The sequence below is a fragment of the Mycobacterium pseudokansasii genome, assembly GCF_900566075.1.
Taxonomy (GTDB): domain Bacteria; phylum Actinomycetota; class Actinomycetes; order Mycobacteriales; family Mycobacteriaceae; genus Mycobacterium; species Mycobacterium pseudokansasii.
This window is the reverse complement of sequence record NZ_UPHU01000001.1, coordinates 1440874-2363619: the sequence shown is the minus strand read 5'-3', so window position 1 is coordinate 2363619 and position 922746 is coordinate 1440874. Positions and strand designations below refer to the sequence as shown.

Annotated in this window: 789 protein-coding genes, 8 tRNA genes, 1 other RNA gene, 53 pseudogenes and 1 other annotated feature (2 of these 852 cut by a window edge); of the genes and pseudogenes, 370 read left to right on the top strand and 481 right to left on the bottom strand. The window is 66.2% G+C overall.

What is annotated here, in order from left to right; translation table 11 throughout:
• Positions 1–522, bottom strand: partial view of a protocatechuate 3,4-dioxygenase subunit alpha gene (gene pcaG, locus EET10_RS10825; RefSeq protein WP_051490542.1) — the 5' portion only. 54 nt of this gene lie to the left of the window's left edge; the window shows 522 of its 576 coding nt (coding positions 1–522); it begins with the start codon at positions 520–522; its stop codon lies off the left edge, out of view.
• Between the two features lie 2 nt (positions 523–524).
• The gene (gene pcaH, locus EET10_RS10820) at positions 525–1289 is read right to left on the bottom strand and encodes a protocatechuate 3,4-dioxygenase subunit beta (RefSeq protein WP_063468673.1); all 765 of its coding nucleotides are present in this window, start codon (positions 1287–1289) and stop codon (positions 525–527) included.
• 54 nt (positions 1290–1343) lie between these two features.
• Between pcaH and EET10_RS10815 the strand changes: the two genes are divergently transcribed.
• Positions 1344–2105, top strand: coding sequence for a class I SAM-dependent methyltransferase (locus EET10_RS10815; protein WP_063468672.1), 762 nt, complete (start codon positions 1344–1346; stop codon positions 2103–2105).
• Between the two features lie 14 nt (positions 2106–2119).
• Here the strand turns inward: EET10_RS10815 and EET10_RS10810 are convergent, their stop codons facing one another.
• Positions 2120–2605: a hemerythrin domain-containing protein gene (locus tag EET10_RS10810; protein WP_036403616.1), complete on the bottom strand. Its 486-nt coding sequence runs from the start codon at positions 2603–2605 to the stop codon at positions 2120–2122.
• Positions 2602–3561 carry a Rieske (2Fe-2S) protein gene (locus tag EET10_RS10805; protein ID WP_063468671.1) on the bottom strand — a complete coding sequence of 320 codons (960 nt, stop codon included), beginning with the start codon at positions 3559–3561 and terminating at the stop codon, positions 2602–2604. The genes EET10_RS10810 and EET10_RS10805 overlap by 4 nt, the downstream gene beginning before the upstream one ends.
• Before the next feature lie 262 nt (positions 3562–3823).
• On the opposite strand from EET10_RS10805, the gene EET10_RS10800 reads away from it, so the two are divergent.
• The 5 genes from EET10_RS10800 to phtC are packed head-to-tail and all read left to right on the top strand — an operon-like array spanning position 3824 to position 7462.
• The gene (locus EET10_RS10800) at positions 3824–5179 is read left to right on the top strand and encodes an aromatic ring-hydroxylating oxygenase subunit alpha (RefSeq protein ID WP_063468670.1); all 1356 of its coding nucleotides are present in this window, start codon (positions 3824–3826) and stop codon (positions 5177–5179) included.
• Complete coding sequence (locus EET10_RS10795; RefSeq protein WP_122502140.1) at positions 5176–5715, top strand: 3-phenylpropionate/cinnamic acid dioxygenase subunit beta; 540 nt, start codon at positions 5176–5178, stop codon at positions 5713–5715. Before EET10_RS10800 ends, EET10_RS10795 begins: the two co-directional genes overlap by 4 nt.
• Positions 5712–5963, top strand: coding sequence for a hypothetical protein (locus tag EET10_RS10790; RefSeq protein ID WP_036403626.1), 252 nt, complete (start codon positions 5712–5714; stop codon positions 5961–5963). Before EET10_RS10795 ends, EET10_RS10790 begins: the two co-directional genes overlap by 4 nt.
• Positions 5947–6747, top strand: a complete 801-nt coding sequence (hcaB, locus tag EET10_RS10785; protein WP_036403628.1) for a 3-(cis-5,6-dihydroxycyclohexa-1,3-dien-1-yl)propanoate dehydrogenase — start codon at positions 5947–5949, stop codon at positions 6745–6747. The genes EET10_RS10790 and hcaB overlap by 17 nt, the downstream gene beginning before the upstream one ends.
• On the top strand, positions 6737–7462 hold the full coding sequence (gene phtC / locus EET10_RS10780; RefSeq protein WP_122502139.1) for a 3,4-dihydroxyphthalate decarboxylase: 726 nt from the start codon (positions 6737–6739) through the stop codon (positions 7460–7462). The genes hcaB and phtC overlap by 11 nt, the downstream gene beginning before the upstream one ends.
• Here the strand turns inward: phtC and EET10_RS10775 are convergent.
• Both EET10_RS10775 and EET10_RS10770 read right to left on the bottom strand, forming a co-directional pair.
• Positions 7450–8253, bottom strand: coding sequence for an IclR family transcriptional regulator (locus tag EET10_RS10775; protein ID WP_036403629.1), 804 nt, complete (start codon positions 8251–8253; stop codon positions 7450–7452). The two genes, phtC and EET10_RS10775, sit on opposite strands and share 13 nt — an antisense overlap.
• Before the next feature lie 31 nt (positions 8254–8284).
• Positions 8285–10708, bottom strand: a complete 2424-nt coding sequence (locus EET10_RS10770) for a PE family protein (protein ID WP_122502138.1) — start codon at positions 10706–10708, stop codon at positions 8285–8287.
• A gap of 464 nt (positions 10709–11172) precedes the next feature.
• On the opposite strand from EET10_RS10770, the gene EET10_RS32235 reads away from it, so the two are divergent.
• From EET10_RS32235 to EET10_RS10715, 11 genes are all read left to right on the top strand, one after another.
• On the top strand, positions 11173–13842 hold the full coding sequence (locus EET10_RS32235) for a DUF222 domain-containing protein (protein ID WP_425461687.1): 2670 nt from the start codon (positions 11173–11175) through the stop codon (positions 13840–13842).
• A gap of 224 nt (positions 13843–14066) precedes the next feature.
• The gene (locus tag EET10_RS10755; protein ID WP_063468384.1) at positions 14067–14279 is read left to right on the top strand and encodes a helix-turn-helix domain-containing protein; all 213 of its coding nucleotides are present in this window, start codon (positions 14067–14069) and stop codon (positions 14277–14279) included.
• The gene (locus tag EET10_RS29570; protein WP_167480158.1) at positions 14276–14428 is read left to right on the top strand and encodes a hypothetical protein; all 153 of its coding nucleotides are present in this window, start codon (positions 14276–14278) and stop codon (positions 14426–14428) included. Before EET10_RS10755 ends, EET10_RS29570 begins: the two co-directional genes overlap by 4 nt.
• Positions 14429–14537: 109 nt before the next feature.
• The gene (locus EET10_RS10750) at positions 14538–15050 is read left to right on the top strand and encodes a hypothetical protein (protein WP_167480157.1); all 513 of its coding nucleotides are present in this window, start codon (positions 14538–14540) and stop codon (positions 15048–15050) included.
• A gap of 477 nt (positions 15051–15527) precedes the next feature.
• Positions 15528–15950 carry a hypothetical protein gene (locus EET10_RS30175; protein WP_063468382.1) on the top strand — a complete coding sequence of 141 codons (423 nt, stop codon included), beginning with the start codon at positions 15528–15530 and terminating at the stop codon, positions 15948–15950.
• Positions 15943–16329 carry a hypothetical protein gene (locus EET10_RS10740; RefSeq protein ID WP_136622879.1) on the top strand — a complete coding sequence of 129 codons (387 nt, stop codon included), beginning with the start codon at positions 15943–15945 and terminating at the stop codon, positions 16327–16329. Before EET10_RS30175 ends, EET10_RS10740 begins: the two co-directional genes overlap by 8 nt.
• Positions 16322–16645, top strand: coding sequence for a hypothetical protein (locus tag EET10_RS10735; protein ID WP_063468380.1), 324 nt, complete (start codon positions 16322–16324; stop codon positions 16643–16645). The genes EET10_RS10740 and EET10_RS10735 overlap by 8 nt, the downstream gene beginning before the upstream one ends.
• Before the next feature lie 307 nt (positions 16646–16952).
• Positions 16953–18161, top strand: coding sequence for a phage major capsid protein (locus EET10_RS10730; protein WP_063468379.1), 1209 nt, complete (start codon positions 16953–16955; stop codon positions 18159–18161).
• Positions 18162–18163: 2 nt separating this feature from the next.
• Positions 18164–18469, top strand: a complete 306-nt coding sequence (locus EET10_RS10725; protein ID WP_063468378.1) for a hypothetical protein — start codon at positions 18164–18166, stop codon at positions 18467–18469.
• Between the two features lie 358 nt (positions 18470–18827).
• Positions 18828–19265, top strand: coding sequence for a hypothetical protein (locus EET10_RS10720; RefSeq protein WP_063468377.1), 438 nt, complete (start codon positions 18828–18830; stop codon positions 19263–19265).
• An 82-nt stretch (positions 19266–19347) separates the two neighbouring features.
• Entirely contained in the window at positions 19348–19551 is a 204-nt protein-coding gene (locus tag EET10_RS10715; RefSeq protein ID WP_136622880.1) for a hypothetical protein, read from the top strand.
• Positions 19552–19659: 108 nt separating this feature from the next.
• On the opposite strand, the gene EET10_RS10710 is transcribed toward EET10_RS10715, so the two are convergent.
• Positions 19660–20694, bottom strand: a complete 1035-nt coding sequence (locus tag EET10_RS10710) for a ParA family protein (protein WP_099187977.1) — start codon at positions 20692–20694, stop codon at positions 19660–19662.
• A 225-nt stretch (positions 20695–20919) separates the two neighbouring features.
• Between EET10_RS10710 and EET10_RS10705 the strand changes: the two genes are divergently transcribed.
• From EET10_RS10705 to EET10_RS10695, 3 genes and pseudogenes are all read left to right on the top strand, one after another.
• The gene (locus EET10_RS10705; protein WP_081260808.1) at positions 20920–21540 is read left to right on the top strand and encodes a DUF4352 domain-containing protein; all 621 of its coding nucleotides are present in this window, start codon (positions 20920–20922) and stop codon (positions 21538–21540) included.
• Between the two features lie 71 nt (positions 21541–21611).
• Positions 21612–22001: pseudogene (locus tag EET10_RS10700) on the top strand (HNH endonuclease signature motif containing protein); the annotation flags it as partial.
• Between the two features lie 39 nt (positions 22002–22040).
• The gene (locus EET10_RS10695) at positions 22041–22679 is read left to right on the top strand and encodes a phosphotransferase-like protein (RefSeq protein ID WP_082273265.1); all 639 of its coding nucleotides are present in this window, start codon (positions 22041–22043) and stop codon (positions 22677–22679) included.
• Between the two features lie 10 nt (positions 22680–22689).
• Here the strand turns inward: EET10_RS10695 and EET10_RS10690 are convergent, their stop codons facing one another.
• A complete protein-coding gene (locus tag EET10_RS10690; RefSeq protein WP_122502134.1) occupies positions 22690–24327 on the bottom strand; it encodes an acyl-CoA synthetase in 1638 nt (545 codons plus the stop codon).
• Between the two features lie 311 nt (positions 24328–24638).
• Between EET10_RS10690 and EET10_RS10685 the strand changes: the two genes are divergently transcribed.
• Complete coding sequence (locus tag EET10_RS10685; protein ID WP_036403634.1) at positions 24639–25292, top strand: DedA family protein; 654 nt, start codon at positions 24639–24641, stop codon at positions 25290–25292.
• Here the strand turns inward: EET10_RS10685 and EET10_RS10680 are convergent.
• Together EET10_RS10680 and EET10_RS10675 are read right to left on the bottom strand one after the other, a co-directional pair.
• Positions 25265–25522, bottom strand: a complete 258-nt coding sequence (locus EET10_RS10680; RefSeq protein ID WP_082273266.1) for a glycosyltransferase family 2 protein — start codon at positions 25520–25522, stop codon at positions 25265–25267. The two genes, EET10_RS10685 and EET10_RS10680, sit on opposite strands and share 28 nt — an antisense overlap.
• Before the next feature lie 222 nt (positions 25523–25744).
• Positions 25745–26350 carry a TetR/AcrR family transcriptional regulator gene (locus tag EET10_RS10675; protein WP_036403636.1) on the bottom strand — a complete coding sequence of 202 codons (606 nt, stop codon included), beginning with the start codon at positions 26348–26350 and terminating at the stop codon, positions 25745–25747.
• A 150-nt stretch (positions 26351–26500) separates the two neighbouring features.
• Here EET10_RS10675 and EET10_RS10670 point away from each other — a divergent pair, with 150 nt between their 5' ends.
• On the top strand, positions 26501–26929 hold the full coding sequence (locus EET10_RS10670; protein WP_036403638.1) for an anti-sigma factor antagonist: 429 nt from the start codon (positions 26501–26503) through the stop codon (positions 26927–26929).
• Between the two features lie 67 nt (positions 26930–26996).
• Here EET10_RS10670 and EET10_RS10665 read toward each other — a convergent pair.
• Positions 26997–29909: pseudogene (locus EET10_RS10665) on the bottom strand (sulfatase-like hydrolase/transferase).
• Between the two features lie 230 nt (positions 29910–30139).
• Here EET10_RS10665 and EET10_RS10660 point away from each other — a divergent pair.
• Entirely contained in the window at positions 30140–31858 is a 1719-nt protein-coding gene (locus tag EET10_RS10660; protein ID WP_036403640.1) for a thiamine pyrophosphate-binding protein, read from the top strand.
• Positions 31859–32613: 755 nt separating this feature from the next.
• Here EET10_RS10660 and EET10_RS10650 read toward each other — a convergent pair.
• From EET10_RS10650 to EET10_RS10635, 4 genes are all read right to left on the bottom strand, one after another.
• Entirely contained in the window at positions 32614–34056 is a 1443-nt protein-coding gene (locus EET10_RS10650) for a serine/threonine-protein kinase (protein WP_051490545.1), read from the bottom strand.
• Entirely contained in the window at positions 34053–34328 is a 276-nt protein-coding gene (locus EET10_RS10645) for a hypothetical protein (RefSeq protein WP_129111899.1), read from the bottom strand. Before EET10_RS10645 ends, EET10_RS10650 begins: the two co-directional genes overlap by 4 nt.
• 206 nt (positions 34329–34534) lie before the next feature.
• Positions 34535–37465, bottom strand: a complete 2931-nt coding sequence (locus EET10_RS10640; RefSeq protein WP_122502133.1) for an ATP-binding protein — start codon at positions 37463–37465, stop codon at positions 34535–34537.
• Positions 37466–37652: 187 nt separating this feature from the next.
• Positions 37653–37724, bottom strand: a tRNA-Val gene (locus EET10_RS10635).
• Positions 37725–37894: 170 nt separating this feature from the next.
• Between EET10_RS10635 and EET10_RS10630 the strand changes: the two genes are divergently transcribed.
• From EET10_RS10630 to EET10_RS31605, 4 genes are all read left to right on the top strand, one after another.
• A tRNA-Gly gene (locus EET10_RS10630) sits at positions 37895–37967 on the top strand.
• Positions 37968–37996: 29 nt separating this feature from the next.
• Positions 37997–38070, top strand: a tRNA-Cys gene (locus EET10_RS10625).
• 14 nt (positions 38071–38084) lie between these two features.
• Positions 38085–38159 (top strand) — tRNA-Val (locus EET10_RS10620).
• A 188-nt stretch (positions 38160–38347) separates the two neighbouring features.
• On the top strand, positions 38348–38692 hold the full coding sequence (locus EET10_RS31605; protein ID WP_081260799.1) for an AAA family ATPase: 345 nt from the start codon (positions 38348–38350) through the stop codon (positions 38690–38692).
• On the opposite strand, the gene EET10_RS10610 is transcribed toward EET10_RS31605, so the two are convergent.
• The 5 genes from EET10_RS10610 to EET10_RS10590 all read right to left on the bottom strand — a co-directional run bounded on the left by EET10_RS10610 (position 38595) and on the right by EET10_RS10590 (position 42575).
• On the bottom strand, positions 38595–39551 hold the full coding sequence (locus EET10_RS10610) for a WXG100-like domain-containing protein (protein WP_136622917.1): 957 nt from the start codon (positions 39549–39551) through the stop codon (positions 38595–38597). The two genes, EET10_RS31605 and EET10_RS10610, sit on opposite strands and share 98 nt — an antisense overlap.
• Entirely contained in the window at positions 39548–39820 is a 273-nt protein-coding gene (locus tag EET10_RS10605; protein ID WP_036403669.1) for a WXG100 family type VII secretion target, read from the bottom strand. The genes EET10_RS10610 and EET10_RS10605 overlap by 4 nt, the downstream gene beginning before the upstream one ends.
• Before the next feature lie 14 nt (positions 39821–39834).
• Complete coding sequence (locus tag EET10_RS10600) at positions 39835–40152, bottom strand: WXG100 family type VII secretion target (protein ID WP_036403671.1); 318 nt, start codon at positions 40150–40152, stop codon at positions 39835–39837.
• A gap of 329 nt (positions 40153–40481) precedes the next feature.
• Positions 40482–42131 carry a tetratricopeptide repeat protein gene (locus EET10_RS10595; RefSeq protein ID WP_122502132.1) on the bottom strand — a complete coding sequence of 550 codons (1650 nt, stop codon included), beginning with the start codon at positions 42129–42131 and terminating at the stop codon, positions 40482–40484.
• A 117-nt stretch (positions 42132–42248) separates the two neighbouring features.
• Positions 42249–42575 (bottom strand): DUF732 domain-containing protein, encoded by a 327-nt coding sequence (locus EET10_RS10590; RefSeq protein WP_063468679.1) that lies wholly within the window; start codon positions 42573–42575, stop codon positions 42249–42251.
• Between the two features lie 199 nt (positions 42576–42774).
• On the opposite strand from EET10_RS10590, the gene EET10_RS10585 reads away from it, so the two are divergent.
• Together EET10_RS10585 and EET10_RS30745 are read left to right on the top strand one after the other, a co-directional pair.
• Positions 42775–43293 carry a hypothetical protein gene (locus tag EET10_RS10585; protein ID WP_063468715.1) on the top strand — a complete coding sequence of 173 codons (519 nt, stop codon included), beginning with the start codon at positions 42775–42777 and terminating at the stop codon, positions 43291–43293.
• A gap of 76 nt (positions 43294–43369) precedes the next feature.
• Positions 43370–43786: pseudogene (locus tag EET10_RS30745) on the top strand (GNAT family N-acetyltransferase); the annotation flags it as partial.
• 4 nt (positions 43787–43790) lie between these two features.
• Here EET10_RS30745 and zapE read toward each other — a convergent pair.
• Complete coding sequence (gene zapE / locus EET10_RS10575; RefSeq protein WP_122502772.1) at positions 43791–44864, bottom strand: cell division protein ZapE; 1074 nt, start codon at positions 44862–44864, stop codon at positions 43791–43793.
• On the opposite strand from zapE, the gene EET10_RS10570 reads away from it, so the two are divergent.
• The 4 genes from EET10_RS10570 to msrB all read left to right on the top strand — a co-directional run bounded on the left by EET10_RS10570 (position 44863) and on the right by msrB (position 49057).
• Positions 44863–45657: a pyrimidine reductase family protein gene (locus tag EET10_RS10570; RefSeq protein ID WP_036403679.1), complete on the top strand. Its 795-nt coding sequence runs from the start codon at positions 44863–44865 to the stop codon at positions 45655–45657. The genes zapE and EET10_RS10570 overlap by 2 nt on opposite strands.
• Complete coding sequence (locus EET10_RS10565; RefSeq protein ID WP_244601906.1) at positions 45617–47242, top strand: alpha/beta hydrolase; 1626 nt, start codon at positions 45617–45619, stop codon at positions 47240–47242. The genes EET10_RS10570 and EET10_RS10565 overlap by 41 nt, the downstream gene beginning before the upstream one ends.
• Before the next feature lie 22 nt (positions 47243–47264).
• The gene (gene aftC, locus EET10_RS10560) at positions 47265–48566 is read left to right on the top strand and encodes an arabinofuranan 3-O-arabinosyltransferase (RefSeq protein ID WP_036403683.1); all 1302 of its coding nucleotides are present in this window, start codon (positions 47265–47267) and stop codon (positions 48564–48566) included.
• 83 nt (positions 48567–48649) lie between these two features.
• Entirely contained in the window at positions 48650–49057 is a 408-nt protein-coding gene (gene msrB, locus EET10_RS10555; RefSeq protein WP_036403685.1) for a peptide-methionine (R)-S-oxide reductase MsrB, read from the top strand.
• Positions 49058–49145: 88 nt separating this feature from the next.
• On the opposite strand, the gene EET10_RS10550 is transcribed toward msrB, so the two are convergent.
• The 4 genes from EET10_RS10550 to hemE are packed head-to-tail and all read right to left on the bottom strand — an operon-like array spanning position 49146 to position 53130.
• On the bottom strand, positions 49146–49895 hold the full coding sequence (locus EET10_RS10550) for a class I SAM-dependent methyltransferase (RefSeq protein ID WP_122502131.1): 750 nt from the start codon (positions 49893–49895) through the stop codon (positions 49146–49148).
• A gap of 49 nt (positions 49896–49944) precedes the next feature.
• On the bottom strand, positions 49945–50652 hold the full coding sequence (gene hemQ / locus EET10_RS10545) for a hydrogen peroxide-dependent heme synthase (protein ID WP_036403928.1): 708 nt from the start codon (positions 50650–50652) through the stop codon (positions 49945–49947).
• A gap of 43 nt (positions 50653–50695) precedes the next feature.
• Positions 50696–52042, bottom strand: a complete 1347-nt coding sequence (locus EET10_RS10540; protein WP_036403689.1) for a protoporphyrinogen oxidase — start codon at positions 52040–52042, stop codon at positions 50696–50698.
• Positions 52039–53130, bottom strand: a complete 1092-nt coding sequence (hemE, locus tag EET10_RS10535) for a uroporphyrinogen decarboxylase (RefSeq protein ID WP_051490549.1) — start codon at positions 53128–53130, stop codon at positions 52039–52041. Before hemE ends, EET10_RS10540 begins: the two co-directional genes overlap by 4 nt.
• Before the next feature lie 123 nt (positions 53131–53253).
• Between hemE and EET10_RS10530 the strand changes: the two genes are divergently transcribed.
• The 6 genes and pseudogenes from EET10_RS10530 (at position 53254) to EET10_RS10505 (ending at position 58988) form a co-directional block, all read left to right on the top strand.
• On the top strand, positions 53254–53733 hold the full coding sequence (locus EET10_RS10530) for a hypothetical protein (protein ID WP_099188736.1): 480 nt from the start codon (positions 53254–53256) through the stop codon (positions 53731–53733).
• Positions 53734–53737: 4 nt separating this feature from the next.
• A complete protein-coding gene (locus EET10_RS10525) occupies positions 53738–54475 on the top strand; it encodes a gluconate 2-dehydrogenase subunit 3 family protein (RefSeq protein ID WP_063468680.1) in 738 nt (245 codons plus the stop codon).
• Positions 54468–56162 (top strand): GMC family oxidoreductase, encoded by a 1695-nt coding sequence (locus EET10_RS10520; protein ID WP_122502130.1) that lies wholly within the window; start codon positions 54468–54470, stop codon positions 56160–56162. Before EET10_RS10525 ends, EET10_RS10520 begins: the two co-directional genes overlap by 8 nt.
• A gap of 9 nt (positions 56163–56171) precedes the next feature.
• Positions 56172–56993, top strand: a complete 822-nt coding sequence (locus EET10_RS10515; protein ID WP_036403693.1) for an enoyl-CoA hydratase/isomerase family protein — start codon at positions 56172–56174, stop codon at positions 56991–56993.
• A 57-nt stretch (positions 56994–57050) separates the two neighbouring features.
• Positions 57051–57685 (top strand): annotated as a pseudogene (locus tag EET10_RS10510) (DUF3000 domain-containing protein).
• A 1-nt stretch (position 57686) separates the two neighbouring features.
• Positions 57687–58988: an HRDC domain-containing protein gene (locus tag EET10_RS10505; RefSeq protein ID WP_099188239.1), complete on the top strand. Its 1302-nt coding sequence runs from the start codon at positions 57687–57689 to the stop codon at positions 58986–58988.
• Here the strand turns inward: EET10_RS10505 and dxs are convergent.
• The gene (dxs, locus tag EET10_RS10500; protein ID WP_051490551.1) at positions 58985–60925 is read right to left on the bottom strand and encodes a 1-deoxy-D-xylulose-5-phosphate synthase; all 1941 of its coding nucleotides are present in this window, start codon (positions 60923–60925) and stop codon (positions 58985–58987) included. The two genes, EET10_RS10505 and dxs, sit on opposite strands and share 4 nt — an antisense overlap.
• 182 nt (positions 60926–61107) lie before the next feature.
• Between dxs and EET10_RS10495 the strand changes: the two genes are divergently transcribed.
• From EET10_RS10495 to EET10_RS10485, 3 genes are read left to right on the top strand one after another with little or no spacing between them, the layout of a single operon-like run.
• Positions 61108–61551, top strand: coding sequence for a CBS domain-containing protein (locus EET10_RS10495; RefSeq protein ID WP_036403695.1), 444 nt, complete (start codon positions 61108–61110; stop codon positions 61549–61551).
• A gap of 37 nt (positions 61552–61588) precedes the next feature.
• Positions 61589–62878, top strand: coding sequence for an ArsB/NhaD family transporter (locus tag EET10_RS10490; RefSeq protein WP_036403697.1), 1290 nt, complete (start codon positions 61589–61591; stop codon positions 62876–62878).
• 33 nt (positions 62879–62911) lie between these two features.
• The gene (locus EET10_RS10485) at positions 62912–64198 is read left to right on the top strand and encodes an ArsB/NhaD family transporter (RefSeq protein ID WP_036403699.1); all 1287 of its coding nucleotides are present in this window, start codon (positions 62912–62914) and stop codon (positions 64196–64198) included.
• 131 nt (positions 64199–64329) lie between these two features.
• On the opposite strand, the gene EET10_RS10480 is transcribed toward EET10_RS10485, so the two are convergent.
• Together EET10_RS10480 and EET10_RS10475 are read right to left on the bottom strand one after the other, a co-directional pair.
• Entirely contained in the window at positions 64330–65517 is a 1188-nt protein-coding gene (locus EET10_RS10480) for a class I SAM-dependent RNA methyltransferase (protein ID WP_423793592.1), read from the bottom strand.
• The gene (locus tag EET10_RS10475; RefSeq protein ID WP_063468685.1) at positions 65514–67511 is read right to left on the bottom strand and encodes an APC family permease; all 1998 of its coding nucleotides are present in this window, start codon (positions 67509–67511) and stop codon (positions 65514–65516) included. Before EET10_RS10475 ends, EET10_RS10480 begins: the two co-directional genes overlap by 4 nt.
• Before the next feature lie 93 nt (positions 67512–67604).
• Between EET10_RS10475 and EET10_RS10470 the strand changes: the two genes are divergently transcribed.
• The gene (locus EET10_RS10470; RefSeq protein ID WP_063468686.1) at positions 67605–68288 is read left to right on the top strand and encodes a potassium channel family protein; all 684 of its coding nucleotides are present in this window, start codon (positions 67605–67607) and stop codon (positions 68286–68288) included.
• A 132-nt stretch (positions 68289–68420) separates the two neighbouring features.
• On the top strand, positions 68421–69116 hold the full coding sequence (locus EET10_RS10465; protein ID WP_036403935.1) for a potassium channel family protein: 696 nt from the start codon (positions 68421–68423) through the stop codon (positions 69114–69116).
• 115 nt (positions 69117–69231) lie between these two features.
• Here EET10_RS10465 and EET10_RS10460 read toward each other — a convergent pair whose 3' ends face one another.
• Both EET10_RS10460 and EET10_RS10455 read right to left on the bottom strand, forming a co-directional pair.
• Complete coding sequence (locus EET10_RS10460; RefSeq protein ID WP_063468687.1) at positions 69232–69903, bottom strand: DUF3159 domain-containing protein; 672 nt, start codon at positions 69901–69903, stop codon at positions 69232–69234.
• A gap of 24 nt (positions 69904–69927) precedes the next feature.
• Positions 69928–70296 (bottom strand): OB-fold nucleic acid binding domain-containing protein, encoded by a 369-nt coding sequence (locus tag EET10_RS10455; protein WP_036403703.1) that lies wholly within the window; start codon positions 70294–70296, stop codon positions 69928–69930.
• A gap of 158 nt (positions 70297–70454) precedes the next feature.
• Between EET10_RS10455 and EET10_RS10450 the strand changes: the two genes are divergently transcribed.
• Positions 70455–71153 (top strand): hypothetical protein, encoded by a 699-nt coding sequence (locus EET10_RS10450; protein WP_036403937.1) that lies wholly within the window; start codon positions 70455–70457, stop codon positions 71151–71153.
• A gap of 15 nt (positions 71154–71168) precedes the next feature.
• Here EET10_RS10450 and EET10_RS10445 read toward each other — a convergent pair whose 3' ends face one another.
• Complete coding sequence (locus EET10_RS10445; RefSeq protein ID WP_036403705.1) at positions 71169–71933, bottom strand: DUF3710 domain-containing protein; 765 nt, start codon at positions 71931–71933, stop codon at positions 71169–71171.
• Positions 71930–72394 (bottom strand): dUTP diphosphatase, encoded by a 465-nt coding sequence (dut, locus tag EET10_RS10440; protein WP_036403707.1) that lies wholly within the window; start codon positions 72392–72394, stop codon positions 71930–71932. Before dut ends, EET10_RS10445 begins: the two co-directional genes overlap by 4 nt.
• A gap of 25 nt (positions 72395–72419) precedes the next feature.
• Here dut and EET10_RS10435 point away from each other — a divergent pair, with 25 nt between their 5' ends.
• Positions 72420–72896 carry a DUF3093 domain-containing protein gene (locus EET10_RS10435; protein ID WP_036403709.1) on the top strand — a complete coding sequence of 159 codons (477 nt, stop codon included), beginning with the start codon at positions 72420–72422 and terminating at the stop codon, positions 72894–72896.
• 9 nt (positions 72897–72905) lie between these two features.
• On the opposite strand, the gene EET10_RS10430 is transcribed toward EET10_RS10435, so the two are convergent.
• Complete coding sequence (locus tag EET10_RS10430; protein ID WP_023372621.1) at positions 72906–73208, bottom strand: DUF4193 domain-containing protein; 303 nt, start codon at positions 73206–73208, stop codon at positions 72906–72908.
• Positions 73209–73393: 185 nt separating this feature from the next.
• On the opposite strand from EET10_RS10430, the gene cei reads away from it, so the two are divergent.
• Positions 73394–74047 (top strand): envelope integrity protein Cei, encoded by a 654-nt coding sequence (gene cei, locus EET10_RS10425; protein ID WP_063468689.1) that lies wholly within the window; start codon positions 73394–73396, stop codon positions 74045–74047.
• Positions 74048–74052: 5 nt separating this feature from the next.
• Here cei and EET10_RS10420 read toward each other — a convergent pair whose 3' ends face one another.
• Positions 74053–74922, bottom strand: coding sequence for an inositol monophosphatase family protein (locus EET10_RS10420; RefSeq protein WP_036403711.1), 870 nt, complete (start codon positions 74920–74922; stop codon positions 74053–74055).
• Between the two features lie 187 nt (positions 74923–75109).
• On the opposite strand from EET10_RS10420, the gene ppgK reads away from it, so the two are divergent.
• The 3 genes from ppgK to EET10_RS10405 all read left to right on the top strand — a co-directional run bounded on the left by ppgK (position 75110) and on the right by EET10_RS10405 (position 78294).
• On the top strand, positions 75110–75904 hold the full coding sequence (gene ppgK, locus EET10_RS10415) for a polyphosphate--glucose phosphotransferase (protein WP_122502129.1): 795 nt from the start codon (positions 75110–75112) through the stop codon (positions 75902–75904).
• Between the two features lie 178 nt (positions 75905–76082).
• Positions 76083–77645, top strand: coding sequence for an RNA polymerase sigma factor (locus EET10_RS10410; protein WP_036403939.1), 1563 nt, complete (start codon positions 76083–76085; stop codon positions 77643–77645).
• Between the two features lie 277 nt (positions 77646–77922).
• Positions 77923–78294: a RidA family protein gene (locus tag EET10_RS10405; protein ID WP_036403942.1), complete on the top strand. Its 372-nt coding sequence runs from the start codon at positions 77923–77925 to the stop codon at positions 78292–78294.
• Here EET10_RS10405 and EET10_RS10400 read toward each other — a convergent pair.
• Complete coding sequence (locus EET10_RS10400) at positions 78279–78647, bottom strand: DUF952 domain-containing protein (RefSeq protein ID WP_036403715.1); 369 nt, start codon at positions 78645–78647, stop codon at positions 78279–78281. The genes EET10_RS10405 and EET10_RS10400 overlap by 16 nt on opposite strands.
• A gap of 125 nt (positions 78648–78772) precedes the next feature.
• Here EET10_RS10400 and EET10_RS10395 point away from each other — a divergent pair, with 125 nt between their 5' ends.
• Positions 78773–78958: a DUF7455 domain-containing protein gene (locus tag EET10_RS10395; protein WP_023372607.1), complete on the top strand. Its 186-nt coding sequence runs from the start codon at positions 78773–78775 to the stop codon at positions 78956–78958.
• A gap of 75 nt (positions 78959–79033) precedes the next feature.
• Entirely contained in the window at positions 79034–79966 is a 933-nt protein-coding gene (locus tag EET10_RS10390; RefSeq protein WP_051490563.1) for a YihY/virulence factor BrkB family protein, read from the top strand.
• A 49-nt stretch (positions 79967–80015) separates the two neighbouring features.
• Here EET10_RS10390 and EET10_RS10385 read toward each other — a convergent pair whose 3' ends face one another.
• Positions 80016–80255 carry a DUF3039 domain-containing protein gene (locus EET10_RS10385; protein ID WP_036403946.1) on the bottom strand — a complete coding sequence of 80 codons (240 nt, stop codon included), beginning with the start codon at positions 80253–80255 and terminating at the stop codon, positions 80016–80018.
• 45 nt (positions 80256–80300) lie between these two features.
• Here EET10_RS10385 and EET10_RS10380 point away from each other — a divergent pair, with 45 nt between their 5' ends.
• The 3 genes from EET10_RS10380 (at position 80301) to ideR (ending at position 82706) form a co-directional block, all read left to right on the top strand.
• Complete coding sequence (locus tag EET10_RS10380; protein ID WP_081260862.1) at positions 80301–80735, top strand: DUF3099 domain-containing protein; 435 nt, start codon at positions 80301–80303, stop codon at positions 80733–80735.
• A gap of 150 nt (positions 80736–80885) precedes the next feature.
• Complete coding sequence (gene sigB / locus EET10_RS10375) at positions 80886–81845, top strand: sigma-70 family RNA polymerase sigma factor SigB (protein WP_036403720.1); 960 nt, start codon at positions 80886–80888, stop codon at positions 81843–81845.
• 168 nt (positions 81846–82013) lie between these two features.
• Complete coding sequence (gene ideR, locus EET10_RS10370; RefSeq protein WP_023372597.1) at positions 82014–82706, top strand: iron-dependent transcriptional regulator IdeR; 693 nt, start codon at positions 82014–82016, stop codon at positions 82704–82706.
• Here ideR and EET10_RS10365 read toward each other — a convergent pair whose 3' ends face one another.
• Entirely contained in the window at positions 82707–83783 is a 1077-nt protein-coding gene (locus tag EET10_RS10365; RefSeq protein ID WP_122502128.1) for a DUF4192 domain-containing protein, read from the bottom strand.
• Between the two features lie 114 nt (positions 83784–83897).
• On the opposite strand from EET10_RS10365, the gene sthA reads away from it, so the two are divergent.
• The 4 genes from sthA to EET10_RS10345 all read left to right on the top strand — a co-directional run bounded on the left by sthA (position 83898) and on the right by EET10_RS10345 (position 88379).
• Positions 83898–85304 (top strand): Si-specific NAD(P)(+) transhydrogenase, encoded by a 1407-nt coding sequence (sthA, locus tag EET10_RS10360; protein WP_089024986.1) that lies wholly within the window; start codon positions 83898–83900, stop codon positions 85302–85304.
• 286 nt (positions 85305–85590) lie between these two features.
• Positions 85591–86565: a proteasome assembly chaperone family protein gene (locus EET10_RS10355; protein ID WP_036403721.1), complete on the top strand. Its 975-nt coding sequence runs from the start codon at positions 85591–85593 to the stop codon at positions 86563–86565.
• Between the two features lie 56 nt (positions 86566–86621).
• Positions 86622–87647, top strand: coding sequence for an alpha/beta fold hydrolase (locus EET10_RS10350; RefSeq protein WP_036403723.1), 1026 nt, complete (start codon positions 86622–86624; stop codon positions 87645–87647).
• Between the two features lie 45 nt (positions 87648–87692).
• The gene (locus EET10_RS10345) at positions 87693–88379 is read left to right on the top strand and encodes a PhzF family phenazine biosynthesis protein (protein WP_036403725.1); all 687 of its coding nucleotides are present in this window, start codon (positions 87693–87695) and stop codon (positions 88377–88379) included.
• A gap of 2 nt (positions 88380–88381) precedes the next feature.
• Here the strand turns inward: EET10_RS10345 and EET10_RS10340 are convergent, their stop codons facing one another.
• The 3 genes from EET10_RS10340 to EET10_RS10330 form a co-directional block, all read right to left on the bottom strand.
• Positions 88382–88867 (bottom strand): peroxynitrite isomerase, encoded by a 486-nt coding sequence (locus EET10_RS10340; RefSeq protein WP_036403727.1) that lies wholly within the window; start codon positions 88865–88867, stop codon positions 88382–88384.
• A 30-nt stretch (positions 88868–88897) separates the two neighbouring features.
• Positions 88898–89362, bottom strand: a complete 465-nt coding sequence (gene nrdR / locus EET10_RS10335; protein ID WP_036403729.1) for a transcriptional regulator NrdR — start codon at positions 89360–89362, stop codon at positions 88898–88900.
• A gap of 166 nt (positions 89363–89528) precedes the next feature.
• Positions 89529–90035, bottom strand: a complete 507-nt coding sequence (locus EET10_RS10330; protein ID WP_036403950.1) for a LysM peptidoglycan-binding domain-containing protein — start codon at positions 90033–90035, stop codon at positions 89529–89531.
• Between the two features lie 357 nt (positions 90036–90392).
• Between EET10_RS10330 and lexA the strand changes: the two genes are divergently transcribed.
• Positions 90393–91073: a transcriptional repressor LexA gene (gene lexA / locus EET10_RS10325; protein ID WP_036403731.1), complete on the top strand. Its 681-nt coding sequence runs from the start codon at positions 90393–90395 to the stop codon at positions 91071–91073.
• A gap of 41 nt (positions 91074–91114) precedes the next feature.
• Here lexA and EET10_RS10320 read toward each other — a convergent pair whose 3' ends face one another.
• Positions 91115–93370, bottom strand: a complete 2256-nt coding sequence (locus tag EET10_RS10320) for a sunset domain-containing protein (protein ID WP_174719684.1) — start codon at positions 93368–93370, stop codon at positions 91115–91117.
• Between the two features lie 291 nt (positions 93371–93661).
• Between EET10_RS10320 and EET10_RS10310 the strand changes: the two genes are divergently transcribed.
• Positions 93662–94840 carry a TerC/Alx family metal homeostasis membrane protein gene (locus EET10_RS10310; RefSeq protein WP_063468692.1) on the top strand — a complete coding sequence of 393 codons (1179 nt, stop codon included), beginning with the start codon at positions 93662–93664 and terminating at the stop codon, positions 94838–94840.
• Positions 94841–94853: 13 nt separating this feature from the next.
• Here EET10_RS10310 and EET10_RS10305 read toward each other — a convergent pair whose 3' ends face one another.
• The 7 genes from EET10_RS10305 to EET10_RS10275 form a co-directional block, all read right to left on the bottom strand.
• Positions 94854–96014: an acyl-CoA dehydrogenase family protein gene (locus tag EET10_RS10305; protein WP_036403954.1), complete on the bottom strand. Its 1161-nt coding sequence runs from the start codon at positions 96012–96014 to the stop codon at positions 94854–94856.
• 165 nt (positions 96015–96179) lie between these two features.
• Entirely contained in the window at positions 96180–97622 is a 1443-nt protein-coding gene (gene hflX / locus EET10_RS10300; protein ID WP_036403733.1) for a GTPase HflX, read from the bottom strand.
• Positions 97623–97668: 46 nt separating this feature from the next.
• The gene (gene dapF, locus EET10_RS10295) at positions 97669–98541 is read right to left on the bottom strand and encodes a diaminopimelate epimerase (protein WP_063468694.1); all 873 of its coding nucleotides are present in this window, start codon (positions 98539–98541) and stop codon (positions 97669–97671) included.
• Between the two features lie 4 nt (positions 98542–98545).
• The gene (gene miaA / locus EET10_RS10290) at positions 98546–99475 is read right to left on the bottom strand and encodes a tRNA (adenosine(37)-N6)-dimethylallyltransferase MiaA (protein WP_036403735.1); all 930 of its coding nucleotides are present in this window, start codon (positions 99473–99475) and stop codon (positions 98546–98548) included.
• Positions 99472–100167, bottom strand: a complete 696-nt coding sequence (locus tag EET10_RS10285; RefSeq protein ID WP_036403736.1) for a class III extradiol ring-cleavage dioxygenase family protein — start codon at positions 100165–100167, stop codon at positions 99472–99474. The genes miaA and EET10_RS10285 overlap by 4 nt, the downstream gene beginning before the upstream one ends.
• Before the next feature lie 69 nt (positions 100168–100236).
• Positions 100237–101226, bottom strand: coding sequence for a DMT family transporter (locus tag EET10_RS10280; RefSeq protein WP_036403738.1), 990 nt, complete (start codon positions 101224–101226; stop codon positions 100237–100239).
• A 436-nt stretch (positions 101227–101662) separates the two neighbouring features.
• On the bottom strand, positions 101663–102565 hold the full coding sequence (locus EET10_RS10275; RefSeq protein WP_063468695.1) for a DMT family transporter: 903 nt from the start codon (positions 102563–102565) through the stop codon (positions 101663–101665).
• A 586-nt stretch (positions 102566–103151) separates the two neighbouring features.
• On the opposite strand from EET10_RS10275, the gene EET10_RS10270 reads away from it, so the two are divergent.
• Both EET10_RS10270 and EET10_RS10265 read left to right on the top strand, forming a co-directional pair.
• A complete protein-coding gene (locus EET10_RS10270) occupies positions 103152–104957 on the top strand; it encodes a serine/threonine-protein kinase (protein ID WP_036403740.1) in 1806 nt (601 codons plus the stop codon).
• Between the two features lie 198 nt (positions 104958–105155).
• A complete protein-coding gene (locus EET10_RS10265) occupies positions 105156–106514 on the top strand; it encodes a DUF349 domain-containing protein (RefSeq protein ID WP_063468696.1) in 1359 nt (452 codons plus the stop codon).
• Here the strand turns inward: EET10_RS10265 and EET10_RS10260 are convergent.
• The 4 genes from EET10_RS10260 to recA form a co-directional block, all read right to left on the bottom strand.
• Positions 106511–107125: an Rv2732c family membrane protein gene (locus EET10_RS10260; protein WP_036403742.1), complete on the bottom strand. Its 615-nt coding sequence runs from the start codon at positions 107123–107125 to the stop codon at positions 106511–106513. The genes EET10_RS10265 and EET10_RS10260 overlap by 4 nt on opposite strands.
• A complete protein-coding gene (gene miaB / locus EET10_RS10255; protein WP_281280106.1) occupies positions 107109–108689 on the bottom strand; it encodes a tRNA (N6-isopentenyl adenosine(37)-C2)-methylthiotransferase MiaB in 1581 nt (526 codons plus the stop codon). The genes EET10_RS10260 and miaB overlap by 17 nt, the downstream gene beginning before the upstream one ends.
• A 102-nt stretch (positions 108690–108791) precedes the next feature.
• Positions 108792–109313: a recombination regulator RecX gene (gene recX, locus EET10_RS10250; RefSeq protein WP_036403745.1), complete on the bottom strand. Its 522-nt coding sequence runs from the start codon at positions 109311–109313 to the stop codon at positions 108792–108794.
• Positions 109279–111423: an intein-containing recombinase RecA gene (gene recA / locus EET10_RS10245; protein WP_036403747.1), complete on the bottom strand. Its 2145-nt coding sequence runs from the start codon at positions 111421–111423 to the stop codon at positions 109279–109281. Before recA ends, recX begins: the two co-directional genes overlap by 35 nt.
• Positions 111424–111595: 172 nt before the next feature.
• On the opposite strand from recA, the gene EET10_RS10240 reads away from it, so the two are divergent.
• A complete protein-coding gene (locus tag EET10_RS10240) occupies positions 111596–112285 on the top strand; it encodes a (2Fe-2S)-binding protein (RefSeq protein WP_051490564.1) in 690 nt (229 codons plus the stop codon).
• 55 nt (positions 112286–112340) lie between these two features.
• On the opposite strand, the gene EET10_RS10235 is transcribed toward EET10_RS10240, so the two are convergent.
• Both EET10_RS10235 and EET10_RS10230 read right to left on the bottom strand, forming a co-directional pair.
• Positions 112341–112535 (bottom strand): DUF3046 domain-containing protein, encoded by a 195-nt coding sequence (locus EET10_RS10235; RefSeq protein ID WP_023372544.1) that lies wholly within the window; start codon positions 112533–112535, stop codon positions 112341–112343.
• Positions 112536–112565: 30 nt separating this feature from the next.
• On the bottom strand, positions 112566–113720 hold the full coding sequence (locus EET10_RS10230) for a glycosyltransferase (protein WP_036403749.1): 1155 nt from the start codon (positions 113718–113720) through the stop codon (positions 112566–112568).
• A gap of 72 nt (positions 113721–113792) precedes the next feature.
• On the opposite strand from EET10_RS10230, the gene EET10_RS10225 reads away from it, so the two are divergent.
• The gene (locus tag EET10_RS10225) at positions 113793–114233 is read left to right on the top strand and encodes a limonene-1,2-epoxide hydrolase family protein (protein WP_036403751.1); all 441 of its coding nucleotides are present in this window, start codon (positions 113793–113795) and stop codon (positions 114231–114233) included.
• A 13-nt stretch (positions 114234–114246) separates the two neighbouring features.
• Here the strand turns inward: EET10_RS10225 and pspM are convergent, their stop codons facing one another.
• From pspM to pgsA, 4 genes are all read right to left on the bottom strand, one after another.
• Positions 114247–115062: a phage shock envelope stress response protein PspM gene (gene pspM, locus EET10_RS10220; RefSeq protein ID WP_036403753.1), complete on the bottom strand. Its 816-nt coding sequence runs from the start codon at positions 115060–115062 to the stop codon at positions 114247–114249.
• A 9-nt stretch (positions 115063–115071) separates the two neighbouring features.
• On the bottom strand, positions 115072–115893 hold the full coding sequence (gene pspA, locus EET10_RS10215; RefSeq protein WP_036403755.1) for a phage shock protein PspA: 822 nt from the start codon (positions 115891–115893) through the stop codon (positions 115072–115074).
• 148 nt (positions 115894–116041) lie between these two features.
• Positions 116042–116371, bottom strand: coding sequence for a transcriptional regulator ClgR (gene clgR, locus EET10_RS10210; protein ID WP_036403958.1), 330 nt, complete (start codon positions 116369–116371; stop codon positions 116042–116044).
• Between the two features lie 163 nt (positions 116372–116534).
• On the bottom strand, positions 116535–117107 hold the full coding sequence (gene pgsA / locus EET10_RS10205) for a CDP-diacylglycerol--glycerol-3-phosphate 3-phosphatidyltransferase (RefSeq protein ID WP_036403757.1): 573 nt from the start codon (positions 117105–117107) through the stop codon (positions 116535–116537).
• An 84-nt stretch (positions 117108–117191) separates the two neighbouring features.
• On the opposite strand from pgsA, the gene EET10_RS10200 reads away from it, so the two are divergent.
• Positions 117192–117716 carry an amino-acid N-acetyltransferase gene (locus EET10_RS10200; protein ID WP_122502126.1) on the top strand — a complete coding sequence of 175 codons (525 nt, stop codon included), beginning with the start codon at positions 117192–117194 and terminating at the stop codon, positions 117714–117716.
• Between the two features lie 66 nt (positions 117717–117782).
• Here EET10_RS10200 and EET10_RS10195 read toward each other — a convergent pair whose 3' ends face one another.
• Complete coding sequence (locus tag EET10_RS10195) at positions 117783–120302, bottom strand: FtsK/SpoIIIE family DNA translocase (protein ID WP_167480156.1); 2520 nt, start codon at positions 120300–120302, stop codon at positions 117783–117785.
• A 187-nt stretch (positions 120303–120489) separates the two neighbouring features.
• Between EET10_RS10195 and EET10_RS10190 the strand changes: the two genes are divergently transcribed.
• From EET10_RS10190 to EET10_RS10180, 3 genes are read left to right on the top strand one after another with little or no spacing between them, the layout of a single operon-like run.
• Positions 120490–120804: a putative quinol monooxygenase gene (locus EET10_RS10190; protein ID WP_063468701.1), complete on the top strand. Its 315-nt coding sequence runs from the start codon at positions 120490–120492 to the stop codon at positions 120802–120804.
• Positions 120804–121637 (top strand): mycofactocin-coupled SDR family oxidoreductase, encoded by an 834-nt coding sequence (locus EET10_RS10185; protein WP_099188232.1) that lies wholly within the window; start codon positions 120804–120806, stop codon positions 121635–121637. The genes EET10_RS10190 and EET10_RS10185 overlap by 1 nt, the downstream gene beginning before the upstream one ends.
• Positions 121638–121640: 3 nt before the next feature.
• Entirely contained in the window at positions 121641–122513 is an 873-nt protein-coding gene (locus EET10_RS10180) for an SAM-dependent methyltransferase (protein ID WP_036403763.1), read from the top strand.
• Positions 122514–122543: 30 nt separating this feature from the next.
• Here the strand turns inward: EET10_RS10180 and EET10_RS10175 are convergent, their stop codons facing one another.
• The 10 genes from EET10_RS10175 to EET10_RS10125 form a co-directional block, all read right to left on the bottom strand.
• Positions 122544–123905 carry a WS/DGAT/MGAT family O-acyltransferase gene (locus tag EET10_RS10175; protein WP_321191508.1) on the bottom strand — a complete coding sequence of 454 codons (1362 nt, stop codon included), beginning with the start codon at positions 123903–123905 and terminating at the stop codon, positions 122544–122546.
• Positions 123906–124441: 536 nt separating this feature from the next.
• Positions 124442–126118: a ribonuclease J gene (locus EET10_RS10170; RefSeq protein WP_036403767.1), complete on the bottom strand. Its 1677-nt coding sequence runs from the start codon at positions 126116–126118 to the stop codon at positions 124442–124444.
• A 19-nt stretch (positions 126119–126137) separates the two neighbouring features.
• Positions 126138–127040 (bottom strand): 4-hydroxy-tetrahydrodipicolinate synthase, encoded by a 903-nt coding sequence (gene dapA, locus EET10_RS10165; RefSeq protein WP_036403962.1) that lies wholly within the window; start codon positions 127038–127040, stop codon positions 126138–126140.
• A gap of 69 nt (positions 127041–127109) precedes the next feature.
• A complete protein-coding gene (gene thyX, locus EET10_RS10160; RefSeq protein ID WP_099188230.1) occupies positions 127110–127862 on the bottom strand; it encodes an FAD-dependent thymidylate synthase in 753 nt (250 codons plus the stop codon).
• Positions 127863–128534: 672 nt separating this feature from the next.
• The gene (locus tag EET10_RS10150; protein ID WP_122502125.1) at positions 128535–129857 is read right to left on the bottom strand and encodes an MFS transporter; all 1323 of its coding nucleotides are present in this window, start codon (positions 129855–129857) and stop codon (positions 128535–128537) included.
• Between the two features lie 250 nt (positions 129858–130107).
• The gene (locus EET10_RS10145; RefSeq protein ID WP_036403771.1) at positions 130108–131676 is read right to left on the bottom strand and encodes a class I SAM-dependent DNA methyltransferase; all 1569 of its coding nucleotides are present in this window, start codon (positions 131674–131676) and stop codon (positions 130108–130110) included.
• A 63-nt stretch (positions 131677–131739) separates the two neighbouring features.
• Positions 131740–132831 (bottom strand): restriction endonuclease subunit S, encoded by a 1092-nt coding sequence (locus EET10_RS10140; protein WP_036403773.1) that lies wholly within the window; start codon positions 132829–132831, stop codon positions 131740–131742.
• Complete coding sequence (locus EET10_RS10135; RefSeq protein ID WP_036403775.1) at positions 132828–134045, bottom strand: winged helix-turn-helix domain-containing protein; 1218 nt, start codon at positions 134043–134045, stop codon at positions 132828–132830. Before EET10_RS10135 ends, EET10_RS10140 begins: the two co-directional genes overlap by 4 nt.
• Positions 134045–134530 carry a dihydrofolate reductase gene (locus EET10_RS10130; RefSeq protein WP_036403777.1) on the bottom strand — a complete coding sequence of 162 codons (486 nt, stop codon included), beginning with the start codon at positions 134528–134530 and terminating at the stop codon, positions 134045–134047. The genes EET10_RS10135 and EET10_RS10130 overlap by 1 nt, the downstream gene beginning before the upstream one ends.
• Complete coding sequence (locus EET10_RS10125) at positions 134527–135327, bottom strand: thymidylate synthase (protein ID WP_036403964.1); 801 nt, start codon at positions 135325–135327, stop codon at positions 134527–134529. Before EET10_RS10125 ends, EET10_RS10130 begins: the two co-directional genes overlap by 4 nt.
• Before the next feature lie 101 nt (positions 135328–135428).
• On the opposite strand from EET10_RS10125, the gene EET10_RS10120 reads away from it, so the two are divergent.
• Positions 135429–136172: a dienelactone hydrolase family protein gene (locus tag EET10_RS10120; protein ID WP_036403779.1), complete on the top strand. Its 744-nt coding sequence runs from the start codon at positions 135429–135431 to the stop codon at positions 136170–136172.
• Positions 136173–136310: 138 nt separating this feature from the next.
• Here the strand turns inward: EET10_RS10120 and EET10_RS10115 are convergent, their stop codons facing one another.
• The 13 genes and pseudogenes from EET10_RS10115 to EET10_RS10055 all read right to left on the bottom strand — a co-directional run.
• Positions 136311–137414: an acyl-CoA dehydrogenase family protein gene (locus EET10_RS10115; protein WP_063468710.1), complete on the bottom strand. Its 1104-nt coding sequence runs from the start codon at positions 137412–137414 to the stop codon at positions 136311–136313.
• A complete protein-coding gene (locus EET10_RS10110; RefSeq protein ID WP_036403781.1) occupies positions 137411–138595 on the bottom strand; it encodes an acyl-CoA dehydrogenase family protein in 1185 nt (394 codons plus the stop codon). Before EET10_RS10110 ends, EET10_RS10115 begins: the two co-directional genes overlap by 4 nt.
• Entirely contained in the window at positions 138592–139383 is a 792-nt protein-coding gene (locus EET10_RS10105) for an SDR family oxidoreductase (RefSeq protein ID WP_036403783.1), read from the bottom strand. Before EET10_RS10105 ends, EET10_RS10110 begins: the two co-directional genes overlap by 4 nt.
• An 85-nt stretch (positions 139384–139468) precedes the next feature.
• Positions 139469–142678: an acetyl-CoA carboxylase family protein gene (locus EET10_RS10100; RefSeq protein WP_063468720.1), complete on the bottom strand. Its 3210-nt coding sequence runs from the start codon at positions 142676–142678 to the stop codon at positions 139469–139471.
• A gap of 65 nt (positions 142679–142743) precedes the next feature.
• Positions 142744–143913 carry a PPE family protein gene (locus tag EET10_RS10095; protein ID WP_036403785.1) on the bottom strand — a complete coding sequence of 390 codons (1170 nt, stop codon included), beginning with the start codon at positions 143911–143913 and terminating at the stop codon, positions 142744–142746.
• 50 nt (positions 143914–143963) lie between these two features.
• A complete protein-coding gene (locus tag EET10_RS10090) occupies positions 143964–144773 on the bottom strand; it encodes a PPE family protein, SVP subgroup (RefSeq protein WP_036403787.1) in 810 nt (269 codons plus the stop codon).
• A 307-nt stretch (positions 144774–145080) separates the two neighbouring features.
• Entirely contained in the window at positions 145081–146628 is a 1548-nt protein-coding gene (locus EET10_RS10085) for a class I adenylate-forming enzyme family protein (RefSeq protein WP_122502124.1), read from the bottom strand.
• 29 nt (positions 146629–146657) lie between these two features.
• Positions 146658–146744, bottom strand: a pseudogene (locus EET10_RS10080) (flavodoxin); the annotation flags it as partial.
• A gap of 80 nt (positions 146745–146824) precedes the next feature.
• Entirely contained in the window at positions 146825–147976 is a 1152-nt protein-coding gene (locus tag EET10_RS10075) for a PPE family protein (RefSeq protein WP_063468713.1), read from the bottom strand.
• A gap of 62 nt (positions 147977–148038) precedes the next feature.
• The gene (locus tag EET10_RS10070) at positions 148039–148494 is read right to left on the bottom strand and encodes a flavodoxin family protein (RefSeq protein WP_036403793.1); all 456 of its coding nucleotides are present in this window, start codon (positions 148492–148494) and stop codon (positions 148039–148041) included.
• 1 nt (position 148495) lies between these two features.
• Positions 148496–148966 (bottom strand): annotated as a pseudogene (locus EET10_RS10065) (hypothetical protein); the annotation flags it as partial.
• 18 nt (positions 148967–148984) lie between these two features.
• On the bottom strand, positions 148985–149722 hold the full coding sequence (gene dapB / locus EET10_RS10060) for a 4-hydroxy-tetrahydrodipicolinate reductase (RefSeq protein WP_036403795.1): 738 nt from the start codon (positions 149720–149722) through the stop codon (positions 148985–148987).
• A 135-nt stretch (positions 149723–149857) separates the two neighbouring features.
• A pseudogene (locus EET10_RS10055) lies at positions 149858–150316 on the bottom strand (zinc-binding dehydrogenase); the annotation flags it as partial.
• A gap of 10 nt (positions 150317–150326) precedes the next feature.
• On the opposite strand from EET10_RS10055, the pseudogene EET10_RS10050 reads away from it, so the two are divergent.
• A pseudogene (locus EET10_RS10050) lies at positions 150327–150658 on the top strand (helix-turn-helix domain-containing protein); the annotation flags it as partial.
• Between the two features lie 289 nt (positions 150659–150947).
• Here the strand turns inward: EET10_RS10050 and pdxH are convergent.
• Positions 150948–151622 carry a pyridoxamine 5'-phosphate oxidase gene (pdxH, locus tag EET10_RS10045; RefSeq protein WP_036403797.1) on the bottom strand — a complete coding sequence of 225 codons (675 nt, stop codon included), beginning with the start codon at positions 151620–151622 and terminating at the stop codon, positions 150948–150950.
• A gap of 288 nt (positions 151623–151910) precedes the next feature.
• Here pdxH and pdxS point away from each other — a divergent pair, with 288 nt between their 5' ends.
• Entirely contained in the window at positions 151911–152810 is a 900-nt protein-coding gene (gene pdxS, locus EET10_RS10040) for a pyridoxal 5'-phosphate synthase lyase subunit PdxS (protein WP_036403968.1), read from the top strand.
• A gap of 28 nt (positions 152811–152838) precedes the next feature.
• Here the strand turns inward: pdxS and EET10_RS10035 are convergent, their stop codons facing one another.
• From EET10_RS10035 to EET10_RS09985, 11 genes are all read right to left on the bottom strand, one after another.
• On the bottom strand, positions 152839–153927 hold the full coding sequence (locus tag EET10_RS10035) for an NAD(P)H-dependent amine dehydrogenase family protein (RefSeq protein WP_122502123.1): 1089 nt from the start codon (positions 153925–153927) through the stop codon (positions 152839–152841).
• Entirely contained in the window at positions 153924–154955 is a 1032-nt protein-coding gene (locus EET10_RS10030; protein WP_122502122.1) for an aromatic ring-hydroxylating dioxygenase subunit alpha, read from the bottom strand. Before EET10_RS10030 ends, EET10_RS10035 begins: the two co-directional genes overlap by 4 nt.
• Before the next feature lie 97 nt (positions 154956–155052).
• Positions 155053–156153 (bottom strand): PDR/VanB family oxidoreductase, encoded by a 1101-nt coding sequence (locus EET10_RS10025; protein WP_063466383.1) that lies wholly within the window; start codon positions 156151–156153, stop codon positions 155053–155055.
• Positions 156154–156181: 28 nt separating this feature from the next.
• Entirely contained in the window at positions 156182–157093 is a 912-nt protein-coding gene (locus EET10_RS10020) for a metal-dependent hydrolase (RefSeq protein ID WP_063466381.1), read from the bottom strand.
• Between the two features lie 86 nt (positions 157094–157179).
• Positions 157180–157641, bottom strand: coding sequence for an SRPBCC family protein (locus tag EET10_RS10015; RefSeq protein WP_036403803.1), 462 nt, complete (start codon positions 157639–157641; stop codon positions 157180–157182).
• A gap of 174 nt (positions 157642–157815) precedes the next feature.
• A complete protein-coding gene (locus tag EET10_RS10010; RefSeq protein ID WP_036403805.1) occupies positions 157816–158850 on the bottom strand; it encodes a nitronate monooxygenase in 1035 nt (344 codons plus the stop codon).
• Positions 158851–158854: 4 nt separating this feature from the next.
• Positions 158855–160171, bottom strand: a complete 1317-nt coding sequence (locus EET10_RS10005) for a M16 family metallopeptidase (RefSeq protein WP_036403807.1) — start codon at positions 160169–160171, stop codon at positions 158855–158857.
• The gene (locus EET10_RS10000; protein WP_122502121.1) at positions 160149–162443 is read right to left on the bottom strand and encodes a polyribonucleotide nucleotidyltransferase; all 2295 of its coding nucleotides are present in this window, start codon (positions 162441–162443) and stop codon (positions 160149–160151) included. The genes EET10_RS10005 and EET10_RS10000 overlap by 23 nt, the downstream gene beginning before the upstream one ends.
• 386 nt (positions 162444–162829) lie before the next feature.
• A complete protein-coding gene (lppU, locus tag EET10_RS09995; protein WP_036403811.1) occupies positions 162830–163363 on the bottom strand; it encodes an LppU family putative lipoprotein in 534 nt (177 codons plus the stop codon).
• 11 nt (positions 163364–163374) lie between these two features.
• Positions 163375–163644, bottom strand: coding sequence for a 30S ribosomal protein S15 (gene rpsO, locus EET10_RS09990; protein ID WP_023372450.1), 270 nt, complete (start codon positions 163642–163644; stop codon positions 163375–163377).
• A gap of 120 nt (positions 163645–163764) precedes the next feature.
• Positions 163765–164739: a bifunctional riboflavin kinase/FAD synthetase gene (locus EET10_RS09985; RefSeq protein ID WP_063466380.1), complete on the bottom strand. Its 975-nt coding sequence runs from the start codon at positions 164737–164739 to the stop codon at positions 163765–163767.
• Positions 164740–164958: 219 nt separating this feature from the next.
• On the opposite strand from EET10_RS09985, the gene mntR reads away from it, so the two are divergent.
• On the top strand, positions 164959–165651 hold the full coding sequence (gene mntR, locus EET10_RS09980) for a manganese-binding transcriptional regulator MntR (protein ID WP_036403813.1): 693 nt from the start codon (positions 164959–164961) through the stop codon (positions 165649–165651).
• A 35-nt stretch (positions 165652–165686) separates the two neighbouring features.
• Here mntR and EET10_RS09975 read toward each other — a convergent pair whose 3' ends face one another.
• The 10 genes from EET10_RS09975 to EET10_RS09930 form a co-directional block, all read right to left on the bottom strand.
• Positions 165687–166931 carry an acyl-CoA dehydrogenase family protein gene (locus EET10_RS09975; protein WP_122502120.1) on the bottom strand — a complete coding sequence of 415 codons (1245 nt, stop codon included), beginning with the start codon at positions 166929–166931 and terminating at the stop codon, positions 165687–165689.
• Positions 166932–166945: 14 nt separating this feature from the next.
• A complete protein-coding gene (locus tag EET10_RS09970) occupies positions 166946–168136 on the bottom strand; it encodes a lipid-transfer protein (RefSeq protein WP_036403817.1) in 1191 nt (396 codons plus the stop codon).
• Between the two features lie 110 nt (positions 168137–168246).
• On the bottom strand, positions 168247–169143 hold the full coding sequence (gene truB, locus EET10_RS09965) for a tRNA pseudouridine(55) synthase TruB (protein ID WP_122502119.1): 897 nt from the start codon (positions 169141–169143) through the stop codon (positions 168247–168249).
• Complete coding sequence (gene pptT, locus EET10_RS09960; RefSeq protein ID WP_099188226.1) at positions 169140–169823, bottom strand: 4'-phosphopantetheinyl transferase PptT; 684 nt, start codon at positions 169821–169823, stop codon at positions 169140–169142. The genes truB and pptT overlap by 4 nt, the downstream gene beginning before the upstream one ends.
• Positions 169820–170785, bottom strand: a complete 966-nt coding sequence (locus EET10_RS09955) for a metallophosphoesterase family protein (protein WP_122502118.1) — start codon at positions 170783–170785, stop codon at positions 169820–169822. The genes pptT and EET10_RS09955 overlap by 4 nt, the downstream gene beginning before the upstream one ends.
• Positions 170786–170855: 70 nt before the next feature.
• Positions 170856–171416: an LppA family lipoprotein gene (locus EET10_RS09950; RefSeq protein WP_103802703.1), complete on the bottom strand. Its 561-nt coding sequence runs from the start codon at positions 171414–171416 to the stop codon at positions 170856–170858.
• Positions 171417–171434: 18 nt separating this feature from the next.
• Positions 171435–171995, bottom strand: a complete 561-nt coding sequence (locus tag EET10_RS09945; protein ID WP_036392045.1) for an LppA family lipoprotein — start codon at positions 171993–171995, stop codon at positions 171435–171437.
• A gap of 43 nt (positions 171996–172038) precedes the next feature.
• Positions 172039–172602, bottom strand: a complete 564-nt coding sequence (locus tag EET10_RS09940) for an LppA family lipoprotein (RefSeq protein WP_023372438.1) — start codon at positions 172600–172602, stop codon at positions 172039–172041.
• A complete protein-coding gene (locus tag EET10_RS09935) occupies positions 172602–174290 on the bottom strand; it encodes an alpha/beta hydrolase family protein (RefSeq protein WP_122502117.1) in 1689 nt (562 codons plus the stop codon). The genes EET10_RS09940 and EET10_RS09935 overlap by 1 nt, the downstream gene beginning before the upstream one ends.
• Positions 174291–174293: 3 nt before the next feature.
• Positions 174294–174614 (bottom strand): hypothetical protein, encoded by a 321-nt coding sequence (locus EET10_RS09930; protein ID WP_075548969.1) that lies wholly within the window; start codon positions 174612–174614, stop codon positions 174294–174296.
• A gap of 136 nt (positions 174615–174750) precedes the next feature.
• Here EET10_RS09930 and EET10_RS09925 point away from each other — a divergent pair, with 136 nt between their 5' ends.
• The gene (locus EET10_RS09925) at positions 174751–175332 is read left to right on the top strand and encodes a DUF3558 domain-containing protein (RefSeq protein WP_023372435.1); all 582 of its coding nucleotides are present in this window, start codon (positions 174751–174753) and stop codon (positions 175330–175332) included.
• Positions 175333–175342: 10 nt separating this feature from the next.
• Positions 175343–177034 (top strand): CocE/NonD family hydrolase, encoded by a 1692-nt coding sequence (locus EET10_RS09920; protein ID WP_423793630.1) that lies wholly within the window; start codon positions 175343–175345, stop codon positions 177032–177034.
• Here the strand turns inward: EET10_RS09920 and EET10_RS09915 are convergent.
• From EET10_RS09915 to EET10_RS09900, 4 genes are all read right to left on the bottom strand, one after another.
• Complete coding sequence (locus EET10_RS09915; protein WP_036403831.1) at positions 176993–177538, bottom strand: DUF1802 family protein; 546 nt, start codon at positions 177536–177538, stop codon at positions 176993–176995. The two genes, EET10_RS09920 and EET10_RS09915, sit on opposite strands and share 42 nt — an antisense overlap.
• Positions 177535–177804: a DUF2277 family protein gene (locus EET10_RS09910; protein ID WP_036403833.1), complete on the bottom strand. Its 270-nt coding sequence runs from the start codon at positions 177802–177804 to the stop codon at positions 177535–177537. Before EET10_RS09910 ends, EET10_RS09915 begins: the two co-directional genes overlap by 4 nt.
• Before the next feature lie 28 nt (positions 177805–177832).
• Positions 177833–179071: a PPE family protein gene (locus tag EET10_RS09905; protein WP_063466272.1), complete on the bottom strand. Its 1239-nt coding sequence runs from the start codon at positions 179069–179071 to the stop codon at positions 177833–177835.
• A 128-nt stretch (positions 179072–179199) separates the two neighbouring features.
• Positions 179200–180408 carry a PPE family protein gene (locus EET10_RS09900; RefSeq protein WP_036403837.1) on the bottom strand — a complete coding sequence of 403 codons (1209 nt, stop codon included), beginning with the start codon at positions 180406–180408 and terminating at the stop codon, positions 179200–179202.
• A 275-nt stretch (positions 180409–180683) separates the two neighbouring features.
• Here EET10_RS09900 and EET10_RS09895 point away from each other — a divergent pair, with 275 nt between their 5' ends.
• The gene (locus tag EET10_RS09895; RefSeq protein WP_036403840.1) at positions 180684–181433 is read left to right on the top strand and encodes an enoyl-CoA hydratase; all 750 of its coding nucleotides are present in this window, start codon (positions 180684–180686) and stop codon (positions 181431–181433) included.
• A 51-nt stretch (positions 181434–181484) separates the two neighbouring features.
• Here EET10_RS09895 and EET10_RS09890 read toward each other — a convergent pair whose 3' ends face one another.
• The 11 genes from EET10_RS09890 to rimP form a co-directional block, all read right to left on the bottom strand.
• The gene (locus EET10_RS09890) at positions 181485–182567 is read right to left on the bottom strand and encodes an ABC transporter ATP-binding protein (RefSeq protein WP_122502116.1); all 1083 of its coding nucleotides are present in this window, start codon (positions 182565–182567) and stop codon (positions 181485–181487) included.
• Entirely contained in the window at positions 182560–183873 is a 1314-nt protein-coding gene (locus EET10_RS09885; RefSeq protein WP_036403842.1) for an ABC transporter substrate-binding protein, read from the bottom strand. The genes EET10_RS09890 and EET10_RS09885 overlap by 8 nt, the downstream gene beginning before the upstream one ends.
• Before the next feature lie 6 nt (positions 183874–183879).
• Positions 183880–184665, bottom strand: coding sequence for a carbohydrate ABC transporter permease (locus EET10_RS09880; protein WP_051490565.1), 786 nt, complete (start codon positions 184663–184665; stop codon positions 183880–183882).
• 47 nt (positions 184666–184712) lie between these two features.
• Entirely contained in the window at positions 184713–185624 is a 912-nt protein-coding gene (locus tag EET10_RS09875; protein WP_063466275.1) for a carbohydrate ABC transporter permease, read from the bottom strand.
• Positions 185625–185704: 80 nt separating this feature from the next.
• Positions 185705–187027 carry an MATE family efflux transporter gene (locus EET10_RS09870; RefSeq protein ID WP_099188220.1) on the bottom strand — a complete coding sequence of 441 codons (1323 nt, stop codon included), beginning with the start codon at positions 187025–187027 and terminating at the stop codon, positions 185705–185707.
• Between the two features lie 6 nt (positions 187028–187033).
• Positions 187034–188047 (bottom strand): DHH family phosphoesterase, encoded by a 1014-nt coding sequence (locus EET10_RS09865; RefSeq protein WP_246013628.1) that lies wholly within the window; start codon positions 188045–188047, stop codon positions 187034–187036.
• Complete coding sequence (gene rbfA / locus EET10_RS09860; RefSeq protein ID WP_063466268.1) at positions 188022–188519, bottom strand: 30S ribosome-binding factor RbfA; 498 nt, start codon at positions 188517–188519, stop codon at positions 188022–188024. Before rbfA ends, EET10_RS09865 begins: the two co-directional genes overlap by 26 nt.
• Before the next feature lie 74 nt (positions 188520–188593).
• Positions 188594–191434 carry a translation initiation factor IF-2 gene (gene infB, locus EET10_RS09855; RefSeq protein ID WP_063466267.1) on the bottom strand — a complete coding sequence of 947 codons (2841 nt, stop codon included), beginning with the start codon at positions 191432–191434 and terminating at the stop codon, positions 188594–188596.
• A gap of 88 nt (positions 191435–191522) precedes the next feature.
• A complete protein-coding gene (locus EET10_RS32230) occupies positions 191523–191753 on the bottom strand; it encodes a YlxR family protein (RefSeq protein ID WP_423793629.1) in 231 nt (76 codons plus the stop codon).
• A 189-nt stretch (positions 191754–191942) separates the two neighbouring features.
• Positions 191943–192986, bottom strand: a complete 1044-nt coding sequence (gene nusA, locus EET10_RS09845; RefSeq protein WP_036403848.1) for a transcription termination factor NusA — start codon at positions 192984–192986, stop codon at positions 191943–191945.
• Complete coding sequence (gene rimP / locus EET10_RS09840; RefSeq protein ID WP_036403850.1) at positions 192983–193516, bottom strand: ribosome maturation factor RimP; 534 nt, start codon at positions 193514–193516, stop codon at positions 192983–192985. The genes nusA and rimP overlap by 4 nt, the downstream gene beginning before the upstream one ends.
• A 229-nt stretch (positions 193517–193745) precedes the next feature.
• Here rimP and EET10_RS09835 point away from each other — a divergent pair, with 229 nt between their 5' ends.
• Both EET10_RS09835 and EET10_RS09830 read left to right on the top strand, forming a co-directional pair.
• Complete coding sequence (locus EET10_RS09835) at positions 193746–194282, top strand: hypothetical protein (protein ID WP_063466677.1); 537 nt, start codon at positions 193746–193748, stop codon at positions 194280–194282.
• Positions 194279–194767, top strand: coding sequence for a ferritin-like domain-containing protein (locus tag EET10_RS09830; protein ID WP_036403852.1), 489 nt, complete (start codon positions 194279–194281; stop codon positions 194765–194767). The genes EET10_RS09835 and EET10_RS09830 overlap by 4 nt, the downstream gene beginning before the upstream one ends.
• On the opposite strand, the gene EET10_RS09825 is transcribed toward EET10_RS09830, so the two are convergent.
• Positions 194768–196516, bottom strand: coding sequence for a proline--tRNA ligase (locus tag EET10_RS09825; RefSeq protein ID WP_036403854.1), 1749 nt, complete (start codon positions 196514–196516; stop codon positions 194768–194770). It lies immediately after the preceding gene.
• Between the two features lie 304 nt (positions 196517–196820).
• Positions 196821–198782, bottom strand: a complete 1962-nt coding sequence (locus EET10_RS09820) for a PE family protein (RefSeq protein WP_122502114.1) — start codon at positions 198780–198782, stop codon at positions 196821–196823.
• Between the two features lie 233 nt (positions 198783–199015).
• Between EET10_RS09820 and EET10_RS09815 the strand changes: the two genes are divergently transcribed.
• Positions 199016–200302, top strand: a complete 1287-nt coding sequence (locus tag EET10_RS09815; RefSeq protein ID WP_081260301.1) for a sterol desaturase family protein — start codon at positions 199016–199018, stop codon at positions 200300–200302.
• Positions 200303–200314: 12 nt separating this feature from the next.
• Here EET10_RS09815 and EET10_RS09810 read toward each other — a convergent pair whose 3' ends face one another.
• The 8 genes and pseudogenes from EET10_RS09810 to EET10_RS09765 all read right to left on the bottom strand — a co-directional run bounded on the left by EET10_RS09810 (position 200315) and on the right by EET10_RS09765 (position 211184).
• Positions 200315–201907 (bottom strand): MFS transporter, encoded by a 1593-nt coding sequence (locus EET10_RS09810; protein WP_036403856.1) that lies wholly within the window; start codon positions 201905–201907, stop codon positions 200315–200317.
• 22 nt (positions 201908–201929) lie between these two features.
• Positions 201930–203165: a uroporphyrinogen-III C-methyltransferase gene (gene cobA, locus EET10_RS09805; RefSeq protein ID WP_122502113.1), complete on the bottom strand. Its 1236-nt coding sequence runs from the start codon at positions 203163–203165 to the stop codon at positions 201930–201932.
• Between the two features lie 358 nt (positions 203166–203523).
• Positions 203524–204897, bottom strand: coding sequence for a cobyrinic acid a,c-diamide synthase CobB (locus EET10_RS09790; protein ID WP_244601902.1), 1374 nt, complete (start codon positions 204895–204897; stop codon positions 203524–203526).
• A gap of 4 nt (positions 204898–204901) precedes the next feature.
• Positions 204902–205525, bottom strand: coding sequence for a cob(I)yrinic acid a,c-diamide adenosyltransferase (gene cobO / locus EET10_RS09785; protein WP_036403861.1), 624 nt, complete (start codon positions 205523–205525; stop codon positions 204902–204904).
• A 33-nt stretch (positions 205526–205558) separates the two neighbouring features.
• The gene (locus tag EET10_RS09780) at positions 205559–207409 is read right to left on the bottom strand and encodes a magnesium chelatase subunit D family protein (protein ID WP_063466399.1); all 1851 of its coding nucleotides are present in this window, start codon (positions 207407–207409) and stop codon (positions 205559–205561) included.
• Positions 207406–207876 carry a GNAT family N-acetyltransferase gene (locus tag EET10_RS09775; protein WP_036403863.1) on the bottom strand — a complete coding sequence of 157 codons (471 nt, stop codon included), beginning with the start codon at positions 207874–207876 and terminating at the stop codon, positions 207406–207408. Before EET10_RS09775 ends, EET10_RS09780 begins: the two co-directional genes overlap by 4 nt.
• Positions 207877–207904: 28 nt before the next feature.
• On the bottom strand, positions 207905–209389 hold the full coding sequence (gene mqo, locus EET10_RS09770) for a malate dehydrogenase (quinone) (protein ID WP_063466398.1): 1485 nt from the start codon (positions 209387–209389) through the stop codon (positions 207905–207907).
• A gap of 365 nt (positions 209390–209754) precedes the next feature.
• Positions 209755–211184, bottom strand: a pseudogene (locus EET10_RS09765) (IS1182 family transposase).
• 283 nt (positions 211185–211467) lie between these two features.
• Here EET10_RS09765 and EET10_RS09760 point away from each other — a divergent pair.
• Positions 211468–213087, top strand: coding sequence for a hypothetical protein (locus EET10_RS09760; RefSeq protein ID WP_122502111.1), 1620 nt, complete (start codon positions 211468–211470; stop codon positions 213085–213087).
• A gap of 54 nt (positions 213088–213141) precedes the next feature.
• On the opposite strand, the gene EET10_RS09755 is transcribed toward EET10_RS09760, so the two are convergent.
• Both EET10_RS09755 and EET10_RS09750 read right to left on the bottom strand, forming a co-directional pair.
• Entirely contained in the window at positions 213142–213543 is a 402-nt protein-coding gene (locus EET10_RS09755) for a PPOX class F420-dependent oxidoreductase (protein ID WP_211187919.1), read from the bottom strand.
• Between the two features lie 101 nt (positions 213544–213644).
• The gene (locus tag EET10_RS09750; RefSeq protein ID WP_246013627.1) at positions 213645–214103 is read right to left on the bottom strand and encodes a (R)-mandelonitrile lyase; all 459 of its coding nucleotides are present in this window, start codon (positions 214101–214103) and stop codon (positions 213645–213647) included.
• A 456-nt stretch (positions 214104–214559) separates the two neighbouring features.
• Here EET10_RS09750 and EET10_RS09745 point away from each other — a divergent pair, with 456 nt between their 5' ends.
• The 3 genes from EET10_RS09745 to mtr all read left to right on the top strand — a co-directional run bounded on the left by EET10_RS09745 (position 214560) and on the right by mtr (position 218550).
• Entirely contained in the window at positions 214560–216038 is a 1479-nt protein-coding gene (locus tag EET10_RS09745; RefSeq protein WP_122502110.1) for a PE family protein, read from the top strand.
• Positions 216039–216145: 107 nt separating this feature from the next.
• Positions 216146–217162 (top strand): alpha/beta hydrolase, encoded by a 1017-nt coding sequence (locus EET10_RS09740; protein ID WP_099188215.1) that lies wholly within the window; start codon positions 216146–216148, stop codon positions 217160–217162.
• Positions 217163–217170: 8 nt separating this feature from the next.
• A complete protein-coding gene (gene mtr, locus EET10_RS09735) occupies positions 217171–218550 on the top strand; it encodes a mycothione reductase (protein WP_063468503.1) in 1380 nt (459 codons plus the stop codon).
• Positions 218551–218579: 29 nt separating this feature from the next.
• Here the strand turns inward: mtr and EET10_RS09730 are convergent, their stop codons facing one another.
• Together EET10_RS09730 and EET10_RS09725 are read right to left on the bottom strand one after the other, a co-directional pair.
• Complete coding sequence (locus EET10_RS09730) at positions 218580–219086, bottom strand: Fur family transcriptional regulator (protein WP_051490567.1); 507 nt, start codon at positions 219084–219086, stop codon at positions 218580–218582.
• 381 nt (positions 219087–219467) lie between these two features.
• Positions 219468–221153 (bottom strand): IS1634 family transposase, encoded by a 1686-nt coding sequence (locus EET10_RS09725; protein ID WP_122501864.1) that lies wholly within the window; start codon positions 221151–221153, stop codon positions 219468–219470.
• A 295-nt stretch (positions 221154–221448) separates the two neighbouring features.
• Between EET10_RS09725 and EET10_RS09720 the strand changes: the two genes are divergently transcribed.
• From EET10_RS09720 to EET10_RS09610, 24 genes are all read left to right on the top strand, one after another.
• Positions 221449–221820, top strand: coding sequence for a WhiB family transcriptional regulator (locus tag EET10_RS09720; protein WP_051490568.1), 372 nt, complete (start codon positions 221449–221451; stop codon positions 221818–221820).
• A gap of 120 nt (positions 221821–221940) precedes the next feature.
• Positions 221941–223074 (top strand): Nickel transporter NicT, encoded by a 1134-nt coding sequence (gene nicT / locus EET10_RS09715; protein WP_063468505.1) that lies wholly within the window; start codon positions 221941–221943, stop codon positions 223072–223074.
• Positions 223075–223193: 119 nt separating this feature from the next.
• Positions 223194–223529 carry a hydrogenase maturation nickel metallochaperone HypA gene (locus EET10_RS09710; protein ID WP_063468506.1) on the top strand — a complete coding sequence of 112 codons (336 nt, stop codon included), beginning with the start codon at positions 223194–223196 and terminating at the stop codon, positions 223527–223529.
• A 12-nt stretch (positions 223530–223541) separates the two neighbouring features.
• Positions 223542–224324 (top strand): hydrogenase nickel incorporation protein HypB, encoded by a 783-nt coding sequence (hypB, locus tag EET10_RS09705; protein ID WP_036403868.1) that lies wholly within the window; start codon positions 223542–223544, stop codon positions 224322–224324.
• Positions 224325–224595: 271 nt separating this feature from the next.
• Positions 224596–225651 (top strand): NADH-quinone oxidoreductase subunit B family protein, encoded by a 1056-nt coding sequence (locus tag EET10_RS09700; protein ID WP_036403871.1) that lies wholly within the window; start codon positions 224596–224598, stop codon positions 225649–225651.
• Between the two features lie 70 nt (positions 225652–225721).
• Positions 225722–227521 (top strand): nickel-dependent hydrogenase large subunit, encoded by a 1800-nt coding sequence (locus EET10_RS09695; protein ID WP_122502109.1) that lies wholly within the window; start codon positions 225722–225724, stop codon positions 227519–227521.
• A 3-nt stretch (positions 227522–227524) separates the two neighbouring features.
• A complete protein-coding gene (locus EET10_RS09690) occupies positions 227525–228418 on the top strand; it encodes a NifU family protein (RefSeq protein WP_036403875.1) in 894 nt (297 codons plus the stop codon).
• Entirely contained in the window at positions 228415–229041 is a 627-nt protein-coding gene (locus EET10_RS09685) for a DUF5947 family protein (RefSeq protein ID WP_036403877.1), read from the top strand. The genes EET10_RS09690 and EET10_RS09685 overlap by 4 nt, the downstream gene beginning before the upstream one ends.
• An 8-nt stretch (positions 229042–229049) precedes the next feature.
• Entirely contained in the window at positions 229050–229694 is a 645-nt protein-coding gene (locus EET10_RS09680; RefSeq protein WP_036403988.1) for a DUF6084 family protein, read from the top strand.
• Positions 229691–231004 carry a hypothetical protein gene (locus tag EET10_RS09675; protein WP_036403879.1) on the top strand — a complete coding sequence of 438 codons (1314 nt, stop codon included), beginning with the start codon at positions 229691–229693 and terminating at the stop codon, positions 231002–231004. Before EET10_RS09680 ends, EET10_RS09675 begins: the two co-directional genes overlap by 4 nt.
• A 12-nt stretch (positions 231005–231016) precedes the next feature.
• Positions 231017–231136 (top strand): DUF6893 family small protein, encoded by a 120-nt coding sequence (locus tag EET10_RS32225; protein WP_023372388.1) that lies wholly within the window; start codon positions 231017–231019, stop codon positions 231134–231136.
• 18 nt (positions 231137–231154) lie between these two features.
• Positions 231155–231655, top strand: coding sequence for a hydrogenase maturation protease (locus tag EET10_RS09670; RefSeq protein ID WP_122502108.1), 501 nt, complete (start codon positions 231155–231157; stop codon positions 231653–231655).
• Between the two features lie 2 nt (positions 231656–231657).
• Positions 231658–231915 (top strand): HypC/HybG/HupF family hydrogenase formation chaperone, encoded by a 258-nt coding sequence (locus tag EET10_RS09665; RefSeq protein ID WP_036403990.1) that lies wholly within the window; start codon positions 231658–231660, stop codon positions 231913–231915.
• Positions 231912–234260 (top strand): carbamoyltransferase HypF, encoded by a 2349-nt coding sequence (gene hypF / locus EET10_RS09660; protein WP_122502107.1) that lies wholly within the window; start codon positions 231912–231914, stop codon positions 234258–234260. The genes EET10_RS09665 and hypF overlap by 4 nt, the downstream gene beginning before the upstream one ends.
• On the top strand, positions 234257–234973 hold the full coding sequence (locus tag EET10_RS09655) for a HypC/HybG/HupF family hydrogenase formation chaperone (RefSeq protein WP_244601901.1): 717 nt from the start codon (positions 234257–234259) through the stop codon (positions 234971–234973). The genes hypF and EET10_RS09655 overlap by 4 nt, the downstream gene beginning before the upstream one ends.
• The gene (locus tag EET10_RS09650) at positions 234973–235635 is read left to right on the top strand and encodes a D-sedoheptulose-7-phosphate isomerase (RefSeq protein ID WP_167480154.1); all 663 of its coding nucleotides are present in this window, start codon (positions 234973–234975) and stop codon (positions 235633–235635) included. The genes EET10_RS09655 and EET10_RS09650 overlap by 1 nt, the downstream gene beginning before the upstream one ends.
• Positions 235632–236744, top strand: coding sequence for a hydrogenase expression/formation protein HypE (gene hypE / locus EET10_RS09645; protein WP_081260837.1), 1113 nt, complete (start codon positions 235632–235634; stop codon positions 236742–236744). The genes EET10_RS09650 and hypE overlap by 4 nt, the downstream gene beginning before the upstream one ends.
• 15 nt (positions 236745–236759) lie before the next feature.
• Positions 236760–237032, top strand: a complete 273-nt coding sequence (locus EET10_RS09640; protein WP_036403885.1) for a HypC/HybG/HupF family hydrogenase formation chaperone — start codon at positions 236760–236762, stop codon at positions 237030–237032.
• 16 nt (positions 237033–237048) lie between these two features.
• Positions 237049–238188, top strand: coding sequence for a hydrogenase formation protein HypD (gene hypD, locus EET10_RS09635; protein ID WP_036403887.1), 1140 nt, complete (start codon positions 237049–237051; stop codon positions 238186–238188).
• A gap of 2 nt (positions 238189–238190) precedes the next feature.
• Positions 238191–238934, top strand: a complete 744-nt coding sequence (locus EET10_RS09630) for a DUF6390 family protein (RefSeq protein WP_276862912.1) — start codon at positions 238191–238193, stop codon at positions 238932–238934.
• A 1-nt stretch (position 238935) separates the two neighbouring features.
• Positions 238936–240057, top strand: coding sequence for an alkaline phosphatase family protein (locus EET10_RS09625; protein ID WP_122502105.1), 1122 nt, complete (start codon positions 238936–238938; stop codon positions 240055–240057).
• A 533-nt stretch (positions 240058–240590) separates the two neighbouring features.
• A complete protein-coding gene (locus EET10_RS29150; RefSeq protein ID WP_063468512.1) occupies positions 240591–240782 on the top strand; it encodes a hypothetical protein in 192 nt (63 codons plus the stop codon).
• A gap of 14 nt (positions 240783–240796) precedes the next feature.
• Positions 240797–242029, top strand: a complete 1233-nt coding sequence (locus tag EET10_RS09620) for a PPE family protein (protein WP_122502104.1) — start codon at positions 240797–240799, stop codon at positions 242027–242029.
• A gap of 797 nt (positions 242030–242826) precedes the next feature.
• Positions 242827–243996, top strand: coding sequence for a PPE family protein (locus EET10_RS09610; protein WP_122502102.1), 1170 nt, complete (start codon positions 242827–242829; stop codon positions 243994–243996).
• A gap of 62 nt (positions 243997–244058) precedes the next feature.
• Here the strand turns inward: EET10_RS09610 and EET10_RS09605 are convergent, their stop codons facing one another.
• From EET10_RS09605 to EET10_RS09575, 8 genes are all read right to left on the bottom strand, one after another.
• Positions 244059–244799 carry a gamma-glutamyl-gamma-aminobutyrate hydrolase family protein gene (locus EET10_RS09605; protein WP_036403895.1) on the bottom strand — a complete coding sequence of 247 codons (741 nt, stop codon included), beginning with the start codon at positions 244797–244799 and terminating at the stop codon, positions 244059–244061.
• Positions 244800–245040: 241 nt separating this feature from the next.
• Complete coding sequence (locus tag EET10_RS09600; protein WP_036403998.1) at positions 245041–245595, bottom strand: alpha/beta hydrolase; 555 nt, start codon at positions 245593–245595, stop codon at positions 245041–245043.
• A 72-nt stretch (positions 245596–245667) separates the two neighbouring features.
• A complete protein-coding gene (locus EET10_RS09595) occupies positions 245668–252246 on the bottom strand; it encodes a PPE family protein (protein ID WP_122502101.1) in 6579 nt (2192 codons plus the stop codon).
• A gap of 236 nt (positions 252247–252482) precedes the next feature.
• Positions 252483–253985 (bottom strand): cobyric acid synthase, encoded by a 1503-nt coding sequence (locus EET10_RS09590; RefSeq protein WP_036407183.1) that lies wholly within the window; start codon positions 253983–253985, stop codon positions 252483–252485.
• A gap of 79 nt (positions 253986–254064) precedes the next feature.
• A complete protein-coding gene (map, locus tag EET10_RS09585; RefSeq protein ID WP_122502100.1) occupies positions 254065–254922 on the bottom strand; it encodes a type I methionyl aminopeptidase in 858 nt (285 codons plus the stop codon).
• A gap of 54 nt (positions 254923–254976) precedes the next feature.
• Positions 254977–255849, bottom strand: a complete 873-nt coding sequence (locus EET10_RS09580; RefSeq protein WP_246013626.1) for an IS630 family transposase — start codon at positions 255847–255849, stop codon at positions 254977–254979.
• Between the two features lie 4 nt (positions 255850–255853).
• Positions 255854–256129: a helix-turn-helix domain-containing protein gene (locus EET10_RS30740; protein WP_244602008.1), complete on the bottom strand. Its 276-nt coding sequence runs from the start codon at positions 256127–256129 to the stop codon at positions 255854–255856.
• Positions 256130–256392: 263 nt separating this feature from the next.
• Positions 256393–256977 (bottom strand): DUF1707 SHOCT-like domain-containing protein, encoded by a 585-nt coding sequence (locus EET10_RS09575; RefSeq protein WP_122502099.1) that lies wholly within the window; start codon positions 256975–256977, stop codon positions 256393–256395.
• Positions 256978–257203: 226 nt separating this feature from the next.
• Between EET10_RS09575 and EET10_RS09570 the strand changes: the two genes are divergently transcribed.
• Positions 257204–258598 (top strand): PE family protein, encoded by a 1395-nt coding sequence (locus tag EET10_RS09570; RefSeq protein WP_122502769.1) that lies wholly within the window; start codon positions 257204–257206, stop codon positions 258596–258598.
• A gap of 36 nt (positions 258599–258634) precedes the next feature.
• Here the strand turns inward: EET10_RS09570 and EET10_RS09565 are convergent, their stop codons facing one another.
• The 5 genes from EET10_RS09565 to dxr form a co-directional block, all read right to left on the bottom strand.
• Entirely contained in the window at positions 258635–260446 is a 1812-nt protein-coding gene (locus tag EET10_RS09565; protein WP_122502098.1) for a penicillin-binding transpeptidase domain-containing protein, read from the bottom strand.
• Positions 260447–260588: 142 nt separating this feature from the next.
• Entirely contained in the window at positions 260589–261446 is an 858-nt protein-coding gene (locus tag EET10_RS09560) for a GNAT family N-acetyltransferase (RefSeq protein ID WP_036407150.1), read from the bottom strand.
• 52 nt (positions 261447–261498) lie between these two features.
• Entirely contained in the window at positions 261499–262665 is a 1167-nt protein-coding gene (ispG, locus tag EET10_RS09555; RefSeq protein ID WP_036407148.1) for a flavodoxin-dependent (E)-4-hydroxy-3-methylbut-2-enyl-diphosphate synthase, read from the bottom strand.
• A gap of 36 nt (positions 262666–262701) precedes the next feature.
• A complete protein-coding gene (locus EET10_RS09550) occupies positions 262702–263916 on the bottom strand; it encodes a M50 family metallopeptidase (RefSeq protein ID WP_063468044.1) in 1215 nt (404 codons plus the stop codon).
• Between the two features lie 19 nt (positions 263917–263935).
• Positions 263936–265144 (bottom strand): 1-deoxy-D-xylulose-5-phosphate reductoisomerase, encoded by a 1209-nt coding sequence (dxr, locus tag EET10_RS09545; RefSeq protein ID WP_036407145.1) that lies wholly within the window; start codon positions 265142–265144, stop codon positions 263936–263938.
• A gap of 139 nt (positions 265145–265283) precedes the next feature.
• On the opposite strand from dxr, the gene EET10_RS09540 reads away from it, so the two are divergent.
• The 3 genes from EET10_RS09540 to EET10_RS09530 all read left to right on the top strand — a co-directional run bounded on the left by EET10_RS09540 (position 265284) and on the right by EET10_RS09530 (position 266353).
• Positions 265284–265541: a ribbon-helix-helix domain-containing protein gene (locus EET10_RS09540; RefSeq protein ID WP_036407142.1), complete on the top strand. Its 258-nt coding sequence runs from the start codon at positions 265284–265286 to the stop codon at positions 265539–265541.
• Complete coding sequence (locus EET10_RS09535; protein ID WP_036407141.1) at positions 265528–265959, top strand: type II toxin-antitoxin system VapC family toxin; 432 nt, start codon at positions 265528–265530, stop codon at positions 265957–265959. Before EET10_RS09540 ends, EET10_RS09535 begins: the two co-directional genes overlap by 14 nt.
• Before the next feature lie 139 nt (positions 265960–266098).
• The gene (locus EET10_RS09530) at positions 266099–266353 is read left to right on the top strand and encodes a DUF2631 domain-containing protein (RefSeq protein ID WP_063468046.1); all 255 of its coding nucleotides are present in this window, start codon (positions 266099–266101) and stop codon (positions 266351–266353) included.
• On the opposite strand, the gene EET10_RS09525 is transcribed toward EET10_RS09530, so the two are convergent.
• From EET10_RS09525 to EET10_RS09495, 7 genes are all read right to left on the bottom strand, one after another.
• Complete coding sequence (locus tag EET10_RS09525; RefSeq protein WP_423793621.1) at positions 266248–267225, bottom strand: cytochrome c biogenesis CcdA family protein; 978 nt, start codon at positions 267223–267225, stop codon at positions 266248–266250. The two genes, EET10_RS09530 and EET10_RS09525, sit on opposite strands and share 106 nt — an antisense overlap.
• Positions 267226–267229: 4 nt before the next feature.
• Entirely contained in the window at positions 267230–267751 is a 522-nt protein-coding gene (dsbE, locus tag EET10_RS09520; RefSeq protein ID WP_036407177.1) for a disulfide bond-forming protein DsbE, read from the bottom strand.
• Positions 267752–267821: 70 nt separating this feature from the next.
• Positions 267822–268916: a dual-specificity RNA methyltransferase RlmN gene (rlmN, locus tag EET10_RS09515; RefSeq protein ID WP_063468047.1), complete on the bottom strand. Its 1095-nt coding sequence runs from the start codon at positions 268914–268916 to the stop codon at positions 267822–267824.
• Positions 268917–268956: 40 nt separating this feature from the next.
• Entirely contained in the window at positions 268957–269859 is a 903-nt protein-coding gene (locus tag EET10_RS09510) for a phosphatidate cytidylyltransferase (protein WP_036407138.1), read from the bottom strand.
• A gap of 31 nt (positions 269860–269890) precedes the next feature.
• Positions 269891–270448 carry a ribosome recycling factor gene (gene frr / locus EET10_RS09505; RefSeq protein ID WP_023372356.1) on the bottom strand — a complete coding sequence of 186 codons (558 nt, stop codon included), beginning with the start codon at positions 270446–270448 and terminating at the stop codon, positions 269891–269893.
• A gap of 30 nt (positions 270449–270478) precedes the next feature.
• A complete protein-coding gene (pyrH, locus tag EET10_RS09500; RefSeq protein ID WP_036407136.1) occupies positions 270479–271285 on the bottom strand; it encodes a UMP kinase in 807 nt (268 codons plus the stop codon).
• A 199-nt stretch (positions 271286–271484) separates the two neighbouring features.
• Positions 271485–272996, bottom strand: coding sequence for an FAD-dependent oxidoreductase (locus tag EET10_RS09495; protein WP_122502097.1), 1512 nt, complete (start codon positions 272994–272996; stop codon positions 271485–271487).
• Positions 272997–273386: 390 nt separating this feature from the next.
• Here EET10_RS09495 and EET10_RS09490 point away from each other — a divergent pair, with 390 nt between their 5' ends.
• Positions 273387–274115, top strand: coding sequence for a winged helix-turn-helix domain-containing protein (locus tag EET10_RS09490; protein WP_036407131.1), 729 nt, complete (start codon positions 273387–273389; stop codon positions 274113–274115).
• A 1-nt stretch (position 274116) separates the two neighbouring features.
• On the opposite strand, the gene EET10_RS09485 is transcribed toward EET10_RS09490, so the two are convergent.
• Together EET10_RS09485 and EET10_RS09480 are read right to left on the bottom strand one after the other, a co-directional pair.
• The gene (locus EET10_RS09485; protein WP_081260737.1) at positions 274117–275052 is read right to left on the bottom strand and encodes a lysophospholipid acyltransferase family protein; all 936 of its coding nucleotides are present in this window, start codon (positions 275050–275052) and stop codon (positions 274117–274119) included.
• 94 nt (positions 275053–275146) lie between these two features.
• Positions 275147–275608: an MPT63 family protein gene (locus tag EET10_RS09480; RefSeq protein WP_174719732.1), complete on the bottom strand. Its 462-nt coding sequence runs from the start codon at positions 275606–275608 to the stop codon at positions 275147–275149.
• 352 nt (positions 275609–275960) lie between these two features.
• On the opposite strand from EET10_RS09480, the gene EET10_RS29555 reads away from it, so the two are divergent.
• The 4 genes from EET10_RS29555 (at position 275961) to EET10_RS09465 (ending at position 278615) form a co-directional block, all read left to right on the top strand.
• A complete protein-coding gene (locus EET10_RS29555) occupies positions 275961–276137 on the top strand; it encodes a hypothetical protein (RefSeq protein WP_167480153.1) in 177 nt (58 codons plus the stop codon).
• An 83-nt stretch (positions 276138–276220) separates the two neighbouring features.
• The gene (locus tag EET10_RS09475) at positions 276221–277060 is read left to right on the top strand and encodes an SDR family oxidoreductase (RefSeq protein WP_036407127.1); all 840 of its coding nucleotides are present in this window, start codon (positions 276221–276223) and stop codon (positions 277058–277060) included.
• Between the two features lie 219 nt (positions 277061–277279).
• Positions 277280–278269: a hypothetical protein gene (locus EET10_RS09470; protein ID WP_174719682.1), complete on the top strand. Its 990-nt coding sequence runs from the start codon at positions 277280–277282 to the stop codon at positions 278267–278269.
• A 13-nt stretch (positions 278270–278282) separates the two neighbouring features.
• The gene (locus tag EET10_RS09465) at positions 278283–278615 is read left to right on the top strand and encodes a hypothetical protein (RefSeq protein ID WP_122502096.1); all 333 of its coding nucleotides are present in this window, start codon (positions 278283–278285) and stop codon (positions 278613–278615) included.
• Here EET10_RS09465 and EET10_RS09460 read toward each other — a convergent pair.
• From EET10_RS09460 to EET10_RS30730, 6 genes are all read right to left on the bottom strand, one after another.
• The gene (locus EET10_RS09460; RefSeq protein WP_036407120.1) at positions 278581–278934 is read right to left on the bottom strand and encodes a hypothetical protein; all 354 of its coding nucleotides are present in this window, start codon (positions 278932–278934) and stop codon (positions 278581–278583) included. The genes EET10_RS09465 and EET10_RS09460 overlap by 35 nt on opposite strands.
• Before the next feature lies 1 nt (position 278935).
• Positions 278936–280426: a molybdopterin-dependent oxidoreductase gene (locus tag EET10_RS09455; RefSeq protein ID WP_036407117.1), complete on the bottom strand. Its 1491-nt coding sequence runs from the start codon at positions 280424–280426 to the stop codon at positions 278936–278938.
• A gap of 23 nt (positions 280427–280449) precedes the next feature.
• The gene (locus tag EET10_RS09450) at positions 280450–280950 is read right to left on the bottom strand and encodes an oxidoreductase (RefSeq protein ID WP_122502095.1); all 501 of its coding nucleotides are present in this window, start codon (positions 280948–280950) and stop codon (positions 280450–280452) included.
• Positions 280951–281187: 237 nt separating this feature from the next.
• Positions 281188–283020 carry an Hsp70 family protein gene (locus EET10_RS09445; protein ID WP_122502094.1) on the bottom strand — a complete coding sequence of 611 codons (1833 nt, stop codon included), beginning with the start codon at positions 283018–283020 and terminating at the stop codon, positions 281188–281190.
• An 835-nt stretch (positions 283021–283855) separates the two neighbouring features.
• Complete coding sequence (locus EET10_RS30735; RefSeq protein WP_246013625.1) at positions 283856–284545, bottom strand: phosphatidylserine decarboxylase; 690 nt, start codon at positions 284543–284545, stop codon at positions 283856–283858.
• Entirely contained in the window at positions 284478–285035 is a 558-nt protein-coding gene (locus EET10_RS30730) for a hypothetical protein (RefSeq protein WP_246013624.1), read from the bottom strand. The genes EET10_RS30735 and EET10_RS30730 overlap by 68 nt, the downstream gene beginning before the upstream one ends.
• A gap of 341 nt (positions 285036–285376) precedes the next feature.
• Here EET10_RS30730 and EET10_RS09435 point away from each other — a divergent pair, with 341 nt between their 5' ends.
• Positions 285377–286936 (top strand): aminotransferase class I/II-fold pyridoxal phosphate-dependent enzyme, encoded by a 1560-nt coding sequence (locus EET10_RS09435; RefSeq protein WP_136624725.1) that lies wholly within the window; start codon positions 285377–285379, stop codon positions 286934–286936.
• Positions 286937–287064: 128 nt separating this feature from the next.
• The gene (locus EET10_RS09430) at positions 287065–288435 is read left to right on the top strand and encodes an HNH endonuclease signature motif containing protein (protein ID WP_036407108.1); all 1371 of its coding nucleotides are present in this window, start codon (positions 287065–287067) and stop codon (positions 288433–288435) included.
• Positions 288436–288507: 72 nt separating this feature from the next.
• On the opposite strand, the gene EET10_RS09425 is transcribed toward EET10_RS09430, so the two are convergent.
• Entirely contained in the window at positions 288508–289392 is an 885-nt protein-coding gene (locus EET10_RS09425; protein ID WP_036407107.1) for a cyclopropane mycolic acid synthase family methyltransferase, read from the bottom strand.
• A 298-nt stretch (positions 289393–289690) separates the two neighbouring features.
• Here EET10_RS09425 and EET10_RS09420 point away from each other — a divergent pair, with 298 nt between their 5' ends.
• Entirely contained in the window at positions 289691–289942 is a 252-nt protein-coding gene (locus EET10_RS09420; protein ID WP_036407105.1) for a hypothetical protein, read from the top strand.
• Positions 289939–291729: an N-acetylglutaminylglutamine synthetase gene (ngg, locus tag EET10_RS09415; RefSeq protein ID WP_122502092.1), complete on the top strand. Its 1791-nt coding sequence runs from the start codon at positions 289939–289941 to the stop codon at positions 291727–291729. Before EET10_RS09420 ends, ngg begins: the two co-directional genes overlap by 4 nt.
• A gap of 16 nt (positions 291730–291745) precedes the next feature.
• On the opposite strand, the gene pdxR is transcribed toward ngg, so the two are convergent.
• Positions 291746–293116 carry a MocR-like pyridoxine biosynthesis transcription factor PdxR gene (gene pdxR / locus EET10_RS09410; protein WP_063468057.1) on the bottom strand — a complete coding sequence of 457 codons (1371 nt, stop codon included), beginning with the start codon at positions 293114–293116 and terminating at the stop codon, positions 291746–291748.
• Between the two features lie 124 nt (positions 293117–293240).
• On the opposite strand from pdxR, the gene EET10_RS09405 reads away from it, so the two are divergent.
• Together EET10_RS09405 and EET10_RS09400 are read left to right on the top strand one after the other, a co-directional pair.
• Entirely contained in the window at positions 293241–294215 is a 975-nt protein-coding gene (locus EET10_RS09405) for a class I SAM-dependent methyltransferase (RefSeq protein WP_051490782.1), read from the top strand.
• A gap of 458 nt (positions 294216–294673) precedes the next feature.
• Entirely contained in the window at positions 294674–295804 is a 1131-nt protein-coding gene (locus EET10_RS09400; protein WP_063468096.1) for a glycoside hydrolase 5 family protein, read from the top strand.
• A gap of 4 nt (positions 295805–295808) precedes the next feature.
• Here EET10_RS09400 and EET10_RS09395 read toward each other — a convergent pair whose 3' ends face one another.
• The 13 genes from EET10_RS09395 to rpsB form a co-directional block, all read right to left on the bottom strand.
• Positions 295809–296945: a proton-conducting transporter transmembrane domain-containing protein gene (locus EET10_RS09395; RefSeq protein WP_218028450.1), complete on the bottom strand. Its 1137-nt coding sequence runs from the start codon at positions 296943–296945 to the stop codon at positions 295809–295811.
• Positions 296939–297172, bottom strand: coding sequence for a hypothetical protein (locus tag EET10_RS29550; protein WP_063468059.1), 234 nt, complete (start codon positions 297170–297172; stop codon positions 296939–296941). The genes EET10_RS09395 and EET10_RS29550 overlap by 7 nt, the downstream gene beginning before the upstream one ends.
• Before the next feature lie 7 nt (positions 297173–297179).
• A complete protein-coding gene (locus EET10_RS30725) occupies positions 297180–297407 on the bottom strand; it encodes a sodium:proton antiporter (RefSeq protein ID WP_244601896.1) in 228 nt (75 codons plus the stop codon).
• A gap of 121 nt (positions 297408–297528) precedes the next feature.
• Positions 297529–298146, bottom strand: coding sequence for an MnhB domain-containing protein (locus tag EET10_RS09385; protein ID WP_244601895.1), 618 nt, complete (start codon positions 298144–298146; stop codon positions 297529–297531).
• 123 nt (positions 298147–298269) lie between these two features.
• Positions 298270–298545 (bottom strand): Na(+)/H(+) antiporter subunit B, encoded by a 276-nt coding sequence (locus EET10_RS09380; RefSeq protein ID WP_122502090.1) that lies wholly within the window; start codon positions 298543–298545, stop codon positions 298270–298272.
• Complete coding sequence (locus EET10_RS09375; protein ID WP_036407098.1) at positions 298542–298847, bottom strand: monovalent cation/H(+) antiporter subunit G; 306 nt, start codon at positions 298845–298847, stop codon at positions 298542–298544. Before EET10_RS09375 ends, EET10_RS09380 begins: the two co-directional genes overlap by 4 nt.
• Entirely contained in the window at positions 298844–299098 is a 255-nt protein-coding gene (locus EET10_RS09370; RefSeq protein ID WP_036407096.1) for a monovalent cation/H+ antiporter complex subunit F, read from the bottom strand. Before EET10_RS09370 ends, EET10_RS09375 begins: the two co-directional genes overlap by 4 nt.
• Entirely contained in the window at positions 299095–299553 is a 459-nt protein-coding gene (locus tag EET10_RS09365) for a hypothetical protein (protein ID WP_036407094.1), read from the bottom strand. Before EET10_RS09365 ends, EET10_RS09370 begins: the two co-directional genes overlap by 4 nt.
• Before the next feature lie 4 nt (positions 299554–299557).
• Positions 299558–299971, bottom strand: coding sequence for a ChaB family protein (locus EET10_RS09360; RefSeq protein ID WP_036407092.1), 414 nt, complete (start codon positions 299969–299971; stop codon positions 299558–299560).
• A 17-nt stretch (positions 299972–299988) separates the two neighbouring features.
• Positions 299989–300525, bottom strand: coding sequence for a DUF1360 domain-containing protein (locus EET10_RS09355; RefSeq protein WP_036407090.1), 537 nt, complete (start codon positions 300523–300525; stop codon positions 299989–299991).
• 206 nt (positions 300526–300731) lie between these two features.
• On the bottom strand, positions 300732–302141 hold the full coding sequence (locus tag EET10_RS09350; RefSeq protein ID WP_122502089.1) for an amidase: 1410 nt from the start codon (positions 302139–302141) through the stop codon (positions 300732–300734).
• Positions 302142–302150: 9 nt separating this feature from the next.
• Positions 302151–302966 carry a translation elongation factor Ts gene (tsf, locus tag EET10_RS09345; RefSeq protein WP_036407085.1) on the bottom strand — a complete coding sequence of 272 codons (816 nt, stop codon included), beginning with the start codon at positions 302964–302966 and terminating at the stop codon, positions 302151–302153.
• Between the two features lie 12 nt (positions 302967–302978).
• Positions 302979–303833, bottom strand: coding sequence for a 30S ribosomal protein S2 (rpsB, locus tag EET10_RS09340; RefSeq protein WP_036407082.1), 855 nt, complete (start codon positions 303831–303833; stop codon positions 302979–302981).
• 246 nt (positions 303834–304079) lie between these two features.
• On the opposite strand from rpsB, the pseudogene EET10_RS09335 reads away from it, so the two are divergent.
• Positions 304080–304601, top strand: a pseudogene (locus EET10_RS09335) (M23 family metallopeptidase); the annotation flags it as partial.
• Positions 304602–304705: 104 nt separating this feature from the next.
• Positions 304706–305246, top strand: a pseudogene (locus tag EET10_RS30720) (IS110 family transposase); the annotation flags it as partial.
• Positions 305247–305261: 15 nt separating this feature from the next.
• On the opposite strand, the gene EET10_RS09320 reads toward EET10_RS30720, so the two are convergent.
• The 8 genes from EET10_RS09320 to EET10_RS09285 form a co-directional block, all read right to left on the bottom strand.
• Positions 305262–306170, bottom strand: a complete 909-nt coding sequence (locus EET10_RS09320) for a tyrosine recombinase XerC (RefSeq protein ID WP_122502086.1) — start codon at positions 306168–306170, stop codon at positions 305262–305264.
• Between the two features lie 31 nt (positions 306171–306201).
• The gene (locus EET10_RS09315; RefSeq protein WP_036407073.1) at positions 306202–307374 is read right to left on the bottom strand and encodes an alpha-hydroxy-acid oxidizing protein; all 1173 of its coding nucleotides are present in this window, start codon (positions 307372–307374) and stop codon (positions 306202–306204) included.
• A 23-nt stretch (positions 307375–307397) separates the two neighbouring features.
• Entirely contained in the window at positions 307398–308246 is an 849-nt protein-coding gene (locus EET10_RS09310; protein WP_036407070.1) for a siderophore-interacting protein, read from the bottom strand.
• 33 nt (positions 308247–308279) lie between these two features.
• Complete coding sequence (gene dprA / locus EET10_RS09305) at positions 308280–309446, bottom strand: DNA-processing protein DprA (protein ID WP_063468067.1); 1167 nt, start codon at positions 309444–309446, stop codon at positions 308280–308282.
• A complete protein-coding gene (locus tag EET10_RS09300; protein ID WP_063468068.1) occupies positions 309443–310954 on the bottom strand; it encodes a YifB family Mg chelatase-like AAA ATPase in 1512 nt (503 codons plus the stop codon). The genes dprA and EET10_RS09300 overlap by 4 nt, the downstream gene beginning before the upstream one ends.
• The gene (locus tag EET10_RS09295) at positions 310954–311331 is read right to left on the bottom strand and encodes a YraN family protein (protein WP_036407067.1); all 378 of its coding nucleotides are present in this window, start codon (positions 311329–311331) and stop codon (positions 310954–310956) included. Before EET10_RS09295 ends, EET10_RS09300 begins: the two co-directional genes overlap by 1 nt.
• A gap of 119 nt (positions 311332–311450) precedes the next feature.
• Complete coding sequence (fdhD, locus tag EET10_RS09290; RefSeq protein ID WP_063468069.1) at positions 311451–312272, bottom strand: formate dehydrogenase accessory sulfurtransferase FdhD; 822 nt, start codon at positions 312270–312272, stop codon at positions 311451–311453.
• Between the two features lie 97 nt (positions 312273–312369).
• Complete coding sequence (locus tag EET10_RS09285; RefSeq protein ID WP_036407062.1) at positions 312370–313359, bottom strand: NAD-dependent epimerase/dehydratase family protein; 990 nt, start codon at positions 313357–313359, stop codon at positions 312370–312372.
• 128 nt (positions 313360–313487) lie between these two features.
• Between EET10_RS09285 and EET10_RS09280 the strand changes: the two genes are divergently transcribed.
• Both EET10_RS09280 and EET10_RS09275 read left to right on the top strand, forming a co-directional pair.
• Positions 313488–314846, top strand: a complete 1359-nt coding sequence (locus EET10_RS09280; RefSeq protein ID WP_122502085.1) for a WS/DGAT/MGAT family O-acyltransferase — start codon at positions 313488–313490, stop codon at positions 314844–314846.
• 126 nt (positions 314847–314972) lie between these two features.
• Positions 314973–315671, top strand: a complete 699-nt coding sequence (locus tag EET10_RS09275; protein WP_036407056.1) for a GAF and ANTAR domain-containing protein — start codon at positions 314973–314975, stop codon at positions 315669–315671.
• An 84-nt stretch (positions 315672–315755) separates the two neighbouring features.
• Here EET10_RS09275 and EET10_RS09270 read toward each other — a convergent pair whose 3' ends face one another.
• The 4 genes and pseudogenes from EET10_RS09270 to rplS all read right to left on the bottom strand — a co-directional run bounded on the left by EET10_RS09270 (position 315756) and on the right by rplS (position 318218).
• Positions 315756–316061 carry a DUF2469 domain-containing protein gene (locus EET10_RS09270; RefSeq protein ID WP_012393608.1) on the bottom strand — a complete coding sequence of 102 codons (306 nt, stop codon included), beginning with the start codon at positions 316059–316061 and terminating at the stop codon, positions 315756–315758.
• 81 nt (positions 316062–316142) lie between these two features.
• A pseudogene (locus EET10_RS09265) lies at positions 316143–316920 on the bottom strand (ribonuclease HII).
• A 13-nt stretch (positions 316921–316933) separates the two neighbouring features.
• A pseudogene (gene lepB, locus EET10_RS09260) lies at positions 316934–317647 on the bottom strand (signal peptidase I); the annotation flags it as partial.
• Between the two features lie 229 nt (positions 317648–317876).
• Positions 317877–318218 carry a 50S ribosomal protein L19 gene (rplS, locus tag EET10_RS09255; RefSeq protein WP_023372313.1) on the bottom strand — a complete coding sequence of 114 codons (342 nt, stop codon included), beginning with the start codon at positions 318216–318218 and terminating at the stop codon, positions 317877–317879.
• A 344-nt stretch (positions 318219–318562) separates the two neighbouring features.
• Between rplS and EET10_RS09250 the strand changes: the two genes are divergently transcribed.
• Positions 318563–319510: a serine hydrolase gene (locus EET10_RS09250; RefSeq protein WP_122502084.1), complete on the top strand. Its 948-nt coding sequence runs from the start codon at positions 318563–318565 to the stop codon at positions 319508–319510.
• A gap of 346 nt (positions 319511–319856) precedes the next feature.
• Here the strand turns inward: EET10_RS09250 and EET10_RS09245 are convergent.
• From EET10_RS09245 to EET10_RS09220, 6 genes and pseudogenes are all read right to left on the bottom strand, one after another.
• Positions 319857–321132: pseudogene (locus EET10_RS09245) on the bottom strand (IS3 family transposase).
• Positions 320731–320860 (bottom strand) — a sequence feature (AL1L pseudoknot). (Overlaps the previous pseudogene by 130 nt.)
• A gap of 144 nt (positions 321133–321276) precedes the next feature.
• On the bottom strand, positions 321277–321969 hold the full coding sequence (gene trmD, locus EET10_RS09240; RefSeq protein WP_036407046.1) for a tRNA (guanosine(37)-N1)-methyltransferase TrmD: 693 nt from the start codon (positions 321967–321969) through the stop codon (positions 321277–321279).
• 15 nt (positions 321970–321984) lie between these two features.
• Positions 321985–322518 carry a ribosome maturation factor RimM gene (rimM, locus tag EET10_RS09235; protein ID WP_036407043.1) on the bottom strand — a complete coding sequence of 178 codons (534 nt, stop codon included), beginning with the start codon at positions 322516–322518 and terminating at the stop codon, positions 321985–321987.
• A gap of 25 nt (positions 322519–322543) precedes the next feature.
• On the bottom strand, positions 322544–322786 hold the full coding sequence (locus EET10_RS09230) for an RNA-binding protein (protein ID WP_003878715.1): 243 nt from the start codon (positions 322784–322786) through the stop codon (positions 322544–322546).
• Between the two features lie 8 nt (positions 322787–322794).
• Positions 322795–323301 (bottom strand): 30S ribosomal protein S16, encoded by a 507-nt coding sequence (gene rpsP / locus EET10_RS09225; protein ID WP_036407042.1) that lies wholly within the window; start codon positions 323299–323301, stop codon positions 322795–322797.
• Positions 323302–323530: 229 nt separating this feature from the next.
• Entirely contained in the window at positions 323531–323950 is a 420-nt protein-coding gene (locus tag EET10_RS09220; RefSeq protein ID WP_036407158.1) for a nuclear transport factor 2 family protein, read from the bottom strand.
• A gap of 549 nt (positions 323951–324499) precedes the next feature.
• Between EET10_RS09220 and EET10_RS09215 the strand changes: the two genes are divergently transcribed.
• Positions 324500–325384 carry a D-alanyl-D-alanine carboxypeptidase family protein gene (locus EET10_RS09215; protein WP_036407040.1) on the top strand — a complete coding sequence of 295 codons (885 nt, stop codon included), beginning with the start codon at positions 324500–324502 and terminating at the stop codon, positions 325382–325384.
• Between the two features lie 75 nt (positions 325385–325459).
• Here EET10_RS09215 and EET10_RS09210 read toward each other — a convergent pair whose 3' ends face one another.
• The 5 genes and pseudogenes from EET10_RS09210 to ffh form a co-directional block, all read right to left on the bottom strand.
• Complete coding sequence (locus tag EET10_RS09210; RefSeq protein WP_122502083.1) at positions 325460–326047, bottom strand: TetR/AcrR family transcriptional regulator; 588 nt, start codon at positions 326045–326047, stop codon at positions 325460–325462.
• A 1-nt stretch (position 326048) separates the two neighbouring features.
• Positions 326049–327868: pseudogene (locus EET10_RS09205) on the bottom strand (N-acyl-D-amino-acid deacylase family protein).
• A gap of 65 nt (positions 327869–327933) precedes the next feature.
• Positions 327934–329631 (bottom strand): serine/threonine-protein kinase, encoded by a 1698-nt coding sequence (locus tag EET10_RS09200; protein ID WP_063468072.1) that lies wholly within the window; start codon positions 329629–329631, stop codon positions 327934–327936.
• A 59-nt stretch (positions 329632–329690) separates the two neighbouring features.
• A complete protein-coding gene (locus tag EET10_RS09195) occupies positions 329691–330779 on the bottom strand; it encodes a metal-dependent hydrolase family protein (RefSeq protein WP_036407036.1) in 1089 nt (362 codons plus the stop codon).
• A 7-nt stretch (positions 330780–330786) separates the two neighbouring features.
• Complete coding sequence (gene ffh / locus EET10_RS09190) at positions 330787–332373, bottom strand: signal recognition particle protein (RefSeq protein ID WP_122502082.1); 1587 nt, start codon at positions 332371–332373, stop codon at positions 330787–330789.
• A gap of 219 nt (positions 332374–332592) precedes the next feature.
• Here ffh and EET10_RS09185 point away from each other — a divergent pair, with 219 nt between their 5' ends.
• From EET10_RS09185 to EET10_RS09150, 7 genes and pseudogenes are all read left to right on the top strand, one after another.
• Complete coding sequence (locus tag EET10_RS09185; RefSeq protein ID WP_036407030.1) at positions 332593–332808, top strand: hypothetical protein; 216 nt, start codon at positions 332593–332595, stop codon at positions 332806–332808.
• Between the two features lie 270 nt (positions 332809–333078).
• Positions 333079–334674, top strand: a pseudogene (lanM, locus tag EET10_RS31960) (type 2 lanthipeptide synthetase LanM).
• 27 nt (positions 334675–334701) lie between these two features.
• The gene (locus tag EET10_RS30715; protein WP_244601894.1) at positions 334702–336318 is read left to right on the top strand and encodes an ABC transporter transmembrane domain-containing protein; all 1617 of its coding nucleotides are present in this window, start codon (positions 334702–334704) and stop codon (positions 336316–336318) included.
• 22 nt (positions 336319–336340) lie between these two features.
• Positions 336341–336955 (top strand): annotated as a pseudogene (locus EET10_RS30710) (ATP-binding cassette domain-containing protein).
• The gene (locus EET10_RS32220; RefSeq protein WP_036407021.1) at positions 336952–337707 is read left to right on the top strand and encodes a 6TM ABC transporter family protein; all 756 of its coding nucleotides are present in this window, start codon (positions 336952–336954) and stop codon (positions 337705–337707) included. Before EET10_RS30710 ends, EET10_RS32220 begins: the two are co-directional and overlap by 4 nt.
• Before the next feature lie 727 nt (positions 337708–338434).
• Positions 338435–340156 (top strand): DEAD/DEAH box helicase, encoded by a 1722-nt coding sequence (locus EET10_RS09155; RefSeq protein ID WP_122502081.1) that lies wholly within the window; start codon positions 338435–338437, stop codon positions 340154–340156.
• 338 nt (positions 340157–340494) lie between these two features.
• Positions 340495–341229 carry a hypothetical protein gene (locus EET10_RS09150; RefSeq protein ID WP_122502080.1) on the top strand — a complete coding sequence of 245 codons (735 nt, stop codon included), beginning with the start codon at positions 340495–340497 and terminating at the stop codon, positions 341227–341229.
• Between the two features lie 182 nt (positions 341230–341411).
• Here EET10_RS09150 and EET10_RS09145 read toward each other — a convergent pair whose 3' ends face one another.
• The 11 genes from EET10_RS09145 to sepIVA form a co-directional block, all read right to left on the bottom strand.
• Entirely contained in the window at positions 341412–343859 is a 2448-nt protein-coding gene (locus EET10_RS09145; RefSeq protein WP_063468080.1) for a [protein-PII] uridylyltransferase, read from the bottom strand.
• A gap of 57 nt (positions 343860–343916) precedes the next feature.
• Complete coding sequence (gene glnB, locus EET10_RS09140) at positions 343917–344255, bottom strand: nitrogen regulatory protein P-II (protein ID WP_023372285.1); 339 nt, start codon at positions 344253–344255, stop codon at positions 343917–343919.
• A complete protein-coding gene (locus EET10_RS09135) occupies positions 344252–345685 on the bottom strand; it encodes an ammonium transporter (RefSeq protein ID WP_099188199.1) in 1434 nt (477 codons plus the stop codon). The genes glnB and EET10_RS09135 overlap by 4 nt, the downstream gene beginning before the upstream one ends.
• 142 nt (positions 345686–345827) lie before the next feature.
• Positions 345828–347117 (bottom strand): signal recognition particle-docking protein FtsY, encoded by a 1290-nt coding sequence (ftsY, locus tag EET10_RS09130; protein WP_122502079.1) that lies wholly within the window; start codon positions 347115–347117, stop codon positions 345828–345830.
• 57 nt (positions 347118–347174) lie between these two features.
• Positions 347175–350789 (bottom strand): chromosome segregation protein SMC, encoded by a 3615-nt coding sequence (gene smc / locus EET10_RS09125; protein WP_122502078.1) that lies wholly within the window; start codon positions 350787–350789, stop codon positions 347175–347177.
• 11 nt (positions 350790–350800) lie between these two features.
• Positions 350801–351082 (bottom strand): acylphosphatase, encoded by a 282-nt coding sequence (locus EET10_RS09120; RefSeq protein ID WP_036405954.1) that lies wholly within the window; start codon positions 351080–351082, stop codon positions 350801–350803.
• Positions 351069–351482 carry an OsmC family protein gene (locus EET10_RS09115; RefSeq protein WP_036406061.1) on the bottom strand — a complete coding sequence of 138 codons (414 nt, stop codon included), beginning with the start codon at positions 351480–351482 and terminating at the stop codon, positions 351069–351071. Before EET10_RS09115 ends, EET10_RS09120 begins: the two co-directional genes overlap by 14 nt.
• Before the next feature lie 89 nt (positions 351483–351571).
• Positions 351572–352423: a DNA-formamidopyrimidine glycosylase gene (gene mutM / locus EET10_RS09110; RefSeq protein ID WP_036405957.1), complete on the bottom strand. Its 852-nt coding sequence runs from the start codon at positions 352421–352423 to the stop codon at positions 351572–351574.
• Positions 352424–353149 carry a ribonuclease III gene (rnc, locus tag EET10_RS09105; protein WP_036405960.1) on the bottom strand — a complete coding sequence of 242 codons (726 nt, stop codon included), beginning with the start codon at positions 353147–353149 and terminating at the stop codon, positions 352424–352426.
• Positions 353146–353739: a YceD family protein gene (locus tag EET10_RS09100; RefSeq protein WP_081260742.1), complete on the bottom strand. Its 594-nt coding sequence runs from the start codon at positions 353737–353739 to the stop codon at positions 353146–353148. The genes rnc and EET10_RS09100 overlap by 4 nt, the downstream gene beginning before the upstream one ends.
• Before the next feature lie 97 nt (positions 353740–353836).
• Entirely contained in the window at positions 353837–354574 is a 738-nt protein-coding gene (sepIVA, locus tag EET10_RS09095; RefSeq protein ID WP_036406063.1) for a cell division protein SepIVA, read from the bottom strand.
• 294 nt (positions 354575–354868) lie between these two features.
• On the opposite strand from sepIVA, the gene EET10_RS09090 reads away from it, so the two are divergent.
• The 13 genes from EET10_RS09090 (at position 354869) to mtf2 (ending at position 391734) form a co-directional block, all read left to right on the top strand.
• Positions 354869–355600 carry a thioesterase II family protein gene (locus EET10_RS09090; RefSeq protein WP_081260743.1) on the top strand — a complete coding sequence of 244 codons (732 nt, stop codon included), beginning with the start codon at positions 354869–354871 and terminating at the stop codon, positions 355598–355600.
• 678 nt (positions 355601–356278) lie between these two features.
• Positions 356279–358030, top strand: a complete 1752-nt coding sequence (gene fadD26, locus EET10_RS09085) for a long-chain-fatty-acid--AMP ligase FAAL26/FadD26 (RefSeq protein WP_036405967.1) — start codon at positions 356279–356281, stop codon at positions 358028–358030.
• Entirely contained in the window at positions 358027–363591 is a 5565-nt protein-coding gene (locus EET10_RS09080) for a type I polyketide synthase (protein WP_122502077.1), read from the top strand. Before fadD26 ends, EET10_RS09080 begins: the two co-directional genes overlap by 4 nt.
• Positions 363588–368207 (top strand): type I polyketide synthase, encoded by a 4620-nt coding sequence (locus EET10_RS09075; RefSeq protein WP_122502076.1) that lies wholly within the window; start codon positions 363588–363590, stop codon positions 368205–368207. The genes EET10_RS09080 and EET10_RS09075 overlap by 4 nt, the downstream gene beginning before the upstream one ends.
• Positions 368204–374773, top strand: a complete 6570-nt coding sequence (locus tag EET10_RS09070; RefSeq protein ID WP_122502075.1) for a type I polyketide synthase — start codon at positions 368204–368206, stop codon at positions 374771–374773. The genes EET10_RS09075 and EET10_RS09070 overlap by 4 nt, the downstream gene beginning before the upstream one ends.
• The gene (locus EET10_RS09065; RefSeq protein ID WP_099188193.1) at positions 374770–380253 is read left to right on the top strand and encodes a type I polyketide synthase; all 5484 of its coding nucleotides are present in this window, start codon (positions 374770–374772) and stop codon (positions 380251–380253) included. Before EET10_RS09070 ends, EET10_RS09065 begins: the two co-directional genes overlap by 4 nt.
• The gene (locus tag EET10_RS09060) at positions 380250–384683 is read left to right on the top strand and encodes a type I polyketide synthase (protein WP_122502074.1); all 4434 of its coding nucleotides are present in this window, start codon (positions 380250–380252) and stop codon (positions 384681–384683) included. The genes EET10_RS09065 and EET10_RS09060 overlap by 4 nt, the downstream gene beginning before the upstream one ends.
• Before the next feature lie 11 nt (positions 384684–384694).
• Positions 384695–385684 carry an ATP-binding cassette domain-containing protein gene (locus EET10_RS09055; RefSeq protein WP_036405969.1) on the top strand — a complete coding sequence of 330 codons (990 nt, stop codon included), beginning with the start codon at positions 384695–384697 and terminating at the stop codon, positions 385682–385684.
• Complete coding sequence (locus EET10_RS09050) at positions 385681–386547, top strand: ABC-2 transporter permease (protein ID WP_063468088.1); 867 nt, start codon at positions 385681–385683, stop codon at positions 386545–386547. Before EET10_RS09055 ends, EET10_RS09050 begins: the two co-directional genes overlap by 4 nt.
• Positions 386544–387374, top strand: a complete 831-nt coding sequence (locus tag EET10_RS09045; protein WP_063468089.1) for an ABC transporter permease — start codon at positions 386544–386546, stop codon at positions 387372–387374. Before EET10_RS09050 ends, EET10_RS09045 begins: the two co-directional genes overlap by 4 nt.
• A 47-nt stretch (positions 387375–387421) precedes the next feature.
• Positions 387422–388681, top strand: coding sequence for a phthiocerol/phthiodiolone dimycocerosyl transferase (locus EET10_RS09040; RefSeq protein ID WP_099188191.1), 1260 nt, complete (start codon positions 387422–387424; stop codon positions 388679–388681).
• A gap of 880 nt (positions 388682–389561) precedes the next feature.
• Positions 389562–390284, top strand: a complete 723-nt coding sequence (locus tag EET10_RS09030; protein ID WP_423793620.1) for a rhamnosyl O-methyltransferase — start codon at positions 389562–389564, stop codon at positions 390282–390284.
• A 640-nt stretch (positions 390285–390924) separates the two neighbouring features.
• Positions 390925–391734: a fatty-acid O-methyltransferase Mtf2 gene (gene mtf2, locus EET10_RS09025; protein ID WP_051490712.1), complete on the top strand. Its 810-nt coding sequence runs from the start codon at positions 390925–390927 to the stop codon at positions 391732–391734.
• Between the two features lie 261 nt (positions 391735–391995).
• On the opposite strand, the gene pks2 is transcribed toward mtf2, so the two are convergent.
• Positions 391996–398331 carry a sulfolipid-1 biosynthesis phthioceranic/hydroxyphthioceranic acid synthase gene (gene pks2 / locus EET10_RS09020; protein WP_122502073.1) on the bottom strand — a complete coding sequence of 2112 codons (6336 nt, stop codon included), beginning with the start codon at positions 398329–398331 and terminating at the stop codon, positions 391996–391998.
• Positions 398332–398863: 532 nt separating this feature from the next.
• On the opposite strand from pks2, the gene fadD28 reads away from it, so the two are divergent.
• Together fadD28 and EET10_RS09010 are read left to right on the top strand one after the other, a co-directional pair.
• Positions 398864–400606, top strand: a complete 1743-nt coding sequence (fadD28, locus tag EET10_RS09015; RefSeq protein WP_036405977.1) for a fatty-acid--AMP ligase FAAL28/FadD28 — start codon at positions 398864–398866, stop codon at positions 400604–400606.
• Between the two features lie 181 nt (positions 400607–400787).
• Positions 400788–403406, top strand: a complete 2619-nt coding sequence (locus EET10_RS09010) for an MMPL family transporter (RefSeq protein ID WP_280177810.1) — start codon at positions 400788–400790, stop codon at positions 403404–403406.
• Between the two features lie 262 nt (positions 403407–403668).
• Here the strand turns inward: EET10_RS09010 and EET10_RS09005 are convergent, their stop codons facing one another.
• The 8 genes from EET10_RS09005 to EET10_RS08970 form a co-directional block, all read right to left on the bottom strand.
• Positions 403669–405114, bottom strand: a complete 1446-nt coding sequence (locus EET10_RS09005) for a phosphoinositide-specific phospholipase C-related protein (RefSeq protein ID WP_036406079.1) — start codon at positions 405112–405114, stop codon at positions 403669–403671.
• A 309-nt stretch (positions 405115–405423) separates the two neighbouring features.
• Positions 405424–407922 (bottom strand): PE family protein, encoded by a 2499-nt coding sequence (locus EET10_RS09000; RefSeq protein ID WP_122502072.1) that lies wholly within the window; start codon positions 407920–407922, stop codon positions 405424–405426.
• A 388-nt stretch (positions 407923–408310) separates the two neighbouring features.
• The gene (locus tag EET10_RS08995) at positions 408311–409006 is read right to left on the bottom strand and encodes an LppX_LprAFG lipoprotein (protein WP_036405979.1); all 696 of its coding nucleotides are present in this window, start codon (positions 409004–409006) and stop codon (positions 408311–408313) included.
• Between the two features lie 343 nt (positions 409007–409349).
• Positions 409350–415694 (bottom strand): type I polyketide synthase, encoded by a 6345-nt coding sequence (locus tag EET10_RS08990; RefSeq protein ID WP_099188716.1) that lies wholly within the window; start codon positions 415692–415694, stop codon positions 409350–409352.
• A 16-nt stretch (positions 415695–415710) separates the two neighbouring features.
• Positions 415711–417831, bottom strand: a complete 2121-nt coding sequence (locus tag EET10_RS08985) for a p-hydroxybenzoic acid--AMP ligase FadD22 (protein ID WP_063467821.1) — start codon at positions 417829–417831, stop codon at positions 415711–415713.
• Between the two features lie 15 nt (positions 417832–417846).
• Positions 417847–418437 carry a chorismate--pyruvate lyase family protein gene (locus EET10_RS08980; RefSeq protein WP_036405981.1) on the bottom strand — a complete coding sequence of 197 codons (591 nt, stop codon included), beginning with the start codon at positions 418435–418437 and terminating at the stop codon, positions 417847–417849.
• A gap of 43 nt (positions 418438–418480) precedes the next feature.
• Entirely contained in the window at positions 418481–420229 is a 1749-nt protein-coding gene (locus tag EET10_RS08975; RefSeq protein WP_099188714.1) for an AMP-binding protein, read from the bottom strand.
• A 290-nt stretch (positions 420230–420519) separates the two neighbouring features.
• Positions 420520–421695, bottom strand: coding sequence for an LLM class flavin-dependent oxidoreductase (locus EET10_RS08970; RefSeq protein WP_246013623.1), 1176 nt, complete (start codon positions 421693–421695; stop codon positions 420520–420522).
• Positions 421696–421907: 212 nt separating this feature from the next.
• On the opposite strand from EET10_RS08970, the gene EET10_RS08965 reads away from it, so the two are divergent.
• Positions 421908–422744 (top strand): phthiotriol/phenolphthiotriol dimycocerosates methyltransferase, encoded by an 837-nt coding sequence (locus EET10_RS08965; RefSeq protein WP_036405982.1) that lies wholly within the window; start codon positions 421908–421910, stop codon positions 422742–422744.
• A gap of 52 nt (positions 422745–422796) precedes the next feature.
• Complete coding sequence (locus EET10_RS08960) at positions 422797–424053, top strand: saccharopine dehydrogenase family protein (RefSeq protein ID WP_036405984.1); 1257 nt, start codon at positions 422797–422799, stop codon at positions 424051–424053.
• 13 nt (positions 424054–424066) lie between these two features.
• Here EET10_RS08960 and EET10_RS08955 read toward each other — a convergent pair whose 3' ends face one another.
• Positions 424067–425419: a condensation domain-containing protein gene (locus EET10_RS08955; protein WP_036406082.1), complete on the bottom strand. Its 1353-nt coding sequence runs from the start codon at positions 425417–425419 to the stop codon at positions 424067–424069.
• Positions 425420–425783: 364 nt separating this feature from the next.
• Here EET10_RS08955 and EET10_RS08950 point away from each other — a divergent pair, with 364 nt between their 5' ends.
• Together EET10_RS08950 and EET10_RS08945 are read left to right on the top strand one after the other, a co-directional pair.
• A complete protein-coding gene (locus EET10_RS08950; protein ID WP_051490714.1) occupies positions 425784–426515 on the top strand; it encodes an FkbM family methyltransferase in 732 nt (243 codons plus the stop codon).
• 54 nt (positions 426516–426569) lie between these two features.
• Positions 426570–427304, top strand: coding sequence for a glycosyltransferase family 2 protein (locus EET10_RS08945; protein ID WP_036405986.1), 735 nt, complete (start codon positions 426570–426572; stop codon positions 427302–427304).
• 99 nt (positions 427305–427403) lie between these two features.
• Here the strand turns inward: EET10_RS08945 and EET10_RS08940 are convergent, their stop codons facing one another.
• Positions 427404–428495 (bottom strand): glycosyltransferase family 4 protein, encoded by a 1092-nt coding sequence (locus EET10_RS08940; RefSeq protein WP_063467824.1) that lies wholly within the window; start codon positions 428493–428495, stop codon positions 427404–427406.
• A gap of 468 nt (positions 428496–428963) precedes the next feature.
• Here EET10_RS08940 and EET10_RS08935 point away from each other — a divergent pair, with 468 nt between their 5' ends.
• Together EET10_RS08935 and EET10_RS08930 are read left to right on the top strand one after the other, a co-directional pair.
• Positions 428964–429857 carry an FkbM family methyltransferase gene (locus EET10_RS08935; RefSeq protein WP_036405988.1) on the top strand — a complete coding sequence of 298 codons (894 nt, stop codon included), beginning with the start codon at positions 428964–428966 and terminating at the stop codon, positions 429855–429857.
• A 134-nt stretch (positions 429858–429991) separates the two neighbouring features.
• On the top strand, positions 429992–430981 hold the full coding sequence (locus EET10_RS08930) for a Gfo/Idh/MocA family protein (protein ID WP_036405990.1): 990 nt from the start codon (positions 429992–429994) through the stop codon (positions 430979–430981).
• 49 nt (positions 430982–431030) lie between these two features.
• On the opposite strand, the gene EET10_RS08925 is transcribed toward EET10_RS08930, so the two are convergent.
• Complete coding sequence (locus tag EET10_RS08925; protein ID WP_051490715.1) at positions 431031–431675, bottom strand: class I SAM-dependent methyltransferase; 645 nt, start codon at positions 431673–431675, stop codon at positions 431031–431033.
• Between the two features lie 485 nt (positions 431676–432160).
• On the opposite strand from EET10_RS08925, the gene EET10_RS08920 reads away from it, so the two are divergent.
• Positions 432161–433150 (top strand): Gfo/Idh/MocA family protein, encoded by a 990-nt coding sequence (locus tag EET10_RS08920; protein WP_036405993.1) that lies wholly within the window; start codon positions 432161–432163, stop codon positions 433148–433150.
• Between the two features lie 106 nt (positions 433151–433256).
• Positions 433257–434081, top strand: coding sequence for a class I SAM-dependent methyltransferase (locus tag EET10_RS08915; protein ID WP_051490716.1), 825 nt, complete (start codon positions 433257–433259; stop codon positions 434079–434081).
• A gap of 10 nt (positions 434082–434091) precedes the next feature.
• On the opposite strand, the gene EET10_RS08910 is transcribed toward EET10_RS08915, so the two are convergent.
• The 5 genes and pseudogenes from EET10_RS08910 to EET10_RS08890 all read right to left on the bottom strand — a co-directional run bounded on the left by EET10_RS08910 (position 434092) and on the right by EET10_RS08890 (position 440417).
• The gene (locus EET10_RS08910) at positions 434092–434979 is read right to left on the bottom strand and encodes an FkbM family methyltransferase (protein WP_036405995.1); all 888 of its coding nucleotides are present in this window, start codon (positions 434977–434979) and stop codon (positions 434092–434094) included.
• Positions 434980–435152: 173 nt separating this feature from the next.
• Positions 435153–436115 (bottom strand): GDP-L-fucose synthase family protein, encoded by a 963-nt coding sequence (locus EET10_RS08905; protein WP_036405997.1) that lies wholly within the window; start codon positions 436113–436115, stop codon positions 435153–435155.
• The gene (gene gmd / locus EET10_RS08900) at positions 436112–437146 is read right to left on the bottom strand and encodes a GDP-mannose 4,6-dehydratase (RefSeq protein ID WP_036405999.1); all 1035 of its coding nucleotides are present in this window, start codon (positions 437144–437146) and stop codon (positions 436112–436114) included. Before gmd ends, EET10_RS08905 begins: the two co-directional genes overlap by 4 nt.
• A gap of 483 nt (positions 437147–437629) precedes the next feature.
• Positions 437630–438892 (bottom strand): annotated as a pseudogene (locus EET10_RS08895) (glycosyltransferase); the annotation flags it as partial.
• Positions 438893–439051: 159 nt separating this feature from the next.
• A pseudogene (locus EET10_RS08890) lies at positions 439052–440417 on the bottom strand (glycosyltransferase).
• 376 nt (positions 440418–440793) lie between these two features.
• Between EET10_RS08890 and EET10_RS08885 the strand changes: the two are divergent.
• The 3 genes from EET10_RS08885 to EET10_RS08875 all read left to right on the top strand — a co-directional run bounded on the left by EET10_RS08885 (position 440794) and on the right by EET10_RS08875 (position 443303).
• Complete coding sequence (locus EET10_RS08885; RefSeq protein ID WP_425461706.1) at positions 440794–441999, top strand: permease; 1206 nt, start codon at positions 440794–440796, stop codon at positions 441997–441999.
• A gap of 31 nt (positions 442000–442030) precedes the next feature.
• Positions 442031–442927, top strand: a complete 897-nt coding sequence (gene purU, locus EET10_RS08880; protein WP_036406002.1) for a formyltetrahydrofolate deformylase — start codon at positions 442031–442033, stop codon at positions 442925–442927.
• A 193-nt stretch (positions 442928–443120) separates the two neighbouring features.
• Entirely contained in the window at positions 443121–443303 is a 183-nt protein-coding gene (locus EET10_RS08875; RefSeq protein ID WP_036406004.1) for a hypothetical protein, read from the top strand.
• Between the two features lie 61 nt (positions 443304–443364).
• Here the strand turns inward: EET10_RS08875 and coaD are convergent, their stop codons facing one another.
• The 6 genes from coaD to EET10_RS08845 form a co-directional block, all read right to left on the bottom strand.
• The gene (gene coaD / locus EET10_RS08870) at positions 443365–443841 is read right to left on the bottom strand and encodes a pantetheine-phosphate adenylyltransferase (RefSeq protein WP_036406006.1); all 477 of its coding nucleotides are present in this window, start codon (positions 443839–443841) and stop codon (positions 443365–443367) included.
• 130 nt (positions 443842–443971) lie between these two features.
• On the bottom strand, positions 443972–444526 hold the full coding sequence (gene rsmD, locus EET10_RS08865) for a 16S rRNA (guanine(966)-N(2))-methyltransferase RsmD (RefSeq protein ID WP_036406093.1): 555 nt from the start codon (positions 444524–444526) through the stop codon (positions 443972–443974).
• On the bottom strand, positions 444523–447906 hold the full coding sequence (locus EET10_RS08860; protein ID WP_122502068.1) for a pyruvate carboxylase: 3384 nt from the start codon (positions 447904–447906) through the stop codon (positions 444523–444525). Before EET10_RS08860 ends, rsmD begins: the two co-directional genes overlap by 4 nt.
• A 12-nt stretch (positions 447907–447918) precedes the next feature.
• Entirely contained in the window at positions 447919–448557 is a 639-nt protein-coding gene (locus EET10_RS08855) for a vitamin K epoxide reductase family protein (RefSeq protein WP_036406009.1), read from the bottom strand.
• Between the two features lie 5 nt (positions 448558–448562).
• Positions 448563–449324: a DsbA family protein gene (locus EET10_RS08850; protein ID WP_036406011.1), complete on the bottom strand. Its 762-nt coding sequence runs from the start codon at positions 449322–449324 to the stop codon at positions 448563–448565.
• A gap of 76 nt (positions 449325–449400) precedes the next feature.
• A complete protein-coding gene (locus EET10_RS08845; protein ID WP_063467829.1) occupies positions 449401–450531 on the bottom strand; it encodes an alpha/beta hydrolase in 1131 nt (376 codons plus the stop codon).
• 90 nt (positions 450532–450621) lie between these two features.
• Between EET10_RS08845 and EET10_RS30170 the strand changes: the two are divergent.
• A pseudogene (locus EET10_RS30170) lies at positions 450622–451182 on the top strand (aldo/keto reductase).
• 6 nt (positions 451183–451188) lie between these two features.
• Positions 451189–452034 (top strand): aldo/keto reductase, encoded by an 846-nt coding sequence (locus tag EET10_RS08835; protein ID WP_122502067.1) that lies wholly within the window; start codon positions 451189–451191, stop codon positions 452032–452034.
• A gap of 76 nt (positions 452035–452110) precedes the next feature.
• Here the strand turns inward: EET10_RS08835 and EET10_RS08830 are convergent, their stop codons facing one another.
• From EET10_RS08830 to EET10_RS08820, 3 genes are read right to left on the bottom strand one after another with little or no spacing between them, the layout of a single operon-like run.
• Positions 452111–452824, bottom strand: coding sequence for an HNH endonuclease family protein (locus EET10_RS08830; protein WP_036406014.1), 714 nt, complete (start codon positions 452822–452824; stop codon positions 452111–452113).
• The gene (recG, locus tag EET10_RS08825) at positions 452821–455040 is read right to left on the bottom strand and encodes an ATP-dependent DNA helicase RecG (RefSeq protein ID WP_122502066.1); all 2220 of its coding nucleotides are present in this window, start codon (positions 455038–455040) and stop codon (positions 452821–452823) included. Before recG ends, EET10_RS08830 begins: the two co-directional genes overlap by 4 nt.
• A gap of 2 nt (positions 455041–455042) precedes the next feature.
• Positions 455043–456719 (bottom strand): DAK2 domain-containing protein, encoded by a 1677-nt coding sequence (locus EET10_RS08820; RefSeq protein WP_122502767.1) that lies wholly within the window; start codon positions 456717–456719, stop codon positions 455043–455045.
• Between the two features lie 293 nt (positions 456720–457012).
• Here EET10_RS08820 and rpmB point away from each other — a divergent pair, with 293 nt between their 5' ends.
• Both rpmB and EET10_RS08810 read left to right on the top strand, forming a co-directional pair.
• Positions 457013–457207, top strand: coding sequence for a 50S ribosomal protein L28 (gene rpmB, locus EET10_RS08815; protein WP_023372203.1), 195 nt, complete (start codon positions 457013–457015; stop codon positions 457205–457207).
• Positions 457208–457889: 682 nt separating this feature from the next.
• Complete coding sequence (locus EET10_RS08810; protein ID WP_063468299.1) at positions 457890–459185, top strand: PPE family protein; 1296 nt, start codon at positions 457890–457892, stop codon at positions 459183–459185.
• An 89-nt stretch (positions 459186–459274) separates the two neighbouring features.
• Here the strand turns inward: EET10_RS08810 and EET10_RS08805 are convergent, their stop codons facing one another.
• The 3 genes from EET10_RS08805 to EET10_RS08795 are packed head-to-tail and all read right to left on the bottom strand — an operon-like array spanning position 459275 to position 461248.
• Positions 459275–459958 (bottom strand): uracil-DNA glycosylase, encoded by a 684-nt coding sequence (locus EET10_RS08805; protein WP_036406021.1) that lies wholly within the window; start codon positions 459956–459958, stop codon positions 459275–459277.
• Complete coding sequence (locus tag EET10_RS08800) at positions 459955–460245, bottom strand: DUF1330 domain-containing protein (RefSeq protein ID WP_036406022.1); 291 nt, start codon at positions 460243–460245, stop codon at positions 459955–459957. Before EET10_RS08800 ends, EET10_RS08805 begins: the two co-directional genes overlap by 4 nt.
• A gap of 25 nt (positions 460246–460270) precedes the next feature.
• A complete protein-coding gene (locus EET10_RS08795) occupies positions 460271–461248 on the bottom strand; it encodes a thiamine-phosphate kinase (RefSeq protein WP_063468298.1) in 978 nt (325 codons plus the stop codon).
• Between the two features lie 150 nt (positions 461249–461398).
• Here EET10_RS08795 and EET10_RS08790 point away from each other — a divergent pair, with 150 nt between their 5' ends.
• Entirely contained in the window at positions 461399–461965 is a 567-nt protein-coding gene (locus EET10_RS08790; RefSeq protein WP_244601892.1) for a DUF3515 domain-containing protein, read from the top strand.
• On the opposite strand, the gene EET10_RS08785 is transcribed toward EET10_RS08790, so the two are convergent.
• Entirely contained in the window at positions 461962–463074 is a 1113-nt protein-coding gene (locus EET10_RS08785; RefSeq protein WP_063468297.1) for a D-alanine--D-alanine ligase family protein, read from the bottom strand. The two genes, EET10_RS08790 and EET10_RS08785, sit on opposite strands and share 4 nt — an antisense overlap.
• A 173-nt stretch (positions 463075–463247) precedes the next feature.
• Positions 463248–464255, bottom strand: coding sequence for an NAD(P)H-dependent glycerol-3-phosphate dehydrogenase (locus EET10_RS08780; RefSeq protein WP_122502065.1), 1008 nt, complete (start codon positions 464253–464255; stop codon positions 463248–463250).
• Between the two features lie 129 nt (positions 464256–464384).
• Between EET10_RS08780 and cofC the strand changes: the two genes are divergently transcribed.
• The 3 genes from cofC to mutT1 all read left to right on the top strand — a co-directional run bounded on the left by cofC (position 464385) and on the right by mutT1 (position 468340).
• Positions 464385–465035 carry a 2-phospho-L-lactate guanylyltransferase gene (cofC, locus tag EET10_RS08775; RefSeq protein ID WP_036406102.1) on the top strand — a complete coding sequence of 217 codons (651 nt, stop codon included), beginning with the start codon at positions 464385–464387 and terminating at the stop codon, positions 465033–465035.
• Between the two features lie 80 nt (positions 465036–465115).
• Positions 465116–467323 carry an RNA degradosome polyphosphate kinase gene (locus tag EET10_RS08770; RefSeq protein ID WP_099188176.1) on the top strand — a complete coding sequence of 736 codons (2208 nt, stop codon included), beginning with the start codon at positions 465116–465118 and terminating at the stop codon, positions 467321–467323.
• Positions 467324–467401: 78 nt separating this feature from the next.
• On the top strand, positions 467402–468340 hold the full coding sequence (mutT1, locus tag EET10_RS08765; RefSeq protein WP_036406028.1) for an 8-oxo-(d)GTP phosphatase MutT1: 939 nt from the start codon (positions 467402–467404) through the stop codon (positions 468338–468340).
• 60 nt (positions 468341–468400) lie between these two features.
• Here the strand turns inward: mutT1 and EET10_RS08760 are convergent, their stop codons facing one another.
• From EET10_RS08760 to leuC, 3 genes are all read right to left on the bottom strand, one after another.
• Positions 468401–469048 (bottom strand): HU family DNA-binding protein, encoded by a 648-nt coding sequence (locus EET10_RS08760; protein ID WP_036406029.1) that lies wholly within the window; start codon positions 469046–469048, stop codon positions 468401–468403.
• Positions 469049–469272: 224 nt separating this feature from the next.
• On the bottom strand, positions 469273–469869 hold the full coding sequence (leuD, locus tag EET10_RS08755) for a 3-isopropylmalate dehydratase small subunit (RefSeq protein ID WP_036406031.1): 597 nt from the start codon (positions 469867–469869) through the stop codon (positions 469273–469275).
• A gap of 23 nt (positions 469870–469892) precedes the next feature.
• Positions 469893–471326 (bottom strand): 3-isopropylmalate dehydratase large subunit, encoded by a 1434-nt coding sequence (leuC, locus tag EET10_RS08750; RefSeq protein WP_122502064.1) that lies wholly within the window; start codon positions 471324–471326, stop codon positions 469893–469895.
• 83 nt (positions 471327–471409) lie between these two features.
• Here leuC and EET10_RS08745 point away from each other — a divergent pair, with 83 nt between their 5' ends.
• The gene (locus tag EET10_RS08745) at positions 471410–472111 is read left to right on the top strand and encodes an IclR family transcriptional regulator (RefSeq protein WP_122502063.1); all 702 of its coding nucleotides are present in this window, start codon (positions 471410–471412) and stop codon (positions 472109–472111) included.
• A 77-nt stretch (positions 472112–472188) separates the two neighbouring features.
• Positions 472189–472710 carry a PPOX class F420-dependent oxidoreductase gene (locus tag EET10_RS08740; protein ID WP_036406037.1) on the top strand — a complete coding sequence of 174 codons (522 nt, stop codon included), beginning with the start codon at positions 472189–472191 and terminating at the stop codon, positions 472708–472710.
• Between the two features lie 6 nt (positions 472711–472716).
• On the opposite strand, the gene EET10_RS08735 is transcribed toward EET10_RS08740, so the two are convergent.
• The 5 genes from EET10_RS08735 to EET10_RS31955 all read right to left on the bottom strand — a co-directional run bounded on the left by EET10_RS08735 (position 472717) and on the right by EET10_RS31955 (position 475860).
• Positions 472717–472789, bottom strand: a tRNA-Glu gene (locus EET10_RS08735).
• A gap of 84 nt (positions 472790–472873) precedes the next feature.
• Positions 472874–472945 (bottom strand) — tRNA-Gln (locus EET10_RS08730).
• Between the two features lie 152 nt (positions 472946–473097).
• The gene (gene gltX / locus EET10_RS08725) at positions 473098–474585 is read right to left on the bottom strand and encodes a glutamate--tRNA ligase (RefSeq protein ID WP_082273317.1); all 1488 of its coding nucleotides are present in this window, start codon (positions 474583–474585) and stop codon (positions 473098–473100) included.
• Positions 474582–475400 (bottom strand): fumarylacetoacetate hydrolase family protein, encoded by an 819-nt coding sequence (locus tag EET10_RS08720; RefSeq protein ID WP_122502062.1) that lies wholly within the window; start codon positions 475398–475400, stop codon positions 474582–474584. The genes gltX and EET10_RS08720 overlap by 4 nt, the downstream gene beginning before the upstream one ends.
• A gap of 10 nt (positions 475401–475410) precedes the next feature.
• A complete protein-coding gene (locus tag EET10_RS31955; protein WP_136624723.1) occupies positions 475411–475860 on the bottom strand; it encodes a hypothetical protein in 450 nt (149 codons plus the stop codon).
• Between the two features lie 120 nt (positions 475861–475980).
• Here EET10_RS31955 and EET10_RS08710 point away from each other — a divergent pair, with 120 nt between their 5' ends.
• Together EET10_RS08710 and EET10_RS30695 are read left to right on the top strand one after the other, a co-directional pair.
• Positions 475981–476820: an MFS transporter gene (locus EET10_RS08710; protein WP_246013622.1), complete on the top strand. Its 840-nt coding sequence runs from the start codon at positions 475981–475983 to the stop codon at positions 476818–476820.
• On the top strand, positions 476802–477125 hold the full coding sequence (locus EET10_RS30695; protein ID WP_246013621.1) for an MFS transporter: 324 nt from the start codon (positions 476802–476804) through the stop codon (positions 477123–477125). Before EET10_RS08710 ends, EET10_RS30695 begins: the two co-directional genes overlap by 19 nt.
• On the opposite strand, the gene EET10_RS32215 is transcribed toward EET10_RS30695, so the two are convergent.
• Complete coding sequence (locus tag EET10_RS32215) at positions 477122–477355, bottom strand: Rv2993c-like domain-containing protein (protein ID WP_081260783.1); 234 nt, start codon at positions 477353–477355, stop codon at positions 477122–477124. The two genes, EET10_RS30695 and EET10_RS32215, sit on opposite strands and share 4 nt — an antisense overlap.
• A 112-nt stretch (positions 477356–477467) precedes the next feature.
• On the opposite strand from EET10_RS32215, the gene EET10_RS08695 reads away from it, so the two are divergent.
• The 3 genes from EET10_RS08695 (at position 477468) to EET10_RS08685 (ending at position 480819) form a co-directional block, all read left to right on the top strand.
• Entirely contained in the window at positions 477468–478172 is a 705-nt protein-coding gene (locus EET10_RS08695) for a class I SAM-dependent methyltransferase (protein ID WP_244601890.1), read from the top strand.
• Between the two features lie 54 nt (positions 478173–478226).
• The gene (locus EET10_RS08690) at positions 478227–479567 is read left to right on the top strand and encodes an MFS transporter (RefSeq protein ID WP_036406047.1); all 1341 of its coding nucleotides are present in this window, start codon (positions 478227–478229) and stop codon (positions 479565–479567) included.
• Between the two features lie 61 nt (positions 479568–479628).
• A complete protein-coding gene (locus EET10_RS08685; protein WP_063468292.1) occupies positions 479629–480819 on the top strand; it encodes an MFS transporter in 1191 nt (396 codons plus the stop codon).
• On the opposite strand, the gene EET10_RS08680 is transcribed toward EET10_RS08685, so the two are convergent.
• From EET10_RS08680 to serA, 3 genes and pseudogenes are all read right to left on the bottom strand, one after another.
• Positions 480816–481826: a 3-isopropylmalate dehydrogenase gene (locus EET10_RS08680; protein ID WP_036406049.1), complete on the bottom strand. Its 1011-nt coding sequence runs from the start codon at positions 481824–481826 to the stop codon at positions 480816–480818. The genes EET10_RS08685 and EET10_RS08680 overlap by 4 nt on opposite strands.
• A pseudogene (locus EET10_RS32210) lies at positions 481801–481896 on the bottom strand (hypothetical protein); the annotation flags it as partial. The pseudogene EET10_RS32210 and the gene EET10_RS08680, both read right to left, overlap by 26 nt.
• A gap of 2 nt (positions 481897–481898) precedes the next feature.
• Positions 481899–483485 carry a phosphoglycerate dehydrogenase gene (gene serA / locus EET10_RS08675; RefSeq protein WP_122502058.1) on the bottom strand — a complete coding sequence of 529 codons (1587 nt, stop codon included), beginning with the start codon at positions 483483–483485 and terminating at the stop codon, positions 481899–481901.
• Positions 483486–483680: 195 nt separating this feature from the next.
• On the opposite strand from serA, the gene EET10_RS08670 reads away from it, so the two are divergent.
• The 3 genes from EET10_RS08670 to EET10_RS08655 all read left to right on the top strand — a co-directional run bounded on the left by EET10_RS08670 (position 483681) and on the right by EET10_RS08655 (position 488204).
• Positions 483681–485111 carry a phytoene desaturase family protein gene (locus EET10_RS08670; RefSeq protein WP_063466807.1) on the top strand — a complete coding sequence of 477 codons (1431 nt, stop codon included), beginning with the start codon at positions 483681–483683 and terminating at the stop codon, positions 485109–485111.
• 187 nt (positions 485112–485298) lie between these two features.
• Positions 485299–486423: an NERD domain-containing protein gene (locus tag EET10_RS08665; protein WP_246013620.1), complete on the top strand. Its 1125-nt coding sequence runs from the start codon at positions 485299–485301 to the stop codon at positions 486421–486423.
• 257 nt (positions 486424–486680) lie between these two features.
• Positions 486681–488204 carry a hypothetical protein gene (locus EET10_RS08655; protein ID WP_246013619.1) on the top strand — a complete coding sequence of 508 codons (1524 nt, stop codon included), beginning with the start codon at positions 486681–486683 and terminating at the stop codon, positions 488202–488204.
• On the opposite strand, the pseudogene EET10_RS08650 reads toward EET10_RS08655, so the two are convergent.
• Positions 488142–489069 (bottom strand): annotated as a pseudogene (locus tag EET10_RS08650) (IS5 family transposase). The gene EET10_RS08655 and the pseudogene EET10_RS08650 sit on opposite strands and share 63 nt — an antisense overlap.
• A gap of 171 nt (positions 489070–489240) precedes the next feature.
• On the opposite strand from EET10_RS08650, the gene EET10_RS08645 reads away from it, so the two are divergent.
• The 8 genes and pseudogenes from EET10_RS08645 to wrbA all read left to right on the top strand — a co-directional run bounded on the left by EET10_RS08645 (position 489241) and on the right by wrbA (position 495320).
• Positions 489241–490623, top strand: a complete 1383-nt coding sequence (locus EET10_RS08645) for an IS1380 family transposase (protein WP_036400547.1) — start codon at positions 489241–489243, stop codon at positions 490621–490623.
• 583 nt (positions 490624–491206) lie between these two features.
• Entirely contained in the window at positions 491207–491464 is a 258-nt protein-coding gene (locus EET10_RS08635) for a hypothetical protein (protein ID WP_099188461.1), read from the top strand.
• 104 nt (positions 491465–491568) lie between these two features.
• A complete protein-coding gene (locus tag EET10_RS08630) occupies positions 491569–491880 on the top strand; it encodes a hypothetical protein (protein ID WP_036406814.1) in 312 nt (103 codons plus the stop codon).
• 47 nt (positions 491881–491927) lie between these two features.
• Positions 491928–492136 (top strand): annotated as a pseudogene (locus EET10_RS32205) (hypothetical protein); the annotation flags it as partial.
• 112 nt (positions 492137–492248) lie between these two features.
• A complete protein-coding gene (locus EET10_RS08620) occupies positions 492249–493769 on the top strand; it encodes an IS1634 family transposase (RefSeq protein WP_425461686.1) in 1521 nt (506 codons plus the stop codon).
• Positions 493766–493993, top strand: coding sequence for a hypothetical protein (locus EET10_RS08615; RefSeq protein ID WP_122447194.1), 228 nt, complete (start codon positions 493766–493768; stop codon positions 493991–493993). Before EET10_RS08620 ends, EET10_RS08615 begins: the two co-directional genes overlap by 4 nt.
• Positions 493994–494041: 48 nt before the next feature.
• Positions 494042–494283, top strand: a pseudogene (locus EET10_RS30690) (hypothetical protein); the annotation flags it as partial.
• A gap of 437 nt (positions 494284–494720) precedes the next feature.
• Positions 494721–495320 carry an NAD(P)H:quinone oxidoreductase gene (wrbA, locus tag EET10_RS08605; RefSeq protein ID WP_036406812.1) on the top strand — a complete coding sequence of 200 codons (600 nt, stop codon included), beginning with the start codon at positions 494721–494723 and terminating at the stop codon, positions 495318–495320.
• Positions 495321–495378: 58 nt separating this feature from the next.
• Here wrbA and ilvC read toward each other — a convergent pair whose 3' ends face one another.
• Genes ilvC through EET10_RS08590 form a run of 3 tightly spaced genes read right to left on the bottom strand, consistent with a single transcriptional unit; the run spans position 495379 to position 498773 of the window.
• On the bottom strand, positions 495379–496380 hold the full coding sequence (gene ilvC, locus EET10_RS08600) for a ketol-acid reductoisomerase (protein ID WP_099188708.1): 1002 nt from the start codon (positions 496378–496380) through the stop codon (positions 495379–495381).
• Positions 496381–496413: 33 nt separating this feature from the next.
• A complete protein-coding gene (ilvN, locus tag EET10_RS08595) occupies positions 496414–496929 on the bottom strand; it encodes an acetolactate synthase small subunit (RefSeq protein ID WP_036406804.1) in 516 nt (171 codons plus the stop codon).
• Positions 496929–498773, bottom strand: coding sequence for an acetolactate synthase large subunit (locus EET10_RS08590; protein ID WP_036406801.1), 1845 nt, complete (start codon positions 498771–498773; stop codon positions 496929–496931). Before EET10_RS08590 ends, ilvN begins: the two co-directional genes overlap by 1 nt.
• A 296-nt stretch (positions 498774–499069) precedes the next feature.
• Here EET10_RS08590 and EET10_RS08585 point away from each other — a divergent pair, with 296 nt between their 5' ends.
• Entirely contained in the window at positions 499070–499453 is a 384-nt protein-coding gene (locus EET10_RS08585; protein ID WP_036406859.1) for a PH domain-containing protein, read from the top strand.
• A 6-nt stretch (positions 499454–499459) separates the two neighbouring features.
• On the opposite strand, the gene EET10_RS08580 is transcribed toward EET10_RS08585, so the two are convergent.
• Complete coding sequence (locus tag EET10_RS08580; RefSeq protein ID WP_122502055.1) at positions 499460–500305, bottom strand: DoxX family protein; 846 nt, start codon at positions 500303–500305, stop codon at positions 499460–499462.
• A gap of 211 nt (positions 500306–500516) precedes the next feature.
• Between EET10_RS08580 and EET10_RS08575 the strand changes: the two genes are divergently transcribed.
• Positions 500517–501638 carry a PQQ-dependent sugar dehydrogenase gene (locus EET10_RS08575; protein WP_051490760.1) on the top strand — a complete coding sequence of 374 codons (1122 nt, stop codon included), beginning with the start codon at positions 500517–500519 and terminating at the stop codon, positions 501636–501638.
• Positions 501639–501853: 215 nt separating this feature from the next.
• Here the strand turns inward: EET10_RS08575 and EET10_RS08570 are convergent, their stop codons facing one another.
• From EET10_RS08570 to gatC, 6 genes are all read right to left on the bottom strand, one after another.
• Positions 501854–502450 carry a flavin reductase family protein gene (locus EET10_RS08570; protein WP_218028447.1) on the bottom strand — a complete coding sequence of 199 codons (597 nt, stop codon included), beginning with the start codon at positions 502448–502450 and terminating at the stop codon, positions 501854–501856.
• Positions 502451–502497: 47 nt separating this feature from the next.
• A complete protein-coding gene (gene gatB, locus EET10_RS08565; RefSeq protein ID WP_036406795.1) occupies positions 502498–504018 on the bottom strand; it encodes an Asp-tRNA(Asn)/Glu-tRNA(Gln) amidotransferase subunit GatB in 1521 nt (506 codons plus the stop codon).
• A 61-nt stretch (positions 504019–504079) separates the two neighbouring features.
• Positions 504080–504976 carry a MinD/ParA family ATP-binding protein gene (locus EET10_RS08560; protein ID WP_036406793.1) on the bottom strand — a complete coding sequence of 299 codons (897 nt, stop codon included), beginning with the start codon at positions 504974–504976 and terminating at the stop codon, positions 504080–504082.
• A 411-nt stretch (positions 504977–505387) separates the two neighbouring features.
• The gene (locus tag EET10_RS08555) at positions 505388–506419 is read right to left on the bottom strand and encodes an ATP-dependent 6-phosphofructokinase (protein ID WP_036391910.1); all 1032 of its coding nucleotides are present in this window, start codon (positions 506417–506419) and stop codon (positions 505388–505390) included.
• A 120-nt stretch (positions 506420–506539) separates the two neighbouring features.
• Positions 506540–508021: an Asp-tRNA(Asn)/Glu-tRNA(Gln) amidotransferase subunit GatA gene (gene gatA, locus EET10_RS08550; protein ID WP_063466927.1), complete on the bottom strand. Its 1482-nt coding sequence runs from the start codon at positions 508019–508021 to the stop codon at positions 506540–506542.
• Positions 508018–508317, bottom strand: coding sequence for an Asp-tRNA(Asn)/Glu-tRNA(Gln) amidotransferase subunit GatC (gatC, locus tag EET10_RS08545; RefSeq protein WP_036406791.1), 300 nt, complete (start codon positions 508315–508317; stop codon positions 508018–508020). The genes gatA and gatC overlap by 4 nt, the downstream gene beginning before the upstream one ends.
• A 179-nt stretch (positions 508318–508496) precedes the next feature.
• On the opposite strand from gatC, the gene EET10_RS08540 reads away from it, so the two are divergent.
• Both EET10_RS08540 and EET10_RS08535 read left to right on the top strand, forming a co-directional pair.
• On the top strand, positions 508497–510311 hold the full coding sequence (locus EET10_RS08540; RefSeq protein WP_051490759.1) for a protein kinase domain-containing protein: 1815 nt from the start codon (positions 508497–508499) through the stop codon (positions 510309–510311).
• Positions 510312–510371: 60 nt separating this feature from the next.
• Positions 510372–511028: an ACT domain-containing protein gene (locus EET10_RS08535; RefSeq protein ID WP_122447195.1), complete on the top strand. Its 657-nt coding sequence runs from the start codon at positions 510372–510374 to the stop codon at positions 511026–511028.
• Positions 511029–511092: 64 nt separating this feature from the next.
• On the opposite strand, the gene EET10_RS08530 is transcribed toward EET10_RS08535, so the two are convergent.
• The 3 genes from EET10_RS08530 to EET10_RS08520 form a co-directional block, all read right to left on the bottom strand.
• Complete coding sequence (locus EET10_RS08530) at positions 511093–512247, bottom strand: LLM class flavin-dependent oxidoreductase (RefSeq protein WP_036406788.1); 1155 nt, start codon at positions 512245–512247, stop codon at positions 511093–511095.
• 33 nt (positions 512248–512280) lie between these two features.
• Complete coding sequence (gene ligA, locus EET10_RS08525) at positions 512281–514356, bottom strand: NAD-dependent DNA ligase LigA (RefSeq protein ID WP_122502053.1); 2076 nt, start codon at positions 514354–514356, stop codon at positions 512281–512283.
• Between the two features lie 105 nt (positions 514357–514461).
• A complete protein-coding gene (locus EET10_RS08520; RefSeq protein ID WP_063466923.1) occupies positions 514462–515487 on the bottom strand; it encodes a uroporphyrinogen decarboxylase/cobalamine-independent methonine synthase family protein in 1026 nt (341 codons plus the stop codon).
• A 71-nt stretch (positions 515488–515558) separates the two neighbouring features.
• Between EET10_RS08520 and EET10_RS08515 the strand changes: the two genes are divergently transcribed.
• Positions 515559–516188, top strand: a complete 630-nt coding sequence (locus EET10_RS08515) for a sensor domain-containing protein (protein ID WP_036406783.1) — start codon at positions 515559–515561, stop codon at positions 516186–516188.
• Here EET10_RS08515 and mnmA read toward each other — a convergent pair.
• The 5 genes and pseudogenes from mnmA to EET10_RS08490 form a co-directional block, all read right to left on the bottom strand.
• Positions 516185–517279 carry a tRNA 2-thiouridine(34) synthase MnmA gene (gene mnmA, locus EET10_RS08510; RefSeq protein ID WP_036406781.1) on the bottom strand — a complete coding sequence of 365 codons (1095 nt, stop codon included), beginning with the start codon at positions 517277–517279 and terminating at the stop codon, positions 516185–516187. The genes EET10_RS08515 and mnmA overlap by 4 nt on opposite strands.
• On the bottom strand, positions 517276–518457 hold the full coding sequence (locus EET10_RS08505; protein ID WP_036406778.1) for a cysteine desulfurase family protein: 1182 nt from the start codon (positions 518455–518457) through the stop codon (positions 517276–517278). The genes mnmA and EET10_RS08505 overlap by 4 nt, the downstream gene beginning before the upstream one ends.
• 109 nt (positions 518458–518566) lie before the next feature.
• Positions 518567–519371: pseudogene (locus tag EET10_RS08500) on the bottom strand (amidohydrolase family protein); the annotation flags it as partial.
• Between the two features lie 90 nt (positions 519372–519461).
• Positions 519462–520283: a lysophospholipid acyltransferase family protein gene (locus EET10_RS08495; RefSeq protein ID WP_036406849.1), complete on the bottom strand. Its 822-nt coding sequence runs from the start codon at positions 520281–520283 to the stop codon at positions 519462–519464.
• Complete coding sequence (locus tag EET10_RS08490; protein WP_122502052.1) at positions 520280–521179, bottom strand: GNAT family N-acetyltransferase; 900 nt, start codon at positions 521177–521179, stop codon at positions 520280–520282. The genes EET10_RS08495 and EET10_RS08490 overlap by 4 nt, the downstream gene beginning before the upstream one ends.
• A gap of 130 nt (positions 521180–521309) precedes the next feature.
• Here EET10_RS08490 and EET10_RS08485 point away from each other — a divergent pair, with 130 nt between their 5' ends.
• Genes EET10_RS08485 through EET10_RS08470 form a run of 4 tightly spaced genes read left to right on the top strand, consistent with a single transcriptional unit; the run spans position 521310 to position 525181 of the window.
• A complete protein-coding gene (locus EET10_RS08485) occupies positions 521310–521939 on the top strand; it encodes a TetR/AcrR family transcriptional regulator (protein WP_036406773.1) in 630 nt (209 codons plus the stop codon).
• Positions 521932–523737, top strand: coding sequence for a flavin-containing monooxygenase (locus EET10_RS08480; RefSeq protein WP_036406770.1), 1806 nt, complete (start codon positions 521932–521934; stop codon positions 523735–523737). The genes EET10_RS08485 and EET10_RS08480 overlap by 8 nt, the downstream gene beginning before the upstream one ends.
• The gene (locus EET10_RS08475; RefSeq protein ID WP_051490758.1) at positions 523734–524213 is read left to right on the top strand and encodes a hypothetical protein; all 480 of its coding nucleotides are present in this window, start codon (positions 523734–523736) and stop codon (positions 524211–524213) included. Before EET10_RS08480 ends, EET10_RS08475 begins: the two co-directional genes overlap by 4 nt.
• A gap of 5 nt (positions 524214–524218) precedes the next feature.
• The gene (locus EET10_RS08470; protein ID WP_036406767.1) at positions 524219–525181 is read left to right on the top strand and encodes an alpha/beta hydrolase; all 963 of its coding nucleotides are present in this window, start codon (positions 524219–524221) and stop codon (positions 525179–525181) included.
• A 61-nt stretch (positions 525182–525242) separates the two neighbouring features.
• Here EET10_RS08470 and EET10_RS08465 read toward each other — a convergent pair.
• The 3 genes and pseudogenes from EET10_RS08465 to EET10_RS08455 form a co-directional block, all read right to left on the bottom strand.
• Positions 525243–525840, bottom strand: a pseudogene (locus EET10_RS08465) (cytochrome P450 family protein); the annotation flags it as partial.
• Positions 525841–526059: 219 nt separating this feature from the next.
• Entirely contained in the window at positions 526060–527016 is a 957-nt protein-coding gene (locus EET10_RS08460; protein WP_063466919.1) for an electron transfer flavoprotein subunit alpha/FixB family protein, read from the bottom strand.
• A gap of 35 nt (positions 527017–527051) precedes the next feature.
• Positions 527052–527843, bottom strand: coding sequence for an electron transfer flavoprotein subunit beta/FixA family protein (locus EET10_RS08455; RefSeq protein ID WP_036406764.1), 792 nt, complete (start codon positions 527841–527843; stop codon positions 527052–527054).
• 271 nt (positions 527844–528114) lie between these two features.
• Here EET10_RS08455 and EET10_RS08450 point away from each other — a divergent pair, with 271 nt between their 5' ends.
• The 3 genes from EET10_RS08450 (at position 528115) to EET10_RS08440 (ending at position 531897) form a co-directional block, all read left to right on the top strand.
• Positions 528115–528948 (top strand): class I SAM-dependent methyltransferase, encoded by an 834-nt coding sequence (locus EET10_RS08450; RefSeq protein WP_122502051.1) that lies wholly within the window; start codon positions 528115–528117, stop codon positions 528946–528948.
• Positions 528949–528974: 26 nt separating this feature from the next.
• The gene (locus EET10_RS08445) at positions 528975–530525 is read left to right on the top strand and encodes a 1,4-alpha-glucan branching protein domain-containing protein (RefSeq protein WP_425293768.1); all 1551 of its coding nucleotides are present in this window, start codon (positions 528975–528977) and stop codon (positions 530523–530525) included.
• A gap of 127 nt (positions 530526–530652) precedes the next feature.
• Positions 530653–531897, top strand: a complete 1245-nt coding sequence (locus EET10_RS08440) for a glycosyltransferase family 4 protein (protein WP_036406760.1) — start codon at positions 530653–530655, stop codon at positions 531895–531897.
• Here the strand turns inward: EET10_RS08440 and EET10_RS08435 are convergent.
• From EET10_RS08435 to EET10_RS08425, 3 genes are all read right to left on the bottom strand, one after another.
• On the bottom strand, positions 531894–532865 hold the full coding sequence (locus tag EET10_RS08435; protein ID WP_036406757.1) for an SDR family NAD(P)-dependent oxidoreductase: 972 nt from the start codon (positions 532863–532865) through the stop codon (positions 531894–531896). The genes EET10_RS08440 and EET10_RS08435 overlap by 4 nt on opposite strands.
• A gap of 51 nt (positions 532866–532916) precedes the next feature.
• Positions 532917–533597: a catalase family protein gene (locus EET10_RS08430; protein WP_036406843.1), complete on the bottom strand. Its 681-nt coding sequence runs from the start codon at positions 533595–533597 to the stop codon at positions 532917–532919.
• A gap of 106 nt (positions 533598–533703) precedes the next feature.
• Positions 533704–534408 (bottom strand): Rv1815 family serine proteinase, encoded by a 705-nt coding sequence (locus tag EET10_RS08425; protein WP_036406754.1) that lies wholly within the window; start codon positions 534406–534408, stop codon positions 533704–533706.
• Between the two features lie 475 nt (positions 534409–534883).
• Here EET10_RS08425 and EET10_RS08420 point away from each other — a divergent pair, with 475 nt between their 5' ends.
• Positions 534884–535378 (top strand): STAS domain-containing protein, encoded by a 495-nt coding sequence (locus EET10_RS08420; protein ID WP_081260470.1) that lies wholly within the window; start codon positions 534884–534886, stop codon positions 535376–535378.
• A gap of 16 nt (positions 535379–535394) precedes the next feature.
• Here EET10_RS08420 and EET10_RS08415 read toward each other — a convergent pair whose 3' ends face one another.
• Positions 535395–536045 (bottom strand): SOUL family heme-binding protein, encoded by a 651-nt coding sequence (locus EET10_RS08415; protein WP_063466917.1) that lies wholly within the window; start codon positions 536043–536045, stop codon positions 535395–535397.
• A gap of 227 nt (positions 536046–536272) precedes the next feature.
• Here EET10_RS08415 and EET10_RS08410 point away from each other — a divergent pair, with 227 nt between their 5' ends.
• From EET10_RS08410 to EET10_RS08380, 7 genes are all read left to right on the top strand, one after another.
• Positions 536273–536668: a hypothetical protein gene (locus EET10_RS08410; RefSeq protein ID WP_122502050.1), complete on the top strand. Its 396-nt coding sequence runs from the start codon at positions 536273–536275 to the stop codon at positions 536666–536668.
• 488 nt (positions 536669–537156) lie between these two features.
• Complete coding sequence (gene mbp1 / locus EET10_RS08405) at positions 537157–537390, top strand: microaggregate-binding protein 1 (RefSeq protein ID WP_036406744.1); 234 nt, start codon at positions 537157–537159, stop codon at positions 537388–537390.
• 200 nt (positions 537391–537590) lie between these two features.
• On the top strand, positions 537591–539687 hold the full coding sequence (locus tag EET10_RS08400; protein ID WP_246013618.1) for an MMPL family transporter: 2097 nt from the start codon (positions 537591–537593) through the stop codon (positions 539685–539687).
• Positions 539684–540163 (top strand): TspO/MBR family protein, encoded by a 480-nt coding sequence (locus EET10_RS08395; protein WP_036406742.1) that lies wholly within the window; start codon positions 539684–539686, stop codon positions 540161–540163. Before EET10_RS08400 ends, EET10_RS08395 begins: the two co-directional genes overlap by 4 nt.
• Positions 540164–540169: 6 nt before the next feature.
• Positions 540170–541504 carry a cryptochrome/photolyase family protein gene (locus tag EET10_RS08390; RefSeq protein ID WP_063466915.1) on the top strand — a complete coding sequence of 445 codons (1335 nt, stop codon included), beginning with the start codon at positions 540170–540172 and terminating at the stop codon, positions 541502–541504.
• 104 nt (positions 541505–541608) lie between these two features.
• The gene (locus EET10_RS08385) at positions 541609–542154 is read left to right on the top strand and encodes an anti-apoptotic protein (protein ID WP_036406739.1); all 546 of its coding nucleotides are present in this window, start codon (positions 541609–541611) and stop codon (positions 542152–542154) included.
• Between the two features lie 43 nt (positions 542155–542197).
• On the top strand, positions 542198–542995 hold the full coding sequence (locus tag EET10_RS08380) for an alpha/beta fold hydrolase (RefSeq protein ID WP_099188170.1): 798 nt from the start codon (positions 542198–542200) through the stop codon (positions 542993–542995).
• Between the two features lie 401 nt (positions 542996–543396).
• Here the strand turns inward: EET10_RS08380 and EET10_RS08375 are convergent, their stop codons facing one another.
• On the bottom strand, positions 543397–544167 hold the full coding sequence (locus EET10_RS08375; protein WP_051490755.1) for an MBL fold metallo-hydrolase: 771 nt from the start codon (positions 544165–544167) through the stop codon (positions 543397–543399).
• 79 nt (positions 544168–544246) lie between these two features.
• Here EET10_RS08375 and EET10_RS08370 point away from each other — a divergent pair, with 79 nt between their 5' ends.
• A complete protein-coding gene (locus EET10_RS08370) occupies positions 544247–544957 on the top strand; it encodes a TetR/AcrR family transcriptional regulator (protein WP_122502049.1) in 711 nt (236 codons plus the stop codon).
• A 227-nt stretch (positions 544958–545184) separates the two neighbouring features.
• Here EET10_RS08370 and EET10_RS08365 read toward each other — a convergent pair whose 3' ends face one another.
• Together EET10_RS08365 and EET10_RS08360 are read right to left on the bottom strand one after the other, a co-directional pair.
• Positions 545185–546483 (bottom strand): IS256 family transposase, encoded by a 1299-nt coding sequence (locus tag EET10_RS08365; protein WP_080692200.1) that lies wholly within the window; start codon positions 546481–546483, stop codon positions 545185–545187.
• 245 nt (positions 546484–546728) lie between these two features.
• On the bottom strand, positions 546729–547466 hold the full coding sequence (locus EET10_RS08360) for an acyltransferase (RefSeq protein WP_036406736.1): 738 nt from the start codon (positions 547464–547466) through the stop codon (positions 546729–546731).
• Positions 547467–547723: 257 nt separating this feature from the next.
• On the opposite strand from EET10_RS08360, the gene EET10_RS08355 reads away from it, so the two are divergent.
• Both EET10_RS08355 and EET10_RS08350 read left to right on the top strand, forming a co-directional pair.
• Positions 547724–549016 carry an outer membrane protein assembly factor BamB family protein gene (locus tag EET10_RS08355; RefSeq protein WP_036406831.1) on the top strand — a complete coding sequence of 431 codons (1293 nt, stop codon included), beginning with the start codon at positions 547724–547726 and terminating at the stop codon, positions 549014–549016.
• Positions 549017–549032: 16 nt separating this feature from the next.
• A complete protein-coding gene (locus tag EET10_RS08350) occupies positions 549033–549419 on the top strand; it encodes a hypothetical protein (RefSeq protein WP_122502048.1) in 387 nt (128 codons plus the stop codon).
• Between the two features lie 13 nt (positions 549420–549432).
• Here EET10_RS08350 and EET10_RS08345 read toward each other — a convergent pair whose 3' ends face one another.
• The 15 genes and pseudogenes from EET10_RS08345 to ctaD all read right to left on the bottom strand — a co-directional run bounded on the left by EET10_RS08345 (position 549433) and on the right by ctaD (position 565475).
• The gene (locus tag EET10_RS08345; protein ID WP_036406732.1) at positions 549433–550113 is read right to left on the bottom strand and encodes an esterase; all 681 of its coding nucleotides are present in this window, start codon (positions 550111–550113) and stop codon (positions 549433–549435) included.
• 71 nt (positions 550114–550184) lie between these two features.
• Positions 550185–551435, bottom strand: a complete 1251-nt coding sequence (locus EET10_RS08340; protein ID WP_211187913.1) for a THUMP-like domain-containing protein — start codon at positions 551433–551435, stop codon at positions 550185–550187.
• Positions 551369–552343 (bottom strand): class I SAM-dependent methyltransferase, encoded by a 975-nt coding sequence (locus EET10_RS08335; protein ID WP_036406731.1) that lies wholly within the window; start codon positions 552341–552343, stop codon positions 551369–551371. The genes EET10_RS08340 and EET10_RS08335 overlap by 67 nt, the downstream gene beginning before the upstream one ends.
• Positions 552344–552352: 9 nt before the next feature.
• Positions 552353–553103 (bottom strand): annotated as a pseudogene (locus EET10_RS08330) (enoyl-CoA hydratase).
• Positions 553100–553948: an NUDIX hydrolase gene (locus EET10_RS08325; protein WP_036406729.1), complete on the bottom strand. Its 849-nt coding sequence runs from the start codon at positions 553946–553948 to the stop codon at positions 553100–553102. Before EET10_RS08325 ends, EET10_RS08330 begins: the two are co-directional and overlap by 4 nt.
• A complete protein-coding gene (locus EET10_RS08320) occupies positions 553945–554817 on the bottom strand; it encodes an ABC transporter ATP-binding protein (protein ID WP_099188168.1) in 873 nt (290 codons plus the stop codon). Before EET10_RS08320 ends, EET10_RS08325 begins: the two co-directional genes overlap by 4 nt.
• Before the next feature lie 99 nt (positions 554818–554916).
• Entirely contained in the window at positions 554917–556407 is a 1491-nt protein-coding gene (locus tag EET10_RS08315) for a hydrogenase large subunit (protein WP_244601886.1), read from the bottom strand.
• Positions 556404–557870, bottom strand: a complete 1467-nt coding sequence (locus EET10_RS08310; protein ID WP_036406723.1) for a proton-conducting transporter transmembrane domain-containing protein — start codon at positions 557868–557870, stop codon at positions 556404–556406. Before EET10_RS08310 ends, EET10_RS08315 begins: the two co-directional genes overlap by 4 nt.
• Positions 557870–558529, bottom strand: coding sequence for a hypothetical protein (locus tag EET10_RS08305; RefSeq protein WP_036406722.1), 660 nt, complete (start codon positions 558527–558529; stop codon positions 557870–557872). Before EET10_RS08305 ends, EET10_RS08310 begins: the two co-directional genes overlap by 1 nt.
• 4 nt (positions 558530–558533) lie before the next feature.
• The gene (locus EET10_RS08300) at positions 558534–559493 is read right to left on the bottom strand and encodes a respiratory chain complex I subunit 1 family protein (protein WP_036406719.1); all 960 of its coding nucleotides are present in this window, start codon (positions 559491–559493) and stop codon (positions 558534–558536) included.
• Positions 559490–561409 carry a proton-conducting transporter transmembrane domain-containing protein gene (locus EET10_RS08295; RefSeq protein ID WP_244601888.1) on the bottom strand — a complete coding sequence of 640 codons (1920 nt, stop codon included), beginning with the start codon at positions 561407–561409 and terminating at the stop codon, positions 559490–559492. The genes EET10_RS08300 and EET10_RS08295 overlap by 4 nt, the downstream gene beginning before the upstream one ends.
• A 53-nt stretch (positions 561410–561462) precedes the next feature.
• Positions 561463–561942 (bottom strand): NADH-quinone oxidoreductase subunit B family protein, encoded by a 480-nt coding sequence (locus EET10_RS08290; RefSeq protein WP_036406713.1) that lies wholly within the window; start codon positions 561940–561942, stop codon positions 561463–561465.
• Between the two features lie 8 nt (positions 561943–561950).
• Positions 561951–562298 (bottom strand): ArsR/SmtB family transcription factor, encoded by a 348-nt coding sequence (locus EET10_RS08285; protein WP_036406710.1) that lies wholly within the window; start codon positions 562296–562298, stop codon positions 561951–561953.
• Positions 562299–562468: 170 nt separating this feature from the next.
• A complete protein-coding gene (gene serB / locus EET10_RS08280; protein ID WP_036406707.1) occupies positions 562469–563704 on the bottom strand; it encodes a phosphoserine phosphatase SerB in 1236 nt (411 codons plus the stop codon).
• A gap of 25 nt (positions 563705–563729) precedes the next feature.
• Entirely contained in the window at positions 563730–565475 is a 1746-nt protein-coding gene (ctaD, locus tag EET10_RS08275) for an aa3-type cytochrome oxidase subunit I (RefSeq protein WP_036406826.1), read from the bottom strand.
• A gap of 179 nt (positions 565476–565654) precedes the next feature.
• On the opposite strand from ctaD, the gene EET10_RS08270 reads away from it, so the two are divergent.
• Together EET10_RS08270 and EET10_RS08265 are read left to right on the top strand one after the other, a co-directional pair.
• Positions 565655–566749 (top strand): iron-siderophore ABC transporter substrate-binding protein, encoded by a 1095-nt coding sequence (locus EET10_RS08270; RefSeq protein WP_063466908.1) that lies wholly within the window; start codon positions 565655–565657, stop codon positions 566747–566749.
• A gap of 100 nt (positions 566750–566849) precedes the next feature.
• The gene (locus tag EET10_RS08265) at positions 566850–567890 is read left to right on the top strand and encodes an NAD(P)-dependent alcohol dehydrogenase (protein WP_036406704.1); all 1041 of its coding nucleotides are present in this window, start codon (positions 566850–566852) and stop codon (positions 567888–567890) included.
• On the opposite strand, the gene EET10_RS08260 is transcribed toward EET10_RS08265, so the two are convergent.
• Together EET10_RS08260 and EET10_RS32200 are read right to left on the bottom strand one after the other, a co-directional pair.
• Positions 567879–568262 carry a DUF3349 domain-containing protein gene (locus EET10_RS08260; RefSeq protein ID WP_036406701.1) on the bottom strand — a complete coding sequence of 128 codons (384 nt, stop codon included), beginning with the start codon at positions 568260–568262 and terminating at the stop codon, positions 567879–567881. The two genes, EET10_RS08265 and EET10_RS08260, sit on opposite strands and share 12 nt — an antisense overlap.
• A gap of 78 nt (positions 568263–568340) precedes the next feature.
• Positions 568341–568439, bottom strand: a pseudogene (locus EET10_RS32200) (hypothetical protein); the annotation flags it as partial.
• A 778-nt stretch (positions 568440–569217) separates the two neighbouring features.
• Between EET10_RS32200 and EET10_RS08250 the strand changes: the two are divergent.
• A complete protein-coding gene (locus EET10_RS08250) occupies positions 569218–569577 on the top strand; it encodes a hypothetical protein (RefSeq protein WP_036406696.1) in 360 nt (119 codons plus the stop codon).
• 235 nt (positions 569578–569812) lie between these two features.
• Here the strand turns inward: EET10_RS08250 and EET10_RS08245 are convergent.
• From EET10_RS08245 to EET10_RS08210, 8 genes and pseudogenes are all read right to left on the bottom strand, one after another.
• Positions 569813–570085: pseudogene (locus tag EET10_RS08245) on the bottom strand (transposase); the annotation flags it as partial.
• A gap of 93 nt (positions 570086–570178) precedes the next feature.
• The gene (nrdF, locus tag EET10_RS08240) at positions 570179–571141 is read right to left on the bottom strand and encodes a class 1b ribonucleoside-diphosphate reductase subunit beta (RefSeq protein ID WP_122502047.1); all 963 of its coding nucleotides are present in this window, start codon (positions 571139–571141) and stop codon (positions 570179–570181) included.
• Between the two features lie 143 nt (positions 571142–571284).
• Positions 571285–572850: a flavin-containing monooxygenase gene (locus tag EET10_RS08235; protein WP_122502046.1), complete on the bottom strand. Its 1566-nt coding sequence runs from the start codon at positions 572848–572850 to the stop codon at positions 571285–571287.
• A gap of 121 nt (positions 572851–572971) precedes the next feature.
• Positions 572972–573712, bottom strand: a complete 741-nt coding sequence (locus tag EET10_RS08230; RefSeq protein WP_036406823.1) for a TetR/AcrR family transcriptional regulator — start codon at positions 573710–573712, stop codon at positions 572972–572974.
• Between the two features lie 115 nt (positions 573713–573827).
• Positions 573828–576005 (bottom strand): class 1b ribonucleoside-diphosphate reductase subunit alpha, encoded by a 2178-nt coding sequence (gene nrdE / locus EET10_RS08225; protein ID WP_082273331.1) that lies wholly within the window; start codon positions 576003–576005, stop codon positions 573828–573830.
• The gene (gene nrdI, locus EET10_RS08220) at positions 575975–576427 is read right to left on the bottom strand and encodes a class Ib ribonucleoside-diphosphate reductase assembly flavoprotein NrdI (protein WP_036406678.1); all 453 of its coding nucleotides are present in this window, start codon (positions 576425–576427) and stop codon (positions 575975–575977) included. The genes nrdE and nrdI overlap by 31 nt, the downstream gene beginning before the upstream one ends.
• A gap of 35 nt (positions 576428–576462) precedes the next feature.
• Positions 576463–576702, bottom strand: coding sequence for a redoxin NrdH (locus tag EET10_RS08215; protein WP_036391258.1), 240 nt, complete (start codon positions 576700–576702; stop codon positions 576463–576465).
• A 488-nt stretch (positions 576703–577190) separates the two neighbouring features.
• Positions 577191–577754 (bottom strand): NAD(P)H-dependent oxidoreductase, encoded by a 564-nt coding sequence (locus EET10_RS08210; RefSeq protein ID WP_036406676.1) that lies wholly within the window; start codon positions 577752–577754, stop codon positions 577191–577193.
• 85 nt (positions 577755–577839) lie between these two features.
• Between EET10_RS08210 and EET10_RS08205 the strand changes: the two genes are divergently transcribed.
• From EET10_RS08205 to EET10_RS31600, 3 genes are all read left to right on the top strand, one after another.
• Entirely contained in the window at positions 577840–578427 is a 588-nt protein-coding gene (locus tag EET10_RS08205) for a TetR/AcrR family transcriptional regulator (protein ID WP_063466904.1), read from the top strand.
• Positions 578428–578436: 9 nt separating this feature from the next.
• Entirely contained in the window at positions 578437–579462 is a 1026-nt protein-coding gene (locus EET10_RS08200; RefSeq protein WP_063466903.1) for a DNA polymerase IV, read from the top strand.
• A 293-nt stretch (positions 579463–579755) separates the two neighbouring features.
• On the top strand, positions 579756–583160 hold the full coding sequence (locus EET10_RS31600; protein ID WP_167480150.1) for a PPE family protein: 3405 nt from the start codon (positions 579756–579758) through the stop codon (positions 583158–583160).
• Positions 583161–583174: 14 nt separating this feature from the next.
• Here EET10_RS31600 and EET10_RS08190 read toward each other — a convergent pair whose 3' ends face one another.
• Entirely contained in the window at positions 583175–584026 is an 852-nt protein-coding gene (locus EET10_RS08190; RefSeq protein ID WP_036406672.1) for an SDR family oxidoreductase, read from the bottom strand.
• A 21-nt stretch (positions 584027–584047) separates the two neighbouring features.
• Positions 584048–584695 carry a TetR/AcrR family transcriptional regulator gene (locus EET10_RS08185; RefSeq protein WP_036406669.1) on the bottom strand — a complete coding sequence of 216 codons (648 nt, stop codon included), beginning with the start codon at positions 584693–584695 and terminating at the stop codon, positions 584048–584050.
• Between the two features lie 108 nt (positions 584696–584803).
• On the opposite strand from EET10_RS08185, the gene EET10_RS08180 reads away from it, so the two are divergent.
• Positions 584804–586294, top strand: coding sequence for a cytochrome P450 (locus EET10_RS08180; RefSeq protein ID WP_122502045.1), 1491 nt, complete (start codon positions 584804–584806; stop codon positions 586292–586294).
• Between the two features lie 124 nt (positions 586295–586418).
• Here EET10_RS08180 and EET10_RS30670 read toward each other — a convergent pair.
• From EET10_RS30670 to EET10_RS08145, 9 genes and pseudogenes are all read right to left on the bottom strand, one after another.
• Positions 586419–587350: pseudogene (locus EET10_RS30670) on the bottom strand (transposase); the annotation flags it as partial.
• The gene (locus EET10_RS30665) at positions 587310–587564 is read right to left on the bottom strand and encodes a hypothetical protein (protein WP_246013617.1); all 255 of its coding nucleotides are present in this window, start codon (positions 587562–587564) and stop codon (positions 587310–587312) included. The pseudogene EET10_RS30670 and the gene EET10_RS30665, both read right to left, overlap by 41 nt.
• 71 nt (positions 587565–587635) lie before the next feature.
• Positions 587636–587980 (bottom strand): group II intron maturase-specific domain-containing protein, encoded by a 345-nt coding sequence (locus EET10_RS31950; RefSeq protein WP_246013723.1) that lies wholly within the window; start codon positions 587978–587980, stop codon positions 587636–587638.
• Positions 587981–588118: 138 nt separating this feature from the next.
• Positions 588119–589068 (bottom strand): annotated as a pseudogene (locus tag EET10_RS30655) (reverse transcriptase N-terminal domain-containing protein); the annotation flags it as partial.
• Positions 589069–589765: 697 nt separating this feature from the next.
• Positions 589766–589993, bottom strand: coding sequence for a hypothetical protein (locus tag EET10_RS29140; protein WP_136623061.1), 228 nt, complete (start codon positions 589991–589993; stop codon positions 589766–589768).
• Between the two features lie 195 nt (positions 589994–590188).
• Positions 590189–590704 carry a 2-isopropylmalate synthase gene (locus EET10_RS08160; protein WP_036407571.1) on the bottom strand — a complete coding sequence of 172 codons (516 nt, stop codon included), beginning with the start codon at positions 590702–590704 and terminating at the stop codon, positions 590189–590191.
• 1321 nt (positions 590705–592025) lie between these two features.
• Positions 592026–592994 carry an anti-sigma factor RsbA family regulatory protein gene (locus EET10_RS08155; protein ID WP_122502043.1) on the bottom strand — a complete coding sequence of 323 codons (969 nt, stop codon included), beginning with the start codon at positions 592992–592994 and terminating at the stop codon, positions 592026–592028.
• Positions 592995–593104: 110 nt separating this feature from the next.
• On the bottom strand, positions 593105–594574 hold the full coding sequence (locus tag EET10_RS08150) for a FadR/GntR family transcriptional regulator (protein WP_036407566.1): 1470 nt from the start codon (positions 594572–594574) through the stop codon (positions 593105–593107).
• A gap of 22 nt (positions 594575–594596) precedes the next feature.
• On the bottom strand, positions 594597–595790 hold the full coding sequence (locus EET10_RS08145) for a thiolase family protein (RefSeq protein ID WP_036407598.1): 1194 nt from the start codon (positions 595788–595790) through the stop codon (positions 594597–594599).
• Positions 595791–595846: 56 nt separating this feature from the next.
• On the opposite strand from EET10_RS08145, the gene EET10_RS08140 reads away from it, so the two are divergent.
• Positions 595847–596185, top strand: coding sequence for a Zn-ribbon domain-containing OB-fold protein (locus EET10_RS08140; protein ID WP_036407563.1), 339 nt, complete (start codon positions 595847–595849; stop codon positions 596183–596185).
• Positions 596186–596239: 54 nt separating this feature from the next.
• Here EET10_RS08140 and EET10_RS08135 read toward each other — a convergent pair whose 3' ends face one another.
• On the bottom strand, positions 596240–598405 hold the full coding sequence (locus EET10_RS08135; RefSeq protein WP_036407560.1) for an acyl-CoA dehydrogenase family protein: 2166 nt from the start codon (positions 598403–598405) through the stop codon (positions 596240–596242).
• A gap of 101 nt (positions 598406–598506) precedes the next feature.
• A complete protein-coding gene (locus EET10_RS08130) occupies positions 598507–599277 on the bottom strand; it encodes an SDR family NAD(P)-dependent oxidoreductase (RefSeq protein ID WP_036407557.1) in 771 nt (256 codons plus the stop codon).
• Between the two features lie 110 nt (positions 599278–599387).
• On the opposite strand from EET10_RS08130, the gene EET10_RS08125 reads away from it, so the two are divergent.
• Positions 599388–600917 (top strand): ATP-dependent DNA ligase, encoded by a 1530-nt coding sequence (locus tag EET10_RS08125; protein ID WP_122502042.1) that lies wholly within the window; start codon positions 599388–599390, stop codon positions 600915–600917.
• A 66-nt stretch (positions 600918–600983) separates the two neighbouring features.
• Here the strand turns inward: EET10_RS08125 and EET10_RS08120 are convergent, their stop codons facing one another.
• A complete protein-coding gene (locus EET10_RS08120; RefSeq protein WP_036407554.1) occupies positions 600984–602261 on the bottom strand; it encodes an ATP-binding protein in 1278 nt (425 codons plus the stop codon).
• Between the two features lie 81 nt (positions 602262–602342).
• Between EET10_RS08120 and EET10_RS08115 the strand changes: the two genes are divergently transcribed.
• Positions 602343–604610 (top strand): carbon starvation CstA family protein, encoded by a 2268-nt coding sequence (locus EET10_RS08115; RefSeq protein ID WP_122502763.1) that lies wholly within the window; start codon positions 602343–602345, stop codon positions 604608–604610.
• A gap of 2 nt (positions 604611–604612) precedes the next feature.
• On the opposite strand, the gene EET10_RS08110 is transcribed toward EET10_RS08115, so the two are convergent.
• The 13 genes from EET10_RS08110 to EET10_RS08050 all read right to left on the bottom strand — a co-directional run bounded on the left by EET10_RS08110 (position 604613) and on the right by EET10_RS08050 (position 616499).
• Positions 604613–605170: a cupredoxin domain-containing protein gene (locus EET10_RS08110; RefSeq protein WP_122502041.1), complete on the bottom strand. Its 558-nt coding sequence runs from the start codon at positions 605168–605170 to the stop codon at positions 604613–604615.
• Positions 605167–605709, bottom strand: coding sequence for a mammalian cell entry protein (locus EET10_RS08105; RefSeq protein WP_122502040.1), 543 nt, complete (start codon positions 605707–605709; stop codon positions 605167–605169). Before EET10_RS08105 ends, EET10_RS08110 begins: the two co-directional genes overlap by 4 nt.
• On the bottom strand, positions 605679–607178 hold the full coding sequence (locus EET10_RS08100; protein WP_122502039.1) for an MCE family protein: 1500 nt from the start codon (positions 607176–607178) through the stop codon (positions 605679–605681). The genes EET10_RS08105 and EET10_RS08100 overlap by 31 nt, the downstream gene beginning before the upstream one ends.
• Position 607179: 1 nt before the next feature.
• Positions 607180–608283 carry an MCE family protein gene (locus EET10_RS08095; protein ID WP_244601884.1) on the bottom strand — a complete coding sequence of 368 codons (1104 nt, stop codon included), beginning with the start codon at positions 608281–608283 and terminating at the stop codon, positions 607180–607182.
• Positions 608284–608315: 32 nt separating this feature from the next.
• Complete coding sequence (locus EET10_RS08090) at positions 608316–609617, bottom strand: MCE family protein (protein ID WP_099188155.1); 1302 nt, start codon at positions 609615–609617, stop codon at positions 608316–608318.
• Positions 609617–610939 carry an MCE family protein gene (locus EET10_RS08085; RefSeq protein WP_063466369.1) on the bottom strand — a complete coding sequence of 441 codons (1323 nt, stop codon included), beginning with the start codon at positions 610937–610939 and terminating at the stop codon, positions 609617–609619. The genes EET10_RS08090 and EET10_RS08085 overlap by 1 nt, the downstream gene beginning before the upstream one ends.
• Entirely contained in the window at positions 610936–611961 is a 1026-nt protein-coding gene (locus EET10_RS08080; protein ID WP_122502038.1) for an MCE family protein, read from the bottom strand. Before EET10_RS08080 ends, EET10_RS08085 begins: the two co-directional genes overlap by 4 nt.
• Positions 611962–611983: 22 nt before the next feature.
• A complete protein-coding gene (locus tag EET10_RS08075) occupies positions 611984–613435 on the bottom strand; it encodes an MCE family protein (RefSeq protein ID WP_036407539.1) in 1452 nt (483 codons plus the stop codon).
• Between the two features lie 25 nt (positions 613436–613460).
• Positions 613461–614315 (bottom strand): ABC transporter permease, encoded by an 855-nt coding sequence (locus EET10_RS08070; protein ID WP_036407537.1) that lies wholly within the window; start codon positions 614313–614315, stop codon positions 613461–613463.
• Complete coding sequence (locus EET10_RS08065) at positions 614312–615079, bottom strand: MlaE family ABC transporter permease (RefSeq protein ID WP_036407534.1); 768 nt, start codon at positions 615077–615079, stop codon at positions 614312–614314. The genes EET10_RS08070 and EET10_RS08065 overlap by 4 nt, the downstream gene beginning before the upstream one ends.
• Positions 615080–615233: 154 nt before the next feature.
• On the bottom strand, positions 615234–615575 hold the full coding sequence (locus tag EET10_RS08060) for a DUF732 domain-containing protein (protein ID WP_036407595.1): 342 nt from the start codon (positions 615573–615575) through the stop codon (positions 615234–615236).
• Positions 615572–616087, bottom strand: a complete 516-nt coding sequence (locus EET10_RS08055; RefSeq protein ID WP_051490813.1) for a CAP domain-containing protein — start codon at positions 616085–616087, stop codon at positions 615572–615574. Before EET10_RS08055 ends, EET10_RS08060 begins: the two co-directional genes overlap by 4 nt.
• A gap of 28 nt (positions 616088–616115) precedes the next feature.
• Entirely contained in the window at positions 616116–616499 is a 384-nt protein-coding gene (locus EET10_RS08050; protein ID WP_246013616.1) for a SpoIIAA family protein, read from the bottom strand.
• Positions 616500–616664: 165 nt separating this feature from the next.
• Here EET10_RS08050 and EET10_RS08045 point away from each other — a divergent pair, with 165 nt between their 5' ends.
• Positions 616665–618191 (top strand): Hsp70 family protein, encoded by a 1527-nt coding sequence (locus EET10_RS08045; protein ID WP_063466342.1) that lies wholly within the window; start codon positions 616665–616667, stop codon positions 618189–618191.
• 2 nt (positions 618192–618193) lie between these two features.
• A complete protein-coding gene (locus tag EET10_RS08040; RefSeq protein ID WP_036407531.1) occupies positions 618194–618859 on the top strand; it encodes a nitroreductase family protein in 666 nt (221 codons plus the stop codon).
• Positions 618860–619040: 181 nt separating this feature from the next.
• On the opposite strand, the gene EET10_RS08035 is transcribed toward EET10_RS08040, so the two are convergent.
• From EET10_RS08035 to EET10_RS32195, 4 genes and pseudogenes are all read right to left on the bottom strand, one after another.
• The gene (locus EET10_RS08035; protein ID WP_036407528.1) at positions 619041–619505 is read right to left on the bottom strand and encodes a cyclic nucleotide-binding domain-containing protein; all 465 of its coding nucleotides are present in this window, start codon (positions 619503–619505) and stop codon (positions 619041–619043) included.
• 35 nt (positions 619506–619540) lie between these two features.
• Entirely contained in the window at positions 619541–620923 is a 1383-nt protein-coding gene (locus EET10_RS08030) for a WS/DGAT/MGAT family O-acyltransferase (RefSeq protein ID WP_036407525.1), read from the bottom strand.
• Between the two features lie 45 nt (positions 620924–620968).
• A complete protein-coding gene (locus tag EET10_RS08025) occupies positions 620969–621391 on the bottom strand; it encodes an AMP-binding enzyme (protein ID WP_063466345.1) in 423 nt (140 codons plus the stop codon).
• 136 nt (positions 621392–621527) lie between these two features.
• Positions 621528–622298, bottom strand: a pseudogene (locus EET10_RS32195) (AMP-binding protein); the annotation flags it as partial.
• Positions 622299–622357: 59 nt separating this feature from the next.
• On the opposite strand from EET10_RS32195, the gene EET10_RS08015 reads away from it, so the two are divergent.
• From EET10_RS08015 to EET10_RS08005, 3 genes are all read left to right on the top strand, one after another.
• Positions 622358–622735, top strand: coding sequence for an FAD-dependent oxidoreductase (locus tag EET10_RS08015; protein WP_036407522.1), 378 nt, complete (start codon positions 622358–622360; stop codon positions 622733–622735).
• Positions 622732–623025, top strand: a complete 294-nt coding sequence (locus EET10_RS08010) for an FAD-dependent oxidoreductase (protein ID WP_122502037.1) — start codon at positions 622732–622734, stop codon at positions 623023–623025. The genes EET10_RS08015 and EET10_RS08010 overlap by 4 nt, the downstream gene beginning before the upstream one ends.
• A gap of 101 nt (positions 623026–623126) precedes the next feature.
• Positions 623127–623957 carry an oxidoreductase gene (locus tag EET10_RS08005; RefSeq protein WP_099188153.1) on the top strand — a complete coding sequence of 277 codons (831 nt, stop codon included), beginning with the start codon at positions 623127–623129 and terminating at the stop codon, positions 623955–623957.
• A 19-nt stretch (positions 623958–623976) separates the two neighbouring features.
• On the opposite strand, the gene EET10_RS08000 is transcribed toward EET10_RS08005, so the two are convergent.
• On the bottom strand, positions 623977–625101 hold the full coding sequence (locus tag EET10_RS08000) for an adenylate/guanylate cyclase domain-containing protein (protein WP_246013615.1): 1125 nt from the start codon (positions 625099–625101) through the stop codon (positions 623977–623979).
• 117 nt (positions 625102–625218) lie between these two features.
• Here EET10_RS08000 and adhE point away from each other — a divergent pair, with 117 nt between their 5' ends.
• Together adhE and EET10_RS07990 are read left to right on the top strand one after the other, a co-directional pair.
• Entirely contained in the window at positions 625219–627852 is a 2634-nt protein-coding gene (gene adhE, locus EET10_RS07995; RefSeq protein ID WP_122502036.1) for a bifunctional acetaldehyde-CoA/alcohol dehydrogenase, read from the top strand.
• 85 nt (positions 627853–627937) lie between these two features.
• A complete protein-coding gene (locus EET10_RS07990; RefSeq protein WP_099188151.1) occupies positions 627938–628672 on the top strand; it encodes an LppU/SCO3897 family protein in 735 nt (244 codons plus the stop codon).
• Between the two features lie 10 nt (positions 628673–628682).
• Here EET10_RS07990 and EET10_RS07985 read toward each other — a convergent pair whose 3' ends face one another.
• Positions 628683–629948 (bottom strand): MFS transporter, encoded by a 1266-nt coding sequence (locus EET10_RS07985; protein ID WP_036407514.1) that lies wholly within the window; start codon positions 629946–629948, stop codon positions 628683–628685.
• Positions 629949–630037: 89 nt separating this feature from the next.
• Between EET10_RS07985 and EET10_RS07980 the strand changes: the two genes are divergently transcribed.
• The gene (locus EET10_RS07980; RefSeq protein WP_036407512.1) at positions 630038–630361 is read left to right on the top strand and encodes a DMT family transporter; all 324 of its coding nucleotides are present in this window, start codon (positions 630038–630040) and stop codon (positions 630359–630361) included.
• Positions 630358–630915, top strand: a complete 558-nt coding sequence (locus tag EET10_RS07975) for a TetR/AcrR family transcriptional regulator (protein WP_036407510.1) — start codon at positions 630358–630360, stop codon at positions 630913–630915. The genes EET10_RS07980 and EET10_RS07975 overlap by 4 nt, the downstream gene beginning before the upstream one ends.
• Before the next feature lie 61 nt (positions 630916–630976).
• Here the strand turns inward: EET10_RS07975 and EET10_RS07970 are convergent, their stop codons facing one another.
• The gene (locus tag EET10_RS07970; RefSeq protein WP_063466351.1) at positions 630977–631408 is read right to left on the bottom strand and encodes a DoxX family protein; all 432 of its coding nucleotides are present in this window, start codon (positions 631406–631408) and stop codon (positions 630977–630979) included.
• Between the two features lie 102 nt (positions 631409–631510).
• Between EET10_RS07970 and EET10_RS07965 the strand changes: the two genes are divergently transcribed.
• The 5 genes and pseudogenes from EET10_RS07965 (at position 631511) to EET10_RS30640 (ending at position 635717) form a co-directional block, all read left to right on the top strand.
• Positions 631511–631759, top strand: coding sequence for a hypothetical protein (locus tag EET10_RS07965; protein WP_036407509.1), 249 nt, complete (start codon positions 631511–631513; stop codon positions 631757–631759).
• 218 nt (positions 631760–631977) lie between these two features.
• On the top strand, positions 631978–632910 hold the full coding sequence (locus EET10_RS07960) for a 3-hydroxyacyl-CoA dehydrogenase family protein (RefSeq protein ID WP_051490807.1): 933 nt from the start codon (positions 631978–631980) through the stop codon (positions 632908–632910).
• 349 nt (positions 632911–633259) lie between these two features.
• Positions 633260–634504, top strand: a complete 1245-nt coding sequence (locus tag EET10_RS07955; RefSeq protein WP_036407507.1) for a phytanoyl-CoA dioxygenase family protein — start codon at positions 633260–633262, stop codon at positions 634502–634504.
• A 1-nt stretch (position 634505) separates the two neighbouring features.
• Positions 634506–635309, top strand: a pseudogene (locus EET10_RS30645) (enoyl-CoA hydratase/isomerase family protein); the annotation flags it as partial.
• An 18-nt stretch (positions 635310–635327) separates the two neighbouring features.
• Positions 635328–635717 carry a PaaI family thioesterase gene (locus EET10_RS30640; RefSeq protein WP_244601883.1) on the top strand — a complete coding sequence of 130 codons (390 nt, stop codon included), beginning with the start codon at positions 635328–635330 and terminating at the stop codon, positions 635715–635717.
• On the opposite strand, the gene EET10_RS07945 is transcribed toward EET10_RS30640, so the two are convergent.
• Positions 635686–637035, bottom strand: coding sequence for a WS/DGAT/MGAT family O-acyltransferase (locus EET10_RS07945; RefSeq protein ID WP_063466353.1), 1350 nt, complete (start codon positions 637033–637035; stop codon positions 635686–635688). The genes EET10_RS30640 and EET10_RS07945 overlap by 32 nt on opposite strands.
• Before the next feature lie 584 nt (positions 637036–637619).
• Between EET10_RS07945 and EET10_RS07940 the strand changes: the two genes are divergently transcribed.
• The 6 genes from EET10_RS07940 (at position 637620) to EET10_RS07915 (ending at position 641689) form a co-directional block, all read left to right on the top strand.
• Positions 637620–638924, top strand: a complete 1305-nt coding sequence (locus tag EET10_RS07940; RefSeq protein WP_036407504.1) for a PucR family transcriptional regulator — start codon at positions 637620–637622, stop codon at positions 638922–638924.
• A gap of 299 nt (positions 638925–639223) precedes the next feature.
• A complete protein-coding gene (locus EET10_RS07935; protein ID WP_036407502.1) occupies positions 639224–639691 on the top strand; it encodes a 2,4'-dihydroxyacetophenone dioxygenase family protein in 468 nt (155 codons plus the stop codon).
• Between the two features lie 420 nt (positions 639692–640111).
• The gene (locus tag EET10_RS07930; RefSeq protein ID WP_036407499.1) at positions 640112–640330 is read left to right on the top strand and encodes an antitoxin MazE family protein; all 219 of its coding nucleotides are present in this window, start codon (positions 640112–640114) and stop codon (positions 640328–640330) included.
• On the top strand, positions 640327–640653 hold the full coding sequence (locus tag EET10_RS07925; RefSeq protein WP_036407495.1) for a type II toxin-antitoxin system PemK/MazF family toxin: 327 nt from the start codon (positions 640327–640329) through the stop codon (positions 640651–640653). The genes EET10_RS07930 and EET10_RS07925 overlap by 4 nt, the downstream gene beginning before the upstream one ends.
• Before the next feature lie 333 nt (positions 640654–640986).
• Positions 640987–641142 carry a hypothetical protein gene (locus EET10_RS29525; protein ID WP_167480148.1) on the top strand — a complete coding sequence of 52 codons (156 nt, stop codon included), beginning with the start codon at positions 640987–640989 and terminating at the stop codon, positions 641140–641142.
• A gap of 328 nt (positions 641143–641470) precedes the next feature.
• The gene (locus EET10_RS07915) at positions 641471–641689 is read left to right on the top strand and encodes a hypothetical protein (RefSeq protein WP_136622907.1); all 219 of its coding nucleotides are present in this window, start codon (positions 641471–641473) and stop codon (positions 641687–641689) included.
• A 238-nt stretch (positions 641690–641927) separates the two neighbouring features.
• Here EET10_RS07915 and EET10_RS07910 read toward each other — a convergent pair whose 3' ends face one another.
• From EET10_RS07910 to EET10_RS29135, 3 genes are all read right to left on the bottom strand, one after another.
• Entirely contained in the window at positions 641928–643916 is a 1989-nt protein-coding gene (locus EET10_RS07910; RefSeq protein ID WP_218028445.1) for a recombinase family protein, read from the bottom strand.
• A gap of 222 nt (positions 643917–644138) precedes the next feature.
• Positions 644139–644309 carry a hypothetical protein gene (locus tag EET10_RS29520; RefSeq protein WP_167480138.1) on the bottom strand — a complete coding sequence of 57 codons (171 nt, stop codon included), beginning with the start codon at positions 644307–644309 and terminating at the stop codon, positions 644139–644141.
• A 78-nt stretch (positions 644310–644387) separates the two neighbouring features.
• A complete protein-coding gene (locus EET10_RS29135) occupies positions 644388–644588 on the bottom strand; it encodes a hypothetical protein (protein ID WP_136623063.1) in 201 nt (66 codons plus the stop codon).
• A gap of 297 nt (positions 644589–644885) precedes the next feature.
• Here EET10_RS29135 and EET10_RS07900 point away from each other — a divergent pair, with 297 nt between their 5' ends.
• Positions 644886–645539 carry a type IV toxin-antitoxin system AbiEi family antitoxin domain-containing protein gene (locus tag EET10_RS07900; RefSeq protein WP_063466355.1) on the top strand — a complete coding sequence of 218 codons (654 nt, stop codon included), beginning with the start codon at positions 644886–644888 and terminating at the stop codon, positions 645537–645539.
• Entirely contained in the window at positions 645529–645801 is a 273-nt protein-coding gene (locus EET10_RS07895; RefSeq protein WP_036404022.1) for a nucleotidyl transferase AbiEii/AbiGii toxin family protein, read from the top strand. The genes EET10_RS07900 and EET10_RS07895 overlap by 11 nt, the downstream gene beginning before the upstream one ends.
• A 267-nt stretch (positions 645802–646068) precedes the next feature.
• On the opposite strand, the gene EET10_RS07890 is transcribed toward EET10_RS07895, so the two are convergent.
• A tRNA-Ala gene (locus EET10_RS07890) sits at positions 646069–646141 on the bottom strand.
• 65 nt (positions 646142–646206) lie between these two features.
• A complete protein-coding gene (gene pgm / locus EET10_RS07885) occupies positions 646207–647853 on the bottom strand; it encodes a phosphoglucomutase (alpha-D-glucose-1,6-bisphosphate-dependent) (protein ID WP_036404024.1) in 1647 nt (548 codons plus the stop codon).
• A 91-nt stretch (positions 647854–647944) separates the two neighbouring features.
• On the opposite strand from pgm, the gene crcB (EET10_RS07880) reads away from it, so the two are divergent.
• The 3 genes from crcB (EET10_RS07880) to EET10_RS07870 are packed head-to-tail and all read left to right on the top strand — an operon-like array spanning position 647945 to position 649799.
• Positions 647945–648343 (top strand): fluoride efflux transporter CrcB, encoded by a 399-nt coding sequence (crcB, locus tag EET10_RS07880; protein WP_036404026.1) that lies wholly within the window; start codon positions 647945–647947, stop codon positions 648341–648343.
• Complete coding sequence (gene crcB, locus EET10_RS07875; RefSeq protein WP_036404029.1) at positions 648340–648708, top strand: fluoride efflux transporter CrcB; 369 nt, start codon at positions 648340–648342, stop codon at positions 648706–648708. The genes crcB (EET10_RS07880) and crcB (EET10_RS07875) overlap by 4 nt, the downstream gene beginning before the upstream one ends.
• Entirely contained in the window at positions 648705–649799 is a 1095-nt protein-coding gene (locus EET10_RS07870; RefSeq protein WP_036404031.1) for a DUF190 domain-containing protein, read from the top strand. The genes crcB (EET10_RS07875) and EET10_RS07870 overlap by 4 nt, the downstream gene beginning before the upstream one ends.
• 5 nt (positions 649800–649804) lie before the next feature.
• On the opposite strand, the gene EET10_RS07865 is transcribed toward EET10_RS07870, so the two are convergent.
• From EET10_RS07865 to EET10_RS07850, 4 genes are read right to left on the bottom strand one after another with little or no spacing between them, the layout of a single operon-like run.
• The gene (locus EET10_RS07865; RefSeq protein WP_036404032.1) at positions 649805–650428 is read right to left on the bottom strand and encodes a GNAT family N-acetyltransferase; all 624 of its coding nucleotides are present in this window, start codon (positions 650426–650428) and stop codon (positions 649805–649807) included.
• A gap of 1 nt (position 650429) precedes the next feature.
• Positions 650430–651323, bottom strand: coding sequence for an LLM class F420-dependent oxidoreductase (locus EET10_RS07860; RefSeq protein WP_036404034.1), 894 nt, complete (start codon positions 651321–651323; stop codon positions 650430–650432).
• Between the two features lie 21 nt (positions 651324–651344).
• The gene (locus EET10_RS07855) at positions 651345–651701 is read right to left on the bottom strand and encodes a DUF488 domain-containing protein (RefSeq protein ID WP_036404036.1); all 357 of its coding nucleotides are present in this window, start codon (positions 651699–651701) and stop codon (positions 651345–651347) included.
• 4 nt (positions 651702–651705) lie between these two features.
• A complete protein-coding gene (locus tag EET10_RS07850; RefSeq protein ID WP_218028443.1) occupies positions 651706–652074 on the bottom strand; it encodes a DUF732 domain-containing protein in 369 nt (122 codons plus the stop codon).
• A 152-nt stretch (positions 652075–652226) separates the two neighbouring features.
• Between EET10_RS07850 and EET10_RS07845 the strand changes: the two genes are divergently transcribed.
• Entirely contained in the window at positions 652227–653498 is a 1272-nt protein-coding gene (locus EET10_RS07845) for an HNH endonuclease (protein ID WP_122502035.1), read from the top strand.
• A gap of 7 nt (positions 653499–653505) precedes the next feature.
• On the opposite strand, the gene EET10_RS07840 is transcribed toward EET10_RS07845, so the two are convergent.
• Together EET10_RS07840 and EET10_RS07835 are read right to left on the bottom strand one after the other, a co-directional pair.
• The gene (locus EET10_RS07840; protein WP_036404040.1) at positions 653506–654423 is read right to left on the bottom strand and encodes an HpcH/HpaI aldolase/citrate lyase family protein; all 918 of its coding nucleotides are present in this window, start codon (positions 654421–654423) and stop codon (positions 653506–653508) included.
• A 105-nt stretch (positions 654424–654528) separates the two neighbouring features.
• A complete protein-coding gene (locus tag EET10_RS07835; RefSeq protein ID WP_167480147.1) occupies positions 654529–655122 on the bottom strand; it encodes a TetR/AcrR family transcriptional regulator in 594 nt (197 codons plus the stop codon).
• 76 nt (positions 655123–655198) lie between these two features.
• On the opposite strand from EET10_RS07835, the pseudogene EET10_RS07830 reads away from it, so the two are divergent.
• From EET10_RS07830 to EET10_RS07815, 4 genes and pseudogenes are all read left to right on the top strand, one after another.
• Positions 655199–656025 (top strand): annotated as a pseudogene (locus EET10_RS07830) (mycofactocin-coupled SDR family oxidoreductase).
• Positions 656026–656035: 10 nt separating this feature from the next.
• Positions 656036–657226 carry a cytochrome P450 gene (locus EET10_RS07825; protein ID WP_036404042.1) on the top strand — a complete coding sequence of 397 codons (1191 nt, stop codon included), beginning with the start codon at positions 656036–656038 and terminating at the stop codon, positions 657224–657226.
• A 50-nt stretch (positions 657227–657276) separates the two neighbouring features.
• Complete coding sequence (locus EET10_RS07820) at positions 657277–657753, top strand: SRPBCC family protein (RefSeq protein ID WP_051490571.1); 477 nt, start codon at positions 657277–657279, stop codon at positions 657751–657753.
• Positions 657746–659554 carry a sulfatase-like hydrolase/transferase gene (locus EET10_RS07815; RefSeq protein WP_099188147.1) on the top strand — a complete coding sequence of 603 codons (1809 nt, stop codon included), beginning with the start codon at positions 657746–657748 and terminating at the stop codon, positions 659552–659554. Before EET10_RS07820 ends, EET10_RS07815 begins: the two co-directional genes overlap by 8 nt.
• Before the next feature lie 22 nt (positions 659555–659576).
• Here the strand turns inward: EET10_RS07815 and EET10_RS07810 are convergent, their stop codons facing one another.
• Positions 659577–659957 (bottom strand): DUF2750 domain-containing protein, encoded by a 381-nt coding sequence (locus EET10_RS07810; protein ID WP_036404352.1) that lies wholly within the window; start codon positions 659955–659957, stop codon positions 659577–659579.
• Between the two features lie 82 nt (positions 659958–660039).
• On the opposite strand from EET10_RS07810, the pseudogene EET10_RS30635 reads away from it, so the two are divergent.
• Positions 660040–660438 (top strand): annotated as a pseudogene (locus EET10_RS30635) (styrene oxide isomerase); the annotation flags it as partial.
• 24 nt (positions 660439–660462) lie between these two features.
• On the opposite strand, the gene EET10_RS07800 reads toward EET10_RS30635, so the two are convergent.
• Both EET10_RS07800 and EET10_RS07795 read right to left on the bottom strand, forming a co-directional pair.
• Complete coding sequence (locus EET10_RS07800; RefSeq protein WP_036404046.1) at positions 660463–661293, bottom strand: LLM class F420-dependent oxidoreductase; 831 nt, start codon at positions 661291–661293, stop codon at positions 660463–660465.
• Positions 661294–661541: 248 nt separating this feature from the next.
• Positions 661542–662399: an oxidoreductase gene (locus EET10_RS07795; RefSeq protein ID WP_122502034.1), complete on the bottom strand. Its 858-nt coding sequence runs from the start codon at positions 662397–662399 to the stop codon at positions 661542–661544.
• Between the two features lie 92 nt (positions 662400–662491).
• Between EET10_RS07795 and EET10_RS07790 the strand changes: the two genes are divergently transcribed.
• From EET10_RS07790 to EET10_RS07760, 7 genes are all read left to right on the top strand, one after another.
• Entirely contained in the window at positions 662492–663079 is a 588-nt protein-coding gene (locus tag EET10_RS07790; protein WP_036404049.1) for a TetR/AcrR family transcriptional regulator, read from the top strand.
• A 57-nt stretch (positions 663080–663136) separates the two neighbouring features.
• Complete coding sequence (locus EET10_RS07785; RefSeq protein ID WP_425293766.1) at positions 663137–664564, top strand: protein adenylyltransferase SelO; 1428 nt, start codon at positions 663137–663139, stop codon at positions 664562–664564.
• 54 nt (positions 664565–664618) lie between these two features.
• On the top strand, positions 664619–665506 hold the full coding sequence (locus EET10_RS07780; protein WP_036404053.1) for an Rv3090 family protease: 888 nt from the start codon (positions 664619–664621) through the stop codon (positions 665504–665506).
• 18 nt (positions 665507–665524) lie between these two features.
• Positions 665525–667225, top strand: coding sequence for a patatin-like phospholipase family protein (locus EET10_RS07775; protein WP_099188145.1), 1701 nt, complete (start codon positions 665525–665527; stop codon positions 667223–667225).
• Positions 667226–667273: 48 nt separating this feature from the next.
• Positions 667274–667891 carry a DUF732 domain-containing protein gene (locus EET10_RS07770; protein WP_063466364.1) on the top strand — a complete coding sequence of 206 codons (618 nt, stop codon included), beginning with the start codon at positions 667274–667276 and terminating at the stop codon, positions 667889–667891.
• 62 nt (positions 667892–667953) lie between these two features.
• Positions 667954–668649, top strand: a complete 696-nt coding sequence (locus EET10_RS07765) for a TetR/AcrR family transcriptional regulator (RefSeq protein WP_081260287.1) — start codon at positions 667954–667956, stop codon at positions 668647–668649.
• A 33-nt stretch (positions 668650–668682) separates the two neighbouring features.
• Positions 668683–669486, top strand: a complete 804-nt coding sequence (locus tag EET10_RS07760; protein ID WP_036404055.1) for an SDR family NAD(P)-dependent oxidoreductase — start codon at positions 668683–668685, stop codon at positions 669484–669486.
• On the opposite strand, the gene EET10_RS07755 is transcribed toward EET10_RS07760, so the two are convergent.
• Positions 669483–670409 carry a DUF808 domain-containing protein gene (locus EET10_RS07755; protein WP_122502033.1) on the bottom strand — a complete coding sequence of 309 codons (927 nt, stop codon included), beginning with the start codon at positions 670407–670409 and terminating at the stop codon, positions 669483–669485. The two genes, EET10_RS07760 and EET10_RS07755, sit on opposite strands and share 4 nt — an antisense overlap.
• A gap of 264 nt (positions 670410–670673) precedes the next feature.
• Here EET10_RS07755 and EET10_RS07750 point away from each other — a divergent pair, with 264 nt between their 5' ends.
• On the top strand, positions 670674–671378 hold the full coding sequence (locus tag EET10_RS07750; RefSeq protein ID WP_051490573.1) for a lycopene cyclase domain-containing protein: 705 nt from the start codon (positions 670674–670676) through the stop codon (positions 671376–671378).
• 15 nt (positions 671379–671393) lie between these two features.
• On the opposite strand, the gene EET10_RS07745 is transcribed toward EET10_RS07750, so the two are convergent.
• From EET10_RS07745 to EET10_RS07735, 3 genes are all read right to left on the bottom strand, one after another.
• On the bottom strand, positions 671394–672182 hold the full coding sequence (locus EET10_RS07745; protein WP_036404059.1) for a DUF5995 family protein: 789 nt from the start codon (positions 672180–672182) through the stop codon (positions 671394–671396).
• Between the two features lie 95 nt (positions 672183–672277).
• Positions 672278–673276, bottom strand: coding sequence for an LLM class F420-dependent oxidoreductase (locus tag EET10_RS07740; protein WP_122502760.1), 999 nt, complete (start codon positions 673274–673276; stop codon positions 672278–672280).
• A 5-nt stretch (positions 673277–673281) separates the two neighbouring features.
• Positions 673282–674421 carry an acyl-CoA dehydrogenase family protein gene (locus EET10_RS07735; RefSeq protein ID WP_036404062.1) on the bottom strand — a complete coding sequence of 380 codons (1140 nt, stop codon included), beginning with the start codon at positions 674419–674421 and terminating at the stop codon, positions 673282–673284.
• Between the two features lie 79 nt (positions 674422–674500).
• On the opposite strand from EET10_RS07735, the gene EET10_RS07730 reads away from it, so the two are divergent.
• The 3 genes from EET10_RS07730 to EET10_RS07720 all read left to right on the top strand — a co-directional run bounded on the left by EET10_RS07730 (position 674501) and on the right by EET10_RS07720 (position 676748).
• Entirely contained in the window at positions 674501–674986 is a 486-nt protein-coding gene (locus tag EET10_RS07730) for a winged helix-turn-helix transcriptional regulator (RefSeq protein ID WP_036404063.1), read from the top strand.
• 119 nt (positions 674987–675105) lie between these two features.
• Positions 675106–676239 (top strand): glycoside hydrolase 5 family protein, encoded by a 1134-nt coding sequence (locus tag EET10_RS07725; protein ID WP_063466375.1) that lies wholly within the window; start codon positions 675106–675108, stop codon positions 676237–676239.
• A 104-nt stretch (positions 676240–676343) separates the two neighbouring features.
• Entirely contained in the window at positions 676344–676748 is a 405-nt protein-coding gene (locus tag EET10_RS07720) for a hypothetical protein (protein ID WP_136624720.1), read from the top strand.
• Between the two features lie 15 nt (positions 676749–676763).
• Here EET10_RS07720 and EET10_RS07715 read toward each other — a convergent pair whose 3' ends face one another.
• From EET10_RS07715 to EET10_RS31590, 3 genes are read right to left on the bottom strand one after another with little or no spacing between them, the layout of a single operon-like run.
• Positions 676764–677972: a cytochrome P450 gene (locus EET10_RS07715; protein ID WP_036404067.1), complete on the bottom strand. Its 1209-nt coding sequence runs from the start codon at positions 677970–677972 to the stop codon at positions 676764–676766.
• Positions 677973–678767, bottom strand: a complete 795-nt coding sequence (locus EET10_RS07710) for a spirocyclase AveC family protein (RefSeq protein ID WP_036404069.1) — start codon at positions 678765–678767, stop codon at positions 677973–677975. It lies immediately after the preceding gene.
• Complete coding sequence (locus tag EET10_RS31590; RefSeq protein WP_276860625.1) at positions 678764–678892, bottom strand: hypothetical protein; 129 nt, start codon at positions 678890–678892, stop codon at positions 678764–678766. The genes EET10_RS07710 and EET10_RS31590 overlap by 4 nt, the downstream gene beginning before the upstream one ends.
• Positions 678893–679024: 132 nt before the next feature.
• Here EET10_RS31590 and EET10_RS07705 point away from each other — a divergent pair, with 132 nt between their 5' ends.
• Positions 679025–679690 carry a TetR/AcrR family transcriptional regulator gene (locus tag EET10_RS07705; RefSeq protein ID WP_122502031.1) on the top strand — a complete coding sequence of 222 codons (666 nt, stop codon included), beginning with the start codon at positions 679025–679027 and terminating at the stop codon, positions 679688–679690.
• Positions 679691–679900: 210 nt separating this feature from the next.
• On the opposite strand, the pseudogene EET10_RS07700 reads toward EET10_RS07705, so the two are convergent.
• From EET10_RS07700 to EET10_RS07685, 4 genes and pseudogenes are all read right to left on the bottom strand, one after another.
• Positions 679901–680295: pseudogene (locus tag EET10_RS07700) on the bottom strand (universal stress protein).
• On the bottom strand, positions 680292–680564 hold the full coding sequence (locus EET10_RS07695; protein WP_136624719.1) for a hypothetical protein: 273 nt from the start codon (positions 680562–680564) through the stop codon (positions 680292–680294). Before EET10_RS07695 ends, EET10_RS07700 begins: the two are co-directional and overlap by 4 nt.
• 120 nt (positions 680565–680684) lie before the next feature.
• Positions 680685–682331, bottom strand: coding sequence for a triacylglycerol lipase LipY (gene lipY, locus EET10_RS07690; RefSeq protein WP_167480146.1), 1647 nt, complete (start codon positions 682329–682331; stop codon positions 680685–680687).
• Between the two features lie 221 nt (positions 682332–682552).
• Positions 682553–683251, bottom strand: coding sequence for an MspA family porin (locus EET10_RS07685; RefSeq protein ID WP_051490574.1), 699 nt, complete (start codon positions 683249–683251; stop codon positions 682553–682555).
• A gap of 271 nt (positions 683252–683522) precedes the next feature.
• On the opposite strand from EET10_RS07685, the gene EET10_RS07680 reads away from it, so the two are divergent.
• The 5 genes from EET10_RS07680 to EET10_RS07665 all read left to right on the top strand — a co-directional run bounded on the left by EET10_RS07680 (position 683523) and on the right by EET10_RS07665 (position 687318).
• Positions 683523–683771, top strand: coding sequence for a hypothetical protein (locus EET10_RS07680; RefSeq protein ID WP_244601881.1), 249 nt, complete (start codon positions 683523–683525; stop codon positions 683769–683771).
• Positions 683772–683789: 18 nt separating this feature from the next.
• A complete protein-coding gene (locus EET10_RS30165; RefSeq protein ID WP_218028442.1) occupies positions 683790–683939 on the top strand; it encodes a hypothetical protein in 150 nt (49 codons plus the stop codon).
• Positions 683936–684697: an alpha/beta fold hydrolase gene (locus tag EET10_RS07675; RefSeq protein ID WP_036404078.1), complete on the top strand. Its 762-nt coding sequence runs from the start codon at positions 683936–683938 to the stop codon at positions 684695–684697. Before EET10_RS30165 ends, EET10_RS07675 begins: the two co-directional genes overlap by 4 nt.
• Positions 684698–684799: 102 nt before the next feature.
• Positions 684800–686593, top strand: a complete 1794-nt coding sequence (locus EET10_RS07670; protein ID WP_036404080.1) for a serine/threonine-protein kinase — start codon at positions 684800–684802, stop codon at positions 686591–686593.
• A 65-nt stretch (positions 686594–686658) separates the two neighbouring features.
• Positions 686659–687318 (top strand): hypothetical protein, encoded by a 660-nt coding sequence (locus EET10_RS07665; RefSeq protein ID WP_122502029.1) that lies wholly within the window; start codon positions 686659–686661, stop codon positions 687316–687318.
• Between the two features lie 160 nt (positions 687319–687478).
• Here EET10_RS07665 and lipY (EET10_RS07660) read toward each other — a convergent pair whose 3' ends face one another.
• Entirely contained in the window at positions 687479–688687 is a 1209-nt protein-coding gene (lipY, locus tag EET10_RS07660) for a triacylglycerol lipase LipY (RefSeq protein ID WP_423793570.1), read from the bottom strand.
• A gap of 178 nt (positions 688688–688865) precedes the next feature.
• Positions 688866–689188 (bottom strand): annotated as a pseudogene (locus EET10_RS07655) (hypothetical protein); the annotation flags it as partial.
• Here EET10_RS07655 and EET10_RS07650 point away from each other — a divergent pair.
• Positions 689147–689491, top strand: a pseudogene (locus tag EET10_RS07650) (type II toxin-antitoxin system PemK/MazF family toxin). The pseudogenes EET10_RS07655 and EET10_RS07650 overlap by 42 nt on opposite strands.
• Before the next feature lie 396 nt (positions 689492–689887).
• Here EET10_RS07650 and EET10_RS07645 read toward each other — a convergent pair.
• A complete protein-coding gene (locus tag EET10_RS07645) occupies positions 689888–691135 on the bottom strand; it encodes an AlbA family DNA-binding domain-containing protein (protein ID WP_122502028.1) in 1248 nt (415 codons plus the stop codon).
• A 228-nt stretch (positions 691136–691363) separates the two neighbouring features.
• Between EET10_RS07645 and EET10_RS07640 the strand changes: the two genes are divergently transcribed.
• Both EET10_RS07640 and tcmP read left to right on the top strand, forming a co-directional pair.
• Positions 691364–694972 (top strand): DEAD/DEAH box helicase, encoded by a 3609-nt coding sequence (locus EET10_RS07640; RefSeq protein ID WP_246013614.1) that lies wholly within the window; start codon positions 691364–691366, stop codon positions 694970–694972.
• Positions 694973–695178: 206 nt separating this feature from the next.
• Positions 695179–696192 (top strand): three-Cys-motif partner protein TcmP, encoded by a 1014-nt coding sequence (gene tcmP / locus EET10_RS07635; protein WP_342774141.1) that lies wholly within the window; start codon positions 695179–695181, stop codon positions 696190–696192.
• On the opposite strand, the gene EET10_RS07630 is transcribed toward tcmP, so the two are convergent.
• From EET10_RS07630 to prfB, 15 genes are all read right to left on the bottom strand, one after another.
• Positions 696189–696935, bottom strand: coding sequence for a DUF5131 family protein (locus tag EET10_RS07630; RefSeq protein WP_036404088.1), 747 nt, complete (start codon positions 696933–696935; stop codon positions 696189–696191). The genes tcmP and EET10_RS07630 overlap by 4 nt on opposite strands.
• Positions 696936–697176: 241 nt before the next feature.
• The gene (locus tag EET10_RS07625) at positions 697177–697563 is read right to left on the bottom strand and encodes a hypothetical protein (RefSeq protein ID WP_246013613.1); all 387 of its coding nucleotides are present in this window, start codon (positions 697561–697563) and stop codon (positions 697177–697179) included.
• A 31-nt stretch (positions 697564–697594) separates the two neighbouring features.
• Positions 697595–699466: a hypothetical protein gene (locus tag EET10_RS07620; protein ID WP_246013612.1), complete on the bottom strand. Its 1872-nt coding sequence runs from the start codon at positions 699464–699466 to the stop codon at positions 697595–697597.
• 212 nt (positions 699467–699678) lie between these two features.
• Positions 699679–701331 carry a hypothetical protein gene (locus EET10_RS30630; RefSeq protein ID WP_246013611.1) on the bottom strand — a complete coding sequence of 551 codons (1653 nt, stop codon included), beginning with the start codon at positions 701329–701331 and terminating at the stop codon, positions 699679–699681.
• A 38-nt stretch (positions 701332–701369) separates the two neighbouring features.
• Positions 701370–702848 (bottom strand): tyrosine-type recombinase/integrase, encoded by a 1479-nt coding sequence (locus EET10_RS07605; RefSeq protein WP_036404094.1) that lies wholly within the window; start codon positions 702846–702848, stop codon positions 701370–701372.
• Between the two features lie 103 nt (positions 702849–702951).
• Positions 702952–703319: a transfer-messenger RNA gene (gene ssrA / locus EET10_RS07600) on the bottom strand.
• Positions 703320–703405: 86 nt separating this feature from the next.
• Entirely contained in the window at positions 703406–704251 is an 846-nt protein-coding gene (locus EET10_RS07595) for a maleylpyruvate isomerase family mycothiol-dependent enzyme (RefSeq protein ID WP_063466366.1), read from the bottom strand.
• 18 nt (positions 704252–704269) lie between these two features.
• Positions 704270–705304 (bottom strand): tetratricopeptide repeat protein, encoded by a 1035-nt coding sequence (locus EET10_RS07590; protein ID WP_122502024.1) that lies wholly within the window; start codon positions 705302–705304, stop codon positions 704270–704272.
• Positions 705304–706533, bottom strand: a complete 1230-nt coding sequence (locus EET10_RS07585) for an ATP-binding protein (protein ID WP_167480145.1) — start codon at positions 706531–706533, stop codon at positions 705304–705306. Before EET10_RS07585 ends, EET10_RS07590 begins: the two co-directional genes overlap by 1 nt.
• Before the next feature lie 43 nt (positions 706534–706576).
• A complete protein-coding gene (gene smpB, locus EET10_RS07580; protein ID WP_036404100.1) occupies positions 706577–707083 on the bottom strand; it encodes an SsrA-binding protein SmpB in 507 nt (168 codons plus the stop codon).
• A 2-nt stretch (positions 707084–707085) separates the two neighbouring features.
• Positions 707086–707979 (bottom strand): permease-like cell division protein FtsX, encoded by an 894-nt coding sequence (gene ftsX, locus EET10_RS07575; RefSeq protein ID WP_036404102.1) that lies wholly within the window; start codon positions 707977–707979, stop codon positions 707086–707088.
• Positions 707980–708669 carry a cell division ATP-binding protein FtsE gene (gene ftsE, locus EET10_RS07570; RefSeq protein WP_036404372.1) on the bottom strand — a complete coding sequence of 230 codons (690 nt, stop codon included), beginning with the start codon at positions 708667–708669 and terminating at the stop codon, positions 707980–707982.
• A gap of 44 nt (positions 708670–708713) precedes the next feature.
• The gene (locus EET10_RS29515; protein ID WP_081260279.1) at positions 708714–709169 is read right to left on the bottom strand and encodes an Rv3103c family proline-rich protein; all 456 of its coding nucleotides are present in this window, start codon (positions 709167–709169) and stop codon (positions 708714–708716) included.
• 2 nt (positions 709170–709171) lie between these two features.
• Positions 709172–710158 (bottom strand): mechanosensitive ion channel family protein, encoded by a 987-nt coding sequence (locus EET10_RS07565; RefSeq protein ID WP_051490576.1) that lies wholly within the window; start codon positions 710156–710158, stop codon positions 709172–709174.
• Positions 710145–711275 carry a peptide chain release factor 2 gene (gene prfB / locus EET10_RS07560; protein WP_036404106.1) on the bottom strand — a complete coding sequence of 377 codons (1131 nt, stop codon included), beginning with the start codon at positions 711273–711275 and terminating at the stop codon, positions 710145–710147. The genes EET10_RS07565 and prfB overlap by 14 nt, the downstream gene beginning before the upstream one ends.
• A 119-nt stretch (positions 711276–711394) precedes the next feature.
• On the opposite strand from prfB, the gene EET10_RS07555 reads away from it, so the two are divergent.
• The gene (locus EET10_RS07555) at positions 711395–712768 is read left to right on the top strand and encodes an FAD-dependent oxidoreductase (RefSeq protein ID WP_036404107.1); all 1374 of its coding nucleotides are present in this window, start codon (positions 711395–711397) and stop codon (positions 712766–712768) included.
• Here the strand turns inward: EET10_RS07555 and EET10_RS07550 are convergent, their stop codons facing one another.
• From EET10_RS07550 to EET10_RS07530, 5 genes and pseudogenes are all read right to left on the bottom strand, one after another.
• Positions 712769–714352, bottom strand: a complete 1584-nt coding sequence (locus tag EET10_RS07550; protein ID WP_036404109.1) for an FAD-binding oxidoreductase — start codon at positions 714350–714352, stop codon at positions 712769–712771.
• A 9-nt stretch (positions 714353–714361) separates the two neighbouring features.
• Positions 714362–714565, bottom strand: coding sequence for a hypothetical protein (locus tag EET10_RS29970; RefSeq protein ID WP_036404111.1), 204 nt, complete (start codon positions 714563–714565; stop codon positions 714362–714364).
• A gap of 35 nt (positions 714566–714600) precedes the next feature.
• Positions 714601–715959 carry an HNH endonuclease signature motif containing protein gene (locus tag EET10_RS07540; protein ID WP_036404113.1) on the bottom strand — a complete coding sequence of 453 codons (1359 nt, stop codon included), beginning with the start codon at positions 715957–715959 and terminating at the stop codon, positions 714601–714603.
• Between the two features lie 171 nt (positions 715960–716130).
• A pseudogene (locus EET10_RS07535) lies at positions 716131–717157 on the bottom strand (zinc-binding dehydrogenase).
• On the bottom strand, positions 717145–717483 hold the full coding sequence (locus tag EET10_RS07530) for an aminotransferase class I/II-fold pyridoxal phosphate-dependent enzyme (RefSeq protein ID WP_167480144.1): 339 nt from the start codon (positions 717481–717483) through the stop codon (positions 717145–717147). Before EET10_RS07530 ends, EET10_RS07535 begins: the two are co-directional and overlap by 13 nt.
• 179 nt (positions 717484–717662) lie before the next feature.
• On the opposite strand from EET10_RS07530, the pseudogene EET10_RS07525 reads away from it, so the two are divergent.
• The 3 genes and pseudogenes from EET10_RS07525 to EET10_RS07515 form a co-directional block, all read left to right on the top strand.
• Positions 717663–718569: pseudogene (locus tag EET10_RS07525) on the top strand (MMPL family transporter); the annotation flags it as partial.
• A 176-nt stretch (positions 718570–718745) separates the two neighbouring features.
• Positions 718746–719765 carry an Acg family FMN-binding oxidoreductase gene (locus EET10_RS07520; protein WP_122502021.1) on the top strand — a complete coding sequence of 340 codons (1020 nt, stop codon included), beginning with the start codon at positions 718746–718748 and terminating at the stop codon, positions 719763–719765.
• A gap of 4 nt (positions 719766–719769) precedes the next feature.
• On the top strand, positions 719770–720198 hold the full coding sequence (locus EET10_RS07515) for a pyridoxamine 5'-phosphate oxidase family protein (protein ID WP_122502020.1): 429 nt from the start codon (positions 719770–719772) through the stop codon (positions 720196–720198).
• A gap of 40 nt (positions 720199–720238) precedes the next feature.
• On the opposite strand, the gene EET10_RS07510 is transcribed toward EET10_RS07515, so the two are convergent.
• Complete coding sequence (locus EET10_RS07510) at positions 720239–721630, bottom strand: WS/DGAT/MGAT family O-acyltransferase (RefSeq protein WP_036404121.1); 1392 nt, start codon at positions 721628–721630, stop codon at positions 720239–720241.
• A gap of 185 nt (positions 721631–721815) precedes the next feature.
• Between EET10_RS07510 and EET10_RS07505 the strand changes: the two genes are divergently transcribed.
• Positions 721816–722814, top strand: coding sequence for an Acg family FMN-binding oxidoreductase (locus tag EET10_RS07505; protein WP_122502019.1), 999 nt, complete (start codon positions 721816–721818; stop codon positions 722812–722814).
• On the opposite strand, the gene EET10_RS07500 is transcribed toward EET10_RS07505, so the two are convergent.
• The 3 genes from EET10_RS07500 to EET10_RS07490 are packed head-to-tail and all read right to left on the bottom strand — an operon-like array spanning position 722794 to position 726022.
• Positions 722794–724527, bottom strand: coding sequence for a sensor histidine kinase (locus EET10_RS07500; RefSeq protein ID WP_051490579.1), 1734 nt, complete (start codon positions 724525–724527; stop codon positions 722794–722796). The two genes, EET10_RS07505 and EET10_RS07500, sit on opposite strands and share 21 nt — an antisense overlap.
• Before the next feature lie 9 nt (positions 724528–724536).
• Positions 724537–725184, bottom strand: coding sequence for a hypoxia response regulator transcription factor DosR/DevR (gene dosR / locus EET10_RS07495; RefSeq protein ID WP_036404123.1), 648 nt, complete (start codon positions 725182–725184; stop codon positions 724537–724539).
• 37 nt (positions 725185–725221) lie between these two features.
• Positions 725222–726022: a universal stress protein gene (locus tag EET10_RS07490; RefSeq protein ID WP_036404125.1), complete on the bottom strand. Its 801-nt coding sequence runs from the start codon at positions 726020–726022 to the stop codon at positions 725222–725224.
• 236 nt (positions 726023–726258) lie between these two features.
• On the opposite strand from EET10_RS07490, the gene EET10_RS07485 reads away from it, so the two are divergent.
• The 5 genes from EET10_RS07485 to EET10_RS07465 all read left to right on the top strand — a co-directional run bounded on the left by EET10_RS07485 (position 726259) and on the right by EET10_RS07465 (position 733162).
• Positions 726259–728598 carry a nitric-oxide reductase large subunit gene (locus EET10_RS07485; RefSeq protein ID WP_063467753.1) on the top strand — a complete coding sequence of 780 codons (2340 nt, stop codon included), beginning with the start codon at positions 726259–726261 and terminating at the stop codon, positions 728596–728598.
• A gap of 3 nt (positions 728599–728601) precedes the next feature.
• Complete coding sequence (locus EET10_RS07480) at positions 728602–729228, top strand: hypothetical protein (protein ID WP_036404131.1); 627 nt, start codon at positions 728602–728604, stop codon at positions 729226–729228.
• Positions 729225–730022, top strand: coding sequence for a slipin family protein (locus tag EET10_RS07475; RefSeq protein WP_036404133.1), 798 nt, complete (start codon positions 729225–729227; stop codon positions 730020–730022). The genes EET10_RS07480 and EET10_RS07475 overlap by 4 nt, the downstream gene beginning before the upstream one ends.
• Before the next feature lie 380 nt (positions 730023–730402).
• Positions 730403–731539: a PPE family protein gene (locus tag EET10_RS07470; protein ID WP_036404135.1), complete on the top strand. Its 1137-nt coding sequence runs from the start codon at positions 730403–730405 to the stop codon at positions 731537–731539.
• Positions 731540–732028: 489 nt separating this feature from the next.
• Positions 732029–733162: a PPE family protein gene (locus tag EET10_RS07465; protein WP_036404137.1), complete on the top strand. Its 1134-nt coding sequence runs from the start codon at positions 732029–732031 to the stop codon at positions 733160–733162.
• Between the two features lie 5 nt (positions 733163–733167).
• Here EET10_RS07465 and EET10_RS07460 read toward each other — a convergent pair whose 3' ends face one another.
• A complete protein-coding gene (locus tag EET10_RS07460) occupies positions 733168–733506 on the bottom strand; it encodes a hypothetical protein (protein ID WP_036404139.1) in 339 nt (112 codons plus the stop codon).
• 23 nt (positions 733507–733529) lie between these two features.
• Here EET10_RS07460 and hisN point away from each other — a divergent pair, with 23 nt between their 5' ends.
• From hisN to EET10_RS07440, 4 genes are all read left to right on the top strand, one after another.
• Positions 733530–734312, top strand: a complete 783-nt coding sequence (hisN, locus tag EET10_RS07455; protein ID WP_063467751.1) for a histidinol-phosphatase — start codon at positions 733530–733532, stop codon at positions 734310–734312.
• Between the two features lie 14 nt (positions 734313–734326).
• Positions 734327–735427, top strand: a complete 1101-nt coding sequence (gene amrS, locus EET10_RS07450) for an AmmeMemoRadiSam system radical SAM enzyme (RefSeq protein WP_122502018.1) — start codon at positions 734327–734329, stop codon at positions 735425–735427.
• Between the two features lie 79 nt (positions 735428–735506).
• Entirely contained in the window at positions 735507–736922 is a 1416-nt protein-coding gene (locus EET10_RS07445; protein WP_122502017.1) for an acyl-CoA dehydrogenase family protein, read from the top strand.
• A 32-nt stretch (positions 736923–736954) separates the two neighbouring features.
• The gene (locus tag EET10_RS07440) at positions 736955–738163 is read left to right on the top strand and encodes an acyl-CoA dehydrogenase family protein (RefSeq protein WP_036404143.1); all 1209 of its coding nucleotides are present in this window, start codon (positions 736955–736957) and stop codon (positions 738161–738163) included.
• Between the two features lie 251 nt (positions 738164–738414).
• On the opposite strand, the gene dmpG is transcribed toward EET10_RS07440, so the two are convergent.
• From dmpG to EET10_RS07420, 4 genes are read right to left on the bottom strand one after another with little or no spacing between them, the layout of a single operon-like run.
• A complete protein-coding gene (gene dmpG / locus EET10_RS07435; RefSeq protein WP_122502016.1) occupies positions 738415–739434 on the bottom strand; it encodes a 4-hydroxy-2-oxovalerate aldolase in 1020 nt (339 codons plus the stop codon).
• Complete coding sequence (locus tag EET10_RS07430; RefSeq protein WP_167480143.1) at positions 739431–740387, bottom strand: acetaldehyde dehydrogenase (acetylating); 957 nt, start codon at positions 740385–740387, stop codon at positions 739431–739433. The genes dmpG and EET10_RS07430 overlap by 4 nt, the downstream gene beginning before the upstream one ends.
• 8 nt (positions 740388–740395) lie before the next feature.
• Positions 740396–741175, bottom strand: a complete 780-nt coding sequence (locus EET10_RS07425; protein ID WP_423793584.1) for a 2-keto-4-pentenoate hydratase — start codon at positions 741173–741175, stop codon at positions 740396–740398.
• A gap of 5 nt (positions 741176–741180) precedes the next feature.
• The gene (locus EET10_RS07420; protein WP_036404149.1) at positions 741181–741822 is read right to left on the bottom strand and encodes a TetR/AcrR family transcriptional regulator; all 642 of its coding nucleotides are present in this window, start codon (positions 741820–741822) and stop codon (positions 741181–741183) included.
• 104 nt (positions 741823–741926) lie between these two features.
• Here EET10_RS07420 and EET10_RS07415 point away from each other — a divergent pair, with 104 nt between their 5' ends.
• The 5 genes and pseudogenes from EET10_RS07415 to EET10_RS07395 all read left to right on the top strand — a co-directional run bounded on the left by EET10_RS07415 (position 741927) and on the right by EET10_RS07395 (position 747478).
• Positions 741927–743525, top strand: coding sequence for a bifunctional 3-(3-hydroxy-phenyl)propionate/3-hydroxycinnamic acid hydroxylase (locus EET10_RS07415; protein WP_122502015.1), 1599 nt, complete (start codon positions 741927–741929; stop codon positions 743523–743525).
• Positions 743522–744397, top strand: a complete 876-nt coding sequence (locus EET10_RS07410; protein WP_036404153.1) for an alpha/beta fold hydrolase — start codon at positions 743522–743524, stop codon at positions 744395–744397. The genes EET10_RS07415 and EET10_RS07410 overlap by 4 nt, the downstream gene beginning before the upstream one ends.
• A pseudogene (locus EET10_RS07405) lies at positions 744394–745401 on the top strand (VOC family protein); the annotation flags it as partial. The gene EET10_RS07410 and the pseudogene EET10_RS07405, both read left to right, overlap by 4 nt.
• A 76-nt stretch (positions 745402–745477) precedes the next feature.
• Complete coding sequence (locus EET10_RS07400) at positions 745478–746476, top strand: acrylyl-CoA reductase family protein (protein WP_122502013.1); 999 nt, start codon at positions 745478–745480, stop codon at positions 746474–746476.
• A 30-nt stretch (positions 746477–746506) separates the two neighbouring features.
• Positions 746507–747478: an NADPH:quinone oxidoreductase family protein gene (locus tag EET10_RS07395; protein WP_036404157.1), complete on the top strand. Its 972-nt coding sequence runs from the start codon at positions 746507–746509 to the stop codon at positions 747476–747478.
• A gap of 21 nt (positions 747479–747499) precedes the next feature.
• Here EET10_RS07395 and EET10_RS07390 read toward each other — a convergent pair whose 3' ends face one another.
• Positions 747500–747718: a hypothetical protein gene (locus tag EET10_RS07390; protein ID WP_036404159.1), complete on the bottom strand. Its 219-nt coding sequence runs from the start codon at positions 747716–747718 to the stop codon at positions 747500–747502.
• 291 nt (positions 747719–748009) lie between these two features.
• Between EET10_RS07390 and cmtR the strand changes: the two genes are divergently transcribed.
• From cmtR to EET10_RS07335, 11 genes are all read left to right on the top strand, one after another.
• On the top strand, positions 748010–748369 hold the full coding sequence (cmtR, locus tag EET10_RS07385; protein WP_036404161.1) for a Cd(II)/Pb(II)-sensing metalloregulatory transcriptional regulator CmtR: 360 nt from the start codon (positions 748010–748012) through the stop codon (positions 748367–748369).
• 50 nt (positions 748370–748419) lie between these two features.
• Positions 748420–748704, top strand: a complete 285-nt coding sequence (locus tag EET10_RS07380; protein WP_036404163.1) for a DUF1490 family protein — start codon at positions 748420–748422, stop codon at positions 748702–748704.
• Between the two features lie 92 nt (positions 748705–748796).
• A complete protein-coding gene (locus EET10_RS07375; protein WP_036404165.1) occupies positions 748797–751100 on the top strand; it encodes a heavy metal translocating P-type ATPase in 2304 nt (767 codons plus the stop codon).
• Positions 751101–751493: 393 nt separating this feature from the next.
• Positions 751494–752588, top strand: a complete 1095-nt coding sequence (locus EET10_RS07370) for a homogentisate 1,2-dioxygenase (protein WP_122502012.1) — start codon at positions 751494–751496, stop codon at positions 752586–752588.
• A 2-nt stretch (positions 752589–752590) separates the two neighbouring features.
• On the top strand, positions 752591–753772 hold the full coding sequence (locus EET10_RS07365; RefSeq protein ID WP_036404169.1) for an alpha/beta hydrolase: 1182 nt from the start codon (positions 752591–752593) through the stop codon (positions 753770–753772).
• Positions 753769–755010: a CaiB/BaiF CoA transferase family protein gene (locus EET10_RS07360; RefSeq protein ID WP_063467746.1), complete on the top strand. Its 1242-nt coding sequence runs from the start codon at positions 753769–753771 to the stop codon at positions 755008–755010. The genes EET10_RS07365 and EET10_RS07360 overlap by 4 nt, the downstream gene beginning before the upstream one ends.
• Positions 755007–755903 carry a hydroxymethylglutaryl-CoA lyase gene (locus tag EET10_RS07355; RefSeq protein WP_122502011.1) on the top strand — a complete coding sequence of 299 codons (897 nt, stop codon included), beginning with the start codon at positions 755007–755009 and terminating at the stop codon, positions 755901–755903. Before EET10_RS07360 ends, EET10_RS07355 begins: the two co-directional genes overlap by 4 nt.
• Complete coding sequence (locus tag EET10_RS07350; RefSeq protein ID WP_036404171.1) at positions 755903–756523, top strand: TetR/AcrR family transcriptional regulator; 621 nt, start codon at positions 755903–755905, stop codon at positions 756521–756523. The genes EET10_RS07355 and EET10_RS07350 overlap by 1 nt, the downstream gene beginning before the upstream one ends.
• Before the next feature lie 11 nt (positions 756524–756534).
• A complete protein-coding gene (locus EET10_RS07345; RefSeq protein ID WP_063467744.1) occupies positions 756535–757773 on the top strand; it encodes an acyl-CoA dehydrogenase family protein in 1239 nt (412 codons plus the stop codon).
• 2 nt (positions 757774–757775) lie between these two features.
• Positions 757776–758735 carry a phosphotransferase family protein gene (locus EET10_RS07340; protein WP_099188693.1) on the top strand — a complete coding sequence of 320 codons (960 nt, stop codon included), beginning with the start codon at positions 757776–757778 and terminating at the stop codon, positions 758733–758735.
• On the top strand, positions 758732–759070 hold the full coding sequence (locus EET10_RS07335; RefSeq protein WP_036404173.1) for a DUF6285 domain-containing protein: 339 nt from the start codon (positions 758732–758734) through the stop codon (positions 759068–759070). Before EET10_RS07340 ends, EET10_RS07335 begins: the two co-directional genes overlap by 4 nt.
• A gap of 519 nt (positions 759071–759589) precedes the next feature.
• On the opposite strand, the gene EET10_RS07325 is transcribed toward EET10_RS07335, so the two are convergent.
• The 4 genes from EET10_RS07325 to EET10_RS07310 all read right to left on the bottom strand — a co-directional run bounded on the left by EET10_RS07325 (position 759590) and on the right by EET10_RS07310 (position 773729).
• Positions 759590–761374, bottom strand: a complete 1785-nt coding sequence (locus tag EET10_RS07325) for an IS1634 family transposase (RefSeq protein ID WP_425461685.1) — start codon at positions 761372–761374, stop codon at positions 759590–759592.
• A gap of 205 nt (positions 761375–761579) precedes the next feature.
• A complete protein-coding gene (locus EET10_RS07320) occupies positions 761580–763313 on the bottom strand; it encodes an IS1634 family transposase (RefSeq protein WP_036398586.1) in 1734 nt (577 codons plus the stop codon).
• 178 nt (positions 763314–763491) lie between these two features.
• Positions 763492–771714 carry a PPE domain-containing protein gene (locus EET10_RS30625; protein ID WP_122502008.1) on the bottom strand — a complete coding sequence of 2741 codons (8223 nt, stop codon included), beginning with the start codon at positions 771712–771714 and terminating at the stop codon, positions 763492–763494.
• 35 nt (positions 771715–771749) lie between these two features.
• Positions 771750–773729: a PPE family protein gene (locus EET10_RS07310; RefSeq protein ID WP_099188137.1), complete on the bottom strand. Its 1980-nt coding sequence runs from the start codon at positions 773727–773729 to the stop codon at positions 771750–771752.
• Between the two features lie 543 nt (positions 773730–774272).
• Here EET10_RS07310 and EET10_RS07305 point away from each other — a divergent pair.
• The gene (locus tag EET10_RS07305; RefSeq protein WP_063467535.1) at positions 774273–774674 is read left to right on the top strand and encodes a nuclear transport factor 2 family protein; all 402 of its coding nucleotides are present in this window, start codon (positions 774273–774275) and stop codon (positions 774672–774674) included.
• Positions 774675–774797: 123 nt separating this feature from the next.
• Complete coding sequence (locus tag EET10_RS07300) at positions 774798–775331, top strand: YceI family protein (RefSeq protein ID WP_036404180.1); 534 nt, start codon at positions 774798–774800, stop codon at positions 775329–775331.
• A gap of 15 nt (positions 775332–775346) precedes the next feature.
• Here the strand turns inward: EET10_RS07300 and EET10_RS07295 are convergent, their stop codons facing one another.
• Positions 775347–776603, bottom strand: a complete 1257-nt coding sequence (locus EET10_RS07295; RefSeq protein ID WP_122502007.1) for a PPE family protein — start codon at positions 776601–776603, stop codon at positions 775347–775349.
• Positions 776604–777189: 586 nt separating this feature from the next.
• Between EET10_RS07295 and EET10_RS07290 the strand changes: the two genes are divergently transcribed.
• From EET10_RS07290 to EET10_RS07205, 18 genes are all read left to right on the top strand, one after another.
• On the top strand, positions 777190–777813 hold the full coding sequence (locus EET10_RS07290) for a DedA family protein (RefSeq protein WP_063467528.1): 624 nt from the start codon (positions 777190–777192) through the stop codon (positions 777811–777813).
• Complete coding sequence (locus EET10_RS07285) at positions 777810–778505, top strand: class I SAM-dependent methyltransferase (RefSeq protein ID WP_246013721.1); 696 nt, start codon at positions 777810–777812, stop codon at positions 778503–778505. The genes EET10_RS07290 and EET10_RS07285 overlap by 4 nt, the downstream gene beginning before the upstream one ends.
• Positions 778506–778634: 129 nt before the next feature.
• Positions 778635–779036, top strand: coding sequence for an Rv3143 family two-component system response regulator (locus EET10_RS07280; RefSeq protein WP_036404184.1), 402 nt, complete (start codon positions 778635–778637; stop codon positions 779034–779036).
• A gap of 253 nt (positions 779037–779289) precedes the next feature.
• Entirely contained in the window at positions 779290–779667 is a 378-nt protein-coding gene (locus tag EET10_RS07275) for an NADH-quinone oxidoreductase subunit A (RefSeq protein WP_036404186.1), read from the top strand.
• 49 nt (positions 779668–779716) lie between these two features.
• Entirely contained in the window at positions 779717–780271 is a 555-nt protein-coding gene (locus EET10_RS07270) for a NuoB/complex I 20 kDa subunit family protein (protein WP_023371908.1), read from the top strand.
• Positions 780268–780987 carry an NADH-quinone oxidoreductase subunit C gene (locus EET10_RS07265; protein WP_036404189.1) on the top strand — a complete coding sequence of 240 codons (720 nt, stop codon included), beginning with the start codon at positions 780268–780270 and terminating at the stop codon, positions 780985–780987. The genes EET10_RS07270 and EET10_RS07265 overlap by 4 nt, the downstream gene beginning before the upstream one ends.
• Positions 780987–782285 carry an NADH dehydrogenase (quinone) subunit D gene (nuoD, locus tag EET10_RS07260; RefSeq protein ID WP_122502005.1) on the top strand — a complete coding sequence of 433 codons (1299 nt, stop codon included), beginning with the start codon at positions 780987–780989 and terminating at the stop codon, positions 782283–782285. Before EET10_RS07265 ends, nuoD begins: the two co-directional genes overlap by 1 nt.
• A gap of 146 nt (positions 782286–782431) precedes the next feature.
• On the top strand, positions 782432–783130 hold the full coding sequence (nuoE, locus tag EET10_RS07255; RefSeq protein ID WP_082273280.1) for an NADH-quinone oxidoreductase subunit NuoE: 699 nt from the start codon (positions 782432–782434) through the stop codon (positions 783128–783130).
• Positions 783130–784458, top strand: coding sequence for an NADH-quinone oxidoreductase subunit NuoF (nuoF, locus tag EET10_RS07250; RefSeq protein ID WP_036404194.1), 1329 nt, complete (start codon positions 783130–783132; stop codon positions 784456–784458). Before nuoE ends, nuoF begins: the two co-directional genes overlap by 1 nt.
• Entirely contained in the window at positions 784455–786866 is a 2412-nt protein-coding gene (locus tag EET10_RS07245) for an NADH-quinone oxidoreductase subunit G (RefSeq protein WP_063467525.1), read from the top strand. The genes nuoF and EET10_RS07245 overlap by 4 nt, the downstream gene beginning before the upstream one ends.
• 49 nt (positions 786867–786915) lie before the next feature.
• Entirely contained in the window at positions 786916–788169 is a 1254-nt protein-coding gene (gene nuoH, locus EET10_RS07240; protein ID WP_036404398.1) for an NADH-quinone oxidoreductase subunit NuoH, read from the top strand.
• The gene (gene nuoI, locus EET10_RS07235; protein WP_423793624.1) at positions 788138–788707 is read left to right on the top strand and encodes an NADH-quinone oxidoreductase subunit NuoI; all 570 of its coding nucleotides are present in this window, start codon (positions 788138–788140) and stop codon (positions 788705–788707) included. The genes nuoH and nuoI overlap by 32 nt, the downstream gene beginning before the upstream one ends.
• Positions 788708–788739: 32 nt before the next feature.
• On the top strand, positions 788740–789516 hold the full coding sequence (locus tag EET10_RS07230) for an NADH-quinone oxidoreductase subunit J (RefSeq protein ID WP_051490590.1): 777 nt from the start codon (positions 788740–788742) through the stop codon (positions 789514–789516).
• Positions 789513–789812: an NADH-quinone oxidoreductase subunit NuoK gene (gene nuoK / locus EET10_RS07225; protein WP_007168303.1), complete on the top strand. Its 300-nt coding sequence runs from the start codon at positions 789513–789515 to the stop codon at positions 789810–789812. Before EET10_RS07230 ends, nuoK begins: the two co-directional genes overlap by 4 nt.
• Before the next feature lie 10 nt (positions 789813–789822).
• Positions 789823–791709, top strand: a complete 1887-nt coding sequence (gene nuoL / locus EET10_RS07220; protein ID WP_099188131.1) for an NADH-quinone oxidoreductase subunit L — start codon at positions 789823–789825, stop codon at positions 791707–791709.
• Positions 791706–793346 (top strand): NADH-quinone oxidoreductase subunit M, encoded by a 1641-nt coding sequence (locus EET10_RS07215; RefSeq protein WP_099188129.1) that lies wholly within the window; start codon positions 791706–791708, stop codon positions 793344–793346. The genes nuoL and EET10_RS07215 overlap by 4 nt, the downstream gene beginning before the upstream one ends.
• Entirely contained in the window at positions 793343–794929 is a 1587-nt protein-coding gene (gene nuoN / locus EET10_RS07210) for an NADH-quinone oxidoreductase subunit NuoN (RefSeq protein ID WP_122502003.1), read from the top strand. Before EET10_RS07215 ends, nuoN begins: the two co-directional genes overlap by 4 nt.
• 285 nt (positions 794930–795214) lie before the next feature.
• On the top strand, positions 795215–796744 hold the full coding sequence (locus EET10_RS07205; RefSeq protein WP_122502758.1) for an MFS transporter: 1530 nt from the start codon (positions 795215–795217) through the stop codon (positions 796742–796744).
• Between the two features lie 289 nt (positions 796745–797033).
• Here EET10_RS07205 and EET10_RS07195 read toward each other — a convergent pair whose 3' ends face one another.
• From EET10_RS07195 to EET10_RS07145, 11 genes are all read right to left on the bottom strand, one after another.
• Entirely contained in the window at positions 797034–797423 is a 390-nt protein-coding gene (locus tag EET10_RS07195) for a type II toxin-antitoxin system VapC family toxin (RefSeq protein WP_036404200.1), read from the bottom strand.
• Positions 797420–797656 (bottom strand): type II toxin-antitoxin system Phd/YefM family antitoxin, encoded by a 237-nt coding sequence (locus tag EET10_RS07190; protein ID WP_036404201.1) that lies wholly within the window; start codon positions 797654–797656, stop codon positions 797420–797422. The genes EET10_RS07195 and EET10_RS07190 overlap by 4 nt, the downstream gene beginning before the upstream one ends.
• A gap of 187 nt (positions 797657–797843) precedes the next feature.
• On the bottom strand, positions 797844–799565 hold the full coding sequence (locus EET10_RS07185) for a PPE family protein (protein ID WP_122502002.1): 1722 nt from the start codon (positions 799563–799565) through the stop codon (positions 797844–797846).
• Between the two features lie 365 nt (positions 799566–799930).
• The gene (locus tag EET10_RS07180; RefSeq protein ID WP_036404203.1) at positions 799931–801838 is read right to left on the bottom strand and encodes a PPE family protein; all 1908 of its coding nucleotides are present in this window, start codon (positions 801836–801838) and stop codon (positions 799931–799933) included.
• Between the two features lie 192 nt (positions 801839–802030).
• Positions 802031–802489: a hypothetical protein gene (locus EET10_RS07175; protein WP_036404205.1), complete on the bottom strand. Its 459-nt coding sequence runs from the start codon at positions 802487–802489 to the stop codon at positions 802031–802033.
• Between the two features lies 1 nt (position 802490).
• A complete protein-coding gene (locus EET10_RS07170; RefSeq protein WP_036404207.1) occupies positions 802491–803768 on the bottom strand; it encodes a DUF58 domain-containing protein in 1278 nt (425 codons plus the stop codon).
• Entirely contained in the window at positions 803752–804729 is a 978-nt protein-coding gene (locus EET10_RS07165; RefSeq protein ID WP_036404209.1) for an AAA family ATPase, read from the bottom strand. Before EET10_RS07165 ends, EET10_RS07170 begins: the two co-directional genes overlap by 17 nt.
• A 38-nt stretch (positions 804730–804767) precedes the next feature.
• Complete coding sequence (locus EET10_RS07160; RefSeq protein ID WP_036404211.1) at positions 804768–805250, bottom strand: hypothetical protein; 483 nt, start codon at positions 805248–805250, stop codon at positions 804768–804770.
• Complete coding sequence (locus tag EET10_RS07155) at positions 805247–806206, bottom strand: DUF4129 domain-containing protein (protein ID WP_036404214.1); 960 nt, start codon at positions 806204–806206, stop codon at positions 805247–805249. The genes EET10_RS07160 and EET10_RS07155 overlap by 4 nt, the downstream gene beginning before the upstream one ends.
• An 87-nt stretch (positions 806207–806293) precedes the next feature.
• Positions 806294–807160 (bottom strand): SDR family NAD(P)-dependent oxidoreductase, encoded by an 867-nt coding sequence (locus tag EET10_RS07150; protein ID WP_036404216.1) that lies wholly within the window; start codon positions 807158–807160, stop codon positions 806294–806296.
• A complete protein-coding gene (locus tag EET10_RS07145) occupies positions 807157–807759 on the bottom strand; it encodes a TetR/AcrR family transcriptional regulator (protein ID WP_063467516.1) in 603 nt (200 codons plus the stop codon). Before EET10_RS07145 ends, EET10_RS07150 begins: the two co-directional genes overlap by 4 nt.
• Positions 807760–807802: 43 nt before the next feature.
• Between EET10_RS07145 and EET10_RS07140 the strand changes: the two genes are divergently transcribed.
• The 3 genes from EET10_RS07140 (at position 807803) to EET10_RS07130 (ending at position 811588) form a co-directional block, all read left to right on the top strand.
• On the top strand, positions 807803–808939 hold the full coding sequence (locus EET10_RS07140) for a phosphotransferase family protein (RefSeq protein ID WP_036404220.1): 1137 nt from the start codon (positions 807803–807805) through the stop codon (positions 808937–808939).
• A complete protein-coding gene (locus tag EET10_RS07135; protein ID WP_036404222.1) occupies positions 808939–810054 on the top strand; it encodes an Rv3169 family protein in 1116 nt (371 codons plus the stop codon). Before EET10_RS07140 ends, EET10_RS07135 begins: the two co-directional genes overlap by 1 nt.
• A 187-nt stretch (positions 810055–810241) precedes the next feature.
• The gene (locus EET10_RS07130) at positions 810242–811588 is read left to right on the top strand and encodes a flavin monoamine oxidase family protein (RefSeq protein ID WP_036404224.1); all 1347 of its coding nucleotides are present in this window, start codon (positions 810242–810244) and stop codon (positions 811586–811588) included.
• Here the strand turns inward: EET10_RS07130 and EET10_RS07125 are convergent.
• Positions 811583–812545 (bottom strand): alpha/beta fold hydrolase, encoded by a 963-nt coding sequence (locus EET10_RS07125; RefSeq protein WP_036404226.1) that lies wholly within the window; start codon positions 812543–812545, stop codon positions 811583–811585. The genes EET10_RS07130 and EET10_RS07125 overlap by 6 nt on opposite strands.
• A 169-nt stretch (positions 812546–812714) precedes the next feature.
• On the opposite strand from EET10_RS07125, the gene EET10_RS07120 reads away from it, so the two are divergent.
• A complete protein-coding gene (locus EET10_RS07120) occupies positions 812715–814061 on the top strand; it encodes a flavin monoamine oxidase family protein (protein ID WP_081260636.1) in 1347 nt (448 codons plus the stop codon).
• 28 nt (positions 814062–814089) lie between these two features.
• Here EET10_RS07120 and EET10_RS07115 read toward each other — a convergent pair whose 3' ends face one another.
• The 9 genes and pseudogenes from EET10_RS07115 to EET10_RS07075 all read right to left on the bottom strand — a co-directional run bounded on the left by EET10_RS07115 (position 814090) and on the right by EET10_RS07075 (position 820139).
• Positions 814090–814467, bottom strand: a complete 378-nt coding sequence (locus EET10_RS07115) for a nuclear transport factor 2 family protein (protein WP_036404230.1) — start codon at positions 814465–814467, stop codon at positions 814090–814092.
• A gap of 50 nt (positions 814468–814517) precedes the next feature.
• Positions 814518–815246, bottom strand: coding sequence for a DUF2652 domain-containing protein (locus tag EET10_RS07110; RefSeq protein WP_036404232.1), 729 nt, complete (start codon positions 815244–815246; stop codon positions 814518–814520).
• A 113-nt stretch (positions 815247–815359) separates the two neighbouring features.
• Positions 815360–815593, bottom strand: coding sequence for a hypothetical protein (locus EET10_RS07105; RefSeq protein WP_036404402.1), 234 nt, complete (start codon positions 815591–815593; stop codon positions 815360–815362).
• A gap of 199 nt (positions 815594–815792) precedes the next feature.
• Positions 815793–816323 carry a DUF5994 family protein gene (locus EET10_RS07100; protein WP_063467515.1) on the bottom strand — a complete coding sequence of 177 codons (531 nt, stop codon included), beginning with the start codon at positions 816321–816323 and terminating at the stop codon, positions 815793–815795.
• A 333-nt stretch (positions 816324–816656) separates the two neighbouring features.
• Positions 816657–817271 (bottom strand): annotated as a pseudogene (locus tag EET10_RS07095) (citrate/2-methylcitrate synthase); the annotation flags it as partial.
• A gap of 59 nt (positions 817272–817330) precedes the next feature.
• Positions 817331–817609 (bottom strand): annotated as a pseudogene (locus tag EET10_RS32190) (condensation domain-containing protein); the annotation flags it as partial.
• 141 nt (positions 817610–817750) lie between these two features.
• Entirely contained in the window at positions 817751–817981 is a 231-nt protein-coding gene (locus EET10_RS07085) for an MbtH family protein (RefSeq protein WP_036404234.1), read from the bottom strand.
• Positions 817982–818182: 201 nt separating this feature from the next.
• A complete protein-coding gene (locus EET10_RS07080; RefSeq protein ID WP_122502001.1) occupies positions 818183–819109 on the bottom strand; it encodes a DMT family transporter in 927 nt (308 codons plus the stop codon).
• Between the two features lie 148 nt (positions 819110–819257).
• Complete coding sequence (locus tag EET10_RS07075; protein WP_122502000.1) at positions 819258–820139, bottom strand: oxidoreductase; 882 nt, start codon at positions 820137–820139, stop codon at positions 819258–819260.
• 462 nt (positions 820140–820601) lie between these two features.
• Between EET10_RS07075 and EET10_RS07070 the strand changes: the two genes are divergently transcribed.
• Positions 820602–821618, top strand: coding sequence for a diacylglycerol kinase family protein (locus EET10_RS07070; RefSeq protein ID WP_036404240.1), 1017 nt, complete (start codon positions 820602–820604; stop codon positions 821616–821618).
• 2 nt (positions 821619–821620) lie between these two features.
• Here EET10_RS07070 and EET10_RS07065 read toward each other — a convergent pair whose 3' ends face one another.
• On the bottom strand, positions 821621–821941 hold the full coding sequence (locus tag EET10_RS07065) for a hypothetical protein (protein ID WP_023371837.1): 321 nt from the start codon (positions 821939–821941) through the stop codon (positions 821621–821623).
• 945 nt (positions 821942–822886) lie between these two features.
• Here EET10_RS07065 and EET10_RS07060 point away from each other — a divergent pair.
• From EET10_RS07060 to EET10_RS07045, 4 genes are all read left to right on the top strand, one after another.
• Positions 822887–826126: a fatty acyl-AMP ligase gene (locus tag EET10_RS07060; protein WP_036404407.1), complete on the top strand. Its 3240-nt coding sequence runs from the start codon at positions 822887–822889 to the stop codon at positions 826124–826126.
• A gap of 81 nt (positions 826127–826207) precedes the next feature.
• On the top strand, positions 826208–827116 hold the full coding sequence (locus tag EET10_RS07055; protein WP_063467513.1) for a metal-dependent hydrolase: 909 nt from the start codon (positions 826208–826210) through the stop codon (positions 827114–827116).
• Between the two features lie 13 nt (positions 827117–827129).
• A complete protein-coding gene (locus EET10_RS07050; RefSeq protein WP_122501999.1) occupies positions 827130–828884 on the top strand; it encodes an SDR family oxidoreductase in 1755 nt (584 codons plus the stop codon).
• Positions 828885–828894: 10 nt separating this feature from the next.
• The gene (locus tag EET10_RS07045) at positions 828895–829971 is read left to right on the top strand and encodes a PDR/VanB family oxidoreductase (protein ID WP_246013610.1); all 1077 of its coding nucleotides are present in this window, start codon (positions 828895–828897) and stop codon (positions 829969–829971) included.
• Between the two features lie 162 nt (positions 829972–830133).
• On the opposite strand, the gene EET10_RS07040 is transcribed toward EET10_RS07045, so the two are convergent.
• The 9 genes and pseudogenes from EET10_RS07040 to EET10_RS07000 all read right to left on the bottom strand — a co-directional run bounded on the left by EET10_RS07040 (position 830134) and on the right by EET10_RS07000 (position 840945).
• Complete coding sequence (locus EET10_RS07040) at positions 830134–830493, bottom strand: hypothetical protein (RefSeq protein ID WP_136624718.1); 360 nt, start codon at positions 830491–830493, stop codon at positions 830134–830136.
• A gap of 256 nt (positions 830494–830749) precedes the next feature.
• On the bottom strand, positions 830750–831313 hold the full coding sequence (locus tag EET10_RS07035) for a hypothetical protein (protein ID WP_136624717.1): 564 nt from the start codon (positions 831311–831313) through the stop codon (positions 830750–830752).
• A 303-nt stretch (positions 831314–831616) separates the two neighbouring features.
• Complete coding sequence (locus EET10_RS07030) at positions 831617–832105, bottom strand: hypothetical protein (protein WP_225722797.1); 489 nt, start codon at positions 832103–832105, stop codon at positions 831617–831619.
• A 143-nt stretch (positions 832106–832248) separates the two neighbouring features.
• Positions 832249–834015, bottom strand: a complete 1767-nt coding sequence (locus EET10_RS07025; protein ID WP_425461684.1) for a putative alpha/beta hydrolase — start codon at positions 834013–834015, stop codon at positions 832249–832251.
• Between the two features lie 364 nt (positions 834016–834379).
• The gene (locus EET10_RS31945; RefSeq protein WP_342774140.1) at positions 834380–834925 is read right to left on the bottom strand and encodes a DUF2220 domain-containing protein; all 546 of its coding nucleotides are present in this window, start codon (positions 834923–834925) and stop codon (positions 834380–834382) included.
• Positions 834926–835032: 107 nt separating this feature from the next.
• A pseudogene (locus EET10_RS31940) lies at positions 835033–835539 on the bottom strand (DUF3322 domain-containing protein); the annotation flags it as partial.
• Positions 835536–838935 (bottom strand): annotated as a pseudogene (locus tag EET10_RS07010) (ATP-binding protein). The pseudogenes EET10_RS31940 and EET10_RS07010, both read right to left, overlap by 4 nt.
• A complete protein-coding gene (locus EET10_RS07005; RefSeq protein WP_122501995.1) occupies positions 838928–839506 on the bottom strand; it encodes a DUF4194 domain-containing protein in 579 nt (192 codons plus the stop codon). Before EET10_RS07005 ends, EET10_RS07010 begins: the two are co-directional and overlap by 8 nt.
• The gene (locus tag EET10_RS07000) at positions 839503–840945 is read right to left on the bottom strand and encodes a DUF3375 domain-containing protein (protein WP_036404248.1); all 1443 of its coding nucleotides are present in this window, start codon (positions 840943–840945) and stop codon (positions 839503–839505) included. The genes EET10_RS07005 and EET10_RS07000 overlap by 4 nt, the downstream gene beginning before the upstream one ends.
• 182 nt (positions 840946–841127) lie before the next feature.
• Here EET10_RS07000 and EET10_RS06995 point away from each other — a divergent pair, with 182 nt between their 5' ends.
• The 5 genes from EET10_RS06995 (at position 841128) to EET10_RS06975 (ending at position 844947) form a co-directional block, all read left to right on the top strand.
• Positions 841128–842489: a Mu transposase domain-containing protein gene (locus EET10_RS06995; protein WP_036398549.1), complete on the top strand. Its 1362-nt coding sequence runs from the start codon at positions 841128–841130 to the stop codon at positions 842487–842489.
• Positions 842486–843343: an IS21-like element helper ATPase IstB gene (gene istB, locus EET10_RS06990; protein WP_036406693.1), complete on the top strand. Its 858-nt coding sequence runs from the start codon at positions 842486–842488 to the stop codon at positions 843341–843343. The genes EET10_RS06995 and istB overlap by 4 nt, the downstream gene beginning before the upstream one ends.
• 93 nt (positions 843344–843436) lie before the next feature.
• A complete protein-coding gene (locus EET10_RS31585; protein ID WP_082273281.1) occupies positions 843437–843781 on the top strand; it encodes an AbrB/MazE/SpoVT family DNA-binding domain-containing protein in 345 nt (114 codons plus the stop codon).
• 7 nt (positions 843782–843788) lie between these two features.
• Positions 843789–844190: a type II toxin-antitoxin system VapC family toxin gene (locus tag EET10_RS06980; protein WP_122501994.1), complete on the top strand. Its 402-nt coding sequence runs from the start codon at positions 843789–843791 to the stop codon at positions 844188–844190.
• Positions 844191–844617: 427 nt separating this feature from the next.
• Positions 844618–844947 (top strand): helix-turn-helix domain-containing protein, encoded by a 330-nt coding sequence (locus EET10_RS06975; RefSeq protein ID WP_036404255.1) that lies wholly within the window; start codon positions 844618–844620, stop codon positions 844945–844947.
• A gap of 36 nt (positions 844948–844983) precedes the next feature.
• On the opposite strand, the gene EET10_RS06970 is transcribed toward EET10_RS06975, so the two are convergent.
• Both EET10_RS06970 and EET10_RS06965 read right to left on the bottom strand, forming a co-directional pair.
• On the bottom strand, positions 844984–845610 hold the full coding sequence (locus EET10_RS06970) for a Fic family protein (protein ID WP_099188121.1): 627 nt from the start codon (positions 845608–845610) through the stop codon (positions 844984–844986).
• Positions 845611–845930: 320 nt separating this feature from the next.
• Positions 845931–846004, bottom strand: a tRNA-Met gene (locus EET10_RS06965).
• 581 nt (positions 846005–846585) lie between these two features.
• On the opposite strand from EET10_RS06965, the pseudogene EET10_RS06960 reads away from it, so the two are divergent.
• A pseudogene (locus EET10_RS06960) lies at positions 846586–847790 on the top strand (RtcB family protein).
• Between the two features lie 47 nt (positions 847791–847837).
• On the opposite strand, the gene EET10_RS06955 reads toward EET10_RS06960, so the two are convergent.
• The gene (locus EET10_RS06955) at positions 847838–850822 is read right to left on the bottom strand and encodes a UPF0182 family protein (protein WP_099188117.1); all 2985 of its coding nucleotides are present in this window, start codon (positions 850820–850822) and stop codon (positions 847838–847840) included.
• Positions 850823–850899: 77 nt separating this feature from the next.
• The gene (locus tag EET10_RS06950; protein ID WP_036404257.1) at positions 850900–851922 is read right to left on the bottom strand and encodes a YlbL family protein; all 1023 of its coding nucleotides are present in this window, start codon (positions 851920–851922) and stop codon (positions 850900–850902) included.
• A 78-nt stretch (positions 851923–852000) separates the two neighbouring features.
• Here EET10_RS06950 and EET10_RS06945 point away from each other — a divergent pair, with 78 nt between their 5' ends.
• The gene (locus tag EET10_RS06945) at positions 852001–853392 is read left to right on the top strand and encodes a zinc-dependent metalloprotease (protein WP_099188115.1); all 1392 of its coding nucleotides are present in this window, start codon (positions 852001–852003) and stop codon (positions 853390–853392) included.
• Positions 853393–853429: 37 nt separating this feature from the next.
• The gene (locus EET10_RS06940) at positions 853430–854284 is read left to right on the top strand and encodes a cyclodehydratase (RefSeq protein WP_122502757.1); all 855 of its coding nucleotides are present in this window, start codon (positions 853430–853432) and stop codon (positions 854282–854284) included.
• An 18-nt stretch (positions 854285–854302) separates the two neighbouring features.
• Here the strand turns inward: EET10_RS06940 and EET10_RS06935 are convergent, their stop codons facing one another.
• The gene (locus EET10_RS06935) at positions 854303–854476 is read right to left on the bottom strand and encodes a hypothetical protein (RefSeq protein WP_023371764.1); all 174 of its coding nucleotides are present in this window, start codon (positions 854474–854476) and stop codon (positions 854303–854305) included.
• Between the two features lie 221 nt (positions 854477–854697).
• Between EET10_RS06935 and EET10_RS06930 the strand changes: the two genes are divergently transcribed.
• Positions 854698–856041, top strand: coding sequence for a macrolide-binding ATPase MABP-1 (locus EET10_RS06930; protein ID WP_036404425.1), 1344 nt, complete (start codon positions 854698–854700; stop codon positions 856039–856041).
• A gap of 121 nt (positions 856042–856162) precedes the next feature.
• Here EET10_RS06930 and EET10_RS06925 read toward each other — a convergent pair whose 3' ends face one another.
• The 3 genes and pseudogenes from EET10_RS06925 to EET10_RS06920 all read right to left on the bottom strand — a co-directional run bounded on the left by EET10_RS06925 (position 856163) and on the right by EET10_RS06920 (position 858952).
• Positions 856163–856426 (bottom strand): WhiB family transcriptional regulator, encoded by a 264-nt coding sequence (locus EET10_RS06925; protein WP_036404428.1) that lies wholly within the window; start codon positions 856424–856426, stop codon positions 856163–856165.
• 3 nt (positions 856427–856429) lie between these two features.
• A pseudogene (locus EET10_RS31935) lies at positions 856430–856724 on the bottom strand (hypothetical protein); the annotation flags it as partial.
• A 128-nt stretch (positions 856725–856852) separates the two neighbouring features.
• Positions 856853–858952 carry an ATP-dependent DNA helicase UvrD2 gene (locus EET10_RS06920; RefSeq protein WP_174719677.1) on the bottom strand — a complete coding sequence of 700 codons (2100 nt, stop codon included), beginning with the start codon at positions 858950–858952 and terminating at the stop codon, positions 856853–856855.
• A 170-nt stretch (positions 858953–859122) separates the two neighbouring features.
• On the opposite strand from EET10_RS06920, the gene mrx1 reads away from it, so the two are divergent.
• Together mrx1 and EET10_RS06910 are read left to right on the top strand one after the other, a co-directional pair.
• Complete coding sequence (gene mrx1 / locus EET10_RS06915) at positions 859123–859377, top strand: mycoredoxin Mrx1 (protein ID WP_036404262.1); 255 nt, start codon at positions 859123–859125, stop codon at positions 859375–859377.
• A gap of 271 nt (positions 859378–859648) precedes the next feature.
• Positions 859649–860290, top strand: a complete 642-nt coding sequence (locus EET10_RS06910) for a sensor domain-containing protein (RefSeq protein WP_425461705.1) — start codon at positions 859649–859651, stop codon at positions 860288–860290.
• A 14-nt stretch (positions 860291–860304) separates the two neighbouring features.
• Here EET10_RS06910 and nudC read toward each other — a convergent pair whose 3' ends face one another.
• The 6 genes from nudC to EET10_RS06880 all read right to left on the bottom strand — a co-directional run bounded on the left by nudC (position 860305) and on the right by EET10_RS06880 (position 869985).
• Entirely contained in the window at positions 860305–861234 is a 930-nt protein-coding gene (gene nudC, locus EET10_RS06905; RefSeq protein WP_122501992.1) for an NAD(+) diphosphatase, read from the bottom strand.
• Between the two features lie 42 nt (positions 861235–861276).
• Positions 861277–862347: a potassium channel family protein gene (locus EET10_RS06900; protein ID WP_036404266.1), complete on the bottom strand. Its 1071-nt coding sequence runs from the start codon at positions 862345–862347 to the stop codon at positions 861277–861279.
• A 61-nt stretch (positions 862348–862408) separates the two neighbouring features.
• Positions 862409–865696 carry an ATP-dependent helicase gene (locus EET10_RS06895; RefSeq protein ID WP_167480252.1) on the bottom strand — a complete coding sequence of 1096 codons (3288 nt, stop codon included), beginning with the start codon at positions 865694–865696 and terminating at the stop codon, positions 862409–862411.
• The gene (locus tag EET10_RS06890; protein WP_122501990.1) at positions 865684–868839 is read right to left on the bottom strand and encodes an ATP-dependent DNA helicase; all 3156 of its coding nucleotides are present in this window, start codon (positions 868837–868839) and stop codon (positions 865684–865686) included. Before EET10_RS06890 ends, EET10_RS06895 begins: the two co-directional genes overlap by 13 nt.
• Positions 868840–868968: 129 nt before the next feature.
• A complete protein-coding gene (locus EET10_RS06885; protein WP_081260716.1) occupies positions 868969–869286 on the bottom strand; it encodes a J domain-containing protein in 318 nt (105 codons plus the stop codon).
• A 276-nt stretch (positions 869287–869562) separates the two neighbouring features.
• Entirely contained in the window at positions 869563–869985 is a 423-nt protein-coding gene (locus tag EET10_RS06880; RefSeq protein WP_036404270.1) for an Hsp20/alpha crystallin family protein, read from the bottom strand.
• 421 nt (positions 869986–870406) lie between these two features.
• On the opposite strand from EET10_RS06880, the gene EET10_RS06875 reads away from it, so the two are divergent.
• The 3 genes from EET10_RS06875 to EET10_RS06865 all read left to right on the top strand — a co-directional run bounded on the left by EET10_RS06875 (position 870407) and on the right by EET10_RS06865 (position 871783).
• Positions 870407–870616 carry a hypothetical protein gene (locus EET10_RS06875; protein WP_036404272.1) on the top strand — a complete coding sequence of 70 codons (210 nt, stop codon included), beginning with the start codon at positions 870407–870409 and terminating at the stop codon, positions 870614–870616.
• Positions 870617–870677: 61 nt separating this feature from the next.
• A complete protein-coding gene (locus EET10_RS06870; protein ID WP_122501989.1) occupies positions 870678–871478 on the top strand; it encodes an alpha/beta fold hydrolase in 801 nt (266 codons plus the stop codon).
• Positions 871466–871783, top strand: coding sequence for an MGMT family protein (locus tag EET10_RS06865; protein ID WP_036404276.1), 318 nt, complete (start codon positions 871466–871468; stop codon positions 871781–871783). The genes EET10_RS06870 and EET10_RS06865 overlap by 13 nt, the downstream gene beginning before the upstream one ends.
• Here EET10_RS06865 and EET10_RS06860 read toward each other — a convergent pair.
• The 3 genes from EET10_RS06860 to EET10_RS06850 form a co-directional block, all read right to left on the bottom strand.
• The gene (locus EET10_RS06860; protein ID WP_036404278.1) at positions 871772–872626 is read right to left on the bottom strand and encodes a TIGR02569 family protein; all 855 of its coding nucleotides are present in this window, start codon (positions 872624–872626) and stop codon (positions 871772–871774) included. The genes EET10_RS06865 and EET10_RS06860 overlap by 12 nt on opposite strands.
• 102 nt (positions 872627–872728) lie before the next feature.
• Positions 872729–873907, bottom strand: coding sequence for an adenylyltransferase/sulfurtransferase MoeZ (gene moeZ, locus EET10_RS06855; protein ID WP_036404280.1), 1179 nt, complete (start codon positions 873905–873907; stop codon positions 872729–872731).
• A gap of 170 nt (positions 873908–874077) precedes the next feature.
• A complete protein-coding gene (locus tag EET10_RS06850) occupies positions 874078–875112 on the bottom strand; it encodes a DUF3152 domain-containing protein (RefSeq protein WP_063467943.1) in 1035 nt (344 codons plus the stop codon).
• Between the two features lie 194 nt (positions 875113–875306).
• On the opposite strand from EET10_RS06850, the gene fasR reads away from it, so the two are divergent.
• The gene (gene fasR, locus EET10_RS06845) at positions 875307–875990 is read left to right on the top strand and encodes an HTH-type transcriptional activator FasR (RefSeq protein ID WP_036404283.1); all 684 of its coding nucleotides are present in this window, start codon (positions 875307–875309) and stop codon (positions 875988–875990) included.
• Here fasR and EET10_RS06840 read toward each other — a convergent pair.
• Positions 875987–876232, bottom strand: coding sequence for a DUF3107 domain-containing protein (locus EET10_RS06840; protein WP_036404285.1), 246 nt, complete (start codon positions 876230–876232; stop codon positions 875987–875989). The genes fasR and EET10_RS06840 overlap by 4 nt on opposite strands.
• 415 nt (positions 876233–876647) lie before the next feature.
• Between EET10_RS06840 and EET10_RS06835 the strand changes: the two genes are divergently transcribed.
• Positions 876648–877226, top strand: a complete 579-nt coding sequence (locus EET10_RS06835) for a hypothetical protein (protein ID WP_036404439.1) — start codon at positions 876648–876650, stop codon at positions 877224–877226.
• A gap of 6 nt (positions 877227–877232) precedes the next feature.
• Here EET10_RS06835 and EET10_RS06830 read toward each other — a convergent pair whose 3' ends face one another.
• Entirely contained in the window at positions 877233–877928 is a 696-nt protein-coding gene (locus EET10_RS06830) for a ferritin-like fold-containing protein (RefSeq protein WP_036404287.1), read from the bottom strand.
• 258 nt (positions 877929–878186) lie between these two features.
• Between EET10_RS06830 and EET10_RS06825 the strand changes: the two genes are divergently transcribed.
• The gene (locus tag EET10_RS06825; RefSeq protein ID WP_122501988.1) at positions 878187–879701 is read left to right on the top strand and encodes a DEAD/DEAH box helicase; all 1515 of its coding nucleotides are present in this window, start codon (positions 878187–878189) and stop codon (positions 879699–879701) included.
• A 15-nt stretch (positions 879702–879716) separates the two neighbouring features.
• Complete coding sequence (locus EET10_RS06820; protein WP_063467940.1) at positions 879717–880940, top strand: Rv3212 family protein; 1224 nt, start codon at positions 879717–879719, stop codon at positions 880938–880940.
• Between the two features lie 91 nt (positions 880941–881031).
• Here EET10_RS06820 and EET10_RS06815 read toward each other — a convergent pair whose 3' ends face one another.
• Positions 881032–881832 (bottom strand): ParA family protein, encoded by an 801-nt coding sequence (locus EET10_RS06815; RefSeq protein ID WP_023371712.1) that lies wholly within the window; start codon positions 881830–881832, stop codon positions 881032–881034.
• 76 nt (positions 881833–881908) lie between these two features.
• Between EET10_RS06815 and EET10_RS06810 the strand changes: the two genes are divergently transcribed.
• The 3 genes from EET10_RS06810 to EET10_RS06800 are packed head-to-tail and all read left to right on the top strand — an operon-like array spanning position 881909 to position 884084.
• On the top strand, positions 881909–882508 hold the full coding sequence (locus EET10_RS06810) for an acid phosphatase (RefSeq protein WP_036404291.1): 600 nt from the start codon (positions 881909–881911) through the stop codon (positions 882506–882508).
• Positions 882505–883605 (top strand): isochorismate synthase, encoded by a 1101-nt coding sequence (locus EET10_RS06805; protein ID WP_036404293.1) that lies wholly within the window; start codon positions 882505–882507, stop codon positions 883603–883605. Before EET10_RS06810 ends, EET10_RS06805 begins: the two co-directional genes overlap by 4 nt.
• Positions 883602–884084: a GNAT family N-acetyltransferase gene (locus EET10_RS06800; RefSeq protein WP_036404295.1), complete on the top strand. Its 483-nt coding sequence runs from the start codon at positions 883602–883604 to the stop codon at positions 884082–884084. Before EET10_RS06805 ends, EET10_RS06800 begins: the two co-directional genes overlap by 4 nt.
• Here EET10_RS06800 and EET10_RS06795 read toward each other — a convergent pair.
• Both EET10_RS06795 and EET10_RS06790 read right to left on the bottom strand, forming a co-directional pair.
• A complete protein-coding gene (locus EET10_RS06795; protein ID WP_036404441.1) occupies positions 884036–884467 on the bottom strand; it encodes a hypothetical protein in 432 nt (143 codons plus the stop codon). The two genes, EET10_RS06800 and EET10_RS06795, sit on opposite strands and share 49 nt — an antisense overlap.
• A 344-nt stretch (positions 884468–884811) precedes the next feature.
• Positions 884812–886031: pseudogene (locus EET10_RS06790) on the bottom strand (IS110 family RNA-guided transposase).
• Positions 886032–886303: 272 nt separating this feature from the next.
• Here EET10_RS06790 and EET10_RS06785 point away from each other — a divergent pair.
• Both EET10_RS06785 and whiB1 read left to right on the top strand, forming a co-directional pair.
• Positions 886304–887269, top strand: coding sequence for a diacylglycerol/lipid kinase family protein (locus EET10_RS06785; protein ID WP_036404297.1), 966 nt, complete (start codon positions 886304–886306; stop codon positions 887267–887269).
• A gap of 277 nt (positions 887270–887546) precedes the next feature.
• Entirely contained in the window at positions 887547–887801 is a 255-nt protein-coding gene (gene whiB1, locus EET10_RS06780; protein WP_023371700.1) for a transcriptional regulator WhiB1, read from the top strand.
• 58 nt (positions 887802–887859) lie between these two features.
• On the opposite strand, the gene EET10_RS06775 is transcribed toward whiB1, so the two are convergent.
• Both EET10_RS06775 and EET10_RS06770 read right to left on the bottom strand, forming a co-directional pair.
• On the bottom strand, positions 887860–889362 hold the full coding sequence (locus EET10_RS06775; RefSeq protein WP_036404299.1) for a sensor histidine kinase: 1503 nt from the start codon (positions 889360–889362) through the stop codon (positions 887860–887862).
• Positions 889363–889408: 46 nt separating this feature from the next.
• On the bottom strand, positions 889409–889624 hold the full coding sequence (locus tag EET10_RS06770) for a biotin/lipoyl-binding carrier protein (RefSeq protein WP_036391739.1): 216 nt from the start codon (positions 889622–889624) through the stop codon (positions 889409–889411).
• 201 nt (positions 889625–889825) lie between these two features.
• On the opposite strand from EET10_RS06770, the gene EET10_RS32185 reads away from it, so the two are divergent.
• Positions 889826–889900 (top strand): 50S ribosomal protein bL37, encoded by a 75-nt coding sequence (locus tag EET10_RS32185; RefSeq protein ID WP_003416889.1) that lies wholly within the window; start codon positions 889826–889828, stop codon positions 889898–889900.
• A gap of 150 nt (positions 889901–890050) precedes the next feature.
• On the opposite strand, the gene rsrA is transcribed toward EET10_RS32185, so the two are convergent.
• Complete coding sequence (gene rsrA, locus EET10_RS06760) at positions 890051–890356, bottom strand: mycothiol system anti-sigma-R factor (RefSeq protein ID WP_036404301.1); 306 nt, start codon at positions 890354–890356, stop codon at positions 890051–890053.
• Positions 890353–891003: a sigma-70 family RNA polymerase sigma factor gene (locus tag EET10_RS06755; RefSeq protein ID WP_162877407.1), complete on the bottom strand. Its 651-nt coding sequence runs from the start codon at positions 891001–891003 to the stop codon at positions 890353–890355. Before EET10_RS06755 ends, rsrA begins: the two co-directional genes overlap by 4 nt.
• 390 nt (positions 891004–891393) lie before the next feature.
• Here EET10_RS06755 and EET10_RS06750 point away from each other — a divergent pair, with 390 nt between their 5' ends.
• The gene (locus EET10_RS06750) at positions 891394–892242 is read left to right on the top strand and encodes an SDR family oxidoreductase (RefSeq protein WP_036404305.1); all 849 of its coding nucleotides are present in this window, start codon (positions 891394–891396) and stop codon (positions 892240–892242) included.
• A gap of 107 nt (positions 892243–892349) precedes the next feature.
• On the opposite strand, the gene EET10_RS06745 is transcribed toward EET10_RS06750, so the two are convergent.
• The 3 genes from EET10_RS06745 to EET10_RS06735 are packed head-to-tail and all read right to left on the bottom strand — an operon-like array spanning position 892350 to position 896380.
• Positions 892350–893162 carry an alpha/beta fold hydrolase gene (locus EET10_RS06745; RefSeq protein WP_036404307.1) on the bottom strand — a complete coding sequence of 271 codons (813 nt, stop codon included), beginning with the start codon at positions 893160–893162 and terminating at the stop codon, positions 892350–892352.
• A gap of 3 nt (positions 893163–893165) precedes the next feature.
• Positions 893166–894866 carry a PHA/PHB synthase family protein gene (locus tag EET10_RS06740; protein ID WP_036404309.1) on the bottom strand — a complete coding sequence of 567 codons (1701 nt, stop codon included), beginning with the start codon at positions 894864–894866 and terminating at the stop codon, positions 893166–893168.
• A 2-nt stretch (positions 894867–894868) separates the two neighbouring features.
• Positions 894869–896380: a long-chain-fatty-acid--CoA ligase gene (locus tag EET10_RS06735; RefSeq protein ID WP_063468210.1), complete on the bottom strand. Its 1512-nt coding sequence runs from the start codon at positions 896378–896380 to the stop codon at positions 894869–894871.
• Positions 896381–896529: 149 nt separating this feature from the next.
• Between EET10_RS06735 and EET10_RS06730 the strand changes: the two genes are divergently transcribed.
• Positions 896530–897753 carry a PucR family transcriptional regulator gene (locus EET10_RS06730; RefSeq protein WP_081260770.1) on the top strand — a complete coding sequence of 408 codons (1224 nt, stop codon included), beginning with the start codon at positions 896530–896532 and terminating at the stop codon, positions 897751–897753.
• Positions 897754–898113: 360 nt separating this feature from the next.
• On the opposite strand, the gene EET10_RS06725 is transcribed toward EET10_RS06730, so the two are convergent.
• Positions 898114–899394: a PucR family transcriptional regulator gene (locus EET10_RS06725; protein WP_036404315.1), complete on the bottom strand. Its 1281-nt coding sequence runs from the start codon at positions 899392–899394 to the stop codon at positions 898114–898116.
• A gap of 135 nt (positions 899395–899529) precedes the next feature.
• Between EET10_RS06725 and EET10_RS06720 the strand changes: the two genes are divergently transcribed.
• Together EET10_RS06720 and EET10_RS06715 are read left to right on the top strand one after the other, a co-directional pair.
• Positions 899530–901308: a DUF3556 domain-containing protein gene (locus EET10_RS06720; protein WP_036404317.1), complete on the top strand. Its 1779-nt coding sequence runs from the start codon at positions 899530–899532 to the stop codon at positions 901306–901308.
• Positions 901305–902726 carry a phytoene desaturase family protein gene (locus tag EET10_RS06715; RefSeq protein ID WP_122501987.1) on the top strand — a complete coding sequence of 474 codons (1422 nt, stop codon included), beginning with the start codon at positions 901305–901307 and terminating at the stop codon, positions 902724–902726. Before EET10_RS06720 ends, EET10_RS06715 begins: the two co-directional genes overlap by 4 nt.
• Positions 902727–902833: 107 nt before the next feature.
• On the opposite strand, the pseudogene EET10_RS06710 reads toward EET10_RS06715, so the two are convergent.
• Positions 902834–903447 (bottom strand): annotated as a pseudogene (locus tag EET10_RS06710) (3-hydroxyacyl-CoA dehydrogenase family protein); the annotation flags it as partial.
• 63 nt (positions 903448–903510) lie between these two features.
• Positions 903511–904275, bottom strand: a complete 765-nt coding sequence (locus EET10_RS06705; RefSeq protein ID WP_036404443.1) for an SOS response-associated peptidase — start codon at positions 904273–904275, stop codon at positions 903511–903513.
• Positions 904276–904347: 72 nt separating this feature from the next.
• Here EET10_RS06705 and aroA point away from each other — a divergent pair, with 72 nt between their 5' ends.
• Positions 904348–905634: a 3-phosphoshikimate 1-carboxyvinyltransferase gene (aroA, locus tag EET10_RS06700; RefSeq protein ID WP_099188690.1), complete on the top strand. Its 1287-nt coding sequence runs from the start codon at positions 904348–904350 to the stop codon at positions 905632–905634.
• A complete protein-coding gene (rsgA, locus tag EET10_RS06695) occupies positions 905631–906623 on the top strand; it encodes a ribosome small subunit-dependent GTPase A (RefSeq protein WP_063468213.1) in 993 nt (330 codons plus the stop codon). Before aroA ends, rsgA begins: the two co-directional genes overlap by 4 nt.
• Here the strand turns inward: rsgA and EET10_RS06690 are convergent.
• Positions 906610–906855, bottom strand: a pseudogene (locus EET10_RS06690) (winged helix-turn-helix transcriptional regulator); the annotation flags it as partial. The gene rsgA and the pseudogene EET10_RS06690 overlap by 14 nt on opposite strands.
• Between EET10_RS06690 and EET10_RS06685 the strand changes: the two are divergent.
• Positions 906831–907873: pseudogene (locus EET10_RS06685) on the top strand (thiolase family protein); the annotation flags it as partial. The pseudogenes EET10_RS06690 and EET10_RS06685 sit on opposite strands and share 25 nt — an antisense overlap.
• A gap of 97 nt (positions 907874–907970) precedes the next feature.
• Here EET10_RS06685 and EET10_RS06680 read toward each other — a convergent pair.
• The 8 genes from EET10_RS06680 to EET10_RS30135 all read right to left on the bottom strand — a co-directional run bounded on the left by EET10_RS06680 (position 907971) and on the right by EET10_RS30135 (position 915626).
• Positions 907971–909257 (bottom strand): fatty acid desaturase family protein, encoded by a 1287-nt coding sequence (locus EET10_RS06680; RefSeq protein ID WP_063468207.1) that lies wholly within the window; start codon positions 909255–909257, stop codon positions 907971–907973.
• Between the two features lie 89 nt (positions 909258–909346).
• On the bottom strand, positions 909347–910492 hold the full coding sequence (locus tag EET10_RS06675; RefSeq protein ID WP_063468206.1) for a ferredoxin reductase: 1146 nt from the start codon (positions 910490–910492) through the stop codon (positions 909347–909349).
• 203 nt (positions 910493–910695) lie between these two features.
• The gene (locus EET10_RS06670) at positions 910696–911058 is read right to left on the bottom strand and encodes a hypothetical protein (protein WP_036404325.1); all 363 of its coding nucleotides are present in this window, start codon (positions 911056–911058) and stop codon (positions 910696–910698) included.
• A 10-nt stretch (positions 911059–911068) separates the two neighbouring features.
• The gene (scnC, locus tag EET10_RS06665; protein WP_036404328.1) at positions 911069–911785 is read right to left on the bottom strand and encodes a thiocyanate hydrolase subunit gamma; all 717 of its coding nucleotides are present in this window, start codon (positions 911783–911785) and stop codon (positions 911069–911071) included.
• A gap of 10 nt (positions 911786–911795) precedes the next feature.
• A complete protein-coding gene (locus tag EET10_RS06660) occupies positions 911796–912638 on the bottom strand; it encodes an SH3-like domain-containing protein (protein WP_036404330.1) in 843 nt (280 codons plus the stop codon).
• A gap of 106 nt (positions 912639–912744) precedes the next feature.
• A complete protein-coding gene (locus EET10_RS06655) occupies positions 912745–913245 on the bottom strand; it encodes a DUF6912 family protein (RefSeq protein WP_122501986.1) in 501 nt (166 codons plus the stop codon).
• 33 nt (positions 913246–913278) lie between these two features.
• On the bottom strand, positions 913279–914151 hold the full coding sequence (gene ppk2, locus EET10_RS06650) for a polyphosphate kinase 2 (protein WP_036404332.1): 873 nt from the start codon (positions 914149–914151) through the stop codon (positions 913279–913281).
• A 65-nt stretch (positions 914152–914216) separates the two neighbouring features.
• Positions 914217–915626: a WS/DGAT/MGAT family O-acyltransferase gene (locus EET10_RS30135; RefSeq protein WP_036404334.1), complete on the bottom strand. Its 1410-nt coding sequence runs from the start codon at positions 915624–915626 to the stop codon at positions 914217–914219.
• 218 nt (positions 915627–915844) lie between these two features.
• Here EET10_RS30135 and EET10_RS06640 point away from each other — a divergent pair, with 218 nt between their 5' ends.
• The gene (locus tag EET10_RS06640; RefSeq protein ID WP_122501984.1) at positions 915845–916369 is read left to right on the top strand and encodes an Rv3235 family protein; all 525 of its coding nucleotides are present in this window, start codon (positions 915845–915847) and stop codon (positions 916367–916369) included.
• A gap of 11 nt (positions 916370–916380) precedes the next feature.
• Here the strand turns inward: EET10_RS06640 and EET10_RS06635 are convergent, their stop codons facing one another.
• Both EET10_RS06635 and EET10_RS06630 read right to left on the bottom strand, forming a co-directional pair.
• Positions 916381–917526: a cation:proton antiporter gene (locus EET10_RS06635; protein WP_036404339.1), complete on the bottom strand. Its 1146-nt coding sequence runs from the start codon at positions 917524–917526 to the stop codon at positions 916381–916383.
• A 4-nt stretch (positions 917527–917530) separates the two neighbouring features.
• Positions 917531–918013 (bottom strand): cation:proton antiporter regulatory subunit, encoded by a 483-nt coding sequence (locus tag EET10_RS06630; protein ID WP_036404450.1) that lies wholly within the window; start codon positions 918011–918013, stop codon positions 917531–917533.
• Positions 918014–918320: 307 nt separating this feature from the next.
• Between EET10_RS06630 and EET10_RS29125 the strand changes: the two genes are divergently transcribed.
• Together EET10_RS29125 and EET10_RS32180 are read left to right on the top strand one after the other, a co-directional pair.
• Complete coding sequence (locus tag EET10_RS29125) at positions 918321–918638, top strand: PE family protein (protein WP_136624715.1); 318 nt, start codon at positions 918321–918323, stop codon at positions 918636–918638.
• Between the two features lie 13 nt (positions 918639–918651).
• Positions 918652–919035, top strand: a pseudogene (locus tag EET10_RS32180) (PPE domain-containing protein); the annotation flags it as partial.
• Positions 919036–919126: 91 nt separating this feature from the next.
• Here the strand turns inward: EET10_RS32180 and EET10_RS30615 are convergent.
• Complete coding sequence (locus EET10_RS30615) at positions 919127–919495, bottom strand: hypothetical protein (protein WP_246013757.1); 369 nt, start codon at positions 919493–919495, stop codon at positions 919127–919129.
• Between the two features lie 79 nt (positions 919496–919574).
• Between EET10_RS30615 and EET10_RS29120 the strand changes: the two genes are divergently transcribed.
• The 3 genes from EET10_RS29120 (at position 919575) to EET10_RS06610 (ending at position 921320) form a co-directional block, all read left to right on the top strand.
• On the top strand, positions 919575–919943 hold the full coding sequence (locus EET10_RS29120) for a hypothetical protein (RefSeq protein WP_136624714.1): 369 nt from the start codon (positions 919575–919577) through the stop codon (positions 919941–919943).
• A 229-nt stretch (positions 919944–920172) separates the two neighbouring features.
• Positions 920173–920742 (top strand): hypothetical protein, encoded by a 570-nt coding sequence (locus EET10_RS06615; RefSeq protein ID WP_082273130.1) that lies wholly within the window; start codon positions 920173–920175, stop codon positions 920740–920742.
• An 11-nt stretch (positions 920743–920753) separates the two neighbouring features.
• Positions 920754–921320, top strand: a complete 567-nt coding sequence (locus EET10_RS06610; protein WP_036398038.1) for a hypothetical protein — start codon at positions 920754–920756, stop codon at positions 921318–921320.
• 401 nt (positions 921321–921721) lie between these two features.
• Here the strand turns inward: EET10_RS06610 and EET10_RS06605 are convergent.
• A pseudogene (locus EET10_RS06605) lies at positions 921722–922150 on the bottom strand (ATP-binding protein); the annotation flags it as partial.
• Here EET10_RS06605 and EET10_RS29500 point away from each other — a divergent pair.
• From EET10_RS29500 to EET10_RS06600, 3 genes are all read left to right on the top strand, one after another.
• Positions 922034–922450: a hypothetical protein gene (locus tag EET10_RS29500; protein ID WP_218028521.1), complete on the top strand. Its 417-nt coding sequence runs from the start codon at positions 922034–922036 to the stop codon at positions 922448–922450. The pseudogene EET10_RS06605 and the gene EET10_RS29500 overlap by 117 nt on opposite strands.
• Before the next feature lie 78 nt (positions 922451–922528).
• Positions 922529–922699 (top strand): hypothetical protein, encoded by a 171-nt coding sequence (locus tag EET10_RS29495; RefSeq protein ID WP_167480138.1) that lies wholly within the window; start codon positions 922529–922531, stop codon positions 922697–922699.
• Positions 922692–922746: the 5' portion of a recombinase family protein gene (locus tag EET10_RS06600; RefSeq protein WP_036407760.1), read on the top strand. Its footprint extends 2165 nt past the window's final position; the window shows 55 of its 2220 coding nt (coding positions 1–55); it begins with the start codon at positions 922692–922694; the stop codon falls past the right edge of the window. The genes EET10_RS29495 and EET10_RS06600 overlap by 8 nt, the downstream gene beginning before the upstream one ends.

The following is a 922746-nucleotide window of genomic DNA, read 5'->3' as shown; positions in this document are numbered from 1 at the left end:
ATGGATGTCGAACCGGTATCCGACACGGCCCGAATCATTCTCGTCGACGCACAGCAGTGTGGCGCGCCGCAGTAGGTCGACTCGGGCCAACAGCTGATCGTCGTCCAGATCAGGAGACGGCAGGTAGGCGCGGGTGAACAGCCGGTGCAACAAGCCCCGGGCGAAGACGGCGATCACGAAAAACGGCGCCCGGCCGTCGACCGAGCCGGGTGCCACGGTGGTGAACCGGTAATGTCCGTCCGCGTCGGTCGCGGCCCGGCCGAATCCGGTGAACTCTGCCAACCCGGCACCCGCGCGCCGTAACGAGCCTGCCTGTCGTGAAATGCGACCGTCGCCGTCGGCCTGCCAGAGTTCGAGCAGGGCGTCGGGAACACCGGCGCCGGCGCCGTCGTAGACCGTGCCGTATAACCTGACAGCGTCGGGATGCCCATCGGCGACCAGCTGGCTGTCGCCGGGATACGACAACGCGATGCCGAAGAACGGCCCGACGGTTTGCCCTGGGGTGCAGGCCAATTCAGCCATCGCTAGCGGTCCTCGGTGCAGGTCCGGCAGCTGCCCGACACCACGATGTCCCACCGGTAGCCGGTCGCGTACTCGGGCTCGGTGAGGCCATGGTCGTAGGTAGCGAGCAACCGTTGGCGCGCAACGGGTTCCAATATCGACTGGAAGATCGGATCCAATCCCAGGAACGGATCGCCCGGGAAGTACATCTGGGTGACCAGGCGTTGGGTGAACGCCGTCCCGAAGACCGAGAAGTGAATGTGCGCGGGTCGCCAGGCGTTGTGATGGTTGCGCCACGGATAGGGGCCGGGCTTGATGGTGACAAAGCGGTATGAGCCGTCGGGACCGGTGAGGCAGCGGCCTACGCCGGCAAAATTGGGGTCCAGCGGGGCGGGATGTTGGTCGCCCTGGTGGCGATAGCGGCCGCCGGCATTGGCTTGCCAGATCTCCACCAGCTGGCCCGCCACCGGTCTGCCGGCCCCGTCGAGGACCCGGCCGGCCACGATGCAGCGCTCCCCGATCGGTTCGCCGGGATGACCTGCCGTCAGATCGGCATCGAGGGGCCCGACATCCCGCTCGCCGAAGCATGGGGCCCGGCGCTCGACCTCCTCGGGGTCGACGGACAGCAGGGCGCGTTCGGGATGGCGCAACACACTGCCGCGATACGGCGGATAGTCGAGGCGGGGCTGGGTCTCTGCCCCGCCGGCGCGCTGGTATTCGGCCGCGATGGCATTGATTTCCGAGGTGATGTCGGCTTGGGACGCGATGCGCTGCGGTGCGGCATTCACGAAGCGTGAGGCTACTCTGGCGCCGCCACCATACGTGCGCTTAGCGTTGACGCCATGCCGGGTGACTACGTCTACGACCAGGGCTTCGCACAGGAACGGACCCGGTTGGCCGGCATCGAAAGCCTGTGGGACCCCGGGACGCATGCCTTGTTGGACGACCTCGGTATCGGCCCTGGCTGGAGGTGTCTGGAAGTCGGCGCCGGCGGCGGCTCGCTGCTGCAGTGGATGAGCGGCCGCGGCGCCACGGTGGTAGCCGTCGACATCGATACCCGCTTCATCGAATCACTGGCCAGTGACACGATCGACGTCCGCCGCCTCGACATCAGGAGCGACGAGCTTCCCCGGGGTGAGTTCGACTTGGTGCATTCCCGGCTGGTCCTCGAACACCTGCCCGACCGCCGGCAGATCATCGGCCGCCTGGCGGCGACGCTACGCCCCGGCGGGTGGATGGTCATCGAGGACTACGACTGGACCGCCTTCGGCTTAGAGGGAGCTGGCGCAGAACTCGACCGGGCAACCGAGGCGATCCTGTCCTTCATGCAGCGCTCCGGCTTCGAACCGCATTACGGCCGCCAGGTCGTCGCCGACCTGGCCGCCGCCGGGCTCACCGAGGTCCGCGGTCAGGGCCGTGCTCGGCTAATCGATTCCGCTACACCGGGTTTCGACTTCTTTAGGTTGTCCTTCGAGAGCCTGCGCGACGCCGTCGTCGATGCGGGGCTCATTTCCCCCGAGGATGCCGACGCGGCCGCGGCACGCTTCGGCGAGGACGTCCGCGTCTTCACCCCGATCATGATGGCCGGAATCGGCCGCCGGTAATCGGCTGGGTGCGGCTACAGGCTTCGGACCAGCGCGGCCCTGCCCTTGGTACGAAGCTTGTACAGGGCAGATCCGCGGTATTGCTCCATGCGTGCGGCCATCTTGTCGCCCAGTTCCTCGAGTTCGGCATCGGTGATCTTCACCTCGGGAGGAGCGGGGATCATGTCGCGTTCCTCCTCGTCGGCGTGTGCTTCGAGGACGGTCTTGAAGGAGTTCCATTCGTCTTCGTACCCGGGTGCGCTCTGGGGCGTGCGCAACAGTACCGCCAGCTGATCGATCACCTGGCGATGCTCGGCGTGCGCCACCGCGATCAGCTTGGTGGCCGCTGACAGCGCCGGGTAATAGAGGTCGTCCTCGATGCGGAAGTGGATGTCCAGCTCGATCAGCAAGTCGTCGAACAGGCTATAGCGCTCTTCGCTGTTCACCGGCGCCTCGCTGATCTTGCGGCCGAGCCCCTTGATTACCACGTGGTGTTCTTTGAGCACTTCGTAAGCGTTCATTTCGCAATCCCTTCCGACGCGGGGAGACCTTCATGGCCGTCGCCACGCACTTCCACCATTCCGTCGACCAGGCGGGCCTCATAACACGGCAGCGGAGCCGCCGACGGTCCGCGCAACACCTCACCTGACTCCAGCGCGAACCGGGAGCCGTGCCACGGGCACACCAGCCGGCCGCGATCGATCCAGCCGTCGGCCATCGGTGCGGCCAGGTGCGGGCAGAACTCACCGAACGCCGACACCTCGCCCGGCTTGGTTTGGCACACCACCAGCCCCACTCCGTCGACCTCGACGCGAACCGGCTTGCCGTTCAACGAGCTCGCGGGCAATACCGGTGTCCACTCTGTGGTGCGCAGCCGCCCGCCCGACTGGTCGATCCCGATGCCGGACTCGAACACCAGCGCCCCGCCGAGATAGGCGCCGCCGACGGTGATGGCGTAGCCCAGCGCGCTGGCTGCGATCCCGCGAAGGTGGTGGCCGCGGCGGCGGTCCACCCACGACATCACGTACAGGGCGGTCGCAACCGTGTTCACCAAACCGTGCACCAGCCCGACCCGGCGGTCCTCTTCGTGGGTGTGCTGCCAGTCGGCAATCCCGGTGACAGCCGAGCCGACGCTTGCCGCAATACCCAACCCCAGTGCGCGGCTAGCAAACCGTGATGCGTCCAGCACCTCCGAGGCAGGCCGGCCGGGCAGCACGCTGAGGGCGTCCAGGGCCACCGTGGTGCCGAGCGCTCCACTGGCAAACGAGGTCAGCGGCGGATGCACCGGATGCCCCAGCCATACGCCGTTCAAGGCGTTGGTGACGCGGTCACGTGCCCCGCCAAGCGCGTTGAAACCGAAGCTGATCAGGTGCTCCAGCCGGTAGCTGGGCCGATCCAGCCACTCTTGGCGCCCAATTGCAGCCAGCACCCGCGATCCGAATTTATGCGGCTGCCGATCTCGAGGCCGCTCCACCATGACACCAGTCCTTCCCCATTGAGAGACTCAGACAGATTCAGCCAGGCGGTGACGCGCATCAAGCGAACCCGCCCCCGCACACACCAGCTACCAACGTATCCACGCGGCAGATCTCCACAACGCTTTGACAAATGTGAAGTGGCTGTGAATCAGCCTCGGGATACCTGTGCGGTCGCTGACGCCGCTAGAGCCGATAGACGGTCGCGGTGTTCTAGGTGATTCTGTTATACAGAATACATTTCTGTAAAACAGAGCAAGCGAGATGGGGCTGGGATTGGCCGATCACGGTGCTGCCCTCGACGGTGTTACCGGCGCTGTGCGCCGGGGGATGATTCCCGCCCACATCTACAACGACAAAGAGCTGTTCGACTTGGAAAAGGAGCGGCTGTTCGGCCGCGGGTGGATGTTCATGGCCCATGAATCGGAGATCCCGCAGGAGGGCGACTACGTCGTACGCCGGGTGCTCGACGATTCGTTCATCATCGCCCGCGACTCCGATGGCGCGGTGCGCGCGATGTTCAATATGTGTCTGCACCGCGGCATGCAGCTGTGCCGCGCGGAGATGGGCAATGCCTCCAATTTCCGCTGCCCCTACCACGGCTGGACATACCGCAACGATGGCCGGCTTACCGGGCTGCCGTTCCATCGGGAGGCGTACGGTGGCGACGCGGGGTTCCCGAAGGGCCAAACCCTCTTGCCCGCACCGAATTTGACCAGCTACAACGGTTTGATCTTCATCAGCTTGGACGCGCGCGCCGAACCGCTCGAGGACTACCTCGGCGACTTCCGGTTCTACCTGGACTACTACACCAAACAGAGCACCGGTGGGTTGGAGGTGCGCGGACCGCAGCGCTGGCGGATCAAGGCCAACTGGAAGATCGGCGCCGAGAATTTCGCCGGCGACATGTACCACACCCCACACACCCATGCCTCGATCGTCGAGATCGGATTGTTCCGCGAGCCCAAGGCGCACAAGCGCAAGGATGGCGCCACCTACTGGGCACATCGCGGGGGCGGAACCACCTACAAACTCCCGCCCGGCAGCTTCGAAGAACGCATGCGCTATGTCGGCTACCCCGACGACATGATCGACCGGATGAAGGGCGTCTGGACCAACCGGCAACAGCGGGTCATCGGTGACGACGGCTTCATGTTCTCGGCCGCCACCTGCTTTCCCAACCTGAGTTTCGTACACAACTGGCCCAAGCTGCCCGGCAGCGATCCCGAAAATGAAGAGGTGCTGCCCTTCATCTCGATCCGCCAGTGGCAGCCGATCAGCGAGAACGAAACCGAGGTGTGCTCATGGTTCGCGGTGGACGCCGCCGCACCCGCGGACTTCAAGAAGCGGTCCTACCGGGGCTATTTGATGTGCTTCGGGTCGACCGGCATGTTCGAACAAGACGACGTGGAGAACTGGGTCTCGCTGACCACCACGGCCGGCGGGACGATGGCACGGCGGCTGCTGCTGAACAGCCGGATGGGCCTGCTGTCCGACGACCGGCCCGTCGCCGAAGCGCTACCGGCCGAGGCCTTTCACGGGCCCGGACGCGCTCAGGTCGGCTACAACGAGTACAACCAGCGCGAGCTGCTCAAGCTCTGGGCCGCGTACCTGTCATGAGAAACTCCCTGCCGTTCAACGATATTCGTCATCTCCACGCACACCGGTTCCTGGTGGACGAGGCCTACCTGCTCGACGCCCAGCAGTATGAGGAATGGCTGGACACCATGACCGACGACATTCGCTACGTCATGCCGGTGCGTGTCACGACCGCCCGCGGCGCCGGGTTCGACACGTCACCGGGAATGGGGCCCGGGATGGCTCATTTCGACGAGGACAAGTACTCGCTCACCCAACGGGTGGCGCGTTTTGCCACCGAGCACGCCTGGACCGAGGATCCCCCGTCTCGGCTGCGGCATTTCATCACCAACGTGCGCACCTTCGCCGGCGCAGACCCCGAGCATGTGATCGTCGAATCGGCCGAACTGCTGTTCCGCAGTCGCGGCGACGTCAACGAAAGCGCGTTGTTGTCCTGCGGCCGCGAGGATCTACTGCGCTGGTATGGGGATCCGGAAAACACCTGGAAGTTGGCTCTTCGCACCATTATTGCCGACGAGTCGGTGTTACGGATGCAGAACCTGGCGGTATTCCTGTGAAGCCCGTCGGTGAGCCCATCACTGTGGCAAACGAATTCACCGAGGTAGTGGTCCAGCGGGTCGACACCCGCAACGGCTCCCGACTGCTGATCACCGCACCCAGAACCGGGCAGTCGATCAGTCTGGACGCCCTCGAAGTGGAGGCGCTCACCTGGCAGAACCCCCGTACGCTGGCGGCCATGGTCGGCAATTCCCGCGCTCCGTTACTGCCCGACGAACCGGAGGGACGCGATGACGGGCTGGCTTGACGGCAGGCGCGCGCTCGTGGTGGGCGCCGGCTCGGGAATCGGCCGCGCCGTCGTCGCCGCGTTTCGCACCGAGGGCGCGAAAGTCGCTGTGCTGGAAATCGATACCGACAAGTGCGCGAGGTTGCGTCAGGAACTGCCGGACATGCCGGTGATCGAGGGTGACGCCACCACCCGGGCGGCAACTGACCGCGCGGTCACGACGGCCGTCGATGCGTTCGGCGGTCTCGACACTCTGGTCAACTGCGTCGGCGTCTTCGACTTCTATCAGGGTGTGGGCGATATCGACGCCGACGTCCTTGCAGCGGCCTTCGACGAGATGTTTCGCATCAATGTGCTGAGCCAGCTGCAGTCGGTGAAGGCCGCGATGCCCGCACTGCAGGCCCAAACCGGGTCTTCGATTGTGCTGACCGAGTCGACATCGTCGTTCTACCCCGGGCGCGGAGGGGTGCTCTACGTGTCGTCGAAGTTCGCCGTGCGCGGGCTGGTTGCCTCGCTGGCACACGAATTGGCCCCGGGTATTCGGGTCAACGGGGTGGCACCGGGCGGCACGCTGGACACCGACCTGCGCGGTCTTGCCAGCCTGGGCCTGGATGCCGTGCGCCTCAACGACTCCCCCAACAGGGCAAGCGATTTGGCCGCACGGGTGCCGCTCAACGTCGCACTCACCCCCCACGACCATGCGTGGAGTTTCGTGTTCCTGGCCTCCGACCGCTCCCGCGGCATCACCGGTGAAACCATCCACCCCGACGGCGGATTCGGCTTGCGGGACCGCCATGAGGCTTGACCCGCAGCGCACTCTGCTGGCCCTGGGCTGCCGCGTGGCCGCGGCGCGCGGCCTGGCTGATGGCATCCTCGGCCATCTGAGCCTGCGCGTCGGCGAGGACCAGCTACTCATCCGTTGTCGCAGCGACACCGACACGGGTTTGGCATTCACCCGGCCCAGTGATATCCGGTTGATCGGGCTTGACGGAACCGCGAGCGCCGCGGGGGAACTCGACGGATACCGCGTCCCCAACGAACTGCCCATCCACGTCGAGACCATGCTGGCCGATCCTCGGCGCCGGGCGGTCGCGCACCTGCATCCACCGGCCGTCGTCGCCGCGGATCTGGCCGGAATCGAATTCCGGCCGATCTATGGGGCGTACGACATTCCCGGCGCTGTGCTCGCCCGCGGCGGCGTGCCAGTCTTTGAACGCGCGGTCCTGATTCGAAGTTCACAGTTGGGCAGGGATATGGTGGCGGCCATGGGCAGCGCGCCCGTGGTGATCTGTCGCGGCCATGGAATCACCAGCGCGGCCGGCAGCGTCCAGCAGGCCGTGTTGCACGCGATCAGCCTCGACTCGCTGGCACGAATGTCGTTGCAGGTCATGGCTGCCGGGGGCGCGTTGCGCGAAATCGCCGAAACCGATTGGAATGAATTGCCGGACTTGGGATCTGACTTCAACATCGAAGCGGCCTGGCGGCACGAAGTGGCGCGATTGGGCACTCAGCTAAGCTGATCGCCAATCTCCTTGGCTGCCTTGGTAAGTACCGCGGCGAACGAGGAGTACTTGGACCTTTCCAGCCGGTGGTACGGAGCCGCGGCGTTGAGTGCAAGCCGCAAACCCGGTGCCCCGGCCGGAATCGGTACCGCAACCGATGCCACGCCCTCCTCGCTCTCTTCCCGGTTGACGGCATACCCCCGTTCGCGGATACGGGAAAGCTCGGCCTCCAACTCCGTGCGGCTGCCAATCGAATGGGCGGTGACGCGATCCAGCTCCTCATTCGGAAGTAGTTGCCGCAGTTCAGATTCGGACAGCTGAGCCAGCAGCGTCTTGCCCGTCGAGGTGCAATGCGCTGGCAGGCTGCGGCCCAGCCGGGAAGCCACCCGGACGGCGGCCGGGCCCTCGACCGCCGCGACAAATCGGACATCAGCGCCGTCCAGCATGCCGACGTGGATTGTTTCCCGCAGGCGTTCGCTGAGACCGCGCATGATCGGCATGGCCGCTCCCTGGATGTCGATGCGGCTAAATATCGAGAACGCCACACTGGTCAACGCCGGACCAGGCAGGTACGCCTTCGACACCGGGTCTTGGCGCACAAAGCCCCGATAAATCAGCATCGCCAGCAGCCGGTGCGCGGTGGACGACGCCACACCCAGATATCGAGTCGCTTCACTCAACCGGATCTCGGGGCGTTCACCGAGCAGCAACAGCAGCTTCAGCGCATTGTCGACCGATTCGATCGGGTATTGCGGCACAAGCGAATCGGCGGCCGGCATGCCCGTCGCGCGCTGCCTTTTCGTCGGCATGACAGTGACGGTACCGCCGATGCATGCCTGATCACACTATGATGCCCGGCAAACCGTTGCTTCCAGGCACACCCAAATTGCCGGTGAACCCGGAGTTGCCGCCCGGACCACCGGCAGCGCCACCGGTACCGCCTTGTCCGCCCAGCGCCAGATTGCCGCCCTGGCCGACGGTGCCGCCCGTCGAAGCATTTCCGCCGTTGCCGCCATTGCCGCCGGCGCCGCCCTGACCGCCATTGCCGCCGGTGCCGCCGGTACCCGTACCGCCGTTGGCGCCGGCCCAACCGATCACGCCACCGGCTCCCCCACTGCCGCCGCTCGTTCCGCCGGCTCCTCCCGCGCCGCCGGTGCCGCCGTTGCCGCCGAGGGCACCGTTGTTGCCGGTTCCCCCAAACGTGGCCGCGGTGCTGGTGGTGGTGCCTGCCCCGCCGAAACCACCATCGCCGCCGGCACCGCCGATGCCGCCGATCCCGCCGACACCACCCATGCCGCCGCCGCCGCCGGCGCCGCCGATGCCGATGAACCCGGCGCCGCCGCCGTTGCCGCCGACGCCTCCGCTGCCACCCGTGCCCCCGGTGCCACCGATCCCGCCGACGCTCCCGAGACCGCCGTTGCCCCCAGTCGCCGTGCCCGTGCCGTTGTTGAGGCCCTGGCCACCAGCGCCGCCGTCACCGCCGGCAAAGCCGGCGGCGCCGATACCGCCGGTGCCACCGGTCCCTCCTACGCCTCCGGCACCGCCGTTGCCGATGAACATCCCGCCATGTCCGCCGTTGCCGCCCACGCCGCCGGCACCGCCGTTGCCGCCGGTTGCGCCCAGGGCCACGCTCGCCGCACCGCCTTGACCGCCGGCGCCGCCTGTTGCAGCACCGTTGCCCGCGGTTTGACCCTGGCCGCCCATCCCGCCGGCGCCACCGTCACCGCCGCTGGCACTACCGGTGTTGCCGTTACCTCCGGCCCCGCCGGTGGCATTGACGGCGCCAGTGATCGAGCCGTTGTTCGTGACCGTGGCGGCCCCGCCGGTCCCGCCCGCGCCGCCATTGCCGCCGGCGCCGGCCACGCCGCCCGTGCCGCCGCCGCCGGCGGTCATCTCAATGACGCCCGTGATCGAGCCGGTATTGGTGTTCGTCACCGATGTGGCGCCGCCGGTGCCGCCGGTGCCGCCGGTCTGGCCGGCGCCGCCGGGGTCACCGGGACCGCCGTTCATGCCGTTGAAAATGATGTGAGCGCCAAGGGTGCCGGAATTCGTGATCGAGACGGGAGCGGGACTAGAGCCAGGACCGGCCGTGCCGCTCGGCGGCGGGTTGACCCCGTTCACTCCGGTCAGACCGGTACCGCCCTGCCCGCCGCTGCCGCCGGAACCGAACCAGTTGGCGTTGCCCCCGTTACCGCCCTGTCCGGGCAGGCCGCCCAGGATGCCCGCGACGGCGGCGCCGCCTTGCCCGCCCGCGCCACCGTCGCCCAGCAACGTGCCGCCTGCACCACCGTTACCGCCGGCCGCCCCGGCTCCACCGAGACCGCCGATGCCTCCGTTACCGATCAGGACTGGGCCGGCACCCCCATTACCGCCGGGCGCACCCTCCCCGCCGGCACCGCCAACCCCGCCGCTGCCGAACCAGCTCGCCGCCCCGCCGGCCCCGCCGGCCCCACCGCCGCCGGTGAGGTCACCGGCACCACCGTGTCCGCCGAAACCGCCGTTGCCGAACACGCCGCCGACCCCGCCGTCACCACCGACCCCGGCGGTGGTGCCCGCCGCTCGCGCTCCGCCGATACCGCCGGTTCCCCCGTTGCCGATGAGCCCGGTAGCCCCGCCGACACCGCCGGCCCCGCCGAGGGCAGTAGCGCCCGCCGCTCCCCCGGCCCCACCGGTCCCGCCGTTACCCAACAACCATCCGCCCCGACCACCTTGGCCACCGGCTGCACCAGAGCCGGTTACCCCGACCCCACCCGCCCCGCCGATCCCGCCGTTACCGAACAACCCCGCGTCTCCGCCAGCACCACCGGGCTGACCCGCCGCCCCGGAACCGCCGTTACCGCCGTTGCCGAGCAAGAGCCCGCCAGGCCCACCGGCAGCCCCGGTGCCGTCGGCGCCGTTGGTGCCATTGCCGATCAGCGGGCGCCCGAGCAGCGCCTGGGTGGGCGCATTGATCAATCCCAGCAACTGTCCCAAGGGTGACGTGCTGGCCGCCTCGGTGGCCGCATACGCGCCGGCACCCGCCGTCAACGCCGCCACGAATTGCTCATGGAACACCGACATCTGGGCGCTGAGGGCCTGATAGCCCTGCGCGTGCGATCCGAACACGGCCGCTATCGCTGCCGACACCTCATCCTCTGCCGCCGCGACTATCGCCGTCGTCGGTAGCGCTGCAGCCGCATTGGCGGCCGTGAGCGCAGAGCCGACCCCCGCCACGTCCGACGCCGTTGTCGCTATCCATTCCGGCGCCGCCACAACAAATGACATGTGCAACCTCCCGACAAGACAACGCAACGGTTGCCAGGGACCATCGAGGGACCATCGAGCGACCATTGAGCACTCTGCAGCAACAGATCCTATCCCCGCAGCGAACATCTCGAGGGCTTTTGACGCAAGGCGAGTCGCCGTTGGCAGTGCCGCCAGATGCTGTGGTCAACGTCCATCGACGGCTGGCACGACCGGTTCCGGCGGGCGCACCGGTGCTGCCGACACCAGCAAACATGCTGAGCGACGACGGATGCGGTACGAAGTCGCCGGGCCGGAGCGTGGCCCAACGCTCAGCTTCGCCAAGCGATCGACGACGGCCGGCTGCTGGCTGCGAGAACCTCGCAGGCAAGCGCTACCGGCAGCGTTGCTATTCGGCGCGAAGGAGTTATCCACAGTCGCAAGCTCATCCACAAGCGATGCCGCGGACCCAATTCACCGTCGCGCCCAGCGATACAATCGAAAGCATGTTCGAGCACGGCGCCCTCGGTTCTGCGGATCTGGACCAGCTCACGCCGGAGCAATTGGTCACGGCCATCGAGGGCACCTACCGGCAGGAGTCGGCGCTCACCGCGCGACGCCTCGCCTGCGTGGCGGCGCTGCTACGCCATCGGAGCGCTGCCGAACGCCGCGACCCCGATTTGGCCTACGCGACCATCGACGGGGCTGAGCGGACCTGCGCCGAGGTAGCGGCGGCGTTGAATGTTTCTTCGGCGGCTGCCGCATATCAGGTGCACTGCGCGGAGATGCTCGATACCCGACTGCGTCGGATCGGAGCGCTGTTGGCCGAGGGCAGAATCGATTGGCGCACAGCTCAATTGACCATCAGCCGTACCGATCTGGTCAATGACGACAAGCTGATCGCCAGGCTCGACGAGTCACTTGCTGCACGCATGAGCAGGTGGCAAGGCTGGTCGCGCCAGCGCGTCATCAACGCCATCGATCGGCAGGTGCTGGCGATCGACCCCGACGCCGCCCGGGAGCGCCGGCGTCGCGCCGACGACGAACGCGAGATCGGCATCACGCCTCATCCTGACGGCATGGCCGAGCTGTGGGGCATCGTGACCGGCGCAGACGCCACCGCCTTCGACCGCAAACTGTCGCACTTGGCAACGGCGGTGTGCCGCGACGACCCCCGTACCCTGGCCCAGCGTCGCGCCGACGCGCTCGGAGCGCTGACCGCGGGTGGGCCCCTGGCCTGCCGCTGCGGATCGAGCGACTGCCCGGCCCGGCGCGGTGGCGCACAAGCGCCAACCGGCGCGCAGGTGCTCCTCAACGTCGTCGCCACTGCCGACACGCTTTCGGGCAAGAGCCAACAACCCGGCTACGTCGAGGGCTACGGCGTCATCGACGCCGACCTGGTCCGCGAACTGGCGACCTCGGCGACCCGTCGCCTCATCGCGGACCTACCCTCCGACGCCGACGCTTTGACGTATCACCCATCGACCGCCCTTGACCGCGCGGTCCGCTGCCGGGATCTAACCTGCCGATTTCCCGGATGTAGCCGACCGGCGCGGATCTGCGATATCGATCACACCATCCCGTTCAACCACACCGACCCGGGCGCCGGTGGCCTGACGGTGCTCGCCAATCTCAAGTGTCTGTGCCGAAAACACCACCGGCTGAAGACATTTCACGGCGGCGTCACCGGGATGGCGCGACAAACAACTGCCCGACGGCACGGGAATTGGTCTAAGATATCCCTCATGCACACCCCGCAAACCGCCATCTACCTGCGTCAATCGCTTGACCGCGACCAGAATCAGCTGGCCATCGACCGCCAACGCGACGACCTGCTCAAGCTCTGCAAGCGGCTCGGATGGGCCAACCCCGTCCAGTACGCAGACAACAACGTCAGCGCCACCAAGGGCCGCCGACAGCGCTACGAGGAGCTGTGCCGAGACATCGCCGACGGCGTCATCGGCCGGGTCGCTGTCTGGGACATGGACCGCCTGCACCGGCAGCCCCGCGAGCTTGAGGGCTTCATCGACTTGGTCGAGCGCCACCACGTCGAGCTGGCCAACGTCGGCGGCTCGGTGGACCTGTCGACGCCCGCGGGCCGCTACTTCGCCCGCACGAGGGGCGCAGCTGCGCGGTTCGAGGTCGAGCACAAGGCGGAGCGGCAAAAGTCCGCCAACCGGCAGCGCGCGAAGGCCGGAAAAGCATGGAACGTAAGGTCGTTCGGCTGGAAGGGCGACAAGCTCGTCGCGCGGGAGGCCAACGCGATCCGCAAGGCATCCCGCGATCTGCTCAACGGAGCGTCGCTGTGGTCTATTGCGGCGCAATGGAATTCGCAAGGGTTGAAGACGGTCAAGGGCTGCGGCTGGACGGGCGGGACGGTGCGCCAGGTGCTCACGCGGGCCAGCAACGCGGGCCTGGTGACCTACGACGTACGTGCAGCGCAGGCTGAGGCCCGCATCAAGGGCAAGCCTGTCCACCTGGCCGGAATCGTCGAGGGCGCTGAGCCGAGCCGACCCGCGATCGTGGACCGCGACGTCTGGGAGGGTGTGTGCACGCTGCTGGCCGACCCGAAGCGGCACACCGGCAAGTCGCCGGGCCGCAAGCACCTGCTGTCGGGGATCGCGATCTGCGACGCCTGTCGCAAGCCGATCGGTACCGGGGTGCGGGGCACCAAAACCGGTGGCAAACGGGCCGTGTACTCCTGCAAGCGGATCGGCTGCATGAAGATCGTGCGCGGTGTCGAACTGACCGACAAGCGGGTCGTCGACGCGATCACTAAGCGGTTGGCCGAACCCGACGCCGCGGTCACGTTGGCTCGGCCGACGGTCGACGCCAAGGCGCTGCGTGATCAGATCGAGTTGCTGCGCGGGCAGATCCGGGAGGCCGAGGCGGATTACGACGACGGGCAGATCACCGCGGCCCGGATGAACGCCCGAATCGAGCGGGTGGAGGCGAAGCTGAAGCCGCTACAGGACACGCTGCTGGGCTCGCACATGTCGGCCGACGTCAAAGCGTTGGCTGGGAGGCCGGACGCGGCGAAGCGGTTCGCGGCGCTGCCGCTGGACCGCCAACGCGGAGTGATCGACACTCTGGCGACGGTAACGATCCACGCGCTGAATCGGCCTGGTGGGCGGTTCGATCCGAAGGCGATCACCGTCGATTTCGAACGAAAGTAGCGCACTACGTTGGGAATTGGCGCAGACAGGGACGCGCCGGTGAAGACAGCGCTGCCGCGCTGCGTCGCTGCTATCTGCTAACTTCGTCTGCATACAACTGAATTCCACCGTCACGCATTAAGGGGCTAGCCCGCGAGGGGCCGTCAGACGGGTGACCGCACACCGAACCTAAGGGGGGTGTGCCAAACCTGACGACGACCCACGAAAGGCAAGGCCCCTTAACCATGTCCAACGAGGACATCAAGCAGCGCAACGCTGCCGTGATGCTGGACGCGGTGCTGACCCGCAAGGAAGCCGCCGCGGCACTACGGATCTCGACCTTCACCCTTGATAGGCGCATCAAGGACAAGACGATCCGCGCGGTCAAAATTGGCAATGCGGTGCGCGTGCCGGTGGAGTCAATCGCAAAGCTCCTAGCTGGCGACGGTGAGGCATGACCCGCCAATTCACGGCCAGTGAGCAGGCCGAATGGGACGCGGTGATCGCCGCCGAGGTCGCTGCGGCGCCACCCCTACGCCCCGACCAGCTCACGCGCTTAGCAGCGCTATTCGACTGCGAGCCACCGGCAGGTCGTGGTGCCCGGTGACCGACCCCAGAGACGCGGCGACCGCAGCTGGTTGCCCAACTGCGGTCGGCGTTGCGATGCCCGGTAATTGCACGCGGACAACACGATACCCGCAGGGGGTGACGCGCTGATGACTGACGCGCATCTACCCGATCGGTGGCTGTCCGATCGACGATTCCGACGACCACGTTTGTCCGACAGCGCATATCGCTCCTACATGCAGGCGCTGATGTTCGCGGTCGGTAACCGCACCGAAGGCATCATCGAGCCGAGCGACCTGCCCTTCATCCCCGACTTTGATCCGGCGGACATTCCCGAGCTGATAGGCGGCGACCTCTGGGAGCCGCACGGTCGTGCTGGCGAGAGGTGGTTGATTGTCGAGTTCGCGCAAACACAAACGGGGCGCGACCTGTTGGAGATGTACGAGAAGCGCAAGGCATGGGATCGCAGCCGAAAGGCGAAGCAACGCAAATACAAACTCGCAGCTCAGCTGGCTGATGATGACGAGTCCGGCGGAAGTTCCACCGGAACTGTTCCGGTGGATTGCGCTAGGCCAGGACAGGACAGGCCAGGCCAGGCACCCAAGGCGAGCGCCAGCAAAGCCGAACCGACCGCGCGGAACTCGCATGTGCCCGACTTCTAGAGAAGCGCTCCCGCGAAAACGCCGCGCTACGCGCTGCGTTTCCTTGGGCCGTAAAGCAACTGTCGTCACTTCGCGCAGCCATTGGTGTCAGCAGTTGCGCTGGCCGGGTACGTCACCACCAGGGACGTGGCGATGACCTTCGAACCGCCCCGCGGCCCTGGCCGCTGCCGAACTTGCGGGCACCATGTGCCGACCCAGTCGCATCGCGACGGCTGCCCAGCTGGCCGGTGCCGCCGCTGCGACAACACCCCCTACCTGACCACCCGGCTCTGCGAGCGCTGTCTGCGGGCCGATGGCGAACGCGACAGGACGAAGCGATGACCGCGCCCGCATGCTTGTGTCGTCGGGGCCGTCTCTGCGATGCCGCCCTGGCCGAACGTCAGCGCATCATCGCCGAGCGCCTTGCGCTCTTGGGCGGCCGACGTCGCACAGTGCCGGATTCGAGCCCTGCGCCGCGGACAGACACAAACGGGGCCGATGGCGCGTAACCGGAGCGGCGAGCCGCTGAACGGGAAACAGCGACGCAACAGGCGCGCGCGGCAGCCGCCGTGTGCCGAATGCGGACGCCCCATCGACCCGCCGTCGTCGGGCTACGCGTTCGTCTCGACCACAGCGGCACGGTTTCGGCAACAGAGGTACCGGGAGTGGGTCGCCCACCGACTACGGTTCGGATCGGTCACGAACCCGCCGCCGCCCCGTGTGCCGTGGTACATCGTCCACCGCGACTGCCACGCCGATCCCGACTACAGCCGACTGCATGTGCTGCCGCTCTCGCGGGTTTCCACTCACCGCAAGCTGGTAGAAGCGGTGCTCAAACTGAGCTATGAGCACTGGCTCGCCGACACCGACTGGCAGCCGACGATTCGAGCGATCCTCGATGCGAGGCGCGGCCATGGCTGACGACCACGGCTTCGCAGACGACTTCGCCAGCCTCGACGACCTCGACAACGACAGCAGCAACGAGGTTGGCCACGCTGCGCTGATGTGCCGAGCTGAGACGCTCGGCGTGCGTTTCGCGTTCTTCCCGTCGGCCGACGACGCCTTGGCCGCAGCGCGCGCGTGCCCCCGAACAGATTGTGCAGGAGACCATCTCGTCGGCTACCGGGACGAGCGCGGCGCACTTCGGACCATTGCCGCCCCCGGCCGCGGCCCAGCCGAACTCCACGACCTCCTGGCGCAGCTAAGCGCCGCCCGTCTTGAACGCCAGCGGGAACGGTGGCGCCAGAACAAAGCCAAGGCACGAACCAACCCCACCTCAGAAGGAGATCGCGATGACTGAGCACCACGACGACCAACCGACGCCCGAACGGCGTGCGCAGCTCGGCCGTGACGTCAACCGCGACCTCGCGACCGCTCGCCGCTTCATCGCGACGATGTATGCACGCGACCACGAAGGCATCGCCGCGATTACCCGCGAAATTGTCACATCAGGCCGCGGGACCAACGTGCTCAACGCGATGGCGGTGCAGGCGATCGAATTCGCGGCCCAGCTGGTGCCCAATGAGGACCAGCTGCAGCAGGAGTTGGATCGGATCGCCATGGAGCAGCTTGACGCCGCCGATGCCGTCGATCGGTTCGGCTGCGACGACGAGTAACGTGGCTTGCACTGCGGCGTGCCGCATTGCGTAGTGCCGCAACCAAATTGAAATGGCATGGTTGGCCCCCACTTGACGGATGTCGCGCGTAAGCTGCCCACAAGCGTCTTGTCGCCGACGGGTGTCAAGGCGTCATGGGAAGCCAGGGGCAGCGTGCCGAGACCCGGCACGGGTGAAGCGGCACGCAGCCTTGGCAACCGTCGGCTCGCAGGGTCCTCCGGCACGGTTGTACGCGGCCAGAACCTCTCACGCGTTGCGGCGCAAGCGGTTCTGCTGCGCTCGCACGCCGACGCCCTAGGAGGCATCCATGTCCGGCCTTGAACAAACCCTTGCCCGTCTGCAACGCCTACGCGATGACACCGACGCCCAACGGAGGGCGATCGTGAGCCTCGCGGAATCCGAACAGCGCGAACGTTTGTCCGAGCAGGAGACCGCCGAGTTCAGGTCGTTGTCCGACATCGTGGCGGACCTCTCCGAAAGGTGCCAGCACATCCGCGGCGAAATCCAGCGATCGGGACGGCTTGACCCCGAGGCGCTGATCGTGCGCACGGCGACGGCCACGGTGGGCGGCAGTGCCGCTACGACGGAAGCGTGGGCGCGGACCGCTGCACGCGAGCTGCGGGAGGCCCTTGGCGGCAGCGAGTCCCGCGCCGTGGTGAGCGGCAGCGTCGACGTGCCCGCGTTAATCCCGGCTTCGGTCGCCGCGATCCCGCACCCGACACGGCTGATCGATTTGCTGGTCAACCGCACCCCGGTCGACGGTATGGCGTATGAGACCTATGTCCAGACCGCGAGAACGAACAACGCGGCGCCGACCGCGGACTTGGCGACCAAGCCGACGTCAGCCCTGACCGTCAAGGCGGTGCAGGATCGGTGCAGGGTATTTGCCCACCTCAGCGAACCTGTGCCGTATCGCATTTGGGCGTCCAACGAGGCCATCACCAGCTGGCTTGTGGATGAAATGGCCGCAGGCGTCTGGGACTCGATCGAACACGCCGCCATCAACGGCAACGGCTCGGGCGAGATGCCCATGGGTGTTCTCGGGCTGGAAGGTTTCACGACCCCATCGGACCGCACTCATGTCCCGTGGACCACGGACTTGCCGACCACGCTGCGTTCCGCGGTGACGGCGTTGCAGAACCTCGGCGAGCAGCCGACGGGCTGGGCGCTGAGCCCCGCCGACGCACAGGCAGTGGACCTGCTTCGCTGGTCGACGGATGGCGGCTTCCTCTCGCGCGGTTACGACAGCAGCCCGGATGCGCAGGCGTCGCTCGCGGACAACATTTTTGGGCCGACCCGGCCGAGGGTCGTCTCGCCGAGCATTCCGCAGGGAATGGCCGTCCTGGCGGACTGGCGGCAGTTGAAATTGTTCCTCAACGGCACGATGCAGTTGCTCGTTAATGCCTTCGGGGACAGTCTGTTTCAGGCAAATGCCGTGCAGGTCCGCGGGGAGCTGCACGCGGGCATCAATGTGCTGAGGCCGAAGGCGTTCGCCATCGTCGACCTCACCGCGTGACGATGGCCGCCCACCCGAGCATCAGCGCGTTCAAGGACGGGAGGGCGTGGCGCTGGCGGTGGACTGCTCCGTGGGCGAGCCGCCACGAAAGCACCAGCGCCTACAAGACGAAAGCAGCGGCGGTCGCCGCTGGCAACCAGTGGCTGGCCAACCGTCAGGGCAGCTGCGGGCCGCCGCGGGCCGAGCGCAGCACTCCGGCGCCGCACCAGATCATCGACACCTGCTCGACCGATATCCCCTTGGTCGAGCCCGATATCCCGTTGGTCGAGCCGGTCCAGGCACCGAAGCGGCAGCGCGCCAGGCGCTGAGAAAGTGGGGCGGTGGCCGTCGGCTCCTCCGATTTGGTCGGCGGCCACCGTCTTCGTAAGCGCGAACGGCGGACCATCATCCATCCCCGCGGATGGTCATCAGTCCAAGCAATCCCCGCCCGCGGGGCTGTCCCGGCGGTGGGGGCTGTCCCCGTCCTGGGGCTGTCCCCCAAGGGGTACGGGGCGACGAAGTTGAGGTCGCCCACAGCCACCCCTTCGAACCGGAATGGGTTGCCCCCTCTTCAAGTAAACGATTTTTGCGCGTGTTGATCGGTATCGGGCCTGGTTGCCGGGATTTCGCTTGTATACGGTCTACTTTTGGGGCTGAGCGGATTTGCGGTGGGCGAAGGGGTTTGGAATGCCGCGGTTGGGTGCCAAGGAGAGCGAAGCGCGGGACGCGTTGGTCTTCAGCTTGTATCTCGCGGGCATGGGCTATCGGCAAATCGCAGCGCGCCCCGAGGTTCGGTTGTCGTTGCGGGGTGTGCAGCTGGCAATCGATCGTGCACGGGCCAGGCGCGAGGATCAGCGCAGCGACATCGGCGAGGTGACGTCGCTGCTGATCGAGCGGTACGAACAGCTTTTCCAAGTGGCGTACCGCAAGGCGATGCAGGGCGAGCTACGCGCCAATGACCAATGCCGAAAGCTGCTGGTCGAGTTGGGGCGGCTGCACGGCTTAGAGGGTGTGCGCAGCGCAACGCCGCCGCCGGGTGAGGCCGACGTCGACGCTGACGACGGACTGGTGCCGGCGGTTGCGTTCGACCCTGATGATGAGCTGGCTGCCTTCCGGTTGCCGTAGAGGGGGGATTCGGTTGGGTAAGCGAACGACGGGTAGGCGCGGGCAGTCGCTGCGCAAGCAGCCCGATACGCCGAAGGTGAACGTGGACCGGCTGGCGCTGTGGCGGGCGCAGCGTGCGGGCAACCCTGCCGCAGTTCGCGCGTGGGCGCGGTTAAAGGCCCGCGCCGAGGAATTGAAGTCGCAATGGGCGCTCGAACGGTACGGAATCCCGCTCGATCAGTGTGATTTCGGGCAGCTTGAGCGCCTGCACGCCGAGGCGCTGGACGTGGCGATCGCCGAGCTGTGATCTAGGGAGCCTGATGGCGGCGAAGACGACCGAGGACACGGAACCTGTTGACCTTCTTCGTGTATCGGCACGATGCACCCGCCCACCGAAAGCATCTTGGTTTTCGCCTTAGAGCTTGGCCACCAGGTCGTTCATGTGCTCGACACAGTTCTGTTGGTACGGGGCGTTCACGACGACCCGTTGGCCCATCACTTCCCTCTTTCCCGGTTTCAGCCCGTAGAGAGGCGTGCCCTTCGCGAAGGCCACGACCCCGGTGGTCTGGAAATCGCGGACATCCACAAGTCCGTCGTCGAGCTGCACGAAGCTGAAAATATCGGCGTTGCTCTCGATGAGTTTTTCGACGTCGTTGTCGATCGAGTTCAGCACAGCTGCATACGCCGACGCCGGTCCCATGTACTGGGTCAACCGATTCTTGACGATGAGATGCACCTTGGGCAGCGTTCGCCCCGCATTGCGCAGGCGGGTGGCGAACGCGTACGTCGCGTAAATGTCGGATGGGAGCTTCAGCCCGTACACCAACGAAAAGGCGTTCTGAATCGCACGGCGAGACGAATCATCAGCCATCACCGGCAACACCATCCGGTCCACGGCCGACAAGGCGATCTGCGTGTAGATCGAGAAGCTCGGGTTGCAGTCAACAAACGCAACGTCATACTTTCCGGCTAACGGGCTCAACAGATCCTTGATCCAGTCCAGGACGGCAATCCATGTGTCGGTACCCGGAATCGAGTTGTTGGCCAGCGTGGAGATGGCGTTCGCCTGCAGTTCGAGTAGTGGATCTCCGCAGATCAGATCAACGTTGTTCGGTATCTCCGGGTTGAACTCACTCGGTGTTGTGATGTAGTCCTGCGGATCGATAACAGGAGGTTGGTACGGAGCCGGAAGTCGATGCTGGAAATACCCGCCAATAGTGGCGCGGGGCACCGCGCCCTGCCGCGCCAGCAGTCGATTACTACCACCGTTGGCAAGGCCACCGAGAAGCAGCTCGGAGAGGTTCGCTTGTGGGCAGACGTCGAGCACCAATACCCGCTCTTCAGGGTGTTGGTCGGCATAGAAACAGACCGATTGAAAGCAGAGCGACGTCTTGCCGGTGCCGCCCTTGTTGTTCCAGTAGCCGTACGTGAGCATGAGATCAATCTCCATTCGGTAGTTACAGATGCCTCTGCGTCCTTTTCGGACACTATCACGTCCAATTTGGACGCACGGCGGGCCGAGATCGCCGCGTGTTGCTCGGCGGCCTGGTCGTCGGCCTCGTCGGCGGTTGAGCCCCCGCAAGCTGCCCACGGCAGCGCTGCTCCTCTGTCCTGGGAGCCTCAGGGAAAGTAACCTAGGCACGGATTTGCCCAGCGGGGCCGAGGAGGACTGAGGATGCCGGAAGACCAGCCACCGCCGTTGCCGCCAACGCCGCCCCCGCCGCCTGGCGGCTACTATGGCCCGCCGCCCGGCTACTACCAACCACCGCCAAAGAAGCGCAAGGTGTGGCCGTGGGTCCTGCTCGGCGTCGTTGTGCTGTTCTTTGGTGGTTGCTTCGCAGTCGTCGGGGTTATCGGCTCGGCCGTGCATTCGAGTAGTGAGCGTCGATCAAGCGAACGGGCTGCGGCGTCCGCGCCGTCTTCGACAATGCCCGGTATCGGTCAAGAAGTCCGTGATGGCAAGTTCGCATTCACCGTCACCGGCGTGACGAGGGCACCCTCTGTGGGCACGACGCAAGCGCGAGGCGAGTTCGTGATTGTCACGATGACTGTGAAGAACACGGGTGCCCAACCGCAAGACTTCTTCTCGTCAAACCAAAAGCTATACGACACCGCCGGGCGACAGTTCGCGGCTGACTCGATGGCTATTTCAACGGACTCCATGGTCATCAACCTGAATCCCGGGTTCGACCTCAACGTGAAGGTTCCGTTCGACGTCCCTACAGGGACGACGATCGCCACGATTGAATTGCACGATTCCGCATTTTCGGACGGCGCAAAGGTCAGGCTGAGTTAGCATCCCAATCCTGTTCACTAATGCCACTCCGACTCCGACGTTCAGACCCTCGCAGGCGGTATCTCAGATGAATGCCCGACGGCATCGTGATCTGGACATCGCCGACCGGCAAGACATATCGAACGGTACCCGCGGGCGCCGAGTTGATCTCCAACCCGGCGCCACGGCGATCCCGGACGCGGGCCGACGAACGCGCCGCGCGGATCGCGCGAGCCCGCAACCGCAACCACGTTCAGCGCCGCGCCAACGCCGCCGAACAAGAGATGCGCCGGGCGCGGAAAGCAGAGATCGAAGCCCGCAAATTTCGAAACCACATGCGCGACATGCTGTTTCTCTTCAAGGGTGAACCGAGCACCAGCCCGTTTTGCACCTGGGTGAATGATCCCCGCGAATCCGAGGAACTCCCACCGGACTGGCGGCCACCGCCGGTACCCCCATTGCCCGACGATCCACCATTTTGACGGGCAATAACCCGAACCTGGCGGTACCCTCAATCGGCTATGGCTGCTTTGACTGAAACGGCACAGGGCAAGCTCATCATCCTCAACGGCGGATCCAGCGCGGGAAAGACGTCACTCGCTATGGCGTTCCAAGACTTGGCCGCCGAATGCTGGATGCACCTGGGGATCGACCTGTTCTGGTTTGCACTGCCTCCCGCCCAACTGGACCTCGATCGAGTGCGGCCCGAGTACTACACCTGGGACAGCGTGGTCGAAGACGACGGCCTCGACTGGTTCACCGTGCATCCTGGTCCCCTGTTGGATCAGGCCATGCATGCCCGCTACCACGCCATCCGGGCCTACCTGGACAACGGCATGAACGTGATCGCCGACGAGGTGATCTGGAAGCGGGAGTGGCTGGTGGACGCCCTCCGGATTTTCGAGGGCTACACGGTCTGGATGGTGGGAGTCCATGTCTCCGACGAAGAGGGCGCTCGCCGGGAGCAAGAACGCGGCAACCGCTACCCCGGCTGGAACCGTGGCAGCGCCCGCGCCGCACATGCCGATGCCGAGTACGACTTCGAACTGGACACCACGGCCACCGCGGTCCAGGTGCTGGCCCGGGATCTGCACGAGCGCTACCGGGCCTGCCGCGAGCCCACCGCCTTCAACCTGTTACATAAACGCTTTCTGTCTTGAGCCCGGCTAATCAAAGCTTTTGTTTAACTTGATCTTTCGCCCAGCGATAATCGGCCTTACCCGACGGTGAACGTTGCACCCGGCTGCGGAAGACAATTTCCTTCGGAAGTTTGTAGCGCGCAATGTGGCGCGCGGCCTCGGCGATGATGCCGTCCGGGCCGGCATGCCGGCCCTGTGCCAATTGGACGATCGCGACGACTTCGCTTCCCCACCGGACACTGGGACGACCCGTCACCACGACGTCGTACACGGCCGGGTGCTGGGCGATCGCGGCCTCGACTTCCTCGGCAAAGATTTTCTCCCCGCCGGAGTTGATGGTGACCGAATCGCGGCCGAGCAGCTCGATTCCGCCATCGGCGGCCCAGCGGGCCCGGTCACCGGGAACCGAATGGCGAATCCCTTCGATGACGGGAAACGTTCGCGCGGTCTTCTCCGGGTCGCCGAGGTACCCGAGCGGAATCAGACCCTGCTGAGCCAACCAGCCGATTTCCTCGTCCCCGGGTGACAGGATCCGGGTCATGTCTTCGCTGACCACCACCGCGCCTGGGTTCGGAGCGAACCGGCCAGAACCACCCTGCAGGCGAGTGGACACCTGGCCCATCTGAGACCCCGACTCCGAGGACCCGCCTGCGTCCAGGATCGCCAGTTGCGGCAGCAATTCCACGAAGCGCTGCTTGATCGGTGCGCTGAGGGCCGCACCGCCGGTGACCAGAATCAGTAGCCCGGACAGGTCGTAATCGCCAGACTCGAGTTCGTCGACCAACGGCCGGCCGAAGGCGTCGCCGACAATTGACAGCGATACCACCTGTTCCCGGCTGGCCAGCGCCCACAACTCGGCAGGGTCGAAGTGGCTAGTCGTCGGCGCCATGACAAACGTCCGTCCGCCGCACAAGTTGATGAATGCCGCCCACTGCGCCGCGCCGTGCATGAGCGGCGCCGCGGTCATCGAACCCGGTCCGTCCGGACGTGACCGCTCGACGATCTCCTCCAGACTGGTGGCCATCTCGCCGGTGCCGAAAGCGCGACCGCCCATGGCGTTCATGTAGATATCGTGCTGACGCCACAGCACCGCCTTGGGCATTCCGGTGGTGCCACCGGTGTAGAGCACATAAAGGTCGTCGGGCGATGGGGTCACGTCGAGTGGCTCGTCGGACATCGACGCCAGCAGTTCCTCGTAGCGCACCGCCCCCGGCAACGGATCGTTTCCCGAATGGTCGTCGACATGGATCAGGCGCGGGCGGCTGTCGTATCTCTCCAAGGCCTCAGCCAGCGTCGGGCCGAATCGTGCGTGGTACATGACGGCGTCGGCCGTGGCATTGCCGAGCAGATACACCAGTTCGTCGGCAACATAGCGGTAGTTGACGTTGAACGGGGCGACCCGGGCTTTGTAAGCCCCGATCATCGCCTCGAGGGACTCGTTACAGTTCGCCATGTACAAACCGAGGTGGCTTTGTCCCGATTCGTAGGGTGCCAATTCGGAGCGTTCCCGACGAACGCCAAGCCCCCACCGGTGTAAGGCGCGGGCGAAACGCCGGGCGCGTTCGTCAGTCTGCGCGAAGGTGAATCGCCGGTCCCCAAACACGATGCAGTCGCGATCCGGATTGGCCGCCGCCACCGCCGAGAACACCTGAGCGATATTGAATTCCACTAACGGCCTCCTGGCGATGTGACGGCCGAATATACGCCATCGGGGTGACAGTCCGACGTCCTCCCCACGGCGGCCGCCAGGGGATTTCCAACCTGGTTGCGGGTTGCAGCAGAAATTCCTCTCAGCCTTTGCCGGGTTCTGCTTCGGAGGATCGTAACCCGCGAGCTAACCGATGCGCTCCGATGGCATCCCCGACGAGGGGCGTCGACGGCGCCCGCGCAGTCCTGGCAGATGTGACGGCAAATACCGTGCCGCCCGGTCACAAGCCTCGTTACGCGGCGCGGTGAGCATGCGTCAGGCATCCTTTAGCAATGGATGTGGAAGCGCTGCTGCACTCGATCCCGCCGCTTGCCGTCTACCTGGTAGTCGGCGGCGTGGTCGGAGTCGAGAGTCTAGGTATTCCCCTTCCCGGGGAGATCGTGTTGGTCAGCGCGGCGCTGATGTCGTCACATCACGATCTGGCCGTCAACCCCGTCGGTGTTGGCGTTGCCGCCGTAATCGGCGCGGTAGTTGGTGATTCGATCGGTTACTCGATCGGCCGCCGATTCGGCATGCCGCTGTTCGACCGGCTTGGCCGGCGATTTCCGAGACACTTCGGCCCTGGACATGTCGCGCTCGCCGAGCGGCTGTTCAACCGCTGGGGAGTTCGCGCGGTGTTCTTCGGTCGCTTTATCGCGCTGCTGCGGATCTTGGCCGGGCCGCTCGCCGGCGCCTTGAAAATGCACTACCCACGATTTCTGGCCGCCAATGTGTCGGGTGCCATCTGTTGGGCGGGTGGCACCACCGCGCTGGTCTACTACGCCGGGATGGCGGCGGAACGCTGGATGCAGCGCTTCTCCTGGGTTGCGCTGGTCGTCGCCATCGTGGTCGGGATCATCGCGGCAATCCTGCTGCGCGAGCGCACGTCGCGGGCGATCGCCGAACTCGAGCAGGAGCACTATCGCAAGGCGGACACGGCGGCCTGATCAACATCCCGCCCAACGGGCGGGCCGGCGCTAGGCGACGAGCCGTTGCCGTCGGTCGATCTATTGTCGACCACAATGATCTCATCTGGCGGGCGATGTTTGACGAATGGATGCGCCAGGCACTTGGCAATAAAGCGTTCTTCGTTGTAGGCGGGAATAACGATTGTCACCGTATGAGACGACGATCCCGCTCCTGACCGAGATTCCCGGCCGACACCCACACTAGCCATGTGGTTTCCTCATTCTTCGCTTATTGGGCGCCGGCGCATCGTTCGCCAGGGCGGGGTCTTCGCGCGTGAGATAGCACCCGCATGCCCGTCGCCCGCATGCCCGTCGCTGTCGTGTCCGGTGCACAACTCAGTCGCTTCGCACTTACTAGAAGTAAGTAAAACTATTTGTTAATGCAATGATTGCGTTAGACAATTGTTTGCCAGGCCGACAGCCGGCTAACGCTAACCGGCCGCTTCGGATTGGCGACGATGCTGTTCGATGAGAACGCGCGCCATCTGTTGCGCACGGTGAGCCGCCTCGGCGTCTCCGATGGCCGCCATGATGATGGCGCCCTTCATGAGGATGTGCCACGACCAGGCGAAATCCTCCACGTCGAGGAGGCCGGCTACCACCGCGCGTTGCCGCACGATGTCACGCACATGGTCGATATGGGCGAGGCAAGCCTGCCCGACGGGATGATCACGCCCCAACTCGAGCAGCACATTGATAAACGAGCAGCCTTCATACCCGTCGCGACTTTGGAACCAATCGTGAAGGACGTCGAAGATCGCCAGCAATTGATCCTCGGGGGTACTGCCCAGCTCGCGCGAGCGGGCCTCGATCAGACCGTGCGTCCAGAGTTCCTCGCGCCGCTGCAGCACCGCCAGCACCAAGTCGTTCTTGGTCGCGAAATGCCGGTAGAGCGTGGCCCGGGCCACACCCGCCCGCTCGATCACCTCGTCGGTGCCTACTGCCCGGATACCGCGCCGGCTGAACAATTCGTAGGCGGCCCCCAGTATGCGCTCACGAGCCGGTGCAGCCGGCGTGGCGAACTCCGGTACGGCCATAGCAAACCCTAACCATACTCTCAGACCCCAGATGTAGACAGACCGACCTGTCTCGTTATACAAATGAGACCTAACGACGAAGTCTGTCTTCAGACACGCAGGACGGGCATCCATCGCGGCGCTGCGGCGCCAGTCGATTAGGAGTGCGCCATGAGCGTGGTTACAGCAGAACCGATCACCCCACACCTGATGCTCAGCACGCGGCTTGTCAGCGAGTTGGGCGACCCGCGGAGCACCTTGCGGGCGACCACCGACCGCAACGGAGCGGCGGTGTTGATACACGCGGGCGGCGAGGTCGATGCCTGCAACGAGCACACCTGGCGCCAGCTGATCACTGAGACGGCCACCAGCGTCCCCAGGTCGGGGTTGTTCGTCGTCGACGTCACCGGCCTGGATTTCATGGGCTGTTGCGCCTACGCCGTGTTGGCCGACGAGGCCGATCGGTGTCGTCGCCGCGGCGCCGAGCTACGCCTGGTGACTCCGCAATCGACCGTCGCCCGAATCGTGGCGGCCTGCGGGTTCAACGACTTATTGCCTGTGTACCCGACCGTGGACGCTGCTCTGCGGCCGAGCTGGTAGTCCAATCTAGCTCTGGACGTCGCACGCGTCGTGGGATTATCGACCTGCGTGACCGGTGTTCCTGCCTTCACCCCGCGGCGCCCTGGCCGACGGCTTGGACCGCCGCGTGCTCGTGCAGCGCTATCTCGGCTTCCTCGTGCGCGGGCTGCAGGTCGAACACCACCTCGCGGATGGTGCCGGTGAACGGGTACGGCGCCTTGTCCTCGTAGGCGCGGTCCACCACCAGGCCGTTGTCGCAGCCGATGTCCATCCCGGCGTAGGAGGAGAACGCCAACGGCACGGTTTGCGGCATGTCGCCTTCGCCGATCAACTCGTCGTCGGCCCACAGCGTGACGCGACCGCCGGATCCGGGGACGGGCTGGGTGGACTCGAAGAGCACCTTGACCGTCACGTCGCCGGTGGGGATCGGCTTGGTGGAGACCTGCCGGTAGGTATCGACGCCGAGCATGGAGTAGGTATGGTGCAGCAGCCGCTGCTCGTCGACCCAGAGACCGAACCCGCCGATGAAGCCGGCGTTGGCCACGACGACGCCCTCGGCACCGCTGTCGGGCACGTGTAGGCGGGCTTCGATGGCGTAGGACCGGCCGTAGATGCGCGGAATCATGCCGCGCTGAATGTTGTGCACGTCGCCCTTGTACGAGAACCGCGTGACGGTGGGCATCGGCGGCAGCTGGCCGAAGACCACCGCCAAGCCGCCCAGCAGCGGCAGCACCCGGTTGCGTTCGGCTTCCCGCCACCACAGCCGGGTGAGTTCGGCGACCTTGTCGGGATGCTGCGCGGCGAGGTTGTGGGCCTGCGAGAAGTCGTCGGGCAGATAGTACAGCTCCCAGACGTCGTTGTCGGGGTCGTAGCTTCCGGGCGCGAAGCGTTGCAGGGTTTGCGGGGAGAAGTCCCACGGCGCCTTGTCCAGGCGGGTGCACGCCCACCAGCCGTCCTGGTATATCGCCCGGCTGCCGAACATTTCGAAGTACTGCATGCTGTGGCGCTCGTCGGCGGCGGCGTCGTCGAAGGTGTGCAGGAAGCTGGTGCCGTCCATCGGTTCCTGGTCGATGCCGTCGACGCTGGTCGGCTCGGGCAGGCCGACCGCCTCCAGCACCGTCGGTGTGATGTCGATGCAGTGGGTGAACTGGTCGCGAATTCGCTTGTCCGGCTTGATCCGTCCGGGCCAGGCCACCACCATCGGATCCCGCGCTCCGCCGAGATGGCGGGCCATCTGCTTGCCCCATTGGAACGGTGTGTTGTTGGCGTGCGCCCAGGCCGAGGCGAAGTGCGGGGCGGTGTGCTCGTCACCGAGCGCTTCGAGTCCGCCGTACTGTTCGATCAGCCGCAGCTGGTGGTCGGCGTCGAGGACGAGGCCGTTCAGAAACGTCATCTCGTTGAACGACCCGGTGATGGTGCCCTCCATGCTGGCGCCGTTGTCGCCCCAGATGTAGAAGACCAGCGTGTTGTCCAACTCGCCCAGGTCTTCGACGGCATCGAGCAGCCGTCCCACGTTCCAGTCGGCATTCTCGGAGAAGCCGGCGAACACCTCCATCTGGCGGGCGTAGAGCTTTTTCTGGCTGTCCGACAAGCTGTCCCAGGCAGGGAAAAGGCTTGGCCGCTGGGTCAATTCGGTGTCCGGCGGCACGATGCCGAGCTCTATCTACCGCTCCAGGGTCTGCTGCCGGTAGGCGTCCCAGCCGTCGTCGAACGCACCCTGGTATGTGTCGGCCCATGCCTTGGCGACGTGATGAGGGGCATGGGTGGCCCCGGTGGAGCAATACATCATCCAGGGTTTGTCGGTGTCTTGTGCCCGCACTGCGTGCAGCCACTCGACGGCCTTGTCGGTGAGGTCGTCGTGGAAGTAATACGGCTTGCCGTCCCCGCATGCCGATCCCTGCGGTACTCCGAGCACCGTGTTGTCCTGGGTGATGATCGGGTCGTACTGGCCGGCGGCCCCGGACAGAAAGCCTCAGTAGTGGTCGAATCCCCAACCCAGCGGCCAATTGTCGAACGGGCCCGCGGCGCCCTGGACGCTGTCCGGGGTCAGATGCCACTTGCCGAAACCGCCGGTGGCATAGCCGTTGTCACGCAGTATCCGCGGCAACGCGGCACAGCTGCGCGGCTTGACCGACGAGTAGCCCGGGAACGGACCCGGATACTCCGCGATCGACCCGAAGCCGACGCGGTGGTGGTTGCGTCCGGTCAACAGCGCCGCCCGGGTTGGCGAGCACACGGCTGTGACATGGAAGCTGTTGTAGGTCAAGCTATTCTGCGCAACGCGGGTCAACGTCGGGGTGCGGATCGCGCCGCCGAAGGTGTCCGGGCCGCCGAATCCCGCGTCGTCGATCAGCACGATCAGAACGTTGGGCGCGCCCTCCGGCGCCTTGGGTCCCGTAACGATCGTCCAGTCGCCCAACGACTCTCCCATCGTGCGGCCCATCACGCCACCGAATTTGCGGTCCGGCAGCGGCAGCCGGGTGCGGTCCGGGTTGAACTTGCCCATCGCCTCGGCCAACGCCGACTTCAGCCCGCGAAGCGTCGACTTATCGAGTTCCGCAACCGATTTCATCGGCGACGAATCCAGCGCCTGCTCGACGGCGAGCCGGCTGCCTGCAGGCACCACGGCGATCACGACTGCCGTGCCGGCCGACAATGCCCGGCCGATCTTGTCGCCGAGACCGGTCTTGAGGCGGTAGTCGGCGAACGTGCCCGCCAAGGCACCGGCTGCGGCACCGACCGCTGCCGACGCCAGCAATGCCGGCGCGAACAACCCGACCGCCAGACCCACTCCCACACCCCAGGCCGCCCCCCGGCGGCCCAGGCGGTTACCGGTGTCGATCAGCACAGGTTTACCGTCGGTGTCCTTGCCGACCAGCACGGCGCCGGTCAACTCCAGCGTCCCGTTCTTCACCATCTCGGTCAGGGTGTCGAAATCGCCGCGCGCGGCGGCGAGGTCGGGGTAGCCGGCCACCAGCACCAGCGCATGATCGTCGGTCATGGAATTCCCTTTCTGCAGGTGTTGAGCTTCTGCTGGCCGCACGCCGTAGCGGCAATCGTGGTGACCGGTTGAACCGATCGGTAGGAACCAACGTCCCGAATCGCCGCGCGGGCGCCAACGGCCGACCGTGGATTCGGCGCAACTCCAGGTAGGGGACTTCAGCCTCTTCTGCTATCGGGTGCACCGGTGATGCGATCCATGGGTAGGCGACTCACGCTTGGGAGGTTGAGATGACCGAGATGACCGGTGGCGAGCTCTTCGCCCGTTCGCTTCAGGCTGAGGGGATCGAGTTCCTCTTCGGGCTGCCGTCCCCCGAGATCGATCCGCTGTTCGCGCAATTGAAGGCGTACGGTATCCGGCTGGTGCCGGTGCGCCACGAAGCGGCCGGCGTGCACATGGCCGAGGGCCTGTACAAGACGACGGGCAAGGTTGCGGCTGTGCTGGGCAATCCCGGCCCCGGCTCGGCGAACCTGCTGCCGGGGGTGGTCACCGCACTGCACGAAGGTGTTCCGGTGCTGGCCATCACCTCCCAGCACCGGCTCGGGATCGTCTATCCCTCACCGCCGTCGACCTTCCAGGGCCAAGACCAACTCGACCTTTTCCGGCCCGCCGTCAAATGGGGCGGCCCGATCTTCGAATGGGCACGCATACCCGAGGTACTTCGGCTGGCGTTCCGCGAGATGCACAACGGACGGCCGGGTCCGGTCCACGTCGAGCTGCCGGCACCGATTCTGTATGAGACCGGCGATCCGCAGACGGCGCCGGTGTGGCCGCCCGCCAGCTACCGCGTCGGGCCGCCGCAGCCGTCGGACCGTCAGCTCGACGAAGCCGCGACACTGCTGGCGGCCGCCCAACGCCCAGTGGTGATTGCGGGCCAAGGCGTCGATCGCGCCGACGCACGCGGTGGTCTGCTGGATATCGCCGAGCTGCTCGGCTGCCCCGCCATCGGCTCGATGGCCGGGCGCGCGTGCGTCCCGGCCGATCATCCCAACTACGTGTTCGGGTTCGGCCCGGCCGGCGACCTCGCGCGCAGCGAGGCCGATGTGTTGCTGGTGGCCGGCTCCCGGATGGGAAACCTCGACGTCCCCTACGACAGCTACTGGGGCGACCCGGCGGGCAAGCGGCTGATCCAGATCGACATCGACCCAAGGCATTTCGGCGTCACCCGGCCGCTGCACCTGGGCATTCTGGGCGACGCGCGAGTCGCGCTCGACGGCATTGCCGCGCGGCTGCGTGCGACGGATCTCGGCCACCGCGACGGCGCCGACCTGGCCCGCTACCGCCGGCTCGACGAGCAGGTCAGGATGCAACTCGCTGCCCCGATACTTGAATGGCAGGGCCCAGGCATCCATCCCGCGCACGCGGCCGGGGTGATCGGCGCCGCGTTCGGTCCGGATGCGGTGTACACCGTCGACGGCGGCAACACGTCGCTGTGGGCCTACAACGTACTGCCCCCGACACGGCCGCGGTCCTATCACTCGATCCTCGAGCTCGGGATGCTCGGCACCGGGATCCCGTCGGCGATCGGCGCCAAACTGGGCGCGCCCGAACGCGAGGTCGTATGCGTCACCGGCGACGGGGCAGCCGGATTCAACATCATGGAGTTGCAGACCGCCGCCCGTGAGGGCATCGACGTCACCGTGGTGGTGTTCGCCGAGGGCTCATGGACGATGGAGGAGCTGAACGAACTGCAGTTGTACGGCACGACATTCGGCACCGCGCAGGGCGAGATCCGGTGGGACATCGTCGCGCAGGGACTCGGCTGCCACGGCGAATACGTGGATCGGATCGAGGACCTCGACGGCGCCCTGCGGCGTTCTCGCGAGCACGGTGGCCCGAGTCTGGTGTGTGTGCGGACCGATCACGCCGCCAACCTCGCCATCCCGGCCGAGATGACGGCCCGGTTCTTCGAGGTCTACTCCGGCCCCGCCAAACCCGCCGTTGTCTAGGGAGCGGCTACGGTAGTGCGTTCGTCCCACGCACGCTCGCACAGGGCCGCCGACCGATGGGGGTCAACACCACCTCCGAGGCGGCATTGACCCCGATCGACCGATGGCACCGCGCCGCGCTTCGAAGTTCGGCGTCGTTGGCCTGAACTCCGCTATCCAGGATGGGAGTGCACGTGCCGGATGCCGATCCTCAGCGAGTGATGCGGAACTATCCGGATCCTCCGTCGTCGGATTAGTTGGCAATGCAGGCCCGGTAGGCCTCCCAGCACATCGCGGCAGCGTCAGGCGGCACATACCTCTCTCCGTAGATGCCTATTTGCACGTTGGCCGACATGCAGGCCTGCTTTTCGCTGTTACAGCTCGTTGTGGGCGCGTCCTGTCGCTGCAGGGGCAGGGTGCCCAGATCTCCGGTTGTCAGCTCGGCGGTCTCCCCGCTTACGCAGGGTGTTGTCGGCGACTCGGCCGCCGCTGGCGTGGCTAAGACGCCGGCGATCGGGCAGAGCAGAACTGTTGCCAACGCTAGCCGGGCAACGGGTTTGAAAGACGTCAGCGACTCCTCACGAGAGAAACGTCAGGGGTTTCAGAATTGCGCCCGTCGTCTTGTTGGGTTAGGGCATTACGGCCCACAAGGCGGGGGAAGAAGTCCCTAGGGCGAGAAGCCTTCACGGATCGAACGTGAGCTCCATGCCTGGCGCATAGTGCATAGTGCGTCGTTGCGGGCACCTTCGTGGCCGCGATCTTGGCAGCTTCGCCGGTTACCGCGGATCCGCCGGGCAACCTGATGGGCATGCTGCCCACGGACAAGGAGCAGCACCAGCGTGTGCGTGATGGCCCCGCGCATCGAGCATCGCGGCCGGCGCCTGTGCAGGATATGACGTGCGCTGAGCGGTGGCGTGATGACGATTAGCCATCACGAATCCGAGAGAACACAGCAACACAGCGATCACCGCTATCAGCACCGCCGCCTTGCCAGCCCGTGCCCTTATGGCGAATCTGCCGGGACGGCTAGCCCGTGGGACACGCGCGAGCAACCCCGGCCCGGCGGCCTGCGTCGCCTCGGATTGGCGTGGTGCGGCTGAATCGACGTGGAGGGAAGGGGGATTCGCAAACCGCAGACGCGGGGCGCAGCCGATCGACAGAGTAGCGCGTACCGCGCGGGCGAATTCGCCCGCAGTGTGGTAGCGGTCACCGGGGTCCTTGGCCATTGCGGTGGCGACGACGCCGTCGAGTGCGGCCGGCAGCCCGGCCACGTAGTCGCTGAGCCGGGGCGCGGGGTGCTGGATGTGAGCCATCATCACCGCGGCCAATCCGGGTCGGTCGCTGAATGGGGCATGACCGGTGAGCAGGTGGAACAGTGTGCATCCCAGGGAGTAGATGTCGGTGCGCGCGTCGAGAGGCCAGCCCTGCAGAAGTTCCGGCGAGGCATAGGCCACCGTCGTGATCACGTCGCCGGTGCGGGTCAGCCCATAGTGGTCATCGCAGCTGCGGGCGATGCCGAAGTCGGCCAGCACCACCCGCTCGGGCTCCCCCGGCAGGCCAGGAGATAGCAGGATGTTCGCCGGCTTGACATCGCGATGGAGCAGGTTGCGGCGATGCAGGTGATCGAGGGCCATGGCCACCTCGCCGACGATGCGCTCGGCCCGCGCCGGCGGCATCCGCCCAGCACCGGTTTCGACATCGGCGTCCGTGCCGCGCACATACTCCATCGCCATCCACAACGCACCGTCCGGCGTGTCCCCGCGATCGTAAACCGCGACGATATTGGGGTGATGCAGCCCGGCCGCCAGGTCGGCCTCCCGCATGAACCGAACACGAAACCGGGGATCCCGCGCGAGGGGACCATCGAGAATTTTCAGCGCGTCGCGCCGAGGCAAGCTCGGATGACGGGCCAGATACACCGTGCCCATGCCTCCCGACGAGACCACGGCTTCAACCCGATAGTTCGCGATCATCGTGCCCACCCGCCGTGCCGGGTCTCCGCTTCCGCACGTCGTGCCACGCGTGCTGGGTGCGTACACGGTTGCCGATGCCGACGCCCGTTGCACGGGCAAACCGGCGACAGCGCGCCGCGTCACGCGATCACCGCCGCCCCCATAACCGAGTACTGCGACCATCGGGAACCGGAACTGCGTGCGGCCATCGCGGGCCGAGGGCACGATCGGGGGTTTGCGGAACGGTTCGACGCGACGAGTCTTCATCGGTGAGATCTTCCGGACACGGCCCCCAACAAGCGGTCGGACCACCCGGACAACCAGATCCTCAACAGCTGGACACTGGCCGCGGAAAATTGCTCCAGCCAGACCGCCGGGCCGGTCTGCACCACGACGAACCGGGCCAGCAGCACCAGCATCCACACCGCGCCCGTCGCCGTCCCCAACACGATCACCTCCCAAGGCGGTGCCTGGGACACCGGAATGATCGCCTCAGCCACCCCACTGACCATGTCGAGGTACAACCGTGGACTGGACACAGCCGCATCACCTCCAACGTGATGTGCATCCAAGCAAGCACATACTTCGCGTGCGTTGCTCCGCGTAGGCCCGGTCTTCGCTGAGCGGCTGACGGCTGCCGAGACGAATTCCTTGCCCGCTGCCCACAATGCGGGTGAGGCGTTCGGAAACCGTTTGCAAACTATGAAATGCCCAGCTAAACGACCTTTTCCGGCACCCGACAGGTTCAGGGGGCGGGCACTGCCGCGGGTCCGCAACAACGCTGCAGGCTGGAGCGGGCCCGCGTCACCGCATCGGCAATGCCGGCAGGTGCGTTGAGCGCGTCAAGGCGAGCAGAGCCCAGCGAATCAACGAGCACCGCCATCTGGGGTGCGGACAGCGGCATGGGCTTGCCGGCATTGACGAAGGCCCAATACAGGACGGCGGCGTCCTCGCGGCAGCCGAGCCGGAGCAACAGCCGCGTGATGTAGCGCAGCGTAAGCCACTGCTGGGTCAGGTCGGCGAAGCGTTCCCAGTGCTCGAGCACGCCGATGAACATCTGCGCAGCCACCCGTGGATCGCCGTAGACGGCACGGATAGCGGCGGCCTCCATCAAGGCGCTGCCGTATACCCAGAAATTCTGCACGTCGGCGGCCAGCCGCGCTGAGTCGTCGAACAGAGCCAAGGCACGCTCCGGTTCGGACCTTCTCAGCAGGTAACCGAGCGCGAAGTAGGCCATCGACTGTGCAGTCGGGTTGCCGGTGTCGTCGGCCGCCCCGACAGCTTCCTGCGCCGCAGGTATCGCAGCCTCGTCATTGCCGAGTACGCCCTGGCAGATCGTCAACGTGAACAGCGTCCACCCCAGGCGGATGGGATCCGCGTCGCGGCGGGCACGCTCCGCCTCAGCGGTCCAGTAGGCGAGCGCAGCTTCCGGATGCCCTTCGAAGAGGGCGACATCGGTAAGCACATCGACCGGGTTGACGACGCGGGCGCTGCTCCTCGCCGGAGTCCGTCCGTGCGCCAAGGATGCCAATGACTTGGCCCGCGGGAAATCAGCCCGGGCCCACGCAACGCGAGCTGCCGTCCCGACGACCGCCGGGAACAACGGATGGTCAGGATCGGCAACGGCGATGACGCGCTCGGCCCACTCGGCTACCTCGTAGCCCACCCGCCAACCGATCAACTCCGGTACCGCAGCCACGATCCGCATCGCAAGACCGATGTCCTGCTCGTCCATCGCATGCCCGAACGCTGCGCGCAGGTTGTCGTAGTCGGGCAGCGCCCGCTCCACCCATTTCCGCTCCTCGGCGGTGAGCATGCCAGCTCCGGCCCGCTCGGCCAGCCTGGTGTAGTAGGTCGCATGCCGTTTCGAGCACTGGCGGTCAATGCCGTTTTCCCGCAACCGATCTCGGCCATATGCCCGCATCGTTTCCAAGACTGCGTAGCGGGCTCGTTCCTCGACACTGAGCACCACCACCATGGACTTGTCCACCAACCCGGTCAGCAACTCCAGCGTGTCGGCCTCACCGGCACCATCGAGCCCGCAGATTCCGTGGACGGCGTCCATGTCGAAACTGCCGGCGAACACCGAAAGACTGGCAAACAACGACTGCTCGGATTCGGTGAGTAACCGATATGACCACGCGATCGTCTCGGACAGACTCTGCTGCCGAGGCAATGCACCCCGGATCCCGCCGCGCAGCAGGCGCAAGAAATCCGGGCGCCGAGCGACGTCCACACTGCTCATCACCCGCATCCGCGCCGCTGCCAGCTCCACCCCCAGCGGCAGGCAATCGACCCGTCGACAGATTTCGACGACGGCGCCCATCGGCTCGTCTTCGAGCGTGAAGTCCGAACGGCTTGCCAGGGCTCGGTCGACGAACAACTCGGTCGCGTCCGCTTCCTCCAGCGGCGGCACGCCGATAATTCGCTCGCCTTCCAGGCCGAGAGGTTGCCTGCTGGTGGCCAGCACCGATACTCGCGGGCAATGCTGCAAGATCTGGCCGATGAATTTGCCGGCGGCTTCCAGCACGTGCTCGCAGTTGTCGAATACCAGTAAGACTTCACGTGACCTGAGGTACTCGATCACCGATTCCTCGATGTCCATGCCTTGCTGCTGCCGCAACCAGACACTCGCCGCAACGGCGTGCCCGACTGCGTCACCGTGCTCCAGCGGACCCAGTTCGCAGATCCATATGCCGTCGCCGAAACGCTCTTGCACACTTCGTGCGGCCTCTAGACCCAGCCGGGTCTTGCCTACACCACCGACGCCGACCAAGGTGACCAGCGGGCCGTCGCTCAGGGCGTCAATCGTTTGCACCAATTCGCGCTGCCGACCAACGAAACTCGTCACCCGCCGCGACAGCCCCGACCGTGGCCGCTGCATCCCCAGCCGGTGCGCCGGCGCGCCGACCGAGAGGGAAACCGTTGGCGCGACCGGGATGGCGGCCTCGCCGGTGAGTAGCTGCTGATGCACCTCGCGTAGGGCGGGACCCGGGTCGATTCCGAGTTCGTCGACGAGTTGCGCGCGAACCCGACGATAGGTTTCGAACGCGTCGGCCTGGCGTCCGCACCGGTACTGGGCCAGCATCAACTGGCCGGCCAACCGCTCGTCCAACGGATGCGCAGCCTGGGCAGCCGAAATCTCAACCAGCAGATCTGCGTGTTTACCGATTCGCAGGGCGGCGTCGTTGCGGTCCAGCTCCACGGAAAGCTTTTCGGTCTGCAAGGCACTGCGGACGTCGTTCACCCACGGCGTGTCCAGGGTCGCGAACGGCTCACCAGACCAGATCGCCAGCGCCTTATCGAACAGGAGCGCGGCCTGCAGGGGGTCATCGATCGCTCGGGCCTGTGCGGCCACGCGGCGGAAGCGGTGCAAGTCCACTGACAGCGGATCGGCGGCAAGGACATATCCACCCGGCTCGCGCGAAATGGAAGCGCCTTCGGATTCGGCGAGCAGATTCCGCAGCCGCGACACATAGCCGGCCAGCGAATTCCGGGCACGGTATGGTGGGCGGTCCGACCACACCCGATCGACCAGTTGACCGACCGGGATGGGCCGATTCACGTCGATCAACAACGCGACCAGGACACAGCGTTGACGGGCATGACCGATTCCTAGCCGTCGCCCGTCAACTCGGGCTTCGACGTCGCCGAGCAGTGTGAACTCGACCGTCATCCAGCAAACCCCATCTGCCTAAGCGCAGCGAATGTTCGCGTCCGTTCGGTGGGTAGCATACGACGGTCGGGTAGGTGTCCTTTGATTCGACGGACGGAGTGCGTCATGGCCACCGAGCCGATCCAGGGTCTCGGGGCGGCCCTGGCGCGCGGGAACGCATGAAAGCGGTGAGCCGGGCAAATACGTGTGGTCCCGGCTGGGATCGAACCAGCGACCTTCCGCGTGTGAAGCGGACGCTCTTCCACTGAGCCACGGGACCGGCGCCGAGCGGCAACGAGGTCGAAGACTAGCACGATCCGTGCCTGTACCGAACGTGCTACCTCGGCCGGTGATAGCCAAAGCGCCCCAAAGAACCTGGAGATTTGTGTGCGCCGGGTCACGTGGACTATCGTCGTGCTTCGCACCGGGCGACGATCTCGTCCGTTGCGCGCGGATGTAGCGCAGTTGGTAGCGCATCACCTTGCCAAGGTGAGGGTCGCGGGTTCGAATCCCGTCATCCGCTCGAAGGTGCAAGTGGCATCAATCCCCCGCGGTGGAGTGGCCGAGTGGTGAGGCAACGGCCTGCAAAGCCGTGCACACGGGTTCGATTCCCGTCTCCACCTCCAGAATGCAATCCCCGGCGCGATTAGCTCAGCGGGAGAGCGCTTCCCTGACACGGAAGAGGTCACTGGTTCAATCCCAGTATCGCGCACCAGAGTTTTCGCAGCTAGTAACCTGTAGATAGTCCACCTTACTAGGTGTTGCACCACATATGCACCACATCCGACGGGATGGGAAGCGCTGGGCTTTCGAGCGACACCCAGTTTTATCTGCACAAGCCTGACCCGACCCGCAAGTAACGTTGTCTGCTCATGGCAGAGTCGGTCGAAGCCGGGGTGTCTTGTGGCTGAGTACAGAAGCGAGATCCGTGACAGCACAATTGCTGCGCTTGAGGAAAAGGTCGCCAAGGGCAACTACAGGAAGTACTTGAGCCGCGTCGTACTCAAACGCGTTAGGGGCTTCACCGACCGTGAGGTCACCTTCGATTTCCCGGTCACGGCACTAGTCGGTCCAAATGGTGGTGGAAAAACCACAGTTCTGGACGCCGCGGGGCTGATATACCGGACGGTCCCTCCTAGACGATTCTTCGCTAAGAGTGGGAAGTACGACAGCAGCGGACCGCGTTGCCCAGGGCACTCACCGTCGGCAAGCTTGAGGCTTCGGCTGCCACCCGGAACTCTCGGATGATGGTCGCGATGCGGGCGCCGGTAGCCGTCAAACGCGCCACATCGACGACCTTCGAGACGCCCTCGCTGAAAGCCGCAGTAAACGGAATCAGGACCGCGGCAACGACTTCGGTGACCGCCACGGTCGCCCCAAGCTCGGCCATCTCATGCAAGATCTTCGAATGCGCATCATCGATCGCGTGGGCATAGTCCGAGCACGCGCTACCAGCTGCGTCGAAGCCGTCGGCGACCGATTTCAGCGAATCGCGCACCATGGTGCAGTTGGTGGCCACGACAGGAAACTCCGGCGACTTTTGCACGCGGATCGATTCGATCACACCGTCATTGGCGATATCGGCCGCCGAGCGCAGCTCGCGCGCCGCCGCATGCCAGGCGTCAGCAGCCGCGCGCAACTTGTCCTGATGACCATTGGGCCACAGCTCGCCCTGCACGTAGGCCTGGATGGTGTGCCACCAACCCGGCACGTCACCATGCCCGCCCTCCGCGGACGGAATGGCCGGCACCAAGAACATCGGCTTGGCAGTGGGCGGAAACGCCGGCGCCCCAGCGTTATTCATCGCCGAATGTTGATCAGCGTTTTGGTGGTTGACCGCCGTGGTGGCCAGCAGATCTGAGCACTGCGCCGCACCCATGATCGTCGCGGTCGCCGCCTCCATCAGCCCGGCCCCGCCAGCATGTCCACCCACTAGCGCGTCGTATTTCAGGCTCCAAGAATGGGCGCCGGTGTCGGTGCCACCCATGCCCGCCGAACCCTTGAGTACCCCCGCCAGGTGCTGCACCGCAGCAGCGGCGGCGTCATAGACCTTGCCGTAGACCCGACCAACCTCGGCTACAACTGCAGGATCGACGTCTTGCGTCACGGCCACATCGTGGCGTTAAGCTGCGCCACCCCGGTGTAGTTGCGGTGCGCCAGTTCAGCATTTTTCCGCAGCTCGTCAAGGCCTTCGCGCATCTGCTTGTCCGCTACCGCCCACTTCTGGTGGTATTCGCGTTCAGCGTCGGCGCCCTGGCCAAGCCAACTGCCGTGTAGCTCGGCCACGCAGTCATCCACCGCGGTAGCGATCTGTTCAGCACGCGCAGTGAACGTGGCCAGCCGATCGACAAAAGCCATCAAGACATCCAAATCCACTGTTTAGCGCCGACTCACACCACAGGCTCTTTCTGATACAGCGCTGCGAAAGCTTTCGCTGCGGTGTTCTTATGATCGAGCATCATCTCCACCGAGTCCATCAGCAACTGGGAATGTTCCAACAAGATCTGCGCCACCACAGCGGCCCCCGAATGCCACTCCTCCCACGGCGGCGTGAACGCCGATGCAGCAACACCGGTCCAGGTGGACGACAACTCACGCCACTGGCGGGTAATGCTGTCCAACTCGTCCTGCAGCTCATCAGCCTGGATCGTCAGAACATGCGCGGCCGACGCCATCGCCTCCAACTTCATCGTCAGCTCGTAAGCCACTCCTGCCCCCTTTCCCAACCTCTCGACTGGTCGCCTTAGACCGCCAGCTGAGCGGAACCTGGAATGTCACAATGCCAGACGTGGTTTGGGGTATGAACGTGTGCCACCACTACCACCGTGGAACCCTGGGCAGGCCCGGGAGCCACAGCGGGATCCACGTCGGTACACACACCATCGCGGGAGACCCGTCACCGGCGAATACGTGTGCTGGATCCCCGATCCGGCCTGTAACCGGCGTCCACAGCCTGCCCAAACACGTCTCGGAATCTAGCCGAAGCCGTTGCCGCACAGCCCTTCCGGGCAACCTTGCGGTCAACGGCGTCGTCCCGTCAGCCGTCGCAGCACGACGACACGTCCAGTCGGCACGCACATGACGCACGAATCGGCACGTCGGCACGCGCAACGGCCAGCCGCAGCTGCTGACCGATGACCCTGGCCTCGGCGGTACGGCCGAGCCGCTGCAGGCATTCGTGATACCCGTGCAGGCTCCACACGTTCCCGGGGTGCTGGCAGGGCCTGGCCAGCGTGGGGTCCAGACCGAGGTCGGCGGCATACACGGCCGCCGCCTCTTCGACGTGTCCCTGTTCGAGCAGCAATGCTCCGTAGGCATGCCGAGTAGGTTGCATCCAGCCCCACGGCTCGTCGTAGGGCAGCGTGTCGTCGAGTTCGACCGCGCGTCTTAGCTGAGTGAACGCCTCGTCGAAACGCGCTTCGCGGTAGGCGATTTCACCGTCCAGCATGGCTGCGGCCACGGCCAGGATGTCTCGACTGGTGTTGTTGAAAAGGCAGCGGGAGACCGGTATCCGGTTGTACGCCTTCGTGAACGCGGCGCGCTCGGCATGTGCCCGCGCCAGTCGACCCGTGGCCGCCAGCGCGACACCGCGCCCGTAGTGAATCGTGGCCGCGGTGGTGCAGTACAGCTCGAGGTCGTCCGGCAGTGGCTGCGCGATCAGCTCGTTCCACCGGCCGAACCGCACCAGCACGTGCGTCCGCAGCGGCACGAACGCCTCGAGCCAGTCGGCCATCGGCGGGGATTCGATCGACAGCAGCTCGGCCGTCAGTTGACCGGCGAGCTCGTCGGCAGCCTGCAACGCGATCTGCAGCCGTCCTTCCAGCATCGCCGAATAGACGATGAAGTGCAGATCATGCGCACGGTAAAGGGAGTAGAAGTTCAACGGGCCCTCACGACTCACAAAGCGCCGGTCCGCTTGTACCGCAGCAAGATTGGCCAGCACCGAGCTGCGATAGTCGCCGCACAGCACGTCGATGTGGCTGGGCATGTGCTGCAGATGCCCGGCATCCGGCACCAGGTCGCGCAAGAGGTCCGCGGCGGGTAAGGCCTGCTCCGGAGTCGCCGACATCTCCATGGTGTGCAGATACAGGTGCAGGATTCCCGGATGTTCCCGACCGGCCGGCGTAGCCAACGCCTTATCGAGAATCCGCTTGGCCTCCAGCACCCGTGAACCCGGTGCCGGCTCGCCGGTTGCGGTGTCCCACAGGGCCCACGCGGTGACGTTGACCAGTGCATCGGCGGCCAGCGCTTGCACGTCGAGGTCGTCCGGATAGGCCGCGGCCAGCGCAGCCATCGCGTCGGCGTAGGCGGTGACGCCGGCATGCGGGTATTCGGTGGGAAAACGGGCCTGCAGGGCTGCGATCAGGCCTTGCTCCACCGGATTGGCCCGGCCGCGCTCGGCCAGCTGGAGTTCCGTACGCGCGCGGGCCAGCGACACACTCAGCTCGACCGGGTCGAACGCCTCCCACGCCTTGTTGTAGTTGGGTCCGACCGCATAGGCGATCCCCCACCGCGCGATGGCCAGCTCCGGGTCGAGTGCCAGTGCCCGCTCGAAGCACCGGATCGCCTCTTCGTGGTTGAACGCATACGCCCACACCAGCCCGCGATCGAACCAGAGCTGCGCCTCCGCGGAAGGGGTCTCGATTGGCCGGTGATAGGAGCCGAGGTCGAAATACTCGGCACTCATGTCCGAACCCTAGCGCGCCTGGAGAACGCGCACCGAAAGTGAATCCGGCGACACCCAAGCGGCGTGTCGCGTCGTGCGGTTCACAGTCGGCGTCCGGGCGGGGTGACTTGCGGCCGTTCAGCCGCTAGCGGGTTTGCTGCTACCGGGCAGTTGCTCGGGACAATAAACCCCGGCCGCGATCGCGGTGAACCTGGCCGCGTTGGGCTGCGTCAGCTGCGGGCTGAGGCCTTGCAGGTATGCGACGACCTCGATCGCCGACTTACCCTCCTTGGCCATATCGCACACCTTCTTGCCGGTGGCGATCGTGGCGTCGGCGTTCTGGTAGGTGATGCCGGCGGCTCCCAGCGCGACCAGGAAGGCTTGATCTTGTTTGTCGTCGGCGCGCGCCGGCGCCGCCACGCTGACGACGGCGGCAACGCCAGCCAGCAGCAGTAGGAGTCTCATGACCCCTGGATTGTCCCAAAGCCCCCCAATGGACGCACCTCGCGCGGCGAACGGCAGGTGAATTTTGAAATGATTTTGGGCGCCACGACGTCGCATCCGCGCCATGTTGCGACGGCTCGTCCCGGCCGACCCCTCCCCTTCCCGTTACGGCGTGTGTCATCATGCGAAGGTCCCCGAACCGGGAGCCGAGGAGGCACCGATGCAGCGCTTGCTGATCATCATTTCCACCTTCCTCGTCGCCGCAGCGGGTGTCCCGGCGCTAGACGCTCCCCGCGCGTGGGCCGGCGACGCACCGATCGGCCACATCGGTGACACGCTACGGGTGGATACCGGCACCTACGTCGCCGACGTGACCGTCAGCAGCGTGGAACCCGTCGACCCGCCGCCCGGGTTCGGCTACACGCGCAGCGGTGTCCCGGTGAAAAGCTTCCCCGGCAGCTCGGTCAACCGCGCCGACGTGACCGTCCGCGCGGTCCGGGTGCCCAATTCCTACATCATGGCGACCAACTTCAGCTTCGACGGAGTCACGCCGTTCGCCGACGCGTACAAGCCGCGGCCCTGCGACGCCCCCGATTGGCTGGACGCCGCGCTGGGCAACGCCCCGCAGGGCGCGATCGTCCGCGGCGGAGTGTACTGGGATGCCTACCGCGACCCGGTCTCCGTCGTCGTCCTGCTGGACCGGAAGACCGGCCAGCACCTCGCCCAGTGGAACCTCTGAGCTGACCGTTCAGATCACCCCGACGGATTCCGCCGACGCGTCCGAGTTGGCCGCCGTCGCCGCGCGGACCTTTCCGCTGGCCTGTCCGCCGTCGGTGGCCCCCGAGCACATCGCGTCGTTCATCGACGCCAACCTGTCGGCGACCCGGTTCGCCGAGTATCTGGCCGATCCACGGCGCGCCATTCTGGCCGCCCGGGACCAGGGCCGAATTGTCGGTTACGCCATGCTCGTTCGCGGTATCGACGGTGATGACTCAGCCGAGCTGTCAAAGCTCTACGTAATACCCGACTTTCATGGCACGGGTGTGTCCTCGGCGTTGATGAATGCCGCGCTGTCCACGGCTGCCGCGTGGGGCGTTCACAGCCTGTGGCTAGGGGTGAACCGGAAAAATGTTCGCGCCCAACGCTTTTACCTCAAGAGCGGCTTCACTGTCAGCGGAGCCAGGACGTTTCCGCTGGGAAATCACCAGGAGCACGACTACGTCATGACCCGGGCCGTCACTGGGCGGTCAGCGCCACCAGGCGCGACGTGGCCCTCAGGTACTTCTTTCGATAGCCACCAGCCAGCATCTCCTCGCTGAAGATGGTGTCCAGCTTCGCCCCGGAGGCCACCACCGGTATTCCGGCGTCGTAGAGGCGATCGGTGAGCGCAACCAGTCGCAGTGCAACGTTCTGGTCGTCGATGCCGTGCACGCCGGTCAAAAACACCGCCGTCACCCCCTCGATCAACGTCAGATAGCGCGACGGGTGCATGGTGGCCAGGTGCGCACACAGGGCGTCGAAGTCGTCGAGGGTCGCCCCGTCGACGCAAGCGGCCCGCGCGGCGACGTCCTCGTCCGACAACGGCGGCGGCGCCGGCGGCAGATCGCGGTGCCGGTAGTCGGGCCCCTCGATCCGTACGGTGGTGAAAATGCTTGCCAGCGTGTGGATTTCACGCAGGAAATCCTGAGCCGCGAAGCGTCCCTCACCCAGTTGCTCGGGCAGCGTGTTGGAGGTGGCGGCCACCGACACCCCGCGCTCGACCAGCGCGGACAGCATCCGCGAGATCAGTGTGGTGTTACCCGGATCGTCAAGCTCGAACTCGTCGATGCACACCGCGGTGTAGTGCGCCAGCATGTCGATGCATTCGGCGAAGCCGAAAACACCGGCCAATTGGGTCAGTTCGCCAAAGGTGGCGAACGCCTTGGGCCACTCGCCCGGCAGCACATAGTAGGACGACGCCAGCAGGTGGGTCTTGCCCACGCCGAACCCGCCGTCAAGGTACAGGCCTACCCCGGGCAGCACCCCTCGCTTGCCGAACAGCTTCTTGCGGCCCGCCCGCCGCTCGACGGCATGCCGGCAGAATTCCTGACAGGCCAGCACGGCGGCAGCCTGAGTCGGCTCTGCCGGGTCGGGGCGATACGTCGCAAAGCTCACCTCGGCGAAGGTGGGAGGCGGCCGCAGCTGGGCGATCAGCCGTTCCGGCGACACCGAAGGACGCCGATCCACCAGGCGGCCCGGCCGGCCGGAAGCTCCCGCAGCGGTGGACCCGTGCATGCTGGCACTGTAGCGGCGTGCTGCAATCACTCTCATGCCCGACTTCGGGGACGGCCCGGCCGCCAGCCGATCCGCCGGCATCCGCCTGACGCTGCTCGGATCCGACCGCGCGCTCAACGAAGCCGACCTACCCGAGCTCTATGGCTACCCCGCGGACGCCGGCCGCACCTGGGTGCGGGCCAACTTCATCAGCAGCGTCGACGGCGGCGCCACCGTCGCCGGCACCAGCGGCGGGCTCGGCGGGCCGGGCGACCGGGTGGTGTTCCGCCTGCTGCGTGAACTGGCGGACGTGATCGTGGTGGGCGCGGGCACGGTGCGCGTGGAGGGCTACTCCGGCGCTCAGCTCGGCGTCGCCGCACGCCGCCGGCGACAGCTGCGCGGCCAAAGCGAGGTTCCCCAACTGGCGATCGTCACCAAGTCCGGACACCTGGCCCGGGATCTCGGCGTGTTCACCCGCACCGAGGTGCCACCTCTGGTGCTCACCACCACCGCGGCGGCCGACGAGACGCGACGGCGCCTGACCGGCCTCGCCGAGGTGGTCGACTGCTCGGACACCGATCCCGCCAAGGTCGACGAAGCAGTGCTGCTGGCCCGGCTCGCCGAGCGGGGTCTGCGCCGCATCCTCACCGAGGGGGGGCCGATACTGCTCGGATCGTTCATCGAACGCGGCTTGCTCGACGAACTGTGTCTGACGATCGCGCCGTTTGTGGTGGGCGGTCTGGCCCGGCGCATTGTCACCGGACCGGGCCAGCTGAAGACCCCGATGCGCTACGCCCACCTGCTCACTGATGACGCCGGTTATCTGTACACCCGCTACGTCAAAGCCTGACGTTACTGTGGTCGGCATGAGTCGGCGCATCACGTCCGCAACAGTCCTGGTCTCGATGGCCTGCTCGGTGACCACGGTGCTGACCGGCTGCGTTCCGGTCCTCGGCGCCAACCCGCGCTTTGCCACCTATAGCGGTGCCAAACCGCAGGGCGTCGCCACCACCACACCGCCCCCCAGCGGCCCGCCACCGATCGCCGCTCCCAAAAACGATCTGTCCTGGCGCGACTGCACGTCTCAGGTCTACGGGAACGCGGCAATCCCCACCGCGCCGGGTATCAAGCTGGAATGCGCCACCTTCGACTCCGACCTCGACCCGGTCAACGGTGGGTCCGGGGCGGTCACCATCGGCGTGGTCCGCGCCCGTTCGGGCCAAACCCCGCGCGAGGCGGGACCCCTGGTTTTCACCACCGGTTCGGATCTGCCGTCGTCGACGCAATTGCCGGTCTGGTTGTCACATGCGGGCGCCGACATCCTGCGCAGTCACCCGATTGTCGCCGTCGACCGCCGCGGCATGGGCATGTCGAGTCCGATCGATTGCCGCGACCACTTCCAGCGCGACGAGATGCGCGATCAATCGCAGTTCCAGACCGGCGATGATCCGGTGGCCAACCTCTCGGCAATCTCGAACGAGGCCACCACGAGCTGCACCGACGTCATCGCACCTGCTGATTCGGCCTACGACAACGGGCACGCCGCCTCCGACCTCGAGCGACTGCGCAATCTGTGGGATGTGCCGGCACTGGCGCTGGTCGGCATCGGCAACGGTGCCCAGGTGGCGCTGACCTATGCCGGCTCGCGCCCGGACAAGGTGGCCAGGTTGATCCTCGACTCCCCGGTCGCTTTGGGTGTCAGCGCCGAGGCGAAGGCCGAGCAACAGGTCAAAGGCCAGCAGGCGGCGCTGGACGCGTTCGCGGCACAGTGTGTTGCGATCAGCTGCGCGCTGGGTCCGGATCCGAAAGGTGCCGTCACCGCGGTGCTGAACACGGCTCGCTCGCTGCGGGGGTCCGGAACCTCGGTCGCGTCGATCGCCAACGCGATCACCACCACGCTGGGCTTTCCGACCGGCGACCGCATCAGCACCACCACCACGCTGGCCAACGCACTGGCGGCCGCCCGCGCCGGTGACATGAACCAGCTGTCCAACCTGATCAATCGTGCCGACGGCCTTCAGGACACCGACGGCCAATTCGTCAATTCGTGCAGCGACGCGGTCAACCGCCCGACCCCGGACCGGGTACGCGAACTGGTGGTTGCCTGGGCCAAGCTCTATCCCCAATTCGGCACCGTCGCCGCGCTCAATCTGGTCAAGTGTGTGCACTGGCCCACTGGTTCACCGCCGCAATTGCCGAAGGAGCTCAAGGTCGACGTCTTGTTGATGGGTGTGCAAGACGACCCGATCGTGGGCGTCGACGGGGTTGCGCAGACGGCGGCCACGGTCATCAATGCCAATGCCGCGAGCAAGCGGGTGATGTGGCAGGGCATCGGCCACGGTGCCAGCATCTATTCCTCCTGTGCGGTGCCGCCGCTGGTCGGTTACCTCAACGACGGCAAACTCCCCGGCACCGACACCTACTGTCCCGCCTGACACCTGCCGGCCCGCAGCCCCGGTGTACGGTGCGCTGGTGACGGCAGCTGACTCACCTGGAACCCGCCTACGCGAATCGATGCTGGCCGCATTCCGTCCCCGCACCGGCGCACCGAGCACGGCGTCGATCGTGCGGGCGGCGCTCTGGCCGGCGGCCATCATGTCGATACTGCACCGCAGCATCGTGCTGACCACCAACGGCAACATCACCGACGACTTCAAGCCGGTCTACCGCGCGGTGCTGAACTTCCGGCATGGCTGGGACATCTACAACGAGCACTTCGACTACGTCGACCCGCACTACCTCTATCCGCCGGGCGGCACGCTGCTGATGGCACCGTTCGGTTATCTGCCCTTCGCGCCGTCGCGCTACTTGTTCATTTCCATCAACACCGTGGCCATCCTCGTCGCGGCGTACCTGTTGCTGCGGATGTTCAATTTCACGCTGGCCTCGGTGGCCGCGCCCGCCTTGTTATTAGCAATGTTCGCCACCGAGACGGTGACCAACACCCTGGTGTTCACCAACATCAACGGCTGCATCCTGCTGCTCGAGGTGCTGTTCCTGCGGTGGCTGCTCGACGGGCGGACGAGCCGTCAGTGGATGGCCGGGCTGGCCATCGGATTGACCTTGGTCCTCAAACCCCTGCTGGGCCCGTTGCTGCTGCTGCCGCTGCTGAACCGCCAGTGGCGGGCGGTGGTGGCGGCGATCGTGGTGCCCGTCGTCGTCAACCTGGCCGCCCTGCCACTGGTGAGCCACCCGATGGACTTCTTCACCCGGACCCTGCCCTACATCCTGGGCACCCGCGACTACTTCAACAGCTCCATCCAGGGCAACGGCGTGTACTTCGGCCTGCCGACGTGGTTGATCGTGTTCCTGCGGCTGTTGTTTACCGCCCTCGCCGTCGGCGCGCTGTGGCTGTTGTACCGCTACTACCGCACCCGCGACCCGCTGTTCTGGTTCACCACGTCGTCGGGCGTGCTGCTGCTGTGGTCGTGGCTGGTGATGTCGCTGGCCCAGGGCTACTACTCGATGATGCTGTTCCCGTTCCTGATGACGGTGGTGCTGCCCAACTCGGTGATCCGCAACTGGCCGGCGTGGCTGGGCATCTACGGGTTCATGACGTTGGACCGCTGGCTGCTGTTCAACTGGATGCGGTGGGGCCGCGCCCTGGAATACCTGAAGATCACCTACGGCTGGGCGCTGCTGTTGATCGTGGCGTTCACCGTGCTCTACTTCCGCTACCTGGATGCCAAGGCCGAAGACCGGCTGGACAGTGGTATCGATCCGATCTGGCTGACGTCCGAGCGGCAGCGCGCGCGGTGATCGCAAGCGCGGCGCAGCCGGGCGCTGGGGGCACCTCCCGCTTGCGGGGGACGGATCACCGCCCTTGGCGCTAGCGTGAAGGCATGATGCGTCCCAAGGTGGAACTGACCGACGACCAGTGGCGCCAAAGGCTCACCCAGCAGGAATTCGACGTCCTGCGCCGGGCCGGCACCGAGCGACCCTTCACCGGCGAGTACACCGACACCAAAACCGAGGGCGTCTACCAGTGCCGGGCATGCGGTGCCGAATTATTCCGCAGCACAGAGAAGTTCGAGTCGCATTGCGGCTGGCCCTCGTTCTTCGACCCGGCGAGCTCCGAAGCGGTCATCCTGCGTCCCGACCACTCGCTGGGCATGACGCGCACCGAGGTGCTCTGCGCGAACTGCCACAGCCACCTCGGTCACGTGTTCGCCGGCGAGGGTTATCCGACGCCAACCGATCAGCGTTATTGCATCAACTCGATCTCGCTGCGCCTGGTCCCGACGGGCTAGCCACGCCGAGCCGGTAATTTCACCGACCCTTACTCGCACTTTGGCAGCAGAAATTCAGTTTCGGCGGATCTGCCCTCAGCGGCATCCGTCAGTCCAGCCGAGTGGCGTGCACTTCCCAGAACGGAGCGTGTACCCGGCCGCCGACCAGCCATGGTTCCATCGCCCGGAACCGTTCCAGCATGGGCCGCACCTCATCGGCCAGGTCGGGATTTCGCGCCGCCATCATCTCGATCGATTCGACGCTGAGATTGATCTGATAGGTCGTCGGCCCCAGGTAGGTGATCTCCCAGCCACCGACCGGCAGCACGTCACGAAAGTCGCTCTCCGACAACGACCGCTCCATGGTGAAGCCGTTGACGTCGTGCTCGCCGAACTCGAACATGTACAGGCGCGCGCCCGGTTTGGTCGCCCGGTGCAGCGCCTGCACGTAGGACTGCCGTAGCTCCGGGGCCGTGCTGAACGTGTGATAGAAGGCGCAGTCGACGACGGTGTCGAACCGGCCGTCCAACCCTTCCAACTTGGTGGCGTCGGCCACCCGCAAGTCCACCGATACGCCGGCCTTGCGCGCGTTGTCCCGGGCACGCTCGATGGCGGCCACCGACCCGTCGATTCCGGTGGCCGAGAGGCCCTTGGCGGCGTAGTAGATGGCATGGTGGCCCGGCCCGGTGCCCGGGTCGAGCACCTCCCCCTTGATCGCGCCCAGGGCGACGAGCTGCCGGACCACCGGCTGCGGGCCGCCGATGTCCCACGGCGTGGCCGCCGGAAGGCCGTGTGCGACGCGGTCGTCGCAATACATCTCCTCGAAGCGGGTGGGGTCGGCAGGGTCAGGCTCAGTCATGACCGCCGCCCCCTCCTCATCGCTTCGCTCTGGATCGTCGCCGGCGCGGTCATGGCAGCGATCCCACCAGCTGCTCCACCGGCACCCGCGGCCCGCTGAAAAACGGTGTCTCGGCACGGGTGTGCCGCCGGGCGTCGGTGGCCCGCAGCTCCCGCATCAGGTCGACGATGCGGTGCAATTCGGGCGCCTCGAACGCCAGGATCCATTCGTAGTCGCCCAGCGCGAACGCCGGCACCGTGTTGGCCCGGACGTCCTTGTATTCGCGGGCGGCCATGCCATGCTCGGCGAGCATGCGGCGACGCTCCTCGTCGGGCAGCAGATACCACTCATAAGACCGCACAAAGGGATACACACAGATGTAGGAACCCGGCTCCTCGCCGGCCAGAAACGCCGGAATGTGACTCTTGTTGAACTCCGCCGGCCGGTGCAGCGCCACACTGCTCCACACCGGAGTACAGACCCGCCCCAGGACGGTGGTGCGCCGGAAGTCGGCATAGGTGGCCTGCAGTGCTTCCACCCGCTCGGCATGGGTCCAGATCATGAAATCGGCGTCGGCGCGCAGACCGGCGACGTCGTAGAGGCCGCGCACCACCACACCGCGTTCCTCCTGCTGCTTGAAGAACATTGCAGCGTCCTCCACCACGCCGTCGCGTTGCTCACCGAGTTCGCCGGGACGCACCGCGAAGACCGAGAACATCAGGTAGCGGATTGTCGCGTTCAAGGCGGCATAGTCCAGTTTCGCGTCGGGGCGGGCCATGGCACCCATCGTGCCACTTGTGCGGCTGGACCTTCTCAGGGCCTCACAGGGCCTCGACGATTCCGGTGACCGCCAGGCCCGCGGCCGCCACACAGGCTGGCACCCCGATCCCGTCGAGGTAGCTGCCCGCCACAGCCAATCCCGAAGGCAGGCCCGCACGCACCTCGGCGACCAGATCCGCGTGACCCGGGCCGTACTGCGGCATCGCCTCGATCCAGCGCTGCACGCGATATTCGATCGGGTCCACGGTCACGCCGAACACCGTGGCCAGGTCGTCGAGCGCCCAAGCCAGTAGCTCCTCGTCGGACGCGCGCTCGACCAGGTCGTCGCCGAAGCGGCCGAACGACAGCCGCAGTAGTTGGCTGTCCCCGCGCGGGCCCCACTTGCGGGACGACAACGTGATCGCCTTGGCCCGCAACTGCTCGCCGCTGGCCACCAGCACACCGGAACACTGCGGAAACGGGGTGTCAAGCGGCACCGCCAGCGCCACCACCGCCGACGAGGCACTTGTTATCCGGCCCGCCGCAGCCACGCTGCGCGGGGCCAGGCCGGCCGAGCCGGCTAGCAGCCGCACCAGGCGCGGGGCCGGGATGGCCAGGATCACCGCGTCGGCATGCCACCGAGCACCGGTTTCGTCATTCAACTCCCAGCCTGGCTCGAGCTGCGTCACGGCGGCGCGCACCCAGTTCAGGCGGCTACGGGCAACCAAGTCGTCGACCAGTACCTGGTAGCCGCCGTCGAGCGCACCGAACACCGGTCCATCGACGGCAGGCGGCAACGCCTGCCGAACCGCGTCGGTCAAGCTGGCGGCGCCGTGATCGAGCGCGGCCGCCACGCCGGGAGCCGCGGCGCGCAACCCGATCGTCGCCGCCGAGCCCGCATACACCCCGCACAACAGCGGGTCCACCGACCGGGCCACCGTCTGCTCGCCGAACCGGTCAGCCACCAACTCGGCCACCGCAGGATCACTGCCCTGGCGCCAGCTGAACCGACGACCGGGCTCGCCCTCGATGCGCGCCACCGTGGCGTCGTCGACGAGACCGGCCAGCGACGCCGCCGACGACGGGATTCCCATCACCGTGCCGGTGGGCAGCGCGTGCAGCTGCTGGCTGTAGATCAGCGGGCGGGCGCCGGTGGTGGCGCGTTGATGCTCGGCCAGGCCCAACTCGGCCAGCAGCGCCGGCATCTCGGGCCGGCGCAGCACGAACGCTTCGGCGCCCACATCCATCGGTTGTCCGCCGACCAGCTCGGTGCGCAAGATCCCGCCGAGCCGGTCAGCGGGATCGAACACCGTGATGGTCGCGTCGGCACCGGCGGCGGCCCGCAGCCGGTACGCCGCCGTCAAGCCCGAGATCCCGCCGCCCACAACGCAATACGAGCGCCGGCTCATAGCGAATGGACCAGCGAAACCAGTTCGGTCAGCACCCCGGGATCGGTCTGCGGCAACACCCCGTGGCCGAGGTTGAAGACGTGCCCGGCCGCGCCCGCGTCGACCGCACGGCGTCCGTCGTCGACGACGGCGCGGGCGGCGCGTTCCACCACCGGCCAGCCCGCCAGCAGCACCACCGGATCGAGGTTGCCCTGCAGCGCCGTGCCCGGTTGCACCCTGGCGGCCGCATCGGCCAGCGCGGTCCGCCAGTCGACGCCGACGACGGTCGCCGGTGCGGGTTTGAGCGCCTCCGACATGGCGCCCAGCAACTCGGCGGTGCCGACCCCGAAATGCGTCATCGGCACGCCCTGTTCGGCCAGCGTGTCGAACACCCGTGCGCTGTGCGGCAACACATATTGGCGGTAGTCGGCCAGCGACAACATTCCCGCCCAGGAGTCGAAAACCTGAATGGCATCCACGCCGGAGTCGATCTGTCCGCGCAGAAACTCGATGGTGAGGTCGGTCAGCTTGCTCATCAGCGCATGCCAGCTCGCCGGCTCGGCCAGCATCATCGCCTTGGTGCGGACGTAGTGGCGGCTGGGTCCGCCCTCGATCAAGTAGGACGCCAGCGTGAACGGCGCACCGGCGAAACCGATCAGCGGGACATCGCCCAGCGCCGCGACCAACAGCTGAACGGTGTCCAGCACCGGCTGAATGGCTTGTGGGTCAAGGGGTTTGATGTGTTCGATATCGGTGGCGGTGCGTACCGGGTGGGCGATCACCGGGCCCACGTCGGCCACGATGTCCAGCTCTACGCCCGCAGCCCGCAGTGGCACCACGATGTCGGAGAACAGGATCGCCGCGTCCACACCGTAGCGCCGTACCGGCTGCAGGGTGATCTCGCAGGCCACGTCCGGCACGAGACAGGCGTCCAGCATGCTGTGCCGTTGGCGCAGCGCCCGGTACTCGGGCAGCGACCGGCCGGCCTGCCGCATGAACCACACCGGCACCCGGCTGGGTTTGCGGCCGCCCACCGCGGCCAGATAGGGCGAGTGCGGAAGCTCGCGTCGGGTACGCGCAGGAGTATTCACTGGCCCCAATGCTGCCATGACGCGCACACCGGCACGTGTGCCCCAGGGGTTGTTGGGGTACTGCCCAATACAGCGGTCGCCGCAGTGCGCGGAAGTTCGCCCCTCGAAGACTCATAGATGGCAGGCAAGGAGACGGGTTCAATGTTGCTGACTCGAGATTCGGCACCTAGCGGGCATTTGGCCGAGGAGGCGGAGTATTTCGTCGACCGGGTGTTGCACAACGTCGCCCACGGTCGCTTCGAGCGGTCGTTGTCGGGGCTGACGGCGTTTGCGGCGCTGGTGACCACCGCGGAGATCTACTTCGAGCACTATCGCGCCAGCTTCGGCAACAAATGGATGTGGAGCCCGATCGTGGTCACCCCGCCGGTGGTGGTTGCCGGGGTGGGCGGGGTGTTCTCCAAGCGCTGGGCCAAGCGGTGGTTGCCGGTCACGGCCGCGGTGTACGCGGCGAACGGGTTGATGGGCCAGTATTTCCACGCGCGCGGCGTCGCGCGCCGGCCCGGCGGGTGGCGGCTGTACTACTACAACGTGCCGATGGGTCCGCCCATCGCCGCGCCCGGCCTGATGAGCATCGTCGGGGCGATGGGTCTGCTGGCCGCGGTCTTGCGACGGGAGAAGTAGCGCCGTGCCTGACATCGCGAACGGGCAGCACCTGCCGAAGCTGCGACCGGACGGCAAGCCGCTGCATCCGTCGTGGCTGCCGCGCCAGCGCCGCGGCGTAACCCCGCAAATGATCGGCCGCTATCCCGACTATGACGTGCTGTCGACTGTCGACAGCTGGGACGCGGCCACCCGGCGGGTGGTGTTGGCCCGGCTGGACAAGCCGGGGCCACTGCGGTTCTTCGAAGCGCCGCAGGAGCCGGCGCTGCGCGCCTTTTGTGACACCGTCCTGGCCCAGGACGCCGAGCCGCGGATACCGGTGGCCGAGTTCGTCGACGCCAAGCTCGCCGATGGCCGGCTGGACGGCTATCAATACGACGACATGCCCGACGACCGCGACACCTGGCGGCTGGTGCTGTCCGGCCTCGATGAGTCCGCCCGCGCCGCCGGCGCGGAGTCGTTCGCGGCGGCCGACCTGGCGACCCGCGAATCGGTGGTGCAGCAGTTCGCCGACGGCGAGCTGTCCGGCGGCATGTGGGAGAAAGTGAATGTCTCCCGGGCCTGGTCGGTGGTGATGCGCATGACCCTGAGCGGCTTCTACAGCCACCCGTGGGCATGGAACGAGATCGGCTTCGGCGGGCCGGCCTATCCCCGGGGCTTCATGCGGCTGGGCGGCGTGGGAAGCCGGGAGCCGTTCGAAGCCCCGGGCGCCACCTCCGAAGACCCCGTCGCCACTGTCGAACAGGAACACATCGATGGGTGATTTCTGGCGCGGGCTGCTCAAGGGCTCGCTCGGGCCGCGCGACAACGATTCGCGGTTCCTGCTCGACGTGCACTCCCGTGACCTGCCCGGCGAGTCCACCATGCGCCGTTACTCCGACAACGAGGAGGTCGACCTGGTGGTCGTCGGCGCCGGCGCCGGTGGTTCGGTGCTGGCCCAGCGGCTGGCCCGGGCCGGCTGGCGCATCGTGATCCTGGAGGCCGGCCCGTTCTGGCACCCCGACGAGGACTGGGTGTCCGACGAGGCGGGGTCGCACGAGTTGTACTGGACGCAGAAGCGGATCATCGGCGGATCGGATCCGGTCGAGCTGGGCAAGAACAACTCCGGTCGCGGCGTGGGCGGGTCGATGGTGCACTACGCCGGCTACACGCCGCGCTTTCATCCCAGCGACTTCGAGACCTTCACCCGCGACCGGGTCGGCGCCGACTGGCCGATCAGCTACGCCGACCTGCGGCCACACTACGAGCGCCTCGAGCTCGAGCTGCCGGTGGCCGGTCAGGACTGGCCGTGGGGATATCCGCACCGCTATCCGCATGCGCCGCATCCGGTTTCGGGCGCTGCGATGAAGCTGTGGGAAGGCGCGATGAATCTCGGCATCGAGATGCGGGTCGGCCCGGTCGGCATCGTCAACGGCACCTTCGGTAACCGGCCGCACTGCATCTACCGGGGCTATTGCCTGCAGGGTTGCAAGGTCAACGCCAAGGCCAGCCCGTACGTCACTCACCTGCCCGACGCGCTGACCCACGGCGTCGAGATCCGAGGCAATTGCATGGCCAGCCGAGTCGAGCTCGACGAAAACGGAAATGCAAGCGGGGTAACGTATTTCGACGGAGGTAGGGGCCGTGAGCGGTTTCAGCGCGCTAAAGTGGTTGCAGTGGCTGGATATTCGATCGAAACACCACGGTTGCTGCTCAACTCCGCCAGTCCACGTTTCCCGAAGGGATTGTGCAACAACCACGACCAGGTGGGCCGCTACGTCATGGTGCAGGGAGCATCGCAGACCGCGGGCCGCTGGCCCGAGGAATTGCGCATGTACAAGGCGCCGCCGCCGGAGGTGTCCTCGGAGCAGTTCTACGAAACCGATCCCGATCGCGGCTTCGCCCGCGGATTCTCCATCCAAACCGTGTCCCCGCTGCCGATCGGCTGGGCCGAGCATGTGCTGGCCGACGGGCACTGGGGCGCGGCGCTACGCGAATACATGCGCGACTACAACCACTGGTCCACCATCGGCGTGCTCAACGAGCTGCTCCCGCACGCCGACAACCGCGTCACCCTGGCCGAGGAGACCGATCACTACGGGCTGCCCATCGCCCGTTTCGACTACCACCTGTCGGACAACGACAAGGCCAACATGGAGTACTCCACTCAGGTGATCACCAACATCCTGCACGCCGCCGGCGCGCAGGATGTGCTGACCATCCAGCGCTTCGCCCACCTCATCGGCGGCGCCCGGATGGGCAGCGACCCCGAGAGCAGCGTCGTCAACTCCGACCAGCGAAGCTGGGCGGTGCCCAACCTGTTCATCGCCGACGGTTCGGTGTGCCCCACCCAGGGCAGCGCCAACCCGGCGCTGACCATCATGGCGCTGGCCTCGCGGCTGGCCGAGCGGATCGTGCGCGGTGACGTCAAGGCAGACGCCCTGGTCGGCAGCCGATCAGCCCGTGCGTAACATCCTGGTATGCCAGTGCGCCACCCGCCCGTCGACTACGACGAGTTCCCAAGTCTGCGAATAGAACCCACCGATAACGGCGTGCTGAACCTGGTTCTGGACTCCCCCGGCCTGAATTCGGTCGGGCCGCAGATGCATCGCGACCTGGCCGACATCTGGCCGGTGATCGACCGCGACCCGGCCGTGCGGGTGGTGCTGGTGCGTGGTGAGGGCACAGCGTTTTCCTCCGGCGGCAGCTTCGACCTGATCGACCAGACCATGGGTGACTACCACGACCGGGTCCGCATCATGCGCGAGGCCCGCGATCTGGTGCTCAACCTGATCAACCTCGACAAACCGGTGGTCTCGGCGATCCGCGGACCGGCCGTCGGCGCCGGCCTGGTGGTGGCCCTGCTGGCCGACATCTCGGTGGCGGGGCGGACCGCGAAGATCATCGACGGACACACCAAGCTCGGGGTGGCCGCCGGGGACCACGCCGCCATCTGCTGGCCGCTGCTGGTGGGCATGGCCAAAGCCAAGTACTACCTGCTGACCTGTGAGCCGCTGTCCGGTGCGGAAGCCGAGCGCATCGGCCTGGTCTCGACGTGCGTCGACGACGACGACGTGCTTGCCACCGCGACGAGCCTTGCCGAGAATCTGGCGCAGGGCGCCCAACACGCGATCCGCTGGACCAAGCACAGTCTCAATCACTGGTACCGCATGTTCGGGCCCGCCTTCGAAACGTCGCTGGGCCTGGAATTCCTCAGCTTCAGCGGCCCTGACGTGCGGGAAGGATTGGCCGCGCACCGCGAGAAGCGCCCGGCGCGATTTGGCGCCGGTTCCGGGGGCTGAGCATGATTCGGCGCGCCTGTCTGCGCGTGTCGGACGTTAGGTCTACCGTCGGATTTTGTGACCCGCGCCGACGACCATGCGGAGCGCAGCGACGAGCAGGAGCGGAGCTCGTGACCGCACCCGAACCGGCCCCCTTCCGCGAGGCGGTCGCGGCCATGAACGCTGTCACCGTGCGCCCGGAGATCGAACTCGGCCCCATCCGTCCGCCGCAGCGGCTGGCGCCCTACAGCTACGCGCTGGGAGCCGAGGTCAAACATCCCGATCTCGACATCGTCCCCGAGCGGTCCGAAGGTGACGCGTTCGGCCGGCTCATCCTGCTCTACGACCCGGAGGGCTCCGACGCCTGGGACGGCACCATTCGCCTGGTCGCCTACATCCAGGCCGACCTCGACTCACAGGAAGCCATCGATCCGTTGCTGCCCGAGGTGGCGTGGAGCTGGCTGGTGGAGGCCCTCGAGTCGCGCACCGAGCACATGACCGCGCTGGGCGGCACCGTCACCGCCACCACCTCGGTGCGCTACGGCGATATCTCCGGACCGCCGCGCGCCCACCAGCTCGAGCTGCGGGCGTCGTGGACGGCCACCACACCCGAGGTGGGCAGCCACGTCGAGGCGTTCTGCGATGTTCTCGAACATGCCGCGGGCCTACCCCCGACCGGGGTCATCGACCTGAGCTCGCGGTCACGCGCCTGACATGTGCCCCGATCCGTCTCCGGCGGAGACCGAACCGTCGGGCAGCACGGCACCCGGGCCGACGCCACTACTGCGTCCGGCGCAGGGGATACCGGAGCTGTCGGTGACCGTCGGCCAGATCGAAGCCGCGGCGGAGCTCTTGGACCGCGGCTACGGGCCCTTTGCAGTGGACGCCGAGCGGGCGTCGGGTTTTCGCTACTCCAACCGGGCCTATCTGATCCAGATCCGGCGGGCCGGCGCCGGCACCGTACTGATCGACCCGGTCAGCCACGGCGGCGAGCCGGCGACCGTGCTGCAGCCGGTCGCCGAGGTGCTCGGGGAAGACGAGTGGATCCTGCACTCCGCCGATCAGGACCTGCCGTGTCTGGCCGAGGTCGGCATGCGGCCGTCGGCGCTCTACGACACCGAACTGGCGGGACGCCTGGCCGGGTTCGATCGGGTGAACTTGGCGACCATGGTCGAGCGGCTGCTGGGGATGGGGCTGGCCAAGGGCCACGGTGCCGCCGACTGGTCCAAGCGTCCGCTGCCACCGGCCTGGCTGAACTATGCCGCCCTCGACGTCGAGCTGCTGATCGAGCTGCGCGCAGCGATCTCGCAGGTGCTGACCGAACAAGGAAAAACCGGTTGGGCCGCAGAGGAATTCGAGCATCTTCGGAAATACGAATCGAGGTCGTCCGCGGTTTCGGCGCGGCCGGACCGCTGGCGGCGAACCTCCGGCATCCACAAGGTGCGTGACCGCCGGGGATTGGCCGCGGTTCGCGAGCTGTGGCTGGCCCGGGACCGGATTGCCCAGCTGCGCGACATCGCGCCGCGCCGGATCCTGCCGGACTCGGCCATCGTCGACGCGGCCATCGCAGACCCGAGATCGGTCGAGGACCTCGTCGCGTTGCCGGTGTTCGGCGGGCGCAACCAGCGTCGTAATGCCGCGACGTGGCTGGCGGCGCTGGAAGCGGCCCGGGAAAACCAAAATCCACCCGAGGTAACCGAGTCGGCCAACGGGCCCCCGCTGCCGGCGAGGTGGAGCAGGCGGAAACCCGAGGCGGCCGCCCGGTTGGAGGCGGTCCGCGCGGCGCTGTCGGAACTGTCGCAGCGGGTGGGGGTGCCGACGGAAAACCTGGTTTCGCCCGAGTTGGTGCGACGGCTGTGCTGGGAGTGGGCGGATTCGCTCGAGGGCGCCGCCAACGCGATCGACGAGTTCCTGCGGGCCGGCCATGCGCGGGCGTGGCAGCGCCGACTGGTGGTGCCGGTGCTGGCTGCCGCGGTGGCCCGGGCCAATGCCCAACCCGAGAGCGACAATCCCTAGTCGAGACGCTCGCTGATCTCCGACGCCGTCCCCAGAGACCGGCCGTACCCGCCCGCTTCTGACATCCCCAGCGCGGCAACCCAACCGGTGATGCGGCGGGCCACATCCTGGTCGGTCAGCCCCAGATCGGCCAACACCTCACCTCGTGACGCGTGATCGAAGAACTCCTGCGGCAGCCCGACGTCGCGGCACGGCACGTCGATCTCCGCATGCCGCAATGCGGCCGACACCGCTGAGCCCACGCCGCCGTTGACCCCGTTGTCCTCCAGCGTGACCAGCAGCTTGTGCCGCACCGCCAGCTCGCGAACACCGTCGGGCACCGGCAGCACCCATCTCGGATCGATCACCGTCACCCCGATGCCCTGGTTGTGCAGCCGCTTGGCCACCGCCAGCGCCATCACGGCCAGCGGGCCCACCGCCACCAGCAGCACATCGTGGTTCAGGCCCTCGGCCGGCAGCGCGAGCACGTCCACTCCGGCCCGCCGCTCCAGCGTCGGAATATCTTCCCCGACATCACCTTTCGGAAACCGCAAGGCCGTCGGGCCGTCGGTGACGTCGAGCGCCTCACCGAGTTCCTCGCGCAGCCGAGTGGCGTCTCGGGGTGCGGCCACCCGGATGCCGGGCACGATGTTCAGCATCGACAAGTCCCACATGCCGTTGTGGCTGGGGCCATCCGCGCCGGTGATGCCGGCGCGGTCCAGCACCATGGTGACCGGCAGCTTGTGCAGCGCCACGTCCATCATGATCTGGTCGAAAGCGCGGTTCAGGAACGTCGAATAGATCGCGACCACGGGGTGCATACCGCCCATCGCCAGTCCGGCGGCCGAGGTGATCGCGTGCTGCTCGGCGATACCGACGTCGAACAACCGGTCCGGGAAGCGCTGCCCGAATGCCGTCAGCCCGGTGGGTCCGGGCATGGCCGCGGTGATGGCGACGATGTCGCGCCGCTTTGTGCCGTAACCGATCAGCGCGTCGGAGAACGTTGCCGTCCAGCCCGGGCCGGCCGTCTTGGTGGCCTGCCCGGTCACCGGGTCGATGGGGACGGTGGAGTGCATCTGCTCGGCCTCGTCGGCTTCGGCCGGGGCATAGCCCATTCCTTTGCGGGTGACGACATGCACGATCACCGGGCGGCCGAATCCACGGGCCTTGCGCAGCGCCACCTCCACCGCCCGTTCGTCGTGCCCGTCGACAGGTCCGAGGTACTTCAGCCCGAGGTCGGTGAACATCAGCTGCGGTGACAGAGAGTCCTTGATGCCGGCTTTGACGCTGTGCAGGAAGTGGTAGCACACCTCACCGACCAGCGGCACCGCACGCACCACATCGCGGCCCTTCTCCAGCATCTGCTCGTAGGCCGGCTGCAGCCGCAGCGTGGCCAAATGATCGGCGACACCGCCGATGGTCGGGGCGTAGCTGCGGCCGTTGTCGTTGACCACGATGATCACCGGCCGGTGCGACCCGGCGATATTGTTCAGCGCCTCCCAGCACATGCCGCCGGTGAGCGCGCCGTCGCCCACCACCGCCACCACGTGCCGATTGCGGTGCCCGGTCAACTCGAACGCCTTGGCCAGGCCGTCGGCATACGACAGCGCCGCACTGGCATGACTGGACTCCACCCAGTCGTGTTCGCTTTCGGCGCGGCACGGATAACCCGACAGCCCACCTTTTTTGCGCAGGCTTTCGAAATCCTGGGCGCGTCCGGTCAGCATCTTGTGGACGTAGGCCTGATGACCCGTGTCGAAGATGATCGGGTCGTGCGGTGAATCGAACACCCGATGCAGCGCCAGCGTCAGTTCCACGACCCCCAGGTTCGGCCCGAGGTGTCCCCCGGTCGCGGCAACCTTGTGGATCAGAAACTCACGGATTTCCTGGGCCAGCTCCCGTAGCTGTTCCTGGGAAAGGTGCTGCAGATCGGCGGGCCCACGGATCTGTTGCAGCATCCCGCCAGTGTACGCAGCAAGGGCCGATTTAGCCCTCGTGAGCGACCTTGATAACGTCAGTGGCCGGTGAGCCGGGAAGCCTGGTCGGCGTCGAGTGATACCAGCAATGCCCGACGACGCGAAAGAACATTATGGGCCCAACAGAGCTGACCGCGACCGGAAAAGCGACGTATCGTCGCCCTATGCGGGCCGAGGATATCGCCGAAGATTTTCCGGTTATCGACATCAATTCGAACGCGCTGGACGCGGCTCGCCTGCTGGCCGAGCACGGCCTGCCCGGGCTGCTGGTCACCAAACCGTCGGGAACGCCGTACGCGGTATTGCCGGCCTCTCAGGTTGTGCGATTCCTGGTGCCCCGCTATGTCCAGGACGACCCTTCGCTGGCCGGCGTGCTCAACGAATCAATGGCCGACCGCTGCGCCGAAAAGTTGAGCGGCAAGACGGTTCGCGACGTGTTGCCCGACCACCTGGCCGAAGTTCCGCCGGTCAACGCCGACGACACCATCATCGAGGTGGCCGCGATCATGGCCCGGCTGCGCAGCCCGTTGCTCGCGGTGGTCAAGAACGGCAAGTTGCACGGGGTGATCACCGCATCGCGCCTCCTAGCAGCGGCGCTGCAGCGTTGATCGCACGGGATTCAGCGGCAGCACAGGCAACTATCCGATGAGCGTGTTCGCGCTCGCGGTCTTTGTGGTTGCCTACGCACTGATCGCCAGCGAACGCGTCAACAAGACGCTGGTGGCGCTGACGGGCGCAGCGATCGTGGTCGCGCTGCCGGTCATCAACTCCGAGGACGTCTTCTATTCCCACGAGACCGGAATCGATTGGGACGTCATCTTTTTGCTGTTGGGCATGATGATCATCGTCGGTGTGCTGCGCCAGACCGGGGTGTTCGAATACGTGTCGATCTGGGCGGCCAAGCGAGCCCGCGGGTCGCCACTGCGGATCATGATCCTGCTGGTACTGGTCACCGCGATCGCTTCGGCCCTGCTGGACAACGTCACCACGGTGTTGCTGATCGCCCCCGTCACGCTGCTGGTGTGCGACCGGCTGGCGATCAACGCCGCCCCGTATTTGATCGCCGAAGCGCTCGCCTCCAACCTCGGCGGCACGGCCACCTTGGTCGGCGATCCACCCAACATCGTGATCGCCAGCCGGGGAGGCCTGAGCTTCAACGACTTCCTGATCCACCTGGCCCCGATCGTCGTGATCGTGGTCGCGGTCTTCACCTTGATGCTGCCGCGGCTGTTTCCCGGCGCCTTCGCCGCCGACCCGGATCGGGTTGCCGATGTGATGCAGCTCGAAGAAAAAGAGGCCATCCGCGATCACGGGCTACTGATCAAGTGTGGTGTCGTCCTCGCCGCGGTGTTCGCGGCGTTCATCGCCAATGAGCCACTGCATCTGAAGCCGTCCATGGTGGCCCTCGTCGGCGCCGGGATCCTGGTCGTCGTCTCCCGGCTGGAGCAGTCCGATTACCTGTCCAGCGTCGAATGGGACACGCTGTTGTTCTTCGCCGGCCTGTTCATCATGGTCGGCGCCCTGGTGAAGACGGGTGTCGTCAAGCAGATGGCGGAGTTGGCCGTCACCGCGACCGGCGGCAACACCTTGTTGGCGACGATGGTGATCCTGGCCGCATCGCTGGTGATCAGCGGCGTCGTCAACAACGTTCCCTATGCCGCGACCATGACGCCGATCGTCGCCGAGCTGACACCGGTGCTCATCGACCGGGGAAACCCGGACGTGCTGTGGTGGGCCTTGGCGCTGGGCACCGACTTCGGCGGCAACCTCACCGCCATCGGCGCCAGCGCCAACGTCGTCATCCTGGGCATCGCCAAAAGGGCGGACAATCCCATCTCGTTTTGGGAGTTCACCCGCAAGGGCATTGTGGTGACGATCATGTCGCTGGCGCTGGCAGCGCTATACCTCTGGGTGCGCTACTTCGCGTTGGGATGACCGAATCGCAGCGAAAACGATGGAGGACAGCCGATGAGCGTCATCGCCATCACGATATTCGTGGTCGCCTACGCACTGATCGCCAGCGACCGGGTCAGCAAGACCCTGGTGGCGCTGGCGGGAGCGGGGATCATGCTCGCGGTTCGGGTCGTCGGCTCCCACGACGCGTTCTATTCGTCGCAGACCGGGATCGATTGGGACGTCATCTTTTTGCTGCTGGGCATGATGATCATCGTCGGCGTGCTGCGCCAGACCGGCGTCTTCGAATACGTGGCCATCTGGGCGGTCAAACGCGCGAAGGGCTCTCCGCGCCGGATCATGATCCTGCTGGTGCTGGTCATGGCGTTCGGTTCGGCCATGCTGGACAACGTCACCACGGTGCTGTTGATCGCGCCGGTCACGCTGCTGGTATGCGACCGGCTGGCGATCAACGCGTCGCCATTCCTGATGGCCGAGGTCTTCGCATCCAACATTGGCGGCGCGGCGACGCTGGTCGGCGATCCGCCCAACATCATCATCGCCAGCCGAGCGGGGTTGACGTTCAACGACTTCCTGATCCACATGGCGCCGATCGTGCTGATCGTGCTCGTCGTCTTCGTCGCCCTGCTGCCCGTCCTGTTCGGCTCCATCGCGGTCGAGGCCGACCGGGTGGCCGACGTCATGTCGCTCGACGAACGGGAAGCCATCCGCGATACCGGGCTGCTGATCAAGTGCGGCGTGGTGCTGCTGCTGGTGTTCGCCGCGTTCGTCGCCCATCCGGTGCTGCACATCCAGCCGTCCGTGGTGGCGTTGCTGGGCGCCGGCGTCCTCGTCGTGATCTCGGGACTGGAGCGCTCGGATTACCTGTCCAGCGTCGAATGGGACACCCTGCTGTTCTTCGCGGGATTGTTCGTCATGGTCGGCGCTCTGGTGAAGACGGGCGTCGTCGACAAGCTGGCACGGGCCGCGACCGAGTTGACCGGCGGCAACGAAACACTCACGGTATTCCTGATCCTCGGCGCCTCAGCACCGATATCGGGCATCATCGACAACATTCCTTATGTGGCCACGATGACACCGATCGTCACCGAACTGGTCGCAGCCATGCCGGGTCACATCCACCCCAACACGCTGTGGTGGGCGCTGGCGCTGGGCGCCGACCTCGGGGGCAACCTGACCGCGGTGGGAGCCAGCGCCAACGTCGTCATGCTCGGAATCGCCAGGCGCGCAGGCACTCCCATCTCGTTCTGGGAATTCACCCGCAAAGGCTTTGTGGTCACCGCGGTCTCAATCGCGTTGTCGGCGATCTACTTGTGGCTGCGCTACTTCGTATTGGGATAGCCGCGGGCCGGTGAGCACAGCGATGCAGGCAGGACCCCGTCGAGACTGCACTGATGGCGTCGAGCCTGCGCCCACTGCGCGCCAAGTGCCTTGGTGCGCACGCTCATCGCAGTCTCGGCGCGGGATCGCGCCTAGCAGGTCAACAGCGCAATGCACTCCACGTGATGAGTCAGCGGGAACGCGTCGAACACCTTGATCTTCTCCACCACATAGTCATGACTGCGGTAGAGGCCGATATCGCGCGCGAAAGATGCTGCTTCACAACCGATATGTACGATACGCGGCACCCGCGCGGCGGCCAGCAGGTTGATCACGTCGCGCCCGGCGCCGGTGCGCGACGGGTCCAGCACCGCGACGTCGGCACGAGATTGACCCGACAAAGCCCGCCGCACCGAATCGTTGACGACGGCTACCTGCGGCAGATCGGCCAGCGCAGCATGGGCGGTCCTCGACGCTGCACGCGCGCTATCGACGGTCAATACTTGCCCCGACTCTCCGACCGCCTCACCCAGCACCGCGGCAAAAACGCCGGCGCCGCCGTAGAGATCCCACGCGGTCATGCCGACACCCGCCTCAGCCCAGTCCGCGACCAGGCGGCTGTACACGCCCGCCGCATCCCGGTGCGGCTGCCAGAAAGCCGTCACCGGCACCCGCCAACTGCGCCTGCCGACCCGCTGTACCGCGTGATAGCTACCCTCGACGACTCTGGTGGTGACCCTTCGGCCGTGACGGACCGTAAGCACCACGTGACGCTGGCCGTCGTCGTCGAGGACCACATTCAGCTGGCCGCCGGGCGGCCAGGAACGACCAGGGTTCAGGTCGTCGAGCATCCCGGCGGGCACCTGCCCGCAATGCAAATCGGTCACCAACGCGCTGCTGTGGTAGCGGTGAAAGCCGACGCGACAGGAGGGTCCCACCTCGAGTCGCACCCGGGTGCGCCAACCGGTAGGACCAGCATCCGAAAGCGGTTCGACCGCGCCGAACCAGTTGTATCCGCCGAGCCGTTTCAGTTGATCGGCTACCACATGCGCCTTGAGCGCCCGCGCCGCTTCCGGGGCGGCAAAAGCCAGATCGCAACAGCCGGCGCCATTCGCCCCGGCAATCGGGCACAACGACTCGATCCGGTCCGGAGACGGATCGAGCACCTCGATAACCTCTGCGTGCCAATAGGATTGACGCTCGGAGATGACCCGCACCCGCACCCGCTCCCCGGGCAAGGCATTGCGGACGAAGACCACCCGGCCTTCGTGGCGCGCCACACAGCTACCGCCATTCGCGGGCGCGCCGGTGACCAGCGTCAGTTCGGGTGCCAGGGTCAATCGAAAATGCCTCGCCGCGCATCGCCGGGAGCCACATGAGGCTGTAGCGTCTTCACCCGCTCCGACGAAGTCAGTTGCCAAGGAACCGATGTCACCATCACCCCCGGCATGAACAGCAACCTGCCCTTGAGCCGCAGCGCGCTCTGGTTGTGTAACAGCTGCTCCCACCACCTGCCCACCACATACTCCGGAATGAACACCGTCACCACGGTCCGCGGGGATTCCTTGCTGACCCGTTTGACGTAATCCAGAACCGGACGGGTCACCTCACGGTAGGGCGAAGCGATGACCTTCAGCGGCACGCTGATATCGCTTTCCTCCCACTTGTGAACCAAGTCACGGGTCTCGGCATCGTCAACGCTGACCGTGACGGCCTCGAGCACATCGGGACGAGTGGCCCGCGCGTAGGCCAGCGCACGCAGTGTCGGCAGATGCAACTTCGACACCAGAACCACGGCGTGATTGCGGCTGGGCAATACGATTTCGTTGTCCTGCGCTGCGGCCTGTTCCGCCAGCTCCCGGTTGACCGCGTCATAGTGGCGGCGGATCAGCTTCATGAGCATGAACAGGGCGCCCATGGCGACGATCGCAATCCAGGCGCCCACAAGGAATTTCGTGACCAGGACGATCAGCAGGACGGTGCCGGTGGACACCAGTCCGACCGAGTTGACCACCCGCGAGCGGATCATCTTGCGCCGGCCCGCGGGATCGGTCTCGGTGCGAAGTAACCGAGTCCAATGCCGGACCATCCCGATCTGGCTCAGCGTGAACGAAATGAACACACCGACGATGTACAGCTGGATCAGAGCGGTGAGTTCGGCGCGGAAGGCCATCACCGCGGCGATGGCGGCCGCGGCGAGGAACAAGATCCCGTTGGAGAACGCCAGCCGGTCACCGCGGGTGTGCAGCTGGCGTGGCAGGTAGCTGTGCTGCGCCAGCACCGAGCCGAGCACCGGGAAGCCGTTGAACGCGGTGTTGGCCGCCAACACCAAGATCAGCGCGGTGACCGCGGCGATCAACAAGAACCCGACGTGGAAGCCACCGAATACGGTCTGCGCCAATTGAGCGACCAATGTTTTTTGTTGATAGCCGGGCGGGGCGCCGGTCAGCTGTGTTTCCGGATCGTCGACGACCTGGACCCCGGTTTCAACGGCGAGCAGAACCATGGCCATCAGCAAGGTCACCGCGATGGTGCCCAGCATGAGCAGTGTCGTGGCGGCGTTGCGGGACTTGGGCTTCTGAAAGGCCGGGACCCCGTTGCTGATCGCCTCCACACCCGTCAGTGCCGCGCAGCCCGAGGAGAACGAGCGGGCTACCAGGAATGCCAGTGCGGCACCGACGACCTTGCCGTGTTCGGCGTGCATCACGAATCCGGCGGACTCGGCGCGCAGCGGGTTGCCTAACACGTAGATCCGGAACAGCCCCCAACAGAGCATCGCGCCGACTCCGATGATGAACGCATAGGTCGGAACGGCGAATGCCAGCCCGGATTCGCGGACCCCCCGCAGGTTCATCGCCGTCACCAGCACGATGGCGCTCACTGCGAAGAACACCTTGTGCTCATACACGAAGGGGATCGCCGAACCGATATTCGACATCGCCGATGCGATCGAAACCGCAACTGTGAGAACATAATCGACCATCAGGGCGCTGGCGACCACGAGACCGGCGGTCGGGCCCAGATTGGTGCTGACGACTTCGTAGTCGCCGCCCCCCGACGGATAGGCGTGCACGTTCTGCCGGTAGCTCGATACCACCACGAGTAGCACCGCGGCCACCGCCAGTGCGATCCACGGCGCCATGGAGTACGCGGCGAGACCGGCCACCGACAGCATCAGAAAGATCTCTTCGGGTGCGTAGGCCACCGACGACATCGCATCCGAGGCGAATACCGGCAACGCGATCCGCTTCGGCAGTAGCGTGTGGCTCAGCCGGTCGCTGCGAAACGGCCTGCCGATCAGCAGCCGGCGCGCGGCGGTGGAAAGTTTGGACACGAGAGCCAAGGGTAAGCCCCGACGGCTTTGACGGTAGCGTTCCCTGGGCGAGAATTTTGCGCACCGAAGCAGCTACGGCCGAGAGGACGTCACGTGCGAGTGGTAGTGATGGGGTGCGGCCGGGTCGGCTCGTCGGTGGCCGACGCGCTGTCCCGCATCGGCCACGACGTCGCGGTCATCGACCGTGACAGCACCGCTTTCAACAGGCTCAGCCCCGAGTTTGCCGGTGAGCGGGTGCTTGGCCAGGGATTCGACCGAGATGTGCTGCTGCGGGCAGGCATCGAAGGTGCCGACGCATTCGCTGCGGTGTCCTCTGGAGACAACTCCAACATCATCTCGGCACGGTTGGCCCGGGAAACCTTCGGTGTGCCGCGAGTGGTCGCCCGCATCTATGACGCCAAGCGCGCCGAGGTCTACGAACGCCTGGGTATCCCCACGATCGCCACGGTGCCCTGGACCACCGACCGGCTGCTCAACGCGTTGCTCCGCGAAACTGAGACCGCCAAGTGGCGCGATCCCACCGGTACCGTCGCCGTCGCCGAGGTCATCTTGCACGAGGACTGGATCGGGCACCGGGTCACAGACTTGGAGCAGGCCACCGGCGCTCGGGCGGCGTTCCTGATCCGATTCGGAACCGGGGTGCTGCCCGAGCCGAAGACGATCCTGCAGGCCGGCGATCAGGTCTACGTTGCCGCCATCTCCGGCCGGGCGGCCGAGGCGGTGGCCATTGCGGCCCTGCCGCCCAGTGAGGACTTCGAGTCAGGGCCGCGCAAATGAAGCGCGCCGACGACGAAGACGCCGGCTCGGCCCGGCTTCGAGCCGGGGTTAAGGAGTGGCGCAGATGAAGCGCGCCCACGACGAAGACGCCGGCTCGGCCCGGCTTCGAGCCGGGGTTAAGGAGTGGCGCAGATGAAGGTAGTCGTCGCCGGGGCCGGCGCCGTCGGCCGCTCAGTGACCCGCGAACTCATTGGAAATGGGCACGATGTGACCCTGATCGAGCGCAATCGCGACCACCTTGACCCCGATGCCATCCCGACCGCGCATTGGCAATTGGGGGATGCCTGCGAGCTGAGCCTCCTGGAGTCGGTGCACCTCGAGGATTTCGATGTCGTGGTTGCCGCTACCGGCGACGACAAGGTCAACGTGGTACTCAGCCTGCTGGCCAAGACCGAATTCGCGGTGCCGCGGGTGGTGGCCCGAGTCAACGATCCCCGCAACGAGTGGTTGTTCACCGACGCCTGGGGCGTTGACGTGGCGGTTTCCACTCCGCGCATGCTGGCCTCGCTGATCGAGGAGGCCGTCGCCGTCGGCGACCTGGTACGGCTGATGGAATTCCGCAAGGGCCAGGCAAACCTGGTGGAGATCACACTGCCCGACGACACACCCTGGGGCGGCAAGCCCGTACGCAAGTTGCAATTACCGCGGGATGCGGTACTGGTCACGATCCTGCGCGGACCGCGAGTCATCGTGCCGCAAGCCGATGAGCCGCTGGAAGGGGGCGACGAATTGCTGTTCGTCGCGGTCACCGAGGCAGAGGAGGAGCTGAGCCGGCTGTTGCTGCCGCCAACCTCACCGGCGGCCGGTGAGCCCGGTCCTCGAGTGTGAGTTACCGCTGTTCCCGGTGCGACCAGGGCCGGCCCAGTCGGCAGCAATCCCGCCGCGCCCGCGTATTGAGAGCCGTCACACACGGTCAACGCCGCGAGCGCACACCCGCAAGCCGCTAGAGCTCGCGACCGGTGTCGGTATCGATTTCTACCACCCCTGCCACCGCAGGGCCTTCGAGGACCGGCATCGCCCGCTGAGCGGCCTTTATCGCGGCGTATGTCGCCAGCGCCGCCATCGCGGTGAGCGGCCAGCCCATCCCGATGCGCGCGACACCCAGCCAGCCGGTCTTGTCGGCATCGTAGAGAAGCCGCTGGACGATGAACCGGGCGGCGAACACCAGCGTCCAACCCAGCGTGGCGATGTCAAACGCGTAGCGGGCCCGGGCTATGTCGCGCCAGCTGCGGTCCCGTCCGGCGGCCCAACTCCACAGGACGCCGACGGCGGGCCGGCGAATCACCACCGACAGGGCGAAAATCACCGCCCACAGCAGCGACATCCAAATGCCCAACAAGAAATAGCCCTTGGACTGACCCACCAGGTAGGCGATCAGCGCACACACGGCGACCCCGAAGAACCCGGAAACGGCGGGCTGGGTGGATTCCCGCCGAATCAGCCGCAATAGCAACACCAACGCGGCCATGCCCACGGCAGACCCGATTGCGGGCAACAGTCCGGCCACACTGGACACCGCGACAAAGACGACCACCGGCAGCGACGAATAGATCAGACCGCTCACGCCACCTGCTTGGGCCAGCAGGCGCTCGGCGCTGAGGCGGTTAGCACTCACGACGGACCCAGATGATGCAGATGGTCACCGCTGAATTTCGTAGTGCGGGTTGTAGATGGCCTTGCTCCCGTTTTCCAGCTTGCCCAGCCGGCCGCGCACCCGCAGCGTACGGCCCGAGTCGATGCCGGGGATCCGGCGCTGGCCCAACCACACCAACGTCACCGTGTCGCTACCGTCGAACAACTCGGCACGTACACCACCTGCGCAACCTTTGCCGTTTGTTTCCACGCTGCGCAGCGTGCCCACCATCGTGACCTCCTGACCACGCTGGCAATCGATGACGCGCTGCGCGCCGGTAGTCAGCACTTCGTCCGACAACTCTTCGACGTCGCGCTGCTCGGGGTCTTCCGTCAACCGACGGGTCAGCCGGCGCAGATAACCTTGGGCCCTCATGGCCTCTCCTGACACTCCAACGTCGCTACGGAAGCTCTTCTCTTGCGATCAGCATTCCATCTATGCCAACGGTCACCGTAGACCTGTTGGTTCCCCTCCGCCACACGTATCGATGCACCGGGGTCGGAGTACCCGCCATGGCAGAGCACTATCAAGGAATGCCAGTCGATTTTCGCGGAGTCACGGCCGTGGTATTGCCCGGAACCGGTTCCGACGAAGACTACGTCTACCGGGCGTTTTCCGGTCCCGTGCACGATGCCGGCGGGGTGCTGGTGGCACCTGCGCCCCAACCGGAGCACTTGATAACCGGGTACCTGGCCGCCCTGGATGACGCCCCGCGCAGCGGTCGCGTGGTGGTCGGCGGCGTCTCGATCGGAGCCGCCGTCGCCGTCGCGTGGGCGCTGGCCCATCCCGACCGGACCGTGGCCGTCCTGGCGGCGCTACCTGCGTGGACCGGGCCGCCCGAGTCGGCCCCGGCCGCGCATGCGGCTCGCTACACGGCATCGCAGTTGCGCCGTGACGGTCTGGCGACGACGACGACGCAGATGCGGGCATCCAGTCCCGCCTGGTTGGCCGACGAGCTGGCCCGATCCTGGCGGGTTCAATGGCCGCAATTACCCGACGCCATGGAGGAAGCCGCAGCCTATATCGCGCCTGGCCGCAGCGACCTGGAGCGGCTGGCCGCGCCGTTGGGGGTCGCTGCCGCCGTCGATGATCCGATTCACCCGCTGCAGGTCGGTGTTGACTGGGTGACCGCGGCGCCGCATGCAGCACTACGGACGGTGACGCTGGAGGAGATCGGCGCGGATCCCGCCGCACTGGGAGCCGCCTGCCTGGCAGCGCTGGCCGAGACCTAGAACGCTCGCCGAGCCCTAGCCGCCGGTGCTGCTGCGCAACTGCTGCATCGCCGACCCGCCCGCACCGCGTCGGGCCGCCGGTGGGTTGGATTGCTCTTGCTCCTGCTCCTGCGCCTGTGCCTGGGCGGCTGCAGCCTCACGCAGCTGCTCCACCATCGGCTCGGGCAACTGCACCGGCAACGGGGTACGTACCGGCAGGGGTGTGTCTCCGCGGCGCACAACGGTGTCCGCCAATGCCTCGCGAGCCTCCTCGGTCAACGCATCGATCGTCTCGTGCGGGCCGTTGACAACACATCGGATCATCCAGCGGTAGCCGTCGACACCGATGAAACGCACCACGCCGGAGGCCGTACCGGTCACTTCCCGGCCCCAGGGGCCGTCTTTGATGGAAACCTGAGCCGAGTCCTTACGCAGCGAGTCTGCCAGCTCGCCGGCCACCTCACGCCACAGGCCGGCGGACTTGGGCGCCGCATAGGCCGCGATGGTGAAGCGGCCGTTGGGCGTGACGATCCACACCGCGCTGGGGACCCCGTTCTCGGTCAGTTCGACCTGCACCTGGCCTGCCGTGGGCATCGGGATCAACACCGAACCCAGGTCGAGTCTGGCCAACTCCGCGACCGAAGGGTCGTCGAAGTCTTCGATGTCGAACGGGCCCACCAACTCGTCGCCGTCTTCGTCGGCCAGTTCTGATGCTTTCGGCGCAGCGGCGGCCGGTGCTTCCGGCTCGGCCGAACTCGATCCGCTGTCCCTGTTGCGTGTGCGTCTACCGAATGCCATCACAAACTCGCATGTCCGCCGGAGGAACCGTGGCCACCATCGCCACGGGATGTCTCGGCCAGCCCGGCCTCGTCGAATGACACGACCTCGACCAGCTCGACCAACTCGACCCGCTGCACCAGCAGCTGGGCAATACGGTCACCTCGATGCACCACGATCGAAGTGGCGGGGTCGAGGTTGATCAGCGCGACCTTGATCTCGCCACGGTAACCCGCGTCGATGGTGCCGGGGCTGTTGACGATCGAAAGCCCCACCCGGGAGGCCAAGCCCGAGCGCGGATGGACGAGACCCACCATCCCGAACGGGATGGCGACCGCGACGCCCGTCGGCACCAGTGCACGCTGCCCGGGGGCTAGCTCCACGTCTTGCGCACTGTAGAGATCTACCCCCGCGTCGCCGTGATGCGCGCGGCTGGGCAGCGGGAGTCCTGGGTCTAGACGGACAACGGCCACACTGGTCGACACGGGGCCACAGACTACTCTTGACCGAATGTCGGGTACGCGCGTCGCGCCGCACAGTGTGCGATACCGCGAGCGACTATGGGTGCCGTGGTGGTGGTGGCCGCTGGGGTTTGCGGCGGCGGCGCTCATCGCTTTCGAAGTCAACATGGGTATCGCCGCTCTGCCCGACTGGCTGCCGTTCGCGACGTTGTTCGCCGTCGCGGCCGGCACGCTGCTGTGGCTGGGTCGGGTGGAGATCCGAGTCACAGCCGACCAGACGGGCGTCGAGCTGTGGGCCGGTGCGGCGCACCTGCCGGTCGCGGTGGTCTCCCGATCGGCCGAAGTGGCGCGCACCGCGAAGTCAGCGGCACTGGGCCGACAGCTCGACCCGGCAGCATTCGTACTGCATCGCGCATGGGTCGGCCCCATGGTTTTGCTGGTGCTCGACGATCCCGAGGACCCCACCCCGTACTGGCTGGTGAGCTGCCGTCACCCCGAGCGGGTGTTGTCGGCCCTGACAAGCTGAGTGCAGCGATCACGCCGCGCAGTCGGTACAGATCATCACGCCGTTCTTCTCGCTGGCCAGTCGACTGCGGTGTTGCACCAGGAAGCAGCTCGAGCAGGTGAACTCGTCTGCTTGCTTCGGGATAACACGCACCGACAGCTCTTCACCGGACAAGTCGGCGCCAGGCAGCTCGAATGACTCGGCGGACTCGGACTCATCCACGTCGACCACGGCCGAGGCCGCCTCGTTCCGTCGAGCTTTCAGCTCTTCCAGCGAATCCTCCGACACATCGTCGGCCTCGGTGCGCCGTGGAGCGTCATAGTCGGTAGGCATTATTCCGTCCCCTCGCATGCCCTTTCATAAGTTCAAGCATCGCTTTGTACCAGCGTCGAACGCATCCACCAAACGATTCGTGCCCAGAACTCGGCTCAATCGACTGTGATTTACGTCACACCCGCCTCGTCGACCTCGCGATCGGCCCTCAACGCGGCAATCCAGGCGCGGACTACAGTGCACGTGTGGTCGCACAAATCACCGAGGGCACCGCCTTTGACAAGCACGGTCGGCCATTTCGGCGGCGCAATCCCCGCCCCGCGATTGTCGTCGTGATCCTGCTGGCGATCGCGACGGCGGTGGCGTGGACGGTGGCCCTGACCCGCCCGACGGACGTCCGCGAGGCCGCGACGTGCAACCCCCCGCCACAGCCGGCCGGGTCGACGGCACCGCCCAGGCTCGGTGAGCCGGTGTCGCGAACCGAAATGACCGACGTCGCCCCGGCCAAACTCAGCGAGACCAAAGTGCGCGTCCTCAACGCCAGCGGACGGGGCGGTCAAGCCGGCGACATCGCCGGGGCCATGCAGGATCTCGGTTTCGCCCAGCCGACGGCCGCCAACGACCCGGTGTATGCCGGTACCCGGCTGAGCTGCCAGGGCCAGATCCGGTTCGGCACCGCAGGTCAAGCCGCGGCCGCCGCGGTATGGCTGGTGGCGCCGTGTACCGAGCTATTCCACGACGGCCGTGCCGACGACTCGGTCGACCTCGTCCTCGGCACGGACTTCACCACATTGGCCCACAACGACGACATCGACGCCGTGCTCGCGAGCCTGCGGCCCGGCGCCACCGAGCCGACCGATCCCACGCTCGTGGCCAAGATCCACGCAAGCAGTTGCTGAGCAGCTCAGTCCGGGATCGGCTCCAGAGCATCGAATCGCGTCAGCACCGCCAACAGCTCGTCGGCAATGCCGGGCGCGGCGGCGAGCACCAAGCCCCCTTGCGGGGCATTCGCGGCGGGCAATAGCACCCGGGCTCCCGCCTCGGCTGCTATCAGGGCGCCCGCCGCGCGGTCCCACACCTGCAGCCCGTGCTCGTAGTAGGCATCCAGTTGGCCGGCGGCGACCATGCACAAGTCCAAGGCCGCAGAACCGATCCGGCGCACATCTCGGACCACCGGCAGCATCCGGGCCAGCAGCGCCGCCTGGGTAGCGCGGCGCCGCGTCGAGTACGCGAAGCCGGTGCCCAACAGGGCCATCGACAAATTATCGACATCGGTGCAGCGCAACCGGCGAGTCCCGTGCTGGTCGGTGACATGCGCCCCTAGCCCCGCCGCAGCCGAATACACCCTGCCGCCGACGACATCAGCGACCGCGCCGGCCACCGACACGCCGCCGATTTGGGCTCCGACCGACACCGCGTAGGCCGGAATGCTGTAGACGAAGTTCACGGTGCCGTCAATGGGGTCAAGCACCCAAGTCACGGCGTCGGCCGCCGCGGCCGCCGAGTCTGCTGGGCCCCCGCCCTCCTCCCCCAAAATCGGGTCACCGGGCCGAAGCTGAACCAGCCGTTCACGCAACAGTCGCTCGGTATCGGTATCGACGACGGTCACCGGGTCGGTCGGGGTGGTCTTGGTCCGCACCGCGTCGCCGCTGTCAGTGGCCGGATGCAGACCGAATATCTCGGCGCGCCGACCACGCACGAACTCGGCCGCATCCGCGGCGAGAGTCTCGGCCACCGAACGCAGCCGCGCGGGCTCGTTATCGGATCGTGTCACCGCTCTATCGCATCACAGTCGCCCGGACCAGCGCGCATCGTCGCCGGGCCGAGCCACATCCGCCCAGCTCCTCGACAGGCCTAAACAGGCAAAACCTGCATCCTTGCCGGGCCGAGCCGGAATGCCCGGGCTTGACAAGCAGGCGGGCTAAGGTAGTCGGACACTTATGTCTCGCCGAGGAGAACCGATGACCAGCGCCGACCCCCTGTCCCCCACCGCCGCTGCCACACAACAGCGTCGCGGGTTCGGCATCGATGTCGGTGGCAGCGGCATCAAGGGCGGAATCGTCGACCTGGACACCGGTCAGCTGATCGGGGACCGGATCAAGCTGCTGACTCCCCAACCGGCCACGCCGTCAGCGGTCGCCAAGACCATCGCCGAGGTGGTTCACGGCTTCGGCTGGACCGGCCCACTCGGAGTGACCTATCCCGGCGTGGTCACGCATGGCGTCGCCCAGACCGCGGCCAATGTGGACAAGTCATGGATCGGGACCAACGCCAGCGAAATCATCGGCGCCGAGTTGGGCGGTCAACAGGTGACAGTTCTCAACGACGCCGATGCGGCCGGGCTTGCGGAAGAACGCTATGGAGCCGGCAAGGGCAACTCCGGGCTGGTCATCCTGCTCACTTTCGGAACCGGTATCGGGTCTGCGGTCATCCACAACGGCAAGCTGATACCCAACACGGAGTTCGGGCATCTCGAGGTCGGGGGTAAGGAGGCCGAGCAGCGGGCCGCGTCATCAGTCAAGGAAAGGAAAGGCTGGAGCTACGAAAAGTGGGCCAAGCAGGTGACGCGGGTTCTGGTCGCTATTGAGAACGCGATGTGGCCCGACCTGTTCATCGCCGGCGGCGGCATCAGCCGCAAAGCCGACAAATGGGTGCATCTGCTGGGAAATCGCACCCCTGTGGTGCCGGCAACCCTGCAGAACGCCGCCGGGATAGTTGGTGCAGCAATGGCGTCCACCACGGACGTGACCCACTGAATTTTCCCGCTCGGGCAGTACGGGCGCGCAGTGAAGTTACAATGGTCGTCGGCGACCGCCTGACCGATAAAGCGCGAGTTTTCACGCCGACATCAACGCCGACATTCGACATAGCAGACACTTTCGGTTCAGCACGCCCAGACTCATACCGGAAGCGAGTACCACCGAAGGGGTGTATGTGGCAGCGACCAGGGCCAGCCAGGCGACCGGTGAGCCGGTGAAGCGCACCGCCACCAAGTCCCCGGCCAAAGCCGGCGCCAAGCGACCGGCGGCAAAGACAGCCAATGGCGCTGCCCCCGCGAAGCGGGCGACCAAGGCGGCGGGCCGGTCCACAAAAGCCGCCGATGCCACCAACGACGCCGAGGCCACCGAGCCGACTGGCCCGAAGAGAAGCCGTACCGCGGCCAAAGCCGCAAAGGCGCCGGCCCGCGACGCCGACACGTTCGGCGACGAACTTGAAGGCGCGGCCACAGACCCGGCGGTTCCGCTTGATGCCGCCGAAGACCTCGACGATGAGCCAGACCTTGACGTCGACCCCGTCGAGGACCTTGACCTCGAGGCCGGTCTCGGCCTAGACGACCTTGAAGACGACGTGGAGGACGACGTTGTCGCCGCCGTCGTCGACGCCGACCTCGATCCAACCGACGTCGGGGACACCGACGAGGTTGAATCTCCGGCTGTTGCAGCGCCCGGCAGCGCCGTCGATGACGAGGAGGAGATCGCCGAGCCCACCGAGAAGGACAAGGCCTCAGGCGATTTCGTGTGGGACGAGGACGAGTCGGAAGCGTTGCGCCAAGCGCGCAAAGACGCCGAACTCACCGCGTCCGCGGACTCGGTTCGCGCCTACCTCAAGCAAATCGGCAAGGTGGCGCTGCTCAACGCCGAGGAAGAGGTCGAGCTGGCCAAACGGATCGAGGCCGGCCTCTACGCCACGCAGTTGATGGCGGAGATGGCAGAGCGCGGCGAGAAGCTACCCGCCGCGCAACGTCGCGACATGATGTGGATTTGCCGCGACGGCGATCGCGCGAAGAACCATCTGCTGGAGGCCAACCTGCGGCTGGTGGTTTCCCTGGCCAAGCGCTACACCGGGCGCGGGATGGCGTTCCTGGACTTGATCCAGGAGGGCAACCTGGGCTTGATCCGGGCGGTCGAGAAGTTCGACTACACCAAGGGTTACAAGTTCTCCACCTACGCGACCTGGTGGATCCGCCAAGCCATCACCCGCGCCATGGCCGACCAGGCCCGCACCATACGCATCCCGGTACACATGGTCGAGGTGATCAACAAGCTCGGCCGAATCCAGCGTGAGCTCCTCCAGGACCTGGGCCGCGAGCCCACTCCCGAGGAACTCGCCAAAGAGATGGACATCACCCCGGAGAAGGTGCTCGAGATCCAGCAGTACGCCCGGGAGCCGATCTCGCTGGACCAGACCATCGGCGACGAGGGCGACAGCCAGCTGGGCGATTTCATCGAGGACAGCGAAGCGGTGGTAGCCGTGGACGCGGTGTCGTTCACGCTGCTGCAAGACCAGCTGCAGTCGGTCCTGGACACGCTGTCCGAGCGCGAGGCCGGCGTGGTACGGCTGCGCTTCGGCCTCACCGATGGCCAGCCGCGCACCCTCGACGAGATCGGGCAGGTATACGGCGTGACGCGGGAGCGCATCCGGCAGATCGAGTCCAAGACCATGTCGAAATTGCGCCACCCCAGTCGGTCGCAAGTCCTGCGCGACTACCTGGACTGAGCGAGCCCGCCGGCGCAGCGGGACACTTTGGCTTTCGCTGATGTCTCGTCTGCAAGTTGATCCCGAGTCTGGTGCATGTCGGGCGCGGCCCCACATTTCATGCGACGAAACCGGTCGGGTCCGTGACACAGTCGCGAAAAGTCGCGACGACCGGGGTTGCCTTCGGGGTTGCCTTACAGACACATGCCTCGACACGACATGGTTCCCGACGGCCGGAACAGCAGATACCCGCACCCAACGGCTGCGCATCGGCCGCCGCCGTCGTACTGTCACGCTCATGTCAGCAACCCGCAGGTGTATCTCCTCCGGATCCGACTACGAATCGGCCGTTGGCTATTCGCGCGCGGTGCGCGTTGGCCCGCATGTGGCAGTGGCCGGCACCACCGGCAGCGGCAGCGATATCGTCGCGCAGACCAGAGACGCCCTGCGCCGCATCGAGGCCGCACTCGGACAGGCTGGCGCGGGGCTCGCCGACGTGGTCCGCACCCGCATATACGTGACCGATATTTCACGCTGGCGGGAGGTGGGCGATGTCCACGCCCAGGTTTTCGGCGGAATCCGACCCGCGGCGACCATGGTCGAGGTTTCGGCACTGATCGCACCCGGGCTGCTGGTTGAGATCGAAGCCGACGCCTATGTGGATGCGTGAGGTCCCGAAATCGGCGAGAAGGTGCCGTCGACCGCCGGGGGGTAGGCCACGACGCTCATCACCGCCCGTGCCGGAAGCTCGCCGTACAGGTGCGGGAACAGCATCCAGTCCGGATCCGCTACCGTTCCCGGCTCCCAACGCACGGGCGAATCGAGCGCTGCCGGGTCGATATACAGCAGGACCATGTCACGACGGCCGTGGAAGAGCCGATTGGCCGGCAGATGTATCTGCTCAGGCGTCGACAGATGGATGAACCCGGTAGCCGATCCGGGACGGAAGCCGCCGCGGCGGCGGGCGGACGACCATTCGGCGGCCGCACACATGTGCACCAACACCGCAGGAGTGGACGGCATACTAGCAAGTCTGCCCGACTCATCGTCCGAAGTCCGTGAGAAAGGACACACCTGATACCACCCGGGGAACAAGGCGAAAGCGGGGAACGTCTGAGACAGTGAACTTACCTAGATATGGAGAAGTCATGAACGCAACGTTGACCAGTCCCGAGCTGACTAGAGCCGACCGCTGCGACCGCTGTGGCGCAGCAGCGCGGGTGCGCGCCAAGCTGCCTTCCGGTGCCGAACTTCTCTTCTGCCAGCACCACGCCAACGAGCACGAAGCGAAACTGATCGAGCTGTCGGCCGTGCTGGAGGTCAGTGGAAACTAGGTTCGCCGAAACTCGCTCGCCTAAAGTCGGGTCCAATGTGCCACGTGTGACCGATCTTCGGTAATGCTGGACCGGATGAGCGACCAAACGCCAAAGCCGTCCCGCCACCACATCTGGCGAATCAGCCTTCGGACGCTCTCCAAGAGTTGGGACGACTCGATCTTCTCCGAGTCAGCGCAAGCAGGTTTCTGGTCGGCACTGTCCCTTCCGCCCTTGCTTTTGGGGATGCTGGGCAGCCTGGCCTACGTGGCTCCGCTATTCGGCGAGGACACCTTGCCCGCGATCGAAAAAACCATCATTTCGACCGCCCACAGCTTCTTCTCACCCAGTGTGGTCAACGAGATCATCGAGCCGACCATCCGCGACATCACCGCCAACGCTCGCGGCGAGGTGGTGTCGCTGGGCTTCTTGATCTCATTGTGGGCAGGATCGTCGGCAATCTCTTCCTACGTCGATGCCGTGGTGGAGGCTCATGACCAGACTCCGTTACGCCATCCGGTGCGGCAACGGTTCTTCGCGCTGTTCCTGTACGTGGTGATGCTGGTGTTCCTGGTGGCCGCGGCGCCGGTGGCGGTGGTGGGCCCGCGGAAGGTGAGCGACCACATTCCGGCCAACTTGGCCAATGTCCTGCATTACGGCTACTACCCGGCACTGATCGCGGGCCTGACGGTGGGGGTGATCATCCTCTACCGCGTCGCTCTGCCGGTACCGCTGCCGACACACCGACTGGTCATCGGCGCAGTGCTGGCCACCGCGGTGTTCCTGATCGCGACACTGGGTCTACGGTTCTATCTCAGGTGGATCACCAGTACGGGCTATACCTACGGCGCGCTGTCCACGCCCATCGCGTTCCTGTTGTTCGCGTTCTTCGGTGGTTTTGCGGTCATGATCGGAGCCGAACTCAACGCCGCGATCCAAGAGGAATGGCCGGCGCCGGCCACACACGCACATCGGCTGCGCAACTGGCTCAGGACCCGCACCGCCACCATCACGGGAACGGCCGACTAGGCGTCGGACTGGGCGTCACAGACCACGACGGCGCAGCTGCCGCGCCAATTCAGTCTTTCTTGAGCTTCTCGTAGATCTGCTTGCAGTCCGGGCACACCGGCGAACCCGGCTTGGGTGCCCGGGTCACGGGAAACACCTCGCCGCATAACGCCACCACATGGCTTCCCAGCACCGCGCTCTCGGCGATCTTGTCCTTCTTGACATAGTGGAAGTACTTCGGGATATCGCTGCCGGTCCCGTCGTCGACGCGTTCCTCCGTGTCGGTGCGTTCGATCGTCTGCGTCTGCATACCAGACATTGTGCCCCCTGACTCGCCCCTGCCGGAATCGACTGGATGTGGGAGAGTAGAGAAATGAAGCGCGGCTTCGAGCTGAGTTTCGACGACTTCGACGAGCGGGGCCGCCCGGTACTGATCACCGCTGCCGCACCGTCCTACGAGGAGCAGCACCGAGCGCGGGTACGCAAGTATCTGACCTTGATGGCGTTCCGGGTTCCGGCGCTCATCCTTGCCGCCGTCGCATACGGGGCCTGGCACAACGGTCTTGTCTCACTACTGATCGTGGCTGTCTCGATTCCATTGCCATGGATGGCCGTGCTCATCGCCAACGACAGACCGCCCCGCAGCGCCGACGAGCCCCGACGATTCGACGACGCCCGACGACGCACTCCCCTGTTTCCGACGGCCACGCGTCCGGCGCTGGAGCCTCGACGAGACCCTGTGCCCCAATCGGACTCCCCGGACTTCGACGGCTGGTCCAATCCCGGTTAAACCGGCTGCCGCGGCCCACTTCTCAGGACATTCTCAGGTCGCTGGCACATTTCTGCACGTCACGGTGTGTGAGATGACAACGCGGCGGGAACTCTGTGGTCGAGCCTGTCGTTAAACCCCGTGACAGGACAAGCCGATCGGGAGGGCGCTATGGCACATGCCACCACAAGCCGGGCTGACAGCGATCTGGACGCTCAAAGCCCCGCGGCGGATTTGGTGCGCGTATATCTGAACGGCATCGGTAAGACGGCATTGCTCAACGCCGCCGATGAAGTTGAGCTGGCCAAGCGCATCGAAGCCGGGCTGTATGCCGAGTATCTGCTCGAAACCCGAAAGCGGTTGGGCGAGAACCGGAAACGCGAATTGACCGCCGTGGTACGCGACGGCCAGGCAGCGCGCCGACACCTCCTCGAAGCCAACCTTCGGCTGGTGGTGTCACTGGCCAAGCGCTACACGGGCCGCGGAATGCCGCTGCTCGACCTCATCCAGGAGGGCAACCTGGGCCTGATCCGCGCGATGGAGAAGTTCGACTACACAAAGGGATTCAAGTTCTCGACGTATGCCACTTGGTGGATCCGCCAAGCCATCACCCGTGGCATGGCCGACCAGAGCCGTACCATTCGGCTGCCCGTTCACCTGGTCGAGCAGGTCAACAAGCTGGCGCGAATCAAGCGGGAGATGCACCAGAACCTGGGCCGGGAAGCCACCGACGAGGAACTCGCCGAGGAGTCCGGAATTCCGGTTGACAAGATCAACGACCTGCTCGAACACAGCCGGGACCCGGTGAGCCTGGACATGCCGGTCGGCGCTGAGGAAGAGGCGCCGCTCGGTGACTTCATCGAGGACGCGGAAGCCATGTCCGCGGAGAACGCCGTCATCGCCGAACTGCTGCACACCGATATCCGCAGTGTGCTTGCCACTCTCGACGAGCGTGAACATCAGGTGATCCGGCTGCGCTTCGGCCTGGACGACGGTCAGCCGCGCACGCTGGATCAAATCGGCAAGCTGTTTGGTCTGTCCCGCGAGCGGGTGCGCCAGATCGAGCGGGATGTGATGTGCAAGTTGCGCCATGGCGAACGTGCCGATCGGCTGCGGTCATACGCAAGTTGAGACACCGGCCGGAAGCCTGTCGAAAAGCGCCGAGAAAAGCGCCGAAAATCTAGGTACAAGACAGTGTGCCCGCCGCGATGAGCGGCGGGCATACTGCTGTCGGGGGCGTTTTGGGCCAACCACATGCGCAGCTGGCCAAGTAGACTCGGCGGCAACGGAGGATGCTGAATGAACGACTTGGTTGATACCACCGAGATGTACTTGCGGACGATCTACGACCTCGAGGAAGAGGGCGTTACGCCGCTGCGCGCCCGGATAGCCGAGCGCTTGGAGCAGAGCGGGCCTACTGTCAGCCAAACCGTTTCCCGGATGGAGCGGGACGGATTGCTTCGGGTGGCTGGGGATCGCCACCTCGAACTCACCGACAAGGGCCGGGCGCTGGCGATCGCGGTGATGCGCAAGCACCGCCTCGCCGAACGACTGCTCGTCGACGTGATCGGGTTGCCGTGGGAAGAGGTACACGCCGAGGCATGCCGGTGGGAGCACGTGATGAGTGAGGATGTCGAGCGTCGTCTGGTCAAGGTGCTGAACAACCCGACAACGTCTCCGTTCGGCAATCCGATTCCGGGCTTGTTGGACCTGGGCGTGGGGCCGGAATTCGGCGCCGAAGACGCCAACTTGGTGCGGTTGACCGAGCTGCCGGCCGGTCCGCCGGTGGCAGTAGTGGTTCGCCAGCTCACCGAGCATGTTCAGGGCGACATCGACTTGATCACGCGGCTCAAAGACGCCGGCGTCGTGCCGAACGCCCGCGTGACGGTCGAAACCAGTCCCGGAGGCGGCGTGACCATCGTCATCCCGGGGCATGAGAACGTCACCCTGCCCCATGCGATGGCGCACGCCGTGAAGGTCGAGAAGGTCTGACTACCCCGCACATCGGCCGGATTGGCCGGATGAGCCGAACGCCCGGCGCGGCGGTAGCCGCACGCCCAGTTGCCGAGCCAACCGATAGCCGGTGGTCGCCAGTTCCCGGATGTGCTCCGGCCGAAGCCCGGACTGTAGCGCCGTGTCCAGCATGCCGGCCATCCGATGACTCGGCGTGCAGCGTAGCGCGGTCTCCAGAGACACCCCGGCCAGCGGACCGTCGCCGCGGGCGTAGGCACTGAACGCCAGCAATACCAGCGCCTCCACCCGCCACGGCTCGGGTAGCGCGCGGGCCAGTACTGCCCACAACGACTCGGCCGGGCCGGAGTTCTCACCGACCGCCAGGGCATAGAGCGTGTCGCGCACCCGCACGTCGGTGAGCGCACAGCCCAACTGGGCCAGTTCCCCGTCTGATAGCGGTTGCCCGTCGGCCACCCGCGCGGCAGCGGCCATCGCCTTCTCCACATCGCGACGGCTACAGTCCAACGGGTCGGCACGCTGAGCGATCTCACGCTCGGCCGCCGCTCGCTTCATGGTGACGGCCAGTGCGTCGGTGCGCGCCCGGTCGTCCACCGCGACGACGGCCTCGAGATCGGCACGCCGCGGGTACAGCCGCCGACCGTCGAGCACCGCGGCCACCGCCAGCGGCGACGCCGCCGGGTCGTCGATGACGCCACCCGAACCGCAGCCGTCGACACAATGCCAGCGTCCGCCGACCGCGATGCGGTCGACCACGTGGGCCGCCCAGAGCACGATGTCACGCTGCGCCAATGCCCCGGTCAGCGCATCGCACACCCGCCGGTACTCGTCGCTGCATCCCGGACACTGCGCTCCGTCCGCATCGACGATCACCGCGATCGCGGCCTCGGGGTCAGCCGCGGCGGCAACCTCCGCGAGCTGCTCGACCCGGTGGCCAAGGTCCTCCGACAGGTCAACGCGCATCACCGATCCCAGTGCACCCTCGGCCACCGAGACCAGGACCAGCGATTTTTCCGGCACGAAGCCGAGGATGGCCGGCAGCGCGGCGATCAGGGCCCCGGGGCGATTCAGTTCAAAGTCAGGTCGATGCTTCGTCATAGGCGTCAACGCTGGCGACCGGCACCGTCAATCGGTGCGCACATCCGGCACCTGGGCCGCCATCCTGTGGACGAAGTCGCCACTGTGCGTTCTACTGTCTATCTCATGGGGTCGATGCGCGAGTACGACATGGTGGTTCTCGGCTCTGGGCCTGGTGGACAGAAGGCGGCCATTGCCTCGGCTAAGTTGGGCAAATCCGTCGCGATCGTCGAACGTGGCCGAATGCTGGGCGGCGTGTGCGTCAACACCGGCACCATCCCATCGAAGACGTTGCGAGAGGCGGTGCTCTACCTCACCGGCATGAATCAGCGCGAACTTTACGGGGCGAGCTACCGCGTCAAGGACCGGATCACCCCGGCCGATTTGCTGGCCCGGACCCAGCATGTGATCGGCAAGGAAGTCGACGTGGTACGCAATCAGTTGATGCGCAACCGGGTCGACCTGCTGGTGGGGCACGGCCGGTTCATCGATCCGCACACCATCATGGTCGAAGACCAGACGCGCCGCGAAAAGACCACTGTCACAGGCGATTACATCGTGATCGCCACCGGCACCAGGCCGGCCCGGCCGTCCGGCGTCGAATTCGACGAAGAAAGGGTCCTCGACTCCGACGGAATCTTGGACCTCAAGTCGCTCCCGGCCTCGATGGTCGTGGTCGGTGCCGGCGTGATCGGTATCGAGTATGCCTCGATGTTCGCCGCGCTGGGCACCAAGGTGACCGTCGTCGAGAAGCGGGAAGACATGTTGGACTTCTGCGACCCCGAGGTCGTCGAGGCGCTGAAATTCCATCTGCGCGACCTGGCGGTGACATTCCGGTTCGGTGAAGAGGTCACCGCGGTCGACGTCGGCTCGGCGGGCACCGTCACGACCCTGGCCAGCGGCAAACAGATTCCCGCCGAGACGGTGATGTACTCCGCCGGACGCCAGGGCCAGACCGACCACCTCGACCTGTCCAATGCCGGCCTGGAGGTCGAACGCCGCGGGCGAATATGGGTGGACGAACAGTTCAAGACCAAGGTGGACCATATCTACGCCGTCGGCGACGTCATCGGCTTTCCGGCCTTGGCCGCGACCTCGATGGAGCAGGGCCGGCTGGCTGCCTACCACGCGTTCGGGGAACCGACCGACGGGATCACCGACCTGCAGCCGATCGGCATCTATTCGATCCCCGAGATCTCCTACGTCGGCTCCACCGAGGTGGAACTGACCAAGGAATCCATTCCCTACGAGGTGGGCGTGGCGCGCTACCGTGAACTGGCCCGCGGCCAGATCGCCGGCGACTCCTACGGCATGCTCAAACTGCTGGTGTCCACCGACGATCTCAAGCTACTCGGAGTACACATCTTCGGCACCAGTGCCACCGAGATGGTGCACATCGGACAGGCCGTCATGGGGTGCGGAGGCACCGTCGAGTACCTGGTCGACGCGGTTTTCAACTACCCGACATTCTCCGAGGCCTACAAGGTGGCAGCGCTCGACGTGATGAACAAGGTGCGGGCGCTAAATCAGTTCCGCCGGTAATGCATCGCGAGGCCGTATCCTCGGAATCGGTCGCCCAAGCATCGCCCGGGCGCCGACTCGGTCTGGGCCGGTAGCGCGGGACGGTGTTTGTCGAACGACGGGCGGCGGTTTGGTTGTCGACTTGGGCGTCCACGGTCGCCGGTCGCGGTTCGCCGCGAATACGGCGTGGAGCTTTTCGCGTTATGAAGATGTGCGCATAAGTGAGATGTTCGTTCATCGGGGCCTGTTGATTTGAGAGACACTGATCAGGGCGCCCCGGTTAGACCCCCGAGAGGAGGCAACACCCATGACGCACGATCAAGACCGGGATGAGGCGCAGGACTACCAGCCCGGCCAACCAGGCATGTACGACCTCGAGTTGCCGGCGCCGCAATTGTCGACGTCGGATGGCCGTGGTCCGGTGTTGGTGCACGCTTTGGAGGGCTTTTCCGACGCGGGCCACGCAATTCGGTTGGCCGCTGCCCACCTGAAGGGGTCATTGGACACCGAGCTGGTCGCGTCATTTGCGATCGACGAATTACTGGACTACCGCTCCCGACGGCCGCTGATGACCTTCAAGACTGACCACTTCACCAGCTACGACGACCCCGAGCTCAGCCTGTACGCACTGCGCGACAGCGTAGGCACCCCGTTTCTGCTGCTGGCCGGTTTGGAGCCCGACCTGAAATGGGAGCGATTCATCACCGCCGTGCGACTGCTGGCCGAACGCCTGGGAGTCCGCCAGACCATCGGCCTGGGCACCGTTCCCATGGCCGTACCGCATACCCGCCCGATCACGATGACCGCCCACTCCAACAATCCGGAACTGATCGCCGACTTCCAGCCGTGGATCTCCGAAATCCAGGTTCCGGCAAGCGCGTCGAACCTGTTGGAATACCGGATGGCGCAGCATGGTCATGAGGTCGTCGGATTCACCGTGCACGTCCCGCACTACCTGACGCAGACCGACTACCCGGCGGCCGCGCAGTCCCTGCTCGAGCAAGTCGCCAAGACGGGATCGTTGGAACTGCCATTGGCGACGTTGGCAGAAGCCGCGGCGGAGATCCGGGCCAAGATCGACGAACAAGTCCAGGCAAGCGCAGAAGTCGCCCAAGTGGTGGCCGCCCTCGAGCGCCAGTACGATGCCTTCATCGACGCTCAGGAAAACAGATCGTTACTCACGCGTGACGAGGATCTGCCTAGCGGCGACGAGTTGGGTGCGGAGTTCGAGCGGTTTCTGGCCCAGCAGGCAGAGAAGAAGCGCGACGACGACCAGGCTTGATGCCTCCAACACCGCCCCCGAGAAAGCCGTAGGCGGCCCGACAACGAGGTTGGCGAATGACCGAGCGGAAGCGCAATCTTCGCCCAGTGCGCGAAATAACGGCACCTTCGCTGCAGTTCCGCACTATTCACGGTTACAAGCGCGCGTTCCGGATCGCCGGATCCGGGCCGGCGATCCTGCTGGTCCACGGCATCGGGGACAATTCGACGACCTGGACCGGCATCCACGCCAAACTTGCGCAGCGGTTCACCGTGATTGCTCCCGACCTGTTGGGTCATGGAAAGTCCGATAAGCCGCGCGCCGACTACTCGGTGGCCGCCTACGCCAATGGCATGCGCGACCTGCTCAGCGTGCTCGACATCGAGCGGGTGACGGTCATCGGTCATTCGCTCGGGGGCGGCGTGGCGATGCAATTCGCCTACCAGTTTCCCCAGCTGGTCGACCGCCTGATCCTGGTCGGCGCCGGTGGCGTCACCAAGGACGTCAACGTCGTGTTCCGGTTGGCCTCGCTGCCAATGGGTGCCGAGGCGCTGGCATTGCTGCGGTTGCCGATGGTTCGGCCGACGGTTCAGGTGGTCGGGCGGGCGCTGGGGCTGGCAATCGGCTCAACCGCCCTGGGCCGCGACCTGCCCAACGTGCTGCGGATCCTGGACGACCTGCCCGAGCCGACGGCCTCGTCTGCGTTCACGCGCACACTGCGCGCCGTGGTGGACTGGCGCGGGCAGATCGTCACCATGCTGGACCGATGCTATTTGACCCAGGCCATCCCGGTGCAGATCATCTGGGGCAGCCGCGACGTCGTGGTCCCCGTCCGCCACGCCCGGCTGGCACACGCCGCGATGCCCGGCTCGCACCTGGAAATCTTCGAGGGCTCCGGGCATTTCCCGTTCCATGACGATCCCGCCCGCTTCATCGACACCGTGCAACGCTTCATCGACAGCACCGAACCGGCCGAATACGATCAGGCCGCGCTTCGGGCATTGCTTCGTACCGGCGGTGGCGAAGGAGCCGTTTCCGGCCCGGCCGATACCCGCATCGCCGTGCTCAGTGCGATGGGTTCCGATGAACGCAGCGCCACCTGATCAACCCGGCCGTCATCGATTCGTGCGGCGTCGTACAGTCGGGCCATGGGCATCGAGGTAACGGTGTTGCGGGTGTTCACCGACTCCGAGGGCAACTTCGGCAACCCGCTCGGCATAGTCGATGCGAGCCGGGTCCAACCCCGCGACCGACAGCACCTGGCAAACCAATTGGGCTACAGCGAGACCATTTTCGTCGACCTCCCGACCGCCGGCTCGCACACCGCCCACGCCACCATCCACACTCCCCGTACCAGCCTTCCGTTCGCCGGACATCCGATCGTAGGTGTGTCGTGGTGGCTGCGTGAGCGGGGAATGCCGATCAAGACACTGCACGTGCCGGCGGGTCTCGTGCAGGTCAGCTATGCCAACGACGTGACCGCCATCAGCGCACGGGCCGAATGGGCACCCGAATTGGCCATCCATCATCTCGACTCACTCGATGCCCTGGCGGCCGCGGACCCCGACGACTTCTCCGACGACACCTCGCATTACCTGTGGACCTGGACCGACGAGCCTGCCGGCGCCCTGCGGGCCCGGATGTTCGCCTCCAATCTGGGGGTCGAGGAAGACGAAGCAACCGGTTCGGCGGCCATGCGGATCACCGACTACCTAAGCCGCGACCTGACCATCACGCAGGGCAAGGGATCGGTGCTCAAGACGACATGGAGCGCCGAGGGCTGGGTCACGGTTGCCGGATTGGTCGCCGATGACGGTGTGATGCAACTGGTTTGACGTCAACGCTGACGGTGCAACATGGCGGCGACGTGATGCTGTAAGGGTTGCCCGACAGCGGCCATCCGCAACGAGTGCGAGAGCTCGTCGCCGGCGACCCTGAAGGACCGGGTGATCGCCGTAACCTCTTTTGCGGTGGGAGTCAATCCGATGGTTGTGGTGGCCAACTCGAGGTGCACGGCGTCGTCGCCCGCCGAATACGTGCCTAGCTCGATTTCGGCGATGCCGCTGGGGTGCGCCAAGACCAACTCTGCGTGCCCCGGCTGGGGAACACGCAGGTAACCCGCCTCGGCATGCAAAGGCCTGCCGTCGTCCGCCGCGCGGGTCTTGTGCCCGTACACGAGAAACGGCTTGCCGACATGTGAGAACACGACCTCTTCGAAATACTCGAACGGCTCGATCGTGGGATATTCACCGGCACCCCGGCCCACCCATGTGCCCAGCAATGGCTCCAAGGGTCCAAGGTCGGGATGCAGCTCCGGAGGCATGACAGGGATCCTAACGGCGTCGCACCCGAATCAGCGTGAAGTCGATACGTTGCGGTGGGCACGCAGTGCCTCGATCTCCCGCTCGAAATCCTCGGCCGACGAAAAAGACCGGTACACCGATGCGAAACGCAGATAGGCAACCTCGTCGAGTTCGCGAAGCGGCCCCAGGATGGCCAGACCGACGTCGTGACTGGGCACCTCGGGCGACCCCGCGGCCCGCACTGTGTCTTCCACCTGCTGGGCAAGCAGGTTCAGCGCGTCATCGTCGACGTGGCGACCCTGACACGCCCGCCGCACCCCGCTGATGACCTTTTCCCGGCTGAACGGTTCGGAGACCCCGCTGCGCTTGACCACAGCCAGGACCGCCGTCTCCACGGTGGTGAAACGTCGCCCGCATTCCGGGCACGACCGGCGCCGCCGGATCGCCTGGCCCTCATCGGTTTCCCGTGAGTCGATCACCCGCGAGTCGGGATGCCGGCAGAACGGACAGTGCATGGCCGCTCCTTCGCCGTCATGGCATCCCGGTGTTTCAGACCTCTCCGAGACTACCTGCGCGCTCCCGCACACTGCCAACGCCGTCGCCATCCACGCGTGTTCGATTCCACGGCATCTCGGAAACGTTGGCGCGCTGCGGTTTTCGCCGCCATCTTGCATGGTGTCGTCAGCCGACCGGCGCGATCAACGTCTGCCCGGCGACAGGCATCGACGAATCCAGGTCGTTGAGTTCTCGGATCCGTTCGACAACCCGACGCACCGGCGTATCGGGCGCAACCCGGGCCGCCACGTCCTGCAACGACTCGCCGGCCGCCACTCGTACCACGGCAAGCCGGTCGGGCACGCGAGCCGACGAGTCCGCGGAAGTGCCGTTGACCAGCTCTCCGAAATGCGCCATCAGGCCCAGCCATAGCGTGATCATCCCGGCAAGCACCGCCAGACCCACCGTGGTCGCCACCGAGACGGGACGCCTGCAATGCGGAGCCGTCGATATCGCCAGGCCAGTACCCTGGTAGCGCAGCGACGCGCCGCCCGGCCGGCACGGCCCCGGCCGCCGTGGCGGTGCCGTCCCGCCCCGGGCCCCAAGAGGCTCACGAACGGGCCTGCTAGCCGGCCTGCTGGCCGGCAGGGGCACGCCACGGGTACGCGCCGGGAATGCCTGCGTGAGTGTCATGTTCGTTCCTCCGCCCGAGAATTCGTCGCTCATGCGTTCGACACCCTAGTCGATTACGTGTTCGATTGCCGAACATCTGATCGAAGCGTGTCGCGCGAACAAAACGCTAAACCGTGCCACCGACAAGGCCGGTCGGTCGCCATCGCTGCCATGAGGCACGGATACCCGATCGCGTGAATAGTTACGCATTTGTAATTCAGCACCTCAGTGGGTCAGCCGCGGCAGGACCGGACCAGGAGCGGGTCAGCCGCGGCAGGACCGGGCTAGGACCGGGCTAGGACGGACGTCAAGCCCGTTCCGACACACCGGTCGAACACATGTTTGATTCTCGGGCGCCGTCGGGTTACATTCAGTGCCATGAGCGACAGCAACGCCCCCTCAGTCGGTTCCGTGGACCCCGCACTCACCGAGCGGCAGCGCACCATCTTGAACGTCATCCGCACCTCGGTCACCAACCGCGGATATCCCCCCAGCATCCGCGAAATCGGCGATGCCGTCGGTCTCACGTCGACTTCGTCAGTAGCCCACCAACTGCGAGTTCTGGAGCGTAAGGGCTATCTGCGACGTGACCCGAACCGCCCGCGTGCGGTGGACGTCCGCGGTGCCGAAGACGTCATGACACCGGCGGCGGTCACCGACGTCGCCGGCTCCGACGCCCTGCCCGAGCCCACCTTTGTCCCGGTGCTCGGGCGCATCGCGGCCGGCGGCCCGATACTTGCCGAGGAAGCGGTCGAAGACGTGTTCCCGCTGCCGCGCGAGCTGGTCGGCGAGGGGACGCTCTTCCTGCTCAAGGTCGTCGGCGACTCGATGGTCGAAGCCGCGATCTGCGACGGCGACTGGGTGGTCGTGCGACAGCAGAACGTTGCCGACAACGGCGACATCGTCGCGGCCATGATCGACGGCGATGCCACCGTCAAGACCTTCAAGCGCGCAGGCGGTCAGGTGTGGCTGATGCCCCACAATCCGGCCTTCGACCCGATACCCGGCAACGACGCAACGGTACTGGGCAAGGTCGTCACGGTGATCCGCAAGATATAGGGCCCAGCGCCACCGGGCAGACATCGCCGGGAGCCGGATTCCTAGTCCGCTTTGATGAAACCGTTGGCTTGGGCGGCGTCCTCGCTGGCAAACCAGATCTCGGCGAGCGTGTCGTAATAGAGCGCGCTGCTGGGCGTGTAATACAAGCCGAACCGGGCACTGGCTTTGATCGGATATCCCTCTGGTGCCTGGTATGGGTCGTGGTCCAGCGGCATGTGGATGGTCGGCCGCGCAGCCGGGCTCGGCCCGGAAGCAACCGTGGCCGTGAGAGCTGATTCCGGCGCTTGCGGCTCATCCTCAGGCTCTGCGGCAGCGTGGCGCCCCGCCCTCCCCTGAGGAGCTGAAACCTCCGGGAAGGCTTCCGGGAACGCCTCCGCGTAGCCGGGCTCGCCGTAGCCGGGCTCGGCATCGGCGGAGGCAGCGCGCGGGGCGAAAGCATCCGGGAAGGCGGCATCCGCAACCGCGGTCTCCGGCACGGCTACTTCGGGAGCCGCTGCCTCCGGAACCGCCGCTTCCGGCGCATATCTTTCCGGTACCACGGGCTCCCCGGTCACGGTTTCTGGAACGTCGGGCTCGGGAACCGCCGCCTCCGCGAGGTCGGCGCGGGTCACGATGGGCGTCGGCGTGGTATCCACCGCGTCGGGATTTTCTTCGTCAAACTCGAAGCCCATATCCGACGCGCGTAGTGCGTCGCCGCCGTATTCACCACCGCTAGAGGCGTATTCGTCGACACCAGCACTGGTCGCGGCGCCCCGTGGCCAGCTGACCCGCGACGCCGCCCCGGCATCCGGACCGCGATGTTCCTGCAGCTGCTGGTCGTCAACCGGGAAGTCTTCGGAGCCGAAATCGATGTCGTCGTGCGGCCAGCGCCCACCGGCGGCGTCATAGCCGGCCTCCACATCGCGATCCTGCTCGTGCTCGTATGCCTCGTAGGCGGCGGGCTGGCCGGTGCGCCGCCGGCGCACACCCAACACGACCAACACGAACATCACGATCAGCAGCACGACCGGGACCACGGCCACCAGCCACCACCAGTGCCAGGTGAACTTCTTGCCGTGCGATGGAGCCGCCGACGTGCTGGGCTGATTCTGCCCGGACACCTGCAGCCCGGATAACAGCGGCGCCAGGTTCGCCGGGTCGGTGGTGAATGTGTTGCTCGTGCGGTTCCACGACACCTTGCCGCCGGTGAACTTCTGCGACACCACATCGCCGTCCACGGTCTGGTCGGCAACCGGCGCACCGAGTTTTCCGGTGGCACCTTTGAGCTTGTCCCAGGCGGCCTTCATCGCTCCCCGCACCACAAAGGCGCCGTGATCCGGGGTCCAGAAAATCACCGGCTTGTCCGCGGCAGAGAACGCCGCGATCCTGCTGGCCGGCGTGATGCCGCCGTCGGACTCGTTGGCGACGGGGAAACCAAGGTCGCTGCTGACCGGCCCGCCCAGCGACTCGTACTTGGCCAGGATCGCGCCCTCCACGGCGTTCGCACCGGTGGCCGGACTGAAGAAGATCTTGCCGCCGACAAAGTCCTGGGCAATACCGTCACCGCCGATCGGGTACGGCGCGCCCTTCTTGGCACCCAACGGGCCGGCGGCGCCACCGGCGGCGCGCCAGGCCATGTTGATGGCGGCGGCGGGGTCGAGCGCCACCTGCAAGCCCTTCAGCTGATCCGCCAATACCGCCGGGTTGGTGGTGAAATCTTTGGTCTTCTTGTTCCAGGAGACTTCGCCGCCGGTGAACTTCTGGGATACGACGTCGCCGTCGTAGGTTTCATCGGCGACCGGGGCACCCAGCACGCCCCCAGAGCTGCCGAGTTTGTCCCACGCAGCGTTCATCGCGCCGCGCACCACGAACGCGCCGTGGTCGGGCGTCCAGAAAATCACCGGATTGTCGCTGACAGAAAAGGTGCTGACCCGACTGTCGGGGCCGGCGAGGCCAGGAACCTCGTTGATGGTGGGAAATCCCAAATCGCTGTCGGCCGGCCCGCCCAGCGCCTCGTATTTTGCCAGGACCGGGCCGTACAGATATTTGGCGCCCGTATCCGTGGTGTAAAACATCTTGCCGCCGTCGAAGTCCAGGCCGAACCCATCCCCGACGGGATAGACGTCACCTTTCCGGGCGCCGAGCGTCGATGTCTCGCCCCCTGCCTTCTCCCACGCGGCCATCATGGCGGCTTCCGCATCACCTATCGGAGACGCTGCGGCAGTAGGCGCCAGCAGCCCGACAGCCAGCACCGTAGCCGCCAAGCTGAGCAACGCACACCCGACCAGCCTGCTCAATTGACCTCTCTGCCCGTTCACCAAGCCTCCCAGCCGATGCCCTGCCCGCGCCGCGAGCTGGCGGATTTCTCACCTGTGGGCCGTCCCCCAGCTACGTTCCGCATCGTCGCCGGGCCCGCATAACTTTGCTCTAGCGAACGACAAATGCGAAGTCAAATCGTAAATATTCCGAAAACGGATACCCAGCTGATTCCGAAATGATGCCGGATCGCGTGCGTGTCGCGAGGAACCGCAACTCGGTCCGCACCGGTTGTACGCTACCGTGCCCGAGAGCCCAGCCCGACTGACCCAACGAGAGGATACCCAGCTGACATGGGTGTTTCCGTAGTTGTCTGGGTCCTCACGATCGTCATGATCACGGCCCTCATGCTGGTGGATTACGTCTTCCACGTACGACATACGCATGGCCCGACGCTACGGGAGTCCGCGCTGTGGTCGGCGATGTTCATCGGCATCGCCGTGCTGTTCGGTGTCGCGGTGGCCGTCTTCGGCAGCGCTGCCATGGGAATCGAGTACTTCGCGAGCTACTTGAGCAACGAGGCACTGTCCGTCGACAACCTGTTCGTATTTCTGGTGATCATCAGCAGCTTCGGGGTTCCGCGGGTCGCTCAGCAGAAGGTGCTGTTGTTCGGTATTGCGTTCGCGCTCGTCGCGCGCACCGGGTTCATCCTGCTGGGGGCCGCGCTCATCGACAACTTCAACTGGGCGTTCTACGCGTTCGGCTTGGGTCTGCTGGTCATGGCGGGCAACCTCGCCAAACCGGAACAGCCCGAAACCCGCAATGACAACCTGATCCTGCGGCTTGCCAACCGATTCTTGCGGACATCCCCGGACTACAACGGCGACCGATTGTTCGTCGTCGAAAACGGCAAGCGGGTGATGACGCCGCTGCTGCTCGTCATGATCGCCATCGGCGGCAGTGACGTGCTGTTCGCGTTCGATTCCGTGCCGGCGCTGTTCGGACTGACCCAGAATGTCTACCTGGTGTTCGCCGCAACCGCTTTCTCGCTGTTGGGGCTGCGCCAGTTGTATTTCCTGATCGACAATCTGCTGGACCGGCTGATCTACCTGTCCTACGGGCTGGCCGCGATCCTGGGCTTCATCGGCGTGAAGCTGATGCTGGAAGCGTTGCACGACAACAACATTCCCTTCATCAACGACGGTCGACCGGTGCCGATCGTAGAGATCACGACGGCGACGTCGTTGACGGTGATCGTCGCCGTCCTGTTCATCACCACCCTGGCGTCGTTGTTCTCGGCCCGCGGGCGCAGGCAAAACGCCGTCGCCCGGGCACGCCGGCATGCCCTGGAATATCTCGACCTGCATTACGAGGCGGATCCGGCCGAACGCGAGAAGATCTTCGTGGCACTGCTGGCCGCCGAACACGAGATCGACTCACTCTCAACAAGGTATCGCGCACCGACCAAGCAGGAGCAAGAGTTGACGGCGCTGCTACAACGGGCGCACGAGGCGCACAAAGCCCACGGGTGAGCCGCCCGGGCGGCTAGACACCCAGACCGCGGCCGATGATCTCCTTCATGATTTCGGTGGTGCCGCCGTAAATGGTCTGCACCCGCGCATCGAGATAGGCGCGGGCGACCGGGTATTCGCGCATGTAGCCGTAACCGCCGTGCAGCTGCAGACAACGGTCGTTCAAGTACACCTGCTTCTCGGTGGAATACCACTTGGCCATGGCGGCCTGCTCGACCGTCAGCTTGCCTTCGAGGTGCAGGGCGATGAACTCGTCGACCATGATCCGCACCACGGTGGCCTCGGTGGCCAGCTCGGCCAGCACGAACCGGTTGTTCTGGAAGCTGCCGATCGGTTTGCCGAAAGCCTTGCGTTCCCTGACGTATTGGAGTGTCTGCTCCAGCACGGCCTCCATTCCGGCGGCCGCCATGATCGCGATCGAGATGCGTTCCTGCGGCAGGTTCTGCATCAGATAGATGAATCCCATGCCTTCTTCGCCGAGAAGATTCTCGGCCGGAACTTTCACATCGGTGAACGACAGTTCGGCGGTGTCTTGCGCGTCCAACCCGATCTTGTCCAGATGGCGGCCGCGTTCGAACCCCGGCATCCCGCGCTCGACCACGAGCAGCGAAAACCCCTGCGCGCCTTTCTCGGGGTCGGTCTGGGCGACCACGATCACCAGGTCGGAGTTGATCCCGTTGGTGATGAATGTCTTCGAGCCGTTCAGCACGTAGTGATCGCCGTGCTTGACCGCGCGAGTCTTGATGCCCTGCAGGTCACTACCGGTTCCCGGCTCGGTCATCGCGATCGCCGTGATCAACTCGCCGCTGCAGAATTTCGGCAACCAGCGCTGCTTCTGCTCTTCGGTCGTCAGCGCCAGCAGATAGGGGGCCACGACGTCGTTGTGCAGCCCGAAGCCGATGCCGCTGTAGCGTCCGGCGCTGGTCTCCTCGGTGATGATCGTGTTGTACCGGAAGTCCGGGTTACCGCCGCCGCCGTACTCCTCGGGCACCGCCATGCCGAGGAAACCCTGTTTGCCGGCCTCCTGCCACACCCCACGATCGACGATCTTGGCCTTTTCCCATTCATCGTGGTAAGGCGCCACGTGGCGATCCAGAAAGGCCCGGTAGGACTCGCGAAACAAGTCGTGCTCGGGTTCGAAAAGCGTGCGCTGGTATTTGATGGCACTGCCCATGAATAACCTCCGGCGAAGCGAACTCTGCTGCCCAACATATACCAACCAGCCGGTTGGTCGGCAGCCGCCGACGGTCTGGTGCCGCAGTCGGCGCGGCAGGTCAGTGGTCCGGTTGCGCGACTTGGCCACCGCGAATGCGACACACCGTGGCAGTCTCGGCGCAACTCAGCGGAAGGCGAACTCCTGCAGGCGCCCGGCCAACGTCACCGGAACCCGCGCCTTGATCCGGGTGCCGTGGGCGCCGTGCTCCTCGTACTGCACGCGCCCGTCGGAGTGCAGGCGGGCCACCAGATCGCCACGGTCGTAGGGGATCACGACGTCCACGGCGGCATCGGCGGGAACGGCCAGCTCGGCCATCCGCCGTCGAAGCGCATCGATGCCATCTCCCGTGCGGGCCGAGACGAATACCGCGCCGGGCAGCGCGTGACGCAGTTTGGCCAACGCCAGGTCGCTGGCGGCGTCGACCTTGTTGACCACCAGCAGTTCCTGCGGCGGGTCCTTGCCGTCAGCCCCGTGGTCGGCGATCACGTCGGAGATCACCTGACGCACCGCGTTGATCTGGGCCAGCGGGTTCACGTCAGCGCCATCGACGACATGCACCAGCAGATCCGCGTCGACGACCTCTTCCAAGGTGGAGCGGAACGCTTCCACCAGCTGGGTGGGCAGATGCCGGACGAACCCGACGGTGTCGGTGAGCACGAAACGGTCCGGCCGGCCCGAACCGCCCGAGAACTCCGCGCGCCGGCTGGTGGGTTCCAGCGTCGCGAACAGCGCGTCCTGCACCAGCACCCCGGCTCCGGTCAGCGCGTTGAGCAGGCTGGACTTGCCGGCATTGGTGTAGCCCACGATGGCGATCGACGGCAGGTCGCTGCGGACCCGACGGCTGCGCCGAGTGTCGCGGGCCTGCTTCATGTCCTTGATGTCGCGTCGCAGCTTGGCCATCCGCTCGCGGATGCGGCGACGATCGGTCTCGATCTTGGTTTCACCGGGACCACGCAGACCCACTCCGCCGCCGCTGCCGCCGGCGCGGCCACCGGCCTGCCGCGACATCGACTCGCCCCAGCCCCGAAGCCGCGGCAGCATGTACTCCATCTGGGCCAACGACACCTGGGCCTTGCCCTCCCGGCTGGTGGCGTGCTGGGCGAAGATGTCGAGGATCAGCGCGGTGCGGTCGATCACCTTGACCTTGACCGCCTTCTCCAGCGCGGTCAGCTGGGCAGGAGAAAGCTCTCCGTCGCAGATAACGGTATCGGCTCCGGTCGCCACGACGATCTCGCGGAGTTCGGCCGCCTTGCCGGAGCCGATATAGGTCGACGGGTCCGGGCGGTCCCGGCGCTGGATGATCCCTTCCAGTACCTGGGAGCCGGCGGTTTCCGCAAGCGCGGCCAACTCAGCCATGCTGGCCTCGGCGTCGGCGGCGCTACCCGCGGTCCAGACGCCCACCAACACCACGCGCTCCAGGCGCAGCTGGCGGTACTCGACCTCGGAGATGTCGGCCAACTCGGTCGACAACCCTGCGACCCGGCGCAGCGCCGACCTGTCCTCGAGGGCAAGTTCGCCGGTGCTGGGCTCCAACGGATCTTGATGGGGAAATTTGGGATATGTCATAGGCAATTAGCAATAGTGCACGCTGAATCGGTCTCGCGCACCTCGATTAACGCTGTTGGGCGCGCCACCATTCCCCGCTGACCTCACCCTTGGCCACCAGCACCGACGGCCCACGCAGGAAGCTGGTGGCATCGGTGACGGTCACCGTGACAACTCCGCCGGGCACCCGCACGGTGAGCGTGCCGGTCTCGTCCCCGGCGCCGGCCAGCGCGGCGACGGCGGCTGCGACCGTCCCGGTGCCGCACGAACGGGTCTCACCCACCCCTCGCTCATGGACCCGCATGCTGAGCACGCCGCCGACCGGAGCCGTCAACACCTCGACGTTGACCCCGTCGGGGAACTGCTCCGGGTCGAAACTCACCGGCGCCGCAACGTCCAAAGCCGCGAGTTCCGCACCGGTCAACCGGGGGTCGAGGCACGCCAGGTGGGGATTGCCCACGTCGACGGCCAGGCCGCGAAACCGGCGACCCCCGACGACGGCGGTCCCCGTGCCGATCCGGTTGGCCTTGCCCATATCGACGGTGACGTCGGCGTTGGTCGCATCGACGCTGTGTACGGTGACCGGCCGCGGGCCGGCCAATGATCCGACGACGAACTCGTCCCGGCGCTCCAGACCACTGGCACGCAGGTAGTGGGCGAACACCCGCACGCCGTTGCCGCACATCTGCGCTACCGACCCGTCCGCATTGCGGTAGTCCATGTACCAGTCGGCCGCACCGACGCCGTCAGGTAGCCGGTCGAGCACACCGGCCACCACCGCGGCGTCGGCGGTAGTGACCCGCAGCACCCCGTCGGCGCCCAGTCCCCGGCGGCGGTCACACAAGGCGGCAATCTGGCCGGCGCCGAGCGACAGCTGCGCCTTGATGTCGGGCAACAGTACGAAGTCGTTCTCGGTGCCGTGGCCCTTGGCGAACATCACCAGATCAGGGTACGTCCCGCCAGGCGCGGATCGCGTGGTCGACCAGGCTGTCAGCCGAGTTGACATCCAGCCAGCGCACCCGGTGGTCGCGGCGGAACCAGGACCGCTGCCGTCGCACGTAGCGACGGGTGCCCACGTAGGTCTGCTCGCGCGCGTCACGCAGCTGGGCAGCGGTCCCGCCGGCGTCCAGCGCCGCGATCACCTGGGCATAACCCAGCGCCCGTGCTGCCGTGACGCCGTCCCGCAGGCCCTCACCGAGCAGCGCGCGAACTTCGGCAACCAGGCCCTGTTCGAACATCGCGTCGGTTCGGTGCTGTAATCTCTCATCGAGAATCGTTGTGGCACAGTCTAATCCGACTATAACGGCGCCCCACCGGGGCTCCCGGATGCGCGGCGCGGACGCGGCGAACGGCTGCCCGGTGAGTTCCATCACCTCGAGCGCCCGCACGGTTCGGCGCGCATCGGTCGGCAGGATCACCGCGGCCGCGGCCGGGTCGCGGCGAGCCAACTCGGCGTGCAGCACGCCCACCCCGACTTCGGCAAGGCGCTGTTCCCATCGCGCTCGCACCGAGGGGTCGGTGGCCGGAAACGTCCAGTCGTCGAGCAGCGACTGGACATAGAGCATCGAGCCGCCCACCACGATCGGCAGCGCACCCCTGCCCAGGATGTCCGCGATGTCGGCTGCGGCGGCCTGTTGGTAGCGCGCGACGGTCGCCGTTTGGGTGACGTCGAGGACGTCGAGTTGATGATGCGGGATGCCGCGGCGGTCTTCGAGGGATAGCTTCGCGGTCCCGATGTCCATGCCGCGGTAGAGCTGCATAGCGTCGGCGTTGACGATTTCCGCGCCCACCTCGCCGGTGAGCCGGTCGGCGAGATCGAGCGCCAGCTGCGATTTGCCGGTCCCCGTCGGCCCGATGATCGCCAGCGGCCTCATGGCAGCCAAACGCCGACGAAGTACCCCACCCCGTAGGGCGCCCCGCGGTACAGCTCCTTGGCCGATTGCGGCCCGGATCCGGTCAGGCCCGCCAATACCTGAAACGCCGCCCGCCCGAGGACCCGCGGTGGCAACGTCCGCAGCGCCGCCACGTCACCGGCTGCCAGCGCGTCATCGAGGGCCAGCTGGACGACGGCGCCGCCGGGATCGTAACCGCCCGGGGCCTGGGGCGTCAGGGTGTTGACGCCGTCGGCCACGACCAGTACTCCGATCAGATCGGGCACTCGGTCGATCTCGGCCCGCAGGTCTCTGCCGCGCGCCAGCGCCGCGTCGACATCGTGGTCGCCGGCATAGACGCGGACCTGGGCGGTCGCCTCCGGCCGTGCCCGGCCCCGCACCCAGGCCGTCATCAGCGCGCACAGCGGCAGGTCGGCCGGCGGTCCCGGCTCGTCGTCACGCAGCGGCGAGAGCCGGACGCGGAAGTCGGTGCCGAAACCCGCGAACGAACCGACGGCGTCGCGGTCCACAACCCCGTCGGCGGCGCCTACCCCAACGGCAACCCACCGCGGCGGCAACATGGCCGCCGCCGCGGTCACCGCCGCACGGATGTCGGCCACCTCGTCAGCCGCCGTGTCGGCGAGTTCGGCAACGAGCACCGGTGCGGACGGAACGATCGCGATGGCGCCCAGCACGCCACCAAACTAACTTGTCCAGCGGATGTCCAGGCGGGCACGCGGGCCCCTGGCAACCCATCGCGCGAATTACACGGAGGAGGATCCCCAGACCGGACCGTCGACGACCACGACGGGATCGGCTATCTGACCAAGGCTTGCATCGCGCTTGGCCGACGACGTCGGCGGCGTTGCCAGTATCCTGTCGCGCCCGGTCTGAGCAACCATGGTCGCGGCCTCGCCACGGGCCAGCGCCACGGTCGCCGCGATCACCGCCACCACCGCGAGCACCAGCACAATCGCCTCCGGGCCGCCGGCTTCCAAGGTTTCACCGAGCACGGTAACGCCCAGAACCGCCGCCACCACGGGCTTGGCGACGGTGATCGTGGGTAGCGAGGCGGTCAGCGCACCAGCGCGAAAAGCGGACTGCTGGAAAATCATGCCGGCCAATGCCGCCAAGAGCCAGGGATAGAACTCCGGTGCGCGCAGCACCGCGCCCAGGCCGTCTTCGGCAACCTCGACCACTCCCTTGGTCAGTACGGCGAACAATGCCAGCGATGCACCCGACACCACCGCAAGCAACACCGCCGCTTGGGGGCGACCGACGCACAACCGGGCCGCGAGAACGCACGACACCAAAATCGGGCCCAGGACCACGCCGACGATGACCCAGGTGTGCAGCGGGGCGCGCTGGTGGCCGGCCGCCGGGTCCCCGACGATGATGACCACCGCCAACGCCGCCGCCAAGGCCACCGCCCACATCCACTCCCAGCGGGTGATCCGGTGATGCGCGAACCGCGCATAGATAGGCAGGGCGAACAGCAGCGCGGTCACCTGCAACGCGGTCACCAGCATCACCGACGCCCACGCCAGTGCCAAAGCCTGCAGGCTGTAATTGAGAACCGCGGCCGCGCCGCCCAGCCACCACCGGCGGTCGCGGAGCGACAGGCCGAACAGCCTGAGGTGACCTACCTGCTTGTCGGTGATCTCCTGGGCGGATCGTTGGCGAATTACGTCGCCCACCGCCGATGCCAGCGCCGCGCACAATGCGATCAGCGCGGCAACCTCAACCTTGGACATGGCCGACCCTCCACCTCTTCGCTCGGCTACCAGCGTTCCCCCGGTCAGCTGCACGTACACCCGTTGTTCGCTAGCAGTTCACTGAAAATCCTATGGCGCCGCTCACATTTCCTGGTGCTGGTTGCTTGTTGTTCGCCTCCGCATACTTGCGCAACGACCTATGCGCAACCTGTCATCAGCTATGCGGCAGCTGTGAAACCCCCATGATCGAACGCACCCGATATTTCGGCCCCGGGCGTTAGCGTTGGACGAGGCGCCCATACCCCACCGCTGACACCTGCTGGTTCGGCCCAGGCGGCCCCCATGCCGCCGATTCGCCGATGTTCTGCGCCAGGTTACCGCCCATGGGAAGTTCGTCACGCGTACCCGCCCAAGGGCAACCGAACTGTTACCGGACTCCTGGCCGATGACGTGAAAATCGGGGTGGCAAAAGCCTTTACGGGACCGCAAGCTGGCCTGGCACCTTCAGATCACCGACCGGTGCAGCCATCATGGCCGCCTCGTCGCGGGCCAGCGCCACCGTCGCGACAACCACCACCGCCACCGCAACGGCCAGCGTGAGCAGCTGCCCCTCACCCGAGTGGACCACCTCGTCGAGCACGGTGATTCCCAGCACTGACGCGATCACCGGTCTGGCCACCGTGATCGTCGGCAGTGATGCCGTCAGCGAACCCGCCCTCAGCGACGATTGCTGCAGCATCAGCCCGATCGGCAGGACCAACATCCAGCCATAGAACTCGGGAGTCCGAAACATCGCCTCGAACCCGTGCGCAAGTGCGGCGACAACTCCCTTGGTCAGCACGGTGAACACCGCCAAAGCCGCCGACGACGCAAGCGCCAGCAACACCGCCGCCGCCGGACCCGGCCACATACGCGCGCCGACCACACACAGCAGCACCACCGGAACGATCACGATCGCGACCACTGCCCAGTCCGACAGCGGAGCACGGGCGTGGCCCGCCGTCGGATCGCCCGCCAGAACAATGACGGCCACCGCGCCGGCCAGCAACACCGCCCACATCCACTCCCTGGCGGTGCACCGGTGGTGGGCCATCCGAGCGTCGATCGGCAAGGCGAACAGCAACGCCGTAGCCTGCAGGGACTGCACCAACACCACCGACCCCATGGTCAGTGCCACCGCCTGCAGACCGAAACTGCCCAAGGCGGCCAGGCTACCCAGCCACCACAGGGTGTGGCGCAGCGAGAGATGGAACAGCGTGAAGTGGCCGACTTCCTCGTCGGTGACCTGCTGAGCGGACCGCTGAAGGGTCACATATCCGACGCCGGCCAGCAAGGCAGCGCCCAGCGCGAGCAACGTCGCGAACTCGACGTTGGCCAAGGTGACCTCCCTGCGAACGGCCGGAAGCGCTCAGACGAACGTCTGCCACACAGTTGTTCAATAATGACTCTTGTGCGCCGGTTAAGCATCACATCGGGACTTTCTGTTCGAAATAGATCATTTGCCGCCGGCGTCGCACTTTGCGGACGACAAGGCACCGATGTTCGCGATGCGAATCACGGTGCGGTCATTTCCCGCCTCGCTCCGCGGCCGAAGATCCGCGTGAAGCAGCAAAGCGACCTGCGGTCAGCACCGACGGTGAGCAACGGCGCTGACAGCAGTGATCGGGGTCCCGCAGCGATCTCCGTCGAACACCACAAATCGGGAGTCAATCGTGCTGCGCGCAGAGACCGCACGGTCGGGTTGCGGCACCGGCGGGCCCGATCACCCTTGTCGATCCGCTACCGCAGCTGGACCACCCCAGCTAACGGAACGATTGCAGCTGTGGGACGGATGCTTCATTTTTGGTGCGCCCGCTATAGCAAGCAATTACCGTCATGATTGCTAGGCCGGGGTGTGCGGTCAGCAGGTCGGCCGGTGAGTGTGGCTTGCTGGTGCGATTACCCGTTGGTTTGAGGAGTCGGCGATGAGTGCCTCCACGCGAGGTTCGCGAGTGGGTACCCGGTTCGGGCCCTACTACCTCAAGCGGCTGCTGGGTACCGGTGGGATGGGCGAGGTTTACGAGGCCGTCGACACCGTCAGGCAGCGGGTGGTGGCGCTGAAGCTGATGTCGGAGTCGCTGAGCCACGATCCGGTGTTCCGCATGCGGATGCAGCGCGAAGCCCGCAACGCCGGCAGGCTGCAGGAACCGCACGTGGTGCCCATCCACGATTACGGGGAAATCGACGGGCAACTGTACTTGGACATGCGCTTGATCGAGGGCACCCACCTGGCGCTGCTGCTGGAACGGTTCGGCCCGGTCACACCGCCGTGGGCGGTGGCCCTGGTGCATCAGGTGGCTTCGGCGTTGGACGCCGCCCATGCGGCCGGGGTGATGCACCGCGATGTCAAGCCGGAAAACATCCTGGTCACCCGCGACGACTTCGTGTACCTGGTGGACTTCGGGATCGCCAGCGCGGCAACCGACGAGAAGCTGACCCAACTCGGCAGCGCGGTAGGAACCTGGCGGTATATGGCCCCGGAACGATTTTCCGATGCCGAGGTGACGCACCGCGCCGACATCTATTCCTTGACCTGCGTGCTGCACGAGTGCTTGACCGGCACGCCGCCGTATCGGGCCGACAGCGCCGGCATGCTGATCACCGCCCACCTGATGGCCCCCATTCCGCGCCCCAGCCAGTTGCGCCCCGGGATCCCCGCCGCTTTCGACGCGGTGATCGCACGAGGGATGGCCAAACGGCCGGAGGACCGTTACGCAAGCGCGGGCGACTTGGCGCTGGCGGCTCATCAAGCGCTCAGTGGGCCACACCAAGCCCAGGAGTTTCGCATCCTCAAGCGCAGTGAGGAGGCCGGCGGCCTGTACGGCGACGTCCTGGCTGAAGGCATCACCGGCGTCACCTACGGGAGTCTTTCGACCTCCACCCCATCGGCGCCCACCCCGGTAGCGGCGACGCCGCAGCCGGACCTCGATGTGTCCGCGCCGCTGCCACTTCCGTCACTTCCGACGTCGGAGGTGAACGTTTCGTCGTCCAACCCGGAGGCCAGCTCCTGGCCCGGCGTGGCCAGCACCCCACCACCGCAACCACCACCACCGCCGTCGCCACCACCGCAGCCGTCGCCGTCGCCACCACCGCAAAAAACGGATGCCACAGCACCTTCCGGCCGGCACGAGCCGTCGCTTTCCGGGCGGCTGCGCAATCCGTGGATACTGCTGGCGACCGCCGCTCTGGCGGTACTGCTGGTGTTCGCGGCGCAGGGGATCTGGCTTACCGTTCGGCCGAACACGGCGTCGGGTCCGCGGACGGTCACTGCCTCACCGTCACCGACATCTCCCGCCTCGACGGCATCCGCAGACGCGTTGGCCCGGCTGCTCAGCCTGCTGCCGTTGGGGTACGCACCAGGCACCTGCAGGCCTTTTCTGCCGCCCAAAGACGCACTGGCCAGGGTCATCTGCGACAAGAACGTCGACGCCGGCGGACCATCCCGGGCGATTTACACATTGTTCGGGGAAACCGCCACCTTGCGCCAATTCTTCGACGGACTGCTGCGAACCGACATCATGGTCAACTGTCCCGGGGAATCCAAGTCGCCGACGGGTTGGCATCGCCCCGAGAGCCCACAAGTCGGCGGCATGGTCTTCTGCGCGGTCCAGGAAAGCAGTCCGACCGTGGTATGGACCAACGAGGCCCAACTGATGATCTTCCTCGCCCAGGGGGATCCCGAGGGACCCAACCTCGACCAGCTCTACGCCTGGTGGAAAAAGCACTGGTGACCGGACGGCCCGTACCGCGACACCGAGTGAGGTGGCGGCGCACGGCCCGGCAAGCTGCTTCAATACTGTTGGAGCCGGTCGGAAACCCTGGTGACGCATAAGGGCCCATCAGACCTGCCGGCTGTAAGGTGCCGCTTCGCGCGGCCGATGCGCGGGTATCCAACGCGCGAAAGGGTGCAAAGGGTAGGTGACGAGCACATGACGGCAGACGAGCCTCGCAGCAGCGATCCGCACCCGCCGGTGCCGGGGCCGGTTTCGAGGCCGGTTCCAGGTCCCGCACCACGTCCGGGACCGCGCCCGGGTCCGCTGTCGCGGCCCGTCCGGCACCCGGTGGCAGCAGCCCCGCACAGCGATCCGCACCGCTTCGGGCGTGTCGACGACGACGGCACGGTGTGGCTGATCACCGCCGCCGGCGAGCGCGTCGTCGGCACCTGGCAGGCGGGCGATCCGGAAGCTGCATTTGCGCATTTCGGCAGGCGGTTCGACGACCTGAGCACCGAGGTCACGCTGATGGAAGAGCGGCTGGCCTCGGGCACCGGGGACGCCCGCAAAATCCGGGCCAACGCCGTGGCAGTGGCCGAGACCTTGCCCACGGCAAGCGTTTTGGGCGATGTCGAGGCCCTTGCGGAAAGGCTGAACTCCCTTCGCGAGCGGGCCGAGGCCGTCGTCGCAGCGGACCGCTCCAGACGCGATGAGCACCGTGCCACACAGACCGCGCGCAAGGAGGCACTGGCCGCCGAAGCCGAGGAGTTGGCGACTAACTCCACCCAGTGGAAGGCCGCCGGTGATCGGATGCGGGCGATCCTCGACGAGTGGAAGACGATCACCGGTCTGGATCGCAAAGTCGACGACGCACTGTGGAAGCGGTATTCGGCGGCCCGCGAGACGTTCAACCGCCGGCGCGGATCCCACTTCGCCGAACTCGACCGGGAGCGTTCCGGTGTCCGTCAGGCCAAGGAACGGCTCTGCGAGCGCGCCGAGGAGTTGTCCGGCTCGACGGACTGGACCGCCACCAGCGCGGAATTCCGCAAGCTGCTCACCGAATGGAAAGCCGCCGGACGGGCCAGCAAGGAGGTCGACGACGCGTTGTGGCGGCGTTTCAAGGCCGCCCAGGATGCGTTCTTCACCGCCCGCAACGCCGCGACCGCGGAAAAAGATGCCGAGCTGCACGTTAACGCTAAGGCCAAAGAAGCACTGCTGGCCCAAGCCGAAAAGCTCGACACCAGCAACCTCGACGCGGCCCGGGCGGCGCTGCGGACCATTACCGACAAGTGGGACGCAATCGGCCGAGTGCCGCGTGAGCGATCAGCCGAGCTAGAGCGCCGCTTGCGCGCGGTGGAGAAAAAGGTGCGCGACGCCGGCGAATCGGATTGGGCGGACCCGCAGGCCCAGGCACGCGCCGAGCAATTCCGCGCCCGCGCCGAGCAGTTCGAACGGCAGGCCGCCAAAGCTGCCGCCGCTGGCAGGACTAAGGAAGCTGAAGAGGCCAAGGCGAACGCCGAACAGTGGCGGCAGTGGGCCGAAGCTGCCGCCGACGCACTGAGCCGCAGGTCCTAGCGGTCCCTGCCGTTGGCGGCGGTTCCGTCACCGGGATAGTCGGGCTCGTCCAGGCTGTCCAACAGCGTTTTGGATTGTTGCTCTGCCGCCAAGCGGCGACGCTGTTCTTCGGCGGCGAGTTGCACGATGGTTCGCTGCCATACCACCCGCGCCCAGTGAAACGTCAGAAGCATCACGGTGATCCACGACACGATCAGCCCGATACCCGGTCCGGGGTGACCCGCGGCGACAGTTTGGCGCGACCACACCGCCAACAGGCCGGTGGCACTGGCCAGTGCCGACCCCACGAGCGCGATCCAGGCCAGCGCCCAGCGCCTCGTCATCAAGGCGAGCATCGAGAAACCCACCCCGAAAATTAGCGCCAACCAGGCAAAGACCCGTGACGGTAACGCCACCGCAGCGGCGGCGGCACCGTGGCTGCTGAACAGCACGTCCCATCCCCGCACGCTGCCGGTGTGCGGCAAGATGAACGATCCCACCAACACGAACACCAGGATCGCTACCACGAAACCCCTTGCGCCAGGCTCGATCTCACCTGCTACCCGGCGCTCTGCCGCCTCGATTTCGGACCGGTAGGCATCGAAGTCGGCCACGTCAACTGCTCCGTTCATCGCAAGACCCGTTACCCGGATCGTCGGTCGGGCCGCACCCGGCCCCGCAACCCACAGCGGCCACGGGCCCTCCGACACCGGGCATGCCGAGCCCGACGCCGGGTGATCGCTGTCCGGAGGCGTAGGCGTCGCCGGCGCGGGTGCGGCGGTGATTAATGATGCCCGCATCGGCGATGAGATGGTGCGGCGCGGCGCCGGTGATCTGTGTGGTGATGATGTCGCCGGGACGCACATGCTGATCGCCCGCTCGGAAATGGACCAGTCGTCCGTCGCGTGCCCGGCCGCTCATGCGGGAGGTGCGGCTGTCCTTGCGTCCTTCACCGGTGGCCACCAACACCTCGACGCTCTGCCCGACGACATCTCTGTTGCCCTCGAGCGAGATCTGCTCCTGCAACTCGATGAGCCGCTCATAGCGTTGCTGCACGACGTCTTTCGGTAGTTGTTCGTCGAAGTCGGCGGCCGGAGTGCCGGGGCGCCTGGAGTACTGGAAGGTGAACGCCGCCGCGAATCGGGCCTGGCGCACCACATCGAGGGTGGCCGCGAAGTCCTCCTCCGTCTCTCCGGGAAAGCCCACGATCAGGTCGGTGGTGATGGCGGCGTGCGGCATCGCGGCACGAACCCGTTCAACGATGCCGAGATAGCGTTCGGCCCGGTAGGACCGCCGCATGGCCCGCAACACCCGGTCCGACCCGGATTGCAGCGGCATGTGCAGCGCGGGGCAGACATTGGGTGTCTGCGCCATCGCCTCGATCACGTCGTCGGTGAACTCGGCGGGATGCGGGGAGGTGAAGCGGACGCGCTCCAAGCCCGGTATACGGCCGCAAGCGCGCAGCAATTCGGCGAACGCGCCCCGGTTGCGCGGCAATGCGGGGTCGGCGAACGAGACGCCGTAGGCGTTGACATTTTGTCCAAGAAGAGTGATTTCGAGCACACCCGTGTCCACCAGCGACTGCGCCTCGGCCAGGATGTCGGCGGGGCTGCGGTCGATTTCCTTGCCCCGCAGCGACGGCACGATGCAAAACGTGCAGCTGTTGTTGCATCCTACGGAGATGGAAACCCAAGCGGCATAAGCGGATTCGCGAGCACTCGGTAGCGATGACGGGAACTGCTGCAGCGCCTCGGCAATTTCGACTTGGGCGACCTTGTTGTGCCGGGCCCGGTCGAGCAATGTCGGCAGCGATCCGATGTTGTGGGTACCGAAGACGACGTCGACCCACGGCGCCCTGCGCAGCACCACGTCGCGATCTTTCTGGGCCAGGCAACCGCCGACCGCGATCTGCATGTCTGGATTGGTGCGCTTGCGCGGGGCCAGATGGCTGAGGTTGCCGTACAGCTTGTTGTCGGCGTTCTCGCGAACGGCGCAGGTGTTGAACACCACGACGTCGGCGTCTCCAAAATCTGAGCCGTCGGCTGCACGCTGGTAGCCGGCAGCTTCGAGGAGACCCGCCAAACGCTCGGAGTCGTGGACGTTCATCTGACAGCCGTAGGTGCGGACCTGGTAGGTGCGTGCGGCAGGGGGCGCAGCGTTGCCCGCCACATTCGCAGCATCGGCCCGCTGCGCCACCGTCGAAGTCACGGGGTCATGGTACGGCGACCGGCCGGTTCTCGCCGGGCCGGATGCGCGGCCCCACGCCTAGGAGGGCGCATCGGGACTCGGCGGCGGCCCCTAGACGCGCCGGCGCTCTCGTTCGGCGGCCAGCTCGGTGGCCACCACCTCGCACGCCACCGTCTGGCTGTAGCCGCGGCGGGCCAGCATAGCCACCAGCCGGCGGCTGACCCGCGTTTCATCGTCGCCCAGCGTCTCCCGCCGCAGCCGGGCCCGTACCAGGTGCTCGGCCCGTTCGCGTTCGGCGGCTGAATCGATCCCGGCCAGCACCGTGGTGATCACGTCGCTGTCGACGCCCTTGGTGTGCAGCTCAGCTGCCAACGCGCGCTTGCTTTTTCCCGCGTTGGCTCGCCGGGACTGCACCCATTGTTCGGCGAAGTCGATATCATCCACCAGACCAACAGCGGCCAGCCGATCCAAGACCCGGTTGCTGATGTCGTCGGGGTATCCGCGCTTGGCCAGCTGGCCGGATAACTCGGCGCGAGTTCTCGATCGCGCGGTGAGCAGGCGCAGGCACAACGCCCGCGCCTGCTCTTCGCGGGATGGCTCAGAAGTCGACGGGGGCGGGCAAGACGTCGTCATTTGAGAGGTCATCGGTCACCACTGCGCCAATGCCAAGCTTTTCCTTGATCTTCTTCTCGATCTCGTTGGCCACGTCGGCGTTCTCCATCAGGAAGTTGCGGGCATTCTCCTTACCCTGGCCGAGCTGCTCGCCCTCGTAGGTGAACCAAGCCCCGGACTTGCGGATAAAGCCCTGGTCCACGCCCATATCAATCAGCGAGCCCTCTCTGCTGATGCCCTTGCCGTAGAGGATGTCGAACTCGGCCTGCTTGAACGGCGGCGACACCTTGTTCTTGACGATCTTGACCCGGGTGCGGTTGCCGACCGCGTTGGTGCCGTCCTTGAGCGTCTCGATTCGTCGCACGTCCATGCGCACCGACGCGTAGAACTTCAGCGCCTTTCCGCCGGTTGTCGTCTCGGGTGAATTGTGCACCATCACTCCGTCGACGAAGTAATTGTGGTTGCCTTCTACCTCAATATCGAACCGATTCATCGAGCGAATGTGCGGTTTAACGTACACATCGAGAACCCGGGCCGGCACCAGCCGTTGAGTCGGCTCAACGAATTGCGGTGTCACCTGACTCCGACCGCGGAATCGAGGCAGTAGCTTGTACTCCATGGACGGCGCCATGTAGGGGGCCACCAACTCTTGGAACTTCGTTGTCGCCTCGGTGGAGAACACCAGCGCCGCCTTATCGGCGGAGCCAGCTTGCCGCAAGCGCACATCCAATCCATGGGTATCGCACAAGTAGTCACGCAATCGCAGGCGTGTGCCCTCTGTCATTGCCTCGACACATATCTCAATACGCCCACTCCCACCGGTGGTACGTTCCTGCAACCCCTTGGAGCGCAAGGTGAATGATCCGTCATCCATGTACCAAATGGCCAGGGCAAGCGGCGTCAGCGCCTTCAGATACTCCTCAGCGAAGAACTTCTTGCCATCTCCGAGGTATACGGCGCGCTGCAGTTCGGCTAGCTCGACCAGGGGAGAGAAATCGATGAACTGTGCGCCTTTGGCGTTTTCCCTCAGCGAGTGCTTAATATTGCCCAACATCGCCGCCTTCCACCGGAGGTAGTCGACCTGCTTAGCGCCATGCCCGAGCCTGAATCGGACGCCATTGCGGTCTCGCCGGCTAGCAGACAAGTTTCCGTCACCCATCAGCGAACCCAACACCACCTGAAACTGCTGGTCGCTGAGCAGATGCGGTTCCGCAGCCAGCACCCGGTCCCCGGCAATGAGATCACCGGCTTCCGTCCAGCCTCCCGGTGTACGGATGAGGTGATTAGGCGTCGCCGCGAACTGCGACTTGCCGTTGCCGCCGGACTTCTCGACGGTGAACTGGAGGAATTGATCGGCCGGGCCGTTATTGAACCAGTTCACGACTTTGCGAGGCACAATCCGATCTGTCTCCGAGTCATAGGACAGCACCTCTACATCCATCTTGCCGTTGACGATCTTGCCGATCTTTTCGGTGGTGCCGTCGGCAAGCATCACTCGAGTCGAATAGTTCATACATCCGAACATGACTCCGATCTTGTCGCGGAGCTGGTTGATGAAGATCGCCGTGGTTCCCGAATTGTTCAGTGCGCCAGTCATTTTCCGCAACGCCTGGCTCATCAGCCGGGCCTGCAGTCCGACATGGCTATCCCCCATCTCACCTTCGAGTTCCGCGCGCGGCACCAGCGCCGCCACCGAGTCGATGACCACGATGTCGAGCGCGCCCGAGCGGATCAGCATGTCGGCGATCTCGAGTGCCTGTTCACCGGTGTCCGGCTGGCTGACCAGCAAGGAATCGGTGTCGACACCGAGTTTCTTGGCGTACTCGGGATCCAGCGCGTGCTCGGCGTCGATGAACGCCGCGACGCCGCCGGCGGCCTGCGCATTGGCCACCGCGTGCAATGCGACGGTGGTCTTGCCCGAGGACTCCGGGCCGTATATCTCCACCACCCGGCCACGCGGCAGGCCGCCGATGCCCAGGGCGACGTCCAGGGCGATGGATCCGGTCGGAATGACCGAAATTGGCTGACGCACCTCGTCACCGAGGCGCATCACCGAGCCTTTGCCATAACTCTTCTCGATCTGGGCCATCGCCAGTTCGAGAGCTTTCTCACGGTCGGGGGCTTGCGCCATGGTGCCTCTCCTATAGTCGGTGTTCGGTTGACCGGTATCGGTCGGTTGGCCGTGACACTAGAGAAGGCCACCGACAAGTCGACATCTTCGCCAATGCCCACCACAGTAGCCGAACATCTGTTCGACTCAAGTTGACACGCCGAACATGGCGATATCAGCCGTTGAAAACGACATGAACATCTCCGCGGAGCTCGCCGAAATCGCTACGTATGGCGGCTTTTTCGCATTGGGCGCGGGCGGGGACGCTACCGGATGGCATCCCGTCGTCCAGTCTTACTCCGACGGGTTCGCCGACTTGGTCGAGGCAACCGCCCGGCGCTACCACACCACGGAGTTGCGGATCGGCGCCTCGCTGGTTCACCTCGGTCACGCCGCCCGGCTGTGGTCACCCGTTCTCGCCTGCGCGTTGGCCCACGGCGTGCTGCCGGACCTGAGCAATCTGCAACGCGCCAACGACGGAGCGCACCTCAGACTCCCCGAGCCCGTGGGAGCGCCTGTTCCGGCTCACCGGGAGCTACCGGAGACGTTGTACCGCGTTGTCGTGCGCGACCACATGGAACCGTCAGCGGCCGGCCTGCGGGTCAAGGTTGCACCCGCCCTGCTGTCCGGCAATATCGCATCAGCCCTCGTCGGAGCCTCGCGGGCGTTGCTCTCGGCACGGCCCGACTTGCGTCAGACGATCGTCGAGACCACCAGCCGCCTACTGGACACCGGCGTTCTGGCCGGAACCGGCGTGCTCACCGGGCTCGACTTCAGGCGGCGCAGCTGCTGCCTCTTCTACCGCGTGCCGGGTGGGGGCACATGCGGCGATTGCCCGCTTCAGCGTGGCGAGTCCGCGTCCAGCGCATCGAACCTGCGGTGAGCGCGCGCTGTTCGGGCCCTCGGACGCGCGGAACGCAGACTCGAAACCCAGAAGCTCACCACTGGTCGCGGGGAACGTCGAAGTCGGCGCACAGCGCCCGCCACACGTCGCGGGGCTCGACACCGTCCTCGATCGCCTGAGCAGCGGTACGACCCCCGAAGCCGGTCAGCACATGGTCCACCAACACGGATGCCCCATAGGCGGCACCGAATCGCAGGGTGACCCGCTCGTGGAACTCCGTCAACCGCACGCCAGTCAAGATACCCAGCGGATCACCGCGCTAAAGCGCCTCATGGCACACCTGGACCGGATCGGCGACCTCGGCGATGCCGCCGGCAGCCTGCTGCGCGGCTTGCCGGTACCCGGGCGAGGACAGCACCTCATTCACCGCGGCCACCAGCGCCTCGGCGGTTAACGGCCGGACCAACCGGCCGCTGCCCTGACGCACCACCCGGTTAGCGATCTCCCACTGGTCCCCGCCGCCGGGTACCACCACCAGGGGAACCCCGGCCAGCAGCGTCTTGGCCACCATCCCATGACCGCCGCCGCAGATTACCAGGTCGGCATGCGTCAACAGCTCGGCCTGGTTTCCCAGTCCGACCACCGCCCAGGCCGGCACCGGCAGATCCTCGCCACCCAGCCGGGAGACCACCACCCTCGAACCCTCCGGCAGCGTGTCATCCGGCGTCAGGCATCCCAGCGCGACCTCGACCAGTCCGGCGGTTCCGGTCACCGCGGTGGACGGTGCGATGACGACCACCGGCCCCGACCCCGGAGGAACCGATAGCACCCGATCGGTCGGCTCGAAATGCAAGGGGCCCACCACGACGGCCTCGGCCGGCCAGTCCGGCCGCGGCACCTCCAGCGCAGGAAGCGTGGCGATCAGCCGCCGCAGCGGCCCGGGATCGGGTGCCGGCAACCCGATCTCGACCCGGACGGCGGCGCGCTGTCGCAGACCCGCACGCCAGGACCGTCCCGTCAGGGCCCGCATCGCGGCATCGCGCAGCCGGCCACGGATTCCCGTGCCCGGTGCCAGCCCGCTGCCGATCGGCGGCAGACCTTTCGAGGGCAGGTACAGCGGATGCGGGTTGAGTTCGATCCAGGGAATGCCCACCAGCTCGGCGGCCAGGCCCCCGCAGGCGGTGATCACATCAGAGACCACCAGATCGGGCGCCAGCTCGCGCAACGCCGGCGCATTGAGCACCGCCATCTCTGCGGCTCTTCGATGGATCCTCGCCCCGGCGTCCAGGTCCTCGTCGGTGGCCGTCAATCCGTCCAATTCGACGGCGTCGATCCCGACTGCGTGTGCGGCGTCCAGCCATTCCACGCCGGTGAACAGCGTGGGTGTGTCCCCGGCAGCCTGAAAGCGTTGGCACAGCGCAATCGCGGGAAATGAGTGCCCGGGATCCGGCCCGGCGACCACGGCGACGTGCATCGGCCCTACCCTGCCATAGCGGCCGGCCACCACGCTCGCCCACGCTCGTCCGCCTCGCCTAGGCTGGCAACCATGACCGAGCCGACCCAGACCACCCCCGAAACTGTAGACAACATCCGAACGGTCGAGGGTTTCCTGAGCGCCCTGCAGAACGAGGATTTCGACGCAGTAGCGGCGGCATTCGACGACAACCTCGTCTACGAGAACGTCGGATTCTCAAGGATCCGCGGCGGCCGCCGGACGGTGAAGCTGCTCCGCAAGATGGAAGGGCGCCTCGGGTTCGAAGTCAAGATCCACCGCATTGCCGCCGACGGCGCAGCGGTACTCACCGAACGGACCGATGCGCTGATCCTCGGGCCGCTGCGGCTGCAATTCTGGGTCTGCGGCGTGTTCGAAGTGCACGACGGGAAGATCACGCTCTGGCGCGACTACGTAGACGTATTCGACATGACGAAGGCGCTGCTACGCGGTCTGGCCGCACTAGTGATCCCCCGGCTCAGGACGACGTTGTAGGCAGCGGCAAGCGCTACCGGCGGGGCAGCCCGCCGAGTTCGTCGAACGCCTGCGCCCAACCGACCAGACGATCGGTGGCACCGGCCAGTTCCTCGCGGTAGCGCTGTTGCGATCCCGGCTCACCCACCGCGCCGCCATTGGCCGACGAGACCAATTGCGCTGCGGCGGTGACCATTTCGTTGTATTGACGGACGCCGGCGCTGAGCTGCGCGGTGAACGCGTTGATGGTCGGCACCAGATGCGACCGCGACGATTGCGAATACTGCGCCGCCCGCTCCATCGACACCACTTCGGCCGCTGTCGCCGCCATCGCCGCCGACGTCTGGTTGGCAGCGGCCGTCAAGTCAGCGATCTCGTCGGCCGGCAACATCGCGCCCCGCTCGATTACACCCAACAACGAGAAGAACCCGCGTTCGGAGGCACCCAACGCCGACATCGCGGGCCGGGCCGCCGAACCGGGCGGGGGTAACCGGCGGGTGGTAGCCGGCCGCGGCGTCGGCAGCGGCTCCGCCCGCAACCAGCGGTAGCGGAAGAACAGCAGCGTCGCGGGGATGACCTGAACCACCGCGATCGCTCCGGTGATCTGCAGCAGCAGCGCGAACCAGCCCCACGCCGCCAGCACCGCCGTCACCGCAGCCCAGAACACGCATCCGGCGCTGAATATCAACGCCCAGCGCAGCGCACGGCGACGGCGGCGAAGCAATCGGGCCCGCGGGTCGGTGGCGGCGCTGATCTTCCGCGCGGCGAAGTCGAAGATCTCGGCGATCATGTCGAGCCAGCGCTGCAGCGACGCACGCCGCCGCCCACGCTGAGCCGACTTGACCGCCATCTGATGCCCTTACTGGCCGAACGGTTTCTCGGCGATCTGCCCGCCGCCCTCGGCGGCAGGCGTGGCCGGGGTGGCGCCCGGTCCGGCGGCACCCCCGGCCGGCAATGCTTCTCCGCGCATCGACGCCCGGATCTGCTCCAGCCGGGAATGACCGGCCATCTGGATGCCGGCCTGCTGGACCTCGAGCATGCGGCCCTGCACCGACGATTGCGCAAGCTCGGCCTGACCAAGCGCGGTGGCGTAGCGGCGTTCGATCTTGTCGCGTACCTCGTCGAGGCTGGGCACATTGCCCGGGGCCGCGAGCTCGCTCATCGACCGCAGCGATGCGCTGACCTGCTCCTGCATCTTCGCCTGCTCGAGCTGGCTGAGCAGCTTGGTGCGTTCGGCGATCTTCTGCTGCAGCACCATGGAATTCTGCTCGACGGCCTTCTTGGCCTGAGCGGCCGCGTTGAGCGCCTGGTCATGCAGGGTCTTGAGGTCTTCGACGCTCTGCTCGGCGGTCACCAGCTGCGCGGCGAAGGCCTCGGCGGCGTTGTTGTACTCAGCTGCTTTGGCAGCGTCACCGGCCGCGGTGGCCTGGTCGGCCAGCGTCAGCGCCTGACGGACGTTGACCTGAAGCTTTTCGATGTCGGCCAGCTGCCGATTGAGCCGCATCTCCAGCTGCCGCTGGTTGCCAATCACCTGCGCCGCCTGCTGAGTCAGCGCTTGATGAGTGCGCTGCGCTTCCTCGATGGCCTGCTGGATCTGCACCTTGGGGTCGGCGTACTCGTCAATCTTGGAGCTGAACAGCGCCATCAGGTACTTCCACGCCTTGACGAACGGATTGGCCATCGGTTAGCTCCGCCTTCGCTTTCTTGTGTGCCGGATGGGCCCTGCATCGCCCACCGCTTACCCTGCCGCTCAATTTATCCGGTCGGGCTCGATCTCCCCACCCGTGGTTGCATAACTGGCCGACACCAGACTTCCGCCCAGGTGATGCTCAGGCCACCGCCAGTGACGCGACCGCAGGGATGACCACCTTGGTGCTGACGTCGATGCTGGCACCAGCCACCGATGGGGCACGTGTCGCACGATCCTCGACGGCCAACCGCTCGCCGGCGACGATGAGGACCTCCGACAGCGGGACCTCCAACGCCTCGCAAATCGCGTTGAGCAGCTCACTGGAAGGCTCCTTGCGGCCGCGTTCCACTTCAGAGAGGTATCCGAGGCTCACCCGCGCCGAATCGGACACCTCGCGCAGCGTCCGGCCCTGCGAAGTCCGAGCCCCGCGCAACACGTCGCCAATGACCTCGCGCACCAATGACGCCATCGTGCTCTCCTTCATCCGGGTCACGCACCGATATCTCAACCACATCCGATCGCAACCCGATCGCAATGGTCCTTTCGTCAACGCCGAGCAGGCTGATGCGGTTCCCGGGGCGCCGCAGGAACACGGACGCTCGGAAGGATCCCGAAGTACCCGATAACCCCGATTACTTGGCCCCGGGGCTCCCCGCGCGAATCTCCCGGACTGTGGATGCCACGTAATCGACACCGGTCACCACGGTCAGCACGATGGCAGCGGCCATTACCACCACCGCCGCCGTGTGCAACGCGCCCGAAAGCGGCAACACGAACAGGCCGATCGCCACCGCCTGGACCACGGTCTTGAGTTTGCCGCCCCAACTGGCGGGAATGACACCGCGGCGAATCACAGCCAGCCGCAACACAGTAACCCCGATCTCGCGGGCCAGGATCAACACCGTGACCCACCAGGGCAAGTCGCCCAACATCGACAGGCCGATCAGCGCAGCCCCGATCAGGGTCTTGTCGGCGATGGGATCGACGAATGCGCCGAATTCGGTCGCCATGCCGTAGTTGCGGGCAAGCAAGCCATCGAACCGATCGGTAATGCTGGCGACGGCAAATATCGCCCATGCTGCGACTCGGGCGGGCGTTTGGTGGCCGCCGTCATAGAACAGTGCGTACAAGAAAATCGGCACCAACACCAGCCGCAGGCCGGTCAGAATATTGGCGAGGTTGGCAATACGGGCGGTTCCTGGCATCTGACCTGTTTGCGGCTGCCCGGGCACGGCAACAGAATAACGGTTGACCAGCTCACCCGTCTTCGATGTCGATACTGTTCTCCCGTGACCGAAAATCGACGGGATTTCCGACCGGTAGTCCGGCGCGCCCGCACGTCGGACGTCCCTTCGATCAAGAAACTCGTCGACACCTATGCGGGAAAGATCCTGCTGGAAAAGAACCTGGTAACGCTCTACGAAGCGATTCAAGAATTCTGGGTGGCCGAACACCCCGGCATCCAGGGCAAAGTCGTCGGTTGCGGGGCGCTGCACGTGTTGTGGGCCGATCTCGGTGAAATCCGTACTGTCGCGGTCGACCCCGCCATGACGGGGCGCGGCATCGGCCACGCGATCGTCGACCGGTTGCTCGAGGTTGCCCGCGAACTTCGGCTGGAGCGGCTGTTCGTGTTGACTTTCGAGACCGAATTCTTTGCCCGGCACGGATTTACCGAGATCGAGGGCACGCCGGTCACCGCCGAGGTGTTCGAGGAGATGTGCCGGTCCTATGACATCGGGGTCGCCGAATTCCTGGATTTGAGCTACGTCAAGCCCAACATCCTGGGCAATTCCCGGATGCTGCTGGTCCTGTGACCGGGCGAGCAGACACAGAATCGCACGCGCGGTACCCGCGAAGTGCGATTCTGTGTCTGCTCGGCGTTACGCGGGCTCGCCGTCGGCGTCGCTCCCGCCCCGGATCAATGCCAGCGTTCCCGCCAGCTCGTCGGGTTTGATCAGCACCTCGCGGGCCTTGGAGCCTTCGCTGGGTCCGACGATGCCGCGAGTCTCCATCAGGTCCATCAACCGGCCGGCCTTGGCAAAACCCACCCGTAGTTTGCGCTGCAACATCGAGGTGGAGCCGAACTGACTGGACACCACCAGCTCCACGGCCTGCAGGAAGACATCCATGTCGTCGCCGATGTCGGGGTCGACATCGGTGCGCTCGCCGGTGGGCTTCGCGGTCGTGACGCCCTCGGTGTATTCGGGTTCGGCCTGGTCCTTGCAGGCGGTGACGACGGCGTGGATCTCCTCGTCGGTGATGTAGGCGCCCTGCAGCCGGATCGGCTTGCTGGCGCCCATCGGCAGGAATAGGCCATCGCCCATGCCGATCAGCTTTTCCGCGCCCGCCTGATCCAGGATCACCCGGCTGTCGGTGAGCGACGACGTCGCAAATGCCAGCCGCGACGGCACATTGGTCTTGATGAGCCCGGTGACCACGTCGACCGACGGGCGCTGGGTGGCCAAAACCAAATGGATTCCGGCGGCGCGGGCCTTCTGGGTGATCCGCACAATGGCGTCCTCGACGTCCCGCGGGGCGGTCATCATCAGGTCGGCCAGCTCGTCGACGATCGCCACGACGTAGGGGTAGGGCCGGTACACCCGCTGGCTGCCCAGCGGCGCGCTGATCGCGCCGGACCGAACCTTGTCGTTGAAGTCGTCGATGTGGCGCACCCGGGAGGCCTGCATGTCCTGGTAGCGCTGCTCCATCTCCTCGACCAGCCACGCCAGCGCGGCCGCCGCCTTCTTCGGCTGGGTGATGATCGGCGTGATCAGGTGCGGGATGCCTTCATAGGGCGTCAGTTCCACCATCTTCGGGTCGATCAGGATCATCCTGACCTCTTCCGGAGTGGCCCGGGTCAACAGCGATATCAGCATCGAGTTGACGAAGCTGGACTTGCCGGAGCCGGTCGAGCCGGCGACCAGCAGATGCGGCATCTTGGCCAGGTTGGCCGAGATGAAGTCGCCTTCGATGTCCTTGCCCAGCCCGATCACCAGCGGATGGTGGTCGCGACGGGTCGGCGGCGCCGTCAGCACGTCGGCCAGCCGCACCATTTCCCGGTCGGTGTTGGGCACCTCGATGCCGACAGCGGACTTGCCGGGGATCGGGGCCAGCATCCGCACGCTCTCGGTGGCCACCGCATACGCGATGTTCTTCTGCAGCGCGGTGATCTTCTCCACCTTGACGCCGGGCCCCAGTTCGACCTCGTATCGGGTGACGGTCGGCCCGCGGGTGCAGCCGGTGACGGCCGCGTCGACCTTGAACTGGATGAGCACCTCACCGATGGCGGCGGCCATGTGGTTGTTGGCCGCGCTTCGCTTCTTGGGCGGATCGCCGGCCACCAGCAGGTCCACCGAGGGCAGCGTGTAGGGACCTTCGACGACGCGATCCAGTGCTTGGGTGTCCTGCTTCTTGGAGCTGCGCTTCCGGCCGCGCCCGACCGCCGGTTCGGGAACAGTCGGTACGTCGTCAGCCGGTGGGCAGCTCTCAGGCCTCAGCGGGACTTCGTCGTAGTAGCCGTCGGAGAAATCCTCACGCGCGACCTCGACGGTGTCCGCGTCGTCACCCGCGAAATCGTCACAGCCCTGGTCGTATTCGTGGTCGTATTCGTGGTCCTCGAAGTAGTCACGCTGGAATAGCCGCGTGCCGAAGATGCGGCGCAGGGCGTCGGGCACCTCGCGGACCGTGGTTCCGGTGAGCAGTAGCAGCCCGAACAGCGCGCCGATGAACAACAGTGGCGCGGCGATCCACGCCGTCAGCCCATCCGACAACGGCCCGCCGATCGCAAAACCGATGAACCCGGCCGCGTGCCCGCGCAACGCCGGAGTTCCGGGCGAACCGGCCCACAAGTGCCGTAATCCCAGGAAAGACGATGCGATCAGGCTGGATCCCAGAATCAGCCGCGGGCGGGTGTCGGGATTGGGCTGGGTCCGCATCAGCACTATCGCCGTGGCGACGAGGACGATGGGCAGCAACACGACGGCCGAGCCGATGAGTATCCGCAGCACCGTGTCGACCCACGCCCCGACGGGCCGGGCGGCGTGGAACCACGAACCGGCGGCGACGACCACGGCAAGGCCCAGCAAGACCAGCGCCACACCGTCGCGGCGATGTCCGGGTTCGATGTCGCGCGCGCGCCCGATCGACCGCGCCGCTCCCCCGGTGCCCCTGGCCGCCATCAGCCAGGTCGCGCGCAGGGCCCGGCCGCAGGCCAGCCCGGTCGATGCCAGCAGGGATTGGTTGCGCCGCCGGGCGGGCCGGCTCACCCGCTTGACCGACCTGGTCGGGCTCTTCCTGCCCGCCCTGGGCGCAGCCGACCGTGCGCTGCGCGTCGCCCCCCGCGAAGTGGCTTTTGACCTGCTCGTTCTGCTTCCGGAGCGGGCAACGGTCCGATTCGCCATGCCGGCAAGCCTAGTCGCAAATACATCTTCTGCACCACATGCCACACTGGTAACGCATGCTTCTCCCACCCGTGCTCACCTCGTGACCGGCGGGCGTGAGTAGGGTGTCCAGAGGTGACAATGGTCATCCGCGGTCATGCCGCGTCACGCCGCCGATAATCCGCCACAGTTCCCAGGAGGCCCCAGCATGCCCGTCGTCGTCGTCGCCACGCTGACCGTCAAGCCCGAGTCGGTGGACACCGTCCGCGACATCTTGACCACCGCGGTCGAAGAGGTGCACGGCGAACCCGGCTGCGAGCTGTACTCCCTGCACCAAACGGGTGAGACGTTCGTCTTCGTCGAGCAATGGGCCGACGCCGACGCACTCACAGTCCACAGCACCGCTCCCGCGGTCGCCAAGATGTTCAAGGCGGCCGGTGACCACTTGGTCGGCGCCCCCGACATCAAGATGTTGCAGCCCATCCCTGCGGGCGATCCGGGCAAAGGGCAGATTCGGCCCTGATGGCACGGTCGTCGCAAGGGCCGCTGAGCGGCCGGGTCGCCTTCGTCACCGGAGCCGCGCGCGGTCAGGGTCGCGCCCATGCGGTTCGGCTGGCGGCCGACGGCGCGAACGTGATCGCGATCGACTTGTGCGGGCAGATCGCCAGCGTGCCCTACCCGCTGGGCACCGCCGACGACCTGGCACACACCGTCAAGCTCGTCGAGGAGACCGGCGCACGCATCGTGGCACACCAAGCCGATGTCCGCGATCGCGCGTCGCTGGCCGCTGCGCTGCGGGCGGGTCTCGACGAGTTCGGCCGGCTCGATATCGTCGTCGCCAATGCCGGGATCGCGCCGATGCAGTCCGGCGCCGACGGCTGGCGCGACGTCATCGACGTCAACCTCACCGGCGTCTATCACACCGTGGATGTCGCGATACCCGCCATGATCTCTCAAGGGGCCGGGGGCTCGATCGTGCTGATCAGTTCGGCGGCGGGGCTGGCCGGCTTCGGCAGCGCCGATGCCGGCTCCATCGGCTATACCGCGGCCAAACACGGACTGGTGGGGTTGATGCGGCTATACGCCAATTTGCTTGCGCCCCATAATATTAGAGTCAACTCCGTGCATCCGTCCGCGGTCGGCACACCGATGATCGACAACGAGTTCACCGCGCAGTGGCTTGCCGACCTGGCTGCTCAGTCCGCTTCGGCGTCGGGCGCGGGCAACGCGTTGCCGGTCAAGATTCTGCAAGCAGAGGACGTCGCCAATGCCGTGGCGTGGCTGGTGTCCGACGAAGCCCGATACATTACCGGCGTGGCGTTGCCAGTCGACGCGGGTTGTGTGAACAAGAGGTAGCTGATGGCCCGAAATCCCGCTGCGCAAACTGCATTCGGCCCGATGGTCCTATCGGCCGTCGAACAAAACGAGCCACCCGAGCACCGGCTGGTGGACGACGACCTCGCGGACCTGTTCTTACCCAGGCCGCTGCGCTGGCTCGTCAGCGCCACCCGGCCGACGACGCTCCGGCGCCTGTTCATCGCGGGGTCGGAGTGGTCGGGCCGCGGGCTGTGGGCCAACCTGGTGTGCCGCAAACGATTCATCGGTGACAAGCTTGCCGCCGCAATCGACGACGTCGACGCGGTCGTGATTCTCGGCGCCGGATTGGACACCCGCGCTTATCGGTTGACCCGACAGGTACGCATCCCGGTCTTCGAAGTGGACCTCCCGGTCAACATCGCGCGAAAGGCCAAGACGGTACGGCGGGTGCTGGGCGAGTTGCCGCTGTCCGTTCGGTTGGTAGCCTTGGATTTCGAGCACGACGATCTGCTCACTGCACTGGCCGAGCACGGCTACCGCACCGATTACCGGGTCTTCTTCATCTGCGAAGGCGTGACCCAATACCTGAGCGAACGCGCCGTCCGGCGGATGTTGGACGGACTGCGCGCCACCGCACCGGGTAGCCGCTTGGTGTTCACCTACGTGCGCCGCGACTTCATCGACGGGACTAACCGCTACGGCACCCGGACGCTGTACCGCGCCGTCCGGCAGCGACGTCAGCTGTGGCATTTCGGCCTGCTGCCCGAGCAGGTGGCCGATTTTCTCGCCGAGTACGGATGGCGGCTGGTGGAACAGGCCGGTCCTGATGAACTCGTCCAGCGCTATGTCGCGCCCACCGGCCGCAAACTCAAGGCCTCGCAGATCGAGTGGTCGGCCTATGCGGAGAAGATCTAGATTCTGCCTTGTCAGCAGTGGAGCCGGCCGCTAGACGATCGCGCCGCTCAGGCCGAACTCCGTCAGTGCTTCTGCGGCCAGCTCACGCAGGTCAGACTTGGAATTTAGGTCGTAGACGATGACGGCAATAGAAACCTTGTCGCCGATGCGCCCGCCCGATACGGCGGTCATGCCACGCACCTGCTCGACGATCTGTCGCGTTACGTGCTGCGTGACCCCTCGCACGAAGAATGAATCCGCATCGCTGCCGTCGGGCCGGCCAATCATCGGGTCGACGTCGCCAAGGTAGGAGCAGCCCACCGCTGGGGTCGCCAACAATGCGCCGGTCATTCGTCTCGCCAGCCACTCGGGCGTCATCGGGATCAACGGTTGGAGCTGCGCCGACTCGGCAACTGCCCCAGGCACAGCAGCGAGAGCGTGTTTGATGCTGGTCCGCAAACCGGACAAATCCGTTGTGAGGCCGGTCGGGTCGACATCGACGGTCGCGAGCGAGAATGCGTTCGCACGCATATCGCCCTCGAAGCGGTCGTTGACGGTGATGCCCACCTGGATCCGGCCGTCGTCGGCACGTGGACATCCCACTCGCTCGGCAAGTTTCGCGGCAAACGCTGTGAACAGCGAATTACTCGTGCCGCCAAGAGCTTTCGCGCGGGAATCCCAATCGTCAAGATCAACAAAGACGACGATAGCCGGCATCGCAACGGCGTCACCCTTGCCCGCATCGATGACGAGCGGCCGCGATGACCCGGACGGCGCCTTGTGTCGCGTGCGACGCCGGGCAAGCTTGGTCGCCGCCACCAGTGCGCGGGCACTCTCGGGTAAGCCCTGCAAGGTTTGGCGGGCATCGGACAGCGCTGCGGCCAGTCGAGTACCTGAACGCGGTGGCGGATAGCCGAGATCGCCCACACCGCCCTTGATCGCATCGGCAATCGCGAGTCCGCCACCGACCCCGTCTACCAGGCAGTGCGAAGCCACCAAGCTGACGCCCGTCGAGCCGTCGGAAAACGATTGCACGCCGAGATGCCAGCCAGGGCCCCATTCCGGATCGACAGGCAGTTGCGCCCGTCCGTCGGCCCAGTCGACTAACTCCGCACGCGGACGGGAGTGCCGGGCGACATCACTGTCCGACGAGCCCCCTGGTGAGATCCACCGATGCCGGGCGAATGGCAGCGGAGAACGCTCGATCCGCCGTCCCAACAGCCCACGACCAAGATTGCGCTGAAAACGCCTCAGACCATCCAGGTCGACCGGGCGCTGGTAAACCCACACCCACTGAGCCACCGGTGCCAGACCGGTCGCGCGCAGTGCCAGAAACCTCGCTTGATCATCGAACGCGAGTCGATTGTCTAGCGGCATACGGAATTCATCTGATGTCACGCGTCGCCGGCGCAACGCCGGCAGATCGAGGCCCCTTGCCGGCTCTGGAATCAGACACCGGACGTAGCGAGTGCATGCATCCCGCTACGCCATGCAATGAAGGCGCCATAGCTGCCCCCCGCTAACCGGCGGCGTTCTTGCTAACCGATGGCGTCAGCCACGAAGACCGGGCTCGAGTACGCGGTTTCCACTTGCTGGAAGAGGGACTCCTGACAGCAGACCGTGTTGCGGAACATATCTCTCCTCGGCGTGGAACTACGGCATGAAAATAGGACGTGAAACTGCAAAGTCTTCCGGCACAATGTCATCAGTCCGGGGATCCAAACTGTAATTGCTGGCAACAGTAGTCATTGTAGCTTTTCCTGCGGCTGCACGCTAAGCGGGTGGGAAACGCCAATCGATGTCGGGCGTTGAGCAGCCCGTCGTCACATCATCGTGCGGGCATCGCCGAGGCGGCGGGTGCGTTCGCCTGCTCCTCGATCGACTGTGCGCGGGCAAGCCCGGGGCAGTTGGGCGCTCGAACGGCCACCTCGTACGGCGCGGTTCGAGTGTCAGACCTCGATCACCGTGGGCACGATCATCGGCTGGCGGCGGTAGGTTTCGCCCACCCACTTGCCGACCGTGCGACGCACGCCCTGCGCGATCCGGGTGGGATCGGTGACGCTGGCGGCGACCAGCGATTCCAGCTCCGCTTCGACCTTGCGCACGGCGGGTTCCAGCGCCTTGGGATCTTCGGAAAAGCCGCGCGAATACAGATGCGGCGCCGCCACCGGGCGCCCGGTGCCACGCTTGACCACCACGGTCACCGCGACAAAACCCGACGACAGGATCAGCCGTTCACCCAGGGTGATTTCGCCGACGTCGCCGGTGATCAGCCCGTCGACGAACATCTTTCCGACCGGCACGGCACCGGCGACCGATGCTCTGCCGCCAACCAGATCGACGCTGACCCCGTTCTCGGCCAACAGTATCGATTCTTCCGGAACTCCGGTGCCGGCCGCGAGCTTGGCGTTGGCGCGCAGCATTCGCCAGGTCCCGTGTACCGGCATCACATGGCGCGGCCGTACCCCGTTGTACAGAAACAGCAGTTCGCCACTGTATGCGTGTCCGGAAACATGCACCCGCGCTTGGGCATTGGTGACAACGCGAGCTCCGATCTTGGAGAGCTCGTCGATGACGCCGTAGACCGCCTCCTCGTTTCCGGGGATCAGCGACGACGACAACACGATGAGATCACCCGAAGTCAAAGTGATACTGCGATGTTCGCCGCGCGACATTCGAGACAGCGCCGACATCGGTTCGCCCTGCGTGCCGGTGGTGATCAGCACCACCTGTTCGGCCGGCATCATCTCCGCGGCAGCGATGTCGATGAGGTCCGAATCGGCCACCCGCAGGAAACCCAATTCCCTTGCGATACCCATGTTGCGCACCATCGACCGGCCCACGAATGACACCCGCCGGCCCAAAGCCACTGCGGCGTCGATGATTTGCTGCACCCGGTCCACATTGGAGGCAAAGCATGCCACGATGACCCGGCCCTCGGCACCCCGGATCAACCGGTGCAGCGTTGGGCCCACCTCGCTTTCCGATGGTCCGACGCCTGGGATCTCGGCGTTTGTCGAGTCGCACAAGAACAGGTCCACGCCGGCGTCGCCGAGCCGGGACATGCCGGGCAGGTCGGTGGGACGTCCGTCGAGCGGTAGTTGATCGAGCTTGATGTCGCCGGTGTGCAGGACGGTGCCCGCACCTGTGTAGACCGCGATGGCCAGTGCGTCGGGGATAGAGTGGTTGACCGCGAAGTATTCGCATTCGAAGACTCCGTGCCTGCTGCTCTGGCCCTCTTTGACTTCGATGAACACCGGTTTGATGCGGTGTTCACGGCATTTGGCGGCGACCAGCGCCAGGGTGAACCTGGAGCCCACGACGGGAATGTCGGGACGCAGCTTGAGCAGGAAGGGAATGGCCCCGATGTGGTCCTCGTGCGCGTGCGTCAACACCAGCGCCTCGATGTCGTCGAGGCGGTCTTCGATATGACGCAGATCGGGCAGGATCAAATCGACGCCCGGCTCGTCGTGGGTGGGGAACAGCACCCCGCAATCGATGATCAGCAGCCGCCCCAGATGCTCGAAAACCGTCATGTTGCGGCCGATTTCGCCGACGCCGCCCAGCGCAGTGACCCGTAATCCGCCCGCGGCCAACGGAGCTGGTGGCGGGAGGTCTTCGTTCACGGGTGGCTCGCCCTACGACTCACCGAAGCACCGAAACTGCACGCATGTCGGCGGCCAATGCGTCGATCTGCTCCGGTGTTGCGGGCATCTGCGGCAGCCGAGGATCGCCGGCTTCGAAGCCCTGCAGCCGCAGGCCCGCTTTGGCCATCGTCACGCCGCCCAGACGGCTCATCGCCTTGCACAACGGACTAACCGCGACGTTGATCTTGCGAGCGGTGGCGATGTCGCCCGACTGGAACGCCGACAGCAACTCGCGAAGCTGACCTGCCGCCAGATGACCGATCACGCTGATGAACCCGATGGCGCCCATTGCCAGCCACGGCAGGTTGAGCGCGTCGTCGCCGGAGTAATAGGCCAGTCCTGTGTCGGCGATGATCTGGGCCCCGCTGGGCAGGTCGGCTTTGGCGTCTTTAACCCCGACGATGTTGGGGTGCGACGCCAGCGCGCGGATGGTCTCGGACTCGATCGGCACGCCGGACCTGCCCGGGATGTCGTAGAGCAGCACCGGCAAATCGGTCGCGTCGGCAACGGCGGTGAAATGTGCCCGCAGCCCACTCTGCGGCGGCTTCGAGTAGTACGGGGTGACCACCAGCAGCCCGTGCGCACCTTCGGCAGCGCATGACTTGGCCAGCCGGATGCTGTGCGCGGTGTCGTAGCTGCCGGCGCCGGCGACCACCCGCGCCCGGTCACCCACCGCCTCCAAGACCACACGCAGCAACTCGAGCTTCTCGTCGTCGGTGGTCGTCGGCGACTCACCGGTGGTACCCGAAACCACCAGGCCATCGCATCCCTGGTCCACCAGACGATTCGCCAGACGCGCCGCGGCGGCGGTGTCCAGGTAGCCATCGGCGCCAAATGGTGTCACCATCGCGGTCAGCAGTGTCCCCAAGCGCGCTGGGACGTCGAATCCGACGGTGCTCACGTTGTCCAAGGTTACCTGGCGCCGCCAAGCTTTTTGGCAGCAGCGCCACCGCGTGTGCCGGGCCGAAGCTCAGGCTTCGGTCGCCAACGGACTCGTCGCAACCTCGCTGCCGTCGGCCAGGGTCGTGACCTCGAAGTCGGCGAACGCCGCGGGTGCGACGTCGGCGAGCTGACGCAGGCACTCGATGGCCAGCCGCCGGATCTCCATGTCAGCGTGCTCGCTGGCCCGCATGGCGATGAAGTGCCGCCACGCCCGGTAGTTGCCGGTGACGACGATGCGGGTCTCGGTGGCGTTGGGCAGCACGGCACGGGCGGCCTGGCGTGCCTGTTTGCGTCGTAGCACAGCGTTGGGCTGGTCGGCGAACTTGGCCTCCAGCTTGGTCAGCAACTCGGTGTAGGTGGCGCGGCTGGCGTCGGCGGCGGCGGTCAGGATCTGCTGCAATTCGGGGTCGTCCTCCATTCCCGGGGGCACGACGACCTGCGAGTCGCCTTCCGGCACGTAGCGTTGCGACAGCTGCGAATAAGAGAAGTGGCGGTGCCGGATCAACTCATGGGTGCACGACCGCGAGATCCCGGTGATGTAGAAGGACACGCTCGCGTGCTCGAGCACCGAGAAATGGCCGACGTCGATGATGTGCTTGAGGTAGCCGGCATTGGTCGCGGTCCTGGGGTTGGGCTTGGACCAGCTCTGGTAGCACGCCCGGCCGGCAAACTCCACCAACGCCGAGCCGCCGTCGGCGTCGGTGGTCCACGGCACGTCGGACGGCGCCCAGAACTCGGTCTTGGCGATCAGGTGCACGCGTAGCGGGGCGGTGTGGGCCACGGCGCTCACCCTAGCGGGGCGACCCGGGACATCCCAGCAGGCCGCGTGACCATTAAGGGTCGTTACCTCCTAGTACCAGCCAGGTGGCAATCCGCCCGGAAAACATTCACCGCCGGTGCCGCATGGTGGCCACGCCGGCGGTGCGGGAGGCGGCGATGGGTACGGTTGGCCCGGGGGCGGAGGCGGGGGCGCCGGGCATGGCGAAAACTTTGTACCACCCAAGCCGAAGGGTGGCCACGGTTCCGGGAATGTGGGAGTCGGTTCACCCGGTGCCGGTGGCGGTTCCCATGGCGGCCAACACCGCGGCGAACACTGACCGCCCAATCCGCATGGTGGCCACGATTGCGGTGGCGGCGGGTCTGATGGCGGGGGTGAATCTGGCGGCGACGGTGTTGGCGTTGCCGATTCCGATGGCGTTGCCGGTTCCGTTGGCGGCGGATCGGCGTGTGCCACCACGACGCCAATGCCGAGCGCAGCGACGCCGAGCGCGCCCGCGACGCAGAATTTGGCCAATTTCTGCTTCAACTTCAATGCGAAATTCCTTTCACGTCATCCACAACCTCATCGATCGGTCGTGACAATTGTGCGAGATTGACCAGCCCAGTCGCTTCTTCGCGAGGCTTCCGATCCGCCTCCCTCCCCACTTGCGGCAATCAATAAATCACGCTGCCGCTAACGCAACAACTTCTGCCGCAACGGGACGGATGGCGAAATCGATTCACGGGCGCGGCTGTCTAGCCGGCGCAGCCCATAAGCGGCCACCATCCCGACGAGAACCATTACGATCCAAGGAAGTTCGTGGGCATTCCAGCGACGTGCGGAGCTCATCAGTGATCCGATACCGAGATTGCCGACGAGGACTCCAAACCCGATTATGGTGCTGTAGAACCCGTAGTGAGTCGCCACCAGCCGTTCACCGGATAATTGGACGACGGCGCGCATCTCGAACGGAAACATCACCGTCGAAGCGATGGACAGCAGCAGCGTCGACATCAACAATGCCGCTACGGCGGCCGCGGTACCTAGCTCGTGGGCGGTGGGAACGAGCGCAAGCGGTACGAACGATGCAGCCATCACCACCGCCCCGACCAATAGGCTGCGCCCCGGCTCCCATCGGGACGCCAGCCAGCGGGTGATGTGTTGTTGGCCGACGATCGAGAGCAGACCCGATACCGCGAACATGGCTGCGACCAACAGTGATTGCTGATGCGGAGCCAAGGCCGAGGCCTGAATCGGAAGTGCAAGGTATATCTGGAAAGTCAGCAGATAGCGGCCGGTCATACAGGCGGCAAACCACAGGAACGACCGGTTGCTCACGATCATGCGCCAGTCCTGCAGGATGGAAGGCTTCACATTTCCCGACTGGGGGCCCGACCGGGGGCTCGACTGGGGGCCCAACTCGGGGGCCAACTGGGGTGGATCGGCCCGGTGGTGGGGCAGTGCCAGCAGCTGCGCGACAGTAAGCGCGGCGAAGACACCGGCGGCGCCGAGAACGACGATCCTGAAATTCATCGTCAGCAGCGCCAATCCCACCAACGGACCCAACAAGACTCCCGCCTGGTAGAAGACGCTGTACAGCGCGAACGCCTCAACCCCGCGGTCACCGGAGTCAACGGCAAGATAGGCGCGCACCGCGGGGGTGAACAGCGCCCCGGCAATCCCCGTTCCGGCGGCCGCGATCACCAACATCGGCAGCGAATGCGCGACGGCCAGCATGGTGTAGGCGACGGTCTGCAGCAGGCAACCGGCCGCGATCGGCGGCTTGTAGCCAAGTCGGTCCGCCCACGTGCCACCCACCAAAAACATGCCCTGGTTGGACAAGGTGCGGACGCCCATCAACAAACCCACGGCCCACGTAGGCAACCCGAGTGGCCCGGTCAAATACCCCGCCAAGTACGGCATCAGCATGAAGGAGCCGATGTTGATGCCGAAATGGTTGATCATCAGCACACGACTGGGGTAATTGAAACTGCGAAACTGAGTGAGGAGCCCCATCAGCGCGCAATTCCTGTCGGCTCAACACCGTGATCGCCGATGTAAACGAGAACCAACAGCGACCTCTTATCCCTGCGCCCGGAGTGATTCATGGCAACTGATAACTCTTCGCGCCGCGGAGCTCGCTGTCCAAGACCTGTTGCCGCTTGATAGATAAACGCCGATTATCACGGCCGGCGTTATGGAGCCCGGATGCCGCGGCGGCGTTTCACCTTTCTTCACAAACCGCTGATCACGGCGCCGAGCTCACTCACGCATCGAGCCGCTTCAACTGCTTGCGCAACACCGCCTCCAGACGCGCCGACTCGTCCAGCGCCGTCAACAGCTCCTCCGTCAACCGTGTGATTTCGCCACCGATCGACTCACGCCCGCACTCGGTTTCGGGTGCGTCCACGTACCGGCCCGGGGTGAGTGCATAGTTGGCCGCTCTTATCTCCGCCAACGTCACAGATTTGCAGAATCCGGAAATATCTTGGTAAGCAATTCTTTTCGAGTCAGCCGAACGCGTTCCGCGCCACGCGTGGTAGGTATCGCCGATAAGCGTGATTTCTTCGGCGGCCAATGCCCGCTCGGTTCGGTCGACCAGATGGCCGAATTCGCGCGCGTCAATGAACAGCACCTGGCCGGAGCGGTCGATCGTGCCTTGACGACCCGCTTTCTTATCCATGGCGAAGAACCATAGACATACCGGAATCCCGGTGCTGCGGAACAGCTGAACCGGCAGTGCGACCATGCAGGCAACCAGATCTGCCTCGACGATATGGCCGCGAATTATGCCTTCGCCGCCAGAGTTCGACGACATCGAGCCGTTCGCCATCACCACCCCGGCCCTGCCACCCGGTGCAAGCTTGAACAAGATGTGTTGAATCCAAGCGTAGTTCGCGTTGTTGGCGGGCGGAACGCCGAAACGCCACCGTGGATCTTTCTCGTCACGCGCCCAGTCTTTGATGTTGAAGGGCGGATTGGCCATCACGCAGTCCATCAGGACGCCCGCATGCTGGTCGCAGACGAACGTGTCACCCCACCGGGTACCGAGCCCGTTGTTGTCGATACCGTGGACGGCGAGGTTCATCTTGGCCATTCGCCAGGTCTCCTCAACGCTCTCCTGGCCGTAGATACAAATATCATTCACGTCGCCGCTGTGCTCGTAAGCGAACTTCTCCGTCTGCACAAACATGCCGCCGGAGCCGCAGCACGGGTCATAGACCCGACCGCGTGACGGCTCCAGCACCTCCACGATCACCTTGACCACGCTCGCGGGAGTGAAGAACTCCCCTCCCCGCTTTCCCTCCGCGCGAGCGAAGTTGCCGATGAAGTACTCGTACACCTCCCCCATCAGGTCCCGCGCGCGATGCTCACCCTGGCGGCTGAAACGTGCCGTGCTGAACAGTCCGAGCAGCTCACCGAGCCGGCGCTGGTCGATGTTGTCCCGGTTGTACATCCGAGGCAGGCTCACGGCAAGCGCCGGATTAGCTTGCATCACTGCGTCCATCGCCTCGTCGATCAGCGCACCGATGCTCTTCTCTGGTTCACCGGCGATCACCGACTTGCCTTCGGCATGTGCGGCCAGGAACTCCCATCGGGCGTTCGGCGGCACCGTGAACGCACCGCCGTCCGTGCCGCCCGCCGACAACGTCGCCCCGATTGCGGTGCGCTGCTCGGTATCAGCGTCCGACAAGTACTTGAGGAACAGCAGGCCAAGGATCACGTCTTTGTATTGGCTCGCCCCTATAGACCCCCGCAGCTTGTTGGCGGACTTCCAGAGCGTGTCCTTGAGCTCCTTGAGCGTCGACGGTTCGTGCTTCTTCCCGGGAGGCATCCCTGGGTTCCTCCATCTCGACGTTTCGCCGCAGTGCGCGGCCACCGCCGGCCGATCAGTACCTTAATTCCGTCGTGTGCGCATCGGCGCGGCATCTGTGACATCGAGGTCGCCGCACACCAAGAGCGGAAGCAGCGCGTCGCGGCCCGCCGCCAACTGCGCCGATTCGACGCGTCGGCCATGGCACAGAGCACCCAGGCCGGATATCGCTGTTGCCTGTCCGGTGGTCAATCGCCGCACATCGCGCACCAGTGCGTGCAGAAGTTCAACCGGTTGGATTCGTTGACGGCTTCCCGTCACCCCCGCCACCCAACGCCGGAGCCTGGCCCCGACATCGGGTTGTCGCAAAGCTGACCACAACGCCGACGTATCGACGCCAACAGGATGCAGCACGACGAATTCCGTACTCGTCAGCGCCAGTTCCGCCGGGAAGCTGATGACATTCCAGATTCGCGGAATCCTCGGATTCAGCTTCGAAAACAATACGCACGGCTGCGTCAAAACGAACTTGACGCTCTTGATCGTTCGGCTGTCGACGACGGCGGGCTGGGCGCCGTCGTCGAATGCGGGAAGGCTGTAATAAGCGACGGCGCCGTCGAATTCCTGGGGATTGCGACTCGCGGTTGACCTTATCGCCAGGGTCGAAAGCGGCACCCGATCAGAAACATTGTCGACGATCGCCAGCATCAACGCCTCGGCGGCTTCGATAACTCGCTTGTTGGCTGCGATCTTGTCGTCCAATGCTGCGAGCACTTCCCCAATTCGGGAACGGTCAGGCGCGGCGGCAGCACGCGTCGAAACGTCGCGCAGGATGGTCTGACTGAGCAACGGCTGGCCCGATCCGGCGCGATACCGATTGAGGCCGCAGCCCTGCAGTGCGTAATACCAGTAGCGCGTTTCCTCGGGGCGCTTGGCGCGACAGGCGAGTGCGTTGTCGGTGACCCACACGTCGCAATCGTGGTAATGCACGCTGCCGCAATACGAACCGACCCGGCCGATGACGATCAGCGGCCCCCGGGCATTGGGTTGGTCCGCATAACCGATGATCCCGTTGGCGCCACAGACCGGAAAGCCGGCGTCTGACAGCCGCGTCGGCAAAGCACGTCCGTGGGCGAAATCGAGATGATCGCCCAGTCTCACCTGTCCGGCGCTCATCCGCCGGCCTGCTTGGCCGCAGTGCGAAGCTGCCCGGCCAGGTCCCCGCGCCCGGACACGCCGACACCGGCCAACCCCAGCCAGGACGCCATCGCCTGCAGCTCGCCGGCCAGTGCCGCGGCGACCCGCGGCCGCGGTGCGTCGGGCTCACCGAACGCCCCCACCACGCGCAACGCATCGGCGGCGCGGTCGGCTTTGAGGTCCACCCGCGCGACCAGCCGTCCGTCCAGCAGCAGCGGCCACACGTAGTAGCCGTACTGGCGTTGGGGCGCCGGGGTGTAGATCTCGATGCGGTAGTGAAAATCGAACAGCCGCTTGACCCGTGGCCGGAAGAAGATCAATGGGTCGAAGGGACACACCAGCGCGGTGCCGCGGTCGCGGCGTGGCACGGTCTGGCCGGACCGCAGGTAGGCCGGCGCCGGCCAGCCCTCAACATTCACCCGCTCGATTTCACCCGCGGCTACCAGCTCTGCGATCGCCGGCTTGACCTGTCGGGTGGTCAGCCGGAAATAGTCGCGAAGGTCGGCCTCGGTGCCGACGCCCAGCGCGGTGGTGGCTCGCAGCGTCAGTTGGCGCACGGCTTCGTCGTCGTCGACCTCTCGCGCCAGCACCTCTGCCGGCAGTACTCGCTCCACCAGGTCGTAGTGGCGGGCAAAGCCGACGCGAGTAGCGGTCGTGAGCACCCCGGAGGCGAACAGCGCCTCGGCGACCCACTTGGCGTCGCTGCGATTCCACCACGTTCCTTTTCGCATGCGCGGCTCCGCGGCCAGGTGCGCTTCGATCTGACCGGCAGTGCTGGGTCCGAGTTCGGCGACCGCGGCAACGATGTCGTCGGCCAACTGCGGGTTGGCCTTGACAATCTGAGTTCCCCAACGTCCATGCCGGTAATGACGCATCCTCCAGCGCAGCAGCGGCCAGTCGTCGACGGCCATCAGTGCGGCTTCGTGCGCCCAATATTCGACCAGCAAACGCGACGAGCGCGGGCCCCATGCGACGCGGTCCAGCACGTCGCGGTCGTAGGGTCCCAGGCGGCTGAATACCGGCGCGTAATGTGCCCGCACCGCTACCGACACCGAGTCCAGCTGCAGCACATGGATCCGCAAGATCAGCCGCTTGAGGTGTGCCCGAGTGATCGGGCCGGCGGGTTTCGGCTCGGCGAAGCCTTGTGCCGCAACCGCCACCCGGCGGGCCTGCGCAGCAGTCATGGTGCTCATCACCGGTAGTAGCTGTGAAACCGGTAGCGCAATCCCGACCGGCTCACCAGCCACTCCCCCATGTCGCCATGCCACGTCTCGTCGAGCAGCGGAGCCAGGGCGTCGTCGTCGTCGCGGGGTAGGTCGACGTCGACCTCGGTGACCTCACATCTGATGGCCACCGGCATGGCAAGGGTGTAGATCTGCTCCCCGCCGATCACCCAGGTGTCCCCCGGGCCGGTGAGGGCGTCCTCGAGTGAACCGACCACCTCGGCTCCCTCCGCCAGGAAGCCAGGCTGGCGGCTCAGTACCACGTTTCGCCGGCCGGGCAGAGGCCGGGCAGCGGCTGGCAACGAGTCCCAGGTCCGCCGGCCCATCACCACCGTGTGGCCCAGGGTGACTCCTTTGAAGTGGCCGAGGTCTTCGGGTACCCGCCAGGGAATGTCACCGCCGCGGCCGATGACACCCGACGTTGACTGAGCCCAGATCAGGCCCACCGTCGTCATACGGCTACTGGGGCTTTGATCGCCGGGTGCGGATGGTAGTCCTCGACGAGGATGTCCTCGTAGGTATAGTCGAAGATCGAATCCCTCTGCGCCAGAACCAGTTTCGGGTACGGTCGGGGTTCACGGCGCAATTGCTCGCGGACCTGTTCGAGGTGGTTGTCATAAATGTGGCAATCACCGCCGGTCCAGACGAATTCGCCGACGTCAAGGTCGGACTGCGCGGCCATCATGTGGGTGAGCAGCGCGTAACTGGCGATGTTGAACGGCACGCCGAGAAACAGATCGGCGCTGCGCTGATAGAGCTGGCAGCTCAGCCGCCCGTCGGCGACGTAGAACTGGAAGAACGCATGACACGGCGGCAGCGCCATCTGGGGGATATCGCCGACATTCCAGGCCGAGACGATGATCCGCCGCGAATCGGGATCGGTGCGCAGCAAATTCAGAGCGGCGCTGATCTGGTCGATGTGCCCACCCGACGGGGTCGGCCAGGACCGCCATTGCACCCCGTAGATAGGACCGAGATCACCTGTGCTGCTTGCCCATTCGTCCCAGATGGTGACTCCGTGCTGGTGCAGCCAGCCGATGTTCGAGTCCCCGCGCAAGAACCACAGCAACTCGTAGGCGACCGACTTGAAATGGACTTTCTTGGTAGTGAGCAGCGGGAAGCCGGCGGCCAGGTCGTACCTGATCTGTTGGCCGAACAGGCTGCGGGTGCCGGTGCCGGTACGGTCGGATTTGGCCGAACCCGTTTCGAGCACCAGGCGCAGCAGGTCCTCATAAGGAGTCGCAATCGGCACCACGCGGCCAGCTTAGCGGCGATCGCAAGCCCGGCGAAGCAGGGCGCGGCGGGTCGACGCCAATCAATGCGCGTCGAAGGCCCAGGAGTACAACGGAGGCCATGCCGAAACTCACCGATACCGTCGCCACGCCCGACGGCAGTTGCCCCGTCCACCTGTTCACTCCCGACGGCACCGGAGGCCCCTGGCCCGGTGTCGTCATGTATCCCGACGCCGGCGGTGTGCGGGACACCTTCTACCAGATGGCTGCCAAACTGGCGGGCAACGGCTACGCGGTGCTGCTGCCCGACGTGTACTACCGCGAGGGCGCTTGGGCCGCATTCGATATGGCGACCGCGTTCGGCGACGCGAAGGAGCGGGCGCGGATCATGTTCATGATCGGCACCTTGACCCCGGACCGCGTCACCCGCGACGCCGGCGCGTTGTTCGACTACCTATCCGGACGCGCGGAGGTGAGGGGCCAGCGATTCGGTGTGTGCGGTTACTGCATGGGTGGACGGATCTCGCTGGTGGTCGCCGGGCGCCTTGGGGACCGGGTCGCCGCTGCGGCGTCGTTTCACGGCGGCGGCTTGGTCACCGACAGCGCAGACAGCCCGCATCTGCTGGCCGAGCGGATGCGGGCCACGGTCTACGTGGGCGGCGCGAAGAACGACCCGTCGTTCAACGCTGACCACGCCGAACAGCTCGACAAAGCTCTGACCGCGGCCGGCGTCGAGCACACCATCGAGTGGTATCCGGCCGCACACGGGTTTGCCGTCCCGGACAACCCGCCCTACGACGAGGCGTGCGCGCAGCGGCACTGGGCGGCGATGACGGACGTCTTCGCTTCGGCACTACCGCGCTGATCCGCCGAGCAGACGTAGAGTCATCCAAATCCTTGGCGTGTCAGGCGATTCTATGTCTGCTCGCCCGACCCCTCGCCTGCTCGCCCGACCCCCGCCTGCTCGCCCGACCCTCGCCTGCTCGCCCGACCCTCGCCGAAGTCAGGTGACCGGCAGGTCGACCAAGGTGGCCAGTCGAGCGCGGTGCCGGTAGGCGGTGCCCAGGGCCAGCTGGTCGCTCTTGGCCCGCTTCAGGTACAGGTGCGCGGGATACTCCCAGGTCATGCCGATTCCGCCGTGCAGCTGCACGCATTCCTCGGCGGCGTGCACCGCAACGCCGCTGCAGTGGGCCTGCGCCAGCGCCGCCGCAATCGCGGCGTCTGCATCGCCCCGGGCACACGTGTCGGCGGCATAGCGGGCGGCCGCCGTTGCCGAACCGACCTCGAACCACAAATCCGCGAGGCGGTGTTTGACCGCCTGATAGGACCCGATGGCCCGGCCGAACTGCTTACGCTGCTTGACGTAGGCCAGTGTGGTGTCAAGGCACCACCGTGCAATCCCCAGCTGCTCGGAGGCCAGCAGCGCCGCTGCGGTCTGCAGCGCGTCGGCCAGCGCGGCTTCGGCCGGCCCGGTGCCGATGCGCGCCGAGGCAGCACCCGAAAACTGCACGTCTGCGAGGGATCTGGTCATGTCGAACGTCAGTAGCGGCGAGACCACGACTCCGGCCGCGTCGCGAGCGACGGTATGCAACTCCACACCGTCCGGCCCGGCCACCGGCACCACCAGCACGTCGGCTTCCCGGGCGCCTGCAACGCTGCTGACCCGTCCGGTCAGTCCGTCGGCGCCATTGCTCACCCCGGTGACCGGATCACCCGGAGCGGTGGACAGCGGCACCACCAGCGCCGCGGTGACCGCACCACCGGCCAGGCCTGAAAGGGTTTCGGTCTCGCCGGATCGCGACAGTGCGACGGCAGCAAGCACCGCGCTGGACAGGAACGGGACCGGCGCGACGGCGCGGCCGATCTCCTCCATGACCACCGCCGCTTCACGGGCACTCGCGCCTGCTCCGCCCAGCGACTCGGGCACCAACAGCCCGGCCACCCCCAGATCGGCGGCCAGTGTCCGCCATATCTCCGAAAAGTCTTGCGGTGGAGCGTCATAGGCCCGCATCACCAGTTCCGGCGGACACCGATCAGCGAACAGTTGCCGAACGCTGTCCCGCAGCGCCTCCTCGGTGTCGGAGTACAGCAGGTCCGCGGCGATCATCGAGGCAAGTCCTTCCACGCGACGGTCTTGTCGACCCGATGTTCACCGGGCAGGCCCAACACCCGCTCGGAGATGGTGTTGCGCAAGATCTCCGAGGTGCCGCCTTCGATCGAGTTGCCGCGAGCCCGCAGGTAGCGATATCCCGGGCCGCGACCGATCAGATCGACGGTCTCCGGCCGGCGCATTGTCCAGTCGTCGTATCCCAGGCCGGATTCGGGGTGCAACTCCAGTTCGAAACCCGAGACCTGTTGCGCCAGAAGGGCAAACGCCACTTTCATACCGGCGCCCTCCGGCCCTGGCTGACCGCTCGCGGCCTGCTGGCGCAATCGCTCGCCGGTGAGTCGCAGCACTTCGGCTTCCACCCACAGCCGCATCATCTCGTCGTGCATCGCGGGATTGCGCAGCGCCGGCTGGTCACGCCAGGCCTCGGTGACCCTGCCGATATGGCCGCCCTCGCGCGGGATTCCGGTCCGGGCGCCGATCGCGACACGTTCGTTGTTGAGGGTGGTGGTCGCGACCCGCCAGCCGCCGCCTTCCGGGCCGAGCCGGTTGGCGTCGGGCACCCGGACGTCGGTGAGAAACACCTCGTTGAACTCCGCCTCGCCGGTGATCTGACGCAGCGGCCGGATGTCGATTCCCGGCTGCGTCATGTCACACAGGAAGTACGTCAGCCCAGCATGTTTGGGCACGTTGGGGTCGGTACGCGCCACCAGGATGGCCAGCTGTGCGTGCTGGGCCATCGACGTCCATACCTTCTGCCCGTTGACAATCCAGTCGTCACCATCGCGTACGGCACGGGTTGCGACCCCGGCCAGATCCGATCCGGCTCCCGGTTCGCTGAACAGCTGGCAGTAGAGGTGTTCGCCGGTGAACAACGGGCGCAAGAACTTACGCTTCTGGTCTTCGGTTCCGAACGCGGCGATCGTCGGAGCCGCCATGCCGATCCCGATGATGTTTCGCCCGCCGCCGGCCGGCGGCGCTCCGGCTGCGGCCAATTGCGCGTCGATCTGCGCCTGATACGTGTGTGGCAGGTCGAGCCCGCCGAATCCCACCGGAAAGTGCACCCAGGCCAGCCCCGCGTCGAACCGCGCGCCGAGGAATTCCCGCGGGTCGGTGGTGGCCGGGTCGTGCTGGTCGAGCAGCGCCCGCACCCGGGTTTGCAGGTCGTCCTGAATGCTCATTGCGCGCCTCCGGGGTTCGCCTGAAAACCCCTGAATCCTTGGGCGTTGCCCAGCAGCAGGCCGCCGTCGATCACCAGGGTCTCGCCGGTGATCCAGCTCGCGGCATCGGAGACCAAAAATCCGACGGCTTCGGCCACGTCGACCGGTTCGCCGATGCGCCCGAGCGCAATGGTGGCCGCCAGCGGATCCTCGTGGTCCTTCCACAGCGCCTCCGCCAGCCGGGTGCGCACCACCCCGGGGCAGATTGCGTTGACCCGCACCCGCGGCGAAAGTTCCAGCGCCAGTTGCTTGGTCACATGAATCAGGGCGGCCTTGGTGGCGTTGTACATGCCCATGGCCGGGGATTGGTGCATGCCGCCGATCGAGGCGGTGTTGATGACGACGCCGCCGTGCTCCCCCATCCATGCCTTGACGACGAGCGAGGTCCACAGTATCGGGGCCCACAGGTTGACGTCGAAGATCTTGGTGAATCGAGCATGGTCCTGCTCGATCAGCGGGCCGAACGCCGGGTTGGTCCCCGCGTTGTTGACCAGGATGTCCACGCTGCCGAAGCGCTCGAGGGTAAGGTCCACGCAGCGTCGTGCGGCCTCCTCGTCGACCGCGTGCGCGCCCACGCCGACCGCGCGCTCGCCGACCTGGGCGGCGGCCGCGTCGGCGGCCTCCTGCTTGCGGGCGGTGAGCACCACGTTGGCGCCGGCGGTGGCCAGGCGCTGCGCTGTCGCCAGCCCGATTCCCCTGGAGGCGCCGGTGACTAGGGCGGTACGGCCGGTTAGATCCAGTGAGGTCATCGTGGTATGCCTTCTGTGTCGTCGACGTTAGCCAATCTAACCCTGCGGAGACCGCTGGGCGGGGCCGGGGCAGCGCAGCATACCGTCAGCGTCTCGGCAGTATGCTGATCCAGGCTCGCGAGTCCGCCGGATCGATCACGTCGTCCAGTTCGAACGTGGTGGCCGAGCGCAGTGCCTTGCCGTGCTGGTAGGCCGCCGCCACCAGCCGGTCGAAAAGCGCTTGGCGCTCAACCTCATTCGCGGCTGCGGCCAACTCCTTGCGGAACCCGAGGCGCACCGCCCCTTCCAGCCCCATGCCACCGATCTCCCCGGTGGGCCAGGCGACCGTGAACTCGGGCGCATGGAAGGAGCCACCGGCCATGGCCATCGCGCCCAACCCATAACCCTTGCGCAGGATGATCATTCCGAGCGGCACCGTCAGCCGCGCGCCGGCGATGAACATCCGGCCGAAGCGCCGGACCGTGGCTTCTTTCTCCGCGTCCGGACCGACCATGAATCCCGGGGTATCGCACAGCGAGATCACCGGCAGCCGGGACGACTCACACAGCGCGAGGAAGTCGGCAGCCTTGTCCGACGCCTCGGCGTCGATGGCGCCGCCCAGATGATGGCTGCTGTTGGCGATCAGCCCGTAAGCCACCCCCTCGACGCGGACCAGCGCGGTCAGGATGCCGACCCCGTAGTCGCGACGCAACTCCAGCACCGAGTCGACGTCGACGACGGACTCGATCGCCCGGCGTACGTCGTAGGCGCGTAACCGGTTCTCCGGCACCACATGCCGGGATAGTCGCGGGTCGGATGCCGCCCAACTGTCGATGCTGCCCTGGAAATACGACAGGTACCGCTTGGCCAGCGACACCGCGTGCGCCTCGTCGTGGGCGACCAGGCTCACCACGCCGTTGCGCCGCTGCACATCGATCGGTCCGATCGCCTCCGGTGGGTAGACGCCGAGCCCGCCGCCTTCGATCATCGCCGGCCCGCCCATGCCGATATTGGCGTCCGGGGTCGCGATGATCACGTCGCACACCCCGGCAAGGGCGGCGTTGCCGGCGAAGCACCGGCCGGAGACGATGGCCACCAACGGCACCCGCCCGGACAGGCCGGCCAGCACCCGGAACGTCGGCACGTCCAGCCCGGCCCGGCCGCCGACGTCGGTGTCGCCGGGCCGGCCCCCACCGCCCTCGGCGAACAGCACCACCGGCAGGCGGTTTCGGACGGCCAGATCGAAGACGCGGTCGGTCTTGGCATGGTTGCGCATGCCCTGGGTCCCGGCGAGCACGGTGTAGTCGTACGACACGACGACCGCTTGTGCGGCGGCCGGGCCGAACCGATTTGCGCCGATAGTGGCCACGCCGGCGACCAGGCCATCGGCCGGGGTGTTGGCGATCAGGTCCTCCTCGGAGCGTCGGCTGCGCTGCGCGGCGATCGCCAGGGCACCGTATTCGACGAAGCTACCGGGATCGACCAGATCGGCGATGTTCTCTCGTGCGGTGCGCCGACCTTGCTTGTGCCGTTTGGCCACCGCGGCTTCCCGGCCCTCGTCCAGGGTGCGCCGATGACGCTGCCGGACCTCGTCGAGGTCGGCTCGGGGTCGATCCAGATCGACGCTGGCAGTTGATGATTCACCACCGACAACGCTGGTGCGGATGAACACCAGCAGCGGGTCGCCGGTGGCGACCACCTGACCGGGCGACACCAGATTGCGGACCGTCCGCAGCGCGTCCGGAGCCGCCTGGACGTGCTGCATCTTCATCGCCTCGAGCACCACCAGCTGCATGCCGACGCCCACCTCGGTACCTTCGGGCGCGACGTCCACCACCGTGCCGGCCAGTTGAGCACGCAGCGCTTCCTCACCCGGGTAGAGCTCCACCGGGACAACCCGATGGTCGTACCGGTGAGACAGCACGGCCGACGCCAGGCCGGGTAGCTTTTCGTCGACGAAACTCGTCGTGACGATGCCTGATTGAACCTTGTCGTCCGACAAGAGTTCTTGCAGCAACGCCAGGTTGGTGGCGACGCCCTCGATGCTGAACTCCGACAGCGCAATACGTGCCTTGCGTACGGCAGCGGAAAACGACGACCCGTGGACGTGAACGACGACCTTGGCCAGCAGCGATTCATAGCGTGGACTCACCGACAGCCCCGCCCGGCCGTGGGTGTCGACCCGCACTCCTGGGCCGCTCGGAGACGAAAACACCGTCAGGACACCGGCCGTGGATAGGACGGACCCGTCCGCCGCCATGGTTTCAGCGTTGACCCTGGTCTGGATCGCGATGCCTCGTGCCGTCGCGGGATCACCGGCGACTGTGGTTGCCTCGCAGGAAATCCCGGCCGGCAACACCAGCTCGTCGTAGGCCGCACCGCCAGCGATGGCCAGCTGCAGCGCCACCAGGTCCAGCCCGGTCACCGCCTCGGTGACGGTGTGCTCGACCTGGATTCGTGGATTGACCTCCAAGAAGACGAATCCCTCTCCGCAGACCAGGAATTCGACGGTGGCCAGCCCGCGCAATCCCACGCCGGCGCAGAGCAAGGTTGCGGCCTGATGTAAGCCACGGCGCAGGTTATCCGGAAGGCCTTGGGCAGGCGCGATTTCGATCAGCTTCTGGTAACGCCGCTGGATGCTGCAGTCGCGATCGCCCAGCGCCAGCGCATGCGGTGGCTGGCCGACGACCTGCACCTCCAGATGCCGTGCCGCACCCAGATATGCCTCGGCGAATACCGCCGGGTTGCCGAAGGCCAGCTGCGCTTCCGCGGCGCACTGACGGTAGGAATCATCGATCTGGCCGACGCTCGTCACCTTGCGCATGCCCCGGCCCCCACCGCCGGCAAGCGCCTTGATCATGATCGCGCCGCCGCCCTGAGCGGCGAAGAATTCCTGGATGTCTTCGACGGTGCTCGGCCCTTGGGTGGCCGCCAGCACCGGCACCCCGGCGGCGACGGCGGCCGCGCGGGCCGCAGACTTGTTGCCGACCAGCTCCAGCACCTCGGCGTCGGGTCCCACGAACGTGTAGCCGCCGGACTCGCAGGCCCGCGCGAATTGGGGGTTCTCGCTGAGGAACCCATAGCCGGGGTGGATCAGCCCGGCGCCGGACGTCGCGGCCGCGGCCAGGATGGCCGCACCGTCCAGGTAGGCGGCTATGCCGTTGCCGGGCAAGGCGATTGCTTGATCGGCCGCGTGCACGTGTGGGCTGTCGGCGTCGTCTGCGGCGTAGACAGCCACCGTGCGGATGTCCAATTCGGTTGCCGTGCGGATGATTCGAAGCGCTATCTCGCCCCGGTTCGCGATCAGCAGCCTCATTCGGACACCCCGGTCATCGTGACGCGCGACCACATACGGGACTCATTACGGCCCGGCCGCCCGGATCAGACGACGACCTGCTTGGGCATCACGGTCGGCCGGAATCCGTAGCGGGGTGCAGCGTACGCACCGCCCTTGGACGCGACGGCCATCCCTGGCGCGCCGGGCATCGCCGTGACCGGCCCCGCTTCCTCGGGTACCGCCCAGCCGCTGCCCTCCAGCGCCGTGGTCCCCGAAGGCACCGCCGGCGCGGCACTGGACCAGCTCGCCGGCACCGCCAACTTGCCGACCGCGGACGCCTGGCCCATGCCGGCCAGGACCGAGCCCGCGCCCGCCGGTGCCACCGCGTGCGTCGTGGCCGCGGGTCCCGCAATGGCCGGCGCCAGCTCGGCGGCAGCAGCAGCCCCGCCCGTGGCGTTCACGGCATCCAGGGCATGTCCCAGGAAGACCGCGTTGGGAATGGCGGCCATGACGAACCAGGCCGCGGTGTTGACCGCACCGTTGATGGCGTTCTGCACGAACGTATTGCCGAGCAGGTCATCGATGATTCCGCCCAGGGCCGTCGCGTCGAAAACCGACGCGGCCGGCGACGCGAGGCCCATGACCGTGTTGGGCACGTTGCTGATCAGGTTCGCCAGCCCCACCTGCTGTGCGGTGCCGGCCGCGGCGGCCTGGCCCACCGCGGCCGCTTGCGCGGCCAGCCCCGCCGGGTTGGCGATCCGCGACGGTGTGGTCAACGGGTTCAGCGTGCCGGCGGCCGCCGACGACGCCGCATAGCCGTACATCGCCAACGCGTCCTGCGCCCACATTTCGCCGTAGTGCGCCTCGGTGACCGCGATGGCGGGTGTGTTCTGGCCCAGGATGTTCGTCGCCACCAGCGCCGCCAGCAGCGCCCTATTGGCCGCAACCTCAGCCGGCGGCACGGTCGCGGCGAAGGCCGCCTCGAAGGCGGCCGCGGACGCGGTGGCCTGCGAGCCCGCATGGGCGGCGGATTCGGCGGTGTAGATCAGCCAGGCCAGGTAGGGCTGAGCCGCGGCTGCCATCGACATCGACGCCGGACCCAACCACTGCTCGGTGGTCAGCTGGGTGATCACCGATTCGACCGAGGCGGCCGTGGTGCTCAACTCGACGGCCAGTCTGTTCCATGCCGCGGCGGCAGCCATCATGGGTGCCGCCCCCGCACCGGCGTACATGCGTGCGGAGTTGATCTCCGGGGGTAAAGCTCCGAAATCCATTGTTATCCCACTCCTTTGATTTATTCCGGTTCGTATCGGATGCGGGTGCTCTAGACGGCGTCCGGCTTCGGCATGACGATGGGCTTCACGCCGTAACGCGGGGCACCGAAGCCGGCGCTGCTTCGCGTCGCCGACGCCAATCCCGGCATGCCGGGAATGACGGCGCCCGGCGCCGCCTGCGGTGCGGCGGCGGTCCAGCCGGCACCGTGCAGCGTGCCGACTTGCGTGCTGGACACCAACGTGGCCGTTCCCGCCCAGGTCGGCGGTGCGGCCGCGCCGATCGAGGACACCTCGCCCAGGCCGGCGGCGATCGGCGCCCCGCCGATCGCGGCCTCGGCCACGGCCGCCGGTGCCAGGCCGGCGGCGCCGCCCACGGCTTCGGCCGCGTCGGCTTCGGCGGCCTCCGCGGCAGCCGGCAGAAGCGCACCGCTGCCCAACGCCAGCAAGTCCGACGCGGCCGACGCCCAGTTGCCGGTGCCGATGTTGAAGATATTGGCGAGATCCGTGATCCATCCGGGAGTCTGAGTGGGCAGCAGCGCGCCAAGGATGTCCGACAAGGGCGAGGCCGCCGCAGAAGAATTGGCCGCCTCGGCGGCCGCATACGTCCCGGCGCTGACGCCAAGGGTATTCACCAACATGTCGTACATGGCCGCGGCTTCGGCGCTGATCTGCTGGTACAAACTCCCGTAGGCGGTGAACATCGACGCCTGCAGCATCGACACTTCGTCGGCTGCCGCCGGGATCACGCCCGTGGTGGGGACTGCCGCGGCGACGTTCTCCGCGTCCATCGCCGCGCCGATGGTCTGCAGCTTGCCCGCCGCAGCGGCCAGTTCGTCTGGCTGTGTCGTCAGGAATGACATCTGTGCTCCTTGTGTTTCGAAACATGCCGACCGGTTACGGCGGCCACTTCCTGTGAATTTGCTGGACAGCTTATGGTTATTTGCTGAACAGTGTCTGTGCGTTGAGGATAAGGCTAGTGATCCACACTCCCGCCGTCGCAATCCAAAGGCGTCAACGATGAGTCCCGTTACGGTTTCTTAACGCGAACGCCGGCAGTGCTAACACTGTCCCGTTCGAGCGTGACACCTTCCGGTGACCAGCGGCATCGAAATGAGAGGCGTGGCGCACATTTCTATGCTGGGCGGCGGCGACGGCGCCAACCGCCGGTCAATGCACCGGCGAACCCCACCGGACCTGTTCGCGGAGCTTGCCCTTGAGCAGTTTGCCGCCGGCGTTGCGCGGCAGCGCTTCGGTCACCACCGTGACGTACTGCGGAACCTTGAAGTCGGCCAGTTGCCGGCGGCAGTGTTCGAGCACCGCCGTCACGTCGATCCGTTCCGCGGCGCCGTACAGCACCGCGCCGACCTTCTCCCCCATGACGTCGTCAGGCACGGCCAGCACGCAGGCGTCGGCGACGCCGGGGGCCGACAGCAGCGCGGATTCGACCTCAACGCTGGAGACATTCTCGCCGCCCCGGTTGATGATGTCCTTGAGCCGATCGACGATGTGCACCCGGCCCGCGCCATCGACACGTACCACGTCGCCGGTATGCAACCAGCCGTCGACGATCGTGGCCGCGGTGGCTTCCGGCCGGTTCCAGTAGCCCGCGGTCACATTCGCCCCCCGGACCACCAACTCGCCCATCATCTCGCCCGGATCGGGGTCGTCGCCCCGGAACGGAACCACCCCGAGATCCACCGAGGGAACCGCATAACCGACCGAGTCGGCGTGTTCGGCCGCATCCCAATCAGGCAGCACCGTCATCAGCGAGGCCGACTCGGTCATGCCGTATCCGTTGAACACCGCTGCGTGCGGAAACGCGTCCTTGACCGACCGCACCAACGACGGGGCGACCGGCGCACCTCCGTAAACGACCCAACGCACCGAGGAGACGTCGGTGCCGGGAAAACCCTTGTGCCGCAGCACTAACGAGTACACAGCCGGAACCGTCACCATGAGTGAGATGCGCTCGGCGGGAAGTGTCGCGAGCAACTGGTCGAGGTTGAGCGCGGGCATGATCACCGATGCGCCGCCGACCCGGGCGGCCGCCAGCAGCTGCGAGTTGCAACCGGTCGCGTGGAACAGCGGCACCGAAATCAGGGTGCGCAGCTCGTCACCGAGATCTGGTGACAGCCCAAGACATCTGGCCCCGTTCTCGGTGTTGGTCACGAATGCCTCGTGGGTGGTCGGCACACCTTTGGGATGGCCGGTGGTTCCCGAGGTGTAGAAGAGCGCCGCCACATCGGATGGGCCGAGTTGTTCGGTCACGAATGGGTCGCCGTCGGGCAATGCCGTGTCCGCGCTCAGGTCGATCCGGGCCCCGGCATCGGACAACACGAAGTCGACCTCCGGCTGGGTGGAGCGGGTGTTCACCGGCACCACAACACCACCGGCCATCACGGTGCCCCAGAACGCCAGCACCCAATCGACTCCCGCGGGATACCGCACGCCCACCCGCTCTCCGGTGCTCAGTCCACCCGCCCGGAGGCCGCCGGCGACTCGCGAAGCACGATCCCACAACTGCCGGTAGGTCAGCCGCGCTGCGTCGAGCTCGACCACGGCTTCATTGTCGGGGCGGCGGTCGACCTGCTCGGCAAGCATGTCCAGCAGGGTGGGGGGGATCTCGTCGTAGTGCGGGACGCCGGCGCGATCGAGGCGGATCCCCGTCCGCGGGAACGGGTTGTGGTTCCTGGGAATCTCGATTACGTCAGACACCTGGTCACTCCACGTCTCTCCAGTTCGACGACGGCGACCGCGGCGCCGACGGTGTCGTTGTTGCCTTGTCCCCACGCACCGTAGGCACGGCTGACGACGTGGTCCAGGCCCGGGTAATCGTCAACCGTTTCGCGGTCGCCCGGGCCACCAATCCTGTACACCCGGTGACGCGTCCGGATGTTTCCGTGGGCCCGGATCATCCGAACACATGCCTGGGCATAACGGTCGGCTTGACCCCGTACCGCGGGCCCGCGCCGGCGCCTGCGCCGTTGTCGGCTACGACCATTCCAGGCGCAGGCGGCACCACCGCGATCGCTGCGTCCTCCTCCGGAACCGCCCACCCGGCGCCGGCCGAGGCGATGTCGGCGGTCACCGCCGGTGCGGCGGTAGACCAGCTCGCCGGCACCGACAGTCGACCGACCGAGGACGCAGTGCCCAAACCGGCCACGATCGGTGTTGCGCCGACGCCCGCAGAGGTAACCGGGCGCGCGGCTGTCGCGGCGGCAGCCGAACCCGCCCCGCCGGCGGTGACCCCGATAGCGGCGTCGGCCCTGTCATTGCTGGTGGTCAAGGCCATATCAAAGTCCGCAATGACGCCCGAGACACCGTGCCACGCGTGATCGACGAACAACGGATTGGGGTTGGTGAGGAATGACAAGACCGCATTCAGTCCCGACGCCTGGCCCTCCGACGGTGCCGATGAGGCGAGGCTCATGACGGCATTGGGCAGGTTGCTGATCAGGTTGTCAAGCCCGGCCCGCTGCGCGGAACCGGAGGCGGCGGCCTGACCAACGGCGGCGGCTTGGCCGGCGATTCCGGCTGGATTGGTGACGGCCGACGGCCCGATCAGCGGGTTCAACCTGCCGGCTGCCGCGGAGGCGGCCGCATAGCCGTACATGGCCGCAGCGTCTTGGGCCCACAGTTCGCCGTAGCGTGCCTCGACGGCCGCGATGGCCGGCATATTGTGCCCGAGGATGTTTGTCGCTACCAGTTGGGCCAACTGGGCTCTGTTGGCCGCAACCTCGGCCGGGGCCACCGTCATCGCACGTCCCGCCTCAAAGGCGGCCGCAGACGCCATGGCTTGTGCCGCCGCGAGCGCCGAGGATTCGGCCGTCCCGGTCAACCAGGCCACCAGGGGCTGCGCGGCGGCGGCCATCGACAGCGAGGCGGGACCCAACCACGGCTCGGTACCCAGCCGGGTGACGATTGACTCGAAACACGAGGCAGCAGTGCTCAGCTCAACTGCTATGCCGTTCCACGCGGCCGCAGCCGCCACCAGCCCAGCCGCGCCCGCACCGGCGTACATGCGCGCGGAATTGACCTCCGGAGGCAGTGCTCCAAAATCCACTGAGGCATTCCGTTTCTAGTCGGTTTCCAGGCAAGCGTGTGGTGCTTCAGTTGGCGCAGCCCTTATTCCATCATGTTCGCCGCCAGCGTGCCCCCCAGTTCGTAGGCGCGCTCGCGCGCTGTGGCGTCGACGGCGCCGACGACCTCGAGAACGCCGGCAGCTTGGCTGAGCCCCAACCCCGTCGCCAGCTTGACGACGGCCGCTGCGGCACCGACGGTGTCGTTATTGCCGTGTACCCACAGACCGTAAGGCCGGCCGGCGACGTGATCCAGGCTCGGGTAGTAGATGGTGTCGAAGAAGTGCTTGAGCGCCCCGGACATGTAACCGAAGTTGGCCGTGGTGCCGAACAGGTAGCCGTCGGCATCGAGCATGTCAGGAAGCGTTGCGGCCAGGGCCGGCCTCGCGATCACGTCGACCCCCTCAATCTCGGGGTCGTTGGCCCCGGCCAGCACCGCCTCCAGCAGCTCGCGGGTGGTCGGCGACGGGGTGTGGTGCACGATGAGCAGGGTCTTGGTCATTGCCGTGCCTGCGGCTCCTTTCCAGGCTCAGGGCCGTTTTCATGGCTTCACGGGCCCGGCGGCGATCCCCCGCGTAGTCGTAGCCCCTGGCCAGCCGGTACCAGTGACGCCAGTCCTCGGGGTCGTCTTGCAGTTCGGCGCGCACGATGTCGAACAGCGCGTCGGCCGCAGCCCGTTCGATGCGGCCCGACGGCCGCCGCGGCAGCGCGCTGACGTCAAGTTCCATTCCGTCGTCGGCGATCAGCCTGGCCAGCCGCTGGTGCGCGAATCCGGCCCTCAGGGTGGCGATCATCGCCCATAGTCCGATGACGGGCATGAGCAGCAGGGCCAGGCCCAGGCCCGCGGCGGCAGCACGGCCCGAGCCGATCAAGGTGAACCCGATGCGGCCGAGCAGGGCCAGGTACGCAAGCAGCGCCATGCACATCAATGCGATCAGCAGCTGGATGCGCATGGTGCGCGCCATGCCCGTCATTGCCTCGTCACTGCCGTGTCATTGCAGGTCCAGCAACGGCTCGATGCCTACAGTGAGGCCGGGATGCTCTCGGATACGGCGTACCGCCAGCAGCACCCCGGGCACAAACGAGGTGCGGTCCAGGCTGTCGTGCCGGATAGTCAGTGTCTCTCCTTGGGTACCGAACAGCACCTCTTGGTGAGCGACCAGCCCGGCCAGCCGCACCGCGTGCACCGGGATGCCGTCGACGTTGGCGCCACGGGCTCCAGGCAGGCTGCTGCTGGTGGCATCGGGATTGGGGGGCAAGCCTTTTCGAGCCTCGGCAATCAGCTCGGCAGTACGCGTCGCCGTGCCCGACGGGGCATCGGCCTTGTTCGGGTGGTGCAACTCGATCACCTCGGCCGAGTCGAAGAACCGGGCCGCCTGTTTGGCGAAATGCATGCACAGCACCGCCCCGATCGCAAAGTTCGGCGCGATCAGCACCGACGTCTCGGGCTTGTCGGCCAGCCACGACTTCACCTGCTGCAGCCGCTCCGCGGTGAAGCCGGTGGTCCCGACCACGGCATGAATCCCGCTGGCAATCAAGAACTCCAGATTGTCCATCACGACGTCGGGGTGGGTGAAGTCGATGACCGCCTCGGTGTTGCCGTCGGTCAGCAGACTCAGCGGATCACCGGCGTCCACCTCGGCCGACAGGGTCAGATCTTCGGCGGCCCGGACCGCCGCCACCATCGCCGCTCCGACTTTGCCTTTGGCTCCCAGCACACCTACCCGCATTTGGTGAAGCCTACTGGGGCCGGTATTTCCGCGAACGTGCTGTTCGTCAACCAATGCTCTGCGGTTCCGGAATGGGCCTCTCCGGCCGGCCGAAAGGCTAAGTCGGCAAGCCAGGCCCGGTATTTCGTACGGCGGCTAGTTGGCGTCGGCGATTGCGACGACGGTCTTGCCCCGGGTGCGACGCCCGGGGCCGAATGCCGACGGAGCTTCCGCCAGTGAACACACCGCTCCAACGATCGGGCGCAAGCGCCCGTCGCGTAGTCGGTGTTCGAGGGCAACCAGACCTGCCCGGTCAGGTTCGACAACGAAAAAGATGGCCCGTCCGTGCTCCGGTTGAACCTGCGGTGGTTCGGCGATAGTGATCAGTGCACCGCCGGGACGCATTAATCGCGCTGAGCGCCTGAGGACTTCACCGCCGATTACGTCGAACACCACGTCGACCTCGCCGACCTCCTCCAGCCGATCCTGCTGCAGATCCAGGAACGTACTGGCACCGAGATCGAGTACGGTGTCCTTGTGATCGGTACGGCCGCTACCGATTACGCGAGCTCCCGCCTCGTGAGCAAGCTGCACCACTAGGCGACCAACCGCGCCGCGGCGCCATGAACCCCCGCCACAGTCTCCGCTGAGCAAGGTCACCGTGGCAGTTTCGGCTGACCCGGCGGCATCACAGCGTGAAACCCTTGCGGCACAGGCCTCCTTGAGCACCCGGCAGCTGACCCGGCTATGTCAGTCCGAACTCGGTACCACACCGGCCCGCTACGCAGAAATGGTGCGCATCGACGCCGCCCGTGCCGCACTCGACGCCGGCCGCACCGTCGCTGACACTGCGCGGATGGCGGGGTTCGGTAGCACGGAAACCCTCCGGCGCGTATTCGTCGACCACCTCGGCGTCTCACCGAAGGCCTATCCGAGAGATTCCGCACGGCATCGCGCGGCTGGACCCGACAGGCCAAGCCAGCTGTAGTGACCAACACATGCGGTGACGGCATGGCATGGTGACATAACGAAGACCTCGAAGTGAAGTCCGCATGGCGGACCATGAAGACCTCCGGTGAGTATTGCGTTGCGTGGTCGTCAAGTTGCCTATTGCGGGATACCGATCAAACGAGCGGGCCTGCAACGGCCGACTACTCCCCATCCTCAGCCTTGGCGGTCGGGTCGCGACTGCTTTAGTGCGGCAATAATGTTCGAATAGGTGCGCCCACCGTCGGCTGACATCGAGTCAGGGCTGCAGCCTGTCGAGCCGGCCGTTGGTGATGCGGATCCGGTTGTGCAGCCGGTTCTCGCGGCCCTGCCAGAATTCGACGACGTCGGGGGCGATACGGTAGCCACCCCACTGCGGCGGCACCGGAATCTGGTCCTGGTCGGCGAAGCGACACGTCACCTCCGCGAGCTGCTCGTCGAGCTCGGCGCGGGAACCGACGGGCCGCGACTGCTGCGATGCCCACGCACCCAGCTGAGCACCGCGGGGGCGCTTGGACCAATACTCGAAAGTCTCCTCGGCGCTTACCTGGGTGACCGCACCGCGCACGTGGGCCTGGCGGCCCAACTCGTACCAGGGGAAGGTTGCCGACGCATATGGCGTCGCAGCGAGCTGCTGGCCCTTCGCCGAGGCGTAACTCGTAAAGAAAACCACACCCGACTCATCCAATAATTTGCAGAGCACCGAACGGCTCACCGGCTTTCCGTCGGCAACAGTGGCCACCACCATCGCATTGGGCTCGATGACGCCGGCACGTTGCGCATCGCTCATCCACCGGCGGAGCAACACGTGCCAGCCGACGTCGAGCCAGTGGAAGTCCAAATCGTCGCAACCGTCCTTTTCCGAACCGTATTCGCCACGCATCCGTGCCAACTCGTCGTCGTTAAGTTCGACGACCTGGGAGTTGTCGTCCATCCCGACCTCCAGTGCTCCGCGAGCTTATCGCGCAAATGGTCACATAAGATTCGTTGCTACCGACCGTGCTGCCGGTAAACCGAACGGCGCTCATTGGATCGCATAATCGATAACTCGGAATTCCTATCATATTAGGATTTGATGCAGTCGCCGAAGGCACCGGATTTGTGTTACTGCTGCACAGTATTGTGGGTTGTTCGGTAACGGTTTCGCCGCCGTTTGCACTGGCCGCTTGCCGGTAGCGACGCGAGCCGCGCGATGGCATTCGTTGTGGAGATTGGAGACACCATGGATGGTGCAGGTAGCCCGGCGACCGGTACGGCGCGGGTCAAGCGTGGTATGGCCGAGATGCTCAAGGGCGGCGTGATTATGGACGTCGTCACCGCGGAGCAGGCCCGCATCGCCGAGGGTGCCGGCGCGGTCGCGGTGATGGCGCTGGAACGGGTGCCCGCCGACATCCGCGCCCACGGCGGGGTGTCGCGGATGAGCGACCCCGAAATGATCGAGGGCATCATCTCCGCGGTCACCATCCCGGTGATGGCCAAGGTGCGCATCGGTCATTTCGTGGAGGCGCAGATCCTGCAGAGCCTGGGCGTGGACTACATCGACGAGTCCGAGGTGCTGACTCCGGCCGACTACACCCATCACATCGACAAGTGGAAGTTCACCGTGCCGTTCGTGTGCGGGGCGACCAACCTCGGTGAAGCGCTGCGCCGGATCAGTGAGGGCGCGGCCATGATCCGCTCCAAAGGCGAGGCCGGCACCGGCGATGTCTCCAATGCCACCACCCACATGCGGGCCATCAGCGGCGAGATCCGCCGGCTGACGTCGCTGTCGGAGGATGAATTGTATGTGGCGGCAAAGGAGTTGCAGGCGCCCTACGACCTTGTCGCCGAGGTGGCCCGCTCCGGCAAGCTGCCGGTGACGCTGTTCACCGCCGGCGGGATCGCCACCCCGGCCGATGCGGCGATGATGATGCAGCTCGGCGCCGAAGGCGTCTTCGTCGGCTCGGGCATCTTCAAGTCCGGCGCCCCCGAACACCGGGCCGCCGCGATCGTCAAAGCCACCACCTTCTACGACGACCCCGACATGCTGGCCAAGGTGTCGCGGGGGCTGGGCGAGCCGATGGTCGGCATCAACGTCGAACAGATCGCCCAGCCGCACCGGCTCGCCGAGCGCGGCTGGTAAGAACCTTCCACGCCGCCCCTTTGCCGGTCTACTTTGTGAATCGGCCGGCAAACCCGCGTAGTGGAATGTCGGCGCCGGTGATCAGGCCGGGCCGCGCCGCGACCACCGACCTGAGCGAGTTGAGCGCCGGCATTCCGGTGACCGTCATGCCGATGGAGGCGAAGTTGTCCGGGTTGGACAAATCGACGCCGGGCCTGGGGAAGATCATGTGTTTGTTATAGACACACGGATCACCCTGGATCCGAGTGATGTAGCAGCCCTTGATCCTCCAGCTCGGGTCGGTGTGCGGAGTCATCTGCCACTCCAGGTGTGTCTCGACCCGCGCCACTCCGTCGACCATCCCCCGGTATGTGATGTAACTGCCGCCCACCGAGCCTTTCGGCAGCGTGTACCAGCCCAGGTCGACGTCTTTGGTGCAGGCTCCCAGTTCGTAGCTGAACGTCACCTCGTCAAGCGGCAGGTCGAAGCAGTCGGCCATCATCAGCACGCTGTCGGCGAAGACACTGGTGTACTTTTCCAGCTTCGCCGGGATTTCCGGGTCGTGGACCGGTTGGCCATAGCCGACTTCGATCCAGGTCTCCTTGGAGTGATGGCAGGACACGTCGACGGACTCGATGGTGGTGATGTTCTCGATCTCGGCGACGTCGGCCGAACACACCACGCCGAGGATTTGGTTCAGGCCGGGGTTCATGCCGGTGCCGTAGAACGTCGCACCGCCCTTCTCGCAGGCCTCTGCCAACAGCTGGGTCATCGGCTTGCCGGACGGGTGCGGATGGTTATGGTCGCGGTGCCACCCGGTGATCCAGTCGGCGGTGGTGACGACGTTGATCCCGGCCGCAAGCACTTTCACGTACAGGTCCTCGTCGGGAAACACCCCGTGGAAGGTCAGCACGTCCGGCCTGGCCGCGATGATGTCCTCGACGCTGCCGGTTGCCGTGACGCCGATGGGCCCGATACCGGCGAGTTCTCCGGCGTCGGCGCCGACCTTGCCGGGCGAATAGCAATGCACTCCGACCAGTTCCAGGTCCGGCCGCCTCTGCAGTCGCCTGATCATCTCGCGACCGACATTGCCGGTGGCGACCTGAAAGACGCGGATCGGGCGAACCGGGGCATTCATCGGCGTCCCCCTGTCCACACGGCTGCGTGCCCGTCGGCAATGCTGCCACCGCGACCGTCCGGATAGAACTGCTTGGCCCAGCGGCGAATTGCGGTGAAACCCTGGAGCTCGTCGGGGGTCAGTGCCGGTCGCTCGGAGTAGCGCTGGTGAGCCCAGATGTCGATGTCCTGCTCGAACTGCCGGATCACTTCCTGCCCGAACTCGCGCGCCTTGCGCTCGGCGCGGGCCGGATCCTTGGCCGGCGTCCTGCCGATGTAGACCATGAACCGGACATCGGAGGTGGATTCGTCCACCGGCGTGATCGCGGAGATGGTGCGGTTGTCGACCATGCCCCAGCTCTTGGTTACCGCAACTCCCAAGCCGCCGTTGACGGCCCGCACGCCGCTGTTGACGTCCTCGATCTGCTGACCGTCGTCACCCTCGAAGGTGATGGTGAAGTCGACGAAGGACACCGGGGCGGCGAAGTCGTGCCGGGTGAAGACCGGCACGATCGGGGTGTTGTGCACGTATTTGAAATGCGCGAAGTCCACCCCGTTTTCGAGCACGTACTGCGGATGGAGCTCCAGTCCCGGCCGGTACAACCGCTGCTGCGGGTAGTAGTCGGCGGCAACACCGTCGTCGAAGCTGGCGAACACATCCGGTGCGTCGAAGAACGGTTCGCGGCCCTCGACGTCGTGCCAGATGTACACCGACTCGTTGCGCTCAACCACCGGATAGGTGGTAATGCGCCGTCCCCGGTTGGGCCGGTCCTGATACGGGATGCACACGTTGCGGCCCTGCTGATTCCACTGCCAGCCGTGGAAGGGGCACTGCAGCACCTCGCCGACGACTTTGCCGCCGTAACCCAGATGGGCGCCGAGGTGTTCGCAGTAGGCGTTCATCACGGTCAGGCGGCCGGACCCGGCGCGCCAGGCGACCATCTCCTGGTCGAAGTACTTGATCCGGAGGACGTCACCGACAGCGATTTCGTCGCACCAGGCGACCTGGAACCATCCGGTCGGCTTCATCGACAGCGGCGGCTTGACCATCTCAGCGGTCCTCCTTGGTACGAATGATAGGCGGCCACCGCAGGAAAAGCACAGTCCCCTCTACGAAAACTTGGCGCGCCGCATGACGGGAGCCCCCTCAGACGTCGATGACCACCCGGCGGCTCTTCGCCCGGGACACGCACACCAGCATCTCGTCGTCGGCTTCACCAGCGCGGCCGCGGTGATCCACCTGTCCGGCAAGGACTTTGACCTTGCACGTGCCGCAGAAACCCTGCTGGCAGGAGTATGCGGTGGTCGGGTCGCTGTCGCGCATCACGTCCAGCGCCGTCCGGTTCGCCGGAACGCTCAGCACTCTTCCCGACCGTCCGAGCTCCAGCTCGAAGGGAATTCCGTCGACAACCGGCGGCGGACTGAACCGCTCATAGTGCAGCGGTGCGTGGGCATGCCGGGCACGGGCCGCGCGCACCGCCTCCAGCACGGGGATCGGCCCACACACGTAGACGGCGGTCGTCGGACCGGCGCCGTCCAGGAGGTCATCGACGGAGGGAAAGCGGCCGCGCTCGTCGTCGGCCCACACCGTCACCCGCTCCGGTGCCACCGACACGACCTCGCCGAGCAGCGGCATGTGGTCTCGGCTTCGGCCGGCATAGACGGCCCGCCAATGGGTTCCGCGCTGCTGAGCCACCTGGATCATCGGCAGGATCGGTGTCACTCCGATGCCGCCGATAACGAAAAGCAGGTCGGGCTCGGCCGTTCCGAGATAGAACGCGTTGTGAGGCCCCTCGAAAACAAGCGGGTCACCGACGTCGTAGGCCTCGTGCATCTCGACCGAACCACCGCCACCGTCGGCGATGCGCCGGATTGCGATGCGGTAGTCCGTGCGGCGCCCGGGCCGCCCGCACAGCGAGTACTGCCGGCGCCGGCCCGAGGGCAGATGCACGTCGATGTGACCGCCGGGTGTCCAGGACGGCAGCAAGCCGCCGTCCGGGTCGGCCAGGGTCAGCGCCACCACGTCGGGTGACACGAGTTCGCGTCCGACGACCGACGCCAGATGTGTCCGTCGCACCCGGCTCACCCGCGACGGGTCCCATCGCGAGGCCGACGCGAACCCGCCGAATAGCGTGCGGACACTCCACAACGCAGTGGCAAAGCGGTCCCGCCGGCTACGGTCGTACAAATCGGCGGGCCTACTCGACCAAATACTTTCCGGCACAACCCGATTCAACTCTGCGCGCATCCGAATCACCGCCAGATCCACCATCCGGTCAGTGCGACGCCCGCGCAGCGGGTGAGACGGCCAGGTAATCGACCGCCCTCTCCAGTCCGCCCAGCTGCGACGGGTGAAAACCCGGCCGATAATAGTGTCCGACCACCCGCAGCAATCGCCACGGGCCCGGCAGCAAACCCCGGCGCGCCGCATCGACGTAATCGCGCCAACGCGGCTTGGCCCCCGCTGGCAGGTAGGGATCCACCGAGTACATGAACCGCACTCCGCGAATCCACAACAGCAACAGCACCGGGGTGACGGCCAGCTGGGCGCGCACCTGCCGCCAATATCCGGCGCGTAAGTGCTTCATGGTGTCGAAGGCCACCGCTTTGTGCTCGACCTCCTCTGCGCCATGCCAGCGGAGCATGTCCATCATCACCGGATCGGCGCCGACCGCGTCGAGCTGCGGGGAGTCCAAAATCCATTCGCCCAAGACAGCGGTGTAGTGCTCGATCGCAGAGATGAACGACACCTGCTCCAGCAACCAGTTGTGCTGTCTGCGTATGCTTTTGCTGGGCTTGTCGGCCAACAGCTTGTCGAACAGCCAGCCGATCTGGTCGGTGAACGGCGTCACGTCCACGCCCCGGGCATCGAAGTGGGCAAGTACGCCGGAATGTGCTTGCGAATGCATCGCCTCTTGCCCGATGAATCCCTGTACGTCCCGTCGCAGTTGATCGTCTTTGATCAACGGCAGCGTCTTCTTGAACACCTTGACGAAGAACTCCTCGCCGGCCGGAAGCAGCAGGTGCAGGACGTTCATGAAGTGCGTGGCCAACGGCTCGTTCGGCACATAGTGGAAGGGTAAACGCGCCCAGTCGAACTCGACGTCGCGTGCCTCCAGGACGAGATGCTCATGGTCGGCATGACCCGGCTTACCGGCGTGCGGCCCCGCTGCATCGACGGTGAACATTAGGCCCCCTTGCCAAGACGTTTACATCAGCGCGTCAATGTCATCCCCGTGGACACCACGTGCCGGTCACTATAGTGCCGCGTCCGCTATTCGGCCTCAGCGCGTTGCTTCAGGCGCCGCAGGGTGAGCTGGATGTGCTCGGCGTTTGCCGCCGCCCGGTCGCCAACCCCGGTTGCCATGCCGGCGATCTTGCGGAACCAGCGCGGCCGCCGGTCCCAGGTGCTCTCGGTGACCCGGCAACCGCCGCCGGACGCGACGATGTCGTATTGCCATCGCGCCACCGGAATGACAGCACTGCGCACGTCGAATGCGAAGGTGCGGCCCGGCTCAGCATCGGTGACGGTGCACGTCGTGTTCCACCGACGGCTGCCATTTTCGTTGTGGCCGACGAATACGGCCCCTTTGCGGACTCCGTCGCCCTTGCGTAATTCCATCGACACCGCCTCCTCGGCCAGCGAGGCCAGTGTCGGCAGATCGGTGATCAGCCCATACACCCGCTGCGGACTGGCATTGATCTGGACGGTGGCCGACACCGAAGGCTCAGTCATTGGCTGATCATAGCCAGCCCGAGGCACCGGCAGCAGTGCCCGCTGCTCGTCGGGTCCGTAGCCGCTGCCGACGTCGTCGGTGCCGCAGGAGCGGCGCCACGGCGTAGGCCGTGCAGGTCGAGCACCTCGAGAACGCGTCGAATACCAACGCGCACAACCCGTTACGTGGTAGCGCTACAGCATTCGCAAGTCGGGGGCCAACGACGCGACGATGTCGGCCGCCGGGCCCGGGCGGGCCTGCCGGTAGGCCGTTCCCGCCCAGAGGTTGGTTCCATGCGGGTCATCCGCCGCGACCGCTGCCGCGCGAATCGGCTTGGTCATCTGGTTGACCTCGGGATAGCCCAGCGGCGCGACGTGATCGAGCAGTCGGGTGAAGTTGTTCGCCAGCCCGCGGGCATATCGGCCGGAGAATGCCCGCGTGACCAGGGTGGAGTCGAACTCCGGGTTCTTGAGCGCAACCCGGTGCGCCGGGTTGGTCCCCGCTTCGTCGGCGAGCATCAGCGCGGTGCCGATCTGGGCGGCGACCGCTCCCCTGCGCAGGACGGCCGCGACGTCCTCGGCGGTGCCCAGACCGCCCGCGGCGATCAGCGGCACCTCGTGTGCGCTGCCGATCCGGTCGAGCAGCTGGTGCAACGACTCCTCCCCCGGTTCCATGTCCGGTGCGAACGTGCCGCGATGCCCGCCGGCGCCCGGGCCCTGCACCACCAGGCTGTCGGCACCGGCCGCAATGGCCACCCCGGCTTCGTAGGACGACGTCACGGTGACCGACACCAGCAATCCCAGCGCGCTCAGCCGGCGAATGACATCCGGCGGCGGCGCGCCGAACGTGAACGACACCACCTCGGGGCGGACGTCGGCCACCACCTCGAGTTTGCGATGCCACTCGTCGTCGTCGCCGTGGATCGGCTGGCCGACTTCACAGCGGTAGTACTCGGCGACCTCTTCGAGCTCTTCTGCGTAATACTCCAGCTGCAACCAGTCGGCGACGCTGGGCTGGGGCACAAACAGGTTCGCCCCGATCGGGCCGGTGGTGGCGGCGCGCGCGGCGGCGATGTCGTCGGCAAACTTGTCCGCACTGATATAGCCGCCGGCGACGAAGCCCAGCCCGCCCGCATTCGACACCGCCGCGGCCAGGGCCGGTGTGCCCGGCCCGCCGGCCATCGGCGCACCAACGATGGGTACCGCGATGTCCCAGAAGCCCAGCACCATCGGGTTAATTTACCATCGCTCGAAGTTGTTGCGGCAGCTGTCGTTTCGAGCCGTAGGGACCCAGAACGGCAGCGCCGTAGGGTTTGCCCAGCAGCCGCCGGGCCACCATGTTGACCTCCTCGACGGTGACCCGCTCGATTTGCTGCAGGGTGTGCTCGATGCTGCGGTGTTTGCCGTAGTTCAATTCGCTGCGACCGATGCGGCTCATCCGTGAGCTGGAATCCTCCAGGCCCAGCACCAGGCCGCCGCGCAACGAGCCCTTGGCGATCCGGCATTCCGCCTCGGTGATGCCGTCGCGTGCCACCGATTCCAGCACGTCGGCGGTCACTCGCATCACCTCAGCAAAACGTTCGGGCAGGCAGGCCGCATACACCGACAGGGCGCCGCTGTCGGCGAAAATGTCCAGCGCCGAATACACCGAGTAGGCCAGCCCGCGGGCCTCGCGGATCTCCTGGAACAGCCGCGAGCTCAGGCCGCCGCCCAACGCGGTGTGCAGCACCGACAGCGCCCAGCGGTGCTGCCAGCCTCGTCCGGGAGTGCGGATGCCCAGTGAGACGTGCGTCTGCTCGGCGTCGCGCTCGGCCAGCGTCAACCCGGGCATGCCGTTCACCCGGCCGGCACCCTTGCGTGGTGCGACGGGCCGGCGCCCGCGGACCAACCGCGGCCCGAAGTGCTCCCGCACCAGGGTGACCACCTGGTCGTGATCGACGTTGCCGGCCACCGCCACGACCATTCGCTCCGGTGTGTAGCGCCGCACGTGAAACGACTGCAGCTGGGCTCGCGTCATCGCCGATACGGATCGCACGGTGCCGATCACCGGCCGACCCACCGGATGATCGCCGAACAACGCCGCCAGGAACAGGTCGGCCAGCGCGTCCTCGGGATCGTCGTCGCGCATCGCGATCTCCTCGAGGACGACGTCGCGCTCCAGCTCGACATCCTCGGCGGCGCAGCGCCCGTTGAGCACCACATCGGAGACCAGATCCATGGCCAGCGCCAGGTCAGCGTCGAGCACATGGGCGTAGTAGCAGGTGTGCTCCTTGGCGGTGAACGCGTTCAGCTCGCCGCCGACGGCGTCCATTGCCTGCGCGATGTCGACGGCGGTGCGGGTGGGCGTGGACTTGAACAGCAGGTGTTCGAGGAAGTGCGCGGCGCCGGCCACCGTGGCGCCCTCGTCGCGCGATCCCACGCCGATCCAGAGCCCGACCGAGGCCGAACGCACCGACGGCAAGTATTCGGTAACGACGCGCAGCCCGCCCGGCAGTGTCGTGCGGCGCACCGCCTGGGCCGCCGCTGGCTCAGCTGCTGGCCGTCGCGGCATCGGCTGGCGCTGCGGTGCCAGAAGGCGCGTTGGCGGAGTTTTCCTCCTCGGCCACCAAGACGAGCGAGATCTTGCCGCGTTTGTCGATATCGGCGATCTCCACCCGCAGCTTGTCGCCGACGTTGACCACGTCCTCGACCTTCGCGATCCGCTTGCCCTTGCCGAGCTTGGAAATGTGCACCAGACCATCGCGCCCGGGCAGCAGTGAGACGAAGGCACCGAAATCGGTTGTCTTGACCACTGTTCCGAGGAACCGCTCCCCTACCGTCGGCAACTGGGGATTGGCGATGGCGTTGATCCGGTCGATGGCAGCCTGCGCCGAGGGGCCGTCGGTGGCGCCGACGAACACGGTTCCGTCGTCCTCGATGGAGATCTGTGCACCGGTTTCTTCGGTGATGGCGTTGATGACCTTGCCTTTAGGCCCGATGACCTCGCCGATCTTGTCCACCGGAACCTTGATGGTGGTGACGCGCGGCGCATACGGGCTCATCTCGTCGGGCCGGTCGATGGCCTCGGCCATGACCTCCAAGATGGTCAGCCGTGCGTCGCGGGCCTGCTCCAGCGCGCCGGCGAGCACCTGAGAGGGAATGCCGTCGAGCTTGGTGTCCAGCTGCAAAGCGGTGACGAAGTCCTTGGTTCCGGCGACCTTGAAGTCCATGTCGCCGAAGGCGTCCTCGGCTCCGAGGATGTCGGTCAGGGTGACGAACCGGCGCTCGGTTTCACCACCCTCTACCTCTATGTCGTCGGAGACCAGGCCCATCGCGATGCCGGCCACCGGCGCCTTCAGCGGCACACCGGCGTTGAGCAGCGCCAGCGTGGACGCGCACACCGACCCCATCGACGTCGAGCCGTTGGAGCCCAGCGCCTCGGACACCTGGCGGATGGCGTAGGGGAACTCCTCGACGCTGGGCAGCACCGGCACCAGCGCTCGCTCGGCCAGCGCGCCGTGGCCGATCTCGCGGCGCTTGGGCGAGCCGACTCGGCCGGTCTCGCCGGTGGAGAACGGCGGGAAGTTGTAGTGATGCATGTAGCGCTTGGTCGTCTCCGGTCCCAGCGAGTCGATCTGCTGGGCCATCTTGACCATGTCGAGCGTGGTCACACCGAGGATCTGGGTCTCACCGCGTTCGAACAGCGCGCTGCCGTGTGCCCGCGGAACCACGGCGACCTCGGCCGACAACGCGCGGATGTCGGTGATGCCGCGGCCGTCGATGCGGAAGTGGTCGGTGACGATGCGCTGCCGGACCAGCTTCTTGGTCAGCGCGCGGAACGCGGCGCCGATCTCTTTCTCCCGGCCCGGATAGGTTTCGACGAGCCGCTCGAGCACCTGGGTCTTGATTTCGTCGGTGCGCTGGTTGCGCTCGGCCTTGCCGGCGATGGTCAGTGCGGCGGACAACTCGTCGGTGGCCACCGAGGCCACCGCGTAGTAGACGTCGTCGCCGTACTCGGGGAACACGGGGTAGTCAGCGGCCGGTTTCGATGACATCCCAGTCGCCTCGGCGAGCTCCTGCTGCGCGGTGCAGAGTGCGGCAATAAACGGTTTGGCCGCCTCTAAGCCTTGTGCGACAACGCTTTCCGTAGGTTCCTGGGCACCGCCTTCGACGAGTTCGATGACGTTTTCGGTGGCCTCGGCTTCGACCATCATGATGGCGACGTCATTTTTTTCGGAGCTGCCGCCCCCGTCACCGACGATCCGGCCGGCGACCACCATGTCGAATACCGCCCGCCCGATCTGTTCGACGGTCGGAAACGCAATCCAGGTGCCGTCGATCAGCGCCACCCGCACCGCGCCGATAGGTCCGGAGAAGGGCAGCCCACCCAGCTGGGTGGACGCCGACGCGGCGTTGATAGCCAGCACGTCGTACAGGTCGTTGGGGTCCAGGCTCAGGATGGTCACCACGATCTGGATCTCGTTGCGCAGACCGTCGACGAACGACGGGCGCAGCGGCCGGTCGATGAGTCGGCAGGTCAGGACGGCGTCGGTGGAGGGTCGTCCCTCACGACGGAAGAACGAACCGGGGATGCGGCCGGCCGCATACATCCGCTCCTCGACATCGACGGTCAGCGGGAAGAAGTCGAAATGCTCTTTGGGGTTCTTGCTGGCGGTGGTCGCCGACAGGAGCATGTTCTCCTCGTCGAGATAGGCGACCACCGCGCCGGCCGCCTGCAAGGCCAGCCGGCCGGTCTCGAACCGGATGGTGCGGGTGCCGAAGCTCCCGTTGTCGATGGTGGCGGTCGCTTCGAACACGCCTTCTTCAATTTCAGCTACAGACATGACGTCCGCGCGCCCTCTCTGGATTGTTCAACTGTTTCGCGTTGTCACGTACAACCCCGAGGAATCGCAGAGCCAACTCGCGGGCCCGGATGGACCTGCGAGCCGCCCTGGGAGCGTCCCTTATGAAAGAGAGCCTGAATGCGGCTACGGCCATCGATCGAAGCGGCCGACCTCCCCAGATCCGGGGAGCCCGGCAGCCACTACCGAAGACCGCCCGATACAGGCCGGGCTGCTCCCTCGGACATACATAGTGACTCGCTGGAGCGGTACACGCGGATCTACGTGGACCGCACCATGTGCTCGGGCCGAATGGCCCAGAACGTCATTACTGTACACCGGCTAACTCCGGGCACCGGGAACACCCGGATGCCCGATATGTCCGACCACTATGTCCGCGGTCCGTTGGTGATGTCCTCGACGCACACGGCGAACCGCCGCTGGGTGTAGGTGTAGCCCACGCCGCTGGCACATTGGTCGGCGGTGACGGGTGGGTCCAAGTTTTCCAGGATCTGCGTGGCCCGCTGCCGATGCGGCGCCGACGCGTCGTTGCAGTCCACCCGGAACGGGTCGGTTTTGTGCGCCGGGTCGACGCTCATGCAGCCACCGACCACCCAATCGACGTCCAGGCATAAGGTGCTGTTCTCGCCGCTTAGCGAGTTGTGCATGGAATACGAGGAGTCGACGTCGGCCGGGCATTGCGCGCGCCCGTCCCCGGGCTTCACCACCGCGACGACCTTGAAATTGGAGTCCGGGCTGCCGCACGCCGCCTTGGTTGCCTGCGGTCGGTCCGGTGTGCCACCAAGCTTGAGACAATCCCCCACCGTGAGGTCGGCGAGGTTGGTCGCTGAGGAACACCCCATCAGTACTGCGCACGCCGTCATTACGACGGCCGTGAAAACGGCCAGGATGAGGGCGCGCATCGCCCGAGAGGTCAGCGACGCAGACCCAGCCGCTCGATCAGCGAGCGGTAACGCTCGACATCGATCTGGGAGATGTACTTGATCAGCCGTCGGCGGCGCCCCACCAGCAGCAGCAGTCCGCGACGCGAGTGGTGGTCATGCTTGTGCACCTTCAGGTGCTCGGTCAGGTCGGCGATCCGCTTGGTCAGCAGCGCGATCTGCGCTTCGGGGGATCCGGTGTCGGTCTCGTGCAGACCGTAGGTCTTGAGAATTTCCTTTTTCTGCTCGGCAGTCAGCGCCACGAAACATCTCCATCAATTGGTCCGCGATCAAGGAATTTTCCGGCACGGCCGCCGCGAACCGCAGCACGCGCCGATTGACGACGGGCAGTCTAGCAGCGGTTCAGCCCAGCGGCATAACCGTCAGCCCGCAGCCAGCAGCGTGCGGGTGCGCTCGGTGTCGGCGGCAATCTCGGCGACGAGATCACGCACCGATTCGAACTTCTTCTGGCCACGGATGCGAGCGACGAAGTCCAGGGCCACGTGTTGGCCGTACAGATCTGCGGTGGTGTCGAGCACGAAGGCCTCGACGGTGCGGGTACGCCCGGAGAATGTCGGATTGGTCCCGATGGACACCGCAGCCTGGTAGCGCTCACCTGGAATCACCGCCCCGGTCGCCGGACCATGGCCCAAAACGGTGAACCACGCGGCGTACACACCGTCGGCCGGTATGGCCGAATACATCGGCGGTGCGATGTTAGCGGTGGGAAAACCGAGTTCCGCCCCCCGCCCGTAACCGCGGACCACGACGCCTTCGACGCGGTGGGGGCGGCCCAGCGCTTCGGTGGCCGCCATCACGTCACCCGCGTCCACGCAGGAGCGGATGTAGGTGGACGAGAACGTCACGGTCTCGTGGCTGTGGTGCTCGGACACCAGCGACATCGCCTCCACCGCGAACCCGAACCGCTCGCCGGCCCGTCGCAGGGTGTGCACATTGCCGGCCGCCTTCTTGCCGAAGGTGAAGTTCTCACCCACGACGACCTCAACCACGTGCAGATGCTCGACCAGCAACTCGTGGATGTAGCGGTCCGGGGTGAGCTTCATGAAGTCCGTGGTGAACGGCATCACCAGGAATACGTCGACGCCCAGCTCTTCGACCAGCTCAGCGCGGCGAGTCAGCGTTGTCAGCTGCGCCGGATGACTGCCGGGGTAGACCACTTCCATGGGATGTGGATCGAATGTCATCAGCACGGTCGGCACGCCGCGGGTACGGCCGGCTTTCACCGCGTGCGCGATCAACTCCGCGTGCCCGCGATGCACGCCGTCGAACACCCCGACCGTCAGTACGCATCTACCCCAGTCCGTGGGGATCTCGTCTTGGCCGCGCCACCGCTGCACAAAGGCAAGCCTACGGTGCCGGTTGAGCTGTGGCGGGCAAGTTTGCGGGGTTGCGGCGGCTCATTTGCGGTTCGAGACTGCGCTGACCGCGCTGAGACTGTGTCCACAGCGTCGATCGCGGTTGGCTAGGCGCGCTCACCGCAGACTCGATGGCGATACCGGCGATCCGAGGTGATCGCAGCCCCGGTTTCAAGTCAGATCCGCCTAAACTTTCAGGTTGTGAGGTCTGACGAAGAGCCTGGCGGCCTTACCACGGTTGCCCAGGACTACCTGAAGGTGATTTGGAAGGCCCAGGAGTGGTCGTTGCAAAAGGTCAGTACCAAGATGCTGGCCGAGAAGATCGGGGTCTCGGCCAGCACGGCCTCGGAGTCGATCCGCAGACTCGCCGAGCAGGGTCTGGTCGACCACGAAAAATACGGCGCGGTGACGTTGACCGAAGCCGGCCGCCGCGCGGCGCTGGCGATGGTGCGCCGACACCGGCTTCTGGAAACTTTCCTGGTCAATGAACTCGGCTACGGCTGGGACGAAGTGCACGACGAGGCCGAGGTGCTCGAACACGCCGTATCGGATCGGCTGGTGGCCCGGATCGACGCCAAGCTGGGCTTTCCGCAGCGCGATCCGCACGGCGATCCGATTCCGGCCTCCGACGGGCAAGTGCCCACGCCGCCGGCCCGGCAATTGTGGGAGTGTCGCGACGGCGACACCGGCACGGTGGCCCGCATTTCCGATGCCGACCCGGAAATGCTGCGGTACTTCGACAGTGTCGGAATCAGCCTGGACTCACGGCTGCGGGTTGTCACGCGGCGCGAATTCGCCGGCATGATCTCGGTGGCGATCGAGTCGGGCGATGGCGCACCGACGCCTGTCGAGTTGGGCAGCCCGGCGGCACGAGCGATCTGGGTAGTGGCCTAACGCGATCGCGGGTGCGGCGCGAAAGGCCCTGCGGCTCAGGCCAGCAGTCCCTTGGCGATATGAGTCACCTGAACCTCGTTGCTGCCGGCATAGATCATCAGCGATTTTGCGTCGCGGGCAAGCTGTTCCACCCGATACTCGGCCATATAGCCGTTGCCGCCGAACAACTGCACGGCTTCCATCGCGACGTCGGTGGCGGCCTCCGACGAATAAAGCTTGATCGCCGATGCTTCTGCCAGCGACGGCAGCTTGCCGGCCTTGAGCCGTTCCAAAATTTGAAACACCATGTTCTGCACGTTGATTCGAGCAATTTCCATCTTGGCAAGCTTGAGCTGGATCAGCTGGAACTGTCCGATGTTCTTGCCCCAGAGGGTGCGGGTCTTCGCATACGCCACACACAGCCGGTGACATTCGTTGATGATGCCCAGCGCCATCAACGCAACCCCGAGGCGTTCGGCGGCGAAATTGGCCCGGGCGCTGTCGCGCCCGTCGCCGTCGGCGTGTAGTTCCTTTTCGCCCAGCAAGCGGTCCGGAGTCAGACGCACGTTGTCGAAGAAAAGCTCGCCGGTCGGCGAGGACATCATGCCCATCTTCTTGAACGGCTTGCCCTGCGTCAGACCCGGCATTCCCGCATCCAAAACGAAGGTGAGCACCGGCCGGTTGCGCCGGTCCGAATCGGCATCGCCAGCGGAGCCGTCGTCGAGTTTCGCGTAGACCACCAGCACGTCCGCGTCTGGACCGTTGGTGATGAAGGTCTTCTGCCCGTTGAGAACGTAGTCCGCGCCGTCGCGTTTAACATGAGTTTTCATGCCGCCGAACGCATCTGAGCCCGAGTCCGGCTCGGTGATTGCCCACGCCGCGATCTTTTCCAGCGTCATCAGCTCGGGCAGCCAGCGCTCCTTCTGGGCCAGCGTGCCGCGGCTCATGATGGTCGCCGCGCCCAACCCGATGCTGACCGCGACCGTGCTGATCAATCCGATGCTCACCCCGGCGAGTTCGGACACCATGACCGCGGCCATCGATGCCTGAGCGCCGAAACCTCCTGAACCGCTTGAGCTTTCACCATTCCCATGCTGCTCAGCCCGCTCCCGGTCCAGCATCGACTTGACCGATTCGGCGGCCAGCACGTCGAGGCCGAACTGGCTGAACAGCTTGCGCACGATCGGATATGGCGACAGCACACCGGTTTCCAGCTCATCCAATTTTGGCCGGATCTCTTTGTCGATGAATTGGCGAACCGCGTCGCGCATCATCAGATCGGTCTCGGACCACTCGATCACGGCGCACCCCGACTTCAGCGCTCGGCGCGCTGGTAGGCGGTGACGACGGCGGCGCCGCCCAGCCCGATGTTGTGTTGCAAAGCGGCGGAGACGTTGTCGACCTGCCGCTTGTCTGCGGTGCCGCGAAGCTGCCAGGTCAGTTCGGAGCACTGCGCCAATCCGGTCGCGCCCAGCGGATGGCCCTTGGAGATGAGCCCTCCGGACGGGTTGACCACCCAGCGTCCGCCATAGGTGGTGTCGCCGTTGTCGATCAGCTTGGGGGCCTCACCCGGGCCGCACAAGCCCAGCGCCTCGTACAACAAGAGCTCGTTGGCCGAGAAGCAGTCGTGTAGCTCGATGACCTGGAAGTCCTCGGGACCGAGCCCCGATTGCTGGTAAACGCGTTGTGCCGCTTGAACGTTCATGTCGTAGCCGATGAGGTTCTTGGCGCTGCCGTCGAAGGTCGAGGCGAAGTCGGTCGTCATGGCCTGGCCGACGACCTCCACGGCCTGGCCGGCCAGCCCGTGCCTGTCGACGAACGACTCCGATGCCAGGATTGCCGCAGCCGAACCGTCGGAGGTCGGCGAACATTGCAGCTTGGTCAGCGGGTCGGAGATCATCCGCGACGCCAGGATGTCGTCGAGGGTGTAGGACTCCTGGAACTGCGCGTACGGGTTGTTGACCGAATGCTTGTGATTCTTGTAGCCGATCTTGGCGAAATGCTCTGCGGTGGTGCCGTACTGCTTCATGTGCTCCCGGCCGGCAGCGCCGAACATCCACGGGGCCACCGGCATGGCGAACTCGTCGATCTGGGCCAGCGCTTTGACGTGTCTGGCCATCGGCGATTCGCGGTCTTGCGCGCCACCGCTCAACGAACCGGGTTGCATCTTCTCGAAGCCGAGCGCGATCGTGCAGTCGGCGATTCCGCCCCGGATGGCCTGGGCCGCCAAGAACAGCGCCGTCGAGCCGGTCGAGCAGTTGTTGTTGACGTTGACGATCGGGATCCCGGTCATGCCGAGCTCGTAGAGCGCCCGCTGCCCGGAGGTCGAATCGCCGGCGACATAGCCGACGTAGCCTTGCTCGACGTCGTTGTAGTCGATGCCGGCATCGCGCAGCGCATTGGTTCCCGATTCCCGCGCCATGTCGGGATAGTCCCAGCCTTCGCGGCGGCCCGGCTTCTCGAACTTGGTCATGCCGACGCCGACGACAAAAACCTTGTTAGGCATCTTGGGAGACATGCACGCCCCTTCCATCCGAGCAGCGGCCGCTCGGCGAGCGCCGTTGGCCTGCCTCCCAGTGTGCAACCTGGCTACCGACGGACAACAGCCCGGGTGCCCTACAACGTTGCCGGACGAATTACGACCAGGGATGTGGTCCGTGGCCCCTCGTCGCGCAGCACGGCAATCACCCGCCCGTCGGCGTCGGCGGCTGCGTATATGCCGTCGATACCGGCCGGTGCGAGGGGCCGGCCGTTGGCGGCGGCCTCGGCCTCCTCGGCGGTGAGGTCGCGGCGGGCAAACATCAGCAGACACGCGTCGTCCAGGCTCAGGCTGAGTTGCGGATGCTGCGCCAGCTCGTCGAGCGAGCACGCCTGGTCCAGGGCGAAGCGGCCCACCCGGGTCCGCCGCAACAATGTCAGGTGGCCCCCCACTCCAAGGGCATCACCGAGATCACGGGCCAACGCGCGGATGTAGGTTCCCGACGAGCAGTCGACTTCCACGTCGAGGTCGACGACGCCGTCACCGCCGCGTCGCGCGGCCAGTACGTCGAACCGGTCGACGCGTACCGGCCGAGCCTCGAGTTCTACTGGTTGTCCCTGGCGCGCGAGCTCATAGGCGCGACGGCCGCCGACCTTGATTGCGCTGACCGCCGAGGGCACCTGCCTGATGTCGCCACACAGCCCGGCGATTGCGCTGGCGATCTGCTCGTCCGTGATATGTGCGGCGGAAACGGTTTGCAGCACTTCACCTTCGGCGTCGTCGGTGGACGTCGATACCCCCAGGCGGATGGTGGCGGTATACGACTTCGACGTCGCGATCAGCAGGCCGAGGATCTTGGTGGCGCGATCGATTCCGATGACCAGCACGCCGGTGGCCATCGGGTCCAGCGTCCCTGCGTGGCCTACCTTGCGGGTGGCGAAGATGCGGCGGCACCGCCCCACCACGTCGTGACTGGTCATTCCGGCCGGCTTGTCGACCACCACAAGACCTGGGCCAGTGGGGCTTTGGCTCATAGCACGATAGCGGTCAGCACCAGGCCACGTTCTACCGACCATCGGCCGCTCAGCGTCGTCAGCGGCGGACCCGACAGGGCCGACGGGTCGATCAGGATGCGCGACCTGAAGCGGCCCGTCACACCGGAGGCGTCGGCGTCGAACGTAATGTGGGCGTCTTCGAAACCCAGCCATCTCTCGGTCAGCGGAAACCACGCCTTGTACGTCGCCTCCTTGGCGCAGAACAAGATTCGGTCCCAGTGCAGGCCGGCCGGCATGCTGCGGGGTAGCTCCGCGCGTTCGGCAGGCAGGCTGATCGCGTCGAGCACGCCGTTGGGCAGCACGTCGTGCGGTTCGGCGTCGATGCCCACCGAACGCACGGCGCCGCTGCGCCCGACCACCGCGCCTCGATAGCCGGTGCAGTGGGTCAGACTGCCGACGACGCCGTCGGGCCAGCAGGGTTGTCCCTTGTCGCCCTTGAGAATCGGCACCGGCGGCACGCCGAGCTCACGCAGCGCGACGCGGGCGCAATGGCGGGCGGTGATGAATTCGTTGCGGCGCTTGTCCACCGACTTGGCAATCAACGGTTCCTCGTCCGGCAAGGGCGCCAGACCGGGCGGGTCGGAGTACATCTCGGCGTACGCCAGATCCTCGACCACCGCGCCGGGCAACACCGACGACACCAGCATGCTCGTCGTCACCGCCGTAATTGCCGCTGCCGCAATCTTTCCCGGAATTGGGCGGCTTGGGCACGCATCTCGGGAGTGATGACGAAGTGACCGCCGAAGTCGTTGAGATAACCCGGCGCGTACTGCGGATCGGGCAGGACTTGGCGCAGCCAGCTGTAGGGCTTGCGACGGCGCCATTCCCGCGGGTAGCCCACCGACACCTCTTCGAAGCGCACCTCGTCATGCCAGGTGGTGCGGGGAATGTGGAGATGGCCGTATACCGAGCACACGGAGTTGTAGCGGGTGTGCCAGTCGGCGGTCTTGGTGGTTCCGCACCACAGCGAGAATTCCGGGTAGAACAGCGCTTCGCAGGGCTCGCGCACCAGGGGAAAGTGGTTGACGAGCACGGTCGGTTGCATCCAATCGAGCTGTTCGAGACGCGCGCGCGTGCTGGCCACCCGTTCGTGGCACCAGGCGGTTCGGGTGGAGTACGGCTCGGGTGAGAGCAGGAATTCGTCGGTGGCCACCACGTTGCGTTGCTTGGCGATCGCCATGCCCTCGGCTTTGCTGGTCGCGCCGTGCGGCAGAAAGGAGTAGTCGTAGAGCAGGAACATCGGAACGATGGTGGCCGGGCCGCCGCGTTCGGTCCACACCGGAAACGGGTGCTCGGGGGTCACGACGCCCAGTTCGTCGCACATATTGACCAGATAGTCGTAACGCGCTTTGCCGAAGATCTGCATGGGGTCGCGGTTGGTGGTCCACAACTCGTGATTGCCGGGCACCCAGATGACTTTGGCGAACCGCCGCCGCAGCAAGTCCAGTGTCCAGCGGATCTCGTCGGTGCGTTCGGCGACATCGCCGGCGACGATCAGCCAGTCGTCCGGCGACGAGGGGTGCAGCGACTCGGCGACGGGCTTGTTGCCCAGGTGACCGGTGTGCAGGTCGGAGACAGCCCACAGCGTCGGCTGTCCGCCGGTCGACTCGTGCCCTGTCACGATTAACCACCCTAATGAACTGGCGAGGTGCAGACGAATCGTTCCTTGTCACACGCTTTGCTGCGGCGCGCTACGGGGTGGGCGTGGGTTTGGGCGTGTCGGTCTGGCTGATGCGGCAGTCCGATTGCGCGGTGAGCGATGACGCAACCTGGGTGCCGAGCTTGAATATGCCGCCAGCTCCGGAAATGTATATGTCGTGGTCACCCGGCTTGTCTTTCATGACACCAAAGTTGGTCACGCCGAATTGTTTTGCCCCGTCCTTAACGATCTGAACGGCCTGCGGCCAGTTGTCGTCGGGGATTGGTCCACTAAACCCGACCATGAAATAGGCCGCTTTGGCCCTGGTCCACTCGTAGTCACCGCCGCAGCCAGTCCAGGTATCCATGTCCATCGACCAAGTCAACCCAGGCACCAGGGCCGTTATCGCGTTGGCCATCTGAGTCACCGCGGCCCGGTACTGATCCTTGGCGGCCTCTAGCGGCGGCTTAGCCCGCAGCGGGTTCTCCAATTCGGCCACCTTTTCGGGGCTCAACGGGCCTTCCTCTCCACGACCGGTTCCATGACCGATGCGACCGCAGCCTAGGCCCATCACAAGAATTAGGACCATCAGCCACGCCATGGGCAATCGCATCAATGTCCTCTCCGGCGGCTAGGAGGTTGGCGGTGGTTTCGGGGTGTCGGTTTCGCTGATCCGGCAATCTGACTGTGCCGTGAGGACCGCCGCTTTCTGAGTGGATAGCTTGAACTCGACTCCGCCATGGCCCGCGATGTAGACATCGTGATCGCCAGGCTTGTTTTTCATCACCCCGAAGTTGGTGGCGCCGAATTGTTTACCACGGTCTTTGACGATCTGCACGGCCTGCGGCCACTTGTCGTCCGGGATTGGTCCACTGAAGACCACCATGAGGTAAGCCATCTTGGCGTCGGTCCATACATATTCGCCTTCACAGTGGTTCCAGCTGTCCATATCGGTTCGCCAAGTCAACCCCGGCACCAAGCCTGTGATCGAATTGGCCATCTGCGTCACCGCGGCGCGATACTCCTCCCTGGCGGCCTCCAATGAAGGCTTGGCCCGCAGCGGGTTCTCCAATTCGGCCACCTTTTCGGGGCTCAACGGCCCCTCCTCACCACGACCGGTTCCATGACCGATGCGACCACAGCCCAGCACCATCACACAAACCACGGCCAGCCAGGCCACAAGCCATCGCATGTCGGGAACCTGCGTCACTAGTCTTTTGCCACGGTCCGAACCGCTACGCGCTGGGCGAGGGTTTCGGCGTATCGGTTTGGCTGATGCGGCAGTCCGATTGCGCGGTGAGCACCGCCGCCTTCTGAGTGGATAGCTTGAACTCGACTCCGCCATGGCCCGCGATGTAGACATCGTGATCGCCAGGCTTGTTTTTCATCACCCCGAAGTTGGTGGCGCCGAATTGTTTACCACGGTCTTTTACGATCTGCACGGCCTGCGGCCACTTGTCGTCCGGGATTGGTCCACTGAAGACCACCATGAAATACGCGGCTTTTGCCCTGGTCCATTCATAATCGCCACCGCAGCCCGTCCAGGTATCCATGTCGGTCCTCCATGTCAACCCGGGCACCAATGCTGTGATTGCATTTGCCATTTCGGCCGCCACAGCCCGGTACTCGTCCTTCGCTGCTTCCAGCGCCGGCTTGGCGCGCAATGCGTTCTCAAGTTCGGCGACCTTCTCCGGGCTCAACGGCCCCTCCTCTCCACTACCGGTCCCATGACCGCTGCGACCGCAGCCCAGCACCATCACACAGACCACGGTCAGCAGCCACGCCATCGGCCACCGCATCAGTGCCCCCCTTCCGGTACCGGGCCCGGCGCGCCGGGCATGCCACCGCCCAGAACCGGCGGAAGCAACGGCGCCTCCACCTTGTTGCCGGGCAGCCCGGCGGCGATCGCCGCGAAGTTGTAGCCGGACATCCGCAGCTGCGGCTGGCCAGCGGCGTCTTGGAAGACGCGAGGATAGTCGCCATGGGCATACACCCCGTCACGCCAAATGCCGCCAGGATCGAAACCTGCCTGCGACGAAAGTTCCGTCAGGCCGGGGGTCAGGTAGGGGTCTGGACCCCAGCCGTGCAATGGTGCCACCGGGGCCACCAGATCTGTGATGAGGTCGTGCGGCGCCTGCATGACGTAGGCCTGCCCGTGGTCGAGCCCGAGCTGCGCCGGGCTGTACAGTTCCAGGCCGGGCGAGCCGTAGAACACCACATCGTTAACCGGGTGGGAACCGTGGGCGTTGAGGTCCTGCAAGGCCAGCGACGCGGTTAGCGACCCGTAGGAGTGTCCCAACACCGTCAGGTGGCCATTGGGGTTGTTTGCTCGGACCTGCTGCAGATACCTTGATAAGTCCGCAGCGCCGGCTCGTGCCTGCTCGTCGGTCATGGTCTGCCACAAATCGCCCGCGCTCCCGGTGTCGAGCGGGTTGGGCGGCGGCGTGTAGCCCATCCAAGCGATCGTGGCAACTGACGCGGGCTTGCCGGCGGCATTGAGTTGCCGAATTTCTTCTCTCTGCAAGTTGCGGGCCTCGGTCACCATCCCGGGCAAAGTACCTCGAGTTGTGGAACCCACCCCAGGCACGGTCACCGACACGTTGGCCGCGGTATCCGGATTGCCGACGGCCACGGCCGCCAGCACCTGCTGGTGCGGGTCGTCGGGAATCCGGAGTTGGGCGAGGTAAGTCTCCGGGGCATTGCGCAGCGCCTGATCGACGGCGTCAAGGTCGGCCAGCCGACCCTTGGCGGCATTCAGCTGACCATCAAGGGCGGCAAGCTGGCCTAACACATCGCTGTTCAGGATGCCGTTGTTGTAATCTCTGGCAGCCTGTGCCGCAAGGTCGTCGTATCGTCCCTGCAACTGTCCGATACGGGCTTGCAGCTTGGCGCGCTCCTCGCGCAGCCGCTCCTCGTTGGCGTCGCTGGCAAGCTGTGTCGGTGTCAGGCCTTCGGGACCGACCGGCGGACCGGACTCCGCCGGGACGGGCGCATCTCCGTCAGCCATGTTGACCGCTGAGGCCAATTGCTCGTCGACGGCGTTGGCCTCGGCAACGATCACATCGAGCTCGGCCTGCAGCTCCGCTTGCTTGGCCAGCATCCGCGCCCACTCGGCCTCGGTATACCGCAGTCCGGGGACCGGCACCACCTTGTTGCTGAGCGCGTCGACCGTCAGCTCGGCGGCCGCGGCGGCTTTGCGTAGTGCGGCCAGGTCCGATTGAACCTTCACAATGCCGTCCGCGGCCCTGTCAGCCGCGCGGGCAACGGCCAACGCCTCGTAACCGTGGGCGTCGAGATCGCGGCGAAGCCCCTCGTTTTGGTGTGCCGCCGCCTCAGCGGTCTTGCCGCCGGAGCTCGCAAATATCGACAACGTCGCCAACTGACGGGACACCTCCAACGTCACCTCGGCTCGGGACTTGGCGGCGTGAAACACCTCCCGGACCGCTTGCGCGTTCCACCGATCGATATCGGCCACCGTCAAGGACACCGATCACACCTGACGCGTCGTACCGACGGCAGAAGCGCCGACCCGCGCTAACGCATGTGCCCTTTCCTCCTCCGCCGCCGCGTGCCGGACAGCGGCCTCGTGCAGGCCGCGTGCGTGGTCACCGACCCGGGTCAGCAGCGCCCTGGACACCTCTAACCAGTCGCCCAGTTTGGCATCGAGCGCCGTCGCCGAGGCGCCTTGCCAGCCCACCTGCGCCGACTGAAGCCGATAGTCGGACGTCAAATGCGCTGTCGCCAACCCCTCACCCTGACCGGTCACGTGCACCGCCGAGGACATCCACTCCTCCGGGCTGAGCTGAAACATCCCAACCTCCTGATGCCATGTGGAGACCCCAGCATGCCAAGCGCCTCATGGGTGCACAACTCAGCGAACCTCGGTGACGGCCGCGGCGAGGACTTGTACACTCCCGGCAAAGGGACCGCCAAAGGCAGGGGGTGTGGTGTTCGCCAAGGTGCGTCTGGCCGGAGCGCTCGGTGCGCTGGTCACAGCTGCCGTAGCGGGGACCGTGGGCTGGCATGGCGCCTCGGCGTCGCCGGCCGACGGCAGTGTCGAGTTGCGGTCAACCGCAGAACCGATGTCGACCACCATGAAGAGCCCCATCGTGGCGACCACCGATCCGAGCCCGTTCGACCCGTGCAACGACATTCCCTTCGACGCAGTCCAGCGCCTCGGCCTCGCCTACACACCGCCGGAAGCCGAGGAGGGGTTGCGGTGCCACTACGACGCGGGCAACTATCAGCTGGCCGTCGAGCCCATCACCTGGCGCAGCTACGCCCAGACTCTGCCGGCGGACGCCATCGAGACCACCATCGCCGGCCACCGCGCCGCGCAGTATTGGGTGCTCAAGCCGACCTACCACAACAGCTTCTGGTACTCCTCGTGCATGGTGACGTTCAAAACGAGCTATGGGGTGATCCAGCAGTCGCTGTTCTACTCCACGGTCTACTCCGAGCCCGACGTCGACTGCCCCTCCACCAACCTGCAACGGGCCAACGATCTGGCCCCGTATTACAAGTTCTAGGCCGCGCACAGTGAGCGCCACCTCGCCACGGTCCGAGCAGCGCGGCCCGAGCAGGCGAGCCGGCCGCGCCGTCCCGGGAGCGGTTGGCGCGCTGCTGCGTCTGCCCCGCGCGACCACGCGCTACACCGTGAGCCGGGTGCACGTCCCCATGCGCGACGGGATTCACCTGGTAGCCGACCACTACGCACCCACCACGTCCGAACCCGTCGGCACGCTGCTGGTCCGCGGCCCCTACGGGCGGGGCTTCCCGTTTTCTTTGGTGTTCGCCGGGCTGTATGCCGCGCGCGGCTATCACGTGGTGTTGCAAAGCGTGCGCGGAACTTTCGGGTCGGCCGGCGAATTCGAACCGATGGCCAACGAAGCGGCCGACGGTGCCGACACCGTCGAGTGGTTGCGGCGCCAACCGTGGTTTACCGGCCGGTTCGGAACCGTCGGCCTCTCGTACTTGGGTTTCACTCAGTGGGCGCTGCTGCACGATCCGCCGCCGGAGCTGGCCGCGGCCGTCATCACCGTGGGGCCACACGATTTCCGGGCCTCGGTGTGGAGCACCGGATCGTTCGCCGTCAACGACTTCTTGGGCTGGAGTTACCTGGTTTCCCGTCAAGAAGAATCGGGGCCGCTGCGAGGCGCGATCCGCCAGCTACGGGCGCCGCGCAAGGTGAAACGTGCCATCTCCGGGTCGCCGATGAACTCGGCGGCCCGGACACTGCTCGGCGAGGGCGCCCCCTGGTTCGAATCCTGGGTGGAAAACGCCGACCACGATCACCCCTTCTGGGAATCTCGGCGTTACCCCGCCGCATTGGACCGCGTCGAGGTTCCGGTCCTGCTGCTGACCGGGTGGCAGGACATCTTCCTGGACCAGACGCTGCACCAGTATCGGCAGCTGCGCGACCGCGGGGTCGACGTGGCGCTGACAGTCGGTCCGTGGACCCACACCCAGACGATGAGCAAAGGGCTGGCCACCTGCGCTCGGGAGTCGTTGGACTGGCTGGACGCCCACGTGGGCAACTCGCCCGCCCCGCGCCGCCCGGCTGCCGTCCGGGTCTTCGTGAACCGCCACGGCTGGCGCTCCCTGCCCCAGTGGCCGCCGGCCACTACCGAACGGGTGCTGTACTTGCAGCCGAATGGCCGCCTTGACGAGAAGGCGCCGCCGGCCGGCGCGCCACCGGCGACTTTCCGCTTCGATCCGACCGATCCGACACCCATCACGGGTGGTCCGCTGCTGTCGAAGGGCGGCTACCGCAACGACAGCCGGCTCGCGCGGCGCGACGACGTGCTGTGCTTTACCGGGAACCCTCTTGCCCGCGATCTGTACGTCTACGGCAACCCCGTCGTCGAGTTGACGCACTCCTCGGACAACCCCAACGTCGACGTGTTCGTCCGGGTCAGCGAGGTCGACGCCAAGGGCCGATCACGCAATGTCAGCGACGGCTACCGCCGGCTCGGGGACGCGCCGGAGACGGTCGGCATCGAACTCGACGCCGTCGCCCACCGGTTCAAAGCCGGCTCCCGTATCCGCGTCCTGATCGCCGGCAGTTGGTTTCCGCGCTACGCGGCCAACCTGGGTACCGGAGAACCGGCACTCACCGGCCGGCAGACCAAGCCGGCCACCCATTCGGTGCATTTCGGCAAGTCCCGGCTGCTGCTTCCCGCCGGCCCGTCAGCCGACCGCGTCACGAACCCGGGCGGCGACCTCGGCTAGCACCGCATCGTCATGCACCGGTGCCGCCAGACTCGGCGCAACCGGCAGCTGAACCCAGCTGGTGCAACCGGCGTACTCGGGGATGCGGGTGACCTGCACGGGCTCGGTGAGCGGCATCGCGGACACCACCAGGACGGCCAGCTTGTGCTTGGGCCGGAAGTCGAGCCGGTCCGCCCGGATCGACGCGGTGGTCCAGATATGCAGATCCTGAATGTCGTCCAGCCCCTCTGGCCGGTTAACCTGCAGTGCTGCAACGACTTTCGCCGCAGCCCGCACCACCAGTCGCTCGTCGGTGCTGTCGGCGGCCGCGCGGGCTAACAAGTCGCGGTGCTCGGGTCGGACCCGCGGCGCGTGGCTGTGCGCGACCGTCGGGAACAACAAGAACTCTCCGGCCGCCACCTCGAACCGCTTCTCCCCGATGCCGCCCTTGCGCAACAGCACGGTTTGGCGGCCATCGAGCAGCGCGTGCACGGCCGCACTCCATTCCTTCAGCGCAGGCGTCACTGGGATCTCGCCACCCGGGCCAGCACCTCGGGCCGGCGCAGCGGCGGCACAGACTTGGGTGGCTGACGCCGCGCCGGTAGCGCGGCCAGCAACCGCGTCGTCGTCGCCGTCACTTCCGCAACCGCGGCTTCGAACGCTTCGGCATTGGCCGCTGACGGGCGGGCGATACCGCTGACCTTGCGCACATACTGGCGGGCGGCGGCCGCGATCTCGACAGCCGTGGCCGGGGGTTCCAGGCCACGCAGTTCGGTGATGTTCCGGCACATGTCTCCACGATAGGTGCGGCGTACCCGGCTACCCGGCAGACGGTGAGCGCTGCATCACTCGATACCGGAATCCGTATCGCTGGTCAGCCGCGGCGTGCTTGCCGGCCGCTGTCATCGGCATGCCCTGCAGGTAGGCGTTCGCCTTGGCGTTCGCCAGCGAGCCGATGATGTCGAATTGCTGATCCAAGGGGGCGGCGTGCAGCGCCCGAACGCCGGCGTCCCAACTGCTCGGCGTCGACAACGACCCGATCGAGCCGGCCTTGCCCATCACCGCCGACACCGGCCTGGCCAGACGCTCGAGGCGTTCCCAATACTGCTCGGGCACCGCTGCTGCCCCACCCGCGCCGGCACCCGGCGGCGCCCCGAAGCGAAGTTTCGGACCCCAGCTGTCAAGAACCGAAGACCCTGAGTCGCCGGCGCCGCCCGGGCTCCCCGGTATCGTTTGTTGTGCGATCGAGGCAATGAACTGTGCCATCCCCATCCCGAAATAGCTCAAACCGGCCAACCGGACCAGCGCGGTCCGCTCCGCGGGGGTGATATTGGGCAGCAGCGCCTCGAGCCATTGTGCGAATGCCGCGTATCCCGGGAACCACGTGTTCGATGACAACCGTGCCAGCGCGTCCGATATCGCCGGAGTGGAGGCCAGCCCCCAAATCTTTGCCGATATTGCCGTACCTGCAGATGTCGCAGCGACTTCGGCCACCGCGGTTGTTTGCCGAAGTGGTCCGCTCAGACCGGTTGTCGTCGGCGGAGGGTTAAACGGATTCAGCACGGTGGCGGTTGCCGACGAGTCGGCGTAGCCGTACATCGCGGCGGCGTCTTGGGCCCACATCTCGGCGTATTCAGCCTCGGTGGCAGCGATCGCGGGGGTGTTCTGCCCGAAGAAGTTCGTGGCGACGAGCGTCATCAGCAAGACGCGGTTGGCGGTAACCGCCGGCGGGGGCACCGTCATGGCGAAGGCTGTCTCGTAGGCGGCGGCGGCCGCCCGGGCCTGGCAGGCAGTGTGTTCGGCCTGGATTGCGGTGGCGCTGAGCCATGTCACATACGGGGCGGCAGCGGCCATCATCGAAGCCGCCGCCGGACCGATCCATGCCGCGCCGGTCAGCTCGGAGATCACCGACGAGTAGCCCGACGCCATCGCGCCCAACTCACCTGCCAGCGCATCCCAAGCCGCGGCGCCGGCCAGCATGGATCCCGACCCTGGACCGGCATACATGCGCGCGGAATTGATCTCCGGGGGCAGCGCCCCGTAATCGCCGCACATCATCGGCGTCTCCGTGACTGCGGATCGTCACCCGCGGACAACACCCGCAGCCGCAGAATCGCCACGGCGCAGGCGTTGACCCGCGGGCCAGGTTTTCGGCCGCTCGGTGCCGTATCGGTAGCCATCAGTAGTTATCCGGCGAACGGCGGACGCGCCATCACGGTGGGGCGGACACCGTATCGCGGACCGGAACCAGTCGCGCCGTGCCCCACCGGCCCGCCAAGCGGCATGCCGCCCAACAGGTTTCCGGCACCCCCGGTGTCGGGCGCGAATTTGAACGTCTCGACCGGCATGCGCGCCGGGATGGACTCGACGTCCGGCAGGGCCTGTGCCCACGAGGGTGGAACCGACAGCCGGCCGATCGACCCGGCATGGCCCAAACCGGTCGATATCTGCCCGCCGCCGCCCACCAGGCTGCCCAAACCTGCTAAGCCGCCCTGCGCGGCGCCGCCGGCGGCGGCCGCGGCCTGGGTGGCGCCGCCGAGCAATCCCAAAGTCTTGCTCGACTGAACAAAGTTGTTCGCCATGCCGATGCTGAAATAGGGCAGGCCCTCGGTGTTGTAGAAGAAGCTGGCGTATGGCTGCAAGTCGGTCAGCAACGCCGCAATCGACGTGGGAAATGTGGAGGTTCCGAACAGGATCTGCCACAGCCACGCCAGTGGTGAACTCGACACCGCGGAAGCAACGGGCGTAGCGAGCCCTTGCAACATCGTGGGAATCCCCGAAATGAGACGGGCAAGGGCTGACTGGCTGGCGCCGGCCGAGGTGGCAGCGGCGTGCGTGACCGCAGCAGTTTGGCCGGATGCGCCGGCGGGGTTGACGATGTGCGGCGGCTGCTTGAACGGGGTCAGGGTCGTGGCGGACCCGGTAGCGGCAGCGTACTCGTACATGGCGGTGGCGTCCTGGGCCCACATCTGGCCGTACTGGGCTTCTAAATCCGCTATCGCCGAGGTGTTCTGACCGTAGACGTTCGACTGCATCAGCTCGGCCAACTGCAGACGGTTGGCCAGGATCGCCGGCGGTGGCACCATCGCAGCAAAGGCGTTCTCGTAGGCGGCCGCCGAGGCTCTTGCCTGCATGGCCGTCTGCTCGGCTTGAGCGGCGGTGGCCCGCATCCAGACAACATAGGGAGCGACGGCGGCGGCCATCGCCGTCGATGCCGGGCCCAACCACCCTTCTCCGGCCAGCTGGTTGACCAGCGTTTCATAGCCGGCTGCCGCGGAATCCAATTCGGCTGCCAGCGCACTCCAGGCCGATGCCGCAGCCGTCATCGACATCGACCCCGGGCCGGTATACATCCGGGCAGAGTTGACTTCCGGTGGTAAGCCGCCATAATCCATTCGCGTCGTCTCCTTAGTGAGGACGTGGCGGCATTGGTGTTGGTGCTTGGTCCACCGCCCATCCCACACAGTGAGCAAAGTCACACTGTTGCGTACACAACAGTTGTTACTTGCACTTGTTAATCAGCTGAAGCGAAGCGTAGCTTTATTCGGGCCGAACGTCCAAGCCGGTTGACAATTGTTCATCGGACGTACATGGCCCAGCCATTCCCAGCCATTCACGGGTGCAGCGGTACGGTCCGTCGGCGCCTTCCGCAACTGGCTACGGTTGCCCTATGGCCGACGACATCCTGCTGATCCACACCGACGAGCGGATCCGCACCTTGACCCTTAACCGCCCCCAGTCCCGCAATGCGCTGTCGGCGGCGCTGCGGGATCGCTTCTTCGGGGCTCTGTCCGAAGCCGACGCCGACGACGACGTAGACGTCATCGTCCTTACGGGTGCCGATCCGGTGTTCTGCGCAGGACTGGACCTCAAAGAGCTGGGCGACCAATCGGCATTGCCGGACATCTCACCGCGCTGGCCGGCCATGACCAAGCCGGTGATCGGCGCCATCAACGGGGCGGCGGTGACCGGCGGGCTCGAGCTGGCGCTGTACTGCGACATCCTGATCGCCTCAGAGCACGCCCGCTTCGCCGACACCCATGCCCGGGTGGGTCTCCTGCCGACATGGGGGCTCAGCGTGCGGTTGCCGCAGAAGGTTGGTGTGGGTATGGCCCGCCGGATGAGCCTTACCGGCGACTACCTCGCCGCCGCCGACGCGCTGCGGGCCGGCCTGGTTACCGAGGTGGTGCCGCACGACGAACTGCTGCCCACCGCCCGCCGCGTCGCAGCGTCCATCGTCGGCAACAACCAGAACGCGGTGCGCGCACTGCTGGCGTCCTACCACCGCATCGACGACTCCCACACCAGTGCCGGGCTGTGGTTGGAAGCGATGGCCGCCAGGCAATTTCGCACCAGCGGCGACGACGTCGCCGCAAACCGGGAGGCCGTGCTGCAACGCGGACGCTCCCAGTTGCGCTAGTTGGAAACGGGCCCACTGCGGACCACCCGCCGTCGGTATGGCAGTCGATCCTCAGCGGATGCGAGTCCCGGTCCGGCCGTCGAAGAAGCACACCTCTTGCGGGTGCGGCAGGATCCCCATCGTGTCGTCTACCCCGACCGCGGTGTGGCGGTCGGTGCGGACCACGATCCGCGGCGCCCGTAACGCCCAGCCCTCCTGCCCGAGAGGGCTTGCATACACAAAGGATTCGAACCCCAACTCCTCCACCAACTCGGCCCGGACACTCAACGATCCCGCAGTCCCGGCCGGCACTACATCCCAGGCCTCTGGCCGGAAGCCGACCAGCACCTGCCCGGCCGCCCCGCGTGGAACCGGAATCGCCAGCCCGGGCGACGTCAGCGCACCATTGCTCACGGTGGCCTCGACGAGGTTCATTGCCGGGGCCCCGATGAACGTTGCCACGAACGTATTGACCGGGTCGTCATACAGCGCGCGAGGGCCGTCGACCTGTTGCAGCACACCGTCTTTGAGCACGGCAACCCGATCACCCATGGTCATCGCCTCCACCTGGTCGTGGGTGACGTAGACGGTGGTGGTGCCCAGCTGACGCTGCAGCCCGGAGATCTGCGACCTGGTACTCACCCGCAACTTGGCATCCAGATTCGACAGCGGTTCATCCATGCAGAACACCTGCGGTCGGCGCACGATCGCACGCCCCATCGCCACCCGTTGACGCTGTCCGCCGGAAAGCTTTGACGGCTTACGATCAAGCAGTTCAGTCAATTCCAGCATGTTGGCAACCTCGAGTACTCGCTGGCGGGTGTCCGCGCGCGACATCCCGCCGTTTCGCAGGGCAAACCCCATGTTGGCAGCCACGGTCATGTTCGGGTACAGCGCATAGTTCTGGAAAACCATCGCGACGTCGCGTTCCCGCGGCGGCAGATGCGTCACGTCCACACCGCCGATAGTGATCTGGCCGCTTTCGACCGATTCCAGCCCGGCCAGTAGCCGAAGGACCGTGGACTTGCCGCAACCGGAGGGGCCGACGAGGACCAGAAATTCGCCGTCGGCAATATCGAGGTCCAGGTTGACGACGGCTGGCACGTCGGCGCCGGAATAGCGATGGGTCACTGCGGAATACCGGACGTCAGCCACGACCGGGCAGCTTTCGCTTGATCTGGCGGTCGAGGATGACCGTCAGTTGTTGGTTGATTTTGGCGAAGGTTGACGCGACGTCGGCTCCTTTCAGCCCAATGGATTCCAGGTGGGCGGAGATGATGCGGTTACCGCCGGGCAGGAAAACGCGTGCGTAATCCTGCGGGCGGGTGTGTACAAGCTGATCCAGTGCCACTCGCGCGCGGGGATTGGCCGCCAGGTATTGCTGCTCGCTCGGGTCGTCGACGGCGGACTTTCGCACCGGCAAGTAGCCGGTCCGCTGGCTGAAATACGCGGTGTTGCGCGGGTTGGTGATGAATTCGATGAACTTGAGCGCGTTAACTTTTCGTTCGTGGGATAGCTTGGTGGGAATCGCCAGCCCCGCCCCGCCGGTAGGGCAGCCGGGCGCGCCACCCGGACCGGTGGGCAGTGGCGACACTCCGAAATTGAAGCGAGCCGCCGCGGTGATACCGACTAAGGCGCCGGTCGATGCCAGGGCCGAGGCCACGATGCCGGTGGCGAACTCATTGTTGATATCGTTGGCGATCGCCGCATACCCCTTGCGATGGATGGAATCCCGGTAAAAGTTGCCGGCCGCGATAGTGGCCGGGTCGGTGAACCGCAACGTCCACTCGTCAGAGTAGGCACCGCCGAATGTCCAGTTCGGCCCCTGGAACGTCCAGGAGATCAGCGTGTCGTTGGCCCAGCCGTGTGCCCAGTTGCCGGCGGTGACGGCACGCTGCAGGTGGGGGCCCCACTCGTCGAATTCTTGCCAGGTTCGCGGCCCGCGGTCCGGCAGGCCGACGCGGTCCCATACCGCCTTGTTGTAGTAGAACAGCGGTGTCGAGCGGGCATACGGCAAGGCGTAATGCCGGCCGTTGAACTCGTAGTCGGCCAGCAGTGAGTCGACGTAATCGCTTGTGTCCACCCCGACCTCGTCGAACAGGTCTTCCAGCGGGGTGATGACACCGCTGAGGGCGAAATGGAACCACCAGATGTCGTCCAACAACACGACATCGGGCACATCGGTTCCGATCAGCGCCGCGTTGAACTTCTGCACGACTTCCTCGTAGTCCTTGCCGGCGTCGATCAGCTTGACCGGCAAGTCCGGAAAGCGGCGCTGAAATCGATTGATCAACTCCTTCTCCACCGCGGTGGATGTGCCGGGATGACAGGACCAGAAGGTGATTGGACCGGAGCCCGACTTCACCCCCCCGTTGCCAACCATCCCCGCACACCCGGCCGTCGCTCCCGCGGCAGCGGCACTTGCCAGCGCGAGGAACCGTCGGCGGCTTACCGGATCCATGGCCCGTTACCCCTTGACCGCACCTGACGTCAGACCCTTGATCATTTGGCGTTGCAGGACAATGAAAATCAGCAGGATCGGCAACATCGCCAGCAGCGTCACCGCCATCACCGGACCCCATTTGGTGATGCCCTCGGCCTGTTGGAGGAAGGTCAGCCCCACCGGTAGGGGCGCCACCGATTCGTCGTCAGACATCAGGAACGGCCACAGGTACTCATTCCACTCATTGACCACAGTAATGATGCCGAAGGCCACCATGGTGGGCCCCGACATCGGCAACACCACCCGCACGAGAAGTTGCCACCAGCGGGCCCCATCCATTCTGGCCGCTTCGATGATCTCGGGAGGCAGCGACAGAAAGTGGTTGCGCATCAGGAATGTTCCGAAAGCGACACCGGCCAGCGGCAAGATGATGCCGGGAAAAGTGTTGCGCAGACCCAGTTGTGAGATCAGCGCATAATTGGAAATCACGGTGATCTGGTTGGGCACCATCAGCGCGGCGATGATCACCAGGAACACCACATTCTTGCCCGGAAACCGCACGAACACCAAGCCGAACGCGCTGAGCACGCCGAGCATGAACTTCACCAAAGCCAGCGCCGACGTGATGACGACCGAGTTGCGCAGGAAGGTCCAGAACGGAATCTGCTCGGTCGCCGTTCGGTAATTCTGCGGATGCCAGCGCGGCGGCCACCAGTTCGTGGGCTGCGAATAGATGTCGGGCTGGTCCTTGAATGACGTGAAGAACACGAACACCAGCGGCCCGGCGATCACTACGACGACCACCGACATCGCGGCATAACCGAGCAAGCGGGCGGTCGCGCGACGGCCTGGTGACGTCACTGCCGCTGCCCCCGATCCATGACTCGCACCTGGTAATAGGTGATGGCCAGCAGCACCAGGAACATGATGGTGGCCACGGTGGCGCCGTAACCGGCCCGAAAGTTGCGGAACGTCTCCAGATATACCTGGTAGACCATGGTGGTGGTACCGGTGCCCTGCGGGCCGCCACGGGTCATGACGTTGATCACGTCGAACACCTGCAACGAGTTGATCAGCACGGTGATCGACAAGAAGAAGGTGGTGGGACGCAGCTGGGGCAACAGCACCCGGCGAAACGTGGTCCACCGGCTGGCGCCATCGATTTCGGCCGCCTCCAACAAGTCTCGGCGTACCCCTTGCAACGCCGCAAGATAGATGACGAAGGTGTACCCGAGGTTCTTCCAGACATAGGTGACGGTCACCATGAACATCGCCCAGCGTGCATCCTGGTAAAAGTTGGGCACGTCGACGCCGATGCGCGCCAACAGGTCCTGCACCAGACCGAAGTGCGGATCGAAGACGAACTGGGCCGCCAGGCCGACGGCCGCGCCCGAGATCACGAAGGGCGCGAATACCATCGAGCGGACCAGATTTCGGCCACGCAACGGTTGATCGAGCAGCATGGCCAGCACCAGCCCCAGCACCATCGAGCCCACCACCGCGGCGGTGGTGAACACTGCCGTGTTGAGCACGATCTGGCGGGTGTCGTCGCGGGCGAACCACTCGGCGTAGTTGGAGAACCCGACATAGTCAGCTTTGGGGTCAGAGACGTTCCAGTCGAAGAACGACAACCTGATGTTGTCGGCCAACGGGCGGTAGATGAAGAGCAGCAGCAGCCCCACGTTCGGGCCCACCAGGACGACGAACAGCGCGTAGCCCCGCCGCGGCCGGTGCCGTGCTCGGCGCGCGTCCGGGAGGCGGGGGGTCACCGGCGCAGTGTATCGGCCGGTTGACGTCGAGAGTGCCGCCGAGGTCGGCTCGCCATCCGGACCAGCACCACGCCGGCGCGTCAGGCCGTCCCCGTCAGCGCCCACCGGCCGCTGATCGTCCGGCATCCGACGAAGAGCAGCCGCAGCGCGACGAACGTGGCCAGGCCCGACCAGATGCCCGCCAGCCCCCAGCCGCACACCAACGACAACCAGGTCAGCGGCAGAAAGCCGATCAGTGCGCTGACGACGGTGGCGGTGCGCATGAAGGCCGCGTCACCGGCCCCCAGCAACACCCCGTCGAGCGCGAAAACAATTCCGGCGAAGGGTAATTGGGCCACAAGGAACCACCACGGCACCGCAATCGCGGCAAGCACCGATCGGTCGTGGGTGAACAGCGAGGGCAGCAGCGGGGCCCCTACCCCTAATGCGGCCGCGAGCACGCCCGCCGCCAGCAGCGAAAAGACCGTCACCCGCCAGGCCACGGACTTCGCATGCGCCACGTCATCGGCACCCAGGGCAGCGCCGACCAGAGCCTGCGCCGCGATGGCCAGCGAATCGAGTACCAAGGCAAGGAGACCCCACATTTGCAGTACCACCTGATGTGCCGCCAGCGCGGCGGCGCCGAACCTCGCAGCCACCGCCGCAGCCGAGACGAAACACGCCTGGAAAGCCAGACCCCGCACGATCAGGTCACGCGCCATGACCCGTTGTGCGCGCAGCACCGGCCAATCGACCCGCAGCGGCACCCGCTCGGCCAGCAACGCACCCCCGAACAGCAGCGCCGCCAGCCACTGACCAACCAGATTGGCCACCGCGGAACCGGACAACCCAAGCCGGGGCATGCCCAGCCAGCCGTAGACCAGCAGCGGGCAGAGCACTGCCGAGAGCCCAAAACCCGCGAACACATAGCGCAGCGGCCGCATGGTGTCCTGCACCCCACGCATCCAGCCGTTTCCGGCGAGCGAAACCAGAATCGCCGGTACCCCCACGATCGCGATCCGCAGCCACGGCAGCGCCGCCCCCGAGATCGCGCTGCTGCCCGCGATCGCCGACACCAGCGGCACTGCCGCGGCTTCCACCACCACGATGGTCGCCACGCCCAAACCCATCGCCAACCAGGTCGCCTGCACACCCTCGGTGACAGCCGCCGCCCGATCGGCGGCCCCGAAATGGCGCGCCGAGCGAGCGGTCGTGCCGTAGGACAGAAACGTCGCCTGCGAACCGACCGTGCCGAGCACGAGGCTGCCGATCGCCAGACCCGCGAGCGACAACGCCCCGAGCCGCCCCACCACCGCGGTATCGAAGAGCAGGTACAACGGCTCGGCGGCCAGCACACCCAGTGCGGGTAGGGCCAGCGCCGCGATTCGCCGGCCGAGAACGCGTGACCGCCCGGCGGAACTCAACGACGCTTAGCCCAGAGCCGCGAGCAGTGACGCCACAACATCGTCGATCGAGCCGCTGGTCGAATAGCCGGCTGCCAGCTGGTGGCCACCGCCTCCGAACCGCGCGGCGACGGACGTCAAGTCAATGTCCTTCTTGGCCCGCATCGACACCGACCACTGTCGTGGTTCGACCTCCTTCAACACCGCCGCCACTTCGGCCTGCTGGGTGGTGCGCACGATGTCGACAATGCTCTCCACTTCTTCCTGACGCGCCCGGAGGAATTCCCGGTTGTCGACGACCACGTAGACCAGCCCCCGGCCATCGACCGCACCGGGCACCAGTTGCGCCGAGCCCAACACCCGCGACAGCATCGGTAACCACTCGAACGGGTGGGCGTCCATCAAAGTCCGGCTCACGGCCGCATTGTCGACGCCAATCTCGACCAGGCGCGCCGCCAGTCGATAGCCGCGCGCACTGGCCCACCGAAACGACCCGGTGTCCGTGGTCAATCCGGCGTAAATGCAATGAGCGACGTCCACGTCGATCGGCTTGCCCCAGGCGTCGAGAAGGTCGGCGATCATCATCGTGGTGGAGTCTGCCGACAGATCGATGAAGTTCGCGGTGCCGAACGAATCATTGGAAGCGTGGTGGTCGATCACCAGCACATCCCGGCCGGGACCGGCCAGGTCACTCAGCCCGCCGAGCCGCCGGACACTCGGTACGTCCACGGTCACGGCCAAATCGACATCGCGACGCATCGCATCCGGGTTCACGAGCAAGTTGCACCCGGGCAACGACGCCAGCGACTCCGGCAGTGTCGCCGGCGCCCCGAAACTCACCTCGACCTGCTTCCCGCACTTGTCCAACACCAACGCCAGCGCCAATCCGGCGCCGATGGCGTCCGCGTCGGGATGAACGTGGGCAATCACCGCGACGCTGGCAGCGGCCGACAACAACTCGACGGCACCGAGGGCATCGACACTCGCCCCGGGGCAGCTCGGCACCTCGGCCAGCTCAGTCTCTCGATCGGTCGTGGTCACCGGTGTCCCCAGCCTCGATCCGATCGCTAAGTCCCCCGGAAGCCCCTCCATCACGGTACGGGTCGGCATCGCCGGCTGGCTTGGCGCCCTGCCGAACCCGCGCCAAGTCGGCGTCGGCGGCACGCGCGCGCGCCAACAACTCCTCCATACGATGCACGGTGTCGGAGGTGGTGTCCCGAGTGAACGTCAAGGTGGGCGTGAAACGCACCCCGGTACCGGCTCCGACCTTGGTGCGCAGCACACCCTTAGCCCGGTCCAGCGCGGCGGCCGCGGCGGCGTAGTCCGGCTCGTCGTCCAGCGTGCGGCCCATCACCGTGTAGTACACCGTCGCGTCGTGCAGGTCGGCGGTCACCTTGGCGTCGGTGATGGTCACCCCGGCAAGTCCCGGATCCTTGATCTCGTACTCGATCGCCGACGCGACGATGGTGGTGATCCGTTTGGCCAGTCGGCGTGCCCGTGCCGGGTCAGCCATCCGCGCGGCCCATCACGATTGCACCGCCTCGCCCCCGCACGCGGGTGGTACTCCCACTGCATCGTCTGCGCCGGTCACGAGCGTTCCTTTTGAACCAGCTCGTAGGACTCGATGACGTCGCCCTCCTTGATGTCGGAGTAGCCCAGCGTCAAACCGCACTCGAAGCCCTCGCGGACCTCCGTCACGTCGTCCTTCTCCCGGCGCAGCGACTGGATCGAGAGGTTCTCGGTGACCACGATGTTGTCTCGCAGCAGCCGGGCCTTGGCGTTACGGCGCACCACACCCGAGGTGATCATGCAGCCTGCGATGAGGCCGACCTTCGAGGACCGGAACAATGCCCGGATCTCGGCACGACCCAGCTCGACCTCTTCGTAGATCGGCTTGAGCATGCCGCGCAGCGCCGCCTCGATCTCATCGATCGCCTGGTAGATGACCGAGTAGTAGCGGATCTCGACGCCCTCGCGGTTGGCCAGCTCGGTGGCCTTGCCCTCGGCGCGCACGTTGAACCCGATGATGATCGCATCGGAGGCCGACGCCAGGTTGACGTTGGTCTCGGTGATGCCGCCGACGCCGCGGTCGATGACCCGCAGCGCCACCTCGTCGTCGACCTGGATACCCATCAGGGCCTCTTCCAGCGCCTCGACGGTACCGGCATTGTCGCCCTTGAGGATCAGGTTGAGCTGGCTGGTTTCCTTCAGCGCCGAGTCCAGGTCCTCCAGGCTGATCCGCTTACGGCTGCGCGCCGCCATGGCGTTGCGCTTGCGGGCGCTGCGCCGGTCGGCGATCTGGCGCGCGATCCGGTCCTCGTCGACGACCAGGAAGTTGTCGCCGGCCCCGGGCACCGAGGTGAAGCCGATGACCTGCACCGGACGCGACGGCAATGCCGCTTCGATGTCGTCGCCGTGTTCGTCGACCATCCGGCGGACCCGGCCGTAGGCGTCGCCGGCGACCACCGAGTCGCCGACCCGCAGCGTGCCGCGTTGCACCAACACCGTGGCGACCGGCCCGCGGCCGCGGTCCAGGTGCGCCTCGATGGCCACGCCCTGAGCCTCCATGTCGGGGTTGGCGCGCAGGTCCAGTGCGGCGTCGGCGGTCAGCAGCACCGCTTCCAACAGCTGTTCGATGTTGGTGCCGTTCTTGGCCGAGATGTCGACGAACATGGTGTCGCCGCCGAAGTCTTCGGCAACCAGGCCGTACTCGGTGAGCTGGGCCCGGATCTTGGCCGGGTCGGCGCCCTCCTTGTCGATCTTGTTGACCGCGACCACGATCGGCACGTCGGCGGCCTGCGCGTGGTTGATGGCCTCGACCGTCTGCGGCATCACGCCGTCGTCGGCCGCGACCACCAGAATGGCGATGTCGGTGGCTTTGGCACCACGGGCACGCATGGCGGTGAACGCCTCGTGACCCGGGGTGTCGATGAAGGTGATCAGCCGCTCGCTGCCGTCGAGGTCGACACCCACCTGGTAGGCGCCGATGTGCTGGGTGATGCCGCCGGCCTCGCCCTCACGGACGTTGGCCTTACGAATGGTGTCCAGCAGCCGAGTCTTACCGTGGTCGACGTGGCCCATCACGGTCACGACCGGCGGACGGGTCTGCAGATCGGCCTCGTCTCCGGTGTCCTCACCGTAGGACAGGTCGAAGGATTCCAGCAGTTCGCGGTCCTCGTCCTCGGGGCTGACGACCTGGACGTTGTAGTTCATCTCGCTGCCCAGCAGCTCGAGCGTTTCGTCGCCGACCGACTGGGTGGCGGTCACCATCTCGCCGAGGTTGAACAGCGCCTGGACCAGTGCGGCCGGGTTGGCGTCGATCTTTTCGGCGAAGTCGGACAGCGACGCGCCGCGGGCCAGCCGGATGGTTTCGCCGTTGCCGTGCGGCAACCGAACGCCGCCGACGACCGGGGCCTGCATCGAGTCGTATTCCTGGCGCTTCTGCCGCTTGGACTTACGGCCACGCCGGGGTGCGCCGCCCGGACGGCCGAACGCGCCGGCCGCGCCGCCGCGCTGGCCGGGGCGGCCACCGCCGCCGGGGCCGCCGCCGCCACCGCCGGGACGGCCGCGGAATCCGGTCCCGGGCGCGGCACCTACGCCACCGCCGCCGCCGCGGTAGTTACCCCCGCCGCCGTCCGAACGGCCACCAGGGCCGCCGGGCCGGCCGCCGCCGGGTCGTGGCGCGCCGGTGCGCGGCGGGCGCGGCCCACCGGCCGCACCGCCGGGACGTGGCGGCATGCTGCCGGGCGAGGCGCCCGGACGCGGTGCCCCAGGACGCGACGCTCCGGGGCGCGGAGCCTGCGGACGCGGAATGGGCCGTTCGGCCGGCTGCGCCGAGGAGAACGGGTTGTTGCCGACGCGCGGGGTCCGGACGCCGGGCTTGGGCGCCGGTCCGGGACGCGCGCCGGCAGCCATGCCGGGGTGGGGTGCCGGGGAGCTGGGCGGCTGGCCCGGTGGCGGCGTCGCCGGTTGTCCGGGTTGTGGCGCCTTCGGAGGCGCGGGAGTCGCGGTGGCAGCCGACGGGCGGGGTGTGGCTCGGGTGGGTGAAGTTGCCGTCTGGCCCGAGTCGGCGGCCCTATCTGGTGCGACGGCCGTCGGTGCGCCGTTACCGGCCGCCTTGGCAATCGCCTTGTCGAGGGCTTGGTCAAGGGACTGGTCTGCGGCTTTGCCACCATCCGCGCCTGGCACGGCCACCGGGGCCTTGGCGGCAGCTCGATCGGGGCCCTTCTCCGGGCCCTTGGCGGGCGCCTTGTCGGGGGCCGGTTTGGCGCCACCGAACGATTCGCGCAGCCGACGGGCGACGGGCGCCTCTACTGTCGACGATGCGGACTTGACGAATTCGCCCTGTTCACTCAGTCGGGCGAGCACTTCCTTGCTGGTAACACCGAGTTCCTTGGCCAACTCGTGTACGCGGGCCTTACCTGCCACTACATCTCCTGTCTATGAGGCGACGACAGTTGTAGGCCGCGCCTCGGGTTTAGCTATGACACATTGTCATCGGGACTTCACGGTGTGCTCATGTTCGTTGCTGCCTGTTCTGTTGCTCAGCGGGAAACCCGCTGATGTGTTCGACCACCGCTGACATATCCGGTGAACCGGTGATGCGCAGCGCTCTGGTGAAAGCCCGCCGCCGAATTGCTTGCTGTAGGCACCGAGGTTCGGGATGCAGCCATGCACCCCGCCCCGGCAGCCTTCTGCTTGGGTCAACGATCACGACGTAGCTGCCGTTCCCGGTCGACTCAGCCACCACTCGAAGCAGTTCGACGGCCAACTCTCGCTTCCGGCACCCGACGCACGTCCGCACCGGTCCGCAGGGACTGTCGGAGCATCTGTGCGCCGCCACCGAAGGCTCGCGCTGGATCACGGCTAAGTCTAGCGTCACCGAACCGGCCGCCAGAACCACCCGGGGATGGCGTTATGGTTCCGACGCCGACCGCTAGCGGTCGTGTGCCATTCCGCGGCTGGCACCTTGCTCAGGCTGACCCGCCGGGTGCGCCGGTGAATCGCCGCGGATGTCGATCCGCCATCCGGTAAGCCGAGCGGCCAGCCGCGCGTTCTGCCCCTCCTTACCGATGGCCAGCGACAACTGGAAGTCGGGCACCACCACGCGGGCGGCCCGGGCATTCTGGTCGATCACCGACACCGAGACCACCTTCGCGGGCGACAACGCGTTGGCCACGAAGCGCGCGGGATCCTCGTCGTAGTCGATGATGTCGATCTTCTCGCCGGACAATTCGCTCATCACGTTGCGCACCCGCTGGCCCATCGGCCCGATGCAGGCACCCTTGGCATTGAGACCCGGGACGTTCGACCGCACCGCGATCTTGGACCGATGGCCGGCCTCGCGGGCCACCGCAACGATCTCCACTGACCCATCGGCAATCTCGGGAACCTCCAGCGAGAACAGCTTGCGCACCAGGTTGGGATGGGTGCGCGACAATGTGATCAGCGGCTCGCGGGCACCACGGCTCACGCCAACCACGTAACAACGCAGCCGGTTGCCGTGTTCGTAACTCTCGCCGGGGACCTGTTCGGCGGCGGGGATCACACCCTCGGAGGCCTTGGTCTCGCTTCCCATCCGGACGACCACCAGACCGCGGGCGTTGGCCCTGCTGTCGCGCTGGATCACGCCCGCGACAATCTCACCCTCCCGGGTCGAGAACTCGCCGTATGTGCGCTCGTTCTCGGCGTCGCGGAATCGCTGCAACATCACCTGACGAGCTGTCGTCGCGGCGATGCGGCCGAAACCCTCCGGGGTGTCATCCCATTCGCTGATGAGGTGTCCCTCGTCGTCCAGCTCGCGGGCGATCACTCGGACGACGCCGCTCTTACGGTCGATCTCGATGCGAGCGTCGGTCTGGTGACCCTGGGTGTGCCGGTAGGCGCTGAGCAGCGCGGACTTGATGGTTTCGAGCAATTCGTTGACCGAGATACCCCGGTCGACCTCAATCGCATGCAGCGCGGCCATGTCGATGTTCATGATTCGGCCTCCGTACCAGCGGCGCCACCCGCCGTCGCCAATTCGATCTCGGCTCGGGCTGGCAGTGAAAACTCCACTTGGACAACAGCTTTCAGGACCTGCGCGAGCGGAATCTGGCGCACCGCCCAGTCCCGACCCTGCCAGACCACCAGCGCCACGGTGTCGCCGGTCAGCTCTCCGACCCGGCCGGTCAGCCGGGATCCGTCGGACAATGTGAGTTCGACCTTGCGACCGCGGGCACGGCGGAAGTGCTTTTCGCTGGTCAGCGGGCGTTCGACGCCGGGCGAGCTGACTTCGAGGATGTACCTGTCGCGGATGGTGTCCAAGCCGTCCAGCAAAGCCGAAGCGGAGCGCGACAGGGCGGCGACGGTGTCCAGGTCGAGCGCGGTGTCGCCGTCGGCGACCACCGTGATCCGCGGTGGGTGGGCGCGGGTGTCGATGACCACGTCTTCGATCTCGTAGCCGGCGCACGCAAATACCCCACCGAGTAGCTCGATCACCTGCGTCTGCGAAGGTAGCCCGGTGGTCACGGCGAGCTCCTCATCTTGAGTTGTCCGGTCATCTGGCGGATTTCGCTGCCAGAGCGGTTTCGCCCCGGCCCGCCGGCGCCCAATCGTCGGCGATCCACAAGGGAACCAGCTACCAACGATACGCCAGGAATCGCCAATACCGCCGTGATCAGGTCGTCGAGGTTTCACCTCCCCGGATCGTGATCGTCCCTTGTCGTGCCCAGCTCGTGGGTGATGGCAGGATGTTGCTGTGCCCAGAGCAGTGCCCGTCGTCAACAGGCGGGGTGTGCTCGCCGGCGGTGCCGCTCTCGCTGCACTCGCAGTGGCCGTGTCCGCCTGCGGCGAGTCCACCCCCACACCGCCCGCGGTCGATGAGCTCCTGGTGCCCTTGGAGCAGGCCCGCCGCGACAGCGCGCTGGCGTCGGCCGCCGCGGCGGCAATCGGCAATCCGCCGCAGATCGCTGCCGCGCTGACGGTGGTGGCCAGCCAACGCGGCGCGCATGCCCGCGCCCTCGCCACCGAGATTGCTCGCGCCGCGGGCAAGCTGGTATCCGCGACCAGCGAAACGAGTAGCTCGAGCGCCAGCCCCAGCCCGACTGGCACGGAACCACCGCCACCGCCACCGCCGGTGTCCGACGTGGTGGATTCGCTGCGCAAATCGGCCGAGGATGCCAGTCGCCTGGTGGCCAGGGTATCGGGCTACCGCGCTGGTCTGCTCGCCTCCATCGCCGCTTCCTGCACGGCGTCCTACACGGTTGCGCTGATGCCCGGGGGCCCCTCCATATGACCTCGTCCGAGCCCAGCTTCGGGGCCAGCCCCAAGCGGTCGCCCGCCGGCAAAGATGCCGACACCGCGGCGCTGAGCGACGCCCTGGCCGTCGAACACGCAACCATCTACGGGTATGGCATTGTGTCGGCGCTGTCGCCGCCCAGCGTCAACGACTTGGTGGTGGAGGCGCTGAACCAACATCGCCAACGTCGTGACGACGTCATAGCGATGCTGGCCGCGCGTAAGGTCACCGCCCCGGTAGCTGCCGGGGGCTACCAGTTGCCCAGTGACGTGGGCAGCGCAGCCGATGCGGCTCGGCTGGCCGCGCGGATGGAGAACGACGGCGCGACGGCGTGGCGTGCCGTCGTCGAGCATGCCGAAACGGCCGATGACCGGGCGTTCGCGTCGACGGCTTTGACCCAGAGCGCGGTGATGGCCGCCCGGTGGAACAAGGTGCTGGGAGCCTGGCCGATCACCGCTTCGTTCCCGGGCGGCAACGAATAGCTAACCGCTGACGGCGGCCGCGATATCGGTAGCCAGCGAGGCGCCGGCGGCTAGCTCGCGGGTCTGACCGGTGAACCGGTCCCGCAGCTCGACCACGCCGTCCGCCCAGCCGCGCCCCACCACGACGATCCAGGGCATTCCCAGCAGTTCGGCGTCCTTGAACTTGACGCCGGGCGAGGCTTGACGGTCGTCGAGCAGCACCCCGATCCCCAGTTGATCCAGTTCGGCGGCCAGCGCGACGGCGCCGGTGCGCGCCTCCGCGTCCTTGTTGGCGATCACCAGGTGAACATCGAACGGCGCGATCGCGGGTGGCCAGCGCAAGCCCAGCTCGTCGTGATGTTGTTCGGCGACGACGGCGACCAGCCGCGACACCCCGATGCCATAGGAACCCATGGTCAGCCGTATCGGCTTGCCGTCCTCACCGAGCACGTCGGCGCTGAAGGCATCGGTGTACTTACGGCCGAGCTGGAAGATGTGGCCGATCTCGATGCCACGCGCCATGACCAAGGAGCCGGCACCGTCCGGAGAGGGATCACCTTCCCGCACCTCGGCGGCCTCGATGGTGCCGTCGGCGGTGAAATCACGACCCGCAACCAGGCCGACGACATGCCGGCCTGGTTCGTCCGCTCCGGTGATCCAACTGCTGCCGTCGACTACACGCGGGTCAACCAGGTAGCGAACATTGTTGGCGCGCAAGGCTTTTGGTCCGATGTAACCCTTGGCTAGGAACGGGTATCTGGCGAACTCGTCGTCGTCGAGCAAGACGTATTCGGCTGGTTCCAGGGCCGCGCTCAACCTCTTGTCGTCGACGTCGCGGTCGCCGGGCACTCCGATGGCCAGCAACTCCCAGTCCTTGCCGGGTTGGCGGACTTTGACCAGGACGTTCTTCAGGGTGTCCGCGGCGGTCACCGTGCGGCCCAGGTCGGCCTGGTTGGCCCAGGCGACCAGCGTGGCGATGGTCGGGGTGTCGCCGGTGTCGTGGACCACCGCTTCGGGCAGCCCGTCGATCGGTCGGTTCTCCGGGCGCGCGGTGATGACGGCTTCGACGTTGGCGGCATAACCCGACTCCGGGCACCGTACGAACGTGTCCTCCCCGACCGGGCTTTCGGCCAGGAACTCTTCGGAGGCGCTGCCGCCCATGGCGCCGGAGACCGCCGAGACGATGACGTAGCGCACCCTTAAACGTTCGAAGATGCGCTGATAGGCCTCCCGGTGTGCGTGGTAGGCGGCCTTGAGGCCGGCGCTGTCGATGTCGAAGGAGTAGGAGTCTTTCATCACAAACTCCCGGACCCGCAGGATGCCGGCGCGCGGGCGGGCTTCGTCGCGGTATTTGTTCTGGATTTGATACAGGACCAGCGGAAAGTCTTTGTAAGAGTTGTATTCGCCCTTCACGGTCAGGGTGAACAGCTCCTCGTGTGTCGGCCCGAGCAGGTAGTCATTGCCGCGGCGGTCCTGCAGGCGGAAAACACTGTCGCCGTATTCGGTCCACCGGTTCGTGGTCTCGTAGGGCGCTCGTGGCAGCAGCGCGGGAAACAAGATCTCTTGCCCCCCGATGGCGTTCATCTCTTCGCGGACCACCCGCTCGATGTTGCGCAGGACTTTTAGGCCCAGCGGTAACCAGCTGTAGAGTCCCGGCGCGACGGGCCGGACGTATCCGGCCCTGATCAGCAGTTTGTGGCTGGGCACTTCGGCGTCGGCAGGGTCGTCACGCAGGGTGCGCAGGAACAGCTGGGACATCCGGGTAATCACAGGCGGCAAGCCTAGCCGGGCGACGATTCGGGCCGGCGCGGCCCGGTGAGGAGCCCGGCAATCAAACCTAGTGACTGCCATGGCGGCCAGACCCGCGCGGTTGCCGTACACAAGTGTTGTTTGCCTCGCCGCGCATACCGCGCGGTGACTGCCAGACGGCTCATCGGATGCCACGGGCCGGGATGCGTACACCGACGGTGCATCCGCGTTGTGCCACGGCTCGCCAGTGCGTCGGGATTACCGTGTGCCACAGCTCGTTTCGTCTGCAGGTAACAGCCACACCGACGGCGCTGGACGTGGCCGGTTAGCCGTTCGGGCCGGCTTGTCCGTCGGTGCCCGCGATCCCGTCCGAGCCGACACCACCGTTTAAGCCACCACCCAGCCCTTGGCCACCCTGGCCCCCGGTGCCGGCGGCGCCACCCGCCCCGCCTGTCCCGCCCGGACCGCCGACACCAGCAGAGCCGTCGGCACCGGGTAGACCCAGCACGAACCCGGCGCGGCCGCCCACGCCACCAAGGGGTCCACCGGCTCCACCCGCTCCGCCGTCACCGCCACCGCCGCCATCGCCACCGGCACCGCCGCCACCGCCGCTGCCGAAACCACCGGGGAAGCTGCTGACGGCTCGTGTGCCGCCGCCGACCCCGCCGTCGCCGCCGGCCCCGCCGGCACCACCCGCACCCCCGGCGCCGCCAACACCGGCGTTCCCGCCGGCACCTCCGTTGCCGAATAGCGGCGAGGCGGCGCCGCCATTACCGCCCATACCCCCGGTGCCACCGAGACCGCCGACACCAAGCGCACTGGCGCCATCACCACCGTCGCCGCCTACTCCGCCTGTGAGGGAGAACAGATCACTGCGGAACTGAGCCAACGCGGTGGCCGAGTCACCGCCGGAGCCGCCGGCCCCGCCCGGAGCGCCCGCGCCGCCGATGCCACCCACGCCGCCGGCGCCACCGGCACCGCCATTGCCGTACAGCAGGCCGCCGGCGCCGCCAGCGCCGCCGGTCCCCCCAGAGGCGCCGGCACCGCCGGACAACGCGCTGCTGGCCCCGTCGCCGCCGTTACCGCCGGCGCCGCTGCCGGCAAAACCGGTCGGGATTTTGCCGCCAAACAGGGTGGCCGATCCGCCGTTGCCGCCGCTGCCGCCGGCGCTGCCGGGCGCCACGCCGTTGCTGCCGGCACCACCCTGGCCGCCCGTGGCGGAGACGTTGCCGTCGCCACCTTGGATTGTGGCGTTGCCGCCGTTGCCGCCGCTGCCGCCAGCCCCGCCGGCAGCCGCGATACCCGCGTCTCCGCCGGCGCCGCCGAAGGCCTTCCCGGTCAAGTCAGAGTTGCTGGTGGCGCTGGCGCCGTTGCCGCCGGAACCGCCGGTCGGCGTTGCTGCCGTGCCGGGGAAGCCGGTGCCACCGGCCTGGCCGGTTTGGATATCAGGTCCGAATACATCGGCTGGCGTCAGCCCTGCTTTGGCCGCGGGTCCGGGCGTGGGGTTGACCGCGTTGAGCCCGGCCGCACCGACGCCACCCTGGCCGCCCGCCCCACCATCGCCGATCAGACCGGCGTTGCCACCGATACCGCCGGCACCCCCGATGCCGCCGTTAACGCCCGCCACACCAACCCCACCCTGCCCACCGACACCGCCATTGCCCACGAACAACGCCCGCCCACCGTCGCCTCCGACAGCGCCAGACCCACCGATGCCGCCGGCCCCGCCGTTGCCGTACAACCATCCGCCAGCCCCGCCCGCCCCACCGGCCGCGCTGCTACCGCCGGCGCCCCCAACGCCACCGCTGCCCCATAACCCCGCGTCCCCACCCCGGCCGCCGGCCTGGCCCGACACACCCGCACCACCGGCACCGCCACTGCCCCACAACAAACCGCCAGCTCCACCCGGCTGCCCCGGCGCCCCGGCGGTGCCGTCACCAATCAACGGCCGCCCCAACAAAGTCTGGGTGGGCGCATTGACCACAGTGAGTAAAGCTTGCTGAGCATTGGCGGCCTCGGCGGCGACATATGAGAGCCCACCAGCGCTCAAGGCCTGCAGAAATTGGTCATGAAAATTTGTCGCCTGGGCGCTCAGCGCCTGATATTGCTGGGCATACGCGCCGAACAGGGCCGCAACAGCCGCCGACACCTCGTCGGCGCCGGCCGCCAGAATTCCCAGCGTCTGGCCAGCCGCCGCCGCGTTGGCCGCATTGATCGCCCCACCAATACCCGACAGGTCCGAAGCCGCCGCCGCCAGCGCCTCTGGAGCCGCAATCACAAACGACATCACAGGCCACCTCTGCATCCTGGTCATCAGGCGCACAGACCCGTCGTCACGCGCACGCTAAGACAGCAATTGTATGGTGATCTAGGTCATATCAGAATGCGTTGCTGACAACCGATCACAATCCAGCGATCCTGCTTCCCCAACTTTGCTCGCGGCAACCTCGGCACGGTGGCGGCATCGTTGCAATGACGAAATTCAGGTGTTCCTTAACTGGATGAACTACCTTGTCGCGCATGAATACGGCGCTGACCAAGGCTGAATCCGAGTATCGGGACGGGCCGGTGGTGACGGCACTGGGGATTTTGTACTCGGCCGAACTGATCGGGCTCGCTGGCGGCGCAGCGTTCGTCGGCACACGCGGGCAGGAGCGGCTTGACCGCGGCACTACGGTGCTCGCGGTTGTGCTCCTCGCCGCGGCGGCCATGGCCGGCTGGCACGCGATCCGGCTGCTGCAGGGCGCGCGAGTGCTGAAGGTGACCGGCATGGCCCTTCAGTCGGCGATCCTGATCACCGCGATAGCGGTCGCCACCGTCCGACCCATCATCGGAGTTCCCGCGGTCATCGTGTCGGCCGGCGTCCTGGCTGGGTGGGGCAGGCTGGCCAGACTCGGGCCGCCGTTAGCCGTCGCCGACCGCCCGGCCCCCGTCGTGGGCACAACCACTCCCCCGTCGGCCGGAGCCACTGCGGCCGGTGCGTCACGCGGGGTCAGTCCCGGCGGCATTGCCTTGATGCTGGTCACCTCGACGCTGGTGCTGGTCGCATTGAGCGTGCGCGGTGACATGGCGGTCAAGCTGGCGATCCTGGCGATTATCTTCATCCCGCTCGAGCGGCTGTTCGCACTTCGCCCGCTCCACGTGGTGCGCCAAGGATGGCGCACCGATGTGGTGCACTATCTGGTCAATGGGGCCGCGCGCAAGGTCGGTCTCGTCGGCGCAGTGGCGGTGGTCGGCACCGTCCTACAGGCCCTGGTACCGGCCGCCTTTCGCAGCGCGGTCGTCGCGACTCCGGGTTGGGTGCAGATCGTTGCGGCCCTGGGGATTACCGCGGTGGGTGGCTACGCGGGGCATCGCGCCATGCACGAGGTTCCGGTGCTGTGGCGATTCCACCGCGTGCACCACAGTGTCCGTGAGATGGACTGGCTTGCCGCCGGTCACATGCATCCCCTCGACCAGATAGCCATCCGCTCGGCCGCGGTGGTGCCGCTGTACGCGCTGGGCTTCGGTCGGGTCAGCCTCGGCGCGATCGTCATCCTGCTGACGTTTCAGGACATCTTCATCCATGCCAACTTAAGGCTGACCTGCGGGCCGCTGCGCTGGCTGATTGCCACTCCGCAGTTCCACCACTGGCACCACGCACGCCAGCCCCAGGCGTACAACTCCAACTACGCCGCGGAATTCCCTCTCGTTGATGCGCTGTTCGGCACGCTGTACCTACCCGCCGACCGCTGGCCCGCCGAGTACGGCATCGACGATGACCAACCCGACGGCTATGTTCGCCAACTTGTGTGGCCGCTGCGCTGACACCCGGAAGAGTTACAGCTCTCCGGCGTCCATGGCTTCCTTGACCTCCTGCGCGTGGGCGACCTGCGCCGGGGTGTAGCCGATCAACACCGCAGCCCCGCCGACGATGACGGCCGCTCCGGCGATCCACAACAGGCCATAGGTATAGCCATGGTCGAGCGCGGCCAGTTGGCCGTCGTTCATGAACTTCACCGGACCGGTGGTACCACCGAGGTACAGCGTGCGCGAGGTGATCACGGCCTGAACCACGGCCAACACCAGCGGCCCGCCCAGGCTCTGCAGCATCAGCGTCATCGCCGACACCGGGCCGATCTGGTCGAAACCCACGCCGGCGATCGCCGACAGGGTCAGCGGCACAACCGCCATCCCGATGCCGACCCCACCCACGACGATGGGCACTACCAGGTTCGGGAAGTAGGCCACGCCGCGGTGCATGAACAACCAGCCGTACAGCATGGCCAGAACCAGCAGGTATCCCCCGGCGATCGTCAGCACCCGGGGCGAAAACCGCGACACCAATTGCGAGGAAATGCCCAGGCCGATACCCATCGCGATGACGAACGGGATGAAGCCGACACCGGCGCGCAGCGCGCTGTAACCCAAGATGTCCTGCACGTACAGGCCGATGCACACCGTCAGCGTGAACATGACACCGCCGGCCAGGAAGATCGCAATAAAGGTGACCAGCCGGTTGCGGTCGCGGAACAGGTGGAACGGCACGACCGGGTTTTCGGCGGTGCGCTCCACCACGATGAACGCGAGTGCGGCAGCCAGAGCGACCGCGCCCGAACCGATGGTGGTCACCGAGATCCAGCCCTTTTCCGGCCCCATCGAGAAGGCGAAGACGGCAGCGGTGCAGGCCAGCGTGGCCAGCATGGCGCCGGCCGCGTCGAGCTTCATCCGCTCACGATTGGTTTCCCGCAGCGCGGTGCGGGCCAGGTAGATCATCACCAGTCCGATCGGCACGTTCACCAGGAACGCCAGCCGCCACGAGACCTCGGTCAGCGCTCCGCCGACCACCAGGCCCATCACCGAACCGATCGCCGTCATCGCAGCGAACACCGCCGTGGCGGCGTTACGGGCCGGCCCCTTCGGGAACGTGGTAGCCACCAGCGCCAGACCGGTCGGCGAGGCGATGGCAGACCCGACGCCCTGGGACAGTCGCGCGATGACCATCGTGGCCTCGTCCCAGGCGACCGCGCACAGCACCGAGGAGATGGTGAACAGCGCGACGCCGACGATGAAGGTCCGTTTGCGCCCGATGGTGTCGCCGAGACGCCCACCGAGCAGCATCAGCCCGCCGAAGGTCAGCACGTAGGCGGTGATCACCCAGCTGCGACCGGCGTCGGACAGGCTGAGTTCGTTCTGGATCTTAGGAAGCGCGACGATGGCGACGGTGCTGTCCATGGTCGCCAAGAGCTGCATTCCACCGATCGCGATGACTGCGGCGATGAAGCGACGGGAGGGCAGCCAGGTCGGGTAATACCTGGTGATGCGCTGCGAGGCGGTCTCCGCCGAGCGCGCCGGGCGAGCCGACGCCGGACGCTCCTGCCGTCCGGACGTCCAATTGTGGGCAGCCCGCTCTGTGTCGTTGAGAGCCGTCATAACGGGTTACCTTACAGTAATCTTAAGAATTGTTTAAACCCCGAACGCCGCCGAGGCCTGCAACAGCCCCGATGACGACGATCGCGGGAGGTCGGATCCCCTCTGCGCGGACCTTTTCCGGCGTGTCGGCGAGGGTAGCCCGCAACGTGTGCTGAGCCGGCGTCGTTCCGTGCTGAACCACCAGCACCGGCGTTTCCGCAGGTCGGCCGCCTTTTAGCAGTGCTTCGACGAAAAGTTCGATGCGTTCCACCGCCATCAGCAAAACAATGGTGCCGGACAGTGCTGCCAAAGCATCCCAATTCACTAACGATTCGGGATGACCGGGCGGAAGATGGCCGCTGACCACGACAAACTCGTGATTTGTGGCCCGATGCGTGACCGGAACGCCCGCGGAAGCAGGAACTGCTATGGCACTCGTCACACCGGGCACCACGGTCACCGGAATGCCTGCCTCGGCGCATGCCAGTACTTCCTCATAGCCGCGGGCGAACACGAAGGGGTCGCCGCCCTTGAGACGTACGACAAAACTCCCGGACTTGGCCCGTTCGATCATGGCGGCGTGGATTGCGTCCTGGGCCATGGCCCGGCCATACGGGATCTTGGCGGCGTCGATGACTTCCACATGCGGGGGAAGCTCGGCGAGCAACTCCGGTGGCGCCAGGCGGTCGGCGATCACGACATCGGCCTGGGCAAGCAGCCGACGGCCGCGGACGGTGATCAATTCGGGGTCCCCGGGTCCGCCACCGACCAGCGCTACCCCACCGCGGACAACGTCGGAGCCGACGGGGCTTTCGGGGCCTTCGGGGGTGATCAGCCCCGTCTGCAACGCCTCGCGGATCGCAGACCGGATGGCAGCCGAACGGCGGTGCTCGCCGCCGGCCAGCACGCCCACCGACAGCCCTGCATAGCTGAATGTCGCCGGGGTGACTGCACTTCCTTCGACGGCGATGTCGGCGCGGACGCAGAAGATCTGCCGGCGATCGGCCTCGGCGACGACGCTCGCATTCACCTCCGCGTCGTCGGTGGCCGCGATCGCGTACCAGGCCTCTTCGAGGTCCCCGTCGCGGTATTCGCGCAGCGACAACGTGATGCCTTCCATCGCCTCGACGGCGCGGGTGGCGCTACGGGAGATCACGTGCACGTCTGCGCCGCTTGAGATGAGAAGGGGTAGCCGGCGTTGGGCGACACTGCCCCCGCCGACCACGACCACCTTCTTGCCGGCCAGTCGCAATCCGACGAGGTAAGGGCTCTCGGTCACCCGCCAAGCTTAGTGGTGATCGCCAGCCCGGCGGAGCCGGGCGCAGCGGATCACCACCGTCGAACACCGTGGTGATCGCCAGCCCGGCGGAGCCGGGCGCAGCGGATCACCACCGTCGAACACCGTGGTGATCGCCAGCCCGGCGGAGCCGGGCGCAGCGGATCACCACCGTCGAACACCGTGGTGATCGCCAGCGCGGCGGAGCGCGACGCGGCGGATCACCACCGTCGAACACCGTGGTGATCGCCAGCCCGGCGGAGCCGGGCGCAGCGGATCACCACCGTCGAACACCGTGGTGATCGCCAGCGCGGCGGAGCGCGACGCGGCGGAGCCGGGCGCAGCGGGTGTCGCCGAGCCGCTACGACCGGGCGGCGGCATGTGCGACGAAGCGCGACACCGCTTCCGGCGTCGCGGCCGGATGTGTATGCAGGTAGGACGCATGCACACCGCCATGCACGACGCCGTCTCGCACAGGGTGGTCATCATGCCCGGCACCCCGATACACCCACGCCGGCTGGTAGCTGTCGGTGAACGCGACGGTGGTGCGGTGGAATTCGTGCCCGGCTACCCGACGGCCGACCGAATACAGCGGCGAGTCGGCGACCGCGACGGCGTCGCGGTATCCCAGTGTGAGGCGCTGGGTAAAGCGTGCAGAGCCGGCCAGCACGCCGCACATCGGGTATCCATCCAGTTCGGATACCAGATAAATCAGTCCGGCGCATTCGGCGTGTATCGGGGCGCCCGCGGCCGCCAAGTGTCGGAGCTGGCGGCGGACCAGCTCATTGGCGGAGAGCTCCGCGGCGAATTGCTCCGGGAATCCACCCGGCAGCAGCACGGCGTTCGTCCCTTCCGGCAGTGCCTGATTGAGCGGGTCGAAGTCGACGACATCGGCCCCGACGGCCCGCAACAGCTCGGCATGTTCGGCGTAGGCGAAGCTGAAGGCCTTGCCCGCCGCCATCGCAACGGCCGGGCGCCCGCTCATTGGCCCGCCGGCGGCCGTCACCGGGTCCCACGGCGGTGCGCCGACGCGGCTTGCGGCGGCCGCGACCATTGCGCTCAGATCGGTGTGCCGAGCGACCAATGCCGTCATCGCCTCGACTGCCAGCCGGGCCCGGCGACCATACTCGACCGCGGTGACGAGACCCAGATACCTTGTAGGAAGCTCCAATTCAGCGGCTCGGGGGATGGCGCCCAGCACTGGGACACCGGCCTGCTCGCACGCCTGTCGCAGCACATGCTCATGCCTGGCCGTCCCGACCCGGTTGAGAATGACGCCGGCAATCCGGGTTGTTAAGTCGAAGGTGGTGAAGCCGTGCAACAGCGCCGCAATGCTGTGGCTCTGGCCCCGCGCGTCGACCACCAGGACCACCGGCGCCCCCAGCAAGCCTGCGACGTGTGCGGTGGACCCCGCTGCAGGGCCGCTCATCGCTTCACCGATACGCCCGTCGAATAGGCCCATCACACCTTCGACCACCGCGATGTCGGTGCCGACGGTGCCGTGCGCGTAGAGCGGGCCGATGAGCCGCTCCCCCACCAATACCGGGTCCAGGTTGCGGCCGACCCGCCCTGAGGCGAGGGTGTGGTAACCGGGATCGATGAAGTCGGGACCGACTTTGAAGGGCGCGACCCGGTGACCGGCTCGGCATAGCGCCCCCATCAAACCCGTTGCGATGGTGGTCTTTCCGCTGCCCGAGGCGGGTGCGGCAATCACCAGGGCCGGTGTCGAGGTCACGGTTTCACCACTCGATGCCCTGCTGACCCTTACGGCCCACATCCATCGGGTGTTTGACCTTGGTCATCTCGGTCACCAAATCGGCTGCCTCGATCAATCGAGGTGGTGCGTCGCGTCCGGTGATCACGACATGTTGGTGGCCGGGCCGTGCCAGCAACACCTCCACCACGTCGTCGACGTCAAGCCAACCCCATTTCAAGGGGTAGGTGAATTCGTCCAGCACGTAAAACTGGTGGTGTTGCGCCGCCAGCCGGCGCGCGATCTCGGCCCAACCGTCCGCCGCCGCGACGGCGTGATCAAGATCGCTGCCGGCCTTGCGCGATTGACGCGTCCACGACCAGCCCGCGCCCATCTTGTGCCATTCGACGGCTCCGCCGATCCCTTGTTCGTCGTGCAGCCGACCGAGCTGATGGAACGCCGCTTCTTCGCCCACCTTCCATTTGGCACTTTTGACGAACTGGAATACCGCGACGTCGAGCCCGACATTCCACGCGCGCAGCGCCATTCCGAAGGCTGCCGTTGATTTTCCCTTGCCGTCACCGGTATGCACCGCCAGCACCGGCTGATTGCGCCGGGCCCTGGTTGTCAGACCGTCATCGGGGATGTAAGTCGGATTTCCCTGCGGCATAAGCGGTTACCTTTCCGGCTTCAAGTCCCGGCTTCAGGCCACGTCACGGACGGCCCGGGTCAAGTGGTCGGCGTGCAGCTGCTCGAGGCGCACGGCCGGCGCACCCAGCTGACGGGCCAGCTGCACGGCCAATCCGAGCCGAACGTAGGAAGTCTCACAGTCTACGACCACGGCGGCCACGCCCTCAGCGGCCAGTCGTGATGCGGCAATTCGACTGCGGCCCAATGGGTCTGGCCCGGATGTGGCCCGTCCGTCGGTAAGCAACACCACCAGGGCGCGGCGAGCGAGGTCACGCGCCTTTTCCCGGACGACCAGCTGGCGCGCTGCCAACAGACCTTCCGCGAGCGGGGTTTTGCCGCCGGTGTCGAACCGCGCCAGCCGCCGGCCGGCGATGTGCGCCGACGACGTGGGCGGCAGCAACAACCCGGCCTCGCGCTGTCGGAAGGTGATCACCGCGACCTTGTCACGCCGCTGATAAGCGTCGCGCAGCAGCGACATGGTCGCGCCGCTGACCGCCGCCATGCGATCGCGGGCGGCCATCGATCCCGATGCGTCGACAACGAAGATCACCAGGTTGCCCTCGCGTCCCTCGCGGACCGCGCGGCGCACGTCGTCCGCCTCCGGCCGCAGCGGCCCGGCTCCAGCCGCATGCCCGGCGGCAGCCAACAGAGTGGCGAACAGATGCAGCCCATGACCGTCCGGGTCGCCGGTTTCAACGGCGGCCACCACACTGCCAGATGCGTTGCGGGCCCGCGACCGTCGTCCGGGGGCGCCCTCGCCGACACCCGGAACAGTCAGCGCGCGGGTACGAAAGGTTTTCGACGGCGGCGCGCTGGGTTTCGGTGATGATCGCGAGCCCGGCGAAGCCGGGCGCGGCGGGTCTTCAGTTGAGTGCGGGTTGGGTTGGGGCTCAGGGTCTTCGGCTGCCCGACCGCCGCCGGGTGGGTCAGGCTCGGGATCCTGGTCGGAGTCCGCCCGCCGCAGCGCCTCGTTGAGCTGGTCGCGGTCGAGACCGTGATCGTCGAAAGGGTCTCGCCGGCGGCGATGCGGCAGTGCCAGTTCGGCGGCTACCCGGATGTCGTGTTCTTCGACAGTGCCTGCACCGCGCCAGGCCGCGTGCGCGACTGCCGTTCGGGCCACCACCAGATCGGCTCGCATGCCGTCGACGTCGAAGGCCGCACATATCGCGGCGATGCGCCGTAATTCCTTGTCCGGCAACACCACGTCGTCGACGAGGGCACGCGCCGCAGCGATCTGGCGAGCCAGTTCCGCGTCGGCCTGGGCATAGCGTTCGGCGAACGCTTCGGGATCGGCTTCGTATGCCATCCGCTGCCGGATCACCTCCACGCGCACGTCGACGTCTCGCGATGCCTGCACGTCGACGGTGAGACCGAATCGGTCCAGCAGCTGCGGACGAAGTTCGCCCTCTTCGGGATTCATGGTGCCGATCAGGACGAAGCGGGACTCATGCGAATGGGATATGCCGTCGCGTTCGACATGTACCCGTCCCATCGCGGCGGCGTCGAGCAATATGTCGACCAGATGGTCATGCAGCAGGTTGACTTCATCGACGTAGAGCACTCCGCCGTGAGCACGCGCCAGCAGGCCCGGTGAAAACGCGTGCTCACCGTCACGCAGGACCCGCTGCAAATCCAGTGAACCCACCACCCGGTCCTCGGTGGCCCCCAATGGCATCTCGACCAGCCCGGCGCCGCCGGTCGCCGCCGACAGTAGCGCCGCAAGCCCGCGCACAGCCGTCGATTTCGCGGTGCCTTTCTCGCCGCGGACCAGTACCCCGCCGATCTCCGGGCGAACGGCGCACAACAGCAACGCAAGCCGCATGTGGTCGTGTCCGACGATCGCACTGAACGGATAGGGCTTCACGAGTGGGCCGCCGGACCGGACGCCGGCCGAAGCATCGGCACATGCGGAATACCGTCGTCGATGAAATCGTCACCGTCACGGACAAATCCGTGCTGGGCGTACATGTCGGCCAGATAGACCTGGGCGTCGATCCGGCACGGGTAGTCACCCACTTCAGCCAGCGCGGCACGCAGCAGCCGGGTGGTATGTCCCTGACCGCGGGCATCCCGCCGGGTGCACAGCCGGCCGATGCGGAATGTCTTCTCCCCTCCGGCGTGCTCCTCCATCAGACGCAGGGTGCAGATCACCTCGCCGTCAGGTGTTTCCAGCCAGAAATGCCGGGTCTCGGAGAGCAGGTCGCGGCCGTCCAGTTCGGGATATGGGCAGGCCTGTTCGACCACGAAGACTTCCACCCGCAGCTTGAGCAGTTCGTAAAGGGTTGCGGCGTCAAGGTCTTTGGCCCAGGCTCGGCGGAGCGCCTCGCTCATAAGCGTTGCCCTTCCCCGCCGGCGTGGGTCATGCGGCGTCCAGCTGCAGCGCCTTGGTGGTCCAGGACCACACTTCGTCATACAGCGCGGGCTCTTGGGAGAGCTTGGCTCCCAGTGAAGGCACCATCTCTTTGAGGGCGGGCAACCACGACTGATACCGGTGGCCAAAGCAGCGCTGCAGAACCTCGAACATCATGGGCACTGCCGTCGAGGCGCCCGGCGAACCTCCCAGCAGCCCGGCGATGCTCCCATCGGCGGCGCCGACCAGTGTGGTGTTGAAATCGACCACCCCACCCTTGCGCTTGTCAGGCCGGATCACCTGCACCCGCTGACCGGCCACGGTCAGCTTCCAGTCGGAATCCACTGCGCTGGGGGCGAATTCACGAAGCACATCGATGCGATCCGATGCCGAGAGCAGCAGCTGACCAAGCAGATAGTTCAGCAAGCTCAGTTGGGTCACGCCAACGCCGAGCAGCGACAGTAGATTGTCGCGCCGGATCGACCGGGGCAAATCGCTGAAGTGGCCGTGTTTCAAGAACTTTGGCGACCAGCCTGGGTACGGCCCGAAAACCAGCCAGGGAGTACCGTTGACGAACCTCAGGTCGAGGTGCAGCGCTCCCAGAGGCGGTGCGCCCGGCGACGGAAACCCATAGACCTTGGCCCGGTGGGCGGCGGTGAGCGCCGGGTTGTCGCTGCGCAGGAAGCGGCCTCCGATGGGAAAACCGGCAAAGCCCTTGATCTCCTTGATGCCGGACCTCTGTAACAACGGCAGCGCGTCCCCGCCGGCCCCGACGAAGACGAATCTGGCTTTCAGCATGTGCTTTTGGCCGCTGCGGCGGTTGTTGACGGTCAATGTCCAACTGCCGTCGTGCTGGCGGTGAAGGTCACGGACCTCGTGGCCGAACAGCGCGGTGGTGCCGTTGCGTACGCAATAGGCGATGAGCTGGCGAGACAGCGCACCGAAGTCGACATCGGTGCCGTCGGAGGCCCAGTTGAGCGCGACCGGCTCGGAGAAGTCACGTTTGGCGGCCATGAACGGCAACCGGCGACCGAACTCGTCCGGGTCGTCGATCAGTTCGGTGCCGGAGAACAATGGGTTGCCGGCAAGCGCATCGCGGCGGCGCCGCAAGTAATCCACGTGGTCGGCGCCATGCACGAAACTCACGTGCGGGACGGGATTGAGAAAGCCGCGTACGTCGGTCAAGACGCCGTTATCCGCGGCGTAGGCCCAGAACTGTCGGGTGACCTGGAATTGCTCGTTGATCAGGACGGCTTTGGTTACGTCGATCGCGCCGCCGGGACCGGCCGGGGTGTAGTTCATTTCGCACAGTCCCGCATGACCGGTGCCGGCATTGTTCCAGGGACTGCTGCTCTCGGCGCCGACGGCATCGAGCCGTTCGATCACGGTGATCGACCAATCGGGCTCCAGTCGTTTGAGCAACGCTCCCAGCGTCGCGCTCATGATGCCCGCGCCCACCAGCACGACATCAGCAGCCCTGGCCAGCTTTGCCACCGGATTCTTGGTCCTTCCCTCGGGTGTGCTGTCCCAAGGTTATCCCGACGGCCGGGCTCGCCAACGTCCCCTCCATGCGGCGACGGGAGCCGACTGGAGTCATGGCCGGAACACCGCGTCGACCGCCGCGGCTCGCGAGGCCAAAGCGATTGGCACGCACTGATCGCGGCGCACAACGTTTCGCCGGAATACCGAGCGCCGGTCCGGCTAGGGACCCTGGGTCAGTAACGCCTTTGGCGGGTCTGCCTTGTTCGCGGGGGCGTGATTGTTTTCGGCGTGGGTGGCCTTGCCGGGGTTCAGTGTTTGGCGATCGGGAAGGCGTCGTGGTCGGGGGGTCCGCGTGTGGCCGAGGATTGGCCCGGTGGTCAGCTGATGGCCAGGCCGGCCAGGCCGTGGATTCCGATGTGGCCGTGGAGTTTGCGCAGATTGTGGCAGGCGGCTAACAGCAGCCATTCGCCACGGGCCTGCTCGAGCCCGCGCAGCAGTAGGTGTTTGGCGTCCTGCAAGGTGCTCATCTGCCCGAAGACAGGTTCGACGATGGCCTTACGACGGGCGTAGATGGCCTGGCCGGTTTTGGTGGTGAGCTTGCGGGCCATGCGCTGCTTTCTGGTGGCCGAGTCCGGGATCCGACCACGGGCGGCGACCGGGGGTGGATCACCGCGACGAGGTCGGCCGGTGGCGACGAAGAACTCGGTGCCCCACGCGGCGGTGTAGTCGCCGGCGCGATCGAGGTTGTCCGCTGAGCAGTACCCGGCATCGGCAAGGACCGCAGCGGGCACCTGCCCGGTGTTGGTGGCGGCCTGCTCGGTCAACGGCATCAAGTTACCCACATCGGCGGCGTTGGTGTTCATCTCGGTGGCAACGATCACCTGGTGATCGGCATCAACGACGGCCTGGGCGCTGTAGCACTGGTGAAACGCCCCGTCGCCGGTGAGCATGATCTTGGAATCAGGGTCAGTGAAGTTGCGCTGCGCCTTCGGTTTCGGGGCGACCTGCTCGGCGGCCGCCGCCCCTTGAGCCGCAGTCGTGTCGTCGTCATCGCCGCGCGATCGCGGGCTTTGGCCTCTGCCTGCGCACGGGCCCGCGCACGGGCTTCTTCTTCCAGGGCGGCCTTGGCTTGGCGGATCTTTTCCAGCCTGGTTTCACGGCGAGCCAATTCTGCGGGCAGTTCATCGCCGCGCCGACTCTTGCCGAACTTCTTGTCCTCGTCTTTGTCGATGCGCTCAGCCTCCAACAACAGTGCCGAGACCTCGCTGGCGAGAACCTTTTCCTTGTCGGTCATCCGGGCGTAGCTCATCGCCTTGCGTTTGGAGGCGTTGGCCCGGACCTTGGTGCCATCGAGGGCGACCTGGCCCAGGCTGACCATGCCCGCAGCCTGGCATAACGCCAGTGCCTGCACAAACAGGTGCCCCAGTGCGGAGAGGTGCCGTTTGCGGAACCGAGCGATCGCACGGTAGTCCGGGGCGCTACCGGCGGCCAGCCACCGAAACGCAACCACATCAACGCATGCCGATTCCAGCTTCCGCGACGAACGAACTCCGGTGGTGTAGCCATACAGCAGAATCCGCACCATCAGGCGCGGATCGTAAGGCGGTCCGCCACGAACCTCGGTATAGGCCGCGGTGATGCGTGAGAGGTCCAGGTGCTCATCGACCAGATCAGCAATGAACCGCACCAAATGATCCGCCGCTAGCCAGTCATCCAGTGATGGCGGCAACAACAACCCCTGCTCAGGGTCGAACGCCCGAAAGGTCTTATCTACCGACCGCTTCGGCGCTAAAAAAACCGGATCCACCCGTTGCCCAGGATCAACCTCGAACAACCCATCAGCACCGAAATCATCACGCACACCCCATCATCGCCTGCACCCGACAAATCAGATGCCCACCCCCACCGGCGTGTTACTGACCCGCGCTCCCAGCGAGGCCAGCCTCGGACCGCCGAGGTGGGCGGTTAGGTGGGGTGGGTTCGTTGCCGGTTAGCTGCCGGTTGAGAAGCGGTCCGAGCCTGCCCTCACGTGCGCCGCCGCCGGGATTGGTCGCTGGTCAGGACCGGTTTGACCGAGCAGGCTAAGGGTCATGGCTGCGGCAGTGACGGTCAACGATGTGCTTGATGGGCATGTGGTTCTGGATTTGGACTGCATGGATCGGATCTGTCTCAATGGCTATGTGCCCAATCTGCAGGTGGGCGGGCAGGTGGTGTCGTTTATGACCGCGCACCTGGGTTATCCGATCCCGTCGCCGGCGATCATCGAGAAGATGGGCACCACGTTTCGCCGGGCGGTCGAGGGCTTCGCTGCCGACAACACCATCCCGGTGGTCAGGTTCGGCAAGGACGACCGCAAGATTGAGGTGATGCGCCCATATTTGGTTGGGCAGGCGGGTACAGGCCGCTCCGGGGTGGTCGCGGTCGGGATCGGCCAGGAGTTCCAGAATGTGTTCGCCTCGGCAAAACACATCGGCAACAACGGTGTGCCGTGGTTTTCGTTCTACAAGGCAGACCGGCGGGTCACGTGTTTTTATTTTTATGTCTGGGACATCGATTTCGGGCCGGCGTTCATCAAGATTTGCACATCCTTCCCGTACCCGATCAAGGTGTGGCTCAACGGCCATGAGTACGCCAAACGGCAGGCCGCCAACGCCGGCATCGGGTTTGACGAGCTGTCCAACGGGTTTGCCGCCTGTGCGGATCCCGCCGCGCTGCAAGCCATCTGCGACCGGCTGGGCCCAGGCGCCATCGAGGTATTTTTCGAGCGTTGGATGAGCCAGCTGCCGCTGCCGCTGACTGACGCCGACCGGGCGGCGGGCTACTGGTGGGAACTGTCGATGCGCCAGGTCGAGGTGTCACGGACCCTGGTTTTCAACGCCCCACGCCACGCCCGCTCATTCTTTGAAGCCCTGGTCGCCGATAACCTCGACATCGGACGTCCCGACACCGTGGAACTGATCTTTTACGGGCCCCGCCGAGGCGGTCGGCCCCCGAAACTCGACTGTGTCCCCAAGACGAAAGTCGTCACTCGCGGTACCGAGGTCACCGTCAACGCGTTCTACAAGAGCTCACGCATCAAGCAGTATTTGAAAGGCGGGCGGGCGCTGCGGATCGAGACCGTGATCAACTCACCCGATGACCTACGCTGCCAGCGGCGCCTGGTCCATCTCGATGAGTTGCAGGCCCGCGCGCGTGCAATCAATCGGCGCCTGCTCGATACTGAGCGTGTCGGCCAGGGCTGCGTCCTTGCGAGTCCAGCCTTTGAGCGGATCGCGCGGCCCACCCTCACCGAGGATGGCGCGAAGACCCCGGCCTTACGGTTCGGCGATCTTCGGGTCCAAGCCCTGGCCGGCGCCCTGTGCACGACGATGCTCGCTGTCACCGGCATCACCAACAAGAGCCTGCGTGCCTTGATGACCGGACTGCTCGACGGCACCGCCTACACCACCAACCAGGCCAGCTACGACCTCACCCGGTTACGCGTCAACGGCCTGATCACCCGAATCCCGGGCCGCAACCTCTACCGCCTCACCGGCGACGGGCTGCGGTTTGCGATCTTCTACACCAAACTGCACAACCGTCTACTGGCGCCCCTCATGGCCGCCGACCAGCCACCCGCACCACCGCCATTACGAAACGCATTGCGCACCATCGATACTCACATCACACAACGCACCGACGCCGCCAGACTGCTACCCAAAGCAGCCTGAAACTCAAGACAATCCTCAAGGTCCTAGCGACCAAGGGTCCCTAGCCGGCGTCGGTCAGTCTTTCGTCACGTTGCGTGCGTGCAGAGCCGGGGATTCGCTATCCAGTCCCCACACCAGGATCCGCCTTGGATGAATGCGGATCATTGCACCGCCGGACCCCTGTTGTGCGCCGTCGACCGACAGCGCCTCGGCCCGCCCGCGAATCTCGATCCCTCGAGGGCGCCACGGATCGATGGAGGCGAGGTCATCGATGACGAAGGACACCCGGGGATCGTTCTCGACGTTGCGAAGCTTGCGGCTGCCGGCCATCGCGCGGCCGCCGATGTCAATGGTGTCCAGCTCCGCGTTGTACTGGAAGCGGACCGGCCGCACCTGGGGTGATCCCTTGGGGGCGAGCGTCGCAAGCCTGCCGAGCCGCTGGCTGGCCAGATATTCGATCTCGACGTCGGTGAACACTGTCACAAGCGGTGATCCTCACCTCGCGCGGTTGGACGGTTATCCCAAGACATGCGGACCGGACGTCAGTGTAGAACAGCCAGCGGCGATCAACCCGCAAATCAAGCTAAATATTGTTCGTCGCTTACCTTCTCGAGCCAATCGACGAAGCGCCCATCGACTTCCTCTTGAATAGCGATGTGGGTCATCTCGCCGCTTGGGGTGGCCCCATGCCAGTGTTTGACTCCCGGTGGCGTCCAGATCACATCCCCGGGATTGATTTGTTGCCTCATGCCACCCCATTGCTGCACCCAGCCGGTGCCGGAGGTGACGATCAGCGTCTGCCCGGCCGGATGAGTGTGCCATACGCTGCGGGCACCCGCGGCGAATGTGAGCTGCCCGCCAAAGCTATTCGCGGAACCCACCGGCCCGAACAATGGCTTGAGTACCACATCGCCGGTGAAGAACTGTTGCGGCCCGGGGCCGCCCGGACGATCACCTTCGCGGGAGATCCGCATGTCCGTCTTGCCGCCGCCGGGGCTGGCCTTGAAAACGCCAAGCCGACCATACGCGGCGACCAACGCCGCAAGTGTTAAGACGCCGCGCATGTCACGCCTTTCACCGGATGGGTAAACGGATCCTAGCCAAGCTCAGCGCACTGATCAATGCCATCAAAGTGCTTCGACCTCAACCATGATGAGCAACCGCGTAAGCCTGCGAGCGGTCCGACAATGGCGCCGTCGGTGTTGCCGACGAGTGTGTTGGTGACGCCACGCTAAGCATCCCGCATGCATTGCGCTGTTCGCGGCGGAACGCCGGCACCTGCTGACCAGCCGCGGCAATCAAATCAGAATAGATTGCACCGGAAGGAAATTCGAGGGGCGGCGTCGACGAGGCGATATAAAAAAGCCGCAGTTGGCCCATTCGAGAAGTAACCCGCGCTCGAGCGAATTCTTACACCACTACCGTGGTATTGGCCTCCTCGCCGCCATAGCATTTACACCATCTGCCGAGCCGGCGTTCCGAGGAGATAACCGATGTCCTTCGTGGTTACCATGCCCGATATCTTGTCCTCGGCGACCGTGGATCTGGAAAGGATCGGGGAAACGCTCAGAGCTGCCAACACAACAGCGGCGGCTCCGACGACCATACTGCTCTCCGCCGCCCAGGACGAAGTGTCGACTGCCCTCGCGGCGCTTTTCGGCGCGTACTCCCAGAGTTATCAGGCCGTCAGCGCGCGCGCTGCTGCGTTTCACGATCAGTTCGTTGGTGCGCTGACCGCGAGCGCATGGTCCTACACCAGCGCCGAAGCCACCAACGCCGCTCAATACTGGCTCGATGCGATCAATGCGCCCACGCAGGCGTTGCTGGGCCGCCCGCTGATCGGCAACGGCGCCAACGGAGCCCCGGGGACGGGACAAGGTGGCGGCGACGGCGGGATCTTGATCGGCAATGGTGGCGCCGGCGGGTCCGGTGCCCCAGGCCAAAGCGGCGGCGCGGGGGGCAACGCGGGGCTGTTCGGAGTGGGCGGGGCCGGAGGAGCTGGTGGCGTCGGTGGGGGCGGGGTCGGCGGGATCGGCGGGAAAGGCGGTACCGGTGGGCTGTTTGGTGCTGGTGGAGCCGGCGGCACCGGCGGTTTCGCCACCTTTGGCGGTACTGGCGGTGCCGGTGGGACTGGCGGGGCTGGCGGGTTGTTCGGCTACGGTGGCGGTGGCGGCGCCGGCGGCGAAGGGGGTACCGGCGCAGCTGGCGGCGTCGGCGGGACTGGTGGCGACGCCGGCATGTTCGGCGGCTCCGCCGGAGCCGGTGGAGCCGGCGGTCGCGGCGGCACCACCGGCGGGGGCGGCGGGGCCGGCGGTGTCGGTGGGCTGTTCGGCTCCGGGGGTGCCGGTGGCGCCGGCGGGTTCGCCGTCACGGGTAGTGCTGGTGCCGGTGGGGCCGGTGGGGCCGGCGGGCTGCTGTTCGGGCCCGGCGGGGTCGGCGGGGCCGGTGGGATCAACGGTAACGGCGTAGCCAACGGCGGGGCGGGCGGACCCGGTGGTGTGGGCGGGCTGTTCGGCCCCGGTGGAACCGGTGGTGCCGGCGGATTCGGGTATGTCGGCGGAGACGGCGGGGCGGGCGGGGCCGGCGGCCTGTTCAGCTCCGGCGGCACCGGCGGCGCGGGCGCTACCGGTGGGTTCGGCGGGGACGGCGGTGCGGGCGGCAGCGCCGGGATGTTTTTCGGCAACGGTGGTGCCGGCGGGTCCGGGGGAACCGGTTTCGACAGCGCCACCGGGACGGGGGGCGTGGGCGGCGCCGGCGGCACGGCCGGGCTCATCGGCAACGGCGGTGACGGCGGCATCGGCGGCGACGGGCGGGGATCGGCGATCGGCGGTGGCGGTGGCGCCGGCGGCAATGCCAGGCTGATCGGCAACGGCGGCAACGGCGGTAATGCGGGCACTGGTGGCCACCGTGGCGGTGCCGCCGGCGCGGGCGGACAGTTGTTCGGCCAGAATGGCATCCAAGGACTGCCCTAGCCGGGTGCTTACCACCAGATAGCGATTGAGTGGCGAGCAGCAACACGTTCGCGAACCACATCGGGCGTCGCGCCGCAAGAACCGCGGCCACGCCATAAGCTGGCCCCGTGACTGGCTGGATGCCCGATGTCCTGCCCGGCTATTGGCAGTATCCGATTCCGCTGGGACCGGACCCCGACGGTGAAGGCGACGTCGTCGCAACCCTGATCCGTCGCGGAGAACCCGTCCGGACCGATCACGCGGTCCTGGCCGTGCACGGCTACACCGACTACTTCTTCCACACCGAACTGGCCGATCACTTCGCGCACCGCGGGTTCGCCTTCTATGCGCTGGACCTCCGCAAGTGCGGCCGCTCCCGCCAGGATGGCCAGACCCCGCACTTCACCACCGACCTGGCTCACTATGACGCCGAACTCGAACACGCCCTGCGGGTCATCGGCGAGCAAACGCAGACCGCGAGGGTTCTGGTGTATGCCCATTCCGCCGGCGGGCTGATCGTCTCGCTCTGGCTGGACCGGTTGCGCCGGCGCAGCATGCCAGCACCCGCCGCCGTCGGCGGCCTGGTGCTCAACAGCCCTTTCCTGGACCTGCACGGGCCGGCGATCCTGCGTTCCGGCCTCACCGCGGCTGCGGTCGCCGCGATCTCGCGGATGCGGCCCAAGAGGGTGGTCCGGCTACCGCGTGAGAGCGGGTACGGCACCACCCTGCACCGCGACCATGACGGGGAGTTCGACTACAACCTGCAGTGGAAACCCGTGGGCGGCTTCCCGATCACCTTCGGCTGGGTGCATGCCACCCGTCGCGGCCAGGCCCGGCTACATCGCGGGCTCGACGTCGGCGTGCCCAACCTGATCCTTCGTTCCGATCACACCGTGCGCGAAAACGCCGGCCCGGCGGCCCTGCAACGCGGCGACGCGGTGCTCGATGTCACCCATATCGCCCGCTGGGCCGGTTGTATCGGCAACCGCAGCACCATCATTCCGGTTCCCGACGCCAAACACGACGTGTTCTTGTCGCTGCCGGAGCCGCGCCGGATCGCCTATCGCCACCTGGACAACTGGTTGGACCACTACCTCGGCACACTGGACGACACCGGCGCCTCGGCATCGTCGGGGAAAGGGTGAGCACCTCAATGGAAACCTACGACCTGGCGATCATCGGAACCGGTTCGGGCAACAGCATTCTCGACGACCGCTATGCGCACAAACGGGTGGCGATCTGCGAGCAGGGCACCTTCGGCGGCACCTGCCTCAACGTCGGGTGCCTGCCGACCAAGATGTTCGTCTACGCCGCGGATGTGGCCAAAACGATCCGCGGTGCCGGCCGGTACGGCGTCGACGCGCACATCGACGGGGTGCGCTGGGACGATATCGTCTCCCGGGTCTTCGGGCGGATCGATCCGATCGCGATGGGCGGCGAGCAGTATCGGCGGTCGGCCCGCAACATCGACGTGTACCCCGCCCATACCCGGTTCGGGGGTGTACAGGCCGACGGGCGCTATCTGTTGCGCACCGACGGTGGTGACGAGTTCACCGCCGATCAGGTGGTGATCGCGGCCGGCTCGCGGCCGGTGATTCCGCCGGCGATCCTGGCCTGCGGCGTCAAGTACCACACCAGCGACACAGTCATGCGGATCGCCGAGTTGCCGAAGCATCTGGTGATCGTCGGAAGTGGTTTCGTAGCAGCAGAATTCGCGCACGTCTTCTCAGCGTTCGGGGTTCGTGTCACGTTGGTTATCCGGGGCGGCTGTATGCTGCGGCATTGCGACGACACGCTGTGCGAACGGTTTACCCGCATCGCATCGACGAAATGGGAACTGCGCACCCATCGCAATGTCGTGGCCGGGGAAAACGGCGCAACCGGTCTGTCGCTCACACTCGACGACGGGTCCACCATCGACGCGGATCTGCTGCTGGTGGCGACCGGCCGCAGGTCCAACTCCGACCTGTTGGACGCCGACCGGGCCGGCGTCGACGTGGACGACGACCGGGTGGTGGTCGACGAATACCAAAGGACTTCCGCACGTAATGTTTTCGCCCTCGGTGACGTCTCGTCGCCGTATCAGCTCAAGCACGTCGCCAACCACGAAGCCCGTGTCGTGCAACATAATCTGTTGTGCGACTGGGACGATACCGCATCGATGGCCGTTACCGACCATCGCTACGTACCGGCGGCGGTGTTCACCGATCCGCAGCTGGCCGCTGTGGGATTAACCGAAAACGAAGCCGTGGCAAGAGGTTTCGACATTTGCATCGCAATACAGGACTACGGCGACGTCGGTTATGGCTGGGCGATGGAAGACACCACCGGGTTCCTCAAGCTGATCGCCGAACGCGGTAGCGGGCGCCTGCTCGGCGCGCACATCATGGGCCACCAGGCGTCGTCGATCATCCAGCCGCTGATCCAGGCGATGAGCTTCGGACTCACCGCAGCCGAGATGGCCCGCGGCCAGTACTGGATTCACCCGGCACTGCCCGAGGTCGTCGAAAACGCACTGCTGAACCTGCGCTGACGTCAGCGCCGGCGCTGCGCCGGATCGCGTCACCGTGGCGGGCGCGGATCGGTGGCGTCGCCGAGATCCTGCACGCTGTCCTGACACGCCGGGCACAAACCGCGCAGCGTCAGACCGGCCCGCTCCGACAGCGCGAACGAACTGCCCGCCATCGCGTGCTCCAGCGCCGAGCTCAGCTGCCGCGCGGGCACCTCGATGATCGCCCCGCACTGGGTGCACACCGCATGGTGGTGCGGCGCGGTGGCCAGCCCGTAAGTGGTTACCCCGCCATCGAGGGTCAACGCATGCAACACTCCCTGGTCGACCAGGATGGTCACGGTGCGGTAGACGGTGGCCAGGTCGGGCGGCTGGGTCCCGGCGGACAGGCACGCGGTCAACCGCTGATGAATCTCGGCCACCGACAGATGGCCGTTGACCGGTTCGAGGACCGCCAGCACCTGAATCCGCGAGGGCATTCGCCGCAGGCCGTGGGCACGCAGGAGCCGACCGATCCGTTCAGTGACGGCCGGGTCCAGGCCCGACGGCTTTGACGTCACCTGTTCAGTGTCGCGCCGCAAGGCCGGGTTCGCCAGTATCCCCTCCGGCTCGGGGTGGCGAGGAATCAGCTGATTGCGACGCGGCCCGTGCGCCGGGCGGACCCGCCGCCACGGCCCCGGCTTGGCTCCGATGCCGACGCCGACTGCCGGCCGGCGGCACTCGGCGGGCCGCGCACCCGGCCCGCGGGACAGATCCGGCGCCGTGACCGGCAAGGACGATGGTCACAGCCACAAGGGATTTGAAGCCTCTGCGGTGGTGACAATAGGCCCTAGCGGGAGTTTCCGGCCTTTCTTGATTGTGGGTCTGGTTTCGCCTGGTGGGATGGCTTTTTCGGGCAGCGCTGGTGTATTACCCAACTCGCTGTGAGGGGCCCGGCGGGGTCAGCGGGTGGGTGCGTATTGGTGGATGTCGAACAGGTCGGCCAGTTTCTGTTGGGTGGGGGTGGTGTCGGTGAGCATGCGTTGCACGCGGGGGCGTCCCTTGCCGCCGTCGTGGTAGAGCAGCACGGTTTCTTCGATGCCGGCGAGCTGGTCGAGTAACTCGCGCACGGACAGGTGCAGCCCAGCCTGGTCGGCGTGGCGGCGCATCAGGTGGGCGACGGCCAAGGCGAGCACGCAGTAGGACACGTGTACGCGGATCTTGGAGTCGGTCCAGTGGTGCATTGGGCTGAACGAGACCACGTGCGGGTCCTTGAGCTGGCGGAAGCCGAATTCGGCGTCGGATTGGGAGCGGTAGGCGGCCACGATGTCGGGCACCGGCCAGTCGCGGTTGGTGAACAGGATCCGTTTGCCGAAGATTCGTTGTTCCAAGCGTTTTCGGGCTTTGCTGTCGGTGTGCCAGGCCAGCCGCAACTCGGCGGGCTGCTCGCCGGTGAGGGTGACGGTGATGATATCGGCCACCCAGCGGGGTTTGCAGATCGCAGCGATCTGGGCCTGCACCTTGTCGCGGTCGCGGCGGGTGTGGCCGCGGGCCAGGCGGGCGGCCAGCTCGGCCAGCCGACGCCGCGCCTTGGCCAGGGTCTGGTCCAGGCCGCGGGCCTGCTTGGCCGCCAGGTTCGCCGAGTGGGTCAGCACCGCGCGGCGGGTCACCCCGAGCGCGGTGACGGTGGTGTCGACGAAAGTCAGCCCGGGATAGCGGTCTTCGTCGACGACACGGTAGTCGCGCGCCGGGATGCCCAGCAGGTCGGGGTGATCGCTGGGCGGCAGCGACCCGACGAACCCGATCCCGTGCTCTTCGACGACCGTGTGGTTGTCGCCGCTGTTTTGCCCGGCGTCATAGACCACGGTCAGCGACTCGACCGAGGACACCAGGTCGCGGTAGCGGGCCACCAGCTCGTCGATGACCGTGGGGAACTGGGTGACATCAGGCCGATCACCGGGATAGGCGTGGCTGATCACCGGCACCCCGCCGTCGCGGGTGATGACCAGCGCCAACCCGACCAGCCGCAGATCGGTGCGTTTCTGTTTGGCCTTGCCGCGCTGCGCGATCGACGCCTTCGCGTTGCCGGTGTCGATGAAGGTGGCGAAGTTGGTCATGTCCAGCGCCAGCCCGGTCAAATCCAGCCCGAACTCGCCGACCATCGCCCGCCCGAGCCGGGTCTCGATCTCGCGCAGCTCGCTCTCGCCGAGGCGGTCCATCGCGTCCCAGAACCGGCGGTGATCCAGCGCGGCGCGGCCCAGCTTCACCCATCGCGGCCCGGCCGTGCTGGCCCACCAGTCGGCGAATTCGCGTTTGGAGCACGGGTCGACGATTCGGTTCGCGCATGCCAGCGCGATGTAGGTGCCCACCGACGCGGCCGCGTCCGCGCGACGCGGCGCCACCTCGTCGACGATCCCGGCCACGTCCAGCCGCCTCAGCGTCGACCACACCGCCGCCAGATCCCCGAACTGCTTGTGCTGGCTGCGGATCGGCTGCCCGCTCGGCGTCGCCGACAGCTTGGCCAGCACCTCATCGGCGCTGCCCAGATACTGCTGGGACACGATGCGCGGCTTGCCGCCCACCCGCGCCGATTCCACCAGGTAGTAGTAGGTCTGCTTGCCGCGGCGCTTCCCCACGATCGACGCCATATATGGGTAATACTCTCTCGTCACACAAACCTCAAGCACCACAACGAAAGACACGCCGATCAACTAAAAAGGCCGGAAACTCCCGCTAGGCGCTACCTGACGCCTTTTCGTACTGTCGCGGCAGACGCCTGTTCGACACCGCGCGATCCCTGCATCAGCGGGGATGAGTATGACAGCAGGTCGAGCCGCCGGCGAATCTGGCGCGGGCACGCACTTGCCTCGCGGGCAAAACAGGCCGTTCGACAAGTTCATCTGTTGACGCCGGCCGCAGCCTTGGGGGAATCTCGTGCCAAAAATCCGGAACTACGCCGCACAAACCGGCGCCGTTACTGCAGTTCATCGCCTTCCCTACGGCTCGGACGCCGAAGCCCGCTCCGCGTGGGTGTCCAAAGCCCGGTGCCGCAACATCGACCCAGAGGAATTGTTCGTGCGCGGAGCCGCCCAGCGGGAAGCGGCGACGATCTGCCGGAGCTGCCCGGTGATTCTCGAGTGCGCCGCCGATGCTCTCGACAACCGCGTCGAGTACGGGATCTGGGGCGGGCTGACGGAGCGCCAGCGTCGCGCCCTGCTCAAGCAGCACCCCGAAGTGAAGTCCTGGGCGGCCTACATCGCCGCCCGGCGCAACCATGGCACCGCGGCAGCTCCGACCGGCGCCGCCAGCGCGTAGCACGCAACGCGGTGTTCACCGGCGACAAACCCCCGGCGCTTCTGCAAGTGACTTGCAATAACTTGTGACGCAACCTACAGTCTTGGCTGTTGTGTTCCGCCCGCCGCTGCAAGGACCAACATGGCCCGTAGAGAACTCGACCGGCGCCCGTCACATCCCTCACAGTCGACAGGTTTCTCCCGGGTGCTCGGCGTATTGGCACCAGCGGAGTGGTGGCGCCTGGGATCGATGTTGGCCGTCATCGTCGCGCTGCACCTGGTTGGCTGGATCACCCTGATCGCTTTGGTGGAGCCCGCGCAACTAGCCGTGGGCGGCAAGGCATTTGGCATCGGCATCGGCTTGACCGCATACACGCTCGGCATGCGGCACGCCTTCGATGCCGACCACATCGCCGCCATCGACAACACCACCCGCAAGCTGATGAACGACGGGCAGCGGCCGCTGGCCGCCGGGTTCTTCTTCTCGCTGGGCCACTCCACCGTCGTCTTTGCTCTGGCGGTATTACTGGCGACCGGAGTCAAAGCCATCGTCGGACCGGTTCAACAAGACTCCTCCTCGTTGCACCATTACACCGGCCTGATCGGCACCGGGGTCTCCGGAGTGTTCCTGTATCTGATCGCCGTGCTCAACGTCATCGTCCTGGCCGGCATCCTGCGCGTGTTCGCCCGGTTGCGTCGTGGCGAGTTCAACGAAGCCGAGCTGGAGCGACAGCTGGACAACCGAGGGCTGATCAACCGATTCCTCGGGCGGTTCACCAAGGCGATCACCAAGTCGTGGCATATGTATCCGGTGGGGTTGCTGTTCGGGCTGGGCTTCGACACCGCCACCGAGATCGCGCTGCTGATCCTGGCGAGCACCAGCGCGGCAGCCGGGTTACCCTGGTACGCCATCCTGTGCCTGCCGGTGTTGTTCACCGCGGGCATGTGCCTGCTGGACACCATCGACGGTTCGTTCATGAACTTCGCCTACGGCTGGGCATTCTCCAATCCGGTGCGCAAGATCTACTACAACATCACCATCACCGCCCTGTCGGTAGCGGTCGCGTTGCTGATCGGCAGCGCCGAACTGCTCGGCCTCTTCGCCGACGAATTCGGCTGGCGGGGCCCGTTCTGGAAGTGGATCGCCGGATTGGACCTGAACGTGGTCGGCTTCGCGGTCGCCGCCATGTTCGTGGTCACCTGGGCCGTCGCCCTGCTGGTATGGCGCCTCGGTCGCATCGAAGAAAAGTGGGTGCCGACGGTCGAGCGCGCCTGACGGTCCGGGTGCGTGCCCACGAGCGCCCCGGGCCGGTCGCGGCGAGATGGCCCGTTGGTCGTCGACGGTGTAGAACAGGCTCATGGGCTCGCCCGCCCGCAGGCACGCGGGGCACGGTCATGCATGAGCTCGCCCTGTGCGAGGCGATCGCCGGCGTGGTCAAGACGCATGCCGACGGACGCCACGTCGACGTCGTCCGCGTGCGGGTGGGCGCGCTTCGCCAGGTGGTCCCGGAGTCGCTGTCGTTTTGCTGGACGCTGATCCGCGACTCGGCGGACATGCCGGACGCCGAGCTGGAACTGGAATGCGTCACCGCCGAGGTCCGCTGCCGTGCCTGCGGCCGTCAGTCGGAAATCACCTCGCCCTGGTCGATCTGGTGCCCGCAATGCGACAGTCCCGACATCGAGGTGCTACGCGGCAACGAATTCCTGGTGACGTCGCTCGATGTCTCGTGAAAGGTGTTGATAATGGGTAGGTTTCACCGCCACGACGACGGGACCGTGCACATCCACGAGCACGAACACGTACGGGAGCACCAGCACGAGCACGGCGATCACACCGGTTACCAGACCGGCACTGCGCGCATCGATGTGCTCGAAGACATCTTCGCCGAGAACGACGCGCGCGCCACGATCAACCGGGCGGCATTCGACGGCAACGGCATCCGCGCGCTCAACCTGATGAGCTCACCCGGGTCGGGAAAGACCACCGTGCTGCAAGCCACGCTCGACGAGCTCGCCGGAGAGTTCGCGATCGGGATAATCGAGGGCGACATCGCCACCGACCTGGATGCCGCCAAACTCAGCGGTCGCGGTGCCCAGGTGTCACTGCTCAACACCAGCAACGGTTTTGGCGGCGAATGCCATCTGGACGCTCCCATGGTCAACCGCGCCCTGCCGGGTCTGGACCTGCCCGGCCTGGACCTGGTGATCATTGAAAACGTCGGCAACCTGGTCTGCCCGGCCGAATTCGACGTCGGCGAGCACGCTAAGGCCATGGTCTATTCCGTCACCGAAGGCGAGGACAAACCGCTCAAATATCCGGTGATGTTTCGCTCAGTGGACGTGGTGCTGCTCAACAAGATTGACCTGGTGCCCTACCTGGACGCCGATGTGGAGGCCTACATCGCCCATGTCCGCCAAGTGAATGCGGCCGCGGCGATCCTGCCGGTCAGTGCGCGCACGGGTGCGGGCATGGCCGCCTGGTTCGATTGGCTGCGTCGGTTCACCCGCGGCGTGCCCACCGGCTAGGGTGGCATCGGGTGTTGGCGCAACGTCAATTGCAAACGGTTCGCAATGATCATGCGCATGGCCGGATTGCGAATTCTGTTCTGGCACTGCTGCTGAAGAACAAAGACAGGCTAGCCAACAGGCCGCCATCGAATGCCGAATCGGCTGCCACCTGCGAACCATTGACAAGGCACAACGACACGGAGTAGACCCAGAAATAGCGCTGCGCAAGTGGGCCGACGGTCGACTCCGGCAGCGTCAGGGGTTTCAGCTCGCCCCGGAAAGCTGCAATATGCCAACAGAAGCAGCAGTCAAAGCAGAAGAAGCGTTGATTCACGTTCTGTGGATCAACGCAGGTCTCAGCTGTGACGGCGATTCGGTGGCGTTGACTGCCGCCACCCAGCCCAGCGTCGAGGAGATCGCTCTCGGAGCGCTTCCTGGCCTCCCCAAAGTCGCCGTCCACTGGCCGTTGATCGATTTCGAATGCGGACCCACCGGCGGGGCCGACGACTTCCTCGCCTGGTTCTTCAAAGCCGATCGCGGCGAATTGGAGCCCTTCGTGCTGGTCGTCGAAGGGTCGATACCCAACGAAAAGATCAAGGACGAGGGCTATTGGTGCGGGTTCGGCAACGACCCGGCCACCGGCCAGCCGATCACCACCAGCGAGTGGCTCGACCGGCTGGCACCCAAGGCCACCGCGGTCGTCGCCGTCGGGACCTGCGCCACCTATGGCGGCATCCACGCCATGGCCGGCAATCCCACCGGCGCGATGGGTGTTCCCGACTATCTCGGCTGGGATTGGAAGAGCAAGGCCGGCATCCCGATCGTCTGCGTGCCCGGCTGCCCGATCCATCCCGACAACCTCGCCGAGACGCTGACCTACCTGCTCTACATGGCGACCGGCCAGGCGCCCATGATTCCGCTCGACGACGCGCTGCGGCCCAAGTGGTTGTTCGGCCAGACCGTGCACGAGGGCTGCGACCGAGCCGGCTACTACGAGCAGGGCGACTTCGCCACCGAATACGGCTCGCCGAAATGCATTGTGAAACTTGGCTGTTGGGGTCCCGTTGTGAAATGCAACGTGCCCAAGCGCGGCTGGATCAACGGTGTCGGCGGGTGCCCGAACGTCGGCGGCATCTGCATCGGCTGCACCATGCCGGGCTTCCCCGACAAGTTCATGCCCTTCATGGACGAGCCACCGGGCGGCAAGGTGTCCACCACCGCGTCGGGTCTGTACGGAACCGTGATTCGCAACCTGCGGGGTATCACGGCGCGCACCGTCGACAAGGAACCACGCTGGCGCCACAAGGGCACCCAACTCACCACCGGAGCCCAGAGAACCTGGTGAGTACCTGGCAGCTGGACTGCCAGGTCAAGCGCGCCATTCCCAACTCAGCATCTCGGACGGAGAGATTTCGATGACCACTATCGTCCCCGAGCCGACCACCGCCAAGCGCGAACCCGGCCAGCTCGTCGAAATGTCCTGGGATCCGATCACCCGGATCGTGGGTAGCCTCGGCATTTACACCAAGATCGACTTCGAGAACAAAGAGGTCGTCGAGTGTCACAGCACCTCGTCGATCTTCCGCGGCTACTCGATCTTCATGAAGGGCAAGGACCCTCGCGACGCCCACTTCATCACCAGCCGCATCTGCGGCATCTGCGGCGACAACCACGCGACGTGTTCCTGCTACACCCAGAACATGGCCTACGGGGTCAAGCCGCCGCACCTCGGCGAATGGCTGATCAACCTCGGCGAGGCCGCGGAATACATGTTCGACCACAACATCTTCCAGGAGAACCTGGTCGGCGTGGACTTCTGCGAGAAGATGGTCGCCGAGACCAATCCGGGGGTGCTGGCCGAGGCGGAGAAAACCGCGGCTCCGCACGCCGACGCGCACGGCTACAAGACCATCGCCGAGATCATGCGCTCGCTCAACCCGTTCAGCGGCGAGTTCTACCGGGAGGCCCTGCAGGTCAGCCGCTGGACCCGAGAAATGTTCTGCCTCATGGAGGGTCGCCACGTACACCCGTCCACGCTGTACCCGGGTGGCATCGGGACCACCGCCACCGTCCAGTTGATGACCGACTACATGACCCGGCTGATGCGCTACGTCGAGTTCATGAAGAAGGTCGTGCCGATGCACGACGACCTGTTCGACTTCTTCTACGACGCCCTGCCCGGCTACGAGAAGGTCGGCCTGCGCCGCACGCTGCTGGGCTGTTGGGGCTCGTTCCAGGATCCCGAGGTGTGCAACTTCGCTTACAAGGACATGGAGCGTTGGGGTAACGCCATGTTCGTTACCCCGGGTGTGGTGGTCGACGGAAAACTGGTCACCCACTCGCTGGTGGACATCAACCTGGGCATCCGAATCCTGTTGGGCAGTTCGTATTACGACGACTGGACCGACCAGGAGATGTTCGTCAAGACCGATCCGCTGGGCAATACGGTGGACCGGCGCCACCCGTGGAACCAGCACACCAACCCGCATCCGCAGAAGCGGGATCTGGACGGCGGCAAATACAGCTGGGTGATGTCGCCGCGCTGGTTCGACGGCAAGGACCATCTGGCGCTGGACACCGGCGGCGGCCCGCTGGCGCGGCTGTGGGCGACGGCGCTGGCCGGCCTGGTCGACATCGGCTACGTCAAGGCGACCGGCAACAGCGTCAAGATCAACCTGCCCAAGACCGCGCTGAAGGGGCCGGTCGAATTCGAGTGGAGGGTGCCCAGGCACGGCAGCAACACCATCGAACGTGATCGGGCCCGCACCTACTTCCAGGCCTACGCGGCCGCGTGCGCGCTGCATTTCGCCGAGAAGGCGTTGGCGGAGATCCGCGCCGGACGAACCAAGACCTGGGAGCGCTTCGAGGTGCCCGACGAGGCCATCGGCTGTGGCTTCACCGAGGCGGTCCGCGGCGTGCTCAGCCACCACATGGTGATCCGCGACGGCAAGATCGCCAACTATCACCCGTATCCGCCCACCCCCTGGAACGCCAACCCGCGCGACAGCTACGGCACGCCGGGCCCCTACGAGGATGCGGTGCAGGGTCAGCCGATCTTCGAGGAGAACAGCCGGGAGAACTTCAAGGGCATCGACGTGATGCGCACCGTGCGCAGTTTCGATCCGTGCCTGCCCTGCGGCGTACATATGTACCTGGGCAAGGGCAAGACACTCGAGAGACTGCACACGCCGACGCAGTCACCATCGACGGAGTGACGCATGGCCGATCGCCCGGATACCCCCGAGAACGACACACAATGGCGCACCGCGGGCGATCGAATCCAGACCTTGCTGGATTCCTGCGCGGCGGCCGGGACGGCCGCGCACGAACGCGCCCAACAGCTGGTCCGCGAGGTGGTCGGGCTCTACGGAGCCGGGCTGGAGCGGATCATGCGATCGCTGGACGACCCCGGTTTGGCCGAGCGGCTGGCCACCGACGACCTGGTGGCCAGCCTGCTCCTGGTACACGGCCTGCACCCCCACGATGCGCACCGGCGGGTGTCGGACGCGCTGGAACGGGTGCGCCCCTACCTGGGTTCGCACGGCGGCGACGTCGATCTGCTCGAGGTCACCGACACCGTCGTCCGGTTGGCGTTCACCGGGAGCTGCAAGAGTTGCCCGTCGTCGGCGGTGACGCTCGAGCTGGCGGTGCAGGACGCCATCCGGGCGGCCGCCCCGGAGATCTGCTCGATCGAGCTGGTCACGGACACCAAGCCGGGCACCCTCATTCCGGCCGAAACCCTCTTGGCGCGAGTGCATTCCGACAGCCATGACGCCACCTCCTGGCACCCGGTGCCGGAGCTGGACGACCTGGCACCCGGCGAGGTCGGAGGTTTCCTGGTCGAGGGAACAGCGTGGCTGGCGTGCCGGGTCGGCGACCACACGTTCGCCTACCGCGACCACTGTCCGATGTGTGACGACACGCTGGCCGGCGCGGAACTGTGTGACGCGCTGCTGCGCTGCCCGCGCTGCGACACCGGATTCGACGTGGTGCACGCGGGTGCCGGTGCGAACGGGGCGCATCTCGAGCCGTTGCCGCTGCTGCCCCGCGACGGCGTGCTCTCGGTGGCACTACCCTCCGCGCTGGCCGAAGCCATGGGAGCTTCGGCATGACGAGTCCTTATGACGTCCTGGCCCGGATCAGGACCAACCAGCGGGCCCCAGAACCGGCCGACGAACGATGTGAGATGTGTTCGGAGCCGATACCCGACGAGCATCAGCATGTGGTGAATGTGGCCGGGCGGCAACTGATGTGCGTCTGCCGCGCCTGCTATCTGCTGTTCACCGACTCCGAAGCCGAGCTGCGCTACCGCGCCGTACCCGACCGGTATCTTGGGTTCCCCGATTTCGCGCTGGACCGGCCCACCTGGGAGGCCCTGCAGATTCCGGTCGGCGTCGCCTTCTTCTTCACCAACTCAGCCATTGGCCGCACCGTCGCCTTCTACCCGGGTCCAGCCGGCGCCACCGAATCGGAACTGGATCTCGACGCCTGGAACGCCCTCGGCGGGGCCGACCCGCGGCTTGGCCTAGTGGCCGACGACGTCGAGGCGCTGCTGGTCCGGGTCCCCGAATCTGGGCCTCCGCAAAGCTATCTGGTGCCGATCGACTCCTGCTACGAGTTCGTGGGCCGGTTGCGGTTGCTGTGGCGCGGCTTCGACGGCGGCCAGGACGCACGGGAGTTCATCGACGGCTTCTTCGAGCGGGTCGCCGCCCAGGCACGGGAGATGCCGCGGTGACCCAGCCGATGGACCTGACCTTCGCCGTGCTCGACGTGGCACCGGAACCGTACACCGTCAGCCCGGTGCTCACCGCCCGTATCGGCGTCGGCGCCAGCAGTGACGACCCGGTCCACGCCATCGCGCTGCGCTGCCAGGTCCGCATCGAGCCGCTACGCCGGCGATACTCCGACGACGAAGCCGCCGGACTGCTCGACTTGTTCGGACCCCGGGAACGCTGGGCACGCACCCAACGCACCTTCCTGTGGCAGCATTGCACCGCCATGGTGGCGGGTTTCACCGGCCACACCACCGCGGCGCTGCCCTTGGACTGCAGCTACGACTTCGAGGTGGCCGCGGCCAAGTACCTGCACGCGCTGCGCGACGGCGCGATCCCCCTTCAATTCCTTTTCAGTGGAACAGTTTTCGTCAAATCCGAGCGCGGCTTCTCGGTGCAGCATGTGTCCTGGGACTGCGAGGACCGCTATGACATGCCGGTCGCGGTCTGGCGACAGCTGATGGCCCAGCACTACCCGAACACCGGGTGGCTGCGGCTCAGTCATGACACCATCAGCGCGCTGGCCCACTACAAGTCGGCGCGCGGCCTGCTCGACCTCGACCACGCTCTCACCGCGCTGTTGGCCGACGCATCGCAACGGGAGGCAAGCCCGTGACCTCCAGCTGGGACCACGCCCGCGCCGTCGCCGACGCGGTGCTCTACGAAGGCTACCTGCTCTACCCGTACCGCGGGTCGTCCAGCAAGAACCAATCCCGTTGGCAATTCGGCGTTCTGGGACCACCGGGCGCGGCCGCCGCCGGGCTGGGCGAACAGGACACGATGGCCACGCAGTTCCTGGTCGACGGCGCGCAGGCGATCACCCTGGTGATCCGGTTCCTGCAGTTACAGCACCGCCGCGCCGAGCGGGAAGGTGCCGGCGGCGGTTTCGAGCCCGTGGCCGAACTGACCACGCCGTCGGGATCGTGGCTGTCCTGGGACGAAGCCGTCGAATGTGAAAGGTCCTTCGGCCCGTTGGCATTCGAGGACCAGCCGTGGACGCTGCCGGTGCTGGCGCAGGAGGCGACCGACGTCGAATCCGTCGACGGTGGCCGGCTGGTTCGCCACCGCCGACAGGTGCGTGGCGAGCTCACCGTCTGCAGCGAACCCGACGGTGAGCTGCGCCGGGTCACGGTAAATATCGCCAACGTCGGTCCCAGCCCTTGTGACAAGGACGACGCGATTGCGCGGTCGCTGATCGGCACCCATATCATCTCCGAAGTCGTTGGCGGCCAGTTTGTTTCGTTACTGGAGCCGCCGCCGTCCGCCGCCGCTGCGGTGTCGCGGTGCACCCAGCACCGATGCTTTCCCGTGCTGGCCGGGCCGCCGGGCAGCCACGACCTGTTGCTGATTTCGCCGATCATCCTCTACGACCACCCGGAAGTGGCCGAACAGAGCAGCACCGCGCTCTATGACTGCACCGAGATCGACGAGATCCTGACGCTGCGCGTGATGACGATGACCGACGAAGAAAAAGCTCAGGCGCGGGCCACCGATCCTCGGGCCGCACGGATCATCGACCGGTGTGATGCCATGTCGCCGCAGGACATGGCCCGGTTGCACGGGGTGCTGCGCGATCCGCACGGGGTTGCCGGGTTGGTCCCGGAGGTGCCCGAGGGGCTCGACTGGTGGGATCCGCTGGCCGACGACGCGGTTCGTCCCGAGATCGACGCGGTGCTGGTGAACGGAGTCCGGATCGACCGGGGTAGCCGGGTCCGGTTACGGCCGCGGCGCAACGCCGACGCGCAGGATATTTTCGTCGCCGGCAAGAGCGCCCGCGTCGCGTCGGTGCATCAGGACGTCGACGGCAACACGCACGTCGCGGTGGTCGTCGACGACGATCCGGCGGCCGAACTGCACGAGTGGTACGGCCGCTACCTGTACTTCTCCCCTGACGAGGTGGAACCGCTACAAACTCACAACACGTGAAAGGAGTTCGCCATGGACGTCTTAGGTTGGGTGTTCATTGCCCTCATCGCTCTGGTGGTGGCCGTCGCGGTGGCCTTGGGTGTGGCATCACTACCGGATGCCCGCCGCTACCTGAAGCTGCGGCGGATGTAGCCGGGCCCAGGCCAAACCATGACAGCGCGCATCCTGGTCGCCGGAATCGGCAACATCTTCCTGGGGGACGACGGTTTCGGCTCCGAGGTGCTGCGCCACGCCGAGATTCCGCAGGACGGTTCGCAGGTGCGCATCATCGACTACGGCATCCGCGGCATGCATCTGGCCTACGACCTGCTCGAGGGCTGGGACACCCTGGTGCTGGTCGACGCGGTGCCCAGCCGCGGCAATCCGGGCGCATTGCACGTCTTCCAGGCCGATCATGACTGGTGGTCCGACCCGACGACCCTGGATGCGCACAACATGGATCCGGCCAGCGTGTTCGCCAACCTGCGGGCGCTGGGGGGCACGCCGCCCTACACCGTCGTCGTCGGGTGCGAGGCGGGTAGCGTCGAAGAAGGCATGGGGCTCAGCGAACCCGTCGCCAAGGCCGTCCCCCGCGCCGCCCGCGCGGTCGAGGATATCGTCGCGGCGTTGCGAACAACCTCGGCCCCGGAAGCGATCCGAGAGGAGTGCTGATCATGTGTCTGGGCATACCCGGTCAGGTGATCAGGATGCTCGACGGCTACGAGGGGCAGCTGGCACTGGTCGACGTCACCGGCGAGCAGCGCAAAGTCAACGTGGGCATGCTTCCGGAGGAGACGTTCGCACCCGGTGATTGGGTGATCATTCACATGGGCTTCGTGGTCGAGAAAACCGACCGGGCCGGAGCCGAGCAGGCGATGGCCGGCCTGGAGCTGATGGGGCGGGGCCGCAATCCCGATGGCGATTTGACATGACCGACACGCCCTTGTTGCTGCGCTCCGACCACCTTCGGCGGCGCATCATCGTGACCGGTGTCGTCCAAGGGGTTGGTTTTCGTCCGTTCGTCCACGTGCTGGCCACCGAGCTGGGTCTGGCCGGGTTCGTGGGCAACAATTCCGGCGCGGTCTTCGTGGAGGTGCAGGGTGGGCGCGCCCAGCTCGACGAGTTCGCCCGCCGGTTGCGTGCCGAGGCGCCGCCGCTGGCTCGGATCAGCTCGGTCTCGACGAACGAGATCGCAACCGAGACAAGCACATCCGGATTCCGGATCGTGGCCAGCCAGACGGTCGGGGGGGCCACCACACCGATTCCGCCCGATGTCGCGGTGTGCGACCACTGCATCGCCGAATTGTTCGATCCCCGGGACCGGCGCTACCGGCACCCGTTCATCACCTGCACCAACTGCGGGCCACGGTTCACCGTCATCCGCACGCTGCCCTATGACCGCCCGGGTACCACCATGGCAGGATTTGCCATGTGCGAACGCTGCGCCGCCGAATACCACGACCCTGCCGACCGCCGGTTCCATGCGCAGCCGATCGCCTGCCCGGACTGCGGGCCGTCGCTGTGGTTTCGGTCAGCAGCCGGGCGGATTCGCGGCTCCGACGCCGCGCTGGCGGCCACCCAACAGGCGCTGGCAGCCGGTGCGGTGGTCGCCATCAAGGGGATCGGCGGTTACCACCTGGCCTGCGGGGTCGACGACGACGCGGTGGTGCGCTCGCTGCGGTCCCGAAAGGCGCGGGGCGCCAAGCCGTTCGCCATGCTGGTGCGCGATCTGGACGTCGCCCGCCGCTACGCCTACGTCGACGACGACGAGGCGGCGGTGTTGTCTGGTCCGGCCCGACCCATCGTGTTGCTGCGCCGACATGACACCGCCGCGGTAGCCGACTCCGTTGCGCCCGGTAGTCCGCTGCTCGGACTGATGCTGCCGTACTCCCCCGTCCATCACCTGCTGCTGGCCCCGGTGCCCGGCGACGGCGGACCGGTTCCCGACGCGCTGGTGCTGACCAGCGCCAACCGTTCCGACGAGCCCATCTGCTTCACCGATATCGATGCGGCAGAGCGTCTTTCGCCACTGTGCGATGCGGTGCTCGACCACGACCGGCCCATCCATGTGCCCTGTGACGACTCGGTGGTGCGGGTGGTCAGCGAGGGCGGGTCCGGCCGTGAGCTGCCGATCCGCCGGTCCCGCGGCTATGCCCCGCTGCCGGTCGACCTCGGGCGTGACGGCCCGGCCGTACTGGCGGTGGGCGGGGAACTGAAGAACACCTTCTGCCTCACCGATGGCGGTCGCGCGTACCTGTCCGCACATATCGGCGACATGGGAACCTGGGAGACGCTGCGCGCGTTCGAGGACGCGGTGCGCCAGCTCAGCGAAATACGCGGTACGCCAAAGCGATTGGCAGCTGATCTGCATCCTGGGTATCACACCCGGGGTTGGGCGGAGCGCCACGCGGGCGATCGGCCGCTGGATCTGGTGCAGCACCACCATGCGCACGTGGTATCGCTGCTGGCCGAACACGGGCGCCTCGGCGAATCCGTCGTCGGAGTCTCCTTCGACGGCACCGGTTACGGCTGCGATGCCACCATCTGGGGCGGGGAGATTCTCGTCCTCGGCCGCGACAGCCATTGCTTCGTCCGGGCCGGGCACCTGTTGCCGGTACCGCTGCCCGGGGGCGATACCGCGGTGCGCAACCCCTGGCGGATGGCGCTGTCGCAGCTGTGGCTCGCCGACCTCGACTGGACCCCGGATCTGGCGCCGATCACCGCCGCGACACCCGACGAATTGCGGCTCATCCGTTCGCAATTGGAGAGCGGCACCGGCTGTGTGCCGTGTTCGAGCATGGGCCGGTTGTTCGACGCGGTCGCCTCGATACTCGGGGTGCGCCACCGGATCGACTACGAAGGCCAGGCCGCCATCGAACTCGAAGCGCTGGCCGAGACGGCGGGTGACCGGGCCGGGCCGTCGCTGCCCCTGATGGTGGGGACCGACGGGGTCATCGATCCGGTCACCATGGTGCAAACCCTGGTGTCGGCGCTGCGCGCCGGCACCCCGCCGGCGCTACTGGCGGCGTGTTTCCACCGGTCGGTCGCCGACGCCGTCGTCCGGGTGGTTACTCAAGTGGCCGGCAGCGTGCGGCTGGTCGGCCTGACCGGTGGCGTGTTCCAGAACGTGCTGCTGCTGCGCGCGTGCCGGGAACGGTTGCAGCGCCTCGGTTTCGAGGTGTTGACCCATCACACGGTACCGCCCAACGACGGTGGGCTGGCTCTCGGTCAGGCCGTGATTTCGATGCTCACCGGCGTGGAGGAGGCTGAGCAGTGACCATCCCCACCGCCATCGACCGCGGACTTGGTGCCGAGCTGGCCGCTGACCTGGCAGCAGCTGCTTTCACGCTGGCCAAGCGGTTCGCGGCGGGCGCCACCATGTGGTCGATCGCGCCGTCGTGGGAGCCGCATGCCCTGCACATCGCGGTCGAATTCGTCCACCCGGTGATCATGGGCAAACGCGCCCTGCCCGCGGTGGCCCTGACCGGTCCCGACCTGGTGGATCTGGTGCGGGTATCGGTGCGCCCGGGCGACATCGTCGTCGCGGTCGCCGGCGCCGACCAGCCCGACGTACGCTCGATCATGCGACGCAGTCCGGCCTGGGGTGCCACCACGCTGTGGATCGGTAGCGGTGAGCGCCCGAAAGCCGGTGCCGCCGACCATGTGTTGTGGCTGGATGATCCCGACCCGCGGGCGCCCGCAACCGGCGGCTTCGTGCTCTTCTATCACGTGTTGTGGGAGCTGACCCATGTGTGTTTCGAGCATCCAGGGTTGCTCAAACCTGAATGCGCAGATGAGGTTTGCGTCACCTGTAGCGACGAGGGGCGCTTGGGCGAAGTGGTGGCCGGTTCGGCTGACGGGCTGGCCGCCGTGCGCACCGCGCGCGGTGTCGAGGATGTGGTGACCGGCCTGGTCGGCCCGGTCGCGGCCGGCGATCTGGTGCTGGTGCACGCGGGCACGGCGATCAGCCGGCTCGAGGAGGACGCCTGATGAGCGACGAGCCGACCAACTTCCTGTATCCGTTCATCGACGCGCAGGAGCAGAACCCCGAATCGCTGCTGGCCGACCTGGCCGCCTCGGCCCAGGCGAAAGCGGCCGAAAGCCTGGCCCTGCGCCGCGCCACCCTGGAAGCCAACGCCGACCTGGTGGCGGCTGCCGCCACCGAGATGGCGCGCCGGTTCGCGGCGGGCGGGCGGCTGTTCACCTTCGGAAACGGCGGCAGCTGCACCGATTCCACCACCGTGGCGCGGCTGTTCGCCCGGCCGCCGATCGGTACGCCGCTACCGGCCTGGTCGTTGACCGCCGACCAGGCGATACTCACCGCCCTGGGCAACGACGTGGGATTCGAGTTGGTGTTCGCCCGCCAGCTGATCGCCCGCGCGAAGGCCGGTGACATCGCGATCGCCATGTCGACCAGCGGCAGTTCGCCCAACCTGCTGGCCGCGCTCGCCGAGGCGCGCCAGCGGGGTTTGTACACCATCGGCTTCGCCGGATATGACGGCGGCGCCTTCGCCGCCAACCCGAATGTGGATGCCTGCTTCATTGTTCGGTCACAAAGCGTGCACCGGATCCAGGAATCCCAAGCGCTGCTGGGCTATCAGCTGTGGTTGACCGTGCATCAACGGGGCGAACGGGATCTGGGGGCCGCATGAGCAAATCAGCAAGCGAATACCTCTCGTCGGGGCCACGCTTTGCCGAGGGTGAGGTCATCGAGCGTATCGAATCGTTCCGCCGGCGACGGCCCCGGCTGCTCGATGACCACGTCACCCTGGCCCACGGAGCCGGGGGCAAAGCCTCGGCGGCGCTGGTCGATGCGGTGTTCGTGGAGGCATTCCGCAACCCGATGCTGGAGTCGCTGGGCGACGCCGCGGTGCTCCCGTTACCCAGCGGTGAGCGGGTCGCCATGTCCACCGATTCATTCGTGGTGGCGCCCAGGCGTTTTCCCGGTGGCTCGGTCGGCGCGCTGGCCGTGCACGGAACCTGCAACGACCTGGCGATGGCCGGCGCCGTGCCGTCCTGGATCTCGGCTGCCTTCGTGCTGGAAGAGGGCTTCCCGATCGCCGAATTGAAGGAACTCGTCGCCGACATGGCGGCCGCCGCCGCGCAGGCCGGGGTGCAGATCGTCACCGGCGACACCAAGGTGGTGCCCAAAGGTGCTGCCGACGGCCTGTTCGTCACCACCACCGGAACCGGGATCATTCCCGCCGGGCGGCGGCTGTCCGCCGACGCGGTGCGCGCCGGCGACAAGGTGTTGCTGTCGGGGTCGATGGGCGATCACGGCATGGCGGTCATGCTGGCCCGCGGCGATCTGGCCATCGAGGCCGACATCCGTTCCGACACCGCCTCTCTCAGCCCGTTGGTGGAACTGCTGATGGCGGCCGCGCCGTCGACCCGCTGGCTGCGCGATGCCACCCGCGGCGGGGTGGGCACCGTCTGTAACGAACTGGCCCAGGCCTGCGGGCTCGGGGTGCTGCTGGAAGAACAACGGCTTCCGGTGGCCCCGATGGTCAACGGCGCGTGTGAGCTGCTGGGCATCGACCCGCTCTATGTGGCCAACGAAGGAAAGTTCGTCGCCGTCGTCGCACCCGAGGAAGCCGAAGCCGGGCTGGCCGCGGTGCGCTCGCATCCGCTCGGCGCGGACGCGGCCGAAGTGGGCGAAATCGTCGCCGAACCGGCCGAAACCGTAGTACTACGTACCGGATTCGGCGGTACCCGGATCGTCGACATGCTGGTCGGCGATCCGTTGCCGCGAATCTGCTGACCTAAAGGAGCCGATATGTGCCTGGGCATTCCGGGACGGATCGTCGAGATCATCGACCCGGCAAACTATCTGGCAAAAGTCGACGTCAGCGGAGTGCAGCGGACGATCAGCGTGCGGCTACTCGACGAGGACATGCCGCAGCCGGACGACTGGGTGCTCATCCATGTCGGTTTCGCGATGGCGAAGATCGACGAGACCGAGGCGCTGCTCACCCTGGACGCGATCCAGAAGCTGGGCGACGCCTACGCCACCGAAATGCAAGCCTTCGATTCGTCGGCGATCATCTGAACAGGGGTGCCACACCATGAAATTCGTCGATGAATTCCGCGATCCGGCCGCGGCGCGCAAACTGCTGACGGTGATCGAGCATCTGGCCGGCTCCGGGCCCGAACACTTCAAGTTCATGGAGGTCTGTGGCGGGCACACCCACACCATCTATCGGCACGGGATCGAACATCTGCTCCCCGACAACGTCGAACTGGTGCACGGCCCCGGTTGCCCGGTGTGCGTGATCCCGATGGGTCGCATCGACGACGCGATGTGGCTGGCCGGCCAGCCCGACGTCGTCTTCACCTGCTTCGGCGACATGATGCGAGTGCCCGGCTCGGCCGGCAGCCTGCTGGATGCCAAGGCTCGCGGCGCCGATGTGCGCTTCGTCTATTCGCCGCTGGACGCGCTCAAGATCGCGGTCGACACCCCGGACAGACAGGTGGTGTTCTTCGCGATCGGCTTCGAGACCACCGCGCCGTCGACGGCGGTCACGCTGGTGCGCGCCCGCGACCTGGCGTTGCGAAACTTCAGTGTGTTCTGCAACCACGTCACGATCGTGCCGCCGATCAAGGCCATCTTGGAATCACCGGACCTGCGGCTGTCGGGTTTCATTGGCCCCGGCCATGTTTCGACTGTGGTGGGCAACCGGCCGTACCGGTTCGTGCCGCAGGTCTACGGTAAGCCGTTGGTGGTCTCCGGGTTTGAGCCACTGGACATCTTGGCGTCGGTGGCGATGCTGCTGCGCCAGATCCGCGAGGGCCGCTGCGAGGTGGAAAACCAGTACAAGCGGGTGGTGCCCGAGCAGGGCAACCCGGCCGCGCTGGCGCTGATGGGCAAGGTGTTCGCGTTGCGCCCGCACTTCGAATGGCGCGGCCTGGGTTTCATCTCCCAAAGCGCGCTGCGGCTGCACGACGATTTCGCCGACTTCGACGCCGAACTGCGGTTCGCGATGCCCGGCGTGCGGGTGGCCGACCCGAAAGCGTGCCAATGCGGCGAGGTGCTCAAAGGTGTGCTCAAGCCCTGGGAATGCAAGGTTTTCGGCACCGCGTGCACCCCGGAGACACCCATCGGAACCTGCATGGTGTCGCCGGAGGGCGCGTGTGCCGCCTACTACAACTTCGGTCGCATGCACCGTGACGCCGTCAAACTGGTGGGGTCTTCGGGGCGGGGGTAACAGTGGCCGGACGCGGCGTGGAGCCGGGCGCCGAGATGTTCGCCCGGTATGCCTATGCCCCCAACGCGCTGGGCTATTGCGGTCCCCCGCTGGGAGCCACCCTGCGCGACGGCTCGGCCGACGACGTGCGGGTGGCGGCGGCGAAGTTCTCCGGGGCCTGGCCGTACCTGCGGGTGCTGTCACGCCTGACCGGCATCTCCGACCCGCTGGACTACCGGCTGGTCGAATCGTATTGGCATGGCGGTGGTATCGGCGCCGACCTCGATCCCGGCCGGTTCTTCGACGAACTGCTGGCCATCATCGGGCCGCAGGCGGGACGCTACTGGTCGCACCTCACACCGCAGCTGGCCGACGAGGCCGCCGCCAACCACTGCTTTCATGTCCTCGGCGTCTATCCGTGGACCCGGTTCCTGGGCCGGGGCATGGACGAGCACCCGTTGAGTGTCTTGGACAACTGCCGGATCACCTGGGGCACAGTCCTTTCCCGCACCGGCGATGTCGTCGAAATCCGTTGCCGAAGGCTGGTTTGGGACGGCGCGACGCTGGGTTTGTCCGAGCCCGCGGCGCGGGTGCTCGACATCTGGGCCGACGGGTACAGCGCGGTGCCCGACGTTGCCGCCGGCGACGACGTCGCCGTGCACTGGAGCCGGCTGTGCGGGCGGCTGCGGCCGCACCAGGTGCGCGCGCTGGCCGACAGCACCGATCGACAACTGCGGGTGACCAGCCGGCGCCTGGCGCGTGTGTAGTGTGACGACCGGTTCGATCTGCGACGTGCTGCCCGCCGCGGCCGCCTTGCTCGGGGTCTCCGGAGCGGTCGACAAGCTGGGGTTGGTGGAACCGGTCGGCCGCGTCGGTCGCGTCCTGGTGATCCTCGTCGACGGGTTGGGCTGGCACCTGCTGCCCGAATTGGCCTGCGACGCACCGCTTCTCGCCACCATCCTGGCCGGCGCCACCGGGCGGCTCAGCCACCTCGTCTGCGCGTTCCCGTCAACCACACCCACCAACCTGGTCTCCTTGACCACCGGAGCCCAGCCCGGCGAGCATGGCATTTTAGGCTTCACGCTCAACGTTCCCGGCACCGACACGGTGCTCAACCACATCCGGTGGCGCGACGATCCGCCGCACACCCAATGGCAACCGCTGCCCACCTGGTTCGAGCGGCTCACCCGGGCCGGCGTCGAGGCGCGCGCCGTGTTGCCGGAGTGGTTTCTAGGTAGCGGTCTGACCGCCGCCGCATACCGTGGCGCGCAGCTTCGCCCGACGCGGCACGGCCAGGACTACGCCAGCCAGATAGCGGTCGAATTGGCCGCGGCCCCCGGGCTGGTCTACGGCTACACCGCCGAACTCGACACCGCGGCACACCTGTTCGGCATCGGTTCGGAGCAATGGCACGCCGCGGCGAGCAACATCGACAACCTGCTGACCCGCCTGGTCGAGGCGCTGCCCACGGATGCGGCGCTGCTGGTGACCGCCGACCACGGCGGCCTTAACGTGCCCGCGGATGCGCGGCTCGACCTCGATGCCGACCCGCGGCTGAGGGCGGGAATCCGCGTGGTAGCCGGCGAACCGCGGGTGCGCTACCTGCACACCCAACCCGGCGCTACCGGCGATGTGCTGGCCAGCTGGAGAGAAGTGCTGGCCGGCCGGGCGGATGTGCACAGCCGCCAGGAGGCGGTGGCGACGGGACTGTTCGGCCCGGTGACTCCACGGCACCTGCCGCGGATCGGCGACGTCGTCGTCATCAGCCGCGGCGAAACGGCCGTGCTGGCAACGGGCCACGAACCTCCGGAAACGGCTCGGCTCATCGGATTTCACGGTGCGGCCACAGACGCCGAGATGGCGATCCCGTTGATCGCCTTCGCGGGCTGACATCAGCTTCCGCACTTTGTTCGCAATTTTGTCCTGCGAACCGATTGCATCTGGACGGCGAGTGTAGTTATGTGAATTCTACGAACGCTTCGGAAACTTGAGGTGAAGCCATGGCCGGTGCTTCAATTCGCCGGCTCCCGCCGCGCCCGTGCCCGGCTGTGGCCGCGAGTAAGCCGCCGCGCCGCATCGCTACCTGTGGTCAGGTCGAGGAGAAATGGACGGCTGCGGCCGGATGCCGCGACTGACCGGTGTCGGACAATCGGCTTGGGTATATCTCAAGCCGCGGTCGCCACCGTGCTGCCGCCGATGTGACATTAGGTTGGCCTGGCAACCGTTGCACACCAGGATCTTTCAAGCGGGAGCCCGCTGAACGGGGCTTTGCCCTGCCGTGGGATGAATCACCGCTCACCTGCTTGCTGAACTGAAACATGGTTCAGCAAGCCATCGTTCATGCACGGCGGCGTGTCGTTGTCGTGCACTCCGGCCGTGCGCACCGACGCCGGCTCCGGAACCACATCCGAAGGAAGCAACCCATGCCATTCGTTCATATCCTACCGGAAACACCGTCCGCAGCCGCCCATAACCGGCAATCGTTTGGAGCGGTCGCAGTGGTGGCCGACGCCGTCGTCGCCTATGCATCGGCTTTAACCACAATGCAATTCGTCGTGCCGGGCCAGATGACCCGTGCGGTCTGCGCGGTGGCCAACGCAGCCGTCACTGCCTGAGGAGGTGTAGAGCAATGGATTACGCAACGCTGCCGCCGGAAGTCAACTCCGCACGCATGTACACCGGCCCGGGCTGCGGCCCGATGCTGGCCGCCGCGCTGGCCTGGGACGGCCTGGCCAGCGAATTGAGCTTGACTGCAAGGGAATATGGGACAGTGATCGCAGGCATGACGAGCGGGCCGTGGCGGGGGCCGGCATCGGCAGCCATGGCCGCAGCCGGCGGCCCCTACGTCGCGTGGCTGGCGAGCACCGCGTCGGCGGCACTACGGGCGTCGGGCCAAGCCAAAGCCGCTGCCGCGGCATACGAGGCTGCGTTCGCCATGACGGTGCCCCCGGCGGTGATCGCGGCCAACCGTGCCCTGTTGGCCTCGCTGGCCGCAACCAACCTGCTCGGCCAAAACACCCCCGCTATCGCGGCTACCGAGGCGCTCTACGGCGAGATGTGGGCTCAAGACGCCGCGGCGATGTACGGCTACGCCGGCTCCTCGGCTGCGGCATCACAATTGACCCCGTTCGCCGATGCACCCGTGACCACCAATGGCGACGGTGGCGCCCTTATCCAGGCCGCATCGGGGACCAGCGCGGCCAGTCAGGCCGCGTTGTCGCAAGTCATGCAGACCGTGCCCGGCGCACTGCAGGGCCTGGCCGCACCCGCCGGAGCGAGCACGACCGGCACCGATCTGCTCGGATTGCTCGGACTGGACGGGTCCGGCATGCAGAATTGGATCGGCCTCACGGGAGCCGACTTATCCAGCCCGGCAGGCATTCTCAATTTCCTGTCCGGAGCCGATGGATCGCCGCTTGGCGTGGCACTGAGCAGCGTCTACTTCAGCGCCCTCTCGTCCGGCTTCTACACGCCGGGTAGTTTTTTGGGCACGCTGGCCGATGCTGTCGGCCTGCAAGGCGCCAGCGCGGCCGCCGAGGCGGTCGAGGAGGCCGCCGTGTCCGCCGCAAGCGAGCTCGGCGCCGCGAGCGGACTCGGTAGCGCGGTGTCGGCGGGAGTGGGCAATGCCGCGACGATCGGACCGTTGTCGGTGCCGCCTACCTGGACGGCGACATCGTCGTTCGGTGCCGCCGCGTCGGCGTTGCCGTCACAAGTCACCGGCGCCGCGCCGGCGTTGCCGGGAGCAACGCCCAGCATGCTCGGCGGAATGCCGCTGAGCAGCCTGGGCGGTCGCGGTTTCGCCGAAGCCCCCCGCTACGGGTTCCGACCAACCGTGATGATGCATCCCCCGGCCGCGGGGTAGCAGCGCGGCCGGCAGCCGAAAACCGGTACAAACATTCGCATGTCGGACGGTGCCGCCGCTGGTAGAGTGGGTGCGCTGTGAGTTTGCGGGGCGGGGTGAACCAACGCGATGGCAGCGGGCCATCGCCGTTGTCGCCGCTCTGAGTTTGCTATCTGCCCTTGCCGGATGCTGGGCATTGCGGGTCGAGCGTGCCACGTGGTTGGCGGATCCGGTCGTGGCGTCACACGATGCTGTGGGTATCGGTCCGGCGCGCAAGCGCAACGAGATTGGCACCCGCGCCACCGGCAATTCCGACCACGGCTCCTCCTCGACGGGTCATAAGCCGTTCAAAAGCCCTGGCCTGAAACGTGATCGCCCACCGACATGGTCGCGTTCGGCGCCATCGCAGTGGTCGTTGCCGACGCCGGCCTCACTGACCGCGGCCGGGCAAGCCGCGGGCGTGCCGGGCGCCCCGGCGCCGGCGGTCGCCGTATCCAGCCAGGACATTGTGAACCTACTCTGCGTCGCACGCTGCTGACGCGCCGCCTCCCGGCGCCTCGCGACCCCTCGTCACGACCGCGTCAGCGCCGCTGAGAGTTCAACCGCGGCAGCGGTATCGCCGCAATGGGCGTACGCAATCCCATCGCGCTCATCGCGCTGCCTGAAATCGACTGACACGAGCGAATCAAGCCGGCGCCGCGGTTGGCGCGCCCCGGCGCAGCTCACCCATGCCTCAAGGAGATCCTCATGTTCTATTGCAGCACAACGCAATCCATCATCGACACAGTCGGCCGTCCGCTGGCCCGGGAGAATTAATAATGGATTTCGGTAGTTTGCCGCCGGAAATCAACTCCGGCCGCAGGTATTCCGGTCCGGGTTCGGCGTCCATCTTGACCGCCGCGGCGGCCTGGGACGCGCTGTCGGCCGAGCTGTACGCGGCGGCCAGCGGTATCGGTTCAGCGACCTGCGGTCTGGCCGCCGACTGGCTCGGTCCGGCGGCGACGGCGATGACCCAAGCCGTAACACCCTTTACCGCGTGGCTCGCCGCCACGGCGGGCCAGGCCGAACGGGCGGCGGTCCAGGCACAGGCGGCCGCCGCCGCTCACGCGGCGGCGTTCGCGGCAACCGTTCCGCCGCCGGTGATCGCCGCCAATCGGGCAGTGCTGACGGCTCTGATCGCGACCAACATCCTGGGTCAAAACAGCCCGGCGATCGCCGCCACCGAGGCCCAATACGAGTACATGTGGGCTCAAAACGCTGTCGCGATGTATGCCTATGCCGGCGCTTCCGCGAGCGCCGCCAGGCTGACCCCGTTCACCGCGCCCCCGTCCGTCGTCGACCCGGCCGGGCCGGCCAGACAACGCGCCGGCCTCGCCCGGGCAAGCGGTGCCGCAACGGCCACCCAGGTGCAGGAGACCCTTCTGGCGGGGTCTGAGCTGCTCTCGACGCTGCCGCACGCGCTTCAAGGGCTGTCCGCGTCGGCGACGGTTACCTCGTTGGATACCGCCCTTACGTCGGTGTCGACGTCGCTGTCGAAACTGAGCTCGCTCACCGTACCGTTGAATTTCGCGATGTATCCGCTGAATTTCCTCGACAAGGGCATGGGGTTCGCCAAGGCGGCCACGGCGCCGGTCACCGCGGCCGCCGCGGGTGCGATGAAGGCCGTCGATTACGGGACGCGCTTGTTGGGGTCGCTGTCGCCCGGCGCGGGCGGCGGCGCCGGGCTGGCTGCGTCCATGGGCCGCAGCATGTCGTTAGTTGCGCTGTCGGTGCCGCATGCCTGGACCGCTGTGTCGGCAAGCGCCCCCTCGGTGGGGTCGTCAGGTGCCGGCTGGAGCGCTGCGTTGTCCGGACCGGCGGAAGTCGGGCCATCGGGCGTGCCGTTCGTGCCGCTGACGAGCATGGGCGGGCGAGATAGCGGCGGCCCTTCGGCTTCGCGGTTCGAGCTGCGTTCCACCGTCGTTCCCCGGTCGCCGGCGGGTGGATGACCGCGTCCGCGCTCGTGCGGTTGGTGATCTCGGCTGCGGTGTCGGCCCCAGGGGGCAGGCATTCAGCGGTCCGCGTACCCGCGGGCCGCCTCCACCAGCCCGGCGAACAACCGCAAGTCGTCCAGGGCCTTCTCCGGATGCCATTGCACTGCAAGCACAAATCGGCTTCCGGGCAATTCCAGCGCTTCCACCACGCCGTCGGCGTCGGTCGCGCTGACCACCAGACCTGCCGCGACGTCGCCGACCGCCTGATGGTGATAGCAGGGTACGTCGGCGGCCTCCCCGATCAGCCCGGCCAACCGGGTGCCCGGCACCGTGCTGACCGGCAAGGTGGTGAACACCGCATTGCCCGCGCAATGCCCGCCGTGGCCGATGACCTCGGGGAGGTGCTGATGCAGCGTGCCGCCGAGCGCGACGTTGAGCAACTGCACGCCGCGGCAGATCCCGAGCACCGGCAATCCCCGGTCCAGCGCGCCCTTCAGCAACGCGAATTCCCAGGAGTCGCGGCCGGTTCGCGGTCGGTCGGTGGCCGGATGCGGTTGTTGACCGTACGCCGCGGGATCGAGGTCATATCCCCCGGTGATCACCAACGCATGCAAGCCGTCCAGCACCCGGTCGGCGATCTCGGGATCCACCTGCTGCGGCGGCAGCAACACCGCGATACCGCCCGCCATGATGACGGCATCGGAGTAGTCGGCGGGCAGGTAGCTCGCGGCGACGTTCCAGATGCCGGCCTGCACCTGCTCCCGATAGGTCGTCAGACCGACTACCGGCCCCCGGCCCGTAAAAGCGTTCGAAACCACGTTGGCTCCTCAATAGATCACCGCCGCATTCAACCCGGCGAGCTTCACCTGAGCATTGTGGTGCGCGACGGACCCTCGCCGCCCCGGCACCGGCCGCGACGCCCGCGCACCGCTGCCGCTAGCGAGCAACCAGCGGAAAGCATTGTGGGACATGATAAATGAGGCGAAACCGAGCCGCAGCACCGGGCACGGCGATATCGCTCGCCGAACTCGACGTCACGACATGCCGCTCGACGACCCATTACCAGCCGCTGGTACGCAGGACGATCTCGGTGGCCAACTGCGCGGTCGAGTCGTTTGCATTGCGTCTCGCCGGAAGGTCCACGACGCGGTAATCGGCGTAGGCCAGTCGCTGACTGTCCTGGGCGACTTTCCGCGCGGCCGGAGAACTCACCAGCACGGTGGTACTGATCTCCACCGGCGGGCAGTGAGCGTCGCGGACCACGCCGTTGACATCGGCCACGCGCGGATGCCCGCGATCGATGACCACCAGGCCGGCGAACCGACCCAGCCGGGTCGCCGCCAGTTCCCACGCGAGCTCGCCGCCGGCACGGTCACCGACCACCACCGCCCAACCGATCGCCAGGACGTCAAGGATGCCTATCACGGACTTGGGGGTCAGCCGCGTGTCAGCGCCGATAACGACGGTCCGAAGCGATGCCGTATGCAGGCGTTCACAAATCGCACCGTAGGCCGCGACGGCACGCTGTTCGGCGCCCAGGATGGTGACGACGACCCCCGTTGCCGGACCCGCTACCGCTACCGGAACCGGAAATCCGTCGAGCGTGGTCATCATCACGGACACTTACGCCAAAGTACAGGGAATTGGGCTGAGTGGGCACCGGTTGCAGACGCTCGTGCAGCCTGTTCACAGACTCGTCAGCGCTCCGAAAATGAGGTTGGCGACGTAGAGCGCGCGCGGCACATAACCGATGTCCTCCGTTCCGGAGGTGTAGATCCCGAGGTTCTTGACGCCGGACAACAGGGTGCCGAAGTTGAGCAGGCCGGAGTTGGTGGCACCGAAGTCCAGTAGTCCCGAAACCCCGGCGCCCAGGTTCAGCGCCCCGGAGTTCCCGAAACCGGCCAGCAGGCCACCCGAGTTTCCCGCACCCGGTGTCAGCAGGCCCGAGTTCCCCGCGCCCGGCGTCAGCAAGCCCGAATTGCCCAAGCCGAAAGCCAGATAGCCCGAGTCCCCGGCGTAGATGTTGAGCAGGCCCGAGCTGCCCGCGCCCGGGTTGAGCGTCCCGGAATTTCCCGCGCCGGGGTTGTAGCTTCCGGAACTCCCGAAGCCCAGGTTCTGGTTGCCCGAGCTGCCCGCGCCCGGGTTGTTAGTGCCCGAGCTGCCGGCGCCGATGTTGCCGGTGCCCGCATTGCCGGCGCCGGGGTTGTTGGTGCCCGAACTGCCGGCCCCGATGTTGGTCGTGCCGGAGCTGCCGAAGCCGATGTTGCCGGTACCGGCATTGCCGCCGCCGATGTTGCTGCGGCCGGAGCTGCCGGCCGACCCGTTGTTGTTGAAGCCCGAACTTCCCGCGCTTCCGGCGTTGTCTTTACCCGAGTCTCCCCCGGTGCCCGAGTTGCCCGAACCCGAGCTGCCCTGCGCCGCGATGTTGCCGGTCCCCGAGCTGCCAAACGTCACCGCGTTGTTGTCGCTGCCCGAGTTGCCCGCGCTGCCGTTGTTGCCGGTGCCCGAGTTGCCGCCGCTGCCGTTGTTGTCCCGGCCCGAATTGCCGGCGGTTCCGTTGTTGCCCGAGCCGGAGCTGCCTCCCGAGGCGTTGTTATTGGAGCCCGAAGTCCCTGCGCCACCGTTGTTTCCGGTGCCGGACTGCCCGCCGCTGCCGTTGTTGTTGAAGCCCGAGTTGCCGCCGCTGGCGTTATTACCGGTGCCGGAACTTCCCCCGGCCGCGGCGTTACTGCTGCCCGAGCTTCCGAAGGTGGCCCCGGTGTTGTTGGCACCCGAGTTGCCGCCGCTGCCGCTGTTGCTCTGGCCGGAGTTGCCCGCGCTGCCGGCGTTGCCGCTGCCTGAGTTGCCCCCGCTGCCCGAATTGCCGGTGCCCGAATTGCCGCCGGCCGCGAAATTGCCGGAGCCGGAGCTTCCGAAGGTGACTCCGGTGTTGTTGCTGCCCGAGTTGCCCGCGCTGCCGCTGTTGTTCTGGCCGGAGTTGCCGGCACTTCCGGAGTTGCCGCTGCCCGAGTTCCCCGCGCTGCCGGAGTTGCCGTTACCGGAGTTACCTCCGGCCCCACCGTTGTTGTACCCCGAACTTCCGGAGGACCCGTTGTTGCTGGTGCCCGAGTTTCCGGCGCCGCCGCTGTTGCCGGTGCCGGATTGACCGGCGCTGCCGCTGTTGCCGAAGCCGGAGTTCCCGCCGGCCGCCGAGTTCCCTACGCCGGAGCTTCCATTGCTGCCGGAGTTGTTACTACCGGCGTTGCCGCCGCCGACACCGCTGTTGTTGGAACCCGAGTTGCCTCCGCCCGCGCCGCTGTTGTTGGAGCCCGAATTCCCACCGCCGGCAACGTTATTGCCGGAACCGGAGTTTCCGCCGCCGGGGCTGTTGTTGTGGTCGCCAGAGTTTCCGCCGTTGGCGAAGCCGCCGTTGTTATTGCCGGAATTGCCCGAACTGCCGGCACCACCGTTGTCGGACCCCGAGTTTCCGCCGCCCACACCACCGTTGTCGGACCCCGAGTTCCCGCCGCCCGCGCCACCGTTGTTCGAGCCGGACCACCCCCCGCCCAGGCCATTGTTGTCCTGACCCGATGAACCGAACGATAGGTTGTTCAAGCCGGACGAACCCGCGAGGTTGCCCGTACCCGAAGCCAGCACCAGGGGGCCGTCGCCGCTGTTGCCGTCGCCGATGTTGTAGTTGCCCGAATTGTTGTTACCGGTGTTGAGATTCCCGGAATTATTGTTGCCGGTGTTGGTGTCGCCGGTGTTTCCGTCGCCCGTGTTGGTGCTGCCCGAGTTGTTGTTTCCGGTGTTGGTGCTACCGCTGTTTCCGTCGCCGGTGTTGGTGAACCCGGAATTGTAGCTGCCGGTATTGGTGTTGCCCCGGTTTCCGTTGCCGGTATTGGTGGCCCCCGAGTTGTTGCTGCCGCTGTTGGTGTTCCCACTGTTGCCGTTGCCGGTGTTGGTGTTGCCGGCGTTGGTGTTGCCGGTGTTGGTGCGGCCCGAGTTCCCGTCGCCGGTGTTGGTGAATCCGGAGTTGTTGTTGCCGGTGTTGGTGTTACCGGAGTTGAAGTCGAATCGGTTGGTGTTGCCGGAGTTCGCATTACCGGTGTTGGTGAAGCCCGAATTCCTGTCGCCGGTGTTGGTGTTGCCGGAATTGCGGTTGCCGGTGTTGGTGTTGCCCGAGTTGCGGTCGCCGGTGTCGGTGAAGCCCGAGTTGTAGTTGCCGGTGTTGGTGTTGCCCGAGTTGTAACTGCCGGTATTGGTGTTGCCCGAGTTGTACCCGTCCGGCCTGCTGAGATCACCATAGGTGTTGGTGTTGCCTGAATTGAAGTTGCCCGTGTTGGTCCTACCCGAGTTGTGGTTGCCGGTGTTGGTGTTGCCCGAGTTGTAGCTGCCGGTGTTGGTGTTGCCCGAGTTGTAGTTGCCGGTGTTGGTGTTGCCCGAGTTGTACCCGTCCGGCCTGCTGGCATCGCCGTAGGTGTTGGTATTCCCGGAGTTCAGGTTGCCGGTGTTGGTGTTACCCGAGTTCAGGTTGCCGGTGTTGGTGTTACCCGAGTTCAGGTTGCCAGTGTTGGTATTGCCGGAGTTGTAGCTGCCGGTGTTGGTGTTGCCCGAGTTGTATCCGTCGGGGCGACTTGCGTCCCCGTAGGTATTGGTATTCCCGGAGTTCAGGTTGCCGGTGTTGGTATTGCCGGAGTTGAGGTTACCGGTATTGGTATTGCCGGAGTTGAGGTTACCGGTATTGGTGTTGCCGGAGTTTTGATTGCCGGTGTTGGTATTGCCGGAGTTCTGGTTGCCGGTGTTGGTATTGCCCGAGTTGAGGTCGCCGGTGTTGGTATTGCCCGAGTTGTAGTTCCCAGTGTTGGTGCCACCCGAGTTGTAGTTGCCGGTGTTGGTGCCACCCGAGTTGTAGTTGCCGGTATTGGTACCACCGGAGTTATACAGACCCGTGTTGGTGCCACCGGAGTTGTAGCTGCCGGTGTTGGTGCCACCCGAGTTGTAGTCACCGTAGTTGGTGCCACCCGAGTTGTAATTGCCGCTATTGGTGCTACCGGCGTTGTAATTGCCCGTGTTCGTCCCACCGGCGTTGTAATTGCCGTAGTTGGTGCCCCCGGCGTTGTGGTGGCCGGTGTTGGTGCCACCGGCGTTGTAGTCACCGGTGTTTGTCCCGCCGGCGTTGTAGTCACCGGTGTTGGTGCCGCCGGCGTTGTAGCTGCCGGTGTTGGTGCCACCCGAGTTGTAGCTGCCGGTGTTCGTGCCACCCGAGTTGAAGTTGCCGGTGTTCGTGCTGCCGGAGTTGTACAGGCCGGTGTTGGTGCTACCCGAGTTGAACAGCCCGGTGTTGGTGCTGCCCGAGTTGAACAGCCCGGTGTTCGTGTGGCCCGAGTTGTACAGACCGGTGTTGCTGTTACCCGAATTCCATAATCCGGTGTTGAAGTTGCCGGAGTTCCAGAAACCGGTGCTGTAGTTGCCGGAGTTCGACGCCAGCGTGTTCCCGGTGCCGGAGTTCCACCAGCCGGTGTTACCGTCGCCCGCGTTGCCGAAACCGATGTTGTAGTTGCCCGAATTCCCGAAGCCGATGTTTCCGCTGCCCGAGTTGCCGAACCCGATGTTGAAGTTTCCGGAGTTGCCGAGACCGAGGTTGAACCAGCCCGAGTTCAGACCGCCGATACCCACCTGGTTGTCGCCGGTGAGCCCCAGCCCGAAGTTGTTGTTACCGCTGTTGCCGAACCCGACGTTGTTGTTTCCGGTGTTGCCCCAGCCGATGTTGTTGACGCCATTGTTTCCGCCGCCCTGATTGGCGTTTCCGATGTTACCCATGCCGGGATTGTTGTTGCCGAGGTTGCCGCTGCCGCTATTTCCGTCACCCCGGTTTCCCTGCCCGGAATTTCCGGTGCCGTAGTTACCGGCGCCCTGGTTGGTGCTGCCGAAGTTACCGCTGCCGGAGTTGCCGGTCCCGGTGTTGCCGCTGCCCGAATTGTTGTTGCCGATATTGCCGTGGCCGACGTTGCCGCTGCCCTGGTTACCGCTGCCCTGGTTGTTGTCGCCGGTTCCCAAGAGTCCGCTACCGCGGTTGCCGCTGCCAGAATTGTTGTTGCCGATATTGCCGTTGCCCGTGTTGCCGCTGCCCTGGTTCCCGCTGCCCTGATTGTTGTCGCCGGTCCCTAATCCGATACCGCGGTTGCCGCTACCCGAGTTGCCGCTGCCGATGTTGCCGTTACCGGTGTTCGTGTTACCGATATTGCCGCTGCCGATGTTGCCGTTGCCCAGATTTCCCGAACCCTGGTTGCTGTCGCCCTTGTTGCCGTAGCCCGAATTGCCGCTGCCGAAGTTGCCGTCGCCGGTGTTGTTGTTGCCGCGGTTGCCCAGGCCGGAATTGGTGTCGCCGAAGTTTCCGTTGCCGGTGTTGTTGTTGCCGGTATTTCCGTTGCCTTGGTTGTTATCGCCCTTGTTGCCGAAGCCGGAGTTGCCGCTGCCGAGGTTGCCGTCGCCGGTGTTGTTGTTGCCTGCATTGCCGAAGCCGGAGTTGGTGTCACCTTTGTTGCCGTCACCGGTATTTCCGCTGCCTACGTTGCCGGTGCCGCGGTTGTTGTTGCCCTTGTTGCCGTCGCCGACGTTGGTGTTGCCCAGGTTGCCGTCGCCGGTGTTCGTGTCGCCCTTGTTGCCGTCACCGACGTTGGTGCTGCCCAGGTTGCCATTGCCGGAATTGGTGTCGCCGTTGTTGGCGTTGCCGGTGTTGCCGGTGCCGAGATTGCCGTCACCGGAGTTGCTGTTGCCCTTGTTGCCGTCTCCGCTGTTGCCCAGCCCCAGGTTTCCGTCGCCGGAGTTGCTGTTGCCCTTGTTGCCGTGGCCGATATTTGCGTTGCCCAGGTTTCCGTTGCCGGAGTTGTTGTCGCCCTTGTTCCCGTCGCCGGAGTTGCCACTGCCGATGTTGCCGTCGCCCGGGTTGCCGACGGCCGGGTTGGCGCTGTTGTTGTTGCCGTCGCCGGTGTTGTTGCTGCCGACGTTGCCGTCACCGTCGTTGTTGTTGCCCGTATTGCCACTGCCCACGTTGTTGTCGCCGCGGTTGCCGTCGCCGGCGTTACCGGTGCCCTGATTACCGTTGCCGCCGTTACCGTCACCGGTGTTGCCGCTACCGACGTTGTTGGCGCCGACGTTGCCGTCGCCCTGGTTCCCGTTGCCGCGGTTGCCGTCACCGGAGTTGAAGTTGCCGGTGTTGCCGCTGCCCGGATTGTTGCTGCCGCGGTTGCCGTCGCCGGTGTTGCCGCTGCCCTGGTTACCGCTGCCCTGGTTGCCGCTGCCGGTGTTACCGCTACCGACGTTGTTGGCGCCGATGTTGCCGTCGCCCCGGTTGCCGTTGCCCTGGTTGCCGCTTCCCGGGTTGTTGTCGCCGATATTTCCGCTGCCCTCGTTACCGCTGCCCTGGTTGCCGCTGCCGATGTTGCCGCTGCCCTGGTTACCGCTGCCCTGGTTACCGCTGCCCTGGTTGCCGCTGCCAGAGTTGTTGTTGCCGATGTTGCCGTTGCCGGTGTTTCCGCTGCCCTGGTTGCCGATTCCTGAAAGTGCCAGCGGCGCAGCAGCATTCACGCCGACCGCGCGTGCTGAGGCCGCATCGCCGGCCGGGCTGACGGCCTGGGCGGAATTGCCGGTCATCACGGTAGCGCCGGAAGAGGCGGCCTTCGTGGTGACGGCGGCAGCGTCAGCACTGGTCGCCGGGGCGCGTCCGGGGCCGCCGAGAAGGCCGCGTAGCGGGCCGGCCAGGTTGTGCAGCGAACGTTGCCACGGCGTCAGTCGGCCGACGGCGGCCGAGACCCCGGAATAGTAGTCCGACATGGCCGCCGCATCCTGGGCCCACATCCGCTCGTAGTCGGCCTCGGCGGCCGCGATCGCCGGGGCGTTCTGCCCGAACAGATTTGAGAACACCAGCGACAGCAGTCGACCCCGGTTGGCCACCAACGCAGCCGGATGTACCGTCGCGGCCTTGGCCGCCTCGAACGCACCGGCTGCGACGCGGGCCTGGCCCGCGGCCTCCTCGGCCTGCGACGCCGCCGCATTGAGCCAACCCAGATAGGGGGCGGCCGCGCCGGCCATCGCCGCCGCCGCGGCGCCCTGCCACGATTTGTTCGCCAGTCCCGACGTCACCGAACCGAAAGCCGCTGCCGCCGCGGCCAATTCGAACGCCAACCCGTCCCAGGCCACCGCTGCAGCCAGCATCGGACCGGCTCCGGCACCAGAAAACATTCGTGCCGAGTTGACTTCCGGCGGTAACACCGAGAAATTCATCAGGGGCCTTCTTTCAGCCGGGCCGCCTCACCCGCGCGGCCACACGTGGCAAACCCCCAACACGGTGCTGGCAATCAAGACTCGCACCGCCACGAACATGCGCGCCTCCAAGCACCAAGCACCGGCAATCGCCGTGATCACCGAAAGCTACAGCAAACGGGAGAACGATATCTGCGTTTCGGGAAATGGCGCACCAAGCGTGCCGACCGACCCGGCTTGCTGACCACTTCGCCTGCCTAACCGCGCAGCTCGCTGACCAGATACGGCCGCTGCGGCGGCGGCCCAGCAAGCAGGCCGAGCACCGACTCGACGTCCATATGCGACGCCAACAGATCGGCCATCAGATCCAGCTGAGCGTCGCGTTGCGCCGCCACGTTGACGCCGTCGGCGATGACGAACCCGCTCCGGCCGGCGGCCGCGGCCACCTGGGTGAGCCAGGCGCGACGGAAGTCGTCGTTGTCGAGCAGGCCGTGCCAGTGGGTGCCGAAAACCGCGCCGCATCGCACGCCCTGTGCCTCGGAGTCGATTTCGAACCAACCCGTCTCGGCGCAGCGGGCCAGCCGCCCGTGATGGATCTCATAACCGGTCAACGGCGACTGCCAGCGCCGCAGCCTCTTGTCCGCGGCGAACACGATGTCGGCGTCCAACAAGCCCAGCCCGGCCACCTCCCCGGCCCCGGACTCAACGGTGTCTTCGATTCTGCGGCACAGCATTTGGAAGCCACCGCAGATCCCCAGCACCGGCCTGCCCGCCCGCGCGTGATCGACGATGACGCCGGCCAGGCCACGGTCGCGCAGCCACGACAGGTCGGCGATGGTGGCCTTGCTGCCGGGCAGCACGATCAGGTCGGCGTCGGCCAGGTCCGCGGGGTCGGTGATCCAACGCACCAGCACGCCGGGCTCACACGCCAGCGCCTCGACATCGGTGGAGTTGGAGATCCGCGGCACTCGCACCGCCGCCACCCGCAGCCACTGGTCGCCGCGGGGCGGCCCGGGCGTGCCGACGACGCGGTGCGCCACCACCGACAGCGAGTCCTCGGCGTCGAGCCACAGCTCGTCGGTGTAGGGCAACACCCCATAGGTGGGGCGGCCCGTCGACTCCAGCAGCTGCCGCAACCCCGGCTCCAGCAGCGCAGGATCACCGCGAAACTTGTTGACAATGAAGCCCGCAATGTGTGCCTGGTCGTCGGGGTCGAGCACCGCGACCGTCCCGAACAGATGGGCCAGCAAGCCTCCACGGTCGATGTCGCCGACTACGACCACTGGCAGGTTGGCCGCGCGCGCCAGCCCCAAATTTGCCAAATCCGTTGCCCGCAAGTTCGTTTCGGCTGCAGATCCGGCTCCCTCGCAGATCACTGCATCGAACTCGGCCCGCAGACTTGCTAATTCGTCGAGCACGACACCAGCTAGCCGATCGCGATGCTGCAGATAGCCGGCCGCCGTGACGCTATCGGCGACTCTGCCCCGGATGACGAGTTGCGATGTCCGGTCACTGCCCGGCTTGAGCAGGATGGGGTTGAACCGCACGCTGGGCTCCAAACCCGCGGCGCGAGCCTGGATGGCCTGGGCGCGGCCGATCTCGCCGCCTTCGACGGCGACGGCGGAATTGTTGGACATGTTCTGCGCCTTGAATGGCGCCACCCGCACGCCGCCGCGGGCCAGCAACCGGCACAGGCCCGCCACCACCACCGACTTGCCGGCATCGGAACTGGTTCCGGCAACCAGCAGTGCCCCGCTCACGTAGTTGTAGCGAGCAGTCGCAAAAGCCCCCATTTTCGCGCTGAAAAGGGGGCTTTTGCGACTGCTCGCGGTGAGACAGTCACGACAACGTGAGGATTTCGACGCCGGTGTCGGTGACCAGCAGCGTGTGCTCGAACTGCGCGGTCCACTTGCGGTCCTTGGTGACCACCGTCCAGCCGTCGTCCCAAATCTCGTATTCCAAAGTGCCCAGGTTGATCATCGGCTCGATGGTGAAGGTCATGCCCGGCTGCATGATCGTTTCCACCGCGGGCTGGTCGTAATGCAGCACGACCAACCCGTTGTGGAACGTGGTCCCGATGCCGTGACCGGTGAAGTCACGAACCACGTTGTAGCCGAACCGATTTGCGTAGGATTCGATGACCCGTCCGATGACCGACAGCGCGCGCCCGGGTTTGACGGCGTTGATCGCACGCATCGTCGCCTCGCGAGTCCGCTCCACCAGCAGGCGGTGTTCTTCGGCAACGTCGCCGGCCAGGAAGGTCGCATTCGTGTCGCCGTGCACACCATCGAAGTAAGCGGTGACATCGATGTTGACGATGTCACCGTCGGCGATCACCGTCGAGTCGGGGATTCCGTGACAAATGACCTCGTTGAGCGACGTGCAGCACGACTTCGGGAATCCCTTGTAGCCCAGCGTCGAGGGATATGCGCCATTGTCGAGCATGTACTCGTGGGCGATCCGGTCCAGTTCGTCGGTGGATACCTCCGGGGCAACGGCCTTACCGGCCTCGGCGAGGGCGCCGGCCGCGATCCGGCCGGCGACGCGCATCTTCTCGATTACCTCAGGTGTTTGCACCCACGGTTCGGTCCCCTCCTTGGCGGTCGGCTTGCCGACGTATTCGGGGCGCGCGATCCACTTGGGCACCGGCCGCATCGGGGACAAGACGCCGGGAGAAAGCGCGGTGCGAGCAGGCATCCCGCTAGCTTAGTGGTCTGGCGCGAAATTTCGGTGACGTATTCGTTGGGTCCGTTATGCGGCGGGTGTGAGGGCGGCGCCTTTGTGGGCGGCGATGCGCTCGGCTAGGGCGTTCAGATCGTCTTTGGTGAACTTCCATTCGAACGGTGTGGCGATCTGTTCGTAGTACTGCTGGAAGTCGAGCAGTCGGGCCTGGACCTCATCGAGTGTGTGGAAGTCGTTGGGTGAGAGGACTTTACGTTGTACGACGGAGAAGTAGATCTCCACTTGATTGAGCCAGGACGCGTGCACGGGCAGGTGGATCAGGTGCAGTTTCGGCCAGCGATGCTGGAGCCGCTCGATGCTGGCCTGTCCGCGGTGAGAGGAGCCGTTGTCGACGACCCAGAACACTCGACGCGCGGTGGCATAGGGCTCAGTGGTCATGACCTGGTCGACCAGCCGGTCGAAGGGGTCGATGCCGGTGGTGGCTTCGCAGCGGCCGAATACTCTGGCGCGGTGCACGTCCCAGGCTGCCAGGTAGGCCAGGGAGCCGCCGCGGAAGTACTCCGCCTCGACACGCGCCGGCTGGCTGGGTGCCGGGGGTGTGGTGGGGTGCTTGCGAATGCGGGCCTGGATGGAGGTCTTCTCGTCGGCGGAGATGACGTACTCATCGGGGCGCAGCGGCGTGTCATCGAAGCGGTGGGCGTAGAGGTCGAGCACCCGGCCCGCCTTGGGTCCGAAGTCGGGGTCGCGGGGAAAGATCCAGGAGCGGTGCTGCCAGGGTTTGATCGCATCGGCGCTGAGCCAGCGCCAGATCGTGGTGCCCGAGATCGAGGCGGCGATACCTTGCTCGACGGCCGCGCGGGCCAGGTCGGGGCAATGCCAGCGGGCCAGTGGCGTGCCGGTGTTGGCCGGCAGTTCGCAGGCCAGCGCCTTGATCGCGACCACCACGTCAGGGGGAAAAATTCGGGGGTCGTCCTCCCCGGGGCAAATCGGTCAGCCCGGCGAGGCGTTCGTCAAAGAATCGTTTACGCCACTTCGACACCACCTGCCGGGGCGTGTCCAGGCGTGCGGCGATCTCGTCGTTGCCCATCCCCTGGGCGGCGTAGAGCACGATCCTGGCCCGCACGACATCCGAATACGGTGACGTATATCTTCGTGCCCGCGCCTTCAGCTCGGTGCGCTCGGCATCGGTGAGAGTCAGGCGATACGGACTGGTTCGTGGCATGTTGGTCCCTTCGTCGAGAGAACCATGCCACGTAACCGTACGGAAGTGTGGGACCTGAATTACGTCACTGTAATTATGTCAGCGACCACTTAGTCGTGCCGGCGCGACGAGCCATCAAATGCCGTCCACCGCTGCGATGTCCAGTTGCGCCGTATTGGCCGCCGCCCAGGCAGACACCTCGATGTGCCGGCACCGGCTCGGGGACCCCGGTGGGCCGCACCGAACAGGACGGCTGCTGTGACGCGGCCCCGGCGCGGCGCGAGTCAAGCCCGATGTCGGCGCAACAACGCCCGGCGTGGGCCCCGAATCACCACCGAACCGCAGACCATCCGGCCGGTCAGCACCACATGCGGCGTTCCCTCCGCCGACGCGTCTTTGCGGCGGTCGCTGGCGCTGCCCACATAAACCTCGACGTCGTCGATCGAAGCGCTGGCGCTGTCGGGCAGCCGCAGGTCCAGTGAACCGAACTTCATGTCGAGCTCGATGACCACCACCGGCCCGGCGAAACGGGCCTTGGTGAGATCGAGATCGATCGAACCCAGGCGGCGCACCAGCGCCAGCCGGGTGGGCACCATCCATTCGCCATGGCGCTTCAACGACCCGGCCCAGCCACGCAGTTCCACCCGGTCGGCTGCGGACGTGACGATCGCGCCGGGCCCGGGCAGGTCGCAGACCAGCCCCTCCAGTTCGCTGTGGGTGCGCGCGAAGGACACGCGAGACGAGCGTTGCTCGAATTCGTCGATATCGATCAGCCCGAGCGCGACGGCGTTGTGCAACCGCCGCATGGTGCCGTTCCGGTCGGCGTCCGACACCCGCAGCGTCACCATGTCCCCACCGCTGTCCGTCATGACCTTTCCTGATCGTCCTGTTCGTCCTGATCGTTGCTCACCCTCGCAACTTACCTCCGTTACCGGGCCGGTGCGGCCCGGCGAACCGGCTGCATCGTCGGCAAACACCCGGTCCCGCCAACGCGATCGCGATACGATCCACCGGTCGCGGCTTCGGCTTACCGGTGAGGGCCAGGAGAAGCTTGGGTGCGGCGAATCTGTGGATCGCCACGAACGCGAGGTGCACATGTCCTACCTGATCGTCGCTCCGGAGTCGATCTTTGCGACAGCCTCGAGCGTGTCCGGCATCGGGTCGACGATCACGTCTGCCAACGCGGCGGCCGCGCCCGCGACCCTCGAGGTGTTGGCTGCGGGCGCCGACGAGGTGTCGGCCGGCATTGCGGCCCTGTTTTCCGCGCACGCCCGCGCCTATCAGACGCTCAGCGCCCACGCGGCGATGTTTCACGACCAATTCGTCCGCGCCTTGACGACGGGTGGCGCAGCGTACGCCGGTGCTGAGGCCGCCACCGTCCAACAGAATCTGCTCGACGTCATCAATGCGCCCACGCTGACCCTGTTGGGCCGCCCGCTGATCGGTAACGGGACCGCCGGTGCCCCGGGCACCGGGGCGAACGGACAAGACGGCGGAATATTGGTCGGCAACGGGGGCGCCGGCGGCTCCGGGGCCGTCGGCCAGCGGGGCGGTAACGGCGGGGCCGCCGGGCTGTTGTTCGGCAACGGCGGCAACGGCGGCAACGGTGGCGGCTCGGCAGCCGTCATCGCCGGTGACGGCGGAACCGGCGGAGCCGGCGGGCTGTTCGGGACCGGCGGGACCGGCGGCACCGGTGGGTTCGGTCTCAACGGAGGTGCCGGCGGCGCCGGCGGAGCGGCCGGCCTCTTCGGCACCGCCGGGTCCGGCGGTGCCGGTGGGCTCGGAGTGGTCGGCTCCCCGGCCAACAGCGGCGCCGGCGGCGCCGGCGGCGCCGGCGGATTGTTCGGTCCCGGTGGTGCCGGCGGCACCGGCGGAGCGTCGCTGGCCCAGACGGGCGGGACCGGAGGCGCCGGCGGTGCCGGCGGGATGTTCGGCTCCGGTGGCACTGGCGGTGCCGGCGGTGCCGGCCACAACGCCGGCGGGGTCGGGGGCGCCGGCGGTACCGGTGGGGTGATCTTCGGATCCGGGGGAGCCGGGGGCGACGGAGGTCCGGCGGGCATAGGCGCCGCCCTGGGCGGAAACGGCGGGGCGGGCGGCAATGCTATCGGCCTGTTCGGCAACGGGGGTGCCGGCGGCGCCGGGGGCGCCGGCGACTTCACCGGAGGCGTGGGCGGGGCCGGCGGGAACGCCGCGATCATGTTCGGGTCCGGCGGGATGGGCGGAAGCGGCGGCTTCGCGCACGCCGCCGGCGGAAGCGCCGGCCCCGGCGGCCCCGGCGGCAAGGCCGGGCTGATCGGCGACGGCGGCGCCGGCGGCGCCGGCGGCGAGTCGGTCGACGGGCTCAGTCCCGGCGGTGACGGCGCCAACGGCGGCGACGCCTGGCTGCTGGGCAGCGGCGGCAACGGCGGCAACGGCGGCGGTGGCGTACCTGCGGGTAAGTCGGGCGAGGGCGGCGCCGGCGGGCTGATTTTCGGCCAGAACGGCTTATAGCCGCTGAGCCGGCAAACAGGACCGGCTAGGCCGCGGTTAGGCCAGGTAACCGGGCGGCAGGATGTCGAACATCATTTTGGTCATCCGCACCGCGTACTCCGAACTGCCGCCGCCGACAATCAGCGACGCAAACGCCAGATCCCCGCGATACCCCGCGAACCAGGAATGCGAACCGCCCGGGAATTCGGCTTCACCGGTCTTTCCGAAAATCTCACCGCAGCCGGCGATCTCCTTGGCGGTGCCATTGGTCACCACCAGCCGCATCATCGGGCGCAGCGCGTCGATCATCTTCGGGCTGATCGGCGTGCCGTCCCCCTCGACCGCCGTCGGCCGGCCGACGATCAGCTGCGGCACCGGCGTCCTGCCCGCCGCCACCGTGGCCGCCACCAATGCCATGCCAAAGGGGCTGGCCAGGACCCGGCCCTGACCGAACCCGTCCTCGGTGCGCTCGGCCAGGTCGACCGTCGGCGGCACCGAACCGGTCACCGTGGTGATGCCTTCCACCCGATAGTCCAGGCCGATCCCGTAGCGACTGGCCGCCTGGGTCAGGCCGCGCGGCGGCAATTTACTGCTCAGTTCGGCGAATGTGGTGTTGCACGAACTGGCAAACGCCCGCGACAACGGCACCACACCCAGATCGAAGCCACCGTAGTTGGGAATGGTGCGGTGTCCGATATCGAGGTGGCCCGGGCAGCCCAACATGGTGTTGGGGGTGGCCATATCACGCTCGACGGCCGCGCCGGCGGTGATCATCTTGAACGTCGACCCCGGCGGGTACAGGCCGGTGGTGGCGATCGGGCCGTCGGCGTCGGCGCCCGGATTCTGTGCGATGGCCAGAATCTCGCCGGTCGACGGCTTGATCACCACGATCATCGCCTTGCCGCCGCGGGCGTCCACCGCGCGCTGGGCGGCGTTCTGCACGGTCCGGTCCAAGGTGATCGTGATCGACGGCGCCGGCGACGGCTCGACTTCCTGCAGCACCGCGACGTCGACGCCGTTCTGGTTGACGCTGACCACCCGCCAGCCCGCTTGCCCGTCGAGCTGGTCGATCACGGCCTTTTTCACCTCGGTCATGACGACCGGTGCGAAATGGTCGTCCGTGGGCAGGAGGTCGGCCTGCGGTGTCACCACGACGCCGGGCAGCTGGCCGATCGCGCCGAAGACCCGGTTGCTGTCGTCGGCGCGCAGCGTGACCCCGAGGTCCAGCGGCTGGGTCGACGAGCTGGCCTGCTCGGCGAGCAGCTGCGGGTCGTTGAGCGTGTCATTGAACGGGTGCAGCGCGTCCACGACCGCGTGTGCGGTGCCGATGAGGTCGGCACCGGCCGCAGTCGCGTCCAGCGAGTAGTGGTACAGGTAGCCCGGCGCCAGCACATCGGTACCGCCGAGTTCGTTCACCGAGGCCCGTCTGGGTGGATCGGACCGTAGCGAAAAGGTCTGGTGCTCACCGAGTTTCGGATGCAGCCCGGTAGTCACCCAGCGGACCTCCCACTGCCCCTCGTCGCGGGCCATCTTCAGCTGGCCGTCGTAACTCCAGGTCCGGTTCTTGGGCAAATGCCAGGTGAAGCGATACGCGACGGTGCCCATATCCTCGGCGTATTTCGAGCTGAGGAGCTGCGCATCCAGGTGGGTGGCTTGCAGTCCGGCCCAGGCGGCGTTGAGCGCTTCGCGGGCTTCGTTGGGATTGTCGGTGAGTTGGGCCGCGGTAGCGGTGTCGCCGATGGCCAACGCGGCGAAGAACTTCTCGGCGGCCGGTCCAGGGCCTTCGGGCCGAGGAGTACACCCCGGCAGTACAGCGACCGCGACCAGAACACTTGCGAAAACTGAGGCTAACGTTATGCGAGTTACCATCGAGACTGATGTTAAGAAGGCTGACCGCAGCGGCCGCGCAGACACACCGAGACCCCACCGTTATTGAGCCAGGCCGCGTATGTGACGCCAAGGCGCGAGTCGGGCCAGGTTTTCGTCGCCGCGTTACACCCGCAGCATCGGCTCAGTCGAGCAGCACCGTGGCGAAGGTGCCCACTTCCCGGAACCCGACTCGCGTGTAGGCGGCGCGGGCGACCGTGTTGAAGCTGTTCACGTACAGGCTCGCGATGCGTCCGCTGCCGACGATCACCGCGGCCACCGTCGCGGTGCCCGCAGTGCCCAGACCCAGGCCGCGCCGTTCCGGGTGAACCCACACCCCCTGGATCTGCCCGACGGATGGCGACTGCGATCCCACCTCGGCTTTGAAAACCACCTCGCCATGCTCGAAACGGGCCCAGGCCCGCCCGGCCGCGATGAGGCTGGCCACCCGGCGACGGTAGCCGCGGCCGCCGTCGCCCATGCGCGGGTCGATGCCGACTTCACCGATGAACATGTCCACGGCCGCCACCAGGTAGGCATCCAGTTCCTCCGGCCGTACCTGCCGCACCTCGGGATCGATCGCACAACTGGGGTGGGTGTTGATCGCCATCAGCGGTTGATGGTCGCGCACGTCACGCGCGGGACCCCAGGTTGACTCGAGCCGCTGCCACATCGGCAACACGAGGTCGGCCCGGCCGACCAGCGACGAACAGCGCCGCGCTGTGCTCTTGGCCTCGTCAGCGAACGCGTTCAGATCGATCAGCCCGCCGCGCAGCGGAATGAGGTTGGCCCCGGCGAAGCACAACGACTCCGCCACGCCACCGCGTCGCGTCCACAATTCGCCGCCAATCGAATTCGGCTCGATGCCATAGTCCGCGACCCGCGCGGCGACCATGCACGATTCGACCGGGTTTTCGTCGAGCACCCGCCACACCGCGGCCGCATCACGCACCACAGCCACCCGTCGCTCGCCGACCAGGCGCATGATGGGCGGAGCCGACATCTGAAGAACTCTCTGTGGTGCCAACCGAAGCCAGAACGGGGTCTGGCGTCTATCAGCTTACGGTCACAATTGGCGAACCGCTCGATGTCGTGCCCGGATCGGTGTCAGGTTCCATTTCGGCGGCGAGCCGCATCGCCTCGTCGATCAAGGTCTCGACGATCTGTGATTCGGGCACGGTCTTGATCACTTCTCCCCGAACGAAGATCTGTCCCTTGCCGTTTCCGGAAGCAACGCCCAAGTCGGCCTCGCGCGCTTCCCCGGGACCATTGACGACACAGCCCATCACGGCCACCCGCAGTGGCACGTCCAGCCCTTCGAGACCCGCGGTCACCTCGTTGGCCAAGGTGTAGACGTCGACCTGGGCGCGACCGCACGACGGGCAGGACACGATCTCCAGCGTCCGTGGTCGTAGGTTCAGCGATTCGAGGATCTGATTGCCGACCTTGACTTCCTCGACCGGCGGGGCCGACAACGACACCCGGATGGTGTCGCCGATGCCCTTGGACAACAGCGCCCCGAAGGCGACCGCGGATTTGATGGTGCCCTGGAAGGCGGGACCGGCTTCGGTGACGCCGAGGTGCAGCGGGTAGTCGCACTGCGCGGCCAGCAACTCGTAGGCGCGGACCATCACCACCGGATCGTTGTGCTTGACGCTGATCTTGATGTCGCCGAAGCCGTGCTCCTCGAACAGCGAGGCCTCCCACAGCGCCGACTCGACCAGCGCCTCCGGCGTGGCCTTGCCGTACTTCTGCAGGAACCGCTTGTCCAGCGAGCCGGCGTTGACGCCGATCCGGATCGGAATGCCCGCGTCACCGGCGGCCTTGGCGACCTCGCCGACCCGGCCGTCGAATTCCTTGATGTTCCCCGGGTTAACTCGAACAGCCGCGCACCCCGCGTCGATGGCGGCGAAGATGTATTTCGGCTGGAAGTGGATGTCGGCGATCACCGGGATCTGGCTGTGCCGGGCGATCTCGGCCAGTGCGTCGGCGTCCTCCTGACGCGGGCAGGCCACCCGGACGATGTCGCAGCCGGCCGCAGTCAATTCCGCGATCTGCTGCAAGGTCGAGTTGACGTCGTGGGTTTTGGTGGTGCACATCGACTGCACCGAAATCGGATGGTCGCTGCCGACGCCGACATCACCGACCATCAGCTGACGGGTGATGCGCCGAGGGGAAAGCGTGGGCGCCGGAGGGTGCGGCAGGCCCAGGCCAACGGTCACTGTCGGTCCTTCTCTCTAGGTTGGTTACTAGGTTGGTTACTGGAAAAGCCGGATCGGGTTGACCAAATCAGCGGTGACGGTCAACAGCATGTATCCGACAACGAAGAACAGGACCACGTAGGTGGCCGGCATGAGTTTGAGATAGTTCACCGGCGCCGCGGCCACCTTGCCGCGAGCGGCCCGAATCGTATTGCGGATCTTCTCGAATACCGCGACGGCGATATGACCACCGTCGAACGGCAGTAACGGCAGCAGGTTGATAGCGCCCAGGATGAGGTTCAACTGCGCCAGGAAGAACCAGAACGCCACCCACAGCCCGTGGTCGACGGTGTCGCCGCCGATGATGCTGGCGCCTACCACGCTCATCGGAGTCTCGGGGTCACGCTGCCCGCCACCGATGGCATGGACCAGCGCGCCGACCTTGGTCGGGATGGCAGCCAGTGCCTTGCCCACCTCGATGGTCAGGTCGCCGGCGAACGCGAAAGTAGCCGGAATCGCGGACAACACGCCGTAATGGGTGGGACCGGGACGCAGGGCTCCGACCCCGATGGCGCCGACGGTGGCGGGCTGGACTTGACCACTCTGCCCGGTGGGCAACCAGCGACGGGTGGATTCGATGGTGACGTTGGCGGTGATGGTGGCGCCGTTGCGCTCGACGACGACCGGAACGGTGCCGTGCATCGCGCGTACCGCAGCGGCCATCTCGTCGAACGTGGACACCGGGGTGTCACCGACCTTGACGACGACGTCGCCGGCGCGCAGCCCCGCCAGGGCCGCGGGGCCGGGCCCGACGCACTGCTCGAGCTTGCCCTGACTGGTTTCGGCTGCGACGCAGCCGGTTTCGCCGATCACGGCCCGCGTTGGCGGATGCAGGTTGGGCAGGCCCCAGATCACCGCAATCGCATAGATCAGCATCAGGCAGATGACGAAGTTCATCCCCGGGCCGGCGAACAGCACCGCGACCCGCTTCCAGGTCGCCTGCCGGTACATCGCACGGTCACGTTCGTCGGGAGCGAGTTCCTCGACCGGGGTCATGCCGGCGATGTCGCAGAAACCGCCCGCCGGAATCGCCTTGATGCCGTATTCGGTTTCACCGCGGCGCGTCGACCACAGGGTGGGTCCGAAGCCGACGAAATAGCGACGCACCTTCATCCCGGTGGCGCGCGCTGCCCACATGTGGCCGCATTCATGCAACGCCACCGAGATCAGGATGGCGAGCGCGAACAGCACAATGCCGATAACGAACATCATCAGGCTGTATGGACCTTTCTCACGCCTTTCCGGAGACCTTTTCGCAGGCACCGGCCGACCTTGCTCTGGCAACCGCGCGCCGCGCCCGTTCCCGCGCCCAGCGCTGCGCGTCGAGTACGTCATCCACGGTAGCGGGTGGAAGCGCCCATTGGTCGGCATCGTGGAGCACGTCGGCGATGGTCCCGACGATGGCCGGGAAGCCGATGCGGCCGGAAAGGAACGCTTCGGCCGCTTCTTCGTTGGCAGCGTTGTAGACGGCGGTCATGCAGCCGCCGGTTTGGCCGGCGTGCCGGGCCAGTTCTACCGCGGGGAAAACGTCGCTGTCCAGCGGTTCGAACTCCCAGGTCTGCGGGTGACCGAAGTCGCAGCAGGTGGCCGCGCCGGGTACCCGGCGCGGCCAGCCCAGCGCCAACGAAATGGGCAGTTTCATATCCGGCGGGCTGGCCTGGGCAATCGTCGAGCCGTCGATGAAGGTGACCATGGAATGAATGATCGACTGCGGGTGCACCACCACGTCGATGCGGTCATAAGGAATGCCGAACAACAGGTGCGTTTCGATCAGCTCCAGGCCCTTGTTGACCAGCGAGGCCGAATTGAGCGTGTTCATCGGGCCCATGGACCAGGTGGGATGTGCGCCGGCCTGCTTCGGGGTGACGCTCTCAAGGTCGGCCGCAGCCCAGCCCCGGAACGGCCCGCCGGAGGCGGTGAGCACCAGTTTGGCCACTTCGTCCGGGGTGCCGCCGCGCAGGCATTGGGCCAGCGCGGAATGCTCGGAGTCCACCGGCACGATCTGGCCGGGCCGCGCGGCGCGCAGCACCAGGGGGCCACCGGCCACCAGCGATTCCTTGTTGGCCAGGGCCAGCCGGGCACCGGATTCCAGTGCCGCCAGCGTCGGCCGCAGGCCCAACGCACCGACCAACGCGTTGAGCACGACGTCGGCTTCGGTTTCCTCGATCAGCCTGGTGACGGCATCGGGTCCGTGGAAAGGAACGTCACCAACAGCCTGCGCCGCTTCATCGTCGGCGATGGCGATATTGGTCACCCCGGTCTCGGCGCGTTGGCGCAGCAGCGTGTCGAGATTCTTGCCGCCGGCGGCCAACCCCACCACCTCGAAGCGGTTCGGGTGAGCGGCGATGACCTCCAGCGCCTGCGTGCCGATCGAACCGGTGCTGCCCAGCACCAGGACACGCAAGCGGCTGCCGTCGTGCCCGTCGGTCGGGTTTGTCACCTCATCCTCGGGTTTGTCACCTCATCATTGTGCCGCCAAACTCTCCCGTCGTCGCCACACCCATGGTGATCGTCGAGTCGGGGCCACTAGCATCAGCGGATAACATCTTGATGTCATAGCCTGATGCTAAGATGACATCATGCGCACCACGATCCGGATCGACGACGAGCTCTACCGCGAGGTCAAGGCAAGGGCCGCTCGCTCCGGGCGCACTGTCGCCGCAGTTCTCGAGGACGCGGTGCGGCGTGGTCTCAATCCGCCTGAGCAGCCGGCGACCGCCCGCTATCGGGTCCAGCCGACCGGCAGCGGCGGGCTTCGGCCCGGTGTGGATCTGTCGTCCAGCGCCGCGGTCGCGGAGGCGATGGACGAGGGCGTGTCGGTCGATGCTTTGCGTTGACGTCAACGTTCTCGTCTATGCCCATCGAGCCGACCTGCGTGAACACCCGAACTACCGGGATGTGCTCGAGCGGCTGGCCAACGACGACGAGCCGCTCGGTCTGCCGGACAGCGTGCTCGCCGGCTTCGTCCGGGTGGTGACCAACCGCCGCATCTTCGTCGAACCGATCAGGCGGCCCGACGCATGGCAGGCGGTCGATGCCCTGCTCGCGGCACCCGCCGCGGTGCGGCTTGGCCCCGGCGAGCGGCACTGGATGCTATTCCGGCAGCTCGCCGCCGATATCGATGCGAGTGGCAACGACATCGCCGACGCGTATCTGGCCGCCTACGCCCTGGAGAACAACGCGACCTGGGTGAGCGCCGACCGCGGCTTCGCCCGCTTTCGCCGGCTGCGGTGGCGTCATCCGCTGGATATGTGAGCGACATCTGTGAGCGACGACGTGCACGTGGCCGCGGTTGGTCACTCGGCAGGTGACTCCTGGCTGATCCGGCGTGTGTCAAAATGTCGGAAACCGCCGATCCGATGCCAGAAGCCAAACCCGAACCGGAGGAGTCGCCGTGGTAAGTACCGAGGTGGAGCAGTACACCGGCGTTGACCCGGCCGAGGTGCCGTCCGCGAAGTGGGGCTGGAGCAGGATCAACCACCGCACCTGGCATATCGTCGGGCTGGGCATATTCGTATTCCTGCTGGCGATGCTGCGCGGCAATCACGTCGGCCATGTCGAGGACTGGTTCCTGATCGGGTTTGCCGCACTGGTGCTCGTGGTGATGGTGCGCGACCTGTGGGGCCGCCGGCGCGGCTGGCTCAGGTAGAACGCCCGCGCCCGGCGATACCAGGCCCCGGCAAGCCCGCCGAGCGTCAACATGGCCAACGCCGCAACCCACGGCCAGGCGCCATGTTCGTGCACCCAGCCGGCGAGGACCCCTTGGAGCCGGCCGGCGGCGGCAATCACCCTGTCCCGGGGGTTCACCCCGGCGCCCGCGAACAGGCGCAGCTCATAGAGACCGTAGTAACCCACGTACAGTCCGGTCAGTACCAACAGCGCGCCGCTGATCCGGTTGACCAACGGCAGGACCCGCCGGATGCGGTCGGCCAGCGCCGAACTCGCGGCCGCTACACCCACCGCAAGCACGCCGACGACCAGGGTGAGACCGGCAATGTAAGCCAGGTAGATTGCGATGCTGCCCGCGATCGAACCACCCCGAAACCCAGCCCCGGTGACCGCCAGGAACGGGCCGATGGTGCACGACAGCGAGGCCGTCGCATAGCTGACGCCGTAGCCGTATGTGGATCCCAGCCGGGCCGTCGGTGCCCATCGCGAGCCGAACCGCCGGGGCGTCAACGCCGTCAACTCGCGACCCGCCAGCAGCCAAACCCCCAGGGCGACAAGGACAATCCCGATCAGAACCGTCGCATAGGGCAGGTAGCGCTGCACCGTCGTGGCCGCCGAGATGGTCAGGGCACCGAACAACCCGAACACCGTTGTGAAGCCGAGCGCCATTCCCACGGTGGCCGCCAGCGCTCGTAGCAGCGCCGGCAATCCCCCACGTTCTGCGGGATGCAGCCCGCGCACCACCAAGAGCAGGTAGGCGGGCAACATGGCAAACCCACACGGGTTCAGCGCGGCCACCAGCCCAGCGGCGAAGGCCAGACCGACGAAACCCTGGTCCACAAGGTCGTCCATGAGGTCAGGAAGCCAGCGCGGCCACCCGTCCGGCGAGGTCTTGCTCGGACATAGCCGACGTCGGGTTGTTGACAAAGGTCGACGAGCCATCCGCGCGGTAGAACACCCACGCCGGCTGCCAGGGAACGTTGTAGCGAGCCCAGATCGAACCGTCGGCGTCATTGAGGTTGGTGAAGTTCAGGCCGTACTTGGCGACGAAGCCCTGCATCGCGCCGACGTCGGAGTGCGCTGCAATGCCGACGAACGTGACGTTTGGATTGGTGGCCGCTACGTGACTGACACTGGGCGCCTCGGCGTTGCAGAACGGGCACCAGGGCGTCCAGAACCACAACACGGCCGGCTTGCCCTGCAGGCCGGCCCCGTTGAACGGAGCGCCGTTGAGAGTGGTTGCGGTGAAATTCAGGCGATCATCGGCAGCCATCGCCCGCGGCGCACCGGCGACGCCGAACAACAGGACAACCGCACTTGTCACGGCGGCAACGCCCGCGACGAAAGCTTTGGCCGGGGACGGTAGGCGAACAATCATGGCAAACCCCTCCTGCAGACTTTTTGCCCTGATCACGTAATACCCCGTGCCGCGGTTCATCCCGCTCCAGCTACCCGCCTCCGGCGGCCAGCTGTCCGCAGGCGGCGCTGATCTCCCGGCCGCGAGTGTCGCGGACAGTACACGAAACCCCTTGCGCACGAACATGCTTGACGAAATCACGCTCCACCGGCTTGGGGCTGGCATCCCAGTCACTACCCGGTGTCGGGTTCAGCGGGATGAGGTTGACATGGACCAGCGGCCCCAGCGCGCGATGCAGCCGCCGGCCCAGCAGGTCGGCCCGCCACCGTTGGTCGTTGACGTCACGAATCAATGCGTATTCCACGGACACCCGACGGCCGGTGACCTCGGCGTAGTAGCGGGCGGCACCAAGGGCCTCGTCGACTTTCCAGCGGTTGTTCACCGGGACCAGCGTGTCCCGCAGCTCGTCATCGGGCGCATGCAACGACAGCGCCAGCGTCACGCCGAGCCGTTCGTCGGCGAGCTTGCGGATCGCCGGGGCCAGACCCACCGTCGACACCGTCACCGAGCGGGCCGAGATGCCGAAACCGCGCGGCGGCGGCTCGGTGATGCGCCGCACGGCGGCCAGCACCCGCGAATAGTTGGCCAGCGGCTCTCCCATGCCCATGAAGACCACGTTGGACAGCCGATCACCGAAGTCGTCCCGCATGGCCGCGGCGGCGGCCCGCACCTGTTCGACGATCTCTGCCGTCGACAGATTGCGGGTCAGACCGCCCTGGCCGGTGGCACAGAACGGACAGGCCATGCCGCAACCGGCCTGCGACGAGATGCACACGGTATTGCGTTGCGGATAACGCATCAGCACCGACTCGACGGTGGCCCCGTCGACGGCCCGCCACAACGTCTTTCGAGTCTGGCCGGCGTCGCAGGCGACGTCGCGCACCGCCGTCAGCAGAGTCGGGAACATCGCCGCGGCGATCACGTCGCGAACGGCCGCAGGCAGGTCGGTCATCTGGCGCGGGTCGGCGATCAGGCGGCCGAAGTAATGGTGCGCGAGCTGCTTGGCCCGAAACGCCGGCAGGCCCAGTTCGGCGACAGCGGACTCGCGGCCGGCCGCGTCGAGATCGGCGAGGTGCCGCGGTGGCATGCCGCGGCGCGGCGCCTCGAACATCAGCTCACCGACCATGATGTGTCCAGTATTGACCTGCCGGGCAGGCTAGGGCAGGTTAGGGCAGCAGCGTCAGCACTATCCAAGCCGCCACCGCGGACGGCAGGACACCGTCGAGCCGGTCCATCAGACCGCCATGGCCGGGCAGCAGCCGCCCCATGTCCTTGATCCCGAGGTCGCGCTTCACCTGCGACTCGACCAGGTCGCCCAGGGTAGTGGTGAGCACGAAAAGTACGCCCAGCAGCGCCCCCACCCACGGTGTCTTGCCGGCCAGATAGGTCGCGGTGATGGTTGTCGCGGTGATACCGCAGACCATCGAACCGGCGAATCCCTCCCAGGACTTCTTCGGGCTGATCGCCGGAACCATCGGATGCTTGCCGAACAGCACCCCGACCGCATAACCACCGACGTCGGACGCGATGACCGCGATCATCATGCAGAACACCCACCCGGCGCCGTGGTAGACCAGCAGCGCGGCAAAGGAACCGAACAGCACGACCCAAGCGGCCAGGAAAACGGTGGCCGAGGTGTCGCGCAAGTAATTCCCCGACTCGGCCCGGTCGGCGCCGGCCTCGCCGTACGACCGCTTGTCCTGCATGAACAGCCGCCAAATCATGCAGACCACAACCGTGGCGCCGAAGCCCGCCAGCACGCCTCGAGCGCCGTAGGGCCAGCTCAGCCAGACTGTCACCTGCCCGCCGAGCAGCAACGGGATCACCGGGATCAGATACCCGGCTCCACGTAGTCGCCGCACCACCTCATGGCTGGCGACGGCCATGGCCAGCGCGCAGATTGCGACCCAGCCACGCGGAGCGAGCAGCAGCGTCGCCACGAGGACCGCGCCGATACCCGAGCCCACCGCGATGGCCGCGGGCAGGTCGCGTCCGGCCCGGGAGGTCTTCTTCGGCCCGTGCGGCGGATCGTCGGCCGGGGTGCCGGTGCTGGCATCGGTGGTTGCCACGGATCTGTACGAAATTGGCTGCTGAGCGGTCCTAGACCTCCAGCAGCTCGCCTTCTTTGTGTTTCACCAGTTCATCGATCTGGGCGACGTAGTGGTGGGTGGTCTTGTCGAGGTCCTTTTCCGCGCGGCCGACCTCGTCCTCGCCGGCCTCGCCGTCCTTGCGGATGCGGTGCAGTTCTTCCATCGCCTTGCGACGAATGTTGCGTACCGAGACCCGGGCTTCCTCGCCTTTGTGCTTGGCCTGCTTGACCAGCTCCCGCCGGCGCTCCTCGGTGAGCTGCGGGATCGCCACGCGGATCAGGGTGCCGTCGTTGGTGGGGTTGACTCCGAGGTCGGAGTTGCGAATCGCGGTCTCGATGGCGTGCAGCTGGTTGGCTTCATACGGCTTGATGACGACCAGCCGTGCCTCGGGAACGTTGATACTGGCCAGCTGGGTGATCGGGGTGTTGGTGCCGTAATAGTCGATGACGATCCGGGAGAACATACCCGGGTTGGCGCGCCCGGTCCGAATGGTTGACAGGTCGTCACGGGCCACCGATACGGCCTTCTCCATTTTCTCTTCGGCATCGAAGAGAGCATCATCGATCATCGCGTCTTCCCCTTAGGTGGTGACCAGCGTTTAGGTGGTGACCAGCGTTCCGATCTTCTCACCAGCGACCGCACGGGCAATATTCCCATCGACCAGCAAGTTGAACACCAGAATCGGCATGCCATTGTCCATACACAAGCTGAATGCGGTGGTATCGGCAACTCGCAACCCCCGGTCGATCACCTCCCGGTGACTGATCACGGTCAGTAGTTCGGCCGCGGGATTCTCGCGTGGATCCTCGGCGAAAACACCGTCGACCGCCTTAGCCATCAAGACCACGTCCGCGCCGATCTCCAGCGCCCGCTGCGCTGCCGTGGTGTCGGTGGAGAAGTAGGGCAGCCCCATGCCGGCGCCGAAGATCACCACCCGCCCCTTCTCCAAGTGACGCACCGCCCGCAACGGCAGATAGGGCTCGGCCACCTGGCCCATTGTGATCGCCGTCTGGACTCGGGTGACAATGCCTTCCTTCTCCAGAAAGTCTTGCAGCGCAAGGCTGTTCATGACGGTACCGAGCATGCCCATGTAGTCCGAACGGGTGCGTTCCATACCGCGCTGTTGCAACTGCGCGCCACGGAAGAAGTTGCCGCCACCGATCACGACGGCGACTTGCACCCCACCGCGCACCACCTCGGCGATCTGCCGGGCGACTTGCGCCACCACGTCGGGATCGAGTCCCACTTGGCCGCCGCCGAACATTTCGCCGCCGAGCTTGAGCAACACCCGCTTATACCTCGACGGTGGGTGCGGAACTGCCGAAGCCGGTATGCCGTTGGTGGTTGTCGCCTCCGGCCGGGGAGCCGTCGAGCCGGCGACGTCAGTTTCCGGGGACTCCGCCATAAGACTCCTCGCATGACAGTGCCATCCCGGCGACCACGCGGGACGGCATCTGACATCCTGCCTCATCGCGGTGCCGTGGGATAGCCGGGGTGGTTCACCTCGCCGGTGGACGACCGCCGACGAAGGAACTCGAACCACGGTGGCCGGCGCGCGTCCCAGAATCGGCCTAAGACCCGCCGGAGACCGGCCTAAGACGAGGCTAAGACGAGGCGTTCAGGTCCCGGGTGGCGGGTCCTTCCAGCAGCGCGCCGTCCGGCGCAAACCGCGACCCGTGCAACGGGCATTCCCAGGCTTGAGTGGCCTCGTTCCAGTTCACGATCCCGCCGAGGTGTGGGCAGACCGGCGAAACCTGATGCTCGACGCCGTCCACCGAACACCTCGCCTGCAGGTGCCACGGTGGCCCGGTGACCACACCACCGTTGCCGTCACCATTGCCGTCGATGCCATCGGATCGCCGGAGGGCCGGCGCCAGCCAGCCTTTGGCCAGGTGATAGGCGACCTCGAGGTTGGCGGTGAGAGCCGTGGTGACCCCGCTCAATTCATGCGGACTCCACGCCGCGAACGCACGCGCCCAGTCCATCCGTTCGCCGAGAATGCGCGCGCTGAGTAGCAACGCCGCGGCCACTCCGTTGGTCAGTCCCCACTTGTTGAAGCCGGAGGCGACGAGCACCTTTTCATCACCGGGCAGGATGGGGCCGACATAGAGAAGTTGGTCGACGGGCGTGTAGTCCTGAGCCGACCAGCGATGAGTCGCCACCGCGCCCGGGTAGTGGCGTCGTGCCCATGACGTCAGCTCGTCGAGTTCGGCTGTCGGACTCTTCCGCCCTACGACATGGCTGGCTCCGGCCACGATGAGCCGCTCACCCTCGCCGAACGGCGCATAGCGCACGGACCTGGTCGGCGAGCCCGCAGAGATGAACATCGACCGGGTGATGGGGCCCGGGACGTCGAAAGCCGTGCAATAGGACCTGTTGGGTTTGAGCCGGGCGAAGAATCCGCCGCGGTCGAAGACGGGCATGCCGGTGGCCAGGATGCAGTGTCCCGCAACGACATCGCCGTCGCCGTCAGCGGTACGCACCGCCATCCGGACACGGCCCCGATGATGCGACAACTTCCGCACCCGGGCGCCTTCCACAAGAAGACCGCCACGGTCGGTCAGCTCCCGGATGAAGCTGTCCAGCAACGGCATAGGGTCGATCTGGGCTTGATCGGCCAGCCGCACTCCACCGTGGTACGGAAACGGCGCATCGGCCTCATCGGCCCACTGCGCGTCGACTCCTGCCCGGTGACAGGCGGCCAGCACGGCGCGCGCCGACGTAACTTCACCGGGGTTTTGGGCGTAGGTGTAGTCGTCTTCGCGCTGTAGCGGCAGCTGGTTGACGGCACAGTGCCTCAACAGCCACTCCTGACCCTCCCGATTGCCCCGCACGTAGTCGGCGGCGAGCCCGTCGCCGTGGCGAGCGACGATCTTCGACAGCGTAGTTCCCTGCAGCAGGCTGAGCTTTCCGGTGGTGTTGCCGGTGGTCACCGCGCCCGCGGTGCGGGCTTCCAGCACCAGCACCTCCTTGCCGGCCCGGGCCAACAGCACCGCGCTGACCAGTCCGGTGATACCGGCGCCGACGACCACCACGTCGGCCGACGTCAACTGGCCGTTCAGCCGATCGGATTGCTCCCGCAGCCGATTGTGGCCGGCCAGCCATAGCGATGTCATTGGTGCCTAATTGCCCGCTGCGAGCAAACCCAAACGGTGTCGGTGCTAACAGCGCTGCAGCCGGCCATGATTCGGCCCGCCGGCGCGGGCACCTCGATGCCGATGTTTGAGCGGTCGGTGCTGCGGGGAATTCGGCGCCCAGCTGAAAGCTGCTCGGCACGAGTCGGCTAACGCGGCCGGGCAGCGCCGCCAGCCGGGCGGCACAGCTCGAGGGAAGCGTGAGGGAAGGGTGGACCCGGCCCGGGACACGGGCCGGGTTCATCGACTGCGCCGCAAGCCGAGCCGGTGGCCCGCTCACACCTGGGAATAATTCTCCTGCGAGCGGGTACTCAGGGCTTCGCTGTGAGCCAGCAAGTGCTGGGACCCTCGCGGGAGGTTGGGAGACGTCTGTTGGAAGTCCTGCTGATCAGCAACGACGCCGACTTCCCATCGGCATTGCCGAGATTGGAATCGTTCGCGCGCTCGATGCGGCGTGCCCCGCTGGACGACTACCACGCATGGCAGCTCGACGGCGCTGACGTCGCGATGATCGATGCGCGCACCGACCTGGCTGCGGCTCGCCGGGCATGCCGGCGGCTGACGGCCGGCGCACCCGTACTTGCGGTGGTCGCCGTTGTCGCGCTGGCCGATTTCATCGAGGTTGACGTCGACTGGCATTTCGACGATGTGCTGCTGGAGGCGGCCGACGCGGCCGAGCTGCGGGCACGGTTGCGGCTGGCGATCACCCGCCGGCGCAACGCGCTGCAGGGCACCCTCGAATTCGGAGACCTTCTGCTGCACCCCGACAGCTATACGGCGTCTCTGGGCGGCAAAGACCTGGGCCTGACCGCCACCGAATTCAAATTGCTTGCGTTTCTTGTGCAGCACGCCGGGCGGGCGTTCACCCGGACCCGGCTGATGCATGAAGTGTGGGGATACGACTGCACCGGGCAGGTCCGTACCGTTGACGTTCACGTGCGACGACTGCGCGCCAAGCTCGGAGCCGAGTACGCCGCGCTGGTGGAAACCGTCCGCAGCGTGGGCTACCGGGCGGCGACGCCACCACAGCCCCGGTGGATTGTCCGCGAGCCGGAGGTAAGTCCCGCGTCGACCGCGGCCCGGGACTCCGTCGCGCAGTAGTTCAGCCGAACAGCGGCAGGGCGCGCTTGCGTGTCAGGGCGTCCATGCCGTGCTGAATGGTGTCCTCGACTTCGCGGTACTTGCTGTCGACATAGGCGTCATCGCCGGCGCGGGCAGGGTCGTGGTCCAGGTCGACCGCGGGCATGAACCGGGTACGGATCTTGGCGGGCAATGGCAGCTGCGGAAGCGCTGCCGGCGCAATACCCCACGGCAGTGAGATCGCCAGCGGAAACACCTTCAGCCGCAACAGGCGATCGAGCTGTAAGGCCCGGGATAGGCGGTCGCCGCGAATCAGCACCGGCATGGCGTCGGCGCCGCCGACCGTCGCGATCGGCACGATCGGCACCCCGGCACGAATCGCCATCTTCACGAAGCCTTTCCGCCCGGCGAGGTTGGCCCGGTCACGCTCGGTCCAGGGGCGCAGCGAATCCACCTCACCGCCGGGCCACAAAGCCACGTCACGCCCCTCGGCCAATGCCGTCGCGATGGCGTCCGGGGCCGCGGGAAGGACCCCCATCGACCGGAAGTATCGCCCGATTCCCGGAATCGCCATCAGTGCGTCGTGAGCGGTGCCATGCAACGGGCGCTCCGGTCCGAACCTTCGCCACCATTGCAGACCCACAGTCCACGCGTCCCAGACGAACGGAGCCCCCGAGTGAATGCCGACCAGCAGCACCGGCGGCTCGGGAATGTTCCCCCAACCGTCTATCTCCATCCGGAACCAGTAGTCGACAAGCAGGTTCCACACAAACTTGTGGCGGTGCAGAGTCGTTTCGTCCTGGCCGTCGAGATCCCATTCCCCGGCCCGTCTGGCTACCCAGCCGCTGAGACCACCGTCCTGCTTGTCCCGCTTGTCCCCCATCATCGCCCGCGCCTGATCGGCATGGCGCCGTGCCTGTTGGCGGACTTCTTCAGGCCTGAGATCGCTAGCACTCATGCCGTCGGGGTACCCGATTGATCCGGTGCCAATGCGGGCAAACGAGACCTCCCCGCGTCGACGTTGACGCGGGGAGGTCGATGACAAGCAGCGGTTAGACGTTGCTGGTCCAGATGAGGACGTCTTGAACTCCGTCGTTGTAGACCACGCCATTGGGCGGCTGGCCGGTCACGTCGAAGTAAATCAATCCGCTACGTTGGTCACCCTGATTGATCGGCGCCGGATTCAGCCCGTTGGGAACCGGCACCGTGTCGATCACCCGGTAGGTCTGACCGCTGGCGGAGCGGGCGTTGAAGTCAGAGACCACCGGGGTCACGACTCCGCTGATGGATTTGGCGGTGACCTCGGCCTGGTAGAGCTTTCCGTGCGGGGTGTAACCCGGAATGGTCACGTTGCTCGGCTGCAGATTGGCCACCGTATAGGAGGTGACCATCGGCCCGTCCACCAGCTGTTCGGCCGTACCGAAGCCCTCGATGGTCGGAGGCGCCGCGGTCGCCGTTGCCGCGCCGAAGACACCCGCCGCCGCTATCGCCGCGGCACCGATGCCGGTCTTCATCGCCGTCGTTGTGAACTTCACGCTTATCCCCTCTCTTTCGTGTCGTTCAAAGCAGTTGTTCCCTTATTCGGGGCCCTAACCACTCCCAACGAATAACCCTGCTGACGGGGGCCCAAACCCGGCCACCTCACACGTTGCCCAGATCGGCAGATCTACCTGTACGGACCCGTCGCCCTTCCGTTTGCCCGACAACATCATTGGCAACTCTCATTAACATCTATTAACAGCGGTATCAGGTGCCACGGCGCCGAGCACATTCCGCCGGAAGACGAATTGGTTGATTAGCCCGTGGTGGCCACGGGTAGCCCGTCTGCAGCCGGGACCAAGCCGCTCACAAAGGGGGGAGCCTGCTATGGAACGTGGGAACGCCAAGCACAGCGCGCGCAACGACGATGAGCTCAAGCATGAATTGAGCGGCACCCTGCAGGGAAACCGATCCAGCAGGAGCGAAGAATGGCGCGATCCGGAGCCAACGGCCGACGGCAATCCTGACGTGTCCACGGCCGGCCCGGCAAGCCGGAAATCCTGAACTGATGCCACTGCGCAGATGTTTGTTGAACATTTGCGGCGCTTGACAATTGGTCAGCATGAATTACCGGAAAGGAAGTTGCCATGAGCTTTGCGGCACAGCAACAACGCGTGCCCGGGGTGCAGGCCCGGATGAATCCTGTTCCTGATTGCGGCGAGGCCAGCTATCGCGGTTCGGGAAAACTCACCGGTAAGCGCGCGGTCATTACCGGCGGGGACAGCGGCATCGGCCGGGCGGTGGCGATCGCGTATGCGCGAGAAGGCGCCGATGTGCTCATCTCATACCTCAACGAGCACGACGACGCGCGCGACGTCGCACGCTATGTCGAAGAAGCCGGCCGACGCTGCGTCCTGGTACCGGGGGACCTCGCCGATCCGGCGCACTGCCGCGCGGTGATCGACCGCGCCGTCCGGGAATTCGGCGGGCTCGACATCCTGGTCAACAATGCCGCGTATCAGATGATGCACGAAAGCCTGGACGAGATCAGCGACGAGGAATGGGACTACACCTTTCGGCTCAATGTCGGCGCATACTTTCATCTCGCCAAGGCCGCGTTGCCCTACCTGGGCCCCGGGTCCTCGATCATCGGCAGTTCCTCGGTCAACTCCGATACGCCCAACCCCACACTGGCGCCCTACGCCGCAACCAAGGCGGCCATCGCCAATTTCTCGGCAAGTCTGGCTCAACTGCTCGGCGACAAGGGGATTCGCGTCAACAGCGTGGCGCCCGGTCCCATATGGACACCGCTGATCCCGGCCACAATGACCGCCGACAGCGTGCAGTCCTTCGGGGACAACGTGCCGTTGGGACGGGCCGGCCAACCCGCCGAACTGGCGCCGATCTACGTCCTGCTGGCATCCGATGGCGCGAGTTACATGTCCGGCGCCCGGGTAGCCGTCACCGGAGGACGGCCGATTCTCTAAGGCGCGCTGTTGGTTTGGTGAGCGACCGCCCCTGTCATCGGAGCCGGGCCGGGCGGGGTCGCCCGGCGATCCCCGTAACCACACGTGTAACCGGGCGGTTGCGGGGGTACTGACCCTTAGGGCGATGGTGAAAGGACGATCGTGGCCATCGATAGTTGTCACCGGCGCTGTCTGCGGTGGCGCTGGTCTGGCGCATCTGGCGCATTAGCCGCCGGACTCATGGCAGCGGCCGGGTGTTCCGCTCCCGGGGCCACGCTGGAAAGCGCGCCGGCGGTGGAGCTGACCGCGATCGGCGCCTCGGTGCGTGACCCCGTCTGGTCGTATCGCGACCGGTCGCTGCTGGGGTTCACCGATGATCACCGGCTCGCCAAGATCACGGTCACCGGTTCCCCGACCGCCGATACGCGCCTCTCGGAACCGATGGACGTCGGGCGCAACTTGCAGATCAGCCAGAAGGACGATCGGCACGTCTTCGTGCCGCAACCGCAGCGTGACCGGGTGACGGTCGTCGACATCGAGAGCCTGCAACGCGTCGACGAGTTCGACGCCGGGCCGGCCCCGGCTTATCTGACCGAAGACGCCGGGATGCGGGTGTTGCTGGCGCTGTCGGCGGACGGGTCTTCGGTGACGCCGGTGGATCAGTACGGCTTTCGGAAATTGCCGCCCGCCGACATCTCCGCAGAGCCCGCAGACACCATCGACGGCGCCAACCGCGGACGCCAGATCGAGTACCACCTCTACGGACCGTCCGGAATCCGCTACTACAAAGGGCCGTCGTCGCCTCCGGAAGAACGCGGCTCGTTGCAGATGGATGTGGCCGTGTCGGCGGGGGACGGAACGGCCGTGACGCGCAGCTACGTCGCCGGACGCAACGACAGCGTGCTGTACGCGGTCGATTCGCGGCGAGGCGGGCACGGCATGGAAGTGCTTGGCTGCGCGCAACTCTCGGCGCCGATTCGCTACCTGGGCACCGACGAAACCCGCATCTACGCGGCCACCGACCGCGACGTGGTGGTGCTGGAAACGGAGAGCTTCACCGGCTACTCGGACGGGATCATCCCGGTGCTGCGCACGATCGACTATCGGACAGGCCTCGGCGGTCCGGCCGCCATGGCGCCGCTATCCGGGATGGCGGTCGGGCCGAAGCGGGTGTATCTGACCCTGCGCGGTCAGCCGTATCTGGTCAGCGTGGCCAAACCGCGCCCCTAGGACAGCCATACCAATGAGTACAGCAGCAAACACACCCCAACCGCTCGGTGTCGACGATGACCTCGAACTGCTCACCGAGCAGATCGAGGCGCTCAAAGAGCTCGGCCGCTGCGCCGAGGTCGACGACGGCCAGACCTACGACTTCAGCATCCGGTGGGGGGCGGCGCTGGCCGGACGACTGCGCCGGCTGGTGCATTACAGCTGCCTGGGGATACTGGGCGAGGCTGACGAACGCCGGTTCCAATCGGTGTGTGACGAACTGCGCTCGGTGTCGGATCTGATCGAGAGGTTCGATCTGGCCCGGCCCCGGTTCACCGACACCCCGAGCCACCCCAGGTGGCGCTAGCCTGTGCCGCCCTGGCGTGGCCGGCGATCGCGCCGATGTCCGAAACTCCTTGGTAGTCGGTCAGGAATTCCCTGGCCGCCAATACAATTCCGGTCCGCGGCGTGGGGCAGTCAGGGTCGCGACAGGTCAACGCCACCATGAAGGCGTCGTCGTCTTCATTGAGGAACAGGAAACCCAGATACAGCGCATGCCCGACCTCGAAATCCTTGCCGCCGCACGCCGCACAGTGCCCGCCTTTGACCGCCACCAGCTCTGACACTTGCTGTCGCTCGGCACTTTTCAGGTTGATCAGCTCCGGCCGTACCGCCATGTCGGCCATGTCAGATCTCCACATCCTTGTCGTAATGGACGTTGTCCTCGCGCCAGCCGCCCAGGCCGTGACCGATGCCGGAGTAGTCGTCGATGAACTCGATCTGGTTGATCCACTTCGCCATTTTGAAGCCCACCTGCGTCTCCACCCGCAGCCGCAACGGCGCTCCGTGCTTGATGGGCAGCGGCTTCCCGTTCATCTCGTAGGCCAGCAGCGTCTGCGGCTTGTACGCCAGCTCGAGGTCCATCACCTCGTAGAACTGTCCTACCCCCTCTGCACTGGGCTCGTCGCGGCCGTTGTCCTGCATGGTCAGAAAGCAGATGTATTTCGCCTGCGGCAGCGGCCGCACATGGTCGGCGAGCGAAGCCAGCGGCAGCCCGCTCCACTCGCCGATGCTCGTCCAGCCCTGGACACAGTTGTGCATGACCCGCTGCGACTGCCGGTCGGCCAGCGCCCGCAGCCCGTCCAGATCCAGGGTGACCGGGTGCTCCACCAAGCCGCCGATCCGCAATCGCCAGTCGACGAAGTTGTGCACCGCCATCACCTTGTATTCGGTGCTCGCCGGCGGTTTGCCGTTGACCCGGTGTTCCATGGAGATCATTCGCTGCGGGTAGTTCTGCCGCGAATTCAATGGCCGCAGCAAGGCTTTGCGGACTGCGGTGACGACGGCGCCAAGGACGCGGCGGACCTGAACGGGCCGGCGCAGACTCCATACCGTCGCCGCGACGTGGACCGCGACGATGGCAGCAATGATGACCAACGACCACGTGGTGGCCCAGTTGGTGTTACGAATGGAACCGAAGATCATCAGCGCGGTCAACTCGCCCCAGCCCCAGAAGAACACCATCGACAGGTGGATGACGATGAAGACCAGGAACGCCACCAGCCCCAGGAAGTGCAGGCTGCGCGCCCATTGCCGGCCTCCCCACATCCGCACGTACCACGGAAATGCCGCCTCGACGGCCGGCGACTGCGCGGCACCCGTCAGGATCTGAAACGGCGCCAGGAAGAAGATGACGGCGGCATAGGTCAGCTTCTGGATGGCATCGTCGGGTCCGCCGGGTAACAGCGGCGGCAGGTTGAAGCTCAGGTAGGTGACGATGTCGTTGTACGCCTCGTGGAAGATCGACCACGAATACGGCCAGTACCGGTGCCACTGGCCGGTGGTGAACAGCAGGATGTAGTACGACAGTCCGACGAGGATCCACCCGATGACCGAGAAGAAGTGCCAGTGACGGCCCATGCCCAGCTTCTTGTGGCCGGGCAACGCGAAAAGTGAGCTGTAGTCCTCCTCTTCGTCGAGGGTGTCGTACAGCTTGTTGATCGGCATCTCCTTGGTGGTGAAGCGCGCCCACTCGGTACCCGGTGTGCTGTCGTCGTGCCAGTACAACTTGGGGTGAGTGGACAGGATCTCGATGCCGCTGCGAATCACCAAGGTCAGGAACAACACGTTGAGCCAATGGTCGATCCGCAGCCACGCCGGGAAGTCGAGGACGGTCATAGTCTGCGTCATTCCTGCCCGATTCAGTCGTGCCAGTTCTGCCGCTGCGGATAAGCCACGTTGATGCCCGACAGGACCGTCGCATGGACGGCGACGAAGCCCGCGGCGAACGCTGCCGCAAGCGTTCCGGGCGCCAGGTCCCAGCGGCCGGTCAGCGACACCAGCCCGGGCAGACCGGCGAACCGGCTACCCAGATAGATAAGTAGGAAGAGCCCGCAGATGAAGCTGCCGAAATACCAACCGACTTGCGGCACAATCGGTTCCAGTGCCAACGCCATGGCAGCGGCCGCGATCAGACAGCCGGCGATCAGCACCGCGGCGTAGATCACGAAGTACAGCGGCAAGCCCGGCTGGGTGGCCAACAGGTAGACGTGCACTCCTAGCAGGCCGATCAGCAGCGATCCGGCTAACCCGGTCACCGTTCGCGGCAGATCGAATGCGACGTAGCCGTTCAGTGTCAGCACCGGCGAAGACCACAGTCGCTGCCACGCCTTGAGCAACAGTCGCCCGAGCAGACCAGCCACCGCTGCTAAGTACCCCGCCGAATCGGGCCGCAAACCGGTGGTTCTCCGGCATGGCAGCAGACCGGGCGCGAGCCCGGCCGATCCGCGCCCGGTCGTTCTCTGAAGACGAAGGCTTCGGCAACTGCGCCGTCGTCCAGCAAATACCCAGGGAGCAGGCGGGGATCGAATTCCATTGGTGGGCAAATCGGTTCACCGATCTCGAGCCGCACCACCGAGCGACTCATCCGGCGCACCGGGTCAGGGATTCAATGGCGGTCTGACGGGCACCAGTGTCGTCGTCGTCGGCGGTGGGGCCGGTGCCAGGCTCTTGTTCGCGGGCGGGTATGGGGTCGTCGAATATGGGTTGGCCGGATTGGTGGTCGTCGGGTAGGCCGGGGTGGTGGGATATGTGGTCGCCGGATGGGTCGCTGTCACCGGCGGCTGTGTCGTCGCCACGGTGGTTGCCGGCGGCGTCGTCACCGATTCGGTCGATTCGATAGTCGACGACGCAGTGACAGTGGGCGTGTTCGAGACCGTGATCGAGGCGGTGTTCGAGGCCGGTGGAGGTACCGGCACCAGCTGGGAGGACTCGACGGGCGGCGTGATGACCCGGGTGTTATTGACGGGTTTGCTTTTCGCGGCACCGAACTTCACGGCCAGCACAGCGGCTATCACCAGTGCGACGGCCGCCGCACCGGTCACGCTGATGAGCACCGACGAACGCCCGTACCAGTGCGTGCGTTGGGACGCATCGTCGGAATGGGCATCGGGCTGTTCGGTGTCGGCGATCACGCCGGCGCCCGCATCGCCATAGTCGACGCCGGGTATCGCGGGGTCGCCCGCTGCGGCCTCCTGCGACCAGGCCAGCGCACGGTAGGTCGCCGATTGGTCCCCGTCCACCGCCGCTTCGCCCGCCGCAGCATGGCTTGCCCCGACTGCCCACGCCGACGGAACCACTTCAGTAGGCGCGAGCGCCGCGGCTTCGCCTTCCGTTGCGGCGGCGGCCGTCCCGACCGCCGCGTTGCCAACCGCGCCCTGAGGGGGCGGCCCAACGGCTGAAGACCTCATCTGGGCCAGGACGGCGGCGCCGATGGCCGCGTTCAACCTGGGTTGCGCCGTGGTGACAATCGGCACCTGCAGCCGCTCCGAGAGCCGACTGGTGATCAACGGGATGCTGGCGCCCCCTCCGACTGTCGCGATGGCGGCCAGTCTGCCTTGTGGAATCTGGTTGCGTTGCAACACTTCCTCGACGCTGGCGATGAATCGTTGCAGCGGATGGCAGATAAGGTCTTCGAACTCGGCGCGGGTCAGGCGGACATCCTCGCCGATACCGGGAAGCTCAGCCGGGATGACCGCGACCGTCGCGGCCGACAGTTGTTCCTTGGCACTGCGGCACTGGGCCAGCCGTCGGCTCAGCGGCGCCAGCGGCGCGGTGCCGTCGGCATCGGCGGCGGCGTCGGCATCGCGAGCCTGCACCGCCAGATGCCGCAAGATCATCTGGTCAAGCTGGTTTCCCGAGAAGTCGGTGTACCGCTGGGTCGCGGCGATTTGGCGGAAGTTCGACGCCGCATCGGTCAAGGTGACGCTGCTGCCGCTGGCGCCGAAGTCACATAGCACCACGATGCCGTCGGTGGGAAAGCCCGGTTTGGCGTACAGCGCCGCCAGCGCGGCGGTGGCGTCGCCGATGAAGGCCGGTTGTACCGCGCCTGGCGCCAAGTCAGGATGGCCCCGCAGCGCCTCCCGCAGCGCGCCGACCTGACGCGTGCCCCAATGCGCGGGAACCGCGACGGCAACGGGCGCCCCGTAACCGACAGTGCCTGCCATCGCATCGAGCGCTCCGGCAGTAATGGCCGCGCCGGAGTGGGCAGATCCGTCGGCCGCGGTCAACGGCTCCGGGTCTGCGACCCGTTCAACGAATCCGCTCAGCGCAAGTCCGGGCCCGGCCACATTGGGGTTTTCCTCGGGCGTGCCCACCTGGGGCGCGCGCTGGTTGAACAGTGTCAGCACCGAGCTGCGGGTCACCGGGGCGCTGCCGGTTCGCGCGGCGACGAGGTTTGCCACCCCGAACGACAAGCCGAGCGGGTCGGTCATCTCCCCCTACATCCTTTCTGTTGGGATCCTTTCTGTTGGGACCACCGGCCAACCCTTCCCCACCGCTGCCACCTGCACCACGAGCGCCCGTCGCCGTAATCTGCGTGACCGCGTCGTCGATGGACACCATGGCCGGGCAGCCGAATGGTTTCGCGAGCCAACGGAGGAAGGGACGCGCTAATCAACGCCAACCGGTGTTTGGTTCACCGCGTAGGGGGTACCGCACCGACGACCGAATGAAACGGATTTTGGTCATTTGATTGGAGAGTGCCGGCGGTGGTGAGTGGCAAGGCTGGGCGGACTGGTGCTATCAAGAGGTTTGCGACCGATCTGCCGGAAGCTGCCGATGCGTGCGCTATTTCGCGTTCGGCGGCGATTTGTCCCTGCGATCCATGGTCGCTTCAGTAGGCTCGCGTGGGCGGCGACTTCGAGCCGGTCGACGCGCTGACTCTAACCGGCCGCCGGCTCATTTCGCCGATGTTGCGGTACCGCGTGAACGGCGTAGCGCGCCTGCCGTCGTCGCGGTCCAGACCCCTGCCGGGGAGGATGTCGAGCTCCTCCCCGGTGGGCCCTAGTTTGTCCGATGTGGGCCGGGGCCGGGTTGCCTGGCCTTTGTCGCGTGGCGCGACGTATATGTCGCGCAAGCCGCGACGAGCGAAACGGGGCAAGAGCTTTGTCGCGCATGGGCGGGCAGAACAAACATGCCAACATATCCACAGCGTCGAAGGATCCTAAGCTAAGGCCTGGGTGTTACCGGCCGCCATGTCCGGCTATCTGCGCGATCCACAGGGCGGCAACAGTTTTCGGCATGACCTAGGCGGTCTCCGGCCCGTGGTTAGGCAGAGCGCAGCCGGCAGCGCGCCACGGGTGTCCCGACGAGCCGGAACTCCTGACTCGTATCGATCTCGCGACTCACACCTTCTTGAAACAAGATGATGATGCCGGAGCCGCCGAACTGGAAGTAGCCGAATTCTTCGCCCTTGGACATGTGCTTGCCCGCCACCGAGGTGAGCACCACAGACGAGACGTGCGCCATTCCCACCGGGATCACCGCGACGACGCCGATATTGCCGCAGTCGGATTCGGCGGCGTCGACGGTGACCACGCCCCGCGTCTGGGAGAACTCGTATCCACTGCTGGCGCTTTCACTGGCCTGCAACTCGTGATTCTCGATGCCGACCTGCATGAATACTTTGCCGTTGATCCGGAACGATTCCTTGATCACCCCCGCCACCGGCAGGTGGTACCGATGGTAGGCGTGCACCGGCAGCATGCAATGGACGAAGGTGCCGCGGGCAAAGCTTTCGCTGTAGGCGCTGCCTTCCAAGAGCTGCTTGATGGTGCCATACTTGCGGTTCTTCACCTTTGTGGCCGGGATGTTGGATTCGGCGTCGATGTCGTAGGCGTGCTGACAACGGCAATCGGCGGGCGACGTGGCCACCAGATTGCTGGCCGGCTCAGCGATCGGCCGTAGCCCGCCGTTGATTTCGCGCACGATGAACTGGTTGGCAGTCAGCCAGCCCACTGGGGGCGTCCGGTACACCGTCGACCAGAGATTCTTCGATGCGGTACTCCGGGGCATGGTCGATGAACGACTGCAATGTCTGCGGACTGAACGACTCCGGCGTATCGAGAAAATCGCCCCACCGCCGAGCGAACTCGGTCATCCACTCCCGCAACGCGTCGGAGTCCTGTGGCGCCTCACCGTCGACCTTCTGGTTGACCAGAAAGTAGAAATGCCCCATCCGATCGCTGACCTCGTGGGCCTGCCGCTGCTCGTTTTTCCAGGCATCGCGATTCGACTCGTGCGGAACCCATCTGAGGTAGCGCTTGAGGTAGTCCTCGTATTGACCGATATCGGTGGGCCATTCCAATGCTGCGAGCAGCTCCGGGTTCAGTTCTTCCTCAGCCCACTTGCGCGCCTTCAGCAAAGACGGCTCGAGCAGACTTTCCAGACCCTGCTCCTTGTCGAGGATGTCTCGCAGGTGCTGGATGATGGCGTCCGGTTCGCTCATATGCCCGTCCTCAAGGTTGCCGGCACCGCCGACGCGACAACAAGCAGGTGGTAACGGCTTGAGAGATGACGTCGTTGGCCCGCCGGCGACGGTCGTTCCGGGGTAGTTACCTCATAGAGGTACCCGCGGGGCGGTGGGCTAACCCCTGCCGCAACCGCGCATACCAGCAGCAAACAGCGGGTACTCATGGCCACGAAACGAAGTGGAGATGGCGATGAGGGACTCCGAGCGGGCGGCATGAATAGACCACCATTCGAGCCGTTCACCGGCGGTCGACTCCGCGACAAAGAGTTGGCCACCGGCGTCGGGGAGCGCGCCACACCATCAGGGAGGCCACGAAATTGACAACCGCAAAGTCGTTCTCCGCACGCGTCGATCATCAGCGCCGCAAGAACATGACGAAAGCGCAAGCGGAGGCCGAGGCGGGGCCGGCCCGCGCCGAGCCCGACGCCACCCCGATCGGCGACGCGATCCAGGCGTTCCATCAGCGCGGCGACATCGCTTTCGGCATCCCGGCCCACCGATCGGGTACCGGCCGGATGCCACCGCTCGCGGCCCGCTGGATGGGGTCCGAGGCGTTTCGCGCCGACGTCACGATGAACAAGGGCGTCGACAACCGGCACCAGTCCTGGCAGGTGGAGCCGACCGCCATGCAACTGTTCGCCGCGGCCGTGGGCGCCGACGAGACCTTGTTTTCCGCCAACGGCAGCACGGAGAACGTCCACGTCGCGATGATGGCGGCGGTGCGCCCCGGCGAGACGCTGGTGATGGCCCGCAACGGGCACAAGTCGGCGTTTTCGGCCCTGGTGCTGTCCGGCGCCATGCCGGTCTATGTGGAACCCGATTACGACGAGTGTTGCCAACTCGCCCATGGGGTCGACCCCGCCCGGCTGGAGTGGGTCTTGCGGGACCATCCCGAGGCGGTCGCCACCCTGGTGTTCACCCCGACCTACTACGGGGTCAGCGCCGATGTCCGCCGGCTCGCCGAGGTGGCGCATGCCCACGACATCCCGCTGATCACCGACGACGCCTGGGGACTGGACTACAGCTTCTGCAGCCGCCTACCACCCTCGGCCCTGGCGTCTGGCGCCGACTTGTGCATCGGCAGCGTCCACAAGACGCTCAACGGGTTGCTGCAGACCTCGGTGCTCAGCAGGCAGGGCGACCGGATCGACTCGACACGGCTGTCGTTGGTCTTCGAGCTCGAGCAATCGACCAGCGCGTCGACGCTGCTGTTGTCCTCCATCGACGCGGCCCGGCGCGAGTTTCAAGAACATGGCGAGCGGCTGCTGGGCGACGCGATCGACTTGGCGCTGCGTGTCAGATCCGAACTCGAGCGGATGCCGGGGCTCAGCCTCATGGGTGACGAAATCCTCGAAAGTCCAGGGGCTTTCGCGTTCGATCCGACCCATGTCACCGTCGACGTCGCGGCGCTGGGCCTGACCGGTTTCCAGGCCGCTGACTGGTTGCGCGAACGCTGCGGCATCCACATGGAACTGTCCGACCACCGGCGGGTGATGGCGTTGATCAGCTACGCCGACACCGCCGCCACCGCGCAACGGCTGGTCGACGCCATGGCGGCGTTGGCCGAGGAACACACCGGCGCCACGCCGCGCACCGTCGACGATGTACCGGCGTGGTCAGAACTACGCACCGAGACCGTCATGCTGCCGCGCGACGCCGTCCTGGGCGCCACCGAGATGGTGCCGTGGCAGAGGGCCGCCGGTCGCGTTTCGGCGGAGATGATCTGCCCTTATCCGCCGGGCATTGCGGTGGTCGCCCCGGGTGAGCTACTCACCGATGCGATAGTCGACTATCTGCAGTGCCAAGCCGCTCAGGGAGTGATGGTCGAAGGCGCCGCCGACGAGTCGCTGGCCGAATTCCGCGTGGTGGCAGGCTGATAACGGTTCGCTGTGCCCCGGCGACGGAAACGACGTCGATGTTCGCTGAGAGAAAAACATCGAATCGCTTTGCTCGGCGGTCCTTGTCTGCGCCTTGAATGTCGGAGGGTCGGCGTAGTGTTTCGAACATGAGTTCGAGTAGCCGTGAGGAGGTTGTCTCGGCCTTCGACGCGCTGCAAGCGACCCTGTCGCGGCTGCAGGAGCTGTCCTTCGACGCGTTGACCACCCCCGAACGGCTGGCGCTGCTCGAGCGGTGCGAAACGGCTCGGCGCCAGCTGCCCAGCATCGAACACGCACTGATCAATCAACTCGCCGAGCAGGCCAGCGAGGAGGAGTTGGGCGGGCGACTGCCCGCGGCGATGGCCAACCGGCTGCGCATCACCCGCGGCGAGGCCGGCCGGCGAGTGGGTGAGGCGGCAGACCTGGGGCCGCGTCGGGCATTGACCGGTGAGCCGCTGCCCCCACAGTTGACCGCTACCTCGGCGGCCCAGCGGGATGGCCGGATCGGGGAGGCCCATGTGCGGGTGATCCGCGATTTCTTTCGCCGACTGCCGGCATGTGTTGATATCGAGACCCAAGTGAAAGCCGAAGCGCACCTGGCCCTACTGGCCACCCGGTACCGGTCCGACCAATTGGCCAAACTGGCGGAGCGGCTGATGGATTGCCTGCACCCCGATGGCGACTACACCGATGAGCACCGCGCCCGGCGGCGCGGTATCACGCTGGGCAACCAGGACGTCGACGGCATGTCGCGTATCAGCGGCTATCTGACACCCGAGGCGCGGGCGACCGTCGAGGCAATGTGGGCAAAACTGGCCGCCCCGGGCATGTGCAGCCCGGCCGAAGAGAGCCCGTGCGTGGACGGTACGCCGTCGAAGGAAGCCACCCGGCGTGATACCCGCTCGGAAAGTCAGCGCAACCATGACGGACTGCTGGCCGGCCTGCGTGGGCTGCTGGCCAGCGGAGACCTGGGACAGCACAACGGATTACCGGCATCGATCATTGTGACCACCACGCTCGAAGACCTCGAAGCCGCGGCCGGCAAGGCACTCAGCGGCGGCGGCACCTTGTTGCCGATGAGCGATGTCATCCGCCTCGCCCGCCATGCCCACCACTACCTGGCGGTTTTCGACAAAGGCAAGGCGTTGGCGCTGTATCACAGCAAGCGCCTGGCCGCACCGGGGCAACGAATTGTGTTGTACGCCAAGGATCGTGGGTGCAGCGCGCCGGGATGCGACGTGCCGGGTTATCGCTGCGAGGTCCATCATGTCCGGGAGTGGGCGACCACCCGCCGCACCGGTATCGACCAACTCACCCTGGCCTGTGGACCCCACCACAAACTCCTCGACGGTGGCTGGAGCACCCGGAAAAACGCCCACGGCGACACCGAATGGATCCCGCCGGCCCACCTCGAGCACCGGCAGCCCAGAACCAACACCTTCCATCACCCGGAGAAACTCCTGCGCGACGGAGACGACGATGACGAGGATGCGGCGTAACCAGGGCAGTGCGTAGGCATGCGATGACCCGGGCAGCGCTTCACCCGAGGCAGCCGGGTGACAAGGGTGTGCTCAGCCCTTGGCCAGAGTGAACTGCGCAACGTCGGTGTAGCCCTCGCGAAACAGCTCGGCGCAACCGGTCAAGTACTTCATGTAGCGGTCGTAGACCTCTTGGGACTGAATCGCGATGGCCTCGTCCCGGTGCTCCTGCAGCGCGGCGGCCCAGGTGTCGAGGGTGCGGGCGTAGTGCAGTCGCAACGGCTGGACCAGTTTGACCGCAAAGCCGGCTTGCTGCGCGTGCTCCTCGACGACCTTGGCACTGGGCAGGTCGCCACCCGGAAAGATCTCGTCCATGATGAACTTCATGAACCGCAGCTTGGTCATGGTGATCGGCAGTCCGCGTGCGGCGAACTCCTCATCGCTGGGCTTGATGATGGTGTGCAGCAACATCATCCCGTCGGCAGGGAGCACCCGGTAGGCCATCGAAAAGAAGTCGGTGTAGCGGTTCCGGCCGAAGTGCTCGAAGGCGCCGATCGAGACGATGCGGTCCACCTTTTCGTCGAACTGCTCCCAGCCCTGCAGCAGCACGCGCTTGCTTCGGGCGCTGGGATGCTCGTCGAGCAGTCGCTGTACGTGGGCGTGCTGGTTGCGGCTCAGCGTCAGGCCTACGACGTTGACGTCGTGGCGCTCGAGTGCGCGGACAATGGTGGCGCCCCAGCCGCATCCGATGTCGAGTAGCGTCATGCCCGGTTGCAGCCCCAGCTTGCCCAGCGCGAGATCGATCTTGGCCAGCTGCGCCTGCTCGAGGGTCATGTCCTCGCGTTCGAAGTAGGCGCAACTGTAAGTCTGCGTCGGGTCCAGGAACAGCCGGAAGAAGTCGTCGGACAGGTCGTAGTGGGCCTGCACATCGTCGAAATGCGGCTCCAGGCTTTCGTTTTCACCACTATTGTTGGGCAAAGCTCACCTCTGACGTTGATCCGTGTCGAGCTTGGCTACGGCCACCGGGCCACCGGGGGCGAATCGGCCTTAGCCGACACGCCGCCCGACCGTAACGGGTGGCTCGACGGCCTGAATCCAAGTACTCGACGGCCTGAATCCAAGTAGTCGTCTCGTGAGTAAACCACACGATCTCTACTGGTCTAAGCCTTAATCCGTGGATGGGCCGGCGTCTTCGCGCGCGTCCACACCCATCTCAGAGCCGTCGGTTCGGGTGAATGTTGGTACTCGCCCCCAAAGATGGGTAAACAACACGACGATGGCATATCCACAGGAGAATCCGGACGTATTCCGTGATCACGGGCCGGATGAGTCGGCGGCAGTGCGTTCGCCGGAACTGAAGGGTGAGCATGGCTCGACACTGGCGGTCGCACGTGCCATCCAGCCACAGACCATCGTCGATCCCCCGGTGGTCGACTCGAACGGCAAACTGGTCCTGGGTGGCGACAGCGGAATCCGCTATACCGCTTTGTCGGAGTCCCGGTTGCCGTGTCACGGCGGGGCGGCATGACCGCGGTCGATCCCTCGCAGGACCATCCGGAGCCCATCACGTTGAGCCTGCACGACACCTCGCCGCCAGACCTGATGGAATCGATGGTCAACGACGTAGAGCTCGATTTGGGTTGGGGTCGGCTGATATTCGGCCAAACCTTTGCCGATTCCGCGGCACTGGCCGAGGTGCTGCGCCAGGAGGCCCCCGGACGGCGCGACATCTGCATCTACGCACGAGAGCCGCACGTCATCGTCGCCGGAGCGCCGAATGAGTTGTTCATCGACCCCAGCCACACCTATCGGCTGCGTTTCGCCGACGATTCGGGGCACGGGGATCCGACGTCATCTCCGGTGGGTGTGACGGTGCGGACGCTGCACGTCCCCGCCGATGCCGATGCCATGAATCGCGTATTCGTCCGGTGCGCAATGGTTCCCGCCCCGGTCGAAACCATCTGGCACAACCATCTGCATGCCGATGCGGTGACCTACCTGATCGCCGTGCGTGACGACGACGGTGCGGTGGTCGGTACCGTGACCGGTGTCGACCACCAGGTGCTGTTCACAGACCCGGAGCGAGGATCGAGCATGTGGACTCTGGCGGTCGACCCGGCCGCCGGGCTGCCCGGAATCGGGGAGGCTCTGAGCCGGGCCATGGTGGACCGCTTTCGCGACACGGGGCGCGCCTACCTGGACCTGTCGGTGGCACACGACAACGGCGCCGCGATCGCCCTGTATGAGAAGCTCGGTTTTCGCCGCGTCCCGGTGATGGCGATCAAGCGCCGCAACGCCATCAACGAGCCGCTGTTCACGACACCGCCGGAGACGGTCGACGACCTCAATCCCTACGCGCGGGTCATCGCCGATGAGGCGCTGCGGCGCGGAATCCTCGTCGAGGTACTGGATGCCGAGACCGGCGAGATGCGGCTGTCCCACGGCGGCCGCAGCGTGATCACCCGCGAGTCGCTATCCGAATACACCTCGGCGATTGCCATGTGCCGCTGCGACGACAAGCGTTTGACGCGACGCGTGGTCAAGGAGGCAGGCCTCAACGTTCCTCGGGTGCGCCTGGCCACCTTCGACGACGACGACTACGCGTTTGTGACCGAGGTCGGCGAGGTCGTCGTCAAACCGACCCGCGGCGAGCAAGGCAAAGGCATCACCGTGGGCGTGACCGCCGACGACGGTCCCGACGAGCTGACCGCGGCGTCGGCGCGCGCTCGTGAGGAATACCCCGAGGTGATGATCGAGCAACGAGCACCGGGCGACGACCTACGCTTAGTGGTCATCGACGGCCGGGTGGTGGCCGCCGCGCTGCGGATGCCTGCGGAGGTGATCGGCACGGGCACCCACACCGTCGGTGACCTGATCGAGGCCGAGAGCCGCCGACGCTCCGCTGCCACCGGCGGCGAATCGCACATTCCTGTCGACGACATCACCCAAGCCACCGTCGCCAAGGCCGGCTGGCTGCTCGATGATGTTCTGCCCGAAGGCATTCGGCTGCAGGTGCGGTCCACCGCCAACCTGCATCAAGGCGGCACGATCCGCGACGTCACCGACAAGGTGAACCCCGAGCTTTGCCGAGTCGCGGTCGAGGCCGCCGAGGCGATCGGCATCCCGGTGACCGGAATCGACCTACTGGTGCCCGAGGTCACCGGCACCGACTACACCTTCATCGAAGCCAACGAGCGCCCCGGATTGGCCAACCACGAACCGCAACCCACCGTTGCGGCTTTCGTCGACTTCCTGTTCCCGGGCCAGCCCGGGCAACGGCCGGCGTGGACTCCGGAAGAGTCGCGGCCACGTTGATTCGCCGACCCGGTGCTCATGCCGTTGCGCGCAGCAATTTCGCGAGGCGACGCAGTGCGGCGGGGTACTCGCGTTCGGACGGCGCCCCGTAGCCCACGACGATCCCCGAGATGGAGCCCGGTTCGCGGTGCCAGAACGGCGCCAAGCCCGTGAGGGCGATCTGGCGTTCGTGGGCGCCGGCCACGACGTCGGCCTCCGCGCTTGCCTCGGGCAGTGATACGACGGCGTGAAGACCAGCCGCGGTGCCATGCACCGACATCGCCGGCGCACACCGGCCCAGCACGTCGACGAGCGCATCGCGGCGGTGCCGGTAGCGGCGGCGCATCCGCCGGATGTGGCGGTCCAGGGCTCCCGAGGCGATCAGCTCCGCGAACGCCAGTTGGACGAGAATGTCTGTGCCGCGGTCGGTTCGGCGCTTGGCCTCGACCACGGCGTCGAGCAGGCTGGCGGGCAGCACCAGCCAGCCGAGGCGCAGCCCCGGAGCCAGGCTCTTGCTGGCACTGCCCGCGTAGATGACCTGCTCGGGGGCCAAACCCTGCAGTGCCCCCACGGGATGGCGGTCATAGCGGAATTCGCCGTCGTAGTCGTCTTCGATCACGTAGCTGTCGTGTTGGGCCGCGATCGTGGCGAACTGCGCGCGTCGGTCCGCCGACAGCGTCGTCCCCAACGGCGCTTGATGGGCCGGAGTCAGCACCGCCGCGGCAACCCCGGACGCGTCGAACCCGTCGGGGCGGGCGCCGTCGCGGTCGACAGGCAACGCCATGACGTCGAGCCCGCTGGCCTGTGCTGTCAAGCGGTGGTCGGGAAGGCAGGGATTTTCCAGCGCGATCGATCCCGCTCCCTGCGCGCCCAGCGCGTCACACACCAGCCGCAACCCCTGGGTGAAGCCGCTGCAGATGACGATCCGCTCGGCGGTGGTGGACACACCGCGTACCCGGCCCAGGTAACTGGCCAGGATGGTACGCAACTGCGTTGATCCGCGCGGGTTCAGCGGGCCGAGCTCGGAATGCGGAGTTATCTGGAGGGCGCGGCGCAATGCGCGTAACCAATCCGCGCGCGGAAACATCGTCAGGTCGGGCCGGCCCAGGCGGAAATCGGCGACGATGCGGGGCGCAACCGGTTCGGCGCCGGGTCGAGGTCGGACACCGGGCCCATGAGCCACCTCGGTGACCGCGCCGGGCCGGGTACGCAGATAGCCCTCGGCCGCCAGTTGCGCATAGCTTTCGACGACCGTCCCGCGGGCGACGCCGAGTTGCCCGGCCAACGCCCGCGACGACGGCAACCGCTCGCCGGAAGCCAGCCGCCCGTCCCGGATGGCTTGTCGCAGCGCATCTTCGAGCGCCGCGCGGCGGCCGCGGTTGGGCGGCAGCTCGAGATGTAGATCCACTTCCGCTCCGCTACTGGTCCACGAAACAGGTATTGAATTGGACCTTACTGACATACCGGTCAACGGCCTAACGTGAAGGTCCGTCATCGCTACTACACCGATGGGACAACCCATGTCGCAAGCAATGTCGCAAGCCTGCGCGTATCCCGACCTTCGGCGACAACCCGGCACCGGGGCGACCGGCCGGCGACTTGACCGCAAGGCGAGCCTGACCGCTCAGGTCAACGCCGCCCAACGCGCAGCGGAAACATTGCAGCCGCCTGCTCGTCGCCTGCTCGACGATCCGTATTCCCGGCACTTTGTCCGCCACCCCGTGTTGCGGGCCATGTTGGCTCGCCGATGGCTTGCCGGTGTTGCTCTTGGCGTGTTCGACCGCCGGTGGGGCGGGCTCCACGCCCATATCGTGCTGAGAGTCCGTTACGCCGACGACCTGTGCATGGCCGCGATTGCCGAGGGCATCGATCAGCTGGTGTTGCTGGGCGCCGGCTTCGATACGACGAGCCTGCGCTTGGCCGGGCAGCCGGTGACGATCTTCGAGGTGGACGCGCCGACGACCCAGGCTGCCAAACGCTCGACAACCGAACGGCTGCTGGCACGGCAGGCCAACAGCCGGACCGTGTGGGTGCCGGTCGATTTCGAGCACGGGGAGCTGCGTGAACGACTGCTCGCCAGCGGGTTCGACCCCGAACGACGCAGCGTGGTCGTCTGGGTGGGGGTCAGCATGTACCTCACCGCCCGCGCTCTCGACGCCACACTTGCCGATCTCGCCACGGTGTGCGCACCGGGCAGCCGCCTGCTCGTCGACTACATCGATGCGGGCGTGGCCTCCGCGACCACCCGGTGGGCAAGTGCCCGACGGGTGACCCGAGTGGTCGCGCGCCGCGGGGAACCGTACCGAAGCGGCTTCACCGCAACCGAAATACACCATGTGCTGGCGGCTCACGGATTCGAAAGCCAGGACCACGCGACGGTTCCCACGCTGCTGCAACGTTACGACCCGAGGGGCGCCCGCGGGTTGGCCGACGACGATTGGCTGGCCGTGGTGTCCGCCCTGCGGACAGGCGTGCGTGCCGTCGCGCAGCCGCCATCTCGGCACTGACCCGAGGCCGCGCGACTGCTGGTTGCCGCGGTAGCCCGGCAACCCGGTATTCGACGCGTGTCGACTCCCGCACATCCAATCACGTTTGGCAGCACAGGGATTCGGGAACGCTGCACCCGGTGGCGGGAACCAGTCAGCTAGCACGTCAGTCCATCAGAAGAACACCGTCCACGACCGCCACCGACGTCAACTGCTTGGAGGCTGCCAACCCGTTGCATTTGGCACCGCGCGCGGCGCCAAACCGATAACCTGGAAATGCTAACGGCGCCAACGCAACGGCTGATGAACTGACATCGACCGACGGGCCGACTGCCCTACGGTCGGTGGGCGGCTGGGTGTGCCGGGGTGAACGCCCGATGCATCCAGATCTGTGACAGGGCTGTTCGACACGGCACTCTCCACCGTCATCCGATGAAGGGCCCGATAGTGTGAATTCTGCAAGAAGTCGAGGTGACGTCATCCCGCGCCGAACCGTGCTCAAACTGCCGCTGGTGTCGCTGGCGGGTCTGGCCCTTGCTCATGTGCCCCGGGCATCCGCGGCTGGAGCAGGGCAGTGGTCGCCCGACCGCGCCAACACCTGGTACCAGGCGCAAGAGCGGCTCATCGGCGCGAATTACATCACCTCGAACGCAGTCAATCAGCTCGAGATGTTCCAGGCCGAGACTTTTGCCCCCCAACTAATCGATACCGAGCTGCGCTGGGCGCGGTTGTGTGGGCTCAACAGCGTGCGCGTGTTTCTCCACGATCAGCTTTGGGCCCAAGACAATCGGGGCTTTCAGCGCCGTCTCGCACAGTTCGTCGCCATCGCCGCCCGCCATCACATCAAGCCGCTTTTCGTCTTCTTCGACTCGTGCTGGGATCCGCTCCCGCATCCGGGTCCGCAACCCGAGCCCCGGCCCGGGGTGCACAACTCGGGTTGGGTGCAAAGCCCGGGCGCCGAGCACCTCGACGACAGCCGTTACCGCCCTGTCCTGCACGACTACGTCACCGGTGTGCTGAGCCAATTCCGCAGCGATGACCGCGTATTGGGTTGGGACCTGTGGAATGAGCCCGACAATCCGGCCCGCCCATATCGTTCCGTAGAACGGGCGGACAAACAGGAACGAGTGGCAGAACTGCTCCCGGAGGTGTTCCAGTGGGCACGCTCAGTGGACCCGAGTCAACCGCTGACGAGCGGCGTGTGGCACGGCCAGTGGGCGAATCCGCGGCGTCGCAGCACGATCTGCGCCATTCAATTGGACAACGCCGACGTGGTCACCTTCCATTGCTATGGAAACCCGGCTGTCTTCGAATCCCGCATCGCTGAGCTTTTGCCGCTGCGCCGGCCCATCCTGTGCACCGAATATCTGGCCCGTCCGCTGGGCAGCACCATCGCCGGAATCCTGCCAATTGCCAAGCGCTACAACGTCGCAGCATTCAATTGGGGGTTGGTTGCCGGCAAGACCCAGACCTACCTGCCCTGGGACTCCTGGGACCACCCCTATCCGACCGTCCCCAAACTGTGGTTCCACGACTTGCTGTATCCCGACGGACGGCCATATCAGGACGGTGAAATTCGGATCATGTCAGCAATCGATCGGATGAACTGACGCGTCACAGCACCTGAAGGCCCAAGACGGCGCCGAGCAGGGTCACGGCGGCGAACATCCAGGCAACGTAGTCGCCGACATGGCCGGAGTGAGCCGCTTGCAGCGCCGCGACAGCCGGTCGGACCACTGTCGACACCGGTCGTCGCAACGGCGCGCTGTCGTCGGTTCGCCGCGATGCCAGGATCGTCAGGCAACCGGCGGCCAGCACACCGATGACGGCCAGGCTCACCCCACTCGCCGACCAGCTGTGCGCCGCGCCGGGTACCGTCCCTCCCACAACAGCGGCGACATACCCGGCGGTGTCGACGAATCGCCGTCCGGCGCCGTCGGCGGCCTGGACGAGGCCGGGCACCACCCCGGCCGCCAGGCAGCCCAGCAGCAGGACGGCGACCGGGAAGTACATACTCGGCGGCGTCCGGCGCAGGACCGTGTCCGGCTCCTCCTCGCCTTTGCTGGCCCGCGACGTGTCGGCGGATGGCTCCGCGTCGCTCCCCCATCGGGTGAAGCACCGCACCCCGGCGCGCAGCACGGCACCGCCGGTCGCCGCCGAGGTCACAAGGAACAACGTCGATGCCCATCCGGAGCCGATCGCTTCCTCGCACAACGACTTTCCCAGCGCGGTGCCGAACGGCGGCAACCCGGCCAGCGCCAGCGCGGCAACCAGATACAGCCCGGCCAGCGGCCACTGGCCACGACCACGTCCGGACAACTCCAATTCGTCCACCGTCCGGTGACGGTCCAGCAGGATGCCCACGATCAAGAACAACGCCGACTTGGCTCCGGCATGACCCAACACGTAGAGAGCCGTACCGGTGACCGCCTCCGGCCGCAACGTCGCCGTGGCCACCAGGAACAGTCCCAGGTGCCCGATGGTCGAGTCGGCCAGCAACCGCTTGAGGTGGCGGTGCAGCAGACACATCACCGCGCCCACAACTGCGGTCAGCACGCCAGCCACCAGGAATGTCCGGGATATCGCCGGGTGCGGCAACGCGTCGGCGAACATCACCCAGTAGACCCGCCACATGCCGTAGAGACCCAGTTCGACCATGACGCCGGAAAACAGCATGCACACTCCCGCCGGCGCGACGGCGTGCGCGTCGGCCAGCCAGAAATGCAGCGGCACGATCGCGGCCTTCACCACCAGGGCCGCCCCTGCATGGACCAGCCGCCGATCCAGGTGAGCACCGCGTGTTCCCGCGCGACCACCGCCACATACCCGGCGGCAGCTGTCGCGGCAACCGACACCGCCACCGTCAGCCAGCCGGCTGCCGCCCCAGACAGCCGGTGGCTCAACGCAAGTAGCAGGCAGGCGGCCAGGATCGGCGCCGCGATCAGCAGCGGCAGCAGCTGGGCCGCGATCGCCTGCACTGGTTGCTCAGCCCCTCAGCGCGGACAGCTCGTCGGGGTCCAGGGTGCCGTGGCGTTTGTGGATCTGGATGGCCAGCGCCAACAGCAACGCGGTCACCGTGGCCTGGATGACGATGTCGGTCAACGTCATCGCCTGGACCACCGGGTCGACCACCTGTGCCGGCGGCGGCATGCCGGAGCCGGTGAGGATCGGTGGGGCCGCGCCGCGCTGGAATCCGACCGCCAAGAGCAGCACGTAGGTGTGCCTGACTGGGCCACCGATAGGCACACCACCGCGTGAATCAGGTTGCGACTGCGGACAATACCGAACGCGCCGATCAATACGAGCCAACCGGCCACGCAATACGGATAGACGCTCACCGCGGCGCGCCCTTTGTGACGATGGTGATTTCCTGGGCCAGGAATTGCGCCAGCAGCACCGTCATTCCGCAGGCCACCTCGACACCGACCGCGACGTTGAGCAGCGCCACCGAACCCCCCGAAAACAGGTTGCCCAGCGTGCCGATCGGCAACAGGTTGCGCAGAAACACAGCGCCTACCAGCAAGCCGACCAGCCCGATCACCACAAATCCGGCCGCCCCCAACGCTTCCCCGATGTCGAAGACGTTGACCGGCCGCATCCGATCCAGCGCCCGGAAACTTCCGGTGACATAGAGCAGGTGCAAACCGGCGGCCAACACCACACCGCCCTGGAACCCGCCGCCCGGGGTGAGGTGGCCATGCACAATCGGGTCGAGGCCGAGCGCCATGGTCACCGGCAGCATCAGGTAGCCGACCAGCCGCGTCGCGTCCAACACGGTGTCGTGTTGCGGCGGCCGGTATTCGCGTTCTTCGACGGCGGGGCGCAGCTGGGTCATCACGCCGGTCACCGACGCCAGCAGGATGGTTTCCTCCACCAGGGTGTCCAGTGCCCGTTGATCGAAGTTGACCGATGCGACCGCGTTGCCGGTGGCACGCGAAAGCGCTTCTGCCACAGCCAAATCCCGATAGGGGTGCTGGTCGTGTCCGAAACCCGGCACCTCGGTTCAACCCGGCCCACAGCAACGCCGCCAGCCCCGCCGCGCCGACCAGGAACACTGCTGTCCGAATCCCCCGGGTCACTGCCCGGCCTCCTCGGTCGCGCGGCCCCGGTGCTCGTCGGTTTGCCGACGCACCGCCCTGATGGTGAGCATCACCATCAGCGGCACCACAACTCCGCCAATTGCCAACTGCGACAACGCGACATCGGGGGCCTGCAGCATCACGAACAACACCGCGAGAGCCAGGCCGAACACCGACAATCCGATGGCCTGGCGGTCGGGTGCCCCGGTCAGCACAACGACGGTTCCGGCGACGCCGACCAGCGTAACGGCCAAAACGACAAGCGCGGTCATCGCGGTGACGTCTCGTCGATCAGGCCGTCATGCTCGGCCACCAGTCGTCCCGTCGCCGCCGAGACCACCGGCGCGGTCACCAGGACCACCACGCTGATTGCGACGAGCATCGCCGAGGCCTGAGTCCAGCCTCGCACAATGACCAGTCCGACGCCGATGAGCGGCACGCCCACCGACGTCGCGGCGGCCAGCAGGTGCAGACGCTCGAACACCTGAGCCCGCACCGTTGCGGCAACTGCGCTGAGCGACATCGCCGCGACGCCGACGAACACCACGGCCCAACCGATCGACTGCGCGTTCATCTCTTGCGGGCAAGAAGCCGGGTATAGACCAGCGTGCTCGGCAGCGATACCAGTGCCAACACCAGCGGGACTATCAGACTCGAATCCCGTTGCCAGGCAGCGCAATATATTGTCAGCGCCATCACCACGGCCACTGTGGCGAACTCGAGGCCCACCAGCCTGTGGTGCGGAAGGCCTCGAGAGGACATCACCACACCCGGCACGAAAGCCCCGACCAGTAGCAGCAGCACCGCCAGGTCTCCCGCGTTCACCGTTGCACCGCCATCTCCAGCCGGCTCGGGCGCGCCCGTGTGCAGTGCGCCAGCACCGAGCGTTTGTCCGGAGCACAATGCAGGACAACGGTTTCCGGTGTGGTTGCGAGGGCCAGAACCGCAGTCGCTCGCCGTGCCGCGGCTACCGGCCGGGTCTCGTCGGGCAAGTGCAAGGCCCTGATGGTCGCGGAGCGCGTGGTGGACCGATGTGCCCACACGCCAACGGCTTGTGGCACTATGTCGCGCGCCGCCGTCGCCAACCAACCCAGCCAGCCGATCCGGAACTGCCAGCGGCCGGCGTTGGCGCGCCGCGCCGACCGCGCCACCACCGCGACGGGCAGCGTGCACCCCGCCATCACCGCCAATTCCGCCGTCGTGCGCGCGCTCAGCGTGGCCAGCCAAACACCGGCGGTCAACACCCACCAGAGGCCGGTTTCACCGAGAAACTGGGGCAACCGCCTACTTGCCCCGGACACGGCGATTGTGCTTCTTGATCGCGTCGACCAGCTCAGACTTGGTCATCGTCGACCTGCCGTGCACATCGAGCCGCCGCGCGACGTCGAGCAGGTGTTTCTTGCTGGCGTTGGCGTCGACGCCCTCCGCCGAGCGGCCGGTGTTGCGCGGACCACCGCCTTTGGCGAGTTCGTCCGACGGGCCCTTCTTCTTCTTGGGCTCCCAATGGTCGCCGACTTTTTCGAAGCTGTGCTTGAGGGCGGCGTAGGCCACCCGGTGGGCGCGCTGCTCGCTGCCGTACTCCTCGGCGGCGGCATCATGGGCTTTGGCGAACGTGCGTTGCGCCTTGGCGTTGGAGCGCTGCAGCGTGCTGGGCAGCTCACTCTTCTTCGGCTTGCCGCCCTTGGTCGTCTTCGGCATTGGATCTCCTCCTTTTCTCAGCCCTCGGCTGCCTGCTGGGCCGTCGCGTAGGCCAGCTGCAGGAAGTCGGCGCCGGCAAGCGCGGTGAAAGTGCCCGCGACCAAACGGGTGAACCTCGGCGCGAAGATCAGCCCGATCACCAGGGCGGTGGCCACCCACATGTCCAGACAGAAGGGGCAGGTCAGGAGCTCACCGAGGCTGTGCCGCAACGCGCTGTCTTCCCGGACTTCCTCGTGCACCTCGGCGGGACCACCGGTGCCGGCGTAGCGGGCAAAGGGCGCCCGCAACGGACTGGTGACCGCATCCTTGGTCAGCGAGCGGGATAACTTGTGGGTACCGACGGTGACCGTGAGAAGGTCTTGTGCGCGCCAGCGCTCCGGCAACCTTGTGCCGGTGGCCGCGGCGACAACGGCGGTAAGCGCGACCACCACTCCGTAGCTGGCGAGGACCATCACGTAACCGCCAAGTGGACGCGGACTATCGCCGCGATAAGTGTCGGCTTCCCGCCGTGCCCGCTCGGCCACGCCGCTGGTGACTTCGGTCGCATCGCCCACAATCGCTCCTCAACGGTTGGGATCTGGACGTCGATTACCCCGAGTCGGGGCCTGGCAATCCCACCAACGGGGTGCGCAACCGCGGGCGCGCGCTTTGGGCCGCACTGATCATCGGCAGGCCGGCCCGCTGAGGCGGCACGGGCCGGGTAATACACATACTCGCCGGACTGACGTGGGCTCGGGCCACGCGGCGGCCCTGGTTCCCGCTATGTGGAGGCGTGGATCCGCGCCCAGGGGCGAGCCCCTTCGAGTTCATAGGCCAGCTCCAGCAGCCGGTCTTCCCGACCCAGGTCGGCTGCCAGCATCATGCCCACCGGCAGCCCGTTGACGGACTGGGCCATCGGCAGCGAAATCGCCGGCTCCCCGGTGACGTTTTGCAGTGGCGTATATGCCACCCAGTTGGCCATCCGGTCCATGACCTGCTGGTAGTCGGTGGGAGCGAGATAGCCGATGCGCGGCGGCGCATCGGCGAGGGTGGGCGTGAGCACAGCGTCGTAGGTACCGAAGAATTGCGCGGTGTGCCGCCGGACTCCGCGCAACCGGACGACCGCGGCGGGGAGCAGATGAAAATTGCGGAGGGCATTACGGGCCAGACCCAACGTCAAGCTGTCCAGCCGGGTCCGGTCGAACGTCTTGCCGAACGTAAGCCGACCGGTGCGCACCTGCGCCAGCGCCATCAGTCCCCAATACAGCACAAAGTCCTCGGTGAAACTGGACGGGACCGGCGGCCGGTCGACCTCTTCGACATGGTGGCCGAGCTCTTCGAGCAAAGCGGCCGACTTCAGCGTGAGTTCACGCACGTCGGGACTCGCCTCCACGTGAACCGAGCGCGTGATCACTGCGATCTTCAGTCGTCGCTTACCCGGGCTGGTCACATCGCCCACCGGAGGCAGTTTGGGCGGGCGCCACAGGCGCTCGGCCTCGCGATAGAAAGCGGCGGTATCGCGCACCGAGCGGGTCAGCACCCCGTTTGCGACGATGCGTATCGGCAGCCGCCGCAACTGGGGGTCCAGCGGCAGCCGGCCGCGCGACGGCTTGAGCCCCACCAGGCCGTTGCAGGAGGCTGGAATGCGGATGGAGCCGCCGCCGTCGTTGGCGTGCGCGATGGGTACCACCCCGGCGGCGACCAACGCTCCTGACCCCGATGACGAGGCGCCCGCCGTGTAGTCGGTATGCCAGGGGTTACGGACGGGTCCCAGCCGCGGGTGTTCGGCGGCAGCGCTGAACCCGAACTCCGACATCTGCGTCTTGCCCAGCGCGATGAGGCCGGTGGACAGCAGCACTCGGGTGATCTCGCTGTCGCTGCCCGCCCGGTGTGGCGTCCAGGCATCGGTGCCCCGCATCGTCGGCAGCCCGCTGACGTCGACGTTGTCCTTGATATAGCTGGGCACGCCGCCGAAAAACCCGTCGGCCGTCGCGCGCTGGGCCGTATCGCGCGCTATGTCAAAGGCCTCATACGCCACCGCGTTGAGCTTGGGGTTGACGGCCTGGCTTCGCGCGATCGCAGCCTCGGCCAGCTCGGCCTGGCCCACCCGACCGCATCGGATGGCCTCGGCGAGGGCGACGGCGTCGAGATCGCCCAGCGCGTCGTCACCGAAAGCGTGTATGCGGGTCATGGGCTGCCGCTAGGCCTGACCCACCTCGAACCGGACGAATCGGGTCACCGTGACCCCGGCTTCCTCCAGCAGGGCCTTGACCGACTTCTTGTTGTCGGACACCGATGGCTGCTCAAGCAGAACGGCGTCCTTGAAGAAACCGGTCAGCCGGCCTTCGACAATCTTGGGCAACGCTTGCTCCGGCTTGCCCTCGGCCTTCGCGGTCTCCTCGGCGATGCGGCGTTCGGTGGCCACAACGTCCTCGGGCACGTCCTCGCGCGACAAGTAGCGCGCCTTGAGCGCGGCAATCTGCAGCGCGACGGCATGGGCGGCATCCTTGTCCCCACCCTGGTACTCGACCAGCACACCCACCGCCGGCGGCAGATCGGCCGATCGCCGGTGCAGGTAGGTCTCGACGGTGCCGTCGAAGTTCGCCACGCGGCGCAATTCGAGCTTCTCCCCGATCTTGGCCGACAGCTCGCCGATGGCTTGCTCGACGTTCTTGTCACCCGCTTGGGCCGCCTTGAGCGCGTCGACGTCGGCGGCTTTCGACGACACCGCCGCCGCCACGATCTGCTCGGCCAGCGCCTGGAACTCCGCATTCTTGGCGACGAAGTCGGTCTCGCAATTCAGCTCGATGAGCACGCCCTCCTTGGCCGCGACCAGGCCTTCGGCGGTGGCCCGCTCGGCGCGCTTGCCGACATCCTTGGCACCTTTGATCCGGAGCGCCTCGACGGCCTTGTCGAAGTCGCCGTCGGCTTCGGCCAGCGCGTTCTTGCAGTCGAGCATGCCGGAACCGGTGAGCTCGCGAAGCCGCTTGACATCGGCAGCGGTGAAGTTCGCCAATGATCAGCCTTCCTATGAGGGGTCAGTGGTTGATTCGGTGGCGGTTTCGGCCGTCGGGTCGCCAGCCCCGGCCGTCACCGGAGCTGTTGCCGAGGCCAGCAGCTCCTGCTCCCATTCGGCGAGCGGCTCGGCGGCCAGCGAATCCGAAGCCTCGGGCTTGCCGTCGCCACGGCCCAGCCCGGCACGCGCTTGTAGGCCCTCGGCAACCGCGGAAGCGATCACCTTGGTCAGCAGCGCGGCCGAACGGATCGCGTCGTCGTTGCCCGGGATCGGGTAGTCGACCTCGTCGGGGTCGCAGTTGGTGTCCAGGATCGCGATCACCGGAATTCCGAGTTTGCGGGCCTCGCCGACGGCGATGTGCTCCTTGTTGGTGTCGACGACCCAGATCGCCGAGGGCACCTTGGCCATGTCCCTGATCCCACCCAGGGACCGCTCCAGCTTGTTCTTCTCCCGAGTCAGGCCCAGGATCTCCTTTTTGGTGCGGCCCTCGAAGCCACCGGTCTGTTCCATCGCCTCGAGCTCTTTGAGGCGCTGCAGCCGCTTGTGCACGGTGGAGAAGTTGGTGAGCATGCCGCCCAGCCAGCGCTGGTTGACGTACGGCATGCCGACGCGGGTGGCTTCGGCGGCGACGGACTCCTGCGCCTGCTTCTTGGTGCCGACGAACAGCACCGTGCCGCCGTGCGCGACGGTCTCTTTGACGAACTCGTACGCCTTGTCGATGAACGTCAGGGTCTGCTGCAGGTCGATGATGTAGATGCCGTTGCGGTCGGTGAAGATGAACCGCTTCATCTTGGGGTTCCAGCGACGGGTCTGGTGCCCGAAGTGGGTGCCGCTGTCAAGCAGCTGCTTCATGGTGACTACGGCCATTGCCGGTATTCCTTTGTTGTCGGTTGTTCGCCCGGCATCGGGTGAAGCCGGGCCCTGGCGGCTGCTGCGATGCCGGACCCTGTTACGGGACCGCCCGGCATGCGGTGCGAATTCCTGAACAACGGGAGTCGCGGTGCAGACGCGCGAAGTCAGCCCGCGAAAGACGAGCTGCGACGAGCAGTTTACACCCCGTGGGCTCATGGCTTTTTCCAGCCGGGAAGTACTCCCCAGAACCGTCAGCCGTGACTGGTACCGCGGTTGGCGTGGCGCTTCACTGAGCCGGTGCGACGGTTGGCGCTGATCCTGTGCTGGACGCTGGCCGGTGCTTCGCCGGCGGTTGCAGACGATTTTCGGCTGGAGTGGCCGCTGCGGCCGCCTCCCGCCGTGGTACGCGGCTATGACGCGCCCGCGCCGAACTGGCATCCCGGACACCGCGGTGTGGACCTGGCCGCTGCTCCGGGTCAGCCCGTGTACGCGCCCGGCAGCGCGACGGTTGTCTTCGCCGGGTTGCTGGCGGGGCGGCCGGTCGTTTCACTGGCTCATCCGGGCGGCTTGCATACCAGCTACGAACCGGTGCGCGCGACGGTCCGGGCCGGTCAGCTGGTGACGGCGCAGACGGTGCTGGGGACCGTGCTGGCCGGCCATCCCGGGTGCGCTGCGCAGGCATGCCTGCATTGGGGTGCAATGTGGGGCCCGGCTTCGCATGCCGACTACGTCAACCCGCTGGGTTTAGTGAAATCAACACCGATAAGGCTCAAGCCGCTGACAGGCTGAGTTCTTGGTGCTCGCCGCCAGCAGTCGACAGACGCCACACCGGTAGCAGTAGCCACAGGAGTCTCCGACTCCGGCGGCACTCTTTTGGCCCCACCTGCGTGGTGATCGAGTCGACCGTGGCGTACTGGAAGCCGTTCTACTTTCTGCTCGACGACGCACTGAAGGTGATGCTGGTCAACGCCCGCCATACCCGCAACGTGCCCGGACGCAAGACGTCTCGGATCCGGCCTGGCTGGCTGATCTGGGTGCTCATGGCCTGGTGCGTGCCTCGTTCGTGCCCCCCGAACCCTTTCGGGTGTTGCGGGATCTGACCCGGGCCCGCACCACCATCGCCCAGGCCCGCACCAAAGAGATTGGGCGGCTCGAGACACTGATGGAAGATACCGGGATCAAACGGTCGTCGGTGGCGTGTGAGATCACTGGGGTGTCGGGGCGGGCGATGCGCGAAGCGCTCATCGCAGGCCAACACGACCCGGTCGTGTTGGCGATCTGGCTAAACGGCAGCTGCGCAAGAAGATTCCCGCACTGACCGAAGCGCTGCGGGGACGGTTCAACGATCACCACGCGTTCCTGGTGCGGCTATGTCTGGATCGGATTGATGCCCACGAAGCCGACATCGCCCGTCTCGATGCCCGCATGTCTCGAGTCGCCGGGCTAGGCCCGGGGGTGGGCCTGATCGTGCACCGCCCGCAGCCGGTTTACCGCGACATGGGTATAGAGCTGCGTGGTGGCCAGACTGGAATGGCCTAGCAACTCCTGGACAACCCGCAGGTCGGCACCACCTTCGAGGAGATGTGTGGCTGCACTGTGCCGCAGCCCGTGCGGCCCGATATCAGGCGCGCCGTTCACCGCGGCGACGGTTTGGTGCACCACGGTGCGCGCCTGCCGCACGTCGAGCCGCCGTCCCCGGGCGCCCAGCAGTAGGGCCGGCCCAGACTCGGCCGTGACGAGCGCGGGACGGCCGTCGGCCAGCCATGCCTGCAACGCCTCAGCAACGGGCCGTCCGTAAGGCACGGTGCGCTGCTTGTTGCCCTTACCGAGCACCCGCACCACCCGATGCCCGGTGTCGACGTCGTCGATGTCCAGGCCGCACAGTTCGCTCACCCGAATTCCGGTGGCATAGAGCAACTCGACGATCAACCTGTCCCGCAAGGCCAGCGGATCACCCTGCTCGGCACCGGACTTCGCGGCCGTCATCGCCGCCAACGCCTGATCCTGCCGCAGCACGGCGGGCAACGTACGGTGCGCCTTCGGAACCTGCAACCGGGCGGCCGGGTCGCCGGTCAGCAATCCACGTCGGATCGCCCATGCCGTGAATGCCTTGACCGCCGACGTGCGCCGGGCCAGCGTGGTGCGTGCGGCTCCCGCGCCGGCTGCAGTGGCCAACCATGCCCGCAGCAGCGGCAGGCTCAGCGTTTCCAGGGCGGACCCGCGATCGGCCAGAAAGGCGAACAGCGACCGCAGGTCGCCCAGATATGCCCGGCGGGTGTGCGCCGACCGTCCGCATTGCAGCGCCAGGTAGTCGTCGAACTCTTCGAGGATTGCGTCGTCCTTATCCGGCACGCCCTCACCGTCGCAGACGCGGTGCCGCGATTCAGTCGACGCGCCGCAGTGTTTCCGGGGTGAGATCTTTGCGCGTCGGGTAACCGTCGACGGCCATGATCAGGTCGGCTTCGGCAAGCATCATGCGCAATACGTGCACGATGCCGTCGACTCCGCCCAGCGCCAGACCGTAAGCGTAGGGACGGCCGACGCCGACGGCGGTCGCGCCCATCGCGAGCGCCTTGGTGACGTCGGCGCCGCTGCGAATCCCCGAGTCGAACAGCACCGGCAGCCCGTCGGCGGCCTCGACAACGGCCGGTAAACAGTCCAGCGCGGGCAGGCCGCCGTTGGCTTGCCGGCCGCCGTGGTTGGAGCAGTAGATGCCGTCGACGCCGCCGTCCTTGGCGCGCCGGGCGTCATCGGGGTGGCAGATGCCCTTGACGATCAGGGGAAGTTCGGTCAGCGAACGCAGCCAGCTGAGGTCGTCCCAGGAAAGCGGCTGTCCGAAGACCTGCGCCCAGCGCAGCACCGCGCCCTGCCGGTCCTCTTCCGGCGGGCGCGGCAGGCTGGCGCGGAAAACCGGGTCGCTGGTGTAGTTGGCCAGGCAGTGGCCACGCAGCTGCGGGAAGTTCGCCGTGCCGAGGTCGCGCGGCCGCCAGCCGGTGACCCAGGTGTCGAGCGTGACGACGATGCCTTTGAAACCGGCCGTTTCGGCGCGGCGTACCAGGCTGGCGGCCAATTCGCGGTCGGCCGGGGTGTACAGCTGAAAGAACCCGGGCGTATCACCGAACACGGCGGCGACGTCTTCCATGGGGTCGACGGTGAGAGTCGAGGCGACCATCGGGACGCCGGTGCGGGCCGCCGCGCGTGCGGTGGCCAGGTCGCCGTGGCCGTCCTGGGCGCACAACCCGATGACCCCGATCGGTGCCATGAACAGCGGCGACGGCAAGGTCAGGCCGAACAGCTCGACGGACAGGTCGCGCTTGGCGGCGCCGACGAACATGCGCGGCACCAAACCCCAGCGATCGAAGGCCTCCCGGTTAGCCCGCTGGGTGCGCTCGTCGCCCGCTCCCCCGGCGACGTAGGACCACACCGACGGCGGCAGGGCTACCCCGGCCTTTGCCTCCAGCTCCGCGAACACCATCGGCAGCGACGGCACCACCCCGGCCAGGCCCTGGAAATAGATCTCGTTCTGGTAGTCACCGAAGTGGGGCCGGTATGCCATGGGATGAGAATGCCAGCCGGCGTTCAGCTGCCGGCTTCGGCCTCAGCCAGTTCCTTCTTCCATTGCCGGAAGGTCTCTTCAGTGCGTCCCCGCCGCCAGTAACCGGAGATCGATGACGCCCATGTGGCTTCCACGCCGCGCTCTTTGCGGATGTAGGGCCGCAAGTTGTGCATGACGGCTTGCGCCTCACCATGGATGAACACCTGCACCTGACCTGGCAGCCACTGAGCGGTGGTAACCGCCTCGATCAGTGGTGCGTGATCGCCCGCGCGGTCCTCGGGAACCAGATCCGCGCGACCGCCGCGGTAGACCCAGTGCACGTCCACCGACTGCGGTGAAATCAATTCGATCTCGTCGTCGGGGCCGGCCACTTCGATGAATGCCTGGCCAACCGCTTTGGCGGGCAACGCTTCCAGCGCGGCGGCAATGGCTGGGAGCGCGGATTCGTCGCCGGCCAGCAGATGCCAGTCGGCGGCCGGATCGGGTGCGTAAGCGCCGCCCGGCCCCATCAGGTACATCTGCTGACCGGGTGCCACCGCAGCCGCCCATGGACCGGCCACCCCGTGTTCGCCGTGCACCACGATGTCGATCGCGATTTCGCGCGCCGCGGTGTCTACTCGGCGGACGGTCATGGTCCGTACCGACGGCTGCTTGGCGGGCGGCAGGCCGGCAAAGCTGTCCATGGTCAGCGGCCGGGGCAGTCCTGCCACATCGACATCGTCGGCGACGAAGACCAGCTTGACGTAGGAGTCGGTGAAATCGTTGGGAACGAACGTGTCGAAGCCGCTGCCGCCGAGCCGCACCCGGACCAGATGCGGCGCGAGTTGCCGGGTGCCAACGACGTCGAAGGTGTGCAGTGGTCGACCTGCCACGTATCCTCCTGTCCGAACCCGACCCTTTGTCGACTATACGAGCCGGCCTGAGGAACCCGCCCGGGCCCGATCGGCACGGACGACGCGCCAACGGCCATCGTCGCGCCGAGCCAGCCCGGTCACCTCGAGGATTGCCAGCTGTCCCAGCACCTGCTCTGGCAGCAGCCCCGAAGCGGCGGCGATCTCGTCGACAGTTGCGGCGCCGCGGCCGGGCAACGCTTCATACACCCGACGTTCGGGTTCACTCAGGCCGTCGAAGAGCGTGCCGGGCCGCGGCAATTCGGCGGCCAGCTCACCGATGTGACCGACGAGCTCGACAATGTCGTCGACTCGGGTGATCAATTCCGCGCCATCACGCAGCAGCACATGGCAGCCGGCCGAAGCCGAAGACGTCACCGGCCCCGGGACCGCACCCACCGCACGGCCCAACGCCCGGGCCCAGGCCGCGGTATTGGCCGCACCGCTGCGCAGGCCCGCTTCCACCACCACCGCCGCACCCGCGACAGCGGCCACCAGCCGGTTGCGGGTCAGGAACCGGTAGCGGGCCGGACGCACACCAGGCGGGTATTCGGTGATCAGCAGCCCGTGCTCGCCGATGCGGTGCAACAGCGACGAATGCCCAGCCGGATAAGCCACGTCGATCCCACCGGCCAGCACGGCCACGGTGATGCCATCGCAATCGAGTGCTGCGCGGTGGGCTGCGCCATCGATGCCGTACGCGCCGCCGGAGATGACGGCAACGTCACGCTCGGCCAAGCCAGCGGACAAATCTGTCGCGATGTGCTCGCCGTAGGCAGTCGCGGCCCGGGTGCCGACGACGGCGGCGGCACGCGGCACCACCTCGTCAAGGCGCGCGGGGCCCCGTGCCCACAAGACCATCGGCGAACCGCTGTACGGCTTGGCGCGCGCTGCAGAGCCACCGAACGCTGCAAAGGCGAGCACCGGCCATTCGTCGTCGTCGGGCGTGATCAGTCGTCCGCCGCGGCGCATGAGCAGTTCAATGTCTGCTGCCGCCCGGTCGATGCCGCGCCTGGCCTGGGTGTGGCGCGCCAAGTCGCCGTCGACCAGCCCGCGCCGCACCCGATCTGCCGCCTCCAGCGGGCCGACACAGCGCACCAAGGCGGCGAGTTCCGCACAGGGCGGCTCTGCAACCCGTGACAGGTAGGCCCAGGCCCGCAACACGTCGGCCGCTGCGGTCATCGCGAGGCTCCCGGCTGCCGAAAGCTCAGCGCGGTGGCGACATCCTCGAGGCTCGGCGAGCCCCGGCCGGCCAAGTCCGCCAAACTCCACGCGACCCGCAACGTGCGATCTACGCCGCGAATGCTCAGCAGTCCACGATCCAGGGCCCTGCGCAGTGGCGCGATCGCTGCATTGCCGGGCCGGAACTTGCGCCGCAGCAACGGCCCGCTGACCTCGGCGTTGGTGGCGAAACCGTGCGGTTGCCATCGCTGCGCGGCGGCGTCTCGAGCTGACGCCACGCGATGGCGAACCTGCGAGGTCGGCTCCCCTTCGGCGGCCGACATCGCCCCCGCCCGCACCGGATGCATCTGCACCCTCAGGTCCACCCGGTCCAGCAGTGGTCCCGACAGCTTCCCCAGGTAACGCCTCTTGACGGCGGCGGCGCAGATGCAGTCCGCTGGATCCGCCGGCGCACACGGGCACGGGTTGGCAGCCAGCACGAGCTGGAACCGGGCCGGGTAGCACGCCACGCCGTCGCGCCGAGCAAGTCGAATCTCGCCGTCCTCCAAGGGAGTTCGCAGCGCCTCCAGTGCGCTGACGCTGATCTCGGCGCACTCGTCCAAGAACAACACGCCGCGATGGGCCCGGCTCACCGCTCCCGGACGGGCCATCCCCGAACCCCCGCCGACAAGGGCTGCCACGGTCGAACTGTGGTGCGGCGCCACGAACGGCGGCCGGGTGATCAGCGGCGTGTTCTCCGACAGCAGGCCGGCCACCGAGTGGATCGCGGTGACCTCCAGCGACTCGCTGTCCGACAACGGCGGCAGCAGTCCCGGAAGACGTTGCGCCAGCATGGTTTTGCCCACTCCGGGCGGGCCGGTCAACATGAGGTGGTGGCCGCCGGCCGCGGCCACCTCGACCGCGAACCGCGCTTGCGATTGGCCCACGACATCGGCCAGATCAGCCGATCGCTCCTCGACGGTGACCGCCGGCACGATCCTGTCACCCAAACCGGCTGCACCGTTCAGCCAGCTCCGCAGTTGACCCAGGGAACGGACACCCCAGACGTCGATACCGTCTACCAGGCTGGCCTCAGCCAGATTGTCCGCCGGAACGACGACGCCCGGCCAGCCGTCGCGTTTGGCCGCCAGCACGGCGGGGAGCACGCCGCGGACCGCCCGGACCCGTCCGTCCAACGACAACTCCCCCAGCAGCACGGTCTTCTCCAGGCGGTGCCACGGATTCTTTCGCTGCGCCGACAGCACCGCCGCCGCCAGGGCCAGGTCGTAGACCGATCCCATCTTCGGCAGCGTCGCCGGCGACAGGGCAAGCGTCAGCCGCGCCTGGGGCCAGCTGTTGCTGCAATTGGTGACGGCGGCACGGACCCGGTTGCGTGACTCCTGCAAGGCCGCGTCGGGCAGACCGACCAGATGAACACCGGGCAGCCCCGAGGTGATGTCGGCTTCAATCTCCACGATTTGGCCGTCCAGCGCGCACACCGCCACCGAAAACGCCCGTCCCAGCGCCATCAGCCGATCCCCTTCAGGTGGGTGAGCTCCGGTGCCCGCCGCCGGCCGATCCGCACGCCGATCACATCGATGCGGACCGCCGCCCAGCGTCGGTCCTGCCCGGCCAGCCACAGCCCGGCCAGCCGACGCAGTCGGCGAACCTTCGGCTCGGTCACCGCGTGCGCCAACCCGCCATAGCCGTCGCCGGTGCGGGTCTTGACCTCAACAAACACCACCGATCGGGCGCCTGGATCGCAGGCGATCACATCGAGTTCGCCGTACCGGCAGCGCCAGTTGCGGTTCAAGATCCGCAACCCCAGACCGGTCAGATGGTCCACGGCCAGTTGCTCGCCCAGCGCCCCAATCTGGGCCCGCGTCAAAGTCCTCTGCGTCGTCATGCCGGTCAATCTGCATGCCCGTCCCGACAGCCAAGTCAGCACCGGACCCCTCGGCACCCAGGAACGGCGCAGTTATCCACAGCCGCGCGCTCATCCCCAAGAACGCCGATCACATCCCGCTAAGTGATGCGGTCGGGCCGGGTATAGACATTCATCGAGTCCTCCCGCAGGAATGCCACCAGCGTGATCCCGGACTCCTCGGCCAGCGAGACCGCCAGCGACGACGGCGCGGAAACCGCGGCCAACACCGGAATCCCGGCCATCAGCGCCTTCTGGGTCAGCTCGAACGACGCGCGGCCGCTGACCAGCAGTGCCGAGGCCGACAGCGGCACCCGGCCCTGTTGCAGAGCCCAACCGATGACCTTGTCGACCGCGTTGTGCCGGCCGATGTCCTCGCGCACGGCAAACATGGTGCCGTCCACGCCGAATAACGCCGCGGCGTGCAGCCCGCCGGTGCTGGCGAACACTTTCTGGGCAGCGCGAAGTCGGCCGGGCATCGCCTTCAGGGTCGCGACCGTGACGGTGGCGGGGTCGTGACCCGGTGAGAACTGGGTGATCAGCCGGACCGCTTCCAGAGACGCCTTGCCGCACACCCCGCACGACGAGGTGGTGTAGAAGTTGCGGGTGACGTCCAGATCGGGCTGACCTACCCCGGGCGCCAGCGTCACGTCAACAACGTTGTAGGTGTTGACCCGATCCGCACCGCGGCCATCGCAGTAACGAACCGTCAGCACGTCGGCGCGACCGGCGATCACCCCTTCTGTAAGCAAAAACCCTTGCGCCAGTTCGAAATCCGAGCCGGGCGTGCGCATGGTCACGGTGACCGGCACACCGTTGACGCGGATCTCCAGCGGCTCCTCGACCACCAGGGTTTCCGGTCGGGTGCTCACTTGATCGGCGGCGAAGCGTTTAACCCGCCGGCGTGCCGTTACACGCCTCACCGGGCCATTTCAGGTTCCGCTGACACCGCGGCCGAGCGCCTAAACACGGCCTCAACGTACCCGACCAAGGGACGGCCGTCGTCCCGGCCAACCGGTGTCAGATGGACGAAGCCAGCGCCGCCAAGGTCTCCGCCGAGGAGTGCGTCGGGCGCCAACCGAGGTCGCGTTTGGCCTTGGTGGTGTCCATCACCACCGAGGTCCGTGCGACATGCAGCCACTCGAGCATGGACGGAACCATCGGCAATCGCGAAATTGCCGCCGTTGCCGCCGAGGCCGCCGACGCCGCGGCGGCGGGCACCCTTACCGGGCGGCCGCCCAGCGCCTTGGCCACATCCGTCACCGTCACCGTGCCGTCGGCAGCGATGTTGTATGCCCCCGGCGGTACCGGAGCGGTGGCGGCCAGCGCGATCGCGGCCGCGACGTCGTCGTGGTGCACCAGCTGCAACGGAAAACCGGGATCGGGCACGATCGGCTTCAACATCGGCAGCGCCTTGCTCAAGGCCCGCACCGGGGCCGGCAGCTGGTTGCACGGTATCGCCTCGGCCAACGCGTGGGCGTGGGGTCCGGCGACAATGCATGGCCGCAGGACGAACACTTGCAGCGACGAACCTTTGGTGATTTCGGCCAGTTCGGCCTCGCAGGACGCCTTCTGCTCGGAGTAGTAGTGCTCGGGCGATCCGCGCGCGGGCGTGTCCTCGGTCAGTGGTACCGGGTTGTCGGAGTGGTAGCCGTAGGCGGCGACCGAGGACGTGTAGACCAGTCGCCGTGGCCGCCGCGCGGCAACCGTGGCCTCGAACACGTTTCGGGTGCCTTCCAGGTTGACCCGTGCACTCTCCGCGCGTGAGCCCATGATGATGAACGCCAAGTGGACTACCACGTCGGCCTGGGCGACCAACGCGTCTGCCATGTCGCGATCGAGGATGTCGCCCTGCTGATAAACGGTTTTCGTCCACCCGTGCACCGTCGGGTCGAACGGCCGGCGCGCCATCCCGACAATCTTCTCCACCGCCGGTTCGCGCTCGAGCGCCGTCACCGCCGAGATGCCGATCTCTCCGGTCGGCCCGGTAACGGCGACGGTAACTCCCATTGACGTTGGATTCCCCCGCGACACCGGCGTCCAAACGCTTCGATCGGGTCCGACTGATGTCGGACTAATGTGTGCCACACGCTGCGGGTGGCTATCCCGCTTGTACAGGCCAACCGCGGGAGACGGACATGAAGCTGATAACGCCGACCGATTCGATGTTTCTGCTCGGCGAATCGCGCGAGCATCCGATGCACGTCGGCGCCCTGCAACTCTTCCAGCCGCCGGAGCATGCTGACGAAAACTTCGTGACCGAAGCCTATGAGGCCATGCTCCATTGCACCGGAATCCAGCCGATGTTCTGCAAGCATCCGGCGTTCTTCAGCGCTGTCACCAACCTGGCGTGGACTTTCGACAAGAACGTCGAACTCGACTACCACTTCCGCCGGTCCGCGCTGCCTCGGCCGGGCCGGGTACGCGAGCTGCTGGAGCTGGCGTCACGGCTGCACGGCAGCCTGCTCGACCGACACCGGCCACTATGGGAAGCACACCTGGTGGAAGGCCTCAACGACGGCCGCTACGCCGTCTACGTCAAGTTCCACCATTCGCTGCAGGACGGTGTGTCGGCGCAGAAGTTGATGCAGCGGGCATTGACCACAAACCCCGACGACGACGAAATCCGGGTGCCGTGGACGCTGAAGCCGCGAGAACGCACCAATACCGGCCGGAAATCTTCGCCGCTTCAGCTGCTCACCCAGACGGTCGGGTCGGCGGCGGCCCTGGCGCCGTCGACGCTGTCCCTGGCACGAGCCGGCTTGCTGGAGCAGCAACTCACGCTACCGTTCCGGGCTCCCAAGACCATGTTCAACGTCCGGATCGGCGGAGCGCGGCGGGTTGCCGCACAGTCATGGTCGCTGGATCGAATCAAGGCGGTGAAGAACGCCGCCAACGTGACCGTCAACGACGTCGTGCTGGCCATGTCGGCCGGCGCCCTGCGCGCCTACCTGATTGACCAGCACGCACTACCCGACACGCCGCTGATCGCCATGGTCCCGGTGAGCCTGCGAAAGGAAGGCGACGCCGAGCGCGGCGGAAACATGGTGGGCACGGTCTTGTGCAACCTCAGCACCCATATCGAGGACCCGGCGGTCCGTCTATACGCCATCAACCAGTCGATGCGCGACAACAAGGAAGTGTTCAGCCAGCTGCCCCGCGTCCAGCAGCTGGCGCTGTCGGTTTTTCTCACCGGCGGTCTGGTCTTAGGGCTGATTCCCGGCTTCGTTGCTACCGCTCCGCCGCCGTTCAACATCGTCGTTTCGAATGTGCCCGGCGCCGCCGACCCACTGTACTGGCGGGGCGCCCAGCTGGTCGGGAATTATCCGTTGTCCATCGCGCTCGACGGTCAGGCCATGAACATCACGGTCACCAACAACGCCGCTAATCTGGACTTCGGGCTCGTCGGCTGCAGACGCAGCGTGCCACATCTGCAGCGCATGCTGGGCCACCTCGAGACATCGCTGAAAGAGTTGGAACGTGCTGTCGGAGCTTGAGCACATAACCGTGGCCGGTAATCTACGGCCAGCACGTCGGGGCGCCGGTCCCGGCAGCTGAAGTGAGGGAGGGACGTGGCGGGCACACCGAAGCGCAGCTCCCAGGGCTCGACACCGGGCGGGACGATGGCCGATCCGGCCACCGTCTTTTCCGCCCTGGCCGAGATCATCTATCAAGGGGCGAATCCGTCCGAGATCTACGCCGCCATCTGCGTCGCGGCGACGTTGATCGTTCCCGGCTGCGACCACGCCAGCATGCTGGTGAAGACCAACGACCGCTACGTCACCGTCGGCGCCAGCGACCGGCTGGCACAGCGCATCGACGAAATCGAACGGCGCGCCGGCGACGGCCCGTGCATCGACGCGATCGAGGAAGAAACCCCGCAGATCGAAACAGACCTGACCACGCCCAGCCAGTGGCCCAAGTTCGCGGCCGCGCTGGTCGCCGATACGCCGGTGCGCGGCGCCATGGGCTTCCGGCTGCAAATCGACAAACGCAAAGCCGCCGCGCTCAACCTGTTCGCCGATGCCCCCAATCGCTTCGACACCGAATCCGCCGGGCGGGCGGCGGTACTTGCCTCGTTCGCCAGTGTGGCCGTCAACGCCGTCGCCCACGGGGAAGACGCCGCCAGCCTGCGCCGAGGGCTGCTCAGCAACCGCGAGATCGGCAAGGCGGTTGGCATGTTGATGTTGCTGCACGACATGACCGAGGACCACGCGTTCGACGTGCTGCGGCGCCATTCCCAGAGCCTGAATATCAAATTGGCGGACGTGGCGCGCAAGGTCATCGAGAACCGGGGCCAGCTGCCGCCCCAGGATCAGTAGCCAGCGGTCTTCTGCCGAGCAGCCGCAAAAGCCCGCGACACGCCGGGCCGGCAGGAGCATATGCGACTGCTCGCCACACGGGGGTTATTCGGGCAGCCGCAGCTCGGGCTTCTCCACTTCCTCGATGTTGACGTCCTTGAAGGTGACCACCCGAACCTGCTTGACGAACCGAGCGGGCCGGTACATATCCCATACCCACGCGTCGGCCAGTCGCAGCTCGAAATACACCTCGCCGTCGGCGTTACGCGGCACCATCTCCACGCTGTTCGCCAGGTAGAAGCGTCGCTCCGTTTCCACGACATAGCTGAACTGGCCGACGATGTCCTTGTATTCGCGGTACAGCGAGAGCTCCATCTCGGTTTCGTACTTTTCGAGATCCTCTGCACTCATCTGCCACTCATCTGCTCAGACGTCCTTCTCCCAGCCAATATGCCTGACTCCCCGGCCCAGGGTCCCGCCGAGCCCTGAGTGCTACACGGCGCGAAACGTCGCCGGGCGGGAACTCGCGCACCATCTTTCCTCACCGGACTTCGCCGCGCTCTTCCGGAGGGTCCGGATCGCACTCGGTCAGCACCCGGACGTCCGATCCGTCCGCAACCCGGCGGACGTTGATAAAGGAGTAACGATGCTCGGGGCAAGGACCCAGCCGGGCCAGCGCGAGGGTGTGTGCGGGCGTGCTATAGCCCTTATGCTCGGCGAAACCGTATCCCGGGTAGTGCGCATCCATCGTGACCATCAATCGGTCTCTGCTGACCTTCGCCAGCACGCTGGCCGCGGCAATACACGCGGCCGCCGCGTCGCCCCCGACCACCGGCAGCGACGGCACGGCCAACCCGGGCACTCGGAAGCCGTCGCTCAGCACGTAGCCGGGTCGTACCGCCAGCCCGGCCACCGCGCGCCGCATTCCTTCGATGTTGGCCACGTGCACGCCGCGCCGGTCGACCTCTACCGACGGGATGAACACCACGTGGTAGGCCAGGGCATAACGGCAGATCAACGGAAACAGCTTCTCCCGCGCCTTCTCGGTAAGCTTCTTCGAATCATCCAGAGCGGCAAGGCTTTCCAAGCGATTCGGGCCCAGCACGCACGCCGCCACCACCAGCGGGCCGGCGCAGGCGCCGCGCCCCACCTCGTCCACCCCCGCGACCGGGCCCAGCCCGCTGCGGTACAGCGCAGACTCCAAGGTTCGCATCCCCCGCAAACCCCCGGCTTTGCGGATCACCGTCCGTGGTGGCCAGGTCTTATTCATACTCCAGCCACGGCTACTGTCCTTGTTGCGGGTTCACCGACCGCACCACACCCCATCGCGACGGCGGCCAAACGATGAAGCGGGCCTTACCGATCACGTTGGATATCGGCACGGTGCCCGCCATGGGATCCCCGGTGCACATCATCGGACAGTGAGCGCGTGAATCCGCCGAGTGGGTCCGGTTGTCGCCCATGACCCACAGTCGCCCGAGGGGAACGGTCACCGGTCCGAACTCGCTGCCCAGGCACGGGTAGACCGACGGGTCGGCCATCATGGTGGTCGGATCGAGGTATGGCTCCCTGAGGGGTTTGCCGTTGACCGTCAAGCCGGTGTCCGAGCGGCACTGGACCGTTTGCCCACCGACCGCGATGACGCGCTTCACCAGGTCGTTTTCGTCGGGAGGCACGAAGCCGATGAACGACAGCGCGTTCTGCACCCAGCGGACCAGGGTGTTGCTCGAGCGAATCGACTTGTAACCCACGTTCCACGAGGGCGGTCCCCTGAAGACGATGACATCGCCGGGTTTGGGCGAGCTGAAGCGGTAGGTGAGCTTGTCCACCAGAATGCGGTCACCGACGCAGGTCGAACACCCGTGCAGGGTGGGCTCCATCGATTCCGAAGGAATCAGGTAAGGACGCGCCACGAACGTCAACATCACGTAATAGAGCACCACCGCGATCACCGTCAGGGTGGCAAGTTCCCGCAGCGTCGACTTCTTGGCCGGCTTGGATGCGCCGTTGTCGGCTTCTGTGGACTCACCCGTGCCTGCTGGCCGGGTTGTCTCGCCGGTGATGTCAGATTCGGGGCCAGACGGCTTCGATGCCGCCTGATCAGCGCCGGGCTCGCGCTCAGACGGAGAGTCCGTGGTTTCGGTCACGGGATCAGCGTAGCCAGCACGCGCCGTGTCCTTCGCGACTGGCGCGTCAGGGCCGCCCCGGTTACCACGGCAGTGCCGGTCAGCGCTTTTCCTTGATCTTGGCCTTCTTGCCGCGAAGCTCGCGCAGGTAGTACAGCTTGGCGCGGCGGACGTCGCCGCGGGTCACCACCTCGATGTGGTCAATGTTCGGGGAATGCACGGGGAAAGTCCGTTCGACGCCGACGCCGTAGCTTTCCTTACGTACGGTGAACGTCTCGCGGATACCCCCGCCCTGCCGACGGATCACCACGCCCTTGAACACCTGGATACGTTCCTTGGCGCCCTCGATGACCTTGACGTGCACGTTGATGGTGTCGCCCGGGCTGAAGGCCGGGATGTCGTCGCGCAGCGACGCCTTGTCGACGAAGTCCAGCCTGTTCATGGGAAAGACACTTCCTCCGGTTCGCGGCCTGGTGAACCGCCGACACGCGGGCGTGAGGCGCTTATCAAGCCGATGGGTACGGGCTTATGGCTGTATGCCGCAGCAGGCGAGAACACCCTGCCTGCGCGGACAACTGGTCAATTGTGCCAGACGCTGTGCGTGCCATGAAAATCACAGGAAATCCGGGTGGTTCACGCCCGCCCGCAAGCACCGGCGAATGGTACATATGAACGGGGTCAAACCGCATGAGTCAGACCCGCACTTTTGCGTGATGCCCGGGCACATGGCAATGCGGCCGCCCACCTGCACGTCTTCGCGATACCGGAAGATGCAAGAGGAGAAGGATGCGAGCACGGCCGCTGACGATGCTCACCGCCGCGGCGGCGGTGGCATTGGTCGTGGTTGCAGCTTGTGAGGCGAAGGTGCAGGCGAAGGCATACAGCACGCCTGATCACAGCGCGTCCCATTACCCTGCCCAGCCGCAACAGCAGCTCGTCGAGCTGTTGTTGCGGGCGATCGCCCCGCCCGGCGCACCGGATGCGCTGCTGCCCGGCGCCGGGTTGAGCGGAGTGCAGGAACGCATCCAGCAGGCGACCGACCAGGCCGCCGCCGAGGGCGCTACCTTGTCGGTCGCCGTTCTCGATCGCGCGACTCGGCAACTGGTCTCCAACGGCAACACCTCGATCATCGCGACCGCCTCGGTCTCCAAACTGTTCATCGCCGACCAGTTGCTCCTGCAGGAATCACAGGGCAAACTCGCCCTCACCGCGGACGATCACCAGGCTCTGGACCTCATGCTGCGGTCATCCGACGATGGCGCCGCCGAGAGGTTCTGGAATCAGCTCGGCGGCGACGCCACCATCACCCAAGTCGCCGCCCGGTATGGACTGACGTCGACCATGCCGCCCAGCGACGGGCGCTGGTGGAACACGATCAGTACCTCACCTGATCTGATCCGCTACTACGAAATGCTGCTCGACGGCACGGGTGGACTGCCGCTCGACCGCGCCGGGTTCATCGTGAACGACCTGGCCCGTTCCACCCCGACAGGCGTCGACGGCTATCCCCAGCGGTTCGGCATTCCCGATGGGTTGTACGCGGAGCCGGTCGCGGTCAAACAAGGGTGGATGTGCTGTATCGGGGCGAACTGGATGCACCTGTCGACCGGTGTCGTGGGCTCCGACCGTCGTTACATCATGGTGATCGAGTCGCTGCAAGCTGCCGACGAGGCCACCGCACGCGAAACCATCACCCAAGCCGTCAGGACGATCTTCCCGAACGGGCGTATCTAATCCGCTGCGACAGCGCGTGACATGGCGCGAGTAGCTGTCCGGGGGGCGTCGCCCCGCGGTGGAGGATGAGAATTAGTGCCGACCGTTCGGCTGGGTAAGTGGTTGTTTGGCGGGCCGGCGGGGTCGACGCTTGAGGGGTGTTTCGGTGGACCCCGTTGCGTCTGTGGTGCCGGTGAGCACGGCGAGCAGCTTGGGAGCCGAGAGTACCCCGGTGGTTGTGCGGGGGCGGTGGATTGTTGCCTGTGAGCACGTGAGTGAGACTCCTGTTTGTTTGACTCTCCCCGAAACACGCTCCACGACAACAACTCTGGGTGAAGGAATCATCCCGGGTTTCGTGAACACCTGGTTACGTGTGACCGGTGTGCTCTCCGATCGGTTGTTGAGCGTAGTACTGGGCCTCTGCTTCGGCCGGTGGGCGTCGGCCCAGACGGTGCATCAGCCTGCTGGTGTTGTACCAGTGGACCCAGGCGGAGGTGATGTTCTCCAGGTCGGCCAGGGTGCGGATCGGGCCGGTGCGAAATGGTGAGCCGTGGCGGACGCACTCCGTTTTGTACAGGCCGATCGTCGTTTCGGCCAGCGCGTTGTCCAGAGCGTCCCCGACGGTGCCGATCGACGGAATCAGCCCGGACAATATCAGCGATTCGGTGAAATGTGTTGCCCTATACTGACTCCCGGCGTCCGCATGGTGAATGGTCTGCCCGGTCAGTGGATGGCCTTGGCGGGCTCGGTGGGCGGCGGCAGAGCGTAGGGCACGTTCGACGAATGCGGTGTTCTTCGTCAACGAGCATTCCCAGCCGGGGATCAAGCCGGCGTAGGCGTCGATGACGAACGCGGTATAGCCGAACCCGCCACCGTCAAGGGGGACGTCGGCATTTGAAGTCAGCCACGTGCAGGGCGTCGGGCCGCGATACCCGGAAGCGACGACCCACCAGGTCCGGTGCCCGCTCGGCGGCCGGATCGCGCTCGGTGGTGCGCACCCGGCGGGTTCGGGTCACGCCGCGCCAGCTGTTGGTGCGCATCAGCGGTTCTACCGTGCAGCGGGCCACCGGTATGCCCTGGCGGCGCAGATGCGTCCACATCTTCACACTGCCGTACAGGCATTCTGGCGGTCGTTTACCGTCGGCGTCGGGTTCGTAGATGCCGGCCAGGATCTCGGTGATCGTGGTGTCCCACAGTGCCCGTTTCGACGGTGCTGCTGCCCGGTGTGCCCAGTAGGTGCGCGGGGCGATCTGCCGCGCCCTGGGTATCCAGGGCGCGGCAGATCGGTACGACCCCGAACCGGTCCTTGTGGTCGTCGATGAACTCGCAGATCAGCGGTGTAGCGGGTCGCACTCCCGCGCGAAGAAAGTCGTTGCGGCCTTGAGTATTTCGATTGTGGTTTCGAGCTCGCGGTTCTTCCTGCGCAGCTCACGCAGCTCTTGTTTTTCTTCGCTGGACACCCCGGCCGTCTCGCCTGCGTCGACCTCGGCCTGGCGCACCCACTTGCGCAGCGTCTCCGCGCTCATCCCCAGTCGGCCAGAGATCTCCCGCATCGCCGCCCACTCCGTGGCGTAGTCATCGCGGTGTTCGCGAACCAACCGAACCGCCTTAGCCTTGGTGTTCTCGTCGTACTTGCTCGGCATCGTGCCCATCCTTCCCTCAGAAGAAGGTGTGCAAGAAACCCGGTACGGTTCACACCGCATTTTCGAGTGAGACACACAATCGCACAGATCCGGCTCCCCGTGTGCGAGTCTGCGGCTGCTCGGCGGCCTCAGCTCGGTGGGGTCTCAGTCTGGTGGTGCCAATTCCGGTCGCCGCTCGCGAGTGCGCTGTAGCGCGACCTGACGACGCCAGGCGGCAATGCGGGCGTGGTCACCGGAGAGCAGGACCTCAGGCACGTCCAGACCACGCCAACTCGGTGGCCTGGTGTAGCTGGGGCCCTCCAGCAGCCCGTCCAGACCTGGCGAGTGCGAATCAAGCTGGACGGAATCGGGATTGCCCAGGACCCCGGCCAGCAGCCGCAGCACGGCCTCGATCATGACCACGGCCGCCGACTCGCCCCCGGGCAGTACGTAGTCACCGATCGAGACCTCCGCCACACGCATCCGCCGGGCGGCGTCCTCGACGACTCGCTGGTCGATGCCCTCGTAACGGCCGCAGGCGAACACCAGGTGCTGCTCAGTGCTCCAACGTTGCGCGGTAGCCTGGTCGAACAGCACACCAGCGGGCGTGGGAACTACTAAAAGCGTTTCCGCAGAACATATTTCGTCGATCGCCGCACCCCATACCGGTGCCTTCATCACCATTCCCGGGCCACCGCCGTACGGCGTATCATCCACCGAGCGGTGTACGTCGTGGGTCCACCGCCGTAGGTCGTGCACCTGCAAATCGACCAACCCTGACGCAATTGCCTTGCCCGGCAACGACTGCCGCAGCGGGTCCAGGTAGCCGGGAAAAATCGTGACTATGTCGATTTTCATGTCGATACGCCTCTGCTAGCTCAGATCCAACAAACCGTCGGGCGGATCGATCTGCAGAACGCCGTCCTCCAGTGACACGGAAGTGACGATGGCGCGAACGAACGGCACCAACACCTCGCCCTTTTGGCTGCCAGCCGCACGCCGCACCGCCAACAACTCGCCGGCAGCGGTGTGCAGCACCTCGGCGACGACGCCGACGTCCTGGCCCGCCGCCGTGCGGACTCGCAGACCCTCCAGCTGGTGGTCGTAGTAGGTGTCGGCCTCCTCGATCGGCGGCAGGTCGTCGGAGTCGATGACGAACACACTGCCGCGCAGCGCGTCGGCCGCATCACGGTCGGTGACGCCGGCCAATCGCACCAGCAGCCGCGCGCCATGGTCGCGCACGCTGTCGATCACATAGCCGCGCACCTGGCCGGGGTCGCGGGAACTCTTGGCGCGCAACTGCGTTCCGGGGGCGAACCGGGTGTCCGGATCGTCGGTGCGGATTTCGACGACGAGTTCGCCGCTGATGCCGTGCGCCTTCACCACACGCCCGACTACCAGCTCCATGGGTGCTCCATGAGCGTGGGCTCAGCTACTGGTCGGTGTCCACCACGTCGACGCGGATGCCCCGGCCGCCGATACCGGCAACCAGCGTGCGTAGCGCGGTCGCGGTACGTCCTCCGCGGCCGATCACCTTGCCCAGGTCGTCGGGGTGCACGTGAACCTCCACCGTTCGTCCACGACGGCTGGTCACCATATCCACCCGCACATCGTCGGGGTTGTCCACGATCCCGCGGACCAGGTGCTCGACAGCGTCGACTACCACCGTGCTCATGGCGCCGGTCAACTTTCGGTCGGCTCGGACTGCTCGGCACCCTCGGCGGGCGCTTCTGTCTTCTCGGCCGCGGAGCCGGCTTCAGGGGTGGCGCCGGCTTCTGGGGCACCCTTGGCGGCCTTCTTGGCCGGCGACTTCTTCTTCGGTTTGGCGGCCTCGGTGGTGGGAGCGCCCTCTGCGGCGGCCAGCGCGGCGTTGAACAATTCGAGCTTGCTGGGCTTGGGCGGGGCAACCTTCAACCGGCCCTCCGCACCCGGAAGTCCCTTGAACTTCTGCCAGTCGCCGGTGATCTTGAGCAGCTTGAGGACGGGTTCGGTGGGCTGAGCACCCACCGACAGCCAGTACTGGGCGCGCTCGGAATTGATCTCGATCAGGCTCGGCTCTTCCTTGGGGTGGTACCGGCCGATGACCTCGATCGAGCGGCCGTCGCGGCGGGTGCGAGCATCGGCGACGGCGATGCGGTACTGCGGATTGCGGATCTTGCCAAGCCGGGTGAGCTTGATCTTCACAGCCATGATTAAGCGACTTCTCCTGTGTGTCACGCTGCAATTCAGCGACCAGGGCGGGATGCCGGGGTCCGGTTTTGCCTCGCGTGTCTGACCGCCGTGCGAGCACTTCCACAGAGGTGGGTCGCGCGCCGGACAGCCGCCTATTGTGCCAGAAGGCGCTGACCCCGGGGAAATCCATGGCGATCGCAAGCGCGGCTCGGTTGGATCCGGGCCGGGCGCAGCGCGGTCGCCACGGTCACAGCACCTTTTGGAACACCTTCGATTCGACGCGGCGCGTCATCCGCCAGCCCTCGGGGGTGCGCACGAACTCGTCGTCGTACCACAGCCCGCAGAACAGCACCTGCTGCTGGTCGCCCGGCAACACCATCGGGTTGAAGCAGATCACCCGCGACGACGCGGTATCGCCGTGGATGCGCACCGAAAAGTTGCCGAGCATGTGCGCGTACACGGGAAAGTTCGGCAGCACCTCAGCCAGCCACTGCTTCACTTCGGGATAGCGGCCGTCGATACCGCCCAGCGCGCGGTAGTCGATGTACGCGTCTGGAGTGAACACCGTGTCGAGATCGTCGAATCGGCGCAAGTCGATCGCGGTGGAGTAGTCCACCAACAGTTGCTGGATCTCCAACCGGTCAGAAATTTCGGCCAGGCTCAACACAGTTTGATTCAACACCGTCGGCCTGACGGAGTTTCCAGTCGGTAGCGATCCCACCGCGCCATGGAGTCCCGGAAGTCGAGATCGGTATTGCTGCGGCCGATGTCCACTTGCGAATGAACCTCCCGCTGCAACGGAGGAGTCAGGATGAACCGCACACCGCGGATTCCGCCTTTCCCGGGACACGCCGTAGCGCCGAGCAGAATGATCCAGCCATTCTGAAATCAGCGATCGCGGGACTGGCAACGACCCTGGTGCTGCAGAGCGGTGTGGCGCTGGCAGCACCTTCAGCGCAGGCCGCTCCCGCGGGCTGCCCGAGCGGCAAGTCATGCCAGCAATGGTGCCGGGTGACCCCAATCCGGCGGGCAGACCCGTGCCCTGGGACGGGAATGTCTGCCACAACTACTACTGGGTCTCCTACGGTTTCCATGACATTGGCACCGGAGCCTTTACTCATGGCGTGACATGCCGTGGCCGTAGACGTCCCCGCTGACGCGCCGGGCGCCCGCCGCATTGGGCGCCGCGCAACACTGGACGATAAACTTTGCGCCCATGCGGAAGCTCATGGCTGCGGCCGCAGCGTTGCTCGCGGTCGCCAGCGTCAACGCAGCCGCCACCTCCCCGGTCTCGAGGGCAGACGCCGACGTCCAGCCCGTCGGCTCGGTACCGATCCCTGACGGTCCGGCCCAGACCTGGATCGTGGCCGATCTCGACGGTGGCCAGGTATTGGCCGAACGCGACCAGAATGTCGCCCATCCACCCGCGAGCACGATCAAGGTGCTGCTGGCATTGGTTGTGCTGGACGAACTCGACCTGAATTCGACCGTCGTCGCCGACGTCGCCGACACCCAGGTCGAATGCAATTGTGTCGGCATCAAGCCGGGCCGCACCTATACCGCGCGGGAGTTGCTCGACGCGCTGCTGCTGGTTTCTGGTAATGACGCCGCCGACACGCTTGCGCACATGCTGGGCGGCCAGGACGTCGCCGTGGCCAAGATGAACGCCAAAGCCGTTGCCCTGGGTGCGGGGAGCACCCATGCGGCTACCCCGTCCGGCTTGGACGGACCCGGCGGTTCCGGCGCCTCGACGGCGCACGACCTCGCCGTCATCTTCAGGGCCGCGATGGCCAACCCGGTGTTTGCTCATATCACTGCCGAACCCTCGGCGATGTTCCCCGGCGACAACGGTGACCAACCGATCGTCAACCAGGATGAGCTGCTACAGCGCTATCCGGGCGCGATCGGCGGCAAGACCGGGTTCACCAACGCCGCGCGCAAGACATTCGTCGGCGCCGCTGCCCGAAACGGTCGCCGGCTGGTGATCGCCATGATGTACGGGACGGTCAAAGAGGGCGGCCCCACCTATTGGGATCAGGCCGCCAGCCTGTTCGACTGGGGATTTGCCCTCAGCCCGCAAGCCAGCATCGGCTCCCTCTAGTGCCGCCGGCACCGCGAGAAGACGCAATATCGCCCCTTTTCGCTGAAATAGGGGCGATTTTGCGTCTTCTCGCGGTCACATGCCGCCGGTCAGCAGGGCGGTGAGCACCGAGATCCGCCGCTCCTCGATCTCCGGCTGTGGCAGTATCCCCTGCACCACGGCAGCTCCGTCGAACACATTCGTCAGCAGTGCCACGATGACGGGAAACGTCTCCTCCGGGACGCTCTCGGCGCCCGGCAGCGCCCGGGCCGCATCGTAGATCTTCGCTGAATACTGGCCCAGTTCCTGCTGCAATGTGTCTCTGAGCTTGTCGTCGGTGCGTGCGGCGATCAGCAGTTCGTACAGCACCGCGTTGGTCGGACCGCTGGTGATGTCCCGCAGGATTGCCAGCGCCGATTCCAGCGCCGGCCGGTCGGCAGGTATCTCGGCAACTCGCTTGGTGAATGTCTCGAGCTGACGGCGCAACACCTCCGACGCCGTGGCCGCCATGAAGTCGCCCATCGTGTCGAAGTGGCGAAACAGTGCGCCTACCGACACCCCGGCGCGCTTGGTGATCATGGCCGCGGATGCCCGGGCATAGCCTACTTCGATGATGGTGGCGATACAGGCGTCGAGAAGCCGTCCGACGGTTTCTTCGCGGCGTTGCTGCTGGGTGCGAGCCATCTCAGGCGCCGGCCTTCATGGCTTGGCGCTCACCCGCTCGCAAGTATCGTCCCGACTGCACGGTCTGGCCGTAACCGTCCCGGAACTGACCCCCGCGGAACACGACGGCGCCGTTGACCCCGGTTGCGACGACGGTCGAGTCGTTGCGATTGACCATTCGCCGCAAGCCGCCGTAGAAGCAGGCCTCCGCCTCGTGATAACCGTCCACCGATTCGTCGAGGTGGGCCGGGTCGATCACCACGAAGTCAGCGCGGTCGCCTTGGCGCAGCGTGCCGGCGTTGATGCCGAACCACTCGGCCACTTCACCGGTCAGGCGATGCACCGCACGCTGGATGGACAGGAATGGCTTGCCGGCCCGCTCGGCATCCCAAACACGCTTGAGCAACCGTAGTCCGAAGTTGTAGAAGGCCATGTTGCGCAGGTGCGCGCCCGCATCGGAGAAGCCCATGTGTACACTCGGTTCGGCGGCGAGCTTGTTGAGCTCCTTGGGCCGGTGGTTGGCGACGATGGTCGTCCAGCGCACGTTGCGTTCACCGTTTTCGACGAGCACGTCGAGGAAGGCGTCGAGCGGGTGCAACCCACGTTCGTCGGCGATTTGCCCAAAGCTCTTGCCGATCACCGACTTATCGGGGCATTCGACGATCACCGCGTCGTGGAAGTCGCGGTGCCACAACGTGGGTCCGAGCTTGATTCGGTCGAATTCGCGCCGGAACCGCCGGCGGTAGGACTCGTCGGCCAGCAATTCGTTGCGTTCCAATTGCTCACGCAGATGCAGCGCCGCCGTGCCGGCACCGAATTCTTCGAAGACCGGCAGATCGATTCCGTCGGAATACAGCTCGAACGGGACCGGCAGATGCTGGAAGCGCACGCTGGCGCCCAGCAGCTTGTTGAGGATGCGGGTGCCGAGCCCGAAGGTGTGCACGGCCAGCGGCATCGACTTGGCATCGGCCGATACCAGCATGCTCATCCGAACTCGCTTGCGGTGATTGAGGATTCGGCTGCTGGCCAAGAAGAACAGCAGTCCGGTCGCCGGCCTGTCGAGGTCGGGCGCGCTCTGTAGGATCCGGCCGCGCTTGCGCAACACCGAGATGAGCTTGCGCCGCTCACGCCAGGTCGCGAAGGTGGACGGCAGCGCGCGGGACCGGAAACGGTCGCCGTCGAGCTTGTCGATCGCCGCGTCCATCCCGGACATGCCGAGCATTCCGGCGTCGAGCGCCTCGTCGAGCAATGTCGCCATCGTCTCCAGTTCGGCATCGGTGGGCCGGACGGTGGCATCGGTGGCGCGGTCAAGCCCGAGCACCGCCGCCCGTAAATCCGAATGGCCAAGCAGCGAGCCCACATTCGGGCCCAGCGGCAGGCTGTCGATGGCCTTGATGTATTCGGCTGCCGTGGACCACGTTCGGTTGGTGTCCAGGGCACGGTAGACGAACTCACGCGGCACGGCTTCGACGCGGCTGAAAAGGTCGGCGGCGTCCTCGGAGTTGGCGTACACCGTCGACAGCGAACAGTTGCCCAGCAGCACCGTGGTGACGCCGTGGCGCACCGATTCGCGCAGTCCGGGGTCTAGCAGCACCTCGGCGTCGTAGTGGGTGTGCACGTCGATGAATCCGGGCACCACCCACTTCCCCGCCGCATCGATCACCTCCGGGCAGCCGGTTTCGTCCAGCGGCTTGTGGGACACCGTGGCCACTACTCCGTCGCGGATGCCAAGGCTGCGGGTCTGCGGCGCGGCGCCGGTGCCGTCGAACCACAGTCCGTTGCGAATGATTACGTCGTAGCTCACAGTTCCTCCGGGTCGTCGAGTTGCCACCAACCTAACATAGATAGTGATCGCTCGCAATCTTTTGAGCGCGCGCGATTCTCCCGCCGAATCGGCGGCCGTAGTCTCAGCGGCCCGGGCCGGACGGCGGTGTGGTTGGAGTGGTGGTTGCCGGTGGGTTCTCGGGAATGGTCACGGGATCCGGCACGTTGACTGCGGGCGGCAGATCACCACTGCGACTGGCCACCGCCGGGATGCGGATGACCGCTCCCTGTTGACCGCATTCGTTGCTGTGCACGGTGACTACCATCTCGCCCACAAGGTCCCCGACCGGTTGGGGCCGCAACGACAGCACCTGGGTGGTGGCCTGGGTGCTGGCCGCGCCGTTGGGCCCGATGCACGCGAACTGCACCGCCTCCGACCGGGACTTCCACTGGCCCTGGCCGAACTCCAAGACCAGCGGGCGAACGCCCGATTTTGCCTGCGTGTGGTCGTTGTCGTCGAGCATGGTGGCCGCGGCCAGACATCCCGTCGGTGTGCACGAAGAGCGGATTGCCCACCAGGTGTTGACGTCCGGAGGCTGTGGGCTCGGGGTGTAGTCGTAAGTTTGCTTCGAGCGTTGGACCTCGATTTGGTAGGTGCCGTCGAGGGGGGCCGGCGGGCCGGCCGGGTCGCTGGTCGCCGGCATGCCGGATGCACTGGATGAACTGGTCTGCGGCCCGGCCGCCTGAGGATGGTCGCCGGTCGTCTTGCGGCCGATCGCGATGCCGACGGCGAGCAGGCCAACGAGCAGGACTACGACGCCCGAGCCGAGCAGGATCCGGCGCCGTCCGCGCTTGCCCGGTTCGCGCGTTGATTGGGAGAACGCGTCGAGGCGCCGAGCCAGCGCCGCGGCCGCCGACTGCAATGGGGTGCCGCGCCGTTGCCGTGTCACCGACGCGGGGGCCGGTGGTGGGGTCGGTGGTGCAGCTGGGCTCTGCGGCCAGTCGTAGACCGGGTAGTCGACGACATAGGCGGGTTCGGCCACGGTGGCGACCGGCCAGGCCGTCGCTGCATCCAAAACCTCGGGACGCTGGTCGACCGGCATGACCCCGGCCTGTTCGTTGAGCGCATCGGCGAACTCCCGGCAGCTCACGAAACGACCGGCGGGATCGGCGCTGAACGCCCTGGACAAGGCCGCGTCAAGCCGTGCCAAGTCCGGGCGCAGGTCGCTGAGCTTGCCCGGCACGTCGACCGGCGACGTGCCGGTGAACAGCTGAAAAGCGGTAGCCGCCAAGGCGTATTGGTCGGCGCGCCCGTCGGCCTCGCTCCGCACCGTCTGTTCCGGCGCGTGCTGCGCTATCCCGAAGTCGCTCAACAGAATCCGCGGCTCACCCGGCCCCGGGTTGGTCACCAGGATGTTGGCGGGCTTGACGTCACCGTGCAACAGTCCACGCTGATGGGCGTAGTCGAGAGCGGCGGCCGTGGCGCTGACTATGGCGAGCACCTCGGCGACCGGTAAGACCGCCGGAAACCGCTCGCGCATCAGCTGCTCGGCGCTGATGCCCTCGATGTAGTCCATCGCGATCCACAGCCGGCCTTCGAACTCGCCGCGGTCATGAACCTCGACGATGTTCGGGTGATAGAGGTTCGCGGCGACGGCGGTCTCCCGGTGGAATCGCCGGCGGAACTCGGAGTCCGACGACAGGTCCGGTGAGAGAACTTTCAGCGCCGCCCACTGCGCCGATCGCGGGTCCTCGACGAGATAGACCTCGCCCGTCGGGCCCGACCCCAGAAGTCGCACGATTGTGTAGGCGGCAAAGGTCGCGCCGCCGGCCAACGCCATTCCGCGATGGTAACCGCCGCCGCGACGGCGCGCCCGGCAAGTGTTCGGCTAACAGCCGGTTAACACTTGGCCCGAAACGTCTTGCCGCGCAGGATTATCACATCGGGCCGGTTCAGCACACCCGGGCCCTGCCGCGGGTCCTCGACGTAGCACAACAAATCCGCTGATGCGCCGTGGTCCAGGCCGGGCCGGCCCAACCAGCGCCGGGCGTCCCAGCACGCCGCGCCCAGTGCTTCGGTCGGATTCATCCCGATGTTCTTGAGGGCCTCGACCTCGTCGGCAATACGTCCATGTCGGACCGTGCTGCCGGCATCGCTACCGGCATACACCGCAACTCCGGCCTCCCGCGCCGCGGCCACCCGTGGATAAGTGCGGGCATACAGGTCGCGCATGTGGGCGGCGTAGGTCGGATAGCGAGTTGCCGAATCCGCGATCCCCGGGAAGTTTTCGACGTTGATCAGCGTGGGCACCAATGCGGTGTGGTGTTCGAGCATCAACGCGATGGTGTGGTCAGTCAACCCCGTGCCATGCTCGATACAGTCGATTCCGGCGTTGATCAGACCTGGCAGCGCATCCTCACCGAAGACGTGGGCGGTGACCCGGGCCCCGTGCGTGTGCGCGGCATCGATGGCGGCCTCGAGGACGTCGTCGGACCACAGGGGGGCGAGATCGCCGACTTGGCGGTCGATCCAGTCGCCGACCAGCTTGACCCAACCGTCGCCGCGGCGGGCCTGCTCGGCCACCGCGGCCGGCAGCTGCCATTCGTCCTCGAGTTCGACAGCGAAACCGGGGATGTAGCGCTTGGGCCTGGCCAAATGCCTGCCGGCGCGGATGATGCGAGGCAAGTCGTGGCGGTCGTCGAGACTACGGGTATCGGTCGGTGAGCCGCAATCACGCAGCAGCAGTGCGCCCACGTCACGTTCGGTCTCGGCCTGGGTTGCCGCCTCGTCGAGGGCGATGGCACCGTGTTGCCCGAGCCCGACGTGGCAGTGCGCGTCCACCAGGCCCGGCAGGATCCAGCCGGCCCCAGAAGCACCGAAGACGGTGTCGGCGCCGGCAACGGGCTCGGTGCTGATGCGACCGTCGACGATCCACAGGTCAATCGGGTTCTCGTCGGGCAGCGCCAAGCCTCGCACGTGCAGGGGCACGGCGTGGCTACTTCTTGCCGGGGTTGCCCGGGAACTTGAGCTTGGAAAGGTCGAAGTCGGCCAGTCCGGGCGGCAGCTCGTCGAGGCCTTCAGGCATGTGCGATAGGTCCGGAAATCCTGCCGGCATACCCGGCATACCCGGCATACCCGGCATACCGAAGGGGCTTTTGACCTTCGGCGGTGTCGGACCGCGGGCACCCTTCTTGCCCTTCTTGCCGGCTTTTCCTCGGGCGGCCTTGGATTTGCGTGTCGCGGATTTGCGGCCCAGACCTGGGATACCCATGCCGCCGAGCATCGAGGACATCATCTTGCGGGCTTCGAAGAAGCGGTCGACGAGCTGGTTGACCTCGGAGACCGTCACGCCCGAGCCGTTGGCGATGCGCAGCCGCCGCGACGCGTTGATGATCTTGGGGTCGGCCCGCTCTTCGGGGGTCATCCCGCGAATGATGGCCTGGACCCGGTCGAGTTGTTTGTCGTCGATCTCGGCCAGCGCTTCCTTCATCTGACCCGCGCCGGGCAGCATGCCCAGCAGGTTGCCGATGGGGCCCATCTTGCGGACGGCGAGCATCTGTTCGAGGAAGTCTTCCAGGGTCAGCTCGCCGGCGCCGATCTTGGCCGCGGCTTCCTCGGCTTGCTGGGCGTCGAAGACCTGCTCGGCCTGTTCGATCAGGCTCAGCACATCGCCCATTCCCAGGATGCGGCTGGCCATCCGGTCCGGGTGGAAGACGTCGAAATCCTCCAGCTTCTCCCCGGTGGAGGCGAAAAGGATTGGCACACCGGTCACTTCGCGGACCGACAGCGCCGCGCCGCCGCGGGCGTCGCCGTCCAGCTTGGTCAACACCACACCGCTGAAGCCGACGCCCTCGCCGAACGCCTGAGCGGTGGCTACCGCATCTTGACCGATCATCGCGTCGAGGACGAACAGCACCTCATCGGGGTCGATGGCATCCCGGATGGCGGCGGCCTGGGCCATCAGCTCCTCGTCGATGCCCAGCCGTCCGGCGGTGTCCACGATGACGACGTCAAAGTGCTTGGCCCGGGCTTCGGCCAGCCCCGCCGCGGCGACGGCGACCGGGTCGCCGGGTCCGGACTCAGGTGATGCGCCGGGATGCGGAGCGAACACCGTCACACCGGCGCGTTGGCCGACGACCTGCAGCTGATTGACTGCGGCCGGGCGCTGCAGGTCGCAGGCCACGAGCAGCGGTGTGTGCCCTTGGCTCTTGAGGCGCACGGCGAGCTTGCCGGCCAGCGTCGTCTTTCCGGAGCCCTGCAGGCCGGCGAGCATGATGACGGTCGGCGGCGTCTTGGCGAATACCAGTTCGCGAGTCTGGCCACCGAGGATGCCGATGAGTTCGTCGTTGACGATCTTGACGACCTGTTGGGCCGGATTGAGTGCCCCGGACACTTCGGCGCCGCGGGCGCGTTCTTTGATCCGGTGGACGAACGCCCTGACCACGGGCAGTGAAACGTCGGCTTCCAGCAGCGCCAACCGGATTTCACGCGTCGTGGCATCGATATCGGCGTCGGTCAGGCGCCCCTTGCCGCGTAGCCCCTGCAGGGCACTGGTCAACCGGTCGGACAGCGATTCAAACACGCCCGCCAGCCTAGCCGGGCGACGATACGGGCCGGTACGGCCCGTTGCGCAGCGGGCACACCGGCCCCGCCAGTGACAACGGGGCCCGCCTTATGGCCGTTATGGCCCCAGCAGTCACCGGTGGGTTTTCGCGCCGAATATGAGCTGCGCGACCTGAACGACTTGGCAGCTGCCCATTACCCACGATTGAAGCCGGGGCGAAAAGGTTAATCGGGTCACATGGTTGAGTTTCGGGTAATCGACCCACACGGCGCGATTGTCGCAACGAAAAATCTTGCCAGTGCCGAAGCCGCGCACGCCTGGTTTGTCGACTCCGTCACGGACAAGTCCGAGCTGGGATGGCGTATGGAGGTCAACGACTCCGGGACGTGGGCGTTCTTCGACGACACCGGAGGTTTTACCGCGCTGGCGAGTCGCCATCCCGCACGACACTGAATCGCCGTCTGCGGACGCCAAGCGGGAAAGAGAAGCGGACCGGGAAAGAGAAATGGAAGAGATCCGGGTTTAGAGAAACTTCGTTGCCCGGGCGACGCCGTCGAGGCAGCGGGTTGTTGAAGCGGGTTAGCCCCGAAGGCTCGGGACTGCGGCCGTCGGGGGGATCAACACGTGCAAGTGAAAGGGCCGGCGACGCGGCCCGCGGTGGAATTGAGCCATGCGGAGTTGCTCGAGTTGGTGTCCCGAGCGAGTGCGCTGCGCTAGCGCATCATGGACCCAGGTGCCTTCGACTCGGCGGCGGCCGGGGTTTCGCGTAAGGCAGCGGCACGGCTACAGAGGTGGTGCGAGATCGTCGCAGACGGCGACGCGGGCCAGTTTCGCCGCCGGTTGTCGCTCGACTCGCTCGATCAGGAAAGCGTACGGGCATTGCTCGGAGACGTGGCGAGGCCGGAAGTCTTCGCCGTGCCGACGTGGACTGAGGTATTGGACGAGGTGTTACGGGCGGGCGCTGCCGGTGGGATCGGTAGCGGACCCGAGCGCGAATTGCCTTTTCTGCAAGGGGATACGCCGGTGCCGTTCGAGGAACTGCTGCTGCCGTTCCTCGCCGTTGCCGAGAACCGGCTGGAAGAAGCCGCCAGCGACTACCTCGCCCTGCCGGTCCAGGTTCGCGGCAGCATGGAACATTCTCTGCTGCAAGCCCTCTCGCGAATTTCCTCGCGGGTGCTGGAGTTGGAGTTCCGCACCTTTCTGGCGTGCCGTCAACTCGACGGGCTGCCCTGTCCCGACCCCGCACGAGCACATGAGTCACGGACGGCGTATCTGGAGTTTGTCGCGGACAGCCGGAGAACCGGCTGGCGGCCCTTGTTCGCAGAGTATTGCGTGATGGCAAGGCTGATGGCGGTCGCCGTGCTGCAGTGGGTGGCCAACAGCGCCGAATTCCTCGCCCGGCTGCGAGCCGACCGCGCAGACATCGGCCGGATCTTCGGTGTCTCTAACCCCGGTGATCTCGCGGCCATCAAGATGGATTTGCCAGATCCCCACTTCGGCGGCAAGTCGGTGGTCGCCATTGAGTTCGCCACCGGGGAAATGCTGATCTATTAGCCGAAGGATCTGGCGCTGGAAGCGGCGTATTTCCGCTTCACCACGTGGCTGAACGCGCTCGGTGCGGATCCCGCGTTTCCGGTGCTGAAGATCCTCGAGCGCGACGGGTACGGCTGGGTGGAATTCGTCGACAACCGGGCTTGCGATTGCGACGAGCAGGTCGGGCGCTTCTACCGCAGGTCAGGCACGCTCCTGTGCTTGCTCTATGTCTTCAACGGCACCGATTTTCACTTCGAGAACCTGATCGCCTGCGGGGAATATCCGGTGCCGGTGGACCTCGAGACCATCTACGGCCATCCGATGGCCACCGACGATTCTGAACTCACCGATGAAGTCGCCCGGCGGCTGGGGCGATCCGTCTTGGCCACCCACTTCCTCCCGAATCCGGTGAAGGGCCAACACCGCCACTATGACATTTCGGCGATCGCGCGATCTGCGGATGAAAAAGGCGAATATGAAGTCTTGACCTGGCAACACATCAACACCGACGGACTGGGATATCGCTACGGAAAGGTCAAACCCAAGCAGGGCGAGAATCTGCCGCGTTTCGAAGGGCAATACCTTTCTCCGGACAGCAATGTCGAGGATATTGTCGACGGCTTCCAGTCGGTCTACAAGCTGTTGGCAAACCATCGGCAACAGCTAGTGGCACCGGACAGCCCGTTCCGCGAGATGTTCACTTACCCGGCACGTTTCATCCTTCGCAGCACCATGCATTACGTGTCCGTCCTCAACAGCGCCTGCCGCCCCGACTGCTTGCGGTAGGGCATCGACTTCGACATACAGTTGGAGGTGCTGTCGCGGCCGTTCCTGCATGACATACGGCGGCTAGAGCTGTGGCCGCTGGTCCGCGAGGAGGTAGCGGCATTCTGGCGAACCGATGTACCCAAATTCACCGCGCGGGGGGACAGCGATTCGCTCGTACTGCCGTCCGGCGAAACGGCCAGGGCCTGCTTCACCGACTCCGCAGTCAACCAGTCGCAGCAGAATCTCTTACACCTCGGCGAGGACGACCTCTGCTGGCAGGTCAAGCTGATCAGGGGCTCGATGGATGCCCGCGATGCCAAGAGTTTCACCTGGTATGCCCCGCCCGCGGAGTACGACGACGAGCAGATGGAGCCGTTGGATCGGGCGCAATTGGTGGACCAGGCGGTCGCGCTGGGGCGCGGTCTTGAACGCGCGGCAATTCGCCAAGCCAATGGCGAGCCGGGGTGGCTGGTTCTCAAGAGCCTACCTCAGGGTGACGAATTCGCCTTGCGGGCAATGGAATTGGATCTTTACAACGGCCGCTCCGGGGTAGCGCTGTTCTTTGCCGCGCTCCAAAAGGTGGCCCCGGGTCTCGGATTCGGCGAGTCGGCGCGGGGCGCCTTGGCGATCGTGCGCCGCTGGCTGGTCAAGGCCGACGACCGCGGCATCGCCTCGCTCGGGGGCGGCGGGCTGCTGGGATTTCCCTCGGTGGCATACGCGCTGGCGCGCGTCGGCGTCCTGCTGGACGACGCCGGGCTGATCGAAGAAGCGGTCGGCGCGGCCCGCCGGATCGGCCCGGATCTGGTGAACGGGGACAAGGCATTCGACGTCCTCGGGGGCGGGGCCGGAGCGATCCTGTGTCTCACTCGAAAATGCGGTGACCCGAAGCGGGTGAGTGGCGGGCCCCCGGTGTTAGGCGGCGTGGGCGAGGTGGTGGTGCAGATGACGAGCACCGTGCTGATCACCGCTCCGATCATGTGTGTCGGTGGCGTGGTCATGTCGATCCACCAGGATGTCGGCTTGTCGTGGCTACTGGTTGTCAGTGTTCTGGTGCTGACAGTGGCGAGCTACCTGATGATCTCCCGAATGCTGCCGCTGTTCCACCGCCTGCAGAGCCTGATCGACAACATCAATCGCGTCATGCGAGAACAGCTTTCGGGTATCAAGGTGATCCGGGCCTTCGCCCGGGAGCGTTTCGAGCAACGGCGGTTCACCAAAGCCAACCGCGACGTGTTCGTGACCGCGCTGGCGGTCGGTCGATGGCAGGTACTGATGGCGCCGGTGACGATGCTGATGATCAACCTGTCCAGCGTGGCGCTGACGTGGTTCGGCGGCCTGCGCATCGAAGCCGGGCAGATGCAAGTCGGCTCGCTGATCGCATTCTTGTCGTACTTTCTGTTGATCCTCATGTCCGTGCTGATATTGATGGAATTTCTCGAGCTGTTGCCTCGCGCGTCGGTCTGTGCCGGGCGCCTGGGCGAACTGCTGTCGACGGCTCCGGCTATCACCAGCCCGCTGGACCTGAAGCGGCCGGCATACGGCATCGAAGGGGTGGTGCGGCTCGATCGGGTGACGTTTCGCTATCCGGGCGCTGATCGCGCGGCGCTGCGGAATGTTTCTTTGACCGCGTCGCCGGGGACCGTGACGGCGATCATCGGGTAAGAGTGGTTCGGGCAAGTCGACGCTGGTATCGCTGATCTGCCGGTTCTACGACGTCGCCGACGGCGCGGTGCTGGTGGACGGAATCGACGTTCGCGACTACGGCACCGAAGAGCTTTGGTCGGCGATCGGGCTGGTGCCCCAGCGCGGTTATCTGTTCTCCGGCACCGTGGCCGACAACCTGCGCTTCGGCAGGCCGGGTGCCAAGTGAAGCCGAGATGTGGGAGGCGTTGCGGGTGGCCGCCGCCGACGATTTCGTCGGCGAGCATGCCGATGGCCTGCACATGCAGCTGGCTCAGGGCGGGTCAATCTGTCCGGCGGGCAGCGGCAGATGCTGGCGATCGCACGCGCGGTGATCAACCGGCCCGCCGTCTATCTGTTCGACGACACATTCTCCGCGCTTGACGTGCAGACCGACGCCCAGGTGCGCACCGCCTTGCGCGAGGTGGCCCCGGACTCGACGGTGATCATTGTGGCACAGCGTATTTCGACGGTGGCCGCGGTTGACCAGATCGTGGTGCTCGACGCCGGCGAGGTGATCGGCACCGGCACACATGATCGGCTTCTGGCGACCTGCCCGGCCTATGCCGAACTCTCCGAACTGCAGTCGCTGCGCGCCGATATGGTCGGCTGGCAATGACGTCGACGTCGGCTCCCATCCAAGGGCAGCTCGAGGATTCCCGCGAGAAGCCGCAAAGCTTCACCGGGTCGGCGATACGGCTCGCGCAGCGCCTCACGCCGCACGCCGGATTGATCGCAGCGGTGCTCGCCGCCGCTCTCGCCGGGATCGCGTTGGCGGTGGCCGGTCCCCGTGTTCTCGGTCACGCCACCGACCTGTTGTTCAACGGTGTGATCGGCAAGCGGCTGCCGCCCGGCCTTACCAAGGAGCAGGCGATCGCAGCCCTGCGGGCGCGTGGTGACAACGGTTTCGCCGACCTGGTATCGGGGATGAATGTCGTCCCGGGCCAGGGCATCGACTTCGGCGCGGTGGCACGGACGCTGATGGTCGCGTCCGGCATTCTGGCGTCGGCGCTGCTGCTGTGGGCCAAGGGCCGCCTGCTCAACGTCATCGTGCAGCGCACGATCCTGGTGCTGCGCGCCGACGTCGAGGACACGCTGTACCTGCGCACCCGCGGGTCGGGCTACATCATGCGGAGGAGCCATCGATGTTCGGCGATTCACGCCAGGCCGCCCACCGCAGCGCAGGCCGAGATCATCGGTTGGCTTTCCACCAGTTGTACAGGCCGACGAGGTCGGGTCCGCTGGCCAGAGCCAAGAGCAGGCCGCGGTCTTTCGTCCACTCGACCGCGACATCGTCGCCGGCTGCACAGGATTGAACCGGCCGTCGTGTTCGGCGGGCTGTCGTCGACCCAGGGCCCGGGCGAGGGTTGACCTTCCGGGCATGGCACGGGGTGTGGATGCCTGGCACTGACGTCTCTGAGGAATTGAGCGGCCAGCATCGTGGGGTCTGCGAACACCTTGTAATACGCATATTCCGGACCGCCGGGCAGGGCGTTGTCCCGACACGTCAAGGCGACCAGTGCGCCCGGCGGCACATGATCGCGCTCCGGTGTGCAGGACTCAAAACCCTACCCCGCCGGCAGCAGACCCCTCAGCTGGACAGCGGAAGCCGCGGTGGCCGTCGGTGCCACGCCGACGGCAACGGCCGCGACGACCGCCACGACGGACAGTGCGCGCATCACGGAAGCCGACTTTCACCGGTTATCGGTCTTCGCACCAGGGTCTTCGGACCCGGGCCTGAGTGGGCTGTAGAGACCGGCAACCGGACACCCGCCAACCTGCACACCGATACAGGCTTCAACGGCATGGACCCGAAAGCTCTCTCCGGCGCAGCGGTGGGTCCGAAGAACGCGACGGGCTGATCCGGAAGTGACTCATGTCGCGACTGCACCGAAAAGCGTTGCCATGCTAGATTTCACACTCGCCGCCCAGCCGCACTGATCCGACCCGGAACACTTTCGTCGCGCCCGCCGGTGTGCCAACGGCTCCCCGCGTGTCGTGCCGCGACGTGCCAGCACGTCGGGTCGGCGTGCGGAGCCATGTGACGGCGTGAACGTGAACCGCCACGCGCGAGTGAGCATCTGGGGGGCAGTGTTCGATGCAGCAGGTCAGTCACGCCGACGCCGAAGGCAGTCGGCCATTGCGGGGCTGGCAGCGCCGGGCAATCGTCAAGTACCTGGCCGCCGAGCCGCGGGATTTTCTGGCCGTGGCCACCCCCGGATCGGGCAAGACGACGTTCGCCCTGCGGATCACGGCCGAATTGCTGAGCCATCGCGCGGTCGAGCAGGTCACCGTCGTCGTGCCTACCGAGCACCTGAAAACCCAGTGGGCGCAGTCCGCCGCACGGCACGGGCTGGCCCTGGACCCCAGGTTCACCAACTCCAACCCCCAGACCTCACCGGAGTACCACGGCGTCGTCGTCACCTACGCCCAGGTCGCTGCGCATCCGGCGCTGCACCGGGTGCGCACCGAACAACGCAAGACGCTGGTCGTCTTCGACGAGATCCACCACGGCGGCGACGCCAAGACCTGGGGCGACGCCATCCGGGAGGCCTTCGGCGACGCCACGCGCCGTCTCGGCCTGACGGGCACGCCGTTTCGCAGTGACGACAGCCCGATCCCGTTCGTCAGCTACGCGCCCGGCGGGGACGGGGTGCTGCGTTCCCAAGCCGACCACACCTACGGCTATGCCGAAGCCCTTGCTGACGGCGTGGTCCGGCCGGTGGTGTTCCTCGCCTACTCCGGGCAGGCGCGCTGGCGCGACAGCGCCGGGGAAGAGCATGAGGCCCGCCTGGGCGAGCCGTTGTCGGCCGAGCAGACCGCACGGGCCTGGCGCACGGCGCTGGACCCTGCCGGCGAGTGGATGCCGGCGGTCATCACCGCCGCCGACCAGCGGTTGCGTCAGCTGCGCGCCCAGGTGCCCGACGCCGGCGGCATGATCATCGCCTCGGACCGGACGGCGGCCCGAGCCTATGCCGGGTTGCTGACCAAGCTGACTTCCGAAGCGCCCACCGTCGTCTTGTCCGACGATCCCGGATCCTCGTCCCGCATCGCGGAATTCGCTTCCAGCACCAGCCGGTGGCTGGTCGCCGTGCGGATGGTTTCCGAAGGTGTCGACGTGCCTCGCCTGTCGGTGGGGATCTATGCCACCAGTGCGTCGACGCCGTTGTTCTTCGCGCAAGCGGTTGGCCGGTTCGTGCGGTCACGTCGACCCGGTGAAACCGCAAGCATCTTCTTGCCGTCGGTGCCCAGCCTGTTGCAGCTCGCCAGCGAGCTGGAGGCCCAGCGCAACCACGTGCTGGGCCAGCCGCACCGCGAATCGGGCGACGATCCGCTCACCGGCGATCCCGCCACCAGGACACAAACCGAACCAGGTGAAACCGGCTTCACCGCACTGGGAGCCGACGCCGAATTGGATCAGGTCATCTTCGACGGATCGTCGTTCGGCACAGCCACTCCGGCGGGAAGCGACGAGGAGGCCGACTACCTCGGCATCCCGGGGCTGCTCGACCCCGAGCAGATGCGCGCCCTGCTGCACCGCCGCCAAGACGAGCAGCTGCAAAGGAGGGCCCGGCTTCAGCAAGGGACCGCGCAAGCAGGACCCGCCCAGCCGGCTACCACCCACGGCCAGCTGCGCGAGCTGCGCCGCGAGCTCAACAGCCTGGTGGCGATCGCTCATCACCGCACCGGCAGGCCACACGGCTGGATCCATAACGAACTGCGCCGCCGCTGCGGCGGCCCGCCGATTGCCGCGGCCACCCGCGAGCAGCTCAAAGCGCGCATCGAGGCCTTGCGCCAGCTCACCTCCGAGCAATCGTGAAGACCATGCGAATCAATTATTGTAATCCGGCCCCGAAATCACTCCTGCCCGCAACCGGCCGCTCCGGTCGTAACCGTTCATGGCGGGCAAAGGAGGGCACGTTACGGTCGATCACCGCGGCGCAGATCAGGGTCTCCGCTACGCGAAGCAACCGCCTCCAGCAGTGCAGGTACGCGATAGTGGACCACCCTCAACTATGGCTGCGGTACCTGGTCTACGATATGCAAGCCAGTTTGAGCTGGGCATCCGCCTTGCGATGTCGATGTTTCTGCTGTTGACATCCTGTTGGGCCGCGTATCCGACTGAATTTTCGTCTGAGAAAAGAAAGGGCTTGCGCCATGCCTCCATTGTCCCAAGGTCCCCTGCCAACAAATGAAGTCAGCGTTGCCGAAGCCGACTTGGCGCACCCCCCGGCGCGAGTCGCCAAGGCGCCACGCGGAAAGCACGGCGCTGCGATTGCGCTGGGGGCGTTGGCATTGGCGAGTGGCGTCACAGCCGGCATCGACGCCGCCGGTAGCCCCACCGACATCAACGTCGGCAGGCTCGTCATCACCTTGACTGCTCATGGCGGATTCAAATTGGACACCTGCACGAACAATAACTCCGACTACACCGGAGGTGGCGGCTCGGGCTTCGATAACAGCGATAATGGGTTCGGTACCGGTAACTATCAGACCAGTTCGATTACCGAATCAACGTTCAATGACAACCCGCTGTCCGAAATGGTTGGCGTGGACACCGTTCCTATTCTCGGATTCAACGCGGATTATCTCAATAGCTTCTTCAGCGGCACGGACACGCCTACAAATACCAATCAAGAATACTACTTGAATAATGACGGGTTAGCTCAAGTTGAGATGAATGGTGAAATATTCAATGTGAAAGTAGAGTCGAATGGCGCGGTAACTCTGATAGACGGGGAAAATGTCAACAATACGGACACCCCGCCACAGAGTAATCAAGAATACACCATTAAGAATGATGGGTTGGCCCAGGTTGAAATGAATGGAGAAATATTCAACGTAAAGGTAGCGCCGAATGGTGAGGTAACTCTAATAGACGAGGACAACTGAAGTTAGATTCTTTCGGTAAGACGCTAGGCTTCCCGGTGCTGAGTCGGGTGATCTGCGTTCGCCGGTGGTGGCGAAACAGTAGCGGGAAGCCTTCTCAGTGCGGGCCGTGGTGTCGGCGATCGTCCTGCCGGGCCGCATTGGCGGCTAACTCCAACCGCCGGTCGTGGATGGCCTGGTGGACGCTAGTCGCCGACGGGCTCGTCGACCAGGACGTCCGCGGGAGCACCCAGCACCGCCGACAGCTGCTGCTCGACCGCGGCGGGTATGTCGGACTCCCCGGGAACCCGCACGCAGAAAACGTCGGCCGCGGTCGACCCGAACGTGTTGACCTTGGCCCACACGATATCTGCACCCGCGCGTTCCAGGGCGTGCGCGAGCAGCGCAAGCAGTCCCGGTCTATCCATGGCACGAACCTCAAGGAGTAGCTGGCCGGGGGTCGCGGATTGGAGCCACAGGATGCGCGGTGGGGCGGCCGAACGCGTGACCGGCACTCCGGCCACCACCTCACCGGCCCGCTCGGATGCGAAACTGCTGGCCTCGCTGTCGCGCTTCTCCACCATCGCCAGCACGTCGACATCGCCGCCGAGGGCACCGACGAACTGCTGGCGCAGCAGTTCGGCCGCCGGCGGCGAACCGAAGAGCGGAGACACCACGAATTCTGTGATCGCAACACCGTCGTGACTGTTCACCGCCGCGGAGTGGACGCCCAGCGAATTCAGCGCCAGCACGGCAGCGGCTTTGGGGACCAACCCCGGCTGGTCCGGGGCGACCATCACCACCTGGTACATCCGCGCGCTGTCGCCGGGGCCGATCTCCACATGCACGCCGTGATCGGCGGCCAGCGAAAGATATTGCGAGGCAAGGGGTTTCGCCTGAGGCAGCGCCTCGCCGGCCATCACCATCCGGCAACGTGACACCAGTTTGTCGACCAGCGACGCCTTCCACTCGCTCCACACGCCCGGACCGGTGGCCTTCGAGTCGGCTTCCGTCAGCGCGTGCAGCACCTCGAGCAATTGCGGGTCCCCGCCCAGGGCCTCGGACACGCCCTCGATGGTCTTCGGATCGTTCAAATCGCTGCGGGTGGCGACGACGGGTAGCAGCAGGTGATGACGGACCAGCTTCGAGAGCACATCGATATCCGCCGGCGGTAGACCCAGTCGCTCGCCGATCTGCATGACCATTTCGGAGCCGAGGACACTGTGGTCGGCGCCTCTGCCCTTCCCGATGTCGTGCAGCAACGCACCAAGCGCCAGCAAATCGGGTCGAGCCACCCGGGTGGACAGCGGCGCGGCATGGATCGCGGTCTCGATCACATGCCGGTCCACGGTCCATTTGTGGGCGACATCGCGGGGCGGGAGGTCGCGGATGCTGCCCCATTCCGGTAACAATCGGCCCCACAACCCGGTGCGGTCGAGCGCTTCGATCGTCCCCACCGCGGTGGGGCCGGCCAGCAGTACCACCAGCAGGTCGTCCAATACCTCACGCGGCCAGGGCGTCGGCAGCTCCGGAGTGCAGGTGGCCAGTCGGCTCAAGGTAGCAGCGCCGATGGGCAGTCCGGTGTCGGCCGCGGCGGCGGCCACGCGCAACATCAGTCCGGGATCACGTTCGGGGTGGGCGTCCCGGGCGAGCACAATTTCGCTGGCATACTCTACGACGCCCTCGTCCAGCGGTCGCCGCTTCGGCCGGTGCCGTAAGGCCGAGATACCCCGGCGCGGCAACGCGTTGGCGGCGGTGCGCAGCCCGGTTTCGGAGTGGTAGGCGATGGTGCGGCCGGCGCCGGACAGCATCCGCGCCAGGTCGAATCGGTCGCCGAAACGCAGGGCTGCGCCGATGTCGTCGGCGTGCTGGGCCAGCAGCAGATCGTGTCCGCGGCCCGATACCCGGTGCAGTTCGGTGCGCACGTTGAGCAGCGTGAGGTAGGCGTAGTCCAGCGAACCCACCGGCAGGCCCGGGGCGGCCATGCCGTGACGGTCGATGAGCTGCGCGATCGCCAGCGCGTTGAGCAACTGCACGTCGCGAAGGCCACCACGACCCGACTTGAGGTCGGGTTCGGCGCGGTGGGCGATGCGGCCGTAACGCAACCAACGGTCATGCGTTATTTCGACGAGTTCGTCCATGCGCGAACGTATTCCGCTGCGCCATTGCCGCCGCACGCCTTCGATCAACCCGTCCGAAAGTCGCTTGTCGCCGGCGATGTGACGGGCTTCCAGCATGCCCAGGGCCGCCACCAGGTCGGAATTTGCCACGCCCAGCGCGTCTGGAACGGTTCGCACGCTGTGGTCGAGCCGAATGTTGGCGTCCCACAACGGGTACCACAGCTTGTCGGCGACCTCCCCCAGCATCTCGGCAGGCTTGGCGTCGTGCACCAGCAACAAGTCCAGGTCGGAATGCGGCAGCAGCTCGCGTCGGCCGAGCCCGCCGACCCCGACGATCGCGAAGCCGCTGTCGCCGGTGATGCCGATTTCTGCGGCCTTGGCGGTCAGCCAGGACTCGTGCAGGTCCAGCCAGGCCTGTCGCAGCTCCGCAGGATGCGGTGCCCGCTGGTCGTCGGACAGCAATTGGCGCCGTGCGGCAACCAAATCGCTTGCCGGGCAGGCGGTTCCGCACTGACCTGGCTGGTCGGGGGTCATCCCGGGCCGGGCCGGCGCCGGCCCATCCCAGATCGGTTCAGCAATGCGCGGCGACTCTCACAGCGCGTCCGGTCCGCGTTCACCGGTGCGTACCCGCACGATGGTGTCCACGGGGCTGACCCACACTTTGCCGTCGCCGATCTTGCCGGTGCGCGCCGCCCGCACGATGCTGTCGACGACCTTGTCGACAATGGAATCGTCGACGACCACTTCGACCCGGACCTTGGGTACGAAATCGACCGAGTATTCGGCGCCCCGGTAGACCTCGGTGTGGCCCTTCTGCCGTCCGTAGCCCTGGATTTCGCTGACGGTCATCCCCAGGACACCGGCGTCCTCGAGGCTGGCCTTGACGTCGTCGAGGGTGAACGGCTTGACGATCGCGGTGATCAGCTTCATTTCGGCTCCGCCTCCACTTTCTCGCTCACTCGCTCTTCCAGGCCGTTACGCGAACCCAGCGCCGGGCCGGGACGGGGAAGAACCGAACCGCTGGTGACCGCGAAATCATAGCCGCTCTCGGCGTGCTCAGCCTCGTCGATGCCCGCGTATTCTTCCTCCGCACCCAGCCGCAGCCCGATGGTGTACTTCAGGATAAGAGCCAAAATGAGCGTGACGACGCCAGAGTAGACCAGAACGCTGAACGCGCCGACTGCCTGCCGCTCCAACTGCGCGAACCCGCCGCCGTAGAACAACCCCTTCGACACCCCGGCCACGCCGTTGATGGCCACGCTCTCGGGTGCGGCCAGCAAACCGATCAGCAACGTGCCCACCAGACCGCCGACCAGGTGTACCCCGACCACGTCCAGCGAGTCGTCGAAGCCCAGCTTGAATTTCAGCCCGACAGCCAGCGCGCACAGCACACCGGCCACCACGCCGACCACCAGCGCGCCGAGAACGTTGACCGACGAGCAGGACGGGGTGATGGCGACCAGCCCTGCGACGATGCCCGAGGCCGCGCCCAGCGTCGTGGCCTTACCGTCACGCATGCGTTCGGTCAGCAGCCAGCCCAGCATGGCCGCGGCAGTGGCGACGGTGGTGGTGATGAACGTCGACCCGGCGGCGCCGTTGGAGCTGGTGGCCGACCCGGCGTTGAACCCGTACCAGCCGAACCACAGCAACCCGGCCCCGAGCATCACGAACGGTAGGTTGTGCGGCCGGAACAGCGTCGTAGGCCAGCCCTTGCGCTTGCCCAGCACGATCGCCAGCATCAGGCCGGCCACACCGGCGTTGATATGGACCGCGGTGCCCCCGGCGAAGTCGATGGCGTGCAGCTTGTTGGCGATCCAGCCGCCGTGCGCGGAGGCGAACTTGTCGAATGCGAAGACCCAGTGCGCCACCGGGAAGTAGACGAACGTCGCCCAGAGCCCGGCGAATGCCAGCCAGGCACCGAACTTGAGGCGGTCGGCGACCGCACCCGAGATCAAGGCAACCGTGATGATCGCGAACATCAGTTGGAATGCCACGAACACGGTGGCCGGCAGGGTGCCGGCCAGCGGAATGTTCACCGCCGCGGTTTGGGTGGCGGGATCGGCGGCCACCGCGTTGCCACCGATCAGGCCCTTCAGGCCCCAGTATTCGCTCGGGTTACCGGCAATATTGCCGACGTCGTCGCCGAAGGCCATCGAGTAGCCGTACAGCACCCACAGCACGGTCACCACGCCCATGGCGCTGACGCTCATCATGATCATGTTCAGCACGCTCTTGGCGCGCACCATACCGCCGTAAAAGAAAGCCAGGCCCGGCGTCATCAACAGCACGAGCGCGGAACTCGCCAGCATCCAGGCCGTATCGCCGGTGTTGGGCACGCCCATGATCGGGAACTGGTCCACTCGCTATCACCTCCAGTCAGCGTTGGGAGGGCCCCAGGACTATGACTGGCGACCTGATCCAGAACCATGCGCAGTAGTTGTTGCGGCGATGGTGCGGTGATGTTTCGTGAAAATTAACGCAAAACTTGCTGTGCGCCAGCTGCTAGCCGAGCAGGGCGTCAACGAAGGCGGCCGGTTCGAACGGCGCCAGGTCATCGGGGCCTTCGCCGAGCCCGACCAGCTTGACCGGCACGCCAAGCTCCTGTTGGACGCGGAAAACGATGCCGCCCTTGGCCGTTCCGTCGAGCTTGGTCAGCACCACGCCGGTGATGTCGACGACCTCGGCGAAAACCCTGGCCTGCGCCAGCCCGTTCTGCCCGATCGTGGCGTCGAGCACCAGCAGCACCTCATCAACAGCAGCACGGCGAGTCACCACGCGCTTGACCTTGCCCAGTTCGTCCATCAAGCCGACCTTGGTGTGCAGCCGGCCGGCGGTGTCGATGAGCACGACGTCGGCGCCGTGGGCGATGCCCTTGTCGACGGCATCGAAGGCCACCGACGCCGGGTCGGCGCCTTCGGCCCCGCGCACCACCTCCGCACCCACCCGGGCCGCCCAGGTCTGCAGTTGATCGGCGGCCGCGGCCCGGAAGGTGTCGGCCGCGCCGAGCACGACGCGCCGCCCGTCGGCCACCAGCACCCGCGCCAACTTACCGACGGTGGTGGTCTTGCCGGTGCCGTTGACCCCCACGACCAGCAACACCGCGGGATGGCCGGCGTGCGGCAGCGCCCGGATCGAGCGGTCCATGACCGGCTGCAGTTCTTTGACAAGGACGTCTCGTAGCACGGCCCGGGCATCCGCCTCGGAACGCACATTGGCGCTGGCCAGCCGGCTGCGCAGCTGCGACACCACCGATTGGGTGACCACCGGGCCCAGGTCTGCGACCAGCAAGGTGTCCTCGACATCCTGCCAGGAGTCCTCGTCCAGGTCGCCGCCCCCGAGCAAACCCAGCATGCTCCGGCCGAAGGCGTTCTGCGACTTGGCGAGCCGCCCGCGCAGGCGCTCCAACCGCCCTTCCGGCGGCTCGATCGCCTCGACTTCCGGCGCTACCGGTGGCGCGATGGTCTCGGGTTCGGGCTCGATTTCGGGCAGCTGAACATCGGAGATGGTGCGTTTGACCGCGTCGCGCGGGACGGTCGCATCGTCGCCGACGGCGGGCAGTCCGCTGGTGTCGATCCGATCGGCCGGTTCGACCGTCTCGACAGCCGAGGGCGTCTGGCTGAAGGTGATGTCGGACGACGCGGTGTAGCCGCCCGAACGGTCGATTACGCCCGGTTTCGGCTGGGTCGACAGGCGGATCCGGCGACGGCGGTAGCGCACCAGGCCGATGACCAGCGCGGCGATGACGACCGCGACGGCGACGACCGCAATGGCGACCCATAGACCTTCCGACACACTGACATCCTTCCAGGGGCTTACCGGGGCGCCCGCGCCCCGCGCTACGGGTCACCGTCACGAAGAATTGGCGACCAGCTCATCCAGCTGCTGACCCCGCATTCGCTGCGAGATCACGGCGGTGATGCCATCACCTTGCATGGTCACGCCGTAGAGGGCATCCGCGACTTCCATCGTCGGCTTCTGGTGCGTGATGATGATGAGCTGCGACCGGTCGCGCAGCTGTTCGAACAGGCCGAGCAGCCGGCGCAGGTTGGTGTCGTCCAGGGCGGCCTCCACCTCGTCCATGATGTAGAACGGCGACGGTCGGGCCCGAAAGATCGCCACCAGCATCGCGACCGCGGTCAGCGCCTTCTCCCCACCCGACAGCAACGACAGCCGGGTGACCTTCTTACCCGGCGGACGGGCTTCCACCTCGATGCCGGTGGTCAGCATGTCGTCGGGCGCAGTCAGGCGCAGCCGGCCTTCGCCGCCGGGGAACAGCGAGCCGAACACGGCCCGGAATTCGCGTTCTACGTCGACGAACGCGTCGCTGAAAACCTGCAGGATGCGGGCGTCGACGTCGGCGACGACGTCAAGCAGGTCCTTGCGGGCGGCCTTGACGTCCTCGAGTTGGGTGGACAGGAAGTTGTAGCGCTCCTCCAGCGCCGCGAACTCCTCGAGGGCCAGCGGATTGACCCTGCCGAGTTCGGCCAGGTCACGCTCGGCGCGCTTGGCCCGGCGCTCCTGGGTAGCGCGGTCGAACGGCATCGGGGCGGGCGCGACCACCTGCTCCCCGCGTTCCCGGGCCTGCTCGAACTCGGCCATCTCCAGCTCGGTGGGCGGCAGCGGCACCTCGGGACCGTACTCGGCGATCAAATCGGCTGGCGCCATCCCGAACTGCTCCAGCACCATGTGTTCGAGCTGCTCGATTCGCATTGCCGCCTGGGCATCTGCCACCTCGTCACGGTGCAGCGAATCGGTCAGCTTGGCCACGCGCGCGCTCAACGTGTTCGTCTCTTCGCGAACCGCCGCAACGGCGGCCAACCGCTGCCGGCGTTCGGCGGCGAGCTCGTCACGCAGTTGCGACGCCGCTCCGACCACCCGGCTCAGCCGCAACGCCAACAACCGTCCGGACTCGGCGACGGCCGCGGCAACCGCGGCCGAGCGCAGTCGCGCTTCCAGCGCCTGCTGGGCCCGCAGCCGCGCCTCCCGTTGGGCCGCGGCCGCGCGGCGCAGCGAATCTGCCCTTCCCCGAACGGCATTGGCGCGCTCCTCGGCGGTCCGCACCGCCAATCGCGCCTCGACTTCAACGGCCCGCGCGCTTTCGGTCGCAGCCGCGATCGCCTGCCTGGCTGCTGCCGTGCTGGGCTCGGCAGCCTGCACGTGTTGGGTCTGTTGGGCGTTGCGCAGCCTGGTCTCGAGTTCGACGACCTCCTCGAGCGTCTGCGCCCGCCCGGCTTCCAGGTCCTCGCGCTGCCGCAGCAGCCTGGTCCACTCTTCCTCGGCCGCACGCGCGTCCTGACCGAGCCGGCCCAGCTGCTCATATGTCGCCGAAATGGTGGCGTCGGATTCGTTGAGCGCGGCCAGCGCCTGGTCGGCCGAGTCCTGGCGAGCCGCTTGCTCGGTCAGTGCCCCGGACAGCGCCGCGCTCAGGTGAGCCACCTGCGCCTCGGCCGCGGCCAGTTCGCCGCCTGCCTTGTCGATCTCGGAGGTGATCTCCAGCGTGCTGGGCTTGCGGTCGGAACCGCCGCTCACCCAGCCGGCTCCGACCAGATCGCCGTCCAGGGTGACGGCGCGCAGCTGGGGCCGAATCGCCACCAGATCCAGCGCCTCGGCCAGGTCGTTGACCACCGCGACGCCCGAAAGCATCGCGGTGATCGCCCCCAGCAATCGCGGCGGCGCCTCGATCAGATCCAGCGCCCACCGCGCGCCGCCGGCTATCTCGGGGGCCGGGTTGTCCGGGGCCGGCCAGTCACTCAACACCAGCGCCGCCCGGCCGCCGTCAGCCTCCTTGAGCGCGCTGACCGCGGCGCGAGCCGCGCCGAGGCCGTCGACGGCCAGCGCATCTGCCGCTGCTCCCAGCACCGCTGCCAGTGCGGCCTCATAGCCCGGGCGGACCTTGACGAGCTGGGCGATCGGCCCGAGAACTCCCGCGCCGCCGTGGTTGCGGGCAAGCCACGCCGCGCCGTCCTTGCGGTCCAGACCCACCGAGAGGGCGTCGATGCGGGCCCGCAGCGACGCCACCCGGCGTTCGGCGTCGCGTTCGGCCACCTGGAGTTCCGCCACGCGCTGGTCGGCCAGCCGCAACGCGGCCACCGTCCGCTCGTGCTGCTCGTCCAGGCCGACCTCGCCCTGGTCCAATTCGCCGACGCGGCCCTGCACAGCTTCGAATTCCGCGCGAGCCTGCTGAGCACGCGCGGCGGCCTCTTCGATCCGTTCGGACAGCCGCGCGACGCTGTCGTCGATCGACTCCACCCGTGCCCGCATGGTTTCCACCTGCCCGGCAAGCCGCGCCAGGCCCTCGCGCCGGTCGGCCTCCGCCCGCACCGCCGCCAGATGGGCGCGGTCGGCCTCGGCCGCTTGACGCTCCCGTCCGGCCAGCTCGGTGCGGGCGGCATCCAGGCGGGTGCGCGCCCCGGCCAGCTCCGCCAGCAGCTGCTGTTCGGCGGCGGCCACCTGCTCGGCCTCGGCTTCCAGCTCCTCGGGTTTGCTGGGGTCGGTGTCGTTTCTGGTCAGCGGCTCGACGTCGAGATGCTGAGCGCGCTCACTGGCGATGCGTACCGTCGCGCCCACCCGTTCGGCCAGGGCGGAAAGGCCGAACCAGGTGTGCTGTACCGCCTCGGCCCGTTGGGAAAGCTCGGTCAGTGCGGCCTCGTGTGCGGCCAGCTCCTCGGCGGCCACCGACAGCCGCGCGGCGGCCACGTCGTGTTCGCGGCGCATCGCGTTCTCGGCATCCAAGATCGCCGCGCGCTCGGCGCGCCGGCCGACCAGATCGTCGGCGGCCAGCCGCAGCCGGGCGTCGCGCAGGTCAGCCTGGATGGTTGCCGCACGCCGGGCGACTTCGGCTTGACGGCCCAGCGGCTTGAGCTGGCGCCGCAGCTCGGTGGTCAAGTCGGTGAGCCGCGCCAGGTTCGCCGCCATCGCATCCAGTTTGCGCAGCGCCTTCTCTTTACGCTTGCGATGTTTGAGCACGCCCGCGGCTTCTTCGATGAAGGCCCGGCGCTCCTCGGGCCGCGACTGCAGAATCTCGTCGAGCTTGCCCTGCCCTACGATCACATGCATCTCGCGGCCGATGCCGGAGTCGCTCAACAGCTCCTGCACGTCCATCAAACGGCAACTGCTGCCGTTGATTTCGTATTCACTGGCGCCGTCACGGAACATCCGCCGGGTGATCGACACCTCGGTGTACTCGATCGGCAGCGCGTTGTCGGAGTTGTCAATGGTGACGGTGACTTCGGCCCGGCCCAGCGGGGCACGCGACGAGGTGCCGGCGAAGATGACGTCTTCCATCTTGCCGCCGCGCAGGGTCTTGGCCCCCTGCTCCCCCATCACCCACGCCAGCGCGTCGACCACATTGGACTTGCCGGATCCGTTGGGACCGACGACGGCGGTGATACCCGGCTCGAACCGCAGAGTCGTTGCCGCGGCGAAGGATTTGAAGCCCTTCAGCGTCAGACTCTTGAGGTACACGAGCAGCCAGATTACCGCTCGCTGAACCCGGCGATCCGCTGCGAGGCCTCCGACCAGTCGGCAACCACCTTGTCGACCCGACCAGGGGTGGCGCCACCCTGCAGCAGCCGCAGCAACTGCTCTCCCGACTCACGCGATCCCTGGGCGACCACCAGCACGCGGCCGTCGGCCTGGTTGGCCGCGTAGCCGGTCAGGCCCAGCTCCAGCGCCCGGCAGCGGGTCCACCAGCGGAAACCGACGCCCTGGACCCGGCCGTGCACCCAGGCGGTCAGCCGCACCTCAGCTGCCGACATCGGTGACCTCGACGTTGACGGTGGTGCCCGACTTCAAGGTGCGCCCCACGGTGCACACCAGGTCGATGGCCCGGTCGACGACCAACAGCAGGCGCTCCTTCTCCTCGGCGGCCAGACCCGACAGGTCGAGCTCCAGGATTTCCTCGAGCAGCGGATAGCGCTCCTGGTCGCGGTCGGCCGCACCCGATACCTTGATCACCGCCCGGTAGTCGTCGCCGAGGCGACGGGCCAGCGGCTGATCACTGGACATGCCGCTGCACGCGGCGAGCGCGATCTTCATCAGCTCACCGGGGGTGAACACCCCGTCGACGTCTTCGGAGCCAACGAGCACCTGCGCTCCGCGCGAGCTGTATCCCGTGTAGCGGCGAGTGCCGGTGCGTTCGACCCACAGTTGCGTCATAGCTTCTTTTCTATCGTGCCGAGATTTTGGGCAGCGCGGAAAAGTTCGCGCGAGCACCACGCTGACGTCGATCTCGATGATCTCGACACTCAACGTCGCGGCCGCGGCTGGCATCGCGGACAGTAGAACGACGAGCGATTCATGAACTTCTCCCGGCGAATCACCGCGCCGCAGCGCCGGCAGTTCTGGCCGTCGCGGCCGTAGGCGTCCAGCGATCGGTCGAAATAGCCCGACTCGCCGTTGACATTGACGTACAGCGAATCGAACGACGTCCCACCCTGGGCCAGCGCGTCACGCATCACCTCGGCCGCGGCATCAAGCACCGCGCCCAGTTGCCGGCGGGTCAGGGTGGCGGCCGGGCGGGCGCCGTTCAGCTTGGCCCGCCACAGCGCTTCGTCGGCGTAGATGTTGCCGATTCCGGAGACCACCTGTTGGTTCAGGAGCTGGCGCTTGAGTTCAGAATGTTTGCGCCGCAAGACCTCAACGACGGCGTGGGCGTCGAACCGTGGGTCGAGCGGATCCCTTGCCAGGTGCGCGATCGGTGCCGGCACCACGGTGCCGTCCACGGTCACCAGGTCGGCAAGCAACCACCCGCCGAAGGTGCGCTGGTCGGCAAAGCTCAGCACGGTCCCGTCGTCGAGCAGGGCAGAGATCCGGACGTGGTCGGAGCGCGGCACTGCCCCCAGCAACATCTGCCCGCTCATGCCCAGGTGCACCACAAGTGCGCTACCCGGGCTATCCAGCGTCAACCACAAGTACTTGCCGCGCCGGTCGGTTCCGGTAATTCGCGCGCCCAGCAGCCGCGCCGTCAGGTCGGCGGGTCCGGCCTCGTGGCGCCGTACCGCCCGGGGGTGATGGACCCGAACCGCGGTCATCGCCTTGCCCACCACATGGGCCGCTAAGCCACGCCGCACCACCTCGACCTCAGGTAGTTCGGGCATCTAGGGCGAAGGTTTCCCAGCCGTGTCCAGCACATCCAATGCCTCGAGCGCCTTATAGGCGGCTGACGCGGCCTTCTGCTCGGCTTCTTTTTTGGATCGACCCATACCCGATCCGTACTCGGCGTCCATCACGACGACCACAGCGGTGAACTCCTTGTCATGGTCCGGACCGGTGGAGGTGACCAGGTAGGACGGGGTGCCCAGCCCGCGCGCCGCGGTCAGCTCCTGCAAGCTGGTCTTCCAGTCCAGCCCGGCACCCAGCGTCGCCGCCGCGTCCAGCAATGGTCCGAACAACTTCAGGATCACCTTGCGCGACACCTCGATACCGTGCTGCAGGTAGATCGCGCCCAGCAGCGATTCCATACCGTCAGCCAGGATGCTGGACTTGTCGGCTCCACCGGTGTTGGCCTCGCCGCGGCCCAGCAGCATGTGCACACCAAGGCCGTTATCCGACAGGTTGCGCGCGACGTCAGCCAGCGCTTGGGTATTGACCACGCTGGCACGCAGTTTGGCCAGGTCGCCCTCGGAACGGTCGGGGTGACGGTGGTAGAGCTCGTCGGTGATGGTCAGCCCCAGGACCGCGTCGCCGAGAAACTCCAGCCGCTCGTTGGTCGGTAGTCCGCCGTTCTCGTAGGCATAGCTGCGGTGCGTCAACGCCAGCGACAGAAGTTCATCGGAGAGGTCGACACCGAGCGCGTCGAGCAGACTCTGCCGTGACGCCGTCACCGCTCATCCCGATCCGCGGTGTCGGGGCTCTGTGCCGTGACGATCTCGGCCAGCTTGGCCCACCTGGGGTCGATCTGGTCATGGTGATGGTCGGGGTCGGTGTCCAGCACGACACCGCACTGCGGGCACAGCCCGGGGCAGTCGGGGCGGCACACCGGGGAAAACGGCAGTTCCAGGCCGACCGCGTCGATGATCGACTGCTCGAGATCGATCTTCTCGTCGACGACGTGCCCGACCTCGTCCTCCTCGGTAGTGGCCGCGGTGGTGCTGTTGGGATAGGCGAATAGTTCGGTCAGGGCAACCCGGACCCGGCCCTGAATCGCGGTCAGGCAGCGGGAGCACTCCCCGGTCGTGGGGGCGGTAACCGTCCCGGTGACCAACACTCCCTCAGAAACCGACTCCAGGCGCAGGTCCAGGGTCAGCGGGTCACCCCGCCGGATGGCAATCAGCTCCACGCCGATGCGAGTGGGGCTGTCCACGGTGTCCTGCACGGTGAACATGGCCCCGGGGCGACGCCCCAGCCGGGCGATGTCAATCGCCATCGGCGCGGTCAGACGTCCGTGGGCTGTCCGGCTGTGCTGCCTCGCCATAGCAGAGATCCTACGGCGCGCGCCGGGTCTGGCGGGAATCCCCGCCTGCCGCGTCGAACTCGCTGCCGTGGCGGACCCTCCTGCGGCGGGAAATCGACTAGCGCGTTGCGTAGTCGTGCGTACCGGCAGCGGTGCGAAGCTGATGGCGTCCTCGTCCGACGGACCGGAGTGTGCCGTTGAGCATTTCTTCGAACTCGGCAAGCTTGGTGTCCACATAGACATCGCATTCGCCGCGCAGCCGGTCAGACTCGGCGTGCGCCGTGTCGATCAGGCGGGTGGCCTCCGCATTGGCCGCCTGCACGACTTCGTTCTGCGACACCAGGCGCTGCTGTTCCTTGATGCCTTCTTGCACCGCCTTCTCGTAGGAGATGTTGCCGCTTTCAATCAGTCGATCGCATTCGGACTTGGCCCGGCTGATGCTGGCTTCGTACTCCCGCTTGGCTGAGGCGGCAATGCGCATCGCCTCCTCCCGGGCGTCGGTGACCATGCGCTCACTGTGCTGGCGCGCTTCACCCACCATCCGATCGGCCTGGGATTTCGCGTCGGACAGAATCCGGTCCGCCTCGGCGCGGGCATGGTTCACCATCGAGTCCGCCTCGGTGGTCGCCGCGGAAACCATGGAGTCGGCATGCGCTTTTGCGTCGTGCAGCATCGAATCGCGGGCGTCGAGTACGTCCTGCGCGTCATCGAGTTCACCGGGGATCGCGTCCTTGATGTCGTCGATCAGCTCGAGCACGTCGCCGCGTGGCACCACGCAGCCCGCCGTCATCGGCACGCCACGGGCTTCTTCGACAATTGCGCTCAATTCGTCGAGCGCTTCAAAGACTCGGTACACGGCCATATCCTCCCGGCATCCCTGGCATGGTTTGTTGTTACCAGTGTGCCTGCTGTTATCCCTGTGACGTCGGTGGCGACGTCGGTGTGTCGGGCTGTTTCCCTGCTTCAGCCGGCACCGCGGGCCGCACCCGCTCCCCCGGCGCCGCCCGGGCCGGCAAGGTATCCGCGCGCGATGTCCGCGATGCCTGCCCTCGGTCGACGGGTACCCGGGCACCGACGTGGGGTGACGCTAACTAACCGACAACGGGCGACGTCGATGTGCGCGTTTGGTCGGCCACGGTAGGGTGGCGCCGTGCACGCCCGCTCGAACGACGGCAAAAGCCCTACGCTGTACATCTTCCCGCACGCCGGGGGAACCGCAAAAGACTATGTCGCATTCTCTCGCGAATTTTCCGGTGACCTGAAGCGAATAGCTGTCCAGTACCCGGGACAGAACGACCGGTCCGGCCTGCCGCCGCTGGAAAGCATTCCGGGCCTCGCTGACGAAGTGTTCGCCATGATGAAGCCGACCGCCCCGATCGGCGATCCGGTCATCTTCTTCGGTCACAGCATGGGTGGAATGCTGGCCTTCGAAGTCGCATTGCGGTTTCAATCAGCCGGTTACCGCGTCCTCGCACTGTTTGTGTCGGCCACCTCGGCACCCGGGCATATCAGGTACAAACAACTCGAGGGTTTCTCGGATAACGAGATGCTCGATTTGGTGGCCCGGGCGACCGGCACTAATCCGGATTTCTTTGCCGACGAAGAATTTCGGGTGGGTGTGCTACCCACATTGCGAGCCGTCCGCGCCATTGCGGGCTATACCTGCCCGCCGGAGACAAAACTATCGTGCCCAATTTATGCATACATCGGGGATAAGGATTGGATTACCACCCGAGAAGACATGGAGCCGTGGCGTGACCGAACGACCGGCGAATTCGCGATCCGCGTCTTCCCAGGAGATCATTTCTATCTCAACAACAATTTGCCAGAGCTCGTAGGCGACATCGAGGACCGGGCGCTCCAACAGCTCCACAGAGCTTAGCTGCGACAAACCCGCGACAACCTGGCCACCACCTCACACGCCGGCGGCGCCATTCCTGGCGGCTTACGGCCGAAGTTCGCCACAGCTCGGCGCCACGCGTCGGCCGGATGCCGCATCGGCAGGCGTATGCCGGGCCCGCGGCCGGGTTGGCCGACCGGCCCCCGCACGCCCGCCGGCGCAGCACCCCGGGCAAGCCTGTGAACTTTGTCACAACGAGACGGCGGTCCCAAAGTGCTGGCACCAGCGTGCCAGAATCGAGATACCAACTCTCACTGTACTAGTCATCTGTCACTGATGTATCAAAGGTCACATCTACCACCCCGCCTCACAGCGGACTGCCTGGTACAAAGGCTTAATGCAGGTCGGAACCGTGGGATAGCAGGCGGTAGCATTGGCGGACGCTGTGGGGAAAGTGTGGATTTTCCAAATACTGCCCGCGCCCGTCCTGAGAGGTGGTTACCTTACGTAGACCGACTAGTCGTATGGGGAACGGGGTCATTCCGGGGGCGGTCAGCATAGGCACATCGGTGTGCTTCAAGAGCAAAAGCTGCCTCCTCGTCATAGCGGACTAGTCAGCTCAGACCCGCGGGTTCGACGATGCTGGTCAGTCGCACTGCGCCAGTGATTCGCAGGTGCAACACACAATCAAAACCGACAAGCCGATGGGAGTTAAGTGCGATGCCGGTGATCGACTCTTCCGTCCCTGCTTTGCTGAAGCAGCGGGCGGATCAGCACGCTGACACCACCGCGTATACATTCATCGACTACGGATTGGACCCGAAGGGGTTCGCTGAGAGTTTGACATGGTCACAGGTGTACGGCCGTGCCTGTACCATCGCTGAAGAGCTCAGATTGTACGGGTCACCCGGCGATCGCGTGGCTATTCTGGCACCGCAGGGTTTGGAATATGTGATTGCATTTCTCGGCGCCCTGCAGGCCGGATTTATCGCAGTTCCGCTCTCCACGCCGCAGTATGGTATTCACGACGATCGCGTCTCCGCGGTATTGCGCGATGCCAACCCGGTCGCCATTCTTACGACGTCGTCGGTGGTCGCCGACGTCACAAAATACGCAAACGCACAAGACGGGCGCCCCGCGCCGTTCGTCATCGAAGTCGATCTGCTTGATCTGGACTCGCAGCGTCAGCTTCCGGGTCCGCCGCGGCTATCGACCGGAGCGGCTTATCTGCAGTACACCTCGGGTTCCACCCGGACGCCGGCCGGCGTCATCGTGTCGCACAAGAACGTCATCGCCAATGTGACACAGAGTTTGTACGGCTACTTCGGTGGTCCCGAAATGCCGATCGGCACCGTGCTGCTGTCGTGGCTGCCCTTGTTTCATGACATGGGCTTGATTCTTGGAATCTTCGCGCCGCTGGTCGCGGGCCGAAGCGCAGTCTTATTCAGCCCGATGTCGTTCTTGCGGCGGCCGGCCTGCTGGATGCAATTGCTTGCCACCTCCGGGACATGCTTCACCGCGGCACCGAATTTCGCCTTTGAATTGGCCGTGCGACGGACGTCCGACGAGGACATGGCGGGGCTTGACCTCGGCGGCGTGGTCGGAATCGTCAGCGGTAGCGAGCGCATCCATGTGGCGACCGTGAAGCGTTTCACCGAGCGTTTCGCTCGGTACAACCTGAGCCCGACGGCCGTACGACCCTCCTACGGGCTCGCCGAAGCGACCCTCTACGTGGCAGCTCCCGAGCCGGGCAGTGCGCCCACCACCGTCCGTTTCGACTACGAACAGTTGACTGCCGGACAGGCCAGGCGCATCGGAACCGACGGGCCGGTGGGCACCGAACTCATCAGTTACGGTTCGCCGGATCCGTCGGCAGTGCGCATCGTCGACCCCGAGACCATGGTCGAGAATCCGGCGGGGACGGTCGGTGAGATCTGGGTGCACGGCGACCATGTGGCGATGGGCTATTGGCGCAAGCCGGAGCAGACCACGCGCACGTTCAACGCCAAGCTGGTCAATCCCTCCCCGGGAGTCCCCAAGGGACCGTGGCTGCGAACCGGAGACCTGGGCGTCATATCCGACGGCGAACTGTTCATCATGGGCCGCATCAAAGACCTCCTCATCGTCGATGGCCGCAACCACTACCCCGACGACATCGAGGCGACGATCCAGGAGATCACCGGTGGCCGCGTCGCGGCGATAGCCGTCCCCGACGACATCACCGAGCAGCTGGTCGCGATCATCGAGCTGAAGAGACGCGGGGCGTCGGCAGAAGATGCCATGCGAAAGCTTCGTTCGGTCAAGCGGGAAGTAACGTCCGCGATCTCGAGGTCGCACAGCTTGCGCGTGGCCGACCTGGTTCTGGTCTCCCCCGGGTCGATTCCGATCACCACCAGCGGCAAGATCCGCCGTTCGGCCTGCGTCGAACGGTATCGCCGCGACGGATTCAAACGCCTGGACGTGAGCGCATGACGGCGAGCATCGATGGCGAAGCCGACCTACGCCACTGGCTTGTCGACTACTTGGTGACGAATATCGGGTGCACACCCGACGAGGTCGACCCCAATCTGTCCCTGGCCGATCTCGGGGTGAGTTCGCGTGACGCGGTGGTACTGTCCGGCGAGTTGACCGAGTTGCTGGGCAAGACCGTATCCCCCATCGACTTCTGGGAACACCCGACGATCAACTCCCTCGCCGCATATCTCACCGCGCCCGAGCCCGATTCCGAGTCGGACACGGCGCTCAACCGCCCCGGTCGAAGCTCGCTGGAAGAGCCGATCGCCGTAATCGGCATGGGGTGTCGGTTCCCCGGCGGCATCACCGGCCCAGATGCGTTGTGGCAGTTTCTTTGTGACCGCCGTTCGGCAATCGGGAAGGTTCCCGACGAACGGTGGGAGCAGTTCGACGACGGCTCGCCGGAAGTACGGGCTCTGCTGGACCGCACCACGCGGTGGGGCTCATTTTTGCCCGACATCGACGCCTTCGACGCGGAGTTCTTCGAGATCTCCCCCAGCGAAGCCGACAAGATGGACCCCCAGCAGCGCCTGCTGCTGGAAGTGGCCTGGGAAGCGTTGGAACACGCCGGAATTGCGCCCAGCGCGCTGCGACGCTCACAGACGGGAGTATTCGCCGGGTCGTGCTTGAGCGAATACGGCGCTATCGCCTCCACCGATCTGTCACAGGTCGACGGGTGGAGCAATACCGGTGGCGCGATGAGCATCATCGCCAACCGCCTCTCGTATTTCCTCGACCTGCGCGGCCCGTCCGTGGCGGTGGATACCGCATGCTCGTCGTCACTGGTGGCGATCCACCTGGCCTGCCAGGGCCTTCGGACGCAGGACTGCAACCTGGCCATCGCCGCCGGAGTGAATTTGTTGTTATCCCCGGCCGTATTCCGCGGCTTCGACCAAGTCGGTGCGTTGTCGCCTACCGGTCATTGCCGCGCCTTCGATGCCGCCGCCGACGGATTCGTGCGCGGCGAAGGCGCCGGGGTGGTGGTGCTCAAGCGGTTGACCGACGCGCAACGCGACAGCGATCGCGTGCTCGCGGTGATCTGCGGTTCGGCCGTCAACCAGGACGGCCGATCCAATGGGCTGATGGCCCCCAACCCAGCGGCCCAGATGGCCGTGCTGCGCGCCGCCTACACCAACGCGGGAATGCAGCCCAACGAAGTCGACTTCGTCGAAGCCCACGGGACCGGAACGCTGCTGGGTGATCCGATCGAAGCCCGGGCCCTGGGCACCGTGCTGGGCCGCGGACGTCCCGAGGACGCTCCGCTGCTCATCGGCGCCGTCAAGACCAATCTCGGCCACACCGAGGCGGCGGCCGGCATCGCCGGCTTCATCAAAACGGTGCTGGCAGTACAGCATGGGCGGATTCCGCCGAACCAGCGCTTCGAAAGCCCCAACCCGCACATCCCGTTTGCCGACCTGCGGATGAAAGTCGTTGACACGCTGACGGAATGGCCGGAGACCGGCCATCCGCGGCGCGCCGGTGTGTCGTCCTTCGGATTCGGCGGCACCAACGCGCACGTGGTGATCGAACAGGGCCAGGAACTGTCACCGCCATCTGAGCGCGACCCGGATCCGGCCGTATCGACACTGGTGGTGGCGGGTAAGACGGCGCAGCGGGTGGCCGCGACGGCAGGGGTGCTGGCCGACTGGATGGAGGGCCCCGGCGCCGAGGTGCCGTTGGCCGATGTCGCCCACACCGTCAATCATCACCGGTCCCGGCAGGCCAAGTTCGGCACCGTGGTCGCGCGTGACCGTGCGCAAGCGGTAGCCGGATTGCGTGCGTTGGCCGCCGGTCAGCACGCCGTTGGTGTGGTCGGCCCCCAGGAGGGTTCGCCGGGGCCGGGCACCGTGTTCGTCTACTCCGGTCGCGGCTGGCAATGGCCCGGCATGGGCCGCCGACTACTGGTTGACGAGCCCGCCTTCGCTGAGGCCATCGCCGACTTGGAGCCGGTGTTCGTCGAACAGGCCGGCTTCTCGCTGCACGACGTGCTCGCCAATGGCACGGAACTGGTCGGCATCGAAGCGATTCAGCTGGGCCTGATCGGCACGCAGCTGGCGCTGACCGCGCTGTGGCGCTCCTACGGAGTGCAACCCGACGCGGTGATCGGCCACTCGATGGGCGAGGTGGCCGCCGCCGTGGTCGCCGGAGCGCTGACACCTGCCGAGGGCTTGCGGGTGACCGCGACGAGGTCTCGCCTGATGGCGCCGTTGTCCGGGCAGGGCGGCATGGCCCTGCTCGAACTCGACGCCACCGAGACGAAGGCACTCATCGCCGACTACCCGCACGTGACACTGGGCATTTACAACTCCTCGCGCCAGACGGTGATCGCCGGTCCCACCGGGCAGATCGACGAATTGATCACCCGGGTGCGGGCCCGGGATCGGTTCGCCAGCCGGGTCAATATCGAAGTGGCCCCGCACAATCCGGCCATGGATGCGCTGCAGCCCCAGATGCGTTCGGAGCTGGCAGATTTGAGCCCGCGGACCCCGACGATTCCGGTCATCTCTACCACCTACGAAGACGTCGACACCTGCGCGGTGTTCGATGCCGGGCACTGGGCCACCAACATGCGCAACCCGGTGCATTTCCAGCAGGCCATCGCACGGGCCGGCGGCAACCACCACACCTTCATCGAGATCAGCGCACACCCGCTGCTGACTCAGGCCATCATGGACACACTGCGCAGCGCCCAGCACGGAACCCGATACACCAGCATCGGCACCCTGCAACGTGACAGCGACGACACCATCACCTTCCGCACCAACCTCAACACCGTCCACACCGACCACCCGCCGCACACGCCACACCCGCCCGAGCCGCACCCACCCATCCCGACCACTCCCTGGCAGCACCACCGCCACTGGATCACCACCAAACGCTCGGCCCACCTGGCCGCTGCGGCTCCCGCGGCGGGCACCCTGCTCGGCCAACACCTTTCGGTCTTGTCGAGTCCGCCGTCTCACCTCTGGCAAGCCAGGTTGGCACCGGATGCCAAGCCGTACCAGGGTCGGTATCGATTCCACGGCGTCGACCTCGTCCCAGCCTCCGTTGTGCTGCACACAATGGTCTCCGCCGCCACGGAATTGGGCTACCGCACGCTGACCGACATCCGATTCGAGCAACCGGTTTTCGCCGACCAGCCGCGACTGATCCAGGTGGTCGCCGACAACCTGTCGATCAGCCTGGCCTCGATTCCGGCTGCCGAAGCGTCGTCGAACCGGTGGACACGGCATGCGACAGCGCGGCTTTCGTCGTCACCGGCAGGTTCGGCCCTTCCCGGCGACGGATACCACCGCCAGAATGTTCACGGCGACGAGATTCCCGATGTTGCAGCGTTGTTCGCCGTCCATGGCGTCGACGGCCTGCCCTTCGCCTGGTCCGTGGATTCATGGACACCGGAAGCCACCGGCCTCACGGTCGGGATCGAACTTCCCGAGGCACTGCCCGAGGGCTCGACCGCACCCCTACTGGACGCCGCAGTGCACGTCGGGGCGCTGGCCGACGATACCGACCCGCGGCTCTACGTGCCGGCCGGCATCGAACAGATGTGGTTCGGCGACCCTGTCGGGGCACCGCGCGCTGCGGTGAGGCTCACCCGCACCGCCCGCGACGGCGACGGCGACGGCGACGGGATCACCGTCGATGTCGACATCACCGCCCCCGGAGGCGCACCCAGCGTGTCGATGCGCTCGCTGCGGTACCGGGCGCTGGACTTCGGCGACGGGCAACCGGCCGCCGAGAGCACCGACGCCAGGAACTTCGTGCACACGATCGACTGGCAGCCACGCGCCGATGTCGTTGACACGCAAGTCCACCCGGCACCCGGTCGGGTCACCGGGCCGCAGCCCGTCGCGGTGATCGGTGATGACGGCGCCCCGCTCAGGACACACCTCGAGAACGGTGGATACCCGCCCGCAGCGGTGCCCGATGCCCATTATCTGCTTTACGTCGCGGATTCCCGCCCGGCAACCGCCGACGAGACCGACGTCGACTTCTCCGTGCGCGTCACCGCCGAAATCGGCGCTCTGGTAAAGACTTTGGCGGCACGCGACGCCGGTGAACCGGCCGCGCTGTGGATCGTCACCCGCGGAGTCCACGAATCGGTGACCCCGTCGGCGCTGCGCCAGAGCTTCCTGTGGGGCCTTGCGGGCGTCATCGCCGCCGAACATCCCGAGCTGTGGGGTGGGCTGGTCGACCTCGCGTCAGACGCCGACCTGGACGAATCCGCGCCGATACTCGTCGATTTGCTTGCGGCACCGAGCAAGTCGATCCTGGTATCACGAGACGGCGTAGTACTGGCCCCCGCCCTGGCGCCGGTGCGCGGCACGCCGGTGCGCCCGTCTTTGCAGTGCCGGCCCGATACGGCCTACCTCATCACCGGTGGGATGGGAGCGCTGGGTCTGCTAATGGCCGATTGGCTCGCCGATCGTGGCGCCCGTCGCCTGGTGCTGACCGGTCGTACCCCGTTGCCGCCACGGCGGGACTGGGAACTCGACACCCTCGACGCCGGACTGCGAACGAAGATCGACGCCATCCGTGCGCTGGAAATGCGGGGCGTGACGGTGGAAGCCGTCGCCGTCGACGTCGGATGCCGCGAAGACGTACAGGCCCTGCTGGCCAGGCGCGACCGGGACGGGGCCGCGCCGGTCCGCGGGATCATCCACGCCGCGGGCGTCACCAACGATCAACTGGTGACGCAGCTGACCGACGATGCGGTGCGACAGGTCATGTGGCCCAAGGTCGCCGGCAGTCAGGTGTTGCACCAGGCGTTCCCCCCCGGCAGCGTGGACTTCTTCTTCCTGACGGCTTCGGCGGCGGGGATATTCGGCATCCCGGGACAGGGTTCGTACGCGGCTGCCAACTCCTATCTGGACGCGTTGGCACGGGCCCGCCGCCAACAGGGCTGCCACACAATAAGTCTCGACTGGGTTGCTTGGCGGGGGCTTGGTTTCGCCGCCGACGCCCAGATCGTCAGCGACGAGCTGCAGCGCATGGGCTCGCGCGACATCACGCCGTCGGAAGCTTTCACCGCGTGGGAATACGTCGACGGCTACGACGTCGCGCAAGCCGTCGTGGTGCCGGTGCCCTCGCCGGCCGCCGCGCCCGGGTCGATCGGTGCAGCCGTGCACCTGAAGCCGGCGCAGGACTGGTCGCAGATGGCGGCCGCCGAGGTGCGCACCGAGCTCGAGAAAGGACTGCGCGGCATCATCGCCGCCGAGCTGCGGTTGCGGGAAACAGAATTGGACACCGACCGACCGTTCGCCGAACTGGGGCTCAACTCGTTGATGGCGATGGCGATTCGGCGCGAAGCCGAGCAATTCGTCGGGATAGAACTGTCGGCGACCATGCTGTTCAATCACCCGACGGTGGCACTGCTGGCCCAGTACCTAACCAAACGCGTTGCGCCACAGCATGATTCGGCCGCCGATGAGATAGCGGCGTTGTCCGCCTCGGCGGGAAGCGTCTTGGACAGCCTGTTCGACCGGATCGAATCGACCTCGACCGAGGGCGACAGGTGATACGTACCGCCTTCAGCCGGATCTCTGGTATGAGCGCACAGCAACGCGCCACCTTGGCCGAGGAGTTCACCAAGATCTCCCGGATCGCGGTGGCCGAGCCCGTCGCGGTGGTGGGGATCGGGTGCCGGTTCCCCGGCGATGCCACCGATCCGGACAGCTTCTGGGACTTGCTTGTTGACGCGCGCAACGCGATTTCGCGGGTACCGGCCGATCGGTGGGACGCCGACGCGTTCTACGACCCCGACCCGTTGACGCCGGGCCGGATGACCACCAAGTGGGGCGGATTCGTGCCCGACGTCGCCGGCTTCGACGCCGAGTTTTTCGGCATCACCCCTCGCGAAGCCGCCGCGATGGACCCGCAGCAGCGGATGCTGCTCGAGGTGGCCTGGGAGGCCCTCGAACATGCCGGTATTCCGCCGGATTCGCTGGCCGGCAGCCGGACCGGCGTCATGATGGGCGTGTATTTCAACGAATACCAGTCCATGCTGGCCTCCAGCCCGGAAAATGTGGACGCCTACAGCGGCACCGGAAACGCGCACAGCATCACGGTGGGCCGGATCTCGTACCTGTTGGGGCTGCGCGGTCCCGCGGTGGCGGTGGACACCGCGTGTTCGTCGTCGTTGGTGGCGGTACACCTGGCCTGTCAAAGCCTGCGGCTGCGTGAAACGGACTTGGCGCTGGCCGGCGGCGTCAGCATCACCCTTCGCCCGGAGACGCAAATCGCGATATCGGCCTGGGGACTGCTGTCCCCGCAGGGCCGGTGCGCCACCTTCGACGCGGCGGCCGACGGATTCGTGCGCGGCGAGGGCGCCGGCGTGGTGGTGCTCAAGCGGTTGACCGACGCGGTGCGCGACGGCGACCGGGTGCTGGCGGTGGTGCGCGGCTCGGCGGTCAACCAGGACGGCCGCTCCAACGGGGTGACTGCGCCGAATACAGCGGCCCAGTGCGACGTGATCGCCGATGCGTTGCGATCCGGTGACGTCGCACCCGAAAGCGTGAACTATGTCGAGGCCCATGGAACCGGCACGGTGCTGGGCGATCCGATCGAGTTCGAGGCGCTGGCGTCGACGTATGGCCGGGGCGAGGGTTCGTGCGCGCTCGGGGCGGTGAAGACCAATATCGGGCATTTGGAGGCAGCGGCCGGGATCGCGGGATTCATCAAGGCCGCGCTGGCGGTGCAGCACGCCACGATCCCGCCGAATCTGCATTTCTCGCAATGGAATCCAGCCATCGATGTCGCGCCGACGAGGTTTTTCGTTCCCACCGAGAACACCGCGTGGCCGGCCACAGCGGGTCAAGCCGGGCCGCGCCGCGCCGCGGTGTCGTCGTTCGGATTGGGTGGGACGAACGCGCACGTCATCATCGAGCAGGGTCCCGAACTGACACCGGCAAGCGGGACCGACACCTGCCCGGACACCGAAGTCTCGACGCTGCTGGTGACCGGCAAGACGCCGCAGCGGGTGGCCGCCACGGCGGCCGTGCTGGCCGACTGGATGGACGGCCCGGGCGCCGAGGTGGCGCTGACCGACGTGGCCCATACGCTGAATCACCACCGCGCCCGGCACGCCAAGTACGGCATCGTGGTCGCCCGCCAACGCGCCCAGGCGGTGGCCGGGTTGCGCGCTCTGGCGGCGGGGCAGCACGCCACCGGCGTGGTCGGCCCCCGGGACGGCTCGCCCGGGCCGGGCACGGTGTTCGTCTACTCCGGACGCGGATCGCAATGGGCCGGGATGGGTCGCCGATTGCTCGCCGAGGAGCCCGCTTTCGCCGCCGCGGTTGCCGAATTGGAGCCGGTTTTCGTCGAGCAGGCCGGCTTCTCGCTGCACGAGGTCATCTCCAGGGGAAGAGAACTGGTCGGCATCGAGCAGATCCAGCTGGGCCTCATCGCCATGCAACTGACGTTGACCCAGCTGTGGCGCTCCTACGGGGTGCAACCCGACCTGGTGATCGGCCACTCCATGGGCGAGGTGGCCGCTGCCGTGGTCGCCGGAGCCCTTACCCCCGCCGAGGGATTGCGGGTCACCGCCACCCGTTCGCGGCTGATGGCTCCGCTGTCCGGGCAGGGCGGCATGGCCATGCTCGGCCTCGACGCCGCGCAGACCGAAGCGCTCATCGCCGACTACCCGCAGGTGACGCTGGGCATCTACAACTCCCCGCGCCAGACCGTGATCGCCGGGCCCACCGCGCAGATCGACGAGCTGATCACCCGGGTGCGGGCACAGAACCGCTTCGCTGGCCGGGTGAATATCGAAGTGGCCCCGCACAATCCGGCCATGGATGCGCTGCAGCCCCTGATGCGTTCGGAACTGGCCGATCTCAACCCGCGGACACCAACCATTCCGATCATCTCCACCACTTACGAATCCCTTTCTACCCGAACGGTTTTCGACGCAGAGCACTGGGCCACCAACATGCGCAACCCGGTGCGCTTCCAGCAAGCCATCACTGAGGCCGGCGCCCAACACCACACCTTCATCGAGATCAGCGCACACCCGTTGTTGACCCAGGCCATCACCGACACGCTGGAAGCCGCACACCCGGAAGGCAGCGCGGGCACCTGCGCGACTATCGGGACGCTGCAACGCGATACCGATGACACCGTCACGTTCCGCAGCAACCTCTACACCGCCCTGGACCACCCGCCGCAGACTCCGCACCCGCCGGAGCCGCACCCCCCCATCCCCACCACCCCGTGGCAACACACCCGCCACTGGATCACCGCCGCGGCGGGTGCCGAACGTCCGACTCCCAACAAAGTCGCGGTGCCCGGACAAGTGCATTCCGAAAACCGCACGCTCGATGATTGGTGCTACGAACTGGCCTGGCCGGCCTGCCCGGCGCTGGAGGCCGACCCCCCGGGCACCGCACGCTGGCTGGTGGCAGCCGATGACGAATTGTGCACCGAGCTGCGCCGTGTCGCGGGTGCGGATTCCCGGGTCGAAGTCCTGCCGTTGACCGCGCTCGCCGACGACGGTGACCAGAGCGCGCTGCTGGAAGCCCTGCCCGCGCCGGACCATGTGCTCTATGCACCGCCGGTCTCCGCCGACCCACTCGACGTGGGACAGGCCTACCGGGCATTCCACGCAACCCGGCGGCTCGCCGCCGCGATGAGGGCAAGCAACTCGCCGGCGAAGTTGTTCGTCATGACCCGCAATGCCCAGCCCGTCGCGGAGGGTGACCGGGCCAACCCCGCCCACGCGGCGCTGTGGGGCCTGGGTCGCTCGCTGGCCCTGGAGCATCCCGAAATCTGGGGCGGGCTTATCGATCTCGACTACTCGACACCGGCAGCGCTGGCAGTGCGGCAGGTGCTGGCCGCAGTCCGGGGTGCCGACGAGGAAGATCAGGTCGTGTACCGGCTGGGCGCTCGCCACGTGCCCCGGCTGCAGTGGCGGCCGGTGCCCACCGACGCGGTCACGCTCAGTTCTGACACCAGCCAACTGGTGATCGGGGCTACCGGCAACATCGGGCCGCACCTGATCCGCCAACTGGCCCAGACGGGCGCCACGACCATCGTCGCGGTATCACGCAACCCCGGCGACCGGCTGCACGCGCTGGCTGAAAGCCTTGCCGCAGCAGGCAAGAACCTCGTCGCGGTTGCCGCGGATGTGACCGACGAAGGCGCCATGACGGCGCTGTTCGACCGGTTCGGCGCCGATTTGCCGCCGCTGGAGGGCATCTACCTGGCTGCCTTCGCCGGCCGGCCGGTGTTGCTGAGCGAGATGACCGACGACGACGTCGAGGCCATGTTCGCGCCTAAGCTCGACGCCGCAGCCCTGTTGCACCGGCTGTCGGTAACGACGCCGGTGCGCTATTTCGTCCTGTTCTCCTCCATCTCAGGCCTAACCGGTTCGCGGTGGTTGGCGCACTACACGGCGACCAGCGGCTACTTGGACGCCCTGGCGTATGCGCGCCGCGTTATGGGCTTGCCGGCCACCGTTGTCGACTGGGGGTTGTGGAAATCCCTTGCCGATGCCCAACATCAGGCCAATCAGGTCAGTACGGGATCGGGGCTGCTGCCCATGGAGGACGAGGTCGCCATCGGGGCGCTGCCGCTGGTGATGAACCCGGCGGCCGGGGTGCGCACTGCCGTGGTGGCCGCGGATTGGCCGCTGCTGGCCGCCGCATACCGCACCAGGGGATCACTGCGTATCGTCGACGACCTGCTGCCGGCTCCGGAAGATGTCACGTTGCCGGAAAGCGAATTCCGTCAAGCCTTGCGGAAATGTCACCCGGAACACCGACAGGACATGCTGTTCGACCACGTCGGCGCATTGGCCGCCGCGGTGATGGGAATGCCCGCCGCCCAGACGCTGGACCCGTCGGCGGGGTTCTTCCAGCTCGGCATGGATTCGCTGATGAGCGTCACGCTGCAACGGTCGCTGTCGGAAAGCCTCGGCGAGTTCCTGCCCGCATCGGTGGTTTTCGACTACCCGACGGTTTACAGCCTTACCGACTATCTGGCCACCATCCTGCCCGAGCTCATCGAAGCAACAGAGGCGACTAGAGCGGCAACGGCAGCGGTCACACCCGACCAGCCGGACCCCGACACCTACGACGAACTCACCGAAGACGAGCTCCTGGAACAGCTTTCCGAACGACTAAGGGGAACGCGATGACCGCCGCGACACCGGATCGCCGAGCGATCATTACCGAGGCGCTGCACAAAATCGACGACCTCACGGCGCGCCTGGAACGTGCCGAAAAGTCCAGCACCGAGCCAATCGCTGTGGTGGGCATGGGATGCCGGTTCCCGGGCGGGGTGAATAATCCCGAACAGTTCTGGGAGTTGTTGTGCGACGGCCGAAGCGGCATCGTCCGGGTTCCCGCCGAGCGGTGGGATGCCGACGCCTTCTACACCGACGACCACACCGTGCCGGGGACCATTTGCACCCGTGACGGCGGATTCCTCACCGACTGGCAACCCGACGAATTCGACGCGGAATTCTTCTCGATCTCGCCCCGTGAAGCCGCGGCCATGGACCCCCAGCAGCGGTTGTTGATCGAAGTCGCCTGGGAAGCGTTGGAGAACGCCGGCCTGCCACCGCATTTGATCCGCGGCACCCAAACCTCGGTATTCGTCGGCGTCACCGCCTACGACTACATGCTGACCTTGGCCGGCCAGCTGCGCCCCGAAGAGCTCGACGCCTACATCCCGACCGGGAACTCCGCGAACTTCGCCGCCGGACGGCTGGCCTATATCCTGGGTGCTCGCGGCCCCGCGGTGGTCATCGACACGGCCTGCTCGTCGTCGTTGGTGGCGGTGCACCTGGCCTGTCAGAGTCTGCGTTCGCGGGAAAGCGACATGGCGCTGGTCGGTGGGACCAACCTGTTGCTCAGCCCCGGACCGAGCATCGCGTGCTCGCGCTGGGGAATGCTGTCGCCGGAAGGCCAGTGCAAGACCTTCGATGTGTCCGCGGACGGATACGTCCGCGGCGAGGGCGCCGCGGTGGTGGTGCTCAAGCGGTTGGACGACGCGGTGCGCGACGGCGACCGCATCCTTGCGGTGGTGCGCGGTTCGGCCGTCAACCAGGACGGCGCCAGCAGCGGGGTGACGGTCCCCAACGGGCCCGCCCAACAAGCGCTGCTGCGCAGCGCGTTGACGTCGTCCAGATTAGAGGCTGCCGACATCGACTACGTCGAAGCCCACGGGACGGGTACTCCCTTGGGCGACCCGATCGAACTCGACTCGCTGAGCAAGGTTTTCAGCGAGCGGGAGAGCTCACCTCCGTTGGTGATCGGCTCGGTGAAGACCAACCTGGGTCACCTGGAAGCCGCGGCGGGTGTCGCCGGATTCATGAAAGCCGTACTCGCCGTGGGCAACGGCTACATTCCGCGCCACCTCAACTTCCGGCAGTTGACACCGCATGCCAGCGAGGCCGCGGCCCGGCTGACCATCGCGGCCGACGGCATGGCATGGCCGCAAACGGGCCGGCCGCGGCGGGCGGGCATCTCTTCGTTCGGCGTCAGCGGGACGAACGCGCATGTGGTGATCGAGCAGGCACCCGCACCGGCGGCCGTGGCGCCGCGCGGCCCGGCTCCGGCGGTGTCGACCCTGGTGGTGTCGGGCAAGACGACGCAGCGGGTGGCCGCGACGGCATCGGTGCTGGCGGATTGGCTGGAAGGCCCCGGCGCCGGGGTGTCGCTGGCCGATGCCGCGCACACCCTTAACCATCATCGGCCCCGGCACGCCAAGTTCGCCACGGTGGCCGCCATGGATCCGGGCCAGGCGGTGGCCGGGTTGCGGGCGCTGGCCGCGGGTCAATCCGCCCCGGGCGTGGTGGCTCCCCGGGAGGGCTCGGTCGGGCCGGGCACGGTGTTCGTCTACTCCGGACGTGGGTCCCAGTGGGCCGGAATGGGCCGCCAGCTGCTGGCCGACGAACCGGCGTTCGCTGCCGCCGTCGCCGAACTGGAGCCGGATTTCGTTGCGCAGGGCGGGTTTTCGCTTCAGGAGGTAATCGCCGGCGGCAAGGAGCTGGTCGGCATCGAGCAGATCCAGCTCGGGGTGATCGGCATGCAGCTGGCGCTCACCGAGCTATGGCGCTCCTACGGGGTGCAACCCGACCTGGTGATCGGCCACTCCATGGGCGAAGTGGCCGCCGCGGTGGTCGCCGGCGCGCTCACGCCGGCGCAGGGCCTGCAGGTCACCGCCACGCGGTCGCGGCTGATGGCGCCGCTGTCCGGGCAGGGCACGATGGCGCTGCTGGAACTCGACGCCGCCGAAACCGAAGCCCTCATCGCCGACTACCCGCAGGTGAGCCTCGGGATCTACGCGTCACCACGCCAAACGGTGATTGCCGGACCGCCGCAACAGATCGACGCTCTCATCGAGACGGTGCGCCAACGGGGCGGCTTCGCCACCCGGGTCAACATCGAGGTGGCCCCGCACAACCCGGCCATGGATGCGCTGCAACCCCAAATGCGTTCGGAACTGGCCGATCTCACCCCGCGGACACCGACCATTCCGATCATCTCCACCACCTACGCCGACCTCGACAACCAACCGGTCTTCGACGCCGAGCACTGGGCCACCAACATGCGCAACCCGGTGCGCTTCCACCAGGCCATCACACATGCCTTCGACGGCCCGGGCGGCCCCCACCACACCTTCATCGAGATCAGCGCACACCCGCTGCTGACCCACTCGATCAGCGACACCCTCGCGAGCACGCATCGCAACGCCGAGTATCTGAGCATCGGCACGCTGCAACGCGACACCCACGACACCCTGACGTTCCACACCAACCTCAACACGACGCACACCGCGCGCCCGCCGCAAACCCCGCACCCGCCCGAACCGCACCCCGTGCTGCCCACCACCCCGTGGCAACACACCCACCACTGGATCAGCGCCACTTCGCGCTCTGGGTCCGCCTTACACCGGGCAGGCATCCACCCGCTGCTCGGCGTCGGTGTCACCGACCCCACCAACGGCATCCGGATTTGGGAAAGCGAGCTCGCCCCGGATCTGTTGTGGCTCGGCGATCACGTCATCGACGACCTCTGCGTGCTGCCGGGGGCGGCGTACGCCGAGGTCGCGCTGGCCGCCGCGACAGAGGCCTTCCCGGTCGAGCAGGACGGGCCCGAGCAGCCCTGGATGATCTGCGAGCTCGACCTCCACCAGATGCTGCACGTGACCGACGGCACCGTACTGGTCACCACGCTCACTGGCGACGAACAACGATGCCGGATCGAAATACGCTCTCGCAGTGGGTCTTCGGAATGGCCCACCCATGCCACCGCCACCGTTGCCCGCGCCCAGTCAGCGGCGCCGTCGGATCGCGAGGCCCCGTGTGCGGCGAACGGCGACACGGCGGACGAACTCGACCCCGACGAGCTGTACCAGCGGCTGCGCGGCGCCGGCCAACAACACGGACCGGCGTTTCAAGGCATCGTCGGACTCGCCGTCGAGCAATCCGGCGCCGCCCGCGCCGACGTGCGGTTACCCTCGTCGGCCAGACCGGGTTCCCGCGACTTCTTGCTGCATCCGGTCATGATGGATATCGCGTTGCAGACGCTGGGCGCCACCCGGATGGCCACCGACCTAGCCGGCGGGCAGACCGCCCGGAAATCCCTGGTGGTGCCGGTACGTTACGCGGGCGTGCACGTATACGGCGACGTCACCCGCGGCGTGCGCGCCGTCGGCGCCCTCGCCGCACGGGAGGGTTCGGACCGACTGGTCGGCGAGGTCGTCCTGACCGATCCGGATGGCCTGCCGCTGCTGGTCATCGACGAGGTCGAAATGGCCGTGCTTGGATCCGGGAGCGGCGCAACCGAACTCACCCAACGCCTGTTCACGTTGGAGTGGGAGCCAGCGCCGCTGACCAAGGCGGACCCGACGTCCCCGGGCCCGGACCGGCTGTTGTTGATCGGTGACCCTGCCGCGGGTGACCCGCTGCTGCCCGCGTTGCGGTCCTCGCTGTCCGACCGTACCGAGGTGGAACTGGTCTCGCCGCACGACGAAGCGGCGCTGCACGCGGCGATCACCCGATCCGGCTCCGGGTGGGATGGCATCGTCATGATCTGTCCTGCCCGCAGCGTCGACGAATCGTTGCCCGAAGACGCTCAGCTGGAGCTGGCGCAGACGCGCACCCTGCTGATCGCCCGTGTGGTGGAGACCGTGACGCGGATGGGCACCCGTAAGAGTCCGCGGCTGTGGATCGTCACCCGCGGCGCCCAACAGTTCGATCCCACCGACTCGGTCACGTTGGCGCAGAGCGAGTTACGTGGAATCGCGCGGGTGTTGACGTTCGAGCATTCCGAACTCAAGACCACGCTCGTCGACATCGAACCCGAAGGCACCGACTCACTGGTCGGCCTGACCGCGGAGCTGCTTGCCGGGCCGGACACCGACGAGGTCGCCTACCGTGACGGACAACGCTACGTCAACCGGCTGGTGCCCGCGCCCACCACGACGAACGGCGTTCTCGCCGCCGAATCCCGCCGCACCGTCGTGAACCTCGACGGCACAGGGCCCGTGGGCGGAGCTGTCCGGCTGCAGATCGACCAGCCCGGCCGGCTGGACGCGCTCACAGTCCACGAGGTGAAACGGGCCAGGCCGCAGGGCGATCAGGTCGAGGTCCGGGTGGTCGCCGCGGGACTCAACTTCAGCGACGTGCTCAAGGCAATGGGCGTGTATCCGGGGCTCGACGGCGCCGCGCCGGTGATCGGTGGCGAATGCGTCGGCTACGTTACCGCCGTCGGCGACGACGTCGACTCGGTTGAGATCGGGCAGCGCGTCATCGCCTTCGGTCCCGGCACATTCGGCACCCACGTGGGCACGCTTGCCGATCTCGTCGTCCCCATCCCCGACACGCTGCCCGACAACGAGGCGGCCACGTTCGGCGTCGCATATCTGACCGCCTGGCATTCACTGTGCGAGGTCGGGCGACTGGCCCCGGGCGAACGTGTGCTCATCCACTCCGCCACCGGCGGTGTCGGCATGGCGGCGGTCTCGATTGCGACGATGATCGGCGCCCGCATCTACACCACAGCGGGCTCGGACGCCAAACGCGACATGCTGTCCAAGCTCGGCGTCGAGTACGTCGGCGACTCGCGCAGTGCGGACTTCGCCGACGAGATTCTCGAGCGCACCAACGGCTACGGCGTCGATGTTGTTCTCAATTCGCTTGCAGGAGAAGCAATTCAGCGTGGTGTGCAGATCCTGGCGCCCGGTGGACGGTTCATCGAGCTGGGCAAGAAGGACGTCTACGCCGACGCCAACCTGGGGCTGGCGGCGCTGGCCAAAAGCGCGTCCTTCTCCGTGGTAGACCTGGACCTCAATCTCAAGCTGCAGCCGGCGAAGTACCGCCAACTCCTGCAACACATCCTGCAGCACGTGGCGGACGGACGCCTGCCGGTGCTGCCCGTCACCGAATTCAGCCTGCGCGACGCCGCCGACGCATTCCGGCTGATGGCCTCCGGCAAGCACACCGGCAAGATCGTCATCTCGATACCGGATAGCGGCAGCATCGAAGCGGTCGCGTCGCCGCCGCCAGTTCCGCTGGTCAGCCCCGACGGCGGCTACCTGATCGTCGGCGGCATGGGCGGTCTCGGCTTCGTCGTCGCCCGCTGGCTGGCCGAGCAGGGCGCGGGATTGGTTGTGCTGAACGGACGTTCGGCTCCCGGCCTCGACTTGTCCACCGACGTCGGGGCGGCCATCGCGGAGCTGCGCGCCGCGGGTCACCGGATCGAGGTGGTAACCGGTGACATCGCCGACCCCGGCACCGCCGACCGGCTGGTGCAAGCGGTCGAAGCGGCCGGTTTCCGGCTGGCCGGTGTCTTGCACAGCGCGATGGTGCTGGCCGACGAAATCGTGTTGAACATGACCGATTCGGCCGCCGCGCGGGTTTTCGCTCCGAAGGTCGCCGGCAGCTGGCGGCTGCATCAGGCCACGGCGTCGCGGGATGTGGACTGGTGGCTCACCTTCTCCTCGGCTGCCGCGCTGCTCGGCACACCTGGGCAAGGTGCTTACGCCGCCGCGAACTCCTGGGTCGACGGCCTGGTCGCGTATCGGCGCTCCCGCGGACTGCCCGCGGTCGGAATCAACTGGGGCCCATGGGCCGAGGTCGGTCGCGCGCAGTTCTTCGCCGATCTGGGCGTGTCGATGATCACCGCCGAGCAGGGACTGTCCGCGATGCAGGCGGTGCTCGGCGCCGATCGGGCGCGCACCGGTGTGTTCAGCCTGGACGCCCGGCAGTGGTTCCAATCCTTCCCCGCGGTGGCCGGGTCTTCGTTGTTCGCGAAGTTGCAGGAGTCGACGGCGCCCGAGCGAAGCGGCGGCGGCAAGGTTCGGGCGCAGCTGGACGCTCTGGACGCCGCCGAACGCCCGGGGTACCTGGCGTCGGCGATCGCCGGCGAGATCCGTGGGGTGCTGCGTTCGAGCGATCCCATCGACCACGACCGGCCGTTGGAGACTCTGGGGCTCGATTCGCTGATGGCCCTGGAATTGCGAAACCGGCTGGAAGCAAGTCTGGGCATCACCTTGCCGGTCGCCCTGGTATGGGCCTACCCGACGATCACCGACCTGGCGGCCGCCTTGTGCGAACGCATGGACTATGCGCCGCCGGCCGCTGCGCAGCAGACCGCTGACGCGGAACCCGAACTGTCTGACGAGGAGATGGACTTGCTCGCCGATCTGGTCGAAGCCAGCGAGCTGGAAGCCGCCGCACGAGGTGAGTCATGACGAGCCTGGCAGAGCGCGCGGCGCAACTGTCGCCCAACGCCCGGGCCGCCTTGGCACGCGAGCTCGTGCGCGCCGGGACGGCCTTCCCCACCGACGTCGCCGAGCCGATCGCGGTGGTGGGCGTCGGTTGCCGTTTCCCCGGGAATGTGACTGGACCGGAAAGCTTTTGGCAACTGCTTCTCGACGGTGTGGACACCATCGGCGAGGTGCCGCCGGATCGCTGGGATGCGGACGCGTTCTACGACCCCGACCCGTCGGCGCCCGGGCGAATGACGACGAAATGGGGCGGTTTCGTTTCCGACGTCGACGCTTTCGACGCCGACTTTTTCGGCATCACGCCCCGCGAAGCCGTGGCGATGGACCCGCAGCATCGGATGCTGCTCGAGGTTGCCTGGGAAGCGCTCGAGCAGGCCGGTATCCAGCCGGATTCGCTGAGCGGCAGCCGAACCGGCGTGATGATGGGGCTGTCGTCGTGGGACTACACGATCGTCAACATCGAACGCAGAGCCGACATCGACGCCTACCTGAGTACCGGAACCCCGCATTGCGCGGCGGTTGGCCGGATCTCCTATCTGCTGGGATTGCGCGGTCCGGCCGTCGCCGTGGACACCGCGTGCTCGTCGTCTTTGGTGGCGATTCACCTGGCCTGTCAAAGCCTGCGGCTGCGCGAAACCGACGTCGCACTGGCCGGCGGGGTGCAGCTCACGTTGTCGCCGTTCACCGCGATCGCGCTGTCCAAGTGGTCGGCACTGTCGCCGACTGGTCGCTGCAACAGCTTCGACGCCAACGCCGACGGATTCGTGCGCGGCGAGGGCTGCGGTGTGGTGGTGCTCAAACGGTTGGCCGACGCGCTGCGCGACCGGGACCGGGTACTGGCGGTGGTCCGAGGTTCGGCAACCAACCAGGACGGCCGCTCCAACGGCATGACCGCACCCAACGCGCTGGCCCAGCGCGACGTGATCGCCTCGGCGCTGCGGCTCGCCGACGTCACCGCCGACAGCGTGCAGTATGTCGAAACACACGGCACCGGAACAATATTGGGCGATCCCATCGAGTTCGAGTCGCTGGCGACCACGTATGGCCTGGGTAAGGGCCAGAGCGTGAGCGCGTGCGCGTTGGGCTCGGTCAAGACCAACATCGGCCACCTGGAGGCCGCCGCCGGGGTGGCCGGATTCATCAAGGCGGTGCTGGCGGTCGAGCGCGGACAGATTCCGCGCAATCTGCACTTCACCCGGTGGAACCCCGCCATCGACGCGTCGGCAACCCGGCTGTTCGTGCCGACCGAGACAGCGGCGTGGCCCGCGGCAGCCGGACCGCGCCGAGCAGCGGTGTCGTCGTTCGGGCTCAGCGGGACCAACGCGCACGTGGTGCTCGAACAAGGCCCGGACCAGGCGCCACCGCCGGCCGTCGAAGCACCCCCCGTCACGACCGTGACGGTGTCGGGCAAAACGGCGCAACGCGTGGCCGCCATGGCCGCGGCGCTGGCCGACTGGATGTCCGGGCCGGGCGCGGCGGCATCGCTTGCCGATGTGGCGCACACCATGAACCATCACCGGGCCCGGCACGCCAAGGTCGCCACCGTGATCGCGCGTGACCGCGCGGAGGCGGTAGCAGGCTTGCGGGCGCTGGCGACCGGACAGCCGCGGGTGGGTGTGGTGGGCTGTGATCAGCGTGCTGGTGGGCCGGGCCGGGTATTCGTGTATTCGGGTCAGGGCTCGCAGTGGGCCGGGATGGGCCGGCAGTTGCTGGCCGACGAACCGGCGTTCGCTAAGGCGGTAGCCGAGCTTGAGCCGGTATTCGTTGCCCAGGTTGGCTTTTCGTTACAGCAGACACTTTCCGCGGGCGACGAGGTAGTGGGCATCGACCGCATCCAACCGGTGCTGGTCGGGATGCAGCTAGCCCTGACCGAGTTGTGGCGGTCCTACGGCGTGACACCTGATGCGGTGATCGGGCATTCGATGGGTGAGGTGGCCGCGGCGGTCGTGGCCGGCGCGTTGACAGCCGAGCAGGGCTTGAAGGTGATCGCCACCCGGTCGCGGTTGATGGCCCGGCTGTCGGGTCAGGGCGCGATGGCGCTGCTCGAACTCGATGCCGATGCCACCGACTCGCTGATCGCCGACTATCCGCAGGTGACGCTGGCAGTGTATGCATCGCCGCGGCAGTCGGTGATCGCCGGGCCGCCCGAGGCGGTGGACGCGATAATCGCTGCGGTTGCCGCAAAGAATCGGCTGGCCCGACGCGTCGAGGTCGACGTGGCCTCCCATCACCCGATCATCGACCCGATCCTGCCCGAATTGCGAACCGCGCTCGCGGATTTGACCCCGCAGCCACCGCGCATCCCGATTATCACGACCACTCACCCCTGTGAAGCGCATTCGCGCCCGGTGATGGATGCCGACTATTGGTCGGCCAACCTGCGCAACCCGGTGCGATTCCGCCAGGCCATTAGAGCCGCAGCTGCCGCCGAGCACCATGGCTGCCGTGCCTTCATCGAGATGAGCCCGCACCCGGTGCTCACCCACGCCATCACCGAAACCCTGGAGGGCGCCGGTGACCAGATCGTCACGGGGACAATGAACCGCGACCAAGACCAAACCCTGTTCTTCCACACCCAACTCGCCACAGTCGGGGCAACCACCCCGGACGACACCAACGGGCGCCTCGTGGACGTGCCGCCCACACCGTGGCAGCACAGCAGATTCTGGGTCACGGATCGATCCGCGATGTCGGAACTGGCCGCCACCCATCCACTACTCGGCGCCCACATCGAGATGCCCAGCGGCGGAAACCACGTGTGGCGGGCCGATGTCGGAACCGACGTATCCCCCTGGTTGGCCGATCACAAGGTTTTCGGCCAACCGATCATGCCGGCCGCGGCGTTCGCCGAGATCGCGTTGGCTGCGGGTGCCGATGCGCTGGGCGTATCCGCCGACTCGATCGGCATCAACCAGTTCGAGGTCGAGCAGATGCTGCCCCTCGACAACCACACCCAGCTGACCACCCAGTTGATTCGCAACGGAGACAGCGGGATTCGGGTCGAAATCTATTCCCGCTCGCCCAACGGCGACTTCCGCCGGCACGCCACTGCCAGGGTCGAACAGGTGCCGCGAGACACCGCGCGCACCCGCCCGGAGGCGCATCGTTCTTCCACCACGGCAACCGTGTCGCCCGCCGATTTCTATGCCCTGCTTCGCCAGACCGGTCAACACCACGGTCCCGCCTTCGCGGCGCTGAGCCGAATATCGCGTATGTCCGACGGTTCCGCCGAAACCGAGATCGCCCTTCCCGACGAGGCTCCACGGCACCCCGGATACCGGCTTCATCCGGCCATGCTGGATGCGGCCCTGCAAAGCCTGGGTGCCGCAATACCCGACGGCGAGGTCGCGGGGTCAGCCGAAGCCAGCTATCTGCCGGTGTCCTTCGACAAGGTTCGGGTCTACCGCGACATCGGCCGCCACGTCACATGTCGCGCCCAGCTGACCAACCTCGACGGCGGCGCCGGCAAGCTGGGCAACGTCGTCTTGATCGACGACGCCGGGCAGGTAGCGGCCGAAATCGGCGGCATCTACCTGCGCCGGGTCGAGCGCAGGGCGGTGCCGCTGCCGTTGGCGCAGAAGATCTTCGATGCCGAGTGGGTCGAAAGCCCGATCACGGTCGAGACCGGCCCACAGGCGGGATGCGAGACCGCACCCGGCAGTTGGCTGGTGCTCACCGACGCGACCGCGGACGGCCGAACCCGGCTCATGGCCGACCAGTTCATCGAGCGGTGGCGTTCGCCGGTGCGGCGGGTGCTCACCGCCGATCTCGGCGACGAACCGGCGGTGCTGGCCGCATTTGCGGAAACGGCGGGCGATCCGGACCACCCGCCCGTCGGCCTGGTCGTCTTCGTCGGCGGCGTCTCGACCGGATTGGACGACGGACTGGTCGCGGCGCGAGACCGGGTGTGGTCGATCACGACCGTGGTTCGCGCGGTCGTGGGCACCTGGCACGGCCGCTCGCCGCGGCTGTGGTTGGTCACCGGCGGCGGGCTGGCCGTTCACGACGACGACCCGGGAGCCCCCGCAACGGCATCCTTGAAGGGTTTGGTGCGGGCACTGGCCTTCGAGCATCCCGATATGCGCGCCACCCTGGTCGACCTGGACGGCATGCCAGACCCGCTCGCCGCGCTGACCGCGGAACTGGGGGACTCGGGCAATGACGACGTGATCGCGTGGCGGGGTGACCGCAGGTTCGTCGAACGCCTGTCGCGCGCCACTTTCGATGCACAAGCGGGTCATCCGGTGGTCCGCCCCGGAGCCTCCTACGTCGTCACCGGTGGTCTCGGCGGACTTGGGTTGGTCGTCGCGAAATGGCTGGTGGACCGCGGCGCCGGCCGGGTGGTGCTCAATGGCCGCAGCGAACCCACCGATGACCAGCGCAAGGCCTTGGCCGCGTTGGAAGCCCGCGCCGACATCGTGGTCGTCCGCGGCGACGTCGCGGCGCCGGGCGTGGCCGAAAGCCTCATCGAGGCAGCGGGACAAGCGGGTGCTGAATTACGCGGTGTCGTGCATGCCGCCGCGGTCATCGAAGACAGCCTGGTGTTCTCCATGAGCAGGGACACCCTGGAACGGGTATGGGCACCCAAAGCGGCCGGAGCGCTGCGGATGCACCACGCCGCCGAGGGCTGCCAGCTCGACTGGTGGCTCGGATTCTCCTCCGTTGCTTCACTATTGGGTTCTCCCGGCCAGGCTGCCTACGCCTGCGCCAGTGCCTGGCTCGACGCGCTGGTCACCTGGCGCCGGGCGTCCGGCCTGCCGGCGGCGGTGATCAACTGGGGGCCGTGGTCGGAGGTGGGCGTCGCGCAAGCCCTGGTCGGCAGCGTCCTCGACACCATCACCCCGGCGGAGGGCATCGAGGCTCTGGACTCGCTGCTGGCCGCCGGCCGGGCCCGCACCGGCGTCGCAAGGCTGCGTGCCGACCGGGCTCTGATCGCGTTCCCGGAGATCCGCGGCATCAGCTACTTCACCCGGGTGGTCGAGGAGTTGGACTCGGCGGGCGATCTCGGCGACTGGCCCGGCCCCGACGCGCTTGCCGACCTCGACGCGGGCGAGGCTCAGCGGGTGGTGACCGAGCGGATGCGCGCGCGGATCGCGGCGGTAATGGGCTACGCTGACCGGTCAGCTGTCGATCCCGCCGTACCGCTGACGGAGCTGGGCCTGGACTCCTTGATGGCGGTGCGGATCCGCAACGGCGCGCGGGCCGACTTCGGCGTGGAACCGCCGGTGGCTCTGATCTTGCAGGGGGCGTCCCTGCACGACCTGACCGTCGACCTGATGCGTCAACTCGGGCTCTCGGGCCCCGACCAGACGCTGGAAAACCAAAAAAGCATGGCCACCGTCCGCGACCGGGCGCAGCAGCGCGCGGCAGCACGACATGGAGCCGCGATACGGCGGCGACCTACACCCCCTAAACCTCAAATACAGGGAGGACAAGACCTGTGAGCACACCCGACAACGCCATCGCGGTAGTCGGCATGGCCGGCAGATTCCCGGGCGCGAACGATCTGTCGACCTTTTGGAGCAATCTTCGGCGCGGCAAGGAGTCGATCGTCACGCTGTCGGAACAGGAACTGCGCAACGCGGGGGTCAGCGACAAGACGCTGGCCGACCCGGCATACGTGCGCCGCGCACCGCTACTGGACGGGATAGACGAATTCGACGCGGACTTCTTCGGATTCCCCCCACTGGCCGCGCAGGTGCTCGACCCGCAGCACCGGCTGTTCCTGCAATGCGCGTGGCATGCGCTCGAGGACGCCGGCTGTGACCCCGCCCAGTTCGACGGCTCGATCGGCGTGTACGGAACCAGCTCTCCCAGCGGCTATCTGCTACACAACCTGCTGTCGCATCGAGACCCGAACGCCGTGCTGGCCGAGGGACTCAACTTCGACCAGTTCAGCCTGTTCCTGCAGAACGACAAGGATTTCCTGGCGACGCGGATATCCCATGCGTTCAACTTGCGTGGCCCGAGCATCGCGGTCCAAACCGCATGCTCGTCCTCGCTGGTCGCCGTGCACCTGGCCTGCCTGAGCCTGCTGTCCGGCGAGTGCGACATGGCCCTGGCCGGCGGGTCGTCGTTGTGCATCCCGCACCGTGTCGGTTACTGGAACTCGCCGGGATCGATGGTGTCGGCGGTCGGCCATTGCCGGCCCTTCGACGTGCGCGCCGACGGCACCGTCTTCGGCAGCGGTGTGGCGATGGTGGCGCTCAAGCCGTTGCAGGCGGCCATCGACGCCGGCGACCGCATTCACGCCGTCATCCGCGGATCGGCGATCAACAACGACGGATCGGCGAAAATGGGCTACGCGGCCCCCAACCCGGCCGCCCAGGCCGACGTCATCGCCGAAGCCCACGCGGTGGCCGGCATCGATTCCTCGACCGTCAGCTATGTCGAGTGCCACGGCACCGGCACCCCGCTGGGTGACCCCATCGAAATCCAAGGGCTGCGAACGGCATTCGAGTTCTCCGAAACGCCCCGCCCGGGCCCGTGCGTGCTCGGCTCGGTCAAGTCCAACATCGGCCACCTGGAAGTCGCCGCCGGAATCGCGGGTCTGATCAAGACGATCCTGTGCCTGAAGCACCAGGCGATCCCCGCGACACTGCACTACACCAGCCCGAACCCCGAGCTGCGGCTCGACCAGAGTCCATTCGTCGTGCAAAGCAAGTACGGCCCGTGGGAGTGGGACGGCGTGCTTCGGGCCGGGGTGAGCTCGTTCGGGGTCGGCGGTACCAACGCACACGTCGTTCTGGAACAAGCCCCGCCGGCTCCTGCCCACACCGCGACCACCGGACCTCAGGTGCTGCTGCTGTCCGCGAAAACGACTGCCGCGCTGCGGGAGTCGCGGGATGCCTTGGCCAGCGCGCTGGAACGGCCGGACTGCGCGGACGTGTCCGACGTGGCCTACACCCTCACCCGGCGCCGCAAGCACAACATCGCGATGGCCGCCGTCGTCCACGACCGCGAACACGCCGTCAAGGTCTTGCGGGCGGCCGAGCACGACAACGTCTTCGTCGGCGAGTCCGGCACCGACGGTGCCTCCGAAGCAACCACGACGACCACAAGGGCGACACCAACGCCGGACCGCGTCGTGTTCCTGTTTCCCGGGCAGGGCGCGCAGCACATCGGCATGGCGAAGGGGCTCTACGACACCGAGCCCGTTTTCGCCGAACACTTCGACACCTGCGCCGCCGGATTCCGCGACGAGATGGGCATTGATCTACCCGCCGAGGTGTTCAGCGGGACCGCAACGGATCTGGAGCGCATCGACCGATCGCAACCGGCGCTGTTCACCGTGGAGTACGCGCTCGCCAAGCTGATCGACAGCTACGGCGTGCGTGCCGGCGCCTACATCGGCTACAGCACCGGCGAATACATCGCGGCCACCCTGGCCGGGGTATTCGACCTCGAGACCGCGATCAAGACCGTCGCGCTGCGGGCCCGCCTGATGCATGAATCGCCGCCCGGCGCCATGGTCGCGGTGGCGGTGGGCCCCGACGAGGTCGCACAGTACCTCTTACCGGGGGCGGAGCTCTCGGCAGTCAACGATCCCGGCAACTGCGTGGTCGCCGGCCCCAAGGACGCGATTCGCCAGTTCACCCAACGTCTCAACGAGGCCGGGATACCCGTTCGCCGGGTCCGCGCCACCCACGCGTTTCACACCAGCGCGATGGATCCGATGTTGGATGAATTCCAGGCATTCTTGTCCCGGCAGCAACTGCGCGCTCCGCGCATGCCGTTGCTGAGCAATCTCACCGGAACCTGGTTGACCGAGCAACAGGTCACCGATCCGGCCACCTGGACACGTCAGATCAGCTCCCCGATCAGGTTCGCCGACGAACTCGACGTGGTGCTGGCAGATCCGGATCGAGTCCTCGTCGAGGTCGGTCCCGGCGGCAGCCTCACCGGTTCGGCGATACGGCACCCGAAGTGGTCGGCAGGGCACCGCGCCGTCCGGCTCATGCGGCACCCGATTCAGAACGCCGATGACCGCGACACCTTCCTGCGCGCGCTGGGTGAGCTCTGGTCCGCCGGAATCTCGGTCGACTGGACGCCGCGGCGTGCGGCCCGGCCGCAGCTGGTTTCCCTGCCCGGTTATCCGTTTGCCCGCCAACGGCATTGGGTGGAACCCAAGCACATGGTCTGGTCGCAGGTTCCCGCTGGGAGCAACGGCTCACCGATGGGCGCGGGGACTGGTGCCGGCACCGTCGAGGTGGCACAGAACGGAGAGTCGCAGACCGAGACCACGTTGCGGCGAATCTGGGAGCAGTGCATGGGTGTCAGTTCCATCGATCGAAACGCCAATTTCTTTGGCATGGGCGGCGATTCCCTGATGGCCATCAGCATCGCGATGTCCGCCGCCAACGAGGGCCTGACCATTACCCCGCAGGACCTGTACGAATACCCGACCTTGGCCGCGCTGACGGCTGCCGTCGATGCCTCGTTCGCGGCGAGTGGTTTGGCCAAAGCCCCGGTAGCAGATGCACATCCGGCGGTTCCGCCGAATATCGCGTACTTCCTCGACCGGGGACTGCGCGACACCGGTCGCTGGCGCGTCCCGTTGATCCTGCGCCTCGACCCCAAGATCGGCTCGGAGGACGTCCGGGCAGTGCTGACCGCGGTGGCCAACCACCACGACGCATTGCGGCTGCAGCTCGTCGACAATGCCGGAATGTGGGAGCAACACATCGCACCATCCGGGGAATTCACTCGGCTTTCGACGGTGTCACTTCCTGATGACGTGTCCGCCGGCAGCCCGGAGGAACGGGCTGCGGTGTCGAAGATTCTGGCCGAATTGCTCTCAGATCAAGGTGATTCGGATGCGCCGCTGGCAGCAGTGCATATCACCGGTGGGCACGGCGGTCCGCACCACCTGGGGCTGGCCGTGCACGAGATGGTCAGCGACGACGCGTCGCGTCAAATCCTGGGAAGCGACATCGTCACCGCGTTCGGGCACCGGCTGGCGGGCGAGGAGATCACGCTGGAGCCGGTCACCACCGGGTGGCGGGATTGGTCGGTTCGCTGCGCGGCCCTCGCGACGCATCCCGCAGCCCTCGACACTCGCTCCTACTGGATCGAGAATTCGACGAAGGCGACCTTGTGGCTGGCTGACCAAGACATCACGCAACCGCCCAGCACCGAGGATCTGACCAAGTTCTCAACGACGCTGAGCGTCGAGCAGACATTCGAACTCGACGATGCTCGGCGCAGGTTCCGGCGGTCGATCCAGGAGATCGTGCTGGCCGCGCTCGGCCGAACCATAGGCAAGGCGGTCGGTGGCGGTGTGGTCGCCGTCGAACTCGAGGGCGAGGGGCGCTCGGTGCTACGGCCGGACGTCGACCTGCGTAGAACCGTCGGCTGGTTTACGACGTACTACCCGGTTGCGCTGGCATGCGGGAACGGATCTGCGATTCAACAGTTGGACGCCGTTCACGACACCGTTAAATCCGTTCCGCACTATGGGATTGGCTACGGGCTGCTGCGGTATCTGTATGCGCCGACCGGACGCATGCTCGGTGCGCAGCGCACCCCCGACCTCCACTTCCGGTATGCGGGCGTCATTCCCGAGCTGCCGAGCACCGATGCACCGGTACAGTTCGACTCCGACATAACGATGCCCGTGCGCGAGACAATCCCTGGGTTGGGCCACGCGATCGAGCTCCGGGCGTATCGCTCTGGTGGCTCATTGCATCTCGATTGGTGGTATGACACCCGCCGCATCCCCGCAGCAACGGTGGAAACGCTGGCGCGGATCTTCCCGGCCACACTAAGCGAGCTGATCCAGGAGGCCATCGCGGCCGAGCATGACGAGAGCGAAACGATTGAGGCACCCGAGGCGGGCGCCCTGGTGGACTTGTCCAGCCTGGATGCGGGCTGAGGAGGATCGGAATGCGCAACAACGACATGGCAGTAGTGGTCCGCGGGATTCACAAGGCGTTCGGCACGGTAGTGGCCCTCGATGACGTCAGTTTCGAAGTGGGCCGCGGCGAAGTGATCGGGCTGCTCGGTCCCAACGGAGCCGGCAAGACCACCATGGTGGACATCTTGTCGACGCTGACCCGGCCGGATGGCGGCTCGGCGACCGTCGCCGGCCACGACGTCGTTTCCGATCCGGCCGGCGTGCGCCGCTCGATCATGGTCACCGGACAGCAGGTGGCCGTCGACGACGCGCTGACCGGTGAGCAGAACCTGGTGTTGTTCGGTCGCCTATACGGGCTGAGCAAGTCCGCGGCACGTCGCAGGTCGCAGGAACTGCTCGAGCAATTTGGGCTCATGCACGCCGCGAAGCGGCGGGTGAGCACCTATTCGGGCGGGATGCGTCGGCGCATAGACATCGCGTGCGGATTGGTGGTTCAGCCGCAAGTGGCTTTCCTCGACGAGCCCACCACAGGGCTGGACCCCAGAAGCCGGCAAGCTATTTGGGACCTGGTGGCCAGCTTCAAGAAGCTCGGTGTCGCCACCTTGTTGACGACGCAGTATCTCGAGGAGGCCGACGCGCTCAGCGACCGGATCATTTTGATCGACCACGGCACGATCATCGCGGAGGGCACCGCGAATGAGCTCAAGCACCGTGCCGGCGACATATTCTGCGAAATCGTGCCGCGAGACCTCAAGGACCTGAACGCTATCGTCGCTGCGCTCGGTTCACTGTTGCCCGAGCAGAGCAGGGCCATTCTGACACCCGAGTCGGACCGGATCACCATGCCGGCACCAGGCGGCACCCACACCTTGATCGAGGCCGCGCGCCGGATCGACGAGGCGAACATCGAGCTGGCCGACATCGCGCTACGCCGGCCGTCGCTCGATGACGTATTCCTTTCCATGACAACCGATCCCAGCGAGTCGCTGAGTCATCTGGCTTCGGCGGGCATGCGATGAGCGCCGCGGCCACAGTTCCAACCCCAGCGCCGACCGTCTTGGGGTTCAGCCCGACCGTGGAGAAGCTAAACCAGTCGACGCTTAGGCAATGGCGGGTGCTGATCAGCCGCTTGTTCTTGCGCACGAGCATCGGCGAGCTATTCACCACCGCCGGCGCGCCGGTGGTTTTCATGGTGGGCTTCTATATACCCTTCGCCATACCGTGGAACCACTTCGTCGGGGGTGCAAGCTCCGGCGTCGCCAGTAACCTAGGGCAATACATCACGCCATTGGTCACACTGCAGGCCATCTCGTTCGCCGCCATCGGGTCGGGCTTCCGGGCGGCAACCGACTCGCTGCTGGGTGTCAATAGACGGTTTAGCTCGATGCCGATCGCCCCGGTGACGCCGGTGCTTGCCCGCGCGACGGTCTCGGTGTACCGGTGCTCGATCGGTTTGGCGGTATCGCTGGTGTGCGGCTACGTGATCGGATTCCGGTTCCACCGCGGGGCCCTCTATATCGTCGGCTTTTGCGTATTGGTGCTGGCGATCGGGGCCGTGCTGTCGTTCGGCGCTGACCTGCTTGGCACCGTTACCAAGAACCCCGACGCCATGCTGCCCCTGCTGACCTTGCCCATTTTGATCTTCGGATTATTGTCGGTCGGCCTCATGCCGTTGCGGCTGTTTCCCCGGTGGATCCACCCGTTTGTCCGCAACCAACCGATCTCCCAATTCGTTGAGGCGATGCGGGCGCTGGCCGGTGATACCACCAAGAGAGTCTTACCGGTGACATGGCCTGTCATGGCGCCGACGTTGGCGTGGATCGTCGGTTTCACGCTGTTCTTGGTGCCCATGTCCGTCGTCGTTTTGTCCAGGCGGCGATGATGCCCATAACAACTCAGGACGTCGGGCTCGCGCCGGCGCGCTCGCAGGACCCGGAGAACTCTGTTCGCCTGCTCATTGGGCAAACTCTGTTGCAGACCAAACGGTTACTCATTCGGTGGGCCCGTGACTATGTCACCGTCGTCGGAGCGATCGTGTTGCCGATTCTGTTCATGGTGGTGTTGAACATCGTGCTCGGTAACCTGGCTTACGCGGTGACCCACGACAGCGGGCTCTACAGCATTGTTCCGCTCATTGCGATCGGTGCCGCGATCACCGGCTCAACATTCGTCGCGATAGACCTGATGCGCGAGCGCTCCATGGGCTTGCTTTCCCGATTGTGGGTGCTGCCGGTGCACCGGGCATCGGGCCTGATCGCTCGAATTCTGGCAAACGCGATCCGGACTCTGTTCACCACACTCGTGATGCTGGGCACGGGCGTTGTCTTGGGTTTCCGGTTTCGGCAGGGCGTGATCCCAAGCCTCATGTGGGTGAGTGTCCCGGTGATACTTGGCATCGCAATCGCCGCCATCGTCACCACTGTCGCGCTCTACACCGCGCAGACAGTAGTGGTTGAAGGCGTCGAGCTGGTCCAAGCAATCGCCATTTTCTTCTCCACCGGTCTGGTACCGCTCAATTCATATCCAAGCTGGATTCAGCCGGTCGTCGCCCATCAGCCAGTGAGCTTTGCCATCGCGGCGATGCGCGGATATGCGATGGGCGGTCCGGTCCTATCTCCAATGATCGGGATGCTGTTGTGGACCATAGGCATTTGCGTCGCATGCGCGGTACCCATGGCCATCGGCTATCGACGGGCCAGCACGCACTGACCGAGCATGCGCTGGCCGGCATGCAATGACCAGTAGGGGGTCTCGAGGTGTTTTCCGGATCCGTGATTCGAAAGCTGTCACACAGTGAGGAAATCTTCGCGCAATACGAAGTTTTCACTTCGATGACAATCCAGCTGCGCGGCGCTGTCGATGTCGACGCGCTGTCGGATGCTTTCGATGCCCTCCTCGAGGCCCACCCGGTCTTGGCGGGCCACCTCGAGCCAAGTCCCGATGGCGGTTGGAATCTGGTTGCCGACGACATGCTGCACTCCGGGATCTGTGTAGTCGACGGCACCAACGGGGCGTCTTCGAGAGACTCGCAAGTCCGGCTCGACCAGAGCGTGTCCTTGATGGATTCGCGGCTGACGCTCAACGAGGGCGGGGCCGAGCTGACGCTATATGTCCATCACAGCATGGCCGACGGTCACCACGGGGCCGCTCTCGTCGACGAGCTGTTCTCCCGGTACACCGACGCGGTAACGACTGGTGATCCGGGTCCGATAATCCCGCAGTCCGCGCCGCTGCCCATGGAGATCCTGCTCGAACAGCGGGGCGTCAAGAAGCAGGGGCTATCGGGAGCCGAGCGTTTCATGCCGGTGATGTTCGCCTATGAGCTCCCTGACACCACCAAGGCGGCTGTCGTCGCCGATCCTGGATCGCCCCAAGCTGTTCCAGTCACCAGGCTGCTGCTCTCCAAGCTCGAGACGTCGGACCTGGTGGCGTTCGGCCGTGAGCATCGACTCAGTATCAACGCCGTGGTCGCGGCGGCGATCCTGCTGACCGAGTGGCAACTCCGCAATACGCCGCACGTACCGATTCCCTACGTCTACCCCGTCGACTTACGGTATCTTCTTGCGCCGCCGGTGGCTCCGACCGAAAGCACCAACCTGCTCGGGGCGGCCTCCTACCTTGCAGAGATCAGGCCGGATACCGACATCGTAGATCTCGCAAGCGATATCGTTGCCACCCTGCGCGCTGATTTGGCCAATGGTGTGATCCAGCAGTCGGGGCTCCACTTCGGCACAGCATTCGAAGGGACTCCGGCCGGGCTGCCGCCACTTGTCTTCTGCACTGACGCCACCGCGTTCCCAACCATGCGCACACCGCCGGGTCTTGAGCTGAAAGACATTCGGGGCCAGTTCTATTGCTCCATTAGCGTGCCTCTCGATCTGTATTCCTGTGGCGTCTACGATGGGCAACTGATCATCGAGCATCATGGGCACCTAGCGGAACCGGAAAAGTCCCTCGAGATGATACGTTCCATGCTGTGCACTGTTCCCTCCGAGTATGGCTGGGTCATGGAATAACCGGATGTCAACCGCTGCAGAGCAATTCGCCAACCAGGCTGGGGGCTGGCATCGCGTGGGTGATGCGGGTAGCGCCGGCGTTGCCGGATAACCGGTTTGCCGACCACGTCGGTTCAGCGCTTGATCTGCTTCATTGGGCCAGTCCGAGGATTTGTCGACCAACTCTTTGCCAGTCGGACACAGGAGATCGGCGGACGCGGTGATGCTGCCGGCGGCGATGGTGTCGAGCTGAGTGAGGAGGAGACGGTCGTCGCGAAGATCATTGCGGCCCACTTTCTGTCAACGGCGGCCGGCAAACACCCGATGGACGGACCGATCGAGTCGATCCGCCCCGGCGTACCTCGTCGGGCTGGAGGAGGTGTTCTCCGACCACCACGGCTCCACCGGCGAATGGATGCCCTGCATCGCAACATCCTTGGAACCTTGTCTGGTGTGCCAAAAAGTCGGGCGCGCCATAACGGCGTTCAGCGCGCGACATCACACCGACGCTTTCCGCGGATTCTCCACCGGGACGATGATCAGAAGAAAGCTCAGTTTCATTTACAGGACGGGCGTGTTCGCCAACTTGGAAAAGGGCCAACGCCAATCGCATTAGCCCGAATTTACCGCCAATCGTCGTACCAACGAATGCGGGCATCTGCTACGATCCTGCGGTGCAGTGGCCGCCTCACAACATGTTGAGCCGGTGGGCCGGGTCACGCTGACCTGGTACTGAGCCGGAGAGAGGCAACCCACGGAGCCAACTAGGTTGACAACATGCGGGACTGAGGATCGCCACGGCCATACTCGAGTCCGCGCTGACACCATCGGTTCCGTTCAGCGACTGGCCAAATGGCCAATACTTCAATAACTACGGACTGGCTAGTGAGGAGATGACAGGATGGACGTGGCGGACGCATTCATGCGACTGATGGACGTTTTGCGGAAGCTCACGAGCGCTGTGGCCCAACTGATTTACCGACCGACCGGCTCGGCGGCGGAAGAATACCATAAGTGGTACTACAGCAACTTGGTGTGGAATCAGACTACGTGGTTGGGCGTCCAATGCTGGAAGTCCGTGAGCGATATGTGGAATTACCAGGAGATCCTGTTCGACTTGAAGCCCTCGCTGGTCATCGAGTTCGGCAGCCGCTACGGCGGTTCGGCACTGTTCTTCGCGAACGTCATGAGACACACCGGCCAACCGTTCAAGGTGGTTTCCGTGGACATCTCACACAAGGCCCTCGATCCAATGGCCCTGCAGGATCCTGACATTCTGTTCATTGAGTCCTCATCCACTGTCCCAGCCGTCGCCGAGCACATCGAACGACTCAAAGGCGATTACCGCGGCAGTATCTTCGCCATCCTGGACAGCGACCACTCCATGGATCACGTACTGGCCGAGATGAAACTGCTGCGGCCCCTACTCTCCTCCGGCGACTACCTGGTAGTCGAAGACTCCGACATCAACGGGCATCCCGTCCTCCCGGGATTCGGACCCGGCCCATATGAGGCCATCGAGGCTTACGAGCGTGAATTCCCAAACGATTACAAGCATGACGTGGCGCGGGAGAACAAGTTCGGCTGGACATCTGCTCCTAACGGGTTCTTGATCCGCAACTGAGCCGTCAGCCAACCAGAATTGGATAACCGGGCCGGATGCGCGGCAGGAGTCGGGCAAGCGAGCGACCCGCGCGGCGGCTGATCGGTTCGGCCGCGGATGCCAATTGCACTGTTGCCGAATATTTTTGCGGGTTCATCGTACGGTCGACAATGACGCTGTGGTCATTCTCGACGACTCTGGGCGCGCCAGCCGGATGCCCCCGACATGGTCGGTCAGCGGCTGACCGACCGACCGGCCGACCGCCCCGGCATCGTCCGGCCGACGAGCCGTGGCTTGGCGGTGCGGTCAGATCGGTGCGCGGCCAGGCAGGTTGATCGCATGCATCAACCTGCCGTCGCGTAGCTTGACAAGCGCTGTATAGAGCCGGTAAGCACTCCGCCCGTCTCACAGTGACACCCTCACGGGCGCAACGAGTTTGTCGCCCACAACGCGCGGCGCAGACAGCCCGGAGCCCCGCTGACGCGTGCGGCTGACGTAATCAGCCGCCGTTGCGCCAACCGTTCAAGGGCGGCGGTATCAGCAGTATCAGCGGTATCGGTGGTATCAGTATCGGACACAGCGGCGGCGGCGTGGCAGACCGCTCTGGCGGTCATCGAGCTGACCATTTGGACCTTGACCTGCAGCCTGTCATACTCCGCATATGGCACTCAAAGACCGCGTGTACGACGTGGTTCTTCCGGTCGGCTGGAAGCTGAATCAGAAGGCCCAGAAGTATATTTACCCCTCCTTCACCAAGCGCGTCGCCACCGATGAGCTGGTGTTCCTCAACATGGGCTATGAAGAGGATCCACCGATGGCGATACCGCTGGAGCCCTCTGACGAGCCCGACCGGTACTCCATCCAGCTTTACCACCGTGTTGCGACCCAGGTGGATCTCACCGGCAAACGGGTGCTGGAGGTGGGTGCCGGTCACGGCGGCGGAGCCTCATACCTCACGCGTACCCTGCACCCGGCGTCCTACACCGGATTGGACCTGAACCCGGCCGGCATTGCGTTTTGCCAGAAGAAACACCATGTTCGCGGCCTCGATTTCGTGCAGGGCGATGCCCAGAACCTGCCATTCGCCGACGAATCGTTCGACGCCGTGATCAACATCGAATCCTCGCTCTACTACCCGGATTTCGCCCGTTTCCTCGGCGAAGTGGCGCGGGTCCTGCGTCCGGGAGGCCATTTCCTGTACACCGATTTCCGGCTCCCGTTTGGCATCGCCGCCTGGGAGACGGCGCTGGCCAACGCGCCGATGCGAATCGTTGCGCAGACCGAGGTCAATGATGAGATCCTGCGCGGATACGAGAAACTGTCGCCGTCACTGAAGGAGCTTTACGATCGCAATACGCCGCGGCTGCTACGGGGCCTATACGCAAAGCTTTTCGCAGTGGATGGCAAGACCACACATCCCCTGAAAAGCTGGGGATTCTCTTATCGCGTCTACTGCCTAGCCAAAGCCTGAGGCGGCGTCAGAGACATTGACCGACCGCAGGCGTCCTGCGGGATACCGTTGAACCAGAGGCTGATCCAGGCCTCATCATCGAAACCGCTGATGCTGCGTCGCGGTGACAGCGCCGCCTCTCGGCGGTGACGTCGCGCGCGCCCGCGATCAGCGCCATGGAGCGTCCTCCGACAATGTTGTCCGCCAACAATTTTGACGGACCGATGGCAGGCGCCGGGGACGACTACCGAGTCGCCCCCCGGGCCAACCAAGCTCCGGCCGTTATGCCGCCGGCGTCGCCGCTTCTTCCTGGGCCAGCGTGTCCGCCAGGTGCTGGGCCAACGCGCGCGCGGTGTTGTGCGTCGCGATGACCTTGGGAGACAGGCGGATCCCGGCCTCGGCTTCAATGTGAGTACGCATTTCGAGCATGCCCAATGAGTCCAGGCCGTACTCGAGGAATGGGCGGTCGGCGTCGACTGTGCGACGCAGGATCACGCTAGCCTGCTCGACTATCAGACGCCGCAGTCGGGCGGGCCATTCATCTTGCGGCACCGACATCAGCTCGGTGCGGAATTTGCTTGGACCCCTTGAACCTTGACCAGCGGATTGGAACATTTCACCCCACGGGCTGCGCCGGACGAGGTCGGGTAGCCAGGGCGCCCCGATGATCGGGATGTACCCGGTGTATGCGCGGTCATAGCGCAGCAATGTTTCGAAGGCGTACGCACCTTCGTCCGGGGTGATCATGACTTCGCCGCCCTCGGCCAGGAAGGTGGCGCGACCTACCTCTGCCCATGCACCCCACGCGATCGCGCAGACAGGCAGTCCTTGAGCACGGCGCCAGTGAGCGAAGGCGTCGACCCAACTGTTGGCCGCGGCGTAGGCGCCCTGACCGGGCGACCCCAATAGGGCCGCGCCCGAGGAGAACAAGCAGAACCAGTCCAGCGGCTGTCCGCTCATGGCGCGGTGCAGGTTCCAAGATCCGAAAACCTTGGGGGACCAGTCGCGGTCGATCAGCTCATCGGTGATGTTGGTCAGCGTGGCGTCCTCGACCACCGCCGCCGAATGCAGCACGCCGCGTACCGGAAGCCCGGTGGCGGTTGCCACGCTCACCAGGCGGTCACCGGTCTCAGGTTCGGCGATATTGCCGCACTCCACCACGATGTCGGCACCGGCCGCGCGAAGACTCTCGATGGCCTGCCGCGCCTTGGGGTTTGGCTGGGAGCGAGCGGTCAGCACGATCCGGCCGCAGCCCGCCGCAGCCAGTTTCGAGGCGAAGAAGAGGCCGAGGCCCCCTAAGCCACCGGTGATGATGTAGGCGCCGTCGCGGCGGAACACCGGCACCTGCTCCGGAGACACCACGGCACTGCTGCGCCCGCTGCGCGGCATGTCGAGCAGCAGCTTGCCGGTGTGCTCGGCATTGCTCATTGCCCGGATGGCGTTGGCCGCGTCGGCCAACGGGTAGTGCGTGCACTCTGGCGCGGTCAGCACACCGTCCGCGGTCAGTTTGAACACCGTGGTGAGCAACTCGCGGACCCGGTCGGGCTGCAGCACGGACATCAGCGCCAGGTCCAGGTAGTAGAACGTCAAGCCGCGACGGAACGGGTACAGCCCCAGCCGGGTGTTGCCGTACACGTCGGCTTTGCCGATTTCCACGAATCGCCCACCGAAAGCCAGCAGCTCCAGCCCCGCACGCTGGGCCGCGCCGGTCAGCGAGTTCAGCACGATATCCACCCCGTACCCGTCGGTGTCACGCCGGATTTGATCGGCGAACTCGACGCTGCGGGAGTCGTAGACGTGCTCGATACCCATGTCGTGCAGCATGGCACGCTTGCGCGGATTGCCGGCGGTCGCGAAGATCTCCGCTCCGGCAGCACGCGCAATGGAAATGGCCGCCTGTCCCACACCACCAGTTGCGGAGTGGATCAGCACCTTGTCACCGGCCTTGATCCCGGCCAGGTCGTGCAGCCCGTACCAAGCGGTGGCGTTTGCGGTGGCAGCCGCGATCGCCTGCTCATCGGCCAGCCCGGGCGGCAGCGTGACTGCGAGGTTGGCGTTGCAGGTGAGGAAGTTGCGCCAGCAGCCGCCTTCGGAAAAGCCGCCGACACGGTCACCGACCTGGTGGCCGGCCACCCCTTCCCCGACTGCCGTCACCACACCGACGAAATCCATGCCCAACTGCGGCTCGCGGTCGTCGATGATGGGGAACTTTCCGAACGCGATAAGAACGTCGGCGAAGTTGATGCTGGAGTGGGTGACGGCCACCTCGATCTGCCCGGGCCCGGGCGGAACGCGATCACAGGCGGCGAGTTCCAGTGTTTGCAGGTCGCCGGGCGTGCGGACTTGCAGCCGCACACTGTCGCGTTCGTGGTCGACGATGGTGGTTTGCCGCTCGTCATGGCTCAGCGGGCTGGGGCACAGGCGCGCCACATACCACTCACCATCGCGCCAGGCGGTCTCGTCCTCATCGGAGCCTCCCAGCAGTTGCTGGGCCACCTTTTCGACTTCGGTGTGCTCGTCCACATCGATGTGGGTGGTGCGCAACAGCGGCTGTTCGCTGCCGATCACCCGCAGCAAGCCACGCAGCCCGGCCTGCTCCAGGTTCGCCTGGTCATCCGACCGAACTAACTGGGCTTGCCTGGTCACGACGAACAAGCGAGGAAGCTCACCCTCCAATTCCGCCAGCTCCCGGATGATCCGAACCAGATGACGCACCTGCTCTCGGCCCTCCAGCAGGCTTTCCTCGCCCGGCTCGCCGCCACGTGGCCCACAGAGGATCACTACACCGTCGTTCGCGCGAGCACGCAGCTGACTGCCAAGCTTTTCGAGCGTGGTTGCCGCCTCGGCCTCCCTCGGCAAGTGCAGGGTGGTGCATTCGGTGCCCTGAGGGCCGTGGGTTTTCAGTGCGTCCGTCAACGTGGAAGTCAACATGTCGGCGCCGTCGGAGGTGTCGATCAGCAGCCATGATCCCGCCTCGGCTTCGGCGGCCTCGGGCAGGTTTCGCTGCTGCCACGCCAGGGTCAGCAGCCGCTCGCTGAGCACGCGGTTGCGCTCGGCGCTTTCGGACGTGCCGGTTCCCATGTGCAGGCCGCGCACGGCCAGCAGCACGGTCCCGTGCTCGTCCAACACGTCGAGGTCAGCCTCGCCCCCAGTGACCCCGGCCCTGGTCAGCCGTGTGTAGCAATACCGGGCATTGCGAGTTGGTCCATAGATACGCAGGCTGCGCACACCCAACGGCAACAGCAGACCACCGCTGCCAGCGGCATCGACGCCAGCACCGACCGACTGGAAACAGGCATCCAGCAGCGCGGGATGGACGCGGTAGGCGCCCTGCTGGAAGCGGATCGAAGCGGGCAACCCGACCTCCGCCAACACGGTGCCGGCTCCGGCCTCCGCAGCGTGCGCGGTGGCCAGACCGCTGAACGCGGAACCCAACTGAACGCCACGCTTGGCGAACGATTCCCGCATCTCGGCGCCGTTCACACTGGACGGGTGCGCCGCCAACAGCGCGGTGATGTCGTATGCCGGCGGCAGCGAATCGTCCTCGGCGGCATGCAGCGTCGCGGTGGCGTGCCGCGTACTCTCGCCGTCCTGATTGGACGCGACTGCGAAGTTGACGACACCTGGCGCATCCACCGACGCGATTGCGTCGATCGGGGTCTGCTCGTCGAGCAAAAGCATTTGCTCAAAGGCGATGTCGCGGACCTCCGACGCCTCGCCGAAAACCTCCCCCGCCGCGGCCACCGCCATCTCACAGTAGGCGGCGCCGGGCAGCGCGGCGACGTTATGCACCTGGTGGTCACTGAGCCAGGACAACGTCGCGGTACCGATGTCAGCCTGCCAGACGTGGCGCTCCGGCTGCTCGGTCAGCCGCACATGCGAGCCCAGCAGCGGATGCACGGTAATGGTGCAGGCGCCTTGTGCCCGCTGTTCCTGCCCTTCGCCTTCGATGAACAAGTGCGGGTGGGTCCACGCCGGCAACGGCGTATCGACCAGCTGGCCGGTGGGATACAACACCGAAAAGTCCACGGCTGCACCCGCACTGTGCAGATCAGTCAGCAATCCGCACAGCCCGAGGGGCAGCGGCTGCTCGCGCCGCATGCCCGCCAGAGCCGCCGCCGACATGTCGAGACTCCGGGCGGTCTGGTCGACGGCACGGGTCAGCAACGGGTGAGGTGACAGCTCGGCGAAAACCCGGTAGCCGTCCTCCAGCGCAGCCTGCACCGCCGCGGCGAATTGGACCGTGTTCCGCAGATTGTCCACCCAGTACCGGCCATCGCACACTGGCCGCTCGCGCGGGTCGAACAACGTCGCCGAATAGTACGGAACCTTCGGCGTCATTGGTTTGAGATCGGCCAATGCCGCGGCCAAGTCGTCGAGGATCGGGTCGACTTGCGGCGAATGCGACGCGACGTCGACGGCCACCTCCCGCGCCATCACGTCACGCTGCTCCCACCGTGCGACCAGATCGCGCACCGTTTCGGTGGCGCCGCCGATCACCGTCGACTGCGGCGAGGCCACCACCGAAACCGCGACATCGTCGATTCCGCGTGCCATCAGCTCCGAATTCACTTGTTTGGCAGGCAGTTCCACCGACGCCATCGCGCCGGCCCCGGAAATGCGGCACATCAACTTCGAGCGGCGGCAGATGACGCGCGCCCCATCTTCCAGCGACAGCGCTCCAGCGGCCACGGCCGCGGCCGCTTCGCCCAGCGAGTGTCCGACCACCGCGCCCGGGCGGACCCCGTAGGACTGCTCCATCGTGGCGGCCAACGCGGTCTGCATCGCAAAGATGGTCGGCTGCACCTTATCGATGCCGGTCACCGTCTCCGGCGCCGTCATGGCCTCGGTGACCGAAAAGCCCGATTCTTCGGCAATAACCGGCTCGAGCGCGGCGATGGTGGCGGCGAAAACCGGCTCGCTGGCCAGCAGGTCAACGCCCATCGCCGCCCACTGCGAACCCTGACCGGAAAATACCCACACCGGTCCGCGGTCGCCCTGCCCCACCGCGGCCTCATACGGGATCTCGCCATCGGCCACTTCCCGCAAACCCTGGACCAGCTCGGGCAGACCGCTGGCCACCACCGCGGTGCGCACCGGCCGGTGCGCGCGCCGCCGCGCCAGCGTGTAAGCCACATCCGACGGCGCCACACAGTCCTGGTGGTCTTCCACCCATTCGGCAAGCCGGCGTGCAGTCTGTCGCAGCCCTTCGGTGGAGCTTGATGAGATGGGGAACAGCAGCGGCTCCCCCGCCTCGAGCGCCGGCGCGGAAACTGCTGCGAAAGCATCCGCCGGTGCTTGTGCTGGTTCCTGTTCCGGTGCTTGCGCTGGCGCCTGCTCCAGGATGGCGTGCACGTTCGTTCCCGACATCCCGAACGAGGACACCGCGACCCGCTTCGGCGCGTGGTCGTCGCCATTGGGCCACGACGTAGCCGTCTGCGGCACAAAGAGTCCCGTCTCGATCCCGGCAAGTTCGTCGGGAAGGCGGTTGAAGTGCAGCAGCGGCGGCACCACCCCGTGCTGCATGGACAGAATGGCCTTGATCAGCCCGACCGCCCCGGCCGCGGCAGTGCTGTGGCCCATGTTGCTCTTGGCCGATCCGAGCGCACAACGGGTGCCGGTGCCGTACACCCGCGCCAGGCCCCGGTATTCGATCGGGTCACCGATCGGTGTGCCGGTCCCGTGCGCCTCCACCGCGCCGACCGTTTCGGCCTCCACGCCCGCCGCCGCCAACGCCGCGCGGTACACGGCCACCTGGGCGTCCTCCGACGGCATCGTGAGCGTCTCCGTGCGACCGTCCTGATTGGTGGCGGTGCCGCGCACCACGGCGAGAATCCGGTTGCCGTCGCGCAGCGCATCCGGCAGTCGTTTGAGCAACACCACCGCGCACCCCTCGGAGCGCACAAACCCGTCCGCATCGGCGTCGAAGGAGTGGCAGCGGCCGGTCGGCGAGAGCATGCCCTGACCGGATGCCGCCACGCTTGCATGCGGCTCCAGAAGCACCGCGCAGCCACCCGCCAACGCGAGGTCGCTTTCACCGTCGTGCAGGCTGCGACAGGCCAGGTGCACCGCCATCAGACCCGACGAGCACGCGGTGTCAAAAGTCAGCGCCGGACCATGCAGACCCAATGCGTAGGCGATCCGCCCGGATGCCACGCTGTTGTTCAGTCCGGTAACCACGTAGGGGCTCGCCAAGCCGCTGGCTCCATGGGTGACTACCAGATAGTCCTCGTGGGTCAGCCCCGTGAACACCGCAGTCGATGACCCGGCCAACGACGCCGGGTCCAAGCCGGCATGCTCGATCGCCTCCCACGAGGTTTCCAGCAATAACCGGTGCTGCGGATCGATCGAGATCGCCTCCCGCTCGCTGATCCCGAAGAATTCGGCATCGAACCCGGCGACGTCGTCGAGGAACGCACCCCACCGCGACACCGTCCGACCAGGCACTCCGGGCTCAGGGTCGTAATAGTCGTCGGCCTCCCAGCGGTCTGGTGGAATCTCGGTGACCAAGTCGTCGCCGCGCAGCAACGACTCCCACAGTTTCTCGGGCGAGTCGATTCCCCCCGGAAGCCGACATCCCATGCCGATGACCGCAATGGGAGTGACACGTGTTTCCATTCGCTCTCTAACCTCGTCTCAGCTCAGCTCAACGGGAGTTACCCGACGACATCCCCGAATTTTTCAAACAGGCGCCGAGTTGGCCCCAGCGCCGCTCCGCCAGTCCCTAGCCCGGATCTCGACACCAAGGCAGGTCTCGGAGAGACAAGCTTAGACGGCTGTAGAGGATCCCGAGTACCAATGACTCGAATTCTCTGCGTTTCGGCCGCGGTTTGGCGGCTGAACAGCGCAAACGGAATCGCTGACCGCCGACCAACGGTTGCGCGGAGGGTGGTCACGGTCCAGCCTGGTTTCGTCTGGGCAGCAACCTGGCGTCCAAAACATCGAGTCGAGATGATGCAATGCGTGCCAAACGCTGCGATGCGGTTCCCCGGCGGCCACTGTACAGAGACCGGCAGGTCCGCAGGCTGAACCTGCCTCACCGGCGCCGTGCCGCTGAATTGGCCGCCGTGACCCTGCGGCCCGCCGGGTCACACCCTGCCGGCTGCCGTCCCACAGCCGTCATGACGGCCGGACGGTAACGTGATGGCTCATGAGTGTGCGTTCCCTGCCCGCCGCGCTCCGCGCGTGCGCCCGGCTCCAGCCCAATGACCCAGCGTTTACCTACATCGATTACGAAAAGGACTGGGCCGGTGTCCCGGAAAGCCTGACGTGGTCACAGTTGTACCGGCGAACGTTGAACGTTGCACGAGAGCTGAGTCATTGCGTCCCGGCCGGTGAACGCGCGATGATATTGGCCCCCCAGGGGCTCGATTACATCGCCGCTTTTCTCGGCGCGTTACAGGCCGGAGTTATCGCGATTCCGCTCGCGGTTCCACAGGGCGGCGCCACCAACGAACGTGTTGATGCGGTACTACAGGACGCGTCGCCGGGTGCCATTCTCACGACATCTTCTGTTATCGACGATGTCACCCAGCACGTTACGGCGCAGCCTGGTAGGTCCGCGCCCTCAATCATCGAAGTTGATTTACTGGACCTGGATTCTGCGAGTGGATCCAGTGCCGGCGACGATAACCACCCATCGATTGCGTATCTGCAATATACCTCCGGGTCCACCCGTACCCCGGCGGGCGTCGTGATGACACATCAGAACCTTCGGACCAATTTCGAACAGCTGATGGCCGGCTATTTTGCCGACACCGACGGGATCCCCCCGCCAGGTTCGACCCTTGTTTCGTGGCTGCCGTTTTATCACGACATGGGTTTGGTGCTAGGAGTTTGTGCACCTATTTTGGGGGGGTATCCATCACTGTTGACCAGCCCAGTCGCGTTCCTGGCACGTCCGGCGCGGTGGTTGCACATGCTGGCCAGCACTCCCCACACATTCTCGGCAGCGCCGAATTTCGCCTTCGAACTGGCGACAAAGAGGGTATCTGACGACGAAATGGCCGGGCATGACCTCGGCGAAGTACTCACCATCCTCAGTGGCAGCGAGCGGGTGCACCCGGCGTCGATCAAGCGCTTCGCCGACCGATTTGCACGCTTCAATCTGCATGAAAAGGTTATCCGCCCCTCGTACGGCCTGGCAGAAGCAACTGTCTTCGTGGCCACCAGCAGGCCTAACCATCCGCCAAAATTTGTCGATTTCGAAACTGAAAAATTGACCGACGGCGAAGCAAAGCCCTGCAACAACGGAGACGGCACAGCGCTAGTCAGCTATGTTTTGCCGCAATCACCTATTGTGCGAATCGTCGATCCGGAAACCCGAACCGAATGCCCCGAAGGAACAGTCGGTGAGATTTGGGTGCATGGCGACAACGTGGCTAACGGCTATTGGCAAAAACCTGAAGAGAATGCACGCACTTTCGGTGCAAAGATTGTGAACCCCCTGCCGGGTACACCCCAAAGTCCTTGGCTGAGAACCGGAGACTCGGGTTTTGTCAGGGACGGCGAATTGTTCATCATCGGCCGGATCAAAGACCTGCTGATCGTTTACGGGCGCAACCACTCTCCCGACGACATCGAGGCGACGATCCAAGAGATCACTCGAGGTCGCTGCGCGGCAATATCGGTTCCCAGTGATCGCAGCACCGAAAAGCTGGTCGCCATCATCGAACTCAAGAAGCGCGGCGACTCGGATCCGGACGCGATGGAGCGGCTGGGCGCCATTAAGCGTGAAGTCACCTCGGCTTTGTCGGCTTCGCACGGCCTTAGCGTCGCGGACCTGGTGTTGGTTGCGCCGGGCTCGATCCCGATTACCACCAGCGGCAAGGTCAGACGAGCAGCATGCGTCGAGCAATACCGCCACGATCAGTTCGCTCGCTTAGACGTTTAACAAGGCCGGCCGTCATCCCCAGAATTGGTACATCCGTGTGAAAACGTCGTGCCCGGACACCGACGTCAGTACGATCGCGAGCGTGCCAGGCGACGAGAGCCATAGGCGATCTCGGCTCGCCCCCCTCCTTGTGGTCGCCGCCTGGATTGCGACAGCGGTGATCGCGAATGTAGTTCTTGCGTTGACACACGCGAAACCCGGCGATACCGCCTCAGCGCTGCTGCCCGCGGACGCCAGGACGGCGGCAGCCACCAGCCGGATCGCGCAGTGGTTCCCGGGCAGCGGCACCAACGCCATCGCCTACCTGGTGGTGGACGGCCGCGACCAGCTCGGGCCGGCCGACCAGCATTACTATGACGCCGCGGTGAGCGCACTGCGCGCCGACACCGCCCACGTCGGATCGGTCCTCGACTGGTGGTCGGACCCCCTTACCGCGCCGCTGGGAACCAGCCCCGACGGCCGGTCCGGGGTCGCGATGGTGTGGCTGGTGGGCCAGACCGGTAGCGACAAAGCGCGGGACTCGCTCGACGCGGCCCGATCGCTGGTGCGCACACTACCGCCGAGTCCGGGGCTTCGCGCACGCATTGTGGGCTCGGAGACCATCACCGACATCCCGCTGCGCATGCAGGTGTGGCAGGGTGCGGTGATCGCGGCCGCCGCGGCGCTCATCGCCGTGCTGCTCCTGCTGCGCTCGCGACAGTCCCCCCGTTCGGTGGCGATGGTGTTGCTGGCCACCGGGGTCTCGATGGCGGTGGCGTGGCCGCTCGCCGCGATGGTGCCGCGAAGCAGCACGGCCTTATCGGTGTTTTCGGGGACCCTGGCCTTCGTCTTGACGATCGCCATCATTACCGCGGCCACCCTGCTGGCTGCCCGGCTCGGGCCCGACGGAAACGTTTCGGTGACCGACCGCCGCGCCTACCGCGACCTGTTGCCCGGGTTAGCCCTACCCGGAGCATGCGTCGCAGTGTTCACCGGCCCGCTGCTGCTGGCCCAAACGCCGGCGCTGCACAGCGTCGGCACCGCTGCACCGGATGTCGTGGTGGCACTTGCGATTTCGCTGACACTGCTGCCTGCCTTGCTCGGGTTTGCCGGGCCTCGGACGCTGTCATTGCCGCGTGCCGCCGGCGCCGGCTGGGCATGCAGGTTGCCGAAACCCCAGTTCGGCAATCCCATTGCCGTCGCCGCCGTGGTGCTGGCGCTCTGCGCCCTACCTGTTGCCGGAATGCGGTGCGGTGTCGGTGCGGGCCGGGCGAACCCGGCCGGGACCAGCACCGCGGGGCTGTTGCCCGGTAATCCCCTGCCCGACGTCGTGGTGGTCAACTCCGCCGCGGACCTTCGCCAGCCGGCAGGGCTCATCGCCATCGATCAGCTCAGCCACCGTTTGATGGAGATTCCCGGGGTGCGCAAGGTGGAGTCGGCGGCATGGCCGGCCGGTGTCCCATGGGCCGACGCCTCGCTCACCTCCGCGGCGGGAAAGCTTTCCGATCAGCTGAATCGGGGGGCCGGTTCGTTCATGCCGCAGCTGAACGCCATCAAGTCCCTGGGAGCCACGATCGACCAGGTCAGCGCCGCAGTCGACGAGCTGGACAACAGCGTCAGAATCGGTCTCGCCGGAGCGAATCAGATACAGCAGAACATCAACCGCGTCCTCGCTGTCACGCAGACGCTGCGGGGCAAAGCTACGGAGGTTTCGCAATACCTGAACCCGTTGCGGGAGATGATCACCGGCGCAACGTATTGTCCCGACGAGCAGCTGTGCTCGGCAGCGCGCCAGGTCGTAGGACCCCTCGACCTGGTGGTCGCAAACGTGGCCGCACTGACCAACGGCGCCGACCGCATTGCCGCGGTATCGAGCCAAACGATGGGTGCTTTCGCCTCGACACCGCACGTGGTGTCGGAAATGCGGTCTACGCTGGGCCAGCTGCGCTCCTTCGTGCCCAAGCTCGAATCGAGCATCCAAGAAATTCTGCCGCAACTCGTGCAGGTGTCAGCGTTCCTGAAAAACATCTCCGTCGATTTCGCCGATACCGGCGAGGGTGGCTTCCACCTCACCCGCAAGGACCTGGCGGATCCGTCGTATCAGCACGTACAGCAATCGATGTTCTCGCCGGACGGCACGGCGACCCGGCTGTTGGTCTATTCCGACGGGACCGGTCTCGACTTTGGCGCGGCGGCCCGCGTGCAGTCGCTCCAACTAGCCGCGGGCGCGGCGATGAAGTACGGAAGCCTTGTCGGCAGCCAGATTACGGTCGCCGGGGCCGCGCAAGTAGCCGCAGCCGTCCGCGGTGCCCTCACCCACGATGCCGTCCTGCTGGCCCTGACGATGCTCGTGGCGGCGGTGCTGATCGGCCGGTGGCGCGGTGCGGTCAGCGGTCTCGTGGTCGGTGTGGGGGTGGCGGCGTCCTACCTTGCGGCGCTCGGGATTTCGGTGGTGCTGTGGCAACAGCTGCTGGATCGCGAGCTGCAGGCCGCGGTTCCGCTGGTGTCGTTCGCCATCCTCGCCGCGGTCGGCGTCCCGCGTCTCGTCGTCACTCTTCTCGCCACCGAACCTGCGGGGACCGTGGCGCTCCCGAGCGCCGTCGCCCCGCTCACCGGCCTTGGTGCCGTTTTCGCCGGCGGCCTGCTGTTGGTGTCGGCCGCCTCCCCCGGCGCTCTCACCCAGCTCGGTACCGTTGTGCTGATCGGGCTGGGTGTGCTGACCGTGGGGGTACGCGTGTTCATCCCGGCCGTGATCCGCAGGGACCGCACGCAGCAACCGGCCGAGCAGCCGCCGGTCGTCGAGCCCGCAATGGACAGCTGAAACGCGTAGGCCACCAGCCCGACATCGGACACTTGGCCTAGTACCGGGGCTTGAGGCCGAGGTGGTGGAGGGTTTCGCGCTGCGCTGGGGATAGCGGGTATGTTTTGTCGCTTACCACGGTCTGGCAGGGCATCGCGCCGTCCCCTGAACGCAGACCCGCCGACACGGGTGCTCAACACACCAGTTCACGAAAAGAACACCCACACAAGCCAATCCGAGCCACCGCAGGCAACATCGAGGCTAGCCGCCCTGATCGCCCGCGCTAAATCGGGTGCTTGATCCAGGCGCCTCCGCCGGCAGTGGCCACCGCATTCAGTTGCGCGTTCTGGTACCCGGACAGGGGCAGGTCAAATGTCGAGCCGGCGGCGGTGCAGGCAGCCGGAGCCGCTGCGTACGTTACCGGCGCCGTCACCGACCACGTGCTTCCGTTGAGGCAGGCCGCGGGGTGTACGTCGGTACACGGCGCGGCTACCCAGTGACCGTCCGCTCGCTGCAGGGTGCAGCTTCCGGCATTGGCACGCGGTTCGTCGGGTGCCCAGCTCCAGAGCGATGCCTGGATGCGCCCATCCTCGGGCAGTATCTGGTCGAAGCCGAACATTTGGACGCCGCAGTTGGTCATCGACTGCACCTTCGACGGTGTGAGCGCATTGGGATTGACCGGTGGCATGGTGGGATCGGCCAGGCTCGACAGAAAGGTCGTGTCCTCGTAGTAACGGACGATCTTCGTGTCGTAGACCGTGCGGCTGAAATTGGGATCGCACGCCGGGTACGGCTGGTAACCGGAACTCTTGTTGCTCTCTACCTCCACGGGGTTCCAATTGAAGACATCGGCCGACCAGTCGGGTGCACATTTGCTGACAATGATGACCTGTGCGCCGAGGAGGCGGACCTGGTCACGTGACACGTTGAGCGGGAGAGTGACACAGCCGTCGGGGCCCGTATCGGCAGGGTTGGGGTGGTAGATGAGACTGGTGTGATTCGGACGCTGCAGGACGCTGTCCATGGTCGCCACCGCCGAGGCGTACCCCGCCGCGTCCTGCAACGCGTCTTCGAGATAGAGCATTATGACCTGGTCGGGATGGGCGTTGAGCCAGGTCGCGATCTCAGGCAACACGTGAGCGAAGGTCGGCTCGTTGGTGCAGCCCAAGTTCCCTTGGGCCGGTGAGAGCCCGTGACACACGACCACGGCGCGCGCCCCCAGCTGGCTCAGGCGTGGAACATAATGCAGGTCCAACTCGATGGAGCGCATGTCGATGTTCAGCTGTTGAGTCAACGACAGCTGTTGGTTTGAGTCCGCGTGCGAGAGGGTGAACCCTTCGGTGAGGCTGTTGTACGAGTTGTGGGTGCCCAGCCACTGGGCGTTGTGTAGCGACGACGAATCTTGCAGCGCGTACTGGAATTGGGCCGTGCGATGCACCCAGGACTGCAGGTAGGCATCGGTGGCAGATTGGGTTACCCGGTGGGCGAGCGGAAGCAGGCACCACCGATCGGACACCGGGAGGCGGCGACATTCCCAAGCGACGGCGTCGGCGAACTTGCCGGTGCCGACGCAGGGAAAGGCAACCGGACTGTAGGCATCGCAAGGTGCCGTGGGTGCGGGCGGAATAGGTTGGTTATCGGTGTCGGCGGCCGCTGGTGCGGACATCGCCAGCGTCAACACGACCGCGCTGGCTAAGGCCGCGCGCTGAAGCCGTCGTGTGTAGGGCACGCGCGCCACCTTGGCACGCCGACACGCGCCGAACCTAGCGATGTTCTCAAAGCGTTGCCATCGAGTAACACCACCGACGCCGTCCTCCCCTACAGCAGCCCGACGGTCCCGCGCATCCGCATGCCAACAACGGCCGCAGCGACCAACGGCGGCTCAGCCTCAACCGCTCCCACCCGCGCCTCCCTACGTCCCGTTGGGCTACCGACACCCAATGCGGCCGATTTGAAGGTCGGGTCGATCTCGGAGTCGGCGGGGTTGCGGGTGGATCTTTAGGCAGGCGCCGGCGGCAAGGGTCCGGCGGTGTGCTGGCTAGTTGCCGCTGAGGCCGCCGGCGCCGATGAGCAGCCCGCCGGCGCCGCCCTGACCAGCCGTGCCAAATATCACACCAGCGCCGGCGTTGCCGCCGTTGCCGCCGTTGCTGATGATTCCGGCGTCGGCGCCAGTCCCGCCGCTACCGCCGGTGTTTGCCAGGCCTTCTCCGCCCGCGCCGCCGGCGCCACCGTTGCCCAAGAGCTGACCGGTGTAGCCACCGGCACCGCCGAACCCGCCGAAGGCGGCACCGAGTGCACCGGCGCCGCCATCGCCGCCGTCACCCCAGACCAGGCCGGCAGCGCCACCGTCGCCGCCGCCACCTCCGGTATTGCCATGGCCCCCAAACCCGCCGGTACCGCCGTCACCGACCAGCCAGCCGGCATTTCCGCCGGCTCCGCCTTGCCCGCCATACCCGCCGCCTGGGCTGATCCCGCCGGTGCCGCCGGTACCGCCGGTACCGAATAGCACGCCGGCAGTGCCACCGGTCCCGCCGGCGCCCCCTACCGAACTCCCGGCGCCGCCGGTGCCGCCGAGACCACCGGGTCCGAGGAGCAAACCGCCGGTGCCGCCGGAACCGCCGGCTCCGCCGACAGCGCCACCGGAGCCCCCGACGCCTCCGGGACCGCCACCAGCACCAGCCAAACCGGCGAGCAGCCCGCTATTGCCACCGGCCCCTCCCGTGCCGTCAACACCCCCGCCCGAGCCGCCTGCACCACCGGCGCCGCCGCCGCCTAGCAGTCCGCCGGACCCGCCGGCTCCGCCGTCGCCGCCGGCGATGTTTGAGTATCCGCCGGTTCCGCCTGGAGCCCCGGCACCAAGCAACAGGCCACCGCTACCTCCCGGTCCTCCGGCTCCGCCGTGTCCGGTCGGGAAGCCTCCGCCTGCGCCACCCGAACCACCGGCGCCGATCAGTCCAGCCGCTCCGCCAGCACCGCCGTTGACACCATCCTTGCCGGCCCCTCCAGCACCACCGTCACCGATCAAGAACCCGCCCGGACTGCCCGCCAACCCGCTTCCCGCGGGCGCGTTGGCGCCGTTGCCGATCAGCGGGCGCCCAAACAGCCACTCGGTGGGCGCGTTGATCACGTTGAGCACCGTCTGGTTGAACAGGTACCCGTTGGAACCGGCAGCACCGCTGTTGCCGTCCGTCGTACCCCCCAGGCCGCCGTTGCCGCCGTTGCCGCCGTCGCCGAGCAGCAGGGCATTGCCGCCGTTGCCCCCGCTTCCGCCGTTCACTGCGCCCTGCCCGCCGGAACCGCCGGCCCCGCCACCACCAAACAACAGGCCGCCTTGGCCGCCGAAACCGCCGTTGCCGCCATTGCCGAGGATGCCCACGCCTCCGGCCCCGCCGATACCGCCGTTGCCGAACAAACCGCTGATGCCGCCGGGCCCACCGGCCCCACCAGCGCCCAGCGCACTGTTGTTGAGGCCACCGGCGCCGCCGGGCCCGCCATCGCCGAACAGCAGGGCCGCATGACCGCCCGCCCCGCCGGCCCCGCCCGGGCCACCGTCTCCGCCGGTGCCTCCAGCGCCGCCAGCGCCGAAGATCAGACCACCGTTGCCACCGGTCCCGCCCATCCCCGCGGCCGCGCCACTGAACCCGATCCCGCCGGTTCCACCGGTACCACCGTTACCGCCGATCAGACCGGCATTGCCGCCGGCACCACCGGCTCCGGCAGTCCCACTTGACGAGGCGCCGCCGCTGCCGCCGGCGCCGCCGCCGGCTCCAACAAGTCCGGCAAGTGCTCCTGCGGCTCCACCGCTGCCACCAGCCCCGCCGTTCCCATTGGGCGCGGAACCGCCGGAACCACCGGCTCCGCCGGCGCTGAACAGTCCACCCTCGCCTCCCGCACCGCCCTGGCCACCCACTCCCGTCGCGCCGGCATTCCCACCCGAGCCGCCGGCGCCGCCGGGTCCGGACCAGAGCCCGCCTCGCCCACCGACCCCGCCGGCCCCGCCGGCCCCGGTGGTTGAGGACCCACCGGCCCCACCCGCTCCGCCGGTTCCGATCAATCCAGCGGCGCCACCGGACCCGCCTGCCATACCGGCCTTACCTGACCCTCCCGCCCCACCATTGCCAATTAACAGCCCCCCAGCCCCGCCGGCGTCTCCGGTGCCCGGTGTACCCGGGGCGCCATTGCCAATCAACGGCCGCCCCAACAACGCCTCCGTGGGCGCATTGACCAACGCCAATAACCCCGCCAACGGCGATGCACTAGCCGCCTCGGCTGCGGAATAGGAACGCCCAGCCGCGCCCAACGCCGACACAAAGTCCTGGTGAAACACTCCCGCCGCGGCATTCAACCGCTGAAAATCCTGACCGTGAGCACCCAACAACGCGGCCAACGCCACTGAAATCTCATCCCCACCGGCAGCCGCCACCGCTGTCGTCGGCCCGGCCGCGGCCGCGCACGCCGAGCGCAGACACTGGCCGATATCGTCCAGCTGCGCTACCGCAACCATGATTTCGGCAGGAACAGCCCACAACAACACCATCGACGCCAGCCTCCCTGCCAGACATCCCGACGGGCCTCCGTCAGCACCGGCTCACAGCAACAGCCAGCCGCGGCTCAGCCTACCCTCGATTTCTCATGGAACGCCGGTTGTGGCGGGGGTGTTGATAGGCGAAAGTGCCTGTCCCGCAGCGCAGGATCGACGTATCTGAGGTCCGATCGGCGCAACTGGAAAGGCACTCTGAGGTCAAGGGGTATCGCGGCGGCGTTGCGACACGGGCACTCGAACCCGCCAGTTCACGAAAAGAACACCCACACAAGCCAATCCGAGCCACAGCCGCAGCCCACACCCACCCGCAAGCAACTCGACGCTGCGGCTACGGCGATAAAGTCGGGCCCCCAGCGAAGTTTGGTCGTGGCTCGTCGACTCACTAGTCGACGTTAAGCGGTTCGTTCCATTTCGACAAGGTGAGCTCGACCGCCCCGGACCCGATGTCGATGTTTGCCCGCACGAGGCGGTGCGACCCGTCCGAGGCGATCCACACGGTCGCCGGCCTCGGCTGCCTGGCTGCAGGATCCAACATCTTGACGGTGTCCGTCGGGACGGTTCCGCTGATCTTGGTGGTGGGAATTCCGTCGATCACCTCCGAGCCTTGCGACTGCAGATTGGTGATGCCTGAGAGCACCTTCGCCACCCCGTTGCTGGGGTCAACCACCCGCGAGGCCGCCAACTCGGAGACGGAGCCCAGGTTGGTCCAGTCATCGAACAGCTTCACCGAGATGTTGTCGTCCTTAGTGCGGAACGGCACGTCCGGCTGGCCCTGATAGGTGCACACGCCTTTCGCGGCGAGCGGATTGGACCGGACATCGACGTCGGCGCTGGTGATACCGAGCAAGCTGTCGACTTTCCCGGACGTTCGAATCGCCAGGTGCACGCTCGTCAAGGCCTTTGTCGCCTCGAGCGACTGCTTGACCTCGGCCACCAGTGCGGGGTCGCTCGTCGTGCTGACCGAACTGTGCGCCTCGGATTCGGGTTTGTCAGCGGCGCAGCCGGGTAGCCACAGCACCAGCCCGGCGGCCACCGCCAGCACAAGGGCGAAAGTCACCGGCGGTTTCCGATCGTTCATTGCTCATCCTCTCGATGATGTTTCGCCCGAACCGCTCGCGACGCGTGCGGCACCGACCCAACACACAGACCAGCCAAGCCACCACAGCGCGGCATGATAGCGACGACGTTCACCGATCCGGCGCCCTGTCCCGGTCCTTCCCCGGCCCTCTCCGGCCCGCGCGATCCGTCGTGCGTCGGCTGATCAACCCAGCCGACGACAGGTTCGGTGCGTCCACAGTAGCCCGGCGGGGTACCGCCCGGGCGGCCGTCGCCAACCCGGCATCCGAACGGCACGACGGGCCATCGGCACCCGGGTGCCGACAGGTCGATGCCGCGGCCCTGCCGGTGCTGGCCGGACCGTGCTACGCATGGACCGACACCTTCTCTTCGTCCTCTTCGTCGCGTTCGGCATGCGGTGACTGCTCACCATTGGACTCAGGACGGATTTGCTGGGCGATGTAGTCGGCGACAGCGGTCGGGGTGGGGTGGTCCAAGATCACGGTGGGCGGCAAGGTCAGCCCGGTGGCGTTCTTGAGACGGTTGCGTAGCTCGACAGCGGTCAGCGAGTCGAAGCCCAGGTCCTGGAACCCGGCATCGGGATCGATGTCCTCGGGAGCGGGACGACCCAGCACCGCCGCGGCCTGCGCCCGCACTATCCCTACCAGCAGGCCGTGTTGCTCGTCGGGGGCCAGCCCCTGGAGGCGTTGGGCGAGCGCCGACTTCGATTGGGTGGCATCTGCGGTGTCGTCGATTTGGCGTCGCCGGGGGCGGCGGGCGAGCCCGCTGAACAATGCCGGCAATCCACCGGCTTGGGCCCGGGCGTTGAGTGCGGCCCGGTCCAGGCGGGTCGCGACCATGACGGGGTGATCGATCGTCAGCGCGGCGTCAAACAACTCCAGCGCCTGCTCCGGGCTCATGGCGACCAGCCCGCTACGGCTCATCCGGGCCAGATCACGCTCACTCAAATGAGCGGTGATGGCGCTGGTTTGCTCCCACAACCCCCACGCCAGCGATGTTCCCGCCAGGCCCACGGCCTGCCGGTGAGCGGCCAATCCGTCCAGGAACGCGTTCGCCGCCGAGTAGTTGCCCTGCCCCGGAGAGCCCACTGTTGCCGCGATCGAGGAGCACAGCACAAACATCGACAAATCCAGACCCCGGGTGGCCTCGTGCAGGTTCCAGGCCGCGTCCACCTTGGCCCGCAACACCGTGTCGATCCGGTCCGGCGTCAGCGAGCTGATCACCGCGTCGTCGACCACCCCTGCGGCGTGAATCACCCCGCGCACCGGCGGCCAGTCCGCCGCAAGCTGCGTGAACAACCCTGCGACCGCGTCCCGATCGGCCACGTCGCAGGCCACCACCTGCACCCGGGCACCCGCGTCCGCCAACTCGGCGGCCAGCTCGGCAGCCCCCGCGGCGCGATCGCCCCGCCGACTGGCCAGCACCACATGACGCACCCCGTAGGCGCTGACCAGGTGGCGGGCCAGTACCGCACCGACCATCCCGGTGGCACCGGTGATCAGCACGGTGCCGTCGGCGAGCCCGTCGGCCAACGCCGAGGGCATGGTCAACACCACTTTGCCGATATGGCGGGCCTGGCTCATGAACCGGAACGCCGCCGGCGCGCAGCGCACATCCCAGGTGGTCACCGGAAGCCGATGCAACACCTGGGTGTCGAACAGCTCCTTCACCTCGCGAAGCATCGCCTGCATGCGCACCGGACCGGCCTCCGACAGGTCAAACGCCCGATACCGCACGCCCGGATAGTTGGCGGCGATCTTCTGCGGATCGCGGATATCGGTCTTGCCCATCTCGAGGAACCGCCCGCCGCGGACCAGCAAACGCAGCGAAGCGTCCACGAACTCGCCGGCCAGCGAGTCGAGCACCACGTCGACCCCGCGGCCTTCGGTGACCGCCAAGAACTTTTCCTCGAACTCACAGGTGCGGGAATCGCCGATATGGTCGTCGTCGAATCCCATGGCGCGCAACGTGTCCCACTTGCCGCGGCTGGCGGTGACGAAGACTTCCACTCCCCAGTGGCGAGCGAGCTGCACGGCCGCCATGCCCACGCCGCCGGTGCCGGCGTGGATGAGCACCGATTCGCCTCCCTTGACCTCGGCCAGGTCCGACAACCCGAACAAGGCCGTCAAGAACACCACCGGCACGGCCGCGGCCTCCGCGAGCGACCAGTCCCGAGGCGCCTGGGTAATCAGTTGCTGATCGACCACCGCCAGCGGGCCGGCTCCACCCAGGAAGCCCATCACCGCGTCGCCGACGGCCACCCCGGTCACGTCGGGGCCGGTCTCGATGACCACTCCGGCGCCTTCGGCGCCCAGCGGTGGCGCCTGGCCCGGATACATCCCCAATGCGGCCACCACGTCGCGGAAATTGACCCCGACGGCCGCTACGGCCACCCGCACCTGCCCCGCCTGTAGCGGTGCCCGGGCCTCCGGGCAGGGCTGGATCACCAAATCCTCCAGCGTCCCGCCGCCACCGGCGGCCAACCGCCACGACTCTTCGGCGGGCAGTGCCAGCAGCGGCGGCGCCGGGGCCAGCCGGGCGTTGTGCACCACGCCGCCGCGCACCACCAGTTGGGGTTCGCCGACGGCGGCCAGCGCCACAGCATCCACCGGTGCGTCGGTGTCGACCAACACGATCCGGCCGGGTTGTTCGGCCTGTGCCGAGCGAACCAGACCCCATATCGCTGCGGCAGCCAGATCGCTGACATCCTCACCGGGCAATCCCACCGCACCGCGGGTCAGCACCACCAAGGTGCCGGCCCGGTCGGTACCCAGCCAGGACTGCAACACCTGCAAGGCGGCGTGGGTGGCCGCGTATGTCGAGCCCACCGCATCCGCGCCGGCAGAACCGCACTCCCACACCACCACGGCGGCATCGCCGGCCCCGGCGCCATTGCCGTTGGCGCTCGCCGGCATACCCGCTTCAGCGGCACAATAGTCCTCCCAAGACAGTACCGACAGCACCGCGGGTTGGTCAGAGTCTTCAATACTGTTGCGGTTCAATGGCATTGGTGACCAGACCACTTCCAGCGGTCCCTGGTCGGGCCCGCGGCCGGCCGCGTTCACCGCGGCCCGTAACTGCTCGGCCGTCGTCGCCCGGGTCACCAGGGCGCCGACAGTCAGCACCGGTAGCCCCTCGGCATCGGCGATCTCGACCGAGATCGCATCGGCTCCTGCCGAGGCGAGACGGGCCCGTACCCGCCCGGCGCCGCCCGCGTGCAGCGACACACCGCGCCAGCAGAACGGCAGCATCGTCTCGGTGGTCTCGATAGCCAGTCCCAGGGCATGCAGCACCGCGTCCAGCACGGCCGGGTGCATCCCCATCCCGTCGACCGCCACCCCGTGCTGCGCGGGCGCAACCACCTCGGCGAACAGCTCCGACTCGCGCCGCCAGACCGCCACCAGCCCCTGGAATGCCTTGCCGTAGGCATAACCGCGGGCGGCCAACCGTTCGTAGCCATCGGAAATATCGACAATCTCGGCACCCTCCGGCGGCCACACCGACAAGTCCGCCGAGGCCTGCGCGGGGCTCTCCCCGAGCGTGCCCATGGCATGCAGCAGCCACTCGCCGTCGCAGTGATCACCACGGGAATACACGGACACGGAACGGGTTCCCGCCTCATCGGCGGCCCCGACCACCACCTGTACCTTCACCCCGACTCCCGGGTGCAGCACCAGCGGCGCGGCCAGGATCAGCTCGTCGATGACCGCGCAGCCGGCCTCGTCCGCGGCGCGAATGACCAACTCCACGAAGCCCGCTCCGGGGAAGAGCACCACCCCGCCGACAACGTGGTCGGCCAGCCAGGGTTGGTCGGCCAGCGACAACCGGCCCGTCAAAACCACTCCGTCGGCGTCGGGCCGCTCGACCACCGCACCCAGCAACGCATGCTCGGTCGGACCCAGACCCAAACCAACCGCGTCGGCGGGCCCGTCGGCGCCCGGCGTCTCCCAAAAACGGCGCCGCTGAAAGGCATACGTGGGCAACTCGACTCGGCGCCCACCCGAGCCGGCGAACACCGCCGGCCAATCGACCGACACACCGGTGGTGAACAACTGGCCGGCCGCACCCAGGGCAGCGGCCAATTCGGGCCGGTCTTTGCCGAGTACCGACACCACGACCGCCTCAGCCGGGGACACTGACTGCTCGATCGCGCTCGTCAACCCGCTGCCGGGACCGACCTCGATGAAGTGCGTCGCGCCGAGCTGCTGGGCATGGCGGGCGCTGTCGGCAAAACGCACCGGCCGCCGGACATGGTCGACCCAATACGGAGCTGATCCGAAATCACCTGCGGCACTGGCCAATTCGCCCGTAACGTTGGACACCAGGCCGATTTGCGGCGTCCGCGGCTCGAACCGGGCCGCAATCCGCGCGAACTCGTCGAGCATCGGCTCCATCAGCGGCGAATGAAAAGCATGCGACACCGCCAACCGGTGCACCCGCCGACCCTGCTCGGCAAAGCGATCCGCAATCGCGCTCACGGCAGCCTCGGCACCGGAGATGGTCACCGATCCGGGCGCATTGATCGCGGCGATGCCCACCCCCTCGCCCAGCAACGGCATCACCTCGTCTTCGGAAGCGGCCACCGCCACCATCGCCCCGCCCGCCGGCAGCGCCTGCATCAACCGCCCCCGCGCCACAACCAACATTGCCGCGTCCGCCAGCGTCAACACCCCGGCCACGTGCGCCGCCGACAGCTCCCCCACCGAGTGGCCCATCACGAAATCGGGCTGCACACCCCAGCGCCGCAACACCGCGAACAACGCCACCTCGACCGCGAACAGCGCCGGCTGAGCAAACTCGGTGGTGTCCAGCAACGCCGCATCGCCACCCCAAACAACTTCGCGCAGCGGCAATCTCAGATGCTGATCCAACTCATCGGCCACTTCGTCGAATGCTTCGGCGAATACCGGCAGCCGCTCGTACAACTCGCGGCCCATCCCGAGGCGCTGGGAGCCCTGCCCGGGAAACACCACTACCGTCTTCCCCACCGGACCCGCTTGACCCACCGCGACGCCGGCGCCCGGGTCACCGTCGGCCACGCTGGTCAACCCCGCGATCAACGCCTGCCGGTCGGCGCCGACCACCACGGCTCGATGCTCGAACACCGACCTTCCGGCAAGCGTGCATCCCACGTCGAGCGGATCCAATCCCGGGTCGGCCTGCACATGGGCCGCCAACCGGCTCGCCTGCGCCGTCAACGCCTCAGCCGATCTCGCCGACACCACCCACGGCACCACCGACAACCGCTGTCCGCCCCCGGTGGTTTGGTCCGCCGCTACCGGGGCCGGCGCGGGAGCCTGCTCCAGGATTACGTGGGCATTGGTGCCGCTGATTCCGAACGACGACACTCCGGCCCGGCGCGGACGCCCATCAGCCGGCCACTCCCGGGCCTCCGTCAACACCGACACCGCGCCGCTTTCCCAATCCACCCGCGGCGAAGGCGCGTCCACGTGCAGCGTCGCCGGCATCAGGCCGTGCCGCATCGCCTGCACCATCTTGATGACCCCGGCCACCCCCGCCGCGGCCTGGGTATGACCCATGTTCGACTTGATCGAACCCACCCACAACGGCCGCTCCGCAGGACGGCCCTGCCCGTACGTGGCCAACAACGCATGCGCTTCGATGGGGTCGCCCAACGTGGTGGCCGTTCCGTGCGCCTCCACCACGTCCACGTCTGCCGCGGTCAACCCGGCGCTGCCCAACGCCGCTCGAATGACCCGCTGCTGGGCCAGCCCGTTGGGCGCGGTCAAGCCATTGGACGCGCCGTCCTGATTGATGGCGCTACCGCGCACCACCGCCAGCACCGAGTGCCCCAACCGCAGCGCATCCGAGAGCCGCTCGAGGACCACCACGCCGGCGCCCTCACCCCAGCCCGTCCCGTCGGCCGCCGCAGCGAACGCCTTGCAGCGACCGTCGGCCGCCAGCCCCCGCTGCCGACTGAACCCGACGAAGATCGACGGCAACCCCATCACCGTCACCCCGCCGGCCAATGCCAGGTCGCACTCCCCCGAGCGCAACGACGCCATCGCCCAGTGGATGGCCACCAACGACGAGGAGCATGCGGTGTCCACCGACACCGCCGGGCCTTCCAGCCCCAACACATAGGAAACCCGACCCGAGGCCACGCTGACCGCCGTGCCGGTCAACCCGTACCCTTGCAGCCCCCCGGTTTCCTTGCTGCCGTAACTCGGCGCGAAGATTCCGGTGAACACCCCGGTCGCCGACCCCCGCAACGACAGCGGGTCAATTCCCGCGTGTTCCAACGCCTCCCACGAAACCTCCAGCATCAATCGCTGCTGGGGATCCATCGCCAACACCTCGCCGGGGGCGATCCCGAAAAACCCGGCGTCAAAACCCGCGGCATCGTCTAAGAACGCGCCCCAGCGCGTATAGGTCTTGCCCTCGGCATCGGGATCGGGATCGAACAACCCCTCCACATCCCAGCCCCGATCCGTCGGAAACTCCGACACCAGATCCCGACCCTCGGCGACCACCTCCCACAACTTCTCCGCAGAATCGACCCCGCCCGGAAAGCGACACCCGATCCCCACCACCGCTACGGGTTCGGTGGCCCGCTGTTCGTAATCCCGCAGCCGTGCGCGTGCCTCATCGAGCTCGACAGCAACCTTTTTCAGATAGCGGAAGAGCTTTTCGCTCTGCTGGTCGGCGCCTTCCATGCTCGTCGTCATCGCCACTTGCTCCTCTTCATGATTCGCCCAACTCCGAATCGATCAGCTGGAAAATTTCGTCGGGAGTCGAGGCGTCCTGGATCCGTTTGCCCAAGCGATCCCCGGCGTCGGTGATGGTGCCGAGGATGGCACGCAAACGGTCGGCCACGCGCTGCTTTTCGCCGTCCCCGATCGTCAGCACCAGCTCATCGATTCTTTTCAATTCCTCGTCGACTCGCCCCTTCGCGTCGATATTCGCCGGCAGGGTCATGGCCACCCGGCCTGCCTGCCGGTCCCCGCCGGACAGTTCAGCCTCCAGGTATTGGGCCAGTCCCGATATCGAGCCGTAGTCCCACCCGACCGTTTCCGGCAGCCGCAGGCCGGTAGCCGCGGCCAGCCGATGACAAAGTACGACCGTCATCTGGGAGTCAAAACCCAGCTCGCAGAACGCAAGATCCCGATTGAGCGACTGCGGATCCGACTCACCCAGCATCTTGGCGGCCTCGGCGGACACCGCCTCCACCACCAACCGGTGACGCTCCTGCTGCAACGCGGCCAGGCGTTCCTTCAGTGTCACTTCGCCGGCATGCCCGGCGACGGTCCGCCCGGCAGCCAACCGGCTGTCGAGCCGCGGATCCGCGTCAGGCCCGGGCTGGACCGACGAGAGTTCCCAGATCGGTTTCGCCGGGCTCTCGGCACGAAGCGCACTCCGCAACAACTTTCCGTTGGCGGTCCGGGGAAGCCGCTCCACGACGGCGAGTCTGTGCGGCACCTTGAATGCGGACAGTCTGGTCAGCAACCCCCGGTGGATGTCTCGCATCACCGATTCATCGATGACCGCGTGGCCTGCCGGCACCAGGAATGCCTGCAGCGCCGACGCGCCGGTGGACTCCTTTACTCCCACAACCGCGACCTCAGCCACCGCGTCGTGCTCGACCACGAGTCGTTCGACTTCCCGCGGATTGACGTTGACGGCTCCGACGATTTCCGTGTCGTCCGCGCGGCAACGGTACGAAACCCAACCCTCGGCGTCGACGCGGACTGTGTCGCGGGTGTCGAGCCACCCGTCATCCTGCAGGATCGGATCGGGACAATTCCAGTAGTCGGTCGCGATCGATGGTCCGCGGACCCATAGATTTCCGTCCGCCCCGGGTTCTGCGGGTCCGCCATCCGGTCCCAGAACACGAATCTCGTAGGGCGGCAGAACCTTTCCCAGAGTTCCCGGACGCCATTCGTCGACGGTATTCGAGACAAAGGTCTGCCCCACCTCCGTCGATCCAATTCCGTCAAGAATGGGGATACCGCCGAAGAATTCGATGAGCCGCTCGGCCAGCCCCATGTCGAGGGCCTCGCCCGCTGACACGATGCACCGGAGCGTCCGAAAAGACTCGGAAGAACAGGTGTCAACGACTCTGGCAAAGAAATTCGGCACGCCGTACAGCACGGACGGCTCGAATCTCTCGCACAGCGTGGCTGCCATTTCCGCACCCACCGGCAATGGATTGATGACCGCGGAACCGCCGGTCGCAAGGGGGAACCAGACCGAATTACCCAGGCCATAGGCGAAATACATGCGTGCGGTACTCAGCCCCGTGTCGTGGGCCGTGAGCCGCAGCGCCTGGTGACACATGGCGTCAACAAATGTCAACGGGTCGGCGTGCCGATGGATGGCCGCTTTCGGCGGCCCGGTGGTACCCGACGTGTAGGTCGCGTATGCGTCAGCATCGCCTCCGAGCTGCTCGTATTCAGCGGGCTCGGCCCGCGCCGCCGCCGACAACAGCTCGGCGGCATCGACCACGCCCGGCGGGCGAAACCGGCCGCACAGCGGCCCGGAGGTGACGACGAGTGCCGGCTCGGTGTCGCGCTCCAGAAACGCGTGGTCGTCGCGATGCAATTCCGGATTCGCCAGGAACGCCATGACGCCACGAGCCAGGCACGCCAGCAATAACTGCACCAGCTCCGGTGAATCCGGAAGGCACAACAGGACGCGATCCCCGGTGCTGAGGCCGCGGTGTCGCAGCACTTGCGCAAGCCGCGCGGCGCCGTCATGGATTTGGCCATGTGTGACGATCTCCGGCGCATAGTAGGCGGGCCGGTCGTACCATCCCGCTTCCGATGCCCGCTCAGCCAGAAACCCTGCCAGGTTGCCATTCCGCATTAGTAGGTGACCGCCCTAGCGCGCCGCAGTGATGACATTCGAAAACTGGCGGCAATCGGCTTCTTCATGCGGGACATCGTGAAATACGGTGCGGAGGAAATACTCGGTGATGAGAATGATCGGCTGCCCGCCGGACAAAATGCGGTAGCGGCGCGCGACGGTTCTCCGGCGCGAATGCTGGTATCCGTCGAGAGCGAGCCAGCGGGGCGACGCTCCGACCCAGACTTTGGCCGCCTCCTTGAATGTCTCGATGTAACTGGCTGCCATAACCTCGCCAATCGGATGATCCGTCCTGGTCAATCGCGCCACGATTTCGGCGGGCAGCAGATCAATGGCGACCAACGACTCCGCGGCCACGAACACGTTCCCCGTATTCCGGCCCTTGAGCAGGATATTACGTTGCAGAACCCGGCTCTCCGCCGATTGGCCGAACTCGACCATTTTGGGTGCGGGCCGCCGAATATGTTGATTGACAATCTGCACGACAATCTCTTCGTTGGCCACCACGTTGAGAATCCGGGTCAGGGTGCCATTGGTTGCGATGAGTATCCGAAGATCGCGATCGAGGTGTCGGATCTCTTCATCAGATAGCGTGCAGTCGGTCATATTCCGTGTCTCGGGTAACGCGCAAACCCCCCTACGTGTGCCGTCATGCGGCACCGTCCACGCGGGTGAATTCCTGGTTCAGGTAACGCTCGACGCAGGTTGAACGTCGGACCTTACCGCTGGTGGTGACGGGAATCGAGCCCGGAGCCACCATAACGACATCCGCGACACGTACCCGGTGTAACCGCGATATCGCGGACGTGACGTCGCGTTTGACCGTGCGCAGCCTATCCGATGCCGCGTCGTCGGGGTGACCCCACGTCGTGACCTCGATGATGGTGACCAGCTGCTCGGTACGGTCGTCGGGTACCGCTATCGCCACCACCCGGCCGCCGGTGATCTCCTGGATCGTCGCCTCGATGTCGTCGGGATAGTGGTTGGACCCATCCACCACCAACAGGTCCTTGATACGGCCGGTGATGAACAGGTCGCCCTCGAACATGACGCCGAGGTCTCCGGTCCGCAGCCACGGACCGACCGGCGTGCCGGCCGAGGGATCGACGAGCTGTGCCCCGAAGGTCCGCTCGGTGAGTTCGGGGTTTCGCCAATAGCCCATGGCGACGTTGTCGCCCTGCACCCAAATCTCACCGACGGTTCCCTCGCGAGTCTCCGTCCTGGTGTCGGGATCGACGATCCGCACGGTAGACGCCCGCGGCGCACCGTAACTGACCAGCTTGGCGCCCTCATCGCCGTCGCTGTCGCAGCGCTTCGCCCGGCCGGCCGCCAAGTGCTGATAGTCGAAACAGACAGTCTTGGGCGGGCGTCCCGGTCCGGCGGTCGCCACGTACACCGTCGCCTCGGCGAGCCCGTACGAGGGTCGGATCGCGGTGTGGCTGAGGTTGAACTTGGCGAACCGGTCGATGAAACGCCGGACTGTGGCGGGGTTCACGCGTTCGGCGCCGGTGGCGATCGCCCGCACGTGCCCGAGATCGAGACCGGCCATGTCGTCATCGGACGTTCGCCGCACGGCCAAGTCGAAACCGAAATTCGGTGCGCTGGAAATCTGTCCACGATGTCTGCCCAGCAATTGCATCCAGCGGGCCGGCCGCTGCAGAAATGCCATTGGGCTCAGCAACACTGCGGTGTCCTGGTTGATCATCGGGAGAATGACGCCCAGCATCAAGCCCATGTCGTGATAGAACGGCAGCCACGACACCGCAGTTGACGGAACCTTTTCCGTGTCCCCGAGGTAATCGGACATCAGCTGTACGCAATTGCTGATGACGTTCTTGTGCGACAGGACAACGCCGGCCGGCGAGCGGGTCGACCCCGACGTGTACTGGATGTAGGCCGTGCCCGGACGCGCGGGCGCGGCGGGGGTCAGTTCCCGCGGCGAGTCCAGGTCCAGCGAGTCGATCGCGACGACGACCGGTTGGCGGCCCTGCGGGGCGCGCGCATGCGGCACATACTTGGCGACCTCGTCGACGGCCGACGACGTCGTCAGAATGACCGTCGGCAGGGAATCCCGCAGGGCCGCGGAAATTCGTTCGTCGTGGATGCCGAATTGCGGTACCGGCAGCGGAACGGCGATCAGACCGGCCTGCAGCGCGCCCAGGAAGGCAACGATGTATTCGAGGCCCTGCGGGGCCAAAATCGCAACCCGATCACCGCTCGAACCGAAGATCCTCAGCTCGTCCGCCACGATCGTCGCGCGCCGATTGACCTGCCACCAGGTGAGGGTTTCGGTAAAACCCTTCGGATCTACCTCATAGTCGATGAACTTGTACGCGGCACGGTTGGGGTAGTGGCTGGCAGCCTTCTGCAGCAGATCGGTAAGCGACGATTCGCTCATCGCGAATCGCGTTGCGGTCCCGTTCGGCGGTTGCACCGCTTGCGGATCCGCGATCCGTTCGGTTTGCGTTGCCACCTCGCCCCCAGCCTGAAATGACAAGTTCGTCTGCATGATCATCCTTCGGCTCTTGACGGAAGAGAGTACGGACGTTTTGCTGCCGTGTCCTTCGAATCGGAATCGGCGCATGTACGGCTCGTAGATTGCCCGGAAGCGCAATGCCACGTCGATGAGGCCCCACGACAATAACAGGTCTTGGCCACTGTGCCCGCGGCGCAGAATTAACCCGGTCGTCAGCCGCCCTTCGGCAAGCTGCCGCCCAGCTTCCTGAGTCCGCGCAGCACCTTGGCGTGCGGCAGGCTCGCCGCGACCGCCTTGCGCAGGCTGGGATTGACCAAACTGCCGTTGATCACCAGCAGGTACTCGAGGCCGTGATCGCGCCATTCCGCTACTTGCTCGACGACTTCCTCGGGGGTGCCGCTGAAGACAACCTCTTTCATGAGCGCCGGCGGGACTTTCGCCGTGTACGACAAGACCGTCTGCTCGTCCATGGTTTGGGGAATCACATCCTGGACCCCGGCGAAGTCGGCTCCCATCGGATGCTCGACACCGTGGCGGGCCCAGGCTGTACCGGGTACCCCCAGCGCGGTCATCTTCACGATGACAGAGTGCAGCGCCTCCTCGACGTCGTCGCGATCTCGGCCGGTGATCACACCGCGCACCGCCGAGGGGATGATCGACATCGGGTCACGACCGGCGTCGGACGCCGCGGTGCGCACGGCTTCGAGCGCCCTGCTGTAGTCGCCGGGACGCACCAGCACAATCGGAACCCAGGCATCGGCGTAGCGTCCGGTTGCCCGCAGCATCCGCGGACCGTGCGCGGCGACCCAGATTTCCGGCCATTTACCCCGGTATGGCGGCAGCTCGAACGCGGCGTTGTGCAGCGGAAAGTACGCCGATTCGCGCGAGACGAGCTTCCCGTTCGAATTCCACAACGCGCGTATTGTGGCCAGCGCTTCCTCAAAGCGCGCCACCGGTCTGGTCCACTCCACGCCGTAGGGCTCGTTGCCTTCACGTTCGCCGACACCGATGCCAAGGATGGCGTTGCCCCGGGTAAGCAGTTGCAGGGTCGCGGCGGCCTGGGCCGTGACCGCCGGGTTACGGCGACCGGCGTCGGTCACGCATATGCCGAGCCGCAACCGCTTGGGCCTCCCGTAGGCGAGGTTTCCCAGCATCGTCCACGGTTCGTAGTTCGCGTCGACGCTGGGCACCAGTTTCGCCGCGATTCCCAGATACTCGGGCGTCGCGATCGAGCGCGGCACCAGCCCGTTCAGATGGTCGCCCACCCAATAGGAATCGGCGCCGGTCAGCGTGGCCGCCACCATACTGGACCGTGCCAGCCAGCCGGGCCGAAACCGCGAGTGCACCAGCGAATCGACAAAGCCGAAACGAAATCCGCCCCTGCTCACTGCCCGCATTCCGCCTTGTTGATCACTGACATGCCGGGGACGCTACCTCAGCAGGCCGCTGCCGGCGGACCCGCCGGCGGACCCGCCGGCGACGTCGGACCGGCAGCGCCGGGCCAGGCAGCGGGTCGCGGCAGCGGCTCAGGGCTTAACGCGGTCGCCGCTTATCCCGCAGCGGGCTCGCTCATCTTCGGCGTCTGCCATACTGCTTGCCCATGCCCTTCAGTCCCACCCACAGCCTGCTTGCCCGCGTCGGGAGCACCCCGATCTACAAGCGAGTTTGGCGGTTCTGGTATCCGCTGATGACGCGCGGGCTCGGTGCCGACGAAATCGTGTTCATCAACTGGGCCTATGAGGAAGATCCGCCGATGGCCCTGCCCCTGGACGAATCCGACGAGCCCAACCGAGCCCACATCAATCTGTACCACCGCACCGCGACCCAGGCGGACCTGAAAGGCAAACGGGTGCTGGAGGTCAGTTGCGGCCACGGCGGCGGAGCCTCCTACCTGACACGCACCTTGCAGCCGGCCTCTTACACGGCGCTCGACTTGAACCCGGCCGGTATCAGACTGTGCCAGAAGCGACACCACCTGCCTGGTCTTGATTTCGTGCGAGGTGACGCCGAAAACCTGCCCTTCGACGACGAATCCTTCGACGTGGTTCTCAACGTCGAAGCCTCGCACTGCTATCCGCACTTCCGGCGTTTCCTCGCCGAGGTGGTGCGGGTGCTGCGGCCGGGAGGGTACTTCGCCTACGCCGACCTTCGCCCCAGCAACGAGATCCCCGACTGGGAGGCCGACCTGGCCGCCGCCGCGCTGCGGCAACTGTCACAGCGGGAGATCAACGCCGAGGTCCTGCGGGGCATCGAAAAGAATTCGCAGAAGTCACGGGAGCTGGTCGAACGCCATCTCCCGGCCTTCCTTCGTTTCGCGGGCCGGGAATACATCGGCGTGCAAGGCACCCAGCTGTCCCGCTACCTGGAAAGCGGCGACATTTCCTACCGGATGTACTGCTTCGTCAAGGACTCCGCCAAGGATTCCGCTAACGCCTGAGCGGCCAACCGCCCGGCTCGGGGCGCAGCACTGCTCGGGTAGTGTCACCCGGATGAGTCCGGCCGAACGCGAGTTCGACATCGTCGTGTATGGCGCCACCGGCTTCTCGGGCACCTTGACCGCCGAGCACCTCGCGCGCGCCGGGTCGAGCGCACGGATTGCGCTGGCCGGCCGCTCCCGCGAACGGCTGCGGGCCGTGCGGGAAAGGTTGGCCCCGACCGCCCGGGACTGGCCGTTGATCGTTGCCGACGCGTCACAACCGGCGACGCTCGAGGCAATGGCCACCCGGACCCGGGTGGTGCTGACCACCGTAGGCCCCTACACCCGCTACGGCCTACCAGTGGTGGCGGCCTGCGCCAAGGCCGGCACCGACTATGCCGACCTGACCGGCGAATTGATGTTCTGCCGCAACAGCATCGACTTGTACCACAAGCAAGCCGCCGACACCGGCGCCCGGATAGTGCTCGCCTGCGGATTCGATTCGGTGCCTTCGGATTTGAGCGTCTATCTACTGTACCGCCGGGCGATCGAAGACGACGCGGGTGAACTCTGCGACACCCACCTGGTGCTCCGCTCGTTCGCTCAACGCTGGGTCTCCGGCGGCTCGGTTGCAACGTATTCCGAGGCGATGCGCACCGCATCCAGTGACCCGGACGCACACCGGCTGGTCAACGACCCGTACACGCTGACCACCGATCGCGGCGCCGAACCCGAACTGGGTCCGCAGCCGGATTTTCCCCGCCGCCGCGGACGCGACCTGGCGCCCGAACTTGCCGGGTTCTGGACCGGCGGGTTCGTGCAGGGCCCATTCAACACCCGGATTGTCCGTCGTAGCAACGCATTACAGGACTGGGCATATGGCCGGCGGTTCCGCTACTCAGAGACTATGAGTCTGGGACGGTCGTTCGCAGCGCCAGTCGCATCCGCCGTCGTCACCGGCGCTGTCGCCGGCGCTATCGGTTTGGGCAACAGGTACTTCAGTCGACTGCCCCGCCGGTTGGTGGAGCGCATCACGCCGAAACCGGGCACCGGTCCAAGCCGCAAATCCCGGGAGCGCGGCCACTATCGATTCGAGACGTACACCACCACCACGACCGGTGCGCGCTACCTGGCGACTTTTGCGCACGATGTCGACGCCTACGAGTCGACCGCGGTGCTGCTCGGGCAGTGTGGGCTGGCGCTGGCGCTCGATCGCGACCGGCTTTCCGAACTGCTGGGTGTCCTAACCCCGGCGGCGGCAATGGGCGATGCACTGCTGGCACGCCTGCCGGGGGCCGGGATTTCGATGGGGACGACCCGGCTGAACTGACGCCGACCCGGGCCTACCGCGCCCCGCCGACCGGCTCGGGGCATCCCCAGCCCATCGTGCCGACGAGCGAGAACTCCGACAGTGTGCTCGAAAGGTCTTGGCGCAATTCGTCATTCGAGTTGGACCGACCCGGCTGATAGGCGAGGACCGACACGAAGACCTCGGCAGACGTTCGTCCCGACAGCAATCCCAGATATCCGCCGCTGCGGTCCATGACCGACGTGCTCACCCCCCAGAAACCCGTTACGGCGAAGTGGTCGGCGTCGGTTCCGTCCGGCCGGCAGGCGGCCGGATTGACCACCCCGATGTTGGATGAGACATTGCCGGCCGCCGCGCCGACCGTTCGCCGGACCAGCCACCGCGGCAACAGCGGCACCAGGGGCAGCAGCACCGACTGCTCGCTGGGGAGCTGCTGACGCCGGATCAGCGCTTTCTTTGTGGCGGCGCGGATCTGACGCAAGTCGGTCGCCGCGGAGGCGGGGTCGACGGTGATGTCGACCTTGGTGACCGCGTTGGCGCGAGTGTCACCGGCGGTGCGTTCGCTGACGGGTATGCCCACGGTGACCGACCCGTCTGCGGCGACCCGTCCCAATCGCTGGGCGAGGCGGACCGCCAAACCGGCGAGCAGGGTGTTGCTGGTCCCGCCCAGCGATTGCGCGCGGGCGTCCCATTCTTCGGCATCGACCAGGATCGTCGCTGCCGGAAACTTGACGGTCCGGTCCGCTGCGGCGAGCTGCGCGACAGATCTGGTACGTCGCGGCGCCGCCGCCTCCGGATGGCTGCGGCGATGCCGGGCCAACCGTGCCGCATCGGCCACGGTGCGGGCGATGCTGGGGATGTCTCGCACGGCTTGGCCAGCGTCTTCGCGCACGGCTTCCCACGGCCGGCGTGACCCGGCTGCCGGCCAGCTGATCTGCTCGTCGCGGCCGCAGGCCGCGTCCGCCACCGCCTCACACAGCCCGACGGCGTCGGTGAGGCAATGGGAGATGGCCAAGCTGACGCCCGCCCCGCCGCCGACGAACGGGTGCACCGCAAGTCGCCATTCGGGTCCCCGTTCGGCGTCCAGGGGCGCGCTGGCCTGCTCGTGGACCCAGGTGTCGAATTCTTCACGAGGCCGCGGCGCCGCGACGATCTCGAGGTCGGTCGGGCCGTTGGACGAAACCCAGCGATGGCGGCCGAACGGCAGGGGTGAGCATTCGATTCGGCGGGCCAACCGTCCCCGCTGCAGATGGTGATGAAACTGCCGCAGCCGCTCGATGTCGACCTCGCGGTTGTACACCCAGACACACTGCAGCACGTTGAAGGTTCCGGTCGCTCGCTCGGCGGCAAAGAACGTCTGGTCGAGTAGATCGACCACGTTGCTCATGGCGACAAGTCCCTTCGCTTCAGCCGCACTCGGTGCGAGCCGGTCCTTACCGCCCCGAACCCCCGGCACCCAACTGCATCCCCCCAATCGGGCGACGGCTGCCGCGCGGAAGCCCAAGAACCACACCATGATCAAGCGATGTGCGGGCGGCTCGGCGCCGCGTGATGCGGTATCGCCAACTCGAGGGCAAGTTCGCAACCACCTCGCGTTGCCGCGGTGTAGTCTAGCGCGCCTCACCGCTCGAGCTGCTCGACATCAACGGGGTCACCGCCTTCGCCGTTGTCGACAACAAGCCCGATCACCGGCCGCGCAGCCCTGGCGCCGGCCAAGCGAGTCAGGCCGACGGGCATGTTAGTGTCACACGGTGCATTTGTCGGACCTTGCTCGATTCATCGTGCGCAGCGCCGCCTTCGAAGTGCCGCGCCGTTTTTCCGAGCGGGACCTGAGGCACCAGTTTGTGAAACAACTCGAATTGCGTCGGGTCGATGTCGTTTTTGATGTCGGAGCCAACACGGGGCAATACGCCAAAGGCCTCCGCCGAGCGGGATACAAAGGCCGCATCGTCTCGTTCGAACCGCTATCCCGGCCGTTTACCGCTTTGGAAAGAAAAGCGGCAACCGATCCGCTTTGGCATTGCCGGCAGTGTGCGCTTGGCGATGCCGACGGGACGGTCTCGGTCAATGTCGCCGGAAACGCCGGTCAAAGCAGTTCGGTGTTGCCCATGCTGACGCGGCACCAGGAGGCCTTTCCCCCGGCCAACTATGTCGGCACCGAGGAGGCGCCGATTCACCGATTGGATTCCGTGGCGCCGGAATTTCTACGGCCGAACGGTGCGGCTTTTCTCAAGGTCGACGTGCAGGGATTTGAAAAGCAGGTGCTCGACGGTGGCAAGTCGACCGTCAATGACCAATGTGTCGGGATGCAACTCGAACTCTCCTTCGCACCGTTGTATGAAGGCGGCATGCTCATTCCGGAAGCACTCGATCTCGTGTATTCATTGGGCTTCACATTGACCGGGTTGCTGCCCTGTTTCATCGACGCGCGTAATGGTCGAATGTTGCAGGCCGACGGTATCTTCTTCCGTGATGCCAATTGACTGGAACCGCTGCGCGAGGCCGGCTTGACAGCTGCTGAAACAACGAAAGCCGCCATGGCCGCACCAATGTTTTCCATCATCGTCCCCACCCTGAACGTGGCCTCGGCGCTAGGGGTTTGCCTCGAGAGCATCGCCTACCAGACCTTCCGGGACTTCGAGCTGATACTGGTCGACGGCGGCTCGACGGATGCAACCCTCGATATCGCGAACAGCTTTGCCCCCAACTTCGGCGCGCGCCTGGTCGTCCGTTCCGGCACCGACCGCGGGGTCTACGACGCGATGAACCGCGGCGTGAGCCTGGCTACCGGGACGTGGTTGCTCTTTCTTGGCGCCGACGACGCGCTGTACGAGGCGGACACCCTGGCACGGGTGGCCGCCTTCATCGGCGAACATGAGCACAGCGATCTGGTGTACGGCGACGTGATTATGCGCTCAACCAAATTCCGCTACGGTGGCGCCTTCGACCTCGATCGCCTGCTGTTCAAGCGCAACATCTGTCATCAGTCGATCTTTTACCGCCGTGAGCTCTTCAGCGGCATCGGCCCCTACAACCTGCGCTACCGGTCGCTGGCGGACTGGGACTTCAATATCCGCTGCTTCTCCAACCCCGCACTCGTCACCCGGCACATGGACGTCGTCGTCGCCCGCTTCAACGAGTTGGGCGGACTCAGTAATACCTTCGTAGACAAGGCTTTTCTCAAGCGGCTGCCGATCACCACCAGATTCGGCATCAGGCTGGTCATCATTGCGGCGCGCTGGTGGATGAAGTGGCGCGCTCGCGGTGACTGAGTCCGGCCAAAACCAAGCAAAAGCCATGCCCTGTAGCCCCAAGGTGATTCGACCAGACATCGCCGCGACCGGCATCACAACGTCGGATAGGGCAGCGGCTCAGAGTATTTCGCGATAGATCCGGGCCGTCTCCGCTGCGTTCTTGTCCCAGGAGAACATCGGGAGCCGTGCATAGCCACGCTCGCGCAGATCGGCGCGCAGGCTCTCCGTCGTCACCACGCGTTCCAGAACCGTACGCAGCTCCTCGGGGTTATCCGGATCGAAGAAGACGCCGGCATCCCCGACCACCTCTGGAATTCCGCCCGCATTGCTGCACACGACCGGGCAGCCCTGGCTCATCGCTTCGAGCGGGGGGATCCCGAAACCCTCGTACTGCGAGGGATAGACGAATGCGGCGGCTGTCCGGTAGCGCGCCGCCAGCTCCTCGTCAGACCCGGATTCGAAGCGCACCCGGTCGGTGACTCCCAACCGGCTGATCTCTTTCTGCTCGTCACGCAGGAAGGGGGGGCCGCCGAAGGCGATCAACTCGAAATCCCGCAATACCGGCGAACTGCTGTAGGCGCGCAGCAACGTGGCGAAGTTCTTGTATCCCCCACGACGCCCGACGTAAAGCAGCGAGGGCCTGCGCCCGCCGCTGTCGACAGTCGTGGTGTTCGCCTGCAAGGGCAGCGAACAGGCAAGGTGCACAACGCTGGTGCGGGCCGGGTCGATGCCGTAGAGACGCACCAGGTCGTCGCGTGCGCTTTCGGAGACGCAGATCACATGGTCGGCGCGGTTGACAGACGCGCGTTTGGCGGCGATCGCGAGTTTAGCCATGGGCGGCTTGAACAGCTCGTGGATCATGTCGAAGATGGTCACAACCCGGCGACGCGCCTTACCGACGGGCTTGAAGGGGTGCCAGGTCTCGTGCAGGATGTCCGCGTCCGACTTCGACCACGCGAATGGTGCCGCTAACTGGTTCGCGAGTTCGACAAGGACCGGTGCGCCTTTGAAGGTGAACGGCACATACTTGCCATGAGTGAAGCCGCGGGCGGACTCAGCCGCTAGATAGGCGTTCATATAGAAAGGTGCGACGACGGACACCTCCGACACCGTGTCGGCAGGTAGGCGGCTCGCCAGCTCGAAAAAATACCGCGACACACCGCCGTACCGCTGGATGGCGAAGATTTGGTGATCGAATGCGACTTTCATAAGCGCTCGGCGCCCACCATTGCCTTGACGACAGCGCTCATCCGGCACAGCACAAGCATCAAACCTCCTGGATATCTCCCGCGGCATCGTCAAGCCCGGAAGAAGGACAATCAGAAGGTACGCCACGGTCGCCGCGATGAACGAGCCAACCCACCCGGCCGCGGCGCCCCCCGGCTTCACGATGCCGGCCGCGTCGTCGAGGTGCGGCCTATCGATCACGAAAAATCTTCTGCCCTAAGGCATATCGTTATCGCACCGGCTCCCGATGCGAGCCGCCGACACCCTCGAACCGGGCCGACATCGGTGCGGAAGGTGACCACCGGGTGCCGTCGCCGGTTTGTCTGTCGCAGCTACCGCCTGCACGTGACTGCGCTGCGTCAAGGCTGCGCGACCCGGGGCTCTCTGCGGCAAAGGCAGACGCACCCCAAAGGTCGGTTACCATCTGCGGGTGGATCTGGACGCAAAACAATGAGCTATCGCCAGTTGTTCAGGCAACTCGCACTGGAACTCTCCTACCGTACGGTTCGTCACTGGTTCGGCACGCGCACCGTCATCCGCGACGTGCAAGGCGTTTCACTGGCGATGCCGTGGTATCACCGGCTTCCGGACTACGCCCGCCTGTTCCCCACCTACGGTCAGAATCTGATCGACCTGGCCGTCGGCCTCGCCGCGACCGACAAGCCGTTGGGCGTCATCGACGTCGGAGCCAATATCGGTGACTCCGCCAGGCAACTCCTCGCCAAAGTCGACGCCCGCATCCTCTGCATCGAGGGGGACCCCGAGTACCTGCCGTACCTGGAGCGCAACGTCGGGTCGGACGACCGCTGCGTGATCGAGTTCGGCCTGCTGCTCACCGACGCTGCCAAAGCCTCCGGTCTCGGCGCGGTCCGAAAGGGCGGCGACACCCGCTTCGCCCAGGGCGGCAGCGGCGGGGCGGCCGCCGCGCTGACCGTGGCCGAGCTGCCGAACCGTCACCCCGAACTGCCGCCGATCAGGCTGGTCAAATCGGACACGGAAGGCTACGACACGATTCTGGTCCCGGCGCTCGCGCGAGCCTACGCGGATACCCGGCCGGTGCTGTTCTTCGAGTATTACCCGGAACTGATCCGGATGGCCGGGGCGCCGGACCCGACCGTGGTGTGGGGGCAGCTGCAGACCGCCGGGTACTCGTGTGTGGGCATCTGGGACAACTTCGGCAGGCCGGTACAGGCTCTGTCGATCGATGAGGTGCCGGCCATGGCCGCGGTGCTGGACAGGCGGTACGCCGAACGCGGATATCACTACTGGGACGTCGCGGTCGTGCACGACGACGACCGCGCGGGCCGGGCCGTGCTGGACCGGCTCTTCGCCTCCCACCGGTGAGGAATAGCCACAGTCACCGCCGTTGCCGGCAGGCACCGTCCTCACCGGCAGGGTTCTCATCGGCGACTGCCGTACCAAGCCCTTTCCGCGTCCTTCCCGCGTCCTGGGCCCGCGTCAGGTGCTAGCGTCGGTCCGTGTCTCGACAGGTCCGGATCGGCATCCTGGGCGCCGCCCGTATCGCCCCCTTGGCGCTCGTCAAACCCGCCAAGGGAAATACCGAGGTGGTGGTGGCCGCGGTGGCCGCACGCGATGCATCGCGTGCTCAGGCCTTCGCCGCCAAGCACGACATTGCCCGGGTACATGACAGTTACGACGCGCTGATCAGCGACCCGGACCTCGACGCCGTCTACAACCCCTTGCCGAACAGCCTGCATGGTCGGTGGACCCGGGCGGCCTTGGCCGCCGGCAAGCACGTGCTGTGCGAGAAGCCCTTCACCGCCAACGCCGCCGAAGCGCGCGAAATCGCCGAATTGGCCGCGAATTCCGGTCGCGTGGTGATGGAGGCATTCCACTATCGCTATCACCCGCTGACGCTGCGCGTTGAGGAGATCATCGCCTCGGGCGAACTGGGCAAGCTCACCCGGGTGGAGGGCAACCTGTGCTTCCCGCTGCCCAAGTTCTCCGACATCCGCTATAACTACTCGCTGGCCGGCGGCGCGACGATGGACGCCGGGTGCTATGCGGTCCACATGGTCCGCACCTTCGGCGGTTCGACACCGGAAGTGGTCTCCGCGCAGGCGAAACTGCGCGATTCGCAGATCGACCGCGCCATGACGGCCGAGGTGCGGTTCGCCGACGGACACACCGGCCGGGTGCGCTGCTCGATGTGGTCGACCGATCTGATACAGATCAGTGCTCGCGTCGTCGGAGACAAAGGCGAACTGCGTGTGCTCAACCCGGTGTTGCCACACTCTTACCATCGGCTCTCGGTTCGATCGGCCGACGGAAAACGGGTGGAGCGGTTCCCCCGCCGCGCCTCCTACGCGTATCAGCTCGACGCGTTCGCCGGCGCGGTGCTGCGCGGCGAACCGGTGAAGACCACCCCCGAAGACGCGATCGAGAACATGACGGTCATCGACGCGATCTACCGTGCTGCCGGCCTCCCGCTGCGCAAGCCGACCTGAACGCTCATCCGGGGCGGCTCAGCAGGGTGCATCTACTATCCCGTGATGCCTACCCTGCACCCTTCCGCATCAGGCTCTCATGATCCGCCCACGTCCGAGAACCCAGCACCACCCGCGGCAATAAGTAAAGGGCGCTCGCGACAGGTAGCCAGGTAAGAATTCGCAGCGCGATCGGATTGATTTTCTGTCGGGTCCAAATGTGCAGAATGCCGGAGCTGTAAAAATGCATACCGAAGCGCTTTCCGATGAGTTCCAGCGTCGGTCTTTGATAGAAGGTAATGTGCTGCCCGGTGGCGAACGTGTAGTACCACCACGCCTCCGGCGCCGGCGGCTCACCGGCGAAGAGTTCCGTCGTAAAAATAATGGTGTCGGTGCCCGTATTTTCAAGCAGCTCCGCGACGAATGCGATTGGATCAGCGAGATGCTCCATCACTTCGAAGGCGGTGACTGCCGTGTAACGGCCGCCGCCCGGATGCATATCGGCTTCGAAGCCCCGTGCGGTCAGATTGGGGCAGTGCTTGTCCGTCCAGTAATAGTCGAAACCGACATCTCGCATCAAGCGGGTGAAAATGCCGTAACCCCCGGCGACATCGAGAAACCGGCCACGACGATCAAACAGAACGAGGAGAACCGCCGACGTCAACCGCGCCAGGTAGTTGTTCCGAAAAACAAGGCCGGTATCAGCAGATGTCACCGGGCTCGCATACGCTTCGTCTAGCCAATGAGGATCTTCGGTCTGCAAGCCACCGCAATTAGCACAGAAGTAATATGTGCAATCGTATTTGTCAAGGACCTTGTGAGTAAACGCCTGCCGGGTACTTGAATCACAAATGCGGCACCGCATTGAGCCCAACCTTCCAGAGGGTCTTTCGCAACATCAGCAAGACGTTCAATCCATCCGCTATGCAAGCCGTCTTCTGTCATTCAGAAGGCAAATTTTCTGCCCGTCCGATCCGATCGGCCGGTATTGCACTACCGGGCGGTCGTCCGTCGGAAGCAACTATCGCGCCAACGCTTGGACGGATCAATTCTTAAAATTGATCTTGCGATAGATAGAATTTATCGGCGGCGGCTCAAACGGCTTGCCGCCGGCAGGCGCCAGCCATCAAGATCGCGATCTATGGCTGCGGCCAAACCGTTTCTTGTCGCCAACTCAAGCCGGCTGTTAGCGTCTGGCCCGTGTCTCGACAGGTCCGGATCGGCATCCTGGGCACAGCCCGTATCACGCCCTTGGCCCTGCTAACGCCCGCCAAGGAAAACGACGAGGTCGTGGTGGCTGCGGTGGCCGCACGCGATGTCTCGCGCGCCCGGGCCTTCGCCGCCAAGCACGGTATCGCCCGGGTCCATGACAGCTACGACTCGCTCGTCGCCGACCCGGACCTCGACGCGGTCTACAACCCCTTGCCAATCAGCTTGCACGGCCGCTGGACCCGGGCGGCATTGGCCGCCGACAAGCACGTGCTGTGCGAAAAGCCGTTCACCGCCAACGCCGCCGAGGCACGCGAAATCGCCGAACTGGCCGCGAAATCGGATCGGGCGGTGATGGAGGCGTTCCACTATCCCTATCACCCGCTGGCGCTGCGCATTGAGCAGATCATCGCCTCGGGCGAGCTGGGCAAGCTGACACGAGTGGAAGCCAACCTGTGCTTACCATTGCCCAAGTTCTCCGACATCCGCTACAACTACTCGCTGGCCGGCGGCGCGACCATGGAAACCGGGTGCTATGCGGTCCACATGGTCCGCACCTTCGGCGGTTCAACTCCCGAAGTCGTTTCCGCGCAGGCGAAACTGCGCGATTCGCAGATCGACCGCGCCATGACGGCCGAGGTGCGGTTCGCCGACGGACACACCGGCCGGGTGCGCTGCTCCATGTGGTCGACTGAGCTGTTACGGATCAGCGCCCGAGTGGTCGGCGACCTGGGCGAGTTGCGGGTAGTCAATCCGGTATTGCCGCAGTCTTTCCATCGCGTTACGGTCCGATCGGCCGACGGGAAACGGGTGGAGCGTTTTCCGCGTCGAACCTCCTACGCGTATCAGCTCGACGCGTTCGCCGCTGCGGTGCTGCGTGGTGAACCGGTGAAGACGAGCCCGCAGGACGCGGTCGAGAACATGACGGTCATCGACGCGATCTACCGTGCTGCCGGCCTCCCGCTGCGCAAGCCGACCTGAACGCTCATCCGGGGCGGCTCGAATTGGCGCCACCGTGCGGGCGCAGTGTACGTTGTGCCACGTGGTTGCGTCCCGGCTTGTTGACTCTTTCCTCAGATTTGTCCCGGTGCCCCTCCTGATCAGGGCCGGCCTGTTTGTGCGCTATGCCCCAAGTGATGTGCTGGACAAGCTCAACGGCCGTAGCGACCCGCTGGTCCCACCGCGCCGCATGGTGGGCGGCGGGTCTCGAAACCCCGCGGCGCCCGGCCCATTTCGCGAATCTGGTGACGAGTTCTTGGGCCTGCTGCGCGACTACGGCCAGCTTGAACCGCACTTTCGCGTCCTTGACATGGGTTGCGGAATGGGCCGCGTGGCTCGTCCGTTGGCCACATTTCTCGACCCGGCCAAGGGGCGCTATGAGGGCTTCGATATCAATGCCGCCGAAGTTCGCTGGTGTTCGGAGCACTACGCGTCGCATCCCAACTTCCGCTTCCAGCGCGCGGACATCTACAACAAGATGTACAACCCGAAGGGCACGGTCCAGGCCGAGAAGTTCACCTTCCCCTACCCCGACGTGAGTTTCGAGCTGGCCTTCGCGTCGTCGCTCTTCACCCACATGCCTATACCGCAGGTGGCTCGCTACCTCGCGGAGACTGCACGAGTACTTGCCCCCGGCGGGCGCGCGCTGCTCACCCTCTATGTGTGGAATCAGGAGTCTGAGGCGCTGGTTGCGCAGGGCAAGTCGGCTCTGCCCTTTCGGGAGCACGACGGCCTGATCGTGATCACCCCGTTCGTGCCCGAGGCTGCCATCGCACTTCCTCAGCAAGACTGGGATCAAGCCGTCCACGACGCCGGCCTCGAACAGGTTGGTGATGTGTTGTGGGGAAGCTGGTGCGGCAGAACGGCTTCCACCGCCTACCAAGACATGGTTGTGCTGCGTAAGCCCGAGTGACCTTTGTTCATCACAGCTGCTCTTCGGCGCCCGTCCTTGTGTTGACCACCGGCGCCCCGCGCAGTGCAGCCAACCGCTGCTTCCCGCGCAGGTGGTTCAGTCGACCCTTGGCGTCGCGGGAATCAACGAACTTCGACACCACGTAGCCTTCGGCGGCGGTCAGCGGCTTGAGGCCGTGGGCCAGGTCGGATCGGATGAAATAAGCGTTGTTGCCCGCGCTGTTGCTGCCGACGAAATCGTATCCCTTGGATTGGGCCAGGTCGCAGAAAGCCAACAAGGACGCGCCGAAATATTGATTCATGTAGCGTCCTCTGGTGAAGTTCGGATCGTAGGGGACGGTGATCGGGCGCTCTACTCCGAATACGCTGTTGTATTCGACAATAACGATGGTGGGACTCACGACTGTTAATCCATTCCACACCCAGTAATCGTTGCCGTCGATATCGATGTGCAGAAGTCCGATGTCGCCCTCGAACCCGTGCTCTAACATCAATTGGTCAACGTTCTCGGCTGTGACGCGTGCGCATTTGCTCTGTAGGTCATAGAGCACCGAAATCCGATCACGCTTGATGGCATCGACGTTGCGTTTGGAGCTGTCCATGACCAGCCCACTCCAGTTGTCGTTCAGCAGTAGGAACCTGGTGTTGGCTTCCTGGTAGCACCCGACCCCAAACTCGACGAAAGTCTCACTGATGCCCGGCAGGCGGTGGATCAGCCATTGAATGATCCCGTCATCGCCAAACTGGCTGAATACCGAGAATTCCACCTCGGTCAATGTGTTTATCGATTCCAGCTCTCGCACCCGCCAAGCCAACTCCCGTCCGATGAGAACGCGTTGCTTGCCCTCACCGCTGCTCAACAGCTCTACCCACATAGCAACTTTGCCGAGAAGATTCACCTATTTCCTATCTCGTCGTCGGTAACGTTGTGGTCCCCGGCCAGAACTCAGCGTTCACGATGACAACGACACAACGCCGGGCCGCGGAGTGGGAACCTTCCGGACAATGGGCGCGGAGGCAGATTTCGGGGGGCCTCCACCTCACCGACTCGCAGCTAAGAACCGGTCAACATTCATTTCCGTACCGCGCCGGCGTTGGCCCGATACCACGCAACCGTGGACTCGATGCCCTCACGCAGCGCGATCCGGGATTGCCAACCCGCGTCCCGTAACACCGACACGTCCAACAGTTTGCGTGGCGTTCCGTCCGGTTTGGTTGGATCCCAGTCGGTTTCGCCGTTGTAGCCCACCGCGCCGGCCACCATCTCGGCGATCTCCCGCACGGTATGGTCGACGCCGGTTCCGACGTTGACGGGGTTTGGTCCGTCGAAGTGCTCCAGCAGGTACAGGCATGCGTCCGCTAAATCATCGACATGCAGCAGTTCGCGGCGCGGAGTTCCGGTGCCCCAGTTCGTCACCTTCGGCACGCCGCCGGCTCTGGCCTCTTCATACCTGCGGATCAGCGCCGGCAGCAGGTGCGACGTGGACGCCGAGAAGTTGTCACCGGGTCCATACAGGTTGGTTGCCATCGCAGAGATCCAGGCCAGGCCGTGTTGGCTGCGGACCGCCTGGACCTGAAGGAGGCCGGCGATCTTGGCGATCGCGTAGGTATTGTTGGTCGGCTCCAGCGGACCGCTGAGCAGCGCGCTTTCCTTGATGGGCTGCTGGGCGAATTTCGGGTAGATGCATGAGGAGCCGAGGAACAGCAGCCGCGGCACCCGCGCGGCCACGGCGGCGTCCAGCAGATTGACCTGGATTTGTAGGTTTTCGGACAGGAAGTCGGCCGGGTAGGTGCTGTTGGCAAGGATGCCGCCCACCTTGGCGGCGGCGTCGATGATCACCTGGGGCCTGGTCTCCAGAATGAAATCGAATGTCGCGGCCCGATCCGTGAGGTCGAGTTCTTGGTGTGAGCGCACCACAAGATTGGTGAATCCCTCGGCCTGGAATCTGCGTAACAACGCAGACCCGGCCAGCCCGCGGTGCCCGGCGATATACACCGGGCACGCGCGGTCAAGGACGCCGGCCGAGGCGTTCATTGGCTTCCGCGCGCCCGGTCGGTGAGTATCGGCTTGTCGATCCACGGCTTGCCTTCACACTCCAGGGCCGCGATGTCCGCGTCCACCATGATCTGTGCCAGTTCAGCGGTGTGTACCGACGCCTTCCATCCCAGCGATTGGGCGGCCTTGGTCGCGTCGCCGATCAGCGAATCCACCTCGGTGGGACGCAGATAGCGTTCGTCGAATCGCACATGCTTCTCCCAGTCGAGCCCGGCATGGTCGAAGGCCGTCTGGGCGAACTCGCGCACCGTGTAGCCGCGTCCGGTCGCCAGCACGAAGTCTTCCGGCTCGGACTGCTGCAGCATGGCCCACATCCCGTCGACATATTCGGGCGCATACCCCCAGTCGCGAACGGCGTCGAGGTTGCCCAGGTAGACGTAGGACTCGAGGCCGGCCTTGATCCGTGCCACCGCACGGCTGATTTTTCGGGTCACGAAAGTCTCACCGCGCCGCGGTGACTCATGGTTGAACAAGATGCCGTTCACCGCGAACAGTCCGTATGCCTCTCGATAATTGCGCGTCAGCCAGTACGAGTACACCTTTGCCGCGCCATAGGGTGATCGTGGGTAAAACGGCGTCTGCTCGTTCTGGGGCGGCGGCGAGGCGCCGAACATCTCCGACGAGGACGCCTGGTAGAAGCGGCATTCCACCCGGGAAAGCCGAATGGCTTCGAGCAACCGGATGGATCCCATGCCGGTGGTGTCGCCCGTGTGCACCGGTTCGTCGAAGCTGACGCGCACATGCGACTGGGCCGCAAGGTTATACACCTCGTCGGGGTCGATGGTGCTGAGCAGCGTCACCAACCGGGTGCCGTCGGTGAGATCGCCATAGTGCAAGAACAAACGCGCGTGCGGGTCGTGCCGGTCGACGTAGAGGTGATCGATCCGCGCCGTGTTGAACGTCGAAGCCCGGCGGATCAGCCCGTGGACCTCATATCCCTTGCTGAGCAGCAATTCGGCGAGGTAGGAGCCGTCCTGGCCGGTGATTCCGGTGATCAGCGCCCGCTTCACCGGAATCCCGCTTCTGTGGGTGCCTGCTTGTCACCACATTTGCGGCATCCCATCGTGGCCGTCTCCACTCCTTTTATGCCTTGGCCGGTGCGGCGGGGGTCGCCGTCAGCTTGATGCGGCGTGCGTTCGCAAGACCGTCTTCGTGCCCGCTTCAAAGTACAGGACATATTCGGCCGCGCGAATCAGGTTCCCGACCCTAGTTCCATTGACCGCGGCAGACAAGTTCTGACCGTGCCGGGCGGCCTGCGGCCCGGCAATCGATCGCAGCGACGGCGTCGTCTGGCACCGTGACGCACCACCATGGCTTGGCGGATATTGCGCGTCACGTGCGACACCACAAGTGCTTACTCACCCCCGGTATCGACGGCGGGCCTTGGTTCGCCCGAAATCCGGACCCGCTGACTCTTCTAATCTGGTTGGCGCAGAGGACAATTCCGCTTGCCGACCTTCGGTCGCGACGCCTCGGGCCACGTTCTCGGGCCTGAGATGCGACGCGGCGTGGACGTGCTGGGAGAACCCGTCGAAGTCGCGCCCCAAAGCATCGGCGAGCCGCAGGGCGGCCTGCCGATAGCCGGGATCACCAAGGGCCTGCTGCACGACATCGGCCACCCGCCGGCGGCTGAGCCGTTCGGTGCGCAGCAGCATCCCGGCACCGGCGCGCTCGAGGGCCTCCATGTTCAGGTGCTGGTCGAGGTTGCTGGCGATCCCGACCACCGGCACCCCGGCCAGCAAGGCCTGCTGCGTCGTCAGGCTGCCACCATTGCAGACCACCACCGCCGACCGGGCCGCGGCCGCCTCGCCCGGCAGGTAATCGGCCACGAACGCGTTGGACGGCACGTTGCTCAGGTCGCTGCGATCGGCAGTGGCCGCGATCACCGTCACCGGCATGTCAGCCAGCGCGTCCAGCACCACCTGCAACAGATTCGTGCCCCCCGAACTGCCCAGGGTCGCATAGACGATCGGCCGGTCGGCCGGCAGCGCATCCCACCACGGCGGCGGCCGCACCGCGGGCGACCACAGAACCGGACCCAGATACCGATGGTTGGCCGGCAGATCATAGGTCGGCACCAGCTCGGGCACGTCGGCGTAGAGCGTGTAGTCACCGTCGGTGAAAATGCGGCACAGGTTCCACCCCAGAGTCGGCAACCCATGCCTACGCCGGACCCAGTTGAGCGGCAGGCAATAGAGGGCAAATATCAGCGGGCGGTACAACCAGAACAGGATCCTGACCAGCCTGACACCGAGCAGGCGCGTCCACAGCGTGTCCGGCAGCGGAAACCGGCGCCGGGCGTAGGGACTCCAGTAGGCGTTCGCGATGGCGATATACGGGATGCCCGCCAGCCGGGCGCTGGCCGAGAGTGACAGGCGATTGTCGCCGACGACCAGGTCCGGCGCGATCGCGGCCAGCACCTTGCGGTCCTCCTCGACGTACCTGCGCAACGTCCGCGTGTTGTAGAACAGCCGGCCCTGAGCGATCTTGGCCAGCACCCGCTCGCTGGGGATGGTGTAGATCGGGTGGTGCTGGAACGGGAGCGGGCCCAGCAGCTTGTTGAATCGTGGGTCGCAGGCGAAGTGGACCTCGTAACGACTCGGGTCCAGCGACCGCGCCAGCACGTACGGCCGCACGACGTGGGACAGGGTCGCGGCTTCCCCGATGAACAGGATCCGCACCCTGCGGGCGCCGGGCTCCGAAACGTTCGGTTCGGTGCTCACCGGTGCACCATCCTCATCGCGCCCTCCAGACACCGCTCAACGACCCGCAACTCATGTCCGCGTCCGTTCTCGCGTCGTTGGCGACCGTTGATCGTTACCCCGGGGCCGCGGCCGTAGAGTACACGCCCGACGCATGCCCCGGAAACTCCGGGCAAACCGCGGACACACGGTGGCCCGGGGCGGTCGGTGGCGCTACCCAGTCCGCAGATTTCGCTGCCAGCCGGTCGGTGACGTCGCGCTGTCGGGCCCGAGGCGCAACGCGGCGTGGACGTGCTGGGAGAACCCGTCGAAGTCGCGCCCCAAAGCATCGGCGAGCCGCAGGGCGGCCTGCCGATAGCCGGGATCACCAAGGGCCTGCTGCACGGCATCGGCCACCCGCCGGCGGCTGAGCCGTTCGGTGCGCAGCAGCATCCCGGCACCGGCGCGCTCGAGGGCCTCCATGTTCAGGTGCTGGTCGAGGTTGCTGGCGATCCCGACCACCGGCACCCCGGCCAGCAAGGCCTGCTGCGTCGTCAGGCTGCCACCATTGCAGACCACCACCGCCGACCGGGCCGCGGCCGCCTCGCCCGGCAGGTAATCGGCCACGAACGCGTTGGACGGCACGTTGCTCAGGTCGCTGCGATCGGCAGTGGCCGCGATCACCGTCACCGGCATGTCAGCCAGCGCGTCCAGCACCACCTGCAACAGATTCGTGCCCCCCGAAGTGCCCAGGGTCGCATAGACGATCGGCCGGTCGGTCGGCAGCGCATCCCACCACGGCGGCGGCCGCACCGCGGGCGACCACAGAACCGGACCCAGATACCGATGGTTGGCCGGCAGATCATAGGTCGGCACCAGCTCGGGCACGTCGGCGTAGAGCGTGTAGTCACCGTCGGTGAAAATGCGGCACAGGTTCCACCCCAGAGTCGGCAACCCATGCCTGCGCCGGACCCAGTTGAGCGGCAGGCACTGAAGAGCGAAGAGCAACGGGCGTTCCAGGCGGTACAGGATCCTGACCAGCCTGACACCGAGCAGGCGCGTCCACAGCGTGTCCGGCAGCGGAAACCGGCGCCGGGCGTAGGGACTCCAGTAGGCGTTCGCGATGGCGATATACGGGATGCCCGCCAGCCGGGCGCTGGCCGAGAGGGAAACGCGAAGGTCGCCGACGACCAGGTCCGGCGCGATCGCGGCCAGCACCTTGCGGTCCTCCTCGACGTACCTACGCAACGTCCGCGCGGCGTAGAAACGGCCCTGGGTCAAGTTGCCGAGGAACCGATCGCTGGGGATGGTATGGATCGGGTGGTACGGAAAGGGCATCGGCCCCAGCAGCGTGTTGTACCGCGGGTCGCAGGCGAAGTGGACCTCGTAACGACTCGGGTCCAGCGAGCGGGCCAGCACGAACGGCCGCACGACATGGGCCAGGGTCACCGCCTCCGCGATGAACAGGATCCGCACCCTGCGGGCGGCAGGCTCGGGTGCGTTCGATGCGATGCTCATGCCCGCGTTCCTTCTCACGTCGCTGGCGACCGTTACACGTTACGCCGCACCCCGACGCCGTAGCGTACACGCACGACGCCACCGCGCTCCGGAAAAGCCGAACAAATCCGACCAAAAGTGGGCCCGGGCGGTCGATCAGCGCTGGGCCAGCGGGGCCGACCGCCGATCTGGCGCGATGGCGTGCCGTTGCGAAATCCCGAAAATCCCGGCTGCCGTCGCCGACGACGACGGCGGTACCCGGCCAGGTGCGGCAACCCACATCCGCAACCTGCTGTCGAAAAGCCATGGAGCTTGGCGTGTCGACGGAGCTTATCTCGTTGCACTCCAACGGTTTAAGAACGCCGATGCAGTGTCGGAGCAGCGGTTCCCAGGTGCCGGACGGCAACTTGACATATACCCCATGGGGGTATATGTTGCTTGAGTGGGCGCAGCCGCCCATATGATCGCCCGAACATGCAATCGAAGCGGAGGACCGGGTGGCGGACACAGCGCTAGCAGCAGTGGGTCATGCATTGGCGCTGGCGGGATCTATGACGTGGGAGATCTTGTGGGCGCTGATCCTTGGCTTCGCGTTATCGGCGATGGTGCAGGCCGTGGTGCGCCGCGAGACGATTGTGGCCCTGATGGGCGACGACAAGCCCCGCACCCTCGCGGTGGCCGCCGGCCTGGGAGCCGCATCGTCATCGTGCTCGTATGCGGCCGTGGCGCTGGCCCGCTCGCTGTTTCGCAAGGGCGCCAACTTCACCGCCGCCATGGCATGCGAGATCAGTTCCACCAATCTCGTCGTGGAGCTGGGCATCATCCTGGCGTTGTTGATGGGCTGGCAATTCACCGCCGCGGAATTCGTCGGCGGCCCGCTGATGATCATCGTGCTGGCCCTGTTGTTCCGGCTGTTCGCGCGCTCCCGGCTGATCGACGCCGCCCGTGAGCAAGCCGACCGCGGAATCGCCGGCTCCATGGAAGGTCACGCCGCCATGGACATGTCGGTCGGTGGCGAGGGCTCGTTTTGGCGGCGGCTGTTCTCCGCGCGGGCCTTCACCTCGGTGGCGCACGTGTTCGTCATGGAGTGGGCGGCGATTCTGCGGGACCTGATCGTGGGCCTGTTGATCGCGGGTGCCATCGCGGCCTGGGTTCCCGAAACCTTTTGGCAGCAGTTCTTTTTGACCGACCATCCGGTGTGGTCGGCGCTGTGGGGGCCGATCGTGGGCCCCTTCGTCGCGATCGTCTCGTTCGTCTGCTCGATCGGCAATGTGCCGCTGGCCGCGGTCCTCTGGAACGGCGGCATCAGCTTCGGCGGCGTCATCGCGTTCATCTTCGCCGACCTGTTGATCCTGCCGATCTTGAACATCTATCGGAAGTACTACGGAACGAAAATGATGCTGACGCTGCTGGGCACTTTCTACGCCTCGATGGTCGTCGCCGGATACCTCGTCGAATTACTGTTCGGCGCAGCTAATCTCATTCCCAGTCAGCGCAGCGCCGTGGTCATGCACGCCGGCGTCTCCTGGAACTACACTACCTGGCTCAACATCCTCTTCCTCGTCATCGCAGCGATCCTGGTGGTCCGGTTCGTCGCCACGGGCGGGATCCCGATGCTGCGCATGATGGGCGGCGCCCCCGACTCGCAAAGCCATCAGCACGACCACAGCCATCACTGCCACTAAGGCCGCGGTCAGCGTATCCTGGCCTGCGGCAATGTCTGATAGCTATCCGCCGCCGCCTGGCGGTCCACCGCAGCCGGCCGATATCGGCCGGCTGCTGCTGCGATGCCACGACCGCCCCGGAATTATCGCCGCGGTGAGCGGGTTTTTGGCCCAAGCCGGTGCCAACATCATTTCCCTGGACCAGCACTCCACCGCGCCGGAGGGTGGAACTTTCCTGCAGCGCGCGATCTTTCACCTACCCGGCCTGACCGCGGCCATCGACGAGCTGCAACGCGACTTCGGCACCGCCGTGGCCGGAAGGTTCGGCATCGACTACCGGTTCACCGAGGCCGCCAAGCCCAAACGGGTCGCCATCATGGCCTCCAAGAGCGATCACTGCTTGTTAGACCTGTTGTGGCGCAACCGTCGCGGCGAGCTGGAGATGTCGGTGGTCATGGTGATCGCCAACCATCCTGAACTGGCCGATCATGTCCGCCCGTTCGGTGTGCCATTCGTCCACATCCCGGCCACCCGTGACACGCGCGCCGAAGCCGAGCAGCGGCAGCTTCAGTTGCTGAGCGGCAACGTCGATTTGGTGGTCCTTGCCCGGTACATGCAGATACTGAGCCCAGCATTCCTGGCCGCAATCGGCTGCCCGTTGATCAACATTCACCATTCGTTTCTTCCGGCCTTCACCGGCGCGGCCCCGTACAAGCGCGCGCGGGAACGCGGTGTCAAGCTGATCGGCGCGACGGCTCACTACGTGACCGAAGTTCTCGACGAAGGCCCGATCATCGAACAAGACGTGGTTCGTGTCGACCACAATTACACGGTCGAAGACCTGGTGCGGGTCGGCGCCGACGTCGAACGCGCGGTGCTCTCTCGGGCCGTCCTCTGGCACTGCCAGGACCGTGTCATCGTCCACCACAACCAGACCATCGTCTTCTGACGCCCGCGGGTCCGCGCGGTAGCCGTAAGCACGCTGGCCGGGCCGCCCGCAGATCTGGCTACCGCCGCGGCTGGGTTATACGCCAAGGATCCCCCAAGGTTTCGCCAAGAACCCGCCGTCAGCCTTGACGCAACGGCCACGGCCGCCCACCGAAAATCACAACGCAAAGACAACCATGCAAAGAGAGGTATCCATGTCGACCACCCGTTTCCGCGCCCTGGCCGGTATGTCCCTGCTGGCCTCGGCCATCGGCCTGGCCGCCCTGGGAGCCAGTGCCGGCGCCGCCGAGCCGTCCCCCAGCCACCAGGCATACGGCACCTACACCTGCTACGACTACGCAACGCAGACCTTCTACGAATGCTTTGACCCCAGCTAAGTCACCAGCAGCCCGCATCCCAACGGACCTGGTCCCCTCCCGGGGCCAGGTCCGATTGTCTTCAGCCGGAGAGCTTTTCGCGTAGCCGGCGGTTCACCGGCTCGGGCAGCAACTCCGACACATCGCCGCCCAGCATCGCCACCTCTTTGGCCAGCGACGACGACACGAACGAATACCGCGGCGCGGTCGCGACGAAAAAGGTGTCGACGCCGGCGATGTGCTTGTTCATCTGTGCCATCTGCAATTCGTATTCGAAGTCGGTGCCGGTGCGCAGACCCTTCACGATGGCGTTCATTCCCCGGGACCTGACGAAGTCGACCACCAGGCCTTGTCCGGCCTCCACCCGCAAGTTGGGCAGGTGCGTCGTCGACTCGTGGATCATCGCGATCCGCTCGTCCAGGTCGAACATGCCCTTCTTGGTGGGGTTGGTCAGGATCGCGACCACCACCTCGTCGAACTGGGCCGCGGCACGCTCGAAAACGTCGATGTGGCCCAGCGTGACCGGGTCGAATGACCCCGGGCATACGGCGCCGCTCATGACCCGCGCCGGCGACGATGCAGAACGAAGTGATGCTGTGCAGCGGCGCTCATGACCCGCGCCGGCGACGATGCAGAACAAAGTGATGCTGAGGAGCGGCGCCCATGACGGACGACGCTAGCAGGCCCGTTCAGCGTCGCTCGGCCAACTCCAGCCGGGTGTCGCCGTACACCCGCCCGGGCCACCCGGTCCAGCCCGCCGGCCAGGTCAACGGCGCACTCGTCACCGGTCGCTCCACCACGGCGATGGTTTCGTCGCGGACCCAGCCGTGGGTGCTCAACGCGGCCAGGATGGCATCGATGTCGGCGGTGTCGACGTTGTAGGGCGGATCGGCCAGCACCAGGTCCACCGGAGCGGATGTCCCTGCCGCCAGGACGGCGGCCACCGTGCCGCGGCGCACCGTTGCACCGGTCAGACCCAGGGCCTTGATATTGCGCGCGATGACGGCCGCGGTGCGCTGGTCGGCCTCCACGAACAGCGCCGACGCGGCCCCACGCGACAGTGCCTCCAGCCCGAGTGCCCCCGAACCGGCATAGAGATCCAGCGCGGCCAGGCCGGTCAGCTCCCGGCGCGCGCTGACGATGTTGAACAGCGCTTCGCGGACCCGATCGGTGGTGGGCCTGGTCCCCCGGGGGGGTACCGCGAGCCGCCGTCCCCCGGCGACGCCGCCGATGATCCGGGTCAGCTCAGCACCGCCAGCAGGTCTCCGCCCTCGACCTGGGCGGTATCCGAGACCGCCACCCGCTGCACGGTGCCGTCGTTGGGGGCGGTGATGGGGGCCTCCATCTTCATCGCCTCGATGGTGGCGATGGTCTGGCCCGCCGTGACGTGGTCGCCGACGGTCACCGCGATGGTGACGACCCCGGCGAACGGCGCGGCGATGTGGCCCGGGTTTCCGCGGTCGGCCTTCTCGGCGGCCGGTACTGAGCTGGCAATGCTGCGGTCGCGCACCAGCACCGGGCGCAACTGGCCGTTGATGATGCACATCACCGTTCGCATGCCGCGTTCGTCGGGCTCGGAGATGGCCTCCAGACCGATCAGCAGCTCCACCCCGCGTTCCAGCTTCACCCGGTGCTCTTCACCCTGCCGCAGCCCGTAGAAGAACTGGTTGGCCGACAATTGCGAGGTGTCGCCGTAGGTTTCCCGGTGTTCCTCGAATTCCTTTGTCGGACCGGGGAATAACAAGCGGTTCAACGCGGCCTGCCGTTTGGGTCCCGGCACCGCCAGAACCGCCTCGTCGTCGGCCGTCAGTTGCCCGGTGGGTTTGGCCGGCGCCCGCCCGGCCAGCGCCGTGCTGCGCAGCGGCTCGGGCCATCCGCCGGGTGGATCGCCCAGCTCGCCACGCAGAAATCCCAGCACCGAGTCTGGTATGTCGAATCGGGCCGGGTCGGAGGCGAATTCGTCGGCGCTCACGCCGGCGCCGACCAGTGCGAGCGCCAGATCACCGACGACCTTCGACGACGGGGTGACCTTGATCAGCCGGCCCAGGACGCGGTCAGCGCCGGCGTATGCCTCCTCGACCTCCTCGAATCGATCGCCCAGACCCAGGGCGATCGCCTGCTGGCGCAGGTTCGACAACTGACCGCCCGGAATTTCGTGGCGATAGACCCGGCCCGTCGGCCCGGGAAGGCCGGATTCGAAGGGCGCGTACACTTTTCGCAGCGCCTCCCAAAAGGGCTCCAGCGCGCACACCGCGGCAAGCGACAAACCGGTGTCGTATTCGGTGTGTGCGGCCGCGGCGACGATCGAGCTCAGCGCGGGCTGGCTGGTGGTTCCCGCCAGCGGCGCAGCCGCCCCGTCGACGGCGTCGGCCCCGGCGTGCCAGGCGGCGACATAGCTGGCCAGCTGGCCGCCCGGAGTGTCGTGGGTATGCACGTGCACCGGCAGGTCGAAGCGACTTCGCAAGGCGGTGACCAGCTTTCGAGCAGCCGGGGCCCGTAACAGCCCCGCCATGTCCTTGATGGCCAGCACATGGGCACCGGCCGCCACGATGGACTCGGCCAGCCTCAGGTAGTAGTCGAGCGTATACAGTTGCTCACCCGGGTCAGTCAGGTCGCCGGTGTAGCACATCGCGACTTCGGCTACCGCAGAACCGGTTTCGCGAACCGCGTCGATCGCCGGGCGCATCGACTCAAGGTTGTTGAGCGCGTCGAAGATACGGAAAATGTCGATGCCCGTGGCCGTGGCCTCGTCGATGAACGCCGTCGTGACCACCTCCGGATAGGGGGTGTAGCCGACGGTATTGCGGCCCCGCAGCAGCATCTGCAGACAAATGTTGGGCATTGCCTGGCGCAGCGCGGCCAGCCGTTCCCAGGGATCTTCCTTGAGAAAACGAAGTGCCACATCGTACGTCGCACCGCCCCAGCACTCCACCGACAGCAGCTGCGGCATGGTCCGGGCCAGATAGGGTGCCACCATCATCAGCCCGCTGGTGCGCACCCGGGTGGCCAGCAGCGACTGATGCGCGTCACGGAATGTCGTGTCGGTCAACCGCACTGCCGGCGACTCGCGCAGCCAGCGCGCGAAACCGTCAGGCCCCAACTCGGCCAACAGTTGCCTGGACCCCGCCGGCAGCGGGGCGTCCAGGTCGACATCGGGCAGTTTGTCCTGCGGGTAGACCTTCGACGGCCGGGTGCCGTGCGGTTTGTTGACGGTGACATCGGCCAGGTAGTTGAGGATCTTGGTGCCCCGGTCGGCCGATGATCGCGCGGTCAGCAGCTGTGGCCGCTCGTCGATGAACGACGTCGTGATGAGGCCGGCCCGGAAATCGGAATCATCCAGAACCGCTTGCAGGAAGGGGATGTTCGTCGACACCCCGCGAATCCGGAACTCCGCCATGGCCCGGCGCGCCCGGTTCACCGCGGTCGGGAAGTCACGGCCCCTGCAGGTGAGCTTGACCAGCATGGAATCGAAGTGGGCGCTGATCTCGGCGCCGAGGTTGGTGCTGCCGTCCAGCCGGATACCGGCGCCGCCGGGGGTGCGCAGCGCGCTGATCCGGCCGGTGTCGGGCCGAAATCCGTTGGCCGGATCCTCGGTGGTGATCCGGCACTGCAGCGCCGCACCGTGCGGCCGGATGGCCTGCTGCTCAAGACCCAGGTCGTCGAGCGTCTCCCCCGCGGCGATGCGCAGTTGGCTGGAGACCAGGTCCACGTCGGTGATCTCCTCGGTGACGGTGTGTTCCACCTGAATCCGCGGATTCATCTCGATGAACACGTACTCGCCGCTCTGGTCAAGGAGAAACTCGACGGTGCCGGCGCCGCCGTAACCGATATGGCGGGCGAAGGCCACCGCGTCGGCGCACATCCGGTCGCGCAACTCGGCGGGCAGGTTCGGCGCGGGCGCCAGTTCGATGACCTTCTGGTGGCGACGTTGCACACTGCAGTCCCGCTCGTAGAGGTGGATCACGTTGCCGTGGGTATCCGCCAGGATCTGCACTTCGATGTGGCGCGGGCGCAACACCGCCTGTTCGAGATAGACCGTCGGGTCCCCGAACGCCGACTCGGCCTCGCGACTGGCGACTTCGATCGCTTCTGGCAGCGCGGCGCTATCGCCGACCCGGCGCATACCGCGGCCGCCACCGCCGGCAACCGCCTTGACGAACAACGGAAACCGCATGCCCGCGGCGGCCGACACCAGCTCGTCGACCGAGGCCGACGGTGCCGACGACGTCAGCACCGGCAGTCCCGCTTCCCGGGCGGCGGCGACGGCCCGGGACTTATTTCCAGTCAGCTCAAGCACTTCGGCGCCGGGGCCGACGAAGGTGATCCCCGCTGCCGCACATGCCCCGGCCAGCTCGGGGTTCTCCGACAAGAACCCGTAACCGGGGTAGATCGCGTCAGCGCCGGCGCGCCGGGCGGTTTCCACGATCTGGTCGACCGACAGGTAGGCACGTACCGGATGCCCGATTTCGCCTATCTGGTAGGACTCGTCGGCCTTGGACCGATGCATCGAATTGCGGTCCTCGTAGGCATAGACGGCCACCGTGCCGATGCCGAGCTCGTAGGCGGCGCGAAAGGCCCGGATCGCAATCTCCCCGCGATTGGCCACCAGCACTTTGGCGATCACGCTCGACCCTTCTCAGATCAGTGTCGACCAATAGTTCCAGAAACGGACCATGATCTGCAGGAACACCGCGGTGAACCACAGCGTGGCGATCGACCATCGCCATTGGAAGAGCACCCGCACGACGGCGCTGTCGCGCTGTTCGAGCACCGGACGAAACGCGATTGACGCCACCACCACCAGCAGTGTGATGGTGACTACCCAGACCAGCATGCAGTACGGGCACAACGCCCCGATGCGGTAGAGGCTCTGAAAGATCAGCCAGTGCACGAAACCCGTGCCAACCAGGACACCCACCGTCAGCCCGGTCCAATACCAGCGCGGCAGAAGCACTTTCGTCACCGCCAGCACACCGGTGACCACTACCACGGTGAACCCCACAATGCCGACCACCGGGTTGGGCAGGCCCAGCAGCGTTGCCTGCGGAGTTCCCATCACCGAGCCGCACGACATGATCGGGTTGATGTTGCATGACGGCACGTAATCCCGGTCGAGCACAACCCTGATCTTCTCCACCGTCAGCGTCATCGAGGCGAGCAGGCCGAACGCGCCGGCGATCAACACCCACCACGCACTGAGCGCGGGTACCCGCACTTGGACCGGTGTGTCCGGTGTCAGGTCGCCGGATCGTTCGGCGGGTTCGGCTGCGACCATGACGGTCAAGCCGCCGGGGCGGTTGCCGCTGTGTCCATGCCCGGAACGTCGCCGACGATCTCTTTGATCTTGGCCACCAGCGCCTCCGGCGTCGACCATTCGTATTCGGTGCCGTTGATCTTGACGGTCGGTGTCGCGTGGATGTTCGCGGCCGCCGCCAGCCCGTCGACCTTGGAGAGGTACTTTCCGCTGTTGACGCAGTCGGGCACCTTGCCGACGACACCGGCTTCGCGGGCGAGTTCGATCAGCTTTGCGTTGTCGGGGAAGGTCTTGCCGACTTCGGACGGCTGGATGTCTTTGCTGAACATCGCGCTGTGGAAGCGGCGGAATGCATCGATGGACTCGTCGGCGACGCAGTACGCCGCGGCCGCCGCGCGCGCCGAATAATTGTCGTTGCGCGGGCTGGAAAGGATATCCACCATCGTGTAATCGGCCGCGATAGCGCCGATGTCGATGAGCCGGGATACCGTCGGACCGAATCCGCGCTCGAAGTTCCCGCACGCCGGACACAGGAAATCCTCGTAGAACGACACCACGGCCTTGGGGTTGCTGGTTCCGGGCTGGGTGACCAGCTTGCTGGACGTCACCCGGATCGCACCGGCCGTGGCACCGCCGCCCTTCTTGTCGTGCGAGGTGACGATGTAGAACACCAGGACAACGGCAAAGAGCACGACCAGCGCGGTGCCACCGATCTGCATCAGCCGGCCGAACTTGCCGTCGGGCGACTTCAGGTCGATCCGCGGAGGGCGTTTGTTTTTGTCGGCCACGGGTTCGCGATCCTCACTTGGTAAATAGCCTGCGCTGCTGGCGCCTCTAGAGTACCGGCGGACGTCCGGATACGGCTCAGACCCGGCTCAGGTGCGCACGCAAAGCCGAAATCAGCTCGCTCGTCGCGGTGGCACTGGCACCGCCTAGCGGAAACAGATTGAGGAAGCCGTGCGTCAGCGAACCCTCGCAACGCAGATCCACCGCGGTCCCGGCGGCCCGCAACGCCGCCGCGTACTGCTCGCCCTCATCGCGCAACGGGTCGAATCCGGCGACCACGATCAGCGCCGGCGGCAGACCTGACAGCGATTCGGCCCGCAACGGCGACACCCGCGGATCGGTGGGGTCGATACCGGAGCCGCGCAGGTACTTGGCTTGGAACCAATCGATGTCTCGTTTGGTCAGCAAGAAGCCACGGGCGAACAGGCTCAGTGAGCGGGTCTGCGCGGTGAAGTCGGTGCGCGGATAGATCAGCCACTGCAACACCGGAGCCGGGCCTCCACTGTGTTTGGCCAGTTGACACACGACGGCCGCCAGATTGCCGCCCGCGCTGTCGCCGCCCACCGCAATCCGCCCGGGGACGGCACCGAGTTCGTCGGCGTGCGCGTAGGCCCACATGAAGGCCGCAAACGCGTCGTCGATCCCGGCCGGGGCGTGATGCTCGGGAGCCAGTCGGTAGTCGACCGACAGCACATGTATGCCGGCATCGCGGCACGTCAAGCGGCACACCGCGTCGTGGGTGTCCAGGTCGCCGATCACCCAGCCGCCGCCGTGATAGAAGACCAGCAGCGGTGCGGCGACTCCGCCGGGCGCGCGATAGTGCCGTGCCCGGATATCCCCGGCCGGCCCGGGCAGCGTGAGTTCTTCGACCTCGACGTGAATCTGTGGACCGCCGAATCCCAGGAGCGACTCGCGCATGGTGGCGCGGGAGGCGGCCGGGTCGTCGTCGATCACCAGGCCGTCGAGGCCGACCGCGCGCATACCCGACAGCATCAGCTGCAGGGTGGGATCAAGGGTGTTGCCGTCAATGACAACGGAACGACCGCGGGTGAGAAGCCGCTTGGCCGGGGCCGGAATCCATGGGATGACTTTGACGCCCGCGCCGGTGACGGTGCTCTGGATGCGACGCGTCCACCGCATCGGTACACAGGTCGCCTCGGGGGTCGCCTCGGGCTGAAGGTCCGGCGTGCCCGGCAGACTCTTGGTCATGGGTTTCTCCCTTGTCAAGCCCTTATCAAGCCCGTGTCAAGCCCTTGTCAAGCCGTCAGGAAAACGCGAGCTCACACTGAACGACATTCGATAGCTGTCGGACTCGAAGTCTTCCGGATTGAGCCGGCGGACACCGAGCAGGCGGTGGTTGCGCGCCGGGTACCGGCACATCGACACCGCAGCCGCCTACCGCAACGAACGGGAGACCGGGCGAGCGGTCGCCGATTCCGGCGTGCCCCGCGACCAACTGTACGTGGTGACCAAAATGGCGGATCCCAACCAGGCGACAACAGCACCCTGAAGGCCTTTGACGCCGGCCTGCGATTCCCAGGCCGCAGCCACAGCTCAACGCGTTCGAGGCGCGCAAGCCCCTGCGGCGGCGTTCATTGTCGGACCATCCGATTGGTGATACAGCAGTCGTGCAACACCGCGGGCGGATACCGACGCAGGCGTTGATTACGTGGCATATTCAACTCGGTAATATCGTGATCCCCAAGTCGGTGAACCTCAAATGGATTGTGAGCAACGTCGACGTGGTCGACTTCGACCTCAGCGGCTGCGCTCCAGGGCCGCAATGGTGTCGATCTCGTCGCTAGCTGACGGAACCCGGCTGGGCCTGATCCGAGAACCTTCAATGTCACAGGCAGGTGAGATGCGTTGACCGGCGAGTCGGGCGCCATGATTCCCTCAATAACCCTTAACGACGAGAACACGATGCCGGTCCTCGGCCTTGGCGTCGCAGAGTTGTCCGAGGATGAAACCGAACGTGCGGTGTCGGCAGCGTTGGAGGTCGGCTGCCGGCTCATTGATACCGCTGCGGTATACGGCAACGAAGCGGCCGTGGGCCGTGCGATCGCGGCTTCCGGTATTCCGCGCGCGGAGTTGTTCGTCACCACCAAGCTGGCCACCGCCGACCACGGGTTCTCCAAGGCGCAGGAGGCCTGCACCGCCAGCCTGGAGCGACTCGGCCTGGACTACGTCGACCTGTACCTGATTCACTGGCCGGCGCCGGCGGTGGGTAAGTACGTGGACGCGTTCGGCGGCTTGATCCAGTCCCGCGGCGAAGGCCACGCCCGCTCGATCGGGGTGTCCAACTTCACCGACGAACACCTGTCGAACGTCATAGACCTCACGTTCGTCACGCCCGCGGTCAACCAGATCGAGCTGCACCCCCTGCTCAACCAAGCCGAGCTGCGCAAAGCGAATGCGCAGCACAACGTCGTCACCCAGTCCTACACACCGCTGGCTCTCGGCCGGCTGATGGACAACCCGACCGTGACGTCGATTGCCGGTGAATACGGCAAGACGCCCGCACAGGTACTGCTGCGCTGGAACCTGCAACTGGGTAATGCGGTCGTCTTCCGCTCGTCTCAGCCCGAGCACATCGCCGGCAACCTCGACGTGTTCGATTTCGAGCTGGCCGGTACGCACATGGATGCGCTGAACGGCCTCAATGACGGCACCCGCGTTCGCGACGACCCGCTGACCTACAACGGCGCGTAATTCGTTGCTCAACCGATTGTGAATCTGGCGACGCTCCCCACGGCGTGTCGCGTCGCCCAATGCACAGTCGGCGGGGCTAACTGCTCGGGCAGGTGGCCGCGGCGTTGCGCAGCACGCCGGCCGACGCCTGGTCTACCGGCAACGAGTAGCCGCGCAGCACGGCGATGAACTGCATGGCGTACTGGCAGCCGAACGCGGCGTTGGGCGGCATCCACTGCGCCGGCGGTGAATCCCCTTTGTCCTGATTGGCTTGTCCCTGCACGGCCAGCAAGTTGGCCGGATCGTTGGCGAACCGCAGCCGCTCCGGAGCCGGCCAGCCGTAAGCGCCCATGTCCCAGGCGTAGGACAGCGGAACGAGGTGATCGATCTGCACCGATTCACCGACCTTGGCGCCGCGCTGGAAGGCGATGGTGGTGTTGGTGTAGGGGTCGTGCAGGGTGCCGGTTGCCACGGCATCCGGGCACCGCTTGGTCGGCACATACGTCTTGTCGACGAGGTCGCGGTTGAGGATGTCGTCGCGGGTGTCGCAGCCGTTGTGTCCGCCCGGCGCGTCGTTGTTGTCGTCCCAGGCGTCGCCGAAGGCCGCCCTGCGATAGTCGTAACGGTGGGTGCGCTGCGGCAGCACGGCAACACCCGCGAGCACATCGGTACCGGGTTGCACCGTCGGGACATCGGCGCGCGCGGCGAACTGCTCAGCGTGCCTGGCCGCCGATGAGCCCAGCGTCTGATAGGCGACCACCAGGGCCAGCAGCGCAACCGCCGCCAGCATCGCAAGCGTCTTGCGGTTCATGATTTGTCCAGGTATTCGATGCGGTCGGTGTCGGTGAAGCGCGCTGCCAGCAGCGCCAATCCCGGGTGCTTGCCGGCATCCTGGTAAGCGCGGACACAGAAGTCCCGGGCAGCCTCGATGTACTCGCGGTGCTCGGCCAGCGACAGCAGCCGCAGGGTGATCGCCTTACCGGACTGATTGCGGCCCAGCACGTCTCCTTCCTTGCGCTCCTTGAGGTCGAGGTCGGCCAGGGCGAACCCGTCCATGGTCTTGGCGACCGCGCGCAACCGCTCACCGGCAGGTGATGCCGGCGGCACCCAGCTGGCCAGCAGACACAGGCTCGGATGCGCGCCGCGCCCGATGCGGCCGCGCAGCTGGTGTAGCTGGCTGATGCCGAACCGGTCGGCATCCATCACCAGCATCACGGTGGCGTTGGGGACGTCCACGCCGACTTCGATGACGGTGGTGCACACCAGCACATCGATGCGGCCGGCCCGAAAGGCCGCCATCGCAGCGTCCTTCTCGTCGGCGGACAACCGCCCATGCATGAGCCCCAACCGCAGGTCGGCCAGCTCGCGGTAACGCAATCGCGCGTACAGACCCTCGGCGGTCTCTGCGGGTTTCGTGCCGGCGGGCTCTTTGTCGGGCTCGTCGCTCTCGTCGATGCGGGGTGCCACCACATAAGCCTGGCGGCCGGCCGCGACCTCCTCGATGATGCGTTGCCAGGCGCGGTCGAGCCAGGCGGGCTTGTCCTTGACGAAGATGACGTTGGTGGTGATGGGCTGGCGCCCGCGCGGAAGTTCGCGCAGCGTGGCGGTTTCCAGGTCGCCATAGACCGTGAGCGCCACGGTGCGCGGTATCGGCGTGGCTGTCATCACCAGCAGATGCGGGGTGATTCCGGCACGCGCCTTGCCGCGCAATTGATCTCGCTGCTCGACACCGAACCGGTGTTGCTCGTCGACCACCACCATGCCCAGGTTGTGGAACTCCACCGCATCCTGCAGCAGCGCATGGGTGCCGACGACGATGCCGACCTCGCCACCGGCAACCGCGGCCCGGACGTCCTTCTTCTGCCCCGCGGTCATCGAGCCGGTCAGCAACGCCACCCGGGTGGCATTATCGGCCCCGCCCAGCTGGCCGCCCATCGCCAGCGGTCCCAGGATATCGCTGATCGACGTAAGATGTTGTGCGGCAAGCACTTCGGTGGGGGCCAGCAGCGCACACTGATAGCCGGCGTCGACCATCTGCAGCATCGCCAGCACCGCGACGATCGTCTTGCCCGAACCGACCTCACCCTGCAGCAAGCGGTTCATCGGACGCGTCGCCGAGATCTCGTCGGACAGCACCGCGAGCACCTCGCGCTGACCTGCCGTCAGCTCGAATGGCAGCCGGCCCAGCAATTCAGCCGCCAACCCGTCAGACCGGGGCGGTGCCGGAGGCCCGGACTCCGACAGCTCACCGTTCCGGCGGGCGACCAGCGCCCATTGCAGGCCGACGGCTTCGTCGAAGGTCAGCCGTTCCCGGGCGCGGCGCCGTTCGGACTCGTCCTCGGCGAGGTGAATGGCCCGCAATGCCTCGTCTTCGGAGACCAGGCCGTGCTCGGCGCGCACTTCGGCGGGCAGCGGATCATCCACCGGGTCCAGGACTTCGAGCACCTGGCGAACGCATTTGAAGATGTCCCAGCTCTGCACTTTCGTGCTGGCCGGATAGATCGGGAAGAAGCGCCGCTCGAACTCCTCCATGGCCACTTCGCCGCTGATGGCCTTGGAGGCATCGGCGATGCTTTTCAGTGACCTGGTGCCGTGGTTTTTTCCGTCCGGCGAGTCCAGGATCAGAAACGCCGGGTGCGTGAGCTGCATGACGCCCTTGAAAAACCCAACTTCCCCCGACAGCATCACCTTCGTGTTCTTGGTGAGGTCCTTCTTGATGTAGTCCGCGTTGAAGAACGTGGCGGTCACCTTGTTGCGGCCAGTGCCGAGGGTGATGCGCAGGCATTGGCGCTTCGGCGTCTTCTTCATGGGAAAGGACGCGGTTTCGGTGATGACGTCGACGATCGTGATGTGTTCACCCGCTTCGGGCCGCTCGTCACCGGCGCCGCGCCTGGCGCCGCCTTCGACATAGCTGCGCGGGTAGTGGCGCAACAGGTCGTCGACGGTCCTGATGCCGAACTCCTCCTCGAGCGGCTTTGCCGACGGGGCGCCCAGAACGAAGACCAGCCGGTCGCTCAGTGACACCACGGCTACTCGACCCCGATCAGCAGTGCGTCACCGCGATGACCGGTGCGGTAGGTCACCAACTCGGTGCCCGGATGACGGTCGTGCATGTGCTTTTCCAGTAGGTCGCTCAGGACGGCAGCATCCTCGTCGTCGATCCCGGTGCCCACCAGCACCGTCACCAGGTCGCCCCCCGAGGCCAACAACAGATCGAGCAGACCGATCGCCGCGGCGACAACGTCGCGCGCGACAATCAGCACCTCGTCGCCGGCGATGCCCAGCCCGTCACCCGGCTCACAGGTGCCCGCCCACGTCAACGCCCGTTCGGTGGCCGTACGCACCGACCCGTGCCGGGCAGCCCCGGCAGCCCGGGCCATGGTGTAGCCGTCGTCGACGGCCTGACTGGCTGGGTCGTGCACGGCCAGGGCGGCCAGCCCCTGGACCATCGACCCGGTAGGGACCGGAACCACATCGACACCCCATCCCAGGGCTGCGGTACAGCCCGCCACCAGCTCCTCGACGGCGACATACCCATTGGGCAGCACCATCACCTGAGCGGCACCGGTGTCCACCACCGCGCGCACCAACTGATGGGCGCTGATATCGGCGGCAGGTGCCGAGCCCGGACTTGAGGCATCCGGGCCGGGTCGCAGGACACAGGCCCCTTCTCCGGCGAACAGCTCAGCGGCGCCGTCGCCGTCGACGACGGCCAGGACGGCGCGTTCGCGCGTCCAGCTGCCCGCCGGCAGCCCGTTGACACCGGAACTCAGCGCCGAAATGACGATCCTGCTCAATTGTCCCGCCGCAATTCCTGCCTCAACGGCGGCGCCCGCGTCGTCGGTGTGGACGTGCACCGAATAGCTCTGCGACGGGGCGGCTGCGAGCGCCACCGAATCTCCCAGCGCCGCGAGCCGGTCGCGCAGCGTGTCCGCCGCCGCGGCATCACAGCCGGTGAGCAGGTACATCACTTCGAACTGTGGCGCAGGCCGGGTGGCGGGCGCCTCGGCGAGCGGCGCCCGCGGCGCCGGCTTGTAGACCGAGCGGGCCGGCGCGTGCCCGGTGAGCGTCGAACGCAATGCGTCCAGCATGACCACCAGGCCCCGCCCGCCGGCGTCTACCACGCCCGCGTCGGCGAGCACGTCGAGCTGCTCGGGCGTCTTTTCCAGCGCTACGACGGCGGCATCACCGGCGGCGGTCACGGCCTGGGCCAGGGTTTCTCCGGTGCCGGCGCACTGCTCGACGGCGGCCGCGGCGGCCCGCAGCACCGAGACGATGGTCCCCGGGACTTCCGCGCCGCCCATCGAAGCGATGACCAGCTCGACACCGCGCCACAACGCCGCGGCCAGCAGGACGGCATCGATGGCCGGCAATGCACCCGCGGCGTCGGCTGCCGCGCTCGCGGTGACGTCGGCGATGCCGCGCAGAATCTGCGACACGATCACCCCGGAATTCCCGCGTGCCCCGTTGAGCGCGCCGGACGACAGGGCGGCAGCGACCCGGGCGACGTTACCTGCATTGCTGCCGTCGTCGGCCCGGGCCACCGCATCCGCCTCGGCGAGCGCCGCGCGCATGGTGAACAGCATGTTCGCGCCGGTGTCGGAATCGGCGACCGGGAACACGTTCAGCCGATTGATTTCGTCGATATGGGTGATCAGGTCGCTGACGACGGTGTGCGCCCAATCCCGCAAAGCCGACGCGTCCAGCAGACGACCTGGCGTGTCCACCGTGACCCCACCTCCTCTGCGCCAGCTCCCGGTGGGCGCCAGCGTAGCCCGGCGACAGTGTGGACAGTCTGCGGCGGCTGTTCGGCGCGGGCCGCCAAGCCGGGACGCCAAGGCTGCACCGAGCCTAGCCAGCGGGGGTGACAGTACTGGTCACGGCGGATGGCGTTTTGGCGCTCGCCGACGACCCCGGCTATCCTGGGACGGCCTGGGCCAGCCGGGCCGTTCCGCCCGGGGCGCCGGACCCCCAGCAACCGACTTGAGGAGTTTGAACAATGGCCGCTGTGTGCGATATCTGCGGGAAAGGCCCCGGCTTCGGCAAGTCGGTGTCACACTCCCACCGCCGCACCAGCCGTCGGTGGGACCCCAACGTCCAGACCGTGCGGGCGGTGAGCCGTCCCGGGGGTAACAAGAAGCGCATTAACGTCTGCACGTCCTGCATCAAGGCAGGCAAGGTCAGCCGCGGCTGACCATCGCGACCTAACGACAAGACCAGCGCCCGGTTGTTGGGGGCGGCGGGGGTGCCGCCGCATTGCGGCGCGTTGTGAGGGCGGGATGGCCCCCGGATGCGCCATGTGAGGCTTGGGGAAACCGCGCTCGTCGATGATGCGTGCCAAGCCCGTGAGCGTGGGTGTGAACGTTCGCCTGATCGGTGCGACCCCGCGGGCGGCGGTTCCAGCGTGCGGCACGGCGCGATGCGCTCGACGCCCGGCCAGGCATGCGTGGCCGGGCGTTGCATCCATCGTCAAGCACTTGCGCGGCAAAGAGACTGATGGCTCCGCAGCACCGGCGGCATCACATCGTACCGTTGTCAATAGCTTCCTCCCATTGATCGATAGCCGATCGGTATTGGACATCAACACTTATCGCCGACATCTTTTTGACGTGTCGGCGATCACATCTCGGGAATGCGCGGTACCCGAGAAGACACCCGGCCGGACCACCGGCACCTAGGCGGTGGCCGAAGATGTTGGGTTCGTGTGTGATCAGCCCGCGAAGCACCCGTCGCGAGTGAAAGCAGGTGGCCGCAATGTCGTCCACAATGTCGTGGAGTTCGACTGTGACGTCATGCAGGGTTGAGACTTTGGCTGTCGTTGCCGCCGCCGATGCCGTTGCCGACGCGGTGCCGGCGTTGGCCGTTCGGGGGCGGGCATGAGCGCACCGGTGTGGCTGGCTCCGCCGGAGGTGCATTCGGCCTTGCTCAGCGCTGGTCCGGGGCCCGCTGCAGTGCTGGCGGCCGCCGCGGAATGGACGTCACTGAGCGACGAATATGCGTCAGTGGCTGAAGAACTCGCCGCAGTGGTGGGCGCGATACAAACGGGGGAGTGGCAGGGCCCCAGCGCCGAGATCTGTGTGGCGGCCTACGCGCCCTATGTGGCGTGGCTGGTCCAGGCCAGTGCCGACAGCGCTGAAACCTCGGCAGCACATCAGGCGGCGGCGGCCGCCTATGTCGGCGCGGTCGCAGCGATGCCCACACTGCCGGAGTTGGCCGCCAACCACGCCGCCCACGCGGTGTTGCTGGCAACAAATTTCTTTGGCATCAACACCATTCCGATCGCCCTCAACGAGGCGGACTATGCGCGGATGTGGATTCAGGCCGCAACCACGATGAGCGTCTACGACACCGCCTCTGCTGCCGCATTGGCCTCGTCGCCACGCCTGGCGCCGGCACCAGTCATCGTCAAACCCGGTACCGGTACGGCCGGAACCATCGCCGCCGACGTAGCGCAAGCGATCAGCTACGAGCCGTTTCCGATATGGCAGATCTTGTGGGATTTGATCAAAGTCGTTGCCACCGAGGTCCTCAGCATACCGGCCTTCATGATCTTCACGCTCATGATGGAATTCTTCACACCGATAGTCCTGTTGTTCATCGGATACCTGTTTCTGATCGGCAATGCGCATTTGGCGCTGGAAGCCCTTCAATATCTGGAGCTGGCCTGGCTCACTGTTGGCATCGAGGCTTTCGCTATTGTGTTTCTTCCCTTCGTTTTCGGTTATGAAGTCAGCAATCTGGTGATCCAATGGATCATGGGTCTCAATCTCGGGATTGCTCCCGCTCTGGCGGGTCCGTTGGCCGCGGGGACAGCACTCGCGGTTTCGGCTGCTGCCGCCAGCGCGAGCGCGAACGCCATGGCGGGTACGGTTGCCGCGCCCGTGGCGGGCGTGGCGGTGGGCGCGGTCGAGCCGGCAGCGGTGCTGCCGAAAACACAGTTGGTGTCGGAAATCCTGACCGGTGGCGGTCCGCAGGTAACGGCGGCGGATCAGGGTGCCGGCGCGTTGGGCTTTGCCGGTACCGGGCCATCGCAGGACGCTGCGCGGGCAGCCGGTTTGACCACGCTGGGTAATGGCGAGCCAGGTGGTGGCCCGCGGGTGCCGATGCTGCCATCTAGTTGGAATGCGCATCCGCTCGGTGCGCCCAATATGGGGAATCTATTGCCCGTGTGAGCGATTCACCCGGCGTCGATTCTGACGACACGACGGCCGGGGTTGCGCCGAACGGTCCCGCCCGGGTGTCTGCGGCGCTGTCGGCGCAATCACGGCAGCCGCCAATCGATCGGGTCGGCATCCATCCCCGAAAGCAGCTCATTGGCACGGCTGAACGGCCGCGAGCCGAAGAACCCCCGCGACGCCGACAGCGGCGACGGATGCGGCGATTCGATGGCGACGCATTTCCCGGCGGCCAACATCGGTTTGAGCGTCGACGCGTCACGCCCCCACAGGATGGCCACCAGGGGCTTCGACCGCGCGACGAGCGCGCGAATCGCACACTCGGTCACCACTTCCCAGCCCTTGCCCCGGTGCGACGCCGGGTTGCTCGGTCTCACGGTGAGCACTCTGTTCAACAACATCACGCCGCGCTGCGCCCAGGGCGTCAGATCACCGCACACGGGTTGCGGATAGCCCAGGTCAGCTGTGTATTCCTGGAAGATATTGTCCAGGCTGCGCGGCAGCGGACGCACCTCGGGGGCGACCGAAAAGCTCAGTCCCACCGCATGTCCGGGTGTCGGGTAAGGGTCCTGGCCGACGATGAGCACCCTCACCTGGTCGAAAGGAAACGTGAAGGCGCGCAACACGTTCGGCCCCGCCGGCAGGTACTTGCGGCCGGCCGCGATCTCGGCGCGCAAAAACTGCCCCATCTGGGCCACCTGGTCGGCCACCGGGTGCAACGCGGCGGCCCAGCCCTTCTCGACGAGTTCGCTCAGCGGACGTGCGCTCACCGCAGGCCTTGTGCTAGCAGCACCACCGTATCGGCGCCCGCCCGACGGTCTTTCGAAATCTCTTGGTACTCAGGCGATTGCACCCAGCCACGGAATGTGGCCTCGTCGGGAAACGACATCAGCACCACTTTCTGATAGCCCCACTGCCCCTCGATCACCTGGGGCGACTCGTCGGCAGCCAGCAACGTTCCCGGGTGACGACGAAATACGCCCATGAACCTAGCCTGGTACCGGTGATATGCTGCCCGATCGGTGAATCTCAGCTGCGCGATCGCGTAGACGGTCACCGCGTCACCCTACTCAATGGCACGGTCAATCGAACGACTGCCAACCCGCATATCCGCCCCACTCGGTGCCGTCGATCAGCACCCGCGCCGGGCCGTCGACCACCCGCCCGATGACCCGCCAACCGGGGGGCACCGCAGCGCCGAAACACGCCACCAGGGCGTGGTCTTCACCACCACCGAGAACCCACCGCCACGGATCGGCGCCCACGGCGCCGGCGGCCGCGGCCAGTGCGGCGCGGTCGTGAGCCAGCGCCGCGGTCGACACGTCGATACCGACCGCGGACGCCTGCGCGACATGACGGAGGTCGGCGACCAGGCCGTCGGAGATGTCGATCATGGCCTGAGCCCCGGCGGCGGCGGCCGCCACGCCCTGCCGATACGGCGGCTCGGGCACCAAATGGCGCCGCCGTAACTCGTCGAATCCGCCAATCCTGTTGTGCCACAACTCATAGCCGGCCGCCGAGCGGCCCAAGTCACCGGCCACAGCCACGACCGAGCCGGGTTTGGCGCCGGAGCGCCGCACCGGTGCGCGTCCCTCGAGGTCCCCCAACACCGTCACCGACACCACCCACTGCGGGCAGCGAACCAGATCGCCGCCGACGATCCCGGCGCCGATTCGGTCCGCCTCGTCCCACATCCCGTCGACCAGGGCGCTCACCTGGGCCGCGGGTGTGTCGGTGGGCGCCCCGAAGCTCACCACCAACGCGGTACAGCGCGCGCCCATGGCCGCGATGTCGGCAGCGTTCTGGGCGATCGCCTTGCGGCCTACGTCGTGGGGTGTCGACCAGTCCAGCCGAAAGTGCCGGTCCTGCACCAGCATGTCGGTCGACATCACGACGCGGCCGTCGCGGGCGGCGACCACGGCGGCGTCGTCGCCGGGCCCGAGCTCGACGACGGGAGGCTGGCGACGTCCAGCCACCAACCGGTCGATCACGGCGAACTCCCCGAGCTGTTGCAGCGTCGGAAACTCCCCCGACGCTTCCCCCGATGCGTCCTCGCGCACGCCACCTCCTGCGGGAAGTCTCACCGGGTCCCCTGCCAGCCCGGGTGGACCGCGTTAGTGTATGAGCTCTGGCGACCCGAGCATCCGGGTGGGCCGTCGGTGGCCCTGGGACAGCCGGGCAGTCAAGGTGAGTCGGAGGTGGCCGGCCAGGTGACGGGCGACGCCCTCCCCAATCCCGAATCCGAAGTAGATGGTCCGCCACTCATCCTGATCATTGCGGCTGTGGTACTGGCCGTGGCGGCGGTCGGGGTGATCCTGGTGATCGCGGCGACCCGCCACCCCCGGCAACAACCGATCACCGTTGCGGCCGTGCCGGCCCCGCACGCCGGCAGTCCGGCCTGCCATGCGCTGACGGCAGCGCTGCCACAGCACCTGGGTGACTATCAGCGAGTAACGATCGCGCAACCGGCCCCGGAAGGCGCGAGCGCCTGGAGCTCCGGGCCCGGCCGCGAGCCGGTCATCATGCGTTGCGGCCTCGACCGCCCGGCCGACTTCGTCGTGGGCGCGCCGATCCAGATCGTCGACCGGGTGCAGTGGTTCCGGGTGACCGACGAAACCCCATCGGAGGGCAGGTCCACCTGGTACACGGTCGACCGTCCGGTATACGTCGCGCTGACGCTGCCGGCGCGGTCGGGGCCGACGCCCATCCAGGAATTGTCCGAGGTCATCGACCGCACCATCGCGGCCGTGCCGATCGACCCGGCGCCGACCGGTTAGCGCAGGCCCACTCCCCGGGCCAGTGCCGTCTCCACCATCGTCGCCAGCAGCGTGGGATAGTCGACGCCGCTGGCCGCCCACATCCGGGGGTACATCGAGATCGTGGTGAACCCCGGCATGGTGTTGATTTCGTTGATCACCGGGCCCTCCTCGGTGAGGAAGAAGTCCACCCGGGCCAGGCCCTGGCAGTCGATGGCGTGAAACGCCCGGATCGCCAGGTCCCGCACCGCGTCGGCGACATCGTCGTCGACCTTGGCGGGCACATCCAGCTCGGCTGCGTCGTCGAGGTATTTGGTCGCGAAGTCATAGAAGGCGTCCTCGCGTCCTCGCACCCCGGCCACCCGGATCTCCCCCAGCGTGCTGGCTTGCACCGTGCCGTCCGGGAACTCGAGCACACCGCATTCCAGCTCACGGCCGTTGACGGCGGCCTCGACGATCACCTTCGGATCGTGGCGGCGCGCCTCGGCGACCGCGGCGGGCAACTCATCCCAGCTTGACACCCGACTGACGCCGATCGACGAGCCGCCGCGCGCGGGCTTGACATATGCCGGCAGCCCCAACCGCTCGCGCTCGTCAAGACTCAATGCCGGCCGCGACGGGCGCAGCACCGCGTGCGGCCCGACCGGAAGCCCGTCAGCGGCCAGCAGCTTCTTGGTGAATTCCTTGTCCATGCCCGCGGCACTGGCCAGCACACCGGCCCCGACATAGGGCACACCGGCAAGCTCGAGCAGTCCCTGGATGGTGCCGTCCTCCCCGTAGGGGCCGTGCAGCACCGGGAACACCACGTCGACGGAGGCCAACACCTCACCGGCACCCGGCGGCAACGACACCAGCCGGCCGCCCCACTGCGGGTCGGCGGGCAACGCCAGCAACATGCCCGATTCGGAGCTGACCGCGGGAAGTTGCCGGTTGGTGATGGCCAGGGCGTCGGGGTTGCCGTCGGTGAGCACCCATGAGCCTTGTGGCGTGATGCCGATCGCGATCACCTCGAACCGGTGCGGGTCGAGGTTGCGCAGGATGCTGCCCGCCGACACGCAGGAGATGGCGTGCTCGTTGCTGCGGCCGCCGAACACGACGGCAACCCGGACACGCCGGTCGCTGGCACTCACAACCTTCAGAGGCTACCGGGTGGGACGCGACGACACCCGGCTGCCGCCCTCCGCCCGTCCGTGCGCTTGCTCGATGACGATGCATCGAGCCTGTAACTTCGCAGCGGAAGTTCGAGTAGGGGCCTGCGTAATTACCGGTTCGACGATGTTCAGCGGCGAGTGGCCCGGGCTGCTTACTCGGGTTTGGTGCTGCGACCCAGCAACAGCGCTATCGCCTCGTTCACCGACAGCCCCTTATGACAGACCCGGTGCACGGCGTCGGTCAGCGGCATCTCGACGTCGTAGCTGGACGCCAGCGCGAGCACCGCCTCACACGACGTGACCCCCTCGACGACGTGGCCGTCGCGGTGCTGCAACGCCGACTGCATGGTCTCGCCCCGGCCCAGTCGCTCGCCGAACGACCGGTTGCGCGAATGTGGCGAGGTGCACGTGGCCACCAGGTCACCCACGCCGGCCAGCCCGGCCAGTGTCGCGCCCTTGGCGCCCAGCGCGATTCCGAGCCGCATGATTTCGGCCAGCCCGCGGGTGATGATGGCCGCCGCGGTGTTTTCGCCCAACCCGACGCCGACGGCCATCCCGCACGCCAGCGCAATGACGTTCTTGCAGGCGCCACCGATCTCGGTGCCGATGACATCGCTGTTGGTGTACGGACGAAAGTAGCCACTGTTCAGCGCACGCTGCAGGGCGACCGCCCGGCCGGAGTCGCTGCATGCGACGACGGTGGCAGCCGGCTGACACTCGGCGATCTCACTGGCCAGGTTGGGCCCGGAGATCACCGCGACGTGTGCCGGGTCTACTCCGGTCACCGAGGTGATCACCTGACTCATCCGCATCAGGGTGCCGAGTTCGATGCCCTTGGCCAAACTGACCAGGGTCGCGTCCTCGGGCAACAAGCCGGCCCACCGCTTCAGATTGGCGCGCAGCGTCTGCGCCGGAACGCCCAGCAGGACCGTGGCTGCGCCGCGCAGCGCCTCCTCGGCCTCGGGGGTGGCACGGATGCCGGGCGGCAGCAACGTGCCGGGCAGATAGTCGGGGTTGTATCGGGTGCTGTTGATCTGCTCGGCGACGTCGGCTCGTCGGGCCCACAGGATGACCTCACCACCGGCGTCGGCCAGCACCTTGGCCAGCGCGGTGCCCCACGCGCCGGCCCCCATCACCGCAACGGTTCCCGTGCCGGCCATCCGCACACCCCCTTTTTGTCCGTTATGGCAGCTGCAGCCGCTACACAGTAGACCCGCCAGCCGGCCACCGCCATGTCCAGCCCGACGCTCACCGTTCACCCGGAAACCGGCGCTGGCAGGATGACCTTCATGAGCGGCACACAGGCCGACGGTAACGGTGATGTCGGCTTGATCGTCGCCGTCAAGCGGTTGGCGGCCGCCAAGACCCGGCTGGCCCCGGTGTTCTCGGCGCGGACGCGGGAAAATGTGGTACTGGCCATGCTGGTCGACACGTTGACGGCGGCAGCTCGCGTGCGCGCATTGCACTCGATCACCGTCATCACGCCCGACGAGGCTGCCGCGGCTGCGGCAGCCGGGCTCGGCGCCGAGGTGCTGGCCGACCCGACGCCGCAAGACGATGCCGACCCGCTCAACAACGCCATCGCCGTCGCCGAACGCACGATGGCCGGATCTTTGACGAATCTTGTTGTGCTGCAAGGTGATTTACCGGCGCTGCAGCCGCAGGAGCTTGCCGAGGCGATCGCTGCGGCACGCCAGCACCAGCGCAGCTTCGTCGCCGACCGGCGCGGGACGGGAACGGCCGCGCTGTGTGCCTTCGGCGCCGCGCTCGACCCGCAGTTCGGGCCGGATTCGTCCGCGCGGCACCGCCGTTCGGGTGCGGTCGAGCTCACCGGCGCCTGGCCCGGCCTGCGGTGCGACGTCGACACGCCGGCGGACTTGGCGGCCGCCCGCCGCCTGGGCGTCGGGCCGGCGACCGCGCGAGCCATCGGTCACCGGTAGCCGGTGGTGCGGGTCCGTCCGAAGGTGAACGGCACACCAACGTCAGATTGATGTCGGCTGGGTGCTGGCAACGTCACCGGGTGATAAGCAATGATCGCTGGGTGACCGAAACCGAAACCAGTCCAGTCACGGAGGCGCAGCCAGACGAAGGCGCATGGCATCAAGGCGACTCGGCACTGACGGCACCCCCGGCTGCGACACCTGCGGCGATCACCGACCGGCTGCCCGAAGACCGCTACCTCAACCGCGAGCTGAGCTGGCTGGATTTCAATGCTCGGGTGCTGGCGCTTGCCGCCGACAACTCCATGCCGTTGTTGGAGCGAGCCAAGTTCCTGGCGATCTTCGCGTCCAACCTCGACGAGTTCTACATGGTGCGGGTGGCCGGTCTCAAACGCCGCGACGAAATGGGGTTGTCGGTGCGTTCCGCGGACGGTCTGACACCGCGTGAGCAGCTCGGCCGGATCGGCGAGCAAACCCAGCAGATCGCCGGCCGGCACGCGCGGGTGTTCCTCGATTCGGTGCTGCCGGCGCTCGGTGAAGAAGGTATCTACATCATCACCTGGTCCGATCTGAATGAGACTGAGCGCGAGCAATTATCGACCTACTTCAACGAGCAGGTCTTCCCCGTCCTGACCCCGCTGGCCGTGGACCCCGCGCACCCGTTCCCGTTCGTCAGCGGGCTCAGCCTGAATCTGGCGGTCACCGTGCGCCAACCCGACGACGGCGGTCAGCACTTCGCCCGGGTCAAGGTGCCCGACAACGTCGACCGCTTTGTCGAGCTGGTCGGCCACAGCGATGCCGACGGGACAGAGGGGCAAACGGTCCACCGGTTCCTGCCGGTGGAGGAGCTCATCGCGGCCTTCCTTCCGGTGCTGTTCCCGGGAATGGAAATCGTCGAGCATCACGCGTTCCGGATCACCCGCAACGCCGACTTCGAGGTCGAAGAGGACCGCGACGAAGACCTGCTGCAGGCGCTCGAACGGGAACTGGCGCGCCGCCGGTTCGGATCGCCGGTGCGGCTCGAAGTCGCCGACGACATGACCGAAGGCATGCTGGAGTTGCTGCTGCGCGAACTCGACGTCCATCCCGGTGACGTCATCGAGGTACCGGGGCTACTGGATCTGTCGTCGTTGTGGCAGATTTACGGCCTGGACCGTCCGGCGCTCAAAGACCGGACATTCGTTCCGGCCACCCATCCCGCGTTCGCCGAGCGGGAAACACCTAAGAGCATCTTCGCGACGCTGCGCGAGGGCGACGTGCTGGTGCACCATCCCTATGATTCGTTCTCCACCAGCGTGCAGCGGTTCATCGAGCAGGCCGCCGCTGATCCCGACGTGCTGGCGATCAAGCAGACGCTGTACCGCACCTCCGGGGATTCCCCGATTGTCAGGGCGTTGATCGACGCGGCCGAAGCGGGCAAGCAGGTGGTCGCGCTGGTCGAGATCAAGGCCCGCTTCGACGAGCAGGCCAACATTCGGTGGGCACGGCAACTCGAGCAGGCCGGCGTGCATGTGGCGTATGGGATCGTCGGACTCAAGACCCACTGCAAGACCGCATTGGTCGTTCGCCGAGAGGGCCCGTTGATCCGGCGGTATTGCCATGTCGGGACCGGCAATTACAACAGTAAGACCGCCCGGCTGTACGAGGACGTCGGCCTGTTGACGGCCGCGCCCGATATCGGAGCCGACCTGACCGACTTGTTCAATTCGCTGACCGGTTACTCACGCAAGGTCTCCTACCGCAACCTGTTGGTGGCTCCGCACGGGATTCGCACCGGCATCATCGAGCGCGTCGAGCGGGAGGTGGCCGCGCACCGGGAAAACGGTAACGGGCACATCCGGCTCAAGATGAACGCCCTTGTCGACGAGCAGGTCATCGACGCGCTCTACCGCGCATCCCAGGCGGGAGTGCCCACCGAGGTGGTGGTGCGTGGCATCTGCGCGTTACGCCCCGGCGCCGAAGGTTTCTCGGAAAACGTCACCGTGCGTTCCATTCTCGGCCGCTTCCTGGAACACTCGCGAATCCTGCATTTCCGCGCCATCGACGAGTTCTGGATCGGCAGCGCCGACATGATGCACCGCAATCTCGACCGGCGTGTTGAGGTGATGGCTCAGGTCAAGGATCCCAGGCTGACCGCACAGCTGGATGATTTGTTCGAGTCCGCGCTGGACCCGGCCACCCGCTGTTGGGAGCTGGGCCCGGACGGACAATGGACGGCGGCGCCCCAGGACGGCCACAGTGTGCGCGACCACCAGGTATCGCTGATGGAGCGGCATCGCAGTCCCTGACACCGGGCGACTCCCGCTGATTTGTGCCACATCCACGACCGCGAGCGGCCCAGGCCGAATTGACCTGCAGGAGTTAACGTGTCGATCCCCAGCACGTCCGTCCGCCGATGCACGGAGGGCAGGATCGTGCATGCCGCCGGCGCTGTGTTGTGGCGTCCGGGAAAGGCCAAGGGAGCAGTCGAGATTGCCGTGATCCACCGTCCCCGTTACGACGACTGGTCGCTACCGAAGGGCAAAGTGGATCCCGGGGAAACCGCGGCGGTGGCGGCGGTGCGCGAGGTGTTCGAGGAGACCGGTCAGCAGGCGCACCTTGGCCGGCGTCTCGTCATGACGAGTTACCCGATCGACCAAGGCGTCAAGAAGGTCTACTACTGGGCTGCGCGCCGCGTCGGCGGGGAATTCGCGGCCGGTGCCGAGGTCGACGAGCTGGTCTGGTTGCCGATCGCCGGCGCCATGGAGCGGCTCGACTATGCACAGGATCGAAAGGTCTTGGGCCGGTTCGCCAAACAGCCGGCGGACACCAAGACGGTGCTGGTGGTCCGGCACGGTACCGCCGGCAGCAAGTCCCGCTTCTCCGGCGACGACACCAAACGACCGCTCGACAAGAAGGGACGTGCGCAGGCCGAGGCGCTTGTCGGGCAGTTACTGGCCTTCGGCGCTACTACCGTGTACGCCGCCGACCGGCTGCGCTGTCATCAGACGGTGCAGCCGCTCGCCGAGGAACTGGGTGTGAGCATTCACAACGAACGCGCCCTCACCGAGGAGGCCTATGCCAAGAACCCCAAACGGGGCCGGCATCGGGTGCTGCGGATCGCCGCACAGCCGGGCACGCCGGTGATCTGCACGCAGGGCAGGGTAATTCCGGATCTCATCGCATGGTGGTGCGAGCGCGAAGGCGTGCGCCCGGACAGGTCCCGCAACCACAAAGGCAGCACCTGGGTGCTTTCGCTCTCCCGCGGGCGGCTCATTGCGGCCGACCATATCGGTGGCGCGCTGGCCGCCAACGTACGGGCCTAACGCACAGATACCCTTTGGGCGGCATCGCTGCCACCCAAAGGGTATCGGCGGTGTACTGACTTACTTACGACCGCGCCTGGTGCTCGTCGCCTTCTTGGCCGGTGCCTTGGTGGCCGGCCGCTTCACTGCGGCCTTCTTCGCCGGTGCCTTGGTGGCCGCCTTGCGCACCGGCGCCTTGGCGGCGGTCTTCTTCGCCGTCGCCTTGGTCGCCTTGGCGGGTGCCTTGGTCGCGGCCTTCTTGGCGGGTGCCTTGGTCGCGGCCTTCTTGGCGGGCGCCTTGGTCGCGGCCTTCTTGGCGGGCGCCTTGGTCGCGGCCTTCTTGGCGGGCGCCTTGGTCGCAGCCTTGCGCGCAGGTGCCTTCTTCGCCGCCTTCTTGGCGGCACTCGTCCCCACACCACGCTTCACGGCGGGTCCTTCCGCCGGGAGCTTCTGTGCGCCAGCCACAACCGCTTTGAATTGCGCACCGGGCCGGAACGCCGGGACAGAAGTCGGCCTCACCTTTACCGTCTCGCCGGTCCGGGGATTGCGAGCCACGCGGGCCGCGCGGCGGCGCTGTTCGAAGACGCCGAATCCGGTAATGGTTACGCTGTCGCCCTTGTGCACGGCGCGCACAATGGTGTCGACGACATTCTCGACGGCGGCGGTCGCCTGGCGACGGTCCGAGCCCAATTTCTGTGTGAGCACGTCAATGAGCTCTGCTTTGTTCATCCAACCCTCCGAAGCTAGTGGTCCTCGTTAATGGAACCGACTAGTGGACACGGTAAACCCTCACCTGGCAAATTGCCAAGAGCCACGCGCAATTTCGGGACCCGGGAACGGCAATTTTCGCAATCCGATTGCCGCCCTTGACCGGTGGCGCAGCCTTCAAATGAACCCGGCTTGCCCGCTTTACCCCGGCTTGCGGCAGCCGAAATTCCGCATCGATGGGCCCTTCACGAGCCGGGCAGAGTGCGCGGTTTCCACGCCGGGTAAGCCGCTTCATAAGACTCGATTTCGTCGAGTTTTCGCAGCGTAAGGGCTATATCATCCAGACCTTCAAGAAGTCGCCACGCGGTGTGGTCGTCAATCTTGAACGGCAGCACCACTGTTCCGGCGGTGATATTTCGATCTTGAAGATTGACAGTGATTTCCAACCCCGGACTCTGCTCGATGAGCTTCCAAAGCAGTTCGACGCCGTCTTGGTCGACTTCGGCCGCCAGCAGCCCCGCCTTGCCGGCGTTGCCGCGAAAAATGTCACCGAATCGAGACGAGACAACCACCCGGAATCCGAAGTCCATGAGCGCCCAGACCGCATGCTCTCGCGAGGATCCCGTGCCGAAGTCCGGCCCGGCGACCAAGACCGAGCCGCGGTCAAAGGGACTGAGGTTCAGCACGAACGAAGGATCTGAGCGCCAACTCGCGAACAAGCCGTCCTCGAAACCGGTTCGGGTGACGCGCTTCAGGAAGACCGCGGGGATGATCTGGTCGGTATCGACATTGGACCGTCGCAGCGGCACACCAATGCCGGTGTGAGTGTGAAAGGCTTCCATGCTCTTCCCCTAACCCGTTGAGTTCAATTCAAATCAGCCGGCGCGGAAAGGGTGCCGCGAACAGCGGTCGCGACGGCAACGGCCGGTGAAACCAAATGCGTACGGCCCCCTTTTCCCTGTCGCCCTTCGAAGTTGCGGTTGGATGTCGCGGCGCAGCGCTCCCCGGGAGCGAGCTGATCGGGATTCATTCCCAGGCACATCGAGCATCCCGCCTGCCGCCATTCGGCGCCTGCGGCGGCAAAGATCTCACCCAGGCCTTCCGCTTCGGCCTGCGCGCGGACCCGCATGGATCCCGGAACGATGAGCATCCGCACGCCCGGCGCCACCTTGCGGCCGCGCAAGACATCGGCTACCACCCGCAGGTCTTCAATGCGGCCGTTGGTGCACGACCCGACGAACACGGCGTCGACGGCGATGTCGCGCATTGCCGTTCCGGGCCGAAGGTCCATATAGGCCAACGCTTTCTCGGCAGCCTGCCGCTCGGCGTCGTCGGTCATCAGCTCCGGGTCGGGCACCGCGCCGGCCAGCGGCACTCCCTGTCCGGGGTTGGTTCCCCAGGTGACATAGGGACTCAATGAGGTGGCATCGAGGTACACCTCGGAATCGAAGACGGCCCCGGGGTCGGTCCGCAATTGTCGCCAATAGGCCACAGCGGCGTCCCACCGGTCACCGGTTGGCGCGTGCGGACGGCCGCGCAGGAACTCGTAGGTGGTTTCGTCCGGTGACACCATGCCGGCTCGGGCACCGGCTTCGATGCTCATGTTGCAGATCGTCATGCGAGCTTCCATGGACAGCGATTCGATGGCGGCGCCCCGGTATTCGATGACGTGACCCTGTCCGCCGCCGGTGCCGATCTTGGCGATCAGCGCCAGGATGATGTCCTTGGCCGATACGCCCGGCGGCAGTTGCCCTTCGACATTGACCGCCATGGTCTTGAACGGCCGCAGCGGCAGCGTCTGGGTTGCCAGCACGTGCTCGACTTCGGATGTGCCGATACCCATTGCCAATGCGCCGAATGCGCCGTGGGTCGAGGTATGGCTATCGCCGCAGACGATCGTCATTCCCGGTTGGGTGAGGCCCAATTGCGGTCCGACGACGTGCACGATGCCCTGCTCGATGTCGCCCATCGGATGCAGCCGGATACCGAATTCGGCGCAGTTGCGCCGCAACGTCTCCACCTGGGTGCGGGATACCGGGTCGGCGATCGGCTTGTCGATGTCGACGGTGGGCACGTTGTGGTCCTCGGTGGCAATGGTCAGGTCGGGACGCCGCACTCGGCGACCGGCCAGCCGTAAACCGTCGAACGCCTGCGGGCTGGTGACCTCGTGCACCAGATGCAGATCGATGTAGATCAAGTCGGGCCCGTCTCCTTGTTCAGAGGCGCGACCGGACACCACGATGTGGTCGTCCCAAACCTTCTCCGCCAACGTGCGGGGCCTGCGAGTCTGAACTGCCATCTCGGATTGCCTCGATTCACTCAATAGCGGCTCACTGAACCACCGGGCTTTGTTCTCAGAATATGAGACGTTAGTATCTTGATGTGAGACAGCATAGCGGCATCGGCGTGCTCGACAAAGCCGTGGGTCTGCTGCACGCGATCGCGGAATCTCCGTGCGGACTGGCCGAACTTTGTGACCGAACCGGCCTGCCGAGGGCCACCGCATATCGGCTGGCAGCCGCTCTCGAGGTGCATCGCCTGCTGGGACGCGACGAGGAGGGCCGGTGGCGGCTTGGTCCCGCGGTGTCCGAACTGGCAGCCCAAGTCAACGATTCGCTGCTCGCCGCAAGCAACGCGGTGCTGCCAAAATTGCGCGAGACCACCGGCGAGAGCGTGCAGTTGTATCGTCTCGAGGGCACGACACGGGTCTGCGTGGCTGCGCTGGAACCGGCTGCAGGCCTTCGCGATACGGTTCCGGTTGGAGCGAGATTGCCGATGACGGCCGGCTCGGGCGCCAAAGTGCTGCTGGCCCACAGTGACGCGGCGATCCAACAGGCGGTGTTGCCCAACGCGAAATTCGGCGAACGGGTGCTGGCCGAAGTGCGCCGGCGGGGTTGGGCGCAAAGCGTGGCCGAACGGGAAGCTGGGGTGGCAAGCGTGTCGGCGCCGGTGCGCGATCGCCGCGGCGTTGTGGTCGCTGCCATCTCGGTTTCCGGTCCCGTCGACCGGATCGGGCGGCGCCCGGGTGCGCGCTGGGCCGCCGACCTGTTGGCGGCGGCCGAGGAGATCACTCGCCGGCTCTAGCGGCCTCACCCTGGGAGGCCCGCCCGGCCGGCTGACGCCGCCGCGTGGGCGTCACGACCACCTGACACACTGACGCCATGGGAACCAACCAGCGCGCGCAGATCGTCATGACCGAGGCAGAAATCGTCGACTTCGTCAACAAGAGCCGCACCGGCACGCTGGCCACCATCGGGCCGGATGGCCAGCCACACCTGACGGCCATGTGGTATGCGGTGGTCGACGGCGAAATCTGGCTGGAAACCAAGGCAAAGTCGCAGAAGGCCGTCAACCTCAAGCGGGATCCTCGGGTGAGCTTCCTGCTCGAGGACGGCAACACCTACGACACGCTGCGCGGGGTGTCCTTCGAGGGCATCGCGGAGATCGTCGACGAGCCCGACGCCCTGTTCCGCGTCGGAGTCAGCGTGTGGGAGCGCTACACCGGGCCCTACAGTGACGAACTGAGGCCCATGGTCGACCAGATGATGAACAAGCGCGTCGGCGTCCGCATCGTCAGTCACCGCACCCGCTCGTGGGACCACCGCAAGCTGGGACTGCCACACATGCCTGTGGGCGGTTCAACCGCACCGGCCGTGCTGGGGACCGGTGCAGCTGAAATGTAACTCGTGTAGCCCCGATGGGATTCGAACCCACGCTACCGCCGTGAGAGGGCGGCGTCCTAGGCCGCTAGACGACGGGGCCAGAACCGATCCGAGCTGTCAGCATAGCTCACCGCGGTAAGCCCACCTAATCACTCTGCATCTGCTTCGCGTCGGTGGGACTTTGCTGGGGTACCAGGACTCGAACCTAGAATGGCTGAACCAGAATCAGCTGTGTTGCCAATTACACCATACCCCATCGGTCACCTGAAACCGCTGGTCAGAGCGGTTCTTGGGGACCATTGCCAGGTCTCCGCGGACCGCCGCTGCCAGCCGTTGTAGGCCGACGTGCAGACTACCAAAAACTAGCCCGGCGATCCGCACGCCCGGGTTCTATTCTGCGCCATGCCACTACTTGGTGACCGAATCGCGAGCTGAAGTGAGCCGCGCCAGGCTGCGGTCGCGGCCGAGCAACTCCAATGACTCGAACAGCGGCGGGCTGACCGTGGTGCCGGTGGCGGCCACTCGGATCGGTCCGAAAGCCTTGCGGGGTTTGAGCTCGAGGCCTTCGATCAGCGCAGCCTTGAGCGCCTCCTCGATGTGGCCCGCGGTCCAGTCGGACACCCCTCCGAGCGCGGCCACGGCCGCGTCGAGAACCGGAGCCGCGTCAGGACCCAGTTCCTTGGCGGCAGCTTTGGGATCGATTGCGTACTGGTCGTCGCTGAGGAACTTCAACAGGTCCCACGCATCGCCGAGCACCACGATTCGGGTCTGCACCAACTCGGCGGCGGTGGCGAAGGCCGCGTCGTCCAACTCGATGCGATGGCCGTGTGCGTCCAGGTAATCGCGGAGCCGGCGAGAGAAGTCTTCGGCATCGAGCATCCGGATGTGCTCGGCGTTGAGGGCGTCGGCTTTCTTCTGGTCGAACCGCGCCGGATTCGAGTTCACGTCGGAAACGTCGAACGCCGCCACCATCTCGTCGAGGCTGAACAGATCGCGGTCGTCGGCGATCGACCAGCCGAGCAGCGCAAGGTAATTCAACAACCCTTCGGGAATGAAGCCGCGGTCGCGGTGCGCGAACAGATTCGACTGCGGGTCGCGTTTCGAGAGCTTCTTGGTCCCCTCCCCCAATACCGTTGGCAGATGGGCGAACTCCGGAATGCATTCGGCTATCCCGATCCGGATCAGGGATTGGTACAGCGCGAGCTGTCGCGGCGTCGACGGCAGCAGGTCCTCGCCGCGCAGCACGTGCGTGATCTTCATCAACGCGTCGTCGCACGGGTTCACCAACGGGTACAGCGGATCTCCGTTGGCGCGGGTCAACGCGAAGTCGGGCACCGAGCCGGCCGCGAATGTGGTGGGGCCGCGAACCAAGTCGTTCCAGCTGAGATCGGTGTCGGGCATCCGCAGTCGCACTACCGGCTGGCGGCCCTCTGCCAGGTATGCCGCGCGCTGGGAGTCGGTCAGGTGCCGGTCGAAATTGTCGTAGCCCAACTTGGGGTTGCGGCCGGCGGCGATATGGCGGGCCTCGACCTCTTCGGGTGTCGAAAAGGCGTAGTAGGCCTCGTCTGCCGCGAGCAGCTGGGCGATGACATCACGGTAGATCTCGGTGCGCTGTGACTGGCGGTATGGGCCGTAGGGTCCACCGACCTCGGGGCCCTCGTCCCAGTTCAGGCCGAGCCAGCGCAACGCGTCGAGCAGTGCCAGATAGCTTTCCTCGCTGTCGCGCTGGGCGTCGGTGTCTTCTATGCGGAAGACGAAGGTGCCGCCCGTGTGACGAGCGTAGGCCCAGTTGAACAGCGCGGTGCGGACCATGCCGACGTGGGGAATACCGGTGGGCGACGGGCAGAATCGGACCCGAACGCAGGTTGCTTCTTCTTCAGGAGCGGTTGCGGTCACGACTTTCCTTTGCGCACTACGGGATTGGTAAGGGTGCCGATGCCTTCCACGGTGATGGAGATGGTGTCACCGTCTTCGATGGGACCGACTCCGGCCGGCGTTCCGGTGAGAATGAGGTCTCCGGGCAGCAATGTCATGACCGCCGAGATCCATTCCACGATGGCGCCGATGTGGTGGATCATCAGCGACGTGCGGGCATGCTGTTTGACTTCGCCGTTGACTTCGGTGCGCAGTTCGAGATCGGCTGGGTCTAGCGGATCCAGGTCGGTGACGATCCACGGGCCGACCGGACAAAACGTGTCGTGGCCTTTCGCCCGGGTCCATTGGCCGTCGGACTGTTGCTGATCGCGTGCGGATACGTCGTTGGCGACGGTGTAGCCGAGGATGTTGTCGGCCGCCTGGGCGGCTGGGACGTCCTTGCATGGCCGTCCGATTACTATCGCCAGCTCACCCTCGAAGTGAACCGGGGATGCGTTGGCGGGCAACCGAATCGGCACATTGGGACCGATGATTGCGGTATTGGGCTTGAGGAATATGACGGGGTCGGCCGGAGTTGCGCCCGGTTGGCCGCCCATTTCAGCGATGTGATCGGCGTAATTCTTGCCGACGCACACCACCTTGCTGGCAAGTATCGGTGCCAGCAGCCGGACGTCGGCCAACGGCCAGCAGCGGCCGGTGAAGGTCGGCGTACCGAACGGGTGTTCTGCGATTTCCCGGACGGTCATCCCCCCGGGGTCGTCCAGTGAGCCTTCGATGCTGACGAAGGCCGATCGGCCGGACGGGCCGTCAGGACTGGCGATTCGACCAAGGCGCATTCAGATGAGCCTAACGACGGTCGCGAGCCCGGCGCAGCCGGGCGCTGCGGGCCGTCGTCATCGAACCCAGACGGTCGCGAGCCCGGCGCAGCCGGGCGCTGCGGGCCGTCGTCATCGAACCCAGACGGTCGCGAGCCCGGCGCAGCCGGGCGCTGCGGGCCGTCGTCATCGAACCCAGACGGTCGCGAGCCCGGCGCAGCCGGGCGCTGCGGGCCGTCGTCATCGAACCCAGACGGTCGCGAGCCCGGCGCAGCCGGGCGCTGCGGGCCGTCGTCATCGAACCCAGACGGTCGCGAGCCCGGCGCAGCCGGGCGCTGCGGGCCGTCGTCATCGAACCCAGACGGTCGCGAGCCCGGCGCAGCCGGGCGCTGCGGGCCGGACCAGGCTGACCGCTGGTCCGCACAAGCCCATTAATCCCCGGGAAATTGCTGGACAACAGAAGGCATACAACCAATGACATCTGTGCGAGCATGGCTTGATGGCCGCGGAGCCGGTCAGCGCGGCGTTGCGCTGATCGATCGTCGCTATTGCGCTGACGGTAACCGCCAGTGCGTTCTGCTTTATCAACGCCGTTCCGTTCATGATTCCCGCATTGGAAGCTGCGCGCGGCACCGCGCTGGCCGAAGCGGGTTTGCTGTCGGCAATGCCGAGCCTGGGCATGGTGGTCGCGCTGATCGCCTGGGGTTATGTGGCGGACCGCATCGGAGAACGTAGGGTGCTCGCGACCGGCTCCGCGTTGACCGCGGTCAGCGCCTTCGCCGCGGCATCGGTTAACTCGCTGGTGGCGATGGGAGCGCTGTTGTTCTTGGGCGGGATGGCGGCGGCCAGCTGCAATCCCGCCTGCGGCCGCGTGGTGGCGGGGTGGTTTCCGGCGCATCAGCGGGGGCTGGCCATGGGAGTCCGCCAGACCGCGCAACCGTTGGGAATCGCCATGGGCGCCTTGGTGATTCCGCAGCTCGCTGAGCACCGTCCAAGCTTGGGACTGCTGTTTCCGGCATCGGCGTGCGCGGTGTCGGCCGTAGTCGACGCCCTGATCGCACACGACCCGCCGCGCAAGCCACGGACCGCGGCCGCCGATGCCGAGCTCGTGAACCCCTATCGCGGCAGCGCCGTGCTGTGGCGGATCCACGCGATTTCAGCACTCATGGTGATGCCCGCAGTCGATGACGGTGACCTTCATGCTGGTCTGGTTGACCGGCAACCACGGTGGTCGGTGCGAGCTGCCGGTGCGCTGGTGACCATCACTCAACTACTCGGTGCGTTGACCCGCATTGCGGCCGGCAGCTGGTCCGATTGTGTGGGATCGCGCATGCGCCCCGCATCGTCGCGCTCGCCACCAGCGTCACGTTACTCATGCTGTCTTTGGCCAATCAGCTCGATTCGCCGCTTGCGGTGGCGTTCATGGTCATGGTCTCGGTGATCACGGTGATGGACAACGGGCTCGAGGCCACTGCGATCACCGAATTCGCCCGACAATTCTGGAGTGGGCGCGCGCTGGGCGTTCAGAACACGACCCAGCGGCTGATGACCTTGGCAGGCCCGCCGGCATTCGGAGCGATGATCACGGTCGGCGGATATCCATTGGCGCTCGCATTGTGTGGGCTGTTCCCACTGTCCGCGGCACCCTTGGTGCCCGTCGGCCTGCGCCCGCCCGATGCGGAGGACCGCGAAGCCGAACATTCCCTCGGCCGACTTCCACGGAAACCAGTTCAAGCCCGTGATTAACAACCGGGTAGGACGTGCGCGCCGGCGACCTTTCCGGGCAGCCGGACGTCGGCCAACGGCCAGGAGCGGCCGGTGAAGTTCGGCGTACCGAACAGGTGTTCCGCGGTTCCCGGACGGTCATCCCCCGGGGTCGTCCGCCGAGCCTTCGATGCGACAAAGGCCGATCGGCCAGACGGGCCGTCAGGACTGGCGAATCGACGCGCATTCGGATGAGCCTCATGGGCGAGGATTCAGACCGGCACCGCCCGACGAGAAGCTCTCAAACATTGTTGGCGCGCACGCCCGGCTGCGAACGACCGTCGGCGTCCTACTAATCTGCGCCTCTCGGCTAGGGTTCGGGCCGTGAACCGCGAATTGATGGATTGGGAAGCCGCATATCGCGAACATGGTGTCTTCGGGGGACCGCCGCCGTGGAACATTGGCGAACCGCAACCGGAAATCGCGGCACTGATACGGGCCGGCAAGATCCGCAGCGAGGTTCTCGATGCCGGTTGTGGGGTCGCCGAGCTGTCGCTTGCGCTCGCCGCACTCGGGCACACAGTCATGGGTGTCGACGTGTCTGGCACCGCGATCGCCAAGGCCAAGCAAGCCGCCGACGATCGAGGGCTCAGCACGGTCACGTTCGTGCAGGATGACCTGACGTCACTTTGCGGCTACGACGGCCGGTTCAACACCATCATCGACAGCACCCTGTTCGAATCGCTTCCGGTCGATTCGCGCGACGACTACATCCGCTCGGTGCACCGTGCCGCCGCCCCGGGCGCGTCCTACTATGTCCTGGCGTCGACCGCGACCGCGCTCCCGGCCGACATCGAGCTGCCGCCCGATGCTCCCGCGGCGCCTCCAAATCTCGTTACCGAAACTGAATTGCGAGAAGCTGTTTCACGGTATTGGGCGATCGACGAGATCCGGCCGGCGTTCATCCATGTTCACTTGGCCGAGGTCCTATCTCGGATCCCGGGCGTCTCGTTAGATGACTACGAGGTCGACGAAAGAAACCGGGTAAAGGTCTCGGCTTTCTTGCTCACCGCGCACAAAGCGGGGTAGCGTACCGCGCCCGCGAATCACCTGCACTTGGCATGCTTGTGCGAGCATGAGCCAATGCCGCGTCAACCGAGCGACCCGGGCGAATTGAGCTTGTTTGCACGCTGGTCGATCGTGGTCGTCTCGCTGCTGGTGACCTCGACGTCGTTTCTGTTCATCAACGGCGTCGCCTTCCTGATCCCCCGCCTGGAAGCCGCGCGCGGAACCCCACTGACACAAGCGGGTCTGTTGGCGTCGATGCCCAGCTGGGGCATGGTGGTAACGCTGGTGGCCTGGGGTTACGTCCTGGACCGTGTGGGTGAGCGGATTGTGATGACCGTGGGCTCGGCTCTCACCGCCGCAGCCGCCTATGCCGCGGCGTCCGTGCACTCGCTGCCCCTGATGGGCATCTACCTGTTTTTGGGCGGCATGGCGGCCGCCAGCAGCAACAGTGCCGGCGGCCGGCTGGTATCGGGCTGGTTTCCACCGCATCAACGAGGACTGGCGATGGGGATCCGGCAGACCGCGCAACCGTTGGGAATCGCGCTGGGCGCGCTGGTCATACCGGAGCTGGCCGAACGAGGCGCCCATGCCGGACTGATGTTTCCCGCCGTCGCGTGCACCGTGGCTGCGGTGGCCAGCCTGCTCGGAGTAGCCAACGCGCCGCGCAAGTCCCGCAAAGTCGCCACCGACGAAGAGCTGGCCAGTCCATATCGGGGGTCATCGGTATTGTGGCGCATCCACGCGATGTCCGCGCTGCTGATGATGCCGCAGACGGTGACCGTGACGTTCATGTTGGTCTGGCTGATGAACCATCACGGTTGGTCGGTCGCGGCGGCCGGCGGTTTGGTGACCGTTTCGCAGCTGCTGGGTGCGCTGGGTCGTATCGCGGTCGGCCGCTGGTCGGACTACGTCGGCTCACGGATGCGGCCCGTCCGCATCATCGCCGTCGCCGCCGCGTCGGCCCTGTTCTTGTTGGCGCTTACCGACAACATCGGTTCGCGATATGCCGTGTTGCTCATGATCGCTATCTCGGTGATCGCGGTACTCGACAACGGGTTGGAGGCAACGGCGATCACCGAGTTCGCCGGACCCTATTGGAGCGGGCGCGCGCTGGGGACCCAGAACACCACGCAGCGCCTAATGGCGGCCGCCGGGCCCCCGCTGTTCGGTGCGCTTATCACGACGGCGGCCTATCCGCTGGCCTGGGCGCTGTGCGGGTTGTTCCCGCTGGCGGCGGTGCCGTTGGTGCCGACTCGCCTGTTGCCGCCCGGCTTGGAGACCCGAGCGCGGCGGCAATCGATTCGCCGGCATCGCTGGCGACAAGCCGTTCGCGCCCGCGAGCTGCCAACCAGGCCTCGGCTGGCGGGCTCGCCCGGGCCTGGCCGAGGTGGACAAACACCAACGCCACCGACGTGATCGCTCGGAGGAGGCGCATCGGCGAGGTTTACCGAAAAGCCGCCACGAGAACTACCAGTAGATGCAGACGACATCGACGCGCCGTTGGTCGCTGCTCGCAATCGCGCTCATCGCGACGTTGTGCGCCACCATCTTCATCAATGGCATTGCCTTCCTGATTCCCGCACTCAACGACGTGCGCGGCATCAGCCTGTCCGAAGCCGCCCTGCTGTCGGCGATGCCCAGCTTCGGCATGGTCTTTACGCTGATCGGCTGGGGATATGTGCTGGACCTGGTCGGCGAACGGATCGTGCTCACCGTGGGCTTGGCCCTCACCGCGGCCGCCGCCTATGGGGCATCCCTGGTGCCCCAGTCGATGCTCGCCGAGGGCGTTGCCCTGTTCGCCGGGGGTATGGCCGCGGCCAGCGCCAACACCGCCAGCGGGCGGCTGGTAACCGGCTGGTTTCCCGCGGAGCAGCGCGGCCTGGCGATGGGAATCCGGCAGACCGCGCAGCCGCTCGGAATCGCCTCGGCCGCACTCGTGCTCCCCGAGCTCGGTGAGCGCTCCATCTCGGTGGCGCTGTTGTTCCCGGCGACGGTGTGCGCATTGGCAGCAGTGCTTTGTGCAGTGTGGGTGCGCGACCCGTCGCGGCCGGCGCGGTCGGCCGCCGACCACAGCGAGTTGGCCAATCCCTATCGCGGCACGGCGGTGCTGTGGCGAATCCACCTCACATCCGCTCTGCTCATGGTCCCCCAGACGGTGGTCTTGACGTTCATGCTGGTCTGGCTGATCAAGAGCCACGGCTGGTCGATCACGGCCGCCGGCACGTTGATGAGCGTCTCGCAATTGCTGGGCGCGCTTGGCCGCATCGCCGCCGGGCGGTGGTCGGACCACGTCGGGTCCCGGATGCGGCCCATCCGGATGATTGCCGTTGCCGCCGCGCTGGTGATGATGTTGCTGGCGGTCGCCGATCACCTGCACTCGACTGTGGCGGTGGCGCTGATGGTCGTCGCGTCGGTGATCACGGTGCTCGACAACGGCTTGGCGTTCACCGCGATCCCCGAGGTGGCCGGGCGTTTCTGGAGCGGGCGCGCGATGGGCGCCCAGAACACCACCCAGCGACTCACCGCGGCAATCGGGCCCCCGGTATTCGGCGGGGTGATCGAGGCGTCGGGCTATCCGCTGGCCTTCGCGGTGTGCGGTTTGTTTCCGCTGCTGGCGTGGCCGATTGTGCCGCAGCACGCTCGCGCGCACGTCCGAGCGGCAAGCTAGAGCGCTGCGGCAATCCGGTCGCCGACGGCGGTGGTGGCCAGCCGTTCGTTGCCCCGAGTCGCCAGGTACTTCTCGACCGCCCGGTCTACCCGGTCGGCGGCGTTGACCTCGCCGACGTGGGCAAGCAGCAGCGCCACCGACATGATCGCCGCGGTCGGATCGGCGATGCCCTGACCGGCGATGTCGGGAGCGCTGCCATGCACCGGCTCGAACATCGACGGGTTCGTCCGGGTCGCGTCGATGTTTCCACTGGCGGCCAAGCCGATTCCGCCGCAGACCGCCGCTGCCAGGTCGGTGATGATGTCGCCGAACAAGTTGTCGGTGACGACGACGTCGAAACGACCTGGGTCGGTGATCATGTGGATGGTGGCCGCGTCGACGTGCTGATACGCCACCTCGACGTCGGGAAACTTCTCGCCGGTCTCCTGCACGGTCCGCCACCACAGGCTTCCGGCGAATGTCAGGACGTTGGTCTTGTGCACCAGCGTCAGATGCTTACGACGCCGCTGCGCCCGCTCGAACGCGTCGGCGACCACCCTGCGCGCGCCGAACGCGGTGTTCACGCTGACTTCGGTGGCCACCTCGTTGGGCGTGCCGACCCGAATCGCACCGCCGTTACCGGTGTAGGGCCCCTCGGTTCCCTCGCGCACCACCAGAAAATCGATGTCGGGGTTACCCGCCAGGGGGCTGCTCACTCCCGGGTAGAGCCGAGCCGGCCGCAGATTGATGTGGTGGTCCAGCTCGAAGCGCAGTCGCAGCAGCAAGCCGCGCTCCAGCACGCCGCTGGGCACCGACGGGTCCCCGATGGCCCCGAGCAGGATGGCGTCGTGCTCGCGGAGTTCGGCGAGCACCGTGTCCGGTAATAGCTCGCCGGTGGCGTGGAACCGCCTGGCGCCGAGGTCGTAGCCGGTCTTCTGCACGCCCGGCAGCACCGCGTCGAGGACTTTGACCGCTTCGGTCATCACCTCGGGACCGATGCCGTCACCTGCGATGATCGCGAGCTTCATTGACGCGCTCCTCCTCATCGCTTCGTCCCCCACAAGCGGGCGGTGCCCCCACTGCATCGTCGCCGGCGCGCTTCACGACAGGTCGACCACTTCGATCTTGTTGGCGCCGACTGCCGCCACCATCGCCGACCGGACATCGTCGGGCACAGCCTGATCCAGCCGCAGCAGGATCGTCGCGCGCGGACCCTCGACGTCCTCGGACAATTGAGCGGCATGGATGTTCACCCCGGCCGCGCCCAGCACGGTGCCGATCTTGCCCAGGGCTCCCGGCTGGTCGACGTAGTGGACGATCAAGTTGATCCCCTCGGCGCGCATGTCGAAGTGGCGGCCGTTGATCTGCACGATCTTCTGAGTCAGCTGCGGGCCGTACAGCGTGCCCGAGACATTCACGACGGAGCCGTCCGCGCCGACCGCACGGACGTCGACGACACTGCGGTGGTTGGGGCTTTCGGGGGCCTTGGTGATCTCGGCGGAGACCCCGCGCTCGGCGGCCAGCGCCGGGGCGTTGACAAAGGTCACCGGCTCGTCGATCACCGCCGAAAACAGCCCGCGCAACGCCGAAAGCCGCAGCACCTCAACCTCTTCGGAGGCAAGCTCACCTCGAACCTGTACCGACAACGACACCGGCGCGTCATCGGACAGCGCGGCGGCCAGCACTCCGAGCTTGCGCACTAGATCCAGCCAGGGCGCCACCTCTTCGCTGACCACTCCGGCGCCGACGTTGACCGCGTCGGGAACGAACTCCCCCGCCAGCGCCAGTCGAACGCTCTCGGCGACGTCAGTTCCGGCCCGGTCCTGGGCCTCGGCGGTGGACGCCCCGAGGTGCGGGGTGACGACCACCTGGGGCAGGTCGAACAACGGGCTGTCGGTGCACGGTTCGCTGGCGAACACGTCAAGACCGGCAGCGCGCACGTGGCCCCTGCTGACCGCGTCGGCCAGGGCCGCCTCGTCCACCAGGCCGCCGCGGGCGGCGTTGACGATGATGACGCCGGGCTTGGTCCTGGCCAGTGCTTCCTTGTCGATCAGACCTGCCGTCTCGGGCGTCTTGGGCAGGTGCACCGAGATGAAGTCGGCGCGGGCCAGCAGGTCGTCCAGGGGCAGCAGTTCGATGCCGAGCTGCGCAGCCCGGGCGGACGAGACGTAAGGGTCGTAGGCGACGACGTGGGCGTCGAAAGCGGCGACCCGCTGCGCGACCAACTGTCCGATGCGGCCCAATCCGACGACGCCGACGGTCTTTCCGAAGATCTCGGTGCCGGAGAACGAGGACCGTTTCCAGGTGCGCTCGCGCAGCGTGGCGTCGGCGGCCGGGATCTGCCGGGCCGCGGCCAGTAGCAGCGCGAGGGCGTGCTCTGCGGCGCTGTGGATGTTCGACGTCGGGGCGTTGACCACCAGCACACCGCGGGCGGTGGCGGCGTCTACGTCGACGTTGTCCAGCCCGACGCCGGCGCGTGCCACGATTTTCAGCCTGGGAGCCGCGGCCAGCACTTCGGCGTCCACGGTGGTGGCCGACCGTACCAGCAGCGCGTCGGCCTCGGGCACTGCGGCCAGCAGCTTCGCGCGGTCCGGACCGTCTACCCAGCGCACCTCCACCTGGTCTCCCAGGGCAGCGACCGTCGATTGGGCAAGTTTGTCGGCGATTAATACAACAGGCAAGTTCACCCGGACAGCGTAGCGGCGACCGCGAGCGCGGCGGAGCCGGGCGCTGCGGGTCGACGCCCACGGCCCAGCGGCGACCGCGAGCGCGGCGGAGCCGGGCGCTGCGGGTCGACGCCCACGGCCCAGCGGCGACCGCGAGCGCGGCGGAGCCGGGCGCTGCGGGTCGACGCCCACGGCCCGGTCGGTTGTAATCGGCGGGTGGACGTCACCGTCGTCGGCAGCGGGCCCAACGGGCTGGCTGCCGCCGTCATCTGCGCCCGAGCCGGCCTGGAAGTACAGGTACTCGAGGCCCAGCCGACGTTCGGGGGCGGCGCGCGCAGCGCGGCCGACGGTGAATATCCCGAGGTCATGCACGACGTGTGTTCAGCGGTTCATCCGCTGGCGCTGGCGTCGCCGTTTTTCGCCGAGTTCGACCTTTCCGCGCGCGGTGTGACACTGGCCGTACCGGAGATCTCGTATGCCAACCCGCTGCCGGGGCGGCCAGCGGCCATCGCCTACCGCGACCTGGCCCGCACCTGCGTCGAATTGGACGACGGTGCGTCCTGGCGACGGCTCCTCGGTCCGCTGGTGACGAATTCCGGTGCCGTCGTGGACCTTATGCTCGGCGACAAGCGTTCGGTGCCCACGTCGCTGGCGCCGACTATGCGCCTCGGATTGCGAATGCTGGCCCAGGGAACGCCCGCGTGGCGCTCCCTGGTTGGCGAAGATGCCCGAGCGCTGTTCACTGGCGTCGCGGCCCATGCCATTTCTCGGTTGCCGTCGCTGGTGTCGGCGGGTGCAGGGCTCATGCTGGCCACCCTCGCCCATTCGGTCGGCTGGCCCATCCCGGTGGGCGGCAGCCAGGTGATCGCCGACGCGCTGATCGCCGATCTGCGGGCACACGGCGGTGAGCTGACCGCAGGCGTCGAGATCACTTCTCCGCCCGGCGGTGTCGTGGTTTTCGATACGGCGCCCACGACGCTGCTGCACGTCTACCGCGACGCCCTTCCAGATCGGTACGCTAAAGCGTTGCGCCGGTACCGGTTTGGCTCCGGTGTGGCGAAAGTCGACTTCGTGCTCAGTGACGAGATTCCGTGGTCGGATTCCCGGCTCAGTCAGGCCCCGACGCTTCACCTCGGCGGCACCCGCGAGCAGATGGCGCGCGCCGAGGCGGAGGTCGCGGCCGGGCGCCACGCCGACTGGCCGATGGTGCTGGCGGCAAGCCCGCACCTGGCCGATCCCGGCCGAGTGGATGGCGTCGGCCGGCGTCCCTTCTGGACGTACGCCCACGTCCCTTCGGGCTCGACGGTCGATGCGACCGAGACGGTGACCCGGGTCGTCGAGCGGCTGGCACCTGGCTTCCGCGACGTCGTCGTCGCAGCACGTTCCGTGCCCGCCGCACGAATGGTCGAGCACAACGCTAACTATGTCGGTGGCGATATCTCCGTGGGTGCCAACTCCGTGTGGCGTGCGATCGCCGGACCCACACCACGCCTTAACCCTTGGCGCACACCGGTTCCCGGGGTGTACCTGTGTTCGGCGGCCACTCCGCCCGGCGCCGGGGTGCACGGCATGTCCGGTTATTACGCCGCACGCACCCTGCTGCGGCACGAATTCGGCTTTCGAGACGCCCCTGGACTGTCGCCGTGATCGCGTCCGACTACTGCTCCGAGGCGAAGGGAAGCGACGACTCACTCGCGAGGAACGCGGTGACTGTAGCCGTAGCACAGCTTGGCACTCGTCGACCGCCGGTTCACTAGTCACCGAGAATCGGACAACGACCCGGCGGAACCGCCGATTACTCCGCCAAGGAAGCGGCACACATTAGCAAGTTGTGATGCAGGTCCGCGACAAGGGGATGGCTCTAGCGGTGAAGGACGGTCGCTGGGTCACGATCGCCGAGTCGCAGTTCCCGCATGAAAGGCAAGGGCTGCAGGCCGTCAAGCAGAAGCTGCCCGACGCCGAGCCATTCCGCGCCTGGGCCAACTTCGAGTTCCGCGACAGCCGCGGCCGCTGGCATGAGGTCGACCTGCTGGTCCTGGCCCGCGACACGCTTTACCTGATTGAGCTGAAGCACTACCGGGGCATCTTGCGCGGCAATGACCACGTCTGGATGCGCACCGGGCATCGCGCCGAAGACTCCCCCTTATTACTCACTCGCCGTAAGGCTCAGTATTTTTCGTCGCTGCTCAAAGACGCGATTCGGCAACGCGGCGGCGAACAGGCGCGCGACCGCATCCCCTACGTACAAGAGCTGGTGTTCCTGCACAGCCCCGACTTCGAGTGCGACCTACCGCCGAGCTCGCGGATCAACCTCTACGGCCTGGACGGCCACACGAAAACCACCGGCCTGCCCGGCATCTCCGAGCGTCCGCTGGCCCCCGCCAGGCACGACCCGATCAGCGAGCGCGATAGCCAAGTCATCGCCGGCCTGATGAAGGCGATCGGCCTGGCACCACGGCGCCAGCGTGAAGTCGGGTCCTGGATCATCGACGAAAAGCCGCTGGCCGACGGCGACGGCTGGCAGGATTGGCCGGCCTTTCACCACGTCAACACCGAAGATCACGTTCGCATCCGCTTCTACCCCGCGGGGCAGGGCTCGACGAAAGCTGACGATCACGCCCGCAAGCAGGCCGTCACCCACGAGTACGCCCTGTTGTCGCGGCTGACCTACGACGGGCTGCAGGCCCCCAAGGACTTGGTCAGCGAGCCCGAGCTCGGCGTCGGCCTGGTCTTTCCTCAGCCCAAGGCCGACACCCCCTTGGATCTGTGGCTGGCCGACCATCAGGACAGCTTGACGCTGGAAAATCAGCTCGACCTGATCGCCCGGATCGCCGACATCATCCATTACGCACATCGCCACCGAGTAGTCCACCGTGGCCTCAACCCTCGTTCGGTCGCCACCGCTACAATCCCCGCGTGGGCGACAACCTTCGCGTCAACCCAGCCCAGTTGCGGGTGACCAGCACCGGCTGGCACGTGGAGGCTTTCGATCTCCACGCCGCGCCACCAGCGCTGGAACCGTCTGGCGGGTGGCCCACGGTGCTCGCCGCCGCTGACCGGCGCGGCCCAGGTCGCCACTGCCGACCTGCACCCTAAGATCGCCACCACCGCCGGGATGACCCAGGTCGCGGCGACCGGTTATGAAGCCACCGACTCCGATGCCGCGGACATGCTGAAATACGTGGTCACCACGATCCCCGGAACAGCCCGTAACGCGTGATCCCCACCCAGTCGGCGTTGCGCGGCTACACCGTGTCGCATCTGACCGAGAATGCCGCGCACTGGCGCGAGCTGGCGGGGCGCCGCCGCTCGGTGGTGGGCACGATCAAGAGCCAGGCCGACTCGCTGGACTGGCAGGGTCAGGGCGATGAGGCGATGAAGGCCGCGTTGGCCCGCCACGCCATCACCGCCGAACAGGAAGCCGAGCTGCTCGATACTGCAGCGGCCACCGCCGAGGACGGGGCCGCCGTGCTGCACCAGCAAAAGCACTCCATCTTCGCCACCGTCGAGCGGGCCAACCAGTCAGGGTTCGCGGTCGCCGAGGGCTGGACGGCCACCGACGCGATGTATGCGCCGGGCTCGATGGGCTGGTACGCCCGGCAGCCCACCGCCCAGGCCATCTGCGCCGATCTGCGTGTTCAGGTGACCCGTTTCACCGGCCAGGAGGTGCAGACCGCCACCGACGTGGCGCGCTCCGCCGGTGAGCTGGGCGGCGAAGGCGCGGTGCGCGGCCACATCCAGGCGGTCGCCGCCATCACCACCACCCACACGCCGAATCCGACGGTGCCGCCATCACCGCCAGCCCCCTCAGCATCGTCGCTGCTCGATGCCTTGACCGGCGCGAGCCCGCTGATACGGCACATATCACCGCAGGCCGCGGCCTCAGCAGCGGCACCAACGTGGCAAGCCCCACCAGCGGCCGGCGAGCTGGCGGGCATCGCGCCGCCGGTGCCGCTGCCGCCAGGTGCCGGCCCCCTGCCCGCCTTCGGCGGCAGCGTCGGAGCCGGGGCCGGCACCGGCGGCGGTTGGCTGTCCTCGCTGGCTGCCCGGCTGAGTTCGGGGATCGCCGCCATGGCCGCCCCGGTCAGCACGGGCGCGGTCTCGACGACGGCCGCCACCGCGATCAGCGCACCGGCCGCGGCTGCCGCGGCAACCCCGCTAACACACGTCCAGCCCCACCCGTCGCCGTCGACCGCCGAACCCGCAGCGACGCAGTTTGCCGATCCCGGGCAAGTGCGGCACGAGCACGCACCGCAACACCTGCCCTCCACCGATCCGCCGCAGACGCAATCCCCGCACGCGCACCAATCCCCGGCCGCGCAGGCATCGCCGCCTGCCCCCGCACCCGTCACACTCGACCCCGGTCCCGCCGGTACCGCGCCGTCTGCTACGACACCCGGGACTGGCAACGGCGGTGTCCACATGCTGGGCTTCGGCCCGCCAGGGCTAGCCTCGGCGCCGGCGGCACCATCTTTGCCCCCACCGCGTGACCCGACCCCGCCACCCATGCCGGTCGACCCTAAAGACATGAGCGCCGAGCAGGCGATCGCAGAATGGGCCGAAGTTAACGCTGAGATACGGGCGTGGAACGCCCGATGCGGCGTCGAAAACGTCGGGCCGCTGCCGCCGGCCCAATACAACGCCTGCATCGCCTCGCGCGGTCCTCTCCTCGAACGCCTAGGGTGTGTCTCCCGATTCTGTGGCCGCTACGCGGGCATGGATGACTGCGCAGGCCAGTAGGACGCCGCCGAGGTAGGTGAGGGCGTATTTGTCATAGCGGGTTGCGACGCCGCGCCACTGCTTGAGCCGGTTGAAGCCTCGCTCGACGGTGTTGCGCAGCCCGTAGAGGGCGGCGTCGAATGCGGGCGGGCGACCGCCTGCTGATCCTTTGGCCTTACGTCGAGCGATCTGGTCTTTGCGTTCAGGAATTGTGTGTTTGACTCTCCTGGAACGCAATTCAGCACGCGTGCTCGGATGTGAATAGGCCTTATCGGCGAGCAATCGGAAGTTGCGGCCCGACACGTCCTTTCCCTTGCCGGCTGCGGCGTAGTCGTCGAGCAGCCGCACCAACTGAGGGTTGTCTCCGGCCTGTCCGGCAGTCAAGCGGACCGCCACCGGGGCTTGCCGCTGATCGGTCAGAGCGTGAATTTTCGTAGTGAGCCCGCCGCGCGAGCGGCCGATCGCATGATCGTCGGGCTCATCGGCAGATTTCTTGTAATTCGACAGAGCCCCCTTTTGCCAGCGTGTCAGACCGTGCGCCCGCGCAATGTTGATGTGCCCGAACGTTTGTCGAATCCACCGACAGTAGCTTCTCGACGTCGGCGACCACCGCGGCGCCGAGCCCGAATACCGCCCTAACCTGAGCGAACATCGCGTCGTAGGTGCCGTCCAAAGACCATCGATGATGGCGCTTCCACACCGTTTGCCACGGCCCGAAATCGGCCGGCAGGTCCCGCCAGGGGCTGCCAGTGCGAAATCGCCATGCGATCCCTTCCAGTATCAACCGGTGATCACCGAACCTGCCGCCCCGCTTGCCCTCATCCGATGGCATCAGCGATTCGACAGCCGCCCAAAACTCATCAGAAATCACACCCATCCGCGTCATCAGCAAATCGTCGCCGGTCAACACCTATTAATTCGGGAGACACGCCCTAGCCTCGGGCTTTCACACTGAGTGATCTTGATTGCGTGTGTTGAACGAAGAAAGGTGCTCTGAGCTGGGATAATTTGGCTTGCTGAAGGACCAGATCATCGCAAGAATCGGAGCACCAATCTGGTGGGCAAGTCTAGGTCGTGTTACCCGTCGTTGGCGTTGGATGGTCGTGCAACCGGTGTCGTGTCGCATGCTGGTGCGGTTGTGCTGCTGCGTGCCGCCGAGCGGGTGAGGCTGACCGGGGCGTTGTCGGGCGCGTTGGCGCCGTGGCGTAAACCGCTGGCCAGCCACGACCCCGGCAAGATCGTGCTCGATGTGGCTATCGCGCTGGCGCTCGGTGGGGACTGCCTGGCTGATGTCGGCCTGCTGCGCGCCGAACCCGGGGTGTTCGGTACGGTCGCATCCGATCCCACCGTGTCGAGGTTGATCACTTCGTTGGCCGCAGATGCCCCGAAAGCGTTGGCGGCCATCGGCTCTGCGCGGGCCGCCGCACGTGCCGCGGCGTGGGCGGCTGCTGGACAGGCCTCGCCGGGTCATGGGATCGATGCCGATCACCCGTTGATCATCGATTTGGATGCGACCCTGGTCACCGCGCACTCGGAGAAGGAGAAAGCCGCACCAACATTCAAGCGTGGCTTTGGGTTTCACCCGTTGTGTGCGTTCGTCGATCACGGCAGTGCGGGAACGGGGGAGTCGCTGGCGATCTTGCTGCGGGCCGGCAATGCCGGCTCTAACACCGCCGCCGACCACAAAACGGTCCTCGCGTGCGCGCTGGAGCAATTGCCCTTTCAGGTCGGCTATCGGGTCGGCAAGAAAGTTCTGGTGCGCACCGACGCCGCCGGGGCCACCCACGAATTCCTCAACTACCTGAGCGCGCGCCGGCTGTCCTACTCGCTGGGATTTGCCCTCACCGAGACGATGGCCACCGGCATCGACGCGATTCCCCAGACGGCGTGGACCCCGGCCTACGACGCTGATGGGCAGGTCCGTGACGGGGCGTGGGTCACCGAGGCAACCGGGGTCGTTGACCTGTCGGACTGGCCCGCGGGGATGCGGCTGATCGTGCGCAAAGAACGCCCTCATCCGGGCGCCCAGCTACGTTTCACCGACCGCGACGGGTTACGGCTGACCGCGTTCGTCACCAACACCACCCGTGGGCAGCTGCCCGATCTCGAACTGCGCCATCGCCGCCGCGCCCGCTGCGAAGACCGCATCCGGGTCGCCAAAGACACCGGCCTGGCCAACCTCCCCCTGCACGGATTCGACCAAAACCGGATCTGGTGCGCATTGGTGCAGCTGGCCATGGAGCTGACCGCCTGGTGCCAAATGCTGGCCTTCGAGGAGCACCCGGCGCGGCGCTGGGAACCCAAACGACTACGGCTGCGGCTGTTTTCGATCGCCGGCCGCCTGGCCCGCCACGCCCGCCGAACCCGGCTGCGCCTCGCCGCGCACGCACCCTGGGCCGACGTGTTGACCACCGCGTTGGCCCGCCTGCAACCCGGCTGACCAACTACCCAACCGTCCCCACGACCCCAAGAAAGGACCACCCGGGCCCAAGGAACCCCGCAGAAGCCGCTGACCCGGGCCCACCACCGCACCCCCCAACCGAAAATCAAGATCCAAAACCACAATCCGACCCGATCAGGCCACCACGTCAACCCCACGAAACATCCGGGCTAGCCGCAATCCGGGCCCGCTTAAACGACTTAGGCATACCCATAGAAGGCGAACCCGCCCCAGGCCCCACGCAGCCGGGTACAGCCGGTTCCGAGCCCCCGCCGGGTGCGCCTTCAAGCCAAGAGCCAGTCCCTCCAGCACAGGAAACACCGCCATTCCCACCGCCTAACAGAATCAACGGAATCACCGATCATGGAGCAGGAAGGATCGCCGGACGCGACGGCGGTCATGGCGTCAGCGACAAGGCAATGCAAGATGCTGTTGCGAATCCTGTTGGGCCGCCCCGGTTTAAAGTGGACGAGCTTGGTAGAGGCGCTTACGTGTACGTTGGGAAAGACGCAACAGTGGTCCTAAACAAAGATGGCCAAGTGGTAACCGCCTGGGCGAACAGCCGGGCTGGATGGAGAAATCCGTGAGCAACGTTCTCGATGCTATTTCAGCGGAGCACCGTCCCGTGATCGCGCGAGAATTAGAGAATCGTAATCCCGCTCTCTTCGACGAGCTTCGGCGCACAGAGAAGCCGACCAACGAACAGAGCGACGCTGTTATCGACGTGCTTTCCGACGCCTTGATGAAGACCTTTGGACCTGATTGGGTTCCGAATGATTATGGGTTGAAAATCGAACGAGCAATTGACGCATATTTAGAGACGTGGCCGATATACCGGTAATCGCTTGACACCAACTGTTGCCAGCACCAGGTGCGTACCGGGCATCGGGAGCGCGGCCGGGCTGGTATCCGCGCGGGACTGAAGGAACTTAGGCAGGAACGCACATGACGTACGCAGCCAGGGATGAAACGACGCCCCCCAAACTGCCTGCACAGATGCGGTGGGTGGTGCTGGTGGACAAGCGTCAGCTCGCGGTGCTGCTGTTAGAGAACGAGGTACCGGTTGCTTCCGCGACGGACACGTTGGATGCCCGCGGTGATATCGACTACGAAAACCAGCCGGTCGACGCAGTGGAGCGGCTATGTCGGCGTTTGGCTGACCAGGCGGTGCGTCAGTGGGGCTTTATGCAGGGTCTCAAGCAGAAGCTCGGGCCAGGTGTCGACGTGCGGATGAAGCTGGTGGAGTGGAACCGGTGAGCTTTAATGCCCCGCCTGTGGGGGGGGTAGCCTACGGATTTGCGACCAACCTGGTACTGCTATGCCCCTACACCACCGGCTGCACCACCGCGGCGTCATCACCATCACCGGACCCGCTGACGCTTTCACCGTCACCGACAACTGCGGCCGACCGCTTAGCGCAGGATCGCGGGCGCGTCCGCCCAACCTTTCCCCGCCCGTCGTCGCGCCGTGCCCCGGGCCTACCGGCGAGCGCGCCGACTGGTGGTGGTACGACCTGACTTCGGTCACTTTTCCGGTTTGGGGTTGGCGCGACGCTTGGACCTGCTGTTTTGTGGTCGTTGGGGCCGGAATGTGTGCACTAACGGATGGGTTCGTCGGGTGCCGGAGTGGCCTATATGCGGACGGTGAGGACCAAGTCGGGGGCGACAGCGGTGCAGATTGTGTGGTCGTCGCGGCGCGGTGCACGCTCGATCGAGCATGTGGGTTCGGCTCATGACGCGGTGGAATTGCAAGCACTCAAGACGGCGGCCGTACGGCGGCTTACTGGAGGTCAGCAGACCCTCGACCTTGATGTCGGTGACACCGAAATATCCGGTGCCTCTTTGGAAATCGTCTCTTCGCGGATGGCGTTTTTGTGGAACAGCTTGTGCGCTGCGTATGTCCGGCTTGGCTTCGATCGGGCCGCTGGAGCCGATGAGGTGTTCCGGGATCTGGTGCTGGCCCGGATCATCGAGCCGACCAGTAAGGCCGACTCGCTGCGGGTACTGGCCGAGACCGGTATCGCCACGGTGTCCTACCGCACCCTGACCCGGCACCTGCCGCGGTTCGCCACAGCGGCTTTCGGCCGGGCGTTGTCCAAGGCGTGCGCGGTTCAGGCGGCGTTGGGGCCGGCGTCGTTGGTGCTCTACGACGTCTCGACGCTGTACTTCGAGACCGATAAGGCCGACGGATTCCGCGAGCCCGGATTCTCCAAAGAACGTCGGCTCGAACCGCAGATCACCATCGGCCTGCTCACCGATGCGACTGGATTTCCATTGGCAGTACACGCATTTGAAGGCGACAAGGGTGAAACCAAGACGATGCTGCCCGTCATCAACGCCTTCAAGAAGGCCCACCAACTCACCGATGTCACAGTGGTCGCTGATGCCGGCATGATCTCCGAGGACAACCAGAAAGCGATCTACGCCGCCGGGCTGACCTTCATCCTCGGCTCCAGGATCCCGTTCCTGCCCGGCGTCATACGCGAATGGCGCGACAAGCATCCCGGCGAGGACATCCCTGACGGGCACATCTTCACCCAGGCCTGGCCGGCCAGCAGCAAGGAGAAGGCCCGCGGGATCCCCGACCGGGTCATCTTCTACCAGTACCGTGCTGACCGGGCCCGGCGCACCCTGCGTGGTATCGATGAGCAGGTAGCCAAAGCCCAGGCCGCCGTCGACGGGAAGGCCCCCCTCAAACGCAACCGGTTCATCACCGTGACCGGCGAGAACCGGTCGGTGAACCGGGAGTTAGAAGCCAAAGCCCGCGAGTTGGCCGGGATCAAGGGCTACACCACCAACCTGACCGGCCAGACCGCAGACTTCGTCATCGATGCGTATCACCAGTTGTGGCGGATCGAGAAGGCGTTCCGGATGTCCAAGCACGACCTGGCCGCCCGCCCGATCTACCACCACAAACGCGAGTCCATCGAGGCCCACCTAAACATCGTGTTCGCCGCGCTCGCAGTCAGCCACTGGATCGAACACCAAACCGGTTGGAGTATCCGGCAATTCGTGCGCACCACACGCCGATACCGCACCGTGGACATCCGAGCCGGCCAACACACCCTCACCGCCGCCGATCCACTGCCCGCCGACCTACGCGACGCCCTCGCCCAAATCAGCGGAGCCGACCTACGCACTAAATGACCGAAGTCAGGTTAGAGAACGAGGTACCGGTTGCTTCCGCGACGGACACGTTGGATGCCCGCGGTGATATCGACTACGAAAACCAGCCGGTCGACGCAGTGGAGCGGCTATGTCGGCGTTTGGCTGACCAGGCGGTGCGTCAGTGGGGCTTTATGCAGGGTCTCAAGCAGAAGCTCGGGCCAGGTGTCGACGTGCGGATGAAGCTGGTGGAGTGGAACCGGTGAGCTTTAATGCCCCGCCTGTGGGGGGGGGTAGCCTACGGATTTGCGACCAACCTGGTACTGCTATGCCCCTACACCACCGGCTGCACCACCGCGGCGTCATCACCATCACCGGACCCGCTGACGCTTTCACCGTCACCGACAACTGCGGCCGACCGCTTAGCGCAGGATCGCGGGCGCGTCCGCCCAACCTTTCCCCGCCCGTCGTCGCGCCGTGCCCCGGGCCTACCGGCGAGCGCGCCGACTGGTGGTGGTACGAGCCCTTCCAGCCCCAACCACCACCAGACAACTAGCCTGATCAACAGCATCGACGCTGAGACTGGTTGGGGCATAAATGATTTCGTTGGCCCTACCCACCGCTAAGGTATCGCGATAACCACGGCCGACAACCCTGTCGCGTGCCAGACGCCGTCGGCACCCATCAGGCATGTCGGGCTTGCGCCAGTACCGAGGTGACTCACGAATTTGGACTTGCCCGCGAAGCCAAGCGGCCAAGTTCTCTAACTCCGCTTCGATCCGGATGAGCTTCGCTAGAGCCGAAGTATCCACCAGCGCAATCGCCGCCCGCGGGCGCACGCCCTCTTGCCGGAGACGCCCTGCCGTCGCGGATCAACGCATCTAGCGGAACCGGAGCCGCGGAATTCTTCACCGCGCTTCGTTGTCCGAACCAATTCCTTCGACCTCCCCCGGCTGAGCACGCGCAACTCACAGCCACGCCTAAGCTGAGCCCATGACGAAACTTGCGGTCATCTTCTACTCAGCTACCGGCCACGGCACGACGATGGCGCAGCGCGTCGCCGCGGCGGCCGAGGCTGCCGGCGCCGAAGTCCGGGTCCGGCCCGTAGCCGAGACCCGCGACCCCGCATCGTTTGCGCACAATCCCGCGTGGACAGCGAATTACGAAGCGACCAAAGATCTTCCGGCGGCCATCGGTGAAGACATCGTCTGGGCCGACGCGGTGATTTTCGGTTCACCCACCCGTTTCGGCTGCGTCGCAGCGCAATTGCGGGATTTCCTCGACTCGTTGGGCGGGCTGTGGGCCGAGGGCAAACTCGCCGACAAGGTGTATGCGGCGTTCACGTCGAGCAACACCTTGCACGGCGGCCAGGAGACCACCCTGCTCACCTTGTACGTCACGCTGATGCATTTCGGTGGCATCATCGTGCCGCCGGGATACACCGACCCGCTGAAATTCGTGGACGGCAACCCCTACGGCGCAAGCCTGGTCTCCACACACGACAACATCCACGAACTCGACGAGCCCACGGTCAACGCCTTAGACCACCTGGCGCGCAGGGTGGTTGAGGTGGCGGGGCGCCTCACCTCTTAGCGCGAGCAGCTGTCCGGGGGGCGTCGCCCCCCGGACAGCTGCTCGGCAGAGACGGCGACTACGCGGTCTCAGTGATCGGCCGGTCCACCCAGCTCATCAGGTCGCGCAGCTTCTTGCCGGTGATCTCGATGGGATGCTCAGCATTCTCCTTGCGCAGCTGCTCGAGTTCCTTGTTGCCGCCCTCAACGTTGGCCACCAGCTTCTTGACGAAGGTGCCGTCCTGGATCTCGCGCAGGATCTCGCGCATCCGCTCCTTGGTGCTGGCGTCGATCACCCGCGGACCCGACAGGTAGCCGCCGAATTCCGCAGTGTCGGACACCGAGTAGTTCATCCGCGCGATCCCGCCTTCATACATCAGATCGACGATCAGCTTGAGTTCGTGCAGCACCTCGAAGTACGCCATTTCCGGCGGGTAGCCCGCCTCGACCATCACGTCGAACCCGGCCTTCACCAATTCCTCGGTGCCGCCACACAATACGGCCTGCTCACCGAACAGGTCGGTCTCGGTCTCGTCCTTGAAGGTGGTCTTGATGACGCCGGCGCGGGTGCCGCCGATGGCCTTGGCGTACGACAGCGCCAGCGCCTCACCGTTTCCGGTCGGGTCCTGGTCGACGGCGATCAGGCAGGGCACACCCTTGCCGTCCACAAACTGGCGGCGCACCAGGTGACCGGGCCCCTTCGGCGCGACCATAGCCACGGTGACGTCGGCGGGCGGCTTGATCAGGTTGAAGTGGATGTTGAGGCCGTGACCGAAAAACAATGCGTCACCGGACTTCAAGTTGGGCGCGATATCGGATGCGAATATCTCGGCCTGAGCGGTATCGGGAGCCAGCAGCATGATCACGTCGGCCCACTTGGCGACGTCGGCCGGCGTGCCGACGTCCAAGCCCTGCTCCGCCACCTTGGCCCGCGACTTGGAGCCCTCCTTCAGCCCGACGCGCACCTGCACGCCGGAGTCGCGCAGGCTCAGCGAGTGGGCGTGGCCTTGGCTGCCGTAGCCGATGACGCCGACCTTGCGGCCCTGGATGATCGACAGGTCTGCGTCGTCGTCGTAGAACATCTCTAATGCCACTGTTGCGTTTCTCCTTGTTAGTTATTTGACAGTGCCGATACACCGCGGGCCGCGGGCCAACGACACCATTCCGGATTGGGCGATTTCGCGGATACCGAACGGCTCCAATACTCGCAGCAGCGCCTCGAGCTTGCCGCGGTTGCCGGTGGCCTCTACGGTCAATGATTCCGGAGATACGTCAATCACGTTGGCGCGGAAGAGGTTTACCGCTTCGATCACTTGGCTACGGGTACCGGCGTCGGCGCGGACCTTGATCAGCGCCAATTCCCGGGACACCGAATGATCCTCGTCCTGTTCGATGATCTTGATGACGTTGATCAGTTTGTTCAGCTGCTTGGTGACCTGTTCGAGTGGGGTCTCCTCGCAGGCAACCACGATGGTCATCCGCGACATGTCCTTCTGCTCGGTCGCGCCCACCGCCAACGATTCGATGTTGAAACCGCGCCGGGAGAACAGCGCCGCGACGCGCGCCAGCACGCCGGGTTTGTCTTCGACCAGGACCGACAGCGTGTGCGTCTTAGGCGACCCGTTCACCATCAGGCGTGCCCTTCACTTTCGTCGTCGAACAGGGGACGGATGCCGCGGGCGGCCTGAATCTCGTCGTTGCTGGTGCCGGCCGCCACCATCGGCCACACCTGCGCGTCGGCGCCGACGATGAAGTCGATCACCACCGGGCAGTCGTTGATCGCCCGAGCCTGGTTGATCACGTCGACAACGTCTTCCGCACGCTCGCAACGCAATCCGACGCAACCCAACGCCTCGGCCAGCTTGACGAAGTCGGGGATTCGGTGCGAGTGGGTGGCCAGGTCGGTCTGGGAGTAGCGCTCCTCGTAGAACAGGCTCTGCCATTGGCGCACCATGCCCAAGTTGCCGTTGTTGATCAACGCCACCTTGATCGGTATGCCCTCGATGGCGCAGGTGGCCAGTTCCTGGTTGGTCATCTGGAAACAGCCGTCGCCGTCGATCGCCCACACCTCGGTGTCTGGCAACGCGATCTTGGCTCCCATGGCCGCCGGGATGGCAAACCCCATGGTGCCCAGCCCGCCGGAGTTCAGCCAAGTCCGCGGCTTTTCGTACTTGATGAACTGCGCCGCCCACATCTGGTGCTGGCCGACGCCGGCGACATAGACGGCGTCCGGGCCGGCAATCTCGCCCAGCTTCTCGATCACGTATTCCGGACTCAGGCTGCCGTCGCTTTGCGGACCGTAGCTCAGCGGATAGGTCTTTCGAACGCCGTCGAGATACGCCCACCAATCGCTGAGCTCGAGGGTCCCCGGAATGTCGTAGTGGCGCAGCATCGCGATGAGCTCGGAAATGACGGCCTTGACGCAGGCCACGATGGGGACATCGGCGTGCCGGTTCTTGCCGATCTCGGCCGGGTCGATGTCGGCGTGGATGACCTTGGCTTCCGGGGCGAAGGAGTCGAGCTTTCCGGTGACCCGGTCGTCGAAACGGGTGCCCAGCGCGACCAGCAGGTCACTACGCTGCAGCGCTGCCACGGCGGCCACCGTGCCGTGCATGCCGGGCATGCCCAGGTTCTGCCGATGGCTGTCCGGAAACGCTCCGCGAGCCATCAGTGTGGTGACCACCGGGATGCCGGTCAGTTCGGCCAGTTCCCGGAGCTGCTCGGTCGCCTCGCCGCGGATGACGCCGCCGCCCACGTAGAGCACCGGCTTGCGCGCGGCGGCGATCAGCTTGGCGGCCGCGCGGATCTGACGGTTGTGCGGTTTGGTGTTGGGCTTGTAGCCGGGCAGATCCATCCGCGGCGGCCAGCTGAACGTGCACTGGCCCTGCAGCACGTCCTTGGGGATATCAACGAGCACGGCTCCGGGACGACCAGATGCCGCGATGTGGAACGCCTCGGCGATCACCCGGGGAATTTCATCGCCGGTGCGGACCAGGAAGTTGTGCTTGGTGATCGGCATCGTGATACCGGAGATGTCGGCCTCCTGGAAGGCGTCGGTGCCGATCAGCCCGCGGCCGACCTGACCGGTGATGGCGACCACCGGTATCGAGTCCATCTGCGCGTCGGCCAGCGGCGTCACCAGGTTGGTCGCACCCGGGCCCGACGTCGCCATGCACACCCCCACCCGGCCGGTAGCGTGCGCGTAGCCACTGGCGGCGTGGCCGGCGCCCTGCTCGTGGCGCACCAGCACGTGGCGCAGCTTCTGCGAGTCGAACAGCGGGTCGTACACCGGCAATACAGCACCGCCCGGAATCCCGAAGATGATGTCGACGTCGAGCTCTTCCAGGGACCGGATGACCGCCTGGGCCCCGGTAAGTTGCTGCGGTGCAACATGTCTGGGTTGGGGCACCGACGGTTTGGCGCCGTTTTCCCCGCCTTGCGATGTCGGTGGGTGGGGCTTCGCTGGTGCGCTCACTGTCCTGTTAATCCTTTATTGCGGTGGCGGTCTCGTTGGTGGGCAACAAAAAACCCCCGCCAGCTCAAGCTGCTGCACGAGGGTTGCGCGTTGGTGCTCGATCGACCTAGTCAGGCACCAACGCGCCGACCAAGTACTACAAGCATTGTGGGGAGCATTCCGGGCTCTCCGGCGGTATCCATAGCGTCTGACGGTAGCCTTCGTACAGCTCAACCGTCAAATCCGGGGTGGTCACACGGCCGCGGGTGTGGGTGGTACCGCGCGGCCGCGGCCTGGCACGCGCACGGTGGAATGATATGAGGGTGGTTACTGGCTCACCGGTGGTGATCAGGGTGTCACCGATCGCACACCTGGCCGTGGGATTTGCGACCCTGGGACTGCTCATACCCGTACTGGCGTGGCCGCCGAGTGCGCCGCTACTGCTCATCCCGGTGCTGTTGTCGGCGTTGATCATCCGGCTGCGCACGGTCGCCGACGACCAAGGGGTGACGGTGCGGACCCTGCTGGGTAGCCGGACGGTGCCCTGGAACGACATCGACGGCCTGCGATTCCACCGGGGGTCCTGGGCGCGCGCCCGCCTCAAGGACGGTACCGAGCTGCGATTGCCCGCGGTCACGTTCTCGACCCTGCCGCAATTGACCGAGGCCAGTGCGGGGCGGGTTCCCAACCCCTACCGGTGAGGACGTTCAGGCCAGCGGGTTGACGCCGTTGAGGAACACCCACACGGCGATCCCGGCGGCGATGCCGGCCAGCAACGCCACAAATGACCCGATGAAAGGCCGTTGGGACCAACCGCGGCCCGCGTCGAGGCCGTAGCGGCCGGGGCCGCTCAAGATGACGGCAACAGCCATTACCACCAGAGAGATCTGGTATTCGTTCCCGTCCGGCAGGAAGTAGGTGAAGTGCGAATGCGACCGGGCCGAGACCATTGCGAGCAAACCATTGATCAGGAAGGCCAGTGCTCCCGCCGCCGCCAGTGGGGTGAACAGGCCCAGCACCAACAGCACTCCGGAGACGATCTCGCCGCCGGCACCCACATAGGCGAGGATGTCGGCGTGCTGATAGCCGACGTCGGACAGTGAGTTCTTGAATCCGGTCACCCCGGAGCCACCCCACCAGCCGAACAGCTTCTGCAATCCGTGGGCTATCAGGACCGCGCCCAGCCCGACGCGCAACACCAGCAGACCCAGATGCTGCGTCCCGCGCCGGCCGGCGGCGCGGACTCGCTCGTCGTCCTCGTCGATGTCGATCGCGGGTGCTGACTGCATCGGCCGCACCGACGGCTGCGGCTGGGCGTATGGAAGTGGCTCCTGCGCCTCTATCAGGTGGTATCCCGAGTTGACGACACCGGAATTGGCGGGGTCATAGGGCGGGATGACGGTGGTGGTACCGGTATTTCCGAAGTCGCCAGAGTAGCTGCCGGGGCTCAAATCGTCTTCGGGGTCGACCAGGCTTGCCGAAACGGGGCGTCCCGCGGTTGGCCCCGGGGAACCGTCCGGCCGCTGCCAATGTGAATCATTCGAACTGGTCACTCGTGCCAGGGTAAGGGCATTTAGTCGTGAATTTGGGATTTGAGCGGCGCTTTCACCTGTTGAGTCGGCACTTCGTGCGCCGCGCGCCCCGCCGGAGGCCCCAAATCGGGCTTCGAGAGACCACCCACGGGTGATCGAGCCTGCGATGCGGCGGTGGCGGGTGGCGGTGGCAGGTGGCGGTGGCGCAGCCAAAGTCCGTAGCCTGTCGGTCATGCGGATACGGCGGTCGGTTCGGTGCGCGCTCACCGCGTTGTGTGCGGTGATGCTGGTCGCGAGCGGCTGCGCGCGGTTCAACGATGCCCAATCGCAGCCTTTCACCACGAATCCCGAACTTCGGCCGCAGCCCAGCTCGACGCCTCCCCCGCCACCGCCGCTGCCTCCCACGCCATTCCCGAAGGCATGTCCGGCACCGGGCGTCATGCAGGGCTGCCTGGAGAGCACCAGCGGCCTGATCATGGGTATCGACAGCAAAACCGCCCTGGTCGCCGAGCGGATCACCGGCGCGGTCAAGGAAATCTCGATCAGCGCCGAGCCCAAGGTGAAGATGGTCATCCCGGTCGACCCGGCCGGTGACGGCGGCTTGATGGATATCGTGCTGTCGCCCACTTACTCGCAGGACCGGCTGATGTATGCCTACGTCAGCACGCCTAGCGACAACCGCGTCATCCGGATAGCAGACGGCGACGTCCCGAAGGACATCCTGACCGGCATTCCCAAAGGAGCTACCGGTAACACCGGGGCGCTGATTTTCACCAGCCCCACCACGCTGGTTGTCATGACCGGCGATGCGGGCAACCCGGCGATGGCCGCCGATCCCAATTCGTTGGCTGGCAAGGTCCTGCGCATCGAACAACCCACGACCATCGGACAGGCGCCGCCGACGACGGCGCTGACCGGAATCGGCTCGGGTGGCGGCATGTGCATCGATCCCGTCGACGGCTCGCTCTACGTCGTCGATCGCACGCCCGGGGCCGACCGGCTACAGCGCATCACCAAGAAGTCGGAGGTCTCGACGGTGTGGACCTGGCCGGACAAGCCCGGCGTGGCCGGGTGTGCGGCCATGGACGGCACCGTGCTGGTCAACCTGATCAATACCAAGCTGACGGTTGCCGTCCGGCTCGCGCCGTCGACCGGCGCGGTGACGGGCGAACCGGACGTCGTCCGTAAGGACACGCACGCGCATGCCTGGGCACTGCGGATGTCGCCGGACGGCAACGTCTGGGGTGCAACGGTCAACAAGACCGCCGGCGATGCGGAGAAGCTCGACGATGTGGTGTTTCCGTTGTTCCCGCAGGGCGGCGGATTCCCACGCAACAACGACGACAAGACCTAGCCCGGTCGGCGCAAACTCACGCCTGTCACAGCAACCACACGAGCCTCCGCAGGTAGGGGTACGGGTTGTGCCCGGCTATCAGCGACAACTCCGACCCCACGCAGCGTGTCGCAGAAGGTGGGCACATTGTGCACCGACCTACCAGGGACTCATGTGGCACATGTGATTTCTGAAATGCCAGGACACCGCTGTGGTAATGCCCGCTCAGCAACTGATCAAGGTACGTCAAGGGTGAACCGCACGCCGTATCGGCGGGTCACCTCGGTGGGTTCGTAGAACCGCCGCGTCGGTTCCTCGTGGCCGGGGTCGAGGTCGTCGATGTCGGAGAGGTAAAGCAGTTCGTCGGAGCACTCGGGAGCCCAGACGCTCACCGGCTCCAGCAGGTAGCACACGTGGTCTCCGACATCGCTGCGACTCACTGTCCTGCCGACGAACCACGCCACCGCGTCGTCGAGAATCGGCATCCCAAACGGGCCGGCGCGCCATGCGCACCGAGCGAATTTGTCGGTGTCGTCCGCCGTTTGAGTGGCGAACAGTTCGGCCAGTGCTCGATGGTGTTGCGCCAACAAATGCACCGCCACATAGTCAGATCGGCCGGCCACCTCGGCGGTGCGGTTACTCCTGGGCATGCCGATCATGAAACTCGGGGGCTGCACGCTCGTTTGAGTGGCGAAGCCGACCAGACAACCCGAAGGGTGACCATCGGCCTGGGTTGTCACCACGAATACCGGGGAATCCAGCATCGTCATCAGGTCGTCGAACGATTCATCGATCACCTCAACATCATGAATCGCGACGACCTCTTTCGACACCTTTCGTAGCGAACTCGTAGAGACCAGTCGGCGAACCGGCAGCCGGGCTAACCCTGCCCGCAGGCCGCCAACACCAACTCGCGCACCCGGGCCGCGTCGGCCTGCCCGCGGGTGGCCTTCATCACCGCGCCGACGATCGCGCCCGCCGCAGCCACCTTGCCGCCCCGAATCTTCTCGGCCACATCGGGATTGGCGGCCAGAGCCTCGTCGACCGCAGCCTGGGTCACCGAGTCGTCGCGGACCAGCTCCAAGCCGCGGGCGGTCATCACCTGCCCGGGTTCGCCCTCTCCGGCCAGCACACCTTCCACGACCTCGCGGGCGAGCTTGTTGGACAGCTTGCCGTCCTCGACCAACCGCACGACGGCCGCGACCTGGGCGGGCGTGATGGCCAGTTCGTCCAGCCCGACACCGGCCTCGTTGGCCTTCTGTACCAGGAAGTTCCCCCACCACGAGCGCGCCTCCTTGCTGGAGGCTCCGTGCTTGACGGTCTCGGCGACCAATTCAACCGCGCCGGCGTTCACCAGATCCCGCATCACCTCGTCGGAAATGCCCCATTCCTGCTGAATTCGCTTGCGGCTCAACCACGGTAACTCGGGAATGGTTCGACGCAGTTGCTCGACCAGCTCGCGGCTGGGTGCGACAGGCTCCAGATCGGGCTCGGGGAAATACCGATAGTCCTGTGCGGTCTCCTTGGTGCGGCCGGGGCTGGTGTAGCCGGCCTCGTGGAAGTGCCTGGTCTCTTGGGTGATCTGGCCGCCGGCCACCAAGATGGCAGCCTGACGCTGCATCTCGTAGCGCACCGCGACCTCGACACTTTTGAGCGAGTTGACGTTTTTGGTTTCGGTTCGGGTACCGAATTCGGTTGTGCCCCTGGGCTTTAGTGACACATTGGCGTCGCAGCGCATCGACCCCTGGTCCATTCGCACGTCGGATACGTCCAACGCCCGCAACAAGTCTCGCAAGGCGGTCACATAGGCGCGGGCGACCTGCGGCGCACGTTCTCCGGCTCCCTCAATGGGTTTGGTCACGATCTCGATCAGCGGCACGCCGGCACGGTTGTAGTCGATCAGCGACGTCGTCGCCCCGTGGATGCGGCCAGTCTCGCTGCCGATGTGGGTCAGCTTGCCGGTGTCTTCCTCCATGTGAGCGCGCTCGATCTCGACTCGCCAGGTGGTGCCGTCTTCCAGCGGCGCTTCGAGGTAACCGTTGATGGCGATCGGCTCGTCATACTGCGAAATCTGGTAATTCTTCGGCATGTCCGGGTAGAAGTAGTTTTTCCGGGCAAAGCGGCACCAGGAAACGATCTCGCAGTTCAGCGCCAGGCCGATGCGGATCGCCGACTCGACCGCGGCCCGGTTGAGCACGGGCAGCGAACCGGGCAGCCCCAGACACACCGGGCACACCTGGGTATTCGGCTCCGCACCGAACGCCGTGGCGCAGCCGCAGAACATCTTGGTCGCGGTGGACAATTCGACGTGAACTTCCAGTCCGAGGACCGGATCGAAGCGCGCGACGACGTCGTCGAAGTCCAGCAGGTCGGCCCCTGAAGCCCGGGCAGCAGCAGTCATGGGCTCGATCCTAGTGCCGAGCGGGAAAGGCGCCGCGCCGACCGTGAGCCCGGACGACGCGCTACACCCGCTTTGGAAACATGTCCGCCAACGTGGCCGCCAGCTCCAGGTGCGCGCGCCGGCTTTCCTTGCCCAACCGGTCCAGACCTATTTCCTTGCCCGCATGTATGTGCCGATCGAACGGCAGGACAACCGTGGCCGCCACGTCGGCCGACAACTGCTCGAGTTCCTTACCGGCCAAGGTGCTCGGCCTGCCCGGTTCGGTGTGGTTTACCGCTAACACCGCCGCCGAGAGCAGCTTGTGATATCCGTTGTTACGCAACCATTCCAGCGTGATTCTGGTCTTTCGTATCGCGTCGATCGAGGAGCTGGTAACGACCACCAGGGCCCGCGATTCCGGCAATACCGCTTCCATCGCGCTGGACTCGAGCGCCTTGACGCAGTCCACCAGTACCACCGAGTAATGCTTGCGCAGAATGGAAAACACTTTGACGACGTCGCTGCGCTGCACTCGCCAATTGCTCTTTGCATATTCGGGCAGGCCGAGCACTTCCAGCCCGCAGCTGTTCATATAGGTATGCGCACGCACGTCCGGATACCTTGTGACCGAATCGTCCATAAGCAGGTCCACCATATTTAGCCGACTGCGGCGGCCATGCCGGTCGGACAAATCGCCGCCGTCGATGTCGACGGCGACCACCCGGTCGTTGCGCACCTGCGCGAAAGTTGAGCCGAGCGCCTCGACGACCGCGGTCTTGCCCACCCCGCCTTTGAGGTTGAGCACGGCAATGGGAAACGCGCTTCCGACCGCGGCGCGGACGCGCTCGCGCAGCTCACGTTCGTAAGCCGGGCCTTTGCCGGGGCCGAAGTCTCTCCGGCTGATCCGCCAGATCAGGTCTCGCCAGCTGAATCCGCCCGTATCGTCGGTGTGCTGCTGGTCGAAAACATCGAGTGCCATCCCACCCGGGGCCCGCTCACGAGGAGGCGGCGGCGCGATCGGTGTCGCTGCGGGGGTCCGAGCGGTCGACCAGGGCGCTGCGGGCGACGAACGGTAGACAGGAGTATGGCGGCGGTTGACCCGCGGGACCGTGGTGGACGCCCACTCGGCCGGAGGACGCCGACAGGGCGGGGCCGTAGGCCGCACCGGCGGCACCGAGCGCGCCGCCGGTGCGGCGGCCTGAGGCAGGTCTCCGCGACCAGGATCGCGGTTGCTCATACCCCACGGTATAGCCGGGCTGAATTGCCCGAAAACCGCAAATAGGACGGATTCCGGAAATGCACACAACAGGCAAGCAAGAATTAGCCCGCCGTTCAGCCCGCGCTACCGGATGTTCGACGAATTTCGAGCGATCGGTGCGAAACGCCGACGTCAGCCGAAGAAAGCGGCGGCGTCGTCGTAGCGGCTCTGCGGCACCAGCTTGAGTTGGCGAACCGCGTCCGCCAGGGCGACACGGCCGATATCTTGTCCGCGCAGCGACACCATCTGGCCGTACTCGCCCGCGTGTGCGGCGTCGGCGGCGTTGACGCCGAAGCGGGTGGCCAACACCCGGTCGTAGGCCGTGGGGGTCCCACCTCGCTGGACATGGCCGAGCACCGTTACCCGGACATCCTTGTTGATCCGCTTCTCCACCTCGGCGCCCAACTGCGCGGCCACCCCGGTGAAACGCTCATGGCCGAACTCGTCAATCCCGCCTTCGCGTAACTGAATGGAGCCGGCGACGGGTTTGGCGCCCTCGGCGACCACGCAGATGAAGTGCGAGTCTCCGCGCTGGAAGCGCTGTTTGACGAGCCGGCACACCTCCTCGACGTCGAAGGGCTGCTCGGGGATCAGCGTCATGTGAGCACCGGAGGCCAGACCGGAGTTCAGCGCGATCCAGCCGGCGTGGCGGCCCATCACCTCCACCAGCATCACCCGCTGATGGGATTCGGCGGTGCTATGCAGCCGATCGATGGCTTCGGTCGCCACCGTCAACGCCGTGTCGTGCCCGAAAGTCACGTCGGTGCAGTCGATGTCGTTGTCGATGGTCTTCGGCACACCCACCACCGGAACGTTCTCCTCCGACAGCCAGTGCGCCGCGGTCAACGTGCCTTCCCCACCGATCGGGATCAGCACGTCGATGCCGTTGTCGTCCAGGGTCTGCATGATCTGGTTCAGGCCGGCGCGCAGCTTGTCCGGATGCACGCGCGCGGTGCCCAGCATCGTTCCGCCTTTGGCCAGCAGCCGGTCGTTGCGGTCGTCGTTGCGCAGCTGCATGCGCCGGTTTTCCAGCAATCCGCGCCACCCGTCCTGGAACCCGACCACCGACGAGCCGTACCGGGCATCGCAGGTGCGCACCACGGCCCGGATGACGGCGTTGAGGCCGGGGCAGTCGCCGCCTCCGGTGAGAAGTCCAATCCGCATGCCATCATCTTGCACCGCGGCCGGCTCGGGCCGCGAGCAGACGCGGGATCGCACGCCCAAGGTCGGCGCAGTGCGATTCCGCGTCTGCTCGCCCTGAGAGGGCGCCCTGAGATGGCGGCCTTAGATGGCGCTCGGCAGCGGGCCGCGGGCTGCCTCGTAGGCGGCTCCCACCCGGTAGAGCCGGTCGTCGGCCAAGGCCGGCGCCATGATCTGTAACCCGACCGGCAGCCCGTCGTCCGGGGACAGCCCCGACGGCACCGACATGCCGCACTGTCCCGCCAAATTCAGCGGCAATGTGCACAAGTCGAACAGGTACATCGCCAGCGGGTCGTCGACCTTCTCCCCCAACGGAAACGCGGTGGTGGGAGTCGCGGGCGAGACCAGCACGTCGACCGATCGATAGGCCTCGTCGAGATCGCGGGCGATCAGCGTGCGCACCTTCTGGGCCTGGTTGTAGTAGGCGTCGTAATAGCCCGCCGACAACGCATAAGTGCCAATCATGATGCGGCGCTTGACTTCCGGGCCGAAGCCGGCCGCCCGGGTCATGGCCATCACCTCTTCGGCGCTGTGCGTGCCGTCGTCTCCGACCCGCAGCCCGTAGCGCATCGCGTCGAAGCGGGCCAGGTTGCTCGACACCTCCGACGGCAGGATGAGGTAGTAGGCGGCCAGCGCGTGGTCGAAATGCGGGCAGTCGACCTCGCTGACCTCAGCGCCCAGAGAGGTCAGCTGCTCGACCGCCGCCTGAAACGACGCCAGCACACCAGGCTGATAGCCCTCACCGCGTAGCTGCTTAACCACCCCGATGCGCACCCCGCGCAGGTCACCGGACGCGCCGGCCCTGGCGGCGGCCACGACGTCGGGCACCGCGGCGTCGACGGAGGTGGAGTCGCGGGGATCGTGCCCGGCGATCACCTGATGCAGCAGCGCGGTGTCCAGCACCGTGCGCGCACACGGCCCGCCCTGATCCAGCGACGACGCGCAGGCCACCAGCCCGTAGCGCGACACCGTGCCGTAGGTCGGTTTGACGCCGACGGTCGCCGTGAGCGCGGCCGGCTGCCGGATCGAGCCCCCGGTGTCGGACCCGATGGCCAGCGGCGCCTGGAATGCGGCCAGCGCCGCGGCGCTGCCCCCGCCGGAGCCCCCGGGTACCCGCTCGACATTCCACGGGTTACGGGTGGGGCCGTAGGCGGAATTCTCGGTCGAGCTGCCCATCGCGAACTCGTCCATGTTGGTCTTGCCCAGGATCGGGATGCCGGCCTCGCGCAACCGCGCGGTGACGGTGGCGTCGTAGGGCGACCTCCAGCCCTGCAGGATCTTGGAGCCGCAGGTGGTGGGCATGTCGATGGTGGTGAACACGTCCTTAAGCGCCAGCGGCACGCCGGCCAGCGGCGACGGCAGCTGTTCGCCGGCGGCCAGTGCCTGGTCGACGGCAGCCGCGGCGCTCAACGCCTGGTCGGCGGCGACATGCAGGAAGGCGTGGTAGCGGTCGTCGGTTGCCGCGATCTGGTCCAGGCAGGCCTGGGTGAGTTGGGTTGACGACAGCTCCTTGGCGGCGATCATGGCGCCCAGCGCGGCGGCGTCGGATCGGATGATGTCGCTCACTCGGTGTCCCCCAGGATCTGCGGGACGGCGAAGCGGCCGTCGACGGCCTCCGGCGCCGCGGCCAGCGCCTGCTCCTGCGTCAGGCACGGCGCGATCTCGTCGGGGCGCGTGACGTTGACGTCCTTGAGCGGATTGTCGGTGGCTTGCACGCCGGTGACGTCGACCGCCTGGATCTGGCTGACGTGCGCCAAGATGGCGTCGAGTTGACCGGCGAAGTGGTCGAGCTCATGGTCGGTCAGCGCCAGACGGGCCAGCCGGGCCAGATGGGCCACCTCGTCGCGGGAGATCTGGGACACGAGCGAAAAGCCTAACCTTGCGACGATGCGCAGGGCGGTGCCGGGCGCTCACATGCCGGTGGCAAGGTCGGCGTTTTCGCCACATCAAGCGATTTGGGGTTTGCACGGCCGGAATGAGGTGGCGATACTCAAGCGATTCGGGCACTATCAGTTGCCGGCCCGAAGTCGAAGCGAGGCTTATGGACGCGCAACTCGGTCGTTATCGGCTGCTTCGGCGGCTAGGCGCCGGTCGCTTCGACAGCTACGAGGCCGAAGACACCACTACCGGGCACCGGGTGCTGTTGCGCCTCTTGGGACGAGTGGATCGCAGCGATCCGATGGCCTTGAGGGTGCAAAAGGAGGCGCGCATCCTGGCGCGACTGCTGGCACCGACCGGCGAACCGCATCTGGTGCTGGCCGACGAGGTGGGTGAGATCGACGGGTGGCGCTATCTGCGGATGCCCTTTGTCGACGGCATCGATCTTGACACCATGTTGGATCGCGGCGGCCCGCCAAGCCCGGCACGGGCGGTGCACATCGTGGGACAGATCGCCGCCGCGCTCGACGCCGCCCACACGACCGATGCCGTGCTGCGCGACGTCAGCCCAGGGAAAATACTGGTGACTCGTGACGATGTCGCATACCTCGTTGGCCAGTCGAGCGTGTCGGGCACCGACAGCGAGGCCTCCGGCGAAGTGATCGGCCGGCGCTTCTATGACTATCTCGCTCCTGAATGCTTCGCGACTCCCGATGTCGAGGCACCGGCCAACCGATACTCGCTGGCATGCATCCTGTACGCGTGCCTGACCGGTGCGCCGCCGTTCCCCGGCACCATCGAGCAGCAAGTCACCGGGCACCTGACCAAGGATCCGCCCAAGCCCAGCGCCGCAAATCCCTTGGTGCCGAAAGCCTTTGACGAGGTCGTCGCACGCGGCATGGCGAAAGACCCGCATAGTCGCTACCCCAGCGCAGCAGAGCTGGCCGCGGCGGCCGCCGCCGCGTTAAGCGCGACGCCGGCGGTCGACTCGCCGATCGGAGACCGGCCGCAGACGCGCCAGTCGCAGTCCACAGACTGCGTAGCCTGCGGGCGCAGTGTTGTCGAGGGCACGCAGGCGGGGTCCGGCGAACACATCTGCATGGACTGCCGGCAGCGAGGACTGCCGCGTGAGTTGGTGCGACGACTCGTCGGGGGGCACGGCGGCGCGGTCACCATCGCCGGATACACCTTGCTGAATCAGGTGAGCGGCGGGTCCGGACCCGCCTTCCGCGCCCGCTCGCAACACACCGGCGAGGTATGCGCACTACGGGTCGTTCCCCGGGCCGCGGTCGCACCCGAAGAGCTCGCGAAACCACGGCCGTTCGGGGACCTGGCGGGTTTTCGTCACGCCAATGCCGTCACTCCACGGGCAGCTCTGCCCGTCGGAGAATTCTTGCTCGTCGTTACCGAATACTGGCCGGGAGAAACGATCGAACAGCTGGTTTTGCGGCTGGGATCACTCACCGTCCGCCAAGCCGTGTCGCTGGTCCTGCCCTGTCTCGATGCACTGACCTACGCACACGGCTTTCCTCGGATCGACGGGTCGGTCGGCATCATGCACCGCAACATCACGCCGACCAAATTCGTGTTGACCTGGTCCGGCGGCGAACCGGTCACCAAGCTTGTCGACTTCGGGTTCGCGACGGAGGTTTCTGTTGACCCATCGTTCACACCGCGCCCGCAGGTCACCGAACCCGCGCGGGCACCCGCGCGCGACGTCGACACGTGGCAGATGGCCGCATGTCTGTACTACATGTTGACCGGAACTCCGCCGCGAGTTGCCGCTGTCGGCAAAGACCCCGCCGACGTGGTAATGAGCACCATGCCCGTTCCGATCCGACGGATAGACCGCAACATTCCACGCCCGGTGGCCGCCGTCATCGACGAAGCCCTCATCGACGCGCCGCATATCGGCATCCAAGACGCCGGCCACCTCACGCTCGCATTGCGTAAGGCGGTATTCGGGCGCCACGGCTGAAGTGCCCCCGGCCCGCCCGCCGAAATGCCACGGATACATCCCTGTGCAACAGTGTTGGCCGTGCCGTCGTATCTGTTGCGCATCGAGCTGGTGGACCGCCCCGGCAGCCTGGGGTCGCTGGCGGTTGCGTTGGGTTCGGTGGGCGCCGACATCCTGTCGCTGGACGTCGTCGAGCGCAGCGCGGGCTACGCGATCGACGACCTGGTGGTCGAATTGCCGCCGGGCGCGATGCCGGATCGGCTGATCACCGCCGCCGAGTCAATGACCGGCGTCCGGGTGGACAGCCTGCGCCCCCACACCGGGTTGCTGGAAGCCCACCGCGAGCTGGAGCTTCTCGACCACGTCGCCGCAGCCCGCGACAATGCGTCCAGACTGCAGGTGCTTGTCAACGAGGCGCCCAGGGTGCTGCGAGTGAGCTGGTGCACGGTGTTGCACAGCACGGAGGGCGCCTTACACCGGCTGGCGGGCAGCCCGGGCGCACCGGAAACCCGCGCCGATTCGGCCCCCTGGCTGCCGATCGAACGCGCCGTGCCGCTCGACGGCGGCGCCGACTGGGTGCCCCAGGTCTGGCGTGACATGGACACCGCGATGGTGGCGGCACCGTTGGGCGATCCGCATATGGCGGTGGTGCTGGGGCGGCCCGGCCCGGAATTCCGGCCGTCGGAGGTGGCCCGCCTGGGCTATCTGGCCGGAATCGTGGCGACCATGCTGCGCTGACCACGCCGCTGTCGACGCGAGCACCAACCAGGCGGCGCGAGGTTGCATCCCTGCCGACAGCTGGTCACCGGCGCGCCTCGGGCTGGCCTCGCCGACCGGTAAGCAACCGGGCGATCCGCAGGGTGGCCCACAGCCCATAGAGGCCCGCACGCTGCGACACCAGACCGGACACGGGTGCCAGGACCACGTGGCGCATCCCCGCGTCAGCGAAGGCCCGCAGCTTGGCCGCCACCTGTTGCGGAGTTCCCCACAGCAATGGCCCCTCGGTCATCACGGCATCCGGCACGGCGGCAATGGCGGCCTCGATCGCCCGGCGATTGTGGCGGTCGGGCACGAAGTTGACAAACGCATCGAAGTGCGCCCCGAGAGGGTGCACGGCACCGGCCTGCCGCCACACTTCGGCGGGCGCAACGAGCCCCAGCAACCGGATGGCTTTGGTGTCGAGCATGGCCCGCGCCTCCCGCTCGGTCGCGCCGATCACCGCGAACCGCTGCAGCGCCGGGGTGATCGAGGCGGCGTCTCGCCCAGCCTCGGCGGCCGCCGCCCGCACCGCCGCCAGCTTGGCCGCATACTCCTGCGGCGAGACCACCGTGACGGGGTACCACCCGTCGCCGTAGCGTCCCGTGAGCCGCAGCATCCGCGGACCGTGCCCGCCGACCCAGATCTGCGGTACCCGGCCGCGCGGGGCATCGAGGTCCATTGTCGCCCGGTCGAGTCGAAAATGCTTGCCGGAGAATGTGATTGGTCCTCGCGTCGACAGGCACAGGCGGATCACCTGCAGCGCCTCCTCCAGTCGGGTGACCGGCTCGGAGAAGTCGAGTCCGTACGGGTCGATATTCATGCGCTCGCCCGCGCCGATACCCAGGATGGGCGCGCGCCGGGTGAGGTGAGACAGCGTCAGCATGGCCTGGGCGATGAGGACGGGGTGACGCCGGATCGCCTCGGTCACCCCGACGCCCAAGCGCAGTCGCCCGGCCCGCGACGCGAGATAGCCCAGCAGAACCTGGTAGTCGAAAAACTCGTGTGGGCTCTGATCTTGCGCGGCAAGCCAAGTGAGGTCTTTGTTCCAGATGACGCGCGGCACGGCGCTCTGGAAGTGGTCGATGAGCATCACCGACTCCAGCCGCGCCGCCCGTGCCGCAAGCAAATACGCCCGAGCGCTGCTCAATGGCGGCTGCGTCCCGATCTGCAGGCCCACCGAGATTGCCGAGCTGTTCATAAGCGTTCTCGCCGCGGTGAACCCGGGCGCTGGTCAGGGGACACCGGCGGGGCCCTGCGCCAACAGCTCGCGAAAGCCGTCCTCGTCGAGAATCGGCACCCCGAGCTCGACGGCCTTGTCGTATTTCGATCCCGGGGAATCTCCGGCGACGACATAGGACGTCTTCTTCGACACCGAGCCGGCGGCCTTGCCGCCGCGCGCGACGATCGCCTCCTTGGCCTCGTCACGAGAGAACCCGGTCAGCGAGCCGGTGACCACCACGGTCAGGCCGGCCAGCGTGCGCGGCACGCTTTCGTCGCGTTCGTCGGCCATCCGCACCCCGGCGGCCCGCCACTTGTCGACGATCTCGCGATGCCAGTCGACGGTGAACCACTCCGAGACGGCGGCGGCGATGGTTGGCCCCACGCCCTCGACGGCGGCCAGCTGCTCGGTGGATGCGGCAGCGATGGCTTCCAGAGTGCCGAATTCGGTGGCCAGCGCACGGGCAGCCGTCGGCCCGACGTGGCGAATGGACAGCGCCACCAGCACTCGCCACAGCGGCGCGGCCTTGGCCTTGTCGAGGTTGGCCAGTAGCCGTTTGCCGTTGGCCGAAAGCGCGCCGGCCTTGGTGCGGAACAGCTCGGTGCGCAACAGGTCGTCTTCGGTGAGCGCGAAAAGGTCGCCCTCGCTGGTGATCACCTCCGCTTGCAACAGCGCCACGGCCGCCTCGTAGCCCAGCACCTCGATATCCAGCGCACTGCGGCTGGCTACATGGAACACCCGCTCCCGCAGCTGCGCGGGACAGCGCTGGGAGTTGGGGCAACGAATGTCGGCGTCGCCTTCCTTCTCCGGCGCCAGCACGGTACCGCACTCGGGACATGTTGTGGGCATGACGAATTCGCGTTCGGACCCGTCGCGCAGGTCGACCACGGGTCCCAGCACCTCGGGGATCACGTCGCCGGCTTTGCGGATCACCACCGTGTCGCCGATGAGCACACCTTTGCGTTTGACCTCCGAGGCGTTGTGCAACGTGGCCTGCGCGACCGTCGACCCGGCGACCTTCACCGGCGTCATGAACGCGAACGGCGTGACCCGCCCGGTGCGCCCGACGTTGACCCGGATGTCGAGCAGCTTGGTCTGCGCCTCCTCGGGCGGGTACTTGTAGGCGATCGCCCAGCGCGGCGCCCGCGACGTGGAGCCCAGCCTGCGCTGCAGTGCCACGTCGTCGACTTTGACCACCACGCCGTCGATTTCGTGGTCCACCTCGTGGCGATGCTCGCCCCAGTAGTCGATGCGCTCCTGCACGCCTGCCATGTCGTTGACCAGCATGGTGTGCTCGGAGACCGGCAGCCCCCAGACGCGCAGCGCCAGGTACGCCTGGTGCAGGGTGGCCGGGCGAAAACCCTGGGTATGGCCCAGCCCATGACAGATCATCCGCAGCCGCCGCCGCGCCGTGACCGCCGGGTCCTTCTGGCGCAGCGAACCCGCCGCACTGTTGCGGGGGTTGGCGAACGGCGCTTTGCCCTCCTCGACGAGGCTGGCGTTGAGCGCCTGGAAGTCGGCGACCCGGAAGAACACCTCGCCGCGGACTTCGAGCACCTCGGGGACCGGGTAGTCGTCGCTGGGGCTGAGCCGTTCGGGGACGTCGTCGATGGTGCGCGCGTTGAGCGTGACGTCCTCGCCGGTGCGCCCGTCACCTCGAGTCGAGGCACGCGTCAACCGGCCCTGCTGGTAGACGAGCGACAGTGCCACGCCGTCGATCTTGAGCTCGGTGAGGTAGCTGGCAGCATCGCCGATTTCGGCGTAGATGCGGGTGGCCCAGGCGCCGAGTTCCTCGGCACTGAACGCGTTGTCGAGGCTGAGCATTCTTTCCAGGTGGTCAACCGGCTCGAACTCCGTCGCAAAGCCCGCGCCGCCGACCAGCTGCGTGGGCGAATCGGGCGTGCGCAGCTCCGGATACTCTTCCTCGAGCGCTTCCAGCCGGCGCAGCAACTCGTCGAATTCGGCGTCGGTGATGATCGGCGCATCGCGTACGTAGTAGCGGAACTGGTGTTCGCGGACCTCCTCAGCCAGCTCCTGCCATCGATGCAACACGTCGGGCGGCGTGGTGTCGGCTTCGGACGAACTCACCCTGGCAGGCTAACTGAGCCCGGTGACACGCCGAGATTGCCGTGAGGGCCGTTGCGAGTCGGCCAAGCACGACCGTGGCGGCGATCTCGTCGCGGCCAGTCCAAATCAGATGGCGTCCGGATCCTGAGCGAACACCTCGGCGGCCTTGCGGGCCAGCCCGATGGCGGTGCAAGCCCACTGCGGCGTCGCATCCGCCAGACCGCATGCCGGGGAAACCCCGACGCGATCCCGCAGCGCCGAGCGAGAAAAGCCGAGCCGATCGGTCACCGCGACCACCTGCCCCGCCACTTCCTCGGCAGCCGGCCGCCTCAAGGGCGCGACGGCGGGGACGACGCCCAGCACCACGGTGCGCCCCGTCTCGACGAAGGCCGCGATCCCGTCCAGGTCCGCCGCGCACAAGGTGCCCGCATCAACCGACACTGCACCAATAGTGCTGCGCCGCAACAGATCCCACGGCAGCTCTGGCGCGCAGCTGTGCACCATGACGTCCGCGCCGGCCGCCTCGGCGCAGGTGTCCAGCAGTGCGCCGGCCACCGCTTCGTCCAGTGGTGCCACCGGGCTCAGGGCGGTCACGCCGGTCAGCCGTCCGCCCAGTGCCGCCGGCAACGACGGCTCGTCGAACTGGACCACCACCGGCGTGTCCAGCCGGCGGGCCAGCGTCGCCCGGTGCGCGGCGACGCCCTCGGCCAGCGAGGCCGCCAGGTCACGCACCGCACCCGGGTCGGTGATCGCCCGGTGGCCGTTGGCCAGCTCCAGTCCCGCGCTCAGCGTGATCGGTCCCGGGGCCTGAACCTTGACCACGTGCCCGCCGCCCCGCAACCCGGCGGTCTCCCACGCTTCTTCCAGAGCGTCCATGTCCTCGTTGAGCAGGCTGACGGCGCGGCGGGTCACCGCGCCGGGCCGGCTGACAATGCGGTAGCCGCGCGGCACGGTGTCGACGGCCAGATCGAGCAGCAGGGCACCGGCCCGGCCGAGCATGTCGGCGCCCACTCCCCGGGCGGGCAACTCGACGAGATGCGCCAACGCATCGGCCAACTCACCGACGACGACCTCGGCGGCGGGCCGCGCCGCGGTGCCGGGCCACGATCCGATGCCGGTGGCCCGCGCGAACGCCGGCGCGAAATCACTCACTTGTCAACCGTATTCGAGGGCTGTTTAACGGCGGGGGGCGCGGGTAGGTTGCAACCACGGAAGGGTGGCTGATGGCGAAATCAATCCGGCTGCTGCTGTGGTGCTGCGCGGTGGCGCTGACGGCGGCGTGCACACGCGTGGTCGAGGGTGAAGCACTGCCGCCCTTCGGCGTTTACCCGCTCGATGTACTCAACGTCGACACCCTGCTGCTGGACCAAGCGCGGATGCGCGCGATCACCGGCGCCGGTGACGACCTGACAATCGTGCCGTCGATGGACGGCAAACACCCGGTCGACATCGACGCCCTCGCAGAGACCCTGCCCCGGGAATGCCGGTTCATCTACGCCGAAACGGCGACCTTCGGGCCCGACATCGCAGGGTTTCACAAGATCACCTTCCAGGACCCGCCCGAAGGCGCCCTGATCTCCGAGGGCGCCGCGGTGTATCGGGATCCCGGCATCGCCCGGCACGCCTTCGAATCGCTGGTGGGCGCGGTGGGGAGTTGCGCAACCAGTTCCAGTGGCTCGCTGCTGGTCAGTGTGTGGCATGTCGACGGTGACTCGCTGCACATCCGGCCCGGCGACTGCGGCCGCGACTACCGGGTCCTCTCGGTGGCCCTGCTGGAAGTCACCTTCTGCGGGTTTCCGGAATCGGTGCCCGGCATCGTCATGACGAACATGGCCGCCAACGTGCCGCATTAAGTCGCTGCGGACGAGCAGGCCGACGTGCCGGCTATGGTGGCGCTGCCGAGCACCTCGTCACCGCCGGGATCCGGCCGGTAGAGCACCACCGTCTGGCCGCGGGCCACCCCGCGCAGCGGCGCATGCAATCGCACCGACAATTCGTCGCCCACCAATTCTGCTGTAGCACTTGCGGTTTCACCGTGAGCACGCACCTGCACCGCGCAATCGACCGGACCGGTCGGCGCGGCTCCGGCGGTGAACACCGGCGCTCGTCCGGTCAGCGCGTGCACATCGAGATCGGACACGTCACCCACGCGAATGGTCGCGCTTTCGGCGTCGATCGCGGTGACGTAGCGCGGGCGGCCATCGGGACCGGGGCCTGGGATACCGAGGCCCTTGCGCTGGCCGATGGTGAACCCGTGCACGCCGTCATGGGTGGCCAGCACGGCGCCGTCCGCATCGACGACGACGCCCCGGCGAACGCCGAGGCGCGCACCGAGGAACGCGCGGGTGTCGCCGGAGGGAATGAAGCAGATGTCGTGGCTGTCCGGCTTGTCGGCAACCGCCAGGCCGCGGCGGGCCGCCTCGGCCCGAATCTGCAACTTGGGAGTGTCTCCGATCGGGAACAGCGCATGGCGCAGCTGCTGGGCGGTCAGTACGGCCAGCACATAGGACTGGTCCTTGTCCCGGTCGACGGCGCGGCGCAGCCGCCCATCTGACAGCCGCGCATAGTGGCCGGTGGCCACCGCGTCGAAACCCAGCGCCAACGCCCGGGTCAACAGTGCCGAGAACTTGATCCGCTGATTGCATCGGACGCAGGGGTTGGGCGTTTCTCCGCGAGCGTAGGACGACACGAAGTCGTCGATCACGTCTTCGTTGAACTTCTCGGCGAAATCCCAGACATAGAACGGGATTCCGAGTACATCGGCGACCCGGCGGGCGTCCGAGGCGTCCTCTTTGGAGCAACAACCCCGCGATCCGGTGCGCAGCGTCGAGGGCACTGTCGACAGTGCCAGGTGCACGCCGACCACCTCGTGGCCGGCGTCGACCATGCGGGCGGTCGCGACCGAGGAGTCGACCCCGCCACTCATCGCGGCCAGGACCTTCACCAGGAGGCTCCCGCGGCGGCCAGGGCGGCTCCGCGAGCACGGGCCACCGCTGCGGGCAGCACCCGCAATGCCGCATCGACGTCCGCATCAACACTTGTGTGCCCGAAGGAAAGACGCAATGAGCCGCGGGCGCTGGCCGGGTCGGCGCCCATCGCGATCAATACGTGTGACGGCTGGGCCACACCGGCAGTGCAGGCCGATCCGGTCGAACACTCAATCCCGTTGGCGTCCAACAACATCAGCAGCGCATCGCCCTCACAGCCGCCAAAGGTGAAGTGCACGTTGCCCGGAAGCCGCAACGGGTCGCGAGCACCGTTGAGACGCACGTCGTCGATTTCGGCGAGCACACCTTCGACCAGGCGGTCGCGCAGCAACCGCAGCCGCGCGCTGTTGGCTTCCAATCCGTCCACGGCGATCCGCGCCGCGGCGGCCATGCCTACCGCCCCGGCGACGTCGGGAGTACCCGAACGGACATCGCGCTCCTGGCCGCCGCCGTGCAGCAACGGCACGCAGGCGACGTCGCGGCGCAGCAGCAATGCGCCGATGCCCGGCGGACCGCCGAACTTGTGTGCCGCCACACTCATCGCCGACAAGGTGCTGGCGCCGAAGTCGACCGGTAGCTGTCCCACCGCCTGGATGGCGTCGCTGTGCATGGGCACGCCGAACTCGGCCGCGACGGCGGCCAGTTCGGCGGTCGGCATGATGGTGCCGACCTCGTTGTTGGCCCACATCACCGATACCAGCGCGACGTCGTCATGGCTGTGCAGCACCGCACGCAGCGCGGCGGGCGACACCGAGCCGTCGCCAGCGGTGGGCAGCCAGCTCACCTGCGCACCCTCGTGCTCGACGAGCCAGTCCACCGCGTCGAGTACGGCATGGTGCTCGACCTGCGAGGTGACGATGCGCCGACGGCCGGGCTGGGCGTCACGGCGCGCCCAGTAGATCCCTTTGACGGCCAGGTTGTCGCTCTCGGTGCCGCCCGCGGTGAAGATCACCTCCGACGGGCGCGCGCCGAGCTTGTCGGCGATCAGCTCCCGGGATTCCTCGATTCGGCGGCGCGCCGCACGTCCCGTGGTGTGCAGCGAGGAAGCGTTGCCGGCCGAGCCGAGCACGGCCGTCATCGCCTCGACGGCGGCGGGGTGCATCGGGGTGGTGGCGGCGTGATCGAGGTAGACCATGACTCGCCCCACGATACCGGCCGGGTCCCAAGACCCAGAATTTTCGGGCAGGCCGCAATGCAGGCCGGCCGGCGGGACGAGCCGCGCGGCGACCAGGACTGCGACAGCCTCAATCGACGCCGGATAGTCCGAGTAACCGGGCAGCGTTGCGCCAGAGCCACTGTTCGAGGGTGCTGGGGTCCAACGGGAGTTCCCGCATTTCATCGCAGAGTTGCTGGTGCGGAAGGTTCGGCAGGAACGCTCCGGTCCCATAGAGCACTTTGTGGCGGATAGTGTTCTGCCCGAATCGCATCAGTGCCTCCCAGCCGGCGCCGGGCGCGGCGAAGTGCTTGGGTCGGTGCGCAGCCAGTTCGACGTAAACATTGGGGTGTTTCCAGGCGATCAGGCATGCCTCCAGCACCCACTGGTAGCCGCCGTGGCTCAATCACTATGGTCAGTTCCGGAAAGCGGCACGCCACATCGTCGATGTGACGGGGATGCCCGGGGTCGCTGGGCCGGGTGCGGGTCCAGTTGGCCGAAGTGTGGATGCTCAGCGGCACTCCGAGTTCGACGCACTTGGCGTAGTACGGGAAGTATGCGGGGTCCGATGCCGGTCGACCGATCATGAAAGGCCGCAGGCTGAGTCCGCGGAATCCACGATCGGTGATCCAGTGCTCGAATTGGTCGAGCGCCGCGGCGCCGCCCATGATGTCGGCCCCGGCGAACGGGATGAACCGATCCGGGTGTCGGGCAGCGAGCGCGGCTACTGACTCGTTGTGCACGAACGTCACGCCGCAGGTGGAGCGTTCGTCGAAGCCGGTGATGAGACTCTGGCGGATGCCGGCGGCATCGAGTTGGGTAAGGATGTCATCGTCGCTTCGCCGAAGTGATTCCGCGTAGGCGCTGAACTTCTCGGCGGTGACCGGCGTCTTAGTTAAGTGTCGCGTCGATAGCCGGCCCGGTTTGGGCTCTCCCGTGAACGTTCGGCTGGCTTCGGCTCGCCCTGGGCGTTGTCCTCGAGGCCCTCAAGCCACCAACGCCGGCCGGTGGCCCGGGAGCTGCGTCCCCGCATGCACCACAGACCGGCACCGTGCGGCCAATGTTCGGCGATCGGTACCCGGCAGTTGCAGGGACCCGACATGCACCCGGGTCACCGTGCGGCGCACGGCGAGCACCCGGCACACCGACCGTGCCAACGTGTCCTGGCCAACGTAGGCGGGAGTGGTCGACACGCTGCCGTCGACGCGGTGATACGTGAGCCACAGGGGCTGCACCGGGCGTCCGGCATCGATGGCGGCCTGAAACATCGCCGGGTAAAAGCTCCCCGACGCCAGCCCACACCAGGTGGTGCCCTCCGGGAAGGCCACGACAGTCTGACCGGCGCGTAGCCTGCGGGCGACGGTGTCGATCACCTCGGGTAGCCGGCGTAGGCTGGCCCGCTCGATCGGGATGATCTTCAACAGGCGGGCCAGGATCCCGATCGCGGGTCCGCTGAACATGTCGGCACGGGCGACGAACGACCCGGGCAACACCGCACCGATAGCGAAGACGTCCAGCCACGACATGTGATTGCTGACCACCAGAACGCCGCTCAGGTTGCGAATCGGGTTGCCCGACAAGGTGATCCGGACGCCAATACAGCGCAGCACCAACCGGCAGTAGGCGCGTTGCACGTGGGTGCGACCGGGCAGCGGCACACCGAGCAGGGGTAGGCCCGGCGCCAACAGCAGCGCCAGCGTCAGGCGCAGCGCCACCCGCAGCCGCACAAGACCGGCGGTGTCGCCATGGCCCACGCAGCTGACATCACACGATGCGCGAGGCAGCCAGCAGTGCCCGAAACCGTTCATCGGCGCGCCCCGCAGGCCGTCCCGCCGCGCGCACCGCCGGCCGTCCCACGGCGCGCACCGCCGGTCACCCCGCCGGCCATCTCTGAGGCCGCCGACACCGACCGCAGGCGACTCAGGTAGCGGGCATCGGCCTGACGCTTGCTCAGCAGCACGCAGAAATCACCGACCCCGAAAGCCGGGTCGTGGGCGGGCTCGCCGCACACCCGGGCACCCAGCCGCAGGTAGCCACGCATCAGGGGCGGGACCGTCGCACGCCGCGGCGGCGCAATGTCATCGAGCGGCTTACCGCCGACTCGCACCTCCCGGTAGGGATGCACCCGGTACGGCGCCGCGTGACGCGCCAACACGAAATCACGCACGCCGCGCAGCTGGCACCCCGGGGTATCGTCGCCCGCCTCGATCGGCACCGACACGCAGCCGGTCACGTAGTCGTAGTCGCATCGGTCCAGGTAGGCCAGGATGCCCGCCCACATCAACAGCACCACCGCGCCGTTGCGGTGACCGTCGCGCACCGCCGCGCGGCCCATCTCGACCAACGACGGCCGTAGCGGGTCGAATGCGCGGACGTCGAATTCGGTCGCGGTATACAGACCTCCCGCGGCAATGGCACCCGCCGGCGGCAACATCCGGTAGCACCCCACCAGCTCACCGGTGTCGTCGTCGCGGACCAGCAGGTGGTCGCAGTACTCGTCGAAGCGGTCGACGTCGCGGTGATCGATCGTCGACGGCACCGCGAACCCGGGCGTGCTGCTGAAGACGTCGTATCGAAGTTGTTGCGCGGCCTCGATCAAGGCGTCGTCGGTGGTCAGCAACAGGGAATAGCGTGGTCCCGAGGATGATCCGGCCGCCGGATCGCTCGATTTGTCGCTGGGTATGAGGACAGAAGCGATGCTCATGCCACCAACGTGACGCAGCCGGTCAGCTAATCGGCATCGGCGCTGTGACGGGCCGGTGCACGTCAGGTGACAACATGTCGCAGCGTCGAATCCTTGCCGAATTTTGAAAATTGATCCAGTATCTTGTGCCATGGCCCACGTTCCCGGATACGCAAAGCGCCACCGGACGCGCGCCTCGATTTTGGACGCCGCGCTGGCCGAGGCCAGTGAACGCGGACTGCACCGGGCATCGGTGACCGGAATCGCCGCGCGAGCCAACACCGCGGTCGGAAACCTGCACTACCACTTCGGTTCGCGCGCCGAGCTGTTACGGGCGACGATGCGCAAGCTCATGTCGGATTTCTTCGCGCGGCTGGCCGCCTTCGAAGAGCAGCCCGCGCCGCACGGCGGTGATTTCTTCGAACGTCACCGCACCGGCTTGCTGGCCTATGTCGACTACGTACGCAGCAACCCCGGGCACATCCGGTTGGTCGACGAGATCAGGTTTCTCGAGCCCGAGTTGTATCGCCAAGGCATCAACGCCTGGGTCGAGCTGATTTCGGCGCGGCTGCGCGAGGGCATCGCGGCCGGCTCGGTACGGGCGATGAACGACGTCGAGATCGCCGCGCAGGCACACTTTTTGGTCGGCGCCCATCGTTTCCTCGAGGACTTGGTCGGCGACGCGGGCCGGGAGGCAGAAGTCGTCGACGCCTACCTGCGATTGGTACGCCGCGGGCTGGCCGCAGAACCTCAAGACAGTGGAGAAGTCGATCATGAGTGAGTTCGCCGGGAACGGATTCGACCCCGATGCGCTGCGCGCCAAATACCAACAGGAACGCGACAAGCGCCTGCGCCCGGACGGCATCCGCCAATATGTGCAAATCGCAGGCGCATTCGCCCGCTTCGGCGACGACCCGTGGGCTGATCCCGACTTCTCCCGCGATCCGATCACCGAAACAACCGACGTGGCGATCATCGGTGCCGGTTTCGGCGGACTGCTCATCGGTGCGCGGTGCCGACAACTCGGCGTGGACGATATCCGGCTCATCGACAAGGCGGCCGACGTCGGCGGCACCTGGTACTGGAATCGCTACCCCGGCATCGCCTGTGACGTCGAGTCCTACATCTACCTGCCGCTGCTCGAAGAACTCGGCTACGTCCCGACCGAGAAGTACGCCAAGGGAGCCGAAATCTTTGCCCACTGCCAGCGCATCGCCGAGCACTACGACCTCTACCGCAACGCGCGGCTGAACACCGAGGTCACCGAGATCCGTTGGGACCCAAGCGACTCCCGCTGGGTAATTGCCACCACCCGCAACGACACCATCCGCGCCCGGTTCGTTGCGATGGCCAACGGGTACCTGCAGAAACCGAAGCTACCCGGCATCGACGGGATAACAACGTTCGGCGGCCACGCCTTTCATACCAGCCGCTGGGATTACACCTACACCGGCAAGAACCTCGAGCGGCTCGCCGACAAGCGGGTAGGCATCATCGGCACCGGCGCGACGGCGATCCAGTGCGTGCCCCGCCTGGCTGAGGCCGCGCAGCAGCTGTTCGTCTTCCAGCGCACCCCGTCAACGGTGGACGTACGGGCCAATCGGTCAACCGATCCGGATTGGGCGGCGTCGCTCCAGCCGGGCTGGCAGCGACGGCGCATCGAGAACTTCCAGATCCTCACCGCGGGAGGCGAATCCGACGAGGATTTGGTCGACGACGCGTGGACCAGCCTGACCAAGAACCTGCCCATCGTGCGGCACAACGCCAACGCGGCACCCGGCCAGGCGTCCCCGTTGGAGCTGGCGGACTTCGCGAAAATGGAAGAGATCCGGGCACGTATCGACTCGATCGTCACCGATCCCGCCACCGCCGAGGCGCTCAAGCCCTGGTACGGGTATTTCTGCAAACGGCCCTGCTTCCACGACGAATACCTGCAAGCCTTCAACCGTGACAATGTCACCCTCGTCGACACCCACGGGTATGGCGTCGAGCAGATCACCGAAAAGGGTGTCGTTGTTGACGGCGTCGAATACCCGCTTGACTGTTTGATTTTCGCCACCGGGTTCGAGGTCGGCACCGACTATTCCCAGCGGACCGGCTTCGAGATAGTCGGCCGCGACGGCCTGACGCTCACCGGCAAATGGTCCAGCGGTATCCGCACCTTCCATGGCCTGCACGTGCACGGCTTTCCGAACTGCTTCATCGAAAGCATCGCCCAGTCGGGCTTCACCGTGAACTTCCCGTACTTGATCGACACCCAGTCCCGGCACGTGGCCTGGGTGATCGCCTGGGCGCTGCGGCACGGTGTCACCGAGGTGGAGGCCACCGCCGAGGCCGAAGTGGCCTGGGTCGACACCGTCGTGCAGCGCTCGGCCGTGATCGCCGGACGGCGTGAGGCGTGCACACCCGGCTATTACAACCGCGAGGGCCAGGTGAGCGCCCGGCTGCAGCAGGACAGCTTTTTCTTCGGCAGCCCAACCGAATACGCCGACATCCTCACGGCGTGGCGGGAGGCAGGCGAGGTCGCCGGCCTGGCCGTGCGTACTTCGGCACCCGCCGATCAGGGGGTCGCGTCATGATCCACGGCACCTTCGACGCCTCGCGGTACCGGTGGAAGGAGGTGACCGGACGCCCGGGGTCGAAATACAAGATCCAGCACGACTACACCATCCTGGGCTACGACCGTGACGTGGCCACCCTCGACATGGTGGTGCGCTGGCAAGGTGACGGCGGGCACTGCCCGATCCACCGCCACGCGGCCACCACCAGCATCATCGTGCTGGCCGGCGAGCAACATCTGTGGGATGTCGAATCAGACGGTTCGATCGGCAACCATCGCTTCCGGCGTGCCGGTGACTATGCGCTGACCGGCAACGACCAAAAACCGCATCTGGAGCGCGGCGGCGACGACGGCGGTCTGGTCTACTTCGGGGCTCGCCCCGACTTTCCCGACGCGCTGCTCTACGAGATCTACGATGCCGACATGAACGTCGTCGCCCGGATCACCATCGACTCCCTGGTCGCCGACTTCAACGCCGACCCGGTCCCGGCCTGACCGCCGTGGGCCTGCAGATCGACCCGGAATTGCTCGCCGAGCTCGCGTTGCTGAATACCGGCGGGGCCCAATCCGAGCCGCCGCCGGTGGGCGACGTGGCGACCCGGCGAGCCAACAGCAAACGCACCATCGACCAGCTCATGGCCACCCGCCCGCCGATAGCCGGCGTGGCCGTGCAGCACCATGCGGTAGCCACCGACGACGGCGCCACGTTGACGGTGAGCTGGTACCAAGCCGCGACGGAGCAGCCACCCGGTAGCGCGGTGCTCTATTTGCACGGCGGCGGAATGATTTTCGGCATGCGCGAACTGGGCGGCCTCTACGACTGGCTCGCCCGGCGCTACGTCGCCGACTCCGGTGTGCCCATGTTGCTCGTCGACTATCGCACCGCGCCGGAGTCTGCACACCCGGTCCCGGTGCACGACTGCTTTGCCGGCTTGGAATGGCTGCACGGCCACGCCGGCGAATTGGGCGTCGATCCGGCCCGGGTGGCCGTCATGGGCGACAGCGCCGGCGGCGCGCTGGCCGCCGCGGTGTGCCTGATGGCCCGCGATCGCGGTGGGCCCGCGATCGCCCAGCAATTGTTGGTCTATCCGATGCTCGACGATCGCACCTGCCTGCCCGACCCGGAACTGGTGCCGTTCGTGACCTGGACCTACGACGACAACATCACCGGCTGGCAGGCCCTGCTGGGTGAGAGCGCCGGCGCCGACGGCGTCAGTTCTTATGCCGCTCCGGGGCGGGCCAGCGATGTTTCGCGGCTGCCGCCCACCTACATCGACGTGGGCGACCTCGACATCTTCCGGGACGAGGACATCGCCTACGCACGCCGCCTGGCGGGGGCCGGCGTGCCGACCGAATTGCATGTGCATCCAGGTTGTCCGCACGCATTCGAGGGGATGGCTCCCAATGCTGCGGTTTCCCGCCGAGTGATCGCCGACCGCGTGCGCCGGCTGCAGACAATCTAACGCACTTTGCGATCGTAGGACCGGAATACGTTGAGTAGCTATGTGATTGGACGACTCACGGTCAGCGACCGACGGGGCAACCGTGCGCGCGGCCGCCGTAGTCGACCTGCCAGTGCTTGATGCCGTTCAACCATCCGGATCGCAGTCGCTTGGGCGGAGAAATCGGGTTCAAGTCGGGCATATGGTCGGCGATCGCGTTGAAAATCACGCTGATCGTCATCCGGGCCAGGTTGGCCCCGACGCACTAGTGCGCGCCGGTGCCGCCGAATCCGACGTGCGGGTTGGGATCTCGCAAGATGTCGAAGGTGTCCGGATGGTCGAAAACGTCGTCGTCGAAATTGGCCGACCGATAGAACATCACCACCCACCCCGAGCAGGCCGGCGATCGCCTGCAACGGCAGCTCGCAGGACACCTGCTCGACGAAATCACCGGAGCCTTGCGCCGCAGCGCTTTTGACGATGTGGTGCGCGCGCCGGTCGAGCTCGTCACGCAGCCGTCCGACGGCGCGCGGGGTGAAGCCCCGCGAGATGATCTTGCGCAGCCGAGTGTGGTGCGGGGCGTCGATGTTGAGCAGCACCGCCCGCTGCATGTCGATGTTCTCCCGCTTCATGTCGTCGGGGAACCGAGAGATCGCGGTGTTGACGTAGCCGCAGAAGACGGCCGGCGCAGCAAGCCGGCCGCCGTGTCAACTAATCGATCAGTTGATTGAATCCACTATGGACACCGCGGGCGGCCGCAGTCAAGAGCTCGGAGCTGTGGCCACGCGGGGGCACCGGTGATTCAAGTACCGGAAATGTCCGGTCCGTGGGGCCGTGAAACACGGTGGGAGAAAGCCGCCCGCCGGGATCGCGACGATCTGGCGGGCGGCTCGCGGGTGCTAGCCCCTGCGGGCCTTGATCGCCTCGGTCAGCTGCGGGGCGACCTTGAACAAGTCGCCGACCACGCCGTAGTCGGCGATCTCGAAGATCGGCGCCTCCTCGTCCTTGTTGACCGCGACGATGGTCTTGGACGTCTGCATGCCGGCACGGTGCTGGATCGCTCCGGAGATGCCCAGCGCGATGTAGAGCTGCGGCGACACCGTCTTGCCGGTCTGACCGACCTGGAACTGGCCCGGGTAGTAGCCGGAGTCGACGGCGGCACGGGATGCGCCGACGGCACCACCGAGCGAGTCGGCCAGCGCCTCGACGACGCTGAAGTTCTCGGCGCTGCCGACACCGCGGCCACCCGAGACCACGACGGTGGCCTCGGTCAACTCCGGCCGGTCTCCGGCCACCGCGGGCTGGCGAGAGGTGATCTTGGTGGCGTTCTCGGCGGGAGCCGGCACTTCCACGCTGACCTGCTCACCCGCGCCCTCGGCCGGCTCGGCCTCGATGGCCCCGGCGCGCACCGAGATCACCGGGGTATCGCCGGTGGCCTGCGCCTCGACGGTGAACGCGCCACCGAAGATGCTGTGGACGGCTTTGCCGCCGTCTTTGACTTCCACCACGTCGACCAGCAGCCCCGAGCCGATCCGGGCGGCGAGCCGGCCGGCGATCTCCTTGCCGTCGGCAGTGGCGGCAACCAGCACGGCGGCCGGGGCCGAGGACTCGGCCAGCGCCGCCAGCACGTCGACATACGGCGTGATCAGGTACTGGCCGACGACATCCGACTCGGCGACGTAGATCTTGGCCGCACCGGCCGCCTTCAGTCCGTTCACCAGCGGCGCGGCGGCGCCCGGGGCACCGACCACGACGGCCGCCGGCTCGCCCAGCGCCCGGGCGGCGGTGATCAATTCGGAGGTGACTTTCTTCAGCGCACCTTCAGCGTGCTCAACGAGCACCAGTACTTCAGCCATGGGTTATATCGCTCTCGTCTCGGAATAGCGCTGGTTCAGATGATTTTCTGGCCGACCAGGTACTGCAGGATCTGGTTGCCGCCCTCGCCCTCGTCGGCGACCTTCTCACCGGCCGTTTTCGGCGGCTTGGGCGTCGAGGACAACACCGTCGACCCGGCATTAGCCAGCCCGACCTCGTCGGCCTCGACACCGATCTCGGCCAGGCTCAGCACGGTGACCTCTTTCTTCTTGGCGGCCATGATGCCTTTGAAGGACGGGAAGCGGGGCTCGTTGATCTTCTCGTTGACGCTGACCACCGCCGGCAGGGTTGCCTCCAGGGTGAACACACCGTCGTCGGTCTCGCGCTCACCGGTGACTTTGCCGCCTTCGACCGACAGTTTGCGCAGGTGGGTGAGCTGCGGCAGGCCCAGGTACTCCGCGATGATGGCCGGCACCGCGCCGCCCACGCCGTCGGTGGACTCGTTACCGGCAATCACCAGTTCGGTGCCTTCGATGGTGCCCAAGGCTCGCGCCAGCGCCCATCCGGTCTGGATGACATCGGAGCCGTGCATGCCGTCGTCCTTGAGGTGGACGGCCTTGTCGGCGCCCATGGACAACGCCTTGCGAATCGCCTCGGTGGCACGCTCGGGGCCCGCGGTCAGCACGGTCACCGACCCTTCCCCGCCTTCTCGCTCCCGGATTTGCAGCGCCTCTTCCACAGCGCGCTCGTTGATCTCGTCCAGGACCGCATCGGCGGCCTCCCGGTCGAGCGTCCAGTCACCCTCGGTCAGCTTGCGCTCCGACCAGGTATCCGGGACCTGCTTGATCAGGACCACGATGTTTGTCATGAGTGTGGCTCGTCCTCCTCGAAGGCGTCCGGCAGCGCTCGTCAGCCGGACTCGGTCACGCGGTTCGCAACCGCACAGGCATGTTACTAGGCGGTAACTTTTTGCGGTCTGCCCTCACACCATAGCGGGTCGTACTTGCCGGATTGCCCGGTCACCCCGGCAAACGGGGGACCCTCAGCTCGTTGGTCGGTACCTGCCGCATCCTTGCCGGGCCGCCCGTAACCGGTGCGCGGTTCGCGAATCGAGCGCTACGGGTTAGCCTGCCTTAACAATGAGCGCATTCGTCCCCGGCCTTCCCCGAAACACCCCGACCGACTCCCAGCCGGCGGTCTCCCCGACGAGCCCGACGGTGCTCACCTTGACGGGTGAACGCACCATTCCCGACCTGGACGTCGAGAATTACTGGTTCCGCCGCCACGAGGTCGTCTATCAGCGGCTGGCGCCGCGCTGCGCGGGCCGTGACGTGCTGGAAGCCGGGTGCGGCGAGGGCTACGGCGCCGGCCTGATCGCCGAGGTGGCCCGCCGGGTGGTCGCGATCGACTACGACGAGGCCGCCGTGGCACATGTCCGCAGCCGCTACCCCCGGGTCGACGTGAGGCAGGCCAACCTGGCAGAGCTGCCGCTGCCCGACGCGTCGGTGGACGTCGTGGTCAACTTCCAGGTCATCGAGCACCTCTGGGACCAGGGACAGTTCCTTCGCGAATGTGCCCGGGTGCTGCGCCCGTCGGGCCTGCTGCTGGTGTCCACCCCGAACCGGATCACCTTCTCCCCCGGCCGCGACACCCCGATCAACCCCTTCCACACCCGCGAGCTCAACGCCGACGAACTCACCGAGCTGCTGGTCGACGCGGGCTTCGCCGAAGTGGCCATGTACGGGTTGTTTCACGGGCCGCGGTTGCGCGAGATGGACGCCCGCCACGGCGGCTCGATCATCGACGCCCAGATCGCGCGGGCGGTTGCCGACGCGCCGTGGCCGGCCGAGCTGGCCGCCGACGTCGCGGCGGTCACCACGGCCGACTTCGACATGGTGAGCCGCGACGAGCGCGACATCCACCACGACATTCAAGACAGCCTCGATCTGATCGCGATCGCGGTGCGCCCGTGAACGCAGCCGTAAGCCGGGTGCCCGGAATGTTCACCCTGGTCTTGCATACCCACCTGCCCTGGCTGGCCCACCACGGCCGGTGGCCGGTCGGCGAGGAGTGGCTTTACCAATCCTGGTCGGCCGCCTACCTGCCGTTGTTTCGGGTGCTGCGTGAGCTGGCCGGCGAAGACCGCCGCGGCTTGATCACCCTTGGCATGACCCCGGTGGTCAACGCCCAGCTCGACGACCCGTATTGCCTGGACGGAATGCACCACTGGGTGGCCAACTGGCGCTTGCGCGCCACCGAAGCCACCAGCGTGTGGTGTGCGCCGGGCTCGAAATCGGCCCACTATCAGTCGTGTGCACCGGAAGCGTTGCGGGCTTTCGGTATTCGCGAGTGCATTGAGGCGGACCAAGCACTGGAGGACTTCGCGGCGTTGTGGCGTCACGGCGGCAGCCCGCTGCTGCGCGGCTTGATCGACGCCGGCGCGGTGGAGCTGCTGGGCGGGCCGCTGGCGCACCCCTTCCAGCCATTGCTGAATCCACGGCTGCGCGAGTTCGCGTTGCGCGAAGGCCTGGCCGACGCGTGGCTGCGCCTCGGGGCGCGCCCGACGGGCATCTGGGCGCCCGAATGCGCCTACGCCCCCGGCCTGGAGCACGACTACGCCGCCGCGGGAGTCAGCCACTTCATGGTGGACGGCCCGTCACTGCACGGTGACACCGCGCTGGGCCGGCCGGTCGGCGACACCGACGTGGTCGCATTCGGGCGTGACCTTCAGGTCAGCTACCGGGTGTGGTCACCGAAATCCGGCTACCCGGGACACGCGGCCTACCGCGATTTCCACACCTACGACCATCTGACGGGTCTGAAGCCCGCCCGGGTCACCGGCCGCAATGTGCCATCGAATGCCAAGGCGCCCTATGACCCGGGGCGGGCCGACCGTGCGGTCGACGTTCATGTCGCCGACTTCGTCGACCTGGTGCGCGGGCGGCTGATTGCCGAGTCGGAGCGGATCGGCCGGCCCGCTCACGTGGTGGCCGCCTTCGACACCGAATTGTTCGGACACTGGTGGTATGAAGGGCCGACCTGGCTGGCGCGGGTGCTGCGGGCGTTGCCAGCCGCCGGGGTTCGAGTTGGCACCCTGCAGGACGCGCTGACCGACGGGTTCGTCGGCGAGGCCGTCGAATTGCCGCCCAGCTCTTGGGGTTCCGGCAAAGACTGGCAGGTGTGGAACGGCGAGAAGGTGGCCGACCTGGTCCAGCTCAACTCCGAAGTCGTCGACACCGCGTTGACCACCGTCGACAAGGCGTTGGCGCAGACGGCGTCGCTGGACGGGCCGATCCCCCGCGACCAGGTCGCCGATCAGATCCTGCGCGAGACGCTGCTGACCGTGTCCAGCGACTGGCCGTTCATGGTGAGCAAGGACTCGGCCGCCGACTACGCCCGCTATCGCGCGCATCTGCACGCCCATGCGACCCGCGAGATCGCCGGGGCGCTGGCTTCTGGCCGGCGCGACCAGGCGCAGCGGCTGGCCGATGGATGGAACCGCGCCGACGGTCTCTTCGGCGCTCTGGATGCCCGAAGGCTGCCCCGATGACCGCCTCGCCGGGGCCGCCGGCCCGCCGAGACTGTGCTGGCCGCATCCATCCTGCGCTCAGCGTCTATTCGGGGGTCGAATCCGCGCTGTGGTTGCAGTTTCGGCGACGGAATGGGGGGCCGCTTCGATGAAAATCCTGATGGTGTCGTGGGAGTACCCGCCGGTGGTGATCGGCGGGCTCGGCCGCCATGTGCACCATCTCTCAACCGCATTGGCCGCGGCCGGCCACGACGTCGTCGTGCTGTCCCGCCGGCCCGCCGGCACCGACCCCAGCACCCACCCCTCGTCCGACGTGTTCGCCGAAGGGGTGCGGGTGATCGCGGCCGCGCAGGATCCGCACGAATTCAGCTTCGGCAGCGACATGATGGCCTGGACCCTGGCGATGGGCCATGCCATGATCCGGGCCGGCCTGTCGCTTAAGAGGCACGGCACCGACCGAGCCTGGCGTCCCGACGTGGTACACGCCCACGACTGGCTGGTGGCGCATCCGGCCATCGCGCTCGCCCAGTTCTACGACGTGCCAATGGTTTCCACGATTCACGCGACCGAAGCCGGGCGGCATTCCGGCTGGGTCGCCGGAACAATCAGTCGTCAGGTACACGCGGTCGAGTCGTGGCTGGTCCGCGAATCCGATTCGCTCATCACGTGTTCGGCGTCGATGAGCGACGAGATCACCGAGCTGTTCGGTCCGGGCCTGGCCGAAACCACGGTGATCCGCAACGGTATTGACGCGGCGCGGTGGCCGTTCGCAGCGCGGCGCGCGCACACCGGAGTGCCCGAGCTGCTGTACGTCGGCCGGCTGGAATACGAGAAGGGCGTGCACGACGCCATCGCCGCGCTGCCGCGGATCAGGCGCGCCCACCCGGGTGCCACGCTGACCATCGCCGGCGAAGGCACCCAACGGGATTGGCTGGTCGAGCAAGCCCGTAAACACCGGGTGCTCAAGGCAACCAAGTTCGTCGGACACCTCGACCACACCGAACTACTGGCGGTGTTACACCGAGCCGATGCGGCGGTATTCCCGAGCCACTATGAGCCGTTCGGGCTGGTCGCCTTGGAAGCCGCCGCCGCCGGCGCCCCGCTGGTGACGTCGAACATCGGCGGCCTGGGCGAAGCGGTGATCAACGGGGTGACCGGGATATCATGCCCGCCCCGCGATGTGGCGGCGCTGGCCGCCGCGATGTGCGCGGTGCTCGCCGACCCGGCCGCGGCGCAGCAGCGGGCCCGTGCCGCCCGCGACCGGCTCACGTCCGACTTCGCCTGGCGGACAGTGGCCGAAGAGACCGCTCAGGTGTATCTGGCGGCCAAACGCCGCGAACGGCAGCTACTGCCCCGGCTGCCCATCGTCGAGCATGCCCTGCCGGACCGCTAAGAGGCGTCCAGGCCGATCGCGGTGGCGCAATACCGCCACAGCAGCTCGCGATCGCGGTCACCGGATCGGGTCCACGGCACGTAATGTTCGGGTCGCGGCCGACGATCGTGCCAGAAGGTGCCGGTCGGTGGTGCGGGACTGGTCGCGGCGAGCCAGACGGCGGTGTCGGCGCCCTCTTCCAGGGTGCGCAGCAGCGGTCCGGTGACGGCGCGAAAACCCGGCAGTGACGACGCGACGCCCGGGGTATCGGCCCAACCCGGATGCATGGAATACACCCGGATGTGCCGGTCGGCCCAGCGGCGGGCCAGGATCGGGGTGAATGCCACCTGCATCCGTTTGGTGCGGGCATACGCGACGGCACCGCGGTAGCGACCGATGCGGTATTCGGGGTCCTCGACGGGCAGCGACTGGGTATACATCCCACCGGAGGACATCAGGATCACCCGCGGGTCGTCGGCCGCGGCCAGCATCGGAACCAGCAGTTCGGTCAGCAATATCGGCCCCAAAACATGTGTGGCCAAGGTGATTTCGTGGCCATCGTCGCTCTCGTCGCGGGTTGCGGGCAGCAATCCGGCATTGTGGATCAGCACGTCCAGCCGCGGGACACGGGTGCGCAGATCCGCGGCGAAGGCGCGAACGGCGCCCAGGTTGGACACGTCGCACACTTCCACCCGCACGTCGGCGCCCGATTCGGCGACGATCTCGTCGCGAGCCTGTTCGCCACTCTTGCGGTCACGAACGGTCAGCAGCACGGTCGCGCCCAGCCCGGCCAGGCCCGCGGCGATGGCCTTGCCCAGGCCCCGATTGGCGCCGGTGACCAGCGCCGTGCGGCCCTGCAGCGCGCCCGGCGGCGGGTCACCCGCCCAGCCCGATCGGCGAAGCCGATAGCCGATGCGGGTGTAACCGGGCACGACCGTCCGGTCGAGGGCAGTGTCGAGCAGCGGGCGCAGTGGGCCGAAAACGCTCATACCGCCCCATACTTCCCTATCCGGCGGCGACCGCGGCACCCCGCTGGCCGCTCAACCGGCATCTCGGCCGTCACGGCTGCGCGCGTATGCACGACCCCGCAGATCCGCCAGCCATGCCGGAAAAAGCCGCAACCCGGGCGCGGTGTTGACCACCGGATCGAACGACACGTCGTTACCCGGCCCCGGACTGACGACGCTGGTCAGTGTCAGGTGCGCCACCTTCTCGAAATTGGCTCTGCCGCAAGCCTGGTCGAGGGCCACCTCGATGTCGCCGTCGTTGATTCTTTCCCGAACATTGCCGAGAGACAGGCCACATCCACTGATATCGCTCAGTATTCGCGCTCGTAGCCACCAGTACTTTGCCCGGTAACGCAACGGCATGAGGGTGGTCATGGGTTGGCCCGTCCACGATGTGACCGGCCGCAGCGCCAGCGCCCGGCTCAGGACACCAGATCCCGCGGAGACCAACAGAATGTCCCACGGCGTCGCATCGACCTGGCCGGGCTCGATCCGCAGGGCCAGCCCGATGAAGTCAGGCAGGGACCCCGGCGTGCCGCCTGCTTTCGACACCCTGGCCACCACGTCCGACGACGGGATCGGAAGCCCGTTGGACGGCGGCGCAACGCGTTCGATCGAGCCGGACGCAATGACGCCGACCGGATGGAAGATCCGACTACCGCGGATCGCGGATCCCCACTGAAAAGGCCGAGCGACGATGTCGGAAACAGTCATCCGCGCCGGGTTCCCCTTCTCGGCGGTGGGAAACCAACACCCGAGCCGGCGGGTCATCGTTGCCGCGCATCTGCTTTCGGGTCTGTCGCCGTTCGAACTCCGTCGTTCACCGGCCGATCGTGTGTCCCAAGGGGGGCTGTATTGGGCCGGCCGACCGGGCGTCGATGTAGAGCTGCCGCATGACCGCCTGCCAGGACTGGGCCCATAGCGTTGAGCCGCGCACCCCGTCGAGCAGTCCGACAATGACGGCGCGGTTGTCGTCGGTCAGCGCATACACCGGCCCGCCCAGGTCGCGTTGGTCTGCAGTCATGTCGGCAATGGCAAACCCGTCGGTGCCGACCGAGCTGACCCGGCCGCAGACTTGCCCGGAGGATATTCCGGCATGGCACACCGGCAGTGCCGGTTGCACGCTGAATCCCGGGCTGGACTGCAATTGACGCCCCCCGGGCAACAGCTCCGTGGCGATCACCTCGGGGGCCAGCGTGATCACTTCGTATTCGACGCCCGCTGCGGAGTCGGCTGCCGCGGGTTCGTTGACGGTGCCGCGCCGGGCGAGCATCACGGTACCGACCACGTTCTCTTTGCCGTCGGTCACGGTGGACCCCTCGTCACACCGTCCGGCGCTCACCGCGATCCGCAGTCGCGGTTCGACGAACCCCACCGTGCACACCATGGCGCCCTGATGAATTTCCATGCCCGGAAATACCGTGACACCGGGTTTGGCCGCGGCCGGCGCCGGTGCACTGAGCGCCACCAACGCGATCGCTATAGCGACCGCGGAATGGCGAAATCCGCACAAGACGGTTTCCATTTAGCCGCTACCATTCCTCGCGTCCACAAGGACAACTTCCACAACCGTCAATTCCAGGGCTGTACAAGTCGCCCAGCGGGCTCAGATTACCCCTTTTCCGGCGCGACGAAACCCAAACAGCGCAGAAACAAGTGGGCAGTGACGAGCGCATTTTCCGGCGCCGATCCGGTCGCAGAGCGGTCGGCTACGGGCCCGCGGTCGAAGGTCGGCAAGCGAAGTAGGATTGGCGCGTAGTGGCCGAAAAGCGAAGACTCGCCTTGGGTCCTCCACCGAGGTTGCCGGGCCGAAATCTGTTGTGCCGCTGGCGTTAAACTGCCTCTCCGCGGTCCGCGTCGGGTCCGCGTGCGGCCACCGGGCCGAGGCTGCCGGCGTTAGGCTTTCGACGAGGTTGAGTTCACAGCTGACCACCGCGGGCGCGGTGTCCCAAAGGCTGTAGCTCCCGCGCCCACCACCACACTCGATGGGCTCCACGAATATGACTGCTTTAGGGGCTATCAGCCCACCAGAACAACCCCGCTGCCGCTATGTGGTCGACTGCGCCGGGGCGCGACTGTGCGTTTACGCGCGCAGCCTGGCCACCATTGTGCGTGTCGACGGAGAGATCGACGCTTCGAACGCCGAGCGCGTTGCCCACGAAATTCGGCGCTTCGCGCGGGCGAAGGCGCCGTTGATACTCGAGCTGAGCCATCTCGATTTCCTCAGCGTTGACGGTTTTCGGGCTCTTCTGGTGCTCAACGACGAACACCACAAGGCCGGCCTGCACTGCAGCGTGATCGCGGGCCCTGCGATGCGACCACTATTGCGCATTGTCATCAATCACGGTCTGCCTGTAGCCAATTCGGTTGCCGAGGCTCTGCAGTTGATCGAGGACGTGATCAGCTCGCGCCGCCAGTTCCTTGCCGGACTGGTCCAACGCCGCGACCCGCAGCGCCGGACCCCGCTCGCGCAAGTCGCCGGAGATCGTCGCTAGCACCTGCCCGCAGCGGTCACCGCCTCGTCACCGGAACGGCAACTTCGTTGCGGCGCAAGCATGGAACAGTCCACGGCGGGTCATAAAACCACGCCACCGGAGCACCGGCCGGCACGTACTCGGTACCGTCGAGCAGACGGAGCAATTCGTCGGTGTATGAGGCGACCGCGCCGGGTCCGCGGTCACCGCTGAAACGCAGCACGGCGTACTCCTGCGCCGGTACCGACACGAGTTCGACGGATTTGTCGTCTGGCGTGGGTAGGGTATCCAGCGTCCACTTGGCCGGCATGAAAAACCGGATCACCCAGGTGCCGTCGCCGCCCGCTTGCTGCGCTACCGGGGCCGTCATGGCGATGCGCTTTCCTGCGCCGGCTCCTCCGCCGGCCCGTTGCTGACTGACCGGAGCAGTCATCGCGATTTTCGAATTCGCGTGATTCGCACCAAAAATGTAGCCGGCCAGTGCACGGAATCCGCGATTGCGGGCGCCTTCCTCGGTATCGCCGACGACGACTTCGGCCGCGATTCGTGGGCCGTAGCGGCGGATCTGCAGTCCGCCGTGGAGCTGCTCTACGGTATGGGGCGGTTCCTCGGTCCCGACCCGCACCCCGACGACCGAGCCGGCCGCCTCGACGAGTTGGGTCAGCAGTGGCGCGACACATCCCAGCATCTGCGGACCTACCTTTCGTGTGCTTCACGGCCTAACGGCGCGGACCAGCCCGACGTGTCGGCTCTGAAAATATCGAATGGCCGTCTCTTTTCCGCAGCAATCTCATTTTCCGGCGAAAACGCCGCACCGCGCCGTACCGCGCCGGAGCGGGTGCGAGCCGCGATGCCACGGCCAGTAGCCTCGGTACGAACAGCCGGGGCGCGAAGGTGCAAGACGGGAGCCGTGCAATGAAACCGCACAACCGGGGACGGCACTTTCCCTATCGCTACGATCCTCGGCTGGCTGCGATGTGGCTACCGTTTCGGTGGCCGGGAAGCCAGGGCGTGACGGTGACGGACGACGGCCGTTTCCTGGCTCGCTACGGACCGTTTCGCGTGGAAGCGCCGTTGTCGAGCGTCCGCGACGCGCATATCACCGGCCCGTATCGATGGTGGACCGCGGTCGGCCCCCGACTGTCGATGGTCGATGACGGACTCACCTTCGGCACGAACGCGCGCGCCGGGGTATGCGTCCACTTCGAACCGCCTGTTCACCGGGTGCTGGGACTCCGGGACCACTCGGCCTTGACGGTGACCGTCGCAGACCCCGAAGGGCTCGTGGCCGCGCTCAAGGGCATTCGGTAGCCGAAGCGGCGACCGAGGCGGGCCGAGCCGCGGCGGAAGGGGCTTTCGGACCGACGCCGACGAGACGTCCGTTGCCACGTCGTCCATGCCGCAACGGATACCACGATTGCCGTCGTGATCGCAGCCGCCGGCACAACCAGCTGCGCCAACCACAGTCGCCGTTGCACCCGCAGCACAGTGCGCTCTGCGTGCCGGACTCGCCGGGCTGCCTCTCTTGCGTTCACCACACCCACATACCCGACAGCAGGTGCGCGAAACTCCGGCCGGATGCCGCGCATTCATCGGCGGGCCGGCCGGTCGCGGTCTTTCAGGGCCGCGGCGAAGCCGACAACCACCGCGCCGCACCCGTCTCCGGAGCTCAGTCGGCATTTCGATGGCCTCGGCGGGCGACCAACGGGACCGCGAAGGTTTCCTCTCGAGGCTTAACGGGAAATTGAGGTCGAGGGCGGGGTAATGCCGCCGAATCGAGAAATCAGCGGGAGGCAGATATGGCACGCAAGAGTGGACCCCTGGAAGCCGTCAGCGGCATAGTCGAGGGCGTCAAGGGCGCGATCAAGCAGGTCATCGGTGTGGTGACCGGCAATGATCGGCTCGCGCAGGAAGCAAAGGCCCAGCAGGACAAGGCCGACGCCCAACGCCAGGCCGCCAAGAAGGAGGCCGCGGCCGAATCGGCCCGTGCCGGCGCGAAGGCCGCAAAAGAGCGACAGCAGGCCAACCAGTAGTTCGTCGACGCGGTGGGCCCGGCCCGGAATTTCCGGCGGGGCCCACCGTCGGTTACCGCAGGTAAGGTACGACGGCTCCCCGACTTGCATTGGCGTACAGGGTATTCGAACATCATTCTGCGGTCGTCGCCGCGCGGTCGGACGTGGGCCGAGATGGTGGTCGGTTTGCCTAATACTTAAATAACTGAAATGCTTGCGACGTGGTGTGGGACGGGCTCGCGGCTGCGGTGACCGGCAGGCGGTCATGGCTGATCACGTTGGGTGTTGTCCTGTTCGGCGTCGGCCTCATGGTGTTGATCGGCCCCAATGCCGCGGCGGGTCAGGCACCGCAATCGGTGCCGAGCAACTCCGCGTCGGCCAAAATCGAGGCGCTCTCGGCACAGTTCCCTCGCGGCGACCGCGCTGCGTTGCTGGTGGTCCTCACCCGCGCCGACGGCGCCGTCCTGGACGGCGCCGATCTCAAAGCCGCCGAAGAAGTCCAAGATCGGGCGGCTGCCCAACCGGGCGCGCCGGCATCGTTACCCGTGCGGGTGTCGGCCGACGGCAAAGCGGCTATCGGGGTGGTATCGATCAGCACCGGTCTTTCCGGGTTGGAACTCACCGACGCGGTCACGTCGGTGCGCGCCGCCGCGCACCGCGGGCTGCCGGCAGATCTCGATGCCCACGTCACCGGAGGCCCGGCCTTCGGCGCCGACATCGCCAACGCCTTCTCCGGCGCCAACGTAACCCTGCTGGCGGTCACGGGAACCGTGGTCGCGCTGCTGTTGATCGCGACCTACCGATCACCGGTGTTGTGGCTGCTGCCGCTGCTGGTGATCGGGTTCGCCGATCGACTTGCCGCGGCGGCCGGAACCGCGGTCGCCTCGGTGACCGAGCTGAGCTTCGACGGGGCTACCTCGGGGATCACCAGCGTGCTGGTCTTCGGCGCCGGCACCAACTATGCGCTGTTGTTGATTTCGCGTTATCGCCAGGAACTTCGGCGGCACGCGGAACACCGTGGCGCCCTGTGCCGCGCGGTGCGGATGGCCGCGCCAGCGATCGTCGCCAGCAACGCCACCGTGGTGCTGGCGCTGCTCACGCTGATTTTCGCGGCCACCCCCAGCACCCGCAGCCTGGGCGCGCTGGCAGCATGCGGACTGCTCGTCGCCGCGGTGTCGGTGCTGGTGGTGCTGCCGCCGCTGCTGGCATTGAGCGGCCGGCGACTGTTTTGGCCCTTCATCCCGGAGCCGGATGCCGGCGCAACCCTCGAATCCGGACTGTGGCACAGCGTCGCCGAACGGGTCGCCCGCCGTCCAGCCCTGGTCGCCACGGCCACGATCGCACTGCTGGCCCTGCTGGCCACCGGACTGCTCGGCTCCGCCATCGGTTTGTCGCAGACCGAACAATTCCGGGTCAAGGCCGATTCGGTGACCGGGTTCGACATCGTGGCACGCCACTTCCCCGCCGGACTAACCAGCCCGACGGTCGTCGTGGCCCCCGCCGCACAGGTGCCGCAGGTGCAGCAGGCGATCAGCGCCACGCCCGGAGTGGTATCGGCGACCGAGTCGGGTCGGTCGACGACCGGATTGGCGAAATGGTCGGTGGTGATCGATGCGCCACCGTCATCCAGGAATGCGTTCAGTATCGTTGCAGCACTGCGCAATTCGACCGCTGCGGTGACCCCCGGCGCGCTGGTGGGCGGCGCCGACGCCCAAGCCCTCGACATCCGCGACGCGGCTGCGCACGACCGCAGGGTGCTGATTCCGGCGATCCTGACGGTCATCCTGCTCGTTCTGTACGCGCTGTTGCGGGCCGCGCTGGCCCCGCCCACCCTGCTGGCCGCGACCATTCTCGGCGCGCTCGCGGCACTGGGACTGGGCGGCTGGGCCAGCATCCACGTCTTCGGATTCCCGGCGCTGGACAACAGCACCCCGTTGTTCGCGTTCCTGTTCCTGGCCGCGCTCGGGGTGGACTACACCATCTTCCTGGTCACCCGCGCCAGGGAGGAAGCCGCGCACCACGGCGCCCGCGACGGAATGATCCGCGCGGTGTCGGCCACCGGCGGCGTCATCACCAGCGCGGGAATCGTTTTGGCCGCCGTTTTCTGTGTGTTGGGCGTGCTGCCGCTGATCGCGCTGACGCAGATCGGGATCATCGTTGGCCTGGGAATCCTGCTGGACACCTTCGTCGTGCGCACCCTGGTGATCCCGGCTTTGTTCACCCTGATCGGTGATCGTATCTGGTGGCCCACTTTCCCGAATCATGCTGACTACCAACATGGTTCAGCACATTCACAGCCGGACGGAGGATTTGGATGAATAAGTCGACACTGACCGCGACTGGGCTGGCCGTCACGGCGGCGGCGGGTGCCGGAAGCATCGCCAGCCCGGGATCCACCGCCGGGTGGTACGCGCGGCTTCGCAAGCCCGCGTACCAGCCGCCAAGCATCGCCTTCCCGATGGTCTGGACCACCCTCTACGGCGACATCGCCATCAGTTCCGCGGTGGCCATCGACCGGTTGCGCGCAGCAGGACACCACGACAAGGCGCTTCGCTATGTCGCCGCGCTGGGCATCAACTTGGTGCTCAACGGCGGATGGAGTTGGTTGTTCTTCCGGTTCCACAAACTCGGCGCGTCCGCGCTGGGCGCCGCGGTCCTGGCAGCCAGCAGCGCCGACCTGGTGCGCCGGACCGCCGAAGCCGATCGTCGCGCCGGGCTGGCGATGCTTCCCTACTCCTTGTGGACCGCCTTCGCGACCGTACTGGCCACCCACCTCTGGCGGCTCAACCGCTGACCCGCGATGACGCGGGCGCTCTTGTGGTTTCGTCGCGACCTGCGGTTGCGCGACCATCCGGCGCTGGCCGCCGCCGCCGCCGACGGCGAGGTACTCGCCTGCTTTGTTCTCGATCCGCGTCTGGAGGCGTCGTCCGGCCGGCGCCGCCTGCAGTATTTGGGCGATTCGCTGCGGCAACTGCGCGACGATCTGGGCGGCCGGCTGCTGGTCACCCGCGGGCGGCCCGAAGAGCGGATTCCCCGAATTGCCAAGGAAATCGAGCCATCGGCGGTACACATCTCCGAGGATTTCGCGCCATTCGGGCGGCGCCGCGACGAGCGGGTGCGCGCGGCGCTGGGCTCGATCCCACTGGTGGCAACGGGATCGCCGTATCTGGTGGCACCCGGGCGCGTCGCCAAAGACGACGGGACGCCGTATCGGGTGTTCACCCCGTTCTTCCGCCGGTGGGGCGACGTGGGTTGGCCGTCGCCGGCGCGTACCGGCCGCGACTGTGCACGCTGGCTGGATCCGGCGCAGGTAGCCGTCGAGCAGTGCGAAATCCCCGACCCCGGTGCGCCGCTTGACCTGGCTGCCGGCGAGGCCGCGGCGCTTCGGCAATGGGATACCTTCGTCGACGACGGACTGGGACGTTACGCCCAGGATCGTGACCGGCCTGACCTCGACGGCACCAGCCGGATGTCGGCGCACCTGAAGTTCGGCGCCATTCACCCGCGGACCATGGTCGCCGGCCTGGACTGCAGCGGTGCCGGTGCCCGAAGTTACCTGCGCGAGCTGGCTTTTCGCGACTTTTATGCCGCGGTTCTGTATGACCGCCCGGCTAGCGCCTGGCGCAACTGGAACCGCGACTACGACCGCATCCGGACCGATAAGGGCAGCCGGGCGGAACACCTCTTCGAGGTCTGGAAGGCCGGTGAAACCGGGTTTCCACTGATCGACGCGGGGATGCGGCAACTTCGCCAGACCGGGTTCATGCACAACCGGGTCCGGATGATCGCGGCCTCGTTTCTGGTCAAGGACCTGCATCTGCCCTGGCAATGGGGAGCGGCCTGGTTCCTGGATCAACTCACCGACGGCGATCTGGCCAGCAACCAGCACGGATGGCAATGGTGTGCGGGATGCGGCACTGACGCCGCGCCGTATTTCCGGGTGTTCAACCCGACCACGCAGGGCGAAAAATTCGATCCCTCAGGCGATTACATTCGCCGCTGGGTGCCTGAGCTGCGCGCCGCCGCCGACGTCCACCTCCGAAAAGGCCGACGCCCGTCCGGATATCCACCGCCGATCGTGGAGCACGCCACCGAGCGCGCCGAGGCGCTGCGCCGCTACCGCGGTCTGAGCTGACCAGCGCGCAGCATTTCCCGGATTCGCTTTCGGAGAAGCTGTTTGGCATGTCATTATCAGCCGATTCACAGTTGTCCTAATTTCTCCGATGCCAGGGAGGCGATATGGCTTACACGATCGTTCGCACGTTGCTGATCTCAGGCGCTGCGGTGGGGCTGGTGGCCAGCGCGGGGGGCTGTTCGTGTTCGATCGGATCGTCGTCGCATTCGGTGAGCAAGAGCGATGTCGCCGACCAGATCAAAGCCAAGATGACCGACGCCGCCGGTAACAAGCCCGAATCCGTGACCTGCCCGGCTGACCTGCCGGCAAAGGTCGGCGCGCAGCTGAACTGCGAGATGAAAGTCAAAGACTCGACCTACAACGTCAACGTCACCGTGACCAGTGTCGAGGGCAAGGACGTCAAGTTCGACATGGTAGAGACGGTCGACAAGGACCAGGTCGCCAAGATCATCAGCAACAAGCTGACCCAGCAGGTGGGCCGACGGCCCGATTCGGTGACCTGCCCCGACAATCTGAAGGGGGTAGAAGGCGCCACACTTCGTTGCCAACTCACCGACGGCAGCGACAAATACGGCGTCAACGTGACCGTCACCGGCGTCGACGCCGGCGAAGTCAACTTCGACTTCAAGGTCGACGACCACCCCGAATAGGTTCGTCCCATCGCCGACGGGGAGCCCACGCCGTGAGACGGTTGTGACGCACGCCTCGTCACACACGCTGGTTCGTCCCGGCGCGAATATCCGCTACTGGATCACTGGTCGGCTGGGCGCGCCGCTAGTGGTCTTCAGCCACGGAGCAGTCGTTGATCACCGGATGTGGAACCCGCAATTGGACTTTGCCGCACGCTATCGAATCGTGACATACGACATCCGCGGCCATGGGCTTTCCTTGGCTAGCAAAGCTTTTTGCTTCTCCGACGCAGTTGACGACTTGCTGGCCCTCCTTGATGCGGTGGGGGCCGTGGATGCTGTGTTGGTCGGCCAGAGTATGGGCGGAAACCTTAGTCAGGAGATCGCCTATCAGCACCCCGAGCGGGTCAGGGCGCTCGTGCTGGCTGGTTGCGCCTGCAACACGTGGCCGTTGACCCGGTCAGAGCGATGGTTGGCGCGGCTCGTCATACCGCTCATCGGCCTGTATCCCCGACCACTTCTGGTTCGCGAAGTAGCTCGGCGGTCCTCGGTAGTGCCAGCGGTGCGTCGGTATATCCGCGACAGCGCTACGGCCATGCGGCCCCAACAGATCCGGGCCGTGCTCGCGTCGTTGTTTTCGGGCCTACATCCCGATCCGGACTACCGCACACCGATGCCCGAGTTGCTGATCCGCGGCGATCAGGACCGGCTCGGCAACTTCGCCCGGGTGATGCCCTTGTGGCAGCAACGTGATTCCGACGCATCGTATGCGGTGGTCAAAGGCGCCGGCCATCTGGTGAATAGCGACAATCCCGTCGATTTCAATGCCTTGCTTGACGCGTTTTTGAACCGAGTCAGTTGACCTCGGGCCACAGCGTGCAGCGATGGCATGCGTGCAGCGATGGCATGCCTGCACCCCCACCGGCCAGATCCAGCAGTTCGCAGCCAGTCATGGCGAACACCGGGCGCCGGAGGCAATGCCCGCATCCCACCCGCGCACCCGGCGTACAACCGGTTGATCGGGCAGGCGCCCCGACCGTAGGCATCTTGTCTCGATCGTGTTCTGCCCGAACCTCATTGAGTGCGCCCCAACCTGCGCCGGGAGCATTAGTCGGCGACGATTTCGACAGCGGAATCGATGGGGGCAGGCATGTCGATGACCACGGCGACACCGTGTGGCCGGACGGTGTCGCAATAAGCACGCTGCACAGGGGTGCGCCGGAACGCAAGCCGGGTGGCTGCGGCTGCTCGTCGACCGATGCGTCAGGCGGCTATTTTGGCCTGTTGAGCCGCCCGGCCGACGCCACCGGCGAAGGCCCATGGTTCGCCGTGGCCGGGAAGCAGGGCGTCATCGGCGTAGGGCGTGAGGTTTCTCAGTGCGGACACCGTCGCCGCATTGTTGGCGGTGTGCTCGGCGAAGACGATCGGGCGATCGTGACCGCAGAACATCGGGTCGCGCGTCATCAACGCGTCGCCGGTCAATAGCGCAGCCCGGTCAGGTAGATGAAATACGACGGACCCGGCCGAGTGGGCGCCGACCAACAGCGGCACCGGTCTTCCCGGTACATCCAACGGTGAGCCGCACACCAAGCGGTTTACCGATTTCAGCAGCGGCTGAACGAAGACGCCGTCAGCGGCGGCTTCACCGAGCAAGCCGAGTGCTGCGAGCCTCCACATGCGCCGCCGTAACCTTTGTGGGGGTAGTCGGCCCCGGGAACTCTGCGCGAAGGCGGCATCGGCGTCGTGCAAGTAGACGGGAATGCCCTTGCGCCGCAACCGCTCAGCGAATCCGACATGGTCGGCGTGGCCGTGCGTCAGGATGACCGCCTCGATGTCGGACTGCCGCCTGCCCGTCTGCTCGAGCCAGGCGGCCAGGTAACGGCGGTGTCCGTCGAACCCGCAATCCACCAAGGTCACTGCCTTGCGTTCGGTGACGGCGTAGAAGTTCACCCGGCGCGTCCCCAGAAGGTAGACGCCATGCAGAACTTCATTACCGGGGCGTGGCGAGGCGAAGGGATTGCGCTTGATCAACATGACAAGTACTCCTGCGGTTCGACTATTTTGCTACCATTCCGCAGTAAAATAGCGTTGTCAAGATTTCGAGCGGATCAGTATGAAAAAAACCTCACCGCGGCGCCAACGGGGGCGACCGCGTCAGTTCGACGAGCACCGGGTGCTTGAGGCGGTGCTGTCGGTGTTCTGGGAGCGCGGCTACTCCAGCGCCTCACTCGACGATCTGGCACGCGCGGCCGGCGTCACGCGGCCGAGTCTGTACACCGCTCTGGGCGACAAGAAGTCGATGTATCTTCACGCCTTGGACCACTTCGGGCACCGGATGCGCACCGAATTCACGGCATCGCTGAACGCTGGTGGGCATCTTCGTGATGACCTGCTGGCCGCTTACCTGGCTAGCGTCGACCTGTACACCACTCAACCAGGGCCGGGCCGCGGCTGTCTGGCGGTCTGTACGGCGTCGGCAGAGTCGTTCAGCGACAAAGATATTCCTGACCGAGTTGCAGAAATCTTGAATGGCATCGATGCCGCTTTCACGGAGCGTTTCGACGCCGCGATCACCAGCGGGCAGCTACCGCCTACCACCAATGCCGCTGCGCAGGGGCGGCTTGCCGGAGCGGCTTTGCATAGCCTGGCGCTGCGCGCCCGCGCAGGAGCCGACCGTCGGATTCTCGAGGAATTAGCCCAAACCGCTGCCGAATTCTTGAGCATGTCAGCGAATTGCGCCGGCGCGAGTGCACCGGCGAGTACGGATGGCGAATCAGAGCCCCCCGCGTCCCGGCGCTGCCCGCAGTCGCGCGCGGGCCAATAGCCGCGGCCAGCCGAAAGAAGGCCCCGGCGCCGAACGCGACGACATGACGGCATATGGAATCGCCAAAAGGGGTTGGCTGCGGGCGTCGCCGACTATGCACAGCAGCCGCAGGGCCGAGTTATCCCGGTCATGTTATTGACTCGACGGAGCTGAAAACGGCGCGCGAACGGGTTACTTTGCGAGGATGTCCCGAGTCCCGTGGAACTTCGGTGGCGGTCCGGTGAGCATCAGGCTGCGCTCACCTGATCATTGTGCGCGACGGGTCCGACATGTTTGGCGGCTTCATGTTCGAGCGCGGTCCGTAGTGCCGGCAGGTGCAGGTGACCGTTGACGCGACGGAACTGCTTGCCGGCCTCGACCATCCCAGCCGCGCACCAGCGCAGCGCCATCTGCCCGTCGCGCCAGCGTTTGACGTTCCCGGCGTGCTCGCGGCACACCGAGATCATCGATTCGATGCAGTTCGTCGAGCGTAGTGTCCGCGCCAGCGTGGGCGGCACGCCGAGGCGTAGCACCGTGAGCGTCTCATCGAGGCCCTCGCGCAGGCTGGCCGCCGCGCCCGGGTGGGTACGGTCGAGTTCGGCGGCCAGGGCCAGCAGGGCCGCCTCGGCCTCCAGCGCCGAGTCGGCGTGGTAGGCGTCGGTCATCCTGCGGCCGGCGGTGCTGCGAAGCCGTTGCGGCAGATGGTCTTTCACATTCCTGATCTTATGGAGCTGACAACGTTGGATGACCGGATGGTCGAGCACGTCGACTACCGCCTTGCGCAGCGCCTTGGACCCGTCCAGGCCGACCAGCATCGGCCGGGTCACGTCCAGGCCCCGTTCCCGCAAGTCCACCAGCAGGCCGGTAACCAGGGTCGCGTTCTCCGTGGAGCCCTCCACCAACGCCAACGGATGCTTGACCCCGTCGATGCCGATACCCAGGGCCACCACACAGCACGATTCGGCGAAGTGCACCCCATCGATCATCAACGCCACCAGATCCAGCCCCGACAGATCCGCGGCGAGCAGCTCGGCCAGCGCGGTCTCGGTCATCGCGACGAACCTGCGGGAGACCGCTGACTTGCTTGTCGCCGAGGATGTTTCGGTGACCTGCTGCCCGACCGGCTCCAGCCCGACCGGGTAACGGCGGGTCGAGAGCCCGGCGAGCATCTTCTCCATCGCCATCTTGCCCAGAATCTCCGTCGAACTGAACAACTCATACGAGGCGACCGGCAGTTCGCCCGCCCCGTCGGCGGCCCGCACCCGTGGGCGGGTCACCGGCACCCGGCGACCACCCAGGGTCACCGAGCCGCGTTCACGGCCGTGGCGCACCGCTGTCCGCGCCGCATCATGGCGGCCCTTCGGCCCAGCCAACGCTGTCACGTCGGCCTCCATCAGCATCTGCATCACCTGCAGACCGGCGCCCACGGCCAAAGCCAGCAGGCCCTCCTGCATGTTCTCGGCGATCTCGGCCATCGCCACACTGACGTGTTCTGGGATCGCGGGCGCCGTCGCGTCCACGGCCAAATTCTGGTTAGTCTTCTTCACGGTGGTGGTCCCCTTGCAGTTGGTGTTCTTGGCGGAACGCCCGACACCTACCACACGGCAGGTCTCAAGCGGGGGACCGCCACCTCAAGTTCTACGACGCCCGGGACAACCTCTTACTTTGCAGCGATGTGACTTTGGTCGATCGCGATTCTCCAGCCAACCAAGCGGCGGCCGGCACGACGGAGCACCGTCGCATGACGCCGTGCGCGCGAGCGGTACCCGGATGAAGCGCTATCGGTGCAACCTCAGTTGGCGGCCTTCTTGCGTTCGATATCGGCCAGTGCGGCGGCCAGTTCGGCGCGCTGCGCGGCCGACGCATCCCAGGCCACCTGCCGGTTCTTGACCACCTTGGCGGGAGCGCCGACGGCGATCGAATAATCGGGGACGACGCCGCGGACCACGGCATGCGATCCCAGCACACAGCCGCGTCCGATAGACGTGCCCCGCAACACCGTCACCTTCACACCGACCCACGTATCGGGCCCTATCCGCACCGGCGACTTGACGATCCCCTGGTCCTTGATCGGCAAAGTGATGTCGTCCATCCGATGGTCGAAGTCACAGACGTAGCACCAGTCCGCCATCAGCACCGAGTCCCCGATCTCGATGTCGAGATAGCAGTTGATGACGTTGTCCCGGCCGAGCACCACCTTGTCGCCGAAGCGCAGCGAGCCCTCGTGAGCGCGGATGGTGTTCTTGTCGCCGATGTGCACCCAGCGGCCGATCTCGAGCTGGGCCAATTCCGGCGTCGCGTGAATCTCCACACCCTTACCGAGGAACACCATGCCCCGGGTGATGATGTGCGGGTTGGCCAGTTTGAACTTCAACAGCCGCCAGTAACGCACCAGGTACCACGGGGTATAGGCGCGGTTGGCCAGTACCCATTTCAGCGATGCCAGCGTGAGGAACCTGGCCTGGCGCGGGTCCCGCAATTGCGCACCACGCCAGCGGCGATGCAGCGGCGCACCCCACATGGACGTCATGGCCGGAAGCCTAGCCTGACGACCCGAGGCTATCGAGCGGGACGCACAGCGTCCCGAGGTGGGGGCACCTCCCGCTTGCGGGGGTGGGGGTACCGCCCGCTTGCGGGGGAAGTCAGGCGGTCGGGCACCCGCGAGCCGCCACACGTTACCCTCACCTGTACCCGATGGCTGCTATGCCGAACGGCCGGACCCGCCTGCCGGCGACCAACGTTGCGGAAGGATTGGGGAACCCTGCGAAAGGACTGCGAAAGGTCGAGGTGCTTGCGCGACGTCTGCTGACCGCCAGCTGCGCTGCCGTGCTCACGATCGCACTCGGCGGTTGCGGCAACACGGATTCCTGGGTTGACGCCGCGCCGGCACTGGGCTGGCCCGCGCCCTACGGCGACGCCGCCAACAGCAGCTACACCACCACGAGCGGCGCCAGCAAGCTCACGCTGACGTGGACGCGTTCGGTCAAGGGCAGCCTGGCGGCCGGGCCGGCACTGAGTGCGCGCGGCTACCTGGCGCTCAACGCCCAGACGCCGGCCGGTTGCTCGCTGATGGAGTGGGAGAACAACAGCAACGGCCGGCAGCGCTGGTGTGTCCGGCTGATACAGGGCGGCGGCTTCGCCGGCCCGTTACTGGACGGCTTCGACAACCTCTACGTCGGACAGCCCGGAGCGATCGTGGCCTTTCCGGTCACCCAGTGGACGCGCTGGCGCCAGCCGGTGATCGGGATGCCGACCACTCCCCGATTCGTCGGGCACGGCCACCTGCTCGTCGCAACCCACCTCGGGCAGGTGCTGGTGTTCGATACCCACCGCGGCAAGGTGGTCGGCAGCCCGGTGGATCTGGTCGAGGGCGTCGACCCGGCCGATCCGATGCGCGGGTTAGCCGACTGCGCACCGGCACGGATGGGCTGCCCGGTAGCCGATGCCCCCGCATTCTCAGAGGTCAACGGGACCGTTGTGCTCGGTGTCTGGCAGCCGGGGGCACCGGGGGCGGGGCTGGTCGGCCTGAAATTGCGGGACCAACAGTTGGTCCGAGAGTGGGCCAGCGATGCCGTCAAAGACGGGGTGCTCGCCAGTCCGGTGCTGTCCGCCGACGGCGCGACGGTCTACGTCAACGGCCGCGACCAACACCTGTGGGCCCTGCACGCCGCCGACGGCAAGGTCAAATGGTCGGTGCCGCTGGGATTTCTGGCGCAGACTCCGCCCACGGTCACCCCGGAGGGCCTGATCGTGTCCGGCGGCGGTCCCGACACCCGGCTGGCGGCCTTCCGTGACGCCGGCGACCATGCCGACCAGGCCTGGCGGCGCGACGACGTCACGCCGTTGTCGACGTCCAGCCTGGCCGGCGGCGAGGTCGGCTACACCGTGGTGGCCGGTCCACCCCACGACGGCGGACCGGGTTTGTCGTTGCTGGTTTTCAATCCGGCCAACGGTCATTCGGTCAACAGCTACCCGCTGCCGGCCGCAACCGGATATCCGGTCGGGGTCTCGATCGGCTACGACCGCCGGGTGGTAACTGCCACCAGCGACGGCCAGGTTTACAGCTTCGCGCCGGCTTAGCGGCCATACTTGGTCGATGTCTACCGATGATGCGGCTCCGGCGAACGCGGCTGTGTCCAGCCGCCGCAGCCCGGCCCACCGGGCGCTGGATATCACGGTCGCGATCGTGCTGCTGGCGGTACACGCCCTGTTGTTCGTCGCGACGATGCTGGTGCTGGGCATGCTCGTGATGGGCACCGACCCGTGCGGCGCCCAGCCCTGTGGTGATCCGGCCTGGGTGGACCGTGCCATCCGGTTGGGATTGTGGGTCGGCATCGCGTTCTTCGTCGCCGACCTGGTGGTCACGGTGTCGCGTCTCGCGCGGCGCACGGTGGCCTTCTTCGTACCGATCATCGGGTGCGTGGCGCAGCTGGCGTTGGGCGGTGCCGCGGCAGCGATGGAATCGCTGGCCGGCCCGGTGTAAGGCTTAGATGGCCTTAGATAGCCAACGCCGGGATGGCGCTGCGCGGCACCTGGACTTGAGTGGCTCCGGCGTACGAAGGCAGCAGCTCGCCCTGGGCGAAGTAGAAAATCACGTCGTCGTCGGTGATGGCGAAGTTCTGGTAGTGGCTCGGATCGAGCCCGTTGGAGGGCATCACCACTCCGAGCCCGGTCTGGTGTTGCAGGTCCCGTTGCACGATCGGAAAGATCGCGTCCAGCGGCGTGGTCCCGGGCGCAAACAGCGTGTCGAAGGTGATGGGTTGTTTGGTCCCCAGGTTGTAGTTGAAGGCCTTGTACCAGGTGAACGGATGTGCGCCACCGAGATCCTGGAACAACTTGAGCACCACGCTGCGGGTGTTGTGTGGTGGCTGGCCGGCGCTGCGTTGTTCGGCGGTGGCGTCCATCTGGTAAGGGCGGTCGCGTCGCGGCGACCCCTGTGCCACGTTGACGAATCCGTCGCGGTTCTGCGTGATGTAGTCGGTCAGTGCCTGCTGGTCGGGGTAGTCGACGGGATAGCTGATGTCCAGCGTGTAGCTGGGGCCTGTCGCATGAATGTGGCACATCTGCGCTGCCTCGACCGAACCGCCGAGGCTGGCACAGGACGGCGGCGCGGCCGCTGCCGGGCAGGCCAACAGGACTGCAGCAGCCAGCACTGCGGCCGCTATCAGATGACGCATTGTCGAATGTTCCTCGCAGACCTTCGGGCGGTAACGCCGCTAAGGGTGATCGCCGCCAGCGTACCCGGCCGCTACCGAGACGGGCGGCATACGAAGGCGGTCCCACGGCCGGCGGCCGCCGAACCGATCCGGGTGATGACCACCGACAGTCGTCGGCTGCCACGCAACCGCAGCCGTCGCCGCAGCGCGTCGGGATCCACCTGAACGCCGCGGACCAGGATCTCCAGCGCCGCGCACTCGAGTGCAGCCAGCGCCTGACGCAACCGGCGCTCGTCGAACGGCAACTGCTCGAGCACCTCGAAACCGCGCACCCCCGCGGGCAGCCGATCACCGGACAGGTAGGCGATTTCGGGGTCGAGCTGCCACAGCCCGTGCCGGGCGCCGTAATGGCGGACCAGGCCGGCCCGGACGACGGCCCCGTCAGGATCGATGATCCACCGCCCGGCGGGCCGGACCGCGCAGTCGTCGGGCTCGGTATCGGTGATCTGTTCGCCGCTGTCGAGGATGCTGGCCCGACGCCGCACGCCCGGTGCAGCCAATCCGTCCGACCACAGGCAGGCCTCCCGAACCGAGCCGCGGTAGGCCGTCACCTCGATTTCTCCCTCGAATCCGAGCCGGCTTACCTGCTCGAAATCGATTCCGGGAGCGCACTTTACGACGAGCTCCCGGCCGCGGTAGGTCGCCAGCAGCGGGTCCAGCGCCGGTTGATAGTCGTCCGGGCGCAAGCGCCGGCGCCCGCCACGGCGACGCGCCGGGTCGACGACGACGACCGCATCCCGGGTCACCGGGTGCAGGGCGTCGGCGCGACACAGGTCGGCATCGGGTCCCAGGTTGTGGCGCGCCATCGCCAACCGGACGGGGTCGATGTCGCTGCCGATCACGCGTGCCGCCGTGCCGCGCAGCGCGGCCAGCTCAGTCCCAATCGAACACGTCGCGTCGTGCACCACCAGACCGGCGAGCCGTCGGGCGCGATGCAGCGCCACCGCCGCGACCGTGGCCTGCTGCAGCGCCTCATCCGTGAACAGCCAACTCGAGACGTCGCCCAGACCGGCCAGCTTGTCGGCAGCGCGCCGCCGTAACAGCGTGGTCTCCACCAGGATGGGCGCCCGCTCGCCGAACCGGGCTCGCACCGCGGTGGTGTCGGCGACCCGGGTGGCATCGCTCAGCTCGAACTCGGCGACCGCGGCCAGCGCGGCAGCACCCGACTGCGAGCGCAGATAACCGACGTCCTCAGAAGTGAACGCCAGGCCGACACTCAGGACGGCTTGACCCCGGTGACCATGACGTTGTAGAACCAGCCCTTGGGCGCCACATGCCGCCATACGTTGGCGTCCACCCAGCTCAGCGCCTTCCAGCCGGTGAATGCGAACTTCGCCCAGCCCCAGCCCAGTCGGCCGGGCGGCAGCGAGGCCTCGAACGTCCGGACCGGCCAGCCGAACATCGCGGCGGTGAACTCCTCGCTCACGGTCTTTACCTGTACCGCGCCTGCGCCGCTGGCCATCCGCTCCAAGTCCCCGGGCGTAAACGTGTGCAGGTCGACGATGGCCTCCAGCGCCGCGGCACGCGAGGATTCGTCGAGCTCGGCCTGGGGCCGTCGCCAGCTGCCCAGGCCGGGCAACCTGGTGGCGTTGGTCGCGATGCGCCAGGTCAGAGTGGACAGGGCACGGGCGTATCCGTTGCCGACGGTGGTCGGCTCGCCCGCGAAGACGAAGCGGCCGCCCGGCTTCAAGACCCGGATCACTTCGCGCAGCGACAGCTCGACGTCGGGGATGTGGTGCAGCACCGCATGCCCGACCACCAGGTCAAAGGTGTTGTCGTCGTAGGGGATGCCCTCGGCGTCTGCCACCCGGCCGTCGATCTCCAGTCCCAGGGACTGCCCGTTACGGACGGCGACCTTGACCATGCCGGGTGAGAGGTCGGTGACCGATCCACGGCGGGCGACCCCCGCCTGGATCAGGTTGAGCAGAAAGAACCCGGTGCCGCAGCCCAGTTCCAGCGACCGGTCGTACGGCAGTTCGCTCAACACCTCGTCGGGCACGATGGCGTCGAACCGGCCCCGGGCATACTCGACGCAGCGCTGGTCGTAGGAGATCGACCATTTCTCGTCGTAGTTCTCGGCTTCCCAGTCGTGGTAGAGGACCTGGGCGAGCTTGCTGTCGTGCCGGGCGGCTTCCACCTGTTCGGGGGTGGCGTGCGGGTTGGGCACGACGTCGGTCGAACTGCTCGTCATACAGGGAGCCTAACGGCCGTCCCGGTCACCCTCGGCGCCCAGGGCCTTGACTTTCAGCGAACACCTCGACGTAACGACGGCGTTCCGCGACGACTCGCTGCGCCGGTTCCGCTTCGAGGACATCGTTGATGACGGCCTTGGCGGCGGCCAGCGCCAGCGGGGGGCCGTCGACGAAGCGGCGCGCCCACCCGACGGCGGCGTCGTAGACGTCGTCGGGTGCCACCATGTCGTCGATCAGTCCCAGCGCCAGGGCCTCCTCGGCGTCGAAGAAGCGGCCGCTGAACACCAGCTCCTTGGCCCTGCTGGGACCGGTCACCTGGGTCAGGCGCGCCATTCCGCCGCCGCCGGGGATCAGTCCGGCCAAGATCTCCGTCGCCCCGAACTTCACGTTGTCGCCGCTGACCCGCCAGTCGGCGGCCAGCGCCAGGGTGAGGCCAGCGCCCAACGCGTATCCGGTGATCGCGGCCACCGTCGGCTTCGGGATCGCCGCCACGGCATCGATCGCCTGGCGCCGCACCCGAGCGGCGGTATCGGCCTCCGCCGCCGTCAGCGTCCGCAACTCGGGCATGTCGTCGCCGGCGGAAAAGATCTCATGGCCGCCGAACACGATGACCGCGGCGACGTCCTCTCGGCGGCCCAAATCGTCTGCCGCACCGATGATTTCCCGGTAGACCTGACGGGTCATCGCATTGGTCGGCGGTCGCGACACCACCAACGTGGCCAGGCCCTCGTTGGCGACCACGCCGACGAACTCCCTCACAGCGGCCACGCGGTGAATCCGCCGGAGCGCCGCGCCTGGTTATAGCGGTCGGAGTCGAAGAATTCAATCTCCCAGTTGTCCCCCTGCAACGCGAGGTTGGGCTGCACTGGCACAATCGTGCGCTCCACGGCCAGCACTTCGGCCACCGTGCGGCCCGCCAGCGCGTCGAGCTGGGTCCAAGTGGGCGGCAACAGGATGTTTCGCCCGGCGGCGAAGTCATCGATGGCGTCCTGGGGCAGCGTCCAGTCGGCCCGGTCGGACTCGGTGTTCTCACCGTCGGCACGCTGTCCTTCCGGCAGGGCTCCGACAAAGAAATAGGTGTCGTAACGACGGGTGAGCTCAGCCTCGGGGGTGACCCAGTTCGCCCACGGTCGCAGCAGGTCGGAGCGCAGCACCAGATCTTCGCGGCCCAGAAAGTCCGCGAAGGACAGCGTGCGGTCGGCCAGGGCCGCGCGGTACTCGCTGTACACGGAGGCGTCGCGCACGATGCTGTTCGGGTCGCCGGCCGGTCCGGCGAACAGCACTCCCGATTCCTCGAACGTCTCGCGAGCCGCGGCACACACCAACGCCTCGGCAAGGCCGGGTTCGGTGCCGAATCGCTGCGCCCACCACAGCGGCGGCGGGCCGGCCCACGCGCCCCGGCCGGCCAAGTCGGCATTGCGGTCCCGGTCGTCGACGCCGCCGCCGGGAAACACCATCACCCCGGCCGCGAAATCCATCGCGGAGTGCCGCCGCATCAGGAAAACGGACAAGCCGGGCCCCGAAGCCGGCTCCGCGTCGCGGACCAGCATCACGGTCGCTGCGGGCCGGGGTACCAGGGGCACCTGCTCCGACGGTGAGTTCATGGCTGCCTCCGATGAGCTGCGCGGGTACGGACCCGCCGGGCGAAGTATCGCCCGTCGACGAGGTCCACGGCGATCTGCTGGCCGAACGCGGTGGAAAGGTTTTCGGCGGTCAACACGTCGGGCAGCAGGCCGGACGCGACGACCTGACCCTCCGCCAGCAACAGACAGTGGCTGAACCCGGGCGGCACCTCCTCCACATGGTGGGTGACCAGCACCAGCGCGGGCGCGTCCGGGTCCGCGGCGAGGTCGGCCAGCCGCGCCACCAACTCCTCGCGGCCACCCAGGTCCAGGCCCGCGGCGGGTTCGTCGAGCAGCAGCAATTCCGGGTCGGTCATCAGCGCACGGGCGATCAGCACCCGCTTACGCTCCCCCTCTGACAACGTGCCGTAGGTGCGGTCGGCCAGATGCTCAGCCCCCAGGCTTTCGAGCATGTCGACGGCACGCCGGTAGTCGACGTCGTCATACTGCTCCCGCCACCGGCCGAACACGGCATAACCCGCCGACACCACGAGGTCGCGCACCACTTCGTCGGTGGGTACCCGCTGCGCCAAAGCCGACGAGCTCAGCCCGATCCGGGCACGCAGCTCCGAGACGTCGACTCGGCCGAGCCGTTCACCGAGCACGAACGCGACTCCGGTCGACGGATGCTCGGCGGCGGCGGCGATGCGCAGCAGCGATGTCTTGCCGGCCCCGTTGGGGCCGATGATCACCCAGCGTTCGTCGAGTTCGACAGCCCAATCCAGCGGCCCCACCAGGGTGCGCCCGTTGCGGCGCAGCGAGACATTCCTGAAGTCGATCAGCAGGTCTGGATCGGCTGTCTCCTGGTCAGCTGGTGAGCCGGATTCGGGCACCCGCCAATCGTGCCGCACCGCCCTCGTGCGGTGCCTGTCGGGTCGCCCTGCCCGGTCAGCAGACGCGAAATCGCATCGAAATCGCTGATTTCGTGCGATTTCACGTCTGCTCGGCAGTCAAAGATCGTTGCCCGCATAGGACAGGTTGAAGCTCTTGTTGGCAAGCGGAAAGTCCGGGACGATCGTGTCGGCCATGGCGACTGGCAACGCGGGCCAGTTGAACCAGGAAGGGTCGACGACCTTGCATCGGGTGATGCGCCCCGCCCGGTCGACTTCCACCCGGTGCACGACCGCGCCACGCCAGCCCTCGACGATGCCCACCCCCGAATTGCCGACTGTCGCCGACCGAAGTGGCGAATCGCAACGTAAAGGGCCGCGGTGATCCTCGATCAGCGTGCAGGCCAGCGCAACTGATGCGGCGAATTCATCACGCCGAATCGCGTAGCGGGCCAGTACGTCACCGCTGGTGCCGGTTACCAGGGCGACCGGCAGTGTGGTGGTCGGCTGATCGAGGCGCGAATCGGTGGCGAGGCCGCTGGCGCGGGCCACATACCCGAGACAACCGATGGCACGCGCGTCGTCACGCGTCAGCACAGCGGTTTCGGCAAACCGGTCATAGACCACCGTGTTCCGCAGGGTCAGCTCACTGATTTCGGCGACCTCGTGTGCCAGCGCACGCAATTCGTCAGGTTCCGGAAGCTCTTGCAGCACCACGCCGCCGGGCCGGATCGCGCCACGCAGCAGGCGATGTCCGGTCACCCTGCGGTTGATTCGCAACAGGCGTTCGCGAACGTGCTGGGCATGGGCGTTGGCCAAGCCGAAGCCGACGTCGTTGGCCAGGGCTCCCAGATCGGTGGCGTGATTGTAGAGCCGTTCCAGTTCGACCAGCAGGGCGCGCAGCCGGTGCACATGTTCGGGCGCGGCCAATCCCAATGCCTCCTCGACGGCCAGGCTGTAGGCCAGAGAATGGGCAGCCGCGCTGTCACCGCTGATCCGCTCGGCAAGTTCGACCGACCCCGCGGCACCGAGCGCAGTTCGTCCCTCGAAGAGCTTTTCGATACCCCGGTGCACGAACCACAGTCGAGCCTTGAGCCGCAACACCGATTCGCCGATGACGGAGAACCGGAAATGCCCCGGCTCGATCAGGCCGGCATGCACCGGCCCGACCGGTATTTCGTAAACGCCCGGGCCGTCGACCGTGAGGAAGGGAAACCGGCCGGCGGCCGGAAACGGTGGCGGCTGACCGGCGTTACGACGCATCGGATACCATTCCTGCGGCCAGTGCCCATGCCGCACCAGCCGCCGTGGTTGCGGATGCCCTTGCGGGACAACCCCGTACAGGTCCATCATCTCCCGCTCGAAGCGCCCCGCGGGAATCGACAGATGCCCCAGGGACGGAACGGACGGAGAGGCCGCGTCGGTGGTGAAAGTTAGCTCCACACGGCGGTCCGGCTGTCCCGCCAGCAGCAGGTAGACGATCCTCAGGGTGTCGCCGTCGTCGTGTGCGGCCACCAGGGCCAGGCGATAGCCGGCCGACAGCAACTCATCCACCGCCCGGATGAGCTCATCACCGGAAACCTTTCGCCGCACCATGTTTCGTTCCATCAACCCGACCCGAACTGGCCGGCGGCCGCATTGAACAACCCGGAAAGCGGGCCCGCCGTAACACCCAGCGCGACCGATGCCACGACGCCTGTCACCAGTGCGGCCGCCACCGTGGCGGGCACGGCGATCCGTGGCGCTCCCGTGCTCGGCACGCCGAGCAGGATCTGCTGCGCGTTGCCGACCAAAGCAGCGAAAGCCACCACCACAAACAACAGCGCGACGCCGAGCACCCAGGACAGCCCGGCACTGGCGAGCGATCGAGCGATCGACACCTCGCTGGCGAACAAGGCGAAAGGCGGCAATCCAAGCAAGGCAATGACGCCGACGGCGAACGACCACCCGACCAACCGGGACCGCGACAACACCGCGGTGATGTCGGCGATGGCCGTCGAGTCGTGCGCAGCCTGCAACTGCCCCCCGGCCAGGAACAGCACCGTCTTGCCGATGCCGTGGGCAAGCACATGCAGCAGCAAAGCCGCGATCGCCAGCTTGGTGCCCGCTGCCGCCGCGATCGCGATCAGTCCCATGTTCTCCATCGATGAGTACGCCAGCATGCGCTTGAGATCCGTTGTGACAGTGAGCAATAAAGTTGCGATGAGGACTGTCGCGAGGCCAGTCGTCAGGAGTCCGGCGCGCAGGAAACCCGGCCCCACCGCGGCGTCGATGATCGGCCGCAGCCGGATCAATACCGAAAAAGCCACAGCCAGCAGCACGCCGCTCATCAGCGCCGACACCGGTGCCGGCGCCTGGCTGTGCGCGTCGGCCAGCCATCCGTGAAACGGAACCAGCCCGACTTTGGCGCCATATCCGATCAGCAGCAGCCCGCCTGCTAGCCGGGTAACGGCCGGATCGAGGTGAGCGGCGTGGGCCGCCAGGACATTGAGATCCAGCGCCGTCGCCCCGGCGGCGCCGGCGTGCCGGGCGGCGAAGTACAACAGAACGGTACCGAGAAACGCCACGGCGATACCGACCGAGCAGATCACCACGTACTTCCAGGTGGCCTCCAAAGCGGTGCGGGTGCGACGGTGCCCGACCAGGAAGGCCGTGATCACCGTAGTGGCTTCCACCGCCACCCAGATCACGCCAATGTTGTTGGCGCACACGGCGACCGCCATCGCCGACAGGAACGCCGGCGTCAGCGCACCGTACCGGCGCGCGTCTCGGCGGTCGGTGTGACCGTGCTCGAGTTCTGAGTCGAGGTATCCGATGCTTGCCCAGGTGGCCAAGGTGCCGACCACGCCGATGACGATGAGCATGGTCACCGACAGCGCATCGACGCGCAGCATCCCGGCCAGCACGACCCGCGTTCGGGCTGCCGTCTGGACACCAAGCCCCACGCCCGATGCGAGCACGGCCACCGCGGACAGCACAGTCAGCGCTGCCGTCCACCGGCGCCAGCCGCCGGCCACCGCGACGACGGCCGCGATCAGCGGCGCCAGTATCGGCACCAGCATCAGAATGGTCATCAGTCTCGCAATCTCTGCAGCCGGTCCAGATCGGTGCCGCCGAACATCCGGCGCAGTCGTCCGGTCAGCACGCCGAGCACGATCAATGCGAACAGCACATCCAGCGAGGCGCCCAATTCGACGATCAGCGGCACCCCGGCGGTCAGCAAAAATGTTGTAGCCGCAATCCCGTTGTCCAGCATGAGAAATCCCGCGGCCTGGGAGATGGCGTGCCGTCGCGTCACCATCACGAACAAAGCGATCAGCACCACCGCCAGGCCGCCCGGGGCAGCGCTGACCGCCGCATCGGAGTCCAGGGCCACAACAGGCCGAGCGACTGCCAGCGCGACCACCGTCAGGCCCGCCGCGATCAGTAGCGACGCAGTGGTGTTGATCAGCGGTGTCGCCTCGCGCGGCGCATCGTCAGCGCCGAGCGCCCGGGCAAGCAGCGACGGCAGTACCGCCCCGCGCAGTACGAGCAGCGCCAGCCCGACCCCGACCAGTTCCCAGTCATGGGCGTGGCCGCCGACAATCATCGGAATCGCTGCCAGGGCAACGCCTTGGGCCGCCAGCAGCCGCACGATGGAGCGCAGGTCACGCCGCCATACGATCAGCACCGCGGTCAGTATCAGTCCACCCGGCGCGAGGTCCAGCACGCCCGCATAGTCGAGGTCGGTCACGCCATCACGCCTGGGCCGTAAAGAAGTTGGCCGATGTCACGGCCAACAGGGCCAGCAGGAACGAGCCGGCGAGCAGTTCGGGCACCCGGAATAGTCGTAGCTTGGCGACGAAGACCTCCGCGCCGGCCAGGACTATCGCGGCCGCGGCGACCTTGATGCCGACCGCCGCGACGCCTATCCCCACGCCGATCAAGCTCGGCTTGTCACCTGCGATTCCCCATGGGAAAAAGAGGTTGGCCAGCAGGGCCAGCAGCACGGTGAGTCGCATGCCGCTGGCCCACTCCACCAGAGCAAGCTTTGGTCCGGCGTATTCCAGGACCATCGCCTCGTGCACCATGGTCAGTTCCAGATGGGTCGCGGGATTGTCCACCGGGAGGCGTCCGGTTTCGGCGATGACGACGATCACCAGGGCCACGAACGCCAGAATTCCGCCCAGCGACAGCACTTCCGCGGGATTATCGAGGCTAAACGCGACGATGGCGCCGAGGTTGGCCGACCCCGCGGGGATGGACAGCGCGAAGACGGCAAGCAGAATGGTCGGTTCCACCAGGGCCGCGATGGTGATCTCCCGGCTGGCGCCCATACCGCCGAACGAGGTACCGGTGTCGATTCCCGCCAACGTCAAGGCGACGGTGCCGAGGAACAACAGGCCCACGACCACGAACAGATCGGCTACCGAGTCCAGCGGCGAGCCGGTCGCAACCAGCGGCGCGATCGCAGCTATCAGCAATGTGGTGGCCGCGACCACCACCGGTGCCGCCGCGAACACCAGCGTGGTGCCGTCCGGGGTGACCTGCTGCTTGCGCAACTGCTTTCGCAGATCCCGCCAGGGCTGCAAAACACCTGCGCCGCAACGCCCCTCGGATCGGGCCCGGACCTGACGCATCAATCCGACGACCAGTGGTGCGCCGGTCATGACTGCACCGATCTGCGCCGCGCCGGCAACCACGGAAAGAGCATTCATCGGGCGACCGCCAAGACGATCAGGATTCCGAGCGCGCCGTAGGCGAGGTAGAGGTGCACGCTTCCGTTGTGCGCGCACCTGATGGCTTGTGCGCACCGCGCGACGGTGCGTAAGACCGGCGCGTAGACGTGATCCTCGATGGCGTCGGACGCCTCGGCACGGTATTCGATCTTGGCCACGTGATAGCGGGTGTGCTCCAGGTGAGTCACCTCGATGCCGGTGTCGGGCCGCAACACGTCGTCGAACACCCGCTGCAGCGGTTGGGCGAACGACGTCGCCGTGTATTCCATGCGCGAGCTGAGTTCGTCGGCGCCGCAGGCCCATAACGGCGACCTCACGGAGTCCGGGCGATGACGCGACCCCCAGCGCGCCAGCGCCAACACGGTCAGGACGGCCAGGGCCAGGGCCACGGCCAGCAAGCCCGGCGCGATCGAGCCGGCAGTACCCGGCAACCGCAGCATCGGACCCAGGCCCGTCAGATCGGCGTGCCGGGATACGGGCAGGGTATCGAGCACCGACTGCAGGGTGCCGGTGACGACGAACGGCACCACGGCAACCACGACACAGCCGACTGCGGCTACTGCCATGCCGACGAGCATGCTGGACGACGCCTCGCGCGCGTGATCCACGACCTCCGAGCGCGGCCGCGCCAAAAATCCGGTGCCGAACGCCTTCACCATCGCGGCCACACCCAAACCGGTGGTCAGCGCCACCGCGCCGACACCCAGCGGAGTCACCAGCCCCACGATGGTGTTGTGCTCGGGCCGTGCGTGGATCAGCGACTGCACCAGCAGCCATTCGCTGACGAACCCGGCGCCCAACGGCAGCCCCGAGGCACCCAACGCGGCGATTCCGAAAAATACTGTGGTGTAAGGCATTTTCCGGGCCAGGCCGCCCAACTTGTCGAGGTCGCGCAGTCCGGTTGTCAGCAGCACCGACCCAGCCGCCAAGAACCCGAGACTCTTAAATGCGGCGTGGGCAGCCAGGTGCAACAGCGCCGCGGTCATCGCGATCACGGCCGCCGCGGCGGCCCCGGCTGCTGACAACAGCGTGGCCGCCCCGAGCGCAAGGGTGACAAGTCCCATGTTTTCGATCGTCGAAAACCCAAGCAGCCGTTTGAGATCGGCGGCCACTGCGGCCTGCAGCACTCCGTACAATGCGGTGACAGCACCGACCGCCAGCAGGGCCACGCCCCACCACCTGGGGCCCGGCCCCAGCAGCTGCAAATCGACGCGGATCAGACCGTAGATGCCGAGGTTGACCATGGCGGCGCTCATCAATGCCGATGCGGGACTGGGCGCTTCCGGGTGCGCTCTCGGCAGCCAGGCATGCAGCGGCAGCAGGCCGGCTTTGGAACCGAAACCCAGCAGCGTCAGCACGAATACGCTAGTGCGTACTCCGTCCTGAATCCCGGCCATGTCGGCGAACCGATCCGTTCCGGCCGCTGCCGTCAGCACCATCAAGGCCAGCAGGATCGCGGCGAAGCCCAACTGGGTCATCACCGCGTAATACAGCGCGGCGGAGCGTACTTCGTTCCGACGATGATTCGTAAGCAGCAGGACGAGCGAACTGAGCGCCATCAATTCCCACGCCAAGAGGAACGTGGTCACCGAGCCGGCGGCGGGAACGAGCAGCATCGCACCGACGAACACGGGCAGCGTCGTGAGCGCGACGGCGCCGGCCTGTTCCCGCCGTGTGTATCCGATGCTGTAGATGCCGACGACGACGGCCACCGCACCGGTTAGCGCCATGAAGAACGCACCCAACCGGCTCACTTCCAGGTCGACGCCGATCATCGGCACCAGCCAGTCGACCCGCATTCGTAGTCCCACACCAAATACGCCGTTGAGCCCCAATGCAATTCCCGACACCCCGAGTCCGGTCGTTGCGGCGCCCGCGGTGAAGGCACCTATTATGTTGCGGCGCAACGTAACCGAGTGTTCCGGTGGCGCGTCCGCGAAATCCGCGGTCACCTGCGTGTCACCGACCGCAGGGCCGCGACCACCTGGTCGGGCGAGGGTGGACATCCCGGGATCTCGACGTCGACCGGGATGACGTCACCGACGGCACCGACCACGCCATACGCGTCGCCGAACACACCGCGGTTGAGCGCGCAGTCACCGCAGGCGATGACCAGGCGCGGTGCCGGCGTCGCCGCCAAGGTGTTCCGCAGCGGCTGGGCCATATTCCGCGTCACTACCCCGGTGACGAGCAGCGCATCGGCATGCCGCGGCGAAGCCACCAACCGGGCGCCAAACCGCTCGGCGTCATAGACCGGTCCGAATGCCCCGGAGATTTCCACCTCGCAGCCGTTGCACGAGCCCGCGTCCACATGGCGCACCTGCAAGGAACCGCGCACCCCGGCTGGTGGGTCGACGGTTGGCTCAGGCACCGGTCCCGCGCTTTCTGCCACTCGGCCGAGTCGCATGATTCTGCCGATCCAACCCATGCCCGGACCTACTGCCGGTCCGCCGCTGGGCCGCCCGCTCGCAGGTCTTCGAGCATTGCCACTTGGCCGCTGAGCATCCCGGTCAGCACCCGGCGGGCCACGGCCATCAGTTCGGCGATCAGCGGTGAGGTGATCGAGTAGATGACCGTGTTGCCGTCCTTGCGTGCCGTCACCACCCCCGTCCGCCGCAGCACGCCCAGCTGCTGAGACAGGTTGGACGACTCCAGACCCACTTCGAGCAACAGCTCCGCCACGGTGTGGTCTCGTTCGGAAAGCAGTTCCAAAATCCTGACCCGGGCCGGATGTCCCAGCGTCTTGAAGAACTCGGCCTTCAGCTTGTAGAGCGGCTCCGACACCTGACCTCACCCAGTAGTTCTACGGTTCAGATATACATCAATTTAGCAATTGAAAACTTTATCAATCATTGGGTGGCACCGCAGCGTGGGCCCGGCCCTGCCCGGCGAGCAGACGCGGAATCGCATCGAAATCGTTGATTTCGTGCGATTCCGCGTCTGCTCGGCAGCACCTAATCCGGCGGGATCTCGACGCGGCGCAGCACGCCGTCGAGCGCGTCGGCGGCTTCGATCTCACCGCGGGTCACGCCCAGCAGAAACAGGACCGTGTCCAGGTAGGGGTGGCTCAACGAGGCGTCGGCCACCTCCCGCAACGCCGGCTTGGCGTTGAATGCAATGCCCAGCCCGGCGGCGGCCAGCATGTCGATGTCGTTGGCGCCGTCGCCGACGGCGACGGTCTGCTCCATCGGCACCCCGAACCGCTCGGCGAAGTCGCGAAGTGCCGTGGCCTTGCCCGGACGATCGACGATGGGGCCGACCACCCGCCCGGTGAGTATCCCGTCGACGATCTCCAGCTCGTTGGCCGCCATGAAGTCCAGGTTCAGCTCCCTGGCCAGTGGCTCGATGATCCGCCGGAAGCCGCCGGAGACCACGCCACAGCGAAATCCCAGCCGCTGCAACGTGCGCAGCGTGGTCCGCGCACCGGGCATCAGCTGCAGCTGCGCGCCGACGTCGTCGATCACCGACGCCGGCAATCCTGCCAACGTGGCCACCCGCTGGTGCAGCGACTGCGCGAAATCCAACTCACCGCGCATGGCGGCCTCGGTGATCGCCGCCACCGCGCCCTCGGCACCGGCGCGGGCCGCCAGCATCTCGATGACCTCGCCTTGAACCAGCGTGGAATCGACGTCGAAAACGATCAGCCGCTTGGTACGCCAGGCCAGCCCGTAGTCCTCGACCGCCACGTCGACACTCTCTTCGGCGGCCACCCTCGTCAGGGCACTCTGCAGCGGGCCATAGGCTCCGGGCGGCACCGAGACCCGCAACTCCAGCCCGGTGACCGGATAGTCGGAGATGCCGCGGATGAAGTCGATGTTGACGCCCAGTGCGGCCACTTCCCGGGCCACCGCGCCGAACGCCCCGGCGGTAACCGGGCGGCCGAGCACGAAGATCACGTGAGTCGACGGTTCCCGGATGATCGGCACGTCGTCGCTGCGCTCGACCGTCACATCCAGGCCTACCCGGTGTATGGCGGCTTCGACGTCGCAGCCCAACGCCGCATTGTCGGCGACTTCCGGTCCGCAGGAAACCAGGACACCTAGGGTGAGCCGGCCGCGGATCACCACCTGTTCGACGTTGAGCAACTCAACACCGTGTTTGGCCAGTACCTCAAAGAGCGCCGATGTCACACCGGGCTGATCGTGGCCGGTGACCGTGATCAGCACCGACACTTTGGGCGACGTGGTCACCCGTCGCGGCCGCCGGTGCCGCGCATCAGGTACGGACGCTCACGTCGTCTGCTCTGGTGACGTCGCCGTCCTCCGGGCCGTGGGCGCGTCCGACATGGGCTTCGGCGCGAAGCCGTTCCACCATGTGCGGGTAGTGCAACTCGAACGCCGGACGCTCCGAGCGGATACGAGGCAGCTCGGTGAAGTTGTGCCGCGGTGGCGGGCAGCTGGTAGCCCACTCCAGCGAGTTGCCGTATCCCCAGGGGTCGTCGACGGTGACGACCTCGCCGTACCGCCAGCTCTTGAAGACGTTCCAGACGAACGGGAACATCGACGCGCCCAGGATGAAAGCCCCGATCGTCGAAACGATGTTCAGGCTGGTGAACCCGTCGGTGGGCAAGTAGTCGGCGTAGCGACGCGGCATACCCGCATCGCCCAGCCAGTGCTGCACCAGGAATGTGGTGTGGAAACCGATGAACGTCAACCAGAAGTGCATCTTGCCCAGCCGCTCATCGAGCAGCCGCCCGGTCATCTTCGGGAACCAGAAGTAGATGCCGGCGAACGTGGAGAACACGATGGTGCCGAACAGCACGTAGTGGAAGTGCGCGACCACGAAATAGGTGTCGCTGACGTGGAAGTCCAGCGGCGGGCTGGCCAGCAGCACTCCCGTCAGACCGCCGGCCAGGAAGGTGACCGCGAAGCCGACGGAGAACAGCATCGGCGTCTCGAAGGTCAGCTGCCCCTTCCACATTGTGCCGATCCAGTTGAAGAACTTGATCCCGGTCGGCACCGCGATCAGATACGTCATGAAGGAGAAGAACGGCAGCAGCACCGCACCGGTGACGAACATGTGATGGGCCCACACCGCCACCGACAGCGCCGCGATGGACAGGGTCGCATAGACCAGCGTGGTGTAGCCGAACACCGGCTTACGGGAAAACACCGGGAAGATCTCGGTCACGATCCCGAAGAACGGCAACGCGATGATGTACACCTCGGGGTGGCCGAAGAACCAGAACAGGTGCTGCCACAACATGACTCCACCATTGGCCGCGTCGTAAACGTGCGCACCCAGGTGACGGTCGGCGGCCAGCCCGAACAGCGCCGCGGTGAGCAGCGGGAACACGATCAGCACCAAGATGGACGTCACCAGGATGTTCCAGGTGAAGATCGGCATCCGGAACATCGTCATCCCCGGTGCGCGCATGCAGACCACCGTGGTGATCATGTTGACCGCACCCAGGATGGTGCCCAGACCGGCTACCCCCAAGCCCAGGATCCACAGGTCGCCGCCGGCACCGGGCGAGTGGACGGCGTCGCTCAACGGCGTGTAGGCAGTCCAGCCGAAGTCGGCCGCGCCGCCGGGGGTGATGAAACCGGCCATCGCGATAGTGGCGCCGAACACGAACAACCAGAACGACAGGGCGTTCAGCCGCGGGAATGCCACGTCGGGCGCGCCGATCTGCAGCGGCAGCACCAGGTTGGCGAAGCCGAACACGATCGGCGTGGCATAGAACAGCAGCATGATGGTGCCGTGCATGGTGAAGAGCTGGTTGAATTGCTCGTTCGACAGGAACTGCAGACCGGGCACCGCCAACTCGGTGCGCATCAGCAGCGCCAGCAGTCCACCGATGAAGAAGAAGACGAAGCAGGCGACGCAGTACATGATGCCGATCAGCTTGTGATCGGTGGTGGTGATGAGCTTGTAGACCAGGTTCCCTTTGGGACCGGTACGGGCCGGATATGGACGGATGGCCTCGAGTTGTCCCAAGGGCGGCGCTTCGGCAGTCAACTGCTCCTCCAAGAATCCCGGCGCGGATAGGGTCTTAATACCTCACTTTGACAGGAATCTTAGCCCGCCACCACACCGCGGGCAGGCCTGGTCCTACAAACTGTCGTAATCGGTGTCCGGGTGCATCGGAGGCGCTTGGGCAGACCCTTCCCGGCCGGCCGGGTGTTAACGTCGGACGCGTGCAATTCGGCGGGGTGCGAGGGGGTCTGGCCGCTGCATCATTGGCGGCGCTAGTTGCGACGTGCACCGGTTGCGGCGCCGATCAGCCCCCCACCACAACGTCACGATCGATGGTCACACCCACGACCCAGATCGCGGGCGCCGGGGTGCTGGGAAACGCTCGAAAACCCGACGAGTCGTGCGCGCGGGACGCGGCCGCAGCCGATCCCGGGCCGCCGACCCGGCAGGCCCACAACGCTGCCGGCGTGAACCCGGACGTGGCCCAGGTTCCCGCCGAGCCGGAGCGCATCGTGGTGCTTTCCGGCGACCAGCTCGACGCACTGTGCGCGCTGGGACTGCAGTCCCGGGTGGTCGGTGCCGCGTTGCCCGACGGCTCCTCGAGTCAGCCGTCCTATTTGGGCAAGACGGTGCACGGCCTGCCCGGGGTAGGCACCCGTAGTTCCCCGGACCTGCGAGCTATCGCCGCGGCCAGGCCGGACCTGATTTTGGGCTCGGTGGCGGTGACGCCGAACTTGTACTCGCAGCTGGTGGCTATCGCCCCGACGGTGTTCACGGCAGCGCCGGGCGCCGCCTGGGAGGACAACCTGCGCGGCGTCGGGGCTGCCACGGCCCGCAGCGCCGCGGTGGAGGCGCTACTCAGTGCGTTCACCCAGCGGGCTCGGGAGGTCGGAGCCAAGCATGACGCGACTCACTTCCAGGCGTCGATTGTCCAACTGACCACCAACACGATGCGGGTATACGGCGCGCGCAACTTTCCGGCCAGCGTGCTGAGCGCGGTCGGAGTGGACCGGCCGGCGGCGCAACGGTTCACCGACAAGCCTTACATCGAGATCGGCGCCACCGATGCCGACCTGGCCAGGGGGACGGACTTCTCCGCTGCCGACGCCGACATCGTCTACGTCTCGTGTGCGTCGCCGAAGGCCACCGAACGTGCATGGACCATCCTCGACAGTGACTCCTGGCGCAAGCTGTCCGCCAATCGCGACAACCGGGTCTTCGTCGTCAACGACGAGATATGGCAGACGGGCGAGGGCCTGGAGGCCGCCCGTGGCATCGTCGACGACCTGCGCTGGATCAACGCCCCGATCAACTGAAACTGCTCACCCGCTGTACGTGATCGCCGTCACCTGGTCCGAAAACCTTAACTTAGCTAAGCTTTTTTACGGCCCCAGTTAGACCCTTAAAGGATGTCGTATGAGCACTGTCTCCGCATATGCCGCCCACTCGGCTACCGAACCGCTGACCAAGACCACGATCGACCGTCGGGAACCAGGCCCGCACGACGTGGTGATCGACATCAAGTTCGCCGGTATCTGCCACTCCGACATCCACACCGTCAGGGCCGAGTGGGGCCAGCCGAATTACCCGGTAGTTCCCGGGCATGAGATCGCCGGCGTGGTGACCGAGGTGGGCTCCGAGGTGTCCAAATACCAGGTGGGCGACCGCGTCGGCGTGGGTTGCATGGTCGACTCCTGCGGCCGGTGCAGCAGCTGCCTGGCCGGCCTCGAGCAATACTGCAAACCCGGAGCGACCTTCACCTACAACTCGATCGGCAAGGACGGCCAGTCCACACAGGGCGGCTACAGCGAGGCGATCGTCGTCGACGAAAACTTCGTGGTGCGCATCCCCGACGCGCTTCCGCTGGACGCCGCGGCGCCACTGCTTTGCGCGGGTATCACGCTGTATTCGCCGCTACGGCACTGGAACGCGGGCCGCGACACCCGATTGGCCATCATCGGCCTGGGTGGACTCGGCCACATGGGCGTCAAGCTGGGCGCGGCCATGGGCGCCGAGGTGACAGTGCTGTCGCAATCCCTGAAGAAGATGGAAGACGGGTTGCGGCTGGGCGCCGGACACTACTACGCCACTTCCGACCCCGACACGTTCCGCACGTTGCGCGGCAGCTTCGATCTGATTTTGAACACCGTCTCGGCGAACTTGAACCTCGGCGATTACCTGAACCTGCTCGACGTCGACGGCACCATGGTCGAGCTGGGTATCCCCGAACACCCCATGCCGGTGCCGGCATTTGCGCTGGCGCTGATGCGGCGCAGTCTGTCCGGGTCGAACATCGGCGGGATCGCCGAGACCCAGGAGATGCTGAATTTCTGCGCCGAACACGGCGTCACGCCCGAGATCGAACTCATCGAACCGGATTACGTCAACGAAGCCTACGAGCGCGTGCTGGCCAGCGACGTGCGCTATCGCTTCGTCATCGACATTTCACGCCTGTGACGCAACCTCTTCGACAGCGTCCTCATCGGGTGTAGCCTCGCTGACGTCGATACCGGCCAGCGGCCAGCCGGCGGCCGCGAGCCTGCCGGCTACCCGTTGAATGTTCTCCGGCCCGGCGTCGTGGTGCGTCACGCCGGAGATGAATTCGGCGATCTCGTCGCGGTTGATCACACCGTCGGCTGTGGCCGGCGATCCGTCGGCGGTGATGGCGCGCACCACTTCCTTGACCTGCTCCTCGGTCAGCGGCGTGCTGCGCAGCAAGGCCAGCAACGGCACCCGGTCGGGTCCCGGGACGCCGTTGGGGTAGCCGGTCTGCAGCCACCGAACGACCGAGCGCAGGAAATGGGGATGAGCACGCGAGTTTTTCGTCACCCAAACAGTGTCACGGGAGGGGTGTGACCGCGCTACCTCCCGGGTGTGCCGTGCCGACAATTCATGCATCGTTCACGGTCAGCACATGTGCGGGTGGAAGTTCCAGTCCTCGTCCTCGGTGACCACGGCCTTACCAATCACGTAGGACGATCCCGAGCCGGAGAAGAAGTCGCGGTTCTAATCTGGCACTCAGGTCAGTGGTCCCGGCAGCGCGTGAGCAGGCCGAAACGCATCCTGGGAACTCGCTCGAATTACCTGTAACCGTGGGCAGATTGTGGGCAAGGTATGGGCACGACTTAGGCGCGCACCGGAAGCACGTTGGCGCGGGCTGGCAGCATTGAGTGGTGCTGTTGCCGGCGCACCCCATCGTGCGCCCCGTCAACGCCCCCCGCAACTGGGTGTAAGTCGGGTTCGCCCACCGGTACACCGCGCCCTCTCACGCTGGCAGCGGGTCCGCCAGGGCGTACACCGCGTCGCCAACCGTCGGCGAGCAAGCGTCAGCGGCCCCCATCAGCGTTGGTCGTTGGTTGCTAGCGATCAGCAGGATAGACCCAGAACCGGACTACGGTCCGCGTCAGCTGTGAATTGACTGCAAGGTTTTTGCTAAACGCGGCGCGATCCCATCAGGCGGACGACTACGTTGCATTGGATAGGGCGAAGTCGACAGTCCAGTCGGCCAGAATCATCTAAAGCAGGAGGTTTTGGGCGGCATGCCCGTCCGTATCGTCGCTCTCATCGCGACAAGCTGCTTCGTATCGGCGGCGTGCTCACCGGAGCCAGCGGCCAGCGATTCGGCAAGCATGGCAAGCACAGCAACCGAAGCGCCACCGCCAGTAACTTCGATGATCCCATCGCCGTCGATCCCTGGCATCGGTGCCACGCGGGCCGACTGGGACGCCACCCACACACCCAACCCAGCCTTCGCCAACGGCTACGTCTACGGCGACGACCGAGCTTGCCGTCGTATCTGGCACTCAACGGTGCTGTCTACGTCCAGGTCTCCGACATGGGCACTGGAAGAATCCAGATGTACGCCCTCAATATGCATCCGGTCAACCGAGACGCGGCTCTAGCGCGCGTTCGACAGGAGTTGCCGTCCGATGCGACGGTCGCGTGGGATCTAACGCTCGATGAGTGTTATCGCGTGACTTTCGACAGCGCCACGCTGCGGACCGCCGGACCTTACATGGCAGAGGTGCAGCTTGAAGACATTCAGGGAGATGGAACGAGGGCGCCTGATCCCCACAGGTTTAATCAGGCCAGCTTCCATCTGGACGCAGCAGGTTCGCCGCCAAATCCTGACATCGGCTGCTGACCACCGCCTGCGGAAATCGTTACCGAGGGTATTTTGCGGCAATGTGAGGGCTGCCGCGCGTAGCCGTCGATAGGGCGACCCCCAGGGGGTCACCAGGTCCGGCTATGCCGTACCGGCGGCTCCCGCTTCCGGTTGTTGCGGGCCACGTTGCATTGCAGGTGCGTCGGGGCCAAGCCCAAAGGCGTGGTGTAAGAGTTCCCTCGATCGCGTGACCCTTCGGGGTGCAGTTTAGGGCGGTCAGGGCCGGTGTGGTTGCGGGCTTGTCGTCGGTGGGTTTGTCAGTGCTGGTGAGCATGCGGGATCGGGCGAGCACGTCGAGGCCAAGATAGCGGCGGCCTTCGATCCATTCGTCGTGCTGTTCGGCTAATACCGCCCCGACTAGACGGATGATGGCGTTGCGGTCGGGAAAGATGCCCACCACGTCGGTGTCGCGCCGTACCTCCTTATTTAGCCGTTCCTGGGGATTGGTGGACCAAATTTGACGCCAGATTTGTTTGGGGAAGGCGGTGGGCATGCAAGGGCTTGGCGGCCGACCTAGCGGGCGTCGGACACCTGGGTAACGTTCAAAGCAACGCGGCGATCAGGGGGCTGACCTGCACTTTCAGAAGTTCCAGTCCTCGTCCTCGGTGACCACGGCCTTGCCGATCACGTAGCTCGACCCGGACCCGGAGAAGAAGTCGTGGTTCTCGTCGGCGTTGGGCGACAGCGCCGACAGGATCGCGGGGTTCACGTCGGTCTCGTCGCGGGGGAACAGCGCCTCGTACCCGAGATTCATCAGCGCTTTGTTGGCGTTGTAACGCAAGAACTTCTTGACGTCTTCGGTCAGCCCGACCTCGTCGTAGAGGTCCTGGGTGTATTCGACCTCGTTGTCGTAGAGCTCGAACAGCAGCTCATAGGTGTAGTCCTTGAGCTCTGCGCGCTTGGCCTCGTCGACCAACGCCAGGCCGCGCTGGAACTTATAGCCGATGTAGTAGCCGTGGACCGCCTCGTCGCGAATGATCAGCCGGATCATGTCGGCGGTGTTGGTCAGCTTGGCCCGGCTCGACCAGTACATCGGCAGGTAGAAGCCCGAGTAGAACAGGAAGCTCTCCAACAGCGTGGAGGCCACCTTGCGCTTGAGCGGTTCGTCCCCGCGGTAGTACTGCAGCACGATCTCCGCTTTTCGCTGCAGGTTGGGGTTTTCCTCCGACCAGCGGAAGGCGTCGTCGATTTCGGCCGTCGAGCACAAGGTGGAGAAGATCTGGCTGTAGCTCTTGGCGTGTACCGATTCCATGAACGCGATGTTGGTAAGCACCGCCTCCTCGTGGGGGGTCAGCGCGTCCGGGATCAGGCTGACCGCACCCACGGTGCCCTGGATGGTGTCCAGCATGGTCAGACCGGTAAAGACCCGCATGGTGAGCTGCTTCTCGTTGGCGGTCAGCGTGCCCCAGGAAGGGATGTCATTGGACACCGGCACCTTCTCGGGCAACCAGAAGTTTCCGGTCAGCCGATCCCAGACCTCGGCGTCCTTTTCGTCTTGCAGCCGGTTCCAGTTGATCGCTGAGACCCGGTCGATAACCTTCATTTTCGCCTCCCAGAACGGCTGCCGCCCTTAGGTCTCAAACACTACCCCTGGGGTCCGACAAGGCGGCGCAACACAAGAGGTTGTGTTTTGCGTGTCGCACGGCGTGCCGGCGCGATGGCCAGGTGCCGCGACCATCCAAGTAGCTATTTCGCCGCGGCGACAGTCTTCCGGTTCTCCGCCGATCCGTTGCCGACCCCTAAGAATTGGTATTCGTCGGTTTTGACCGAGCGGGTGGCCCGCCAATATTGCCAGGTGTAGCCGCCCCAGAGCACGGTGTTCTTGCCATGCTCGTCGAGATACCAGCTGCTGCAGCCGCCGCTGTTCCACACCGAGCCGGCCAACTTGCGTTGCAGCTCGTCGTTGAAACGGTCCTGGGCGGCACGCGTGGGAGCCAGGGCCTGCGCGCCCCGCTTGTCGCACTTGGCGATAGCGTCGGCCACGTAGTGGATCTGGGACTCGATCATGAAAACAACGGAGTTGTGCCCCAGCCCCGTATTCGGGCCCAGCAGGAAGAACAAGTTGGGCATCTCGGCCACGGTGATGCCGCGGTGGGCCGCGATCCCCTCGCGGTTCCACCGGGCGACCAGATCCTCACCGTGGCGGCCCTTGATCTGCACGTAGGTGTAGGAGTCGGTGACGTGGAAGCCGGTGGCGTACACGATCACGTCGACGGGGCGCTCAGTGCGGTCGGCGGTGACGATCCCGTTCCGCGTGATCCGGGTGATGCCGTCGGTGATCAGATTCGTCTTCGGGTTCGCGACAGCGCGGTAATAGGTGGTGGAGTTCAGGATTCGCTTGCACCCGATGCGATAGTGCGGGGTCAGCCTGCGGCGCAGCTCGCGGTCCTTTACCGAGCGGCGAATGTTGTATTTGGCGTAGGCCTCGATGAACCTGAGCGCGTTCGGCCGCTTGGTCATGCCGAACGCCAGCGCCTCCTGCGCCCAATACAGACCCAGCCGCGCGAGCGCGCGCAGCCCGGGAATGTTCTCCATAGCCTGGCGTAGCGCCGGCGGGATCTCGGGGTTGGAGCGCGGCACCACCCACGGCGGAGTGCGCTGGTAGAGCTGAAGTTCGGCGACCTGGTCGACGATCTCCGGGACGATCTGGATCGCGCTGGCGCCCGTCCCGATGATGGCCACCCGCTTGCCGGTGAGGTCGACGCTGTGGTCCCACTCCGCGGAATGGAAAGCGGGGCCGGCGAATTCATGACGCCCGTCGATGTCCGGGAAGGACGGGATGTGCAGCGCTCCCGCTCCCGAGATCAAGAACTGGGCAACATACTCGCGGCCGTCGGTGGTGAAGACGTGCCAGCGGTATTCCTCGTCGTCCCAGTAACCGCGGTCGACCAGTGAGTTGAACTCGATGTAGCGGCGCAGCCCGTACTTCTCGGTGACGCCTTTGAGGTAGTCCCAGATCTCGGGCTGGAAGGAGAACGGGTTCTTCCAGTCCGGCTTGGGCTCGAACGAAAACGAGTACAGGTGTGACGGGATGTCGCAGGCGCAGCCGGGATAGCTGTTGTCGCGCCAGGTGCCACCGACGTCGTCGGCTTTCTCCAAGATGATGAAGTCTTGGTCGGAGAAGCCCTGCTTCTGCAGCGCGATCGCCATGCCCAGACCGGAGAATCCGGTCCCGATGATGACGGCGCGGGTGTGCACCGGCGCCTGGTCGGACTGCGGCGCCGGGCCGGCGTCTGTGACGGCATTGGTCATGATGGATCGGTCTTTCCTAGTGAAGGCGAGCTTTGGGCCGCCCGGCCCAAGTACCCAGTACCCAGGGTATCGGTTAGAACGAGTGTTGACGATCCTCGCGGCGATGTCAACGCGCCGGCACTCAGCTGACGGCGCGATTGCTGGGTACCGCGTCGTGGATCGGCTTGTCGGGGTCCATCGTGATACCAAGCGCCTCGGCGGTGCCGACGATGACGCCCATCATAATCGTGGTCAGATGCGCGACGAACTGCTCACGCGGCATCCGTCGCGGGCTGTCGGGCTCGGGACCCAGCCACCATTCGGTGGCCGAGGCGGCCGCTCCGAACGCGCTGTGCGCGGCGAGCTCGAGAGCCGCACGATTCAGATCCATCTCACGCAGTTCGTTGTTGAACAACTCGGCGAAGGTCAAAGTGATCTCCCGGCCTTCATTGAGCGTGCGCACCGTCGCCTCGGACTGCTTTGCGGAACGGCCCTGAATGAAGACTCGCAGCACGTTGGGGTGCTTGTCGACGAGGATGACGTACTCCTCGACGCTGCGCCGGATCACCTCGCGGGCCGAGTCGGTGGCGAGGTTGATCGACGGGAAGATCGCCGCCCACAACATGTCGCGCAGCCGCTCCCCGATCGCCACGAACAGGTCGGACTTATCGGTGAAATGCCGGTAGATCTTGGGCTTGGCGGTGCCGGCTTCCTCGGCGATTTCCCGCACACTCAGCTCGGGCCCCAAGCGGTCGATGGCACGGAATGCCGCTTCGACGATTTCGTTGCGCACCTTCTTGCGGTGTTCGCGCCAACGTTCACTGCGCGCGTCGACTTTGACCCCGGGCTTCACGCTGGGGTGGGGCCGGCTGATTCTCACCACGTCAAGCACCTTACCCCGTTGCGCCCGTTGACCTGGGCAGACTCCTCGCCGAGAGTGGATCTGGCGACGCGACACGCATTGAGGCCGTCGCCAGATCCACACTCGGCTTGCGCGCCTAGAGCATGCAGGACACGCACCCCTCCACTTCGGTTCCTTCCAGGGCCATCTGCCGCAGCCGGATGTAGTAGAGCGTCTTGATCCCCTTGCGCCAGGCGTAGATCTGCGCCTTGTTCACCTCACGGGTGGTGGCGGTGTCCATGAAGAACAACGTCAGCGAAAGCCCTTGATCCACATGCTGAGTGGCAGCGGCATAGGTGTCGATGATCTTCTCGTAGCCGATCTCGTAGGCGTCCTGGTAGTACTCCAGGTTGTCGTTGGTCATATATGGCGCCGGGTAGTAGACCCGGCCGATCTTGCCTTCCTTGCGGATCTCGACCTTGGACACAATCGGGTGAATTGACGACGTTGAGTGGTTGATGTAGGAAATCGACCCGGTGGGTGGCACCGCCTGCAGGTTCTGGTTGTAGATGCCGTGCGCCTGCACGGATTCCTTGAGCCGCCGCCAGTCGTCCTGAGTCGGGATGTGAATGTCGGCGTCGGCGAATAGCCTGCGAACCTTCTCGGTTTTCGGCTCCCAAATCTGCTCGGTGTACTTGTCGAAGAACTCCCCCGACGCGTACTTGGACCGCTCGAAACCCTTGAAGTGCGTGCCGCGTTCGATCGCGATCCGATTCGACGCGCGCAGCGCGTGGTAGAGCACGGTGTAGAAGTAGATGTTGGTGAAGTCGATGCCCTCCTCGGACCCGTAGAAGATGCGCTCACGCGCCAGGTAGCCGTGCAGGTTCATCTGACCCAGTCCGATTGCGTGGGAGTCGTTGTTGCCCTGCTCAATTGAGGGCACCGACGTGATGTGCGTCTGGTCGCTCACCGCCGTCAGCGCGCGGATGGCTACCTCGATCGTCTGGGCGAAGTTCGGCGAATCCATCGTCTTGGCGATGTTCAACGATCCCAGGTTGCACGAAATGTCTTTGCCCACTTTGGCATACGACAAGTCTTCGTTGAAGTATGACGGCGTGGACACCTGCAGGATCTCCGAGCACAAGTTCGAGTGGGTGATCTTGCCGTCAATAGGATTAGCGCGATTGACGGTGTCCTCGAACATGATGTAGGGGTAGCCGGACTCGAACTGCAGCTCGGCCAGCGTCTGGAAGAACTCCCGCGCCTTGATCTTGGTCTTGCGGATACGCGGGTTGTCGACCATCTCGTAGTACTTTTCGGTGACCGAGATGTCGGCGAACGGCACCCCGTAGACCCGCTCGACGTCGTAGGGCGAGAACAGGTACATGTCGTCGTTGCGTTTGGCCAGCTCGAAGGTGATGTCGGGGATCACCACGCCCAGGCTCAACGTCTTGATGCGGATCTTCTCGTCGGCGTTTTCCCTTTTGGTGTCCAGGAATCGGTAGATGTCGGGGTGATGCGCATGCAGGTACACCGCACCGGCACCCTGCCGCGCGCCCAGCTGGTTGGCATAGGAGAACGAATCCTCGAGCAGCTTCATGATCGGGATGACGCCCGAGCTTTGATTCTCGATGTTCTTGATCGGCGCGCCGTGCTCGCGAATGTTGGTCATCAGCAACGCAACTCCACCGCCGCGCTTGGACAGCTGCAGTGCGGAGTTGATCGATCGCCCGATCGACTCCATGTTGTCCTCGATGCGCAACAGAAAGCAACTCACCGGCTCGCCGCGCTGCTTTTTGCCCGAGTTCAAAAACGTCGGGGTGGCCGGCTGGAAGCGGCCTTCGATGATCTCGTCGACCAGTTGCTCGGCCAGCGTGGTGTCACCATCCGCCAACGTGAGCGAAACCATGACCACCCGGTCCTCGAAGCGCTCCAGATACCGCTTCCCGTCGAAAGTCTTCAGGGTGTAAGACGTGTAGTACTTGAAGGCGCCCAAAAATGTCGGGAACCGGAACTTTTTGGCGTAGGCACGGTCCAGTAGCGACTTGACGAAGTTACGCGAGTACTGGTCGAGAACCTCACGCTCGTAATAGTTCTCGCGGATCAGGTAATCGAGCTTCTCGTCCTGGTTGTGGAAGAACACGGTGTTCTGGTTGACGTGCTGCAGGAAGTACTGGCGCGCCGCGAGTACGTCCTTGTCGAACTGGATCTTGCCGTCCGCGTCGTACAAGTTCAGCATCGCGTTCAGCGCGTGATAATCCAGTTCCGCCTGGCCCCCCGAAAGGTACGAGTGCGCGCCGGAGGTTACAGGCTCTGCAGTGACGGTTGGTGACACGTCTGCTCCTTCCAAAATTCAGCCAGACCCGCACGGACGGCGGCCACGTCGTCCTCGGTGCCCATCAACTCGAAGCGGTAAAGGTAGGGAACGTCGCATTTGCGTGCGACGACGTCACCGGCGTAGCCGAACTCCGGACCAAAGTTGGTGTTGCCGGCCGCGATGACCCCGCGCAGCAGCGCTCGATTGTGCTCGTTGTTCAAAAAGGCGATGACCTGTTTGGGGACATAGCCGCCGGCATTCAGACTGGGTGTGACCCGGCCGCCGCCGTAGGTGGGCAGTATCAGTACATAGGGCTCGTCGACCTCGATGCTGCCGTGCAGCGGTATCCGCGTGGCGGGCAGACCCAGCTTCTGCACGAAGCGGTGGGTATTCTCCGACACGCTGGAGAAATAGACCAGGTTGCACGGCCTGATATCCATGGCACCGCCATCTCCTTACCTAGCGCCTGCCCGTGCTATGCGCTCAGCGCGGCCAAGGCGAGCGCCTTGATGCGGTCGGGCCGGAAGCCGGACCAGTGGTCGTCCCCGGCCACCACGACCGGTGCCTGCAGATAGCCCAACGCCATCACGTAGTCCCGCGCCTCGGAATCCAGACTGATGTCGACCTTCTCGTAGGCGATGCCGTTCTTGTCCAGCGCCTTGTAGGTGGCGCTGCACTGCACGCATGCGGGCTTGGTGTAGACGGTGATGGTCATGGGCGTACCGCTCCTTTGCGGAAATCGGGGAACAGGAACTGGCAACGACTCAGGTGGTGCATCTTCGCTATGTTCAGCGGCCCGGCATGCTCCCAGGTTCCCGTCGTGGGCCACCATGCTGATCGGACATGGCGATGCCGATTCCGGGAAACTCAGCGGGCCCCGTGAACCTGGTGGGACCCGGTGAACCTGGGATCTGCCGGTTCCCGAAACACTACACCTAGGGGGTCGGGACGAGAAGAGATACAAGATGTTCTGAATGACATTCTTGAAATTCGCAGGTCGTGGGCGTGTGTCCGAGCCGGTGTCGGCGTGTCGCAGATCACACAACCCGGCCATGGTATCCATGCCTTCCGGTATATCACCGACCACCGACAGGCTCGTGGCTCGTCGCCCGGCAAGGCGGCGCCAGCAAAGGCGCAGTTCTCGTCCGGCCAGCGCCGTAGGGGTTGACGGCGCGGCGTGCCGGCCCGTCCGCAGTAGCCGGGTCAGCCCGCTTCGGCGGCCAGCTTGCCGACGATGTCTCGTAGATTGGCCGACATCTCGGAGCTGTCCGCGGGCGCCTGGCCCGCCAGGGAGTGGAATGGCACCGACAACTTGATCGTGTCGATCACGCGCGCGCCGGCGATGGCGAACGACTTGCGGGTCTCGTCGTGGGCCCATACCCCGCCGTATCGGCCTACGGACCCGCCGATGACGGCCAGCGGCTTGGCTTTCAATGCGCCGTCGCCGAACGGGCGTGACAGCCAGTCGATCGCGTTCTTGATGACAGCGGGGATGGTGCCGTTGTATTCGGGGGTGACCACCAGAGCCGCATCCGCCTGCGCCGCGGCCTGTCGCAACGCAATCACGGCATCGGGAATGCCGTCGGGGGTATCGATGTCCTCGTTGTAGAACGGCAACTCCGCCAGCCCTTCGAACACCGTCACGCTGACGCCGTCCGGCGCAACGGCGGCCGCAAGCTCGGCGATCTGGCGGTTGACCGAACCCGCGCGCAGGCTTCCCACCAGCGCCAAGACTCTGATGCCGGAGAAATCGGAGAAATCGGACATATTGCTTCCCTTCGCGTTGGTCTCATCTTTGCACGACTTAACCGGACTATGGTCCGCTTTATTCCTCCCGCGTTACTGTGCAGGGATGAGTGACGAGTTGCCGGCGTCGACTCGGCCGGAGCGCGGTGACGCGGCGCGCAATCGCGCCCTGCTGCTGGACGCGGCGCGCCGACTGGTCGCCAATCGTGGGGCCGACGCGATCACCATGGACGACGTCGCCGCCGCGGCCGGTGTCGGCAAGGGCACGCTGTTTCGTCGGTTCGGCAGCCGGGCCGGTCTGATGACGGTATTGCTCGACGAAGACGAGCGGGCCAGTCAGCAGGCATTTCTGTTCGGCCCGCCGCCCCTGGGCCCGGATGCGCCGCCGCTGGAACGCCTGATCGCGTTCGGCCGGGAGCGGATCTGCTTCGTCCATGCCCACCGCGAGCTGCTGTCGCAGGCCAACCGGGACCCGAAGACCCGTTACAGTGCGGCGGCGTCGGTGCACCGCACACATGTGCGGGTGCTGTTGCGGTCGGCTCACACGACCGGCGACGTCGATGTCCAAACCGATGCCCTGCTGGCCCTGCTCGACGTCGACTACGTCGAGCACCAGCTCAACGACCACGGTCACAGCCTGCAAACGTTGGGCGAGGCGTGGGAAGGCCTGGCGCGCAAGCTCTGCGGGCGGTGACCGATCCCGATGCCGCGATGGATATTGCATGTCGACCTCGACCAGTTTCAGGCGTCGGTGGAGCGGCGCCGTCATCGCGAACTGGCCGGGCTGCCGCTCATCATCGGCGGCAATCCCACCGAACCCCGCAAGGTAGTCACCTGCGCTTCCTATGAGGCTCGCGCGTTCGGCGTGCGGGCGGGAATGCCGTTACGTGCGGCGGCCCGCCGCTGCCCCGGCGCCGTATTTCTGGCGCTGGATCCGCCCGCCTATGACGCGGCCTCCGACGAGGTGATGGCGTTGTTGCGCGACCTGGGGCACCCGGTCGAGGTGTGGGGCTGGGACGAGGCGTATGTCGGCGTGGCCGCCGCGGATCCCACCCAAGTCGCCGAACAGATCCGCGCTGTGGTCTTCTCGGAGACCGAACTGTCCTGCTCGGTCGGCATCAGCGACAACAAGCAACGCGCCAAAGTCGCCACCGGCTTCGCGAAACCGGCCGGGATCTTTGCGCTCACCGACACCAACTGGATGAATCTGATGGCCGACCGTTCGGTCGACGCGCTCTGGGGGATAGGTCCGAAGACGGCGAAAAAGCTTGCAGTCCTTGATATCACCACGGTTGGAGAGCTGGCGAACGGCGACGCCGAGGAACTGACGTCGGCGTTCGGCCCGAGAACGGGGCGGTGGCTGCTCCTGCTCGCCAAGGGGGGCGGCGACACCGAAGTCAGCGCTACCCCCTGGGTCCCGCGCTCCCGCAGTCACGTCGTCACCTTTCCGGAAGACCTGACCGAACGAACCGAAATGGAGTCAGCGGTCAGGGAATTGTCCCGCAAGGCACTCGACGAGGTGGTGGCCTCGGGGCGGCTCGTCACCCGGGTGGCCGTCGTCGTACGCACCGCGACGTTTTATACCCGCACCAAGGTCCGCAAGCTCGAGGCGCCGACCACAGACGCCGACGTCGTCATCGCCGCCGCCCTGCGGGTCCTGAACTTGTTCGAGCTGGAGCGCCCGGTACGGCTACTCGGCGTGCGTCTCGAACTCCACATGCCCGCATAGCCCGATGCCGGGGTGGCCTGGGATGCGTACCGCGCGGCGCCGATACCCGGGACCGCGAACTGGGCATTTCACGATTCGCGAAGGCTTGCCGAAGCACGGCCGGGCACAGTCGGTCGTGACAACAAACTGCTCATGACTGGACAACCTCGCCCGACGGGGCCTCATGGTCCACGGTTCACCATGCGGTGAGCGTCACGGCCGGTCGGGATGCGGTTGGGGTTTGGTCTGGGCAGACCGACGGCGCCCGTTCTCCCGGGCGCACGAGGAAACAGCGCTCGACGGAGGACGGCCGCATGAATTTCTTGGTACTGCCACCGGAGATCAATTCCGCTCGGATCTTCGCAGGTGCCGGCGCCGGCCCGATGCTGCAGGCGGCGACAGCCTGGGACGGGCTGGCCGCGGAGTTGCGCATAGCGGCGGCCTCGTTCGGGTCGGTGGCGTCTGGTCTGGCGCATGGGTCGTGGCAGGGTGCGGCCTCGGCGGCGATGGCGGCCGCGGCGACGCCTTATCTGGCGTGGCTGCAGTCGGCGGCGGCGCAAGCCGAGCAAGCGGCCGGACACGCCAAAATCGCAGTCGATGTCTACGAGGCAGTGCGCGCCGAGATGGTACATCCGGCGTTCGTCGCAGCCAACCGTTCTTCACTGGTGCGGCTATTGTGGTCGAACCTCTTCGGCCAGAATGCCCCGGCAATCGCCACAGCCGAGGCCCAGTACGAGGAGATGTGGGCACAAGACGTCGCCGCGATGCTTGGCTACCATTCCACGGCTTCCACGGTCGCCACCGCGCTGAGGCCTTTCGCCCGCCCGCTGCAGAGCCTGGCGGGCCAGGCTCTGGGCCTGTTAAACGTGGGCAACTCGATAGCTGCCGGCGCGAGCGCGGCCCCGGCGGCTGCTATTGCCACGCCTGCCGGGCTTCTTCTTCCACCTGGGGTGTCGAGCATCTTCAATATCGGCTTCGCCAACTTTGGCAGCCTGAATTTCGGAAACGCCAACCTCGGTGATCTCAACCAGGGCAACGGCAACGTCGGCAATCTCAACTTCGGCTCGGGCAACCTGGGCAGTTTCAACCTGGGCTCGGGCAACCTGGGCAGCAACAATTTCGGATTCGGCAACCTGGGCAGCAACAACTTCGGCTTCGGTAACACCGGTAGTTTCAACATCGGCTTCGGCAACACCGGCAGTGGCAACATCGGAATCGGCAACACCGGCAACGGCAATATCGGCTTCGGCAACGGCGGGCTCGGAGGCAACAACAACATCGGGATCGGGCTGGGCGGCAGCAACCAGCTGGGCTTCGGCGGGCTGAACTCGGGTGTGGGCCACACCGGCTTGTTCAACTCGGGCAGCGGCAACACCGGCTTCGGAAACTCCGGGACCGGCAACTTCGGCCTCGGCAACACGGGTTCGTTCAACACTGGCTTCGGTAATTCCGGCACGGCCAATACTGGTTTCTTCAATGCCGGGATCGTCAACACCGGCACCGGCAACGTCGGCAATTACAACACCGGCAATTACAACATCGGGAACTTCAATACCGGCGAGTTCAACCCGGGCGACACCAACACGGGGTCCTACAACACCGGCAACATCAACACCGGCTGGGCCAACACCGGCGATCTCAACACCGGCGCCTTCAACAGCGGCGACATGAACAACGGCTTTTTTGCGCGGGGCAATGGCGCGGGGAACGCCGGGTTCTCCTACACCATGACGATTCCCCAAATTCCGATAAATCTACCGTTGAGCGTTCCGTTGCATATTCCAGTCGAGGGTCGCACCACTGAAATCGTTTTAGCACCGTTCAAGATTCCCGCAATTCCATTAGACTTCCCTGCCCTGAGCGGCACTGTCGGGCCAATACAAATGCCTCCCATCAGAGTAACGGGCCCGCTTATCTCGATTACCGTGGGAAGCCCAGAAACGAGACTCGGCATTTCTGTCGCCGGAGGTGTCGGCCCGATCAACATCCCGATCTTCAATATTCCGGCTGCGCCGGGTTTCGCGAACTCGACCGACGCTCCCTCGTCAGGCTTCTTCAATAGCGGCCGAGGGGGCACTTCCGGCATTGGCAACTTCGGACCCGACACCTCGGGCTTCTTCAACTTCACTCGCAATCTCGGCAGTTCAGGCCTCTTAAACGCCGGCTTGTTGCAATCGGGTATCCACAACTTCGGCAACTCCATCTCGGGCTTTGAAAACACCACCAATCTGGATCTCGAATTCCGTGCCTTGAATTCTGGATTGGGTAATGTCGGCAATCACCTTTCGGGCATTTTTCATAACAGCGCGGGCGCATCGACGTTCAACTTTGGCTCCGCCAACGGAGGTGGCCTCAATTTCGGCAGCGCCAACCTTGGCAGCTTCAACCTGGGCAACGGAAACATCGGCGGCTTCAACGTCGGCGACGCGAACCGCGGCTTCGCAAACTTCGGTTTGGCCAACTTTGGTGACAACAACTTCGGTTTCGGCAACTTGGGCGATTTCAACCTAGGTTTCGGGAATACGGGTGTCGGCAACATTGGCTTCGGCAATACCGGCGACTACAACATCGGGTTCGGCAACACCGGCAGCGGAAACATCGGCTTGGCCAACACCGGCAACGGAAACTGGGGCGTCGGGTTCACCGGCACCAACTTGTTAGGCTTCGGTGCGCTGAATTCGGGATCCAACAACATCGGGCTGTTCAATTCCGGCGACGGCAACACCGGCATCGGCAACACCGGTACGTCCAACTTCGGCATCGGCAACACGGGTAGTTACAACACCGGCATCGGCAATACCAGCAGCACCAACACCGGCATCGGCAACACCGGCTCGTTCAACACCGGCCTGTTCAACTCCGGTAGTTTGAACACCGGCCTGTCCAACGCCGGCAGCACCAATACCGGTAATCTCAATGCCGGTAGTCTGAACACCGGTGATTTCAACACCGGAAATAGCAATACGGGCTACTACAATACTGGCAACCTGAACACTGGCGTATTGAATTCAGGAAATCGCAACAACGGCTATCTCTGGCGCGGCGACAACCAAGGACAATTCGGCTTCGACTTTGGCATCACCATGCCCGGCATACCTTTGGAAATAGGAGTTAATGTTGATCTCGCAATACCCGTCAGCGGCTTTATAGACGGCATAACGGTCCAGCCGTTCAGCATGGACGTCCCGATAGACCTCAACCTATTCATCGATCTGCCGAGCCCTATTCCGAATGTGACCATTCCGCTGGGGGACGGCGAGTCAATCACTGTCGAAATACCCAAAATAACTATTAACCGATTCGACCTTACGGGATTCAATGTAGGAAACGTAGGCGGCATACCATTCAGTAGGATGCACATTGAAATCATCAACACCATTGGACCCGTCTCGATTCCGGTCCTTCATATTCCCGCAGCACCGGGCTTCGGCAATTCCACCGCTGGCCCATCTTCGGGATTCTTCAACACAGGTGCTGGCACGGGCTCGGGATTTGGGAATTCCGGCAGGTTTATTTCGGGCTTCTTCAACCAAGGTAATCTTTTTGCCTCCGGCTACCAGAACACCGGCTCATTGACGTCGGGTTTGGGAAATCTTGGGTCCACCGTCACGGGATTTTTCAACAGCGGCACGACGGGTCTGGCTTCAGCCTTTGTCTCCGGCATCGGCAATGTCGGCAGCAGACTCGCCGGCTTCTTGCTCAGCGGCACCGGGCAGTAACCCGCTCGCCCAATTCAGCCGGGCCGAAGCGCCCGGGTGAAGATGGCGTTGACCTGGCGCATCACCACGCTGTAGGGCCACCACGCCAGCCGCTTGAATGCATACAGCGCCCGGATATCCGCCGACGTATAGATCAGGTACCGGTTCTTGGCCACCCCGGCCAGGATTTTCTCGGCGGCCTTTTCCGGCGAGATGGCGTGGCCGCTGAACCGGTCGACCCAGCGCTTGACGTGCGGGTCGTCGCGGTCGACACCGGCGATCTCGACCGTGTTGACCAGCGGCGTGCGTACCGCACCGGGTACCACGACCGACACCCCGATGCGATGTCGTGCCAGATCGAAGCGCAGCACCTCGGAAAGCCCGCGCAGGCCGTACTTGCTCGCGCTGTAAGCCGCATGCCAGGGCAGCGCGACCAGCCCGGCAGCCGACGACACGTTGACCAAATGCCCGCCCCGGCCGGCCGCCACCATCGACGGAACGAACGACTCGATCACGTGGATAGGACCCATCAGATTGATCGCGACCATCCTGCTCCACTGATCGTGGGTCAGCCGGTCGACAGTTCCCCACGCCGAGACACCGGCGATGTTGAGCACGACGTCCATGCTGGGATGGCCGGCGTGGATGTCCGCCGCAAATGCGGACACCTGGGTGTAGTCGGAGATATCGAGCGCGCGATGCTCTGGCACCTGTGCCCCGAGCTCCCGCGCGTCGGACACGGTCTGCGCCAAGCCGTCCGCGTCGCGATCGGTCAGATAGAGCTCGGCGCCCTGTGCGGCGAGCCGCAGTGCGGTGGCGCGGCCGATGCCGCTGGCCGCGCCGGTGACGAGACACCGTTTCCCTGCGTAATACCGCGGTTGTGCCATGGCGGTGACGATACCGGCGGCTCAGGCCTTGGGTGGGCCGCCCCACAGCGCATTGAGCCACATCTGTTCGAGCACCCGCACCCGGCGGTCGGAGTCGCTGTCGCGGCCGACCAGCAGGGGGTCACCGGTCAAAACCAGCGCGGTGGTGCCGGCCAGGGTACGAATCAACGTCGGCAGGTCGTCGCTGATCGGGTTGGCGGTGCCGGCTCTCATTTCGGCCTCGACGACGCCGACGATCTCGCGGAGCACCACCTCGAACTGTTGCTCGAGGATCTCCCGGATCTCAATGTCGGTGTGGCGGGCGGCATTACAAGCCACTATCACCGGGTCGTTGTGCGCGTAGACAACCGCGGCGCTACCGACCATCCTCTTGGCGAACTGCTGCGGCGACTCACCCGGTTGGCGGGGGGCGAAGTAGTGGGTGAGTTCTTCGAGTTCCTCGGCCGCCTCCGCCAATATCTGGGCGAGCACCGCGTACTTGGAGTCGAAGTAGAAGTAGAACCCGGAGCGCGCTACCCCGGCCCGGTTGCTGATGGTGCTGACCGAAAGCTCCGCGAACGGCCGCTCCTGCAGTAGGTCCCGCACCGCCTGCAGGATCGCCTGCCGATGCTTGTCGCCACGCCGCCGCAATGCCGGCACAGCTTGCTGGTCGGGGGCGTGCTCACTCACATCCCGACCATGCACCAAGCCGCGCGAAAAGAAAACTTGACAGCCGTCAAGTTCATTCGAAGGATGGATTTACGTCGTGATGGCCGCCACAACCCGCTAAGGAGCGTCATGTCCACGAGCAGGGCGACGATCAGCACCCCGGGATACCTCCTTGACCAAGCCCAGCGCCGGCTGACCCCGTCGTTCAACAACTTTCCCGGCATGGGCCTGGTGGAGCGTTGGCTGCTGAACACGCAGTTTCCGGAGAAGAAGCTGGCCGACCCGCCGCCGGGCAGCGCGCTCAAGCCGGTCGTCGGAGACGCGGGGCTGCCGATCGTCGGGCACATGATCGAAATGCTGCGCGGTGGACCGGACTATCTGATGTTCCTCTACAACACCAAGGGGCCCGTGATCTACGGGGACTCGCCAGTCTTGCCGTTCGTCGCGGCGCTGGGCCCGGACGCTGCTCAGGTCATCTATTCCAACCGCAACAAGGACTACTCGCAGCAGGGCTGGGTCCCGGTGATCGGGCCGTTCTTTCGGCGCGGGCTGATGCTGCTCGACTTCGAGGAGCACATGTTTCACCGGCGGATCATGCAGGAGGCGTTCGTCCGGTCCCGGCTGGCCGGTTACGTCGAGCACATGGACCAGGTGGTGTCGCAAGTGATCGCCGACGACTGGGTGATCAACGACCCGCGCTTCCTTCTCTATCCGGCGATGAAAGAACTCACCCTCAACATCGCCTCAATGGTGTTCATGGGCCACGAACCCGGCACCGACCATGAGCTGGTCACCAAGGTGAACAAGGCGTTCACGACGACGACCCGCGCCGGCAACGCGGTCATCCGCGCCAGCGTGCCGCCGTTCACCTGGTGGCGGGGGCTCAAGGCTCGGCAACTACTGGAGAATTACTTCGCAGAACGGGTCAAGGAACGACGCGGCAAAGAAGGCAGCGACCTGCTGACGGTGTTGTGTCAGACCGAGGACGAGGACGGAAACCGGTTCTCCGACCAGGACATCGTCAACCACATGATCTTCTTGATGATGGCCGCCCACGACACGTCGACGTCGACGGCCACCACGATGACCTACCACCTGGCCGCCCACCCGGAGTGGCAGCAGCGCTGCCGCGACGAATCCGACCGCCTCGGCGACGGACCGCTGGACATCGAATCGCTGGAGAAGCTGGAATCGCTCGACCTGGTGATGAACGAGTCGATCCGGTTGGTGACGCCCGTCCAGTGGGCAATGCGGCAGACGGTTCGCGATACCGAACTGTTGGGCTACTACCTGCCCAAGGACACCAACGTCATCGCGTTTCCCGGGCTGAATCACCGCCTTCCTGAATTCTGGACCGAGCCAATGACTTTCGACCCGGAGCGCTTCACCGAGCCGCGCAACGAGCACAAACGACACCGCTACGCGTTCACACCCTTCGGCGGCGGCGCGCATAAGTGTCTTGGGATGGTGTTCGGCCAATTGGAGATCAAGACGATCCTGCACCGATTGCTGCGCCGGTACCGGCTGGAACTGCCGCGGCCGGATTACCACGCGAGCTGGGACTACGGCGGTATGCCCGTGCCGAAGGATGGCATGCACATTGTGTTGCGCCCGCTGTAAGGTTCCGCGGCCAGACGCAAAGGGCCCTCTTTCCGGTGGGAAATGGGGGCCTTTGTGTCTTACTCGAAAATGCGGTGACCCGAAGCGGGTGAGTGGCGGGCCCCCGGTGTTGGGCGGCGTGGGTGAGGGGTTCGAGAGTGACTGTGTAGCCAAGGGCCTGCAGTTGTTTGATGGCTTTTGCTTTGGTTTGCCCAGGGTGGTGTCGGGTGGAGTAGTCGGCGCCGGGGTCGTGGTAGAAGGCGCCGTTGACCACCATGTTCCAGGCGTCAATGAGCATGCTGTGTTCGACAGCGACCACGGCGATCAGGGCGGGCACCGACGGGCTGCGGGCTTTGCGGCGGTGGGATGTGGCGGGCCGGTGGGTGCCGGCGATGCGGCGGTAGCGGGCGTTGTAGTAGGTGTCTTTGGAACGCGCTGCCGACAGCGCGGCCACCCCGAGAGCGGCTTTGAGGTGGCGGTTGCCGGGGCGGGTGGTGGCCGATTTGACCCGGCCCGCCGATTCGTTGCAGCCGGGCACCACCGCGGCCCACGACGCCAAATGGGCAGCGGTGGGAAACACGCTCATGTCCGCGCCGGTCTCGGCGATAAACACATCGGCGACGATGTGGGAAAAGCCTGGGATACTCACATCAGCAATTCCCGGGCGGGTTGAAAGGGTTTGATCGCCTCCTCGATGCGCTCCTCAAGGCGGGCGATGTCGGCGCCGTGGGCGTCGATGCGATCCAAATACAGCCGAGCCATAAACGCGTGATGGTCGCTAAACGGCCCGCGCAACGCCTCGGTCGATGCGGGGATCTTCTCACTCGAAAATGCGAGCCGCTGTTTGGCCAGATCGGCGAGCACCACCGGATCACGCTGCCCGCCGATCAACGCCTCCAGCATCGCCCGCCCCGAGACCCCGACGATGTTGGAGGCCACCGCCGACAGTTTGATCCCGGCATCTTCGAGCGGCTTTTCCAGCCGCTGGATTTCTTTGGTGCGCGCTCGGGTGATGGTGGTGCGCGCCCGGGTCAGATCACGCAACACCCGAATCGGCTCCGGCGGCACGGTACACGCCGATGCGGTCTGGGTGACGGCCTCGGCAGTGTGTGTGAATGAGACGGAACGCGGTATAACCCAATGACTCTGGCCCCGAATCGACGATGATCGCCTGGTGGCGGATCGCCTTGGCGGTGGCAGTGATCCACTGCTCCCACTCGTCGGGGTGTTGCGGCTCGACCTCAGCGTGCAGCAGTAGCTGGCCGCAAAGCGGGCAGCGTCCGCGCTGCATGCGGATCAGTCTCGACCGGGCCCGGCCCAGCGGGGGTCTCCCGCGGCGGCGCCGGGTCGCCCAGTAGTCGGTCAAGGCAGGGTCGTCCGGGGACGCCCAGCCCTTGACCAGGGTGTGCCGGGTGATCGCCGTCCAGGCGAACTTGACCAGGTAGGCGCCGTGTCGCGGTCACCGAATACCCAGCGGTCGCGCCGGGACGGGTGGAACGCGCCGAAGTAACGGGACACGATCCAGCGCCGTCCCTTGTGCGGATGGGTGAATCTGGCCCACTTGTCGGTGAGCTTCCACACGTGATTGTCCAGCGCATTGAACACCCGGGCCGACACGCAGTGCCGGTAGTAGGCCGACCACCCCCGAATGATCGGGTTGAGCCGGATGAGCACCATCTGGGCGTTGTGGCCCCGCAGTGCTCGCATCTCGGTGGTCAGCCGTGCCCGGATCCGTTTCACGGCCGCCTTGCTGGGTTTGATCAGCAGCCTGTTGCGGTAGCGGCGGATGTTGAACCCCAGAAAATCCACCCCGTCCTCGAGGTGCACGATACGGGTCTTGTCCTCGTTGAAGACCAGACCCCGAGGTCGCAGCCACTCCGTGAGCCGCGCCTTGACCTGTTGGGCGTGTTCCCGCGAGTGGCACAGGGCCAGCAGATCATCGGCGTATCTGATCAAAACTGGGGAGCCCGGCCGCGCCGTTTCGGCGTTGGTGCCGGTGCGGATATAGCGGACTCCGGCGGCCTGTTCCATTCCGTGCAGGGCAACGATCAGCAACGGGCTGATCACCCCGCCTTGTGGGCTGCCGTCCTCGGTCGGTGCGAACCGACCTTGATCGATCACCCCCGCGCGTAGCCAGGCCGCGATCATTCCCGCGCGGGGAACGAGCCGAGCTGTGCGAGAAGATGGGCATGATCGATGCGGTCGAACGCGGCGGCCAAATCGGCGTCTAGCGCCCACACGCGTTTGCAGGTCGCACCGCGAGCGGTCACGAAGATCGCCTGCATTGCGTCCTGACAGCTACGGCCTGGCCGAAACCCATACGATCGGGACTCGAACCGGGCCTCCCACTCGGGTTCTAGCGCGTTGACCGTGAGCGCTTGCAGCGCCCGATCGGCGATCACGAGAATCCCGAGGCCGCGCCGTTTTCCGTTGCTCTTCGGAATGAACACCCGCTTGACCGGTCGAGGTCTCCACGCGTTGGTGTCGCGCTGCAGCCAGGTGGCCATCTCGGCCTTTTCCCATCCCGCGAGCACGACCCTGCCGTCGACCCCGGCCGTCTTGCGGCCAGCGTTGAGCTCGGTGACCCGCCGCACACTCAGCAGAGCGTTTGCGTGGGAACCCAGCATCAGCTTCTGCAGATTACGGACCCGCTTGAGGTCCCCCGCCTGCATCGCCGTGAAGATTCGTCGCCGCAGCCTCCGTACGTCGTCTTCGACTTGGCGCCAATCCACGGCGTCCCAGTCGATGATCTCGTCCTCAGGTCCGTTCACCGTCACGGTGTCCAACTTGCCCATCGGTTCTGGAGTCTCCGATCATCTGGTCTTCACAGGCTCACCCGACCCACGTCAGCTCCCTTTCGGGCCGGGCAGCACGCCCGTATCCGACCGGTTATGCGGCTACCATCTGGCGGAGGAGCCAAATCGTGCGGTTGCCGGTTTCCCGTTGCCTTTCGGTGTGTCGGCATCGGCTTCTTGGGTCATCCAGCGCCTGCCGGGGAGTTGCACCTTCCCCACGGTCGGCCTACCGGCAGAATTCACCGGACCCCAACAGGGTTGTCATGTTGCGCATGAACAAGATTCGACCGGGCAGGGTGCCCCCTATACCCCGGGGACGGTGATGCGCTCCCGACCAGCGACTATCCTCTGGCCGACACCCGCCGCTTTCCAGCGGCGGGTCCCTACGGCCCCGCTGACACATCCCATCGGCGGGGGTCACCTTCACAAGGCGTCATCAGGGGTTCACTCGCGTTCACCCATCACCGCACGACGACTGGATGCCGCCCCGCAGCCGGGAAGCGCGTTCGCTTCCCGCCGGTCTTCTCCTCGCCCACGGTCCACGGATGGAACGCGAACCGCTTCGGCTTCTACCCCGGGCTTCGCACCCCGCAGTCACCCGCAGAGCACGCCGAGGCGAAGACAGGCCCTCACGCACTGGCCCGAGTACTACACCTACGGCATCAGCCGAACCTCCAAACGGTGCCTCCTGCTTCACTCATGCACCCTCATGTCGCACATACTCCGAGGTGGATTCGATCACCACGCAGCTGACCTGCTCGGCGATCCGATGCTCGACCACCGCCAAGATCTCGGCGGTGGTCGAGCCCCACGTGCTCACCGTCGTCGACGTGGCACGCCGACCCTGCCCCTGAACCCGGATACACGCCGTGGCGTCCTTCGTCGAGACATCGATACCCACACACCGCGGACGTATCACCTCCATAGTGGCACTCCTTCACCCAGAGTTATTGTCGTGGAGCGTGTTTCGGAGAGAGCCAAACAAACAGGAGTCTCACTCACGTGCGCACAGGCAACAATCCACCGCCCCCGCACAACCACTTACCCAGCCGACCGGCCGGCACCAATTTTCATCCCCCAACCGCGGGGCTGGCCTAGCCCCCCGGACAACTGCTCGCGGTCATGGGGTGAGAAGCCGGTTGGCGCACGCGATCAGCGCACGCAACGCGGATTGAGTCGGATCCTCCGACCAGCCCATGGCCCACTCGCGGGCGATCCCATCGCTGCCGCAGACGAAGGTGGCGGTGCATCCATCGGCGTGCATCTGGTGGAATTTCAATGTCTCCACGGTGATCCCGCGGTCGTGCAACATCGCGGTAAGAGCCGCGATCGGTCCGCCGGCGGCAGCGGTCGAGGTGCTGATGCGGTCCCCCACCGCGATCACCGCACGGAAATTGCGGGCCTGCGGGCCCAGTCGCCCAGCAGGCCGATCCGGATCCGTGCATTCCCAGTGACCCAACCGGACCGGGCCGACGGGATGACCGTAGGTCGCGACGAAGCGTTCCCAGCACATGACTGCGGCCTGGTCTCGCAGACCTCGCGGCATCTCGGCGCCGAAGTGCTCGGCAAACCGAGCGCCGGCGGTCGGCTGCGCCGGACCACCGTTCGGGTCGCGGTCGAGGGCGGGGAAAGCCATGGTGTCGGTCTTCTCTGATCAGTAGGAGCGACCGACGGTAGTAGCTTGCGACCCACAGCGGGGGGTCGGTCCGGATCAGACCCCGCTGCGGGTGCTGGCTACTACGGCACGCTCGAGAAGACGCACGAAGGGTGACACTAGACGTCTTGGGCCGACGCAGGCAAGTGGCTTCTCAGCGTTGACACGGCCACGCCGACCCGTGCCCGACCTCGGCATCTCCGGCGCGTCGACGGTTGCGAGGCCGGCCAGGGCCGCTAGACCGGCACTACGCCGATGGTGGCCGTGAGCGACCGGTGACCGGGCGCTGCGCAGTCGCGTCGATCCCGTTCGGCAGCCAAGCCTTTCTACGCCAACAACTCCGGGCCGAGTCGCGGCCTTGGCGGGAGCTTTGCGCACCAGGCACACCCGGCAGGTTCCGCTGCGGCCAAGGGTGCACCTCCGCGACCGGATTCCACTGCTCAACGTCTCAAAACACCGCGCCGTCCGGTGCTTTGGCGATAGCATCTGATGCGGCGGAATCGCCAACTACGGGTGCGGTCCAGCAAACGAAAGGCATGGTCGATGAGCGCAAGAGAGACCAGCAGGACGGTGCAGGCGGTCAAGACGGTGGTCGTAGTACTGGCCGCGGCATTCGCGGTGTTAGCGGCCGGGTGCGCCGCGGAACGCGAGCCTGCAAACCCGAGCACGAGCTTGGTGCCACAGTAAGGGTTGGCTCGCGCCGGGGTTTCGATCACGCCGCCACGCGCACCGGCAATTACAGATTTCGACCAACCGGGAATCAGGGACCTCGGCGACAGATTGCGACATACGCCGGGCAGCGATTTTCACGTTCGATAACCGGCGAGCGGCTATCGCGTGGCGGAAACGCGCGCGGACCAGCCACATCCTCGGCTCGGGGCGGATGGTCACAGGTAAGTTGGGCGGACACTTCAACCCGACTTTAACCCCGGCCCATATCCCTCAGGATCGCTCCGGGCGCGTTTGATTTTGCGGCAGGCCAGAACCATCAAGACAAAACGGCCCGCCGCGGGAAGCGACGGCATAACATCTGCAGACAGTCATCGTTGGAATTCACACATCGGCGCAATGGCAATCGAAAGGCACCACCGATGAATGCAAAAAGCAAAGGGTCCCGGGCAGTTCGGATAGTCGTCGCGGCGCTGATCGCGGCGTTTGCAGCCACCGCGGCGGTGAGCTGCAACAGCACCGATGACTGCAAGACCACCACATGTAAGATTCCGGCGGTGCCGGCACCGAGCGGGTCGCTGGGATAGGTTCCGACGGCCGTTCGCTGTGCTGGTAGCGCCGCGGACAGCGCTTCCTAGCCCACGGCAGCCGCCGACGGCCTGAGCCGAAGGTATGCCTGAATGGTGGTGCTGTTTGCCGTGGTGTGGGTGCGCACCAAATCCGCCATGGCGTTGACCAGAAACAGCCCGCGGCTGGCGGTTGCGCTGGCGCTCGGAGGTTGGCGTCCAACGAGTGGTTGATCGAACTGTCCGCTGTCGCGCGCCTCGCAGACCAGATGCTCATCATGCCGCCAGAAGGCAAGCTGGCACGCTCCGCCGGTGTATTGCAGGCTGTTGGTTGCCAGCTCGGTGGTGATCAATCGCAAATCCTCCAGGCCGTCTTGCGACAGTCCGACCCATCCGGCGTAGTCGACGGCGAACGAACGCGCCGGCCCCAGGTCGCTGCTGTGGCGCACCAGGTAGGTCACCGCGCCCGGGTTGTGCGGTAGCGGTTGATTGCAGCGCGCCAGCGCCTCATCGGGCGCGTAATCGGCACTGTGATACGCCGACCCGCACTTCCACAACAGCGGATGGGTAGCACGGGCGTTCGCCAGCAATTCGTCGTCGAGCCGCTCGGCGTCGTAGAGACACAGCCCCGTGACGTTGTGATGTGCCAGCGCGCGGTTGATCAACGCCTCGTCCTGCACGCAGGCCAGAGACTCGCCGACGGTACGGCCGGGCCAGATGAGCTGGCTGACGATCCGCACCCGCCGATCGGCGTATGTGGCCGCGAAGGAATTCGCTATGGCCAGGAATCGGCTCGGATTGCGTGCGGCACGGGAGATGTCGATCATGCGAAGCTCCGCCGTAGCGCGACCGGGGGCACCCAGTTCGGTGCGCAGCAATGCCAGCCGGTCCGCTGGTACCGCGACCAGAACCGGCTCGCCGAGCGCCAACCCGTCGGCCACGAAGCGCCCGAGGAAATCCAGATACTCCCGCTGGGAGTGGTACAACAGCGCGGAATGGACGAAGCCTCGTCGCTCGGTTTCCGTGCCAATCGTCATGTCAGCGCTCCCGCCCCAGCGCCGGCACCTGTGCTGGACCGGCTTTTCGTTTGGGTAAGCATGTACCCGCCAGGGATGTTGATTATGCGCGAGTTTGGCTCGATCGAGTTCTAGAGCCACCATGACGTCGCCGCGTCCAGATGGCGACGGATGCGGTAGCGGGCCAGGCTGTCGTCGCCGGCGCGGATCGCCTGCAGAATCCGCAGGTGGGCGTGTTCGACGGCGACGACGTCGGCCGCGGTCGGTGGCTGCCCCCGGGTGCTGGACCAGTGCCGGCGAAATAGTTCGGCGATTATCCGGAGAAACAGCTCCAGCAGCGCATTGCCGGCCAGCTGAGCCAGGCCGATATGGAACCGGAATTCCTCGGCCGCGGCCTTACGCATTTCGCCTGCTGCCTCGTCGGCGGCGACATCCACGAAATCCGTCGACGGGTCCAGCGTGTCGAGCATGGCCGCCACCTCGGGCTCGTTACGAAGCTGCACGACTTTGGCCACGTTCGCGATCTCGATCGCATCCCCCACGCAGCGTAGGTCTTCACGACTCGGCTTGCGGTACTGCAGGTACAGCGCGATGGTGTCGATGCTGGCCTGCGCCTGGGGCCGGGTGACGACCAGTCCACCGCCGGGCCCCCGGCGCATGTGGGCGATCGTGTGGTATTCCAGCAGCCGCACCGCTTCCCGCAGCACCGCGCGGCTTACGCGATAACGTTCCAGCAGCGCAGCCTCGGTTCCGAAAACCGAGTCGACCTGCCAACCGCTGGCGACGATATCGTCGGCGATCGCGGCGGCCAGCACTTCGGCGAGCTTGCCGCGGGGCGCCTCGGGGTCCAGCCGCCGGACCTGTCGGGACCTTGCCCGCCCAGACCGATCGCCTCGCCGATGCTGCTGCAGCCAGACGGTCACCGCTTGGACGTGCCGCTCGCTGAGCGCCTTGGCGCGCGCGGAATCACCGGCGGTGACTGCCGCGGCGATTCCCGAATGGTCGTCGTGCAGCCGGTCCAACGCCTGCAGCGCCTCGGTCGCCGAGTCGGTCCGCGAGGACCGCGCGTAGCGCCTGGTCAGTCGCATCGAGACTTCGATAAACAGCTGTAGGACAGGGTTTTTCGATTGCTGTGCGAGCGCCACATGGAACTCGTCGCGAGCGGCGGGCAACCCCGGCTGCTGCTGCTCCGCACCCAACACCGCCCGCAGCCGCTCGATTCCGGCTTCGTCGATCTGTTCGGCGGCAAGAGCGGCGGCCAGCGGCTCGAGCACCAGACGCGCATCCAGGAGGTCGTCCAGTGTGGTGCCCCGGTATTCGAGATAGATGACGACCGCGCGGGTCGCCGGTCCGGCATCGGGTGCACAGATGAGCAGCCCGCCGTTGGGCCCGCGACGCATCCGCGCCACCTGATGGTGCTCGACGAGCCGAACGGCTTCGCGCAGCACCGACCGGCTGGCGCCGTATCGCTTTTGCAGAGCGCCTTCCGAGCCCAGCGATGCCCCGACTGGCCAGCCGCGGCGGACGACGTCGGCCTCGATGCAACGGGCGATCTGCGCGGCTCGCTTGTCGGTCCGGGCTGCCGGTGGCTCTACATTCAATGGAGCCGCCCCACAACGAGGTTCAGCATGTCAGCAGCATGCATCCGGCTACCGGACCCCCGCCCACGGACACCACGCCGACCTCCGGACGCTGAGCCACCTGCCGCTCCCCCGCCTCGCCGCGCAACTGCAGACACCCCTCGTGCAATGCCCAGTAGCCGTGCATGCGCCCGCCCGAAAGTTGGCCTCCGTAGGTGTTCAACGGCAGCTCGCCGTCACGGGCGATCCGCGCCCCGCCCTCGACGAACGGGCCGGCGCCGCCGTCGGCGCAGATTCCCAGCGCCTCCAGCCAGGCAATGGTCAGGAACGTAAAGCCGTCGTACAGCTGGGCGACGTCGAGGTCGGCCGGTGTCAGTTCGGACCGCGACCACATCTGCGCCGCCGCGTCCGACATCGCCATCTTGGGATAGTCGTCGCGATGAAACCACCCGCCGGCGCCGTCGGATCCGCCTATCGCCTCGACTGCCACGGCCCGGTGCGGGCAATCGCGGGCATACTCCGCATGCGAGACCACCACCGCGATGGAGCCGTCGATGGGCACATCGCAATCCAGCAATCCGAATGGCGTCGACACCGGTCGCGCACCCAGATAGTCGGCCATCGTCATCGGTTCGCGATAGACGGCAAGGGGATTCAACGCCGCATTGCGGCGGCCGTTGAGGGCAACCCAGCCCAACTGCTCCTTGGTGGTTCCGTAGAGCTCCATGTGTCGCCGGCAATTCAACGCCAGCCAGTTCGCCGCCGAATAGGCATGTGCGGCAATCAGATCGGTGATGTCGTCCATCGGCCCGACGACGGGGCGCGGGGCGCCTTCGGGGAGGTCCAGCATCCGCGCCAACGGCGGGGCCGGCGCATCGTCCTGCGGTTTCACCGGGACCGTGCCGCCCAGCATCTGGATGGTCCGGTAGACCACCACATGGCGGGCGTGCCGCTCGGCCACCGCGCGGCACGCCGACATCACCGGACTCAGCAGTCCGCCCGTGCCGAAACCGGATCCGCAGTCCCCGGCGTCGATCCGTAGCTCGGCGTTGACGTCGGCAGCAGGAGTGTCGCCCAGGGTCGCGATGCCGTCGATGTCGGCGGCGACCAGACCGGCGTCGTCGATGGCGGCCCGCACCGCCTCCATCGTCAGTTCCAGCCCGGGGATGCCGGTGCGCCGGCCGATGCGCGAAATACCGATGCCGGATAGGATCGCGTCCTTTTCGAAATAGTTCACGTGCACCGTCCACCAGGCCATCCGTCCACGAATCAATAGAGTGTACTGTATTGAGCGTGTCTGCCCAGCCTCTGCTCATCGAGCATTGTGACAGTTGCGGACACTGGGTGCATCCGGCGACCGGCGAATGCCGGGGCTGCGGAGGGCCGCTGGTGGCTCGGCCGGTGTCTGGGCGCGGCGCGGTGTTCACCTACACGGTCAACTACCACCCGTACAACCCGGACATCCCGACCCCCTACGTGATTGCCCTGGTGGAGCTCAGCGAGCAGAGCGGGCTACGTGTTGCCGCCAATATTGTTGACTGCGAACCGGATTCGGTGACATGCGGAATGCCCGTCGAACTCTGTTCGCAGCAGGGTTCCGGCGGGGCTCCACAGTTCGCGCCCCGCATCTAGCACCGCGAGCTAGCACCGCGAGCCCGCCCCGCCGAGCGCAGGCCCTGCCGAGCGTCAGTTGATCAACGGGTCGCGCGGCATGCCCAGAATCCGCTCGGCGATCTGGTTGCGGGTCACCTCGGAAGTACCCCCCGCGATCGCCATGCCGCGCGCGCCCATGACCATCCGGCCGACCACCGCACCAGGACCCTCGAGCAGCGCGATCTCGGGCCCCAGCAATGCCGCCGAGAGGGCAGCGCCTTCGATCATGTGCTCGGCCAGCTTCAGTTTGGTGACATTGCCTTCCGGTCCCGGGCCCGCACCTTCGACGCTGCGCGCCGCACGACGCAGGTTCAGCAGCCGTAGCGCGTGATCTTCGGCCAGAAAGTACCCGACCCGAACCTCGGCTCCCGCCAACCGATCTGCTCCCCGTTGGGCCAGCTGCACCAGTTTGGCTGCCAGCCCTTCGTAGAACGACCCACTGCCGCCGATACTGACTCGCTCGTTGCCCAGCGTCGCCCGCGCGACCGTCCACCCGGAGTTGGGCGCTCCGACGACGTCCTCGTCGGGGACGAACACGTCGTTGAAGAACACCTCGTTGAATTCCGATCCGCCGGTGATCTGTCGCAGCGGGCGCACCTCGACGCCGGGCGATTTCATGTCGATGATCACGGTGGTGATGCCGGCGTGCTTGGGGACGTCGGGGTCGGTGCGCACGGTGGCCAGGCCGCGGGCGCAATACTGTGCCCCGCTGGTCCACACCTTCTGCCCGTTGATCTTCCAGCCGCCGTCCACCCGGGTGGCGCGGGTCTTGACCGACGCCGCGTCCGAGCCGGCGTCGGGCTCGGAGAACAACTGGCACCAGATTTCTTCCTGACGCAGCGCCTTCTCCACGAATCTTTCGACTTGCCATGCTGTTCCATGCTGGATCAGGGTCAGGATCACCCAGCCGGTGATCGAGTAGTCCGGGCGTTTGATGCCGGCCTTACCGAACTCCTCCTCGATCACCAACTGCTCTACCGCATCCGCGGCTCGGCCCCACGGTATGGGCCAGTGCGGCATCACGTACCCGGTCTCGATCAGCTTGTCCAGTTGCGCCTTCTTGTCCAGGGCCGCGATCTCGGCGGCGTCGGCGCGGATCCGGATGCGCAACTCTTCGGCCTCGGGCGGCAGGTCCAGGCTGTTGGCGCGGGTGGCTCCGGCGGCGGCGCGGTCGAAAACATCGCGGGCCGGCGCGTCTCCGCCCAGCAATCCAGCCGTCACCAGCGCCCGGCGCAGGTGCAGGTGGGCATCGTGCTCCCAGGTGAAGCCGATGCCGCCGTGCACCTGGATATTGAGCTCGGCGTTGCGCGCATAGGCCGGAAACGCCAGCGCCGCGGCCACCGCCGCGATCAGGCGGAACTGTTCTTCATCTTCGGATGCCGCACGGGCGGCATCCCACACCGCGGCGATCCCGGACTCCACCGCCACCAGCATGTTGGCGCAATGATGTTTCACCGCTTGGAAAGTCGCGATGGTGCGGCCGAATTGCTGCCGCACCTTGGCGTAGGCGACGGCGGCGTCGACGCAGTCGGCCGCGCCGCCGACCGCCTCTGCGGCCAGCAACGTCCGTGCCCGCGCCAGCGCCGATTCGCGTGCCCCCGGCAGGATGTCGTCGGCGCTGATGGTCACCTTGGTCAGCCGAACGCGCCCGGAACGCCGGGTGGGATCGAGGTTTTCCGGCACGTCTACCGACACACCTGCCCGGCCGCGGTCGAGCACCAGCACGTCATCCCCGGCCGTGACCAGCAGCAGATCGGCCAGCCCGGCACCCAGGACGACACCCGCCTCGCCGTCGGCGACGCCATCGGTGACCTGCACCCGGCCGTCGAGACCCACGCCCGCGGTGACGCTTCCGTCGATCAGGCCTGGCAGCAGCCGGGTTTTCTGCTCGGCGGTGCCCTCTTTGGCGATCACCGCCGAAGCGATGACGGTGGGCACGAACGGTCCCGGCGCCACCGTGCGGCCGAGTTCTTCGATCACCACCACGAGTTCGGGCAGCCCGTAGCCGGACCCGCCGTGCTCTTCGTCGATGTGCAGACCCAGCCAGCCGAGTTCGACCAGCTGCGGCCAGAAGGGCGGTCGCTGTTCCTCGGCCGCATCGAGCAGTGACCGCGCTGCCCAGCGGGCCTTCTGGGCTGTCAGAAACCCGCGGGCTACCTCGGCGAGTTCGCGGTGGTCGTCGGTGAGTGCGATACCCATCAGGGCCTCCTCGCGGCACTGCGCGGCCCGCGCCGTCGCGGGTCCTGCTGATTTTCTAAAGAGTGTACTCAATGCCGGCGCAGGCCCGGCCGGCTCGTCGGTTACTTGGGCGCGAACCGCTGGCCGGCATCGAGGCGGATGCACTGGCCGTTGAGCATCGGGTTGTCCACGATGGCCGCCGCCAGCTTGGCGTACTCGATGGGCCGGCCCATCCGCTTCGGGAAGGCGGCGTCTTTGGTCAGCTGCGCTGCCATCTCGTCGGGAACCATGGCGGTCAGCCCGGTCAGGAACAGGCTAGGCGCGATGGCCAGCACCCGGATTCCCATCGACCCCAGGTCACGGGCCATGGTCAGGCACATGCCGGCGATCGCGGCCTTGGCGGCGGTGTAGGCGACCTGACCGATCTGGCCCTCGAAGGCCGCGATGGATGCGGTGTTGATGATGACGCCGCGCTCTCCTGTCGATTCGGGGTCTTCCGGGTCGTTCTTGGCCATGTGGGCGGCCGCCAGCCGGCTGATGTTGAAGGTGGCGATGAGGTTGAGATCGATGACCGACTGGAAGGATTCGAGGTCATGTGGGCCGGATTTGGTCAGGGTCCGCTTGGCGATGCCGCCGCCTGCGGTCGTGACCGCGACATGCAGGCCGCCGAGGTTGTCGACCGCCGTTTGCAGGGTCTCTTCGGTTCCGGTGAAGTCGGTGACGTCGACCGGGTAGAACGCGCCGCCGAGCCCCTCGGCGACGGCCTTGCCGTCGGAGTTCTCGCGGTCGAGCACCGCGACGTGCGCGCCACGTTCGGCCAGCAACTCGGCCGTGGCCCGACCCATCCCCGACGCACCGCCGATGACCACGACCTTCTTGCCGCTGATCTCCATCCGGACCTCCCTGTAGTGGCTTGTCAGAATTCTGGCAATCTGTAACGTTATGTAGGCACGCTAGCGTGTCGGCCCGAAACGGTTGTCGGCGAGTCATGCCAAGCTGAACCGTGCTCCTTCTCGACGTGTCCACTACCTCACTTGACGTGGGCGCCACCTCGTCGCGACTGAGCAAGGTCGAACGCATCGCCGACCTGCTTCGCCGCGCCGCGCCCGACCCCGAGCTGGTGGCGATCATCGTGGCGTGGCTCTCCGGGGAACTGCCACAGCGGCACATCGGCGTCGGCTGGGCGTCGTTGCGGTCGCTGCCGCCGCCGGCTGGGCATCCGACGCTGACCGTCGCGGGCGTCGACGCGGCTTTCTCCGAGATCGGTGCCACCTCGGGCAGCGGCTCGCAGGCGCGCCGCGCGCAGCTGGTCTCCGAGTTGTTCTCGGCGGCAACCGAATCCGAGCAGACCTTGCTGCTGCGGCTGCTCAGCGGTGAGCTGCGCCAGGGTGCGCTGACCGGGATCATGACCGACGCCGTAGCCAAAGCGGCCGCAATCCCCGCCAGCGCAGTGCAGCGCGCCGCCATGCTGGGCGGTGATCTGCCGGCGGTCGCCGCGGCGGGCCTGACCGGCGGGGCGGCGGCGCTGGACGCCTTCACCCTACGGGTGGGCCGGCCGGTGGGCCCGATGCTGGCGCAGACCGCGACCGGTGTGGCGGACGCGCTCGAACGCCACGACGGCACGACGATATTCGAGGCCAAGCTGGACGGTGCCCGAGTACAGATTCACCGCGCCGGCGACGACGTCACCGTCTTCACCAGAAGCCTCGACGACGTCACCGCTCGGCTGCCGGAGGTCGTGGAGGCAACGCTGGCGCTGCCGGTGCGCGAGCTGGTCGCCGATGGTGAGGCGATCGCGTTGCGACCCGACCACCGTCCGCATCGCTTCCAGGTCACCGCGTCCCGGTTCGGCCGATCGGTCGATGTAGCGGCCGCCCGTGCAACGCAGCCGCTTTCGGTGTTCTTCTTCGACATCTTGCATCGCGACGGCGATGACCTGCTCGACGCGCCGACCACCGAACGGCTGGCCGTCCTGGACGCCGTCGTACCCGTCAGACACCGGGTGGACCGGCTGATCACGTCCGAGGCGGCGGCCGCGGCCGCCTTTCTGGACGCGACACTGACCGCGGGTCATGAAGGTGTGATGGCCAAGGCGCCAGGAGCGCCATACCAAGCCGGGCGTCGCGGCGCGGGATGGCTCAAGGTCAAGCCGGTGCACACGCTGGATCTGGTGGTGCTGGCCGTGGAGTGGGGTTCGGGCCGCCGTCGCGGAAAGCTGTCCAACATTCACCTGGGCGCACGGGATCCGGCCAGCGGCGAATACCTCATGGTGGGCAAGACCTTCAAGGGGATGACCGACGCCATGCTGGACTGGCAGACCGCCCGGTTCACCGAGCTAGCCATCGGTGGCACGGACGGGTATGTCGTCCGGCTGCGCCCCGAGCAAGTGGTCGAGGTGGCAGTGGATGGGGTGCAGGGTTCGTCGCGTTATCCGGGCGGCGTCGCGTTGCGGTTTGCCCGGGTGCTGCGTTATCGAGACGACAAGAGCCCGGACGAAGCCGACACCATCGACGCCGTGCGCGCACTGCACTGATCCATTTGCGCGACGGTGAATGTGGCGACACGCCGGTGACGCGTCGCCACATTCATGCTCGCCAGACTATAGCCTGGCGAATTGCGCTCTGTCTTCGGTGAATTCGGCCAGCATCCCCGTCGTCAACGTCGGACGAACCTCGTCGATCGCGGTGAGATAGTCCTCGGTGGTCGCCGGCTCCCCGCGGCCATGCGCCATCTCACGATCGAAGGCCACCTGCGCTCCCTTGCGGGCGGCGAACTCGATGTCGGCCGGGGTGAACAGCTCGGTGGCCGCGACCAGCCGGTCGACGTCGATGCCCGGGTTGGCTTGGCCCAGATAGCGTTTCCATACCGCCAGGCGCGCCGGCTGATCCGGCGGACCGACCGGTATGACGTAGTCGAAGCGTCCGGGCCGCAGGAACGCCGAATCCAACGAATGCACGGAATTGGTGGCGCAGACCAGCAGCCGCCCGTCGTGCTCACGGAACGACGGGATGAGCTTCAGCAGTTCGTTGGTGACGCCGGTTTCGACGGTGCTGGCACCGGCGCGCGCGACCGCGATCTCCTCGACCTCGTCGATGAACAGCACCAGTTCGTCGAGTTCGTCGAGTTCTGCGAACACTTCCCGAAGGGATGCCGCCAGACCGCCCGGCGCCGCGGCAGCCAGCCGCGACGGGAACAGCTCGACGAAGGGCCAACCCAGCCTCGACGAAATCCCTTTGGCGAAACTGGTTTTCCCCGTCCCCGGTGGCCCGAAAAGGATCACCGCCTTGGGTGGGCGCACGCCGTAGCGGTCGGCGATCTCGGGGTGAGCCAGCGGGGCAATGATCCGCTGCTCGATGATCTGCTTCTCCTGTTCCATCCCGGCCAGGTCCTGCCACAACCCCGGCGGCAGCAGCCGCCCGCCCAGTTCGGCGAGCACATTGGCCTGGTCCGGCCGCAGCAGTTCGACCGTCTCGTAGTACACCAAACCGTCGCGACGGGTATAGCCGGAGTTGTCCAGCGCCGCCGATCCCGTCGCGCCGGCGGGCAGCACCGTGCAGATCTTGCGCACCCCGGCCGACCGCAGCCGGCGCTCCAGATCGGCCAGCAGCGCACTGCCGATACCACGCTGCCGCCAGCGTGATGCCAGCGCGATCAGCAGGATCCAGGCCCGCTCACCGTCGGTCCGGGCGACGGCCATACCGACCACCTCGTCACCGACCTCGGCGATGACCGCGGGCTGGCCCGCCCGAGCGGCCGCCATCACCTCGGCGACAGCGAAAACCGGTTCCGGCGATCCCGGAGTACGGCTTTGGTCCCACACCTGGATTGCCTGGTCCAGGTCGTCGTCGTCGTAGTCGCGCAATCGCCATAACGGCATCACCTAACGGTATGCCTGTTGCCGGGCTGCGCACAGCACCGTGGTAGTGCAAGGATCACCGGGAACACCCGTGCGTGCACCATTGAGGGAGGGCCGGTGGCCGGCGACGTCAGCTACATCCGCACCGACGCCGACCTGCCGCCGGTCGCCATTGTCGACCGCTCCCCGATCACCCTGAAGCACAAGATCTTCATCGCCGTCGTCGCCGTGATCGGTGCAGTCGCCTGGGCGATCCTCGCGTTGGTCCGCGGCGAAACGGTCAACGCCGTGTGGCTGGTGGTCGCCGCGGGCGGCACCTACGTCATCGCGTTCCGGTTCTATGCCCGGTTGATCGAGGCGAAGATCGTCCGCCCCCGCGACGATCATGCCACCCCGGCCGAATTCCTCGACGACGGTATGGACTACGTGCCGACCGATCGGCGGGTACTGTTCGGCCACCATTTCGCCGCCATCGCCGGGGCCGGGCCGCTGGTGGGTCCGGTGCTGGCCGCCCAGATGGGCTACTTACCGAGCACGGTGTGGATCGTGCTCGGCGCGGTGTTCGCCGGCTGCGTGCACGACTATCTGGTGTTGTGGATCTCCACTCGGCGCCGCGGCCGTTCCCTGGGCCAGATGGTTCGCGACGAACTTGGCCCGACCGCCGGTGCAGCCGCCCTGATCGGGGTTCCGGCCATCATCGTCATGGTCATCGCGGTGCTGGCGCTGGTGGTGGTGCGCGCTCTCGCGCAAAGCCCGTGGGGTGTGTTCTCGATTGCCATGACCATCCCCATCGCCCTGTTCATGGGCTGCTACCTGCGCTTCCTGCGGCCGGGGCGGGTGGCGGAAGTGTCGCTGATCGGGGTGGCGCTACTGCTGCTCGCCGTGGTGTCCGGCGATTGGGTCTCCCAAACATCCTGGGGCGCAGACTGGTTCAGCCTATCGCCGGTCACCCTGTCGTGGCTGCTGATCGGCTACGGCTTCGCGGCGTCGGTGCTGCCGGTGTGGTTGCTGCTCGCGCCGCGCGATTACCTGTCGACGTTCATGAAGGTGGGCACCATCGCACTGCTCGCCATCGCGGTGTTGGTGGTTCGGCCGGTCATGATGGCTCCGGCCGTGTCGCGGTTCGCCGGCGCCGGCAACGGGCCGGTGTTCGCGGGTTCGGTGTTCCCCTTCTTGTTCGTCACCATCGCTTGCGGCGCACTGTCCGGATTCCATGCGCTGATCTCGTCGGGAACGACGCCGAAAATGCTGGAGAAGGAAGGCCAGATGCGCCTGATCGGCTACGGCGGCATGATCACCGAGTCGTTCGTGGCGGTCATCGCGCTGCTGACCGCGTCGATCCTGGACCAGCATCTGTACTTCGCGCTCAACGCCCCGGCGGCCCAGACCGGCGGCACCGCGGCTAGCGCCGCCCAGTACGTCAACGGGCTCGGCCTGCGGGGGAACCCGGCTACCGCGGACCAGATCGGTCAGGCCGCCGCCAGCGTGGGCGAGCGCTCGATCGTCTCACGCACCGGCGGGGCGCCGACGCTGGCCTTCGGCATGTCCGAAATGTTGCACCGGGTGTTCGGCGGCATGGACCTCAAGGCCTTCTGGTACCACTTCGCGATCATGTTCGAGGCGCTGTTCATCCTGACCACCCTCGACGCCGGCACCCGCGCCGCGCGCTTCCTGGTCTCCGACGCGCTGAGCAACCTCGGTGGGCCGCTGCGCAAACTGCAGAATCCCAGCTGGCGCCCGGGCGTCTGGGTGTGCAGCCTGGCAATGGTCGCCGCCTGGGGCAGTATCCTGCTGCTCGGCGTCACCGATCCGCTCGGTGGCATCAACACGCTGTTCCCGCTCTACGGCATTGCCAACCAGCTGCTGGCGGCGATCTCGCTGACCGTGATCACCGTCGTGGTCATCAAGAAGGGCCACCTGAAGTGGGCCTGGATACCCGGGGTGCCGTTGCTGTGGGACCTGGCCGTCACGCTGACGGCCTCGTGGCAGAAGGTGTTTTCCGCCGACCCGGCGGTCGGCTACTGGACTCAGCACTACCAGTATCTGGCTGCCAAAAACGACGGCAAGACGGCGTTCGGTTCGGCGGCCAATGCCGACCAGCTCGACGACGTCATCAGAAACACCTTTGTCCAGGGCACCCTGTCGATCGTCTTCGCGACAGTCGTCGTCGTGGTGTTTGTCACCGGGGTTACCGTGGCGCTCAAGACAATTCGCGGCGCGGGCCGGCCGTTGGCCGAGGATGAGCCGGTGCCGTCGAAGCTGTTCGCGCCCGCCGGCCTCATTCCGACGGCAGCGGAACGCGAGCTGCAACGAAGATGGAACGAGCTGCCCGGGTCTGCCACGAAACCCCTTGGCGCTCGGAAGCATTGACTTCAGACCGGGTCGAATCCGGAGATCAGCCAGCGACCGCCGACCTTGTCCAGCGTCACCCGAACGCTGGATGCGGTGTAGGTGGGCGCTTCGGTGCCCACAATCGTCGTCTGGTTGACGAACAGCAGCACCACCGCGTGGTTCGACTGGGCCGACACCGATGCCGCGGCCGGTACGGTGGCAACCGCCGAAATCTGTTTCCGCTTGGCGCCGGGGATGACGACGTCGCGGGTCAGCGACGTGTATTCGTCTTTGAAGTGCCCGGTCAACCGGTCACCTGCGGCACCCAGGTCGCGCTCGGCCGTGTCGGGCCGGTAGGACAGCAACTCGACCGTCGCCGCCCGCGCCGCCTGGATCACCTCGAGGCTGCCGATGCTTTCCGGCGCCGACGAGCATTGCCACTTCAGGAAACCGGCCGCCAGCGCGAGCGACAACGCCAGGCCCGGCAGCACACCGTAGGCCAGTGGCCGCGGCCACCGGATTCGGCGCTCAGCTTCCGTCGCGGGTTCGGCGGCGGTAGCGGTATCGGTGCCGGCGCTCACCGGCGGTGGGGTACTCACGGCACGAACTCCACGTTGGAGACCTTGGCCTGCGCGCCCACCCGGCGCACCAACAGCCGCATCCGCCATGCTCGCGATTCCTCTTGGGCCGCGTAGATGTTCGACGTTTTCACGGTCACGGCAACCAGCACCTGCGCGTGGTCGCCGGACTGCGATTCCAGCGCCGCTTCCGTCACCGTGCCGACCGATCTCGACTGGGTCCGCACCACGACGTCGATGTAGGGCTGCGATCGCTTGGCGAAGTTGTCGTAGAGCTGGCCCGTTGCCCCATCCAGGATGCGTTGCACGTCGGCGTTGGCCTGGTGGAAGTCGATGGTGGTGAGGTTCAGCGCCCCCTGGCGACCGGCCTGCAGAAAGAGCCTGCTCTGCTGCAGGGCTTGCTGCGACTGGTGGGCCCGGACCCCCAGGAAAGCAACCAGCCCGGCCAACGCAAGCAGCGCGACCAGCCCGATCAGCAACGCCGACCGCTCCGGGCGGCGTCGGCTGGGCCGCGCCTGGGTCGATTCGCTCAATTCGGGGGCAGCAACATCGACTGCCATGTGCGCTCCTTCCCGCCGGCCGCAGCCAGATCGGATTGGGTGTAGACCTGCCCGTCCGGGCCGAGGTAGGTACCGGTAGCCGGGTCGTATTCGGCGGCAGCTATCGGAAACGGTGGTGCGGCCGGTGCGGGGGCGCCCGGTGCGGGCGGTATGCCGGTTGGTGCGGCCGGTGCGGGGGCGCCCGGTGCGGGCGGTGTCCCGGGGGGCAGCTGGGGAACGGGCTGGCCTGACAGGGTGGCATTCGGGTCGCCTTTCCAGTTGTAGCCGTCGTTGAGCGGAACATAGCTCTGGTCGCTCTCACACATCGCGACCGTCGGGGCTCGTTTTCCGGGCCGGCCAACACACGGCGTATTACGAACGCCGCGAACGTTGTTCGGCGAGTCCTGCGGCACCCGGCAGTACAAGTCTCCGGCCGGGCGATCGGGGTAGTCCTCCCAGGACGGCACGCGGCGCTGCTGGACCGGCAGGTAGCCGGTGGTGCACGGCGGCGGCAGGTTGAGCCGCATGTTGAAGCTGAGGAAGACGCCCTTGTAACCCTGCTTGGTGTTGCGGTTGGGCACGCCGATCGCCTGGATGGTTGCGACCGCCTGGGGCAGCAGCACCAGCAGCTGCTCGATGGCGGGGTGATAGGTGACCGCCACCTGACCGACGCCGATCAGGTTGGACAGCAGCACCGGCAGTGTCGGATTGACCCGGTCGAACAACTGCCGGAGTTCCGCGGCGGCCGGGCCCGCTTGTTGCAGCACGGTCCGGACGGCGGTGTCGTTGCGCAGCAGCCCCCGGCTGAGGTCGGCCAGATGCGCAGCCCACAGCTGTACCGCATCCGGCGAGTCGGCCTGGGAATCCAGCACGGGCTTGGATTGGTCGATCAGGGTGAGCAACGGGCCCAGGTTCCGGCGCGCTTCGATGGACAGCGAACCGGCTCCGGTGACCAGCCGGGCGATATCCGGCCCGAGGCCCCCCACCGCGGTATAGGCCTCGTCGACCGTCGTCTTCAGGCTGTCGCGCGGGATCGACTCCATGCCCCGGTTCACCGTATCCAGCAACGTGTCCAGATCCGGCGGCACCGAAACGCGTTCGGCCGGAATGACGTCGCCGTCCTTGAGCGGTGGGGAATCCCGGCGGGGCAGCAGCGTGACATACTGCTCACCCACCGCTGACTGACTGTGCACCTGGGCGTCGACATCGGAGGGAATGTCGATGTCCGACTTGAGCGAAAGCACCGCCGCGACACCGGTATCGGTGAGCCGCACGCTTTCGACCCGGCCGACTTCGGTTCCGCGATAGGTGACGTTGCCGCTGGGGTACAGGCCGGCGGCTTGCGGCAGCTGCACGGTGACCCGGTAGCGCCCGATGCCGAACACCGCCGGCAGCTGGATGTAGTGGAAGATCATCACCGCTCCGCCGACCAGCGCGACGATCACAAAGATGGCCAGTTGGACCAGGATTCGTCTCGACAACGGCGGCATGTCAACGCCCCTGATCCCAATGGTACGGAGCGACAAGCGGATTGCCGGCGGTGTAGGGACTCGGCATCTGGCCGATGGTGCGGCCCCACTGCAGCTCCAGCTCCGTCAGGCTGCCCTCCCATCGGGTGCCGGTGAGGAAGGAGGCGTCGAGCCGGCTCAGCGTCAGGTCGATGATGGCCGTCAGGTTGGCGTAGTCCCCGCGGGCCCAGTTGCTGATCGTGTCCTTGGGAAACGGGTAGGTGGTGAGCAAGCTCAGCGAACGGGTCAGGGCCGGACCGGCATTGGCCAGCGATTCCACCACCGGCCCAAGATCTTTCAGCTGCTTGACCAAGGCGTCCTTAGTCTGGTTGGCGGAGTCGGCGGCCAGTGCACTGAACTTGGCGAATTGATCGAGCGCATCAACCAGCTGCTGCCGTTCGTCCGCCAGGGTCCGAAGCGCGTCCGGGATGGTCTGCAGCGCTCGGTCCACCACCGGCTTCTCCTTCGCCAACTGACCGACCACATTGTTCAGACTTTCGGCCGCGGCGATGATGTCGCCGGTCTGGTCACCGACCAGGCCGACATATCTGTCGACCTGCTCGATCAGGCTGCGCAGCTCGGCGGCCCGTCCGGCCAGCGCGGTGCTCAGTGCTTCGGTGATGTCCTGAATCTGGCCGATACCACCACCATTGAGCAGCAGCGAGACCGCGGCCAGGGTTTGCTCGGTCGACGGGTAGCTGCCGGCCGACGTCAGCGAGATCAGCGACCCCTGCCTCAACTTGCCCTGGGGTGCGACGTCGGTGGGTGGGGCCAATTCGATGTGCAGCGAACCGAGCAGGCTGGTTTGGCCGATGGTGGCGGTCGCGTTGGCCGGCAGCTCGACGTCACCGTCGAGCCGGATGGTCAGCAGCGCATTCCAGCCCTGTCGCTCGATCTTGGTGACGTTGCCCACCGTGACGTCGCCGACCTGCACGCGGGAGTTCTGCTCGAGGGTGCCCACGTCCGGCAATTGCACCTGAATGGTGAACGAGCCCGGGCCGCGACCCGCGGTCCCCGGCAACGGGATCGAGTTGAGACCTCGCCAACCGCAGCCGGCCAAGCCGAACACAGCCAGCACCGTCAGCATCCACACCCGGCTGTGACGCCACACCGCACCCATCAGGAGCCTCCTTCGAAGGGCAGCAGCAGGCCGCGTAGCCCGGCGGCCGGATCGGTCGGATACACCTCGGCCGACAACGCTGTATTATCGACGGCCGCAGTGGAATTGGAAGGCGGGGGAACATAGTCCGGCCGCATCCAGTCCTCGCTGTAGGTGACCTCGTTGGGCCGCGCCACCGCACCGACGATCAAGTTCTCCCCCAACGGGGGAAAGTTATATTGCCGATTCTTGATGATCGGCGCCAGATATTGGACGCACAGCTTCGCCGATTGTTCGTAACCCAGCCGCGACGCCGCCTGGATCGCCCCGCACAAGAAGGCAATCGGATTCGCGAAGTTGTTGAACGCCGGCGCTCCGCTGAGGGTGCCCTGCGCCGGCTGGTAGATGTTCATGAAGTTCTGCAACTCGGTCGGGGCGATGTGCAGCGCCTGCTTGATGTCGTCGAGGCTGTCGTTCAGCGCCGTGGACACCGACGCCAGCTTGTCCGACGTTTCACCCAGCGCCTCCCGGTTTTCGGCCACGAAGCCGCGGACGTCACCGACGATGTCGGCCAGCGCCGCGACCGCGTCGGCAACCTCATCGGGGTCGTTGGTCAGCAGCCCGGTCACCGTGACCAGGTTCTGGTTCAGCTGACGCATCAGGTCGGTGCTGCTTTGCAGGGCCGACACCAGAATCGACAGGTTCTTCACCGTGCTGAAGATATCGTTGCTGTGGTCGCCGAGTGCCGAAACCGCCTGGGACAGCTTGACAATGGTGTCCCTGATGGTCGCTCCCTGGCCGCGCAGGTTAGCGGCGGCGGTGTTCAGCAACGCTCCCATCGCGCTCATCCCGCCGGGTTGGCTCGGTTGCAGCATCTGGGTGAGCTTTGCCAGGTCCTGGCGCAGGTCGTCCCACTCCACCGGGACGGCGGTGCGCTCCAGCGGGATCACCGCGTGGTCGCGCAGTTGCGGCCCGCCGGTGTAGGCCGGTGTCAGCTGAATAACGCGCGCGGTGACCAGCGACGGGGACAGGATGACCGCCTTGGCAGTGTCGGGCACTTGGTATTTGGCGTCGTAGGAGAAGGTGATCTTGACCCGCTCGGGTTGCGGCTCGATCTTGTCGATCTTGCCGACAGGAACCCCGAGGATGCGCACTTCGTCGCCGACGAAAATGCCGTTGCTGTTCTTGAAGTAGGCGACCACCGTCGTGTTGCGGGTCGCGGCGGCGGCCTGCCAGGCCACCACCACCCCGGCGATGCAGGTGAGCACGAGCAGGGCGGCCACGCCGATGCGGGCAGTGTGGCGGTTCGCAGCGCGGTTCATCATTGGCCCGCTTGCTGACCGGGTTTCGCGGGCCCGGGGGCTTCACCGGGCGCGGGAACGTACACCGGCGGCCGTGTCGGCGGCGGCGGCGGGGCCGTCTCTCCGGGGGCCAGCGCCGGCGGTCCCGGCGGCGGCCCGCCCGGCGGCGGGGCCGGCGGCGGCTCGCGATACGGATAGCGGGGATCGCCGGGATTACCGGTGATCGCGTCCGGAAGGTTCAGCCGCGGCTCGCCACCCTGACCGGTGCGCGGGAACGGCACCGGCAGCGCGGGTGTGCCAGGCTGACCGAGCTGCGGATCGGTGAGCTGCGACGGCAGCAGCACATTGGGATCCAGACCGAGATCGGAGAACGCGGCGTCGACGAACGGCTGGATGAACTGACCGGGAATCAGGTTGGTGATGTAGAAGTTGAACCACGGGCCGGTGGACATCGACTCGCCCAGTGACAGCGCGTAGTCGTTGAACTTCTTTATTGCCAACTGGATTCGCTGTTTGCGGTTGTCGACGATCGTCAGGACCCGGTCGAGCTTGTCCAGGATCGGGTTGAGGGTCTGCCGGTGATCGGCGATAATGCCCTTGATTTGCCGGCTTATCGCCGAGATGTTGCCGGAGATCGTATCCAGCGCGCGGCTTTGGCTTTCCAGCTGCGCAAGCAGGGCGTTGGTGTCGGCGACCAGCCGGGCGATCTGCTCGCTGCGCTCTGACAACACGGTCGTGGCTTTGTTGGCGTTGGACAACAGATTTCGCAGTTGAGCGTCGCGCTCGTTAAGCGTCTGGGAGAACCGCGCCACACCGGCCAGCGCAATTCTCAGGTCGGGCGCGGTACCGGAGAATGTCTCTGCCAGCACGGCCAATGATGCCGACAGCGTGTCGGTGTCCAGCCCGCTGATGGTGGCGCCGAGATCGCCGAGCGCGTCGGGCAGCTGATAAGGTGACGTCGTTCGTTCGAGGGGAATCGGCCCGGTCAGCCTGCCCTCGCCGCGGGGTGTGATTTCCAGGATCCTGGCGCCCAGCACGCTTTTCGTCTTGATTGCGGCCTCGGTGCGGTCGCCGAGCCGGATATGTTTGTCGACCTCGAAGCTGACCAGCACCTTGGGTCCGTCCAGCGCGATGCCGTTGACCTTGCCCGCCTTGAGGCCCGAAACCTGCACCGTCGTGCCGGTCTGCAAACCGCCCGCCTCGGCGAAGTAGGCCGAATAGTCCCTGCCGGCCTTGACGAACGGCAGCCTGCTGTAGGTCAGTGCGGCCAGCACCGCCGCGGCCACCACCACCAGGCCGACCACGGCGACGACGAGGGGATTGCGTTCGGAGAACGATTTCATCGCGGCGTACACCTTCCCGAGGGCTGGCCGATCACCTTGACGTAAATCGGCTGGCCGCCTTTGCCGTTCAGTTTCAGAAGCAGGTCGCACATGTAGAAGCTGAAGAAGTCGCCGTAGAGTCCTTGCCGATTCAACATCTGGTAGGCGTCCGGCAGGGTGTTGAGCAGATCGTCGACATAGTCGCGGTCGGCAAGTATGACGTCCGCTATCCGCTCCGACTGATAAATGATGTCGGCCAGCGGCGCGCGGCCTTGCGCGAGCAGATCGGCGATCGATCCGGCGGCCGCGTTGGCGTAGGCGATACCGGTGCTGATCTCCTGCTTGTTGTCGGCCAGGGTGACCAGCAATTGGGACATTGAATCGACTGCCTTGGCGAATTGGGTACTTTGGTCACCCAGGGAGCCCAGCACGGTGTTCAGGTTGACGATGACCTGTCCGATCAGCTGACCGCGGTCCGCCAGCGTGTTGGTCAGCGTCGCCGTTCGCGCCAGGAACGAACTGATCGTCGCGCCCTCACCCTGCAATGCCTTGATCAGCTCGGTCGACAACGCGTTGACCTGATCGGGATCCAGCGCGTGGAACAACGGCCGGAAGCCGCCGATCAGCGCGTCCAAGTCCAACGCCGGCGATGTCTGGGCCAGCGGAATCGTCTCACCTGGCTCGAGTCGTCTGCCGCCGCCCCCTTCCTCGAGCGCCAGATAGCGGCCGCCGATCAGGTTCTGGTAGCGGATGACCGCTTTGGTGCCCTCGGTCAGGACCACGGAGTTGTCGGTGCCGAACTCGACGATCGCGGTTCCGTCGTCCTGGATCGAGATGCGTTTGACCTGGCCGACTTCCACGCCGGCGATGCGGACGAAGTTGCCGCTCTCCAGTCCCGACACGTTGCTGAACTGCGCCCGGTACGGTTTTTCATCCCCGAAGCGCAGATCGGCGAAGATCGCCAACATCGCGATCAGCCCCAGCGTGCACACGACCATGAAGATCGTCAACCGCCAGATGGCACCGGCCAGGTTCTCTCTCATCGCGTTGGCTTCTCCTCCGGCGTCACGGCGACGGTGTCGCTTCTCGAGGGAGCGGCGGGGCCGGTGTCGGCTGCAGCTGCGCCGGCGCTGGGACGACGAACGGCTCGGATCCCGGTGGCGCGGGCCCTGGTTCGCGCGGGGCGCCGGGCGGCGGCGCCGGCGGCAGGCCCGGGTACAGCGGAGACCCGTCCGGTGCGTACTGCGTAGCGCCGTAGGGCGGCGCACCCGGGTACGGGATGGGGCCGGGGGCCGGCCCGCCCGGATAGCGGACGCTGGGCGGTTCGGGCTGTCCTCGGGTGACCGGGAGGTAGTCGGCGTATCCCGGGAAAGCGATTCCGGGGTTGGGGCGGATATCGAGCCCCGTTCCCCAGCCGGTATTGGTAATCAGTTGGCGCAGCGGCCAGTTGGCGGCGACGTCGGGCAGCGATCCGCAGCCCGGCTTACCGCCGGGTCCGCCTTTGGCGCCGACGATCGGAAGGTTCTGCGGAAAGCGGTACTGGTCGGCGCCGAACAACGGAGTGCTGTCGATGATCAGTGAGTAGCCATTGGCGCCGCCGGTGGCATCCAGATAGCCGGTGTCGAGCGCGACTTTGGCGCCGACCAGCATGCACGTCAGAACCCCGTGGTACTTCGTCAGCAGGCTGGTGGTCGGGTCGAGCAGGTTCACGGCGGTGACCAGCCTGTCCTTGTTCGCACCCAGCAGCGCAATACCGCTGCGCGACAGGCCGATCATCTCCGCGAGCAGCGAATCCAGCGCCGGCGCCTCCCCGGCAATGGTGGCGCTGGTGACGCCGGCCGCATCGAGGACCTTCAGGATATCTTGTGCCGCAGCACCATAGGTGTCGCTGAGACGCGTGACCGCCCGCGTGTCCGCCCGGACCGTTTCGGCGCGCGGATTGATCGCGAGCAGCACCTGGTTGGCGTCGGTGATGCTCTGACCGACCGTCGCGCCGTGCCCGCGCAGACCTTCGGCCAGCGCGGACAGCACCCCCTGCAGCTTCGCCGGATCGATCTGGTTGAGCACCTTGACCAGGTTGGCGAACATCGTGTTGACCTCGGTGCCGACATTCTCGGCCCGAAGCACCGTCCCGGCGGCCAGACGCTGCGGGCTGGGGTAGCGCGGGTAAACCAGGTCGACGTATTTGGCGCTGAACAAGGTGGTGGCCCGGATCCGGGCGCCCACATTGGCCGGGATGTATCTGATCTGATCCGGTTGGATCGCCAACGTCAAGGTCACGTAGTCGTTCCCGGCGGTGATCTCGCTGACCCGGCCCACCTGCACTCCCCGCAACTTGACCTTGCCGCCGCGATCCATCACCAGGCCGGCCCGGTCGGACAGCACCGTCACCGCCACCGATGACGTGAACGACCCGGAGAACAGCGCGGCGGTCAGGGCGACGGTGCCGACGACGGCGATCACCAGCACGAGCGTCCACCACCCGGGATGCGTTCGCTGCGAACGTGATTCCGACATGGTCGCGGCTCCCCTGACTACCCGGCTATCCCGACAGATTGAAATGGCCGGACTGGCCGTGCACGGATAGCGAGATCGCCAGCACGATCAGCGTCAACACGATGAGCGAGGTGCGCACCGAGCGGCCGACCGCCGCGCCCACTCCGGCGGGCCCGCCCTTGGCGGTGTAGCCGTAATAGGTGTGCACCAGCATGATGGCGACGGCCGCGGCGATCACCGTGAGGAACGACCAGAGCAGGTCCGTCGAATTGAGAAAGGTACGGAAGTAATGGTCGTAGACGCCGGTGGACTGACCGTAGACCCCGGTCGTGCCGAACCGGGCGGCCTGGAAAGCACATACCACCGCAATGCAATACAGCGGGATGACCACGACCACACCGGCCACCACCCGGGTGGAGACCAGGTAGGCCACCGATCGGACGGCCATCACCTCCAGCGCGTCGATCTCGTCGGCGATGCGCATTGCGCCCAGCTGCGCGGTGGCACCGGCGCCGATGGTGGCCGCTAAACCGACACCGGCGACCGCCGGTGAGATGATGCGAACGTTGACGTAGGCGGAGATAAAGCCGGTCATGGCCTCGACCCCGATGCCGGACAGCTGGTTGTAGCCCTGCACGGCGATGACGGCACCGGTCGACAAGGTCAGGAAGCCGACGATGACCACCGTGCCGCCGATCACCGCCAGCGCGCCGGTGCCCAGGCTCATCTGAGCGATCAGTCGGATGATCTCGCGGCCGTAATGGCTGAACGCCGTTCGCATTTCGGCGATAGTCCGGCCGTAGAAGGTCACCTGGGAGCCGACCCGATTCCAGCCGGCCGCCAAGCCGCTCGCCCGGTGAGTGATCCAGGCGAGCCGCTCGACCGGCGGGTCGGCGCTCATTGCGGGCCTACGTAGAAGACGGCCGTCGCGACGATGTTGATCACGAACAAGGCGATGAAGGAGTAGACAACCGTCTCGTTGACGGCATTGCCGACACCCTGCGGGCCGCCGCCCACGGAAATGCCTTTGTAGCAGGCGATCAGGGCGGCGGCCATGCCGAACAGCGCGCCCTTGACCAGACCCAGGATCAGTTCGGGAAGGTGGGTGATCAGCGTCAGGCCCGCGGCGAAAGCTCCCGGCGTAACGTGCTGGACGAACACCGAGAACACGAACGAGCCGGCGAGGCCGACCAGGGTCACCAGCGACACCAGCGACACCGCGACCACGGTGGCGGCCAGCACGCGGGGCGCCGCCAGCCGGCGGATTGGGTCGACGCCCATGACCCGCAGCGCGTCGAGTTCCTCGTGAATGGTCCGGGCGCCCAGATCGGCACACATCGCGGTGGCTCCGGTGCCGGCGACGACGAGCACCGTCACCACCGGCCCGATCTGGGTGACCGAGGCGGTGGCTGCGCCGGTGCCGGAGAAGTCGGCGGCGCCGAACTCCACCAACAGGATGTTGAGGGTGAACACCACCAGCACGGTGAACGGAATCGCCAGCAACAGCGTCGGAACGATGGAAACCCGTGCCACAAACCAGCTTTGCAGCAGAAACTCCCGCCACGGGAAGGGCAGTTTGAACATCGCCACAAAGGTGTCCAGCGACATGGCGAAGAATTCGCCGACGGAACGCAGCGGCTTGGTGACGGTGTCGGATGAAACCATCAGCGCGGCTTCCCTTTCCTGTTACGCTCCATTGCGCTCGAGCGTGTTGCTGCGTTCTTGCAGGGACTATGGTCGCCACCTGGTACTTCGAGGAAGAGTCGTTTGTCAGAAGTGTGTAGACGAAGGTCCTCTGCAGCTCGAGTACCGGACACCCTCACGAGCCCGCCGGTGCAACGTATCCGGCGGCCGATTGCCGCAACTGCCGGATCTGGGCGGGGCACAATTCGCCGACTGCCTGGCTGATCAGGTAGGAGGCCTGATACTCGTCGGAGGTGTCGAAGTCGCTTTTGACCTCGCTGATGAGCTGTGCGTAGGGCTCGCCGGCCCGCACCTTCTCACAGATGCCGTTCCCATATGCCAGCGCGGTCGCGGCGTCGGCAAAATTGTAGCCCGGGCGCACCGTCACATTGACCAGGTAGGCCACCGCGTCGGCGTGGGCCGCCGGTGAACCGGTGGACACCACGACGCCCGTCGAGGCCGCCGCGGCCAATATCAGGCCGAGCCCCTTGACCCCCTTGACGCCGAGTGGTCGGCCGGTGCGCCGTACACGGCGACGACCACGCTGCGGTCCAGGCTGTTCTCCGACCACACGCCCATCTGCGTATAGGCGCAGTTCTGCATGATCGCCAGGTATGCGGGGTTGTAGTACCACTGGTTGATCACCTCGATGCCGCTGATCGCCAGGGCCGGGTTGATGGCCACCGTCTCCGCGACGCTGCCGCGGTAGCCCGCGGCGGTCGCGCGGTCCTGCACGGTCGAGCCATCAGAGCCGAGGTCACCGTCGAGGGCGCGGTTGTTGAGCACGTCGACGGTGTGCCATTGCGCCGCGAGTTGCAGCTGCAGGTTGATCCGCACATCGTTGGTGCAGCCGGCGTTGTGCTGCACGGTGTAGACGTTCGCGACGACGCCGTCGTTGAGGCGCTTGTTGTCCGCGTTCGCGGGCGGCGTCGCGAGCGCTCCGGCCGCGAGCAGCGCCGCCAGGACGCAACCCCAACCCCGCGACCGGATGCGTTGCCGGCCTCGCCCGCTATCGCGGTCACTCGTGCGGTTCGGTGATCCACTTGCGCGCTTCGCCGACATCCGCGTTCGGGAATGCGCGGTACTGGCCGGGCCACAGAAAGCCGAAGAACTGGCTGAATTTCGCCACATGCGACATCCATTCCACGTCGGTGACCAAGGCGGCGCGTTCCCAGTCGAAGACGTGGCCGAAACCGAACTTCGAATCCTCCCAGAGCGCACCGGGATCGAATTTCTGGAAGTCATGCGGTATTTCACAGTAGATCCGCACCTTCTGATGGCGGGCGAGCCTGTCTTCCAAGTCGGGCACCAGGACGGTGCGGTAGTCGGTTTTGGTGACGTGCCCATGCAGGGCGAACGCGGCGACGTTGTCGGGAAAGCCCTGCAGGCGCTCGATCACCATGCCTCCTCGCGTCCGCCCGTCCGATGCAATTGCGGTCTGGTCATCGTCTCCTCGCCGGGCGGCGTGGCGTAGAGGCCAAAGTCACCGAAAGACCCGCCACCGACGGCACGCCGGGCAACGCGGGTAGTGCCGGAATGCCTGGCATCGGGCCTAAAATTGGGCGCGATGAGAGTCGGTATCGACTTCGGCACCACGCACACCGTCGCCGCGGTCGTCGACAGAGGCAACTACCCCGTCGTTTCCTTCGACGGGGTGGCGGGTTGGCCGTCGCTCATCGCGGCAAACGCGGCCGGAGAGATCCGGTTCGGGCTGGACGCCGCCGCCGTGCGCCGCGAGCCGGGGTGGTCGGTGCTGCGCTCGTTCAAACGTCTGCTCAACGACGCCGGACCGCACACCGAGGTGAACCTGGCCGGCCGCGATTACCCGCTGGCCGAGTTGCTCACCGGCTACCTGGCGCGGTTCGAAGACGATCTTCGGCATCGCTCCAACGCCGGACTCGAGCCCGGCGAACCGATCGAGGCGGCGATCAGTGTGCCGGCCAATGCGTCCAGCGCGCAACGCTTTATGACGCTGGACGCCTTTCTCGCGGCGGGCTTTCACGTCGTCGCAATGCTGAACGAACCGTCTGCGGCCAGCCTCGAGTATGCCCACCGGTACCGCTCCACCATCACCGCCAAACGCGAATACGTCCTGATCTACGACCTCGGCGGCGGCACCTTCGACGCCTCGTTGCTGAAAATGACGGGCCAGGTCAACGAAGTCGTCGTCAGCGAGGGCATCCAGCGTCTGGGTGGCGACGATTTCGACCAGGCGATACTGCAGCTCGTCGTGTCCGGCGCGAAGCTGCCCGGAGTTGCCCAAGCATCCGACCCGCTGAGGGAGGAATGCGCCGCACGCAAGGAGACCATCGGGCCGCAGACCCGCCGCTTCCTGGTGGACCTGACGGTGCTCGACGGGATCGACAGGCCGCCGTTCGCCTGCGGCATCGACGAGGTGTATTCGGCCTGCGCGCCGCTCGTCGAGCAGACCATCGATGTGCTCTCGCGGGTGCTGCACGACCCGGTGGCAACCGGAAGCGGCGCCGCCTGGTCCGAGGTGGCAGGCATCTACCTGGTGGGCGGGGCCGGCGGCTTTCCGCTGATTTCCCGCATGCTGCGCACCGCGTTCGGGGAGAAACGGGTGAAACGCTCGCCGCACCCGTTTGCCGCGACCGCCATCGGGCTGGCGGTCTTTCTCGATACGAAGGCCAATTTCCAGTTGTCCGAACACTTTTCGCGGCATTTCGGAGTCTTCCGCGAGGCGCAGGCCGGCGCCGACGTGGTGTTCGATCCGATCGTGCCCAAGGACGCCTCGCTTCCCGCCGACGGGCATTCGCCGTTGGTCGTTCGGCGGACCTATCGGGCGGCGCACAACATCGGTCATTTCCGGTTCGTGGAGTGCAGCCGCCTGGTCGACGGTCGTCCCGACGGGGACGTGACCCCCTACGATCCCGTCTACTTCCCCTTCGACCCGGCCCTGTATCACCGCCACGACCTTGGGCGGCAACCCGTCGGCCGGTGCAACGACGGGCCCGATGTCGAGGAACGCTACGTCGTCGCCCCCGGCGGCGCGGTGGAAGTGACCCTCACGGCCCAGCCCACCGGCTTCAGGCGCACCTTCCGGCTGGAGCGACGCGCCCCGGCACGGCTGTGACCATGGAGCTCTACGACGTCATGCGAACGACGTTCGCGGCGCGCGAGTTCACCGCCGACCCGCTGCCCGACGAGGTGCTGTCACGCATCTTCGACACCGCCCGGTTCGCCCCCAGCGGCGGCAACCGGCAGGGCGCCCACATCACCGTGGTACGCGACGCCGACGTCCGTCGTCGCCTGGCCGAGCTGGGCATCCCGGCCGCCCGCCGCTACCTCGCCCAGCTGCAGGCGGGTGAAAACCCTTGGAATCCGGTCCATCCCAGCGAGGTGCCGCGGGAGGTCGTCGACAACACCGAAGTCCCTGAGGTATTCGTTGCCTCGGTCGCCAAAGCGCCGGTGGTGCTGGTTGTTTCGGTTGACCTGGAGGTGGTCGCGGCGCTGGATCAGGACCTGGACCGGGTCGGGATCGCCGCCGGCGCGTCGGTGTATCCCTTGGTGTGGAACATCCTGCTGGCCGCTCGAAACGAGGGCTACGGCGGCACCATCACCACCATGGCGATCGCCCGTGAGGAGCAGGTCCGCGCAATGCTGGGCATTCCCGGCACCCACGCGGTCGCCGCGATCGTGCCGCTCGGCAGGCCCACCCGCCAGCTGACCAAGCTGCGCCGCCGGCCGGCTGCCGAGTTCGTCACCCGGGAGCGCTTCGGCGGCCCGGCATTCGACGGCTAAGCCGCGGCTGCAGTGTTCAAGCCGGCCGCGACCCTGCGGCCACGCACCCGACTCGCCGAACGCGGTCGCAGTAGCTGCACACTCGATGAACGCGGTCGCGGTGGTGGGTCCAGCGCTGAACTCTGCGGAAGCCAAGCCCCGATGCGGGTTTCGGCGAGGCTTGGCCGCCGTCGCAGTGACTTCATTCGATGGCGTCGCGATAGATGTCCAACAGCCGAAACCTGGTGGCATCGAGATACTCTCCGAGTACGGCGATGACACGCTTTTGCAGCTCGTACCCGAGTTCGTGATCCTCTTCGCATTTCCGGCGCAGGCACTTGCCGTCGAAACCGATCGCCCGCGTCATCTCGGCCGCGCGCGCATCGAAGCGCCAGTGGTAGGGCGGCACCAACCACGACCATCCGAGGATGTCGCCGTCGCCGAGGGTCTGCACAACCAGGCTGCCGTGGCCAGGAGAAGACGTTTCGAGCGCGATCTTGCCGGCGCGAATGAGGTAGAACTGATCAGCCTGCTCACCTTCGCGGCAGATCAACTCGCCGGCATTGAAGCGCACATTCGCCGCACACCCGACCGCCAACTGCAGATGACGCGCGTCCATCCCGCTGAAGAACTTATGTCCGGCCAGAACGCGTTCGAGCGTCTGCACTGTGAATTCCTTTCTTAGTAGTATTAGCAGCCGATTCAGGCCACGAGCCCGGCGGCTTCCTCCAGCTGGGTCAGCGCGGGCTCGATCGCGTCGGCGAGTTCGTCGATATCGTCGGCGACCTCCGGGGTGGTGACGAAGCCGAAATCGATGGACCCGCGGTAGCTGAAGCAGGTGACGTTCAGGCCCACCTCCATGGTCAGGGGGCCGATCGGCATCAGGCTTTCCACCACCGCGCCGGCCAGGTAGATCGGGTAGTCGGGCCCGGGAACGTTGGAGACGACAAGGTTTATCGGGGCGACGCGGCCGCCGAGATGGCTGGCGGTGTAGGCCCGGACGGCCAGGGCCAGCAGGCCCGGCGGCGTCGTATCGGTCAGACCCATGATCTGGTGGGCGGTGAGCGCTTTGGCCATCTCCTTGGCGCCCCGGGAATTTCGGTAGACGGTGTTCAGCCGCTCCGCGACGTCGGCGACGTTGGTGGCCAGGCTCATCGTCATCGACGCGATCTGGTTGGCGGACCGCGTGTCGTCGCGGTGGGTCGAGACCGGGATCTGGGCGATCAGCGGCCGCTCGGGCAGCTCCCCACGCTCCTCGAGGTAGCCGCGCAGGGCACCCGAAACCATCGCCAGCACAACGTCATTCAGCTTGACGCCGAAGGCCTGCTTGACGGCCTTCACCCGATCCAGCGGCACTCGGGCGAACGCGACCCGCCGCTCGGGCGTGAGGTCGGCGTTGAACCGGGTGGTCGGCGCCTGGAAGAAATGCGGCGGCTTGTTGGCCAGTCGCCGCACGGCCAGCTGCTGGACCAGCGTCTGCTGCAGGATCCGCGCCAACCGGTAGGGGGTCGCGACGGTGACGTTGAACATGGCGCCCAGCGCGCGCCGCTCGAAACGCGGCATGCCGGCCGCCGACGACTCCTGGACCCCGACGGCCGGTGGTCGCGGTTGCGGCGTGACGTCCAGCATGATCTCACTCAGGCCGGCACCCGACACCCCGTCGATGAGGGCGTGATGGATCTTGGTCAGGGTCGCGGCACGACCGCCCTCGAGACCCTCGATGAACCACATCTCCCACAGGGGTCTGCTGCGCTCCAGTGGATAGGACATCAGGCGGCCGACAAGCTCCTCCAGCTCGCGGCGTCCGCCCGGCGAGGGCACCGCGACGCGCCGGATGTGATAGTCGATGTCGAGCCTGGTGTCCTCGACCCACCATGGCCGGTCCAGGCCAAGGGGTGCGCCGGCGACGCGGCACCGCAGCAACGGCAGCTCCGGGAGACGTGCAGCCATGAGGTCTTTGACCGCATCGAAACCGAAATTCGGCGCACTCGTGGGGTCACAGATCGCTAGACCGCCGATGTGCATTGGGCAGGTATGGGTCTCGGCGAACCAGAACGCCGCGTCCAGAGCGGACAACCGCCTCACGACGACAGCGTAGAGCGTCGCGGGCCAGGCAACCCCGAAAACGCGCTATCCACCGAGATTGGTGTCCCGGTCGGGCTCGCGCTTGTCGAGACCCAAGAGTTCCAGGGCCAACGACTTCAGCGCGCGGTAGTCGATCTTGCCGAGCACGGTGCGCGGCACGTGGTCGACCGTGAACACCGCCTTGGGCGCCTTGAACCCGGCGATGAGCTTGCGGCTGTGGTCTTGCAGCTGCTCCAGGCTCAATGTCGCACCGGCGCGCAACTGCACCAGCGCCGTGACCTGTTCGCCCCACCGTTCGTGCGGGGTGCCGACCACACCGGCGTCGAACACGTCGGGGTGTTGCAGCAGCACGCCCTCGACCTCCTCGGGGTGGATCTTCTCGCCGCCGGAGTTGATGGTGACCACGCCGCGGCCGAGCAGCGAGATGGTGCCGTCCGGCTCGCGGCGGGCGAGATCGCCGGGCAGCACCCAGCGTTTGCCCGTCGATGTGTTTGAAGGCGGCCGCCGTCTTGTCCGGGTCGTTGAAGTAGCCCAGCGGAATGGCGCCGCTGCGCGCCAGCATGCCGACCTGGCCGACCGGGCAGGGCCGCAGCTGCTCATCGACCACCATGACGTCGGGGTCCGCGTCGAATATCGGCGTGGTCCTGGGTTTACCGTCGTCGAAGCGGTTCAGCGTGACGCCGGACTCCGAGGCGCCCAGGGTGTCCCTGATGATGCGGTTGGGCAGCGCCTCGCGCAGCTGCGCCCGCACGCCCGCCGACAACGGCGCCGCCCCGTTGGCCACCGCCAGTACGCTGTCCAGATCCCAACGGTCCGGTTCGGCCAGCAGCGCTTCGGCAAGAGGGCGAGCGGTGGCATCGCCGAGGACGGCGATCGCGGTGACCTTGGCTCTGGACGCCAAGTCGAGCGTCTTAGCAGGGTCGAAGCTGCGCTGGGTGGTCACGACGAAAGTGCCGCCGGCGACGTGGCAGTTGCCCAGGATCCACTGGGTGCCGCCGTGCATCAGCGGTCCAACGGTGAGAACCCGCACCGGGAACTCGTTAGCGGCCGCCTCCGCGCCGAGCTGCTCGACGCTGTCCAGCGAGGCATTCCAGCGTTGAGCATTCAGCGCGCCGCGGATCAGGTCCTCCTGGCGCCACACCACACCCTTGGGCAGACCGGTGGTGCCGCCGGTGTACAGGATGTAAAGGTCGTCGCCGCTGCGGCCGGTGATGCGGCGCCGCGGTGACGCGCTTGCCAACGCCGCGTCGTAGTCCTCGCCGAGCACCAGCACCTGCCCCAGGTGGGGCAGCGCGGGCCGGATCTCGTTGACCAGATCGACATAGTCGGGGGCGACGATCGCCAGTACGGATCCGGAGTTTGCGTAGATGTGCATCAGCTCGTTCTGCCGGTAGCGGTAGTTGACGTTGATCGGGACCGCGCGAGCCTTGCTGTGTGCGTCTCAATACCCCGGTGCGCAAGGTGAGTATCGAGGACAACCGGGTGCTGGGCGTGGCAACGGACGACGGTTTCGTCGAGGCCGGGCGGGTGGTCTGCGCCGTCGACGCCGTGGTCGCACGGCAATTGATCCCCGATCTTCCCGAGGCGATGCAAAAAGCCCTTGGCACCTGCAAATACAGCTCCACTTACTACTATCAGTTCGGTCTGGACAAACCGCTCGTCGAGCAGACAGATACGCCGTTCTACGTCGTCATGATGCCCGCCGGCGAGAAGACCGTTCTGGACTTTGCCTCCCTGGGCAGCAACTCGCGGGATAAGCCGGTGGTCATTGCCCCCACCCGTGGCTGGGAGGACAAAAACTCGCCACCATGAGCAAGGAGGAACGGCGCCGCCTCGCGATTTCGGAGCTGCAGAAAATATGTCCGAGCTTTCCGGACGACCCGAAGATCACCAAAGTTTTCCGCTGGGATCGCGCGATCAACCTGCAATCCCCCGGGCAGTTCGTGGCAATCCAGGACCTGCTCGACAATCACATGAACGACGTCGCTGGATTGTACTTGGCGGGCGAGTACCTGTTTCCGATCGCGTGCACCGAGGGCGCGCTGGCGACCGGTAAGAAGGCGGCCGAGACGGTCATTGACGATCTTGCGCGAGCCGGCTAGCGCGGCGGCGCGGGGCGCGGCAGCGGCGGAAGACGAGCCCGCCGCCGGCAGTCTGGCCGCGTGGTGCCAAGGTTGTCTCGACCGAAAGGAGACATTTCTCAATGTCCACATGGCTTATCACCGGCTGCTCGAGCGGGCTCGGGCGTGCGCTCGCCGAAGCCGCTATCGACACCGGCCACAACGTCGTCGTCACCGCACGTGACGTCAGCACGGTCGCCGAGCTGGCCGACGCAACGCCGGACCGGGTGCTGGCCGTGGCTCTCGACGTCACCAAATCCGACCAGGTCACCTCGGCGGTGCGCGCGGCCGAAGAGCGGTTCGGCGGCGTCCACGTGCTGGTCAACAACGCCGGCTACGGATACCGCTCCGCGGTCGAAGAGGGCGACGACGCCGACATCCGCGCGCTGTTCGAGACGCACTTCTTCGGCAGCGTCGCGATGATCAAGGCCGTATTGCCCGGCATGCGGACTCGCCGCTCCGGCTCGATCGTGAACATCTCCTCGATCACCGTTCAGCTGACCCCGGTGGCCTCCGGCTACTACTCCGCGGCGAAGGCCGCCCTCGAGGGAATGAGCGGGGCGCTGCGCGGTGAGGTTGCGCCCCTTGGCATTTCGGTCATCGTCGTCGAACCGGGGGCGTTTCGCACCGACTTCGCCGGCCGCTCGCTCACCCAGTCGGCCACGGTCATCGACGACTACGCCGCCACCGCCGGGCAGCGCCGCATCGAAAACGACACCATGGACGGCAACCAACAGGGCGACCCCGCCAAGGCCGCGGCGGCAATCATCACGGCCGTCGAATCACCGGAACCGCCGGGGTTCTTGCTGCTGGGACCCGACGCCTTGGCCCTGTACCGCTACATCGCCGAGCAGCGGGCCGACGAGATCGCCACCTGGGAACAGCTCAGCGCCGGCACCGATCTCGACTCCTGACACCGGTGGCGAAAGCGGATCACCCCGACGTGGCCCGCCGGACGGCGTACAGCCGAACCTCGCCGTGAATCCCGCGGAGATGGCGTGCGCCGACGAACGACCACTCGAGGCCCGGCGCGTCGCCTATCGCCTCGCGTGCGGCCTCGGTCACCCACACCGCGCCTGACGGCGCCGCGTGGGTGACCCGGCTGGCCAGGTTGACCGGGCTGCCGTACCAGTCTCCGGAACGGCTGATGGCGCGTCCGAACGCGAATCCCACCCGCAGCCGCAGGATTTTCTCGGCGGCCGCCGCCTCGACCAGGTCCAGCACCGTGGTCAGCAGTTGCGGCGCTTCGGCGCAGACCAGCATCACCGCGTCGCCGATCGTCTTGACGAACTGCACCGGACTCGCCGTGACATCGTGAGCCAGATCGCTGAGCCGAAAGGCGATCAGTCCCAGGTCGTCCGGTGGCAGCTGCTCCCCCAGCCGCGTGAATCCGACGAGATCGGCAAAGGCAACCGCCACGTCCCGCGCGCCCGGCAAGGTGCCGGCGGCGCGCTCGGCCACGTTGATCGCCTCGGTCTCGAACGAATGTCGCAGCACCAGTCGCAACAAATCGTCGACCATCGGGCCGAGCAGCGGCTCGGCCTGTTGCGCCAGGTGTTCGAAGGCCTTCGCCAGGTCGAGTTCGGTGGCGCCCGGGCTCAACGACGCCTGCAGGGCCGCCCGGCGCAGCGCCACCGCCGGGCCGGTGAGGCCCTCGACCAGAAGTCTCACGACCAATCCGACCCGTGCCGGATCCAATCCCAGGTCGACCAGCCGCGCGGCGTTGAGCACCGCCTCCGCGTCGGCGCGTGACCGCAGCGGCGAATCGGGGTCGTAGACCCGAACCAGTCCCGCCGCGCGGTGCAGCCGTTGCAGCAGTTCGAGGCTGACGCCACTGGACTCCGAAATCTCGCGGGCCGACACCGTGGTTCCGTCGTCGCCGATCGCGCGGTTGGCCGGCAATAGCATCGGAATGAACGCGCCGCGGATCTGGTCGACGTCGAACCCACGATCAAGCAGCCAGGTAATGAGCTCGGCACGCTCCTGACGCGCCCGTCCATCGAGGTGATCGAGCAACCCCAACGACTCGACGTCGTTGTTGTCCGGCTCTACTGACACCGCGTCAACGTACAGCAACCTAGGGCCTTCCGACCCTCGTTACGCCCCACCGCAGACCCCTAGCATCGGCTCATTCGGGATACCTACAGTGCCCTTCCCCGAGTCGAGGATCCGACCATGACCACTACGCACGCCGAAAAGGCCGCCCCGGTCGACGCACCCGCGGTCGACGAGCACCGCAGACGCGAGGTCGACGCCATCGTCGATGCGGCTGCGCAGGCGGCCCGAGTATTCCGCACGCTCGACCAGCAGCAGGTCGATGCGATCGTCGAGGCGATGGTGCGCGCCGGAGTTCGGGCGGCGGGGGAACTGGCCGGCGTGGCGATCGAGGAAACCGGTTTCGGCGTCTTCGAGGACAAAGTCGTCAAGAACTACGTGGCCACCGAGTTCCTGCACGACTACCTGCGCGACAAGAAATCGGTGGGGGTCATCGACGAGGACGTCGAGCACAATATCTCCTACGTTGCCGAGCCGATCGGGGTGGTGCTGGCCATCACCCCGGTGACCAACCCGACCTCGACGGTGCTGTTCAAGGCGATCGTGGCCGCCAAGACCCGCAACGCCATCCTGTTCCGCCCATCGCCGTATGCGGTGCGCTCGTGTGAACGCAGCCTGGCAGTCCTGCGCACGGCGGCCGAGGCGGCCGGGATGCCGCCGGGGGCGCTGCAGGTCATCCCCGACGCCGCCCACGAGGTGACGCACTACCTGTTCAAACACCCGCAGGTCGACTTCATCTGGGTGACCGGCGGCCCGAAGATCGTCGCGCTGGCGAATGCGGCCGGAAAGCCGGGCCTGTCCGTCGGTCCCGGCAACGCGCCCATCTACATCCATAAGACGGCGGACCTCAAAGGCGCCGTCGTCGACATCCTGATCTCGAAAACCTTTGACTCCTCGGTCATTTGCCCGGCCGAGCAGACCTGCGTCATCGACGACGAGATCTATGACGAGGTGATCGCCGAGTTCGAGCGGATGGGTGCCCAGCTGCTCACCCCCGAGCAGGCCACGGCGATAGCCGAGTTCGCGTTCGGCTGCGGCGACAAGATCTCGCTGGCGGCGGTCGGACAGAAGGCGTCGGAATTGGCCGCACGGGCCGGGTTCAGCGTGTCACCGACGGTGAAGGTGCTGCTGGCGGCGCTGCCGGCCGATCTCGACGAACTCGCCGCGCACCCGTTGGTGCAGGAAAAGTTAATGCCCGTACTCGGGGTGGTGCGCGCTCGCAGCGTCCGGCACGCCATCGACGTCGCCGTCCTGGTCACCGAGCACGGGGGTCTGGGGCACACCTCGGCGGTCTACGCCAACGACGAAAACGTCATCGAGACATACGGTTTGGCGGTTCGCACCGGCCGCATCCTGGTCAACGCGCCCACGTCGGTCGGAGCACTCGGTGGCGTCTACAACAACCTGACGCCCACGTTCTCGTTGGGCTGCGGCACCTGGGGCGGGTCGAGCACCACCGAGAACGTCAACTACCGGCAACTGCTGAACATCAAGACCGTCTCGCGCCGGCGCACCCCGCCGCAGTGGTTCCGCGTCCCGTCCAACACCTACTTCAACGAAGGCGCGTTGGACAACCTGCGCGAGCTGGACTGCGAAACCGTCGTTGTGGTGACCGATGCCCTGACCGAGGAGCGCGGTGTGATCGAGATGCTGCGCTCCAAGTTGCGCACCCGTCACGTGCAGGTGTTCGCCGAAGTCACCCCGGAGCCCGACGAGTCGACCATCCGCCGCGGCGTCGCGCTGCTGGCGCGGGTGCAACCCGATCTGTTGATCGCCGTCGGCGGCGGCTCGGTGCTGGACGCCGGCAAGGCGATCCGGCTGTTCTACGAACACCCGGACAAGAGCCTCGACGAGTTGACGATGCCGTTCCTCGACCCCCGCAAGCGGGTGGCCGACTATCCCGTCGACCGTCATCGTGTCCAATTAGTCGCCGTCCCCACGACATCGGGAACCGGGTCGGAAGTGTCGCCCGCGGCGGTGTTGACGGTGCGCGGCAAGAAGGAGACGCTGGTCGACTACAGCCTGGTGCCCGACCTCGCGATCGTCGACCCGGTGCTGACCTCATCGATGCCGCCGACACTGACCGCCGACACCGGCATCGACGCGCTGACCCACGCGCTGGAGGCGGGCGTGTCGATCTTCGCCTCGCCCTACACCGACGCGCTGTGCGCCCAGGCGGCACGGCTGATCTTCGACGCACTGCCCAGGGCCTACGAAGATCCCGACGACCTGTCGGCGCGCACCGCCATGTCCAACGCGGCAACCCTTGCCGGGCTGGCGTTTTCGAACGCGTTCGTCGGCACGAATCACGCGCTCGCCCATGCCGTCGGCGCCGCGTTCGGCATCTCGCACGGACGGGCCAACGGAATCTTCCTGCCGCATGTGTTGCGCTACAACGCAAGTTTGCCAACCAAATTCATGCCCGCACCCGGATATTCGGCCTACGTTGCCCCGGACAAGTACGCGCAGCTGGGCCAGCTGATCTTCGGCGGCCACGAGCCCGACGAATGCCGCCGCCGGTTGTTCGCGGGGGTCGACGACCTGCTGGACCGGCTGAAGATGCCGCGGTCGCTGCGGGAGTTCGGCGTCGACGAAGAGGCGTTTCTCGCGGCGCTGCCGGCGTTGGCGATGACGGCCTTCGAGGATCTGAGCAACCGCACCAACCCGCGGATGCCGTTGGTCAGCGAGATCACCACATTGCTGCGGTTGGGCTACTACGATGACGGCGGCCCCGAGCAGTCAACCGGAAGCTGAGCGACTGCCGCGATTCTCGTCGGTATCGACCAACGGCGAGGATGACATTCCTGGCCAACGGTCGTTTCCCGCGGGGAGGAGCACCATGAACGCTGCGGCGTTGGCAGGCACGATTGTCGGTTCGCTCGTGTTGCCGGTCGCGGGTCTGATCCTGCTGATCGTCGGAATACGGAAGCGTTCGGTGTCGCGCAAGCAGGCGTCGATCGGGTATCCGCCGGGCTATCCGCCACCTCCGGGCTATCCGGGCGCCCCGCCGCCCCCCGGCTACCCACCCGCACCCGGTTATCCGATGCCGCCGCAGCCGGCGCCGTCGAAGCCGGCCGGCACCGGCTTGATCGTCGCCGGCATCGTCCTGCTGGTCGTGGGCGCGTTGGCGGTGGTGGGGACACTGGCCAATGCGGTACGGCACTCCAGCCGCCTGGCAATCGGCGACTGCCTGACCAATTCGATCCTGACCGACCCGCCCGATTGGCACCCGAGCAGTTGCTCGAATTCCGACGCGGTGCTCCAATACGCCGCCAACGCGGACTCGAACGGAAATTGTCCGGACGGCAAGCGCAACGACAGCAGCTACCTGTCGGCGGAGCACAACGGCGTGCGGATGTGCTTTGCGGCCAACCTGCTGCAGGGCCAGTGTTACGCCTCCGAACACGACGACAAGACGGTCCGCCCGGCAAGCTGCTCCAGAACGGGCACCGTCAGGGTCGTCAAACGAATCGACGGCAGCACCGACGCGTCGGCTTGCCCCAAACGCACCCGCGCCCTGACGTATCCGCAGCCGAAACGGACCTACTGCACCGAACGCGCCGGGAACAATTGAACCCACGCCGTTAGCCGGGCGCCACTGTCTCGGTGTCGCCGGGAACGATATCCTCTTCAATTGCGTTGACTAGGTGCGCTTTTCGACGCGTGACCACGATGCCGACGATGCCCAGCGCCCAGACTGGGTATTGCACCGTCCAGGCCAGCCGGAACCACGCGAACGAGTAGTCGTCGGTGATCTCGAGGATCATTCCCATCGCCTGCATGACCAATAGGGCAGCGAAGAAGCCGGCCATGTTGACGATGCCCTTTGCGGTGCCCAGCGTCGCGCTGGTGTTGAACGTCCGCGCGAAGTCCAGGCCGATCATCGACGCCGGACCGCCGACGGAGATGACGATGATCAACACGACCAGCAACCACAGCGGAGCACGTCCCGGCAACGCCAGCACGACGGTCCAGGCCACGACGTTGGCGGCCACGATGTTCAGTGCCATGGTGGACCGCCGGTGCGGATGGTGGCCGGTCAGGATGCCCAGGACGAGTCCCGAGGCGATCGCCGCGACCACCGATACGGTCAGCAGCGCACCGGCGAGGTGAGTCGAAAGCCCTTGGGCCTTGGTCAGATACGGCACACCCCACATCAATGCGAACACCGTGAGCGAGAACTGGGTGCTCAGGTGAGTGAAGAACCCCAGCCGGGTGCCAGGACGCGACCACACCGTCTTGATGCCGGCCACCGTGTCCCGCAGGGTGGTGCCTTCGGTGGCTACCGGGTGTCCCTTCGGCGCGTTGCGCACCAGCGCCAGGCTGAGCGCTGCCGACATCACACCCAGGGCCGCAGCAGAGGTGTATGCGGTGGTCCACCCGGCGCCGAGCAGTATCGCCAAGAACGGCACCGCCGACAGCACCTGGCCCAGCTGACCGCACATGTAGGTCAGCTGGGTGACGAGCGGGACACGCCTGGGCGCAAACCAGTACGAGACCAGGCGCAGCACCGAGATGAACATCACGGCATCGCCCAGGCCGACAACCGCACGCGCGGCGATGGCCGTCGGCAACGACCCGGTGAACGCCAGGGTGAACTGGCCGGCGGCCATCAGAGTGGCGCCGCTGACGATCAGCGCCCGTGAACCGAAGCGGTCAAGTAATACCCCGGCGGGGATCTGGCTGCCCGAATAGACGATGACCTGCAGCACGACGAAAGTCGACAACACTCCTGGGCTGGCGGAAAAGCGTTGCGCCGCTTGCATACCGGAGACACCCAGCGTCGTGCGGTCCAAGACGGCGACAATGTATGCCGCCAGCCCGACGGCCCAGACGATCCAGGGGCGCATCGACTTAGTGTGGCGTATTCGGCCCGATACACCAAACTCAGAAATGTAATGTACATTTGTACATGTACGTTCGTACACGAGGAGGCGTCTTGGCTTATCTGTTTCTGTTGTGCGCGATCTTCGCCGAGGTGGTGGCCACCACCCTGCTCAAGAGCACCGAAGGGTTCACCCGGCTGTGGCCGACCGTCGGCTGTCTGGCCGGTTACGCCGTCGCGTTCGCTCTGCTGGCATTGTCGATCGCGCGGGGCATGCAGACCGACGTCGCCTATGCGTTGTGGTCGGCGATCGGCACCGCCGCCATCGTGCTGATCGCCGTACTCTTCCTCGGCTCGCCGGTGTCGCTGGCAAAGGTCCTGGGCGTCGGGCTGATCATCGGCGGGGTGCTCACGTTGAACCTTGCCGGTGCGCATTGACCGCGGAGTCCCACCGTCGCCCCCGCGACCCGGTCGGGCGCCGGCAGGCGATCATCGAGGCAGCGGGGCGGGTGATCGCCCGCCACGGCCTCGGGGAACTGACGCACCGCCGGGTCGCCGCGGAAGCCGCTGTTCCGGTCGGGTCGACGACCTACTACTTCAGCGACCTCGGGACCCTGCGCGAAGCCGCACTCGCCCACGTCGCGACGAGCGCCGCCGATTGGCTGGAGCAGTGGCGGCGTGATCTCGATCAGGCCGCCGATCTCCCCGATACCCTGGCGCGGCTCGCCGCCGAATACCTGACCGACCTGGACCGGCACCGCACACTCAGCGAGTTGTACGTCGCGGCAAGTCACCGGCCGGAGTTGCAGTCCCTGGCGCGGCTGTGGCCGGAGGGCCTGGTCGCGCTGCTGGAACCACGCATCGGTCGACGGGCCGCTGAAGCAGTCACGGTGTTTCTCGACGGCGCCACGGTGCATTCGCTGATCACCGGCACGCCGCTCGGTGTCGAGGCCCTCACGGATGCCCTCGCCAGGCTGGCGGCCGACACCTGAGCGCGATGCGTCGTCGAACGTGACGCCAGTGTCACCCTCGGGGCCGAGCGTGACACTGGCGTCACGCTGCATGCCGCCGAGCTCGCACGGTGTCGATCGAGCAGGTCCCCGCGCCGGTGAAGACCAGCAGGAAAAAGCCGAAGCAGAAGAGTATCGCCAGAACTCCGCCGTTGCCCGCCGGCGGATCTCCGATGGGCCAGAGTGAGCGCGGTTGGTGCATCCAAAAGTAGGCCACGGCCATCTCGCCCGAGGCGATGAACGCGGCAACACGGGTGAACAACCCGGCTGCCACCAAAACCCCCGTGACCAGTTGGATCACGCCGGCATACCACGCGGGCCAGGATCCGAACTCAACGGCGTACCTGGGAGGAATCGGCCACCGAAAGAGGCTCATCGTGCCGAAACCGGCGAAGAGTAGTCCATAGACGAATCGAAAGAGGCTCAGCACAGCCGGCGAATAACGGGAGAGGCGTTGGTTGAGATCATGCGCCACAGCCCAACGTTACGGCGAGCGGTCCGGCGACGCGCGCAGGCGTGTCCATAGAAGTTCAGCGTCGCAGTTTTTCGCTCAGGCGTAATTGGGAACTCCCGATCCATGAGCACCCCACCGGAAGTAAGGAGACTCATCGACGCCCTCGCCGAGGATGTCTACGACGCCTACTACGGCATCAAATATTCCGGACCTCAGTACAGCAGGGGGCAGGGAATGCAGGCGGCACGGTATCTGGCGAGAAAGCTGATTCGCCAGGGCTGGCGAAAAACCGCTGACCACAGCCTTCCCTATTGCCCGCATGGGACACCGACGTGTTACGACCCCGCGCCGCACGAGCGCTGCGAGCTGTAAGCCACAACTGAGTTTCGCCTGGCGCGCGTGCCCCGAGGTGGCGGTCACCGGACCCGTGCGACCAACCGGGTACACCGATTCGGGCGTTGCTCACCGCCGGCTCGGCGTCATGCCAGGGACGTCCCGGAAACGCTGCGCGAGTTTGCCGGCGTCCGGCAAGATCGACAAGCCGGCGCTGCGCCGCGGCGCAACCACGTCAACGGTAATGGAGACAGGGCATGAACACGAACCAGATCGGCGATGAGCATATCGGCGCTGCGACCCCGCAATCGACGTCCTATGCGATTCCCGGCGACATCGAACAACGTCCCGTTCTGGTCCTCGGAGCAGGTACGCTCGGCGCTCGTATCGCGCTGATGTTCGCCCTCGGGGGCAGCCGGGTACACATCTACAACCGCACCCCGGATCGCGCCGAATCAGCCAAGCGCTTCGTGGCCGACCAGCTACCGCAGGTGCGCGAGATGCTCGCTGTTTCCGACCCACCGCCGGGAACCGTTGAGGTCGTCACACCGCTCGAGGATGCCGTTCGCGGAGCGTGGCTCATCATCGAGTCGGCGGCAGAGGATCTCGCGATCAAGCGGAAGCTGCTGGCCGCCGTCGACGAACTCGCCGACCGGGACGCGATCGTGGCGACCAACTCGTCGTCGTATCCGAGCAGCCAGATGGCCAGTGCCGTCAAGCACCCCGGGCGGCTGTTGAACATGCATTTCCTGATGCCTCCGCTTGCCAACAGTGTCGAATTGATGTCTTGCGGCACGACCGACAGCGCCATCATCGACGCGCTGAAAAAACTTCTGCCCCGCTACCGGCTGGTGCCGTTCGAGGTGCGGCGAGAAAGCGTCGGCTTCATCTTCAACCGCATCTGGGCCGCCATCAAACGCGAGGCGCTGATGGTCGTGCAGGAGGACGTGGCGACGCCCGAGGATGTCGACCGGATCTTTCAGGACGTCTTCCGCTCACCGGCCGGGCCGTTCCGCATGATGGATCAGATCGGCCTCGACGTGGTGCTCGACGTCGAAGAGCACTACGCGCAGGTCCGCGACGGCATACCCGAAGGCCCGCGGACGCTGCTGCGCGAATACCTGGCTCGCGGGGACTTCGGAGTCAAGAGTGGCCGCGGGTTCTACTCCGACTATGATGCCGTGCCGTAATCTGCTGTGCCCAAACGGCTTTCATGCAACTTCGGTGCACGGCGCCACGATCTCGAACATCGGCATCGAGTGCGGATGCGCATGCACCCCGGTGCTGTCGGCGCCGGCGATCGCGCACCTGGCGACGCACCTGAAACCTACCGAGCCGCTCAGCGGGATACGCCGACGAAGTGCTCGCTCGGACCACATACCACCAGCGCGTCCCCACCGGCTTGCCCGCCGGACCCAGCAGCGCCGCACCCGCAGCGCGGGCGTCGTCGCTGAGTTCGGCGTCGTTGACTGCCCACCCCCGCTCGCGATCCGTAGTGTAAAGAGAAACATCTGTGTTGCCTCGTAACACGGAGGGTGAATGGGAACGGACCGGGTCGGCACCGGGCTGCCGTGGGTCGACGCAATCGCGGACTCGTTTGCGCCCTACTCGTTCACCGACTTCCACCTCACGAAGCTGCCCGCCCTCAACGGCCGGCACGGGTTCATGGTGGTCGGCGACCTCGCGGGCGCTCCTCCCCTGGCCTTCCGCATTCCCGATGGCAGCACCTTCACCTGGCGAGCAACACCGCAGGGAATCGAAGCCGTCGCCGGTGACGCTCAGGCCGCGACTCTGGTCCAGTTGGACGAGGCGACCTTCTCGGAGTTCCTCCATGCCCTGCTGACCGCCAGCGGATCGGTGCGCACCGACCGGGCACGGGTCATCCGCGGTTCGGTGGACGGCTGGCGGCGCTGGGAGCCGGCCATCCGAACGCTGGTGAGCGGCATGCCGATCTACAGCGACGCGGTGCGGGAGTCTCTCGTCGACGCCGACGGCCGACCGCTGGACCTGCACCGGTCGTTCGCCCCCGACGACGACCAGGACGAGATGCGCCACTTCTTTGAGGTTGCCGGATACCTGCATATTCGCGGCGTCTACACCGCATCCGAAGCCGAAACTCTGGGAGTGGAAGTGGAAAAGGCGCGGGCCCGCGCCGAACCCGGCGATCCTTTCTCATGGTGGTCGGTCAACGCCGCCGGCGCGGAGGTGGTGACCCGGATCAACTACCTCGGCCGGTATTCGGATGCGCTGCAACAACTCTGCTTCGACGAGCGCCTGACCCACTTCGCCCGCTTGGCCAACCCGAAGCTGCGAGTGTGCGACGACCGCCTCGACGGCCCGATGGTCTTCATCAAGAATTCCCACGTGGTCCAGGGCGACGGTGACCTCGGCTGGCACGTCGACGACGGCATCGGCGGCCACCCGGTGATGTGCCCCCTGGTTCAGGCCGGCATACAACTCGACGTCGCCGACGCCGTCAACGGTCAACTGATGGTGCTGGCCGGCTCGCACCGCTACACCAAGCACTGGATGCCGTGGGGCCAAGAGGGCACATTTCCCGTGGTCAGGCTTCAGACCCAGCCGGGCGACCTGACATTGCACTACGGCGACACCATGCACAGCACGCCGCCGCCCACCGGCGCCAACGCCGGCCGGCGGGTGCTGTATTACAAGTTCGCCGAGGAGAAGACGTTTCACTTCGTGCCGGCGGGATGCCATTACAACGACGCCCTCTTCCGGACGGACTCCGGCGGCAAGGTGCCCACCCGTGCCGCCAGCTACTGAGATGCACGACGTCCTCAGACAGGAAGTCCGCAACGGGGTGGCACTGCTTACGCTCAACCGACCCGATGCCCTCAACGCCTACACTCCTGAGATCGGCCGCCGCCTCGGCGAGGCTTACCGCCGCTGCGACAGCGACGACTCCGTGCGCGTCATCGTGGTGACCGGATCGGGATCGGCGTTCTGCGCAGGCGCCGACATGAGCGACGCCGATCCGTTCGACTCACCTACGCACAGCGACTTCTCCGCATCCCCGATCCAGCCGGCGGCGTTCGAACTTCGCAAGCCGGTGATCGCGGCCATGAACGGCCACGCCATCGGCATCGGGTTCACCCTCGCGCTTCAGACCGACATCCGCGTCGTCGCCGAGGAAGCCAAATACGGAGTCGTCCAATCGCGGCGGGGCGTGATCGGTGACTGCATGTCGCATTGGACGCTGCTGCGTCTGGCCGGGCTGGCCACCGCGGCAGACCTGTTGTTGACCGGCCGCACAATCCGCGGTACCGAAGTCGCCAGAATGGGCATCGCCGCCGCCGTGCCGGGTACCGAGGTCCTGACGCATGCCATGACGATCGCAACCGACATCATCGAGAACGTGGCGCCCATGTCCGCAGCGCTGTCCAAGCGGCTGCTGTGGGACACCGCGATCAACGGGTATGCGCCACGGCAGGTGGCCGAGTTGGAGACCCAACTTCATCGACGACTGATGGGACGTGATGACAGCAGGGAGGCGGTTGCGGCCTATCGGGCAAAGCGCGCGCCGATGTGGACGGCGTCGGTTCCGGCTGACTGGCAGGATCTTCCCGACCGGAAGGTTGACGCGCCGATGAAGCATCACTTTGCCGAACTCCTCGGCTTCCGGTATGGGCGTTCCGACGAGCAGCAGGCCGTTGTGGAGGCCATGCCGACGGCAGAGCACTGCAATGAACGCGGAACGGTCCACGGCGGATTCCTCGCGGCCCTTCTGGACGCGGCCACCGGACTGGCGGTCCATTCCGCACTCGGTGAACAGCTGACGGCTCCGCATTTCGACTTGACGATTCAGTACCTGCGGCCCGCCGTTCCCGGGACACTACTGACCTGCCTAGCGCGCACCACCAAGGCCGGTCGCCGCGTCGTCGCTTCGGAGGCGGAAGTTTTCCAGGACGGCGAAATGGTCGCCCGTGCGATCGGCAGTCACGCCGTCACAACCCGACGGCTTGCTCCAGGTCTTTGAGTGACGTCTCCAGATGTGCCAGCATCCGCTGCAGATGCGGCATGGCACTGCGGCATCCCACCAGACCGAAGTCGAGGCTGTCGCCGCTGCTGACCAGGGTGATGTTGAGCGCCTGTCCGTTCGCCGCGATCGACATCGGATAACTGCCTTGCAGCCGAGCGCCATTGGCATACAGCGGGTTTCGGGAACCGGGCACGTTCGAGATGCACACGTTGAATGGCGGTCGCGTCGCTGACATTCCCGTCACTCCGCCCAGCACCACCGGCGAGAGCAACATCATTCCCAACGCCATCGCCTGCGGCCTGGGCATCTGTGCGAGGACCGCCTTGTTCTGCTGCATGGACGAGTTGATCGCGGCCAGACGCTGAGCGGGGTCGTCGACGTGCGTGGCCAGATTGGCCAGCACCGCCCCGACCGCGTTGCCGCCAGCGGCGTCGTCGGCGGTGCGGAGGCTGACTGGAACCATTGCCACCAAAGGCTTTTCGGGCAGTGCGTTCTGATCGGTCAGGTACCCGCGCAGAGCGCCGGCGCACATCGCAAGCACGACGTCGTTGACGGAAACACCCGCGGCGTTCTTGATGTCTTTGATGCGCTGCAGCGACCACGACTGGGCAGCGCAGCGTCGGGCGCCGCCGATCGGGACGTTGAGCATGGTTCGCGGCGCTTGGAACGGCAAGGTCATCTGCTGTTCGAGCAGGGCGGAACGCGCCAAACGGAGAGTCGAGGCGCCAAGTCGCGGGACCGATTTGATTGTGTCGATCAGAATTTGCAACCTTGACGAAGCTCCGGCGTGCTCGTCGGTTCGAATGGGCGACGCCCACGGCGCACGGATCTCCCGGTCGAGTGGATCCGCACTGAGCGAATTCTGGAGAAGGTTGATGGTCGATATCCCATCGACGAGGCCGTGATGGATCTTGGTGTAGACGGCGAAGCGTCCGTCGGCGAGCCCCTCGATGACATGGGTTTCCCACAACGGACGGTGCCGGTCGAGCATGCCGGACTGCAGACGCGATACCAGTTCGAGCAGCTCCCTCACCCGCCCGGGGCCGGGCAGTGCTGAGTGCCGCACGTGGTAGTCGAGGTCGACGTCGGTCGCCGAAGACCATGCGGCACTCAGCCCTCCTGGCAGGGTCGCTGCACGCTGGCGAAAAAGAGGCTGCACATCGTCACATGCCCGGAGCCCTTCGTAGTACTCACGGACGAATTCCCGCCCGGTGTCCTGCGGCGGATCGAACAGCTGCAACCCTGCGACATGCATAGGGTGACCGGGCGACTCGGCGAGAAACATCATCGACTCGACAGGTGACATCAGGTTCATGGCTTGTCCTTGCGCGGGTAGTTGTTCGAAGGCCTAGACCACTGGCGCGGCGGGATTGGGGGCACCGCGCTTGATCATGCTGAAAAAGTTAACGGCCCAACGGCTATGGCAGCTCGTGCCAGCGCGCCAACACCGATCCAGGAGATTGTGAGCGGATCACAAGCACGGGCCGCACGGTCCTACGTTTACCCCGGGTACCGAGGATGTCGCGAAACAGCACCTGGCGCAGGGCACGTTCCCTCGGATCGCTCCGGATGTGACAACCCAACCTGTTCATCGCACCCGCGTAGCCGGTCGCGGTGTCACGACGATCTTTCCGTCATCGCGTCGGCTGGGCTTGACCACGAGGTCTACCGGCCGAACCGGGCGATGGTGACGTCGGCGAATCGTGTCATCGCCTCGGCGTCGGATACGTCGACACGCCGCTGCCGGCCCCGGTGATCACCACGATTCGGTCTGTGAGGTCTTTTGTCTTCAGCACGCGGTGAGGCTAGGTATTCCGCAGCGACGCCGGCTCGTTTCCTCGCACCAACATCGCCGAATGTCCGTTGTGGCGGCGTCACAGCGGAGTATGTTAGGCCGCCATGGAACCCGCGTGGGAACCATTACGTGAGCCAGACGCCGAGAAGGTCTGGAAGGAACTGCTGCGCCCGATAGTCGCCGAACTGCGTTCTGCCGCCGCAGAACTGGCCGAACGGTGCGTCACCCAGATGCAGACGGAGATGCCAGTCCTATTTCCCGACCCGCAGTCGGTCAAGGAGAACCTGGTCAGCACCGAGGCGGGCATCCGCCAGCTGGCCGACATCATCGACGTGGCCGGTGACCCTCGCGACGTCGAATTGCCGGCACCGACCCTGGCCATTGCCCGAGCGGGCGTGATGCGCCAGATTCCGCTGGCCAATTTGATGCGTTTTTACCGGCTGGCCCAAACGTTGTTGTGGCAGTGGATGTGGGACCGGATCACGGCGGCCGCCACCGACCGGACGCAACAAGCATTGGCGTTTCGGCTCGCCACCAGCTGGATGTTCGGCTACATCGACGCGGCCTTGAACCGCGCGGAGCAGGCCTATGAGGCCGAGCGCGAGATCTGGCTGCGTAACACCGCGGCCGCCCGCACGGACGCCATCGACGACATTTTGGCGAGACGCGAGCGTGACCCGCAGCGGGCCTCCAAACGGTTGCGCTACGACGTCAACCGCCACCACGTCGGGGTGATCGCCTGGGTCGATTCGGCGCCGGAGCACCGCGACGCTCAGTCATCGCTGAATGAGGCGCTCACCACTCTTGCGCGCGAGATGGGCGCCGACACAACACTCATCCACCCGGGCGGCTCTCTCGTGGCGTTCGGCTGGTTCAGCTGGCGAAGCGATATTGGCACAGTCGGTTTCGACACCACAGACACTTCGACGCGTCGGCCGACGCTTCCGGATGGCGTTCGGATCGGTATCGGCGAGCCCGGGCACGGACTGAAAGGCTTCCGCTGCAGCCATATCGAAGCATCCAATGCCCGCCGGGTCGCGTCGCTGGCCGGCACGCGCGCCGGCACGCTGACGCATTACCGGGATGTTGCGGCCGCCGCGCTGGCCAGTTGCGACGCCGAACAGGCGGCGTCGTTTGTTCACCGGGTGCTTGGTCCGCTGGCCACCGACGACGAGGCGACCTACCGAGTGGCCACGACGTTGTCGGTGTACCTGCAGGAGAACCGCAGTCGGGTCCGAACTGCGCAGCGACTCACCGTGCATCCCAACACGGTCAGCTACCGCGTTGACCAAGCCGAGAAGATGCTCGGTCGCAGCATCGACACCGACAGCCTCGACCTCGCGGTGGCCCTGGTATTACTGCCCACGCTGCCGGGGCTCATCCGCGAGGGCCGCACCGCCGAACCGTGACATGGCTCCAGCCGCACCGCTCACCACAGCCAATTACTGTCGGGTGTAACAGATTCCACAACAACGCGGCTCCTCCCATGCCGCTCCGACATCGGTTGACCAGCCGCTCTGGCAAGGGCCCTGAGTCTCCGCAACGTGTGAGCAGACCCGCGACACTCCGTCCCCTCGCACTGTGATGTGAACACAAGCGGGCGCACCAACCTTGGCGTCGCGCGCCAAGGAATTCGCTGCAGCCGCCCTTACCGTTTCAGTCAGTTGGCCGACCGGCCACCAACGATCAAGAAGCAAGGAGCACCCCGATGCAAACGCTGCAAGAGCTCGACGTCAACTACATGAGCGGCGCCGACAATCCCTGGATTCCCTTCACCCCGCTCACCGACAAGGTGTTCCTCAAGTACTGGAAGATCGACCCGGTGCGTGGCGAGATCATCGTCTCGATGAAGTTTCCCGGCGGGCTCGAGCTACCTCCTCATTACCACACCGGCATCGTGATCGGGCACACCGTATCCGGGGCGTGGCGCTACCAGGAAAACAACTGGGTCTCCCGCGCCGGCGACACCGTCTACGAGGTGGCCGGCTCCAGGCACACCCCGGAGAGCGTGGAGGACACCGAGGTGTTCTTCGTCATCGTTGGCGAGCTGCTGTTCATCGACGAGAACAACACCATCCTGTGGCAGGAGAACCACAAGACCTCCATCGAGCGCTACACCACCTACTGCGCCGACCACGGCATCCCAGCCCGCGACCTGACCAGCTGGGACGCGTAATTCACCGGACCGTTTGCGGGTCGGCCGGAACCCTGCTGCGACACCGCCAGTAGGCGGCGCAGGGCGGCCGGCCGCATCCGTGTTGCCGAAGTCGGGCCGCCCCGAGGGTCAGCACTGTCGTCAAACGGCTCAAACTAGCCCGCTGATCCGCGTTTTTCCTGGTAAAGCTAAGGGGACTCGAACCCCAGACCCGCACTGCCAGGAGCGGGCAGGAGGCGTGACCAGGCGCGATAACCGGGATTCGGGTGGTAGGAGCCGTATTGGGCGGCGCAACCGTCGTCACGGTTGTCGTCAAAGTTGTCGTCAGCCATCGCCGACTCACGAGCAATCGGTCCTCGGCATGGACTCGCTCGCGTGGTCAACCTGCAACATAATTTCTCCGTGTTGCATGCAACACCCGTTTCATGCAACAGTGGGAGCATGAGCACATCGACGCGGAGAGCCCGCCAGTACCGCGAGCGCATGCGCTTGCGGGGGTACCGCCCGGTCCAAGTGTGGGTGCCGGATGTCCGCTCAGCTGCGTTCGCCGCTGAAGCACACCGTGAGGCGCTGGCACTCGCGGAGGCTGACCGACACAGCGACGACATGGAGTTCGTCGAGGCGATCTCCGCTCTCGGTTCGCTGGACGACGACGCGTGAATCGTGGCGAGTTGTGGACCGTCTCCGGCGGTGTCTACGCAGCCAGGCCGCGCCCGGCGATCATCGTCCAGGACGACCTCTTTTCGGAGACAGATTCGGTTGTCGTCATCCCGCTGACCACGACCGTCACCGACACGCCGATATCCAGAGTCGCCGTGCCCAACGACGAGACGACGAAGATCACCGAGCCCAGCTTCGCGATGATCGACAAGATCACGACCGTGCGCCGGTCAAACCTTGGCGCGCGTATCGGTCGGGCGCCCTCGGCACTCATGGCGGACATCGAACGCTCTTTGATGGTGTTCCTCGGACTGGCTCGCTAGTTGGCATGCAGCCCGCGGGAAGCCATGGCCCCGCGCCTAAGGCCGAGTCCGTCCACGCGACGATTCCGCCGGCCGCTTGTCGCCGTGGTTGTCGTCAGAGGCTCGAAAGTCTGGACCTGAGACAGCATTTCGAGTGGTGGAGCTAAGGCGACTCGAACCACGAACTGAGCGTCGTTGCTACCCATGCTGCCTACCTTGCGGGTTCCGGCCGCGACCTTACTCGGCTCGGAAACGTCGGGATCCGCACATGTCGCTCCCGTCCAAGAACCGTATGTCGTCCAAGCCGACCCGTCGGCGGCGGAATTTTCCGCCCAAAACTGGGACAATCGCCTCGTGCCCACCGAGCCCCCAAGCCCACGACCGACCGCGCCGAAACCGCGGCTGCACGTCACGGCCGAGGACCTGGAGAGGTTCGGCGACGAGGAGCAGGTGCGCTCGGCGTGGGACGAGAGCCGGCTCCGCGACGAGCAACCGCCGCATCACCGTTAGCGTGCCGCGCGACCCCATCCCAGCCGCCGGGGCTGCGCGGAGGCTGCCGTGCGCCGCGTTCGATTCGGCCAGTATGCCGCGGTCTACACAGTTGAGGTCAAAGTCTAAGCGCCTGAAGATGATTCCGGCGGCCCGGGCTTCGTTGTGTAGCAACTTGGCTTTCTCGAACCACGCAACGTCAACCGGGTGCTCCACAGCCTGTGCGGCTCGGGCAGAGGTTCCGCAGCCGCGCGTGCATGGTCTTCGCCACTCGTGCGCCAGCTTGCTTGTTCACGGTGGGTGCATCGCCCGCGACCGAGCAGCGGATTTTGCGATACGGTTCGCCGCGGTGACTACGGGAACCTACGTCGAGGCGATCGAGGCGGTACAGCGCCAAGCGCTGGATTCGATGGGCATCCTGTTCGAAAACCTTGGCGGCGACTCGTCCGGGCGGTTGTCGTCAAAGAAGTCGCCGTTGTCGTCACGGTTGTCGTCAAAAAGCCCGAAAATCCGGGCCCTGAAACCGTGTTTCTCGGTAGAGCTAAGGGGACTCGAACCCCACGATTAAGCGCGCGAAAACGTCTCTAGCAGCGCTTTCAGTTCCGGTCGCTCGATTTGAGGGACTCAGCTCACCAGCGGTTTTCCTCGGGCGTGTCGAGCCGGGTTCTCACTACTAATTTCCTTTCCCTGGTTGTCTCATCCGGTCCAGATTCGGGCCGGATGCTGCGTTGTTATGGGTTTTCATGGTCACGCAGATGGTGCGACCGGGTGCTCTGGACCGGATGCGACACGCTGGCCTCGGCGTTTCATGGCGTTGCAGCGAACAAAGCATCTTCCGGTGGTGGCAGTTGGATGGCCAGGCCCTTGCGTTGGCCGCGGTTGACATGCACCGCGTTGAGCTCGCCGCGTTGAATCCGGTCCAGGACAGTCTGTTTGGCAACGCCGAGTCGGCGGGCAGCAGCTTCGAGCCCAACCCATCCCTCGGGCGCGTCCGGGGTGATCTTGGCTTGCAGCTCGGCGTCGATGCGGATTCGCCACGGGCCGCCGGGGCCGTGCTGCTCGCCGCGGATGAACCCGCTGGCCAGCCACCGGTAGAGGGTGGCTCGGGAGGTGCCCAGCAGCGTCTGGGCTTCGGCGATGCTGACCATGTGCACATCCTCGTCGATGGGTCCGACAGGTTCGCTGGGACCGGCGATCCGGTGTTTGCGGCGCAGGCTGCCGACCCGGTCGCGGGTGAACGGCAACCCGGTCGCGGTGATCACGCCTTGCCGGGCAAGCAGGCGCGCGATCGTCGCGTCGTCGTAGTGGGCGGCCAGCCGTCGAATACGCTCCAGCGTGTCGGCCTCGGTGCGGATCGCGCTGTCCACGCCGCGGCGCGGCAACGCGACGGTGATATCGGTATGAGCGCTGCCTTCCCACCGGATCCGGATCGCGGCCTGACCAGCGTCGCGGTCGACGTTGATGACGACCTCACCGATCAGCAACCGCAGCAACTGCTTTCGTTCTCGGATGGTGGTGGTGTCGGCGTCGAACACCGCCCGCAGGTCAGCACCCGCGTGGGATAGCCAGGCCACCTCTTCCTCGGTGAGCACCGCCGGCCGCCGGGACTGCTGCGCGGCCAGGTCGGCCTCGGCTTGACGTAGCGTGCCCAGCCGTACTTCCCAGTCGCGTTCCAGGCTGCGGGCGACCAACCGGTTCTCCGGCTCGACCGCGTCGAACTGGCGGCGGGCTCGCTGGGCCTCGTAACGGGCCCGCTCGACGCCCAGCTCGAACGCGCGCACCCGCCGGGCATGCTGATCCTCGGCCTCGGCCAGTGCGGCGGCGGTGGCCGCCAACGCGGCCGGCTGCAACACGGTGAACATCTCCTCGACCACGGCGGCGTCCAGGCGGCGTCCGCTCAGACTCTGGCAGCTGCGCGCCGAGCCGTACAACCGCAGTCCCTGCGCGCACAGATACCGTGGGACTCGGCCATCGGGGCCGGAGTAGCCGACCAGCATCCGCCGCCCGCACTTGCCGCACACCACCAGCCCCTGCAGCAAGGCGCGGCCCTCACGCACCGCCCCGCCGCCCTGCCCTTTGGGCGGGTGCACGTTGGCGCGCAACCGATCCTGGTTGGCCAGATAGGTCTGCCAGGACACATAGCCGGGATGATGATCCGGGATGGTCACCTCCCACTGCTCACGCGGCAATTCCTGATCGCGGACCACGATGCGGCCGGCCTCGTCCAGACGCCGACTCACCTTCGTTCGCCCGAACACGTACGCCCCACCATAGGCGGGGTTGGTCAAAAAATCGTGGACCGCCGGGTAGGTCGCCTCGGCCCAGCGGATGACCCGCGCGCCGGCGGACCGGCGCGGCAGCCGCAGGCCATCCGCACGCAGCGACAGCACCACCTGACGCGCCGAACCCAGCTCGTCGAACCGGTCGAACACCGCCGTGATCGCGGCGCGGACCGCCTCATCCCGGCTGAGCACCACCCGGTCGTCCTGGTCATAGTCCAGCCCCACCGGCAGCAGTTGGCGCAGCTCGCCCCGCGCGGCCTTGTGCCGCAGCCCGGCATTGAGCCGCGACCGCAGCACGTGCAGCTCAGCCTCGCTCATCGTGCCCTTCAACCCAAGCACGAGCCGGTCGTTGTAGTCACCGGGGTGATACATCCCGTCCGCGTCGGCGATCAGGGTGTCGGTCATCGCGCACAGATCCAGCAGGTGATACCAGTCTGCGTTGCAGCGCGCCAACCGAGACACTTCGATGCCCAGCACCAGGCCGACCTGCCCCAACCCGACCGCGGCGACCAATTCCTGAACCCGTTGCGTGCGTTCGCATCCGCGCCCGAACAACCCAGGTCGTCATCGACCACCCGTACCCGGTCAGCTGGCCACCCCAAGTGCTGCGCTCGCTGCGCGAGTTCGTATTGCCGGTTGAGGCTTTCGGTGTTTTCCCGCACCTGCGTCATCGTCGATTGCCGCACATACACCCACGCCTGTCGTTGCAGGTGCGTTGCCCGGATCTTGGTCAGCTCAGCCATCGCTGCCGTCCTCGGCCAGCACACCCCTGGCGATCATCCGGGCCAGCAGCGACAACACTTGCGCCCGTGTGGGTTCCGGCAGCTGCTCCCAGCTCCCGGCGACACGCTCCTGCTCCCACGGCAGCCGCAGTTGCACCGCGGCCGCTATCCTGACTCCTCGCACGGCTCACCTCCTGGTCTCGTTGGCGCGGATCCAGTGAGGTGAGCCTTGCCCATCCCGGCCGTAACTGGTCGGACCCGGTCACGACGACACGCCCGTGTCACGCGCCAGCCGGGACCGCAACCGTCGAACCCCCTCGACCGACAACGTCGTCGCCAACCCCGCCAACACGGCGGCGTCGCTACCGAAGACATCCGTCGCGTCGGCCGCCACCATGCCCGGCGTGCCGTCCGGCAGCACGACCACCAGCCTCAGCACGCCCTGTCGTCGACGAAATGACAACGCTCGCAACTGTTCCCCGTACAATGGGTGCGCGCGATCAGTTACCGTGATCTCGCACGGCAGCACCGCGCGAAGCTGTTGCAGTCTGTCGCCTGCGCTGTTGACGTGGTCAACACGCTTCCAACTTGGCGGATGCCTTGGTTGAGGATCTCGGCGATGTCGGTGGTGTCGAACACCGGTAGCGCCGCCGTGGCGTCCGCGAGGGGAATCTCTAGCAGCACCCGCAACAGACCTTACGCGCTTTATTATGCATTTCGTACTCTATAAAAGTACGATTTGCATACCCGAGGAGCGGATGTGGCGCGAAACCACAGCACCCCGATCCCGGCCGCCCTCGCACAGACCCCACTGAAAACCATCCGGCCACGCGACGCCGCCGCCGTGTACGCCCATCCCCGTACCCAGCTGGTTCGGTTGGCCGATCACGGTCTCCTGCACCGCCTCGCCGACGGCTACTACGTCGTCGTCCCGCAAAACATGGTGGGGCACAAATGGCTTCCGAGCCTGGAGGCCGCCGCCGCGGGAATCGCCACAACAATTCACCACCACGACGACATCGTCGTCATGGGCCTCAGCGCCGCACGACTGCACGGAGTCATCCCACGCGCTCTGGCAACCGCACTCGTGGCCGTACCGCGCCAGCACCGCCCCATCACGCTGAGCGATCGGCCAGCGATCGTGCGGTTCGTCCAACGCGACACCAGCCGCCTAGACGCCGAACGGATCCGCACCGACCTGGGGCCGACATTGGTGACAACACCCGAACAGACTGTCCTCGACCTGGCTCACCGCCCAACCCTCGGTGACGACCAAACCGACATCCCTACCGCGGCCGCGGCCCTCTACGCGCGCAGCGACAAGAACCGCCTGCAGGCACTCGCAACCGAACAGCGCCGGCTAGCCTCCCTGCGCCGCGCCGAGAAGTGGGCTGGGATAGATTATGGATCCTGACGAACGCCACTCGTTAGCAACACAATTCGGAGTCTCCACCGAACAAGTCGAACGCGACCACCTCATCTCCCACCTGCTGGCCTTCCTCAGCCGCGACTTCGGTGACCGGATCCACTTCATCGGCGGGACCGCCCCGGCACGCGCATACCTCCCGCACGGACACCTGAGCGAGGACATCGACCTCATCGCCCTCGGGAACCGCAACGACGTCGCACGCGACCTCGACGCCGCGCTCCCCTGTCAACAAGTTCTGGGAGGGTAGCCCGGACCGCCTTAATCAGGTGAGTGAGAAACCAGACCGCGTTGTTGTCGCTGATGTCGACAAGGTGGCGTTCACCGGCGAACTCGGACTCGGTGAGGAAGACCATCGCGTTGAATGCGGCCGTCGCCAGTAGTCACATCGCGGCGAACCCCCAGTCACAATCTGCGACTTCCTCGATGGGAGCGGCGCGAAAGGCAAAATACGCCTGATGTTGACCGCGATGTTGACGGGAAAAACGCCAAAACGCCGTGACCTGCGGTTTCTCTGTGGAGCTAAGGGGACTCGAACCCCTGACCCCCACACTGCCAGTGTGGTGCGCTACCAGCTGCGCCATAGCCCCGAGATGTCGTGCCCATCGAAGCTACACCACCGCCGGGAACCGTTCAAAGTCCCAGGCCACGACACCTACCCGATGACCTGATTGACGACCTCCCGCGCGGTCTGCTGCACCTCGGCCAGATGCTCGGGCCCGCGAAACGACTCCGCGTAGATCTTGTAGACGTCCTCGGTGCCCGACGGCCGCGCAGCAAACCACGCATTGGTCGTCGTCACCTTGAGGCCGCCCAGCGGCGCGCCGTTGCCCGGTGCCTCGGTCAGCTTGGCGGTGATCGGCTCGCCCGCCAGCTCGGTGGCGCTGACCTCGTCGGCCGACAGCTTGGCCAGGCGCGCTTTCTGCTCCCGGTCGGCGGGCGCGTCGACCCGCGCGTACGTCGGCGCACCGTATTCGGCAGCCAGCGCCTGGTACCGCTGCGACGGCGTCACTCCGGTGACGGCCAGCATCTCGGCGGCCAGCAAAGCCATGATGATGCCGTCCTTGTCGGTGGTCCACACCGAGCCGTCCCGGCGCAGAAACGACGCCCCGGCCGATTCCTCGCCACCGAACCCGATGGTGCCGCCGATCAGTCCGTCGACGAACCATTTGAACCCGACGGGCACCTCGACGAGCCGACGGCCCAGCCCGGCGACCACCCGGTCGATGATCGACGAGCTGACCGCCGTCTTGCCGACGGCGAGGCCCGCCGGCCAGGACGGCCGGTGCGTGCAGAGGTACTCGATCGCCACGGCCAGATAGTGGTTCGGGTTGAGCAGCCCCTCGTCGGGGGTGACGATGCCGTGCCGGTCGGCGTCGGCGTCATTGCCGGTGGCGATCTGGTAGCGGTCCCGGTCGGCGATCATCGTTGCGATGAGCCCAGCCATCGCGTCCGGTGAGCTGCAGTCCATCCGGATCTTGCCGTCGTGATCGAGCGTCATGAACCGCCACGTCGCATCGACCAGCGGATTGACCACGGTCAGCTCCAGCCGGTGGCGCTCGGCGATTTCGGCCCAATAATCCACACTGGCCCCGCCCAGTGGGTCGGCGCCGATCCGGACTCCGGCCTCGCGGATCGTGGCTACGTCGACCACGTTGGGCAGATCGTCCACATAGGCGCCCAGATAGTCGTGGCGCCGGGCTGCGCGCAGCGCCCGCGCGACCGGCACCCGCCGCACCGCCGAGCCGCCGTCACGCAGAATCTCGTTGGCGCGCTTGGCTATTGCGTTGGTGACCGCGGTGTCGGCCGGGCCGCCGTGGGGCGGGTTGTACTTGAAGCCGCCGTCGGGGGGCGGGTTGTGCGACGGTGTGACGACAATGCCGTCGGCCAGCGCCTCGGTGCGGCCCCGGTTGTAGGTCACGATGGCATGACTGATGGCCGGCGTCGGCGTGTAGCGGTCGCGGCTGTCGACGACGGCCACAACGTCATTGCCGGCCAGTACCTCCAGCGCCGACACCCAGGCCGGCTCCGAAAGTCCATGGGTGTCACGGCCGATGAACAACGGTCCGGTGGTGCCCTGCTGCGCGCGGTACTCCACGATGGCCTGGCTGATCGCCAGAATGTGGTTCTGGTTGAAGGCACCGTCCAGCGCCGAGCCGCGGTGCCCGGAGGTGCCGAAGACCACCTGCTGCGCGACGTCGTCGGGATCGGGTTCGACTGAGTAATACGCCGTCACCAGGTGCGGCAGATCGACGAGGTCTTCGGGCTGGGCCGGCTGTCCGGCTCGCGGGTGGGCCACCATGGCACCAATTCTGCCCATAGCGCCATTGCCCGCGGACTGCCAGGCTTTACGCTGCGAAGCGCACCATTGGCACACCGGAAGGACTCGACCAGTGGCACGCCACGACTACCGGGAATTGGCCGCGATTTTCGCCGGCGGAGCGCTCGGCGCACTGGCACGTGCGGCGTTGGCCACGCTCGCGGCCCCCGACCCGGCCAGATGGCCATGGCCGACCTTCACCGTCAATATCATCGGCGCATTCCTGGTGGGTTACTTCACCACCCGGCTGCTGGAGCGGCTGCCGTTGTCCAGCTATCGGCGTCCGCTGCTGGGCACCGGTTTGTGCGGTGGCCTGACCACATTCTCGACGATGCAGGTCGAGACGGTCAGGATGCTCGAACACGGCCATTGGGTCCTGGCCGTCGCCTACACCGTCGTCAGCATCGTGCTCGGATTGCTGGCGGTGCAGCTGGCCACGGTCGTGGTGCGCCGGGTGCGGGTGCGCGGATGATCACGGTCGCCGTCTGGCTTGGCGTGATGGTCATCGGGGGCATCGGGTCGGTGTCGCGTTTCCTGGTGGACCGCGCCGTCGCACGCCGGACGGCCCGGGCATTTCCCTACGGCACGCTGGCGGTGAACATCGGCGGTGCCGCACTGCTGGGGTTTCTCGGCGGCCTGACGTTACCCAAAGACGTTGCGCTGCTGGCCGGCACCGCATTCATCGGCGCCTACACCACCTTCTCCACCTGGATGCTGGAAACCCAACGACTCAGCGAGGACCGCCAGCTGCGTGCGGCATTGGCCAATATCACCGTCAGCGTCATACTCGGACTGACCGCAGCGCTGCTGGGCCAATGGATCGCGGAGCAGATATGAGTGAGCAAAGCCTGAAGTTGACCGCCTACTTCGGCGAGCGGCAACGCGCGGTCGGCACCAATGGGTTTCTGGCCGACGCGATGCTGGATCTGTTCGGCGAGCACGGCGTCGCGACGAGCGTGATGATGCGCGGTACCACGGGCTTTGGACCCAAGCACGAGCTGCGCTGCGACCGAACGCTGAGCTTGTCCGAGGATCCTCCGGTCACCATCGTCGCCGTCGACATCGCCTCGAAAATCCGCAGTCTGGTCGACGAGGTGACGGCGATAACCGACCGCGGCTTGGTGACGCTGGAACGCGCCCGGCTGGTCACCCGACATAGCGGCGCCGATGCACTGGGCGAGCTGGAAAGCCGAAACGGCGATGCCGCCAAGCTCACCGTCTACGTAGGCCGTCAGGTGCGGGTCGGCGGAACCGCTGCCGGTTACGCCGTCTGCGAACTGCTGTATCGGCACGGATTCGCCGGAGCCACAGTGCTTCTCGGTGTCGACGGCACGGCATACGGCGAACGCTTCCGGGCGCGCTTCTTCGGCCGCAACGTCAATGTTCCGTTGATGATCATCGCCATCGGTTCGGTTCCGCAGGTCTCGGCCGCCGCTACCGACCTCACCGGCCTCGTGCCCAACCCGTTGCTGACCATCGAACGGGTGAGGCTGTGCAAACGCGACGGCGAGCTATTGGGCCGCCCACAACAGCTGCCGCCCACCGACGACCAGGGACGCAACCTGTGGCAGAAGCTGATGGTGCACACCGCCGAGGCGACCCACCATGAGGGCCTGCCGATTCACCGCGCGCTGGTGTACCGGCTGATGCAGTCGCAGGCGGCGCGGGGCGCGACTGCCCTGCGTGGTGTCTGGGGTTTTCACGGAGACCATAAACCGCACGGGGACAAGCTTTTTCAGCTCGCGCGTAAAGTGCCGGTGACCACCATCATCGTCGATACGCCGGAGGCCATCGCCCGCAGCTTCGGTATCGTCGACGAGCTGACCGCCCGCCACGGACTGGTCACCAGTGAAATGGTCCCTGCGGCGGTGTCCTTGACCGGGTCAGCAGGCAGGGCGGAAACGCCGCTCGCACAATACGACTACTGACTCCGTCACTGCCGCAGGGCCGGCACGTCGTCGAGCGTACGCGGCAGCACGTAGAGGGCCACGCGCCGATCCGCCAGTTCGTGTTCGCCGAGGAAGACGCAACCACCGTTGTGACAGAAGTGGCGTATCCCTTTGCTTCGATAGTCCGGGTCGAAAATGATTCGGCGACACTGTGGTTCGGCATTGAGCACGCTGGCCACGAAGTGCGGCAGCAGGAGCTGGGCCACACCCAGGGTGATGATGTTCGGATCTGCGGTGGCGGCGTGGATCCCCAGATCGTAGGGATCAGACTCGTACAGCGTCGAGATCAAATCTTTTGCAGCCCTGTATAATTCGAGGTACCCATGATATTGGCCATCCAGGCTACCGACGAACGGCCGCGAGTAGTTGCCGTCGAGTTGGGCCCGCAAGTACCGCTGCCATCGCGACGCCGGCCACACACATTCCCACGCTCTGGCCAGGTGCGGCCTGCTCATCCACTCGGCGATCATCTCCGCGTCGGTATCCGGATCGGCCAGCCGGAACGCGTAGGGCGAGGGCACCGCCGGCGTGGGCGGCGGCGGGACGTCGCGGACCTCGTCGGTGAGATCGCTCAGTTGGCGCGGGAAAAGCGCGTCGGCTTCAGTCATGTCAACGTGCCAGCCTACCTACCGCATCGGTTGTGGACAGCCATTTGTCGGCCAGCGCCGAAACCCAGTCGGCTACCGCGCCCGCCTCCGCCGGCGGCGCCTGGACCAGCACCAGCTCGTCCACGCCCAGTTCGGCCAGGGTCTCGACGTCGCCGATGTGGGGGCTGCGCAGCGCCACGGCCAGTGACAGCTCACCGCGGTCGCGATCCGACTCGGCGCACAGCTGCTCGAGCGTGGCGACCCGTTCGCGCACCGCGTCAATACCGTCAAGGTTGAACCCGTACCAGCCGTCCGCCCAGGCCGCGACTCGCCGCATCGCGGCGTCGCTGTTGCCCCCGACCACGATCGGGATGCGGCGCTCGCGGACCGGCTTGGGGTTGACCCGGACGCAGTCGAACGCAACGAAGTCTCCGCCGAACGACGCGACATCGTCGCGCCACAACGTGCGCATGGCGGCGACGTATTCGGCGGTGCGCGCCGCGCGCCGCTCGAAGGGTACCCCGAGCGCTTCGAACTCCTCTTTCAACCATCCGACGCCGACGCCGAGTATCAGCCGGCCACCGCTCAGCCGATCCAGGCTCGCCGCCTGTTTGGCCACCACGACCGGGTTGTGTTCGGGCAGCAGCAATACTCCGGTCGCGACCGCGATCCGCGACGAGGCGGCGGCGGCGAACGCCAGCGCGATCGTCGGGTCCAGCCAATCCGCCTGGGCCGCAACGGCGATCACGCCGTCGTCGGAATAGGGATACCGGGACGCGGGCCGGTCCACCATCACGACATGTTCGCCGGCCCACAAGGTGGCGAAACCGGCGTTGTCGGCCGCGGATGCGACGGCGTCGATCACCGTCCGGTCAGCGCCGGAACCGATTCCCAGCGCGTGCAATCCCAGCCGCATCCGACGATCGTCTCATGCGGCTCAGCTGCCCTTGAGCAGCTTCGCCAAGACAGCTGCGTGACTGCCGTCGACTTCGCGAGTCGCGGTGACCAGAGTGATGGGCCCGCTCTTGGCGAGCTTCCGCAATTCCGCGACCGCCGGGCTGCCCGACAGCTCTGCTTGGTAGCGCGCCTCGAACTCGTCGAAGCGCTCCCGCCGGTGGTGATACCAGTCACGCAGTTCCTTCGACGGGGCGACGTCCTTGCGCCACATGCCGACCCGCGGGTCGTCTTTGCGGATACCCCGCGGCCAGATGCCGTCGACCAGGATGCGTTGGCCGTCGTCGGGACCGGGGTCCTCGTAGATCCGCGTTACTCGCACCTGGCGCTTGGCGACCATGGCGTCAGTGATAGAGCAGATTGCTGTGCTGGCTGCAGTAGCTGTTGACGGCGGCGAGCACCGTCGACTTCGCCTCCTGCTGGGTGAAGTTTCCGGGTCCGCCGACGAGTCTGTTGACCGTCGCCTGGTACGTCTGCGGGGTGGGGCTCTGGTCGAGCATCGCGCAGGTGCTGTGGGCCTCGGCGATCATCGTCTGCAGCGAGACCCGGCCCTGGTAGTTCACCCCGCTCTCGGAGAGCCACTTGGTGTAGTAGGAATCCTCGGTGCTGAGCGGATCGGCTTGGGCCACCGCGTCGGTCATGGGGAAGGCCACCGGGCAGGTCAGCAGAGCCAGGCCCACCAGCGGTACCGCAAACGTCTGTGCAGGCCTCATGATCAGCCTCCCGGTGAGCGTCATCAGCACCGATGTCAGCAGGTCCAACGCTACGCCGGAACTTCTCAGTTGGGGGCAGCTGCGGCGTCTCGATGTCGATCACGTCCGGGTGAACGTCAGCAGTGTCAGTGGGCCGTGCTAGTATCGAACATGTGTTCGAATCGACGATGGCGATCGACCCTCGCGCCGACCAAGCGACCTTGATTGAGCGCATCGCCGAGCTGGAGAGAGTCAAATCGGCGGCCGCTGCGGGCCAGGCTCGAGCGGCGGCCGCCCTGGACACGGCACGCCGGGCCGCCGAAGCTGCCGCCGGCATGCCCGCCGACCGGCGCGGACGTGGCGTGGCCAACGAGGTTGCGCTGGCGCGGCGAGACTCACCGGCCCGCGGCGCGCGGCATCTGGGCTTTGCGAAGGCTCTGGTGTACGAGATGCCGCACACACTCGCCGCGCTCGAATCCGGAGCTCTGTCGGAATGGCGGGCCACCCTGATCGTGCGGGAAAGCGCCTGTCTGGACGTGGCGGATCGGCGCACGCTGGACGCCGAGTTGTGTGGTGACCCGGCGAACCTCGATGGGCTGGGCGATGCGCGGGTGGCCGCGGCCGCCAAGGCGATCGCCTACCGGCTGGACCCGCATGCCGTCGTCGATCGGGCGGCCAAGGCTGCCGAGGAACGCACGGTCACCATCCGACCCGCACCCGACACCATGTCGTATGTGACCGCGCTGCTCCCGGTAGCCCAGGGCGTGTCGGTGTATGCGGCGCTGCGCCGTGAAGCTGACGTTTGCTGCGACGAGCGCCCACGCGGACAGGTCATGGCAGACACCCTGGTCGAGCGGGTCACCGGCCGGGCCGCGACGGTCCCGACGCCGATCGCGGTCAACCTAGTCCTGTCCGACGAGACGCTGCTCGGCTCCGACAGCGCACCGGCGGATGTCTGCGGCTATGGCCCCATCCCTGCGGCTGTGGCCCGCGCGATGGTCGCCGACACCGTCGCTGATCCGCGCTCACGGGCAACGCTGCGCAGGCTTTATGCCCATCCGCGGAGCGGAGCGCTGGTCGCTATGGAGTCACGCGCGCGGCGGTTTCCTCGCGGGCTGGCCGCCTTCATCGAGTTGCGGGATCAGCGGTGCCGAACGCCCTACTGCGACGCGCCGATCCGACACCGCGACCATGCCCGGCCATGGGCCGAAGGCGGTGCGACTACCGCGAATAACGGGCTCGGCTCCTGCGAGCGCTGCAACTACGCCAAGCAAGCCCCTGGCTGGCAGGTGACGACAAGCGACGAAAACCACACGCACACAGCCGAATTCACCACGCCGACGGGTAAGCGATACCGGTCCGGTGCCCCACCGCGGATACCACCGATCACGGTCAGCGACGTCGAGGTCCGCATCGGCATCGCGCTCGCTCGACACGCCGCCTGACAGGCGCCTAATAGTGATAGGTGTCCGTCGGGGCGGGCATGTGAACCCGTTCGTCCTCGAACTCCGAGACTTCGATGCCGTAGGCGCGGGCCAGGTCGAGGATCTTGGTGGCCCGCGCAATGCGCGGCAGGTCGGAGCCATTGCGGATCTCTCCGCCGTCGCGCTGGAACTCGGCGAAAAACTCTTTGGCCCAGCCGATTTCGTCTTGCGACGGCGACAATCCCTCGTTTACCACGGCGCATTGTTCGGGCGAGAGACAGATCTTGCCGGTCATGCCGAATTCGACGGAGACCGCCGTGGCCTCGATGAGCTTGAGCGGGTTGGTACCGATGGTCGGCCCGTCGATGGCACTGGGCAGGTTGGCCGCCTTGGCGGCGATGGTGAACCGTGACCGGGCGTAGGCCAAGGTGGTCGGTTCCTCGCCGAAACCGGTGTCGCGGCGGAAATCGCCGATGCCGAAGGCCAGCCGGAAGGTGCCCTTTGCCGCGGCGATCTCGGTGATGCGCTCCAGGCCCCGCGCCGTTTCGACGAGCGCCACGATCGGCACATTCGGCAGTCGCAGCGCGGTCTCGGTGACATGGTCCACCGATTCCACCATCGCCAGCATCACGCCGCCGATCGACGTGCCGGCCAGCGCGGCTATGTCATCCGCCCACCACGGGGTGCCGAAGCCGTTGATGCGAACCCAGTCGCCGTTTCCGGCGCCCAGCCACCGCACCACATTGTCGCGGGCGGTGGGCTTGTCTTTGGGCGCCACGGCATCCTCGATGTCAAGGACGACGATGTCGGCACGAGAGTGCGCCGCGGACTGGAATCGCTCGGCGTGCGCGCCGTTGACCAACAGCCAGCTTCGGGCGAGAACGGGATCGATGCGTGAACCGATGTCATCGGGATCCGTAGCGGTGCCGTCGACCTGCTCATACATTGCGTGTTCAGTGGTCATCATCATTTCCGTGGGTGTGTAGCGCGGTTCCGTAAACCTGCCTAAACCGTAGCCTCATCGCGAAATGAGCCGTCCGGCTGACCCGCCTCAGCGGCGCGAACCACGACGTTCGTGGCCCGCCGTCAGCCGGAACAGGGCGCGGTCCAGGGTCGGCAAGATCTCGGTGATGGCGATTTCGCCGGCGGTGAATCGCGCCACCAGGCCGTAGGCCAGGTTGGACACGATCGGGGGCAGATCTGCGACGAGGTCGGGGTCGGCCTCGCCGAGCACGGCCATCGCGGCGGGCACGACGGCGTCCAGACCCCGGCTCACCAGCTGCTGACCGCCGGGGGCGGACCGCGCACGGTAATAGGCCCGCAGCATGTCCGGGTGACGCTCCCAGGGTTCGAAAATCGTCCGGAACACGCGCAGCAGGCCGTCGTAGATGGATTCGTCCGGGCGAGGTTGCTGCGTGGCCAAACCGGCGTAGCGGTTCTCGTCCATCCAGCGCTCCAGCGCCGCCAGGATCAGCGCGTCTCGAGTCGGATACCGCTTGTAGATGGTGGCCAGTGAGGTCCGCGCGCGCCGAGCTACCTCCCGCAGCTGGACGGCGTCGTAGCCTGCGGTCTCCAGGATGTCGACGACCACTTCCAGGATGGGATCAAGGTTGCGGTCGTGCGGGCTTTCCGGGTCGCCGGTCACCAACACCACCCTTGCCCTCGCTCAGTAACGTCGTTACCGTACCGGGTGTAACAACGTTACTCAACGAGGAGGAGCGATGGCCGGCCGAGTCGACGACAAGGTCGCGGTTATCACCGGCGCGGCCCGCGGCCAGGGCCGCAGTCACGCCGTGCGGCTTGCGCAGGAAGGCGCCGACATCATCGCGGTCGACATCTGCCAACCGATCGAGAACTCGGCGGCACCACCGGCGACGCCCGAAGACCTCGCGGAGACGGCCGACCTCGTCAAAGCTCTGGACCGGCGGATCGTCACCGCCGAAGTCGACGTCCGCGATTACGGCTCGCTCAAAGCCGCCGTCGACGGCGGGGTCGAGCAACTCGGCCGGCTGGACATCGTCGTCGCCAACGCCGGCATCGGCACCGTGGGAGTCCGGCTGGACCGCATGGACGAAGACCTGTGGCAGCAATGATCGACATCAACCTCAGCGGCGTCTGGAAGTCGGTGAAAGCCGCAGTGCCCCATTTGGATTCGGGCGCATCAATCATCTTGACCAGCTCGGTCGCCGGGCTCAAGGCATATCCCCACACCGGGCACTATGTGGCCGCCAAACACGGGGTTGTCGGCCTGATGCGGTCCTTCGCCGTCGAGCTGGGTCCGCGCAACATCCGCGTCAACTCGGTGCACCCGACACACGTGAACACGCCGTTGCTGATCAACGACAACACTTTTCGCCTGTTCCGGCCCGACCTCGAAAATCCGGGCCTCGACGACTTTGCCCCGATCTGCCAGACCTTTCACATCCTGCCGATCCCGTGGGTGACAGCCGAGGACATCAGCAATGCGGTGCTCTTCCTGGCCTCCGACGAGTCGCGATACATCACCGGCGTCGCGCTGCCCGTCGATGCCGGCAGCTGCCTGAAGTAAGGACCAGCACATGAGAACCGGGCTCTACTACGACCCCTACGACGTCAGCATCGCCGCCGACCCCTACCCCACCTACGCCCGCCTGCGCGACGAGGCGCCGCTCTACTACAACGAGCGCTACAACTTCTGGGCGCTGTCACGGCACTCCGACGTCGAGAAGGCGCTGTCGGATTGGGAGACTTTCTCCAACAGCCGAAGCGACATCCTCGAACTGATCCAGTCCAAGTTCGACATGCCCCCCGGCGTGATGATGTTCCAGGACCCGCCGGCACACACGAGGCTGCGCGGCGTCATGTCGCGGGTCTTCACCCCGCGCCGGATGGCCGAGCTCGAAGACCAGATCCGGGCGTACTGCGTTCGCTGCCTGGATCCGCTGGTCGGCTCGGACGGCTTCGACATCATCGCCAACCTCGCTTCGATGATGCCGATGCGCGTCATCGGCATGCTGCTGGGCATCCCGGAGAGCGACCAGGTCAGCGTGCGCGACGCCAACGACGCGAACCTGCGCACCAAACCCGGCACGCCGATGAGGGTGGCCAATCCGGGCAAGATCGCCGACGGCAGCATCTACGCCGACTACATCGATTGGCGCGCCAAGAACCCCTCCGACGACCTGATGACCGCGCTGCTCAACGTCGAGTTCGAAGACGAGCACGGCGTGACAAGAAAGCTCACCCGCACCGAGGTGCTGCACTACACCCAGGTCGTCGCCGGCGCCGGCAACGAAACCACCGGCCGGCTGATCGGCTGGCTGGCCAAGGTGCTCGCCGAGCATCCCGACCGGCGCCGCGACGTCGCGCACGACCGGTCGCTGTTGACCCGCACCGTCGACGAGACGTTGCGCTACGAGCCCACCGGACCCCATGTCGCGCGCTACACCCTCCGCGACTTCGCGTGCTACGACACCACCGTGCCCGCCCACAGCGCCATCCTGCTGCTCTTCGGCGCCGCCAACCGAGACCCGTTGCGCTACCAGGATCCCGACACGTTCAACATCCGCCGCGACAACATCTCCCACCTCACGTTCGGCAAGGGGGTGCACTACTGCCTCGGCGCCAACCTGGCACGCCTGGAAGGCCGGGTCGCCCTCGACGAATTACTCAACCGCTGGCCCGAATGGGACATCGACTACGACAGCCTCAAGCTCGCGCCGACCTCCACGGTTCGCGGCTGGGAGCGGCTGCGCATCCTGCTACCCTGAGCCCGCACGAACCGGGTCTGCGTCAACCGCATGAAAAGCCTTGGCCCGCGATGGTGTTGGATGGCGGAGTGGCAGGCATCAGTCGCAGCCGGACCATAACGGCCGAGCCGCAGGCGATTTGGGACATCCTGGCCGACTTCGGCGCCCTGAGTTCGTGGGCCGGCGGCGTCGACCATTCGTGTGTGTTGAACCACGGCCCGGGCGGCGGGCCCGTGGGCACCACCCGCCGGGTGCAGGTGGGCAGCAACGCGCTGGTGGAACGCATCACCGAGTTCGAGCCACCCACCAGACTGGCCTACGACATCGAGGGCCTGCCGCCGCGGCTACGCAAGGTCGCCAATTGCTGGACGCTGCGGCCCAGCGGCCCGGGCGGCGCCGCCACAGTGGTGAGCCTGACCAGCACGGTCGAGGTCGGCGACGGCAAGCCGGCACGGATGGCGGAATGGGTCGCGCTGCGCGTCCTGGCCAAGCAGTCCGAGGCGATGCTGGCCGGGCTGGCACACCGATTGGAGAACACGCATGTCTGATCGCCCCGACATCGTCATCGTGATGACCGACGAGGAGCGCGCGGTACCGCCCTACGAGTCGGCCGACATCCTGGCCTGGCGGCAGCGCACCCTGACCGGACGCCGCTGGTTCGACGAGCACGGGGTGAATTTCACGCGCCACTACACCGGCTCGCTGGCCTGCGTGCCCAGCCGCCCCACGATGTTCACCGGTCACTACCCCGACCTGCATGGGGTCACCCAGACCGACGGCATCGGCAAACGCTTCGACGACTCGCGGCTGCGCTGGCTGCGCGCCGGCGAGGTGCCGACCCTGGGCAACTGGTTCCGCGCGGCCGGCTATGACACCCACTACGACGGCAAGTGGCACATTTCGCACGCCGACCTGCACGACCCGGCGACGGGCGGATCCCTGGCCACCAATGACGACGACGGCGTCGTCGACCCGGCCGCGGTGCAGCACTACCTCGACGCCGACCCGCTGGGCCCCTACGGTTTCTCCGGTTGGGTGGGTCCCGAACCGCACGGGGCCGGCATGTCCGACTGCGGTCTGCGCCGCGACCCGCTGATCGCCGATCGGGTGGTCGCCTGGCTGAACGACCGTTACGCGCGCCGGCGCGCCGGTGACGCCGCGGCGCTGCGCCCGTTCCTGCTGGTGGCCAGCTTCGTCAACCCGCACGACATCGTGCTGTTCCCGGCGTGGGTGCGACGCAATCCGCTCAAGCCGTCCCCGCTGGACCCGCCGCCGGTGCCCCCCGCGCCCACCGCTGACGAAGATCTGCGGGCAAAACCGGCTGCCCAGATCGCGTTCCGGGAGGCCTATTACTCCGGTTACGGTCCGGCGCGGGTGGTCAAACGCAACTATGGACGCAACGCGCAGCGCTACCGCGACCTCTACTACCGGCTGCACGCCGAGGTCGAGGGGCCGATCGACCGGGTGCGCCGAGCAGTCACCGAGGGCGGCTCGGACAATGCAGTTCTGGTGCGCACCGCCGATCACGGCGACCTGCTGGGCGCTCACGGCGGACTTCACCAGAAGTGGTTCAACCTGTACGACGAGGCCACCCGGGTGCCGTTCGTGATCGCCCGCATCGGCGCCGGCGCGACGACGGCGCGCACCGTTTCGGCGCCGACATCGCACATCGACCTGGTGCCCACGCTGCTCGGCGCGGCGGGGGTCGACGTCGACGTCGCGGCCGCGCAACTCGCCGAGTCGTTCACCGAGGTGCACCCCCTTCCCGGCCGCAACCTGATGCCGGTTGTCGACGGCGGACCCGCCGATCAGTCCCGGGCCGTCTACCTGATGACGCGTGACAACGTGCTCGAAGGCGACACCGGCGCGTCGGCGTTTGCCCGGCAACTGGGCCGAACCGTGAATCCGCCAGCGCCGCTGCGGATCAAGGTGCCCGCGCACGTGGCCTCCAACTTCGAGGGGCTCGTCGGGCGCGTCGACGACTCCGACGCCGTCGGCGGCGCCGGGCACCTGTGGAAACTGGTACGCACCTTCGACGACCCGGCCACCTGGACCGAACCGGGCGTGCGTCACCTCGCCGGCAACGGCATCGGCGGCGAGGCGTACCGCACCGATCCGGTCGACGACCAGTGGGAGCTCTACGACCTGACCACCGACCCCATCGAGGCCCACAACCGATGGACCGACCCTGACCTGCACGAGCTGCGCCAACATCTGCGGATGCAGCTCAAGCAGCAACGGGCGGTGTCGGTGCCGGAACGCAATCAGCCGTGGCCGTATGCCGAGCGTCAGCCGCCGGCCGACCCGTCCGGCGGTGTGGTACGTCGAGTGCTGGGGAGATTCAGGTAGTCCGGACGGCGCTGCCGCGCGCTCACGGCTCCCCGAGCAGCGCCTTGGCCAAATCGATGGGCTCGATTTCAAGCCCGGCGAGGTCGGCATTGAAATCGGGTCCCAACAAGTCACCGCCCTCATGCATGCCCCTCAGCGGCCCGTCGATGAACTCGTCGAGGGTCAACGAAACCGGTTCCATACCCGCCCACTCCCCCGTCGCGTGCCGGCGCGCATAGGCCGCGGTGGAGTAGACCAGATGTACGCAGACCGGCTCGTCGTCTTCGGTCACGTAGTCATTCGAGTGCACCCACGCTCCCCGCAGATCGGGGCCTAGCAGCACCCAAACTTCTCGGGTCGCGCGCACCCGCTCGATGAAGCGCTGATAGTTCGCCTGAAGTTCGGCGGTCAGGTGGAGAGCCACGCCCGACTCTAACCGCCGCACCGCGATCACGCCGGTCTCCGCCAACCTGTTACGAACAGCCGCGCGTCGATAGGGTTTTGCTATGCAGACATTGCTGTTCACCCTCGGGCTGGTGCTGTTCCTGATCGGTCTGCTCACCGGATTCGCTGGGCCGGTGGTGAAGAACCCCCGGATGGCGTTGTCCAGCCACCTCGAAGCCGTCCTCAACGGCATGTTCCTGGTGCTGCTCGGCCTGCTCTGGCCGCACCTGCACCTGCCTCAGGCATGGCAGGTCACCGTGGTCGTGTTGATCGCATATGCCGCCTACGCGAACTGGTTGGCACCGCTGCTGGCGGCCGCATGGGGCGCGGGGCACAGACTCGCGCCGATCGCGGCGGGCAGCCACCAGGCCTCCGCGGCACAGGAAGGCGTCGTGACTTTCCTGTTCCTGTCACTTGCGGCGGCCATCGTGGCCGGCGTCGTCGTGATCATCGTCGGGCTGCGATGCCGCGACGGCGTCGGCGCACTACGCGCTGAGGCGGCCGAGTTCGGTCGCCAGCTTGTCCAGATGTCGAAGCGTCGGGTCGTATGGCTCGGTGGGCAGGTCCACCAAAACCCGCTCGACCCCCAACGGCCCGTAGCCTTCGAGATCTGTGGCCGTCGGGTCGCCCCAGTGGCAGACGGTCACCGGTACCTCGCTGCCGGCCAGCGCGCGCAGCCGCTCCAGCGGGCGCGACAGTTGCTCCGATGATGGGCTGATCGCGATCCAACCGGCTTTCAGCTCGGCGATGCGGGTGAAGTTCGCCGGCCCACCGCCGACATACAGCGGCGGATAGGGCTTCGTCACCGGCTTCGGCCAGCAGTAAAGCGGGTCGAAATCGACGTATTTCCCATGGAATTCGGCTTTCTCCTGCGTCCAGATCTCGATTATCGCGCGCAGCCGCTCATCGGTCACCCGTCCGCGCACCGCCGGATCGACACCGTGGTTGGCGACTTCTTCGCGCAGCCAGCCCACGCCGACGCCGAAGCGAAACCGCCCCTGCGACACCAGGTCCAGTGAGGCAACCTCTTTGGCTGTCAGGATCGGATCGCGCTCCGGAACCAACGCGATGCCGGTGCCCAAAACCAGCGTCTCGGTGGCAACCGCGGTCGCGGCCAACGCCACGAACGGATCCAACGTCCGGTAGTACTTGTGCGGAATCGGGCCACCAGCCGGGTAGGGGCTGCGCGTGTCGACCGGGATATGGGTGTGTTCGGCAAGAAACAGCGACTCGAATCCGCGCTGTTCCAAGGCCGCCCCCAGCTGTGCCGGGCCAATGCCCTCGTCGGTGACGAATGTGAGCACACCGAACCGCATGCTTCCTCCTAATCGTTATTTACGCGATGGCCTTCGGCAGGTGGGCGGAACAATGCGGCACGCGCCGCGCAGGATCCACGGCGTCCGCCTGGCAACCACCGCCAGGAGTTGCCAGATGCCTGGCACACCATGCAAGTCGACATAGCGCGTAGCCGGCACCGACTGAGCGTATTACCGATGTCCGGGCGCGACCAGCGCCAGCCTCGCACGCCGCTCATGCGGGCGGCCGGCGCGGATGAGGTACTTACCTACCCCACTGCGCTGGGTAACCGGCTGGCGACCGGTTTCGATGTCGACGTCACCTTGTTCGCTTTGCGAATTCCCTTGTCCATCAGCGCTTCCGGGGCGAACTTGCGCAGCAGCGACAGTCCGCGCGCCAGGTTGCCGGCCGGATAGCGCACCTTCGGCCTTCGGCTGGTCGCCGCCTTGAGGACGGCCCGAGCCACCACCGCGGGATCATCCCCGTGGTGCACTCCCTCGGTGATGACGCGTCGGGCGTTCTCGCGAGCGGCCACGTAACTGTCTATCAGTGAATCGGCGTCGAACGCATTGGCGCCGAACGACGTCTTGGTGAAACCGGGTTCGACGACTGACACCCGCACGCCGAATTCCCGGGTTTCATGATCCAGGGACCCGGAGTACCCCTCGACGGCATGCTTCGAAGCCGAGTAGAGCGCGGCGTAGGGCGCGGGCAACAAACCCAACACCGAGCCGATGTTGATGATGCGGCCGCCGCCCTGCGCGCGCAGATGCGGCAGCACCTCACGAGTCAGCCGCACCAGGCCGAAGAAGTTGGTGTCGAAGAGCTGCTGCGCCTGGGTCACCGAGCTCTCTTCCGCGGCACCGATGATCCCTATGCCGGCATTGTTGACCAGGATGTCGATGCGACCGGCCCGCCGGATCACCGAGGCGACGGCCGCGCTGACCGACGCGGCGTCGGTGACATCCAACTGCACCAGTTCCACCCCGGGTATCGGTTGCGTTCCACTCGGGTTGCGACTCGTGCCGAAGACCTCAAAACCCTTCGCCGCGAAAGCGTTCGCCACGGCGAGCCCGATTCCCGAGGAAACGCCGGTAACCAATACCACTGGCGATCGTCCGTTCATCTCCACTCCTAGTAAACCGACTGGTGTACTTTTGCTTGCGCAACGCTACACCGCTTGATGCGATATGTAAACCGTTCGGTATACTTCCGCCCATGGCTAGGCAGCATGCGACACGCAAGGGCGGCCGTGGAGCACGTCAGCGCATCCTGGACGCGGCTGCCGAGCTGTTCTACCGGGAGGGCATCAACGCCACCGGCGTCGAACGACTGGCGAGCGAATCGTCGGTGTCCAAACGTACTCTGTATCAACACTTTCCGAGCAAGACAGCGGTAGTCGAAGAGTACCTGCGCAGCATTGGAGACGTTGCCGCCAATCCGCTGCGGGTCAGCGGCAAAGCCGCACAGCAGACGCCGCGAAGCCGATTACTGGCGTTGTTCGACAGTCCTCGTGCCGGAACAGCGCCGCTGCGGGGCTGTCCCTTTCACAATGCTGCCGTAGAGGCAGCGGGAGCGATGCCAGGAGTTGAAAGAATAGTCCGCGCAACCAAACAGAATTTCATCGATGGGCTCACCGAACTGGCCCGGGATGCGGGCGCCAGCAATCCGCGCTCACTAGGCAATCAACTCGCCGTTCTCTACGAAGGTGCGGCCGCGCTGGCTACCTCGCTCAACGATGCATCGACGTGGACGCAGGCCCGCGCGGCAGCTGAGACGCTGATCGACCAAGCGCTCGCCTCATAACGCGCGGGCCCGAAGCCACAGCTCCGTAGTCTGGATCAGGTGAGCGTTGCACCGGATATGACAGTCGCGCTACAGGACCGGTTCTTTCGCGCGTTGCCGGAGATGGCGGTCCGCTGGCAAGCCGATACGCCGCCGGACCCGCGGCTGCTGGTGCTCAACGAGCCGCTGAGCACGCAGCTTGACCTCGACGCGACCTGGCTGCGCAGCCCCGACGGGGTGCGGTTTCTGGTCGGCACCCTGCTGCCCGACGGCGCCGCGCCGGTAGCCCAGGCCTACGCCGGCCATCAGTTCGGCGGCTACGTCCCGCGGTTGGGCGACGGGCGGGCGCTGCTGCTGGGCGAGCTCGCCACCGCCGACGGTCGCCTTCGCGACATCCATCTGAAGGGCTCCGGGCCCACGCCGTTCGCGCGCGGCGGCGACGGCTGGGCGGTCGTCGGCCCGATGCTGCGCGAATACGTCGTCAGCGAATCGATGCACGCGCTGGGCATCCCGACGACGCGCTCCCTGGCCGTCGTGGGTACCGGTCGCCCGGTACAGCGCGAGACCGTGCTGCCCGGCGCCCTGTTGGTGCGGGTCGCAAGCAGCCACCTGCGCGTCGGCAGCTTCCAGTACGCGGCATTCACCGGCGACCTCGGCCTACTGCGGAGGTTGGCCGACCATGCGATCGCCCGCCATCACCCCGGCGCTGCCGAGGCCGAGCGTCCCTACCTGGCGCTGTTCGAGGCGGTGGTCGCCGCGCAGGCGTCGCTGATCGCCCAGTGGATGCTCGTCGGCTTCGTCCACGGGGTGATGAACACCGACAACATGACCATCTCCGGCGAGACCATCGACTACGGGCCGTGCGCGTTCATGGAGGCCTACGACCCCGAAACGGTGTTCAGTTCCATCGACCACTGGGGCCGCTATGCCTACGGCAATCAGCCGGTCATCGCCGGCTGGAACCTCGCCCGCTGCGCCGAGGCGCTGCTTCCGCTGCTCGCCGACGACACCCAGGAGGCCATCGCACTCGCCGAGCAAGCGTTCGGTGTATTCCGCGACCGCTGTGACGCGGTGTGGTCGTCGGGCATGCGGGCCAAGCTGGGTTTGACCACACCCACCACGCTGGTCGACGAGTTACTGCCGATGCTGCAGGAAAGCCGCGTCGACTACACGTCGTTCTTCCGCCACCTCGCCAAGGCGGCCCGCGGCGACGCCGAACCCGCGCGCGGACTGTTCGTCGACCTCGCCAGGTTCGACGGCTGGCTGTCGCGGTGGCAGGCCCTGGGGCCGGACACCGAGCTGATGGACCGGGTCAACCCGATCTACATCGCTCGCAATCACCTGGTCGAGGAGGCTCTGACAGCGGCGACCGACGGCGATCTCGGTCCCGTCGAACGGCTCCTCGACGCCGTCACCCACCCCTATGCCGAACGGCCGGGCCTGCAGCGCTACGCCAGTCCCGCGCCCGGGGATTTCGGCGCCTACCGCACCTTCTGCGGCACCTGAGCCCGCGCCATCGCCTACCCTGCTGACCACACCACCAGCAGAAGGAGCTAAGGGATGACGTGGCAGATCGTGCTGTTCATCATGGGTTTGATCGTGGCCGGAGTCGCGGCATTGCTGTGGGTGTTCGCCGGCGCCGACAAAGCCCGCGCCCGCGCTAAGACGCTGACCATCGCCGCCCTGGCAGCGTCGGCGTTGTTCTTCCTGTTGGGCTGCTTCACCATCGTCGGGACCCGCCAAATCGCCATCGTCACCGCCTTCGGGCGCCCCAACGGCGTCAGCCTGAACAACGGCTTCCACGGCAAGTGGCCGTGGCAGATGACCCACCAGATGGATGGCGCGGTGCAGATCGACAAATACGTCAAGGAGGGCAACAACGATCAGCGGATCATGGTGCGGCTGGGCAATCAATCCACTGCTCTGGCCGACGTCAGCATCCGCTGGCAGCTCAAGCAGCCCGCCGCCCCGGAACTGTTCCAGCAGTACAAGACCTTCGACAACGTGCGCGTCAACCTGATCGAGCGGAATCTTTCGGTGGCGCTCAACGAGGTGTTCGCCGCGTTCAACCCGCTGGACCCGCAGAACCTCGACGTCTCCCCGCTGCCGAAGCTCGCCAAGCGCGCCGCCGACATCATGCGCCAGGATGTCAGTGGCCAGGTCGACATTTTCGACGTCAACGTCCCCACCATCCAGTACGACCAGGGCACCGAGGACAAGATCAATCAGCTCAACCAGCAACGCGCCCAGACCTCGATCGCGGTGGAGGCGCAACGGACCGCCGAAGCCCAGGCCAAGGCCAACGAGATCCTGTCCCGCTCGATCAGCAACGACCCCAACGTCGTGGTGCAGAACTGCATTACGGCCGCGATCAACAAGGGGATCAGCCCGCTGGGTTGCTGGCCGGGCAGCTCGGCCCTGCCCACGGTTTCCGTGCCCGGACGCTAGCCGACAAGATTGGTGCCCATGGACATTCCGTTCGCCGACGCCGTGCGCGGCCGCTTCGGCCGCCGCGACGCCGAGTTCGACTTCATCGAGGAGTTCGAGCACGAGGCCTTCGATGGTGAGGCGGCCGAGGCGGCGCCCGACACCGTCGACCTGCCCTCGGCCGAGCCGGCCCTGCTGCTGCAGAAGATGGAGAACCGGCTGATCCGCCAGCACCTCGCCAACCCGGACGTGCTGAGCGACGAGCAACTGCGCAAGTTGCGCTACATCCTCAATTTCGCCAGGCTCTCCGACTTCGAGCCGGGCGCAGCCGGGCCCGGGGGCAGCCGTGGCCGTGGTGACGCGTCGGTCGGCGCCGAAGTCGCGCCGTGGCGCTCCAGGGTCACCGACGCGCTGTACGGACCGCTGCGCGAGGAGGCGGATCCGGTCACTGCCCTGAAGGCGGCACGCGATGCGCTGCAGGCTCTGGCGCCAGACCAGGACGACCAGCGGCGAGTGCTCATCGAACGCCACGGCAACGACTTCTCGGCCGCCGAGCTGGATTCCGAGGTCGGCTACAAGAAGCTCGTCACCATCCTCGGCGGCGGCGGGGGGGCGGGCTTCGTCTACATCGGCGGTCTGCAGCGGCTCCTGGAGGCCGGCCAACTGCCCGACTACATGATCGGCTCGTCGTTCGGCTCGATCATCGGCAGCCTGGTGGCGCGCGCCCTGCCGGTGCCGATCGAGGAGTACATGGAGTGGGCCAAGACGGTGTCGTACCGCGCCATTCTCGGACCCGAGCGGCTGCGCCGCCGTCACGGCCTGGCCGGCGTCTTCGCGCTGCGCTTCGACCAGTTCGCCCTGGCCCTGCTCAGCCGCGAAGACGGCGTGCGAATGCGCATGTCGGACTTGGCCATTCCGTTCGACATCGTGGTCGCCGGGGTGCGCCGGCAGCCGTATGCGGCGCTGCCGTCGAGGTTTCGCCGTCCGGAACTGGCGGCGCTGCAGTTACGGTCGCTGCCGTTTCGCCCGATCGGCATCGGACCGTTGGTCGCGGCCCGGATGTGGCAGGTATCGGCCTTCATCGATTTGCGGGTGGTCAAGCCCATCGTGATCAGCGGCGACGACTCCGACCGTGACTTCGACGTCGTCGACGCCGCATCGTTCTCGTCGGCCATCCCCGGTGTGCTGCACCACGAAACGCGCGACCATCGCATGGTCGGCATCCTCGACGAGCTGTGCGCCGAGAAGGACATCGCGGCGATCGTCGACGGCGGCGCGGCCAGCAACGTGCCCGTGGAGCTGGCCTGGAAGCGGGTGCGCGACGGCAAGCTCGGCACCCGCAACGCGTGCTATCTGGCCTTCGATTGCTTTCATCCGCAATGGGATTCGCGGCATATGTGGCTGGCCCCGATCACCCAGGCCGTCCAGTTGCAGATGGTGCGCAATCTGCCGTATGTCGATCACCTGGTCAAATTCCAGCCCACGCTGTCGCCCATCAACCTGGCGCCGTCCGTCGCCGCCATCGACCGCGCCTGCGAGTGGGGACGCGGCAGCGTCGACGAGGCCATCCCGGTGACGACGGCGCTGTTGCAGCCGACGTGGTGGGAAGGCGACGGCCCGCCGGTCGCCGAGCCCACGGCCCGCGCGAAGTCGGTGGCGTCGTCGATGAGCTCGGTGATGGCCGCGATTCAGTCGCCGACCGGACGCTGGGCACGGTGGCGAAACCGCCACCTGACGTAAGGCAACCGGCGAATCGCCCATCGACTCGGGCCTGACTACCATGGCCCCATGGCCGAGCCGGTCCCGGCTTCCGAGGACACCGCCGCACTCGGCGGCGAGACTGCCGCCCTGCCGAATTCGGCACCCACCGATGCAGTTCACACGGCATGGTCGCACACCGACGAAGCCGACGAACCCACCGAACCCGACGAAGGCAAGGACCTCCGCGACGACGAGCAGCCCGTCGCAATCGAAGCGGCCGGCCAGACCTGGGGCACCACGTGGGGCCGCGCCTCGGCGCTGCTGCTGCTCGGTATCGGCATCGCGGTGCTCATCGTGATCGGCGGTTGGGCGCTGACCACGGAGAAGTCCCCCCGCCAGGGGGCGCAGCCGCCCGCGGCTCCGGCGGCGACGACGGCCGCCCCCACAGCGACCACCGCGCCGGCTCCCACGACCATCGCCTCGACCCCGGAGCAGGACAGCGGATACATTCAGGCCCTCAACGACCGCGGCATCACCTTCGCCAATCCCGACGCCGCCGTCTACAACGGCAAGTTGGTCTGCCTGAACTTTCGCCGGGGCATGACGGTGGACCAGATCGTGGCGGCATTTCGGGCCAGCAATCCGGCGCTGAGCAGCAACGCCGAGGATTACGTGGCGATCTCGATGCGCACCTATTGTCCGTAACGCTTCCCGGAACGACTCTCGTCGGGGTGTTCGTGGGCCGCGCGGTGGGTACCTACGCATCTATGACGGATCCGAGTAGCCGGAATTCCCGCCAACCCACCAACCTCGGCGGCCGGCTCACGCGGCGTCGACACAAACTTGCTCCGGACCCCGGCATCCGACGCGCCATCCTGGTGGCCGCCTCGATGTCGGTGCGCGAGCACGGGGTACGCGGGCTCAACGTCGCCACCGTCCTCGACCGCGCGCAGCTGAGCACCCGTGCCTTCTACCGGCACTTCGAATCGAAAGACCAACTGGTTGCGGCGGTCTTCCTGGAGGTGGCCCGGGTCGAGGCAACGCGGCTGCGAACCCAAATGGCCAAGGCAGCCAACCCGGTCGAGGCGGTGGCCGCCTGGATCGACGCGCGACTGGACCTGGCCTTCGACGAGAACGTGAAGGCCGACCTGCGCCACCTGTCGGTGGAGGCCCAAGCACACATGCTCAACGCCCCTGAGCTCGTCGCACCGGCCTATGCCGAAACGCTGGAGCCTCTGGTCGAACAGCTTCACCTGGGCCTGCAACAGGAGGTGTTCCGCGACATCGATCCGGTGAGCGAGGCGCACTCCATCCAGGGTGTGGTGTGGGCGAGCACCGAGCGGCAGTGGGCATCCGGTGACGGTGAACGCGACGGCGTTCGGCAACGCACCGTCCGGTTCTGCTTGCGCGGGCTGGGCGTGGCGCCGGACACCATCGCCGAAGTAGCCGGCACCGGCTGCTAAGCGGCCCGCTAAGCCGCCTGCTAAGAAGGTGCGATGGACCTCGGCTTCACCGGATCGAAAGCTGTGGTCACCGGGGGCAGCAAGGGCATGGGCTTGGCCATCGCGGAAACCCTCGCCGCCGAAGGAGCCAGTGTGGCCGTCGTCGCCAGGGGCAGGGAGGCGCTCGATGCGGCAGTGGACAGACTGCGCGTTGCCGGCTCCCCGGATGCCGTCGGAATCAGTGCGGACATGGCCGACGCCGCCGCCATTGCCGGTGCCTTCGCCGCCGTATCCGAGCGCTGGGGGCAGCTGAATTGCCTGGTCCACACGATCGGACCGGGCGACGGGTATTTCGAAGAGATGGACGATACGGCCTGGGATGCCGCGTTCACACTGGGCACCATGTCGGGTGTCCGTTCGATTCGCGCGGCCTTGCCGTTGCTGCGGGCCGCTGACTGGGCCCGCATCGTGACCCTGTCCGCGCACTCCATTCAGCGGCAGAGTCCGCGGCTGGTCGGCTACACCGCATCGAAGGCAGCGCTGACCAGTGTCACCAAGAACTTGTCGAAAAGCCTTGCCAAGGACGGCATTCTGGTGAACTGCGTGTGCCCGGGGACCATCGTCACGGCTAGCTTCACCGAACAGCTCAACGATGCACTGGCCGCCGACGGCCTGGATGCCACCAATCCGCACGACGTTATGACGTGGATTGACAAGCATTTTCACCACCCATGCGATCTGGGCCGCGCCGGTCTTCCCGAGGAGGTCGCCTCCGTCACCGCTTACTTGGTGTCGCGGCGCAACGGCTATGTCACCGGCGCGACGGTGAACGTCGACGGGGGCTCGGACTTCATCTAGCCGGCGGTGCGACCGTCCCGCCGGAACGGCAACGCATGCACCAGCGCCACCACGACCGCTCCGACGGCCAAGCCGATGACCGCCGAAGTTCCGGTGTCGACCAGCCAGGCAAGCACCGCGCCCACGGATCCCGCGACGTGGCGCACCTGCTCCTCGACGTGGTGAACCAAGGCGTACGGCGGGTGCCAGCCGACGCGGTCGCTGCCGACCAACAGGATGTGGCCGCCCACCCACAGCATGGCCACCGTCCCGACCGTCGCGAGCGCTGAGAGCAGTTTCGGCATCGCGGCGACCAGGCCCCGGCCGACCTGCCGGCCCAAACGGGATCCGGTGTCGGCAAGCCGCAGGCCAACGTCGTCCATCTTGACGATGGCGCCGACGGCCCCATACACCACTGCGGTGATGATCAGGGCAACAACGATCAGGATGACGAGCCGCGGCAGGAACCTCTGGCTGGCCACCTCGTTGAGAGCGATCACCATGATCTCGGCCGACAGGATGAGGTCGGTCCGGACTGCGCCGCTCACCACCTCCTGCTCGCTGGCCGGGCCGGCCTCGGAACCATGACCGCGGATGCTGCTCCAGGCTTTTTCGGCACCCTCGTAGCAGAGGTAGGTGGCGCCCAGCATCAGGATCGGGGTCAGCAGCCACGGCAGGAACTGACTGAGCAGCATCGCGGCGGGCAGGATGATCAGCAGCTTGTTGCGCAGCGATCCGATTGCAATGCGCTTGATGATCGGCAGTTCGCGCTCGGCGGTGATGCCGTGCACGTATTGCGGCGTGACCGCGGTGTCGTCGACGACCACTCCGGCAGCCTTGACGGTCGCGTGGCCGGCCGCGCTGCCGATGTCGTCGACCGAGGCCGCGGCCAGCCGCGCCAGGGCCGCGACGTCGTCCAGGAGGCCGAACAGCCCCCCGCTCATCGCGTCTCCCCCATGGCGATCGAGGTTACCGTTTGCCGTTGCACTCGGCCGTCGGCTAAGCCGGCTAAGCCGGCCCCGTTTGCCACGATCACCTTGGCGCCGCGGCCTGCGCACGTCCGAGCGATGGCGCCGCTGGTCAGTTCGGTCGTCTCGGACACGCCTGAGACTTCACCCGAAGCGCCAAAGCTAAACCCACGCTTACCGCATGCTGGCGCTAACTGGGACTAACTGGGTGGGCCGGACAGCCAGAAAGCGAGTCGGAAGGTGACCTATGCATATCTGATCGGCAGCGCAGGGCTGATGCTGATCTGGGTCGGGTTCTGGGTCCAGGCGGATACCGCGCGCCGCATGACGATGTTGCGGGTCAGCGGGATCACCGCACTGACCGGACTTGCCGAACCGCTCTTCTTGTCCGGATACTGGAATCCGCCGAGTCTGTTTGATCTGAACAACAGAATAGGTGTCGATATCGAAAGTGTTGTGTTCTCATTCGCGGCGGGCGGAATGGTTGCCGCCATCTACACGGGGCTCCGCAAGATCGGCCGGAAAAGCGGGCGGCAACCGCACTGTGCACGCTCCCTCCAAATTCTTGCCCTGGTTTTCCCGATCTCGGTCTTTGTCGCTCTCATCACCACGACGAATGTGAACCCGATCTACGTCACGGTCATCGCGCTGTTTGCCGGTGTCGCCGCCGCGTGCGCATGCTGGCCGGCGCGGATCCCGATGATTATGCTGGCCGGCTTTCTATTCATGGGACTGTATTTTGTGTGCTTCGTGACGTTCACTGCGGTATATCCGCGCTACCTGTTCCATGTGTGGAACTTGTCCGCCCTTTCGGGTGTGGTCATCGCGGGGGTCCCGCTGGAGGAATTACTGTTCGCGTTGTCCTATGGCCTCATGTATTCCAGTGTCGCAGAATACTTCTTCGCCAGAATCTCTGCTGCGCGGGACCACGAAATCAGCCGCTGAATACCGGTCAGGTGATTATGCCGTCTGGTCAAGCATGCCCAGGTTGTAGGCTATGTCGCGGCTTTCTCCCTTGGCGATGGCTTTGACCATTTTCGATATCGCCCACGGCGGGTTCAAGTATTTTTCGATCTCCCGGGCAATCATGGCGTCGTAATCGTCGACTATTTTGCCGCGGCTGGACTCTGGCTCGGCGATAAGCTGTTGCGCGATTGTCCACGCGAGGTCACGAGAACGCTTGAGTTCCGCGCCGACGAAGCCGATGTCCTTGTTGCCCAACATCTTACGGAGCCCCGCCATGACGGGTGAAATGCGATCGATGCTGTCCAGGACTCCGCCGATCTGGCTGCTGAGAATGGCATTGACGATGTCGAAATCGCTCTGCAGCGGCTCCAGCGAATCTCCGGCCGTCGCGGCGGCGGCAATACCAAGGTCGAAAGTGTCGTGGGCGGTCATCGCGGTGAGGATGTGCTGCAAGACAATTGGGCTATCGGCGGCGTTCACATCGAAGGCGACCTGCCACACCCGGGTCGGCTTCCGGTGGTCACCGCCGAACCGGCTCTGCACGGCATCGAAGTACCGGCGAGCGAATGCCACGCCGAACCGCGTCATCCGCTGTCGGTCGGCGAACATTCCCGCGTTGATGGCATCGCGAACCGCGATGGTTGCCCGCTTGTACACCAGCGCGAAGTAGCCGACCCGGCTCGCCGTCTCCCCCGACCATTCGATGACCGCTTCGATGTCTTCGATGACCTCGTCCATCGTGGAAACGTCCATCAGACGCGGGGAAGGCAGCGTCGCGACCATGCCGCTGAGTATCGTCGCCGGCCACCGGATTGTCCTCGGTTTCGACGTGACCGTGCCCGTGGCTGGGCAGTTGACCAGCAGATCCGGGGATTGGGCTACTCGACAGGACGGCACTCGGTGTCGACCAGGGGCACGATCTCCCGGACAGCGCGCAGCGTCGCTCGGCCACCCGGGTCTTCGGCTGTCGAGGGCACGACGGCCAGACAGTCGGCCCCGGCTCGGTGGTAGGCGCGCAGCCGGGCCGCGATCCGGTCGGCGTCGCCCAGCGCACCTACCTGGTCGAGCAGTTCGACGGGGACGGCCGCCGACAGTTCGCGTCGCGTCGCGCCGGTGCGCGCCCTGCGGACGAGGTCGCCGAAGCCCAGCGTGGCGAACATTTCGCCGTAGCCGGGCGGCCCGAGATAGACGGCCACCTGACCCGCCAGCTGCGCGTGTGCAGCAGCACCCGGGTTGACCGCGACCGGCACCCACACCGTCAGCCGCGGTGCGGGACGGCGGACCGCGGCGGCTGCGGCGTCGATCACCTCGCGAACCTGCGCGACGCGCGCCGGCGACGCGAGGTTGAGCACCACCTCGTCGGCATGCTGGGCCGCCAGCCGGATCATGCCAGGACCGAACGCCCCCAACGCAATTCGGGTACCGTGCGGTGCGGTGCGGAGCCGGAAACCACGGCTGCTGACGTGCCGGCCGACGTAGTCGACGCGCTCGCCGGTCAATATCGACCGCAGGCATTCGATGGTCTCGCGCATGACCGGCACATGGTGTGCCCACTGGCGGTTGTGCCAGCCGCTCACGATCGCCGGACTGGACGCCCCCAGGGCAAGGTCGACCCGATTGCCGGTGAGGGAGGCAACCGAACCGACTCCCAGCGCCAGTGCCACCGGGCTGCGGACACCGACGGCCAGCGGGCCGATTTTCAGGGTCAGGTTGGGCGCCCGCAGCCCGATCGCGGTCCCCAGCGCGAACCCGTCATGAGTGGCCATCTCGCCGATCCAGAGGCCGTCGAAGCCCGCGTCGCGGGCCGCCGGTGCGACTTCCATCGCTTCGTGGTCGGGCCGGTCAAGCCAAAACGGCAGGGCGACTTCAACGTCCATGCCGCTCACAGCATCGACACGTCGCTGGGCTGGTCGAGCAGCACCCGGCCGGACAGCTCACGGGAGGCCTCGTTGACCTGGAAGTGGGCGGTGGCCGTGAAGGCGTCCCGGAACCGGCGCTGCAGTGGCGAGCTGTCGTAAATGGCGCTGCCCCCCGCCAGGTCGTACATGGTGCGCACCACGTCGGCCGAAGTCCGCACCGCATGCGTGGCCGCCAGCCGGAGCCGGTTGCGCAACGCCACCGGCACCGCATCAGCATCGTGGCTGGCCCGCCACGCAGCGTCGATCGCCTGGTAGTACAGCGTGCGCGCTGCATCCAGCGCCGCTTCGGCCGTCGCCACCGCAGCCTGGGTCGCCGGGCGTTCGGCCAGGGTGCGCGTGGAGCCCAGGCCCTTCTTTCCGGCGGCCAGTTCGACGAGGTCGTCGATCGCGGCGCGGGCATTGCCCAATGCGGCGGCGCCGATCGACAGCGCGAAGAAGCCGAACACCGGAAAGCGGTACAGCGGCCGTTCCAGGGCGGGTCCGTCGAACACCGAGAACACCCGGTCGGCGGGCACGAAAACCTCGTCGGCGATGCTGTCGTGGCTGCCGGTGCCACGCAGGCCCAGGGTGTGCCAGGTGTCGAGGACCTTCAGGTCCGCTTTGGGCAACGCGACGACGGAGGGCACCCGCTGATCGTCGACGAAGCAACCCGCGAACATCATGTCCGCGTGGCTGATCCCGCTGCAGAACGGCCAGCGCCCGGACACCACGACACCGCCGTCCCCCGACTTCGCCGTGCCCCGCGGCGCCCACACCCCGGCCGCGACACCCCGTCCGCCGCCGAACATCTCCTCGCGGCTGGACTCCGGCAGGTAGGCGACCAGCAGGGCGCTGGTGATCGCGATCGACACGCACCATCCCGCGGAAGCGTCACCGCGCGCAATCGCTTCGGCGCACCGCAGCGCCGCTCCGGGCGCCAGCTCCAACGCCTCAACCTCGAGGGGCATGGTGGCGCGCAGCAGCCCGGCTGCATTCAGGCTGGCCAGGAGTGGGTCGGGAAGTCGGCGATCGTGGTCGATCTGACCGGAAAGCTCGCGAGCCGAGAGTGCGATCTTCTCGGCGACGGTCACGATGTCGGTGGCGGTCGGGTCCGGCTGAGGCATCGGGGCTCCTGTGGCGGTGACGGTTCAATCAACGTACTCCTATCGGTTCAGTAATTGAACCGGGTAGAGTCATTGAACTATGGCCGCTGCCGATCTGTCCCACCGCTTCGCCGGGGAGTCGGTCGGGCGAGCCCTCGAGTTGGTCGGCGAGCGCTGGACACTGCTCATCCTGCGGGAGGCGTTCTTCGGGGTGCAGCGCTTCGGCCAGTTCGCGCGCAATCTCACTATTCCGCGGCCCACCCTGTCGTCACGGCTGCGGATGCTCGTCGACGCCGGCCTGCTGGAACGGGTTCCGTACTCGCAAGATCCTGAACGGCACGAGTACCGGCTTACCGAGACCGGCCGCGAACTCTTCGCGGCGGTCGTCGTGCTCATGCGGTGGGGCGACGAGCACCTACCCGACCCCGACGGGCCGCCGATCATGCTGCGCCATCACACCTGCGGAGAGTTCGTCGATCCGCGCCTGGTCTGCTCACGCTGCGGCGAGGAAATCACTACCCGCAATGTGACGCCCGAAGCCGGCCCGGGATTCCGCGACAAGCCGACCGCGTCGGCATCGCCGTAACCGCTGGGCACACCGCACGTAACAATTTCCAAGCTCGAACGTTTCGAATCGGTAAGCAACCCCAAACACGTTGCCGAGCAACCCTATCCACCTCACCTGTGGAAATTATCGTCTTTTTCGTGGACCGTCGGACCGCGCTCAAGCTACCGCTGTTGCTGGCAGCGGGCACGGCGCTGACCACAGCCGCGCGCGCCGGTGCCGAACCGGGCCGGTGGCCCGCCGAACGTGCCAACAGCTGGTATCGAGCGCAGGGCTGGCTCGTCGGCGCCAACTACATCACGTCGAACGCCGTCAACCAGCTGGAGATGTTCCAGCCGGGCACCTATGACCCGCGGCGCATCGACGGCGAACTCGGCGCGGCGCGGTCGCTCGGGTTCAACACGGTGCGCGTCTTTCTGCACGACCAACTGTGGACCCAGGACCGCCAGGGCTTCCAAGGGCGTCTCGCGCAGTTCGTCTCGATCGCCGCGCGTCACGGCATCAAGCCGCTTTTCGTGTTGTTCGACTCCTGCTGGGACCCGTTCCCCAGGCCGGGCCGTCAGCGCGCACCGCGGCCCGGCGTGCACAACTCCGGGTGGGTGCAAAGCCCGGGTGCCGAACACCTCGGTGACCACCGCCACCGCAGTGTGCTCTACGACTATGTCACCGGAGTCGTGGGCCAGTTCCGCAGCGACGACCGGGTTTTGGGTTGGGACCTATGGAATGAACCAGACAATCCCGCGCGCGTCTATCGCAAGGTGGAGCGCAAAGACAAGCTGGCGCTGGTCGCCGACTTGCTGCCCCAGGTGTTCCGGTGGGCGCGGGGAGTCGATCCTGCCCAGCCGTTGACCAGTGGGGTCTGGCAAGGAAGTTGGGCCGACTCCGGCCAACGCAGCACCATCAGCGGCATCCAGCTGGACAACTCGGACGTGATCACGTTCCACAGCTATGCCGCGCCGGCCGACTTCGAGGCGCGGATCGCCGAACTTTCGCCACTGGGGCGCCCAGTCGTCTGTACCGAATACCTGGCTCGCTCCCGGGGCAGCACTGTCGAGGGAATCCTGCCAATTGCCAAGCGGCACAACGTGGGAGCGTTCAACTGGGGTTTGGTCGCCGGAAAGACGCAGACGTACCTGCCGTGGGACTCGTGGGATCACCCGTACCCCGCGCCACCGAAGGTGTGGTTCAGCGACCTGCTGCGGCCGGACGGGCGGGCCTATCAGGACGGCGAACTCCAAACGATTCGCAAGCTGACCGGTGTCCAGCAGGAATAACGCTGCGCCGCATCGCCTGCTTGGGCGAGAAAGCGAAATGTTCCGCCACGCGCCTCCGGCCGCTATGATGCCGCTGAGTCGCGCACAACCACGAGGTGGTGGACATGTTTCGGGAACTCGCCGTAGGTGCAATAGGAGTGGGTCTTCTCGGAGCGGGGCTGTTTCTCGCCCCGCCGGTGCAGGCCGACGACCCGCCCTACCACATCCTCAGCGCCCAGGATCTGTGCAACCTCGTCTACCCGAGCTCGGAGGCCATGCCGGACCCGTCCAAAGCGTCACCGGCCGTTGGACTTATCTGTGTCCGGCAGGGTGGGCTGCTGCTCCGGTTGGTCCGCGATCAGCCGGCCATCTTCTCCAATACCTTCGCCCTCGAACCGGGCAAAGCTCCTGAGCTGCCGAAAGGTTCGGTGCGCGTCAATCCCAACGATCCGCTCAGCGACTGGATCATTCCCGACTGCTACATCCCCGATCGCATCGACTGTAATCCCAACGCGCCCGGTCACCGCTGACCCGCTTCGTCATGATCAGGGCTTGGTCCCAACCGTCTTGACCGGTAGTCGCGCCCAGCCCCGAACACTGGACGTCCGCGCCCTGCTGGCGTTGTCGTAGTCGACCTCCCAGTCGGTCCATCGCTTGAGGACCTCTTCGAATGCGACCCGGGCCTCGAGCCGCGCCAGCGCTGCGCCGAGACAGAAATGAAATCCCTGCCCGAAGCTCAAATGGCCACCCGTGCGGCGGATGTCGTAGCGATCCGGCTCGGTGAATCTCGTCTCGTCCCGATTGGCCGACCCGTTGAGCAGTAGCATGTGGGACCCCTCGGTCACGGTGTGCCCGTACAGCTCGACGTCGCGAGCGACGTAGCGCGCCTGCACCGGCGACGGCGGCTCGTAGCGCAATGTCTCCTCGACCGCCGAGGCGATCAGGGACGGATCACGGACAAGCTCGTGTCGTTGGTCGGGGTGCTCGCCGAGCAGTTGGCCCATGAAACCGATCAGCCGGGCGGTGGTTTCGTTGCCGGCGCCGGCGATCATCGCGGTGTAGGCCAGAACTTCGGTGCGTTGCAGCCGGCGACGGGATCCGTCTGCTTCTTCAACTTCCGCGTTGAGCAGATCCGTCATCAAGTCGTCGGAGGGATGTGTCGCGCGCCACTCGATGTACTCGGCGAACATCGCCATCGAATCCTCGAAGATCGTCGGGCTGACCCCCTCTCGGCTCGGTCCGAGCGCAAGGTTGCGGTCGTTACGATCGCGGATCAGCTGTTGCGCCTCCTCGGGGATGCCCAACAGGTAGCCGATCGTGCGCATCGGCATGATCGCGCCCAGATCGGCGACGAAGTCGAACCCGGCTGAGTCGCGACGCGGATCCAATGCGCGACAACATAATTCGCGCACCAGCCCTTCGACAGCCAGCATTCGCCGGGGGGTGAAAACGCGCGACAACAGGCGCCGATGCAGATCGTGCAGCGGTGGATCCTCGAACAGCAGGATGCCCGGCGGAACTTCGATGCCGCTGAACAAGATGTCGGCCGTGGTCCCGCGTCCCGACCGATACGTCTGCCAATCATGCAGTGCGGCCGCTACGTCATTGTGGCGGCTCAGCGCATAGAAGGTGTACTTGTCGTTGAAATACAGTGGGGCCTCGGCCCGCATCCGTTTCCACACCGGATACGGATCGTCGTCGATGTCGAAGTCGAACGGGTCGTAGTAAAGCTCCGCAGTCTGGTCGGCAGCCACTCATCCGCCCTGCCGGGGTTGGTTCGCCACGCCGGGGAACAGCTGCTCCGTCGGCCCCGAAGTCACCCAGCCTCCCAGCTTGGTGGCGAGATGCGGCGCGAAAACCGCTCCGTAGAGGACGTTTCCGATGACAACGACGGCGGCGACGGACAGCACGGCCGACTGCAGCCGGCTGCCCGAGCGCTTGTCGGCCCACATCTCGATGACGTTTCGTCCTTCGGTATCTGTGCGGCCGAGCAGGTAGGTGAAGACCATCATCTGCACACCCAATGCGACGGCGTCGTAGACCGGATATTGATGCTTGGTGCCCTCGAAGATTGCCAGGCCGGGGATCACGTAGCCGTAATGAAAGACGCCGAGGCGGGCTCCGACGAACGCGTTGAAGACGAAGGCCCAGCAGAAGCCGACGACGAGTCCGACGATCAGCAGCGTGAGCGGCCTATTATTCCCGGCGAGCCAGCCAAACCGCGCGCTCAATCGTCGCCCGAGCGGGGCGCCGATCACGGCGGGCAACACGAAGTAGCCGATGTAGCCGACCGGCACGGACGACGGCAGCCCGCCCCACGTCATGTTCAGCGGCCACCACGACGGCACCCGGGGCAGGGCGGGCGGGAACTGTGCGTACATCGCCCAGTCGTAGGGCGCCTCGATCCACGAGAACGAGATCGCCGAGATGCACAGCAGCAGCAACGGGTGCAGGCGACGGCGGCGAACGCTCAGATACACACCGATGGCGGTGAACACGATGCCGCTACCCCAGCCGAAGATTACGGCCGCCGTCAGCAACGGCGTCAACTCGGCGCTCCTCGAGAGCGCTTGTCGCGCTCGCCGGGGCGCGCTTCCGGGTCGAAGTAGCTGACCAGGCCGACGATGACGACGATCAGCCCGAACAGGGTTCCGAGCATGATCACCGCGCCCACAACACGCCCTTCCGGCAGGATGGCCAGCTTGTAATAGTGGTTACTATTCTAAGTTGCGGGTCAAGGCCCTCTCTCGTGAATGCCGTCGACCGCTGAGCGCGGTTCCAGGAGTGCCCAGGGAGCAAAAAGACCGTGTCCCAGCGACCTTCGCCCCGGAAGCAGCAGGCGGGCCGGGCAGCGGTTCAGCCGCTCCGCAGGCCCCGCGGTGAGCCGCGCCGGCTCCTGCTCGATGCGGCCCGCGAACTGTTCGCCCGCCAGGACTACCGCAGCACCACCACGCGTGAAATCGCCGAGGCCGCCGGAGTCAGCGAATACCTGCTCTTCCGGCACTTCGGCTCGAAGGCCGGGCTCTTCCGGGAAGCTCTGGTCTGTCCGTTCGTCAGCTTCGTCGACGAGTTCAGCCGGACGTGGCAGTCGGTCGTCCCCGAGGAGACCGACGAAGTGGAACTGACCCGCCATTTCGTCGAGCAGCTCTACGACGTGCTCGTGGAGCATCGGGGTCTGCTCCTGACGCTGGCGGCATCGGAGGCGTTCAGCCAGGCGGAGATTGCGGGCGCGGGTATCGCCGACATTCGCCGGGCCATCGCGGTGCTCGGTCGGATCAGCACCGAGGGCATGCGGATACGCGGGATCCGGTCGAATCAGCCGGACCTGCCGGCGCACTCGACGGTGGCGATGATTGTCGGCATGGTCGCACTGCGGTCGGCCTTCTTCGGCCCTGAGCAGCCCCCGCGCGAGGCGATCATCGACGAACTCGTCCAGGCGATTTTGCACGGCTTCCTGCACCGGCATGACTGAGCGCCAACCGTGCCCGACCCGGCCCGGGCGGTCGCAGACCCGCGGGTCAAGCGTGGCCCGGGGGTTGCGTTGAAAAGTGCCGGCGCCGGTGATAGCGCATTCCAAGATCGCCCGCGCCCGCCTCAGTGAGGCTGATGTGGCCTGTGACCGCGTCAGCCTCTCAGGAGGTGCCCGACCACGCGCAGCCCACATAGCCGCCGAGGGTCATATTCAGGCGGTGGTATTGACGATCAGCACGTCGATTTGGGCCTTGCGTGAGACATTGCCCGGCACCGAGAAAATCCGGCCGATCATCGGATCCAGTCCGACCCTGCCAACTATCAGCAGATCTGCCTTGACCTTCCGGCCAGGTCCACCAGCGCGGCCGCCGGAGCGCCCGGGATCGGTTTGGTCTCGACATCTTTCGCGCCGGCCGCTGTTGCCCAGGCGCTGGCCTCGCGCGAGATCGCCGACGATCTGCGCGCCGCCGACGACCTCGACGGGTGCCCCGTCGCAATGATCAGCCCGGCTTTGCGCTCCGCGGCAATTTCCCCTGCCCGGTAGACCGCACACAACGACGTCTGCGAGCCGTCCGTTCCCACTATTAAGGTCTGGTAAGTACTCATCTGCGAACTCGCGGATCGGGTGCCGGCGCCCAGGAAAAGTAGGCGGCGTCCCGCGTTCGCGCCTCCACGTCCTTGATCCCCTGGCGTAGGTGCTCGGCCAGATACCACTCTGCGCCGCTGCGGGAATCGCGTAACGCCTTTTCGACTGCGCGCTTGGCGTGCTCGAGGTGCTCGCGGCGTTCGTCCCCGGCGGTGACGATTGCATCCAGTACCGCAACGACGGCCTCATGAAAAGCGCCGGCGAAGCCGGCGAGACTCTTGACCGCCACCATGGCTCCTTCCGCCAGTCGTCGCGGACAACCGAAGCAGCTGATTGAGTTCCCCGCCCGAGCGGTCGTAAACAACGGCGCGACGCCTATCCGGCTACCCGTCGCCAGTCGGTTGCGGGATCAGGCCGCGATACCGAGTTCCCGGTTGATCTGCGGCCAGTATTGGACACCGTCGGGAGTAAGCAGAATCCAGTCGTGAATCTGGCCGTTGGCCAGGACGAAGCTGATCGGGGCCCCTTGGGTCGCCGCCGCTTGCTGCAGGACCAACACGTCGGCCGCCAGGATGTCCAGGTTGCCCGAGTAGACATATGTTGGCGGCAGTCCGCTCAGCGAGCCGTTGAGTGGACTCACCAGCGGGTCGTTCACGCCGAGATTGCCTGCCCACACCTTGCCGATCTGCTGCGCAGGCCCGACAGGAAGCAACGGATCCTGGATTAACGCAATGTTCGGATTGGTCATTCCTACGTCTAGCCATGGCGACACCAGAACCATCGACGCCGGTACGGGCTCGCCGTGGTCCACCAGGTATTGGGTAGCCGCCAGGGCGAGGTTGCCGCCCGCGGAGTCGCCGATCACGCTGACGTTGGACGGCTGATGTTGAGCGATTTGCGTGGAGATGAAACCGGCCATCGTGGGTACCACCGTGCCGGCGGTACCGCCTTCTTGCAGCAACGGGTAAATCGGGACTTGAACGGTCGCGCCCGTCTGCTGGGCCATCACCGAGTAATTGATCCAGTGCAAGAACGAGGGCGGAAAGATAAACGCGCCACCGTGAATGGCGACGACGTATTCACCTGTCGGATGAGCCGGCGTGATCTGTACAACGCTCATCCCGTTGTATGTGGTGTACTGGACCGTCTCTCCCAGCAGCAAATTCAAGAACGGTGGCGGGGAGTTGCCGAGAAACCACGATAGCGGCGGGATATCGCTGGCAAACAATGCCAGGAGCGGACTCCCGGGCGACGCGATTTGAGTTTCCAGGCCGGACAAATTCAGGAGGGGTTTTACCGGCCACAGCGCGGCTTCTTCAATTCTTGTCGCCAGCGATGGTGTGCCGGTGAAGGTTCCCGTCTGCGTTGCCGCGAAAGGCGGATTAGCCGGTGACCCGAAGATGCCGGTGATGAGGGTGTCTGATACTCGGGTGAATGCGCCCGCCAGTGCCGTGGGAGTCTGCTGAATTTCCTGCTCTACCAAGGCGAAACCGTTCCCGATCACTTTGGCGAATTCGCCCGGCAGTCCAGGCAGATTGGGCAGCACTTGTTCCCACGGGGCCAACTGCGCGACCGTCGCCGCGGCATTGCTGTGATATCCGCACATCGCGACGACATCCTGAGCCCACATCTGCTCGTAGGCAGCCTCGGCAGCCGCGATCGCCGGTGCGTTTTGACCGAACAGGTTAGAGACCACCAGCGACACCAATTGGCCGCGGTTGGCGGTGATCAGTTCAGGGTGCACGATGCCGGCCAGCGCTGCTTCATAGGCGATGGCCGCCGCTCGGGCTTGGGCCGCTGACCGTTCGGCTTGAGCGGCTGCCCTTCCCAGCCAGTCCACGTACCGGGCTGCCGCGGTCGTCATGGACGCCGACGCCGCGCCTTGCCAGGCCTGAGCCCCCAGGTCCGAGGTTATCGAGCCGAATGCGTTCGCCGCTGAGCTCAATTCACTGCCGATCCCGTCCCAGGCCGCTGCCGCCTCCCGCATCGGCCCCGATCCCGGTCCAGCAAGCAGCAACACCGAATTGACCTCGGGCGGCCACACCGAAAAGGTCATTACTTTTCCCCCTCGATTCTCCCTCGTTCCCCTCGATCAGCCCTATTCCAGGAACGTACCTCGCCCAGGTTCTAGCCGAAGAGTTTCTGTCGCAGTCGCTCTGTCAGTTGCCGAAACCAGCAGGCGGGCGTGTCAAGGACGGACCCGGTGACGTCGAAGAAGCGCGCGTCCACGGACTCATTCCTGCAGGCGCAGAACGACAATCGTCTTGGCAACCGCGATCAGACGGCCTTGGTGGAACCGACGTAGGACAGCACCACGTCGGACTCATCGGTAATGCGGGTCATGGTCGCATAAGAGCGGATGAACGACTGGCCGACGCACCCGTCGATCTTGATATGGAAGTCGCTGATCATAATCCAGGGATTTGGCCCCTTGAACTCTTTCCGGACCACCGGCACGATGACCACGAATCCGGGCTTGAGGCCCACGCTGACCACGTTGTTGTACTGCCCATTGGCCAGCGGTATCACGATCGGCGGCTGGCCGGGACCCAGCGGCAGCTCGGCGGCGAGCGAGGGAGAGACTCCGCTGCCATTTGCCATGACGAAGCCGTTGGAGGTGCTCTGGTCGATCCCGCACCCGATCTCGTACCCGACCTCCAGGACGCCTCGGGGGTCTTCCGGCCCGGTTAGCGAAGCGCCAAAGATTCCGCTGGAGAGGTATTCGCGGGAGGACAGCGCGGTGGTCAGCGGCGCCACCGGAACGTGTTTCTCGTCCTTCGCGCCGAGGGCCAGGACCCAGCCGTCAGGAGTGTTCACCCTAGCCGGTGCGCCGGGAGGTACCGACCCGTCGGACGGTGGCACTGCACCGGGAGGGGGTTCGGCGTCGGGTTGGGCACCTGCCGACGGCGCGGTCATCGATATGACGAGGCACACGGCCAGAACCGCAGCACGGCGAACGACCGCGGAAATCGGCATCACAGCCGATACGCTAAGCACCGCCTCATTTCCTCACGGCTTTGCTGGTTGACGAAATCAGAGTTGTTGCGCGTTTGTCGCCGGTTTGCGATTCAGAAGAGGCAGTCTGGCAACGGCTGCGTCGCTCACCACTGGTGGCCCCGCAGTTCCTGTTTGCCGGAATGCCCAAAGGTGCTTGGCGAGTAAACTTCAGGCATAGCCAGGGATTCGTGGCAGATGGCGCAGATGGCAGAGAGGGCGATCAATGACCCTGCACAGGTTCGCTCGCACAGTGCTGGCCATCCTGATAGCCAGCACCGGAATAGGGGTGACGGCTCTGCTAGGCGGCAGCGGCATCGCTTCCGCAGACCCAGACGATGACATGCCTGCCATAATCGACGATTTTCTCTTCACCCCGATATTCACGCAGGATCCGCAGGTGCTACGTCCGGGCAAAGCAGGAGGCGTCGAGCAAGACTGGGGCCGTATCGGAATGGTTTGTCAGAACCGAACTGTCAAGTGCCAAAAGAACGGATTTTAGTTTAGCGCCGAGTCTGACGTGCAGCAGCTGACCCGTCGACTCTGGACCCGGCAAGACGAAGGTAGAGGGCATCATCACCCGGCGGACGGGCCCGGTGCGGCGCTGGTCGCTTCCCGTCACGACGCGCTCTACCCGGCCATCCAGCACTGGTCCGAGGTGGTGCCGTGAACCGACTGCAGCGAGACGGAGTCACGCTGGCCTTCCGGGTGCACAATCCGCTGGCGCGGGGTGTGCCGGTTTTGCTCACGCACGGTTTCGGCGCCACCGCGGCCATGTGGGACCCCAACGTCGATGCCCTGAGCGTGGACCGGCCGGTGATCGTCTGGGACCAGCGCGGCCACGGTAGCAGCGACGCACCCGACGACATGGATGCCTACACCGAGCAGCTCAGCGTCGCCGACATGGCGGCCGTCCTCGACGCGGCAGGGGCTGACCGGGCCGTGCTCGGCGGGATGTCGTTGGGCGGCTACCTGTCCCTGGCCTTCCACCTCGTCCATCCGCAGCGGGTGGCCGCGCTGGTGCTGGTCGATACGGGGCCGGGCTACCGCAACGACGAGGCCCGCGCCAAGTGGAACGCGTGGGTGCAACGACGCGCCCGGCAACTCGAGCGGGGCGACGCGCCCGCCGACGTCTCGCCGGAACTCACGCAGGCGGTGCATGAGCATCCCGAGGGGCTGCCGCGCGCCGCCCGCGGCGTCATGGCGCAAAAGGACGCTCGGGTGATCACGTCGCTCGACAGCATCACGGTGCCCACCCTGGTGATCGTCGGCGCCCAGGACACCGATTACCTGGCCGGGGCCGACTACATGGCGCGCAAGATCCCCACGGCGCGCAAAGTGGTCATCGACAACGCCGGGCACGCGGCGAACATGGACCAGCCCGAAGCGTTCAACGTCGCGGTGCGCGAATTTCTGGATGAGCTGTGACTGCTTCAGAGGTCACCGTCGACGCGACGGCCGCGTGGCCCAACCCTGCACCTCATCGGCGGGATTCGCGACCCGGCCGCGCCGGTTTGTAGGCTTTCGGGCATGCCGTTCGACAACGGCGAGGTATTCGCTGGCTACGTGATTCAGCGCCTCCTCGGCACCGGTGGGATGGGTGAGGTCTACCTCGCCCAGCATCCCCGTCTGCCGCGTCACGACGCGCTGAAGGTGTTGTCCTTGGCCGCCACAGCAGACCAGGAGTTTCAGGCGCGATTCAAGCGCGAAGCCGAATTGGCAGCGACGCTGTGGCACCCCCATATCGTCGGCGTTCTCGATCGTGGCGAGTTCAACGGCCGGCTGTGGATCTCGATGGAGTACGTGGACGGCACCGACGCGGGCCGGTTGGTCCGGGAGCGCTACCCGGACGGCATGCCAGAGCAAGACGTCGCGGAAATCGTGACGGCGGTGGCCGATGCGCTGGACTTCGGTCATGATCGACGTCTGCTCCATCGTGACGTCAAGCCCGAGAACATCCTGGTGACCGCGCCCGATGGCCACCGGCGCAGGGTGCTGTTAACCGATTTCGGCATCGCTCGCAGAATCGACGACGTCAGCAACCTCACCGACGTCAACGTCGCCATCGGAACCATCAGTTACGTGGCCCCCGAGCAGCTGCTGGGCAAGCCACTTGACGGCCGCGCAGATCAGTATGCGCTGGCTGCGACAACGTTCTACCTGTTAACTGGCGCCCCACCTTTTCAGGACTCGAATCGCGCCGTCGTCGTCAGCAACCATCTCAATACGCCGCCACCGCGGATCTCGGAGCGCCGACCCGAGCTCGCGCACCTCGACGCCGTGCTGGCAAGGGCGCTGGCCAAAGATCCCAGCCAGCGGTACCCGACGTGCACCGAGTTCGCCCTGGCTCTCACGCAGCAGGGCCCCCGCCGCGATGCCGCTTTGGCGGCGGCGCCGGGTCCCGCCGAGGACCTCGGTTCGGGCGGACGTCCGGCCACCCAGCGCCTCGAGCGTCTGGTTGTTCACGGGACCGCACGCGCCGTCACGCAAAGCGCGGCCGGAGCTCAATCTCAGGTCGGGATCTTGTCGTTTCAAGTAGTCCCGTATGAGCCGCTGGGCAACGGGCGGGATCCGCTTTCCGTCGAGATACAAACTGACCTCGTAGCGGGTCAGCTCGCGGATGGGGACGAGGTCGAGATCACCGGTCTGTGGGACGGTCAGACCCTCGACGCCGACAAAATCGTCAACTTGTCTGCAGGAGCTCGTCCGAGACGACGCCCGCCGGAGATGCCGGCCAAACCGCCGCGAGACAAGGCGCCGAAACGCAGAAAACTGTGGATCGCTGCGCTCGTCGCCGTCGTCGGTGTCATCGTGTTGGCCGCGGCGGCCGTTGTGTACTTCAGAGACGGTTTCGGCGGCCGGACCCGACCCGGACCAATCGTCAAGCCGGTCAGCGCAACCGTCTTTTCACCCGACGGCGCCCCCGACAATCCGCAGCAGGCCGGCTTGGCGATCGACGGCAACCCGAACACGGCGTGGTCCACCGTCACCTATCGGGACGCGGTCCCCTTTCCGAAGTTCATCGAGGGGATGGGGCTGTTGCTGCACCTGTCCCAGCCGACCGCGCTGAGCGCCGTGACGATCGACGTGTCCAGCACGGGAACCCAGGTGCAGATCCGTTCGTCGCCCAGCCAGACCCCGACCAAATTGGCCGACACCACCGCGCTGACCCCGAACACGGCGCTGCAACCGGGGCACAACGTTATCCCGGTGCATGACCGGGATAAGACTTCCAATGTGCTGGTGTGGATCTCCACCTTGGGCACCACCAACGGCGAGAGCCGGACGGCAATCTCCGAGATCACCCTGCGGGCGGCTGGGTAGAGTTTCTCCTCCGTAAGACGTGAGCGGGTACAACTGGGGTTGGGACCTACCCTCACCAGTTCGGCGTGCTGCAGATCGTGCTGGCCGGCGTGGCCGTTGCCGCCGTGCTGATGTTGCTGTCGGCCGTGGTCGGGCGACGCCGGACTGTGCATTCGAGTTCAGCGGAGTCGGCGCCGCGGGGACGCCGACTGCAATTCCGGCCCGGACGAGCGGCCGGCGGCGTTGTGCTACTGGTTGTCTCGATTCTGCTGCTCTGGTTCGCCACACTGGTCCAGACGTATGTGGGTCTGACTGGCGAAGTCAAAGCGGCTCACGTGGTGGCGACGGCGGTCGGCAACGAGGCGCACCGCCTCAACGTCGATCTCACGCTCTACGATGACGCGGGCAAGGCATCTGCCCATCAGACTTACGATGTCGAGGGCGACATGTGGGCGCTACAGGCCGGCATTGTCGAGCTCCAGCACTGGGTGAATATCCTGGGCATGCATTCCGGTTACAAGGTGACCCGCCTGTTCGGTCAACGCCTCGACGGGGTGTCGCCGACACAGCACCAGATCATGCTCAACGGCGGCGACGGTGACTTTTTCGACAACATGCGCGGCGGAAAGTGGTGGACCAAGCCGTTCGTTCGCGCTGCGTACGGCAACGCTGTCATCGCCGCGCCCGGTGCATTCGACGTTTACATCTCTCAGGACGCGATAAAAGCCCGCGCAAGCGATGGCTAGCGCACCAGCACACCAGCGCACCAGCGCACCAGCGCACCAGCGCACCGACCGGCCGTAGCGCACAATTCGTCGCTCAATTCGTATGGGGAGAACCGTTATCGGCCTCTCCCCGTGACCGTCGCGCGTCAGTCCTGACGGCGGCTGGTTCAGCACCCTGCGCTCAGGCCACGATCCCGAGTTGCTGGTTGATCTGCGGCCAGTACAACAACCCGCCCGGAGTCAGCAGAATCCAGTCGTGAATTCCGCCGGGTTCCAAGGCGAAGCTCATCGGGGCCCCTTGGGCTAACGCTGCTTGCTGGAGGACGGCGGCTTGTTGTGCAAGTGGATCCAGCGAGCCGGAGTAGACATACGTCGGCGGAAGACCGTCAAGTGACCCATACAGCGGGCTCACCAGATAGTTGTTCGCAGGTAGATTGCCTGCCCACGCCGCGCCGAGTCCCCCAGTCCCCACATCCAGCCACGGAGACAGCAACACCATCGACGAAGGTACCGGTTTGGATTGGCTGACCAAGTATTGGACGGCCCCCAGTGCGAGGTTGCCGCCCGCGGAGTCGCCGACCACGCTGACATTCTGGGCTCCGTGTTGCGCGATCTGCGACGAGATGAACCCGGCTGTTTGGGGAACGACCGTTGCAGCGGTACCACCTTGCTGTAGCAACGGGTAAATCGGCACTTCGAAGGTCGCGCCGGTCTGGTAGGCCGTCACCGAGTAGTTGATCCAGTGGAACAACGAGGCCGGGAGAATGTACGCGCCACCGTGCAGGGCAACCACGTATTCGCCGGTTGGAGCGGCCGGCGTGATCTGCACGACGCTCATCCCCTGATAGGTGGTGTACTGCACCGTTTGCCCCAGCAGCAAATTCAACAGTGGCGGCGGGGAGTTGCCCAACACCCACGACAGCGGCGGGATGTCGCTGGCAAGCAGCATCAGGAGTGGATTACCCGGGATTGAAGTCAAAGATGCGAGCCCGGAGCTGAATCCGGCGGCAATCGTCGTGGGGATCTGCTGGATTTCCAGCTGGATGCCGAGCACCGCCTGCTCAAAGGTCGCAAGAGGCGCAGCGCCGGCCGCTTCGGCGGTGGCATACGCCCCGGCAGCGCCGGTCAATGCCTGCACGAACCGCTCATGGAAAGCCGCCGCCTGCGCGCTGAGGGCCAAATAGTCCCGGCCGTGGGCGGAGAAGAAGGCCGCGATCGCCTCTGACACCTCATCCTCGGCTGCGGCCACTACCGCAGTGGTGGCAGTGGCCATGCCCTGGTTTGCGGTCGCGACCATCGAACCAATCGAAGCCACATCTGTGGCCGCGCCGGACATCAGCTCGGGAAACGCAAAAACATACGACACCGTGCCGCTCCACCCTTCGGGCAACCCGTCGTGTTGCCCAGCCGATACCGATCTCCGAGTAGCCGGAGCTTATGACGAGGCCGGGTCATCACGTAGCGGTTTGCCGGAAACCGGCTGCCAGGTGGACGTCACCTAGGAAGAACCCCCGAAGCGGTGGGATGTCTGGTAGCGATGGCCGGGCTGTTCGCTTCAAACGGGTCAGGGAGATGACGAACACAGCCGTCGGGGTGCCGATTGCGCGTTGAACAATTGCTCGACGGTTGTGCAACGTCGGCATATCTTCGTCGTCATGACGGCGACCATCGGCTTCCGACCTACTGTAAAAGATGAAGAGATCATCAAGGCCGCAATGCGCAGCGGCGAACGCAAGAGCGACGTCATCCGGCGGGCACTGCAGCTGCTGGAACGGGAAGTGTGGATCAAGCAGGCTCGCACCGACGCTGAGCGGCTTCGAGACGAGGACGTCTCCACCGAACCGGACGCGTGGTGATGCGCGGAGCGGTCTACCGGGTCGACTTCGGTCATGCGAAGCGCGGGCACGAGCAACGCGGGCGGCGCTACGCCGTGGTCATCAGTCCCGGCTCGATGCCGTGGCGTGTCGTAACTGTAGTACCGACGTCGACACAGGCCCAGCCTGCGGTCTTCCGCCCAGAGCTGGAAATCATGGGTGCAAAGACACGGTTCCTGGTGGACCAGATCCGGACGATCGACATCGTCTCTGTGCATCGTCTATGTGCATGGCGATCCGGTCGACTATCTGGACCGTGACGAAATGGCCGACGAAATGGCCGAGTGGAACACGCCGTGGCGCGATACCTCGGTCTGTGACGGGGGTCTCTGTGATGGCTGTAGCCCGAAAATGGGCCGCCCACCCGGCCCATCAACTGGTGGAGCTAACTGTCATATTCAGGGAGTCTTCCGTGTCATCCGTACGCCGTTCAATCCGAGTTGAAGACCAGGATTGTCTTCCATAGGTCGAGCCACTTTCCGGCCTCGGTAGGTCACTCGGGCACCGCGACTCCGCCGATCGCGCTCCACTCCGCGAGCGCGTCTCCCACGCGGTCTTGCACACACACGCCTCCGACACGTTTGCGTACCGCGCCAGACCGCGCAAGTGGGTCCGAGTTGAGTCCAGTGGGTGTTAGTTAGGCTGCCGTCGTTGCGGCCTCCTCGGCGGGTTGTTCACTCGACTTTGCGTGATGGCCGACGCCGGAAAAGCAGGCCCTACGCCTCCGTCGGATCTGGATCCGTGATCACGTGCAGATGGGTGATCCCGCCCTGGTTGACGCAGTCCTGCGCGAGGTCGTGCACCTGTTGATGGAATTCCGCATCAGAGGCAGCCGTGTAGATCGTCGACCGCACTGGCGTGTAGCTCGATAGCGGCGTCGAGGCCCCGTCGTAAATGAATCCGTGCCCGTCGATGGTCAGTACCGCGAGCGGCCGCTCGCCTGTCCATGCGACGCCTACGCATACGTCGTACTCCCCGTGGTGCAGTGCTGCTGCTGTTGCACGGGTGAGGGCGGTGAAGTCCGCGATGGCGGCTTCGATCCCCCGGGCCTCGACCTCCCAGCCCTCAAAGTTCTCACCACTGCTCTTCCTGTGCCCGCCGACTGCCGCCGCCAGGGTGACCGATCCATCGTGGTGCACACTCGCCCACGCCTCCCGCCACCGCGAACTTTCGCCGGTGGCATTGTTGGGTGCGACCCACCGCCGCAGGCCCGGCCGCGGGTTGAGGCGGTCGATGTTCTCGAGAGGATGTATACCGTTGCGGTTTGAGTACGTGAGCGTGATCTTCTCCGCCTGCTTGAATATCGCTTGCGCCTCTTCACGCGTGGGGCGAACGAGCGCGCCCGGTATGCGCGGATGCGCGACGGCAATCAGCCACGCGCGGTTCGCGGTGTCACGGCCCGCTGTGGCCTCGACGTACAGCGAGTCGATCAACTCATTGGACCGGCGCTGCTCATCGAAGCGTGCCCGGTACGTCGCTTCGATCTGCCGCTCCTTCATCCACACTGTGTCGGCGTTGTTCCGGACCGGAGCGCCGAAATACTCGCCTCGGTAGATCAGGTGCGGGCCGTCCACACTGGCGGGGACGATGACCGCCACCGCGCGGGGATTGGTGCCCAGCTGGTGGATCTCGAGTCCGAACACCGGCGGTGTGATCGCCGTGATCGCAGCGCTGTGGAGGGCGCGCTCGTGGACTTCGTTCAGAATCCCGGTGTCTTTGCGGCCGGTCGCCGCCTTCTGGTCCTCTTCGACGCCGTACGCGATCACGCCGCCGCCACTGTTCGCCATGGCCGCAATGTCCTTGGGGAAGTCGGTCTGTGGGAGGCCCTTCGCGGGCGGGAGCTCCGACTTCCAGTCGAGGTCGTCCGTCTCGACGACGCCCGCTGTGATTGCGGCATCGAGGATCTCATCAGTCAGCGCGCTCGGAGCGAGACCGAGACTACGGTGCAGGGCGGTGAAACTCACCGGACAAGGGTAGGCACTCGTCGACCACATTCTTCGTCGGAGCTGAGGGCGAGTCTGGAGTCGTTTGGCGGACGTTGCGGGATTGGGTCTGGCACCGCTTCCTACGCGGGACCAGCGCGCCGCATTAGGCGGAGCTGACGCGGTGGCTGTGATGCGTCCTACCGGCGGATTGAGGCTTCCGGGATGGTGCTGCGAAGATGTCGCTCGCTCGGAGTAACTTCCCTCACCGTGCCGGCCTTCGCTGACCTCGTCGTCACCCTTGCCGCGGACCCGCGCGTACGGGGCAGGCAGTTCGAGCACATCTGCCGCTGGTACTTGATGAACGACCCGCAGTACCGAACTGCCCTTCGACAGGTCTGGCTGTGGGACGACTGGCCCGGCCGGTGGAGCGCGGACGCCGGTATCGACCTGGTCGCCGAAGACCAAGCAGGGCGGCTCTGGGCGATCCAGGCGAAGGCGTACGACCCGCAGTACGCCGTCACCAAGGCCGACGTGGATACGTTCCTGTCGGAGTCCTCCCGGGCCGTGTTCTCCTACCGGTTATTGGTTGCGACCACCGACAAGCTCAGCCCGAACGGCCGCAGGACAATCGACGCCCAGGAGAAGCCGGTCGGCATCGTCGGACTCAGCGACCTGCTCACCGCCGATGTCAACTGGCCGGCCAACCCGGGGCGCCTTCGGCCCTCACCGCCCCCGAAACCCGCTGAGCCCCATGGCTATCAGTGCGAGGCGATCGACGCCGTGGTTACCGGCTTCGACACCGGCGGCCGCGGGCAGCTGATCATGGCGTGCGGCACCGGCAAGACACTCACCGCGCAGTTCATCGCCCAAGAGCTCGACGCGCAACGCACCCTGGTACTGGTCCCGTCGCTGTCGCTGCTCAAGCAGACGATGCGGGTGTGGCAGACGCAGGGCCGACGGGGAGTCGAGGCGCTGCCGGTGTGCTCGGACGAGACGGTGTCACGCAATGAGGACATCCCCGTGGAACATGTCAGCGAACTGGGCCTACCGGTCACCACCGACCCCGCCGAGATCGCCGCGTTCCTCCGCAAGCGGTCCGGTCCCCGCGTCGTGTTCTGCACCTACCAGTCATCGCCGCGGATCGCCGACGCGTTCAGCCTGGGCAGGGTGCCAGCGTTCGACCTCATCATCGCCGACGAGGCGCACCGATGCGCGGGGCCGCAGTCCTCGGACTTCTCGGCTGTGCTCGACGGCGACCGGATCAGAGCACACCGGCGGCTGTTCATGACCGCCACGCCGCGGTACTTCACCGGCCGGGTCATCAAGGCCGCGGGCGAGGAAGATCTCGAAGTCGCCTCGATGGACGACGAGACCAAGTTCGGCCCGCTGTTCCACCGGCTGGGATTCAGCGAGGCCATCCGCCGCAACCTGCTCACCGACTACCAGGTGGCGATCGTCGGGGTCGACGACGCCACCTACCGGGCCTACGCGGACAATGGCACCCTGGTCACCCGCGATGGTGAGGAGATCACCGACGCTCGCTCCCTGGCCGGGCAGATCGGCTTGGCGAAGGCGATGCGCAAGTACGACCTGCGGCGCGTCATCAGCTTCCACTCCCGGGTCGCGAGAGCGCAGGGGTTCGCGACCGAGATGCCCGACGTGATTGGCTGGATGCCGGCTCGGCAACGCCCTGCCGGCGGACTGTGGTCCCGATACGCGTCCGGGGCGATGACGGCTGGCGAACGCCACGTGCTGCTGCAACGTCTGCGGAGCCTTGACGACGGCGAACGTGGGCTGCTCGCCAACGCGCGGTGCCTCGCTGAAGGGGTGGACGTCCCCACCCTCGACGGCGTCGCGTTCATCGACCCGCGGCGTTCCGAGGTGGACATCGTCCAGGCGGTGGGTCGGGCGATCCGCAAGGCGGACGACAAGACGGTTGGCACCATCGTCATCCCCGTCTTCATCGACACCGAGGCGGATCCCGAAGCCGCACTGGACGATTCCGTGTTCGAGCCGGTCTGGGATGTGATCAAGGCGCTGCGGGCGCACGACGACGACTTGGCGGAGCAGATCGACACGTTGCGGCGGGAGATGGGACGCCGCGGTGGTGGTGTGCCGAAGCTGCCGGACAAGATCCACCTCGACGTGCCCGTCCATGTCGGAGCTGCGTTCGTTGACGCCTTCGACACCAGGCTGGTGGAGCAGACCAGCGGGCCGTGGGAGTTCTGGTTCGGACTGCTGCAGCGCTACGTGGACGAGCATGGGACGGCGCTGGTGCTGCAGGCGTATGTGACTGATGACGGTGATCGGCTCGGCACGTGGGTCACGACGCAGCGGCTCCAGCGATCGAAGGGCCGCCTGAGCGAAAAACGGCAGGATCTTCTGGACGCTCTGCCCGGATGGAGCTGGGATCCGAAGGCGGATCTGTGGGAGGAGGGGTTCCGGCACCTCCGGGAGTACGTCGCCGTGCACGGAACCGCGGGTATTCGCGACGACCACGTCTGCGACGACGGGTACCGGCTCGGAAAGTGGGTCGGGAAGCAGCGCACGAAGTGGACGACCCTGCCCGCTGATCGCAAGCAACTTCTGGAGGAACTCCCGGGCTGGACCTTCGACGCCCGCGCGGCGCTGTGGGAGACGTCGCTCACCGCGCTCGCTCGCTACGCGGCGGAGAACGGCCACGCGAACCCTCCCCGCGGTCTGCTGGTCGATGGCATCGACGTGGAGTCGTGGATCCGTCGCCAGCGACGCACCTGGGACCAGCTCACCGAAGAGCGACGGCAACGCCTCGAGGCCCTGCCGGGTTGGACGCTCAATATTCGTGACGACAAGTGGGACACGGGCTATCGCCACCTCGTCGAGTGCGTGGAATCCACGGGGAGCGCACAGGTTCTGCAGTCGTATGTCGCCGACGATGGGTACCGGTTGGGAAAGTGGGTCAGCGTCCAGCGGCGCATCTGGGACAAGCTCAGCGAAGACCGGAGGCAGCGGCTCGCACTGCTTCCGGGGTGGACGCTGGATGCGCGGGGTGACTGGTGGGAGGACTGGTTCCGCCGGCTTGAGGAGTACGTGGCCGAACACGGCGACGCGCGCGTTCCCCAGCAGTACGTCTCTCCCGACGGCACCAAGCTCGGGGCGTGGGTGGCGAATCAGAAATCCACCTGGGCGTCGATGCGCGACGATCGCCGGCGGCGACTCGAACAACTCCCCGGGTGGACGTTGGACAGCCGAACTGCGTTCTGGGAGGACGGGTTCCACCACCTCTCGGAGTACACGAAAGAACACGGCTCCGCACAGCCGCCGAGCAACTACATCCGGGACGGCTTCAAACTCGGGACATGGGTCAACACACAGCGGCAGAACTGGGCCACGCTCGACAACGACCGTCGGCGCCGCCTGGAGCAGCTTCCCGGGTGGACGCTGAACATCAAGGTCACGCAGTGGGAGGAGGGCTTCGAGCACCTCACCGCCTACGTCGACGAGAACGGCACCGCGCTAGTGCCCGCCGACTACATGTTCCACGGATTCAAGCTGGGCCAGTGGGTAGCTGTGCAACGGTCCGGTTGGGACTCGCTCCATGCGGATCGCAAGGAGCGGCTCGCGACGCTACCGGGTTGGGCTGTGTCGGTCCGGGACGCCTGGTGGGAGGGGGGCTACGCGCAGCTTCAGCAGTACGCCGACGAGAACGGCCACACCTGCCCGCCCCAGAGCTACGCCAGTGCAAGCGGATTCAGGCTCGGCTCATGGGTCGCAACGCAGCGGCAAAGCTACTCTAAGGGACAACTAAGCGAAGAGCGCCGGAAGCGGCTGGTCACGCTGCCCGGTTGGGAATGGAAGCCACGATCCGGTCCCCGTAACCAGTCTCGGGATCGATGACGGCCTCGACGTCGCCTACGGAACTCTCGGCTGGAGGGGACCGACAGATCGTGGCGGCAGAACCGCCGTCTCCAAGACCTACCGGGCCAGCTGGATGAACAGCGCCCGGCTGAGTCCCGGCCGGTGGGAAATTGACGCCCGCGCGGCGTGCCTGCACACGGCGGGCAGCGAACCTTGCCTACGCTTCGGACGAGGCCCACAAAGATGTGGGATCAGGAGGCGGAGCCGTGAGCGGTCGAGGCTGGGGACCCTGGTCCCGGATCAAGCTGGAAGCACTCTCGGACTACCTGAACGCGTTCACCCGGGCATCGAAGACGGCGAAGTACACGCTGTACCTCGACTTGTTCGCCGGCGCCCCCGACAACTTCGAGCGCGGCACCGGCAACGTCATCCTCGGTTCCGGCCACCGGGCGCTGTCCACGGACCCGGCGTTCGATCGCGTCGTGCTCTGCGAGCTCCAGCAGCGCACCGCTGAGACCCTGCGGAAGAAGCTGGAGGCCGCGCACCCGAACCGTGATCTTGTCGTCCTCCCGGGCGATTGCAACGTCGAGATCCCGAAGCACCTCAACACCTACGACTACAGCTGGCGGCGCGGCGCGGCGGTGTTCGCCATGGTCGATCAGTTCAGCGCCGAAATCACCTGGGACACAATCCGATACCTAGCGAACTGGCGGCAGAACAAGCGGGGTTTCAAGGTCGAGTTGTGGCTCTATTTCGGCCACGCGCTGCTGCCCCGAGGCCTCCAGTTCACCGGCGACGAACCCGACCCGGAGTACGCACAGCGGGTGGACCGCATGTTCGGCACGCCCCAGTGGCGTGAACTGTGGCTAGCACGGCGAGATCAGGTGCTGAACGCCGAGCAGTTCCGCAACGAACTGGTGAACCTCATGCGCTGGCGCCTGGAGAAGGAGCTGGGCTACGCGACGACGATTCCACTCGAGTTCACGAACACGACCGGGCATCCGATCTACACCGTGATCTTCGCGTCAGCGAACGCGACCGGCAACAAGATCATGGAGTCGGTGTTCGCTAAGCATGGTGTAGCGCTTGAGAAGATGCGCACGACCAAGAAAGTCGAACGTCGCGTCGCGAAGGACAGAGACGAAGGCCTGTTCGGGGCAGCCGAACTCGTCGAGCTGACCACCAAGGCACCCGTCCGTGAACCGCTGGCACCACCCGTCGAACCGATGCGGTACGTGCCGAACGACGACCACGCCTAACCGGTTGCGGCAGTGGGCATCTCGTCCCACAGCTGACCGTCGAGCTCGCGGCCGAACGCCTTCGGTGTGCGGCCGCCCCACTGCTTGAAGAAGAACGGCACACCCTCGTCGTTGCAGGCGTCGCGGATCCCGCGCGCCCAGGACAGCTCCATCGGCCGGTACCGGGGTCCGGACTCCCCGCCCGCGATCACCCAGCCGATGCCGGAGAGGTCGATGCCGTCGAGCGGGCCGAGGAGCGGCTCGCAGGACAGGAACCTAACCGCGGCTTGGACCTCACGGAGGTGGTCGACGCGGCTGAGGACGTCGGCGTTCTCGACGGACACGCCCATCCAGAGGTTGTCCGGCCAGTCGAGCTTGTCGGCGAATCGGCGTAGGCGAAGGCTGCGCTTGGTTAGCACCTGGTAGGTGTGCTGCGGGGTGTCCCGGCAGACGTCGAACACGTCGCGGATGAAGTCGAGTGGCACCCGGGCGTGGAACAGGTCGGACATCGAGTTCACGAACACGACCCGAGGCGTTCGCCACTTCAACGGTTCGCCGAGCGCCTGCAGGTGCACCGTCACACCGAAGCCGGGGCCGGAGGTACGGGGGTCACCATCGACCTGGTACTTCGCCGAGCCCATCGCCTTGAGCCGCTTGGCCAGCGTCATCGCGTAGCAGTGGTCGCAGCCAGCGGAGACGCGATCACAGCCGGTGACGGGGTTCCAGGTGGCCTCGGTCCACTCGATCGCCGAACGATCCGCCATCGGGGCCTCCCTCAGCTCTGGTCCTATGCACTCGTCACCCTATGGTCCGGCACCGACATGTGCGGCGATGCAGTTGTGGCCGGTGTGTCGCAAGTGGTTATTTTGCCGTACCCCACCGGGTACCCGCGGGGTTCCGATACGCGCCGAATCCGGCACGGTGTGGGAAATATGGCTCGTGAATCCAGTAATGCGGTGTGTATTCGAAAAATGAAGACTCCGACGCCCTTGCGGGTGCGGCCAGTCACTCCCGGCGCTGCCCTCTCCGAATACGCGTGACGAGTTCGATTTCGGGCCGCTCGGTGTCGCAATCGAGGTGCCGTGCGAACAGCGCGGTGGCGAAACGGTCGAGTTGGTCGTGAAGGTCGCGGTTCTTCTGGCGTAGTTCGGCGATGATCTGCCGGTCGTTGCGGACTGCTGCGTCGTTGAGACTGTCGCCCCTCGTCAGGTTCGCGGTGAGCCGTTCGAAACGGCTGTTGAGCCGGTAGCGGCTGTTCTCGGTTCGGTCTTGAACGAAGGCGCGGGCGACGGCGTCGTGGCTTCTACCGGTGATCGCTTCGATCTGCCGTTTCGTGCGCGGCATGTCGGCGCTGTTCTCAATCGTGGTGATGGCGTCGGCGATGGCCTGCATCACGGCATCGCTGACGCGCTTGCGGGTCGGGCTAGGCATGTCCGTTCTCCTGGTCCAGATCGTCGTCGTAGAGGTCGTCCGGATCGTCGGCGGCCATAAGTTCGCGGCGGATTCGGGCGAGGTTTGCGCGGTCTCGGCGCATCTGCTCGATGAGGGCCGGATGGCCGCGCTGTTCATCGAGATATGTGTCGATGCGGTCGATGGCACCGGCGATCACGCCCATGTGCGCTGGCCGCAGTAAGGCGTTGGTGCAGTCGACACCGACGCATACGTGGTCGCCGAGCTTTGGGCGGTCGCCGCCGCAGCTACTGGTTGCCGGGTTCCACATGCAGTCGTTGGTGAGCCCCAGATGAAGTCGCTCCGCGAGCATCGCGGTGAGCCGATCGGCGCGGTCAGGGTTAGCGATGATCTGTGCGCGGAACCCGGTGACATGGTGAGCTGCCGGCCCGGCCACAGGGCTGTCGTCCTGCAGCAGCGCGGCAGCGTCGCGGTGCAGGACGCGTTTACGTTCGTCGTCCATGAGGCGCACGGCGCGTTGCTGTCCGTCGCTCATGTACCCGGTGGTCATTCGCCAAGCGCTGTGTCCCAGTTGGATTCCCAGTCCGAGTTCGGCTCCTGGGCGGGTGGTGGCGAAGACGCTGAACGCACGTCGGAGGGAGGTCGCGTTGATGGCTTGGCCTTTCGGGATCGCGATGTGTTCCAGTCCGAGTCCGCGTCCACGCCCGGGCCGTTGTGCGGGGTCATCGTTGACGAATGCGATGAGCCTGGCGATGTCGCGGCTGGGAATGTAGGAACCGGCGTTGCGACTGCTGCGGGCGAACAGGTGTGTGTCGTGTCTGGCCAGGTTGCCCAGCACCTCGACGGTGCGGATTACGGGTCGGGGTGCCCACCATGTTCGGCGCTCGCCGCCAGGATTGCCGTTGCCCTTGTGCTGGATACTCTTGAGGGCGGAGAGACCGTCCTTGGTGGTGTGGCTGTCGCGTGTCAGTTCCTGGATCTCGCTGTCGCGCATGCCGGTAAGGCTGGCGATCAGGACGTAGCACGCTGCGCGGAGCACACTTTCGAGATATTCGGTTTCGCCGAGGCCCAATTCCTCCACCCACGTGCTGCTTGTCCCGTCCGGGTGAGAGACGACGGCAGTCGGCGCGTGCAGTCCTCCGAAAGTCGCCCGCTGCGGGTCAGCCGCAGCGGTTGCGATGAGTGCCGCCGCGTCCGGCATGTATTGGTGGCTCGCCCGGTTGAGGACATTGGCGTTGATGCCGAGAAGTCGTTCCAGCAGTGTCGTATTCGGCTCTCCTCGTTGGTGTTTGGTGCGGCCGAATCCGGTGTGAAGCGGCAGTGGTCCACCCTGTTCGGTCCAGTGGAGCAGGGCGTTGTAGGCGTTTGCTCCAGCTGGCCCCCTTGGCTCCTTCGGAAGCGCAGCACGAATCTCGGCGGCGGCGATGATGTCATCGCCGAATCGGTCGACGATGATCCATGATGCAGTGATGAGCGGTGCCCAGGTTACCCACGGGAGGGGCGGCGTGGTGTTCTCGGTGTGCGTGACTTCACCGCTGATGCTGGCGGCGCTGCGGCCGGCCCAGGGGAAGAAGGAAAGGGCATCAGGCAGGACTGCCTGGCACTCTCGGAGCAATCGTAAGGCGGTGACGTAACCACGGATACTCGTCGCGCCGAGTCCAACGCCGCCCGCCCGATGCTGGCCGGTGCGAAGGTCATCGAGGAAACGATCGGCGTCGGCCTGCATCCATTCGGCGAAGCGGGCGATTCCGTTGTCCTCGGACCACTTGGCGATCACGACAAGCTTGCGAAAGTAGTCGTATAACCCTGCTGGTGGTGTTCCATCGCCGCGGCGGACGACGCCCGCCTCTACGACGACTTCGCGGTCGGGGGCTGCGACCGTCATGAGAACGTTCTTGAAGGTCGTGCGGTGCCTATCCGGAGCGCTGGCGAAGTGAATGTAGCGCTCTCCCATGTTGACTCGGTTGGCTACAAGGGCGAGATCCCACGGTTCGTCGCCATAACGCGGACTGTCGGAAAGATGGGGCCAAACGCGCATCGCCGCAACGAAGGGGTTCCTCCACGACGTGGCGGAGCTTCGCGGGAAGGTTCCGGCGGTCATGAGTCCGCGTCTTCCTGAATGCCGCGCATGTCGTTGAAAACGCCCGCGTCGATGGGTGTCAGATTCGCCCGCTGGCGAGCTTGCTGGACCTGCTCGGGGGTAAAGGCGGGCAGCACTACCTCAGTGATGGTGTCGTAAATGGGTTTCCAGTGCGTCTGCCAGGTTCTTGGGTCGGCGGCGCGGTCGGGATGTGCCATGTCCTGGATCGCGAGGGCGGCTGGCAGGTGGTGCAGCGTGATGAGAGCGTTGGGGCATGCGAAGCAGGTGCCGGTGATGGACTTGGTGCATACGGTGCCTTTCTTCTCGTAGGGGCTGTCGAGGGGGTCGCGGCACCCGGCGTGCGGTCCATCGAGTTGGCCAGCCACAAGGGCGCTGGCGGTGCCCGGGTCGATGCCGGGTGCGTCGACTCCGGCTCGCATGGCCTGTTCCGCGTCCGGGGTCACGATGGTGGGACCGCCGATGGCGCTGTCGAACATGTCGTTGACGCTGTCGATGAGAATGCGGCCGGCTTCGCCGCGGAGAACAGTGCTGTTGGTGTAGTGACCGAAGAAGGTCTTCGCGGAATGGCGGCGCCCGTTCGCCAGGTAGGACTTGGGGTCGGCGAGCACTTCGCGGGTGGTGGCAACCTTGCGCAGCCGTGCCCATTGGTTCGGACCCGATAGCGGAAGGCTGTTCCGCGCGGCAATGGCAGACAGTAGGTATGGATCACTCCGCCAAGGTGGTTGTTTGATGATGTCTCGTTCGTCTTTCATGAGGATGAGTAACGGATTGCCGGAGTCGGCGCGAGCAGCGGCGTTGAGCATCAACGCCCATCGAAACGCGGTGAACGGTGCTGTGTCGCGGCGGGCGTACACCTCGTCGTAGGTCTCATGTGCGCGGTTCTTGGTGTACCGCACCCGGAGCAGTTCGATGAGGTCGTTCTCGGCGAGGTAGCCAAGTCTGTCGATCGGTGACAACCCAGTCACGTTGTCCCCCGCTGCATGGACGGCAGTGACTTCGATGTCGTGAACGGTCAGGGCGCGAAGTACCTCTGGTGGCTCGCCTGTTGCGAGACTCAGCAGCACGTGCGTGGCGGTCTGAACGTCGATGTCGCTGATGCCCCGGTCCGGCAATGCCAGAGCACTTTTCACCTTCTGGTACGCCCACCGGCGCCACGCCCGGGTCTCCTCCTCGCCTAACGCCGGAATTCCCTCGTTGCGGTGGTGCCACAGGCGCGGTTGTCGCGCTAATCGATCGGTGACCTCGGTATGCAGCGCACCAGGGTGGTCGTCTTCGTGCCGTCGGAGGAGAGCGAAGACATGGACAACCATGCGGTAGGCGGTGTCTGACTGCGCCTTTCGGTGGCGAGCCAGCATATTGAGTTCCCAAAGGTCCAGATGTGCCCGGCGCAGATCGTGCACGGCGAATCTGCTCTTCTGGTCGTCGGTCAGTGGCAACGTTCCCACCGACCGCAGCAGGTCCAGGAGTCCGGAGGTCAGTGAGGCTTCAAACCGGGCGAATTCCTTGAGCACCTGGACCCAAGTCGCGGCTAACTCGGTTGCGATAACCGGCGTTTCGAACGAGGCAGGCTTGATGGTCTTGGACCTCTTGTCCCCATAGATGGACCATTCGAAGGTGAACTGGTCAGCGTTCTGTACAACCGGCGGCACAGACTCAATGGGACCATCTGGCGTCGAGTAGGAGCCCCTCATCGGATGTCTACTCCGGTTGGATCGGCCTCGGGCTCATCCCAGTCGTCCTCGATCGACTCCGGGTCGGGGCCGTAGTCGTCATCGGTGTGGCCGACGAGTTCCGCTGCGGTCGCTGCTAGGGCGGTCGGGACATTCTCGGTCCATGTTTCAGCGGCGTGGAGGTAGTGCATGGTGGTCTTGACGCTGGCGTGGCCGAGGAGTTCCTTCACGGTCAGCACCGGGTTCGCCAGCAGCAGGTAGGGATCTCCGGCGCGCTGCCGTCCTTCTTTCATGAGCGCGGCGAGCATGCGCACGGCGTAGGAATGTCGCATCGTGTGCGGTGTGACGTGAACGTGGCGTGGCGGTTGATCTCGGTGGCCGCAGCGGCGTACGCGCTCACGTGCATCGGCGAAGAGTTGGTTCCAGCGTTCGAGTCCAGGTGGGAGTCCGCTGCGGGACACGAACAATGCGAGTGGGTCGATGGTGCCGTCGTCGAGGAGCCGGACGGCTTTGGCGCGATGCTTGTTGGTGAACCGGACCAGCGGAATGCGCTGGGATCCAACAGCGACGTAGGGCTTTCCCCGCCGCTCGAACAGATCGTCGATCACCAGTAGTGAGCCGTCACGGACCTTGGCGCGGAGGCTGCGTTGGGCCGACTGCACGATGCGATGTCGTTCACTCTGGCGGTAGAGGTCGGCGGCGTGGGCCACCTGCGCGGTGATGTAGATGGATCGGACCACCTGCTTCTTGCCGAGCCGGTCGAAGACGTGGAGGGACCCAGCGCCCATCGTCTCTGGGACCGGCACCTCGACGTCGAGGAGAAATGCGCACTCCTCACGTCGTAGGCCTGTGGTTGCGAGTAGCAACCCGTACACATAGTCCCGTTCGGGGTAGCCGGGCGCACCCTCCCTGTCGTAGCCGTCACCGCGGAGGCCGACTTCGAGGAAGTGCTTGGTCTGGGCCGCCTTGAGGAAGCGTGCTTGACGCTCGCGCCACGTCCGGGAGATGAGGGTGTTGCGGTTGTTGCGGCCCCAGCGAGGGATCGGGTCTTTCTCCATCCAGCCGACCTGGGTCGCGAAATAGAAGAAGGAGGAGAAGCAGCCGAACTCGGTGGCCAGCGTGGTGTCCTGGACTTCCTGTTGGCGGGCATCGCGGTAAGCGGTCAGATCCTCGGTAGTGGCGGCGGTGAGGTCCACCAGTTGCCCGCCGCGGCGCGCCCGAACGAACCGGAGCAGCCGGGCGAGGTGGTATGTGTGAAAGGTCCGCAGGCTGTCGAGGTCATAGGCGCGTTGACGCCACGCGGTCAGCAGGTAGGTGTTGAGTCGGTCGCAACCGTTCAGCGAGCCATCGTCGTCGACGATGAACGGCAGTCCGTCGGGAACATCGTGTCGGTCGAGCGTTTCCACAACCGATGACCACGGGAGCGATGCCGCGCCATGGGGAGCACGCAGTGTTTCGCCCGCATGGGCGCTTCTCTGGACGACGACTATCCGCATGAAGAAACCTCCTTGCCGACTGTGCATCCAGTGGTACTCCACGGGTATGACACTTCTGCTCGTCGGCAAGGAGGTTCTCGATATGAAGTTATCTGTACTTCAAAAGTGGAGCTGCCGGGAATCGAACCCGGGTCCTACGGCATTCCCTCAAGGCTTCTCCGTGCGCAGTTCGCTATGCCTCTGCTCGGATCTCCTGGTCACGCGAACTAGCCAGGACGACGATCCCAGTCGCTGTTGGTGTCCCGACGAGTCCCGCGACCGAACTCATCGGTTGATCCCTCTAGCTGATGCCAGGGTCCGGGTCGAGGGCGGTCCCGGTCTGACAGACTAGCCGTCGCTTAGGCAGCGAGAGCGTAGTCGCGCTGATGTGAATCGGCGCTTATTTGGTTGCAACGACGCTTACGGTGGTCTCTTGCCTGCACCGGCACGCTTCCCTTGATTCGATGCGCGAAGTCGAAACCGTTCAGCCCCATGTCTTCGAGCACCCTTGCCGGCATCCGGCAAGACAATCAATGGTACGCGTCTACCAACAACCGGCAACGGGATTATCTTCCCGATCAGATCACGAAATTCAGACGCTTCACGATCTGCCCGGCGAGATCCTCGTCGCCACCGAGTTCCACATCCTGGCTGCGGGCAGAGCTCATCGGACGACCGCCGGCGAGCCTGGTGAACTGCAGTCCATCCAGCCGGATGGTCGCGGTCGGTTGTTGTCCGCCGAAGTCTTCGACCACCTGCGCCCGGCCGTCGACGCTGACCCGGATGGTACGGGCCAGGGGGCCGGTCAGCTCGAACAGCACCCGGGAGCCCGCAGGTGCCTTGGCCAGCTTGCCCACGACGAATCCCATGCTGGTGGACATCTCGTCGAGAGACAGCTCGCCAGCCTGACCACCCAGCTCTTCGTCGGAGGACGGCTGCTGCAGCGCCTGGCGGATGTCCTGTTCGTGCATCCAGCAGTCGAAGGTGCGGATCCGCATGAAGCGCCCGTAGGTGTCGGGGCCTGCCGGCGTCGTGGTCGCCGCGTTCCAGTCGGCCTCCGGCATGCTCTCCAATGCCTTGCGGCGTTTGGCGGTCACCTCGCGGAACCGCTCCAGCAGACTGGTGCCCGACTCTCCGCCGAGATGAATTACCCAGCTCTCGTTCATCACTCCGATGGGATTGCGCACATGCTCGAGTGTGGAGACGTCGATGTCGGCCTCCGGTGCGCCGATGCCGAGCAGGAAGGACTCGGTACCGATGATGTGCGACACCACCGCCTTGACGTCCCACCCGGGCAGCGGGCTCGCCGCCTGCCAGTCCGACTCGCTCAGTCCGCCCAGCAGCGCATCGAGGGAGTCCCATACGGCGAACAATCCCGCCAGGACGTCGGGCTTGTCGAGTTGGGTGAGAGGACGATCGGCCATGGACGGATCGTAGGCCGGTCAGCTGAACAAGCGGAGGCCGACCCGAAACAAGATGAGACCGCTGAACACCAGCAAGCCGCAAACCGGAAGGATCCCCACGGGCCAGGCAAAGATGGTGGCCCACGCCCCGGCAAGTACTGCCAGTAGCGCATGAAGGACGCGGAGGGACACGAGGCGGTGCTGTCGCAACACCGAACTCAATACCTGACGCGGGACAGACCGGAGAACCCAGACAAACACGACGATCAGCGCCGTAGTGAGCAACCCGGCAAGCAGGCGCAGTGGCGCCGTCGACTTGCCTTCGCTATGCATCTCCACCACGACACCAGCGATGAATCCGAGGACTCCGGCGGCGACCGTCACCACTTGGAACACCCTCTCCAGCACCGCGGCAATATTCCGGCGGGCTAGGTCTCCGATCTCCGGGTTGCCGCCCGCGGCGGCGAGGAATCCCCGCAGAGCGTGCCCAAATCTTCGCCGATGAAGTCCGTTGACGGCCAGGTTGTTCAGGGCTTCGCAATTGCCAGGGTCCAGCGCCAACGCAGCCCGATACGACTCTGTGGATTCGGGGATGCGGCGCAAGTCGTGCAGGATGGAGCCGCGCAGTACGTGAGCGTCGGCATCATGGGGAGCAAGCCGTACCGCCTGGTCTGCCGCATACAGGGCGTTGGGCAATTGCCACGACTGCTGCAGCAGCCGCGCGTAAGCCAGGTGCACCAGTGGTTCATTGGGATGCGTGAGCACGGCCTGCCATGCCACGCATAAAGCGTCCCAGCTGCGGCCAAGCGCATCCAGCGATGACGCATAGAGCCGCATGGCGAATTCGTTCTCTGGCGCAACGGCCAGAGCGCCATAGGCACTCCACGCCGCGCCCGCATAGTTGCCCAGCGCATGTTCGGCTTGCGCGTGGCGCACCAGCAGCCTTGAATCATGTGGATCTGTTGCCAGCGCACGGCGCAAGACATCCCGGGCCCGCTCATAATTTCCCGTGTCGGCGTAGGCGCTGGCGATGTGGACAGCTTCGGCCACGTGGTCAGTGTCCGTGTCCGACATCACCGAATCTTCCTGCGCCGCAAGTACTTTGCCAGCTCATCGTAGGTGCCGTCATTGTTGGCGAATTCGACGACGTTACGCGCGGTTTCGAACCAAGGTCCAGCGCTGGGCCGGATCTGCGCCATGGCCGCGTGCACATCGGCCATCATCACCGGACGAACCTGCCCTCTGCGCATCGAGTCGGCCATCGCCAATTGCGTGGCGCTGTCGCAAACATGCGCCAGATCAGCACCCGAGAACCCTTCGGTGCGCCCTGCGATCGCGGCGGGGTCGATCCCGGCGATCGGCCGATCCTTCAAGTGAAACCGGACTATCCCCGCCCTGGCCTCGGCATCAGGTAATCCCACGAAAATCATCCGGTCGAAACGCCCGGGCCGGCGCAACGCCGTATCGACATCCCAGGGGGCATTGGTGGCGCCGAGCACATAGACACCCTCGTTGGTGGACGTGGCCGAGTCGAGTTCTTCCAGCAGGGAATTGACGACGGTCCGCATGCCCGAGCCACCGCTCAGCGCGGAACGACGGTGCCCCAGCGCATCCACTTCGTCGAAAAACAGCACGCAAGGCGCGTTGCGCCGGGCATTGTCGAACATCGAGCGGATACTCCGCTCGCTGTCCCCCAGATAGCGGTGCAGCACGTCGGCGATTCCTACTTGATAGAAACTGGCACCCAGTTCGCCCGAAACCGCCTTGGCGATATAGGTTTTCCCGCATCCGGGAGGCCCGTACAGCAACAGCCCGCCGCGGGCGGACACCTGGTATGCCTTCATCAGATCGGGATTGCGCAGCGGTCCCAGTAGCGAAAGTTCCAGTTGCTGTTTGACGTCGGCCATGCCCGCGACATCGGCCAGCCGCACCCGGCTGCACTGCAGTACGTCGAAATCGCTCTCGTCGAGGGCATCGGGGGACGCATCAACGAACGCGGGCTCGATGATATCGGCGACTTCTTTTTCAGCAATGGACCAGTCGAATCCGGCATCGGCGGGCGCTTGCTGCTCAGCAGGGAGCGGCTGCACCGATGCTGCCAGCGCGGCACTGCACCGCTGCACCAGGCTCAGCGCGCCCGCGTTGCCGGGGTCTTGGCTCAACGCCGCGCTGCAGTGTCCCAAGGCTTCGGCGTAGCGGCCCCTGTCCGCCAACAAGGTAGCCAGATGTAGACGTAGCTCGACGACTTCGGGGCTGCGCTCCACCGCCGCGGACAATTCCCGGATCAATGGGTCTTCAGTCACGGCCATCCCCCGTAGGTACCGCCAGGTTGCAGCTGCACGCCGGTCAGCCCATGCCCTTGGCGCGGCGGCCCAGTTCCCGGACGACCTCGCGCTGGGCATCGCGGCGAGCCATGTCCTGGCGTTTGTCGTGGGCGTGTTTGCCGCGAGCCAGCGCGAGCTCGACCTTGACCTTGCCGTCGGTGAAATACAGCGACAACGGCACCAGCGCGAAGTTGCCTTCGCGCAGCTTTCCGATCAGGGTGTCGATCTGACGCCGGTGCAACAGCAACTTGCGGTTGCGCCGCGGTTCGTGGTTGGTCCAGCTGCCGTGCTGGTACTCGGGGATGTGCAGGTTGCGCAGCCAGATTTCGCCGTCGTCGATGGTGGCGAAGGCGTCGACCAACGACGCGTGTCCCTCGCGCAGGCTTTTCACCTCGGTGCCCTGCAGAGCCATCCCGGCCTCGAAGACCTCGATGATCGAATAGTTGTGCCGGGCCTTGCGATTGGTGGCGATGATCTTCCGGCCGATCTTCTTGCCGGCCGTCTTGGCCTGCTTGGACTGCCCGGCCATCGTTACCGCCGCACGTAGATGCGCAACGTCGCATAGGCCGTCAGCGCGGACATCGCCACGCCCAACAGCACCAGCCACGGCGCGATGTAGAGGATGTCGGCGTAGTCCACGCGGGCTATCAGATTGGCTTGGTAGAACTGGTTCAGCGCGTTCTCCAAGAACATCGCCCGCACCAGGATCAAGCCACCGATGGCGATCAGCACGCCGACGGTCGCGGCCAACATCGCCTCCACCAGGAACGGCAGCTGGGTGTACCAGCGGCTGGCCCCGACCAATCGCATGATGCCGATCTCGGTGCGCCGCGTATAGGCCGCGACTTGGACCATGTTGGCGATCAACAAGACCGCGCCGATGGCCTGGACGAGCGCGACGGCAAACGCGGCGTTGCTCAGCCCGTCGAGCACTGCGAACAGCCGGTCGATCAGATCCTTCTGGTTGAGTACCGACAGCACCCCGGGCTGGCCCTGCATCGCGGTGTCGAAGTCCTTGTGCTGCTCGGGATTTTCCAGTTTGACGATGAACGACGCTGGGAAGGAGTCTTTTCCGGCCACGTCCTTGTACTGCGGGAATTTCCGGATGGCGTCGTCATAGGCCTGCTGGCGGTTGAGGAAGCGCACCGCCTTGACGTCGGATCGCTTTTCGATCTTCTCGCGCAGCGCTTTACACGGGTCGCTGTCGCAGGCGGGATCGTTGGCGGAGACGTCGTCGGTCAAAAAGACCTGGGTTTCGACCCGGTCGAGGTAGATGGCGCGGGAGTTGTCGGCCAGCCGGACCACCAGCAGGCCGCCGCCGAACAGGCCGATCGAGATGGCGGTGGTCAGGATCATCGCGATCGTCATGGTGACGTTGCGACGAAGGCCGGTCAGGACCTCGTTGAGCAGGAAGCCGAAGCGCACTTAGCGATCCATCCCATAGACGCCGCGCTGTTCGTCACGAACCAGCCGGCCCAGCGACAACTCGACGACCCGCTGCCGCATCGAATCGACAATGTGATGGTCGTGAGTGGCCATCACCACCGTCGTCCCGGTTCGGTTGATCCGCTCCAACAAATCCATGATGTCCTTACTGGTGTCTGGGTCGAGGTTGCCGGTGGGCTCGTCGGCCAGCAGTACCAGCGGCCGGTTCACAAAGGCGCGGGCGATCGCGACCCGCTGTTGTTCGCCGCCCGAAAGCTCGTGTGGCAGCCGGTTGGCTTTGCCCGACAATCCCACCGTCTCGAGCACCTCGGGCACCACCCGGTTGATCGCGTCGGTGCGTTTGCCGATCACCTCCAGCGCAAAGGCGACGTTTTCGTACACGGTCTTTTGCTGTAACAGCCGGAAATCCTGAAAGACGCAGCCGATCACCTGACGCAGCTTCGGGACGTTTCGACCGCGCAGCTTGTTGACATGAAACTTCGACACCCGCACATCTCCGGATGTCGGCGTCTCGGCCGCCAGCAACAGCCGCATGAACGTCGACTTGCCCGAACCCGACGGGCCGATCAGGAAGACGAACTCACCCTTGTCGATCTTGACGTTGACGTCATCAAGCGCCGGACGCGCCGACGATTTGTACTGCTTGGTGACATGGTCCAGGGTGATCATCACGGCACGCCAGTGTAGCGGTGAGTTTCGCTGCGAAGCGAAATTCAACTGGCCGGGGGCGTCGAACTGGGCGACGGGCCCGGCCCGGGTTGGGGTGACGGCTCCGGTGTGGTCGGCGTCGTGGTCGCCGGGCAGAACGGCGGCGGCAGCAAGCACGGGGGCGACCAAGGCGTCGGCGTCGTGGTCGTGGTCGTCGGTTCCGGCGTCGTCGTCGTCGCGGTGGTGGGCGTCGGCCGCACCCGAGTGGTCACGGGTGGCGCCACTCTCTCCCGCGGCACCCAGGTGTAGTCGGGATCGGGCACAAAGCCCGGCGGCACGACCTGCGCAGGCCTTGCGGGGGCCGGTTCCGGACGGTAGGTGTCATAGGTCCACCACACCGCAAGAAACACGATGATCAACACCACCGTCGACGTGCGCACCCGACCACCGAACAGGTGGCTCGGGGTGCGCCGTGCGTCATTCCCGTCGCGCCTACCCAGCACGTTGGGCCACAAGTTCATCATTACCGCACCGCACCCTTGGCCTCGGCCGCCTCGGCGGCTTCGGCAGCCGGCACCGCAGGGTCTTCGACCAGGCCCACCGAGGCGTCGGCCGCGGTCACGATGCCGGCGCGGGCCAGCGCGCGGATGACCAGCACCCGCAGTTGCCGACCAGCCTCGAACTGCTTGCCGGGCAGCGTGCGGGCCACCAGCCGCAGCGTGACCGTGTCCAGCTCGATGCTCTCCACGCCCATCACGGTGGGTGAATCCAGTAGCAACTCCCCCAGCACCGTATCGTCGCGTGCGTGCTCGCACTCCTGGTGCAAGACCTCGTTGACCCGGTTCAGGTCGGCGTTGGTCGAGACCGGGATATCCACCACCGCGCGGGCCCAGTCCTTGGAGAGGTTGACCGATTTGACGATCTGACCATTGGGGACGGTGAACACTTCGCCGTCCGCGGAGCGCAGCCTGGTCACCCGCAACGTCACGTTTTCGACGGTGCCGGTCGCATCGGTCGCCGACCCCGCGATGGTGAGCTTGACCAGGTCTCCGAAGCCGTATTGCCTCTCGACGATGATGAAGAAACCGGCCAGCAGGTCCCTGACCAGCTGCTGGGCACCGAAGCCCAGCGCCGCCCCCACCACCGTGGCCGGCGCGACCAGGCCGCCCACCGAAAATTGCAGAACGTCGGCGATTTGCATGACCACGACGATGCCGATGAGCACGATCGACACCCACGAGATCACCGACGCCACGGCCTGCCGGTGCTTGGTCGCCTCCGAGCGCACCAACGCGTCGCTTTCGGCGAAGCCGAGGTCGAGCTGCCGGGTCACCCGTTGGGCCACCCAGCTGACGAAGCGGGCCGCCAGCACCGCTGCGATCAGCAGCATGACGATGCGCAGGCCCCGGGTGATGATCCATTCGCCGATGTGACCGCGCCAGAAGTCGTGCCAGCGCTGGGCCACAGAAGCTGTGGCGAGGGCAAGAGCTGTGGTGTTAGTTGCTGTCATCTTTTCGGTTACGCCACCGGATTCCTGCTTCCAGAAACCCGTCGATGTCTCCGTCCAGGACGGCTGCCGGATTGCCTACCTCGTACTCGGTCCGTAGATCCTTGACCATCTGGTAGGGGTGCAAGACATAGGACCGCATCTGGTTACCCCAGGAACTGCCGCCCTCGCCCTTCAACGCATCCAGCTCAGCACGTTCTTCTAAACGCTTGCGTTCCAACAACTTTGCTTGAAGAACTCGCATCGCCGCCACTTTGTTCTGCAGTTGCGACTTCTCGTTCTGACAAGTCACCACAATACCCGTTGGGATGTGGGTTAAACGCACCGCGGAGTCTGTGGTGTTCACCGACTGGCCGCCGGGGCCGCTGGACCGGTAGACGTCGACCCGTACATCGCCCTCCAGGATGTCGATGTGGTCGGTGGTCTCTACCACCGGTAACACCTCGACTTCGGCGAACGACGTCTGGCGTCGGCTCTGGTTGTCGAACGGGCTGATCCGCACCAGCCGGTGGGTGCCCTGCTCGACCGACAACGTGCCATAGGCGAACGGCGCATGCACGGCGAAGGTGGCGCTTTTGATGCCGGCTTCTTCGGCGTAGGAGGTGTCGAAGACCTCGACCGGATACTTGTGTTGCTCGGCCCAGCGGATGTACATCCGCATCAGCATTTCGGCCCAGTCGGCCGCATCCACCCCGCCCGCGCCGGAACGGATCGTGACCAGCGCCTCACGCTCGTCGTATTCGCCCGACAGCAGGGTGCGCACCTCGGTGGCCTCGATCTCGGCGCGCAGCGTCTTGAGTTCGGCGTCGGCCTCGGCCAGAGCTTCGGCGGCGGCTTCCCCCTCTTCCTCGGCCGCGAGCTCGTAGAGCACCGGCAGGTCGTCGAGGCGGCTACGCAGCTGCTCGACCCGGCGCAGTTCCCCCTGGGCGTGCGACAACTCGCTGGTCACGCGCTGCGCCCGGGCCTGGTCGTCCCACAACTTGGGGTCGGACGCCTCGTGCTCGAGCTTGTCGATCTTGGCCCGCAAAGCATCGACGTCGAGCACCCGCTCCACCGTGGTCAGGGTGGAGTCAAGGGCGGCTATCTCGGCTCGGCGGTCGGCTTGACGGTCGGGTTCCACAGCCGACCACGTTACCGGGAGTTACCGTGGTCAGCGTCTAGCATCATGGGACCAGTGCATCGCGCGACTGCGGCACATCCCATTCCGGGCATTTCCGGGCACGAACAGAAAGCTCGAGCATGCGGCCACACCACCGTCCCTACCACGTCGCCATCGTCGGCTCCGGGCCGTCGGGGTTCTTCGCCGCGGCATCGCTGCTGAAGGCCGCCGACGGCTCCGACCACATCGACGTGGCCGTCGACATGCTGGAGATGTTGCCGACGCCCTGGGGACTTGTCCGCTCCGGTGTCGCCCCCGACCACCCCAAGATCAAGTCGATCAGCAAAACCTTCGAGAAGACGGCCGAAGATCCCCGCTTCCGCTTCTTCGGCAACATAGTGGTGGGCAAACACGTATCCCCCGCCGAACTCGCCGAGCGATACGACGCGGTGGTCTATGCCGTCGGGGCGCAGTCCGACAAGCCGCTGAACATTCCCGGGGAGGATTTGCCGGGCAGCATCGCCGCCGTCGATTTCGTGGGCTGGTACAACGCACATCCCAACTTCGAACATGCCGCACCGGATCTGTCGGGCGCCCGGGCTGTGGTGGTCGGCAACGGCAACGTCGCGATCGACGTCGCGCGCATCCTGGTCACCGACCCCGAGGTGCTGGCGTGCACCGATATCGCCGATCACGCGCTGGAGTCGCTGCGCCCCTGCGGCGTTCGGGAAGTGGTGCTCGTCGGCCGGCGCGGTCCGCTGCAGGCGGCGTTCACTACGCTCGAATTGCGGGAACTGGGCGAGCTGGAAGGGGTCGACGTGGTGGTCGACCCGGCCCAACTTCAGGGCGTCAGCGACGAGGACGCCGCGGCGGCCGGTAAAACGGCCAAGCAGAACATCAAGGTGCTGCGCGACTATGCCCAGCGCCCACCGCGGCCCGGCCACCGCAAGATTGTGTTCCGGTTCATGACCTCCCCGATCGAGATCAAAGGCGACGGCAAGGTGGAGCAGATCGTGCTCGGACGCAACGAACTGGTCGCCGACGAGAGCGGGTGGGTATCGGCCAGGGACACCGGCGAGCGCGAGGAGTTGCCGGTGCAGCTAGTGGTGCGTTCGGTCGGCTACCGCGGGGTGCCGACGCCCGGACTGCCGTTCGACGAGAAACGCGGGACCATTCCCAACACCGCCGGCCGGGTGGAAGGCAGCCGCAATGAATATGTGGTGGGGTGGATCAAACGCGGCCCGACCGGCGTGATCGGCACCAACAAGAAGGATTCCCAGGACACCGTCGACACCCTGATGGCCGACTTGGCGGCCACCGAAGCGCTCGCGGAATTCCCACCCGACCATGGCGAGCAGCTGGCCGCCTGGCTGGCATCCCGACAACCTCAGCTGGTCACGACGGCGCAGTGGAAAATCATCGACCACTTCGAACGGGCGGCCGGGGAGCCGCACGGGCGTCCGCGCGTCAAGCTGCCCAATGTCGCCGAGTTGCTGCGGGTGGGCCACCGCTGATCAGGGGTCGACAAGCACACCTGGGTTGAGGATTCCGGCCGGGTCGAGCGCGGACTTCGCCGCGCGCAGGGCCGCCGCGAACGGGTCGGGGCGCTGCCGGTCGTACCACGGGCGGTGGTCGCGGCCGACGGCGTGGTGGTGGGTGATGGTGCCGCCGGCTGTGCTGATCGCCTCGGACACGGCGGCTTTGATGTCGTCCCATTGCGCGTCCAGCGAACCCCAGCGTCCGCCCGCGTAGATGCCGTAGTACGGGGCCGGGCCGTCGGGGTAGACATGGGTGAATCGGCAGGTCACCAGGCCGGTTCCGCAGACGTGTTCGATCGCGGTCCGGGCGGCGTCGGTCACCGCGGCGTGCAGGGCGTCGAATCCGGCCCAAGTGCAAGCGGTTTCGAACGTCTCGGCGATTACGCCGCGGCGGGCCAACGCATCTCGCTGGTAGGGCATCCGCAGGAACGCCGAACGCCAGTTTTGGGAGGCATCGTTTTCCGTTGTGCCGGTAGTTGTTTCGCGGCCACGCCGCGCGGTGACGCTGCCGCCGTGGTCAGCGGCGATCTCCACGGCCCGTTGCAGCCACGCGTCGACGGGGTGGTCTGCCGATTCGAAAGCCAGCACCAGCAGCCCGCCGCCGACCGTGGTGCCGGCATTCAGGAATGCCTCGGCCGGGTCCAGGAGCCGGCAGTTCGCCGGGTAGAGGCCGGCTTGTGCGATCGTGCGGGTTGCCGTAACCGCGGCGGCCCAGTCGTCGAAGGCGACCGACGCGGTGAGCTGCCAACACGGCCGGTCCTGTAACCGCATCCAGGCCTCGGTGATGATGCCGAGGATGCCCTCCGAACCAAGGAATAGCCGGTCCGGGGACGGTCCGGCACCGGACCCGGGCAGCCGCCGCGACTCGCTGATTCCGGCCGGGGTGACGACGCGCATCGACTCGGTCAGGTCGTCGATGTGGGTGTACAGGGTGGCGAAGTGTCCGCCGGAGCGGGTGGCCAGCCAGCCGCCGAGGCTCGAGAAACCGAAGGACTGCGGGAAATGGCGCAGCGTGAGATTGTTTGGGCGAAGCTGGTTTTCGATCGACGGCCCGAACGCGCCCGCCTGGATGCGCGCGACCCGGCTGACCCGGTCGATGTCGAGCACTGCGTCCAACGCGCCGATGTCGACCGTGACCGCCGGCTCGTCGAAGCGCGGCTCCACTCCCCCGACCACCGAGCTGCCGCCGCCGTAGGGAATGACGGCGACGTGCCCGCGCGTACCCCAATCCAGCACGTCGACAACGTCCTGTTCGCTGCGCGGCCGCACGATCAGGTCCGGAAAATGGTCGAGGCGACCCTGCAGGTTGCGCGCGACGTCGCGAAACGCCTTGCCGCGCGCATGCCCGGCACGATCGAGAGGGTCGGCCGAACACAGCCCGGCCAGCGATGCCGGTGGGGTGATCCGCGGGGGCGCCAACCCGAGTGCCGGCGGATCCGGGGGTTGGTGGTCGGTCAGGTCATGGCCGGGCAGCAGCGCCGCGACGCGCGACACCAATGCCTGCGTCTCCCGGTGTGACAGCGCGTCCTCGACGTCACCCCAACCCCACCACGAACGCATGCTCTGTGGTCAGCGTTTGACGACGACGACGGCTCCGCCCACCACCAGCAGCACCAGCGCCGCAGCGATGGCCCAGCCGGCGCCCGCCAGCCACCAGATGGCGGCCAGCAATGCCAGCACCGGTGACAACGCGAACAGCACCATCCCGGGGTGCTGTTTGATCACGGCGAGCGCGCTTGTCGCCCGGACCCGATCGATTTCCTTGCCTGCCATGCGTTCAGCATGCCATGACAGCGGCCCGGTCAACCTCATTCTTCGTCTTCCCCGTCACACAGGAGCCTTTCTGGGTGGTACAACGAATTGGTTCGCGGTTGGCCGTGCTCGAGATGGGCCGGTGGTATCCATTCGGTGTCGCCGCGGGCGTTTTTGCGGGTGGTCCAGCCGCTGTCGAGGAGTTTGTGGTGGGGTCCGCAGGCCAGGGTGAGTTGGTCGATATCGGTGCGGTGCGTGGTCGCCCACTCCCGCACGTGGTGGACCTCGCAGCGATAACCCGGTACGTCGCAGCCGGGTGCGCTGCAGCCACGATCCTTGGCGTACAAGACAATTCGCTGCCCCGGCGACGCGAGGCGTTTGGCGTGGTACAGCGCCAGGGGTTTGCCGTTGTCGAAGATCGCCAGGTAATGAATCGCCTGGCGGGCCAAGCGGATCACATCCGACATGGGCAACAGGGTGCCACCGCCGGTGAGCGCCCTACCTGTGGCGGCTTCGAGGTCGTTGAGCGTGGTGGTCACGATGATGCTGGCGGGAAGGCCGTTGTGCTGGCCGAGCTCGCCGCTGGCCAGCAAGCCGCGCAGGCCGGCCAGCAGGCCATCGTGGTTGCGCTGGCCTTCCGAGCGGGTGTCACGCTGCGCGGCTTCCTCAGGTGCCGGGCCGTCCACCACCGGGCTGTCGTCGTGCGGGTTGCACATGCCCGGAGCGGCCAGCTTGGCCAACACCGCGTCCAGGCTGGCGCGCGCTTCCGGGGTCAGCCAGCCGCTGATGCGCGACATCCCGTCAAGGCCCTGCTTGCCCAGGCTCAGGCCGCGTCGCCGTGCCCTGTCCTCATCGGTGAAAGTGCCGTCGGGGTTGAGGCAGTCCATCAGCCGCTGCGCCAGCTTGGCCAATTGGTCGGGACTAAACCGGGTGGCCAGCCGGGCCAGATGGGCCTCGGCCTTCTCCCGCGTCTCGAGGTCCACACCGGCGGGCAGCTGGCGAAAGAAGTCGCGGATCACCCGCAGCTGGGCCGCGCCGATGCGCCCGTCCCGTTGCGCGGCAGCGGTGGCGCTGAGCTGCGGCGCCAACGGCTCACCGGTCAACGCGCGGCGCTCACCGAGCTCGGTCGCCTCCGCCACCCGCCGGCTGGCCTCCGCCCGCGTGATCCGCAACCGGGTGGCCAACGCCGAAGGCAACCTACCACCCAGCTCCTCCTCGCTGGACTGCTCGGCAATCTGGTTGATCAGCGAGTGTTCGATGCTGGGCAGCTGACGCCGCGTCGTCTCACAGTGCTCCAGCAAGACCAGCCGCTCAGCAGTGGTCAACGCGTCGAAGGAGAGCTCGAGCAACTGCGTCATTGCCGCCTTGAGCGCAGCGAAGGCCGAGATGACATCTTCCCGATTAGTCGAACGCATGTTCGAACACTATCGCCGGCCACCGACATTGATGGTGTCGAACCGACGGGGACCGTCCCTGGCTTGATCTGCCGGGAGGCCGGTAGCGCCGACCCAAGGGAAGAGGAGCTTGGCAGTTCTGTCATCTGTGATTGTCTGCACGTCCTGTTGGCTGTCGCCGCGCACGTCACGTCACGGCGTGAGCAAGACCTTTACCTGCTCACCGGACCGGGCCCCGGCCAGCGCGTAGCCCGTGACCGCTTCGTCCAACGGCATTCTGGTGGTGAAGATGCCGTCGACGTCGAGCCGGCGGGATGCCAGCAGCGGAATCAATTCCGGCCAGGTGCGCTGCACCGGCGCGGTGGTCATCCGCAGCGTGATACTGCGTAACAGGCAGGGCAGGGCGGGGCAGGGGAAACGGCTGCAGATCATGTAGCCCAACAACGGAGACGGTGCCGGCGGGCCGGACCGCGTCGATCGCGTCGGTCAGCGATGCGTCCGTGCCGACGGCGTCGATCACCGCATCCGCGCCGCGACCGCCCGTCGCGGCGATGATGGCCTCGGCTGCCGGCGCCACGATGGGCGTCGCACCCCACGCCGCTGCGCGCTGCAATCGCCCCCCGACCCGGTCGACAGCGAAAACCGTTGCGGCGCCTTGGGCCAACGCGCTGCGCAGCGCGCAGAGTCCGACGGCTCCCAGGCCTATCACCGCGACCGTGCCGCCGAATGGAATGTCGGCTCGCCGAGCCGCAGCCCACCCCGTAGCGAGGTTGTCGGTGAGAAGCAGGGCCTGCTCGGTGGATATTTCGTCGGGGATCTTGAGCAGTTGGAAGTCGGCGGCGGGCACGGCGAGCAGATCGGCTTGCGCGCCGCCGAGCACGCCGGAGCCGAAGATCTGCAATCCGGCCGAGCAGGTGACCGGGTCGCGGGTGGCACAGCCCAGGCGGGCACCGCAGCCGGCCACCGAAGACACCATGACCCGGTCGCCAACCTCGACGGTGCGTACGTGCGGTCCGGCGTCGACGACGGTGCCGACCGCTTCATGGCCGAGGGCCACCGACCCCGGTATCGGGATATCACCTTCGTAGAAATGCAGATCGGATCCGCAGATACCCGCAGCGGTCACCGCGACGATCGCTCCCTCGGGTCCGGTCAGGGCCGGATCGGGACGGGTCTCGACCCGAATGCTGCGCGGCCCGTCGACGACTACCGTACGCACCGGGATGCTCGCAGGATGCCGCGTAGGGAATCCGGGTCGTTGTGGCGAAAGGTCATGACACGCGCGCCGGCCCAACGGGCACCGGCAACGACGCTGGCATGAATGAGCGAGTCGCAGATGGCTGCGTCACCCTCACCCAACAGGTATCCAAGGACTCCGGCATTGGTAAGGAATCCGCTGGTTGCGATGATGGCCGCCTCGACGTCATAGATTCGGGCCAGCCGCTGTTCGAGGCGCGGACAAAGCTCGATCTCGCCTGAGGTGATACGGCTGTTCGACGCCGAGGCGCCGTATTGCGCTACCGCATCCTGTACGGCGCGAACCACTTTCGGGTGATGCGCCAGACCCAGATAGTTCTAGCCGGCGACGTTGGTCAGCTCCCCGTCCCGCGTTTGCAGGACGGGGCTGTTATAGCCCTTGCGCTCGAGAAACAGCGGACTCGGCATTCCGGTCAGCTCCCGGATTGCGCACCTGCGCGCGTTCAGTTCGCAGGCCGCCGCCACATTACGCCGCCGCCCTGTCGAAGGTCGACGGTGTCTTGGATGTGTCGGCACCGCAGGGCACCTATATCGACGGCAGAGCCGTCGGACCCCCTGACGCGCCGACGGGCGTTTCCGGCGGAAGCGCCTTCCTCACCGTGAACAGTAAGGCGCCGCAGTACTCTCACGCCTCCGACGGCCGGCTCGACGCGTTGCACGCGGTCACACCACCCCAGGCCCGCACGGTCGAATTCGGCGGTTTGGCCCAGACCAACCGCGACAGTGTGGCCGCCATCCGGGCCCGAATACCGTGGGTGTTGGGTTTCATCGCCGCGGTGACGTTCACCCTGTTGTTCTTGCTGACCGGCAGCATCGTGTTGCCGGTCAAGGCAGTGATTCTCAACTTCATGTCGCTGACGGCCGTGTTCGGCGCGCTGGTCTGGGTCTTCCAAGACGGACACCTCGGTGGCTTGGGTACGACCTCCACCGGAACGTTGGTCGCCAACCTGGCGGTGTTGCTGTTCTGCATCGCGTTCGGTTTGTCTATGGACTACGAAGTCTTCCTGATCGCGAGAATCCGCGAGTATTGGTGCATGTTGAAGCGGGAGGTGTCGGCCATGACGCCGGCCCCACGACGAGCCGCCAATGACGAAAGTGTCACCCGCGGCCTGGCACACACCGGCCGGGTGATCACCGCCGCAGCGTTGATCATGGCGATCAGCTTTGCGGCACTGACTTCTGCCGACGTCTCGTTCATGCGGATGTTCGGTCTGGGGCTCACGATAGCGGTGCTGGTCGACCGCCACCGTGGTGCGGATGATCCTGGTTCCGGCGTTCATGTACCTCATGGGCCAGTGGAATTGGTGGGCACCCGCGCCGTTGGCGCACCTGCATGGGCGCATCGGCATCGACGAATCCGCAGGCCTGCCTTGACCGCTCGGTCAGCGACGGATTCTGCGCGTCTGTCGAGCCACTAGTCCCGCTGGAAACCCGCAACCCGCGACCCGTCCGACGACACCAGCGCCACCAAACGACCCACCGATTACCGTGAAACCACAGTGACACTAGACATTTGCCGAAATGACGAATGACCCTATCAACCACAGACAATGGCCCGTAACGTCCACGGTGTGGACATCGAGGTGCTCGCGAACGCAGTCTTGCTGGCCTGCCGCGCCCCGTCCGTGCACAACAGTCAACCGTGGCGATGGGTCGTAGAGCACAATGCCAACGTCTGCACCGCCCACCTGTTCGTCGATCGCCACCGAATCGTACGGGCCACAGATCATTCCGGTCGTGAAGCACTTATCAGCTGCGGCGCGGCACTCGATCACCTGTGCGTCGCGATGACCGCGGTGCGGTGGCAGCCGAGCATCACTCGCTTCCCCACCCCGAGCCGCCCCGACCACCTGGCCACAATCGAATTTCGCCTCACCGATCACGTCACCGCGGCCCAGCGACAGCGGGCCGAGGCGATTCTGCAGCGCCGAACCGATCGGCTTCCGTTCGACCGCCCCAGTTACTGGGACCTTTTCGAGCCGGTCCTGCGCGGCGCCGTCGACGACGACGACATCGCGATGCTGGATGTCCTCGCCGATGAGCAACGACCACTACTGGTGCAGGCGTCACAGTACAGCGAAGCGCTGCGTCGTGACGATCCGTCTTATCATGCCGAACTCGACTGGTGGACTTCGCCGTTCGTATTGGCCGAGGGTGTGCCGCCGAGCGCGCTGGCATCCGACACCGAACGCCTCCGAGTCGACGTCGGCAGGGATTTCCCAGTACGAAGCCACCAGCAGCGCCGCCCGCAGATCACGGCCGACTGGTCGAAAATCCTGGTGCTGTCCACACCTGAAGACACTCGGTTGGACGTATTACGGTGCGGAGAAGCGCTGTCAACCGTCCTGCTCGAATGCACCATGGCCGGTATGGCGACCTGCACGCTGTCCCATCTCATCGAGTCGAGCGAAAGCCGCGACATCGTCCGCGGCCTGATCGGCCACCGCGGCGAGCCGCAAGTCCTGGTACGCGTGGGGATCACGCCACCGATCGATGACGCTCCCCCGCCCACACCGCGGCGGCCGCTGAACACCGTCCTTGAAATTCGCGAAAAGCCCGAGAAAGGTTGAGCCGATGCCCGACGAGCCAGTTACCTTCCTATCAGACGACGAGAGTTGGAAACTCCTGAGCAGCGCCGCGCTCGGCCGACTGGTGACAAGCATCGCCGGTGAGCCCGAGATCTTCCCGGTCAACTATGTCGTGCAGGACCGCACCGTGCTCTTCCGCACGGCCGAGGGCGCGAAATTGTTTCTCGCCGTGACGAATAGCCCAGTCGCATTCGAGGCCGACGATCACAATGCGGTGGAAGGCTGGAGTGTCATCGTCAAAGGCCATGCACAGGTTCTGCGCACCGACGCAGAGATCCTGAAAGCCGAGCAGGCCCAACTGCGACCATGGGTCGCGACGTTGAAGCTGCACTACGTGCGGGTTATCCCGTCCGAAATCACCGGCCGGCGTTTCTTGTTCGGTCCGGAGCCGGACCGCGCCGAGACGTTTGCGTAACGACCGGTCACCGGTCGACGAATGCTTAGAACATATACGGTCACACGACCAGGGACAACCGTCCCTTGCTACGGCGGGCCTTGCGCCGCTTGCTGATTGCCACCAGCCGTGCCACCGCGGCTTCGATTCCCCGCGCCAGTTGATCGACGTCGGTCAGCGCGTCGTAGTCGGTGAGAATGCCGAAGTACAGGTCGTCGGCGTAGCTGAGCATCGCAACACCGGTTCGCAGGTGCATCGCCAGCGGCGGGACCGGGAAGACCGCGACCACCCTTTTGCCCAAGACCTTCAGCGGGTAACGCGGCCCGGGCACATTCGTCGCCACCGTCACGATCCCACGTTGAGGCAACCGCATCAGCAGGCCGACCGCCCGGGCCGTCATCGCGAACGGAATGCGATTCGCAAGCGACATGAACACGTTTCCGGCTTGCGGCTGACCGCTGCTCTTGGCGTGGCTCAACCGTTCATGCACGCTTCGCAGCCGCTGCACCGGGTCCTCTTCCTCCACGGGAAGATTCGGAAGCATCGCCGATACGCGATTGTCAATCTCGCCGAAGGCGTCCGTCGACCGGACCGAAACCGGCACCAAGGTCCGCAACGAACCCGGGCGGGGCCGCTGCCGACGCGCCACCAGGACGTTACGGTAGCTCTCGGTCATCGCTGCCAGGGCAACGTCGTTGATGGTGACACCGAACGTCTGACACACCACATCGAGGTCGGCCAGCGAGACCCGCGCCCCGCCGAACCGGCGCAAGTCGCTCAGCGGCCCGTTCAGCGTCGACTCGGCGGGGGTCAACAGACCGGCGAGCAGTTCGCCTGCGCCCTGGACGACGCGGACGATACCTGACGTGATTGCGCCGGGGGCAGTCCATAGGCCGCTCAGCAGGCTCAGCGGATTCGATGCGCCCAGCTCTGGTTTCGGCGCGGCGTGAGTCCGGTCCGCGAAACTGTCCCGAGCGACATGACCGCTTGGGTCGCACAATCCGGCCAGGATGTGGGAGGCCGCGATTCCGTCGGCCATGCAGTGGTGGACCTTGGTCAGCATCGCCCACCTGTCGTCGGTGAGACCTTCGATCACCCACAGCTCCCACAGCGGGCGGTCGCGATCCAAACGCCGCGCCATCACGTCGGCGACCAGCCGGTACAGCTGGCGGTCGTCGCCCGGATGGGGCAGCGCAACCCGCCGCACGTGCCGGTCGATGTCGAAGTCCGGGTCGTCCACCCACTCGGGAGCGCCCAGGTCCAACGGGTGCAGCCGTAACCGTTGCCCGAACCGCGGACAGGCGCGAATGCGCTCGGCGAACAGCGACACCAGCACATCCTGGTCAGGAGCGGAGCCTTCGATGACCGCGAGGCCACCGATGGCCAGACTGACGCGCGGATCAACGTCTTCGGCCTTGAGAAACCCGGCATCCAGCATCGTCAGGTGGGTCATCATCAGTGTCTTTTTCCCAGTTATCTGCAACTCTCGGTACCACTATGCCTCGCGCCCGGGCATCGCGGCAGGGCCAAAGGTCCCTGCTTGCCGAGGGCTTCGTCCTCTGCCACGATCAAATGCCCCGCCCCGATGCTTGATGCATGACAACGATGGGACGGCTGGTCTGAATCGGAAAGGCAGCCATGAATGCCCCATTCCCGGACGCGGGCGCCCTTCGAGCGGTCCTTACGCTGGCCACCCGTGCGCCCTCGGTCCACAACACCCAACCGTGGCGGTGGCGGGTGGGCGCGGCAAGTCTGGACCTGTTCTCCGAGCCCGACATGCAACTGCACAGCACCGACCCGGACGGGCGCGATCTGATCATCAGCTGCGGTGTCGCACTGCATCACTGTGTCGTTGCCTTGGCGTCGATGGGCTGGCGCGCCAAGGTAAGCCGCTTGCCCGATCCGGACAACCCCCGCCACCTCGCGACCATCGAGTTCCAGGCCCAGGATGCCGATCACGCCGACATCGCACTCGCCGCGGCCATCCCGCGGCGCCGGACCGACCGTCGCGTCTACAGCAGCTGGCCGGTGGCCGGCGGTGACGTCGCCCAGATGGCCGCGCGGGCGGCTCGCTGTGGGGTTATGCTCCGCCAGGTCGACGCGCTCGACAAGATGAGATCAATTGTCGCCCAAGCTGTGTGGAGCCATGCGGGCGACGAGGAGTACATCCGCGAGCTCACGACCTGGAGTGGGCGCTACGGCGGCGTGGCCGGGGTTCCGGCCCGGAACACTCCGCCGTCGGATCGCAGCGCCCCGATCCCCGGCCGGCTGTTCGCGGCACCGGCGCTGGCCCAACCCTCCGGCATCTCGCCCGCCGACGACGGCGGCGTCATCCTGGCACTGGGCACCGACCAAGACGACCGCGTGTCTCGGCTCCGGGCCGGGGAGGCGACCAGCGCCGTCCTGTTGACCGCGACCGCCATGGGATTGGCGTCCTGCCCGATCACCGAACCATTGGAGATCCAGAGCACGCGCGACGCCGTTCGCGCGGACGTGTTCGGCGACAGCGGCTACCCGCAGATGCTGCTCCGAGTCGGTTGGGCGCCGATCAATGCCGACCCGTTACCGGCCACGCCGCGGCGTAGTCTTTCGCAGGTCGTCGACGGGCCCCGCGAGCTACTGGAGGAGCGGGGCTGACCAGTGCAGCAATGTGCCGCCAGTGGCGGTCGCATCGATGGCGAATTCGCCACCGGCCTCTTCTGCGCGCCGACGCAGATTGGTCAGGCCGCTGGCAGTGAACTGGTCGGGCATTCCGCATCCGTTATCGCTCACCTCGATGCACAAGTCGTCGGCGACTTTGACCCGGATCATCAATGTCGTGGCCCGCGCGTGGCGGACGGCGTTGCTGACGGCTTCCCTGACCACCGCCTCGGCGTGATCGGCAAGCAGGTTGTCCACCACCGATAGCGGGCCGACGAATTGCACCGAGGTGCGCAACCCCGATCCGGCGAATTGGGCGACGGCGGCATCGATTCGCTGCCGCAGCCGGGTGATGCCCTGTGAGCCTCCGTGCAGGTCGAAAATCGTGGTCCGGATCTCCTGAATGACTCCCTGAAGATCGTCGATCGCTTCCGAAAGTCGTTGCTGCACTTCGGGAACCCGTGCGCGCGGAACGGCAGCCTGCAACGCCAGACCGACGGCGAAGAGGCGCTGGATCACGTGGTCGTGCAGGTCGCGTGCAATCCGGTCGCGCTCGGTCACGACGTCGAGCTCACGCATCCGGCGCTGCGAGCTGGCCAGCTGCAGCGCCAGTGCGGCCTGATCGGAGAAGGCGGCCATCATCTCGAGTTGGTCCTCGCTGGCCGGTCCGGAACTGTCATGGCGCAACAGCACGACGACGCCGGCGCAGGTATCGGTAGCCCGCAGTGGCAACAGCAGCGCCGGACCCGCGACGTCGACGCCGTCCAGCGCAAACTTCTCGACCTGTTTCGGGCTGCTGTCGACGCAGACATCCGCGAGCGCGGTGTCCGCCACCGAAATAACTTGCCCCATAACGGAAGCCACAGTGCTGCCCACCGTCTCGATCACCAGCAGCTCCGTCACCTTGGCGGCCGGCACGTTCTCGTCGAGCGGAACGGCCACCAGAGCCGCGTCCGCCGCGGTCAGCTTGAGCGCCTCCTCGGCGACAAGCCGAAATACCGTCGCTGGTTCGGCGCCGGAGAGCAATTCGGTGGCGATGTCACGGGTCGCCTCGATCCAGGACTGTCGCGTCGTGGCCTGTTGGTAAAGCCGGGCGTTCGCAATGGCGATGCCGGCGGCCGCGGCCAGCGCCTGGACCAGCAATTCGTCGTCGTCGCTGAACGGCTGACCGTTGGTCTTGTCGGTCAGGTACAACGTGCCCAGCGACATGTCGTGCACCCGAACCGGCACCCCGAGGAAGGTGCTCATGGGCGGATGATTGGCCGGAAAGCCAACCGATGCCGGATGCAATGAAAGGTCTTCCAGCCGTAGTGGTTTGGGCTCGTCGATGAGCAGGCCGATGATGCCAAGGCCCTGGGGCAGGTGGCCGATCCGCTCGACGGTCTCATCGTCGAAGCCCTCATAGACGAACTGCAGCACCCGCTTGTGCCGATCGTGAACCTCCAGGGCACCGTAGCGGGCATCAACGAGATTGGTCGCCGAGTGCACAATCGTGCGCAGTGTCGCGTCCAAGTCCAGACCCGACGTGACGACGAGCATGGCTTCCACCAGCCCGTCGAGGCGGTCGCGGCCCTCCACGATCTGCTCGACCCGCTCCTGCACTTCCACCAGCAGCTCACGCAGCCGCAGCTGGGAAAGCGTTTGGCGCAGCGGACGCAGACCCGAGTCCGGGGTTGTGCCCGGATCGACGCGAAGCCGGTTGTCAGCCATGGGTGCGCGTCACCCGACGCCCGGCCGCGAACGCTGCAACTGCGTTGCGAATACCGCGGCCTGCGTCCGCCGCTCCATTCCCAGCTTGGCCAACAGCCGGGATACATAGTTCTTCACCGTCTTTTCAGCCAAAAACATCCGGTCGGCGATCTGCTTGTTGGTAAGACCCTCGCTCAACAGACCCAGCAGCGTCCGCTCCTGATCGGTCAGGCCGGACAACGGGTCCGGCTTCTCGACACCACCCCGCAGTTTGGACATCAACGCCGCCGCCGCCCGATTGTCGAGCAGCGACCGTCCCGCGCCCACTTCTTTGACCGCACGGGCCAATTCCATTCCCTTGATGTCCTTGACGACATATCCACTGGCACCCGCCAGGATCGCGTCCAGCATCGCCTCATCGGAGGTGTACGACGTCAGGATCAGACAGCGCAGTTCCGGCATGCGCGACAACAGATCTCGGCACAGCTCGATGCCATTGCCGTCGGGCAACCGGACGTCGAGCACCGCCACATCGGGGTTAGCCGCCGGAATTCTGGCCATCGCTTCGCCAACCGAACCCGCCTCGCCGACGACCTCGAGTTGAGGGTCCGCGTCGAGTAGGTCGATCAGGCCGCGCCGTACCACCTCGTGGTCATCGACCAAGAAGACTGTTACCAAGACTTCACTCCTGAGATAGTCCCGAGATTGGCTGTTTCTACAAGTTGCCACTGCGTACGGTCAGCACCGAGCATCCTGCGCTGTAGACGTTGCAGGCCTGTGCGGCATGGGAGTCGGTGACATACAGTTGGTCCGGCTTGGCGTTGGCGGCGATGTAGCGGCAGGCATGTCCGCGAATGACGGTCGACTCGACCTCGACGTCGGGGTACAGCCGCGTCCACCGCGCCAGCCGGCGGCTCAGTTGCGCTTGCGCCAAACGGTTTCCGTCGCCGGCGTCACCCGATGTGTCGGGCATGCGTGCCGACAGAGCCCGCAGCGCAACCCCCCTCAGCCTGGCCTCCTCGAACGCATGTCGCAGCACCGAACCGTTGTTCACCTCCGCGACCACCGCGCTGATCTTCGGCACCGGCACTCCGCCGGGGGGGACCTGGATTACCGCCACCGGGCATAGCGCCGACCCGGCCAGGGTCGCCGCGACCGAGCCCTCGCCGCGGCGCGCGTGGTTGAGCCCGATGGACCCGACACAGACCATCACCGCCGACCTGGACTCCTCCATCAGCTTGGTGAGCGGCCTGCCCCGTAGGACTTCGGTTTCCACCTTGACCGGGTGTCCGGTGGCTTCAACGGCACGGCATGCGTCGAAAAGTGCCGCGTGCGCCGTGCCTTGCCGACCATCACGACCGCCACCGCCCGACGGTTCCAGCGGATCGATGACGTACACAAGGCGCAGCGGGATGTCTCGGCTGACCGCCTCGTCGATCGCCCACAGCGCTGCCTGGGTTGCCGCCTTGGATCCGTCGATACCGACGACCACCGCCGGAGCTGACGGGTTGCTCATCGTGCTCTCCTCTGCTGAGCCGTTGGCTACTCGCACGTTATCGATGAGGCACCCGGCTTACCCAGGGGCGTTGGTCCCGATATCAGTGCCATTGGTCCCTACAGGACAGCGGAAACCAAACGCACTATTGCCAGCGCGGCGATAGACGAATTGGATGTTTACGAGCCGTCGTTGCATGTGAACAAGGAGTTGAATCCGCGGCGATACAGCCCATCATCCAGACAGGAGATCTCGGAATGGCTGCTCAACAGACATCGTCATCGCCAATTCCCAGCCGGCAATCGTCGCGCCCGTTGATCGGGAAGGGCTGGATTCAGGGTGTGGCCCTGGTGATGATCTTCGGCTTCCTGGTGATGGGAATCCTGGTCTACCGCACCTATACCGCGGCGATGCCGATGCCGGACAAGGTCGTCACCGAATCGGGCCAGGTCCTGTTCACCGGCGACGACATCACCCGCGGCCAAGAGCTCTACCAGGCGCGTGGCCTTATGCAATACGGTTCGGTGCTCGGCCACGGCGCCTACCTGGGGCCCGACTACACCGCCGACTACCTGCGCATGGCCACCGACGACGTCGCCGATCAGCTACGGGCCCAAGGTGTGGCCGGCCCCCGGGATCGGGTGGTCACCGAATTCCGGACCAACCGCTACAACCCCGATACCAAGACGCTGGTGTTCACTGACCGCCAGGCCGCGGCATTCGGGCGGATCCAAAACCACTACGCCGCCTACTTCGGGGAGAACTCGACGAAGTACGGGCTGCTGCCGCAGCTGATCACCGACAAGGCACAAATCCGGGACCTGACCGCGTTCTTCGCCTGGACGGCATGGGCGGCCGCCGCCGAGCGGCCCGGCCACACGTACAGCTACACCAACAACTGGCCGGCCGAGCAGCGCGTCGACAACGGTCCGACCGCAGCGGTGATCCTATGGTCGGCGCTGTCGCTGATCGCGTTGCTGGGCGGCATCGGGATCATGTTCGCCATCTACGGCCGCTGGAGCCAAAAGGTCGGCTGGCACAGTGCCGAGGCGTCCAACCTCTCCTTCCGCCAACCCGGCGAGGTGAGCCTGACGCCGGCCCAGCGAGCGACCATCTGGTTCTTCGCGATCGTGTCCGTGCTCTTCCTGGCCCAAACACTGCTGGGCGCCGCCGCCGAGCACTATCGGGCCGACTTGTCGAACTTCTTCGGCCTGGACCTGGCCCGACTGCTGCCGTACAACCTGGCCCGAACCTGGCATCTGCAGTTAGCGCTGTTCTGGACCGCGGCAGCGTTTCTGGCGGGTGGCATCTTCCTGGTGCCGTTCATCAGCCGTCGGGAGCCAAAACGCCAGGGCCTGTTGGCTTACGTATTGCTGGGCGCGGTTGCGGTCGTGGTGTTCGGCTCGCTGATCTGCGAGGCGCTCTCCATCTACGGGGTGATCCCCCACGGCGGGCTGCTCTCCCAGCAGTGGGAGTACCTCGACCTGCCACGGCTATGGCAGATCCTGCTGATCGTCGGCATGTTCGTCTGGATCGCGATCATCTGGCGCGGCATGCGCGCCCGGCTCAAAGGCGAGTCCAAGATGAACATGCCGTGGTTGTTCTTCTTCTCCGGCCTGGCCATACCCACCTTCTACGCCGTCGGGTTGTTGGCCAGCAGCGGCACCCACTACACGGTCGCCGACTTCTGGCGGTTCTGGGTGGTGCACCTGTGGGTCGAGGACTTCCTCGAACTCTTCACCACCGTGATGGTGGCCTACATGTTCGTGCTGCTGGGTGTGGTGCGCGAACGCATTGCCCTGGGCGTGATCTTCCTCGATGTGATCCTGTACTCCGCCGGCGGCGTCATCGGCACCATGCACCACCTGTACTTCTCGGGTACCCCGGTGGAGCACATGGCGCTGGGCGCCTTCTTCTCGGCTGCCGAGGTCATCCCGCTGACCTTCCTGACGGTCGAGGCGTGGGCGTTCCTGCAGCTGGGAGCGCGCCAGCAGTCCGGGGATGCCAACCCGTTCCCACATCGTTGGGCGGTCATGTTCCTGGTCGCGGTCGGATTCTGGAACTTCGTGGGAGCGGGCATCTTCGGATTCCTGATCAACCTGCCGGTCGTGTCCTACTACGAGATCGGCACCGCGCTGACGGCAAATCACGGGCACGCGGCGATGATGGGGGTATACGGTATGCTGGCCGTCGGCCTGGCGATGTTCGCCTTCCGCTATGTGATCCCGGCCGACAAGTGGCCGGAGAAGCTGGCGCGAATCTCGTTCTGGGGCATGAACATCGGCCTGGCCTGGATGGTGTTCGCCACCCTGCTGCCGCTGGGTATCCTGCAGCTCTACCACTCGGTCAACGACGGCTATTTCGAGGCGCGGTCGTTGGGCTACATCACCAAGCCCGGCAACGCGGTGATCGAATGGCTGCGGATGCCCGGTGATCTGATCCTCATCGTCGGCGGCGTGCTGCCGTTCGTCTGGATCGCCTGGACCGCGCTGCGCAACTTCCGCTCCGGTTCGACGGTCGAGGAATTGCCGGAACATCCGCTCTACACCGAGGTTCAGGCGGAGACATCCGGTTCCGCAGCGCCGGCGAAGGACTGACAGGTGGCGCCGCCGGCTACCACGGTCTGGCTTGTCGCCGGATATTCGCTGGCATTGCTGGCCATCGGGTGGAGCTTCGACTCGATGGCGCGGCGGGCATCAGCGCGTGCGGCACGCTGGCGCACCGGCCAATTCACCTATCACCCCGACCACGACGCCTGGGTGTGTCCACAGGACCAATGGCTGTGGCCGAGCTCGTTCGATCCCAAGCACCGGGTCATGCGTTATCGGGCGTTGCCGGTGGTGTGCAACAGTTGTCCGGTCAAAGACACCTGCACGACATCGGACCACGGCCGGGAGATCAGTCGCGAGGTGGACCCGTGGCCGCACTCGGATGCCGGACGGTTCCACCGCGGGATCGCTTGCTGCGTGGCCGCTTTGGGAATCGTGCTGCCGCTGGCGACGTTGATCGTCAACCACTCGCCGACTGAGGTGTTGGTGTTGACGGGCACCATGCTGGTCGTCGCGCTGCTGGGGCTGCCGCTCGCCCGCCACCTGTGGAACACCCCGTCCAACGCGCCCGACCATCTGCCGCATCGGACCGCGATCGAGGACCAGGTGGCTGCCGCGGTCGACCGCTATTCGACTCGCTGGGGCGGCTGGGAAGGCAAGGAGGACAAAACATCGTGACCGGTGTGGCGATCGGGTTCATCGTTGTCGGCGTGGTGGTGCTGGTAGTGCTTGCCGTGCTGTCGCCGGCCGTACTCCGCGAGTACGAGCGCGGGGTGGTCTTCCGGATGGGGCATGCACGCCCGCTCTACCAACCGGGACTTCGGTTTCTGATTCCGTTGGCGGACAAAATGATCCGTGTCGACCAGCGGCTGGTCACGCTGACCATCCCGCCGCAGGAGGTGATCACCCGTGACAACGTGCCGGCCCGGGTCAATGCGGTCGTCATGTTCCAGGTGACCGACCCGATGAAAGCGATTCTGGCGGTGGAGAACTACGCGGTGGCCACATCGCAGATCGCGCAGACGACACTGCGATCCCTGCTGGGCCGCGCGGACCTGGATACCCTGCTGGCACATCGCGAGGACCTCAACAGCGATCTACGCACCATCATCGAAAAGATGACCGAGCCGTGGGGTGTACAGGTTCGCGTGGTGGAGATCAAGGACGTCGAAATTCCCGAGTCCATGCAACGGGCGATGGCCCGAGAAGCCGAAGCCGAGCGGGAACGCCGCGCCAAGGTCATCAATGCCCGAGGCGAGCTGCAGGCGTCAGAGGAGCTGCGGGAAGCCGCCGAGACTTTGTCGAAAAGCCCCGCCTCACTGCAATTACGCTATCTGCAAACTCTTTTGGAGCTCGGCGCCGACCAGAACTCGACGGTCGTCTTCCCGCTGCCGGTCGACATCATCACCCCGTTTCTGCGGCAACCTGAACTGTTGCAGAGCGTTGTCGACAACTTCAACCGCCGCGGCTAACCGGGCGCCGCACCGTCAGAGGAGCTCACAGGAGCGTCCCAGAGACGGATTGGGTTCACAGCGACTTAAAGTCGCGACTCATGGCTGGCGCGCAGATCCACTGCACCACAGCCCTGTTCACACCGGGTACCCGACGCTGCACACCGCGGTTCACCGCACCCGCAAGCCCGCCGGCGGGATAGTCACCGCCCTGCGGCCACCGTCGACTGGCTATACGCTGACCGCGGCCCGCGGCCTGCCCACACATGTCGTGATGCTCGTCGACGGTCTGCGCCCTAGCGGTCCCTGCCGCTTATTGCCTATCAGGTGAGCCAGCGCCGGCTCCCGCACCCACGCCGAAGCGGCCGAGAAGGCCACAAAAGTCAAGGGGCTGTGACGCAATGGATTACGCGTTCTTGCCGCCGGACATCAACTCTGCGCGTATCTACAGCGGCCCCGGACCCGGCTCGTTACTGGCTGCTGCAGGAGGCTGGGATACGGTAGCCGCCGAATTGACGTCCGCGGCCGAGGGCTACGGCTCGGTGGTCTCATCCCGGACCACTATGTACTGGTGGGGCCTAGCCTCGGCGTCCATGCCGGCAATGGCCGGCCCCTTTGTGGAATGGCTGGAAACCACTGTTGCGCAGGCCAAGGAGTCCGGCGATCAGGTCAGAGCGGCAGCGGCCGCCTTCGAGCAGGCCCATGCGATGACGGTTCCCCCCGCTGTGGTCGCGGCCAATCGCGCCCAGTTGAAAGCGCTGATCGCGTCGAACTTCTTCGGGCAGAACACTGCGGCGATCGCGGCTACCGAGGCGCAATACGCGGAAATGTGGGCCCAGGACGCCGCCGCCATGTACGGCTACGCGAACAACTCGGCCGCCGCCACCGCGCTGACACCGTTTTCCTCCCCTGAGCAGAGCGTCAACCCGGTTGGAGTGGTCGCCCAGAGCGCCGCAGTCAGCCAAGCTGCCGGCGGCTCCGCCGGAACCACCGCGACCGTGTTGTCGTGGTTGGCTTCATCGGCGCCCGACGCGCTGCAGGCGGTCCAGGATTGGCCGAATATCCTGCCCGAAGACTTCACCATTCTTGACGCCATATTCGCGGTCTGTGCAACCGTCGGCGTGTCACAGGATGTCGAGTCGTTCGCCGCCGGAATCATCGGGGCCGAGGACAACCTCGGCCTACTGGGCACCACCGAAAATTCGGCGGAGTTGCTTCCGACCGGCATCTCCCCGGTCTTCGCAGCAGCCGAAAGCAGTTCTGGCGCAGGGCTGTCCAACGTGGTAACCGCGAGCATGAGCCAGGCGGGCTCGATCGGCCCGTTGTCGGTGCCACCGTCCGAAACCGCGCCGTCGACCGGTCCCGTAACGGCGCTGACGGGCAGCGGCTTGACCACCATCCCCGGGACCGGGGTACCCGACCACGGCCTGCCGGGGGTACCCGGCACGCCGGCCGGCACGCTGAGGCGAGCCTCGAGCGTCGTGCCCCGCTCCGGGCTTCGGCTCACCGTGATGTCGCGCCCCCCGGCGGCCGGCTGATCATCGGCCACAGCCTTCGTCGACTCCGGTAACCGGCCGCGGTGTCGCTGCCGGGCTACCTGCGGCCGACCATTCCAGCGATCGGGCAGAATCGCGAACGCCGAGCAGCCCCGGCAAACTTTCGTTTCGCCTTGGCCCATCCGGCAAATTCACTGCGAATTCAGGTAGCCGTCGCCTAATATTCACTCGAACCGGCGTACGCGGTCGGCTGTGGCTTGCCAGTTTTAGGGCACTCCGGAATCGAAGGTCACCCAACATGCCCTGTGCGAATGGCCCACCAGCGTCGTAACTCCCACGACGCCACCTGAAAACAGCCCGAAAAGTCCTGGGCCGCAATCTCACTGACCCGCTGTGTTGTTAGTCCCGGCTTCCGGACTTACGGGGACAACCCATCTTCCACGACACCGCAAACGCTGCACCTACCGACGATGCCGCCGAACCGATTCGGGCATGCCCCACCGCATACACTACCTAAGGAGCTGTGACACAATGGATTTCGCCTTATTGCCGCCCGAAGTCAACTCCGGCCGGATGTACACCGGTCCCGGCCCGGGCTCGCTGCTCGCCGCGGCGGGCAGCTGGGACGCGCTGGCCGCCGAGCTGGACACCACCGCCCAGACATATGAATCGGTCGTGTCCGGCCTGACCGCTTTGGATTGGTACGGCCCCGCATCGGAGTCGATGACCGCAAAGGTCGCCCCGTATGTGGGTTGGCTCTACACGGCGGCGACCCAGACAAAGCAGACGGCCATGCAGGCCAGGGCCGCGGCGGCGGCCTTCGACCAAGCGTTTGCGATGACGGTGCCGCCGCCGGCGATCGCGGCCAACCGCATCCAGCTGATGGCGTTGATCGCCACCAACTTCTTCGGTCAGAACACGGCGGCGATCGCGGCCACCGAGGCGCAGTACACCGAGATGTGGGCCCAGGACGCGGCGGCGATGTACGGCTACGCCACCAGCTCGACGGCGGCGGCGCAACTGGCGCCGTTCTCCTCGCCGGCGCAGATCACCAACCCGGCCGGGCTCAGTGCCCAGAACGCCGCCGTCGCCCAAGCCAACGCCAGCGCGGCCGCCACCGACCCGGTGTCGCAGCTGGTTGCCGCGGTGTCCCAAGCATTGGCGGGACTGCAGGCAGCAGTCGGCAATGCGATTCCCGAAGATCTCGCCGTCCTCGACGGCATCTTGGCTACGTACGGGACCGTCGGCGCGACCCAAAACATCGAGTCTTTTGTCTCGGGGATCATCGGCGACGAAAGCAGTTTTGGGCTGATTCCCGCGGTCGCAACCGAGGCCGTAACCGAGGCCTCTCCTGTGCTCACCGCGGCGCAACTGCCGACCAGCGCCGGGTTGGGCATGGGGCCCAACCCGGTGCTTGCGAGTGCGGGCCGGGCCGGTTCGATCGGGCAACTATCCGTGCCGGCGAGCTGGGCCGCCCCGGCCACCCGGACTGTCGCGGCATTGTCGCCCGCAGGCCTGACGACGATACCGGGCACCGAGGAGGTCGGGGCAGGGGCGCCGGGCGTTCCGGGAATGGCGGTGCCGGCGCCGTCGCGCGCCTCCGGCGTGCTGCCCCGTTACGGGGTGCGGCTCACGGTCATGGCACACCCACCGGCGGCCGGGTGACTCGGTTAGTCGGGCCCGGGTGGCGGCTCGGTCGGTGCGAAGTTCCAATTGTCGGGATTCTTCGGCGAATACACGACCGGAAGCACCTGCCCCGTAGCCGGCCACTGGCTGACGTCGACCACCATCCGCCGATAGACACTGTGCTCGTTGACGGTGGGCCCGTTGAGGACGCCGGAGATGGTGACGAACTGCTCCCCGGTCTCGTCCGGCCGTGGACTGACTCCGGTCACCAGCAGCGTGCCGCTCGCCAGGGCACCCCGCGGGCCGGGCGGAAAGAACCGCGGAGCAAGGAACACCACCAGAACCGCGACCAAAATGAGCAGCACTCCCAATTCCCATCCCACGCCGCCATGGTAGGACTGCTGGCGTGAGTCAGCAGGATCTGCTCCTTGCGCTGGCGCTCGCCGACCGCGCGGACGCGGTGACGCGCGCCCGGTTCGGTGCGCTCGACCTGCACGTCGACACCAAGCCGGACCTGACGCCGGTGACCGACGCCGATCGCGCGGTCGAAGCCGACATCCGTGCCGCACTCGCCCGGGAACGTCCCGACGACAGCATCCTGGGCGAAGAATTCGGCGGAACCACCATCTTTAGCGGACGGCAGTGGATCGTCGACCCGATCGACGGCACCAAGAACTTCGTGCGCGGGGTGCCGGTGTGGGCCAGTTTGATCGCCCTGCTCGACGACGGCGTTCCGTCCGTCGGGGTGGTGAGCGCGCCCGCGCTGCAACGACGGTGGTGGGCCGCGCACGGCCAGGGTGCGTTTGCCTCAGTTGACGGCACGCCGCCGCGCCGGCTGTCGGTTTCCTCAGTGCCGGAACTGGATTCGGCGAGCTTGTCGTTCTCGAGTCTGTCCGGCTGGGCGCAGCTCGGCTTGCGAAACCGGTTCATCGAGCTGACCGATGCGGTGTGGCGGGTGCGCGCCTACGGCGACTTCCTGTCTTACTGCCTGGTGGCCGAGGGGGCCGTCGATATCGCCGCCGAACCGGAGGTGTCGGTGTGGGATCTGGCCGCGCTGGACGTCCTGGTACGCGAGGCGGGCGGCCAACTCACCAGCTTGGACGGTACCCCCGGGCCGCACGGCGGCAGCGCCGTGGCGACCAACGGCCTACTGCACAACGGGGTTCTCGCCAGGCTCCACGCGGCGTAACCTGGCGTCCGAGAATGAGTTCTTCGCCGGACGACCCGTTCACCATCCCGACCAAACACTGGCACCGCCTCGACGACGGCCGGATCCAGTGCGACGTGTGTCCGCGTGCCTGCAAGCTCCACGAGGGTCAGCGCGGGCTGTGCTTCGTCCGCGGCCGGCGTGCCGACCAGATCGTGCTGACCAGCTATGGACGCTCCAGCGGGTTCTGCGTCGATCCGATCGAGAAGAAGCCGCTCAACCATTTCTTGCCCGGGTCGGCCGTGCTGTCGTTCGGCACCGCGGGGTGCAACCTGGCGTGCAAGTTCTGCCAGAACTGGGACATCTCCAAATCGCGCGAGACCGACACGCTGGCCAGCCGCGCCGGGCCTGCTGATATCGCCCACGCCGCTGACGAATTGGGTTGTCGCAGTGCGGCATTCACGTACAACGATCCGACGATCTTCTGGGAATACGCCGCCGACGTCGCCGACGCCTGCCACCAGCGGGGTATCAAAGCGATCGCGGTGACGGCCGGGTACATGTGTCCGGCCCCGCGCGCGGAGTTCTACCGGCATATCGACGCCGCCAATGTCGATCTGAAGGCGTTCACCGAAGACTTCTACCGCAAGGTCTGCGTCGGCCACCTGCGCGACGTGCTCGACACCCTCGTTTACCTACGCCATGAGACGAACGTGTGGCTGGAGATCACCACCCTGCTGATCCCGGGCCACAACGACAGCGATGCGGAACTCGCCGCCGAATGCGCATGGATTCGCGAAAACCTGGGCGTCGACGTACCGGTGCATTTCACCGCATTCCATCCCGACTACAAGATGACCGACACGCCGCCGACGCCGCCGGCCACGCTGACGCGGGCCCGTCGGATCGGCATCGACGAAGGCTTGCGGTTCGTCTACACCGGAAACGTCCACGACGCCGAGGGCGGCACCACATGCTGCCCGGGATGCGGGACCGCGGTGGTAGTTCGCGACTGGTATGCGATGCGGCATTACGCGCTGACCGATGACGGACGCTGCCGAGGGTGCGGCTGTCGATTGGCCGGGGTATACGACGGCCCGGCGGGACGGTGGGGTCGGCGCCGGCTTCCCCTGCCGACCAGCTTGTCGCCGGTGTGAATTAAGTAACGGCCCTATTTATCTTACTCGGGAGTAAGATAGGGTGATCGCACCGCCCCAACGACAGAGGCAAGCTGACATGACCAACACACTTCCCGCTGCTAAAGCTGCTTCCAGCGCTCAGCGCACCCGCAACCGCCTGTCCCGGCGCCGCGGCCAAACCGCCATCGGGATGCAGCCGCACAAACGAAGCGGTATCGACGTCGCACTGGCCCTCCTGACACCCTTCGTCGGCCAGGAATTCCTGGACAAGTACCACCTGCGCGACCCGCTGAACCGAACGTTGCGCTATGGCACCAAGACCATCTTCTCCACCTCCGGCGCCGCGACCCGGCAGTTCCGGCGGGTGCAGAGCCTCCGTGGCGGCCCGACCCGGCTCAAGGCCAGCGGCAAAGACTACTTCGATCTCACCCCCGACGACGACCAGAAGATGATCGTCGAGACCGTGGACGAATTCGCCGCAGAAATCCTGCGACCCGCCGCACACGACGCCGGCGAAGCCGCGACCTACCCGCCCGACCTCATCACCAAAGCCGCCGAGCTGGGCATCACCGCAATCAACATTCCCGAGGATTTCGACGGCATCGCCGAACACCGCTCCAGCGTGACCAACGTGCTGGTGGCCGAGGCACTGGCGTATGGCGACATGGGGCTGGCGTTGCCGATCCTGGCCCCCGGCGGGGTGGCGGCCGCGCTGACCCACTGGGGCAGCGCGGACCAGCAGGCCACCTACCTCACGGAGTTCGCCGGTGAGAACGTTCCGCAAGCGTGTGTGGCCATCGCCGAACCACAACCGCTGTTCGACCCCACCCGGCTCAAGACCACCGCGACGCGCACCCCGTCCGGCTACCGGCTCGACGGCGTCAAGTCGTTGGTCCCGGCTGCCGCCGCCGCCGAACTGTTCATCATCGGGGCACAGCTGGACGGCAAACCGGCCTTGTTCATCGTCGAGTCGTCAGCCAAGGGTCTGACCGTCAAGCCGGACCCGAGTATGGGCGTCCGCGCCGCGGCCCTGGGTCAGGTCGAGCTCACCGGAGTCACCGTCCCGCTGAGCGCGCGTCTGGGTGAGGTTGAGGCGACCGACGGCGACTACTCGGAAGCGATCGCGCTGGCCCGGCTGGGCTGGGCCGCGCTGGCGGTCGGCACCTCACATGCGGTTCTCGACTACGTCGTCCCCTACGTCAAAGAACGCCAGGCCTTCGGCGAGCCCATCGCCCACCGGCAGGCCGTCGCGTTCATGTGCGCCAACATCGCCATCGAGTTGGATGGACTGCGACTGATCACCTGGCGCGGGGCGTCACGAGCCGAGCAGGGCCTGCCCTTCGCCCGTGAGGCCGCGCTGGCCAAGCGGCTCGGCGCCGACAAGGGAATGCAAATCGGCCTGGACGGCGTCCAGCTGTTGGGCGGCCACGGTTTCACCAAGGAGCACCCGGTCGAACGCTGGTACCGCGACCTGCGGGCCATCGGCGTCGCCGAGGGTGTCGTCATTATCTGAGTCGTTATCTGATCCGAGCCGAAAGTCTAGTGATGGCAATCAATCTGGAACTACCACGCAAACTGCAAGCCGTGATGACCATGACGCATCAGGGTGCCGCCGAGATCCTGCGGCCGGTCTCGCGCAAATACGATCTGAAAGAGCACGCGTACCCGGTCGAACTCGACACCATGATGAGTCTGTTCGAGGGTGTCGCGGACGCCAAATCGGTCGCCTTCGCCGGGGCGGACGCGCTCGGCGACACCGAGTCCACCACCGACAACCACAACGGCGCCAACATGGCCGCGCTGCTTCAGACGCTGGAGGCCTGCTGGGGTGATGTCGCGCTGATGTTGACCGTCCCATACCAGGGGCTGGGCAACGCGGCCATCTCCGCGGTCGCCACCGACGAGCAACTCGAACGGCTGGGCAAGGTGTGGGCGGCGATGGCCATCACCGAGCCGGGATTCGGATCGGACTCGGCAGCGGTGTCGACGACGGCCACCCTGGACGGCGACGAGTATGTGATCAACGGCGAAAAGATCTTTGTCACCGCCGGTTCGCGTGCCACCCACATCGTGGTGTGGGCCACCCTGGACAAGTCCAAGGGCCGCGCGGCAATCAAGTCGTTCATCGTCCCGCGCGAGCACCCCGGTGTCACGGTCGAACGGCTCGAGCACAAGCTCGGCATCAAGGCGTCCGACACCGCCGTGATCCGCTTTGACAACGCGCGCATTCCCAAGGACAACCTGCTGGGCAACCCCGAAATCCAAGAAGGCAAAGGCTTTTCGGGGGTGATGGAGACCTTCGACAACACTCGCCCGATCGTTGCCGCGATGGCCATCGGAGTCGGCCGCGCTTCGCTGGAGGAGATCCGCAACATCCTTACCGACGCCGGAGTCGAGATCGACTACGACCGACCCGCTTATGTCCAGAGTGCCGCTGCGGCCGAGTTCCTGCGGATGGAGGCCGAATGGGAGGCCAGCTACCTGTTGGCGCTGCGCGCGGCCTGGCAGGCCGACAACAACATTCCCAACTCCAAAGAAGCGTCGATGAGCAAGGCCAAGGCCGGCCGGATGGCCAGCGACGTGACGCTGAAGAGTGTCGAATTAGCCGGCACCACAGGCTATTCCGAACAGACCCTGCTGGAGAAGTGGGCTCGCGACTCCAAGATCCTGGACATTTTCGAGGGCACCCAGCAGATCCAGCAACTGGTGGTCGCCCGTCGGCTGTTGGGCCTGTCGTCAGCCGAGCTCAAGTAACGGTCGCGAGCAGAACGCAAAAGCCCCCGCACGCTCGGCGTGTCGGGGGTTTTCGCGTCTGCTCGCGCCGCGGTCGCCTCGCCTGCCTCGTTACCGTCGAGCGCAAGGGCAACTTTCGCTCCAGTCACAGGAGTCTCTGCGGGTTGGGGTGCGCGTTCTGCCCGCCTATCCGCGACAAACGTTGTTGCGGCCAAATGTGGACCGACCAGCCCAGATAACCAGGTGGCGTAGGTGATTGCCGTGAGGCGAGATCACCGCGACGCCCGGGCACCGGTGAAGTCGAGGGCAATATCGACGAGCATGTCCTCCTGTCCACCGACCATGCCGCGGCGGCCGGCCTCTTCGAGCAGGGCCCGGGCGTCGACGTCGTAGCGGGCGCCAACGCTTTCGGCATGCCGCAAAAAGCTGGAGTACACCCCCGCATAGCCGAGCGTCAGGGTTTCCCGATCGACGCGTACTGGCCTGTCCTGCAGCGGGCGGACCAGGTCATCGGCGGCATCTTCGAGCTGGTGCAGGTCACACCCGTGGTCCCAGCCCAGCCGGCTGGCGGCGGCGATGAACACCTCGAGCGGGGCGTTGCCCGCACCGGCTCCCATACCGGCCAGGGAGGCGTCGACCCGGTTGGCGCCGTGCTCTACCGCGACGATCGAATTCGCCACCCCCAGCGACAGGTTGTGGTGGGCGTGGATACCGATTTCCGTTGTAGCACGAAGCTTTTGACGCAGCGCATCAACCCGTGCGGCAACGTCGCGCATGAGCATCGCACCCCCAGAGTCGACGACGTAGACGCAGCCCGCACCGTAGCTTTCCATCAGCGCGGCCTGTCCGGCCAGCGCGTCGGGTGTGGTCAGGTGGCTCATCATGAGAAAGCCGACGGCGTCCATACCGAGGTCTTTGGCTGCGGCCAGGTGTTCGGCGGCGATGTCGGCTTCGGTGCTGTGGGTGCCCACCCGCACCACGCTCGCGCCGGCTCGGTGAGCGTGTTTGAGGTTGCGGACGGTGCCGATTCCGGGCAGCAGCAACGTTGCGACCTTGGCGCGCTTGACGGTACCGGCGACGGCTTCGATCCATTCCAGGTCGGTGTGCGCCGCGAATCCGTAGTTGCACGTCGACCCGGCCAGCCCGTCACCGTGGGCCACTTCGATGGAGTCCACGCCGGCGGCGTCGAGCGCGCCGGCGATGGCCGTCGCCTGCTCGATGGTGTACTGGTGGCGCACGGCATGCATCCCGTCACGCAAGGTGACGTCGCTGATGTGGAGATCGTGGATCATGAACGGGCTCCGGTGGTTTGACTGGCGTGAGTGGCGATGCGCTCGGCGGTGGCCTTGGCCGCCGAGGTCATGATGTCGAGGTTGCCGGCGTAGGCGGGCAGGTAGTCTGCCGCGCCGGCGACCTCGAGCAGTACGGTGACCCGGGTGCCGGTGAACTTGCCGGTCTCCGGGATGAACAGCGGGTTCGCGGCGGCGAACGTCTCGAATTGGACATGCTGCTTGAGTCGGTATCGGGGGACGTAGGTTCGCACCCGCGCCACCATGGCCTCGATCGACCGTTCGATTGCGCCGTGGTCGGTCTCGCCCTCGACCAGGCAGTAGACCGTGTTGCGCATCAGGACCGGCGGGTCGGCGGGATTGAGGATGATCAGCGCCCGGCCGCGCTGGGCTCCTCCGACGGTTTCCAGCGCGGCTGCAGTGGTTTCGGTGAACTCGTCGATGTTGGCTCTTGTTCCCGGCCCGGCGGATTTCGCCGAGATCGACGAGACGATCTCGGCGTAGGAGACGCAGCCGACCTGACCGACCGCAGCCACGATGGGCACCGTGGCCTGTCCGCCGCAGGTCACCATGTTGAGGTTTTGGGCGTCCAGGTGGTCGTCGATGTTGACCGCGGGGACGCAGTAGGGCCCGACGGCGGCCGGGGTCAGATCCAGGACCCACACTCCGGTGTCGCTGAGTTTGGCCCAGTTCGCCCGGTGCGCGTCCGCCGACGTTGCGTCGAAGACGACCTTGATGTCGGTGAAATTCGGCATCGCCAGCAGGCCGTCGATTCCCCGGGCGGTGATCGGAACCCCGAGGCGGTCGGCACGGGCCAACCCGTCGGATTCGGGGTCGATGCCGACCATTGCCGCCACGGTGAGTGGGCCGTCGCTGCGCAGGATCTTCATCATCAGGTCGGTACCGATGTTTCCGGCGCCGATGACGGCCACCGGCCACTTCGCTTGTGGGGACATGGTTTTCCTCAGGTGAAGGTCAGCGAGACCGCACCCAGGCCGCTGATGGCGCCCGAGGCGGTATCGCCGGCGTGGACGAAGGCGGCGGCGGTGAAGGAACCGGACATGACGAACTGTCCGGCCAGGATCTCGGTGCCGAAGGGGGCGAGCGCGTTGGCCAGCCACGCCACGGCAGCCGCCGGGTCGCCCAATACGGCCGATCCCAGGCCGGAGTCGACTTCGGTTCCGTTGAGGCACAGCGATGCTCGTGCAGCGGACAAATCGATGTCGTCGGTATAGGCGACCCAGTCCCCGATCACGACGGCGCCGCAGCTGGCGTTGTCGGCAACGGTGTCACACAACGTCAGTCTCCAGTCGGCGATCCGGCTGTCGACGATCTCCAGCGCGACCGCGACCGCCTCGGTTGCGGTGCGCACGTCGTCGACGGTGACGCCCGGACCGCGCAGCGGTTTGCGAAGCAGGAAAGCCACTTCCGGCTCCACCCGCGGTGCGCACAGCCGGGCTCGTGCCACGGCCGACCCGTTCGGCACCACCATGTCGTCGAGGATGTACCCGAAGTCCGGCTCGTCGACACCGAGCAGGGTTTGCATCGGTTTCGAGGTGAGGCCGATCTTGTGGCCGGCGACGGATCTGCCGTCGCCGAGGCGGCGCGCCAGGTTCACCTGCTGGATCGCGTACGCGTCGGCGACGCCCATGCCGCGATACCGCAGTGTCAACTGGCCGATCGGTGCGGCGTCGGCGTCCGCCGCGGCAAGCAGGGCGGCAGCCTCGTCGATCATGCCGGGCATCAGCGTCATCGGTCTTCGTTCTCCCCGATCATCCGCAGCGCGGTGTCGTAGAGCGCCTTGCCGTGGATCTCGAACATCGCGGTGAGATCGACACTGTCGCCGCCGATTTCCTTGGCGATGAACAGGCCGTCCGCGCCGGCGATCGCGTACGTCGCCAGTTGGTGTGCCTGCTCATCGGTCAAGCCCGGGGCCAGGTCGCGAAGACTGCGGCTCATGGCATCGAAGGCCTGGTCCCTGACCTGAATGAACATCGCCCGCGCGCGGGGTTCCACCGGGCGGCGCTCCAGCGCCAGCATCAGCCCCAGGCGTAGGAAGTCCGGCGAGTTCAGCACCGCCTTGGCGGTTCCGGCCGCGACCTCGAGCAGGCGGTCGCGCGCAACCAGATCCTCGGGCAACTGCCACACCTTCAGCCAGTTACCGAAGCTGCGTTCGATGACGGCGGCGATCAGGTCGTCCTTGTCCTTGAAATGCCAGTAGATCGAGCTCGCCGGAAGCCCGCACTTGGCGCTCACCGCGCCGATGCTGGTGCCTTCGTAACCACGTTCGGCGGCGATCTCGGTGGCTGCGTCCAGGATTCGGTTTCGCGACATCTCGCCGTCGGCGCGCCGCTGACGGCGTTTGGCTTCGCTTTTCGGATTCTTGGTCATCGGACTCCCGCCTCTTGACTATGTAGTGATCACTACAGTACCGTAGCAATCACTACAGAACAAGTCCCCGGCCTACGGGGCCTCAATAGAAATGTGAGACGGCAGTGACTGACACTTCGAGTTACGACGTCGCGATCATCGGCTACGGGCCGACCGGTGCGACCGCGGCCAATATCCTGGGTCGACTTGGACTCAAAGTTGTTGTGATCGAACGCGATCCGGATATCTACCGGCGCGCCCGCGCCATCTCTGTCGACGAAGAGGTGATGCGGGTGTGGCAGTCGGTCGGGCTGGCCGACCGGCTGCAGGAGGACATGCTGCCCGGCCGGCCGATCGCCTTTGTCGACGCCAACTGTGTGCCGTTCATCGAGTGGGTCATCGGGTCGAAGGGCTCGGGGCATCCACCACAACAGTTCATCTATCAACCCGCTGTCGATCAGGTCCTGCGCGAGGGTGTTGCGCGTTTTCCCAGCGTCGAGGTGCTCGTCGAGCATGAATGCCTGCGCGCGCTTAACAAAGGTGACGAGGTCGAGCTGATGCTGGCCGACCTGGCCACCGACACCTTCCAGCGGCTGCGCGCGTCCTACGTGATCGCCGCCGACGGCGGGTCGTCGCCGACCCGGGGGCAACTGGGCATCGGCTACGAGGGGCGCACCTATGGTGAGCGCTGGATCGTGATCGACACCAAGGTGCGCAAGACCTGGGATGCCCACGACCGCTTGCGGTTTCACTGCACACCGAAGCGTCCCACCGTCGACTGCCCAACTCCGCTGATGCATCACCGCTGGGAGTTCCCGATCCGCGCGGACGAGGACGAAAAGAAACTGTCCAGTCACGAGGAGATCTGGAAGGTCCTGGGCGCCCAGGGCATCACCGAGGAGAATGTCGAGATCCTGCGCGCCGTGGTGTACAGCCACCACGTCCGCTTCGCCGACCGGTGGCGCGCGGGCCGAATCTTCTTGGCCGGTGATGCCGCGCACGCCATGCCACCGTGGCTGGGCCAAGGTATGTCGGCCGGCGTTCGTGATGTGAACAATCTGTGCTGGAAGATCGCGGCGGTGCTGCGCGGACAGGCCCCCGACAAGCTGCTGGACTCCTACCAGAGCGAGCGGATGCCCCACGTCAAAGAGGTGACTCGGCGCGCGGTCATGATGGGCCGGCTGATCACCGAGCGGCACCGGCCCATCACCTTCGTCCGCGATCATCTGCTGCGCAGGCTGACCCGCGGCCTGCCCCGTTCGGTGGATGTGCTGCAGAAGTACTTCTGGATACCCGACGCTCGGTACGCCGATGGGTTCCTGGCGGCCGGGCAACCGGCCGTCGGGTGGCAAATACCCCAGCCCCGGGTCATCGACACCAAGGGTGCGACGGTCCGTCTTGACGACGCGCTGGGGAACCGGTGGGCGATCCTGTACACCGACGCCCTGCCCACCGGCGCCGGCGCGTGGACCGAGCTCGGGCTGCCGGCCTTCCGGATCGATGGACCGAACTCGGCAAGCCACAACGACGCGATCCGCGACAGCAGCGGCAACCTGCTCGCCTGGCTGAAGGACAGGGCAGCGGCCGCCGTGGTGGTGCGCCCGGACGGATTCGTCTATGCCGCAGGCGCATCCGGGAAGCCACTACCTCCACCCCCGGCCGGACTGACGCAGTGCAACGCGCCCGCCCCGGTCGAGCCGATCAGAAGTGGAACAGCAGCATGACCGTCATGGAGCTGACCGAAAACACTGCCGTCGTCGCCGGCAAGACCATCTTCTTCGCCGAAAAGGGTCACGGCTTCCCGGTGGTCATGTTGCACGGCGGCGGACCCGGAGCGTCGGGAGTGTCGAACTACTCGCGCAACATCGACGCCCTTGCACAGTCCTATCGCGTCATCGTTCCCGACATGCCGGGCTACGGTCGCTCGGCCAAGAGCTCCGACCACGACGATCCGTTCGGGTACCTGGCCGACATGATCCGCGGCCTACTCGACGAATTGGACGTCCAGACCGCACATCTGATCGGCAACTCCTATGGCGGCGCCACGGCTCTGCGGCTGGCGCTGGACACGCCGCATCGCGCCGGCAAGCTGGTGTTGATGGGCCCGGGCGGTATCGGCACCACCCGCGGGCTACCCACCAAAGGCCTGAAGAGCCTGCTTTCCTACTACAGCGGTACCGGGCCCAGCCGCGAGAAGCTGGCCACGTTCGTTCGCAGCTATCTGGTCTATGACGGCACCGCGGTACCCGATGACCTGATCGATTCGCGCTACCGCGCTTCCGTTGACCCGGAGGCGGTGGCCAACCCGCCGCTGCAGCGGCCTTCGGGACCGACGGCGCTGCGAACCGCCTGGCGCATGGATCTCACCCGCGACAAACGGCTCAAGCAGCTGCCCAACCCCACGTTGGTGCTGTGGGGCCGTGACGACAAGGTCAACCGTCCCTCCGGTGGACCGCTGCTGGCAAAGCTGCTGCCCAACGCCGAGCTGATTGTGACATCCCAAACCGGCCATTGGATGCAGTGGGAGCGCTCGGACTTCTTCAACCAGCTTGTCACCGAATTCCTTTCTCCTGACTCGAAATTGGCGATCTCATGACCAGCATCTCAACTTCGGTCTTCGGCCGGGTTCACCTCGGCTACATCGTGATCGAAACCGAAAAGTTCACCGACTGGCGACGTTTCGGTCGCGACGCCATCGGCATGCACCTCGACGAGACGGCGCCCGGGGTGATGCGTTTCCGCCTCGACGACAACGAATGCCGCTTCCTGCTGCAACGGGGTCCCGGCGAGGATGCCACCGCCCTGGGCTGGGAGCTTGACGACCACTCCACGTTCGACACCATCGAGGCGCGGATCAAAAGCCACGGCGTTCCGGTCACGGTAGGTTCCGACCACGATGCCGCGCTGCGTGGCGTCGAGCGTTTCGTGCGGTTTCCCGGACCCAACGGCCTGACCCAGGAGATGTACGTCAACGCCCGCAACGGCCCCGAACCGCTGACCTTGGCAGCCAGCGGCGGCTTCGTCACCGGGGTGCACGGCATGGGTCACGTGGCCATCGCCACCAAGAAGCCACATCAGATGCGCGGGTACTACGACACGGTGTTTGACGCACGGCTCAGCGACTACATCGACGAGACGATCAGCGGCGTCAAATTCAAGATCCGGTTCCTGCGGGTCAACGAACGCCACCATACGGTAGCGATCGCGTCGACGAAACACCTGCCGATCAACCCGATTCGCACCAGGATTCAACATTGCAACGTGCAGGTCGCCGAGCTCAGCGACATGACGCTGGCCTATCAGCGGGTGAAGCACCTGGGGTTCGACATGGCCCTTTCGGTTGGCCAGCACACCAACGACAAGGAGTTGTCGTTCTACGCGGTGACCCCGTCGGGGTTCGAGTGGGAACTGGGCTGGAATCCGATCGTCGTCGACGAATCGACCTGGGAACCAACCACTCATCAGGGCATCAGCATCTGGGGGCATACCCCGGAGGGACAGGCGATCGTCGACATCTTCGAGCGGTTCAAGGTCGGCGCTCGGTCGATGCTGCACCGCGAGAGCGCCGTTCCCGAGCTCTGCGGGACGGGTATTCCCGACGACCGAGCCGACGAGGCAGTCAACCGAAAAGCGACCGGGTGGAAACCCATCCAGCCGGTGCGGTTAGCGTCGAGCTATGGATACGTTTCAAGCACTGGTTGCCCGCCAGGCCGAGGATCGGATCAGCATGGCGGTGGAGACGCTGACAACGGCCGACCTGCCGCCCGGTGAGGTGACCATCCGGGTGCTGTATTCGAGCGTCAACTTCAAAGATGCGCTCGCATTGACGCCGGGCGGCGGTGTGGTGCGCAAGTACCCAGTCATACCGGGTATCGATCTGACCGGCGAAGTCGTGGACTCGCAGTCACCCGAGTTCGCCGTCGGCGACATGGTGCTGGCCCACGGCTATCAGATCGGGACTGGCCACCACGGCGGCTACGCCGAATATGCCCGGCTACCAGCCGATCAGGTGGTACCGCTGGGCGCGTTGAGTCCGCACGCCGGCGCGGCGGTCGGCACTGCCGGCTTCACCGCAGCGATGAGCGTGCAGGCGCTGATCGATTGGGGTATCGCACCCGACGCCGGGTCCGTCGTCGTCACCGGCTCCTCCGGCGGCGTCGGCACGGTCAGCGTCGACCTGCTGGCGGCCGCGGGCTATCGAGTGGTGGCCTCGACCGGCAAACCCCAGGCCGCTGAACTACTGAAAATGCTTGGCGCCAGCGAGGTTATCGGCCGGCTGCCCGCCGATCCGAACGCCAAACCGCGGCCATTGGCCACCGCGCGCTGGGCGGCTGCGGTGGACTGCGTGGGCGGCGCGACGCTGGCGGATGTGTTGAGCGCAGTCGATTATGGCGGGGCGGTGGCCGCCAGCGGCCTCACCGGCGGGGCGGCCCTGCACACCACGGTGATGCCGTTCATCTTGCGCGGCGTCGCTCTGCTGGGAATGGAGTCCGTGCAGATGGCGATCGGTCCGCGCCGAAAGCTGTGGACACGACTTGGTGATCCGTTGCGGCCACGCCATCTGGCCGACATCACCACCGAGGTCGACGTCAAGAATGTCGTCGAGGTGGTCGACCAAGTCCGGGCCGGCGCGTTCACGGGGCGGGCTGTGGTGCGGGTAGCCGGCGGGTTCTAGATTGGGCCGGGGACTGATAACGGAGGTGGTATGCGCGCGATACGGGTGACCCGACTCGACGGTCCGGACGCGGTGGAGCTGGCAGAGATCGGCGAACCCGCCGGCGGCGGTGTGGTGGTCGATGTATACGCGGCCGGCGTGGCGTTTCCCGACGCGCTGCTCACCCGCGGCCTCTACCAGTACCGGCCCGAGCCGCCGTTCGTGCTCGGAGCCGAAATCGCCGGGGTGGTCCGCACCGCACCCGGGGATGCGGATGTGCGTGCCGGCGACCGAGTCGTCGGCCTGACGATGCTCACCGGCGGCATGGCCGAGGTCGCGGTGCTCTCCCCCGACCGGGTCTTCAACCTGCCCGACAACGTGAGCTTCGAGGCAGGAGCCGGATTGCTGTTCAACGACCTGACCGTGTACTTCGCCCTCAGTGTCCGTGGCCGGTTGCAGCCCGGCGAAACGGTACTGGTGCATGGTGCGGCCGGCGGGATCGGCACGTCGGCGCTGCGGCTGGCACCGGTGCTCGGGGCGTCGCGCACCATCGCGGTGGTCAGCACCGAGGATAAGGCTGCGATCGCGACGGCGGCCGGGGCTACCGATGTGGTGCTGGCCGAGGGGTTCAAAGACGCGGTCAAGACGCTGACGGACGGTCGCGGCGTCGACATCGTGGTCGACCCGGTGGGCGGCGACCGGTTCACCGATTCGCTGCGCTCACTTGCCCCCGCGGGTCGCCTGCTGGTCATCGGCTTCACCGGCGGTGAGATACCGAGTGTCAAGGTAAACCGGCTGCTGCTCAACAACATTGACGTGGTCGGGGTCGGCTGGGGCGCCTGGGCCGGAAAGCACCCCGGCGCGCTGTCTGAGCAGTGGGCCGCACTCGAACGGCTGCTCAGTTCTGGCAAGCTGCCTCCTCCCGAGCCGGAGGTCTACCCGCTGGAGCAGGCCGCCGCCGCAGTGGCGTCGCTGGAAAAGCGCACCGCCAAAGGCAAAGTCGTCCTGCGCGTCCGCGAATAGCGACCGCGGTCGCGCGGCCAGTCAGATCAGCGACGCAACATCGCCGGCGATCGATGTGGCCGCGCAATAGTAGGCATACGCAAGGAAGAAGCTCAGGAACGTGAGCAGTCCCGTGTCGGCGGCAATCGGATAGCCCATCGCGTTGATGATCCCCGCAGGGTCGCCCTGGAGCGCTTGCCTGACCCCGTCCAGGAAGAGATTGACGTCATAGGACGGGAGAGAAATGAGGATGGCGCTCAAGGTATCTACGGTCGGAAGCAGGGTCGCGTAAGCCGACGAGGTCGCGCTCGTGACGGCGTCGGTGAGGGTTGGTGTTCCCGGTCTGCATGATGCCGTCGATCGGCAATGACAACCCCAGGACTGACGACCCTCGACGGCCCCCGACCACTGGAACATCGTGGGCCTGTCATCTTCGTCCTTGCCGTCACCGTCATCATCTATGCGCCCCCCTGATTCTCAAGAAGAAGCAAAATCCAGCCCAAACGTTTCAGCTCTTGCTGTTATATCAGCAATGCCAGTATTGTTCAGCCTATGCTGATATGTGATGTGCGGGAACTGGCGTTGGCCCGACTGGGCCGGGCGCTGGCCGATCCGACGCGGTGTCGAATTCTTGTCGCGCTGCTGGATGGCGTTTGCTATCCGGGCCAGTTGGCATCCCACCTGGGGTTGACGCGATCCAATGTGTCCAATCATCTGTCGTGCTTGCGGGGCTGTGGCCTGGTCATCGCCACCTATGAGGGCCGCCAGGTCCGGTATGCCCTGGCAGATAGTCACCTCGCCCGCGCCCTAGGCGAGTTGGTCCAGGTCGTTCTAGCAGTGGACACCGACCAGCCCTGTGGCGGCGAGCAAACCAGCTGTGAGGAAGCGGACAACGCGCCGCCCAGGCGATGAGCGGCTCGCTGAATCGCAAGTGAGACACCAAAACACGAGGAAGGTTAGCTGTGGTTGCACATGGACTATTGGTTAAGGCGGCCGGGACGGTGGTCACCGGGCTGGTCGGGGCGAGCGCCTACGAGGTGGTGCGCAAGGCGCTGGGCAAGGCTCCTCTACACCGGGTCGCGGTGACCGCGACCGAATGGGGCCTGCGGGGAACAAGGCGCGCGGAGGTGGCGGCCGAGGCCGCCCGGCTGGAGGTTGCCGACGTGGTCGCCGAGGCTCGCGATCGGATCGGTAACGAGGCTCCCTCGCCGGTCGGCACCCAAGCCGATGACGACTGCTGCTGCTGAGAGATCCACAGTCGATCCGCGCCGGCGAAGCTGAAGGGCCCACCGTCCGCATTTGCCGAAGTCCACACCGTGTACCGCCAGGGAGGCAGACGATGCTCACCACTGATTCTCACCCCGCTACCGGCGTCAGGCTGACCGTTGTATCGGCGACTTCGGGACGAATGCGTGTATGCATCAATGGGTTTCGGCTCGGCGAGATGCGGGCCATCGCGATCGAGGACGCGGTCGGCGAGGTGGCGGGAGTCGAAGCCGTACAGGCGTATCCGCGTACGGCCTCGGTGGTCATTTGGCATGCGCCCGCACGCTGCGACACCGCTGCGGTCCTGTCGGCGATCGCCGAAGCCGTGCACACCCCCGCGACCGCGGTACCCGAGCGAGCCCCGCGCTCGGCGGATGGCCGCAGGCCTGGTTTGGCGCAGAGAGTCATCGACTGGAGCACGCGGATACGGTCGGGTTCGTGTGCTGGCGCGCCGGGTCGTCCTGGGCGAACGGTTAGCGATGGCTGTTGCGACCACGACGACAACGACGGGCCGGAGCAGCTGTGGCAGGTCGTCAAGCTGCGACGCGCCGCACTGTCCGGAGCGCTGCTAACGGGCTCGGTGATTACTGCATGGGTCACTCCGCTTGGGCCGGTCGCACTGGGGATGAAAGTCCTTGCGCTGGCGATAGGGGCCTCTACGTTCGCGCCCTCGGCCATTAATCGACTCGCGCAGGGCCGCATCGGTGTTGGCACGTTGATGACCATCGCCGGGGCCGGCGCCGTCGGACTTGGCCGGGTCGGCGAAGCTGCCATGCTGGCGTTTCTGTTCTCCATCAGTGAGGGCTTGGAGGAATATGCGGTGTCGCGTACCCGGCGCGGCCTACGCGCGCTGCTGTCGCTGGTACCCGATGACGCAACCGTGCTGCGTGGGGATACCGAAACCGTGGTCCCCGCGGCTGACCTCCAGGTCGGTGACCAGATGATCGTCAAGGCCGGTGAACGTCTGGCCACTGACGGCATCATTCTTGACGGGCGCACCGCGTTGGATGTCTCGGCGATCACCGGCGAGTCCGTACCGGTGGAAGCCGGACCTGGTGACGAGGTGTTCGCGGGGTCGATCAACGGTTCCGGAGTGCTGCTGGTGGAGGTCACCACGACCGCCGAGGACAACTCGCTGGCCCGCATCGTGCACATCGTGGAAGCCGAACAGGCGCGAAAAGGTGCCAGCCAACGGCTAGCCGACCGCATCGCGCGGCCGCTGGTGCCGAGCATCCTGGTCGCCGGGGCGGCGATCGCCGGCGCGGGCAGTATTTTCGGTAGCCCGACGCTCTGGATCGAACGCGCTCTGGTGGTGCTGGTCGCAGCCTCCCCGTGCGCCCTGGCCATCGCTGTGCCGGTGGCGGTCGTCGCGGCCATCGGTGCGGCCGCCAAGTTCGGCGTACTCATCAAGGGTGGCGCCGCCCTGGAAAGCCTGGGCACGATCGGCCTGATAGCCCTGGACAAGACCGGAACGCTAACGGCCAACCGGCCCAAGGTGATCGACGTCGCGACCACCAACGGCGCCACCCGCGAAGAGGTTCTGGCGATTGCGGCCGCACTGGAGGCCCGCAGTGAACATCCGCTGGCCCCAGCCGTTCTCGCTGCAACCGCAGCGCCTATCGGAGCTGCCAGCGACGTTCAGGCCATCCCCGGTGCGGGACTAACTGGCCGGCTCGACGGGCATAACGTCCGGTTGGGGCGACCCGGCTGGTTCGATTCGGGTGACCTCACCGATCACGTGTCGCGCATGCAACAAGGTGGAGCGACAGCAGTCCTCGTCGAACGTGACGAGAAATTGCTCGGTGCCATCGCCGTGCGCGACGAACTACGCCCGGAAGCCGCCGAGGTCGTTGCCGAGCTGCGCGCCGGCGGTTACCAGGTGGCGATGCTCACCGGTGACAATCACGCCACCGCGGCCGCTCTGGCCGCCCAAGCGGGAATCGGGGACGTGTATGCCGAACTACGGCCTGAGGACAAAGCACGGCTGGTCGCGGAGTTACGTGCGCAGCGGCCTACCGCGATGGTGGGTGACGGCGTCAACGACGCTCCGGCTTTGGCCGCCGCCGACTTGGGAATCGCGATGGGAGCCATGGGAACCGACGTGGCGATCGAAACCGCCGACGTCGCCCTGATGGGCCAAGACCTGCGCCACCTGCCCCAAGCACTGGACCACGCTCGTCGCTCCCGCCAGATCATGCTGCAAAACATCGGGCTATCCCTGGCGATCATCACCGTGCTGATGCCGTTGTCGTTGTTCGGAACACTCGGGCTGGCCGCAGTCGTATTCGTGCACGAACTCACCGAAGTCGTTGTCATCGCCAACGGTGTGCGCGCCGGACGCATCAACGCCCTTGCCGGATCAACGCAAGCCTTGTAGGTCAGGCGTTTTCGCATTTCGCCTAATCTCGGAGCAGGCGTCAGATGTCGGTGGCATAACATCGCGTTGCCGTCGCATCGGTTGAGGGTGAAACACGCCCCGCCGCGTTCATGCATCCGCGGCTGAGCGAGTTTAGCTTCGCGTGGCGTATGGTCTGGTGGCCTCGGGTACCGGGGAAGGGGTCTCGTCGGGACGGCTGGGTGGATGGCGGCTGTCGCAGAGCATCCAGTCAATGATTGCCTGACGGCCGGGTCGCTCTAGGCGGCGGAAATACCGAGGCGACCCGATTACACGACAACGGACCCTTGCGTCCGCGATAAAGAAAAGTAATATCACTTTCAGTTTTGTGTTGCGGAACGTCCCCTGACTTTGCCCGAGCCCTGGAGCCGACGTATGGAATCCTTTGTCCACCTGCGAAAGGGCCGGACACCGCGGCGCCTGCATGCCGATCTCGACGGGCTCAAGGACGACGAACTGGGCCGCGGCGGCTTCACCGGGCGGACCGCCAACATCTACCGCCGCCACGACCCCACCGCGTACCGGGCGGTCGGCCCACTGCGGCCCGTGGACGTGCTGGCCAGCGAGCTCGAACCCAGCGACTCCACCGATGCCAACGGCGGTCCGCTGCTGATGTTCCACAACACCGACTGCCGGATTCTGCTGAGCCGCCGCCGCCGCGAGCCCATGCCGTTCTACTCTCGCCACGTTGACGGCGACTTGCTGTGCTTCGTCCACCGGGGCAGCGGCATGGCCGAAACCGAGTTCGGCCCGTTGCGTTACCGGGAGGGCGACTGGGTCTATATCCCCAAGGCCTGCACCTGGCGCCAGATACCGGACAGCGAAACGACCCTGCTGATGGTCGAGGCCACCGACGAGTTTCGGGTGCCGCCGCCGGGCGCGTTGGGCCGGCACTTCCCGTTCGATCCGTCGCAGGTCACCATCCCGGAGCCGGGGCCGATCGACGACGACGGCCGTGACGAGTACGAGGTGCGGCTGATCCATCGGGAAGGCCCGACACGCCTTTACTACCGACACAATCCGATCGACGTCGAAGGCTGGCGCGGCGACAATTTCCCATTCACCTTCAACATCGCCGACTACAACGTGATCACCTCCGACAGCGTCCACCTTCCGCCGACGGTGCACCTGTTCATGCAGGCCACCGGGGTCTACGTGATGAACTTTCTGCCCAAACCCGCCGAGGGCGTCCCCGGCACCGAGCGCACACCCTGGTATCACCGCAACGTCGACTACGACGAGATCGCCTTCTTCCACGGCGGTTCGCTGTACGGCATTCCGATGACACCGGGGCTGATCTCCCATGCGCCCCAAGGGATTCACCATGGCGCACCCGAAAAGGCACGAGAGCGGGCGCGCCGCAAATTCGACGAGTATTCGACCGTCGACTGGCAGGTGATCGCCATCGATACCCGTCGGCGACTCACCCCGTGCGCCGAGATGCAGACTCACGACCTGGGACGGCACTGATCATGACGACCCGTCACGAATACGACAGAATTCCCTACCTCGTTGCCTTCCAGAACAATTCCGGTGTCCGCGATGTCTATGGCGGGCTGGCCGAGATCACCGTGCTGGAGAGCTATCTGCTGCGGCCCACGGATAACCCGTCGGACACCGTGCTGGTGTTCATGCACCCTATCGGCGGCGGCGCCTATCTGCCGATGATCAACGCGCTGGCGCGGGCCGGCCACCACGTCATCTACTGCAACAGCCGGTTCCGTGGCACCGACTCGGCGCTGCTGATGGAGAAGGTGGTCGAGGATCTCGGCGAGTGCATCAAGGACGCGAAAACGCGGCTGGGCTATACCAAGGTGGTGCTGGCCGGATGGAGCGGCGGCGGTTCGCTGTCGATGTTCTACCAGCAGCAGGCTCAGCACCCGACCGTCACATCCAGCCCGTCCGGCGACGGGCCTGACCTGACCCAGCTCGACCTTTCCGCCGCGGACGGCATCATGCTGCTGGCCGCGCACATCAGCCGGCACGGCACGCTCACCGAATGGCTCGACGCGTCGATCCTCGACGAAACCGACCCCACCAAGCGCGATCCCGAACTGGACCTGTACAACCCGGATAACCCCAACCAGCCGCCCTACACCCAGGAATTCCTCGCGCGATACCGGCAGGCTCAGATCGACCGCAACCGCCGTATCACTGCATGGGTCAAGGACACGATGGCCGAACTGGCGGCACGGGGCCGTCCCGATGACGAGTTCTGCTTCGTCGTGCACGGCACCATGGCCGACCCGAGGTGGCTGGATCCGACCGTCGATCCCAACCAACGAACGCCAGGCACCTGCTACCTGGGTGACCCGCAGGTGGTGAACATGGGCCCAGTCGGGTTAGCCCGGTTCTGCTCACTGCGCAGCTGGCTGTCGCAGTGGAGTTACGACGACGCCCGCGCCGACGGCGTGACATGCGCGCGAGATCTCGCCGTCCCCGCACTGGTGATCGGTAACCTGGCAGACGACGCCTGCACACCCAGCCATACCCGCCGGCTCTTCGAAGCGATCGGGTACCCCGACAAGGAGATGTACGAAATCCCTGGCGCTACACACTATTACGCGGGTCCCGACCAACGTGACAAGCTGGCGCACGCCGTCGAGATCGTGACCGACTGGCTGATCCGCCACGACTTCGCGAGCACCGCATGACCGAGCCGGCCGGGAGTGCGGCACCCGGGGAATCGACCCCAACCGGACCGCTGGACGGCATCCGGGTGCTCGAGCTCGGTACCTTGATCGCCGGTCCGTTCGCCGGCCGGCTGCTCGGCGACATGGGCGCCGACGTCATCAAGGTGGAGCCGCCGGGCGCCCCGGATCCGTTACGCACCTGGGGGCAGGCCGAACTCAACGGACACCGCGTCTTCTGGACCGTGCATGCCCGCAACAAGCGGGCCATCACCCTCGACCTGCGACGCCCGCGCGGCCGGGAGCTCTTTCTCGAGCTGGTCGAAAAATCCGACATCGTCGTCGAGAACTTCCGCCCGGGCACGCTGGAGAAGTGGAACCTGGGATACGACGTGCTGAGCCAACGTAACCCGGGCATCATCCTGGTCCGGGTGTCGGGCTACGGACAAACCGGGCCCGACGCACACAAAGCGGGTTACGCCTCGGTGGCCGAGGCCGCCAGCGGGCTGCGCCATCTCAACGGCTTCCCCGGCGGACCACCGCCCCGGCTCGCGCTCTCGCTGGGCGACACCCTGGCCGGCATGTTCGGCGCCCAGGGCGCGCTGGCCGCCCTGTATCGCCGCGGCGTCACCGGCAAGGGCCAAGTGGTCGATGTCGCCCTCACCGAATCATGTTTGGCGGTACAGGAATCCACGATTCCGGACTACGACGTCGGCGGCGTGGTGCGCGGACCGTCCGGAACCAGGCTGGAAGGCATTGCGCCGTCGAACATCTACCGCAGCGCCGACGGCTCTTGGGTGGTGATCGCCGCGAACCAGGACACCGTGTTCGCCCGGCTGTGCAAGGCTATGGGACGTCCGGAACTGGTCGCCGATGACCGATTCGCCACGCACGCGGCGCGCGGGCGCAACCAGGACGAGCTCGACAGGATCATCGGCTCCTGGGCCGCCGGGCGGCGGCCCGGCGAGATCATCGAAACACTTTCCGCCTCAGGAGTGATCGCCGGACCGATCAATACCGTCGCGGAGGTGGTCGACGATCCACAGCTGCGGGCGCGCGGCATGCTGGTCGAACACTTCGATGAAAGGGTCGAACGATCCGTATTGGGACCGGGGATCGTGCCGGTGCTCTCCGAATCACCGGGGCGCGTGCGCACCGCCGGTCCCGCGCGCCCCGGTCGGCACAACGACGACGTCTATATCGGCCTGCTGGGCAAGAGCGCTCAGGACCTCGATGAGTTGCGTGCCGAAGGAGTGTTATGAATTCCCGGGTAACCGTTCGTGAGGTGTCGCTGCGCGACGGACTGCAGATCGAGAAGCCGATCCCGTTGTCGGCCAAGCTGGAGTTGCTGGCCGCGGTGGCCGCCACAGGAGTGCGGGAGGTGGAGGCAACGGCGTTCGTGTCGCCATCCAAGGTTCCGGCGATGGCCGATGCCGCCGAACTCGCGGCCGAATTACCCAACTACCCCGACATCGAGTTCTCCGCACTGGTGGCCAGCCCCAACGGCGCCAAGCGGGCGATCGCGGCCGGCCTGCGCGCCATCGAGTACGTGGTGGCGGCCAGCGACTCGTTCAGCGAGGCCAACGTCGGTCGCAGCAGCGCCGAGGCGACCGGCCAAATCGGCGAGATCCTCGCCATCGCCCGGAGCAGCGAGGTTACCGTCGAGGTCATCGTCGCCACTGCATGGGATTGTCCGTTCGACGGGCCCACCCCGCCGCAGCGGGTCCTCGACATCGCCGCCGTAGCCCGCGACCTGGGTGTGGACCGGTTCTCGATCGCCGACACCATCGGCACCACCACCCCGGGCCGGGTGAGTTCGCTGATCGCACAACTACGTCCGGTGATCGGCGACATTCCGCTGGGTGGTCACTTCCACAACACCCGGGGCGCGGGGCTGGCCAGTGCCTATGCGGCGGTGTGCTCGGGTGTTACCAGGCTGGATGCCTCGGTCGGCGGACTCGGTGGCTGCCCGTTTGCCCCGGGGGCCACCGGCAATATCGCCACCGAGGATCTGGTGTATCTCCTGGTCGACAGCGGTTTCGAGGTCGACGTCGACTTACCGGCTGCCATCGCAGCGGCTGAGGTTGCGAAATCGGTTGTCGGCCATGACTTGCCGGGTTATCTGCTGCGCGCCGGCGACCGGATCCGGAACTGATGCGCGCCGGCGCGCTCACCTCCAAGGGCCGCCAGACCCGGCAGGCCATCGAGCAGGCCGCGCGAAAGCTCTTTGCCGAGAGGGGATTTCACGGAGTTACCCTGGCCGACATCACCTCGGCCGCCGGCAAGTCGCCCGCGGTGTTCTACCGGTACTTCTCCGACAAAGAGGATTTGCTCGCCGCCCTGGCGGAATCGTTTCTGCACGACGTCGTCGCGCCTTCCGGGCTGAGCGTGCAACTGCCGGATACCCCCGACGACGACGCGTTCTTCACCTCGGTGGTCACCGGTTACTGGAACATCTTCAAACAGAACATCGGCATCATGATCGCTGTCGCCCAACTGGCCGCCACCCAGCAGCGTTTCGCTCTCGTGCAGAACGAATTCCGGCGTTTCGGCATGGACATTGTGGCCGCGTCGGTACGCCGCGCTCAAGAGCAGGGCTACGGCGCCGAGCTTCATCCGGAGCACACGGCGGCCGCGATCGCCCTGTTGTTCGAGAACTTCACCACCGTGTTCGTCGGCCGCTCGGGCCCCGAGAATCTGCGTCTGGACATCAGCGACGAGGACGCGATCAAGACCTTGTCAACGATCTGGAAGAAAACTCTATACGGCGTTTAAGGAGATTAGTCGTGGATTTCATCCTGCCAGAACATCTTCCCGGTCTGCTCGCCGAGATGGACGAGTTCATCGAGTCCCAGATCAAACCGCTGGAACGCCAGCACATCCAGTATTTCGACCATCGCCGTGAGCATGCCCGCACCGATTGGGACAACGATGGCATCCCCCGACCAGAGTGGGAGGACCTGCTGGCCGAGATGCGCAGGCGCGCCGACCGGGCGGGCTGGCTGCGTTACGGCCTGCCGTCACGGTTCGGTGGCCGCGACGGAACCAACGTCGATATGGCAGTCATCCGTGAACACTTGGCGCACAAGGGGCTCGGGCTGCACAACGACTTGCAGAATGAGTCCTCCATCGTCGGCAACTTCCCGCAAGTCATCATGATGGACCGGTTCGGCACCGAAGCGCAGAAGAAGGAGTGGACCGAGGCGCTCATTACCGGCGAGCGGTCGATGGCATTCGGCTTGACCGAACCCAATCACGGGTCGGACGCCACCTGGCTCGAGACTCGTGCCGAGCGCGACAAGGACAGCTGGGTGATCAACGGCGCCAAGCGGTTCAACACCGGCGTACACCGCGCCACCCACGACCTGGTGTTCGCCCGTACCTCGGGCGAGCCCGGTCAGGCCCGCGGCATCACCGCGTTCCTCGTCCCCACCGATGCTCCCGGCTTCACCGTTCCGTACTACTGGTGGACCCTCAACATGCCGACCGACCACGGGGAGGTGGTGTTTGACGGCGTCCGGGTGCCCGATGACGCGGTGCTCGGCGAGGTCGACCGCGGCCTCGAGGTCGGCCAGACTTTCCTGCACGAGAACCGGATTCGTCAGGCGGCCAGCAGTCTGGGCGCTGCGCAGTACTGCATCGACCGGGCCGTCGACTACGCCAACCAACGCAGGGTATTCGGTAAGCCGTTGTCGGTGAACCAGGCCGTCCAATGGCCGCTCGTCGAGCTGCAGACCGAGGCGCAGATGGTGCGGCTGCTGGTGTACTACGCGGCCGACCAACTGGATCGCAATCACCACATGGAGGTTTCGGACAAGGTGTCGATGGCCAACTACCGCGCCAACCGGTTGGTGTGTGAGGCCGCCGACCGGGCGATGCAGGTCTTCGGCGGTGTCGGCTACAGCCGCCACGAGCCTTTCGAGCACATCTACCGACATCACCGCCGCTATCGAATCACCGAGGGCGCGGAGGAGATCCAGATCCGCCGGGTAGCCCAGCGGCTGTTCAAGTTCGGCACAAAGTGACTCTGTCGGAGGAGTTGCCCGCGCTGCTGGGCCCGCTGCTGGGCGCCGAGGTGGCGATCGAAAACCTGCGGGTGCTCACCGGCGGTGCCAGCAGGACCACATGGGCGTTCGACGCAGTCGTGGGCGCCGAATGTCGACCCCTGATCCTGCGCATCGGGCCGCCCGACGACGTGCACGCCGGTATGGAACTCGAAGCCCGTGTCCAGGCCGCCGCGGCAGCCGCGGGCGCGCCGGTGCCGCATATCCTGCTGGCTGATGATTCGCCAGCGGCACTGGGCAATCCGTTCCTGATATGCCAAGAGGTCAAAGGGGAAACGATCGTCCGTCGCATCCAGCGCCAACTCGACGCGGCCGGGCGGCAGCGGCTGTTGCGCCAATGCGCACAGGCGCTGGCCGCGATTCACCGGGCCGATTCGAACGACTCCAGCCTCGCCCGCGAGGACGCGCTTGCGCAATGGCGTGAACGGCTCGATGCGATGTGCGACACCACTGCGACCTTCGAATGGGCCTTCCGCTGGCTTGCGGCGCATCGACCACAGCCCTCGGCAGCGGTTCTGGTGCACGGCGACTTCCGGATGGGCAACCTCATCGTCGACGGGTCCGACCTTGCGGCCGTTCTGGATTGGGAGCTGGTGCATGTCGGGGAGGCGTATGAGGACTTGGCCTGGTTCTGTGTGCGGGCCTGGCGGTTCGGGGCTCCGGCCAACCTAGGCGCCGGTGGATTAGGCGGTATCGACGACTTTTTGCGCGCATACCAGCAGGCCAGCGGGGCTGCCGTCGATCCGGTGGCATTTCGTTGGTGGTTGGTACTGGCCACGCTGCGTTGGGGCGTCATCTGCCGATACCAGGCGGAGCGGCACTTGAGTCGTCAGTCCCGGTCGGTCGAGTTGGCGACGATTGGGCGCCGGGTCTGCGAGAACGAGTGGGATCTGCTTGAGCTGCTCGAGGGTGGTGGACGATGACCGGGCTCTACGGCCGTCCGACCGCGGCTGAACTCGTGGCCGCCGTCGCCGAATTCCTCGAAGGCGACGTACGGTCGGCGACCAGCGGGCAGGTCAACTTCCATGCCCGGGTGGCGGCCAACGCCCTGCGCATCGTCGAGCGAGAATTGTTGAGTCCCAGCGATGTTGGCGTCCAGGCGGCGCTGGCCGGCCTCGGCTTCGCCGACGAGGCCGACCTCGCCACTTCGATCCGGGCCGGTGAGCTGGACAGCCGCGACGACGAGGTCATCGCCTGTCTGCGCACACTGGTACGGCATCGCCTTGCGGTCTCTCATCCCGGATACGACAGCGAATAGGCGGTTTCGACGGTGCTGATTTGGCTGTCACCCGAGCGCCGAGTCACGGCAATCACGTCTTTCTCATCGGTCTCTGGCCGAGCCGGTGCGCGTTGACTCGCCTTCGAGCGACAACTCAGCGACAAATCCATTGCACGCCTGGTTTTATCGCATAACGGCGGGCACGCTGAATTTTCGGGCATGCGCTGACCCGGGCGACTCGACTGACTGACATGACCGGCCCGTCATCGCTTCGACAGCCAACGGGATGACATCCTGCCCCAACGGGCCGTTGATGTCGCGGCGCGGCCGCCGCCCCGTGGACTGGATGAACTGCCCGGATAGGCTCTCGATGCTCTCCTGCGTGCGTTTCGGCCGCTTCGCTGCACCCAGGCTGGTGGGCGTGACCGGCGTGCACCGCTCCACGGCGTGCACCGCTCCACGGCGTGCACCGGTTTAGACCGAAGTTAAGGCTATTGAACTGGCTGAATTCCTGGGTTGACCTGGGTATTGGCTGGTTTGGGTGGGTGGTGGTTCTGGCTACGCGGTGATGGTGACTGGGATCGGGGCGTCGATGAGGTCGAAGGCGCGGCGCTGGGTGGGGGTGGCCTCGGTGAGTTTGTCGATTTCGATGTTGGTGTGGTGGTAGCGGATCCGGTCGCGGGTGAGGGTGGCCAGGTGATTGAGCAGGTCGCGGAAGTTTCGTACTGGGTTGCCGGCCGCGTCGTGTTTGGTGGAGGCTTTGGCGTGTGCGGCTGGGGAACGCTGCGCGGGGGCGACGGGGTTGTCCCGATGCGGTGGTGTTTCGTCGGTGAATGTCAGTGGCGCCCAGGCCTTGCGCAGGTGCCAGATGAGGTAGCAGGCCAGCATGCAGATCAGCACGTGGGCTTTGACGCGGTCCTCGAGGCGGTGGTGGATGGGGCGTAGGTCGAGGTCGTCGGTCTTGATGATGCGAAAGTTGCGTTCGATGTTGGCGAGGTTTTTGTAACCCTGCACCACGGCGGCGGGGTCGAGGACCTTGGTGTTGACGCTGGTGCGCAGCACGTAGATGCCGTCGAGGGCAGCTTGGGCGTCGATGGCGGCCTGGTCGCGGTGGTAGGTGAATTCGGTGTCGGTGATCGTGAGGTGGAAGAGCTTGCCCACCTTGAATTTTCCGCTGACCTTGCCGACTGCGATGCCGATCTTGTCGGCGCCGGACAGGGTGGCTTTGGTGACGCGTTGGGCGATGTGGGCCAGTTGTTTCTCGGTGGCAGCCAGCAGGTCGTGGCGTTTGCGGGCACGTTCGGCGGCCAGGGTGGGGTTGCGGCAGGCGATCAGCCGTTCGCCGGGGTAGTCGGGGTGGGTGATCTCGGCGAGGTCTTGGGTATCGAACAGGCTCATCTGCAGCGGCCCGTCGTCGCGGGCGAGTTTGGCGATCGCGGGTGCACGTAGCGCGGTGATCCAATCGAAGGCGGTTGGGGTGTCGGGGTTGTCGTTGAGTTCGCGCAGCGCGTCGATGCGGGCGGTGGTGATCATGCCGCGATCGCCGACCAGCACCAGCTGTTGGATGGCGAGCTTGTCTTTGATCACCTGCACGATCTGGGTGAACGCGGTCGGGTCGGCGGTGGCACCGGAAAACACGCGCACCGCGACCGGGCGGCCCTCAGGGTCGGTGAGCACCCCGTATTCGATCTGCTGGCAGCCCTTCTTGCCGTCGCGGGAGTAGCCGCGCGCGGCCAGCTGGCAGCATCGGCCGGTCACCCACGAGGAAGTCAGGTCAAACAACGCCATCCGGCCCGGGTTCACCGACTCGTTTAAATGCTTTGCCGCCAGCTTCTTTTCGATCTTGTCCTGCCGGTCGGCCAGCCAGTCCATCCCGGCGTAGATCTCGTCGGTGGAGGCCTCGGCCACCCCGAAATCCACGCCGAGGGTGGTGTTGGGCCACCACGACAGGGTGGACAGCTTCGAGGTGGGCCGCACCACCCGCGAGATGATCAAGGCGAGCACGATATCGCGGGCTCGGCACGGCGGGCCCAGCAGTGCGGCCAGCTCGAGCTTGCGCGCCATCGCGGCCACCGCCGCCACGTCCCCATGCGGCAGCGACCGGGACTTGCTGAACTCCGAGCCGGCCGGCACCAGCGTGTGGCCCTTCAGCGTCGCCTCGATCGCATCGACGGCCTGCGGCGGCAGCATCGACAGGTTGGCCACGGTCTGGTTGCGCACCTTGGCCCCGTCCCGGTAGGTGCGGCGCAACAGCACAGACTCATAGACGCGCTCGTGGCCGTGCTTATCCACGTGAGTCTTCTTAACTCTGACTACGTGAGCTTTGCCAGTATTGCGTGGCACACCAAGAATAATAGCCTGATTCCGTTGAAATGATAGCAACGACACGCATCTATTCGTGACTACATATGAGCACACAACAGCACCCATAATGTCAGTTCAAACCACTAATCCCCAGTCAAAACCGTCGCAACTTCGGTTTAGACCGAAGTTCCCCCTGCTGTGTTGACGAATGGGTGCTGACCTGCGGTTTTGGCTTGTTCACTGACTACATGTAGCCCAGGCGGTGGGTGAGGCCGAGGAGTTCGAAGGCTCGTCGCTGCAGTGGGGTGGGGGTGGTGAGTTTGGTGAATGTTGGCATGTCGTCGGCGGGTTGAATGTGGTTGGCGCAGATGGTTTCCAGGTCGGTGAGCAGGCTGGTGAAGCTGTGCACTGGGGTGCCGTCTTGGGTATGTTTGCGGGCGGCCTTGGCTAGTGCGGCATCGGAGCGTTGGGCCGCGGCAACGGGATTGGTGCGTGTGGCGGCGGCGGCGGGTTTGTCGTGGTCGACAAACAGGATCGGGGCCAGGGCTTGTTTCATGTGCCAGCTGATGTAGTAGGACAGCATCCGCAAGAACATGTGGGCGCGGACCCGGTCGGCGAGATGGTGGCGGATGGGGCGCACGTCGAGTTCGCTGTTGCAGGTGCGGAAGAAGCGTTCGACGTCTTCGAGTCCCTTGTAGCGCAACACGACGTCGCCCGCGACGAGGGTGTCGGCGGGCAGGCTGGTGCGTATCACGTAGATGCCGTCGAGGGCGGCCTCGGCGGCGATGCTGTCTTGGTTGCGGGTGTAGGTGAACGTCTCGTCGGTGATCTCGGTGTGAAAGTGCTTGGCCATTTTGTAGTGGTTGATCACCTTGCCCACCTTGAGCGCGATCTTGTCTTGGCCGCGCAGCGGGCGCCGTGCTCGGGTGGTGGCGGCGGCGATGAGGGCGAGCTGTTTTTCGGTGGCGGCCAACAAGTCTTGGCGTTTGCGGGTGCGCTGGGCGCCCAGGACCGGGTTGTGGCAGCACATCAGCCGCTCCCCGGGAAAGTCTGGGGAGGTGATCTCGACGAGGTCTTGTTGGTCGAACAGGGTCAGCTGCAGCGCGTCGGCCTCGACGAGGGCCTTGATCTGCGGGGCGCGCAGCGCGGTGATCCAATCCAGCTCGGCGGGGCGCAGCTCATCGCGGATGCGCGCGCAGGTGAGCATGCCGCGGTCCCCGATCAAGCAGACCCGGGTGAGCCCGAAGCGTTTTTTGAGCTTGGTGATCTGGGCGCTCAGGGTTTTCGGGTCGGCGGTGTTGCCGTCGAACACCTCGATCGCTATCGGTATCCCGGCGGTGCTACACAGCAGCCCGTAGACGATCTGCGGCCGGCCTTTGACCCCGTCGCGGGCGTGCCCGATCTTGCCCAGCGGGCAGGTGTGGCCCTCAAACGCCGCCGAGGACACGTCGTAGAGCACCAGGGTGCCGTTGGCCAAATGCCGTGCGGCCAGCTTGGTTTCGATGGCGTCCTTGCGCTGAAGCACCCAGTCCATCGCCGCATAGAGGTCATCCTCATCACAGCCGGACACGCCCAGCACGTCACCGAGAGAGCTGGTCGCGGTCTCAGAACGCAACCCGCGCGCCACCGCCAGCTTGGAGCCTGGGTCGATCACCTGGGCCACCAACATGGCGGTCACCAGATTCCGCCGCCGCGAGGGCGCCGGGTCGATCAACTCCTCCACGCCGAGTGCCCGCGCGGTGCCCAGCACCGCGGCCACGTGCCCGTGCGGCAGGCTGCGGGTGATCTCGAACGCCTCGGCCAGCTCCACCGTTGGCGACAGTCCCTTAAGCACCCGCGATAGCGCATCCACCTTGGGCGCCGGCCAGCGGGTCAGGTTGGCCAGGGTGCGGTTTTTCACCTTTCCGCCTTCGCGGTAACTTTCCCGCAGCAGGATCGCCGGCGGTGACCCCCGGTTCGGCACCCGCGCCACGTACATGTCTACTTTATAGCATATCGATAGGAGTTATAACGCTTATTCAATTGATGACGCGCCGTACGAGTCTATCGTGCACATGTCTACATATTCGCCTTTACGTGGGCGCAAAAACACCTGCTCACAAACCACATCGGCGACTCAGACCCCACCTAACGGGGGGAACTACGGTTTAGATGGGCTAGGAGAATAATCCGCGCAAGGCTCCCAGTAAGAACGCAAATAACGGCGGCTGGATGTCCACGATGTTGTCGCCGGGACCTGCGATCGCCGATGCGCCGTCTGCCCTGGCGATTGCGATGTCGTTGTTGCCATTGAATGCTCGAGCTTGGGCGTTGTTGGCGACGACGATCGCGAAGTCGCGATTGCCTTCGTCGCCTGTTTCACCGCCCGCGAAGGCGGTGCTGTCATTTCCTACCACGACCGCCGCGTTGAAGTGGCCTCTTTGCGCATGGACGTCGGTGTTATTGCCGCCGACGACCACAGCGGCGTTGGCGAAGTTGCCGCCTACGGCCTCGGCTGCGACCCCGTTGTTGCCGCGGCCAACGACGGTAGCAGCGGTGACGAAGTCGTTGTCGCCGACAGCGCTGGCAGCTACGCCACCATTGTTGGCACCCACCACCGTCGCCGCCGACGCGACATTGATGCTGCCATCAGCGCTGGCCGTAACCCCATCGTTGGCGTTACCCACCACCGTGGCCGCCGTCGCCACATTGGTGTCACCAACAGCAGTTGCCGTAATCGCTTGATTCCCATCAAAAACCGCGGTGGCCGCCGTCACCACATTGACGCTGCCATCCGCACCCGCAACAACCCCACTATTGCCATCACCGACCACCGTGGCCGCCGTGGCCACATTAATGCGACCATCGGCCATAGCAGCCACCCCACTATTGCCATCACCGACCACCGTGGCCGCCGTCGCCACATTGGTCTCCCCCACCGCCATCGCACTGGCAGCATCAACCACATTGTCATTGCCCACCACCGTGGCCGCCGTCGCCACATTGCGCACCCCCTGCGCACTAGCCAACACCCCAGCATTACGATCCCCCACCACCGTCGCCGCCGTCGCCACATTGGTGTCACCGACCGAACCCGCCACAACCCCACCATTGTTGGCACCCACCACCGTCGCCGCCGACGCGACATTGATGCTGCCATCAGCGCTGGCCGTAACCCCATCGTTGGCGTTACCCACCACCGTGGCCGCCGTCGCCACATTGGTGTCACCAACAGCAGTTGCCGTAATCGCTTGATTCCCATCAAAAACCGCGGTGGCCGCCGTCACCACATTGACGCTGCCATCCGCACCCGCAACAACCCCACTATTGCCATCACCGACCACCGTGGCCGCCGTGGCCACATTAATGCGACCATCGGCCATAGCAGCCACCCCACTATTGCCATCACCCACCACCGTGGCCGCCGTCGCCACATTGGTCTCCCCCACCGCCATCGCACTGGCAGCATCAACCACATTGTCATTGCCCACCACCGTGGCCGCCGTCGCCACATTGCGCACCCCCTGCGCACTAGCCAACACCCCAGCATTACGATCCCCCACCACCGTCGCCGCCGTCGCCACATTGGTGTCACCGCTCGCCGTGGCCAGGATCGCCGCACTATTACCATCGCCCACCACCGTGGCCGCGGTCGCGACATTGGTCGCACCGTCGGCCGCGGCCGTAATCCCGCTGTTGTTGTAGCCGACAACAGTGCCTGCGGTCGCCACATTGGTGTCACCAACAGCAGTTGCCGTAATCGCTTGATTCCCATCAAAAACCGCGGTGGCCGCCGTCACCACATTGACGCTGCCATCCGCACCCGCAACAACCCCACTATTGCCATCACCGACCACCGTGGCCGCCGTGGCCACATTAATGCGACCATCGGCCATAGCAGCCACCCCACTATTGCCATCACCCACCACCGTGGCCGCCGTCGCCACATTGGTCTCCCCCACCGCCATCGCACTGGCAGCATCAACCACATTGTCATTGCCCACCACCGTGGCCGCCGTCGCCACATTGCGCACCCCCTGCGCACTAGCCAACACCCCAGCATTACGATCCCCCACCACCGTCGCCGCCGTCGCCACATTGGTGTCACCGACCGAACCCGCCACAACCCCACCATTGTTGGCACCCACCACCGTCGCCGCCGACGCGACATTGATGCTGCCATCAGCGCTGGCCGTAACCCCATCGTTGGCGTTACCCACCACCGTGGCCGCCGTCGCCACATTGGTGTCACCAACAGCAGTTGCCGTAATCGCTTGATTCCCATCAAAAACCGCGGTGGCCGCCGTCACCACATTGACGCTGCCATCCGCACCCGCAACAACCCCACTATTGCCATCACCGACCACCGTGGCCGCCGTGGCCACATTAATGCGACCATCGGCCATAGCAGCCACCCCACTATTGCCATCACCCACCACCGTGGCCGCCGTCGCCACATTGGTCTCCCCCACCGCCATCGCACTGGCAGCATCAACCACATTGTCATTGCCCACCACCGTGGCCGCCGTCGCCACATTGCGCACCCCCTGCGCACTAGCCAACACCCCAGCATTACGATCCCCCACCACCGTCGCCGCCGTCGCCACATTGGTGTCACCGCTCGCCGTGGCCAGGATCGCCGCACTATTACCATCGCCCACCACCGTGGCCGCGGTCGCGACATTGGTCGCACCGTCGGCCGCGGCCGTAATCCCGCTGTTGTTGTAGCCGACAACAGTGCCTGCGGTTGCCACATTGGTGTCACCAACAGCAGTTGCCGTAATCGCTTGATTCCCATCAAAAACCGCGGTGGCCGCCGTCACCACATTGACGCTGCCATCCGCACCCGCAACAACCCCACTATTGCCATCACCGACCACCGTGGCCGCCGTGGCCACATTAATGCGACCATCGGCCATAGCAGCCACCCCACTATTGCCATCACCCACCACCGTGGCCGCCGTCGCCACATTGGTCTCCCCCACCGCCATCGCACTGGCAGCATCAACCACATTGTCATTGCCCACCACCGTGGCCGCCGTCGCCACATTGCGCACCCCCTGCGCACTAGCCAACACCCCAGCATTACGATCCCCCACCACCGTCGCCGCCGTCGCCACATTGGTGTCACCGCTCGCCGTGGCCAGGATCGCCGCACTATTACCATCGCCCACCACCGTGGCCGCGGTCGCGACATTGGTCGCACCGTCGGCCGCGGCCGTAATCCCGCTGTTGTTGTAGCCGACAACAGTGCCTGCGGTTGCCACATTGGTGTCACCAACAGCAGTTGCCGTAATCGCTTGATTCCCATCAAAAACCGCGGTGGCCGCCGTCACCACATTGACGCTGCCATCCGCACCCGCAACAACCCCACTATTGCCATCACCGACCACCGTGGCCGCCGTGGCCACATTAATGCGACCATCGGCCATAGCAGCCACCCCACTATTGCCATCACCCACCACCGTGGCCGCCGTCGCCACATTGGTCTCCCCCACCGCCATCGCACTGGCAGCATCAACCACATTGTCATTGCCCACCACCGTGGCCGCCGTCGCCACATTGCGCACCCCCTGCGCACTAGCCAACACCCCAGCATTACGATCCCCCACCACCGTCGCCGCCGTCGCCACATTGGTGTCACCGACCGAACCCGCCACAACCCCACCATTGTTGGCACCCACCACCGTCGCCGCCGACGCGACATTGATGCTGCCATCAGCGCTGGCCGTAACCCCATCGTTGGCGTTACCCACCACCGTGGCCGCCGTCGCCACATTGGTGTCACCAACAGCAGTTGCCGTAATCGCTTGATTCCCATCAAAAACCGCGGTGGCCGCCGTCACCACATTGACGCTGCCATCCGCACCCGCAACAACCCCACTATTGCCATCACCGACCACCGTGGCCGCCGTGGCCACATTAATGCGACCATCGGCCATAGCAGCCACCCCACTATTGCCATCACCCACCACCGTGGCCGCCGTCGCCACATTGGTCTCCCCCACCGCCATCGCACTGGCAGCATCAACCACATTGTCATTGCCCACCACCGTGGCCGCCGTCGCCACATTGCGCACCCCCTGCGCACTAGCCAACACCCCAGCATTACGATCCCCCACCACCGTCGCCGCCGTCGCCACATTGGTGTCACCGCTCGCCGTGGCCAGGATCGCCGCACTATTACCATCGCCCACCACCGTGGCCGCGGTCGCGACATTGGTCGCACCGTCGGCCGCGGCCGTAATCCCGCTGTTGTTGTAGCCGACAACAGTGCCTGCGGTCGCCACATTGGTGTCACCAACAGCAGTTGCCGTAATCGCTTGATTCCCATCAAAAACCGCGGTGGCCGCGGTTGCGATATTCAGTCTGCCGTCGGCGTTGGCTGCGACTCCGCTATTGGCATCACCCACGGCGGTGCCCAGGGTAGCGATATTCGTGCTGCCGATAGCGTCAGCTGCCACCGCATTGTTGTCACCGACGACCGTGGCTAGCGTGGCGATATTGACGTCGCCATTGGAGGTGGCGGCGGCGCCGGTGTTGGCGTTGCCGACAACAGTGGCGAGCGTAGCGTAATTGGCAGTGTCGTTGGAGCTGGCCAGAACTCCGCTGTTGTGGTCGCCGACCACGGTCGCAAGAGTCGCGATGTTGGCCGCGCCATTGGCCTCGGCTGTAAGCGCGTTACTGTTACCAACCGCGGTGCCGAAGGTGGTGATATTGCCTGTGCCGTCGGTCTTGGCCTCGACTGCGGTGTTGTCATTGCCGACCGCCGTGGCGGCCGTGGCGTAATTGCCCGTGCCGTTCGCACTCGCCAGAACGCCGCTGTTGTGGCCGCCTACCACTGTCGCAAGAGTCGATATGTTGCCATCACCGACAGCTTCGGCGGTCAGCGCGTTGTCGTCGCCGACCACGGTCGCGAAGGTGGCGATATTGCCCCGGTCGCTGGCGCTGGCCAGGACTGCACCGTTGTCATTACCGATAGCGGTGGCGAAGGTGACGATGTTGTTGTCTCCCAAGGCTTTAGCGGTCACCCCATTGCTGTCGCCGAAGGCGCTGGCAAATGTGGCGATATTGCCCCCGCCGTTGGCGGTGGCTTCGACGCCGTTGCTGGCGGTACCAAAGAGGGTGGCGGCGGTGCCGACGGTGGCGATATTGCCCCGGCCGTTGGCGCTGGCCCCGACCGAATTGTCGCCGTTGCCAAAGATAGTGAGGGAGTTGGCCATCGTGGCGATATTGGCGTCGCCGCTCGCCGTGGCTTGCACCCCATCGTTGCCGTTGCCGTAAACCCCTGCGAGAGTGGCGATGTTGTTATTCCCAGTGGCGCCGGCTTCCACCTGTTGGTTGGCGCTACCGACAACCGTGGCGAAGGTGGCGATGTTACCTCCGCCGCTGGCATTGGCTTCCACGCCGTTGTTGGCGTTGCCGACGAAGCTGGCGTTGGTGGCGAACGTGGCGATGTTGCCGGTGCCGTCTGCGCTAGCTCGGATCGCGTTGTTGGCGTTGCCGACGAAGCTGGCGTTGGTGGCAAGTGTCGCGATATTGCCGGTGCCGGCGGCGCTGGACGACACTCCCGTATTGGCGTTGCCGAAGGCGGTGGCAAAGGTTGCTATGTTGCCCTGTCCGTCGGTGCTTGCGGCGACCCCGTCGTTCGCATTGCCGAAAGTCGTTGCAAAAGTTGCGATATTACCGGTACCACTGGCGCTGGCTTCCAGGTTTTGGTTTCCATTGCCAATAATGTTGATGTCGGTGGCAAAGGTGGCGATGTTGAGGTCGCCAGCAGCCTTTGCCTTGACGCCGTCGTTTCCGACGCTTATCAGGCCGGTCGTGGTGGCGAAGGTAGCGATATTGGTGTGGCCGAGAGCTTCTGCGGTGACCCCGCGGTTGGCGTTGCCCGCGACGGTGGCAAAGGTGGCGATATTGGTATCGCCGCTCGCGCTGGCCGTCACCTCATGATTGCCGTTGAACATGGCAGTGCTCAAGGTGGCGATATTGAGATGGCCTGCGGCGTCGGCGGCGACGTCATGGTTGCCGTTGCCGACAGCGCTGGCGAAGGTAACGATGTTGGTGTCACCGTTGGCGCTCGCGCCGACCTCGTTCCCGCCGCCGACTGCAGTGCCGAAGGTGGCGATGTTCAGGCGGCCGACGGCATCGGCGGCAGCCCCATGGTTGCCGTTGCCGACGACGGTCGCGAAGGTGGCGATGTTGGTATCGCCATCGGTACTGGCTGCGACGCCGCTGTTAGCGTTGCCGATTACGTTGCTAAACGTGACGATGTTGGTGTTGCCGACAGCATCAGCTGCCACCACGTTGTTGTCGGCGCCAATGGCGTTGGCCATCGTGGCGATGTTGAGGTTGCCATCAGCCCCGGCCAACACCCCGCCGTTGTTGTCGCCGAGTACCGTGGCGGCGGTGGCGATATTGGTCTGGCCGGCGACACTGGCTTGAACACCGCTGTTGTTATTTCCCAACACGGTAGCAATGGTTCCGACGTTGGCGTTCGCGACTGCACCACTTCCGTTGGCACCGGCAGCAACCATGCCGTTGTTGCTACCGAGCACAGTGGCGAAGGTGCCGATGTTGGTATTCGCGACTGCGTCATTTCCATTGGCGCCCACGGTAACTGCATTGTTGTGGTTACCGACGACGGTGGCAAAGTTGGCGATGTTCGTTCGGGCTACGGAGCCCGTGCCGTTGGCGCCGACTCCGACCGGGCTGTTGTAGTTGCCGAGCACTGTTGCCGCGTTGAAGTACCCGCCGCCGGCGTGGGCTGCGTTGTTGTCCCCGAAGACCCAAGCGCCGTTGCCTATACCGTCAATCGCACCGGCCTGGTTGTTGTTGCCCAGAATCCCGGCGAAGTTCACAGTGCCACCGGCGCCGGTGCTATTGCCGCTACCGAGCGTAAGAGCCCCTGTGAACACGCCAACGACATCGGCTACGTTGTCGTTACCCAAAACCCAAGCGCGGTTACCGCCCCCGTCAACCACACCAACCTGGTTGCCATTACCGACAAGCCCGGCGAAATTCACATAACCACCAGTGCTCACACTGTTGCCGCCACCGAAAGCCGAAGCCGCAGTAAGTAAACCACCGACCTGCGCCACATTGTCGTTACCCAAAACCCAAGCGCGGTTACCGCCCCCGTCAACCACACCAACCTGGTTGCCATTACCGACAAGCCCGGCGAAATTCACATAACCACCAGTGCTCACACTGTTGCCGCCACCGAAAGCCGAAGCCGCAGTAAGCAAACCACCGACCTGCGCCACATTATCGTTACCCAAAACCCAAGCGCGGTTACCAAAGCCGTCAACCATACCAACCTGGTTGCCATTACCGACAAGCCCGCCGAAATTCACATAACCACCAGTGCTCACACTGTTGCCGCCACCGAAAGCCGAAGCCGCAGTAAGCAAACCACCGACCTGCGCCACATTATCGTTACCCAAAACCCAAGCGCGGTTACCAAAGCCGTCAACCACACCAACCTGGTTGCCATTACCGACAAGCCCGGCGAAATTCACATAACCACCAGTGCTCACACTGTTGCCGCTACCAAAGGCCGAAGCCACAGTAAGCAAGCCGCCGGCCTGTGCGGTGCTGGTGTCGCCCACGGCCAATGCCGTGTTGAGAATGCCACTGCTGCTGGCGCCGGTGGCGCTGCCCAGGGCCCAGGCCCCGTCGAGCAACCCGGCAGCACTAGCAGAACTGTTCGAGCCGAGGGCGACCGCCAGCCCACCGAAAGTCGAGTTCGCGTGCGCGGTGCCCAACTGCAAGAGTTGCAGACCGCTGAACGACACACTGACATCCAGTCCAGTGAAGGATTCAGCCTGGGCGGCCACGTTGACGGCCGCGATCGAACTGCTCGCACTCGCCGAAAGCGTTTGCAGCACTCCTTGCCACGGCACCAGCTCAGCGGCCACCGTTGAAACCCCGGCGTGGTAGCCCGACAGGGCTGCCACATCCTGGGCCCACATCTGCTCGTACTGCGCTTCGGCGGCTGCGATCGCCGGAGCATTCAGACCCAACAGGTTCGACATCGCGAGCATGACGAGCTGATTCCGGTTTGCCGCCACCACCGCCGGGTGCACCATCGCCGCTAGCGCGTCCTCGAACACCGTTGCCGCTGCGCCGGCCTGGACGGACGCACCCTGGGCTCCGGCAGCGGCGGCGTTCAACCAGCTTGCGTATGGGGCGGCGGCACTCGCCATCGCCGCCGCCGCCCAGCCCTGCCAGGAATCGCCGACCAACGCCGAGGTGACCGATTCGAATGACGCCGCCGCCGAGGTTAATTCGTCGGCCAGGCGCTGCCACGACGCCGCCGCCTGCAGCATCGGCGCTGACCCGGGACCGGCAAAAATCTGCGCCGAATTGATCTCTGGGGGCAAAACCGAAAAGTTCATCGCACTCAATCCTCTCCGAGCTGGCCCATTCGACTTCAGAAGTTGCTACCAAAGAAGCCGGCCCATCCGGTACCAATATTGAAGCCACCAGAGTTGCTGTTGCCAAAATTACCAATGCCCGAATTGAATCCATTGGCAACGGTGTTGATGTTTCCGAAGCCGGAATTATTGTCTCCAGTGTTGAAGAACCCAGCATTGTACAAACCTGTGTTCCCGAGGCCTGAGTCATTGTTGGAACCGGTGTTTCCAATTCCGGAGTGTTGCATCCCTTGATTCCCGATACCGGCATTGTTCTGGCCGGGTCCGCCTGCGACGCCTGCGTTGCCGTAGCCAGAGTTGTTATCACCGAAATTGTTGAAACCAGAGTTGCCGGTGCCGGTATTGCCAAACCCCGAGTTGGCAACCGTCTGAATGATCGGACTGCCGAAACCGGTGTTCAGAGTTCCGGAGTTCAGGGCGCCGGTATTGATGTGGCCTGAATTCCACAATCCGGTATTGACGGAGCCTGCGTTGAAGCTCCCGGTATTCACGTCGCCTGCGTTGAAGCTCCCGAAGTTGCCGTCGCCCGAGTTGTAGTCACCCGTGCCGCCGGAGCCCGAGCTAAACCAGCCGGTGTTGTGGCTGCCCGAGTTGAAAGCGCCGGCATTGCCCGAGCCGGCGTTACCAAAGCCGGTGTCGTAGGACCCGGAATTCCAGAAGCCGGTGCTGGTCACGCCCGAGTTGCCAAAGCCGGTGCTGCCCGCCCCGGAGTTCCAACCACCCCAGTTGCCCACCCCCGAGTTCAGCCACCCCAGGTTATTGCTTCCGGAGTTGAAAATGCCGGTGTTACCGCTACCAGAATTGAACAAGCCGACGGCTCCGGTGCCGGAGTTCAGGCCGCCGAAGCCAATCTGATTGTCGCCAGTGAGGCCGATACCGATATTATTGTTTCCGGTATTAGCAAAACCAATATTGTTGCTACCAGTATTAGCGAAGCCGACATTGAGATTACCACTGTTCCCGCTCCCAAGGTTGCCGCTCCCATTGTTTCCACTGCCGAAGTTATTGCTGCCGGCGTTGCCGAAGCCAAGGTTGCCGCCGCCAATATTTCCACTGCCGAAATTATTGCTGCCGACGTTCCCGTGGCCGAGGTTTGCGTTCCCGTCGTTGCCGCTGCCCAGGTTGTTGTTGCCGGCGTTGCCGCTGCCGACGTTGAGGCTGCCGGCATTACCGCTGCCAAGGTTGACATTGCCGGTGTTGCCGCTGCCGAAATTGACGTTGCCGTTGTTTCCGCTACCCAGGTTGACGTTGCCGTTGTTTCCGCTACCCAGATTCAAATCACCGGCATTGCCGGATCCGAAGTTTCCATTGCCGGTATTGCCGAAACCCAGGTTGGGTAGCGAGATATTGGTGCCGGCGGCCGCACTCGACCCGGCCGAGATGGCGGACGCCAACGGCCCTCCCCCGGAAGCCGGCGTCTCTGGCGCACCCCACTGGCCCGATGCGGCGGAAGCGCCCTGCAGCCCAGCACCCCACGGCGACAATGCGGCCGCCGCGGCCGACGTGTCAGCGTAATAACTCAGCATCGCGGCCACGTCCTGCGCCCACATCTGCTCGTATTGGGCCTCGGCTGAGGCGATCGCCGGCGCGTTCAAGCCAAGCACGTTCGACGTCACCAGCTGCACGAACCGATTACGGTTGATCGCCACCATCAATGGATGCACTGTGGCCGCGCGCGCCGCGTCGAACGAACTGGCCACCGCACGAGCCTGAGCTGCCGCCCCCGAAGCGTGACCCGCCGCGGCACTCAACCATTGGGCGTAAGGCGCCGCTGCAGCCGCCATCGCCGCTGACGCCGGCCCCCGCCACGAGCCGTCGACCAAACCCGACGTCACCGACGAAAACGACGACGCCGCACCGGCGAGCTCGCCGGCCAGTCCGTCCCAGGCCGTAGCTGCGGCCAGCATCGGTTGCGGACCGGCGCCGGCGAAAATCCGCAACGAATTGATCTCCGGCGGCAACACCGAAAAATTCATCACCCTAGCCCTTTCGCAGCCGACCTGCCCCGACCGACGGGCCCGCGATCACGGACCACAGCAACCGTTACACCGGCCCGCCCAGGCTGTCAGCGGTTCGGGCGAATTGCTCTAGGAGGTCCTCGACCGCACCCCCGGTTACGGCTGCCACGCGGCGGGTTCCACCGTCGCGGCAGCGACCTTGGTTGCCGACGGGTGGGCAGCGCGACGTGGCGAATCAGGCGGTCCCGACGACCGCCAACGTCGCCTCAAGTGGCGGTAGCACCGACGGCCTGCCGCCCCATGCCGGGCAGGTAACTGACCGACCGGCGATTTCACACCGGGCCACGCACCGACCCGGTGCGTATCGTCGAACCCGACCATGACGAACAACGGGCGATCCGTGCGCCACCTTGGCAGTTTCGAGGCGGACCCGCCGCGGCGATGCCACGCTACGGGCCGGCGCACCGGGCAACGCTGACATGCCTATCGTCCCCCGGCTCACACTGCCACGACACCGATTGGCCGACGCACACGGTGATACGACGAATAGGAATCATGCTCATGCCCTCTTCCACCACCGAGGCCATTGCCGAAGTGGCCGACCGGTTGTTCGCTGCCATCGAAATCAGCGACCGGGCGGCGGTTGCCCGCATGTGGAGCGACGACATCGCAGTGTGGCGCGCGGGTGCCCACCGCGATGACGACAAGGCCCACGCACTGCGGGTGATCGATTGGTTCGTCTCGGCGACCACCGAGCGTCGGTATGAGGTTCTGGACCGCCAGATTTTCGATGACGGGTCCGGTAGGGGCTTCGTCCAGCAGCACGTGCTGCATGCGGCCGGCCAGACCGGACAGTCGATCGCGCTGCGGGTTTGCATCGTGATCAAGCTGGACACCGAAGGTTTGATAAACCGGATCGACGAGTACTTCGACCCGGCCGAGCTTGCACCCTTGCTCAGTTGAAGCCCGTCAGTGCGTCGCCGTCGGCTACAGACTTGCGACCAGCGCCTCCGCTAGCGGGTACACCACAAAGGATCCGACAATCACCGGGTGGGCTCCACGCCCGATAGACAGTGAGGCAGGACGATGACGACGCTCGAAACGCTACTCAGCGATCCCGATGCCGCCGGAGCATGGAATCTTGTTCCGGATCACTCGGCGGTCACCTTCAAGATCAAGAACATGTGGGGCCTGCTCGCGGTCAAGGGCGAATTCACCAAGTTCACCGGCCGCGGCAACCTGACTGAGCAGGGCAAGGTCTCCGGTTATCTCGAGGTAGACGTCGCCTCGCTGCGCACGGGTATCCGCCTGCGCGACAAGCACTTACTCTCGGCCGACTTCTTCGAAGTCGAACGCTTCCCAGAAATCCGGGTTGTGGTGACCGCCCTGCAGCCGACCAAGGGCAAACACGCCGAACTGCAGGCCAGCTTCACCATCAAAGGCATCACAGACCCGGTAACCCTGCCGGTCACGGTCACCGAGTTCAGCGACGGCTCGGTGCGCATAGCCGGCGAAACCGAGATCGACCGAATCCAGTTCGGCTTGCGTTGGAACAAGTTCGGCATTCTGGCCGCAACGGCGACCGCAGCGGGCGAGGTCTGTTTCGTGAAAGCGCCGTAGCAGAACGAAGTCCGTTCAGCCACCACGCATTTGAACTCCCGGCTCTTGCTTTACCCGAGGTCGTAGCTTCCCCTTTTCGGCTTCCGGCCGTAGCGAAACCGCCGTTTCGTCCGCCTCCGACGCCTGGTCCTGCTTGTTGGCTGACCGGTGCGCCACATCGGCGGTCGGCGACGGCCGTAGCGCCGACTCCGAAATTCCGGAACCCGTCGACTGCGTTACCCTCGCTACCGGTACCGGGGCCGCTTTCGCCGCAATTTCCGGATCCGCGTTCGGCAACACCCCCATATGAGGAGCCGCCGCTTCGACCTCGGCCACCGGCGGGGCCGCTGCTTCCGGTGCCCGAGTTGGTGCGCCATTTCCAGCACTGCCCGCACCAATGCCAATGCCGGCAGACCCGGTCTGATTGCCGCCGGTAGCCGGGATCGGGATCGGAACGCCCATCATCCCGGGGGTCGTGACGGCGCCTGCGCTGGTGGCGCCGCCACTCAAGAGACTTGCACTGCCGACATTGCCGCTGCCGGCAATCCCCTGACCTACGTTGCTATACAGCGGGTCGGCCTGCGATAGCCCGACGCTGGGGTTGCCGTTGACGACGTTGTTGGTCTCCGCACCGACCGGGCCGCCGCTCGCGCTACCGGCGTTGCCGCCGCCAGTGTTCGCACCCTCCCCGTTGCCGCCGACATTGGTAGTACCCGCGACGCCGCCGCCGGCGCTTGTGCCCGCGGCGCCGGCGCTACCCATAACCGGAAGGCCCTTTAGGATGCTCTGCCACGGCACCAACTGCGAAGCGAGCGCCGCGGCGCCGGAGTAGTAGCCCGACATCGCAGACACATCCGCAGCCCACATCTCCTCGTAAATGCTCTCCGCGAACGCTATAGCCGGCGCGTTCTGGCCGAACAAATTCGACATCACCAACTGCACGAATGCGTCGCGATTGGCAGCCACGGTCGCCGGAAGCACCGTCGCTGCCTGGGCTGCCTCGAACATGGTGACCATGGCACGGGCCTGCCCCGCGGCCCCGGCGGACTGCGCCGCGGCCGCACTCAGCCACGCCGCGTACGGAGCTGCCGCTGCCGCCATCGTCGCCGCTGCCGGACCCTGCCAAGCTTGACCCGCCAACCCCGACGTCACCGAGGCAAAGGATTGGGCCGCGGCCCCCAACTCGTCGGCAAGCCCCGCCCATGCGGTCGCTGCCTGCAACATGGGCGCTGAACCCGCGCCAATGAACATTCGTAAAGAGTTGATCTCCGGCGGCAGCACCCAAAAACTCACTGCACCAGTCCTCCAGAATCGCTAGCCGGGTTCCTACCCGATCTGCACACAGCGTAACGACAACTGGCCGCCGATTCGCCGCTTAGCTCCGCATTCATCATCTTCGCTCCGACGCCCGACTTCACGGGCGCTCCCCCCACTGCGCCAGACGCTACCCGGACCGCGCCCAGTTGGTCTCAACCAGCGCGCACCAGGCCGCCGGCCGCCCGTAAGCAGCAAGGCCGGCGGGTTCACCGCAGCGGACAGGATGGTGAATCCGCCCGTCTCGCGGCGCCGTGTCACCCGGTATTGACAACTATGGTTGACAGAAGTTCTAATTTACGGGCGATACGGCATTTGTTTTCATAGACAATGGTGCGCCTGCGTCCCGTGATCACGTCCGTTAGCCGCCCGGACGGTCCGCAACCGGCCCCGGGCGAAGGTTGTCGATGCGCGTAACGGAGGCGAGTTTGCGGCCATGGCCAACAACGTCGGATGCCCAATTCACCAGAGACGGTCGACCGGAGCCTGTCGCCGAGCCGAGCGACCCGGCGCAACCGGCGGTCCGCAGGGTGCGCCGTTCGTTGGCCCGACCCGGGGTTGACCTATGGAAACGTTCATCCTGTCGCACCATTCGTATTTGCTGTTACCGCTGCTTACAGCCACCGGCATTCCCGTCCCTGAAGAAGTGGTCACCGTCGCGGCGGGCGCGTTGAGCTCACCTTCGATCGGCCGGCTCGAGCCAGGGTTGGCAATCTTTGCGTGCCTGGCCGGGGTGCTGGTCGGCGACTGCGCGCTGTACTGGATCGGCAGGTCGCTCGGTCAGACACATCTGGGGCGGTATCGCTGGTTCGCGCGGTTGGTCGACAGCGATCGAACAGCGCACGTCGTGCGCATCCTGCAGCAACATGGCGTGAAGGTGTTTCTGTTGGTGCGATTCGTGTTTGGGATGCGCACTCCGCTGTATCTGGCAATCGGTGCCCTAAAGATGGACTTTCGCCGGTTTCTGGTGTGCGATTTGGTAGGCGGGACGTTGGCCGTCGGCACGTTTTTCCTACTCAGCTATCTCGGCGCTGGATGGATCAGCGGGCTGATTCATCGGTCGGAATGGGCCGCGACTGCGATGTTGCTGGTGACGGCTGTGACCGCCGGATTGTATTACGGCGTCTGGAAACGTTGGCGCGTGCAATTGAGCCCGCACCGGCCTGGATTGCAAGGAAAGGCACAATGAGTCAACCGTCACCTGACACCATCCTGTTTTTTCGCGAGTTCTGCGGGAAGTTCGAGGCGACCGGTTCGGTGGCGCCGAGCACCCGCCACCTGGCCCGGGCCATCACGCGCCACCTGCGGAACCGTGGTCCAGCGCCTATTCGCGTTCTGGACTGCGGGCCAGGCACCGGCGCGTTCACTGACCGAATTGTCGACCACCTGCGCCCAGGTGACACATTGGACGTGGTGGAAATCAATGATTCCTTTGTCCGCGTACTACAGAGACGTTTTGCCACCGAACCAAAATGGCAGGCGGTCAGCGATTTCATCAATATCCATCAGCTGCCGTTCCAGAATTTCGATGCCGAGGAGCCATACGATTTCATCATTTCAGGCCTTCCGCACAGCAACTTCCCCGCGATCACCGTGGCGGAGATCCTCCACTGTTACACCCGGCTACTCAAGCCCGGAGGGATACTCAGCTACGTCGAATACCTTTACCTCCGGCAAATCCGCAGAACCCTGTCACGCGGGACTCAGCGCGATCGCATACGCAGTGTCGAGCAGCTCATGTCGTCGCACATGAGCAAACACCAGGTCACCCACGAGAGTGTTCTCCGCAACGTTCCGCCCGCCCGGATACACCATTTGACCGCGCCGGCCGACGGCGCCGGAAGAGGCACGGGTAGTGACTGGAACACGCTCAGCGCGTAGGACCTGCCTGTCCGAGCCCCGCCTCACCGCTCACCACCCAGTGCGCCCGTCACCGAGGAGGTCACAGCACGATCGTCTCGATGCCCGCCGTGAGAAAGGCGGCGGACCGGCACCAGTACCATTTTCACCGTGCCCGACTCCAGCGATGCCCTGCGGATCCTCGTCTATAGCAACAACGTCCAAACCCGCCAACAGGTGATGCGTGCGCTGGGCAAACGGCTGCACCCTGATCTGCCGGAATTGAGCTATGTCGAAATAGCGACAGCTCCGATGGTGATACAGCGGATGGACGAAGGCGGCATCGACTTGGCCATCCTCGACGGCGAGGCGACACCAGCCGGGGGCATGGGAATCGCCAAACAGCTCAAAGACGAACTCTCGACGTGCCCACCGATTCTGGTGCTCACCGGGCGGCCGGATGACTCCTGGCTGGCCAGCTGGTCGCGGGCCGAGGCCGCGGTACCGCATCCGATCGACCCGATCGTGCTTGGCCGCACGGCGCTCGGTCTGTTGCGTGCTCCTGCGCTCTGACCGCTGCCCACACCAACCCAGGCGCCTGTCGGGCTCCGCAACCCCAACCCCGATCCATCCGCCAGGGGACCCCAACGCCTCCGCGGCCGCGGATCTGCAGGTGCCCGCGAGGGTTGACCCCGGGCATGGGCCCTTGCCGTAGCGCGACTATGTTGAAGGTCACTGCGACGGTCCACAAGCCCGGCCCGTCACAGCAGCCCGGTCACCGCCCGGCCGTCATGTTGGCGGCCCGTACGACGGATCATGGAGCGACGTGAACGTCTACATACCCATCCTGGTGTTGGCGGCGCTTGCTGCCGCCTTTGCCGTGTTCTCGGTTGTGATCGCGAGCCTGGCCGGCCCGTCGCGCTTCAACCGTTCAAAGCTCGCGGCCTACGAATGCGGGATTGAACCGACAGACAGCTCGGTGAGCGGCCCGCACGCGACGGCCGGGCAGCGGTTCCCGATCAAGTACTACCTGACCGCAATGTTGTTCATCGTCTTCGACATCGAGATCGTGTTCCTGTATCCGTGGGCGGTCAGCTTCGACGCGCTGGGCACCTTCGCGCTGGTCGAGATGGTGATATTCATGCTCACGGTGTTCGTTGCCTACGCCTACGTGTGGCGCCGCGGGGGCCTGACGTGGGATTGAGGGCTGAGACGGGATTTGAGATGGGTTTGAGATGGGATTGAGGTAGGGCGTGGGACTGGAAGAACAGCTACCCGGCGGGATCCTGCTGTCGACAGTCGAGAAGGTGGCGGGCTACGTCCGCAAAAACTCACTGTGGCCGGCGACGTTCGGCTTGGCGTGCTGCGCGATCGAAATGATGGCGACCGCCGGACCGAGGTTCGATCTGGCCCGCTTCGGGATGGAGCGATTCTCGGCGACGCCGCGGCAAGCGGATCTGATGATCGTGGCGGGACGGGTCAGCCAGAAGATGGCGCCGGTGCTACGCCAGATCTACGACCAGATGGCCGAGCCGAAATGGGTTCTCGCCATGGGGGTGTGCGCGTCGTCCGGTGGAATGTTCAACAACTACGCGATCGTCCAGGGTGTGGACCACGTTGTTCCGGTCGACATCTACCTGCCGGGGTGTCCGCCGCGGCCCGAGATGCTCTTGCACGCAATCCTCAAGCTGCACGAGAAGATTCAGGAAATGCCGTTGGGTGTCAACCGGGAGCGTGCCATCGCCGAGGCCGAAGAGGCGGCGCTGCTGGCCAGGCCCACCATCGAGATGCGCGGACTGCTGCGATGAGCTCCCCAGACCAAGACCCGCGGGAGGCGATCGCCCGCGCGGACGAAGAAGTGATCGACGTTCGACGCGGGATGTTCGGCGTCAGCGGCACCGGTGACACGTCCGGATACGGGCGGCTGGTGCGTCAGGTCACGTTGCCGGGCAGCAGCCCTCGGCCGTATGGCGGCTATTTCGACGACATTGTCGACCGCCTGGCCGAAGCACTGCAGGGCGAGGGTGTCGAATTCGACGACGCCATAGAGAAAGTCGTGGTGTACCCGCCGGGAAAGGGAGCCGAACTGACCTTGCACGTCCGCCGCGAACGACTGCCACAAGTCGCCCAACGCCTGCGCGATGAACCGGAATTGCGGTTCGAAATGTGCCTGGGCGTCAACGGAGTGCACTACCCGCACGAAACCGGCCGGGAGCTGCACGCCGTCTACCCCCTGCAGTCGATCACCCACAACCGTCGTCTCCGGCTGGAAGTGTCTGCGCCCGACAGTGATCCGCATATCCCGTCGCTGTATTCGGTCTATCCGACCAACGACTGGCACGAGCGCGAGACATATGACTTCTTCGGGATCGTCTTCGACGGGCATCCGTCACTGACCCGCATCGAGATGCCCGACGACTGGCACGGACATCCGCAGCGCAAGGACTACCCGCTCGGTGGCATCCCAGTCGAATACAAGGGCGCGCAGATACCCCCGCCCGACGAACGTAGGGGCTACAACTGATGAGTGAAACCGAAACCATCCTGGTCGCCGGCGGCCAGGACTGGGAAGACATCGTCGACGCCGCCCGCAAGGCCGACCCCGGCGAACGCATCGTCGTCAACATGGGACCCCAGCACCCGTCCACCCACGGGGTGTTGCGGTTGATCCTCGAGATCGAAGGCGAAACGATCATCGAGGCCCGCTGCGGAATCGGCTATCTGCACACCGGCATCGAGAAAAACCTCGAATACCGGTACTGGACACAGGGCGTCACCTTCGTGACCCGAATGGATTACCTGTCACCGTTTTTCAACGAAGCCGCGTACTGCCTGGGTGTAGAGAAGCTGCTCGGTATCACCGAGCAGATACCGGAGCGGGTCAACGTCATCCGGGTGCTGCTGATGGAGCTCAACCGCATCTCGTCGCACCTGGTCGCATTGGCGACCGGCGGCATGGAACTGGGCGCGATGACCGCCATGTTCATCGGCTTCCGGGCGCGCGAAATCATCCTCAACGTGTTCGAGTCGATCACCGGATTGCGGATGAACCACGCCTACATCCGGCCCGGCGGCGTGGCGCAGGATCTGCCGCCCAACGCGGCCAGCGACATCGCCGAAGCCCTCACCCAGCTGCGGCAACCACTGCGCGAGCTGGGTGATCTGCTCAACGAAAACGCCATCTGGAAGGCCCGCACCCAGGGCATCGGATATCTCGATCTGGCCGGATGCATGGCACTGGGCATCACCGGCCCGATCCTGCGTTCCACCGGATTACCGCACGACCTGCGCAAGAGCGAACCTTACTGTGGTTACGAAAACTACGAATTCGACGTGATCACCGATGACGCGTGTGATGCCTACGGGCGCTACATGATTCGGGTCAAGGAGATGTGGGAGTCGGTGAAGATCGTCGAGCAGTGCCTAGACAAGCTGAAGCCGGGCCCCACCATGATCGAGGACCGCAAGATAGCCTGGCCCGCCGACCTGAAGGTGGGCCCCGATGGCATGGGCAACTCGCCAGAACACATCGCCAAGATCATGGGCAGCTCGATGGAGGCATTGATCCACCACTTCAAGTTGGTGACCGAGGGCATCCGGGTACCGCCGGGCCAGGTCTACGTGGCGGTGGAATCGCCCCGGGGTGAGCTGGGCGTGCACATGGTCAGCGACGGCGGCACCCGCCCCTACCGGGTGCATTACCGGGATCCGTCGTTCACCAACCTGCAGGCGGTCGCCGCCATGTCCGAGGGCGGCATGGTCGCCGACCTGATCACCGCCGTCGCCAGCATCGACCCGGTCATGGGCGGGGTGGACCGATGACCCAAGTGCCCGATTCTCCCCCGCTAACGGGTGGTACCCCCACCTCGGGCGATAGGCGGCCGGATCGTCGTCAGGCTAAGACCGGACCACAGGGGCAACCCGCGTTCATCCGGCTGGGGCCGCCGCCCGAAGAACCCAACCAGTTCATGGTGGAGGGTGCACCCCTGTCGTATCCGCCCGAGGTGCAAGCGCGGCTGGAGGTCGACGCCAAGGAAATCATCGGCCGCTACCCCAACGCGCGTTCGGCGTTGCTGCCGCTGCTGCACCTGGTGCAAGGTGAGGACTCCTACCTGACCCCGGCGGGTCTGGAGTTCTGCGCACATCAGTTGGGGCTGACCGGGGCCGAGGTCTCGGCGGTGGCCAGCTTCTACACCATGTACCGGCGCGGCCCCACCGGTGATTACCTGGTCGGCGTGTGCACCAACACGCTGTGCGCCATCATGGGCGGCGACGCCATCTTCGAGGACCTCAAAGACCATCTCGGTATCGGCAACGGCGAGACTACCGCCGACGGGTCGATCACCCTGCAACACATCGAATGCAACGCCGCCTGCGACTACGCCCCGGTGGTCATGGTCAATTGGGAATTTTTCGACAACCAGACACCGGAATCGGCACGCGAGCTCGTCGACTCGCTGCGCTCCGGCACCCCGAAGCCACCGACCCGGGGGGCTCCGCTGTGCGCCTTCCGCGAGACGTCGCGCATCCTGGCGGGTTTGCCGGATCAGCGTCCCGATCAGGGCCAGGGCGGAGCCGGTGCGGCCACGCTGGCCGGGCTGCAGGTGGCGAAGGAAAACGACATGCAGGCGCCGCCCGGGCCCGAAGCCACCCCGGAAGGCCAGTGATGACCTCGCAGGCAACCCCGTTGACCCCGGTGATCAGCCGCTACTGGGACGACCCCGAGTCATGGACCATGGCGACGTATCAGCGCCATGACGGCTACCAGGCGATGACGAAGGCCTTGGCCATGGACCCCGACGACGTGATCGGCACCGTCAAGGACTCCGGGCTGCGCGGGCGCGGCGGCGCCGGATTCGCCACCGGCACCAAATGGTCGTTCATCCCGCAGGGCGACAAGGGCCCCGCGGCCAGGCCGCACTACCTGGTGGTCAACGCCGACGAGTCCGAACCCGGCACCTGCAAAGACATTCCGCTGATGCTGGCGACACCGCACGTGCTCGTCGAGGGAATCATCATCGCCGCGTACGCCATCCGTGCCCACCACGCTTTCATCTACGTGCGCGGCGAGGTCCTGCCGGTGCTGCGCCGCCTGCAGAACGCGGTGGCCGAGGCCTACGCGGCCGGTTACCTGGGCCGCAACATAGCCGGCTCCGGCTTCGACCTCGAGCTGGTGGTGCACGCCGGCGCCGGCGCCTACATCTGCGGCGAGGAGACCGCGCTGCTCGATTCGCTGGAAGGCCGACGCGGCCAGCCGCGGCTACGGCCGCCCTTCCCCGCCGTTGCGGGGCTCTACGGCTGCCCGACGGTGATCAACAACGTCGAGACCATCGCCAGCGTCCCGTCGATCATTCTCAACGGCGTCGACTGGTTCCGGTCGATGGGCAGCGAGAAATCGCCTGGCTTCACGCTGTATTCGTTGTCCGGGCACGTCACCCGCCCCGGGCAGTACGAGGCGCCGCTGGGCATCACGTTGCGCGAATTGCTCGATTACGCCGGCGGGGTCCGCGCCGGACACCGGCTGAAATTCTGGACACCGGGCGGGTCCTCCACACCATTGCTCACCGACGAGCACCTTGACGTGCCATTGGATTATGAGGGTGTGGGCGCTGTCGGATCGATGCTGGGCACCAAAGCACTGGAGATCTTCGATGAGACCACCTGCGTGGTGCGTGCGGTGCGGCGCTGGACCGAGTTCTACAAGCACGAGTCGTGCGGGAAATGCACACCCTGCCGGGAGGGCACGTTCTGGCTGGACAAGATCTACGAGCGGCTGGAAACCGGTCGGGGCACCCGCGAAGACATCGACAAACTGCTCGACATCTCGGACTCGATCCTGGGAAAGGCGTTCTGCGCGTTGGGCGATGGCGCCGCGAGCCCGGTGATGTCGTCGATCAAGTACTTCCGGGACGAGTATGTCGCTCATGTCGAAGGAGGCGGATGCCCGTTCGATCCTCGGGAATCCATGCTGATGCCCAACGGAGGAAACGCGTGACCCAGACGGCCGACACCGAAAACCGCGTGGCTCAGCCGGAGATGGTGAGGCTGACCATCGACGGCAACGAAATCAGCGTCCCCAAAGGCACTTTGGTTATCCGCGCGGCCGAGTTGATGGGTATCCAGATCCCACGGTTCTGCGACCACCCACTGCTGGACCCGGTGGGCGCGTGCCGGCAATGTCTGGTCGAGGTGGAGGGACAGCGCAAGCCGCTGGCGTCGTGCACCACGGTCTGCACCGACGACATGGTGGTACGCACTCAGCTCACCTCGGACGCCGCCGATAAGGCCCAGCACGGCGTGATGGAGCTGCTGCTGATCAACCATCCGCTGGACTGCCCGATGTGCGACAAGGGCGGCGAATGCCCGCTGCAGAACCAGGCCATGTCCAACGGCCGGCCCGACTCCCGCTTCACCGACGTCAAGCGCACGTTCGCCAAGCCCATCAACATCTCCGCACAGGTATTGCTGGACCGGGAACGCTGCATCTTGTGTGCGCGCTGCACTCGGTTCTCCGAGCAGATCGCCGGCGATCCGTTCATCGACATGCAGGAGCGCGGCGCGTTGCAGCAGGTCGGCATCTATACAGGCGAACCGTTCGACTCCTACTTCTCGGGCAACACGGTGCAGATCTGCCCGGTCGGCGCGCTGACCGGGACTGCCTACCGATTCCGGGCGCGTCCGTTCGACTTGGTCTCCAGCCCCAGCGTCTGTGAGCACTGCGCGTCGGGATGTGCCCAACGCACCGACCACCGCCGCGGCAAGGTGCTGCGCCGCCTCGCTGGCGACGACCCGGAAGTCAACGAGGAGTGGAACTGCGACAAGGGCCGGTGGGCTTTCAACTATGCAACCCAGCCGGACGTCCTCACCACTCCCCTAATCCGGAATGCCGACGGCGAGCTGGTGCCCGCGTCGTGGTCGCACGCCATGGTGGCCGCGGCCCAAGGACTCGAAGCGGCCCGCGGTCGCACCGGTGTGCTGGTCGGCGGCCGGGTCACCTGGGAAGACGCCTACGCCTACGCCAAGTTCGCCCGAATTGTGTTGGACACCAACGACGTCGACTTCAGGGCCCGGCCGCACTCAGCCGAGGAGGCCGACTTTCTGGCGGCCCGGGTCGCGGGCCGAGCACTCACCGTCAGCTATTCCGACCTGGAATCGGCTCCCGTGGTGGTGCTGGTCGGGTTCGAGCCCGAAGACGAGTCGCCGATCGTCTTCCTGCGGCTGCGCAAGGCGGCCCGCAAGCACAAGGTTCCGGTGTATGCGATCGCGCCGTTTGCCACCCGCGGGCTGCAGAAGATGTCCGGCACCCTGATCAAGACCGTTCCCGGCGCGGAGCCCGCGGCCCTGGATGGGCTGGCCACCGGTGAACTGGGCGATCTGCTGGCCACACCGGGCGCGGTCATCATGGTCGGGGAACGCTTGGCGACGGTGGCCGGTGGATTGTCCGCCGTGGCACGGCTGGCCGACTCCACCGGAGCTCGGCTGGCCTGGGTGCCGCGCCGCGCCGGGGAACGGGGCGCACTGGAAGCCGGCGCGCTGCCGGGACTGCTGCCCGGTGGCCGTCCGCTGGCCGACGAGACCGCCCGATCGCAGGTCCGAGACGCCTGGCATGTGGCCGAATTGCCTTCGGCCCCAGGGCGTGACGCCGACGGGATGCTCGCCGCCGCGGCCGACGGCACGCTGGGCGCGCTGCTGGTCGGCGGTGTGGAACCGGGCGACTTCGCCGATCCGGAAGCGGCGCTTGCCGCACTAGACGCCGCCGGGTTCGTGGTCAGTCTGGAATTACGGCACAGCGCCGTCACCGAGCGCGCCGACGTGGTGTTCCCCGTCGCGCCGACGGCGCAGAAGGCCGGTGCCTTCGTCAACTGGGAGGGACGCTACCGCGGGTTCAAGCCCGCGCTGCAGGGCACCATTGCGCAAGCCGGCCAGTCGGATCACCGGGTGCTCGACGCGCTGGCCGATGAGATGGGCGTCTATCTGGGCGTGTCCACCGTCGAGGCGGCCCGCGCCGAGCTCGCCGCGCTGGGCACCTGGGACGGCAAACACGCCGCCGGCCCGCATGTTGCCGCGCCCGGACCCGCCCAACCGGGCACTGGCGAGGCGGCGCTGACCGGTTGGCGGATGCTGCTGGACGCGGGCCGGCTGCAGGACGGCGAACCGCATCTGGCCGGCACCGCGCGCCCGCCGGTGGTGCGGCTGTCGGCCGACACCGCAGCCGAGATCGGCGCCGCCGACGGCGACGATGTCACCGTCAGCACGTCGCGTGGATCGATCACCGTGCCGCTGTGCGTCACCGACATGCCCGATCGGGTGGTGTGGCTTCCGCTGAACTCCTGCGGTTCGGCGGTGTACCGGCAGCTGCGCGCGAGTCTGGGCAGCGTCGTGCGAATTGGAGTGAGCGAATGACCCGCGCCGGCGACGACGCAGAACGAAGTGATGGGGAGGAGCGGTGCCGATGACCCCGTTCGGGCACGACGTCTGGTGGCTGGTCGTAGCCAAGGCAATCGCCATGTTCGTCTTCCTCATGCTGACGGTGCTGGTGGCGATCCTGGCCGAGCGCAAGCTGCTGGGCCGGATGCAACTTCGCCCCGGCCCCAACCGAGTCGGGCCGCACGGCGCGTTGCAAAGCCTCGCCGACGGAATCAAGCTGGCGCTCAAGGAAAGCATCACGCCCGGCGGCATCGACAAGTTCGTGTATTTTCTGGCCCCGATCATCTCGGTGATTCCCGCGTTCACGGCATTTGCGTTCGTCCCGTTCGGCCCCGAGGTGTCGGTGTTCGGCCACCGGACGCCGTTGCAACTGACCGATCTGCCGGTCGCGGTGCTATTCATCCTGGCCCTGTCGGCGGTCGGGGTGTACGGCATCGTGCTCGGCGGCTGGGCTTCGGGATCGACGTATCCGCTACTCGGCGGTGTGCGCTCGACCGCCCAGGTGATCTCCTACGAAGTCGCGATGGGGTTGTCGTTCGCGACCGTGTTCCTCTACGCCGGCACCATGTCGACGTCACAGATCATCGCCGCACAAGACCGGGTCTGGTACGTCTTTCTGTTGCTGCCGTCGTTCGTGATCTACCTCATCTCCATGGTGGGCGAGACCAACCGGGCACCATTCGACCTGCCCGAAGCAGAGGGTGAGCTGGTCGCCGGTTTCCACACCGAGTACTCGTCGCTGAAGTTCGCGATGTTCATGCTGGCCGAATACGTCAACATGACAACCGTTTCGGCGCTGGCCGCGACGATGTTCCTGGGCGGCTGGCATGCTCCCTGGCCGCTGAACATGTGGGCCGGAGCCAACACCGGCTGGTGGCCGTTGCTCTGGTTCACCGCCAAGGTGTGGGGCTTCTTGTTCATCTATTTCTGGCTGCGGGCCACGTTGCCGCGGCTGCGCTACGACCAATTCATGGCGCTGGGCTGGAAATTGCTGATTCCCGTCTCGCTGCTGTGGATCATGATCGCGGCCGTCATCCGCGCGTTGCGCAACCAGGGATACCAGTATTGGACGGCGACGTTGGTGGTCAGCAGCCTCGTCGTAACCACGGGCCTGGTGATGTCGCTACGAAGCCCGGGCTCTCGGGTGAAGCGCCGCCGGCAGCGCGCCGAAAGCGCGGCCGAACGCGGCGACGCCGAACCGGTATTCCCGACACCGCCGCTGCCCATGAAGCCACTGGCCCAGCCAGTTGGTGCGAGCAAGGAGAACGCGCGTGGCTAGACTCCTGGACGCCGTTGCCGGATTCGGCGTGACCCTCGGGTCGATGTTCAAAAAGACAGTCACCGAGGAGTATCCGGAAAAACCCGGTCCGGTGGCACCGCGTTACCACGGCCGTCATCAGCTCAACCGATACCCCGACGGTTTGGAGAAATGCATCGGCTGCGAGTTGTGCGCCTGGGCGTGCCCCGCCGACGCGATCTACGTCGAGGGTGCCGACAACACCGAAGAGGCGCGGTATTCCCCCGGCGAGCGTTACGGCCGGGTCTACCAGATCAACTACCTGCGCTGCATCGGTTGCGGTCTGTGCATCGAGGCTTGCCCCACCCGGGCGCTGACCATGACCAACGACTACGAGATGGCCGACGACAACCGCGCCGACCTGATCTATGAGAAGGACCGGCTGCTGGCTCCGCTGCTGCCCGAGATGACCGCGCCACCGCACCCCAGGGCTGCGGGCGCCACCGACAAGGACTACTACCTGGGCAACGTGACCCCGCATGGCTTACGCGAGCCGCAGCAGGCCGGAGATTCCCGGTGACCGCATTACTGGCCTCTGATTTTGCTTCTGATCTGGCTTCTCATGTGGCGCAAGACACCATCGTTCGGACCTCCACCGGTGAAGCGGTGACGTTCTGGATCCTGGGCGCGCTGGCACTGATCGCCGCCCTTGGCGTGGTGCTGGCCGTCAACGCGGTGTACTCGGCGATGTTCTTGGCGATGACGATGATCATCCTGGCCGTGTTCTACATGGTCCAGGACGCGCTGTTTCTGGGCGTCGTTCAAGTCGTGGTCTACACCGGCGCGGTCATGATGCTGTTCTTGTTCGTGCTGATGCTGATCGGCGTGGACTCCGCGGAATCGCTGAAGGAGACCTTGCGCGGACAGCGGGTCGCCGCGGTGGCCACTGGGATCGGGTTCGGCATCCTGCTGGTCGGCGGCATCGGCAACGTGGCGACTGGCGGCTTCGCCGGACTGACCGCCGCCAACGCCAACGGCAATGTCGAAGGCTTGGCGGCGCTGATCTTCTTTCGCTACCTGTGGGCGTTCGAGCTGACCAGCGCGCTGTTGATCACCGCCGCGGTCGGAGCGATGGTGCTGGCTCACCGAGAGCGCTTCGAGCGTCGCAAGACCCAGCGTGAGCTCTCGCAGGAGCGCTTCCGTCCCGGCGGACACCCCACCCCCCTGCCCAACCCGGGCGTCTACGCCCGCCGTAACGCGGTCGATTCGGCAGCGCTGCTGCCCGACGGCACGTACTCGGAATTGTCGGTCTCCCCGATATTGCGCGGCCGGGGCGCGGATGGCACAGCGACCCTCTCCGCCGACACGGTCAACGGAGGTACGTCGTGAACCCGGCCAATTACCTTTACCTTTCGGCGCTGCTGTTCACCATCGGCGCCTCCGGTGTGCTGCTGCGACGCAACGCCATTGTCATGTTCATGTGCGTCGAGCTGATGCTCAACGCGGTCAATCTGGCGTTTGTCACGTTTGCGCGGATGCACGGCCATCTCGACGGACAGATGATCGCCTTCTTCACCATGGTGGTGGCCGCCTGTGAAGTCGTCGTCGGCCTGGCCATCATCATGACGATTTTCCGTGCCCGCAAATCGGCGTCCGTCGACGACGCGAACCTACTCAAAGGCTAAGAACGCCAACATGACTCACTACAGCTGGCTGCTGGTGGCGCTGCCCCTGGCGGGTGCCGCGATCTTGCTGTTCGGCGGCAGACGAACCGACGCGTGGGGTCATTGGCTGGGCTGTGCGGCGGCCGTCGCGTCGTTCGGCGTGGGCGCCACGTTGCTTGCCGACATGCTCAGCCGGGGCGAGGGCGACCGCGTTATCCGCCAGACGGTGTACACCTGGATCCCGGTGGGCGGCCTCCAGGTCGACTTCGGGCTGCAGCTCGACCAGTTGTCGATGTGCTTCGTACTGCTGATCACCGGCGTCGGGTCGCTGATCCATATTTATTCGGTCGCCTACATGGCCGACGACGCGGACCGCCGCCGATTTTTCGGCTATCTCAACCTGTTTCTGGCCTCGATGCTGCTGCTGGTGGTCGCCGACAACTATGCGCTGCTCTATGTCGGCTGGGAAGGCGTCGGGCTGGCGTCCTACCTGCTGATCGGTTTCTGGTATCACAAACCGTCGGCGGCGACGGCGGCCAAGAAGGCGTTCGTGATGAACCGGGTCGGCGACGCCGGATTGGCGCTGGGCATGTTCGTCATGTTCGCCACGTTCGGGACGCTGTCCTACAGCGGAGTATTCGCCGGTGCACCGGCCGCTGGTCGCGGTGCGCTGACCGCGATGGGGTTGCTGCTGTTGTTGGGCGCGTGCGCGAAGTCCGCTCAGGTTCCGCTGCAGGCCTGGCTGGGCGACGCGATGGAGGGTCCCACCCCGGTGTCCGCGCTGATCCACGCCGCTACCATGGTGACCGCCGGCGTGTATCTGATCGTGCGGTCCAACCCGCTGTACAACCTGTCGCCGGAGGCTCAGCTGGCCGTGGTCGTCGTCGGCGCCGTCACCTTGCTGTTCGGGGCGTTCATCGGCTGCGCCAAGGACGACATCAAACGCGCGCTGGCCGCATCGACGATGAGCCAGATCGGCTACATGGTGCTGGCCGCCGGTCTGGGCCCGGCCGGTTACGCCTTCGCGATCATGCACCTGCTCACCCACGGCTTCTTCAAGGCCGGCCTGTTCCTCGGGTCCGGCGCGGTGATCCACGCGATGAACGAAGAACAGGACATGCGCCGCTACGGCGGACTGCGGGCCGCGCTGCCGATCACGTTCGTCACCTTCGGGCTGGCCTATCTGGCGATCATCGGGGTGCCGCCGTTCGCGGGCTTTTTCTCCAAGGACGCGATCATCGAAGCGGCGCTCAATGTCGGCGGACCCCGAGGCTATGTGTTGGGCGGAGCGGCGCTGCTCGGTGCCGGCGTCACCGCGTTCTATATGACGCGGGTGATGCTGATGACCTTCTTCGGCAAGAAGCGGTGGGCGCCAGGGTCGCATCCGCACGAGGCGCCTGGGCTGATGACGTGGCCGATGATCTTGCTGGGGGTCGGCTCGGCGTTCTCCGGGGGCCTGTTCGCGGTCGGCGGAACCCTGCGGCACTGGCTCGAGCCCGTCGTCGGCGTACCCGAAGAAGCCGTCCACGCCATCCCGGCCTGGGTCAGCACCACGGTCACGCTCGCTGTCGTCGCCGCCGGCATCGCGGTGGCCTACCGGATGTATGCCACCACACCGATCCCGCGGGTGGCCCCCACCCAGGTGTCGGTGCTGACGACGGCCGCGCGCGCCGACCTCTACGGCGACGCCTTCAACGAGGAGGTGTTCATGCGTCCCAGCGCCCGCCTGACGGACACGCTGGTCGAAGTCGACAATGCGGGGGTGGACGGGTCGGTCAACGCGCTGGCCGCGCTGGTGAGCCGGACCTCGAACCGCTTGCGGCGCATGCAAACCGGCTTCGCCCGCAACTACGCGCTGTCGATGCTGGCCGGCGCGGTGCTGGTGGCCGCGGTGCTGTTGGCGGTGAACCTGTGGTGAGCAACTTTGCCTGGCTGAGCACGCTGTGGCTGGTGCCACTGGCCGGTTCGGTGCTGGTCATCCTGCTGCCCCCGGGACTGCGCCAACTGGCCAAGTGGACCGGCCTGGTCGCCAGCGTCGCGACGCTGGCCGTCTCGGCGGTCGTCGCAATCGGCTTCAAGCCCGGCTCCCAAACCGGCACAGAACCGTACCAGTTCGTCGAAAAGCATTCCTGGATACCGGCTTTCGGCGCCGGTTATACCCTCGGAGTGGACGGCATCGCGGTGGTGCTGGTGCTGTTGACCACGGTGCTGATTCCGCTGCTACTGGTAGCCGGCTGGAACGACGGAGATGGTGACGGCCCGCAGCGCCCGGCTTCGCCGAGCTTGCGATCGTCACGAGGTGGCGAGCGCACTCGCGGTGTGCACGCCTACGTCGCGCTGACGCTGGCCATCGAGTCGATGGTACTGATCTCGCTGGTCGCGCTGGACGTGCTGCTGTTCTACGTCTTCTTCGAAGCCATGCTCATCCCGATGTACTTCCTCATCGGCGGCTTCGGCCAGGGTCCGGGTCGCTCGCGCGCTGCGGTGAAGTTCCTGCTGTACAACCTGTTCGGCGGGCTGATCATGCTGGCGGCGGTGATCGGGTTGTATGTGGTGACCGCGCAACACGGTCCCGGCACCTTCGACTTCCGCGAGATCGTGGCCGGTGTTGCCTCGGGCCGCTACGGCGTGGACCCGGCGGTGTTCAAGGCGCTGTTCCTGGGATTCATGTTCGCGTTCGCCGTCAAGGCTCCGCTGTGGCCCTTCCACCGCTGGCTGCCCGACGCCGCGGTCGAGTCGACTCCCGCGACCGCGGTGCTGATGATGGCGGTGATGGACAAGGTTGGCACCTTCGGCATGCTGCGCTACTGCCTGCAGCTATTCCCTGACGCGTCAACGTATTTCCGTCCGCTGATCGTGACGCTGGCAATTATCGGTGTGGCCTACGGAGCGGTGGTGGCGATCGGTCAGACCGACATCATGCGGCTGATCGCCTACACCTCGATCTCGCACTTCGGGTTCATCATCGCGGGTATCTTCGTGATGACCACCCAGGGACAGAGCGGGTCGACGCTGTACATGCTCAACCACGGCCTGTCGACGGCGGCGGTGTTCCTGATCGCCGGCTTCCTCATCTCCCGCCACGGCAGCCGGTCGATCTCCGACTACGGCGGTGTGCAGAAGGTGGCCCCGGTCCTGGCCGGCACCTTCATGGTTTCGGCCATGGCCACCCTGTCGCTGCCCGGCCTGGCTCCGTTCGTCAGCGAATTCCTGGTGCTGCTGGGCACTTTCAACCGCTACTGGCTGGCCGCGGCGTTCGGAGTCACAGCCCTGGTCCTGTCGGCCATCTACATGCTGTGGCTCTACCAGCGGGTGATGACCGGGCCGGTGGCCAAGGGCAACGAACGGATCGGTGACCTGGTGGGCCGCGAAATGATTGTGGTGGCGCCGCTGATCGCGTTACTGCTCGTGCTGGGGGTCTATCCCAAACCGATGCTCGACCTCATCAACCCCGCGGTCGAGAACACCATGACCACCATCGGCCAGCATGATCCCGCGCCTCATGTACCCGTGAAAACCGGCGCCCCCCGGACAGCCGAAGGACCGCACCAATGACCTTGCCCAGCCCCAGCATTGAGTACTTTCTGCTCTGCCCGATGCTGATCGTCTTCGGCGTCGCGGTGGTCGGAGTGCTTGTCGAGGCGTTCCTGCCGCGTCGCATGCGGTACGGCGCCCAGGTGACGCTCACCGTAGGCGGATTCGTGGCCGCCTTCATTACAGTCATTATGGTGGCCAGGTCGATTCCGGCGTCCGGCCGACGCGCGGTGCTGGGTTCGGTGGCGGTGGATCGACCGGCGCTGTTCCTGCAGGGCACCATGTTGCTCGTCGCCGTGCTGGCGGTCATCTTCGTCGCCGAACGCAGCGCCCACCGGGTTGCCGCCCCGCACCGGGTGGCGGTCGCAGCGGGCACCGGCGGGCTGGATTCCTTTACCCCGCAGGCTTCCGCGGTGCCAGGCAGCGACGCCGAGCACGAGGCCGAGCGGGCCGGCGCCGCTCAAACCGAGCTCTTCCCGCTACTGACGCTGTCGGTCGGCGGCATGATGGTCTTCGCCGCGTCCAATGACCTGTTGACGATGTTCGTTGCGCTGGAAGTGTTATCGCTGCCGCTGTACTTGATGTGCGGGCTCGCTCGTCACCGCCGGCTGCTGTCGCAGGAAGCGGCGTTGAAATACTTTTTGCTGGGCGCCTTCTCGTCGGCGTTCTTCCTCTACGGAGTCGCATTGCTCTACGGTGCGACCGCCACGCTGACCCTGTCCGGTATCCGCGATTCGCTTACGGCACAAAGTGATACCTCAATGGCATTGGTCGGCGTCGGGCTGCTGTCGGTCGGCCTGCTGTTCAAGGTCGGCGCGGTCCCCTTCCATTCCTGGATTCCCGACGTGTACCAGGGCGCGCCCACCCCGATCACGGGATTCATGGCGGCCGCCACCAAGGTCGCGGCGTTCGGTGCGCTGCTGCGCGTGGTCTATGTCGCGCTGCCGCCGCTGCACGACCAGTGGCGCCCGGTGCTGTGGGCGATTTCGATCCTGACCATGGCGGTGGCCACCATCACCGCGGTGAACCAGACCGACGTCAAACGGATGCTGGCCTATTCGTCGGTCGCACACGTCGGCTTCATCCTCACCGGCGTCATCGCCGACAACCAAGCCGGCCTGTCGGCAACGCTGTTCTATCTGGTCGCCTACAGTTTTTCCACGGTGGGCGCATTCGCCATCGTGGGCCTGATCCGCAACGCCGAGGGAGTCGAGGACGCCAACCTGTCGCACTGGGCGGGGCTGGGTCAGCGTTCACCCATTGTGGGCGTCATGCTTTCGATGTTTCTGCTGGCGTTCGCCGGCATTCCACTGACCAGCGGGTTTATCAGCAAGTTCGCGGTGTTTAGGGCCGCGGCCCAAGGGGGGGCGGTGCCGCTGGTGATCATCGGTGTGATCGCCAGCGGGGTCGCCGCCTACTTTTACGTGCGCGTGATCGTGCTGATGTTCTTTACCGAAGGCACCGACGACACACCGCAAGTGGTGGCACCGGGCGTGCTGAGCAAAGCGGCCATCGCCGTATGTGCCCTCGTCACAGTGGTTTTGGGGATCATCCCGCAGCCGGTGCTCGATCTGGCCGAGCACGCCGCGCAGCTGCTGCACTAGCGCCAACACGGTACTGATCCAGTCACCGCGCTCAGCGGAGCCTGGGACGGCGGCGATCACAGCTACCACTCCTTTGCGGCTGTCGTCCGATTTTGTCCATGCGCACCCCCTAGCCGCCGGCTGCTGATAGATTTCGACAAGCACATATCCCCGCGGCGAATTCGGGCTATCCGCGGGGCGCGCTTGGTGGACCACCGACAGATATTGAATATTGGGCAATCGCTGTCCGGCGGCAATCGTGAAAATTGGAGTGAAATGACGGCGGCACAGGTTTCACATCATGCGATGACACCACGCCAGCGGATGACCGTTGTCGCGACCGGTCTCGGAATCTTCATGGTGTTTGTGGACATCAACATCGTGAACGTCGCGTTGCCCAGCATCCAAGCCGTTTACAAGACGGGTGAGCAGGGGCTTCAGTGGGCGGTCGCGGGCTACAGCCTCGGTATGGCTGCGGTACTGATGAGCTGCGCCTTGCTGGGTGATCGGTATGGGCGTCGGCGTGGATTCTTCATCGGGCTGGGGGTATTCGCCGCCGCGTCCATGGTCTGTGCGGTACCGGTCAGCCTGGGAATACTCACGGTGGCGCGGGTTGTCCAGGGCGTGGGCGCGGCGTTCATTTCGGTGCTCTCGCTTGCGTTGCTGAGTCACGCCTTCCCAGATCCGGGGATGAAAGCGCGGGCGATAGCCGGCTGGATGGCCATCGGCTGCATCGGTGCGGGTTCCGCCCCGGCATTGGGCGGGATCCTGGTGGAGAGTATGGGGTGGCGTAGCGTCTTCGCGGTGAACGTGCCGCTGGGAGTGGCCGTCTGGTTGCTGACCCGCCTGAGCGTGACCGAGTCCAAGGATCCCGATCCGACCCAGCTGGACTGGCCGGGACAGCTGATATTTGCCCCCGCGGTCGCCCTGCTCGCATACGCGATCATCGAGGCGCCGAGGGCGGACCGACAGCCCGGACTAATGGTCATATTGCTGTCGGTTGCGATCGTGCTCCTGTGGTTTTTCGTCCAGCACGAGCGTCGCGCTGTGTTTCCGCTGATTGATCTTCAGTTGTTTACCCACCCGGTGTACCGGTCGGCGCTGGTGGTCTACTTCGTGGTGATGTCCTGTTATTTCGGGACGTTGATGGTTATCACCCAGCATTTCCAGAACGTGCGCGGCTTCACTCCGCTGCATGCGGGTCTGTTGATGTTGCCGGTTCCGGTGGGGTTTGGAATTGCGAGCCTGTTGGCGGGGCGGGCGGTGGAAAGCTGGGGCCCCCGGCTGCCGGTGCTGATTTGTCTGGCGGCAATGATCGTCGGCCTGGCGCTCTTCGGGATCGCTATCGGTCGCGTGATGCCAGTGGTGGTTACCGGCCTGGCGCTGTTCGGAGCGGGGGCCGGCGGGTGCGCCACCCCGCTGTTGCATATCGCAATGACCCAGGTCGATGATCATCGAGCCGGTATGGCTGCCGGACTGATCAATCTGCAGCGGTCACTGGGCAGCATTTTCGGTGTCGCCTTGCTTGGTTCGATCCTCGCGGGTTGGCTCAGCGTCGCTCTGCCGGAGCGACTGGATGACGTGATCAGTGATCCCGCTGAGCGCGCATCGGTCCTTTCTTCGGTGGTCGACGGCGCGAATCCGCGTGCTCATGCCGCTGAAATCGGGCCCGGAAACCCGACGACGTCACAGCAGGAGCAGACGATCGTGCGCGTCGCGGACAAAGAGTTCATTCGCGGCGTCCAACTCGCGGTTGCCGGCGCTGCGGTGTTGCTCTCCGCCGCGCTGGCCCTTGGTGTGCGACGCTTTCCAAGCGGCGTTCCCAGCGCGCCATAAGAGTGCTGACAACCACTCTCAGCCAATACTTTTAGCCGAAGCCGGGGTAGCCGCACAGCTGCTGCCCAGCGGACAGCCCGTTGGGCCAGCGATCACTGACATGCCGACGTGACAGCCGGCCATGATTCTGGCTGTCCGTGGCCATGGCTAAGGCCTACATTCTGTCGTCTGAGCCTCGGAGTCGCGATCGCGGCCGCCGTCTGCCCGAACAAGTTCGACATCACCCACTGCACGAACTGGTTGCGATTGGCCGCCAGAAGTAGCCTGCGCGACGGACGCTGAACTGACTTCAGACCTTCATGGTCGGAGTGAGGGCGGCGTGCAGGATGCGGGCGTCACGGGTCGCGATCGTGAGGTTGCGCCTCAGGGCTTGCGCGACGACGACGCGGTCGAAGGGATCCCTATGCTCCCAGGGCAGTCGCGCTGCCAAGATGGCATCTTGTGAATCAATAGCCAACTCGGAAGCGCTCATGTCCGCAACGACCTCACTCCACGTGGACAGAAGCGCGTCGCCGTCGAGCCGACCGAGGCGTGTCTTGACGCCGATCTCCCACGCCGAACCGGCCGTAACCCAGAGATTGGTATCAGAGCGAGACAACACCTTCAGCGCGTCGGCGTCCAGCTTCGATGGCGTGCTGACCAGCCAGACGAACGTGTGCGTGTCGAGTAATACGTTCACGACTCGTTCTCTTCCCAGTTGGCAAGCTCCGACTCAGGCAGCGGATCGTCAAAGTCGTCGGGTACCACCAGATTTGGGAACTGACCAAACCGCCGCGGCACCGGCTGGATAGGGACAAGCATGGCGACAGGTCGACCGTAACTGGTAATGGTGATCGAGGCGCCGGTGCGCTGAACTTCGGCTAACAGAGCATTGAGCCGATTCTTTGCCTCGGTGCTCGTCACGATCTCCATGTGAGCCACACTAAACGCTGTGAGGCTATCTAGCTAGATACGCTAGCTTGTCTAGCTGACATAGTTCGATATGCCGCGCCCATGCGCCCGGCGTCGCGTCGCAGCGGGCTTGTCAGCCGGTCCGGAACCTGGCTGAGCACGCCGCACAGTCGTCGCACTGAGCCAGATCGCCGGATCGTCACCGTGCTTAGCGGAAGAACCCGGACTGGCTGTCGCCGGTGTTGAAGCCACCCGAGTTGAGCGTGCCCGAGTTGAACCAGCCCGCGCCGCCGTCGCCCGAGTTGCCGATGCCCGAATTCAAGCCGAGGCCCGTGTTCGTGTTCTGGAGGCCGGAGGTGGCGGGGCCGGTGTTGTTGAAACCCGAGACGTCGGTGCGGGTGTTGTTGAAGCCCGACACCGAACCGGGCTGGTCAATTGAGCTGCCAAGGCCCGTATTCACGCTGCCGGCGTTGAACAGGCCGGTGTTGGTGGCACCCGAATTGAAGAAGCCGGTGTTGTTCGCGCTCGAGTTGAAGGAGCCGGTGTTTCCGCCCGGTGTGGGGAAGGTGCCGCCGCCCGAGTTGAAGTCGCCGGTGTTGAAATCGCCCGAGTTGAAGAAGCCCATGTTGTCGGAGCCGGCGTTGCCTAAGCCCACGTCCATGATGCCCCCATTGCCGAAGCCGAAATCGAGGTTGCCCCCGTTGCCGGCGCCGGTGTTCCAATTGCCGGTATTCCAGAAACCCGTGTTGATATTGCCGGAGTTCGTAAATCCGAAATTGCCGTTGCCCGAGTTGAAGAAGCCGACGTTGTTGTCGCCGGAGTTGAAGAACCCGATGTTGTTGTTGCCCGAGTTCCCGAGACCGATGTTTCCGGTGCCCGAGTTCAGCCCGCCGATGCCGACCTGGTTGTTGCCGGTGAGCCCGAAGCCGATGTTGTTGTTGTTGTTGTTGTTGCCATGGTTCCCGAAGCCGAGGTTCTTGCTACCGAAGTTGCCGAAGCCGACGTTGTAGGAGCCGTGGTTGCCGGATCCCACGTTCATGGGTCCCCAGTTTCCGAAGCCGAAGTTGTTGCTGGAGTGGTTTCCGCTTCCCAGGTTTGCGTGGCCCCAGTTTCCGAAGCCGAAGTTTCTGTTGCCGTCGACGGGTCCGGTATTGCCGCTGCCGAAGTTGAGATCGCCGCGATTTCCGTTACCGAGGTTGAGGCTGCCGAAATTTCCGTTGCCCAGGTTGTAGTTGCCGATGTTTCCGATGCCCACATTCCAGGCGCCGGTGTTGCCGAAGCCGGTATTGATCGCCGGCAAGATCGACGCCGCGGCAGCCGCCACCGGACTGGCCGCCACCGTCGAGCCGACCGCCGCCGCGACAGCCCCGATCGAGCCGACCGACACCGCACCGGCCACTCGGCCCGCCACACCTTGTAGCGCACCCCGCCATGACGCCAACTGCCCGGCGATCACCGACACCCCGCTGTGGTATCCGGCCATCGTGGCCACCGCCGACGCCCACATCCCCTCATACTCGGCCTCGGCCGCCGCAATCGCCGGCACGTTCTGCCCCAACAGATTCGACATCACCAACTGCACGAACTGATTGCGGTTGGCCACCACCACCGGCCGCACCATCGCCGTCCGCGCGGCCTCGAACACACTGGCCACCGCGTTGGCTTGAGCCGCCGCTCCCGCAGCCCGCGCCGCAGCGACATTGAGCCAACCCGCATAGGGAGTCGCGGCCGCCGCCATCGCCTGCGCCGCCGGATCCTGCCACACCTGACCCGCCAACCCGAACGTCACCGACGAAAACGACGACGCAGCAGAGCCCAACTCAGCAGACAAACCATCCCGGGCCGTCGCGGTCTGCAACATCGGGGCCGAACCGGCACCAGAAAACATCCCCAACGAATTGATCTCCGGAGGCAAGACTGAAAAATTCATCGCATCCGTCCCTTCTGAGCCCCGGCCAGCATCGGCCGATCGGCGAAAACCGAGCATCGCGCGAACCCATCACGCCCAGTAGGGCCTTCAGACCCTACTGCGCGGGACGAAGGTTCAGACCGTTGCGAGTGAGCCGCCGTGCCGCCGACGATCATCGACGTGATCTAGGGCCGATTCCGCGCCTCGGCACCCGGCTGGCCAACCAGCGCAATGTCGCGCCGCGCAGCCGCCGTCAACGCGTGTTAGGTGTGCGCCACAAAGGCTTTCATGTTTCGGTCCGCACTCGACCGATCGGCGCACGGTAGGACGCCGACGCAGGCCGCGGCGGCGCCAGCGGATGCAACGAAAAGCGGATACCCGTTCCGTTAGGGCTGACCGAGGATCCCCGCCTGGTTGTCGCCCTGGTTGAACAGGCCCGCACTGCCGTCACCGGAGTTCCCGACACCGGAGCTGCCAAGTCCCGAGTGGAAGAGACCCGAGCTGAAGCCAAGCGTGGCCGTGTTACCGATGCCGTAAACGAAGCTGCCCGAATTGCCGATTCCGGTGTTGTTGTTACCCGAGTTGAACAGGCCCGTCTGGCCGTCACCGGTGTTCTGGAAGCCGGAGCCGGAGTCACCGCGGTTCTGGAAGCCGGAGGTGTCGTTGCCGTTGTTGAAGAAGCCCGACACGTTGGTACCGGTGTTACCGAAGCCCGACGACGTCGCGCCGGCGGGGGTGAGCGCGCTACCGACGCTGGTGTTGAGATCGCCCGAGTTGAACAGGCCGGTATTGACGTCACCCGCATTGCCGAAGCCGGTATTCAGGCTGCCCGAGTTGAAGAAGCCGGTATTCAGGCCCTGGCCCGGGAAGGCTGAGCCGCCGGCATTGAAGCCGCCGGTGTTGTCCTGACCCGCGTTACCCAAGCCCAGGTTTGCATCGCCCGAATTTCCGAAGCCCATGTTGGTGAAGCCGCCATTGCCGAAACCAAAGTTGATGGAGCCACCGTTGCCGAAGCCGGTGTTGGTGTTGCCGGAGTTCCAGAAGCCCGAGTTGGTGTCGCCGGAGTTGGCGAAGCCGAAGTTGCCGGTCCCCGAGTTGAAGATCCCGAAATTCCCCTCACCGGAGTTGAAGAAGCCGATGTTGTTGTTGCCCGAGTTCCCGAAGCCCATGTTGTTGAGGCCCGCGTTCAACATGCCGATGCCGACCTGGTTGTCGCCGGTGAGGCCGAAGCCGATGTTGTTGTTGCCGTTGTTGCCGAAACCGAAGTTGTTGTCGCCGATGTTCGCGAAGCCGATGTTGGAGGAGCCGATGTTGGCGCTACCTATGTTGAATGCGCCCTGGTTCGCATCCCCGAAGTTGTTGCCGTTACTGAAATCGAACGGGTTAAAGGTGTTGCCACTGCCCAGGTTTCCGCTGCTGAAGGAATTTCCGAAGCCGAAGTTCCCATTACCGAAGAAGTTTCCGCTGCCGAAGTTGAGATTGCCCCGGTTGCCCCAGCCGAAATTGGTGTTGCCCGTGTTTCCGCTGCCGAAGTTGGCAAAGCCGAAGTTGCCACCACCCGAGTTGAGGTTGCCGATGTTTCCGCCGCCTGAGTTCAGGCTGCCGAAGTTCCCGTTGCCCAGGTTGAACGAGCCGATATTGCCGCCACCGACGTTCCAGTCGCCGGTGTTTCCAAGACCGCTGTTGGACAACACAATCCCAAAGGGTGCCGCGGCCGGTGACGCGGCCGCCGCACCGACGGCCGATGCCGCCGCCTGACCCAGGCCCGGCAACCCGGACAACGCCTGTTGCCACGACTGCAACGCCGATGCTGCCGTCGCCGCCCCACCGTGATAGCCGACCATCGCGGACACATCCGCGGCCCACATCTCCTCGTAGATACCCTCAGCAGCCGCGATCAACGGCGCGTTCTGCCCGAACACATTGGAAAGGACCAGCTTCACGAAGGCATTCCGGTTCGCGGCCACCTCGAGCGGATGAACCATGGCCGACCGCGCTGCCTCGAACGCACTCGCCACCGCCTTGGCAGACGCCGATGCTCCCACCGCCCGTGCCGAGGCCGCCTCCAAGAATCCCGCGTATGGTGCCGCCGCGGCGGCCATGGCCGCGGCGGCGGCGCCCTGCCAGGCCTGGCCAGTCAGGCCCGAGGTCACCGACGTGAACGACTGCGCCGCCGTGCCCAGCTCCTCAGCCAACCCGTCCCAGGCTGCCGCCGCCTGCAGCATCGGCGCAGATCCCGCACCGGTGAACATGCGCAGCGAATTGATCTCTGGGGGCAAGACAAAGAAGTTCATCAGCTAGTCCTTTCGTCCGGTCGCCACACCGCATTCCTCCCCGGGCCGCGCAACGGACGCTTGAGCTTCGGGCGACCGTCCACAGCACTACACCGGTTATCGCAGACTTTAGGAAAATCGCCGCCTGAATGTGGGAGTTCCGTCAAACTCGTTGAACATTGTTGCTGACAGCAACCTCGACCGGGTTCACGCTTAGCCCATGAACGGGCGGGTGGCCAGCACGTAGATGGCCACCACCGCCACCGGTGCCACCAACGGCAGCCACGGCACCTGCAGCGGGAATGACGTCGCGACCAATCCGGCGAAGGCGAATCCGGCCGCGGACACGGTCGTCGGCACACTGCCTACTACGAGGCCGATGGCGGTGCCGACGGCATGCCGGCACACCAGGTAGGCGGCTGCGCACAACCCCGACAATGCGGCAAGCCCCTGCGACGGGTCCGACATCACCAGCACCGACACCGAGAGCAGCACAGCAATCGTTGCCGCCGGCCGGAACGCGATCCCCGCCGCCACGGCAAGAGCGGCCGCAATTCCGGCGGCAACGGCCGGCCCGTGCGAGCCGACGACGGCGGATGCCACCATCAGCAGACCGAACAACGAGGACCCGACCCGACTGACCTGGCCGACCTGACCAGCAGAAACGCCCATGTCAGTGCCTTCCCGCCAGCTGTCCGCGCCCCCGACGACGGCGATCCGGCAAGGTGCTCAGCGACTGCTCCAACGGACGATCCCCCTGCCACGACAGCACGTCGACACCGACGGTGGCCATGTCGCGATACATCGCGGAGCGCTGCAGCGCCCACAGCCGCACCACCAGTGGATCCTGCTCGCCCTCGAACGGAGAGCCGTCGAGAACGTCGACGGCAACCACCACATGGCCGCGTTTGCGCAAGTCAATCAGCGCCAGCGCGAATTCGGTGTCGAGCAGGGTGGAGAACGCGATGACAATCGCCCCCGCCGGGACGGCAGCACGCGGCGCCAATGTCCCGGTAGTCCTCTCGAACCCGTCGCCGGTGCCCAGCACGGTATCGAGCACTCGATAGAACTGGCGCTGGCCGATGTCGGCGCCCAGCCACCGGGGGCGATTGCCGCCCAGCGCGACGATCCCGGCGCGGTCACCGTTGCGCAGTGCGGTCTGTACTACCTGAGCGGCGCCACGCGCGATTCGTTCGGTGGCCTCGGTCGCCGGGCCCGGCGGCTGCCGATAGGTGTCGATGAGCACGACCACGTCGGCGGCGCGGTCGGTCAACCGCTGCGTCACGTGCAATCGGCCGCGCCGCGCGCTTACCGCCCAGTTGACGGCACGCAGCTGATCACCCGGCACGTAGGGGCGAATGTCTGCGTATTCCACGCCCGGGCCGATGTGCCGGGTGAGGTGGGCACCCAAGCGGTCGAGCAACTCGGTCTGCGGAATCGCCGTGGGCTGTGGCGGTGTCAATGGAAATACCACGACTTCGGCTGCGTCGACGGTTCCCGTCCCAGTCAGCAAACCTCCGCGCGCGACCACGTCGACCCGGGCCCGGATGGGATAGCGCCCCCACCGCGGGGCCGACACGGCAACTATTCTGGCTGGGCGGCAATCTGATTCGACAACATCGAGCTGCATACCGGTAGGCGTCGAGACCGTGACGTCGACCAGCCCCGACACGGATTGCGCGGTGGAATCCGTTGTGGCCCAAACCTTGACGTGTGCCTGCTCATTCTCGAAGCAGCGCTGCGAATCCGGCTCGCCGTGCACCTGGACGGCCGGGGCCGGTCGCTGCCAGTAGATAGAGCACAGCACGCCGAGCAGCGGCGCCGCGAACGCGATCAGCTGCCACCGACCGCCGATGACGGCAGCCGCCAGCGCCGCTGCCGCACCGGTAGCGATCGCCAGCGTCAACGGTGAGGCGCGCCAGCGCAATTCGACTTCACGAGTTTGGATCATTCGTCCCACTGGTTCGCGGAACAGGCAAGCGCCGCAACAGTTCTCCGACGACGTCGGCGCCCTGTACCTTTCGCACCCACATCTCCGGACGCAAGGTGATCCGGTGTGCGATCGAGGCGGTGGCCAGCGCCTTGACGTCTTCGGGAATCACATAGTCGCGTCCGAGCAGCAGGGCGCGGGCACGCGCGAGTTGGACCAGGTCGAGTTCGGCTCGCGGACTGGCGCCGACGGCGACCTGGGGATGATGCCGCGTCGCGGTGGCCAGTGACACCACGTAGTGCAAGACGTCCTCGTGGACGGTCACCTGCTCGACCGATTCCCGCATCGCCAGCAGGTCGTGCAGGTCGACGACCTGGTTCACCGTCGGTTCGGCCGACCCGCGGTCGAGACGACGGCGCAGCATCGCGGTCTCGTCCCGCTCGGAGAGGTAGCGCAGCTCGAGGCGGATCGCGAACCGATCCAGCTGCGCCTCGGGCAGCGGGTAGGTGCCCTCGTACTCGATCGGGTTGTCGGTGGCCAGCACGATGAACGGCGTGGGCAGCTTGTGCGTCTTGCCGTCGATGCTGACCTGGCCCTCGGCCATTGCCTCGAGCAATGCCGCCTGGGTTTTCGGCGGTGTGCGGTTGATCTCGTCGGCCATCAGCAGGTTGGTGAAAATCGGACCGGGGCGAAACTCGAAGCGGCCGGACTGCATGTCGTAGATCGTCGAGCCGAGCAGGTCGGCGGGCAGCAGGTCGGGCGTGAACTGCACCCGCTTGAATTCCAGCCCCAGCGCGGCGGCGAAGGAGCGTGCGATCAGCGTCTTGCCCAGCCCGGGCAGGTCCTCGATGAGCACGTGGCCGCGCGCCAGGACGGCGGTGAGGATCAGCGTGAGCGCGGCGCGCTTGCCCACCACCACGCGTTCGATTTCGTCGAGCACCGCCTCGCACCGGGCCGTCGTCGTCGCGACCGGCATATTCATGATCGGGTCATGATCGAGTCACATTCGTCCTACCAGCGTCATACCAGCTCGAATTTTTCCAGGATCGCCTCGAGCGCCGCGCGGCCGGGACCGGGCTGATGCGCACCGGAGCCCACGACGTTGTTCGGGTTGACCCATTCCCACAACTCGGCGCCGAACATCATCTGGCCGGTGGCATGAAACGCCGCCGGGTCTTTGGCCAGCCGTTGACCGGTCGCGATTTCATATCGGCGCGCAAGCATCGGACGCAGGTGCCGGTCCCAGTCCGCGCGGGTGGATTCCGACCACCGGATCGTGGTCTCGGTGCTCGACAGCCAGCGGCGCAATCCGTCGCCGAGATCGTCGTGCGCGGGCTCGGCGGCCGGCGATGATCCGCGGCCGAGGACACGGCGGACATTGAGCAACACCAGGCCCACCGCCACCCCGGAAGCCGCGAGCACGAACCGGCGATCCTGCACGATCAGCCCCAGCAGCTCGATTCCGGCGATGAGGCAAACACCCAGGACGACAAGCTTTTTCACACAGCAGCTCCCTGGGTGCGGGGCGCCAGCTCGTCGAGCACCAGCCGAAGCACCCGGACCGCGAGTTCCCGGTGCCCCTCGTTCATCACGTGCGGACTGAACCGCGCCTCGGCGAACAGGTTGACCAGCTGTCCGGCGTTGTCAGCACGCAGGACACCGTGTGCGACGGCGCGGGCCAGCACCTCGGTGGGGGTGTCGAAGTCCTGGGGAACGGCACCGGGAACGTTGGCGAGCTCCCGCTCCATGGCCGCGTAGCAGGCGATGATCGCCTCCCGCGGCTCACGATCGAGATCGGTCATCTCGGCCAACCCCAATTCGGCCGCCCGAGCCAGCAATTCCGACCCCTCGGCCGGCCCCGGGAATTCGACGTCGTCGGCGGCGACGCTCGCCGGGAGCGCGGCGCGCCACCGCCGCCGCGCCATGATGGCTGCCGCCACGACGATCATGATCAACAGCGGAACCGTGTACGCGAGCAGGATTTCCAGGGTGTGTCCGGGATTGTCCGGCGGGTGCTGCCTCGGCGGCGACGGGGGGCGGGGCGCCGGCGGTGGCGCGCTCTGATCCGCCGAGGGCAGGGAGGAAGCCACTTCCTGCGGCACCACCAGCCGCGCGAGCAGCGTCGCGACCAGCAGCCAGGCGGCGATCACGCCCAGCCCGACGAGCAGCACCCGCCAACTCGGGCGTCCCTTGCCGCCGCCCAGCATCTCGGACAGGTTCCCCGCACTGGGCGCCTCCGCGCGTGGATCGCGCAATCGCGCGATCATCGCGAACGCCATCAGCGCGACACTCGCGCTCAGGGCGACGATCACAAACGTCAGCGCCGCCCGGCCGCTACCCGGCTCCGAGTGCGAGCCGCCGTCGGCAGCCGGCAGATAGCCACGCAGGGCAGCAGCGACCAGGATCAATAGCAGGATCAGCGCGACAACGCGTCCTGTCGGCTTGTCGATAGCGGGCATCTGACACACCTGCCTGCCGCCGCTGCGGCGTGGGATTTCTTCATACTGGCACGGCAAATGCCCCTGTCGCCAGCAGCGGCCGAAGTCTTACTCCCGCCGGAACGGCCGAAAGCTGCCGTCGAGAACCTCGTGGTGGCCGATCGTGCGGCCGGTGACCACGGACGCATCAACGAGTGCCAATTCCACTGCCGCCCTGGCGAATTCATCCGCCGAGGCGGTGTCGGCGAATTCCCGGGCATAGTAGGCCAACCCCGGAGTGAAGACCGGCTTCGACGGCGCCAGCGCGTTGACCGCGATGTTATGGCCGGCGAGATCGAAGGCCGCGCATTGGGTCAGATGCTCGAGTGCCGCCTTGGCGCCGCCGTATCCGGGCAGCACCCCGCCGCTGCGGTCCGGATAGGGCCCGTCGCCGGGTAACCGGGAGGCCACCGAGGTGATGTTGACGACCCAGCCGCCGCCCGCCGCGATCATGTCGGGACAGGCGGATTGCATCAACTCGTAGGCAGCGAACACCGAAATCTCGAAGTGCCGGCGATAGGCGGCCAACGGGATACTGAGGAAACCGGGCCAGCGGGGTTTGCCGTCGGTCGGCCTGGCCGGCTTGGCCCGCGGTGGCGCACCCGGTACCGGCGGGCGGCCGGGCGCGGTGAACGCCGCATTATTGACCAGGATCGTGATCGGCCCCAACGTATCTCGCGCTTCGGTCACCAGCCGGGCGACGTCGTCGCGCTCGGTCAGGTCGGCCCGCACCGCGATCGCGCGTCCGCCGGCCGCCTCGATATCGGCCACGGTTTCACCGATCGTCCCGGGCAGCCGGTCGTCCCACACCTGCTCGGTGCGCCCGGCAACGGCCACCGCCGCGCCCTCCGCCGCCAGCGCCAACGCGATAGCGCGGCCCAATCCGCGGCTGGCGCCGGTGACCACGGCGCCGCGGCCGGCCAGCCGCCGCGTCACCGGGTCACCCCGTGCACCAGGATCGCGGCGGTCTGCTCCACCCACGTGTCGTCGAGCTTTTCGTCCGGGCGCAGCAGCATCCGCAGCATCGTGGCTCCCCCGATCAATTCGATCAACCGGTCCGGGTCGACGTCGGGATGCGCCTCACCACGCCCGACAGCCTCCCGCAACCGTGCCCGCACGGCGCCGAACAGGTCGGTGAAGCGTGACATCACCCGGGCGTTGAGCACTGCATCGGCGGTCATATCGGCCACCAGGCCGGGCAACGCGGCCCGTACCACCGGGGTGGTGAACACGTCTCGGGTCGCGGCGAGCATCATCGCGATGTCGGCGGCGATATCGCCCGCCGGAGCCTCCAGCGCCGTGGGCGCTGCCGGGAACGCGGCCTCGTGAACCAGCTCGGCCTTACTCGACCAGCGCCGGTACAACGCCGATTTCGTGGTCCCGGCACGTTCGGCGACCGCGGCCAGGCTCAGGTTCGAATAGCCGATCTGCACAAGCAGTTCCGCGGTCGCCGCCAAGATCGCCGAATCGATCCTCGGGTCGCGGGGCCGCCCGGCGCCCGGGGCCTTGTCAACGGAGGACGGGTCTGCTTTCATAACGCTACCTACCGTATCGTAATTATTGCGAGAAGGAAGACCTGTGGCCAACGAACCGGCGATCGGCGACATCGACCGCCTGCAGCGCTCGAGTCGTGACGTCACCACCCTGCCGGAGGTGATGTCGCGATGGCTGTCGACCGTGTTGCCCAGCGGCGCAACACCCGAGGTGAGCGTGGAAAGCGGCGTCGACTCCACCGGCATGTCGTCGGAAACAATCATCGTCACCGCGCGCTGGCATCAGGACGACCAGCCCATCGAGCAGAAACTGGTAGTCCGGGTGGCGCCCGCCGCCACGGATGTGCCGGTGTTCCCCACCTATCGACTCGACCACCAATTCGAGGTGATACGGCGAGTTGGCGAACTGACCGATGTCCCCGTCCCCAACGTGCGCTGGATCGAGCCCACCGGGGACGTGCTCGGCACTCCGTTCTTCCTGATGGATTACGTCGACGGAGTGGTGCCGCCCGACGTGATGCCCTACACCTTCGGCAACAACTGGTTCGCCGACGCCCCGGCCGAGCGTCAGCGCGAACTACAGGACGCTACGGTGGCGGTGCTGGCCACACTGCATTCGATCCCCGACGCGCAGAACACCTTTGGCTTCCTGGCCAACGATTTCCCCGGCGATACCGCGCTGCGCCGGCATTTCAACGGGGTTCGTGCCTGGTACGACTTCGCGTTACTTGACATCGGCCGCTCACCACTGCTGGAGCGAACGTTGGACTGGCTCAACGACAACTGGCCGCACGAAGCGGCTGCGCGCCAGCCGGTGCTGCTATGGGGCGACGCCCGGGTGGGCAACGTCATGTACCGCGACTTCCGGCCGGTGGCGGTGCTGGACTGGGAAATGGTCACGCTGGGTCCGCGCGAACTCGACGTCGCGTGGATGATCTACGCGCACCTGGTCTTTCAAGAGCTGGCCGCGCTGGCGACGCTGCCCGGGCTGCCCGAGGTGATGCGCGAAGACGACGTCCGGGCCACCTATGAGCGTCTTACCGGCGCGGAACTTGGGGATCTGCATTGGTTTTACGTGTATTCCGGTGTCATGTGGGCCTGCGTGTTCATGCGTACCGGCGCGCGCCGCATTCACTTCGGCGAGATCGACAGACCTGACAACGTCGAATCGCTGTTCTACCACGCCGTTTTGATGAAGCGCCTTATCGGAGAGGACGACTGATGATCGGGCCACTCGACGAATATCCGGTACACCAGCTTCCGCAGCCGATCGCCTGGCCGGGTTCCTCCGACCGCAACTTCTATGACCGCTCCTACTTCAACGCCCACGACCGCACCGGAAACATCTTTGTGATCAGCGGTATCGGCTACTACCCCAACCTGGGAGTAAAGGACGCATTCCTGCTGATCAGGCGCGGCGACACGCAAACGGCGGTACACCTTTCCGACGCCATCGACCAGAACCGGTTGCGCCAGCACGTTAACGGCTACCGCATCGAGGTCATCGAGCCGCTGCGCAAGCTGCGCCTAGTCCTCGACGAAACCGAAGGCATCGCAGCCGATCTCACCTGGGAAGGGCTGTTCGACGTCGTCCGGGAACAGCCGCACATCCTACGGTCCGGCAACCGGGTGACGCTGAATGCACAACGGTTCGCCCAGCTGGGCAGCTGGAGCGGCCGGATAGCGATCGACGGCGAAGAGATCGCGGTGGACCCCGCCACCTGGATCGGCAGCCGCGACCGGTCCTGGGGCATCCGGCCGATCGGTGAGCCCGAGCCGGCCGGCCGGCCCGCCGATCCGCCGTTCGAGGGCATGTGGTGGCTGTATCTGCCGATGGCGTTCGACGATTTCGCGGTCGTGCTGATCATTCAGGAGGAGCCGAACGGATTCCGCTCGCTCAACGATTGCACCCGGGTGTGGCGTGACGGCCGCGTCGAGCAGCTGGGCTGGCCGCGGGTGACAATCCACTACCGCTCCGGCACACGGATCCCCACCGGGGCGACCATCGGTGCGACGGCACCCGACGGCACCCCGGTGCATTTCGACGTGGAGTCCAAGCTGCCGGTGCCCATCCACGTCGGCGGCGGCTACGGCGGTGATTCGGACTGGTTGCACGGCATGTGGAAGGGCGAGAAATTCGTCGAGCGGCTGACCTACGACATGACCGATCCGGCGATCATCGCACGGTCCGGCTTCGGCGTCATCGACCACGTCGGCCGTGCGATGTGCCGCGACGGCGACGCCGAACCGGTGGAGGGCTGGGGTCTGTACGAGCACGGCGCGCTGGGACGTCATGACCCGTCGGGGTTCGCCGACTGGCTGACGGTTGCACCGTAAGCGCGCCGTAACCGGGGCGCCGGCCACCGCCCTCGACGTCAATGGATCACGCTACGGTCAGCCCCAAGGACGGTGCCGATGTCCTACCGGCGGCGGCTGTCGGGCGGGCTCCGGCTTCGATGATCGCGGGCAGGTCGGCGAAAACAATTTTCCGACGGATCCGCCGAAATGCGGTTGACTAGGGGACGTGACAAACCCACGCTGGATTGTCGACGTGGTCATAGTGGGCGCCGGCTTCGCCGGACTGGCGGCAGCCCGCGACCTGACCGGTCAGGGTCATGACGTGCTGGTCTTCGAAGGCCGCGACCGCGTCGGCGGCCGCTCCCTCACCGGCAACGTCGCGGGATTACCGGCCGATATGGGCGGCACATTCGTCGGACCCACTCAAAACCAGGTCCTGGCCCTGGCCGACGAGCTGCGCGTTCCGACCATCCCGACCTACCACGACGGCAAGAACGTGATCCACTGGCGGGGCGCGGTGCGCCCTTACAGCGGCACGATCCCGAGGCTTTCGCTGGCCGGACTGCTCGACATCGCGCGGTTGCGCTGGCAATTCGAGCGGCTGGCCCGCGGCGTGCCGATATCGGCGCCCTGGGATGCGCCGCGAGCGCGCGAACTCGACGGCGTGTCACTGGGTCAGTGGTTGCGCGCGGTGCGCGCCACGGGGTCGTCGCACGAGCTGATGGCCATCATGGCCCGGGTGACCTGGGGTTGCGAACCCGAAGACGTGTCCATGCTGCACGCCACCCGCTATGTGCGCGCGGCCGGCGGCCTGGACCGCCTGCTCGACGTCGAAAACGGCGCCCAGCAGGATCGATTCGCGGGCGGCACCCAGCAGATCGCCGACCTGGCGGCGGCTGAGCTGGGAAACCGGGTGGTGCTCGACGCGCCGGTGCGTCGCATCGACCGGCACGGCGCCGGGGTGACGGTCACGTCGGATCAGGGACAGGCCGAAGCCGGGTTCGTCATCGTGGCGATCCCGCCCGCACACCGCGCGGCCATCGAATTCAATCCCCCGCTGCCGCCGGAATACCTGGAACTCGCCCGGCATTGGCCGCAGGGCCGGTTGAGCAAGGCCTACGCCGCGTATTCGACGCCGTTCTGGCGCGCCAATGGATTCTCCGGTCAGGCCTTGTCCGACAACGGCCCGGTGTTCATCACCTTCGATGTCAGCCCACATGACGACGGGCCGGGCATCCTCATGGGTTTCGTCGATGCCCGCGCATTCGACTCACTGCCCTCCGAGCAGCGCCGCCGCGACACGCTGCGGTGTTTCGCGTCGCTATTCGGCGACGAAGCGCTCAAGCCTCTCGACTACGCCGATTACCGTTGGGGCAGCGAGCAATTCGCCCCGGGCGGTCCCACCGCAGCAGTGCCGCCCGGTTCGTGGACCAAATACGGGCGGTTGCTGCGCGAACCGGTTGGGCCGATTCACTGGGCGGGCACGGAAACCGCGGATGAATGGACCGGCTATTTGGAGGGCGCTGTCAGGTCCGGTCGGCGTGCGGCCACCGAAGTCTCCGCACTGCTATGAGCTGATCCGCCGGACCGTGGAATTCCGCGCAACCGATTCGGCCAGGGTACGCAAATGACGGTTCACCTCGTGGTGCTGTTCCAGCATCGAGCAGTGGCCGCCCGGCAACTCGACCAGATCGAAGACATTGGGTGCGGCACTGGCGATTTTGCGGGACTGGCTGATCGGTGTCAGCCGATCGCGCTTGCTGCCGATCACCAGGGTCGGCACCGTCAAACCGTCGAGGTTGATATGCCGAGGCCCCAGTTCCTGGACGAGCATCCGCGCACAGCCGCCGCGCCCTGCCGGTGAGGTCTGCGCGAACAGCTCGTAGACCAGCCGCGCAGTGCTCGGGTGGGCATCGGCCCCGACGGCCATCATTGCGACCATCAACTGGGTCGGTATCCGGACCGCGCCAGGGATCCGAAATCCCCCGAACGCGTTGATCAAGCCACGGCCGGCCAGCACTCGTGCCGCCGACAATTCCCGTGGCACCGACAGCAACTTCACCTTGCTGAGCAGATCGCCGGTGGTCGTGTTGATCAAGGCGACCGCGTCGGCGCGCCGGTGTACCTTGTGGCGGTATCGTTCCGACCAGGCCGAGATGGTGATTCCGCCCATCGAATGTCCGGCGATCAATGCCCGCTCGTGTGGGGCCAGCGTCGCATCCAGCACCGAATCCAGGTCGGAGGCAAGGTGTTTGAGGGTGTAACTGTCGCGTCGCGGGATGCCGCTGTGCCCGTGCCCGCGGTGGTCGAAAGCGATCACCCGATAGTCGGTGGCCAGGTCCGCGATCTGATATGCCCACACTCGGATGGAGCAGACGAAGCCATGGGTCAACACGATCGGATAGCCGTCCGGCGGCCCGAACACCTGGGTGTGCAGCGAAGTCCCGTCGGCCGCGCGAACAGTCAAGGTGCGACTGGGCGGCAGCGCATCGGGCAATTGGTTCGGCACACTGCCGCGGGTGGACTTCATCGCCGCTCCCCCTTCGAACGCGGCTTCGTCGCCGCCCTCCGGATGGCGCCGAGTTTACCTGACGGTAATGTGGGACCGGTCACATTTACGGGAAAACGATCTGATAACGACGCTGAGCAGTCGACATTTCGGTCTTGGGCGGGTATGAGACGCTGACACCGTGTCCCAGATGTCCCGCCGGGAGTTCTTGGCGGCAACGGCGGGTTTGACCTGTGCCGTCGGTACCGGTGCGACGGCCGGGTGCGCCGGGACAGCGCCTCCGGACAACAAGGCGGTCCTGGTCATCGGCGCCGGAATGGCGGGGCTGGCCGCGGCGCGCAGTCTTGCCGACGCGGGTTGGCCGGTGCGGGTGATCGAAGCCCGCAATCGGGTTGGCGGCCGGGTGAATACCACTCGCGATTGGGGTCCGCCACTGGAAATGGGCGCCTCGTGGATTCACGGCACGACGAATAACCCGTTGGTGGAGTTGGCGCGCAAAGTACAGGCTCAACTCGCGCCGACCGACTACAACCAGGCAGCCAAGCTGGTGATCGATCCTCGTCTAGGGCCGGTCGAGTACCGCCAGGCGACTTGGCGCGCGCTGGTGGGGCAGGCTCGCGACGAGGTCGACGGCGGGAGTCTGGGTGCCGCCCTCAACGCCCAGGCGGAGCGCGACGAGTTGTCCGATAGCGAACGCGCCCAATTGGCCTACTACGTCAACACCGAGATCGAAGACGAGTACGCCGCGGATGCAGACCAGCTCTCCGCCACGACGTTCGACCGGGGCACGTACACCGGCGGACCGCAGATGGTCATCACCAGCGGATACGATGCCGTGCCACGCTCGCTGGCCGACGGCCTTCCCGTCGTCCTCAATACCGTGGCCACAGCGGTGGTGCGGCAAGGTAATTCGGTGATCGTGCGAGCCGGTGACCGGTCCTTCGAAGGACCCGCTGCGATCCTCACCGTTCCGCTCGGCGTGCTGCAAGCCGGGGCGATAGCGTTCGATCCGCCGCTTCCGGACGGACACGCACACTCCTTGCGGGCGCTGGGATTTGGCGTGCTGTCCAAGAGCTACTTCCGCTTCGCGCAGCGGACCTGGGACCTGGAAAACGCGTTCTACCAATTTCTGGGCGCAGACGGCGGCATGTGGGCGCAATGGCTGACGTTGCCGGCCGCCGCCGGGCCGATCGTGTTGGCTTTCAACGCCGGTCACCGCGGCCGGTACGTGGAGTCCTCGGCACCCGGTGAGTTGATGGCCTCCGCGCTGCCCATCGCCCGGCAGTTGTTCGGCAATGACGTCGCCCTCGTCGACGTCACATCGTCGAGCTGGACCGTCGATCCCTATGCCCTTGGCTCGTACTCGTTCCACGCGCCGGGTTCCGGTCTCGACGATCGCCGCCGGCTGCAGGAACCGATCGGTGACCGGCTTTACCTCGCCGGCGAGGCCGTCGGCGAGGACAATCCCGCCACCGTGCACGGCGCCTTGCTCAGCGGCCGACACGCTGCGGCCGAATTGATGCGCCGGCTGGGGTGACCTGGGGTGAGGTTGCCGGCGTGGCCGGTCAGTAGCCTTCCAGCGCGGCCACGTTGCGCCAACTCGGCCATGTCGTCTCCCAGATCCGATGGATTCGACCGTTGCGGTACGCGGCGATGAGCACAACCTCTATTCGGGTGGGCTGCTCGCCGGGGCGAGACGTGGTAATCCACAACCGTCCCGCCACCTTGTCGGCGGCCGCCACCCACGCCTGCTCGTCATACTCGACCGCGTAGCTGATGTCGGTGGCATAGACATTGCGGTGGCTGTCGCGGAATTCGGCAAAACTCTGGCTCAGCCCGTCGGAGTACATCACAAAGTCGGGGTCGTAGTAGTGCTCGAAGAGATCGGCGTTCTTGGCCACGACCACACGGTCGAACATCTCGCGAAGCAGCGCCACCGACACCGGCCGATGGTAACCGGGTTCGGAAGCGCTACGACTGCCGGCCGCGCGGCTCACGCGGGCAGCTCTTGCGCCCCGCCATCAAGATTGTGGAACTGCGCGCAGGGCTCTTTTGCCCCCAGCATGAAGGGCAATGCCTTCGCCCCGAACCCCAGCTTCGCCGAAAGCCGGCCGAAGAAGCCACGTTCTACCACCACGGGCCGCGCCCCGGACGTGGCGAGATCGATATAGAAGGTCGCCGTTCGACCGATGCCCTCGAAATCGTGGGTCAACGCAATCGAGAGCTTCCGCATCGACTCATCGAGGCAAGCGGCCACCACGTCGGTCATCAGCACGTACTCCGACACCGGCACCAGGTTCTTCAGCATCCGGTGCACGAGAATGACGTCGAAGCCAGCGAGTTCGACCCGCCGCTTGACCTTCTGCTCGGCGACTTCGCCTTCGTGAGTGACGAACTTGAGCGATAAATTCCCCAGTTGCGAACAGCTCTGGCAGTCGCAGGCGATGTCTTTCTTCAGCCTTTCCCGCCGCGTCAGAAAGGCTTGTCGCATGGTCGTTATCCGTTCGCACACAACGACTTTGGGATTGCCACCGGGAGCCCAGAAGAACGCGGCATCGCCCTCCAGCTTGGCCAGCTTGAGACCTTTGCCGGCGTCGATCACCGCTTCGAGCAGCTCGGCCACCGTCTGCTGCGCGTGGACCAGGTGCATGCGGTTCCACGTCATGTAGTGCGTGTATCCGCCGATATCGGCAATGAGCAACACGGCGCGCCTAACGGCCATGAAGTCAGAATTTTAGCGGTCTGACCCGGCCCAGTCGATGCTGGCCCGCGCGAAGATCGGCGCCGGCGCAATCGCTTCGGTGGCGCTCTGCCGGACCGTCGCCGGGGCCGCGGTCAGGAAGCCTTGGTGTACCTGCGGACCAATTCACCGTCGCCGAAGGTGCTCACGTAGTCCAAACCGGCGTCGTCGCGGCCGAAAAACGTCCATTGCCTCGGGCTTCTATTCGGCTCACTGATCAGCTTGACCTTGAAGGGAACGTGGGTCGGGCGCACGGTGCCGATGACGTCACCGACCCGGATCTCCGACGGATGAATTTCCGGTGCGTCCCACCAGTTCTGTATGGCCATGTCGTACATCCTTTCTTACGAGCGTCGGCGCGACGCGTCTAAAGCGCAGTCCCGCACCGAGCATGATGGGGGGCGCGGCGGTGGGTTGCCCAAACGCCCGGAGGTCAACGAAGTCGCCGGCTGGTCACGGTCGGACCGCACGTCGAAAAGTGTTGCCGCTGCGCGGCCTTGCGCGGTTGGCGAGGTACCCATCAAGCCGTCACGACTGCATATCGGCCGGAGCGGCGTGCGCGGCCGCCTCGTCCCGGACAGGTCGATCGCGTTGTGCACTTTCGGCCCGAGCGGCACGCAGGATGTCGCCGCAGGTCTGGAATTCCTGAGTGTCCCGCTCCTGACCCATGGCGGGCAGTCCCGCACATCTGCGTAACACCATCTTGGCCAGAGCCGCGGACGTGCGGCACGGTACCACCAACAGATTCGCCGAGGCCCGGCTACCGGTGATCGTCATCAGTCGCTGGCGTGCGACAAACCGGCCGCGCTCGCCCCTGTCACCTACCCCGGGGCGGTTCAGCGCATCGAGATCCGGCGAGCTTTCCAGGGAGGACCAGTTGACGGTGATGGCGGTGATCTTGCCCAACCGCGTGCGCAGGGCATCAACCAGCTCGGGAAGCTCGCGCGCTATCGAGGCCGTGTGCGGCCACCACGCCCCGTCAAGCGGCGCACCCAGCTCCACCGCCAAGGCGACCCGCACCGGGCTGGCCAGGCGCCGACCGCCTACTGCTCCGTTCATGGCGCTGACATTGTCCCGACGGAAACCACCCGCGTTGTGCGGCCGTGGCCCAGCGATATCGTCACCGCCACCAGTCGACCCGCACGCAACTCGCGATGATCCATTGACGACCCCTTCACTTCGGCCTGACCCGGCACACACGTGTGGGGATCGACAAACGAAGCCAGTGACAGACCCTTGGTTGCGATGCGGTCGCGAACCCCGAGATCAGAGCTGGCTACGAAAGAAAACCTCACTATGGACACTACACCCACGGCGGCGGTAACCGCACCGGGTTGAGTGATCAGGTGACGACCCGGTCGTCGCGTCTTCCGGGCCCGCCGCACCGGCCTGCTACGCAAGGGTCGTCGTGAGCGGGCGTTGCGGTGGTCCGATGTATGCGCTCAGCGGCAGGATCAGCGCGTTGGAGGCGGTCTGCTCCATGACGTGGGCGGTCCATCCGACGATCCCGATCATCACGAAAACCGTTGTGAGGCAGCCGATATCGAAGCCCATCAGGTGACAAGCGGGACCGGTGGGAAAGTCCCGATCCGGCTTGACTCCAGTCGCGGCCAACATATCCCGCTCCAGGGCGTGGTAGATGTCGAGCCCTCGCTGACCATCTCGTCCGGCCGCCACCCGCGTCAGGGCCTGCTCCATGCCGGCACCCGTGAGTCACCGTTCGGGTACACCCGATGACCGAATCCCATGACCTTCTGGTAGCGGGCCAGTTTGGTGTTCAACCACTCGGCTGCTCTTGTGGCAGAGCCTATTTCAGACATGTCACGCATCACCGCCTCGTTCGCGCCACCGTGCTGCGGATCCATTGAGAGCCCCGGCGGCCGCCGCGACGGCACTGTAGATGTCGGAGCCGGTGGAGATGACCACCCGCGCCACGAACGTGGAGACGTCGAAGCCGTGTTCGGCGTAGAGGACCATCGACCGCTCGAAGGAGTCCTCGACCACCTGTGGCGCACCGTGATCACCAGCACGTGCTCCCGATCGGTGATCCTGAAAACCATTGCCCGAAACGGGATTTCGTTAGACGAGTCAAACGGGTGACGCGCCGAATCCGCGATGGCCTCGCCCAGCCGGGAAGCCGGCCATTCGGCGGCGTCGATGATCTGCCAACCGAAGTCGGCTTTTGCGGCGGACAAGACCGGCTGCCGGGGTATCCCGTCCGCCGAAAACACCGTGCGCAGGCTATCGTGGCGGCCCACCACATCGGCCACCGCCGTATTCAACCGCGTCGGTACATGCCGATCAGCACCAGCTCGATCGCGCGGTGGCGATCGTCGTCCTGGCATTCCGCCGGGGCAGGGCGCCGGTGTCGAGTTCGTCAGCAAGTGCCAAGGGCAACTGCCCCAACGCCACCACGGCAGCGGGTTCGGCACACCCCACCTACCGCAGCCGCCGATCACGCTTCATCCGGACTCCGCCGCGACGGCTTACGAATCGGAAGTCCGCCTCTGCGCTAGCCTCTCGCGAAGACTCTTCGGCCTGATATCGGTCCAGTTCTGTTCGACATAGTCCAAACATTCGGCCCGGGTGGCTTCACCGTAAACGACCCGCCAACCGGCCGGAATATCGGCGAACACCGGCCACAGGCTGTGTTGCTCCTCGTCGTTGACCAGGACGAAGAAGCTACCGTTGTCGTCGTCGAACGGATTGACACTCACTCGTTCTCCTCACGGCTCAGTAGAGGCGGGTCAAATCCAAACCAGCGCGGAACCATTCTTGTGGTGGCGCGTGGTGTCCAGATCATCGATCGGCGACGTCAACTTAGCACCAATACCGTTCAATCCGGCCGGTTAAGTGCCCCGTTACCGCCCTGTGTGGGAGTCGACGGTCGCGGCCGCGATGTCGCCGGCAGTAACGCGTCAACCGCTCAAGGGTTGCGACGGTGCCGTGGGCCGGCCTGCGGTGGTGACGTCACGTCCCGCGCCGGCCGCCATGGTGGCGGCCTCACCGCGCGCCAAGGCGACCGTCGCGATGATCACCACCACCGCCGAGGCCACCAGCAGCAGCCACTCCGGGCCGTCGGCCTCCAGCGTCTCGCCGAGCACGGTGACCCCCAGCACCGAGGCCACCACCGGTTTGGCCACCGTCAGCATCGGCAATGAAGCGGTCAGGGCGCCGGCGCGAAACGCCGACTGCTGGAAGATCATTCCGCCCAGCGCGGCCAGTACCCAGCCGTACAACTCGGGGGTGCGCAACAGGTTGTCCGTGCCGTGTTCGAGCACGTCAACGATGCCCTTGGTGAGCACCGCGAACAGCGCCAACGACGAACCCGATACCACCGCCAGCAGCACCGCCGCAGCGGGACGATCCGCCAAGATCCGCGCGCCGAGCACACACAATCCCAAGGCCGGGCCCAGCACGGCGGCCACCACGATCCAGGCTTGCAGCGAGCCCCGCGAGTGGCCGACGGTGGGATCCCCGGCCGTGATGACTGTCGCCAACGCCGCAGCCAGCAACACCGCCGACAGCCACTCCCGCCGGGTTATCCGATGATGGGCCAACCGTGCATAGAGGGGCAGCGCGAACAGCAGCACCGTCACCTGCAGCGCCGTCACCAACATCACCGAGCCTTTGTCGAGGGCCGCGGCGAGCAGACAGTAACTGGCGATGTCGCCCAGACCGCCCAGCCACCAGCGGGTGTCGCGCAACAACATGCCGAACAGCGCCAGGTATCCGACCGGTTGGTCGGTGATCTCCTGGGCGGACCGCTGGCGGATCACACTGCCGATCGCGGCTGCCAGCGCGGCGCACAACGCGAGAAACCCGGCGATATCCGTATTCGACATGGGGCGACCTCCTCGCCGACATCCGGCCCGCGGCCGCACGTATACCCACTATTCACGTTTCGTTTGCGTTGAGTCGACCGTGCGCCGGTTCTCATGCGTCCCGGCGCTGAAACCGCCTCGCCAGCTTGCACACTCGCGCACCGTCGGCTCAAAGCGGGAACTTGGCACCGGTCAGCTGTTCGGACAGCTCCCAGAGTGCGACGGCCGTGGCGGCGCGCCTGGCCGCCCAGTTGCGCCAGGTCGGCTGGGTGCGGCCATAGAGGCCGAATCGCGGGCCGACGAACGTGTTGCCGGCAAGATCCTGCGACACCGCATACAACGTCTGGCGGGCACCGAAGTCGGCGTCGGTAGACACCATCCGGTCGACGGCCAAGACCGCCGCATCCACCACTTTGCGGCCGGAGTTGCCCTGCAGGTTCGTGTGCGACCAGCCCGGATGGGCGGCCAGCGCGCGCTGCGAGGAGCCGACGGCATCCAGGCGCCGCTGCAGCTCGCTGGTGAACAACAGGTTGGCCAGCTTCGACTGGCCGTAGGCCAGCCACGCCGAATACGGCCGCGACTGCCAGTTGAGGTCCCTGAGGCTGATGTAGCCGATGTTGTGCAGCAGCGAGGACACCGTCACCACCCGGTCGGCGAGCTTGGGCAGCAGCAGGTTGGTCAGCGCGAAATGACCGAGGTGATTGGTGGCCATATGGCCCTCGAATCCGTCGGCGGTCAGCCTGAATTGGGCGGCCATGATGCCGGCGTTGTTGACCAGGACATCGACTTTGTCGATGCCGTCGGCGAAGTCCCGCACCGAGGACAGGTCCTGCAGGTCGAGCCGACGCACCTCGACGCGAAAGGCCCCGGGGTCGGCCATCTGCCGGGCGGCGGCCTCACCTTTCTCGGTGTTGCGTACCGCCAGGATGACGTGGGCGCCGACCCGGGCCAGCTCGCGGGCGGTTACCTCACCCAGCCCGCTGTTGGCGCCGGTGACTATGACGATGCGTCCGGCGAACGACGGCAGCTCTGCCGCGGTCCACTCAGGCACGGCGGCAGGAATGCGGAGCCTCATCGGCCGTCCCCCGGTGAGCTTTTCGCGGCGTTCCCCATGACCGCCATGGCGCGCGGCGGCATCCCGCTACACCGATCAGGCATCCGTTGTTCACCCCGTCAGTGCCTCGTTCTTCTCGGTTCTTCGCGTTGGGAAACTTCACGCGTCCGACCCCGATGACATCGTAAAGCGCGACCCGTTGCCGGAGTCGCCGACGGTGCGTCGTCACACCCGGGACACCGCCGGGTCCGAGGGCCAGCATTTGGCCGGTTCGTGCGGGCGACGATGGCAGGATTCAAAACCCGTGAAGCTGGGTATCGTCCCGAAAGGTCCGCGTAATCGCGCGTGCGGTCCCTTTGTCGAGGAGTATCCAATTGGGACGCGATGTATCCACCTTGCCGGCCCTGCCCCGCAACGGCCGCAGGTCGGCCAGACGTGCCTCGGGCGGGTGACCCGCAGATGTACCTGGGCGTCATTGTCAACCCGAAAGCACGCAAGAACCTCGCTGCGCCGGGCGATCGCGCCGCCGAGCTGCGCGACATCGTCGGCCGGTGGGGCGAGGTGCACGAAACCGCGTCCGTCGACGAACTCCGCGCGACCGTGCAGCAGCTTTATCCCCGGGTTACCCACCTGGTGGGCGACGGCGGCGACGGCGCCCTGCACTGGTTGATCAACGAAACCCGGCAGTGCGTGGCCGATCCGGAACGCTGGCCGGCTTTTGTGCCCACCAACGGCGGCAGTGTCAACGCCGTCGCACGCAAGGCGGGGGTACGCGGGCGGGCCGATGCGATCGTCCGTGCTCTGGCGGCGGCCGCCGAGTCGAATCAGCCGCCGCAGGAGGTGTGCCTCGACACCTTGCAACTCGACGGTGAGACCGCCGACGGCGCGCCATTTCATCGCCTTTGCTTCGGGCTGGCCGCGGGAGGTGTCGGCAACCGGTTCTACGACAAGTACTACGCCAACCCCGATCATGGCCGTGCGGCCGTCGCCCGGGTGATCGCCCGCACGTTCGGTGACTACGTGGCCTCCAAGGTCGCCCCGAGCCGCATGAACAGACCCAACTGGGCGGCCCACCTGTTCACTCCGACCCACGCCCGCGTGGTCATCGACGGCGAGGAGGTCCCGACGCGAACACACCGGCTGCTGCACGCCGGCGCGATCGACCTGCGTATCGGCGGTCCGTTCCGGCTCTTCCCGAAGGCCGCCGCACCCGGTGCGTTGCATTTCCAGGCCGGGGACACCAGACCCTCCAGGATCGTTGCGCAACTTCCCGCGGGACTCACCTACGGCAGCATCCGCGGTGATCGGGTACGCGATGTCAACGGCGAAGAAATGGTCATCGAGGCCGAGGACGAGCCATTGTCGCCGATCATCGACGGCGAGCGTTTCGTCGGCGTCGTCAGGATTGTGGCCAGCGCCGGGCCACGCGTCCGGATGGCGCAAGTGGGGCCTGCGCGTCAGCTGCCTCGGTGGTGACGTCAGCGCCGGGAGCGGATGGTGCGGGTGATCTGGGCGGACAGTTTGGGGTCGCTCAGTAGTTGGTCGACAAGGGCGACCAGGACCTCTTGTCCGGTGACGCGGGCGAGACCGAGGCGATCGGCGGCTTCTCGCTGCCAGATGTCGAGGGCTCGGTGCTGGGCCGGGGAGAGGTCGACCGTGCGCCGGGTGCGCGCGGCGCGTGTCCGGCCGATGGTGACGGGTTCGGTCGGCGCCGCCGCGACCGACGAAGCAAATGGTGCGTCTGCGGTGTACGCGCGGAAACGTTCGGCGTCGGCGTTGATGCGGTCGGCGCTGCTCATCGTGGTGCCCCCCTCGGCAAGCCGTATCAGTATGTCAGTACTTCCGTTGCAGTATATCCGTAGATGAGGAGTTGCTGCACTATCGCAGCGGATACCGGGTGGGACCGGGTCGCAACAGGGATCCGCAGGCCCGCGGGGTACCGCATCGGGTCGCACCCGGAGGCCGTGGAGGGTCCCAGCCGGTCGCCGGTGACGACGTTGCTGCAGATGTCTGTCGTGAGGCGGCGTGCATAAGGTGTCCGGCGGCGTCCGGCAGCAGCGGTGGCCGCGGGCCGGCGGCGGGCGGCGACATGCGCGGATGTCGCCGACCGCGCCGGCGTCATCGGCACGGCTGGCCCGATGCTGCCGGCGTGCCCGTCGGCACCGGCCGACGACGGGATTGCCCGAGAACGAGACGCCCGTCCACCACCGAGTTACTCATTTTCGCAGGCAGCATAGCATAGATAGTCGTTGCTGCAATGACCGACAACAACAGAATACCGAGTACATATCGAGCCGATTTCTGTTTGTGAATTAACCCCTGGATGACAGCAGCAACATCCGTTGAGCACGGTCGGGCACGGCACACTCTATGGTCTCGGTCATGAAATACGGTAATGCGTATCTCCGTATGTCAGTATCTTCGGATCTTGGCCGCTTGAGCTGCTTAAATGGAGTCATTTGTCGCACTGAGATACTGAAAAGCGTAGGTACGGAAATCTCTGGCGACTCCGCGTCGCGTGCCTGACAACCGGAAGTTCAGTCCCATCACAGCACCCGCTATTTGTAATATGACCTACTAGCTAGAAACGTGCCTGTGAGGTTAGTGCCAACCCGTATGAAAGGCACTGAAATCATTTGCTTGTTATCGGTCTGCCGCGTTACGCTTGGCATTACCGATTGGTGAATGACGTGGTTCCGTCGATCCGGTCGAAGACCGGCTCGGAAGGGGGAATGGCTCCTACGATGGATACGCTTATCGACTACCTGCGGATGTGGGAAGCACGCAAGCCGGACCAGACCCTCTACCGGTTCGTGGATGCCGAAGGCCGCGAGTTCGAGCACCACACCTATCAAAGCTTCACCGAACGGACCCGTGAGCTGGCCGCCTTTTTGTTTGCAGAGGCCGGGCTGCGGCCGGGAGACCGGGCGCTGCTGGTCTACCCGCCGGGGCTGGAGATGGTGGCGGCGTTCTTTGCCTGCGCTCGCATCGGCGTGATCGCGGTACCGGTCAGCCCACCTTTGCCCATGGCGTTCGAAGCGGGCCTGGCCAAGCTCAGCTTCATCGCACGCGACTGCCAGGCCAAGGCGGTGCTGTCGACCAAACAGCTCGAGTACGACTACCGCCTGCTGGTCGGGCACCGACAAGGCGGGCTACCGTGGCCCGACGCCGCGCGTCCGCCGGAGCTGCCGTGGTTCGCAACGGACGGCAGCAGGGAGTTCGGCGGCGCCCGCGTGGCGGACACGCCCGGTCCGGTGCTCTTCCTGCAGTACACCTCCGGCTCCACCAGCGATCCCAAGGGTGTGATCGTCAGCCACGCCAACGTCATCGCCAACGGCTCGGCCTTCACCGGCGGCGAAGTGGCGGTCAGCTGGCTGCCGCAGCACCACGACATGGGCCTGATCTCCGCTTACCTGTTCATATTGCTGCTCGGTGGGACCACGCATGCGATGTCGCCGGCTGATTTCCTGCAACGGCCATCGGCCTGGCTCCGGCTGATCAGCCAGGTGCGCGCCACCCACAGCCCGGCGCCGAACTTCGCGCTGGAGTACTGCCTGCGCGAGGACAAGCTGCCCACCGCCGAGCTGACCGGGATCGACCTGAGCAGCCTGGACAGCCTGGTTGTCGGTGCAGAGCCGTTGCGCGCCAACACATTTGCTCGTTTCCGACAGCGCTTCGCTCGCTACGGTCTGCGGCCCGATGCGCTGGCCGGCGCTTACGGCTTGGCCGAAAACACCCTGATCGTGTCCATCCGGGGGCGCCAGACGCTGGCTTTGAACAAACGGGCGCTAGGGCAGAACCTTGCGCGGGTCGAAAAGGCGCTGCCGGAGAACAACAACCAGGCCCACGTGGTGAGCTGCGGCAAGCCCGTTGCCGGAAACGTGGTCCGCATCGTCGATCCCCACTCAAGGCAGGCCCTGGGCGAGGGTCGAATCGGCGAGGTTTGGCTGGACGGACCGTCCAAAGGCGGCGGCTACTGGCACCGTCCCGAGTTCACCGCCGAGACCTTCGCAGCCCGCATCGCCGGCGATGCGGAGCGCACCTATCTCCGGACCGGCGATCTCGGTTTCCTCTACGAGGGCGAGCTGTTCGTCTGCGGCCGCAGCAAGGACCTGATCATCGTCCGCGGCGTCAACTGCTACCCCTCCGACATCGAGGCCGTGGTGGAGTGGTCGGCCGCGCAGGTTCGCAACGGCTGCGTCGCCGCTTTCTCGGTCGAGCAGGAGGAGCAGGAGGCACTGATCGTGGTCGCCGAGGTGCGTGACCAGCACTCCCTCCCGGACCCGAAGGCACTGGCGCGGTCGATCCGCCGCCACTGCCACGTCGATCCGCACACCATCGTGTTCGCGCCGCCGCGCAGCATTCCCAAAACCACCTCGGGCAAGATCAGGCGCGCGCAGACGCGACGACTGTGGCTCGACGGCAAACTGCCCGTGCTGGCCAGCCATACCCGCCGGACTCACGACGAGCTGGGCGTCACCGCGGGTCCGCTGGAACGCTTCCGTCATCTCATGGACAGCTACGACCTGACCGGCCAGGAGGACTGTTCCTTCGCCGATCTCGGCCTCGACTCACTGGCCCTGGCCGAACTGCGCGCGGACCTGCAGTCGCTGCTGGACGAGCATGGCGCGGCAGAGCTGACCGAGGAGGTCAACACTCGCCTGTTGCAGCGCCTGACGGTCGCCGAGTTCTTCCGGCTGGTGTGGCAGTTCGGCGATGGGTCGGGGCAGCCGATCCACGCCCTGCGCCACGCGCTAGACCGGATTGCCGCCGAGTACGAGGCATACGAGGCCATGCAGATGCGCGTCGACGCGCGGCTGCCGCTGCCGGCGCTCCCGCCGGCGCGATCAGGCCCGCCCAGCGACATCCTGTTGACCGGCGCGACGGGGTTCCTGGGGCCGTTCCTGCTCGCCCGGCTGCTCCGGCGGACGTCCTACACCATCCACGCGCTGGTCCGCGCCGCCGATACGGCACACGGTCACGATCGGATCATCGCCTCGCTACGCCGGGCTCAGCTATGGTCCCCGGCACTGGAGGCCGAAGTCCGGGCGCGGGTTCGGATGATCTGCGGTGACCTGGCCGAGCCTCACCTGGGAATCGGCGAGGCGGAGTTCCGGCGACTGGCCGACACCGTGGACGGCATCGTCCACAACGGCGCCCTGGTCAACTATGTCCGAACCTACGACGCCCTGCGTCCGGCCAACGTGATCGGCACCTGGGAGCTGTTGCGGCTGGCGCTGACCACACACCGCAAGAGTTTCCATTTGGTCTCCAGCACCTTCATCTACGGCTGGAGCACCATGCCGGTGGTCGGCGAGTCGTACGGCAACGAGGAGATGGCCGGGCTGGACTTCGGCTACTCGCAGACCAAGTGGGTCGCCGAGCAGCTGACGCTGGCCGCGCAGCGGCAAGGACTCGACGTGCGGATCTACCGGCCGTCGCTCATCTCACCCACCAGCGCCGGCTTCGGCAGCCAGGACGACATTTTGGTGCGCCTCACCGCGTTCATGATCGAGCACGGCCTGGCTGTCAACGCTCACAACCAGGTCAGCCTGCTGCCGGCCGACCTGGTCGCCGATCACATCGTCGCGCTGATGGGCCTGCCGGCCGAGACCGGCCATGTCTTCAACCTGACGGCGGATGACTACTACAACCTCACCGACGTCACCCGGCTGTTGTCGGAACGCTATGGCTACCGCTTTGCCTATCACGACATTCCGTCGTTCGCCGAGCAGTTGAACCGCCGGTGCACGCCACGCGACCCGCTGTACCCGCTGGTCGATTTCCTGACCCGCTCGGCCGACAAGATCGAGGCGATGCGCGACAAGCGCTACGACAACACGCAGTACCGGCGCGCGCGCACGCTGGCCAAGGTCGGCTGGCGCGAGCCCGCGCTGAGCGACACGGTCGATGCACTGGTGGAGTTCCTGCGCCGCGAGCGGCTGATCTCGGAGGCTGAGGCCGATACCCAATGCAGTGCCTAGCCGCCGTGAGTCGATTGCGAGGTAGTGCCAGCGCAATTTTGGGTACTAGCCGTAAAGCCGCATCCGCGCAGGGGGATCTGCATGTTCACCGTCGATGACCAGGCCGCGGGCCCACATGACGCGTCACTGGATCACGAGCGAATCGTCCTTCAGGCGCGCGATGTCGAGTTCGACTGGGCAAAGCTGCCGTTCTACTACGTGCCCAACGAGCCCTTCACCACGCACTTCTGCAATGTCCTGCATCTGCTGCTGCCGGCGGGCGAAGAGTTCATCGTCGAGGCGTTCAAGAAGGCCTTGCCACTGATCAAGGATGACCAGCTGCGGCTGGACGTGCAGGGGTTCATCAGCCAGGAGGCCATGCATTCCCAGGCGCATTCCGGGGTGCTCGAGCACTTCGCCGCCAGGGGCATTGACGTGACACCGTTCACCGATCAGCTCCGCTGGCTGTTCGGCAAGCTGATCGGTGACCGGCCCCGCTGGAGTCTGCGGCGGCGGCAGAGCTGGCTGCTGGAACAGGTTTCGATCGTGGCTGCCATCGAGCACTACACCGCCATCCTGGGTGAATGGATTCTCGACACCCCGCAGCACGACACCCTCGGCACCGACCCGGTGATGCTGGACCTGCTGCGCTGGCACGGGGCGGAAGAGGTCGAGCACAAGGCGGTCGCCTTCGACACCATGAAGCACCTGCGGGCCGGGTACTGGCGGCAAGTGCGTACCCAGCTGTTGGTCACGCCGGCGATGCTGTGGTTGTTCATCCGCGGCGTGCGGTTCATGTACTCGGTCGACCCGCACCTGTGGCCGGGTACCAAACCACGCTGGCGCGACTACTTCGACGCGGCACGACGAGGTCTGGTGCCCGGGCCATTTCAGTTCCTGCGGGTCATCGGCGCCTACTACACGCCGCGCTTCCACCCGTCCCAGCTCGGCGGGGTCGGACGCGCCGTCGAGTATCTGGCGCGATCACCTGCTGCCCGAGCGTCGCACTGAGCATCGAGGAGCCATGACACGTAGCACCGTGACCGCATCGGACGGCGTCGCCCTGGCCGTGCATGCCTACACCGAGATCGATCCGCGGCGCCCGACCATCCTGGCCATCCACGGCTACCCGGATAACCACCACGTGTGGGACGGCGTCGCGGCGGAACTTGGTCAGCGCTACCCCGCCAAATACAACGTCGTGGCCTACGACGTGCGCGGGACCGGCGAATCCGGACGACCGGTCGACCGGTCGGGTTATCAACTACCGCAATTGGTTTCCGACGTCGGCGCGGTGATCGACAGCCTCGGCGTTGACCAGGTCCACCTGATAGGGCACGACTGGGGCTCGATCCAAGGCTGGACGGCGGTCACCGACGACTCCGTGCTGGGCAGGATCGTCTCGTTCACCTCGATCTCCGGGCCGCACCTGGACTACGCGGGCCGGTTTCTGCGCTCACCGCGCACGCCGCGCGCCGTGGCCGACGTCGTCAGGCAGATCATGGCCTCCTCCTACATCTGGTTCTTCCTGTGCCCGGTGGCGCCGGAGATCGCGATCCGGTCGCGGTTACAAGTGAAAGTGTTTGAGACCGTGGAACGTATCGGGAGATCAAGCACCCGCAGCCGGCGTGGAACGTCGCCCCGGTCGCTAGACGACTACCTCAACGGGCTCAACCTCTACCGCGCCAACATGCCCGCACCGTTTCTGGCGCCGCCGGCCCAGCCGCCGCAGGCCGGCGTCGCGGTGCAGGTGCTGGTGGAGCGCCAGGACCATTTCGTGACGCCTGCCCTGCAGCGCTTTGCCGGCTCGATCCCGGCCGAGGGCAGAGTCGTTGCGATCGAGGGCGGGCACTGGGTGGTGACCTCGCGTCCCGACGTCGTCGCGCGGCTCACCAACGAGTGGGTCGACATGGTCACCGAAGGTGCGGCCCCGGCGGGTGAGTCCACCCGACCGCGCGCTGTGCGCGGCACACTCGCGTTGGTCACCGGGGCAGGCGCCGGGATCGGCCGGGCCACCGCCGTGGAACTGGCCCGCCAGGGGTCGCGTGCCGTCGTGATCGTCGACCGAGATCTGACCGGGGCCAACGAGACCGCGGAGGCCGTCCGGGCTGCCGGCGCCGAAGCCGCGGCCTTCCAGGCCGACGTCAGCGACGAAGCCGCGATGAATGACCTTGCCGCACAAGTACGCAACAAACATGGCGTCGTCGACATCCTGGTCAATAACGCCGGCATCGGCATGGCCGGCCGTTTTTTGGAGACAACGCCGGAGCACTGGGACACCATCATCGGCGTCAATGTTCGCGGCGTCATCAACGGCAGCCGAGCGTTCGGAGCGCAGATGGTCGAGCGCGGCCAGGGCGGCACGATCATCAATGTGGCCTCTGCGGCCGCGTACGTGCCGTCGAAATCGATGGTCGCCTACGGCACCACGAAGGCGGCGGTACTGGCGTTGAGCGAATCGATGCGCGCCGACTTCGCCGACGAGGGCATCACCGTCACGGCCGTGTGCCCGGGCTTCGTCAGCACCAATATCGCCAAGAGCACCGTCTATGCGGGGATGACGGCCGAGCAACAGGAGCGCGCGCGCGAGAAGGCCCATGCCGCGTACCGGCGGCGTAACTACACCCCCGAGGCTACGGCCAAAGCCATTGTCAGAGCAGTCCGGACCGGCCCGGCGGTGCTGCCGGTCGCGGCCGAGTCGCGGCTCGGGTATGCGCTGCGACGCATCAGTCCGTCGCTGGTTCGGCTGTTCGCCCGCTTCGACATTCGGCATACGTAGGGAACTTATTGTGGCGCACACTATTTGGAGCAGCAGACCCGCCGATCTGTACGGCCGGCGCAGCCGCGATCGCATGTTGACCGCATTGTGCGGCGTGGGCGCCCTCTTCGGCGGGTTCGCCTCGGCGTCGCGGTGGACGCCAACGCGGATAGTGCCGGTGCAGCGGACCACCGCCGCGGTGGTCACCAAACGCGAATTGGTTGCCCCCGACGTGATTGCGTTGACGTTGACCGACTCCGACGGTGGGCTGTTGCCGTCCTGGACCCCCGGGGCGCACATCGACGTTCGGCTGCCTTCGGGGCGCCGCCGGCAGTACTCACTGTGCGGTCCGCCCGGCCGGCGCATCGACTACCGCATCGCCGTGCGCCGAGTCGCCGACGGCGGAGGCGGTTCGATTGAGATGCATGAGGCCTTCGCCGAGGGTGACACGCTGATGTTCGACGGTCCACGCAACGCGTTTTACCTCGTCACCGACGAACGGCCCGTGTTGTTCGTCATCGGCGGCATCGGGGTGACGCCGATCCTGCCAATGATCCGGCTGGCCCATCAGCATGGAATCGACTGGCGCGCAATATATGCCGGCAGGAGCCGGGCCTACATGCCGTTGCTGGACGAAGTGGCGGCGGTGGCACCGGATCGGGTGACCGTGTGGGCCGACGACGAGCGCGGCCGCTTCCCCACCGCCGAGGACCTGCTGGCCGGAGCCGGGCCGACGACGGCGGTGTATGTGTGCGGCCCGACCGGGATGCTGGAGTCCGTGCGGGTAGCGCGGGGCCGATACGCTCACGCGCCCTTGCACTATGAGCGGTTCGGTCCCCCACCCGTGGTCGACGGTGTTGCGTTTCAGCTGGAACTGGCACGCTCACGGCGGGTGCTGGACGTGCCCGCCAACCGGTCGGCGCTGGGCGTCATGCTCGATTGCGATCCGGCGACGGCATATTCGTGCCAGCAAGGGTTCTGCGGGACCTGCAAAGTCAAGGTGCTGGCCGGCGCGGTTGATCATCGGGGGCGCGCGGCAGAGGGCGAGGACGACATGCTGGTCTGCGTGTCGCGGGCGAAAAGCGATCGGGTGGTGATCGACGCCTGAGTGGGTGGCGGTACTTGGGGATTGTGGACCGGCTCACGCCGGCCCCATACGACTTGGGCGCCCAACACCCACAGGAAATCCTCGAGACTTCGACCGAGGCCGTCGCGATTGGTTGTGATCAGCAGCTTTTCGGCGTCGATCCACCGATCCCAGCTGCCCGGGCTACACGCACTCGTTCCGGGAGAGAACAAGCGTCTCGGTGGGTGCGGAAATGTCGACATAGTAATGACCCGCACCTGTGGTGCTATGAGTCATCGCCGTCAACAACTCGATGATTTCTATCGCCGTGGCATCGTCAAGCCGCCACACGACCTTGTCGTCGTGCAGCTCGATGTCAGCCGCGCCGGGATCGATCAGGAATTCGTGGATCTTCCCGTCGTGCGGTATCCGAGACGACCCCTGGCGCTCAGCCTGAAACAGCGCTGCCAGGACGGTGTTCACCCCAGCGGTGTCCATGGCCAACAACACCGCGTCGTCACCAAAGTAGAACTTTGGTGCCAGTTCGGCACGAACTACGGTCATCGTCGTCATGTTTTCTCAGGGGCAGCCGAAGCGGGACAGCGCACTCCGGTGTCTTTCCGAATCACGTTCATCCTCGATCAGACGACCGCTACCAATTCAGAAGAACTTTTCATCGAGCCAATCGTACGGCCAGCATCCCCATGGTGGCCTACACCGCAGCGTTTTGTTTGTCCGTTAAGGATGGCCCTCTGTTTCACGCAGTAAGAATCATCGGAAAACGGCTGCGATCACTGGGCAGATCGGGGGGAAAGCAAGGTCAAATACCTTGAAGGCTAGGGGGATACCCGGACTTGTATCGCGCCACTATTTGCAGAATGTAACCGTCTGGTGCGTAGCCAAAGCGATTCGGTTTGTAGAAGCCGTCCCGTTCGTAGACGTACCAGCCCCAGCTTTTCCAGATATCACCGGTCTTGACGATGAGAGCTTCGGAGTCGATACCTGGTGGGAATGTCAAATCGCCATTTGTTGCCAATTCCATCGGCGAGGTGCCGCTGGTGACATCCTGACACGGGGCGACGGTGGCGCCGCTGCTGTAGCGCGTGGCGTCCAGCGTTATTCCCGGTGGAAGCGCCTGCAGGGTCTTCTTCAGGTATCCGATCACAATGTCCTGTGCCTGCTGCTGAGTTTCGGGAATGGCGGGCTGGAGCTTCCATCCAGGTGGTGGCGGCGGTCCGGATTCCATAGTTGGTCCTCCTAGTGGGGTGGCGCCGGCTGGTGTAGGCGGCCCGAGCGGGCTGTCGTGACTGCAGGCACAGACGAACAGCACGATCGTGAGGGCAACCGCAAATGCGGCAAATGGTGGTTGGCTGACGCGGATCATCGGGGTTCAATGTCCTCCATCGTTAAGGATGACCAGCGCTCACCCGGCGCACAAACCCCGAGCCCCATCAACGCGGCGCCAACCGACTTTCACAAGCCGACGTCACCCACGGTGGCTCGACACCATCACCAAAGTGAAAGGTTGTCAACCTGCCCGACGACCGCTTACAGGTTGCCCGACAGCGCGATTCAGCCTGCGCCAGTGACACTTTCGCCGACACGAGTCGGCGGACTTTCGGCGGTAGGTCGTCAACTTCAGTGGATAGTGTTCTATCGGGTTGTCCATTACGGTTGCCCAGCGTCATCACGCAGTGAGAATCATAGGAAAGGGGCTGCGATCATTCGGAACATCGGGGGGAAAGCAAGGTGATACTCCCCCGAGAGTGGGCGGGTAGCCCGGTCGGGATGTCGCTTCGATGCTCAAGCTGTAGCCGTCAGGGGAATATCCAAACCGGTTGGGCTTGTAGAAGCCGTCTCGTTCGAAGACGTACCAGCCCCAGCTTTTCCAGATGTCGCCGGTCTTCGCAATTATGGCATCCACGTCGGCGCCGGGAGGAGGCTTGAGGTCGCCGACCGTGGATAGCTCTAAGGGCGGCGTACCGCTGATGACATCTTTGCACGGGACGGTGTTGGCTCCACCGCTATAGCGGGTGGCGTCAATAGTTGTTCCCGGGGGAAGGTTCTGTAGGGTCTTCGTGAGGTATCCAATCAGCGCGTCTTGGGCTTGCTGCTGGGTTTCGGGCACCACGGGTTGCAACTTCCATCCCGGTGGCGGTGCCGGTGCTGACTCCATGGGTGTGCCTCCAAGGACGGTGGCGCCTGTAGGTGTGGGCGGCCCGAGCGGGCTGCCGTGACTGCAAGCACCGACCAACATCACGATCAACAGAGCAGTGAGGATGCGCAGTCTAGATGGCCGGTGCAGATGGTTCATTTCGCCTAACGTCCCCCCTCGTTTGGAATGACTTGGGGAGCCGGAACGCCAGCGATAACGGCGCCCATGTTACGCAGCGCCGGGTTGTCGTAATCCCAGTAGCTGCTATGGGCCGCGACGCTAGGCGTCAATCCAACCGGATCGCTGCTGGGGCCCGGCGCCGCCACCAACCGTGTCCCGCCAAACTCCGAAGCCGCAGGGTCATGACCGAGGGTCAGGTCGGTGACCATTTCGATGATGTCGTTACGCGCCCTCATGCCGTAAACGGTGGCACCGGCATCAAGATTCAAGTCGCCGGCATGGTGCGAGAGCATCCCGGGACTGCCGACCGCGATGACGTTATTGACGTCGAGATGGTGCCCGCCTGTCGCGGCTGCGCCGACCTCCGTTGAGCCGTAGCTGTGCCCGATCACAGTGTCGATCGACGGCCCACCGACATGGGAGGCCCGCATCCCGCTTTCGAACGAATCGAGCGCCTCTGCACCGGCGCGGGCCCGATCGGGGGATGCGGCCTCGAAAAGATTCATCGGCCGGTCGTAGCCCATCCACGTCGTGACCGCGACATCGCTCGGGTTGAGGCTGGGGTCGGCGCGCAGCGCGGCGCGGAACATGGCCAGAGATTTGGAATCGCTGCCTTCAAAGGCTGAGAGGTCTTGGCCGGTGCCGGGCACCAAGATGGCATTGCGCGTGGCATAGTCGGGGTTCCCGATGGCTACTGCCGCGTGACCTTTGTCATCGATGAGGCCGAGGTAGCGCTTTACACCGTCGTTGCGGTTCAGGGTGGCCTGCACAGTCTTGTAGCCCTCCAGGGTGTGTCGGGCCGCTAGCAATTGAGGCCTTAGGGCGTTGAGTTCGTCGGTGGTCGACTGGCTGTGGTCACCCATGTACAGCCCATTGAGGAGTTGGTTGACGCGCTGCTGCATTCGGTCGACATCGGCCTGGGTGTGCTGCTGCAAGTCTGACAGGTGCAGCCGATTGTAGTGGTCTTTGCCGAGATGATCTGGCGGGTCCCACGGCATTCCAGGATGGCTGCCAATAAACGGATTCTGGTGGTACTCGGCGTCCTTTTGCTCCGGGGTGAGAGCGTTCCATGCTTGCGCAAACTGTTGAGGGTCATCCGGCAGTACCGGCACCGGCGACTGCGGACCCTCGACCGCCTGGATACTGGCGGGGTCGTAGCCGTCGGCGCGCAAACTGGACAATGAGTTCTGCAATGTGGCCGAGTAGCCATTGCGAGTCGCCTCTAGCTGGCCCACAGCGGCCTTAGTGTCGCGGATCGCGTCGTCTTCACAAGCGTTGATAAACGTATCGAGCGCGTCCCTGTCCGCAGGGCTGGGGTGGATGTCTTTTTCCATCTCGAGGGCCTGACCAATCAATTCATCGAGCCGCCCCAATTGACCTTCCAGCGCAGCGATCTGGCCACCAGCGCTTTTCTGCGCCTCGGCCAACGCGGCGGTAATGTTTTCGAGGTCGGCTCCGATCTTCGGCAACTGCAGCGACTGCGCACCGAGCGACTGGACGGTCCGCTGAACTTCTGCAGAATCATTGATCGGGTGGTCACCGTTCTGATGATTCCAGGCAGCATCGAACCGGCGCCGGGCTTGCTCGAACGCAGCTTCGGCCTCGGCGGTGCATCTGCCAGCAGCGTGAAAGGCTTCGGCTAGATGGGAAATCTGCAACGGCTGACCAGTTTGCAGGCTCTGGTTGATCGCCCACGGATCCCCACCGGCCTCCGCGATCAACGCCGGGATACTTATGTACCGCAGCTGCATTGCGCCGCCGGTTGTTCTCGCGATAGTCGATCGGCCCGATCCTGGGCGTGTTTAGGCGGGCGGTAGGGCTTCCCCGGGTGTAAATCAGCGTCGCCGAACATCATTACCCCTTCTGAGCTTGCGTAACGCTACTGCACCCATCCCTCCATCTCAATGAGAGGCCGGCATGCTGGCGACGGATGGGTTCGACGGCGCGTTTGTACCATGTTGTCACGAGTTCATCTCGTCCAGCGTTTCGACCGCGCGGCGGCGGTGGGCCTGTCCGACATCACATTCCATCGTCTGCGCCACTCCTAGGTCATACACCGAACTTGGGACGCGGCTACAGGCACATCACGTGCAACGACAATTCGACGACCGTTCATCAAATCCCCGCGCTGATAACACCTGATAGCCGATGTATAGTCCACTGCCAGTCGATTCGCTCCTGTTCGAGACGCACGCGTTCACCCAATCCGTCTGCGACCAGATCCGAGTAGAGGTCCTGCTCGTCGGGCGTCAGGCGCGTGAGAACGGACGTGGCCGGACGGTCTTCGGTCACCCAACGGTCGCGGTGCGCGAGCAGCGTTTCACGGTCCATGAGCACTGAGCGCGCTTGCGGGAGCCACGCCCGCAGCCGGTCGAGTATGGCGAATCCATGGGTGTCGATGTCTCCCCAGTACAGAACCCTGGCTTCCGCCAGCCATGGCAGTCGACCAACGCTGTCGACCTCGAAACCCTTCCCCCCGACCACGACGCCGTGTTTCGGGACGTCGACGGACAGATAGCTGATCTCGTTTTCGATGATTACCGCTGCGCGTGGTTGCACCGCGAGCTGCGCCAACTCCTCGGAACGCACCGCCAGCTCGGTGAGCGGAGCCGGGAGGCCAACGACGGCGCCGGGCGCAGCCGAACCAATCCCGGCTTGCATTTGAGGCCAAGGCCGGCCAGGAATCCCGAGGCTGTCGAGGAAACGCCAAGCATCGCCGCCAGGACCGGTCGGTGCCTTTCAGCGAATTTGGTATCGACGCCGGGTGCGCTGATCTCGCGCAGATACCGGTTCGAATTGCGGTGAGCGTCCAGCCAAGTGTAGGCAGCGATCAGCTGTGGCATCTCGTGCGCCAGCGCCAGCGCACGGTGCGGATTGTCAACTATCCACTTCCGAACTTGCGGATGTTGTTGTGCGAGAACCAGGAGCTCGTCGAAACGCCGAACCAAAGTCGTCACGCCCAACAGCGCCCAGGCCTGGTCCATCGACACCACCGCGCGGATGGGCAGCCGGTTACGGCCAATCTGTCGGCCTCCGATCGATTGCCACTGCAGGGTGTATCGGCTGTCGTCGCGACGGCCGGCATCCAGAGCGGCCACCCACTCGCGGGCGGCGGCGAGATCGTCGCCGACTTGCGACGGTTTGGGGCCACGAAGCGGGACTTCGATCGGATCAAACCGATCACCGTTGGCGTAGGCACGTAACAGCGATCCGTCGTCCCACCGGCGTCTGACCCTGGCGGCGATGTCGTTTGGCGTGGTCCACCCGGCGCTCATGGCCGCCGTCCGTCCCGTCGTATCCGATACTCCTCGATCGTCATCGTCTGGAGGCGAGAGAATGTTCCAGTCGGATTGTCGACGAATCCGATCGCCTTCACGTACGGCTCGATGACGTGAACCTTCTGCAGCGGCGTGACAATGAGAAGTTGCAGCCCGAGCGTCGCAAAAAGATCCAGTGCGTAGCGTGTCGAGACGTCGGAGCCGCGCCCGAATGCCTCGTCGATGACCGCGAACCGGAAGTCTCGTGACCGCTGCGCACCCCACTCCAGCCCGAATTGGTAGGCGAGCGACGCCGCCAGGATCGTGTAGGCGAGCTTCTCCTTCTGGCCGCCGGACTTGCCGTCGGAGTCGCTGTAATGCTCCCATTCGGCACCGGTTTCCACGTCGCGCTCGGAAGCGGAGAAGACGAACCAGTTGCGCACGTCGGTAACCCGTCGGGTCCAGTTCTTGTCCGATTCGGCGTAGCGATCGCGACACGCGGAAGCGCTCGATGATCCGCTTGACGTCGAGGAAGCGCTGCTCGGAGTATTAGTCGCCGTCGAGCGCGAGGCTGTCATTGGTCAGGTTGCGCAAGTCCGAACGGAACTGCGCCACGTCCTGGTTGTTGGTCGGCTCCTTCTCCAACCGGATGAAGCGGCCCGGGTTGTAGGGCACCGCGCCGAGCGCCTCGTTGATGCGGTCGACGCGTTCGTCGATCACCGAGGCTTGCCGGTGCAGCCAGTTGTTGAACCCGGCCAGCTCCTGAATGGCGTTCTTGTTGAGCTGTTCCTTGAACTCGCTTTCGAACCGCGGAAGATCGTCAGTCGCGATGCGGTCTCGGAAGGCCAGAAACTCTTGGCGGGCATCGACATTGGCGTCCATATCCGCGCGAAGCTCAGGCCACCGGGTCAAGACCTTGAGCATGGACTGGATCAAGCTCTGCGCATGACCGCCAAGTTCTTTGTTAAGCCGGTCGATACGTTGATGCAGATCCGCGGCCAGCGCGTTCTCGGTCTCGGCGCACTCCGCTGCCCGCTTCGGACGGTTCTTTCCCAGGCGCTCGTCGAGGGCTGGGTAGGATTGGCGGGCGGCCTCCAGCGCTGCCTCCGGCTGCTTCGCGACGAGTTCGTCGTCGCGATTCTTGTCCAGTTCTGCTTGCTTGGCCCTCGCGGCGGTGGTGGCTAGCCTGCCGGTGAGTTGCTCGATCGAATTCGCCACCGCCTCAGCTTCTTTGGCATTGTTCTCGAGCGCTCGGGCGATCTCTTCCAAACGCGATGACCCGGCCTGCAACCGAACCCGTTCAGCGTCCAAGTCGTTGGCGCGCGACTCGGCCTCGTCAACGTCGATATCGGTCCAGGAGCGGAATCCCTCAATCCGAAGGAGTGCGTCCAGCCGCTCTTGCAGCGCTTCCCGCAACGTGTTGAGCCGGGCTTGCTCGGATGCGGCCGCCTCGCGCTCGGCTTCGAGCTCGGCGAACTCGGTGCGCAGGGCGGCGATCTTTCGTTCGTTGGCCCAGCCGAGAACCCAGCGACGGGGGTCGTCGACGCGATACCGGTCGTCCTTCTCGTGGCGCTCACCGGAGCGCACCTGGCCCTCGCGGGTAACGGCCCGCCGCTGGCTGCGGAATTCCTCAAGACTTGCCGCGCAACGGAAGTCGGCGCGTTTCGTGAGTTCGTTGATGAGGTATTCGCGGAACTGCCCGTCCTTGACGTCGATACAGTCGCCGAGCAGCAGCCCGTCATGCTCCGGCGGCTGCAGGCGAACACGTTGCCGCGCGACTCTTTCGTAGACCAGCTTGGCTCCAGTCACCTTTCCGCCGCGGCCGTGAAACGTCAGCCGTCGACCGTTCACCCATCCGGCGACGGCATCGTAGTGCTGCTGAGGCACCAGCAGCGAGAGGGCAAACCCGCGCAACACGCGTTCGGCGGCTCCCCGCCATTGGGCGTGCTCGTCGAAAACATCGAGAAGCTCACCCGCGTAAGGAAGATCGTCCGGTGTCAGCCCGAGGGCCGCGCACAGCTCAGCGCGCACCTCAACCTGCTCGACGGGCAGGTTGCTGGTGCGCTGCTGCAGGCTCGTGAGCTCCTGCGCGATGTGATCGCACCTGCGTTGCAGCTGCTTCTCGTTCCCGATCGCTTCGGCGCAGGCCGTGTCAAGGTCTCGTTTCTCGGCCGCCAGCCGCGGACGCTCGGCGGATACCAGAGCGGATAGGGCTGCGAACTCCGCGCTGCCGGCGACCGCTCCCAGTCCAGCGGCAAAGACGGCGGCGTCGAACAAAGTCCTTGCACGACGGCGTTTTTCGGCCTGATCGCGCGCCTCGCGGGCCAGGCGTTCCAGCTCGCCGATGCGATCGCCACCCGCTTTTGCGCGCTCTTCGATGAGGGATTCGCGTTCGCACGTCAGCATCTGATGCCGGGCTTTGGCGCTGTCCTGCTCCCGCCACAGGGCCGCGCCCTCGGTTTCCAGCTGGGAAATTTCGCCGGCCAGCAGATTTGACCGAAGCTCTGCGATGAAGACCCGGACTGCGGATCGCTCCCGCTCCCGGGCGTCGCGCTGCGTCAGCGCATCGTCGTACTTCGCCGTTGTCGCTACGACGGGCTCCAACGCTTCGAGTTGCTCGCGCGCCCGCTTGACGGCGTCGTGAGCCTTGGTCAGATCGTCGAAATGGGCGATGATGTCGCGCACCCGCTCGGTCGAATCGCTCGGTTCGAGCATGTGGTCACGCACGAAATCGTTGAGGTTGCCGACGGACTTCAGCGAGACCGTCTGGTGAAACAGCTCGAGGGCCTGTTCCGATCGAATTCCAAGCAGGCGACGCAACGAGGTTGCGTATTTGGGGAATTCATCGAAGATTTCCGCTCCGGCGGCCCGCAGCCGCTTGCGCAGATCACGCAGGTCGGAACCGAAGTCGGCGAAGTCCGTCGCGATCGACAGTTGTTTTGTCGCGACGACGAAGAAGCGGTGGGGCTGTCCGGTGCTCTCGCGCTGCTGGAAGACCTAGGCCAGGGTAACCGTCTCGTCGTAGCCGTGGTTGGTGAAAACTCCGAGGATCACCGAGTACGTGCCCCGGTTCTCGCGCAGTCCCTTGGCGCGGGACTTTCCGGTGGCCTCGTTCCGCTCCGACTTGTAGTGGCCTTCAACGTAGGAGCGCAGGGTGCGTTCCCTGGCCTCGGCGCCGGCGGCCTTGTTGTAGGCGGCCTTGTGGGACGGCACCAGCAATGTGGTGAGTGCGTCGACGATCGTCGACTTGCCCGAGCCGATATCACCGGTGAGCAGCGCGGTATCGGTGGCAGGGCTGAACCGCCAGACCTGGGTGTCGAACGTACCCCAGTTCAACACCTCCGCGTGCTGCAGACGGTAACCGACCCGTCGGGTGTCCCCGAGTGCGGCTGTGGCAGAAGGTGTTTCACTCATCACTGGTCGCCGCTCCGGCGTACTCCCGCAGCTTGGCCGCAAAGTCCGACAGGGTCTGGGCGTCGACGTAGGCCTTGAGGATTCGCCGAACTTCCCAATGGTCGCGTTGACCGCGCAATGGGCGCAGGAAGCCGAGTTCGGCGGCCTTCTTGATCGTCGTCTCCGCCTGGTCCACGACTCGTGCGTCGTTGCTGGACTCGGCCTGGAACAGTCGCAGCATCTCGACGATCTGGTCGGTGGTCAGAACCAGTCGGCCCTCACTGCCGGTGGTCTCGAACTCGACGAGCCGCTTGCGCAGCAGGACCAGGAGCAGGCTGACGTTGTACGTCAGTGCCCGCCTGCGCACCAGCCGCGGGAGTGCCTCGTCGCCATCTTCGGATGGCCGGGACCGAAGATAGGCATAGCCTTCGGCGTCATCGACCACTACGTCGACACCTATGGTGGCGAAATGGTCTCGCACGCCGGCGCCCAAACGTTCCAGTGTCAGCCAGGTGTCCTCGTCCGACTCGCGGTAGACGACTCCTTGCATCAGCCGGATGATGGCGCTGGCGGTGGCATGCTCGTTGCTCATCGTCGTCGCACCGTCACTTTCGGTAGTCTCGCTCGCTTGGCGATTTCCGGGTCGGCGGGGTCGCAGTATTCCAGGAGAGTCTCATCGGTGTCGTCCATGTCGACGCTCACCTCCTCGTCGTTGAGTGCCAGGTAGCCGACGATCTCTGCCGCACCCTGCTCGATGGGGTGTGCCGCGATGATGTCGGATAACAAAGCCGAAGAATTCTCCGGCAGAACATCGCGGATGGTCTCGATCAGACGTGCTTGGTCGATGAAGGTCTGCGCGAAGAGTAGGTCGGTGTCGACCTCCTCGGTCGCCGGTGGGAGGTGGCTCTCGACCGCGACCGCCGCCGGCACCTGGTAGAGCGGGCGCTCGAACGGAAGGGCAATCTCGAGGCCCGGCTGGTCCAGTTCGAGCCCGAAGGGCGGCGGGTTGTCGCGCAGTTCCAGCGCTGAACTTTCCACTGCCCGAACCAAATTGAGGACACGCCGGTTCTCCAGCCAAATCTGGTCGTCGAGGAAGCGGCGCAGTTGTTCGGATATCTGCCGGACGGTGCGCTGCGCCCGGTCGGCGGCTTCGGACCAGTCGTGGTGAATACCGCGAATCCGATGGTCGGCTTCGATGGTCTCGAGGGTGGAAACCTTGGCCAGGAGTTCGGCCAGCTCGGCTTGGCGCGTCTCGGAGAGAAGGAAGTCGTAGAACGCCTGGAAGCTGCGGCCCTGGTCGGAGCCAGCGATCTGGGAGCGGCTTCCGACCAGCTCGGCGAGCAGTTCACCCTTGGACCCATCCCAGGCCGCGATCTTTTCTCGCGCGGCCCGGTCAAGGAGGCGGAAGTTCTCTTCGACCTCGCGAAAGTCCGAGAGCAGTTCCCGCGCGGTTGTGGCGAGCTGTTGGTAGCGGTCGCGGACTCCGGTCGCGTCCAGCAGCTGAACAACCCCGGCCTCGACGGCGGCGATCTCGGCGTCGAGTTCGTTTCGGCGGCGCCGTAATTCGGCCAGCCGGACATCGGGTTCGACTTCGGTTCCGTGCACGATCTGTCGCAGCAGCTCGACCACGGTGTGCAGCCTGGACTCGGTTCCGACAAAGGACCTGCCTTTGAGGCCCATGACCCATGCGTGGGCCTTTTCGAACGCCGGAGTCACTTCGTAATGGACTTCGTCGTCGCCGGCCGGGTAAAACCGGCGCAGAAACGCCGCGTCGGGGGCCGCCCAGTCCTCGAGATAGGACCGAGCGTCCTTCGGAAAGCGTTGCTGACCGTTCTCGGTGGGAATCTCGGTGTTCAGGGCGTACACGTAGTCGTCCAGGGCGGCCGCGACCTGACTCGCTGGGCAGGCGCCTCGGTTGTCCTCGACGAAAAACACCCCGAGGAAGGAGAGGATCAGCGTGGCATTGCCGGCACGAAGAAGGCGCCAAGCGGGGTGGCGCTCCCGCAATGAATTGATCGCCTCGTATTCCACAGTCAGAGCCTAAGCAAGCCCACCGACACTTCATCCAAGCCCTGCTGACCGCGCTCACTGAAATTCCCCACTGACGCTCATCGAAATTCCCCACCCGTGTGGCTCCGCCGAGAAGGGCGGGCCTCCCTCGAAGCTGCTGGTGTCTGACGCCAGTTGCTCCACCGAAGGAGGCCCGCTTTCTCATGCTCACATGGGAGGACGATGTGGAAGTACATGCCCTACGCAAACGTGGTTGGACGATCTCGGCGATCGCCCGCCACACCGGCTTCGACCGCAAGACGGTCCGCAAGTATCTGGCCGGTGGCGGCACACCCGGGGTCCGCGCCCGCCCCGGCCCGGACCCGTTCGATCCGTTCGTCGACTACGTCACCGCGAGGCTGACCGAGGACCCGCACCTGTGGGCCCGCACCCTGTTCGACGAACTCGAGGACCTGGGGTTCGGGTTGTCCTATCAGAGCCTGACCCGCAACATCCGTGCCCGGGACCTGCGCCCGGTTTGTGAGGCCTGCCGGACTGCCACGCAGCGCCCGAACGCGGTGATCCCGCACCCGCCGGGTGAGGAAACCCAATGGGACTGGCTGGAATTGCCCGACCCACCGGCATCGTGGGGGTGGGGAAAGACAGCGCACCTGTTGGTCGGCTCACTGTCGCATTCCGGGATGTGGCGCGGCTATTTGGCGCCGAGTGAGGACCAGCCGCATCTGGTCGCCGGCCTGGACCGGGTGACCCGTGGCCTGGGTGGACTGACCCGGGTGTGGCGCTTCGATCGGATGGCCACGGTGTGCGACCCCGGCTCAGGTCGGGTGAGCGCGTCGTTCGCCGGGGTGGCCAAGCACTACGGCGTGGCGGTGGCGATCTGCCCGGCCCGGCGCGGTAACCGCAAGGGCGTGGTGGAGAAGGTCAACCACACCGCCGCGCAACGCTGGTGGCGCACCCTGGCCGACGATATGACCGTCGAGGCGGCCCAGGTGAGTCTGGATCGCTTCACGCGGGTCCGTGGTGACACCCGGCTGCGGGCCACGGCCGACGGCCGGTCCTCAGTCGCCGTGGTGGCCAAAACAGAGCCACTGCAACCGGCGCCGGCGACGCCGTATCCGGTGATCGTCGCCGAGGCTCGCACCGCCTCGCGTCAAGCGATGGTGTCTTACCGCGGCAACCGCTATTCGGTGCCGCCGGAACTGGCGGCGGCCCAGGTCGTGGTGTCGCATCCGGTCGGGGGTGAGTTCTGCGATATCGCCACTACGAGCGGGATCGTGATCGCGCGCCACCGGATGGCCGCCGACGGGCTCGGGGTGATGGTGCGCGACAGCGGGCATGTCATCGCCCTGGACGCCGCCGCGATGGCCACCGCAGCGACCGGACGCCCACACCGCCGCAAGGAACGCATCCCACCGGGCCCGGCGGCCAAAGCCGCTGCCGCGCAACTGCTTCAACTCAAGCAGCCATCCATCACCGCCATTGAAACGTCAACTCCGTCAACCGATTCCACCGTCATCGACTTGTCCGCTTACGAGCGGGCCGCCCAGAACAGGACCATCCAATGACCCCCACCCCCCGCACCCCCAAGACCACCACCACGACCACCGTCGAGGAGTCACCGTCAGCAGCCGCGAGCCGCTATCAGCAGCTGCGCTCGCACCTGGCCGAACTCAAACTCGCCGCGGCCGCCGAAGCCCTCCCAGCGGTGCTCGACCAGGCCACCGCAGAGGGCCTGTCGCTGACCGTGGCGTTGGAGCGTCTGCTGGCCGTGGAAGTCGAGGCTTCCACCGCTCGGCGGCTGGCCGGCCGGTTGCGGTTCGCCTGCCTTCCCACCCCGGCCACACTGGTCGACTTCGACGTCGATGCCGCCGCCGGGATCGACCGCAAGCTCATCGACGAACTCGGGACGTGCCGCTACCTGGAATCGGCGACCAACATTTTGCTGGTCGGGCCCCCTGGTACAGGAAAGACGCACTTGTCGGTCGGATTGGCAAGGGCCGCAGCACATGCCGGCTACAGGACCTACTTCACCACTGCCGCCGATCTGGCCGCACGGTGTCACCGTGCCGCCATCGAGGGACGCTGGGCCACCACGATGCGGTTCTACGCCGGCCCCACATTGTTGGTGATCGATGAACTGGGATACCTGCCGCTGCCCGCCGAGGCCGCCTCGGCGTTGTTTCAGGTTGTGTCCCAACGGTATTTGAAGACCAGCATCGTGATCACCACCAACCGGGGCGTGGGCGCCTGGGGGGAGATCCTCGGCGACACCACCGTGGCCGCCGCAATGCTCGACCGCCTGCTGCACCGCTCCGTGGTCATCAACCTCGACGGCGAGTCCTACCGCCTCCGTGACCACCAGGCCGCCGCCGAAACCCTACGCCGCACCACCACCGGCACCCGCCAACCACTACACTGACCGCTGCTCACAGGTGAGGAATTTCGGCGAGCACACCTGGGGACTTTCGATGAGCGCCGTCACTGCGAGAGCCCAGGTCGCAGACTCGCTGTTATGGCCCAGGTGAGGCTTCGCATATCGCGCTGGCTACCGGCGTCCCCGCCAGTGCGCCGTAGCACCTGGTGCTCGGCTTGGTATTACTTAGCGGTATTACCGGCCGATAGGCTGACTGGCATTCGGGTGACGAGCAAAGGCCAGGTGACTATTCCGCTCGCGGTGCGGCGCAAGCTCGGCATTGAGCCGGGTTCTGAGGTCGAGTTCGAACTTGACGAACACGGCGCCCGGTTAGTGCGCAACAAGACCACCCGGGGCAAGGCGATTGCACGTCGGATGCGCGGCCGTGCCACGGTTGCGAGGAGCACCGACGAGATCATGGCACTGACGCGCGGCAACGCATAGTTCGCTGGTGGCCGGAACGCTCGTCGACGCAAACGTGCTGCTCGACCTGTTCACCGAGGACCCCCGCTGGTGCGACTGGTCTGAGACGCAGCTTGCCGATGCCCTCGACCGTGGGCCAACGCTGATCAATCCGATCATCTACGGCGAGATCTCGATCGGCTTTGAGCGGATCGAGGAACTCGAGCGAGCATTGCCAGCGGAGCTGGAGCGCGAGTCCCTACCATGGGAAGCGGCGTTTCTGGCCGGCAAATGCTTCCTCGAATATCGGCGGCGGGGAGGCCAAAAGCGTTCGCCGCTAACGGATTTCTACATTGGCGCCCACGCCGCGACGACTGGCCGTGCGCTCTTGACGCGCGATCCCCGGCGCTACCGGTCGTCCTTCCCACGCCTCGAACTGATCTCCCCATGAACGTCGCGAACTTTGACGCCTAGTTGTCGCCGCCGACCCTCCAACTGCTCAAATGCCGTCGGGGCGTGGGGTTGACTTCTGATGGTGGACAGCTAACTGGTCGGACTGCTGATCCCACGGGAAGGATGTCCGTAGGTCGCGCAAGCGTCGTAAGTACACCCCGGAATTCGGGAGCAGGCTGCCCGCCCCGGCGCGGCGAGCATCCACACCGGCACCTCGGCCGACGCAACCGCCTCAAGCAGCTCCAAGAGCGACGCGCCAAACGCGAAACTCCCGAAGCCCGCCGCAGGATCACCGCCTGAGCCGACAACGACCTGAAGAACTCTTCTTCAACCAGACAACACATATAATGGGAGGGTTATATGGGGACGGTCACGCTGCCAGGCGTCAACAACGCCGTCCCGCTGGCCGTTGAATCCGGAGACGAATGACCATGACCCGGACGTGGCGCGAGGTTCGCCGTGAAGCCGTCGCGCAAGGTCGGCTCGATCCGCTGCGCGCCCGCGCCGCTCGCAAGAAGATGCAGGAAGCGGTCGGCGCCTACCGGCTTACCGAGATCCGGAAGGCCCGAGGCCACACCCGCCAGGCTGATGTCGCCGCCCTGCTGGGGGTCTCTCAGGCCCGCGTATCGAAGCTTGAAAGCGGCGACCTATCCCACACGGAGCTCCGCACGCTGCAGTCCTACGTCGCCGCATTGGGCGGCACTTTGCGTGTGCTCGCCGAATTCGGCGACTGCACCGTCGAGCTGAGTACCTGATGATGCAGGCGGATGCGGCTGCCGGCATCCATCCGATCAGGCGTCGACCGACCGTATCGGAGTGAAATTGGCGAGCTCACCAACGCTGCGATGCCGGTCGTATTCACGTAGCAACGCGATGTAGCGGCCCTTGTCAACGTTCCAGTCGTACTGCTGCAGCGGGTCAAAGTCCTGCGCCGCGGTAAAGACGAGATCAGCCAGCAAACGGGTCGTGCGGCCGTTCCCGTCGGTAAATGGATGGACCCCCACCGCCTCGGCGTGCACGGCGATACCAAGCTCACGAGCGGTCCAGTCCGTGGTGTGCTCCCGCCGATAACGGATCGTGTCCAGCGAGTTCCTCAATTCGACGGCGACCTGCTCAGGCGCCACCCCGATGTTGAGTTCGTGCCTGCACCAAACCCCCGCCCAAGCCCATATGTCTCCGTAGAGCCGAGCGCGGAGATCCCGCAGGAAGAAGTCATTCAGCAGGTCGTCGAGCCCTAGGTTGCCGTCGAGCACCACCGTCAGGAGTTCCTCTGTGACTTGCTCTTGCACACCCTGCTCGAGGTCGTAGACCGCAGCCTTGCTGACCGGCTCTTCCACAAGCTCGGCGATATGCGGCAGTAATGCCTCAAGCTCATCGTCGGGAAGCGGGGTGTCCCCGTATCCGGGCGTGAGCGGCATCAGGACCGAGGCTGTCGCTCAGCGAGAAACTTCTTCACCGACGCCGACCGCACATAGCCAGCAGGGACTGTCCGATTCTCCAGCTTCGCCGACGCCTTGGTGGACCGCACAGCGATTCGCTTCACGACGTCTTTCTTGACAACGCGACGTGCCACGAGCCACACCTCCTATCGGTGATCTCAAACGCCCATCCTAGCGTCGGGCAGCCTCACGCAATGCAGCCTGCAATGCACTCGTTAACGACGCTAATGTTCCCAAAAGTGTTCCCAAAGCGCATGAAAATGGCCCCCGGAGAGATCTCTGAGGGCCATTTCCGCTAGTAGCGGGGACAGGATTCGAACCTGCGACCTCTGGGTTATGAGCCCAGCGAGCTACCGAGCTGCTCCACCCCGCGATGGTGAATGCCAGGTTACCGAACACTACGACCGTGGACCAAATCGCAGGGCCAGCAGCCCCGGCGCAGCTGAAACCAGACGAACCCGGCCTATGCGGTCCGGGCTGGCCGACACAAGCCGACGCTGGTCCGAAGCGACCTAAAATCGCCTCCAAGCCCTGGCGCCGTCGTCGCGCCACAGCGCTTCGGCTCCCGCGCCGGATTAAGCATCAAAGTCACTACGAAAAGGCGCCTATGGCGACCGCGTCGGGCAGATCGGTCCGCAGCGCGGCCGACCCGACACCGGCGCTGCCCGGTCACTTTCGCCTTCGCCGGCCAGCCGCGCTTAACGAGTGCCGCCACCAAGCCGTGGCCACCCGTACTGGCCTCCAACCAGCCACCCAAAAAGTACTTTGCGCCCGGCCATTTCGGGCAGATAGCATCCCAGGCCGTAGCCGGTGCAAGTTAAGTCGCCACCGTCGGCGACAGCACTGCAACTCGGCGCGCTTTCGGTGAAAATCCAACAGCTGCAACATGATCCACGCCCGCTGCCCCACCCGCACTCACGCCGCCGACTATAATCGCGTCCGAAGGAGTTCACTATGCCCCAACGCCTCGGGCCGAAGCTACTCAACTTTGCCAGCGAAATCGACGTTAACACCGTCGAGCAAGCAAACCTCGCCGCATCCATGCCCTTCGTTCACCCGCACGTCTCCCTCATGCCCGACGCTCATCTTGGTAAGGGCTCGGCCGTCGGCACCGTCATACCCACCAAGGGCGCCGTGATCCCCGCGGCCGTCGGGGTGGACATCGGCTGCGGCATGGTCGCGGCCAAGACGCGGTTCACCGAGCGCGATCTGGCAGCCCGATTCGGCGGCGAGTACGCCCAAGAGTTGCCGACGCTGCGGCGCCTGGTCGAGGATGCGATCCCGCCGTCCCCGGGGAACTACAACAAGAAGCTGCAGCGGTTCCCGTTCACCGCCAAGAAGCACGACGAGCTCCTCGAACTGCAGGCAGACCTCGATGTGGACCTCTCCCACAGCCCAAAATGGATGCAGCAGTTGGGATCTCTCGGCGGCGGCAACCATTTCATCGAACTCTGCGTCGACAACAACGACAACGTCTGGCTGTTCCTGCACAGCGGCTCCCGCGGCGTGGGCAACAAGATCGCGCAGCGGCACATCAACATCGCCCTGCAGCAGTGCTCGGGCGACCCGTTGATCAAGGTGCCAAACCGCGACCTGGCATTCCTCAACGAGGGCACGCCTGAGTTCGACCGCTACATCAGGGATTTGAAGTGGGCGCAACGCTTTGCCTACCTCAACCGCGCTGAGATGATGGATCGATTCATCCACGTCTTCGCCTCGTGGTTGGGTGTGCAACCGCAACGCGTGGAGACCGAACGCATTAACTGCCACCATAACTACACGGCCCCCACCCGGCTCGACGGGGAAACGTGTGGCTGACTCGCAAGGGCGCGATCGATGCCACCGAAGGCATGCTGGGAGTCATCCCGGGATCCATGGGCACCCGCTCGTATGTCGTGCGCGGCAAGGGAAACCACGACGGCCTATGGTCGGCCCCGCACGGGGCCGGCCGCCGGTTCAGCAGGACCAAGGCGAAGCAACTGTTCACCGAGCAGGATCTGGCCGCGGCGATGGTGGGCATCGAATACCGCCATGGCAAAGAGTGGATCGATGAGATCCCGCAGGCCTACAAGGACATCGACCGCGTCATGGCCGATGCCGAACCGCTCGTCGACGTCGTGACCTCACTGCGGCAGACCATGAACGTCAAGGGACTGTGATCCCAGTGATCGCGGTGATCGCGGTGATCGCGGTGATCGCTAGAGCCCTACTTGGCGTTGTTGAACTTGGTGATGGCCTCGTCCAGCCGCTGCAGCGCTGACCCGTAGGCGGCGAAGTCACCCTTCTTCTGGGCATCCCGCGCCGCGCCGATTGCAGCCTGGATCTCCTGCAGCGCAGCGGCTTTGGCCGGCGACAAGGTCGCAGCCCCATCCGGGGGCGGCGGTACCACCGCCGTCGGCGGCGGGGTTCCGCCCGGTCCAGTGGCCGGCGGCGGCGGGTTGGCGGGCGGATTCGCCGGCACGCCGGCCTCGGTCGGCTGTATTCCTGCCGCAGCATCACCGGCACCGGGCCCGAACAGCCCGTTGAGCGCATCACGCACCGTGGGGCCGTATCCGACCTTGTCGTTGTACATCATCGCCACCCGGATAAGCCGCGGGTACGACGACGCGGCGTCGCTGGCGCCCGGCGAGGCATAGACGGGTTCGACGTACAGCAGCCCACCTTGAGCCACCGGCAAGGTGAGCAAGTTGCCCCACCTGATCCGGTTCTGGTTGTCGCGTCCGATCACACCCAGATCCTGCGATACCGCGGGGTCGGTGGTGATCGCGTTGTTGGCCAGCTTGGGACCGTTGACCTGTCCCGGGATGGTCAGCACAGTGATCTTGCCGTACGTCGCGGGATCGGAGCTGGCGCTGATGTAAGCGGCCAGATAGTCGCGCTTGAACCTGTTCATCGCGCTGATCAACTGGTATGCGGCCGAGTTATCGTCTTTGGCAATGTTTTTCGCCACGATGTAATACGGCGGCTGGTAGCTGCTGGCGGTTGGGTTCGGGTCCAGCGGCACGTCCCAGAAGTCGGAGGTGGAAAAGAACGTCACCGGGTCGTTGACGTGGTACTTGGCCAGCAGCATCCGTTGCACCTTGAACAGGTCTTCGGGGTAGCGCAGATGCTCGGCGAGCTCGGGCGCGATGTCGCTCTTGGGCTTGACCGTGCCGGGGAAGACCTGCATCCATGCCCGCAGCACCGGGTCCCGTTCGTCCTGCTGGTACAGCGTCACGGTGCCGTCGTAGGCGTCGACGGTGGCCTTCACCGAATTGCGGATGTAGGAGACCTTCTTATCGGGAGCCAGCCGGTTGAACGCCACCTCGGTGGAATCGGCGGTCGCCGACGACAGCGACGTGAGCTCGGAGTAGGGATAGTTGTCCAAGGTGGTGTAGCCGTCGATGATCCACACCAGCCGCTTGTTGACGATCGCCGGGTACACCGCGCTGTCGGTCGTGAGCCACGGCGCCACCGCCTCCACCCGCTGCGCCGGATCCCGGTTGAACAAGATCTTGCTGTTCGAACCGATCACGTTGGAGAACAAGAAGTTTCGCTCGGCGAACTTCGCGGCGAACACGGTGCGGGAAATCCAGCTGCCGACCGGGACACCGCCGCTGCCGGTGTAGGTGTAGTTCTTGGTCTCGGTACTGGTTTCGTAGTCGTATTCCCGGTCTGCGCCGGTCTTTCCGACAATCGCGTAGTCCGCGGACGTGTTGGAGATAACCGGTCCGAAGTAGATCCGCGGCTGGTCCAGCTGCGCCGGCCCGTCGGACACCACGGTGCCGTTGGCGCCGACGACGTTGACCAGAAACTCGGGGTAACCGCCGTTTTGGTTCGGGTCGTTGGCGATCCCGCGCACGGTGTTGGCCGGCGACGCGATGAATCCGTTGCCGTGCGTGTACACGGTGTGCCGGTTGATCCAGTCGCGCTGGTTGTCGATCAGCCGGTCGGGGTTGAGTTCCCGCGCCGCGACGACGTAGTCACGCAGGTTGCCGTTGCGGTCGACGTAGCGGTCGATCGACAGCTGGTCGGGGAAGTAGTAGAAGTTCTTACCTTGCTGGAACTGGGTGAACGCCGGGCTGACGATCGTGGGGTCGAGCAACCGGATGTTCGAGGTCGTGGCGCGGTCGGCGGCGACCTGCTGCGCGGTCGCCTGACCCTCGCCGGTGTAGTTGCGATAAGTCACCACGTCGGACGTCAGGCCGTAGGCTTGCCGGGTCGCGGTGATGCTGCGGCTGATGTATTCGCTTTCCTTCTGCGCGGCATTGGGTTTGACGCTGATCTGCTCGACGATCATCGGCCAGGCGGCACCGACGATCAGTGACGACAGCAGCAGCAGGGCCAGACCGATGGCTGGAATCCGCAAGTCCCGCAGGGCGATTGCGGAGAACACCGCCGCCGCGCAGATCAACGCGATCGCCATCAGGATCAGCTTCGCCGGCAGGACCGCGTTGATATCGGTGTAGCCGGCACCGGTGAACGGCTTACCGCCACGGCTGTGCGACAGCAGCTCGTAGCGGTCGAACCAATAGGCGACGGCTTTGAGCAGCACCAGCATCCCGACCAGGCTGACCAGTTGGATACGCGCCGAGCGGCTCAGCGCACCCGTGCGACCCGAAAGCCGAATACCGCCAAAGATGTAGTGCGCCAACAAGTTTGCCACGAACGCCAGGAACACGGCCACGAACAGATAGCTGAGCACCAGCCGGTAGAACGGCAACTCGAAGGCGTAGAAGCCAAGGTCCTTCCCGAACTGCGGGTCCCTGACGCCGAAATCACCGCCGTGCAAGAACAACTGGATCCGAACCCAGTATCCCTGCGCGACGATGCCGGCCAGCAGCGCGATCGCCGCCGGCACGCCGATTCCCACCAGTCGCAGCCGGGCCAACACGAGTGCGCGATAACGCGCCACCGGGTCGTTGTCGTTGCTCGGCACGAAGACCGGCCGGGTACGGTAGGCCAACGCCAGCCCGGCAAAGACGATGCCGCCGACCAACAGCCCCCCCACCAGGAACACCACGATCCGGGTGACCAGCACGGTGGTGAACACCGACCGGTAGCCCAGTTCGCCGAACCACAGCCAATCGACGTACGCGTCGATCAGGCGTGGACCGGCGAGCAGCACCGCGATGACACCCAGCGCGATCAAGATCAGAATCCGGCTACGCCGAGTCAGCTTCGGCATCCGTGCGGACGGCCGCATCCCCACTGGCTACGCTCCCTGCTCGGTTTTGGCTGCTGCCGCAGATTTGTCTAGACGGTCACAACTGTACGCATCTCGGAGCGTTAGCAACGTGGCGTCGGGGCTCCGGCAGTCATCGCATGCAAGGCGTCCACCGCCTGGCCGAGTGTCTCGACCTTCACCAGACGCAGGCCTTGCGGGGTGTCGGCGGCCGCCTCGTAGCAGTTTTTCGCCGGCACCAGAAACACCGTGGCGCCCGCGGCGCGCGCGGCGGCCATCTTGTGCGTGATGCCCCCGATAGCGCCGACCTTGCCGTCAACGGAGATGGTGCCCGTACCCGCGACGAAGGTCGACCCGACCAGATCACCCGTGGTGAGCTTGTCGACCACCGCAAGGCTGAACATCAACCCGGCCGAGGGGCCGCCCACGTTGGCGAGGTTGAAATCCACCACGAACGGCGCCCACGGCGCATCCAGCACCGCCACCCCCATGAAGCCGTAGTCGCGGTCTTTGTTGGTGCCGAGCATGATCTGCGCCACACCGCCCGGCTCGTTCTTGCGGCGGAAGTCGATGGTCACCGACTGGCCGGGCTTGGTGTTCTTCAGCAATCCGGTGAACTGCTCGACATTGGCCACCGGCGTGCCGTTGACCGCGTCGATCGCATCACCGGCTTTCAGCTTGCCCGCCGACGGGCCGGGGTCGTTGACCGAGGCGACGGTGACCGCCTCCGGATACTTCAGATAGCCCAGGGCCGCGTACTCGGCGCTGTCTTCGGAGTTCTTGAAATCGGCGTTGTTGGCCTTGTCGACCTCCTCGCGCGACTTGCCCGGCGGGTAAACAAGATCCCGGGGCACCAGCTGTTCTTGCCCGGAGAGCCACAGTGTGATGGCTTCGCCCAGACTCAGACCGTCACGCTGGGACACCGTCGTCATGTTGAGATGACCTGACGTCGGGTGTGTCTGAGTGCCCTCGATGTCGACCACCTGCTTGCCGTCGACTTCGCCGAGGGTGTCGAACGTGGGGCCGGGTCCCAGCGACACGAACGGCACCGTCACGACCGCGAGCAACACGCCGAACACCACGATCGGCGCCAGCGCGACCATCAACGTCAAAATCCGCCTGTTCACGCCGCATAGACTAGACGGACCCCGCCGAGGCGGGTTCAGCTGCGAGCGTGACGGCGGATGGCGCTTTCTTCTGCCCCGATGGGTACCGTTGACCGTATGGCTGACCTGCCTTTCGGTTTCTCCTCCGGAGACGACCCCGACCGCGACAAGCGCGGGAAGAACGAACCCGACCCCGGCTCGGGCGCTAACCCGCTGGGCCCGTTCGGTTTCAGCGGGGATTTCGCCATGGCCGACCTGGGGCAGATCTTCACCCGCCTGGGCGAGATGTTCGGCGGTGTCGGCAGCGCGATGACCGCGGGTCAGAGTTCTGGACCGGTCAACTACGCCCTGGCCCGCCAGGTGGCAGCCAGCTCGGTCGGTTTCATGGCGCCCATCCCGGAGGGGACCAACTCCGCGATCGCCGACGCGGTGCACCTGGCGGAGACCTGGCTGGACGGGGCCACCTCACTGCCCGCCGGCACCACCAGGGCGGTGGGCTGGAGCCCCACCGACTGGGTGGACAACACCTTGGACGTCTGGAAGCGACTGTGCGATCCGATGGCTGAGCAGATCTCGACGGTCTGGGCGTCGTCGCTGCCGGAGGAGGCCAAGAGCATGGCCGGCCCGCTGCTCACAGTGATGTCGCAGATGGGCGGCATAGCGTTCGGTTCGCAGCTGGGTCAGGCACTCGGCCGGTTGTCGCAGGAGGTGCTGACATCGACCGACATCGGGCTGCCGCTGGGACCTCAGGGAGTGGCCGCAATCCTGCCTGCTGCCGTCGAGGACTTTTCGTCTGGCCTGGAGCAACCGCGCAGCGCGATCCTGACCTTCCTGGCCGCCCGTGAGGCCGCCCATCATCGCCTGTTCAGCCACGTTCCCTGGCTGGCCGGGCAGCTGCTGGGCGCCGTCGAGGCCTACGCCAAGGGCATGAAGATCGACATGACCGGAATCGAGGAGCTGGCCCGCGACTTCAATCCGGCCACGCTGACCGATCCCGCCGCCATGGAGCGGTTGCTGGGCGAGGGAGTATTCGAGCCCAAGGCGACACCGACACAGATCCAGGCGCTCGAGCGTCTCGAGACGCTGCTCGCCCTGATCGAGGGCTGGGTCCAGACCGTGGTGACCGATGCGCTCGGCGAGCGCATCCCGGGCACCGCCGCACTCAGCGAGACGCTGCGCCGGCGCCGGGCCAGCGGCGGTCCCGCTGAACAGACGTTCGCGACCCTGGTCGGGCTGGAGCTCCGGCCACGCAAACTGCGGGAGGCCGGCGCGCTGTGGGAGCGCCTGACCCAGGCCGCCGGTGTGGACGCTCGAGACGCGGTGTGGCAGCACCCCGACCTGCTGCCCGCGGCCGACGATCTGGACGACCCGGCCGCTTTCATCGACCAGGTCATCGGCGGTGACACCAGCGGCATCGATGAGGCGATCGCCGAACTCGACCGTGAGACCGGCGGCCCGGAGGACTCCGGGCCCGGCGCTGTGGATAACTGAACCGCTCGCCGAGGCCGGCGTGGCACAGTTTCTGGTCATGCCGCGGGCCGTTCCCACCTTGTATTCGCTTGATCCGGCGATGCCGGTGCTCCTGCGGCCCGACGGTGCCGTGCAAGTGGGCTGGGATCCCCGCCGGGCCGTCCTGGTGCAACCACCCGGCGGCCTGGCGGCTTCGTCGGTGGCCGCGCTACTGCGGTCCATGCGCTCGCCGACGCCGATCACCGAACTGCAGCGCCAAGCCGTCAGCCAGGGATTGGTGGACGGCGAGGAGGTGGTGAACCTCGTCAGGCAATTGGTCGGCGCCGGTGTCGCGACCCGCGGGCATCGAGGTTGCCCGGGCCGCGCGGCGTCGATTCGGATCCACGGTCGCGGACCGTTGTCAGACCTGCTGATGCAGGCCTTGCGCTGCTCGGGGGCGCGGGTCGGGCAGAGTAGACAACCGCATGCCGCGGTCGGCAGCGGCACCGTGGATTTGGTGGTGTTGTCCGACTATCTGGTGGCCGATCCACGTTTGGTGCGCGATATGCACAACGAGGGCATTGCGCACCTGCTCGTTCGGGTTCGTGACGGCACCGGCCTGGTAGGGCCGCTGGTTATCCCGGGCGTGACGAGCTGCCTACGCTGCGCCGATCTGCACCGCAGCGACGTGGACTGCGCGTGGCCGGCAATCGCTGCACAGCTGCGCGACACCGTCGGAGTGGCCGACCGAGCGACGTTGCTGGCAACGGCCGCGCTCGCCCTCAGCCAGGTCAACCGGGTGATCGCCGCTGTGCGCGGTGAACAAGCCGACCACGATCCGCCGTCGGCTCTCGACGCCACGCTGGAGTTCGACCTCAACGCCGGCTCCATCGTGGCGCGCCAATGGACCCGGCATCCGTTGTGCTCGTGCTGACGGTGGCCGCGACGGCATCTAGCCGAGGCGGCCCTGCTCCGGGACGTTCGTGGAGACCGCCGCGTAGGCTCTGGCCAAATCGTCCAGCACGCCTTCGGTCAAGGTGCCGTCTTTGCGGTGCTTGTCCAGCGTTTCGATGATCGCCCTGAACAATGCGTCGGCGGTGTCGTGCTGCGTTTGTTTTGCTGACATGGCTTTGGCGGTCCACCCTCCGGATGTGGGGATCGATGCGTCACACCATTGCGACCTGCAAGAGACTACATAGCGGCTGTGCCCGCGGCGATCCGAAAATCCACCGTCATCCGGCGAGCCGAAGGCGGGCGGGGGCCGTCGGTCCGGTGCTCAGCCGCCCGGGCCAGCCGTGCACGCGCGGCCGGTTGATGCCGGATCAATACCCGGTTGGCGCAACCGTCATGGATGATGGGTATGTGTCAGACATCAAACGCGGCCGCGCCGCGCGAAACGCCAAGCTGGCCAGCATTCCGGTCGGCATGGCCGGCCGGGCGGCTCTTGGCTTCGGCAAACGGCTGACCGGCAAGTCGAAAGACGAGGTCAACGCCGAGCTGATGGAGAAGGCCGCCAACCAGTTGTTCACCGTCCTGGGCGAGCTCAAAGGCGGGGCGATGAAAGTCGGCCAGGCGTTGTCGGTGATGGAAGCAGCCATTCCCGAGCAGTTCGGGGAGCCCTATCGCGATGCGCTGACCAAGCTGCAGAAGGATGCCCCGCCGCTGCCCGCGGCCAAGGTCCACCGGGTGCTCGATGCACAGCTGGGCACGAAGTGGCGTGAACGGTTCAGTTCGTTCGACGACACCCCGGTTGCCTCGGCCAGCATCGGCCAGGTGCACAAGGCGGTGTGGTCCGACGGCCGCGAAGTGGCCGTCAAGATTCAGTACCCGGGTGCCGACGAGGCCCTGCGGGCCGACCTGAAGACCATGCAGCGCATGGTCGGCGTGCTCAGGCAGCTCTCGCCGGGCGCCGATGTTCAAGGTGTCGTCGACGAACTGATCGAACGCACCGAGATGGAACTCGACTACCGGTTGGAGGCCGACAACCAGCGGGCCTTTGCCAAGGCCTACCACGACCACCCACACTTCGCGGTGCCGCGGGTGGTGGCCAGCGCACCCAAGGTGGTGATCCAGGAGTGGATCGACGGGGTGCCGATGTCGGCGATCATCCGCAACGGCACGCAGGAGCAGCGCGATCTGATCGGGACCCGGCTGATAGAGCTCACCTTCGACGCCCCACGCCGGCTCGGGATGCTGCACGGTGACGCCCACCCCGGGAACTTCATGCTGCTGCCGGACGGTCGAATGGGCGTCATCGACTTCGGGGCCGTGGCACCACTGCCCGGCGGCTACCCCATCGAGCTGGGGATGACGATCCGGCTGGCCCGGGACAAGAATTACGACCTGCTGTTGCCGACCATGGAGAAGGCCGGTTTCATCCAGCAGGGACAGCAGGTCTCGGTCCGGGAGATCGACGAGATGCTGCGCCAGTACGTCGAACCCATCGAAGTCGACGTCTTCCACTACACCCGCAAGTGGCTGCAGCGGATGACCGTGAGTCAGTTCGACCGATCGGTCGCGCAGATCAAGGTGGCACGGCAAATGGACCTGCCGGCCAAGTTGGCGATTCCGATGCGGGTCATCGCGTCGGTGGCCGCGATCCTCTGCCAGCTGGATGCGCATGTGCCGATCAAGTCACTGACCGAGGAGCTGATTCCCGGCTTCGCCGAGCCCGATACGGCTGTGGTCTGATACGCGGCCGAGCCGGGCAGGCGGCGCAGACCTGGCCGGCGGTCGTGCGCCTTCGCCGAGTGATGGCGCCGATGTCTCCACAAGGCCGGGCCCAGCTCTTGGCGAGTCAGGCCCGGGCCACCTAAGCGGCGACCTTGCGGGGACGCCCCCGCGGACGCTTGCGGCTCACGATCGCGCCGCGCTCGAAAATCTCGCCGCCCCAGACGCCCCATGGCTCGGCACGCTCCAGCGCGGCCGCCAAACATTGGCGCCGGACCGGGCAGCCGGCGCACAGCGTCTTGGCGCGCTCGAGATCAGCTGGGGTGTCGGCGAACCAGAGGTCGGGATTACCCACATGGCATGGCAACGCCGGCAGCCGATTTTTGGGGACTGTCAGTGCTGACATGTTCTGGCTCACCTGCTTCCTGGTCTTGGGGCTGTCTTTCGAAGGTGATCCGGACCAGGTGAGGGAGGTTGACCCCCAAAAAAATCTGGCCACGGATCCTGGTGACTTGGGTCCGTGGCCATTCGGCGAATCTGGGGCTGTTACGCAGTGTCTACGTTGGGCTCCGATCCACGGACGCGTCAGTCGCGGCGGCGACGCGGTGCTTAGCCGCTGCCGCCGGTGCGGCGGCGGCATGAGGGGTTCCCGCGGTTGACGCCGCGGCAGCCACGCTCGCACCGAACACGCTGATGTCGAGCATCGTGGCCACCCTCCTCTCGTACCGCTTGCCGATTTGCCAGCCTTCAACGCCGGCAGCGAAGTGCGCTTCGAGGGTAATCGGTCACGGCTGCCGATGACAACCGATTTTCTGACCTGCGGTTTCGTTGCTCAGCGAGCCTGCCTGACCATGTCGAGAACGTCGCCTCCGTACTGTTCCAGCTTTCGGGCACCGATACCCGGAATGGCGATGAGCGCCTCGTCGTCGTCGGGGCGCAGCTCGGCGATCGCGATGAGTGTGTTGTCGGTGAAGACAACGTAGGCCGGCACGTTCTGTTCCTTGGCGATGTTGAGCCGCCATGACTTCAGCTGCAGCAGCAACTCCTCGTCGATGTCGCCCGCACATGTTTCACATCGCCGCAGCATGACGGCTGCCGGGGTGGTCAGCTCCTTGTTGCAGACCCGGCAGCGGGCGGTGCCCCGGTTGCGACGGGTTTTGCCCGGCCCCGGTTCGGCACGCGTCTGCGGCGCAATGCCATTGAGGAACCGTGACGGCTTACGGCTCTGGCGACCGCCCGGCGCCCGAGCCAGCGCCCAGCTGAGGGCCAAATGCACTCGGGCCCTGGTGATTCCGACATACAGCAGGCGGCGCTCTTCCTCGACCGGCTCACTGTCTGGGCCATGCGCCAGCGCATGCGAGATGGGTAATGTGCCGTCGGCCAATCCGACCAGAAACACTGCATCCCACTCCAGGCCCTTGGCCGCATGCAGTGAGGCAAGCGTGACGCCCTGCACTACCGGCGGATGCCGCGCGTCGGCTCGGGCCCGAAGCTCGGACAGCAGTCCCGGAAGCCGCAAATGCGGACGCTGCGCCACCTCGTCATCGACCAGTTGCGCCAAAGCGGTGAGTCCCTCCCAGCGTTCCCGAGCGCGGGCACCCACCGGCTCGTGTGCCGTCAACCCCAGCGGTTCCAGAACGCCGCGGACCGCGTCGGGCAATGCAGCGTCGGTACCGCGTTCAGCGGCACGCTGTAACGCCACCAGCGCCTGCTTGATCTCCTGACGGTCGAAGAACCCCTCGCCGCCGCGTACCTGATAGGCGATGCCCGCTTCGGTCAGCGCTTCCTCGTAGACCTCGGACTGCGCATTGACGCGGTACAGAATCGCGATTTCGGAAGGCGCAGTGCCGGATTCGATTAGCCGGCCGATCGACGCCGTCACCGCGGCAGCCTCGGCGGGTTCGTCGGGATACTCCTGGAACGACGGGGCAGGACCGGGCTCCCGCTGGCCGGATAACCGCAACTTGCTGCCCGCGACCCGGCCCCGGGCGGCTTCGATCACCCGATTGGCCAGCGACACCACCTGCGGAGTTGACCGGTAGTCACGCTCCAGGCGCACCACCGTGGCGTCGGGAAACCTACGGGAGAAGTCGAGCAGGAAGCGCGGGGAGGCTCCGGTGAACGAGTAGATGGTCTGATTGGCGTCGCCGACGACCGTCAGATCGTCGCGATCCCCCAACCATGCCGAAAGGACCCGCTGCTGCAACGGTGTGACGTCCTGGTATTCGTCGACGACGAAGCAGCGGTAGCGATCCCGGAACTCCTCGGCCACCGCGACGTCATGTTCGATAGCGGCCGCGGTGTGCAGCAGCAGGTCGTCGAAATCGAGCAGGGTGACGCTGTCGTCGCGGACCTTGAGGGATTCGTATTCGGAGTAGACCGCCGCGATGTGTGCGACGTCCAACGGGGTGTCCCGACGCACGGCCGCCACCGCGCTCGGGTAATCCTCGGGACCGATCAGCGAAGCCTTGGCCCACTCGATTTCGCCAGCGAGGTCCCGGACGTCATCGGTGCTGGCCTGGAGCCTGACGCGGCTGGCCGCGCGGGCCACGACAGCGAACTTGGTGTCCAACAACTGCCAGCCGATGTCACCGACCACGCGTGGCCAGAAATACCGCAGCTGGCGATGCGCGGCCGCATGAAAGGTCAGCGCCTGCACGGCGCCGACGCCCGAACCGACCTGCGCGGCGGTGCCCAGTGCCCGCAACCGGGCGCGCATCTCCCCCGCCGCGCGCTGGGTGAACGTCACCGCCAACACGTGACCGGCATCGACATGACCACTGCCGACCAGGTGGGCGATCCGGTGCGTGATGGTGCGCGTCTTTCCGGTGCCGGCTCCGGCGAGCACGCAGACCGGTCCGCGTGGAGCCAATACGGCTTGGCGCTGCTCGTCGTCCAGGGCAGCGGTCAGTGCGTCTACGACCATCGGCATAGCGTCCATCTTGGCAGCGGCGGCCGACAAGCCGGGCGTTTCGACGCGCCGCGCCCTGCGTCGTCGACGGGTGGCGCCGACTCCCCAGGGCTGCCCCGGGGTAAGCGGGCGATGCTCTCGCTCCGGCCCACTCCACGGCCCGGGTGGTTGTCGGGCTACGTTTACCAGCTATGACCAACGCTGCGCTCACCATCTACACGACGTCATGGTGTGGCTATTGTTTCCGGCTCAAGACGGCGCTCCGGACAGACGGGATCACCTACGTCGAGGTCGACATCGAACACGACAGCGCGGCTGCGGAGTTTGTCGCCTCGGTCAACGGCGGCAACAGAACGGTCCCGACGGTCAGGTTTGCCGACGGCTCAACGCTGACCAACCCGAGCGCAAACGTGGTCAAAGCCAGACTGGCAGAAGTCGGCGGCTGAGGCGGCCCGGTGTCGGCCATTCGCCGGGCGTGCCCAGACACGGCCCGTCGCCTGGGCAAAGGTGCCCAACAAGAGGTCCGGTCGCCCGTACGATAAGAATTACGGCGTCGACCTCCGGGCATAACTCGCCGATACCATAACCGCCACCCAACCGCGGACGGCGGTCCGCAGAAAATGGCTATCAACGATGAGGCCAACCGGCTCAACCCGCGCGAGCGTGACACATCCGGCGCTCCGGCTGAAGCGGCACGCGGCAGATATTCGCGCCGCCCTGGCCGGCGCGGGCAAGTCGCTCTTCATCATCTGCACTGCGCTACTCGTGATCACAGCCTGCTCGCACAAAGGCACGTCAGCGAAGCCGAGCACCACCACCACACCCCCGTCGGGTGCCGACGCGTTGATCATCGGCGTCGAAGAGGTACGCCGTATCGCCAATTACGAGGAACTGACCGCACATTCACGAGCGGACTTGCGTCGTCCGCCACCAGGCGACCTGAACGCACCGGGCCCCTGCCGGGCGGCCGGGACCAGTGATCTCACATTCGCCAGCGGCTGGATGGAGTTCCGGAGTGCGGGCTACAGCGGCGTCACCGACGACATCGACCCCGGTGGCATGGTCATGGTCGATTCCGTCAGTCAAGCTGTCGCCATCTACCCGGACGCGCACGCCGCACGCGCAGCGCTCGACCAGCTGGAAGCTTCACTGAACGCGTGCATGGCGTTACATGACCCCAAGTACACGTTCAACGTGGACAAGCCGGATTCCGCCACGCTGCGGATCACCGACCAAGGCTGGAGCCACCTGTATCGCGTCAAGAATGCGGTGTTGATGTCTGTCGGCGTGTTGGGCATCGAACCAGCTGAACGGATCGCCAATACAGTGCTTGACGCGATCTGCGATCGCGTCAAGTAGTCGACCGAGGCAGTTCAGTCGCGCGCCGCCGCCCAGGCTTCGATGATGATGCGGGCAATCGAGACGGAACCCGGTAGCCGCAATTTGGACTCCGATGCGGTGGTTGTCCAGTCGCCCGCGTCCAGCGCCGCACGCACTTCGTCGCGGGTGAACCAGCCCGCCTCGGCGATCTCGCCGTCGTGGAATGAAAAATCTTGATCCGGGTCGGCTAGGGCATGGAAGCCCACCATCAGCGAACGCGGGAACGGCCAGGGTTGGCTGCCCAGGTAGCGCACATCACGGACGGTCAGACCGATTTCCTCACGGATCTCGCGGGCCACGCATACCTCGAACGATTCACCCGCCTCGACGAAGCCCGCCAGCAGCGAGAACATTTGCGGCGGCCATGCCGCTTGGCGGGCCAATACCGCGCGATCACCGCCGTCGTGAACCAGGCAGATCACCGCCGCGTCGATACGGGGAAACTCCTCGTGACCGGTGATCAGGCTGACGCGTGACCATCCAGCCCTGGCGGGTTTGGTCGGGGTGCCGTCGACCGGGCTGAATCGTGCGGTGTCATGCCAGTTCAATAACGCCATTGCCGACGACACCAATTGGCTGCTGGTGTCATCGATGATCTTGCCAAGCCTGCGAAGGTCCACCACTTCGGCCTCTACATCCAGATTCTCCGGGGGCTCGAGTGCGCCCCTGATCGCCCAGACATGGCGACCACCCGCGATGCGACCCAGGAACACCGCCTCCGGCGGTGGCTTGTCGCCCAGCGCGGCTGCCCGACCCAGCACCGCTCGGCCATCGACAACCAGGACCTGGTTGCGCGAATCCACCCGCAGTAGCGCCGCATCGGCCCAGCCGGCAGCCGCCGCGTCGACATCGGTCCGCAAGTGGTCGGCCCGGTCGGCGCCGATGCGCGACAGGAATGGAACGTCCCGCAGCCGCAAGTCCACGCTAGGCCCTCACGCCCGGCTCCGCCGAGCTTGCGATCGCCATTACTGCCCCGTGTTGCGGACGTAGAGGAGACGGTCGTCGGCCTCAATGGCGTCCACCTCGGGCGCTCCGATACGCAATAGTTGCCCGTTGCGGACGACGCCGAGCACGATGTCCCCCAGATGCCGCGGAGAACCGCCGACTTCGCTCGGCTCCACCTCGCGTTCGGCAATCGCCAGCCCCGTATCCGGCGTCAACAGGTCCTCGATCATCTGCACAACGCTGGGTGTAGTGGTGGCAAGGCCAAGCAATCGGCCGGCGGTCTCGGAGGAAACCACCACCGAGTCCGCCCCCGATTGCTCGAGCAGATGCTGGTTTTCGGCCTCCCGGATGGAAGCCACGATCTTGGCCTTGGGCGAGATCTCGCGGGCGGTCAAAGTGACCAACGCCGCCGTGTCGTCACGGCTCGCGGCAACGATGATCGAGGCGGCATGCTGAGCACCGGCCAACCGCAGCACGTCGGATTTGGTGGCGTCACCATGGACGGTGACCAAACCCGCCGCCGCCGCGCGGTCGAGGGCTGCCCGGTCGGTGTCGACGACGACAATCTCACCAGGGACCACCTCGTCGCCGAGCATCGCGGTAATCGCCGTTTTGCCTTTGGTCCCATAGCCGATGACGACGGTGTGGTTGCGCACTCTGTTCCTCCAACGCTGGATCTTCAGTGCTTGCCGGGACGTCTCAGTGACCACCTCGAGCGTCGTCCCGACCAACAGGATCAGGAACGCGATACGCAGCGGTGTGATGATCAAGACGTTGGTCGCGCGCGCGAATTCGGAAATGGGTGTGATGTCGCCATAACCGGTCGTCGACAACGTCACCGCCGAGTAGTACAGGCAATCCAAAAACGTCAGTTCGTCGCCCTGTGAGTCGTGGTATCCGTCCCGGTCGACGTAGACGGTAATGGCGCCGACCAACAACGCCGCCAAGGCAATAGCCACTCGGCGGGTAATGATGCGCGCGGGACTGGCCCGACCCGAAGGAATGCGTAACACGCCGACGAGTGCGTAACTCGGCTGGACCGTCAACCTCTCGTCGAGACGCCTCAGCCGCCGCCAACTACCTTTTGCCACGGGAATCCGTCATCGGCTGATCCCAAAGCACGACACAGGCACGAGAAACATGTAACCACGATCAGGTGTCGCAACGGCGAGCGGAGTCAGCAAGCAGCGCGGCCAACGCTGCACCGTCGGGCAACTCATCGGGAACAACGGTGATGCCACTGCGCACGTAGTAGAACGCGGTGCGTACCGATGACTCCGAGCAGCCGAGCAGCGCAGCCCACGCCAGCCGGTAGACGGCCAACTGGACGGCGGCCTGCCGCCTGGCTTCCGGCCCGCGTGGCGGCTCACCGGTTTTCCAGTCGACCACGGTGACGCCGCCGTCGGGGTCGGCGAACACCGCATCGATGCGGCCGCGAACCACGGTGTCGCCGATCGGCATCTCGAACGGCACTTCTACCGCGATCGGGGTCCGAGCAGCCCAGGGCGATGCGGTGAAGGCCGCCCGCAGTTTGGCCAACTCCTCGGCGTTGCTTACGTCGGAGTCGGCGGCACCCGGAAGGTCTCCGAGATCGAACAGCAATTCCGCTCCGTAGAACTGCTGGACCCAGGAGTGAAAGGCGTTGCCCAGCAAAGCTTGCGGATCCGGACGCGACGGCAGACGATGGGCTAGCCGCTGCCGCGCCTTCGCGGGATCGCGGCCCAGCTCCACCAGACCGCTGACAGACAACTGGCCCGGCAGCTCGCGGGCCGGCGGTTGCGCCGCGCGCGCACGTTCGGCCAGTAACGCATCGACGTCATGGACCCACCCCTCGGTGTCAGCACCTCCGGCGTCGACTACGTCCGCCGCTGTTGCCTCAGCCACCAGCCGGGCCCCGTGTTCAACGTCAGCGCGCCGCGCGCCCAGCGGCTCAGCTGGCCAAACTGCCTGGACAACGTTGTCCCGCAACGGGTTACGTTCTCCTTCCGCCGGTGCGGAGGCCCACTGGTCCACAATCCCGCACGGATCGCCGGCCGCAACCGAGTAATCGATGATGTCTTTGACTTCGCAGAGGAATTCCGACGGCCCGCACGGCTTGACCCCGCTAGCGCCCCAGTGGTGACCCGATACCAACAGGGTGTCCTCGGCACGAGTGACGGCCACATACAGCAACCGGCGCTCCTCATCGACGCGCCGCTGATCGAGCTGCCGACGGTGCTCAGAGATCTTGTCCGACAGCTGTTTTCGATTGGTTACCGTCGAGGTGTCCAGGACCGGGACACCGAGTGCCCAGGCCGAGGCGCGGTCGCCGCGCAGCAGTGGTGGTAGCTCACCGGGATCGGTTAACCAGGTGCTCCGCGACGCGGTCGACGGGAAAACTCCACCCGACAGGTGTGCGACCGCCACGACCTGCCACTCCAAGCCCTTTGCGGCATGCACGGTGAGCACCTGCACCCTGTCGCGCGCAACCGCCGGCTGCGCGGGGGGCAAGCCGTTTTCCACTTCTGCGGCCACGTCCAAATAGGCCAGCAGACCAGCCACCGGCGCCTTTGCCCGCACCTCCGTGCTCGACGAGGTAGCCCGCTCGGCGTATTTCGCTACCACGTCGGCGAAAGCGTCGAGATGCTCGGTGCCAGACCACTCTGCGGTAGCGGCCGATGTGGCGCGGGCTTCGCAATCGACACCCAGCACGCGGCGCACTTCGGCAACCAGATCCGGCAGGCAATGGCCGAGTTGTGCACGCAGCAGGTTCAGTTCGCCGGCCAGGGCCACGATGCGCCGGTACCCTGCCACCGAGTACCAGTCGGCCGGACCCGGGTCGCTGATCGCGTCGGCCAGACATGGGGTGTCGCTGTCCGGGCCGGCTGCCGCCGCAATCGATTCGGGCGACGACTCGTTCGGGCCGCTCACCAGGGCCAGCGCGCGCCGCCACAGCGCTGCCAGATCCCGGCTACCGAGCCGCCACCGGGGACCGGTCAGCACCTGCATCGCCGCGGCTCCGGCCGTCGGCTCGGCCACCAGGCGCAGCATGGCCACCACGTCGGCGACCTCTGGAATCGACAACAGGCCGGCCAGCCCAACAACTTCGACCGGGATCCCGCGAGCACGCAGTGCATCGGCGATGGGTGCCGCGTCAGCATTGCGGCGGACCAGCACGGCTGCGGTAGGCGGGCCGATCCCATCGGCCCGAGCCCGCAAGTAATGCCGCTGAAGGTGGTCGGCGATCCAGTCACGTTCGGCCTGCACGTCGGGGAGCAGTGCGCAGCGAACAGTCCCGGGCGGGGCGTCCGGGCGCGCCCGCAATGCACGCACCGCGACCGATCGCCGGCGCGCCTCGGCAGAAATGGCGTTTGCCAAGTGCAGCGCTCGCGGCGGGTTACGCCAACTGGTCCGCAACTCCAGGATCGGCGCTGGTGTGCCGTCGGAGCGGGGGAAGTCAGTGGTGAAGCGCGGCAGGTTCGTCGCCGAGGCACCGCGCCACCCGTAGATCGACTGAATCGGGTCCCCGACCGCCGTGAGCGCCAGCCCGTCATCGACTCCGCCGCCGAACAATGACGACAACGCGACCCGCTGCGAATGGCCGGTGTCCTGGTACTCATCGAGCAACACCACCCGGAATTGGTTCCGCAGTTCGCGACCGACCTGCGGGAACGACGCCGCCAGCCGTGCGGCAGACGCCATCTGTAACCCGAAGTCCATCACCTTCCCGGCTCGCATGCGTTCTAGCAACGCATCCAGCAACGGCACCAACTCAGCGCGCTCATTCTGGGTGGCCAGCATCCGCAGCAACCACTGGCTGGGGCCGCGGTCGCGCTGATAGTGGCCCGCCGGCAGCGTGTGCACCAGCCGCTCCAGCTCAACGTGGGTGTCGCGGAGTTGCCCGGTGTCCACCAGGTGCTCGGCGAGCTGGCCCCATAACCGCAGCACCATTGCGGTGACCGCCGCCGGGGTCTTCTGAGTACGCAACTCACCGCGATATCCGTTGACCACCTCGAACGCCAGCTGCCACAGCTCGGTCTCGGTGAGCAGCCTGGTGTCGGGCTCGACGGGCAGCAGCAATCCGTAGTCACGCAGCAAGTTCCCGGCAAATGCGTGGTAGGTGCTGACCACCGGCGTGCCCGCGGATTCGCACGCCGCCGGGCCGGGTTCCAGCCCGGCCAACCGCGCCAGTCGAGACCGGACGCGGCGCAGCAGTTGGCCGGCGGCCTTACGGGTGAACGTCAGGCCCAGCACCTGGCCGGGTTCGGCGTAGCCGTTGGCAATCAACCACACCACCCGCGCCGCCATCGTCTCGGTCTTGCCGGCTCCGGCCCCGGCGATGACCACCAGTGGGCCCGGCGGCGCCGCGATCACGGCCTCCTGCTCCTGCGTGGGCGGGAAAAGCCCCAGTGCACAAGCTAATTCGGCGGCGCTGTGGCGGGCATTTCTCACAGCGGTGATCTGTCGGTGTGTGCCGGGCAAAACGGCCGGATCGGGCAGTTCGAGCAACCGTCGTTGCGTCGGGCGATGAACTGCGGCCCGGCCATCGCCTCAGCAGCCTGCCGTACCAGACCGCGCCATTGATCACGAGCGGCCGGCGTCAACGGATCCTGCTCGCGTTCAGTGGCGCCGGTCGGACCGCACTTCCCGGGATAGACCAGACGCGCACCACCGGGCTCGTCGCCTGCGGGCACCATCCCTTCGGCGACCGCCAGCTGATACATCGCCAGTTGCGCATGCTGTTGGGCATCGTCTTTGCTCACCGGTGTCTTGCCGGTTTTGACGTCGACAATCACCAGCCGACCCGCGCCGTCGCGTTCGAGCCGATCGACGCGGCCGCGCAGCCGAATCTTTCCGCCGTCGTCGCGGCGGTTCTGCAGGACGCCGTCCACCTCGATCTCGACACCGACCTCGGTCAACTCACCACGGGTCTGCGCTCGCCACTCGACAAACGACTGGATCATCGCGCGGTGCCGGGCAAGCTCATTGGAGGAATACCAGCTCGCGTCGAAGGGCAACCGCTGCCACACCCGGTCCAACTCGGCCAGCAGTTGTGCTTCACTTCTGCCCGGCCCGGCGATCAGCGCGTGTAGCACCGAACCGACGGTGGAGCGCAGCTCACGCGGCTTGGCTCCGCCGTGGCGTTCGGTCAGCCACCGTAAGGGACACTCGCTCAGCGTCTGAAGGCTCGACGGCGTCAACGTGATGACATCCCCACTGCCGTACAGCGGTTCACTGGTGCTGACCGGGATCAGCCCGTGCCACCCGTCCGGGTCGGCCCCTGGCACACCGGCCGTGGCCAACCGCGCCAATTGCGTTGCCGCACATGCCCGAGCAGCGTCATCGACCGTGCCGTCAGGTGCACACACGACAGCCCGTAACCGACCCACCACCGCCGCGGCCGAGAGGACACGCGGTGCCGGCTCCGGCTGCGCCGCCGCGGGTTCGCCGCCACCATCAGCCAAACGGGCGATCTCGAAAAAGAATGCCGACGGTAGCGCCGGTTCCTGGCCGCCTCCGCCGGCGTCGTTGTCGACGGCTGTCACCAGCAACCGGCGCCGTGCCCGACCCATGGCGGCCACCAAAAGCCGGCGTTCCTCGGCCAGCAGCGGCGCCCGGGCAGAGGCGTTTTGGGTGACACCGTCGAGTTCATCGAGCAGCCGCTGGGTAGCCAACACGCCACCGCGCGGAATTGTGTTGGGCCACAGCCCTTCCTGCAATCCCGCGATGACGACGAGATCCCATTCGTGGCCCAGGGCGGCGTGCGCGCTGAGCACCGTCACCTGTTCTGTCCGCGATACCGGCTCGGCGCTCACGCGCGGCAGCTGCAGAGCTGTGACATGCTCGATGAGTCCGCGCAGCGACGCACCCGAAGTTCGGGAGACGTACTGGTCGGTGATGTCGAACAAGGCGGTCACCGCTTCCAGATCCCGCGCGGCCTGGACACCCGCCGGGCCGCCGCGCTCGCTGGCTGCGAGCCAACGACTTTGAAGACCTGAGCGGTGCCACGCCGCCCACAGCGTGTACCGCGGATCTTGACCCTGACGGTGACACCGTCCGGCCGCGGCGAGCACCGCACGCACTCGCCGCAGCGGACCGGCCTGCGGCCCTGAGAACTGCGGGTGCGATTCGGCTTCGGGGGAAAGTGTCTGTGCCAGTAAGTCACCGAAATCACCCGGTGAACCGCCGGACCGGCCGCGCTGCTGCGTCCGCCGTAGCCGGCGGAGTGTAACCGGGTCGACGCGGCCGATGGGCCCGGTGAGCAGCGCCAATGCCCGCTCACCGGTGAGCCCGTCAGCGGTGGCGGCCAAAACCGTGAGCAGCGCAGCCGGAGCGGGCTCCTCCGACAACGACCCGCCGATCGCCGGCATGGCCACCGGAACTCCGGCGGCAGCCAGCGCCCGGGGCAGCCGTGCGGCGGCGCGCGGCACCGACCTGACGATCACCGCCATCTGCGACCACGGCACCCCGTCGATCACATGGGCTCGTCGCAGGGTATCGGCAATCATCGCCGCTTCGGCATGCGCTGAGGCGGCCAGCCGCACGGCAACCGAACCGTCCTGTTCCCCGTTGCCCTCGATCTGTTTTCCGGCGCTGCCACCGGGCAACCGCCGGGTGATGCCACTGACGGCACGCGCCACCGCGGGCGCGCAGCGGTGCGACACCGTCAAGGTCACTATGCGTCCGCCCTCGACAGCGCCGCCCAGTAACCCGGCGGGCTCGCCGCCGCGGAAACCGAATACGGCCTGGTTCGGGTCACCCGCCACCACGGCACGTTCGGTGCCCGCGGCCAGCGCCCGGACCAGCCGGGCTGCCTGCGGATCGAGTTGCTGAGCATCGTCGACCAGCAGCAGCCGGACACGGGCGCGCTCGGCTGCCAGCAGTCCCGGATCGACCGCGAAGGCCTCCAACGCCGCCCCGACGAGTTCAGCGGCCCCCAATGCCCGTGCCGTCGCTTGTGGCGCCGCCATCCCGGCCGCCGAACGCAGCAACATCACCTGCTCGTATTGGCGGGCGAAGCGGCCGGCGGCAATCCATTCTGGGCGCCCGCAGCGACGGCCCAGCCGCTCCAGATCCCACGGGTCTACGCCACGTTCGAAGCAGCGTGCCAACAGATTCCGCAATTCGTTGGCGAATCCGGCGGTGCTCAGCGCCGGCCACAGATCCGGCGGCCAGACGGATTGGGAGTCCACTGCGTCCTCGATGTCGCCGGCTAGCAGCTCCCGGATGATCGCATCCTGTTCGGCACTGGTGAGCAGCCGCGGCGGCCCGTCACCAGTACGTTCCGCGTTCCGTCGTAATAGTGCATAGGCGTAGCCGTGCACGGTACGCACCAGCGGCTCGCGGACCGCGGACCGGCCGGATCCAATCCCGCTCGACCGCAGCAACGCCGACGTCAACGCGCTGCGTGCGCGTATCCCCAGCCGGCCTGAACCGGTAAGTAGCAGAACCGATTCCGGATCGGCACCCGCAGCGATATGCGCAACCGCGGCCTCGACCAGCAGGCTGCTCTTACCGGTCCCCGGGCCGCCCAGCACGCGCACCAGCCCGCGCATTCCCGGCACCAGCAGCTCGTGCGCCTCGGCACCCCAGCTCAATGACATAGCCGCATGCAACCACGAGGGTCTGACAAGCTCTGGCGGCCAGAGCCGGTGAAGCCCGGGATGGTTTCGCCTCAACCGATCGAGCGGCCTCAGCGGCGATCGAACGCGGCCTGCAGCAGCCGGCCGTCTTCACCGATGCCAGCGCACAGGTCCCGCCCACAGTGCCGCACCGACGTGGGCAGAGCCATCGCGTCTGACCGCAATTCGAGCGGGCGGCCGGTGTTTCCGAACGCGAGCAATCGCGCGGTCGTAGTCGTTGCGCTGCTGCGGATCGCGCAACACGCGGTAGGCTGCCAGAACATGCCGCAGCCGTTCGTCGGCGCCCGAGTCCGGTTCGCCGGACCGCAAGTCCGGGTGGCACCTGCGCAATTGGCGCCGGTAGGCATGGGTTATTTCGGTCTGCGTTGCCGTAGGCGGAACGCCAAGGACTGCGTACGGGTCGATCATGGAGTAGCACCGCGCTTTTGGTGAGTGGTGGCGGGTTGCTGCTGGAAGTGGGCGCGCCGTCTCGGGCGCGCCCACTTCTACGGCTACCCTCCGCGTAGCCTCACCTCAACCACGTTGGGTGGCAATGCGCTGCGGTTACAGACTCAGTCGCGCGTCGATTGTGGCGACAGACGGCACGGAGGGCCGCAAGCGTCAAACAGATGTCAATCCGGCGTCATCACCTCCTCGTCGAGATCCGTTTCAACCAAATGTCGGAGTGGCTGGCAACGGATGCCGTCAGGCATTGATCGGCGTGCGCTCCCCGTTGTGGCCGATCTCGATACGGCGCGGTTTGGCCTTCTCCGCGATCGGAATGGTCAGGCGCAACACGCCGTCGTGGTAGCTGGCCTCGATTCTGTCGGTGTCGAGGGTGTCGCCCAGGAACAACTGCCGGCTGAAGACGCCGCGCGGCCGCTCAGCCGCGACCATCTCGTGCTCGCGATCCACATCAGGTCGCTTCGCGCGCACCGTGAGCACATTGCGTTCGACGTCAAGGTCCAGCGAGTCAGGGTCCACGCCCGGTAGGTCGAATTCGACGATGAACTGGCCCTCCTCCTGCCAGGCATCCATCGGCATAACGGCCGGGCGCGCCGGAGTGCCCAGCACTTGCTCGGTCCAACGGTCGAAAGCGCGGAATGGATCTGAACGCATCAACACCATATTTCGCCTCCTAGTCGCAACGATTATCTATGTTGATGGTCATAGGTTCTATATACCACCCCGACCGGTCGCGCGCAACCATGAGAACCGAAATTTTTTCCGATCCATTACCCGCAGCTGTTCTCGATCGTCCTGGCGTACAGCGCATTTCAGTGACGGCGAACCCCACAGCAGCCAGCCTCCACCGAGTGGCCCGCCACCGCGGCGGGCCCGAGGCGATAGGGCACCGCAGCGAACCGTCGAGCAGGTGGCACAATGCAGGTAACTCGCCACTGGTCCGAATGGTTGATCGGGAAGTTCTGGAAGACCCAGCGACAAGCCGCCAAAACGCAGTCGCCGTGCGACGACACCAGACTGCAGGCCGGACTGCAGGTCAACGAGGCCGGCCGGCAGCCGCAGAGCTACAGCAGGAGTATCGATTATGGGCAAGGCCGACGGAGTAGGTCCGCAGGATCAGATTCCCGAAGCGGACGCGGCGGAGCAGCACCGCACCGCCGATTTCGACGACGAAGCGGGGTTGGACACCGCCTACCTGAGCGATGCCGCGGATCGCGAAGCCAACGAAGCCGACGTGATCGATCAGGCCTATATCGTTCCGGTGTCGGACGACGACGCGGACCATTACGGCTAGCGTGCCGGCGCCCCGAGCCCCTTCGACCGCCCGCAGTGATCTGGCCTGGCACCATCGACACGTGTCTGCCGACCTGCACGTCCACCGTTACGGTCCGTCCGGCCCTGTCCAGGTGCTGACGATTCACGGGGTCACCGAGCATGGGCAGTGCTGGGAACTCTTGGCCGACCGCTTGCCCGAGACCACCATCGCCGCTCCTGATCTGCTGGGTCACGGCAGGTCATCGTGGGCGGCCCCGTGGACCATCGATGCCAATGTGTCGGCGCTGGCCGCACTGCTCGATGAACAAGCCGACGGACCGGTTGTGGTGGTCGGACACTCGTTCGGCGGTGCTGTCGCGTTGCGGCTGTCGGCGGTCCGTCCGGATCTGGTATCAGCGCTGGTGTTGCTCGATCCGGCGGTCGGTCTGGATGGATCGCGGGTACGCGAGGTGGTCGATGGGATGGTGGCGTTCCCCGATTACCCCCACCCGGCCGCGGCGCGCGCGGAGAAGGCGACGGGAGCCTGGGCCGATGTGGACCCCGCCGTGCTCGACGCCGAACTCGCGGAGCACCTCGTCGTGTTGCCGAACGGACGGTATAGCTGGCGGATGAGTCTGCCGGCAATGGTGTGTTATTGGAGCGAGCTCGCTCGGGACATCGTGCTGCCTCCAGCCGGAACCCCGACAACGCTGGTGCGCGCGGGGCGGGCGGATCCGCGGTATGTCAGCGACGAACTCGTCGCCGCCCTCGGTCAACGGCTGGGAGCCGATCTTGTGCTGCACGAATTCGACTGTGGGCACATGGTGCCTCAAGCCAAGCCCGCCGACGTTGCAGCGCTGATCCGCCAACACCTGGCAACGCCCTCGCCATGGCACCGGTGACCGACGAGCAGATCGAGCGGGTGCGCTTGCTGGTTGCGGCCATACCGCCCGGCAGGGTCGCGACCTACGGCGACATCGCCTCGGTGGCTGGACTTTCCAGTCCACGCATCGTCGGCTGGATCATGCGGACCGACTCCGCGGATTTGCCCTGGCACCGGGTGATCACCGCCTCCGGACGCCCGGCGCGGCACTTAACCACACGGCAATTGGAGCTGTTGCGTGCCGAAGGTGTGCTCAGCACCGACGGCAGGGTCCCGCTGGGCCAGGTGCGTTACGAGTTCCCACCCGCGCTGTCAGAGCATTAGCCGGACCAGCGCCGCGGTGCGGGCCAGGCCGGGAAACGCCTCGGCCGTAGAACGCGGATGCAGCGCATGCACCGCCAGCCGAAACATCAACGCGCGCAATAACATCTGTGGCCATTCCGGCAGCGCGCTCCACCGCTCGATGAGTCCGTCATCGGCCTCTCCCCACGACAGCGCATCGACTACGACCACCCCTGCCGCCCACGAAGCGGGCCGCCAGTACGGCGTGATATCGGTGATCCCGGGTGCCGCTGCTCCCACGAAAAGCACTGTGCCGTACAGATCCCCGTGCACCACCTGGTTGGGGCTCCTAGTCAGCTTGCGCAGCGTGGCAAGTTGATTGATCAGATCGATCGATCGATCGGCATCCGCCGTCGGCGAGGACGACCGGGCACCGGGCGGAATGGACTGCAGCGGCCGCTCTTCCCATGCCGCGCGGTCGGCGGCGATGAAGACGTCTACTTCGGCCCACGGCGTCGTGGGCCCCTGGGTCAGGAAGCGTGGCCGTTCCAGCTTGCTGGTGGCCTCGTGCAGGCGTACCGCCGCCGAGACGACTTCATCGTGTCGGGCCTCCGGAGTGCCGGCGACGAAAGTGTCTGCCCGCCAGCCGGAAACCACGTACCGGCCGTCGGTCGAGCGGACCGGCCGGGCCAACCGGACCCCGTCGACGAACAAGGTTTCGCGCACCCGCGCCGACCAGGCCGCGCGGGCGTGGTCGGCCACCATGGACAACACCACTTCGCCACACCGCCAGCCGCCTTCCCAGCTGGAACCCAACGAGGCGGGCTGCACACCGGTCAAACCAAACGCCGCCAGTACGTGCTCGGGCGGTGGCTCGACACTCACACGGGTCAGCCTAATGGGAACACGATGCGGGTCGACACGACCCGCGGAGGAGCCCGACAAATCGGGCACGGTCGGCCGTCTGGACCAGCGTCGGTATCCCGCTCAGTACATCACCATGTCGGGCTGCATTTGCCTGGCCCACGCCACGATTCCGCCCTGCAGGTGCACCGCGTCGGCGAATCCGGCCTTCTTCACCGCGGCCAACGCCTCGGCGGAACGCACACCCGTTTTGCAGTAGAGCACCGGCATCCGGTCCTGGGGCAGCTTGGCCAGACCCTCACCCGACTTGATGGACGACTGCGGAATCAGTGTCGCTCCGTCGATGTGCACGATGTCCCACTCCACTGGCTCGCGGACATCGATCAGCGCCAGTTTCTTGCCGGAATCCATCAGCGCGCGCAATTCCCGCGGGGTGATCGTGGATCCGCTGGCCGCGTGAGCGCCATCGTCGGACACCGCGCCGCAGAACTGTTCGTAATCGACCAGCTCGGTGATCTTGGGCGTCGACGGGTCCTTGCGGATCCTGATCGTGCGGTAGGTCATCTCCAGCGCGTCGTAGATCATCAACCGGCCCAACAGCGTCTCACCGAGCCCGGTGATCAGCTTGATCGCTTCTGTTCCCATCACCGACGCGATCGACGCGCAGATGATGCCCAACACGCCACCCTCTGCACAGGACGGAACCATGCCGGGCGGCGGCGGCTCCGGATACAGGTCGCGGTAGTTGAGCCCCATCCCGTTGGGCGCGTCCTCCCAGAACACCGAAACCTGGCCCTCGAAACGGTAGATGGAACCCCACACGTACGGTTTGCCGGCCAGTATCGCCGCGTCGTTGACCAGATACCGGGTGGCGAAGTTGTCAGTGCCGTCCAGGATCAGGTCGTACTGCCTGAACAGGTCGACGGCGTTGCCGGGCTCGAGCCGGTACTCGTGCAGTTGCACGTCGATCAACGGATTGATCGCGACGATCGAGTCACGTGCCGACTGGGCCTTGGACCGTCCGATGTCGGCGACGCCATGAATGATCTGGCGCTGCAGGTTGGACTCGTCGACGACGTCGAAGTCGATGATGCCAATGGTGCCGACGCCTGCGGCGGCCAGATACAGCAGTGTCGGTGATCCGAGCCCGCCCGCGCCGATTACCAGCACCCGTGCGTTCTTGAGTCTCTTCTGGCCGTCGACACCCAGGTCGGGAATGATGAGATGGCGACTGTAACGGGCCACCTCTTCACGGCTCAGCGCTGGTGCGGGCTCAACTAGGGGCGGCAGCGATGTCGACACCGAACATCTCCTCGGTCTTCCTTGCGATTCAACTTGTGAAGGCGGTTGTCAGGGCGCTGTCAGGGCGCTGTCAGGACATCGTCTATGACCATCACAGCAGCTGTCCGAATCGACGGCAATGAGATCAACACCCAGACCGGCGGTGTTGTTTCCCGGGGTCGGGCCCGTGGTCAGGCGATCGGGTATGGCCACGGATTGAATCGGCAAGTCTTGCCGTCCGCCTTCACCCATTCGGGGTCGAACTTGGCTGCGTCATCGTCGGACGTGGAGAACGTCTGCTGCATCATCACCGGCGCCAGTCCACCCTGCTTGTCACACGGCTCGTGACGCAGGTACCCGATGGCGTGGCCGACCTCGTGATTGATCACGTACTGACGGTAGGACCCGACATCGCCTTCGAACGGGACGGCTCCGCGCACCCAGCGAGCCTCGTTGATGAAGACGCGTGCTTGCCGGTCCGCTCCGAATGACGGGTTGTAACAGGAGGTCTCGAGCCGGAACTCGTAACCGCACCCTTCACGCACCGTCAGCGGTGACACCAGGGATATACGGAAGTCGGGCTTCGCCTTGTCGGTTCCGTCGATCCGGATGAACCCAAATTGCCGATCGTGGGTCCAACCTTTGGGATTGGCCAGCGTCTGGTCAATCATCTGGGCGAACGCGTTGTCGCCGCCGTACATCGTCGGATCCAGCCCGTTCTCGATCTCGACGGTGTACTTGAAGACCTTTACCGTCCCCTGCCCAATTTGCGGCGTGATGCCCGGAACCACGCGCCACGACTTTTCGCCCCCCTCGGTGAAGGGGCCGCCATCGGGCAGTGTTCCGGCCGGCAGGTTGGCATCGAATGCGACCAGACCGCGAGGCGGCGTATCGATGATCGCCGTCCCCACCGAACCGATGGAGGGCGGGTCATGAATGGTGGCGGCCACCGCCGACTTCGGCGACGCCGTCCCCGTCACCGTTTGATACACCACCACGGCAGTGAGCACGATCAGGATCGGCAGCGCATACGCGCGCCAGCCGTAGGTCGACACGAATCGCCCCACCCAGGTTTGTTTGCGCCATTGGCGCGGCCGGTCGCGGTCAACGCGCGGCCGTCCGGCGGCCTGCCTTAGCGGGTCACGCTGGGCCCGCAGCGGTTCACGCCACGGCTCGCGCAGCACCGGCACCCGAGCGGTGCCGCCCGGCGGGCGGGTGGACGTCATTTCCCCAGGATGGCACAGTCGGCCGTGACTGCCACCCCTGGCGCGCCCGAATACGCCCGCCGGAGCCCTTCAACCAGCGTCGACAATGTCTGTTCGGATCGGCGGGCGCCTCGGGTAGTAATGTCTTGCGATAAACCGTGCGGGCGCGGGGATGGCAAGTTGCCCGCGAATGAGCACGATCAGATTGAGGACCGATGAGCGATCTCGCCAAAGCTGCACAACGGCGTGCCGTCAGATCGGCCGACCGGATGCGGCCGGTGGAGGTTCCGGCCCAGAACCGCAAAGGCAATCGGCTGCCCCGCGATGAGCGCCGTGGCCAGTTGCTTGTCGTGGCCAGCGACGTCTTCGTCGACCGCGGCTATCACGCCGCCGGCATGGACGAGATCGCCGACCGCGCTGGTGTCAGCAAACCTGTTCTGTACCAGCACTTTTCGAGCAAGCTAGAACTATATCTGGCGGTACTCAAGCGGCACGTGGACAACTTGGTGTGCGGCGTCCAGCAGGCGCTGCGCACCACCACCGACAACCGCGGGCGCCTACACGCGGCGGTGCAGGCATTCTTCGACTTCATCGATCACGACGGCCAGGGGTACCGGCTGATCTTCGAGAACGACTATGTCACCGAGCCCGAGGTCGCCGCTCAGGTGCGCGTTGCCACTGAATCATGCATCGACGCGGTGTTCGCCCTGATCAGTGAGGACTCGGGATTGGACCCGCACCGCGCCCGGATGATCGCGGTGGGCTTGGTCGGCATGAGCGTCGACTGCGCCCGGTACTGGCTGGATTCGGACCGCCCCATTTCCAAATCCGACGCCGTCGAAGGCACCGTGCAGTTTGCCTGGGGCGGTCTGTCGCACGTGCCGCTTGCCCGCTCCTAACGCCGCGCGGCGTCTGCGCCGATTCCGAACCCAACCCGGCGGGCGTCGGCTACGCCGATTTCGACATAGGCGATCTTGGCGGCATCAATCAGGAACCGACGGCCCCGGTCGTCGCTGAGGCTCAGCAGACCCGAATCCTCACGCAGCGCTGCGCCGACGAGTTCTTCGACCTCATCGGGGGTCTGTGCACTGGCGAAGACCAGCTCGCGCGGACTGTCCGTGATACCGATCTTGACCTCCACGGGGGCCCCTTCCGTTGGTATTGAAGTCGCAGGCGTTTCAGCAGCAGGCTAGTAGACGCTCCCGGCGCCGACCGCACCCCCAGCCCCTAGCGCCATGATCACGATTGGGTCTAACTCGGCCGGACACGCCAACCGGCACCAGGTCGTTACCGTGGACGTCGATAACATCAGCCTCATCAGCAACATGTATCACACCCTTTACCAGGGTTCTCGAGACTCTCGCGACGTCCGGGACTACCCGGACGAGGTAAGCCATGCCGCCGAAACCGATGACTACCACGGCTACGGCTACGAGGACGATGGCTACGAGGACGACGGCTACGAGGACGACGGCTACGAGGACGACGGCTACGGCGAACTGGTCTGGTCGACCGAGAGTCGGTGGCGCCCCGTCGCCGCAATCCTCGGCGTGGTGGTGGCGCTCGGCGCTGTCGCGACCGCAGTCATCATTAACAGCGGCGACAGCGCCACGACAAAAGCGACGGTGGGGGCGCCAGTGGGAGCGCCAATGCCCCGGACGGTGGTCTCCACCACGCCGCGGACGACGGCCCCACCCAGCACGTCACCGAGTCCCCCGCCGAGTACGAGCGCACGGCCCAGCACTTCGGCGGCGCAACTGGCCCCCGAAACCATCACCACGGTGACGATTCCCAGCGCTGCGCCGACGCGAATCCCAACCGCTGCGCCGCCGCAGCCGGGCACACCGCCGTCGGCCGCGCTGAGTCCCCGTGCCGTCTTCTACAGTGTGACCGGGACCAAGCAACTCCTCGACATCGTCAACGTCGTCTACACCGACGAGCGGGGCTTTCCCGTCACCGAGTTCAACGTGGCGCTGCCGTGGACCAAGATGGTGGTGTTGAACCCCGGCGTGCAGACCGAGTCGGTGGTCGCGACCAGCATCTACAGCCGCCTCAACTGTGTGATCGTCAACGCCCAGGGTCAGCCGGTCGTGGCTTCGACCACCAACTCGATCCTGGCGACGTGCACTCGCTGACCGCGGTCAGGCCAGGCCGAGTTCGCGCATCCTTTGGTCGTGTGTCTGCTGCAGACGTTCGAAAAAGGCGCTGAGCTGGCCCAGACCGCCGGAGCCCGCCACCACCAAGTCGACCAGTTCGTCGTGGTCGGCGAGCAGCAATTGGGCCTGCGTGATTGCCTCGCCGAGCAGTCGGCGTGACCACAGCGCAAGCCGGCTGCGCTGTTTGCCGCTGCTGGTGACCGCGGCACGCACCTCGGCGACCACGAACTGGGAGTGCCCGGTCTCGGCCAGTGCCGCCCGCACCACGTCGGCAACCTCATCCGGCAGTCCGTCGGCGATCTGCAGGTACAAGTCCGCGGCCAGTGCGTCACCGACGTAGGTCTTCACCAAGGCTTCCAGCCACGTACTGGGCATCGTCAGCCGGTGGTAGTTCTCCAATGCCGACACGTACTTCGACATCGCCGGCACCACGTCGACACCGCGACGCTGCAGGGCATCGCGCAATAGCTCGTAGTGCGCCATTTCGGCGGCCGCGATGCTGGCCATGGAGATCCGCCCCTGCAGATTCGGCGCCATCCGCGCCTCGTCGGTCAGCCGGTAAAAGGCCGCCACCTCGCCATAGGCCAGCAGCGCGAACAACTCGTTGACGCCGGGATGGTCCGCCGCTAAGCGTGGCCTGGTCGAATCGGCCACCTGGTCGGCGGATGTGGGCGAAGTCATGGCAACACTCTAGTCGCCGGAACCACTCGCACACCGGTGGCAGTTGGCCAACCAGCTATCATGGGGTTTGGTAGTGGCTGGATCTGTGCTGCTACTACCGGGAAATGTGCGTGCACGTAGCTGCGCCCGCCCAGATCGAGCAGCGGGTCGGCCTCTCGGCGACATATCGGAGTCGGAACTCGTGCGCGCGACGAACCGCGACAAAGAAGTACCGACACCAGACCGATACTCGTCACCGAAAGGCTCTTCACCCCCCTAATGACTGCACTCAAAAGCACAACCGAACATAGCTTTGCCCAACTCGGAGTCCGCGACGAAATTGTGCGCGCACTGCGGGAAAAGGGCATCGAGCATCCCTTTGCTATCCAAGAACTCACCCTGCCCCTGGCGCTGGCCGGCGAAGATGTGATCGGCCAAGCCCGAACCGGCATGGGCAAGACTTTCGCGTTCGGCGTGCCGCTGCTGCAGCGCATAACCTCCGAAACCGCAGTGCGGCCGCTCACCGGCACCCCGCGGGCCTTGGTGGTGGTGCCCACCCGAGAGTTGTGCCTGCAGGTCACCGATGACCTGGCCACCGCGGCCAAGTACCTCACCGCCGAGGAAACTCGTCGCTTGGCGGTGGTCTCCATTTACGGAGGGCGGGCCTACGAGCCCCAGGTCGAGGCGCTGCGCGCCGGCGCCGACGTCGTTGTGGGCACCCCGGGCCGGCTGCTTGACCTGTCCCAGCAGGGCCATCTGCAGCTGGGCGGACTGTCGGTGCTGGTACTCGACGAGGCCGACGAGATGCTGGACCTGGGCTTTCTACCCGACATCGAGCGCATCCTTCGGCAGATCCCGGCCGAGCGGCAATCGATGCTGTTCTCGGCGACCATGCCGGACCCGATCATCACCCTGGCTCGCACCTTCATGGTCCAGCCGACACATATCCGGGCCGAGGCACCGCACTCCCTGGCCGTGCACGACACCACCGAGCAGTTCGTCTACCGCGCCCACGCCCTGGACAAGGTGGAGCTGGTCACCCGGATCCTGCAGGCCCGCGACCGCGGCGCCACGATGATCTTCACCCGCACCAAGCGCACCGCCCAGAAGGTTGCCGACGAGCTGAACGAGCGCGGCTTCGTGGTCGGCGCCGTGCACGGTGACCTCGGGCAGATAGCGCGTGAAAAGGCGCTCAAGGCCTTCCGCGGCGGCGACATCAACGTGCTGGTCGCCACAGACGTGGCCGCGCGCGGCATCGACATCGACGACGTCACCCACGTCATCAACTACCAGTGCCCCGAGGACGAGAAGATGTACGTCCACCGCATCGGGCGCACGGGCCGGGCCGGACGCACCGGCGTCGCGGTCACCCTGGTGGACTGGGACGAGCTGGAGCGCTGGACGATGATCGACAAGGCACTGGGCCTGGGCTCCCCCGAGCCCGCCGAAACCTACTCCAACTCACCGCACCTGTATGCCGAGCTGTCCATCCCGGCCGAGGCCGCCGGGACCGTCGGCACCCCACGCGCGTCGCAGCCCAAGCGCCGCGCCACGGATCAGGACGGCCAGCCGTCGGTAACCGCTCGCTCAGGCGCGAGGCGTCGGCAGCGCACCCGCGGCGGCAAACCGATCACCGGGCATCCCGCCACGGGCCCGGCGAATGAGGCCGCCGCAGAGCCGGGGTCCGGTTCCGGGTCGGGGTCCCCCTCGGCCAACGCCGGGAACACCCGACGCCGGCGTCGACGCCGCAAGCCCGCCTGCGTCCCGGACAACGCCACCGCCTCGGCCAACTAAGGCCGACGCTCGAACATGGTCAAACCGGAGCGGCGCACCAGGGGCGATATCCTGGCCGCCGCTGCCATCGTTGTGGTCGTCGCCGTGGCAGCGGCACTGATCTGGTGGACCAGCGACGCCCGGGCCACCATCAGCCGGCCGGCTGCGACTCCGGTGCCCAGCCCCACGCCGGCCCGGGAAGTCCCGGGCGCACTGAAGCAGCTCTGGAGCGCGCCCAGCCCCGCCAGCCGCGTACCCGTCGCGGTCGGCGGGACCGTCGTCACCGGCGACGGACGCCATGTGGGCGGGCGCGATCCGGCCACCGGTGAGACGCTCTGGAGCTACGCCCGCGACACCGACCTGTGCGGGGTGACCTGGGTCTACCGCTACGCGGTCGCCGTCTACCGCGATGACCGCGGTTGCGGTCAGGTCAGCACTATCGACGGATCGACCGGACGCCGCGGACCCGCCCGCAGCAGCTACGCCGACGCGCGGGTACGCCTATCCTCCGACGGCACGACGGTGTTGTCGGCCGGCAATACCCGCCTCGAGCTGTGGCGATCGGACATGGTCCGGATGCTGTCCTATGGCGAGACCGATGCCCGGGTGAAACCGGCAAATCGGGGTCTGCACTCGGGATGCACGCTGGAATCGGCCGCGGCCAGTTCGTCATCGGTGGCGGTCCTCGAAGCGTGCGCAAATCAGGCCGATGTGCGGCTGGTCCTGCTACGCCCGGGCAAGGAGGAGGACGAGCCGGAACAGCGGATCGTGCCCGAGCCCGGGATTCGGCCGGGAGCGGGCGCTCGGGTACTGATCGTCTCGCAGAACAACACCGCGGTGTACCTGCCCGGGGAGTCCGGCGCGCAGCCACGAGTCGAGGTGATCGACGAGACGGGCACCACTGTGGCGAGCACGCTGCTGACCAAGCCGCCGTCACCCGAGGCGACGGTGTCGCAGACCGGCAACCTGGTGACCTGGTGGACCGGCGATGCCCTGATGGTGTTCGATGCCGGCAAGCTGACCCAGCGTTACACCATTGCCGCCGGCGAGACGGCGGCGCCGCTGGGGCCCGGCGTGATGATGGCCGGTCAACTGCTGGTGCCGGTCACCGGCGCGATCGGTGTCTACGATCCGGTCAGCGGCGCCAACAACCGCTACATCCCGGTGCAGCGTCAGCCGAGCGGCTCAGCGGTGATCCCGGGCGTTGTGGGATCCAGGATCATCGAGCAGCGTGGCGACTCCGTGGTGGCATTGGGCTGAACCCGGCGCCGGGCGAGCTGGGCGACCAGACACAGAATCGCGCAGTATCGACTGATTCGATGCGATTCTGTGTCTGTTCGCGCGGCTAAATCTAAAGCTCTACAGCGAATGTGGGCAGCGGCTTGCCCGACTTCCAGTGCTTCAGTAGCGCCTGGGCCAAATCGCGATAGGCCACCGCGCCCTTGTTCTTGCGCCCGGCCATGACCGACGAGCCCGATGCGCTGGCCTCGGCGAAGCGCACCGTGCGCGGAATCGGTGGGGCCAGCACCGGCAGGCCGTAGCGATCGGCGACATCGAGCAGCACGTCGCGGGTATGGGTGGTTCGGGAGTCATAGAGGGTAGGTAGTGCCCCCAGCAACCGCAGATTCGGGTTGGTGATCTGCTGAACGTCAGCGACGGTGCGCAGGAGCTGTCCAACACCGCGGTGGGCCAGCGTCTCGCACTGCAACGGAACAATGACTTCGTCGGCGGCCGTGAGTCCGTTGAGCGTGAGCACCCCCAACGACGGCGGACAGTCGACGATGACCACGTCGAACTGATCGGAGAGTTTGGCCAGCGCCCGTTTGAGCGCATACTCCCGGCCGGCACGCATCAACAACATCGCCTCGGCGCCGGCCAAGTCGATGTTGGCCGGCAGCAGCGCCATTCCTTCCATGGTGGTCACCAGCGCGGTGTTCGGCTCCACTTCCCCGAGCAGCACCTCGTGCACGGACACCGGCAACTTGTCGGGGTCCTGACCAAGCGAGAACGTCAAACAACCCTGCGGATCCAGGTCGACGAGTAGCACCCGCCGACCCTTATCCACCATCGCCGCGCCGAGCGAGGCGACCGTCGTCGTCTTGGCCACCCCGCCCTTCTGGTTGGCCACCGCCAGTACCCGGGTCTCTGTCACAGTGCCATCCTGGCACGTACCCGGCAGTCTGGTAGGGGCGACGGGTCCGGCATGTCGTCCGGCACAATCGGTCGGCATGGGCATACACGAACACCGGCTCCTGCTGGTCCGCCACGGCGACACGGAGTGGTCAGATTCGGGCCAGCACACCGGCCGAACCGATATCGAGCTGACCGAAGCCGGCCGGATACAGGCTGAGCTGGCCGGAAAGGCTCTGGGCGAACTCGATCTCGACAACCCACTGGTGATCAGTAGCCCACGTAAGCGGGCGCTGACCACCGCCGAGTTGGCCGGGCTGACGGTCGATGAAATATCTCCACTGATCGCCGAATGGGACTACGGCGCCTACGAGGGGCTGACGACCGCCCAGATCCGCGAAGTCGAACCAGACTGGCTGGTGTGGACGCACGGATGCCCCGACGGTGAGAGCGTCGCGCAGGTCAGCGAGCGCGCTGACCGGGCTGTCGCGCTGGCACTGGAACACCTGGCGTCACGCGACGTCGTGTTCGTCGGCCACAGCCACTTTTCGCGGGCGGTGATCACCCGCTGGGTCGAGCTACCGCTCGTCGAGGGCACCCGCTTTTACATGCACACCGCTTCGGTCAGCATCTGCGGATTCGAACACGGGATACGCCAGCTCTGCGCGCTCGGAGTGAAGGGGTATCCCGGCAATTGAGCCCCATTGAGCCGCCCTTCGCGCTGTGCGGACCCGGACGAACTCTGGTCGCCGACGGGGTGCGGACACGTTACCGCGACATCCGGGCGGCGCAAGCGGCGCTGCGCTCCGGTTCTGTGCCGATGATACTGGGCGCGTTGCCTTTCGACCTCAGCGAACCGGCCGCGTTGATGGAGCCGACGAGCGTTCAGCACCTCGATGCGCTGCCCGGCTGGCCAACCGGCCCGCTGTCGGCGGTTCACATCAGCGTCGCCGTTCCGCCGCTCGTCGAGCACCGCGCCCGAATCAGCTATGCGCGGGATCAGCTTGCTGCACTTGATAATCCGCTGCGCAAGGTGGTGCTGGCCCGGGCACTGCGGCTTGCCGCCGACGCCCCGCTGGACGCCCGCGTCATCCTGCGCAGGTTGGTCGCGGCCGACCCGGCGTCCTACGGCTATCTCGTCGACCTGAGTGCCGCCGGCGACGATTATCTGGGAGCGGCTCTGGTGGGTGCCAGTCCGGAACTGCTGGTCGCGCGATCCGGTGACCGGGTCACCTGCCAGCCGTTCGCCGGGTCAGCCCCCCGCGCCGCCGACCCCGAAATCGACGCCGCCAATGCGGCTGCGCTGGCCGGCTCGGCCAAGAACCGGCACGAGCACCAGTTGGTTATCGACACAATGTACGCGGCCCTGGAACCCCTCTGCGACGACCTGAAAATCGCATCCGAGCCTCAACTGACCCGCACCGCGGCTGTCTGGCACCTCTGCACACCAATCACCGGCCACCTCCGCGAAACCACTACTACCGCAATCGATTTAGCGCTGGCACTACATCCCACGCCCGCCGTCGGCGGAGTGCCGACAAGCGCCGCCGGCGAGCTCATCGCTGCGCTGGAAGGCGACCGCGGCTTCTACGCCGGCACTGTGGGCTGGTGCGATGCGCGCGGCGACGGCACGTGGGTGGTGTCCATCCGCTGCGCTCAGCTGTCAGCCGACCGTCGCACGGCGATAGCTCACGCCGGCGGCGGAATCGTCGCCGGATCCGATCCCGATGACGAAGTCGCTGAAACCACAATGAAATTCGCGACGATATTGACCGCCTTGGGGGTGCAGCAGTGACGGAGAATATCCGCCGCGCCATACCGGACGACATCGGCGATCTCGTGGCCATGGTTCACGATCTCGCGGAATTCGAGCGCGCTGCCGATCACTGCACCATCACCAAAAGACAAATGCTTACAGCACTTTTCGGCCCTTCACCGACGGTTCGAGGACACGTCGTCGACATCGACGGCCAGATCGCCGCGATGGCGTTGTGGTTTCTGAACTTCTCCACCTGGGACGGTGTCGCCGGCATCTTTCTGGAAGACCTCTACGTGCGGCCGAGCTTTCGCCGCCGTGGCCTGGCCCGAAGGCTGATGGCGAGGTTGGCACGTGAGTGCCTCGACAACGGCTACACACGGCTGTCCTGGGCCGTGCTGAACTGGAATTCCGATGCCGTAGGCCTCTACGACGGGATCGGTGGACAGCCGCAGCGCGAGTGGACCACCTATCGGCTGTCCGGGCCGGGCTTGGTTGCGTTGGCCGGACCACGGTAATCGCTGCCGGCCACCCAGCGCAGCGTCGGAGGACTGAAGAGCAATACCAGAACCGTCAGCGCCACGATCGCTACCGGGATCCCGAACGCCGGCTGCCGCGAGCCGACGCTCAGATACCACGCCACCGGCAGCAGTAATAGTTGGGTGAACACGGCCACGCCGCGGCCCCAGCGTTTGCCGACCACCAGAGCGCTGCCGCCGGCCAGCACCCCGCCACCAATCAGCACGAACCAGACCGCGGTTCCGAGCCCGTTGACCACGTGTTGATCGGCCCCGGCAAGCCCGCGCGCCACCAACACCGCGGCCGTCACCAAGGCCGCTGTGCCCTGTACCACGACGATCAGTCCGGCACTGCGCACGGTAGTCGGCGCACGAAAAGTCACAGTCTCAGCGTAGTCACAGCAGCGTTGGCGGGCCGTCGGCTCGCCCAGGCCGGGCGAGGCGCTGGGCGGACCACCGTCCGCCCAGCCCGTCACATTGGTCGCAATTGCCACTTGAGTCTCTATACCGGCGGCACACATTTTGCCCTTGGAGCGGCTCAGCAGCGCAGCCGGCATTCTTCCCGGTGTAACGCCACGCCGGTCGCCATTCAAGGACGGGCGCAGCGGATGCTCTCGTTAAAGCAGAGGCTATTGCGGTTTTGGGGGATGTGAAATTGCCGCGCTCCTCAACGGGCCCCACCACCCCGCATCGTCGCACGGCCTAGACATCCCAGGGTCGTAGGTTGTCAAGCGGCCTGGTCGCTGGGGGCGGTTTGGCGGTGTGCCCAGGCTTTGTGTTCGTCGTGGGCGGTGTGGTGGCGGAGGCAGCCGTGCAGGATGCCGACGAGCCGGTTTCCCAGGGCGCGTAGGGCCTGGTGGTGGGTGTCTGCGGCGGCGCGGTGTTGGTCGTAGAGGGGACGGGCTCCGGGGCTGGTTTGTAGTGCGCAGAAGGCCCATTGGTCGATGGCGCCATAGAGGCGTCGGTTGCGGACGTGGCGGGCCAGCACGGCGCGTTTCTTGCCCGACGCGACAGTCAATGGTGAGGTTATGGCGTAGTTCTTGCGAGACTTGGACTGGTGTAGCGGTTGGGGTCGTCCCCGAATTCACCGAACACCCAGGCGCCGAGGATGACACCAAGTCCTGGCAGGAAGCGGTAGATGTCGGCGTCCGGGCGTGCTTCAAAATATGTCGCTAACTCGGTTTCCAGATCGGCGATCTGGCGGTTCAGTTCGGCGATGATGCCCACCGCGGCCCGGGTGGTCGCCCCGAACGCGGCGGTGACCGCGGCGGGCGCGGTCAACTGCTCGCTACGCAGCATCTCCTGAATCTGCACTGCCCGGGTGTCCAGGTTGTGTTGGCGCCCAGCGGCTTTGAGCGCAGATCGGATCTTCGACAAGCTCAGGCGCACGCCGTCGGCCGGAGCCGGAGCGCGGCCCAGCACCGCCACGGCGTCGCGGTCAGCCAGGTCGTCGAACGCCTTCAGCGCTGCGGGGTAGTACTCCCGTAACGCCCTACGCAAGGCATTGGTGTGTCGGTGCGGGCCCAGATCAGGTTCTGGTGTCCCCGCGCGAGCACCTTGATCGCCTCGACGGTCGGGCTGTCCCCAGCGATGAGCCGGTGGTCGTGCCGGTCGGTACGCACTTAGATCGGCCAACACCTTGGCATCACCAGCATCTTCGCCCCGGAGACCTGGTGGCGGTCGCGGTAGCGGGCAACCGCCGGCGGGTTGATCGCGAACACCTGGTAGCCGGCCGTGCTGAGCGCCTCGACCCACAGGCCGCGGTCAGTTTCGATGCCGATCACCACCCCAGTGGGCTCGTGGGCATGGGCGGCCACCAGCTCGTGGAACCCACGGATGCCGGCGAGTCCTTCCCGAAGCCGCCGTGACGCCCCACCGAACACCGTCGGCATCCATCAGGTGAATATCGTGATGGGCTTGGGCCCCATCATCTCCAACGAAGATCAGTGCGATCGCCTCCCCAAATCGATGTGGTCGAACCCCTTCGAGCCCCAGGACACCCGGCGGCACCCCAATGGATCAGTGCTCAACAGGCACGACACCCCATCAGCGCTCTAGGCGACCTCACCAACCGGCCGGGGACACAATCTAGGCTTAGGAATCAACAAACACTCCAGGCTCGAACAGTGCTCACCGGCCGGAAGCTCAAGATCAGCGTCCCCGGTCAACCAATTACTCATCGAAGGCTCGCTGGTCGACTCCCATTAGGCTCATGCCTCATGCGCGCCGTCCTGATCGTCAACCCCACCGCCACTTCCATCACACCGGCCGCCCGCGACCTGGTCGCCCACGCGCTCAAGAGCCGGCTGCAACTCACCGTCGAGCACACCAACCACAGCGGTCACGGGGCCGAACTCGGTCAAGCGGCCGTTGCCGCCGGGGTCGACGTTGTTGTCGTGCACGGTGGCGACGGCACGGTAAGCGCAGTGGTCAACGGCATGCTGGGCCGCCCGGGATCGACCCCGTCGGGCCCCATACCGGCGGTCGCAGTGGTACCTGGTGGCTCGGCAAACGTCCTGGCCAGAGCGCTGGGGATGTCGCGCGACCCGATTGCTGCCACCAACCAGCTCATCCAGCTGTTCGACGACTACGGCCGGCGTCCGGAGTGGCGCCGTATCGGGCTGATCGATTGCGGTGACCGGTGGGCCGTGTTCAACACCGGAATGGGCGTTGACGCCGAGGTTGTAGCGGCCGTCGAGGCCGAACGCAGCAAGGGTGGCAAAGTCACGGCCTGGCGCTACATCCGTGCCGCGGTTCCCGCCGTGCTGCGCTATCGGAATCGCGAACCCGTTCTTACGCTGGAACTTCCGGGCCGTGAGCCGATTCCCGGGGTGAGCTTCGTCTTCGTGTCCAACTCAAGTCCGTGGACCTACGCGAACGACCGGCCGGTGTGGACCAACCCCGGCTGTACCTTCGAGTCTGGCCTGGGTGTGTTCGCCCTCACGACCGTGAAGACGATCCCGACGCTGCGCATCGTCCGGCAGATGTTCGCCAAGAGGCCGAAGTTCGAGTTCAAGCACCTCATCACTGACGATGACGTGGCTTGCGTGCGGGTCACCAGCACCGGGGCTCCAGTTGCCTGTCAGTTCGACGGGGATTACCTCGGCGAGCGTCAAACCATGACCTTCCGGGCGGTTCCCGACGCGTTGGCGGTGGTAGCCCCACCCCCCAAAAAGTGGTTCTGACCTGCGGCGATCCAAGCTGTGACAGCCTTGGGACGCAAATGTGGGGCGCAATCGGGAGGCAGTGTAGTACAAATGAGTAAGGGCTTTGGTAAGAGAACGTCAAAGTGAGATAGCCCACGCGCTTAGGTAACACTATTGACATCTGTTGAGCCTGTGAAACGATCAAAAGGTTGCATGCAGAGACATGTAGGGGTACGGATACCTTTTCTTGTGCACGCGTTAAGCCAGGAAATACGCCCGTGCGCCTTGCTGCGCATTTAGTGAGGAGTAGTGACTAATGGATTGGCGCCACAAGGCGGTCTGCCGTGACGAAGATCCGGAGCTGTTCTTCCCCGTAGGGAACAGCGGCCCGGCGCTCGCGCAGATCGCTGACGCGAAACTGGTCTGTAATCGGTGCCCGGTAACCACGGAATGCCTCAGCTGGGCCCTGAACACCGGCCAGGACTCGGGCGTCTGGGGCGGCATGAGCGAAGACGAGCGGCGCGCGCTGAAGCGCCGCAACGCCCGGACCAAGGCCCGTAGCGGAGTCTGACGACTCGGTAGCACAACTGTGCGGCCCCGGCGAATGTCGGGGCCGTATTGTTGCGCGCTCATTGCACCATCAACCGGCCACGCCGCCCGATCGGCACCCGCAACACCACATCGGTTCCGCGCTCAGGAGCCTCTCGCATACCCAAAGAACCGTCCAACTCCGCTGAGACCAGCGTCCGCACGATCTGCAAACCGAGGCTGTCGGACTTCTCGAGGTTGAACCCTTCGGGCAAACCCCGTCCGTCGTCGTGAACCACGACATCGAGCCAACGCGCCGAGCGCTCGGCACGAATCGTCACAGACCCACCTTGAGCGGCAGGGTCGAATGCGTGCTCGATCGCGTTCTGCACCAATTCGGTGATCACCATGATCAGGGCTGTCGCGCGGTCCGAGTCCAGCACACCGAGGTCACCTACCCGGTTGATGCGGATCGGTCGGTCTACCGACGCCACGTCGTTCATGATCGGCAGAATCCGGTCGATGACCTCGTCGAGATTCACCTGCTCGTCCACCGACATCGACAGCGCGTCGTGGACCAAAGCGATCGACGACACCCGCCGCACCGACTCGATGAGGGCTTCCCGACCTTCGGCGTTGGCGGTCCGCCGGGCCTGCAGCCGCAGCAGCGCCGCTACCGTCTGCAGATTGTTCTTCACCCGGTGGTGGATTTCCCGGATTGTCGCGTCCTTGGATATCAGGGCCCGGTCTCGCCGTTTCACCTCGGTGACGTCGCGGATCAGGATGGCGGCACCGGCGCTCGCGCCGTGGACCATCAGCGGCAACGTCCGCAGCAGCACCGTGGCACCACCGGCGTCGACCTCCATCCGCATACTGGGCCCGCCTGTCAGCAGATCGCGCACATGCTCGGCCACCTCTTCGGCCTCGAACGGATCCGAAATCAGCGGCCTGGTGACCTCGACAAGGTTGCGTCCCTCCAATTCCGTGGTCAGGCCCATCCGATGGTAGGCCGACAGCGCATTAGGGCTGGCGTACGCGACGACACCGTCGACGTTCAACCGAATGAAGCCGTCGCCTGCCCGCGGGGTTGAACGCGACATAGCCACGTCCCCGACGTCGGGAAATGTGCCTTCGGACAGCATGTGCAGTAGGTCGATAGCGCACTCCCGGTAGGCCGTCTCCAGGTGACCGGACGCTCGTTGTGCCGCCACCGCCGTTTGGTGCTGCGTCAGCACCGCCACCACCTGGCCGCCATACCGCACCGGGGAGGCCGCAACGTTGGGGCCTGGAAGTTCGCCCGAATGGCATTCGGCATCGCCTTGCCATTTGGCCGCTCCTGACGTGAAAGTCTCGGCAACCAGGGGCAGCTTGTCGCCGGCGACGGCGGTGCCCACCGCGTCGGTCTGCAGCACCGTCGGCGCGGTGTTGGGCCGGCATTGCGCCACGCATACCAGCACGCCGTCGTCGCGACGAACCCACATCAAGTAGTCGGCGAACGACAAGTCGGCAAGGAGCTGCCACTCCCCCACCACCGCATGCAGGTGGTCGACGGCGTTGCCCGGCAGTACCGTGTGTTCGGCCAGTAGATCACCGAGAGTGGACATCAAGAACTCCCGAGTCGCTCCCGGTTGGCGGGTATGGGTCCAACGGCTAGCTGATCACCGCGATGAGATCGCCGGCCTGAATGACATCGCCCACGGCCACGCTCACCTTGCTGACGGTGCCGTCGACCTCGGCCAGGACCGGAATCTCCATCTTCATCGACTCCAACAGCACCACGACGTCACCCTTACCGACTTGGTCACCTTCGCTAACCACGACTTCGAGCACGCTGGCCACGATCTCGGCGCGAACATCCTCGGACATCTTCACCCCACTCGTTCCGGCCATTTCCGATGCTGACTGCTGGGTCTATCGGGCTGCGATCAGCTGATGTATATCGAACCATAAGGCCTGCGAGGGTTGCGGCGCGCGGGCTACCGCGGCCGCGTCGGGGACCGCGTGAGACACTGGACCCCAACCGCGGGCCCGAGTTGCCCGCTTCTGACGCGATACGGAGGTTCGATGATGGCCAAGCGTGGCCGAAAGAAGCGCGACCGCAAGTACAGCAAAGCCAACCACGGCAAGCGCCCGAACTCCTAGCCCGGCGACGATGCAGACCGCACCGCGGTCTGAGAAGGAGCCGGGCGATCCAGGCCTAGCCCGGCGACGATGCAGACCGCACCGCGGTCTGAGGAGGAGCCGGGCGATCCAGGCCTAGCCCGGCGATCCAGGCCTAGCCCGGCAATCCTTTTATTCGCTACGACGGATGATAGTTGTCCGGCGTATCTCCAGCCGGACCCGCTCGCGCAGGCCCTCGGGTGCCTTCTCGCCTTTGCACTTGGTTGCTATCAGCAGCTTGATCCGCTCCTCCAGCCCGTAATGCTTCAGGCAGCCGGGGCAGTCTTCGAGGTGTTGGCGTAGCTTCTGGCGTGTCTCGGCTGTGCACTCACCGTCGAGCAGGGTCCACACCTCGGCAATCACCTCGGCACAGCCAACGTAACCATGGGAGTCCTCGCGATCCGGGCTCGAGTCGCTTGAGCTGACTACATCGCTCATGACGACACCTCCTCGTGGGGTTGGTCACCGCGGACAAAGCCCCGCTCTTTGGCGACGTCAGCCAACAGAGCCCGCAGCTGACGTCGACCGCGGTGCAGTCGCGACATCACCGTCCCGATCGGCGTATCCATGATTTCGGCGATTTCCTTGTAAGGAAAACCCTCGACGTCGGCGTAGTAGACCGCCATCCGGAATTCCTCCGGCAAGGCCTGCAACGCCTCTTTGATTTCGGAGTCCGGCAACGCCTCGAGCGCCTCGACCTCAGCCGAACGCAGCCCGCTCGAGGAGTGCTCGGCGTTGGCGGCCAGTTGCCAGTCGGTGATCGCCTCGGTCGGATACTCCGCGGGTTGACGCTGTTTCTTGCGGTAGCTGTTGATGTAGGTGTTGGTCAGGATCCGGTACAGCCAAGCCTTGAGGTTGGTGCCTTCCCGAAAGGAGCGAAATCCCGCGTAGGCCTTCACCATGGTCTCTTGCAGCAAGTCCTCGGCATCGGCCGGATTACGTGTCATGCGCAGCGCGCCACCATACAACTGGTCGAGCAGTGGAATCGCGTCGCGCTCGAAGCGCGCGGTCAGTTGCTCGTCCGTCTCCGCATTCGGCTGGGGACCGGGAACCTCCGACCGGGTCTCGCCATCGATGTCGGCCATCTTGATTAACACGGTCCCTTCGGTTGCGGTGTCACCGGACAGCGTCAAAGGCCATGCCGGATTCGCAAGGAAGCGATCCAACTGCTCCTCACATAGCAGGCTCGTCGCAGTTGACACCGGGCTCCCTTCCCCCAATGTAGAGGTCGCGACCGACAGCATTTGCCTCGGTCCGTTGAATCTTGTTATCGCCGGACGGCCGCAAGGACCGCATCAATCAACGGCGTGAGCGGGCACACTATTTCCGAGCCGCAGCTCCGACGGTTCGCCGGCGGCCGGACGGGACGCCCGCCTACACCTCCTGCGGGGCCCCCGAAGGATCATCGAGTTACCGAGGCGCGCCGGGGACGTCCCGCAATTCGGATGGGTCGCCGGTCACGTTAGTGTGACGCCATGTCCCTTAACGGCAAGACCATGTTCATCTCTGGCGCCAGTCGTGGCATCGGCCTGGCGATCGCCAAACGCGCCGCACAAGACGGTGCCAACATCGCCTTGATCGCCAAGACCGCCGATCCCCACCCGAAGCTGCCGGGCACGGTGTACACCGCCGCCAAGGAGCTGGAGGAAGCCGGCGGTCAGGCCCTGCCGATCGTGGGGGACGTCCGAGACCCAGATTCGGTCGAGTCCGCAGTCGCCCAGACCGTCGAACGGTTCGGCGGCATCGACATCTGCGTCAACAATGCCTCGGCAATCAACCTCGGGTCCATCACCGAAGTCCCGATGAAGCGCTTTGACCTGATGAACGGAATCCAGGTGCGCGGCACGTACGCCGTGTCGCAAGCGTGCATCCCACACATGAAGGGTCGGGAGAACCCGCACATTCTGACGCTGTCGCCACCGGTGTTGCTGGACAAGAAGTGGCTGAAGCCGACGGCCTACATGATGGCTAAATTCGGCATGACACTGTGCGCGCTGGGAATCGCCGAGGAGATGCGCGACGAGGGGATCGCGTCGAACACGCTGTGGCCACGCACGCTGGTGGCCACGGCTGCGGTGCAGAACCTGCTCGGCGGCGATGAGGCGATGGCTCGCGCCCGTAAGCCCGAGGTGTATGCCGATGCGGCCTATGTCGTCCTCAACAAGCCTTCCCGCGAATACACCGGCAACTCGGTGCTGTGCGAGGACGTTCTGGTGGAATCCGGCGTCACCGATTTGTCGGTATACGACTGCATACCGGGGGCCAAGCTCGGCGTCGACCTGTGGGTGGAAGAAGTCAACCCGCCGGGATACGTCCAGCCTTGATCCCGCCCGGCCGGGTCGGCAACATCTCCGAACTCCTCAGGTGTTGCAGCGACCACTTGAGTCTGAGTGGCGATTGTTCGCCGTGGCGTTACGGTCGCGCACCCGGCTCAGCCCAGGAACTGTTCGATGACGGGAGCGAGCTCAACCGCGTTGTGCACGAGGTCGATGTGACCCCCGGAATGCAGGTGCAGCCGCGAACGAGGCAGCAAGGTGTTCATGATGTGAGCGTTGGCAACCGGAATGATCGGATCATCGGTGCCCGCCACGATCAACGTCTCCTGGCGCACCGCCGGTAGCGCGAACAGACTGGTCCACACCGAACCGGCGAGCAGCTGGTGAAGATAGCCGATCTTCGATCCGGCACGCAATTGCCGCACGAAGAGTTGCGCCACGTCGTCGCCGTGGGCACGGACGGTACCACCGTAGAGCTCAGCGGCGATGGATGCCGCATAGTTAGGATCCGAAAAGCGCCTCGGGGTAAGCATTTTCGCCAGAACCCGGGGGTGGCCGGGAACCATGACCACCCCCGTGCCCGTCGCGACCAGCACCAGCCGACGGCATCGGCGAGGATTCTGAAAGGCGAATTGCTGCGCCAAGGCGCCTCCCCAGGACAGTCCGAGCACATCCACCACCCCTAGGTCGAGCTTGCGCAGGAGCCGCCCCATCACCCAGGCAAGGTAGGGAAACCCATAGGGCAGAACGGATGTGGGTGATCCGCCGGTCCCGGGAACGTCAAATCTGACGACCGTGGAGTCGAGCTCCTCCACCAGCGGATCGAGCACTTCCAGGCTCGCCCCGATTCCGTTGCACAACACCAGCGGCACACCGGTTCCCCGGCGTACGTTGACTCGGATCCGCTGTCCTCCCACGCACAGATAGAGCTCTTCGCCATGCGCGCTCGCAACGTGGCTACCGGGCATGACTCACTTCTCCTTCACATAGGTGCCCGGCGCCGGCCCGAGCGGTGGCAGACCATGCCCGCCAAGCGCTTTGGGGGCGTCGACCTCCGGGCCGCTGCGCTCGGCGAGCCAGCTCACGTAGTCGGGCCACCAGGACCCCGCGGACTGCTGCGCAGCCTCGAGCCACTCTTCGGGCTTCTCCGCATCGACCAGACCCGTCCGGAACGACGCCTTAGGATTTCCCGGCGGGTTGACCAGAGCGGCGATGTGGCCGCTGGTGGACAAGACGTAACGATTGTCCTTGCTGCCCAGCAGTCGTGCGCTGCGGTAGGTGGCCTGCCACGGCGAGATGTGGTCTGCTATGCCGCCGATCACATACGCATCGGAGGTGATGTTGGCCAGGTCTACCGGACTGCCCAGCATGGTGACCGCGCCCGGCATCACCAGCGCATTGCGCAGCCCCATGAGCACCATGTCGCGATGCAGTGCCGCCGCCATTCGGGTGGTGTCGGCGTTCCAGAACAACACATCGAAAGCCGCCGGCTTGCGGCCCTGCACATAGTTGTTCACCCAGTACCGCCACACCAGGTCGGTCGGTCGCAGCCAGGCAAACATCTCGGCCATGTCCCGCCCGTCCAGGTAGCCCTTCCTGGCCGAAACTCGAATAGCCGTCTGCGCTGCGCGATCGCTCATGGCCGCGGCGGCGAAGCCGGCGCGAGTCTCGTCCAGCACGGTGACGGCCAGAGTAAGACCGGCCACCCGATCGGCCTCGCCGATATGGGCGAGGTGGGCCGCCGTCATCGCCGCGATGATGCCGCCCGAGCAACTGGCCATCAGGTGCACGCTGTCGGTGCCGGCGATGTTCTGGACCGCGTCCATTGCCGCCACGATCGCCCCGCCGTACGCGTCGAAACCCCAATCCCGGTGGCGCGCCTGAGGATTACGCCATGAAATGGCAAACACCTGTTGGCCCTGCTGCAGGAAGTATTCGATCATGCTGCGTCCCGGTGCGATGTCCATGATGTAGAACTTGTTGATCACCGGCGGCACCATGAGCAACGGAATGCTCCGCACCTTGGCTGTCTGCGGGGTGTACTGAATCAATTCGAACATCGAGGTTTGCAGGACCACCGCTCCCTTGGTGATGGCGACGGTCTCGCCCACCACGAAGGCATCGGGCTCGACCATCGACGGCACGCGCGGCTTCGAAAGCATGTCTCGCACAAAAGCCCGCATGCCCCGCACCGCGCTCAGGCCCCCCGTGTCGATCAGAGCCTTCCAGCCCAGCGGACTGATCAGCGGGTTGTTGCTGGGCGCCAGGCCCTCTACCAGGTTGTCGACGACGAACTGCATCTTCTCTTGGTCGCGCCAATCCAACTCAGCGTCGGCAAGCAACCCTTCGGCCGTCTCGGCACCGGCAAGATAGGCCTGCATCACCCGGTGCAGCAGCGGATTCTGTTGCCAGGCAACGTCACTGAAGCGCTTGTCGGCTCGCCCCGGGGCACGGTGGGACTTTCCCGCCGCGATACTGCCAAGCTCACGGGCAAGCGTGGCAGTGCGACCGGCGACGGCGCCGGGACGTTGGGCAAGGTTGGCACCGAGGCGGGCCCAGGTGGCGTCGGGCATCATCCGGCTGGCAAACGGCCGGGTGGCGCTGGTGAGCAACAGGTCCAGCGGTGCCGCCAACTCGTCGGGCGCGGCAGCTGGTTTCGGAGATTCGGCCATGGTTATCGTGTGCTTTCAGTTGTCGGAACGGTGATTTCGCGTTTGAGGACCTTGCCGGTTGGGCCCTTGGGCAGCGCGTCGACGAGCCAGACCAGGCGCGGATATTTATAAGCGGCGACCCTGCTCTTGACGTACTCGCGCAATTCGTCGGGATCCGCCGCGGCACCGTGTTTGAGCGCGACCGCGGCGCCGATCTCCTCACCGAGGGAGTCGTGCGGGAAGCCGATGACGGCAGCCTCGGCCACCGCCGGATGCTCGTAGAGCACTTCCTCGATCTCGCGGGGATACACGTTGTAGCCGCCGCGGATGATCAGGTCTTTGGTGCGGTCGACGATGTAGAAGTAGCCGTCCTCGTCGACGCGTCCGACGTCCCCGGTGGCCAGCCAACCATCGGGGGTGATGGTGGCCCTGGTCGCCTCCGGGAGGTTCCAGTAGCCCTTCATCACGTTGTGGCCCTTGATCTGGATCTCGCCGGCCTCCCCCGGCGGAACCTCGGCTCCGCTCGGGTCAACGACCCGCATCTGTACACCTTCGATCGGTGTGCCGATCGAACCCACCTTGCGCGGTCGCTGCGGATGATTGAAGGCCGCCACCGGCGAGCTTTCGGACAGTCCGTAACCCTCGAGAACGGGGCAGCCGAAGGCTGTTTCGAATTCGGTGAGAACCTGGACGGGCAGCGCCGCGCCACCGGAGACGCAGACCCGCAGACTCTGCGTCGCCTCGGACTTGGCCGTGGCGGCCAGGCGCAGCAGCGCGGAGTACATCGTCGGCACCCCCTGAAAGACGGTGACGGCGTCGCGCTCGATCACCTCCAGCGCCTTGCGCGGGTCGAACCGCGGAATCAGGGTCAACGTCGCACCCGCGATGACCGACGCGTTGAGCCCGCAGGTAAGACCGAAGACGTGGAACAGCGGCAGGCATCCCATCACCACGTCGTCTGGCCCCGTCTGGATCAGGGTGCGAACGCTGACCTCGGCGTTGCGGCCAAGGCTTGCATGAGTGAGCATGGCGCCCTTGGGCTTTCCGGTGGTGCCGGACGTATGCAGGATGATCGCGACGTCGTCGTCGCCGCGACTTACCGGGTGCTCCTGGGCGGGCAGGTCGTCGATCAGCATGGCCAGCCTTGCGTCGTCGACGAGCCAGCACTGTGCGCCCAGCTCGGCGGCGCCGGCGGTGGCCTCGTCGGCGAAGGCCGGTGCCGCGAACAGCGCTTTGGCGCCGCTGTTGGACAGGTAGTAGGACACCTCCCGGGCCTTCAGCAGCGGGTTCATCGGGACCGCCACCGCGCCGCGATACATGATCCCGTAGAACGCGATGGCGAATGCCGGGGTGTTGGGCAACATCACGCCCACGCGATCGCCCGGCTCGATACCGGCCTGCTCCAGCAGTGTCGCCACCCGGGCCGCGGCGGCGTCGAACTCACCGAAGGTGAACTGCAGATCATCGAAACGCAACGCAATGCGTTGGGGGTGACGGCTTTTCGATGCGACGAGATTGTCGCTGAGGGTGCCCATCAGGTGCCTCCGGAGTGCTCGTGGGTGGTTGTACTTATGGTCATCCGGCAGGCTGTGGATCACAATGTTGGGCAAAACAATCTGACGGTCAGTTCGGTGTGGCCGCGCACATCCCCATCCCGCGGGTACACGGCATAAGGTTTCGACATATGAGCGCGTCAAGGCATCCGGTTCGAGCCCGGGAAGACACCACTCCCGACTCGAACGTCGTCCAACTTGGCAGGCTCATGCTGTCTCGCGCTGCTGAATTGGGTAACGCGATGGCTGACCTGCTGTGCCAGGAGATCGACGCCTACCGCGACGGCACCGTGGTCACCAACGATGACGTACGCCAAAGCTGCGTGGCGAACCTCACGTTCGTCTTCGACTCACTCGCCGGGGACGCCGACGTGGACGTCTCGCCCGCGGAGCGCACCGGCACCATCCGCGCGCTGGCCGGTGTGCCGCTGCCGGCGGTGATGACCGCATACCGAATCGGTTTCCGATTCATCTGGGAACAGACCCTCGCCGCCGCGCGCGCCTCAGGCATGCCTACGGAATCGATCCTGGATGCCACCGCCCGGGTGTTCCTTGCGCAGGACACCTTCACCCAGGCGATGGCCAGCGCTTACCGCCAGCAGCTGACCACCCAGATTCTGGAGTTGGAGGAAGAGCGCTCGGCGCTGGTCGAAGCGCTGCTGTCACGGCGGATCACTGACCAACATAGTCTCTGGGAGGCGGCCGACCTGCTGCGGTTGCCCACTTCGGGGCCGTATGTTGTCGTGGCAGCAGAGCTGCCGGCGATCGGAAAGTTGGGATTGCCCACCATCGAAAGCAAGCTCTCGGCGCGCGACATCCGCTCGGCGTGGCGGCTGTTGCCGGAGTTGCAGGTCGGCATCGTCCACCTGCGGGGCCGGGATTCAGCCGAGACGCTCGGCATACTTGTCGAGGTGCTGCGGCAATCCGCCACCGCGCGCGTGGGAATCAGCCAGCCGTATCACGAACTGGCCGAAACCAGCGACGCGTTGCGCTGTGCCCGACTGGCAGTCACCGGAAAGTCGCCGGGAGATTCGCTCGTTGCCGTCTTCGACGACGCCCCACTGGCGGTCGCGGCGGTCAGCGCCCCGGAAGTCATGGCGAAAATCAGGTCTTCGGTGCTGGGTCGGCTGGATGGGCTGCCCAGCGAGGAGCGCGTCACCCTGCTCGATACCTTCCAGGCATGGCTAAGCGCCGGCGGCTCTGCCAACCAGGCCGCCGCGACGATCTTCTGCCATCCCAACACCGTGCGGCACCGGCTGCGCCGGATCGAGGAACTGACCGGCCGGTTACTCTCGCGGCCAACGGATCTCGCCGAGTTGTGCTTGGCCCTCGAGGTCCAGCGGCGACTGCCCTGACAGCGCACCCGCCGCACTGGCTTTGTCGCCGGAAGACAAAACCGGGTCGCAACTTCGTTGGCTGGCGACATTCCTGCGCTGCGGCGCAGTCAGTACGTTTGTCAGCGGCGCAGCGTCGCGCTTGACCGGACACTGATCTCGAATTCGGTCGCTCAATACCGAATCACGCAGTGAAATAACCTTTTTCACCTCCGCACCACGGCGGAAGAAATGTGAGCCACTCATGCCGTACTTGACCATTGCCGGAATGCTCGCTCTGACCCTGTTCCCGGCGCTCGTCCCGGCGATCATCACCTTGGTGCACGCCCTCACCGCCCCGGCCACCGACCGGGCCGCTGGCTGAGGCGGCGGCCGGCCCGGCTATTTCGGCTGCAGCACCGCGGCGCCGTACCAGTGACAGGCAAGCAATGCCAGTTCCACGTCGAGCCGATCGCCGCCGATGTCCCGGCCCCGCCGGGCGACGGCGCGGCCAACTCGATACTTCACCGTGTTGAAGTGCATGTTGAGCTCGGCGGCGGCCATCTTGTAGCTGGCGCCGCAACCCAGGAACACGCGCAGCGTCTCCCGCAGGCGCTCGTCGTTTTCGTTGTCCCCCGCCAAGTCTCCGAGCACCCGGGCTACCCAGTCGCGGGTGCCGGCCAAATCGCCACCTATACGCGCCACGACGGACAGCCCCGGGTCACCGGCCGCCACCACCGTCGCTGCGCGGCGATCACCGGCGATCGCGACACCGTGGGCCTCGCGCGCCTCCCGGTGGGTGCGGCGGAAGCCCTCGACGCCGCCGGCCATGTTTCCTATTGCCACATTGGGTGAATTCGGCCGGGACAGCGCGAACTGGCGGACTTTCGAAACAGCATCGGCGACAGCGGCCCGAAAAGGCAGCCAGGCCCATCCGCAACTACGGTCGGCGGCCACAAACAGGGGGCTGGCCTCAGCGCCGACGGATTCACCCAGCCCGCGAAGAAACCGTTGCAGCCGGGGAAGTTCGTCGACATCGAAATCTTGGTCCCCGGACCACATGATCAGCCCGACGTGGTGCCAGCGCAACGGATAGCGAATCGCCGTGGTTGCCGCGTCGACATCGATGCTCTTGGTTGCGGCCAGGAGTTCGCGCACCCGCACGCCCCGCAGGGCGTTCTGGTTTTCCAGCCACCGTTCGCGCTCGTCTTCGTAGACGGCGACGACTTGCTGCGACATCCAGTCGATGTATTCGAAGATCGCGGCGTTCATCGCCTCGATCACCGCAACCCGCATCGATTCCGGGATCTCGGTGGCGCGCATTTCGGCGAAAATCAGCTCGTTCATCCTGCGCTGACCCAGCCGATAGGCGCGCACCAACGCGTTGACGGGCACCCCGTGTTGCGCCAATCGGCGCGCGTACTCCAGCGCGGCGGTCGGCGCCTCGACGCGCTCGACCGCGATGTCGTACTGCAACGCGTGCAGCATCGTGTCCACGTTGCCCTCGATGCTGGCCCCGAGCAGCTCCATGATCCGCGCGTCGCGGCGCAAATCGGGGATCTGCCCTTCGAGGGCACGATGGATCTCCGACGTCACGTCGGCCAACCGACGCTGCAGTCGGCCGGCGACCTCGGCAACGTAGCGGCTCACCTCGACATCGCTGTCGGGGCCCGTTTCCTCCACCTGGTTGACGTTAGCCGCCGCGGTTGTTTTCCGGCGATAAGGCCGACACCCGGTTTTGTCGACTCGGGACGGTGTCAGGTCTCAAGGCGATTCCTAACGTTGTCGAAACTCATCGCAACCCAAGGAGCGAAGACAATGGGATTCACAAAACCGGCCCTGCCCGCACTCGATCCGGATGCGTTCTTGCGCAAACCGCTGATGGAGCGAATGCGGATCCTCGCCGTCGATTGGGCCGAAAACGGTTTCGGCGCGCCGCGGATGGTGCACCTGATCTACATTGTGAAGCTGGTCGTGTTCTTCGCGGTCGGCGGCATCACGCTGGCCACCGCAACGTCGGGGCTGCCGGCCTTCTGGCACGTGACCGAATGGTGGGACCAGCCCATCGTCTACCAGAAGGTCATCCTGTGGACAGTGCTGCTGGAGGCCATCGGCGTTGCCGGCTCGTGGGGTCCGCTGGCCGGCAAGATCAAGCCGATGACCGGCGGCATCCTGTTCTGGGCCCGACCGGGCACCATCCGGCTGCGGCCGTGGCGGTGGGTGCCGTTCACCAACGGCGACCGGCGCACCTGGTTCGACATCGGGCTCTACCTGGCACTGTTGGTCAGCGTGACCATCGCGCTACTGTCACCGGGCGTGCACAGCGACTGGCTCTCAAAAGCGTTGCCGTACAACATCTCCGGGCTGGTCAACCCCGCGCTGCTGGTCGGGCCGATCGTGCTGCTGGTGCTGATCGGCCTGCGGGACAAGACCATCTTTCTGGCTGCCCGTGGCGAGCAGTACTTCCCGGCGCTTGTCTTCTTCACCGTCCTGCCGTTCACCGACATGATCATCGCGCTGAAGATGCTGATCGTGGTGGTGTGGGTCGGCGCCGGCTTCTCGAAGTTCGGCAAGCACTTCTCCAACGTCATTCCGCCGATGGTGAGCAACAGTCCCTTCATCCCGTTCACATGGCTCAAGCGGGCGCACTATCGTGACTTCCCGCGCGATCTGCTGCCGTCGCGGGTGGCGCATTTGATGGCGCACGTCAACGGCACCTTCGTCGAGATCGCCGCCCCGCTGGTCCTGTTCTTCTCCACGAACAAGTGGCTGACGCTGGCCGCGGCGCTGTTGATGGTGGGTTTCCATCTGTTCATCATCTCGACCTTCCCGCTGGCCGTTCCGCTGGAGTGGAATGTCGTATTCGCTTACACGACAGTGTTTTTGTTCCTGGGATTCCCGGCCTGGAACGGTTACTACGTCACCGACATGTCCTCGCCGTGGCTCGCGGCCGCGCTGGTGGCGGGCCTGCTGTTCTTCCCGGTGCTGGGCAATCTGCGGCCGGACAAGGTCTCCTTCCTGCCCTCGCTGCGGCAATACGCCGGCAACTGGGCCGCTGCCGTGTGGGCGTTTGCGCCGGGCGCAGAGGTGAAGCTGGACCGGGTCATCCGGTCGGCGCGCAACCAGGTGGATCAGTTCGTCGCGTTCGGCTACGAACCGGCGTGGGCGGAGATCACCGCGCAGAAGACGATCGCGTGGCGCGCCATGCACAGTCAGGGCCGCGGCCTGTTCTCGCTGTTGTTGAAGCACCTGCCCGACGTCGACGCGCGCACCGTGCGGGAAGGCGAGTTCTTGTGCAACTCGTTGATCGGGTTCAACTTCGGCGACGGTCACCTGCACAATGAAGACTTGATCCGGGCCGTGCAGCGTCAAGCCGAATTCGAGCCGGGCGAATGCGTCATCGCCTGGGTGGAGTCGGAGGCGTTCGGCAGCGGGGTTCAGCACTACAAGCTGATCGACGCCGCACTCGGGGTCATCGAACGCGGCACCTGGAAGGTGGCCGACGCGGTCGCCGAACAGCCCTGGCTGCCCAACGGCCCCATCCCGACTCGGGTGAGCTGGTCGCTGCGCGGCGACAAACTCAGGGCAGTGGCATGAGCACCGCCCTGGTGGTGGGCGGCGGGCCCAACGGGCTTGCCGCCGCCATCTCCTTGGCCGCCGAAGGCGTGCAGGTGACCGTGCTCGAAGCCGCCGACGAAGTCGGCGGTGGCGCCCGCAGCAGCGAGGCCATCTTGCCCGGCCTGCTGCACGACCACTGCTCGGCCATCCACCCGATGGCCGTCGGCTCGGAGTTCCTGAGCCGCTTCGAGCTGCAACGGTACGGCCTGTCCTGGCGCTGGCCGGAGATCGATTGTGTGCATCCCCTCGACGGCGGCAGCGCCGGGGTGCTGTACCGCTCGGTGGAGCAGACCGCGGCGGGGCTGGGTTACGACGGGTCGCGGTGGCGGCTGGCCTTCGGCTACCCGGCCGCCCGGTTCGACGCGCTGAGCGAGGACATCATGCGGCCATTGCTGCGGTTCCCGCACCATCCGCTGATGCTCGCCCGGTTCGGCGCACCCACTGTGCTTCCCGGGTCGGCGTTGGCCCGCGTGTTTCGCACCGAACAGGGGCGGGCCTTGTTCGGAGGCGTTGCGGCCCACGCCTTCCGGCCGCTGCATTACCCATTGACCTCCGCTGTCGGGATGGGCATCATCGCGGCCGGCCACCGCCACGGCTGGGCAGTGGCCGAAGGCGGATCGCAGTCAATCACCAACGCTATGGTGGCGCTGCTGGATGGGTTGGGCGCCAAGATCGAGACCGGTGTCCGGGTCGCGACGGCGTCGCAGCTGCCACCGGCGGACGTCACCATGTTCGATCTGGCGCCGAGCGCGGTCGCCGGGATCCTGGGGGACCGTCTTCCGCGCCGTATTTCGGCTGCCTTCACCAGGTTTCGGCGTGGTCCGGGTGCGTTCAAAGTCGACTTCGCCGTCGAGGGCGGGGTGCCCTGGACGAACCCGGATGCCCATCGGGCCGGCACGGTGCACCTGGCCGGCACCTACTCCGAACTTGCCGCGACCGAGCGGGAGATCCATGCCGGACGCATGCCGGAGCGGCCGTTCGTACTGGTTGGTCAGCAGTATCTGGCCGATCCGCGACGCTCGGTCGGCAACGTTCACCCGGTGTGGAGCTACGCGCACGTCCCCAACGGCTACACCGGCGACGCCGCAGAGGCGATCATCGCCCAGATCGAGCGGTTCGCTCCCGGGTTCCGGGAACGCATCGTGGGACAGGCCGTCCGTACCACATTGCAAATGTCTTCCTACAACGCCAACTATGTCGGCGGTGACATCATGACCGGCGCAAAGGACATTCGCCAGCTGGTATTCGGGCCGCGAACCACGCTGTCGCCGTACACCATTGGTGTGCCCGGTATGTACATCTGCTCGGCGGCCACCCCACCGGGACCCGGTGCGCACGGCATGTGCGGCGCCAACGCCGCCAAGCTCGCGCTCGCCTATCTGGCTCGGCGTGCGTAACTCCCCCTGCTGGGCGAGCAGTGCTGGGCGAGCAGACGCGAAAGCTCCCGCCACGCCAGGGGTTTTGGGGCTTTCGCGGCTGCTCGCACAGCTGCCCTGCGAACGCGCTAGGTGTACTTGTAAAAGCCCTGACCGGATTTGACGCCGAGCTTCCCGGCATCGACGTGTCGCTGCAACACGTCCCGCGCATGCCTGGGCAAGTACGGAAACTCGTCGACGTAGTGGTTCTCGATGTCGAGGACCACGTCGAGGCCAACCAGGCCCTTCATCTGGAACGGCCCGACCGGCACCCGCCAGTTCACCCTGAACATCCCGTCGACATCCTCCGGGCGGGCCACGCCTTCGGCGACGACAGCCAGTGGCTCGCGTTTGATTGCGGCCCAGACGCGATTGAAGACGAAGCCGGTGCATTCGCGGCGCGTCTCGAAGCGATGGACACCGAACTCGGGCAGGACGATCAGCAGGTGTCCAGCAGGCCGCGGTCGGTTTCGCCGTCCGACATCAGGTCGAGTGCGTTGAACTGTGGCGGCATGTAAAAATGCGTGTTGCATAAGCGCGTTTTGTCTCTGATGTTTGCGGCCATCAGCCGTGACGCGAACGACGAAGGGTTGGTCGCGAAGATGGTGTCCGGCGGTGCCGCGTGGTCGATCTGGCCCCACAGCGGAATCTTGATCTCGAGCCTCTCGGGAACCGACTCGACGGCGAGCCAGGCGTCGTCGAGCGGCGACAGATTCCGCCCCGACATGCCCGCGAAACTACGTGACGCCGGAGTTCATAGCCGCCACTACAGCAGCTTCATCTGCTCCGATTGCCGCTCGGCGGCCTCGATCAGCTCCGGCCCGTTATTGCGCACGTTGTTGACCAATGTCGACACCCGACGCAGCTCGATGTCGTGCACGTCCGGCGGACGGGCCACTAACTCCGGATCCAGCGGGGCATCCGGATTCAGCCAGGCGTCCCAGTCGGATTCGGCCAGCATCAGCGGCATCCGGTCGTGGATCTCGGCCATTGGCCCCACGGCGTCCGTAGTGATGATTGTGCAGCTCAGCAGCGGCGCAGCCGCTTTATCGGGCTTCCACACCGACCACAACCCGGCCATGAACACCGGGTCGCCGTCGCGGCGGTGCAGAAAGAACGGGGTCTTGGCGGTCTTGCGCCCCGGCGCGGCATCGGGATTGGCGCGCCATTCGTACCATCCGTCCATGGGCACCAAGCAGCGTTTGCGCTGCGCTGAATTCCGGAACGCGGGGGACGTGGCGACCTTGTCGGCGCGGGCGTTGATCAGCAACGGGCCCTTTGTGTCGGGCGCGCCGTCCGGCGCGGCCTTGGCCCACGGCGGGATCAAGCCCCAGCGCATGAGCCGCACCCGGCGCGATGGCTGATCATCCGGCTCGCTGTGGCGCGACACGACCGTCATGATGGCGTTGGTCGGCGCCACGTTGTAGTTGGGCGCCTCGGCCGTAGGTCCGGCGCCGGTGGTTTCGTCGATCGCCTTGATTTCCTCGGCCAGCCGGGCGGGATCGATGGTGACCGCGAATCGTCCGCACATGAATCCCATGGTGCCTGGTACACACGACAACCGCCGACACGGCAGGATGTAGCCGTGAGCAGCACCGAGCCCCTGCAGGCCTGGCCGGCCCCGTCTATGCCGGCATCGGTGCACGCGACGGTGACCGTTCCGGGCTCGAAATCGCAGACCAACCGCACACTGGTGCTGGCTGCGCTGGCGGCCGCGCAACAGCAAGGCTCCTCGATGATCAGCGGCGCGTTGCGCAGCCGGGACACCGATCTGATGATCGCCGCGCTGCAAACCCTGGGCCTGCGCGTCGACGGGACGGGCTCCCAACTGACGGTCAGTGGCCGGCTGGACCCCGGTCCCGGTGCCCGAGTGGATTGCGGCCTGGCCGGCACGGTGTTGCGTTTCGTCCCGCCGCTGGCGGCACTGAGCGCCGCCGTGGTCACTTTCGACGGCGACGAGCAGGCCCGGGCCCGGCCCATCGCGCCGCTGCTGGATGCGCTGCGCGGTCTGGGCGTCCAGGTCGACGGTGCGGGTCTGCCTTTCCGCGTCCAGGGCACCGGATCGGTCGCCGGCGGCACGGTCGCCATCGACGCATCCGCGTCGTCGCAGTTCGTGTCAGGCCTGCTACTGTCCGCGGCATCGTTCACCCAGGGACTGACCGTGCAGCACACCGGCGCGGCGCTGCCGTCGGCACCGCACATCGCGATGACGGTGGCAATGCTGCGCCAGGCCGGCGTCGACGTCGACGACTCGGTTCCGAATCGTTGGCGGGTCGCGCCCGGCGCGGTCGAGGCACGCCAGTGGGAAGTCGAACCGGATCTCACCAATGCGGCGGCATTCCTGGCGGCGGCCGTGGTCAGCGGCGGCATGGTGCGTATCACCGGCTGGCCGGCCGACAGCGTCCAGCCCGCCGACCACATACTGCATGTCCTGCGAAAGCTCAATGCCGTTGTCTCGCATACAGATTCAATGTTGGAGGTGCGAGGGCCCGCCGTCTACCACGGGTTCGACGTCGACCTGCGCGACGTCGGTGAGCTCACGCCGTCGGTAGCCGCAGTGGCGGCGCTTGCCACCCCGGGATCGGTGTCGCGGCTGACCGGCATCGCCCACCTGCGCGGCCACGAAACCGACCGCCTCGCCGCGCTGAGCACCGAGATCAACCGCCTGGGCGGTGACTGCCGGGAAACGTCGGACGGCCTGGTGATCACCGCGACCCCGTTACGACGCGGCCTCTGGCGCGCCTATGCGGATCATCGGATGGCGATGGCCGGCGCGATCATCGGACTGCGGGTCGCCGGAATCGAGGTGGACGACATCGGCGCCACCACCAAGACGCTGCCGGAGTTTCCACGGCTGTGGGCCGAGATGGTCGCGGGGCCAAACGCTTGAGGCCCGGCGATTACGACGAATCCCACGTCAAGGTCCGCTCCGGCCGCGGTTCGCGGCCGCGGACCAAAACCCGCCCCGAACATGCCGACGCCGAGGCCGCAATGGTGGTCAGCGTAGACCGCGGCCGGTGGGGTTGTGTGCTCGGCGGGGACCCGGATCGTCGCATCACCGCCATGCGGGCACGCGAGCTGGGCCGCACGCCCATCGTTGTCGGAGACGACGTCGACGTGGTGGGCGACCTGTCCGGGCGGCCGGACACGCTGGCCCGCATCGTCCGGCGGGGCCCGCGACGAATGGTGTTGCGCCGCACCGCCGATGACACCGATCCCACCGAACGAGTGGTTGTCGCCAACGCCGATCAACTGCTAATCGTAGTCGCGCTGGCGGATCCGCCGCCACGCACCGGCCTGGTCGACCGGGCACTGATCGCCGCGTACGCGGGCGGGCTGACGCCCATACTGTGCCTGACCAAGACCGACCTGGCCCCACCCGGGCCGTTCGCCGAACAGTTCGCCGACCTGGACCTCACCGTAGTGGTCGCGGGCCGGGACGACCCGCTGCTCGCGGTGGCCGGCTTGCTCGACGGTAAGATCACCGTCCTGCTCGGACATTCCGGAGTCGGCAAGTCCACGCTGGTCAATCGCCTCGTGCCGGAAGCTGATCGGGCGGTCGGGGAGGTCACCGACGTCGGCAAAGGCCGGCATACCTCGACACAATCCTTGGCATTGCCGCTGCAAACCGGCAACGAAGGTTCGGGCTGGGTGATCGACACCCCGGGGATCCGTTCGTTCGGGTTGGCCCACATCCGGTCCGAAGACGTGCTGTTGGCGTTCGCCGACCTGGCCGCGGCAATTCACGACTGCCCGCGCGGCTGTGGGCATATGGGGCCGCCCGCCGATCCCGAATGCGCACTGGAAGGCTTGTCCGGGCCTGCCGCGCGGCGGGTCGCCGCCGCGCGCAGACTGCTAGCAGTACTCAGGGAGACGTGACCAGCCGGATACCAAGCTCGTCGGGCGGTACCAGATGCTCTTTGCCGCAACGTATTTTGATCTGTGCAGCGGCGCCGCAGCCCAAGAGGGTCAGTTGGAACCGATCGCCACTCGCCAGATGCCGTTTGCCCCAACGGAACATCGCAAAGACCACCGGCATGAAATCGAAACCGGCTTCGGTGAGCACATATTCGTCGCGGCTGCGTTGCCCGGGTTGGCGATAAGGTCGCCGGGGCCGTCACCCAGGTCGGCGACCAGGCCGCCAACATCGCACGCAACGCGTTGTTGGGCGCAGGCTTCCCGGAATCGGTTCCCGGCGTCACGATCGACCGCCAGTGCGGCAGCAGCCAGCAGGCCATCAGCTTCGCCGCTCAGGGCGTTTTGGCCGGCGCTTACGACCTCGTCATTGCCGGTGGTGTGGAGTCGATGGGCCGGGTTCCGATGGGCACCTCGGTACTGCAAGGGAGCAACCCGACGGGCGACGACATGACCCGGCGCTACCCGGAAGGCCTGGTGCCGCAGGGCATCAGCGCCGAGCTGATCGCAGCACGGTGGGGCTTTTCTCGCACCGAACTCGACGAGTTCTCGGCAGCCAGCCACGAGAAGGCGGCTCGGGCCACCCTCAAGCCACCTAAGAAGGGCTCTTCGACGCCGAGCTGATCCCGATCGCCGGGCTCGCGTCCGACGAGAGCATCAGGCCCGGCACGACGATCGAGACCCTGGCAGGGCTGCCGCCGGCCTTCTACAGCGTGGCGCTGAAAGACCGTTTCCCGCAGATCAATTGGTCAATCACGCCGGGCAACTCGTCGCCGCTGTCCGACGGCAGTGCCGCGGTGTTGATCACGAGCAGCGACGTCGCCGCCAAGCTCGGCCTGCGCCTGCTGGCCCGCATCCACACCACGACGGTGGTCGGCTCCGACCCGCTCTACATGCTGACCGGGGTCATTCCTGCCACCGAAAATGTATTGCGCCGAGCCGGTTTGACGTTGGCCGACATCGACCTGTTTGCGGTGAACGAGGTATTCGCTCCGGTCGTACTGGCCTGGGCACACGACACCGGCGCCGATCTGACCAAGGCGAATGTCAACGGCGGGGCCATCGCGATCGGCCACCCACTGGGGGCCAGTGGCGTGCGCATTATGACCACGCTTGTCAACGCGCTGCACCAGCGCGGCGGGCGCTACGGGCTGCAGACGATGCGCGAAGGCGGCGGCATGGCCAATGCCACCATCATCGAGCGGCTCGACTAGGGAGATCGGCATACCGCACGCCATGGCGCGCCGAACGTGTAATGACTGCGAGAATATCGGCGAATTCTCGCAGTCATTACACACTGGGCGACGGCCGCTAGGCCGCCAGATCGTCTGTGGCGCTTGACGATGCCGGGGGCAGACGCCTACCGCGCCGCCAGCCACGCACCGCCGCAATCGCGCTCTGGAGACCACGCCGGCGCCCAGTCGCCGGATCAATGCCCGCGAAACCCGGTTCCAGTTCAGCGAACATCCGCTCGCTGCGCGTCTCCGGCGCGTCGTCGGCATTGTCGCGCAGATACTTGTTGGGCAGCGACAGCTTGGCCAGCGTGCGCCACGTCTTGGCGTACTGCACCAGGAACGGTCCTGTGGTGTAAGGCAAGTCGTACTTGTCGCATACCTCGCGCACCCGCAGTGAGATCTCGGCGAGGCGGTTGCTCGGCAGGTCGGGGTACAGGTGGTGCTCGATCTGGTGGCACAGGTTGCCGCTCATGAAGCGCAGCGCGGGACCGGCGTCGAAGTTGGCGCTGCCCAGCATCTGTCGCAGGTACCACTGCCCCTTCGTCTCGCCGATCATGTCCGTCTTGGTGAACTTCTCAGCGCCGTCGGGAAAATGCCCGCAAAAGATCACGGCGTTGGACCACACGTTGCGGATCACGTTGGCCACCGCGTTGGCGGTCAAGGTGGACTTGTATGTCGCGCCGGGCGACAACGACGTCAGTGCCGGGAACGCCACGTAGTCCTTGAACACCTGGCGGCCGGCCTTACCGGAGAACTCGCGCAGCCGGATCTTGGCGGCATCACGGTCCGCCCGGCCCTTGAAGATCTTGCCAATCTCCAAGTGCTGCAATGCAACTCCCCACTCGAACCCGATCGCCAGGATCGTGTTCCAGACCAGGTTGAAGATGTTGTACTTCTTCCACCGCTGATCGCGGGTGACGCGCAGCATGCCGTAGCCCACGTCGTCGTCCATGCCCAGGATGTTGGTGTACTTGTGGTGCACGAAGTTGTGGGTGTAGCGCCAGTGCTTGGACGACCCGCTCATGTCCCACTCCCAGGTCGAGGAGTGAATCTCCGGGTCGTTCATCCAGTCCCACTGGCCGTGCATCACGTTGTGGCCGATCTCCATGTTCTCGATGATCTTGGCCACGCCCAGGGTCGCCGCGCCCGCCCACCATGCGCCGCGCCGCGAGCCGGCAGCCAGCATCAGCCGGCCGCTCACCTCGAGCGCACGCTGGGCGGCAATGGTGCGGCGGATGTAGCGGGCATCGCGCTCGCCACGCGAATCTTCGATGTCCTGGCGGATGGCGTCGAGCTCAACTGCCAGGTTTTCGATGTCGGCGTCCGTCAGATGCGCGAATACGTCGACGTCGGTTATCGCCATTGTCTTCTCCCTACGTCGTACGTCTCTTTGATCGAAACCGTACCTACGCCATCGTAGGCTACGTATCCGTAAGTTACCAGCGGGTAGCTTTAAATGTCGACCACACAGTCACCCGAGGCGGCCGACACACAGGTCTGGATCCGCGTGCCGGGATCATGCTCCTGACCGGTCCGCAAGTCGCGCACGTGACCCGCTACCAGGTCGACCACACACGATTGACAGATGCCCATGCGGCATCCGAAAGGCATCTGCACACCGGCGCCCTCGCCCGCATCCATCACCGAAGTCGCGGCATCCGCCGCCGCGGACTTCCCGCTGCGGGCGAACGTGACCGTGCCACCCGCGCCGGCGGGTGCCGCCTTGGACACTGCGAACCGCTCCAGGTGCAGCCGGTCGCTGATACCAGCTTCGGCCCAGACGTTTTCGGCCTGGTTGAGCATGGCGGCGGGTCCGCACGCCCAGGTTTGCCGGTCGCGCCAGTCGGGCACCTCGTCGCCGAGCCGGGCGAGGTCCAGACGGCCCTCGGTGCGGGTCTTGCGCACCTTCAGCCGATACCCGGGATGGTCGTCGGTCAGGGCGGCCAGCTCGGCGCCGAACATCACGTCGGCTTCGGTGGGCGCCGAATGCAGATGCGTGATATCGGTGATCTGGTTGCGGCGCACCAATGTTCGCAGCATCGACATCACCGGCGTGATCCCCGATCCAGCGGTGACAAACAGCATCGAGCGCGGCGCGGGATCGGGCAGCACGAAGTTGCCCCGAGGGGCGGCCAGGCGCACCACGGTCCCCGGCTCCACGCCGGCCACCAGGTGGGTGGACAGGAAACCTTCGGGCATCGCCTTCACGGTGATGGTGACGGTGCGCGCGGAGCCGGTGGTCCCGACTGGACTCGACGTCAGCGAATACGAGCGCCAGCGCCAGCGTCCGTCGACCAAGAGCCCGATCCCGATGTACTGGCCCGGTTGATAGTCGAAACTGAAGCCCCAGCCCGGCTTGATGACCAAGGTGGCCGAGTCTTCGGTCTCGCGGCGGACCTCGAGGATCCGGCCCCGTAATTCCCGCGCCGACCACAGCGGATTGGCCAGTTGCAAATAGTCGTCGGGTAACAGTGGCGTCGTGATTCGCTCCGCGATTTTGCGCAGCGCATGCCAGCCCGGATGCCGGTCAGCGCCGGCAACGGCCGGCCGCCTGGTGTCGGCGACTTTAGCGTTGATCACCGCGTGTTTCTTACTCATGCGAAGCTCCTGATTGCGGCGCGGCCATTGGCTTCCGCCTGGGTAGCGGGGCAAGCTCACGCCCACGTCATTGAAGCTACGGTACCGTAACTTACGGTTCCGTAGCCAGACCGGAATGTGCAAGCTGCATCACAGGACGCTCGAGCGGGGTTTGGGACCCGATAACCGGCTGTGGCCGGTGTTTCCCGGCAGCCGGGGTCCGGTCAGGCTTCGAGGCGTCTGCGGATGCTGGCGAGGCGTTGTGCCAGCTCCGCTTCACCGATGACGCCGCAAGCGACCAGCGAGTGGGCCAGTGCCACCAACTGGTTCTCGGGGTAGGGCAAGCTGGCATAGAGGCTGGCCGAGAGGGCGTCTTCCTCATCTCGTCGCTGCTTGAAATCAGGAATGTCCGCGCTGCAGGCGGCGCGGTCGAGCGCGTCGCACAGGCCGTCCAAGCTGGTCTTCCACGGGGGCACCGGGTTGGTCACGCCATACTTTGCGGCCATTCGCGACCAGACCTGATTGCGTTCCACGATCTTCTGCAGCGGCGCGACGGTCGTCAGCTCGATCGGCTCCGGATCCCTCATGGGCTGCCCGTCACTCACCGGCAGGATGGATGGCCGCCCGGGTGGCGGTGATGACGTTGGTCGTGACACCCGGTTTGGGCAGGGCCACGCCGATCAAGCAGTCCCGGGTGACGATCTCGGCCAGCCGGTCTTCGTCCCAGCCGTCGGTACCCTCCGGGCGCATGGGCAGCACCATGAACCGGTGCTTCTGGTTGGAATCCTCCACCCGGATCGCGACGTCGTCGGGCAGATAAAGCCCGAATTCCGCAAGCACCTGACGCGGCCAGCGGACCATCCGCCGGCGATAGTTGGGCGTGCGGTACCACTCCGGAGAGTTGCCGAGAATCGGTCGCGGATAACAAGAACACAACGCGCAGACGATCACGTGGTGCAACGTCGGCGTGTCCTCGAGGATCTGGAACGCGGTGAAGTCACTGGGCGTGCCGAAGCCGGTGGGTTCCAGCCAGTCGACGCCGACCTCTTTGCTGGCCGCCAGCGCATCGGTGAGCGCCAGTTGCTTGAACCCAGGATCCAGCCACGCGCGCGCCACCAGGTGCGAGGCCGGCGTCGGGTTGATCTGCTCGGCGAACTCGGTGAAGTGCCGGTGCTCTTCGGCGGTGAAAATCCCCTTCTCGATGCACAATTCACGCAGCGCGATCTCGAGTACCTCGAAGTCGGTGATCTCGTCCACCGTGGGGGCCAGCGTCCGCTCGTGGTCGTGCTCCTGATGGTGATCCCGGTCGGTCATGTCGAAACTCCTACCCTCCGGCCGCCGCCAGCCACCGCTCGGGTAGCTCGGTCTGCAAGGTGTCGCTGGTGGTCCCGGTGTACCCGTGCCATAGCTCGGACAGGTTGAACCGGACGATGTAGAACCACTCCGGCTGCGAATCGGGCCGGTCCCACGTCTCGTCCTCGGGGGCCGGGCTTTCGTAGGCGACCGATGCGATTTCGCCGGCGGCGCCCCGTACGTATTCCGGGGTGCGGGTATACAACAACGCAGGCAGTTCGCGCACCACCACCGCGTCGCCGACGCGGAACCTCGGCTGCCCGGCCAGACCCGCATACACCTGCGGATCGCCCTTGCCGACCGCATGGGTGTGGTGGGCATTGCGGATCACGCCGGCGCCGTCACCTTCTGAGTTCGGTTGCGCCTCAAGCTTTTTACCGTCGAGGCCACCGGCATAGCGGGCCTTGACCGCTGCCATTCGTTCACTGAGCTCACCCAGGCTGATGTGATGCTTTTCCACCAGCACCCGTGCGACCGCCCAGAGCCAGCGACCGTAGTAGGGAAAGCCGAGATAGACCGCACGTCCCACGTCGACGTTGCCGATCCGCCGGCGCTCCTCCGACAGCCAAATACCGCGCCACGCAAGCACTTCGCAGAGCACATACGTCATGTGCTCCCAGTACTCGTACTGTTTGTTCTCGTACTTCATGGGCGCGTCCGGCTCACCGCCGACGTCATGGTTGGTCTTCAGGTACGCCCAGAAGCGATCGTGGTCGAGCAGGTCGGGAGTCGGGGCGTCCGGAAGCTCGGGATAGGCCGACTTCAGTCGGGCAACCAGGTCGAGCTGACGGGCACGGTCAGCGGCTGTACTCATGACCACTCCTCTGGCACCGGGAGCGTTGCGGACGGTGCAGTGATGCTACTACCCGACAGCACCGCCGGTCTTGGACCGACGCCGCAGGACACCTGGCAATACGCTGTCAAAGCAAGTCGAGCAGGAACGGCAACTCCTGGTTGGCATACCACGCCAAATCATGGTCCTGGGCGTCACCGACGACCAGGTCGGCGTCCTCGTCGCCGAGATCGGCGGCGTCGATCACCGCTATCGCCGCAGTGACGGCCGGTTCGGCGGCTGCGTTGTCGACATAGGCGGCGACCACCCGATCCATCGCAACCGGCGCCGTCAGTCTGACGACGGCGTCGTCGAGATCGGGGCGCAACGTGACGCCGTCCACTTCGGCGGCAATCACCACGCGTCGCGGCGGCAGACCCTCGCCTCCGTCGTCGGCCAGTAGACGCAGGGACGCCAACGCAGCCTCCTGCAGAGCCACCTCGGCAAGTTCGTCGTCGTCGCCCTCGGCATAGGACTCCCGCAATTTCGGCGTCACCGCGAAGGCCGTGCCGTTGACCGGCCACAGCGAACCGTCGGCGACAAGTTGCCGCAGCATGGCCAGGGTGGCCGGGACGTAGACCTGCATCATGGGCCGAGTCGCCGAGCCCGCTTGATCGCCGCGCTAACCATCGACCAACGTCGCCGCATAGTCTTCGACGTAGTTGGACAATTCACGCGGCGGGCGCTGGTAGTTGCCGCTCACCAACGGATGTTTGGGCAACTTGACCTTCGGCTTCTCCACGTCGCGGTAGTCGATGGTGGACAACAGGTGGGCCATCATGTTCAGCCGCGCATGCTTTTTGATATCGGATTCCACTACATACCACGGGCTGGTCGGGATGTCGGTGTGCACCATCATCTGGTCCTTGGCGCGTGAGTAATCCTCCCACCGGTACAGCGATTCCAGGTCCATCGGGCTGAGCTTCCATTGCCGGACGGGGTCGCTGCGCCGGGCTTTGAAACGTCGCAACTGTTCCTCGTCGGACACCGAAAACCAATACTTGCGCAACAAGATCCCGTCGTCGATCAACATGTGCTCGAAGATCGGCGTCTGCCGCAAGAACAGCGCATGCTCTTGCGGCGTACAGAATCCCATGACTTTTTCAACGCCGGCGCGGTTATACCACGAGCGGTCGAAGAGCACGATTTCGCCCTTGGCGGGCAAGTGTGCGATATAGCGCTGGTAATACCACTGTCCGCGTTCCCTGTCGGTCGGGGAGGGCAACGCCGCGATACGGGCCACGCGCGGGTTGAGGTATTCGGTGATCCTTTTGATGGTCCCACCTTTGCCGGCTCCGTCGCGGCCCTCGAAGACGACCACCAGGCGCGCCCCGGAATGCCGCACCCACTCCTGTAGCTTCACGAATTCTGTTTGCAGCCTGAATAATTCGGCATGGTAGACGTTGGCCGGGATCTTGCGCTTGGCCGACGGGGTTGACTTCTTCTTCGTCTTCGCCGTCTTGGCCGGCGCGCCGTTGGTTATCGCAGTGCTCACAACATCGGATGGTAACTCCACGAGCCATTCCCACCGAGACAATTACCGGGACAATACCGGGACAATTACCGAGACGCCTCCAGCAGCTCCTCGAGCGATTGGCTTAGCAAGCCCGGCAACAGGTCGACATCGCTCATCGCGTCGCGGTCGGCATTGATCCCGAAATACAGCATGCCGTTGTAGGACGTCACGCTGATGGCCAGCGCCTGGTTGTGCAGTAGCGGCGGCACCGCGTAAGCCTCCAGCAGCTTGGTGCCCGCGACGTACATCTGCGATTGCGCCCCAGGGGCATTGGTGATCAGCAGGTTGAACAACCTTGCCGAATAACTGGTCGCCACCCGGACGCCCATGGCATGCAAGGTGGGTGGCGCGAAGCCGGACAGCGTCACGATGGTCCGGGCGTCCACCAGGCTGGCGGCCGTCGGGTTCGATTCGGTGGCGTGCGCGACCTGGGACAGCCGCACCACGGCGTTGCCCTCGCCCACCGGCAGGTCTATCAGGAAGGGGGTCACCTGGCTCATGGCCTGGCCGGGGCCCGTTGAATCGAATTGGTCATCAACGTAGGCGGCGAGCGGAGCCATAGCCCGTACCGTCGCCGTCGGCGCCACCGTCTCACCGCGCGACATCAGCCAATTGCCCAGCGCGCCGGCGATCACGGCCAGCACCACGTCGTGGATGTCGCAGTCATAGCGGGCACGTACCGCCCGATAGTCCTCGAGCCGTCCGCGAGCCACCGTGAATCGTCGATTGCGCGACACGGTGGCGTTGAGCGGGCTATTGGGTGCGGTGCCGCGCGCCACGGTGCGCGCGACATCGAGAACCCGGCGGCCGGCGTCGACGAGTTGGCCGTAGTTTGTGACCGCGCCGGCGACCGCGGATCCGACGGCCTGCAACTGCGCTCCCGGCCCCATGAGCCAGTCCCCGATGGCGCCCAGCACCAAGCGGGTGTGGCCGGGGTCGCGTTCCGGTACCCAGATGTCTTCGGGGAACGGCGGTGGACGCCGCGTCCGATCGGCGATGACGTGGCCGATGGCCAGTGACGTCACCCCGTTGATCAGGGCCTGGTGCGATTTGGTGTAGAGGGCAACGCGATTCTTTTCCAGGCCCTCGACGAGATACATCTCCCATAGCGGCCGCGACTTGTCCAGCGGCCGGGCAGCCAGCCGCGCGATCAGTTCGTGCAGTTGCTCGTCGCTGCCTGGCGACGGCAACGCCGAGCGCCTGACGTGATAGGTGATGTCGAACTCGGGATCGTCCATCCACACGGGGCGGGCCATGCCGATCTTCACCTCGCGTACCCTCTGCCGGTAACGCGGTATCTGCGGCAGCCGCTGTTCAACGGTGGCCAACAGCGTCTCGTAGCTCAGTCCGGCCCGCGGCCGGCGCAGGATCATCAGCGACCCGACGTACATGGGGGTGGCGGTGTTCTCCAGCCGATAGAAAGACGCGTCCGTCGTGGACAACCGGGTCACCATTTACGGCCCTGTCCTCCTTGTCAATTCGTCCCCAATCTGGCGGTTGGACCGATGTGGCTCACGGTAGCCACTCGACGCGGCCACATTGCGGGGCGGGTACACGCCGGCGTGGTGTGTGCAATGATGACCGGCAGTTTGTCTGCCACTCTCCAGCAGGCCGCGCGGTCCACATCCTCTCGTTGCCATCGTTTGACCTGTTTTGATCTGGAGAGTGCCCGTTGAGCATCAGTCCTGGCTCCCACCCACCTCATCGTCCGACCTTCGCCGTTGTCCCGGTGGTCGAGTATGAACCGCCCACCCGAGCAGTCCCCCGGTGCCGACAAGCAACGCAGGCACCTTTACGCCCGCGCAGTCTACGGGCGCCTCGCCGGCCCCGCAGCAAGCAGCCGACGACCCAGAGCATGTCGGCGCCCATGCGCCAGGCAGGCGTCTTCACCGACGCGGCACTGCGTCGAGTGCTCGAAGTCATCGACCGCCGTCGTCCCGCCGCGCAGCTACGTTCGCTGCTGGCGCCCAACCTGGTCGACGCCGTGCTGTCGGTCAGCGACGTGGTGGCCGCTCAGTACGGGACCGCGGTATTGCGCCGGGTTCGACTGCAACCGGTCGGGTCCTCGGACTCCGCGGCGGAGGTGTTCGGCAGCTACAGCCGCGGAGACCGGATCCACGCGATCGCCTGTCGTGTGGAACGGGTGACCGCCGGAGCCGGAGGGCGCTGGCTGGTCGTCGCCTTGCACATCGGCTGACGGACTTCGTCTCAGGCAGCGGCCCGCAGCGGCCCGCCGGCGTAATGCGCCACGACCGGGCCCATGATCGCCATGATGAAGACATACGACGTCGCCAGCGCCGCCACTGTGGGGATCGACGCGCCGACCAACCCGATGATGATCAGCGAGAACTCACCTCGGGCAATCAGCGCGGTGCCCGCGCGCAACTGGCCGCGCCGCGCCACTCCGTCACGGCGGGCGGCGTACATCCCGGTCAGCACCTTGGTCGCGGCGGTCACCGCCGCCAACACGACGGCCACCGGAAGCATCGGAAGCAGCTCCTTGGGGCCGACCGACAGCCCGATCGCCAGGAAGAAGATCGCCGCGAACAGATCGCGCAGCGGACCCAGCACCTTGCGCGCCCGGTCGGCCGTTTCCCCGGTCAGGGTCAGGCCCACCAGGAACGCGCCGACAGCAGCCGACGCGTGCAACGACTCGGCCACCGCCGCGACCAGCAAGGTGATGCCCAAGACCCGCAGCAATAGTTGCTCGGAGTCGGGGTGCGCCACCAGGCGGCCCACGTGATGGCCCCAGTAGTAGGACGCGGCAAACGCCGCAACAAGGGCGCCGATCGCGGCCAGCGTCCCGCCCAGCGCGTCCAGCCAGCTGCCGCGCAATGCCAGCACCGTGAACATCGGCAGGTAGCCGGCCATCGCGAAGTCTTCGAGCACCAGCACCGACAGCACCGCCGGAGTTTCGCGGTTGCCCAGGCGGCGTAAGTCCTCGAGCAATCGCGCGATCACACCCGACGACGAGATGTATGTGACGCCGGCCAGCGCCAGGACGGCAACGCCGTCCAACCCAAGCAGCCAGCCGGTCACCGCGCCGGGCGTGGCGTTGAGGACGATGTCGACGCCGGCCGACGGCAGATGATGACGCAGGCTGCTGGCGAATTCGGTCGCGGAGAACTCCAGGCCCAACGTCAGCAGCAGCAACACGATGCCGATGGGTGCGCCGGTGCTGACGAAGTCAGCGGCGGCAGCCACCGGCAGGATGCCGCCCTTACCCAGCGCGAGACCCGCTAACAGGTAGACCGGGATCGGCGACAATGCGAACCGCCGGGCGAGGGCGCCGAGCAGAGCAAGCATGACCAAGAGGGCGCCGAGCTCGAATAGCAGCGCCTCCGAAACATCCACCGGCTCAGCCTTTGTTGACGATCTGGCGGACTCCGACGATGCCCTCTTCGGTGCCGATCACAATCAGGACGTCGCGTGCCCGCAGCGTTTCCGCGGGGCCGGGCGAGGCGACCACGTCGTCGCCGCGGACGATCGCGACGATCGAGGCGCCGGTGCGGGTGCGGGCGCGGGTGTCGCCCAGCGGCCGGCCGACGAACGGACTCTCGGGCTCGACCGAGATCTGGCCAGCCTCGAGCCCAGGCACCTCGCGGGTCAGCTCGGTGAACCGCTCGGCGATTCTGGGTGCGCCGAGAATCTGGGCCACGGTGTCGGCCTCTTCGTCGGTGAGGCGGAAGACCGGCCGGCATTCGTCAGGGTCCTCGGCGGTGTACACGACGATGTCGAAATCGCCGGTGCGCCGGGCGATGATGCCGATCCGCTCACCCTTGTGGCTGGTGAACTCGTACCGCAGACCGACGCCCGGCAGCAGCACTTCCTTGACATCCATGCCGCCCATACTCGACGAAATGGCATCGAGAGAGAAGTGCCACCGGCTAATTTCATAGCCGATGGCGTCCTAGAGCCTCCACCTGCGAAGGCCGCTACCCGTCAGAAGGGCGGCCATGGAGCCGGCGGGCGTGGCCGGTCCGGCATCCCGGGCGGACTCGGCTCGCCGGTTCAGGTGGGTGGCGCGGTTTTTTGCGGCGTTCGGTGGCCACCCGGTGGACGCGGTCGTGGGCGCGGGTGCGTATGAGTTTGGTGCAGTGCGGGGGTGGCAGGTGCGGGTTAGGGTTGGGGGGTTTTGTCTGCGGGGTGTGGAGTCGGAGGTCTTGGGTGTGGTGTTTGCGGTGGCGCCGGTGGTGGTGGGGGCTTCGGCGATGACGCAGGCGGGGTTGGCGGCGAGGCTGGGTGCTGGGGTGGCTGCGGCTACACCGAGGTTATCGGCGGTGGTGCCGGTGGGCGTGGATATCGATTCGGCGGCGTTCGCGGCGCTAGCTGTGATGGGGGCGGCGTTTGTGGGCATCGCTGGTGAGTATGGGGCGGGGCGCGGGGTGTTTTCTGATGCCCAGTGGGTGGCCGGCGCGATGGCGGTGGCTGGTGAGGCGATGCGCGCGGTGGCCCGGATCCGGTAGCGGTTAGCGGGTTGTGGTGGCGCATCCCTGGTCGGCGTTTGGCCCGGAGGCCAATTACACGGCGTTGGTGTCGGGGTCTGGTCCGGCCTCGACGTTGGCGTATGCCGAAGCGTTGAGCGCGCAGGCGGCGCAGGTGCAGGCGGTGGTAGCGGCCTCGGCGGCCAGTGGGGCGGCCACGTATGGCACCAATTGGCGCGGGGTGGGGGCGACGGCCTCGGCGGTCACCCAGGGTGCGCTGGATACCCAGCATGAGTTGCTGGCGGCGGCGCTGCTGGAGAAGGCATCCCATGTGGTGGCGGCGGCCGGCGCGCATCAGAGCGCGGTGGCGTCGATGGTCACCGCGCAGGAGGCGGTGGCCAATCGATGCGATGAGGCCACCGCCCGGCAGCTCAACCCGCTGGTGTGGGGGGCGTTGACCCCGCAGATCGTGGCGTTGGACCTGCAGTATGACGGGCAGATGCGGCCGCGGGGGCGGCCTATGGCGCGACCTACGGGGCGGCGTTGCGCGCGGCCGCGGCGGCGGTCATGGTGCCGTTTCCGCCGGCGGTGTCCGGCGGGTCGCCGGCTGCCGCGGTGGTGGGGTTGGCCGACACCGGGGCGATCAGCGCGGCCGAAGCAACCCTGCAGGCCGGCGAGCAAGCCGCCCACGCGGTCATCGCCCCGCCAACCGTCGGTGCCGGGATGGGAGGTGCGCCGCCGGCGCCGTTGGCCGGCTCGGTCTCAGCGTCGGCGTCCCCAAGTGGTGCCTCGGCGGCGGCCACGCCCGCCGGGGCTTCGACGCTAGCCCGGGCGCCGCAGCCTCCGATGGGGATGTTCGCCCAGGCCGCACCCGCCGAAGGAATCGCCGGCCCAGCCATCGAGGGGCCGGGTTCTGCGCGGCTTAGCGAGGCGCTGCGGAGCCGCGCTGGCACCCTGTCCCCGCCAGCCGGATCACAAATGGAATCAGCTGGTGTGGTCAGTGGTTATCCGGGTGCGGGAGCAACCAGCTACATCCGGCCCTCCGGTGACGGGTTCAGCCCACCATCCGTGAAGCGACCCGGTATCGGCGCACCCGCTGGCATGCTCACCGCCGCTACGCTGCACAGTCCAGTCACCACCGCGCCCCGCTCGACGGTGCAGCCGCTGGCCTACGTCCACCCACAACCACCACGACCCGGCGGCCCGTCGTCACCAGCGCCCCCGCTCGACCCCGGCGACACCGCCCACACCCCTCAACTCCCCACCCCCACCCCAACCTCCGGCACCCCCGCCACCGCCCCCACCGGCTACGCCGCAGGGCGGCCCACCAGGGACCTCCACCGGTGACGGCGGTCCTAGCGGCTCCGGGAGCCCCGGCGCCCAAATGCTGGGTTCTGGAGCCGGCCCAGCACCCCAAGCACCACCCGTGCTGCCACCGCTGGCGCCGCAACCACCGATTCCACCGCCACCGTCTCCGCCGCCGGGCAAACCACCGCTGGGGCAGCCCCCCATTCCGCCCTGGGCCAGCCCACCGCCCCCGCCTTCGCTGCAAGCGACGCGAGACGCCTACACCAAGTTGACAAGCGACATCGACCACCACAATCTCAATCCGCCCAATCCTTCCGATTGGAACGCGGTTCAGGTTTATAACCAAGAAGCCTGGTACTACAACAGCTTGAAGGCCCAACTCGAGCGCCAATTAGATGCGGCCAACGCCCAATACCCGCCCGCCAACGACGCCAAACGCGCCGACATCCCATACTGGACACAACCCGCACCACAACAACCCCGTACGCCCGGCGCCCAACCACAACCGGGCACGCCCCCAAGCCCAAGTATTGCCGACCAGGCGAAGAAAATTGGTGAGGAAGTAAAGACGGTTCCGAAGGGTTCCGGGCAGCTCCAGGCCTTGGCGGACAAGGTAACTTCCCTGCACCTTGACCAGGAACAGGCCGCGGAGGCAGCCGAGATTGCCGCTCAGACAGCGTTCGGTGACACTGGCGGAATTGTCAACCTACCCGATGGAACAAAGGTGGTGCTACCCGCGATGTTACCTCAGAAGGTAGCACTGATAGTACGTTCTGACGGTTCGGTTGCAGTGTTCAAGGGCGACCTTACCCAATTCTTGCCTTACCTCGGTAAATGAAGGAATAAACGATGAATACAGCTTCGGTTTCTGAGATACTCGACTTCGAGATTTACCTGCTCATGACAATGAAGATACGAATGGTCAACAAGAATGCGAAACTGCTAGAAAACAAGCTAGCCGAACACGGGCTTTCCGTCGCTGACGCACAACGCATACATGAGCGGGTATCCGAAGCTCTTGGCGACGAAGCCTCTCGTTTCGAAAACATGAAGAAGGTGCTGGGCATGGAAGGCCAGTCCTCGAAATCACTGAAATACAGCAGCGTATTGTGGCCTGGATTTGACTTCACCGCGACCGCCAGTGAAGAAGGAGTGCTTGAGTCGGCACGGTACTGGCACTCGAGGAGCGATTCATCCCGCGTCGATTCGCCAACCGAGTTGCCCCCCTGGAGTATGGACATCAGTGAGTTCACGAAACAGTTTGGCCCCTTGACGGGTGGCCTCAAGTGGACCCTGTTCGACAAACTTCTCCCCGCCCACGAAGAGTACGAATTTCCTTGGAATGGAGAGCGCCACGGTGCGGCATTCAGCTGGGGACTGTTCATGTTTGCGTCGAAGTACTGGCCCGAAGATTGATAAAGAAATTATTGAATTTCAGAGTTACCCTAAAGTTCGGCATCACCCCACAGACCAAATAAGAATCTGCGCCCCGGCATCCGGGTAGTTTACCGGTATTTAATTCTCAATGCGTGGACGAAATGCTTCGACGCGGGGTATCAAAATGAGAAAGCCCCTTCCGAGCGGGGATGATTAATTATCAAATGTTGTTCAGGCGTCAATCAACCGTCTTCTGATAGACACTTCCGACGCGAGCCTCTCACAGTTTCAGCGCCACCTCGCCGGTGTTCGACAATGGAAATCTTGTGTTGTGCGCTGGGTTGGTGTCGTCCGTCGCGTAATTCCCCAGGGGCTGGCGTCACGTAATTCCCCAGGTGCGGGCCTCGGTGTAGGTCTTACCGGCCCGTGGGGGGCGGTGTCTAGTTGGTGGAGCGGCCGGGTCGTTTCCGGGGCCGATAGCTGGGTCCGTCCATGAGGACTTGGTGGCTGGTGTTGATCAGCCGGTCGAGCAGTGATTCGGCCACGACGGGGTTGGGGAACAGCGGATACCAGTCCTTGGGGGCGCGGTTGCTGGTCAGGATCAAGGGTTTGCCAGCGATTGCCCGATCGGAGACCAGATCGTAGAGATCGTCGGACTGGGTGGTGGTGTGTTCACGCATCGCGAAGTCATCGATGATCAATACCAACGGCCTGGTGTATTCGCGCATGCGCTGACCGATGGTGCGATCGGCGTGGCCACCGGCCAGGTCGGCGAGCATGCGGGCGCACTTGACGAACCGGACGTCGCCGCCCCGACGGGCGACGTGATGCCCAAGTGCTTGTGCCACATGGGTTTTCCCGACGCCGACAGCGCAGGCGACAGACTGCAACAGCTTCGCGCGGTGCTGCCGTGCGAGATCACGGTAACTGATCGCGCGCACCCATTGTACGGGGAACAGTTGCGAGCGTTGTCATTTCGTCGACGACAGGGCGTGCTGAGGCTGGTGGTCGTGCTGCCGGACGGCACGCCGGGCATGGTGGCGGCCGACGCGACGGATGTCTTCGGTAGCGACGCCGCCGTGTTGGCGGGGTTGGCGACGACGTTGTCGGTCGAGGGGGTTCGACGGTTGCGGTCCCGGCTGGCGCGTGACACGGGCGTGTCGTCGTGACCGGGTCCGACCAGTTACGGCCGGGATGGGCAAGGCTCACCTCACTGGATCCGCGCCAACGAGACCAGGAGGTGAGCCGTGCGAGGAGTCAGGATAGCGGCCGCGGTGCAACTGCGGCTGCCGTGGGAGCAGGAGCGTGTCGCCGGGAGCTGGGAGCAGCTGCCGGAACCCACACGGGCGCAAGTGTTGTCGCTGCTGGCCCGGATGATCGCCAGGGGTGTGCTGGCCGAGGACGGCAGCGATGGCTGAGCTGACCAAGATCCGGGCAACGCACCTGCAACGACAGGCGTGGGTGT

What these genes read in the sequence shown, in the direction of transcription:
- EET10_RS08980 (WP_036405981.1), bottom strand. Translation starts at nt 418,437, where the DNA reads ATGACCGACTGCACGCTATCTGATGAAGAGATCCGACACCTCGATCGC.
- EET10_RS10000 (WP_122502121.1), bottom strand. Translation starts at nt 162,443, where the DNA reads ATGTCTGTAGCTGAAATTGAAGAAGGCGTGTTCGAAGCGACCGCCACC.
- hflX (WP_036403733.1), bottom strand. Translation starts at nt 97,622, where the DNA reads ATGACATATCCCAAATTTCCCCATCAAGATCCGTTGGAGCCCAGCACC.
- cofC (WP_036406102.1), top strand. Translation starts at nt 464,385, where the DNA reads ATGAGCGGCACACAGGCCGACGGTAACGGTGATGTCGGCTTGATCGTC.
- EET10_RS07755 (WP_122502033.1), bottom strand. Translation starts at nt 670,409, where the DNA reads ATGAGCGGGGGGCTGTTCGGCCTCCTGGACGACGTCGCGGCCCTGGCG.
- EET10_RS32220 (WP_036407021.1), top strand. Translation starts at nt 336,952, where the DNA reads ATGACGTCGACGTCGGCTCCCATCCAAGGGCAGCTCGAGGATTCCCGC.
- EET10_RS09830 (WP_036403852.1), top strand. Translation starts at nt 194,279, where the DNA reads ATGACCTCGTCCGAGCCCAGCTTCGGGGCCAGCCCCAAGCGGTCGCCC.
- EET10_RS31955 (WP_136624723.1), bottom strand. Translation starts at nt 475,860, where the DNA reads ATGTCATTGGTTGTATGCCTTCTGTTGTCCAGCAATTTCCCGGGGATT.
- smpB (WP_036404100.1), bottom strand. Translation starts at nt 707,083, where the DNA reads ATGGCCGGGCAGTCCAAGCAGGCCAAGACGGCCGGCAAGAAGATCGGC.
- dxs (WP_051490551.1), bottom strand. Translation starts at nt 60,925, where the DNA reads ATGCTGCAACAGATCCGTGGGCCCGCCGATCTGCAGCACCTTTCCCAG.
- nrdR (WP_036403729.1), bottom strand. Translation starts at nt 89,362, where the DNA reads ATGCACTGTCCGTTCTGCCGGCATCCCGACTCGCGGGTGATCGACTCA.
- EET10_RS09760 (WP_122502111.1), top strand. Translation starts at nt 211,468, where the DNA reads ATGGCTGCGGCAGTGACGGTCAACGATGTGCTTGATGGGCATGTGGTT.
- EET10_RS09285 (WP_036407062.1), bottom strand. Translation starts at nt 313,359, where the DNA reads ATGGGAGTTACCGTCGCCGTTACCGGGCCGACCGGAGAGATCGGCATC.
- EET10_RS07110 (WP_036404232.1), bottom strand. Translation starts at nt 815,246, where the DNA reads ATGGCCGTTAGGCGCGCCGTGTTGCTCATTGCCGATATCGGCGGATAC.
- EET10_RS08375 (WP_051490755.1), bottom strand. Translation starts at nt 544,167, where the DNA reads ATGTTGATCAAGCGCAATCCCTTCGCCTCGCCACGCCCCGGTAATGAA.
- sigB (WP_036403720.1), top strand. Translation starts at nt 80,886, where the DNA reads ATGGCACATGCCACCACAAGCCGGGCTGACAGCGATCTGGACGCTCAA.
- EET10_RS09680 (WP_036403988.1), top strand. Translation starts at nt 229,050, where the DNA reads ATGGACCTGACCTTCGCCGTGCTCGACGTGGCACCGGAACCGTACACC.
- EET10_RS29570 (WP_167480158.1), top strand. Translation starts at nt 14,276, where the DNA reads ATGACCCGCCAATTCACGGCCAGTGAGCAGGCCGAATGGGACGCGGTG.
- ngg (WP_122502092.1), top strand. Translation starts at nt 289,939, where the DNA reads ATGACCGCGGTCGATCCCTCGCAGGACCATCCGGAGCCCATCACGTTG.
- sthA (WP_089024986.1), top strand. Translation starts at nt 83,898, where the DNA reads ATGCGCGAGTACGACATGGTGGTTCTCGGCTCTGGGCCTGGTGGACAG.
- truB (WP_122502119.1), bottom strand. Translation starts at nt 169,143, where the DNA reads ATGAGCCAAAGCCCCACTGGCCCAGGTCTTGTGGTGGTCGACAAGCCG.
- EET10_RS08615 (WP_122447194.1), top strand. Translation starts at nt 493,766, where the DNA reads ATGACCGAAGTCAGGTTAGAGAACGAGGTACCGGTTGCTTCCGCGACG.
- EET10_RS07335 (WP_036404173.1), top strand. Translation starts at nt 758,732, where the DNA reads ATGACCGGGCTCTACGGCCGTCCGACCGCGGCTGAACTCGTGGCCGCC.
- EET10_RS07420 (WP_036404149.1), bottom strand. Translation starts at nt 741,822, where the DNA reads ATGACCAAGAATCCGAAAAGCGAAGCCAAACGCCGTCAGCGGCGCGCC.
- EET10_RS10495 (WP_036403695.1), top strand. Translation starts at nt 61,108, where the DNA reads ATGCGGGCCGAGGATATCGCCGAAGATTTTCCGGTTATCGACATCAAT.
- EET10_RS10695 (WP_082273265.1), top strand. Translation starts at nt 22,041, where the DNA reads ATGGCTGCTTTGACTGAAACGGCACAGGGCAAGCTCATCATCCTCAAC.
- EET10_RS08515 (WP_036406783.1), top strand. Translation starts at nt 515,559, where the DNA reads ATGGCGAAATCAATCCGGCTGCTGCTGTGGTGCTGCGCGGTGGCGCTG.
- EET10_RS08965 (WP_036405982.1), top strand. Translation starts at nt 421,908, where the DNA reads ATGCCCTTCAGTCCCACCCACAGCCTGCTTGCCCGCGTCGGGAGCACC.
- ilvC (WP_099188708.1), bottom strand. Translation starts at nt 496,380, where the DNA reads ATGTTCTACGACGACGACGCAGACCTGTCGATCATCCAGGGCCGCAAG.
- EET10_RS07865 (WP_036404032.1), bottom strand. Translation starts at nt 650,428, where the DNA reads ATGACTGAAGCCGACGCGCTTTTCCCGCGCCAACTGAGCGATCTCACC.
- hypE (WP_081260837.1), top strand. Translation starts at nt 235,632, where the DNA reads ATGAGCAAATCAGCAAGCGAATACCTCTCGTCGGGGCCACGCTTTGCC.
- nuoF (WP_036404194.1), top strand. Translation starts at nt 783,130, where the DNA reads ATGACCTCGCAGGCAACCCCGTTGACCCCGGTGATCAGCCGCTACTGG.
- EET10_RS07945 (WP_063466353.1), bottom strand. Translation starts at nt 637,035, where the DNA reads ATGAACCTGATGTCACCTGTCGAGTCGATGATGTTTCTCGCCGAGTCG.
- EET10_RS10735 (WP_063468380.1), top strand. Translation starts at nt 16,322, where the DNA reads ATGACTGAGCACCACGACGACCAACCGACGCCCGAACGGCGTGCGCAG.
- EET10_RS08540 (WP_051490759.1), top strand. Translation starts at nt 508,497, where the DNA reads ATGGACGCGCAACTCGGTCGTTATCGGCTGCTTCGGCGGCTAGGCGCC.
- EET10_RS30175 (WP_063468382.1), top strand. Translation starts at nt 15,528, where the DNA reads ATGGCGCGTAACCGGAGCGGCGAGCCGCTGAACGGGAAACAGCGACGC.
- EET10_RS09570 (WP_122502769.1), top strand. Translation starts at nt 257,204, where the DNA reads ATGTCCTACCTGATCGTCGCTCCGGAGTCGATCTTTGCGACAGCCTCG.
- EET10_RS08105 (WP_122502040.1), bottom strand. Translation starts at nt 605,709, where the DNA reads ATGGCAGTCGATGTTGCTGCCCCCGAATTGAGCGAATCGACCCAGGCG.
- EET10_RS08935 (WP_036405988.1), top strand. Translation starts at nt 428,964, where the DNA reads ATGAGCTATCGCCAGTTGTTCAGGCAACTCGCACTGGAACTCTCCTAC.
- EET10_RS09210 (WP_122502083.1), bottom strand. Translation starts at nt 326,047, where the DNA reads ATGGCTCGCACCCAGCAGCAACGCCGCGAAGAAACCGTCGGACGGCTT.
- EET10_RS06920 (WP_174719677.1), bottom strand. Translation starts at nt 858,952, where the DNA reads ATGCCGATGGTCGTAGACGCACTGACCGCTGCCCTGGACGACGAGCAG.
- EET10_RS07780 (WP_036404053.1), top strand. Translation starts at nt 664,619, where the DNA reads ATGACGTGGCAGATCGTGCTGTTCATCATGGGTTTGATCGTGGCCGGA.
- pks2 (WP_122502073.1), bottom strand. Translation starts at nt 398,331, where the DNA reads ATGGAAACACGTGTCACTCCCATTGCGGTCATCGGCATGGGATGTCGG.
- EET10_RS10345 (WP_036403725.1), top strand. Translation starts at nt 87,693, where the DNA reads ATGGGCATCGAGGTAACGGTGTTGCGGGTGTTCACCGACTCCGAGGGC.
- pspA (WP_036403755.1), bottom strand. Translation starts at nt 115,893, where the DNA reads ATGGCCAATCCGTTCGTCAAGGCGTGGAAGTACCTGATGGCGCTGTTC.
- rlmN (WP_063468047.1), bottom strand. Translation starts at nt 268,916, where the DNA reads ATGGTCGGTGAGCTGATGTTCGAGGCGCCGCGCCGCGGCATGCCACCG.
- EET10_RS10710 (WP_099187977.1), bottom strand. Translation starts at nt 20,694, where the DNA reads ATGGAGATTGATCTCATGCTCACGTACGGCTACTGGAACAACAAGGGC.
- EET10_RS07590 (WP_122502024.1), bottom strand. Translation starts at nt 705,304, where the DNA reads ATGTCGGACACGGACACTGACCACGTGGCCGAAGCTGTCCACATCGCC.
- EET10_RS09900 (WP_036403837.1), bottom strand. Translation starts at nt 180,408, where the DNA reads ATGGATTATGGCGGCTTACCACCGGAAGTCAACTCTGCCCGGATGTAT.
- EET10_RS06745 (WP_036404307.1), bottom strand. Translation starts at nt 893,162, where the DNA reads ATGCCCGGTAGCCACGTTGCGAGCGCGCATGGCGAAGAGCTCTATCTG.
- EET10_RS09970 (WP_036403817.1), bottom strand. Translation starts at nt 168,136, where the DNA reads ATGCCTAACAAGGTTTTTGTCGTCGGCGTCGGCATGACCAAGTTCGAG.
- EET10_RS07100 (WP_063467515.1), bottom strand. Translation starts at nt 816,323, where the DNA reads ATGAACGGAGCAGTAGGCGGTCGGCGCCTGGCCAGCCCGGTGCGGGTC.
- EET10_RS10465 (WP_036403935.1), top strand. Translation starts at nt 68,421, where the DNA reads ATGAAGGTAGTCGTCGCCGGGGCCGGCGCCGTCGGCCGCTCAGTGACC.
- EET10_RS07040 (WP_136624718.1), bottom strand. Translation starts at nt 830,493, where the DNA reads ATGACCGTAGTTCGTGCCGAACTGGCACCAAAGTTCTACTTTGGTGAC.
- EET10_RS08090 (WP_099188155.1), bottom strand. Translation starts at nt 609,617, where the DNA reads ATGAACCGCGCTGCGAACCGCCACACTGCCCGCATCGGCGTGGCCGCC.
- EET10_RS10130 (WP_036403777.1), bottom strand. Translation starts at nt 134,530, where the DNA reads ATGACGACGGTGGGCCTGATCTGGGCTCAGTCAACGTCGGGTGTCATC.
- EET10_RS30625 (WP_122502008.1), bottom strand. Translation starts at nt 771,714, where the DNA reads ATGAACTTTTCGGTTTTGCCCCCAGAGATCAATTCGGCGCAGATTTTT.
- EET10_RS07470 (WP_036404135.1), top strand. Translation starts at nt 730,403, where the DNA reads ATGGATTACGCGTTCTTGCCGCCGGACATCAACTCTGCGCGTATCTAC.
- EET10_RS10800 (WP_063468670.1), top strand. Translation starts at nt 3,824, where the DNA reads ATGGGGCTGGGATTGGCCGATCACGGTGCTGCCCTCGACGGTGTTACC.
- EET10_RS10185 (WP_099188232.1), top strand. Translation starts at nt 120,804, where the DNA reads ATGGCACGGTCGTCGCAAGGGCCGCTGAGCGGCCGGGTCGCCTTCGTC.
- EET10_RS08065 (WP_036407534.1), bottom strand. Translation starts at nt 615,079, where the DNA reads ATGGTTTCATCCGACACCGTCACCAAGCCGCTGCGTTCCGTCGGCGAA.
- EET10_RS07005 (WP_122501995.1), bottom strand. Translation starts at nt 839,506, where the DNA reads ATGAGCAACGAGCATGCCACCGCCAGCGCCATCATCCGGCTGATGCAA.
- nuoN (WP_122502003.1), top strand. Translation starts at nt 793,343, where the DNA reads ATGACCTTGCCCAGCCCCAGCATTGAGTACTTTCTGCTCTGCCCGATG.
- EET10_RS09070 (WP_122502075.1), top strand. Translation starts at nt 368,204, where the DNA reads ATGACCGCCGCGACACCGGATCGCCGAGCGATCATTACCGAGGCGCTG.
- EET10_RS09115 (WP_036406061.1), bottom strand. Translation starts at nt 351,482, where the DNA reads ATGACGCAACTGTGGGTCGAACGCACCGGCACTCGCCGCTACACGGGA.
- hypF (WP_122502107.1), top strand. Translation starts at nt 231,912, where the DNA reads ATGACCGACACGCCCTTGTTGCTGCGCTCCGACCACCTTCGGCGGCGC.
- EET10_RS07175 (WP_036404205.1), bottom strand. Translation starts at nt 802,489, where the DNA reads ATGGGCGTTTCTGCTGGTCAGGTCGGCCAGGTCAGTCGGGTCGGGTCC.
- EET10_RS09460 (WP_036407120.1), bottom strand. Translation starts at nt 278,934, where the DNA reads ATGGCCGACATGGCGGTACGGCCGGAGCTGATCAACCTGAAAAGTGCC.
- EET10_RS07055 (WP_063467513.1), top strand. Translation starts at nt 826,208, where the DNA reads ATGTTCACCGTCGATGACCAGGCCGCGGGCCCACATGACGCGTCACTG.
- EET10_RS08480 (WP_036406770.1), top strand. Translation starts at nt 521,932, where the DNA reads ATGAGTGAGTTCGCCGGGAACGGATTCGACCCCGATGCGCTGCGCGCC.
- EET10_RS07620 (WP_246013612.1), bottom strand. Translation starts at nt 699,466, where the DNA reads ATGACGGTCGCAGCCCCCGACCGCGAAGTCGTCGTAGAGGCGGGCGTC.
- EET10_RS07820 (WP_051490571.1), top strand. Translation starts at nt 657,277, where the DNA reads ATGGTGTTGGATGGCGGAGTGGCAGGCATCAGTCGCAGCCGGACCATA.
- pgsA (WP_036403757.1), bottom strand. Translation starts at nt 117,107, where the DNA reads ATGCCAGGAACCGCCCGTATTGCCAACCTCGCCAATATTCTGACCGGC.
- EET10_RS10230 (WP_036403749.1), bottom strand. Translation starts at nt 113,720, where the DNA reads ATGCACGTCGCCGTGGTCGCCGGGCCGGATCCCGGGCACTCATTTCCC.
- whiB1 (WP_023371700.1), top strand. Translation starts at nt 887,547, where the DNA reads ATGGATTGGCGCCACAAGGCGGTCTGCCGTGACGAAGATCCGGAGCTG.
- EET10_RS08415 (WP_063466917.1), bottom strand. Translation starts at nt 536,045, where the DNA reads ATGCTGGGATGTGTCGCGCCACTGCTGACCCAACTCGTCGAGGCGGCC.
- EET10_RS09670 (WP_122502108.1), top strand. Translation starts at nt 231,155, where the DNA reads ATGACAGCGCGCATCCTGGTCGCCGGAATCGGCAACATCTTCCTGGGG.
- nusA (WP_036403848.1), bottom strand. Translation starts at nt 192,986, where the DNA reads ATGAACATCGACATGGCCGCGCTGCATGCGATTGAGGTCGACCGGGGT.
- EET10_RS08215 (WP_036391258.1), bottom strand. Translation starts at nt 576,702, where the DNA reads ATGACCATCACCGTCTACACCAAGCCCGCATGCGTGCAGTGCAGCGCC.
- EET10_RS10485 (WP_036403699.1), top strand. Translation starts at nt 62,912, where the DNA reads ATGAGCGTCATCGCCATCACGATATTCGTGGTCGCCTACGCACTGATC.
- EET10_RS07135 (WP_036404222.1), top strand. Translation starts at nt 808,939, where the DNA reads ATGATCGGGCCACTCGACGAATATCCGGTACACCAGCTTCCGCAGCCG.
- EET10_RS08780 (WP_122502065.1), bottom strand. Translation starts at nt 464,255, where the DNA reads ATGGCCGGCACGGGAACCGTTGCGGTGATGGGGGCCGGCGCGTGGGGC.
- EET10_RS10705 (WP_081260808.1), top strand. Translation starts at nt 20,920, where the DNA reads ATGCCGGAAGACCAGCCACCGCCGTTGCCGCCAACGCCGCCCCCGCCG.
- EET10_RS06810 (WP_036404291.1), top strand. Translation starts at nt 881,909, where the DNA reads ATGGGCATACACGAACACCGGCTCCTGCTGGTCCGCCACGGCGACACG.
- crcB (WP_036404029.1), top strand. Translation starts at nt 648,340, where the DNA reads ATGATCACGGTCGCCGTCTGGCTTGGCGTGATGGTCATCGGGGGCATC.
- EET10_RS09230 (WP_003878715.1), bottom strand. Translation starts at nt 322,786, where the DNA reads ATGAGCACGGTGGTAGTCGACGCTGTCGAGCACCTGGTCCGCGGGATC.
- EET10_RS08505 (WP_036406778.1), bottom strand. Translation starts at nt 518,457, where the DNA reads ATGGTCTACCTCGATCACGCCGCCACCACCCCGATGCACCCCGCCGCC.
- EET10_RS10670 (WP_036403638.1), top strand. Translation starts at nt 26,501, where the DNA reads ATGAGCGTGGTTACAGCAGAACCGATCACCCCACACCTGATGCTCAGC.
- EET10_RS10030 (WP_122502122.1), bottom strand. Translation starts at nt 154,955, where the DNA reads ATGGTCAAGCCGCCGCTGTCGATGAAGCCGACCGGATGGTTCCAGGTC.
- phtC (WP_122502139.1), top strand. Translation starts at nt 6,737, where the DNA reads ATGAGGCTTGACCCGCAGCGCACTCTGCTGGCCCTGGGCTGCCGCGTG.
- EET10_RS08710 (WP_246013622.1), top strand. Translation starts at nt 475,981, where the DNA reads ATGATTCCCGCATTGGAAGCTGCGCGCGGCACCGCGCTGGCCGAAGCG.
- EET10_RS08345 (WP_036406732.1), bottom strand. Translation starts at nt 550,113, where the DNA reads ATGCGTCATCTGATAGCGGCCGCAGTGCTGGCTGCTGCAGTCCTGTTG.
- EET10_RS09685 (WP_036403877.1), top strand. Translation starts at nt 228,415, where the DNA reads ATGACGAGTCCTTATGACGTCCTGGCCCGGATCAGGACCAACCAGCGG.
- EET10_RS10120 (WP_036403779.1), top strand. Translation starts at nt 135,429, where the DNA reads ATGCCGAAACTCACCGATACCGTCGCCACGCCCGACGGCAGTTGCCCC.
- EET10_RS10015 (WP_036403803.1), bottom strand. Translation starts at nt 157,641, where the DNA reads ATGACTGAGCCTTCGGTGTCGGCCACCGTCCAGATCAATGCCAGTCCG.
- EET10_RS10020 (WP_063466381.1), bottom strand. Translation starts at nt 157,093, where the DNA reads ATGTTCACCGTCGATGCAGCGGGGCCGCACGCCGGTAAGCCGGGTCAT.
- EET10_RS07170 (WP_036404207.1), bottom strand. Translation starts at nt 803,768, where the DNA reads ATGATCCAAACTCGTGAAGTCGAATTGCGCTGGCGCGCCTCACCGTTG.
- EET10_RS07030 (WP_225722797.1), bottom strand. Translation starts at nt 832,105, where the DNA reads ATGGAGTCAGCACCGGCACCGCCACCGGGATGGAAGTTGCAACCCGTG.
- EET10_RS09300 (WP_063468068.1), bottom strand. Translation starts at nt 310,954, where the DNA reads ATGGCGCTGGGACGGGCGTTTTCGGTGGCGGTGTGCGCGCTGGACGGC.
- EET10_RS06930 (WP_036404425.1), top strand. Translation starts at nt 854,698, where the DNA reads ATGGATGATGGGTATGTGTCAGACATCAAACGCGGCCGCGCCGCGCGA.
- EET10_RS06670 (WP_036404325.1), bottom strand. Translation starts at nt 911,058, where the DNA reads ATGAGGGATCCGGAGCCGATCGAGCTGACGACCGTCGCGCCGCTGCAG.
- EET10_RS07465 (WP_036404137.1), top strand. Translation starts at nt 732,029, where the DNA reads ATGGATTTCGCCTTATTGCCGCCCGAAGTCAACTCCGGCCGGATGTAC.
- EET10_RS07485 (WP_063467753.1), top strand. Translation starts at nt 726,259, where the DNA reads ATGGCTGCTCAACAGACATCGTCATCGCCAATTCCCAGCCGGCAATCG.
- EET10_RS07375 (WP_036404165.1), top strand. Translation starts at nt 748,797, where the DNA reads ATGCTCACCACTGATTCTCACCCCGCTACCGGCGTCAGGCTGACCGTT.
- EET10_RS07445 (WP_122502017.1), top strand. Translation starts at nt 735,507, where the DNA reads ATGACCAACACACTTCCCGCTGCTAAAGCTGCTTCCAGCGCTCAGCGC.
- EET10_RS10225 (WP_036403751.1), top strand. Translation starts at nt 113,793, where the DNA reads ATGACCGAGCCGACCCAGACCACCCCCGAAACTGTAGACAACATCCGA.
- mtr (WP_063468503.1), top strand. Translation starts at nt 217,171, where the DNA reads ATGGAAACCTACGACCTGGCGATCATCGGAACCGGTTCGGGCAACAGC.
- EET10_RS09270 (WP_012393608.1), bottom strand. Translation starts at nt 316,061, where the DNA reads ATGAGTGCAGAGGATCTCGAAAAGTACGAAACCGAGATGGAGCTCTCG.
- EET10_RS07430 (WP_167480143.1), bottom strand. Translation starts at nt 740,387, where the DNA reads ATGTCCCCACAAGCGAAGTGGCCGGTGGCCGTCATCGGCGCCGGAAAC.
- EET10_RS30740 (WP_244602008.1), bottom strand. Translation starts at nt 256,129, where the DNA reads ATGCCACGAACCAGTCCGTATCGCCTGACTCTCACCGATGCCGAGCGC.
- EET10_RS30730 (WP_246013624.1), bottom strand. Translation starts at nt 285,035, where the DNA reads ATGAGCGAACCGGACGCCATCATCCAGCACCTGCGAGACATCCTCGAC.
- EET10_RS06975 (WP_036404255.1), top strand. Translation starts at nt 844,618, where the DNA reads ATGACCATGACCCGGACGTGGCGCGAGGTTCGCCGTGAAGCCGTCGCG.
- EET10_RS08010 (WP_122502037.1), top strand. Translation starts at nt 622,732, where the DNA reads ATGAGCAAGGAGGAACGGCGCCGCCTCGCGATTTCGGAGCTGCAGAAA.
- rimM (WP_036407043.1), bottom strand. Translation starts at nt 322,518, where the DNA reads ATGGAGCTGGTAGTCGGGCGTGTGGTGAAGGCGCACGGCATCAGCGGC.
- EET10_RS10380 (WP_081260862.1), top strand. Translation starts at nt 80,301, where the DNA reads ATGTGGGAGAGTAGAGAAATGAAGCGCGGCTTCGAGCTGAGTTTCGAC.
- EET10_RS29515 (WP_081260279.1), bottom strand. Translation starts at nt 709,169, where the DNA reads ATGAACTTGTGGCCCAACGTGCTGGGTAGGCGCGACGGGAATGACGCA.
- EET10_RS31950 (WP_246013723.1), bottom strand. Translation starts at nt 587,980, where the DNA reads ATGCGAGCACTGCGGGGCCACAACGCCCAGATGGTGCTCATCCGGCTC.
- EET10_RS07930 (WP_036407499.1), top strand. Translation starts at nt 640,112, where the DNA reads ATGAGCACATCGACGCGGAGAGCCCGCCAGTACCGCGAGCGCATGCGC.
- EET10_RS07400 (WP_122502013.1), top strand. Translation starts at nt 745,478, where the DNA reads ATGGATACGTTTCAAGCACTGGTTGCCCGCCAGGCCGAGGATCGGATC.
- EET10_RS07395 (WP_036404157.1), top strand. Translation starts at nt 746,507, where the DNA reads ATGCGCGCGATACGGGTGACCCGACTCGACGGTCCGGACGCGGTGGAG.
- EET10_RS08960 (WP_036405984.1), top strand. Translation starts at nt 422,797, where the DNA reads ATGAGTCCGGCCGAACGCGAGTTCGACATCGTCGTGTATGGCGCCACC.
- EET10_RS09695 (WP_122502109.1), top strand. Translation starts at nt 225,722, where the DNA reads ATGACCACTATCGTCCCCGAGCCGACCACCGCCAAGCGCGAACCCGGC.
- EET10_RS06850 (WP_063467943.1), bottom strand. Translation starts at nt 875,112, where the DNA reads ATGACGTCCACCCGCCCGCCGGGCGGCACCGCTCGGGTGCCGGTGCTG.
- EET10_RS08955 (WP_036406082.1), bottom strand. Translation starts at nt 425,419, where the DNA reads ATGAGCAACGTGGTCGATCTACTCGACCAGACGTTCTTTGCCGCCGAG.
- dsbE (WP_036407177.1), bottom strand. Translation starts at nt 267,751, where the DNA reads ATGATTGTTCGCCTACCGTCCCCGGCCAAAGCTTTCGTCGCGGGCGTT.
- EET10_RS09465 (WP_122502096.1), top strand. Translation starts at nt 278,283, where the DNA reads ATGAGTACAGCAGCAAACACACCCCAACCGCTCGGTGTCGACGATGAC.
- EET10_RS10095 (WP_036403785.1), bottom strand. Translation starts at nt 143,913, where the DNA reads ATGGATTTCGGAGCTTTACCCCCGGAGATCAACTCCGCACGCATGTAC.
- EET10_RS09945 (WP_036392045.1), bottom strand. Translation starts at nt 171,995, where the DNA reads ATGCGATGGCTTGTGGCCTGGCTGGCCGTGGTTTGTGTGATGGTGCTG.
- EET10_RS10520 (WP_122502130.1), top strand. Translation starts at nt 54,468, where the DNA reads ATGGGTGATTTCTGGCGCGGGCTGCTCAAGGGCTCGCTCGGGCCGCGC.
- EET10_RS06705 (WP_036404443.1), bottom strand. Translation starts at nt 904,275, where the DNA reads ATGTGCGGACGATTCGCGGTCACCATCGATCCCGCCCGGCTGGCCGAG.
- EET10_RS08995 (WP_036405979.1), bottom strand. Translation starts at nt 409,006, where the DNA reads ATGAACGATCGGAAACCGCCGGTGACTTTCGCCCTTGTGCTGGCGGTG.
- EET10_RS10330 (WP_036403950.1), bottom strand. Translation starts at nt 90,035, where the DNA reads ATGACACTCACGCAGGCATTCCCGGCGCGTACCCGTGGCGTGCCCCTG.
- EET10_RS08585 (WP_036406859.1), top strand. Translation starts at nt 499,070, where the DNA reads ATGAGGGTGGTTACTGGCTCACCGGTGGTGATCAGGGTGTCACCGATC.
- EET10_RS07350 (WP_036404171.1), top strand. Translation starts at nt 755,903, where the DNA reads ATGCGCGCCGGCGCGCTCACCTCCAAGGGCCGCCAGACCCGGCAGGCC.
- recA (WP_036403747.1), bottom strand. Translation starts at nt 111,423, where the DNA reads ATGGCGCAAGCCCCCGACCGTGAGAAAGCTCTCGAACTGGCGATGGCC.
- EET10_RS08985 (WP_063467821.1), bottom strand. Translation starts at nt 417,831, where the DNA reads ATGCGGAATGGCAACCTGGCAGGGTTTCTGGCTGAGCGGGCATCGGAA.
- EET10_RS08210 (WP_036406676.1), bottom strand. Translation starts at nt 577,754, where the DNA reads ATGTCCGATTTCTCCGATTTCTCCGGCATCAGAGTCTTGGCGCTGGTG.
- EET10_RS07785 (WP_425293766.1), top strand. Translation starts at nt 663,137, where the DNA reads ATGACAGTCGCGCTACAGGACCGGTTCTTTCGCGCGTTGCCGGAGATG.
- mtf2 (WP_051490712.1), top strand. Translation starts at nt 390,925, where the DNA reads ATGGCACTCAAAGACCGCGTGTACGACGTGGTTCTTCCGGTCGGCTGG.
- EET10_RS08120 (WP_036407554.1), bottom strand. Translation starts at nt 602,261, where the DNA reads ATGCCGTTATGGCGATTGCGCGACTACGACGACGACGACCTGGACCAG.
- EET10_RS07955 (WP_036407507.1), top strand. Translation starts at nt 633,260, where the DNA reads ATGGGAACGGACCGGGTCGGCACCGGGCTGCCGTGGGTCGACGCAATC.
- EET10_RS10685 (WP_036403634.1), top strand. Translation starts at nt 24,639, where the DNA reads ATGGATGTGGAAGCGCTGCTGCACTCGATCCCGCCGCTTGCCGTCTAC.
- EET10_RS07060 (WP_036404407.1), top strand. Translation starts at nt 822,887, where the DNA reads ATGGATACGCTTATCGACTACCTGCGGATGTGGGAAGCACGCAAGCCG.
- fadD26 (WP_036405967.1), top strand. Translation starts at nt 356,279, where the DNA reads ATGCCGGTGATCGACTCTTCCGTCCCTGCTTTGCTGAAGCAGCGGGCG.
- cobO (WP_036403861.1), bottom strand. Translation starts at nt 205,525, where the DNA reads ATGCCGCAGGGAAATCCGACTTACATCCCCGATGACGGTCTGACAACC.
- EET10_RS08190 (WP_036406672.1), bottom strand. Translation starts at nt 584,026, where the DNA reads ATGGCACAACCGCGGTATTACGCAGGGAAACGGTGTCTCGTCACCGGC.
- EET10_RS07770 (WP_063466364.1), top strand. Translation starts at nt 667,274, where the DNA reads ATGGCCGAGCCGGTCCCGGCTTCCGAGGACACCGCCGCACTCGGCGGC.
- EET10_RS08975 (WP_099188714.1), bottom strand. Translation starts at nt 420,229, where the DNA reads ATGAGCGAATCGTCGCTTACCGATCTGCTGCAGAAGGCTGCCAGCCAC.
- EET10_RS08100 (WP_122502039.1), bottom strand. Translation starts at nt 607,178, where the DNA reads ATGCCGCCGTTGTCGAGACGAATCCTGGTCCAACTGGCCATCTTTGTG.
- lipY (WP_167480146.1), bottom strand. Translation starts at nt 682,331, where the DNA reads ATGACCTTTTCGGTGTGGCCGCCCGAGGTCAATTCGGTGTTGCTGCTT.
- EET10_RS07940 (WP_036407504.1), top strand. Translation starts at nt 637,620, where the DNA reads ATGGAACCCGCGTGGGAACCATTACGTGAGCCAGACGCCGAGAAGGTC.
- EET10_RS09820 (WP_122502114.1), bottom strand. Translation starts at nt 198,782, where the DNA reads ATGTCGTTTGTGATTGCGGCTCCAGAGGCGCTGGCGGCGGCGGCTTCG.
- EET10_RS06680 (WP_063468207.1), bottom strand. Translation starts at nt 909,257, where the DNA reads ATGGCGATAACCGACGTCGACGTATTCGCGCATCTGACGGACGCCGAC.
- hcaB (WP_036403628.1), top strand. Translation starts at nt 5,947, where the DNA reads ATGACGGGCTGGCTTGACGGCAGGCGCGCGCTCGTGGTGGGCGCCGGC.
- EET10_RS07125 (WP_036404226.1), bottom strand. Translation starts at nt 812,545, where the DNA reads ATGAAGTCCACCCGCGGCAGTGTGCCGAACCAATTGCCCGATGCGCTG.
- nuoD (WP_122502005.1), top strand. Translation starts at nt 780,987, where the DNA reads ATGAGTGAAACCGAAACCATCCTGGTCGCCGGCGGCCAGGACTGGGAA.
- EET10_RS10430 (WP_023372621.1), bottom strand. Translation starts at nt 73,208, where the DNA reads ATGCCTACCGACTATGACGCTCCACGGCGCACCGAGGCCGACGATGTG.
- EET10_RS08830 (WP_036406014.1), bottom strand. Translation starts at nt 452,824, where the DNA reads ATGAACCGCAAGACGCTTGCGATGCTGGCGGCGGTTGCGCTGCTGGCC.
- clgR (WP_036403958.1), bottom strand. Translation starts at nt 116,371, where the DNA reads ATGGCGTCATTGGTGCGCGAGGTCATTGGCGACGTGTTGCGCGGGGCT.
- EET10_RS09100 (WP_081260742.1), bottom strand. Translation starts at nt 353,739, where the DNA reads ATGGCGAGGCAGCACAGCCGGACAGCCCACGGACGTCTGACCGCGCCG.
- EET10_RS07720 (WP_136624720.1), top strand. Translation starts at nt 676,344, where the DNA reads ATGTTTCGGGAACTCGCCGTAGGTGCAATAGGAGTGGGTCTTCTCGGA.
- EET10_RS09150 (WP_122502080.1), top strand. Translation starts at nt 340,495, where the DNA reads ATGCCTCCATTGTCCCAAGGTCCCCTGCCAACAAATGAAGTCAGCGTT.
- dapB (WP_036403795.1), bottom strand. Translation starts at nt 149,722, where the DNA reads ATGCGGGTAGGTGTGCTGGGAGCCAAAGGCAAAGTCGGAGCGGCGATG.
- EET10_RS09065 (WP_099188193.1), top strand. Translation starts at nt 374,770, where the DNA reads ATGACGAGCCTGGCAGAGCGCGCGGCGCAACTGTCGCCCAACGCCCGG.
- EET10_RS08855 (WP_036406009.1), bottom strand. Translation starts at nt 448,557, where the DNA reads ATGGTCGCAGCCGAACCCGCCGAACGATCCGGCGACCTGACACCGGAC.
- EET10_RS07065 (WP_023371837.1), bottom strand. Translation starts at nt 821,941, where the DNA reads ATGAGCAGCGCCGACCGCATCAACGCCGACGCCGAACGTTTCCGCGCG.
- EET10_RS08690 (WP_036406047.1), top strand. Translation starts at nt 478,227, where the DNA reads ATGCCGCGTCAACCGAGCGACCCGGGCGAATTGAGCTTGTTTGCACGC.
- EET10_RS07410 (WP_036404153.1), top strand. Translation starts at nt 743,522, where the DNA reads ATGACCGTCATGGAGCTGACCGAAAACACTGCCGTCGTCGCCGGCAAG.
- EET10_RS07605 (WP_036404094.1), bottom strand. Translation starts at nt 702,848, where the DNA reads ATGCGGATAGTCGTCGTCCAGAGAAGCGCCCATGCGGGCGAAACACTG.
- EET10_RS10035 (WP_122502123.1), bottom strand. Translation starts at nt 153,927, where the DNA reads ATGAATGCCCCGGTTCGCCCGATCCGCGTCTTTCAGGTCGCCACCGGC.
- EET10_RS07370 (WP_122502012.1), top strand. Translation starts at nt 751,494, where the DNA reads ATGGAATCCTTTGTCCACCTGCGAAAGGGCCGGACACCGCGGCGCCTG.
- EET10_RS09815 (WP_081260301.1), top strand. Translation starts at nt 199,016, where the DNA reads ATGAATACGGCGCTGACCAAGGCTGAATCCGAGTATCGGGACGGGCCG.
- EET10_RS10570 (WP_036403679.1), top strand. Translation starts at nt 44,863, where the DNA reads ATGCCCGACTTCGGGGACGGCCCGGCCGCCAGCCGATCCGCCGGCATC.
- EET10_RS07765 (WP_081260287.1), top strand. Translation starts at nt 667,954, where the DNA reads ATGACGGATCCGAGTAGCCGGAATTCCCGCCAACCCACCAACCTCGGC.
- EET10_RS10135 (WP_036403775.1), bottom strand. Translation starts at nt 134,045, where the DNA reads ATGAGCACCATGACTGCTGCGCAGGCCCGCCGGGTGGCGGTTGCGGCA.
- rplS (WP_023372313.1), bottom strand. Translation starts at nt 318,218, where the DNA reads ATGAACAGGCTGGACTTCGTCGACAAGGCGTCGCTGCGCGACGACATC.
- EET10_RS10385 (WP_036403946.1), bottom strand. Translation starts at nt 80,255, where the DNA reads ATGCAGACGCAGACGATCGAACGCACCGACACGGAGGAACGCGTCGAC.
- EET10_RS07540 (WP_036404113.1), bottom strand. Translation starts at nt 715,959, where the DNA reads ATGCGTTCGACTAATCGGGAAGATGTCATCTCGGCCTTCGCTGCGCTC.
- EET10_RS09745 (WP_122502110.1), top strand. Translation starts at nt 214,560, where the DNA reads ATGTCCTTCGTGGTTACCATGCCCGATATCTTGTCCTCGGCGACCGTG.
- EET10_RS07625 (WP_246013613.1), bottom strand. Translation starts at nt 697,563, where the DNA reads ATGCAGGCCATCGCCGACGCCATCACCACGATTGAGAACAGCGCCGAC.
- mrx1 (WP_036404262.1), top strand. Translation starts at nt 859,123, where the DNA reads ATGACCAACGCTGCGCTCACCATCTACACGACGTCATGGTGTGGCTAT.
- EET10_RS06610 (WP_036398038.1), top strand. Translation starts at nt 920,754, where the DNA reads ATGAATACAGCTTCGGTTTCTGAGATACTCGACTTCGAGATTTACCTG.
- EET10_RS10640 (WP_122502133.1), bottom strand. Translation starts at nt 37,465, where the DNA reads ATGACGGTCGAGTTCACACTGCTCGGCGACGTCGAAGCCCGAGTTGAC.
- EET10_RS09080 (WP_122502077.1), top strand. Translation starts at nt 358,027, where the DNA reads ATGACGGCGAGCATCGATGGCGAAGCCGACCTACGCCACTGGCTTGTC.
- EET10_RS07550 (WP_036404109.1), bottom strand. Translation starts at nt 714,352, where the DNA reads ATGCGTTCGTGGTGGGGTTGGGGTGACGTCGAGGACGCGCTGTCACAC.
- EET10_RS09565 (WP_122502098.1), bottom strand. Translation starts at nt 260,446, where the DNA reads ATGGTAACTCGCATAACGTTAGCCTCAGTTTTCGCAAGTGTTCTGGTC.
- EET10_RS07180 (WP_036404203.1), bottom strand. Translation starts at nt 801,838, where the DNA reads ATGAACTTCTTTGTCTTGCCCCCAGAGATCAATTCGCTGCGCATGTTC.
- EET10_RS09950 (WP_103802703.1), bottom strand. Translation starts at nt 171,416, where the DNA reads ATGCGATTGCCCATGGCGTGGCTGATGGTCCTAATTCTTGTGATGGGC.
- EET10_RS07355 (WP_122502011.1), top strand. Translation starts at nt 755,007, where the DNA reads ATGAATTCCCGGGTAACCGTTCGTGAGGTGTCGCTGCGCGACGGACTG.
- EET10_RS08760 (WP_036406029.1), bottom strand. Translation starts at nt 469,048, where the DNA reads ATGAACAAAGCAGAGCTCATTGACGTGCTCACACAGAAATTGGGCTCG.
- nuoL (WP_099188131.1), top strand. Translation starts at nt 789,823, where the DNA reads ATGACTCACTACAGCTGGCTGCTGGTGGCGCTGCCCCTGGCGGGTGCC.
- EET10_RS30665 (WP_246013617.1), bottom strand. Translation starts at nt 587,564, where the DNA reads ATGCAGCGCGGACGCTGCCCGCTTTGCGGCCAGCTACTGCTGCACGCT.
- EET10_RS10515 (WP_036403693.1), top strand. Translation starts at nt 56,172, where the DNA reads ATGCCAGTGCGCCACCCGCCCGTCGACTACGACGAGTTCCCAAGTCTG.
- trmD (WP_036407046.1), bottom strand. Translation starts at nt 321,969, where the DNA reads ATGAAAATCGACATAGTCACGATTTTTCCCGGCTACCTGGACCCGCTG.
- EET10_RS08495 (WP_036406849.1), bottom strand. Translation starts at nt 520,283, where the DNA reads ATGAACGGTTTCGGGCACTGCTGGCTGCCTCGCGCATCGTGTGATGTC.
- EET10_RS06630 (WP_036404450.1), bottom strand. Translation starts at nt 918,013, where the DNA reads ATGGATGTCAAGGAAGTGCTGCTGCCGGGCGTCGGTCTGCGGTACGAG.
- EET10_RS06970 (WP_099188121.1), bottom strand. Translation starts at nt 845,610, where the DNA reads ATGCCGCTCACGCCCGGATACGGGGACACCCCGCTTCCCGACGATGAG.
- EET10_RS07105 (WP_036404402.1), bottom strand. Translation starts at nt 815,593, where the DNA reads ATGGCCATACAGAACTGGTGGGACGCACCGGAAATTCATCCGTCGGAG.
- EET10_RS08440 (WP_036406760.1), top strand. Translation starts at nt 530,653, where the DNA reads ATGAAAATCCTGATGGTGTCGTGGGAGTACCCGCCGGTGGTGATCGGC.
- nrdI (WP_036406678.1), bottom strand. Translation starts at nt 576,427, where the DNA reads ATGGATATCAGGCCGTGCAACCTGGTCTATTTCTCCAGCGTGTCGGAG.
- EET10_RS07505 (WP_122502019.1), top strand. Translation starts at nt 721,816, where the DNA reads ATGAATGCCCCATTCCCGGACGCGGGCGCCCTTCGAGCGGTCCTTACG.
- EET10_RS10675 (WP_036403636.1), bottom strand. Translation starts at nt 26,350, where the DNA reads ATGGCCGTACCGGAGTTCGCCACGCCGGCTGCACCGGCTCGTGAGCGC.
- EET10_RS09375 (WP_036407098.1), bottom strand. Translation starts at nt 298,847, where the DNA reads ATGAACGCGCAGTCGATCGGTTGGGCCGTGGTGTTCGTCGGCGTCGCG.
- pdxH (WP_036403797.1), bottom strand. Translation starts at nt 151,622, where the DNA reads ATGGACGACAACTCCCAGGTCGTCGAACTTAACGACGACGAGTTGGCA.
- EET10_RS07815 (WP_099188147.1), top strand. Translation starts at nt 657,746, where the DNA reads ATGTCTGATCGCCCCGACATCGTCATCGTGATGACCGACGAGGAGCGC.
- EET10_RS07185 (WP_122502002.1), bottom strand. Translation starts at nt 799,565, where the DNA reads ATGAATTTTTCAGTCTTGCCTCCGGAGATCAATTCGTTGGGGATGTTT.
- EET10_RS08340 (WP_211187913.1), bottom strand. Translation starts at nt 551,435, where the DNA reads ATGGCGGCATGTGGCGCCCAAGGGCTGGTTCTACAACGTCATGGTCAC.
- EET10_RS09200 (WP_063468072.1), bottom strand. Translation starts at nt 329,631, where the DNA reads ATGGCGTTGGCCGGCGGCGCGACCTTTGCCGCCTACACAATCGTGCGA.
- EET10_RS32235 (WP_425461687.1), top strand. Translation starts at nt 11,173, where the DNA reads ATGTTCGAGCACGGCGCCCTCGGTTCTGCGGATCTGGACCAGCTCACG.
- EET10_RS08085 (WP_063466369.1), bottom strand. Translation starts at nt 610,939, where the DNA reads ATGAAATCGTTCTCCGAACGCAATCCCCTCGTCGTCGCCGTGGTCGGC.
- EET10_RS08460 (WP_063466919.1), bottom strand. Translation starts at nt 527,016, where the DNA reads ATGGCTGAAGTACTGGTGCTCGTTGAGCACGCTGAAGGTGCGCTGAAG.
- EET10_RS06885 (WP_081260716.1), bottom strand. Translation starts at nt 869,286, where the DNA reads ATGATCGACCCGTACGCAGTCCTTGGCGTTCCGCCTACGGCAACGCAG.
- EET10_RS07960 (WP_051490807.1), top strand. Translation starts at nt 631,978, where the DNA reads ATGAACACGAACCAGATCGGCGATGAGCATATCGGCGCTGCGACCCCG.
- EET10_RS06925 (WP_036404428.1), bottom strand. Translation starts at nt 856,426, where the DNA reads ATGTCAGCACTGACAGTCCCCAAAAATCGGCTGCCGGCGTTGCCATGC.
- glnB (WP_023372285.1), bottom strand. Translation starts at nt 344,255, where the DNA reads ATGAAGCTGATCACCGCGATCGTCAAGCCGTTCACCCTCGACGACGTC.
- EET10_RS08235 (WP_122502046.1), bottom strand. Translation starts at nt 572,850, where the DNA reads ATGACCAATGCCGTCACAGACGCCGGCCCGGCGCCGCAGTCCGACCAG.
- EET10_RS08155 (WP_122502043.1), bottom strand. Translation starts at nt 592,994, where the DNA reads ATGACGATTGGCACGGAAACCGAGCGACGAGGCTTCGTCCATTCCGCG.
- EET10_RS07630 (WP_036404088.1), bottom strand. Translation starts at nt 696,935, where the DNA reads ATGGCGGATCGTTCGGCGATCGAGTGGACCGAGGCCACCTGGAACCCC.
- EET10_RS07285 (WP_246013721.1), top strand. Translation starts at nt 777,810, where the DNA reads ATGAGTCAACCGTCACCTGACACCATCCTGTTTTTTCGCGAGTTCTGC.
- EET10_RS07935 (WP_036407502.1), top strand. Translation starts at nt 639,224, where the DNA reads ATGCAAACGCTGCAAGAGCTCGACGTCAACTACATGAGCGGCGCCGAC.
- EET10_RS08490 (WP_122502052.1), bottom strand. Translation starts at nt 521,179, where the DNA reads ATGAGCATCGCTTCTGTCCTCATACCCAGCGACAAATCGAGCGATCCG.
- EET10_RS09595 (WP_122502101.1), bottom strand. Translation starts at nt 252,246, where the DNA reads ATGAATTTCTCGGTGTTACCGCCGGAAGTCAACTCGGCACGAATGTTT.
- EET10_RS07795 (WP_122502034.1), bottom strand. Translation starts at nt 662,399, where the DNA reads ATGAACGGACGATCGCCAGTGGTATTGGTTACCGGCGTTTCCTCGGGA.
- EET10_RS09610 (WP_122502102.1), top strand. Translation starts at nt 242,827, where the DNA reads ATGGATTTCGGTAGTTTGCCGCCGGAAATCAACTCCGGCCGCAGGTAT.
- EET10_RS08940 (WP_063467824.1), bottom strand. Translation starts at nt 428,495, where the DNA reads ATGAAAGTCGCATTCGATCACCAAATCTTCGCCATCCAGCGGTACGGC.
- hypB (WP_036403868.1), top strand. Translation starts at nt 223,542, where the DNA reads ATGGGTAGGTTTCACCGCCACGACGACGGGACCGTGCACATCCACGAG.
- EET10_RS09550 (WP_063468044.1), bottom strand. Translation starts at nt 263,916, where the DNA reads ATGATGTTCGTTATCGGCATTGTGCTGTTCGCGCTCGCCATCCTGATC.
- EET10_RS08685 (WP_063468292.1), top strand. Translation starts at nt 479,629, where the DNA reads ATGCAGACGACATCGACGCGCCGTTGGTCGCTGCTCGCAATCGCGCTC.
- nuoH (WP_036404398.1), top strand. Translation starts at nt 786,916, where the DNA reads ATGACCCCGTTCGGGCACGACGTCTGGTGGCTGGTCGTAGCCAAGGCA.
- EET10_RS08905 (WP_036405997.1), bottom strand. Translation starts at nt 436,115, where the DNA reads ATGAACGCCTCGGCCGGCGTCCTTGACCGCGCGTGCCCGGTGTATATC.
- EET10_RS08325 (WP_036406729.1), bottom strand. Translation starts at nt 553,948, where the DNA reads ATGAACTCACCGTCGGAGCAGGTGCCCCTGGTACCCCGGCCCGCAGCG.
- rpsP (WP_036407042.1), bottom strand. Translation starts at nt 323,301, where the DNA reads ATGGCTGTGAAGATCAAGCTCACCCGGCTTGGCAAGATCCGCAATCCG.
- EET10_RS09280 (WP_122502085.1), top strand. Translation starts at nt 313,488, where the DNA reads ATGAAGCTGATAACGCCGACCGATTCGATGTTTCTGCTCGGCGAATCG.
- EET10_RS10180 (WP_036403763.1), top strand. Translation starts at nt 121,641, where the DNA reads ATGGCCCGAAATCCCGCTGCGCAAACTGCATTCGGCCCGATGGTCCTA.
- EET10_RS07310 (WP_099188137.1), bottom strand. Translation starts at nt 773,729, where the DNA reads ATGAATTTTTCGGTGTTGCCGCCGGAGATCAATTCGTTGCGGATTTTC.
- EET10_RS06775 (WP_036404299.1), bottom strand. Translation starts at nt 889,362, where the DNA reads ATGTCCACTCTCGGTGATCTACTGGCCGAACACACGGTACTGCCGGGC.
- EET10_RS06940 (WP_122502757.1), top strand. Translation starts at nt 853,430, where the DNA reads ATGCCGCGGGCCGTTCCCACCTTGTATTCGCTTGATCCGGCGATGCCG.
- EET10_RS10010 (WP_036403805.1), bottom strand. Translation starts at nt 158,850, where the DNA reads ATGGTGCTGGGCTTCTGGGACATCGCGGTACCCATCGTTGGTGCGCCG.
- miaA (WP_036403735.1), bottom strand. Translation starts at nt 99,475, where the DNA reads ATGAGGCCGCTGGCGATCATCGGGCCGACGGGGACCGGCAAATCGCAG.
- EET10_RS09455 (WP_036407117.1), bottom strand. Translation starts at nt 280,426, where the DNA reads ATGACCGTCCTCGACTTCCCGGCGTGGCTGCGGATCGACCATTGGCTC.
- EET10_RS10740 (WP_136622879.1), top strand. Translation starts at nt 15,943, where the DNA reads ATGGCTGACGACCACGGCTTCGCAGACGACTTCGCCAGCCTCGACGAC.
- hemE (WP_051490549.1), bottom strand. Translation starts at nt 53,130, where the DNA reads ATGGCAGCATTGGGGCCAGTGAATACTCCTGCGCGTACCCGACGCGAG.
- EET10_RS07730 (WP_036404063.1), top strand. Translation starts at nt 674,501, where the DNA reads ATGGCCGCTGCCGATCTGTCCCACCGCTTCGCCGGGGAGTCGGTCGGG.
- EET10_RS07050 (WP_122501999.1), top strand. Translation starts at nt 827,130, where the DNA reads ATGACACGTAGCACCGTGACCGCATCGGACGGCGTCGCCCTGGCCGTG.
- EET10_RS06875 (WP_036404272.1), top strand. Translation starts at nt 870,407, where the DNA reads ATGGGCAAGGCCGACGGAGTAGGTCCGCAGGATCAGATTCCCGAAGCG.
- EET10_RS31585 (WP_082273281.1), top strand. Translation starts at nt 843,437, where the DNA reads ATGGCCCAGGTGAGGCTTCGCATATCGCGCTGGCTACCGGCGTCCCCG.
- EET10_RS09315 (WP_036407073.1), bottom strand. Translation starts at nt 307,374, where the DNA reads ATGGCATACCGGCCCCACTTCGGTGACTACCAGAACGAGATCTATTTC.
- dmpG (WP_122502016.1), bottom strand. Translation starts at nt 739,434, where the DNA reads ATGATCCACGATCTCCACATCAGCGACGTCACCTTGCGTGACGGGATG.
- EET10_RS30695 (WP_246013621.1), top strand. Translation starts at nt 476,802, where the DNA reads ATGGTCATGGTCTCGGTGATCACGGTGATGGACAACGGGCTCGAGGCC.
- EET10_RS07745 (WP_036404059.1), bottom strand. Translation starts at nt 672,182, where the DNA reads ATGGTCGCGACGCTGCCTTCCCCGCGTCTGATGGACGTTTCCACGATG.
- EET10_RS09905 (WP_063466272.1), bottom strand. Translation starts at nt 179,071, where the DNA reads ATGATGTGCGGCGATTACGGGGCGCTGCCCCCGGAGATCAATTCCGCG.
- EET10_RS07320 (WP_036398586.1), bottom strand. Translation starts at nt 763,313, where the DNA reads ATGTACGTGGCGCGGGTGCCGAACCGGGGGTCACCGCCGGCGATCCTG.
- EET10_RS08665 (WP_246013620.1), top strand. Translation starts at nt 485,299, where the DNA reads ATGCAGGTCCGCGACAAGGGGATGGCTCTAGCGGTGAAGGACGGTCGC.
- EET10_RS10720 (WP_063468377.1), top strand. Translation starts at nt 18,828, where the DNA reads ATGCCGCGGTTGGGTGCCAAGGAGAGCGAAGCGCGGGACGCGTTGGTC.
- EET10_RS08200 (WP_063466903.1), top strand. Translation starts at nt 578,437, where the DNA reads ATGCCGCGATGGATATTGCATGTCGACCTCGACCAGTTTCAGGCGTCG.
- EET10_RS08075 (WP_036407539.1), bottom strand. Translation starts at nt 613,435, where the DNA reads ATGTCGGAATCACGTTCGCAGCGAACGCATCCCGGGTGGTGGACGCTC.
- EET10_RS08555 (WP_036391910.1), bottom strand. Translation starts at nt 506,419, where the DNA reads ATGCGGATTGGACTTCTCACCGGAGGCGGCGACTGCCCCGGCCTCAAC.
- EET10_RS07740 (WP_122502760.1), bottom strand. Translation starts at nt 673,276, where the DNA reads ATGGACGTTGAAGTCGCCCTGCCGTTTTGGCTTGACCGGCCCGACCAC.
- EET10_RS08390 (WP_063466915.1), top strand. Translation starts at nt 540,170, where the DNA reads ATGACGCGGGCGCTCTTGTGGTTTCGTCGCGACCTGCGGTTGCGCGAC.
- EET10_RS09560 (WP_036407150.1), bottom strand. Translation starts at nt 261,446, where the DNA reads ATGTCGGCTCCGCCCATCATGCGCCTGGTCGGCGAGCGACGGGTGGCT.
- EET10_RS08485 (WP_036406773.1), top strand. Translation starts at nt 521,310, where the DNA reads ATGGCCCACGTTCCCGGATACGCAAAGCGCCACCGGACGCGCGCCTCG.
- EET10_RS09380 (WP_122502090.1), bottom strand. Translation starts at nt 298,545, where the DNA reads ATGACCGCGCTTGTCGTTTTGGCCGTTACGCTGGTCGGCGTCGCCGGA.
- purU (WP_036406002.1), top strand. Translation starts at nt 442,031, where the DNA reads ATGTCTGATAGCTATCCGCCGCCGCCTGGCGGTCCACCGCAGCCGGCC.
- EET10_RS10140 (WP_036403773.1), bottom strand. Translation starts at nt 132,831, where the DNA reads ATGAGCGCCGGACAGGTGAGACTGGGCGATCATCTCGATTTCGCCCAC.
- EET10_RS10340 (WP_036403727.1), bottom strand. Translation starts at nt 88,867, where the DNA reads ATGCCTCCGGAGCTGCATCCCGACCTTGGACCCTTGGAGCCATTGCTG.
- mbp1 (WP_036406744.1), top strand. Translation starts at nt 537,157, where the DNA reads ATGGCACGCAAGAGTGGACCCCTGGAAGCCGTCAGCGGCATAGTCGAG.
- EET10_RS09145 (WP_063468080.1), bottom strand. Translation starts at nt 343,859, where the DNA reads ATGACCCCCGACCAGCCAGGTCAGTGCGGAACCGCCTGCCCGGCAAGC.
- EET10_RS06735 (WP_063468210.1), bottom strand. Translation starts at nt 896,380, where the DNA reads ATGGGCACCCTCAGCGACAATCTCGTCGCATCGAAAAGCCGTCACCCC.
- msrB (WP_036403685.1), top strand. Translation starts at nt 48,650, where the DNA reads ATGATGCGTCCCAAGGTGGAACTGACCGACGACCAGTGGCGCCAAAGG.
- EET10_RS09050 (WP_063468088.1), top strand. Translation starts at nt 385,681, where the DNA reads ATGAGCGCCGCGGCCACAGTTCCAACCCCAGCGCCGACCGTCTTGGGG.
- EET10_RS31600 (WP_167480150.1), top strand. Translation starts at nt 579,756, where the DNA reads ATGAATTTCTTGGTACTGCCACCGGAGATCAATTCCGCTCGGATCTTC.
- EET10_RS10450 (WP_036403937.1), top strand. Translation starts at nt 70,455, where the DNA reads ATGCCAGTCGATTTTCGCGGAGTCACGGCCGTGGTATTGCCCGGAACC.
- EET10_RS09535 (WP_036407141.1), top strand. Translation starts at nt 265,528, where the DNA reads ATGCTTTGCGTTGACGTCAACGTTCTCGTCTATGCCCATCGAGCCGAC.
- EET10_RS10455 (WP_036403703.1), bottom strand. Translation starts at nt 70,296, where the DNA reads ATGAGGGCCCAAGGTTATCTGCGCCGGCTGACCCGTCGGTTGACGGAA.
- EET10_RS10115 (WP_063468710.1), bottom strand. Translation starts at nt 137,414, where the DNA reads ATGATCGCCGCGGACCTGCTGTACTCCGACACCGAGGAGGCGCTGCGG.
- EET10_RS08740 (WP_036406037.1), top strand. Translation starts at nt 472,189, where the DNA reads ATGGGAACCAACCAGCGCGCGCAGATCGTCATGACCGAGGCAGAAATC.
- EET10_RS08945 (WP_036405986.1), top strand. Translation starts at nt 426,570, where the DNA reads ATGGCCGCACCAATGTTTTCCATCATCGTCCCCACCCTGAACGTGGCC.
- EET10_RS29120 (WP_136624714.1), top strand. Translation starts at nt 919,575, where the DNA reads ATGGAATCAGCTGGTGTGGTCAGTGGTTATCCGGGTGCGGGAGCAACC.
- EET10_RS07855 (WP_036404036.1), bottom strand. Translation starts at nt 651,701, where the DNA reads ATGGTCGCCAAGCGCCAGGTGCGAGTAACGCGGATCTACGAGGACCCC.
- EET10_RS09470 (WP_174719682.1), top strand. Translation starts at nt 277,280, where the DNA reads ATGGCAGCGGCCGGGTGTTCCGCTCCCGGGGCCACGCTGGAAAGCGCG.
- EET10_RS09275 (WP_036407056.1), top strand. Translation starts at nt 314,973, where the DNA reads ATGGCCGATCCGGCCACCGTCTTTTCCGCCCTGGCCGAGATCATCTAT.
- EET10_RS10110 (WP_036403781.1), bottom strand. Translation starts at nt 138,595, where the DNA reads ATGAGCATTCAGGACGACCTGCAAACCCGGGTGCGGGCGCTGCTCGAC.
- EET10_RS08575 (WP_051490760.1), top strand. Translation starts at nt 500,517, where the DNA reads ATGCGGATACGGCGGTCGGTTCGGTGCGCGCTCACCGCGTTGTGTGCG.
- EET10_RS07990 (WP_099188151.1), top strand. Translation starts at nt 627,938, where the DNA reads ATGAACGCTGCGGCGTTGGCAGGCACGATTGTCGGTTCGCTCGTGTTG.
- EET10_RS06785 (WP_036404297.1), top strand. Translation starts at nt 886,304, where the DNA reads ATGCGCGCCGTCCTGATCGTCAACCCCACCGCCACTTCCATCACACCG.
- EET10_RS10680 (WP_082273266.1), bottom strand. Translation starts at nt 25,522, where the DNA reads ATGGCTAGTGTGGGTGTCGGCCGGGAATCTCGGTCAGGAGCGGGATCG.
- EET10_RS10405 (WP_036403942.1), top strand. Translation starts at nt 77,923, where the DNA reads ATGTCAGCAACCCGCAGGTGTATCTCCTCCGGATCCGACTACGAATCG.
- EET10_RS09030 (WP_423793620.1), top strand. Translation starts at nt 389,562, where the DNA reads ATGGACGTGGCGGACGCATTCATGCGACTGATGGACGTTTTGCGGAAG.
- EET10_RS09185 (WP_036407030.1), top strand. Translation starts at nt 332,593, where the DNA reads ATGGTTGAGTTTCGGGTAATCGACCCACACGGCGCGATTGTCGCAACG.
- rpmB (WP_023372203.1), top strand. Translation starts at nt 457,013, where the DNA reads ATGGCCGCTGTGTGCGATATCTGCGGGAAAGGCCCCGGCTTCGGCAAG.
- EET10_RS07670 (WP_036404080.1), top strand. Translation starts at nt 684,800, where the DNA reads ATGCCGTTCGACAACGGCGAGGTATTCGCTGGCTACGTGATTCAGCGC.
- EET10_RS09155 (WP_122502081.1), top strand. Translation starts at nt 338,435, where the DNA reads ATGCAGCAGGTCAGTCACGCCGACGCCGAAGGCAGTCGGCCATTGCGG.
- EET10_RS08160 (WP_036407571.1), bottom strand. Translation starts at nt 590,704, where the DNA reads ATGGCTTTCCCCGCCCTCGACCGCGACCCGAACGGTGGTCCGGCGCAG.
- EET10_RS31945 (WP_342774140.1), bottom strand. Translation starts at nt 834,925, where the DNA reads ATGCAAGCCGGGATTGGTTCGGCTGCGCCCGGCGCCGTCGTTGGCCTC.
- EET10_RS09525 (WP_423793621.1), bottom strand. Translation starts at nt 267,225, where the DNA reads ATGGACGACCTTGTGGACCAGGGTTTCGTCGGTCTGGCCTTCGCCGCT.
- EET10_RS06655 (WP_122501986.1), bottom strand. Translation starts at nt 913,245, where the DNA reads ATGATGCAGGTCTACGTCCCGGCCACCCTGGCCATGCTGCGGCAACTT.
- EET10_RS09620 (WP_122502104.1), top strand. Translation starts at nt 240,797, where the DNA reads ATGGATTACGCAACGCTGCCGCCGGAAGTCAACTCCGCACGCATGTAC.
- EET10_RS30135 (WP_036404334.1), bottom strand. Translation starts at nt 915,626, where the DNA reads ATGGTGACCCGGTTGTCCACGACGGACGCGTCTTTCTATCGGCTGGAG.
- EET10_RS09725 (WP_122501864.1), bottom strand. Translation starts at nt 221,153, where the DNA reads ATGGCGTCGATCGTGGGGAAGCGCCGCGGCAAGCAGACCTACTACTAC.
- EET10_RS10590 (WP_063468679.1), bottom strand. Translation starts at nt 42,575, where the DNA reads ATGAGACTCCTACTGCTGCTGGCTGGCGTTGCCGCCGTCGTCAGCGTG.
- EET10_RS10190 (WP_063468701.1), top strand. Translation starts at nt 120,490, where the DNA reads ATGCCCGTCGTCGTCGTCGCCACGCTGACCGTCAAGCCCGAGTCGGTG.
- EET10_RS10310 (WP_063468692.1), top strand. Translation starts at nt 93,662, where the DNA reads ATGGGTGTTTCCGTAGTTGTCTGGGTCCTCACGATCGTCATGATCACG.
- EET10_RS08005 (WP_099188153.1), top strand. Translation starts at nt 623,127, where the DNA reads ATGTCCACATGGCTTATCACCGGCTGCTCGAGCGGGCTCGGGCGTGCG.
- EET10_RS06890 (WP_122501990.1), bottom strand. Translation starts at nt 868,839, where the DNA reads ATGTCATTGAGCTGGGGTGCCGAGGCGCACGAGCTGCTGGTGCCGGGA.
- EET10_RS10240 (WP_051490564.1), top strand. Translation starts at nt 111,596, where the DNA reads ATGAACATCTCCGCGGAGCTCGCCGAAATCGCTACGTATGGCGGCTTT.
- EET10_RS09650 (WP_167480154.1), top strand. Translation starts at nt 234,973, where the DNA reads ATGAGCGACGAGCCGACCAACTTCCTGTATCCGTTCATCGACGCGCAG.
- EET10_RS07965 (WP_036407509.1), top strand. Translation starts at nt 631,511, where the DNA reads ATGAGCACCCCACCGGAAGTAAGGAGACTCATCGACGCCCTCGCCGAG.
- EET10_RS08455 (WP_036406764.1), bottom strand. Translation starts at nt 527,843, where the DNA reads ATGACAAACATCGTGGTCCTGATCAAGCAGGTCCCGGATACCTGGTCG.
- EET10_RS08360 (WP_036406736.1), bottom strand. Translation starts at nt 547,466, where the DNA reads ATGACGTCCATGTGGGGTGCGCCGCTGCATCGCCGCTGGCGTGGTGCG.
- EET10_RS07510 (WP_036404121.1), bottom strand. Translation starts at nt 721,630, where the DNA reads ATGACCCACCTGACGATGCTGGATGCCGGGTTTCTCAAGGCCGAAGAC.
- EET10_RS10390 (WP_051490563.1), top strand. Translation starts at nt 79,034, where the DNA reads ATGAGCGACCAAACGCCAAAGCCGTCCCGCCACCACATCTGGCGAATC.
- EET10_RS10100 (WP_063468720.1), bottom strand. Translation starts at nt 142,678, where the DNA reads ATGAGGCTGCTGATCGCGAACCGGGGCGAGATAGCGCTTCGAATCATC.
- EET10_RS10395 (WP_023372607.1), top strand. Translation starts at nt 78,773, where the DNA reads ATGAACGCAACGTTGACCAGTCCCGAGCTGACTAGAGCCGACCGCTGC.
- amrS (WP_122502018.1), top strand. Translation starts at nt 734,327, where the DNA reads ATGAGTTCTTCGCCGGACGACCCGTTCACCATCCCGACCAAACACTGG.
- EET10_RS08095 (WP_244601884.1), bottom strand. Translation starts at nt 608,283, where the DNA reads ATGCTGACGGTGCTGGCTGTGTTCGGCTTGGCCGGCTGCGGTTGGCGA.
- fasR (WP_036404283.1), top strand. Translation starts at nt 875,307, where the DNA reads ATGAGCGATCTCGCCAAAGCTGCACAACGGCGTGCCGTCAGATCGGCC.
- rpsB (WP_036407082.1), bottom strand. Translation starts at nt 303,833, where the DNA reads ATGGCCGTAGTCACCATGAAGCAGCTGCTTGACAGCGGCACCCACTTC.
- EET10_RS10540 (WP_036403689.1), bottom strand. Translation starts at nt 52,042, where the DNA reads ATGAGCCGGCGCTCGTATTGCGTTGTGGGCGGCGGGATCTCGGGCTTG.
- EET10_RS10400 (WP_036403715.1), bottom strand. Translation starts at nt 78,647, where the DNA reads ATGCCGTCCACTCCTGCGGTGTTGGTGCACATGTGTGCGGCCGCCGAA.
- EET10_RS08310 (WP_036406723.1), bottom strand. Translation starts at nt 557,870, where the DNA reads ATGACCATTCTGATGCTGGTGCCGATACTGGCGCCGCTGATCGCGGCC.
- EET10_RS09895 (WP_036403840.1), top strand. Translation starts at nt 180,684, where the DNA reads ATGGCCGACGACATCCTGCTGATCCACACCGACGAGCGGATCCGCACC.
- EET10_RS10550 (WP_122502131.1), bottom strand. Translation starts at nt 49,895, where the DNA reads ATGACTGAGCCTGACCCTGCCGACCCCACCCGCTTCGAGGAGATGTAT.
- EET10_RS10270 (WP_036403740.1), top strand. Translation starts at nt 103,152, where the DNA reads ATGAGTGCCTCCACGCGAGGTTCGCGAGTGGGTACCCGGTTCGGGCCC.
- EET10_RS08045 (WP_063466342.1), top strand. Translation starts at nt 616,665, where the DNA reads ATGAGAGTCGGTATCGACTTCGGCACCACGCACACCGTCGCCGCGGTC.
- EET10_RS07165 (WP_036404209.1), bottom strand. Translation starts at nt 804,729, where the DNA reads ATGAATATGCCGGTCGCGACGACGACGGCCCGGTGCGAGGCGGTGCTC.
- EET10_RS09420 (WP_036407105.1), top strand. Translation starts at nt 289,691, where the DNA reads ATGGCATATCCACAGGAGAATCCGGACGTATTCCGTGATCACGGGCCG.
- EET10_RS06830 (WP_036404287.1), bottom strand. Translation starts at nt 877,928, where the DNA reads ATGACTTCGCCCACATCCGCCGACCAGGTGGCCGATTCGACCAGGCCA.
- EET10_RS08350 (WP_122502048.1), top strand. Translation starts at nt 549,033, where the DNA reads ATGTCTACCGATGATGCGGCTCCGGCGAACGCGGCTGTGTCCAGCCGC.
- EET10_RS08990 (WP_099188716.1), bottom strand. Translation starts at nt 415,694, where the DNA reads ATGACGACGAGCATGGAAGGCGCCGACCAGCAGAGCGAAAAGCTCTTC.
- EET10_RS07440 (WP_036404143.1), top strand. Translation starts at nt 736,955, where the DNA reads ATGGCAATCAATCTGGAACTACCACGCAAACTGCAAGCCGTGATGACC.
- EET10_RS10365 (WP_122502128.1), bottom strand. Translation starts at nt 83,783, where the DNA reads ATGACGAAGCATCGACCTGACTTTGAACTGAATCGCCCCGGGGCCCTG.
- EET10_RS09540 (WP_036407142.1), top strand. Translation starts at nt 265,284, where the DNA reads ATGCGCACCACGATCCGGATCGACGACGAGCTCTACCGCGAGGTCAAG.
- EET10_RS07515 (WP_122502020.1), top strand. Translation starts at nt 719,770, where the DNA reads ATGCCCGACGAGCCAGTTACCTTCCTATCAGACGACGAGAGTTGGAAA.
- EET10_RS10150 (WP_122502125.1), bottom strand. Translation starts at nt 129,857, where the DNA reads ATGGGGCTCCTCACTCAGTTTCGCAGTTTCAATTACCCCAGTCGTGTG.
- EET10_RS08410 (WP_122502050.1), top strand. Translation starts at nt 536,273, where the DNA reads ATGAAACCGCACAACCGGGGACGGCACTTTCCCTATCGCTACGATCCT.
- EET10_RS10145 (WP_036403771.1), bottom strand. Translation starts at nt 131,676, where the DNA reads ATGCCTCCCGGGAAGAAGCACGAACCGTCGACGCTCAAGGAGCTCAAG.
- ilvN (WP_036406804.1), bottom strand. Translation starts at nt 496,929, where the DNA reads ATGGTGAACGGGTCGCCTAAGACGCACACGCTGTCGGTCCTGGTCGAA.
- EET10_RS06755 (WP_162877407.1), bottom strand. Translation starts at nt 891,003, where the DNA reads ATGGCCGACATCGATGGCGAGACCCGGTCGGAGGTTCCCGGTCCCCAG.
- pyrH (WP_036407136.1), bottom strand. Translation starts at nt 271,285, where the DNA reads ATGGCGGAGTCCCCGGAAACTGACGTCGCCGGCTCGACGGCTCCCCGG.
- EET10_RS10490 (WP_036403697.1), top strand. Translation starts at nt 61,589, where the DNA reads ATGAGCGTGTTCGCGCTCGCGGTCTTTGTGGTTGCCTACGCACTGATC.
- EET10_RS08050 (WP_246013616.1), bottom strand. Translation starts at nt 616,499, where the DNA reads ATGGTGATCGAGCGCCTGCAGGGCTTTCCCGACAACGTCGCCGCGTTC.
- EET10_RS32225 (WP_023372388.1), top strand. Translation starts at nt 231,017, where the DNA reads ATGGACGTCTTAGGTTGGGTGTTCATTGCCCTCATCGCTCTGGTGGTG.
- EET10_RS08335 (WP_036406731.1), bottom strand. Translation starts at nt 552,343, where the DNA reads ATGACGAGCAGTTCGACCGACGTCGTGCCCAACCCGCACGCCACCCCC.
- EET10_RS30615 (WP_246013757.1), bottom strand. Translation starts at nt 919,495, where the DNA reads ATGGCTGGGCCGGCGATTCCTTCGGCGGGTGCGGCCTGGGCGAACATC.
- EET10_RS07850 (WP_218028443.1), bottom strand. Translation starts at nt 652,074, where the DNA reads ATGAGGCCTGCACAGACGTTTGCGGTACCGCTGGTGGGCCTGGCTCTG.
- EET10_RS08265 (WP_036406704.1), top strand. Translation starts at nt 566,850, where the DNA reads ATGAGCACTGTCTCCGCATATGCCGCCCACTCGGCTACCGAACCGCTG.
- EET10_RS08080 (WP_122502038.1), bottom strand. Translation starts at nt 611,961, where the DNA reads ATGAGAGAGAACCTGGCCGGTGCCATCTGGCGGTTGACGATCTTCATG.
- EET10_RS07425 (WP_423793584.1), bottom strand. Translation starts at nt 741,175, where the DNA reads ATGCCCGGCATGATCGACGAGGCTGCCGCCCTGCTTGCCGCGGCGGAC.
- EET10_RS07790 (WP_036404049.1), top strand. Translation starts at nt 662,492, where the DNA reads ATGGCTAGGCAGCATGCGACACGCAAGGGCGGCCGTGGAGCACGTCAG.
- EET10_RS07520 (WP_122502021.1), top strand. Translation starts at nt 718,746, where the DNA reads ATGGCCCGTAACGTCCACGGTGTGGACATCGAGGTGCTCGCGAACGCA.
- EET10_RS06715 (WP_122501987.1), top strand. Translation starts at nt 901,305, where the DNA reads ATGAGCACCGCCCTGGTGGTGGGCGGCGGGCCCAACGGGCTTGCCGCC.
- EET10_RS09430 (WP_036407108.1), top strand. Translation starts at nt 287,065, where the DNA reads ATGAGTTCGAGTAGCCGTGAGGAGGTTGTCTCGGCCTTCGACGCGCTG.
- EET10_RS09885 (WP_036403842.1), bottom strand. Translation starts at nt 183,873, where the DNA reads ATGGATCCGGTAAGCCGCCGACGGTTCCTCGCGCTGGCAAGTGCCGCT.
- EET10_RS08810 (WP_063468299.1), top strand. Translation starts at nt 457,890, where the DNA reads ATGAGCGCACCGGTGTGGCTGGCTCCGCCGGAGGTGCATTCGGCCTTG.
- EET10_RS06825 (WP_122501988.1), top strand. Translation starts at nt 878,187, where the DNA reads ATGACTGCACTCAAAAGCACAACCGAACATAGCTTTGCCCAACTCGGA.
- EET10_RS30640 (WP_244601883.1), top strand. Translation starts at nt 635,328, where the DNA reads ATGAAGCATCACTTTGCCGAACTCCTCGGCTTCCGGTATGGGCGTTCC.
- EET10_RS08290 (WP_036406713.1), bottom strand. Translation starts at nt 561,942, where the DNA reads ATGGGTTGGATCGGCAGAATCATGCGACTCGGCCGAGTGGCAGAAAGC.
- EET10_RS09910 (WP_036403833.1), bottom strand. Translation starts at nt 177,804, where the DNA reads ATGTGCCGGAACATCACCGAACTGCGTGGCCTGGAACCCCCGGCCACG.
- EET10_RS09700 (WP_036403871.1), top strand. Translation starts at nt 224,596, where the DNA reads ATGCCAACAGAAGCAGCAGTCAAAGCAGAAGAAGCGTTGATTCACGTT.
- EET10_RS07070 (WP_036404240.1), top strand. Translation starts at nt 820,602, where the DNA reads ATGTACCTGGGCGTCATTGTCAACCCGAAAGCACGCAAGAACCTCGCT.
- EET10_RS08430 (WP_036406843.1), bottom strand. Translation starts at nt 533,597, where the DNA reads ATGACTGTTTCCGACATCGTCGCTCGGCCTTTTCAGTGGGGATCCGCG.
- lppU (WP_036403811.1), bottom strand. Translation starts at nt 163,363, where the DNA reads ATGCGCGCCCTCATCCTGGCCGTTTTCACGGCCGTCGTAATGACGGCG.
- istB (WP_036406693.1), top strand. Translation starts at nt 842,486, where the DNA reads ATGACCCCCACCCCCCGCACCCCCAAGACCACCACCACGACCACCGTC.
- EET10_RS07360 (WP_063467746.1), top strand. Translation starts at nt 753,769, where the DNA reads ATGACCGAGCCGGCCGGGAGTGCGGCACCCGGGGAATCGACCCCAACC.
- EET10_RS07205 (WP_122502758.1), top strand. Translation starts at nt 795,215, where the DNA reads ATGACACCACGCCAGCGGATGACCGTTGTCGCGACCGGTCTCGGAATC.
- EET10_RS07685 (WP_051490574.1), bottom strand. Translation starts at nt 683,251, where the DNA reads ATGCCGATTTCCGCGGTCGTTCGCCGTGCTGCGGTTCTGGCCGTGTGC.
- map (WP_122502100.1), bottom strand. Translation starts at nt 254,922, where the DNA reads ATGCCTGCTCGCACCGCGCTTTCTCCCGGCGTCTTGTCCCCGATGCGG.
- EET10_RS07035 (WP_136624717.1), bottom strand. Translation starts at nt 831,313, where the DNA reads ATGATCCGCGTCAGCCAACCACCATTTGCCGCATTTGCGGTTGCCCTC.
- EET10_RS10435 (WP_036403709.1), top strand. Translation starts at nt 72,420, where the DNA reads ATGTCGGGTACGCGCGTCGCGCCGCACAGTGTGCGATACCGCGAGCGA.
- dprA (WP_063468067.1), bottom strand. Translation starts at nt 309,446, where the DNA reads ATGACCGCAGCGGCCGACGTGTTGCGGGCCTGGGCCTACCTGTCACGG.
- EET10_RS10755 (WP_063468384.1), top strand. Translation starts at nt 14,067, where the DNA reads ATGTCCAACGAGGACATCAAGCAGCGCAACGCTGCCGTGATGCTGGAC.
- EET10_RS09250 (WP_122502084.1), top strand. Translation starts at nt 318,563, where the DNA reads ATGCGAGCACGGCCGCTGACGATGCTCACCGCCGCGGCGGCGGTGGCA.
- EET10_RS07300 (WP_036404180.1), top strand. Translation starts at nt 774,798, where the DNA reads ATGACGACGCTCGAAACGCTACTCAGCGATCCCGATGCCGCCGGAGCA.
- EET10_RS09485 (WP_081260737.1), bottom strand. Translation starts at nt 275,052, where the DNA reads ATGAGTGCTAGCGATCTCAGGCCTGAAGAAGTCCGCCAACAGGCACGG.
- EET10_RS07265 (WP_036404189.1), top strand. Translation starts at nt 780,268, where the DNA reads ATGAGCTCCCCAGACCAAGACCCGCGGGAGGCGATCGCCCGCGCGGAC.
- EET10_RS10565 (WP_244601906.1), top strand. Translation starts at nt 45,617, where the DNA reads ATGACGCCGGTTATCTGTACACCCGCTACGTCAAAGCCTGACGTTACT.
- EET10_RS09665 (WP_036403990.1), top strand. Translation starts at nt 231,658, where the DNA reads ATGTGTCTGGGCATACCCGGTCAGGTGATCAGGATGCTCGACGGCTAC.
- wrbA (WP_036406812.1), top strand. Translation starts at nt 494,721, where the DNA reads ATGACGAAACTTGCGGTCATCTTCTACTCAGCTACCGGCCACGGCACG.
- rsrA (WP_036404301.1), bottom strand. Translation starts at nt 890,356, where the DNA reads ATGAGCGATGTAGTCAGCTCAAGCGACTCGAGCCCGGATCGCGAGGAC.
- EET10_RS06945 (WP_099188115.1), top strand. Translation starts at nt 852,001, where the DNA reads ATGGGTACCGTTGACCGTATGGCTGACCTGCCTTTCGGTTTCTCCTCC.
- EET10_RS07305 (WP_063467535.1), top strand. Translation starts at nt 774,273, where the DNA reads ATGCCCTCTTCCACCACCGAGGCCATTGCCGAAGTGGCCGACCGGTTG.
- EET10_RS10730 (WP_063468379.1), top strand. Translation starts at nt 16,953, where the DNA reads ATGTCCGGCCTTGAACAAACCCTTGCCCGTCTGCAACGCCTACGCGAT.
- EET10_RS09295 (WP_036407067.1), bottom strand. Translation starts at nt 311,331, where the DNA reads ATGACGACGCAGAGGACTTTGACGCGGGCCCAGATTGGGGCGCTGGGC.
- EET10_RS09480 (WP_174719732.1), bottom strand. Translation starts at nt 275,608, where the DNA reads ATGAAGACCGGCATCGGTGCCGCGGCGATAGCGGCGGCGGGTGTCTTC.
- EET10_RS10265 (WP_063468696.1), top strand. Translation starts at nt 105,156, where the DNA reads ATGACGGCAGACGAGCCTCGCAGCAGCGATCCGCACCCGCCGGTGCCG.
- coaD (WP_036406006.1), bottom strand. Translation starts at nt 443,841, where the DNA reads ATGAGCGGCGCCGTATGCCCGGGGTCATTCGACCCGGTCACGCTGGGC.
- EET10_RS10195 (WP_167480156.1), bottom strand. Translation starts at nt 120,302, where the DNA reads ATGGCGAATCGGACCGTTGCCCGCTCCGGAAGCAGAACGAGCAGGTCA.
- EET10_RS06995 (WP_036398549.1), top strand. Translation starts at nt 841,128, where the DNA reads ATGCTCACATGGGAGGACGATGTGGAAGTACATGCCCTACGCAAACGT.
- EET10_RS10070 (WP_036403793.1), bottom strand. Translation starts at nt 148,494, where the DNA reads ATGACCAAGACCCTGCTCATCGTGCACCACACCCCGTCGCCGACCACC.
- EET10_RS07080 (WP_122502001.1), bottom strand. Translation starts at nt 819,109, where the DNA reads ATGTCGAATACGGATATCGCCGGGTTTCTCGCGTTGTGCGCCGCGCTG.
- EET10_RS10595 (WP_122502132.1), bottom strand. Translation starts at nt 42,131, where the DNA reads ATGAGTGCCGAGTATTTCGACCTCGGCTCCTATCACCGGCCAATCGAG.
- EET10_RS09710 (WP_063468506.1), top strand. Translation starts at nt 223,194, where the DNA reads ATGCATGAGCTCGCCCTGTGCGAGGCGATCGCCGGCGTGGTCAAGACG.
- EET10_RS09445 (WP_122502094.1), bottom strand. Translation starts at nt 283,020, where the DNA reads ATGACCGACCCGCTCGGCTTGTCGTTCGGGGTGGCAAACCTCGTCGCC.
- EET10_RS06750 (WP_036404305.1), top strand. Translation starts at nt 891,394, where the DNA reads ATGTCCCTTAACGGCAAGACCATGTTCATCTCTGGCGCCAGTCGTGGC.
- EET10_RS10280 (WP_036403738.1), bottom strand. Translation starts at nt 101,226, where the DNA reads ATGTCCAAGGTTGAGGTTGCCGCGCTGATCGCATTGTGCGCGGCGCTG.
- EET10_RS08370 (WP_122502049.1), top strand. Translation starts at nt 544,247, where the DNA reads ATGAAAAAAACCTCACCGCGGCGCCAACGGGGGCGACCGCGTCAGTTC.
- EET10_RS08845 (WP_063467829.1), bottom strand. Translation starts at nt 450,531, where the DNA reads ATGACCAAGAGTCTGCCGGGCACGCCGGACCTTCAGCCCGAGGCGACC.
- EET10_RS08875 (WP_036406004.1), top strand. Translation starts at nt 443,121, where the DNA reads ATGTCGACCACCCGTTTCCGCGCCCTGGCCGGTATGTCCCTGCTGGCC.
- cmtR (WP_036404161.1), top strand. Translation starts at nt 748,010, where the DNA reads ATGCTGATATGTGATGTGCGGGAACTGGCGTTGGCCCGACTGGGCCGG.
- EET10_RS10775 (WP_036403629.1), bottom strand. Translation starts at nt 8,253, where the DNA reads ATGCCGACGAAAAGGCAGCGCGCGACGGGCATGCCGGCCGCCGATTCG.
- EET10_RS09930 (WP_075548969.1), bottom strand. Translation starts at nt 174,614, where the DNA reads ATGTTTCAGCTCAGCCCGGAGGAGTGGATGTCCTCGGCGGTGCACGTG.
- hemQ (WP_036403928.1), bottom strand. Translation starts at nt 50,652, where the DNA reads ATGGCCCGCCCCGACGCGAAACTGGACTATGCCGCCTTGAACGCGACA.
- EET10_RS06675 (WP_063468206.1), bottom strand. Translation starts at nt 910,492, where the DNA reads ATGAGTAAGAAACACGCGGTGATCAACGCTAAAGTCGCCGACACCAGG.
- EET10_RS09350 (WP_122502089.1), bottom strand. Translation starts at nt 302,141, where the DNA reads ATGACCCGCATACACGCTTTCGGTGACGACGCGCTGGGCGATCTCGAC.
- EET10_RS08130 (WP_036407557.1), bottom strand. Translation starts at nt 599,277, where the DNA reads ATGGAGATCAGCGGCAAGAAGGTCGTGGTCATCGGCGGTGCGTCGGGG.
- EET10_RS06660 (WP_036404330.1), bottom strand. Translation starts at nt 912,638, where the DNA reads ATGAGTACAGCCGCTGACCGTGCCCGTCAGCTCGACCTGGTTGCCCGA.
- EET10_RS09120 (WP_036405954.1), bottom strand. Translation starts at nt 351,082, where the DNA reads ATGTCGGCAGCTGAGGTGCGGCTGACCGCCTGGGTGCACGGCCGGGTC.
- EET10_RS06720 (WP_036404317.1), top strand. Translation starts at nt 899,530, where the DNA reads ATGGGATTCACAAAACCGGCCCTGCCCGCACTCGATCCGGATGCGTTC.
- EET10_RS10355 (WP_036403721.1), top strand. Translation starts at nt 85,591, where the DNA reads ATGACGCACGATCAAGACCGGGATGAGGCGCAGGACTACCAGCCCGGC.
- EET10_RS29555 (WP_167480153.1), top strand. Translation starts at nt 275,961, where the DNA reads ATGGAACGTGGGAACGCCAAGCACAGCGCGCGCAACGACGATGAGCTC.
- EET10_RS08425 (WP_036406754.1), bottom strand. Translation starts at nt 534,408, where the DNA reads ATGGAAACCGTCTTGTGCGGATTTCGCCATTCCGCGGTCGCTATAGCG.
- EET10_RS10660 (WP_036403640.1), top strand. Translation starts at nt 30,140, where the DNA reads ATGACCGAGATGACCGGTGGCGAGCTCTTCGCCCGTTCGCTTCAGGCT.
- EET10_RS06935 (WP_023371764.1), bottom strand. Translation starts at nt 854,476, where the DNA reads ATGTCAGCAAAACAAACGCAGCACGACACCGCCGACGCATTGTTCAGG.
- EET10_RS08445 (WP_425293768.1), top strand. Translation starts at nt 528,975, where the DNA reads ATGTTCACCCTGGTCTTGCATACCCACCTGCCCTGGCTGGCCCACCAC.
- nicT (WP_063468505.1), top strand. Translation starts at nt 221,941, where the DNA reads ATGGCCCGTAGAGAACTCGACCGGCGCCCGTCACATCCCTCACAGTCG.
- EET10_RS10505 (WP_099188239.1), top strand. Translation starts at nt 57,687, where the DNA reads ATGTGCCCCGATCCGTCTCCGGCGGAGACCGAACCGTCGGGCAGCACG.
- EET10_RS09575 (WP_122502099.1), bottom strand. Translation starts at nt 256,977, where the DNA reads ATGACGGACAGCGGTGGGGACATGGTGACGCTGCGGGTGTCGGACGCC.
- EET10_RS06740 (WP_036404309.1), bottom strand. Translation starts at nt 894,866, where the DNA reads ATGGCCGAATCTCCGAAACCAGCTGCCGCGCCCGACGAGTTGGCGGCA.
- EET10_RS06880 (WP_036404270.1), bottom strand. Translation starts at nt 869,985, where the DNA reads ATGGTGTTGATGCGTTCAGATCCATTCCGCGCTTTCGACCGTTGGACC.
- EET10_RS10805 (WP_063468671.1), bottom strand. Translation starts at nt 3,561, where the DNA reads ATGGTGGAGCGGCCTCGAGATCGGCAGCCGCATAAATTCGGATCGCGG.
- scnC (WP_036404328.1), bottom strand. Translation starts at nt 911,785, where the DNA reads ATGACCGACCGGGATCACCATCAGGAGCACGACCACGAGCGGACGCTG.
- EET10_RS08560 (WP_036406793.1), bottom strand. Translation starts at nt 504,976, where the DNA reads ATGGCACTCGATGTTTTCGACCAGCAGCACACCGACGATACGGGCGGA.
- EET10_RS10810 (WP_036403616.1), bottom strand. Translation starts at nt 2,605, where the DNA reads ATGAACGCTTACGAAGTGCTCAAAGAACACCACGTGGTAATCAAGGGG.
- EET10_RS09000 (WP_122502072.1), bottom strand. Translation starts at nt 407,922, where the DNA reads ATGGTGTTGTTGTGGGCTGTTCCTGCCGAAATCATGGTTGCGGTAGCG.
- frr (WP_023372356.1), bottom strand. Translation starts at nt 270,448, where the DNA reads ATGATCGATGATGCTCTCTTCGATGCCGAAGAGAAAATGGAGAAGGCC.
- EET10_RS07025 (WP_425461684.1), bottom strand. Translation starts at nt 834,015, where the DNA reads ATGCAGCTGCGGTACATAAGTATCCCGGCGTTGATCGCGGAGGCCGGT.
- EET10_RS09940 (WP_023372438.1), bottom strand. Translation starts at nt 172,602, where the DNA reads ATGCGGTGGCCGATGGCGTGGCTGCTGACCGTGGTCTGTGTGATGGTG.
- EET10_RS10795 (WP_122502140.1), top strand. Translation starts at nt 5,176, where the DNA reads ATGAGAAACTCCCTGCCGTTCAACGATATTCGTCATCTCCACGCACAC.
- EET10_RS07825 (WP_036404042.1), top strand. Translation starts at nt 656,036, where the DNA reads ATGAGAACCGGGCTCTACTACGACCCCTACGACGTCAGCATCGCCGCC.
- EET10_RS10350 (WP_036403723.1), top strand. Translation starts at nt 86,622, where the DNA reads ATGACCGAGCGGAAGCGCAATCTTCGCCCAGTGCGCGAAATAACGGCA.
- EET10_RS08180 (WP_122502045.1), top strand. Translation starts at nt 584,804, where the DNA reads ATGTCCACGAGCAGGGCGACGATCAGCACCCCGGGATACCTCCTTGAC.
- EET10_RS07490 (WP_036404125.1), bottom strand. Translation starts at nt 726,022, where the DNA reads ATGAGCAACCCGTCAGCTCCGGCGGTGGTCGTCGGTATCGACGGATCC.
- EET10_RS10725 (WP_063468378.1), top strand. Translation starts at nt 18,164, where the DNA reads ATGGCCGCCCACCCGAGCATCAGCGCGTTCAAGGACGGGAGGGCGTGG.
- gatB (WP_036406795.1), bottom strand. Translation starts at nt 504,018, where the DNA reads ATGACTGCTGCTGCCCGGGCTTCAGGGGCCGACCTGCTGGACTTCGAC.
- EET10_RS07155 (WP_036404214.1), bottom strand. Translation starts at nt 806,206, where the DNA reads ATGCCCGCTATCGACAAGCCGACAGGACGCGTTGTCGCGCTGATCCTG.
- EET10_RS10260 (WP_036403742.1), bottom strand. Translation starts at nt 107,125, where the DNA reads ATGAACGGAGCAGTTGACGTGGCCGACTTCGATGCCTACCGGTCCGAA.
- EET10_RS10090 (WP_036403787.1), bottom strand. Translation starts at nt 144,773, where the DNA reads ATGTCATTCCTGACGACACAGCCAGACGAACTGGCCGCTGCGGCGGGC.
- EET10_RS07365 (WP_036404169.1), top strand. Translation starts at nt 752,591, where the DNA reads ATGACGACCCGTCACGAATACGACAGAATTCCCTACCTCGTTGCCTTC.
- EET10_RS09360 (WP_036407092.1), bottom strand. Translation starts at nt 299,971, where the DNA reads ATGCCGAAGACGACCAAGGGCGGCAAGCCGAAGAAGAGTGAGCTGCCC.
- EET10_RS07775 (WP_099188145.1), top strand. Translation starts at nt 665,525, where the DNA reads ATGGACATTCCGTTCGCCGACGCCGTGCGCGGCCGCTTCGGCCGCCGC.
- EET10_RS09475 (WP_036407127.1), top strand. Translation starts at nt 276,221, where the DNA reads ATGAGCTTTGCGGCACAGCAACAACGCGTGCCCGGGGTGCAGGCCCGG.
- EET10_RS09810 (WP_036403856.1), bottom strand. Translation starts at nt 201,907, where the DNA reads ATGACGGCTCTCAACGACACAGAGCGGGCTGCCCACAATTGGACGTCC.
- EET10_RS08720 (WP_122502062.1), bottom strand. Translation starts at nt 475,400, where the DNA reads ATGCGCCTTGGTCGAATCGCCAGTCCTGACGGCCCGTCCGGCCGATCG.
- EET10_RS07735 (WP_036404062.1), bottom strand. Translation starts at nt 674,421, where the DNA reads ATGCCTCAGCCGGACCCGACCGCCACCGACATCGTGACCGTCGCCGAG.
- EET10_RS09600 (WP_036403998.1), bottom strand. Translation starts at nt 245,595, where the DNA reads ATGATGACCACGCTCGACGGATTTCCGGTTCCGGTAGCGGTAGCGGGT.
- EET10_RS07145 (WP_063467516.1), bottom strand. Translation starts at nt 807,759, where the DNA reads ATGAAAGCAGACCCGTCCTCCGTTGACAAGGCCCCGGGCGCCGGGCGG.
- EET10_RS10750 (WP_167480157.1), top strand. Translation starts at nt 14,538, where the DNA reads ATGACTGACGCGCATCTACCCGATCGGTGGCTGTCCGATCGACGATTC.
- hypD (WP_036403887.1), top strand. Translation starts at nt 237,049, where the DNA reads ATGAAATTCGTCGATGAATTCCGCGATCCGGCCGCGGCGCGCAAACTG.
- EET10_RS09215 (WP_036407040.1), top strand. Translation starts at nt 324,500, where the DNA reads ATGCGGAAGCTCATGGCTGCGGCCGCAGCGTTGCTCGCGGTCGCCAGC.
- EET10_RS07895 (WP_036404022.1), top strand. Translation starts at nt 645,529, where the DNA reads ATGGATCCTGACGAACGCCACTCGTTAGCAACACAATTCGGAGTCTCC.
- leuD (WP_036406031.1), bottom strand. Translation starts at nt 469,869, where the DNA reads ATGGAAGCCTTTCACACTCACACCGGCATTGGTGTGCCGCTGCGACGG.
- EET10_RS07555 (WP_036404107.1), top strand. Translation starts at nt 711,395, where the DNA reads ATGCGGCCACACCACCGTCCCTACCACGTCGCCATCGTCGGCTCCGGG.
- nrdF (WP_122502047.1), bottom strand. Translation starts at nt 571,141, where the DNA reads ATGAAGGTTATCGACCGGGTCTCAGCGATCAACTGGAACCGGCTGCAA.
- EET10_RS08395 (WP_036406742.1), top strand. Translation starts at nt 539,684, where the DNA reads ATGAATAAGTCGACACTGACCGCGACTGGGCTGGCCGTCACGGCGGCG.
- EET10_RS29140 (WP_136623061.1), bottom strand. Translation starts at nt 589,993, where the DNA reads ATGGAGGTGATACGTCCGCGGTGTGTGGGTATCGATGTCTCGACGAAG.
- EET10_RS08385 (WP_036406739.1), top strand. Translation starts at nt 541,609, where the DNA reads ATGGCTTACACGATCGTTCGCACGTTGCTGATCTCAGGCGCTGCGGTG.
- EET10_RS10305 (WP_036403954.1), bottom strand. Translation starts at nt 96,014, where the DNA reads ATGGGCAGTGCCATCAAATACCAGCGCACGCTTTTCGAACCCGAGCAC.
- EET10_RS08420 (WP_081260470.1), top strand. Translation starts at nt 534,884, where the DNA reads ATGACTGCTTTAGGGGCTATCAGCCCACCAGAACAACCCCGCTGCCGC.
- EET10_RS10585 (WP_063468715.1), top strand. Translation starts at nt 42,775, where the DNA reads ATGCAGCGCTTGCTGATCATCATTTCCACCTTCCTCGTCGCCGCAGCG.
- EET10_RS09045 (WP_063468089.1), top strand. Translation starts at nt 386,544, where the DNA reads ATGATGCCCATAACAACTCAGGACGTCGGGCTCGCGCCGGCGCGCTCG.
- EET10_RS10650 (WP_051490545.1), bottom strand. Translation starts at nt 34,056, where the DNA reads ATGAAGACTCGTCGCGTCGAACCGTTCCGCAAACCCCCGATCGTGCCC.
- lexA (WP_036403731.1), top strand. Translation starts at nt 90,393, where the DNA reads ATGAGCGACAGCAACGCCCCCTCAGTCGGTTCCGTGGACCCCGCACTC.
- EET10_RS06770 (WP_036391739.1), bottom strand. Translation starts at nt 889,624, where the DNA reads ATGTCCGAGGATGTTCGCGCCGAGATCGTGGCCAGCGTGCTCGAAGTC.
- recX (WP_036403745.1), bottom strand. Translation starts at nt 109,313, where the DNA reads ATGACGACGTCTTGCCCGCCCCCGTCGACTTCTGAGCCATCCCGCGAA.
- fadD28 (WP_036405977.1), top strand. Translation starts at nt 398,864, where the DNA reads ATGAGTGTGCGTTCCCTGCCCGCCGCGCTCCGCGCGTGCGCCCGGCTC.
- EET10_RS10770 (WP_122502138.1), bottom strand. Translation starts at nt 10,708, where the DNA reads ATGTCATTTGTTGTGGCGGCGCCGGAATGGATAGCGACAACGGCGTCG.
- EET10_RS07760 (WP_036404055.1), top strand. Translation starts at nt 668,683, where the DNA reads ATGGACCTCGGCTTCACCGGATCGAAAGCTGTGGTCACCGGGGGCAGC.
- EET10_RS09690 (WP_036403875.1), top strand. Translation starts at nt 227,525, where the DNA reads ATGGCCGATCGCCCGGATACCCCCGAGAACGACACACAATGGCGCACC.
- mutM (WP_036405957.1), bottom strand. Translation starts at nt 352,423, where the DNA reads ATGCCCGAACTACCTGAGGTCGAGGTGGTGCGGCGTGGCTTAGCGGCC.
- ftsE (WP_036404372.1), bottom strand. Translation starts at nt 708,669, where the DNA reads ATGATCACCCTGGACCATGTCACCAAGCAGTACAAATCGTCGGCGCGT.
- adhE (WP_122502036.1), top strand. Translation starts at nt 625,219, where the DNA reads ATGACCACTACGCACGCCGAAAAGGCCGCCCCGGTCGACGCACCCGCG.
- EET10_RS07595 (WP_063466366.1), bottom strand. Translation starts at nt 704,251, where the DNA reads ATGGCCGATCGTCCTCTCACCCAACTCGACAAGCCCGACGTCCTGGCG.
- pdxS (WP_036403968.1), top strand. Translation starts at nt 151,911, where the DNA reads ATGGATGGTGCAGGTAGCCCGGCGACCGGTACGGCGCGGGTCAAGCGT.
- EET10_RS08070 (WP_036407537.1), bottom strand. Translation starts at nt 614,315, where the DNA reads ATGAGCGCCGACCCGCCGGTCGAGCGGCTCGCCTGGATCACTCACCGG.
- EET10_RS09495 (WP_122502097.1), bottom strand. Translation starts at nt 272,996, where the DNA reads ATGACATCGCTATGGCTGGCCGGCCACAATCGGCTGCGGGAGCAATCC.
- EET10_RS07985 (WP_036407514.1), bottom strand. Translation starts at nt 629,948, where the DNA reads ATGCGCCCCTGGATCGTCTGGGCCGTCGGGCTGGCGGCATACATTGTC.
- EET10_RS08475 (WP_051490758.1), top strand. Translation starts at nt 523,734, where the DNA reads ATGATCCACGGCACCTTCGACGCCTCGCGGTACCGGTGGAAGGAGGTG.
- EET10_RS08630 (WP_036406814.1), top strand. Translation starts at nt 491,569, where the DNA reads ATGACGTACGCAGCCAGGGATGAAACGACGCCCCCCAAACTGCCTGCA.
- EET10_RS10105 (WP_036403783.1), bottom strand. Translation starts at nt 139,383, where the DNA reads ATGACCTCACTGGATCTAACCGGCCGTACCGCCCTAGTCACCGGCGCC.
- EET10_RS07870 (WP_036404031.1), top strand. Translation starts at nt 648,705, where the DNA reads ATGAGTGAGCAAAGCCTGAAGTTGACCGCCTACTTCGGCGAGCGGCAA.
- EET10_RS07290 (WP_063467528.1), top strand. Translation starts at nt 777,190, where the DNA reads ATGGAAACGTTCATCCTGTCGCACCATTCGTATTTGCTGTTACCGCTG.
- EET10_RS07500 (WP_051490579.1), bottom strand. Translation starts at nt 724,527, where the DNA reads ATGGCTGACAACCGGCTTCGCGTCGATCCGGGCACAACCCCGGACTCG.
- ppgK (WP_122502129.1), top strand. Translation starts at nt 75,110, where the DNA reads ATGACCAGCGCCGACCCCCTGTCCCCCACCGCCGCTGCCACACAACAG.
- EET10_RS10815 (WP_063468672.1), top strand. Translation starts at nt 1,344, where the DNA reads ATGCCGGGTGACTACGTCTACGACCAGGGCTTCGCACAGGAACGGACC.
- EET10_RS08040 (WP_036407531.1), top strand. Translation starts at nt 618,194, where the DNA reads ATGGAGCTCTACGACGTCATGCGAACGACGTTCGCGGCGCGCGAGTTC.
- pgm (WP_036404024.1), bottom strand. Translation starts at nt 647,853, where the DNA reads ATGGTGGCCCACCCGCGAGCCGGACAGCCGGCCCAGCCCGAAGACCTC.
- zapE (WP_122502772.1), bottom strand. Translation starts at nt 44,864, where the DNA reads ATGAGAGTGATTGCAGCACGCCGCTACAGTGCCAGCATGCACGGGTCC.
- EET10_RS07120 (WP_081260636.1), top strand. Translation starts at nt 812,715, where the DNA reads ATGTCCCGCCGGGAGTTCTTGGCGGCAACGGCGGGTTTGACCTGTGCC.
- EET10_RS29970 (WP_036404111.1), bottom strand. Translation starts at nt 714,565, where the DNA reads ATGGCAGGCAAGGAAATCGATCGGGTCCGGGCGACAAGCGCGCTCGCC.
- EET10_RS10530 (WP_099188736.1), top strand. Translation starts at nt 53,254, where the DNA reads ATGTTGCTGACTCGAGATTCGGCACCTAGCGGGCATTTGGCCGAGGAG.
- EET10_RS08205 (WP_063466904.1), top strand. Translation starts at nt 577,840, where the DNA reads ATGAGTGACGAGTTGCCGGCGTCGACTCGGCCGGAGCGCGGTGACGCG.
- pspM (WP_036403753.1), bottom strand. Translation starts at nt 115,062, where the DNA reads ATGGCGGTCAAGTCGGCTCAGCGTGGGCGGCGGCGTGCGTCGCTGCAG.
- EET10_RS07840 (WP_036404040.1), bottom strand. Translation starts at nt 654,423, where the DNA reads ATGTATGAGCAGGTCGACGGCACCGCTACGGATCCCGATGACATCGGT.
- EET10_RS07800 (WP_036404046.1), bottom strand. Translation starts at nt 661,293, where the DNA reads ATGCGGTTCGGTGTGCTCACATTCGTCACCGACGAGGGCATTGGCCCG.
- EET10_RS09880 (WP_051490565.1), bottom strand. Translation starts at nt 184,665, where the DNA reads ATGTCGGTGGTCGTCGTAGTGATCGCCGGGCCGCTGGTGTTCGTGTTC.
- EET10_RS07190 (WP_036404201.1), bottom strand. Translation starts at nt 797,656, where the DNA reads ATGGAGATCGTGACGAGCACCGAGGCAAAGAATCGGCTCAATGCTCTG.
- EET10_RS08450 (WP_122502051.1), top strand. Translation starts at nt 528,115, where the DNA reads ATGAGCGCATTCGTCCCCGGCCTTCCCCGAAACACCCCGACCGACTCC.
- leuC (WP_122502064.1), bottom strand. Translation starts at nt 471,326, where the DNA reads ATGGCAGTTCAGACTCGCAGGCCCCGCACGTTGGCGGAGAAGGTTTGG.
- nuoE (WP_082273280.1), top strand. Translation starts at nt 782,432, where the DNA reads ATGGTGGAGGGTGCACCCCTGTCGTATCCGCCCGAGGTGCAAGCGCGG.
- EET10_RS09055 (WP_036405969.1), top strand. Translation starts at nt 384,695, where the DNA reads ATGCGCAACAACGACATGGCAGTAGTGGTCCGCGGGATTCACAAGGCG.
- EET10_RS09640 (WP_036403885.1), top strand. Translation starts at nt 236,760, where the DNA reads ATGTGCCTGGGCATTCCGGGACGGATCGTCGAGATCATCGACCCGGCA.
- EET10_RS09775 (WP_036403863.1), bottom strand. Translation starts at nt 207,876, where the DNA reads ATGAGCGAGGCGCTCCGCCGAGCCTGGGCCAAAGACCTTGACGCCGCA.
- EET10_RS06820 (WP_063467940.1), top strand. Translation starts at nt 879,717, where the DNA reads ATGGTCAAACCGGAGCGGCGCACCAGGGGCGATATCCTGGCCGCCGCT.
- EET10_RS06730 (WP_081260770.1), top strand. Translation starts at nt 896,530, where the DNA reads ATGAGCGCGTCAAGGCATCCGGTTCGAGCCCGGGAAGACACCACTCCC.
- EET10_RS10025 (WP_063466383.1), bottom strand. Translation starts at nt 156,153, where the DNA reads ATGCGCGCAGAGTTGAATCGGGTTGTGCCGGAAAGTATTTGGTCGAGT.
- EET10_RS29150 (WP_063468512.1), top strand. Translation starts at nt 240,591, where the DNA reads ATGCCATTCGTTCATATCCTACCGGAAACACCGTCCGCAGCCGCCCAT.
- EET10_RS06865 (WP_036404276.1), top strand. Translation starts at nt 871,466, where the DNA reads ATGGCACCGGTGACCGACGAGCAGATCGAGCGGGTGCGCTTGCTGGTT.
- EET10_RS07860 (WP_036404034.1), bottom strand. Translation starts at nt 651,323, where the DNA reads ATGCGGCTGGGATTGCACGCGCTGGGAATCGGTTCCGGCGCTGACCGG.
- EET10_RS07565 (WP_051490576.1), bottom strand. Translation starts at nt 710,158, where the DNA reads ATGACAGCAACTAACACCACAGCTCTTGCCCTCGCCACAGCTTCTGTG.
- EET10_RS10005 (WP_036403807.1), bottom strand. Translation starts at nt 160,171, where the DNA reads ATGCCGCGACGGCCAGCAGCTGAGCCAGCGGCGGCCCAGGCGGTGCGC.
- EET10_RS08300 (WP_036406719.1), bottom strand. Translation starts at nt 559,493, where the DNA reads ATGAATGCTCTTTCCGTGGTTGCCGGCGCGGCGCAGATCGGTGCAGTC.
- rbfA (WP_063466268.1), bottom strand. Translation starts at nt 188,519, where the DNA reads ATGGCTGACCCGGCACGGGCACGCCGACTGGCCAAACGGATCACCACC.
- EET10_RS08435 (WP_036406757.1), bottom strand. Translation starts at nt 532,865, where the DNA reads ATGAGCGTTTTCGGCCCACTGCGCCCGCTGCTCGACACTGCCCTCGAC.
- ideR (WP_023372597.1), top strand. Translation starts at nt 82,014, where the DNA reads ATGAACGACTTGGTTGATACCACCGAGATGTACTTGCGGACGATCTAC.
- EET10_RS09405 (WP_051490782.1), top strand. Translation starts at nt 293,241, where the DNA reads ATGTCGCAAGCCTGCGCGTATCCCGACCTTCGGCGACAACCCGGCACC.
- EET10_RS08530 (WP_036406788.1), bottom strand. Translation starts at nt 512,247, where the DNA reads ATGAACAGCTCGGCAATCTCGGTGGGCCTGCAGATCGGGACGCAGCCG.
- EET10_RS08135 (WP_036407560.1), bottom strand. Translation starts at nt 598,405, where the DNA reads ATGGGTATCGCACTCACCGACGACCACCGCGAACTCGCCGAGGTAGCC.
- EET10_RS08680 (WP_036406049.1), bottom strand. Translation starts at nt 481,826, where the DNA reads ATGAAGCTCGCGATCATCGCAGGTGACGGCATCGGTCCCGAGGTGATG.